880 protein-coding genes, 12 tRNA genes, 4 pseudogenes and 3 riboswitches (1 of these 899 only partly in view) are annotated in these 910665 nt (G+C 75.1%); of the genes and pseudogenes, 541 read left to right on the top strand and 355 right to left on the bottom strand.

Annotated features, from left to right (window positions below; genetic code table 11):
* Positions 1–51, top strand: the 3' portion of a protein-coding gene (locus tag FN207_RS04440) for an acetoacetate--CoA ligase (RefSeq protein WP_142457065.1). The gene continues 2985 nt to the left of window position 1, outside the view; the window shows 51 of its 3036 coding nt (coding positions 2986–3036); its start codon lies beyond the left edge, outside the window; it ends in the stop codon at positions 49–51.
* A gap of 27 nt (positions 52–78) precedes the next feature.
* Here the strand turns inward: FN207_RS04440 and FN207_RS04435 are convergent, their stop codons facing one another.
* Positions 79–1476 carry a uracil-xanthine permease family protein gene (locus tag FN207_RS04435; RefSeq protein WP_142457064.1) on the bottom strand — a complete coding sequence of 466 codons (1398 nt, stop codon included), beginning with the start codon at positions 1474–1476 and terminating at the stop codon, positions 79–81.
* 212 nt (positions 1477–1688) lie between these two features.
* Here FN207_RS04435 and FN207_RS04430 point away from each other — a divergent pair, with 212 nt between their 5' ends.
* Positions 1689–2096 carry an ATP-binding protein gene (locus FN207_RS04430; protein WP_246065757.1) on the top strand — a complete coding sequence of 136 codons (408 nt, stop codon included), beginning with the start codon at positions 1689–1691 and terminating at the stop codon, positions 2094–2096.
* A 3-nt stretch (positions 2097–2099) separates the two neighbouring features.
* Here FN207_RS04430 and FN207_RS04425 read toward each other — a convergent pair whose 3' ends face one another.
* Positions 2100–4184 carry a SpoIIE family protein phosphatase gene (locus FN207_RS04425; RefSeq protein ID WP_246065756.1) on the bottom strand — a complete coding sequence of 695 codons (2085 nt, stop codon included), beginning with the start codon at positions 4182–4184 and terminating at the stop codon, positions 2100–2102.
* An 821-nt stretch (positions 4185–5005) separates the two neighbouring features.
* On the bottom strand, positions 5006–5800 hold the full coding sequence (locus FN207_RS04420) for a hypothetical protein (protein WP_142457063.1): 795 nt from the start codon (positions 5798–5800) through the stop codon (positions 5006–5008).
* Positions 5801–6137: 337 nt separating this feature from the next.
* Here FN207_RS04420 and FN207_RS04415 point away from each other — a divergent pair, with 337 nt between their 5' ends.
* The gene (locus tag FN207_RS04415) at positions 6138–7502 is read left to right on the top strand and encodes an APC family permease (protein ID WP_142457062.1); all 1365 of its coding nucleotides are present in this window, start codon (positions 6138–6140) and stop codon (positions 7500–7502) included.
* On the opposite strand, the gene FN207_RS04410 is transcribed toward FN207_RS04415, so the two are convergent.
* The gene (locus FN207_RS04410; protein WP_221888019.1) at positions 7495–8370 is read right to left on the bottom strand and encodes an ATP-grasp domain-containing protein; all 876 of its coding nucleotides are present in this window, start codon (positions 8368–8370) and stop codon (positions 7495–7497) included. The two genes, FN207_RS04415 and FN207_RS04410, sit on opposite strands and share 8 nt — an antisense overlap.
* Before the next feature lie 39 nt (positions 8371–8409).
* Here FN207_RS04410 and FN207_RS04405 point away from each other — a divergent pair, with 39 nt between their 5' ends.
* Positions 8410–9366 carry a nucleoside hydrolase gene (locus FN207_RS04405; RefSeq protein WP_142457061.1) on the top strand — a complete coding sequence of 319 codons (957 nt, stop codon included), beginning with the start codon at positions 8410–8412 and terminating at the stop codon, positions 9364–9366.
* 6 nt (positions 9367–9372) lie between these two features.
* On the opposite strand, the gene FN207_RS04400 is transcribed toward FN207_RS04405, so the two are convergent.
* Positions 9373–10077, bottom strand: coding sequence for a GAF and ANTAR domain-containing protein (locus FN207_RS04400; protein WP_142457060.1), 705 nt, complete (start codon positions 10075–10077; stop codon positions 9373–9375).
* 123 nt (positions 10078–10200) lie between these two features.
* Here FN207_RS04400 and FN207_RS04395 point away from each other — a divergent pair, with 123 nt between their 5' ends.
* Positions 10201–10713 (top strand): ATP-binding protein, encoded by a 513-nt coding sequence (locus FN207_RS04395; protein WP_142457059.1) that lies wholly within the window; start codon positions 10201–10203, stop codon positions 10711–10713.
* A 6-nt stretch (positions 10714–10719) separates the two neighbouring features.
* On the opposite strand, the gene FN207_RS04390 is transcribed toward FN207_RS04395, so the two are convergent.
* The 8 genes from FN207_RS04390 to FN207_RS04355 form a co-directional block, all read right to left on the bottom strand.
* Positions 10720–11400 (bottom strand): PilZ domain-containing protein, encoded by a 681-nt coding sequence (locus FN207_RS04390; RefSeq protein ID WP_142457058.1) that lies wholly within the window; start codon positions 11398–11400, stop codon positions 10720–10722.
* A gap of 67 nt (positions 11401–11467) precedes the next feature.
* A complete protein-coding gene (locus FN207_RS04385) occupies positions 11468–11704 on the bottom strand; it encodes a hypothetical protein (RefSeq protein ID WP_093581784.1) in 237 nt (78 codons plus the stop codon).
* Between the two features lie 41 nt (positions 11705–11745).
* On the bottom strand, positions 11746–12435 hold the full coding sequence (locus FN207_RS04380; RefSeq protein ID WP_246065752.1) for an NYN domain-containing protein: 690 nt from the start codon (positions 12433–12435) through the stop codon (positions 11746–11748).
* Between the two features lie 188 nt (positions 12436–12623).
* Entirely contained in the window at positions 12624–14726 is a 2103-nt protein-coding gene (locus FN207_RS04375; protein WP_246065750.1) for a putative bifunctional diguanylate cyclase/phosphodiesterase, read from the bottom strand.
* Between the two features lie 121 nt (positions 14727–14847).
* The gene (locus tag FN207_RS04370) at positions 14848–16476 is read right to left on the bottom strand and encodes an acyl-CoA dehydrogenase family protein (RefSeq protein ID WP_142457056.1); all 1629 of its coding nucleotides are present in this window, start codon (positions 16474–16476) and stop codon (positions 14848–14850) included.
* Between the two features lie 91 nt (positions 16477–16567).
* The gene (locus FN207_RS04365) at positions 16568–18061 is read right to left on the bottom strand and encodes an HNH endonuclease signature motif containing protein (protein ID WP_142457055.1); all 1494 of its coding nucleotides are present in this window, start codon (positions 18059–18061) and stop codon (positions 16568–16570) included.
* Between the two features lie 51 nt (positions 18062–18112).
* On the bottom strand, positions 18113–18514 hold the full coding sequence (locus tag FN207_RS04360; RefSeq protein WP_142457054.1) for an SRPBCC family protein: 402 nt from the start codon (positions 18512–18514) through the stop codon (positions 18113–18115).
* Positions 18511–19794: a competence/damage-inducible protein A gene (locus FN207_RS04355; protein WP_142457053.1), complete on the bottom strand. Its 1284-nt coding sequence runs from the start codon at positions 19792–19794 to the stop codon at positions 18511–18513. Before FN207_RS04355 ends, FN207_RS04360 begins: the two co-directional genes overlap by 4 nt.
* 158 nt (positions 19795–19952) lie before the next feature.
* Here FN207_RS04355 and FN207_RS04350 point away from each other — a divergent pair, with 158 nt between their 5' ends.
* On the top strand, positions 19953–20654 hold the full coding sequence (locus FN207_RS04350) for a hypothetical protein (protein ID WP_142457052.1): 702 nt from the start codon (positions 19953–19955) through the stop codon (positions 20652–20654).
* 39 nt (positions 20655–20693) lie between these two features.
* Here the strand turns inward: FN207_RS04350 and FN207_RS27240 are convergent, their stop codons facing one another.
* The 5 genes from FN207_RS27240 to efeU all read right to left on the bottom strand — a co-directional run bounded on the left by FN207_RS27240 (position 20694) and on the right by efeU (position 27711).
* A complete protein-coding gene (locus FN207_RS27240) occupies positions 20694–22253 on the bottom strand; it encodes a serine/threonine protein kinase (RefSeq protein ID WP_142457051.1) in 1560 nt (519 codons plus the stop codon).
* Between the two features lie 19 nt (positions 22254–22272).
* Entirely contained in the window at positions 22273–24000 is a 1728-nt protein-coding gene (locus tag FN207_RS04340) for a serine/threonine protein kinase (protein WP_221888018.1), read from the bottom strand.
* A 198-nt stretch (positions 24001–24198) separates the two neighbouring features.
* A complete protein-coding gene (gene efeB / locus FN207_RS04335) occupies positions 24199–25500 on the bottom strand; it encodes an iron uptake transporter deferrochelatase/peroxidase subunit (RefSeq protein WP_221888017.1) in 1302 nt (433 codons plus the stop codon).
* 137 nt (positions 25501–25637) lie between these two features.
* Positions 25638–26789 carry an iron uptake system protein EfeO gene (gene efeO, locus FN207_RS04330; protein ID WP_142457049.1) on the bottom strand — a complete coding sequence of 384 codons (1152 nt, stop codon included), beginning with the start codon at positions 26787–26789 and terminating at the stop codon, positions 25638–25640.
* A complete protein-coding gene (gene efeU / locus FN207_RS04325; protein WP_142457048.1) occupies positions 26776–27711 on the bottom strand; it encodes an iron uptake transporter permease EfeU in 936 nt (311 codons plus the stop codon). The genes efeO and efeU overlap by 14 nt, the downstream gene beginning before the upstream one ends.
* Positions 27712–27851: 140 nt before the next feature.
* Here efeU and FN207_RS04320 point away from each other — a divergent pair, with 140 nt between their 5' ends.
* On the top strand, positions 27852–28649 hold the full coding sequence (locus FN207_RS04320; protein ID WP_142457047.1) for an enoyl-CoA hydratase-related protein: 798 nt from the start codon (positions 27852–27854) through the stop codon (positions 28647–28649).
* Between the two features lie 566 nt (positions 28650–29215).
* Here FN207_RS04320 and FN207_RS04315 read toward each other — a convergent pair.
* The 3 genes from FN207_RS04315 to FN207_RS26145 all read right to left on the bottom strand — a co-directional run bounded on the left by FN207_RS04315 (position 29216) and on the right by FN207_RS26145 (position 34277).
* Positions 29216–30841, bottom strand: a complete 1626-nt coding sequence (locus FN207_RS04315; RefSeq protein ID WP_142457046.1) for a dynamin family protein — start codon at positions 30839–30841, stop codon at positions 29216–29218.
* Complete coding sequence (locus tag FN207_RS04310; protein ID WP_142457045.1) at positions 30838–32655, bottom strand: dynamin family protein; 1818 nt, start codon at positions 32653–32655, stop codon at positions 30838–30840. Before FN207_RS04310 ends, FN207_RS04315 begins: the two co-directional genes overlap by 4 nt.
* A 119-nt stretch (positions 32656–32774) precedes the next feature.
* Positions 32775–34277, bottom strand: a complete 1503-nt coding sequence (locus FN207_RS26145) for an IniB N-terminal domain-containing protein (RefSeq protein ID WP_185938147.1) — start codon at positions 34275–34277, stop codon at positions 32775–32777.
* Positions 34278–34563: 286 nt separating this feature from the next.
* Here FN207_RS26145 and FN207_RS04295 point away from each other — a divergent pair, with 286 nt between their 5' ends.
* Together FN207_RS04295 and FN207_RS04290 are read left to right on the top strand one after the other, a co-directional pair.
* The gene (locus FN207_RS04295; RefSeq protein ID WP_142457043.1) at positions 34564–36561 is read left to right on the top strand and encodes an Hsp70 family protein; all 1998 of its coding nucleotides are present in this window, start codon (positions 34564–34566) and stop codon (positions 36559–36561) included.
* Positions 36558–39170 (top strand): LuxR C-terminal-related transcriptional regulator, encoded by a 2613-nt coding sequence (locus FN207_RS04290; RefSeq protein WP_246065749.1) that lies wholly within the window; start codon positions 36558–36560, stop codon positions 39168–39170. Before FN207_RS04295 ends, FN207_RS04290 begins: the two co-directional genes overlap by 4 nt.
* A gap of 22 nt (positions 39171–39192) precedes the next feature.
* Here FN207_RS04290 and FN207_RS04285 read toward each other — a convergent pair whose 3' ends face one another.
* Positions 39193–39483 (bottom strand): hypothetical protein, encoded by a 291-nt coding sequence (locus FN207_RS04285; protein ID WP_246065748.1) that lies wholly within the window; start codon positions 39481–39483, stop codon positions 39193–39195.
* Positions 39484–39602: 119 nt separating this feature from the next.
* Between FN207_RS04285 and FN207_RS04280 the strand changes: the two genes are divergently transcribed.
* On the top strand, positions 39603–40241 hold the full coding sequence (locus FN207_RS04280; protein ID WP_142457042.1) for an MBL fold metallo-hydrolase: 639 nt from the start codon (positions 39603–39605) through the stop codon (positions 40239–40241).
* A gap of 21 nt (positions 40242–40262) precedes the next feature.
* On the opposite strand, the gene FN207_RS04275 is transcribed toward FN207_RS04280, so the two are convergent.
* From FN207_RS04275 to FN207_RS04265, 3 genes are all read right to left on the bottom strand, one after another.
* Positions 40263–40538 carry a GlsB/YeaQ/YmgE family stress response membrane protein gene (locus FN207_RS04275; protein WP_142457041.1) on the bottom strand — a complete coding sequence of 92 codons (276 nt, stop codon included), beginning with the start codon at positions 40536–40538 and terminating at the stop codon, positions 40263–40265.
* A 142-nt stretch (positions 40539–40680) separates the two neighbouring features.
* Positions 40681–41142: an SRPBCC family protein gene (locus FN207_RS04270; protein WP_142457040.1), complete on the bottom strand. Its 462-nt coding sequence runs from the start codon at positions 41140–41142 to the stop codon at positions 40681–40683.
* A complete protein-coding gene (locus FN207_RS04265) occupies positions 41139–41603 on the bottom strand; it encodes a MarR family winged helix-turn-helix transcriptional regulator (RefSeq protein WP_142457039.1) in 465 nt (154 codons plus the stop codon). Before FN207_RS04265 ends, FN207_RS04270 begins: the two co-directional genes overlap by 4 nt.
* 60 nt (positions 41604–41663) lie before the next feature.
* Here FN207_RS04265 and FN207_RS04260 point away from each other — a divergent pair, with 60 nt between their 5' ends.
* Positions 41664–42815: a phosphotransferase gene (locus FN207_RS04260; RefSeq protein ID WP_142457038.1), complete on the top strand. Its 1152-nt coding sequence runs from the start codon at positions 41664–41666 to the stop codon at positions 42813–42815.
* Here the strand turns inward: FN207_RS04260 and FN207_RS04255 are convergent.
* From FN207_RS04255 to FN207_RS04245, 3 genes are all read right to left on the bottom strand, one after another.
* Positions 42802–43542 (bottom strand): GntR family transcriptional regulator, encoded by a 741-nt coding sequence (locus FN207_RS04255; protein ID WP_110909030.1) that lies wholly within the window; start codon positions 43540–43542, stop codon positions 42802–42804. The two genes, FN207_RS04260 and FN207_RS04255, sit on opposite strands and share 14 nt — an antisense overlap.
* Before the next feature lie 64 nt (positions 43543–43606).
* Positions 43607–44788 carry a metallophosphoesterase gene (locus tag FN207_RS04250; RefSeq protein ID WP_246065747.1) on the bottom strand — a complete coding sequence of 394 codons (1182 nt, stop codon included), beginning with the start codon at positions 44786–44788 and terminating at the stop codon, positions 43607–43609.
* A 148-nt stretch (positions 44789–44936) separates the two neighbouring features.
* Positions 44937–46544 carry a CYTH and CHAD domain-containing protein gene (locus FN207_RS04245; protein ID WP_142457036.1) on the bottom strand — a complete coding sequence of 536 codons (1608 nt, stop codon included), beginning with the start codon at positions 46542–46544 and terminating at the stop codon, positions 44937–44939.
* A gap of 126 nt (positions 46545–46670) precedes the next feature.
* On the opposite strand from FN207_RS04245, the gene FN207_RS04240 reads away from it, so the two are divergent.
* Positions 46671–47792 (top strand): PRC and DUF2382 domain-containing protein, encoded by a 1122-nt coding sequence (locus tag FN207_RS04240; protein ID WP_142457035.1) that lies wholly within the window; start codon positions 46671–46673, stop codon positions 47790–47792.
* Here the strand turns inward: FN207_RS04240 and FN207_RS04235 are convergent.
* Genes FN207_RS04235 through FN207_RS04205 form a run of 7 tightly spaced genes read right to left on the bottom strand, consistent with a single transcriptional unit; the run spans position 47789 to position 53496 of the window.
* The gene (locus FN207_RS04235) at positions 47789–48550 is read right to left on the bottom strand and encodes a nitrilase-related carbon-nitrogen hydrolase (protein ID WP_142457034.1); all 762 of its coding nucleotides are present in this window, start codon (positions 48548–48550) and stop codon (positions 47789–47791) included. The genes FN207_RS04240 and FN207_RS04235 overlap by 4 nt on opposite strands.
* On the bottom strand, positions 48547–49743 hold the full coding sequence (locus tag FN207_RS04230; RefSeq protein ID WP_142457033.1) for a pyridoxal phosphate-dependent aminotransferase: 1197 nt from the start codon (positions 49741–49743) through the stop codon (positions 48547–48549). The genes FN207_RS04235 and FN207_RS04230 overlap by 4 nt, the downstream gene beginning before the upstream one ends.
* Positions 49740–51200: an RNB domain-containing ribonuclease gene (locus FN207_RS04225; protein ID WP_246065746.1), complete on the bottom strand. Its 1461-nt coding sequence runs from the start codon at positions 51198–51200 to the stop codon at positions 49740–49742. Before FN207_RS04225 ends, FN207_RS04230 begins: the two co-directional genes overlap by 4 nt.
* Positions 51197–51412 carry an RNA-binding S4 domain-containing protein gene (locus FN207_RS04220; protein ID WP_185938146.1) on the bottom strand — a complete coding sequence of 72 codons (216 nt, stop codon included), beginning with the start codon at positions 51410–51412 and terminating at the stop codon, positions 51197–51199. The genes FN207_RS04225 and FN207_RS04220 overlap by 4 nt, the downstream gene beginning before the upstream one ends.
* A gap of 16 nt (positions 51413–51428) precedes the next feature.
* Complete coding sequence (locus FN207_RS04215) at positions 51429–52145, bottom strand: MOSC domain-containing protein (RefSeq protein ID WP_142457032.1); 717 nt, start codon at positions 52143–52145, stop codon at positions 51429–51431.
* Between the two features lies 1 nt (position 52146).
* Positions 52147–53055 (bottom strand): aldose epimerase family protein, encoded by a 909-nt coding sequence (locus FN207_RS04210; RefSeq protein ID WP_142457031.1) that lies wholly within the window; start codon positions 53053–53055, stop codon positions 52147–52149.
* A 42-nt stretch (positions 53056–53097) separates the two neighbouring features.
* Positions 53098–53496 carry a DUF3224 domain-containing protein gene (locus FN207_RS04205; protein ID WP_142457030.1) on the bottom strand — a complete coding sequence of 133 codons (399 nt, stop codon included), beginning with the start codon at positions 53494–53496 and terminating at the stop codon, positions 53098–53100.
* Positions 53497–53652: 156 nt separating this feature from the next.
* On the opposite strand from FN207_RS04205, the gene FN207_RS04200 reads away from it, so the two are divergent.
* Entirely contained in the window at positions 53653–54813 is a 1161-nt protein-coding gene (locus FN207_RS04200; protein WP_142457029.1) for an HNH endonuclease signature motif containing protein, read from the top strand.
* 63 nt (positions 54814–54876) lie between these two features.
* Here the strand turns inward: FN207_RS04200 and FN207_RS04195 are convergent, their stop codons facing one another.
* The 4 genes from FN207_RS04195 to FN207_RS04180 are packed head-to-tail and all read right to left on the bottom strand — an operon-like array spanning position 54877 to position 57710.
* Complete coding sequence (locus tag FN207_RS04195; RefSeq protein ID WP_142457028.1) at positions 54877–55926, bottom strand: hypothetical protein; 1050 nt, start codon at positions 55924–55926, stop codon at positions 54877–54879.
* Positions 55923–56615: an RNA polymerase sigma factor gene (locus FN207_RS04190; protein ID WP_246065745.1), complete on the bottom strand. Its 693-nt coding sequence runs from the start codon at positions 56613–56615 to the stop codon at positions 55923–55925. Before FN207_RS04190 ends, FN207_RS04195 begins: the two co-directional genes overlap by 4 nt.
* A gap of 31 nt (positions 56616–56646) precedes the next feature.
* Positions 56647–57114, bottom strand: coding sequence for a GNAT family N-acetyltransferase (locus tag FN207_RS04185; protein WP_142457027.1), 468 nt, complete (start codon positions 57112–57114; stop codon positions 56647–56649).
* A complete protein-coding gene (locus FN207_RS04180) occupies positions 57111–57710 on the bottom strand; it encodes a TetR/AcrR family transcriptional regulator (RefSeq protein ID WP_246065744.1) in 600 nt (199 codons plus the stop codon). Before FN207_RS04180 ends, FN207_RS04185 begins: the two co-directional genes overlap by 4 nt.
* A gap of 95 nt (positions 57711–57805) precedes the next feature.
* On the opposite strand from FN207_RS04180, the gene FN207_RS04175 reads away from it, so the two are divergent.
* From FN207_RS04175 to FN207_RS04165, 3 genes are all read left to right on the top strand, one after another.
* Complete coding sequence (locus FN207_RS04175) at positions 57806–58969, top strand: acyl-CoA dehydrogenase family protein (RefSeq protein ID WP_142457026.1); 1164 nt, start codon at positions 57806–57808, stop codon at positions 58967–58969.
* A gap of 98 nt (positions 58970–59067) precedes the next feature.
* Positions 59068–59520, top strand: coding sequence for a DUF1707 SHOCT-like domain-containing protein (locus FN207_RS04170; RefSeq protein ID WP_142457025.1), 453 nt, complete (start codon positions 59068–59070; stop codon positions 59518–59520).
* A gap of 67 nt (positions 59521–59587) precedes the next feature.
* Complete coding sequence (locus tag FN207_RS04165) at positions 59588–59983, top strand: nuclear transport factor 2 family protein (protein WP_110909039.1); 396 nt, start codon at positions 59588–59590, stop codon at positions 59981–59983.
* A gap of 6 nt (positions 59984–59989) precedes the next feature.
* Here the strand turns inward: FN207_RS04165 and FN207_RS04160 are convergent, their stop codons facing one another.
* The 3 genes from FN207_RS04160 to FN207_RS04150 all read right to left on the bottom strand — a co-directional run bounded on the left by FN207_RS04160 (position 59990) and on the right by FN207_RS04150 (position 61825).
* On the bottom strand, positions 59990–61039 hold the full coding sequence (locus FN207_RS04160) for a hypothetical protein (protein WP_142457024.1): 1050 nt from the start codon (positions 61037–61039) through the stop codon (positions 59990–59992).
* Positions 61036–61551, bottom strand: a complete 516-nt coding sequence (locus FN207_RS04155) for a SigE family RNA polymerase sigma factor (RefSeq protein WP_142457023.1) — start codon at positions 61549–61551, stop codon at positions 61036–61038. Before FN207_RS04155 ends, FN207_RS04160 begins: the two co-directional genes overlap by 4 nt.
* A gap of 191 nt (positions 61552–61742) precedes the next feature.
* A tRNA-Leu gene (locus FN207_RS04150) sits at positions 61743–61825 on the bottom strand.
* 184 nt (positions 61826–62009) lie between these two features.
* Between FN207_RS04150 and FN207_RS04145 the strand changes: the two genes are divergently transcribed.
* From FN207_RS04145 to pknB, 7 genes are all read left to right on the top strand, one after another.
* Positions 62010–62834, top strand: coding sequence for an FHA domain-containing protein (locus FN207_RS04145; protein WP_142457022.1), 825 nt, complete (start codon positions 62010–62012; stop codon positions 62832–62834).
* A 13-nt stretch (positions 62835–62847) separates the two neighbouring features.
* A complete protein-coding gene (locus FN207_RS04140; protein ID WP_110909121.1) occupies positions 62848–63309 on the top strand; it encodes an FHA domain-containing protein FhaB/FipA in 462 nt (153 codons plus the stop codon).
* Positions 63310–63373: 64 nt separating this feature from the next.
* Complete coding sequence (locus FN207_RS04135) at positions 63374–64798, top strand: PP2C family protein-serine/threonine phosphatase (protein WP_142457021.1); 1425 nt, start codon at positions 63374–63376, stop codon at positions 64796–64798.
* Positions 64798–66210 carry an FtsW/RodA/SpoVE family cell cycle protein gene (locus FN207_RS04130; RefSeq protein WP_142457020.1) on the top strand — a complete coding sequence of 471 codons (1413 nt, stop codon included), beginning with the start codon at positions 64798–64800 and terminating at the stop codon, positions 66208–66210. The genes FN207_RS04135 and FN207_RS04130 overlap by 1 nt, the downstream gene beginning before the upstream one ends.
* On the top strand, positions 66207–67655 hold the full coding sequence (locus FN207_RS04125) for a peptidoglycan D,D-transpeptidase FtsI family protein (RefSeq protein ID WP_142457019.1): 1449 nt from the start codon (positions 66207–66209) through the stop codon (positions 67653–67655). Before FN207_RS04130 ends, FN207_RS04125 begins: the two co-directional genes overlap by 4 nt.
* Complete coding sequence (locus FN207_RS04120; protein ID WP_142457018.1) at positions 67655–69493, top strand: serine/threonine-protein kinase; 1839 nt, start codon at positions 67655–67657, stop codon at positions 69491–69493. Before FN207_RS04125 ends, FN207_RS04120 begins: the two co-directional genes overlap by 1 nt.
* Before the next feature lie 136 nt (positions 69494–69629).
* On the top strand, positions 69630–71609 hold the full coding sequence (pknB, locus tag FN207_RS04115; protein ID WP_142457017.1) for a Stk1 family PASTA domain-containing Ser/Thr kinase: 1980 nt from the start codon (positions 69630–69632) through the stop codon (positions 71607–71609).
* Between the two features lie 62 nt (positions 71610–71671).
* Here the strand turns inward: pknB and FN207_RS04110 are convergent, their stop codons facing one another.
* Together FN207_RS04110 and FN207_RS04105 are read right to left on the bottom strand one after the other, a co-directional pair.
* Positions 71672–72322 carry an aminodeoxychorismate/anthranilate synthase component II gene (locus FN207_RS04110; protein ID WP_142457016.1) on the bottom strand — a complete coding sequence of 217 codons (651 nt, stop codon included), beginning with the start codon at positions 72320–72322 and terminating at the stop codon, positions 71672–71674.
* Between the two features lie 25 nt (positions 72323–72347).
* A complete protein-coding gene (locus tag FN207_RS04105; RefSeq protein ID WP_142457015.1) occupies positions 72348–73112 on the bottom strand; it encodes a DUF881 domain-containing protein in 765 nt (254 codons plus the stop codon).
* A gap of 140 nt (positions 73113–73252) precedes the next feature.
* On the opposite strand from FN207_RS04105, the gene crgA reads away from it, so the two are divergent.
* Together crgA and FN207_RS04095 are read left to right on the top strand one after the other, a co-directional pair.
* The gene (crgA, locus tag FN207_RS04100; protein WP_142457014.1) at positions 73253–73525 is read left to right on the top strand and encodes a cell division protein CrgA; all 273 of its coding nucleotides are present in this window, start codon (positions 73253–73255) and stop codon (positions 73523–73525) included.
* A gap of 463 nt (positions 73526–73988) precedes the next feature.
* Positions 73989–74396 carry a PH domain-containing protein gene (locus tag FN207_RS04095; RefSeq protein WP_142457013.1) on the top strand — a complete coding sequence of 136 codons (408 nt, stop codon included), beginning with the start codon at positions 73989–73991 and terminating at the stop codon, positions 74394–74396.
* A gap of 19 nt (positions 74397–74415) precedes the next feature.
* Here FN207_RS04095 and FN207_RS04090 read toward each other — a convergent pair whose 3' ends face one another.
* Together FN207_RS04090 and FN207_RS04085 are read right to left on the bottom strand one after the other, a co-directional pair.
* Positions 74416–75186, bottom strand: coding sequence for a rhomboid family intramembrane serine protease (locus tag FN207_RS04090; protein WP_142457012.1), 771 nt, complete (start codon positions 75184–75186; stop codon positions 74416–74418).
* A gap of 131 nt (positions 75187–75317) precedes the next feature.
* A complete protein-coding gene (locus FN207_RS04085) occupies positions 75318–75851 on the bottom strand; it encodes a peptidylprolyl isomerase (RefSeq protein ID WP_142457011.1) in 534 nt (177 codons plus the stop codon).
* Between the two features lie 304 nt (positions 75852–76155).
* On the opposite strand from FN207_RS04085, the gene FN207_RS04080 reads away from it, so the two are divergent.
* Complete coding sequence (locus FN207_RS04080; RefSeq protein ID WP_142457010.1) at positions 76156–76782, top strand: hypothetical protein; 627 nt, start codon at positions 76156–76158, stop codon at positions 76780–76782.
* Between the two features lie 16 nt (positions 76783–76798).
* Here the strand turns inward: FN207_RS04080 and FN207_RS04075 are convergent.
* From FN207_RS04075 to gyrB, 6 genes are all read right to left on the bottom strand, one after another.
* Positions 76799–76871, bottom strand: a tRNA-Ala gene (locus tag FN207_RS04075).
* 39 nt (positions 76872–76910) lie between these two features.
* The gene (locus FN207_RS26140; protein ID WP_185938143.1) at positions 76911–77060 is read right to left on the bottom strand and encodes a DLW-39 family protein; all 150 of its coding nucleotides are present in this window, start codon (positions 77058–77060) and stop codon (positions 76911–76913) included.
* A 71-nt stretch (positions 77061–77131) separates the two neighbouring features.
* Positions 77132–77205, bottom strand: a tRNA-Ile gene (locus FN207_RS04070).
* 84 nt (positions 77206–77289) lie between these two features.
* Positions 77290–77892, bottom strand: a complete 603-nt coding sequence (locus tag FN207_RS04065; protein WP_246065743.1) for a DUF3566 domain-containing protein — start codon at positions 77890–77892, stop codon at positions 77290–77292.
* Between the two features lie 276 nt (positions 77893–78168).
* On the bottom strand, positions 78169–80637 hold the full coding sequence (gene gyrA, locus FN207_RS04060; RefSeq protein WP_142457008.1) for a DNA gyrase subunit A: 2469 nt from the start codon (positions 80635–80637) through the stop codon (positions 78169–78171).
* An 81-nt stretch (positions 80638–80718) separates the two neighbouring features.
* Positions 80719–82755, bottom strand: a complete 2037-nt coding sequence (gene gyrB, locus FN207_RS04055) for a DNA topoisomerase (ATP-hydrolyzing) subunit B (RefSeq protein WP_142457007.1) — start codon at positions 82753–82755, stop codon at positions 80719–80721.
* 292 nt (positions 82756–83047) lie between these two features.
* Between gyrB and FN207_RS04050 the strand changes: the two genes are divergently transcribed.
* Positions 83048–84577: an SDR family oxidoreductase gene (locus FN207_RS04050; RefSeq protein WP_142457006.1), complete on the top strand. Its 1530-nt coding sequence runs from the start codon at positions 83048–83050 to the stop codon at positions 84575–84577.
* 105 nt (positions 84578–84682) lie between these two features.
* Here FN207_RS04050 and FN207_RS04045 read toward each other — a convergent pair whose 3' ends face one another.
* The 7 genes from FN207_RS04045 to dnaA form a co-directional block, all read right to left on the bottom strand.
* Positions 84683–86389 carry an ABC transporter ATP-binding protein gene (locus FN207_RS04045; RefSeq protein ID WP_425459843.1) on the bottom strand — a complete coding sequence of 569 codons (1707 nt, stop codon included), beginning with the start codon at positions 86387–86389 and terminating at the stop codon, positions 84683–84685.
* Positions 86390–86445: 56 nt separating this feature from the next.
* The gene (locus FN207_RS04040) at positions 86446–87174 is read right to left on the bottom strand and encodes a hypothetical protein (RefSeq protein WP_185938142.1); all 729 of its coding nucleotides are present in this window, start codon (positions 87172–87174) and stop codon (positions 86446–86448) included.
* A gap of 13 nt (positions 87175–87187) precedes the next feature.
* Complete coding sequence (locus FN207_RS04035) at positions 87188–87688, bottom strand: DciA family protein (protein WP_142457004.1); 501 nt, start codon at positions 87686–87688, stop codon at positions 87188–87190.
* Positions 87681–88841 carry a DNA replication/repair protein RecF gene (recF, locus tag FN207_RS04030; protein WP_142457003.1) on the bottom strand — a complete coding sequence of 387 codons (1161 nt, stop codon included), beginning with the start codon at positions 88839–88841 and terminating at the stop codon, positions 87681–87683. Before recF ends, FN207_RS04035 begins: the two co-directional genes overlap by 8 nt.
* 31 nt (positions 88842–88872) lie before the next feature.
* Positions 88873–89805, bottom strand: coding sequence for a phosphogluconate dehydrogenase (NAD(+)-dependent, decarboxylating) (gene gnd, locus FN207_RS04025; RefSeq protein ID WP_142457002.1), 933 nt, complete (start codon positions 89803–89805; stop codon positions 88873–88875).
* Positions 89806–89942: 137 nt separating this feature from the next.
* Positions 89943–91103 carry a DNA polymerase III subunit beta gene (gene dnaN / locus FN207_RS04020; RefSeq protein ID WP_142457001.1) on the bottom strand — a complete coding sequence of 387 codons (1161 nt, stop codon included), beginning with the start codon at positions 91101–91103 and terminating at the stop codon, positions 89943–89945.
* An 806-nt stretch (positions 91104–91909) separates the two neighbouring features.
* The gene (dnaA, locus tag FN207_RS04015; protein WP_142457000.1) at positions 91910–93673 is read right to left on the bottom strand and encodes a chromosomal replication initiator protein DnaA; all 1764 of its coding nucleotides are present in this window, start codon (positions 93671–93673) and stop codon (positions 91910–91912) included.
* A gap of 677 nt (positions 93674–94350) precedes the next feature.
* Here dnaA and rpmH point away from each other — a divergent pair.
* The 8 genes from rpmH to FN207_RS03975 all read left to right on the top strand — a co-directional run bounded on the left by rpmH (position 94351) and on the right by FN207_RS03975 (position 100197).
* Positions 94351–94488: a 50S ribosomal protein L34 gene (gene rpmH, locus FN207_RS04010; protein ID WP_040338882.1), complete on the top strand. Its 138-nt coding sequence runs from the start codon at positions 94351–94353 to the stop codon at positions 94486–94488.
* 1 nt (position 94489) lies between these two features.
* A complete protein-coding gene (rnpA, locus tag FN207_RS04005; RefSeq protein WP_142456999.1) occupies positions 94490–94912 on the top strand; it encodes a ribonuclease P protein component in 423 nt (140 codons plus the stop codon).
* The gene (yidD, locus tag FN207_RS04000; protein ID WP_142456998.1) at positions 94909–95340 is read left to right on the top strand and encodes a membrane protein insertion efficiency factor YidD; all 432 of its coding nucleotides are present in this window, start codon (positions 94909–94911) and stop codon (positions 95338–95340) included. The genes rnpA and yidD overlap by 4 nt, the downstream gene beginning before the upstream one ends.
* Positions 95333–96490, top strand: coding sequence for a membrane protein insertase YidC (gene yidC, locus FN207_RS03995; protein WP_142456997.1), 1158 nt, complete (start codon positions 95333–95335; stop codon positions 96488–96490). Before yidD ends, yidC begins: the two co-directional genes overlap by 8 nt.
* Before the next feature lie 132 nt (positions 96491–96622).
* Positions 96623–97276 carry a Jag family protein gene (locus FN207_RS03990; RefSeq protein ID WP_246065741.1) on the top strand — a complete coding sequence of 218 codons (654 nt, stop codon included), beginning with the start codon at positions 96623–96625 and terminating at the stop codon, positions 97274–97276.
* Complete coding sequence (gene rsmG / locus FN207_RS03985) at positions 97273–97929, top strand: 16S rRNA (guanine(527)-N(7))-methyltransferase RsmG (RefSeq protein ID WP_142456996.1); 657 nt, start codon at positions 97273–97275, stop codon at positions 97927–97929. Before FN207_RS03990 ends, rsmG begins: the two co-directional genes overlap by 4 nt.
* 94 nt (positions 97930–98023) lie before the next feature.
* The gene (locus tag FN207_RS03980) at positions 98024–99154 is read left to right on the top strand and encodes a ParA family protein (RefSeq protein WP_142456995.1); all 1131 of its coding nucleotides are present in this window, start codon (positions 98024–98026) and stop codon (positions 99152–99154) included.
* Entirely contained in the window at positions 99151–100197 is a 1047-nt protein-coding gene (locus FN207_RS03975) for a ParB/RepB/Spo0J family partition protein (protein ID WP_142456994.1), read from the top strand. The genes FN207_RS03980 and FN207_RS03975 overlap by 4 nt, the downstream gene beginning before the upstream one ends.
* Positions 100198–100305: 108 nt before the next feature.
* Here FN207_RS03975 and FN207_RS03970 read toward each other — a convergent pair whose 3' ends face one another.
* The 9 genes from FN207_RS03970 to FN207_RS03930 form a co-directional block, all read right to left on the bottom strand.
* The gene (locus FN207_RS03970; RefSeq protein WP_142456993.1) at positions 100306–101304 is read right to left on the bottom strand and encodes a D-alanine--D-alanine ligase family protein; all 999 of its coding nucleotides are present in this window, start codon (positions 101302–101304) and stop codon (positions 100306–100308) included.
* A gap of 5 nt (positions 101305–101309) precedes the next feature.
* On the bottom strand, positions 101310–102710 hold the full coding sequence (locus FN207_RS03965) for an aminotransferase-like domain-containing protein (RefSeq protein WP_246065740.1): 1401 nt from the start codon (positions 102708–102710) through the stop codon (positions 101310–101312).
* Between the two features lie 92 nt (positions 102711–102802).
* On the bottom strand, positions 102803–103930 hold the full coding sequence (locus tag FN207_RS03960) for an N-acetylmuramoyl-L-alanine amidase (RefSeq protein WP_246065739.1): 1128 nt from the start codon (positions 103928–103930) through the stop codon (positions 102803–102805).
* A 117-nt stretch (positions 103931–104047) separates the two neighbouring features.
* Positions 104048–104374: a thioredoxin gene (gene trxA / locus FN207_RS03955; RefSeq protein ID WP_110004868.1), complete on the bottom strand. Its 327-nt coding sequence runs from the start codon at positions 104372–104374 to the stop codon at positions 104048–104050.
* Positions 104375–104483: 109 nt separating this feature from the next.
* Positions 104484–105494 carry a thioredoxin-disulfide reductase gene (gene trxB, locus FN207_RS03950; protein ID WP_142456992.1) on the bottom strand — a complete coding sequence of 337 codons (1011 nt, stop codon included), beginning with the start codon at positions 105492–105494 and terminating at the stop codon, positions 104484–104486.
* Positions 105495–105560: 66 nt separating this feature from the next.
* The gene (locus FN207_RS03945) at positions 105561–107189 is read right to left on the bottom strand and encodes a protein kinase family protein (RefSeq protein ID WP_142456991.1); all 1629 of its coding nucleotides are present in this window, start codon (positions 107187–107189) and stop codon (positions 105561–105563) included.
* A gap of 79 nt (positions 107190–107268) precedes the next feature.
* Complete coding sequence (gene murJ / locus FN207_RS03940; protein WP_246065738.1) at positions 107269–109350, bottom strand: murein biosynthesis integral membrane protein MurJ; 2082 nt, start codon at positions 109348–109350, stop codon at positions 107269–107271.
* Positions 109347–111644, bottom strand: coding sequence for a DUF6049 family protein (locus FN207_RS03935; protein ID WP_142456990.1), 2298 nt, complete (start codon positions 111642–111644; stop codon positions 109347–109349). The genes murJ and FN207_RS03935 overlap by 4 nt, the downstream gene beginning before the upstream one ends.
* Before the next feature lie 67 nt (positions 111645–111711).
* Positions 111712–112188, bottom strand: a complete 477-nt coding sequence (locus FN207_RS03930; RefSeq protein WP_093583022.1) for an NUDIX hydrolase — start codon at positions 112186–112188, stop codon at positions 111712–111714.
* A 42-nt stretch (positions 112189–112230) separates the two neighbouring features.
* Between FN207_RS03930 and FN207_RS03925 the strand changes: the two genes are divergently transcribed.
* Both FN207_RS03925 and FN207_RS03920 read left to right on the top strand, forming a co-directional pair.
* On the top strand, positions 112231–113712 hold the full coding sequence (locus FN207_RS03925; protein ID WP_246065737.1) for a CCA tRNA nucleotidyltransferase: 1482 nt from the start codon (positions 112231–112233) through the stop codon (positions 113710–113712).
* A 94-nt stretch (positions 113713–113806) separates the two neighbouring features.
* A complete protein-coding gene (locus FN207_RS03920; protein WP_246065736.1) occupies positions 113807–114856 on the top strand; it encodes a matrixin family metalloprotease in 1050 nt (349 codons plus the stop codon).
* Here the strand turns inward: FN207_RS03920 and FN207_RS03915 are convergent.
* Positions 114853–116139, bottom strand: coding sequence for an MFS transporter (locus FN207_RS03915; RefSeq protein WP_142456989.1), 1287 nt, complete (start codon positions 116137–116139; stop codon positions 114853–114855). The genes FN207_RS03920 and FN207_RS03915 overlap by 4 nt on opposite strands.
* Before the next feature lie 141 nt (positions 116140–116280).
* Here FN207_RS03915 and FN207_RS03910 point away from each other — a divergent pair, with 141 nt between their 5' ends.
* Positions 116281–116865: a YqgE/AlgH family protein gene (locus FN207_RS03910; RefSeq protein WP_246065780.1), complete on the top strand. Its 585-nt coding sequence runs from the start codon at positions 116281–116283 to the stop codon at positions 116863–116865.
* 126 nt (positions 116866–116991) lie between these two features.
* Here FN207_RS03910 and FN207_RS03905 read toward each other — a convergent pair whose 3' ends face one another.
* The 3 genes from FN207_RS03905 to FN207_RS03895 all read right to left on the bottom strand — a co-directional run bounded on the left by FN207_RS03905 (position 116992) and on the right by FN207_RS03895 (position 119685).
* On the bottom strand, positions 116992–117750 hold the full coding sequence (locus tag FN207_RS03905) for a hypothetical protein (protein ID WP_142456988.1): 759 nt from the start codon (positions 117748–117750) through the stop codon (positions 116992–116994).
* Between the two features lie 112 nt (positions 117751–117862).
* Positions 117863–118942, bottom strand: a complete 1080-nt coding sequence (locus FN207_RS03900) for an inositol-3-phosphate synthase (RefSeq protein WP_142456987.1) — start codon at positions 118940–118942, stop codon at positions 117863–117865.
* Between the two features lie 146 nt (positions 118943–119088).
* Positions 119089–119685, bottom strand: coding sequence for a PadR family transcriptional regulator (locus FN207_RS03895; RefSeq protein WP_110909075.1), 597 nt, complete (start codon positions 119683–119685; stop codon positions 119089–119091).
* Positions 119686–119841: 156 nt separating this feature from the next.
* Here FN207_RS03895 and FN207_RS03890 point away from each other — a divergent pair, with 156 nt between their 5' ends.
* From FN207_RS03890 to FN207_RS03880, 3 genes are all read left to right on the top strand, one after another.
* Positions 119842–120252, top strand: a complete 411-nt coding sequence (locus FN207_RS03890; protein ID WP_110909076.1) for a DUF5318 family protein — start codon at positions 119842–119844, stop codon at positions 120250–120252.
* 171 nt (positions 120253–120423) lie between these two features.
* Positions 120424–122853 carry a transglycosylase domain-containing protein gene (locus tag FN207_RS03885; RefSeq protein WP_142456986.1) on the top strand — a complete coding sequence of 810 codons (2430 nt, stop codon included), beginning with the start codon at positions 120424–120426 and terminating at the stop codon, positions 122851–122853.
* Between the two features lie 22 nt (positions 122854–122875).
* Positions 122876–124408 carry a glycosyltransferase family 87 protein gene (locus FN207_RS03880; protein WP_142456985.1) on the top strand — a complete coding sequence of 511 codons (1533 nt, stop codon included), beginning with the start codon at positions 122876–122878 and terminating at the stop codon, positions 124406–124408.
* An 18-nt stretch (positions 124409–124426) separates the two neighbouring features.
* Here the strand turns inward: FN207_RS03880 and FN207_RS03875 are convergent, their stop codons facing one another.
* A complete protein-coding gene (locus FN207_RS03875; RefSeq protein WP_142456984.1) occupies positions 124427–125245 on the bottom strand; it encodes a deoxyribonuclease IV in 819 nt (272 codons plus the stop codon).
* Positions 125246–125370: 125 nt separating this feature from the next.
* Here FN207_RS03875 and FN207_RS03870 point away from each other — a divergent pair, with 125 nt between their 5' ends.
* The 6 genes from FN207_RS03870 (at position 125371) to FN207_RS03845 (ending at position 132459) form a co-directional block, all read left to right on the top strand.
* Positions 125371–126441 (top strand): hypothetical protein, encoded by a 1071-nt coding sequence (locus tag FN207_RS03870; RefSeq protein WP_142456983.1) that lies wholly within the window; start codon positions 125371–125373, stop codon positions 126439–126441.
* A 136-nt stretch (positions 126442–126577) separates the two neighbouring features.
* Entirely contained in the window at positions 126578–126865 is a 288-nt protein-coding gene (gene rpsF, locus FN207_RS03865; protein WP_093583120.1) for a 30S ribosomal protein S6, read from the top strand.
* 2 nt (positions 126866–126867) lie between these two features.
* Entirely contained in the window at positions 126868–127359 is a 492-nt protein-coding gene (locus FN207_RS03860; protein WP_110909081.1) for a single-stranded DNA-binding protein, read from the top strand.
* A gap of 47 nt (positions 127360–127406) precedes the next feature.
* Positions 127407–127643 (top strand): 30S ribosomal protein S18, encoded by a 237-nt coding sequence (gene rpsR, locus FN207_RS03855; RefSeq protein ID WP_073422051.1) that lies wholly within the window; start codon positions 127407–127409, stop codon positions 127641–127643.
* Positions 127644–127645: 2 nt separating this feature from the next.
* Positions 127646–128101, top strand: a complete 456-nt coding sequence (rplI, locus tag FN207_RS03850; RefSeq protein WP_142456982.1) for a 50S ribosomal protein L9 — start codon at positions 127646–127648, stop codon at positions 128099–128101.
* 506 nt (positions 128102–128607) lie between these two features.
* Positions 128608–132459 carry a replicative DNA helicase gene (locus FN207_RS03845; protein WP_246065735.1) on the top strand — a complete coding sequence of 1284 codons (3852 nt, stop codon included), beginning with the start codon at positions 128608–128610 and terminating at the stop codon, positions 132457–132459.
* Positions 132460–132523: 64 nt separating this feature from the next.
* On the opposite strand, the gene FN207_RS03840 is transcribed toward FN207_RS03845, so the two are convergent.
* Positions 132524–132985: a DUF3237 family protein gene (locus FN207_RS03840; protein ID WP_142456980.1), complete on the bottom strand. Its 462-nt coding sequence runs from the start codon at positions 132983–132985 to the stop codon at positions 132524–132526.
* Positions 132986–133267: 282 nt separating this feature from the next.
* Between FN207_RS03840 and FN207_RS03835 the strand changes: the two genes are divergently transcribed.
* The 3 genes from FN207_RS03835 to FN207_RS03825 all read left to right on the top strand — a co-directional run bounded on the left by FN207_RS03835 (position 133268) and on the right by FN207_RS03825 (position 138060).
* Positions 133268–135547: a xanthine dehydrogenase family protein molybdopterin-binding subunit gene (locus FN207_RS03835; RefSeq protein WP_221888016.1), complete on the top strand. Its 2280-nt coding sequence runs from the start codon at positions 133268–133270 to the stop codon at positions 135545–135547.
* Positions 135548–135557: 10 nt separating this feature from the next.
* Positions 135558–136013, top strand: a complete 456-nt coding sequence (locus FN207_RS03830; protein WP_142456979.1) for a (2Fe-2S)-binding protein — start codon at positions 135558–135560, stop codon at positions 136011–136013.
* 142 nt (positions 136014–136155) lie between these two features.
* Positions 136156–138060: an Ig-like domain-containing protein gene (locus tag FN207_RS03825; RefSeq protein WP_142456978.1), complete on the top strand. Its 1905-nt coding sequence runs from the start codon at positions 136156–136158 to the stop codon at positions 138058–138060.
* Between the two features lie 67 nt (positions 138061–138127).
* Here FN207_RS03825 and FN207_RS03820 read toward each other — a convergent pair whose 3' ends face one another.
* Both FN207_RS03820 and FN207_RS03815 read right to left on the bottom strand, forming a co-directional pair.
* Positions 138128–139339, bottom strand: coding sequence for a fatty acid desaturase family protein (locus tag FN207_RS03820; protein ID WP_142456977.1), 1212 nt, complete (start codon positions 139337–139339; stop codon positions 138128–138130).
* Positions 139340–139367: 28 nt separating this feature from the next.
* Entirely contained in the window at positions 139368–140468 is a 1101-nt protein-coding gene (locus FN207_RS03815) for a ferredoxin reductase (protein WP_142456976.1), read from the bottom strand.
* A gap of 103 nt (positions 140469–140571) precedes the next feature.
* Here FN207_RS03815 and FN207_RS03810 point away from each other — a divergent pair, with 103 nt between their 5' ends.
* Together FN207_RS03810 and FN207_RS03805 are read left to right on the top strand one after the other, a co-directional pair.
* Positions 140572–141753 carry a PucR family transcriptional regulator gene (locus FN207_RS03810; protein WP_246065734.1) on the top strand — a complete coding sequence of 394 codons (1182 nt, stop codon included), beginning with the start codon at positions 140572–140574 and terminating at the stop codon, positions 141751–141753.
* Positions 141754–141855: 102 nt separating this feature from the next.
* The gene (locus FN207_RS03805; RefSeq protein WP_142456974.1) at positions 141856–142119 is read left to right on the top strand and encodes a hypothetical protein; all 264 of its coding nucleotides are present in this window, start codon (positions 141856–141858) and stop codon (positions 142117–142119) included.
* A gap of 6 nt (positions 142120–142125) precedes the next feature.
* On the opposite strand, the gene FN207_RS03800 is transcribed toward FN207_RS03805, so the two are convergent.
* Positions 142126–142716 (bottom strand): class I SAM-dependent methyltransferase, encoded by a 591-nt coding sequence (locus tag FN207_RS03800; protein ID WP_142456973.1) that lies wholly within the window; start codon positions 142714–142716, stop codon positions 142126–142128.
* Complete coding sequence (locus FN207_RS03795; RefSeq protein WP_142456972.1) at positions 142713–144056, bottom strand: DNA polymerase IV; 1344 nt, start codon at positions 144054–144056, stop codon at positions 142713–142715. The genes FN207_RS03800 and FN207_RS03795 overlap by 4 nt, the downstream gene beginning before the upstream one ends.
* A gap of 56 nt (positions 144057–144112) precedes the next feature.
* Between FN207_RS03795 and FN207_RS03790 the strand changes: the two genes are divergently transcribed.
* The gene (locus tag FN207_RS03790) at positions 144113–144940 is read left to right on the top strand and encodes an alpha/beta fold hydrolase (RefSeq protein WP_142456971.1); all 828 of its coding nucleotides are present in this window, start codon (positions 144113–144115) and stop codon (positions 144938–144940) included.
* 6 nt (positions 144941–144946) lie between these two features.
* On the opposite strand, the gene FN207_RS03785 is transcribed toward FN207_RS03790, so the two are convergent.
* Entirely contained in the window at positions 144947–145321 is a 375-nt protein-coding gene (locus FN207_RS03785) for a hypothetical protein (protein WP_142456970.1), read from the bottom strand.
* Between the two features lie 93 nt (positions 145322–145414).
* Here FN207_RS03785 and FN207_RS03780 point away from each other — a divergent pair, with 93 nt between their 5' ends.
* The gene (locus tag FN207_RS03780; protein ID WP_142456969.1) at positions 145415–145843 is read left to right on the top strand and encodes a DUF6220 domain-containing protein; all 429 of its coding nucleotides are present in this window, start codon (positions 145415–145417) and stop codon (positions 145841–145843) included.
* Between the two features lie 148 nt (positions 145844–145991).
* Positions 145992–146594: a maleylpyruvate isomerase family mycothiol-dependent enzyme gene (locus FN207_RS03775; RefSeq protein WP_142456968.1), complete on the top strand. Its 603-nt coding sequence runs from the start codon at positions 145992–145994 to the stop codon at positions 146592–146594.
* Between the two features lie 6 nt (positions 146595–146600).
* Here FN207_RS03775 and FN207_RS03770 read toward each other — a convergent pair whose 3' ends face one another.
* A complete protein-coding gene (locus FN207_RS03770) occupies positions 146601–148307 on the bottom strand; it encodes a DEAD/DEAH box helicase (protein WP_142456967.1) in 1707 nt (568 codons plus the stop codon).
* Positions 148308–148376: 69 nt separating this feature from the next.
* Between FN207_RS03770 and FN207_RS03765 the strand changes: the two genes are divergently transcribed.
* The 8 genes from FN207_RS03765 to FN207_RS03730 all read left to right on the top strand — a co-directional run bounded on the left by FN207_RS03765 (position 148377) and on the right by FN207_RS03730 (position 155477).
* Positions 148377–149225 carry an alpha/beta fold hydrolase gene (locus FN207_RS03765; protein WP_142456966.1) on the top strand — a complete coding sequence of 283 codons (849 nt, stop codon included), beginning with the start codon at positions 148377–148379 and terminating at the stop codon, positions 149223–149225.
* A gap of 46 nt (positions 149226–149271) precedes the next feature.
* Positions 149272–149724, top strand: a complete 453-nt coding sequence (locus FN207_RS03760) for a DUF4190 domain-containing protein (RefSeq protein WP_142456965.1) — start codon at positions 149272–149274, stop codon at positions 149722–149724.
* A 90-nt stretch (positions 149725–149814) separates the two neighbouring features.
* The gene (locus FN207_RS03755; protein WP_142456964.1) at positions 149815–150654 is read left to right on the top strand and encodes an AraC family transcriptional regulator; all 840 of its coding nucleotides are present in this window, start codon (positions 149815–149817) and stop codon (positions 150652–150654) included.
* On the top strand, positions 150651–151046 hold the full coding sequence (locus tag FN207_RS03750; RefSeq protein ID WP_142456963.1) for a VOC family protein: 396 nt from the start codon (positions 150651–150653) through the stop codon (positions 151044–151046). Before FN207_RS03755 ends, FN207_RS03750 begins: the two co-directional genes overlap by 4 nt.
* Positions 151043–151360: a hypothetical protein gene (locus FN207_RS03745; RefSeq protein ID WP_142456962.1), complete on the top strand. Its 318-nt coding sequence runs from the start codon at positions 151043–151045 to the stop codon at positions 151358–151360. Before FN207_RS03750 ends, FN207_RS03745 begins: the two co-directional genes overlap by 4 nt.
* Positions 151357–153072 carry a 5,6-dimethylbenzimidazole synthase gene (gene bluB / locus FN207_RS03740; RefSeq protein ID WP_246065733.1) on the top strand — a complete coding sequence of 572 codons (1716 nt, stop codon included), beginning with the start codon at positions 151357–151359 and terminating at the stop codon, positions 153070–153072. Before FN207_RS03745 ends, bluB begins: the two co-directional genes overlap by 4 nt.
* Before the next feature lie 43 nt (positions 153073–153115).
* Complete coding sequence (pgm, locus tag FN207_RS03735; RefSeq protein WP_142456961.1) at positions 153116–154750, top strand: phosphoglucomutase (alpha-D-glucose-1,6-bisphosphate-dependent); 1635 nt, start codon at positions 153116–153118, stop codon at positions 154748–154750.
* A gap of 94 nt (positions 154751–154844) precedes the next feature.
* Positions 154845–155477, top strand: a complete 633-nt coding sequence (locus FN207_RS03730; protein WP_142456960.1) for a hypothetical protein — start codon at positions 154845–154847, stop codon at positions 155475–155477.
* 8 nt (positions 155478–155485) lie between these two features.
* On the opposite strand, the gene FN207_RS03725 is transcribed toward FN207_RS03730, so the two are convergent.
* Positions 155486–156376, bottom strand: a complete 891-nt coding sequence (locus FN207_RS03725) for a diguanylate cyclase domain-containing protein (RefSeq protein WP_246065732.1) — start codon at positions 156374–156376, stop codon at positions 155486–155488.
* A gap of 132 nt (positions 156377–156508) precedes the next feature.
* On the opposite strand from FN207_RS03725, the gene FN207_RS03720 reads away from it, so the two are divergent.
* Positions 156509–157453, top strand: a complete 945-nt coding sequence (locus FN207_RS03720; protein WP_246065731.1) for a hydroxymethylglutaryl-CoA lyase — start codon at positions 156509–156511, stop codon at positions 157451–157453.
* Complete coding sequence (locus FN207_RS03715; protein ID WP_246065730.1) at positions 157450–157938, top strand: flavin reductase family protein; 489 nt, start codon at positions 157450–157452, stop codon at positions 157936–157938. The genes FN207_RS03720 and FN207_RS03715 overlap by 4 nt, the downstream gene beginning before the upstream one ends.
* A gap of 13 nt (positions 157939–157951) precedes the next feature.
* Here the strand turns inward: FN207_RS03715 and FN207_RS03710 are convergent, their stop codons facing one another.
* Positions 157952–160228: a SpoIIE family protein phosphatase gene (locus FN207_RS03710; protein ID WP_142456958.1), complete on the bottom strand. Its 2277-nt coding sequence runs from the start codon at positions 160226–160228 to the stop codon at positions 157952–157954.
* Between the two features lie 242 nt (positions 160229–160470).
* On the opposite strand from FN207_RS03710, the gene FN207_RS03705 reads away from it, so the two are divergent.
* A complete protein-coding gene (locus tag FN207_RS03705; protein WP_142456957.1) occupies positions 160471–161298 on the top strand; it encodes a hypothetical protein in 828 nt (275 codons plus the stop codon).
* A 4-nt stretch (positions 161299–161302) separates the two neighbouring features.
* Here the strand turns inward: FN207_RS03705 and FN207_RS03700 are convergent, their stop codons facing one another.
* Together FN207_RS03700 and FN207_RS03695 are read right to left on the bottom strand one after the other, a co-directional pair.
* The gene (locus FN207_RS03700) at positions 161303–161800 is read right to left on the bottom strand and encodes a hypothetical protein (RefSeq protein ID WP_246065729.1); all 498 of its coding nucleotides are present in this window, start codon (positions 161798–161800) and stop codon (positions 161303–161305) included.
* On the bottom strand, positions 161793–162158 hold the full coding sequence (locus tag FN207_RS03695) for a hypothetical protein (protein ID WP_142456956.1): 366 nt from the start codon (positions 162156–162158) through the stop codon (positions 161793–161795). Before FN207_RS03695 ends, FN207_RS03700 begins: the two co-directional genes overlap by 8 nt.
* A 62-nt stretch (positions 162159–162220) precedes the next feature.
* On the opposite strand from FN207_RS03695, the gene FN207_RS03690 reads away from it, so the two are divergent.
* Positions 162221–163036, top strand: coding sequence for a PaaX family transcriptional regulator C-terminal domain-containing protein (locus tag FN207_RS03690; RefSeq protein ID WP_142456955.1), 816 nt, complete (start codon positions 162221–162223; stop codon positions 163034–163036).
* A gap of 28 nt (positions 163037–163064) precedes the next feature.
* Here the strand turns inward: FN207_RS03690 and FN207_RS03685 are convergent, their stop codons facing one another.
* Complete coding sequence (locus FN207_RS03685; RefSeq protein ID WP_142456954.1) at positions 163065–164057, bottom strand: aldo/keto reductase; 993 nt, start codon at positions 164055–164057, stop codon at positions 163065–163067.
* Between the two features lie 126 nt (positions 164058–164183).
* Between FN207_RS03685 and FN207_RS03680 the strand changes: the two genes are divergently transcribed.
* Genes FN207_RS03680 through FN207_RS03665 form a run of 4 tightly spaced genes read left to right on the top strand, consistent with a single transcriptional unit; the run spans position 164184 to position 168007 of the window.
* Positions 164184–165194 carry a siderophore ABC transporter substrate-binding protein gene (locus tag FN207_RS03680; protein ID WP_142456953.1) on the top strand — a complete coding sequence of 337 codons (1011 nt, stop codon included), beginning with the start codon at positions 164184–164186 and terminating at the stop codon, positions 165192–165194.
* 29 nt (positions 165195–165223) lie between these two features.
* The gene (locus tag FN207_RS03675) at positions 165224–166243 is read left to right on the top strand and encodes an ABC transporter permease (RefSeq protein WP_221888015.1); all 1020 of its coding nucleotides are present in this window, start codon (positions 165224–165226) and stop codon (positions 166241–166243) included.
* Positions 166233–167252 (top strand): iron chelate uptake ABC transporter family permease subunit, encoded by a 1020-nt coding sequence (locus FN207_RS03670; RefSeq protein WP_142456952.1) that lies wholly within the window; start codon positions 166233–166235, stop codon positions 167250–167252. The genes FN207_RS03675 and FN207_RS03670 overlap by 11 nt, the downstream gene beginning before the upstream one ends.
* The gene (locus FN207_RS03665; RefSeq protein WP_142456951.1) at positions 167249–168007 is read left to right on the top strand and encodes an iron ABC transporter ATP-binding protein; all 759 of its coding nucleotides are present in this window, start codon (positions 167249–167251) and stop codon (positions 168005–168007) included. The genes FN207_RS03670 and FN207_RS03665 overlap by 4 nt, the downstream gene beginning before the upstream one ends.
* 104 nt (positions 168008–168111) lie before the next feature.
* Here FN207_RS03665 and FN207_RS03660 read toward each other — a convergent pair whose 3' ends face one another.
* Positions 168112–168783, bottom strand: coding sequence for a hypothetical protein (locus FN207_RS03660; protein WP_221888014.1), 672 nt, complete (start codon positions 168781–168783; stop codon positions 168112–168114).
* Positions 168784–169050: 267 nt separating this feature from the next.
* Here FN207_RS03660 and FN207_RS03655 point away from each other — a divergent pair, with 267 nt between their 5' ends.
* From FN207_RS03655 to FN207_RS03565, 19 genes are all read left to right on the top strand, one after another.
* Positions 169051–170832 (top strand): N-acetylglutaminylglutamine amidotransferase, encoded by a 1782-nt coding sequence (locus tag FN207_RS03655; protein WP_142456950.1) that lies wholly within the window; start codon positions 169051–169053, stop codon positions 170830–170832.
* A gap of 10 nt (positions 170833–170842) precedes the next feature.
* Positions 170843–172606: an N-acetylglutaminylglutamine synthetase gene (gene ngg / locus FN207_RS03650; protein ID WP_221888013.1), complete on the top strand. Its 1764-nt coding sequence runs from the start codon at positions 170843–170845 to the stop codon at positions 172604–172606.
* Between the two features lie 78 nt (positions 172607–172684).
* Positions 172685–173050 (top strand): fluoride efflux transporter CrcB, encoded by a 366-nt coding sequence (crcB, locus tag FN207_RS03645; RefSeq protein ID WP_142456949.1) that lies wholly within the window; start codon positions 172685–172687, stop codon positions 173048–173050.
* The gene (locus FN207_RS03640) at positions 173047–173397 is read left to right on the top strand and encodes a fluoride efflux transporter FluC (RefSeq protein WP_142456948.1); all 351 of its coding nucleotides are present in this window, start codon (positions 173047–173049) and stop codon (positions 173395–173397) included. The genes crcB and FN207_RS03640 overlap by 4 nt, the downstream gene beginning before the upstream one ends.
* A 73-nt stretch (positions 173398–173470) precedes the next feature.
* A complete protein-coding gene (locus tag FN207_RS03635; RefSeq protein WP_142456947.1) occupies positions 173471–174886 on the top strand; it encodes an alpha,alpha-trehalose-phosphate synthase (UDP-forming) in 1416 nt (471 codons plus the stop codon).
* Entirely contained in the window at positions 174883–175623 is a 741-nt protein-coding gene (gene otsB / locus FN207_RS03630; protein WP_142456946.1) for a trehalose-phosphatase, read from the top strand. The genes FN207_RS03635 and otsB overlap by 4 nt, the downstream gene beginning before the upstream one ends.
* Positions 175624–175944: 321 nt before the next feature.
* Complete coding sequence (locus tag FN207_RS03625) at positions 175945–177537, top strand: methyl-accepting chemotaxis protein (RefSeq protein WP_142456945.1); 1593 nt, start codon at positions 175945–175947, stop codon at positions 177535–177537.
* A 45-nt stretch (positions 177538–177582) separates the two neighbouring features.
* On the top strand, positions 177583–179220 hold the full coding sequence (locus tag FN207_RS03620; protein ID WP_142456944.1) for a methyl-accepting chemotaxis protein: 1638 nt from the start codon (positions 177583–177585) through the stop codon (positions 179218–179220).
* A gap of 386 nt (positions 179221–179606) precedes the next feature.
* Positions 179607–181238, top strand: a complete 1632-nt coding sequence (locus tag FN207_RS03615) for a methyl-accepting chemotaxis protein (RefSeq protein ID WP_142456943.1) — start codon at positions 179607–179609, stop codon at positions 181236–181238.
* 30 nt (positions 181239–181268) lie between these two features.
* A complete protein-coding gene (locus FN207_RS03610; RefSeq protein WP_142456942.1) occupies positions 181269–182870 on the top strand; it encodes a methyl-accepting chemotaxis protein in 1602 nt (533 codons plus the stop codon).
* Between the two features lie 210 nt (positions 182871–183080).
* The gene (locus tag FN207_RS03605; protein ID WP_142456941.1) at positions 183081–185450 is read left to right on the top strand and encodes a chemotaxis protein CheA; all 2370 of its coding nucleotides are present in this window, start codon (positions 183081–183083) and stop codon (positions 185448–185450) included.
* Position 185451: 1 nt separating this feature from the next.
* Entirely contained in the window at positions 185452–185904 is a 453-nt protein-coding gene (locus tag FN207_RS03600) for a chemotaxis protein CheW (protein WP_185938138.1), read from the top strand.
* A 156-nt stretch (positions 185905–186060) separates the two neighbouring features.
* Positions 186061–186954, top strand: a complete 894-nt coding sequence (locus FN207_RS03595; RefSeq protein WP_142456940.1) for a hypothetical protein — start codon at positions 186061–186063, stop codon at positions 186952–186954.
* 542 nt (positions 186955–187496) lie between these two features.
* A complete protein-coding gene (locus tag FN207_RS03590) occupies positions 187497–188609 on the top strand; it encodes a protein-glutamate methylesterase/protein-glutamine glutaminase (protein WP_142456939.1) in 1113 nt (370 codons plus the stop codon).
* Entirely contained in the window at positions 188606–189430 is an 825-nt protein-coding gene (locus tag FN207_RS03585) for a CheR family methyltransferase (protein ID WP_142456938.1), read from the top strand. Before FN207_RS03590 ends, FN207_RS03585 begins: the two co-directional genes overlap by 4 nt.
* Positions 189427–189816, top strand: a complete 390-nt coding sequence (locus tag FN207_RS03580) for a response regulator (RefSeq protein ID WP_246065728.1) — start codon at positions 189427–189429, stop codon at positions 189814–189816. The genes FN207_RS03585 and FN207_RS03580 overlap by 4 nt, the downstream gene beginning before the upstream one ends.
* On the top strand, positions 189813–190334 hold the full coding sequence (locus FN207_RS03575; protein ID WP_142456937.1) for a chemotaxis protein CheX: 522 nt from the start codon (positions 189813–189815) through the stop codon (positions 190332–190334). The genes FN207_RS03580 and FN207_RS03575 overlap by 4 nt, the downstream gene beginning before the upstream one ends.
* Positions 190331–190693: a response regulator gene (locus FN207_RS03570; protein ID WP_142456936.1), complete on the top strand. Its 363-nt coding sequence runs from the start codon at positions 190331–190333 to the stop codon at positions 190691–190693. Before FN207_RS03575 ends, FN207_RS03570 begins: the two co-directional genes overlap by 4 nt.
* Positions 190690–191181, top strand: a complete 492-nt coding sequence (locus FN207_RS03565) for a hypothetical protein (RefSeq protein ID WP_142456935.1) — start codon at positions 190690–190692, stop codon at positions 191179–191181. Before FN207_RS03570 ends, FN207_RS03565 begins: the two co-directional genes overlap by 4 nt.
* 283 nt (positions 191182–191464) lie before the next feature.
* On the opposite strand, the gene FN207_RS03560 is transcribed toward FN207_RS03565, so the two are convergent.
* Together FN207_RS03560 and FN207_RS03555 are read right to left on the bottom strand one after the other, a co-directional pair.
* Positions 191465–191923, bottom strand: coding sequence for an ATP-binding protein (locus FN207_RS03560; protein WP_142456934.1), 459 nt, complete (start codon positions 191921–191923; stop codon positions 191465–191467).
* 119 nt (positions 191924–192042) lie between these two features.
* A complete protein-coding gene (locus FN207_RS03555; protein ID WP_142456933.1) occupies positions 192043–193695 on the bottom strand; it encodes a SpoIIE family protein phosphatase in 1653 nt (550 codons plus the stop codon).
* A 165-nt stretch (positions 193696–193860) separates the two neighbouring features.
* On the opposite strand from FN207_RS03555, the gene FN207_RS03550 reads away from it, so the two are divergent.
* Positions 193861–195633: a SpoIIE family protein phosphatase gene (locus tag FN207_RS03550; RefSeq protein WP_185938136.1), complete on the top strand. Its 1773-nt coding sequence runs from the start codon at positions 193861–193863 to the stop codon at positions 195631–195633.
* On the opposite strand, the gene FN207_RS03545 is transcribed toward FN207_RS03550, so the two are convergent.
* The 4 genes from FN207_RS03545 to FN207_RS03530 form a co-directional block, all read right to left on the bottom strand.
* Positions 195630–196553, bottom strand: a complete 924-nt coding sequence (locus FN207_RS03545) for an alpha/beta hydrolase (protein ID WP_142456931.1) — start codon at positions 196551–196553, stop codon at positions 195630–195632. The genes FN207_RS03550 and FN207_RS03545 overlap by 4 nt on opposite strands.
* Positions 196554–196570: 17 nt before the next feature.
* Entirely contained in the window at positions 196571–197314 is a 744-nt protein-coding gene (locus FN207_RS03540) for a ZIP family metal transporter (RefSeq protein WP_246065725.1), read from the bottom strand.
* 176 nt (positions 197315–197490) lie between these two features.
* Positions 197491–198330 carry an alpha/beta hydrolase gene (locus tag FN207_RS03535; protein WP_142456929.1) on the bottom strand — a complete coding sequence of 280 codons (840 nt, stop codon included), beginning with the start codon at positions 198328–198330 and terminating at the stop codon, positions 197491–197493.
* A gap of 163 nt (positions 198331–198493) precedes the next feature.
* Positions 198494–199681 (bottom strand): ATP-binding protein, encoded by a 1188-nt coding sequence (locus FN207_RS03530; RefSeq protein ID WP_142456928.1) that lies wholly within the window; start codon positions 199679–199681, stop codon positions 198494–198496.
* 107 nt (positions 199682–199788) lie between these two features.
* Between FN207_RS03530 and FN207_RS03525 the strand changes: the two genes are divergently transcribed.
* The 6 genes from FN207_RS03525 (at position 199789) to ppk2 (ending at position 209209) form a co-directional block, all read left to right on the top strand.
* A complete protein-coding gene (locus tag FN207_RS03525; RefSeq protein ID WP_142456927.1) occupies positions 199789–200160 on the top strand; it encodes a nuclear transport factor 2 family protein in 372 nt (123 codons plus the stop codon).
* Between the two features lie 91 nt (positions 200161–200251).
* A complete protein-coding gene (locus FN207_RS03520; protein WP_142456926.1) occupies positions 200252–200617 on the top strand; it encodes a phage holin family protein in 366 nt (121 codons plus the stop codon).
* 128 nt (positions 200618–200745) lie between these two features.
* Positions 200746–205641 carry an NAD-glutamate dehydrogenase gene (locus tag FN207_RS03515; RefSeq protein ID WP_142456925.1) on the top strand — a complete coding sequence of 1632 codons (4896 nt, stop codon included), beginning with the start codon at positions 200746–200748 and terminating at the stop codon, positions 205639–205641.
* Positions 205642–205908: 267 nt separating this feature from the next.
* Positions 205909–207258, top strand: a complete 1350-nt coding sequence (locus FN207_RS03510) for an alkaline phosphatase (protein ID WP_142456924.1) — start codon at positions 205909–205911, stop codon at positions 207256–207258.
* Between the two features lie 167 nt (positions 207259–207425).
* Positions 207426–208130, top strand: coding sequence for a lysophospholipid acyltransferase family protein (locus FN207_RS03505; RefSeq protein WP_142456923.1), 705 nt, complete (start codon positions 207426–207428; stop codon positions 208128–208130).
* Positions 208131–208195: 65 nt separating this feature from the next.
* A complete protein-coding gene (gene ppk2, locus FN207_RS03500; RefSeq protein ID WP_246065723.1) occupies positions 208196–209209 on the top strand; it encodes a polyphosphate kinase 2 in 1014 nt (337 codons plus the stop codon).
* A 48-nt stretch (positions 209210–209257) separates the two neighbouring features.
* Here ppk2 and FN207_RS03495 read toward each other — a convergent pair whose 3' ends face one another.
* A complete protein-coding gene (locus tag FN207_RS03495) occupies positions 209258–210685 on the bottom strand; it encodes an amidase (protein ID WP_142456922.1) in 1428 nt (475 codons plus the stop codon).
* A gap of 51 nt (positions 210686–210736) precedes the next feature.
* On the opposite strand from FN207_RS03495, the gene FN207_RS03490 reads away from it, so the two are divergent.
* The gene (locus tag FN207_RS03490; RefSeq protein WP_246065722.1) at positions 210737–212434 is read left to right on the top strand and encodes a DEAD/DEAH box helicase; all 1698 of its coding nucleotides are present in this window, start codon (positions 210737–210739) and stop codon (positions 212432–212434) included.
* An 8-nt stretch (positions 212435–212442) separates the two neighbouring features.
* Here FN207_RS03490 and FN207_RS03485 read toward each other — a convergent pair whose 3' ends face one another.
* The 3 genes from FN207_RS03485 to yaaA form a co-directional block, all read right to left on the bottom strand.
* Positions 212443–212889 (bottom strand): iron chaperone, encoded by a 447-nt coding sequence (locus FN207_RS03485; RefSeq protein ID WP_142456921.1) that lies wholly within the window; start codon positions 212887–212889, stop codon positions 212443–212445.
* A gap of 127 nt (positions 212890–213016) precedes the next feature.
* A complete protein-coding gene (locus tag FN207_RS03480; protein WP_142456920.1) occupies positions 213017–215629 on the bottom strand; it encodes a SpoIIE family protein phosphatase in 2613 nt (870 codons plus the stop codon).
* A gap of 158 nt (positions 215630–215787) precedes the next feature.
* Entirely contained in the window at positions 215788–216534 is a 747-nt protein-coding gene (gene yaaA, locus FN207_RS03475; RefSeq protein WP_142456919.1) for a peroxide stress protein YaaA, read from the bottom strand.
* A 224-nt stretch (positions 216535–216758) separates the two neighbouring features.
* Here yaaA and fdhA point away from each other — a divergent pair, with 224 nt between their 5' ends.
* Complete coding sequence (fdhA, locus tag FN207_RS03470; RefSeq protein WP_142456918.1) at positions 216759–217976, top strand: formaldehyde dehydrogenase, glutathione-independent; 1218 nt, start codon at positions 216759–216761, stop codon at positions 217974–217976.
* 43 nt (positions 217977–218019) lie between these two features.
* Here the strand turns inward: fdhA and FN207_RS03465 are convergent, their stop codons facing one another.
* Both FN207_RS03465 and FN207_RS03460 read right to left on the bottom strand, forming a co-directional pair.
* On the bottom strand, positions 218020–219117 hold the full coding sequence (locus FN207_RS03465; protein ID WP_142456917.1) for an SPL family radical SAM protein: 1098 nt from the start codon (positions 219115–219117) through the stop codon (positions 218020–218022).
* An 85-nt stretch (positions 219118–219202) separates the two neighbouring features.
* Positions 219203–219583, bottom strand: coding sequence for a nuclear transport factor 2 family protein (locus FN207_RS03460; protein WP_142456916.1), 381 nt, complete (start codon positions 219581–219583; stop codon positions 219203–219205).
* A gap of 102 nt (positions 219584–219685) precedes the next feature.
* Here FN207_RS03460 and FN207_RS03455 point away from each other — a divergent pair, with 102 nt between their 5' ends.
* Together FN207_RS03455 and FN207_RS03450 are read left to right on the top strand one after the other, a co-directional pair.
* A complete protein-coding gene (locus tag FN207_RS03455; RefSeq protein ID WP_142456915.1) occupies positions 219686–222187 on the top strand; it encodes a putative bifunctional diguanylate cyclase/phosphodiesterase in 2502 nt (833 codons plus the stop codon).
* Between the two features lie 34 nt (positions 222188–222221).
* Complete coding sequence (locus tag FN207_RS03450) at positions 222222–222461, top strand: hypothetical protein (protein ID WP_142456914.1); 240 nt, start codon at positions 222222–222224, stop codon at positions 222459–222461.
* Between the two features lie 30 nt (positions 222462–222491).
* Here the strand turns inward: FN207_RS03450 and FN207_RS03445 are convergent, their stop codons facing one another.
* The 3 genes from FN207_RS03445 to FN207_RS03435 form a co-directional block, all read right to left on the bottom strand.
* Positions 222492–222935 (bottom strand): VOC family protein, encoded by a 444-nt coding sequence (locus tag FN207_RS03445; RefSeq protein ID WP_142456913.1) that lies wholly within the window; start codon positions 222933–222935, stop codon positions 222492–222494.
* Between the two features lie 94 nt (positions 222936–223029).
* Positions 223030–223710 (bottom strand): hypothetical protein, encoded by a 681-nt coding sequence (locus FN207_RS03440; RefSeq protein ID WP_142456912.1) that lies wholly within the window; start codon positions 223708–223710, stop codon positions 223030–223032.
* Complete coding sequence (locus tag FN207_RS03435) at positions 223707–224096, bottom strand: nuclear transport factor 2 family protein (protein ID WP_142456911.1); 390 nt, start codon at positions 224094–224096, stop codon at positions 223707–223709. Before FN207_RS03435 ends, FN207_RS03440 begins: the two co-directional genes overlap by 4 nt.
* Positions 224097–224202: 106 nt before the next feature.
* Here FN207_RS03435 and FN207_RS03430 point away from each other — a divergent pair, with 106 nt between their 5' ends.
* A complete protein-coding gene (locus tag FN207_RS03430; RefSeq protein ID WP_142456910.1) occupies positions 224203–224862 on the top strand; it encodes a TetR/AcrR family transcriptional regulator in 660 nt (219 codons plus the stop codon).
* Positions 224863–224965: 103 nt separating this feature from the next.
* On the opposite strand, the gene FN207_RS26135 is transcribed toward FN207_RS03430, so the two are convergent.
* From FN207_RS26135 to FN207_RS03415, 3 genes are all read right to left on the bottom strand, one after another.
* Positions 224966–225310 carry a hypothetical protein gene (locus FN207_RS26135; protein ID WP_185938134.1) on the bottom strand — a complete coding sequence of 115 codons (345 nt, stop codon included), beginning with the start codon at positions 225308–225310 and terminating at the stop codon, positions 224966–224968.
* Positions 225311–226087: 777 nt separating this feature from the next.
* Positions 226088–226486, bottom strand: coding sequence for an ATP-grasp domain-containing protein (locus FN207_RS26130; RefSeq protein WP_185938132.1), 399 nt, complete (start codon positions 226484–226486; stop codon positions 226088–226090).
* A gap of 96 nt (positions 226487–226582) precedes the next feature.
* Positions 226583–227074, bottom strand: coding sequence for an Lrp/AsnC family transcriptional regulator (locus FN207_RS03415; protein WP_221888012.1), 492 nt, complete (start codon positions 227072–227074; stop codon positions 226583–226585).
* 61 nt (positions 227075–227135) lie between these two features.
* Between FN207_RS03415 and FN207_RS03410 the strand changes: the two genes are divergently transcribed.
* Positions 227136–228167, top strand: a complete 1032-nt coding sequence (locus tag FN207_RS03410) for an EamA family transporter (RefSeq protein ID WP_142456909.1) — start codon at positions 227136–227138, stop codon at positions 228165–228167.
* Here FN207_RS03410 and FN207_RS03405 read toward each other — a convergent pair.
* The gene (locus FN207_RS03405; RefSeq protein WP_142456908.1) at positions 228164–229531 is read right to left on the bottom strand and encodes a HupE/UreJ family protein; all 1368 of its coding nucleotides are present in this window, start codon (positions 229529–229531) and stop codon (positions 228164–228166) included. The two genes, FN207_RS03410 and FN207_RS03405, sit on opposite strands and share 4 nt — an antisense overlap.
* A gap of 175 nt (positions 229532–229706) precedes the next feature.
* Here FN207_RS03405 and FN207_RS03400 point away from each other — a divergent pair, with 175 nt between their 5' ends.
* Both FN207_RS03400 and FN207_RS03395 read left to right on the top strand, forming a co-directional pair.
* Positions 229707–230285 (top strand): hypothetical protein, encoded by a 579-nt coding sequence (locus tag FN207_RS03400; protein WP_142456907.1) that lies wholly within the window; start codon positions 229707–229709, stop codon positions 230283–230285.
* A gap of 64 nt (positions 230286–230349) precedes the next feature.
* Positions 230350–231090, top strand: coding sequence for a GAF and ANTAR domain-containing protein (locus FN207_RS03395; protein WP_142456906.1), 741 nt, complete (start codon positions 230350–230352; stop codon positions 231088–231090).
* Between the two features lie 2 nt (positions 231091–231092).
* Here FN207_RS03395 and FN207_RS03390 read toward each other — a convergent pair whose 3' ends face one another.
* The gene (locus FN207_RS03390; protein ID WP_142456905.1) at positions 231093–231905 is read right to left on the bottom strand and encodes an exodeoxyribonuclease III; all 813 of its coding nucleotides are present in this window, start codon (positions 231903–231905) and stop codon (positions 231093–231095) included.
* Positions 231906–232126: 221 nt separating this feature from the next.
* Here FN207_RS03390 and FN207_RS03385 point away from each other — a divergent pair, with 221 nt between their 5' ends.
* Positions 232127–233716 carry an LCP family protein gene (locus FN207_RS03385; protein WP_142456904.1) on the top strand — a complete coding sequence of 530 codons (1590 nt, stop codon included), beginning with the start codon at positions 232127–232129 and terminating at the stop codon, positions 233714–233716.
* Positions 233717–233733: 17 nt separating this feature from the next.
* Here the strand turns inward: FN207_RS03385 and FN207_RS03380 are convergent, their stop codons facing one another.
* Complete coding sequence (locus tag FN207_RS03380; RefSeq protein ID WP_142456903.1) at positions 233734–234126, bottom strand: VOC family protein; 393 nt, start codon at positions 234124–234126, stop codon at positions 233734–233736.
* 10 nt (positions 234127–234136) lie between these two features.
* Positions 234137–234406, bottom strand: a complete 270-nt coding sequence (locus FN207_RS03375) for an ArsR/SmtB family transcription factor (RefSeq protein ID WP_142456902.1) — start codon at positions 234404–234406, stop codon at positions 234137–234139.
* Between the two features lie 127 nt (positions 234407–234533).
* On the opposite strand from FN207_RS03375, the gene FN207_RS03370 reads away from it, so the two are divergent.
* Both FN207_RS03370 and FN207_RS03365 read left to right on the top strand, forming a co-directional pair.
* The gene (locus FN207_RS03370) at positions 234534–234755 is read left to right on the top strand and encodes a hypothetical protein (RefSeq protein WP_142456901.1); all 222 of its coding nucleotides are present in this window, start codon (positions 234534–234536) and stop codon (positions 234753–234755) included.
* A gap of 93 nt (positions 234756–234848) precedes the next feature.
* A complete protein-coding gene (locus tag FN207_RS03365; protein ID WP_142456900.1) occupies positions 234849–235052 on the top strand; it encodes a hypothetical protein in 204 nt (67 codons plus the stop codon).
* A gap of 116 nt (positions 235053–235168) precedes the next feature.
* Here the strand turns inward: FN207_RS03365 and FN207_RS03360 are convergent, their stop codons facing one another.
* The 4 genes from FN207_RS03360 to FN207_RS03345 all read right to left on the bottom strand — a co-directional run bounded on the left by FN207_RS03360 (position 235169) and on the right by FN207_RS03345 (position 239439).
* Positions 235169–236380 carry an acyl-CoA dehydrogenase family protein gene (locus tag FN207_RS03360; protein WP_110907010.1) on the bottom strand — a complete coding sequence of 404 codons (1212 nt, stop codon included), beginning with the start codon at positions 236378–236380 and terminating at the stop codon, positions 235169–235171.
* Positions 236381–236517: 137 nt separating this feature from the next.
* Positions 236518–236970 (bottom strand): DUF4383 domain-containing protein, encoded by a 453-nt coding sequence (locus FN207_RS03355; protein WP_142456899.1) that lies wholly within the window; start codon positions 236968–236970, stop codon positions 236518–236520.
* 218 nt (positions 236971–237188) lie between these two features.
* Positions 237189–238838: a carbamoyltransferase family protein gene (locus FN207_RS03350; RefSeq protein ID WP_142456898.1), complete on the bottom strand. Its 1650-nt coding sequence runs from the start codon at positions 238836–238838 to the stop codon at positions 237189–237191.
* 109 nt (positions 238839–238947) lie between these two features.
* Positions 238948–239439: a MarR family winged helix-turn-helix transcriptional regulator gene (locus FN207_RS03345; protein ID WP_142456897.1), complete on the bottom strand. Its 492-nt coding sequence runs from the start codon at positions 239437–239439 to the stop codon at positions 238948–238950.
* A 146-nt stretch (positions 239440–239585) separates the two neighbouring features.
* Here FN207_RS03345 and FN207_RS03340 point away from each other — a divergent pair, with 146 nt between their 5' ends.
* The gene (locus FN207_RS03340; protein ID WP_142456896.1) at positions 239586–240236 is read left to right on the top strand and encodes an FMN-dependent NADH-azoreductase; all 651 of its coding nucleotides are present in this window, start codon (positions 239586–239588) and stop codon (positions 240234–240236) included.
* A gap of 33 nt (positions 240237–240269) precedes the next feature.
* Here FN207_RS03340 and FN207_RS03335 read toward each other — a convergent pair whose 3' ends face one another.
* The 4 genes from FN207_RS03335 to FN207_RS03320 all read right to left on the bottom strand — a co-directional run bounded on the left by FN207_RS03335 (position 240270) and on the right by FN207_RS03320 (position 244928).
* Positions 240270–241661: an amidase gene (locus FN207_RS03335; protein WP_142456895.1), complete on the bottom strand. Its 1392-nt coding sequence runs from the start codon at positions 241659–241661 to the stop codon at positions 240270–240272.
* 4 nt (positions 241662–241665) lie between these two features.
* Entirely contained in the window at positions 241666–241866 is a 201-nt protein-coding gene (locus FN207_RS03330) for a hypothetical protein (RefSeq protein WP_142456894.1), read from the bottom strand.
* Positions 241867–241932: 66 nt separating this feature from the next.
* Entirely contained in the window at positions 241933–243645 is a 1713-nt protein-coding gene (locus FN207_RS03325) for a RecQ family ATP-dependent DNA helicase (protein ID WP_142456893.1), read from the bottom strand.
* 68 nt (positions 243646–243713) lie between these two features.
* Positions 243714–244928, bottom strand: coding sequence for a DUF2786 domain-containing protein (locus FN207_RS03320; protein WP_142456892.1), 1215 nt, complete (start codon positions 244926–244928; stop codon positions 243714–243716).
* A 120-nt stretch (positions 244929–245048) separates the two neighbouring features.
* Between FN207_RS03320 and FN207_RS03315 the strand changes: the two genes are divergently transcribed.
* From FN207_RS03315 to FN207_RS03285, 8 genes and pseudogenes are all read left to right on the top strand, one after another.
* Positions 245049–245444 carry a TOBE domain-containing protein gene (locus tag FN207_RS03315; protein WP_142456891.1) on the top strand — a complete coding sequence of 132 codons (396 nt, stop codon included), beginning with the start codon at positions 245049–245051 and terminating at the stop codon, positions 245442–245444.
* Positions 245445–245487: 43 nt separating this feature from the next.
* Complete coding sequence (gene modA, locus FN207_RS03310) at positions 245488–246264, top strand: molybdate ABC transporter substrate-binding protein (protein ID WP_142456890.1); 777 nt, start codon at positions 245488–245490, stop codon at positions 246262–246264.
* A complete protein-coding gene (locus tag FN207_RS03305; RefSeq protein ID WP_221888011.1) occupies positions 246261–247055 on the top strand; it encodes an ABC transporter permease in 795 nt (264 codons plus the stop codon). The genes modA and FN207_RS03305 overlap by 4 nt, the downstream gene beginning before the upstream one ends.
* A gap of 29 nt (positions 247056–247084) precedes the next feature.
* Positions 247085–247528, top strand: a pseudogene (locus FN207_RS27495) (ATP-binding cassette domain-containing protein); the annotation flags it as partial.
* 120 nt (positions 247529–247648) lie between these two features.
* Positions 247649–248104 (top strand): TOBE domain-containing protein, encoded by a 456-nt coding sequence (locus FN207_RS27490; protein WP_425459842.1) that lies wholly within the window; start codon positions 247649–247651, stop codon positions 248102–248104.
* Between the two features lie 47 nt (positions 248105–248151).
* On the top strand, positions 248152–248733 hold the full coding sequence (locus tag FN207_RS03295; RefSeq protein WP_142456888.1) for a nucleotidyltransferase family protein: 582 nt from the start codon (positions 248152–248154) through the stop codon (positions 248731–248733).
* Positions 248730–249155 carry a molybdenum cofactor biosynthesis protein MoaE gene (locus FN207_RS03290; RefSeq protein ID WP_246065720.1) on the top strand — a complete coding sequence of 142 codons (426 nt, stop codon included), beginning with the start codon at positions 248730–248732 and terminating at the stop codon, positions 249153–249155. The genes FN207_RS03295 and FN207_RS03290 overlap by 4 nt, the downstream gene beginning before the upstream one ends.
* A gap of 132 nt (positions 249156–249287) precedes the next feature.
* Complete coding sequence (locus tag FN207_RS03285; RefSeq protein ID WP_246065719.1) at positions 249288–250889, top strand: SpoIIE family protein phosphatase; 1602 nt, start codon at positions 249288–249290, stop codon at positions 250887–250889.
* A 28-nt stretch (positions 250890–250917) separates the two neighbouring features.
* Here the strand turns inward: FN207_RS03285 and FN207_RS03280 are convergent, their stop codons facing one another.
* From FN207_RS03280 to FN207_RS03255, 6 genes are all read right to left on the bottom strand, one after another.
* A complete protein-coding gene (locus tag FN207_RS03280) occupies positions 250918–251136 on the bottom strand; it encodes a hypothetical protein (protein WP_142456887.1) in 219 nt (72 codons plus the stop codon).
* Positions 251133–252182 (bottom strand): hemolysin family protein, encoded by a 1050-nt coding sequence (locus FN207_RS03275; RefSeq protein WP_142456886.1) that lies wholly within the window; start codon positions 252180–252182, stop codon positions 251133–251135. The genes FN207_RS03280 and FN207_RS03275 overlap by 4 nt, the downstream gene beginning before the upstream one ends.
* Positions 252175–253566 carry a hemolysin family protein gene (locus tag FN207_RS03270; RefSeq protein WP_142456885.1) on the bottom strand — a complete coding sequence of 464 codons (1392 nt, stop codon included), beginning with the start codon at positions 253564–253566 and terminating at the stop codon, positions 252175–252177. The genes FN207_RS03275 and FN207_RS03270 overlap by 8 nt, the downstream gene beginning before the upstream one ends.
* A 69-nt stretch (positions 253567–253635) precedes the next feature.
* A complete protein-coding gene (locus FN207_RS03265) occupies positions 253636–253884 on the bottom strand; it encodes a MoaD/ThiS family protein (RefSeq protein ID WP_142456884.1) in 249 nt (82 codons plus the stop codon).
* A 5-nt stretch (positions 253885–253889) separates the two neighbouring features.
* Entirely contained in the window at positions 253890–254939 is a 1050-nt protein-coding gene (gene moaA / locus FN207_RS03260) for a GTP 3',8-cyclase MoaA (RefSeq protein ID WP_221888010.1), read from the bottom strand.
* Between the two features lie 144 nt (positions 254940–255083).
* The gene (locus FN207_RS03255; RefSeq protein WP_142456883.1) at positions 255084–255950 is read right to left on the bottom strand and encodes a hypothetical protein; all 867 of its coding nucleotides are present in this window, start codon (positions 255948–255950) and stop codon (positions 255084–255086) included.
* 190 nt (positions 255951–256140) lie between these two features.
* Here FN207_RS03255 and FN207_RS03250 point away from each other — a divergent pair, with 190 nt between their 5' ends.
* Complete coding sequence (locus FN207_RS03250; RefSeq protein ID WP_142456882.1) at positions 256141–257397, top strand: MFS transporter; 1257 nt, start codon at positions 256141–256143, stop codon at positions 257395–257397.
* 71 nt (positions 257398–257468) lie between these two features.
* Positions 257469–258308: an aldo/keto reductase gene (locus FN207_RS03245; protein WP_142456881.1), complete on the top strand. Its 840-nt coding sequence runs from the start codon at positions 257469–257471 to the stop codon at positions 258306–258308.
* Positions 258309–258496: 188 nt separating this feature from the next.
* Here FN207_RS03245 and FN207_RS03240 read toward each other — a convergent pair whose 3' ends face one another.
* Positions 258497–259306: a DUF3097 domain-containing protein gene (locus tag FN207_RS03240; RefSeq protein WP_142456880.1), complete on the bottom strand. Its 810-nt coding sequence runs from the start codon at positions 259304–259306 to the stop codon at positions 258497–258499.
* A 320-nt stretch (positions 259307–259626) separates the two neighbouring features.
* Here FN207_RS03240 and FN207_RS03235 point away from each other — a divergent pair, with 320 nt between their 5' ends.
* The 9 genes from FN207_RS03235 to FN207_RS03195 all read left to right on the top strand — a co-directional run bounded on the left by FN207_RS03235 (position 259627) and on the right by FN207_RS03195 (position 269269).
* On the top strand, positions 259627–260631 hold the full coding sequence (locus tag FN207_RS03235) for a DUF2382 domain-containing protein (protein ID WP_142456879.1): 1005 nt from the start codon (positions 259627–259629) through the stop codon (positions 260629–260631).
* Positions 260632–260784: 153 nt separating this feature from the next.
* Positions 260785–261702, top strand: a complete 918-nt coding sequence (locus FN207_RS03230) for an AAA family ATPase (RefSeq protein ID WP_246065718.1) — start codon at positions 260785–260787, stop codon at positions 261700–261702.
* Positions 261703–261790: 88 nt separating this feature from the next.
* A complete protein-coding gene (locus FN207_RS03225; protein WP_246065717.1) occupies positions 261791–262873 on the top strand; it encodes a vWA domain-containing protein in 1083 nt (360 codons plus the stop codon).
* Positions 262866–263987, top strand: coding sequence for an XdhC family protein (locus tag FN207_RS03220; RefSeq protein ID WP_142456877.1), 1122 nt, complete (start codon positions 262866–262868; stop codon positions 263985–263987). The genes FN207_RS03225 and FN207_RS03220 overlap by 8 nt, the downstream gene beginning before the upstream one ends.
* 14 nt (positions 263988–264001) lie before the next feature.
* The gene (locus FN207_RS03215; protein ID WP_142456876.1) at positions 264002–264586 is read left to right on the top strand and encodes an MOSC domain-containing protein; all 585 of its coding nucleotides are present in this window, start codon (positions 264002–264004) and stop codon (positions 264584–264586) included.
* A gap of 36 nt (positions 264587–264622) precedes the next feature.
* The gene (locus tag FN207_RS03210) at positions 264623–265015 is read left to right on the top strand and encodes an MmcQ/YjbR family DNA-binding protein (RefSeq protein WP_221888009.1); all 393 of its coding nucleotides are present in this window, start codon (positions 264623–264625) and stop codon (positions 265013–265015) included.
* Positions 265016–265134: 119 nt separating this feature from the next.
* On the top strand, positions 265135–266274 hold the full coding sequence (locus FN207_RS03205; protein ID WP_142456875.1) for an NDMA-dependent alcohol dehydrogenase: 1140 nt from the start codon (positions 265135–265137) through the stop codon (positions 266272–266274).
* An 85-nt stretch (positions 266275–266359) separates the two neighbouring features.
* Positions 266360–268225: an AAA family ATPase gene (locus FN207_RS03200; RefSeq protein WP_221888008.1), complete on the top strand. Its 1866-nt coding sequence runs from the start codon at positions 266360–266362 to the stop codon at positions 268223–268225.
* Positions 268226–268237: 12 nt separating this feature from the next.
* The gene (locus tag FN207_RS03195) at positions 268238–269269 is read left to right on the top strand and encodes a nitronate monooxygenase (RefSeq protein ID WP_142456873.1); all 1032 of its coding nucleotides are present in this window, start codon (positions 268238–268240) and stop codon (positions 269267–269269) included.
* A gap of 318 nt (positions 269270–269587) precedes the next feature.
* On the opposite strand, the gene FN207_RS03190 is transcribed toward FN207_RS03195, so the two are convergent.
* Entirely contained in the window at positions 269588–270442 is an 855-nt protein-coding gene (locus tag FN207_RS03190; RefSeq protein ID WP_246065716.1) for a LuxR C-terminal-related transcriptional regulator, read from the bottom strand.
* Positions 270443–270610: 168 nt separating this feature from the next.
* Here FN207_RS03190 and FN207_RS03185 point away from each other — a divergent pair, with 168 nt between their 5' ends.
* On the top strand, positions 270611–272308 hold the full coding sequence (locus FN207_RS03185) for an AMP-binding protein (RefSeq protein ID WP_142456872.1): 1698 nt from the start codon (positions 270611–270613) through the stop codon (positions 272306–272308).
* 49 nt (positions 272309–272357) lie between these two features.
* Here the strand turns inward: FN207_RS03185 and FN207_RS03180 are convergent, their stop codons facing one another.
* From FN207_RS03180 to FN207_RS03175, 3 genes are all read right to left on the bottom strand, one after another.
* Positions 272358–273485 (bottom strand): NDMA-dependent alcohol dehydrogenase, encoded by a 1128-nt coding sequence (locus tag FN207_RS03180; protein ID WP_142456871.1) that lies wholly within the window; start codon positions 273483–273485, stop codon positions 272358–272360.
* Between the two features lie 174 nt (positions 273486–273659).
* Positions 273660–273821 (bottom strand): hypothetical protein, encoded by a 162-nt coding sequence (locus FN207_RS26125; protein ID WP_185938128.1) that lies wholly within the window; start codon positions 273819–273821, stop codon positions 273660–273662.
* Between the two features lie 11 nt (positions 273822–273832).
* Positions 273833–274645, bottom strand: a complete 813-nt coding sequence (locus FN207_RS03175; RefSeq protein WP_142456870.1) for a class E sortase — start codon at positions 274643–274645, stop codon at positions 273833–273835.
* 53 nt (positions 274646–274698) lie between these two features.
* On the opposite strand from FN207_RS03175, the gene FN207_RS03170 reads away from it, so the two are divergent.
* Together FN207_RS03170 and FN207_RS03165 are read left to right on the top strand one after the other, a co-directional pair.
* Positions 274699–276156: a bifunctional 3-(3-hydroxy-phenyl)propionate/3-hydroxycinnamic acid hydroxylase gene (locus FN207_RS03170; protein WP_246065715.1), complete on the top strand. Its 1458-nt coding sequence runs from the start codon at positions 274699–274701 to the stop codon at positions 276154–276156.
* 38 nt (positions 276157–276194) lie between these two features.
* Complete coding sequence (locus tag FN207_RS03165; RefSeq protein WP_142456868.1) at positions 276195–276425, top strand: hypothetical protein; 231 nt, start codon at positions 276195–276197, stop codon at positions 276423–276425.
* 59 nt (positions 276426–276484) lie between these two features.
* Here FN207_RS03165 and FN207_RS03160 read toward each other — a convergent pair whose 3' ends face one another.
* Positions 276485–276946, bottom strand: coding sequence for an SRPBCC family protein (locus tag FN207_RS03160; RefSeq protein ID WP_142456867.1), 462 nt, complete (start codon positions 276944–276946; stop codon positions 276485–276487).
* A gap of 269 nt (positions 276947–277215) precedes the next feature.
* Between FN207_RS03160 and FN207_RS03155 the strand changes: the two genes are divergently transcribed.
* Both FN207_RS03155 and FN207_RS03150 read left to right on the top strand, forming a co-directional pair.
* Entirely contained in the window at positions 277216–279468 is a 2253-nt protein-coding gene (locus FN207_RS03155) for a glycoside hydrolase family 15 protein (RefSeq protein ID WP_221888007.1), read from the top strand.
* A gap of 95 nt (positions 279469–279563) precedes the next feature.
* Positions 279564–280781: a cysteine desulfurase-like protein gene (locus tag FN207_RS03150; RefSeq protein WP_142456866.1), complete on the top strand. Its 1218-nt coding sequence runs from the start codon at positions 279564–279566 to the stop codon at positions 280779–280781.
* Here the strand turns inward: FN207_RS03150 and mftR are convergent.
* Positions 280778–281413, bottom strand: a complete 636-nt coding sequence (gene mftR / locus FN207_RS03145; protein ID WP_246065714.1) for a mycofactocin system transcriptional regulator — start codon at positions 281411–281413, stop codon at positions 280778–280780. The two genes, FN207_RS03150 and mftR, sit on opposite strands and share 4 nt — an antisense overlap.
* 134 nt (positions 281414–281547) lie before the next feature.
* Between mftR and mftA the strand changes: the two genes are divergently transcribed.
* Genes mftA through mftC form a run of 3 tightly spaced genes read left to right on the top strand, consistent with a single transcriptional unit; the run spans position 281548 to position 283186 of the window.
* Entirely contained in the window at positions 281548–281670 is a 123-nt protein-coding gene (mftA, locus tag FN207_RS03140) for a mycofactocin precursor MftA (RefSeq protein WP_142456865.1), read from the top strand.
* An 11-nt stretch (positions 281671–281681) separates the two neighbouring features.
* Positions 281682–281975, top strand: a complete 294-nt coding sequence (gene mftB / locus FN207_RS03135; RefSeq protein ID WP_221888006.1) for a mycofactocin biosynthesis chaperone MftB — start codon at positions 281682–281684, stop codon at positions 281973–281975.
* Complete coding sequence (gene mftC / locus FN207_RS03130) at positions 281972–283186, top strand: mycofactocin radical SAM maturase (protein ID WP_142456863.1); 1215 nt, start codon at positions 281972–281974, stop codon at positions 283184–283186. The genes mftB and mftC overlap by 4 nt, the downstream gene beginning before the upstream one ends.
* 4 nt (positions 283187–283190) lie before the next feature.
* On the opposite strand, the gene FN207_RS27235 is transcribed toward mftC, so the two are convergent.
* Positions 283191–283313 carry a hypothetical protein gene (locus FN207_RS27235; RefSeq protein ID WP_281282125.1) on the bottom strand — a complete coding sequence of 41 codons (123 nt, stop codon included), beginning with the start codon at positions 283311–283313 and terminating at the stop codon, positions 283191–283193.
* 231 nt (positions 283314–283544) lie between these two features.
* On the opposite strand from FN207_RS27235, the gene FN207_RS03125 reads away from it, so the two are divergent.
* From FN207_RS03125 to FN207_RS03115, 3 genes are read left to right on the top strand one after another with little or no spacing between them, the layout of a single operon-like run.
* On the top strand, positions 283545–284381 hold the full coding sequence (locus tag FN207_RS03125) for a mycofactocin-coupled SDR family oxidoreductase (protein ID WP_110906973.1): 837 nt from the start codon (positions 283545–283547) through the stop codon (positions 284379–284381).
* A gap of 11 nt (positions 284382–284392) precedes the next feature.
* Complete coding sequence (locus tag FN207_RS03120; protein ID WP_142456862.1) at positions 284393–285220, top strand: mycofactocin-coupled SDR family oxidoreductase; 828 nt, start codon at positions 284393–284395, stop codon at positions 285218–285220.
* Positions 285221–285242: 22 nt separating this feature from the next.
* The gene (locus FN207_RS03115; RefSeq protein WP_142456861.1) at positions 285243–286076 is read left to right on the top strand and encodes a mycofactocin-coupled SDR family oxidoreductase; all 834 of its coding nucleotides are present in this window, start codon (positions 285243–285245) and stop codon (positions 286074–286076) included.
* Positions 286077–286116: 40 nt separating this feature from the next.
* Here the strand turns inward: FN207_RS03115 and FN207_RS03110 are convergent, their stop codons facing one another.
* Positions 286117–286605 (bottom strand): pyridoxamine 5'-phosphate oxidase family protein, encoded by a 489-nt coding sequence (locus FN207_RS03110; RefSeq protein WP_142456860.1) that lies wholly within the window; start codon positions 286603–286605, stop codon positions 286117–286119.
* 123 nt (positions 286606–286728) lie between these two features.
* Here FN207_RS03110 and FN207_RS03105 point away from each other — a divergent pair, with 123 nt between their 5' ends.
* Genes FN207_RS03105 through FN207_RS03095 form a run of 3 tightly spaced genes read left to right on the top strand, consistent with a single transcriptional unit; the run spans position 286729 to position 290261 of the window.
* Positions 286729–287982, top strand: coding sequence for a multidrug effflux MFS transporter (locus tag FN207_RS03105; protein WP_246065713.1), 1254 nt, complete (start codon positions 286729–286731; stop codon positions 287980–287982).
* A 40-nt stretch (positions 287983–288022) separates the two neighbouring features.
* On the top strand, positions 288023–288706 hold the full coding sequence (gene mftE / locus FN207_RS03100) for a mycofactocin biosynthesis peptidyl-dipeptidase MftE (protein ID WP_142456858.1): 684 nt from the start codon (positions 288023–288025) through the stop codon (positions 288704–288706).
* 52 nt (positions 288707–288758) lie between these two features.
* Positions 288759–290261 (top strand): purine-cytosine permease family protein, encoded by a 1503-nt coding sequence (locus tag FN207_RS03095; protein ID WP_142456857.1) that lies wholly within the window; start codon positions 288759–288761, stop codon positions 290259–290261.
* Positions 290262–290265: 4 nt separating this feature from the next.
* Here FN207_RS03095 and FN207_RS03090 read toward each other — a convergent pair whose 3' ends face one another.
* Positions 290266–291273 (bottom strand): iron-siderophore ABC transporter substrate-binding protein, encoded by a 1008-nt coding sequence (locus FN207_RS03090; RefSeq protein ID WP_142456856.1) that lies wholly within the window; start codon positions 291271–291273, stop codon positions 290266–290268.
* An 87-nt stretch (positions 291274–291360) separates the two neighbouring features.
* Between FN207_RS03090 and FN207_RS03085 the strand changes: the two genes are divergently transcribed.
* The 8 genes from FN207_RS03085 (at position 291361) to FN207_RS03050 (ending at position 301292) form a co-directional block, all read left to right on the top strand.
* The gene (locus FN207_RS03085; protein WP_142456855.1) at positions 291361–291900 is read left to right on the top strand and encodes a cysteine hydrolase family protein; all 540 of its coding nucleotides are present in this window, start codon (positions 291361–291363) and stop codon (positions 291898–291900) included.
* Positions 291897–293330: a mycofactocin biosynthesis glycosyltransferase MftF gene (gene mftF, locus FN207_RS03080; protein WP_142456854.1), complete on the top strand. Its 1434-nt coding sequence runs from the start codon at positions 291897–291899 to the stop codon at positions 293328–293330. Before FN207_RS03085 ends, mftF begins: the two co-directional genes overlap by 4 nt.
* An 80-nt stretch (positions 293331–293410) precedes the next feature.
* On the top strand, positions 293411–294730 hold the full coding sequence (locus FN207_RS03075) for a sigma-54-dependent transcriptional regulator family protein (RefSeq protein WP_142456853.1): 1320 nt from the start codon (positions 293411–293413) through the stop codon (positions 294728–294730).
* Positions 294731–294835: 105 nt separating this feature from the next.
* The gene (locus tag FN207_RS03070; RefSeq protein WP_246065711.1) at positions 294836–296026 is read left to right on the top strand and encodes an MFS transporter; all 1191 of its coding nucleotides are present in this window, start codon (positions 294836–294838) and stop codon (positions 296024–296026) included.
* Positions 296027–296252: 226 nt separating this feature from the next.
* A complete protein-coding gene (locus tag FN207_RS03065) occupies positions 296253–296747 on the top strand; it encodes a (2Fe-2S)-binding protein (protein WP_110906960.1) in 495 nt (164 codons plus the stop codon).
* On the top strand, positions 296744–299242 hold the full coding sequence (locus FN207_RS03060) for a xanthine dehydrogenase family protein molybdopterin-binding subunit (protein WP_142456851.1): 2499 nt from the start codon (positions 296744–296746) through the stop codon (positions 299240–299242). The genes FN207_RS03065 and FN207_RS03060 overlap by 4 nt, the downstream gene beginning before the upstream one ends.
* On the top strand, positions 299239–300096 hold the full coding sequence (locus tag FN207_RS03055; protein ID WP_142456850.1) for an FAD binding domain-containing protein: 858 nt from the start codon (positions 299239–299241) through the stop codon (positions 300094–300096). The genes FN207_RS03060 and FN207_RS03055 overlap by 4 nt, the downstream gene beginning before the upstream one ends.
* Before the next feature lie 95 nt (positions 300097–300191).
* Entirely contained in the window at positions 300192–301292 is a 1101-nt protein-coding gene (locus FN207_RS03050; RefSeq protein WP_142456849.1) for an SRPBCC family protein, read from the top strand.
* Between the two features lie 74 nt (positions 301293–301366).
* On the opposite strand, the gene FN207_RS03045 is transcribed toward FN207_RS03050, so the two are convergent.
* From FN207_RS03045 to FN207_RS03035, 3 genes are read right to left on the bottom strand one after another with little or no spacing between them, the layout of a single operon-like run.
* Positions 301367–301999, bottom strand: coding sequence for an alpha/beta hydrolase family protein (locus tag FN207_RS03045; protein ID WP_142456848.1), 633 nt, complete (start codon positions 301997–301999; stop codon positions 301367–301369).
* Positions 301996–302652, bottom strand: a complete 657-nt coding sequence (locus FN207_RS03040; RefSeq protein ID WP_142456847.1) for an HAD family hydrolase — start codon at positions 302650–302652, stop codon at positions 301996–301998. Before FN207_RS03040 ends, FN207_RS03045 begins: the two co-directional genes overlap by 4 nt.
* The gene (locus tag FN207_RS03035; protein WP_142456846.1) at positions 302649–303344 is read right to left on the bottom strand and encodes a DedA family protein; all 696 of its coding nucleotides are present in this window, start codon (positions 303342–303344) and stop codon (positions 302649–302651) included. Before FN207_RS03035 ends, FN207_RS03040 begins: the two co-directional genes overlap by 4 nt.
* A gap of 80 nt (positions 303345–303424) precedes the next feature.
* On the opposite strand from FN207_RS03035, the gene FN207_RS03030 reads away from it, so the two are divergent.
* A complete protein-coding gene (locus FN207_RS03030) occupies positions 303425–304720 on the top strand; it encodes an amidohydrolase family protein (protein WP_142456845.1) in 1296 nt (431 codons plus the stop codon).
* A gap of 3 nt (positions 304721–304723) precedes the next feature.
* Here FN207_RS03030 and FN207_RS03025 read toward each other — a convergent pair whose 3' ends face one another.
* Entirely contained in the window at positions 304724–305185 is a 462-nt protein-coding gene (locus tag FN207_RS03025; RefSeq protein WP_142456844.1) for a hypothetical protein, read from the bottom strand.
* A gap of 176 nt (positions 305186–305361) precedes the next feature.
* Between FN207_RS03025 and FN207_RS03020 the strand changes: the two genes are divergently transcribed.
* The 4 genes from FN207_RS03020 (at position 305362) to FN207_RS03005 (ending at position 307534) form a co-directional block, all read left to right on the top strand.
* On the top strand, positions 305362–306201 hold the full coding sequence (locus tag FN207_RS03020) for an endonuclease/exonuclease/phosphatase family protein (RefSeq protein WP_142456843.1): 840 nt from the start codon (positions 305362–305364) through the stop codon (positions 306199–306201).
* 61 nt (positions 306202–306262) lie between these two features.
* The gene (locus tag FN207_RS03015; RefSeq protein WP_142456842.1) at positions 306263–306625 is read left to right on the top strand and encodes an ArsR/SmtB family transcription factor; all 363 of its coding nucleotides are present in this window, start codon (positions 306263–306265) and stop codon (positions 306623–306625) included.
* Entirely contained in the window at positions 306622–307104 is a 483-nt protein-coding gene (locus FN207_RS03010; protein ID WP_142456841.1) for an SRPBCC family protein, read from the top strand. Before FN207_RS03015 ends, FN207_RS03010 begins: the two co-directional genes overlap by 4 nt.
* Complete coding sequence (locus tag FN207_RS03005; RefSeq protein WP_246065709.1) at positions 307097–307534, top strand: VOC family protein; 438 nt, start codon at positions 307097–307099, stop codon at positions 307532–307534. Before FN207_RS03010 ends, FN207_RS03005 begins: the two co-directional genes overlap by 8 nt.
* Here the strand turns inward: FN207_RS03005 and FN207_RS03000 are convergent.
* Positions 307531–308334 (bottom strand): MBL fold metallo-hydrolase, encoded by an 804-nt coding sequence (locus FN207_RS03000; RefSeq protein WP_142456840.1) that lies wholly within the window; start codon positions 308332–308334, stop codon positions 307531–307533. The genes FN207_RS03005 and FN207_RS03000 overlap by 4 nt on opposite strands.
* Positions 308335–308350: 16 nt before the next feature.
* The gene (locus FN207_RS02995; protein ID WP_142456839.1) at positions 308351–308881 is read right to left on the bottom strand and encodes a MarR family winged helix-turn-helix transcriptional regulator; all 531 of its coding nucleotides are present in this window, start codon (positions 308879–308881) and stop codon (positions 308351–308353) included.
* A 113-nt stretch (positions 308882–308994) separates the two neighbouring features.
* Here FN207_RS02995 and FN207_RS02990 point away from each other — a divergent pair, with 113 nt between their 5' ends.
* From FN207_RS02990 to FN207_RS02960, 7 genes are all read left to right on the top strand, one after another.
* Positions 308995–309348: a nuclear transport factor 2 family protein gene (locus FN207_RS02990; RefSeq protein WP_142456838.1), complete on the top strand. Its 354-nt coding sequence runs from the start codon at positions 308995–308997 to the stop codon at positions 309346–309348.
* Between the two features lie 115 nt (positions 309349–309463).
* On the top strand, positions 309464–309802 hold the full coding sequence (locus tag FN207_RS02985; RefSeq protein ID WP_142456837.1) for a UBP-type zinc finger domain-containing protein: 339 nt from the start codon (positions 309464–309466) through the stop codon (positions 309800–309802).
* A gap of 97 nt (positions 309803–309899) precedes the next feature.
* Complete coding sequence (locus tag FN207_RS02980) at positions 309900–311411, top strand: TldD/PmbA family protein (protein ID WP_142456836.1); 1512 nt, start codon at positions 309900–309902, stop codon at positions 311409–311411.
* Positions 311408–312796 carry a metallopeptidase TldD-related protein gene (locus tag FN207_RS02975; protein ID WP_142456835.1) on the top strand — a complete coding sequence of 463 codons (1389 nt, stop codon included), beginning with the start codon at positions 311408–311410 and terminating at the stop codon, positions 312794–312796. Before FN207_RS02980 ends, FN207_RS02975 begins: the two co-directional genes overlap by 4 nt.
* A 404-nt stretch (positions 312797–313200) precedes the next feature.
* Positions 313201–313503, top strand: a complete 303-nt coding sequence (locus FN207_RS02970; RefSeq protein WP_142456834.1) for a hypothetical protein — start codon at positions 313201–313203, stop codon at positions 313501–313503.
* A gap of 67 nt (positions 313504–313570) precedes the next feature.
* The gene (locus FN207_RS02965) at positions 313571–314020 is read left to right on the top strand and encodes a hypothetical protein (RefSeq protein ID WP_246065707.1); all 450 of its coding nucleotides are present in this window, start codon (positions 313571–313573) and stop codon (positions 314018–314020) included.
* Between the two features lie 187 nt (positions 314021–314207).
* Positions 314208–315236: a C40 family peptidase gene (locus FN207_RS02960; RefSeq protein WP_142456832.1), complete on the top strand. Its 1029-nt coding sequence runs from the start codon at positions 314208–314210 to the stop codon at positions 315234–315236.
* A gap of 133 nt (positions 315237–315369) precedes the next feature.
* Here FN207_RS02960 and FN207_RS02955 read toward each other — a convergent pair whose 3' ends face one another.
* A complete protein-coding gene (locus FN207_RS02955) occupies positions 315370–315948 on the bottom strand; it encodes a YdeI/OmpD-associated family protein (RefSeq protein ID WP_221888005.1) in 579 nt (192 codons plus the stop codon).
* Positions 315949–315994: 46 nt separating this feature from the next.
* Here FN207_RS02955 and FN207_RS02950 point away from each other — a divergent pair, with 46 nt between their 5' ends.
* The 3 genes from FN207_RS02950 (at position 315995) to FN207_RS02940 (ending at position 318287) form a co-directional block, all read left to right on the top strand.
* Positions 315995–316300: a hypothetical protein gene (locus FN207_RS02950; RefSeq protein ID WP_142456831.1), complete on the top strand. Its 306-nt coding sequence runs from the start codon at positions 315995–315997 to the stop codon at positions 316298–316300.
* 58 nt (positions 316301–316358) lie between these two features.
* Positions 316359–316937: a gamma carbonic anhydrase family protein gene (locus FN207_RS02945; protein ID WP_221888004.1), complete on the top strand. Its 579-nt coding sequence runs from the start codon at positions 316359–316361 to the stop codon at positions 316935–316937.
* 108 nt (positions 316938–317045) lie between these two features.
* A complete protein-coding gene (locus FN207_RS02940) occupies positions 317046–318287 on the top strand; it encodes an epoxide hydrolase family protein (RefSeq protein WP_142456830.1) in 1242 nt (413 codons plus the stop codon).
* Between the two features lie 12 nt (positions 318288–318299).
* Here the strand turns inward: FN207_RS02940 and FN207_RS02935 are convergent, their stop codons facing one another.
* From FN207_RS02935 to FN207_RS02925, 3 genes are all read right to left on the bottom strand, one after another.
* Positions 318300–319370 (bottom strand): threonine aldolase family protein, encoded by a 1071-nt coding sequence (locus FN207_RS02935; protein WP_142456829.1) that lies wholly within the window; start codon positions 319368–319370, stop codon positions 318300–318302.
* An 84-nt stretch (positions 319371–319454) separates the two neighbouring features.
* Positions 319455–320525, bottom strand: coding sequence for a homoserine O-acetyltransferase MetX (gene metX / locus FN207_RS02930; protein WP_142456828.1), 1071 nt, complete (start codon positions 320523–320525; stop codon positions 319455–319457).
* A gap of 10 nt (positions 320526–320535) precedes the next feature.
* Positions 320536–321828: a bifunctional o-acetylhomoserine/o-acetylserine sulfhydrylase gene (locus tag FN207_RS02925; protein ID WP_142456827.1), complete on the bottom strand. Its 1293-nt coding sequence runs from the start codon at positions 321826–321828 to the stop codon at positions 320536–320538.
* Positions 321829–321872: 44 nt separating this feature from the next.
* Positions 321873–321988: riboswitch (SAM riboswitch) on the bottom strand.
* Between the two features lie 60 nt (positions 321989–322048).
* On the opposite strand from FN207_RS02925, the gene sigJ (FN207_RS02920) reads away from it, so the two are divergent.
* From sigJ (FN207_RS02920) to FN207_RS02910, 3 genes are read left to right on the top strand one after another with little or no spacing between them, the layout of a single operon-like run.
* A complete protein-coding gene (gene sigJ, locus FN207_RS02920; protein ID WP_142456826.1) occupies positions 322049–322969 on the top strand; it encodes an RNA polymerase sigma factor SigJ in 921 nt (306 codons plus the stop codon).
* A 16-nt stretch (positions 322970–322985) separates the two neighbouring features.
* Complete coding sequence (locus FN207_RS02915; RefSeq protein ID WP_142456825.1) at positions 322986–323738, top strand: SDR family oxidoreductase; 753 nt, start codon at positions 322986–322988, stop codon at positions 323736–323738.
* The gene (locus tag FN207_RS02910) at positions 323735–324178 is read left to right on the top strand and encodes a hypothetical protein (RefSeq protein WP_142456824.1); all 444 of its coding nucleotides are present in this window, start codon (positions 323735–323737) and stop codon (positions 324176–324178) included. The genes FN207_RS02915 and FN207_RS02910 overlap by 4 nt, the downstream gene beginning before the upstream one ends.
* Here FN207_RS02910 and FN207_RS02905 read toward each other — a convergent pair.
* The 6 genes from FN207_RS02905 to FN207_RS02880 all read right to left on the bottom strand — a co-directional run bounded on the left by FN207_RS02905 (position 324165) and on the right by FN207_RS02880 (position 330504).
* Positions 324165–326132: an acetyl/propionyl/methylcrotonyl-CoA carboxylase subunit alpha gene (locus FN207_RS02905; protein WP_142456823.1), complete on the bottom strand. Its 1968-nt coding sequence runs from the start codon at positions 326130–326132 to the stop codon at positions 324165–324167. The genes FN207_RS02910 and FN207_RS02905 overlap by 14 nt on opposite strands.
* Positions 326133–326137: 5 nt before the next feature.
* Complete coding sequence (locus FN207_RS02900) at positions 326138–327718, bottom strand: carboxyl transferase domain-containing protein (RefSeq protein ID WP_142456822.1); 1581 nt, start codon at positions 327716–327718, stop codon at positions 326138–326140.
* Positions 327719–327833: 115 nt separating this feature from the next.
* Entirely contained in the window at positions 327834–328325 is a 492-nt protein-coding gene (locus FN207_RS02895; RefSeq protein ID WP_142456821.1) for an Rv3103c transmembrane domain-containing protein, read from the bottom strand.
* Positions 328322–329230: a mechanosensitive ion channel family protein gene (locus FN207_RS02890; protein WP_142456820.1), complete on the bottom strand. Its 909-nt coding sequence runs from the start codon at positions 329228–329230 to the stop codon at positions 328322–328324. The genes FN207_RS02895 and FN207_RS02890 overlap by 4 nt, the downstream gene beginning before the upstream one ends.
* A gap of 88 nt (positions 329231–329318) precedes the next feature.
* Positions 329319–330101: a thioesterase family protein gene (locus tag FN207_RS02885; RefSeq protein WP_142456819.1), complete on the bottom strand. Its 783-nt coding sequence runs from the start codon at positions 330099–330101 to the stop codon at positions 329319–329321.
* A 43-nt stretch (positions 330102–330144) separates the two neighbouring features.
* Complete coding sequence (locus FN207_RS02880) at positions 330145–330504, bottom strand: hypothetical protein (protein ID WP_142456818.1); 360 nt, start codon at positions 330502–330504, stop codon at positions 330145–330147.
* 113 nt (positions 330505–330617) lie between these two features.
* Here FN207_RS02880 and FN207_RS02875 point away from each other — a divergent pair, with 113 nt between their 5' ends.
* Positions 330618–331022, top strand: coding sequence for a VOC family protein (locus tag FN207_RS02875; RefSeq protein ID WP_221888003.1), 405 nt, complete (start codon positions 330618–330620; stop codon positions 331020–331022).
* Between the two features lie 47 nt (positions 331023–331069).
* The gene (locus tag FN207_RS02870; protein ID WP_142456816.1) at positions 331070–332041 is read left to right on the top strand and encodes an EamA family transporter; all 972 of its coding nucleotides are present in this window, start codon (positions 331070–331072) and stop codon (positions 332039–332041) included.
* 1 nt (position 332042) lies between these two features.
* On the opposite strand, the gene FN207_RS02865 is transcribed toward FN207_RS02870, so the two are convergent.
* Positions 332043–333044 (bottom strand): ABC transporter substrate-binding protein, encoded by a 1002-nt coding sequence (locus FN207_RS02865; RefSeq protein WP_221888002.1) that lies wholly within the window; start codon positions 333042–333044, stop codon positions 332043–332045.
* Between the two features lie 110 nt (positions 333045–333154).
* Between FN207_RS02865 and FN207_RS02860 the strand changes: the two genes are divergently transcribed.
* The gene (locus tag FN207_RS02860) at positions 333155–334096 is read left to right on the top strand and encodes a siderophore-interacting protein (RefSeq protein WP_142456814.1); all 942 of its coding nucleotides are present in this window, start codon (positions 333155–333157) and stop codon (positions 334094–334096) included.
* Between the two features lie 13 nt (positions 334097–334109).
* Here the strand turns inward: FN207_RS02860 and FN207_RS02855 are convergent, their stop codons facing one another.
* The 8 genes from FN207_RS02855 to FN207_RS02820 all read right to left on the bottom strand — a co-directional run bounded on the left by FN207_RS02855 (position 334110) and on the right by FN207_RS02820 (position 341737).
* Positions 334110–334952: an ABC transporter ATP-binding protein gene (locus FN207_RS02855; RefSeq protein WP_142456813.1), complete on the bottom strand. Its 843-nt coding sequence runs from the start codon at positions 334950–334952 to the stop codon at positions 334110–334112.
* Positions 334949–336058 carry a FecCD family ABC transporter permease gene (locus tag FN207_RS02850; RefSeq protein ID WP_142456812.1) on the bottom strand — a complete coding sequence of 370 codons (1110 nt, stop codon included), beginning with the start codon at positions 336056–336058 and terminating at the stop codon, positions 334949–334951. The genes FN207_RS02855 and FN207_RS02850 overlap by 4 nt, the downstream gene beginning before the upstream one ends.
* A gap of 10 nt (positions 336059–336068) precedes the next feature.
* On the bottom strand, positions 336069–337139 hold the full coding sequence (locus FN207_RS02845; RefSeq protein WP_246065705.1) for a FecCD family ABC transporter permease: 1071 nt from the start codon (positions 337137–337139) through the stop codon (positions 336069–336071).
* A 74-nt stretch (positions 337140–337213) separates the two neighbouring features.
* Complete coding sequence (locus FN207_RS02840; protein WP_142456811.1) at positions 337214–337930, bottom strand: mycothiol-dependent nitroreductase Rv2466c family protein; 717 nt, start codon at positions 337928–337930, stop codon at positions 337214–337216.
* A gap of 411 nt (positions 337931–338341) precedes the next feature.
* Positions 338342–338836 (bottom strand): glutathione peroxidase, encoded by a 495-nt coding sequence (locus FN207_RS02835; RefSeq protein ID WP_142456810.1) that lies wholly within the window; start codon positions 338834–338836, stop codon positions 338342–338344.
* A gap of 55 nt (positions 338837–338891) precedes the next feature.
* Positions 338892–339299 (bottom strand): DUF2237 family protein, encoded by a 408-nt coding sequence (locus FN207_RS02830; RefSeq protein ID WP_142456809.1) that lies wholly within the window; start codon positions 339297–339299, stop codon positions 338892–338894.
* Between the two features lie 98 nt (positions 339300–339397).
* Positions 339398–340738 (bottom strand): hypothetical protein, encoded by a 1341-nt coding sequence (locus FN207_RS02825; protein WP_142456808.1) that lies wholly within the window; start codon positions 340736–340738, stop codon positions 339398–339400.
* A 90-nt stretch (positions 340739–340828) separates the two neighbouring features.
* Positions 340829–341737 (bottom strand): hypothetical protein, encoded by a 909-nt coding sequence (locus tag FN207_RS02820; RefSeq protein WP_142456807.1) that lies wholly within the window; start codon positions 341735–341737, stop codon positions 340829–340831.
* 175 nt (positions 341738–341912) lie between these two features.
* Here FN207_RS02820 and FN207_RS02815 point away from each other — a divergent pair, with 175 nt between their 5' ends.
* Complete coding sequence (locus tag FN207_RS02815) at positions 341913–343895, top strand: acetoacetate--CoA ligase (RefSeq protein ID WP_142456806.1); 1983 nt, start codon at positions 341913–341915, stop codon at positions 343893–343895.
* Here the strand turns inward: FN207_RS02815 and FN207_RS02810 are convergent.
* Genes FN207_RS02810 through FN207_RS02800 form a run of 3 tightly spaced genes read right to left on the bottom strand, consistent with a single transcriptional unit; the run spans position 343892 to position 345707 of the window.
* Positions 343892–344554 carry an NUDIX domain-containing protein gene (locus FN207_RS02810; protein WP_142456805.1) on the bottom strand — a complete coding sequence of 221 codons (663 nt, stop codon included), beginning with the start codon at positions 344552–344554 and terminating at the stop codon, positions 343892–343894. The genes FN207_RS02815 and FN207_RS02810 overlap by 4 nt on opposite strands.
* Complete coding sequence (locus tag FN207_RS02805; protein ID WP_142456804.1) at positions 344551–344922, bottom strand: DUF4406 domain-containing protein; 372 nt, start codon at positions 344920–344922, stop codon at positions 344551–344553. The genes FN207_RS02810 and FN207_RS02805 overlap by 4 nt, the downstream gene beginning before the upstream one ends.
* Complete coding sequence (locus tag FN207_RS02800) at positions 344919–345707, bottom strand: DeoR/GlpR family DNA-binding transcription regulator (RefSeq protein ID WP_142456803.1); 789 nt, start codon at positions 345705–345707, stop codon at positions 344919–344921. The genes FN207_RS02805 and FN207_RS02800 overlap by 4 nt, the downstream gene beginning before the upstream one ends.
* Before the next feature lie 166 nt (positions 345708–345873).
* On the opposite strand from FN207_RS02800, the gene FN207_RS02795 reads away from it, so the two are divergent.
* Complete coding sequence (locus FN207_RS02795; RefSeq protein ID WP_142456802.1) at positions 345874–347130, top strand: acyl-CoA dehydrogenase family protein; 1257 nt, start codon at positions 345874–345876, stop codon at positions 347128–347130.
* A 46-nt stretch (positions 347131–347176) separates the two neighbouring features.
* On the opposite strand, the gene FN207_RS02790 is transcribed toward FN207_RS02795, so the two are convergent.
* Complete coding sequence (locus tag FN207_RS02790; RefSeq protein ID WP_142456801.1) at positions 347177–348418, bottom strand: MFS transporter; 1242 nt, start codon at positions 348416–348418, stop codon at positions 347177–347179.
* A gap of 126 nt (positions 348419–348544) precedes the next feature.
* Between FN207_RS02790 and FN207_RS02785 the strand changes: the two genes are divergently transcribed.
* Positions 348545–349825 (top strand): MFS transporter, encoded by a 1281-nt coding sequence (locus FN207_RS02785; protein WP_142456800.1) that lies wholly within the window; start codon positions 348545–348547, stop codon positions 349823–349825.
* Here the strand turns inward: FN207_RS02785 and FN207_RS02780 are convergent.
* Positions 349809–351521 (bottom strand): alpha-glucosidase, encoded by a 1713-nt coding sequence (locus tag FN207_RS02780; protein WP_142456799.1) that lies wholly within the window; start codon positions 351519–351521, stop codon positions 349809–349811. The genes FN207_RS02785 and FN207_RS02780 overlap by 17 nt on opposite strands.
* A 115-nt stretch (positions 351522–351636) precedes the next feature.
* Here FN207_RS02780 and FN207_RS02775 point away from each other — a divergent pair, with 115 nt between their 5' ends.
* The 3 genes from FN207_RS02775 to FN207_RS02765 all read left to right on the top strand — a co-directional run bounded on the left by FN207_RS02775 (position 351637) and on the right by FN207_RS02765 (position 353875).
* A complete protein-coding gene (locus FN207_RS02775) occupies positions 351637–352017 on the top strand; it encodes an FKBP-type peptidyl-prolyl cis-trans isomerase (protein ID WP_142456798.1) in 381 nt (126 codons plus the stop codon).
* A 132-nt stretch (positions 352018–352149) separates the two neighbouring features.
* A complete protein-coding gene (locus FN207_RS02770) occupies positions 352150–353154 on the top strand; it encodes a cation diffusion facilitator family transporter (protein WP_142456797.1) in 1005 nt (334 codons plus the stop codon).
* A 28-nt stretch (positions 353155–353182) separates the two neighbouring features.
* Complete coding sequence (locus tag FN207_RS02765; RefSeq protein WP_142456796.1) at positions 353183–353875, top strand: DsbA family oxidoreductase; 693 nt, start codon at positions 353183–353185, stop codon at positions 353873–353875.
* Positions 353876–353986: 111 nt separating this feature from the next.
* Here FN207_RS02765 and FN207_RS02760 read toward each other — a convergent pair whose 3' ends face one another.
* Both FN207_RS02760 and FN207_RS02755 read right to left on the bottom strand, forming a co-directional pair.
* Positions 353987–354229, bottom strand: a complete 243-nt coding sequence (locus tag FN207_RS02760) for an acyl carrier protein (protein WP_142456795.1) — start codon at positions 354227–354229, stop codon at positions 353987–353989.
* A gap of 71 nt (positions 354230–354300) precedes the next feature.
* Entirely contained in the window at positions 354301–354546 is a 246-nt protein-coding gene (locus FN207_RS02755; protein ID WP_142456794.1) for a hypothetical protein, read from the bottom strand.
* 73 nt (positions 354547–354619) lie between these two features.
* Between FN207_RS02755 and FN207_RS02750 the strand changes: the two genes are divergently transcribed.
* Positions 354620–354961: an ArsR/SmtB family transcription factor gene (locus FN207_RS02750; RefSeq protein ID WP_142456793.1), complete on the top strand. Its 342-nt coding sequence runs from the start codon at positions 354620–354622 to the stop codon at positions 354959–354961.
* Positions 354958–355488: an SRPBCC domain-containing protein gene (locus FN207_RS02745; protein ID WP_246065704.1), complete on the top strand. Its 531-nt coding sequence runs from the start codon at positions 354958–354960 to the stop codon at positions 355486–355488. Before FN207_RS02750 ends, FN207_RS02745 begins: the two co-directional genes overlap by 4 nt.
* Here the strand turns inward: FN207_RS02745 and FN207_RS02740 are convergent.
* Complete coding sequence (locus tag FN207_RS02740; RefSeq protein WP_142456792.1) at positions 355485–355892, bottom strand: hypothetical protein; 408 nt, start codon at positions 355890–355892, stop codon at positions 355485–355487. The two genes, FN207_RS02745 and FN207_RS02740, sit on opposite strands and share 4 nt — an antisense overlap.
* Complete coding sequence (locus FN207_RS02735; protein ID WP_142456791.1) at positions 355889–357070, bottom strand: NADH:flavin oxidoreductase/NADH oxidase; 1182 nt, start codon at positions 357068–357070, stop codon at positions 355889–355891. Before FN207_RS02735 ends, FN207_RS02740 begins: the two co-directional genes overlap by 4 nt.
* A gap of 224 nt (positions 357071–357294) precedes the next feature.
* On the opposite strand from FN207_RS02735, the gene FN207_RS02730 reads away from it, so the two are divergent.
* The 3 genes from FN207_RS02730 to FN207_RS02720 all read left to right on the top strand — a co-directional run bounded on the left by FN207_RS02730 (position 357295) and on the right by FN207_RS02720 (position 361183).
* Positions 357295–359109, top strand: a complete 1815-nt coding sequence (locus tag FN207_RS02730; protein WP_142456790.1) for a phosphoenolpyruvate carboxykinase (GTP) — start codon at positions 357295–357297, stop codon at positions 359107–359109.
* A gap of 177 nt (positions 359110–359286) precedes the next feature.
* Positions 359287–360513: an MFS transporter gene (locus FN207_RS02725; RefSeq protein WP_142456789.1), complete on the top strand. Its 1227-nt coding sequence runs from the start codon at positions 359287–359289 to the stop codon at positions 360511–360513.
* A 4-nt stretch (positions 360514–360517) separates the two neighbouring features.
* Entirely contained in the window at positions 360518–361183 is a 666-nt protein-coding gene (locus tag FN207_RS02720) for an acVLRF1 family peptidyl-tRNA hydrolase (protein WP_142456788.1), read from the top strand.
* A gap of 2 nt (positions 361184–361185) precedes the next feature.
* Here the strand turns inward: FN207_RS02720 and FN207_RS02715 are convergent, their stop codons facing one another.
* Positions 361186–362202, bottom strand: coding sequence for a zinc-binding dehydrogenase (locus FN207_RS02715; RefSeq protein WP_221888001.1), 1017 nt, complete (start codon positions 362200–362202; stop codon positions 361186–361188).
* Between the two features lie 119 nt (positions 362203–362321).
* Between FN207_RS02715 and FN207_RS02710 the strand changes: the two genes are divergently transcribed.
* Together FN207_RS02710 and FN207_RS02705 are read left to right on the top strand one after the other, a co-directional pair.
* Positions 362322–364334: a HelD family protein gene (locus FN207_RS02710; protein WP_221888000.1), complete on the top strand. Its 2013-nt coding sequence runs from the start codon at positions 362322–362324 to the stop codon at positions 364332–364334.
* A gap of 91 nt (positions 364335–364425) precedes the next feature.
* Positions 364426–366942, top strand: coding sequence for a transglycosylase domain-containing protein (locus FN207_RS02705; RefSeq protein ID WP_142456786.1), 2517 nt, complete (start codon positions 364426–364428; stop codon positions 366940–366942).
* Between the two features lie 23 nt (positions 366943–366965).
* On the opposite strand, the pseudogene FN207_RS02700 reads toward FN207_RS02705, so the two are convergent.
* Together FN207_RS02700 and FN207_RS02695 are read right to left on the bottom strand one after the other, a co-directional pair.
* Positions 366966–367784, bottom strand: a pseudogene (locus FN207_RS02700) (YhjD/YihY/BrkB family envelope integrity protein); the annotation flags it as partial.
* A gap of 57 nt (positions 367785–367841) precedes the next feature.
* Positions 367842–368081 (bottom strand): hypothetical protein, encoded by a 240-nt coding sequence (locus tag FN207_RS02695; RefSeq protein ID WP_142456785.1) that lies wholly within the window; start codon positions 368079–368081, stop codon positions 367842–367844.
* A gap of 177 nt (positions 368082–368258) precedes the next feature.
* Positions 368259–368402: riboswitch (cyclic di-AMP (ydaO/yuaA leader) on the top strand.
* 11 nt (positions 368403–368413) lie between these two features.
* Between FN207_RS02695 and FN207_RS02690 the strand changes: the two genes are divergently transcribed.
* Positions 368414–369580, top strand: a complete 1167-nt coding sequence (locus tag FN207_RS02690; RefSeq protein WP_246065702.1) for a C40 family peptidase — start codon at positions 368414–368416, stop codon at positions 369578–369580.
* Between the two features lie 40 nt (positions 369581–369620).
* Here the strand turns inward: FN207_RS02690 and FN207_RS02685 are convergent, their stop codons facing one another.
* Positions 369621–370190, bottom strand: coding sequence for a hypothetical protein (locus FN207_RS02685; protein ID WP_142456783.1), 570 nt, complete (start codon positions 370188–370190; stop codon positions 369621–369623).
* Between the two features lie 88 nt (positions 370191–370278).
* Here FN207_RS02685 and FN207_RS02680 point away from each other — a divergent pair, with 88 nt between their 5' ends.
* Positions 370279–370596 carry a DUF3817 domain-containing protein gene (locus FN207_RS02680; protein WP_110906889.1) on the top strand — a complete coding sequence of 106 codons (318 nt, stop codon included), beginning with the start codon at positions 370279–370281 and terminating at the stop codon, positions 370594–370596.
* A gap of 15 nt (positions 370597–370611) precedes the next feature.
* Entirely contained in the window at positions 370612–371940 is a 1329-nt protein-coding gene (locus FN207_RS02675; protein ID WP_142456782.1) for a serine hydrolase domain-containing protein, read from the top strand.
* A 51-nt stretch (positions 371941–371991) separates the two neighbouring features.
* Here FN207_RS02675 and FN207_RS02670 read toward each other — a convergent pair whose 3' ends face one another.
* Positions 371992–372510 (bottom strand): hypothetical protein, encoded by a 519-nt coding sequence (locus tag FN207_RS02670; RefSeq protein WP_142456781.1) that lies wholly within the window; start codon positions 372508–372510, stop codon positions 371992–371994.
* A 54-nt stretch (positions 372511–372564) separates the two neighbouring features.
* On the opposite strand from FN207_RS02670, the gene FN207_RS02665 reads away from it, so the two are divergent.
* Complete coding sequence (locus FN207_RS02665; RefSeq protein ID WP_142456780.1) at positions 372565–372819, top strand: DUF3253 domain-containing protein; 255 nt, start codon at positions 372565–372567, stop codon at positions 372817–372819.
* Here FN207_RS02665 and FN207_RS02660 read toward each other — a convergent pair.
* Both FN207_RS02660 and FN207_RS02655 read right to left on the bottom strand, forming a co-directional pair.
* Positions 372809–373876: a M42 family metallopeptidase gene (locus tag FN207_RS02660; protein ID WP_142456779.1), complete on the bottom strand. Its 1068-nt coding sequence runs from the start codon at positions 373874–373876 to the stop codon at positions 372809–372811. The genes FN207_RS02665 and FN207_RS02660 overlap by 11 nt on opposite strands.
* A 38-nt stretch (positions 373877–373914) precedes the next feature.
* Positions 373915–374415: an Lrp/AsnC family transcriptional regulator gene (locus tag FN207_RS02655; RefSeq protein WP_142456778.1), complete on the bottom strand. Its 501-nt coding sequence runs from the start codon at positions 374413–374415 to the stop codon at positions 373915–373917.
* A 218-nt stretch (positions 374416–374633) separates the two neighbouring features.
* On the opposite strand from FN207_RS02655, the gene pdhA reads away from it, so the two are divergent.
* Genes pdhA through FN207_RS02635 form a run of 4 tightly spaced genes read left to right on the top strand, consistent with a single transcriptional unit; the run spans position 374634 to position 379495 of the window.
* On the top strand, positions 374634–375803 hold the full coding sequence (pdhA, locus tag FN207_RS02650) for a pyruvate dehydrogenase (acetyl-transferring) E1 component subunit alpha (protein WP_246065701.1): 1170 nt from the start codon (positions 374634–374636) through the stop codon (positions 375801–375803).
* Positions 375803–376780, top strand: a complete 978-nt coding sequence (locus FN207_RS02645; RefSeq protein WP_142456776.1) for an alpha-ketoacid dehydrogenase subunit beta — start codon at positions 375803–375805, stop codon at positions 376778–376780. The genes pdhA and FN207_RS02645 overlap by 1 nt, the downstream gene beginning before the upstream one ends.
* Position 376781: 1 nt before the next feature.
* Positions 376782–378272 (top strand): dihydrolipoamide acetyltransferase family protein, encoded by a 1491-nt coding sequence (locus tag FN207_RS02640; protein WP_142456775.1) that lies wholly within the window; start codon positions 376782–376784, stop codon positions 378270–378272.
* 56 nt (positions 378273–378328) lie between these two features.
* Entirely contained in the window at positions 378329–379495 is a 1167-nt protein-coding gene (locus tag FN207_RS02635; RefSeq protein ID WP_142456774.1) for an AGE family epimerase/isomerase, read from the top strand.
* Between the two features lie 4 nt (positions 379496–379499).
* Here the strand turns inward: FN207_RS02635 and FN207_RS02630 are convergent, their stop codons facing one another.
* Positions 379500–380270: a hypothetical protein gene (locus FN207_RS02630; protein ID WP_142456773.1), complete on the bottom strand. Its 771-nt coding sequence runs from the start codon at positions 380268–380270 to the stop codon at positions 379500–379502.
* A complete protein-coding gene (locus tag FN207_RS02625; RefSeq protein ID WP_142456772.1) occupies positions 380257–380613 on the bottom strand; it encodes a PepSY domain-containing protein in 357 nt (118 codons plus the stop codon). Before FN207_RS02625 ends, FN207_RS02630 begins: the two co-directional genes overlap by 14 nt.
* Before the next feature lie 111 nt (positions 380614–380724).
* On the opposite strand from FN207_RS02625, the gene FN207_RS02620 reads away from it, so the two are divergent.
* Both FN207_RS02620 and FN207_RS26630 read left to right on the top strand, forming a co-directional pair.
* Positions 380725–381396, top strand: a complete 672-nt coding sequence (locus FN207_RS02620; protein ID WP_142456771.1) for a response regulator transcription factor — start codon at positions 380725–380727, stop codon at positions 381394–381396.
* Positions 381393–383243 carry an ATP-binding protein gene (locus tag FN207_RS26630; RefSeq protein ID WP_221887999.1) on the top strand — a complete coding sequence of 617 codons (1851 nt, stop codon included), beginning with the start codon at positions 381393–381395 and terminating at the stop codon, positions 383241–383243. The genes FN207_RS02620 and FN207_RS26630 overlap by 4 nt, the downstream gene beginning before the upstream one ends.
* A 101-nt stretch (positions 383244–383344) precedes the next feature.
* Here FN207_RS26630 and FN207_RS02605 read toward each other — a convergent pair whose 3' ends face one another.
* Genes FN207_RS02605 through FN207_RS02590 form a run of 4 tightly spaced genes read right to left on the bottom strand, consistent with a single transcriptional unit; the run spans position 383345 to position 387574 of the window.
* Positions 383345–383605, bottom strand: a complete 261-nt coding sequence (locus FN207_RS02605; RefSeq protein WP_110906879.1) for an HPr family phosphocarrier protein — start codon at positions 383603–383605, stop codon at positions 383345–383347.
* A gap of 52 nt (positions 383606–383657) precedes the next feature.
* Entirely contained in the window at positions 383658–385778 is a 2121-nt protein-coding gene (locus tag FN207_RS02600) for a PTS fructose transporter subunit IIABC (RefSeq protein WP_142456770.1), read from the bottom strand.
* A gap of 18 nt (positions 385779–385796) precedes the next feature.
* Complete coding sequence (locus FN207_RS02595) at positions 385797–386810, bottom strand: 1-phosphofructokinase family hexose kinase (RefSeq protein ID WP_142456769.1); 1014 nt, start codon at positions 386808–386810, stop codon at positions 385797–385799.
* Positions 386807–387574, bottom strand: coding sequence for a DeoR/GlpR family DNA-binding transcription regulator (locus tag FN207_RS02590; protein WP_142456768.1), 768 nt, complete (start codon positions 387572–387574; stop codon positions 386807–386809). The genes FN207_RS02595 and FN207_RS02590 overlap by 4 nt, the downstream gene beginning before the upstream one ends.
* A 185-nt stretch (positions 387575–387759) precedes the next feature.
* Here FN207_RS02590 and FN207_RS02585 point away from each other — a divergent pair, with 185 nt between their 5' ends.
* The 3 genes from FN207_RS02585 to FN207_RS27230 all read left to right on the top strand — a co-directional run bounded on the left by FN207_RS02585 (position 387760) and on the right by FN207_RS27230 (position 392032).
* On the top strand, positions 387760–389442 hold the full coding sequence (locus FN207_RS02585) for a putative PEP-binding protein (RefSeq protein ID WP_142456767.1): 1683 nt from the start codon (positions 387760–387762) through the stop codon (positions 389440–389442).
* A gap of 137 nt (positions 389443–389579) precedes the next feature.
* Complete coding sequence (locus FN207_RS26120) at positions 389580–389729, top strand: hypothetical protein (protein WP_185938126.1); 150 nt, start codon at positions 389580–389582, stop codon at positions 389727–389729.
* A gap of 200 nt (positions 389730–389929) precedes the next feature.
* A complete protein-coding gene (locus FN207_RS27230) occupies positions 389930–392032 on the top strand; it encodes a diguanylate cyclase domain-containing protein (protein WP_142456766.1) in 2103 nt (700 codons plus the stop codon).
* A 105-nt stretch (positions 392033–392137) separates the two neighbouring features.
* On the opposite strand, the gene FN207_RS02575 is transcribed toward FN207_RS27230, so the two are convergent.
* Positions 392138–392980, bottom strand: coding sequence for a tyrosine-protein phosphatase (locus tag FN207_RS02575; RefSeq protein WP_142456765.1), 843 nt, complete (start codon positions 392978–392980; stop codon positions 392138–392140).
* 230 nt (positions 392981–393210) lie between these two features.
* On the opposite strand from FN207_RS02575, the gene FN207_RS02570 reads away from it, so the two are divergent.
* From FN207_RS02570 to FN207_RS02550, 5 genes are read left to right on the top strand one after another with little or no spacing between them, the layout of a single operon-like run.
* A complete protein-coding gene (locus tag FN207_RS02570; RefSeq protein WP_142456764.1) occupies positions 393211–394431 on the top strand; it encodes a substrate-binding domain-containing protein in 1221 nt (406 codons plus the stop codon).
* A gap of 24 nt (positions 394432–394455) precedes the next feature.
* On the top strand, positions 394456–395253 hold the full coding sequence (locus FN207_RS02565) for an ABC transporter ATP-binding protein (protein ID WP_221887998.1): 798 nt from the start codon (positions 394456–394458) through the stop codon (positions 395251–395253).
* Entirely contained in the window at positions 395250–395990 is a 741-nt protein-coding gene (locus FN207_RS02560) for an ABC transporter ATP-binding protein (RefSeq protein WP_221887997.1), read from the top strand. The genes FN207_RS02565 and FN207_RS02560 overlap by 4 nt, the downstream gene beginning before the upstream one ends.
* Positions 395987–396871: a branched-chain amino acid ABC transporter permease gene (locus FN207_RS02555; RefSeq protein WP_142456763.1), complete on the top strand. Its 885-nt coding sequence runs from the start codon at positions 395987–395989 to the stop codon at positions 396869–396871. The genes FN207_RS02560 and FN207_RS02555 overlap by 4 nt, the downstream gene beginning before the upstream one ends.
* Positions 396868–398016 (top strand): branched-chain amino acid ABC transporter permease, encoded by a 1149-nt coding sequence (locus FN207_RS02550; protein WP_142456762.1) that lies wholly within the window; start codon positions 396868–396870, stop codon positions 398014–398016. The genes FN207_RS02555 and FN207_RS02550 overlap by 4 nt, the downstream gene beginning before the upstream one ends.
* An 85-nt stretch (positions 398017–398101) precedes the next feature.
* Here the strand turns inward: FN207_RS02550 and FN207_RS02545 are convergent, their stop codons facing one another.
* The 3 genes from FN207_RS02545 to FN207_RS02535 form a co-directional block, all read right to left on the bottom strand.
* Entirely contained in the window at positions 398102–398980 is an 879-nt protein-coding gene (locus tag FN207_RS02545) for a 3-methyladenine DNA glycosylase (RefSeq protein WP_142456761.1), read from the bottom strand.
* Between the two features lie 102 nt (positions 398981–399082).
* Positions 399083–401023, bottom strand: coding sequence for a helix-turn-helix domain-containing protein (locus tag FN207_RS02540; protein ID WP_142456760.1), 1941 nt, complete (start codon positions 401021–401023; stop codon positions 399083–399085).
* Positions 401024–401037: 14 nt separating this feature from the next.
* Positions 401038–401790: a 3-hydroxybutyrate dehydrogenase gene (locus FN207_RS02535; RefSeq protein ID WP_142456759.1), complete on the bottom strand. Its 753-nt coding sequence runs from the start codon at positions 401788–401790 to the stop codon at positions 401038–401040.
* 240 nt (positions 401791–402030) lie between these two features.
* On the opposite strand from FN207_RS02535, the gene FN207_RS02530 reads away from it, so the two are divergent.
* The 5 genes from FN207_RS02530 to FN207_RS02510 all read left to right on the top strand — a co-directional run bounded on the left by FN207_RS02530 (position 402031) and on the right by FN207_RS02510 (position 407203).
* Positions 402031–403401, top strand: coding sequence for an MFS transporter (locus tag FN207_RS02530; protein WP_142456758.1), 1371 nt, complete (start codon positions 402031–402033; stop codon positions 403399–403401).
* 175 nt (positions 403402–403576) lie between these two features.
* Entirely contained in the window at positions 403577–404527 is a 951-nt protein-coding gene (locus FN207_RS02525; protein ID WP_142456757.1) for an ABC transporter ATP-binding protein, read from the top strand.
* Positions 404528–404553: 26 nt separating this feature from the next.
* Positions 404554–405360: an ABC transporter permease gene (locus FN207_RS02520; RefSeq protein WP_142456756.1), complete on the top strand. Its 807-nt coding sequence runs from the start codon at positions 404554–404556 to the stop codon at positions 405358–405360.
* A gap of 41 nt (positions 405361–405401) precedes the next feature.
* Positions 405402–406601, top strand: coding sequence for a sensor histidine kinase (locus FN207_RS02515; RefSeq protein ID WP_185938123.1), 1200 nt, complete (start codon positions 405402–405404; stop codon positions 406599–406601).
* Complete coding sequence (locus FN207_RS02510) at positions 406598–407203, top strand: response regulator transcription factor (protein ID WP_110906860.1); 606 nt, start codon at positions 406598–406600, stop codon at positions 407201–407203. The genes FN207_RS02515 and FN207_RS02510 overlap by 4 nt, the downstream gene beginning before the upstream one ends.
* On the opposite strand, the gene FN207_RS02505 is transcribed toward FN207_RS02510, so the two are convergent.
* The 11 genes from FN207_RS02505 to FN207_RS02465 all read right to left on the bottom strand — a co-directional run bounded on the left by FN207_RS02505 (position 407200) and on the right by FN207_RS02465 (position 413826).
* Positions 407200–407391, bottom strand: a complete 192-nt coding sequence (locus FN207_RS02505) for a hypothetical protein (protein WP_142456754.1) — start codon at positions 407389–407391, stop codon at positions 407200–407202. The two genes, FN207_RS02510 and FN207_RS02505, sit on opposite strands and share 4 nt — an antisense overlap.
* The gene (locus FN207_RS02500) at positions 407391–407642 is read right to left on the bottom strand and encodes a hypothetical protein (protein ID WP_142456753.1); all 252 of its coding nucleotides are present in this window, start codon (positions 407640–407642) and stop codon (positions 407391–407393) included. Before FN207_RS02500 ends, FN207_RS02505 begins: the two co-directional genes overlap by 1 nt.
* 226 nt (positions 407643–407868) lie before the next feature.
* The gene (locus tag FN207_RS02495; RefSeq protein WP_142456752.1) at positions 407869–409713 is read right to left on the bottom strand and encodes an acyl-CoA dehydrogenase; all 1845 of its coding nucleotides are present in this window, start codon (positions 409711–409713) and stop codon (positions 407869–407871) included.
* A gap of 152 nt (positions 409714–409865) precedes the next feature.
* A complete protein-coding gene (locus FN207_RS26825; protein WP_246065700.1) occupies positions 409866–410252 on the bottom strand; it encodes a LapA family protein in 387 nt (128 codons plus the stop codon).
* 52 nt (positions 410253–410304) lie between these two features.
* Entirely contained in the window at positions 410305–410490 is a 186-nt protein-coding gene (locus tag FN207_RS02485) for a hypothetical protein (RefSeq protein WP_110906855.1), read from the bottom strand.
* Between the two features lie 46 nt (positions 410491–410536).
* Positions 410537–410962, bottom strand: a complete 426-nt coding sequence (locus tag FN207_RS02480; RefSeq protein WP_142456751.1) for a hypothetical protein — start codon at positions 410960–410962, stop codon at positions 410537–410539.
* A 53-nt stretch (positions 410963–411015) separates the two neighbouring features.
* Positions 411016–411669, bottom strand: a complete 654-nt coding sequence (locus FN207_RS02475) for a TetR/AcrR family transcriptional regulator (RefSeq protein WP_142456750.1) — start codon at positions 411667–411669, stop codon at positions 411016–411018.
* Between the two features lie 139 nt (positions 411670–411808).
* On the bottom strand, positions 411809–411949 hold the full coding sequence (locus tag FN207_RS26110) for a hypothetical protein (protein ID WP_185938121.1): 141 nt from the start codon (positions 411947–411949) through the stop codon (positions 411809–411811).
* 204 nt (positions 411950–412153) lie between these two features.
* The gene (locus FN207_RS26105; protein ID WP_158549545.1) at positions 412154–412306 is read right to left on the bottom strand and encodes a hypothetical protein; all 153 of its coding nucleotides are present in this window, start codon (positions 412304–412306) and stop codon (positions 412154–412156) included.
* A 71-nt stretch (positions 412307–412377) separates the two neighbouring features.
* Positions 412378–413304 carry a ribokinase gene (locus tag FN207_RS02470; protein WP_142456749.1) on the bottom strand — a complete coding sequence of 309 codons (927 nt, stop codon included), beginning with the start codon at positions 413302–413304 and terminating at the stop codon, positions 412378–412380.
* A gap of 36 nt (positions 413305–413340) precedes the next feature.
* The gene (locus tag FN207_RS02465; RefSeq protein WP_281282130.1) at positions 413341–413826 is read right to left on the bottom strand and encodes a DUF6328 family protein; all 486 of its coding nucleotides are present in this window, start codon (positions 413824–413826) and stop codon (positions 413341–413343) included.
* A gap of 184 nt (positions 413827–414010) precedes the next feature.
* On the opposite strand from FN207_RS02465, the gene FN207_RS02460 reads away from it, so the two are divergent.
* The 4 genes from FN207_RS02460 (at position 414011) to FN207_RS02445 (ending at position 416930) form a co-directional block, all read left to right on the top strand.
* Positions 414011–414355 (top strand): DUF3140 domain-containing protein, encoded by a 345-nt coding sequence (locus FN207_RS02460; RefSeq protein WP_142456748.1) that lies wholly within the window; start codon positions 414011–414013, stop codon positions 414353–414355.
* 11 nt (positions 414356–414366) lie between these two features.
* Complete coding sequence (locus tag FN207_RS02455; RefSeq protein ID WP_246065699.1) at positions 414367–415149, top strand: methyltransferase domain-containing protein; 783 nt, start codon at positions 414367–414369, stop codon at positions 415147–415149.
* Positions 415150–415192: 43 nt separating this feature from the next.
* On the top strand, positions 415193–416221 hold the full coding sequence (locus FN207_RS02450) for a type III polyketide synthase (RefSeq protein ID WP_142456747.1): 1029 nt from the start codon (positions 415193–415195) through the stop codon (positions 416219–416221).
* 67 nt (positions 416222–416288) lie between these two features.
* Entirely contained in the window at positions 416289–416930 is a 642-nt protein-coding gene (locus FN207_RS02445; protein WP_142456746.1) for a response regulator transcription factor, read from the top strand.
* A gap of 8 nt (positions 416931–416938) precedes the next feature.
* Here FN207_RS02445 and FN207_RS02440 read toward each other — a convergent pair whose 3' ends face one another.
* From FN207_RS02440 to FN207_RS02420, 5 genes are all read right to left on the bottom strand, one after another.
* A complete protein-coding gene (locus tag FN207_RS02440) occupies positions 416939–418585 on the bottom strand; it encodes a GAF domain-containing sensor histidine kinase (protein ID WP_246065698.1) in 1647 nt (548 codons plus the stop codon).
* 68 nt (positions 418586–418653) lie between these two features.
* A complete protein-coding gene (locus FN207_RS02435; protein ID WP_142456745.1) occupies positions 418654–419133 on the bottom strand; it encodes a universal stress protein in 480 nt (159 codons plus the stop codon).
* 71 nt (positions 419134–419204) lie between these two features.
* The gene (locus FN207_RS02430; RefSeq protein WP_142456744.1) at positions 419205–420008 is read right to left on the bottom strand and encodes a putative protein N(5)-glutamine methyltransferase; all 804 of its coding nucleotides are present in this window, start codon (positions 420006–420008) and stop codon (positions 419205–419207) included.
* A 29-nt stretch (positions 420009–420037) separates the two neighbouring features.
* Entirely contained in the window at positions 420038–420571 is a 534-nt protein-coding gene (locus tag FN207_RS02425) for a TOPRIM nucleotidyl transferase/hydrolase domain-containing protein (RefSeq protein ID WP_142456743.1), read from the bottom strand.
* A gap of 65 nt (positions 420572–420636) precedes the next feature.
* Positions 420637–420707, bottom strand: a tRNA-Gly gene (locus FN207_RS02420).
* Between the two features lie 160 nt (positions 420708–420867).
* Here FN207_RS02420 and FN207_RS02415 point away from each other — a divergent pair.
* Entirely contained in the window at positions 420868–421275 is a 408-nt protein-coding gene (locus FN207_RS02415; protein WP_142456742.1) for a YciI family protein, read from the top strand.
* 5 nt (positions 421276–421280) lie between these two features.
* Entirely contained in the window at positions 421281–422426 is a 1146-nt protein-coding gene (locus tag FN207_RS02410) for an RNA polymerase sigma factor (protein ID WP_142456741.1), read from the top strand.
* Between the two features lie 9 nt (positions 422427–422435).
* On the opposite strand, the gene FN207_RS02405 is transcribed toward FN207_RS02410, so the two are convergent.
* From FN207_RS02405 to FN207_RS02390, 4 genes are all read right to left on the bottom strand, one after another.
* Entirely contained in the window at positions 422436–425114 is a 2679-nt protein-coding gene (locus tag FN207_RS02405) for an ATP-binding protein (RefSeq protein WP_246065697.1), read from the bottom strand.
* A 135-nt stretch (positions 425115–425249) separates the two neighbouring features.
* A complete protein-coding gene (locus FN207_RS02400; RefSeq protein WP_142456740.1) occupies positions 425250–426200 on the bottom strand; it encodes a methyl-accepting chemotaxis protein in 951 nt (316 codons plus the stop codon).
* Complete coding sequence (locus FN207_RS02395) at positions 426200–426775, bottom strand: PAS domain-containing protein (protein ID WP_221887995.1); 576 nt, start codon at positions 426773–426775, stop codon at positions 426200–426202. The genes FN207_RS02400 and FN207_RS02395 overlap by 1 nt, the downstream gene beginning before the upstream one ends.
* A 123-nt stretch (positions 426776–426898) precedes the next feature.
* Positions 426899–429616, bottom strand: a complete 2718-nt coding sequence (locus FN207_RS02390; protein ID WP_142456739.1) for a S8 family serine peptidase — start codon at positions 429614–429616, stop codon at positions 426899–426901.
* 158 nt (positions 429617–429774) lie between these two features.
* Between FN207_RS02390 and dcd the strand changes: the two genes are divergently transcribed.
* A complete protein-coding gene (dcd, locus tag FN207_RS27485; RefSeq protein ID WP_246065696.1) occupies positions 429775–431418 on the top strand; it encodes a dCTP deaminase in 1644 nt (547 codons plus the stop codon).
* Here dcd and FN207_RS02375 read toward each other — a convergent pair.
* The 3 genes from FN207_RS02375 to FN207_RS02365 all read right to left on the bottom strand — a co-directional run bounded on the left by FN207_RS02375 (position 431384) and on the right by FN207_RS02365 (position 436558).
* Entirely contained in the window at positions 431384–432661 is a 1278-nt protein-coding gene (locus FN207_RS02375) for an MFS transporter (protein WP_142456738.1), read from the bottom strand. The two genes, dcd and FN207_RS02375, sit on opposite strands and share 35 nt — an antisense overlap.
* Before the next feature lie 141 nt (positions 432662–432802).
* Positions 432803–435097: a (Fe-S)-binding protein gene (locus tag FN207_RS02370; protein ID WP_142456737.1), complete on the bottom strand. Its 2295-nt coding sequence runs from the start codon at positions 435095–435097 to the stop codon at positions 432803–432805.
* Between the two features lie 468 nt (positions 435098–435565).
* Positions 435566–436558: a type IV toxin-antitoxin system AbiEi family antitoxin domain-containing protein gene (locus FN207_RS02365; protein WP_142456736.1), complete on the bottom strand. Its 993-nt coding sequence runs from the start codon at positions 436556–436558 to the stop codon at positions 435566–435568.
* A 360-nt stretch (positions 436559–436918) separates the two neighbouring features.
* Between FN207_RS02365 and dnaK the strand changes: the two genes are divergently transcribed.
* The 7 genes from dnaK to FN207_RS02330 all read left to right on the top strand — a co-directional run bounded on the left by dnaK (position 436919) and on the right by FN207_RS02330 (position 444073).
* The gene (gene dnaK, locus FN207_RS02360; RefSeq protein ID WP_142456735.1) at positions 436919–438784 is read left to right on the top strand and encodes a molecular chaperone DnaK; all 1866 of its coding nucleotides are present in this window, start codon (positions 436919–436921) and stop codon (positions 438782–438784) included.
* Positions 438781–439488 carry a nucleotide exchange factor GrpE gene (gene grpE, locus FN207_RS02355; RefSeq protein ID WP_142456734.1) on the top strand — a complete coding sequence of 236 codons (708 nt, stop codon included), beginning with the start codon at positions 438781–438783 and terminating at the stop codon, positions 439486–439488. The genes dnaK and grpE overlap by 4 nt, the downstream gene beginning before the upstream one ends.
* Positions 439489–439543: 55 nt before the next feature.
* On the top strand, positions 439544–440776 hold the full coding sequence (dnaJ, locus tag FN207_RS02350; RefSeq protein WP_142456733.1) for a molecular chaperone DnaJ: 1233 nt from the start codon (positions 439544–439546) through the stop codon (positions 440774–440776).
* A complete protein-coding gene (locus FN207_RS02345; RefSeq protein ID WP_142456732.1) occupies positions 440773–441249 on the top strand; it encodes a heat shock protein transcriptional repressor HspR in 477 nt (158 codons plus the stop codon). The genes dnaJ and FN207_RS02345 overlap by 4 nt, the downstream gene beginning before the upstream one ends.
* 38 nt (positions 441250–441287) lie before the next feature.
* Entirely contained in the window at positions 441288–441767 is a 480-nt protein-coding gene (locus FN207_RS02340; protein ID WP_142456731.1) for a MarR family winged helix-turn-helix transcriptional regulator, read from the top strand.
* A 159-nt stretch (positions 441768–441926) separates the two neighbouring features.
* Entirely contained in the window at positions 441927–442409 is a 483-nt protein-coding gene (locus FN207_RS02335) for a MarR family winged helix-turn-helix transcriptional regulator (RefSeq protein ID WP_142456730.1), read from the top strand.
* A complete protein-coding gene (locus tag FN207_RS02330; RefSeq protein ID WP_246065695.1) occupies positions 442406–444073 on the top strand; it encodes an MFS transporter in 1668 nt (555 codons plus the stop codon). Before FN207_RS02335 ends, FN207_RS02330 begins: the two co-directional genes overlap by 4 nt.
* 112 nt (positions 444074–444185) lie before the next feature.
* On the opposite strand, the gene FN207_RS02325 is transcribed toward FN207_RS02330, so the two are convergent.
* The gene (locus tag FN207_RS02325; RefSeq protein ID WP_142456729.1) at positions 444186–444629 is read right to left on the bottom strand and encodes an OsmC family peroxiredoxin; all 444 of its coding nucleotides are present in this window, start codon (positions 444627–444629) and stop codon (positions 444186–444188) included.
* A 97-nt stretch (positions 444630–444726) separates the two neighbouring features.
* Complete coding sequence (locus FN207_RS02320) at positions 444727–445200, bottom strand: MarR family winged helix-turn-helix transcriptional regulator (protein ID WP_246065694.1); 474 nt, start codon at positions 445198–445200, stop codon at positions 444727–444729.
* A 203-nt stretch (positions 445201–445403) separates the two neighbouring features.
* On the opposite strand from FN207_RS02320, the gene clpB reads away from it, so the two are divergent.
* The 8 genes from clpB (at position 445404) to FN207_RS02280 (ending at position 455075) form a co-directional block, all read left to right on the top strand.
* On the top strand, positions 445404–448001 hold the full coding sequence (clpB, locus tag FN207_RS02315) for an ATP-dependent chaperone ClpB (protein ID WP_142456728.1): 2598 nt from the start codon (positions 445404–445406) through the stop codon (positions 447999–448001).
* A gap of 180 nt (positions 448002–448181) precedes the next feature.
* The gene (locus tag FN207_RS02310; protein ID WP_142456727.1) at positions 448182–448802 is read left to right on the top strand and encodes a hypothetical protein; all 621 of its coding nucleotides are present in this window, start codon (positions 448182–448184) and stop codon (positions 448800–448802) included.
* 88 nt (positions 448803–448890) lie between these two features.
* The gene (locus tag FN207_RS02305; protein ID WP_221887994.1) at positions 448891–450549 is read left to right on the top strand and encodes a molybdopterin-dependent oxidoreductase; all 1659 of its coding nucleotides are present in this window, start codon (positions 448891–448893) and stop codon (positions 450547–450549) included.
* A 144-nt stretch (positions 450550–450693) separates the two neighbouring features.
* Positions 450694–451371, top strand: coding sequence for a fasciclin domain-containing protein (locus FN207_RS02300; RefSeq protein ID WP_142456726.1), 678 nt, complete (start codon positions 450694–450696; stop codon positions 451369–451371).
* Between the two features lie 110 nt (positions 451372–451481).
* Positions 451482–452084, top strand: coding sequence for an orotate phosphoribosyltransferase (gene pyrE / locus FN207_RS02295; protein WP_142456725.1), 603 nt, complete (start codon positions 451482–451484; stop codon positions 452082–452084).
* A 72-nt stretch (positions 452085–452156) separates the two neighbouring features.
* Positions 452157–453551 carry an FAD-binding oxidoreductase gene (locus FN207_RS02290; protein ID WP_142456724.1) on the top strand — a complete coding sequence of 465 codons (1395 nt, stop codon included), beginning with the start codon at positions 452157–452159 and terminating at the stop codon, positions 453549–453551.
* Between the two features lie 81 nt (positions 453552–453632).
* Positions 453633–454667 carry a class II fructose-bisphosphate aldolase gene (gene fbaA, locus FN207_RS02285; RefSeq protein WP_142456723.1) on the top strand — a complete coding sequence of 345 codons (1035 nt, stop codon included), beginning with the start codon at positions 453633–453635 and terminating at the stop codon, positions 454665–454667.
* Positions 454668–454670: 3 nt separating this feature from the next.
* Positions 454671–455075: a DUF3151 domain-containing protein gene (locus FN207_RS02280; RefSeq protein ID WP_142456722.1), complete on the top strand. Its 405-nt coding sequence runs from the start codon at positions 454671–454673 to the stop codon at positions 455073–455075.
* Positions 455076–455126: 51 nt separating this feature from the next.
* Here FN207_RS02280 and FN207_RS02275 read toward each other — a convergent pair whose 3' ends face one another.
* From FN207_RS02275 to FN207_RS02265, 3 genes are all read right to left on the bottom strand, one after another.
* On the bottom strand, positions 455127–455927 hold the full coding sequence (locus FN207_RS02275; RefSeq protein WP_142456721.1) for an ATP-binding cassette domain-containing protein: 801 nt from the start codon (positions 455925–455927) through the stop codon (positions 455127–455129).
* Positions 455924–456967 (bottom strand): ABC transporter permease, encoded by a 1044-nt coding sequence (locus FN207_RS02270; protein WP_246065693.1) that lies wholly within the window; start codon positions 456965–456967, stop codon positions 455924–455926. The genes FN207_RS02275 and FN207_RS02270 overlap by 4 nt, the downstream gene beginning before the upstream one ends.
* A 68-nt stretch (positions 456968–457035) precedes the next feature.
* Positions 457036–457650, bottom strand: coding sequence for a hypothetical protein (locus FN207_RS02265; protein WP_142456720.1), 615 nt, complete (start codon positions 457648–457650; stop codon positions 457036–457038).
* Between the two features lie 66 nt (positions 457651–457716).
* Here FN207_RS02265 and FN207_RS02260 point away from each other — a divergent pair, with 66 nt between their 5' ends.
* The 5 genes from FN207_RS02260 to FN207_RS02235 all read left to right on the top strand — a co-directional run bounded on the left by FN207_RS02260 (position 457717) and on the right by FN207_RS02235 (position 464563).
* On the top strand, positions 457717–459006 hold the full coding sequence (locus FN207_RS02260) for an adenylosuccinate synthase (RefSeq protein WP_142456719.1): 1290 nt from the start codon (positions 457717–457719) through the stop codon (positions 459004–459006).
* 130 nt (positions 459007–459136) lie between these two features.
* A complete protein-coding gene (locus tag FN207_RS02255) occupies positions 459137–460180 on the top strand; it encodes an IS110 family RNA-guided transposase (protein WP_142456718.1) in 1044 nt (347 codons plus the stop codon).
* A gap of 464 nt (positions 460181–460644) precedes the next feature.
* Positions 460645–461067, top strand: a complete 423-nt coding sequence (locus FN207_RS02250; protein WP_185938118.1) for a response regulator — start codon at positions 460645–460647, stop codon at positions 461065–461067.
* A gap of 448 nt (positions 461068–461515) precedes the next feature.
* Positions 461516–463018 (top strand): alpha/beta hydrolase, encoded by a 1503-nt coding sequence (locus tag FN207_RS02240; protein WP_246065689.1) that lies wholly within the window; start codon positions 461516–461518, stop codon positions 463016–463018.
* A gap of 327 nt (positions 463019–463345) precedes the next feature.
* On the top strand, positions 463346–464563 hold the full coding sequence (locus FN207_RS02235) for a M23 family metallopeptidase (protein ID WP_246065774.1): 1218 nt from the start codon (positions 463346–463348) through the stop codon (positions 464561–464563).
* A 263-nt stretch (positions 464564–464826) separates the two neighbouring features.
* On the opposite strand, the gene FN207_RS02230 is transcribed toward FN207_RS02235, so the two are convergent.
* On the bottom strand, positions 464827–465879 hold the full coding sequence (locus tag FN207_RS02230; RefSeq protein ID WP_142456713.1) for a glycerophosphodiester phosphodiesterase family protein: 1053 nt from the start codon (positions 465877–465879) through the stop codon (positions 464827–464829).
* Positions 465880–465984: 105 nt separating this feature from the next.
* Between FN207_RS02230 and rsgA the strand changes: the two genes are divergently transcribed.
* Positions 465985–467016, top strand: coding sequence for a ribosome small subunit-dependent GTPase A (gene rsgA / locus FN207_RS02225; RefSeq protein WP_142456712.1), 1032 nt, complete (start codon positions 465985–465987; stop codon positions 467014–467016).
* A 25-nt stretch (positions 467017–467041) separates the two neighbouring features.
* Positions 467042–468298, top strand: a complete 1257-nt coding sequence (purD, locus tag FN207_RS02220) for a phosphoribosylamine--glycine ligase (RefSeq protein WP_142456711.1) — start codon at positions 467042–467044, stop codon at positions 468296–468298.
* On the opposite strand, the gene FN207_RS02215 is transcribed toward purD, so the two are convergent.
* Positions 468295–469710, bottom strand: coding sequence for an AI-2E family transporter (locus tag FN207_RS02215; RefSeq protein ID WP_142456710.1), 1416 nt, complete (start codon positions 469708–469710; stop codon positions 468295–468297). The two genes, purD and FN207_RS02215, sit on opposite strands and share 4 nt — an antisense overlap.
* 105 nt (positions 469711–469815) lie before the next feature.
* Between FN207_RS02215 and purB the strand changes: the two genes are divergently transcribed.
* From purB to FN207_RS02180, 7 genes are all read left to right on the top strand, one after another.
* Positions 469816–471123 carry an adenylosuccinate lyase gene (gene purB, locus FN207_RS02210; RefSeq protein ID WP_142456709.1) on the top strand — a complete coding sequence of 436 codons (1308 nt, stop codon included), beginning with the start codon at positions 469816–469818 and terminating at the stop codon, positions 471121–471123.
* 14 nt (positions 471124–471137) lie between these two features.
* Positions 471138–471995 (top strand): phosphoribosylaminoimidazolesuccinocarboxamide synthase, encoded by an 858-nt coding sequence (locus FN207_RS02205; protein WP_142457203.1) that lies wholly within the window; start codon positions 471138–471140, stop codon positions 471993–471995.
* Between the two features lie 131 nt (positions 471996–472126).
* Positions 472127–472999, top strand: a complete 873-nt coding sequence (locus FN207_RS02200) for a DUF559 domain-containing protein (RefSeq protein ID WP_142456708.1) — start codon at positions 472127–472129, stop codon at positions 472997–472999.
* A gap of 116 nt (positions 473000–473115) precedes the next feature.
* Positions 473116–473355 (top strand): phosphoribosylformylglycinamidine synthase subunit PurS, encoded by a 240-nt coding sequence (gene purS / locus FN207_RS02195; protein WP_110906813.1) that lies wholly within the window; start codon positions 473116–473118, stop codon positions 473353–473355.
* 3 nt (positions 473356–473358) lie between these two features.
* Positions 473359–474030: a phosphoribosylformylglycinamidine synthase subunit PurQ gene (gene purQ, locus FN207_RS02190; protein ID WP_142456707.1), complete on the top strand. Its 672-nt coding sequence runs from the start codon at positions 473359–473361 to the stop codon at positions 474028–474030.
* On the top strand, positions 474027–476360 hold the full coding sequence (gene purL, locus FN207_RS02185; protein ID WP_142456706.1) for a phosphoribosylformylglycinamidine synthase subunit PurL: 2334 nt from the start codon (positions 474027–474029) through the stop codon (positions 476358–476360). Before purQ ends, purL begins: the two co-directional genes overlap by 4 nt.
* 8 nt (positions 476361–476368) lie before the next feature.
* The gene (locus FN207_RS02180; RefSeq protein WP_142456705.1) at positions 476369–476761 is read left to right on the top strand and encodes a sterol carrier family protein; all 393 of its coding nucleotides are present in this window, start codon (positions 476369–476371) and stop codon (positions 476759–476761) included.
* 34 nt (positions 476762–476795) lie between these two features.
* Here the strand turns inward: FN207_RS02180 and FN207_RS26095 are convergent, their stop codons facing one another.
* Positions 476796–476954, bottom strand: coding sequence for an MFS transporter small subunit (locus FN207_RS26095; protein WP_185938108.1), 159 nt, complete (start codon positions 476952–476954; stop codon positions 476796–476798).
* Positions 476951–478360, bottom strand: coding sequence for an L-lactate MFS transporter (locus tag FN207_RS02175; protein WP_221887993.1), 1410 nt, complete (start codon positions 478358–478360; stop codon positions 476951–476953). Before FN207_RS02175 ends, FN207_RS26095 begins: the two co-directional genes overlap by 4 nt.
* A 199-nt stretch (positions 478361–478559) precedes the next feature.
* On the opposite strand from FN207_RS02175, the gene FN207_RS02170 reads away from it, so the two are divergent.
* Positions 478560–479645, top strand: a complete 1086-nt coding sequence (locus FN207_RS02170; RefSeq protein ID WP_142456703.1) for an S-(hydroxymethyl)mycothiol dehydrogenase — start codon at positions 478560–478562, stop codon at positions 479643–479645.
* Entirely contained in the window at positions 479645–480268 is a 624-nt protein-coding gene (locus FN207_RS02165; RefSeq protein WP_142456702.1) for an MBL fold metallo-hydrolase, read from the top strand. The genes FN207_RS02170 and FN207_RS02165 overlap by 1 nt, the downstream gene beginning before the upstream one ends.
* Positions 480269–480292: 24 nt before the next feature.
* On the opposite strand, the gene FN207_RS02160 is transcribed toward FN207_RS02165, so the two are convergent.
* The gene (locus FN207_RS02160; RefSeq protein WP_142456701.1) at positions 480293–480640 is read right to left on the bottom strand and encodes a hypothetical protein; all 348 of its coding nucleotides are present in this window, start codon (positions 480638–480640) and stop codon (positions 480293–480295) included.
* 192 nt (positions 480641–480832) lie between these two features.
* Between FN207_RS02160 and purF the strand changes: the two genes are divergently transcribed.
* Both purF and purM read left to right on the top strand, forming a co-directional pair.
* Positions 480833–482413: an amidophosphoribosyltransferase gene (gene purF, locus FN207_RS02155; protein ID WP_142456700.1), complete on the top strand. Its 1581-nt coding sequence runs from the start codon at positions 480833–480835 to the stop codon at positions 482411–482413.
* 11 nt (positions 482414–482424) lie between these two features.
* Entirely contained in the window at positions 482425–483474 is a 1050-nt protein-coding gene (gene purM / locus FN207_RS02150; RefSeq protein ID WP_142456699.1) for a phosphoribosylformylglycinamidine cyclo-ligase, read from the top strand.
* Between the two features lie 72 nt (positions 483475–483546).
* Here purM and FN207_RS02145 read toward each other — a convergent pair whose 3' ends face one another.
* Both FN207_RS02145 and FN207_RS02140 read right to left on the bottom strand, forming a co-directional pair.
* Entirely contained in the window at positions 483547–483768 is a 222-nt protein-coding gene (locus FN207_RS02145) for a DUF3073 domain-containing protein (RefSeq protein WP_110007548.1), read from the bottom strand.
* 185 nt (positions 483769–483953) lie between these two features.
* Positions 483954–485018: a Glu/Leu/Phe/Val family dehydrogenase gene (locus tag FN207_RS02140; protein WP_142456698.1), complete on the bottom strand. Its 1065-nt coding sequence runs from the start codon at positions 485016–485018 to the stop codon at positions 483954–483956.
* A gap of 260 nt (positions 485019–485278) precedes the next feature.
* Here FN207_RS02140 and FN207_RS02135 point away from each other — a divergent pair, with 260 nt between their 5' ends.
* Positions 485279–486556: a M23 family metallopeptidase gene (locus FN207_RS02135; RefSeq protein ID WP_246065687.1), complete on the top strand. Its 1278-nt coding sequence runs from the start codon at positions 485279–485281 to the stop codon at positions 486554–486556.
* A 60-nt stretch (positions 486557–486616) separates the two neighbouring features.
* Here the strand turns inward: FN207_RS02135 and FN207_RS02130 are convergent, their stop codons facing one another.
* A complete protein-coding gene (locus FN207_RS02130; protein ID WP_142456696.1) occupies positions 486617–487156 on the bottom strand; it encodes a hypothetical protein in 540 nt (179 codons plus the stop codon).
* 58 nt (positions 487157–487214) lie between these two features.
* Here FN207_RS02130 and FN207_RS02125 point away from each other — a divergent pair, with 58 nt between their 5' ends.
* From FN207_RS02125 to FN207_RS02105, 5 genes are all read left to right on the top strand, one after another.
* A complete protein-coding gene (locus tag FN207_RS02125) occupies positions 487215–488081 on the top strand; it encodes an MBL fold metallo-hydrolase (protein WP_142456695.1) in 867 nt (288 codons plus the stop codon).
* Positions 488078–489382: a class I adenylate-forming enzyme family protein gene (locus tag FN207_RS02120; RefSeq protein WP_142456694.1), complete on the top strand. Its 1305-nt coding sequence runs from the start codon at positions 488078–488080 to the stop codon at positions 489380–489382. The genes FN207_RS02125 and FN207_RS02120 overlap by 4 nt, the downstream gene beginning before the upstream one ends.
* Complete coding sequence (gene mftG / locus FN207_RS02115) at positions 489379–490908, top strand: mycofactocin dehydrogenase MftG (RefSeq protein WP_142456693.1); 1530 nt, start codon at positions 489379–489381, stop codon at positions 490906–490908. The genes FN207_RS02120 and mftG overlap by 4 nt, the downstream gene beginning before the upstream one ends.
* Before the next feature lie 86 nt (positions 490909–490994).
* Positions 490995–491981, top strand: a complete 987-nt coding sequence (locus tag FN207_RS02110) for a phosphotriesterase family protein (protein ID WP_142456692.1) — start codon at positions 490995–490997, stop codon at positions 491979–491981.
* Positions 491981–493495: a class I adenylate-forming enzyme family protein gene (locus FN207_RS02105; RefSeq protein ID WP_142456691.1), complete on the top strand. Its 1515-nt coding sequence runs from the start codon at positions 491981–491983 to the stop codon at positions 493493–493495. Before FN207_RS02110 ends, FN207_RS02105 begins: the two co-directional genes overlap by 1 nt.
* Before the next feature lie 57 nt (positions 493496–493552).
* On the opposite strand, the gene FN207_RS02100 is transcribed toward FN207_RS02105, so the two are convergent.
* Positions 493553–493789, bottom strand: a complete 237-nt coding sequence (locus tag FN207_RS02100; protein WP_142456690.1) for a hypothetical protein — start codon at positions 493787–493789, stop codon at positions 493553–493555.
* A 131-nt stretch (positions 493790–493920) separates the two neighbouring features.
* Between FN207_RS02100 and FN207_RS02095 the strand changes: the two genes are divergently transcribed.
* Complete coding sequence (locus tag FN207_RS02095; RefSeq protein WP_142456689.1) at positions 493921–494604, top strand: phosphodiesterase; 684 nt, start codon at positions 493921–493923, stop codon at positions 494602–494604.
* Between the two features lie 133 nt (positions 494605–494737).
* On the top strand, positions 494738–495751 hold the full coding sequence (locus FN207_RS02090) for a hypothetical protein (RefSeq protein WP_142456688.1): 1014 nt from the start codon (positions 494738–494740) through the stop codon (positions 495749–495751).
* Here the strand turns inward: FN207_RS02090 and FN207_RS02085 are convergent.
* The 4 genes from FN207_RS02085 to FN207_RS02070 all read right to left on the bottom strand — a co-directional run bounded on the left by FN207_RS02085 (position 495712) and on the right by FN207_RS02070 (position 496489).
* Positions 495712–496203: a GNAT family N-acetyltransferase gene (locus FN207_RS02085; RefSeq protein WP_142456687.1), complete on the bottom strand. Its 492-nt coding sequence runs from the start codon at positions 496201–496203 to the stop codon at positions 495712–495714. The genes FN207_RS02090 and FN207_RS02085 overlap by 40 nt on opposite strands.
* A gap of 26 nt (positions 496204–496229) precedes the next feature.
* Positions 496230–496303 (bottom strand) — tRNA-Phe (locus FN207_RS02080).
* Between the two features lie 24 nt (positions 496304–496327).
* Positions 496328–496401: transfer RNA gene (locus tag FN207_RS02075), tRNA-Asp, on the bottom strand.
* Between the two features lie 15 nt (positions 496402–496416).
* Positions 496417–496489, bottom strand: a tRNA-Glu gene (locus tag FN207_RS02070).
* A gap of 172 nt (positions 496490–496661) precedes the next feature.
* Between FN207_RS02070 and FN207_RS02065 the strand changes: the two genes are divergently transcribed.
* The gene (locus FN207_RS02065; protein WP_221887992.1) at positions 496662–497306 is read left to right on the top strand and encodes an AMIN-like domain-containing (lipo)protein; all 645 of its coding nucleotides are present in this window, start codon (positions 496662–496664) and stop codon (positions 497304–497306) included.
* Here the strand turns inward: FN207_RS02065 and FN207_RS02060 are convergent.
* The 4 genes from FN207_RS02060 to FN207_RS02045 form a co-directional block, all read right to left on the bottom strand.
* Positions 497303–497626, bottom strand: a complete 324-nt coding sequence (locus FN207_RS02060) for a hypothetical protein (protein ID WP_142456685.1) — start codon at positions 497624–497626, stop codon at positions 497303–497305. The two genes, FN207_RS02065 and FN207_RS02060, sit on opposite strands and share 4 nt — an antisense overlap.
* A gap of 23 nt (positions 497627–497649) precedes the next feature.
* On the bottom strand, positions 497650–499140 hold the full coding sequence (locus FN207_RS02055; protein ID WP_142456684.1) for a metallophosphoesterase: 1491 nt from the start codon (positions 499138–499140) through the stop codon (positions 497650–497652).
* A gap of 112 nt (positions 499141–499252) precedes the next feature.
* Positions 499253–499858, bottom strand: coding sequence for an NAD(P)H:quinone oxidoreductase (gene wrbA, locus FN207_RS02050; protein ID WP_221887991.1), 606 nt, complete (start codon positions 499856–499858; stop codon positions 499253–499255).
* Between the two features lie 112 nt (positions 499859–499970).
* Positions 499971–500453, bottom strand: a complete 483-nt coding sequence (locus FN207_RS02045) for a GtrA family protein (protein ID WP_246065686.1) — start codon at positions 500451–500453, stop codon at positions 499971–499973.
* A 180-nt stretch (positions 500454–500633) separates the two neighbouring features.
* Between FN207_RS02045 and FN207_RS02040 the strand changes: the two genes are divergently transcribed.
* Genes FN207_RS02040 through FN207_RS02030 form a run of 3 tightly spaced genes read left to right on the top strand, consistent with a single transcriptional unit; the run spans position 500634 to position 502835 of the window.
* Positions 500634–501071 carry a VanZ family protein gene (locus FN207_RS02040; RefSeq protein ID WP_142456683.1) on the top strand — a complete coding sequence of 146 codons (438 nt, stop codon included), beginning with the start codon at positions 500634–500636 and terminating at the stop codon, positions 501069–501071.
* Between the two features lie 9 nt (positions 501072–501080).
* Positions 501081–501962, top strand: coding sequence for a Rieske (2Fe-2S) protein (locus tag FN207_RS02035; protein WP_142456682.1), 882 nt, complete (start codon positions 501081–501083; stop codon positions 501960–501962).
* A gap of 15 nt (positions 501963–501977) precedes the next feature.
* Positions 501978–502835: a hypothetical protein gene (locus FN207_RS02030; protein WP_142456681.1), complete on the top strand. Its 858-nt coding sequence runs from the start codon at positions 501978–501980 to the stop codon at positions 502833–502835.
* 514 nt (positions 502836–503349) lie between these two features.
* On the opposite strand, the gene FN207_RS02025 is transcribed toward FN207_RS02030, so the two are convergent.
* Positions 503350–504537, bottom strand: coding sequence for a sensor histidine kinase (locus tag FN207_RS02025; RefSeq protein WP_142456680.1), 1188 nt, complete (start codon positions 504535–504537; stop codon positions 503350–503352).
* Positions 504534–505328, bottom strand: coding sequence for an MEDS domain-containing protein (locus FN207_RS02020; RefSeq protein WP_185938106.1), 795 nt, complete (start codon positions 505326–505328; stop codon positions 504534–504536). The genes FN207_RS02025 and FN207_RS02020 overlap by 4 nt, the downstream gene beginning before the upstream one ends.
* Before the next feature lie 227 nt (positions 505329–505555).
* Between FN207_RS02020 and FN207_RS02015 the strand changes: the two genes are divergently transcribed.
* From FN207_RS02015 to FN207_RS02005, 3 genes are all read left to right on the top strand, one after another.
* Positions 505556–505628: transfer RNA gene (locus tag FN207_RS02015), tRNA-Lys, on the top strand.
* 201 nt (positions 505629–505829) lie between these two features.
* The gene (locus tag FN207_RS02010; RefSeq protein WP_221887990.1) at positions 505830–506183 is read left to right on the top strand and encodes an MmcQ/YjbR family DNA-binding protein; all 354 of its coding nucleotides are present in this window, start codon (positions 505830–505832) and stop codon (positions 506181–506183) included.
* A gap of 51 nt (positions 506184–506234) precedes the next feature.
* On the top strand, positions 506235–506759 hold the full coding sequence (locus tag FN207_RS02005) for a gamma carbonic anhydrase family protein (protein WP_142456677.1): 525 nt from the start codon (positions 506235–506237) through the stop codon (positions 506757–506759).
* Positions 506760–506783: 24 nt separating this feature from the next.
* Here FN207_RS02005 and FN207_RS02000 read toward each other — a convergent pair whose 3' ends face one another.
* Positions 506784–507173, bottom strand: coding sequence for an ATP-binding protein (locus FN207_RS02000; protein WP_185938105.1), 390 nt, complete (start codon positions 507171–507173; stop codon positions 506784–506786).
* A 203-nt stretch (positions 507174–507376) separates the two neighbouring features.
* On the opposite strand from FN207_RS02000, the gene FN207_RS01995 reads away from it, so the two are divergent.
* From FN207_RS01995 to FN207_RS01980, 4 genes are all read left to right on the top strand, one after another.
* Positions 507377–507871: a DUF2975 domain-containing protein gene (locus tag FN207_RS01995; RefSeq protein ID WP_142456675.1), complete on the top strand. Its 495-nt coding sequence runs from the start codon at positions 507377–507379 to the stop codon at positions 507869–507871.
* Positions 507871–508107, top strand: a complete 237-nt coding sequence (locus FN207_RS01990; RefSeq protein ID WP_110910079.1) for a helix-turn-helix domain-containing protein — start codon at positions 507871–507873, stop codon at positions 508105–508107. The genes FN207_RS01995 and FN207_RS01990 overlap by 1 nt, the downstream gene beginning before the upstream one ends.
* On the top strand, positions 508104–509225 hold the full coding sequence (locus tag FN207_RS01985; protein ID WP_142456674.1) for an NAD(P)/FAD-dependent oxidoreductase: 1122 nt from the start codon (positions 508104–508106) through the stop codon (positions 509223–509225). Before FN207_RS01990 ends, FN207_RS01985 begins: the two co-directional genes overlap by 4 nt.
* A gap of 109 nt (positions 509226–509334) precedes the next feature.
* Positions 509335–510801, top strand: a complete 1467-nt coding sequence (locus FN207_RS01980; protein ID WP_142456673.1) for a serine/threonine-protein kinase — start codon at positions 509335–509337, stop codon at positions 510799–510801.
* A gap of 31 nt (positions 510802–510832) precedes the next feature.
* Here the strand turns inward: FN207_RS01980 and FN207_RS01975 are convergent, their stop codons facing one another.
* Entirely contained in the window at positions 510833–511333 is a 501-nt protein-coding gene (locus FN207_RS01975; RefSeq protein WP_142456672.1) for a VOC family protein, read from the bottom strand.
* 8 nt (positions 511334–511341) lie between these two features.
* Positions 511342–511695 (bottom strand): GNAT family N-acetyltransferase, encoded by a 354-nt coding sequence (locus FN207_RS01970; protein ID WP_246065685.1) that lies wholly within the window; start codon positions 511693–511695, stop codon positions 511342–511344.
* Positions 511696–512068: 373 nt separating this feature from the next.
* On the opposite strand from FN207_RS01970, the gene FN207_RS01965 reads away from it, so the two are divergent.
* Complete coding sequence (locus tag FN207_RS01965; protein WP_142456671.1) at positions 512069–512698, top strand: hypothetical protein; 630 nt, start codon at positions 512069–512071, stop codon at positions 512696–512698.
* On the opposite strand, the gene FN207_RS01960 is transcribed toward FN207_RS01965, so the two are convergent.
* On the bottom strand, positions 512671–512913 hold the full coding sequence (locus FN207_RS01960) for a hypothetical protein (RefSeq protein WP_142456670.1): 243 nt from the start codon (positions 512911–512913) through the stop codon (positions 512671–512673). The two genes, FN207_RS01965 and FN207_RS01960, sit on opposite strands and share 28 nt — an antisense overlap.
* A gap of 196 nt (positions 512914–513109) precedes the next feature.
* On the opposite strand from FN207_RS01960, the gene FN207_RS01955 reads away from it, so the two are divergent.
* From FN207_RS01955 to FN207_RS01940, 4 genes are all read left to right on the top strand, one after another.
* A complete protein-coding gene (locus tag FN207_RS01955; RefSeq protein WP_142456669.1) occupies positions 513110–513382 on the top strand; it encodes a hypothetical protein in 273 nt (90 codons plus the stop codon).
* On the top strand, positions 513382–514305 hold the full coding sequence (locus FN207_RS01950) for a hypothetical protein (RefSeq protein ID WP_142457199.1): 924 nt from the start codon (positions 513382–513384) through the stop codon (positions 514303–514305). Before FN207_RS01955 ends, FN207_RS01950 begins: the two co-directional genes overlap by 1 nt.
* A 49-nt stretch (positions 514306–514354) precedes the next feature.
* A complete protein-coding gene (locus FN207_RS01945) occupies positions 514355–517054 on the top strand; it encodes a putative bifunctional diguanylate cyclase/phosphodiesterase (RefSeq protein ID WP_142456668.1) in 2700 nt (899 codons plus the stop codon).
* 69 nt (positions 517055–517123) lie between these two features.
* Positions 517124–518515: a neutral zinc metallopeptidase gene (locus FN207_RS01940; protein WP_142456667.1), complete on the top strand. Its 1392-nt coding sequence runs from the start codon at positions 517124–517126 to the stop codon at positions 518513–518515.
* Here the strand turns inward: FN207_RS01940 and phaZ are convergent.
* The 7 genes from phaZ to FN207_RS01905 all read right to left on the bottom strand — a co-directional run bounded on the left by phaZ (position 518512) and on the right by FN207_RS01905 (position 525939).
* Entirely contained in the window at positions 518512–519366 is an 855-nt protein-coding gene (gene phaZ, locus FN207_RS01935; RefSeq protein ID WP_142456666.1) for a poly(3-hydroxyalkanoate) depolymerase, read from the bottom strand. The genes FN207_RS01940 and phaZ overlap by 4 nt on opposite strands.
* Positions 519350–521107 carry a PHA/PHB synthase family protein gene (locus FN207_RS01930; RefSeq protein ID WP_142456665.1) on the bottom strand — a complete coding sequence of 586 codons (1758 nt, stop codon included), beginning with the start codon at positions 521105–521107 and terminating at the stop codon, positions 519350–519352. Before FN207_RS01930 ends, phaZ begins: the two co-directional genes overlap by 17 nt.
* Positions 521108–521191: 84 nt before the next feature.
* Positions 521192–521884, bottom strand: a complete 693-nt coding sequence (locus FN207_RS01925; protein ID WP_142456664.1) for a phosphatase PAP2 family protein — start codon at positions 521882–521884, stop codon at positions 521192–521194.
* Positions 521884–522507 (bottom strand): phosphatase PAP2 family protein, encoded by a 624-nt coding sequence (locus tag FN207_RS01920; protein ID WP_142456663.1) that lies wholly within the window; start codon positions 522505–522507, stop codon positions 521884–521886. The genes FN207_RS01925 and FN207_RS01920 overlap by 1 nt, the downstream gene beginning before the upstream one ends.
* On the bottom strand, positions 522504–523607 hold the full coding sequence (locus tag FN207_RS01915) for a lysylphosphatidylglycerol synthase transmembrane domain-containing protein (RefSeq protein WP_142456662.1): 1104 nt from the start codon (positions 523605–523607) through the stop codon (positions 522504–522506). The genes FN207_RS01920 and FN207_RS01915 overlap by 4 nt, the downstream gene beginning before the upstream one ends.
* Positions 523604–524206 (bottom strand): hypothetical protein, encoded by a 603-nt coding sequence (locus FN207_RS01910; protein WP_142456661.1) that lies wholly within the window; start codon positions 524204–524206, stop codon positions 523604–523606. The genes FN207_RS01915 and FN207_RS01910 overlap by 4 nt, the downstream gene beginning before the upstream one ends.
* Positions 524203–525939, bottom strand: a complete 1737-nt coding sequence (locus FN207_RS01905; RefSeq protein WP_142456660.1) for a phosphatase PAP2 family protein — start codon at positions 525937–525939, stop codon at positions 524203–524205. Before FN207_RS01905 ends, FN207_RS01910 begins: the two co-directional genes overlap by 4 nt.
* Positions 525940–526056: 117 nt before the next feature.
* Between FN207_RS01905 and FN207_RS01900 the strand changes: the two genes are divergently transcribed.
* Positions 526057–526956 (top strand): ABC transporter substrate-binding protein, encoded by a 900-nt coding sequence (locus tag FN207_RS01900; protein ID WP_142456659.1) that lies wholly within the window; start codon positions 526057–526059, stop codon positions 526954–526956.
* A gap of 79 nt (positions 526957–527035) precedes the next feature.
* Here the strand turns inward: FN207_RS01900 and FN207_RS01895 are convergent, their stop codons facing one another.
* Complete coding sequence (locus FN207_RS01895) at positions 527036–528217, bottom strand: acyl-CoA dehydrogenase family protein (protein WP_142456658.1); 1182 nt, start codon at positions 528215–528217, stop codon at positions 527036–527038.
* 150 nt (positions 528218–528367) lie between these two features.
* On the opposite strand from FN207_RS01895, the gene FN207_RS01890 reads away from it, so the two are divergent.
* Positions 528368–529075 carry a hemerythrin domain-containing protein gene (locus FN207_RS01890; protein ID WP_142456657.1) on the top strand — a complete coding sequence of 236 codons (708 nt, stop codon included), beginning with the start codon at positions 528368–528370 and terminating at the stop codon, positions 529073–529075.
* Positions 529076–529151: 76 nt separating this feature from the next.
* Here FN207_RS01890 and FN207_RS01885 read toward each other — a convergent pair whose 3' ends face one another.
* A complete protein-coding gene (locus tag FN207_RS01885) occupies positions 529152–530192 on the bottom strand; it encodes a YihY/virulence factor BrkB family protein (RefSeq protein WP_142456656.1) in 1041 nt (346 codons plus the stop codon).
* Positions 530193–530283: 91 nt separating this feature from the next.
* Positions 530284–531801 (bottom strand): MFS transporter, encoded by a 1518-nt coding sequence (locus FN207_RS01880; RefSeq protein WP_246065684.1) that lies wholly within the window; start codon positions 531799–531801, stop codon positions 530284–530286.
* Between the two features lie 201 nt (positions 531802–532002).
* Between FN207_RS01880 and FN207_RS01875 the strand changes: the two genes are divergently transcribed.
* Positions 532003–532191 (top strand): hypothetical protein, encoded by a 189-nt coding sequence (locus tag FN207_RS01875; protein WP_110910098.1) that lies wholly within the window; start codon positions 532003–532005, stop codon positions 532189–532191.
* 82 nt (positions 532192–532273) lie between these two features.
* On the opposite strand, the gene FN207_RS01870 is transcribed toward FN207_RS01875, so the two are convergent.
* The 3 genes from FN207_RS01870 to FN207_RS01860 form a co-directional block, all read right to left on the bottom strand.
* Positions 532274–534067 carry an acyl-CoA dehydrogenase gene (locus tag FN207_RS01870; RefSeq protein WP_142456655.1) on the bottom strand — a complete coding sequence of 598 codons (1794 nt, stop codon included), beginning with the start codon at positions 534065–534067 and terminating at the stop codon, positions 532274–532276.
* Between the two features lie 206 nt (positions 534068–534273).
* Complete coding sequence (locus FN207_RS01865; RefSeq protein WP_142456654.1) at positions 534274–536058, bottom strand: MDR family MFS transporter; 1785 nt, start codon at positions 536056–536058, stop codon at positions 534274–534276.
* A complete protein-coding gene (locus FN207_RS01860; RefSeq protein ID WP_142456653.1) occupies positions 536055–536591 on the bottom strand; it encodes a MarR family winged helix-turn-helix transcriptional regulator in 537 nt (178 codons plus the stop codon). Before FN207_RS01860 ends, FN207_RS01865 begins: the two co-directional genes overlap by 4 nt.
* Positions 536592–536889: 298 nt before the next feature.
* On the opposite strand from FN207_RS01860, the gene hrpA reads away from it, so the two are divergent.
* Positions 536890–540849, top strand: a complete 3960-nt coding sequence (hrpA, locus tag FN207_RS01855; protein WP_142456652.1) for an ATP-dependent RNA helicase HrpA — start codon at positions 536890–536892, stop codon at positions 540847–540849.
* On the opposite strand, the gene FN207_RS01850 is transcribed toward hrpA, so the two are convergent.
* On the bottom strand, positions 540846–541256 hold the full coding sequence (locus tag FN207_RS01850; RefSeq protein ID WP_142456651.1) for a hypothetical protein: 411 nt from the start codon (positions 541254–541256) through the stop codon (positions 540846–540848). The two genes, hrpA and FN207_RS01850, sit on opposite strands and share 4 nt — an antisense overlap.
* Before the next feature lie 205 nt (positions 541257–541461).
* Between FN207_RS01850 and FN207_RS01845 the strand changes: the two genes are divergently transcribed.
* The 3 genes from FN207_RS01845 (at position 541462) to FN207_RS01840 (ending at position 543556) form a co-directional block, all read left to right on the top strand.
* Positions 541462–541857 carry an ATP-binding protein gene (locus FN207_RS01845; RefSeq protein WP_246065683.1) on the top strand — a complete coding sequence of 132 codons (396 nt, stop codon included), beginning with the start codon at positions 541462–541464 and terminating at the stop codon, positions 541855–541857.
* Between the two features lie 60 nt (positions 541858–541917).
* Positions 541918–542088, top strand: coding sequence for a hypothetical protein (locus FN207_RS26090; RefSeq protein ID WP_170149159.1), 171 nt, complete (start codon positions 541918–541920; stop codon positions 542086–542088).
* A gap of 109 nt (positions 542089–542197) precedes the next feature.
* A complete protein-coding gene (locus tag FN207_RS01840; protein WP_142456650.1) occupies positions 542198–543556 on the top strand; it encodes a cytochrome P450 in 1359 nt (452 codons plus the stop codon).
* Between the two features lie 58 nt (positions 543557–543614).
* Here FN207_RS01840 and FN207_RS01835 read toward each other — a convergent pair whose 3' ends face one another.
* Positions 543615–544928, bottom strand: a complete 1314-nt coding sequence (locus tag FN207_RS01835) for a sulfate adenylyltransferase subunit 1 (RefSeq protein ID WP_142456649.1) — start codon at positions 544926–544928, stop codon at positions 543615–543617.
* A 100-nt stretch (positions 544929–545028) separates the two neighbouring features.
* Between FN207_RS01835 and FN207_RS01830 the strand changes: the two genes are divergently transcribed.
* Positions 545029–545259, top strand: coding sequence for a hypothetical protein (locus tag FN207_RS01830; RefSeq protein ID WP_142456648.1), 231 nt, complete (start codon positions 545029–545031; stop codon positions 545257–545259).
* On the opposite strand, the gene cysD is transcribed toward FN207_RS01830, so the two are convergent.
* From cysD to FN207_RS01800, 6 genes are all read right to left on the bottom strand, one after another.
* Positions 545213–546121, bottom strand: coding sequence for a sulfate adenylyltransferase subunit CysD (cysD, locus tag FN207_RS01825; RefSeq protein WP_142456647.1), 909 nt, complete (start codon positions 546119–546121; stop codon positions 545213–545215). The genes FN207_RS01830 and cysD overlap by 47 nt on opposite strands.
* Positions 546122–546177: 56 nt before the next feature.
* Complete coding sequence (locus tag FN207_RS01820) at positions 546178–546903, bottom strand: inositol monophosphatase family protein (RefSeq protein ID WP_246065682.1); 726 nt, start codon at positions 546901–546903, stop codon at positions 546178–546180.
* On the bottom strand, positions 546900–547613 hold the full coding sequence (locus FN207_RS01815; protein WP_142456646.1) for a PaaI family thioesterase: 714 nt from the start codon (positions 547611–547613) through the stop codon (positions 546900–546902). Before FN207_RS01815 ends, FN207_RS01820 begins: the two co-directional genes overlap by 4 nt.
* Positions 547603–549309 (bottom strand): sensor histidine kinase, encoded by a 1707-nt coding sequence (locus FN207_RS01810; protein ID WP_281282121.1) that lies wholly within the window; start codon positions 549307–549309, stop codon positions 547603–547605. Before FN207_RS01810 ends, FN207_RS01815 begins: the two co-directional genes overlap by 11 nt.
* On the bottom strand, positions 549306–550034 hold the full coding sequence (locus tag FN207_RS01805; protein WP_142456645.1) for a response regulator transcription factor: 729 nt from the start codon (positions 550032–550034) through the stop codon (positions 549306–549308). Before FN207_RS01805 ends, FN207_RS01810 begins: the two co-directional genes overlap by 4 nt.
* 119 nt (positions 550035–550153) lie before the next feature.
* Positions 550154–550963: a siderophore-interacting protein gene (locus tag FN207_RS01800; RefSeq protein ID WP_246065681.1), complete on the bottom strand. Its 810-nt coding sequence runs from the start codon at positions 550961–550963 to the stop codon at positions 550154–550156.
* Between the two features lie 325 nt (positions 550964–551288).
* On the opposite strand from FN207_RS01800, the gene FN207_RS01795 reads away from it, so the two are divergent.
* Together FN207_RS01795 and FN207_RS01790 are read left to right on the top strand one after the other, a co-directional pair.
* Complete coding sequence (locus tag FN207_RS01795; protein ID WP_142456643.1) at positions 551289–551498, top strand: hypervirulence associated TUDOR domain-containing protein; 210 nt, start codon at positions 551289–551291, stop codon at positions 551496–551498.
* Positions 551499–551506: 8 nt separating this feature from the next.
* Positions 551507–551938: a DUF2795 domain-containing protein gene (locus FN207_RS01790; RefSeq protein WP_142456642.1), complete on the top strand. Its 432-nt coding sequence runs from the start codon at positions 551507–551509 to the stop codon at positions 551936–551938.
* Positions 551939–551959: 21 nt separating this feature from the next.
* Here the strand turns inward: FN207_RS01790 and FN207_RS01785 are convergent, their stop codons facing one another.
* Positions 551960–553213 (bottom strand): coiled-coil domain-containing protein, encoded by a 1254-nt coding sequence (locus FN207_RS01785; RefSeq protein WP_142456641.1) that lies wholly within the window; start codon positions 553211–553213, stop codon positions 551960–551962.
* A 216-nt stretch (positions 553214–553429) separates the two neighbouring features.
* Here FN207_RS01785 and FN207_RS01780 point away from each other — a divergent pair, with 216 nt between their 5' ends.
* Positions 553430–555625 carry an LCP family protein gene (locus FN207_RS01780; protein ID WP_142456640.1) on the top strand — a complete coding sequence of 732 codons (2196 nt, stop codon included), beginning with the start codon at positions 553430–553432 and terminating at the stop codon, positions 555623–555625.
* Positions 555626–555735: 110 nt separating this feature from the next.
* On the opposite strand, the gene pstB is transcribed toward FN207_RS01780, so the two are convergent.
* The 6 genes from pstB to FN207_RS01750 all read right to left on the bottom strand — a co-directional run bounded on the left by pstB (position 555736) and on the right by FN207_RS01750 (position 561732).
* Positions 555736–556515 carry a phosphate ABC transporter ATP-binding protein PstB gene (pstB, locus tag FN207_RS01775; RefSeq protein WP_110905843.1) on the bottom strand — a complete coding sequence of 260 codons (780 nt, stop codon included), beginning with the start codon at positions 556513–556515 and terminating at the stop codon, positions 555736–555738.
* Between the two features lie 25 nt (positions 556516–556540).
* Positions 556541–557620, bottom strand: coding sequence for a phosphate ABC transporter permease PstA (gene pstA, locus FN207_RS01770; protein WP_142456639.1), 1080 nt, complete (start codon positions 557618–557620; stop codon positions 556541–556543).
* Entirely contained in the window at positions 557620–558573 is a 954-nt protein-coding gene (gene pstC / locus FN207_RS01765) for a phosphate ABC transporter permease subunit PstC (RefSeq protein ID WP_142456638.1), read from the bottom strand. The genes pstA and pstC overlap by 1 nt, the downstream gene beginning before the upstream one ends.
* A 104-nt stretch (positions 558574–558677) precedes the next feature.
* On the bottom strand, positions 558678–559793 hold the full coding sequence (pstS, locus tag FN207_RS01760; RefSeq protein WP_142456637.1) for a phosphate ABC transporter substrate-binding protein PstS: 1116 nt from the start codon (positions 559791–559793) through the stop codon (positions 558678–558680).
* Between the two features lie 233 nt (positions 559794–560026).
* On the bottom strand, positions 560027–560965 hold the full coding sequence (gene mshD / locus FN207_RS01755) for a mycothiol synthase (RefSeq protein ID WP_142457195.1): 939 nt from the start codon (positions 560963–560965) through the stop codon (positions 560027–560029).
* Positions 560962–561732, bottom strand: a complete 771-nt coding sequence (locus FN207_RS01750; protein WP_142456636.1) for a winged helix-turn-helix transcriptional regulator — start codon at positions 561730–561732, stop codon at positions 560962–560964. The genes mshD and FN207_RS01750 overlap by 4 nt, the downstream gene beginning before the upstream one ends.
* A 241-nt stretch (positions 561733–561973) precedes the next feature.
* Here FN207_RS01750 and FN207_RS01745 point away from each other — a divergent pair, with 241 nt between their 5' ends.
* From FN207_RS01745 to FN207_RS01715, 7 genes are all read left to right on the top strand, one after another.
* Positions 561974–562801: a hypothetical protein gene (locus FN207_RS01745; protein ID WP_142456635.1), complete on the top strand. Its 828-nt coding sequence runs from the start codon at positions 561974–561976 to the stop codon at positions 562799–562801.
* A gap of 4 nt (positions 562802–562805) precedes the next feature.
* The gene (locus FN207_RS01740; protein ID WP_142456634.1) at positions 562806–563495 is read left to right on the top strand and encodes an LmeA family phospholipid-binding protein; all 690 of its coding nucleotides are present in this window, start codon (positions 562806–562808) and stop codon (positions 563493–563495) included.
* Between the two features lie 44 nt (positions 563496–563539).
* Positions 563540–563983, top strand: a complete 444-nt coding sequence (locus FN207_RS01735; RefSeq protein WP_142456633.1) for a thioredoxin family protein — start codon at positions 563540–563542, stop codon at positions 563981–563983.
* A 146-nt stretch (positions 563984–564129) separates the two neighbouring features.
* Entirely contained in the window at positions 564130–564567 is a 438-nt protein-coding gene (locus FN207_RS01730; protein WP_142456632.1) for a DUF4395 domain-containing protein, read from the top strand.
* A gap of 34 nt (positions 564568–564601) precedes the next feature.
* Positions 564602–565435, top strand: a complete 834-nt coding sequence (locus FN207_RS01725) for a sulfurtransferase (protein WP_142456631.1) — start codon at positions 564602–564604, stop codon at positions 565433–565435.
* A 2-nt stretch (positions 565436–565437) separates the two neighbouring features.
* Complete coding sequence (locus FN207_RS01720; protein ID WP_142456630.1) at positions 565438–565731, top strand: DUF1416 domain-containing protein; 294 nt, start codon at positions 565438–565440, stop codon at positions 565729–565731.
* 76 nt (positions 565732–565807) lie between these two features.
* Entirely contained in the window at positions 565808–566560 is a 753-nt protein-coding gene (locus tag FN207_RS01715) for an SDR family NAD(P)-dependent oxidoreductase (RefSeq protein WP_142456629.1), read from the top strand.
* Here the strand turns inward: FN207_RS01715 and FN207_RS01710 are convergent.
* The gene (locus FN207_RS01710) at positions 566493–567299 is read right to left on the bottom strand and encodes a DUF4184 family protein (RefSeq protein WP_185938103.1); all 807 of its coding nucleotides are present in this window, start codon (positions 567297–567299) and stop codon (positions 566493–566495) included. The two genes, FN207_RS01715 and FN207_RS01710, sit on opposite strands and share 68 nt — an antisense overlap.
* Positions 567300–567367: 68 nt before the next feature.
* Here FN207_RS01710 and FN207_RS26085 point away from each other — a divergent pair, with 68 nt between their 5' ends.
* Genes FN207_RS26085 through FN207_RS01700 form a run of 3 tightly spaced genes read left to right on the top strand, consistent with a single transcriptional unit; the run spans position 567368 to position 569791 of the window.
* Complete coding sequence (locus tag FN207_RS26085) at positions 567368–567520, top strand: hypothetical protein (RefSeq protein WP_185938101.1); 153 nt, start codon at positions 567368–567370, stop codon at positions 567518–567520.
* A gap of 37 nt (positions 567521–567557) precedes the next feature.
* Positions 567558–568094: a heme-binding beta-barrel domain-containing protein gene (locus FN207_RS01705; RefSeq protein ID WP_142456627.1), complete on the top strand. Its 537-nt coding sequence runs from the start codon at positions 567558–567560 to the stop codon at positions 568092–568094.
* The gene (locus FN207_RS01700; protein WP_142456626.1) at positions 568091–569791 is read left to right on the top strand and encodes a DUF885 domain-containing protein; all 1701 of its coding nucleotides are present in this window, start codon (positions 568091–568093) and stop codon (positions 569789–569791) included. Before FN207_RS01705 ends, FN207_RS01700 begins: the two co-directional genes overlap by 4 nt.
* Here the strand turns inward: FN207_RS01700 and FN207_RS01695 are convergent.
* Positions 569788–570465, bottom strand: coding sequence for a TetR/AcrR family transcriptional regulator (locus FN207_RS01695; protein WP_142456625.1), 678 nt, complete (start codon positions 570463–570465; stop codon positions 569788–569790). The two genes, FN207_RS01700 and FN207_RS01695, sit on opposite strands and share 4 nt — an antisense overlap.
* 128 nt (positions 570466–570593) lie before the next feature.
* Between FN207_RS01695 and FN207_RS01690 the strand changes: the two genes are divergently transcribed.
* Positions 570594–571526: an NAD-dependent epimerase/dehydratase family protein gene (locus tag FN207_RS01690; protein WP_142456624.1), complete on the top strand. Its 933-nt coding sequence runs from the start codon at positions 570594–570596 to the stop codon at positions 571524–571526.
* On the opposite strand, the gene FN207_RS01685 is transcribed toward FN207_RS01690, so the two are convergent.
* Positions 571523–572221 carry a hypothetical protein gene (locus tag FN207_RS01685; RefSeq protein ID WP_246065679.1) on the bottom strand — a complete coding sequence of 233 codons (699 nt, stop codon included), beginning with the start codon at positions 572219–572221 and terminating at the stop codon, positions 571523–571525. The genes FN207_RS01690 and FN207_RS01685 overlap by 4 nt on opposite strands.
* Positions 572222–572564: 343 nt before the next feature.
* The gene (nhaA, locus tag FN207_RS01680) at positions 572565–573914 is read right to left on the bottom strand and encodes a Na+/H+ antiporter NhaA (protein ID WP_142456622.1); all 1350 of its coding nucleotides are present in this window, start codon (positions 573912–573914) and stop codon (positions 572565–572567) included.
* Between the two features lie 129 nt (positions 573915–574043).
* Here nhaA and murD point away from each other — a divergent pair, with 129 nt between their 5' ends.
* The 9 genes from murD (at position 574044) to FN207_RS01635 (ending at position 581743) form a co-directional block, all read left to right on the top strand.
* Positions 574044–575411 carry a UDP-N-acetylmuramoyl-L-alanine--D-glutamate ligase gene (murD, locus tag FN207_RS01675; protein ID WP_185938099.1) on the top strand — a complete coding sequence of 456 codons (1368 nt, stop codon included), beginning with the start codon at positions 574044–574046 and terminating at the stop codon, positions 575409–575411.
* Positions 575404–576738 carry a MurL-like N-terminal domain-containing gene (locus FN207_RS01670; RefSeq protein ID WP_142456620.1) on the top strand — a complete coding sequence of 445 codons (1335 nt, stop codon included), beginning with the start codon at positions 575404–575406 and terminating at the stop codon, positions 576736–576738. The genes murD and FN207_RS01670 overlap by 8 nt, the downstream gene beginning before the upstream one ends.
* 81 nt (positions 576739–576819) lie before the next feature.
* The gene (locus tag FN207_RS01665; RefSeq protein ID WP_110905823.1) at positions 576820–577275 is read left to right on the top strand and encodes a Fur family transcriptional regulator; all 456 of its coding nucleotides are present in this window, start codon (positions 576820–576822) and stop codon (positions 577273–577275) included.
* A 38-nt stretch (positions 577276–577313) separates the two neighbouring features.
* A complete protein-coding gene (gene ygfZ / locus FN207_RS01660; protein WP_142456619.1) occupies positions 577314–578420 on the top strand; it encodes a CAF17-like 4Fe-4S cluster assembly/insertion protein YgfZ in 1107 nt (368 codons plus the stop codon).
* Complete coding sequence (locus tag FN207_RS01655; RefSeq protein ID WP_246065677.1) at positions 578417–578986, top strand: RsiG family protein; 570 nt, start codon at positions 578417–578419, stop codon at positions 578984–578986. Before ygfZ ends, FN207_RS01655 begins: the two co-directional genes overlap by 4 nt.
* Positions 578982–579950 (top strand): asparaginase, encoded by a 969-nt coding sequence (locus tag FN207_RS01650; protein ID WP_142456618.1) that lies wholly within the window; start codon positions 578982–578984, stop codon positions 579948–579950. Before FN207_RS01655 ends, FN207_RS01650 begins: the two co-directional genes overlap by 5 nt.
* A gap of 93 nt (positions 579951–580043) precedes the next feature.
* Entirely contained in the window at positions 580044–580565 is a 522-nt protein-coding gene (locus tag FN207_RS01645; RefSeq protein ID WP_110905820.1) for a helix-turn-helix domain-containing protein, read from the top strand.
* On the top strand, positions 580562–581293 hold the full coding sequence (locus tag FN207_RS01640) for a hypothetical protein (protein ID WP_142456617.1): 732 nt from the start codon (positions 580562–580564) through the stop codon (positions 581291–581293). Before FN207_RS01645 ends, FN207_RS01640 begins: the two co-directional genes overlap by 4 nt.
* Before the next feature lie 165 nt (positions 581294–581458).
* Positions 581459–581743 (top strand): DUF2516 family protein, encoded by a 285-nt coding sequence (locus tag FN207_RS01635; protein WP_142456616.1) that lies wholly within the window; start codon positions 581459–581461, stop codon positions 581741–581743.
* 25 nt (positions 581744–581768) lie between these two features.
* Here the strand turns inward: FN207_RS01635 and FN207_RS01630 are convergent, their stop codons facing one another.
* Genes FN207_RS01630 through FN207_RS01620 form a run of 3 tightly spaced genes read right to left on the bottom strand, consistent with a single transcriptional unit; the run spans position 581769 to position 583741 of the window.
* Positions 581769–581978, bottom strand: coding sequence for a PspC domain-containing protein (locus FN207_RS01630; protein WP_142456615.1), 210 nt, complete (start codon positions 581976–581978; stop codon positions 581769–581771).
* Between the two features lie 51 nt (positions 581979–582029).
* The gene (locus FN207_RS01625) at positions 582030–582887 is read right to left on the bottom strand and encodes a spermidine synthase (protein WP_221887989.1); all 858 of its coding nucleotides are present in this window, start codon (positions 582885–582887) and stop codon (positions 582030–582032) included.
* Positions 582884–583741 (bottom strand): class I SAM-dependent methyltransferase, encoded by an 858-nt coding sequence (locus FN207_RS01620; RefSeq protein ID WP_142456614.1) that lies wholly within the window; start codon positions 583739–583741, stop codon positions 582884–582886. The genes FN207_RS01625 and FN207_RS01620 overlap by 4 nt, the downstream gene beginning before the upstream one ends.
* 59 nt (positions 583742–583800) lie before the next feature.
* On the opposite strand from FN207_RS01620, the gene FN207_RS01615 reads away from it, so the two are divergent.
* Positions 583801–584802, top strand: a complete 1002-nt coding sequence (locus tag FN207_RS01615) for a UDP-N-acetylmuramate dehydrogenase (protein ID WP_142456613.1) — start codon at positions 583801–583803, stop codon at positions 584800–584802.
* Between the two features lie 78 nt (positions 584803–584880).
* Here the strand turns inward: FN207_RS01615 and FN207_RS01610 are convergent, their stop codons facing one another.
* The gene (locus tag FN207_RS01610; protein ID WP_142456612.1) at positions 584881–585669 is read right to left on the bottom strand and encodes an SDR family oxidoreductase; all 789 of its coding nucleotides are present in this window, start codon (positions 585667–585669) and stop codon (positions 584881–584883) included.
* Between the two features lie 84 nt (positions 585670–585753).
* Between FN207_RS01610 and mshA the strand changes: the two genes are divergently transcribed.
* From mshA to FN207_RS01585, 5 genes are read left to right on the top strand one after another with little or no spacing between them, the layout of a single operon-like run.
* A complete protein-coding gene (mshA, locus tag FN207_RS01605) occupies positions 585754–587079 on the top strand; it encodes a D-inositol-3-phosphate glycosyltransferase (protein WP_246065674.1) in 1326 nt (441 codons plus the stop codon).
* A 13-nt stretch (positions 587080–587092) separates the two neighbouring features.
* On the top strand, positions 587093–587674 hold the full coding sequence (locus FN207_RS01600) for a type III secretion system chaperone family protein (RefSeq protein WP_246065673.1): 582 nt from the start codon (positions 587093–587095) through the stop codon (positions 587672–587674).
* Positions 587671–589272 (top strand): MFS transporter, encoded by a 1602-nt coding sequence (locus FN207_RS01595; RefSeq protein ID WP_142456611.1) that lies wholly within the window; start codon positions 587671–587673, stop codon positions 589270–589272. The genes FN207_RS01600 and FN207_RS01595 overlap by 4 nt, the downstream gene beginning before the upstream one ends.
* 10 nt (positions 589273–589282) lie before the next feature.
* Positions 589283–589582 (top strand): hypothetical protein, encoded by a 300-nt coding sequence (locus FN207_RS01590; RefSeq protein WP_142456610.1) that lies wholly within the window; start codon positions 589283–589285, stop codon positions 589580–589582.
* A 38-nt stretch (positions 589583–589620) separates the two neighbouring features.
* On the top strand, positions 589621–590391 hold the full coding sequence (locus FN207_RS01585) for a phosphoglyceromutase (protein WP_246065671.1): 771 nt from the start codon (positions 589621–589623) through the stop codon (positions 590389–590391).
* A 185-nt stretch (positions 590392–590576) separates the two neighbouring features.
* Here the strand turns inward: FN207_RS01585 and phoU are convergent, their stop codons facing one another.
* Positions 590577–591236, bottom strand: coding sequence for a phosphate signaling complex protein PhoU (gene phoU / locus FN207_RS01580; RefSeq protein WP_142456608.1), 660 nt, complete (start codon positions 591234–591236; stop codon positions 590577–590579).
* Positions 591237–591453: 217 nt separating this feature from the next.
* Between phoU and FN207_RS01575 the strand changes: the two genes are divergently transcribed.
* Together FN207_RS01575 and FN207_RS01570 are read left to right on the top strand one after the other, a co-directional pair.
* Positions 591454–592680 carry a sensor histidine kinase gene (locus FN207_RS01575; RefSeq protein ID WP_142456607.1) on the top strand — a complete coding sequence of 409 codons (1227 nt, stop codon included), beginning with the start codon at positions 591454–591456 and terminating at the stop codon, positions 592678–592680.
* The gene (locus tag FN207_RS01570) at positions 592677–593357 is read left to right on the top strand and encodes a response regulator transcription factor (protein WP_142456606.1); all 681 of its coding nucleotides are present in this window, start codon (positions 592677–592679) and stop codon (positions 593355–593357) included. Before FN207_RS01575 ends, FN207_RS01570 begins: the two co-directional genes overlap by 4 nt.
* A gap of 181 nt (positions 593358–593538) precedes the next feature.
* Here FN207_RS01570 and FN207_RS01565 read toward each other — a convergent pair whose 3' ends face one another.
* Positions 593539–593760, bottom strand: coding sequence for a DUF3072 domain-containing protein (locus FN207_RS01565; protein WP_110905806.1), 222 nt, complete (start codon positions 593758–593760; stop codon positions 593539–593541).
* Between the two features lie 10 nt (positions 593761–593770).
* A complete protein-coding gene (locus FN207_RS01560; protein WP_110905805.1) occupies positions 593771–593980 on the bottom strand; it encodes a hypothetical protein in 210 nt (69 codons plus the stop codon).
* A gap of 81 nt (positions 593981–594061) precedes the next feature.
* Here FN207_RS01560 and FN207_RS01555 point away from each other — a divergent pair, with 81 nt between their 5' ends.
* On the top strand, positions 594062–595084 hold the full coding sequence (locus tag FN207_RS01555) for a helix-turn-helix domain-containing protein (RefSeq protein WP_142456605.1): 1023 nt from the start codon (positions 594062–594064) through the stop codon (positions 595082–595084).
* Here FN207_RS01555 and FN207_RS01550 read toward each other — a convergent pair.
* From FN207_RS01550 to FN207_RS01540, 3 genes are all read right to left on the bottom strand, one after another.
* Positions 595081–595935, bottom strand: a complete 855-nt coding sequence (locus FN207_RS01550) for a class I SAM-dependent methyltransferase (protein WP_246065670.1) — start codon at positions 595933–595935, stop codon at positions 595081–595083. The genes FN207_RS01555 and FN207_RS01550 overlap by 4 nt on opposite strands.
* Before the next feature lie 5 nt (positions 595936–595940).
* Positions 595941–598124: a bifunctional MFS transporter/dTMP kinase gene (locus tag FN207_RS01545; RefSeq protein ID WP_142456604.1), complete on the bottom strand. Its 2184-nt coding sequence runs from the start codon at positions 598122–598124 to the stop codon at positions 595941–595943.
* Positions 598125–598219: 95 nt separating this feature from the next.
* On the bottom strand, positions 598220–599026 hold the full coding sequence (locus FN207_RS01540; protein WP_142456603.1) for a DUF3109 family protein: 807 nt from the start codon (positions 599024–599026) through the stop codon (positions 598220–598222).
* A 40-nt stretch (positions 599027–599066) separates the two neighbouring features.
* On the opposite strand from FN207_RS01540, the gene FN207_RS01535 reads away from it, so the two are divergent.
* Together FN207_RS01535 and FN207_RS01530 are read left to right on the top strand one after the other, a co-directional pair.
* Positions 599067–600011, top strand: a complete 945-nt coding sequence (locus FN207_RS01535; RefSeq protein WP_142456602.1) for a Ppx/GppA phosphatase family protein — start codon at positions 599067–599069, stop codon at positions 600009–600011.
* On the top strand, positions 600011–600823 hold the full coding sequence (locus tag FN207_RS01530; RefSeq protein ID WP_142456601.1) for a hypothetical protein: 813 nt from the start codon (positions 600011–600013) through the stop codon (positions 600821–600823). The genes FN207_RS01535 and FN207_RS01530 overlap by 1 nt, the downstream gene beginning before the upstream one ends.
* A 27-nt stretch (positions 600824–600850) precedes the next feature.
* On the opposite strand, the gene FN207_RS01525 is transcribed toward FN207_RS01530, so the two are convergent.
* The gene (locus tag FN207_RS01525; RefSeq protein ID WP_142456600.1) at positions 600851–601420 is read right to left on the bottom strand and encodes a type 1 glutamine amidotransferase domain-containing protein; all 570 of its coding nucleotides are present in this window, start codon (positions 601418–601420) and stop codon (positions 600851–600853) included.
* A 106-nt stretch (positions 601421–601526) separates the two neighbouring features.
* Here FN207_RS01525 and proC point away from each other — a divergent pair, with 106 nt between their 5' ends.
* From proC to FN207_RS01500, 5 genes are all read left to right on the top strand, one after another.
* Positions 601527–602345, top strand: a complete 819-nt coding sequence (proC, locus tag FN207_RS01520) for a pyrroline-5-carboxylate reductase (protein WP_142456599.1) — start codon at positions 601527–601529, stop codon at positions 602343–602345.
* A gap of 252 nt (positions 602346–602597) precedes the next feature.
* Positions 602598–602939 (top strand): helix-turn-helix domain-containing protein, encoded by a 342-nt coding sequence (locus FN207_RS26080; protein WP_246065669.1) that lies wholly within the window; start codon positions 602598–602600, stop codon positions 602937–602939.
* A 272-nt stretch (positions 602940–603211) separates the two neighbouring features.
* Complete coding sequence (locus FN207_RS01510; RefSeq protein WP_012854759.1) at positions 603212–603310, top strand: 30S ribosomal protein bS22; 99 nt, start codon at positions 603212–603214, stop codon at positions 603308–603310.
* Between the two features lie 10 nt (positions 603311–603320).
* Complete coding sequence (locus FN207_RS01505; protein WP_142456598.1) at positions 603321–604439, top strand: NAD-dependent epimerase/dehydratase family protein; 1119 nt, start codon at positions 603321–603323, stop codon at positions 604437–604439.
* On the top strand, positions 604432–605343 hold the full coding sequence (locus FN207_RS01500) for a lysophospholipid acyltransferase family protein (protein WP_142456597.1): 912 nt from the start codon (positions 604432–604434) through the stop codon (positions 605341–605343). The genes FN207_RS01505 and FN207_RS01500 overlap by 8 nt, the downstream gene beginning before the upstream one ends.
* A gap of 307 nt (positions 605344–605650) precedes the next feature.
* On the opposite strand, the gene FN207_RS01495 is transcribed toward FN207_RS01500, so the two are convergent.
* The 3 genes from FN207_RS01495 to FN207_RS01485 form a co-directional block, all read right to left on the bottom strand.
* The gene (locus FN207_RS01495) at positions 605651–606559 is read right to left on the bottom strand and encodes an HAD family hydrolase (protein WP_142456596.1); all 909 of its coding nucleotides are present in this window, start codon (positions 606557–606559) and stop codon (positions 605651–605653) included.
* Positions 606560–606645: 86 nt separating this feature from the next.
* Positions 606646–607836, bottom strand: coding sequence for a DUF5667 domain-containing protein (locus tag FN207_RS01490; protein WP_142456595.1), 1191 nt, complete (start codon positions 607834–607836; stop codon positions 606646–606648).
* A 118-nt stretch (positions 607837–607954) separates the two neighbouring features.
* Positions 607955–608743 carry a sigma-70 family RNA polymerase sigma factor gene (locus tag FN207_RS01485; protein ID WP_142456594.1) on the bottom strand — a complete coding sequence of 263 codons (789 nt, stop codon included), beginning with the start codon at positions 608741–608743 and terminating at the stop codon, positions 607955–607957.
* 201 nt (positions 608744–608944) lie between these two features.
* On the opposite strand from FN207_RS01485, the gene FN207_RS01480 reads away from it, so the two are divergent.
* The 15 genes from FN207_RS01480 (at position 608945) to FN207_RS01410 (ending at position 623570) form a co-directional block, all read left to right on the top strand.
* Positions 608945–610435 carry an AMP-binding protein gene (locus FN207_RS01480; RefSeq protein WP_246065668.1) on the top strand — a complete coding sequence of 497 codons (1491 nt, stop codon included), beginning with the start codon at positions 608945–608947 and terminating at the stop codon, positions 610433–610435.
* Positions 610432–610689 (top strand): glutaredoxin family protein, encoded by a 258-nt coding sequence (locus tag FN207_RS01475; protein ID WP_142456592.1) that lies wholly within the window; start codon positions 610432–610434, stop codon positions 610687–610689. The genes FN207_RS01480 and FN207_RS01475 overlap by 4 nt, the downstream gene beginning before the upstream one ends.
* 214 nt (positions 610690–610903) lie before the next feature.
* The gene (locus tag FN207_RS01470) at positions 610904–611599 is read left to right on the top strand and encodes a redox-sensing transcriptional repressor Rex (RefSeq protein ID WP_142457189.1); all 696 of its coding nucleotides are present in this window, start codon (positions 610904–610906) and stop codon (positions 611597–611599) included.
* A complete protein-coding gene (locus FN207_RS01465; RefSeq protein WP_142456591.1) occupies positions 611596–612951 on the top strand; it encodes a glutamyl-tRNA reductase in 1356 nt (451 codons plus the stop codon). Before FN207_RS01470 ends, FN207_RS01465 begins: the two co-directional genes overlap by 4 nt.
* Positions 612948–613898, top strand: coding sequence for a hydroxymethylbilane synthase (gene hemC / locus FN207_RS01460; protein ID WP_142456590.1), 951 nt, complete (start codon positions 612948–612950; stop codon positions 613896–613898). Before FN207_RS01465 ends, hemC begins: the two co-directional genes overlap by 4 nt.
* A gap of 91 nt (positions 613899–613989) precedes the next feature.
* Positions 613990–615519, top strand: coding sequence for a bifunctional uroporphyrinogen-III C-methyltransferase/uroporphyrinogen-III synthase (locus tag FN207_RS01455; RefSeq protein WP_142456589.1), 1530 nt, complete (start codon positions 613990–613992; stop codon positions 615517–615519).
* 11 nt (positions 615520–615530) lie between these two features.
* Positions 615531–616532 (top strand): porphobilinogen synthase, encoded by a 1002-nt coding sequence (gene hemB, locus FN207_RS01450; RefSeq protein WP_142456588.1) that lies wholly within the window; start codon positions 615531–615533, stop codon positions 616530–616532.
* A 10-nt stretch (positions 616533–616542) separates the two neighbouring features.
* A complete protein-coding gene (locus FN207_RS01445; protein WP_142456587.1) occupies positions 616543–617073 on the top strand; it encodes a hypothetical protein in 531 nt (176 codons plus the stop codon).
* Entirely contained in the window at positions 617070–618449 is a 1380-nt protein-coding gene (gene hemL, locus FN207_RS01440; RefSeq protein ID WP_142456586.1) for a glutamate-1-semialdehyde 2,1-aminomutase, read from the top strand. The genes FN207_RS01445 and hemL overlap by 4 nt, the downstream gene beginning before the upstream one ends.
* Positions 618449–619081 carry a histidine phosphatase family protein gene (locus tag FN207_RS01435; protein ID WP_142456585.1) on the top strand — a complete coding sequence of 211 codons (633 nt, stop codon included), beginning with the start codon at positions 618449–618451 and terminating at the stop codon, positions 619079–619081. The genes hemL and FN207_RS01435 overlap by 1 nt, the downstream gene beginning before the upstream one ends.
* A complete protein-coding gene (locus FN207_RS01430) occupies positions 619078–619707 on the top strand; it encodes a TlpA family protein disulfide reductase (RefSeq protein ID WP_142456584.1) in 630 nt (209 codons plus the stop codon). The genes FN207_RS01435 and FN207_RS01430 overlap by 4 nt, the downstream gene beginning before the upstream one ends.
* Positions 619707–620525 carry a cytochrome c biogenesis CcdA family protein gene (locus FN207_RS01425; RefSeq protein WP_142456583.1) on the top strand — a complete coding sequence of 273 codons (819 nt, stop codon included), beginning with the start codon at positions 619707–619709 and terminating at the stop codon, positions 620523–620525. Before FN207_RS01430 ends, FN207_RS01425 begins: the two co-directional genes overlap by 1 nt.
* Positions 620522–622159: a cytochrome c biogenesis protein ResB gene (gene resB, locus FN207_RS01420; RefSeq protein ID WP_142456582.1), complete on the top strand. Its 1638-nt coding sequence runs from the start codon at positions 620522–620524 to the stop codon at positions 622157–622159. The genes FN207_RS01425 and resB overlap by 4 nt, the downstream gene beginning before the upstream one ends.
* Complete coding sequence (ccsB, locus tag FN207_RS01415; protein WP_142456581.1) at positions 622156–623115, top strand: c-type cytochrome biogenesis protein CcsB; 960 nt, start codon at positions 622156–622158, stop codon at positions 623113–623115. Before resB ends, ccsB begins: the two co-directional genes overlap by 4 nt.
* Before the next feature lie 116 nt (positions 623116–623231).
* Positions 623232–623570, top strand: coding sequence for a hypothetical protein (locus FN207_RS01410; RefSeq protein ID WP_142456580.1), 339 nt, complete (start codon positions 623232–623234; stop codon positions 623568–623570).
* Between the two features lie 45 nt (positions 623571–623615).
* On the opposite strand, the gene FN207_RS26075 is transcribed toward FN207_RS01410, so the two are convergent.
* Entirely contained in the window at positions 623616–623825 is a 210-nt protein-coding gene (locus FN207_RS26075; RefSeq protein ID WP_185938195.1) for a hypothetical protein, read from the bottom strand.
* Here FN207_RS26075 and FN207_RS27225 point away from each other — a divergent pair.
* Both FN207_RS27225 and FN207_RS01400 read left to right on the top strand, forming a co-directional pair.
* Entirely contained in the window at positions 623733–624383 is a 651-nt protein-coding gene (locus FN207_RS27225) for an Lrp/AsnC family transcriptional regulator (RefSeq protein WP_281282128.1), read from the top strand. The two genes, FN207_RS26075 and FN207_RS27225, sit on opposite strands and share 93 nt — an antisense overlap.
* Before the next feature lie 29 nt (positions 624384–624412).
* On the top strand, positions 624413–624721 hold the full coding sequence (locus FN207_RS01400) for a DUF4229 domain-containing protein (RefSeq protein WP_110905950.1): 309 nt from the start codon (positions 624413–624415) through the stop codon (positions 624719–624721).
* A gap of 7 nt (positions 624722–624728) precedes the next feature.
* Here FN207_RS01400 and FN207_RS01395 read toward each other — a convergent pair whose 3' ends face one another.
* Positions 624729–625601: a 1,4-dihydroxy-2-naphthoate polyprenyltransferase gene (locus FN207_RS01395; protein ID WP_142456579.1), complete on the bottom strand. Its 873-nt coding sequence runs from the start codon at positions 625599–625601 to the stop codon at positions 624729–624731.
* A complete protein-coding gene (gene menE, locus FN207_RS01390; protein ID WP_142456578.1) occupies positions 625601–626740 on the bottom strand; it encodes an o-succinylbenzoate--CoA ligase in 1140 nt (379 codons plus the stop codon). Before menE ends, FN207_RS01395 begins: the two co-directional genes overlap by 1 nt.
* A gap of 41 nt (positions 626741–626781) precedes the next feature.
* Between menE and FN207_RS01385 the strand changes: the two genes are divergently transcribed.
* Together FN207_RS01385 and menD are read left to right on the top strand one after the other, a co-directional pair.
* Complete coding sequence (locus FN207_RS01385) at positions 626782–627741, top strand: o-succinylbenzoate synthase (RefSeq protein ID WP_246065667.1); 960 nt, start codon at positions 626782–626784, stop codon at positions 627739–627741.
* The gene (gene menD, locus FN207_RS01380; protein ID WP_142456577.1) at positions 627738–629414 is read left to right on the top strand and encodes a 2-succinyl-5-enolpyruvyl-6-hydroxy-3-cyclohexene-1-carboxylic-acid synthase; all 1677 of its coding nucleotides are present in this window, start codon (positions 627738–627740) and stop codon (positions 629412–629414) included. Before FN207_RS01385 ends, menD begins: the two co-directional genes overlap by 4 nt.
* 6 nt (positions 629415–629420) lie before the next feature.
* Here the strand turns inward: menD and FN207_RS01375 are convergent, their stop codons facing one another.
* The gene (locus FN207_RS01375; RefSeq protein ID WP_142456576.1) at positions 629421–629804 is read right to left on the bottom strand and encodes a VOC family protein; all 384 of its coding nucleotides are present in this window, start codon (positions 629802–629804) and stop codon (positions 629421–629423) included.
* 370 nt (positions 629805–630174) lie between these two features.
* Positions 630175–630341, top strand: a riboswitch (cyclic di-AMP (ydaO/yuaA leader).
* 5 nt (positions 630342–630346) lie between these two features.
* Here FN207_RS01375 and FN207_RS27220 point away from each other — a divergent pair.
* Positions 630347–631501, top strand: coding sequence for a LysM peptidoglycan-binding domain-containing protein (locus FN207_RS27220; protein WP_281282120.1), 1155 nt, complete (start codon positions 630347–630349; stop codon positions 631499–631501).
* Positions 631502–631600: 99 nt separating this feature from the next.
* On the opposite strand, the gene FN207_RS01360 is transcribed toward FN207_RS27220, so the two are convergent.
* Entirely contained in the window at positions 631601–632872 is a 1272-nt protein-coding gene (locus tag FN207_RS01360; RefSeq protein WP_142456575.1) for an isochorismate synthase, read from the bottom strand.
* A gap of 36 nt (positions 632873–632908) precedes the next feature.
* Here FN207_RS01360 and FN207_RS01355 point away from each other — a divergent pair, with 36 nt between their 5' ends.
* The 20 genes from FN207_RS01355 (at position 632909) to FN207_RS01265 (ending at position 654676) form a co-directional block, all read left to right on the top strand.
* Entirely contained in the window at positions 632909–633628 is a 720-nt protein-coding gene (locus FN207_RS01355; RefSeq protein ID WP_142456574.1) for a demethylmenaquinone methyltransferase, read from the top strand.
* 61 nt (positions 633629–633689) lie between these two features.
* Complete coding sequence (locus tag FN207_RS26070) at positions 633690–633836, top strand: hypothetical protein (protein WP_170149164.1); 147 nt, start codon at positions 633690–633692, stop codon at positions 633834–633836.
* Positions 633837–633847: 11 nt separating this feature from the next.
* Positions 633848–634528, top strand: a complete 681-nt coding sequence (locus FN207_RS01350) for a phosphoribosyltransferase (protein WP_142456573.1) — start codon at positions 633848–633850, stop codon at positions 634526–634528.
* 49 nt (positions 634529–634577) lie between these two features.
* Positions 634578–635852, top strand: coding sequence for a geranylgeranyl reductase family protein (locus FN207_RS01345; RefSeq protein WP_142456572.1), 1275 nt, complete (start codon positions 634578–634580; stop codon positions 635850–635852).
* A gap of 153 nt (positions 635853–636005) precedes the next feature.
* Positions 636006–636368 carry an NADH-quinone oxidoreductase subunit A gene (locus FN207_RS01340; RefSeq protein ID WP_425459840.1) on the top strand — a complete coding sequence of 121 codons (363 nt, stop codon included), beginning with the start codon at positions 636006–636008 and terminating at the stop codon, positions 636366–636368.
* 45 nt (positions 636369–636413) lie between these two features.
* A complete protein-coding gene (locus tag FN207_RS01335; protein WP_110905768.1) occupies positions 636414–637091 on the top strand; it encodes a NuoB/complex I 20 kDa subunit family protein in 678 nt (225 codons plus the stop codon).
* Positions 637088–637825, top strand: coding sequence for an NADH-quinone oxidoreductase subunit C (locus FN207_RS01330; RefSeq protein ID WP_142456571.1), 738 nt, complete (start codon positions 637088–637090; stop codon positions 637823–637825). The genes FN207_RS01335 and FN207_RS01330 overlap by 4 nt, the downstream gene beginning before the upstream one ends.
* Positions 637822–639147, top strand: a complete 1326-nt coding sequence (locus FN207_RS01325; RefSeq protein ID WP_142456570.1) for an NADH-quinone oxidoreductase subunit D — start codon at positions 637822–637824, stop codon at positions 639145–639147. The genes FN207_RS01330 and FN207_RS01325 overlap by 4 nt, the downstream gene beginning before the upstream one ends.
* Positions 639144–640163 (top strand): NADH-quinone oxidoreductase subunit NuoE, encoded by a 1020-nt coding sequence (gene nuoE, locus FN207_RS01320; RefSeq protein WP_142456569.1) that lies wholly within the window; start codon positions 639144–639146, stop codon positions 640161–640163. The genes FN207_RS01325 and nuoE overlap by 4 nt, the downstream gene beginning before the upstream one ends.
* 5 nt (positions 640164–640168) lie before the next feature.
* Complete coding sequence (nuoF, locus tag FN207_RS01315) at positions 640169–641497, top strand: NADH-quinone oxidoreductase subunit NuoF (RefSeq protein ID WP_142456568.1); 1329 nt, start codon at positions 640169–640171, stop codon at positions 641495–641497.
* Positions 641494–643992, top strand: a complete 2499-nt coding sequence (locus FN207_RS01310; RefSeq protein WP_142456567.1) for an NADH-quinone oxidoreductase subunit G — start codon at positions 641494–641496, stop codon at positions 643990–643992. Before nuoF ends, FN207_RS01310 begins: the two co-directional genes overlap by 4 nt.
* Complete coding sequence (nuoH, locus tag FN207_RS01305) at positions 643989–645482, top strand: NADH-quinone oxidoreductase subunit NuoH (RefSeq protein WP_246065666.1); 1494 nt, start codon at positions 643989–643991, stop codon at positions 645480–645482. The genes FN207_RS01310 and nuoH overlap by 4 nt, the downstream gene beginning before the upstream one ends.
* Positions 645475–646110, top strand: coding sequence for an NADH-quinone oxidoreductase subunit NuoI (gene nuoI, locus FN207_RS01300; RefSeq protein ID WP_142456566.1), 636 nt, complete (start codon positions 645475–645477; stop codon positions 646108–646110). Before nuoH ends, nuoI begins: the two co-directional genes overlap by 8 nt.
* Entirely contained in the window at positions 646107–646904 is a 798-nt protein-coding gene (locus FN207_RS01295) for an NADH-quinone oxidoreductase subunit J (RefSeq protein WP_142456565.1), read from the top strand. Before nuoI ends, FN207_RS01295 begins: the two co-directional genes overlap by 4 nt.
* A complete protein-coding gene (nuoK, locus tag FN207_RS01290; protein WP_110905759.1) occupies positions 646901–647200 on the top strand; it encodes an NADH-quinone oxidoreductase subunit NuoK in 300 nt (99 codons plus the stop codon). Before FN207_RS01295 ends, nuoK begins: the two co-directional genes overlap by 4 nt.
* 17 nt (positions 647201–647217) lie before the next feature.
* Positions 647218–649122 carry an NADH-quinone oxidoreductase subunit L gene (gene nuoL, locus FN207_RS01285; protein WP_221887987.1) on the top strand — a complete coding sequence of 635 codons (1905 nt, stop codon included), beginning with the start codon at positions 647218–647220 and terminating at the stop codon, positions 649120–649122.
* Positions 649123–649186: 64 nt separating this feature from the next.
* The gene (locus FN207_RS01280) at positions 649187–650821 is read left to right on the top strand and encodes an NADH-quinone oxidoreductase subunit M (protein ID WP_221887986.1); all 1635 of its coding nucleotides are present in this window, start codon (positions 649187–649189) and stop codon (positions 650819–650821) included.
* A complete protein-coding gene (nuoN, locus tag FN207_RS01275) occupies positions 650821–652368 on the top strand; it encodes an NADH-quinone oxidoreductase subunit NuoN (RefSeq protein WP_142456564.1) in 1548 nt (515 codons plus the stop codon). The genes FN207_RS01280 and nuoN overlap by 1 nt, the downstream gene beginning before the upstream one ends.
* Positions 652368–653426 (top strand): polyprenyl synthetase family protein, encoded by a 1059-nt coding sequence (locus FN207_RS01270; RefSeq protein WP_142456563.1) that lies wholly within the window; start codon positions 652368–652370, stop codon positions 653424–653426. The genes nuoN and FN207_RS01270 overlap by 1 nt, the downstream gene beginning before the upstream one ends.
* A gap of 41 nt (positions 653427–653467) precedes the next feature.
* Complete coding sequence (locus FN207_RS01265) at positions 653468–654676, top strand: PQQ-dependent sugar dehydrogenase (protein WP_246065665.1); 1209 nt, start codon at positions 653468–653470, stop codon at positions 654674–654676.
* Here the strand turns inward: FN207_RS01265 and FN207_RS01260 are convergent.
* Entirely contained in the window at positions 654660–655319 is a 660-nt protein-coding gene (locus FN207_RS01260; RefSeq protein WP_142456561.1) for a pyridoxamine 5'-phosphate oxidase family protein, read from the bottom strand. The genes FN207_RS01265 and FN207_RS01260 overlap by 17 nt on opposite strands.
* Positions 655320–655411: 92 nt before the next feature.
* On the opposite strand from FN207_RS01260, the gene pdxR reads away from it, so the two are divergent.
* Positions 655412–656779: a MocR-like pyridoxine biosynthesis transcription factor PdxR gene (pdxR, locus tag FN207_RS01255; protein ID WP_142457184.1), complete on the top strand. Its 1368-nt coding sequence runs from the start codon at positions 655412–655414 to the stop codon at positions 656777–656779.
* Positions 656780–656828: 49 nt separating this feature from the next.
* Here the strand turns inward: pdxR and FN207_RS01250 are convergent, their stop codons facing one another.
* Both FN207_RS01250 and FN207_RS01245 read right to left on the bottom strand, forming a co-directional pair.
* Positions 656829–657941 carry a 2-oxoacid:ferredoxin oxidoreductase subunit beta gene (locus FN207_RS01250; protein WP_185938096.1) on the bottom strand — a complete coding sequence of 371 codons (1113 nt, stop codon included), beginning with the start codon at positions 657939–657941 and terminating at the stop codon, positions 656829–656831.
* Complete coding sequence (locus FN207_RS01245) at positions 657938–659872, bottom strand: 2-oxoacid:acceptor oxidoreductase subunit alpha (RefSeq protein ID WP_142456560.1); 1935 nt, start codon at positions 659870–659872, stop codon at positions 657938–657940. The genes FN207_RS01250 and FN207_RS01245 overlap by 4 nt, the downstream gene beginning before the upstream one ends.
* A gap of 224 nt (positions 659873–660096) precedes the next feature.
* Here FN207_RS01245 and FN207_RS01240 point away from each other — a divergent pair, with 224 nt between their 5' ends.
* Positions 660097–660954 (top strand): M48 family metalloprotease, encoded by an 858-nt coding sequence (locus tag FN207_RS01240; RefSeq protein WP_246065664.1) that lies wholly within the window; start codon positions 660097–660099, stop codon positions 660952–660954.
* 100 nt (positions 660955–661054) lie between these two features.
* On the opposite strand, the gene FN207_RS01235 is transcribed toward FN207_RS01240, so the two are convergent.
* Positions 661055–661756, bottom strand: a complete 702-nt coding sequence (locus FN207_RS01235; RefSeq protein WP_246065662.1) for a DNA alkylation repair protein — start codon at positions 661754–661756, stop codon at positions 661055–661057.
* A gap of 94 nt (positions 661757–661850) precedes the next feature.
* Positions 661851–662342 carry a YajQ family cyclic di-GMP-binding protein gene (locus FN207_RS01230; RefSeq protein ID WP_110905752.1) on the bottom strand — a complete coding sequence of 164 codons (492 nt, stop codon included), beginning with the start codon at positions 662340–662342 and terminating at the stop codon, positions 661851–661853.
* Between the two features lie 91 nt (positions 662343–662433).
* On the opposite strand from FN207_RS01230, the gene FN207_RS01225 reads away from it, so the two are divergent.
* A tRNA-Tyr gene (locus FN207_RS01225) sits at positions 662434–662515 on the top strand.
* 83 nt (positions 662516–662598) lie between these two features.
* Here FN207_RS01225 and FN207_RS01220 read toward each other — a convergent pair.
* Positions 662599–663033, bottom strand: coding sequence for a pilus assembly protein TadG-related protein (locus FN207_RS01220; RefSeq protein ID WP_246065661.1), 435 nt, complete (start codon positions 663031–663033; stop codon positions 662599–662601).
* Positions 663034–663583: 550 nt separating this feature from the next.
* Between FN207_RS01220 and FN207_RS01215 the strand changes: the two genes are divergently transcribed.
* The 7 genes from FN207_RS01215 (at position 663584) to FN207_RS01185 (ending at position 669021) form a co-directional block, all read left to right on the top strand.
* Positions 663584–666136 (top strand): putative bifunctional diguanylate cyclase/phosphodiesterase, encoded by a 2553-nt coding sequence (locus FN207_RS01215; protein ID WP_246065660.1) that lies wholly within the window; start codon positions 663584–663586, stop codon positions 666134–666136.
* Positions 666137–666201: 65 nt separating this feature from the next.
* Positions 666202–666274 (top strand) — tRNA-Thr (locus FN207_RS01210).
* Between the two features lie 44 nt (positions 666275–666318).
* Positions 666319–666392 (top strand) — tRNA-Met (locus FN207_RS01205).
* A 100-nt stretch (positions 666393–666492) separates the two neighbouring features.
* Positions 666493–666657 (top strand): 50S ribosomal protein L33, encoded by a 165-nt coding sequence (gene rpmG, locus FN207_RS01200; RefSeq protein WP_110005290.1) that lies wholly within the window; start codon positions 666493–666495, stop codon positions 666655–666657.
* Positions 666658–666689: 32 nt separating this feature from the next.
* Entirely contained in the window at positions 666690–667136 is a 447-nt protein-coding gene (locus FN207_RS01195) for an FAS1-like dehydratase domain-containing protein (RefSeq protein WP_142456557.1), read from the top strand.
* Positions 667133–667561, top strand: a complete 429-nt coding sequence (locus tag FN207_RS01190; protein WP_142456556.1) for a MaoC family dehydratase — start codon at positions 667133–667135, stop codon at positions 667559–667561. Before FN207_RS01195 ends, FN207_RS01190 begins: the two co-directional genes overlap by 4 nt.
* Positions 667558–669021, top strand: a complete 1464-nt coding sequence (locus FN207_RS01185) for a M1 family aminopeptidase (protein ID WP_142456555.1) — start codon at positions 667558–667560, stop codon at positions 669019–669021. Before FN207_RS01190 ends, FN207_RS01185 begins: the two co-directional genes overlap by 4 nt.
* Here FN207_RS01185 and FN207_RS01180 read toward each other — a convergent pair.
* A complete protein-coding gene (locus FN207_RS01180; protein WP_142456554.1) occupies positions 669018–670253 on the bottom strand; it encodes a pyridoxal phosphate-dependent aminotransferase in 1236 nt (411 codons plus the stop codon). The two genes, FN207_RS01185 and FN207_RS01180, sit on opposite strands and share 4 nt — an antisense overlap.
* A gap of 279 nt (positions 670254–670532) precedes the next feature.
* Between FN207_RS01180 and FN207_RS01175 the strand changes: the two genes are divergently transcribed.
* The 20 genes from FN207_RS01175 to FN207_RS01080 all read left to right on the top strand — a co-directional run bounded on the left by FN207_RS01175 (position 670533) and on the right by FN207_RS01080 (position 694673).
* Positions 670533–670605, top strand: a tRNA-Trp gene (locus FN207_RS01175).
* 142 nt (positions 670606–670747) lie between these two features.
* On the top strand, positions 670748–671287 hold the full coding sequence (secE, locus tag FN207_RS01170) for a preprotein translocase subunit SecE (RefSeq protein WP_142456553.1): 540 nt from the start codon (positions 670748–670750) through the stop codon (positions 671285–671287).
* A gap of 44 nt (positions 671288–671331) precedes the next feature.
* Positions 671332–672237, top strand: coding sequence for a transcription termination/antitermination protein NusG (gene nusG / locus FN207_RS01165; RefSeq protein WP_142456552.1), 906 nt, complete (start codon positions 671332–671334; stop codon positions 672235–672237).
* Positions 672238–672325: 88 nt separating this feature from the next.
* Positions 672326–672757, top strand: a complete 432-nt coding sequence (rplK, locus tag FN207_RS01160; protein ID WP_093578212.1) for a 50S ribosomal protein L11 — start codon at positions 672326–672328, stop codon at positions 672755–672757.
* A gap of 133 nt (positions 672758–672890) precedes the next feature.
* A complete protein-coding gene (gene rplA, locus FN207_RS01155; RefSeq protein WP_142456551.1) occupies positions 672891–673610 on the top strand; it encodes a 50S ribosomal protein L1 in 720 nt (239 codons plus the stop codon).
* Positions 673611–673995: 385 nt separating this feature from the next.
* Positions 673996–674607 (top strand): 50S ribosomal protein L10, encoded by a 612-nt coding sequence (gene rplJ, locus FN207_RS01150; protein WP_142456550.1) that lies wholly within the window; start codon positions 673996–673998, stop codon positions 674605–674607.
* Positions 674608–674624: 17 nt separating this feature from the next.
* Entirely contained in the window at positions 674625–675017 is a 393-nt protein-coding gene (gene rplL / locus FN207_RS01145) for a 50S ribosomal protein L7/L12 (RefSeq protein ID WP_093578209.1), read from the top strand.
* Between the two features lie 230 nt (positions 675018–675247).
* Positions 675248–676360, top strand: a complete 1113-nt coding sequence (locus FN207_RS01140) for an ABC transporter ATP-binding protein (RefSeq protein ID WP_142456549.1) — start codon at positions 675248–675250, stop codon at positions 676358–676360.
* Positions 676357–677163, top strand: coding sequence for an MlaE family ABC transporter permease (locus tag FN207_RS01135; RefSeq protein WP_246065659.1), 807 nt, complete (start codon positions 676357–676359; stop codon positions 677161–677163). The genes FN207_RS01140 and FN207_RS01135 overlap by 4 nt, the downstream gene beginning before the upstream one ends.
* Before the next feature lie 3 nt (positions 677164–677166).
* Entirely contained in the window at positions 677167–678036 is an 870-nt protein-coding gene (locus FN207_RS01130; RefSeq protein WP_246065658.1) for an MlaE family ABC transporter permease, read from the top strand.
* 7 nt (positions 678037–678043) lie between these two features.
* Positions 678044–679435 carry an MCE family protein gene (locus FN207_RS01125; protein WP_142456548.1) on the top strand — a complete coding sequence of 464 codons (1392 nt, stop codon included), beginning with the start codon at positions 678044–678046 and terminating at the stop codon, positions 679433–679435.
* Between the two features lie 58 nt (positions 679436–679493).
* Positions 679494–680531, top strand: a complete 1038-nt coding sequence (locus tag FN207_RS01120) for an MCE family protein (protein ID WP_142456547.1) — start codon at positions 679494–679496, stop codon at positions 680529–680531.
* Positions 680531–681565: an MCE family protein gene (locus tag FN207_RS01115; protein ID WP_142456546.1), complete on the top strand. Its 1035-nt coding sequence runs from the start codon at positions 680531–680533 to the stop codon at positions 681563–681565. Before FN207_RS01120 ends, FN207_RS01115 begins: the two co-directional genes overlap by 1 nt.
* On the top strand, positions 681562–682803 hold the full coding sequence (locus FN207_RS01110; RefSeq protein ID WP_142456545.1) for an MCE family protein: 1242 nt from the start codon (positions 681562–681564) through the stop codon (positions 682801–682803). Before FN207_RS01115 ends, FN207_RS01110 begins: the two co-directional genes overlap by 4 nt.
* Positions 682800–684059: an MCE family protein gene (locus FN207_RS01105; RefSeq protein WP_142456544.1), complete on the top strand. Its 1260-nt coding sequence runs from the start codon at positions 682800–682802 to the stop codon at positions 684057–684059. Before FN207_RS01110 ends, FN207_RS01105 begins: the two co-directional genes overlap by 4 nt.
* The gene (locus FN207_RS01100) at positions 684056–685324 is read left to right on the top strand and encodes an MCE family protein (protein WP_142456543.1); all 1269 of its coding nucleotides are present in this window, start codon (positions 684056–684058) and stop codon (positions 685322–685324) included. The genes FN207_RS01105 and FN207_RS01100 overlap by 4 nt, the downstream gene beginning before the upstream one ends.
* Before the next feature lie 58 nt (positions 685325–685382).
* Positions 685383–685988 (top strand): hypothetical protein, encoded by a 606-nt coding sequence (locus FN207_RS01095; RefSeq protein ID WP_142456542.1) that lies wholly within the window; start codon positions 685383–685385, stop codon positions 685986–685988.
* Between the two features lie 5 nt (positions 685989–685993).
* Positions 685994–686791 carry a hypothetical protein gene (locus tag FN207_RS01090; protein WP_142456541.1) on the top strand — a complete coding sequence of 266 codons (798 nt, stop codon included), beginning with the start codon at positions 685994–685996 and terminating at the stop codon, positions 686789–686791.
* A gap of 370 nt (positions 686792–687161) precedes the next feature.
* On the top strand, positions 687162–690671 hold the full coding sequence (gene rpoB / locus FN207_RS01085) for a DNA-directed RNA polymerase subunit beta (RefSeq protein WP_221887985.1): 3510 nt from the start codon (positions 687162–687164) through the stop codon (positions 690669–690671).
* A gap of 96 nt (positions 690672–690767) precedes the next feature.
* Positions 690768–694673, top strand: coding sequence for a DNA-directed RNA polymerase subunit beta' (locus FN207_RS01080; protein ID WP_142456540.1), 3906 nt, complete (start codon positions 690768–690770; stop codon positions 694671–694673).
* A 182-nt stretch (positions 694674–694855) separates the two neighbouring features.
* On the opposite strand, the gene FN207_RS01075 is transcribed toward FN207_RS01080, so the two are convergent.
* The 3 genes from FN207_RS01075 to FN207_RS01065 form a co-directional block, all read right to left on the bottom strand.
* Positions 694856–695899: an LLM class F420-dependent oxidoreductase gene (locus FN207_RS01075; RefSeq protein WP_142456539.1), complete on the bottom strand. Its 1044-nt coding sequence runs from the start codon at positions 695897–695899 to the stop codon at positions 694856–694858.
* An 86-nt stretch (positions 695900–695985) separates the two neighbouring features.
* The gene (locus FN207_RS01070; protein WP_093578206.1) at positions 695986–696216 is read right to left on the bottom strand and encodes a hypothetical protein; all 231 of its coding nucleotides are present in this window, start codon (positions 696214–696216) and stop codon (positions 695986–695988) included.
* A 143-nt stretch (positions 696217–696359) separates the two neighbouring features.
* On the bottom strand, positions 696360–697325 hold the full coding sequence (locus FN207_RS01065; RefSeq protein ID WP_142456538.1) for a chymotrypsin family serine protease: 966 nt from the start codon (positions 697323–697325) through the stop codon (positions 696360–696362).
* Positions 697326–697945: 620 nt separating this feature from the next.
* Here FN207_RS01065 and rpsL point away from each other — a divergent pair.
* The 37 genes from rpsL (at position 697946) to truA (ending at position 721065) form a co-directional block, all read left to right on the top strand.
* Complete coding sequence (gene rpsL, locus FN207_RS01060) at positions 697946–698320, top strand: 30S ribosomal protein S12 (RefSeq protein ID WP_012950487.1); 375 nt, start codon at positions 697946–697948, stop codon at positions 698318–698320.
* Complete coding sequence (rpsG, locus tag FN207_RS01055; protein ID WP_073421335.1) at positions 698320–698790, top strand: 30S ribosomal protein S7; 471 nt, start codon at positions 698320–698322, stop codon at positions 698788–698790. The genes rpsL and rpsG overlap by 1 nt, the downstream gene beginning before the upstream one ends.
* Before the next feature lie 105 nt (positions 698791–698895).
* A complete protein-coding gene (gene fusA, locus FN207_RS01050) occupies positions 698896–700995 on the top strand; it encodes an elongation factor G (protein WP_142456537.1) in 2100 nt (699 codons plus the stop codon).
* A gap of 89 nt (positions 700996–701084) precedes the next feature.
* Positions 701085–702278, top strand: coding sequence for an elongation factor Tu (gene tuf / locus FN207_RS01045; RefSeq protein ID WP_142456536.1), 1194 nt, complete (start codon positions 701085–701087; stop codon positions 702276–702278).
* Positions 702279–702444: 166 nt separating this feature from the next.
* A complete protein-coding gene (gene rpsJ / locus FN207_RS01040) occupies positions 702445–702750 on the top strand; it encodes a 30S ribosomal protein S10 (RefSeq protein ID WP_014742859.1) in 306 nt (101 codons plus the stop codon).
* A gap of 15 nt (positions 702751–702765) precedes the next feature.
* A complete protein-coding gene (rplC, locus tag FN207_RS01035) occupies positions 702766–703431 on the top strand; it encodes a 50S ribosomal protein L3 (protein WP_142456535.1) in 666 nt (221 codons plus the stop codon).
* Positions 703428–704231 carry a 50S ribosomal protein L4 gene (gene rplD / locus FN207_RS01030; protein ID WP_185938095.1) on the top strand — a complete coding sequence of 268 codons (804 nt, stop codon included), beginning with the start codon at positions 703428–703430 and terminating at the stop codon, positions 704229–704231. The genes rplC and rplD overlap by 4 nt, the downstream gene beginning before the upstream one ends.
* A complete protein-coding gene (rplW, locus tag FN207_RS01025; protein WP_110905735.1) occupies positions 704228–704530 on the top strand; it encodes a 50S ribosomal protein L23 in 303 nt (100 codons plus the stop codon). The genes rplD and rplW overlap by 4 nt, the downstream gene beginning before the upstream one ends.
* Positions 704531–704573: 43 nt before the next feature.
* On the top strand, positions 704574–705407 hold the full coding sequence (rplB, locus tag FN207_RS01020) for a 50S ribosomal protein L2 (RefSeq protein WP_093578198.1): 834 nt from the start codon (positions 704574–704576) through the stop codon (positions 705405–705407).
* Positions 705408–705430: 23 nt separating this feature from the next.
* Entirely contained in the window at positions 705431–705712 is a 282-nt protein-coding gene (gene rpsS, locus FN207_RS01015; protein WP_089402109.1) for a 30S ribosomal protein S19, read from the top strand.
* Positions 705713–705737: 25 nt separating this feature from the next.
* Entirely contained in the window at positions 705738–706229 is a 492-nt protein-coding gene (gene rplV / locus FN207_RS01010; protein WP_110905734.1) for a 50S ribosomal protein L22, read from the top strand.
* Positions 706229–707152, top strand: a complete 924-nt coding sequence (rpsC, locus tag FN207_RS01005) for a 30S ribosomal protein S3 (protein WP_142456534.1) — start codon at positions 706229–706231, stop codon at positions 707150–707152. Before rplV ends, rpsC begins: the two co-directional genes overlap by 1 nt.
* 3 nt (positions 707153–707155) lie before the next feature.
* Positions 707156–707572 (top strand): 50S ribosomal protein L16, encoded by a 417-nt coding sequence (gene rplP, locus FN207_RS01000; protein WP_093578195.1) that lies wholly within the window; start codon positions 707156–707158, stop codon positions 707570–707572.
* The gene (rpmC, locus tag FN207_RS00995) at positions 707572–707805 is read left to right on the top strand and encodes a 50S ribosomal protein L29 (protein ID WP_093578194.1); all 234 of its coding nucleotides are present in this window, start codon (positions 707572–707574) and stop codon (positions 707803–707805) included. Before rplP ends, rpmC begins: the two co-directional genes overlap by 1 nt.
* Positions 707802–708101, top strand: coding sequence for a 30S ribosomal protein S17 (gene rpsQ / locus FN207_RS00990; RefSeq protein WP_093578193.1), 300 nt, complete (start codon positions 707802–707804; stop codon positions 708099–708101). Before rpmC ends, rpsQ begins: the two co-directional genes overlap by 4 nt.
* 222 nt (positions 708102–708323) lie before the next feature.
* A complete protein-coding gene (gene rplN, locus FN207_RS00985) occupies positions 708324–708692 on the top strand; it encodes a 50S ribosomal protein L14 (RefSeq protein WP_073421359.1) in 369 nt (122 codons plus the stop codon).
* A gap of 2 nt (positions 708693–708694) precedes the next feature.
* Positions 708695–709036, top strand: a complete 342-nt coding sequence (rplX, locus tag FN207_RS00980; protein WP_425459839.1) for a 50S ribosomal protein L24 — start codon at positions 708695–708697, stop codon at positions 709034–709036.
* A 2-nt stretch (positions 709037–709038) separates the two neighbouring features.
* The gene (gene rplE, locus FN207_RS00975; protein WP_110905732.1) at positions 709039–709623 is read left to right on the top strand and encodes a 50S ribosomal protein L5; all 585 of its coding nucleotides are present in this window, start codon (positions 709039–709041) and stop codon (positions 709621–709623) included.
* Between the two features lie 36 nt (positions 709624–709659).
* The gene (locus tag FN207_RS00970) at positions 709660–709845 is read left to right on the top strand and encodes a type Z 30S ribosomal protein S14 (RefSeq protein WP_093578191.1); all 186 of its coding nucleotides are present in this window, start codon (positions 709660–709662) and stop codon (positions 709843–709845) included.
* Between the two features lie 123 nt (positions 709846–709968).
* Complete coding sequence (gene rpsH / locus FN207_RS00965) at positions 709969–710373, top strand: 30S ribosomal protein S8 (protein WP_425454171.1); 405 nt, start codon at positions 709969–709971, stop codon at positions 710371–710373.
* Positions 710374–710387: 14 nt separating this feature from the next.
* Positions 710388–710927, top strand: coding sequence for a 50S ribosomal protein L6 (gene rplF, locus FN207_RS00960; RefSeq protein WP_142456533.1), 540 nt, complete (start codon positions 710388–710390; stop codon positions 710925–710927).
* A complete protein-coding gene (rplR, locus tag FN207_RS00955; RefSeq protein WP_142456532.1) occupies positions 710927–711349 on the top strand; it encodes a 50S ribosomal protein L18 in 423 nt (140 codons plus the stop codon). The genes rplF and rplR overlap by 1 nt, the downstream gene beginning before the upstream one ends.
* Before the next feature lie 40 nt (positions 711350–711389).
* Positions 711390–712004: a 30S ribosomal protein S5 gene (rpsE, locus tag FN207_RS00950; protein ID WP_072919083.1), complete on the top strand. Its 615-nt coding sequence runs from the start codon at positions 711390–711392 to the stop codon at positions 712002–712004.
* A 1-nt stretch (position 712005) separates the two neighbouring features.
* Complete coding sequence (gene rpmD / locus FN207_RS00945) at positions 712006–712185, top strand: 50S ribosomal protein L30 (protein WP_110005323.1); 180 nt, start codon at positions 712006–712008, stop codon at positions 712183–712185.
* Between the two features lie 13 nt (positions 712186–712198).
* Entirely contained in the window at positions 712199–712642 is a 444-nt protein-coding gene (rplO, locus tag FN207_RS00940; protein ID WP_142456531.1) for a 50S ribosomal protein L15, read from the top strand.
* 181 nt (positions 712643–712823) lie between these two features.
* On the top strand, positions 712824–714134 hold the full coding sequence (gene secY, locus FN207_RS00935; RefSeq protein ID WP_142456530.1) for a preprotein translocase subunit SecY: 1311 nt from the start codon (positions 712824–712826) through the stop codon (positions 714132–714134).
* An 8-nt stretch (positions 714135–714142) separates the two neighbouring features.
* On the top strand, positions 714143–714742 hold the full coding sequence (locus FN207_RS00930; protein WP_425459838.1) for an adenylate kinase: 600 nt from the start codon (positions 714143–714145) through the stop codon (positions 714740–714742).
* Positions 714743–714812: 70 nt separating this feature from the next.
* Positions 714813–715616 (top strand): type I methionyl aminopeptidase, encoded by an 804-nt coding sequence (gene map, locus FN207_RS00925; RefSeq protein WP_142456528.1) that lies wholly within the window; start codon positions 714813–714815, stop codon positions 715614–715616.
* A gap of 250 nt (positions 715617–715866) precedes the next feature.
* Positions 715867–716088, top strand: coding sequence for a translation initiation factor IF-1 (gene infA / locus FN207_RS00920; protein WP_012950459.1), 222 nt, complete (start codon positions 715867–715869; stop codon positions 716086–716088).
* A 73-nt stretch (positions 716089–716161) separates the two neighbouring features.
* Positions 716162–716275 (top strand): 50S ribosomal protein L36, encoded by a 114-nt coding sequence (gene rpmJ / locus FN207_RS00915; RefSeq protein WP_012950458.1) that lies wholly within the window; start codon positions 716162–716164, stop codon positions 716273–716275.
* Between the two features lie 15 nt (positions 716276–716290).
* A complete protein-coding gene (rpsM, locus tag FN207_RS00910) occupies positions 716291–716671 on the top strand; it encodes a 30S ribosomal protein S13 (protein ID WP_093578184.1) in 381 nt (126 codons plus the stop codon).
* 94 nt (positions 716672–716765) lie between these two features.
* On the top strand, positions 716766–717173 hold the full coding sequence (gene rpsK, locus FN207_RS00905) for a 30S ribosomal protein S11 (RefSeq protein ID WP_012950456.1): 408 nt from the start codon (positions 716766–716768) through the stop codon (positions 717171–717173).
* A gap of 35 nt (positions 717174–717208) precedes the next feature.
* The gene (gene rpsD / locus FN207_RS00900) at positions 717209–717835 is read left to right on the top strand and encodes a 30S ribosomal protein S4 (protein WP_110905726.1); all 627 of its coding nucleotides are present in this window, start codon (positions 717209–717211) and stop codon (positions 717833–717835) included.
* 147 nt (positions 717836–717982) lie between these two features.
* On the top strand, positions 717983–719059 hold the full coding sequence (locus tag FN207_RS00895; RefSeq protein WP_110905725.1) for a DNA-directed RNA polymerase subunit alpha: 1077 nt from the start codon (positions 717983–717985) through the stop codon (positions 719057–719059).
* A 152-nt stretch (positions 719060–719211) separates the two neighbouring features.
* A complete protein-coding gene (rplQ, locus tag FN207_RS27480) occupies positions 719212–719838 on the top strand; it encodes a 50S ribosomal protein L17 (protein ID WP_142456527.1) in 627 nt (208 codons plus the stop codon).
* Positions 719835–720212, top strand: coding sequence for a hypothetical protein (locus FN207_RS00885; protein WP_142456526.1), 378 nt, complete (start codon positions 719835–719837; stop codon positions 720210–720212). The genes rplQ and FN207_RS00885 overlap by 4 nt, the downstream gene beginning before the upstream one ends.
* Positions 720213–720288: 76 nt before the next feature.
* Complete coding sequence (gene truA, locus FN207_RS00880) at positions 720289–721065, top strand: tRNA pseudouridine(38-40) synthase TruA (protein WP_246065657.1); 777 nt, start codon at positions 720289–720291, stop codon at positions 721063–721065.
* Here truA and FN207_RS00875 read toward each other — a convergent pair.
* Positions 721062–721724 carry an SDR family oxidoreductase gene (locus FN207_RS00875; RefSeq protein ID WP_142456524.1) on the bottom strand — a complete coding sequence of 221 codons (663 nt, stop codon included), beginning with the start codon at positions 721722–721724 and terminating at the stop codon, positions 721062–721064. The two genes, truA and FN207_RS00875, sit on opposite strands and share 4 nt — an antisense overlap.
* Positions 721725–721753: 29 nt before the next feature.
* Positions 721754–722344 (bottom strand): molybdenum cofactor guanylyltransferase, encoded by a 591-nt coding sequence (gene mobA, locus FN207_RS00870; RefSeq protein ID WP_142456523.1) that lies wholly within the window; start codon positions 722342–722344, stop codon positions 721754–721756.
* 41 nt (positions 722345–722385) lie between these two features.
* On the opposite strand from mobA, the gene fdhD reads away from it, so the two are divergent.
* Positions 722386–723222, top strand: coding sequence for a formate dehydrogenase accessory sulfurtransferase FdhD (gene fdhD / locus FN207_RS00865; protein ID WP_142456522.1), 837 nt, complete (start codon positions 722386–722388; stop codon positions 723220–723222).
* 45 nt (positions 723223–723267) lie between these two features.
* Here the strand turns inward: fdhD and FN207_RS00860 are convergent, their stop codons facing one another.
* The 3 genes from FN207_RS00860 to moeA are packed head-to-tail and all read right to left on the bottom strand — an operon-like array spanning position 723268 to position 725422.
* Complete coding sequence (locus FN207_RS00860) at positions 723268–723765, bottom strand: MogA/MoaB family molybdenum cofactor biosynthesis protein (RefSeq protein WP_142456521.1); 498 nt, start codon at positions 723763–723765, stop codon at positions 723268–723270.
* Positions 723762–724232 carry a cyclic pyranopterin monophosphate synthase MoaC gene (gene moaC / locus FN207_RS00855; RefSeq protein WP_110905718.1) on the bottom strand — a complete coding sequence of 157 codons (471 nt, stop codon included), beginning with the start codon at positions 724230–724232 and terminating at the stop codon, positions 723762–723764. Before moaC ends, FN207_RS00860 begins: the two co-directional genes overlap by 4 nt.
* Positions 724229–725422, bottom strand: coding sequence for a molybdopterin molybdotransferase MoeA (moeA, locus tag FN207_RS00850; RefSeq protein ID WP_142456520.1), 1194 nt, complete (start codon positions 725420–725422; stop codon positions 724229–724231). Before moeA ends, moaC begins: the two co-directional genes overlap by 4 nt.
* Positions 725423–725575: 153 nt before the next feature.
* On the opposite strand from moeA, the gene FN207_RS00845 reads away from it, so the two are divergent.
* From FN207_RS00845 to FN207_RS00795, 11 genes are all read left to right on the top strand, one after another.
* Positions 725576–726076 (top strand): beta-class carbonic anhydrase, encoded by a 501-nt coding sequence (locus FN207_RS00845; protein WP_142456519.1) that lies wholly within the window; start codon positions 725576–725578, stop codon positions 726074–726076.
* Between the two features lie 33 nt (positions 726077–726109).
* Positions 726110–727318, top strand: coding sequence for a DUF7373 family lipoprotein (locus FN207_RS00840; protein WP_142456518.1), 1209 nt, complete (start codon positions 726110–726112; stop codon positions 727316–727318).
* A 217-nt stretch (positions 727319–727535) separates the two neighbouring features.
* Positions 727536–727979 (top strand): 50S ribosomal protein L13, encoded by a 444-nt coding sequence (gene rplM, locus FN207_RS00835; protein ID WP_110905714.1) that lies wholly within the window; start codon positions 727536–727538, stop codon positions 727977–727979.
* Positions 727976–728407, top strand: a complete 432-nt coding sequence (rpsI, locus tag FN207_RS00830; protein WP_425459837.1) for a 30S ribosomal protein S9 — start codon at positions 727976–727978, stop codon at positions 728405–728407. The genes rplM and rpsI overlap by 4 nt, the downstream gene beginning before the upstream one ends.
* Before the next feature lie 11 nt (positions 728408–728418).
* The gene (gene glmM, locus FN207_RS00825; RefSeq protein ID WP_142456517.1) at positions 728419–729768 is read left to right on the top strand and encodes a phosphoglucosamine mutase; all 1350 of its coding nucleotides are present in this window, start codon (positions 728419–728421) and stop codon (positions 729766–729768) included.
* Positions 729769–729838: 70 nt separating this feature from the next.
* Entirely contained in the window at positions 729839–730681 is an 843-nt protein-coding gene (locus FN207_RS00820) for a DUF427 domain-containing protein (RefSeq protein ID WP_142456516.1), read from the top strand.
* Positions 730682–730768: 87 nt separating this feature from the next.
* The gene (gene glmS / locus FN207_RS00815) at positions 730769–732643 is read left to right on the top strand and encodes a glutamine--fructose-6-phosphate transaminase (isomerizing) (protein ID WP_142456515.1); all 1875 of its coding nucleotides are present in this window, start codon (positions 730769–730771) and stop codon (positions 732641–732643) included.
* Between the two features lie 120 nt (positions 732644–732763).
* Entirely contained in the window at positions 732764–733159 is a 396-nt protein-coding gene (locus tag FN207_RS00810; protein WP_142456514.1) for a holo-ACP synthase, read from the top strand.
* Positions 733156–734610, top strand: a complete 1455-nt coding sequence (locus FN207_RS00805) for an NAD(P)H-hydrate dehydratase (protein WP_142456513.1) — start codon at positions 733156–733158, stop codon at positions 734608–734610. Before FN207_RS00810 ends, FN207_RS00805 begins: the two co-directional genes overlap by 4 nt.
* A complete protein-coding gene (alr, locus tag FN207_RS00800) occupies positions 734607–735737 on the top strand; it encodes an alanine racemase (RefSeq protein ID WP_142456512.1) in 1131 nt (376 codons plus the stop codon). The genes FN207_RS00805 and alr overlap by 4 nt, the downstream gene beginning before the upstream one ends.
* A gap of 38 nt (positions 735738–735775) precedes the next feature.
* A complete protein-coding gene (locus FN207_RS00795) occupies positions 735776–736957 on the top strand; it encodes an alpha/beta fold hydrolase (RefSeq protein ID WP_246065656.1) in 1182 nt (393 codons plus the stop codon).
* Positions 736958–736960: 3 nt separating this feature from the next.
* Here FN207_RS00795 and FN207_RS00790 read toward each other — a convergent pair.
* A pseudogene (locus FN207_RS00790) lies at positions 736961–737515 on the bottom strand (TIGR04222 domain-containing membrane protein); the annotation flags it as partial.
* Positions 737516–737616: 101 nt separating this feature from the next.
* On the opposite strand from FN207_RS00790, the gene FN207_RS00785 reads away from it, so the two are divergent.
* Genes FN207_RS00785 through tsaD form a run of 7 tightly spaced genes read left to right on the top strand, consistent with a single transcriptional unit; the run spans position 737617 to position 741739 of the window.
* A complete protein-coding gene (locus FN207_RS00785) occupies positions 737617–738249 on the top strand; it encodes a uracil-DNA glycosylase (RefSeq protein WP_142456509.1) in 633 nt (210 codons plus the stop codon).
* Positions 738246–738695: a tRNA (adenosine(37)-N6)-threonylcarbamoyltransferase complex ATPase subunit type 1 TsaE gene (gene tsaE, locus FN207_RS00780; protein WP_142456508.1), complete on the top strand. Its 450-nt coding sequence runs from the start codon at positions 738246–738248 to the stop codon at positions 738693–738695. The genes FN207_RS00785 and tsaE overlap by 4 nt, the downstream gene beginning before the upstream one ends.
* 12 nt (positions 738696–738707) lie before the next feature.
* Complete coding sequence (locus FN207_RS00775) at positions 738708–739202, top strand: GNAT family N-acetyltransferase (protein WP_142456507.1); 495 nt, start codon at positions 738708–738710, stop codon at positions 739200–739202.
* Entirely contained in the window at positions 739199–739618 is a 420-nt protein-coding gene (locus FN207_RS00770; RefSeq protein WP_142456506.1) for an NUDIX domain-containing protein, read from the top strand. Before FN207_RS00775 ends, FN207_RS00770 begins: the two co-directional genes overlap by 4 nt.
* Before the next feature lie 11 nt (positions 739619–739629).
* The gene (gene tsaB / locus FN207_RS00765) at positions 739630–740265 is read left to right on the top strand and encodes a tRNA (adenosine(37)-N6)-threonylcarbamoyltransferase complex dimerization subunit type 1 TsaB (protein WP_142456505.1); all 636 of its coding nucleotides are present in this window, start codon (positions 739630–739632) and stop codon (positions 740263–740265) included.
* The gene (rimI, locus tag FN207_RS00760; RefSeq protein WP_246065654.1) at positions 740262–740708 is read left to right on the top strand and encodes a ribosomal protein S18-alanine N-acetyltransferase; all 447 of its coding nucleotides are present in this window, start codon (positions 740262–740264) and stop codon (positions 740706–740708) included. The genes tsaB and rimI overlap by 4 nt, the downstream gene beginning before the upstream one ends.
* Positions 740705–741739: a tRNA (adenosine(37)-N6)-threonylcarbamoyltransferase complex transferase subunit TsaD gene (tsaD, locus tag FN207_RS00755; RefSeq protein ID WP_142456504.1), complete on the top strand. Its 1035-nt coding sequence runs from the start codon at positions 740705–740707 to the stop codon at positions 741737–741739. The genes rimI and tsaD overlap by 4 nt, the downstream gene beginning before the upstream one ends.
* A gap of 28 nt (positions 741740–741767) precedes the next feature.
* Here the strand turns inward: tsaD and FN207_RS00750 are convergent, their stop codons facing one another.
* From FN207_RS00750 to FN207_RS00740, 3 genes are read right to left on the bottom strand one after another with little or no spacing between them, the layout of a single operon-like run.
* Positions 741768–742250 (bottom strand): Clp protease N-terminal domain-containing protein, encoded by a 483-nt coding sequence (locus FN207_RS00750; RefSeq protein WP_142456503.1) that lies wholly within the window; start codon positions 742248–742250, stop codon positions 741768–741770.
* 16 nt (positions 742251–742266) lie between these two features.
* Entirely contained in the window at positions 742267–742491 is a 225-nt protein-coding gene (locus FN207_RS00745) for a helix-turn-helix domain-containing protein (RefSeq protein WP_142456502.1), read from the bottom strand.
* Between the two features lie 32 nt (positions 742492–742523).
* On the bottom strand, positions 742524–743735 hold the full coding sequence (locus tag FN207_RS00740; RefSeq protein WP_142456501.1) for a THUMP-like domain-containing protein: 1212 nt from the start codon (positions 743733–743735) through the stop codon (positions 742524–742526).
* A gap of 182 nt (positions 743736–743917) precedes the next feature.
* On the opposite strand from FN207_RS00740, the gene groES reads away from it, so the two are divergent.
* Positions 743918–744226 (top strand): co-chaperone GroES, encoded by a 309-nt coding sequence (groES, locus tag FN207_RS00735; protein WP_110005357.1) that lies wholly within the window; start codon positions 743918–743920, stop codon positions 744224–744226.
* 105 nt (positions 744227–744331) lie between these two features.
* Positions 744332–745975: a chaperonin GroEL gene (gene groL / locus FN207_RS00730; protein ID WP_110905697.1), complete on the top strand. Its 1644-nt coding sequence runs from the start codon at positions 744332–744334 to the stop codon at positions 745973–745975.
* A 72-nt stretch (positions 745976–746047) separates the two neighbouring features.
* On the opposite strand, the gene FN207_RS00725 is transcribed toward groL, so the two are convergent.
* On the bottom strand, positions 746048–746488 hold the full coding sequence (locus tag FN207_RS00725) for a MarR family winged helix-turn-helix transcriptional regulator (protein ID WP_221887984.1): 441 nt from the start codon (positions 746486–746488) through the stop codon (positions 746048–746050).
* A 50-nt stretch (positions 746489–746538) separates the two neighbouring features.
* Here FN207_RS00725 and FN207_RS00720 point away from each other — a divergent pair, with 50 nt between their 5' ends.
* Positions 746539–747048 (top strand): hypothetical protein, encoded by a 510-nt coding sequence (locus FN207_RS00720; RefSeq protein ID WP_142456500.1) that lies wholly within the window; start codon positions 746539–746541, stop codon positions 747046–747048.
* Between the two features lie 66 nt (positions 747049–747114).
* Here FN207_RS00720 and FN207_RS00715 read toward each other — a convergent pair whose 3' ends face one another.
* Complete coding sequence (locus FN207_RS00715) at positions 747115–747414, bottom strand: WhiB family transcriptional regulator (protein WP_075013352.1); 300 nt, start codon at positions 747412–747414, stop codon at positions 747115–747117.
* Positions 747415–747660: 246 nt separating this feature from the next.
* On the opposite strand from FN207_RS00715, the gene FN207_RS00710 reads away from it, so the two are divergent.
* Entirely contained in the window at positions 747661–748395 is a 735-nt protein-coding gene (locus tag FN207_RS00710) for a response regulator transcription factor (protein ID WP_142456499.1), read from the top strand.
* 66 nt (positions 748396–748461) lie between these two features.
* Here FN207_RS00710 and FN207_RS00705 read toward each other — a convergent pair whose 3' ends face one another.
* Positions 748462–748857 carry a DUF5319 family protein gene (locus FN207_RS00705; protein ID WP_142456498.1) on the bottom strand — a complete coding sequence of 132 codons (396 nt, stop codon included), beginning with the start codon at positions 748855–748857 and terminating at the stop codon, positions 748462–748464.
* Positions 748858–749068: 211 nt separating this feature from the next.
* Between FN207_RS00705 and guaB the strand changes: the two genes are divergently transcribed.
* The 4 genes from guaB (at position 749069) to FN207_RS00685 (ending at position 756278) form a co-directional block, all read left to right on the top strand.
* Positions 749069–750601, top strand: coding sequence for an IMP dehydrogenase (gene guaB, locus FN207_RS00700; protein ID WP_142456497.1), 1533 nt, complete (start codon positions 749069–749071; stop codon positions 750599–750601).
* A 1-nt stretch (position 750602) separates the two neighbouring features.
* Positions 750603–751739 carry a GuaB3 family IMP dehydrogenase-related protein gene (locus tag FN207_RS00695; protein WP_142456496.1) on the top strand — a complete coding sequence of 379 codons (1137 nt, stop codon included), beginning with the start codon at positions 750603–750605 and terminating at the stop codon, positions 751737–751739.
* The gene (gene guaA / locus FN207_RS00690; RefSeq protein WP_142456495.1) at positions 751739–753301 is read left to right on the top strand and encodes a glutamine-hydrolyzing GMP synthase; all 1563 of its coding nucleotides are present in this window, start codon (positions 751739–751741) and stop codon (positions 753299–753301) included. Before FN207_RS00695 ends, guaA begins: the two co-directional genes overlap by 1 nt.
* Positions 753302–753467: 166 nt before the next feature.
* A complete protein-coding gene (locus FN207_RS00685) occupies positions 753468–756278 on the top strand; it encodes a PA14 domain-containing protein (protein WP_142456494.1) in 2811 nt (936 codons plus the stop codon).
* A gap of 3 nt (positions 756279–756281) precedes the next feature.
* On the opposite strand, the gene FN207_RS00680 is transcribed toward FN207_RS00685, so the two are convergent.
* Positions 756282–756968: a helix-turn-helix transcriptional regulator gene (locus tag FN207_RS00680; protein ID WP_142456493.1), complete on the bottom strand. Its 687-nt coding sequence runs from the start codon at positions 756966–756968 to the stop codon at positions 756282–756284.
* A gap of 64 nt (positions 756969–757032) precedes the next feature.
* Here FN207_RS00680 and FN207_RS00675 point away from each other — a divergent pair, with 64 nt between their 5' ends.
* Positions 757033–757617, top strand: coding sequence for a dienelactone hydrolase family protein (locus FN207_RS00675; RefSeq protein ID WP_142456492.1), 585 nt, complete (start codon positions 757033–757035; stop codon positions 757615–757617).
* Positions 757618–757681: 64 nt separating this feature from the next.
* On the opposite strand, the gene FN207_RS00670 is transcribed toward FN207_RS00675, so the two are convergent.
* Together FN207_RS00670 and FN207_RS00665 are read right to left on the bottom strand one after the other, a co-directional pair.
* On the bottom strand, positions 757682–757981 hold the full coding sequence (locus FN207_RS00670; RefSeq protein ID WP_142456491.1) for a hypothetical protein: 300 nt from the start codon (positions 757979–757981) through the stop codon (positions 757682–757684).
* Entirely contained in the window at positions 757974–758858 is an 885-nt protein-coding gene (locus FN207_RS00665; RefSeq protein ID WP_142456490.1) for a PspC domain-containing protein, read from the bottom strand. The genes FN207_RS00670 and FN207_RS00665 overlap by 8 nt, the downstream gene beginning before the upstream one ends.
* 212 nt (positions 758859–759070) lie before the next feature.
* Here FN207_RS00665 and FN207_RS00660 point away from each other — a divergent pair, with 212 nt between their 5' ends.
* The gene (locus FN207_RS00660) at positions 759071–760357 is read left to right on the top strand and encodes an ATP-binding protein (RefSeq protein WP_246065653.1); all 1287 of its coding nucleotides are present in this window, start codon (positions 759071–759073) and stop codon (positions 760355–760357) included.
* Positions 760354–761007 carry a response regulator gene (locus tag FN207_RS00655; RefSeq protein ID WP_142456489.1) on the top strand — a complete coding sequence of 218 codons (654 nt, stop codon included), beginning with the start codon at positions 760354–760356 and terminating at the stop codon, positions 761005–761007. The genes FN207_RS00660 and FN207_RS00655 overlap by 4 nt, the downstream gene beginning before the upstream one ends.
* Before the next feature lie 3 nt (positions 761008–761010).
* Here FN207_RS00655 and FN207_RS00650 read toward each other — a convergent pair whose 3' ends face one another.
* The gene (locus FN207_RS00650) at positions 761011–762375 is read right to left on the bottom strand and encodes an acetamidase/formamidase family protein (RefSeq protein ID WP_142456488.1); all 1365 of its coding nucleotides are present in this window, start codon (positions 762373–762375) and stop codon (positions 761011–761013) included.
* A gap of 388 nt (positions 762376–762763) precedes the next feature.
* Between FN207_RS00650 and FN207_RS00645 the strand changes: the two genes are divergently transcribed.
* On the top strand, positions 762764–764383 hold the full coding sequence (locus FN207_RS00645) for a M28 family metallopeptidase (protein WP_221887983.1): 1620 nt from the start codon (positions 762764–762766) through the stop codon (positions 764381–764383).
* Between the two features lie 57 nt (positions 764384–764440).
* On the opposite strand, the gene FN207_RS00640 is transcribed toward FN207_RS00645, so the two are convergent.
* The 4 genes from FN207_RS00640 to FN207_RS00625 all read right to left on the bottom strand — a co-directional run bounded on the left by FN207_RS00640 (position 764441) and on the right by FN207_RS00625 (position 766980).
* Positions 764441–765175, bottom strand: coding sequence for a PIG-L deacetylase family protein (locus FN207_RS00640; protein WP_142456486.1), 735 nt, complete (start codon positions 765173–765175; stop codon positions 764441–764443).
* A gap of 10 nt (positions 765176–765185) precedes the next feature.
* Positions 765186–766076: an RNA polymerase sigma factor SigJ gene (gene sigJ, locus FN207_RS00635; protein WP_142456485.1), complete on the bottom strand. Its 891-nt coding sequence runs from the start codon at positions 766074–766076 to the stop codon at positions 765186–765188.
* Positions 766073–766642 carry a carboxymuconolactone decarboxylase family protein gene (locus tag FN207_RS00630; protein WP_142456484.1) on the bottom strand — a complete coding sequence of 190 codons (570 nt, stop codon included), beginning with the start codon at positions 766640–766642 and terminating at the stop codon, positions 766073–766075. Before FN207_RS00630 ends, sigJ (FN207_RS00635) begins: the two co-directional genes overlap by 4 nt.
* 65 nt (positions 766643–766707) lie before the next feature.
* On the bottom strand, positions 766708–766980 hold the full coding sequence (locus FN207_RS00625; protein ID WP_142456483.1) for a chorismate mutase: 273 nt from the start codon (positions 766978–766980) through the stop codon (positions 766708–766710).
* Positions 766981–767232: 252 nt separating this feature from the next.
* On the opposite strand from FN207_RS00625, the gene pcrA reads away from it, so the two are divergent.
* The gene (gene pcrA / locus FN207_RS00620; protein ID WP_142456482.1) at positions 767233–769530 is read left to right on the top strand and encodes a DNA helicase PcrA; all 2298 of its coding nucleotides are present in this window, start codon (positions 767233–767235) and stop codon (positions 769528–769530) included.
* A 6-nt stretch (positions 769531–769536) separates the two neighbouring features.
* On the opposite strand, the gene FN207_RS00615 is transcribed toward pcrA, so the two are convergent.
* On the bottom strand, positions 769537–770199 hold the full coding sequence (locus tag FN207_RS00615; protein WP_142456481.1) for a GAP family protein: 663 nt from the start codon (positions 770197–770199) through the stop codon (positions 769537–769539).
* Between the two features lie 73 nt (positions 770200–770272).
* Between FN207_RS00615 and FN207_RS00610 the strand changes: the two genes are divergently transcribed.
* On the top strand, positions 770273–770821 hold the full coding sequence (locus FN207_RS00610; RefSeq protein ID WP_142456480.1) for a TetR/AcrR family transcriptional regulator: 549 nt from the start codon (positions 770273–770275) through the stop codon (positions 770819–770821).
* A 76-nt stretch (positions 770822–770897) separates the two neighbouring features.
* Here FN207_RS00610 and FN207_RS00605 read toward each other — a convergent pair whose 3' ends face one another.
* Both FN207_RS00605 and FN207_RS00600 read right to left on the bottom strand, forming a co-directional pair.
* Positions 770898–771788 (bottom strand): M23 family metallopeptidase, encoded by an 891-nt coding sequence (locus FN207_RS00605; protein WP_246065652.1) that lies wholly within the window; start codon positions 771786–771788, stop codon positions 770898–770900.
* A gap of 195 nt (positions 771789–771983) precedes the next feature.
* The gene (locus tag FN207_RS00600) at positions 771984–772871 is read right to left on the bottom strand and encodes an esterase/lipase family protein (protein ID WP_142456479.1); all 888 of its coding nucleotides are present in this window, start codon (positions 772869–772871) and stop codon (positions 771984–771986) included.
* A gap of 185 nt (positions 772872–773056) precedes the next feature.
* Here FN207_RS00600 and FN207_RS00595 point away from each other — a divergent pair, with 185 nt between their 5' ends.
* From FN207_RS00595 to FN207_RS00555, 9 genes are all read left to right on the top strand, one after another.
* A complete protein-coding gene (locus FN207_RS00595) occupies positions 773057–774175 on the top strand; it encodes a hypothetical protein (RefSeq protein ID WP_246065651.1) in 1119 nt (372 codons plus the stop codon).
* Entirely contained in the window at positions 774172–774543 is a 372-nt protein-coding gene (locus FN207_RS00590; RefSeq protein ID WP_142456478.1) for a cobalamin B12-binding domain-containing protein, read from the top strand. The genes FN207_RS00595 and FN207_RS00590 overlap by 4 nt, the downstream gene beginning before the upstream one ends.
* Positions 774544–774607: 64 nt before the next feature.
* Positions 774608–775768: an ADP-forming succinate--CoA ligase subunit beta gene (gene sucC / locus FN207_RS00585; RefSeq protein ID WP_142456477.1), complete on the top strand. Its 1161-nt coding sequence runs from the start codon at positions 774608–774610 to the stop codon at positions 775766–775768.
* Positions 775769–775798: 30 nt separating this feature from the next.
* Positions 775799–776677: a succinate--CoA ligase subunit alpha gene (gene sucD / locus FN207_RS00580; protein ID WP_142456476.1), complete on the top strand. Its 879-nt coding sequence runs from the start codon at positions 775799–775801 to the stop codon at positions 776675–776677.
* A 208-nt stretch (positions 776678–776885) separates the two neighbouring features.
* Positions 776886–777971 carry a hypothetical protein gene (locus FN207_RS00575; protein ID WP_142456475.1) on the top strand — a complete coding sequence of 362 codons (1086 nt, stop codon included), beginning with the start codon at positions 776886–776888 and terminating at the stop codon, positions 777969–777971.
* A gap of 146 nt (positions 777972–778117) precedes the next feature.
* A complete protein-coding gene (locus FN207_RS00570) occupies positions 778118–779314 on the top strand; it encodes a cell division protein PerM (protein WP_142456474.1) in 1197 nt (398 codons plus the stop codon).
* Positions 779315–779345: 31 nt separating this feature from the next.
* Positions 779346–779954: a phosphoribosylglycinamide formyltransferase gene (gene purN, locus FN207_RS00565; protein WP_142456473.1), complete on the top strand. Its 609-nt coding sequence runs from the start codon at positions 779346–779348 to the stop codon at positions 779952–779954.
* Positions 779951–781501: a bifunctional phosphoribosylaminoimidazolecarboxamide formyltransferase/IMP cyclohydrolase gene (purH, locus tag FN207_RS00560; protein WP_142456472.1), complete on the top strand. Its 1551-nt coding sequence runs from the start codon at positions 779951–779953 to the stop codon at positions 781499–781501. Before purN ends, purH begins: the two co-directional genes overlap by 4 nt.
* On the top strand, positions 781501–782130 hold the full coding sequence (locus FN207_RS00555; RefSeq protein WP_142456471.1) for a pentapeptide repeat-containing protein: 630 nt from the start codon (positions 781501–781503) through the stop codon (positions 782128–782130). The genes purH and FN207_RS00555 overlap by 1 nt, the downstream gene beginning before the upstream one ends.
* Before the next feature lie 55 nt (positions 782131–782185).
* On the opposite strand, the gene FN207_RS00550 is transcribed toward FN207_RS00555, so the two are convergent.
* Positions 782186–782770 carry a hypothetical protein gene (locus FN207_RS00550; protein WP_246065650.1) on the bottom strand — a complete coding sequence of 195 codons (585 nt, stop codon included), beginning with the start codon at positions 782768–782770 and terminating at the stop codon, positions 782186–782188.
* Between the two features lie 90 nt (positions 782771–782860).
* On the opposite strand from FN207_RS00550, the gene FN207_RS00545 reads away from it, so the two are divergent.
* The 5 genes from FN207_RS00545 to FN207_RS00525 all read left to right on the top strand — a co-directional run bounded on the left by FN207_RS00545 (position 782861) and on the right by FN207_RS00525 (position 787385).
* A complete protein-coding gene (locus tag FN207_RS00545) occupies positions 782861–783730 on the top strand; it encodes a bifunctional methylenetetrahydrofolate dehydrogenase/methenyltetrahydrofolate cyclohydrolase (protein ID WP_142456470.1) in 870 nt (289 codons plus the stop codon).
* On the top strand, positions 783730–784029 hold the full coding sequence (locus FN207_RS00540) for a DUF3017 domain-containing protein (protein WP_142456469.1): 300 nt from the start codon (positions 783730–783732) through the stop codon (positions 784027–784029). The genes FN207_RS00545 and FN207_RS00540 overlap by 1 nt, the downstream gene beginning before the upstream one ends.
* A gap of 51 nt (positions 784030–784080) precedes the next feature.
* Positions 784081–785034 carry a malate dehydrogenase gene (mdh, locus tag FN207_RS00535; protein ID WP_142456468.1) on the top strand — a complete coding sequence of 318 codons (954 nt, stop codon included), beginning with the start codon at positions 784081–784083 and terminating at the stop codon, positions 785032–785034.
* A gap of 67 nt (positions 785035–785101) precedes the next feature.
* Positions 785102–786316 (top strand): NADP-dependent isocitrate dehydrogenase, encoded by a 1215-nt coding sequence (locus FN207_RS00530; protein WP_142456467.1) that lies wholly within the window; start codon positions 785102–785104, stop codon positions 786314–786316.
* A gap of 190 nt (positions 786317–786506) precedes the next feature.
* Positions 786507–787385, top strand: coding sequence for a DUF559 domain-containing protein (locus tag FN207_RS00525; RefSeq protein ID WP_142456466.1), 879 nt, complete (start codon positions 786507–786509; stop codon positions 787383–787385).
* Between the two features lie 4 nt (positions 787386–787389).
* Here FN207_RS00525 and FN207_RS00520 read toward each other — a convergent pair whose 3' ends face one another.
* Positions 787390–787743 carry a CAP domain-containing protein gene (locus tag FN207_RS00520; protein ID WP_221887982.1) on the bottom strand — a complete coding sequence of 118 codons (354 nt, stop codon included), beginning with the start codon at positions 787741–787743 and terminating at the stop codon, positions 787390–787392.
* Here FN207_RS00520 and FN207_RS26065 point away from each other — a divergent pair.
* Positions 787727–788407, top strand: a complete 681-nt coding sequence (locus FN207_RS26065) for a hypothetical protein (protein ID WP_185938194.1) — start codon at positions 787727–787729, stop codon at positions 788405–788407. The two genes, FN207_RS00520 and FN207_RS26065, sit on opposite strands and share 17 nt — an antisense overlap.
* 287 nt (positions 788408–788694) lie before the next feature.
* The gene (locus FN207_RS00515) at positions 788695–790008 is read left to right on the top strand and encodes a hemolysin family protein (RefSeq protein ID WP_142456465.1); all 1314 of its coding nucleotides are present in this window, start codon (positions 788695–788697) and stop codon (positions 790006–790008) included.
* A gap of 70 nt (positions 790009–790078) precedes the next feature.
* On the opposite strand, the gene galE is transcribed toward FN207_RS00515, so the two are convergent.
* Positions 790079–791035, bottom strand: coding sequence for a UDP-glucose 4-epimerase GalE (gene galE / locus FN207_RS00510; protein WP_142456464.1), 957 nt, complete (start codon positions 791033–791035; stop codon positions 790079–790081).
* A gap of 56 nt (positions 791036–791091) precedes the next feature.
* Here galE and hisC point away from each other — a divergent pair, with 56 nt between their 5' ends.
* Genes hisC through FN207_RS00490 form a run of 4 tightly spaced genes read left to right on the top strand, consistent with a single transcriptional unit; the run spans position 791092 to position 794883 of the window.
* Positions 791092–792243 carry a histidinol-phosphate transaminase gene (gene hisC / locus FN207_RS00505; RefSeq protein ID WP_142456463.1) on the top strand — a complete coding sequence of 384 codons (1152 nt, stop codon included), beginning with the start codon at positions 791092–791094 and terminating at the stop codon, positions 792241–792243.
* 15 nt (positions 792244–792258) lie between these two features.
* Positions 792259–793278, top strand: a complete 1020-nt coding sequence (gene trpS, locus FN207_RS00500; RefSeq protein ID WP_142456462.1) for a tryptophan--tRNA ligase — start codon at positions 792259–792261, stop codon at positions 793276–793278.
* Entirely contained in the window at positions 793275–793847 is a 573-nt protein-coding gene (locus tag FN207_RS00495) for a 2'-5' RNA ligase family protein (RefSeq protein WP_142456461.1), read from the top strand. Before trpS ends, FN207_RS00495 begins: the two co-directional genes overlap by 4 nt.
* 40 nt (positions 793848–793887) lie before the next feature.
* Positions 793888–794883 (top strand): YihY/virulence factor BrkB family protein, encoded by a 996-nt coding sequence (locus tag FN207_RS00490; RefSeq protein ID WP_142456460.1) that lies wholly within the window; start codon positions 793888–793890, stop codon positions 794881–794883.
* On the opposite strand, the gene FN207_RS00485 is transcribed toward FN207_RS00490, so the two are convergent.
* A complete protein-coding gene (locus FN207_RS00485; protein WP_142456459.1) occupies positions 794765–796069 on the bottom strand; it encodes a D-alanyl-D-alanine carboxypeptidase family protein in 1305 nt (434 codons plus the stop codon). The genes FN207_RS00490 and FN207_RS00485 overlap by 119 nt on opposite strands.
* A 255-nt stretch (positions 796070–796324) precedes the next feature.
* Here FN207_RS00485 and FN207_RS00480 point away from each other — a divergent pair, with 255 nt between their 5' ends.
* The 11 genes from FN207_RS00480 (at position 796325) to FN207_RS00430 (ending at position 808846) form a co-directional block, all read left to right on the top strand.
* Positions 796325–797389, top strand: coding sequence for a BMP family lipoprotein (locus tag FN207_RS00480; protein WP_246065649.1), 1065 nt, complete (start codon positions 796325–796327; stop codon positions 797387–797389).
* A gap of 262 nt (positions 797390–797651) precedes the next feature.
* Entirely contained in the window at positions 797652–799253 is a 1602-nt protein-coding gene (locus tag FN207_RS00475) for an ABC transporter ATP-binding protein (RefSeq protein WP_142456458.1), read from the top strand.
* Positions 799250–800506, top strand: a complete 1257-nt coding sequence (locus tag FN207_RS00470) for an ABC transporter permease (RefSeq protein WP_142456457.1) — start codon at positions 799250–799252, stop codon at positions 800504–800506. The genes FN207_RS00475 and FN207_RS00470 overlap by 4 nt, the downstream gene beginning before the upstream one ends.
* A gap of 55 nt (positions 800507–800561) precedes the next feature.
* Entirely contained in the window at positions 800562–801848 is a 1287-nt protein-coding gene (locus FN207_RS00465) for an ABC transporter permease (protein WP_142456456.1), read from the top strand.
* Positions 801849–802289, top strand: a complete 441-nt coding sequence (locus tag FN207_RS00460) for a cytidine deaminase (RefSeq protein ID WP_142456455.1) — start codon at positions 801849–801851, stop codon at positions 802287–802289. It begins immediately after the preceding gene.
* Positions 802289–803560, top strand: a complete 1272-nt coding sequence (locus FN207_RS00455; protein WP_142456454.1) for a thymidine phosphorylase — start codon at positions 802289–802291, stop codon at positions 803558–803560. The genes FN207_RS00460 and FN207_RS00455 overlap by 1 nt, the downstream gene beginning before the upstream one ends.
* Positions 803561–803608: 48 nt before the next feature.
* Positions 803609–804517, top strand: coding sequence for an ABC transporter ATP-binding protein (locus FN207_RS00450; RefSeq protein ID WP_142456453.1), 909 nt, complete (start codon positions 803609–803611; stop codon positions 804515–804517).
* Complete coding sequence (locus FN207_RS00445) at positions 804514–805353, top strand: ABC transporter permease (protein ID WP_246065648.1); 840 nt, start codon at positions 804514–804516, stop codon at positions 805351–805353. Before FN207_RS00450 ends, FN207_RS00445 begins: the two co-directional genes overlap by 4 nt.
* Before the next feature lie 78 nt (positions 805354–805431).
* Positions 805432–806040, top strand: coding sequence for a DUF6338 family protein (locus tag FN207_RS00440; RefSeq protein ID WP_142456452.1), 609 nt, complete (start codon positions 805432–805434; stop codon positions 806038–806040).
* Positions 806041–806063: 23 nt separating this feature from the next.
* Positions 806064–807143, top strand: a complete 1080-nt coding sequence (locus tag FN207_RS00435) for an adenosine deaminase (protein ID WP_142456451.1) — start codon at positions 806064–806066, stop codon at positions 807141–807143.
* A 233-nt stretch (positions 807144–807376) separates the two neighbouring features.
* A complete protein-coding gene (locus tag FN207_RS00430) occupies positions 807377–808846 on the top strand; it encodes a DEAD/DEAH box helicase (protein ID WP_142456450.1) in 1470 nt (489 codons plus the stop codon).
* Between the two features lie 155 nt (positions 808847–809001).
* On the opposite strand, the gene FN207_RS00425 is transcribed toward FN207_RS00430, so the two are convergent.
* The 4 genes from FN207_RS00425 to FN207_RS00410 all read right to left on the bottom strand — a co-directional run bounded on the left by FN207_RS00425 (position 809002) and on the right by FN207_RS00410 (position 814153).
* The gene (locus FN207_RS00425) at positions 809002–810504 is read right to left on the bottom strand and encodes a hypothetical protein (RefSeq protein ID WP_142456449.1); all 1503 of its coding nucleotides are present in this window, start codon (positions 810502–810504) and stop codon (positions 809002–809004) included.
* A 166-nt stretch (positions 810505–810670) separates the two neighbouring features.
* Complete coding sequence (locus tag FN207_RS00420; protein WP_142456448.1) at positions 810671–811612, bottom strand: MBL fold metallo-hydrolase; 942 nt, start codon at positions 811610–811612, stop codon at positions 810671–810673.
* 10 nt (positions 811613–811622) lie between these two features.
* Complete coding sequence (locus tag FN207_RS00415) at positions 811623–812573, bottom strand: fumarylacetoacetate hydrolase family protein (protein WP_142456447.1); 951 nt, start codon at positions 812571–812573, stop codon at positions 811623–811625.
* Positions 812570–814153 carry a class I adenylate-forming enzyme family protein gene (locus tag FN207_RS00410; RefSeq protein WP_142456446.1) on the bottom strand — a complete coding sequence of 528 codons (1584 nt, stop codon included), beginning with the start codon at positions 814151–814153 and terminating at the stop codon, positions 812570–812572. Before FN207_RS00410 ends, FN207_RS00415 begins: the two co-directional genes overlap by 4 nt.
* 105 nt (positions 814154–814258) lie before the next feature.
* Between FN207_RS00410 and FN207_RS00405 the strand changes: the two genes are divergently transcribed.
* From FN207_RS00405 to FN207_RS00370, 8 genes are all read left to right on the top strand, one after another.
* Positions 814259–815797 (top strand): ABC transporter substrate-binding protein, encoded by a 1539-nt coding sequence (locus FN207_RS00405; RefSeq protein ID WP_142456445.1) that lies wholly within the window; start codon positions 814259–814261, stop codon positions 815795–815797.
* Complete coding sequence (locus tag FN207_RS00400; protein WP_142456444.1) at positions 815794–816738, top strand: ABC transporter permease; 945 nt, start codon at positions 815794–815796, stop codon at positions 816736–816738. The genes FN207_RS00405 and FN207_RS00400 overlap by 4 nt, the downstream gene beginning before the upstream one ends.
* Positions 816735–817646 (top strand): ABC transporter permease, encoded by a 912-nt coding sequence (locus tag FN207_RS00395; protein ID WP_221887981.1) that lies wholly within the window; start codon positions 816735–816737, stop codon positions 817644–817646. Before FN207_RS00400 ends, FN207_RS00395 begins: the two co-directional genes overlap by 4 nt.
* Positions 817643–818635, top strand: a complete 993-nt coding sequence (locus tag FN207_RS00390; protein WP_142456443.1) for an ABC transporter ATP-binding protein — start codon at positions 817643–817645, stop codon at positions 818633–818635. Before FN207_RS00395 ends, FN207_RS00390 begins: the two co-directional genes overlap by 4 nt.
* The gene (locus FN207_RS00385) at positions 818635–819471 is read left to right on the top strand and encodes an ATP-binding cassette domain-containing protein (RefSeq protein WP_221887980.1); all 837 of its coding nucleotides are present in this window, start codon (positions 818635–818637) and stop codon (positions 819469–819471) included. The genes FN207_RS00390 and FN207_RS00385 overlap by 1 nt, the downstream gene beginning before the upstream one ends.
* 37 nt (positions 819472–819508) lie before the next feature.
* Positions 819509–820192 (top strand): GntR family transcriptional regulator, encoded by a 684-nt coding sequence (locus FN207_RS00380; RefSeq protein ID WP_142456442.1) that lies wholly within the window; start codon positions 819509–819511, stop codon positions 820190–820192.
* Positions 820189–821775 carry a class I adenylate-forming enzyme family protein gene (locus FN207_RS00375; RefSeq protein ID WP_142456441.1) on the top strand — a complete coding sequence of 529 codons (1587 nt, stop codon included), beginning with the start codon at positions 820189–820191 and terminating at the stop codon, positions 821773–821775. The genes FN207_RS00380 and FN207_RS00375 overlap by 4 nt, the downstream gene beginning before the upstream one ends.
* Positions 821776–821839: 64 nt before the next feature.
* Positions 821840–822787, top strand: a complete 948-nt coding sequence (locus FN207_RS00370) for an MBL fold metallo-hydrolase (RefSeq protein WP_142456440.1) — start codon at positions 821840–821842, stop codon at positions 822785–822787.
* A gap of 45 nt (positions 822788–822832) precedes the next feature.
* Here FN207_RS00370 and FN207_RS00365 read toward each other — a convergent pair whose 3' ends face one another.
* From FN207_RS00365 to deoC, 3 genes are read right to left on the bottom strand one after another with little or no spacing between them, the layout of a single operon-like run.
* Positions 822833–823699 (bottom strand): aldehyde dehydrogenase family protein, encoded by an 867-nt coding sequence (locus FN207_RS00365; RefSeq protein ID WP_142456439.1) that lies wholly within the window; start codon positions 823697–823699, stop codon positions 822833–822835.
* Positions 823699–825141, bottom strand: coding sequence for an aldehyde dehydrogenase family protein (locus FN207_RS00360; RefSeq protein ID WP_221887979.1), 1443 nt, complete (start codon positions 825139–825141; stop codon positions 823699–823701). Before FN207_RS00360 ends, FN207_RS00365 begins: the two co-directional genes overlap by 1 nt.
* Complete coding sequence (gene deoC / locus FN207_RS00355; protein WP_142456438.1) at positions 825141–826136, bottom strand: deoxyribose-phosphate aldolase; 996 nt, start codon at positions 826134–826136, stop codon at positions 825141–825143. Before deoC ends, FN207_RS00360 begins: the two co-directional genes overlap by 1 nt.
* An 80-nt stretch (positions 826137–826216) precedes the next feature.
* Here deoC and FN207_RS00350 point away from each other — a divergent pair, with 80 nt between their 5' ends.
* From FN207_RS00350 to FN207_RS00325, 6 genes are all read left to right on the top strand, one after another.
* Positions 826217–827317 (top strand): calcium:cation antiporter, encoded by a 1101-nt coding sequence (locus FN207_RS00350; protein WP_142456437.1) that lies wholly within the window; start codon positions 826217–826219, stop codon positions 827315–827317.
* 41 nt (positions 827318–827358) lie between these two features.
* Positions 827359–827982 carry a uracil phosphoribosyltransferase gene (upp, locus tag FN207_RS00345; protein WP_110905920.1) on the top strand — a complete coding sequence of 208 codons (624 nt, stop codon included), beginning with the start codon at positions 827359–827361 and terminating at the stop codon, positions 827980–827982.
* 2 nt (positions 827983–827984) lie between these two features.
* Complete coding sequence (locus FN207_RS00340; RefSeq protein ID WP_142456436.1) at positions 827985–828875, top strand: Gfo/Idh/MocA family protein; 891 nt, start codon at positions 827985–827987, stop codon at positions 828873–828875.
* Between the two features lie 115 nt (positions 828876–828990).
* The gene (locus FN207_RS00335; RefSeq protein WP_142456435.1) at positions 828991–829503 is read left to right on the top strand and encodes a DUF805 domain-containing protein; all 513 of its coding nucleotides are present in this window, start codon (positions 828991–828993) and stop codon (positions 829501–829503) included.
* A gap of 38 nt (positions 829504–829541) precedes the next feature.
* Positions 829542–830042, top strand: coding sequence for a hypothetical protein (locus tag FN207_RS00330; protein ID WP_142456434.1), 501 nt, complete (start codon positions 829542–829544; stop codon positions 830040–830042).
* Between the two features lie 25 nt (positions 830043–830067).
* Positions 830068–830328: a hypothetical protein gene (locus tag FN207_RS00325; protein WP_142456433.1), complete on the top strand. Its 261-nt coding sequence runs from the start codon at positions 830068–830070 to the stop codon at positions 830326–830328.
* A 2-nt stretch (positions 830329–830330) separates the two neighbouring features.
* On the opposite strand, the gene FN207_RS00320 is transcribed toward FN207_RS00325, so the two are convergent.
* The 3 genes from FN207_RS00320 to FN207_RS00310 are packed head-to-tail and all read right to left on the bottom strand — an operon-like array spanning position 830331 to position 833487.
* Complete coding sequence (locus tag FN207_RS00320; RefSeq protein ID WP_142456432.1) at positions 830331–831053, bottom strand: haloacid dehalogenase type II; 723 nt, start codon at positions 831051–831053, stop codon at positions 830331–830333.
* Positions 831053–832684: a phospho-sugar mutase gene (locus FN207_RS00315; protein WP_142456431.1), complete on the bottom strand. Its 1632-nt coding sequence runs from the start codon at positions 832682–832684 to the stop codon at positions 831053–831055. The genes FN207_RS00320 and FN207_RS00315 overlap by 1 nt, the downstream gene beginning before the upstream one ends.
* 2 nt (positions 832685–832686) lie before the next feature.
* The gene (locus tag FN207_RS00310) at positions 832687–833487 is read right to left on the bottom strand and encodes a purine-nucleoside phosphorylase (RefSeq protein ID WP_142456430.1); all 801 of its coding nucleotides are present in this window, start codon (positions 833485–833487) and stop codon (positions 832687–832689) included.
* A 115-nt stretch (positions 833488–833602) separates the two neighbouring features.
* Between FN207_RS00310 and FN207_RS00305 the strand changes: the two genes are divergently transcribed.
* Positions 833603–835081 carry an insulinase family protein gene (locus tag FN207_RS00305; protein WP_142456429.1) on the top strand — a complete coding sequence of 493 codons (1479 nt, stop codon included), beginning with the start codon at positions 833603–833605 and terminating at the stop codon, positions 835079–835081.
* A 111-nt stretch (positions 835082–835192) separates the two neighbouring features.
* Complete coding sequence (locus tag FN207_RS00300) at positions 835193–839686, top strand: nSTAND1 domain-containing NTPase (protein ID WP_142456428.1); 4494 nt, start codon at positions 835193–835195, stop codon at positions 839684–839686.
* A 10-nt stretch (positions 839687–839696) separates the two neighbouring features.
* On the opposite strand, the gene FN207_RS00295 is transcribed toward FN207_RS00300, so the two are convergent.
* Complete coding sequence (locus tag FN207_RS00295; protein WP_142456427.1) at positions 839697–839933, bottom strand: hypothetical protein; 237 nt, start codon at positions 839931–839933, stop codon at positions 839697–839699.
* A 145-nt stretch (positions 839934–840078) separates the two neighbouring features.
* Between FN207_RS00295 and FN207_RS00290 the strand changes: the two genes are divergently transcribed.
* The 5 genes from FN207_RS00290 to meaB are packed head-to-tail and all read left to right on the top strand — an operon-like array spanning position 840079 to position 847807.
* Positions 840079–841326, top strand: coding sequence for a glutamate--cysteine ligase (locus tag FN207_RS00290; RefSeq protein WP_142456426.1), 1248 nt, complete (start codon positions 840079–840081; stop codon positions 841324–841326).
* Complete coding sequence (locus tag FN207_RS00285; protein ID WP_142456425.1) at positions 841323–842582, top strand: amidohydrolase; 1260 nt, start codon at positions 841323–841325, stop codon at positions 842580–842582. The genes FN207_RS00290 and FN207_RS00285 overlap by 4 nt, the downstream gene beginning before the upstream one ends.
* Before the next feature lie 29 nt (positions 842583–842611).
* Positions 842612–844540 (top strand): methylmalonyl-CoA mutase subunit beta, encoded by a 1929-nt coding sequence (locus tag FN207_RS00280; RefSeq protein WP_142456424.1) that lies wholly within the window; start codon positions 842612–842614, stop codon positions 844538–844540.
* Positions 844537–846744, top strand: a complete 2208-nt coding sequence (gene scpA / locus FN207_RS00275) for a methylmalonyl-CoA mutase (RefSeq protein ID WP_142456423.1) — start codon at positions 844537–844539, stop codon at positions 846742–846744. The genes FN207_RS00280 and scpA overlap by 4 nt, the downstream gene beginning before the upstream one ends.
* Before the next feature lie 58 nt (positions 846745–846802).
* Positions 846803–847807: a methylmalonyl Co-A mutase-associated GTPase MeaB gene (meaB, locus tag FN207_RS00270; RefSeq protein WP_142456422.1), complete on the top strand. Its 1005-nt coding sequence runs from the start codon at positions 846803–846805 to the stop codon at positions 847805–847807.
* A 1-nt stretch (position 847808) separates the two neighbouring features.
* On the opposite strand, the gene FN207_RS00265 is transcribed toward meaB, so the two are convergent.
* The 5 genes from FN207_RS00265 to FN207_RS00245 form a co-directional block, all read right to left on the bottom strand.
* A complete protein-coding gene (locus tag FN207_RS00265) occupies positions 847809–848519 on the bottom strand; it encodes an SDR family NAD(P)-dependent oxidoreductase (protein WP_246065647.1) in 711 nt (236 codons plus the stop codon).
* Positions 848512–849195 (bottom strand): IspD/TarI family cytidylyltransferase, encoded by a 684-nt coding sequence (locus FN207_RS00260; RefSeq protein WP_142456421.1) that lies wholly within the window; start codon positions 849193–849195, stop codon positions 848512–848514. Before FN207_RS00260 ends, FN207_RS00265 begins: the two co-directional genes overlap by 8 nt.
* Positions 849196–849212: 17 nt before the next feature.
* The gene (locus tag FN207_RS00255) at positions 849213–849554 is read right to left on the bottom strand and encodes a DUF6752 domain-containing protein (protein WP_142456420.1); all 342 of its coding nucleotides are present in this window, start codon (positions 849552–849554) and stop codon (positions 849213–849215) included.
* Positions 849533–851161 carry a class I SAM-dependent methyltransferase gene (locus FN207_RS00250; RefSeq protein WP_142456419.1) on the bottom strand — a complete coding sequence of 543 codons (1629 nt, stop codon included), beginning with the start codon at positions 851159–851161 and terminating at the stop codon, positions 849533–849535. Before FN207_RS00250 ends, FN207_RS00255 begins: the two co-directional genes overlap by 22 nt.
* Before the next feature lie 171 nt (positions 851162–851332).
* Positions 851333–851791 carry a gamma-glutamylcyclotransferase family protein gene (locus FN207_RS00245; RefSeq protein WP_142456418.1) on the bottom strand — a complete coding sequence of 153 codons (459 nt, stop codon included), beginning with the start codon at positions 851789–851791 and terminating at the stop codon, positions 851333–851335.
* Positions 851792–851905: 114 nt separating this feature from the next.
* Between FN207_RS00245 and FN207_RS00240 the strand changes: the two genes are divergently transcribed.
* The 3 genes from FN207_RS00240 to FN207_RS00230 all read left to right on the top strand — a co-directional run bounded on the left by FN207_RS00240 (position 851906) and on the right by FN207_RS00230 (position 857533).
* Positions 851906–853312 (top strand): NAD(P)H-quinone dehydrogenase, encoded by a 1407-nt coding sequence (locus tag FN207_RS00240; RefSeq protein WP_142456417.1) that lies wholly within the window; start codon positions 851906–851908, stop codon positions 853310–853312.
* A gap of 105 nt (positions 853313–853417) precedes the next feature.
* Positions 853418–855076, top strand: a complete 1659-nt coding sequence (locus FN207_RS00235; RefSeq protein ID WP_142456416.1) for a reprolysin-like metallopeptidase — start codon at positions 853418–853420, stop codon at positions 855074–855076.
* A gap of 90 nt (positions 855077–855166) precedes the next feature.
* On the top strand, positions 855167–857533 hold the full coding sequence (locus tag FN207_RS00230) for a reprolysin-like metallopeptidase (protein ID WP_142456415.1): 2367 nt from the start codon (positions 855167–855169) through the stop codon (positions 857531–857533).
* 66 nt (positions 857534–857599) lie between these two features.
* On the opposite strand, the gene FN207_RS00225 is transcribed toward FN207_RS00230, so the two are convergent.
* The 4 genes from FN207_RS00225 to FN207_RS00210 all read right to left on the bottom strand — a co-directional run bounded on the left by FN207_RS00225 (position 857600) and on the right by FN207_RS00210 (position 861888).
* Positions 857600–859366 carry an acetyl/propionyl/methylcrotonyl-CoA carboxylase subunit alpha gene (locus FN207_RS00225; RefSeq protein ID WP_142456414.1) on the bottom strand — a complete coding sequence of 589 codons (1767 nt, stop codon included), beginning with the start codon at positions 859364–859366 and terminating at the stop codon, positions 857600–857602.
* A 79-nt stretch (positions 859367–859445) separates the two neighbouring features.
* Positions 859446–860051 (bottom strand): Maf family protein, encoded by a 606-nt coding sequence (locus tag FN207_RS00220; RefSeq protein ID WP_142456413.1) that lies wholly within the window; start codon positions 860049–860051, stop codon positions 859446–859448.
* Positions 860048–860266, bottom strand: a complete 219-nt coding sequence (locus tag FN207_RS00215) for an acyl-CoA carboxylase subunit epsilon (protein WP_142456412.1) — start codon at positions 860264–860266, stop codon at positions 860048–860050. Before FN207_RS00215 ends, FN207_RS00220 begins: the two co-directional genes overlap by 4 nt.
* Entirely contained in the window at positions 860263–861888 is a 1626-nt protein-coding gene (locus FN207_RS00210; RefSeq protein WP_142456411.1) for an acyl-CoA carboxylase subunit beta, read from the bottom strand. The genes FN207_RS00215 and FN207_RS00210 overlap by 4 nt, the downstream gene beginning before the upstream one ends.
* A gap of 18 nt (positions 861889–861906) precedes the next feature.
* Between FN207_RS00210 and FN207_RS00205 the strand changes: the two genes are divergently transcribed.
* The 5 genes from FN207_RS00205 to FN207_RS00185 all read left to right on the top strand — a co-directional run bounded on the left by FN207_RS00205 (position 861907) and on the right by FN207_RS00185 (position 868917).
* A complete protein-coding gene (locus FN207_RS00205; protein ID WP_142456410.1) occupies positions 861907–862749 on the top strand; it encodes a biotin--[acetyl-CoA-carboxylase] ligase in 843 nt (280 codons plus the stop codon).
* A 31-nt stretch (positions 862750–862780) separates the two neighbouring features.
* Positions 862781–863287 (top strand): PH domain-containing protein, encoded by a 507-nt coding sequence (locus tag FN207_RS00200; RefSeq protein ID WP_142456409.1) that lies wholly within the window; start codon positions 862781–862783, stop codon positions 863285–863287.
* A 157-nt stretch (positions 863288–863444) separates the two neighbouring features.
* Entirely contained in the window at positions 863445–864746 is a 1302-nt protein-coding gene (locus FN207_RS00195; protein WP_142456408.1) for an acyltransferase family protein, read from the top strand.
* 62 nt (positions 864747–864808) lie between these two features.
* The gene (locus FN207_RS00190; protein ID WP_142456407.1) at positions 864809–865960 is read left to right on the top strand and encodes an exonuclease SbcCD subunit D; all 1152 of its coding nucleotides are present in this window, start codon (positions 864809–864811) and stop codon (positions 865958–865960) included.
* Positions 865957–868917 carry an AAA family ATPase gene (locus tag FN207_RS00185; RefSeq protein ID WP_142456406.1) on the top strand — a complete coding sequence of 987 codons (2961 nt, stop codon included), beginning with the start codon at positions 865957–865959 and terminating at the stop codon, positions 868915–868917. Before FN207_RS00190 ends, FN207_RS00185 begins: the two co-directional genes overlap by 4 nt.
* Before the next feature lie 10 nt (positions 868918–868927).
* Here the strand turns inward: FN207_RS00185 and FN207_RS00180 are convergent, their stop codons facing one another.
* A complete protein-coding gene (locus FN207_RS00180; protein WP_142456405.1) occupies positions 868928–869452 on the bottom strand; it encodes a GtrA family protein in 525 nt (174 codons plus the stop codon).
* Between the two features lie 87 nt (positions 869453–869539).
* Here FN207_RS00180 and FN207_RS00175 point away from each other — a divergent pair, with 87 nt between their 5' ends.
* From FN207_RS00175 to FN207_RS00155, 5 genes are all read left to right on the top strand, one after another.
* Complete coding sequence (locus FN207_RS00175; RefSeq protein ID WP_142456404.1) at positions 869540–870226, top strand: SGNH/GDSL hydrolase family protein; 687 nt, start codon at positions 869540–869542, stop codon at positions 870224–870226.
* Between the two features lie 84 nt (positions 870227–870310).
* Positions 870311–871513 (top strand): 5-(carboxyamino)imidazole ribonucleotide synthase, encoded by a 1203-nt coding sequence (locus tag FN207_RS00170; protein ID WP_142456403.1) that lies wholly within the window; start codon positions 870311–870313, stop codon positions 871511–871513.
* Positions 871514–872047, top strand: a complete 534-nt coding sequence (gene purE, locus FN207_RS00165) for a 5-(carboxyamino)imidazole ribonucleotide mutase (RefSeq protein ID WP_342778696.1) — start codon at positions 871514–871516, stop codon at positions 872045–872047. It begins immediately after the preceding gene.
* 9 nt (positions 872048–872056) lie between these two features.
* Positions 872057–873226 (top strand): acyl-CoA dehydrogenase family protein, encoded by a 1170-nt coding sequence (locus FN207_RS00160; protein WP_142456402.1) that lies wholly within the window; start codon positions 872057–872059, stop codon positions 873224–873226.
* A 63-nt stretch (positions 873227–873289) separates the two neighbouring features.
* Positions 873290–874459, top strand: coding sequence for a glycosyltransferase (locus tag FN207_RS00155; RefSeq protein ID WP_142456401.1), 1170 nt, complete (start codon positions 873290–873292; stop codon positions 874457–874459).
* 4 nt (positions 874460–874463) lie between these two features.
* Here FN207_RS00155 and FN207_RS00150 read toward each other — a convergent pair whose 3' ends face one another.
* The 5 genes from FN207_RS00150 to FN207_RS00130 all read right to left on the bottom strand — a co-directional run bounded on the left by FN207_RS00150 (position 874464) and on the right by FN207_RS00130 (position 879356).
* On the bottom strand, positions 874464–875285 hold the full coding sequence (locus tag FN207_RS00150) for a DUF1028 domain-containing protein (protein WP_142456400.1): 822 nt from the start codon (positions 875283–875285) through the stop codon (positions 874464–874466).
* A gap of 19 nt (positions 875286–875304) precedes the next feature.
* Positions 875305–875973, bottom strand: a complete 669-nt coding sequence (locus FN207_RS00145) for a CoA transferase subunit B (protein ID WP_110905606.1) — start codon at positions 875971–875973, stop codon at positions 875305–875307.
* The gene (locus FN207_RS00140; protein ID WP_142456399.1) at positions 875970–876791 is read right to left on the bottom strand and encodes a CoA transferase subunit A; all 822 of its coding nucleotides are present in this window, start codon (positions 876789–876791) and stop codon (positions 875970–875972) included. Before FN207_RS00140 ends, FN207_RS00145 begins: the two co-directional genes overlap by 4 nt.
* Positions 876792–876849: 58 nt before the next feature.
* Complete coding sequence (locus FN207_RS00135) at positions 876850–877650, bottom strand: TIGR03089 family protein (protein WP_142456398.1); 801 nt, start codon at positions 877648–877650, stop codon at positions 876850–876852.
* A 107-nt stretch (positions 877651–877757) separates the two neighbouring features.
* Positions 877758–879356 carry an LCP family protein gene (locus FN207_RS00130; protein WP_142456397.1) on the bottom strand — a complete coding sequence of 533 codons (1599 nt, stop codon included), beginning with the start codon at positions 879354–879356 and terminating at the stop codon, positions 877758–877760.
* A gap of 378 nt (positions 879357–879734) precedes the next feature.
* Here FN207_RS00130 and FN207_RS00125 point away from each other — a divergent pair, with 378 nt between their 5' ends.
* The 4 genes from FN207_RS00125 (at position 879735) to FN207_RS00110 (ending at position 888238) form a co-directional block, all read left to right on the top strand.
* Positions 879735–882692, top strand: coding sequence for an N-acetylmuramoyl-L-alanine amidase (locus FN207_RS00125; protein WP_246065646.1), 2958 nt, complete (start codon positions 879735–879737; stop codon positions 882690–882692).
* Entirely contained in the window at positions 882689–883246 is a 558-nt protein-coding gene (locus FN207_RS00120) for a hypothetical protein (RefSeq protein ID WP_142456396.1), read from the top strand. Before FN207_RS00125 ends, FN207_RS00120 begins: the two co-directional genes overlap by 4 nt.
* Positions 883243–886734, top strand: a complete 3492-nt coding sequence (locus FN207_RS00115) for a hypothetical protein (protein WP_142456395.1) — start codon at positions 883243–883245, stop codon at positions 886732–886734. The genes FN207_RS00120 and FN207_RS00115 overlap by 4 nt, the downstream gene beginning before the upstream one ends.
* A gap of 178 nt (positions 886735–886912) precedes the next feature.
* Positions 886913–888238 (top strand): lipopolysaccharide biosynthesis protein, encoded by a 1326-nt coding sequence (locus FN207_RS00110; protein ID WP_142456394.1) that lies wholly within the window; start codon positions 886913–886915, stop codon positions 888236–888238.
* A gap of 64 nt (positions 888239–888302) precedes the next feature.
* Here FN207_RS00110 and FN207_RS00105 read toward each other — a convergent pair whose 3' ends face one another.
* A complete protein-coding gene (locus tag FN207_RS00105; RefSeq protein WP_142456393.1) occupies positions 888303–890312 on the bottom strand; it encodes a DUF6541 family protein in 2010 nt (669 codons plus the stop codon).
* A 191-nt stretch (positions 890313–890503) separates the two neighbouring features.
* Here FN207_RS00105 and wzm point away from each other — a divergent pair, with 191 nt between their 5' ends.
* Genes wzm through glfT1 form a run of 3 tightly spaced genes read left to right on the top strand, consistent with a single transcriptional unit; the run spans position 890504 to position 893018 of the window.
* Positions 890504–891337, top strand: coding sequence for a galactan export ABC transporter permease subunit Wzm/RfbD (gene wzm / locus FN207_RS00100; protein ID WP_142456392.1), 834 nt, complete (start codon positions 890504–890506; stop codon positions 891335–891337).
* 2 nt (positions 891338–891339) lie between these two features.
* Positions 891340–892116 (top strand): galactan export ABC transporter ATP-binding subunit Wzt/RfbE, encoded by a 777-nt coding sequence (gene wzt, locus FN207_RS00095; protein WP_142456391.1) that lies wholly within the window; start codon positions 891340–891342, stop codon positions 892114–892116.
* On the top strand, positions 892113–893018 hold the full coding sequence (gene glfT1, locus FN207_RS00090) for a galactofuranosyltransferase GlfT1 (RefSeq protein WP_142456390.1): 906 nt from the start codon (positions 892113–892115) through the stop codon (positions 893016–893018). The genes wzt and glfT1 overlap by 4 nt, the downstream gene beginning before the upstream one ends.
* Before the next feature lie 60 nt (positions 893019–893078).
* Here the strand turns inward: glfT1 and FN207_RS00085 are convergent, their stop codons facing one another.
* Together FN207_RS00085 and glf are read right to left on the bottom strand one after the other, a co-directional pair.
* Complete coding sequence (locus FN207_RS00085; RefSeq protein WP_142456389.1) at positions 893079–895025, bottom strand: glycosyltransferase; 1947 nt, start codon at positions 895023–895025, stop codon at positions 893079–893081.
* 20 nt (positions 895026–895045) lie between these two features.
* Entirely contained in the window at positions 895046–896233 is a 1188-nt protein-coding gene (glf, locus tag FN207_RS00080; protein WP_142456388.1) for a UDP-galactopyranose mutase, read from the bottom strand.
* 183 nt (positions 896234–896416) lie between these two features.
* Between glf and FN207_RS00075 the strand changes: the two genes are divergently transcribed.
* The 7 genes from FN207_RS00075 to FN207_RS00045 all read left to right on the top strand — a co-directional run bounded on the left by FN207_RS00075 (position 896417) and on the right by FN207_RS00045 (position 903885).
* Positions 896417–897346 carry a glycosyltransferase family 2 protein gene (locus FN207_RS00075; protein ID WP_142456387.1) on the top strand — a complete coding sequence of 310 codons (930 nt, stop codon included), beginning with the start codon at positions 896417–896419 and terminating at the stop codon, positions 897344–897346.
* A complete protein-coding gene (locus FN207_RS00070; protein WP_142456386.1) occupies positions 897343–898443 on the top strand; it encodes a mannose-1-phosphate guanylyltransferase in 1101 nt (366 codons plus the stop codon). The genes FN207_RS00075 and FN207_RS00070 overlap by 4 nt, the downstream gene beginning before the upstream one ends.
* Positions 898444–898609: 166 nt before the next feature.
* Positions 898610–900697, top strand: a complete 2088-nt coding sequence (locus FN207_RS00065; protein WP_142456385.1) for an acyltransferase family protein — start codon at positions 898610–898612, stop codon at positions 900695–900697.
* Positions 900694–901593 carry a glycosyltransferase family 2 protein gene (locus FN207_RS00060; RefSeq protein WP_221887978.1) on the top strand — a complete coding sequence of 300 codons (900 nt, stop codon included), beginning with the start codon at positions 900694–900696 and terminating at the stop codon, positions 901591–901593. The genes FN207_RS00065 and FN207_RS00060 overlap by 4 nt, the downstream gene beginning before the upstream one ends.
* Positions 901590–902048 (top strand): DUF2304 domain-containing protein, encoded by a 459-nt coding sequence (locus FN207_RS00055; RefSeq protein ID WP_142456384.1) that lies wholly within the window; start codon positions 901590–901592, stop codon positions 902046–902048. The genes FN207_RS00060 and FN207_RS00055 overlap by 4 nt, the downstream gene beginning before the upstream one ends.
* Positions 902049–902100: 52 nt before the next feature.
* Positions 902101–902871: an SDR family NAD(P)-dependent oxidoreductase gene (locus FN207_RS00050; protein WP_142456383.1), complete on the top strand. Its 771-nt coding sequence runs from the start codon at positions 902101–902103 to the stop codon at positions 902869–902871.
* Between the two features lie 33 nt (positions 902872–902904).
* On the top strand, positions 902905–903885 hold the full coding sequence (locus FN207_RS00045; protein ID WP_246065645.1) for a DNA-3-methyladenine glycosylase family protein: 981 nt from the start codon (positions 902905–902907) through the stop codon (positions 903883–903885).
* Here FN207_RS00045 and rfbA read toward each other — a convergent pair.
* Genes rfbA through cofD form a run of 3 tightly spaced genes read right to left on the bottom strand, consistent with a single transcriptional unit; the run spans position 903882 to position 906791 of the window.
* Positions 903882–904754 carry a glucose-1-phosphate thymidylyltransferase RfbA gene (gene rfbA / locus FN207_RS00040; protein WP_142456382.1) on the bottom strand — a complete coding sequence of 291 codons (873 nt, stop codon included), beginning with the start codon at positions 904752–904754 and terminating at the stop codon, positions 903882–903884. The genes FN207_RS00045 and rfbA overlap by 4 nt on opposite strands.
* A 29-nt stretch (positions 904755–904783) precedes the next feature.
* Positions 904784–905839, bottom strand: coding sequence for a coenzyme F420-0:L-glutamate ligase (locus tag FN207_RS00035; protein ID WP_142456381.1), 1056 nt, complete (start codon positions 905837–905839; stop codon positions 904784–904786).
* A complete protein-coding gene (gene cofD, locus FN207_RS00030; RefSeq protein WP_246065644.1) occupies positions 905832–906791 on the bottom strand; it encodes a 2-phospho-L-lactate transferase in 960 nt (319 codons plus the stop codon). The genes FN207_RS00035 and cofD overlap by 8 nt, the downstream gene beginning before the upstream one ends.
* A 295-nt stretch (positions 906792–907086) precedes the next feature.
* On the opposite strand from cofD, the gene FN207_RS00025 reads away from it, so the two are divergent.
* On the top strand, positions 907087–907338 hold the full coding sequence (locus FN207_RS00025) for a WhiB family transcriptional regulator (RefSeq protein WP_170149355.1): 252 nt from the start codon (positions 907087–907089) through the stop codon (positions 907336–907338).
* 143 nt (positions 907339–907481) lie between these two features.
* Positions 907482–908378: a GNAT family N-acetyltransferase gene (locus tag FN207_RS00020; protein WP_185938092.1), complete on the top strand. Its 897-nt coding sequence runs from the start codon at positions 907482–907484 to the stop codon at positions 908376–908378.
* Here FN207_RS00020 and FN207_RS00015 read toward each other — a convergent pair.
* The gene (locus FN207_RS00015; protein ID WP_142456378.1) at positions 908353–909342 is read right to left on the bottom strand and encodes a hypothetical protein; all 990 of its coding nucleotides are present in this window, start codon (positions 909340–909342) and stop codon (positions 908353–908355) included. The genes FN207_RS00020 and FN207_RS00015 overlap by 26 nt on opposite strands.
* Before the next feature lie 73 nt (positions 909343–909415).
* Here FN207_RS00015 and FN207_RS00010 point away from each other — a divergent pair, with 73 nt between their 5' ends.
* Both FN207_RS00010 and FN207_RS00005 read left to right on the top strand, forming a co-directional pair.
* Complete coding sequence (locus tag FN207_RS00010) at positions 909416–910330, top strand: phosphotransferase (RefSeq protein ID WP_142456377.1); 915 nt, start codon at positions 909416–909418, stop codon at positions 910328–910330.
* A 51-nt stretch (positions 910331–910381) separates the two neighbouring features.
* Positions 910382–910665: pseudogene (locus FN207_RS00005) on the top strand (HNH endonuclease); the annotation flags it as partial.

Below are 910665 nucleotides of genomic sequence, written 5' to 3'. Positions count from 1 at the left end.
CTGTCCGAGGCCCTGCGCGTGTCGGAGGCCCGGGCGGTGCCGGCCCGCTGACCGCCCCGGGCCGGCACCGCGGGTGGGTCAGCCCGCCGTCGCCGGCCGCTCCGCGACGTCGGCCACGACGACCTCGGCAGGCGAGGAGGGGCCGTCGGCGCGCCTCCGGCCGGGCAGCACCAGGTTGAGCACCACGGCGACGACGGCCGCGACGACGATCCCCGAGTCGAACAGCGCGCCCCACTGGCCGGTGACCCGGTCCAGCGCCGCGGGCGCCGAGGCGATGCCGCGGCCCAGCGCGAGCGACAGCGCGACGATCAGCAGCGACCGGGTGTCCAGGCCGTCCTTGGACAGCATCTGCACGCCGATCGCGCACACCATGCCGAACAGCACGAGCACGCCGCCGCCGAGCACCGCGGGCGGGATGGCGGCGAGCACCGCGGCCACCTGCGGCAGCAGCGCCAGCCCGACCAGCACCAGCGCGCCGATGGTGACCACGTGCCGGCTCATCTGCCTGGTCAGCGCCACCAGGCCGATGTTCTGGCTGAACATCGTCGTCGGCAGGGCCCCGAAGACGCCGCCGAGGACCGCGCTGCCGCCCTCGGCGAGGATCCCGCCGCGCAGCTCCCGCGTCGTGGCCGGCCGCCCGGCGCCGCCCTCGGTGACCGCGTGCACCGTGCCGACGGAGTCGACCATGTTGACCACCCCGACGACCGCCATCGACAGGACGGCGACCAGCGGGAAGGACAGCCCGAACTCGAACGGCAGCGGAACGGCGACCAGCGGCCGGTCCCCGACGCCGGAGAGGTCGAGCAGGCCGAACGGGATGGCCACCAGGTAGCCGACGACGACGGCGACGAGCACCGAGGCGGTGCACAGCAGCCCGCGGCAGAACTGGTTGAGCGCCACGGCGAGCAGGCAGACCAGCGCGGCGATGCCCAGGTTGACCGGCGAGCCGAAGTCCGGGGAGTTCGCGCCGCCGGCGGCCAGCGTGAGGCCGCTGGGGAGCAGGCCCAGGCCGATGACCAGGATGATCGTGCCGGTCACCACCGGCGGGAACAGCCCGACCACCCGGTGGATGCCGAGCGCGATGGCCACCTGCACGGCGGCGGTAACCAGCACCCCGCCGAGGACCGCCGACAGCCCGTGCTCCTCGGCCAGCGGGACGGCGACGGCGATGAACGCGAAGCCCGACCCCATCATCAGCGGCAGCCGGCTGCCCACCGGGCCGATGCCGACGGTCTGCAGCAGGGTGGCCAGCCCCGCGCACAGCAGCGCCGCCTGCACCAGCAGCGTGGCCTCGCCGGTGGTGGCGCCGATGACGCCGGCCAGCAGGATCGCCGGGGTCAGGTTCGAGGTGAACATCGCCAGGACGTGCTGCAGGCCGAGCGGGACGGCCACGCGCCACGGCGGCCGCGCGTCGGGGTCGGCGGGGTCCTGCGGGGCGGGCGCGGCGGTGCGCGCCCGGGGGGTGGACAGGGCCATCGGGGGTCTCCTCGGGCGGGGACGTCGGTACCCCGGGAACGGTCCCGGTCGCGTGTTCCACCACCGTGACGACGGCGTTCCGGCTCCGCGCCTGTGACGCTGCTCGCAGCGGCGTTTACCGCCCAAGCGCGCGAGCCATACGCAGGTGTTCGACTTCGCGTCCGAGATCCGGGCACGACCACGGGGAGCACCAGGTGAGACGAGGACCAGTCGTGCCCGGCTGGCCGTCGGCACCACCCCCGCCCGCAGGGGACGGCCTGCGCTGGGAGCTCTCCGACGTCGCCGAGCTGCCCGGGATGCGCGAGGAGCTGCGCCGCTCCGAGGTCGTGGACGGCCTCGCCGACCTGCGCGACCGGCTGGTCCTCGTGCTCGACGAGATGGCCTCCAACGCGCTGCGCCACGGCGGCGGCCACGTCGAGGCCGCGGTCCGGCGCACCGGGGACGCCCTCCTCGTCGCGGTCTCCGACGGCGCCGCCGCCACCCCGCCGACCCCCGCCGTCGACCGCGACCCCTCCGAGGGTGGCCTGGGCCTCTACCTCATCGCCGAGCTGTCGTCGGCGCACGGCTGGTACGTCGACGGCGACGGCAAGACCGTCTGGGCGGTCCTCCCGACCCGGTGAGGCTCAGCCGTGCGGGTGCAGGCGGACGGCGACGAGGGCGACGTCGTCCTGGAGACCCTCGGGGCGCAGCCGGGCGACCAGCGCGTCGCACAGCCGCTCCAGCGGGAGGTCGGCGAGGCGGGTCAGCGCCGTCCGCAGCAGCCCGATGCCGTCGTCGAGCAGCAGGTCCCGGCCCTCGACCAGCCCGTCGGTGTAGAGCAGGAGCGTGGAGCCGCGCGGCACCTCCACCGCCGCCGACGTCCGGACGGCGGCCGGGTCGACGCCGAGCATGAGCTGGCCGCGCTCGCTGCCCAGCGTGCGCACCTCGCCGCCGGGCAGGAGCAGCAGCGGCGGCGGGTGCCCGGCGTTGGCCCAGCGCAGCGTCGTCGTCCCGGCTGCGCGCTGCTCCGGCGTCTGCTCCACCCGCGCGACCACCGCGGTCGCCATGGAGCCCATGCGCAGCGCGTCGATGGCGGCGTCGAGCTCGCCGAGGACGGCGTCGGGCGGCACGTCGCCGCGGTAGGCGATGCCGCGCAGCATGCCGCGCAGCTGGCCCATGGTCGCCGCGGCCTCGGTGTCGTGGCCGACGACGTCCCCGATGACGAGCACCGTGGCGCCGTCGGGCTGCAGGAAGGCGTCGTACCAGTCCCCGCCGACCTGGGCGACCTCCACCGCGGGCTGGTACCGCACGACGATCTCGGCGTGGTCGGGCTGCGGCGGCGCGGTGAGCATGCTGCGCTGCAGCGCCTCGGCCAGCCGCCGCTGCTGGTCGAACAGCCGGGCGTTGTCCAGCGCCAGCGCGACGCGGTCGGCCACCTCGCGGGCGGCCGCCACCTCCTCGGCGTTCGCCGCCGGCCGGTCGGCGCCGCGGTAGACGCTGAGCGCGCCGAGCGTGCGCCCCCGGGCCAGCAGGGGGAGCGTGACGGCCGTCTGCGGGGCGAGCGCGTCGAAGGCGTCGCGCACCCCGCCCTCGGGCAGCGTCGGGCGGATGACCGCCGGGACGTCGGCGACGGTGAGCAGCCGGCCGGACTCCAGGGCCTGCAGCACGGGCGCGTCCGAGGGGACCGAGGCCAGCCGCAGGTCGGCGTAGGCGGCGGTGGTGGCCCGCAGGGCGGGGTCGCGGTGCCAGCTGGCGACGTCGCGCATCCGGCCGTCCTCGCCGGTGGACAGCGTGAGGATCACCCAGTCGCCCAGCACCGGGACGACGGCCTCGGCGACCCGCTGCAGCGCCGGCTCCTCGGCGCCGCCGGAGCCCAGCGACGCCGACATGATCGCGCTGACCTCGGCGACCAGCGCGAGCCGGGCGGCGCTGTCGCGGGCCCGCTGCTCGGCGGCGCGCCGCTCCGTGACGTCGAGGAAGTAGACCGACAGCCCGTCGGGCCCCGGCCAGGCGCGGACCTCGTACCAGGCGTCCAGCGGCGGCGGGTAGTACGCCTCGAACACCCGCTCCTCGCCGCGCTCCATCGCCGCGCGGTAGCTGACCTCGAAGTCGCTGCCGATCGCGGCCGGGAACAGCTCCCAGATGTCCCCGCCGACGAGCTCGTCCCGGGTGCGGTGCAGCACCCGCTCGGCCTCGGCGTTGACGTAGGTGAAGCGCCACTCCCGGTCGAGGGCGAAGAACGCCGAGCGCATCGTCTCCAGCACCCGGGACACGCGGGCGTCGCCCTCGCGCAGGCGGGTGGTGTCGATGCCGGCGCCCAGCAGCCGGACCGCCGTCCCGCGACCGTCGGCCAGCGCGCGGCCGCGGCCCTGCACCCAGCGGGTCTCGCCGGAGGGCAGGACCACGCGGAACTCGGCGTCGTAGGCGCCGCAGCTCTCGATGGCCTCCTGCAGCGCGCCCAGCGTCCGGTCGCGGTCGTCGGGGTGCAGCCGCGCGGCGAAGGCCCCGATCGTCTCGTCGAAGCCGCCGGCGTCGTAGCCGAAGATCTCCAGGAGCTGGTCGTCCCAGGACAGCTTCCCGGACACGAGGTCCCAGTCGAAGCTGCCGATGCCGGCGGCGTCGATCGCCAGCTCGAAGCGCAGCCGGCTGACCTCGGGGTCGTCGGGGAGCGAGGACAGCGGCCGGGGTGCCGTTCCCGGCGAGCCCGGACGCTGCTCGGGGACGGTCACGGGGCAGCGGGATCCGTTCGGTGCGGGAGCGGTGGTCCGTCGTCCTTTGTCCCACGCCGGGACGGGGGACGACAACCGGTGTGCCGGAGTCGACACCGCGCACGGGGACGGGCGCCCCCCGGCGGCCGGACCGGCGTCGGTGCCGGTCGGGCCGCCCGGGAGCGCCCGTCGTCTCGTCTCGTCGCAGTGCGCCGCCGGGCCCGGGCCGGCGTCCGCCGTCCTCGTCGCGGCGCCGGGCCTGGCGACCGCGGCCTGGTCCCGGCGAGCGTCCACCGCGGGCCGCCGGCGCCTGCCTGGCCGGGGCGTGCCGGTCAGAGACCCGGGGGGACGACGGGGCGGGTCGTCTCCCGCCGGGCACCGGCAGGACCCGGTCCTCCTCGCTGCGGCGGCCGTCGCCGGGCAGCCGCGCCGCGGGCGTCCGGGCCTCCCGGGAGGGTCCGCGCGCTGCCCTCGTGCGGGGCAGTCGGCGGGTGGGTCGAGGCCGGATCGTCGTGCGGAGGGGTCTGCTGCCGGCGGCGGGGGACCCGCTGCCGATCGCCGTTCCGCGGCCGGCGTCCGGGCCTCCCGGGAGGGTCCGCGCGCTGCCCTCGTGCGGGGCGGTCGGCGGGTGGGTCGAGGCCGGATCGTCGTGCGGAGAGGTCGGTCGGCGGCGGGGTGCCGCGGAGGAGGGCCAGGGGGCGGCCGTGGTCGGCCGGGGGTGGAACTGCTCGGGGAGCGGGCCGGCGGTCCGGCCACCCGCGGGGGGAAGGGGGTGGCCGGGCCCGTCGAGCACGTCGACGAGGGTGCGGGCGCACGTCCCCGGGGAGGGGGCGCGCTGCGGATCAGTCGGGAGCCGGTGGCGGCGGCCGGGGAGAACCCCGCGCCGGGTGCCCGCCCGGGTCGCCCCGGGTGCGCACCGCACCGGCGGTGCCGGGCGGGTCGGGCGCCCGTGCCGTCGGCCGCCTGGCGGCGGGCCGCGCCGGCCAGCCGGCCGGGGCCAGCGCCGGGCCCGCGGAGCGGGGGGCGGCGGGACGGGGCGGGACCGGCCGGCCGGGGCCGGCCGGGGGCAGCGCCGCGGCGGGGGAAGACGCCGCGGGCCGGATCGTGGGGGTGCTCGGCAGCTCGGTGAGCACCACGGGGCCGTTCGGGGCGGGAGCGGGCGCCGGGGCGGCCGGGCGCGGGCGGCCCCAGGCCAGGTGCTCGCCGTCCCGGCCGCCGCCCCAGAGGGCCAGGCGCCGGACCAGGCCGGGACCGGCCGGCGGCACGACGACGGGAGCGGTCGGCCAGGCCGCGTGGGCACCGTCCGGACCCGCGCCCCACAGCGCCAGCCGCCGGACCGACGCGCGCAGCCGGGCGCGCCAGCGGGGGCCGGTCGCGGCGACCGGAGCCGGGGCGGCGACCGGAGCGGGGACGGCGGCCGGCGGGACCAGGCGCGGGCGCGGGACGGGCACCGGACGGGCCGTCGGCAGCGGGCGCAGCGCGCGCGGGCCGCCCGGCGAGCGGGTGAGCACGGCGCGGCGCGGGCGGGGCCGCTGCGGCAGCTCGTGCGCCCGGTCGAGCAGGCCGAGGAGGCCGGCCAGACCCAGGTCGTCCGGCAGCGTCGCCGACGACGGGGCTGCTGCCCGGTCGATCGCCATGCCGGCCTCCTGGGGGGTCTGTGTCCGCAGCCGGGGAAGGTGCTGCGGACAAGGGGAAAGGTAGGGAACGCGGGCCTCGCGGACGGCCCGTCCGGACACTCCCTGGAGAGCCCGTGACGCAACCGTTGTGGGGGCCTGACCAGCGCGTTGATGACCCGGCGCTGACGACGATCACTTGTCGACCCGTCGACGGCCGCCGAGCGGGGACGGCCCCCGGAGGGCCTCTGGTCACCCCGGGACACGCGCCGCCGCGCCCGGCGTGTCGGACCGGATCCCGCCGTTTCCAGAACGGGGCGGTCCGGTTGCCGGGCACCAGGGGCCTGCCCAGACTCGACCGGTGACCCACCAGCCCGCCACGGACACCGCCGGGACCGGCGCCGACGAACCGGACACCAGGCTGCGCCGCGCCGTCACCGGCCCGCTGCTCTACCTGTTCATCCTCGGCGACGTCCTGGGCGCGGGTGTCTACGCGCTGGTCGGCGAGGTCGCGGGCGAGGTGGGCGGGGCGATCTGGGTGCCCCTGCTGGTCGCGCTGCTGCTGGCGCTGCTGACCGCGGCCTCCTACGCGGAGCTGGTCACGAAGTACCCGCGCGCCGGCGGCTCGGCGGTGTTCGCCGAGCGCGCGTTCCGCTCGCCGGTGGTGGCCTTCCTCGTCGGCTTCTGCATGCTCGCCGCCGGCGTCACCAGCGCCGCGGGCCTCGCCCTGGCCTTCGCCGGCGACTACCTGGCCGTGTTCCTCGACGTGCCGGCCGCCCCGGCCGCGCTGGTGTTCCTGCTGGCCGTGGCGCTGCTCAACGCCCGCGGCATCCGGGAGTCGCTGCGCGCCAACCTGGTGATGACGCTGGTCGAGACCTCGGGGCTGGTGCTGGTCGTCGTCCTCGGCGCGCTGGTGCTCTCCCGAGGCGACGGCGACCTGGGCCGGTCGGTGGAGTTCCCGCCCGGGGTGTCCGCGGCGACGGCGACGCTCTCGGCGGCGCTGCTGGCCTACTACTCCTTCGTCGGGTTCGAGACGTCGGCCAACGTGGCCGAGGAGGTCCGCGACGTGCGGCGGGTCTACCCGCGGGCGCTGTTCGGCGCGCTGCTCACCGCCGGGCTGGTGTACGTGCTGGTCGGCATCGCGGCGGCGGTCGTGCTGCCGCCCGGCGACCTGGCCGGCTCCAGCGGGCCGCTGCTCGAGGTGGTCCGGGCCGCCGACGCCGGCATCCCCGACTCGCTCTTCAGCCTGGTCGCGCTGATCGCCGTCGCCAACGGCGCGCTGCTCACCATGATCATGGCCAGCCGCATGGCCTACGGGCTGGCCGAGCAGCACCTGCTGCCCGCGGTCCTGGGCCGGGTGCTGCCGCAGCGCCGGACGCCGTGGGTGGCCATCGCCGTCACCACGCTGGTGGCCATGGGGCTGAGCCTGGCCGGCGACCTGGCCACGCTGGCCAACACGGTGGTGCTCCTGCTGCTGTTCGTCTTCCTCAGCACCAACACCGCGGTGCTGGTGCTGCGCCGCGACCGGGTCGAGGCGCCGCACTTCCGGGTGCCGGCGGTGGTCCCGGTCCTCGGGGTCGTCTCGTGCCTGGTCCTGCTCTGGCAGCAGGAGGCGCGGACGTGGGCGTTCGCGGGGATCCTGCTCGCCGTCGGGGCGCTGCTCTACCTGGTGACGGCGCTGCCGCGGCGCCGGGCCGAGGCGCGGGAGCGCAGGCCGGTCAGCTGAGGCGGGCGCGAACCGCCGCCGCCAGCCGGGCCGCGGCCCCGTCGTCGGTGGTGAGGAACAGGCTGGGCTCGGTCAGCTCCACCTCGATGACCTGCGGCGCGCCGTCCTCCCCGCGCACGAGGTCGACGCGGGCGTACAGCGGCGCCGCCCCGGTCCGCTCGGCCACCCAGGCCAGCACCCGGTCGCCCAGCGCCCGCTGCTCCGGGGTGGCGGTGCGCCGGGTGATCTCCTCCTCCGCGTAGAGGCCCGGACCCAGGGCCTCCCCCGCCAGCAGGGCGCCCTTGCCGAAGGCGTGGCTGAGGACGCCGTCGAGGTGGACCAGGCCGGTCTCGCCCTCGGCGTCGAGCCGGTCGAGGTAGGGCTGCACCATGACCGCCCGGCCGCTCGCCAGGATCCCCCGCGCGGCCGCCCGGGCCTCCGCCCGCTGCGCCGGCGCGAAGCGGGTGGTGTCGCGGGCGCCGGCGGACACCACCGGCTTGACGACGACGTCGCCGGGCCAGCGGTCCAGCGCCGCGTCGACGTCGCCGGGCTGCTCGGCCCACGCCGTGGGCACCACGGGCACCCCGGTGTCCGCGAGCTCCCGCAGGTAGCGCTTGTCGGTGTTCCACGCCAGGACGTCCGCGGGGTTGAGCAGCCGGGTCACGGCCTCTACGCGGCGCGCCCAGGCGAGGAACTCGTCGCGGCGCGGCGCGTAGTCCCAGGTCGACCGGACGACGACGACCGCCGCGGCACCCCAGTCGACGTCGCCGTCGGCCCAGTCCGCGCACGACATCGTCAGTCCCTCGGCGGCGAGGGCGGCCAGCAGCAGCGGCTCGTCCTCGTCCCTCCCGGCGGCGGCGGCACAGCTGGCGATGAGCACGTCGGGCACGCCGCGATCCTGCCGTACGCCGTCTGCTGGGATGGCCGGGTGGCCGCCTCCGCACGACCCCTCGTGATCGACACCGACCCGGGCATCGACGACGCCCTGGCCATCCTGCTGGCGCTGGCCAGCCCGGAGGTGGACCTGCGCCTGGTGACCACGGTGCACGGCAACGTGGAGCTGCCGCAGACGACGGACAACGCGCTGCGGGTGCTGCACCTGGCCGGCCGCTCCGACGTGCCGGTGGCCGCGGGCGCCGCCGAGTCGCTGGTGTTCCCCCAGCCCGAGCGCGCCGGCCACGTGCACGGCGTGACCGGCCTGGGCGGCGTGCAGCTGCCGCCCTCCCCCGCCGCCCTCGACCCGCGGCCGGCCGTGGTCGCGCTCGCCGAGCTGCTGATGGCCTCCGAGGAGCCGGTGACCGTGGCCGCCATCGGCCCGTGGACCAACGTGGCGCTGCTGCTGGCCACCTACCCCGAGGCGGCGGAGCGGATCGACCGGCTGGTGCTCATGGGTGGCTCGGCGGGGCGCGGCGGCAACGTCACGGCCGCCGCCGAGTTCAACGTGTGGTCCGACCCGGAGGCCGCGGCGCGGGTCCTCGGCTCGACGGTGCCCACGGTGCTCGTCGGCCTCGACGTCACGCTGCCCACCGTGCTCGGCGAGGAGGGCATCGCCCGCTTCGCCGCGGCAGGACCGGTCGGGGCGACGGCGGCGTCGGTCCTGCAGCAGTACCTCGACCACGCCCGGACCGCGTACGGGACTCCCGGCGTGGTGGTCCACGACGCGCTGGCCCTCACCGAGGCGATCGTGCCGGGCACGCTGGGCACCGTCCGCCGCGACGTCGTCGTCGACACCGGGGGCGGCCCCTCGCGGGGGCAGACGCTGGTGGACCGGCGGGCGGTGTCGGACGCACCCACCGCGGTCGACGTGGCCGAGACCGTGGACAGCGCCGCGGCCGTCGAGTTCCTCGTCAGCCGGCTGGCCGGGCTCGCCGAACGGGTGGGCTGAGCCGCCTCAGCGCTTGGGCGGCCCGACGACGGAGTCGACGATGCCCGCGGCGATGTCGCGCAGCTTGCGGTTGTAGCGCTGGGAGGCCTCGCGCAGCAGGTCGAAGGCGGCGTCGGCGTCGACGTGCCGCTGCGCCATGAGCACGCCCTTGGCCTGCTCGATGACCGCCCGCGACTGCATCGCCAGCTCCATGTTGCGGGCGTGCTCGCCGAGCAGGGCGTGCGCGTCGGCGTTGGCGACGGCGACGGCGACCGCCTCGGCCACCTCGCGGGCGACCTCGGCGGACTCGTCGGAGGCGAAGGCGCCCGGCATCGTCGAGTAGTTGTTCAGCGCGCCGATCGTGGTGCCCTGGTACGGCAGCGGCATCGACAGCGAGCTGCGGACACCGACCTCCACCACGCGGGCGACGTAGGTCGGCCACCGGGTCTCGGTGTGCGTGTCGTCGATCCGCAGCACCACCCCGGCCCGGCCGGCGTCGAGGCAGGGGCCGTACCCCTCGTCGTACTGCAGCTCGTCGGCGGCCAGCGCCATCTCGCCGTGGTGGGCCGCCGTGGTGGCGGTGTCCCCGCGGATCAGGGTGATCGACGTCGACTCCGCACCCGGGATGTGCTCGGCAGCGAGGCGGGTGACCTCGCCCAGCACGTCACCGAGCTCCCGTTCGGCCAGCTGCAGCCGGCTCAGCGCGCGCCAGAGGTCCTCCACGCCGCACATCCTGCCCGTCCCGCGGCCGGACGGGGAGCCCGGGAGCGGCGTACGCGCACCCGCCGCTGCGGCGGGCAGGGGTTTCGGCCAGGATGGACGCCGGTCGACCGGAGCGGACGCGAGGGGGAGGCGATGGGCCAGGAGACGTGGCCGCGCACCCCCGTGCCCTCGGTAGCCGGCGACGTCTGGCACTGGCAGCTCGAGGCGATGCACGTCGTCTCCCGGGTGCGCGCCGACCTGCGGGCCCGCATCGCCCACCCCTCGGTGAGCACGTCGTCGACCGAGGACGCGCGCGACGGGCTGCTGCTGGTCTTCGAGGAGCTGGCGTCCAACGCGCTGCGGCACGGCGGCGGCGACGTCCGGGCGCTGGTGGTGGCCAGCCCCGCGGGCTGGCTGCTCGACCTCAGCGACGAGGCGCCCGACCGCCCGCCGGTGCCCGCCGTGGACCGCGACCCCTCGCTGGGCGGGATGGGCCTGCACCTGGTGGCGCAGCTGTCGGTCGACTACGGCTGGGAGGAGCGCCCCGGCCGCAAGCACGTGTGGGCCCGGCTGCCCTCGGGCCTGCAGCCGATCGAGGGCCTCGGCGGGCAGGGCTTCGGTGGTCAGGTGCCCGAGCCGCGCGCCCCGGAGATCCCGCGCGACTGACCGCCCTCAGCGGCCGGCGGCCCGCGCGCTCTGCTCGCGCAGCGCCCGGAACACCCGGCGGCGGAGCCGGTCCTGCTCCCGCTCCCCCGGGGTGACGAAGCGCAGCGACACCAGGGTGCGCGCGCCACGCTCCTCGCTGCGCAGCACCTGGGCCGGCAGCGCCAGCTCGCCGTCGTCGAGGGCCACGGCCAGCGTCATCGTGCCCCCGACGGCCACCGGCGGGCGCGCGCGCAGGAACACCCGGGCGCCGGACTCGCTGAGGTCGACGGTCTCGCCCGCGACGCCGGACTCCCCGCGCCGGGCCGTCACCGGCACGACGACGAGCGCGCGGACGGCCTGCCGGCGCTGGCTCGGCGCACCGGGACCGGTGAGCGCCAGCACCCAGGTGCTGCCCTCGACGGCGGTGATCCGCGCCGGTGCCACGCGGCGGGTGTCGGGGCCGCGCCAGGACACCTCGGCGGCGTCGCCGGGCCCGACCTCGGGCGCCTCGCGGTCGCCCTCCAGCCGCAGCCGCAGCTCCCCGGCCGACGAGGACTCCACCCAGCCGCCGACCGCCGTCCCGCGGTCGGGCAGGGCGACCTCCGCGTCCGACTGCGCGGCCGGCCGGTCCGTGCCGGCGACGTCCCCGTCTGCGGTGCCCCTCGGTGCGGTGTCCCTGAGTGCGGTGTCCCTGAGTGCGGCGTCCATGAGCTCCTCCCGGTCCGGGGTCCGCGCGTCCCCCGGGGAGGGATATCGGCCGGTCCGGGCCGGGACTTCAGGCGGAGTCGGCCACCGGTGCGTCGTCGTGCTCGGCACGGGCGCAGTGCGCACAGCAGTAGAAGGAGCCCTCCACGACGACGCCGTGGCCGACCACCTTCACGCCGCAGTGCTCGCAGATGGGCGCCATCCGGTGGATGGCGCACTCGAAGCTGTCGAAGGTGTGCCGGGCCCCCTGGGCCACCACCTCGAAGCTCATGTCGTAGTCGTTGCCGCAGACCTCGCAGACCGCCATGACCCCTCTGTGCCCCGGCCGGGCGCGGCGGACACCGCCGATCAGCCGCTGCGGCGGGCCGTCCAGTTGGAGACGAAGTCGCGCAGGCTCCGGGTGGGCCGCAGCCAGGCACCGTCCGGCGGGAGGGCGTCGAGGCGCACGCGGTCCAGCGGGGCGGCGAAGGCGCCGGGGACGTCCTCGATGTCGATGAACTCGAGCAGGTCCGAGCCGATGGCGTAGCCGGCCACCTCGCTGAAGGCCACGACGACGACCTGCGTGCCGGTGCGGGCCAGCTCCTCGAGCGGCTCGGCGAAGTTGCGCCCGTCGCCGGAGAAGACGACCAGCCGCCGCAGCCGGTGGCTGTGCGTGCGCACCTCGATGTGGTCGAGCATCGCCTGGTCGATGTCGTCGTCGGGCTGGCTCTTGGGCCGGGCGAAGACGGCGTAGCCGAAGCCGCGCAGCGCCTCCACCCAGCGCTGCAGCGAGCCGACGACCGGCGGGATGTTGGCGAAGACGCAGGCCTCGACCTCCGGCGCATCAGGGGCGGCCGGGTCGCCGGCGCCGTCGACGAACCACGCGGCGATCGCGTCGAAGCGCGGCCGGGAGGCGGCGGTGGGCCGGGCGCCGATGACCGTCGACAGGGTCATGTCGATGTTCGGCGCGTCCCAGATCAGCAGGTCCAGCGCCGGCCGTCCGCGACCCTCGTCGGGCTGCGGCTCGGTGACGGGGGCCTCTGCGCTGGTCGTGGTCACGGGGGCAGTCTGCCCGGTGGCCGCCGCCGTCGGGTCCGCGGCCGGGGGTGCGGCGGGTGGCGGGGCGGCCGGGGGTGCGGCGGGCGGCGGCGGAGCGGGTGGCGGCGGTCCGGCCGGCGCGGTGGCCCGGCGGACCGCGCGTCGCCGCCCGCGCGGGGGCACCCCGGTCAGCAGTGCGCTCCTCGTCCTCAGCCCAACTGGCCGGCGAGGGCCATGGCGCAGGAGTCCCCGCCGCCGGCCTCCACGAGGTGCGCCCAGCGCTCGACGTCCCCGGCGGCCATCGGGTGGGCCAGCAGGTAGCCCTGCGCGGAGTCGCAGCCGGCCTCGCGGACCATCCGCAGGTGCTCGGCGGTCTCCACGCCCTCGGCCACCGACCGGATGCCCAGGGTGTGCGCGAGCTCGACGATCGCCCCGAGCACCGCCCCGGTGCCCCCGGCGGCGAGCCGCTCGGCCGCGGTGATGAGCGAGCGGTCGATCTTGAGCGTCCCGATCGGCAGCGCCATCAGCTGGGCCAGCGAGGACCACCCGGTGCCGAAGTCGTCGATGGCGACCCGCACGCCGAACCCGCGGAGGATGGCGAGCTGGTCCTCGGCGCGGGTCGGGTCCTCGGCGACGCAGGTCTCGGTGAGCTCGAGCATGAGCTGCTCGGGGGCGAGGCCCGACTCGTGCAGCGCCGTCCGGACGTCGCGCACCAGCGTCTCGGTGGAGAAGTGGCGGGCGCTGATGTTGACCGCCATGCGCAGCCGGAGGCCCGCGCGCGCCCACTCGGCGGCCTGGCGGGTGGTCTCGCCCAGCAGCCACCGGGTGATCGGGATGAGCTGGCCGGTCTCCTCGGCCACGGAGAGGAAGGCGTCGGGCGCGAGCAGGCCGCGCTCGGGGTGCTGCCAGCGCAGCAGCGCCTCCACGCCCTCGACCTCGCCGGTGTCGAGCCGCACCACCGGTTGGTAGTGGACGACGAACTGGTCGAGGGCGCCGTCGCGCAGCCGGGTGGCGACGTCCATGCGCCACCGGGCGGCGTCGCGCAGGCCCGGGGAGAACAGGTGCACCCGGTCGCGGCCGGCGGCCTTGGCGGCGTAGCTGGCGGCGTCGGCGTCGCTGAGGAGCTGGTACGCGTGCCGCAGGCCGGGCTGGGCGACGGCGACCCCGATGCTCGCCGAGACCGGGACCGACACCCCCGCCGCGACGAACGGGCGGGCGAAGGAGCGCTGCAGGCGGAAGGCCAGCGACGCCGCCTCGGGGGTGTCGCAGGAGTGCGCCAGGACGACGAACTGGTCACCGCCGAGGCGGCCGACGGCGTCGCCGGGGCGGATCTGCCCGGAGAGGCGGGCGCCCACCTGGCGGAGCAGCTCGTCGCCGACCTCGGAGCCGAGGGAGTCGTTGATGGTCTTGAAGCCGTCGATGTCGAGGAAGAGCAGGGCGGTGCGGGCGGCGTCGTCGGCCAGGGCCTCGCCGATCAGCTCGAGCAGCCGGGCGCGGTTGGGCAGTCCGGTCAGGTCGTCGTGCGTGGCCTGCCAGACGAGGCGCTCCTGGTCGCGCACGCGCTCGGTGATGTCGGTGTGGGTGACGACGAGCCGGCCACCCTCCTCCGTGCGGGCCGCCTGCAGCCGCCCCCACGCGAGACCGTCGGGGAGCGCCATGGAGTACTCGCAGGTGAAGGTGCGCGTCGGTCCCCCGGACGGCGCCGCGCGGAGCTCGGCGAGTCCCCCGGCGATGCGGGCCACGTCGTCGGGGGGCACGCCCTGGGAGATCCGCGAGAGGTAGTCGTCGCCCACCTCGGCGACCTCCCAGCCCGCGGCGCGCACGGCGTCGGCCTTCGCCAGCCAGCTGCGGTTGACGGTGCGGATGCGGCCCGTCCGGTCGAGCAGCACGGTCGGTGAGGGGAGCGCGTCGAGGACGGCGGTGGTCTGCCGGAGGGCGTGCGCCTGGGCGGCCTGCGCGCGGTGCCGCGAGTCGACGTCGCGGACGAAGATCACCAGACCGGTGGCGTCGGCGGAGGCGCGGACCTCGAACCAGCGGTCCCGCGGGGCGTGCAGGTACTCGAAGACGCGCGGGTGGCCGTCGACGAGCGCGCCGTGGAGCTCGGCCTCGAACTCGGTGTCGCGGAGGTCGGGGACGCACTCGAGCACCGTCCTGCCCAGCAGCGCGTCGGCCGGCGCGCTCAGCAGCTCCGCCGCGGCGGCGTTGAGCCAGGTGAAGCGCCACTGGCGGTCGAGGTGGTAGACCGCGTCCGGGACGCTGGCCAGCAGGTGCGGCGGCGGTGCGGCCGCGCCTGCGTGGTCGGATAGGTGCACGCGTGATCTCTCCCCCTGCCGCACGCCGGGACCCCTCGATCAGGCCTCCGGTGCCGGACCGGGACAGTGGGAAGTCGGTCCGTGCGCGACGCCTACCCGAGAGTAGTGGAGCAGCGGGGTCTCAGGCAGGGGCGACCGCCGCTCGTCCGACGATCCGCCTCACGGGGAGGCCGGCGGGCAGCGTGCCGAGCACCGCTCCCCAGTCCCCGCCCAGGCGGGAGGCGCAGAAGGCGTCGGCCACCTCGGGTGGCGCGAAGCGCAGGAGCAGTGAGCCCTGCAGGCACTGGGCCAGCAGGCCGGCCACGCGGCGGGCCCGCAGCGGCAGCGCCTCGGGGTCGCCCAGCTCGGCGGACAGCCGCTTCACGGCGTCGTCGAAGCGGGCGTCGGCGCCGCGGGCCAGCTCGATCTCGGCGGTGACGGCGGCCAGCGACTCGCTGCTGCGGCCCAGGGCCCGGAGGACGTCGAGAGCGATGACGTTGCCCGAGCCCTCCCAGATCGAGTTGAGCGGCGCCTGCCGGTAGAGCCGGGGCATGCCGGACTCCTCGACGTAGCCGTTGCCGCCGAGCACCTCCAGGGCCTCGCCGACGACGGCCGGGGTGCGCTTGCAGACGAGGAACTTCGCGGCGGCGCCGGCCAGCCGGAGGAACGCCGTCTCGCCGGCGTCGACCGCGGCGGCCAGCCGGACGGCGAGCGCCGTGGCGGCCTCGCTCTCGACGGCGAGGTCGGCGAGCACGTTCTGCATGAGCGGCTGGTCGGCCAGCAGCGCGCCGAACGCCGAGCGGTGGCGGGCGTGGTGGATCGCCTGGGTGAGCGCCGCGCGGACCGTGGCCGCCGAGCCGATGACGCAGTCCAGCCGCGTGGTGTTGACCATCTCGATGATCGTGGGCACGCCCCGGCCGGGCTCGCCCACCAGCCAGCCGGTGGTGCCGTCGAACTCGACCTCGCTGGAGGCGTTGGCGCGGTCGCCGAGCTTGTCCTTGAGGCGCTGCAGGCGGAAGACGTTGCGGCTGCCGTCGGGGAGCACCCGCGGAACGGCGAAGCAGGACACGCCCTCGTCGAGCTGGGCGAGGACGAGGAACAGGTCGCTCATGGGGGCGCTGGTGAACCACTTGTGCCCGGTGAGGGCGTGGCTGCCCTCGGCGTTCGCGACGGCGCGGGTGGTGTTGGACCGGACGTCGGAGCCGCCCTGCTTCTCGGTCATGCCCATGCCCGCGACCAGACCGGGCTTGGCGGCCGGGTCGGTGAGGCCGAACCGGTAGCCGGTGGCGGTGAGGCCGGGCTCGTAGCGCGCGGCGAGGGCGGGCGTGGCCCGCAGCGCCGGGACGGCGGCGTAGGTCATCGTCACCGGGCAGCCGTGGCCGGCCTCGACCTGGGTCCAGCCGAGGTAGCCGACGGCGCGGCGCACGTGCGCGTGCCGGTAGCCGGCGTCCGCCGCGGCCCACGGCGCGCCGGCGAGGCCGTGCTCGAACGCCGTGCGCATGAGCTCGTGCCAGGCGGGGTGGAACTCCACCTCGTCGATCCGGTGGCCGTAGCGGTCGTGCGTGCGGAGCACCGGCCGGTTCTCGTCGGCCAGGCGACCCCACTCGCGCGCCTGCTCGCTGCCGGCCACGGCGCCGAGGTCGGCCAGCGAGGCGAGCGTCGCCTCGTCGGCGTGCCGGACGCAGGCCTCCGCCAGCGCCGCGTCCCCGGCGATCGGGTCGTACCCCACCAGCGGCGGGGCCTGGTTGGTGACCTCGTGCGTCGCACTCACGCCGCGCACCGTACGACCCGCCGTGTCGCCGCGGTCACATCCTCCGGCTCGCGACCGCGACCGTTCCACGTGGAACGCCGGGCTGGGGCTGTCAGAAGGGCGGCGGGTCGTTGTCCGGGTCGTCGTCCGGCTCGGCCGGTGGTTCGGGTGCCGGCGGTGGTGGTCGCAGGCCCGGTGGCCGGGTGGTGCGGGTGATGCCCGAGGGTGTCGTCACCGTGAGGACGCCGTCGGAGCTCATGTGGAAGCGCCAGCCTCTGGCGAAGGTCTTCAGCCGGTGGTGGCTGCGGCACAGACAGCACAGGTTGCCGCAGTCGGTCGCTCCGCCGTGCGCGTGCGGGATGACGTGGTCGGCGTCGGCCCAGCCCACCCGCTGGCCGCAGGTGGGGAAGCGGCAGGTGCGGTCGCGGGTGCGCACGAACCGCTGCTGCGCTGCGGACGGTTCATAGCGGTCGACGGCCTCCGGGCGGTCGAGCACGGCGCACCCGCAGTCGTCGGTGTCCGGAGCCGTGGGGTGGTCGGGGCAGCCACGGCGGGCCAGCCAGCGGAGCTGGTCCAGCGTGCTGGTGGCCCGCAGCGTGCCGTCCTCGTCTGCGAGTGCGAGGGTGACCGAGCCGTCCTCGGGCGTGCGCACACCGAGGGCGTCGAGCTGCTGCAGCAGCTCGCGGAGCTGGGCGGCGGTGATCGGCAGGCCGTTGACCTCACCGGCCTCGTCACTGCGCCCGTCGAGTGCGGCGAGGGTGGCGATGATCTGCAGGTGCGCGGTCACCGGCGGCCGGGTGTCGTCCCAGGGGCGTTGCAGCAGATCGGCGAAGACGGCTGTCCGGATCTCCCCGATCGGCCGGTCGTCGCCGTCGGCCTTGAGCATCCGGGCCAGCTGGTCGACCAGCGCGTGGCAGGCCGCCGCCACGTCGGCGGGTAGGTCGGCGGCGAGGGTGGCCATGCCTTCCTGGGGCGAGGGGTAGACGCGGACGTCCGCGCGCCGCCTGGCCTGCGCCCGCCGCCGCTCGGCGGCCTCGGCGTCGAGCTCGAGCAGCAGCTGCAGAGCGCGCTTCTTGAGTCTGCCGACGGTGAGCTGAGCCGCCTCGGGCAGCAGGCGGGCCTCCACCCGGCGGGCAACAGCCGGGTCGGTGTGCTGCAGCACCTCGACCAGCGTCATCGCGCGGTACTCGTCCAGCTCACCGGCGGACATCGCGGCCCAGGTCGCGGGCAGGTGGGTGCGGTAGGTCCAGGCGCGGTGCGCCCGCTGACTCGCCGCCAGGCGCCCGCAGTTGAGCACCATCGCCAGCTCGGCAGGAAAGAACTCCGACACCCCGGGCAGTTCGGGGTCGGGCTTCCACGACCGCGCCCGCGCACCCGGTGTGCCCGGAGCCGGGTCGTCGTCATCGGGTGAGTCGTCCGCGAGGCCCAGGATCAGCTCGGCCTCGTAGGCGGCGGTCCGCGCCTTGAGGGCCTGCACCCGCTGCAGCTCGGCGGCCTTCTGCTCCCGCGACAGCAGCGCCACCGGCAGCCGCCGGAAGGGCGCGGGCCGCTCGACGAGCCAGCCCGCCAGCGCACGCTCCACGAGCGACCCGGCGATCTCCTGCACGACTCCGAACCTACGGGCGGGGTACGACAGTTCCCGCAGGTCAGGGCGGGGTCAGCTCCCGTCGAGCGGGCGGACCAGGCGGCCGATCGCGAGGTGGGCGAGCGGCGCGTACGCCGCTACCACGGGCAGCGGCCCGTCGATGCGCAGGCCGGTCGTGCTGCCGCCGTCGGGCCCGTCGGCCACCCAGTGCACGAGGTGCAGCCGCACCGGCCCCGCGGTGACCGTCCAGGCCCACTGCCGGGCCGCCTCGTCCACCGACTCGACGACGAACGGCAGCGTCACCCCGAGCGGACCCCGCACGCGGCCCTCCACCCCGGCGGCCAGCCGCGGCACGGGCACCTGGACGCCGGTGATCTGCGGCGCCCACGTCGGCCACCGCGCCGGCTCCGCGTAGCGCTCCCACGCCTCGGCGGGCGGCACCGGCCCGGTCGCGTGCAGCGTCACCCTGCTCATGCCGGCGGGCCGCCGAGCAGCAGCTGCCGCAGCACGTGCATCGCCAGGACCACCGAGCGCTCGCGGACCGCCGTCCGGGAGCCGTGCAGCCGGACCGACCGCGTCTGCTGCCCGGACGGGGCGACGGCGCACAGGTGCACGGTGCCCACCGGCTTCTCGGGCGTCCCGCCGCCGGGGCCGGCGATGCCGGTGATCCCGACGCCGACGTCGGCACCGAACCGCTCGCGCGCCCCCTCGGCCAGGGCCAGCGCCACCTGCGGGCTCACCGCGCCGAACTCGGCCAGCATCTCCCCCGGTACCCCGACCAGGTGCTCCTTCGCCGAGTTGGCGTAGGAGGTGATCCCGCCGAGCACCCACGCCGAGGACCCCGCCCGCTCGATCAGCCGGGCCACCAGCAGCCCGCCGGTGCACGACTCCGCCGTGGCGATCGTGAGCCCCTGGTCGGCCAGCGCCCCGGCCACCAGGTCGTCGAGCGTCGGCCCGGTCGAGAACAGCGTCGCCGCGTACTCCTCGGCCAGCGCCGCGGCCAGCCGGTCGTAGGCGGGCTGGGCGTCGGGCGCGAAGCGGGTGACGATCTCGAGCTCGCCCTCCCGCAGGCAGGTGGTGACCTCCAGGCCGCCGAGCCCGTCCTCGAGCGTGCGCAGCGTGGCGGCCAGCTGGGCCTCGAGCGTGCCCCAGAGCCGGATCGTCTCCTGCCGCAGCTCACCGGCGTCGGACAGCACCTCCCGCACCGGCCCGGCGGCCAGCGCGGCCGGCCACATGCCCTGCAGCTCCGACGGCGGCCCGGGCAGGACGACGACGACCGGCCCGCCGCGCCCGTCGGCCGGCGGGACGACGAGACCCGGCGCGGTCCCCACCGGCTCGAGCACCGTGGCGCCCGCCGGGACCATCGCCTGCTTACGCACCCCGGCCGCCGTCGCCTCCGGGTCGGCCCGCCAGCCGCGCCGGGACATGAGCCTCTCCACGACGGCGGCGACGCGCTGCTCGAGCTCCGGGTCGACGGCGAGCGGCCGCCCCTGCACCTCCCCCACGATCGCCGCGGTGAGGTCGTCCGCGGTGGGGCCCAGACCGCCGGAGGTGACCACCAGCTCCGCGCCGCTGGCGGCGAGGTACCCCAGCGCGCCCCGCATGTCGTCGGGCCGGTCGCCCACCACGAGGACGGTGCCGACGTCGACGCCGGCCCGCCGCAGCTCCTCGGCCAGCCAGGGCCCGTTGCGGTCGGCGACCCGGCCGGTCAGGACCTCGGTTCCGGTGACGACGATGCCCGCGCGCGTGCCCACCCGGCCGACAGTAGGTCCGGCGCCGGTCCGGGGCAGGCCGACCGGACCCGCCGCCCCGCCTCCCCGCCCCGGCCGGGCGCCGCGGATAGCGTGCAGGGAAGGACCGGTCCTCCCACGGGGACCGGCTGCCCGCCGTCTCTGGAGGAGAGAGAGCACCCGTGACCACCTCGCCCCCGCCGGCCGCCCCGCGCACCCAGGAGATCCCCCTGACCGGGGAGGGCGCCACCGCCACGGGCGCCACCGCCGCAAGCGCCGAAGGGCAGCACGCCGCCCCCGTGACCGCCCCGGCCACCCTCCCGCCGTCGGCCATGCCCGCGCCCGCCTACCCCGTGACCACCCCGCAGCCGGCGACGACGCCGGACCCCGCGCACGACCACTCCGCCCGGCCCGACGGCCCCCAGCCGACCGGTCCGCTGGACTCCCTCCTCGGCACGCCGCCGGTCCCCCCGCCGGCCGTCCCCGCCCCCCGGCCGGAGCAGCACAAGGCACCGCGTGCGCCGCGGGACCGCGTCGCGCTGGTGGCCGCGGGCCTGGCCGCGCTCGGTCTCGTGCTCCTCGAGCTCGGCCTGCTCCTGCGCCCGGACGGGTCCGCGCTGTGGGGTGACGTGCCGGCGTGGTCGGCGTTCGCCACGCTGTGCGCGCTCCTCGCCGGGGTGGCCGCCGCGGTTCGGCTGGTGCCGGCGCTGCGGCTGCGGCCGGCCGGCGCCGAGCGGATCGCGCTGGGCGGGCTCACCGGCCTGGCGGTCTTCTGGGCGCTCGTCGTCCTCCCCCGCGCCGACACCGACCGCGGGTTCGTGCTCACGATGGCGCTCGCGGCGGTCGCCGCCGCGGTCTGGCTGGTCCCCGGCCGCCGTCGCTGACGCTGAGCCGCCCTCGCTGACGCCGGGCGCGCCGGCGGTTCAGCCGGCGCGCCCCCGGCCGTTGCCGCGCCCGTTGCCCCCGGCGTTGCTGTTGGCGTTCCCGTTCCCGTTCGCGTTCCCGTTGCCGTTCCCCGGGGGGTCGGCTGCCGGCGCAGGATCCGGAGCCGGAACCGGAGCCGGAACCGGAGCCGGCACGGGCGCGGGGGTCGTCGGGAGCGGGTCGGCCACCTCCGTCGCCTGTCCGACCGGCGCCGAGGGCCACGCGCGCGGCCAGGAGGGCTCCGGGTCCGGCTCCACAGACGGGGTCGGGGTCGGGACGGGTGTCGACGACGGCGCCGGCACGGCCGCGGCCACCGTCAGCGTGACCGTCTCGTCGGGGTCCAGCCGTCCCACCGGGGTCGCCGCGGTGACGATCCCCGGCGCGGCGTCGGCGGTCTCCACCACCACGCGGCGCACCCGCAGGCCGGCGGTGACCAACTCCTCCTCGACCTCGTCGGCGGACCGGCCGACGAGCTCCGCACGGCGGACGTCGATCGCCCCCTCGGAGGAGGCCGGGCCGGCCTCCGCGGTCGTTCCCGGGTTCTGGCCGGGCCCGGCCACCTGGAGCACGCCCACGCCGAGCGCGGCACCGACCGCGAGGGTGGCCACACCGGCGAGCACCCGCCCCGCCCGGCGCGGTGGGCGCGCCGGCGGCGCGGCCGCGACCGCGGCGACCGCGGCCGGCAGCGGCGCGGTGACCGGCGCCGGCGCGGGCGGCAGGGCCCGGCCCGCGCGGACCGCGGCCACCGCCTCGCACACCGCGGCGCCGTCGGCGAGCCGGCCGGCGGGGTCCTTGACCAGCATCCGGGCCACCAGCTCCCGCACCGGTCCGGGCAGGTCGTCGGGCAGCGGGTCGGGCTCGTCGCGGATCTGCCGCAGCGCGATCTGCACCGGGTGCTCGCCGTCGAAGGCGCGCCGCCCGGCCAGGCACTCGTAGGTGACCATCCCGAGGGCGTAGACGTCGCTGGCCGGGCCCGCCTTGCCGCCGGCCGCCTGCTCGGGCGCGAGGTAGTGGGCCGTGCCGACGACCTGGCCGGTGCGGGTCAGCGGCGCGCTGCCGGCCGACCACGCGATGCCGAAGTCGGTGATCCGCACGATGCCGTCGTCGCCGACGAGGACGTTGCCCGGCTTCACGTCGCGGTGCACCACGCCCGCGGCGTGCGCGGCGGCCAGCGCGGCGGCGGTCTGGCCCACGAGGTCGAGCACCCGGTCCGGCGGCAGGCGCCGCTCACGGGCCAGGAGCGCCGACAGCGGCTCGCCGTCGACGAGCTCCATCACCAGGTGGGCGACCACCTCGCCGTCGTCGGTGACCGCCTCGCCGTAGTCGTGGAGCGCGGCGATGTTGCGGTGCAGGAGCCGGCCGGCCAGCCGTGCCTCGGTGCGGAAGCGGCTGCGGACGGTCTCGTCCTCGGTGTACTCGCTGCGCAGCAGCTTGACCGCGACCGGCCGGTCCAGCAGCGCGTCCCGGCCCCGCCAGACCTGGCCCATCCCGCCGGTGGCGAGGAGGCCGAGCAGCTCGTAGCGGCCGCCGACGACGCGTCGAACGGGGCTCGTGCCCATCACACCTCCTCGGACCGGGTCAGCCGGCGGTCGATCCTCCCGCAACCGTCGAGTCGTCGCTCGCCGTCGTGGGCGTCGTGGTCTCCGTCGAGGACGACGTCGTCGTGCCGGTGCTGCTGGTGGCCGTCGAGGAGCCGGTGGTGCCCGTCGCCGACCCCGTGGCCGAGCCCGAGCTGCTCCCCGTCCCCGAACTGCTCCCCGAGCCGCTCGCCGAGCTGCCCGACACCGCGGTCGAGGTGGGCGTCGCGGCGTCGGTGGTCGTCGCGGTGGTCCCGGTGGCCGGGTCCGGGGCGGGCGCGACGGGCTCCACCACGGGGTCCGGCGCGCTGTCCCCGGTCACGGCCGAGACGTCGCCGTCGTCGTCCCCGCGGGAGGACGACGGGCCCGCGGCGCGGCCGCCGGACGGTGCCACGGCGAAGGTGACGACGACGTCGTCGCCGGGCTCGAGCCGCACGCCCTCGGGCGAGACGCCGAGCACCCGGCCCGGGACGGCCGAGCCGGTCACCTGCTCACGCCGCTCCACGCCCAGGCCGAGCGCGGACAGCTGGGTGGCGACGTCCTCGATCGGCCGGCCCACGTAGTCGCCGGCGTCGAGCACCACACCCTCGTCGTCGTTCTCGCGGGTCTGCGCGGCGGGGACGGTCGGGGAGGGCGGGTCGGTGAGGGCGGAGAAGACGACGGCGGCCAGCCCGGCACCGAGCAGCAGCGCCAGCACCGGGACCAGCACGGTCGCGACCCGGCGCCGCGGAGGCGGCGGCGGGCTGCTGCGCCGCGGCGCCCGCGGGCCCGGGGCCGGCGCCGCCTGGGTGGGCGGCCCGGCGTCGACGACGGCAGCGGAGGCGACGGCGGGCACGACGGCGGAGGGCACCGCGACGGGGACCGGCTCGAAGGCGGGCAGCCGTCCCGCGCGGGCGTCCTCGATCGCCGCGACGAACTCGGCGCCGTCGGCCATGCGGGCCGACGGGTCCTTCGACAGCGCGCGCCGGATGAGCGTGCGGACGTCGACCGGCAGCGTGTCCGGCAGCGGCTCGGGCTCCGAGCGCAGCTGCTTGAGCGCGATGGTGACCGCGTTGTCGCCCTCGAACGCCGGGTGGCCGCTCAGGCACTCGTAGCCGACCAGGCCGAGGGCGTAGACGTCGCTGGCGGGGGTGGCCAGGTGCCCCTCGGCCTGCTCCGGCGAGATGTACTGCGGGGTGCCGATGACCTGGCCGGTCTGGGTGAGCGGGACGCTGCCCGCCGACCACGCGATGCCGAAGTCGGTGATCTTCACGCTGCCGTCGGCGCGGACCAGGATGTTGCCGGGCTTGACGTCGCGGTGCACGAGCCCGGCGCGGTGCGCCTCGGCCAGCGCGGCGGCGGTCTGCTCGAGCACCGACAGCGTGGTGGCGGTGTCCAGCCGGCCCTCGCGGCGCAGCAGCGCCGACAGCGGCTCGCCCTCGACCAGCTCCATGACGAGATAGGCCAGCGTCTCGCCGGTGTCGCCGGCGGTGTCCCGGGCCGTGGTCTCGCCGTAGTCGTAGACCGCCGCGATGTTGGAGTGGTTCAGCGCGGCGGCGTGCTGGGCCTCGGCACGGAAGCGGGCGAGGAAGGTGGGATCGCCGGTGTACTCGCTGCGCAGCACCTTGACCGCGACGGGGCGGTGCAGCAGCTCGTCGGTGCCGCGCCAGACCTGCCCCATGCCGCCGGAGGCGATGAGCTGGAGGAGCTCGTAGCGGTCACCGAGCATCCGGCGACCTGGTTCCACCACGGGACCGCTCCCATCACTGCCGACCCTGCTGTCGGCGCCGTCCGTCCCCGGACGGCCGCCCCCGTCCGCAGGGGTGCCCGGGCCGTCCGAGACCACACATACTCCCAGGTGCACCACCCGTCCGGGGAGCCCCGTGCGTCACGGGTCCGCATCGACACGGCGACGCGCCGACGACACCCCGGTGACGCGCCGGGGTCGCTACCCGAACAGCGCGCGGCCCCACCAGTCGCCGTCGTCGCGCACGCCCGGCGGGCAGGCGAAGACGGCCGAGGAGGTGTGCCGGATGTACTCGTTCATCGCGTCCAGGCGCAGGTTGCGCTGCACCTGGACGAAGCCCGTCTCCGGGTTGCGCTGGAAGGCGATGAAGAACAGTCCCGCGTCGAGCCGGCCGAGGCCGTCGGAGCCGTCGACGAAGCTGTAGCCGCGCCGCAGGATCGCCGTCCCCGAGTTGGTCGGGTGGGCCAGGAACACGTGGCTGGTCTCCGGGACGGCGAACTCGCCGTCGACCTGCTTCGTGAAGTCGACCGGGTCGAACTCCGCCTGCTGCCCGAGCGGGGCGCCGCTGCCCTTGGCCCGGCCGATGGTGCGCTGCTGCTCGTCGAGCGAGGAGCTGTCCCACGGCTCGATGAGCATCCGGATCCGCCGCGTGACCAGGTAGGAGCCGCCGCGCAGCCAGTCGGCGTCGTCGTCACCGACCCAGACGAAGCGGTCCAGCGTGCTGCCGTTCTCGGCCTTGAGGTTGTCGGTGCCGTCCTTGAAGCCGAACAGGTTGCGCGGGGTGGCCTGGCCGGTGCTGGTCGACGACGTCCGGCCGAAGCCCAGCTGCGACCAGCGCACGCTCACCACGCCGGCGCCGATGCGCACCAGGTTGCGGATGGCGTGGACGGCGACCTGCGGGTCGTTGGCGCAGGCCTGGATGCACAGGTCGCCGCCGCTGATCGCCGGCTCGATCTGGTCGCCGGGGAACGCGGGCAGGTCGACCAGCGGCGCGGGCCGGCGGGCGGCGAGGCCGAAGCGGTCGGTGCCGTCGGCGGCGGTGAACAGCGTGGGCCCGAAGCCGACGGTGAGCGTCAGCCCGGACGCCGGCAGGCCGATCGCCTCGCCGGTGTCGTCGGGCGGGGCGTACCGCTCCCCGTCGACCGCGCCGACCGGGCCGGCGTCGCGGCCCGCGGTCATCCGCCGGGCGGCCTCGGTCCAGTCCTCGAGCAGCTGGACGAGGTCCTCGCGGCTGTCGGTGGTGACGTCGAGGGCGACGAAGTGCAGCCGGTCCTGGGCGGGCGTGACGATCCCGGCCTGGTGCTCGCCGTGGAAGGGCACCGCGTCGGTCGGGGCCGCCCCGGCCGACGGCGCCTCGTCCGCGGTGGCCCGGCCGATGACGCCGCCGGCCGCGCCCGCGGCGAGCACGCCGGCGGTGCCGGCGCCGAAGGCGCCGAGCAGGCGGCGGCGGGACAGCCCGGCCCGCTGCTGCGGGGCCGGCTGGTCAGCGGTCGGTTCCGTCATGGTCGGTTCCGTCATGGTCGGTTCCGTCATGGCTGGGGGTCCGGGCTCCCTCGGGGTGGGACGGCGTCCTCGTTCCCAACGCCGCGCGGACACCGGCGCGTCCCCGTACCGGTGTCGCGCGGGTCACCGGTCGGCCGTCACCGATCAGCAACGACCGCCGCGACCTGGCTGACCGACTCCGACAGCGCGGTGATGCTGTCCGACAGGCCCTGGAGCTGGTCCTCGGTGAGCTGGTCGTGCAGCGTCCAGCCGCCGTCGGTGCGGTACTGCTCGAGCTCGGCCTCGGTTGCGGCGAACCGCTCGTCGATCTCGGCGACGAGGTCGGGGTCGGCCTCCTCGAGGTAGGGGCGCAGCGCCTGGACGGCGGCCTCGGAGCCCTCGAGGTTGGCGGCGAAGTCCCACAGGTCGGTGTGCGAGTAGCGGTCCTCCTCGCCGGTGATCTTGCCGGTGGCGATCTCGTCGAGGAGGGCCTTGGCGCCGTTGGCGAGCTGCAGCGGCTCCAGCGTCGTCTCGTTGGCGAGGTCGACGATCTCCTGCACGTTCGCCAGGAGCTGGTCGGCGTAGGGGGCCATGCCCTCGGTGGTGTTGCCCACCCACAACGCCTGCTCGATGCGGTGGAAGCCGGTGAAGTCCTCGCCCTCGGCCTGGTCACCCTCGCGGCCGTCGATGAGCGGGTCGAGGTCGCCGAAGATCTCGGCCACGGGCTCGATGCGCTCCCAGTAGGTGCGCGCCACCGGGAACAGCGCCTTGGCGCCCTCGACGTCCCCGGCCTCCACGGCGTCGACGAACGCGGTGGTCTGCTCGAGCAGCGCGCCGGTCTGGCTCTGCACGTAGCGCTGGTAGTCGGCGCTGGCCTGGGCGAGCGTCTCGTCCTCCGACAGCGAGGCGGCCTCGCCGGTGATCGTGAGGTCGCTGCGGATGCCGTCGCCGACCATGCCCGGCTTGCAGGCGGTCTCGTAGGTGCCGGCGGGCAGCTCGACGAGCAGCTCGCGGGTCAGGCCGGGGGCGATGTTCTCGACCTCGCCCATCACCCGGTCGCCCTCGGCGTAGACGTAGAACTCGGTGACCTGGCTGCCGGAGTTGGTCACCTGGAACTCGTGCGTGCCGGCCGGCAGCTCGGCGCTGGCGACGTCGCAGGCGTCGTCGGAGGCCGCGACGGCGACCGTGTCGGCGGCCTCCCCGCCCGAGGCGCCGCCGGACCCGGCGTCGGCGCTGCCGCAGGCGGCGGTGGTCAGCGCGGCCAGGAGGCCCGCGGTGAGGAGGGGGAGGCGGCGGTCACGCACGGACATGCTCGGTGGTCTCCGACTGCGAGGAGGGGGTCCGGGCCGGGGCGGCGCCGGAGGGCTGGGGGGCGTCCGCGACGACGTTCGCCGCGGGGGCCGGGGCGGACGCGGGCGTCCGGGCCGGCCAGAGGAAGGCGACGAGCACGGGCAGCAGGTAGGCGACGTAGGCGACCATCTCGAGCACCGTGGGCGCCGCGGTGATGTTGAAGATCCCGGCGATCGTCGCGCCGTACCAGCTGTTGGGGTCCAGGACGCCGGAGACATCGAAGGCCAGGACGTCGAGGCCGGGCAGGACGCCGGCCTCCTGGAAGTCGTGGATTCCGTACTTGAGGATCCCGGCCGCCACGAAGACGAGCAGGACGCCGCTGACGGTGAAGAACCGCGACAGGTTGATCCGGATGGCGCCCGCGTACAGGCCGGTGCCGATGACGACGGCGGTGAGCACGCCGGCCGAGATCGCGACCAGCGGCGTCGCCGTCGTGGTGGCGCCCTGGGCGGCGGCGTAGAAGAGCAGCGTCGTCTCCAGGCCCTCGCGGACCACGGAGAGGAAGGCGATCCCGGCGACGGCGAGCGTGCCGACGCCGATCGCGGCCTCCAGCTTCCCGGTCAGCTCGCCCTTGAGCCGGCGCGCGGTGCGCCGCATCCAGAAGACCATCCAGGTGACCAGCCCGACGGCGAGCACGGAGGTGATCGCCTCGAACAGCTCGCGCGAGCGGTAGTCGGCCAGCAGCGTGGTCTCGGTGTAGGTCAGCAGGGCGCCGAAGAGCACCGAGATCGCGACGGCGGCGGCCACGCCGGCCCACAGCGGCAGCAGCTGGCGGCGCCGGCCGGACTTGACCAGGTACGCGACGAGGATGCTGACCACCAGGGTGGCCTCCAGGCCCTCGCGGAGCCCGATGAGGTAGCTGGCGAGGAACGCCTGACCCATGGCTGACCCGTCTCTCGGAGCGGAGGAGCCCCCGCCTCCGGGACTGAGGGCAGGCACACCTTACTCGCCGCGGCCGATCCGGCCAGCCCCCGCCGAGGAGGTCCTCGGCAGCCGGGCGGGTGCGTGGCAGGGTGGCCGGCATGTCCGACACGACGACGGCGACGGAGCCCACGGTCACGCGCGAGGACGCCGCCGGCGTCGCGACGGTCACGCTGCAGCGGCCGGGGATCTCCCGCGCGATGCGCCGCGAGCTGCTCGCGGTGGTCCAGGGGATCGCCGGCGACGAGTCGGTGCGCGCGGTGCTGCTGACCGGCACCGGCCGCGCGTTCTGCGTCGGCCAGGACCTCGGCGAGCACGTGGAGTCGCTGCGCGGGGACGCCGCGACGTCTCTGTCGGTGGTCGAGGACGAGTACAACCCGCTGGTCCTGGCGCTGTCGGCGCTGCGGGTGCCGGTCGTCGTCGGGATCAACGGGGCGTGCGCGGGCGCGGGCCTGGGACTGGCGATGGCCGGTGACCTCCGGGTGGCCGCCGCCGGCGCCAAGTTCACGACGGCGTTCACCGGCATCGGCCTGTCCAGCGACTCCGCGCTCGCCGCCCGGCTGGTGCACAACGTCGGCGTCGCCCGCGCCACCGAGCTGCTGCTGCTCCCCGACGCCTTCCCGGCCGAGACCGCGCTGCAGTGGGGCCTGGTGCACCGGGTGGTCGACGCCGCCGAGGTGGCCGGCGAGGCGCGGGCCCTCGCCGAGCGGCTCGCGGCCGGGCCGACGGCGGCCTACCGGGCGGTGAAGACCGTGCTGGCCACCGCGCCCACCGACTCGCTGGAGGCGACGCTCGCGCTCGAGGCCCGGCTGCAGACCGAGCTCGGCCGCACCGCCGACCACGCCGAGGCGGTCGAGGCCTTCCTCGCCAAGCGCCCGCCCCGCTTCACCGGTCGCTGAGCGCTCCGTCACGGTCAGTACCGACACGGTGGGTCCCCGGCCGTCGTCGTCGCGCCGTCCCGGCGTGGTCGCCCGGCGGTGACACCCTCCCCTCCACGCGAGTGGAGGGGGCCACGGTGGACGCAGGCACGGCCGGGACGACGGGGACGGCCGCGGGAGAACGACCGCTGCCGCGCAGGCCCGTCCGGCCCGGGGAGGCGGCGGACCGCCCGGTCCCGGCGCGGCCCCCGCTCACCAGCTCCCTCGCTCCCCCGCTCACGCCCGCGGTGCCGCCGCGGCCCCGCGCCGTCCGCGCCTCCGGCCTGCTGTGCTGGGCCGGGGTCCTCGCCGCCACCGCCGGCCTGCTCACCCTGCTGCTGGACCGCGCGGCCCTCGACGCGCGGCTGACGGCCACCGCGACCGCCGGGGACCCGGCCGCCTCGGCGGCGGAGGTCGCCGACGCCGTCGCCGCGACGATCGCCACGCTGGTCGGCGCGGTCGCCCTGGTGAGCGCGCTCGTGGCGGCCGGCACCGCGCTCGCGCTGCGGCGCCGCGCGTGGGCGCGCTGGGTGCTCCTCGCGCTGCTGCTACCGACCCTGCTGGTCCTGGACCTGGCCCAGAGCACCGCGGCCGGGGACGCCGACCTCGACCGGATCGCGCTGGTCGCCGCCGCCGCGCTCTTCGTCCTCGTCCCGCTCCCCCTGTTCAGCCGCTCCGCGCGGGCCTGGTTCCGCCGCGCCTGACGGGTCCTCCAGCGCGGCGAGCACCCCCTCGCAGGACCGGACGACGACGTCGGCGGCGTCGGCCACCGCGCGGTCGGCGAGCGGGTCGGCGCCCACGTCCCGCCACCGCCGCAGCGCCTGCAGGGCCGCGGTCCGCAACGCCCCGGCCGGCGTCCCCCCGGGCAGCCCCAGCCGCGCGGCCGGCGTCGTCCCCGAGGCGCCGAGCAGCCGCTCCGCCTCGGTCACCAGCGCCGCCGGCAGGGGGCCGCCGGGCGCGCGCGTCCGGGCCAGCAGGGCCAGCTCGGCGACGTCGTCGGTGGCCAGCCGGATTCGCTCGACCTCGGCCCGCACGGCGTCGACGCCGTCGACCGGGTGCTCCTCCAGCAGCTCTTCCACCAGCCGCAGCGCCGCCGCGGCCCGCACCGGCCCGCCGCGGGCGGTGAAGTGCACGGCGAGCAGCCGCTGCAGCTCGGTGAGGCCGCTGCGGCGCAGCAGCTCGCCGGCCAGCGCGTCGGCGTCGCCGATGCCGGCCCGCACGAGCGCGACCGACAGCCGGATGCCGAACAGCCCCAGCCGCTCGAGCAAGCCGGCCCGGACCTCCGCCGACAGCGGGACGGCGGTCTCGGGGCGGCCGAAGCGGTCGGCGGTGAGCAGCATCGCGGTCACCGCGGCGGGATCGGCACCGGCGAGCGCGCGCAGGGCGACCAGGTCGCCGTGCCGCAGCGTCCGGCCGGCCAGGGCCAGCTGACCGGCCACCGGCACGACGGCGGAGCTGACCTCCCGCAGCTGCGGGTCCGCCGACATCCGGCGGGCCACCGCCGCGGCGGCCTGCAGCGCGTCGATCCGCCCGGCGCCGACCTCGTCGGCCCGCGACAGCACGGTGATCGTCGTCGTCAGGGTCCCGGTGGCGCCGGTGGCGGCCTGGAAGTCGCGCAGGACGGCGAGGTCGTCGGGCTGCGGCTGGCGGGTGAGGTGGACGACCGCGTCGGCGCCGGCGAGCCCGGCCTCGGTGCCGAGGAAGGCGTGCGTGCGGTCACTGGTGCCCGCCGACAGCGACCCGGTGCCCGGGGTGTCGACGAGGGTGGCGCCGAGCAGGTCCGGCGAGGGCCAGTCCACGACCATCGAGGCGACCTCCTCCGGCGGCGTGCCGGCCAGGTCCAGCCGGAGGCCACCGCCGGCCCGGCGCACCGGCAGGTCGCGGGCCGCGCCGTCGGTGCCGCGCAGGACGACGCGGGGCACCGCGCCGTGCCGGTACTCGGTCACCACCCGGGTGCACTCGCCGGCGTCGGTCGGCGCGACGCGGGCGCCCACGAGCGCGTTGAGCAGCGTGGACTTGCCCGCCTTCACCCGGCCGACCAGCGCCACGCGCAGCGGCTCGTCCAGCCGCCGGCGGGCCGCGGCCAGCCGCGCGGCTGCCTCCGGCACGTCCGCCCAGCGGCGGAGGGCGTCGTCCAGGAGGGCCCGGACGTCGTCGGGGACGGGACGGGTCACGGGGTGGGCACCGGGGTGCGGTCCAGGCGGGCGACGTCGGCGACCAGCCGGTCCAGGCGGTCGAGGCGGGCCCGGAGCACGCGGATGCGGGCCTCGTGGTCGGCGGTGGCCTCCTTGGCCGCGCGCTGCGCCGCCTTGACCGCGTCGGCGAGGGTGCGGGCGGTCTCGTCGGTGGTGTCGGTGACCAGGTCGCGCAGCGTGCGCTGCACCGTGCGCAGCCGGTCCTTGAGGTGCTTGCCGACCTGGAACACCACCTCGTCGAGGTGCCGGCGCACCGCCGTGCGGGCCTCCGACTCGCGCCGCTGCCGCCGCTGCTTGGCGTCGTCGTTGTAGGCCTTGCGGCCCAGCACGACGCCGGCGGCCAGCGAGAACGGGTTGATGATCGCCAGCCCGGCCAGGCTCGTGACCAGGCCGGTCATCAGCACGCCGGTGTAGGAGCCGCGCAGGCCGATCAGCGTCCGCTCGCGCAGCGTCAGGCTGCCGTCGTCCATGCCGGGCAGGTCGACGAGGGTGTCGAGCGCGTCCCCGGCGGCGCCGACCTCCAGCGCGGGGACCGAGCCGCCGCCGTCGCGGGTGACCTGCTCGACCACCTGCTCGGCCAGCCACCGGGACCGCTGCTCGGCCCAGACGTAGCTGTCGGCCACCGCGGCGGCGATCCGCTGGTCGAGCCACGCGGTGATCTCCGGCCAGGCCGGGCCCGGGTCGCGGGCGGCGATGACCTCCTCGGCCTCGCGGACCACGACCCGCGAGCGGTCCCGCAGGTCGTGGTCGATGTCGGCCATGAGGTCGGTGACGCCGTCGCCCAGGACCTGCTGCCAGCGCGAGGAGCGGCGGCGCTGCTCGTCGACGGCGGTGCGGGCCTCGTCCAGCTCGGCCAGCAGCGCCTCGCGCGAGGCCGGGTCCTCCAGGCTGCGCAGCTCCGAGCGCAGCGCCAGCGACAGGTGGCCGGTCACCGCGGTGAGGTCGTGCACGAGGGAGCGGCGGGCCAGCGTCGCGGCCCGCCCGGCCACCTCGTCCTGCAGGTGGGTGACCAGCGGGGCGAGGCCGGACTCCTCGTGCAGCTCGCGGTCGCGGGCCTGCACGGCCAGCAGCGCCAGCGTCGAGGAGACGGCGAACAGCGGCGCGTCCAGCCCGCGGGCGGCGAGGTGGCCGCGGTCGAGGTCGGCGATGCGCCGCCAGTCGGGGCAGGCGTCGGTCTTGGTCAGGACGCAGACGACCGTCGGGCACAGCGCGGTGGCCTGCTCGAGGAGGGTCATCTCCGGCGCGGTGAACTCCTGGCTGGCGTCGGAGACGAACACGACCGCATCGGCGGTGGGCAGCAGGTCGAGCGTGGTCAGTGCGTGCGCGACGCCGAGGCCGCCGACGCCGGCGGTGTCGACCAGCTCCAGCCCGCCCGCGAGCAGCCGCCGCGGCAGCTCCACCTCCGCCTGGACGATCCGCTCGGCGCCGGGCCCGGTGACGCGGGCGGCGACCGTCTCGACCGGCACCGGCACCCGCTCGGTGGCGACGTCGGCCCCCGGCTCCCCGGACGGCGGGCCGACCGCCCGCACGAGCGTGGCCCGCGGGGCGTCCCCGTTGCGCACGACCGTGGGCACGAGCGTGGCGACGTCGTCGGCGACCGGGCAGACCGGCACCCCGGTCAGGGCGTTGACCAGGGAGCTCTTGCCCTGCTTGGGCTCGCCGAGGACGAGCACCCGCACACCGGGGGCCGCGTGCCGGCCGCGGGCCTGGGTGAGCCGGCGGTGCAGGTCCGGGCGCCCGCACTCGTCGGCGAGTGCCAGCGCCCGGTCGGCGAGCTGCTCTGGTGTGACCACGGCCACCTCCTCCGGAGCCCCGGTGATACCACCCGGGGGCCCGCTGCGGACAGGGAGCGGACAGGGAGCAGCCCGGCCCCGGCGTGCTGGACGCCGGGGCCGGGCGCGGGTGGGGAGGATCAGACGGCGGGCTCGGGCTCGACGACGACGACCGCCGTGTCGTCGACGAGGTCGTCGTCGGACAGGTCGTTGCCGTTGAGCGAGTCGTCGATCCCGTCGTCGTCGGACAGGTCGTTGCCGTTGCCCGAGTCGTCCACGTCGACCAGGTCGTCGTCGGACAGGTCGTTGCCGTTGAGCGAGTCGTCGATCCCGTCGTCGTCGGACAGGTCGTTGCCGTTGAACGACCCGTTGCCGTCGTTGTCCTGGGACAGGTCGTTCCCGTTGAGGGAGTCGTCGATCCCGTCGTTGTCCTGGGACAGGTCGTTGCCGTTCAGGGAGTCGTTGACGGAGTTGTCGACCGAGTTGTCGGTGTTGTCGACGGAGTTGTCGGTCGTCGAGTTGTCCTGCGACAGGTCGTTGCCGTTGAACGAGTCGTCGATGCCGTCGTCGTCGGAGTTGTCCGAGTTGTCGTTGCCCGAGTTGTTCAGCGACCCGTTGAACGACCCGTTGCCGTCGTCGTCGGACAGGTCGTTGCCGTTGAAGGACCCGTTGACCGAGTTGTCGGAGTTGTCCTGGCCGGAGTTGTCGGACAGGTCGTTGCCGTTGAAGGACCCGTTCACCGAGTTGTCGACGTCCACCGAGTTGTCGACCGAGTTGTCCGAGTCGTCCACGGAGTTGTCGGTCGTGTTGCCGTGGCCGACGGAGTTGCCGTCGCCGGAGACGTCGTAGCTGTTGCCCGAGTCGGTGACGGTGACGGTGACGTCGTCGTCGCTGTTGTCGACGTCGCCCTCGACGTCGCCGCCCACGGCCACACCGTCGTCGGACACGACGTTGTCGTCGCCGAAGATCGCCTGCGCGTCGCCGCTGACCCAGATGCTGTGCGACGCGTCGATCTCCACGTCGACGTCGGTGTAGGTCACCGAGATGTTCTGCAGGTGGGTGATGACCACCGTCTCGCTGCCGCCGGCCGGGGCGGGCGCGTGGCCGCCGCCGCCGCCACCAGGGGCGCCGTGGCCGCCGCCGTGACCACCGCCGTGACCGCCGTGGTCGTCGTCGTCCCAGTGGGCCGGTGCGTGGTCGTGGGCGGGCGGGGCGGTGGGGGCCTCGTCGTCGTCGCAGTGCGCGGGCGCGGGAGCGGGGCTGGGCGCCTCGTCGTCGTCGCAGTCGCCGCGCCCGCCGTGACCGCCGCCGTGACCGCCGCCGTGGCCGTCCTCGTCACGGCCGCCGCCGTGCCCGCCACCGCCGTGCCCGCCACCGCTGTGCCCGCCATCGCTGTGCCCGCCACCGCCGTGCCCGCCACCGCCGTGACCGCCACCGCCGTGACCGCCACCGTGCCCGCCGCCCCAGCTCACCGGCGCGTACCCGGCCACCATCGGCATGAGGTCGTCGACCTCGGCCGGCGTGGCGTCCACGCCCGCGGCGGCCAGCGCGCCGGCCGGGTCGGCGGCGTACGCCTCGGCGGCCTCGGAGTCGCGGAACAGGTCGAGGATGAAGTCGAGCAGCGAACTCGCGAGGTTCGTCATGGCTGGTCCTCCGTGTCGGGTAGCCGTCCGTCGTCGGCCGGCTGGCGAGGGCAGTCCAGCCGCCCCCTCCCCGGCCGGGCATCGGGTGACGGCCCCCTCCCTCGGTACCGCGTTGGGGGGTGCGCGCTGACTCCCCGTTAGGGGGCCCCGGGGTGTCGCCCCCCACTTGCCGCCGTGGAGGAAGTGACACGGGGGAGGGGCGGGACAGCTGTGACGTGTCCGACATACGGTCCGGTCACGTACCGGCTCGAGGAGTGGGCCGGCGACGGTGCGACGGGGGGGACCTGTGCGCGACGGCGAGTACGGGCTGGGCATCGACATCGGCGACGGGACGGTCGCCGCCGCGGTCTGCGACGGGGGCTCCGGGGATGCCCGGCCGCTCCCCCTGGGGGACGCCGGGCCGGGTCCCGCCGCGCTCGCGGTCACCGACGACGGCGTCCGGATGGGCGCGCCCGCCGACGGGGGGCCGGTGCGTGTCCTGGCCCGGGTGGGCGCCGCGACGCCGCTGTACCTGGGGAGCCGCCCCGTCCCCGCCGCCGCCGTGCTGGCCGACGTGGTGCGGCAGGTGCGCACACTCGCCGAGGCGCGGGAGGGCCGGCCGGACGCCTGGACGGTCGTCACCGTGCCGCCGTCCTGGTCCGGCCACCGCCGGGGCGCCCTGGCCGCCGCGCTGCAGGAGGCCGGCACGCCGCGGTTCACCCTCGTCTCCGCAGCGGTCGCCGCCGTCGCCGCGCACACCGCCGCCGGGGAGCTGCCGGACCGGCCGACCGTCGCCGTCTACGACCTCGGCGCGGCCACCCTCGACGTCGCCGTCGTGGGCCCCGACCCCGCCGACGCCGACGCCGCCCTCCCGGTGCACCTGGCGCCCCCGCCCGCTCCCCTCCCCTGGGGCGGCCGCGACGTCGACGACCTGCTCGTCGGCCACGTCCGCGGGTGCCTCACCGGCGCCCTGGACGCACCGGCCGCCACCGCGCTGCGCCGCTCCTGCGTCGGGGCCAAGGAGGCCCTCGCGGTCGAGACCGCCGCCCGGGTGACGGCCGGGACCGAGACCGTGCGGATCACCCGGGAGGAGCTCGACGAGCTGGTCGCCGGGCCCGTCGAGGAGTCGGCCGGGCGGCTCACCGCCGCGGTGGAGGCCGCCGGCCTGGACGCCGGAGACCTGGACGCGGTGGTGCTGACCGGCGGTGGGTCGCGCATCCCGCTGGTCGCCGAGGTGCTCTCCGGGGAGCTCGGCCGGCCGCTGGTCCTCGGCGCCGACCCGGCGCTCACCGCCGCCCTGGGCGCGGCCGGCCTCGCCGCCGAGGCGCTCACCGCGGACACGCCCGCCACGGAGGCGACCACGGCCGCCGTCGCGGCACCCGCCCCCGTGCTGCTCGCCGTCGACGACGCGGCGCCCCGCGCCGACCGGCACCGCGCGCCCACCGCCCCGCCGCGGGGACCCGCCGGTGCCCGACGCCCCGCCGGGAGCCCCGACGGACCCGCCCGGCCGCGCCACGGCCGGCGCACCCTGGTGGTGGGCGTGCTGATGGCGCTGCTGCTCGTGCTGCCGCCGGCCCTCGCCGGCGTGCTCGGCGCCGGGGACACCTCGGCGCCCGACCCGAGCGGCCCCGTCGCCCAGGCGGACGCCGCGGAGGGCGCCGGTCCCGCCCCGACCGGTGCGTCCCCCGCGCCCGCCGGCGGAGCCGTCGTGGACGGCGGCGGGACGGTGGCCCCCCGGCCGCGCTCGGCCGCCGGCGGGACGGCGGGCGACGGCCCGGCCGCGGCACCGGGCACCCCCGGCGCGGTCCCGACCGCGGCGACGGGCTCGGTGCCCGGCTCCGCGACCGCCACCGGCACCGCCGCCGGCAGCGCCACCACCCCGACCGGTGCGGCGACCTCCACGGCCGCCGGGGGCACGACCGCCGCCGCGGCTCCCTCGCCCGCGGACACCGCCGCGGCGCAGGGGACGCAGCCGCCGGCGACGGGTACGACCGCGCCGGGCACGACCGCGCCCGTGACCGCTGCCGGCACCCCGCCGCAGACCTCGGCACCCGGCACCACGACGCCGACCACGGCGCCGCCCACGACGCCGCCGCCCGTGGCGACCCCCGACCCGCCGACGGAGACGGCGCCGCCTCCCCAGACGACGCCACCCACCCAGACGACGACGCCACCGCCGGACCCCGAGCCGGTCCCCGATCCCCCGCCGGCCGAGGACAGCACCCCCGCCGAGGAGACCACCACGGCCGACACCGACACCGGCAGCACCGACACCGGGACGACCGACACCCCGGAGACCCCGTGAGCACCGGCGTGCACTCCACCGCCGCGACCGCCCGCGTCCCCGGCCCGCGCCCGTCGTTCGCAGCCGCCCTCGGGCCGACCGAGGCCGTGCTCCGGGCCTCCGGGGCCCGCGCCGTCGTCGTCACCGGCCCGGCCGGGACCGGCAAGACCCACCTCCTCGACGACCTCGCCGCGGTCCACCGGCGCGCCGGCCTGACGGTCCTCGACGGGCGCACCGCCGACCCGGACGGGCTCCCCGGCGGCTTCGTCCTCGTCGTGGACGACGCCCACCGGATGTCCGCGGAGGTCGCCGACCGCGTGCGGCGCGCCCTCGCCCACCCGGCCGGCCGCGTCGTCGTCGCCGCGCGGCCCTGGCCCCGCCCCGCCGAGCTGACCGCGCTCCTGGCCGACGTCGCCGAGGCGGTCCCCGGACACCGGCACTCCGTGGTCCTCGGGCACGCCGACCGCGCCGGGGTCGACGGGTGGACGCGCGCCTGCCTGGGCCCGGCCGCGACGCCCGCGCTCAGCGACGCCGTCCTCGCCCGGACCGGCGGGCTGCCCGCGCTGGTGCACTGCCTGCTGCGCTCGCTCGCGCGGCGCGGGGGCCGGCCGGGGGCCGTAGATCCCAGCCGCACCCCCGAGGAGGTCTCGGCGCTGCTGCACGCCGACCTCGACGCGCTCGACGAGCGGACCCGGGACCTGCTGCACGCCGTCGCGGCCGGGGCGCCGCTGGACGACGACGTCCTCGGCGGGCTGCTGGACGTGCCGGTGGCGCGGGTGGCCGACCTCATCGCCGCGGGCCGGGCCACCGGGTGGCTCCTCCCCGACGGCCGGGTGGTGCCGCTGGCGCAGGAGGTGCTGCTGGCCGCCACCCCCGCCGACGTCACGCGGCGCACCCGCCGGGCGCTGCTCGGCCTGCTGGTCGAGCGCGGCGAGGAGCCGGTCGGGCTGGCCCTGGGCCTGGCCGCCGAGCGGGTGCGCGACCCGCGCGCGGCGGCCCTGCTGGAGCGGCACGCCGACGCCGCGCTCACCGCCGACCCCGCCCTGGCCGGGCAGCTGCTGGGGGCGGCCGCGGACAGCGGGGCCCCGGTCGCCGGGCTGGCCGCCCGCCGCGCGCAGGCCGCCGCCCTGACCGGGGACCTCGACGGCGCGGTGCGGTGGGCCGACGCCGCCCTCGCCGACCCCGCGGCCGCCGACCGCCCGCGCGCCGCCGGGGTGGTCGCGGCGGTGCTGGCGCGCCGCGGGCTGCTGGGCCGGGCCGCCGAGCTCTACCGGCTGGCCGGCGCCGAGCACGCCGGGTCGGCCGCCCTGGCGCTGCTGGCCACCGGCGACCGCGAGGCGGCGGCCCGCGTGGTCGCCGAGGCACGCGGTGGAGCGGCCGCGGTGCCGACGATGGTCTCGGTCAGCGAGCAGCTGATGGCCGAGGGCATCACCGACTCGCTGCGCTCGGGCACGGACGCCGGCGACACCGTGGCGGCGGCGCTGTCCACGCTGACCCGCGCCGCGGCGCTGCTGGAGCCGGTGGGCCGGACCGCGCTGCTGGTGGACACCCCCTCGGCGCTGGCCGCCCTGGTGGCCCTGCACTGCGGCGAGCTGACGGTGGCCGAGTCGGTGCTGCAGCGGGCGGTGGACACCGACCTCGGCGGCCGGCCGGCCCGCCCGCGGCACCGGCTGCTGCTGGCGTGGATCGCCATGCTGGCCGGCCGGATGGCGCGGGCCCGCGAGCTCATGGCCGAGGCCCAGGACGACGGCCTCCTCGAGCCGCGCGACGAGGTCTTCCTGCAGGCCCTCGAGGTGGGCATCGCGCGCCGCAGCAGCGACGTCCCGGGGCTGGTGCGGGCGTGGGTGCGGGCGCGCGAGGCCGTCGTCCGGCACCCGGTGGACCTGTTCACGCTGCTGCCGCTCGGGGAGCTGGTGGTGGCCGCGGCCCGGCTGCGCGACGGTGACCGGCTGCGCTCCCACCTCGCGGAGGCACAGGCGCTGCTGCGGCGGCTGGGCGACCCGGAGCTGTGGTCGACGCCGCTGCACTGGAGCGGCGCCCAGGCGGCGATCATCACCGACGACCCGGCCGCCCTGCGGCCGCACGCCGCCGCGCTGGTGGCCGCGGCCCGGACCAGCCCGCACGCCGCCACGCTGGCCGAGGCCGGGCGGACGTGGCTGCACGTGCTGACCGACGAGATCGACCCGACCGCGGTGGTCGCCACGGCCGAGGCGCTCGGGACGGCGGGGCTCGGCTGGGACGGCTCCCGGCTGGCGGGCCAGGCCGCCGCGCGGGTCACCGACCCGCGGGCGCGGGCGACGCTGCTGGCCTGCGCGCGGTCACTGGTCGACCCCGCGGACGGCCAGTCCAGGAACGAGGCGAGGAACGAGGCGGCGGACGAGGCGCCGGGCGAGACCGGGGAGGACGCCGCGCCCGCGGCGCCGGTGCTGACCGGCACGCTCAGCGACCGGGAGCGGCAGGTGGCCCGGCTGGTGGTGGAGGGACGGACCTACCGGGAGATCGGCGGCCGGCTCTACATCTCGGCGAAGACGGTGGAGCACCACGTCTCGCGGATGCGCCAGCGCCTGGGCGCCGGCACCCGCTCGGACCTGCTGGCTCGGCTGCGCGCGGAGCTCGCCGAGGGGGCCTAGGGGCCGGCCCGGGGCCGGGGTGTCAGCGCCCGCCGGCGAGGGCGACGCAGGGGACGCAGACGTCGCGGGCCGACGTCGGCCACTCCTCGTCGAGGGTGACGCGGGCGAGCGTGCCGCAGAGGGTGAGCTCGCAGGCGCCGTCGACCTCGGCGGCCGGCCGGTGCAGCTCGACGGCGTGCCAGAGGGCGGCGGTCGGGCCGTGGGCGCGGCTGCGGGCGGCGACGTACGGAGTGGCGGCGAAGGCAGTGGGGGCCGTGGCGGTGGGGGCCGTGGCGGTGGGGGCGGTGGGCCGTGCGGCGGCGGTGGGGGCCATGCCAGGGAGGTCGGCAGGCGCCCGGCGGCCGGTCAGCCGGGCGGCGCGGCGTTCACCCGTCCGGGTGAGGCGGCGGACCGGCGGACACGACGGCAGGATGCGGTCATGGAGCTGACGTCATGGAGCTGACGAAGCACGGGCACGCCTGCGTCGCGATCAGCGACGGCGAGCGGCGGCTGGTCATCGACCCGGGCGCCTTCACCGATCCCGCGGTCCTCGACGGGGCGACCGCGGTCCTGGTGACGCACGAGCACCCCGACCACGTGGTGCCCGACCGGCTGCGCGCGGCGATGGACGCCGACCCGGCGCTCGAGGTGTGGACGAACCGGTCCGTCGCCGAGCTGCTGGGCGGCCCGGACGGGCGGGTGCACGCGGTGGGTGACGGCGACGCGCTGACCGTCGCCGGCGTCGACGTCCAGGTGCACGGGGAGTGGCACGAGGTGGTCCACCCGGAGCTGCCCCGGGTGCACAACGTCGGGTTCCTGGTCGGTGGCCTGGTGTTCCACCCCGGCGACGCGTTCACGGTGCCGGGGACCCCGGTGGCCACGCTGCTGGTGCCGCTGCACGCGCCGTGGTGCAAGGCGTCGGAGGTGATCGACTACGTGCGCGCGGTCGACGCCGACCAGGCGTGGGCCCTGCACGACGGGCTGCTCAACGACACCGGGCTGGGGCTGATGGGCGGGCTGCTGGGAGAGCGCGGCCCGGGGACGCCCACCCCCTACGGCCGGCTGGCCCCGGGGGAGTCGGTCGAGCTCTGACTCCCCCGGGGGCCGTCGTGATCAGCGACGAACGGCACCGCGGTTGCGACCGGTGAGCGTGGAGGCCGCCACCACGAGCACGGCGGCGACGATGATGGAGATGATCCACCGGATCCAGTCGACACCGTCGGTCGACGCGACACCGAGGGCGCCGGCCACGTAGTAGCCGATCAGCACGCCGCCGATCCCGCACAGCACGGTGAGCCACAGAGGCGTGTTGTCCCGCGCCCCGGGGGCGGCGAACTTGCCCAGCAGGCCGATGATGAGTCCCGCCACGATCAGACCGATGATCTCCACAGCCAACTCCTCAGATGACTCGAACGGCGTTGCCGAGCCGGCGACGCCGGGGCACCACGCCGCTGCACGGCTCACTCGTGTACCCGGCCGCCCTGGAGTGATGCGGGGATTCCCCTAGTCGAGCGACGCCCGGCGCGCCGTCTCAGTCCGCTGCCACCTGCTCGACGTGCGCGGGCAGCTTGGCCAGCTCGCCGTCGACGGTCCGCTGGGTCATCTGCTGCATGGCGCGGCGGGCCAGCCGGTCGGCCAGCCGGGGCCGCTTCGGCGCGTGGGTGAGCGTGATGGTGACCAGGGTGGCGTCGTCGCCGGCGTCGGCGAGCTCGATGCGCGTCGTCCACGTCTCGGGGGTCAGCTCCAGCCGGGTGGTGACCACCCGCTCGGGCTCCCACTCGACGATCTCGCCGCGGGGGGCGCCGTCGCGCGGGGTCTCGTCGGCGGCGAGCCGGCCGGGGACGCAGACGAACCGGGCGCCCGGGCCCGACGCCTGGCCCTCGACGACGTAGGAGACGTCGCAGACGGCGCAGTAGGGCTCCAGCACGGCCAGCGCCCGCCACACCCGGCTGCGCGGGGCGGCCACCTCCCGGGTTCCGCTGGCGCTGGTCACTCCTCGACGGTAACCGGCGCCGACGGCCCGTCCGGACCCGGTGCGAGGTCGGCCAGCACCGCCCGGGCGACGGCGTAGCGCTCCTCCCCCACCCGGCGCGCCCACTCCCGCTCGACGGCCTCGAGCCGGTCGCGCGCCGCCGCATCCACCTCCCGGCCGCGGTCGGTGTGCCGGACCAGCCGGGCCCGCCCGTCGGAGGGGTCGGGGACGACCTCGACGTACCCGCCGGCCTCCAGCGGGGCCAGCGTCTGGGCCAGGGCCTGCTTGGTCAGGCCGCTGTCGGCGGCCAGGCGGCTGAGCCGCTCGCCCCCGGGGGGCAGCAGGGACAGCAACCGGTAGTGCCGCATCCGCAGGCCGGGGAACCGCGCGGCGCTGAGCGCGTACAGGTCGTCGCGGATCTGCTTCACCGCCGTCTCGAACAGCGCCATGACGAGCGGCGGCCCGTTGACGGGACCGGGCACGGTGCCCCACCCTCTCCTCAGGTGGACAAGTTGCTTGACCATCATCCCACGGAGCCCGCGATGACGACCTCCCCGGTCACCTTCCTGCCCGGCGGCACGACCCCCGGTGTCCTGCTGCCCGCCCTGCGCCGCTGGACCGGTGACCGCGGCCTCGAGGTCGACGACGTCGACTGCCGGCCGCTCCCCCACGACGTCAGCGCGCCCACGACCCGTGGCCTCACCCGGGTCCGGATCACCGGCCGCGACGGGTCGGGGGCGCCGGTGGAGCTGCGCCTGGTCGCCAAGGAGCTGCAGTCCGCCCGCTACGGCCTGCCGCCGCAGATGCCCGACGACGCCCGCGCCCACCTCGACGTCCTCATCCCCTGGCGGCTGGAGGCCGACGTCCTGGCCTCCGGGGTCGCCGACGACGCGCCGCCGGGACTGCGCCCGCCGGCCGTGGTGGCCGTCGAGGAGCAGCCGGAGGACCGGCTGACGCTGTGGCTCGAGGACGCCGACCCGGTGGAGGCCCCGTGGACGGCGGCCGACACCGAGCGGGCCGCGGAGGCGCTCGGCCGCCTGGCCGCCCGGCGCCGCGGCCGCCCGACCCCGTCGCTGCCGGGCGGGGACTTCCTGACCACCTACCGCGACGAGCAGCTGGGCACCTGGGCGGTCCCCTGGCTGCTCGACGACGCCACGTGGGCCACGCCGCTGTTCGGCGTCCCGGAGGTCGCCGCGCTGCGCGACGAGGTGTGCGGCCTGGCCCGCCGGGTCGACGACGTGCACGCCCGGCTCGCGCCGCTGCCGGTGCTCCCCGCGCACGGGGACGCGACGCCGATGAACCTGCTCCGGCCGGCGGCGGCACCGGACACGTTCGTGCTGGTGGACTGGGCCATGACCGGGCCCGCACCGGCCGGCTTCGACGTCGTCCCGCTGGTCTTCGGCCGGGCGGAGTGCGGGCTGGGCCCGGCCGACGAGGTGCCCGCCCTGCTCGGGCCCGCGCTGGCCGGCTACGCGCGGGGGCTGGCCGACGAGGGGGTCGACGTCCCCCTGGCCGACCTGGAGACCGCGGTGCTGGCGGCCGCCCTGCTGCGCTACCCGTGCACCGGCATGCCGCTGCACGTGCTGTTCGAGCCGGTCACCGACGAGCTGCTGGCCTACGCGGCGCGGCGGGCCCGCTTCGTGCGGATGGTGCTCGACCTCGAGCCGCGGCTGACGGCGCTCAGCGGCCGGTGACGGAGACCTCGAACTCGACCTGGCTGACGTCGGGCCGCAGGCGGGAGAAGCTGTGCACCAGCGGGTTCCCACCGCTGTCGCGCACGGTGGTGCGGACGACGAGCAGCGGGGAGCCGGCGGCGATCCGCAGCAGGTCGGCCTCGTCCGGGGCTGCGGTGCCGACGTCGACGACGATGCGGGCGTGCGCGAGGTCGGCGCCGTACTCGCGCCGGAGGAAGTCGTACAGCGAGCCCTCGCTGAAGTCCTCCTCGGCGGCCCGCGGGTAGAGCTCGGCGGGCAGGAAGCTGTGCGCGACGTGGTTGGGCGCGCCGTCGACGCTGCGCAGCCGCTCGAGCTCGACGACGTCCTCGGCGACGTCGAGGGCGAGCTCGGCGGCGACCGTCGCGGGCGCCGGGACCACCCGCTGCTGGAGCACCGTGGTGCCCACCTGGGCGCCCTGCTCGGCCATCACCGAACTCCAGCCGGCGATGCGGTGGACGAAGCTCTCCCGGTACTCATGCCGGATCGCCGGCCGGGTCACGTAGGTGCCCCGGCCCTGCTCGCGCACGAGATGGCCGTCGGCGACCAGGCCGTCGACGGCGCGGCGCAGCGTGATCCGGCTGACGCCGTACTCCGCGCACAGCGTCGGCTCCGGGGGCAGCAGCGCCCCCTCGGGCATCGCGGCGACCCGGCGCCGGAGGTGCTCCCGGACCGAGAGGTACTTCGGTCCCGCCGTCGCTGCCGTCACGACCGCCAGACTATGCGGGGAAAGACGTCTGCGGACGTCATGTCGTATGAGACGTCTCTCGCGTTCACCCTCCCGGTGCCCGCAGTTCCACCACGGTGACCTCCGGCCGGGCCCCGACGCGCATGGGCGGGCCCCAGTAGCCGGCGCCGGAGGTGACGTAGAGCTGGGTGTCGCCGTGCCGGGACAGCCCCTCGACGGCGGGCTGGTCGAGCCGGATCGCGTAGTCGAAGGGCCACAGCTGCCCGCCGTGCGTGTGGCCGGACAGCTGCAGGTCCACCCCCGCGGCCTGCGCCTGCTCGACCATGAACGGCTGGTGGGCCAGCAGCACCACCGGGGTGGCGTCGTCGCGGCCGTCGAGGGCGGCGTCGAGGTCAGCGCCGTGGCCGGGCAGTCCCGAGGACGCCGCCGTGCGGTCGTCGATCCCGGCCAGGTCGACGGAGGCACCGCCGCGGGTGATCGGGACGCGCTCGTTGCGCAGCACGTCGACGCCGAGGGTGGGCAGGTGCCGCAGCCACGCGGCGGTGTCGACGAAGTACTCGTGGTTGCCGGTGACGAAGAAGACGCCCTGCTCGCTCACCAGGTCCGCCAGCGGGGCGACGTCGCGGCGCAGCTCGTCGACCTCGCCGTCGACGAGGTCCCCGACGATCGCGACGACGTCGGGGCGCTGGGCGTTCACCGTCTCGACCAGCCGCTCGAAGCGCCGCCCGCCGTAGGTGGCCGAGAGGTGGCCGTCGGAGAAGGTGACGATCCGCAGCCCGTCGAGGGCCGGGTCCAGCCGGGGCAGCGTGATGGGCACGCGCCGCACGACGGGAGTGGAGTTGGCGGCGTAGACGCCCGTGCCGGCGGTGCCGAGCGCGACCGCGCCCGCGGTGACGGCCAGCGAGCGGGCGAGGAACAGCCGCCGCGACGGATCGACGGGAGCGGACTCGTCAGGTGTCGGCTCCTCCGCGGCCGGGGCGCCCACGGGGACGGGGACGGCGGCCGGTCGACGGGCCCATCGGCGCAGCAGCAGCCGCACCGGCTCGAGGACGAGCAGCGCGAGGAAGAGGTAGAAGGCCAGGCCGAGCCAGGTGAAGCCGACCCAGGCCAGCGGCTCCTGGGCCGACAGGGACAGGCTGCGGCGGGTCAGCACCGCCGCGGCGGGCAGCAGGGCGAGGACGACGGTGACCCAGGTGAGCAGCCGCCGCGTGCGTCCCGGCCGGGTGGTGCTCCGGACCAGGCGCCACCAGAGGTAGCCGTGCAGCACCAGGAGGGCGAGCAGGACGACCGTCCCGAACCCCAGCAGAGCGATCAGGGACAGGACGGGCCTCGTTTCGTCTCAGGCGGTGGGTACCCCGGCAGGACACGTCCGGGAGGGCCGGGACGTTCCCGTCCCGGCCGGCGGATCGGCGCCGTCAGGCCCGGACGGCCTTGACCGCGGCCCGCAGCGTCGGCTCCATCGCCCAGAACCGCTGGTCGGCGTGCTCGGCGCGCAGCTCCTCCAGCGCGTGCAGCCGGCCGTAGGCGAAGGTGTCCTCGCCCGCCCCGACGGCGGCCGCGGCCAGCCGCAGGCACCACTGCCGGGCGACGACGGTGTCCTGCGCCTCGCCCAGCACGTCCTGCACCTCCTTCATGCAGGCCACGAGCGCCTCGGCCGGTGCCCCGAGCAGCGGCGCGGCGACCTCGGCGGTGTAGCGGACCCGCTTGGCCGCCTTGCGCACCTCGTGCAGCGCGTGCTCGGTCTCCTCCTCGTGGGCGCCCGGATCCTCCTGCTCGCGGGCGCGGGCCTCGTCGATGCGCGCCTGCAGCCGCTTGCCGGTGCGCTTGACGGCGTCGGCGAGGACGGTGCGCCCGGGCTCGCCGGCGGCCTCGGCCAGCGGCGGGTCGGTGAGCAGGCCGTCCAGGGTGTCGAGCAGCGCCAGGTGCCGGCGGTCCGACAGCGCCCGCACCGCCGCCTTGCGGCCCCGCTCGACGTCGGCGACCTCGGTCTGCTGCAGCCGCGCGGCGACCGGGCCGCGCACCAGGACGACCGGCTGCGCGGCCACGACGGCCTTGAGGTGCTCGAGCGCAACCTCGCCGTCGCGGGCGCCGGAGAGCGCGGCGCCGACCCACTGCAGCTCGTCGCGGACGGGGTCGGTGGCGGTGCGGTCGAGCACCGACCGGAAGGCGGCGAGGATGCTGCGGATCCGGCGGCAGGCCACGCGCAGGTCGTGCACGCCCTCGGGGTCGCCGGTGCGGACGCCGATGTCGGCGGTCTGCAGCGCCTGGACCTGGCCGCGCAGGGCGCCGAGGACGACCTCGGCGGCCGTCGGCCCCGTGGCCTGCTTCTTGCCCTTCTTCCCCTTCTTGCCGGACTGCGCGTCCGGGACGGCCGGGCGGACGGCCGGGGCGGGGGTCAGCGCGGCGAGCCGGTCGGCGAGCACCCGGGTGAGCTTGGACGGGAGGTCGGAGGGCCGGATGCCGGCCGCGCCCAGGGCCGCGGTGACGCCGTCGAGCAGGGTGGGATCGCCCTCGACGAGCTCCACCTCGATCTCGCGCCAGGTCATGACGGTCGCCGGGGTCTCGGGGTCGGGCGCCAGCGCCGTGCCGGTCACCGTGTCGACGGCGACCTCGGCGAGCACCGTGCCGCCGTCGCCGAGCAGGTGCGTGACCTGCCGCGTCGTCTGCAGGGTGGCCACCGGCGCCGGCTTCGCGCCGCGGAGCACGGCGGTCACCGGGTCGGTGACCGGGCGCGGCACGAGCGTGCGCCGGGTGCCCAGCGGGGCGTGCAGCTCCCGGCGGGAGCCGGCCACGGCGGTGGGCAGCTTGAGGTGCCAGCCGGCGTCGGTGCCGCCGGTGCGCCGGCGCAGGGTGATCCGGGCGCGGGCCAGCCGCAGGTCCGGGGTGTCGAAGTAGGTGGCGTCGAGCTCGTGCGTGACCGGGTCCCCGGCCGACGACACGCCGTCGACGACGGTCAGGTCGGGGAGGACGACGTCCGGCCCCGCCTCGAACTTGCGCTCGACCTCGAGTTGTCCGCTGCCCACGTCGTCCTCCTCTTGGATGATCGTCCGGGTCGACGGTAGGCGTCCGCGGGGTGTCGGGGCACCCCGGACCGGGCACTCCCCCGCGGAAGACGCCAGACCGTGGCGTCGACGGAGGAGGCGAGCAGCGTGTTGAGCGAGCGAGACCTGTCCGCGGCGATCGGGAGCACGGTCCAGGGGCCCGACGGCGAGAAGATCGGCACCGTCGAGAGCTTCTTCGTCGACGACCGCACCGGCGCGCCCACCTGGGTGGCCGTGAGCACCGGGCTGTTCGGCACCAAGCACTCCATCGTCCCGGCCACGCAGGCCACCTTCGGCGACGGCGTCCTCAGCGTGCCGGTGCACAAGGACACCGTGAAGCACGCCCCGATCACCGGCGGGGACCACCTCGGCCCCGAGGACGAGGCGGCGCTGCGGGAGCACTACGGCCTGACGGGCGGCACGGCACAGCCCGGCGGCACCGCAGAGCCGGGCCCCGACGTCCCCACCGGGCAGCCGTGGTCACAGGCCGGCAGCGGGCCGACCCGCTCGGACGCCGGGCCCGCCACCGACGTACCCGCCACCGGCGCGGCCGGCGTCGACAGGCGGGACACCGCGGTCAGCAACGAGCCGCCGGCCGCCGGCACGTCCGCCCAGACCGGTGCGCCGGGCAGCGGTGCCTCGGCGGCCGCCGGCGCGGTGGCCGACCAGGGCACCCGCCCCGTCCCCCAGCCGGCCGCGGGCATGCGGACCACCACGGAGCAGGCGGCTCCGCCGCCCGCGGCGGAGCACGCCCCCCGGCACGCCGGCGGGGCGGTGACCGGCGGGGCGGTGACCGACGGAGCCATGGCGCGCAGCGAGGAGCAGTTGCGGGTCGGCACCGAGCAGGTGGCCGCCACGCGCGTGCGGCTGGTCAAGTACGTGGTCACCGAGGAGGTGCAGGTGACCGTGCCGATCCGCCGCGAGGAGATCCGCGTCGAGCACGTGCCGCTCGACGCCCCCGACGTCCCCGGTGAGTCGCTCGCCCCCGCGGGCGGTCAGCAGTACGCGGAGACGGCACAGCCCGGCACCGTGCAACCCGGGACGGGTCTCGGCGGGCTGCCCGAGGAGATCGTGCTGCACGCCGAGCGCCCGGTGGTGTCGGTGGAGGTCGTGCCGGTCGAGCGGGTCCGGCTGGCCACCGAGGTCGTGCAGGGCCAGGAGCGGGTCACCGAGCAGGTGCAGCGGGAGCAGATCGTCGTCGACCAGACCCGTTCGGGTCCGGTGCGCTAGCCGCGCCTGTCGGCCAGGAAGGCGAACCGCTCGCGGGTGGCGGTGACCTCGGCGGCCTCCACGTCGGCCAGCACGAGCGTCTCGCCCCCCGCGGCGGCGGCCAGCACCTCGCCCATCGGGTCGACCACCCGGCTGTCACCCGCGTGGTGCAGACCGTCGCCGCCGGTACCCACGCGGTTGCAGGCGACCACGTAGGCCTGGTTCTCGATGGCGCGCGCCCGCAGCAGCGTCGTCCAGTGGTGCCGGCGCGCCGAGGGCCAGTTCGCCGTCACCAGGTAGACGTCGGTGTCCTGCGCGGCGGCCCAGAAGACGTCGGCGAAGCGCAGGTCGTAGCAGACGAACGGGGTGACCCGCAGCCCGCCGATCGTCACCGTCACCGGGCCGTCGCCGGCGCGGTAGCGCTCGGCCTCGCCGCCGTGGGTGAACGGGTGCAGCTTGCGGTAGCGGTGCACCGTGCCGTCGGGGCCGGCGAGGACGAAGGAGTTGTAGGGCAGCTCCGCGCCGGGCGCGATCTCCGGGCAGGTGCCGGCCACCCACACGCCGTGCTCGGCGGCCTGGGCCCGCAGGAAGGACGCCGACGGGCCGTCCTCGGGCTCGCCGATGCCGGGTGTCATGGAGAACCCGGTGGAGAACGTCTCGCTGAGCAGCACGAGCTCCGCCCCGGCGGCGGCCGCGCGGGCCACCTGCGGCGCCAGCCGGGAGTAGTTGGCCTCCCGGTCCTCCCAGACGATGTCGTGCTGGACGACCCCGAACCTCATGCGCTCATCCTGCCCAGCCGGTCGACCGCCTCGTCGAGCACCTCGTCGCGCTTGCAGAAGGCGAACCGCACCAGGTGGCGGCCGAGGTGCGCGTGACCCGCCGTCCAGAAGACCCCGGCCGGGACCGCCACCACGCCGGCGCGCTCGGGCAGCGCCCGGCAGAACGCGAGGCCGTCACCGTCGGGCTGCACGCCGCGGACGTCGACGGTGGCGAAGTAGGTGGCCTCCGGGCTGATCGTCGGCAGGCCGGCCGCCCGCAGCCCCGCGACCAGCACGTCGCGGCGCCGCTGCAGGTCGCGGGCGATCCCGGTGAAGTAGGCGTCCGGCAGGGCCAGGCCCGCGGCGACCGCCGGCTGGAACGGCCCGGCGTTGACGTAGGTGAGGAACTGCTTGGCGGTGCGGACGGCGGCCACCAGCGGCGCCGGCCCGCAGGCCCAGCCGACCTTCCAGCCGGTGGTGCTGAACGTCTTGCCGCCGCTGCCGACGACCAGCGTGCGGTCGCGCAGGCCGGGCAGCGTGGCCGGCGAGACGTGCGCGGCACCGTCGAAGACCAGGTGCTCGTAGACCTCGTCGGTGACCAGCAGCAGGCCGGCCGCGAGGACCACCTCGGCCACCAGGTCCAGCTCGGCGCGGCTGAAGACCTTGCCGGTCGGGTTGTGCGGGGTGTTCAGCAGCAGCAGCTTCGTCCGCGGGGTGACGGCGGCGCGCAGGTCGGCGGGGTCGAACGTCCAGACCGCGCCGTCGGTGTCGGCCGGCGGCGGGGTGAGCGGCACCGGGCGCAGCACGCCACCGGCCATCGCCACGGCCGCGGCGTAGCTGTCGTAGACCGGCTCGAAGACGACCACCTCGTCGCCGGGCTCGACCAGCGCCAGCATCGCCGCGCTGAGCGCCTCGGTGGCGCCGGCGGTGACCAGCACCTCCGTGTCGGCGTCGTAGGCCAGCCCGCGGAAGCGCGCGACGTGCGCGGCGATCGCCGTCCGCAGCTCCGGGGTGCCGGGGCCGGGCGGGTACTGGTCGGCCATCGTGCCGATCGCGGCGCGGGCGACGTCGAGGACCTCGGCCGGCCCGGGGGCGTCGGGGAAGCCCTGGCCGAGGTTGATCGAGCCGGTGGCCACCGCCAGGGCGCTCATCTCGGCGAACACCGTCGTCCCGAAGCCCTGCAGGCGCTCGGCGAGGTACGGCTCGCGGGTCACGCGACCACCTCGAAGCGCACCGACCGGCGGGCGACGTCGGCCTCGGTGAGCCGCACCCGCACGCGGGAGCCGGGCTCCAGCGCGGTCCCCACGCAGCGGCCGCGGATCGCCGGCTCGGCGAGGACGACGGTGCCGCGGTCGCCGTCGGCGTCGACCACGACGGCGTCGAACAGCGCGCCCTCGCGGCCGGCGAGCAGCCACGCCTCGGTGGCGTCGACGGCGGCCCGCTCGACCGACCGGGTGCGCCGGTCGGACGTGGCCATGAGGCCGGGCAGCTCCGGCAGCGCGGCGCGCACCGCGGGGTCGGGCTCGCGGCCGGCGGCCAGGGCGAGGCAGACCTCGGTGGCGAACCGGTCGACCAGCCGGCGCAGCGGGGCGGTGACGTGCGCGTACGTCGAGCCGACGCCGGCATGGCCGGTCTGCTCCGGCGGGGCGCCGTCGAACGGGGTGTACGCGGCGCCGCGCAGCAGCGCGGCGGCCTCCTCGAGGAACGCCGCGTGGCGGGGGTCGGCGACGTCGAGGCCGGCGAGCACCTGACCCGCCCCGGTCCCGGCCGGCCAGTCGACCCCGAGCGCCGGGGCCAGCCGGCGCAGCCGCTCGACGTCCTCCGGGCGGGCCGGCGGGAGGGTGCGCAGCACGCCGACGCCGCCGTCGAGCATGAGCCGGGCCGCCACGCGGCCGGTGAGCAGCGAGATCTGCGCGTTCCACCCCTCGACGGGGAGGTCGGCGCGGGCCACGAGCGTCCAGCCGCCGTCGGGGCCGTGCACCACCTGCTGCTCGGGGGTGCCGAGCTCGATGGCGCCGCGGTCGGCCGCGCCCTGCTCGAGCAGCCGGCCGATCTCGGGCAGGAGGGCGATCGCGTCGGGGAGGGTGCCGGCGTCGGCCTGCGCCTGGACGTCGGGATAGGCGAGCTGGGCGCGGCTGCGGACGCGGGCGCGGCGCAGGTCGACCGCGCGCACCCCGCCGTCGGCGTCGAGGCGGATCGTCCACAGCGCCGCGGCGCGGTCCTGGCCGGGCAGCAGGCTGGCCGCGCCCTCGCTCAGGACCGGCGGGTGCAGCGGCGTGCGCCGGTCGGGGCTGTAGAGGGTCTGGCCGCGGCGGCGGGCCTCGGCGTCGAGCGCGCCGCCGAGGGCGACCACCGCGCCGACGTCGGCGATGGCGTAGCGAACGACGTAGCCGCCGTCCTCCCGGGCGAGGTGCACGGCCTGGTCGAGGTCACGGCTGCCCGGTGGGTCGACGGTGACCAGCGGCAGGCCGGTGGCGTCGTCGGCGGGCAGGGGCAGCTCCGCGGCCACCCGCTCGGCCTCGGCGACCACCTCGGGCGGGAAGTCCTCCGGGACGTCGAACTCCGCCCGGATCGCGTCGAAGTCCGGCCCGGGAGGGGCGGCCTCGGGCCAGCGCGGCACCGCGAAGGCGCCCCGGTCCTCGTTCCACGTGGAACCCGCCGCGGCCGTCACGCGACGCGCACGTCGTCGGCACCGGGGATCGAGACGACGTCGCCGCGGCGCACCTGCCGGCCGCGGCGGTCCTCGGGCTCCCCGTTGACGCGGACGTCGCCGGTGACCAGCACGTCCTTCACCTGGGCGCCGGTCGGGACGGCGTCGACGAGCTTGAGCAGCTGCCCGAGGCGGATGGAGTCCTCGCCGGGTCGCAGTTCCACGGTGCGCACGACTGCGATGGTGCCCTCAGAGCCGCGCGAGCGCGTCGCCGACCGCCACCCGGCCCGGCACGGGGACCAGGGCGCCGACGGCCAGCTCACCGCCGCGCTGCCGGTGGATGGTCTTGAGGACGCCGTTGTCGCGGGCGATGCCGCCGGGCTGCGGGCGGGTCACCATCACGCAGCGGCTGACCGGCTTGACGACGTCGAGCACCGCCGTCCCCAGCCGCACGGTCGACCCGACCAGGTCGTCCTCGCCCTCCCCGTCGAGCAGCACGTTGGCGCGGAACCGCCGCCGGTCCCAGGTGCCCAGCGTGCCGGTGGAGACCAGCGAGACGCGGATGCGCGAGCTGTCGTGGAAGGCGCCGCGGGCGCCCTCGAAGGCGTCCCAGTCGTACTCGGCGTCCTCGCCGACCACTGCGGGGTTCTCGTACTGCCGCGGCCCGCGCTCGGCGTCCGCCGACCGCAGCGACACCGGCCGGCCGAGCCAGTCCGACAGCACGGCGTCGTCGACGGTGACCGTGCCGTCGGGGAGGACCACCTCGACGCGGCCGTCGGCGCGCATCCGGCCGGAGGCGAACAGCAGGTCCGGGTGGCGGCGGGCGGTGAGGCCGAAGCCGGTGGACGCGTCGAACAGCGCCCACTGCCGGTCGCCGGTCAGGCCCTCGGGCCCGACGTCGACGGCGTCGAGCCGCTCGCCCTGCAGCGACTTGACCGGGTAGCGCCACAGCTCCTGGACCCGCACCTCAGGCCACCGTCCAGGTGAGCGTCCACGTGCCGGCCCAGCTCTCCCCCGGGTCGAGGACGACGAGGTCGACGCCGTCGGCCAGCGCGTTGGGCGGGCAGGTCATCGGCTCGACCGCGAGGCTGCGGCGCCGCTGGCCCTCGGGGAGCGTGTCGCCGCTGTAGACCTGCAGCCACGGCCAGGACCGGTCGACGGCCAGCTCGAGCGTGCCGGCGGCACCGCGGAGCCGGACCCGGGCCCATCCGTCGTCGTCGCGGTCGAGGTCGGTGACGGCGTCGTCGAGCGCGCGCTCCCCGATCCGGCCGACGGCGCCGTCGAAGGGCCGGCGGGTGCCGGTGGGCAGGCCGCCGTCGAGGTCGAGGGCGGTGCGCGCCGGGACGGTGAGCTCGGCGTCGCCGATGCCGCCGTCCTCCGTGGCGCCGACGGAGAGGTAGGGGTGCATGCCGACGCCGAAGGGCGCGGGCCGGTCACCGGCGTTGCGGACCCGGACGGTGACGGTGAGCCGGCCGGGCGCGAGGGCGTGGTCGACGGCGGCCGCCAGGCGGAACGGATACCCCGGCCGGGCCTCGACGACGGTGCCGACGGTGACGGCGTCGGAGTGGCGGGCCAGCACCGACCACGTCTGCCAGGTGACCAGGCCGTGGGCGGCGGGCTTGCCGGGCGCGGCGACGTCGAGCTGCAGCTGCCGCCCCTCCCAGGTCCACTGCCCGTCGCACAGCCGGTTGGGCCACGGCAGCAGGACGCCGCCGCGCCGCCCGGCGGGCACCGTGCCGGCGGGATAGCCGTCGAGGACGTCCCAGTCGCCGACGGCCAGCGCGCGCAGCCCTCCCCCGCGCAGGTCGACGGCGAGGCGGGCATCGCCGCTGACGAGCTCCACCTCCGCGGGCTCGGTGGACGGCCAGGCGGTCATGGGCGGCACGCTCACCCGCTCACCCCACCACACACGCCCGCCTCAGCCCACCTCGTAGTCGAGGACCAGGACCGCGCCGTCCGCCTCGTGGGTCAGCTCCACCGTGCCGCGCAGCCCGGCCAGCTCGCCGGTCGCCGTGCCGGGGAGGACGACGCCCCGCGCCGCCTGCGCCGTCCCGTCGACGACGCCGCTGTGCTGCAGGACGAAGCTGCCCGCGCGGCCGTCGAGGGTGCCGGTCACGTGCTCGACGGCGACGTAGCCCGCTGGGGTCTCGCCGACGGCCGCCGCGGTCATGGCGACGACGCTGCCGCCGGTCATCGGGCCGGAGAACGTCTTGCGCAGCGTGACCCGCGAGAAGGCGACCGGGCCGTCACCGCCCAGGTCCAGGGGCTCGGGCTCCCAGCCGGTGACCTCGAACGGGATGCGGACGACGGTGCCCATGCGGCCTCCTGGATCGGCGAGTGGGCCGCAGCCTGCCGCACCGGGCCGACGATCCTCGATCCGCGGACGCGTCAAGCGCCCTCGGGAACCCGTGGACGAGCGTCTGACCTGGGGATACAGGTCGCGCGAGGGCCTCCCGGGCGGTAAGCTTCGTACATGTGTTCGGGTGACCTGGGCGGCGGTGATGTCCTCGACGACGTCGCCGCGCTGGTCGCCGAGCGCAACCGGATCGACGCCGCGTTGGCCCGCCGCGTGCGTGCCGCGGAGCTGTCGCAGGCACCCGAGCGCGACGGCCTGAAGTCGATGGCCTCCTGGCTGGGCGGGCACTGCCGGCTGTCACCGGCCGAGGCCTTCCGGCTGGTGCGCAACGGCCGCGCGATCGAACACCTGCCCGCCCTGGGCGAGGCGCACGACGCCGGCCTGGTGTCGGCGGCGCAAGTAGCCGAGGCGGCGCGGGCGGTGACGCCGCAGCGGCTGTCCGACGCTGCTGCGGCCGGGGTGGACCTGGCGGTGATCGACGCGGTGTTCACGAGTGTCGCGATCGAGCAGGAACACGCCGACCTGGTGCAGGTCGTGCAGCGCTACCTCGACGACCTCGACCCCGACGGGCCCGAGCCCGACCCTACCGAGGGCCGGTCGCTCACCCTGTCCAAGCACGCCGACGGGTCGCTGAGCATCCGCGGTCACCTCGACGCCGTCGGCGGCGAGCGGCTGCAGGCCGCACTGGAGGCGCACGTGCAAGCCGACCGGCCCGCCGGCGACGAGCGCACCCGCGCTCAGCGGCAGGCCGACGCCCTGGTGCAGCTGTGCGACAACGCCCTCGCCGCCGGGTCGCTACCGATCATCCGCGGGATCAAGCCCCAGGTGATCGCCAAGATCAGCCTCGAGGACCTCGCCACCGGCAGCGGGACCGCGGAGATGGGGTTCGGCGCGGTGATCTCCGCCGCCCGCGCCCGGTGGCTGGCCTGCGACGGCGCGGTGAGCCGGGTCGTGTTCGGCCCGGACGGCGCCCCGCTGGATCTGGGCCGCGAGCACCGCCTTGCCGACCGCCACCTGCGCCGGGCGGCCGAGCTCCGCGACGGCGGCTGCGTGTTCACCGGCTGTTCCGCCCCCACGCACTGGTGCGACGTGCACCACCTCGTGCACTGGATCGACGGCGGCGAGACCAGCCTCGACAACTCAGCCCTGCTCTGCGAACGCCACCACACCAAGGTCCACCACGGCTTCCGCGTCGAGCGACAACCCGACGGCCGATGGCGCACCTGGCGCCCCGACGGCACCGAGATCACCGTCCCCGCGGCACTCGGCGCCGCCTGAGCCGTGGGACCTGCACGGCCGCCCGCCGGACATAGCGGACGGCCGTGCGACGCGCGCCTGCGGTCAGGGCGCGGCGGTCACCTGCTCGCCGATCTGGAGCACCTGCTCACGGGTCAGCACCTGCGGTGCCAGCAGGCGGAAGAACCGCCCGTCCGGGAGCTGGCCGAGCAGCGTCCAGAACGGCGGGCTGCCCGTGTCACCCGCCAGCAGCGCCAGCCGCCCCGGCCGGCCCTGGACCGTCACCGTCTCCACCGGCGCGGCCGTCGGCATCCCGTCGAGGAGCTCGTCGATCGTCCCGGTGAACTGCGGCCCCATCGCGCTGAGCCGCAGCGACTGCCGCGGATCGGCGTCGCTGACCAGGTCGAGGCTCCGGCTCTCCTCGTAGCCGCCCACCGACCAGCCCGCGGGCGCGAGGCCGAACTGCAGCCCCACCGGCTGCGGCCGGTCGACGATCGACTCCCCCACCACGGCCAGCGTCTCCGGGCTGGCCTGGGCGCCCTCACCCGCCAGCCACACCCACCGCCCGTCCGGCCGCTGCCACAGCAGGCTGACGGTGCCGTCCTCCCGCCAGACCTCCGCCGGGACCCCGTCGACGCTCGCCGTCGCGGTCGGCTCCCCCTCCGGCCAGAACCCGTACTCCTCCGACGACCGCGGGTCCTCGGGGAACAGGCTCAGCAGCACCCGCCCCCGGTCGGCGGACGAGTAGTCGGCCACGTAGTACGGCGGTGTGCTCCCGTACTGCGGCATGCCGCCGCGGCGGCTGTAGAGCGGGACCAGCCCCTCGGGCACGGGGTCCAGGGACACCGGGAAGGTGACCGCCTCGGCGGCGACGAGCGCGATCCCGCCGGGCGTGGACGCAGGTGGAGCTGGGCGCGGGGGCACGGCGTCGTCAGGGGCGAGGACGGCGGTCGTCCACGCGGCGGCGACGGCGACCACCGCGGCGCCGAGGCGCAGCGACAGCCGCCGGCCGGGCAGGCGGGTGCGCCACCGGCCGCGGGCGGTCCGCGCGGTGTCGATCTCCGACAGGAGGGCGGCGCGGGCGGCGGCGCGGACCGCGGGCGACAGCGGCGGCGCCTCGGGACCGGCCTCGCGCAGCAGGGTGGTCTCGTTCACCGGGTCTCCTCGGGTGCCGCGTCGGACAGCAGGTCGGACAGCGCGCGGGCGTCGAGCACGGCGCGCGTCTGGCGGCGGGCGCGGTGCAGGCGGGAGCGGACGGTCCCCACCGGCACGTCGAGGACGGCGGCCACCTCCTCGTAGGACAGGTCGGCCCAGGCGACGAGCAGCAGGACGTCGCGGTCGGGCGCCTTGAGGCCGGCCAGCGCGGCGGCCAGTGGACCGCGCAGCGACTGCGCGTCGAGCCGGTCGTGCGGATCGTCGTCGGGACGGGCGTCCGGCTCGGCCGCCACCCGCGCCAGCGCCCGGTAACGGCGGCGCTCGGCCCGCGCGGCCCCGTGCACCAGGTTGGTGGCGATGCCGATCAGCCAGGGCCGCACCTCCAGGTGCTCGGGCCGGTAGTCGGCGCGGCGCCGGAAGGCGACCAGGAACGTCTCGCTCAGCAGGTCGTCCGCGAGCTCCCCGACCCGCCGGCCGAGGTAGCGGTGCACCGCGGTGGCGTGCCGGTCGAACAGCGTGGCGAAGTGCTCCGGCTCCGCCAGCGACGCGGCGAGGACCTCGGCGTCGGTCGGCAGTGACGACGGCAGCGCGCGCAGGTGGACGGCGTCCGACGGCGGGTCCGCCGACCGGTGCACGGCGAGGGCGGTGGCGGCCGGTGGCGAGCCGGACGCGGACGGGAAGGGGGTCACACCTCTCCATGTCCGGTGCGCCGGAACGGGTTCACGCGCGCCCGGTGAGGTCCCGCTCGTAGTACAGCGAGCAGCCGGCGTCGGGATCGTCGACGTAGCCGCCGAACGCGGGGATCGGCCGGTAGCCGGCGCCCTCGTACAGCGCGATCGCCTCCGGCTGGCGCGGGCCGGTCTCCAGCCGCAGCACGGTCCAGCCGCGCGCCCGGGCCGCGTCCTCCAGGCCGGCGAGCACCAGCTTCGACACGCCCCGCCCGCGCGCCTCGGGCACGACGTACATGCGCTTGACCTCGGCCACGCCGTCGCCCAGGGTCCGCAGCGCCCCGCACCCGAGCGCCGTCCCGGCGGCGTCGCGGGCGACCAGCACCACGCTGACGTCCGCGGCCGACGGCGTGGTCCCCGGCTCGGAGTCGCCGTCGTAGCGGGCCCGCAACTCGGCCTGCTGCGCGGTGGCCAGCCGCTGCACGTCCTCGTCGTCCCACGACGCCGCGGCGAGCCTCACCGGCTGATCCCGTGCAGGAGCAGCGCGGCCAGCTCGCGGTAGGCGGCGGCGTCGTCGAGGCCGGTGGCACGCGCGGTGTCCCCCCGTCCGATGCGCGACATCAGCGTGGTCACCGTGTCGGCCACCAGCCCGGCGTGCACCTCGCGGAACCGCCCGGCCGCCACCCCCTCGGCGATCATCGCGGTGACCCGCTCGGCGGCGGCCGCCGTGTTGTGCTCGTAGACGGCCCGGCCCGGCGGGAACGCCTCCAGGTCCCGGTGGAAGGCCCGCGACGCCGGCGTCAGCTCTGCGGCGACCGCCTCGAGGTAGGCGGTGACCCGCCGCGCCGGGTCGCTCTCGCCGGCGGTCCGCGCCTCGACGGCGGCCGTCGCGCGGCGGAAGAAGTGCCGCACCACCCGGACGGCGAGCTGCTCCTTGCTGTCGGCCAGCGCGTACAGCGTCGTCTTCGAGCAGTGCAGCCGGACGGCGAGGTCCTCGAGGGTGAACCCGGCGAAGCCCTCGGCGAGGAACACCTCGGTGAGCTGGTCGAGCAGCTGGGCCTGGCGCGCGGTCAGCCGCCGCTCGCCGGTCCCCTCCACGATCCCCGTCGTCGCCACGGCACCTCCCGGCCGGACAGCATGCGCCTGGACGTCGGACAGTACCGGCGTATCGTTCCCAGTACTGCTGTGCCCGTCCGCGACGAGGGGGACCCGTGGCCGTCGACCGAGAGCTGCCCACCCAGGAGGCGGCCGACCTGATCGCGCTGACCCGCGAGATCGCCGACGCCGAGCTGGCGCCGAGGGCGGCCGCGTACGAGCGCGAGGAGCGCTTCCCGCGTGAGGTGTTCGCCCTCCTCGGCGAGACCGGCCTGCTCGGGCTGCCCTTCGGCGAGGACGTCGGTGGCGGCGGCCAGCCCTACGCCGTCTACCTGCAGGTGGTCGAGGAGCTGGCGATGCGGTGGGCCAGCGTCGCGCTCGGGGTGAGCGTGCACACCCTCGCCTGCGGGCCGGTCGACCGGTTCGGCACGCCCGAGCAGCGCGAGCAGTGGCTGCCCGAGATGGTCGGCGGCCGCCTGCTCGGCGCCTACTGCCTCTCCGAGGCGCACGCCGGCTCCGACCCCGCCGCCATGCGCGCGAGCGCCAAGGCCACCGACGACGGGTGGCTGGCCTCCGGCGAGAAGGCCTGGGTCACCCACGGCGGGCACGCCGACTTCTACTCGACGTTCCTGCGCACCCCCGACGACGGCCCGAACGCCATCTCCTGCTTCCACCTCACCCCCGACCTGGCCGGCTTCAGCGCCGCGCCGCCCGAGCAGAAGATGGGCCTCACCGGCTCCACCACCGCCGCCATGCGGCTCGACGACGTCGCGGTGCCCGGCGGCCGCATGGTCGGCGAGCCCGGCCGCGGCCTGGCCATCGCCCTGTCGGCGCTGGACTCCGGCCGGCTCGGGGTCAGCGCGGTCGCCGTCGGGCTGGCCCAGTCCGCGCTCGACGTCGCCGTCGCCTACGCGCTCGAGCGGGAGGCCTTCGGCCGGCGAATCGTCGACCACCAGGGCGTGGCGTTCCTGCTGGCCGACATGGCCGCCGCCGTGGAGTCCGCCCGCGCCACGTACCTGGTCGCCGCCCGCCGCAAGGACGCCGGCAAGCCGTACTCGCGGCAGGCCAGCATCGCCAAGCTCGTGGCCACCGACGCCGCCATGAAGGTCACCACCGACGCCGTCCAGGTGCTCGGCGGCGCCGGCTACACCCGGGACCACCCCGCCGAGCGGTACATGCGCGAGGCCAAGGTCATGCAGATCTTCGAGGGGACCAACCAGATCCAGCGGATGGTCATCGGCAAGCACCTGGCCCGGGAGGCCACCCCCGCCAACGGCTGAACCGTGCAGGACGCACGGCCGACTCGTGACGTCTGTCAATTGGACCCGGCGCACGAGCGGGAGAGACTCGGAGCACACCGCCTGACGAGGAGCCCGAGATGCCCGAGCCGCACCTGCGCGCCGCCGACACCGACCGCGCCGCCGTCGTCACCCGCCTCGACGAGTCGCTGGCCGAGGGCCGGCTCGGCCTGGCGGAGTACGAGGAGCGGTCGGCGCGCGCGCACGCCGCCGTCACCTACGGCGACCTGGCCGAGCTCACCGCGGACCTTCCCCGCCCCTCGAGCCCGGCACCCCGCCCGGAGCCGCGGCCGGTCGCCCGGGCCGCGTACGGCGGCGCCTGGCACGGCGCGTGGGGCCACGGCGACGACCTGCGCGCCGCCTGGACCAGCTGGCTGGTGACCGGGGTGATCGTCGTCGGGATCTGGCTGGTCTCGATGCTCGGCACCGGCGAGCTGCAGTACCCGTGGCCGGTGTGGGTGGTCGGTCCGTGGGGCGCGGTCCTGCTGGCGCGCACGATCGGCGAGCGGCGCCGCGGCGAGCTGCGGTCCTGAGCGGGTGGGTCCTCCCGGGCCCGGGTAGGGCCTCCGGGACCGCAGTCCCAGCCCCGGGAGGACCCCCGTGCACACGCTCACCGAGCGCTTCACCGCCGCACTGCACCACCTCGACGCCGAGCGTGACCCGCAGCCCCTGGTCGACCTGACCGGCGAGGACGCCGACCTCATGAAGCTCAACCAGGACCACGAGGCCCGCGGCCAGGACGGCGCCCGCCGGTTCTGGGAGGACTACCGCAACGTCTTCGGCGACCTGGAGACGACGTTCACCTCGAGCACCGTCGGGGAGCGGACGGCCGCGCTGGAGTGGGAGTCGCGCGGCACGCTGCGCAGCGGGAAGCCGTTCACCTACCGCGGCGTCACCGTCATCGAGGGCGACGGCTCCGACGACGGCCTGCTCACCGGGGTGCGCACCTACTACGACTCCGCCGCCTTCCTGCAGGAGACCGCCGGCACCGCCTGAGCGGGCTCACCCGCCGTCGGTCACCGAGCTCAGGCAGACGGTGAGGACGGCGTCGTAAGCGGCATGCAGGCGGGCGAGCTCGTCGTCGCTGCGGGTCCCGCCGACCGGCGGGTAGCCGTACTGCAGGTCGCCGTCGGCGGCCGTGCCGACGGTGAAGCCGTACGGCAGCAGGCAGCCGGTCAGCGCGTCGCGCAGGACCGGGTCGGTGGTGGCCGACACCCGGACCCACGCCAGCGGCAGGGCCGGCCGGGACGCGGACCCGTCGGTCCGGGGGACGTCGCGCAGCGTCACCTGCGGCGCGCCGTCCCCGGCGACGTCGACGAGCTCGGCGCCGTCGTAGACCGGCGGGTCCACCTCGGCGGCCAGGACCCCGTCGGCGCCGGGGAGGTCGGTCCACACGCGGCCGACCGCCCCGTCGTCGAAGCGCAGCGTGCCCGAGGAGTACCGCGCGGTGTCCCCGGGACGGCCGACGACGACCAGCAGGGTGCCGGCGGCGGCGGTCTCCAGCAGCGCCACGGGCTGGTCCCCACCGCCGCGCTCGGGCGGCGCGAGCATCCTGAGCTCGCCGGCCGCCGCACCGGCCGGGCCGCCGAACCAGGCGGAGACGAGCTGCCCCTCGGCCTCCCCCATCACCAGCGCCCACCGGCGGCCGCCCGGCAGGTCGCCGGCGAACAGCACGCGGCGGGTCGAGGCCGGCGGGTGCAGCTCGGCGCCCATCACCCCGAGCGGGGCGGACCACTCGACGGCCGCGACGCCGGCGACGAAGTCCGCGTCGTCGGCCAGGGACCCGCGGGTCGGGGCGTCGTACACGCGGGCCTGCGCCGTCGGCTCGGTGGCGACCTGCCCGGCGACCGGGCCGGCGTCGGGGAGCACCGCCGGGACGGCCGCCCCCAGGAGCGCGACGGCGACCGCTCCGGCGGCCCAGGCGACCCGCGTCCGCCGCTGCCGGCGGGACAGCGCGACCGCGGCGGCGGCCGTCTCCTCCCCGCGGGGCAGCCCGGCGCCGGCGGCCAGCCGGTGCAGCGCGTCGCGGACGTCGGTGTCGAGGTCGGTCACGACGGGCTCCCGTCGGTCGAGGGGCTGGTCCGGGTGGTCAGGACCCGGCGCACCGCGGCCAGGCCCCGGGCCGTGTGGGTGCGGACGGTGCTGGTCGAGCAGCCGAGCAGCCGCGCCGTCTCGGTCTCGGTGAGGTCCTCGTAGAAGCGGAGGACGAGGACGGCGCGCGCCCGCGGGGAGAGCTGGTCCAGCGCACGCCGCAGCTCGTCGGAGAGGGCGTGCGCGTCCTGCCAGTCGTCGGTGGCGCGCTCGGGCAGCGTCTCGAGGACCTGCTCGCCGTTCATCAGCCGTCGTCGCCAGCTGAGGTGGCAGTTCAGCAGCAGGCGGCGGACGTAGGCGATCGGCACGTCGGCGGCCTGCACCCGCCGCCAGTGCCGGTGGGTGCGGGCCAGCGCGGTCTGCACGAGGTCCTCGGCGTGCCCGCGGTCGCCGGTGAGCAGGTAGGCGGTGCGCAGCAGGGCCGCCTCGTGCGCGACGACGAAGGCGGTGAACTCGTCCCGGTCCGCGCCCATGCCACCCCGCCCTCGTGGAGGTCCCCACCCAGTGGACTCCCCGGGCCCCCCGGATCCGTGACACCGGCGGACGACGATCCGGTCCCGGCGGGCACGAGAGCACCCCTGCGGGCCGCGGTGTTCCACGTGGAGCACGGGCCCCCGGGACGCAGAACGGCCCCCGGGGATCCCGGGGGCCGTTCGTGTCTGGGTGGGCAAGGGGGGAGTTGAACCCCCACGTCCTCTCGGACACACGGACCTGAACCGTGCGCGTCTGCCATTCCGCCACTTGCCCTGGCGAGGAGCCACATTAGCAGCCGTCCGGCGTGACCCCGCGGAGGGGTCCGTCGTTCTCCGAGGTGTCCCTGCCGGGAGGCTCGCCGCGCGTGGCGGAACGCGTTCCTGGCCGGTCGGCACCCCGGTCCCCGGCTACGATCAGTCGGAGGGCCACCTGTCCGGGCGAGCGTGGAGGAGCGACTGTGGGCGTGCTGCAGCGCTTCGAGCGACGGCTCGAGGGCATGGTCGGCTTCGCCTTCGCGCGCATCTTCAAGGGCAAGGTCCATCCTGCCGAGATCGCCAAGGCACTGCAGCGGGAGGCCGACGAGCAGCGCTCGGTCATGGGCGAGGGGCGGGTGCTGGCCCCCAACGTCTACGACGTCCGGCTCGGCCCCACCGACTACGACAACCTCGCCGAGTGGTCCGGCCAGTTGGCCTCCGAGCTCGCCGACATGGTCTCCGAGCACATCGACGACGAGGGCTGGCAGGTCTTCGGCCAGGTGCAGGTCCGCCTCGAGCGCGCCGAGGACCTCCCCACCGGCGTCTTCGAGGTCAGCTCGCACGTCGCCGACCCCGCCGCGCGTCCCGGCTCGCGGGCCGACGCCGTCGCCGTCCCCCCGGCACCGCCGGTGCACGCCTCGGGCGCCGTCCCGCCGCTGCCGCCGCTGCCCGGCCGGGTGGCCACCGACACCGGCCGCCAGCACCCGTCGGTCGTCGGCCGCGCCGGCGCGAAGCCCGGCCTCACGCACGTGCTCGTCGTCGACGGGCCGGGCACCCGTCACGAGCTCACCACCGGCCGCAACGTCATCGGCCGCGGCACCGACGCCGACATCCGGCTGCCCGACACCGGCGTCAGCCGCAAGCACGTCGACGTCGTCCTGGACAGCGGCACCGCCGTCGTGGAGGACCTCGGCTCGACCAACGGCACGCTGGTCAACGGCCGCCGGGTGACCCGCCAGGCGCTGTCGGACGGCGACGTCATCCGCATCGGGCACTCCGTGCTGGTGTACCGGCAGGACGGCGCATGAGCGGGTGCCGGCCGTGACCGCCGAGATCGTCCTGCAGGTCTTCCGCTTCGGGTTCCTGCTGCTGCTCTGGCTGTTCATCTTCGCCGCGTTCCGGGTCGTGCGCGCCGACCTGTTCGGCGGCCGGACCGGACGGGTGGCCTCGGTGCCGCCGCGCGCGGCCGCGCCCGGCCGCAAGCGCGGCCGCGGCCCGCGCACCCTGGTGGTGACCGCCGGCCCGCTGACCGGTACGAAGATCACCCTGGGCGAGCAGCCGATCCTCATCGGCCGCGCCGACGACTCGACGCTCGTGCTCACCGACGACTTCGCCAGCTCGCGGCACGCGCGGCTGACCAACCGGGGCGGGCAGTGGTACGTCGAGGACCTCGGGTCGACCAACGGCACCTACCTCGACCAGCAGCGGGTCCAGGGCCCGCTGCTCGTGGCTCCCGGCCAGCCGATCCGCATCGGCCAGACCGCCCTGGAGCTGCGCTCATGACCACCGCACGCACGACCACGCAGGCGACCACGGGGAGCGGCAGAGCACACGTGAGCAGGGTCCGATGAGTCTCGCGCTGCGCTACGCCGCCCGCTCCGACCGCGGCCTGGTCCGCGGCAACAACCAGGACTCGGTCTACGCCGGGCCGCGGCTGCTCGCCGTCGCCGACGGCATGGGCGGGCACGCGGCGGGCGACGTCGCCAGCAAGGTCGTGATCGCGGCGCTGGAGCACCTCGACGAGGACGCGCCGAGCGGCGACATGCTGCAGGCGCTGCGCGAGGCGGTCTTCGACGGCAGCGAGCACCTGCGCGAGGTCATCCGCGAGTCCCCGCAGCTGGAGGGCATGGGCACCACGCTCACCGCCGTCCTCTTCGCCGGCGGCCGGCTCGCGCTCTGCCACGTCGGCGACTCCCGCGCCTACCTGCTGCGCGACGGCGTCTTCACCCAGATCACGCACGACGACACGTTCGTGCAGACCCTCATCGACGACGGGCGGATCACGCCCGAGGAGGCCAACCACCACCCGCAGCGCTCGCTGCTGCTGCGGGCGCTCAACGGCCAGGACGTCGACCCCGACCTGTCGATGCGCGAGGCGCGCGCCGGCGACCGCTACCTGCTGTGCTCCGACGGCCTGTCCGGCGTGGTCAGCGAGGAGACGCTGGCCGAGGCGCTCAAGGACCCCGACCCGCAGTCGACCGCCGACCGGCTCGTGGAGCTGGCGCTGCGCAGCGGCGGCCCGGACAACATCACGGTGATCGTCGCCGACGTCGTGGAGGACTCCGGCAGCGGCTTCTCCATGGAGCCGGTGGTCGACGGCGCCGCCGGGGACAACCGCGGCCAGCGCGAGGTCGACCCCCGCTCGGCGGCCGGCCGGGCCGCGCTCGCCGACCCCCCGCCGGCCCCTCCGCCACCACCGACCAGCACCTCCACGGCAGCCGCCCCCACCGACCGCCGCCGCCCTCGGCGGCGGCTGTTCGTCGCTGGGGGCCTGGTGCTGCTCCTGCTCGCCGGCGGCATCGCCACCTGGCTGTGGGTGCTCACCCACTGGTTCGTCGGGGTCGCGGCCGCCGCCGACGGCGGCGACCGGGTGGGCGTCTACCGCGGCTTCAACACCGAACTGCTCGGCCTGGACCTCTACCGCGTCGACGACGTCACCGACATCGCCCTCGACGACCTGAGCTCCTACGACCAGAACAGCGTGCGGCAGGGCATCGAGGCCGACGACGCCGCCGACGCGCAGCGCATCGTCGACGACCTGCACGACACCACCCTGCCGCCCTGCGAGACCAAGCCGTCCACCCCTTCGGACGACGCTCCCCCGTCGGCCGAGACCTCGCTGCCGCCGCTCCCCGACGGCGGGCTGCCCTCCCCGGACACCGGGGTCGTGCCCCCGGACGCCGGAACGGACAGCAGCACCGAGGCCGCGCCGACGTCGGCATCCCCGACCTCGTCGCCCGAGCCGGGAGTGGACTGCCGGGAGGCGGAGTGATGGGCGGCCCCACGACCGACCCGCGCGCGGCCGCGCCGGGAACGGTCCCGCCCAAGCGGCGCAACACCGAGCTGGCGCTGCTGGGGTTCGCCGTCCTCATCACGCTCGCGGCGCAGTGCATCGTCGACATCACCGTCACCGGGTCGCTGCGCGCGGACCTGTTCACCTTCGGCGGCTGGTTCACCGCGCTGTGGGTGGCGGTGCACCTCGTCGTCCGCCGCTTCGCCCCGTACGCCGACCCGCTGCTCCTGCCGGCCGTCGCGGTGCTCACCGGCCTCGGGCTGACGATGATCCACCGGCTCGACCTCGCGGGCCTGCAGGACGGCGAGGCCACCCGCGAGGACGCGCCCGTGCAGCTGCTGTGGGCCACCGTGGGCGTGGCGCTGTTCGTCGCCGTCGTCGTCGTGCTGCGCGACCACCGGCTGCTGTCCCGCTTCGCCTACACCCTCGGCCTCGTCGGCCTGGTGCTGCTCGCGCTGCCCGCGGTGCTGCCGGCGTCGATCTCGGAGGTCTACGGCGCCAAGATCTGGATCCGGGTGGCCGGCTTCAGCATCCAGCCCGGTGAGTTCGCCAAGATCTGCCTGATCGTCTTCTTCGCCGCCTACCTCGTCGACAAGCGCGACGTGCTGGCGCTGGCCAGCCGCCGGGTCATGGGCCTGGAGCTCCCCCGCGGCCGCGACCTCGGCCCGGTGCTCGCCGTGTGGGTCGTGTCGATCCTCGTGCTGGTCTTCGAGCGCGACCTGGGCAGCTCGCTGCTGCTGTTCGGCATCTTCGTCGTGATGCTCTACGTGGCCACCGAGCGGGCGAGCTGGCTGCTCATCGGCGTGGGCCTCTTCGCCGGCGGCGCGTTCCTCGCCTACCAGGTCTTCGGCCACGTGCAGGTGCGCGTGGACACCTGGCTGGACCCCTTCGCCTACCGCGACGAGGGCGGCTACCAGCTGGTGCAGTCGCTGTTCGGCCTGGGCACCGGCGGGCTGTTCGGCGCCGGGCTGGGCGGGGGCCGCCCCGACCAGGTGCCGGTGGCCAAGAGCGACTTCATCGCCTCGGCGATCGGCGAGGAGCTCGGTCTGTTCGGGCTGGTCGCGGTCATCGTCATCTACCTGGTGCTGGTCGAGCGCGGCCTGCGCACGTCGCTGATCGTCCGCGACGCCTTCGGCAAGCTGCTCGCCGGCGGCCTGGCCTTCGCCGTCGCCTGGCAGCTGTTCGTCGTCCTCGGCGGCGTCACCGGCCTGCTGCCGCTCACCGGCCTGACGACGCCGTTCGTCGCCTACGGCGGGTCCTCGCTGGTCGCCAACTTCGGCCTGGTCGCCATCCTGGTGCGGATCAGCGACGCCGCGCGCCGGCCGGCCACCCCGCCCGCGCCGCCCAAGGCCGCCTTCGGCGAGGCGCCCACCGAGGTGGTGTCCCGGTGAACGCGCCCCTGCGCAAGGTGGCGATCAGCGTGCTGGTGCTGTTCACGCTGCTGATCGTCAACGTCAACTACATCCAGGTCGTGCGCTCCGACGAGCTGCGCGACGACTCGGGCAACACCCGGGTGCTCACCGAGGAGTACTCCCGCGAGCGCGGCTCGGTCGTCGTCGACGGCACCGAGGTGGCGCTGTCGGTGCCCACCCAGGACACGCTGGAGTACCTGCGCCAGTACCCGCAGGGGCCGACGTACGCCGCGGTCACCGGCTACTACTCGCTGATCTACGGCGCCTCGCAGATGGAGGACGCGGAGAACGACGTGCTCGCCGGCTCCGACGCGCGGCTGTTCACCCGGCGGCTGGCCGACCTGTTCACCGGCCGCGACCCGGCCGGGGGCGACGTCGTCCTGACCCTCGACGCGGGCGTGCAGGAGGCCGCGATGGCCGGGCTCGAGGGGGTCACCGGCGCCGTCGTCGCGCTCGACCCCTCGACCGGGGCGGTGCTCGGCATGGCCAGCACGCCGACCTACGACCCGGGGCAGCTGTCCAGCCACGACCCCGCCGCGATCCGCGCCTACGCCGAGGAGCTCGGGGCGATGGACGCCGACCCGCGGCTGAACCGGGCGACCCAGGACAACTACCCGCCGGGGTCGGTCTTCAAGGTCATCGTGTCGGCGGCCGCGCTGGCCGGCGGCGAGTACACCCCGGAGACGGTTATCCCGGCCCCGGACCTGCTGACCCTCCCGGGCACCTCGACCACGCTGGAGAACTTCGGCGGGTCCTCGTGCAGCAGCAGCCAGGAGCAGTCGCTGATCGACGCGCTGACCATCTCCTGCAACACCGCCTTCGCCCAGCTGGGCATCGACCTCGGCGAGGACCGCGTGCGGGAGATGGCCGAGGCGTTCGGCATGACCGGCGACGGCCTGGAGATCCCGCTGGGGGTCGCCGGCAGCAGCGTGGGCGACATCGAGAGCGAGGCGGCGCTGGGCCAGAGCTCGATCGGCCAGCGCGACGTCCGGATGACCCCGCTGCAGGCCGCGATGATCGCCGCGGCCGTGGGCAACGACGGGACCCTGATGACGCCCTACCTCGTCGACCAGGTGCGCGCCCCCGACCTCACCGTGATCGACCGGTCGGACCCGGAGGAGCTCTCCACGCCGGTCACGCCCGAGGTCGCCGACCAGCTGCAGGAGATGATGGAGAGCGTCGTGGCCAACGGCAGCGGCCGGGCCGCCCGGATCCCCGGCGTGGCTGTGGCCGGCAAGACCGGGACCGCGCAGGTCGCCGAGGACGTGCCCGACCACAACTGGTTCATCGGCTTCGCCCCCGCCGACGACCCGCGGATCGCGGTCGCGGTGTTCGTGGCGAACGGCGGGGGTACCGGCGGGGACACGTCCGCGCCGATCGCCCGCGACGTGATGCAGGCCTATCTCGAGGGTCAGGGGGGCTGATGGCCCTGTCCACCGGCACCATCCTGGCCGGCCGCTACGAGATCACCGAGCCGATCGCCACGGGCGGCATGGGCGAGGTCTGGCGGGCGCGCGACCGCGTCCTCGACCGCGTCGTCGCGGCCAAGGTGCTGCGCAGCGAGTTCACCGGCGACCCGAGCTTCGTCGCCCGCTTCCGCAACGAGGCCCGGCACACCGCGGCGCTGTCGCACCCGAACATCGCCTCGGTCTACGACTACGGCGAGACCGAGGCCGGCGGCCCGGGGCAGACCCTGGCCTTCCTCGTCATGGAGCTCGTCGAGGGCAAGCCCCTGGTGACGATCCTCCACGAGGAGGGGCGGCTGCCGGTCGACTGGACCCTGCACGTGCTGGAGCAGGCCGCCGACGGGCTGTCGGCCGCGCACGCCGCCGGGGTCGTCCACCGCGACATCAAGCCGGGCAACCTCATCGTGCGGCCCGACGGCGTGGTGAAGCTGACCGACTTCGGCATCGCCCGCACCCGCGACGCCACGCCGCTGACCCGCACCGGGATGGTGGTCGGCACCGCGCAGTACCTCTCGCCCGAGCAGGCACAGGGCATGGAGACCACCTCGGCCTCCGACGTCTACTCCCTCGGCGTCGTCGGCTACGAGTGCCTGACCGGCGGGCGGCCCTTCGACGGCACCTCGCAGGTGGCCATCGCGCTGGCCCACATCAACCGCCCGCCGCCCCCGCTGCCCGGCGAGATCCCGCCGGCGGTCCGGCTGCTCATCGAGCGGGCGCTGGCCAAGGACCCGCACGACCGCTTCTCCGACGGCGCCGACTTCGCCGCCGCCATCCGCTCGGTGGCCGCCGGCAACGGCCTGGCCCCCGCGCCCACGTCGGGCACCGGGATGCTGGCCGCCGCGCAGACCGAGGTGATCCCCGAGGTCGACGCCGACGGCACCCGCGTCCTCGGCGCACCGGCGACGGGCATGGCCGCGGGAGCCGCCGGGCCGCGCACCGGCGGCCGGCACGCGGCGGGCGCACGCACCATGCCGCCGCTGCAGGGCCCGCCCGTCGACGGCGACGACGACCGGACCGGCTGGAGCGGGCAGCCCGCGCAGCGCCGGGGCGGCAACCGCCGGCTGCTGTGGGCGCTGCTCTCGCTCCTGCTCGTGGCCGGCGTCATCGCCGGTGCGTACTTCCTCCTCGCCGACACCGGGGACGACGGCAGCGGCGGCAGCGCCGCCGGGACGACGTCGACCAGCGCCACCGCCAGCGGCAGCGCCACCGCGAGCCAGCAGCTGGTGAACATCCCCGCCGCCTCCCAGTACATCGGCGAGGACGCCGAGGACGTCCGCAACGAGCTCGAGGAGGCCGGCCTCGAGGTGACGCTGGCCGACGCCGACGCCGACCAGCTGGCCGCCGCGGGCGTCGACCTGAACGCCGGCGAGGTGGCCGCCGTGGATCCGGCCGGCCTGCCGGTGCCCCGCGGCACCGGCGTCACGCTGTTCGTGGCCCAGGAGGACTACACCGTCCCGGAGACCGAGGAGGACTCCGGGGACGACGGCAGCAGCGGCCAGGACGACGGCGGCTCAGGGGACAGCGGTTCGGGCAACGGCGGCTCGACGCCGACCCAGACGTCGACGTCGACCTCCACGTCGACCTCGACGTCGTCCAGCACTCCTCCGCCCCCGGCGCCGACCACGACGACGACTCCGCCGCCCGCGCCGACCACGACGGTCGCGCCCGGCACCACGGCACCGGAGCCGCCGCCGACGACGGTCGAGCCCCCCGTCGACGAGGGCACCGGGCCCGAGGCGGAGGGCAGCCCGGCGCCGGGCGCCGGGAACGCCGCCGCGCTGGACGGGACGGCGTGACACGGCTCCCCCGCGCCGCCCGGGAACGGGCCTTGTCAGCCGTTAGGGTGACCGCCGGAACCGGGCCCGCGCCCGGCGCTCCCGCCTGCCCGGGGGCGCCCGCCGGCCGCCAGAGCACCGCCCGAGAGGACCACCGATGACCACCCCCCAGGTGCTCGGCGAGCGCTACGAGATCGGCGGGGTGCTCGGCCGCGGCGGCATGGCGGAGGTGCACCGGGGCCGGGACCTGCGGCTCGGCCGCGAGGTGGCCGTCAAGGTGCTGCGCAGCGACCTCGCGCGCGACCCGTCGTTCCAGGTGCGCTTCCGGCGGGAGGCCCAGGCGGCGGCGTCGCTGAACCACCCGTCGATCGTCGCGGTGTACGACACCGGCGAGGACCGGTCCCCGAGCGGCGCGACGCCCTACATCGTCATGGAGTACGTCGAGGGCGAGACGTTGCGCGACGTGCTGCGCCGCGAGGGCGTGCTGCCGCCGGAGCGGGCGATGACCCTCGCCGCCGACATCTGCGCCGCCCTGGACTTCAGCCACCGCAACGGCATCGTGCACCGCGACGTGAAGCCCGGGAACGTGATGATCACGCCCCAGGGCACCGTCAAGGTGATGGACTTCGGCATCGCCCGCGCGGTGTCGGACTCCGCCGCCACGATGACCTCCACCGCGGCGGTCATCGGCACCGCCCAGTACCTCTCCCCCGAGCAGGCGCGCGGCGAGGCCGTCGACGCCCGCTCCGACGTCTACTCGCTCGGCTGCCTGCTCTACGAACTGGTCACCGGCGCGCCGCCGTTCACCGGCGACTCGCCGGTCTCGGTCGCCTACCAGCACGTGCGCGAGGACCCGCGGCTCCCGTCCTCGGTCAACCCGGCCATCCCGCCGGAGCTCGACGCCATCGTCATGAAGGCGATGAGCAAGAACCCGGCGAACCGGTACCAGTCGGCCGCCGAGATGCGCAACGACCTGCTCCGGGCGCTGGCCGGGCAGCGGGTCGAGGCCACGCCGGTCATGGGCGACGAGGAGAAGACCACCATCCTCGGCGCCACCCCGGGTGCCTACGGCGACGGGGACTGGGACGACGACGAGGCCGCGCGCCGGCGCAAGCGCAACCGCGTGATCGCCCTGGTCGTCGGCGCGCTCGTGCTCATCGGCGCCGTCGTCGGGGTGGCCCTGCTGGTCAACTCCGGCGACGACGAGCAGCCGCAGGCCGCCGCGCAGGTCGCCGTGCCCGCGAACCTGGTCGGGCAGACCGAGGAGCAGGCCCGCGCCGCGATCGAGGCCGCCGGCCTCACGGTCGCCGCCGAGGTGACGCGGCAGCAGGTCTCGGACGAGGCCCAGGTCGGCACGGTGCTCGACACCGACCCCGACAGCGGCGCGCAGGTCGAGGAGGGCAGCGAGGTCGCCCTGACCGTGGGCGTCGCCCCCGACACCGTGACCGTGCCGCAGGTGGTCGACCTCGACGAGGACCGGGCCCGCACGGCGCTCGAGGACGCCGGGTTCACCGGCAACGTCAACTCCGACCAGGCCGACTCCCTCACCGAGGAGGGCACCGTGGTCGCGGTGGACCCGGAGGAGGGCACCGCGGTCGCGCCGTCCACCACCGTCACGCTGTCGGTCTCCGACGGCACCGACGCCGTCCCGGACGTGGCCGGCCAGGCCCAGGACGCCGCCCGGCAGGCGCTCCTGGACGCCGGGTTCACCAACGTGACCGTCAGCGAGGTGGACTCCGACCAGCCGGCCGGCACCGCGATCGCGACCAACCCCGCCGCGGGTCAGCAGGCCGGCGCCGACCAGGCGATCACCCTGCAGGTGTCCGGCGGCGCGGCCGAGATCAGCGTGCCCACCGCGATCGTCGGCCAGACGGAGCAGCAGGCCCGGCAGACGTTGGCCGCCGCGGGCTTCACCGGCACGATCACCATCGTCGACCTCCCCGCGGACGGCGGCCAGACCGTGGGCACGGTCGCGGGCAGTGAGCCGACGCCCGGCTCGTCCGTGGCGCCCGACGGTGAGATCCGGCTCATCGTGTACCGGGAGGCCCCGGACGAGCCGACCGGCGGGGGTACCGGTACCGGCGAGGAGAACACGGGTGGCGGTCCTGGCGGCGGTACGGGCGGTACCGGCGGCTGAGGCGTTGCAGAGACGACAGAAGGGCCCCTCCCGGACGGGAGGGGCCCTTCTGTCGTCCGGGGTCAGGCGCCGGCGGCGGTCAGCCTGCGTGCTCCGGCTGCGGCCGCCTCGACGACGGCGGGGTCGGGCGCCAGGCCGCAGGTCGCCAGCCACGTGGCGAGCATCTGGTGGCCGCCCTCGGTGAGCACCGACTCGGGGTGGAACTGCACGCCCTCGATGGGCAGCTCGCGGTGCCGCAGCGCCATGACGATGCCCGACTCCGTCGCGCCGGTGACCTCGAGCTCGTCGGGCACCGTGGCGCGGTCCACCGCCAGCGAGTGGTAGCGGGTGGCGGTGAACGGCGAGGGCAGCCCGGCGAGCACCCCGGCGCCGTCGTGCACGACCTCGCTGGTCTTGCCGTGCAGCAGCTCCGGCGCCCGGACGACCTCGCCGCCGAACGCCTCGGCGATCGCCTGGTGGCCCAGGCACACGCCCAGCACCGGCGTCCCGGCCCCCGCCGCGGCGCGGACCATGGGGACGGTCACCCCGGCGTCGGCGGGCGTGCCCGGTCCGGGGGACAGCAGGACGCCGGCGACGTCGAGGTCGGGCAGCTCGTCGACGGTGACGGCGTCGTTGCGCCGCACGACGCACTCGACGCCCAGCTGGCCCAGGTACTGGACCAGGTTGTAGACGAAGCTGTCGAAGTTGTCGACGACGAGGACGGGCCGGCTCACGGTCCCTGTGTACCGCAGTGCCCGCTCAGCCGTCAGCGGCTGTGGCGTAGGCCATGTCCAGCGTGCCGGTGTACGCCGGCACCGCCACCTCCGGCCGGTCCCGGACGCCGAACGTCAGCCCGAAGTCCTCGACCGCCTGCTGGAAGACCGCCACCTGCGGCGAGGCGGCGAGCTGCGCGCGGATGGCGGCGGGGTCGCCGATCGCGGTGACGACGAACGGCGGCGAGTAGGTCCGCCCCTGCAGCAGCAGCACGTTGCCCACGCAGCGGACGGCGCTGGTGGCCACCAGCCGCTGGTCCATGATGGCGACGCCGTCGGCCCCGGCGGCCCACACGGCGTTGACGACCGCCTGGACGTCGGACTGGTGGATGACCACGTCGTCGGGGCGGGCGCCGACCGGCAGGCTGCCGTCGGGCCGGCGGGGGGCGTCGTCGAGGGTGATCTCCACCCCGCGGCCGCGCAGGGCCACCAGACCGGCCGAGAGGGCGCCGGCGTCCCCGGCCTGCTGGGCCTCCGCCACGGCGCCGTCCCGGGACGCGGCCTGGTCGGTGAGCTCGCGGGCCTGGCGCTGCAGGTCGGCCAGCTGCTCCTGCTGGTCGGCGATGACCTCGTCGCGCTGGGCGATCAGCCCCGACAGCTCGGTGACGTCGCCGGCCCGCAGGTCCGAGCCCTCGGCGGTCTGGCCGGAGGTCGCGAAGAGCAGCCCGGCGGCGAGGGCCACGACGGGCACCAGGGCGCCCCAGGACGAGCGGCCGCGGCGGACGGTCGCCGGGGGCTCGGGCGGGGTCACAGCGGCTCCTGGGGGGACGCGAGGGGGCGGCACGACCGTCGGGAGGACCGTGCGGCTCCCCTCGGAGCTTAGGCTGGGCGCGAGATGGTGTCGGTCGCGACGGACCGGCAGCCGAGCGAGTCAGCAGGAGACGGTCCCCAGTGCCCAAGTCCAAGGTCCGCAAGAAGTCGGTCTACACCCCGCCGGAGGGCGTGCTGCAGTCGCGGGCGGCCAACGCGCGCGCCGTCGCGCCGAGCCCACGCTGGTACGCACCGCTCATGGTCGGGCTCATGGTCCTGGGCCTGCTCTGGATCGTCGTCTACTACGTGGCCGGCGACCAGATCCCGTTCATGGTGTCGCTGGGGGCGTGGAACTTCGCCATCGGCTTCGGCGCCATGGTGCTCGGCCTGATCATGTCGATGCGCTGGCGGTAGCCCCGTCCGACCCTCGACAGAGGCCCCCGTCCCACGCCCGGGACGGGGGCCTCTGTGCGTACACGGGACCCGCGGAGACCTCCACACCGGGGGTGTGCACCGCTGTGCACAGCCGACCGGCGCATCCACAGGTCGACATGGCGCTCCGCCCCCAGGGTTGTCCACCGCATGTGGAGAACGGGTGTTCGAGTCCACGCCGCTGACCTGCGGTTTCCCTACGGATGGGGCGCGTGTGACGAGAAGGGCAGCCGAGTAACTACAGCTCTGTGCTTTGTCCCCAGCTGTGTACCCAGCTGTGGATGTGTCGACATGACCCCCGTGCCAGGACGGTCACCCACAGCGAGCACGGACCTGCAGTCGAGGAGTCGACACGCGCGCCGAACAGGGCATATCCCCCGGCGCGGGACGCCGTCCCCAGGTCCCCGGGCCTGTGGACGGAGGAACGGCCTGGGAGGCTGGGGACGTGCAGTGGTCGGCACGGACGGCGGAGACGGTCGCGCTGGGTCTCGGGGGCGCCCTGCTCGTGCTGGTGGCGCTGACCCTCGACGCCGCGGGCCGGGTGCTGGTGGGTGCCGCCGGCGTGCTGCTGCTGGCCGTGGCGCTGCGCGACGTCGTCCTCCGGCCCCGCCTGGCGGCCGACGGCGCCGGCGTCGTCGTGCGGACGCTGGGCGGCCGCAGCCGGCTGCCGTGGCCCGGGCTGCGGGTGCGGCTGCGGACGACGCGGCGGCTGGGGATGCGCTCGCGGCTGCTGGAGCTGGACACCGCGGCCGGTCCCGACGACGCGGGCACCCTGGTGCTGCTGGGCCGCCGCGAGCTGGGCACCGACCCGGCCGCCGTCGCCCGGGCCCTCGAGGCGCTGCGGCCGGCCTGAGGGCCGCCCGGGGCCGTCGCTACAGCGAGCCGAGCACGACCAGCGGCGCGGGGACGGCGAGCGCGAGGGTCACCAGCGCCGCGGCGAGGACGACCAGTCCCCCGGCCTGCAGGGCGGTGCGGCGGCGGGCGAGGACGAGCAGGACCGTGGCCAGGATGCCGGCGACCAGGCCGCCGAGGTGGCCGAGCAGCGACACCCCGGGCAGGAAGCTGATGACGACGTTGATCGCCAGCAGGGTGAGCAGGCCGCGCAGGTCCTGCCGGGCCACCAGCATGAGGACGCCGAGGGCTCCCAGGAGGCCGTAGAGGGCCGCCGACGCGCCCGCCACGGGCCGGCCGGGCTCACCGAAGAGCTGGATGGCCACGGCGCCGCCCAGGGCGGAGACCAGGTAGACGGCGAGGTAGCGCCACCAGCCCAGGCGTCCCTCGAGCTCCGGGCCGAAGATCAGCAGGCTGAGCATGTTGAGCAGCAGGTGGGTGATCCCGATGTGCAGGAACGCACCGGTGAGCAGCCGCCAGTCCTCGCCGAGGACGTCGACGAGCACCGGGACCTGCGAGAACTCCTGGAACACCGGCGAGCGCCAGTTGTCCAGCGGACTCTCCCCGACGGAGACCGCCGACACCGCGGTGATGACGAAGACGACCACGTTGACGGCGACCAGCGAGACGGTCACCGGGCCGAACCGGCGCCGGGCGCGGGTCAGGCCCGGGGTCGGCCGGGGGCGGCGGACCCCGGCGTTGCCCGCGCGGACGTCGTCGGGGCACTGGAAGCCGACCGAGGCCGGCGTCATGCACTCCGGGCAGATCGGCCGGTCGCACCGCGTGCACCGGATCCCCGTCGGCCGGTCCGGGTGGCGGTAGCAGGTGGCCGACGGGGGCGCCGGCGGCCGGCCGGCGCCCCCGTCGTCGTCGGGACCGGTGGTCAGCTGCGCTGCACCTCGACCGACTGGATGACGACGTCCTCGACGGGCTTGTCGTTGCGGCCGGTGCGCACCTTGGCGATGCGGTCGACGACCTCGCGGCTGCTCTGGTCGGCCACCTCGCCGAAGATCGTGTGCTTGCGGTTCAGGTGCGGCGTGGGGCCGACGGTGATGAAGAACTGCGAGCCGTTGGTGCCCGGGCCGGCGTTGGCCATGGCCAGCAGGTACGGCCGGTTGAAGGTCAGCTCGGGGTGGAACTCGTCGCCGAACTGGTAGCCCGGCCCGCCGAAGCCCTGACCGAGCGGGTCGCCGCCCTGGATCATGAAGCCGTCGATGATCCGGTGGAAGACGGTCCCGTCGTAGAGCGGGTCGGTCGTCTTCTGCCGGGTGGCCGGGTGCGTCCACTCGCGGCGGCCTTCGGCCAGGTCCGCGAAGTTCGCGACCGTCTTGGGCGCGTGGTCGGGGAACAGGTCGACGGTGATGTCGCCGTGGTTGGTGTGCAGCACGGCACGGCGTGCGGAGGTCGATTCGGTCACGCCCTCCACTCTCCCACCTGAGCGCGGCCGGCTCCCGGTCAGCCCGGGGACCTCCCGCGGACCCCCGCGATGCGCTCGAGCGACTCCGCCGGCCGCGCACCTCGCGCGCTGAGCCGGCCGCCGGATCTCATCGGATCCTCATCGAGTCCTCATCGAGCGGGTCCGCCGGCGGGCCACGGTCCTCTCACGCGTGCGAGAGGGGACCGCCATGAGCACGTCCGCACCGGGTCGTCTCTCCCCGGATCCGGCCCCGCCGGACCGGGTCCCCGGCGAGCGGCGACCCCGGGGGCGCCGGGTGGCCGCGGTGGCCGCCGCCACGGCGGCCGGCGGGCTGCTCGTCTGGGGGATCGTGGCGGTCACCACCGGCAGCGCGGAGGGCGCGCTCGAGGTCCCGGGCGAGGCCAACGTCTTCGGTGCCGGGATCGACGTCCCGCCCGAGCCCGGAGGCGGCGGGGGCGGGGAGCCGCCGGTCCTGTCGCGGCTGCCCGAGGGCGAGGGGCGGGTCGTGACCTTCCCGGACGTCGGCGGCCGGGTCACCCCCATCGAGTTCTACGCCGACGAGGTCGGCCCCGCGGGCGACGGCGGCCGGTACGGGACCACCGACCTCGAGTCGTCCGGCGGGATCTCCGGGATCGAGCACCGCGAGAACGGGATGTTCCTCGTCGGGGTCTTCCTCACCGAGGACCCGCCGCAGGGCGAGGCGCCTCCGCGGCTCGACGTCACCGACGTCGACACCACGCGCCCGGTGGAGCCCGAGATCGGCCAGACGTTCCTCATCGGCGACGGCGAGGACCTCCGGGTCGCCGCCCCGGACGAGGCCACCCGGCTCTTCCTCGGCTTCGCCGACGGGCACTGGTACCAGGGCGCCCCCGGCTGGTACGACAACAACGCCGGGTCCGTCACGGTGACCGTGGCGGTCGACGCGGGCTGACCCGCGGTCGTGGGAGTGGAGACGAGGGGAATCGAACCCCTAACCCCCGCCTTGCAAAGGCGGTGCTCTGCCAATTGAGCTACGTCCCCCGGGCTGGGTCCCGGGAGCTCCCGGACGGGAGCGGGGGATCAGCGGGCGGTGGGGCGGCTGACCGACTGCGGCCCGTTGGTGGCCTCGTGCCAGAGGTCCGCCTCGCGCGTGCCGCTGCCGGACGACCGTCGGCGGACGACGGCGACGGCGCCGGCCGCGACTGCGGCCAGGGCCAGCTTCTTGAGCACGCGGTACCTCCTGGGACGGCGGCCACGGACGGGGCCTCGCTGCCGCGGTGCTGGGGGCACCGGTACACGGGTGGGCCTGGGAGGACTTGAACCTCCGGCCTCATCCTTATCAGGGATGCGCTCTAACCGCCTGAGCTACAGGCCCGTGGACCTCGACCAGCATACCTGGGCCCTCCCGGGCCCTGACGCGGGGTCGAGGGTGGCCTCCCCCGCAGGGGAGGCCCACCTCCTAGTCGCGCTCGGCGAGCGTGACCTCGAGGCCGCCGACCAGGTCGGCGCAGAGGTTGTAGACGAACGCCGCCACGGTGCACAGCGCGGTCATCAGCACGATGTTGATCGCGCCGATGACGGCCGCGCCGCCGAAGACGATGCCCGGGGTGATGACGTTGCTGCCGCCCTCACCGTCCGACGCGGTGCCCAGCTGGCCGAACAGGTCGTTGAGGGTGTCGAAGACGCCCAGGCCGGACAGGACGCCGTAGAGGATCCCGACCGCGACCATCCAGACGAAGAACAGCGCGATCGACAGGACCAGCGAGATCTTCAGCGCCGACCAGGTGTCGATGTGCCGCAGCTGCAGCCGCGCCCGGCGCGGACCGCGGGCGCCCCGGCCCTTGCCCTTGGCGGCCGCCTGCTGCTGCCCGGTGCGGGCGCCGGCGGCCGGCGGCGGTGGCGCGACGGAGGCCGGGGGCACCACCTGGGTGCTGCCCGAGGGCGGCGGGACGGTGGCGTCGGCCGGGAACTGGCCCGGAGCCTGGACGGGGACCTGGCCCGTGGCCGGCTTGGCCAGCGACGGACCGCCCGCGGCCGGCTGCCCGGCCGGCGGTGCACCCACCGACGTCGCACCCACCGGAGACGCACCCGCCGGAGACGCACCCGTCACCGGCGTGCCGTCCGCTCCCGGTGCGCCGTCCGGGCGGACCCCGGTGCGCACCGCCTGCGGCCGGTCGCTCATGCCGTTCTCCCGTTCGCCTGCGGCCCTCGCCGCGTCGTCGCGTCCGGTCGTCCCGGCGCGGTGCCGGAGGCGCCCGGGCGCCGGTCGTTCCCGTCAGTGGGAGCCGGGGGCGAGCGGCGACCCGAGGTCGCCACTCGCCGTGCTCCCGGTCTCACCCTAGGCGGCGGGCTCGTCGTTGTCCGTCGTCCGGGCGATCGCCACGATCGTCACGTCCTCGGGCAAGTTCATGAGCTTGACACCCATGGTGGCCCGGTCCTTGTTGTGGCGCACGCCGTTGACCGGCGTCCGGATGACGCCGCCGCCGGAGGTGATGGCGTACAGCTCGTCGCCGAGGCGGACGGCGAGCGCCCCGACCAGGGCGCCCTTGCGTGCCTTGGGGTCGGCGGTGAGCACGCCCTTGCCGCCGCGGCCCTGCGCCGGGTAGTTCTCGATGCCGGTCCGCTTGGCGAAGCCGCGCTCGGTGGCGACGAGGACGTCGACGCCCTCCTCGACGACCATCATCGCCAGCAGCCGGTCACCGGGCGCCAGCGCGATGCCGCGCACGCCCTCGGTGGCCCGGCCCATCGGCCGCAGCGTGGCGTCGTCGGCCTTGAACCGGATCGACATCGCCGCACGGGTGACCAGCAGCAGGTCCTGCTCCGGGTCGATGAGCGCCGCGCCGACCAGCTCGTCGCTCTCGCGCAGGTTGATCGCGATGACGCCGCCGCTGCGCGGGGAGTCGAAGTCCGACAGGCGGGTCTTCTTGACCTGCCCGTTCGCCGTGGCCAGGACCAGGTACGGCGCGACGCCGTAGTCCTTGATCTGCATGACCTGGGCGATCTTCTCGTCGGGCTGGAATGCCAGGATGTTGGCCACGTGCGCGCCGCGGGCGGTGCGGTTGGCCTCGGGCAGCTCGTAGGCCTTGGCCCGGTAGACCCGGCCCTTGTTCGTGAAGAACAGGATCCAGTCGTGGGTGGAGCCCACGAAGAAGTGGTCGACGAGGTCGTCCTGCTTGAGGGCCGCCCCCATCACGCCCTTGCCGCCGCGGCGCTGCGAGCGGTAGAGGTCGCTCTTCGTCCGCTTCGCGTAGCCGGTGCGGGTGATGGTGACGACGACCTCCTCCTCCGCGATGAGGTCCTCCATCGAGACGTCGCCGTCGTTGGCGACGAACTGCGTGCGGCGGTCGTCGCCGTACTTGTCGACGATCTCGGTCAGCTCGTCGCGGATGATCTCCCGCTGGCGCTGCGGCGAGTCGAGGATCGCCTGCAGCTCGGCGATGCGGGCCTCGATCTCGGCCAGCTCGTCCATGATCCGCTGGCGCTCGAGGGCGGCCAGCCGGCGCAGCTGCAGGTCCAGGATCGCGACGGCCTGGATCTCGTCGACGTCGAGGAGCTCCATGAGGCCGGTGCGGGCGGCCTCGGCGGACTCGCTGCTGCGGATGAGCGCGATGACGGCGTCGAGCTGGTCGAGGGCCTTGGCGTAGCCGCGCAGGATGTGCGCGCGCTCCTCGGCCTTGCGCAGCCGGTAGCGCGTCCGCCGCTGGATGACCTCGATCTGGTGGTCGACGTAGAGGCGGACCAGCTCGTCGAGGCGCAGCGTCCGCGGGACGCCGTCGACGATCGAGAGCATGTTGCAGCCGAAGGACGTCTGCAGCTGGGTGTGCTTGTAGAGGTTGTTCAGCACGACCTTGGCCACGGCGTCGCGGCGCAGGGTGATGACCAGCCGGCGGCCCACGCGGTCGCTGGACTCGTCGGCGATCTCGCTGATGCCCTGCAGCCGGCCGTCCTTGACGCCCTCGGCGATCGCCTCGGCCAGGTTGTCCGGGTTGACCTGGTAGGGCAGCTCGGTGACGACGAGCTGCACGCGGCCGCGGGCGTCCTCCTCGACGGTGACCACCGCGCGCATGCGGACCGACCCGCGGCCGGTGCGGTAGGCGTCCTCGATGCCGTCGCGGCCGACGATCAGGCCGTGGGTCGGGAAGTCGGGGCCCTTGATCCGCTCCATGCAGGCGGTGAGGGCCTCCTCCGGCTCCGCGTCGGGGTGCTCGAGCACCCAGTACACGGCCTCGGCCACCTCGCGCAGGTTGTGCGGCGGCATGTTGGTGGCCATGCCGACGGCGATGCCGGCCGAGCCGTTGATGAGCAGGTTGGGGATGCGCCCCGGCAGGACCAGCGGCTCCTGGTTCTTGCCGTCGTAGTTGGGCTGGAAGTCGACGGTCTCCTCGTCGATGTTGGCCAGCATCTCCATGGCCAGCGGCGTGAGCCGGGCCTCGGTGTAGCGCATGGCCGCCGCGGGGTCGTTGCCCGGCGAGCCGAAGTTGCCCTGCCCGTCGATGAGCGGGTAGCGCATCGACCACGGCTGGGCCAGCCGCACGAGGGCGTCGTAGATCGCCGAGTCACCGTGCGGGTGGTAGTTGCCCATGACCTCGCCGACGACGCGGGCGCACTTGACGTAGCTGCGGTCGGGGCGGAAGCCCTGGTCGTACATGGCGTACAGCACGCGGCGGTGCACCGGCTTGAGGCCGTCCCGCACCTCCGGCAGCGCGCGACCCACGATGACGCTCATCGCGTAGTCGATGTAGCTGCGCTGCATCTCCTGCTGCAGGTCGACCGGCTCGACGCGGTCGCGGGCAGGGGTCTCGGTCACGTTGGGGTCTCTCCGGTTCGGTGCTCAGGCGGGGGACGACGGCGCCCGGGCCGCGGGAGGGATCCCGCGGCCCGGCGCGCGTCACACGTCCAGGAAGCGGACGTCCTTGGCGTTGCGGGTGATGAAGCTGCGGCGGGCCTCGACGTCCTCGCCCATCAGCACGCTGAACAGCTCGTCGGCGGTGGCGGCGTCCTCGAGGGTGACCTGCAGCAGGATCCGCGTCTCCGGGTCCATCGTGGTCTCCCACAGCTCGGTCGCGTTCATCTCGCCGAGGCCCTTGAAGCGCTGGATCGCGTCGTCCTTGGGCAGCTTGCGGCCGGCCTCGGCGCCGGCCTTGAGGACGGCGTCGCGCTCCTTGTCGGTGTAGACGTACTCGTCACCGAACTTGCCGCCCCACTTGATCTTGTACAGCGGCGGCTGGGCCAGGTACACGTGCCCGGCCTCGACCAGCGGCCGCATGAAGCGGAACAGCAGGGTCAGCAGCAGGGTGCGGATGTGCTGGCCGTCGACGTCGGCGTCGGCCATCAGGACGATCTTGTGGTACCGCAGCTTCGACAGGTCGAACTCGTCGTGGATGCCGGTGCCGAAGGCCGTGATCATCGACTGGACCTCGGTGTTCTTGAGGACCCGGTCGATGCGTGCCTTCTCGACGTTGATGATCTTGCCGCGGATGGGCAGGATCGCCTGGAACATCGAGTCCCGGCCGGACTTCGCCGAACCACCGGCCGAGTCGCCCTCGACGATGTAGATCTCGGAGTTGCGCGGGTCGGTCGAGCGGCAGTCGGCGAGCTTGCCCGGCAGCGAGTTGTTGCTCAGCAGGTTCTTGCGGGCGAGCTTGCGGGCGTCCTGCGCGGCGCGGCGGGCGCGGGCGGCCGAGGCGGCCTTGGTGATGATCGTCTTGGCCTCGGACGGGTTGGCCTCGAACCAGTGCGAGATCTGGTCGTTGCAGACCTTCTGCACGAAGCCCTTGACCTCGGTGTTGCCGAGCTTGGTCTTCGTCTGGCCCTCGAACTGCGGGTCGCCGATCTTGACCGAGACGATCGCGGCCAGGCCCTCGCGGATGTCCTCGCCGGTGAGCTTCTCGTCCTTCTCCTTGAGCAGCTTCTTCTCGACGGCGTAGCGGTTGACGATCGAGGTGAGCGCCGCGCGGAAGCCCTCCTCGTGCGTGCCGCCCTCGTGGGTGTTGATGACGTTGGCGAAGGTGTAGACCGACTCGGAGTAGGCGTCGGACCACTGCATCGCGACCTCGACCGACATGCGCATGTCGTTCTTGCCGGTGCCCTCGGCGTTGAAGCTGACGACCGACTTGTGGATCGGCGACTTCTTCGCGTTGATGTGGGCGACGTAGTCGATCAGGCCGCCCTCGTAGTGGTACGTGACCTCGGTGGCCTCGAAGGCCTTCTCCTCGGCGCCGGGCGCGGTCGCGGCCTCGGCCACCGACACCTCCTCGGCGACGCCGGTCTCGGCCTTGCCCTGACCGGGCCGCTCGTCGCGCAGGACGATCTTGAGGCCCTTGTTGAGGAAGGCCATCTCCTGCAGCCGGCGGCTGATGGTGTCGAAGGAGTAGGTCGTCGTCTCGAAGATGGCGCCGTCGGCCCAGAAGGTGATCGCGGTGCCGCGCTTCTTCGTCGGCCCGACCTCCTCGAGCGGACCGGGCTTGGCGTAGTCGTAGACCTGGTGCCACTCGGTGCCGTGGGTCCACACCCGGACGTCGAGCCGGGTGGACAGCGCGTTCACCACGGTGACGCCGACGCCGTGCAGCCCACCGGAGACGCCGTAGCTCTTGCCGTCGAACTTGCCGCCGGCGTGCAGCACGGTCATGACGACCTCGACGGTGGGCCGCTTCTCGACCGGGTGCATGTCGACCGGGATGCCACGGCCGTTGTCCTCCACGCGGACGCCGCCGTCGGCCAGCAGGGTGACCCGCACGGTGTCGCAGTAGCCGGCCAGCGCCTCGTCGACGGAGTTGTCGACGACCTCCCACACCATGTGGTGCAGGCCGCGCTCACCGGTGGAGCCGATGTACATGCCGGGCCGCTTGCGGACCGCCTCGAGCCCCTCGAGGACGGTGATGGAGCTGCCGGAGTAGGAGTTCTCGGTCTTCGGTCGAGCGACCACGTGGGGCCCTTCTGTCACGCTCCCGGCATGCGGGCACCTCCCGACGGGGAGGGGCCGCGGGGCGCACAGCGCCACTGAGCCGGATGCTGGGGATTCCTGCGTCCCATGTTACCGGGTCCACCGACAAGAACGCCGTCACGCACGCCCTGAGGGCGCTCCTGCGCCACTCGGGGCACCGGATGCACCACCTGTGTTGCCCCCCGGGTCGACACGCCCGCCCAGGGCCGCTGGGCCCGCCGGAACCGATCCGGCCGTCCGGCACCCGTCGTCCGGCGCTCGCAGACTGGTCGACATGGCACCAGCCGAGCGTGCACTCACCTGTCTGGTCACCGGCGTCACCGGCTACGTCGGCGGGCGCCTGGTCCCGGAGCTGCTGGCTGCGGGGCACCGCGTCCGCGTGCTCACCCGCTCGCCGCGCAAGCTGCGCGACCGGCCGTGGATCGGGCAGGTCGAGGTCGCCGAGGCCGACGCCACCGACGCCGACGCGGTGGCCCGGGCGTGCGAGGGCGTCGACGTCGTCTACTACCTCGTCCACTCGCTCGGCAGCGGCCCCGAGTTCGAGGCGACCGAGCGGCGGACCGCGGAGGTCGTGGCCGGCGCCGTCCGCGACGCCGGCGTCGGCCGGCTGGTCTTCCTCGGCGGCCTCGAGCCGGACGACGAGGAGCTCTCGCCCCACCTGCGCAGCCGGGGCGAGGTGGCGCGGGTGCTGCTGGACTCCGGCGTGCCCACGGTGGTGCTGCGCGCGGCGGTCATCCTCGGCTCGGGCTCGGTGTCGTTCGAGATGCTGCGCTACCTCACCGAGCGGCTCCCGGTCATGGTCACGCCGCGCTGGGTGCACAGCCGGATCCAGCCGATCGCCATCCGCGACGTGCTGCGCTACCTCGTCGGCTGCGCCACGCTGCCGCCCGACGTCCACCGCTGCTTCGACATCGGCGGCCCCGACGTCATGGACTACGCCACGATGATGCAGCGCTACGCCGAGGTCACCGGCCTGCCGCGGCGGCGGATCCTGCCGGTGCCGATCTTCACGCCGTCGCTGTCGAGCCACTGGGTCGGCGTCATCACCCCGGTGCCGGCGGCCATCGCGCGGCCGCTGGTGGAGTCGCTGCGCAACACCGTCGTGTGCACGGAGCACGACATCGCGCGGTACGTGCCCGACCCGCCGGAGGGCCTGCTCGGCTTCGACGAGGCGGTGCGCCTGGCGGTGCAGAAGGTCCGCAACAACGCCGTCGACACCCGGTGGACGGGCGCCTCGGTGCCCGGGGCGCCGTCGGACCCGCTGCCGTCGGACCCCGACTGGGCCGGCGGCAGCCTCTACCTCGACGAGCGCACCCGGGAGACCGACGCGACGCCGGAGGCGCTGTGGCGCGTGGTGGAGGGCATCGGCGGGGAGACCGGCTGGTACAGCTTCCCGCTGGCCTGGGAGGTGCGCGGCTGGATGGACCGGGCGGTCGGCGGGGTCGGGCTGCGGCGCGGCCGGCGCGACCCCAGCGACCTCCACGTCGGTGACGCGCTGGACTGGTGGCGGGTCGAGGAGCTCGACGAGGGCCGGCTGCTGCGGCTGCGCGCGGAGATGCGGCTGCCGGGCCTCGCCTGGCTCGAGTTCCACGTGGAACGAGCCGGCGAAGGCGTCGACCCACCCACCCGCACGCGGCTGCGGCAGAAGGCGACGTTCCACCCGCTCGGCCTGGCCGGGCAGCTCTACTGGTGGAGCGTCTCGCCGTTCCACGGCGTCGTCTTCGGCAGCATGGTCCGCAACATCACCAAGACCGCGGAGGCGCTGGACCAGGAGGACGCGACGCGGGCGGACGAGGCAGCCTGATCACGGCCCCTGCCAGCCGTCCTGGCTCACCCTGAAGCGTCCTGGCTCACTGCCGACGGTGAGCCAGGACGCAGCACGATCAGGTCACCTGATCATCCGCGGCCCTCAGACGAGGAGCTGGGCCGCGGCGAGCTCGCGGTAGAGCGGGCTGGTCTCCACCAGCTCGGCGTGCGTGCCGCGGGCGACCACCCGGCCGCCGTCGAGGACGACGATCTGGTCGCTGTCGAGCACGGTGGACAGCCGGTGGGCGACGACGAGCAGCGCCCGGTCGGCGGCCGCGGCGGCCAGCGTCTCGCGCAGCAGGTTCTCGTTGCAGGCGTCGAGGCTCGCGGTCGGCTCGTCGAGCAGCAGCAGCGCCGGGTGCGACAGCAGCGACCGCGCGATGGCCAGCCGCTGCCGCTCCCCGCCCGACAGCAGCACGCCCTCGTCGCCGACCGGCACGTCCAGCCCGCGCGCCGAGCGCTGCACCACCCCGGTCAGCCCGACGTCGGCCAGCACCGCCCACAGCTCGTCGTCGCCGGCGTCCGGGGCGGCCAGCAGCAGGTTCTCCCGCACCGTCCCGGCCAGGACCGGCGCCTCCTGCTCGACGTAGCCCAGCTGCGCGCGCAGCGCCGCCCGCGGCAGCTCGCGGACGTCGGTGCCGGCCCAGCGGATCGTGCCGCCGGTGAGGGGGTAGAAGCCCTCGACGAGCGCCAGCACCGTGGACTTGCCCGCGCCCGAGGGCCCGACCAGCGCCACCCGGCTGCCGGCGGACACCGACAGCGACACCCCGCGCAGCACCTGCGTGCCGTCGGGATAGGCGAAGGAGACGTCGTCGAGCTCGAGCAGCGGGACGCCGGCCGCGGGCCGGCGCGGCGCGGTGGTGGCGCCGCCCACCTCGGCGACGTCGTCGTGCTCGGGGTCGAGGACCAGCACCTCCTGGATGCGGGCCAGCGCGCCGAGGCCGGTCTGCAGCTGCGTCCACGCCGAGATGGCCTGGCCCAGCGGCATGACCAGCAGGAACAGGTAGAGGATGAAGGTGACCAGGTCGGCGACGGCGATCGAGCCGGTGGCCACCCGGTAGCCGCCGAGCCCGAGCACGGCCAGGAACGCGCCCTGGACGGCGACCGAGCCGGCCGGCGCCACCAGCGCCTGCACCCGCGCCACCGAGACGCCCGCGCGGTAGGCCCGTGCCGCGCTCTCCCCCACCGTCTCGACCTCACGGCCGGTGGCCCCGCTGGCACGGATGGTGCGCACCGCCGACAGCGCCCGCTCGACGGCCGCCGTCATCGCGCCGACCTCCTGCTGCGCCAGGAGGGAGAGCCGGCGCACCCGGCGGCTGGTGCTGACGACCACGGTCAGACCGATGGTCACCGATGCCAGGGTGACCAGCAGCAGCCAGACGTCGACCAGCGCCATGGCCACCAGCGCGCCGACCGCGATCACCGCCGAGCCGGCCACCTCGACCGCGCCGGAGGTGACCGTGGCCCGGAGCAGCGTCGTGTCGGCGCCGACCCGCGACATGAGGTCGCCGGTGCGCCGGTGGTCGTACTCGGCGACCGGCAGCCGCAGCAGCCGGTCGGCCACCCTCCGGCGGGTGGTGAGGACGACGCCCTCGCCGGTGCGCTGCAGCAGGTAGGACTGGAACGCGTCGAGCACCGCCCCCGCCACCAGGACCAGCACCAGCGCGGTGACGGCGGGCAGCAGCGGCCGGCCGGCGCCGACGGCGCCGATGACCCGGCCGGTCAGCGCCGGCTGGGCCAGCGCGGCCGCCGCGCCCACGAGCGAGAGCCCGGCCGCGAGCAGCAGCGGGCGCCGGTGCGGGCGGACCAGCGGCAGGAGGTCGCGCAGCCCCGCGGTCGGTGCGGTCCCCGTGCCCTCGGCGGCGGTCAGGGGACGCCGGCCAGGGCGGAGACCATCGCGCCCAGCAGACGGGCGTGGTGCTCGATGAGCTCGGGGCGGTGGCCGTCGGGGCGGATCGCGGCCAGGTGGCCCGCGGCGGCCCAGAACTCGTCGCCGTCGTCGGAGTGCATGAGCAGGCCGCGCACGGTGACGTCGCCGACCAGCCGGCGCACCGCCTCGCCGTCCTCGGCGGCCAGCAGCACCCAGCGGGCGTCGAAGGCCGCGTCGCCGCTGGGCACGTGCAGCAGGCCGCCGGTGCGGTGCTTCCAGAAGCGGGCCGGCGAGAGCCGCAGGCCCGGCAGCGGCAGGAGGACCGGCGCGGCGGTGACCGCGTACTCCGGCACGGTGTACCGCTTGTCGACGAAGACGACGTCGAAGGCGACCAGCTCCAGCGTGCCGCTCCGGCCGCGCATCACGCCGGCCGGGCGGTGGTCCCTCGTGGCGCGCACGGGGGCGGTGGCCACCAGCTCGGCGAGGACGGCGTCCTGCGGGGCGGTGCCGTCGGAGATCTCCCAGCCGTGCTGCAGCGCCCAGCCCTGCGCGCCGACGGTGTCGCCGCGGTAGGCGAAGACCTCCTGCACCACCGACGGCGCCCGCGGCGGCCGGCCGGACCCGACGGTCATCGGCACGCTCTGCGGTGCGGAGTCCTCGGGTTCGCGCCGGTCGTCGTCACGCGGGTCGTCGTCGCCGGGCCGGTCGTCGCGGGGGCTGCTCATCGGGGCACCGTCCTCATCCGTACGTGTCGCGGGGCCCCCGCCCGCGGACCGACCGCGGGCCCTTCTTCCAGCTGGGGGCCGTCGGTCCGACAACGCGCAGCCGCGTCACGACGTCCCCGCCGACCGAGGCCCGCAGCTTGGCCAGGATGGTCGGCGCGAGCAGCCGCAGCTGGGTGGCCCAGGCCGTGGACTCGGCGACGACGAGCAGCTCGCCCTCGGTGAGCGTCTCCGGCCGGCAGTGCGCGGCGATGTCCTGGCCGACGATCGCCGACCAGCGGCCGAACACCGCGCCGACCCTGGTCTGCTCGGACCAGTCCTGCGTGCTGACCAGCGAGTCGACCAGGCGGGCCAGCGGCTGCGGGTCGTCCTCGCCGGGGCCGGGGCCGGTCCACCGCCGCCGCGGGCCGGCCACCCGGCGGCGGGTGGGCGCCGGCCGGGACGCCGACGCCGCGCGGGCGGCCTCGAGCGCGGCGCGGGCGATGTCGCTGGGGCGGGGCGGGCGGTCGTCAGACACCGGGGCCCTCCTCGACCAGCGTCGCCGTCCCCTCGCCGACCTCCACGCGGGCTCCCCTCAGCTCGTCGGGCACGTCGTCCAGGACGGCGGCGGTGATGAGCGTCTGCTCGGCGGACCGGGCGACCTCGGCCAGCGCCGCGCGCCGCCCGGCGTCCAGGGTGGCGAAGACGTCGTCGAGGACCAGGATCGGCTCCTCGCCGTCGGCGCGCAGCAGGCCGAAGCAGCCGAGCTTGAGCGCCAGGGCCAGCGACCAGGACTCGCCGTGGCTGGCGAAGCCCTTGGCCGGGACGGCGCCCAGGTGCAGGACCAGGTCGTCGCGGTGCGGGCCCACGAGCGTCATCCCGCGGTCCACCTCGTCGCGGCGCCGCTCGGCGATCCGCTCGCGCAGCGCCGCCGACAGCTCGGCCGCCCGCGGGATCGGCGTGTCCGGGGCGATCGGGGCGCCGTCGCCGGCCAGCGGCACGGTGCTCGCGTACCCCAGGCCGGCCGCCGCGCCGCCGGCGCCGGCCACGGTGGCGTAGGCGCGGGCGACGTGCGGGGCCAGGTCGGCGACCAGCGCGAGGCGGGCGGCCAGCAGCTGCCCGCCGTAGTCGACGAGGTGGGCGTCCCAGACGTCGAGGGTGGCCAGGGCGTCGCCGCGGGCCATCCGCGCCGTCTTGAGCAGGGCGTTGCGCTGCTTGAGCACCCGGTCGTAGTCGCTGCGCACGCCGGCCAGCCGCGGGGTGCGGCTGACCAGGAGGTCGTCGAGGAACCGGCGGCGCTCGGCGGGGTCGCCGCGCACCAGCGTGAGGTCCTCGGGGGCGAAGAGCACGCTCTTCACCAGCCCGAGGAGCTCGCGCGGACGGGGCAGCGCCGCCCGGTTGACCCGGACGCGGTTGGCCCGGCCCGGGTTGACCTCCACCTCGACGAGCAGCTCGCGGTCCTCCCGGCGCAGCGCCGCGCGCACCACCGCCTGGGCCGCGCCGTGGCGGACCAGCGGCGCGTCGGCCGACACCCGGTGGCTGCTCATGGTCGCGAGGTAGCCGACCGCCTCGACGAGGTTGGTCTTGCCCTCGCCGTTGCGGCCGACGAACACCGTCGGGCCCGGCCGCAACGCCAGGTCGACCTTCTCCCAGCTGCGGAAGTCCACCAGCTGCAGGTGCCGGACGTACATCAGCGCCTGGCGGGGTGGACGACGACCGTGCTCACGCCGGGCGCTCGACCTCCTGGGCCTTCACGGCGTGCACCGCGTGCCCGCCGAACTGGTTGCGCAGCGCGGCGACCGCCTTCATGGTCGGCGAGTCCTCCTGCCGGGACACGAACCGGGCGAACAACGACGCCGCGATCGTCGGCATCGGGACGGCGTGGTCGATGGCCTCCTGGACCGTCCACCGGCCCTCCCCGGAGTCCTCGGCGTAGCCGGTGATCTTCTCCAGCTGCGGGTCCTCCTGCAGCGCGCGGACCAGCAGGTCCAGCAGCCAGGAGCGGATCACCGTGCCCTGGGTCCAGGAGGCGATGACGCCCGGCACGTCCTCGATGAGGTCCTTGGCGGCCAGGAGCTCGTAGCCCTCGCCGTAGGCCTGCATCAGCGCGTACTCGATGCCGTTGTGGACCATCTTCGCGTAGTGGCCGGCGCCGACCGGGCCGGCGTGCACGAAGCCCGCGCCCGGCATGGCCTCACCCGACGCGTCCTCCGGCGACGGCGGCCGGAGCGCGTCGAACACCGGCTGCACCTTGGCGACGTCCTCGGCCGAGCCGCCGACCATGAGCGCGTAGCCGTTCTCCAGGCCCCACACCCCGCCGGAGACGCCGGCGTCGACGTAGCCGATGCCCTTCTCCCCGAGCATCTGGGCGTGCACCTGGTCGTCGGTGAACTTCGAGTTGCCGCCGTCGACGACGACGTCGCCGGGCTCGAGCAGCTCGCCGAGCTCCCGCACCGTCTGCCGCGTGGGGTCGCCGGCCGGGACCATCACCCACACCACGCGCGGCGCGGACAGAGCGCCGACCAGCCCCTCGAGGCTGTCGACGTCCCGCTTCCCCGGCGCGCGGTCGTACCCGACCACCTCGTGACCGGCGCGGCGCACCCGCTCGGCCATGTTGCCGCCCATCTTGCCCAGCCCGATCAGCCCCAGCTGCACGGTTCAGTCCTCTCGTCGCACACCGTCGTCGTGATGCGGGCGCACGCGCCGGTGCGGGTGCCCGCGCACTGCCGTGCCCGGGCCGGCGGCCCGGGACACCTCGCGGCGGAGCCGGGTCGGCCCCGCCGCCGTGCAGGTCATCCGGGCAGGCGCACCGGCATGATCAGGTACCGGTAGCTGCCCGGGCGCTCCGCGGGCCGCTGCTCGCCGTCGTCGTCGGTGGCCGGTTCCTCGACGCCGGAGAGCACCGCGGGCTTGAGCGGGCTGGTGAAGTCCATGCGCGCCCGGCCGGTGTGGACGGCGGCCAGGCCGTCGAGCAGGAACGTCGGGTTGAAGCCGATGGTCAGCGGGTCGCCGTCGAACTCGACGTCGCAGCGCTCCTCGGCCTGGCCCTCGTCGTCGCTGCCGCCGGCCCGCAGGGTGACCTGCCCGGGGGTGAACTCGCAGCGCAGCGGCGTGCCCCGCTCGGCGACCAGCGCCACGCGCTTGGCGGCGTCGGTGAACTGCACGACCGGCAGCGTCGCGTACGCGGCGGACTCGCTCGGCATGATCGCCCGGTACTTGACGAACTCGGCGTCGAGCAGCCGGGTGGTGGTCTGCCGGTCCTTGCCCGACAGGCCCAGGATCCCCTCGCCCGAGCCGCCGGAGGACAGCGAGACGACGATCTCCGGCCCGCTGGTCAGCGTGCGGGCGGCGTCGGCGAGCGTGCGCGCCGGGACCAGGACCGCGGCGGAGACGCCGGGGGTCTCCGGGCGCCAGGCGAACTCGCGCACGGCCAGCCGGTAGCGGTCGGTGGCGGCCAGGGTCACCCGGTCGTCCTCGATCTCCAGCCGGACGCCGGTGAGCATGGGCAGGGTGTCGTCCCGCCCGGCGGCGATGGCGACCTGGCCGACGGCCTCGGCGAAGACGTCGCTGTCCACCACACCGGCCGACGACGGCATCGACGGCAGGGACGGGTAGTCCTCCACCGGCAGCGTCGGGAGGCTGAAGCGGGCGTTGCCGCAGGTGATCGACAGCCGCGGCCCCTCGGCCCGGACGTCGACGGGGTGCGGCGGCAGCGCGCGGGTGATCTCGGCGAGCAGCCGGCCGGGCACCAGCACCCGGCCGCTCTCCCCGGCCTGCACGTCGACCTCCGCGCGCGCGGACACCTCGTAGTCGAAGCCGGACACCGACAGCTGGCTGCCGTCGACCTCGAGCAGGATCCCGGCGAGGACCGGCACCGACGGCCGCGGCGGGAGGCTGCGCGCCGTCCACGCGACGGCATCGGCGAGCACCTCGCGTGTCACCCGGAACTCCATGACCGATCCACCCCAGCTCTGCACGGCCCACTGCTGTCGTCTGTGCACTCCTGTCCCCCGACGTCCGTGCAGACCGGGAGCGGTGCGTCGTTCATCGTGCCCGTCGGTGCGGGGATCGGGGAACCCGGGACCCGATCAGGTGCTCCTGCCCCTTGGTCGCTGCGGCCGTCGGAGGGGTCGGGAGACCCCCCGGGCCGCAGCGTCCCCACCCCTACTGGGGTTCGAGAAAACCTGGATCTATCTCCCTCATCTCCGTCATCACCGGTGTGGAAGCTGGGGATGGGGGCCCTTCGTGCAGGTCAGCGCCCGAGTCGACATGTTGGCTCGCTGTGGGGAACTCGTGTGCGCCTGTTGTCGACACGTGGACATCTCGACGGCCGTGCACAGTCACCGTCCGTCGTCCACGTCCTGTCCCCGTCTCTCCCCCTGCCTGTCCCCAGTCCGTGCCCAGGTCGGGCGGGCGGGTGGCGGCCGGCGTCGGCCGGAGGTGGGGACGGCGAGCCGCTGCGGGGACGAAAGGCCTGCTCAGCGCGGTGGTCCGGGGCTCCGTGCACACATGGGGAACCACCTGGGGACGGCACGCGGTGCCACGGGCTCCGCGGGACATGCGGCGACAGCCCGATCACGATCTCCCCAGGGTGTGCACATCCCTGGGGACAACTCGGCGGGATGTCGACAGCCGAACGGCAGGTGACCGCCGCACAGCCGCGGGACGACGGGCGACGACCGGCCTCTCACGAGGTCCACCGGCTGTGGACAGCCGGCGCGGTGTCCACACCGGTAGACGGCGCCGGCCGCCGACGGCGCTACTGGCGGGCGCGGCTCTTGATGCGCGCGGTCAGCTCGGTGACCTGCGTGTACGTGGCCCGGCGCTCGCTCATCAGGTTGGTGATCTTCTTGACGGCGTGCATGACCGTGGTGTGGTCCTTGCCGCCGAAGGAGGCCCCGATCCGCGGCAGGGACAGCTCGGTGAGCTCCCGGCACAGGTACATGGCGATCTGGCGGGCGTTGACCAGCGTGCGGCTGCGGTTGGCGCCCTGCAGCTCCTCCATCGTCACGGAGAAGTACTCGGCGGTCGCGGCCATGATGATCGCCGCGGTGATCTGCGGGCCCTGCTCGTCGCTGATGAGGTCCTTGAGCACCAGCTCGGCCAGCGGCAGGTCCACCTGCTGCTTGTTGAGGCTGGCGAAGGCCGTCACCCGGATCAGCGCGCCCTCGAGCTCGCGGATGTTGGTCTGCACCTTGCTGGCGATGAACTCCAGCACCGCGTCGGGCACCTGCAGCCGCTCGCCGTAGGCCTTCTTCCGCAGGATCGCGATGCGGGTCTCGAGGTCCGGCGCCTGGACGTCGGTGATGAGTCCCCACTCGAACCGCGTGCGCAGCCGGTCCTCCAGCGTCGTCAGCTTCTTCGGCGCGCGGTCGGAGGTGATGACGATCTGCTTGCTGGCGTTGTGGAGCGTGTTGAAGGTGTGGAAGAACTCCTCCTGCGTCCGCTCGGCGCGCTCCAGGAACTGGATGTCGTCGATGAGCAGGAAGTCGATGTCCCGGTAGCGGCGGCGGAAGTCCTCGGCCCGGCCGGAGTGCACCAGGTTGATGAACTCGTTGGTGAACTCCTCGGTGCTGACGTAGCGGACCCGCACGTTGGGGAACATCCGCGCCGCGTAGTGCCCGATCGCGTGCAGCAGGTGGGTCTTGCCGAGGCCGGAGTCGCCGTAGACGAACAGCGGGTTGTAGGCCCGCGCGGGGGCCTCGGCGACGGCGACCGCCGCGGCGTGGGCGAAGCGGTTGCTGTTGCCGATGACGAAGCTGTCGAAGACGTACTTCGGGTTCAGGCCCGGGTCCAGCCCGGCCGGCGGGCGGCGGTCGCCGAACAGCGGCACCGCGCCGCCGGGGCTCCGGCCGCCGTTCCCGCCGCGGCGCGCGGGCTCCTCCGGGACATCGTCGCCGAGGTCGAAGGGCAGCACCTCGGCACCCTCACCGGCCGGCACGCCGCGGCGCCGCCCGCTGCCGCGCCCGCGGCCCGCGGGGCTCCAGTCGGTGCCGGGCCACTCACCCGCACCGTCCGGTGGCTCCGCGGACGCGGCCGGCGGGACGGCGTCGTGACGCGGGCCGTCGTAGGGCGAGTGCGGGCCGGGCTCGAACGGGGAGGGCTCGAACGGCGTGCGCTCCAGCGGCCGGGCGTCGCTGCGGACCCCGAAGGCGCTGCGGCCGTCGTCGGCCCGCTCGCGGTCCTCGTCGGTGGGCCCGGCGTCGACCGGGGCCCACGGGCGGCGGGTCGGCGGCTCCTCGGGCTCCGGGGCGGCCGACGCCGGCGCGTCCTCGAGCTGGATGGCGACGCCGATGTCCCGGCCGAGCTGCTCGGACAGCGCCTCGGCGAGCACCCGGCGCATCCGGGACTCCAGCACGGTCTGGGTGAACTCGTTGGGCGCGGCCAGGACCGCGGTGCCACCGACGAGCCCCACCGGCCGGGTGAGGTTGAGCATCGCGTTCTGCTGGCGGGTCAGGCTGGTGGCCAGCCGCTCGCGGACCGAGTCCCAGACCTCCGCCAGGTCCACCGTGGCATCGGCCATGACCGTGTCCTCCCCTTGCAGCTCGTCCCCGTGGTGTCGACCTGGGTGTCCCCGTGCCGGCGTCCCCGCGCCGCGGCTGTCCGGGCTGTGGACATCCAGGCACACGGGATCCACACGAGTGTCCACAGGCTGTGCACGACTGGCGACAGGGCGCCTTGTCGACCCGCGGGTGCGGACCGGGTCCCGGCGTCGTCGCTGGTCGGGAGGGAGGTCGTGATACGGCTCGAGGCGGACGGCGGTCAGGTCGACCGGGTGGTCGCCCCCGGGCCGGACGGGTGTGCCCGGACCGGAGCGACGGCGACGCTAACAGCCCCGTCCACAGCCCGGCAACGACGTCCGGGGACCCCTGGGACAGCCGGTGCGCGTGTCGTTCGGCGTGTCGTCCCCCTGCGGTCGGCGTGCCGACACCGACCGTCCGCCCGGCCGGTGCACCATGACGGGTCGGCACCGGCCCGGCACCGTGGGAGCGGACGGGAGCCGACGGCGTCCTCGGTCCTGGCGGACCTCGGTTATGCTGGTCGGAGTCTGTGGACCGGGCCGGGCATCTCCGGGGCCGGGCCGCAGCGACCAGCCTCGCGGGGTCCCGCGGAGGAGCCCCGCCGCCCCTCCCCGGAGCCCCGCCGCGTGCCTGCCCGCCGGCCGGCCGCACCACCGATGTCCTGCCGTAGGAGTACCCCGTGAGCAAGCGCACCTTCCAGCCGAACAACCGCCGCCGGTCCAAGACCCACGGCTTCCGGCTGCGGATGCGCACCCGCGCCGGCCGCGCGATCCTCGCCGGCCGCCGCCGCAAGGGTCGCGAGAAGCTCTCCGCCTGAGGTGCTGCCCGCGCAGGCCCGCCTGCGCCGGCGTCCGGAGTTCACCGCGGTCGTCCGGTCGGGCCGGCGCGCAGGTCGGCCGACCATGGTGCTCCACCTCCTCCCCGTCCGACCCCCGGCCCGCACGGCCGGGGGTCTCGGCGTGCCCGCGGACGGGACGGACGGCGGACCGGCGACCGGTCCCCGCGCCGGGTTCGTGGTGGGCAAGGCGGTCGGCAACTCCGTCGTCCGCCACCGCGTGACCCGCCGGCTGCGCGCCGTCGTGCGTGAGGAGCTCGGCCGGCTGCCGGACACCGCCGACCTGGTCGTCCGGGCCCGTCCCGAGGCCGCGACGGCGACGTCGCAGCAGCTGCGCCGCGACCTGAGCGCGGGCCTCGACCGTGTCCTCGGCGACCGGCCGCCGTCGCAGCGGAGCCGCTCGTGAGCACGGCTGCGGGCTCGGCGGCCGAGCGGCGGCCGGGCCCCCTGGCGCGGGTACTCCTCGCCGGCGTCGGCTTCTACTCCCGCGCGATCAGCCCCGCGCTCCCCCCGCGCTGCCGCTTCGCGCCGACCTGCAGCGCCTACGCCGCCGAGGCGGTCGCCGTCCACGGCGCCGGCCGCGGGTCCTGGCTGGCGCTCATCCGGCTGCTCAAGTGCGCACCCTGGCACCCCGGCGGCTACGACCCGGTCCCCGCGCCGCGCGCGGACCGGGCACGCCCCGGAACCGGCGGCGACGGCCGCACGTCGATGACAGCAGCACCCGCGACGGCTCCGGCCGCCACGGTGCCCGCCGCCGACGGCGCCCGTCGTCCCGCCCCCCACACCCCGCCGGCTCCCCGCCGGACCCCGCAGCAGGAGGCTGGCGTTGCTTGACTGGCTGTACACCGCGATCGCCTGGGTCATGAAGCAGTGGCACGCGGTGTTCTCGACGTTCCTGCCCCCGGGCGGCGGCATCACCTGGGCGCTGTCGATCGTGTTCCTGGTCGTCACCGTCCGGCTGATCCTCTTCCCCCTGTTCGTCAAGCAGGTGAAGAGCCAGCGGGCGATGCAGGAGATCCAGCCGGAGATCCAGAAGCTGCGCAAGCAGTACGGCGCCGACCGGCAGGGCTTCAGCCAGGCGATGATGGCGCTGCAGAAGGAGCGCGGGGTCAACCCGCTGGCCGGCTGCCTGCCGATCCTCCCGCAGATCCCGGTCTTCCTGGCCCTGTTCCACGTGCTGCGCCGGCTCCGGCCGGGCGCGCCGGGCCTCTACAGCTGGGACGACACGCTCACCGACCAGGCCGCGCGCGCGGAGCTGTTCGGGGCGCCGATCTCCTCGTCGTTCAACATGACGGGGCAGAAGGCCACCGACATCCTGGCCATCCCCGGAGTCACCCAGGGCGGCATCCGCACGGTCGCGCTCGTCCTCATGGTGATCATGTGCGCGACGACCTTCTTCACGCAGAAGCAGATCATGGCGCGCTCCGGCCCGGTCGAGGGCCAGGCCGCCATGGTGCAGAAGCTGCTGCTCTACGGCATGCCGATCAGCCTCTTCGTCACCGGCTTCTTCTTCCCGATCGGCGTCCTCCTGTACTGGATGACCAACAACCTGTGGACGCTGGGTCAGCAGTTCTTCATCCTGCGCAAGATGCCCCCGCCCGGGTCCCCCGGCGCCAAGGCCAAGGCCGCGGCCGAGAAGCCCGCGATCGACCCCAAGACCCTCGCGCCCAAGCCCGGCGCCAAGCCGGTGCGGGCCAAGGGCCCCCGCCCCGCCGGGAGCGGCGTCGCGCTGACCAAGGACGGCGCCACGGGGAACGTCCCCGCCGACGGCGTGGCCGACACCGTCGCCCCGGCGTCCGACGGCGTTCCGGCCGACGGCACCGGTGGCAACGGCACCGGCACCGGGGGCAGCGGCACCGGCGCCACCGCCGCGGGTGGGACCGCGCCCGGCCGCCCCGGGGGCGGGAGCCGCGCGTCGCGGCCGGCCAACCGGGCACCGCACGGCCGTCCCGCCGGCACCGGCGGCAAGCGCAAGCGCCGCTAGCCCCCGGTCCGCGCCGGCGTCCCTCGCGACGCCGCGGCCGCGGACCCGCCGGGTGGACGCCGCGCTCCGGCACCCCCGGCCCCCGACCACCGGGCCCAGCCCCGGCTGCCCGCACCGACTGGAGGTACCTCCGTGAGCGTTCCGAACCAGAGCCCGGCCGCCCCCGCACCGGCCGAGAGCCCCGACCTGCCCGACGCCGACGACACCAGCGCCGACGCCGTGCTCGAGCCCGCCGACGAGACCTACGACGAGGCCCCCGACGAGGCCCCCGACGGCGCGGCGAACGGCTCCGCCCCCGCCGCCGGCCGCGCCGCGGCCGGCGGCACCGACCTGCTCGTCCGCGAGGGCGACGTGGCCGGTGACTACCTCGAGCGCCTGCTCGACATCCTCGACGTGGACGGCGACATCGACCTCGACGTCGAGGGCGACCGTGCCTCCGTGGCCATCGTCGGCGGCGACCTCGACGACCTCGTCGGCTCCGACGGCTCGGTGCTCGAGGCGCTGCAGGAGCTCACCCGCCTCGCCGTCGCCCAGGCCACGGGCGTGCGCAGCCGGCTGATGCTCGACATCGGCGGCTACCGCGCCCGGCGCCGGGCGGACCTGACCTCGATGGCCGGCGAGGCCGCGCGCCGCGTGGCCTCCGGTGGGCAGGCCGAGCGGCTGGCGCCGATGAACCCCTTCGAGCGCAAGGTCGTCCACGACGTCATCGCCGGGGTCACCGGGGTCCGCAGCGAGTCGGAGGGCGAGGAGCCCAATCGCCGCGTCGTGGTCCTGCCGGAGCGGTGAGCGACACTCCCGTCCCGTCCGCCCCACCCGCCCCGGAGGTCGCGGCCTCCGTCTTCGGGGCGGGGCTGCCCGGCGCCGAGCGCTACGTCGCCCGGCTCGCCTCCGACGGCGTCACCCGCGGGCTCATCGGCCCGCGGGAGGTCCCGCGGCTGTGGGAGCGGCACGTGCTCAACAGCGCCGCCGTCGCCGAGGCGGTGCCCGAGGGTGCCCGGGTGGTCGACGTCGGCAGCGGGGCCGGCCTGCCCGGGATCCCGCTGGCGCTGGCCCGTCCCGACCTGCGGATGACGCTGGTCGAGCCCATGGCCCGGCGGGTCGAGTTCCTCGAGGAGGTCGCCGGCGAGCTCGGCGCCGACTGGCGGGTCGTCCGCGGCCGCGCCGAGGAGCGATCGGTCGTCACCGCGGTGGGGCCGGTCGACGTCGTCACCGCCCGCGCGGTCGCCGCCCTCCCCCGGCTGGTGGGCTGGTGTCGCGGGCTGCTGCGCCCCGGCGCCCAGCTGGTGGCCCTCGTCGGTGCCCGCGCGCTGGAGGAACTGCCCGCGCTGCTGCCGGAACTCGAGGCCGCCGGGATGCGGAACGTCCACCCTCGGGCTGTCGGCGCCGGGCTCGGGGAGGCTGCCACTACCGTGGTGGTGATGACGCGGGGCCGAGGATGAGCCCCCGTTGCACAGCGACGACGGCGTTCCACGTGGAACGCGCACAGGTTCCCGTCCCGTTCCACGTGAAACGGGACGGCAGGGAGGACCCGCGATGACCGACCCGGGCCAGCGGCTGCGCAGCAGTCTCGCGGCCGACTCGGCGGCCAGCTCCGGCGCGGAGTTCGACAGCCCCATCGCCATGGAGGCGCTGCGGGCCACCCGGGTGCTGCACGCCGCCGACCAGGAGCCGTTCCCCGCGCCCGGCCGCATCCGGGTCATCACCGTCGCCAACCAGAAGGGCGGCGTCGGGAAGACCACCTCGACGGTCAACCTGGGCGTCGCGCTGGCGCTCTACGGCCTGCGGGCGCTGGTCATCGACCTCGATCCGCAGGGCAACACGAGCACCGCCCTCGGCGTCGAGCACACAGTCGGGACGCCGTCGATCTACGACGCCCTCGTCGGGGACAGCTCGCTGGCCGACGTCGTCCACCCGACGACGGCGAGCCCGAACCTGCGCTGCGTGCCGGCGACCATCGACCTGGCCGGCGCCGAGATCGAGCTCGTCTCCGTCGTCGCCCGCGAGTACCGGCTGCGCCGCGCGATCGAGGGGCACATCCACGCCCTCCCCGAGGACCAGCGCCCGCACTACGTGCTCATCGACTGCCCACCGTCGCTGGGGTTGCTCACGCTCAACGCGCTCGTGGCCGGCGACGAGGTGCTCATCCCCATCCAGTGCGAGTACTACGCGCTGGAGGGCCTGGGGCAGCTGCTCAACAACATCGAGCTCGTGCGCGCGCACCTCAACCCGGGGATCGCCGTCCGCACCATCCTCCTGACGATGTACGACGGCCGGACCAAGCTCGCCGACCAGGTCGCCGAGGAGGTCCGCAGCCACTTCGGTGACCTGGTGCTGCAGACGGTCATCCCGCGCAACGTCCGGGTGTCGGAGGCGCCGGGGTACGGCCAGTCGGTGCTCACCTACGACCCCGGGTCGCGCGGGTCGACCAGCTACGTCGAGGCCGCCCGAGAGCTCGCCGAGCGGGGCGTGGACCTGGCGCCGCTGACCGACGTCCGGCCGATGGGTGCCCCGCCGCCGCCTCCCGCGCCGGCGACCGCGCCGATGCCGGCGGTCCGCCCCGGCGCCCACCGCGCGACCGACCCTGCGGCTCCGGACCGGGCCTTCGCCGGCACCGACGCCGCCGTCCTGCCCGTTCCCAGCTCCGTCGACGAGGAGAACCGATGAGCAAGCGTGGCGGCCTCGGCCGGGGGCTGGCGGCGCTGATCCCCACCGCCCCGCCGGTCGAGCAGCCGACGCTGCCCGAGACCGACGGCACGGCCCCCACCCCCGAGGCCCCTGTGACCGCTGGGACTCCTGGGGCGCCGTCGGCGTCGGTGACGCTGCTCCCGCCGGCCGCGCAGGCCGCCGCGACCGTCGCCGCGCAGGCGGAAGCGGCCGTCGGCGTGCCCGGCGCGCAGCTGCGGGAGGTCGACGTCACCGACGTCGTCCCCAACCCCCGCCAGCCGCGGCAGGTGTTCGACGACGAGGCGCTCGAGGAGCTCACCCACTCGGTGCGCGAGTTCGGCCTGCTGCAGCCGATCGTCGTCCGCGAGCGCGCCGAAGGCGGCTACGAGCTCATCATGGGCGAGCGCCGGCTGCGCGCCGCCCGGGCGGCGGAGCTCGAGACCGTGCCGGCCATCGTCCGCGACACCGAGGACGACGCTCTCCTGCGCGACGCCCTCCTGGAGAACATCCACCGTGTCCAGCTCAACCCGCTGGAGGAGGCGGCGGCCTACCAGCAGCTACTGGAGGAGTTCGGTGCCACCCACGAGGAGCTCGCCCAGCGGATCGGGCGCAGCCGCTCTCAGGTCACCAACACCATCCGGCTGCTCAAGCTGCCGGTGAAGGTGCAGACGCGGGTCGCCGCCGGGGTCATCTCCGCCGGGCACGCGCGGGCGCTGCTGGGCCTCGACGACACCGAGGCGCAGGAGGCCCTGGCCGCGCGCATCGTCGCCGAGGGCCTGTCGGTGCGGGCCACCGAGGAGGCCGTGGCGCTGGCGGCGGCCGAGCAGCCGGCCTCGCGCCGCCGCAGCCGCCGGATCAACGCGCCGGGGGTCGAGGACCTCGCCGGCCGGCTGTCCGACGTCTTCGAGACCAAGGTCAAGATCCAGATCGGTCGGGCGAAGGGGCGCATCGTCGTCGAGTTCGGCTCGGTGGACGACCTGCAGCGCATCATCGGCCAGATGGCGCCGGACGTCACCGGCCGCCGGGACGGGCCGGAGGCCTGACTCCACGCAGAGAGCCCGGGTTCCGTCACAGACGGAACCCGGGCTCTGTCATCTGGGGCATAGGAGGCAATACGCACGTCCCGGGGCCGGGGACGTGCGTACCGCTTCCTATGCCTCGGCGCTGCGCGCCCGGCGGGTGAGGAGCGTGGAGAGGACCTCGCCCAGGTCGTGGCCGGCGGCCTCGACCGCCATGGGGAACATCGAGGTCTCGGTCAACCCCGGGGAGACGTTCACCTCGAGGAAGTGCACCTCGCCGTCGGGCGAGACGATCGCGTCGGTGCGCGAGAGGTCGGCCAGGCCCAGCGCCTCGTGCACCGTCACCGCCACCTCGGCGGCGCGGGCGGCGACGTCGTCGGTCACCCGGGCCGGGGCGTGGTACTCGGTGAGGCCGGGCGTGTAGCGGGCGGTGTAGTCGAAGACCCCGGACTCCGGCTCGATCTCCACGGCCGGCAGCGCCACGGGCCCCTCCCCCAGGTCGACCACCGACAGCGCGAGCTCCACGCCGTCGACGAAGCGCTCCACGAGCACCGTGTCGCCGTAGGCGAAGCAGCTGACCATCGCGGCCGGCAGGTCCTCGACCCGGGTGACCTTCTGCGCGCCGAGCGCGGAGCCGCCCGAGGCCGGCTTGACCATGAGCGGCAGACCGAGCCGGGCGACGATGAGGTCGAGCACCGCGCCGGCGCCGAGCTCGCGGAAGGTGCTGTGCGGCAGCGCCACCCAGTCCGGCGTCGTCACCCCGGCGGTGCGCACGACCGACTTGGCGGCCGGTTTGTCCCAGGCCAGCCGGCAGGCGGCGGCCGGAGAACCGACGTAGGGGACGCCGGCGAGGTCCAGGACCGCGCGCAGGGCGCCGTCCTCACCGGTGGCGCCGTGCAGGGCGACGAAGACCGCGTCGGCCGGCGCGGCGGCCAGCCCGGGCAGCAGCTCGGCGTCGGCGTCGCGCAGCTCGGCGTCGATCCCGACGCGGGCGAGCTCCTCGACCACCTGGGTGCCCGAGGACAGACTGACCTCGCGCTCGAAGGTCAGGCCACCGGCCAGGACGACGGCGCGCAGGGGGGTCTCCTCGGTGGGCCGGTCGGCGACCGGGGGTGCGGCAGGCTCGGTCACGGGCGTCAGTCCTCGATCCGGTCGCTGGTGGCGGGGCCGACGATCGGCTCGGCGGTGGCGCCGGGGCGGCCGACCGCGCGGAAGGTGCCGGTGTCGACCGCGTCGAAGGTGGAGTGCAGGTCCAGCTCGGCCTCGATGACCCGGGCGAGGCGGCGCACGCCTTCGCGGATCTGGTCGGGCTCGGGGTAGCAGTAGGACAGCCGCATGTACTCGCGGCCCGACCCGTCGGCGTAGAAGCCGATGCCGGGCACGTAGGCGACGTGCGCGCCCACCGCGCGGGGCTGCATGAGCTTGCTGTCCAGGCCGTTCGGGAGCTTGAGCCACACGTAGAAGCCGCCGTCGGGGCGGGTCCAGGTGGTGCCCGGGGGCATGAGCGCGTCGAGGGACTCCAGCGTCGCGTCGCGCCGCTCGCGGTAGAGCTCGGTGAACAGCTTGATCTGCTCGCGCCACGGCTGGGTGTCCAGGTACCGGGCGACGGCGTACTGGGTGAGCGAGGGCGGGCAGAGCACCTGCGCCTCGGTGGCCAGGACGAGCTTCTCGCGGACGGCCAGCGGCGCGAGCACCCAGCCCACGCGCAGGCCCGGCGAGAAGGTCTTGGAGAACGAGCCCAGGTAGATCACCCGCTGGTTGTCGCGGGCACGCAGCGCGCGCATCGGCTCGTGGTCGAAACCGAGCAGGCCGTAGGGGTTGTCCTCGATGACCAGCAGGTCGTACCGGTCGGCGATGTCGACGATCGCCTGGCGGCGCGGCTCGGACAGCGTCACGCCGGCCGGGTTGTGGAAGTTGGGCACCGTGTAGAGGAACTTCACGCGGTCGCCGTTGGCCCGGCACTCCAGGAGCGCCTGCTCCAGCGCCTCGGGGATCAGGCCGTCGTCGTCCATGGGCACGTGCCGCACGCGGGCCTCGGCGGCCTGGAAGACGCCGAGCGCGCCGACGTAGGAGGGGCCCTCGGCGAGGATGACGTCGCCCGGGTCGCAGAAGACGCGGGTGACGAGGTCCAGGCCCTGCTGGGAGCCGACGGTCACCACCACCTCGCTGGGCGAGGCGTCGGTGATGCCCTCGAGCGCCATGACGTCGCAGATCCGCTCGCGCAGCCGGGGGTCGCCCTGGCCGGAGCCGTACTGCAGCGTCTGCGCGCCCATCCCGCTGACCAGCTCCCCGATCATCGAGCCGACGGCGTCGAGCGGGAGCGCGGTGACGGCGGGCATGCCCCCGGCCAGCGAGACGACCTCGGGCCGGCTGACGACGGAGAACAGTGCGCGGATCTCCGAGGTCTTCATGCCGTGCGTGCGGGCTGCGTACCGGTCGGCCAGCGGGTCCAGCCGCGGATGGCGGGGCACCACGTGCCCGTGCTGCTGCGGCGGCGTGCGGTGCGGCTGGCCGTGCGACGGCGGGAGAGAGGCCACGGATCGAGTGTAGGGAGGCGGGTGCACCCGGTTTCCCGACACGGCGGGATGAGACGGACCCGTCCCGCCTGAGGCGTCACGCGTCCCAGGCGTCACACCTTCTGGGGCAACACGAAAGTGCCGGTGGGCGGGTCGGCGTCGGCGGGGAGGAACAGCCGCTGGACGGCGGCCAGGACCGCCGAGGCCACCGTGCCGCGCAGCCGGGCGTCGAGCAGCAGCAGCCGGTCGACCGGGTGGGACAGGTAGCCGACGTCGAGCCGGACCGCGGGCATCCGGGTCATCCGCAGCAGGTCCCAGGTCTTGGGGTGCCCGCCCAGGTCGAGCATGCCGGTGCGGGCGACGACCTCGCGGCGGGCCAGGTCGGCGAAGCGCTCCCCCACCGTCGACGACGTCCCGGAGCCGGTGCCGTAGTAGTAGCTGGCGACGCCGCGGGCGTGCGGGGAGTCGTGCGCGTCGACGTGCAGCGAGATGAACAGGTCGGCGCGGGCGTCGTTGGCGAACGCGGTGCGCTCGGCCGGCGTCGGGTCCTGGTGGCGGCCGCGGGTGAGGTACACCGTGGCGCCGGCGGCGGCCAGCCGGCCCTCGATGCGGCTGGCGAGGTCGAGCACGAGGTCGGACTCGGTGGTCTCCCCGGCGGTGACGCCGGTGTCGGCGCCGCCGTGCCCGGGGTCGACGACGATGCGCCGGCCGATGAGGTGCGGGCCGCTGTCGACGAACGAGGCGCTCTGCCGCAGCAGCTGGGGGCGGCCGCCGGTGACCTTGCGGCCGAGCTGGCGCAGCGCGCGCAGCGTCGCCGGGCCGCAGGTGCCGTCGGCGGTCAGGCCGTAGTCGCGCTGGAAGGCCTGCAGCCCGGTCTCGGTCTCCCGCCCGAAGATGCCGTCGGCGCGGCCGGCGTCGTAGCCGAGCTCGAGCAGCCGCTCCTGCAGGTTGGTGACGTCGTCGCCGCGCATGGGCCGCACCGGGTCGTGGTGCAGCAGCCGGTCACCCAGTGACCAGCGGGCCTCCGACAGCGCCCGGTAGGTCTCCTCGCCGACCCGGCCGTCCACCGACAGCCCGCGGACCTGCTGGAAGTGGCGGACGGCGAGCTCGGTGGCCTGGTCGTAGACGCCGTCGCTGCTGGGTTCGAGCAGGCCCAGGCTGCGCAGGGCCGCCTGGACGTCGGCGACGGCGGCACCGTGGCTGCCCGGACCCAGCGGCTGCATGTCGCTCTCGCTACCCATCGTGCTCCCGATTGTCGCCTCTGCGACCGCTCGCGGCCCAGTCGGGGGTGTCCGGCAACGGCGAGGGCCCGCCGGTCCGGGTGGACTGGCGGGCCCTCGGCTCGTCTGTGCGACCGCTCAGATGTAGTCGGAGAGGTCGGAGAGGATGGCGCCCTTCGGCTTGGCGCCGATGATGCTCTTCACCGGCTTGCCGCCCTGGAAGACGGTCATCGTCGGGATCGACATGACCTGGTAGTCACGGGCGATCTGCGGGTTCTCGTCGATGTTGAGCTTGGCGATGGTCAGCTTCTCGCCGTGCTCCTTGGCGATCTCCTCGAGCACCGGGGCGACCATCTTGCACGGCCCGCACCACTCGGCCCAGAAGTCGACGAGGACGGGCTTGTCACTGCCCAGCACCTGGTCGGCGAAGGTCGCGTCGGTCACCGTCACGGTGTTGCCTGCCATGGTCGTTCTCCCTGTGTCGCGTTCGAGGTCTGTGTTGGGCCTCCGGGGTGGACAACCGCCGGAGGGGGCGCGCTATGCCCGGGCCGGTACCCCGGCCCGGGCGGTCGACTCAGCGCTCGTCGAAGGTCTCGGCCAGCCAGCGCTCCGCGTCGATCGCGGCGGCCGCGCCGGTGCCGGCCGAGGTGATCGCCTGGCGGTAGATGTGGTCCACGACGTCGCCGCAGGCGAAGACGCCGTCGATGTTGGTGCGGGTGGTCGGGTGCTCCACCTGCACGTAGCCCTCGTCGTCGAGCTTGAGCTGCCCGGCGAACATCTCGCTGCGCGGGTCGTGCCCGATGGCGACGAACAGGCCGGCGACGGGGAGCTCCTCGGTGCTGCCGGTGGCGACGTCGGTCAGCTGGACGGCGGAGACGGTCTGCTCACCGAGCACGTCGGTCACCTGCTTGCCGAGCGCCCAGCGGATCTTCTCGTTGTCCTGCGCGCGCTTCTGCATGATCTTCGAGGCGCGCAGCTCCTCGCGGCGGTGCACCACGGTCACCGACTTCGCGAAGCGGGTGAGGAAGGTGGCCTCCTCCATCGCGGAGTCGCCGCCGCCGACCACGACGATGTCCTGGTCGCGGAAGAAGAAGCCGTCGCAGGTGGCGCAGGCGGAGACGCCGTGGCCGAGCAGGCGCTGCTCGTTGTCCAGGCCGAGGTAGCGGTACTTCGAGCCCGTCGCGACGATGACCGCGTGCGCGAGGGTCACCTCGTCGCCGACCTTGACCACCTTGGGCGTGGCCGTGAGGTCGACCTCGGTGACGTCGCGGGCGACGAGCTCGGCGCCGAAGCGCTCGGCCTGCTGGCGCATGTCCAGCATCAGCTGGGGGCCCTGGATGCCCTCGGCGAAGCCGGGGAAGTTCTCCACCTCGGTGGTGGTCATCAGGGCGCCGCCGAACTGGGAGCCCTCGAAGACCAGCGGGTGCAGGTTGGCGCGGGCGGCGTAGACGGCCGCGGTGTACCCGGCGGGACCCGATCCGATGATGACCAGGTCACGGACGCCGTCGTGCTCCGCGGGCGGGATCACGGGCGACTCGACCTCCGTGGTCGTCGCGGGGCCGGGGGTGGGCTGGGGATCGGTCACGCGCGGCACAACGACGGATCGTAGGGCCAGATTCCCGCCGGGAGCCCGCTGACGTGCAGCTCACCCTCAGGAGGCGGTCGTGATCCCGACCTCGGCGAGGTCGGCGGAGAAGCCGTCCTCGGCGGGCACCAGACCGGTCACCCACACCAGCACGTAGCGCGCGGTGACCGGCTCCTCGAAGGCGAGGTCGGTGGTCCCGTCGACGCTGCCGGCGGCCGCGACGGCGAAGGAGTCGAGGTCGCCGTCGGGGGCGCCGCCGGTGCGGACCTCGACGGCGATGCCGGGCGTGGTGGTCGTCAGGGTGACGCCGCCGACCGCCTGGTCCGAGCCGAGGTCGTAGACGATCCCGACGCCGGGCTTGAGGTTGCCGAAGTCGGCCGAGCCCCGGTAGCTGAGCGTCGACCAGGTGGTGGCCGGGTCGCCGTCGATGGTGGCCGGGACCTCGTCGTCGTTCTCCGGCTCGCCGTCGCCGAACGGGTCGAACACCGTGGCGCCGGTGACGGCCACCAGCGGGCCGGCGGCGGAGGACGGGTCGGCGCTCTCCTCGGCGGGCGGCGCGCTGCTCGACCCGGTGGGCGCCGAGCCGGGGCGCTCGTCGACGTCGCCGGCGACGGAGAGCAGGTTGGTGCCCACCCACCAGGCCAGCAGCACGACGAGGGCGACCGCGGCCAGCAGCAGGGCACCCACCATCAGGCGGCGCCGGCCGGGGCGGTCGTCATCGTCCTCGTCGTAGTCGTCGGCCCCGCCGAAGACGTCGTGGTCGTCGGCGTCCGCGGGGGCGGCCGAGACGGGCGGGAGCACGCGCGCGCGACCCGGGGGCACCGGCGGCAGCGTGTGCCGGTCGAGCCGCTGCGGGTCGTCGTCGGGGACCTCGTGGACGACGGGGGCCGGCTCGGCAGCGGCGTCGGCGTCGCGGTGGTCGCGCAGCCGGCGCAGCCAGCCGCTGTCGCTCTCGTCGCGGCCGCGGACCGGGACGGAGGCGTGCGAGCGCGGGCGCTCGGCGAGCAGGGCGGCCATCGCGGCGGCGCTGGCCAGGCCGGCGCCGGGCCCGGTGGAGCGGGTCCGGCGCACGAGGGCGGCCAGGTCGGGCGCGCCGATGACCGGCTCCCGGGCGGGGACGCCGTCGGGACCGGGGACGCCGGCCTGCCGGCCGGTGAGGCAGTACTCCAGCAGCGCGCCCAGCGCGGCGATGTCCTCCTGGACGGTGCCGGTGGCGGCGGGGACGGCGCGCAGGCCGACCAGGCCGTTGGGCCGCAGGACGACGGTCTCGGGGCTCAGGCCGCCGACGGCGAGGCCGACCCGGTGCGCCTCGGCGACGCCCTCGGCCAGCCGGCGCAGCACCGTGCGGGCCTCCCGCTCGCCCATCGGCCCCGACTGCAGCCGCTCGGCGAGGGTCTGCCCCTCGATCCACTCGTTGACGACGTAGGCGACGCCGCTCTGGCCGCCGCTGCCCTCCGAGGCGTCGTAGACCATCGCCAGCGCGGGGGTGGCCAGGCCACCGGCGGTCAGCGCCCGGGCGATCCAGCCGCGCGCCGCGGGGCCGCCGGGGACGTGCACGCGGATGGCGACGTCGCGGTTGAGGATCCGGTCCTTGGCGCGCCAGCAGTGGATGGCGCCGGTGTCGGTGCGTTCCTCGGGGCCGACCTCGTCCAGCGGGCGGTACCGGTCGGGGAGGCCGGTGATCGTGGCCGTCATGGACGCGTCCGACCCCCTGTCCTCGTCCCCCGGAGGCGCGCTGCCCCGAGGCCGGTGCCCGTGCCCGCGAGCCCGTCGCTCACCCGCGGCCCAGCCGCGCGCGGACCGCGGCGAGGGGTGCCCGGAGCTCCGGGATGCGGACGAGCACGAACCCGGCGAGAGCCGTGACGCCGACGACCACGGTACCGACCAACACGGTCCCGAGCGAGCCCGCCACGGACGATCCCAGGGCGTCGTCGGTCACCCGGACGGCGAGCCAGCCCAGGCCGGCGGCGACGAGCGCCACCAGCGCCATCCGCAGCACCGGGCCGAGCGCCCCGCCGCCCTCCGCACCGGCGAGGTGCCGCCGGAGCGCCAGGTGCCCGAGGGCCCAGCCGGCCAGGTAGGTGACGCTCGTGGCGAGCATCAGGCCGGCGACGACGTGCCGGGGCTCCACCAGCACCGGGACGAGCAGCAGCAGCGGCACCCGGACGACGACCATGCCGACCTGGATGAGCGTCGGCGTCCGGGCGTCCTTCATGGCGTAGAAGACGCGCAGCTGCAGGAGGGTGACCGCCATGGGCAGCAGGCCGAAGGCGCCGACGGCCAGGGCCACGCCGATCCCGCGGGCGTCCTCGACCGAGGTGTTGCCGCGGGCGAAGGCCACGACGCCCAGCGCCGGGCCGACGACGGTCAGCGCGGCGGACACCGGCAGCAGCCCGAGCGCGGACAGCCGGGTGCCGAGCGCGAGGTCCTGGACGACGCCGGGGACGTCGTGGCGGGCGGCCGCCCGGCTCATCCGCGGCACCAGGGCGGTGAGCAGCGCGACGCCGATGATCCCGTAGGGCATCTGGAACAGCAGGCTGGCGTAGGCGAAGGCGCTCGAGCCCAGGCCGCCCTCGCGGGTGGCGGCGTTGGCCACGCGGGTGGCCACGATGACGCCGATCTGGCTGACCGCCACGTAGAGGACGACCCACAGGCCGAGCCCGCCGGCCTCGCGCAGGCCGGTCTGGCGCAGGTTCCAGCGGGGCCGCAGCGGCACGCCGGCCCGGTACAGGGACGGCACGAGCACGAGCGCCTGGACGGCGATGCCGAGCAGCGTGCCGCCGCCGAGGAGCCACACCTGGCCGGGCGTGATCGTGGCCGGCTCGAGCTCGCCGGGCCCGCTGGCCATCAGGAACAGCACGCCGGTGGCGATGACGACGACGTTGTTGAGCACCGGCGCCCACGCCGGCGGGCCGAAGACGCCGCGGCTGTTGAGGATCGCCTGCGCCAGCGCGCCGATCCCGTAGAAGACGATCTCCACCAGCAGGATCCGGGCCAGCCAGTTGGCCAGCCGCACCTGCTCGGGGTCGCCCTGGATGCCGTAGAGCGCGGTGAGCAGCGGCGCGATGGCGATGGCGACCGCGGTGACCACCACGAGCCCGGCGATCGCCACCGTGGACAGCCGCTGCGCGTAGCCGACGCCGCCGTCGCGGTCGCGCTCCTGGGCGTGCACGAGCAGCGGCACGATGACGGAGGTCAGGACCCCGCCGAGCAGCAGCTCGTAGACGATGTTGGGCAGCGTGTTGGCGGTGTTGTACGCGTCGTTGACCAGCCCGACGCCCAGCGCCGCGGCCAGCACGACCGTGCGCAGGAGCCCGGTCACGCGGGACACCAGCGTGGCCACGGCCATGGTCCCGGCGGCGCGGAGGATGCCGCGGCTGCCGCCGGGGGCGCCCTCGCGCTCGCGGGCCTCCTCCTCGGTCTCCCCCTCGGGCGCCTGGGGGACCGGCGGGAGCTGCAGGATCGGGATGACCTGCGTCTCGTCGGCGGGGATGAAGCGGCGCCGGACGGGCGGGGGCACCGGCGGCAGCGGCCGCGGCGCCGGCCGGGCGGCCGCCGCCGGGGCCTCGCCCGGGGATGCCGGCGGGGTCGTCGAGGACTGCTCGGTGCGGGCGGCGGGCGGCCGTGGCCGCGCCGGCGGCACCGGCGGCATGGGACGGCGGGGTGCGGCACCCGCGAGGTCCGAGCCCGGCGGCGGGGCCACCGGGTACGGCGGCGGGGGCAGCGGCCGGGAGCGCTCGCGGGCCGGGCGGGGCGGGGCGTCGCCCGAGGAGACGGCCGGGGGCACCGGCGGCAGCGGGCGCTGCACCGGCTCGCGGGCGGGCGCGTCCTCGTCACTGCGGGGGTGGCCGGTCACACCGGGCTCCGGCTGGGCGGCCACGCGGCGCCGGCGCCGTCGGGGAGCTCCTCCTCGGCCCGCCCGCGGCGGCGCAGGAACAGGATCCCGCGGCGGAGGAAGAGCAGCCCGAGCAGGACGGCGGCGCCGATGGTGATCGACAGCGAGATCGTCCCGTAGGCGGTGCTGCGGACCTGGATGGCGACGTCGTCGCCGAGGGCCCCGCCGCCGGGGGTGGTCAGACTCGCGGTGACGGCGAAGCGCCCCGACTGGGTGACCTGGGTGGGGATCTCCAGCGTGGTGCGCTGCTCGGGCTCCAGCTCCTGCGCCGCGAGCTCGCCGATGGTCAGGCCGACGTTGTCGCGGGTGCGCACCTGCGGCAGCACCCGGACGGCGAAGGGCAGGTCGTTCTGCACGGTGAGCACCAGCGGCGCGTCGCTGGAGGCGAGGCTGTAGGTGCCGTCGGCCGGGGCCACCAGGGTCACCCGCTCGCGCAGCCCGCCCACGGTGTCGCGCACGTCCTGCGCGGCGGCGAGGAAGCCGACCGGGTCGTCCCGCCAGGACGCCGAGGCCGCCCGGGCGAACGCGGCGTCGGGGGCGGCGAGGGCGCTCGCCGCGTCGCCGACGACGGCGCCGGCCAGGTCGTCGCGCGACTGCGCGGCGGCGGCGAGCTCGGCGAGGCCGGCCGGGTCGAGCAGGGGGGCGCCGGCCTGGTCCAGCGGCGTGCCGGCGTCGGCGACCGGGCCCGCGGCGAGGTCGGTCAGCGCGACCGGGCGCAGGCCGGGCAGGGCGGTGTCGGCGATCATCGCCGCGACCGCCTCCGGGTCGGGGTCGACGTCGCGCGCGGGAGCGACGAGCACGCTCTGGCCCGCGGGATCGGTCGCCGCCTGCTGCGAGACGAGCACGAGCTCGGCGACGTAGCGCTGCTCGGCGATCCGCGCCCCGCCGGCGGGACCGGCCGCGCCGACGACGGAGGACAGCCCGGCGTCGGCCACCAGCGCCTCCACCGGGCCGTCGGCGGCGGGCACCGTGGCCCGCGCCGCGGCGCCGCCGTCGGGAACGCCGAGCACGGCGTCCTCACCGGAGAGGGCGCTGGAGGCGACGACGACCTGTTCGACGCCGCCGGCGCGCAGCGTGCCCAGCGTGTCCGGCCGCAGCGCCCCGCCGGGCGCCCAGGCGAGGTCGGTCCGCGGCGCGACCCCGAGGGCGTCGGCGAGCAGCGCGGCGCCGGCCGGTCCCGGGGAGGCCTCGGAGGCGACCGGCCGCGCGTCCGGGGAGCCGTCGGTGTCCCCGTCGGTGCCGTCCGCGGTGTCCTCGTCCTTGCCGGTCGGGGCGCCGGGCAGCGTGCGGGTGAGCGCGGCGCCCAGACCGGTGGCCTGCAGCGCGTCGGCGTCGACGTCGCCGTACGGCAGCGCGACCACAGGGTGCTCGGCGGCCACGGCGCGCAGCCGCTCCAGCCACGCGGCGGCGCTCTCGGTCCCGGTGCCGGCGTCGTCCTCACCCGCGACGTCGTAGGGGCCCTCGGCCATGACCGAGAGCTCCTCGACCAGCGCCGGGTCGACGGCGAGCGTCACCGGGGCCACCGGCGTCGGGGCCGGGGCGCCGGGGGCGAGCACCGCCGGCAGCCGCTCGACGACGGACAGCGCGCGGTCGAGGCGGCCGCCGTCGGACACCGCGGTGGCCAGCCCGTCGTCGGTGAAGTCACCGGCGGCGTCGCGGTGGCTGCGCTCGGTCAGCGGCCACAGCCACGCGACGGCGGTGGCCGTGGCCGGCGGCGCGGTCTGCTGCACCAGGTGCGTGCGGACCTCGCCCACCCGGCGCGGCTCGCCGTCCGCCCCCGTGCCGTTGAGGTTGAGCAGCAGCGGGTAGACGCCGTCGCCGCCCAGGCCGAGGTCGGCGGTGGTCGCGGTGAGGGTGAACGGGAGGCTGTCGCCGGGCGCGAGCGCGCCGGGCAGCGGGGCGAACGGCGTGCTGGAGGCGGTGGCCGGGTCGGCGTCGGCGTCGGCGGCGAGCAGGTCCGCGCGGGTGGTGACCACCGCGCCGCGCTGCAGCCGGACGCCGAGGTCGGTCAGCGTCTCGCTGCCGGTGTTGGTGAGGGTGCCGCCCAGGGTCACGGTGCCGCCGGGCGCGACGGTGCGCGGGTCGAGGCGGGTGAGGTCGACGGTGACCGGGCGCTCGGCCTCCGGCGCGGGTGCGGCGGGCGCCGCCAGGGCGGGGCCCAGCACCGGGCCCAGGGCCGGGACGACGGCCGGGGCGAGGACGGGTGCGGCAGCCAGCGGGAGGGCCAGCAGTGCCCCCGTCAGGACGCGGGTCACCGTCCTCCCGCGCCGGCCGGCCCCGGGGCGCGGGGAACGCGAACTGGGACGGACCTGGGGGTCCGGGTCACGCACTGTCGGCGAGCAGCGCGGGCGCCCGCTCGACCAGCGCCCGTTCGTCGGCGTAGGCCAGCCGGCCGGCCAGCTCGTCGAGGGGGACCCAGGCGACCTCGGTCACCTCGACGTCGGCGTCGGACAGCGCGCCGCCGATGGCGCGCAGGAGGAAGTGGTGCACCGTCTTGTGCACGCGGCGGCCCTCGGCGACGAACCAGAAGTCGATGATCCCGAGCGGGGCGAGCACCTCGCCGATGATCCCGGTCTCCTCGGCGACCTCCCGGACGGCGGTGTCCTCCGGGGTCTCGCCCTCCTCGATGTGGCCCTTGGGCAGCGACCACAGCAGCCGGCCGCGGCGGTCGGTGCGCCCGATGAGCGCGGCGCGAGGGCCGGTGAGGGGGTCGTCGGCGACCACGAGGCCCCCCGCGGAGGTCTCGTCCACCCGGCGCAGACGGCGACCGGGACGCCCTCGTCCGCCGGTCCCTGCCATGCGAGGAGGGTAGCGCGAGCCGCGCCACTACCCTGGCTCGTCGTGTCCGGAGAGCCGCAGAGTCGTCCGGCCGGCGGGGCAGTCCCGCCGGCGGTGCAGCAGACCGTGCGGGAGCTGGTGGACGTCTCCCCCGTGCTCGTCCAGCTGGGCGAACGCTTCGCCGCCGCCGGCTTCGAGGCGCACCTGGTGGGCGGCTCGGTGCGCGACGCGCTGCTGGCCGCGGGCGGGGACGCCGCAGCCGGCGGTGACCTCGACGTCACCACCGACGCGCGGCCGGAGCAGGTGCTGGAGCTCCTGCGCGGCTGGGCGGGTTCCACGTGGAACCAGGGGATCGCCTTCGGCACCGTCGGCGCGGAGGTCCGCGGCACCCGGCTGGAGATCACCACCTTCCGCGCCGACCGCTACGACCGGGAGTCGCGCAACCCCGAGGTGGCGTGGGGCGACTCGCTCGTCGACGACCTGGCCCGCCGGGACTTCACGGTCAACGCCATGGCGGTGTCCCTGGGACCCGACCGCACGGTCACCGACCCGTTCGGCGGCCTCGGCGACCTGCTCGCCCGGCGGCTGCGCACACCCGGTGCGGCCGCGGACTCCTTCGCCGACGACCCGCTGCGGATGCTGCGGGCGGTGCGCTTCGTCGCCCAGCTCGGCCTCACGCCGTCCGACGACGTCGTCGAGGCGATGACCGCCATGTCCGGCGAGCTGGCCCGCATCACGCCCGAGCGGGTGCAGGCCGAGCTGTCGAAGACGCTGCTGCAGGACTCCCCGCGGGCGGGGCTGGAGCTGTTCGTCTCCACCGGCCTGGCCGACGTCGTCCTGCCCGAGCTGCCGGCGCTGCGCATGGAGATCGACGAGCACCACCAGCACAAGGACGTCTACACCCACTCGCTCACCGTGCTCGACCGGGCGATCGCGCTGGAGCGGGCCGACCCGGACGCCCCCTCGCCGGACCTGGTGCTGCGGCTGGCGGCGCTGCTGCACGACATCGGCAAGCCGGCCACCCGCCGGCACGAGCCCCGGGGCCGGGTCTCCTTCCACCACCACGAGGTGGTCGGCGCCAAGCTCGTGCGCAAGCGGCTGACGGCGCTGCGCTATCCCAAGGAGGTCGTCGAGGCGGTCGCCCGGCTGACCTTCCTGCACCTGCGCTTCCACGGCTACGGCCGCGGGGAGTGGACCGACTCGGCGGTGCGCCGCTACGTCACCGACGCCGGCGACCTGCTGCCCCGGCTGCACAAGCTGGTGCGCTCGGACTGCACCACGCGCAACCGACGCCGGGCCGCGGCGCTGTCGGCCACCTACGACTCGCTCGAGCAGCGCATCGCCGAGCTGTCGGCGGCCGAGGACCTCGCGCGGGTCCGGCCCGACCTCGACGGCAACGCGATCATGGAGCTCCTCGATCTCCCGCCCGGCCGCGAGGTCGGCGAGGCCTGGCGGTTCCTCAAGGAGCTGCGCCTCGAGCGCGGTCCCCTCGAGCGCGACGAGGCCGAGGCCGAGCTGCGCGCCTGGTGGGCCGCCCGCGGCTGACTCCCCCGCCCGGGTCACCCTCCCCCTCCGGACCCTTCCCCGGCCCGCCGTCCCCCGGTAGGACGGACGGCCGGACCACGGGACGGGGACACGGGTGCACGGGGCGGGACAGCAGCGCGGCGGACGGCCGCCGTGGCCCTCGGAGCTGCCGCCCGGGCAGTGGCGGCCGCCGGTGCCGCCGGTCCCGGTCCCGGCTCCGGTCGCGGCATCGCCCACCGGGCGGGTGCCGCAGTGGGTGCTCGACCAGGCCACCGGCCACGCCGTCGACCCGGCGCCGTGGCGCGGCTGGGAGGGCGGCCCGCCGCTGCCGCCGCGCCGCCGCTCCCCCGCCGTCCGCGGGGTGCTGTCGGTCGTCCTGGTCCTGGTGCTCAGCCTCGGCGCGGCCGTGCTCGCCGGCCCCCGCCCGTGGCCCTGGGAGTCCGCGTACGACTTCACGACCCCCGACCGCAGCGGCGTCCCGGCTCCCGGCGCGACGGACGACCGACCCACACCCGGCCGGGAGGAGGCGTCCGCGCCGCTGGGCACGCCGTCGGCGGCCCCCGGCACCGGCACGTACGCCTTCGTCGAGACCCAGCCCGGCGGCTCCGAGCCCGTCGCCTACGACCCGTGCCGGCCGGTGCACTGGGTCATGCGGCCCGACGGCGCGCCGCCCGGCGCCACCGTGCTGGTGGAGGAGGCGCTGTCGCGGATCTCGGCCGCCAGCGGCCTGCGCTTCGTCTTCGACGGCACCACCGACGAGGGCTGGTCGGAGGACCGGGCTCCCTTCCAGCCGGACCGCTACGGCGACCGCTGGGCGCCGGTGCTGGTCTCCTGGGCGAACCCCGGGGAGGTCCCCGCCCTGGAGGGCACCGTCGCGGGCGTCGCCGGGAGCCAGGCCGTCACCGCCGGCGGGCCGTGGGTCTTCGTCACCGGCACGGTCACCATCGACGCCGGCTGGGCCGAGGACCCGGCCCGGTCCCCCGACGGGCGGGCCCGGGTCCGCGGGGTCCTCATGCACGAGCTCGGCCACCTGGTGGGCCTCGACCACGTCGACGACCCCGCCGAGCTCATGGCCCCGGAGTACCGGGGGCAGGAGGGCTTCGGCCCCGGCGACCTGGCCGGGCTGGCCCGGCTCGGTCGCGGCGCCTGCGCGCCGGACCTCTAGACCCGCGCCGGCCGGCGGCTGCCGCGCAGGAACGCGACGGCGGTCAGCCCGTACACGGCCGCGACGGCGACCAGCACCGGCACCGAGACGCCCGAGGGCGGCAGCACCAGCGCGCCCACGACGAGCGCCGCGACGTAGGTGACGTTGACCAGCGTGTCGTAGACGGAGAACACCCGGCCGCGGACGTCGTCGCCGAGGGACTCCTGCAGCGTCGTGTCCACGCACACCTTCACGCCCTGCCCGACGAAGCCGAGCACGAACCCGCCCGCCACGACCGCCGGCGGCGCGAACGCCAGCCCGAGCAGCAGCTGCAGCACACCCCCGGCGGCCAGCAGCAGCGCCGTCCACCGCCGGCGGCCCAGCCGGCGCACCGCGGCCGGGGTGACCAGCGCCGCCAGCAGGGTGCCGACCGCGCCGGCGCCGACGACCTGGCCCAGCCCGACCAGCCCGCCCGGGAACATCGGCCCGGAGCCCTCGAGCAGCGGACCGCGGTAGAGCAGCAGGGACACCAGCGTGAGCAGGCCGTAGCAGACCCGGTGCCCGGAGACGGCCAGCAGCGCGGCCGCGGCCGGCGGGTGCGCCGCCACGGACCGCGCGCCGTCGACCATGCCGGCGACGACCTGCCGCGCCGTCAGCCGGGCCGAGCGGGTGGCGGTGTCCGGGCCCAGGCCGCCGCGGCCGAACCCGGCGGCGGTGGCGGCGGCCGCCAGGTAGGGCAGCGCGGCCGAGAGCGCCACGACCGCGTAGCCGGCGTCCCCGGCCGGCGCCAGCTGCACCAGCCCCACCGCGACGCCGCCGCCGACGACGGTGGCCACCGCGCCGGACGTCGTCGACAGGGCGTTGGCGGTCACCAGCGTGCCGGCGTCGGCGGTGTGCGGCAGCCCGGCCGACAGCGCCGAGAGCACGAACCGGGTGACGGAGAAGACCGCGAGACCGGCGACGGCGAGCGGCAGACCGCCCGCCCCGGTGAGCACCAGGGCCGCGACGACGACGACCAGCCCGGCGCGCAACAGGTCGGCGTGCACGAGCACCTGCCGCCGGCTCCACCGGTCCAGCCAGACGCCGGCGAACGGGCCGAGCAGCGAGTAGGGCAGCAGGAGGACGGCGAACCCGACCGCGACGGCGAGCGGGTCGGTGGCCCGCTGGGGGTTGAACAGCACGGACCCGGCGAGGGAGGCCTGGAAGACGCCGTCACCGGACTGGGCGAGCAGCCGGGTGAGCAGCAGCCGCCGGAAGTCGCGGCGCGACAGCAGGCGCCGCACGGGAGGAGCGGCCCGCTGCACCGGGTCACCCTACGGCGCGGGCTCACCCTCCCCCGGGCCGCGGACTGTTGCACACTGGACGCGATGTCCCAGGTGCCCTCGTCACCCGATCCCGAGTCCGGCCCGCCGATCAGGCCGGTCACGGGCCGACGTCGCGCGGCGGTGCCACGGTTGTCGACCGGCACCCTCGACGACGTCGTCCCGGGCTCGCTGCTGGTCGCGATGCCCGCGCTCACCGACCCGAACTTCGCCGGCACGGTCGTGTACGTGCTCGACCACAACGACACCGGCACGCTCGGCGTCGTCCTCGGCCGGCCGAGCCAGGTCGAGATCCGCGACGTGCTGCCCGGCTGGTGTGACCTCGCCGTCGAGCCGGGGGTCTTCCACGTCGGCGGGCCCTGCGAGACCGACACCGCACTGTGCCTGGCCAACTGCCCCGGCACCGCGGCCGAGGGCTCGGGCCTGCGGCGGGTGGCCGGCGACGTCTACCTCGTCGACCTCGACGCCGACCCCGACGCCCTCGACGGCGGCCTGGCGGGCCTGCGGGTGTTCGCCGGCTACGCGGGCTGGTCCCCCGGCCAGCTGGCCGCGGAGATCGCCGAGGGCGCGTGGGCGTGCGTGCCCGGCACCCCCGGCGACGTCCTCAGCGACCTCGACGGCCCGCAGCTGTGGCGCGCGGTCCTCGCCCGGCAGACCGGCCGGCTGGCCGTCCTGTCGACGGCTCCTGCGGACCCGTCGGCCAACTGACTCTCGGACACGCCGGGACCATCCGTCCCGGTGAGGCGCACCGCGGCCGGATCTGGTAGGAAAGACGCCGGAGGGGGCGGTCTGGGGAAGAGGCCGCCCCCTCCCCCCATGTCCGGGCCCGGGTGGTCAGACCCCGACGGCCGCCGCCACCTCCGGGTGCGCCGCCGCGTCCACCGTCTGCCCGTCCTCCGGCAGCGCGACCGTCCGCGCCCCGTGGTCCGACAGCGTCACCGTGACCTCGTCCTCCTGGCCCGGCAGCGGCGTCACGTACTGCAGCAGCAGGCCGCTGGTGTCGTCCACGGCCACCGACCAGCCCGCCTCGCCGGCGTAGACCGTGGCCAGCCGCCGGTCGATCGAGCGCTGGCCCTCCCAGGTGTGGTCCCCGGTCCGGAAGGCCGCGTCGTCGTCGGGCTCCGCGGCGGCGAGGTTGAGCACCACGGTCACGAGGACGTCGGTCAGCGGCACGGCGTCCGGACCGGTGACCACCGGGCGGCGGACGAAGGGGACGTCGGGCAGGCCGGCGGCGGCCAGCGCCTCCGGCAGCCCCGGGACGTCGCCGAACCAGATCTGCTCACGGGTGAAGAACAGCGTGCGGACGTCGTCAGGGCGGCCGTCGCCGTAGGACGTCACCGCCTGCGCGCGGCCGGCGGCGCCGTCGAAGTCGACCTCGCCGGTGAGCGTCAGCAGCCCGCCCTCGCCGAAGGGCGCGGAGACGACGACGTCCGCGCCGCCCTCCTCGGTGTCCCGGGCGAGCAGGCCCGCGAGCACCCCCGCCTCCTCGGCGGTCACCGGGTCACCCGGCTGCCGGTCGGCCTCGGGGTCGGAGCAGCCCGCGAGCAGCACGCCGAGCGTGACCAGCGCGGACGCGAGCAGGCGGCGCGGCATGGCGGTCAGCGTAGGCAGACCGGCGGCGTCGGCGGCGTCCCGACAGGCCCCGGACGGCACAGGGCCCGTCCCCCCGGAGGGCAACGGGCCCTGTGGCGTCGTCACGTGGGACTCAGCGCTCGACCTCGCCGCGGATGAAGGCCTCCACGGCGTCGCGGGCCTCGCTGTCGCTGTACTGCACCGGCGGGGACTTCATGAAGTACGACGACGCCGACAGGATCGGGCCGCCGATCCCGCGGTCCATGGCGATCTTCGCCGCGCGGACGGCGTCGATGATGATGCCGGCCGAGTTCGGGGAGTCCCAGACCTCGAGCTTGTACTCCAGGTTCAGCGGGACGTCGCCGAAGGCGCGACCCTCGAGACGGACGTAGGCCCACTTGCGGTCCGACAGCCACGGCACGTGGTCCGACGGGCCGATGTGCACGTTGTCGGTGCCCATGTCGCGGTCGACCTGGCTGGTGACGGCCTGGGTCTTGGAGATCTTCTTGGACTCCAGGCGCTCGCGCTCGAGCATGTTCTTGAAGTCCATGTTGCCGCCGACGTTGAGCTGCATCGTGCGGTCGAGCTGCACGCCGCGGTCCTCGAACAGCTTGGCCAGCACCCGGTGGGTGATGGTCGCGCCGACCTGGCTCTTGATGTCGTCGCCGACGATCGGGACGCCGGCGGCGGTGAACTTGTCCGCCCACTCCTTGGTCCCGGCGATGAACACCGGCAGGGCGTTGACGAAGGCGACACCGGCGTCGAGGGCGGCCTGCGCGTAGAACTCGGCGGCCTGCTGCGAGCCGACGGGCAGGTAGCAGACGAGGACGTCGGCACCGGACTCGCGCAGGGCGGCGACGACGTCGACCGGCTCGTCGTCGGACTCCTCGATGGTGGCCCGGTAGTACTTGCCCAGGCCGTCGAGGGTGGTGCCGCGCTGCACCGTCACGCCGAGCGGCGGGACGTCGGTGATCTTGATGGTGTTGTTCTCGCTGGCGACGATGGCCTCGGAGAGGTCGCGGCCGACCTTCTTGGCGTCGACGTCGAACGCCGCGACGAACTGCACGTCGGAGACGTGGTAGTCGCCGAAGCGGACGTGCATCAGCCCGGGCACCGAGGCGCTCTCGTCGGCGTCGCGGTAGTAGTGCACGCCCTGCACGAGCGAGGCGGCGCAGTTACCGACGCCGACGATGGCGACCTTGACAGCTCCCATTGCTTTCCCTTCTCCCTGGACCAGTGGTCCGTGTCGCGGGACCGTTCCGGTCCTGGCGGTGGCTGCCGGCGGGCTGGACAGCCGTCGTGCCTGCAGTGCTGTGGTGCCGGCGGTGGTGCTCGGTGCGGTGCCGCGGAGGCGTGGCGTCACCCGTCGCCGGTCGGCGGACGCTCGTCCCCCGGAGCCGGGCCGGGCTGGCTGCGCTCGCTGTCGATGAGCTCGGACAGCCAGCGCACCTCCCGGTCGACCGAGTCCAGGCCGTGGCGCTGCAGTTCCAGCGTGTAGCGATCGAGCCGTTCGCGGGTCCGCGCCAGTGAGGACCGCAGGCCGTCCCGCTGCCGTTCGACCGTGCGGCGGCGCCCCTCGAGGATGCGCAGCCGCACGTCGGCGGCGGTGTGCCGGAAGAAGGCGAGGTGGACGCCGAAGAGCCTGCCGTCGTCGTACGCCTCGGGGCCGGCCTGGCTGACCAGCTCCGCGAAGCGCTCCTTGCCCTCCGCGGTGATCGTGTAGACCACCTTCCCGCGCCGGCCGGTGAGCGGCGGTGCGTCGGCCGGCAGCGGTGCGTGCCGGTCGGGCTCGTCGGTGGTGACGAGCCCGGCGGCGTACAACCGCTTGAGCGCGGGGTACAGCGAGCCGTAGGAGATGCTGCGCAGGCCCCCCAGCACCTCCGCGAGCTGTTTGCGCAGCTCGTAGCCGTGCATCGGGGACTGCTGCAGCAGTCCGAGGATGGCGAACTCGAGCATCTCGCCCCCCGTCGGCTCCTGCCGTTCGATGTATCGAGACGATACATCGACCGGTGAACAGCGCGGCAACTCGAGGCCGGTCGCCCGATCGGGGATCCCGTGCCGAGCCGTCCGCACCGGGGGCCGGGGGACGCGCACCTGCGTACATTGACGGCCGTGCCCGGACGTCGCTCCGTCGTCGACTACTCGCTGCAGCGGCGAGCCGTCCTGGCCGACGTGAGGTCCGGCCGCACCGGCCTGTTCGAGGTCTGCGACGCCAGCCCGTACCTCACCCGCGCGGCCCGCTACCACGGCCGGCAGACCGACGTGCCGTGCCCGGTCTGCCGCCGGGAACGCCTCACCCTCGTCAACTACGTCTACGGTGAGGGGCTGGGCCACGTGTCCGGGCAGGCGAAGACCGAGGCGGAACTCGCCCGGATGGACGCCGCGCAGGAGGAGTTCTCCGTGTACACCGTCGAGGTGTGCCGCGGGTGCGGGTGGAACCACCTGGACTCCTCCTACGTCCTCGGAGCCGAGCCCGAGCCGGGGCGGCAGCCGCGCCGGCGCCGCCGCACCGCCACGGACTAGCCCGTCACGGACTGGACCGGGCCGGCCGGCGGTTGCACACCGGCGGACCCGTCCGTCACACCCGTCCCGGGGGGACGGCGCGCCCGCGCGTCCTCCCCGGGCCCCACAGGTAACGACGCCACGCTGGGCCGGACCCGATCCGCCCACCGACACCCGAGGAGGGGCTCCCTGGTGCCTCCCCACGACGAGACCACGCCGGTCGGGCCGTCCGGCGGCCCGCCGCGCCGACCGCCGGCCGGCCGCGCGCCCGGTGCCGCCGCCGGCCGCGGCCGCACGAGCGCAGCACGGTCCGGGGGCTCCGGCGGCTCCCGTCCCGGCGGCTCGCGCCCGACCGGCGCGCGTCCCGCGGGGGGCGGGCCCGGGGGCAAGAAGGCCCGCACCAAGAAGCAGCGGCGTCGTCGCCGGCTGAAGATCGCGCTCGGCACCCTGCTGGGCCTGTTCCTCCTGCTCGGCGTCTTCGTCGGCGTCGTGTACGCCACGACCGAGGTCCCCGACCCCGGCTCGGTGCAGAACTCGCAGACGACGGTCGTGTACTACGCCGACGGCACCACCGAGATGGCCCGCCTCGGCGACACCAACCGCACGAACGTGGCGCTCACCGACGTCTCGGAGCCCGCGCGCAACGCCGTGCTCGCCGCGGAGAACCGGAACTTCTACTCCGACCCGGGCATCTCCTTCACCGGCATCGTCCGGGCGGCCTGGAACAACCTGACCGGCGGCTCGACGCAGGGTGGCTCGACGATCACCCAGCAGTACGTGAAGAACGCCTTCCTGACGGCGGACCAGACGTTCAGCCGCAAGTTCCAGGAGCTGTTCCTCGCCGTCAAGCTCGACAACGAGTACTCGAAGGACGAGATCCTCGAGAACTACCTCAACACCATCTACTTCGGCCGCGGCGCCTACGGCATCGAGGCGGCGGCCGACACCTTCTTCGGCGTCCCCGCCGCGCAGCTGACCCCCCAGCAGGGCGCGGTGCTCGCCGTCCAGATCCGCAGCCCCAGCTCCTACGACCCCGAGGCCAACCCCGAGGGTGCGCAGGACCGCTGGGGGCTGGTCCTCGACGCGATGGTCGAGGAGGGCTGGCTGACCCAGGCCGACCGCGACGCGTCGGTCTACCCGCCGGTCCTCCCCCGGCCGGAGTCCTCCGCGCTGGGCATCCCGACCGGCCCCGAGGGCCTGGTCGTGTCGCAGGCGATCAGCGAGCTGGAGGCCCGCGGCTACTCCGACGAGCAGATCCGGGCCGGTGGCCTGCGGATCACCACGACCGTCGACAAGGCCACCCAGGACGCCGCGCTCGCCGCGGTCGCCGAGGTGATGGACGGCCAGCCGGACAACCTGCGGCAGGCCCTGGTCGCCGTCGACCCGCGCACCGGCGGCGTCCGCGCCTACTACGGCGGCGACGTGGGTGCCGGCGACGGCGCGGTCGACTACGCCCAGGCCCGCCGCCAGCCGGGCTCGTCGATGAAGCCGTACGTGCTCGCGACCGCGCTGGACCAGGGCATCAGCGTGACCTCGCGCCGCGACGGCAGCTCGCCGCAGACCTTCCCGGACCGCGACGCCCCGGTGCGCAACTCCGGCGGCGCCTCCTGCGGCGCCTGCACCCTGGTCGAGGCGATGACCCGCTCGCTGAACACCACGTTCTACGGGCTGGCCTACGAGGTGGGCCCGGAGAACGTCCGCGAGACGGCGCTGGCCGCCACGGGCATGCCCGACACCTGGCCGGCCAACGGCGGCCTGCTGGACGACAAGACGACGCTGGCCGCGCCCGACTCCGGGGTCACCGGCTCCTCGATCGGCATCGGCGAGTACGAGATGCGCCCGATCGACCAGGCCACCGGCTTCGCGACCTTCGCCAGCGGCGGCGTGCGGCACGACGCGCACTTCGTCGCCCGGGTCACCGACACCGCGGGTGCGGTGCTGCTGGACAACAGCGCCCCGGCCGGTGAACAGGTCATGAGCGAGGACGTCGCCAACGACACCACCTTCGCGCTGGAGGGCGTGGCGCAGTACTCGCGCCGGGCGCTCGACGGCGGCCGCGAGGTGGCCGCCAAGACCGGGACGCAGGGCATCGACGCCGACGACAACTCCGACGCCTGGATGGTCGGCTACACGCCGTCGCTGTCCACCGCGGTCTGGATGGGCACCGACGGCTACCAGCCGATCCGCAACGTCGACGGCGCGATCATCTACGGCGCGGGCCTGCCGGGCGCCATCTGGCAGCAGTTCATGGACACCGTGCTCGAGGGCACGCCGGAGGAGGACCTGCCCGACCGGCCGGCCATCCGCGGCGACACGGGCGAGGGCGTGCCGGAGCCGGTGACCGAGCCGGCGCCGACCACCCAGTCCGCGCCGCCGACCCAGCCGACGCCGTCCACCCCGGCGCCGTCGACCCCGGCCACCCCGACCGAGACCGTGCCGCCGGACGACGGGACCGACGAGGAACCGCCGAACGACCCGGTGGTGCCGACGCAGCCCACGGAGCCGACCCCGCCGCCTCCTGCGGGCACCACGGCCCCCACCGTCCCGGGCAACGGGAACGGCCAGACACAGCCCGGTCAGCCGGCACCCACCACCCAGCAACAGCCCCAGCTGACCGGCTGACCCGCCCGGGCACACTGATCGGGTGAGCTCCTCCCCCACGGGCCCGTCCGCCCCGGCGCAACCGCCGGCGGACGGGCCCGCGGCGTTCCCGGCCCCGCCGCCGGTCCCCCCGGGCCGCCCCGACCGGGTGGTGCCGACCTGGTCGGACCCGGTCGCGGCGCAGGCCGCCGAGGCGGTCGGCGGTCCGTGGGGCCGGCACGCGGTCACCGGGCGGGCGCTGTTCTGGACGCCGCTACGGGTGTGCCTGCTCTACGCCACCGTCGTCCTGGCCGCGGCGTGGCTGAAGCAGGCGCCCTGCTCGGACGGGAACTGGGCGGGGTCGGTGCAGTACACGCACCTCTGCTACTCCGACACCGTCCCGCTGTTCGCGCTGCACGGCCTGGACGCCGGGGCGGTCCCCTACCTCGACTCCGGCGTCGAGTACCCGGTGCTCACCGGCGCGTTCATGGCGCTGGCCGCCCTCCTCGGCCGGCTCTACGGCGACCTCGCGACGGCGGCCGGCCTGCTGCCGCAGGTGCCGGCGGTGCAGTCGTACTACGTGGCGACCTGCCTGCTGCTGAGCGGCTGCGTGTTCCTCCTCGTCCGCGGCGTGCTCGCCCTGGCCGGGCACCGGCCGTGGGACGCGGCGATGATCGGCCTCTCGCCGCTCCTGCTGGTGCACGCGTTCACCAACTGGGACCTGTTCGCCGTCGCGCTGGCCACCGCCGCGATGTGGGCCTGGGCCCGCGACCGTCCCGTGCTCGCGGGCGTGCTGCTCGGCCTCGGCGTGGCCGCGAAGTTCTACCCGCTGCTGCTGCTCGGCGCGCTGTTCCTGCTGTGCCTGCGGGCCGGCCGGCTGCGCGAGTGGCTGCGCGCCGCCGTCGCCGCCGGGGTCGCCTGGCTGGCGGTGGACGTGCCGGTGGCGCTGCTGGCGCCGCAGAACTGGTCGCTGTTCTTCCGCCTCAACACCGCACGCCCGGCCGACCCCGACAGCCTGTGGAACGTCCTGATCACCGCCTCCGACGGCCGGTTCCTCGACGGCCCGCTGCCCGAGGGCACCCCGCCGGTGCTGCTCAACACGGTCGTGGCGGTCTGCGTGCTGCTCGTCGTCGCCGGGCTCGGCTGGCTGGTGCTGCGCGCCCCGGTGCGGCCGCGGGTGCCGCAGGTGGCCTTCCTGCTGCTGGCGGCGTTCCTGCTCGTCACCAAGGTCTGGAGCCCGCAGTACTCGCTGTGGCTGCTGCCGCTGGCGGTGCTCGCCCGGCCGCGCTGGCGCACGCTGCTGCTGTGGCAGGCCAGCGAGGTCGTGCTGTGGGTGCTGCGGATGCTCTGGTACCTCGGCACCGAGGACCGCGGGGTCGGCATCGAGTGGTTCTTCCTGGCGGTGATCGCGCGCGACCTCGCCGTCGTCGTCCTCATGGGCCTGGTCGTCCGCGACGTCCTGCACCCCGACGAGGACGTCGTCCGCACCAGCTGGCCCGGCGTCGACGACCCCGCCGGCGGCCCGCTCGACGGCGCCCCTGACCGGGTCATCCTCCGCCGCCGGATCCAGGCACAGGACGCCCTCCGCACCTCCTGAGCCCCGGGGCATCGCCTCCTATGCCTGGCGCAGCGCCTCGCGGACGAGCGCGACCTCCTCGGCGTGCGACGCGGCGTCGCCCGGGGTCTCCAGGACGACGGGGCAGTCGGCGGCCCGCGCCACCTCCAGCAGCAGCTCCAGCGGGATCTCGCCGCCGGTCAGCGGCGCGTGCCGGTCGCGGCCCGAACCGTGGGGGTCGCGGCTGTTGTTCAGGTGCACGAGGTCGACGCGGCCGGTGATGGCGCGGACGTCGTCGACGGCGGTCGCGAGGTCCCAGCCGGCGGCCCAGGCGTGGCAGGTGTCGAGCACGAAGCCCGCGCCGAACTCCCCGACGGCGTCCCACAGCCGGGCGACCGCGCCGAGCTCGCGGGCCATCGCGTTGTCGCCGCCGGCGGTGTTCTCGATGAGCAGCGGCAGCGGGAAGCCGCCGTCGTCGGCCTGCCGCGCGAAGGTCTTGCGCCAGTTGTCGAAGCCCGCGGCCGGGTCGTCCTTGGCCAGCACGTGCCCGCCGTGCACGACCATCCCGCGGGCGCCGACCGCCGCCGAGGCCCGCGCGTGCACCGCCAGGTTCTTGCGGCTGGGGATCCGGATGCGGTTGTTGGTCGAGGCCACGTTGAGCACGTAGGGCGCGTGCACGAAGACGGCGACGTCGGAGGCGAGCAGGTCCTCGGCGTCGGGGCGGGGCAGCGGCGCCTTCCAGCCCTGCGGGTCGCCGAGGAAGACCTGCACGCCGTCGGCGTCCATCTCCGCCGCGCGCGCCAGCGGACCGCCGGCGTCGAGCTCGTTGTCCTCCGTCAGGCCGGGGCCGACGTGTACGCCGATCGGGTGCTCTGCCACCCCGGCGACAGTAGTTCCGCGCGCGGTGGGGACCCACCCGTATCGCGTGGCTCACATCCTCGTTGAGACCTCTGACACCACGACCGGCCGGCAGCGACGCCGGCCGACGAGGAGGAGCAGCGGGGATGACGACGGGGACGGCGGGCACCGGCAGGATCCGGCGGGCCGTGCGACGCGGCCTGGCCGCGCTGGCGCTGGTCTGCGCGGCCGTCCTGGGCGGTGCGGTCCTGCTGGCCCCCACCGCGGGCGCCGCCCCCTCGGCCACCGTCGACATCCGTGACCTCACGCCGCCCCTGGTGTCGGTGGACCCCGGCGGGTCGGTGACCTTCACCAACCGGATCGAGCCGAAGACGGTGCAGGTCGGCGGGGGCGGGCTGCTGCCCTCGCTGGTCACCGTCCAGGTCCTCACCGACGTCACCCTCGGCCTGCCGTCGGGCAGCGCGCCGCTGCCGAAGGACGCGAGCGTCACCGAGCGGTTCGACAGCACCTGTTTGACCTGCACGATCACCTACACGTACCGGGTCGTCGTGCCCGACACCTCGGTCGTCGGCAACGTCCTGAACACGGTCACCACACGGGCGCTCAGCACGCTGCCGCAGAACCAGCTGGTCACCTACGACGGGCGGCAGACGACGGTGCAGATCGGCGTCCCGACGCCGTTCCTCGTCAACACGCTCGTGCCGCTGCCCGACCTGCCGTCGGTCAACCTGCCGTCGCTGCCCCCGGTGGACGTCCCGCTGCCCTCCCTGCCGTCCCTGCCGGCGCCGGTCCCCACCTCGCCGACGACGGCGGTCCCGACCGCCCCGGCCCCGGCCGCGCCGCCGGCATCGGGGATCGACGGGACGGGCTACTCCTACGAGCTGGGCGGCGGCGCCGCGGCGATGGCCCCCGCCGGCGGCGGTGCCGCGGCCTTCGACCCGTCGGCGCTCCTGCCCGGCGCGGCCGGCGGCACCGGCGCCACCGGTGGCGCGGCCGGCTCGGGCTCCGGCGGGGTCGCGGGCGGCTACGACGGCGCCACCGTGCCGGTCTTCGGCGCCCTCGACGGCGCCTCCCTCGACGAGGAGAGCAGCACGGTCACCGCCGACGCCGCCCCGACCGGCCCCGCGCTGCCGCTGCCCGCGCTGCTCGCCGTCGTCGCCCTGGCCGGCGCCACCGCCGCGCTGGTCCGCACGCACCTGGCCGTCCGCGCCCGCTGACCCCTCCGGCCACGCTGGTACCCTCGACCTGCGCGCTCCGTGTGCCGTCCCGGCGCACAGGGCGCGCGACGCGTGTACGACCCTCCTGCTGCAGACGTCCTGCAGCCGCCACAGACCAGAGGAGGTGGGGTTCTCCGTGCGTCGCTACGAACTGATGGTCATCCTCGACCCCGACCTGGAGGAGCGCACGATCGCTCCCTCCCTCGACCGGTTCCTGACCGTCGTCACCAACAGCGGTGGCACCGTCAAGACCGAGATCTGGGGCCGGCGTCGCCTGGCCTACGAGATCAAGAAGCACGTCGAGGGCATCTACGCCATCGTCGACATCCAGGCCGAGCCGGCCGCCGTCGCCGAGCTCGACCGCCAGCTCAACCTCAACGAGTCGGTCCTGCGCACCAAGCTCATGCGGCCCGAGGTCCACTGAGCATGGCCGGCGAGACCGTCATCACCGTCATCGGCAACCTGACCTCCGACCCCGAGCTGCGGTTCACGCCGTCCGGGGCCGCGGTTGCCAACTTCACCGTCGCCTCGACGCCGCGCACCTTCGACCGGCAGTCGCAGGAGTGGAAGGACGGCGAGGCGCTCTTCCTGCGCTGCAACGTCTGGCGGCAGGCGGCGGAGAACGTCGCCGAGTCGCTCACCCGCGGCTCGCGGGTCATCGTCTCGGGGCGGCTCAAGCAGCGCTCCTTCGAGACGAAGGAGGGCGAGAAGCGCACCGTCATCGAGCTCGAGGTCGACGAGATCGGCCCCTCGCTGCGCTACGCGACCGCCAAGGTCACCCGGGCCGCCCGTGGTGAGGGCGGCGGCGGTGGCGGCGGCTTCGGTGGCGGTGGTGGCGGCGGCTTCGGTGGCGGAGGCGGCGGTGCGAGCGACCCCTGGTCGACGCCGGCCGGCCCGTCCGACGAGCCTCCCTTCTGAGCCCTTCCTCCCCCAACTAGTCGTACCCAGTCGTTCTGGAGAACCCAGTGCCCAAGCCCCCCGTGCGCAAGCCCAAGAAGAAGGTCTGCCAGTTCTGCAAGGACAAGGCGACCTACATCGACTACAAGGACACGACCCTGCTGCGGAAGTTCATCTCCGACCGCGGCAAGATCCGTGCCCGCCGCGTGAGCGGCAACTGCAGCCAGCACCAGCGGGACGTCGCCACGGCCGTCAAGAACAGCCGTGAGATGGCCCTGCTGCCCTACACCTCGACGGCGCGCTGACCATGAGCACCACGAAGCTGATCCTGACGCAGGAGGTCACCGGTCTCGGGTCCTCCGGTGACACCGTGGAGGTCAAGGGCGGGTACGCCCGCAACTACCTCCTGCCCCGCGGCCTGGCCATCGTGGCCACCCGCGGTGCCGAGAAGCAGGTCACCTCGCTGCGCCGGGCGCGTGCCGCCCGTGAGGTGCGGACGCTCGAGGAGGCGCAGGCCGTGGCCGGCCGCCTCTCCGGCCTGACCGTGCGCGTCCCGGCCCGTGCCGGCGACGGTGGCCGCCTCTTCGGCCGCGTCACCACCGCCGACGTGGCCGCGGCCGTCACCGCCGCGGGTGGCCCGGAGCTCGACCGCCGCCGTATCGAGCTGCCGAGCAGCATCAAGACCACCGGCCAGCACACCGTCACCGTGCGGGTGCACCCGGAGGTCACGGCGACCCTCCCCATCGAGGTCGTCGCGGGCTGACCGCCTGACCCAGCACCGCCCGTGAGGGGCGTCGGACACTGCGTCCGGCGCCCCTCACGGCGTTCGTGGCCCCGACCGTCCCGCGCCGCCCGTGACGGCTGTGGAGGACGGGACGACACGACACGCCCGGCGTCTCCGCCACGCCGACTTTCTCCTGTCCACAGCCCGTGGGCGGAGGTTGCCCAGGTGACGGCCGCAGGACCGCGGGATGGCCGGTCGGTGTCCCGGCCGTCTCCACATGTCGACTCCGGCTGTCCACCGACTTGTCCACAAGTTGTGCAGAACGCGGCCCACACGGGTGTTGGACGGGTCCGTCCCCGCTTCCTAACGTCGTCCCCGGCGCCGGGCCGCCACCGGACTGTCGGTGGCTCCCGGTAGCAATGTCCTCGAACGCGTGTTCGAGTGGCACGTGAGACGTCCTGGTGCTTCCCCCACCGGGCCCCGGCCGGGCGGCCGGGGTCTGTACGTACGCGTGCCGTTGAGGAGAGGGAGGTACCCAGGTGGCGGTGGCCGACGACTTCAGCCGGCCGCAGGCGACGGCGCCGGCGTACGACCGGCAGCCCCCGCAGGACGTCGCGGCGGAGCAGTCGGTGCTCGGCGGCATGCTGCTGAGCAAGGACGCGATCGCCGACGTCGTCGAGGTGCTGCACGGCGCGGACTTCTACCGGCCGGCGCACCAGGTGATCTTCGACTGCATCCTCGACCTGTACGGGCGGGGTGAACCGGCCGACGCGATCACCGTCGCCGCCGAGCTCAACCGCACCGACCAGCTGTCGAAGATGGGCGGTGCGGTCTACCTGCACACACTGATCGCCTCGACGCCGACGGCCGCCAACGCCGGCTACTACGCCGCCATCGTGGCCGAGCAGGCCGTGCTGCGTCGGCTGGTCGAGGCCGGCACCCGCGTGGTCCAGCTGGGCTACGGCGCGGCCGGCGGCAAGGGCGACGTCGACGACATCGTCGACCGCGCCCAGCAGGAGATCTACGACGTCACCGAGAAGCGCATGAGCGAGGACTACTCGCGCCTCGAGGACGTCCTGCAGCCGACGATGGACGAGCTCGACGCGATCGCCTCCCGTGGCGGCACCGCCCGCGGCGTGCCCACCGGCATCCGCGACCTCGACGAGCTCACCAACGGCCTGCAGGCCGGCCAGATGGTCGTCATCGCCGCCCGTCCCGGTGTGGGCAAGGCGCTGGCGCTCGACACCCCCATCCCCACCCCCGAGGGCTGGACCACGATGGGCGAGGTCCGCGTCGGTGACCGCGTCCTGGGCGCCGACGGACGCCCCACCACGGTGGTCGCCGCCACCGACGTCATGACCGACCGGCCCTGCTACGAGGTGCACTTCTCCGACGGCTCGGTGATCGTGGCCGACGCGCAGCACCAGTGGGTCACCACCGACCGCGCCGCCCGTCGTCTCGGCGAGCGGGGCGAGGCCCGGGTCCGGACCACCGAGGAGCTGGCCCGCACGGTCCGCTGCGCGACGGCCGACCAGCGGCTCAACCACGCCGTGGTCAACGCCGCGCCACTCGACCTGCCCGCCGCCGACCTGCCCGTGCCGCCGTACGCAATCGGCGTCTGGCTGGGTGACGGGACGTCGGCCGCGGCCCACTACACGAGCGCCGACCCGGAGATCGCGGCCTACATCGAGGGTGAGGGCCTGGTCGTCGTCCCCACCGGTGTCGACCGGCGCTACTCGCTGCGGCTGCCCGCCCGCCCCGGCCTGGCCGAGCGACCCTGCCCGATGTGCGGCGAGCTGTTCGTCCCGCGGACCTCCCAGGTCCAGACGTGCGGCAAGACGTGCGGCGGCCGGCTGCGCGCCAGCGGCGGCGTGGGCGTGCGGGCCACCTGCCCCGACTGCGGCGGCCCGTCGAGCGGGATGGCGCAGTGCCAGGACTGCCGGGACGAGCACGGCACCGTGAAGGGCCTCCTGCGCACCCTGGGCGTGCTGGGTGACAAGCACATCCCCACGTCGTACCTGCGGGCGTCCGTGGCCCAGCGGCGAGCGCTGCTGGCCGGCCTGCTCGACACCGACGGCACGGTCACGCCGAGCGGGGCCGTCCAGTTCGCCGTCACCAACCGCCGGCTGGCCGAGGACGCCCGTGAGCTCATCGCGAGCCTCGGTCACCGGGTGAAGCTCTCCACCAAGCGGGTGCGCGGCCGGTCCGAGGCATCCTCGACCTGCTACACGCTCACCTTCAGCACCGACGACGAGGTCTTCCGGCTCGAGCGCAAGAAGCTGGCGCACAAGGAGCGCGGTGCCCGCACCAACACGGCCCGCGGCGTCCGTTTCGTCACCGACGTGCGGCCGGTGGCCAGCGTCCCGGTGCGGTGCATCCAGGTCGACGCCGCCGACTCGCTGTTCCTCGCGGGCCGGAGCTTCGTCCCCACGCACAACTCCACGCTGGGTCTGGACATCGCGCGGTCGGCCACGGTCAAGCACCACATGCCGGCCGTCATCTTCTCGCTCGAGATGAGCAAGCACGAGATCACCATGCGTCTGCTGTCGGCCGAGGCGAAGGTGCCGCTGCACCACATGCGCGCCGGCACGCTGTCCGACGAGGACTGGTCCAAGCTGGCCCGCCGGATGGGCGAGGTGGCCGACGCACCGCTCTACATCGACGACTCGCCGAACATGACGATGATGGAGATCCGGGCCAAGGCGCGGCGGCTCAAGCAGCGCAACGACCTCAAGCTCGTGGTCATCGACTACCTCCAGCTGATGACCTCGGGCAAGCGCGTCGAGAGCCGCCAGCAGGAGGTCTCGGAGTTCTCCCGTGCACTGAAGCTGCTGGCCAAGGAGCTCGAGGTCCCGGTCATCGCCATGTCGCAGCTCAACCGTGGGTCCGAGCAGCGCCAGGACAAGAAGCCGATGCTCTCCGACCTCCGTGAGTCCGGCTGCCTGCCGGGCGAGACGCGCATCCTGCGAGCCGACACGGGCGCTGAGACGACGATGGGCGAGCTCTTCGCGGCCGGCGCCACCGATGTCCCGGTGTGGGCGCTGGACGACAACCTGCGTTACGTCCGACGGCACCTCACGCACGTCTTCTCGACCGGTACCAAGCCCGTCTTCCGGCTGACCACGTCGTCGGGCAAGTCGGTGCGGGCGACCGCCAACCACCCGTTCCTCACCTACGACGGCTTCCGCTCGCTCGGCGAGCTCGCACCTGGCGCCCGGATCGCCGTACCCAGGCACGTGCCTGCGCCCGATCGGATGACCGTCTGGGAGGACGAGAAGGTCGTCCTCCTGGGTCACCTCATCGGCGACGGCAGCTTCGTGAAGCGCCAGCCGATCCGTTACGCCTCGATCGACGAGGAGAACCTGCGTGCGGTCACCGCCGCGGCGCTGCACTTCGGCGTCGTGGCCGTCCGGGACGAGCACGCAGCCGCCCGCTGCACCACGCTCCGGCTACGAGCACCCTTCCGACTCACGCACGGTCGCCGTAACCCGATCGCCGCCTGGTTGGACGATCTCGGGCTCTTCGGCCTGCGCAGCCACGAGAAGTTCGTGCCGGAACCGGTGTTCTCCCTGCCGAAGAAGCAGATCGCGCTCTTCCTGCGGCATCTCTGGGCGACCGACGGTTCTGTCACGGTCACCAAGAACGGCTGCGGCGGCCGCGTCTACTACGCCTCCACCAGCCGGCGGCTCGTCGACGACCTGTCGCGACTGCTCCTGCGCTTCGGCGTCTCGAGCCGGATCCGCCGCACCCGCAAGACGGGCTACCGCGACGGATGGACGCTCGACATCAGCGGATGCGACGACCAGCGGCGCTTCCTCGGGGAGATCGGTGTCCACGGAGCCCGTGGCGTGGCCGCCGAGCGGCTCCTGGGCATCGTCCGGGCGACGTCGGGCAACCCCAACGTCGACACGATCCCCGCACAGGTGTGGGACCGCGTCCGGGACGTGCTGGCCGAGCAGGGCATGAGCCATCGGGCCTTCGCGGCGGCCATGGGCACGGCCTTCAGCGGCAGCACCATGTGGAAGCACGCCCCCAGTCGCGAGCGGCTCGGGCGAGTAGCGGAGATCCTCGGTGATGCCGAACTGGAGATCCAAGCGGTCAACGACCTGTTGTGGGACGAGGTCGTCTCGATCGAGCCGGAGGGCGAGGAGGAGGTCTACGACGCCACCGTCCTGGGCGGCCACAACTTCGTCGCGGAGGGGGTCGTCGTCCACAACTCGATCGAGCAGGACGCCGACATGGTGATGATGATCCACCGCGAGGACATGTACGAGAAGGAGTCCCCGCGGGCCGGCGAGGCCGACATCATGCTGGTCAAGCACCGCAACGGCCCGACCGCGAACGTCACCGTCGCCTTCCAGGGCCACTACAGCCGCTTCGTGGACATGGCGAACTAGGCGGACCATGCACCGACGAGGGGCCCGGGACCGTGCGGTCCCGGGCCCCTCGTCGTCCCGCCGGTCAGGCCACCGGCACCCGCGCCAGGCTCTCCGCCCGCGTGTGGACCTGCCCCCGCGCCATGTTCGCCGTACCGGTCATCCCGTAGACGGTGCGGTTGAGCTCGGCCAGCGACGGGTCGCCCGTGCGCAGGAAGACCGCCCCGTGCAGGGGGACGTCGGCGTCCGGCCACTCCATGTCGGGGCGGATCTCCTCCAGCGGCGGCAGCCGGTACGGCGGGTGTGCGTAGCCGTGGCACTCCAGCGACACCGTCGTGCCCGAGTCCAGGCGGATCACCTGCCGCACGTCGATCACCCCGATGCCGTCCGGGCGGAGGGTGAAGAAGTCCGTGCCCGAGAGCCGGCCGCCGGTCAGGGGTCCCTCGGTCACCCTGCCCTCGACCTCGATGTCCATCCGCAGTCCCTCGGGCACGACGCCGATCGGCACCATCCCGGTGATCACCGCTTCCACGACGTATCCGTCCATGTCCCCTCCTCCATCCGGTGCGGCCGTGGGCCCATCGCAGCCCCCCGTGGGCGTGGAGCAGAAGAGGCGCAGGGCTCACCGTGCGGAGCCGGCCGGGCCGGTGACCGGGCGCCCGCGCCGCGTCACGCGGTGTTCCACGTGGATCAGCGCCGGACGTTGCAAGGACACGCCGACGTTCCGCAACGTCGTGACCCCGGTCGCCCGTCCTCGTTGATCCGGGCCGAGCACCGCCGATCCCGGCCGTGTCCTCGACCGACCGCTCACCGTCGAGAGGCCATCCGCGTGACGTCCCTGCCCGACCAGGCCCACCCCGACCGGACCCTGCCCGGGTCCACCCGCCCACCCGGCGGCGAGCCCACTCCCACGCACAGCCGCCGCCGCTTCCTCACCTACCTCGTCGCCGCGCCGACGCTCGCGGTGGCGGCGCAGGTCGTCGCCGACGTGGCCGGCCCGGCGACCGCCCGGGCCCTGCCCTCGCTGCCCGCGCCCGCCGAGGTCCTCGACCTCGGCGACGTCCTCATCCTCGCCGGCAAGCCCACCGAGGACCTGATCGTCGTCAGCGTGGACCAGCGGGGCCGGGTGGGCCTGGCCCTCCCCCGCGCCGAGGTGGGCCAGGGCATCACCACCGCCGTCGCCATGCTCCTGGCCGACGAGCTCGACGTCCCCCTGTCCTCCGTCGACGTCACCCTCGCCGACGCCCGGCCCGAGCTCGTGTTCAACCAGCTCACCGGCGGCTCCAACACGATGCGCAGCGTCTACGGCCCCGTCCGGCGGGCCGCCGCCGTCGCCCGGGCCCGCCTGCTGGCCGCCGCGGCCCTCCGGTGGGGCACCACCCCGGGCGCGCTGACCGTCACCGACGGCGTCGTCTCCGGCCCCGGCGGCCGCAGCGCCACCTACGGCGAGCTGTCGGCCGCCGCGGCCGACCGGACGCTGACCGTCGCCCTGGCCGCTCCCAAGCCGACGGCGCAGCAGCGGGTCGTCGGCACGCCCACCAACCGCGTGGACGCCCGCGCGATGGTCACCGGGCAGCAGCGCTACACCCTCGACCTCGACGTCGTCCCGGGCGCGCTGCCCACGATGCTGCGCCGGCCGCCCACCATCAACGGCACCGTCCGCTCGCTGGACAACGAGGCGCAGCTCCGGGCGATGCCGGGCGTCGTCGACGTCGCGGTGGTGCGGACCGGCGTCGCCGTCCTCGCCGAGACCTTCGGCCAGGCCCGCGACGCCGTCGCGGCGGTGCAGGCCACCTGGGGCCCGGGGACGGTCGACGGGGAGGACGACGCGTCGATCCGCCGCACGCTCCGCGCGGCCACGCCCCCGCCGCTGGCGCCCGGGCTGCTCGTGCAGACCGTCGACGCGGAGTTCGACTTCGCCTTCGTCAGCCACGCGCCGCTGGAGCCCAACTGCGCCGTCGCACACGTCACCGCCGACCGCGCGGAGATCTGGTCGCCGCTGAAGTCGCCGATCGTGGCGCAGGAGACCATCGCCGCCGAGCTGGGCCTGCCGGTCTCACGGGTGACCGTGCACGTCGTGCAGGGCGGCGGATCGTTCGGCCGCCGCCTGTTCTCCGACGCCGCGCTCGAGGCCGCCCGGGTGTCGAAGGCGACGGGCCGGCCGGTCAAGCTGCTGTGGTCGCGCATCGACGACATGCGCCACGGCCGCGCCCGCGCCGCCAGCCACCACCGCATCCGCGCCACCCACGCCGCCGGCGACGTGCTCACCTTCGAGCACCGGGTGGCCAGCGTGGAGACCGACTTCGGCCACGGCCTCGGCGAGATCCTCACCTCGGTGGCCGCGAGCCTCCCGGTGGCCGGCAACCTCTCCTTCGCCCAGACGGTCTTCCTCACCACCGTGCACTCGCCGTACCACCTCGGCGTCACCACCCAGACGCTGTCGGAGGTGCCGCTGCAGATGCACACCGGCAGCTGGCGGTCGGTCTACTCGGCGAACACCCGCGGCGCCGAGGAGGTCGTCGTCGACGAGCTCGCCGCGGCCACCCGCCGCGACCCGGCCGAGTTCCGCCGGCGGTTGCTCAAGGAGGACCGCTTCCGCGCCGTGCTGGACCGGGTCGTGCAGGAGGGGCAGTGGGGACGGCGGATGCCCCGCGGCACCGCCCAGGGCCTGGGCTTCCACGCCGAGTACAAGGGCTGCACCGCCTGCCTGGTCGAGATCGACGCCCGCGACCCGCAGGACCCGCGGGTCACCCGGGCGACGATCGCCGTCGACGTCGGCCGGGCGGTCAACCCGCGCGGCCTGGAGGCGCAGATGCTCGGCGGCCTCACCGACGCGATCGGCACCACGCTGCGCGCCGGGCTGCACGTCGTCGACGGGCTGCCGCTCGAGGGCAGCTACAGCCAGTTCCACTACACCCGCCAGGCCGACTCCCCGACCGACGTCCGGGTGTTCGTGGTCGACAGCGGTGAGGAGCCCGGCGGCGCCGGCGAGCTGGGTGTGCCCGCCGCGGTCGGCGCGATCGCCAACGCCTACGCCCGCGCCACCGGGACGAGACCGCGGTCCTTCCCGATCGTGTTCCCGGTCGACTTCGAGCCCTTCCCCCGCTGAGGAGCGCCCCGTGCCGAACTACACCTTCCAGCTCAACGGCGAGACCGTCACCGTGGACGCCCCCGCCGACCTGCCCCTGCTGTGGGCGCTGCGCGACAAGCTCGGCGTCACCGGCCCCAAGTACGGCTGCGGCATCGACGTCTGCAAGGCCTGCACCAGCCACCTCGACGGCGAGGCGATCCGCCCGTGCGTGACGCCGACGGCGGAGGTGGCCGGCCGCGAGGTCACCACCATCGAGGGCCTCGCCGACGGCGACCGGCTGCACCCGGTCCAGGAGGCCTGGCTCGAGCAGGACGTCGCCCAGTGCGGCTACTGCCAGCCGGGCCAGATCATGGCCGCCGTCGCCCTGCTCCGGCGGACGTCGGACCCGACCGACGCCGAGATCGACGAGATCCAGAACGTCTGCCGGTGCGGCACCTACGTGCGCATCCGCGAGGCCATCAAGGCCGCGGCCGCGCGGATGTGAGCGTCCTCCGGTGGCCCAGGTGCGACGCCCGGGCCACCGGACGGGGGTGGAACGGTCCCCCACGTCGTCCCGGTGATCACCTTGTGATCCGAGTCACCGGCGACTACGAATAGGCGTCCCCTTCCTTCCACCTGGAGATGCCTTGCAGCAACGACGCTGGCACCGGACGACCTCGTCGCTCATCGGTGCGCTGGCCTTCACGGCCGCTCTCTCGGTCACCGCGCCTCCCGCGCTGGCCGCCCCGCACAAGGCCGAGCCGCTCTCGGTCTTCCCGTCCGACACCCTCACCGTCCGCGACCCGGCGCAGCTGACCGGCCGGCGGGTGAACCTGCCGACGGCGGACTGCGGTGCGCCCATCAGCTGCGGCCTGGTGCAGCAGCTCAACCAGCTCGACGGCTTCGACCTCGACCCGCGGATCGCCGTCCGCTTCGACTCCCCCGTCGACCCGGCGCAGGCCGCGGCCCAGATCAGCCTGCAGGAGGCCCACGGCGGCTGGCGCACCGGCGTCGACCGCGTCGTCTGGGACCCGGCCACGAACACGCTCTACGCCCACCCGGCCGAGCAGCTCGCCCCCGGCACCACCTACCGGCTGCGGGTGCAGGGCGGCCCGGCCAACAAGGCCGTCCAGGACACCTTCACCACCCTCAGCGCCACCGACGGGCTGCTCGACCTGCGCCGCCAGATCGAGAGCGGCCAGGCGTTCCGCGCGGTCGGCATCAGCCGGCCGGGACTGCAGGTCCAGGGCGCCTTCCCCGCGGCGGGGACGACGGTCGCCTGGGCGACCGACCGCGGCGTCACCGACCCCGCGCCCGCGCCCGCGCTCGTCCCGACGGCCGCCGTCGGCGGCACGATCGTCTTCGGCGACTTCCAGGCGCCGTCCTGGCTCACGCCCGACGTGACGATCCCGCAGACGCCGACCCGGGACGCCGGTCCCCGGCCGGTCGAGGCCGAGCGGCTGCCCTTCGTCGCGGTCCTCCCCCCGGGGACCCCGCCGGCCGGCGGCTGGCCCGTCGCCGTGTTCGGGCACGGGTTCACCAGCTCGACGAACGCCGTCTTCCTCGCGGCGGTCGAGAACGCGAAGAACGGCATCGCCACCATCGGCACCAACGTGGTCGGGCACGGCTTCGGGCCGGACAGCGGCTGGGTCGTCACCAGCGGTGGCCGGACGACGACGATCCCCGCCTACGGCCGCGGGATCGACCAGGACCGCGACGGCGACATCGAGTCCAGCGAGGGCTCCTCGGCCACCGGCGCAGCCGCGGCGTTGGGGTCCCGGGACGCGCTCCGGCAGACCGTCGCCGACAACATGACGCTGATCCGCTCGCTGGGCGGCACGGACGTCGACGGCAACGGGACGCCGGACCTCTCCGGCCGGGACGTGACCTACTTCGGTCAGAGCTTCGGCGGCATCTACGGCACCATGCTCACCGGTGTCGACCAGGCGGTGACCCGGTCGGTGCTCAACGTGCCGGGCGGCCCGATCAGCGAGATCGTCCGGCTGTCGCCGGCGTTCCGTCCGCTGACCACCGGGTCGCTGCAGGCGGCCGGGCTGCTCAACAGCACCGACGCGACCCGGAACTTCTTCCAGGAGCAGATGCCGCTGCGCGGGGAGGGTCCGGTGACCCTCACCGTCCCGGGGGCCGCGGCCATCCAGGAGTACCTGGCCCGGTCCACGTGGCTGGCCCGCCCGGGCAGCCCGGAGACCTTCGCGCCGCTCATCCGGCCGGAGCGGGTCCTGGTGCAGGTCGCCTTCGGCGACCAGACGGTCCCGAACCCGGCGTCGTACACGCTCGTCGACGCCGGGGACCTGTGGTCGCGGACCAGCCTCTACCGCCACGACCGCACCGGCCGGCCCGAGAACCCGCACTCCTTCCTGCTGAACCTGGCGAACCCGGCGGCGCTGCAGGGCCAGGCCCAGGTGGCCGCCTTCCTGGGTCGGGGTCAGGTCATCGACCCCGACGCCGGCGGCACCGTGTGGGAGGTGCCGATCAGCGACCCGGCGCTGCTGCTGCAGCTGAACTTCCCGCAGCCGGCGCTGCGGCCCTGACCGGTCGCTGACACACGGAGGGGCCCGGGACGCGATCGCGTCCCGGGCCCCTCTGCGTGCGCGGTGCTTACGCGGCGGCGGCCATGGCGGCCTGCTCACGGATGAGCGCGCGGCGGACCTTCGGCGCACCGGTGGTCATCTTCCAGAGCTTGGCCACCTGCGACGGCAGGTTGCGCGCCGTCGTGTTCTGCAGCCAGCCATTGGGCAGCGACAGCCGGATGATCTTGTGCCAAGCCGAGCCGACCTGCTGCGGCAGCGGCGCGGTGTGGTAGTTCAGGCCGTAGCGGTCGAACAGGTCGCGGATCTTCGGGGCGATCTCGGCGTACCGGTTGCTCGGCAGGTCCGGGAACAGGTGGTGCTCGATCTGGTGCGACAGGTTCCCGGTCAGGATGTGCATCGCCTTGGAGCCGGAGATGTTGGCCGACCCGAGCATCTGGCGCAGGTACCACTCGCCGCGGGTCTCGCCGTCGATCGACTTCTTCTCGAAGGTCTCGACGCCCTCGGGGAAGTGGCCGCACAGGATGACCGAGTTCGACCACAGGTTCCGCACGATGTTGGCGGTGAAGTTGGCCGCCAGCGTGGCGACGAAGTTCGGGCCCGACAGCAACGGGTGGATCAGGTAGTCCTTGCGGACCTGCCGGCCGATCTTGACCAGCACCTGCTTGGCGCGCCGGCGGAACTCCGGGTCGCCGGTCTGCTTCTTGGCGATGACCGCGCCGAGCTCGAGGTCGTAGGCGGCGATCCCGTACTCGAAGAAGCAGGCGTTGATGAAGCTCCACAGCGGCTGGCCGAGGTACATCGGGATCCAGGGCTGGTCCTCGTCGACGCGCATGATGCCGTAGCCGAGGTCGTTGTCCTTGCCGATCACGTTCGTGTACGTGTGGTGCAGCTCGTTGTGCGAGTGCTTCCACTGCTCGGCCGGGCTGGCCATGTCCCACTCCCACGTCGTGGAGTGGATCTTCGGGTCGCGCATCCAGTCCCACTGCCCGTGGAGGATGTTGTGCCCGATCTCCATGTTCTCGAGGATCTTGGCGATCGACAGGCCGATCGTCCCGGCGATCCAGGCCGGCGGGAAGCCCGAGGCCAGCAGGACGGCGCGGCTGCCCAGCTCGATCTTGCGGTGCACGTCGATGACCTTGCGGATGTAGCGCGCGTCAGACTCACCGCGGCTGTCCATCACGCCCTGGCGGATCTCGTCGAGCTCCTTGCCGATGAGCTCGATGTCCTCGGGGGTGAGGTGCTCGATGGGGTTGTCGGACTTCTTCTGCAGGACGGTCATGCGATGCGGCTCCTCGGGTCTGAGGCGGTCAGTGGTCGATGTCGCAGGCGCCGGCGGCGGCGCTGATGCAGGTCTGGACGAGGACGCCGTCGCCGGGGGCGGCGGTGGTGACCTCGCCGGTGCGCAGGTCGCGGACGGCGCCCTCGCGCAGCGGGAGGACGCAGCCGTAGCAGATGCCCATGCGGCAGCCGCTGGGCATGAGCACGCCGGCCTCCTCGGCGGCGTCGAGGATCGGGGTGGCGCCGTCGGCCTCGAGCGACGTCCCGTTCTTCGTGAACGTGACCGTGCCGCCCTCACCGGTGACGAGCACCTTCGGGCGGAACCGCTCGGTGTAGAGCCGGTCGGCGATGCCGGCGGCGGCCCAGTGCTCCTCGAGCGCCTCGAGCATGCCGACCGGGCCGCAGGCCCAGGTGGCGCGCTCGGCCAGGTCGGGGACGAGGGCGGCGAGCGCGGCGGCGTCGAGCATCCCGGCGGTGTCGGTGTGCTGCTCGACCAGCCGGATGCGGCCGTCGGCGGCCAGCTGTCGCAGCTCGGCACCGAAGACGACGTCGTCGGGCGTGGGCGCGGAGTGCACCAGGACGACGTCGGTGAGCTCGGGGTGGTTGCGCAGGATGCCCATCACCGGGGTGATGCCGGAGCCGGCGGTGACGAACAGCGCCTTGTCCGGCCGCTGCTCGGGCAGGCAGAAGTCCCCGGTGGCCTGGTCGAGCTGCACGATCGTGCCCGGCCGGGTGCTGCGGACCAGGTGGTTGCTGACCTTGCCGCCGGGGATGGCCTTCACCGTGACGGTGAAGCAGCCGTCGGTACGGCCGAGGTCGGAGGTGATCGAGTACGCGCGCCACATGCGGACGCCGTCGACGTCGATGCCGATGCGTACGTACTGGCCGGGCCGGTGCGGCTGCCAGTCGGCGCCCGGGCGGATGACCACGGTGGCGGCGTCGCGGGTCTCGGGCAGCACGGCCTCGATCCGGCCGCGGAGGGCCGCACCGGAGCGCAGCGGGTCGATGAGGTCGAGGTAGTCGGCCGGCAGCAGGGGCGTGGTGACGAGCTCGGCGACGCGCAGCACGCGGTCGCGCAACACCCGGAGCGCCGGCTTGGCCGCTGTCGGGCGCGGAACGGTCGCGGTCATGTACTCAGGGTTCCCTGCAGGGAGCGCAATCACCTGTGCTCTCGACGTGAACGTTCGGCTGGATACTGTCCCCGGCGAACAACTGAGGTCACGAGGAGGTCACGTGACGCCGGAGCCTGAGACGTTCGCGCCCACGGTCGCCGAGGCGGTGCTGGCCGAGCTGCCGGCGGTGGCCGAGCGCACCGTGGCGGCGATCGTCGTGGAGGTGCCCAGCTACGCGGAGGCGTTCCGCGGGCCGATGGGCCGCAAGATCGAGAACGCCGTCCAGCTGGCGCTCGCCGGCTTCCTGGAGCTGGCGACGTCGGCCGGCGGCGTCGACGCCAGCCGGCCGATCGACCCGGCGATCGAGGGGGCCTACTCCCTGGGCCGCGGTGAGGCGCGCACCGGGCGCTCGATGGACGCGCTGCTGGCCGCCTACCGCGTGGGCGCGCGGGTGTCCTGGCAACACCTGAGCGGGACGGCGGTGGCCGCCGGCATGCCCGCGGGGTCGCTGGCCCGCTTCGCCGGGCTGGTGTTCGCCTACATCGACCGGCTGTCGGCGGCCAGCGCGTCCGGCCACGCCGACCACCTGGCCGCCAGCGGCCGCGAGCGGCGGCGGCACCTGGAGCGGCTGGCGCAGCTGCTGGTCACCGGGGCGCCCGCCTACGAGCTCAACGTGGCCGCGGAGCGGGCGGACTGGACGCCGCCGCGCACGCTCACCGCCGTCCTGCTGCCCGAGTCCGGCGCCCGGGACGCCATGGCGGTGCTGGACGCGCGCACCCTGCAGGCCGGTGAGGACATGCCGGGCGCGGAGCCCTCGACCGAGCGGGCGGTGCTGCTGGTGCCCGACGCCGAGGGGTTCGCGCGGGCGGCGCTGCTGACGTCGCTGACCGGGCGCGGCGCCGTCGTCGGGCCGGCCCGGCCGTGGCAGGGCGCGCGGTCGTCGTACTCGCGGGCGCTCCGGGCCCTGCAGCTGGGCCTGTCCCCCGAGGGCGAGACGCCCGTGGACACCGAGGTGCGGCTGGCCGAGCTGGTGCTGCGGGCCGACGGCGAGGCGCTGGCCGACCTGCGTGCCCAGGTGCTCGCGCCGCTCGACGACCTCGGTCCCGGCCCGCGGGAGAAGCTGCTGGAGACGCTGCGCTCGTGGCTGCTGCACCACGGCCGGCGCGAGCAGGTGGCCGCCGAGCTGTTCGTCCACCCGCAGACGGTGCGCTACCGGATGGGGCAGCTGCGCGACCTCTACGGCGCGCGCCTCGACGACCCCCAGACCGTCCTGGAGCTGACCCTCGCCCTCGGCGCCCGATAGGCAGGCGACCGGCACGGCGTCCCCAGGTTCCTGTCAGCAGGGGCCGGAGTCTCGGACCCGTCGCGGCACCGCACCGGCGCCGCGGGAGCGAGGAGGTCCGCCATGTACCGGAGTACCGAGACCGTCGGCCGGCACGCCTGGGTCCGCACGCCGCGCCGGACGCTGCCGCCGGAACTCACCGCCGACGTCGCCGTCGAGGTGGCCGCGGCGGCGCTCGCCGACCACCCCGGCGCGACGATCGAGTGGCTCGAGGTCGACGGCGCGGGCCTGTTCGAGGCGCACCTGCGCGGCGCCGACGGCCAGACGCTCGTCGTCCACCTCGACGGCGACCTGCGCGTCGTCGGGTGGCTCTCCGAGGTCAGCTGAGCCGGTTCACGCGGCGCGCAGCACCGCGACGAGGAAGTCCGACTCCGCGGTGAACGGGTGCAGGTGCCAGCTCGACAGCAGCACGTCGGGCTCCAGCCCGGCGGCGCGGGCGTCGTCGAGGAAGTCGTCGAAGGCGTAGTCCCGCCCGGCGCCGAACCCGACGACGGCCCGCCCGCCCTCGGCCAGGTGCGTGCGGAACCGCCGCAGCACCTCACCGCGGGTGCTCGGCGCGAGGAACGTGACGACGTTGCCCGCGCACACGATCGCGTCGAAGCGGTCGGGCAGGTCGAGCTCGGCCAGGTCGCCCACCAGCCAGCGCGGGCCCGGGTGGTCCTGCTCCGCGGCGTCGACGAGCACCGGGTCGACGTCGACCCCGGTGACGTCGTGCCCCACCGACGCGAGGTGGCCGCCGACCCGGCCCGGCCCGCAGCCGGCGTCGAGCACCCGGGAGCCGCGCGGCAGCATCGCGTCGACCAGCCGCGCCTCGCCGACGAGGTCCATGCCCTGCTCGGCCAGCGTCCGGAACCGCTGGACGTAGGCGGCCGAGTGGCCCGGGTCGGCCTGCGTCATGCGCACCCACGCGCTCGGTTCCGTCATGCCCCCATCGTCGCCGGGCGCCAGTCCGGCGGGTCGCCCGGGTGCAGCGCGGGGTCGTCGGCGGCCAGCGTGCGCACCGGCCCGGGCGCGGTCAGCGGCCCCTCGAAGCGCACCGTCACCCGGCCCAGGCCGCGGCCCCACACCCAGCCGGGCCCGAGCTCGTCGTGGACGACGTCCTGCCCCGGCCACCACCGGCGGTCGGCCGGCGGCTCGGGTGCGGCCGGCTCCTCGACGACGGCCTCGGTCGCCTCCTGCGGTGCGTCGTCGTCGGCGAACAGGTCGCCCTGCGCGTACTGCGACAGCCCGGAGACGCCGACGCCGACCAGCCGCAGGCCGCCGCCGGTGCCGGCCTCGGCGAGCAGCCGCCGGGCGATCGAGGCGACCTGGCGGGCGTCGTCGGTCGGCTGGGGCAGCGTCTGCGAGCGGGTCATCGTGGTGAAGTCGTAGCGGCGCAGCTTGAGCGTCACCGTCCGCCCCGACAGCGCCGAGGAGCGCAGCCGCTCGCCCACCCGCGTGGCCATCGAGTCGATGAGCCGGTTGAGCTCGGACAGGTCGGTGAGGTCGCGTTCGAAGGTCGACTCCTGCGACACCGACTTGGCCCCGCGCTCGGCCACCACCGGCCGGTCGTCGTCGGCCCGGGCCAGCTGGTACAGCCCGGTGCCGTGCGCGCGGCCGGCCAGCGCCACGAGGTCGGGCAGCGACTTGGCCGCCAGCTGGGCCACCGTGGCGACGCCGACCTGCCGCAGCCGCTCGGCCGTCGCCGGGCCGACGCCGCCGAGGCGGGTGACCGGCAGCGGGTGCAGCACGTCGAGCTCGGTGCCCGGCGCGACGACGACCAGGCCGTCGGGCTTGTCGAGGTCGGAGGCGATCTTGGCCATGAGCTTGGAGCTGCCGATGCCGACCGAGCCGGTCACCCCGCCGGTGGCCTCGGCGATGCGCGCCTTGAGGTCGCGGGCCAGCGCGGTGACGCCGTCGACGGACAGGTCGTGGCCGCCGGCGGCGGCGAGGTCGACGTAGGCCTCGTCGATGCTGACCGGCTCCACCAGCGGCGACAGCTCGCGCAGCAGCTCCATGACCACGTCCGACGTCCGCCGGTAGGCGCCGAACCGGCCACCGAGGAACGCCGTCCCGGACGGGCAGCGGCGCCGGGCCTCCGCCGTCGACATGGCCGAGCGCGCCCCGTAGGCGCGGGCCTCGTAGGACGCCGTGGCGACGACGCCGCGCCCGCCGGTCCCGCCGACGACGACCGGCCGGCCGCGCAGCGAGGGCTTGTCGCGCTGCTCGACGGCGGCGAAGAACGCGTCCAGGTCCAGGTGCAGGACGCTCGCCTCCCGCCGCACGCTGCCGATTCTCCCCGTCCGTTGCCGCGCCGTCGCGCACCCGGCAGGCTCCGGCCGTGGCGGACCGGCGGGCGGCGTTCGACACCGCCTACGACGCCGCCCTGGCCCGCTGGCCGGTACCGGTGCGGTCGCGGGAGGTCGGCACCCGGTTCGGCCGCACGCACGTGCTGGTCAGCGGTGCGGCGTCGGCTCCCCCGCTGGTCCTCGTCCCCGGCGGTGGGGCCACCGCGCTGGCCTGGTCGGGGGCGATGCGGCTGCTGGCCGCCGTCCGCCGGGTGCACGTGCTCGACCCGGTGGGCGACGCCGGCCGCAGCCCCGCGACCACGCCGCTCACCACCGCCGACGACGTCACCGACTGGCTGGAGGAGGTCCTCGACGGCCTGGGCCTGCGCGCCGTCGACCTGGCCGGGCACAGCTACGGCGGGTGGCAGGCGCTGACCTTCGCCCTCGACCGCCCCGGCCGGGTGCGGCGGCTGGCGCTGCTCGACCCGACGACCACCTTCGCCGGCTTCTCCCCCGGCTACCTGCTGCACGCCGTCCCGCTGCTCACCCGGCCCACGGCCGAGCGGATGCGCGCGCTGGTGCGCTGGGAGACCGGCGGCCGGCCGGTGGACGGCGCGTGGCTCGACGTCGCGGCCGCGGGCGCGGAGGTCCCGGCCGCGGCCCCGGTGCGCACCCGCCGTCCCGACGCGGCGCGGCTGGGCGCGCTTCCGGTGCCCACGCTGGTCGTCGTCCCCGCCGACGGCCGCGCCCAGGACCCGCGGCGCGTGGCCCGCTCCGCCGCGCAGGTCATGCCGCGGGCGACGGTCGTGCCCCTGCCCGGGGCCACGCACCACACGCTCCCCGCCGGGGCGGAGCGGGCGGTCACCGCGTTCCTGCACTGACCGCCGTCAGCCGAGCGCCAGCACCAGGCAGACGACGGCCAGCACCAGCGCCACCGGCGTCATGACCAGCCGCTCGGGCCGGCTGCGCGAGATCGCGTTGAGGGCCACCCCGAGCGCGAAGTAGCCGGTCAGGACCCAGATGCCGACGTCGACCAGGCCGCGCGGCAGGGCGCGGTACGCACCGGCCGCCTGCAGCAGGACCACGGCCACGACCCCGTAGATCGCGATCGAGACCACGCTCCCGACGCGCAGCCGCGCGGGCAGGACGTCGTGCTGCCCGCCCCACGCGAACCGTCCCAGCGGCGCTCCGCCGACCAGTGCGAGCTGGAAGACGGCGAGCGCCGCGAGGACCACGACACCCACGACCGCGATCAAGATCACGGGAGCACGCTAGCGGCCGGGCGCGGCCGCCCCTCTGGACGGTGGGGCACCGGGGTCCGATCCTGGCGGGGGGCACCCGACAGGAGGCCGCAGATGACCGTGTCCGGGAGTCCGACGACGGCACGGACGACGGGCGGGTGGCGGCACGGCGCGGCGGTCGCCCACCGGTGGGTCCTGCTCCTGCTGCTGGTGGACCTCGTGGTGCAGTTCTTCCTGGCCGGGCTCGGCGCCTTCGGTGGCGGCTTCGACGCCCACCTGACCAACGGGTTCGTCGTCCTCCCCGCGCTGGCCCTGGTGGTCGTCGTCCTGGCCCTGCTCGCCCGTGCGGGCACCCGCGACGTCGTCCTCGCCCTGGTGCTCCTCCTGCTCCTGGTCGTCGGCCAGAGCCTGTTCCGGGCACTGGCCGACGACGGCGCGTTCTGGGGCGGCCTGCACGCCCTCGACGGCCTGGTGGTCCTCGGGATCACCGGCTTCCTGCACGGATCGGCCGTCCGCCGCACGCGCGCCGTCCCGGGGGCGTAGGGCCCCCGGCAGGCTGCCGAGCCTCCGGCGGGCCGGTCCGTCGCCCGTGCTCACGTCGGAACGTCCGTCGGACGGGTGGACCGATGAGTTCCGCACCCGGCGCGCGTCTCCCTGCAGACGCCCGGGACCGGGCGGTGGAGGAGGAGCGATGAGCGACGGGGACGCGGTGGCGGCCTGGGTGGGGCGGACGTACGGGGGCCTGGCCGACGTCCTGGACGCCGAGCCCGGGACCTGGGACGCCGCGACGCTGTGCGCGGGCTGGCAGGTCCGGCACGTGGTGGCGCACGTGACGATGCCGGCGCGGCTGTCGCCGGAGCAGTTCGGCGCCGAGATGGCGGCGGCCGGCGGCGACTTCGGCGTCCTGTCCGACACCGTGGCGGCCCGGGACGCCGCGCTGCCGGCCGCGGTCCTCCTGGACGCGCTGCGCTCGCCGGTGCTGCACGCGTGGCAGCCCCCGGGCGGTGGCGCCACCGGCGCGCTGAGCCACGCCGTCGTCCACTCCCTGGACGTCACCGCCGCGCTGGGCCGGTCCCCGGTCGCCCCGGACGAGGCCGTGGCCGCCGTCCTCGACGCGGTCACGGCCAGTGAGGGCGCGTGGTTCGGCGTCGACCTGTCCGGCGTCCGGCTCGAGGCCACCGACGCCGACTGGAGCCGGGGCAGCGGCGAGACCGTCCGCGCCGACCGCGGTGCGCTGGTGGCCCTGCTGGCCGGCCGCACGCTCCCCGACGGGCGCGCGCTGCCCCGCCGCTGACCGGGCTCAGCCCTCCGTCAGCGCGGCGGGCGGCAGCCAGTCGGCGTCGAGGAGCTCGGCGATCTCCTGCAGCGCGGAGGTGTCCGCGCCCGCCGTCGACCCGCTGACCGCCAGCCGCTCGACCATCACCCGGGCGACCTGCTCCTCGACGGTGTGCTCGGCGAAGGCGACCCGCCACGGCGAGACCTGCCCGTCGCGGTGGGTGCGGCCGGTGACCTGGCGGGCCTGGATGCCGGAGAAGCGCGGCTGGTGGAACAGGCCCACCCGCGGCGTCGTCGAGGCGGTGGTGCCGCCGGGCAGCAGCTCGCCGGCGTGCAGGCTGATCGACGCCGTCACGGTGAACACGCACACCGGCGCGGCGCCGGTCTGGAAGCGCAGCCGCTCGGCCTCGACGTCGAACCGGTCGCGCCCGTAGATGCAGGCGACGGCGATGCCGGAGTCCTGCAGCGCCTCGCGGATCGGGTCGGCGGCGGTCTCGACGAACTCGACCGACACCGCCACCTGCCGCTCGGCCTCGACCTGGGCGCGCACCCAGTCGACGGTGGCCTGCGCCCGGATCAGCCCCGCCTTCTGCCGGAACCGCAGCAGGGCGGCCCGCCCGCGGGCGCTCTGCCGGGACCGGCGCGCCAGCTGCATCTCGGCGCGGAACTCCTGCCACCCGGACTCGTAGGCGGCCTGCTCGGCGGGGGTGAGCGCCACCGGCGTGCCGGTCACCGACACCGGACCCCACGGCGCCGGGCGGTGCAGCGTGGCCGGCGGGTCGCCGTCGGTGAGCCAGGCCTGCAGCCGGGCGAGGTCGGCGCGGCGTCGGTCGGCGTCCTCGGTCCAGGTCCAGCCGTAGCGGCCGCGTTCCACGTGGAACCCGTGCTCGGCGAGCCTGGCCGGGAGGTCGGCCCACGCGCGCAGCGGCTCGCCGTGCCGCTGGGCGAACTGCGGCGCGAGGTAGGGCAGCTCCAGCGGCGTGTGGGCGGGGGTGGCGGTCGCCGCGATGACGAACGGGACGTCCGTCGCGCGGGCCGCACCGGAGACGGCCTTCCAGTGCTTCCAGCGCTGCGTCGTCGTGTGCCGGACCATGTGCGCCTCGTCCGCGATCACCACGTCGAACGACAGCTTCGCCACCTTGGCCAGCCGGTCCCAGGTGGTGACGCACCAGCGCAGGCCGCCGTCACCGAAGCCGCCGATCGAGCGGGTCCAGTGCGGGAGGGTGATCGCCGCCGGGCGGTCGGCGACGACGAGGACGCGCTCGCCGCCGCGCAACTCGCAGATCTCCCGCGCGGCCATCACCGCGGTGCCCGTCTTGCCGACGCCGGGGTCGTCGCCGAGCAGGAACACCCGGTGCCCGGCCGCGGCCGAGGCGACGACGGCCTCCGCGCCGGTGCACTGCTCCTCGCGCGGCACCAGCTGCCGGGCCTCCGGCAGCGGGCGCGGCGTCTCGTTGAGCTCGTCCTCGAGGAAGCGCTCGAGGGTGTGCGGCGGCGGGTCGTAGGGCGCCAGCGCCGGGGGCAGCTGCGCGCCGACCCACACGTGCGCCTGCAGGCCGGCGTGCCACACCGCGCCGGGCGCCGGGGCGCGGAACGGGACGGCGAGCACCCACACCCGCTCGCCCGGGCCCGCGGTGGGCAGGTCGGGGACGGCGGGCCTGCGGGCCGGCGAGCGGCGGCGGGTCGTCGTCCGTCGCGTGGTGGTGGTGGCGGCGCGGCGCCGTCCGGGCATGGTGGGACCTCCCCCGTCGTCCCGGGCACGGTAGGTCGCCGGACGCCGGGGATCTGGTGGAATCGCCGGGTGACCGCCGATGCACCCTCCGACGAGCGGCTGGCCGCGCGGACCGTCGGGGACGCCGGGCCGCGGGTGGTCTTCGTGCACGGCCTGTTCGGCCAGGGCAAGAACTGGACGACGGCGGCCAAGGGGCTGGCCGACCGGCACCGCGTGACGCTGCTGGACCTGCCCAACCACGGGCACTCGCCGTGGACCGACCGGGTCGACTACGGGGACATGGCCGAGCTGGTGGCCGCGGAGCTCGAGTCGTTCGGCGAGCCGGTGACGCTGGTCGGGCACTCGATGGGCGGCAAGGTGGCGATGACGCTGGCGCTGCGCCGGCCCGAGCTGCTGCGGGCGCTGGTCGTCGTCGACATCGCCCCGGTCGAGTACCCGCTCACCGACGGCCGCACCGACGACCCGCACGAGGAGGCCTCCCCCTTCGCCGCCTACATCGCCGCGATGCGGGCGGTGGACCTCGGCGCGCTGCGCACCCGCGAGGACGCCGACCGGGCGCTGCGCGAGGCGGTGCCGAGCACGATGGTGCGGTCGTTCCTGCTGCAGAGCCTGGTCCGCGAAGGTGTCGGGTCCGGCCGCTGGCGGTGGCGGCTGAACCTGGAGACCCTCGAGCGCGACCTCGGCGAGCTGCGCGGCTTCCCCGACCCGCCGCCGGGTGCCACGTTCGACGGCCCGGTGCTCTGGATCGCCGGCGCGAAGAGCCACTACGTGCTGCCCGAGGACCGCGCCCGGATGGACGAGCTGTTCCCCTCCACCCGGCTGGTGAAGGTCAAGCACGCCGGCCACTGGGTGCACTCCGAGCAGCCGGAGGTCTTCGTCGAGACCCTGCGCCGCTTCTTGGAGGTCGTGGAGGGCTGACCCCTCGGAGTGGCGTGACTGGGCCGTGGCCCTGCCGGCTCGTACCGTGCCCTCGCACCCGTCGACGACGGGAACGGGGACGACGGGGGACACCGACGACATGACGCAGTGGAACGTGCCGGGACACCCGGGTGCCGAGGGCCAGCAGCCGCCTCCGTACGGGTACCCGCCGGCGGCGGCCGGCGGGCCGCCGGCCTACGGACCCCCGGCCTACGGGCCGCCGCCCGCGCCGTACGGCCCCGGCTACCCACCGCCGTACGGCTACCCGGTGGCGCGGCGGACCAACGGCCTGGCCATCGCCGCGATGGTGCTGGGGATCCTGTGGATCTACTGGATCGGCAGCATCCTCGCGCTGGTCTTCGGCTACACGGCGCGCAGCCAGATCCGCGAGCGCGGCGAGGCCGGTGACGGGATGGCGATCGCCGGCATCGTGCTGGGCTGGGTGGGCGTGGGTTTCATCGGCCTCGCGCTCGTCGCGGGCATCGCCTCGACCGTCTGAGCCGTCCGTGCACATCCGCGGAGATGCACCGTGCACTTCCGCGGAGGTGCACACCTGGAGCGTGTCGGTCCCCGCTGCCATCCTGGGCGGGTGACCAGCGAGTTCGTCGTGCACCGGCCGCACGCGGCCCTGCGCGGGCTGGTCGCCGACGCCGTCGGCTACCGGCAGCACGGCCTCGCGCCGGGCACGCACCGCGGGCTCCCCTCCCCCACCCTCACCCTGGTCGTTCCGCTCGACGGACCCCTCGACGTCGCCGCGCACCCCGACCCGGCGCAGGCGCCCGGCCGGTACGACGCGCTCCTCGGCGGCCTGCACACCACCCCGGCGCTGATCCGGCACCCGGGCCGGCAGACCGGCATCCAGTTCTCGCTGACCCCGCTCGGCGCCCGCGGGCTGCTCGGCGTGCCGGCCGGGGAGCTCGCGGCGGTCGACGTCGAGGTCGCCGACGTGCTGGGCCCGCTCGGGACCGAACTCGTCGAGCGGGTGCGCGCGGCCGGGACCTGGGACGAGCGGTTCGCCGCCGCCGAGGACGTCCTGCGCCGCGCGGCGCGCCCGGCGGACCCCGCTCCCGAGGTCGCCGAGGCCTGGCGGCTCACCCTCGCCGGCGGCGGGCGGCTGCGCGTCGGCGACGTCGCCCGCCGCGTCGGCTGGTCCGAGCGGCACCTGACCGCCCGGTTCCGCGCCGAGACGGGTCTGGCGCCCAAGGAGGCGGCGCGGGTGGTCCGATTCGACCGCGCCCGCCGGGCCCTGGCCGCGCGGCCGCGTCCCGACCTCGCCGGGCTCGCCGCGAGCGCGGGCTACGCCGACCAGGCGCACCTCACCCGCGAGTGGCGGGCGTTCACCGGGCTCTCCCCGCTGCGCTGGCTGGCCGCGGAGTTCGGATTCGTCCAAGACCACCCGGCGGCGTCCGGGGCAGGCTCGGCGGCATGAGCACCCCACCCCCCACCGTCTGGCCCGCCTTCCGCGCCGCCGACGCCCCCGCCCTCATCCGCTGGCTGGTCGACGTCCTCGGCTTCGAGGAGACCCTCGTCGTCCCCGACGGCGACCTCGTCGTCCACGCCGAGCTCGCCTGGCCGCCCGGCGGCGGGGTCATGCTCGGCTCCGCACGCGACGACGGCGGCTGGCCGGTCCGTCCCGGCGGCAGCGGCGCCTACCTCGTCACCGACGACGTCGACACCGTCTGGAAGCGCGTGCGGGCCGCCGGCGCCGAGGTGCTGCGACCGCTGACCGAGCCCGGGCACGGCGGGAGGGAGTTCTCCGTCCGCGACCCCGAGGGCAACAGCTGGAGCGTCGGCGACTACCCGGGGGCGCCACGGAGATGACCGAGGAGGAGGTGCGCGCGCTGGCCCTCGCCCTGCCGGAGGTCACCGAGGCCGACCACCACGGCCGCCCGTCCTTCCGGCTGGGGACCACGGTGCTCGCCACGCTGTGGGCACCGGGCATCCTCAACGTCATGCTCGGGGAGTCGGAGGCGCGCGCGGCCGAGGGCGGCGCGGTCTCGCTGCTGTGGTGGGGCAAGCGCCTCTCCGGCGTCCAGGTCGGCCTCGCCGCGGCCGACGAGGGGACCGTCGCCGACCTGCTCGAGGAGGCGTGGGCCCGGCGCGCGCCCGCCCGGCTGCGGCGGGACCGCCCGTGACGTATCCCCGGCCGGTGCCGGTGATCGGGGACGCCACCTCGGCCGCCCAGCGCGCCGGCGACCCCGCCGCCTGGGCGATGCCGGAGGAGGCCGCCGGCCTCTACGCCGTCGTCGCCGCGCGCCGCGACGTCCGCCGCTACCGCCCCGACCCGGTCCCCGACGACGTCCTGCGGCGGGTGCTCGCGGCCGGGCACGCGGCGCCGTCGGTGGGGCACAGCCAGCCGTGGCGGTTCGTCGTCGTCCGGGACCCCGCCATCCGCGACCGCGCCGCCGTCCTCACCGACCGCGAGCGGCTGCGCCAGGCCGCGCAGATGGAGCCCGACGCCGCCCGCCGGCTGCTGGACCTGCAGTTGGAGGGCGTGCGCGAGGCGCCGCTGGGGATCGTCGTCTGCTGCGACCGGCGGACCCCCGCGGCCGGCGTGCTGGGCCGCGCCACCTTCCCCGACGCCGACCTGTGGAGCTGCGCCGCGGCCATCCAGAACCTGTGGCTGGCCGCCCGCGCGGAGGGCCTGGGCATGGGCTGGGTGACGCTGTTCCGCCCCGAGGAGCTGGCCGGGCTGGTCGGGCTGCCGGACGGCGTGGCCACCCTCGGCTGGCTGTGCCTGGGCTGGCCCGACGAGCGCCCGCCCGCGCCCGGGCTGGAGCGGGCCGGCTGGTCGCGGCGGCTGCCGCTGGACGCCGTCGTCATGGAGGACCGCTGGCCGGCCGATGACGGCGGCCCCGCGGCACCGCCCTCGCACCTGCGCGCCCCCGACCGCGAGGCGGTGGTGGGCGCCCGCGACGAGGCCGACCGGCTGCTCACCCCGCCCGGCTCGCTCGGCGTGCTCGACCGCGCGGTGGACCGCGTGGTGGCGCTCGGCCGCGGCGGGGTCGCCGGCGGCACGCTCGTCCTCGCCGCCGCCGACCACCCGGTCGCGGCGCGCGGCGTCTCGGCCTACGGCGGGCACGTCACCCGCGACGTCGTCCGCGCGGCGCTGGCCGGCACCTCGGTCGGCGCCACGGCCGCGGCGGCGGCGGGGCTGACCGTCGTCGTCGTCGACGCCGGGGTGGCCGGCGACCCGCTGCCGGGCGCGGTCGACGCCCGCCCGGCCGGACCCCGCGGCGACCTGGCCTCCGCCCCCGCGCTGACCCCCGACGACGTCGGGCGGCTGCTGGCCGCCGGCCGGGCCCTGGGCTCGGCGTGCGACGGCCTGCTGGCCCTCGGCGAGGTGGGCGTGGGCAACACGACCGTCGCCGCCGCGCTCGCCGCCGGCCTGCTGGGCGCCGACCCCGCCGACGTCACGGGGCTCGGCTCGGGCGCCGACAGCGAGGTGCTCGACCGCAAGCGGTCGGTGGTGGCCGCCGCGCTGGCCCGGGCCGGGACCGGTCTCGACCCCGCGGGCGCGCTGGCCGAGCTCGGCGGGCCGGAGCTCGCCGTCCTGACCGGGGCGGTGCTCGGCGCCGCGGCGGCGCGCACGCCGGTCGTGCTCGACGGGTTCGCCGTCTCGGTGGCCGCGCTGGCCGCCGTCCTGCTCGAGCCGGGCGCGCAGGCCTGCCTGGTCGCCGGGCAGCGCAGCCGCGAGCGCGGCCACGACCTCGTGCTGCAGGCGCTCGGCCTCGAGCCGCTGCTGGACCTGCGGCTGCGCGCCGGCGAGGGCGCGGGCGCCGCGCTGGCCGCCGGCCTGCTGCTCGACGGACTGCGGGTGCGCCGCACCACCGCCCGCGTGGGGTGACCCCGGTCGCCACCGGGGGGTCGGCCGGGCCAGGATCACGGGTGTGACCGATCCCCGCGCCGGCCAGCCGGCCTCCCCTGCCGACCTGGTCGACGTCGCCTCGCTGGTGACCGCGTACTACACGCTCGTGCCCGACCCGGCCGAGGTCGCGCAGCGGGTGTCCTTCGGGACCTCGGGGCATCGCGGGTCGTCGTTCGACACCGCGTTCAACGAGGCGCACATCCTGGCCACCACCCAGGCGATCTGCGAGTACCGGGCGGCGCAGGGCTACGACGGGCCGCTGTTCCTCGGCCGCGACACCCACGCGCTGTCCGAGCCCGCGTGGGCCAGCGCGCTGGAGGTGCTGGCCGCCAACGACGTGACCGTGCTGGTCGACGCCGCCGGCCGGTACACGCCCACCCCCGCGGTCAGCCACGCGATCCTCGGCGCCAACCGGGGGCGGACGACGGGGCTGGCCGACGGAATCGTCGTCACCCCGTCGCACAACCCGCCCCGTGACGGCGGCTTCAAGTACAACCCGCCCTCCGGCGGCCCGGCCGACACCGACGCGACCTCGGTCATCGCCGCGCGCGCCAACGAGCTGCTCGCCGCCGGGCTCGACGGCGTGAAGCGCATCCCCTTCCCCCGCGCGCACGCCGCCGCGCAGCGCCACGACTTCCTCGGCACCTACGTCGACGACCTGCCGTCGGTGCTCGACCTCGACGCGGTCCGGTCGGCCGGCGTGCGCATCGGCGCCGACCCGCTGGGCGGCGCGGCGGTCGACTACTGGGGGGCGATCGCCGAGCGGCACCGTCTCGACCTCACCGTCGTCAACCCGCTGGTCGACCCCACGTGGCGGTTCATGACGCTGGACTGGGACGGCAAGATCCGCATGGACTGCTCGTCGCCGTCGGCCATGGCCTCGCTGATCGGTCGCCGCGAGGAGTTCCAGGTGGCCACGGGCAACGACGCCGACGCCGACCGGCACGGCATCGTCACCCCCGACGCCGGCCTGATGAACCCCAACCACTTCCTCGCCGTCGCGATCTCCTACCTGTTCGCCCACCGGCCGGAGTGGGGCGCCGACGTCGCCGTCGGCAAGACCCTGGTGTCGTCGTCGCTCATCGACCGGGTGGTCGGCGGGCTCGGGCGGCGGCTGGTCGAGGTGCCGGTCGGCTTCAAGTGGTTCGTGCCCGGGCTGCTCGACGGGTCGGTCGGCTTCGGCGGGGAGGAGTCGGCCGGGGCGTCGTTCCTGCGCCGCGACGGCGGGGTGTGGACGACGGACAAGGACGGCATCCTGCTGGCGCTGCTGGCCAGCGAGATCCAGGCGGTCACCGGCAGCTCGCCGTCGCAGCTGCACGCCGAGCTGGTCGCGCGGTACGGCGAGTCGGCCTACGCGCGGGTGGACGCGCCCGCGACCCGCGAGGAGAAGGCCGCGCTGGGCAAGCTGTCGCCCTCCGACGTCGCCGCCACCGAGCTGGCCGGTGAGCCGATCACCGCCAAGCTCACCGAGGCTCCCGGCAACGGCGCCTCGATCGGCGGCCTCAAGGTGGTCACGGAGAACGCCTGGTTCGCCGCCCGCCCGTCGGGGACCGAGGACGTCTACAAGGTCTACGCCGAGTCGTTCCAGGGCCCCGAGCACCTCGCCCGCGTGCAGGAGGAGGCCCGCGCCGTCGTCGGCGCCGCCCTCGGCGGCTGACAGGGGCGGCAGGAATGGCCATTTCTGCCGCTTCCGGGTGGGGACACGCAGGCGGGAGACGGGAGGGCAGCGGCGGCGTCGGCAGACTGGGGGCATGACCGGCCAGCCGTACGAGCAGGAGTGGGACGCCGTCCCGCCCGGGTCCGTCCCCCCGCCCCCACCGCCCGCCTACGGCCGGCCCCCCGCGTACGGCCAGCCCGCCCCGTACGGCGCCGTGCCGCCCTACGGCGCGGTGCCGCCGTACGGCGCGGCCCCGTACGGCCCGCCGGCGCCCTACGGCCCCGGCTGGGCGGCGGTGCCGCTCGCGCCGCCGGCGTGGCCGGACGGGCCCGGGCGGCCGGGATCGGCGACCACCGCGGCCGTGCTCGGTTTCGTCACCGGTGGGCTGACCGCGCTGGTCTCGCTGGCCCTCCTCGTCGCGGTGCTCACCGGCAGCGAGGACGACCCGATCACCACGACGCTGCTGCTGGGCCTCCCCTGCGCGGCCGGGTTGATCACCGGGGCCGCCCGGCTGCTGGGCCGGCACGCCCCCACCGTCCTCTTCGCCTCCGCGCTGGCCTCGGTCGTCGTGCTGTTCCTCGCCCTCGTGGTCGGGGCCGCCGGTCAGGACGCCGACGACGTCGCCGGGTTCAGCGTCTTCCTCGTCCTGGCGCTCCCGCTGCCGGTGGTCACCGCGGTCTTCGCCCGGCTGCCGCGCACGCTGGGCTGGGCGGGCTCCCGCCCCTGAGGCGCGGGTCAGCGGCGGCTGGCCTTGTCGGCGTACATCGCCGAGTCGGCCTCGCGGACCACCGCCTCCTGCGCCACCTCGGGGTCGACCCCGCCGTCCACCGAGCCGATGCCGATGCTCAGGCCCACCGGTACGGTGGACGCCCCGATGACCAGGGTCCCCGGCAGCGCCTCGCGCAGCCGGCCGGCCAGCACCTCCGCGTCGGCGCGCTCGGTGTTCTCGCAGACGACGGCGAACTCGTCGCCGCCCAGCCGCGCCGCGGTGTCGCTCGCGCGCAGCACCGACGTCAGGTGCCCGGCCACCGCCACCAGGACGGCGTCGCCGGTGGGGTGGCCGAACTCGTCGTTGACCGCCTTGAACCCGTCGAGGTCGAGGACGAGCACGCAGGTGGGCGTGTGCTCGCGGTGCCCTCGCTCGAGGGCGTGGCGCAGCCGGTCGTGGAACAGCAGCCGGTTGGGCAGCCCGGTGAGCGGGTCGTGGGCGGACAGGTGCAGCAGCCGCGCCTCGAGCGCCTTGCGCTCGGTGACGTCCTCGACGACGAGCACCAGGTGCGGTGGGGTGCCCCCCGGCGTGCCGGCCACCCAGGACGCCGTCACCTGCACCGGGACGACCGCGCCGTCGGACCGCACCAGCCGGCACTCGTGCCGGCTGCGCTCGTGGGTCTGGCGCAGCTCGTCACAGACGGCGACCGCGCCGGGCAGGTCCTCGGGGTGCGTGGCGGCGAACAGCGTCGTGCCGCGCAGCGTCGCGGAGTCGCGGCCGAGCAGTTCCCCCAGTGCGGCGTTCGCCTCGATCAGCACCCCCTCGGGGGTGCTCAGCGCTACGCCCATCGGTGAGTTGGTGAAGGCACTCCCCAGGTCCGGGGGCGGCAGCGTGCCCATGGCCTCGCCGACGTCCACGTGCACCACCTCTCAGTCCGCCCCCTCGTTGTACCCACCCCACTCATTACCGGATGGGTTCCACGTGGAACCTCCTGACGAGGCAGGATGGGCAGGTTCCCCCGTCCAGGCGAGCAGACAGGAGGGCAGCCGGTGCCGTCGGACTTCGACCTGGTGCTGCCGACGGCCGTCGACATCCGCGAGGTCGGCATGCGCGACGGCCTGCAGCTGGAGGCCCCCGTCCCCCTCGAGGGCAAGCTGGCGATGCTCGAGGCGCTGGTCGCCACGGGCGTGCGCCGCATCGAGGTGACGTCGTTCGTCAGCCCGAAGGCGGTGCCGGCGCTGGCCGACGCCGACCGGGTGGCCGCCGAGCTGTCCCGCTGGCCCGACGTGCACTGGTCGGCGCTGGTGGCCAATCCCCGGGGCGCCGTCCGCGCGGTCGACGCCGGGATCGCCGACCTCGAGCTCGTCGTGTCGGCCTCCGACGGGCACAGCCGCGCCAACGCCGGGCGCTCGACGGCCGAGGCCCTGGCCGGCGTCGGCGAGGTGGCCGCGCTGGCGCACGGGGCGGGCGGCTCGCTGGAGGTCGTCGTCGCCACCGCCTGGGACTGCCCCTTCGACGGACGCACGCCGATCGCGCGCACCGTCGACGTCTGCCGGGCCGCGGTCACCGCCGGCGCCGACGCCCTGTGCCTGGGCGACACGATCGGGACGACGACGCCGGCCCGCGTCGTGCGCCTGCTGCACGCCGTCCGCCGGGCCTGCCCCGGGACGCCGGTCGCCGTCCACTTCCACGACACCCGCGGCACCGGCCAGGCCAACGCGCTGGCCGCCGTCCAGGCCGGGGTGACCCAGCTCGACGCCTCGATCGGCGGGCTCGGCGGCTGCCCGTTCGCGCCGGGCGCCAGCGGCAACATCGCCACCGAGGAGCTCGTCTACTGGCTCGAGGAGTCCGACGTCGCCAGCGGGATCGACCTCGACGCGCTGCTGACCGCCGCGCGGGTCACCGAGTCCGCCGTCGGCCACGAGCTGCCCAGCTCCCTGTACCGGGCGGGTGGCCGCTCGGTGCCGCGGGCGGCCGCCGGCACGACGGCGTGAGCGGGCCGGTGGAGGTCGTCGACCCCCGCGTCATGCGCGACGTCCTCGGGCACTTCGCCTCCGGCGTCACCGTGGTCACCGCCGACACCGACGACGGCCCGATCGGTTTCACGTGCCAGTCGTTCAGCTCGCTGTCGCTGGACCCGCCGCTGGTGGCGCTGGCGCCGGCGCGCACCTCGAGCACCTGGCCGCGGCTGCGCGACCTCGGTCGCTTCTGCGTCAACGTCCTGGCCGAGGACCAGTCCGGGCTCTCGGCCTCCTTCGCGCGCTCGGGCACCGACAAGTTCGCCGGGGTCTCCTGGCGACCCAGCCGGCACGGCTCCCCCGTGCTCGAGGGCGTCGTCGCCTGGATCGACTGCGCGCTGTGGGCCGAGTACGACGGCGGCGACCACACGATCGTCGCCGCCCGCGTGCTCGACCTGGGCGCCGACCACGGCCGCCGGCCGCTGCTGTTCCACCGCGGCGGCTACGGCCTCGCGGACTGAGCGCGCGGGGGTCCTAGAGGAAGCGGACGGCGATCAGCGCGACGTCATCCCGGCCGTCCAGGGTGCCGCTGACCGCGGCGTCGCACAGGGCGCGCGGCGAGGCGTCGGCCGGGGTGGCCGCCAGCCGCTGCACGAGCGCCTCGATGCCCTGGTCGAGGTCGGACCCCGGCGTCTCCACCAGCCCGTCGGTGTAGGCCAGCAGCGTCGAGCCGGGCGGCAGCTCCATCGTGCGGGTCGCCCGCTCGGCGTCGACGTCGACGCCCACGAGCAGGCCCGTGACACCGTCGACCGGCCGCACCTCCCCGTCGGGCGAGCGCAGGACCACCGGCGGGTGCCCGGCGTTGGCCATCTGCACGGTCCAGTTCCCGCCGGGCTCGGCCGGGGGGACGGCGCGCAGGTAGGCCATCGTGGCCAGCGAGGCGACCCGCAGGCCCTGGACCAGCCGGTCGACGCGGGTGAGCACCGTGCTCGGGTGCGGGTCCGGGGCGTCCCACAGGCAGGCGCGGATGAGCCCCCGCAGGTGCCCCATGGCCGCGGCCGCGGCGACGTCGTGGCCGACGACGTCGCCGATGACCATCGCCACCGACCCGTCGGGCAGTTGCAGCAGGTCGTAGAAGTCCCCGCCGACGTCGGCGGCCGTGGAGGCGCTCACGTAGTGCGCGGCCGCCTCCAGACCCGCCACCTCGGGCAGGTCGGGCAGGAGCGAGCGCTGCAGGGTGTCGGCGACGACGTGCTCCTGCTGGTACAGGCGCACGTTGTCCATGACGAGGGCGGCCCGCCGGGCCAGGTCCTCCACCAGGCCGACGTCGTCGGGGGTGAAGGGTCGCTCCGGCGAGCTGCGCACCAGCGTGATCGCGCCCCGGGTGCGCCGGCGGGCGACCATCGGCGCGCTCAGCGACGACGCCGCGCCCAGCCGCCCGGCGATCTTCTGCGCCACCGGGGAGGCCATCGCGCTGTCGAGCGGGTCCGGCAGGCGCTCGACGAGCACCGCGCGGGAGGTGCTGATGCTGCGCTGGCTCGGCGAGTCCGGCGGCAGCCGCATCGCGTGGCCGGCGTCGAACTGGCGCAGGTCGGTGCGCAGCCGCTCGCGGTCGCGGGAGGCGAACTCGCGCACCTCACCGGCCTCGTCGACGAGCGTGACGACCACCCAGTCGGCCAGCTGCGGCACGCAGAGCGTAGCCAGCCGGTCGAGCAGGTCGGCGACGTCGAGGGTGGCGATCAGCGTGCTGGTCGCCTCGGCCATGAGCGCGAGCCGCGCCTGGGCGCCCTCGGCCTCCCGCTGGGCCCGCTCGGCGTCGCTGCGCGCCTGCTCGGCCACGGCGCGGGCCAGCTCGGCCTCCTGCCGGGCGGCCTGCTCGGCGGCGAAGGCGGCCTCGCGCTCGGACTCGACCCGGACCCGCTCGGTGACGTCGGTCTGCACGCCGACGAAGCTCACGAGCTCGCCCTCGCCGTCGAACACCGGGCTGATGGCGACCTGGTTCCAGAACGCCGTGCCGTCGCGGCGGTGGTTGAGCAGCGTGACGGTGACCGCCTGCTGCGCGGCCAGGGCGGCGCGGATCTGGTCGACGGCCCCGGGGTCGGTGTTCGAGCCCTGCAGGAAGCGGCAGTTGCGGCCGACCGCCTCCTCGTAGGAGTACCCGGTGATCCGGGTGAAGGAGGGGTTGACCCACACCAGCGGGTCGTCCGGCTGGCGGGGATCGGTGATCGTGAACGCGATGTCGGTGGCCACCACGGCCCGCTCCCGCAGCGCCTGGAGCTCGGCGTCGGCGTCGGCGGTGCCGCCCACGCTCTCGACCTCGAGGAGGACGACCAGCGACAGCGCCTGGGTGCTGCCCGGCTGCGACAGCGGGAAGCCGGTCACCCACAGCAGCCGGCTCCCGTTCTCCTCGCCGTCGGAGACCCGGTCCTCGTCGGTGCTGCGGGCGGGTGAGAGCCGCACCGCCTCGCCGGTGACCGGCAGGCCCTGCGCCACCAGCGACAGCGGGCCGCTGGTGCGCGCGAGGGGAGCGCCGCCGAGGTCGGTGAGGCCGGCCGAGGCACCCCAGGTGTCGACGTCGACCGGCAGGCGGACGTTGCCGGCCATCTCGACCGCCGCGCTGTTGGCGTAGGTGACCGAGCCGGACTTCTGGTCGATGAGCAGGACGGCGACCGGGACGTCGGCCAGGACCGCGGGCAGGGCGGTGGACGCCGACTGCGCCTCGCCGTGCTCGGAGACGAGGGCGGTGGCGGCGCTGACGATGCCGGCCTGCCGGCCGCCGGCCCCGTCCGCCGGCGAGGTGGCCTCGGCCATCGCGGCACGCGTGCGCGGGGGGATCCCGTCACCCGAGGGTGCGTCCGTGGGGGCGGTGGCGCCGGGGAACACCCCAGGTGGGGGCGCCTGTCCCGGCTGCGGTCGGTCGTCCGGTCGCACGCAACGAATCTACCGGCTGTCCCGGGGTCGCTGCCCGCGAGCGAGGGGTGACCTCCCCCGCGCAGGTGTGCCCGCCGCCCAGGAGGGCACCCCAGACGGCGACACCTCGGGAGGGAGACGCCATGGGACTGCTCGACCGGCTCCTGGGCCGCCGCCGCGCACCGGAGCCCGCCGGGTACGGGGGCTACGACGGCTACAGCGCACCGCAGGCAGCACCGCCGGCCCGGCCGGCACCCGGCCAGCGCGCACCGCTCACCGACCAGCAGGCCGTCGAGCGCTACCGCTACCTGCTGCGCACCGCGCCGCCCGACCAGATCGAGCAGGCGCACGCCGAGGCCTTCGGACAGCTCACCCCGCAGCAGCGGCAGGAGGTGCTCACCCAGCTCGCGGCCGGGGTGCCGGCGTCGGAGCGGCCGCGCAGCGACGACGCGCAGACCCTCGCCCGCGTGGCCACCCGCGCCGAGCTGCGCCAGCCCGGGTTCCTCGAGCGCACCTTCAGCGGCTACGGCGGTGGTCCCGGCTACGGCCCGGGCTACGGCCCCGGTTACGGCGGTGGCGGCTACGGCCCCGGCTACGGCGGCGGGTCCGGGCGCGGCATGGGCGGGTTCGGCGGCTCCCTCGGCGGCAGCCTGCTCGGCACCATCGGCGGCCTCGTCGTCGGCACCGCCGTCGCCGACGCCCTGTTCGACACCGGCCTCGGTGACGGCGGCCTGTTCGGCGGCGGTGACGAGGAGGCCTACGCCGAGGGCTACCAGGACGGCGCGGGGGCCGACGGCGGCGGCGACGCCGGTGGTGGTGACTACGCGGCCGGCGACGGCGGCTACGGCGGGGACCCGGACGCCGACTTCGCCGGCGGCGCCGACAACGGCTACGACGGCGGGGACTTCGGCGGCGGGGGCGACTTCGGGGGCGGGGACTTCGGCGGCGACTTCGGGGGCGGCGACTTCTGAGCGCTCAGGCCCGGCCGGGACCGTCCTCCGGGGCGGTCCCGGCGGCTTCCTCCCCGGCGGCCTCCTCCCCGGCCGCCTCCTGCCCGGCCGCCACCTCCGCCTGGTGACGCAGCCACAGCAGGCCGAGCACCGGCAGCACCAGCGGCACGAAGCCGTAGCCGCGGCCGAACGCCGACCACACCGTCTCGTCGGGGAAGGCGGCCGGGTCCAGCAGCGACAGGGTGCCGACCACGAGGACGCCGGCCAGTTCGACCGAGCAGGCGACGAGCGCCGTCCGCCGGCCGCCCCGCCCGCCGCGGGCCAGGCCCACGGTGGCCACCACGTAGACGACCGCCGCGAGCGCCGACAGCAGGTAGGCCACCGGCGCCTCGTCGAACCGCGTGGCCAGCTGCACCGCGGCCCGGGCGCCCGCGGCCAGCGCGAAGACGGCGTACACGGCCACCAGCACCCGCCCGGGGCCGGCCGCCGTGCCGCCCGGCCGGGTGCCGGCCGGCTCAGGCACCGGGGGCCTCCCACAGCTGGACCAGCCGCCAGACCATCACGGCGGTGACCAGGGACGCCACGGCCAGCACGGTCCCCGCCCAGCGGCTGGGCTCGGTCCGCGACCACAGCACGCCGGCCACCGGCAGCAGGACGACGCCGGCGAGGTACCCGACGAAGGTCGCCGTCTCCGGGGGCCGCTGACCGCCGGCCAGCGCCGCCCCCGCCACCACCGCCTGGACGACGAGCAGCACCTCGAGCACCGCGGCACCGGCGAGGTGGAGCAGGCCGATCCGCCGGCGGGCCAGCGTGGAGGCGAGGCCGGCGAGCGCCACGAGGACGGCGACCGCCGTGGCCGACCAGACGAGGAAGGGGGTCATCGCCGTCCATGATCCCGCGTCCCCCGCGGGAGCCGGTTGCGGGCACGGGGTAGTCATGGGGCATGACCGTCCGCGACCTGGTGGTGGACCTCTGCACCGAGCACCTGGACGCCCTCGGCGGCGACCCGGTGTCCCTGCAGACGCTGGTCCAGCTGCTGGCCGCCTGCGGCGTGGCCGAGCCCAGCACGCGGGTGGCCGCGGCGGCGCTGCGTCGCTCGGGCTGGCTGAGCGCCTCGCGGCGCGGCCGGGAGACGCTGCTCCTCCCGACGGCGCTGCTGCGCGAGTCGGTGGCCGCCCGCGACGAGCGCGTCCAGCGGCGGCTGGACCCGTGGGACGGGCAGTGGCGGATGGTCGTCTACAGCGTCCCGGAGACCGACCGGGCGGCCCGCGAGCGGGTGCGCCGCGGTCTCGCCCGCGCCGGGTTCGGCCCGCTCGCGCCGGCCACGTGGGTGTCCCCGCACCCGTCGGCGCTCGACGAGGTGCACGCCGAGCTGGCCGGCGAGCGCACCTCCCGGCTGGACCTGCTGACCGCGCACGTCGCCGACCCGCGGCTGTCCGACGGCGACCTCGCCGCCCGCTGCTGGGACCTCCCCCGGCTGGCGGCCGCCTGGTCCCGCGTGCTCGACCGGCTGCGCACCGCCGCAGGGACGGTGCCCCAGGGCCCGGCCGCGCTCGCCCTGCACCTGCGGCTGCGCGCCGAGCTGCGCGCGGTCCTCGCCGCGGACCCGCTGCTGCCCGCGCCGCTGCAGCCGGCGGGCTGGCCGGCGCGGGACGTCCGCGACGCCTGGGCCGACACCGGCGCCCGGCTGGCCGCCGCGGCCCGCGAGCACGTCGCCGACGTCCTCGGCGTCGTCCTCCCGCGGGCCGCGGTCGCCTAGTGCCCGGCCTCCGCCTGGTGCGGGGCCGTCACCGGTGCACGCCGGACATGTCGGGGTAGCGGTCGCCCACCGCGGCACCGACGGGGGCGGCCTCGTCGAGACGGCGCAGGTCGTCCTCGCCGAGCTCGACGTCGGCGGCCGCGGCGTTCTCCTCCAGGTAGTGGACCCGCTTGGTGCCCGGGATCGGGACGACGGCGGGGTTGCCCGCGCGGTCGCTCTGCGCCATGACCCAGGCCAGCGCGAGCTGTGAGGCGGTGACGCCCTTCTCGTCGGCGATCTCGCGCACCCGGTCGACCAGCCGCAGGTTCTGCGCGAACGCCTCCCCCTGGAAGCGCGGGTTGTGGCGGCGGAAGTCGTCGGGCGCCAGGTCGTCGACGCTGCGGATCTGCCCGGACAGGAAGCCGCGGCCGATCGGCGAGTAGGCGACGAAGCCGATCCCGAGCTCGGCGCAGGTGGCGAGGACGCCGTTCTCCTCGGGGTCGCGGCTCCACAGCGAGTACTCCGTCTGGACCGCGGTCACCGGCTGGACGGCGTGCGCGCGGCGGATGGTCTCCGGCGCGGCCTCCGAGATCCCGGCGGAGCGGACCTTGCCCGCCTCGACCAGCTCGCGGATCGCGCCCCAGGTGTCCTCGACGGGGACGGTGGTGTCCACCCGGTGCTGGTAGTAGAGGTCGATGACGTCGACGCCGAGCCGCTGCAGCGAGGCGTCGCACGCCTGCCGCACGTACGCGGGCCGGCCGTTGATGCCGCGGAAGGAGCCGTCCTCACCGCGCTCGTTGCCGAACTTGGTGGCCAGCACCACCTCGTCGCGGCGGCCGGCGATGGCGCGGCCCACCAGCCGCTCGTTGGTGAAGGGCCCGTACATGTCCGCGGTGTCGAGGAAGGTGACGCCGAGGTCGAGGGCGCGCTGGATGGTGCGCTCGGCCTCGGCCTGGTCCCCGGTGCCGTAGAACTCGCTCATCCCCATGCACCCGAGCCCCAGGGCGGGCACGGACAGCGATCCCAGCATGCGTGTCTGCATGCCCCGCTCCTGCCCGCCGGCCCCCTGGTCCAACCCGGGGACCCCCGATACGAGACGCCGGCGACCGGTGTGGCAGGTTAGGCCAGGCTCACTTAGGGCAGCCTTTCCTACTCGACCTGGAGAACCATGCGCACCGCGTCCCGGCCGTTGGCGGCCGCCTCCCTGTCCCTCGCCGCGGCGCTCGCGCTGACCGCCTGCGGTTCCGACGAGCCCGTCGCCGAGGCCGCCACCGAGGGCGGGACGGTCACCTGGACCTGGGACCGGAACGTCGCCGCCGAGGACCAGGACCCCGAGTTCGAGGAGACGACGGTCGAGGTCCCGCAGGACCCCGAGCGCATCGTCGTCTTCGACCTGGCCAGCCTCGACACCATCGGGGCGCTGGGCGGCGAGGTCGCCGGGGCACCGCTGGACTCGGTGCCCGACCACCTCCAGCAGTACCTGGCCGACGACGCCTTCAACGCGGGCACCCTGTTCGAGGCCGACCTGGTCGAGATCGAGTCGCAGCAGCCCGACCTGATCGTCATCGGGGGCCGCTCCTCGGCGCTGTACGAGGACCTCAGCGAGATCGCGCCGACCGTCGACCTCAGCCTGCGCGGCTCGTACACCGAGACCCTGGAGCGCAACACCACCTTCCTCGGCGAGGTGCTCGGCGCGGAGGACGAGGCGGCCGCAGCGATCACCGAGGTCGAGGCCGGCCTGGAGGAGGCGCGGGCCGCCACCGCCGACGCGGGCACGGGGCTGGGCCTGATGGTCTCCGGCGGCGAGCTGAGCGCCATGGCCCCCGCCGGGGACGACGCCAGCGGGCGCGGCGCGCGCGGCGGTCTCATCTACGACGCCTTCGGCGTGCAGCCGGTCGTCGACGACATCCAGGCCGCCACGCACGGCGAGCCGGTGTCGTTCGAGTTCCTGCTCGAGACGAACCCCGACTACCTGTGGGTCGTCGACCGCGACGCCGCCACCGGCGAGGAGGGCGCGCAGGCGGCCGCGGCGGTGCTCGACAACGACATCGTCCGGCAGACGACGGCCGCGCAGCAGGACCAGATCGTCTACCTCGACCCGGTGGCCTGGTACGTCGTCTTCGGTGGTCTCGACACCACGCAGATCATGATCGACGACGTCCTGCAGATCGCCGGCTGAGCGATCCCCGCCCGGCACCGCTCCTCTCCGTGACGGCGCTCCACCCGCAGCCGACGAGCACCTCCACGCCCGCGCGCCCCCGGCGCACCGGCGCGGGGGTGCTCGTCGGCGTGCTGCTCGCGGTCCTCGCGGTCGCCAGCCTGTTCATCGGCGTCTCCGACGTGTCCCCGGTCTCGCTCCTGTCCGGGGACTCCGACGGCACCGCGGCCTTCCTGCTCGTGGCGAGCCGGATCCCGCGCACGGTCGCGCTGGTCCTCGCCGGCGCCTCCCTGGGCATCGCCGGGCTGATCATGCAGATGCTCGTGCGGAACAAGTTCGTGGAGCCCAGCACCACGGGCGTCACCGAGTTCGCGACACTGGGCATGCTCGGCACGACCGTCGTCGTCCCGGGCATGGCGGTCGTCGGCAAGACGGCCGTCGCCGCGGTGTTCGGCCTCGTCGGCACCTGGGTCTTCCTGCGGGTGGTGCGGGCGGTGCCGGTCCGCCAGCTCGTGCTCGTCCCGCTGGTCGGCATCATGCTCGGCGGCGTCGTGGGCGCCGTGACGACGTTCTTCGCCTACCGCCTCGACCTCCTGCAGTCCCTGATGCAGTGGTCGCAGGGCAGCTTCGCCGGCGTCATGCAGGGCCGCTACGAGTTCGTGTGGATCGCCGGCGCGATGGTCGTCGTCGCCTGGGTCGCCGCCGACCGGTTCAGCGTCATCGGCCTCGGCGAGGAGTTCGCGACCAACCTGGGCCTGGACTTCCGGCGCGTGGTCGCCGTCGGGATGGTCGTCGTCGCGGTGATCACCGCGGCGGTCCTCGTCACGGCGGGGCTGATCCCGTTCCTCGGGCTCGTCGTCCCGAACGTCGTCAGCCTGCTCATCGGCGACAACGTGCGCCGGGCGATCCCCTGGGTCGCGGTGCTCGGTGCGGTGTTGGTCGTCGCCTGCGACATCGTCGCGCGGACCGTGCGCTTCCCCTACGAGATCCCGCTGTCGGTCGTCGTGGGCGTCGTCGGCGCGGTCCTGTTCCTCTGGCTGCTGCTGCGGAGGCGGAGCCGTGCTCACTGACCCCGCCCCGACGACGTCCGCGCGACGGGCCGACCGCTCCCCCCGCGCCGGCCTGCGCCGCACGGGTCCCGCCGTCCGCCTGGCCGCGCTCGGCGTCCTCGTCCTCGTCCTGACGGCCGTCTACCTGGTCACCGACGTCCCCGGGTCGCTCTCCTACGCGCTGGAGAAGCGCAGCCTCACCGTGCTGGCGATGCTCGTCGTCGCGACGGCGGTCGGCGTCTCCACCGTCGTCTTCCACACGATCACCCAGAACCGTGTGCTCACCCCGTCGATCATGGGGTTCGACGCGTTCTACGTGCTGGTCTCGACCGTCGTCGTCTTCACCGCCGGCTCCGCGGCGTTCCTGACCGCCGACCCGTTCGTGCTGTGGGCCGTCCAGGTGGCGGTGATGGTGGCCTTCAGCGTCGTGCTGTTCACCTGGCTCTTCGGCGGGAAGCGGCGGTCGATCCACCTGATGCTGCTCGTCGGCATCGTGCTGGGGACGTTCTTCCGCAGCATCAGCGAGTGGATGCAGCGGATGCTCGACCCGCTGGACTTCCAGGTGCTCAGCGATGCCTTCTTCGCCTCGCTGACCCGGCCCGACGAGACTCTGCTGCTGCTCACCGCGGTCCTCGTGGCCCTCGGGGTCGCCGCCGTCGTGCCGCTGCTGCGCACGCTCGACGTGCTGACGCTGGGCGAGCCGGCGGCCGTGGGCCTGGGCGTCGACCACCGGCGCGTGGTGCTCACGCTGTTCACCGTCGTCTCGGTGATGGTCGCCGCGTCGACGGCGCTGGTCGGGCCGGTCCTGTTCTTCGGCCTGATCGTGGCCAACCTGGCCTACTCGTGGGCGGGGTCCTTCCGGCACGTCTGGACGGTCCCGACCGCGGTGGCCCTCGGCGTGGTCTGCCTGCTCGGCGGCCAGCTGGTCCTCGAGCGGGCGCTCGGCTTCGGCGGGGCCCTGTCCACGGTCATCGACTTCGCCGGCGGGCTGTTCTTCCTGTACCTCGTGCTGCGGAAGGGGGCGCGGTGATCGCGCTCGAGGGCGTCACCAAGCGCTACGCCGGCCAGACGGTGGTCGACGACGTCTCGATCAGCTTCGGCGGGGAGGGGGTGACGGCGCTCATCGGCCCGAACGGCGCCGGCAAGTCGACGCTGTTCGGTCTGGTCGGGCGTCTCGTGCGGCCCGATGCCGGCCGGGTCACCGTGGACGGCCTGGACGTCGCGACGACGTCGTCGCAGGAGCTCGCCCGGCGCCTCGCCGTCCTGCGCCAGGACAACCACGTCGCCGCGCGGCTGACCGTCCACGACCTCGTGGAGTTCGGGCGCTTCCCGCACTCCCGGGGCCGGCTCACGGTGGCCGACCGCGAGCACATCGAGCGCGCGATCGCCTACCTCGAGCTCGACGCCTACCGGGGCCGCTTCCTCGACGAGCTCTCCGGGGGCCAGCGCCAGCGGGCGTTCATCGCGATGGTGCTCGCGCAGGACACGGAGTACGTCCTGCTCGACGAGCCGCTCAACAACCTCGACCTGCGGCACATGACCGAGATCATGCGGCTGGTCCGCGAGATGGCCGACCAGCTCGGCAAGCGGGTGGTCACCGTGCTGCACGACGTCAACTTCGCGGCCACCTACGCCGACCGCATCGTGGCGATGCGCGAGGGCCGGGTGGTGGCCGACGCCCCCGCCCGCGAGGTCATGCGCCCGGAGGTCCTGGCGGCCGTCTACGACACGACGGTCGACGTCCGGGAGATCGACGGCCGGCCGGTCGCCCTCTACTACGGCTGAACCCGGCGTCGCGGGGCGCTCGCGTGCTGTGCACGTACCGCGCCCGAGCCCGCCCGCGGACCGCGCTGCGTGCACACGGCGTCAGGGGCGTGCGGCGTGCGGTCCTACGCCCAGCGGGCCAGGGCCGTGCTCGTGCCGGGCGCCACCACGGTGAACCCCGCGTCGACGACCTCGACGCCGGCGTGCGGACGCAGCCGCGTCCAGCGGGCGACGTCCGGGTGCTCGACGACCACCGGGAAGCCGGCGGCGGACCACGCGGCCAGCCGCGGCGCGGGCATCCGCATCGCGGTCAGCTGCGCGGCGTGGCCGCACGCCGCGGCGGCCTTGCCCAGCGGCAGGAAGGGCTCCGGGCACACCGACACCACGACCGGGCCGCAGGGCACGGGGTCGACCGCGCCGACGGCGTCCGGGTCCTCCAGCTCGCTGCCCGACAGCTGCAGCTTCGCGACGTCGCGCGGGATCTCGTCCAGCGCGCAGGGCACCAGTGCGCGGACCTCCGCGCCGGCCGCCGACACCGTCACACCGGGCAGTGCCCCGACCCGCGTCCACGCCACTCCCCTGGCCCGCCGGCAGTGCTTGCGGATGGCGCCGTCGGTCCACCGCCGCACCCGCGGGTGCCACTCGCCGCCCGGCAGCGCCCGGTCGTCGGCGAGCAGCCGCACCACCGCGATGGCCGCGGCCGCGCAGACGGCGGTCCGGGTCGGCGGTGCGGTCCTCTCGACACGGACGACGAGCTGCATCGCCCAGGGCGCCTCGCCGGGCGGATCCGCGACCACGTCCCCACCCTGCCGACCGGCCACGGCCGACGGCGCGGCGGGTTCCGGGGACACGCCCGGACACCGGAGGGCGGAACCGCCGCCGCCAGCGCTCGACGTCGTTCGACGAGGGCGCCGGCCTCGTCGACGTCCCCGCCGCGGTCGCCGCCCTCACCGCCTGACGGCGTCCCCACGGCCCGGTTCCACGTGGAACCGGGCCGTGTGACGTCTCTGTGAACTCCCCCGGCCACGTCGCGTGAGGCGTCGGCCCGGTGTTGGATCGAGTGCATGTGCGGCCTCTCCGGCGAGATCAGGTTCGACGGCTCCCTGGCCGACACCACCGCGGTGGCGCGGATGGTCGAGGCGCTGGTCCCCCGCGGGCCGGACGGCCAGGGCCAGTGGAGCGCCGGCCGGGTGGCGTTCGGCCACCGGCGGTTGTCGGTCATCGACCTGTCGGCCAGCGGCTCCCAGCCGATGGTCGACAGCGAGCTGGGGCTCGAGGCGGTCTTCAACGGCTGCATCTACGACTACAAGGAACTGCGCGCCGAGCTGGAGGGCCACGGCTACCGCTTCTTCTCCACCAGCGACACCGAGGTCCTGCTCAAGGGCTACCACCACTGGGGCGTCGACTTCGTCGACCACCTGCACGGCATGTTCGTCGTCGTCATCCACGAGCGGGACACCGGCCGGATCGTCATGGCCCGCGACCGGCTGGGCATCAAGCCGCTCTACCTGTCCGAGACGCCGGGCCGGCTGCGGTTCGCCTCGTCCCTGCCGGCCCTGCTGCGCGCCGGCGACGTCGACACCTCCATCGACCCGGTCGCGCTGCACCACTACCTGACCTGGCACGCCGTCGTCCCGGCGCCGCGCACGCTGCTCAACGGCGTCCGCAAGCTGCCGCCGGCCACCGTGCGCGTCATCGAGGCCGACGGCACCAGTCGCGAGCACCGGTACTGGGAGCCCACCTACGAGCGGCGCCCCGAGCACTCCGGCTGGTCGGCGCGCGACTGGGAGGACGCGATCGAGGAGGCGCTGCGGGTCGCCGTCCGCCGCCGCCTGGTCTCCGACATCCCGGTCGGCGTGCTGCTGTCCGGTGGCCTGGACTCCAGCCTGATCGTCGGGCTGCTCGCCCAGGAGGGGCAGAGCGACCTCGCCACCTACTCGATCGGCTTCGAGACCGTCGGCGGGCACGCGGGCGACGAGTTCCGCTACTCCGACGTCATCGCCGAGCGGTTCGGCACCAACCACCACCGCATCCGCGTCTCCTCCGACGAGCTGGCCGCCGCCCTCGGGCACGCGATCGGCGCGATGGCCGAGCCGATGGTCAGCCACGACGTCGTCGCCTTCGACCTGCTGTCGGAGCGGGTCAGCCAGTCGATCCGGGTGGTGCAGTCCGGGCAGGGTGCCGACGAGGTCTTCGCCGGCTACCACTGGTACCCGCCGCTGGCCGACGTCGACCGCGAGGAGGCCGTCGAGCGCTACGCGGCGGCCTTCTTCGACCGGGGCTCGGAGGACATGCGCGCCCTGGTCGGCGAGCGATACGCCCTCGACGGCGACCCGAGCCTGGACTTCGTCCGCGACCACATGTCCCGGGCCGGCGCGCAGACCGCCGTCGACGCCGCGCTGCGCCTCGACAGCGAGGTCATGCTCGTCGACGACCCGGTCAAGCGGGTGGACAACATGTCCATGGCGTGGGGCCTGGAGGCCCGCGTGCCCTTCCTCGACCACGACCTGGTGGAGCTGGCGGCCCAGTGCCCGCCGGAGCTCAAGCTCGCCGACGGCGGCAAGGGCGTGCTCAAGGCGATCGGCCGCCGGATCATCCCGCCGGAGGTCATCGACCGGCCCAAGGGCTACTTCCCCGTGCCGGCCATCACCCACCTCGAGGGCAAGGTGCTCGGGCTGGTGAAGGACGCCTTGTCCAGCGACGCCGCGCGCGAGCGGGCGCTGTTCCGCCCCGAGTACGTGAACCGGCTCTTCGAGGACCCCAACAGCGAGCTCACGCCGCTGCGGGGGAACAAGCTCTGGCAGCTGGGGCTCCTGGAGCTCTGGCTGCAGAACCACGGGGTCTGAGGAGGACACCGTGGCAGCACCCCGGCTCGCCGGACACCGACGTCGCACGACCGTGGCCGGCACCCCCGACCTCACCGGCCGCAACTGGACCCGGCCCTCCGAGCACCAGCTGGAGGGCATGGACAGCGACGTCGTGCTGGACCTGGCCTGGGGCCGGCTGGTCTTCGGGCAGACGTTCTCCGAGATGCGCAACATCCTCGCCGCGCTGCGCGCCGAGGAGAGCGGCCAGCGCGACATCTGCATCTACGCGCGCGACCCGCACGTCCTCGTGGGCCTCGCCCCCGACGAGCTGTTCATCGACCCCAGTTACACCTACCGGCTCGACCTCTACCGCTACCGGCCCCGCCCCGAGTTGATCCGCGGCATCTTCGTGCGCACGGTGACCTCGCTCGAGGACATGCAGGCGATCAACGAGATCTACGCCCGCAACAACATGGTCACCGGCGACCCGGAGACCATGTGGGCCAACCACCGCACCCGCTGCTTCACCTACCTCGTCGCCGAGGACCGGCGGACGCGGCGGATCGTCGGCACGGTCACCGGCGTCGACCACGTGCTGGCCTTCGGCGACCCCGAGAGCGGCACGAGCCTGTGGTGCCTGGCCGTCGACGCCCAGAGCGCGCCGCCCGGCACCGGTGAGGCGCTCGTGCGGGTGCTGGCCGAGCGCTACGTCGGCCGCGGCCGCTCCTACGTCGACCTCTCGGTCATGCACGACAACTCCGGGGCCATCGCGCTGTACCGCAAGCTCGGCTTCGTCCGGGCACCGGCGGTGTGCGTCAAGCGCAAGAACCCGATCAACACGCCGCTGTTCGCGGCCCGCCCGCCGGGCGTCACGGAGCTCAACCCCTACGCCCGGATCATCGCCGACGAGGCGCTGCGCCGCGGCATCCGCGTCGAGGTCACCGACGCCGAGTTCGGCGAGATGCGGCTGGCCCTGGGCGGGCGCCGGGTGCTGACCCGCGAGTCGCTGTCGGAGTTCACCACCGCCGTCGCCATGAGCCGCTGCGACGACAAGCGGGTCACCCGCCGGATCGTCGAGGCCGCCGGCGTCCGCGTGCCGCGCGGCGTCACCGTGCCGGAGGGCGACCCCGGCCCGGCGCTCGAGCTGCTGGCCGCATGCGGCGAGCTCGTGGTCAAGCCCGCCCGCGGCGAGCAGGGCAAGGGCATCACCGTGGGCGTGACCACCGGGGAGGAACTCGACCGGGCCGTGGCCGCCGCGCGGCTGTTCTGCCCCGACGTGCTCGCCGAGGAGCTGGTGCCCGGCGAGGACCTGCGCGTCGTCGTCATCGACCACGAGGTGGTCGCCGCGGCGGTGCGCAAGCCCGCGGAGGTCGTCGGCGACGGCCGTCGCAGCATCACCGACCTGGTCCGCGAGACCAGCCGGCGCCGGGAGCGGGCCACCGGCGGGGAGTCGCGGATCCCGCTCGACGACGTCACCGCCGACGTCGTCCGCGCCGCCGGGTACGCCATGGACGACGTCCTCCCCCACGGCGAGCGGCTGCGCGTGCGGCGGACGGCGAACCTGCACACCGGCGGCACGATCGAGGACGTCACCGACCGGCTGCACCCCGACGTCGCCCAGGCGGCGATCCGGGCCAGCCGCGCCATCGGCATCCCGGTGACCGGCATCGACTTCCTCGTGCCCGACGTCGAGGGCCCCGACGCGGTGTTCGTCGAGGCGAACGAGCGGCCGGGCCTGGCCAACCACGAGCCGCAGCCGACCGCCGCGCGCTTCGTCGACCTGCTCTTCCCCGAGACCCGCCAGCGCCTCTGACAGGGGCGGCATAGGAAGCTCTACGCACGTCTCGGCCCCCGGAGCGTGGGGAGAGCTCCCTATGCCCCGGAGGTGCGGGTGGCCTACCTGCTCGCGGCGCTCGGGGGCGCCGTCGGGGCGCTGGCCCGGTGGGGCGTCGCCGAGGCACTCCCCCGCCCCGACGGCGGCTGGCCGTGGGCAACGCTGTTGGTCAACCTCACCGGCTGCCTGCTGATGGGGGTCCTGCTCGGCGCGCTCGCCACCCGCGACCCCGAGCCGGCCTGGGTGCAGCCGTTCCTGGCCGTCGGCGTCCTCGGCGGGTACACGACGTACTCCGCGTTCGCGGTGGAGGTCATCGACCTGGCCGACGCCGGCGCGGTGGCCGGGGCGCTCGGCTACGTGCTCGCCTCGGTGGTCGGCGGCGTGCTGGCCGTGGCGGCCGGGGCGCGGGTGGTGCGCCGGTGACCCCGCTGCTGGTCGCGGCCGGCGCGCTGGCCGGCGCCCCGCTGAGGCTGCTCGCCGTCCGGCTGGCGGGACGGTCGGACCGGGACCCGTCCGTGGCCACGCTGGCGGTCAACGTGGCCGGCGCGGTGGTCCTCGGGGTGCTGCTCGGCCTGCGCGACGTGCCGGCCGGGGTCCTCGCGCTCGTCGGGACCGGCTTCTGCGGCACGCTCACGACCTTCTCCAGCTTCGGGGCCGACGTCGTCCGGCTGTCCGAGGCGCGCGCCGTCGTCCGGGCGGCGGTGTACGTGGCGGTCACACTGGTCGCCGGCCTCGCGGCGGCGGCCGCCGGGTACCTGCTGGCCCGCTGACCGGCCGGATCTCCGGCCCGCTGACCGCCCGAGGGTGCCTGACGGGCGCGGCCTGGATAGGGTCGGGACCGGTATGGCCGGGTCAGACGCGGGAGACGTGCGGGCGGACAGCCCCGTCGTCGTGGTGGCCAACCGGCTGCCGGTGGACCAGGTGACCGACCCCGACGGGACGACGCGCTGGCAGCGCAGCCCCGGCGGCCTGGTCACCGCCCTCGAGCCCTTCGTCGCCGGCCGCGGCGGCGCGTGGGTGGGCTGGTCCGGGTCGGCCGGCGAGGCGCCCGAGCCCTTCGAGTCCGGCGGGATGTCGCTCATCCCCGTCGAGCTCTCGGAGGAGGAGGTCGACCGCTACTACGAGGGCATGTCCAACGCCTCGCTGTGGCCGCTGTACCACGACGTGGTCGAGAAGCCGGAGTACCACCGCACCTGGTGGGACACCTACGTGCAGGTCAACAAGCGCTTCGCCGACCGCGCCGCCGAGGTCGCCGCCGACGACGCGATCGTCTGGGTGCACGACTACCAGTTGCAGCTGGTGCCGGCGATGCTGCGCCAGCGCCGCCCCGACCTGACCATCGGCTTCTTCCTGCACATCCCGTTCCCGCCCTATGAGCTGTTCACCCAGCTGCCGTGGCGCTCGGCGATCGTCGAGGGGCTGCTCGGCGCGGACCTGGTCGGCTTCCAGCTCCCCAGCGCGGCGACCAACTTCGTGCAGCTGGCCCGGCGGCTGCACGAGCTGCCCACCAGGGGCCCGACGATCGAGTACGACGGCCGCACGGTCACCGCGCGCGCGTTCCCGATCTCCATCGACGTCGCCTCCTTCGACGAGCTGGCCTCCTCGCCGGAGGTGCTGGCCCGCGCCAAGGAGATCCGCGCCGAGCTCGGCGACCCGGAGAAGGTCATCCTGGGCGTCGACCGGCTCGACTACACCAAGGGCATCAGCGTCCGGTTGCGCGCCTTCCAGGAGCTGCTCGAGGACGGCGTCGTCGAGGCGCCCGGCACGGTCATGGTGCAGGTGGCCACCCCCAGCCGGGAGCGGGTCGAGCACTACGTGCACATGCGCGAGACGATCGAGCAGCAGGTCGGGCACATCAACGGCGTGCACGGTTCCATCGGCGCCCCGGTGGTGCAGTACTTCAACCAGTCGATGCCCCGCGAGGAGCTCGCCGCCCTCTACCGCGCCGCCGACGTCATGCTCGTGACGCCCTACCGCGACGGCATGAACCTGGTGGCCAAGGAGTACGTCGCCGCGCGCGGGGACCACGGCGGCACGCTGGTCCTCTCCGAGTTCGCCGGGGCCGCCGCGGAGCTCAAGCAGGCGTTCCTGGTCAACCCGCACGACATCGCCGGCGTGAAGAACCAGCTGCTGCGCGCGCTGCGGGTCGAGCCGGCCGAGGGCGCCCGCCGGATGCGCGCCATGCGCCGGTACCTGGTCAAGCACGACCTCGACCACTGGGCGTCGTCGTTCTTCGACGCGCTCAAGGCCCAGGCGTGACCGTTCCCGCCGACCTGGCCACGGCGCTGGCCGCGCTGGCCGGGCGCCGTCCGCTGCTGGTCGCCACCGACTACGACGGCGTCCTGGCCCCGCTGGTGGGCGACCCCGGTGCCGCGCTCCCCTCCCCCGGCGCCGCCGAGGCGCTCGCGCGGGTCGCCGCCGCCGACGGTGTGACCGTCGCGCTGGTCAGCGGGCGCGGACTCGAGGACCTGCGGGCGGTCAGCGGCTTCGCCGGCCCCTACCGCTGGATCGGCAGCCACGGCGCCGAGTTCGGCGGCCCGCTCACCGGGCAGTTGGCCGGCCGCCGCGACGCGCTGGCCGCGTCGCTCACGCCGCTGGTGACCGCCGTCCCCGGTGCGCGGCTGGAGGTCAAGCCGGCCAGTGTCGCCGTCCACGTGCGGCAGGTCGCCGACCCGGCCGCGGCGGCCGCGCTGCTGGCGTCCGCCGACGCGGCCGCCGATCCGTCACTGACGAAGAAGCCGGGCAAGGCGGTGCTCGAGCTCGCCGTGACCGACGCCGACAAGGGCAGCGCCGTCACCCGGCTGCGGGACGAGCTCGGCGCGGCCGCGGTGCTGTACCTCGGCGACGACCGCACCGACGAGGACGTGTTCGCCACGCTGGGACCGGACGACGCCGGCATCAAGGTCGGCGAGGGCGAGACCACCGCGCGGTACCGCGTGGCCGATCCCGCCGCCGTCGTCGCGGTGCTGCGGACGCTCGGCGACCTGCTCGCCTGACCCGCGCCGCCTGACCCGCGCGACACGGCGCGTCGCGGCGCGTCGCCGGGTGACCGTCCGCCGCGCGGACGCCGACCCGGCTCCGCGGGGTCGACAGGTCACCCCCGCCCCCGTCCCACCTGCGCGGATGCCGGGGACGGCCGCCGGTCACCACCGGGCGCCGTCGACTCGGCGACGGCGCAGCGCACGGTCCCCGCCCGGACCACAACGATCCGTCCGCGGCGGTTTCCCGTGCCGGGGCGCGGGCGGCGCCGGCCCCCACCATTCCCGTGCACGCCCGTCACATCCGTCGCAGCGTGCGCAGGACGCCCAGGAGGCCCCGTGAACGCCGCACCCCACCCGCAGGCCGGCTGGTTCGCCGACCGTCCGCTGTCCGTGAAGTTCGGCGCGCTCGTCGCCGTCGGCACGCTGTCACTGGGTGGACTGCTCGCGGCGACGACGCTCGGCCACGGAGCCGTCCGGGAGCAGCAGCAGCAGGCCGAGGCGCTCAACGACGCCCAGGAGCTCGTGCTCCAGCTCGACACCCGGGCCAGCGAGCTCAAGGTCGACGGCTTCAAGGCCATCGTCCGCGAGGTCCCGGCGGAGCAGCTCGCCGAGCTGGCCGACGACGTCGCGACCCCCGAGGCGCTGCTCGACGAGCTCGCGCAGATCGAGCTGACCGGTGACAGCGCGGCCGCCGTCGACGCCCTGCAGGGCTCCTACGGCGACTACACCGACGCGATCACCACGTTCGTCAACAGCGCCGTCGCCGACCAGGCGGGCACGCGGCTGCGCTGGGAGGACATCCAGGCCGCCAACGACCTGACCGACGCCGCCGTCGGCGAGGCCAAGGACACCCTCCAGGCGGAGGCCGAGGCCGCCGCGGTCGCCCTCGAGGACACCGTCACCCGGTACGAGACGATCGCCTTCCTGGTGGCCGCGAGCGGCTTCCTGCTGCTCGCCGGGCTGAGCTGGCTGACCGCCCGCTCGGTGATCCGGCCCGTGCGCACCGTGCAGGCCTCCCTGGAGGCCCTCGCCCAGGGCGACCTGACCCGCGCCACCGGCATCCGGTCCCGCGACGAGGTGGGCCGGATGGCCGTCGCCCTCGACCTCGCCCAGACCACCCTGCGCGAGGTGCTGGACACCGTCGCCGCCTCCGCGGACGCCGTCGCCGCCTCGAGCGAGGAGCTGTCGGCGTCGTCGGCGCAGATCTCGGCCTCGGCGGAGGAGACCTCCGCGCAGTCCGGCGTCGTGTCCGCCGCCGCCGACGAGGTGTCGCGGTCGGTGCAGACGGTGGCCGCCGGCGCGGAGCAGATGGGCGCCTCGATCCGGGAGATCGCGACGAACGCGGCCGAGGCCTCCGCCGTCGCCGCGCGGGCCGTCACGGCCGCCGAGACGACCACCGCCACCGTCGCCAAGCTCGGTGAGAGCTCGGCGGAGATCGGCAACGTGGTCAAGGTCATCACCTCGATCGCCGAGCAGACCAACCTGCTCGCCCTGAACGCCACCATCGAGGCGGCGCGGGCCGGCGAGGCCGGCAAGGGCTTCGCGGTCGTGGCCAACGAGGTCAAGGAGCTCGCGCAGGAGACGGCGAAGGCCACCGAGGACATCGCCCGCCGCGTCGAGGCGATCCAGAAGGACACCGGGGCCGCGGTGAGCGCGATCGGTGAAATCTCCCAGATCGTCGCGCAGATCTCCGACCGGCAGACCACGATCGCCTCCGCCGTGGAGGAGCAGACCGCCACGACGAGCGAGATGTCCCGCTCGGTGGCCGAGGCGGCGCAGGGGTCGGGGCAGATCGCCGACAACATCTCCGGCGTCTCGGCCGCGGCCGACTCGACCACCCAGGCGCTGTCGCAGACGCGCGTCGCCGTCGACGAACTGTCGCGGATGGCCGCCGACCTGCGCACCAGCGTCAGCCGCTTCACCCACTGAACCAGTCCCCCGTGGCCGGCACCGGTGCCGGCCACGGGGCCGTACGTGAGAGGCACCACCGTGCACCTGTCCTGGCTCTCCTCCCTGCGCGTCGGCCGCCGGCTCGGCCTCGCCTTCGGCGCGGTCGGCGTCCTGGTCGCCGTCAGCGCCGGCGCCGGTCTGTCGGCCGTCGCCGAGCAGCGCGACCTCGCCGAGGAGCTGAGCCTCGCCGACGCCGTCCTGGCCGACGCCGAGACGGCCCGCTTCCAGATCGCCGACGTCACCGGCTGGCAGGGCCTGGTGGTCGCCGACGCCGTCACCTTCGGTCCCGCGGTCGCCCTCGCTCCGGGTGCCTACAACCGCTCCGGCCTCCTGGACAGCAAGGACGCCGTCTACGCCTGGCTGGACGAGGTCGACACCTCGGCGATGAACGAGGAGGAGGCCGCGGCCTTCGCCGAGCTCCGGCCGGCCTGGGACAACTACTTCGCCTGGGACGACCGGGTCGTCGAGTGGCTGTCGGCCGGCACCCCGGAGGGCTTCCGCACCGCGCTCGAGAGCATCAACGGCGGCGAGGCGGGTGAGGGCTACGGCATGGTGCTCGACCTCGCCGACCGGATGCAGGCCTCGGCGAGCCAGCGCGCGGAGGACCTGCGGGCCCAGCAGGACTCGGCGCAGACCCGCGCCACCGTGCTGCTCAGCGCCGTCGGCCTGGCCGCGCTGGTGCTGGCAGTCCTGTGCGCGGTGCTGGTGGGACGGTCGGTCGTGCGTCCGCTGCGCCGGGTCCAGACGGTGGCCGCGAGCCTGGCGGCGGGTGACCTCACGGCCCGCACCGGCATCCGGCGCGGCGACGAGGTCGGCGAGGTCGCCGCGGCCCTCGACGCCGCTCAGGACGAGCTCCGCGCGGTGATGGCCGCGGTCGCGGCGTCCGCCGACGCGGTGGCCGCCTCGTCCGAGGAGCTGTCGGCGTCCTCGGCGCAGATCTCGGCCTCGGCGGAGGAGACCTCCGCGCAGTCGGGCGTGGTGGCCGGCGCGGCCGAGGAGGTGTCGCGGTCGGTGCAGACCGTGGCCGCCGGCGCGGAGGAGATGGGAGCGAGCATCCGGGAGATCGCCACCAACGCCGCCGAGGCGTCGGCGGTGGCCGCCCGAGCGGTGACCGCCGCGGAGACGACCACCGCCACCGTGGCCAAGCTGGGCGAGTCCTCCGCCGAGATCGGCAACGTCGTCAAGGTGATCACCAGCATCGCGGAGCAGACCAACCTGCTCGCGCTGAACGCCACCATCGAGGCGGCGCGGGCCGGCGAGGCCGGCAAGGGCTTCGCGGTCGTGGCCAACGAGGTCAAGGAGCTCGCGCAGGAGACGGCGAAGGCCACCGAGGACATCGCCCGCCGCGTGGAGGCGATCCAGAAGGACACCGGGGCCGCGGTGAGCGCGATCGGTGAGATCAGCCAGATCGTCGCGCAGATCTCCGACCGGCAGACCACCATCGCCTCCGCGGTGGAGGAGCAGACGGCGACGACGAGCGAGATGTCCCGCTCGGTGGCCGAGGCGGCGCAGGGGTCGGGGCAGATCGCCGACAACATCTCCGGCGTCTCGTCGGCGGCCGACTCGACCACCCAGGCGCTCTCGCAGACGCGCCTCGCCGTCGACGAACTGTCGCGGATGGCGGCCGATCTCCGCACCAGCGTCAGCCGTTTCACGCACTGATTCCTGCGTCAGCGCGGTCGGCCATTCGGACGGCCGCGCTGACGCATTCCCCGGGAATGGCGGGGACGCCCCGGAGCCATCGGCTCCACGGAGCCGCTCGTCAGGCCCGGAGCCGATGGACGACCTGTATCGCGGGGCTCTGACCAGCGATCCAGCCACCTGTCGACACGGCTACCCGGTCGTGCAACGGTCATCCGCCATTCCGCGGCGCCATGTCGACATGGTGTCCGGAATGGCTCTCGCGTTGCCTCGTGCAACCATTTACGGCCGTGTTCGGATCGTTACCGACACGCCATTTCCGGACGGCGCGGGTTCCTTTCCCGATCCGTCACAGTCCTCCCGTCAGCGCGATCCGGGCGCTGCGCCGAAAAGATCTGGAGAACCCGATGACCATCCCGACCGACGTCCGCGAGTCCGGCACCCGAGCCGGCAGCTGGTGGGGTGATCGCGGCGTCACGACCAAGGTGCTCAGCACGGTGGCCCTGGGTGCGGTCGTGACCGGGACGGTCGGGCTGATGGGTCTGCAGGCGCTCGGCGACACCGCGGACTCCGCCGACTCGCTCTACCAGGCCAACCTCCAGGGCGCCGTCGCGGCGGCCGACGTCGACGGGATCCTCAGCGACATCCGCGTCGGGACCCGCAACGCGCTGCTGGCCGCCACCCCGCAGGAGAAGCAGGAGACGCTGGCCGCCGTCGAGGGGCTGCGCGAGGACCTCGGCGCCGCGCTGGAGACCTACGCGACCGGCGGGCTCGACGCCGAGCGGCAGGAGATCGTCGACGGCATCGACGCCACCATGGCCGACTTCGCCGACTTCCAGGACACCGTCCTCGCCCCGCTGGCGCTGGCCAACGACGTGCGCGGCTGGACCGCCGCCAACGACGCCCAGGGCGCCCCGCTGGTCACCTCGCTCACCGAGGACATCCAGCAGCTCCGCGACATCGAGATGGAGGAGGCCGCCGCGGCCGCCGCCGGCATCCGCTCGGACTACGAGTCGCAGCGCACCCTCGCGCTCGTCCTCATGGCCGTCGGCATCCTGCTGACCGCCGGCCTCGGCTGGGTCATCGCCCGCGGGATGGCCCGCCAGGCCCAGCGCGTGGGTGAGGTCACCGCGGCGCTGGCCCAGGGCGACCTGACCGTGCGCAGCGGCCTCAGCACCCGGGACGAGCTCGGCCGGATGGGGCAGTCCCTCGACGCCGCCGTCGTCGAGCTGCGCGGCGTCATGAGCTCCGTGGTCGGTGCCGCCGACGCGGTGGCCGCCTCCAGCGAGGAGCTGTCCGCCTCGTCGGCTCAGATCTCCGCCTCGGCGGAGGAGACCTCCGCGCAGTCCGGTGTGGTCGCCGGCGCCGCGGAGGAGGTCAGCCGCAACGTGCAGACCGTCGCTGCCGGTGCCGAGCAGATGGGCGCCTCCATCCGGGAGATCGCCACCAACGCCGCCGAGGCCTCCGCGGTCGCCGCCCGCGCCGTGACCGCCGCGGAGACCACCACCGCCACCGTCGCCAAGCTCGGCGAGTCCTCCGCGGAGATCGGCAACGTGGTCAAGGTCATCACCAGCATCGCCGAGCAGACCAACCTGCTCGCCCTCAACGCCACCATCGAGGCCGCCCGCGCCGGCGAGGCCGGCAAGGGCTTCGCGGTCGTGGCCAACGAGGTCAAGGAGCTGGCCCAGGAGACGGCGAAGGCCACGGAGGACATCGCCCGCCGGGTGCAGGCCATCCAGGGCGACACCACCGCCGCGGTGAGCGCCATCGGCGAGATCAGCCAGATCGTCGCGCAGATCTCCGACCGCCAGACCACCATCGCCTCCGCCGTGGAGGAGCAGACCGCGACCACCAACGAGATGTCGCGCTCGGTGCAGGAGGCCGCCCAGGGCTCCGGGCAGATCGCCGACAACATCACCGGCGTCTCCACCGCCGCGGACTCCACCACGCAGGCGCTCACCCAGACGCGCACCGCCGTCGACGAGCTCTCCCGCATGGCCGCCGACCTGCGCACCAGCGTCGCCCGCTTCACCTACTGACCCGGCACGAGAGACCCCAGGAGCACCCCCATGAGCACCCCCCGTGCCGGCCGTTCCGGCGGCTGGTTCGCCGACCGGCCGATCGCCGTCAAGATCGGCGCCGCGGTCGCCGTCCTCGCCGTCGTCGCCGTCGCCATGACCGTCCTCGCGGTCAGCCGGCTGTCGGCCGTCGAGGCCGCCGCGGCCCGGATCAACGACAACGTCGTCCGGCTGTCGGATCTCGCGAACATCCAGCGGTCCTGGCAGGGCGACCGGTCGCGGTACAACACCTACCCGATCGCCGACGCCCAGCAGCGGGCCGACCTGCGCGCCGACCTCGCCGAGCGGCGGGAGACCATCGACGGGCAGCTGGACGCCTACGCCGAGGTGACGGTCAACAAGACCGCCTTCGAGGAGTTCCGCGCCACCGTCGACGGCTACTACGAGGTCGCCGACACGCAGCTGCTCCCGGCCGCCGACGCCGGCAACCTGGCCGCCGCGGCCGCCGCGATCACCGGGCCGCTCCAGGACGCCTCCGACGCGATCATGGACCAGTACAACGCCATGCAGGAGCGGCGCGTGGCCGCCGGCCAGGCCGACACCGACGACGCCGTGGGGATCGTCTCCTCGGCCACCGCCACCCTGTGGATCTCCCTGGCCGCCGGCATCGCCGTCGCCGGCGGGCTGACCGTCCTCGTCGTCCGGCGGCTGGTGGCCACCGTCCGCTCGGTGCAGCGCTCGGTCGAGGCCCTGGCCGACGGCGACCTGACCGTGGTTCCCGACGTCCGCGGGCGCGACGAGCTCGGCCGCATGGCCGCCGCCCTCGGCACCGCGCAGGAGACGATGCGCGGCGTCATGGCCTCCGTCGCCGGCGCGGCCGACGCCGTCGCCGCCTCCAGCGAGGAGCTGTCGGCCTCCGCGGCGCAGATCTCGGCCTCGGCGGAGGAGACCTCGGCGCAGTCGGGCGTGGTGTCCGGCGCGGCCGAGGAGGTCAGCCGCAACGTGCAGACGGTCGCGGCGGGTGCCGAGCAGATGGGCGCCTCCATCCGGGAGATCGCGACCAACGCGGCGGAGGCCTCCGCCGTGGCTGCGCGGGCCGTCACGGCCGCGGAGACGACGACGGCGACCGTGGCGAAGCTGGGCGAGAGCTCGGCGGAGATCGGCAACGTCGTCAAGGTCATCACCTCGATCGCCGAGCAGACCAACCTGCTGGCGCTGAACGCCACCATCGAGGCCGCCCGCGCCGGCGAGGCCGGCAAGGGCTTCGCCGTGGTCGCCAACGAGGTCAAGGAGCTCGCGCAGGAGACGGCGAAGGCGACCGAGGACATCGCCCGCCGGGTGCAGGCCATCCAGGGCGACACCACCGCCGCCGTGGGTGCGATCGGCGAGATCAGCCAGATCGTCGCGCAGATCTCCGACCGGCAGACCACGATCGCCAGCGCGGTCGAGGAGCAGACCGCCACGACGAACGAGATGTCGCGCTCGGTGCAGGAGGCCGCGCAGGGTTCCGGGCAGATCGCCGACAACATCTCCGGCGTCTCGTCGGCGGCCGACTCGACCACGCAGGCGCTGACCCAGACGCGCACCGCCGTCGACGAGCTGTCCCGCATGGCCGCCGACCTGCGCACCAGCGTCGCCCGCTTCACCTACTAGGAGGCCTCCCTGCCCCCCACCGCTCGCACGCTCGCGGTGGGCCCCTGCAGGGAGGCCGCGCCCCGGGGCCGGCCGACGGTCGGCTCCGGGGCGGGGACTGCCGATGACAGACACCGACGACCGCTGCCCGGGTTCGCCTTGAGCCGGACCGGTGCGGCGTCGAACACCCAGCGGGACGACCCGCCCCAGACAGTGAGAGAGAAGGCACCGGTGGACGGTCTGGACGACATCGTCGAGGAGTTCCTCGTCGAGAGCCACGAGAACCTCGACCAGCTCGACACCGACCTGGTCGCACTCGAGCAGGAGCCGGACTCCCGCGAGCGGCTCTCGAGCATCTTCCGCACGATCCACACGATCAAGGGGACCAGCGGCTTCCTGGCCTTCGGCCGGCTGGAGGAGGTCACCCACGTCGGGGAGAACATGCTCTCCCGGCTGCGGGACGGCGTCCTGGCCCTGACCCCCGAGCGCACCAGCGTGCTGCTGCGCATGGTCGACACCGTCCGCTCGCTGCTCGCCTCGATCGAGGCCACCGGCGGCGAGGGCGGCGTGGACGTCTCCGCGGTCGTCGCCGAGATCAGCGCCGCCATGGAGGACCGCCCCGCCCCGGCCTCCTCCCCCGCCGTCGCGACGCCGGCGCCCGCCGCGGCCGTCGTCGCCGAGTCGGCCGCCGCGCCGGCCGCCGACGCCGCCGAGGCCGCCGCCGAGGTGGTCGCCGAGGCGGAGGCCGTCGTCGAAGCGGCTGCCGAGGTCGCCGTCGAGGTCGCCGTCGAGGAGCCGGTGCACGAGGAGGCGCCCGACGAGCACGCCGACGAGGACCACCACGAGGAGCACCCCGACGGCGGGTCCGGTCCGGCCGGCGCCGCGCGCCCGGAGGGCCAGGGCGGCCAGCAGCGCCGCGCCGTCGCCGACTCGACCATCCGCGTCGACGTCGACCTGCTCGACTCGCTGATGCTGCTGGTCGGGGAGCTGGTGCTCACCCGCAACCAGATCGTCCAGTACGTCGGCCGCTCCACCGACACCGACCTGGTGCGCGCCTCGCAGCGCCTGAACCTCATCGCCAGCGAGCTGCAGGAGGGCGTCATGAAGACGCGCATGCAGCCGATCGACCACATCTGGTCCAAGCTGCCGCGCGTCGTCCGCGACCTCGGCATCCAGTGCGGCAAGACCGTCCGCCTGGAGATGGAGGGCAAGGACACCGAGCTCGACAAGACGCTGCTCGAGGCGGTCAAGGACCCGCTGACCCACCTGGTCCGCAACTCCGTCGACCACGGCATCGAGTCCCCCGACCGCCGCCGTGCCGCCGGCAAGTCCCCCGAGGGCGTGCTGACCCTGCGCGCGAAGCACGAGAGCGGGCAGGTCGTCGTCGAGGTCGCCGACGACGGCGCCGGCATCGACCCGGTGAAGATCGGCGCCAAGGCCGTCGAGCGTGGCCTGGTCACCGCCGACCAGCTCTCCCGCATGGGCCCGCAGGACGTCCTGCAGATGATCTTCGCGCCCGGCTTCTCCACCGCCGCCGCGGTCACCAACGTCTCCGGCCGCGGGGTCGGCATGGACGTCGTCAAGACCAACATCGAGTCGATCGGCGGCACGATCGAGGTCGAGTCCGAGCCCGGCCGCGGCACCGTCTGCCGGCTGCGCATCCCGCTGACGCTGGCGATCGTCCCGGCGCTGACCGTCGAGTGCGCCGGCGACCGCTACGCGATCCCGCAGATCAGCCTGCAGGAGCTGGTCAGCCTCGACGCCGAGAAGGCCGCCAACGCCGTCGAGGAGGTCGGCGGCGCGCCGGTCTACCGCCTGCGCGGCGAACTGCTGCCCCTCGTGCGGCTCACCGACGTCCTCGGCCTGACCTCCGACCGGCACGACGGCCACGTGGTCATCGCGGTGCTGCGCTCGGAGGGCCGGCGCTTCGGCCTCGTCGTCGACCGGGTCATCAACACCGAGGAGATCGTGGTCAAGGCCGTCGGCGGCCAGCTCAAGGCGATCGGCCTGTACTCCGGGGCGACCGTCCTCGGCGACGGCGCGGTGGCGCTCATCCTCGACGTCCAGGCCCTGGCCCGCCGCGCGCTGCGCACCGAGACCGCCGAGCGCCAGGAGGCCCGCGAGGCCGCCGCGGCCGGCTCCGTAGCCGCCGAGACCGAGCGCCAGCGGATGCTGCTGGCCGCCATCGGCGAGGGCCGCCGAGTGGCGATCCCGCTGGACACCGTCACGCGGCTGGAGCAGGTGCGCGCGGAGTCCGTCGAGCGCGTCGGCAACCGCGAGGTCGTGCAGTACCGCGGCGCGATCCTGCCGATCGTCCGGCTCGACCGGCACCTGGGCGCCTACGGCACCAGCGAGCGCGAGGTGCTCGAGGTCATCGTCTACAGCGACCACGGCCGCAGCGTCGCGATCGTCGTCGAGGAGATCCTCGACATCGTCGACGGCGGGGCCGCCGTCCGCAGCGACATCGACGACCTGGGCCTGCTCGGCTCGGCCGTCCTCGGCGACAAGGTGACCGAGCTGCTCGACGTCCGCGCGGCCATCCTCGCCGCCGACCCGGCCTTCTACGCCACCGACCACTCCCCCGCCCTCCTGGAGGTCTGACGTGACGACCGCGACCGACACCCCCGCCCGGGCCACCAGCGGCCAGCTGGCGACCTTCCGGCTCGACGGCGACCTGTACGGCGTCGAGGTGGAGCACGTGCAGGAGGTGCTGCGCAGCCAGGTCCTGACCCGGGTGCCGCTGGCGCCGCCGGCCGTCGCCGGGCTGATCAACCTGCGCGGCCAGGTGGTCACCGCCATCGAGCTGCGCGAGCGGCTCGGCCGCCCGCCGCGGCCGGCCGGCACGGACGCCGTCGTCATCGTCGTGCGGCTGCACGGCGAGGCGGTCAGCCTGCTGGTCGACTCGATCGCCGACGTCGTCGACGTCGACGCGACCGACTTCGAGGCCCCGCCGGACACCCTCGACGGGCAGGCCCGCGAGCTCATCCGCGGCGCCTACAAGCTCGACGGGACGCTGCTGCTCGCCCTCGACGTTCAGAAGGCCGTCGGCGCGTGACAGAGGGTCACGAGCTCCTCACCTGACGGGTTCCGACACGCGGCCGTCACCCTTCGCCCCTCCGGCGATCGGGTGACGGCCGCGTGGCGTTGCGGGGGGATCGCGGCCAGCATGGTCTGGCCGCCCTCTCCTGGCGGTGCCGTCGGAGGGGGAGACGTGCCGTACTCGCTGGTCAGCGCCGCCACGCTGGGGTTCGACCTCGTCCGCCTGCCCGCCGGCCGCGCCGTCGCCGACGTGCTGCTCACCGGGCTCACCGCCGGCCCCGCCGAGCTCACCGCGCTCGCCGCCGGCGCCCGCACCCGCGGTGCCGACCGCGAGCAGCGCACCGTCCTGGCCGTGCGCGCCCGCCGCGCCCGCGAGCTGGCCGCCGGCGTGCCGCAGCTGCGCTCGGTGTCGCCGGGCGTGGGGGAGGACCGCACCGCCGTCCTCGTCGCCCAGCTCGAGCGCGGCACCATCGGCACCGCCGCGTCGCTGGAGCGCCTGCTGCGCGAGGACGTCCTCGGTCCCGAGCACCGCGCCGCCGCCGAGGCCGACGACGACGTCCGCGAGCAGGCCGCCGAGGTGCTCGCCGACGCCGCGGTGGGGGAGTGGGCCGCCGACGTGCTGCCCCCGCTCGTGCACCGCGAGCTCGTGGGCCCCTTCGCCGCCGTGGTGCCCGACGCGGCCGCCCGCGGCGCCGGTACCGACCTCGGCCCGGGCACCCCCGACCTGTCCTCGCTGCTGGCCACCTTCGCCGGCCTCGACGTCCGCGGCCGCGACCGCTGGCGGACCGCCGTCGACGAGGGCCGGGCCGCCCAGCGTCCGTGGGCGACCGCCATGCACGAGGCCTCCTGGGCCGCCCACGTCTCCGGGCGCACCCGCACGCTGGCCACCGCCCAGCTGCTCGCCGTCCGCGCCTTCGCCGACGGCGGGTTCGACGCCTCCGACGGCGCCGCGGGCTCCTGGAACGCCCTCGCCGGCGTCGTCCAGGCGTTCACGATGGGCGACCTGCTCGACAGCAGCGCGCTCGGCGTCCTGCTCGCGCCCTGGCACCGCGTCACCGGCCGCTGAGGTCCGCCGGCCCCGCGCCGGGTTTGATCATCGGCTGCGTGCACGGGACACGGGCCGACACGCCGCCGCGGCGTGCACACGTCCAATGATCATCTCGGGATGGGCGCCGGCCGGGCGCTGATCATCGGGTTCTCGCCGCCGACACGCGCGGACACGCCGGTGCGGGCGGCCACAGGCCGCATCTCGGCACCCGGCCACCGCCGCGCGCACGGGCCGGGACGACGTGCCGCCGCGGCGTCCGCCCGTCCGACGACCACCGCGCGTCCACGCAGGTCAGCGCCGTTCGGACCTGATCCGGCCGCCCGCGCGCGGGTCGACATGTCCCCGCCGCCCCCGCGGTCACCGCACACCCCGTAACGGTTGCGCGCTCCCGGTCAACACGACGGCTGGGGCGGCCGACAACTCCTGGGACAGGCGAGGCGGGTGGGAGACCCGGGGTCGTTCCGGATCAGGCCCCGGAGTGACCTTGACACCTCCTGCCGCGCTGCCGAGACCCCGACGACGGCCCTCGCAGGCCGGCCGCCGCTGGAGCAGGAGGACGTGTGGACCCGATCCGGGTGCTGGTGGTCGACGACTCGGTCGTCGTCCGCAAGATCGTGACCGATGTGCTGTCCTCCGACCCCGCCATCGAGGTCGTCGGGACGGCGGTCAACGGCAAGCTCGCGCTGACCAAGCTCGACACGCTCAAGCCGGACCTGGTCACGATGGACATCGAGATGCCGGAGATGAACGGCATCGAGGCGGTGCGTGCCATCCGGGCCCGCCGCAACCGCGTGCCGATCGTCATGTTCAGCACGCTGACCGAGCGCGGCGCCTCCGCCACCCTCGATGCGCTGTCCTCCGGCGCCAACGACTACGTGACCAAGCCGGCCAACGTCGGCAGCGTCGCGCAGTCGATGGAGAGCGTGCGCGAGCAGCTCATCCCCAAGATCAAGGCGCTCACCGGCCGCCCGGTGGGCCTGGGTGCCGCCCGCCCCGCCCCGGCGCCCGTCGCGGCCCGCCCGCCGGCGCCGCGCAGCGTTCCGCACAAGGCCCCCGCGGTGCTGGTCATCGGCTCCTCGACCGGCGGCCCCGAGGCCCTGGCCAAGGTGCTGCCCGCGCTGCCGGCCACCCTGCCGGTGCCGATCCTGCTCGTGCAGCACATGCCGCCGGTCTTCACCCGCCAGTTCGCCCAGCGGCTCGACCGCCTGAGCGCCCTGCGCGTCGTCGAGGCCGTCGACGGCACGCCGCTGCTGCCGGGCACCGTGCACCTCGCCCCCGGCGACCACCACCTGACCGTGCGTGGCACCGGCCGCGGCGCCACGACGATGCTGTCGCAGGGCCCGCCGGAGAACTTCTGCCGCCCCGCCGTCGACCCGCTGTTCCGCTCCGCGGTGACCGCCTACGACGGCGCCGTCCTCGCCGTGGTGCTCACCGGCATGGGCTCCGACGGCCGCAACGGCGCGAGCGTCATCCGTGACGCCGGCGGGACCGTCGTCGTCCAGGACCAGGCCACCTCGGTGGTCTGGGGCATGCCCGGCGCCGTCGCCTCCGCCGGCCTGGCCGACGAGGTCCTGCCCCTCGACCGGGTGGCCGAGGCCATCACCCGCCACCTCGCGCGCGCCCTCCCGCCGCAGCCCGCCCCCCTGACCCTCGCGACGGGAGCCCACCGATGACCCTCACCGCCACCCGGTTCGACTGGGTGCGCCAGCTGGTGCACCGCGAGAGCGCGATCGTCCTGGCGCCGGGCAAGGAGTACCTCGTCGAGGCCCGGCTGCTGCCGCTGGCCCGCAAGATGGGGATGTCCGACGTCGACTCCTTCGTCGACTCGGTGCGCAGCCGGCCGCGGCCGGACGACACCCGCTCGATCGTCGAGGCCCTCACCACGAACGAGACCTCGTGGTTCCGCGACGGCGACCCGTTCACCGCGCTGACCTCGACGGTGCTGCCCGCGCTGCTGTCGGCGCGCGGCCCGGCCGAGCGGCTGCAGATCTGGTCGGCGGCCTGCTCCAGCGGCCAGGAGGCCTACACGGTCGCCATGCTGCTCGAGGACGCGATGCCCAACGCCTCGGCGCGGGTCTCGATCACCGCCACCGACATCTCCCGCGAGATGGTCGAGCGCACCCGGGCCGGCCGGTTCAGCCAGCTCGAGGTCAACCGCGGCCTGCCCGCGCCGATGCTGGTCCGCCACTTCCAGCGGGCCGGCAGCGAGTGGGAGGTCGCGCCGAACCTGCGCCGCATGGTGACCGCCCGCGAGTGCAATCTGGCCGCCCCGCTGCCGCGGATGGGCCCGTTCGACGTCGTGTACCTGCGCAACGTCCTCATCTACTTCGACCTGCCCACCAAGCAGGCGATCCTCCGCCGGGTGCGCGAGCTCATGCGCCCCGACGGCTGGCTGTTCCTCGGTGCCGCCGAGACCACTCTCGGCGTCGACGACTCCTGGAGCCGCGTCGTCCTCGGCCGGACCTCCGCCTACCGCCCGCTGAAGGGGGCATGACCGTGCGCGCTCTGGTGATCGACGACTCCCGCGCCATGCGGCGCATCGTGACCGGCACCCTCGAGGGGTTCGGCTACGAGACGCGGCAGGCCGGACACGGGCAGGAGGCGCTCGACGTCCTGCACGAGGGCTGGGTGCCCGACCTCTGCACGATCGACTGGAACATGCCGGTGATGGACGGCCTGCAGTTCGTCAACGCCGTCCGCGCGAACCCGGGCTGGCGGGCGGTGACGCTGATGATGGTCACCTCCGAGAGCGAGCACGGCCAGATCGTGCGCGCCCTGGCCGCCGGCGCCCACGAGTACGTCATCAAGCCGTTCACCGCCGACGCCATCCGCGACAAGCTCGCGCTGCTCGGCCTGCTCCCGCAGGAGGTCTCCCTGTGACCGTCCCGACCGACAGCGGCGAGCGCCGCCGCGCGGGCGACCGTCCCCCGGCCATCGCCGAGCTGATCGACGAGGCGACCGTCCAGGAGATCACCGAGCAGGCGTGGCTCGCGCTCGTCGGCGAGGACGAGGTGCTCGTCCCGCTGCCGGCGCCGCTGCCGGCCGACACGCTCAGCTCCTGGGTCGAGATCGTCGGACCGTGGACCGGCAGCGTCGTGCTGACCTGCGGCCGCGACACCGCGCTGGCGCTCACCCGGGCGCTGCTCCGCGAGCACGCTCCCGAGGTGCTCGAGGAGGAGGACGTCGACGACGCGATGGGCGAACTGGCCAACGTCGTCGGCGGCAACGTCAAGGCCGTCCTCCCCGGCCCGTCGGTCCTCGGCCTGCCCGAGACCGGTACCACCCCACCCCCCGGCCGCGAGGCCGACACCTGCCGCGTCGACGTCCTGTGGCGCGGCGAGCCGCTGACCGTCTCCGTGCAGTCGCACGCCGAGCGAGAGAACGAGGTGCCCCTGTGAAGATCCTGGTCGCCGACGACAGCCGCGTCATGCGGCAGATCGTCATCCGCACCCTGCGGCAGGCCGGCTACGACGACCACGACATCGTCGAGGCCGAGGACGGCCGCGACGCCTACGAGAAGGTGCAGAGCGAGAGCCCGGACCTGGTCCTGTCGGACTGGAACATGCCGAACATGACCGGCCTGGAGTGCCTGCAGGCGCTGCGCGGCTCCGGCTCGTCGGTGCCCTTCGGCTTCGTCACCTCCGAGGGCTCGCCGGAGATGCGGGAGAAGGCCGCCGACGCCGGCGCGCTGTTCCTCATCGCCAAGCCGTTCACCGCCGACACCTTCACCGAGCACCTCGAGGGGGTGCTGGCGTGACCGCCCCACTCACCGTCGTCCTGCCCGACACCAAGGCCGTCAAGGACATGCTGTCGGGTCTCGTCGGCAAGCCCGTCTCGGTGACGCCGGGCGCCCCGGTGACGCCGACCGAGAAGGACCCCGTCTCGGTCGCCGTCTACGTCAGCCCCACGATGGCGGTCAACGCGCTGTGCGTGATGGACCTGCCGCTGGCGGCCTGGACCGGCGGCGCGCTGGCCCTGCTGCCCCCCGGTGGCGTCCAGGACGTCGTCGAGGAGGACGGCGAGCTCACCGCGATGCTCACCGAGGCCCTCCACGAGGTCGTCAACGTCCTCTCGGCGCTGTTCAACGTGCCGGGTGCCCCGCACTCGAAGCTGCACGCGTCCTACGCCCCCGGCGACGACCTGCCCGGCGACATCGCCGGCATGCTCGCCGCCTTCAACCGGCTCGACCTCGCCGTCGAGGTCCCCGGCTACGGCAAGGGCCGCCTCTCGCTCGTGGTGCCGTGACACCGTCGTCCTACCGGACGACACCGCGGCCAGGAGCCGTCCCCGACGGGCGCTGAGCACCAGCGCCGCGTCCGCCGGGGACCCTCCGGGCCCGCCACCGGCCACGACAGCGCAACCAGGAGCCGTCCCCGACGGGCGCTGAGCACCAGCGCCGCGTCCGCCGGGGACCCTCCGGGCCCGCCGCCGGCCCCGACAGACCGGCCGGTGAGCCCCCCACCGACTGCCCCGGGGCGGCGCCGGGACCACCGTCCCCGCCGCCCCGGGCGCACTCACACCGCGGGCCTCAGGCCGAGGTGGCCGCGTACTCCTCGATCGCCGTCGGCAGGCAGGCCCACACGTGCTTGCAGCCGTCGTCGACGTACCACCCGTGCGCCACCGACAGCCGCGCCACCAGGTAGAGGCCCAGACCGCCCTGCGCGGGGTCCCGGCCGACGGCGGGCGCCGGCATGGTGTCGGGGTCGCGGTCGCTGACGTCGAGCAGCCACCCGCCGCTCCCGGACACCACCGTGGCCACGACCGGGGACACCCCGTGCCGCAGTGCGTTGGACGCGAGCTCGTCGAAGGCCAGGATCATCCGGTCGGCCGCGGGGTCGTCGGGGTCCCGCGGGAAGCCGATCGCACTGAGGTGCTCCCGGAGGCCCGCCCGGGCGGCCGGCAGTTCGGCCAGGTCCCCGAGGTCCCGGCGCCACAGCTCGCCCCGCCCGTCGGGCAGCGGGCGCAGCGGCCAGGCAAGTCGGCCCATGACCTCTCTCCGTCGTCGTCGTCCAGCTCTTCTCGGACGACGACTCGGTGCCCAGCCGGCCGGCCGGCCAACCCTTCCCGCGCCCGCCTCGCCCCGCGGGGTGAGACGGATCTCGCCCCTCAGCCGGCCCCGACGGTGACGGCGACCAGCGCGACGTCGTCCTGCGGCGTGCCCTCCACCAGGCGGGCGAGCAGCTCGTCGCACAGGTCCGGCAGCGGCGTCCCGGCCAGCCCGGCCAGCGTGCGGTGCAGCCGCTCGGAGTCGGCGTCCAGCGAGCTGCCGCGCCGCTCGACCAGCCCGTCGGTGTGCAGCAGGACCGTCGTCCCGGGCGCGAGCTCCACGGTCGCCTCCCGCCGGACGGCCGTCGCGTCCACGCCCAGCGCCAGGTCGCCCAGCCGGTCGCCGTGGTCGAGGACGGTGACCCGCCCGTCGGGCAGGAGCAGCACCGGCGGCGGGTGCCCCGCGTTGGCCCACCGCAACCGGCGCGCGCCGTCCTCCAGCCGGGCGACGGCCGCGGTGGCCAGCGTGTCCGCCTGCATGGTCGCCATCGCCTCGTCCAGGCAGCGCAGGACCTCGGCGGGCCCCGCGCCGCCGCTGTGCGCGACCCCCCGCAGCAGGCCGCGCAGCTGTCCCATCGCCGCCGCGGCCGCCGTGTCGTGGCCGACGACGTCGCCGATGACCAGGACCGGGTCGCCGTCGGGGGAGGGGAAGGCGTCGTACCAGTCGCCGCCCACGCGTGCCGCCTCGGCGGCGGGCACGTACCGCGCCACGACCTCCAGGCCGGGGAAGGCCGGGGGCTCAGTGAGCAGGCTGCGCTGCAGCGCCTCGGCGAGCTGGATCTGCCGGCTCTGCCGCCCCACCCGGTCCACCGCACGCCCGGCCTGCACGGCGACGGCGCGCGCGGCGGCCAGGTCGGTCTCGCCCATCGCGCGCCCGGCGTCGAGGTAGAGCGTGAGGACGCCGACGGTGCGGGACTCCGCCGGCAGCGGGAGGACCACCACCGACTCGGCCCGCAGGTCGCGCAGCATCCCGCGCGTCGTCTCGTCGGTCATGACCGCCAGCACCTCCCGCGCCGCGGCGCTCACCGGTGTCCCGGTGCGCAGCGCCCGCGCCACGGGGGAGGTGGCCGGCAGCCGGTCCAGCCGCACCCGCGCGTAGCGGGCGAGCAGGTCGCGGCGCTCGGGGTCGGCGTGCCAGGAGCCGACGTCGCGGGCGCGGCCCTCCCGGTCGACGACGGTGACCACGCAGCCATCGGTGAGCACGGGGACCACCAGCCGCGCCAGCCGGCCCAGCGCCGCGATCCCGTCCAGCGCCCCGGACAGCTCGGCGGCGACCCGCACCAGCAGCGTCGCCCGGGCCGTGGCGCGGTCGGCCTGCTCCTGCGCGGCGCGGCGGGCGGACACATCGGCCACGGTCACCGCGAGGCCCTCCGGGCCCGGTGCGGCCCGCACCTCGTACCAGCCGCCCTCCCCGGCCGCGACGGTCACCGGCTCGCCGGATCCGGCCGCCTCGGTGCAGGCCTGGGCGAGCGCGTGCCCGGGGCTGCCGGGGACGGCGTCGTCGAGGGGCCGGCCGACGAGCGAGGGAGCGCTGCGTCCCAGCAGCCGCTCGGCGGCGGCGTTGAGCCAGGTGAGCCGGCCGGCCGGGTCGAGGGCCAGGACGGCGGCCGGCAGCCGGTCGACGAGTGTGGCGAGCGCGAGGGGGTCGAGCAGGGAGTGGGGGAGGGGCACGGTGGGCTCGGCGCGCGGCCGCGACCTGAGTGGATCGGCCATGCCCGCACCCCCTCGCCGCACGGACCGGCGGAGGAGCGCCGACGCCGTCGGCTCCTGATCGTGGCGGGTGCGGACCGCCCTGCCAACGGGTCCCGCGGCGGGTCGTGATCACCCGGACCGGTACCGCGCCCCCGGAGTCCCCCCGTGATGGGGGAGCATGAGCCCATGACCCCGGACGGCGCCGCTCCGCCGCCCCGTGACCTGCTCGTGCAGGCCGTGGAGGGGATGGACCGGCCGCTGTTCGTCCTCGACGCCGACTGGCGGTTCAGCTACGTCAACCCCGCCGGCGCCGCGGTCCTCGACCGCACCGTGGCCGCCCTGCAGGGCCGCGGGATCTGGGAGGAGTTCCCCGAGGCGGTCGGCGGGCCGTTCGAGGAGCTGTACCGGCACGTGCGGGCGACCGGGGAGTCCGCCTCGACCGAGGCCTGGTTCGGCCCGCTGGGCAGGTGGTTCCGCGCCGACGCCTTCCTCACCGGCGCCGGCCTGGTGGTCACCTACGACGACGTCACGCAGCGCCGGCGCACGGAGGAGGAGCGCGCGGCGGCCGTCGCGGCGCGCGAGGCGGCCGCGGCGCAGGTGGTGGTGGCGGCGGCCCGCGCCGAGGCCTCGGCCCGCCACCTGGTGCTGCTCGGCGACATCAGCCAGGCGATGACCGCCACCACCGACGTCGACGAGGCCGTCGCCCGGTTCGCCGAGCTGGTCGTCCCGCTGCTGGCCGACTGGTGCCTGGTCAGCGTGGTCGACCCCGACGGCACCCGCCGCGACGTCGGCCGCGCGCACAGCGACCCCGCGATGGTCGGGGCGATGCACCGCTACGCCGACCTGCGGGTGCGCAGCAACCGGCCCGCCGCGCCGGTGCCCACGGCGCTGGCCAGCGGCCGGCCGGTGGTGATCGCCGCCGTCACCGACGACGACGTCCGGGCGATGGTGGCCGACGACGTGAGCCGCGAGGCGCTGGAGCCGCTGCGGCCCGCTGCCGTCGCCACGTTCCCCCTGCTGGCCCGCGGGGAGCAGTTCGGCGCGTTCACGCTGGTCAACGGCCCGGAGCGGGGGGCGCACACCCAGCTGGAGCTGCGCACCGCCGAGATCGCCTCCCGGCGGGCCGCGCTCGCCCTGGACAACGCCCGGCTGGCCAGCGCCGCCGCGCAGGTGGCCGAGCGGATGCAGCACAGCCTGCTGTCCCCGCCGGTGCAGCCCGACCACCTCGAGCTCGCCGTCCGCTACCGGCCGGCGACCCGCGGGGTCGCGATCGGCGGCGACTGGTACGACGCCTTCCTGCAGCCCGACGGCGACACGGTGCTGGTCATCGGCGACGTCATGGGCCACGACATCGAGGCCGCCGCGGCGATGGGGCAGGTCAAGACGCTGGTCCGCGGCATCGCCTTCGACCGGCTCGAGGAGCCCGCGGGTGTGCTGCGCCGGGTCGACCACGCGCTCGTGGGCCTCGACGTGCCCGCGATGGCCACCGCGCTGGTGTGCCGGGTCGAGCAGGACGCCGCCGACCGGGCCGCGGGGATGCGCCGGCTGCGCTGGTCCTCGGCCGGTCACCCCGACCCGATGCTGCTGCTGGCCGACGGCACCGTGCAGGACCTCACCGCGCCGGTCGGCCCGCCGCTGGGCATCGGCTGGCGCGGGCCGCGCGCCGACGGCGAGGCGCTCGTCCCGCCGGACAGCACGCTGCTGCTGTTCACCGACGGCCTGTTCGAGCGGCGCGGCGTCCCCCTCGACGACAGCCGCGAGCAGCTGCGCGAGCTGGTGGCCGCCGCGGCCGGGCAGCCGCTGGACGAGCTGTGCGACGGGCTGCTCGCGAGCATGCTCGGTGAGGGCGCCGAGGACGACGTCGCGGTGCTCGCCGTCCGGGCGCACCCGGTGGCGGGGGAGCGGCCCGCGGAGGCCGGCCCGGAGGTCCTGCCGCCGCTCCTGGGCCGGCCGGTCTAGGCGCGCGCGGCCGCCGCCCGGACCGCGTCGGCGACGGCCGCCACGCCCTGCTCGGCCCACAGGATCGAGTAGTGGTTGGTGTCGGGCACCTCGCGTGCGGTGATACCCGACGGCTCCAGGCCCAGGCCGGCCAGCCGCACCTCGTCGTAGAGGCCGGGCCGCTGGTCGAACAGGCCGCGGGTCGCCCACAGCAGCGTCGCGGGGACCGGCAGCGCGGTGGTGGCCTCGAGCACCCGCTCGTTGAGCAGCACGTCCCCGCCGTCGACGCGGACCGCCTCGGGCACGCACGCGCTGCGCAGCGGCGTCTCGCCGGGCACGAGGTCGCGGGAGAGGTAGGCGGCGACCGAGGGCACGTCGACCCACGGGCCGACGGCGGGGTGCCGCTCCCAGAAGGCGCGGACGGCGGCGAGGTCGGGGAACGTCGTCCCCAGGCGGTCCAGCGAGGGGCCGAGGACGGCGGCGAGCTTGGCGTCGACGTCGGCGCCGGGGGGCTCGGCCAGCGCCAGGCCGCCGTCGACGAGCACCAGGCCGTGCACCTCGTCGCGGGCGGGGCCGGCCGCGGCCATCGCCGCCACGAAGGCACCCATGGAGTGGCCGACGAGCACGGTCGCGTCCGCGCCGGCGTCGTCGTCGGCACCGAAGCGGTCGAGCAGGGTGGCGACGTCCTGGGCGTGCCGCTCCAGGCCGTAGGGGCCGGGCAGCCCGGCCGAGCCCGCGCGCCCGCGCAGGTCGGGGGCGACCACCTCGAACTCGCCGGCCAGCGTCGCCGCGACGCGGGCCCAGGCCATCGCGTTGGCGGTGATGCCGTGGACGAGCACCGCGATGGGGGAGCCGGGGGCGTCGGCCGCCCAGTACAGCGCCGAGAGGTCCCCGCCGTCGACGGGGACGCTGATCTGGACCGGGTCACGGAGCTCTGCCACGGGCCCACCCTGCCCGGTCACGCGCCGAGCCGCTCGATCGCGAAGGCGACGAGGAACCCGGCGGTGGTGATCAGGCCCGTCCACGTCCGGGTCCGCTCGAACGCCTCCGGGATCATCGTGTCGGCGATCATCGTGAGGATCGCGCCGGCCGCGACGGCGGTGATGACGGCGATGACCGCGGGCGGGGCGCTGCCGAGCGCCGCGTAGCCGACGAGCGCGGCGAGGCCGCTGGCTCCCGCGATGCCGCCCCAGACGCCGAACACGTACCGCGCCGAGCGGCCGTTGGCCTTCATGCCGGCGGCGCTGGACAGCCCCTCGGGCACGTTGGAGATGAAGACGGCGGCCAGCACCGGGACGCTCACCGTGCCGCCGCCGAGCAGGCCCAGGCCCAGGACCACCGACTCGGGGACGCCATCGAGCAGGGCGCCGACGGCGATGGCCGCGCCGCTGCCGCCCTGCTCGTCCTCCGACGGCTGCTGGTCCCCCGAGCGCTTGCGGTGCCGGGCGCCGCGCCGGGCCAGCGCCATGTTCGCCGCGAGGTAGGCGACCGCGCCGCCGAGGAAGCCGACCGCGGTCGGGCCCAGCCCGCCGGTCTCGGCGGCCTCCTCCATGAGGTCGAAGGCGACGGCGGAGATGAGCACGCCCGAGCCGAAGGCCATGACCGACGCGATCGCCGCCTGCGGCACGCGCACGAACCACGCGACCAGCGCCCCGAGCACGAGGGCGGCTCCGCCCAGCAGCCCCCACAGACCCGCTTCCACAGCTCCCGGCACGGGCCGCTCGGGTGCCCGCCGTTGTAGCCAGCAACCGTCCGGGCGGCAGAAATGGCCATTCCTGCCGCCCGGGCGGTGTGGCGCCGAGTGCACGTGTCGTCGTCGGGCGGCCTCCGCGGTCGCGCTGCGTGCACGGAACTCCCCGGTCGCCGCGGAGGGACGACTCAGGTCACTCGCTGGACGAAGTCGAGTGCCGTCTGGGCGACCTCGCGCCAGCCGTGGTCGATCGTGAGGGAGTGGCCCCGGTTCGGGACCCTCACGATCTCCGTCACGGCGGGGTTGCGCCGCTGCAGCCTGTAGGCGGCGTTGGCGATCGCCCAGGGCACGGTGTGGTCCTTCTCGCCGTCCATGATCAGCAGGGGACCGCGGTCGGGGTTCCTGGTGTCCACCCTCGCCTCGGTCCTCGGGTTGATGTTCGCGTTGCCCATCTGCACGAGTGCCATCCCGGAGCCGGCGACGTGGAACGTGTCGTAGAGCTCCCTCGCCTCGGTCTCGTCCAGCGCGTTCGCCCAGCCGTACCGGAACTGGCCGAACGAGAGCGTGATCGCGCGGCCGCGCGTGCGCGGGTCGAGGAGGAACGGGCCCACCCCCCTGAGCACGGAGACCGGCAGGGGCAGGACCCCGCGGAAGACGCCGGGGTCGATCGCCACCGTGGCCGCCGACAGGCCGCGGCCCGCGACCATCTGCGCCACCAGGCCACCGGTCGAGTGCCCCACCACGACGGGCTTCGCGTCCAGGGCCCGGACGACCTCGGTGGTGTGCTCGGCGATCTGCCCGAGGGATTTCCCGGCCAGGACGTCCGGCCTCGCCCGGGCCTCCGCGACCGTCCCCGGGTCATCCGGCCAGTCCGGCGTCAGCGGCGCGAAGCCGGCCTGCTCGAGGAAGTCCACCCAGACGGCCCAGCTGCTCGGCAGGAGCCAGAGACCGTGGACGAGGACGACCGGGGGCCTGCCGGAGGAGTTGGCCGCCTCGATCTCCCGGTTCTCCCGCTCGGACACCATCATGAGGGACTCCGCTCGTCCGCCAGGGGCCGGCCTCACCCGGCCATCGCGCCAGCGTGCCACCGGGCGACGCGCAGATGGGCCCGTCGGGTCGCGCTCCCCAGTGGGCCGCCTCCAGCAACCACCCGGGCGGCAGAAATGGCCATTTCTGCCGCCCGGCGGGCGATCAGTCGGGGTGGCGGAGGAGGTAGCGGCCGAAGTGGGGGACGGTGAAGGCGATCTGGCCGCGCTCGGCGGAGTAGACCAGGCCCTTCTTGATCAGCGAGTCGCGCGCGGGGGACAGGGACGCGGGCTTGCGGCCCAGCGTCGCGGCCACCTCCGACGTCGCGACCGGGGTGCCGGCCGGCCCGCCGAGCTCGGCCATGGCGTGCATGTACTCGCGCTCGGCCGGGGTGGCGCGGTCGTAGCGGGAGCCGAAGAACCCGACGGCGAGCTCGGTCTCGGCCACCGGCGCGGCCATGGCGACGTCGGCGGCGGTGATCGGCGAGGCGGCCGCGACGTCCCAGGTGACCTTGCCGTAGGCCTGCACGAAGTACGGGTAGCCGTCGGCGGCGGCGTAGAGGGCGTCGAGCGCGGCCGGCTCGAAGGTGACCTCCTCGCGCTCGGCGGGGGCGAGCAGCGCGCGGTCGGCGGCGGGCCGGTCGAGGCGGTCGATGCGCAGGTAGCGGAACAGCCGCTCGGAGTAGCTCTTCGACGCCGACAGCACCGCCGGCAGGTGGGGGAGTCCGGCGCCGACGACGATCAGCGGCGCGCCCTGCTGCGACAGCTCGTGGCAGGCCGCGCAGATGGCCGAGACATCGGGGGCCTGCACGTCCTGCATCTCGTCGATGAACAGCGCCACGCCCCTGCCGACGTCGGCGGCCAGCCCGGCGGCGTCGCTGAGCAGCTCGACCAGGTCGATCTCCATGTCACCGGAGTCGGCGCGGCCGGTGGTGGCGGGCACGTCGATGCCCGGCTGCCAGCGGTCGCGCAGCTTCGCGTCGGCCGGCGTCAGCCGCTGGGCGAAGGCCTTCACCGTGCCGAGGACGGCGTCCATCGACTCCTGGTCGGGGTGCCGCAGCTCGCGCAGGGCCATGTGCAGCGCCGAGGACACCGGCCGCCGCAGCGACTGGTCCGGCCGCGCCTCGATCTTGCCGGTGCCCCAGCCGCGGCTGATCGCCGCCGACCGCAGCTGGTTGAGCAGCACGGTCTTGCCGACGCCGCGCAGCCCGGTGAGCACCAGCGAGCGCTCGGGTCGGCCCCGGGCGATCCGCTCGAGGACGACGTCGAAGGCCGACAGCTCGTCGTCGCGGCCGGCCAGCTCGGGCGGGCGCTGGCCGGCACCGGGCGCGTAGGGGTTCCGGACGGGATCCACGTCGAGCACCGTATGGCCCCGTCTAGCCGCCGACCTAGAGATCGGTAGAACCGCCTAGCGCGTGTCACGCACTTCCGCGGAGATGCACGCTCGGCCAGGCTCCCGGGATGGACGACGAGGTCATCCGGGACCTGCTGGCCCTCGAGCGGCGCGGCTGGGACGCGCTGTGCGAGGGGACCGCGGCCGCCTTCTACGACGAGGTCATGACCGGGGACGGCGCCATGGTGCTGGCCAACGGCGCGGTGATGGACCGCGACGCCGTCGTCGGGGCCCTGGGGGCCTCCCCGCCGTGGCACCACTACGACCTGGTCGACGTCCGCGTGGTGGCCGCCGGTGACGACGCCGCGGCGCTGGTCTACACCGGCCGGGCCTGGCGGGAGGAGGACGGCGAGCCGTTCACCGGCGCCATGACGAGCCTGTACGTCCGCGACGGCAGCCGCTGGCGGCTCGCGCTCTACACGCAGACGCCCGTGTCGTGAGCCGTCTGCGGTGGTCTAGCGCCGACGCGAGAGAGGGCTAGACGAGCGCAGACGAGGGGTGCTCCCAGGGAGCGCCGCTAGCGTGGCGCCCGTGATCAGGTTCGCGCTCAAGGTCGTCATCATGGCCCTGGCCTTCTACGGCCTCACGCGGCTGCTGCCGGGTATCGACATCGAGGGCAACGAGGAGGGCGCGCTCGGCGTCAGCGGCACCTTCCTGTGGGTGGCGCTGCTCTTCGCGGTGGTCAACGCCTTCGTCGGACCGGTCCTGCGGTTCCTGTCCTTCCCGGCGATCCTGCTCAGCCTCGGGCTGTTCCTGCTGATCGTGAACGCCGCGCTGCTCGGCCTGACCGCCGCGCTCTCCGACCGCCTGTCGGTCGACGGGTTCGGCACCGCGGTCCTCGGCGGCCTCGTCCTCGCCGTCGTCAGCTGGGTCGCCGACCAGGTCCTCGACCGGTAAGGGCCCCGCTGCCCCCCCGCTCGCACGCTCGCGGCGGGCCCCTGCAGCGGGGCCGTTCCAGCACGTCACCTGCGTGGCCGGTCGCGTCGCGCTGACGGGGGCGCGCGACCGCACTAGCGTCGCTGGACATGAGCACCACCGGCGTGGACACCGTCGTCCCCGGCCGACCGGAGGACGGGGTCCCACCCGGGCTGGTCGCCCTCGAGGAGGCCAACGACCGCAAGCGGGCGCTGCTGGCGCAGGCGGCCGACGCGGCCGCCGACGCCGCGGCCGGCAGCCCCGACGAGGCCCTGCCCACCGGCTGCGGCCCCGCGGACCTCCCGGCCCTCCTGCAGCGCTACTACTGGAGCGAGCCGGCCGCCGAGGTCCTCGGGCACGAGCCGGCCGACCTCGCCGCGCTCGCCCTGCGCCACCTGCGCCTGGCCGCCGTCCGGCCGCAGGGCTCGGCCACGGTCGTCGTGGAGCGGCTCCCCGACGGGCGCGGGCTGCTGCTCGTCGTCACCGACGACATGCCCTTCCTCGTCGACTCGGTGACCGCCGAGGTGGTCCGCCAGGGCGCGGGCCTGCAGCACGTCGTCCACCCGGTCGTCGTCGTCCGCCGCGACGTGTCCGGCGCGCTGCGCGCCTTCTGCGACAGCCCCGGCACCGCCGCCGCCGGCTGCGGCCCCGACGCGCTGGCCGAGTCCTGGATGGCCGTCGTCCTGGACGGCCCGCTCGACGACGAGGCGGCCGGCGACCTGGTCACCGGGCTGCGCACCGTCCTCGCCGACGTGCGCGCGGTCGACGAGGACGCCCCGCGCACCGCCGCCCGCGCCCTCGAACTCGCCACCCGGCTGGAGGAGCAGGGCAGCGCCGAGGTCGAAGACCCCGCCGACGACCCCGCCGAGGCCGCGGCGCTGCTGCGCTGGCTGGCCGACGGCAACTTCGTCTTCCTCGGGGCCCGCGACGCCGAGGTGGGCGACGACGTGCGCGCCGTCCCCGGCACCGGCCTGGGCGTGCTGCGCAGCGACACCGCGGCGGCGCTGCCCGAGGCGGCCGGCCCGCTCGGCCCCTCGCTGGTCACCGTCACCAAGGCCGACATCCGCTCCACGGTGCACCGCCGGGCGTGGCTGGACCTCGTCGCGGTCACCGTGCCCGCCGCCGGTGGCCGCCCGGCCCGCCAGCACCGGCTGGTCGGGCTGTTCCCGGGCACGGCGTCGGCCGCCGGTGTCCGCGACGTGCCACTGGTGCGCCGCCGGGTCGCCCAGGTGGTCGAGGGCTCCGGCGTCCCGGCCGACAGCCACACCGGCAAGACGCTGGTCGACGTCCTGGACACCCTCCCGCGCGACGAGCTGTTCCAGGCGACGGGCGCCGAGCTGCTGCCCGTGGCACTGGCCGTCCTCTACCTGCAGGAGCGCCGGCAGACCCGGCTGTTCCTGCGCCGCGACCCCTTCGGCCGGTTCTGGTCGGCGCTGGTCTACCTGCCGCGCGACCGGTACACGACCGAGGTCCGCCTGGCGATGCAGCAGCTGCTGCTGTCCCGCCTCGGCGGGCGCGACATCGAGTTCACCGCCCGCTCGACGGAGTCGGTGCTGGCCCGGCTGCACTTCGTCGTCCGGGTGCCGGTGACCCGCGGCGGCACGCCCGCGCTGCCCGAGGTCGACGTCGACGCGCTGCAGCAGGAGCTCGCCGCCGTCGCGCGCAGCTGGTTCGACGACCTCACCGAGGCCCTCTCCGCCCGCTACGGCGAGGACACCCACCAGGTGCTCGCCCGCGTCGCCGACGCCTTCCCCGCCGCCTACCAGGAGGACTTCTCCGCGACGACGGCCGTCGAGGACCTCGCCCGCCTCGACGCGCTGGCGCCCGGCGAGCTGGGCCTGCGGCTGCGCCGCCCGCGGGAGGCCGAGCCGCGGCTGACCGTCTACCGGGTGGGGGAGCGGCTGCTGCTCTCCGACGTCCTGCCGGTGCTGCAGCACATGGGTGTCGACGTCGTCGACGAGCGGCCCTACGAGATCGACCGGATCGGCGCCCCGCCGGCCTGGATCTACGACTTCGGGCTCACCGCCCCCGGCGGGGAGCTGCCCTTCCCCGGGTCGCTGCCCGAGCGGTTCACCGAGGCGGTCGCCGCCGTCTGGCGCGGCGACGCCGAGGACGACGGCCTGGGCGCCCTGGTGCTCCTGGCCGGGCTGAACTGGCGGCAGGTGACGGTGGTGCGGGCCTACGTGCAGTGGCTGCGCCAGGCCGGCCTGCCCTTCGGCCAGCGGTACGTGGAGACGACGCTGGCCGCGCACCCCGACGTCGTCGCGCGGCTGGTGGCGCTGTTCGAGACCCGCTTCTCGCCCGACCGCGAGGCCGGCCGCGCGCGGCGGCAGGAGGACCTCGCCGCGTCGCTGCGGGAGGCGATCGGGAGGGTCGACACCCTCGACGCCGACCGCGTGCTCTCCAGCCTGCTGGCCGCCGTCACCGCCACCCAGCGCACCACCTACTACGCGGGCGGGCCGCTGGCGATCAAGCTCGACCCGCACGCCGTGCCCGACGTGCCCGAGCCGCGCCCGGCCCGCGAGGTGTTCGTCAGCTCCCCGCGCGTGATGGGCGTGCACCTGCGCTTCGGCGCGGTCGCGCGCGGCGGGCTGCGCTGGTCCGACCGGCACGAGGACCTGCGCACCGAGGTGCTCGGCCTGGTCAAGGCGCAGATGGTCAAGAACACCGTCATCGTGCCCACCGGCGCCAAGGGCGGCTTCGTCGTCCGCAACCCGCCACCCGAGGGCGCCACCCGCGAGGAGGTCCAGGCCGAGGGCCAGGCCTGCTACCGCCTGTTCATCGGCGCCCTGCTCTCGCTGACCGACAACCTGGTCGGCGGCGAGGTCGTGCCCCCGGAGCGGGTCGTCCGCCACGACGGCGAGGACGCCTACCTCGTCGTCGCCGCGGACAAGGGGACGGCGACCTTCTCCGACCTGGCCAACTCCGTGGCGCTCGAGCGCGGCTTCTGGCTCGGCGACGCCTTCGCCTCCGGCGGCTCGGTCGGCTACGACCACAAGGCCATGGGCATCACCGCCCGCGGCGCCTGGGAGTCGGTGACCCGCCACTTCCGCGAACTCGACGTCGACGTGCAGAGCCAGGAGTTCACCGTCGTCGGCGTCGGCGACATGTCCGGCGACGTGTTCGGCAACGGGATGCTGCTGTCCCAGCACATCCGGCTGGTGGCCGCCTTCGACCACCGGCACGTCTTCGTCGACCCCACGCCCGACGCCGCGACGTCGTTCGCCGAGCGCCGGCGGCTGTTCGACCTGCCGCGCTCGTCCTGGGCCGACTACGACCCCGCGCTGATCAGCCCCGGCGGCGGCGTGTGGCCGCGGACGGCGAAGGCGGTGCCGGTGAGCGAGCCGATGCGCGCCGCGCTCGGACTCGACGACGACGTCGACACCCTCTCGCCGGTCGAGCTCATCCGCGCGGTCCTGCTGGCGCCGGTGGACCTGCTGTTCAACGGCGGCATCGGCACCTACGTCAAGGCCGCGACCGAGGGCCACCTCGACGTCGGCGACAAGGCCAACGACGCCGTCCGCGTCGACGGCGGCCAGCTGCGCGTGCGGGTGGTGGGGGAGGGCGGCAACCTCGGCCTGACCCAGCGCGGGCGGGTGGAGTACGCCCTGGCCGGCGGGCGGGTGAACACCGACGCCATCGACAACTCCGCGGGCGTGGACACCTCCGACCACGAGGTGAACATCAAGATCGCGCTCAACGGGGTCGTCGACGCCGGGGAGCTCGACGCGGGCGGCCGGGCCGCGCTGCTGGCCGACATGACCGACGAGGTCGCCGCCGCGGTCCTGAGCGACAACCACGCGCAGAACGCGGCGCTGGCCGTGGAGGTCACCTCCTCGCGCAGCCTGCTCGACGCGCACGAGCGGTTCCTGCGGGCGCTGGAGCGCTCGGGGCGGCTGGTGCGGGCCGTCGAGGCGCTGCCGGACGACCGCGCGCTGGCCCAGCGGCGGCGCGACGGGCACGCGCTGACCAGCCCGGAGCTGTCGGTGCTGCTGGCCTACGCCAAGCTCGAGGTGGGCGACGCCGTCCTGCGGTCCGACCTCCCCGACGACCCCGCGCTGGCCCGGCTGCTGCGCGACTACTTCCCGGCCGCGCTGCGCGAGCGGTTCCCCGCGGAGGTCGACACGCACCCGCTGCGCCGGGAGATCGTGGCCACGGCGCTGACCAACCGGTCGGTGAACACCGCCGGCGTGACCGGCCTGTTCCGGCTCGGCGAGGAGACCGGCCTGGACCTCGCCGCCGTCGTCCGGGCGCACGCGGTGGCCCGCGCGGTGTTCGACGTCGACCGGCTGTGGGACGCCGTCCGGCCGCTGGACAACCGGGTGCCCGCGCCGGTGCAGGTGGAGCTGCGCACCGAGGCGACCCGGCTGGCCGAGCGGGCGGCGCGCTGGCTGCTGCGGCTGCCCGAGCTCGGCGGCCGGCCCGCGGCCGGGATCACCGCCGTCACGGACCGGTTCGCCGCCCCGGTGGCCGCGGTGCGGACCGGCCTGCCGGGCTGGCTGCTCGGCCACGAGGCGGCCTCCTACGCCGAGCGGTCGCAGCGGCTGCAGGCCGCGGGCGTGCCCGCGGAGCTGGCCGGGGAGGTCGCGGCCGCGCCGCTGCTGCCGGCGGCGCTGGACCTCGTCGTCGTCGCCGAGCGGACCGGCGCGCCGATCGAGCTGGCCGGGCGCGTGGCCCAGGAGCTGGCCGAGCGGCTGTCGCTGGTGCCGCTGCGGGAGCTGGTCACCGCGCTGCCCCGGGACCGCCGCTGGCCGTCGATGGCGCGCGCCGCGCTGCGCGACGACCTCGCCGCCGAGCAGGCCGAGCTCGCCGTCGAGGTGCTCACCGGGCGGGGGCCGGCGCCCGCCACGGACGCCGCCGCGCTGGTGGGCGCGTGGGTGGAGGGCTGGGAGCCCGCCCAGCGCCGGGCCGCCGCGCAGCTCGCCGACATCGCCGCGGGCGACCGGCACGAGCTGCCCGAGCTGCTGGTCGCCGTCCGGACCCTGCGGGGCCTGCGCCGTCGCTGACCTCCCCGCGAGATCTGCACACTCGGGGCTCTCGAGGGCCGGAGGACCCCGAGCGTGCAGATCTCGCACGTACCGGGGCGGTCCCCCGGTCCTGGGAGGCGGCTGGACGGTCGCTGTGAGGATCCGGTCCGTCACGGGCTGCCCGGACGGGCCGCGACACAGCCGGCGCACCCCCGTCCTTGCCCGGTGGTGACGCGGGTCACACCGCACGGTGGGGCCACCCCGGGCGGCGTCCGCCGTACCGGGGACCCGGACGAGAGGACGGCCATGACCACGACGAGGGCAGGACGGCTGCGGACGGTCACCATGGTCGCGGTGGCGGGCGGCTCGCTGGCGCTCCTCCCGCTCACCGGCGCGTTCGCCGGCGGGCCCGGGAACGGCAACGGGCACGGCAACGGCCACGGCGGTGGCCACGGGAACGCCAACGCGCACCCGCGCAGCGTCATCTTCGTCAACGGCGACGGCATGGGCGCCACCCACCGCGAGGCGGGACGCCTCGACCAGGAGGGCTTCGACGGCCAGCTGGCGATGGACCAGCTGCCCATCGCCGGTCTGCAGACCACCGACGCGCGCGACCCCGAGGACACCGTCACCGACTCGGCGGCCTCGGCGTCCGCGTGGGCCACCGGGGTGAAGACCTACAACGGCGCCATCAGCGTCGACGTCGACGGCAACCCCCTGCCCACCATCGGCCAGCAGGTCGAGGAGGCGGGCCTGGCCGGCGGGATCGTGACCACCGCGCAGGTCACCGACGCCTCGCCCGCGGCGTTCTTCGCCAACAGCACCGACCGCGCCGCGCAGGACGACATCGCCCGTCAGTACCTGGAGGTCAGCCGGCCCGAGGTGATCCTCGGTGGCGGCGAGGACTGGTGGCTGCCCGCCGGGGACGAGGGCACCTACCCGCCCCGGGCCGGTGACGAGGAGGATCCCGAGGTGTCCCGCAGCACGCAGGGCGACCTCGTCGCGCAGGCCCAGGACCTCGGCTACGAGTACGTCAGCACCGCCGAGGAGTTCGCCGCGGCCGACTCCGACCTGCTGCTCGGGCTGTTCGCCAACGAGGAGATGTTCCAGCAGCGGCCCGAGGGCCAGGGCGACGAGTTCGACCCGGTCGTCTCGCTCGCCGACATGACCACCCGCGCCCTCGACGTCCTCTCCCAGGACGAGGACGGCTTCTTCCTGCTCGTCGAGGAGGAGGCCGTGGACGAGATGGCCCACAACAACAACGGCACCCGGATGCTCGAGGCCATGCGCTCCCTCGACGACGCCGTCGAGGTGGCCCGCGCCTACGTGGCCGAGCACCCCGACACGCTGCTGATCGTCACCGGCGACCACGAGTGCGGTGGGCTGACCATCGAGGACGTCGACCCCGAGGACGAGAGCGGCCCCGGCGGCACGCTCGACCCGTCGATCGCGGGCGACACCGAGTCCGGCGAGGACGGCCCGTTCGTCGTCGCCGGCACCGGTGGCGCCTACGACTTCGCCCTCGACTGGACGACGACCTCGCACACCGGCGTCCCGACCGTCGTCACCGCGGAGGGACCGGGCAGCGAGGAGCTGACCGGCTACTACCCGAACACCCACCTGTACGACGTCGTGTCCTCGGTGCTGTTCGACTGACCGCGACCCACCCGGGGCCCGGGGCCGGCGCTCGCCGGTCCCGGGCCCCGGCGCGTGCCGACCGGTTCCCCCGATCGACCCGCGGTCTCCGCGTCGCCGTCATCCGGCGGACACCTGCGGCGGCGACCCTGGCGTGCGGACACCCCGTCCCGCCTCCAGGAGGACCGATGGACTCCGGCACGCCGACCCCCGTCCGCACCCCTGCCCGCGGCGCGATGACCCCCGTGCTCGCCCGGACCGCCGTCCGCGCCGCCACCGCTCCGTGGGGCGGCGACCGCCGGCAGCAGCGCCTGCGGGTGTGCACCGCCGCCGACCTCCTCCTGGCGCAGGGCCTGCGCGTGCGCGTCGTCAACCCGCCGGTCGCCTGGCCGCGCGGCCCGCGGCTGGTGGTGGCCAACGCCTCCGGCTGGGCCGACGTGCTCGCCCTCGCCACCGTCGTCCCGGGCACCCCCGTGGTCGACGCCGCGCTGGCCGCCCGGCCGCTGCTGCGCGTGCTGGCCCGCCGCGGCGGGCTGCTGGTCGACGACGACGGCAGCGGCGCCGTCCGCGGCCAGGTGACCGCGCTGCTGCGCGCGGGCGCCACGGTCACCGCCTCCCCGGGGACGGGCGCGACCGCCGACGACCCCGGCCGGTTCCGGGCCCGCGCCCTCGCCCCCGCCGTCGACGCGCAGGCCGCGGTCTGCCCGGTCGCCGTCCGCCCAGCCGGCAGCGGCGTCCTGGAGGTCCACCTGCTGTCCGCGCTGGAGCCGGGGCACGACGCGCGGGCGCTGGCCGCACTCGCCGAGTACGCGGTCGCGCACGTGCTGGAGTCCGGCGCGCCCGGGCCGGCGCGTCCCGGGCCGGCCCGGCCGGTCGCCCTGCCGCCGGCGTAGGACTGTCCTGGCCCGCACCGGGTAGGGCCGGGAACGTCCCTGTCCCCGCCCGGGAGGAGACACCCGTGCAGCCCGACAGCCTTCCCGACCGCACCGCGCCGGAGGCGGACGACCCGCCGGTCCTGGTGCCCCGCGCGGCCGAGGTCCTCGACCTGTCGAAGTGGCGGCTCAACTCGCTGCCCGACGAGGACAGCGACGAGGACTGGGACGACGACCGCGAGCTCTTCGGTCCCGACGGGCAGCGGGTCGAGACCTGGCGCGAGGGCTATCCCTACACCGAGCGGATGGAGCGCCGGGAGTACGAGATCGAGAAGCGCCGGCTGCAGATCGAACTGCTGCACCTGCAGGGCTGGGTGAAGGACACCGGCCAGAAGCTGGTCATCGTCTTCGAGGGACGCGACGCCGCCGGCAAGGGCGGCACGATCAAGCGGTTCACCGAGCACCTCAACCCGCGCGGCGCCCGCACCGTGGCCCTCGACAAGCCCAGCGAGCGCGAGCAGAGCCAGTGGTACTTCCAGCGCTACGTGCAGCACCTGCCCGCCGCCGGGGAGATCGTGATGTTCGACCGCTCCTGGTACAACCGCGCCGGCGTCGAGCGGGTGATGGGCTACTGCACCGAGGAGCAGTACCGGCAGTTCATGCGCGACGCCCCCGAGTTCGAGCGGATGCTCGTCGACAGCGGCATCCGGCTGTTCAAGCTGTGGTTCTCGGTCTCCCGCGGCGAGCAGCGCTCCCGCTTCATCGTGCGGCAGATCGACCCGGTGCGGCAGTGGAAGCTCTCGCCCACCGACCTCGCCAGCCTCGACAAGTGGGACGCCTACACCGAGGCCAAGGAGGCGATGTTCCTCCACACCGACACGGAGCACGCGCCGTGGACGGTCATCAAGAGCAACGACAAGAAGCGCGCCCGCCTCGAGGCGATGCGGCACGTGCTCCGCCGGCTGGACTACGACGGCAAGGACGACGACGCCGTCGGGATCCCCGACCCGCTGATCGTCGGCTCGGCCGCCGACGTGCTGGAGGACTCCTCCGACGCGCCGGTCGCGCCCCCGCCGCCGCGGGTCCTGCGGACCCGATGACCTCGTCTGCGGCTCTCTAGCTCCCGGGTTAGAGAGCCGCAGACGGCGTCAGAGGGCGGGGAGGCGGGCCGGGCCGGTGACCTGCTCGATCGCGGCGGCCACCTCGAGCAGGCGCAGGTCGGCGCGCGGCGCGGCCACCACCTGCAGGCCCACGGGCAGGCCGTCGTCGGTGTACCCGCCGGGCAGCGAGAGCGCGGGGCAGCCGGTGGCGGACACCAGCGTGCAGGAGCGCATCCAGCCCAGGTAGTCCTCCTGCGGCACCCCCGCCACCTCCGCCGGGTACTCCTGCTCGACGGGGAAGGGCAGCACCTGGGTGGTGGGCGCGAGCAGCACGTCGTAGCGGTCGAAGAAGCCGACGACCTGCTCGTGCAGCCGGGTGTGGGCCAGCTCCGCGCGGGCGACGTCGGCACCGCTGAGTGCCGCGCCGCGGGCGGCGTTGCCGCGGATGGCCTCCTTGACCTTCTCCGGCGACCGGCGGACGACGTCGCCGAACGTGGCCTCGAACAGCCACGCCCGCAGCGTGCCGAACACCTCGTCGGCCTCGCGCAGGTCGGGGCAGGCCTCCTCCACGACGGCGCCCTCCGCCTCGAGCCGCGCCAGCACGCCGGCCAGCACCTGCGGGATCACCGGCTCGACCGGCACCAGCCCGCCGAGGTCGGGCGTCCAGGCCACCCGCAGGCCGCGCAGCTGCGCCGGGCGCGGGGCGGCGAACGAGGCGCCGGCCTCCGACAGCGCGATCGGCACCCGCGGATCGGGCCCGGCGATCGCCGACAGCGTCAGCGCGACGTCGCCGACCGTGCGGCCCATGGGCCCCTGCACCGACAGCGTCGCCCAGCCCAGCCCCGCCGGCCACGTCGGCACCCGCCCCGGCGAGGGCCGCAGCCCGACGACGCCGCAGAAGGCCGCGGGGTTGCGCAGCGAGCCGCCCATGTCGCTGCCCTCGGCCACCGGCACGAGCCCTGCGGCCAGCGCGGCCGCGGCCCCGCCGCTGGAGCCGCCCGCCGACAGCCCGTGCCGCCACGGGTTGTGGGTGGCGCCGAAGAGCGGGTTGAAGGTGTGCGAGCCGGCCGCGAACTCCGGCAGGTTGGTCTTGCCCACGCGCACCGCGCCCGCCCGGCGCAGCCGCTCGACGACGAGCTCGTCGCGCGCCGGGACGGTGTCGGCGTGCAGCGGCGAGCCCCACGTCGTCCGCATGCCGCCGGTGGCGTGGGTGTCCTTGTGCGCCACCGGGAGACCGTGCAGCGGGCCGACCTCTGCACCCGCGGCGAGGGCGGCGTCGGCGGCGTCGGCCGCGGCCCGGGCGCCCTCGGCGTCGAGGGTGACGATGGCGTTGACCTGCGGGTCGATCCGCTCGATGCGGGCCAGGTGCGCCTCGAGCAGCTCCCGCGCGGAGACCTCCTTCCCGCGCACCAGGGCGGCCAGCTCGGTGGCCGGGCGCAGGCAGAGGTCGTCACCGGGGGCGGCTGCGGAGGTCACCGGGGGAGGGTGCCACGGGCCCGGGTACCCGCGGTGGCCGACACTGTGCGGGTGGACGGCGACACGAACCGGCAGCTGGCCGACGAGCAGGACGAGACGGCCACCTTCGCCGACCTCGGTCTGCGCCCCGAGCTGCTGGCGGCGCTGACCCGACTCGGCTACGAGGAGCCCACGCCCATCCAGCGCGAGGCAGTCCCGCCGATGGTCGCCGGGCGCGACCTGCTCGGCCAGGCGGCCACCGGCACCGGCAAGACGGCGGCCTACGCGCTGCCGGTGCTGCAGCGGCTGCCCGACGAGCGCCCCGGCGGCGACCCGCTCGCGCTGGTCCTCGTGCCCACCCGCGAGCTGGCCATCCAGGTGTCGGAGGCGCTGCACCGCTACGGCCGCGACCTCGGCGCCCGCGTCGTCCCGGTCTACGGCGGCCAGCCGATCCCGCGCCAGCTGCGGGCGCTGGAGGCCGGCGTCGACGTCGTCGTCGCCACCCCCGGGCGGGCGCTGGACCTGCTGCAGCGCGGCAGCCTGCACCTGGGCGGCGTCGCCACGGTGGTGCTCGACGAGGCCGACGAGATGCTCGACATGGGCTTCGCCGAGGACCTCGAGGCGCTGCTGGCCGAGGTGCCCGAGGAGCGGCAGACGGTGCTGTTCAGCGCCACGATGCCGCGCCGGCTCGACAGCATGGCCCGCCGCCACCTGCGCGACCCGCTGCGCATCCAGGTCGCCCGCGAGGTGCCCACCGAGGGCCAGGCGCCGCGGGTCCGGCAGACGGCGTTCGTCGTCGCCCGCGCGGCCAAGCCCGCGGCGCTGGGCCGGGTGCTCGACGTCGAGAGCCCGACGGCGGCCATCGTCTTCTGCCGCACCCGCGACGAGGTCGACGACCTCACCGAGACGCTCAACGGCCGCGGCTACCGCGCCGAGGCGCTGCACGGCGGCATGAGCCAGGAGCAGCGCGACCGGGTCATGGGGCGGCTGCGCGGCGGCACCGCGGAGCTGCTCGTGGCCACCGACGTCGCCGCCCGCGGGCTCGACGTCGAGCAGCTCACCCACGTCGTCAACTACGACGTCCCGGCCGCGGCAGAGACCTACGTGCACCGCATCGGCCGGGTCGGCCGGGCCGGGCGCGAGGGCGTGGCGATCACGCTGGTCGAGCCCCGGGCGCACCGGATGCTCAAGACGATCGAGCGGGTCACCGGGTCGCCGATCCACGTGGAACGCGTGCCCACGGTCGCCGACCTGCGCGCCCGCCGGCTCGAGCTCACCCGCGCCGCGCTGCGCGAGAGCCTGCTCGGCGACGACCTCGAGCGGTTCCGGGCCGTCGTCGAGACGCTCACCGACGAGTTCGACGTCATGGAGGTGGCGCTGGCGGCGGTCAAGCTCGCGCACGAGGCCACCAACGGCCCGGACGACGACGAGGAGATCCCCGAGGTCACCCTCCGGCCCGAGCGCCCGCAGCGCGACGGCGACCGCGGCGACCGGGGCCGGCCGTCGCGGTCGCGGTCGAACGGCGGTGACACCGCCCGGCTGTTCATCGGCGCCGGCCGCAGCGCCGGCGTGCGCCCCGGCGACCTGGTGGGCGCGATCGCCGGCGAGACCGGGCTGCGCGGCCGCGACGTCGGCGCCATCGAGATCGCCGAGCGCTTCAGCCTGGTGGAGGTGCCCGAGGCCGCCGCCGAGGAGGTCGTCACCGCGCTGCGGGCCAGCACGATCAAGGGCCGCAAGGTCACCGTCCGCCGGGAGCGACCCCGCCCCTGAGGTGCGGCTCAGGCGGTGGCCGTGCGCACCAGGTCGACGACCCGCTCCTCCACCGCGGGGCTCCAGCCCGTGAGCGCGTACGCCACCGGCCAGAGGTCGCCGTCGTCGAGCGTGGCCGCGTCCTGGAAGCCGACGGTCGAGTAGCGGTAGCCGAACTTGCCGGCGTCCTGGAAGAAGACGACGACCTTGCCGTCGGCGTTCGCGTAGGCGGGCATGCCGTACCAGGTCTTCGGCGACAGCTGGGGGGCGGTCGTGGTCACCGCCACGTGCACGCGCTCGGCGAGCGCCCGGTCCTCCGGTGCCATCTCCGCGATCCGGTCCAGGACCGCCTGCAGGCCGTCGGCCTTCTTCGCGCCCTTGCGGCCCTCGGCACGGAGCTCGGCGGCGCGCTCCCTCATCGCGGCCCGCTCCTCGGCGGTGAAGCCGTGGGACTCCTCGGTCTCCTGCGTGGACATGGCCGGCTCCCTCTCGACGCTCGCGGGGCCGGCCCGGTGCCGGCCCCCGCACCAGAGGTTGGCGCACGAGGACGCCCGCGGGCTTCTCGATTCCTGACCGGATCGACGCCGGACGGGTCCGGGTGGGTCAGCGCCGCGACGGGCTCGCCGGGTCCTCGGGGACGACGTCGGGGACCCGGTTGGGGCCGGCCTCGGGCGGGCGGGGGGAGTCCTGCGGGTGCAGCCGCACCGCCACCAGGGCGACGTCGTCCTCGGGACGGCCGTCGACCAGCCGGTGCAGCACCTGGTCGAGCAGCTCGTGCAGCGGCCGGCCGACCAGCTCGCGCAGCGCCTCCCGCAGCCGGGCCATGCCGGCGTCGAGGTCGGCGTCGCGGCGCTCGATGAGCCCGTCGGTGAACAGCAGCACGGTGGCGCCCCGGTCGAGGGTGACCACCGACTCCTCGCGCAGCGCGTCGGGGTCGACGCCGAGCAGCAGGTCGCCGCGCCAGGTGGCGAGCTCGGCCACGCTGCCGTCGGGGTTGATGACCAGCGGCGGCAGGTGCCCGGCGTTGGCCCAGCGCATGCGGGTGACGCCGCGCCGCCGCTCGTCGTCGGTCTGCTCGAAGCGGGCGACGGTGGCCGTGGCCAGCACCCGGGCCTGCAGCACGGCCATCGAGGCGTCCAGGCCGCGCAGCACCTCACCGGGGCCGGCGTCGCTGTAGGTGGCGATGCCGCGCAGCAGCGCGCGCAGCTGCCCCATGGCCGCCGCGGCCTCGGTGTCGTGGCCGACGACGTCGCCGATGACGAGCATCGTCGCCCCGCCGGGCTGGAGGAACGCGTCGTACCAGTCGCCGCCGACCCGCGCGGCCTCGGCGGCCGGCAGGTAGCGGACGGCGATCTCGGCGTGGTCGGGCTCCGGCGGCTCGGTGAGCAGGCTGCGCTGCAGCCCCTCGGCGAGCGCGCGCTGCTGGCCGTAGAGGCGGGCGTTGTCCAGGGCCAGCCCGGCGCGGTCGGCGACGTCCTGGGCGGTGGCGAGGTCCTCGTCGCGCGGTGTCCAGCCCCGGCGGAAGAACAGCGTCATCACGCCGAGGGTGCGGTCGCGGCCCCGCAGCGGCAGGGCGATCGCCGACTCGGGGTCCAGCGCGCTCACCACGTCGCGGGCCTCGCCGTCGGCCAGCACGTCGCGCACGGCCTCGCTGCGCTCCATGACCGGCTCGCCGGTGAGCAGGGCGCGCATGAGCGGCGCCGTGGCCGGCATGGCGTCGAGCCGCGTCGCGGCGTAGCGCTCGACGAGGGGACGGGAGGAGGGGACGGCGTGCCAGTGCCCGACGTCGCGCGGGCGCCCGTCGGGGTCGACGACGGTGACGATGCACCAGTCCGCGAGTGCCGGCACCACCAGGCGCGGCAGGTGCGCCGTCGCCGTCTGGGGGTCCAGGGCGCCGGCCAGCTCGGCGCTGACCTGGGCGAGCAGCGCCAGCCGCTGCGTGGCGCGCTCGGCGCGGGCCTGCACGCGGCGGCGCTCGGTGACCTCGAGGAAGTAGACCGACAGGCCCTCGGGGCTCGGCCACGCGCGCACCTCGTACCAGCCGTTGAGCGGCGCGGGGTAGTGCGCGTCGAACTGCACCGGCGTGCCGGTGCGGACGGCGGTGCGGTAGCTCTCCTCGAAGACGCTGTTCACCGCGGCCGGGAACGCCGTCCAGAGCTCCTGGCCGAGCAGCTCGTCGCGGTCGGCACCCAGGAGGCGCTCGGCCTCGGCGTTGACGTGCGTGAAGCGCCACTCGCGGTCGAGGGAGTAGAAGCCGGCCGGCATCGCCTCGAGCACCCGCGTGACCCGCAGGCCGGCGGCGCGCTCGGCGGTGGTGTCGTAGGCGGCGCCCAGCACGCGGCTGGCCGCGCCGCTCTCGTCGGCCAGCGTGCGCCCGCGGGCCTGCACCCAGCGGGTGTCCCCGGTCGGCCAGACGACGCGGTACTCGGCCTCGTAGTCGCCGCAGGAGGCGATGCTGGCCTGCAGGGCGTCGGTGACCCGCGGCAGGTCGTCGGGGTGCACGCGGGCGTTGAAGTCGTCGATGCTGCCGCCGAACTCGCCGTCGGAGTACCCGAACATCTCGACCAACTGGGCGTCCCAGGTCAGCTCGCCGGTGTGCAGGTCCCAGTCGAAGGTCCCGATCCCGGCGGCGTCGACGGCCAGGCCCCAGCGCACGCGGTCGCTCTCGTACTCGGCGCGCAGCGCGGCCAGCTCCAGCTCGCTGACGGCGGCCGCGGCGAGCTGGCGCAGGGTGGCCAGGTCGGTGTCGGACCAGGGCCGGGGCGTGGGCGCGGCGACGCAGAGGACGCCCACGGTGTGGCCGGCGGTGTCGATCAGCGGCACGCCGAGGTAGGCGCCGACGAGCCCGGCACGTACCTGCGGCAGCTCGGCGGCGCGGGGCTCGTCGTGGACGTCGGGGACCACGACCGGCGCGCGCTCGGCGGCGGGCACCGCGCAGGCGGTCAGGTCGAGCGGGCTCTCGCGGCCCACGGTGCCCGGGGGCAGGCCGGTGCCCGCGACGACGACCTCGACGTCGTCGAGCAGGGAGATCTGCGCGATCGGTGCGCCGACCAGCCGGGCGGCGAGCTCGGCGAGGCGGTCGAGGACGACGCTGGCGTCGCGCAGCCGCAGCCGGCGGGCGGCGCGGGCGCGGGGACGGTCGGCCAGCAGGAGTTCCGCGGCGGCGCGGGGACCGGCGACCTGCGGCTCCCGGGGGAGCCCAGACGTGTCGTCCACCGAACCCCTTCGCCCGGCCGGACGGCCGACTCCCTGTGCCGCGGCGCCCCGGCCGGTGCTGGGTCCGGACGCCGCGTACAGCGTAAGCGACGACGATCGTGGTCGACAGAGATCACGAGCAGATCACAGTCGGTGACCCCTCGTGACGGCTCGCACGGTCAGGCCGCCGGCAGCACCAGCGTGAGGGCGGTCGCCCCGTCGTGTTCCACGTGCAACCCGGCCCGTCGCAGCAGTGCCCGCACGCGGACGACGTCGTCCGGCTCGGCCGTGGTGGTGGCGAGCAGCCGGGCGACCCGCCCCTTGTGCGCCTTGTTCGCGTGGCTCACCACCGTGCGGCTGCCGTCGGGGCGCTCGCTGAGCACGTCGACGGTCACCGCACCCGGAACGGGTGCCAGCGCCTGGTAGGCCCCGCTGCGCAGGTCGACGACGAGCTCACCGGAGGCCGCGAGGACCGGGGCGAGCACCGGCCGCCACAGCGCGCGCAGCGTCGGCAGGCCGGGGAGGGCCGAGCCCGCGGACAGCCGGTAGGCCGGGATGGCGTCCGTGGCCCGCGCCAGCCCGAACAGTGCCGAGCCGACCGCGAGCCGCCGGTCGGCGCGGGCGCGCTGCGCGCGGGTGAGGGTCCGGACGTCGAGGGCGTCGTAGAGGACGCCGGTGTAGCGCTCGACCGCGGGCTTCGTCGGGCTGGTGCACAGTGCGGCGTTGCGGGCGAGCTCGACGTCCCGGGCGGGGGACAGGCCCAGCGCCGCGCGGGCGGCCGGCGGGTCGGCGGCCAGCCGGATCAGCGCCTCGACCAGCTGCGCGCGGACCGGCGTCAGGTCCGGGGTGGAGAGGGTGGTCAGGTCGAGCGGGGGGCCGTCGCCGTCCGGGGACTTGGTCTCCGAGGGTGGGAGCAGCACGAGCACGTGCCGCAACGCTACGTGGCAACGTGCCGGGCCCGGGGGAAGGGTCGGGGGAGTCATCCACCCTCTCGGGTGACGCAGGCCACACTCGGCCTCCGCCGGACTCCCGAGACCAGGGGTCCCGCCCCAGGTCGCCGGGGCGTCCGACGCGTCCGTGCCGATCGGCACGGACGGCGGAGTGGCGGGCCCGGCACGCGCCGGTCCCGCCGCCGAGAGGAGGCGCGTCCGTGGCAGGTAACAGGGCGGTCATGTACATGGGTCCCGGCAAGGTCGAGGTCGCGGACCTGGACTACCCCGGGTTGGAACTGAAGGAGGGGCCGGGGGTCAACCCGGCCAACGTCGGCCGCAAGACGCCGCACGGGGTCATCCTGCGGACGGTGGCCACCAACATCTGCGGCAGCGACCAGCACATGGTCCGCGGGCGCACGACGGCGCCCGAGCGGCTGGTGCTCGGTCACGAGATCACCGGCGAGATCGTCGAGAAGGGCTCGGACGTCGAGTTCCTCGAGGTCGGCGACATCGTCAGCGTGCCCTTCAACATCGCCTGCGGCCGCTGTCGCAACTGCAAGGAGGGCAAGACCGGCATCTGTCTCAACGTCAACCCCGACCGGCCGGGCTCGGCCTACGGCTACGTGGACATGGGCGGCTGGACCGGCGGGCAGGCCGAGTACGTCATGGTCCCGTACGCGGACTGGAACGCGCTGAAGTTCCCCGACCGCGACCAGGCGCTGGCCAAGATCCGCGACCTGACGATGCTGTCGGACATCTTCCCGACCGGCTACCACGGCTGCGTGACCGCCGGGGTGGGCACCGGGTCGACGGTCTACATCGCCGGCGCCGGCCCGGTGGGTCTCGCGGCGGCCGCCTCGGCGCACCTGCTCGGCGCCGCCGTGGTCATCGTCGCCGACCTCAACGCCGAGCGGCTCGCCCAGGCGCGCAGCTTCGGCTGCGAGACCATCGACGTGTCGAAGGGCGACCCGAAGGACCAGATCGCGGAGATCCTCGGTGAGCCCGAGGTGGACTGCGGCGTGGACGCCGTGGGCTTCGAGGCCCGCGGGCACGGTGAGGGCGCGCAGCGGGAGGCGCCGGCGACGGTGCTCAACTCGCTGATGGAGATCACCCGGGCCGGCGGTGCGCTGGGCATCCCGGGCCTCTACGTGACCGGTGACCCCGGTGCGGTCGACGACGCCGCCAAGGTCGGCGCCCTGTCGATCCGGCTGGGGCTGGGCTGGGCGAAGTCGCACGCGTTCACGACCGGTCAGTGCCCGGTCATGCGCTACAACCGCCAGCTGATGATGGCGATCCTGCACGACCGGGTACAGATCGCGAAGGCGGTCAACGCCGAGGTGATCCCGCTGGAGGACGCCCCGCGCGGCTACCAGGAGTTCGACCAGGGCGCGGCGAAGAAGTACGTGCTCAACCCGAACGGCCTGATCCCGGCGTGAGCCGTCCCGGGGTGGCGGGCGCCGGTTCCGCCACCCCGGGCACTCAGGTCCAGTAGAGGAAGCGGGCCTGGGGGAGGCGGTCGGCGAGCGCGGCCTCGAACCAGGTGCGCAGCTCGGCCATCGTCTCCTTGGGGTAGACGTGCTTGACCGAGCCGAACCTGCCCCGCTTGGGAGTGCGGCGGGACTCGTCCATCTCCAGCTTGGTGCGCGGGTACCAGTCGAGCAGCGTCTCCTTGCTGCCCGGCGTGAACCGGTGGGTGATGCACTCGACGGTCAGGTCGGTGCCGGCCGGCAGGACCGCGGCGACGGCGTCGAGCAGGGCGCCGTACTCCTCGCGCCAGCCCTCGACCGGCATGATCGGCGCGATGGTCAGGCCCACCGGGTAGCCGGCACGGGCGACGGCGCCCAGGGCGGCGATGCGCGCGTCGACCCTGCTCGTGGCGCCCTCGAACCGCCGGCCGACCGAGGCCGCGTTGAGCGAGAAGCGCAGCCGGGTGCGCCCGCCGTGCGGGAGGCCGAGCAGGCCGGCGACGTCGTCGAACTTGGTGGTCGCGCGCAGCTGCACCGGGCCGGGCCACTCGTGGGTGCCGAAGTGCGCGACCATGCGGGCCAGGCCGCCGGTGAGGTGCTCGAGAGCCAGCGGGTCGGTGTAGCAGGAGGCCTCGAACGTCGTCCCCTCGCCGCCGCGCTCGAGCGTGCCCGAGGTGATGCGGCCCTGCCCGACGTAGGAGTCGAGGCCGTCGAGGACCTCGTCGAGGTCGGCCCAGACGCGGGTGATCGGCGGGCCGGACAGCGAGCCGGCGAGGTAGCAGTACTGGCAGTGCGCGGGGCAGCCCTCGGCCAGGTCGAGCCGGAAGTCCGCCGACGGCGGGATGGGCTGCAGCCGTCGCTTCGACGGCGGCGGGACGACCAGCGCCATCGTGTCCTTGGCGGCCATGAACGCCGCGCGGTCGTCGTCGCCCCGCAGGGAGGGCAGCCGGTCGCCGGGCAGCAGCTCGACGTCGGAGACGCCGGCCGCCTCGAGGCGCGCGAGCACGCGCTGCCCGTGCGGGCGCTCGGCGGCCGAGCGGGTGACCAGGACGCGCCTGGGCGTCCACAGGCGGGTGGGGGCGGGGGCCTCGAGGAGGGCGGGCGCGGTCATCGCCGGGTACAACACCGCGGATCCCTCCCCGATGCCCCGGTGGACGACGAACGTGCAGGTCAGCCGGTGAGCTGGGCCACCACGGTCAGGGCGCCGCCCGCCACCGGGCCCGCCACTCCGGCGCCTCCCAGCCCTCCGCGACGTAGATCGTCTCGCGGGCGACGAGGGCCCCGCGGAACTCGTAGACGGCCGGGCCGTACGACCACGGACCGCCGTCGTAGCGGGCGCGCATCTCGACGACCCAGAAGTCGTCCCGCCCGCGCACGCGGACCACCTCCAGGTCCACCTGGGCCGGGTAGTCCCGCCGCCACTCGCGGAAGTTGGCCACGCCCTCGAACCGCTCGCCGGACTGCGGGAACTCCACGACGGCGTCCTCGGTGTAGATCTCGCTGGCCCGGTCCTCGTCGCCGGCCGCGCTGTGGCGGGTGTAGTGCTCCAGCGCCGCCCGGACGGACTCCTCGTCCATGCGCCGATGCTCCTCCGGGGACGGGCACCCGGACAGCCCTCCCTCGACGGGGGGAGTCGCGTTGAGAAGAGCCGATCTCGTTCCGATACGGCGGCTGTGGGAGTGCGCGACGAGACCGAGAGCACCGCCGTGGGGACGACCGGCGTCCGGGCCGGGGACGGCACGACGGACGGCCCGTCCGCGATCGGCTCCGTCGATCCCCCTCCGCCCGGCCTGCTCGCCCGCGCGGCCCGTGCGCTGCCCTGCGGCCGCCACCTCCCGGACGAGCAGTGGCAGCAGCACCACCGCTTCGTCCTGCGGACCCTGGCCGCGCTGACCGTCGCCGTCGCCGGCTACGCGCTCGTCGCCGGCCACTCCGTCCTCGGCGCCGGCGGCCTCGCCGCGCCCGTCGCGGCCCTGGGGACGGTCGCGGCCCTGCCGTTCCTCACCCGGGGTGAGCGGGCCAACGTCGCGGCCGTCGGGCTGATGACGGCGGCGGCCGTGGTCGTGCACGTCTCGGGTGGGCGCACCGAGGCGCACTTCCTCTTCTTCGCCCTGCTGCCCCTGGCCGCGCTCTACGCGACCCCGGTGCCCTTCGTCCTGGCCGTCGGCTTCGTGGCCCTGCACCACGCCGTGCTCGGCTCGCTGGTGCACGGCTCGGTGTTCATGCACGGCCAGTCCGTGGCGCAGATGGCGCTGCTGCACGCCGTCCTCATCCTGCTGGAGAGCTGGGCGTGCTTCGTGGCCTGGCGCCACTTCGAGGACCGGCGCGAGCTCGTCGAGCGGCTGGTGTCGGAGCGCACCGCCGAGCTGTGGGCACAGCGCGACGAGCTGGTGCGCCTGGCGGCCGTCGTGCAGTGCACCGACGACGCGGTGTTCACCGCCGGTCCCGACGGGCGGATCGAGACCTGGAACCCGGGAGCGGAACGGCTCTACGGCCACGCGGCCGCCGACGTCCTCGGCCGCCACGTCCGCACGCTGGTCGCCCCCAGCGGGCAACAACTCGTGGGGCCGGCGCTCGACTCGCTGCACGAGGTGGGCAGCCTCCGCGTGGAGCGGCTGCACCGGCGCAGGGACGGCTCGGTCTTCCCGGCGCTGCTCACCGTCTCCGCCATCAGGGACGACGACGGGGCGCTCACCGGGCACGCCGCCATCGTGCGGGACGTCACCGAGCAGAAGCGGGCGCAGGCCGAGGCGGTCAGTGCCGCCGAGCGGCTCCGGGAGCAGGCGGGGGAGCTGACCCGGCTCGCGCTGCACGACTCCCTGACCGGGCTGGCCAACCGCGTCCTGCTGCGGGACCGGCTCGGGGCCGTGCTGTCGGCCCGCCGCACCGGTCCCGGCGCTGTCCTGCTGCTCGACCTCGACGACTTCAAGGCCGTCAACGACGTCCACGGCCACGGTGCCGGGGACGCGGTGCTGACGGCCGTCGCCTCCCGGCTCCGGTCGTGCGTGCGCCCGGAGGACACCGTCGCCCGCCTCGGCGGGGACGAGTTCGTGGTGCTCGTCCCCGCGGCGCACGGCCGGGACGAGGTCGGCGCCGTCGCCGGGCGCCTGATCGCCGCGGCCAACGCCCCCGTGTCGTGGGGGCCGGAGACCTTCGAGGTCGGCTGCAGCATCGGGATCGCGCTCGTCGACCCGGCGGACGGACGGGACCCCGACGAGGTCCTCAGCGACGCCGACATCGCGATGTACGCGGCGAAGGCCGCCGGACGGAACCGGTTCGCCGTCTTCGAGCCGGCCATGCGCGAGCACGTCGTCGCCCAGACCCAGCTGGCGCGCGACCTCCGCACGGCGGCCGGGAGCGGGCAGTTCTCCCTCCTCTACCAGCCGCAGGTCGACCTGCGCTCCGGTCGGGTCACGGGCGTCGAGGCCCTGGCCCGGTGGCACCACCCCGCGCGCGGCCTCGTCCTGCCCGACACCTTCATCCCCGTGGCGGAGAGCACCGGGACGGTCGACCTCATCGACGACTGGGCGCTCGCCGAGGCCTGCCGGCAGCTCGCCGCGTGGGACGCCGCAGGGCTCCCGCGGCTGCGGGTCGCGGTCAACATCTCCGCCCACCGGCTGGCCCGGGGGGACCTCGCGCCTTCCGTCGGGTCGAGCGCGCGGGCGGCGGGGATCGATCCCGGCCGGCTGGAGATCGAGGTCACCGAGACGGCGACGACGAGTTGCGCCGACGAGGCGGCCCGCACGCTGCAGGAGGTCCGGGCGCTCGGCGTCTCCATCGCGATCGACGACTTCGGGACGGGCCACTCGTCGTTCGGCCGGCTCCGGGTGCTGCCCGTGGACCGCCTGAAGATCGACCGGTCCTTCATCGCCACGCTGGACGGACGCGCGGGAGCCGGGTCGATCGCCGGTGCCATGGTCGCCATGGGCCGCAGCCTGGGACTGGACGTCGTCGCCGAGGGCGTGGAGACCGCCGAGCAGCTCGACGCGCTGCGCGCTCTCGGGTGCAACGCCGTGCAGGGCTGGCTGTTCGGGCGGCCGATGGGCGCCGGCGAGATCGACTCGCTCCTGCGGTCGAGCTCCCGGGTGCCGGCTCCCCGGCGTCGGTCACCGGACCAGCCGACGGGACGGTCCTCGCGCCCCGGGCGCGAACGGGTGGACCTGCCGGCCGCCGGCGAGTAGACCGGGACCCCTCACTCGAGCAGAGGAGCAGGCCATGACCAGTGGTAGCGGCCAGGAGACCGGACAGGTCACCGGCACCAAGGACAAGGACTACAACCTCGTCTGGTTCACCGAGCAGTGCCTGAGCAACGCGCTCCGGCTGGAGACCTACGTCCAGGACGTCGACCGCGACGGCGACAGCGAGCTCGCCGACCTCTTCCGCAAGGCGCAGGCGGACAGCCGCAAGGGCGCCGAGCAGGGCAAGCAGCTGCTCCGGGCTCGGCTCAGCGGCTGAGCCGGCGACGGGCCGGCTCCGGCGGCCGCGTCAGCCGATCCGCTCGGAGAGGGACACGATGATGCCCTCCGGGCCACGCACGTACGCCATGCGCCAGACGTGCTCGTACTCCCCGATGCCGCCGACCAGGCCGTAGCCGTCCGCGGCCAGTCGCTCGACGGCCGCCTGCAGGTCGTCGACCTCGAAGGCCACGTTGCGCAGCCCCAGCTCGGTCGCCATCGCGCCGGGCCGCCCCGGCTCGTGCTCGGGACGGACGAAGCTGGACAGCTCCAGCCGGGTCCCCCCGTCGGGCGGCCGCAGCATGACGATCTCGGTGCGGGCGCCGGGGATGCCGATGACGGTGTCCAGGAACTCGCCCTCGATCGGCATCCGCTCGCCCTCGACCTCGAGACCGAGCCCGACGAAGAACGCCGTCACCCTGTCGAGGTCGGCGACCGTGATGCCGACGTGGTCGAAGCGTCGGATGCGTGCCATGGGGTGCCTCCCGTGCTCGTCCGGTCATTCCACCGCGGGGACGGAACCGACGGCGCATCCTCGACATCCGGGAGGGTGCAGCGAGCGAGGGGCGTCAGCGCACGACGTCGCGGAGACGCCGGACACCGGGCCGGCCCCGCGCCATCCGGACGCCGCTGACCGCGGAGATCAGCAGTCCGCTGAACCGCCCGGCCGGGATCGCCCAGGCGGCGGGTCCTGCCACCAGGTACAGCGGCGCCAGCAGGCCGGCGGCGGCCGAGCCCAGCGCCGCCCGCGACAGCGCGCCGGACAACAGGCCGGTGCGTCCCCCGGCGACGCCGAGGGCCCCGACGAGCAGGCCGAACCCGGCACCGTGGACGACGCCGCCGGCCAGGAACGCGCGGCGGTGCAGCGCGACGGCGCGGTCGTCGTCCGCGGCGCGGTCGGTGGTGAGCGCCGCGGTCAGGGCCGAGGAGGCGGTCAGCGAGGCCACGGCGACGGCGCCGCCCACCGCGGCCGCCGTCTGGACGGTGCGGCCCGCGGGTGCGGCCAGGCGCACCACCGAGGCGGTGAAGCGGGCCAGGGCCGCGGCGGAGAGCAGTTGCCCGGTCGCGCTGACCCGCGCCGCGCCGCGGTTCCCCTGGAAGAACCGGCGGATCGCCGTCGCATCCGACCCGGGACGGGGATAGGGCACGTCAGAGGTCCCGAGTGCGCCGGCCACCCCGGCGAGGAACAACGCCCCGGAGGCCGGCCCGCTGAGCGCGCCGCGGTCGGGGGTGAGGGCGGTGGCGGTCATCGCGCCGCTCCTCCCGGCAGGACGGGCGGCTCCTCCGCCAGGGGGCTGAACTGGATGGCCACGAGCTGCCAGCGCTCCTCCTGGCGCACCCAGACCTGGCCGACCCGGGTGGCCACCGCCACCGGGTGGTCCTGGTAGGTGGCCCGGTTGCGCTGCACGTCCCGGACGACGGCGGTGTCGCCGTAGCGGCGCACGTCCATCTCGCTGGTCTCGAGCTGCTCGTAGCGGAACTCGTCGTGGCGGGCGATCCACTGCGGCTTGTCCAGCACGAAGCCCCGGGGGCCGATCGACAGGAAGTCCTCGGCGATCAGGTCGCGCAGGGTGTCCCGGTCGGCGACGAGCTCCGCCCGGTCGAACCGGTCCTGCATCTCTCGGACGTCGTCCATGGTGGACTCTCCGATCCTAGTGGAGGATTGGCCTCCGGTTCAGCGTCCTCCCGACAGAGGGGCGCGTCAAGACAACCGGAGGATCGTTCTCCGCTTGGAGGTCCGGATGGCAGGGGAGGTGCGGGAGACCCGGCCCCTGCGGGCCGACGCCCGGCGCAACGCCGAGCAGTTGCTGGCGGCCGCTCGCGACGTCGTCGTGGAGCGGGGGGCAGGCGCTCCGCTGGACGAGATCGCCCGGCGGGCGGGGGTGGGCATCGCCACGCTGTACCGGCGCTTCCCCGACCGCTCGGCGCTGTTGCGCGCCGTCGTCCTCGACGCGCTGGAACGGACCGCCCGGGCCGCCGCTGCGGCGCTGAGCGAGGAGACCGACGGCTTCGCCGCGCTGGTCCGCTACATGCACGCGGCGCTCGACGCCCGCGTCTCGGCGGTCATCCCCCTGGTCCTGGACATCCTCGACCCGGCGGACGACGACCTGCAGAGCGCGCGGGAGGCCAGCGCCGGGCTCGTCCAGCGCGTCGTCGACGAGGCGCACGCCGACGGCTCCCTGCCCGCGGACGTCACCTTCGGCGACATCGGCACGCTGCTCGTGCGGCTCAGCCGGCCGCTGCCCGGCCCCGTGCCCCCGGCGCTCGACGAGGAACTGGCCCACCGCCACCTGGACCTCCTCGTCGAGGGTCTGCGGCCCTCGCCGGGGCGGCGCGCTCCCGGCGGTCCCCGTCTGGAACGCGCCGATCTGCGTGGACTCCAGGAGGAGGCGCGGCCCTGAACGGCGCTGCGCCCCGTCAGGCCAGCAGGACGGCCCGGCCGGGCGCCCGGTCCCCGCAGGGGCGCGGGTACCGGGCTGAGGGGTCCGGCGCGACGTCCTCCGGTCAGCCGGTCCTCCGTCGTGCCACCCTGCCGCGGGAACCCGCGTGCGGACCGCTCCCCGCGGGCCCCTGCGCGCCCTCGGGAGCCACGTCCGCGCGCACGACCAGGTCGCGGACGAGTGTCTCGCGGGTGCCGGCGTCCGCGATGACCTCGACGGCGAAGGACAGGCCGCCCAGGGCGGCCAGGAACGCCGCGACCTGGAGCAGCTGCCGGGTCACGACCAGGGGCGGGTCCGCCGCCCCCAGGGAGACCAGGACGCCGTCGCGGCTGCCCGACCACTCGGCCACCAGTCCGGCGTCGACCGAGACGACCTCGGCGGCGACCCGCGCCGCCGCGCGCCGGGCCACCGACGGTCCGAGCGGCGGCGGTGAGCGCCGCCACGACGAGCAGGACCAGGCGGACGGTGCCCATCCGGCCGACGTAGCGCCAGGTCTCCGACGTGACGAACAGGATCAGGAGCAGCCCGAGCGTGAGTCGCAGCTCGCGCACGGCGACCAGGACCACGTCGGCGCCGCGGCCGGCGAGCCGTGCGCGCCTGGTCCGTCCCCGCACGTCGGCCATCGTGCGGCTCGCACCCCCTGCGCTGTCGCCGGTCGTGCTCAGGAGCCCGGATGCGGTCGGCCGGACCGGGTCGGGACCCCGTCCGGGAGCAGCCGGCCCAGGACGTGCTCGGCGAACCGTACCCGGGCCGCCGGCTCCGCCGTGCCCCAGGAAGAGGAAGCAGTCGGTGACCTCGAGCTCGAGCAGGACCGGCCCCGAGTCCCCCGGGATGACGTCGACGCGCGCGTGGGACAGCGCGCGTCGCCCGCCGGGTGCCGCGTCGAGCGCGGCGGCGGCCACCGCGAGCTGGGCGGCGTCCGGCTCGACCCGGCGCACCGTGCCGAGGACGTCGGCGACGACGACGGCCCGGCGGACCCCGGGCGCCCCCAGCAGCGGTTCGCGGCGGACGGCGTGGGAGAACTCGCCGCCGAGGAACACAATGCTGGTCTCGCCGCGGGTGTCGATGCCGGGCAGGTACGGCTGGACCATCGCGGTGCGTCCGTGCGCGTGGAGCTCGGCCAGCAGGGCCACCGCGCCGGGGTCGGACACGCCCGGGAACCGGCCGGTGCCGGCGGCGCTCCCGCTCACGGCGGGCTTGACGACGACGTCGCCGACGTCGGGCAGCGCCGCCGCCGTCCCACCCGGGGCGAGGAACACCGTCGGGACCGTGGGCACCCCGGCCCGCGACAGGTCCCCTGCAGGTAGCGCTTGTCGGTGTTCCAGGCGAGGACCTCCGCGGCGTTGACCGTCGCGCGGCAGCCGCGGGCCCAGGAGAGGAAGGCGTCCCGGCGCAGGGGGTGGTCCCACGTGCTGCGGACGAGGACCCCGTCGAACCGTGCCCAGTCGACGTCGGGGTCGTCCCAGACCGCCGCGGTCGCCTCGACGCCGGTGGCCGCCAGGGCGTCGAGCAGCAGCGGTCCGTCCTCGTCGAGGTCCGGAGCGGCCGCGCACGTGGCGACCGCGATGCGCAGGGTCCGGTCCACGTCGTCCTCCGCCCTGCCGGACCCGGGCGGCCGCGGCGCGGCGAGGCTAGGGGGCGGGTCCGACACGAGCGCCCGCCACCACGGCCCCCACCACGGTCAGCCCGGTGACGGGGGACGCGGCGGGACGGGGGTGGAGACGACGAAGGAGCTGTTCGTCTGACCGTGCAGGAGGAAGCGGTCGAGCAGGTCCTCCATGGCCGCGATGGAGGGTGCGTGCACCTTGAGCAGGAAGCAGTCCTCCCCGGAGACCCGGTGGCACTCCGACACCTCGGGGAGCCGCGCGGCCAGGTCGGCGATCCTCGGCAGCTGACCCGGACCAGGCCGGACGCGCACCCACGCGGTCACCGGCAGACCGAGCGCGGCGGGGTCCACGTCGAGCCGGTAGCCACGGATGACGCCCGTCTCCTCCAGGCGCGCGATGCGCTCGCGGACCGCGGGAGCCGACATCCCCACGCGCCGGGCGAGCTCCGCGGCCGACGCCCGGGCGTCCTCGGTGAGCGACGCGAGGAGGCGGCGGTCGACGTCGTCCAGGGGCCGCTGTCCCGGGCGATCGCCTCTGCCGGTGCTGCTTTCCGATCGGGAGGTCACAGGGGCGCCTCGCCTTCGTTCGTGCATGGTCACGGCGCCCCCACTCTCGCAGGCTGGAGGCATGGCGACCCCGAGACACCGCACCCGCTCTGCCGACGACGTCGGCGTGCCGCCCGGTCGACCGGGCCGGGGAGTCGCGCGGGTGCCGCCGCACGCGTGGTTCGTGGTCAGCGCGGTGTTCCACTACCTGGGGCCGGCCTTCGCCGTCCTGCTCTTCGCCCGGGTCGACGTCCTCGGGGTGGCGTGGTTGCGGATCGCGTCGGCCGCCCTGGTGCTGGCCCTGTGGCGCAGGCCGTGGCGGGTCTGGGGGACGCTCGACCGCGGCACCCGGCGGCTGCTCCTCGGCTGGGGAGCCGTGCTCGCCGTCATGAACAGCTGCTTCTACCTCGCCATCGACCGGCTGCCGCTGGGCACCGTCGCCGCGATCGAGTTCGTGCCGGTCGTGGCCCTCGCCGCGCTCGCGGTGCGTGGCGTGCGCAACGCCGCGGCGCTGGGCGCGGCCGTGGCCGGGGTCTGGCTGCTCACCGACGTGCACCTGGTCGCCGAGCCGGTCGGGGTGGCCTTCGCCGTCGTCAACGCCCTGCTGTTCGCCGGCTACGTCGTCCTGGCACACCGCGTCGCCAGCAGCGGGCAGGTCCCCGGTCTCGACGGCCTGGCCCTGTCGATGGTCATCGCGTCGGTGGTCGCCCTGCCGGTCGGCCTCTGGCAGGCCGCTCCCGCGTTCCTCGACCCCGTCGCGCTGGCCGCGGGGATCGGCGTGGGCATCGCCTCGTCGGTCATCCCCTACGTGTGCGACCAGCTCGCCATGGCCCGGCTCTCCCGTGCCACCTACGCGCTGATGGTGTCCCTGCTCCCGGCCACCGCCACGGTCGTCGGCGTCGTGGTCCTGACCCAGGTGCCCAGCACGCTGGAGGTCCTCGGGGTCGCCCTCGTCGTCGCGGGCGTCGCCCTCCACCGCTCGGCAGGACCGCCCCGGTCCGCCGGGGGACCGGCACCCGGCCCTCGACCGGGCGGGGGAGCGGTCGGTCTCGGTGGTGACGGGCGGGGTCATCGCCGCGACGGAGAACGCCACCGGGCGCCGCGCCGCGCCTAGGCTGCAGACGGGTCCAGCAGCGTGGCTCCGCGCACCGTCCCGCCCGGACCTCGCGAGGCGGTGCGTCGCAACCCTCGCCCCGTGGGGTGAGCGGACGCGTCCTCGGGACGGTGGGCCGGGGTGCGGCGGTCGGCGGCCCGGCAGCAGGCGGCCAGGAGGGCGAGGCCGGCGACGACGTGCCAGGGGTGGGCGATGACGGCCTCCTCCGCACCGGCCAGGGGGTCGGCCAGCACGCCGAGGCGGTCGAGTGCCCAGCCGGTGGCGGCGGCCAGGGCCACGACCGCGCCGGTCCGCCGCAGTGCCGGGTAGGAGCGGGTCCGCGACACCACGTACAGCGAGGGGAAGACGAGCGCGACGGTCAGCAGCTGAGCCAGCTCGACGCCGACGTTGAAGGCCAGCAGCGCCGGGACGGACGCCGACCCGTCGAGGCCGAGACCGGTGAGGATGCCGGCGAAGGCCAGCCCGTGCACCAGGCCGAAGGCGCCGGCGATGGCCACCTCACCGCCGCGGGCGAGGGGGCGCAGGGCGTGCGCGGCCGCCACGCCGACCGAGACGGCGATCGCCACCTCGACCGGCGCACCGGGTACGGACACCCAGCCCAGTGCCGAGGCGATCAGCGTCAGCGAGTGCCCCACGGTGAACGCCGTGACGACGGCGAGGACGCGGCGCAGCGTCGGGAGGAGTCCCTCGCGGCGCTGCCAGCGCCCGGCCACCACGACGACCGGGGCGACGAGCAGCAGGGTGAGCAGGAACAGCAGGTGGTCGGCGCCCTCGAGCACGTGGTGCAGGCCGTACCCGACCATGTCGGCCAGGCCGGTGGACACGCTGCCGCCGGCCGTCTCGCCGATCGGCAGGCCGCTGTCGGAGGCGGTGAGCACGCCGGCGGTGGAGATGTCCCCGGCGGCGTCGGTGAGGACGACGACCGCCTCGTGGGACGGATCGGCCTCGATGATCCCGTCGTAGGTGAGGGTGAAGGCCGAGGGGTCGGCGTCGCCGGGGTCGAGGGTGACCTCGGCGCTGAGGGACTCGATGCCCTCGACGGACTCCCGGACGACGTCGGCCCAGGTCTCGGACCACGCCGCGCCGTCGGCGCCGGTGACGGTGAGGTGCTCGTCGAGGTAGGCGGTGACCGCCTCGGCGTAGGAGGCGACGTCGGCGCTGCTCGTGTGGTCGGTGCCCAGCGCCTGGTCCAGCGTCTCGAGCGCGACGCTCACCGTGGCGTCCACCGAGTCCTCCCCCACGCGCACCGACAGCGTGCTGCTGTCGAGGCTGTGCGCGTCGGCGACCGCGGGGGTCGCGACGACGAGGCCGCCGGCCAGGGCGGCGCCGGCGGCGAGCGTGCGAGGACGGAGCAGCGAGGCCATGACGCCCGACCGTGCCGGGCGTCCCTGGGAGGTCGCTGGACGGCGGCTGGGAGGTCGTCACGGACGGTGAGGGCTCGCTCTCACAGCGGATGCACAGCCGGTGTCCAGCGACGGCGGAGACCGGCCACCCACCGTGGAGCCCGACCGACTCCTCCCGAGAACGAGAGAAGCCCCCGTGAAGCTCCGCACGACCCTCGCCACCGTCCTCCTCGCCGCCGTCGTCCCCGTCGCCGCCGCCTGCGGCACCACCGCCGAGGCCGCGTCCACCACGACCAGCAGCACGAGCGGCTCCGCCGCCAGCGACAGCTCCACCACCGACACCGGCTTCCCCGGCGGCGGCGGTCAGGGCGGTCCGGGCGGTGTCGACGTCTCCTCGGTGACCACCGAGGAGCAACTCGTCGAGCTGGTCCAGGAGGCCTACGGCGACGCGGGCCTCGACCTGCACCGCGGCCACCAGCCCGTCCAGGACGTGCTCGACGAGGTGCTGGCGATCAGCCACGACGAGCTGCACGTCCGCATGGACGCCGGGCAGAACCTGGCCACCGTCGCCGAGGACGTCGGCGTCGACCCGCAGACGCTCGTCGACGCCCTCGTCGAGTCTTGGAGCCCGGCCATCGACGACCTGCTCGCCGCCGGCACCATCACCGAGGACGAGGCCGAGCAGTACCGCGCCGCGCTGGAGGAGGCCTTCACCTTCCGGGTGGACTGGGACGGCGAGGAGGCCACGCCCACCTTCACCGGCCTCGCGGCCTGACCGCACCACAGCCACCGGAGCGCACGGAGGCAACGGGGTGTTGCGCCGCGAGTAGGGTCCGGAGATGGTCGACGCCGACGGCACTCCTCGGGACGCCGCGACCTCCGCACCGCAGCTCGGCGACGTGATGAGTCGCGTGGCCCGGCAGCTGCAGGACGAGCACGGCGACGTGGAGGCCACGCTGCAGGCCATCACGACCACCGCGGTCCGGGTCGTGCCGAACGCCGGGGAGTGCAGCATCAGCTACGTGACCGGCCGGTCACGGGTCGAGCCGCGCGCCTCCAGCAGCGACTGGCCGCGGGAGCTCGACGCGCTGCAGGGGCGGATCGGGCAGGGGCCGTGCCTGGACGCGGTGTGGGAGACCGAGGTGGTCCGCGTCGACGACGTCGCCGCGGATCGGCGTTGGCCGGACTTCGCGCGGCAGGCGTCACAGCTGGGCGCCGGCAGCATGCTGTGCTTCCAGCTGTTCGTCACCGGTGACCAGCTCGGCGCGTTCAACCTGTACTCCCGTACTCCGGGCGCCTTCGACGACGAGAGCCAGGATGTCGGCCTGATGCTCGCCGCGCACGCCGCCGTCGCCCTGGCCGGCGCCGAGCACGAGAGCGACCTGCGGGCGGGGATGGGCAGCCGGGACGTCATCGGGCAGGCGAAGGGCATCCTGATGGAGCGGCACAAGCTCACCGCCGACCAGGCGTTCGGCGTGCTCACCCGGGTGTCCCAGCAGCTCAACCGGAAGCTGGTCGACGTCGCCGGCGAGCTCGCCCACACCGGCGCGGTGCCCGGCAGCGGTCCCCGCCGGGACTGACCTCAGGCCTCCTGGTCGGCGAGCTCGACCACCACGGGGGCGTGGTCGCTGGCGCCCTTGCCCTTGCGCTCCTCGCGGTCGATGAGCGCGCCGGTCACCCGGCCGCCCAGCGCGGGGGAGCCGAGGACGAAGTCGATGCGCATGCCCTCGCGCCGGGGAAAGCGCAGTTGCGTGTAGTCCCAGTAGGTGTAGACCCCGGGACCGGGCGCGAGCGGCCGGACGACGTCGGCGTACCCGGTCTCGACGACGGCGCGGAAGGCCTCCCGCTCGGGCACGGAGACGTGCGTCGAGTGCGAGAACACGCTCATGTCCCAGACGTCGTCGTCCTGTGGCGCGATGTTCCAGTCGCCGACCAGCGCGACCTGGGCGGCCGGGTCGGCGGTCAGCCAGCCGCCGGCCGCGGTGCGCAGCGCGGCCAGCCACTCGAGCTTGTAGTCGTAGTGCGGGTCGCCGAGCTGGCGGCCGTTGGGCACGTACAGGCTCCACACCCGCACCCCGCCGCACGTGGCGCCCAGCGCCCGCGCCTCGGCGGCGGGTTCGGCGCCCTCCTTCGCCGTCCACGTCGGCATCCCGGGGAAGCCCACCTCGACGTCGGCCAGCCCGACGCGGGACAGCACCGCGACGCCGTTCCACTGCGAGTAGCCGACGTGCGCGACCTCGTAGCCGAGCTCGCGGAAGCGCGCTTGCGGGAACTGGTCGTCGCGGCACTTGGTCTCCTGCAGGGCCAGGACGTCGACGTCGCGCCGCTGCAGCCAGGCGGTCACCCGGTCGACCCGGGTCCGGATGGAGTTCACGTTCCAGGTCGCGAGGCGCACGGTCCCCGAGCCTATGCGGCGGCCGCCGTCACCGCCGGAGCTCACCCGGACACCGGTCGTGACCAGGGGAGACACAACTCACGCCCGATCGGGTGCCCGCGCCGGTCAGCGGGTAGGCAGAGCCCCGTGACTGCCAGCCGCGAGTGGGACCATGGCGCGATGAGCAGGCCCTGGACCCGTGCCTCCGCGACGGGCCGAGTGGCCTGCACCCGGGTGCGCCCGTGAGCGACGACCCGGACGTCACCCGGCCGATCGGGAGCGCGCCGCCCCTCCCGCCGGTCCCCGGGTCGCAGGCAGCGGAACGGCGGCGTGCCCGCCGGCAGCGCCCCGAGAAGCGGCCGCTGGCCGCGGTGCTCGGCCTGACCGTCGCCAATGCCGTCGTCCCCGGCACCGCGTTCCTCGCCTCCGGACGGCGGCGCCTCGGCGCGGCCGTCCTCGTGCTGTTCGCCCTGCTGGTCGCCGGCGGGATCTGGCTGGCCACCGCGGGCCGGCGCACCGCGGTGCGGCTGGCCGTCGACTCCGCCTCGCTGAACTGGCTCGTCGCCGCCCTGGCGGTGCTCGCGGTCGCGTGGGTCCTCGTCGTCGTCACCGGCTACCGGTCGCTGCTGCCGCGGCGCAGCTCGGCTCCCCGGCACGCCGTCGGCGCGGTCCTGGTGGCCCTGCTGGTCGCCGGGATCGCCTATCCGGCGTACCGGGTGGGGGAGGTGGCCATGGCGCAGCGCGGCCTGATCGAGGGTCTCTTCGCCGACGACCGCGAGTCGGCCACCGTCGAGGACGTCCCCGACCCGTTCGGCAACCGGGAGCGGATCAACGTCCTGCTGCTCGGCGGCGACGGCGGCGAGGGTCGCGAGGGCGTGCGCACCGACACCGTGATCGTGGCCAGCATCGCCACCGCCACCGGTGAGACGACGCTGTTCAGCCTGCCGCGGAACCTGGAGGACCTGCCCTTCCCGGCCGACAGCCCGCTCGCCGCGATCTACCCCGAGGGCTTCGAGTCCGGCAGCGAGAGCGAGAGCCTGCTCAACTCGGTCTACCGCAACGGCCCGGCCGACCACCCCGGCGTCCTCGGCGCGACCGACGACCCCGGCGCCGACTTCCTCAAGCTCGGCGTCGGCGAGGCCCTCGGCCTGGACATCGACTACTTCGTGCTGGTCAACCTCGACGGCTTCAGCCGGCTGGTCGACGCGCTCGGCGGCATCACGGTCAACGTCAACTACTACGTGCCGATCAACGGCATCACCGGCCAGGAACTGCCGGACGACTACATCGCACCGGGCGCGAACCAGCACATGGACGGCTACACGGCCCTGCAGTTCGCGCGGGGCCGCTACGGCCTCACCGACTACGACCGCATGGACCGCCAGCGCTGCACGATCAAGGCGATCATCGACGAGGCCGACCCGATCACCCTGCTCGACCAGTACCAGGAGCTCGCGGCCACCACCCAGGACATCGTCAGCACCGACATCCCCCGCTCGGCGCTCGACGACTTCGTCGACCTGGCGTTCCTGGTCAAGGACGCCGAGGTCCGCAGCGTCGTCTTCGACACCAGCCTCATCGACCCGGCCTATCCGGACTACGACCTGATGCGGCAGATCGTCAGCGACTCGATCGACCCCGCGACGTCGACGGCCCCGCCGCCCGCGCCGGGTGACTCGGCCGCGGGCTCCGACGGCGACACCGGTGCCGGGCAGACGCCGGCCCCGCCGCCGGCCGACCCGGCGGCCGACGTCGGCGACGCCTGCGCCTACGACCCGGTGCAGGCCCAGGCCGCGCTCGACGAGGGCGAGCCGCCGTCCAAGAACGGCTGAGGCCGCCGTCCGGACGGTCAGACCGCCGGGACGCTGGCGATCTGGACGAGGTTGCCGCAGGTGTCGTCGAGGACGGCGGTGGTCACCGGGCCCATCGCCAGGGGCTCCTGGGTGAAGCGCACCCCGAGGGCCTTGAGGCGCTCGGTCTCGGCGTGCACGTCGGCGACGGCGAACGAGGTGATCGGGATCCCGTCGGCCACGAGCGCCTGCTTGTAGGGGGCGACCGCGGGGTGGTCGCTGGGCTCCAGGACGAGTTCCACGCCGTCGGGGTCCTCCGGCGAGACCACGGTCAGCCAGCGGTGCTCGCCGAGGGGGACCTCGGTCTTCTTCACGAAGCCGAGCACGTCGGTGTAGAAGCGCAGCGCCTGGTCCTGGTCGTCCACGTGGATGCTCGCCAGGTTGATCCGCACGGGGTCCTCCTCAGGGTCCGGTCCGCCACCGGTCGGTGATGGCCTTCAGGGGCGAGGTGTCGAGGGAGTGGAAGGTGTAGCGCCCCTCCCGCCGGCGCCGGACCAGGCCCGCCTGCTCGAGGACGTCGAGGTGCTGCGAGACGGCCTGCCGTGAGGAGCTGAAACCCCGGTGCAGCAACCGGGTGCACAGCTCGAACAGCGTCTGGTCGTCCCGCTCCTGCAGCTCGTCGAGCAGAGCGCGCCGGGTCGGGTCGGCGAGGGCCTTGAACACGTCGCCCACGCCGGGACGATACGCAAGTCCTCACTTGCCTGTCCAGCCCGCCGTGGCCCGCCGTGGCCCGCCGCCCGTCGTCTGGTTGGCTCGGCGGCGAGCGCCGGTCGGGGACCGGCGGAGGAGCGGAGGCGACATGGGCGGCGGTCGGGCACGGCGCGGCGACGGCGGGACGACGGCGCGGCGGGAGCGCCTGGTCGCGCTGCTGGTCCTCGGCATCGCGGTGGTGCTGCTGGTGTCCTCCCCGACGTGGTTCGCCAGCGACCGCACCGTCGTCGGCGTCGCGCAACTGGTGGTCGGCGTCTTCCTGCTCGCCGTCGGGGGGTTCCTGCTCCGCCGGTCGCGCACCGCGCACTGAGGCGGTTGCGGCACCGTTGCGCCCGGTTGCCGCTGGTCGGTGACGCGCACCACACTCCGGGGGACCCAGCGGGCCCCAGGACGGAGGAAGCGCATGAAGGTGGACAAGCAGGAACTGGTGAAGGTGCTGCGCGCCGAGGGTGACAACGACCGCGCCGACCAGCTCGCCGGGGGCGACCTGCCCGACGAGATCGACACCGACCAGCACGCCGACGCGCTGGCCGCCGTCGGCCTGGACCACTCGACGCTGCAGGCGAAGCTCGCCGGCGGCGCCATCGGCGGCAACCTGCAGATCTGATGTGAGGACCCCGTTCTCCCCACCCTTCGCACGCTCAGGGGGGACCCGGAACGGGGCCGAGTGCAGGACGGGCCGGCACCCCCAGAGGGTGCCGGCCCGTCGTCGTGCGCGGTTCTCTAGCCGACGTAGGGGCGCTCGCGGGCGAGCTCCTCCTTGGCGACACCGCGGATGTGCACGGCGTCGGGGCCGTCGACGATCCGCAGCGTCCGTGCGCTGGCGTAGAAGCGGGCCAGCACGGTGTCGTTGCTGACGCCCGCGCCGCCGTGCACCTGGATGGCGCGGTCGATGACGTCGAGCGCGACGCGGGGTGCGGCGACCTTGATCGCGGAGATCTCGGTGCGGGCGCCCTTGGCGCCGTACTTGTCGATCAGGTCCGCGGTCTTGAGCACGTAGAGGCGGGCCTGGTCGATCTCGATCCGGGACAGGGCGATCGCCTCCCGCACGGTGCCCTGGTCGGCCAGGGGGCGGCCGAAGGCGACCCGCTTCTGGGTCCGGTCGACCATGAGCGCCAGCGCCCGCTCGGCCATGCCGATGGCGCGCATGCAGTGGTGGATGCGGCCGGGGCCGAGCCGGGCCTGGGCGATCATGAAGCCGTCACCCTCACCGGAGAGGATGTTGGACACCGGCACCCGGACGTCGGTGAACCGCAGCTCCGAGTGGCCGTGCTGGTCCTGGTACCCGAACACCGGCAGGTGCCTGACGATCTCCAGGCCCGGGGTGTCCCGGGGCACCAGCACCATCGACTGCTGGCGGTGCGGAGCGCCCTCGGGGTCGGTCTTGCCCATGACGATGAAGATCTGGCAGCGCTCGTCGGCGGCACCGCTGGTCCACCACTTGCGGCCGTTGATCACGTACTCGTCGCCGTCGCGGACGATCGACGTCTGGATGTTGCGCGCGTCGGAGGAGGCGACGTCGGGCTCGGTCATCGCGAAGCCGGAGCGGATCTCCCCCTCCAGCAGCGGGTCGAGCCACCGCTGCTTCTGCTCGGGGGTCCCGAACAGCATCAGCGTCTCCATGTTCCCCGTGTCGGGGGCCCCGCAGTTGGTGGCCTCGGGGGCGATGGTGGGGGACCAGCCCATGATCTCGGCGACCGACGCGTACTCGAGGTTGGTCATGCCCCCGAGCTCGTGGTGGAAGAGGTTCCACAGCCCGCGGGCGCGAGCCTCCTTCTTGAGGTCCTCGAGCACCGGCGGGTGGCCGTGGTCGTCGTGGCCGCGGGCGGCCCGCCACTCCTCGTAGACGGGCTCGGCGGGGAACACCTGCTCACGCATGAAGTCCCACATCCGGCCGCAGACGTCCTCGGCTCGGGCGGAGAGGGCGAAGTCCATGCGTCGGAAGGTAGCCCGCCGAGTGACCGCCGTCGCACCTGGGTCACCTGGTCTCCGCGTCCCCGGACGGCAGGAGCCGGGTGCCCGCCGTGCTGGCGGGTACCCGGCTCCTCCGGTGCCGGGCGGAGTGCTGCTGCTCAGACGCGCGAGGAACGGGCGACCGTGCTGGTGACCGGGCCGAGCGCGATCACCAGGCCGATGACCGCGGTGGCGATGTGCAGGACGTTGTCCGCGGCGTTGATGTTGAGGAAGTCCCAGTCCTCCCCCGCGGCGATCAGGCCGTACACGAAGGCCGCCCCGTAGCCGACGGCGAGCAGCCAGCCGTAGGTGCGGGCGCCGGCCAGCGTGCGCGACAGCGCGATGCCGGCGATGCCGATGACGACGTGCACGACGTTGTGCAGCGGGTTGATCATGAAGAACAGGAGCGTGTCCGTGTTGCCGTCGGCGGTGCTGTTGCTGACGAACCCGTCGAAGCCGGTGATGAAGAAGCCGACGATGCCGACGAGGAGGTAGACCACCCCGAAGGCCAGGGCGAGTGTCTGGGGCCAGGTCATCCCCGGCCGCGCGCCGGTGTTCCCCGTGGAAGCCATCGTGTCCGTTCCTCCGCGTGTGTGGGGCGCCGCCGCCGTGGCGGGCGCCGATCTCCGCTACCCCCCGGCATCCGGCGGTAACGGCGCTCCCCCGTCCGGGGGACGCGTCGTTGCCGGATCGTCACCGTGGTGGTGGCCGGGCACCCGGTGTTCGCGGGACCTCGCGGGACCGGTTCACCCCTCGCCCGTCCGGGGGAGGGACGAGGGGCGGTCCGGGCCTACTCGGGGCGGGGCGTGCGCACCGGCCGGCGGACGACGAACGGGCCGATGGCCAGCAGGTCGACCGGGGCCGAGCCGAAGCACTCGAGGGCGTCGCGCGGGTCGTCGACCATCGGCCGGCCGGCGGTGTTGAGACTGGTGTTGACCACCACCGGGATGCCGGTGCGGCGCTCGAAGGCCGCGATCATCCGGTGCACCAGCGGCTCGGTCTCGGCGTCGATGGTCTGGATGCGGGCGGTGCCGTCGACGTGGGTGACCGTGGGGATGCGGTCCTTCCACTCCGGCGCGACGTCGTGCACGAAGAGCATGTACGGCGAGGGGATCGGCCCGCGGCTGAAGATCTCCGGCGCCCTCTCCAGCAGCACCATCGGCGCGACCGGGCGGAACTGCTCGCGGCCCTTGACGTCGTTCATCCGCTCGAGGTTGGCCTCGAAGCCGGGGTGGGCGAGCAGCGAGCGGTGGCCCAGCGCGCGCGGGCCGTACTCGCTGCGGCCCTGGAACCAGGCGACGATGCCGTTGTCGGCGAGCACCTCGGCGACGGCCTCGGCGACGTCGTCGGGACGCTCGTAGTCGACCGCCGCCGTCTGCAGCCAGCGCTCGATCTGGTCGTCGCCCCAGCCGCGGCCCAGCGCCGCACCGGGCATCGGCTCGGTGCGCTCGCCGAGCTCGGCGGCCACGTGCAGGGCCGCGCCGAGCGCCGTCCCGGCGTCGCCGGCGGCCGGCTGCACCCAGACCTGCTCGAACGGGCTCTCGGCGAGGATGCGGGTGTTGGCCACGCAGTTGAGCGCGGTGCCGCCGGCCATGGTGAGGGTCTTCTCGCCGGTCTGCTCGTGCACCCAGCGGGCGAGGTCGACCAGCACCTCCTCCAGCCGCGTCTGGACACTGGCGGCGAGGTCGGCGTGGTCCTCGGTCCACTGGTCGCCCTTGCCCAGGCGCGGCGCGAACTCGGCGAAGTCGATCGTCTCGGTGACGAACCCGCCGTCGCCGGTGGCGCGGATGAGCTCCGAGAGCTCGCCGAGGAAGCGCGGCTTGCCGTAGGAGGCCATCGCCATGACCTTGAACTCGTCGGAGCTGCGCAGGAACCCCAGGTGGTCGGTGAGGTCCTCGTACATCAGGCCGAGGGAGTGGGGGAGCGCCTGCCCCGCGAGGATCTCCAGCTGCCCGTCGACGTAGCGGCCGGCCAGGTGGCTGTGCGCCTCGCCGCGGCCGTCGAGGACGAGCACCGCGTTGTCCCGCTGCGGCGCGGCCTTGCCGGCGGAGGCGGCGTGCGCGACGTGGTGCTTGACGAAGCGGACCTTCGCCGGGTCGAGCCCCGGCAGCGCGTGCGCCAGGAAGTCCGGCGCCATCTCGGCGTACCGCTTGCGCATGGTGTCGCCGTCGTCGAACAGGCCCGACTCCTCCGGCGTGCCCATGAGCGCGGGGTCGAAGGAGTAGGCGACGGCGTCGAGCTCCTCGGGGCGGATGCCGGCCTCGGCCAGGCACCAGGCCGCCGACAGCTCGGGCAGCTCCCAGGCGCTCCAGGGCAGTGGCCGCTTGCCGTGCTTGCGCCGGCTGAAGCGCTCCTCCTCGGCCGCGGCCACGACCCTGCCGTCGACGACGAGCGCCGCCGCCGGGTCGTGGTAGATGGCGTTGATGCCGAGGACCTTCACGTGCGCTCTCCTCCCGCTCCGGGCGAGGCGCCCGGCTCTCCAGCCTTGATCATCGACGGGGAGCCGCGGTCCCGCAGGGCGAGCCGGCCGGAGACCCCGGTCGGGGGACTCAGACGCAGGAGCCCGACGGGGGTGCGGCGGCGGCGAAGGAGCCGGAGGCCAGCCGCTGCAGCGTGCGCACGAGGTGCTCGCGGTCGCCGGCGGGGAGGTCGGCCAGGAGCTCGTGCTCGACCCGGGCCAGCTCGGGCTCGACGGCCGCCAGCCAGGAGCGGCCGGCGTCGGTGATCTCGGCCAGGCGGGCGCGCCGGTCGTGGGCGGACGGGCGGCGCACGGCCCAGCCGGCCCGCTCCAGCGCGTCGAGGGCGGAGGTGACCGTCGTCTTGTCCAGGCCGGCGGCCGAGCCGAGGGCCAGCTGGGTCGCCGGCGGGCAGGCGGCCAGCAGCCGCAGGACGACGACGCTGCGGAGGCTGCCGCCGTGCCGGCGGGCCACGTGGTCCAGGGCGCCGACGAGGCCGCTGCCGACGCGCTGCAGCAGCCAGGTGAGGTCCTCGGCCAGCGCGGAGTCCAGGGCCGCCACGCCGGGGTCCTCGGTCGCCGTCACGCCGTCCACGGTACCGAGCCGGTCGAGCAGCCGTCCGTTCCAAGAACTTCTTGACACAGAACATCCCACAGCGGAACGTTGTGGCCACCCCGCCGGCAGCGCCGCCACCCGGGGACACCCTCCGTTCCTCTCCCTGGGAGACCGCCGTGACCCTGTTCCGCCTGGACGCCACCATCCGTCCCGAGAGCTCCGCGAGCCGCGAGATCGCCGACGTCGTCGAGGCCGAGTGGCAGCAGTCCCACCCCGGCGACGCGGTCGTCCGCCGGCACGTCGGCCTCGACCCCCTGCCCGCCGGCGCCTGGGCGGCGGCCGTGTCCGGCGCGGGGACGCCGGAGGCCCTGCGCAGCCCCGAGCAACGCGCCGCGCTGGCGCTCAGCGCCGCCCTGGTCGACGAGCTGACCTCGGCCGACGCGGTCCTGCTCGCCGTGCCGCTGTACAACTTCGGCGTCTCCCAGCACGTCAAGGCGTGGATGGACCTGGTGATCGCCGACCCGCGGGCCGCCGGTGGCTCCGCGCCGCTGCTCGCCGGGACGCCCACCGTGCTGGCCACCGTCCGCGGCGGGGCCTACGGCGCGGGCACCCCGCGGGAGGGCTGGGACCACTCCACGGCCTACCTGCGCCGGATCCTCGCCGACGTCTGGGGGGCCGACCTGACCGTCGTCGAGCGGGAGTTCACGCTGGTCGGCGTCAACCCGGCGCTGGACGCGTTCACCGACGCGGCGGCCGAGATGCACGCGACGGCGCTGAGCGCCGCGCGCGAGGCCGGCCGGGCGCTGGGCGCGCTGCCGGTCGGCTGACGGCGCGGGTGCAGCGTCGGCGTGAGCGTCCTCCTACAGCGGGGGGCGCCGGGACCCCCAGTCGGTCGCGGTCTCGTACGCCTGGCCCACGCGCAGGACGCCTCCCTCGTCGAAGGGCCGGCCGATGACCTGCAGCCCGATCGGGAGCCCGCCCGACGTGAAGCCGCACGGCACGGACAGCGCCGGCAGGCCGGTGACGTTCCCCGGGGCCGAGTGGCCGACCCAGGCGTCGATCACCGCCTTCTCCCTCCCGCCGGGGAAGGTGAAGGTCCGCTGCCCGACCGCGGCCGCGGCGGCGGGCAACGTCGGGCACACCAACGCGTCGATGCCCTCGAAGGCCCGGCGGAACGCCTGCTGCACCAGCGTGCGGACGCGGAGGGCCTTGATGTACTGCGTGGCGAGCACCGTCTCGCCGGCGTCGAGGAACACCCGGACGTCCTCGGTGTACTTCTCCCCGGAGTGCCGCAGCATCTCCTGGTGGTAGGCGCTGGCCTCGGGCACGAGGACCCCGAACTCGACGGCCATCATCTGGTCGGCGTAGGGGATCTCGACATCGCGCAGCGTCGCCCCCTGGGCCTCGAGGACGCCGATGGCCTCCCGGACGGCCGACTCAACCTCGGGGTCGACGTCGTCGAAGAAGTAGTTGGTCGGGACTCCCAGCGTCAGCCCACGGACCCCGGCGTCCAGGTCGGCGGTGTAGTCGGGCACCGGCTCCTTCGCCGATCCCGGGTCGCGGGCGTCGAAGCCGGCGAGGACCTGGAGGGACAGGGCGGCGTCGCGCACGGTGCGGGTGAGCGGGCCGGCGTGGTCGAGCGACCAGCACAGCGACGTGATCCCGTACCGCGAGACCCGGCCGAAGGTCGGCTTGAGCCCGACGGTGCCGCACACCGACGACGGGATGCGGATCGACCCGCCGGTGTCGGTGCCCATCCCCACCAGGCACTCGCCGGCGGCCACCGCCGCGCCGGACCCGCCGCTCGAGCCGCCGGGCACGCGACCGGTGTCCCACGGGTTCCTCGTCGTCGGGGTCAGCACGCCGTAGGCGAACTCGTGCGTGTGGGTCTTCCCGACCACGACGGCGCCGGCGTCGCGGAGCCGGGCGACGCAGGCCGAGTCCTCCGTCGCCCGGTGGTCGGAGCGGACCGCCGAACTCGACGTCGTGGGCAGGCCCGCGACGTCGTAGAGGTCCTTGATGCCCACCGGGATGCCGTGCAGGGGACCGCGGTACCCGCCGCCGGTGATCTCCTGCTCCGCCTGCCGGGCGGCCTCCAGTGCCTGGTCGGCGGTCACGACGACGAAGGCGTTGAGCCGGTCCTCGACCTCGGCGATGCGGTCGAGCGCGGACTGCACGAGGTCGACCGGGGACAGGGCGCGCTGCTCGATCTGCCGGGCGGCCTCGGCGATGGTGAGCTCGGAGGGCTGCACGTCCTCACTCCCACCGCGCGTCGAAGGCGGAGGCCGGCGGCGTCTCGCCCACCGCGATCTCGTCGAGGCTGTCGTAGAGCCCCAGGACCATGGTCACGGCGGGTCCCGCGGCCGTCCGGCGTTCGGTGGTGAGGTCCAGGCGCGCGTGGGCGAGCAGCTGGTCGAGTGCCTCGTCGCCGAGCGGTGACCGTGGTGTCGATGCCATGTGCCGCCTCTTCCTGGTCGGGTCGTGTGACGTGGCGCACAGCATGCCCGTCGGGGTCCTGCGGCGTCAGGCGCTGCGGACCTGCAACAGGTCGTTGGCCTCCACGGCCTTGAGCGCGAGCGTCTTGTAGCCGACCTCCTCGAACAGCACGACGACGCGGTCGTCCTCCACCCGCATGACCACGCCCGGGCCCCACTCCGTGTGGACCACGGGGGTCTCCGGCGGGAAGGGGGTGTCGGCGTCGCCGCCCGCGGGCTGCTCGTGGGAGGTGCCGGCCGAGCAGTTGTCGCAGTTGCCGCAGGGCTCCTCGAGCTGCTCGCCGAAGTAGCCGAGCAGGTACTGCCGGCGGCACTCGGTGGTCTCGGCGTAGCCGCGCATCATCTCCACGCGGCTCTGGTCGACCCGCTCGTGGTGCTCGGCCAGCTCGCGCGCCGCGGCGGCGGCCTCGCCGGGCGGGGGCGCGCCCTCGGCCGGGTGCGCGGCGCCCTCCTCGTCGAGGACGACGGCCGACACCTGCTCGAGCAGGTTGAGGTCGCGCGCCAGCGGGGTGGCGCCGCGGCCGGTCTCCTCGCGCAGCTGCCTGACGTCGACGCCCTCCTCCACGCCCGCCGCGGGCGCGGCGGCGACCAGCCCGGCGACCTGCTGCAGCTCCTCCTCGGCGGGGGCCCCGGCGGCGAAGAACCGGCGCAGGCCGAGGTCCTCCTGCCGGTAGACCAGCACCGCCAGGGCCGCCTCGCCGTCGCGGCCGGCCCGGCCGATCTCCTGGTAGTAGCTGTCGACGGAGTCGGCCGGCTCGGCGTGCACGACGAAGCGGGTGCCGGGCTTGTCGATGCCCATCCCGAAGGCCGTGGTGGCCACGACGACGTCGAGCTCGTCGTCCATCCAGGCGCGCTGGGTGTCCTCGCGCTCGCTCTTCTTCAGGCCCGCGTGGTACGGCCGGGCCCGGAGGCCGCGCTCGGTGAGCGCCTCGGCGAGGTCGAGCGTGCCCTTGCGGGTGGCGCTGTAGACGATGCCCGGGCCGCGGCCGGCCTCGACCTCGGCGACCGCGCGGTCGATCACCGCGCTGCGCTTGGCGTGCGCGTCGGCGTGGTGGTCGACCTCCAGGCGGATCTCGGGGCGGTCGAAGCCGGCGACGACGACCTCGGCGTCGCGCATCGACAGCCGCTCGACGATCTCGGCGCGCACCGGCGGGGCGGCGGTGGCGGTGAGGGCGAGCACGGTCGGGTGGCCCAGCTGCTCGACGACCTGCCCCAGCCGCAGGTAGTCGGGGCGGAAGTCGTGCCCCCACGCCGACACGCAGTGCGCCTCGTCGACGACGAACAGCGCGGGACCGGCGTCGCGGACGGCGTCGACCACCTCGGGCTTGGTCAGCTGCTCGGGCGCCAGGAAGAGGAAGCGGACCGTTCCGTCCCCGAGGCCCTCGAGGGCGGCGCGCTGGTCACCGGCGGACAGGCTGGAGTTGAGCTGCGCGGCCCGGCCGGCCTCCTCGCCGAGCTCGGCGAGCCGCTCGACCTGGTCGCGCTGCAGCGCGATGAGCGGCGAGACGACCACGACCGGCCCGTCGAGCAGCTGCCCGGCGACCTGGTAGACCGCGCTCTTGCCGGCGCCGGAGGGGAGCACCGCCAGCGTGTCCCGGCCGGACAGCACGGACTGCATCGCCCGCTCCTGGCCCGGGCGGAAGCCGTCGAAGCCGAGGACGTCGTGCGCCGTCTCGCGCAGCCGGCGGGTCCGGACGGAGGCCGAGCCGCCGGCGGGGTGGGGACTGGGGGTGCGTGACACCGGGCCCCACTCCCCGGAGGCCGAGATCGGCAAACGGAACGCCGGTGCCCCGGCCGCCGGGCGGGATCTCACCGCAGGTGCGCGCGGCGGGTGCCGACGTCGGCGGAGTCCGCGGCGATGCGGCCGGCCCAGAAACCCGAGCCGTCGACGGAGGCGCGGCTGCGGCTGCTGCGCACGCGCGGGAACAGCTCGGCGAACGCGTCGTCGACGGCGACCTGCCTCGAGCGCAGGACCGGCAGCAGGTCGACGCCCTGCTCGGCCGCGGCCTCCCGGGTCGCCCGCTCCCGGGCACTGGTCAGCCGCTCGCCGATCCGGCCGGCGTAGCCGAGCAGGAACGCCCGCCGGAACGCGCGCGACGCCGACCGCCGGCCCGCCGCCCGCTCGGCCGCGCCGAGGGCCTGGCCGACCTGCAGCAGCAGCGAGGTGAACAGCAGCTCCACCGCGTCGAGGTCGGCCGCGACCCCGACGAGCGTGGCGATGCCCAGGCCGCGGTACCAGACCAGCCGCACGCCGTTGGCGTCGGCGACCGCGCCGAGCAGCTGGACCTTGGCCTGCACGTACGGGTCCTCGACGTGCACCCGCCGGGTCGCCACGTCCGTGCGCGCCTGCGGTCCGCCGGCCAGGAGCGCGGTGTCGACCGCGTGCCGGGTCATGAGCTCCTGCGCCTTGGCGGTGAGCGCCTCGGCCTCGTCCGGGAACTCGGTGGACTCGGCCTTGGCCAGCAGCGCCCGGATCCGCCGCAGCACGCGGGCGTCGTCGGGGGCGGCGGCCGCCGCGCGTCGCGTGCCCGGGCCCCAGCGCGACGGTGGCGGGACGAGGACCTCCAGGCGCGCGGTGGTCCGCAGCAGCCCGGCCAGGCGCAGCACGGTGCGCCACGCGTCCAGCGGCGGCCGGCCCTCCCTGCGCTGCCACGCGCCCACCACCCCGGGATCGGGATCGCCCGCAGCCGCCACCCCGAGCTCGCGCAGCTGCTCGAGCCAGGCCTCCGGCGCGCGGGCCGCGGCATCCGTGCGGCGCGCGTCCTCGGCGATGAGCGCCACGACCAGCGGCACCGCGGCGGCGGTCGCCTCCTTCCGCGCGGCGTGCACCACGTCGGCCGGCTGCCACCCGCGCTCCCACGTGTCGGCGAGGGCGGCCAGCAGCTCGCGCGTGACGGCGCCCGTGCCGTCGACCACCGGGGAGCGCGCGGCCAGGGTGGCGGCGAGCTCCGACGCCACGCCGGCGTCGGTCAGCAGGCCGCCGCGGGCGCGGAGGAGGTCGGTCAGCCAGGCGTCGTCGAACACCCCCCGATGGTCGCGCCGGTACCCGCCGCGGTGCGGGACCGCCTGTGGACGCCGGCCCGCCGTCCACCGCCCGCGGCGTGGGGTCGGGTCCTGTCGTACCGGCGACTAGGGTCGCGCGGCGTGAGCGCGCGCTACCGGATCGCCGAGGCCGCGGCGCTGCTCGGCGTCAGCGACGACACGGTGCGGCGGTGGATCGACAGCGGTCGGCTGCCGGCGTCCCGGGAGGGGAGCGGCCCGGCGCACGTCGACGGCGCCGACCTCGCCACCCTCGCCACCGCGCTGCACGAGGCGCCCGAGCCGGGCACCACCCGCGGGTCCTCGGCGCGCAACCGGCTGGCCGGCATCGTCACGCGCGTCGTCCGCGACACGGTCATGGCGCAGGTGGAGATCCAGGCCGGGCCGTTCCGGCTGGTCTCGTTGATGTCCCGCGAGGCCGCCGACGAGCTGGGCCTCGAGGTGGGCGTGCGCGCCGTCGCCACGGTCAAGGCGACGCAGGTGAGCGTCGACGTCCCGTAACGCTCTCCGCACCCGCGGGGGTTGTGCGGCTACTGTCCCGCGCATGCGGAGCGGACGGATCGCGGCGGGGCTGGCGGCGGTGACCCTGGCGGTCACCGGGTGCGCGGACGCGGGGGCCACGGCGTCGGGGGACGACGGCGGTCCCGGCGGCACGCTCACCGTCTTCGCCGCCGCCTCGCTCACCGACGTCTTCACCGACCTCGGGCAGCGGCTCGAGGAGGAGCACGACGGCCTGACCGTGCAGTTCAACTTCGCCGGCAGCTCCGCGCTGGCCACCCAGCTCACCCAGGGCGCCCCGGCCGACGTCTTCGCCGCGGCCAACGACGCCCAGATGGCCGTGGTCACCGACGCCGGCCTGGCCGACGGCGACCCGACGGTCTTCACGGGCAACGTCCTGCAGATCGCCGTCCCCGCGGGCAACCCCGCCGGCGTCACCGGCCTGGCCGACTTCGCCCGCGAGGAGCTCGCGCTGGCCGTGTGCGCCCCCGAGGTGCCGTGCGGCACGGCCGCCGAGGACGTCTTCGCCGCCGCCGGCGTGACCCCGCGGCCCGACACCCAGGAGGAGGACGTCCGCGCCGCGCTGACCAAGGTCGAGCTCGGCGAGGTCGACGCCGCGCTGGTCTACGCCACCGATGTCACCGCCGCCGGGGACGCCGTCGAGGGCATCGCCGTCCCCGAGGCCGAGGACGCCGTCAACGACTACCCGCTCTGCACGCTCGCGGCCGCGCCCAACCCCGGGGCGGCGCGGGCCTTCGTCGACCTGGTGCTCTCCGACGAGGGACAGCAGGCGCTCGAGGACGCGGGCTTCCGCACCCCGTGAGGCGCGCCCGCACCCCGGCGCCGCTGCTCGTCCCGGCGGCCCTCGCCGTCGTCTTCCTCGTCCTGCCCCTCGTCGCGCTGCTGGTCCGGACGCCGTGGTCGCAGTTGGGCACCCTGCTCGTCGCGCCCGGCGTCGGGCAGGCGCTGCGGCTGTCGCTGGTGTCGGCCACGCTGGCCACCGCGGTCTCCGTCGTCCTCGGCGTGCCGCTGGCCTGGGTGCTCGCGCGCAGCAGGGCGCGCGGGCGGGCGGTGCTGCGCGCGCTGGTCACGGTGCCACTGGTGCTGCCGCCCGTGGTGGGCGGCGTCGCGCTGTTCCTCGTGCTGGGCCGGCAGGGCATCGTCGGGCGCTGGCTGGACGAGGCGTTCGGGCTGACCATCCCGTTCACCACCGCCGCCGTCGTCATCGCCGAGACGTTCGTGGCCATGCCGTTCCTGGTCATCAGCGTCGAGGGGGCGCTGCGGGCCGCCGACGTCCGGTACGAGGACGCCGCCGCCACCCTCGGCGCCGACCGCTGGACGACGTTCCGCCGGGTCACCCTGCCGCTGGTGGCCCCGGGCGTCGCCGCCGGCGCGGTGCTCTGCTGGGCGCGGGCGCTCGGCGAGTTCGGCGCCACCATCACCTTCGCCGGCAACTTCCCGGGGACGACGCAGACGATGCCGCTGGCGGTGTACCTGGCGCTGCAGCGCGACCCGCAGGCGGCGATCGTGCTCTCGCTGGTGCTGCTGGTCGTCTCGGTGGCCACGCTGCTGCTCCTGCGTGACCGCTGGCTCGGGCGGGGAGCCGCGGCATGAGCCTGTCGGCGCACGTCGTCGTCCGCCGGGGTCCGCTCACCGTCGACGTCGAGCTCGGGGTCGCCGACGGGGAGGTGCTCGCCGTCCTCGGCCCCAACGGCGCGGGGAAGTCCACGCTGCTGCGGGTGCTCGCCGGCCTGCTCGCCCCCGACGGCGGCCGGGTCGCCGTCGACGGCACCACCTGGGACGACGTCGCCGCGCGGGTGCACCTGCCCGCCCACCGCCGGCCGCTCGGGATGGTGTTCCAGGACTCCCTCCTGTTCCCGCACCTGTCGGTGCTGGACAACGTCGCCTTCGGCCCCCGCACGCGGGGCGCCTCCCGGACGGCGGCCCGGACCGCGGCCGCCGCCTGGATCGAGCGGGTCGGGCTCGACGGGCTCGGCGACCGGCGGCCCGGTCAGCTCTCCGGCGGGCAGGCCCAGCGGGCGGCGCTGGCCCGCGCGCTGGTCGGCGACCCCGCGCTGCTGCTGCTCGACGAGCCGCTCTCGGCCCTGGACGCCCGCACCCGGCTCGCCGTCCGCGCCGAGCTGCGCCGGCACCTGGCCGACTACGCCGGGAGCACGGTCCTGGTCACCCACGACCCGGTCGACGCCATGGCGCTGGCCGACCGCGTCGTCGTCGTGGAGGACGGCCGGGTGGTGCAGGCGGGGACGCCGTCCGACGTCGCCCGCCACCCGCGCACCGACTACGTCGCCCGCCTGGTCGGGCTCTCGCTGCTGCCCGGGACCGCCGACGCGCTGAGCGTGCGCCTAGACGGCGGCGGGGTGGTGGCCGTGGCCGAGCCCGCGCAGGGCCCGGTGCTGGTGGCGGTGCGCCCCGAGTCGGTGGCGCTCTACCCGGCGCGCCCGGAGGGCAGCCCGCGCAACGCCTGGCTGCTGACCGTGGCCGGCGCGACGCCGCACGGCGCGACGGTGCGCTGCGAGCTCGACGGGGAGGTGCCGCTGCTCGCCGACGTCACCGCGACCGCGTTCGCCGAGCTGGGCCTGGCCCCCGGCTCGGCGGTGTGGGCGGTGGTCAAGGCCTCCGAGGTCACCGTCTACGCCCGCTGAAGAGCGACAGAGATGGCCACTTCTGTCGCTCTGGCAGGGTGGCCGGGGTGAGCACGGTGGCCGGTCTCGTCCTCGCCGCGGGCGGGGGACGCCGCTACGGCATGCCCAAGGCGCTGGTCGAGTACGGCGGCAGCCTGCTCGTGGAGCGCGCGGTGCGGACGGCGCGGGCGGTGTGCGACCCGGTGCTCGTCGTCCTCGGCGCCCGCGCGGTCGACGTCTGGCAGACGGCCGACCTGACCGGCGCCACGGTGCTGGCCAACCGCGACTGGGAGACCGGCATGGCCTCCAGCCTGCGCACCGGCCTCGACGGGCTGCGCGGCTGGCCGGGCAGGGTGGACGCCGCGCTGGTCACCCTCGTGGACATGCCGGGCATGACGCCGGAGGCGCTGCGCGCGGTCGCCGCGCACGCCGCTCCGGACGCGGTGGCGGTGGCCACCTACGACGGCGTCCGGGGGCACCCGGTGCTGCTCGGCCGCGACTCCTGGGCGGAGGTGGCGGCGACGGCGACCGGCGACGAGGGCGCCCGCCGCTACCTCGCTGCGCACGCCGTCACCGAGGTCGACTGCACCGGCCTGGCCGACCCGGTCGACCTCGACGTGCCCCCCGGCGGGGTAGCTTCGGGCCCGTGATCGCCGGCCACCTGATCGCCAGAGTCGTCGACGAGCCGCTGTCGGTCGCCGAGCACGAGCAGGCGGTGGCCGACGCCGGTGCCGGCGCCGTCGTCTCCTTCGCCGGCGTCGTCCGGGACTCCGACGGCGGCCGGTCGGTGACCGAGCTGGAGTACGTCGGCCACCCCACCGCAGAGCAGGTGATCACCGAGCTGGCCCAGGAGTTCGCCGCCCGCCCCGGGATCCGCGCGGTCGCCGTCTCCCACCGGGTCGGCCTGCTGGGCATCGGCGACGTCGCCCTGGCCTGCGCGGTCAGCTCCGCCCACCGCGGCGAGGCCTTCACCGCGTGCGCCGAGCTGGTCGACGAGGTCAAGAAGCGGCTGCCGATCTGGAAGCGCCAGGTGTTCACCGACGGCGACGAGGAGTGGGTCGCCTGCCCGTAGGCGTTCCGTCGCGTCTCGGTACCGGAGCTGCCCGTCACCTTGACCGGCGGTAGGGACGCGTGACACAACGGTGCGGGACTCCAAGGGCGGGGTGCACCCCCCGGCGTGCCCGCGGACCGCGGCCGGACCACAGTGAGGTGTCTCCTGGCCGCTCCTGAGCGCGATCCGGTCCTCGAGGCGATGCCGCTGGGCTACATGGCCATCGACCGCGACTGGCGGGTCACCTACGTCAACCGGCACGGCGAGGACGTCGTCGGGAAGACCTGGGACGAGCTGGTCGGCGCCTGCTACTGGGCCGCCTTCCCCGCCAACCGCGACAACGAGTTCGGTGCGGCCTACCGCGAGGTGGTGGCCACCGGCTCCGCCCGGACGGTCGAGGCGTTCTACCCCGAGCCGCTCAACCGCTGGTTCGAGGTCAGCGCGGTCCCGCTGCAGGCGGGCCTGGCGCTCTACTTCTCCGAGGTCACCGTCCGCCGCACCGCGCAGGACCGGCTGGCCCTGCTCGCCCGCGTCGGCGCCGAGCTGACCGCCACCCTCGACCTCGGCGAGGCGGTCCGCCGGATCCCGCGCCTGGTGGTGCCCGAGCTCGGCGAGGCCTGCCTGCTCACCGTCCTCGACGACGAGGGCCGGCCGCGCGACCTCGGCTCCTGGCACCGGGACCCCGATCGCCGCGACGTGCTGACCCGCTACGCCGGCGTCCGGCTGCCGGGGATGCCGTCGGCCGCCCCGGTGATGCGGGCGCTGGCGGGGGAGACGGTGACCGCCGACGGCGAGGCGGTGCTGGCGGCCATCGAGGACGACGAGGCCGCCCGGCTCTACCGCGAGCTGGGCGCCCCGGCGGTGCTCGCCGTCCCCCTGCCGGGCCGCGACCGGGTGATCGGCGCCCTCACCTTCCTCGCCGGTGACGCCCGCAGTGCCGCCCGCGTGGACCCGATCACCGCCCGCGAGGTGGCCGGCCGGGTGGGGCTGGCGCTGGACAACGTCCGGCTCTTCGCCCGCCAGAGCCAGCTGGCCGAGGCCCTGCAGCGCAGCCTGCTCACCGATCCGCGCGGCTCCGGGCTGGGCGCGATCGAGGTCCGCTACACGCCGGCTGCCGAGGCGGCCCGCGTCGGCGGCGACTGGTACGACGCGTTCCCCCAGCCGGGCGGGGCGACGACGCTGGTCATCGGCGACGTCGTCGGCCACGACACCGCGGCCGCGGCGGCCATGGGCCAGCTGCGGTCCCTGCTGCGCGGCGTGGCCGCCTACAGCGGTGCCGGCCCGGCCGAGGTGCTGCGCGGGCTCGACGAGGCGATGACGACCCTCGGCGTCGACACCTACGCCACCGTCGCCGTCGCCCGCTTCGAGCGCACGCCGGCGGAGGCCGCGGCCGGCCGCACGCGGATGTGCTGGGCCAGCGCCGGCCACCTCCCGCCCCTGGTGCTCGACCCCGCCGGGCGGCCGGTCGTGCTGCCGGTGCTGCCGGGCGACCTGCTGCTCGGCGTCGACCCGGCCAGCGTCCGCGCCGAGAGCTCGCTGGTGCTCGAGGCCGGCTCCACGGTGCTGCTGTTCACCGACGGCCTGGTCGAGCGGCGCGGTCTCGACCTCGACGCCGGGCTGGCGCTGCTCACCGACGCCGTCGCCGAGCTCGGCGGGCTCCCGCTCGACGAGCTGTGCGACGAGGTCATCGAGCGGCTCGTGCACGGCCGTCCGGAGGACGACGTCGCCCTGGTCGCCCTGCGCCTCGACCGCTGAGGGACCGGACGGCCGAGGCGCCGGCGGCTCAGCCGGCGGTGCGGCCGTCCTCGTCGGTCGGGCGGACCTCGCGGTGCCCGTGCGCGGCCTCCTCGGCGCGCTCCTCCTCGAGCTCCACCTCGCCCTCCAGGCGGTGGGCCTCCCCGGCCACCTGGGCGGCGGCGTCGCCGTGCGACTCGCCGTAGACCTCCTCGGCCCGGCCCAGCAGCTCCTCGGCCTTCGCCTTGGCCTTGTCGATGAAGCTCATCGTCGTCCCGTCCTCTCCGTACCCCGGTGCGCAGCGTCGCGGATCTCGCCGACCAGCTCCTCCAGGATGTCCTCCAGTGCCACGACGCCGACCACCCGGCCCGCGTCGGTGACCGCGGCGAACTGTGCCCGCCCGGCCTGCATGACCGCCAGCGTGCGGCGCAGGTCGTCCTCGGCGGCCACGCGCGGCAGCGGCCGGGTGATGTCCCGGACCCGCGGCTCGGGGGCGCCGTCGGCCTGCAGCACGTCCTTGACGTGCACGTAGCCGAGCAGCCGGTCGCCGACGGCCACCGGGAAGCGGGAGAAGCCGGTGGTGGCCGCGGCCCGCTCGACCGCGGCGGTGTCGTCGTCGGGGCCGACGACGGTCAGCGCGGCCCGCGGGATGAGCACCGAGCGGGTGTCGCGCTCCTCCAGGCCCAGCGCGCCGGTGAGCAGCGCGTGGTCCCGCTCGCCGAGCAGGCCGCCGGCGCGGGACTCGTCGAACAGGCCGGACACCTGGTCGCGGGTGAACGCGCTGGTCACCTCGGCCCGGGGGGTGATGCCGATCAGCCGCAGGACGCCGTTGGCCAGCGCGTTGAGCGTCACGATGACCGGCTTGAGCACCGTGACGACGGCGGCCAGCGGCGGGGTCAGCGCCAGCGCGGCCCGGTCGGGCCCGGCCAGCGCCAGGTTCTTCGGCACCATCTCGCCGATCACCACGTGCAGCGCGACGACGGCGGTCAGCGCGAGCACGAAGGAGATCGGGTGCACCAGCGCCTCGGGCACCGCCAGCGCCGTGAAGACCGGCTCCAGCAAGTGCGCCACCGCGGGCTCGCCGATCGCGCCGAGGCCGAGCGAGCAGACGGTGATGCCCAGCTGCGCGCCGGCCATCATGAGCGAGACCCGCTCCATCGCGGCGAGCGTCGTGCGGGCGCGGCGGGAGCCGGCGTCGGCCATGGGCTCGATCGACGAGCGGCGGGCGGAGATCAGCGCGAACTCCGCGCCGACGAAGAAGGCGTTGGCCAGCAGCAGCACGACGGCGACGAGCACGCCGACCCAGTCACCCACGGTCGTCCTCCTCGTCCTCGTCGCCGGTGGTGGCGGGCACCTCGCCGACGACGGCCCGCTCCACGCGGGTGCCGTCGACCTTCTCGACCTCGACCCACACGCCCGCCGGCAGGCCCTCGGCCTCGGCGGCGAGCTCCGGCGGCAGGGTGGGCCGCGCCTCGATCCGGTCGCCGACCTCCGGGATCCGGCCGAGCACGTGCAGCACCAGGCCGCCGAGGGTCTCCCAGTGCCGGTCGGAGGGGACCGCCAGCCCGGTGGCTGCGGCCACCTCGTCGGGGCGCAGCAGGCCCGGCACCGACCAGGTGCCGTCGCCGCGGTCGACGACGTCGTCGCCGGTCTCCTGGTCGTACTCGTCGGTGAGGTCGCCGACGATCTCCTCCACGAGGTCCTCGATGGTCACGACGCCGTCGGTGCCGCCGTACTCGTCGACGACGACGGCCATCTGCAGCCCGCCGCGGCGCAGGTCGCCGAGCAGGTCGTCGAGCCGCCGCGACGTCGGGACGAACAGCGCCGGGAGCATGACCGCCGTGACCGGGGTGTCGCCGCGCCGGTCACGCGGGACGGCCAGGGCGTGTTTCACGTGGACCATGCCGACGACGTCGTCGACGCCGGCCCCGGAGACGACGGGGAAGCGCGAGTGCCCGGAGTCGCGGGCGGCCCGGAGCACCTCGGCGACCGGGGCGTCGTCGAGCACGGTGGTCATGCGGGTGCGCGGGGTGGCCGCGTCGCTGGCCCGCAGCTCACCGAAGGCGAGCCCCCGCTCGAGCAGGACGGCGGTCTCGGCCGGGAGCGTGCCCTGCCGGCCGGAGCGGCGGACCAGCGAGGTCAGCTCCTCCGGCGAGCGCGCCGAGGCCAGCTCCTCCTGCGGCTCCACGCCGAACAGCCGGCGCAGCAGGGCGTTGGCCCAGCCGTTGAGGAAGCGGATGACCAGTGAGGTCGAGCGGGTGAAGCCCCGCTGGAAGCCCGACACGGCCCGGGCGGTGCGCAGCGGCTCGCTGATGGCCACGTTCTTCGGCACCAGCTCGCCGAACACCATGGTCAGCGCCGTGGCCAGGACGAGCGCCAGGGTGATCGAGACCGACCGGGCGGCGCCGCCGGACAGGCCGACCGCCTCCAGCGGCCCGCGCAGCAGGGCGGCGATCGAGGGCTCGGCGACGAAGCCGATGGCCAGGTTGGTCACGGTGATGCCGAGCTGGGCGCCCGACAGCTGGGTGGAGAGGGTCTTGAGGGCGGCGAGCACCCCGGCCGACCCGCGCACGCCGGCCTCGACCTCGCGTTCGACGGTGGGCCGGTCGACGGTCACCAGGGAGAACTCGAAGGCCACGAAGGCGGCGCAGGCGAGGACCAGCAGGACGCCGACGAGGACGAGCAGCCACTCGATCACGGCGTCGCCTCGGAGGCGGGGAGGGGGTGGGGAGGGCTCGTATGGTGAGGCGAGCTCACGAGGGGACGGTCATCCTCCGGCGAAGGGGGGCAGCACGTCGACGACCGCCCCGGGTGACAGCTGCAACGAGCGGTCGCGGGTCTGCGTTCCGTCGACGAGGAACGAGCAGGCGGTGAGCACCCGCTCGAGGCGCTCGCCGTGTGCGTCCACGATCCGGCCGACCAGCTCCTCGAGCGTGCCGGCCGCGCAGGTCTCGGTGTCCACGCCGCTGGCCGCGCGGGCCCCGGCGAAGTACCGCACGGTGATGTCGGTGGCCACGGAGGTCAGCCCCCGATGGCCGACATCGGCCGGCTCGGCTGCAGGAAGCTCGGGTCGTCGATGCCGTGGCCGGGGAGCTTGGCCAGGGTGGCGATCCGCCAGCGGTCGGCCAGCTCGTCGTCGGTGGCGCCCTCGCGCATCGCCGTCCGCAGGTCGGACTCCTCGCGGGCGAACAGGCAGTTGCGGATCTGGCCGTCGGCGGTGAGCCGGGTGCGGTCGCAGGTGCCGCAGAAGGAGCGGGTGACCGAGGCGATGATGCCGACGGTGGCCGGGCCGCCGTCGACCAGCCAGCGCTCGGCCGGCGCCGACCCGCGCTCCTCGGTGTCGGGCGTGAGCTCGTGGGCGGCCGACAGCTGCTCGAGGATGTCCTCGGCGGTGACCATCCGGCCGCGGGTCCAGGCGTGGTGGGCGTCGAGCGGCATCTGCTCGATGAACCGCAGCTGGTAGCCGTGCTCGAGGCAGAAGTCGAGCAGGGGCAGTGCGTCGGAGTCGTTGACCCCGTGCAGCAGGACGGCGTTGACCTTCACCGGCGTGAGCCCGGCCTCCTGGGCGGCGGCGAGCCCGGCGAGGACGTCGTCGAGCCGGTCGCGGTACGCCAGTTGCTTGAACCGCTCGCGGTCGAGGGTGTCGAGGCTGACGTTGATCCGGTCCAGCCCCGCGGCGGCCAGCGCGGGCGCGACGCGGGCCAGGCCGATGGCGTTGGTGGTGAGGCTGACCTCGGGGCGCGGCGACAGCGCGGTGGCCGCCTCCACGATGCCCACGAGGCCCGGACGCAGCAGCGGCTCGCCGCCGGTGAAGCGGACCTCGCGGATGCCCAGCCGCTCGACGCCGATGCCCACCAGCCGGGCGACCTCGTCGTCGGTGAGCTGCTCGGCCTTGGGCAGCCACTGCAGGCCCTCCGGCGGCATGCAGTAGGTGCAGCGCAGGTTGCAGCGGTCGGTGAGCGAGACGCGCAGGTCGGTGGCGGTCCGGCCGTGCCGGTCGACCAGCCCGCCACTGCCGGGCACGCCGTCGGACGGGCGCACCTGGGGCTCGGGCAGGTCGGCGGAGGTCACGATCGCAATGTAATCGCGGGTGCCGACGCCGTCCCCCTGCTCGGGGCTCCGGATCCCCGGGACGCCGCATCCGCGGCTCCCGGGGTGGAGGGGAGCCGCGGATGCGGGATCACTCGCTGCGCGGACGGTGCATCCGCCGGCGGGTCAGCCGATCGGGGTGGGGTTCGTCGGGTCCGGGGGCACCGGCACCGAGCCCTGGATGCGGTTGCGGGCCTGGCAGTCGCTGGTGCAGTTGGTGGCGCCGGCCGAGAGTTCGATCGAGTCCTCGCCGAGCACCCCGCCCATGCGGCCGCCCGAGGCGACCGACCAGCGCGTCGTGGTGGCCGTCTGCTCGAGCTTGGTGGCCACCTGCGGGCTGTCCTTGCCGAGCAGCATCTGGTGCGTGGCGTCGGCGGCGACGCCGTTGCCGAAGTTGATCTTCCCCGTGTACTCGTTGACGAAGTAGAAGAGGCCCGCGCCCAGGGTGTGCACGTACTCGACCGCGCCGCCGAACTCCTGCTCCATCTGGAAGATGCCGCCCTGCGGGGCGTCCTTCGCCTGGACCTTGAGCTTGCCGCCGGAGGCCGTGGCGAACGTGACGACGAGGACGTCGTCGCGCAGCCGCAGCTCCGAGATCCGCACGCCGCGCAGCTGGGCGGGGGTGAGCACCGGCACCTTCGAGGCGAAGACGACGGTCGGCGCGGTGACCATCCGCTGCGGGTCCGGGGCGCCGGTGAGCGTGTAGTCGTACACGCCGAGGGTGGCCGGGGCGATCGTGAAGGTGACGTGCCGGCCGCGGACGGCGATCGGGGCGGTGGGCGTGGTGTCGCGCAGGCGGTACTCGTTGCCGGCGCCGGGATTCGACGTGCGGCCGTTGACGGTCACGGCGAAGTCGCCGCCGCTGCTCGCGCCCTCCGCCGCGCCGTCGTCGCCGCCGGAGGCGGAGGCGGTGCCGGGGACGAGCAGCGCGGCGAGCGCGAGCAGCAGGACGAGGACGGCGCGCAGGGGACGCGGCCGGGAGGTGGGGGCCACGGGGCTCCTCGGGTCGGCGGGACGGGCGCCGCCCAGGGTGCATGAACGTTCATGGACCTGACGTGACGACACGCACACGAGCCGTGAACGCGGACGACGGGACCGCGGTGCGTTGTTACGGTCGGGTCGCCACCCGAGAGCCCGGCGGGCAGACCCGCACTCGCCTGTGGCCAGGAAGCGCGAGAAGCCCGTGTCACCCCGCACCGTCCTCCGTCCCCTGCTCGGCCCCTACGCCCGCCTGTTCGCCGTCCCCGGCGCCGTGTGGTTCTCCCTCGCCGGGTGGGTCGCCCGCCTGCCGCTGCCGATGCTCGGCCTCGGCGCCGTCCTGCTCGTGGAGGGCGAGTCCGGCAGCTACGCGCTGGCCGGCGCGGTCTCCGGCGCCCTCGCCCTCTCCGCCGCGGTCGGCGGGCCGCTGTGGTCCCGGGCGATGGACCGGCGCGGCCAGGGCCGGGTGCTGCGGGTCGCCATGGCCGCCTACCTCGTCACCGGTCTGGCCTTCGTCGGCGTCGTGGTCGGCGACGCGCCCCGCTGGACCTGGTTCCTCCTCGGCGCCCTGACCGGCGCCAGCCTGCCCGGGATCGGCGCGATGGTCCGTGCGCGGTGGGCCGCGGCCCTCGAGGACGCCGAGCGGCGGCAGACCGCGTTCGCCTTCGAGTCCGTCGTCGACGAGGTCGTCTTCGTCGTGGGGCCGCCGCTGGTCACGGTGCTCGGCACGCTGATCGCGCCGGCCGCGGGCTTCACCACCGGCATCGTGCTCGGCACGGTCGGCGGGCTGTGGCTGGCACGCCAGCGGGACACCGAGCCCGTGGTCGTGCCCGCGACGGCCGGCGGCCCCTCCCGGCTGCGGGCCGCGCTCGGGCCCGCGGTGGTCGTCGTCACGCTCGCCTACGTCGGCGTGGGCACCGTCTTCGGCGCCATGGACGTCGTCGTCGTGGGCTTCGCCGAGGAGCAGGGGGTCCCCGCGCTCGCCGGCCTCGCGCTGGCGCTCTACGCCGGCGGCAGCCTGGTGGCCGGCCTGGCCTACGGCGTGGCCCGCCTGCGCGGGACGCTCGCCGGGCGCTTCCTCGGCACCGCCGTCGCGTTCGGGCTGGCCGCGCAGGGACTGTGGGCGGTGTCCTCCCTGCCGCTGCTGGTGGGCGCCGGGTTCCTCGCCGGTCTCGCCGTCGCGCCGGTGCTGGTGTCGGGCGCGTCGCTGGTGGAGTCGCGCGTTCCGCGGGCCGCGCTCACCGAGGCGCTGTCGTGGACCAACACCGGGCTGACGCTCGGCGTCACCGCGGGCTCCGCGCTGGCCGGTGCGGCGGTCGACGCGTGGGGCGCCGAGGCGGCCTTCGCCGTGCCCGCGCTCGCCGCGGCGGGGGCCGCGGTGCTGGCGCTGGCCGCCGCGCCGCTGCTGCGTCGCGCTCCCGAGCCGGAACCGGCACGGGTGGGGGACGCGGTCGGCGGGTAGCGGACCGAACGGAGCTTGGCGCGCCATGGAGTGGCGCGCCGCCCACCGTCCCCGATCGAAGAGGAGAGCCCGTGGCCACCGTGCCCACCATCGCCCTGAACAACGGCGTCGAGATCCCGCAGCTGGGCTTCGGCGTCTTCCAGATCCCGCCGGACCAGACCGTCGAGGCGACCCGCACCGCGCTCGAGGTCGGCTACCGGCACATCGACACCGCCGAGATGTACGGCAACGAGAAGGAGGTCGGCCAGGCGGTCCGCGAGTCGGGCATCGACCGGTCGGAGGTCTTCGTCACCAGCAAGCTCAACAACGGCTTCCACCGCCGCGACGACGCGCTGCGCGCCTTCGACCAGACGATGGCCGACCTCGGCTTCGACTACCTGGACCTGTTCCTGGTCCACTGGCCGCTGCCGACGATCGACGTCGACTACGTCGAGACGTGGAAGGCCATGGAGGAGATCTACGCGTCCGGCCGGTGCCGCGCGGTCGGCGTCTCCAACTTCAACCCGCACCACCTGCGCCGGCTGTTCGCCGAGACCGAGGTGCGGCCGGCGGTCAACCAGATCGAGGCGCACCCCTACCTCGCCAACGACGAGGTGCGCGCCTTCGACGCCGAGCACGAGATCGTCACCGAGGCCTGGTCGCCGATCGCGCAGGGCAAGGTGCTCGACGACCCCGCGATCGTGGCCATCGCCGAGACGCTGGGGCGGACGCCGGCCCAGGTCGTGCTCCGCTGGCACGTCCAGCGCGGCGACGTCGTCTTCCCGAAGTCGGTGACCCGTCAGCGGGTGGAGGAGAACTTCGCGCTGTTCGACTTCGAGCTCGACCAGGGTCAGATGGCGACGATCACCGGCCTCGACCGCGGCGAGCGCACCGGCCCCGACCCGGACACGTTCGACTACGTGCCCAGCTGATCCTCCGGCGCGCCGACGGCCGCCGTTCCCGCGTGGGGACGGCGGCCGTCGTCGTCCCATCGTGACGGCGGGCGCCACGGGAGCCCACGGAGGACCGTCCTGGCTCACCGCGACGCGTCCTGGCTCACCACCGACGGTGAGCCGGGACGCCGCACGATCAGGTCACCTGATCATGCGCGCTGTCGTCGTCAGTCCAGCGTGACGAAGTCGATGAGCTCCTCGACCCGGCCGATGAGCGCGGGCTCGAGGTCGGTCCAGGTCCGCACCCGGGCGAGGATGCGCTGCGCCCACACGTAGCCGGTGTCGTCCTCCCAGCCGAGCCGGCGGCAGACGCCCTCCTTCCACGACTCGCCCTTCGGCACGGTCGGCCACGCGCGGATGCCGACGACGGAGGGCTTGACCGCCTGCCAGATGTCGATGAACGGGTGGCCGACGACGAGCGCGTGCGCGCCGGTCACCTGCTCGGCGATCCGCGACTCCTTCGACCCGCGCACCAGGTGGTCGACGAGCACGCCGAGCCGCCGGCCCTCCGACGGGCGGAACTCGCGCACGATGCCGGGCAGGTCGTCGACGCCGTGCAGCGGCTCGACGACGACGCCCTCGATGCGCAGGTCGTGGCCCCACACCTTCTCGACCAGCTCGGCGTCGTGCTTGCCCTCGACGTAGATGCGGCCCTCGCGGGCGACGCGGGCGCGTGCACCGGCCACGTAGGTCGAGCCCGAGGCGCTGCGGGTCGGCGTCGCCGGGCCCTTCGGCGTCGGGCGCACCAGCACGACCGGCCGGCCGTCGACCCAGAAGCCCGGGCCGAGGGGATAGGCGCGGACCTTCCCGAAGCGGTCCTCGAGGTGGACGACGTCCTTCTCGCAGCGGATCACGGCGCCGACGAACCCCGAGCTGGGGTCCTCGACCACGAGGTCGCGCTCGGCGGCCACCTGCGGCGGGGGCTTCTTGACCGTGCGGGGGTGCACCAGGTCGTCGTACGGAGAACGGGGCGGCACGGTCCCAGGAGAGCCGATGCGGGGGCCCGAGCCCGGCAGACGCGCCGGGGAGGGGTCGCTGTGGTGGGCGCGACACGCCCGGGCGTCCGCGTCGTGGCGGTGCGTGACGGGTCGTCGCGATGGGTCCGTGGCCCTCCTGACGGCCGTGACCCCGCCGTGACCTGGGGATTCGCCCGGCACGCGCCGGTACCGGCCCGGGACCGGCTGCTCCACGCTCAGCGACCGAAGTGTCCGAGTCGATCTCCCTCGTTTCGCCCCGCCCAGCCCGGTCACTGATCTAGAGACCGCCACACCACAGCTCAGATGGGAGCGATACGACGATGATCGGCACCGACACCATCAGCCGCGTGATCGGCCAGGACGTCTACGACGAGTCGGGCGAGAAGATCGGCTCGGCCTCCGAGGTCTACCTCGACGACGAGACCGGTCAGCCGGAGTGGGCCACGGTGCGGACCGGCCTGTTCGGCACCAAGGAGTCCTTCGTCCCGCTGCGCGACGCCGACCTGACCAACGACGGCCTCCGCGTCCGCGTGAGCAAGGCCAAGGTCAAGGACGCACCGAAGATCGACACCGACGGTCACCTCTCCCCGCAGGAGGAGCAGGAGCTGTACCGGTACTACGGCCTCGGCTCGGGCACGCAGACGCAGACCACGAGGACGGACACCGGCACCGCCGGCACCTACTCGACGGACCAGAGCCGCTCGCAGCAGGACCTGACGACGGCCGGCACCGGGACCGTGGGCACCGCCGGGACCGCCGGCCGGGACCGTGACCGTGACGGCGTACGCGACGACCTCGAGACCCGCGGCACCGTCGGCCACGACACCTCCGGCCCGACCACCGACAACGCGATGACCCGCTCCGAGGAACACCTCAACGTGGGCACCCAGCGGGTCGAGGCCGGCCGCGCGCGGCTGCGCAAGTACGTCGTCTCGGAGAACGTGACCGAGACCGTGCCGGTCTCCCGCGAGGAGGTCCGGGTCGAGCGCGAGCCGATCACCGACGCCAACATCGGCAACGCCATGGACGGGCCGGCCATCTCCGAGGAGGAGCACGAGGTCGTCCTGCATGCCGAGCGCCCCGTGGTGTCCAAGGAGGCCACGCCGGTCGAGCGCGTCCGCCTCGACACCCAGACGGTGACCGAGCAGCAGCAGGTCTCCGAGCAGGTGCGCCGCGAGGAGATCGAGGTCGAGGGTGGCGAGGCCGGCGTCGCCGGCACGGGCCGCCACACGACCGGGACGACCGGGCGCGAGGACGACCGTGGCCTCGTGCAGAAGGCCAAGGACAAGCTGGACCGCGACAACGACGGCAAGATCGGTCGCTGAACCGGTAACAGCACCACCGCCCGGACCTGACCGGGCGCAGCACAGGCGGCGGCGGCCGGCCGGAGACGACGACTCCCGGCCGGCCGCCGTGTCGTCTGCAACCGTTGCGGGGGCACCGGGTCGCGTCCCTGGTCAGGTGGGATGCTCGGCGGCGTGACCGAGACCACGGCTGCGCCGTCGACCCGGACCGACGGCCTCCCCGGCGGCCCCGAGGAGCTGGCCGCCGCGCTCCGGTCGACCGGCTACCTGCCCGACGAGGGCCTGGCCACCGCGGCCTACCTGGCGCTGGTCATGCGCCGGCCGCTGTTCCTGGAGGGCGAGGCCGGCGTCGGCAAGACCGCGCTGGCACGGGCGCTGGCCACGATCACCGGCCGTCCGCTGTACCGGCTGCAGTGCTACGAGGGCCTCGAGGCCAGCCAGGCGCTCTATGACTGGGACTTCGGCCGCCAGCTGCTGCACCTGCGCGCCGCCGAGGCCGCCCACGCCACGGCCGACACCGCGTCGCTGGAGGCCTCGCTCTACGACCGGCGGTTCCTGCTCGCCCGGCCGCTGCTGCAGGCGCTGGAGGACTCCCCGAGCGTGCTGCTGGTCGACGAGGTCGACCGCGCCGACGACGAGTTCGAGGCGTTCCTGCTCGAGGTCCTCTCCGACTTCACCATCTCCATCCCGGAGCTGGGCACCGTGCGCGCCGACGTCCCGCCGCTGGTGGTGCTGACCTCCAACCGCACCCGCGAGGTGCACGACGCGCTCAAGCGCCGCTGCCTCTACCACTGGCTCGAGCACCCCGACTTCGACCGCGAGGTGGCCATCCTGCGCACCCGGCTGCCGGAGGTCACCGAGCAGTTGGCCCGCGAGGTGGCCCGGGCGACGGCGAAGCTGCGGACGCTGGACCTGCTCAAGCCGCCCGGTGTCGCCGAGGCCATGGACTGGGCCACCGCGCTGCACGCCCTGGGCGCCCGCGACCTCGACCCCGATCTCGCCGCGCGCACGCTCGGCGCGGTGATCAAGTACCGCGAGGACACCGACCGGGTGCACTCGCTCGCGCGGGGAGCGCTCTTCGGTGGCGCCTGACGAAGGACCCCGTCCCTCTCACCCTTCGCGAGCTCAGGGCGAGCCTCCGGACGGGGTCGTTCCAGCACGTCACGGTGTCGTCGCCGTCGTGCTGGGGTTCGCCCGCACGCTGCGCGCCGCCGGTGTCAGCGCCTCCCCGGACCGGGTCGAGGCCATGCTCGCGGCCGTGGCGGCGCTCGACGTCCTGGACGCCACCGCCGTCTACTGGGCCGGCCGCCTGACACTGTGCTCGGGCCCCGACGACCTCGACCGCTACGACGCCGCCTTCAGCGCGTACTTCGGCGGCGAGGCCCCGCGGCGGGGACGCCCCCCGGCGTCGGCCCCGCCGCGGACCGCCGTCAGCGCGCCGCTCGAGGAGGGCGGCGGAGCCGGCGAGGAGGGCGAGGACCCCGCCGACCTCGCCGTCGCCGCGTCCGCCGACGAGGTGCTGCGCCAGCGCGACGTCGCCGACCTGACCCCGGCCGAGCGCGAGCACCTGCGGCGGCTGTTCGCGCTGGTGCGCCCGGCGTCGCCGATGCGCCCGGCCCGCCGCCGGCGGCCGTCGGCGCACGGCTCGGTGCACCCGGCGCGCACGGTGCGGCGGGCGCTGCGCGACGGCGGCGAGGTGACCCGGCTGCTGCACCGGCGGGCCCGGCCCCGGCCGCGGCGGGTGGTGCTGCTCGTCGACGTCTCCGGCTCGATGAGCCCCTACGCCGACGCGCTGCTGCGCTTCGCCCACGCGGCGGCGCGCGCCCGGCCGGCCTCCACCGAGGTCTTCACGATCGGCACCCGGCTGACCCGCGTGACCCGGGAGATGCGGCTGCGCGACCCCGACCGGGCGCTCGCGGCCAGCGGGACCGCGATCCCCGACTGGTCCGGCGGCACGCGGCTCGGGGAGGTGCTCAAGGCCTTCCTCGACCGGTGGGGTCAGCGCGGCACCGCCCGGGGCGCCGTCGTCGTGGTGTGCAGCGACGGCTGGGAGCGGGGGAGCCCCGACCTGCTGCGCGAGCAGATGGCGCGGCTGCGCCGGCTGGCGCACGCCGTCGTCTGGGTCAACCCGCACAAGGGCCGGGCCGGCTACGAGCCGCTGACCGGCGGGATGCAGGCGGCGCTCCCGTCGGTTGACGCGTTCGTGTCGGGCCACAGCCTGGCCGCCTTCGAGGAGTTGTCAGGAGTGATCTCGCGTGCGTGAGGTGCTGGACGACCTGGTCGGCTGGTGGCAGGCCGGGGAGACGGTCGGGATGGGGACGGTCGTGGCCACCTGGCGCTCCGCGCCGCGGCCGGCCGGGGCGGCGATGCTCGTCGGTCCCGACGGCACGGCGGTGGGCAGCGTGTCCGGCGGCTGTGTCGAGGGCGCGGTGTACGAGGAGGCCAAGGACGTCGTCGAGTCCGGCGTCCCGACGCTGGAGCGCTACGGCGTCAGCGACGACGACGCGTTCGCCGTCGGGCTGACCTGCGGCGGGATCCTCGACGTCTTCGTCGAGCCGGTCTCGCGCGAGTCGTTCCCCGAGCTCGGGGAGATCGCCGAGTCGGTGGGCCGGCACGAGCCGGTCGCCGTCGTCACCTGCGTGCGCGGACCCGACGACCGCCTCGGCCGCCGCCTGGTGCTCTGGCCCGACCGCGCGTCGGGCACCCTCGGCCTGCAGCGCCTCGACGACGCCGTCGCCGCCGACGCCCGCGGCATGCTCGCCGCCGGCCGCACCGCCACGCTGACCTACGGCCACGACGGCGAGCGGCGCGGCGACGAGCTCACGCTGTTCGTCTCCTCCTTCGCCCCGCCGGCGCGGATGGTCGTGTTCGGCGCCATCGACTTCGCCGCTGCCGTCGCCCGGGTCGGTGCGTTCCTGGGCTACCGGGTGACCGTGTGCGACGCCCGCCCGGTGTTCGCCACCGCCCGCCGCTTCCCCGACGCCCACGAGGTCGTCGTCGAGTGGCCGCACCGCTACCTGCAGGCCGAGGTCGAGGCCGGGCGCATCGACGAGCGCACCGTGCTGTGCGTGCTCACCCACGACCCGAAGTTCGACGTCCCGCTGCTGGAGGTCGCGCTGCGCCTGCCGGTCGCCTACGTCGGCGCGATGGGGTCGCGGCGCACCCACGACGAGCGGCTGGAGCGGCTGCGCGAGGCGGGGCTGAGCGAGGCGGAGCTGGGCCGGCTGTCCTCGCCGATCGGCCTCGATCTCGGGGCGCGCACGCCCGAGGAGACCGCCGTGTCGATCGCCGCGGAGATCATCGCGGGGCGCTGGGGCGGTTCGGGAGAGCGGCTGACCGGCATCGAGGGCCCGATCCACCGCACCGCCGACCGGTGAGCAGCGCGGCAGAAATGGCCATTTCTGCCGCACTCGTCCACCGGTACGAGGTCGAGGTGGTGGGGCTGCTGGTCTCGCCGGTGCACCGGTACGACGGACGGCCGGGCGGCGTGGTGCCGGCCCAGGACGGCGACCGCGTGGAGCGGGTGGAGGTCCGCGCGGGGCACGGCATCGTCGGCGACCGCTACGCCGGCCGGGCCGCGCACCGCGACGCCGCCGTCACCGTGCTGGCCGCCGAGTCGGTGGAGGCACTCGCTGCCGAACTGGGCAGCGGCCCGCTCGACCCGCTGCTGACCCGCCGCAACGTGGTCCTGCGCGGCGCCGAGGTGGAGGCGCTGCGCGGCGAGGAGTTCGCGCTGGACTGCGGCGAGGGCGGCGTCGTCCTCCGGGGCGGCCGCCCGGCCAACCCGTGCGCCTGGCTGGACACCGTCCTCGCCCCCGGGGCGCACCGCGGCATGCGCGGCCGCGGGGGAGTGCGCTGCGCGCCGCTGTCCGACGGCGTCCTGCGCCTGGGGTCCGCCGTCCTCACCAGCGCCGTCCCGCTCGACCCGGCGCGGGCAGGCGAGGCCCACCGCGTCCTGCCGCGTCCCCGCGGCTGAGGCCGCCGGTCGGCTCCATGCGGCAGGCTGCACGGCGTGGACGGCGGAGAGCTGCTCGAGATCGCGATGGGGACCGCCGCGGCGCTCCCGGCAGTGACGCACGAGCACCCGTTCGGGCCCGAGTACGAGGTGTTCAAGGTCGCCGGCAAGGTGTTCCTGCTCGCGACCGAGGCGCCCGGTGAGCCCGTCGTGACGCTGAAGTGCGAGCCCGAGCACAGCAGGGCGCTGCAGCAGCGGTACGACGAGGTCGTCCCCGCCCGCTACCTGGACAAGAGGCATTGGCTGACCGTGCGTGCCGGTGGCGGGGTGACGCGGGAGCTCGTCGACGAGCTGGTGCACAACTCCTACGAGCTGGTGGTGGAGGGCCTGCCCCGGTCGAGACGCCCGGCCGGTGCGAGGCGGTCCCCCGGCGGACCGCGGGACGCCTGAGCCCGACGGCAGGCGCGGTCCTCCCCCCGTCCGGGGGTGGTCCCGGTCACACCCGGATCCCGACGATGACCGGGCCGAGGAGGAGCCGCCGGCGACGGCGGCCAGGGACGGGAGCGTCGATGAGGACCAGGGCAGCCGTACTCCGGGACACCGGGCAGCCGTTCGAGATCACCGAGCTCGAGCTCGACGAGCCCAAGGCCGGGGAGGTGCTCATCCGGTACGTCGCCGCGGGCCTGTGCCACTCCGACGAGCACCTGCGGCACGGCGACATCGTCCCGCAGTTCCCCATCGTCGGCGGGCACGAGGGCGCCGGGGTCATCGAGAAGGTCGGCCCCGGCGTGACCCGGCTGCAGCCCGGCGACCACGTCGTCTGCTCGTTCCTGCCGGTGTGCGGCCACTGCCGCTGGTGCTCGACGGGGAAGTCGAACCTCTGCGACATGGGCGCGTCGATCCTGATCGGGAACCTCCCCGACGGCACTTACCGCTTCCACGACGACGACGGCAACGACTACGGCGGCATGTGCATGCTGGGCACGTTCTCCGAGCGCGCGGTCATCAGCGAGAACTCCGCGGTCAAGGTCGACCCGGACCTGCCGCTGGACAAGGTCGTGCTCATCGGCTGCGGCGTCCCCACCGGCTGGGGGTCGGCGGTGCACGCGGCGGCCACCGAGCCCGGCGACACGATCGTCATCTACGGCATCGGCGGGATCGGCATCAACAGCGTGCAGGGCGCGGCGCTGGCCGGGGCGCGCAACGTCGTCGCCGTCGACCCGCTGCCCAACAAGCGCGAGGCCGCCGAGCAGCTGGGCGCCACGCACTCCTGCGAGACCGCCGAGGAGGCGCAGGAGCTCGTCCAGGAGCTCACCCACGGCGTCGGGGCGGACAAGGCGATCATCACCGTGGGCGTCGTGGACGCGAAGGTGGTCACCGACGCGGTGAACACCATCCGCAAGGGCGGCACGGCCGTGATCACCGGCCTGGCCGACCCGACGAAGAACAACATCGAGCTCAGCAGCTCGCTGCTGACCCTCTTCGAGAAGACCGTGAAGGGCAGCCTGTTCGGCTCGGGCGACCCGTTCCACGACATCCCGAAGATGATCGAGCTGTACCGGTCCGGCGACCTCAAGCTCGACGAGCTGATCACCCAGACCTACACGCTCGACGAGGTCAACCAGGGCTACGAGGACCTCGTGAACGGCAAGAACATCCGCGGCGTGATCATCTACGACACCCCGCCGCTCGACGGTGCGCCCGCCTGAGCGCGCCCCGCGCCCGCGGGATCTGCACACTCGGGGTCATGAGGGCCCCGTGTGTGCAGATCGCGCCGACCAGAGGAGGGACCGCGTGACCGCGCCGCACCCGGTCATCGGGCTGCGCCGGGAGCGCGAGGTGCTCACCGTGGCGCTGCGCACCAACCGGCACGTCGTCCTGGAGGGCCCGCCGGGCACGGGCAAGTCCACCCTGCTGCGCTCGATCGCGGCCGAGGCCGGCCAGGAGGTCGTCTTCGTCGAGGGCAACGCCGAGCTCACGCCGGCGCGGCTGATCGGCCAGTACGACCCGGCCGCCGTCCTCGCCGAGGGGTACGTGCCCGGGAGCTTCACCGACGGCCCGCTGCTCACGGCGATGCGCGGGCACGGGCTGCTCTACCTCGAGGAGCTCAACCGCATCCCCGAGGAGACGCTCAACGTCCTCATCACCGTGCTCACCGAGGGCGAGATCACCGTGCCGCGCCTCGGGCACGTGCGCGCCGCCGCCGGCTTCCGGCTCATCGCCGCGATGAACCCCTTCGACGCGATCGGTACCGCGCGCGTGGGCCAGGCGATCGCCGACCGGATGTGCCGCGTCGTCCTCGGCTACCAGGACGCCGACGCCGAGCGGGCCATCGTCGCCGCCGTCACGGGGGCGCCGCCGGCGCTCATCGGCCTCGCCGTCCGGCTGGTGCGGGCCACCCGCGGGCACCGCGACGTCCGGATGGGCTCCTCGGTGCGCGGCGCCACCGACCTCGTGCTGCTGCTCGGGGGCCTGCTCGACGTCCGCGGGCAGTCCGGCCTCGGCGCCGAGGGCGCCCGCGAGACCGCCCGCGACGCCGCGTACGCCGCCCTGTCGGGGCGGATCCGCGTCGCCGACGGCGTGGAGCGCACGCCCGAGGCGGTCATCGACGACATCCTCGACGACGTCTGGCCGCCGGACGCCCCGCCACCGGACGGCGACCAGCAGTCGCCCGGCGAGACCTCGGGTGGTGGTGACCAGGGAAAAGGTGAGGGCCCGCCGGAGTCCCCGGCGGGCACCGACTCACCGTCCTCGCTGCGCCGCGACCGCTCGGGCGGCGGCCGCCGCCGGCAGACCAGCCGGCGGGAGATGGCCGCCCGGCACGACTCCTTCGAGGAGGTCAGCCCGGAGGTCGGCGAGCTCGACGAGGAGGCCTTCGCCGCGCTGATGGCCGAGGACGCCGACGCCGCGGCCGCGCTGCTCACCGACCTCGCCGCGGCGACCGACCGGGAGCTGCGGACGGCGGCCCAGCGGCTGGCCGCGCGGGTGTTCGTGCAGGTCGGCCGGGTGGGACGCGCACGGACGCGCGGCACGCGGCGGCTGGTGCCCGACCGCCGCGGCGACGGCGACCTGGACCTCGACCGCACGCTGGACCGCTGGGACGTCGGGACGCCGCTGGCCGAGGGCGACCTGGTCACGCGCCGGTGGACCGGTCACCGGCGCACGGTCTGCCTCGCCGTCGACACGTCGGGCTCGATGACCGGGCTCGGCGTGGCGATCGCCGCGGTGGCCGCGGCAGGCGTCGTCCTCACCGGCGACGAGAAGCTGCGCACCAGCCTGCTCACCTTCGGCCGGGAGGTCGACGTCGTGCAGCGGCCGGGGCAGCGGCGCGCCGCCGAGGACGTGGTCACGCACCTGATCGGGCTGCGCGGGCACGGGATGACCGACCTGTCGGCAGCGCTGCGGGCCGCCCGGCTGCAGCTGGCGCCCGAGGTCGCCGACGAGCGGGTGGTCGTGCTGCTCTCGGACTGCCTGCACACCACCGGCGACCCGCCCGAGACCGCGCTGGCCGGCATCGACCGGCTCGACGTCCTCTGCCCGCTGCCCACGCCGGAGGCGGAGGAGGCGGCCCGCGCGCTGGCCGCCCGGGGCGGGGGGACGGCGCAGATGGTGCGCACCGTGCGCGACCTCGGCCCCGCGCTCACCCGCCTGCTCGGCTGAGAGGCTGGCGGCATGGTGCTGGACCTCCGCAGGCCGATCGTGCAGGCGCCCATGGCGGGCGGCCCCTCCACCCCGGCGCTCGCCGCCGCGGTCTCCGCGGCCGGCGGCCTGGGGTTCCTCGCCGCGGGCTACCGGACCCCGGACGCCGTGCGCGAGGACGTCCGGGCCACCCGCGCGCTGACGGGGGAGCGCTTCGGCGTCAACGTCTTCCTGCCGGGCCCGCGCGGCGACGACGAGGCGGTGCGCCGCTACGCCGACGTGCTCCGCGCCGAGGCCGAGCACCGGGGCGTCGAGCTGGGCGAGCCGCGCTGGGACGACGACGCGTGGGAGGCGAAGGTCGCCGTCCTCGCCGAGGAGCGGGTGCCGGTGGTGTCGTTCACCTTCGGCCTGCCCCGGCCCGACGTCGTCGCGGCGCTGCAGGAGGTGGGGGCGACCGTGCTGGTCACCGTCACGACCCCCGACGAGGCGCTCGCCGCGGCCGGCGCGGGGGCGGACGCGCTGGTCGTGCAGGGCGTCGAGGCCGGCGGGCACCGGGGTGGCTTCCGCGACGAGGACGGCGTCGGTGAGTACGGGCTGCTCGTGCTGCTGCGCCTCGTCGCCCGGGCCGTGGACCTGCCGATGGTCGCGGCGGGCGGGATCGCGGACGGCGCCTCGGTGGCCGCGGTGCTGGTGGCCGGGGCGGAGGCGGCGCAGCTCGGGACGGCGTTCCTCGGCTGCCCCGAGGCCGGCACCGGCGCGCTGCACCGCGAGGCGCTCGCCGCCGGCGGGGAGACGGCGCTGACCCGCGCGTTCAGTGGCCGCCGCGCCCGGGGCCTGGTCAACCGCTTCCTCGGCGAGCACAGCGCGACCGCCCCGGCCGCCTATCCGCAGGTGCACCACCTGACCACGCCGCTGCGCGCCGCCGCCCGGTCGGCCGGGGACGCCGGCGGGATCAACCTCTGGGCCGGGCAGGGACACGGGCTGGCCGAGCCGATGCCCGCCGGCGACCTGGTCCGCCGCCTCGCCGACGACGCCCGCGACGCCCTGGCCCGCGCGCCCCACTGACGGACGGCCGGGTCGGGCTGCGGCGGTCGAGGCGGTTGATCATCGGATGCGTGCACGGTCGTCCGGTGTGTCCGCCCGTGTCGCGTGCACGCACCCGATGATCAACTCGGGGGTGGAGGTGCGGGCGGCGTCGACATCCGGGTTCTTGCCGCTCGCCGCGGCGTGTCGGCGCGTGTCAGCGGCAACGAGACGATGGTCAACGAGCTGGGGCGTGGGGTCGGCCCCTGTGGCGGCTGAAGAGGTTGATCATCGGATGCGTGCGCGGTCGCCCGGCGTGTCCGCCCGTGTCGCGCGCACGCAGCCGATGGTCAACACCGGTCAGGGGAGCAGGCCGAGCCTCCGGGCGCGGACGACGGCCTCGAGGCGGGTGTGCGCGTCGAGCTTGGTCATCGCCGCGCCCAGGTAGCTCTTCACCGTCTCCGGGCGCAGCGACAGCCGGGCGGCCACCTCTCGGTTGCTGCAGCCCAGCGCCACCTGGGTGAGCACGTCGAGCTCGCGCCCCGACAGCCGCACCGCGGGCGCCTGCTCGGCGGCACCGCCCAGCACCGCGAGCCGCCCGCACACCGACAGCAGCCGGTCGCGCAGGGCGGCGTCGCCGGTCTCCTGGGCCACCAGGCGCAGGTCGGCGTGGACGGCCCGCACCTCCTCCCAGCGCGCCGGGTCCCCACCGGCCGGCGGCGCCGTCTCGGCGGCCAGCAGTGCCAGGCGACGGTCGACCTCGTCGCGCACGGCGAGCTCGCCGGCCATCCGCCGGGCGGACCGCGACAGCGCGTCGCGCACCCGGTCGCCCACCGACCCGCCCTCGCGGCTGGCCGCGTACAGGACCGCGCGCGGGACGCCGGCCACGAGCACCGGGACGGCGGCCACCGTGCGCAGCCCCTCGGCGAGCACCGGGCCGTCGTACTCGTGCGTGATGTCGAGGGCTCGGCCGTAGTCCTCGACGCCGGCCGGCCGGCCCTCGCGCAGCACCCGGCCGCCCAGCCCGGAGCCCGAACGCACCTGAAGGCCGCGCAGGTGCGGCGTGCGCCCGCCGACCAGCTCGTCGATGCGGAAGCCGGGCCCGCGCACCGGCCCGGCGAAGACGACGCTCATCCCGGAGCGCGCGTGCACCTCGCGGACGGCGGCGCGCAGCACGTCGCGGTCGTCGGGTCGCGCGACCGCCGGCAGGGACACGGGCCTCCTCGCGCAACGCTGGTGACGCAGGTCACGTTATCGCAGGTCGCGGCGCAACCCGGGATCGCCTGCAACGTCCGGCAACGCCCGGCGAGATCGGGGGTGGTGGCCGCGGGGCGATCGTCCGACCATGCCGGGGCCAGGACCGCACGACCGAGGAGCCGCCGCATGCCCGGCACCGCCACGACCGCCTACCGCGCCGCCCGCGACCAGCTGCTCGCGCTGCGCGGCGATCCCGTCCGGGCCGCCGCGGAGTTCCGCTGGCCGGCGATCGAGGGGCCGTTCAACTGGGCGGTCGACTGGTTCGACGAGATCGCCCGGGGCGTCGAGCGGCCCGGGCTGGTCATCGCGCAGGAGGACGGCGGCGAGGGCAGCTGGACCTTCGACGCGCTGGCCCGCCGCTCGGACCAGGTGGCCGCGTGGCTGCGCGAGCGGGGCGTGCAGCGCGGCGACCGCGTCGTCCTCATGCTCGGCAACCGGGTCGAGCTGTGGGAGTCGATGCTCGCCGTCATGAAGCTCGGCGCGGTGATCATGCCGACGACGACGGCCCTCCCGCCCGCGGACCTCGCCGACCGCATCGCCCGCACCGGCGCCCGGCACGTGGTCGCCGACGTCGCGGAGACCGCGAAGTTCGCCGACGTCCCGGGCGACTACGGGCGGATCGCCGTCGGCGGCGAGGCGCCCGGCTGGGCGGCCTACGCCGACGCGGCCGGCGCCCCCGACCGGCCGCTGGGTTCCCCCGGGACGGAGGCCGGCGACCCGCTGCTCCTGTACTTCACCAGCGGCACCACGAGCCGGCCCAAGCTGGTCGAGCACACGCAGGTCAGCTATCCCGTCGGGCACCTGTCGACGATGTACTGGCAGGGCCTGCAGCCCGGCGACCGGCACCTCAACATCAGCTCCCCGGGCTGGGCCAAGCACGCCTGGAGCTGCTTCTTCGCGCCGTGGGCGGCCGAGGCGACCGTCCACCTGCTCGACTACCGCCGCTTCGACCCCGCCGTGCTGCTCGGGCGCATCCGCGACGCCGGCATCACCACCTTCTGCGCCCCGCCCACGGTGTGGCGGATGCTCATCCAGGCCGACCTCTCCGGCGGGCCCGGGCAGCTGCGCGAGGTGCTGGCCGCCGGCGAGCCGCTCAACCCCGAGGTCATCGAGCAGGTCCGCCGGCAGTGGGGGCTGACCCTGCGCGACGGCTACGGCCAGACCGAGACGACGGCGTCGGTGGGCAACCCGCCCGGCGCCGAGGTGCGGCCGGGCTCGATGGGGCGGCCGCTGCCCGGCGTGCCGGTGGTGCTCGTCGACCCGGTGACCGGCGAGCAGGGCGACGACGGCGAGATCTGCCTGGACCTCGCCCAGCGGCCGGTGGGCCTGATGACCGGCTACCAGGGCGATCCCGAACGGGCGGCCGAGGCGATGGCCGGCGGGTACTACCACACCGGCGACGTCGCGACCCGGGACGCGGACGGCTACATCACCTACGTCGGGCGCACCGACGACGTCTTCAAGGCCAGCGACTACAAGATCAGCCCGTTCGAGCTGGAGAGCGTGCTCATCGAGCACCCGGCGGTGGTCGAGGCCGCCGTCGTCCCGGTGCCCGACCCGGTGCGGCTGGCGGTGCCCAAGGCCTACGTCACGCTCGCGCCGGGCTGGGAGCCGGGGCCGGAGACGGCGCTGGCGGTGCTGCGGCACGCGCGCGAGCGGCTGGCGCCCTTCCTGCGGGTGCGGCGGGTGGAGTTCGCGGAGCTGCCCAAGACGATCTCGGGGAAGATCCGCCGGGTCGAGCTGCGGCAGCGCGAGGAGCGGGCCGCGCCGTCCGGGACCGGCACCGACTACGCGGACACCGACTTCCCGGAGCTGCGCGGATGAGCCGCTCCCCGTGCCCGCCGGGAGCGCCGGCGGGCACGGGGAGGACGGGTCAGCGGTCGGAGTCGGAGTAGACGACCATCCCGCGGATGTTCTTGCCGTCGCGCATGTCCTGGTAGCCCTGGTTGATGTCCTCGAGCTTGTACTTCGTGGTGGCGAGCTCGTCGAGCTTGAGCTGGCCCTCCTGGTAGAGGCTGAGCAGCTCGGGGATCGCCGCCCGCGGGGCCAGGCCGCCGAAGATCGCGCCCTGCAGGTCCTTCTGCAGCAGCGTGAGCTCGAAGAGGCTGAGCGTGACGTCGGTGTTGGCGGCGTTGCCCATGCCGGTGACGACGGCGCGGCCGCCCTTGCCGGTGAGGGTGAGCGCGGCCTGGATGTCCTCGCCCTGGATGTCGCCGACGGTGATGATCGTCTTGTCGGCCATCCGGCCCCAGGTCAGCTCGTTGACCTTCTCGGTGGCCTCCTCGGCCGACTCGAAGGTGTGCGTGGCGCCGAGCTCCATGGCCCACTCGCGCTTGCGCGCCACCGGGTCGATGACCATGACCCGCTTGGCCCCGGCCGCCGCGGCGCCCTGGACGGCGTTCATGCCGACGCCGCCGGCGCCCATGACGACGACGTTCTCCCCGGGCCGGACGTCGGCGACCTTGGTGGCCGAGCCCCAGCCGGTGGTCACGCCGCAGCCGACCAGCGCGGCGATCTCCAGCGGGATGTCGGGCTCGATCTTCACGACCGAGGCCTGGTGCACCGTGATGTAGGGCGAGAACGTGCCCAGCAGGCACATGGGGATGACGTCCTGGCCGCGCGCCTGCACGCGGTAGCTGCCGTCGGAGATCGACGTGCCGGCCAGCAGGTTGGCGCCGAGGTCGCAGAGGTTCTGCATCCCCTTCGAACACGGCGGGCACTGCCCGCAGGCGGGGATGAACGCGGTGACGACGTGGTCGCCCTCCTGCAGCCCCGTGACGCCGGGGCCCACCTTGGTGACGACGCCGGAGCCCTCGTGCCCGCCGATCACCGGGTAGAAGGCGACCGGGGTGCCGCCGGTGACGAGGTGCTCGTCGCTGTGGCACAGCCCCGAGGCGGCCAGCTGGACCTGGACCTCGCCCGCCTTCGGGTCACCCAGCTCGATCTCCTCGATCGACCACTCCTCGCCCACGCCCCACAGGATCGCGCCCTTGGTCTTCACCCGGTGTCCTCTCGGTCCGGCCCGCCGACTCTGGCGGGCAGCCTGGTACGCACGCTCCCGAGGAGTGTGCGCCGGGCCACAGACTCTGTGCGGCACGGGGTGCCGTCAAGAGGGAGCACGGGGTGCCGTCGAGAGGCCGCAACGGTCTGCAACGCGCCGGGACACGCCGGGACGTCACTGCCCGTCGACGGTCACCGCGGTGAAGGGCAGGTGCGGCTCCACCCAGGGGAAGACGACGAACAGCAGCAGCGCGGCGACGGCCAGCGCGAGCAGCAGCGACAGCGCCGAGCGGCTCGCCGTCCCGCCGGGCAGGTGCCGCCAGATCCAGCGGTACACGCGGTCCCTCCTCAGCCCTCGGTCAGGGCCGGCGGCCCGTCGGGTGCCTGTGCGCGGGTGACGCCCGGGCCGTCGAGGACGGCGTGCACGACCAGCCGCTGGCGTGCGGAGTACCGGGGGTGGCAGGTGGTGAGGGTCAGGTAGGCGCCGGTCGGTGCGGCGTCGGCGGTGCCGCCGGGCGTCGGCGCGATGACCTGGACGTCGGCCGGCGTCACGATCTCCTGGCCGGGGACGCCGTTCGGGTCGCGCGCCGACAGGTCGCCGGAGGCGTCGCCGAGCACGCGGTAGGTGAACCACCCGTCGGCGACCTCGACGACGATCGGGTCGCCGGGCTGCAGCCGGTCGAGGTCCAGGAACGGCGAGCCGCGGCCGACCCGGTGCCCGGCGAGGGCGAGGTTGCCCTGCTCGCCGGGCATCGCCGTCCCGGCGTAGTGGCCCGGCCCCTGCGACAGCTGGTCCTCGCTGGTCCCCTCGAGGACCACGCGCGACCAGTCCTCGCCCAGCCGCGGCACGTGCAGGACGGCGAACGGCTGCCCCACCGGCACCTCGGCGGGCGTCGTCGGCACGCCCGCGGCCGGCCCCTGCGCCGACCACTCGGTCTGCAGCCGGTCGGCGAGCCGGTCCTGGTCGCGCGCGCTGAACAGGTCGGTGATCCACAGCTCGTAGACGACGAACAGCAGCAGCACGACGCCGGCGGTCACCAGCGTCTGCCCCAGCCCGCTGACGAGGGTGCGCCAGCGGTCCCCGGCCGTGCGCCCGTACCGCCGCCACTCGGTGGGTGGCGCCGGCGCCTCTGTCGATGTCGGCGCCCCCGTGGATGTCATGGCAGCACCACGATGCCAGCCCGGACCCGCGACGGTCGGCGACACTGGACGGCGTGTCGTCGCAGCCGGTGGTCCCCCCGGTGGTCGTGGTCGGCGCCGGACCGGTCGGCGCGACCGCCGCGCTGCTGCTCGCCCGGCGCGGCCTGCCGGTGCTCCTGCTCGACCGCCGGGCGCACCCGCCGGGCCTGCCGCGGGCGGTCCACCTCGACGACGAGGCGCTGCGGGCGCTCGCCGACGCCGGCGTCGCCGAGGAGTTCCTCGCGGTCAGCCGGCCCATGGCCGGGCTGCGCCTCCTCGACGCCCGCCACCGCACCCTCGCCGAGTTCCGCCGCACCGAGGGCGCCGGGCGGCACGGCTGGCCGCAGGCGTCGATGTTCCACCAGCCCGACCTCGAGCGGCTGCTGCGGACGGCGCTCGACCGGGAGGGCGTCGAGGTCCGGAGCGGCGAGGAGGTCGTGGCACTGGCGGAGGGGGACGGGTCCGTCACGGTGACCGTGGCCGAGCGGGACACCGGGCGCCGTCGCGACGTCGTCGCCTCGGCCGTGCTCGGCTGCGACGGGGCCAACAGCACCGTGCGCGGCCTCCTCGGCGCGCGCATGCGCGACCTCGGCCGCCCCGACCGGTGGCTGGTGGTCGACCTGCGCGCGCGGGTGCCCCTGCCGGTCTGGCCCGGCGTGCACCAGGTGTGCGACCCGGTCCGCGCCGCGACGTTCATGCCGGTCAGCGGCGACCGGTACCGCTTCGAGGCGCGGCTGCGGCCGGGCGAGGACGCCGCGGACCTCACCGGCCCGGCGCTGGCCGGCCTGCTGGCGCCGTTCGGGGCGCAGGACGCCGAGGTGGTGCGGGCCGCCGAGTACGTGCACCGCGCGCAGGTGGTCGACCGGTGGCGGCGCGGCCGCGTGCTGCTGGCCGGGGACGCCGCGCACCTCACCCCGCCGTTCGTCGGGCAGGGCCTGGGCCTGGGCCTGCGCGACGTGCACCAGCTGGCCTGGAAGGTCGCCGCCGTCGTCACCGGCGCGGCGGGGGAGGAGCTGTTCGACACCCACGGGGCCGAGCGCGGGCCGCACGCCCGGGCGCTGGTCCGGCTCGCCGCGCTGGTCGGGCGGCTGATGACCGGCGGGGGAGCGGGCGCGGTGCCGGTGCGCCGGGCGGTGCTGGCCGCCGTCGCCGGGGTGCCGGCGCTGGCCGCCTACGCCACCGACAGCCGGACGCCGCCGCTGCGCCCCGGGCCCCTGGTCGACCGGAGCGGCCGGGCCGGGCGCCGGCTGGCCGGGACCCTCGTGCCGCGCGCCCGGGTCCGCGCCGGCGGGGACGAGTGCCGCATCGACGACGTCCTCGGCGCCGGCACCGCGGTGGTGGCGCTGGCGGGACCGGGGCGCGTCGCCGTCACCGCTGGGGGCCGGCGCACCGAGGTGGACGACGTCGACGGCGCGCTGACCTGCTGGTTGACCGGCGCGCGGGCCCGCTTCGCCGTCGTCCGGCCCGACCGCGTCGTGCGCGCCGCCGGCTGACGCGCTTCCCGGGCCGGCGGCTGGGTAGGGGGCCGGTCATGCAGATCGACAAGGCACAGATCCTCCAGCTGCTGCAGTCCCAGGGCGACGACGCCAAGGCGCAGCAGGCCGACCAGGAGCTGCCCGGGACGGTCGACACCGACCAGCACGCCGGGATCCTGCAGAAGCTCGGGCTCGACCCGGGCGACCTGATCAAGCTCGTGACCGGCGGTGGAGGCGGCCAGGGCGGTGGCCTCGGCGGCGCGATCGGCGGCATCCTCGGCCGCTAGCGGCCTCGTCGTGCACTTCCGCGGAGATGCCCAGCGCATCTCCGCGGAGGTGCACGGCATCAGCGCTCGGCGACCCGCTTGATCGCCGCGAGGGTCGCCGGGATGCCCTCGTGCGCCGCCCGGATCCGCAGTTGCACCTGCTGCGGGGCGTCCTCGCCGTAGCGCTCCTCCATGAAAGCCAGGCCGTCGGGGAGGAAGGCCCAGGACTCCGTCAGCCGGGTGCCGCCCTCCACCGGCTCGAGCGAGAAGCCCCACCGCGCGCGCGAGCCGCCGACCAGCCAGGCGAACTCGCGGCCGCGGTCGGCCACCACCACCCGGCTGCGCGTCTCCCACGTCCGCTCCGGCGTGACGTTGCGGCCGGTGAACCAGTCGCCCACCTGCCCGGTGGCGCCCTCGTCCCACCAGCAGGCCACGCAGACCGGGCTCCACTCGCCGGTGCGGGTCACGTCGCTGACCAGGTCGTAGAGCTCCTCGGGGGCGGCGGCGACGACGACGGAGTCCGAGTGCGTCAGGTCGGTCACGCGGACGAGTCTGCCCGTGTCCGGCCGGACGGCGGTCCCGCCGGGAGCCGATCCGGAACTCCGCGCGGCCGTTGGCGGGGGCCGCGGCGGCACCTAGGGTGTGACCCACATCACTCACGGCGGGACACCGGCGGCGCCATCCCCCACCTCGGGAGTCCCCGGTCCACGCCGACCGGGTCCGCACCCGCTCGGCCGCACGGTCCCGCCCGCCCGGAGGGGACGCCACCGCGCGGTCCCCGGCCGGGCGCCCCGGGACGGAGGAGCAGCCGGTGACCCCGAAGGACCCGATCGACGACCCGCGCCCGCACGGACCGGCGAGGCCGAGGGGGCGGGGGAGGCGGCGTGTCCTCGGCGGCGCCGTCGTCGCCGGCGCGCTCGTCCTCGGCGCCGTCGTCCCCGGTGCCGTCGTCCGTGCCTCGGCGCAGGCGGGGCCCCCGGCCCCCGGGTACCCCGGCAAGGCGGCGGACTGGTCGCCCGGCGACAAGGACGGTTTCGGAACGGCGATCGGTGCCCTCGACAGCACGGTCTGGTACACGCTGAACGACGGCACGCTCAGCGAGGTCTACGCCCCGCGGATCGACACCCCGAGCTCCCGGGACACCCAGTTCGTGGTCACCGACGGCGCCACCTTCGCCGACCGCGAGGACGAGGACACCGACTCCGTCGTCGAGCTGGTCGACCCGCGGGCCCTGGTCTACCGGCAGGTGAACACCGCGCAGAGCGGCCGGTACCGGATCACCAAGACCTACACCACCGACCCCGACCGGGCCGCCGTCCTCGTCGACGTGCGCTTCGAGTCCCTCGACGGGCAGCCCTACCAGGTCTACGTGCTGCACGACGTGGGCCTGGGCCTGAACGCCAACGACGACACCGGGCGCTCGGCCGACGGCCGGCTGCTGGCCACCGACGGCGCGCTGAGCAGCGCCGTCGCCGCGTCGGGCGGCCTCACCGACACCTCCAGCGGGTACCTCGAGCGCAGTGACGGCTGGACCGACCTGCGCGAGGACCTCGTCCTCGACGACAGGTGGGACGCGCAGACCCCCGGCAACGTGGTGCAGATCGGGCGGACCGGCCTCACCGGCCTGGGCGACGGGCAGCGGCTGACCCTCTCGCTCGGCTTCGGGACGACGGAGGACGACGCGGCGCAGGCCGCCGACGAGGCGCTGGACCGGGGCTTCGACGATGCCCTGAGCGCCTACGCCGGGGGCTGGCACGGCTACCTCGACGGGCTCGCGCCGGTGCCGGCCAGCGCCGAGCGGTGGCGCACGGAGTACGACGTCTCGGCGATGGTGATCGCGGCGTCGGAGGACAAGACGTACCGCGGGGGCTTCATCGCCTCCCCCGGGAAGCCGTGGGCCTGGGCGAACGAGCTGCAGCACCTGCCCGTCTACCACGAGGTGTGGTCCCGCGACCTGTACCAGCACGCCACCGCCCTGATCGCGATGGGCGACGTCGCGGCCGCCGAACGGGCCCTGGACCACCTGTGGACGGTGCAGCAGCGCCCCGACGGGTCGTTCCCGCAGAACGCCCGGCTCGACGGCGAGGCCGTGTTCGGCGGGCTGCAGATGGACGAGGTCGCACTGCCGCTCGTGCTCGCCTGGCAGCTCGGCCGCACCGGGCCGGAGGACTGGGCGCGGGTGCGGCTCTCGGCGGACTTCCTCCTGGCCGAGGGGCCCAGCACCGAGCAGGAGCGGTGGGAGAACCTCGCCGGGTGGTCGCCGAACACCATCGCGGCGGAGATCGCCGGGCTGGTCACCGCGGCCGACATCGCCCGGGACAACGGCGACGACGCCCGGGCGGACACCTACCTCGCCACGGCCGACCGGTGGCGGGCCGGCCTGGCGGAGTGGACGGTCACCACGACCGGCCCGCTGTCGCCGGAGCCCTACTACCTGCGCATCACCGCGGACGGGAACGCCGACGCGGGCACGCAGATCCAGATCGCCGACGGCGGGCCGCTGGTCGACCAGCGGGAGGTGCTCGACCCGAGCTTCCTCGACCTCGTCCGGCTCGGGATCGTGCCGGCCGACGACCCGGTCGTGGCGAACACCCTGCGGCTGGTCGACGAGCAGCTGGGCTACGACACCGCCAACGGGCGGTTCTGGCACCGGTCGAGCTTCGACGGCTACGGGGAGCAGGCCGACGGCAGCCAGTGGGAACCGGTGGACCCGGGCTCGGGGGAGACGATCGGCCGCGGCTGGCCGCTGCTCACCGGCGAGCGGGGGGAGTACGAGCTGGCGCTCGGCGGCGACGCCGCGGCGAGCGCCCAGGAGCGGCTGGACACGATGGCCCGCTCGGCCGACGACCGGTCCTTCTTCCTCGCCGAGCAGGTGTGGGACGACCGGCCGCCGTCGGCGGAGGGGACGGAGTTCGTGCCGGGGGAGCCGACGTTCTCGGCGACGCCGCTGTCCTGGTCCCACGCGGGGTTCATCCGGCTGGCCCACGCCGTCGACGCCGGCCGTCCGGTGGACACCCCCGCCGTCGTGGCCTGCCGGTACGGGACGTCGCTCTGCCCCGAGTGAGCGCCCAGCCGGGCGTGCACGTCCGCGGACGTGCACGCCCGGCACTCGACGCGACGGCGTGTGCCGTCCGGTCCCGTGGCGCATGCTGACCGGCGATGACCACCACGAGCACCCCCTACGACGTCGCCGCCGTCCGCGCGGACTTCCCCGCCCTGCGCGCCGGAGCCGCGCACTTCGACGGCCCGGGCGGCTCGCAGGTGCCCCGCCAGGTGGCGCACGCGGTGGCGGCCACCCTGGGGTCGCCGATCGCCAACCGCGGCCGGCTCACCGAGGCCGAGCGCAACGCCGACGACGTCGTGGTGGCCGCCCGCGCCGCCGTCGCCGACCTGGTCGGGGGCGAGCCCGGCGGCGTCGTGTTCGGCCGCTCGATGACGCAGCTGACCTACGACCTGTCCCGCACGCTGGCCGCCGGCTGGGGGCCCGGCGACGAGGTCGTCGTCACCCGGCTGGACCACGACGCCAACGTGCGGCCCTGGGTGCAGGCCGCGGCGGCCCGCGGCGCCACCGTCCGCTGGGCCGACCTCGATCCCGCCACCGGCGAGCTGACCCCCGACGCGCTGGCGGCGGTGCTGTCCGACCGCACCCGGCTGGTCGCGGTCACCGGCGCCTCGAACCTGATCGGCACCCGCCCCGACGTCGCGGCGCTCACCGCGCTGGCGCACGAGGCGGGCGCGCTCGCCTACGTCGACGGCGTGCACCTCACCGCCCACGCGCCGGTCGACGTCGCGGCGCTGGGCGCGGACCTCTACGCCTGCTCGCCGTACAAGTTCCTCGGCCCGCACCTGGGCTGCCTCGTCGCCGCGCCGTCGCTGCTGGAGACGCTGCACCCGGACAAGCTGCTGCCCTCCACCGACGCCGTCCCGGAGCGCTTCGAGCTCGGCACGCTGCCCTACGAGCTGCTGGCCGGCACCACCGCGGCGGTCGACTACCTGGCCGCGCTCGGCGGGTCCGACGGCGACCGGCGCGCCCGGCTGCTGGCGGGGTTGGCCGCCGTCGAGGCGCACGAGGACCGGCTGCGGGAGCGCGTCGAGGACGGCCTCGCGGGGCTGCCCGGCCTCACGCTGTGGTCGCGCGCCGCCCACCGGACGCCGACCCTGCTGCTCACCTTCGCCGTCCGGCCCGCCGCCGAGGTCTCCCGCGCGCTGGCGGGGCGCGGCGTCAACGCCCCCGCCGGCAGCTTCTACGCGATCGAGGCCTCCCGTGCCCTCGGCCTCGGCGACGACGGCGGTCTGCGGGTGGGTCTGGCGCCCTACACCGACGACGTCGACGTCGACCGCCTGCTCGAGGGACTGCGCGCCGCACTCGCCGCCTAGCGCAGGTCGGGGAAACCGTCGGCGAGCTGGCCGAAGGCCGTCCGCAGCGCCCCGGCCAGCGAGCCCTCCTCCTCGGCGAGCCACACCTCGAAGGCGGTGGTGGCCGCCGCGCGCGTGGCAGTGGCGACCAGCCGGGGGAGCAGCGCCGCGGGGGCCTGGCCGCAGCGGGCGGCGACGTAACGCGCCACCACCTCGTCGACGTCGGCGTAGCGCAGCTGCGAGTGCGCCTGCAGCGCCGGCTCGGTGAGGATCAGCCGCATCCGCTGCCGCAGCACCGGCAGGTCGGCCTCGGCGTAGTCGTTGACCTCGACGTAGGCACCGAAGACGGCCGGCAGCACCGCGACGGAGTCCCCGGCGGCGTCGAGCAGGGCGGCCAGCCGGGCCACGTGGGCGGCGAAGTCGCCCCACACGGCGTCGGCCTTGCTGCCGACGTGCCGGAAGAAGGTGCGCCGGCTGGTGCCCGCGACCGCGGCGATCTCCTCGATGGTCACCTGCTCGAAGCCCTGCGCGGTGAACAGCTCCAGGGCCGCCCGCTCGATCCGCGCGCGGGTGCTCCCCCGGCCGTCCCCCACGCGCAGCGGGACGGCGGAGGAGGTCCCGGGCGGGGCCTCGGCGGCCGACGACGCGCTCACGGGCCCATCCTGGCCCACCCGGCCTGCGCGGTCAGCCCCTCGCCACGTCAGGGGGAACCTGTCCTCGCTTGCCGGTGGCACCGGGTGCCTCTAGCGTGCCCCGCATCCCGTTCCGCCGTTCCCCGGAGGTCCGCATGCCCGAGACGACCGCCTCGACCGAGACCCAGGCCGAGACCCAGACCGTCGTCGAGGAAGCCCTCGTGGAGGAGTCCCTCGTCGAGGAGGTCTCCATCGACGGCATGTGCGGCGTCTACTGAGCCCACCTGCCGTGACCCCCGCCGCTCCGGCCGCAGACGCCTTCGACCCGGCCCTGCCCTGGCGGCGCGCCCGGTCGGTGGCCCTGCGGCCGGAGCCGTTCGGTGCGCTCGTCTACCACTTCGGCAACCGGAAGCTGTCCTTCCTCAAGTCGAAGACCCTGGTCAGCGTCGTGGAGACCCTGGCCGACCACCCCAGCGCCGACGCGACGCTCGTCGCCTGCGGCGTCCCCGAGGTCCAGCGGCCCGCCTACGTCAAGGCGCTGGCCGACCTCGCCCGCTCCCAGATGATCGAGGTGCGCGCATGACCGCCGTCGTCCCCCAGCGCCCCACCGGCGGCAGGCTCGTCGACCAGTTCGAGTACGGCCTCGACGCCCCCATCTGCCTGACCTGGGAGCTCACCTACGCCTGCAACCTGGCGTGCGTGCACTGCCTGTCCTCCTCGGGCCGGCGCGACCCCCGCGAGCTGAGCACCGCGGAGGCCGAGGGCGTCATCGACGAGCTGCAGCGGATGCAGGTCTTCTACGTCAACGTCGGCGGCGGCGAGCCCACCGTGCGGCCGGACTTCTGGCACCTGCTCGACTACGCCATCGGCCACGACGTCGGCGTCAAGTTCTCCACCAACGGCGTGAAGCTGAACCGCGAGCGGGCCCGGCAGCTCGCCGCCACCGACTACGTCGACGTGCAGATCTCCCTGGACGGCGCGACCGCCGAGGTCAACGACCGCGTCCGCGGCACCGGCTCCTTCGCCACCGCCGTGACGGCCCTGGAGAACCTGGCCGAGGCGGGGATGAAGGACTTCAAGGTCTCCGTCGTGGTCACGCGGGAGAACGTGGGCCAGCTCGACGAGTTCCGGGCGCTGACCGACCGCTACGGCGCCCAGCTGCGGATCACCCGGCTGCGCCCGAGCGGCCGCGGGGCCGACGTCTGGGACCAGCTGCACCCCACCCAGGCCCAGCAGCGCGAGCTGTACTCCTGGCTGCTGGCCAACGGCGACCGGGTGCTGACCGGTGACTCGTTCTTCCACCTGTCGGCCTACGGCGAGGCGCTGCCGGGCCTCAACCTCTGCGGCGCCGGGCGCGTGGTGTGCCTCATCGACCCGGTGGGCGACGTCTACGCCTGCCCGTTCGCCATCCACGAGCAGTTCCTCGCCGGCAACGTGCGCGGCGAGGGCGGCTTCCAGCGGGTGTGGCAGCAGTCGGACCTGTTCCAGGAGCTGCGCAGCCCGCAGACCGGCGGCGCCTGCACGAAGTGTGCCCACTTCGACGCCTGCCGCGGCGGCTGCATGGCGGCGAAGTTCTTCACCGGCCTGCCGCTGGACGGCCCCGACCCCGAGTGCGTGCAGGGCTACGGCGAGTCCGCCCTCGCCGCGCGCGACCTCGACCTGGTCAAGCCGAAGAGCCACCTCGACCACTCCCACACCGGCCCGGTCCGCGGCCAGCCGACGCTGCTCGGCATGCCCGCGATCCCCGCCAAGATCTGCGACGAGTCGCCGCTCGCCGGCGCGCAGCTCGGCTGACCCCTCAGCGGGTCGGGGCCACCACCATCGGCCCCGACCCGTCGGGCAGCAGGCCGGGGGCGAGGTCGGCGAGGGTCATGGTCGCGAACAGCGCGACGAGGACGGCGAGCACGGCGAGGGTGAGCACAGGGACCTCCAGGGTGTCCGTGGACCCCTCCGGGACCCGACGGGGAGCGGGGACCTCTTCGGGAGGGCGCCCCCAGCGTCGCGCCCGCCGCTGACCGTTCCCTGGATCCCGTCTGGGAGTCGGCTGGACCGCACAGCGGCCCTGAGCAGGCCATTGCGTCCCTGAACACCATCCGCATAGTTTGAGACCCGCGTCACGGATGCCACGTCACCGCCGACCAGGGGAGTCCGGATGGGCAAGCTCGACGGCAAGGTCGCCTTCATCACCGGGGCCGCACGCGGCCAGGGCCGCAGCCACGCGCTGCGGCTCGCGCAGGAGGGTGCCGACGTCATCGCCGTCGACCGCTGCGCTGACGTCCCGACGGTGGGCTATCCCATGGCCACCGAGGCGGACCTCGCCGAGACCGTCCGCCAGGTCGAGGCGCTCGATCGGCGGATCGTCGCCCGGACCGCCGACGTCCGGGACACCGCCGCGCTCAAGGCGGCCGTCGACGAGGGCGTGGCCGAGCTCGGCCGCCTCGACATCGTGCTGGCCAACGCCGGCATCGCCAGCTTCGCGCCGGTGGAGGACCTCACCGACGAGATGTGGGACGAGATGATCGACATCAACCTCACCGGTGTCTTCAAGACGGTGCGGGCCGCCATCCCGCACCTGCGCGCGCACGGCCAGGGCGGCGCGATCGTGCTGACCAGCTCGACCGCGGGCATCAAGGGCCTGGGCAACCTCGCGCACTACGTCGCGGCCAAGCACGGCGTCGTCGGGCTGGTGAAGACGTTCGCGAACGAGTTCGCGCCGGACATGATCCGGGTCAACTCGGTGCACCCGACCGCGGTGAGCACCGACATGATCCACAACCGCAAGACCTACGGGAACTTCGTCCCCGACAAGCCCGAGGACGAGGTCACCCAGGACGACGTCGCCCCGCTGTTCCAGGGGCTCAACGCGATGCCGGTCCCGTGGGTCGAGACCGCCGACATCAGCAACGCCATCGTGTGGCTGGTCAGCGACGACGCCCGCTACGTCACCGGCGTCCAGCTCCCGGTCGACGCTGGGTCGGTGATCAAGTAGTGCCCGGCCGGATGGCCGGGAAGGTCGTCTTCGTCACCGGCGCCGGCCGCGGGATGGGCCGCAGCCACGCCGTCCGGCTGGCCCGGGAGGGCGCCGACGTCATCGGCATGGACGTCTGCGGGCCGATCCCCAGCGCCACCGGCCCGGTCACCACGCCGGAGGACCTCGCCGAGACGGTGCGCGACGTCGAGGCGCTCGACCGCCGCATGGTGACCTTCCAGGCCGACGTCCGCGACGAGGACGCACTCACCGCCGGACTGGCCGACGGCGTCGCGCAGCTCGGCCGGCTCGACTGCGCGATCGCCAACGCCGGCATCGGCGTCCCGCCGCACGAGGTGGCCGACACCCCCGCCCAGGAGTGGCGGGACATGCTCGAGGTCAACCTCACCGGCGTCTTCCTCACCGCCAAGGCGGCGGTCCCGCACATCCGCGCGCACGGCGACGGCGGGTCGGTGCTGCTGGTCAGCTCGGCGCTCGGGCTGCGCGGCATGGCGAACGTCGCGTCCTACGTCGCGGCCAAGCACGGCGTCGTCGGCCTGATGCGCAGCCTCGCGCTGGAGCTCGCGGCCGAGCGGATCCGGGTGAACTCCATCCACCCGACCAACGTCGACACCCCACTCATCCAGAACGAGAACGTCTACCGCCTCTTCCGGCCCGACCTCGAGCACCCGACCCGCCAGGACGTCAGCGGAGTGTTCCAGGACCTCAACCTCCTGCCCACCCCGTGGGTGCAGCCCGAGGACGTCAGCGAGGCGGTGCTCTACCTCGCCGCCGACGACTCCGGCCGCTGGATCACCGGCACGACGCACCGCGTCGACGCCGGCTGGCTGACCAAGTAGCAGCACCGGACAGGAGGACGTCGTGACAGGACGCGTCGAGGGCAAGGTCGCCTTCATCACCGGGGCCGCCCGGAGCCAGGGCCGCAGCCACGCGCTCCGGCTGGCGCAGGAGGGTGCCGACGTCATCGCCGTCGACATCTGCGCACCGGTCGACTCGATCTCCATGTACCCGCCGGCGACCGAGGAGGACCTCGCCGAGACGGTGCGGCAGGTCGAGGCGCTCGACCGGCGGATCGTCGCGACCAAGGCCGACGTCCGCGACCCGGCGGCGCTGCGCGCGGCGGTCGACGACGGCGTCGCGCAGCTCGGCCGGCTCGACATCGTGCTGGCCAACGCGGGCGTGTTCGAGCTGGCCCCCGCCCTCGAGCTCACCGACGACGCCTGGCAGGAGATGATCGACATCAACCTGACCGGCGTGTGGAACACCTGCCGGGTGGCGCTGCCGCACCTGGTCGACAGTGGCGGCGGGGCGATCGTCATCACCAGCTCGACGGCCGGGCTCAAGGGGACGCCGAACACCATCCACTACACGGCGGCCAAGCACGGCGTCATCGGGATCATGCGGACACTGGCCAACGAGTTCGGCAAGCAGTCGATCCGGGTCAACACCGTGCACCCGACCGGCGTGGACACCGTGATGATCCAGAACGAGAAGACCTGGGGGCTGTTCACGCCCGACGACCCGAACCCCACCCGGGAGAAGTTCACCGAGCTCTTCGAGACGCTGCACCCCCTACCGGTGCCCTACGTCGACGCGGTGGACATCTCCAACGCGATCCTGTTCCTCGTCTCCGACGAGGCGCGCTACATCACCGGCGTGACGCTGCCGGTCGACGCCGGCTACACGATCCGCTGAGGCGGGCGCGGCGGCCGGACCGGCCGCCGCGCCCGCGCGCTCACGGCAGGTCGACGACGTCCTTCTCGCCGGTGTCGGGCCGGCTGCCGGTGGCCTTGGCCTTGACGAAGCTCAGCGCCGTCGCCAGCCGGTTGCCGGGGCTGTCCCAGTACTCCGCGGTGTCGCCCTCGACCTTCACGAGCACCACCGACGGGTCCTCGGGACCCTGCGGCAGCCACGCCTCGACGCCGCTGTTCCACAGCTCCCTCTTCTTCGCGACGTCGTCGACGACGCGGGCGGTCCCGGTCAGGGACACCCAGGTCCCGCCGGAGCCCAGGCCGACGTTGACCTGCGGCGAGGTGGTGATGTGGCCGAGCCAGGGGGCGTCGTGCTCGGCGAAGAACCAGAGGTCGCCGTCGAACTCGACCTCCTGCAGCGACATCGGGCGGCTGGTCAGGCGGCCGTCGGGCATGGTCGTGGTGAGGAAGCCGAACTTCTGGCCCTTGATGAGCTCGGCGACCTTGTGGATGGCGTCGGGGGAGTCGGTCATGTCCCTGCCCTTCCCCGATTCCGCCGGGGAACACGGGCGCCGACGCGTGTCGGGACGGGGACCTGTGTGTGAACTCCCCGGCACGGCGGAATGCGCCGGTGCCGGGGCGACTTCGCCATCGACGTGACGACGATCCAGGACCGGCCGACCGCGCCGACCGCGACGACCGACCGGCCCCGGACGGCCCGCACCGCACTCACCCTCGGCGCCTTCGTGGCGCTGGGCCCGCTGACCGTGGACATGTACCTGCCCGCGCTGCCGACCATCGCCGACGACCTGCGGACCAGCTCGGCGACGGTGCAGCTCACGCTGACCGGCACCCTGGTCGGCCTCGCGCTCGGCCAGCTGGTCCTCGGCCCGCTGTCGGACGCCCTCGGGCGCAAGCGGCCCCTGCTCGCGGGGACCGCGCTGCACGTCGTCGCCTCGCTGCTCGTGCTCGTCGCGCCGTCGATCGCGGTGCTCGGGCTGCTGCGCTTCCTGCAGGGCGTGGGCACGGCGGCCGGCGCGGTGATCGCCCTCGCCGTCGTGCGCGACCTGTTCGAGGGGCGGGCGGCGGCGACCATGCTGTCGCGGCTCTTCCTCGTCCTCGGGGCGGCCCCGGTGCTCGCGCCGACCGTCGGGGGTGAGGTCCTGCGGATCACCTCGTGGCGCGGCGTCTTCCTCCTGCTCGCGCTCTACGGCCTGCTGCTGCTCGTCGTCGGCTGGTTCGCCGTCCGCGAGACCCTGCCGCCGGAGCGGCGGCGCAGCAGCGGCCTGTCCGGGACGCTGCGCGGCTACCGGTCGCTGTTCCGCGACCGCGCCTACGTGGGCCTGGTGCTGGTCGCCGGCCTGACGATGGCCGGACTGTTCAGCTACGTGTCGGGCTCCTCGTTCGTCTTCCAGGACCAGTACGGCCTCGACGAGCAGCAGTTCGGCCTGCTCTTCGGCGCCGGCGCCGTGTGGCTGATCGGGGCCACGCAGCTCAACCCGGTCGTCCTGCGGTGGTTCTCCCCGGCCCAGGTCCTCGTGGCCGGCGTCGTCTCCGGCGCCCTGTCCGGCGCGGTCCTGCTCGTGCTCGCGGGCACCGGGACCGGCGGGCTGTGGGGGGTCGCGCTGCCGCTGTGGGCGGTGCTGTTCGCCTCCGGCCTGGCGCTGCCCAACGCGCCGGCGCTCGCGCTGTCGCGGCACGGCGAGGCGGCGGGCACCGCGGCGGCGCTGCTCGGCGCGGTGCAGTTCGGCGTCGGCGCGGCCGTGGCGCCGCTGGTCGGCGTGCTCGGCAACGACGCGGTCGCCATGGGCACCGTCGTCGTCGCGGCGCTGGTCCTGGCCATCGCCGTCCTGGTGCTCGTCGTCCGGCCGTGGCAGCTGCCCGTGGACGACGACGTCGTCCCCGCCTGACGGCAGAAATGGCCATCTCTGCCGCCCTGGGGTGACGCGCGTGCCCGACCTGGCCGGGGCCGTGTGGCCGGAGCTGCCCGAGCGGCCGCTGCTGGTCGTCCCGCTCGGCTCGGTCGAGCAGCACGGGCACCACCTGCCGTTCGCCACCGACACGGTCGTGGCCGCGGCGGTCGCCCGGGCCGCCGGCCTCGACGCCGTGCTGGCCCCGGCGCTGGCCTACGGCGCGAGCGGCGAGCACGAGGGCTTCCCCGGCACCGTCTCGATCGGCACCGAGGCGCTGACCACGCTGCTGGTCGAGTACGGCCGCTCGGCCTGCCGCTGGGCCGGCCGGCTGCTGGTGGTCAACGGGCACGGCGGCAACCTCGACGCGCTGCGCCGGGCGGTGCCGCTGCTGCGCACCGAGGGCCGCGACGCCGCCTGGTTCCCCTGCGGCGTCCCCGGCGGCGACGCGCACGCCGGGCGCACCGAGACCTCGCTGCTGTTGCACGTGGAACCTTCGGCGGTGCGGACCGACCGGTCCGTCCCGGGCGTGACGACGCCGATCGGCGAGCTGCTGCCCCGGCTGCGCGCCGAGGGCGTCCGCGGCGTGAGCCCCACCGGCGTGCTCGGCGACCCGGCCGGCGCGTCCGCGGCGGAGGGTGCCCGGTTGCTGGCCGACCTCGCCGCCCGGCTGCGCGCGGCCGTGGCCCGGTGGGACGTCGCCGACGACGGGCGGCTGCGCTGACCTGCGCCCGGGGCACCAGGATGACGGGGAAGCCATCGGGGAGGAGACGTCGATGACCCAGCAGGAGGCCGTGGACCGGGGGGCCGGCGCGACCGGACGCGGTGCCGTGGAGACCAACGGCATCAACGTCATCGCCGAGGAGGAGCGCCGCGGGCGGCCACGCTCGCTGTTCTGGCCGTGGTTCGGCGCGAACGTCAGCGTCCTCGGCCTCGCCTACGGCTCGTTCCTGCTCGGCTTCGGCATCTCCGCCGGGCAGGCCCTGGTCGCGGGTGCGGTCGGCATCGTCGTGTCGTTCCTGCTCTGCGGCCTGGTCGCCATCGCCGGTAAGCGAGGGTCGGCGCCCACCCTGGTGCTCAGCCGCGCGGCGTTCGGCGTCCACGGCAACCGGGTGCCCGCCGCGCTCTCCTGGATCCTCACCGTCGGCTGGGAGACGGTGCTGGTCAGCCTGGCCACCCTGGCGACGGCGACCGTCTTCGGCCAGCTCGGCTGGAGCGGCGGGACGGCGACCCAGGTGGTCGCGCTGCTCGTCGTCGCGGCGCTGGTCGTGGCCGGCGGCGTGCTCGGCTTCGACGCGATCATGCGCATGCAGGCGGTCATCACCGTGGTCAGCGGCGTGCTCACCGTCGTCTACGTGGTCCTGGTCGCCGACGACATCCGGTGGTCGGCGGTGACCGCGGTGCCGGACGGGACGACGGCGGCCGTCGTCGGCGCCCTCGTGCTGGCCATGACCGGGTACGGCTTCGGCTGGGTCAACGCCGCCGCCGACTACTCGCGCTACCTGCCGCGCACCGCCTCGACCGGCGGCGTCGTCGGCTGGACGACGTTCGGCGGCGCGCTGGCCCCGGTCGTGCTGCTGGGCACCGGCCTGCTGCTCGCCGCCTCGGACCCGGAGCTCTCGGCCGCGATCGGCGCGGACCCGATCGGCGCGCTCGGCACGATCCTGCCGACCTGGTTCCTCGTGCCGTTCGTCGTCGTGGCGGTGCTCGGCCTGGTCGGCGGGGCGCTGCTGGACATCTACTCGTCGGGGCTGTCGCTGCTGGCCGCCGGCGTGCGGGTGCCCCGGCCGGTCGCGGCGGGCATCGACGGCACGCTCATGGTGCTCGGCGCGATCTGGGTGGTCTTCCTCGCCGACGCGGACTTCTCGATCCAGTTCCAGGGCTTCCTGATCACCCTCGGCGTCCCGATCGCGGCCTGGTGCGGCATCTTCCTCGCCGACCTCGCGCTGCGCCGCCGCGACTACGCCGAGGCCGACCTCTACGACCCGCGCGGCCGCTACGGCGCCGTCCCGCCGGTGCCGCTGCTGCTCCTGGCCGTGGGCACCGTGCTCGGCTGGGGGTTGGTCACCAACACCTACGCCGGCTGGCTGGACTGGCAGGGCTACCTGCTCGGCCCGCTCGGCCTCGGCGGCCGCGAGGGTTCCTGGGCCTTCGCCAACCTCGGCGTGCTGGCGGCGTTCGCCGTCGGGCTGCTCGGCACGCTGGCGCTGCGCCGCGGCGCCGTCCGGACGCAGGAGGCCGCCCCGGCGGTGCCGGGACGGCCTCCTGTCCTGCGCTGAGCGCTCAGCCCTGCAGGGCCTCGGCGAACAGCGGGACGGCGTTCTCGAGGGCGTACTGGGTGCCGAGGACCGAGCCGCTGGAGAAGGCGTTGGCCAGCGTCTCGTCGTCGAGCAGGACGGCGTTGCCCTGCTGCACCGAGCCCAGGGTCTGCCACAGCGGGTTGCCGGTGATCTGCGACGGGTCGACGAAGATCGGGAAGACGACGGTCAGCGGCGCGTCGAGCAGCGAGACCTGCTCGTCGGAGACCGGCACGAAGAAGCTCTCCGTGGCGAGGTCCTGGATCGCCTGCTTGTTGGTGAAGCCGAGGGTCTCCATGAAGTCGACGCGGGTGTCGCCGCGGACGTAGGCGCCGAAGCCCTCGGAGGAGAAGGCGCCGACGGCGACCTCGGTGCCGTCGAACTCCGGGTGGGCCGCGGCGGCGTCGGCGAACTGCTGCTCGAGGTCGCTGCGCAGCTGCTCGGCCTCGTCGGTCCGGCCCAGCGCCTGGCCGACCAGGTCCAGCTGCTGCTGCCAGGTGGTCAGGTACGGGTCCGCGCCCTCGGGCTGGCCGATCGTCGGGGCGATGGCGCTGAGCTGGTCGTAGCGCTCCTGGGTGGCCGGCGAGCGGGTGTCCAGGATCAGGTCGGGCTCCAGCGCGGCGATCGCCTCGAGGCTCGGCTCGAGGGTCTCGATGATCTCCGGCGCCTCGTCGTAGAGCCCCTCGGCCCAGGGGCCCACGCCCTCGCCGCCGAAGGCCAGCCAGTCGCTCGCGCCGACCGGCTGCACGCCCAGCGCGAGCGCCGTCTCGGCGTCCGACCAGCCGAGGGCCACCACGCGCTGCGGCTCGTCGGCGACCTCGACGTCGCCGAAGGCGGTGCTGACGGTGACCGGGAAGCCGCTGCCGCCGGAGGTGGGGGACGACGACGCGTCGGCCGACGAGCCGGCGTCGTCGGAGCCGCACGCGGCCAGCGCCCCGGCGGTGGTGAGAGCGGCGGCGACCAGGGCGGTGCGCCGGAGCAGGGGACGGGACATGACGGTTCTCCTCGGTCGGCAGGAAGGGCAGCCTAACCTGACCTCCGCCGCGGTCAGCGGGCGCAGCCGCCCCGTTAGGGTCCGGACGTGACGCACCTCCCCGGCTGGCTCGTCGTCGTGGACATGCAGCGGGTCTTCGGCGACCCGGACTCCCCGTGGACGGCACCCCGCTTCGAGGAGACCCGCGCCCGCGTCCGGCGCCTGGTGGCGGCCTTCGGCGAGCGGGTCGTCCACACCCGCTTCGTGGCGCCGCGGGAGCCCACCGGCGCCTGGGTCGGCTACTACGAGCAGTACCCGTTCGCCCTGCAGCCGCCGGACGCCCCGCTCTACGACCTCGTCGACGACCCGGGCACCGCGCGCGTGCTGAGCGCGACCACGTTCGGCAAGTGGGGCCCGGAGCTGGCCGGGGTGGTCGGCGCCGGGCCGCTGACCGTGGCCGGCGTGGCCACCGACTGCTGCGTCGTCTCCACCGTGCTGCCCGCCGCCGACGCCGGCCTGCCCGTGCGCGTGGTCGCCGACGCCTGCGCCGGAAGCAGCGACGACGACCACCGGAAGGCGCTGGACCTCATGGGCCTCTACGCGCCGCTGGTCGAGGTCACCACCACCGACGCCGTGCTGGCCGGGTGAGGGTCCCGCCGCCGCCGGAGGCCCGGCTGCCCGACGGCTGGGCGGTCCGCCTCGACCCGCGCACCCGCCGGCTCGAGGGCGGGGTGGCGCTGCTCGGCGGCTCGCCGCTGCGGCTGCTGCGCCTGGCCCCGCGCGCCCGGGACCTGTTCGCCGGCGACCGCCTCGTCGTCACCGGCCCGGCGACGGCCGCGCTCGCCGCCCGGCTGCAGGACGCCGGCGTCGCCGTCCCCCAGCCGGCGGGACCCGCGCCCGGCCCGGACGACGTCACCGTCGTCGTGCCGGTGCGCGACCGCACCGCCGGGGTGGCCCGCCTCCTGGCCGCCCTGCGCGCCGACCCCGACACTGCCGACATCCGGGTCCTCGTCGTCGACGACGGGTCCGCCGACGCCCCGGCGCTGGCCGCGGCCGCTACCGCGGGCGGCGCCGAGGTGCTCCGGCACGACCGCTCGCGCGGTCCCGCCGCGGCGCGGAACACCGGGCTGCGCGCCGCGACGACGGAGGCCGTGGCCCTGCTCGACTCCGACTGCGTGCCGCGGCCGGGCTGGCTGGGCACGCTGCTGCCGCACCTCGCCGACCCGCGGCTGGCCGTCGTCGCCCCGCGGATCACCGCCCTGCCGGCGGCGCACCCGGGCTGGGTGACGCCCTACGAGTCGGCGGTCAGCGCCCTCGACATGGGACCGCAGCCGGGGCCGGTCGCGCCGCTGACGGGCCTGTCCTACCTGCCCAGCGCCGCGCTGCTGGTCCGGCGGACCGCGCTGGGCGAGGGGTTCGACGCCGGCATGCGGGTGGCCGAGGACGTCGACCTGGTGTGGCGGCTGGCCGCCGCGGGCTGGCGGGTGCGCTACGAGCCGGCCGCGCGCGTGGACCACGAGCACCCGTCGTCCACGGTGGCCTGGCTGCGCCGGCGGGCCGTCTACGGCACCGGTGCCGCGCCGCTGGCCGCCCGCCACGGCCGCGCCGTCGCGCCGGTGGTGGTCAGCCCGTGGTCGGCGGCCGCGCTGGTCCTGGCGGCCGGCGGCGGCAGGGCCGGGCGGGTGCTCGCGGCCGCCGTCCTCGGCGACGCCACGGTCCGCCTGGCGCGCCGGCTGGCCGGTCCGGACCGCCGGGCGCCGTACGGCCTGGCCGCCGCGCTCGTGCTGCGCGGCACCGCCGCGGCCGGCCGCACGCTCGCCCGCTCGGCCACCCGGCACCACTGGCCGCTCACCGCCGCAGCGGCGCTGGCGTCCCGCCGCGCCCGCCGGGTGGCGCTGGCCGTCTCGGTGGCCGACGCCGTCCTCGGGTGGTGGCCGCACCGGTCGGAGGTGGACCTCGCGCGCTTCGCCGCCGCCCGCCGGCTGGAGGATCTCGCCTACGGCGCCGGGCTGTGGGCGGGCGCGCTGCGCCGCCGCGACCCGGCCGCGCTGCTCCCGGCGGCGCCGCCGCGCGTCTGACCTGCGGCCGGGTGCCTGGCGCAATCGTGCGACGCGGGTCACCATGGGCAGACCATGACTCTCAGCGCGGGGGGAACGCCGTGACCGGCGTCAGCCCGTGGCTCGCCCTGCCCGACGGCCCCCCGACGCCCGGGCTGACCCGCCGGCTCCGGGCGGCGCACGAGACGCTGGTGACCCGCGGCGCCCCGCCCCCGCGGCCGGGCGTGCGCTCGGTGGTGTGGGACTCCTGGCGGCGCAGCCTGGGCAGCGGCGTCGACCCCGACGGCCAGGGCCCGCCGGTCGACCTCCTCGACGACGACCTGGACGCCTACCGCGCCGCGCACCCGCTGGCCCCGGTGCTGCCGGTGATCCGCCGTCTGCTCGTGGAGGACGCCGAGGCCGACCGGATGATCGTGGCGGTCACCGACGCCGACGGCCGGATGCTGTGGGTGGAGGGCGACCGGCGGCTGCGCGCCCTCGCCGAGACGATGAACTTCGTGGCCGGGGCCCGGTGGTCGGAGGAGGTGGCCGGCACCAACGCCCCCGGGACAGCGCTGGCCGTCGACCACCCGGTGCAGATCTACGGCAGCGAGCACTACCGCCGCCCGGTGCAGCCCTGGAGCTGCTCGGCCGCGCCGGTGCACCACCCGGTCACCGGGGTGCTCCTGGGCGCCATCGACGTCACCGGCGGCGACCACGTGGCCAGCCCGCACGTGTTCACCCTCGTGCGCGCCACCGTGGCCGCCGTCGAGTCGGAGCTGCGCTGGCTGCACCGCGAGGAGCAGCGCGACACCGGCCGCGGCCCCCGTCCGGCGCCGGCCCGCCCCGTCGCGCCGCTGCTCGAGGTGCTCGGCCGGGAGCGCGCACGCCTCACCCGGCCCACCGGCCCGGTGGAGCTCTCGCTGCGCCACTCCGAGCTGCTGCTCCTGCTCGCCGAGGCCGCCGCCGCGGGGGAGGGCCGCACCACCGAGCAGCTGGCGGCCGAGTGCCACGCCGGCGACACCGCTGCGGTCACCGTGCGCGCCGAGCTGTCCCGGCTGCGGCGGCTGGTGGGCGACGACCTCGTCGGCTCGCGGCCCTACCGGCTGCTGCGCCCGCTGGAGACCGACGTCGACCGGGTCCGCCGGCTGCTCGACCGCGGTGCCGTCGCGGCCGCGCTCGACGCCTACCCCGGCCCGGTGCTGCCGCGCTCCACCGCGCCCGGCGTCGCCGTCGCCCGCCGGCGGACGGGAGCCGCGCTGCGGGCGGCCGTGCTCACCAGCCGCCGGCCCGAGCTGCTGCTGCGCTGGACCGCGCTGCCCGAGGCCCGCGACGACGTCGCCGCCTGGCAGGCCTGCCTCGAGGCGCTGCCCGCCGGCTCTCCACGGCGCGGTGCGGTCGCCGCCCACCTGCTGGCCCTCCGGCGGGCGTCCCGCGGCTGACCCCCTGCGGCAGGAATGGCCATCTCTGCCGCACGGGAATACGGGCCGGTGCGGTTCCCTTGGCACGGTCACGTGAGTGCCCGCACCGCCGTCCCCCCGGCTCCCGTGACCGCGACCCTCGCCACCCCCCGGGTGGCCCTGGCCCTGGTCGCGCTGGCGCTGGGCGGTTTCGCGATCGGCACCACCGAGTTCGTCACCATGGGCCTGCTGCCCGACATCGCCGGCGGCGTCGGGGTGGACATCCCGACGGCGGGTCACGTCATCTCCGCCTACGCCCTCGGCGTGGTCGTCGGCGCGCCGGTGATCGCCGCGCTCGGCGCCCGGCTGCCGCGCCGCGCCCTGCTCGTCGGGCTCATGGCCGCCTTCCTCGCCGGCAACGCGCTCAGCGCGCTCGCGCCGGGCAACACCACGCTGCTGCTCGCGCGCTTCGTCAGCGGCCTGCCGCACGGCGCCTACTTCGGCGTCGCCTCGCTGGTCGCCGCCTCGCTGGTGCCGGACTCGCTGCGCGGCCGGGCCGTGAGCACGGTGATGCTGGGCCTGGCCGTGGCCAACGTCGCCGGCGTCCCCGCGGCCACCTGGCTGGGGCAGACGCTGGGCTGGCGGTCGGCGTACTGGGCGGTCGTCGTGCTCGCCGCGCTCACCGTCGGCGCCGTGCTCGCCGTCGTCCCGTCCTCCCGCGGTGACCGGGACGCCACCGTGCGCGCCGAGCTCGGGGCGCTGCGCCGGCCGCAGGTGCTGCTCACCCTCGTGGTGGCCACGGTCGGCTTCGGCGGCATGTTCGCCGTCTACAGCTACGTCGCGCCGCTCACCACCGAGGTCACCGGGCTCTCCCGCGGTGCCGTGCCGTGGGTGCTGCTCGCCTTCGGCGTCGGGGGCGTCGCCGGCACCGCGCTCGGCGGGCGGCTGGCCGACGTCGCGCTGTTCCGCTCGCTGGCCGGCGCGCTGGTGGCCGTCGCGGTGCTGCTGGCGCTGATGGGGCCGGCCGCCGCCACCGGTCCCACCCTGCTCGCCGGGATCTTCCTGCTCGCGCTCAGCGCCTCCACGCTCGTCGTCTGCCTGCAGCTGCGGCTGATGGAGGTGGCCGGGGAGGCGCAGATGCTCGGCGCCGCGCTCAACCACTCGGCCCTCAACGCGGCCAACGCGCTCGGCGCCTGGCTGGGCGGCGTGGTCATCGCCGCCGGTCTCGGCTACACCGCGCCCAGCCTGGTCGGCGTCGGGCTCGCGGTCCTGGGCCTGCTCGCGCTGCTGGCCAGCGGCCTGCTGCGGCGCCGCGAGCTGCGCGCCGTCCCCGCCTGAGCCGGCGCCTGCTGCAACAGCCGTGCAACCTCCGCCCTGCGGATCGCCGTCGTATCGGCACTCCCGCACCTGCGGAGCTCGAAGGCTTCATCGGTCCGATCCTGCGGTCCGCGCGGTCCTCCATCGGCAGGTAAGCGTGGCCTAAGTGACTCCGCCGTTGACACACTCCGCCGCAAGAGCGCCCGTGACCGGGCGCACTCGCCCCCTGCAACGGAGCGGAGGATCCATGACCCAGGTCAGCATGAGGGTCGACGGAGTGACCTACACCGACGAGGTCGAACCCCGGACCCTGCTGGTGCACCACCTGCGCGAAGCGCTCGGCAAGGTGGGCACGGTCGTCGGCTGCGACACCAGCAACTGCGGCGCGTGCACGGTCCACCTCGACGGTCAGGCCGTGAAGTCCTGCACCGTCTTCGCCGTCCAGGCCGACGGCGCCGAGGTCACCACCATCGAGGGCATCGGCAGCGCCGGGGACCTCCACCCGGTGCAGAAGGCCTTCCACGAGATGCACGGTCTCCAGTGCGGCTACTGCACGCCCGGGATGATCATGGCCTCGATCGACCTGCTCAAGGAGAACCCGAACCCGAGCGAGACCGAGGTCCGCGAGGGCATCGAGGGCAACCTCTGCCGCTGTACCGGCTACCAGAACATCGTCCGCGCGGTGCAGCAGGCCGCCGGTGAGATGGCGGGCCGCTCCGACACCCTGGGAGCACAGGCATGACGGTCACCGAGGACCCGGCCGCCGCCGAGGTCGCGCCGGAGCGCGAGATCGGCAAGGCCCGCCGCCGCAAGGAGGACGCCCGCCTCATCACCGGGCGCACCACCTGGACCGACAACATGGTCCTGCCCGGGATGCTGCACCTCGCGGTCGTCCGCAGCCCCGTGGCCCACGGCAAGATCACCAACGTCGACGTCAGCGCGGCCCTCGAGGCGCCCGGCGTCGTCGCCGTCTACACCGGCCGCGACCTCGCCGACGAGCAGGGCTCCATCCCCTGCGCCTGGCCGGTCACCGCGGACATGGTCAACCCCGGCCACCCCTCGATCGCCGTCGAGGAGGTCAACCACGTCGGCGAGGCGGTCGCCGTCATCGTCGCCCGGTCCAGGTCCGCGGCCGCCGACGCGATCGAGCTGGTCGACGTCGACTACGACCTGCTGCCGCCGGTGCTCGACATGGAGCAGGCGGTCAAGGGCGAGGCGGACCTCTGCCACGACCACATCGAGTCCAACACCGCCTACCACTTCGTCTTCGACGCCGGCGAGGCCGGCACGGGCGGCGACACCGAGCAGGCCTTCGCCGACGCCGACGTCGTCGTCAGCCGGCGGTTCGTCAACCAGCGGCTGATCCCGGCGTTCATGGAGCCGCGCTCGGTCGTCGTCCAGCCGCAGGGCGACAACTTCACGATGTGGTCGGCCACCCAGATCCCGCACGTGCTGCGCGTGATGCTGGCGATGGTCACCGGCGTCCCGGAGCACAAGCTGCGCGTCGTCGCCCCCGACGTCGGCGGCGGCTTCGGCGGCAAGCTGCAGGTCAACCCCGAGGAGGTCATCGCGCTGCTCATCGCGCGGCGCCTCGGCAAGCCGGTCAAGTGGACCGAGACCCGCAGCGAGTCGCTCATGGCCGCCCACCACGGCCGCGACCAGATCCAGTACATCGACGTCGCCTCCGACCGCGAGGGCAACGTCAAGGGCCTGCGCGTGCGGATCCTCGCCGACATGGGCGCCTACCTGCGGCTGATCACCCCGGGCGTGCCGGCGCTGGGCGCCTTCATGTTCCCGGGCATCTACAAGTTCCCGGCCTACCGCTTCGAGTGCGACGGGATCTTCACCAACAAGGTGCCCACCGACGCCTACCGCGGCGCCGGCCGGCCCGAGGCCACCTTCGCCGTCGAGCGGATCATGGACGAGCTCGCCGTCGAGCTCGGCATGGACCCACTGGAGCTGCGCCGGAAGAACTGGATCCAGGCCCAGGAGTTCCCGTTCACCACGGTGGCGGGCCTGGAGTACGACAGCGGCGACTACGACGCCGCCACGCAGCAGGCGCTGGAGCTGCTGGGCTACCAGGAGCTGCGCGAGGAGCAGCGCCGCCGCCGCGAGTCGAACGACCCGGTCCAGCTGGGCATCGGCTTCTCGACCTTCACCGAGATGTGCGGCCTGGCGCCCTCCCGGGTGCTCGGCTCGCTGTCCTACGGCGCGGGCGGCTGGGAGACGGCGTCGATCCGGATGCTGCCCACCGGCAAGGTCGAGGTCGTCACCGGCTCCACGCCGCACGGGCAGGGCCACGAGACGGCCTGGAGCCAGCTGGTCGCCGACCAGCTCGGCGTGCCGTTCGAGGACGTCGAGGTCCTGCACGGCGACACCGCCGTCTCGCACAAGGGCATGGACACCTACGGCTCGCGCTCGCTGGTCGTGGGCGGCACCGCGGTGGTCAAGGCCGCCGACAAGGTGATCGAGAAGGCGCGCAAGGTCGCCGCGCACCTGCTCGAGGCGAACGAGGACGACCTGGAGTTCTCCGCCGGGAAGTTCACCGTCCGCGGGACGCCGGGCACGGCGCTGTCGATCCAGGAGATCGCGCTCGCCGTCTTCGCGGCGCACAACTACCCCGAGGACATCGAGCCGTCGATCGACGCGGACGCGACCTTCGACCCGGTGAACTTCTCCTTCCCCCACGGCACGCACGTGTGCGCCATGGAGGTCGACACCGAGACCGGGTTCGTGAAGATCCGGAAGTACGCCTGCGTCGACGACGTCGGCACGATCGTCAACCCGCTCATCGTCGAGGGGCAGGTGCACGGCGGCCTGGCCCAGGGCATCGCGCAGGCGCTGTACGAGGAGGCCGTCTACGACGCCGACGGCAACCTCACCACCGGCACCTTCGTGGACTACCTGGTGCCGTCGGCCGCCGACCTGCCGCACTTCGACACGGGCAACACCGTGCACGTGGCGCCGGGCAACCCGATCGGCGCCAAGGGCGTCGGCGAGGCGGGGTGCATCGCCAGCACGCCGGCGGTGGTCAACGCCGCGCTCGACGCCGTCCGGCACCTCGGGGTGCGCGACATCCGCATGCCGCTGACGCCCGAACGGGTCTGGCGGGCCATCCACCAGGGTGGCGACGGCGGTGACCGGGCCACGGCCGGCACCAACGCATACGGCGGGGCCTCCACCGAGTCCACGGCCGGCGTCTCCACCCCCGCTTCCTCGCTCGGAGGTGACCTGTGATCCCCGCTCCGTTCGAGTACGCCCGGCCGACCACCGTCGACGAGGCCCTGCAGGCGGTCGCGGCGGGCGGTGAGGACGTCAAGATCATGGCCGGCGGGCAGTCGCTCATCCCGGTCATGCGGCTGCGCCTCGCCGCGCCGTCGACGGTCGTCGACCTCGGCCGGGTCGCCGAGATGCGCGGCGTCCGCGAGGACGGCGACGCGCTGGTCATCGGCGCGATGACCACGCACGCCGAGGTGCTCACCGACCCGCTCATCGCCCAGCACGCGAAGCTCATCGCCGAGGCGACCGAGACCGTGGCCGACCGGCAGACCCGCCGGCGCGGGACCTTCGGCGGCGCGCTGGCGCACGCCGACCCCGCCGGTGACCTGCCGGCGGTGGCGCTCGCCCTGGACGCCGAGATGGTCATCGCCGGCCCGAACGGCCGCCGGACGGTGCCCGCCTCGGAGTTCTTCGTCGACTACCTGACGACGGCGCTCGACGAGGGCGAGATCCTCGTGGAGATCCGGGTGCCGAAGCTGGCCGGCGAGTGGGGCGTGCGCTACGAGAAGTTCAACCGCGTGGCGCAGGCGTGGTCGATCGTCGCGGTCGCCGCGGCGGTGCGGCGGGAGAACGGGCACATCGCCGAGGCGCGGATCGGGCTGACCAACATGGGCCCGACCCCGCTTCGGGCGTCGGCCACCGAGGCCGCGCTCAGCGGCGCCGCGGCGTCCGCGGACGCGGTGGCCGCGGCGGCGCGGTCGGCGGCCGAGGGCACCAGCCCGAGCAGCGACCTCAACGCCCAGGCCGACTACCGCGAGCACCTCGCACAGGTGCTGACTCGCCGGGCGGTCGCCGCCGCCGCCGGGTTGTAGGTTCCGACCCAACCCCGGCTCCGCCCGTCCCCTCGGCCGGCCCGCCCTCCCGGGCGGACCGGCCGAGGTCCGTTCCCACCCCCGGAGGTCGCACCGTGCAGCTGGAGAACTCCTTCACCGTCCCCGTGCCCGTCGACGAGGCCTGGCGGGTGCTGCTCGACATCGAGCGGATCGCCCCCTGCATGCCCGGCGCCGCCCTCGACTCGGTCACCGGTGACGACTTCACCGGCCGGGTCAAGGTCAAGCTCGGCCCCATCAACCTGACGTACCAGGGCAAGGCGTCCTTCATCGAGAAGGACGAGGCCGCCCACCGTGCCGTCATCGACGCCCGCGGCAAGGACCAGCGCGGCAACGGCACGGCCGCGGCCACGATCACCGCGAATCTGCAGGGCGAGGGGCAGACCACGCGGGTCAACGTCCTGACCGACCTCAACATCACCGGCCGCCCGGCCCAGTTCGGCCGCGGCGTCATGACCGACGTCGGCAACAAGCTGCTCGGCCAGTTCGCCGACAAGCTCGCCGCCCAGCTGGGCGAGGGCGACGCGCAGGGTGACGCCGAGCGGGCCGACAGCGCGGCGGCGAAGGCCGCGGCCACCGTGACCGGGGCAGCCGAGGAGGTCGCCCGGTCGGTCGAGCAGGTGCCCGGCGACAACGCCGCCGCCGAGAAGGTGCGCCAGGCCGGCACCGCGGCCAGGAAGGCCGCCGCCTCGGCCACCGACTCGGTCTCCGGCAAGGGCGCCAAGAAGCCGGCTGCCAAGAAGGCCGCGGCCGGACCGTCGCCCACGGAGACCGCGCCCATCACCGCGCCGATCGCCGCCACGGGCGCCACCGACACGGTGTCGATCCCCGCGGTGACCGACGGCGCCCCGGCCGCCTCCGACACCGCGCCCGCGGCCTCCGACGCCACCCCGGCGGCCTCGGACACCGCGCCGGTCGCGGCCGTGGGGCGGGCGCCGAGCGCGCCGCCGTCGGGCAACACCGCGCCGCCGAGCCGGCCCGCCACCGGCGCCCCGCCGCGCAGCACCCCGACCGGCACCGCCGAGACGGTGCGCCGGCAGCCGGTGGCCGAGCCCGAGCCGATCGACCTGCTCGAGGTGGCCGGGGGTGCGGCGCTGGCCCGCTACGCCGCGCCCGCCGCCGGGGTCGGCGCGTTCCTGCTCCTCCTGGTGCTCCTGGTCCGGCGCCGCCGCCGCTGAGCGCCGTGTTGATCATCGGCTCGTTGCCGCCGACACGCGCGGACACGCCGCCGGGGGCGGCAACGACCCGATGATCAACGGCTGAGCAGGTCCTCCAGCCAGGCCAGCGCGGCGGCGGCCACCGCGGCGGGCGCCTTCCCCAGCGAGTGGTCGCCCGGCACGGCGGTGACCGACGCCGCCGGCAGGCCCTCCAGCGCGGCGAGGACCTCCGCGGGCCGGCCGAACGCGTCGGTCTTGCCCTGGACGACGGCCAGCGGCACGCCCGCGCCGGTGAGCTCGGCGGCGCGGCTCTTCTCGGGGCGGCCCGGCGGGTGCAGCGGGAACGCCAGCGCCAGCACGCCGTCGGCCCCCTGCGCGGTCGCCGTCCGGCAGGCCACGCGGGCGCCGGCGCTGCGGCCGCCGAGCACGAGGCGGCCGGTCAGCGCCCCGTCGGAGCGCAGCGCGTCCAGGACGGCGGTCCAGGCGAGGTCGAGGCGCGGCGGGGCCGGGGCGATCCGCCCGCCGGCCACCCGCCACGGCTGCTCGACCAGCAGCACCCGCCAGCCGGCCGCGGCGACGGCGTCCGTGACGGCGACCAGGTCCGCCGAGCCGACGCCGCCGCCCGCGCCGTGGCCGAGCACCAGCGTGCCGCGGGCGCCGTCGGCCGGACCGGTGGCGTGCACCGCGGCCGGGCCGAGCGGGGTGTCGACGGGTGCGGGGGAGCTCACCGCGCCAGGAGGGCGTCGACCGCGCCCGCCAGGTCCGGGGCGACGACGGCCGGCGCGGGCAGGCCGGGCGGGTACACGCGCTCGCTGCGCGGGAACCACGCCCCGGTCAGCCCGGCCCGCTCGGCGCCGAGGACGTCCCACCCGTGCGCGGCCACCAGCGCCATGCGGCCGGGCGCGACGCCGCACGCGCCGGCGGCCCAGAGGTAGGCCTCGCGCGAGGGCTTCCACGCGCGCACCGACTCGCTGGTCAGCGTCCGCTCCACCAGCGGGGTGATGCCGCCGCGCTCCAGCCCGGCCTCGGCCACGCCGGGGGAGCCGTGCGAGAGCGTCACCACCCGCACGCCGGCGTCGTGCAGGCGGCGCAGCGCGGGCTCGACGTCGGGGTGCGGCGACAGTTCGAGGAAGGCGTCGGCCACCTGCGCGCGGTCGCCGTCGGAGAGGTCGGTGAGCTGGGCGAGCGCGGAGTCGAACGCCGCGCGGAAGGGCAGCCAGACGCCGGCCACGGTGGCGGCGGTGCCGGTGTGCAGGGTCCGGGCGAAGACGGTGGGCAGCAGGGTGGCCGGCTGCCCGTGCTCGACGAGCGCGGCGCCCACGGGAGCCAGGTCGAGCAGCGTCTCGTTGACGTCGAAGGCGACGACCTCGGGGCGGCTCACGCGGCGGGGCGGTCGCCGGTCCCGCGGGCGTCCTGCGCCCGGCCGGCGGTGGTCTGCCGGCGGCGGTGGTGGCGGATGTCCTGGACCCGCTTGTAGACCAGGTAGCCCACGGCGAGGACGACGACGGCGACCACGACGTAGTCCAGGTAGTGCAGGTTCGCCTCGATGAAGTCGCGGGCCAGCCAGCCGAGGGTGACCAGGACGGTGTTCCAGATCAGGCTGCCGGCCGCGGAGTAGAGGATGAACTGCGCGAACGGCATCCGCACGACGCCGGCGGGCACCGAGATGAAGCTGCGCACGATCGGCACCATGCGGCCGAAGAACACCGCTGAGCGGCCGTGCCGCTCGAACCAGGCGAAGGTCTTGTCGACGTCGGCGGTCTCCACCAGCGGCAGCCGGTCGAGGAAGGCGTGCGAGCGGCGCGGGCCGAGCGCGCGGCCGATGTAGTAGAAGAAGACAGCGCCCAGGATCGAGCCGATGGTCGCGCAGCCGACGACGGCCACGAACGCCCACGGGCTGTCGATGAGGACGCCGGCCGCGCCGAGGACCGCCTCGCTCGGGATCGGCGGGATCACCGTCTCCAGCAGGATGCTGAAGCCCACGCCGATCGGGCCGAGGGAGTCCACGAGGGAGAGCAGCCAGGCGGTGAGCCCGCCCTGGTCGGCGGAGGCTGCGGCGGCCAGGAAGGACATGGCCCCACGGTACGGGCGGCCCCTGGGCGCTGCCTGCACGTCGCCCGGACGGCCGGGGCGGATGGGGCTAGCGTGCCGCCATGCGCCAGCGCCTCACCGCCCGGGCCGTCGTCGTGGGGGACCGGGCGGGCACCGTCGTCCCGGACGCCGTCGTCGACGTCGAGGACGGGCGGATCGCGTGGGCCGGGCCGGCCGCCGACGCCCCGCCGGCCGGGGACGCCGAGGTCGTGGCGCTGCCCGGCCTGCTCGCGCCGGGGCTGGTCAACGCCCACTCGCACGCGCCGATGGTGCTGTTCCGCGGCCAGGGCGAGGGGCTGCCGCTGGACCGCTGGCTGCGCGAGGTCATGTGGCCGCGGGAGGCGCGGCTGACCGACGACGACGTCGGGGTCGCGATGACCGCCGCGTCGGCCGAGATGCTGCGCGGCGGGGTGACCACCAGCGTCGAGATGTACTTCGCGCCGGAGCGGATCGCCGCGGCGGTGGGGGTCACCGGCGCCCGGGCGGTCATCGCCGCGCCGATGGTCCCGCTGCCCGGCATGCCGCCGCTGGAGGAGCAGATGGCCGCCGCGGTCGACCTCGCCGCGCACGCCGCCGGCGACGGCACCGTCGAGTACGGCCTGGGCCCGCACGCGGCCTACACCGTCCCGCTGCCCCTGCTGCGCCGCGCCGCCGAGCTGTCCCGCGAGCACGGCATGCTGCTGCACCTGCACGTCGCCGAGACCGCGACCGAGGGTGCCGACCTGCTGGCCGCGCACGGGCTGTCGGTGCCCTCGCTGCTGGCCGCGCACGACGTCCTGGGCGGGCGGGTGCTGGCCGCGCACTGCGTGCACCTCGACGACGGCGACCTGGAGCTGTGGGCCGAGTACGACGTCGCCGTCGCGCACTGCCCGGCCAGCAACGCCAAGCTCGCCAGCGGCATCGCGCCGGTGCGGGACATGCTCGACCGCGGCATCCGGGTGGGGCTGGGCACCGACGGCCCGGCCTCCAACGACGGGCTGGACCTGCTCGCCGACGTGCGCCTGGCGGCGGGGCTGGCCCGGCTGCGCGAGTGCTCGGCCACCGCGCTGACCGCCGCGGAGGCGTTCTGGTTGGCCACGGGCGGGGCCGCCGAGGCGATCGGCCGCCCGGACCTGGGGCAGGTGGAGGCCGGCCGGCGCGCCGACCTCGTACACGTCGACACCCGCGACCTGGGCTTCGAGCCGGTCGGGGACGACGCCGACCTGCTCACCCACCTCGTCTGGTCCGGCGCCTCGCGGCTGGTCCGCGACGTGTGGGTGGGCGGCCGGCAGGTGGTGGTCGACGGCGCGGTCACCACCGTCGACGTCGCCGCGCTGCGCACCGAGGTCGCCGGGCGGGCGGCGCGCCTGGCCGGCTGAGGCTCACGCCTGCGGGTCGGGGCCGGTCCAGGTGTAGAGGTGGCCGTCGACGACGACGGTCACCCACCCCTCGCACAGCAGGGCCTCCTCCCCGCCGAGGTAGGGCCACGCGCCGCCGCCGTCCCAGGGCATGCCGGCCTGCGGCAGCGGCGTGCAGGACGAGGGCAGCGCGGTGCCGGGGGCGAGGTGCATGTCCGCGCGCACGCTGCCGTCGTCGTCGCCGTACGCCTCGCCGGGCCGCACGACGGTGACGTCGGCGCCGACCGCGCGGGTCCAGTACGGCACCGCTCCCCTCGGCGCCTGGGCGGCCGTGGCGGCGTCGCGGGTCTCGGTGTGCCCCTGCAGCTCGGCCACCATCGCGCCGACCCCCTGCACCCCCGCGGGCATCGCCACCAGCAGGCCGGCCACCGCGGCGGCCGCGACCGCGAGCACCCCCGCGAGCGTCCTCAGCACCACCCTGACCACCGTGTCCTCCCCTCGTCGCGCCACCCCGCGGTGGCGGGACGAGCCTCGGGCCGGCGGCCCTGCGCCGGCGTCGGCTGCCGGGACGATCCGCGGAGAGGCCGCCTGTCGTCCCGGGGGAGGACCCCGCGTGCGGCCACGGGTGGAGGACCGCGCCGCGCGGCGGTTGACTGCCGGGCGTGGGAGCGTCCCTGCGGGTCCTGACCATGAACGTCCTCGGCCCGGCCAACCCGGACTGGGAGCGCCGCAGCGCGTTGACCGGGGAGACGCTTCGCTGGCTGGACGCCGACGTCGTGGCGCTGCAGGAGGTGCCCGTCGCCGACGGCACGGTGGAGGCGCTCCTCGGGCCCGGCTACACCGTCACGCCGTTCTCCCGCGCCGCCGACGACGGCGTGGGCGGGGTGCTGGCCACGAGGGCGCCGCACCGGGTGGTCGAGGAGGTCGACCAGCGCTGCACGGAGCGGGCGCGGGACCTCCCCTGGTGCGCCACGCTCGTCGTCGAGGTGGACACCGCGGTGGGCCGCACGCTGGTGGCCCACCACAAGCCGAGCTGGCAGTTCGGCTACGAGGTCGAGCGGGAACAGCAGGCGCTGGCCGCCGCCCGGACGCTCGAGCGCCTGGCCGGCGGCGCCGACCACGTCGTCGTGCTCGGCGACCTCGACGCGACCCCTGATGCCGCGAGCACGCAGTTCTGGCGGGGCCGCCGGTCCCTCGACGGGACGAGCGTCTGCTACCAGGACGCGTGGGAGACCCTGCACCCCGCCGACCCCGGGTTCACCTTCGACGCCCGCAACCCGCTGGTGCGGGCCGGTGAGGTGGCCACCGCGGTCAGCCGGCGCATCGACTGGGTCCTCGTGCGCAGCGGCGTGCACGGGCCCTCGCTGCAGGTCCGCTCGTGCGCGAGGGTGCTCGACGAGCCGGCCGGCGGCGTGTGGGCCAGCGACCACTTCGGCGTCGTCGCCGACCTCGACCTGTCCACCTCGCCGCCCGGCTCCTGGGATCCGCAACCGATCGGTTGACAACGCCGCGCCGACGCCCTACCGTCCTACTCAACCAAGAGGTTGATGAAGGAGGTCGACGGTGGCGGCAGATCCGCTCTCCCGGGTGTTCGCGGCGCTGGCCGACCCGACCCGGCGCGACATGGTCGCCCGGCTCGCGGTCGGCGACGCGACGGTCGGCGAGCTCGCCGCTCCGTACGACGTGACCGTGCAGGCGGTGTCCAAGCACCTGCGGGTGCTCGAGGACGCCGGCCTGGTCAGTCGGAGCCGGGAGGCCCAGCGTCGCCCGGTCCACCTGGAGGCGGAGGTGTTCGACCTGATGACGAAGTGGATCGAGCGCTACCGGCGCCAGGCCGAGGAGCGCTACCGCCGCCTCGACGACGTCCTCCGGTCCATGCCGGACGACGACGCACCGCCCACCACCCAGGAGAGGAACCCGTCATGACCACGAGCACGCGCGAGACCCGCATCGAGGCCGACCCCGAGGTCCCGCTGGTCCGCATCACCCGCGAGTTCGACGCCCCGCGCAGCAAGGTCTTCCGCGCGCACACCGACCCCGACCTGGTCGTGCAGTGGCTCGGCCCGCACGGGCTCGAGATGCGGATCGACTCCTACGACTGCCGGCCCGGCGGCTCCTACCGCTACGTGCACAGCGACGAGAACGGCGAGTACGCCTTCCGCGGCTGCTTCCACGACGTCCGCCCCGACGAGCTGATCGTGCAGACCTTCACCTTCGAGGGCGCGCCCGACGGCGTCGCGCTGGAGAAGCTCGTGCTCACCGACCTCGGCGACGGCCGCACCCGCCTCACCACCACCTCGCTGTGCGACTCCTTCGCCGACCGCGACGCGATGCTCGCCAGCGGCATGGAGGTCGGCGTCGTGCAGGGCTACGAGCGCCTCGACGAGGTGCTCGCACGTGGCTGAGCAGGTCGCGCCCGCAGGCGGCGTCGGGGTGCGCGTCGTCGACATGAAGCTCGAGCTCGTGCCGATCCCGGTCGCCGACGTGGACCGGGCGAAGGCGTTCTACGCCGACCGGCTGGGCTTCTCCGTCGACGTGGACGTGCAACCGGCCGACGGCGTGCGGGTGGTGCAGGTGACGCCGCCGGGTTCGTCCTGCTCGATCGGGTTCGGCACCGGACTGGCGGCCTACGAGGGCGCCCCCGGCTCGATCCGGGCGCTGCACCTCGTCGTCGCCGACATCGACCGCGCCCGCGCGGACCTGGTGGACCGGGGGGTCGACGTCGAGCCCGTGGTGGACGTGGGCGGAGGGGTGCGGTACGCGGCGTTCGCCGACCCGGACGGCAACACCCTGACCCTGCAGGAGATGGCCTGGCGCACGGGGCAGGCCTTCTAGGCGCGCAGCGAGATCGTCTCCCCGCGCGAGACGGTCCGCAGCTCCCCCGGCACCCGCCGCTCGGCGACCTCCCGCACGAAGTCGCCGAGCGGCGAGGCGAACCGGTCGTAGTCGTCGTAGTGCACCGGCACGGTGACCGGCGGCTTGAGCAGCTCCACCAGGTCGGCGCCCTGCCGGCCGTCCATCGTCACGGTGACGCCGAGGGCCTTCGTCCCGCCGAGGTGCGCGATCACGGTGTCCAGCGGGCCGCAGCGCTGCAGCACCTCGCCCAGCCACGGCCGGTAGAGCGTGTCGCCGGTGACGTAGCCGCGCCAGGTGACCTCGGCGCCGCGGTAGAGCTCCAGCACGCTGCCCATCACCGGCGGCAGCACCTTCGCCAGCGGGCCGGGGCCGTGGACGCCCGGCACCGAGGTGATCCGCAGCGTCTCGCCGTCGCCGCCGATCTCGTGCACCTGCCACGGGCGCAGGTCCGCCGTCGCCCGGAACCCGCGGGAGGACAGCGCGCGCGCCGCGGCCTGGGTGGTGACGATCGGCGTCTCGCGGTCGATGGTCGCGTAGGCGATGCGGTCCCAGTGGTCACCGTGCAGGTGGGAGAGCAGGACGGCGTCGAGGTCGGGCAGGTCCCCGGGCAGGATCGCCGGGTCGGTCAGCCGCTTGGTCCACAGCCCCTTGCCGAGGTAGACGCGCTGCCCCCGCGCGATGAAGTTCGGGTCGGTGAGCAGCGTGAAGCCGCCCAGCCGCAGCAGCGTCGTCGCGTTGCCGCCGAACGTGAGCGTGACGTCGTCCCCGGGACCGGCCATGCCGCGGCGCTACCCGTCAGCGGCCGGTCTGCAACCCCGGCAGGCGGTGCTGGTGGCGGGGTGGGCGCGGCAGCGTGCCGGCGTCGAGGACCTGCTCGTGCACCGCCTCCAGCGCCGCCCGGAGCGCAGGGAGGGCGTCGGGGTCGAGCCCGTCGAAGAACATGCGGCGGACGAGCGCGGCGTGGCCCGGCGTCGCGGCCCGCAGCGCGGCCAGGCCCGCGTCGGTGAGGACGGCGTCGGTGGCCCGGCGGTCGGACTCCGACGGCGCCCGCTCGACCAGGCCGCGCGCGCTCATGCGCGTGAGGTGGTGCGACAGCCGGCTGCGCTCCCAGGCGATGCGGGTCGCGAGGCCGGTGAGCCGCAGGCGGTGCCCGGGGGAGTCGGCGAGGGCGTTGAGCACGTCGTAGTCGGCGAGGGAGAGGCCGCTGTCGGTCTGCAGCTGCCGGTTCATCTCGTACTGCAGCCGCAGGACGACCCGCATGTAGGCGAACCAGGTCTCCTGCTGCTCGTCGGTGAGCACCGGCGCCCCTCCCGCAATGAGTGACATGTCATGTAACTTCCGCTCGACAGCCTCGTGAGTGTCGGTCCCGCACCCCGCCGCCATCGAACCGGAAGGCACGCCGTGCCCGAGCCCGTCCCCTCCCTCCCCGAGACCGACCGATGACCGGCGCCGGGGACCTGCTGGCGCGCATGCTGCAGGACGTCTTCAACGAGCCGGACCCGCAGCGGCGGGCGGCGGCGATCGACGAGGTGTTCACCGACGACGTGGTGTTCGTCGACGCCGAGCGGGCGGTGACCGGCCGGGAGGAGCTGGCGGCCACGGTGACCGGACTGCTGGCGCAGGGGCCCGGCCTGGTCTTCACGCCGGCCGGGCCGCTGCGCGGCGTCGGCGACCTGGGCATGCGCCCCTGGCGTCTCGGCCCGCCGGGCGGGGAGCCGGTGCTCGGCGGCCTCGACGTCGTCCAGGTGGTGGACGGCCGCATCGCCCGGCTGTGGACGGTGCTCGACACCTGAGCCCCGCGGCGGGGGGCGCCGGACGGCGTCCCCGCCCGCCCGGGCCTTGCCGCCCGGTCCTGACGGGAGCAGCGTTCCGACCGGAGGCGAGCCCGACCACCCGAGGAGGACCCCGATGGACGACGTCGACCCGACCGTCCCGCCGAGCGGCACCGGCTGCGTCGAGTGCGACGCCACCGGCGGCTGGTGGTTCCACCTGCGCCGCTGTGCTGCCTGCGGCCACGTGGGCTGCTGCGACTCGTCGCCGTCCCAGCACGCCTCCGCGCACGCCGGCGCCACCGGGCACCGGGTGATCCAGAGCTTCGAGCCCGGCGAGGACTGGTGCTGGGACTACGTCGACGGGCGGTTCACCGACGGCCTGCAGCTCGCGCCGCCGACGTCGCACCCCGCGACGCAGCCCGCACCCGGCCCCGCCGGCCGGGTGCCCGCCGACTGGCAGCGCCGCCTGCACTGACCGGTCCCCGCGAGATCTGCACACTCGGGCCTCTCCGGCCGTGGGAGACCCCGAGTGTGCAGATCTCGGGGAGGGGGCTGCCTGGTAGACAGAGCCGATGGTGCAGCCCCGGGACGTCGACGAGTCCTTCCTCGCCCTGCCCCTGTCCGCGCTCACCGAGGCGGCGCTGACCCGGGCGGTCGACCTCGGCTGCGAGCACGCGGACCTGCGGGTCGAGCGCATCCGCACCCAGGCGATCAGCCTGCGCGACGCGCGCCTGGAGGCGCTCACCGACGGCGAGGACCTCGGCCTGGCCGTCCGCGTCGTGCACGAGGGCACCTGGGGGTTCGCCGCCGGCGTCGTCCTCACCGCGGCCGAGGCGGTGCGGCTGGCCGAGCAGGCGGTCGCCGTCGCCCAGGTGTCGGCGGCGGTGGCCAGCGACCGCGTCGAGCTCGCGCCGGAGCCGCCGCACGAGGGCGCGTGGGTGTCGGCCTACGACGTCGACCCGTTCGACGTGCCCGACGCGGACAAGACCGCGCTGCTCACCGAGCTGTCCGAGCGGCTGCTGGCCGCCGACGGCGTCGAGCACGTGCAGTCGGGCTGCATGCACGTCAAGGAGCAGAAGTACTACGCCGACACCGCCGGCACCCGGACCCGCCAGCAGCGGGTGCGCATCTCGCCGGAGTTCACCGCGCTCACCGTCGACCGGTCGACCGGGGCGTTCGAGAGCATGCGGACGATCGCGCCGCCGGTGGGCCGCGGCTGGGAGTACCTCACCGACGGTCGTCACGACTGGGGCGGCGAGCTGGCGCAGATCCCGGAGCTGCTGCGGGAGAAGACGAAGGCGCCGTCGGTCGAGCCGGGCCGGTACGACCTCGTCGTCGACCCGTCCAACCTGTGGCTGACCATCCACGAGTCGGTCGGGCACGCCACCGAGCTGGACCGGGCGCTGGGCTACGAGGCCGCCTACGCCGGCACGTCGTTCGCCACCCCCGACGGGCTGGGCAGCCTGCGCTACGGCTCGGAGCTCATGCACGTCACCGGCGACCGCACCGCCGAGCACGGGCTGTCGACGGTCGGCTGGGACGACGAGGGCGTCGAGGCGCAGACGTGGGACATCGTCCGCGACGGCGTGCTGGTCGGCTACCAGGTCGACCGCAACACCGCCCGCCTCGGCGGGATGGAGCGCTCCAACGGCTGCTCGTTCGCCGACTCGTCACGGCACGTGCCGGTGCAGCGCATGGCCAACGTCTCGCTGCAGCCGGCCGCCGACGGTCCCGACCTCGAGGGGCTGATCGGCGGGGTCGAGCGCGGCATCTACGTCGTCGGCGACAAGAGCTGGTCGATCGACATGCAGCGCTACAACTTCCAGTTCACCGGCCAGCGCTTCTACCGCATCGAGGGCGGGAAGCTGGCCGGGCAGCTGCGCGACGTCGCCTACCAGGCCACGACGACGGACTTCTGGGGCTCGATGCGCGCCGTCGGCGGGCCCTCGACCTACCGCCTCGGCGGCGCGTTCAACTGCGGCAAGGCCCAGCCGGGGCAGGTCGCGCCGGTGAGCCACGGCTGCCCGGCGGCGCTCTTCGAGGGCGTCACCATCCTCAACACGGTGCAGGAGGGCGGGCGATGACCCGGTACAGCGCGCAGCAGCTCGTGGAGAAGGCGCTGGCCGCCTCGACCGCCGACGGCTGCGTCGTCTACGTCGTGGAGAGCACCGAGGCCAACCTGCGGTGGGCGTCGAACAGCCTGACCACCAACGGCGCCATGCGCTCGCGGCAGGTCGTCGTCATCTCGTTCGTCGACGGCGGGTCCGGCATGGCCACGGGCACTGTGGCGCGGACGGGCACGCCCGACGTCGCGGCGCTGGTCGCCGCCAGCGAGCAGGCCGCCCGCGACGCCGGCCCGGCCGAGGACGCCGTCCCGCTGGTGACCGAGACGCCGCCGGGCGCGGGGGACTGGGACGCCGACCCGGCCGAGACCTCGATCGAGGTGTTCGCCGACTTCGCACCGGCCCTGGGCGAGGCGTTCAGCGTCGCCCGCGACCGCGGCGACCTGCTGTTCGGCTACGCCGAGCACTCCCTGACGACGACCTACCTCGGCACCTCGACCGGCCTGCGGCTGCGCACCGACCAGCCCGGTGGCCGCGTGGAGCTCAACGGCAAGAGCACCGACTACGCGCGGTCGGTGTGGGCCGGCGTCGGCACCCGCGACTTCCGCGACGTGTCGGTGGCCGACCTCGCCGCCGACGTCGAGCGCAAGCTCGGCTGGTCGCAGCGGCGCGTCGAGCTGCCGGCCGGCCGCTACGAGACGCTGCTGCCGCCGTCGGCGGTGAGCGACCTGATGATCTACGCGTACTGGACGATGGAGGCCCGCGACGCCGACGAGGGCCGCAACGTCTACGCCCGCAAGGGCGGCGGCAACCGCATCGGCGACCGGCTGGCCGAGCTGCCGCTGACGCTGCGCAGCGACCCGTCGGCGCCCGGCCTGGAGACCGCGCCGTTCCAGGTGGTGGGCAGCTCCTCGGGGTCGGCCAGCGTGTTCGACAACGGGATGGTCACGCCCGCCGTCGACTGGATCTCCGGCGGCGTGCTCACCAACCTGATCCGGCCGCGGGCCTGGGCGCTGAAGACGACGGCGCCCGCGGTGGCCGGCGTCGACAACCTGCTGCTCGAGGACCCGACGGCGACCGCCACCCAGGACGAGATGGTGGCCGCCACCGACCGCGGGCTGCTGCTGACCACGCTCTGGTACATCCGCGAGGTCGACCCGCAGACGCTGCTGCTCACCGGCCTGACCCGCGACGGCGTCTTCCTCGTGGAGAACGGCGAGGTGACCGGTGCGGTGAACAACTTCCGGTGGAACGAGTCGCCGGTGGACCTGCTGGGGCGGATCAACCAGGTCGGGCGCACCGAGCGGACGCTGCCCCGCGAGTGGAACGACTGGTTCACCCGCGCCGCGATGCCGCCGGTCCGCGTGCCGGACTTCAACATGAGCTCGGTGTCCCCGGCCAGCTGACGCCGCGCGTTGCCGGTGTTCCTGGTGCACTGACGGCGCTGCAGTCCCCGCACCGCGTGAGCAACCCCGGCGATGCGGGCTGTCGGCCGCTCCTGGGGTCGTCCTCGCGCTCCGGGGGTCCTGCAGCACCCCCGGAGCTCTGCCAACCCTCCAGCGGGAGGACGCGCCCGCCCCGGTCGCCACGGCGGGTCCCGGTCCACGCGGTCCGTGTGCGCGTGCTGGCGCTGCGTCCCGGCCGTGCCGGTGTGACCCCGCCGCGGGCTCACGCGTGGGGCGCCTGTTACGCCAGGGTCAAATCCAGCACCATTACCGCACGGCACCTGCACTCAAACACCGTCCCCGGATTACTTTTCCGGCCAACCGCAGCAGGCCTCCACGGACGGGGGCGTCGAGGGGAGCCGGTCATGACCCGCACGCAGAAGCCCTCCGTCTTCCAGGTCGGACAGATCTGGGACGACGGCCGGACGGTCGTCGTCTCGGGGTGGGGCATCGGGCTGTGCGCCTCGGCGTGCTCCTGCCACCGCTCGCCGATGGGCGGCCACCTCGCCATCGACGAGGACCAGGCCGGGGGCACGCTGGGCCTGCACTGCTTCTCCGAGGACGGCTGCGACTGCTGCGAGCCCTGGACTGCCGACGAGCTGTCCGCCGTGCTGCGCGATCTGCAGCGCGTGTCCGGCCTCGACGCCCAGGAGCCCCTCGCCTGGTAGCCCTCCCTCCCCGCCTTTCGCGCGCGGACGGCGGGGTAGGGGGCGTCCCATGCTGGGACGAGCGGCGATGCGCGGTGCACTGGCGGGACTCGCCGGCACCGCGGCGATGACACTGGCCGAGAAGGCCGAGCAGCAGGTGACCCACCGGCCGAACTCGTACGTGCCGGCCCGCACGCTCACCGCGCTGCTCACCCGGCGCCGTCCCCCGGGGTCCGAGCGCCCCCTCGTGCGCAACCACCTCATGCACTGGGGCACCGGTGCCACCGTCGGCGCGCTGCGTGGCATCTGGAGCGCCAGCGGCCTGCGCGGCTGGCGCGCCTCGGCTTGGCACACCTCCGTGCGCCTGGCCACCGACCAGACCCTCGAGAACGCCACCGGTGTCGGCGCCCCGCCGTGGACGTGGTCCCGCCGCGACCAGGTGGTCGACGTCGCGGGCAAGGCGGTCTACTCCTTCGTCACCGGCGCCGTCGCCGACGCGCTGGTGCCCCTCGCCCCCGACCGCCGCGGGCGGTACTGACCCGACCCTGCCACCGACAGGACCGGCCCTCCGGCGGGACGCGTGGGACCACCGGGACGAACGGGACACGCGTGGTCCCACGGGTCACGGACGTCCGCGCGCCGCCCTCACCCTTCGGTGACGACATCCCTACGGTCCGTACGGACAACCAGGGACGTCGCCGTCGGGCGGCAGGGGGAGGGCGATCGTGCTGCGCAACCGGACGTCGGGACGCCGCTGGTCGGGTGCCGTCGTGGCGGCGGCCGGCCTCACCGCCGTCCTGCTGGCCCCCGTCCCCGCCAACGCCGCACCCGAGGACCCGCCGGCGACCGCCGCGGAGGCCGCCGAGCTGGTCGAGCAGACCGCCCAGCAGCTCACCGCCCTCGACGAGCAGGTGCACCAGGCCGAGCTCGCCGTCGCCGCGCAGCAGCAGGCGGCCGCCGACGCCGACGCGGCCGCCGACGCCGCCGAGGGCGTGCTGGCGCAGTACGCCCCGGTCATCCGGGCCATCGCGCAGAACGGCTACACCGGCAGCACGCAGTCGCGGGTCGCCGCCTTCCTCGGCAGCGAGTCCGCCGACGACCTCGTCGCGCAGATGACCATGCTCGACCTCCTCGCCGACCACACCGACGGCGTCCTCACCGAGGTCTCCGCTGCCCAGGCGCTCGCCGAGCAGGCCCGCGCCGACGCCGACGCCGCGGCCGCGCAAGCCGACGCCGCGCTGAGCACCCTGCACGAGCAGCAGGCCCAGGTGCAGGAGCAGGCCGAGCGGTACGAGGCCGACTTCGAGCGGCTGACGGCGGCCGAGCAGACCCGGGTCACCACCTCGCTGGCCGGTCCCGTCCTCGAGGCGCCCTCGGCCGCCGTCGCCGCCGCCGCGGCTCCCGGCCCGGCCGCCGCGATCGCCGTCCAGACGGCGCTCGGGCAGATCGGCGACCCCTACGTGTGGGGTGCCTCGGGCCCCGACGGCTTCGACTGCTCCGGGCTGACCTCCTACGCCTACGCCGCCGCCGGCATCTCGCTGCCGCACTCGAGCAAGGCGCAGTCGACCCTGGGGACGCCGGTGTCGCGTGCGGACCTCATGCCCGGCGACATCGTCTACTTCTACTCACCGGTCAGCCACGTCGGCATCTACATCGGCGACGGCAAGATGGTGCACGCCCGCACCTTCGGCCAGCCGGTGGCCGTGACCAGCGTCGACCAGGCCGGGTACCGCGGCGCCGTCCGCGTCGCCTGAGCCGGCGCGAGCGGCCCGGGGTGGCCCCGGAGGACGCCGACCCCCTGGCGGGTTGAGGGGCCACTCCGGTGAGTCGGCCCTCCTGCAGGGCCCCGCCACGAGCCTGCGAGTGGTGGGGGGCAGGAGGGCCCTTCTAGTGGGGCGCGCGCCCCTCGGCGAGCATCTGCACCAGGGCCGCGATCCGCTTCGCCCGCGTGGCCGGGCTCGCCGCGGTGTGCACCCTCCAGAGGACGGCGAAGCGGTTGGTGCTGCCGAGCCGCGCGAACGTCTCCTGCGCCGCGGGCTCGGCGGCCAGCGCGGCGGCGAGGTCGTCGGGGACGGTGATCGTGGCGGGCCCGGCGTAGGCGCGGTCCCAGCGGCCGTCGGCCCGCGCCGCCTCCACCTGCGCCAGGCCCGCCGGGCGCATCCGGCCGGCGGCGGTGAGCTCCTCCACGATGCCGACGTTCTTGGCCGACCACATGCTGCGCGGCCGCCGCGGGGTGACGCGGGTGAGCCACCAGGACCCGTCCACGGAGTTGCTGCGGCCGTCGATCCAGCCGAAGCACAGCAGCGACTCGACCATCTCGTCGCGCGTCACCGACGGCACGCCGGCGCCCTTCTTCGCCAGCTTCACGTAGCAGCCCGGCGCGGTGGCGTGCTCCGCCTCGAGCCACTCCTCGAAGGCGGCCTGGTCGGCGAAGGCCAGCACGGGCAGGTCGGTCGGCAGCGTCACGCCGGGATCCTGGCGGGAGGGCGGCCCGGTGCGCCACCCTGTCCCCGTGGGCGATCCCGGGCCGGCGGCGAGCGAGGTCTACGTGGCCGACCTCGAGCCACGACCGGGCGGCCGGGTGCGGCACTGGGCGCGGGTCGCCGGTGCCTTCGTCGCGGAGCTGGCCTGGGGCCTGCTCCCCGGCCCCACGGTGCACGACGTGGTGGTGCGCCGCCGCGACGACCGGTCGGAGGTCCTCCGGGTGCCGGCCGACGAGCCCGGGGTGCCCGTCCGGATGCTGCAGGCGGTCCGCGACGAGCTCGGCTCGGTGGGGCCGGAGGAGTTCCTCGCGCGGTGGAGCGTCCGGACGCCCTGAGGCAGACCCCGGCGCTCTCCGCGCGCCGCGCGGGGGTCACCTGTGCTGGGGTGGGGAGGTGGCTGACAACTACATCGCGGAACTGCCCTTCGGCGCTCCGGCCATCGACGACGACGCCTTCGTCGCGCCGACGGCCGTGGTGGTGGGCGCGGTGACCATGGGGCCCCGGTCGAGCATCTGGTACGGCGCGGTCGCCCGGGCCGACGGCGAGGTCATCGAGATCGGGCCCGAGTCCAACATCCAGGACGGCTGCACCCTGCACTCCGACCCCGGCTTCCCGCTGGTCGTGGGCCGCGGGGTGAGCGTGGGGCACCGCGTCGTGCTGCACGGCGCCCGCGTCGACGACGACGTCCTGGTCGGCATGGGCAGCGTGGTGATGAACGGCGCCCACATCGGGTCGGGCTCGATCGTGGCCGCCGGCGCCGTCGTCACCCAGGGCACGGTCGTGCCGCCGGGGTCGCTGGTGGCCGGCGTCCCGGCGCGGGTGCTGCGGCCGGCCACCGAGGACGACCTCACCCACATCCGGCTCAACGCGGCCAGCTACACCGAGCGGCTGGACCAGGCGCGGAAGGTGCGGCCGGTCGTGCGCCGCCCGCTGCCCTCCGCGGGCCACGTCCCCGGCGACGCCGCCGACTGAGGGCGCCGGCCCGGGAACGGGCCGTTCGTCCCTGCTGCCCGCCCGGGATCCCGGGGCAGGGTGACCGCGTCCGGGGCTCCCCACGACGCGAGCAGAGGCAGGTCGGTCATGACCACGGTCGCAGCACGGACGGGCTCCGCCGTCCGCCCGTTCCGCGTGCAGGTGCCCGACGAGGCGCTCGAGGAGATGCGCCGGCGCATCCGGGCGACGGTGTGGCCCGAGGCGGAGACGGTCCCGGACACCTCGCAGGGCGTGCCGCTGGCCCTCATGCAGGACCTCGCCCGGTACTGGGGCACCGACCACGACTGGCGCGCCTGCGAGGCGAGGCTCAACGCCCTGCCGCAGTTCGTCACGGAGATCGACGGGCTGGACATCCACTTCCTGCACGTCCGCTCGCGGCACGAGGACGCGCTGCCGCTGGTCGTCAACCACGGGTGGCCCGGCTCGGTGATCGAGCAGCTGAAGATCGTCGAGCGGCTGACCGACCCGGAGGCCCACGGCGGGACCGCCTCGGACGCCTTCCACGTCGTCGTCCCCTCCATGCCGGGCTACGGGTTCTCCGGCAAGCCGACGAGCACCGGCTGGGGGCCCGAGCGCATGGGCCGGGCCTGGGCGGAGCTCATGGGCCGCCTCGGCTACGACCGCTACGTCGCCCAGGGCGGTGACTGGGGGGCGTTCGTCGTCGACCAGATGGGCCTGCAGGCGCCGGAGGGCCTGCTCGGGATCCACACCAACATGCCCGCCACCGTGCCCGCCGCCGTCAACGCCGCGGCCGTGGCCGGCGCCCCGCCGCCGCCCGGTCTCTCGGCCGAGGAGCGCCGGGCCTACGAGCAGCTGCTCAGGACGTTCGGGCAGGTCGATTACGCGCGCTACATGGCCGCCCGCCCGCAGACCCTCTACGGCATCGCCGACTCACCCGTCGGCCTGGCCGCCTGGCTGCTCGACCACAACGACGCCGACGGCCAGCCGGCCGCCGCGGTGACCGCCGCCCTCGACCGGACGACGAGCGCCACGGGCGAGCTGACCCGCGACGAGGTCCTCGACAACATCACGCTCTACTGGCTGACGAACACCGGCGTCTCCGCGTCCCGCCTCTACTGGGAGTACCGGGGTGGCTTCTTCGACGCGAAGGGCGTCACCATCCCGGTCGCCGTCAGCGTCTTCCCCGGCGAGCAGTACCAGGCCCCGCGCAGCTGGACGGAGCGGGCCTACCCGGGCCTGGTCCACTACGGCACGCCCGCCGAAGGCGGTCACTTCGCCGCGTGGGAGCAGCCGCAGCTGTTCGCGGAGGAGCTGCGCGCCGGCTTCCGGTCGCTGCGCGAGCCGGGGATCCCCACGCCGCGCCGCTGACGCCGCGGGACGTCACACGGCGCCGGCGAGACGGGCGACGGCCGTGCGGGCCTCGTCCAGGGACAGCGCCAGCGTCGCGTCGCCCACCGGCAGCTCCACGCGTACCACCGTGGGGTCGCCGGTGATCCCCGGCTGCAGCCACGTCCACAGACCCTCCTCGGCCAGCGCGCGGGCAGCGGCGAGGAACGCCTCCGGCGTCGTCGACAGCAGCAGGTGCAGCATCGGCGTCTGCGGCGGATCGGGGACGACGCGCACGCCGGGCAGGTCGCGCACGGCGTCGGCCACCTCCCGCGCCCGCTCCAGGTAGGCGGGGAACAGCGGCAGCCGGCGGCGCAGGCAGGTCAGCGCCGACGCCGCGCCGGGCCACAGGCCGAACAGGGTGCCGCCCATGCGCCCGCGCCACTCGCGGACCTCGGCGACGACGTCGGCCGATCCCGCCACGGCGCACCCGGCCAGCGCGCCGATGCCCTTGTAGAAGCTGACGTAGACGCTGTCGAAGGGCGCCGCGACGTCGGACGGCGGCAGCTCGTACCCGGCCCCGGCCTCCCACAGCCGGGCGCCGTCGAGGTGCGCGACGGTGCCGTGGTCGTGCGCCCACGCGGCCTGCTCGACGACGTCGTCCCAGGGCGGCAGCGGGCCGCCGAGGTCGCGCTGCGGGAGCTCCACCACCAGCGCCGCCGGCGTCTCGGCGACGGCGTCGAGGTCGGCGCGCAGCAGCATCCGGTGCCGGTCGCCGACCGGGCGCTCGACGAGGCCCTGCAGCCTGGCCAGCGCGCCGCCCTCGTGCCGGAACAGGTGGCACTCGGGGTGCCCGACCACGGTCTGCCGGCGGCTGCGGCCGGCGTGCACGCGCAGCACCGCCTGCTGGGCCATGGTGCCGCTGGGCAGGTAGACGGCGGCCGGCTTGTCCAGCACCTGCTCGACCTCCGCCTCGAGCTCGGCGACGACGCCGCCGGCGCCGTAGCGGTCGAGCGCGGTGTCCGGCGGGATGGTGGCCAGCAGGTCGGCGGCGCGCTGGGGGCCGTGGCCGGTCAGCGCGCGGTCGCAGGCCAGCCGCAGGGCCTCGAGGTCGGGGTCGCTCACGCAGGACAGTCTGGCGAGATCGCGCGATCTCGCACGTCCGGGCCCCGCAGACGGTGCGAGATCGCGCGATCTCGACGGAGGAGGTCAGGGATCGAGCAGCTCACGGAGGAGGGCCCCGACGGCGTCGGCCTCGATGAGGAACCCGTCGTGCCCGTACGGCGAGGACACCACCCGCAGCGGCACGCCGAGCGCGTCGGCCACCCGCTGCTGCAGCTCCAGCGGGTACAGCCGGTCGGAGTCGACGCCGGCCACCACCGCCCGCGCCGTCACCCGCGCCAGCGCCGCCTCGATCCCGCCGCGGCCGCGGCCGACGTCCCAGGTGTTCATCGCCTCGGTGAGCAGCACGTAGCTGCCGGCGTCGAAGCGGCGGGCGAGCTTGTCGGCGTGGTGGTCGAGATAGGAGGCGACGGCGAACCGGCCGTCGTCCTGCACGGCCGACCCGAAGCGCTCCTCCAGCTCGAGAGCGCTGCGGTAGGTGAGGTGCGCGATCCGCCGGGCGATGCCGAGCCCGGCGACCGGGTCGGCGCGGACGGCGGCCTGCTGCGTGGTCTGCGTGCCGATCTGGTCGGCCGTGGCCGCCGCGCCCGAGGCCAGGAAGAACAGCCCGGCCACCCGGTCGGGCAGCGCCACCGCCCACTCCAGCGCCCGCATGCCGCCCATCGACCCGCCCACGACGGCGGCCCAGCGGCGCACGCCCAGGGTGTCGGCCAGCGCCGCCTCGACCAGCACCTGGTCGGCCACGGTCACCTCGGGGAACCGCGCGCCCCACGGCTCGCCGTCGGGCGCGGTCGACGACGGGCCGGTCGTCCCCTGGCAGCCGCCGAGCACGTTGGCGCACACGACGAAGAACCGGTCGGTGTCCAGCGCCGCGCCCGGGCCGACCAGGGACGCCCACCAGCCCGGCGTCGGGTGCCCGGGACCGGCGGGGCCGGTGACGTGGCTGTCGCCGGTGAGCGCGTGCTCGACCAGCACCGCGTTGCCGCCGTCCGGGGCCAGGGTGCCCCAGGTCTCGTAGGCCACCCGGACGCCGGGCAGCACCCCGCCGCGCTCGAGCCGGACCGGCCCGTCCAGGTCGAGGAAGAGCCGGTCCCCGGCGGGGTCGCCGTCGCGCCACCCGCCGGTGCGCGGCGGGGTGGAGGACGGCCCGTCCCCCACCCCGCGCACTTCAGACGCCCTTCGCCGCGCGGAACCCCGCCTCGAGGTCGGCGAGGATGTCCTCGATCCCCTCGAGCCCCGCGGCCAGGCGCACCAGGCCGGGGGTGACGCCGGCCGTCCGCTGCTCCTCGGGGGTCAGCTGCGAGTGCGTCGTCGACGCCGGGTGGATGACCAGGCTGCGCACGTCGCCGATGTTGGCCACGTGGCTGTGCAGCTCCAGCGCCTCGACGAAGCGCTTGCCGGCCTCGACGCCGCCGCGGATCTCGAAGGCGAGGACGGCGCCGGCCCCGCGCGGGGCGTAGCGCTGCTGGGCGGCGTGCCACGGCGAGGACGGCAGGCCGGCGTAGTGCACCGACTCGACCTCGTCGTGCGCCTCGAGGAACTCCGCCACCCGCTGGGCGTTGGCCACGTGCCGCTCCATGCGCAGCGACAGCGTCTCGATGCCCTGCACGATCAGCCACGCGTTGAACGGGCTGATCGCCGGCCCGAGGTCGCGCAGCAGCTGCACGCGGGCCTTGAGCGCGAAGGCCGGCGCACCGAGGTCGGCGTAGACGACGCCGTGGTAGGTCGGGTCCGGCGTGGTGAAGCCGGGGAACTTCCCGCGTGTCCAGTCGAAGTTGCCGCCGTCGACGATGATCCCGGCGATCGCCGTGCCGTGGCCGCCGAGGTACTTCGTGGCCGAGTGGACGACGACGTCGGCGCCGTGCTCGAGCGGGCGCACCAGGTAGGGCGTGGCGATGGTGTTGTCGACGATCAGCGGCACGCCGTTGCGGTGCGCCACCTCCGACACCGCGGAGATGTCGAGGACGTCGCCCTTCGGGTTGCCGATCGACTCCGCGTAGAACGCCTTGGTGTTCTCGCGGACCAGCGCCTGCCAGTTCTCCGGGTCGTCGGGGTCCTCGACGAAGGAGACCTGGATGCCGAGCTTGGGCAGCGAGTGGTGCAGCAGGTTGTAGGTGCCGCCGTACAGCGAGGCCGAGGCGACGACGTGGCCGCCGGACTCCGCGACGTTGAGGATCGCCAGGGTCTCGGCGGCCTGGCCGCTGGCCACGGCGAGCGCCGCGACGCCGCCCTCGAGCGAGGCCACGCGCTGCTCGAGCGCGTCCTGCGTCGGGTTCATGATCCGCGTGTAGATGTTGCCCATCTCCGCCAGCGCGAACAGGTCGGCGGCGTGCTGGCTGTCGCGGAACTGGTAGCTCGTGGTGGCGTAGATGGGCAGGGCGCGGGCCCCGGTGGTCGGGTCGGGGCTGGCCCCGGCGTGGATCTGCCGGGTCTCGAAGCTCCAGCTCTGCGGGTCGGTCACGGCGCCGTCTCCTCTCGCTCGCGGAGACCCCGCGGCGCACGGAGGGCTCCGTCTTGCCGTGCGGCGGACGCCACTCGGCCGGCTCTTCCCCTGGGAGCACCTCGGACGGAGAGAGGTTGCCGGGCAGCCAGCCAGGTACTTGACGCTGCCTCTCGTGAGCCTGCGCAGACCCTATCGCGAGGTCAGCGGGTCGTTCGGGCGAGGGTGCCAGGATGTGTGCGTGACGGGGGCATCGGCGCTCGAGGCGTTCGAGGGACAGCGCGAACGGCTCTTCGGCATCGCCTACCGGATGCTCGGCTCGGCCACGGACGCCGACGACGTGCTGCAGGACGCCTGGTTGCGCTGGCAGGGCGTCGAGCTCGCGCGGGTGGCCGACCCGTCGGCGTTCCTGGCCCGGACGGTCACCAACCTGTGCCTCACCGCCCTGACCTCGGCTCGTGCCCGCCGCGAGGTCTACGTCGGGCCGTGGCTGCCCGAGCCGGTGCTCACCGGGAGCGGCCCGGGTGCCGACCTCGGCCCCCTGGAGGACGCCGTGCAGCGGGAGAGCGTCTCGTTCGCGCTGCTCGCGCTGCTGGAGCGGCTGTCGCCGACCGAGCGTGCCGCCTACGTGCTGCGCGAGGCGTTCGCCTACAGCCCGCGCGAGGTCGCCGAGCTGATCGGCACCTCCGAGGCCAACGCCCGGCAGCTGCACTCCCGCGCCCGGCGGCACGTCGCCGGGACGCCGTCGCAGGAGGTCGACCCCGCCCACTGGCAGGAGGTGGTAGTCCGCTTCCTGGGCGCCGCCCGCGACGGGGACCTGGCGCGGCTGGAGACCCTGCTGGCCGCCGATGTCGTGGCCCGCGCCGACGGGGGCGGCATCGTCAACGCCGCGCGCCGCCCCGTGCAGGGACGGGAGAACGTGGCCCGCTACGTCGCCGGGCTGGTCGCCCGCTTCTCCGAGGGGCTCCTGCCGGCGTTCGTCGAGGTCAACGGAGCCCCGGCGGTGGCCTTCACCGGCGGCGGGGACCTGCGCGGTGTCCTGGTGCCGCGCACCGACGGCGAGCGGCTGACCGCACTCGACCTGGTCGTGAACCCGGAGAAGCTCGCCTATGCAGAAGGCCAGCTGTCACGGATCGGGGGCCTGTCCGGTCTGAGGGGGTGAGGAAGGGAGATCACCCATGACGACCACGCTGGTCACCGGCGCCACCGGCGCCCTCGGCACCCCCACGGTCACCCGCCTGCGCGCGGCCGGACACGACGTCCGGGCACTGAGCCGACGCAGCGGTCCCGGCCTGACGACCGGTGACCTGCTCACCGGGGCGGGCATCCAGGAGGCGGTCGCCGGGGCCGACACGGTCCTGCACCTGGCCACCGGCCCGCGCGGGCGGGGCGACGTCGAGAAGACGCGCACGCTGCTGGAGGCCGCGGGCGGCGCCGGGGTGCGGCACCTGGTGCTCGTCTCCATCGTCGGGATCGACGACGTCCCGCTGGCCTACTACCGGGACAAGGTGGTCGTCGAACGCTTGGTCCGGGAGTCGGGCCTGGGGTACAGCATCCTGCGGGCCACCCAGTTCCACTCCCTCGTCGAGGCGTTGTTCACCGTTCAACGCCGTTTCCCGATCGTCCTCGCGCCGTCGTTCCCGCTGCAGCCGATCGCGGTGGAGGACGTCGCCGACCGGCTGGTGGAGCTGGCCGGCGACGCACCGGCCGGCCGGGTCGCCGACATCGGCGGCCCGGAACAGCGCGGCGTCCCGGACCTGGCCCGGCTGTGGGCACGCGCCACCGGCACGCGCCGGCCGGTCGTGCCGCTGTCGCTGCCGGGGAGGCTGTTCGCCGCCTACCGCGCCGGCTCGGCGCTCGTCCCGGGGCCGGCGTACGGCCGGCGGACCTTCGCCGACCACCTGGCCGCCCGGACGGGGGCGCGTCGATGACACGGCTGCTGCGGCCGGGGCTGGCGCTGCTGGCGCTGGTGGAGCTCGTGCTGGGGTCCTGGACCCTGCTGTTCCCGGCGAGCTTCTACGCCGACGTGCCGACCGTCGACCTCACGCCGCCGTTCAGCGAGCACCTGTTCCGCGACTTCGGCGGCGCCACCCTCGGGCTGGCCGTCGTCCTGACCGCCGCAGCGATCTGGACGGAGCGGCGGCTGGTCGTGGTCGCCCTGCTGGCCTACCTCGCGTTCTCGGCCCCGCACCTGGCCTTCCACCTCGGGCACCTGCACGGAGCCGATGGGTGGGCGGCCACCGCACTCGTCGTCGTCCTGGTGGCCTCGGTGGCGTTGCCGCTGGCACTGCTCGCCGTCGCGGTGCGCGGCCGTGCCCGACCTGCGGGGCCCATCGCGTCACCTGCACCAGCCGTGGTCAGGCGGGGGTGAGCCGGGCGAGCACCTGGTCGAGCGCCACCTGCGCGCCCGCGGAGACCAGGAGCTCGACGACGCCGTCGACCGGCGCGCGCAGCGTGTGCTCCATCTTCATCGCCTCGACGACGACGACCGGGTCGCCGGCGCTCACCGTCTGCCCCGCGCTCGCCGGGACGGCGATCACGGTGCCGGGCATCGGGCTGGTCAGCTCGGGAGCGTGCGCGCCGGCCGCGTCGGGCCGCAGCACCACCCGGCGGGCCCGCCGCAGCGGCCAGTCCGCGCCCTCGGCGTGCACGAACAGCGTCTCGCCGTCGTCGGCCACCGGGCAGCGCGACCGGACGCCGGCGCGCACGAGCACCACGCCGCCGTCCTCGGCCGCGCAGCCGACCGGGCCGGCGTCGGCGCCGTCGACCGTGGCGTGCGCGGCCGCGGGGGTGCCGGTCAGGGTGACCGTCCGCGGCTGCCCGCCCGCCTCCAGCCGGACGACGAACGGCGCGGGTCCGGAGCCGGCGCGGAAGCCGGTGGGCGCGCTCCACGGGTCGGCCGGGTCGGCGGCGGACCACGCGGCCAGCCACACGGACGCGGCGGCGGCCAGCAGCGCGGTGTCGGGCACCGGCGGCGGCGTCCAGTCGGCGGCGAAGCGGTCGAGCAGCGCGGTGTCCAGCTGCCCGGACCGCACCTCGGGCTCGGCGAGCAGCGCGCGGACGAACCCGACGTTCGTGGTCACGCCGAGCACCGCGGTGCCGGCCAGCGCGCGGTCGAGCGCGGCCAGCGCGGTGGCGCGGTCGGGCCCGGAGGCGACCACCTTGGCCAGCATCGGGTCGTAGTCCGAGCCGACGAGGGTGCCCGCCGCGATGCCGCTGTCCACCCGTGCGTCGGCGGGCTCGGTCAGCGCCAGCACCCGCCCGCCGGTGGGCAGGAAGCCGCGGCCGGGGTCCTCGGCGTAGACCCGCGCCTCGATCGCCCAGCCGGTCATCGCGACGTCGTCCTGGGTGAAGCCGAGCGGCTCCCCGGCCGCCACCCGCAGCTGCTGCTCGACCAGGTCCAGGCCGGTGACGACCTCGGTGACCGGGTGCTCGACCTGCAGCCGGGTGTTCATCTCCATGAAGAAGAACTGGTCGGGCCGGTCGGCCGACACGATGAACTCCACGGTGCCGGCGCCGGTGTAGCCGACGCTGCGGGCGGTGGCGCACGCCGCGGCGCCGATCCGGGCGCGGGTGGCGGCGTCGAGCAGCGGGGACGGCGCCTCCTCGACCACCTTCTGGTGCCGCCGCTGCAGGCTGCACTCGCGCTCGCCGAGGTGGACGACGGCGCCGTGCGCGTCGGCGAGCACCTGCACCTCGACGTGCCGTGGCCGCTGCACGAACCGCTCGAGGAAGAGCGTGTCGTCGCCGAACGCGGCGCGGGCCTCGCGGCGGGCGCCGGCGAGCACCGCGGGCAGGTCGGCGGCGTCCTCGACCACGTGCATGCCCTTGCCCCCGCCGCCGGCCGACGGCTTGACCAGCACGGGGAAGCCGATGCCCGGGGCCGCGGCGACCAGGTCGTCGTCGGTCAGGCCCGGCTCGGCGATGCCCGGGACGACGGGCACGCCCGAGGCGACGACCGTCTTCTTGGCGGTGATCTTGTCGCCCATCACCCGGATCGCCTCGGCCGGCGGGCCGACGAAGACGACGCCGGCGTCGGCCAGCGCGGCGGCCAGCGCCGGGTTCTCCGAGAGGAAGCCGTAGCCGGGGTGCACCGCCTGCGCGCCGGTGGCCAGGCACGCCTCGACGACGCGCTCGACCGACAGGTAGCTCTCCGCGGCCGGGGCGGGCCCGAGCCGGTAGGCGACGTCGGCGGCCCGTACGTGCGGCGCCCCGGCGTCGGCGTCGCTGTACACGGCGACCGAGCGGATGCCGAGGCGGCGCAGGGTGCGGATCACCCGGACGGCGATCTCGCCCCGGTTGGCGACGAGGACGGTGTCGAACACGGCGGTCACATCCGGAAGACGCCGTAGGCGACGTCGTCGAGGGGGGCCTGGGCGCACGCGGACAGCGCCAGGCCGAGGACGGTGCGGGTGTCGGCGGGGTCGAGGACGCCGTCGTCCCAGAGCCGCGCCGTCGAGTAGTAGGGGTTGCCCTGGGCCTCGTAGCGGTCGCGGACGGGGGCCTTGAACGCCTCTTCCTCCTCCGCGGGCCAGACGGTGCCGCGGGCGGCGAGGCCGTCGCGGCGGACGGTGGCCAGCACGGAGGCGGCCTGCTCGCCGCCCATCACCGAGATGCGGGCGTTGGGCCACATCCACAGGAACCGGGGGGAGTAGGCCCGGCCGCACATCGAGTAGTTGCCCGCGCCGTAGGAGCCGCCGATGACCACGGTCAGCTTGGGCACCCGCGCGCAGGCGACGGCGGTGACCATCTTGGCACCGTGCTTGGCGATGCCGCCGGCCTCGTAGTCGCGGCCGACCATGAACCCGGTGATGTTCTGCAGGAACAGCAGCGGGATCCGCCGCTGGTCGCAGAGCTGGATGAAGTGCGCGCCCTTGAGCGCCGACTCGCCGAACAGCACGCCGTTGTTGGCCACGATGCCCACCGGGTGCCCGTGCAGCCGGGCGAAGGTGGTCACCAGCGTGGGGCCGTAGAGCGCCTTGAACTCCTGGTGCTCGCCGCCGTCGACGAGCGTCGTGATCACGTCGCGGACGTCGTAGGGCGTGCGCGGGTCGACCGGCACGAGGTCGTAGAGGTCGGTCTGCGGGCGGACGGCGTCGCGCGGCGGGGCGACCTCCCAGGCCGGCGGCGCGGGCGGGGCCAGCGTGGCCACGATGCGGCGCACGATCTGCAGCGCGTGCTCGTCGTCGTCGGCGAGGTGGTCGGTGACGCCGGAGACGCGGCTGTGCAGGTCGCCGCCGCCGAGGTCCTCGGCGGTGACGACCTCGCCGGTCGCGGCCTTCACCAGCGGCGGGCCGCCCAGGAAGATCGTGCCCTGCTCGCGGACGATCACCGACTCGTCGGCCATGGCCGGCACGTAGGCGCCGCCGGCGGTGCAGGACCCGAGGACGGCGGCGACCTGCGGGATGCCGCGGGCGCTCATCGTGGCCTGGTTGAAGAAGATCCGGCCGAAGTGCTCGCGGTCGGGGAAGACCTCGTCCTGCATCGGCAGGAAGGCGCCGCCGGAGTCGACCAGGTAGACGCAGGGCAGCCGGTTCTGCAGCGCCACCTCCTGCGCGCGCAGGTGCTTCTTCACCGTGATCGGGTAGTAGGTGCCGCCCTTGACCGTGGCGTCGTTGACGACGAGGACGCACGGGCGGCCGGCGACGCGGCCGATGCCGGTGATGATCCCGGCGCCGGGGGAGTCACCGCCGTACATGTCCTCGGCGGCCAGTGGCGAGAGCTCGAGGAAGGGGCTGCCGGGGTCGAGCAGGTGCGCGACGCGGTCGCGGGGGAGCAACTTGCCCCGCTCGACGTGCCGGGTCCGCGAGGCCTCGGACCCGCCGAGCGCCCGCTGCCGGAGCCGCTCCTGCAGCTCGGCGACCAGGTCCTCGTGCCGGGCGCGCGTCGACTGCGGCGCGGCGACCGCCATGTGTGCCTCCGGGTGAGCTCAGGGGATGCCCAGACGTTAACCGTCGTTCACATGTGGTGTCCACGCGCCGACCGCGGCCGTTGACCGTCGTCCACATGCGCCGTCCACGCGCCGCTCAGCCCGGAGGGGTGCCGCCCGTGGTGGGGGCGGGTACCTCGCTGGTCGGCGCGGGCTCGCCGGGCTCGGTCTCCTGCGGCTCGGTCGTCCGCGTGCCGGTCGGGGGCGTCGGCGGGGTCGTGCCGGTCGGCAGGGTCGTCGTCGGCTCGGTCGTCGTCCCCGGCTCGGTCGTCGGCGGCGCGGACGTCTCCTCCGGCGTCGTCTGCTCCGGATCCGTGGTCGGCGGGGCCTCGGTGGTGGTCGCCGGCGCGGGGGCGGGCGTGCTCACCTGGGTCGTCCCGCCGGCCGGGTCGGTCGTGGCCGCCTCCGGCCGCACGTAGAGGTAGAGGACGCCGAGGCCGACGAAGAGCAGGGCCAGGACCAGCGTGGACGTGCGTGCCCGGCCGATGTGCCCCGGCGTGCGCCGGAAGAGCGTGGACAGGCCGAAGCGCCCGCGGGCGGCGGGGTCGCCGGCCGGGGGCTCGGAGCGCGGAGCGCCCGGGACGGTCACTTCTGCGCTCCCTGCCGGGTCGGGGTCGGGGCCGGTGCGGGCGCCGGTGCCGGGGCCGGCTCGGGGCCGGGCGTGAGGTTCAGGCCGGCGCGGGCGAAGGCGAACACGATGCGGGCGCGCAGGTCGCGGCCCACCTCGAACTGCCGGCCGGGCAGCGTGCGGGCCACCACGCGGACGTTGACCTGGTCGAGGTCGATGCTCTCGACGCCCATCACGCTGGGCTCGTCGAGCAGCAGGCGGCGCAGGTCGTCGTCGGCGAACGCCTGGCGGTTCACCTCGCGGAGGACCTCGTTGACCCGGTTGACGTCGGCCGTCGTCGGGACGGGGACGTCGACCACGGCGCGGGCCCAGTCGCGGGAGAGGTTGACGACCTTGACGATCTGCCCGTTCGGGACGGTCACCACCTCACCGTCGGCCGAGCGCAGCCGGGTCACCCGCAGCGTGACGTCCTCGACGGTCCCGTCGGCCGGGTCGCCGCCGCCGACGACGGCGATCGAGACGACGTCGCCGAAGCCGTACTGCCGCTCGGCGATGAGGAAGAAGCCGGCGAGGACGTCGCCGACGATGCGCTGGGCGCCGAAGCCCAGCCCGACGCCGAGCACCGTGGCCGGCGCGACCAGGCCGGTCACCGGCACGCCGAGGCGGTCGAGCACGTAGAACACCGAGACCGCGTAGACCAGGACGATCAGCGCCCAGGTGATCACCTGGGTCAGCGAGTGGCGGTGCTTGGCGGCCTCGGAGCGCACCAGCACGTCGCCGCCGGTCGAGCGGGCGTCGATGCGGTCGGTGATCCGCCGGCCCACCCAGGTGATGAACCGGGCTACCAGCACCGAGCCGAGGATGATCAGCACGATCTCCAGGCCGCGGCCGGCGAGCCAGTCGAGCAGGGCGGTCAGTGGCGCCATGGCGGCTGCGGTCCTCCCGATCTCCTCGTCCCCGTCGTCCACCCTGGTCCGGAGCGGCAGAAATGGCCATCTCTGCCGCTCCTGCGGGCTACCGCGGCTCGACGAACAGCGAGGCCACCGAGCGCCCGACCCGCCCGGTGGCGTCGTGCAGGTCGGCGGCGCACTGTCCCACGCCGGTGGACCCGAGCGTGGTGGTGGCGTCCATGCCCAGCCACTCGCCGGCCGGCTGCCGGAACAGCGCGACGACGAGGTCGACGTTGGCGAACGTCGCCCGGTCCAACGACAGCTCGGCGGAGATGCCGCTGGCCGCGTCGGTCATGACCAGCAGGTGCTCCAGCGGCGTCATGGGCTCGCCCTCGACCAGCGCGCACAGCGGCCGGGTCCAGGCCGCGGCCGGCCCGACGCCGGTGAGCGTGCCCGACGCCTCCCGCCACTCCAGCGCGCGGTGGTAGGCGACCTCCTGGCTGAAGACGTCGAACGCCGCGGGGCGGGCGTCCTCCGGGCCGACGGCGGCCGGCTGCGGCGGCGTCGCGGTGTCGGACGCGTCGCGGGTGCGCATCCGCCAGGCGGTGACCCGCATCGCCGTGCGCCCGCCCGCGGTGAGCGTGGCCTCGACCAGCTCGATGCGCCGGCCCGGGCGCAGCACGTGCGCGGCCACCCGCACCGGCCCGACCGGCACCGGCCCCAGGACGTCGTAGGCCAGTCGTACGACCTGCCCGCCGGCGATCCCGCCGGCCCGCTCCACCTCGCGGGCCAGCAGCGCGGCCGGCGGCCCGGCGTGCTGGAGGCCCGGGTCCCACGGGCCGATGGTCAGCGCGGTCGCGACGTAGCCGTCGCCGTCCGGGACGAAGCAGGCGGAGGGCAGGTCCACGCCCCGCAGTCTCGCCCGGCCCGGGTCCGGCCCGGCCCGGGGGTCAGCCCCGCCGGGCCAGCCACAGCGCCGACGTCAGCCACACCGCGCCGGCGGCCGCGGTGAGCCACCACAGCGGCTGCCCCTCCGCCGAGAGGGCGACCAGGACGCCCACGACGAGGACCGCGCCGGCCACGGCGGTCGAGCGCAGCAGGGTGCCCGCGGTGTCCGGGCCCGGGATCGCGACGAAGACGACCGCGGCCGCGACCAGCAGGAACGCGCACAGCGCCCCGAGGTAGGCGGCCGTGACGCCGAACTCGGCGGGCAGCACCAGCGCCCCGACGCCGCCGACGACGGCGCCGCCGGCCAGCCACAGCAGCAGCCGGCGACGGCGGCGGGACCACGGCGGTGCGGGTTCGGTCACGACGTCGAGGGTGCCCGCACTCCCGGGGCGTCACGCCGATGAGTTCTGCCCGGGTGCGCCGTCTCCCCTCCCGAGCGGCCCCGACGGAGGGCCCGTCCGAACGGAGCGCGACCGTGCGCACGATCTTCCTCAACCTGCCGGTGACCGACGTGGCGGCCAGCCGCGCCTTCTACACCACCCTCGGCTTCACCGTGAACGAGCAGTTCTCCGACGACACGTCGGTCTCGGTGACCGTCAGCGACGCCATCCACCTGCAGCTGTCCACCCGCGAGAAGCTCACCGGCTTCCTCCCCGAGGGCAGGCCGCTCGCCGATCCGCGGCAGGCCACGGGGGCTGCCTACGCGCTGTCGTGCGACAGCCGCGAGGAGGTCGACGCGATGGTGGAGAAGGCGCTCGGCGCAGGCGGAGGTGCGTGGATGCCGCCGCAGGACCACGGGTTCATGTACGGCTCAAGCTTCACCGACCCCGACGGCCACGTCTGGGAGCCGATGTGGATGGACACCGCGCAGGCGCAGTGACCGACGAGTAGGTGGCGTATCGGGCTACGCCCGCTACGCTCGGCCGGGTGCCGCACACCCGCCGCCCCGCCGTCGGCTACCTGACCACCGTCGCGGCGGCGGGGCTGTTCGCCGTCAACGGCACCGTCTCCACGCTCGCGCTGCAGGCCGGCGTCCCGCCCACCTGGCTCACCGCGATGCGCTGCGGCGGGGCGGCGGTGGGGCTGCTGGCGGCTCTGGCCCTGGTCTCGCCCGGGCGGCTGCGCCTGACCTGGGGCGAGGTGCCCTTCCTCGCCGTGTTCGGCGTGGTCGGCGTCGCGCTGACGCAGTTCCTCTACTACGTCGCGATCGGCCGGCTGCCCGTCGGCATCGCGCTGGTCTTCGAGATGACCGCGCCGGTCGGCATCGCGCTGTGGGTCCGGCTGGTGCGCAAGGAGCCCGTCCGGCCGCGGATCTGGGTGGCGCTGGCGCTGTCGCTGTCGGGGCTGGTCCTGGTCGCGCAGGTGTGGCAGGGCGGCGGCTCGCTGGACCTGCTCGGCGTCGGGGCGGGTCTGGCCGCCGCGGTCTGCCTCGCCACGTACTACCTGATGGGCGAGCGGGGCACCGCCACCCGCGACCCGGTCGCGCTCACCACCTGGACGTTCGTCGCCGCGGCGCTGTTCTGGGCCGTCGTCGCCCCGTTCACGGCGTCGTTCCGGGCGGGTGTGCTGGGGGAGCGGGTGCCGGTGTCGCTCGGCGCGGCCCAGGTGCCGCTGTGGCTGCTCGTGCTGTGGATCGTGGTGCTGGGGGCGATCGTGCCGTTCTGGCTGTCGATCGCCGCCCTGCGCCACCTGCCGCCGACGACCGCCGGGCTGGTCGCCACCGTCGAGCCGGTGTTCGCCTCGATCGTCGCGTGGCTGTGGCTCGAGCAGGTGCTCAGCGGCTGGCAGGTGGCCGGTGGGCTCGTGGTGCTGGGCGGGATCGTGCTGGCCCAGACCGCCCGCACGGCCACGGCCCGCCCGGCGCCGGCGCCCGTTCCCGAGACGCCGGCGCCGCTCTAGGTCAGGAGACCTTCTGGGCGTCGGTCAGCCAGCCGGCCAGGCGCTCCATGTAGCGGGCCTGGGCGGCGTAGTCCATGCCGACGTACTCCCACGGGTGCACCTGCCCCGCCTGCGCGGCCGGCAGCAGCTGGTAGGTGGGCTGGGTGGCCATCTCCTCGGGCGTCATGGCGCCGCGCAGCGAGTAGAGGAGAACGTCGCTGGCGTACTGCGGCACCTGCTCCCAGCCGGCGGTCTGCCAGAAGTAGCCCTCGCCGCCCGGATCCAGGAACTGCACGCCGAGGTCGGCGTAGAGGTGCAGCGACGGGTCGTCGGGCGCCTTGGCCATGTAGAAGCCCTCGTCAGGGTAGGCGGCCACCGGCAGCACGGTGACGCCGGAGGAGGCGGCCTCGGTGAGCGCGGCGGAGGCGTCCTCGTAGTCCTGCCGGGCGGCGCTGACCTCGTCGCTCTCCATGTCCGCGCCGAGGGACCCCGCGAGCTCGGCCGTGCGCTCGATGACGTCGGCGGCCGAGCCGCGCCAGGCGATCGCCACGACCGGCGCGATCTGCGCGACCTGCTCCTGCTGCTCGAGGGACTCGAAGCCGTACAGCGGCTGGGTGTCGTCCAGCGTCCCCTCGGAGTCGACCGGGTAGACGGTGGTCACGATGAGGTCGGGATCGGCTGCGGCGAGCGCCTCGAGGTCGATCTGCCCGTAGCTCTCGCCCACGATGTCGACGTCGGAGAGGTCGCGGCCCTCGAACTGCACGTCGTCGGCGGCCGAGGTCTGGCCGAAGGTGGCCACCGGCGCGATGCCGTAGTTCCACAGCGACGACGCGACGTCGTTGAGGCCGGCGACCCGCTCGGGCCGGCCGTCGAGCTCGACGGTGGTACCGACGTCGTCGGTGAACGACCAGCTCCCGGTCGCGGCCTCCGCCTCGTCGTCGGTGCCGGAGCCGGCGCAGGCGCTGGCGGCGAGTGCGGCCGCCAGCGCGAGGGAGGCGCCGAGCAGGCGCGGGGGTCGGGACACCAGGTTCTCCTCCGGATCGGGCAGGGGGTTCCCCCTGCGAGCGGAGGCAGGTTAGCCTTGCCTTACCGGCGGTCCGCAAGGGCCGTCCCCGAGCGGAGCGGAGACCGGCAGTGACGACGACGACCGAGGCCCCCGACGCGGCGGTGGCCGAGCTGCCGCAGTGGCTGTTCTTCGAGACCGTCGTCGCGCGGGTGGTGCCCCTGGGCCCGTCGATGGTGCGCATCACGCTGACCGGCCCGCGCCTGGGCGACTTCGGCGTCGCCGGTGACGACCAGCGGGTCAAGCTCGTCCTCGCCCCCGACCCCACCGCGCTGGCCGAGCTCCAGGCCGCCGGCGCCGAGTGGTACCCGGCCTACTGCGCCCTGGCCGAGGAGCGGCGCCCGGTCCTGCGCACCTACACCGTGCGCGCCGCCCGGCCCGAGCGGTCCGAGGTCGACGTCGACGTCGTCCTGCACGGGGTCTCCGACGGGCACGCCGGCCCGGCCGCCACCTGGGCCGCCGCCGCCCGCCCCGGCGACCCGATGGTCCTCATGGGCCCCGACCGGCCCGGCCGCGGCCGCGCCTGGGGCGTGGAGTGGGCACCGCCGGCGACCGCCACCTGCCTGCTGCTCGCCGGCGACGAGACCGCGGTGCCCGCCGTCAGCGCGATCCTCGAGTCGCTGGCGCCCGGGCAGCGCGCCGTCGCCGTCCTCGAGGTGCCCGAGGCCGCCGACCTGCAGGACCTGCGGCTGCCCCAGGGCGTCGAGGTGCGCTGGCTGGCCCGCGCCGACCGCCCCCGCGGCGACCTGCTCGTGCCCGCGGTGCACGCCGCCCTGGTCGACCTCGGCATCGCGGCGGCCCCGGCGCCGCTGCCCGAGGACGTGGACCTGGACACCGGGCTGCTGTGGGAGGTCCCCGAGGACCCCGCGGCGGGCGCCGGCTGCTACGCCTGGCTGGCCGGCGAGGCCGGGGTGGTCAAGCGGCTGCGCCGCCACCTGGTCGCCGACCTCGGCGTCGACCGGCGTGCGGTGGCCTTCATGGGCTACTGGCGCGAGGGCCGCGCCGAGTCCTAAGGGGCCTGGTGCCTCACCGGTGGAGGCGGCGGACCGGGACGACCATCGGGGTGCCGGCCACCGGGTCGGGCACCACGCGGGCCTCGAGGTCGAAGACGTCGGCCAGCAGTTGCTCGGTGAGCACCTCGTGCGGCGTCCCCGAGGCGACCAGGACGCCGTCGCGCATGGCCACCAGCCGGTGCGCGTAGCGCGCGGCCAGGTTGAGGTCGTGCAGCACGACGACGACGGTCCGCCCCCGCTCGGCGTGCAGCCGGGCCACGAGCTCCAGCACGTCGATCTGGTGCGACAGGTCCAGGTACGTCGTCGGCTCGTCCAGCAGGATCAGGTCGGTGCCCTGGGCGAGGGCCATGGAGATCCAGGCCCGCTGGCGCTGGCCGCCCGAGAGCTCGTCCACCGGCCGGTCGGCCAGGTCGGTCATGTCGGTCCAGGTCAGCGCCTCGGCGACGACCGCCTCGTCCTCGGCCGACCACTGCCGCAGCCAGCTCTGGTGCGGGTGCCGGCCGCGGGTGACGAGGTCGGCGACGGTGAGGCCGGCCGGCGCGATGGGCGTCTGCGGCAGCAGGCCGAGCACGCGGGCGACGTCGCGGGTCGGCGTCTTCTGGATCGCGCGGCCGTCGAGCAGCACCTGGCCGGCGGCGGGACGCATCAGCCGGCCCAGCGCGCGCAGCAGGGTGGACTTGCCACAGCCGTTGGGGCCGACGATCGCGGTGAACGAGCCGTCGGTGAGCGTGAGGTCGAGCCCGTCGACGACGACGCGGTCGTCGTAGGCCAGGCGCAGCCCCTCGGCGGCCAGGCGCACCCGCCCATCGGAGGTCGGGGCGGTCAGCGGGGGCGCGGCGGGAGTGGAGGTCGTCATGCGGTGGTCCGCCTCCCGCGGACGAGCAACCAGAGCAGGTAGGGGGCCCCGACCGTGGCGGTGAGGATGCCGACGGGCAGCGCCTGCGGCAGGACCGTGCGGGTGAGCAGGTCGGCCACCACGACGAGCGCCGCGCCGATGAGGCCCGAGGCCAGCAGCGGCGGACGCGAGCCGCCGGCGAGGCGGACGGCGATCTGGGGCACGACCAGCGCGACGAACGTGATCGGGCCGGCGGCCGAGACCGCCGCCGCGACCAGGACGACCGCGACGAGCACGACGGCGGCCTGGGCCGCGGACAGCCGCACGCCCAGCCCGCGCGCGGTGTCGTCACCGAACTGCAGCACGCCGAGCACGCGGCCGGCAGCGAGCGCCAGCGGCACGAGCACCGCCAAGGCGAGGGCCAGCGGCACCGCCTGGTCCCACGTGCGGGCGTTGAGCGAGCCGACGATCCACACGTAGGCGGCCGCGGCGTCGTAGATGGCCGCGCGGGTGAGCAGCCAGTCGACGACGGCCAGGGCGATCGAGGAGACCGCGACGCCGACCAGGACCAGCCGGTAGCCGTCGACGCCGGACCGGAACGCCAGGAGGAACAGCAGCAGGCCGGCGCCCAGCGCCCCGGCGAGGGCAGCGAGCGGGACCCCGAGACCGCCGAGGACCGCGCCGGCCGAGGAGGTGCCGCTGACGACGATCGCGACGACGGCGCCGACCGAGGCGCCCGAGGTGATCCCGAGGATGTCGGGGGAGGCCAGCGGGTTGCGCGCGAAGGTCTGGAACAGCGCCCCGGCGACCCCGAGCGCCAGCCCGACGAGCACGCCGACGACGACCCGCGGCGCCCGCAGCTCCAGCACGATGAACCGCTGGCTCTGCTCGCCCGCGCCGGCCAGCGTGCGCAGCACGTCGGTGACCCCGATCGGGTAGTCACCGCGCCCCAGCGCCACCGCGCCGAGCAGCACCACGACGACCAGCGCGACCACGGGCACGACGACCGACCGCCAGCGGAACCGCGCCGACGCCGGGCCGATCCGCAGGGCGACCGCGCGGCCGGCGGGGCGCCCGCCGGGTTCGGGCGGGACCGTCTCGCGGATGGTGTCGGCGGTCGCGGTCACGGGGCGGTCCTCACAGCGTCGTCGTCTTCCTGCGCCGCACGAGGGCGATGAAGAACGGCCCGCCGAGCAGGGCCAGGACGATGCCGACCTGCACCTCGCCGGGGCGCGCGATCACCCGGCCGACGACGTCGGCGGTGAGCAGCAGCACGGCCCCGGCCAGGGCGGAGCAGGGGACCAGCCAGCGGTGCGCCGGTCCGGTGAAGGTGCGGACGGCGTGCGGGACCACCAGTCCGAGGAAGGCGATCGGCCCGCAGGCCGCCGTCGCGGCGCCGGCGAGCAGCGTGATCGCCACGAGCCCCACCGTGCGGGCCAGCCACACCCGCTGTCCCAGCCCGCGCGCGACGTCCTCGCCCATGCCGAGCAGGTCCAGGGCCGGCGCGTTGAGCAGCGCGAGCACCAGGCCGGCGACGATGAACGGCAGCACCTGCCAGGCGATGTCGGCGCCGCGGCCGGCCAGCGCGCCGACCACCCAGAACCGGAAGGCGTCGAGTGAGTCGGTGTCGCTGACCAGGACGGCGCGCACGAGCGCGTAGAGCAGCGCGGACAGCGTGGACCCGGCCAGGGCGAGCGTGACCGGTGTGGCCCCGCCGCGGCCGGCCGCGCCGAGGACGTAGACGGCGACCGTGCCGGCCAGCGCGCCCGCGAAGGCGAACCACACGTATCCCGAGGGTGTGGTGACGCCGAGCAGGGCGATGGCGAGGACCACGGCGAAGGAGGCGCCGGCGGTGACGCCGAGCAGGCCGGGGTCGCCGAGCGGGTTGCGGGTGTGCCCCTGCATGAGGGCGCCGGCCACGCCGAGCGACGCGCCCACCATCAGGCCGAGCGCGGTCCGGGGGACCCGCAGGTCCCAGATGATCACCGCCTCCTCGGTGCGCAGGGAGCGGTCGGTGAGCGCGGTCCACACGGTGCCCAGGCCGAGCGGGCGGGTGCCGATGGCGACGCTGGCCGCGCAGGCGACGACGACGAGGACGAGGAGCGCGACCAGGCCGAGGACGCGGCGTCGGGTCCGGGCGGTCCGCTGGGGGCGCACCGGGGTCCCGGGGGTCGCCGCGGGAGCGCGGGTGACACTGGGGACGGACACCGGGCAGCTCCGGACGGTCGTGATCAGGCAAGGCTCACCTTAGTACCCGGATCCGGCGTCCTCACCCGCGTGGGTCACCGCTTCATGCGGCGGCTCCCGCCGTGCCAGTCCTCCTGTACCCCGACCTCGTCGGGGCGCACGCCGGCGGCGACGAGCTGTGGCCGCTCGCGCAGGCTCCGCTTGAGCTCCGCGAACCCGGGGAAGCGGGCGAGGCCCACCACGTGGTCCCACAGCTCGGCCGCGCGGTCCTCCGGCGGCACGCGGCTGATGACCGGGCCGAAGAAGGCCACGCCCTCCGGTGGCTCGAAGTGCAGGATCGGCGTCCCGACGTCCCTCCCGGTGAGCGCGAGCGCCTCGTCGGTCTCGGCGCGGACGACGGCGTCCCAGCGGTCGTCGTCGAGGGCGGCGGCGAGGTCGGCCGGCAGGCCGGCGCGCTCGAGCACCGGCTCGAGGTAGCCGCGGGTGCCGCGCTCGCCGGCGGTGCCGGGCCGGTCGGGCTCGGTGTCGTGGATGCGCTCGCCGAGGCGCTCGTACAGCGTGCCGACCGCCGCCCGGCCGTGCTCCTCCCGCGTGCGGGCGGCCACCCGCAGCAGCCGCAGCCCGGCGGTGTGGCCGGCCTCGTACTCGGGCGGGAACTGGGCGTCGTAGTCGACGTGCGCGTTGAGCAGGCGCAGCGAGATGAACCGCCAGTCGACGTCGTACGCCCGCTGGGCCGCGACGGTGCGGACCCACCGGCTGGTCAGCCACGCGAACGGGCACACCGGGTCGAAGTAGAAGTGCAGGTCGGCCATGAGCACGATGCTGCTCCGCCCGGCGGGGTCCCGCCTGCGCCCGCCGTGCCGGCGTTCCTCGCGCGGTGCCGGTCCTGCAGCGCGGGCGGTGCGCGAGGAACCCCGGCAACGTGCGCCGGAGCGGTCGCTCCTGGGGCGGCGTTCGTGCTCCTGGGGTGCTGCAGGACCCCAGGAGGGCGAGGACCACTTCAGGAGGCGGGGGTCAGCGGGGGAGGAGGGGGCTTGATCGCGGTCCGGACCTCCGGGACGCCCCGTCGCCCGGCAGTGCCGGCGTTCCTCGCGCGGTGCCGGTCCTGCAGCGCGGGCGGTGCGCGAGGAACCCCGGCAAGGCCGCCGGCTCCCGCGGTGTTCCACCCGCTCCTGCGGCGTCGTGACACCGCAGGAGCACGCGGAGGACCGCAGGCCCCGCGGTCAGCGAGGGAGGAGGGCCTCGATGGCGGTGCGGACCTCCGGGGCGCCCGGGTCGGTCATCGGGCGGAACCGCGCCATCACCGCGCCGTCGCCGTCGACCAGGAACTTCTCGAAGTTCCACTGCACCGGCCCGGCCTCGCCGGCGGCGTCGGGCGTCTCGGTGAGTCGCTGGTACACCGGGTGCGCGCCCTCGCCGTTGACGTCGACCTTCGCGGTCATCGGGAAGGTGACGCCGTAGGTGGCCGAGCAGAAGCCGGCGATCTCCTCGGCGGTGCCCGGCTCCTGCCCGGCGAACTGGTTGCACGGGACGCCGACCACGGTGAACCCGCGCGCGCCGTACTCCTCCTGCAGCTCCTCGAGCCGGGCGTACTGCGGGGTCAGGCCGCACCGGCTGGCGACGTTGACCACCAGGGCGGGACGGCCGCCGGTGAGCGCGCCGAGCGTGGTGTCCTCGCCCTGCAGGGTCGAGACGGGCAGGTCGAGCAGGTCGCTCACGGGGTCTCCTCGCAGCCGGGGCCGGTCGACCGCAGCAGCGCGCGGGCCGGCCGGCTCATTCCAGGCCGCTGACGTCGTCGGGCACGTCGACGGCGTACTGGCGCAGCGCGGACAGCGGCACGACCTCCAGGGACCGCTCGTTCGTGGCCGCCAGGACCACCCCGGCGGCGGCGCCGGCGCGGTAGGCCTGCAGCCACCGGGTGGCGACGACGCACCAGCGGTCACCGGGCGCGAGCCCCGGGAAGCCGTACTCCGGCCGCGGCGTCGTGAGGTCGTTGCCGAGCTCGCGCTGCATCGCCAGGAACTCGCGGGAGACGACGGCGCAGACCGTGTGGCTGCCCAGGTCGTCCGGGCCGGTGCGGCAGGCGCCGTCGCGGTAGAAGCCGGTCAGCGGCTCGGTGCCGCACGCCTCGAGCGGGCCGCCCAGCACGTTGCGCTCGGTCCTGGGCTCCGGCTCCGTCACGACCGTGATCGTCGCAGGGGACGGGAGGGCGCGCGCGTCCGCGGACCCGGCCGGCGACGCTGCCGGCCGGGTCCGCGGTGCGGGTCGGGCGGTGCCGGTCAGACGGTGTCCGCCCGGCGGCGACCGGCGAGGGTCAGGCCGGTCCCCAGCGCGAGGGCCAGCAGGGCCGCCGCGAGGGCGGTCGCCGTCTCGGTGCCGGTGTAGGCCAGTTCGCCGCCGTCCCCGGAGCGACCGGAGGTCGTCCAGGGGCCGGCCGACCAGTGCCCGCCCGCGGACGCCGGCCGGACGACCCCGTGCCCGGAGACGGAGGCGGAGCCGGAGGTGTGGCCGGGGCCCGCGGTGCCGGCGCCCGGACCGTCCGAGCCGTCCTGCGGCGTGCCGGGGTGCTCCGGGTCCGTGGGGTCGGTCGGGTCGGTCGGGTCGGTGGGGTCGGTCGACGGCGAGCAGTCGCCGAGGACGTCGCCGAGCAGGCCGATACCCAGGCCGCAGACGGTCACCGGCACGTCGACGTCGATGCCGCCGTCGGGACCGTCCCCGCCGGTGCCGGGACCGTCGGTGCCACCGGTGCCCTCGGGAGAGCACCCGCCGAGGGCGTCGCCGAGGAGGCCGATGCCGTTGCCGCAGACCGTCACCGGCAGGTCGACGTCGAGCAGGCCGCCGTCGCTGTCGGTGCCGGAGCCTCCGCCGGGCGTCGCCGGGGTGCAGTCGCCGGCCGCGTCGCCGAGCACGCCGGCGCCGTTGCCGCAGACCGTCACCGGCAGGTCGACGTCGAGCAGGCCGCCGTCGCCGTCGGTGCCGGAGCCTCCGCCGGGCGTCGCCGGGGTGCAGTCGCCGGCCGCGTCGCCGAGCACGCCGGCGCCGTTGCCGCACACGGTGACCGGGACGTCGACGTCGAGCAGGTCGCCGAGCGGACCGGGGTCGGCCGGCGCGGAGGCCGGGGGAGTCGCCGCGGTGCAGCCGCCGAGCGCGTCACCGAGGACGCCCACGCCGTTCCCGCACACGGTGACGGGCACGGTCACCGCGCCGTCGGGGGCAGCGGGCGCGGTGCCGCCGGCCTCGGCGTCGCCGAGCACGCCGATCGCGTTGCCGACGACGGTCACCGGCACCACGACGTCGGCCGGCGCGGTGCTGCCGGGCGCGGGCGCGGCCGGCTCCTGAGTGGCGGTGCCGCCGGCCGCGGAGGCGTCGTTGCCCCCGATGGTCACGGGCACGGAGACGGCGACCGGGCCCAGGTCGAGGGCGATGTCCTGCGAGACGGCGGGCAGGTCCAGCCCGCCGAGGGCGGTGCCGGTGTCGAGGACACCGAGCGCGTTGTCGGTGACGGTGACCGGCACGGTCACGTCGAGGTCGTCGGAGGCGGCGGCGACACCGGTGCCGAGGGCCACGAGGCCGCCGGTCATCAGTGCCACGCGCAGGGCGCGGGTGGCCCAGGTGTGCATGGGGTGCTCCTGACTGAGGTGAGGTCCGCGGTCCCGGACGGGACGGCGGGGCGTGCGCTGCGACCGGCTCGGGAGCCGGGAGCGCGTTCCTCAGTCGGGGGAGCTGGCGGGGTCGACCGGGTCGCCGGCGGCGGCGTCCCGGGCCCCGGCGGAGGCGGCCCGCGCGGCCGCCGGTGACGCGACGGGGACCGTCGCGCCGAGGTCTGCGGAGGGCTGGTCGCGGTCGGCGCCGGCACCACCGGCGACAGCGCCCGTGGACGCCGGGACGGCCGCCACCGGGACGGCGGGCGCGGCGGGAGCGACCGGGACGACCGGCGACGGGGTGGCGACGGGTGCGAGAACGGCGCTCCGGGCGGTGTCCGCGGAGTGCGCGGACCGGACCGTCGCGTCGCCGTCCTGCGCGCTAGCCGGGCCGGTGGGGGCCGCGACCGGGGCCGACGGAGCAGCAACCACGGACGGGTCGACCGGGTCGACGGCGTCGAGGACCGGCGACGGGGCGCCGGGGACAGCCGGGAGGACGACGTCGGTCACGGGAGGGAGCACCTCGGTGGCCGGGGCGAGCGCGTCGGTCACCGGCGACAGCACGTCGGTGACGGGAGCGAGGGCGTCCGTGACCGGGGCGAGGGCGTCGGTGACCGGGGTCAGGGCGTCCGTGACCGGCCGCAGCACCTGCGCCACCGGGGTCACCACCGGCGCGACGACGTCGCGCAGCGGCGGCGTGACCGGCGCGACCACCTCGGCCACCGGCGCCAGCACGGGGGTCACCGCCTGGGACAGGGGCGGGACCACCGGCTGGGCGACGGGCTGGACGACCGCCTCGGCGACCTGGCCCACGGGTGCGGTGACCGCCCCGAGCAGGCCGCCGGGCGGCTCCTCGGCCGAGGCGGCGGACGCGCCGGCCAGCCAGACCCCGGCACCGATCCCGGCGAGGACGAGGGTCCGTCCACCCCACCGGCGCAGGCGGGCACGACGGCCCGGCAGCACAGGACGCTCGGCCATCGCACCTCCCCTCGGTGTCGTCGGACACGGTGCTTACTCATTGGAGCGGGACGGCTACGGAGAGCGCCACCTGGAACCCGTCGTCCGATGGGGTGGTCCGCAGGACCGTTCCGTCACGTTCCGTGAGGCACCGGCCCCCGTCCCGGCCGCCGGCGGGCAGTGGCAGGGTGCTGCTGTGACCGCTGACACCCCGTCCGCACCGGTGCTCTGGCAGCCCACCGAGGAGGTCCGGGAGGCCACCCGGCTCGCCGCCTTCGCCCGCGAGGTGGCCGCCCGCCGCGGGCTCGACCTCGACCCCGGCGACTACGACGCGATCTGGCGCTGGTCGGTGGAGCACCTCGACCAGTTCTGGGCCGACGTCGCCGTGTGGTCCGGCGTCCTCCCCGAGCGCGTCCCCGACGACAGGGTCCTGACCCGGCGCGAGATGCCGGGCGCGGAGTGGTTCCCCGACGCCACGGTCAACTACGCCGAGCAGGCGCTGCGGCACGCCACGGACGCGCACCCGGCCCTGATCGCCGTCGCCGAGGACACCGAGCCGGTCGAGGTCTCCTGGGCCGAGCTGCGCGCGCAGGTGGGCGCGTTCGCCGCCACCCTGCGCCGCCTCGGCGTGCAGCGCGGGGACCGCGTCGTCGGGTACCTGCCCAACGTGCCGGAGGCGGTGGTCGCCTTCCTCGGCGCCGCCTCGATCGGCGCGGTGTGGTCCTCCTGCGCGCCGGACTTCGGCACCCGGGCGGTCCTCGACCGCTTCGCCCAGATCGAGCCCACCGTGCTGGTCGCCGTCGACGGCTACCGCTTCAACGGGAAGGCCCACGATCGGCGGGAGGTCGTCGCCGAGCTGCGGGCCGCCCTGCCGACCGTACGGACGACGGTCGCGGTGCCCCGGCTGTTCCCCGACGAGGTGCCCGACGGGGCGATGCCCTGGGCCGACGCCGTCGCCGACCGGCAGGACCCGGTGTTCGAGGCGCTGCCGTTCGAGCACCCGCTGTGGATCGTCTACTCGTCGGGCACCACCGGGCTGCCCAAGGGGATCGTGCACGGGCACGGCGGCGTGGCCCTCGAGGAGCACAAGCAGCTGGGCCTGCACGGCGACGTCGGCCCCGGCGACCGCTTCTACTGGTACGCCTCCACCGCCTGGATCATGTGGAACATCGCCACCTCGGCGCTGCTGCGCGGCGCGACCGTGGTGGTCCACGACGGCGCCCCGGCGTACCCGTCGGTCGACGCGCAGTTCGCCCTCGCCGCGCGCACCGGCATCACCTACCTGGGCACGAGCGCCGGCTACCTCATCGCCTGCGAGAAGGCGGGCATCCGGCCGGGGGAGACGCACGACCTGTCGGCGCTGCGCGTCATCGGGTCCACCGGCTCACCGCTGCCGGCGTCGGCGTTCCACTGGGTCTACGACGCGGTGGGCGGCGACGTCTTCCTCAGCTCGGCCTCCGGCGGCACCGACGTCGCCACCGGGTTCATCGGCAGCACCCTGCTGCTCCCGGTGACGGCCGGCGAGCTGCAGCGGCCGATGCTCGGCGTCGCGGCGGCGGCCTGGAACGAGGCCGGCGAGCCGGTGGTGGGTGAGCTCGGCGAGCTGGTGATCACCGAGCCGATGCCGTCGATGCCGCTGTACTTCTGGAACGACGCCGACGGCACCCGCTACCGCGAGGCGTACTTCGAGCCGTGGCCCGGCGTGTGGCGGCACGGCGACTGGATGGAGGTCACCGACCGCGGCACCTGCATCATCACCGGGCGCTCGGACTCCACGCTCAACCGCGGCGGCGTGCGCATGGGCACCGCCGACATCTACGCCGCCGTCGAGTCGTTCCCCGAGATCGCCGACTGCGTCGTCCTCGGCGTCGAGCAGCGCGACGGCGGCTACTGGATGCCGCTGTTCGTCCAGATGGCGCCCGGCGCGGAACTCACCGACGAGCTCGCCGGGCGCATCCGGGCCGCCATCCGCAGCTCGGCCAGCCCGCGGCACGTGCCCGACGAGATCCTCGTGGCGCCCGGCGTCCCGCACACCCGCACCGGCAAGCGGCTGGAGGTCCCGCTCAAGCGGCTGTTCCAGGGCGTGCCGCCGGAGAAGGCGGTCAACCCCGGGGCCGTCGACGACGCGTCCCTGGTCGAGCACTACATCGGGCTGGCCCGGGAGCGCGGCGCCCGCTAGGACCGGAAGGGCCCGTACAGCGCCGCCCACTGCAGCAGCAGGACGGTCTTGGCGTCGGCGATCCGGCCGTCGCCGGCCATGGCCAGCGCCTCGTCGACGGACAGCTCGAGCACCTCGATGTCCTCGCCCTCCTCGGCGAGCCCGCCCCCGGCCGACACGCGGTCGGCCGGGGTGTACGGGCCGGCGAAGAAGGCGAGCCGCTCGGTCACCGACCCCGGGCTCATGAACAGGTCCGGCAGCCGGGTGAGCGCGCCGACGGCGACGCCGAGCTCCTCCTCGGCCTCCCGGCGGACCGCGGCCTCGGCGTCCTGCTCGTCCAGGAGCCCGGCCGCGGTCTCGACGAGCATCCCGTCGGGGGAGCCGTTGACGTAGGCGGGGAACCGGAACTGCCGGGTGAGCAGCACCGTGCGGCGGGCGGTGTCGTACAGCAGGACCGTCGCGCCGTTGCCGCGGTCGTGGGTCTCGCGTTGCTCGGTGCGCCAGGTGCCGTCACGGCCGCGGCGCTCGAGCGTCGTCCGCCGGTTGACGTACCAGGAGCTGGAGAGCACCTCGACGTCCCGGACGACGACGTCGGGGTTGCCGGTGAGGTCGCGCCCCACCAGGTCCAGGCCGGTCCGCCCGCGGGCGTCGGGCAGGTCCACGCCGAGGACGCCGGTCACCGCGACACCGCCGGCACCTCGTCGACGGCGGTGTAGACCGCGGCGCCGCGGGCCCGGGCGAGCTCCACCATCTCGTCGGAACCCGCGGACGTGCCGGGCAGCCGGAGGACGGCGTCGCAGCGGGCCACCAGCCGCCGGCCCATCGGGTGGAACACCTCGTCGAAGGCGGCGTCGCCCACCCGCGTGGAGCCCGCGAGCTCCGCCAGCGGCAGGGCCAGGTCCTCCCCGTTGACGGCGAGGTGGCCGGCGCGGAAGAGCTCCAGGCAGGCGAGCTGGATCGCCCGGTGGTTGGCCGCGATCTTCTCCGGGTCGTCGCCGGTGCCCCCGCGGTAGGGGCCGGCGACCAGGATCATCAGGGGCTGGTTCATACGAGGTCGACCTCCACGCCGGCGTCGTCGAGCGCGGCGAGGGTCTCCTGCGCCGCGGGGGTGAGCTGGGGGTCGCGGGCGCTGGCGTCCGTGACCAGGCGGCCGACCGCGTCCAGCGGGGCGACCGAGGCGAAGGCGCGCACGCCGAGCTTCGAGGCGTCGGCGACGACGAGCGTGCTGCGGGCCTGCTGCAGCCCGACCTGCTTGACCGCGGCGTCCTCGAGCGTGAACTCCGACCACCCGGCCGCGGCGCTCACCGCCCCGATCGACATGACGAACAGGTCGAAGGTGAGCTGCCGCAGCACCGCGGCGGTCAATGGCCCGGCCAGGCTGCGCTCACCGGGGCGGGCCTCGCCGCCGACGACGAGCAGGCGGACGCCGGGCCGGTCGGCCAGCGCGTCGGCCACCGGCAGGCTCACGACGGCGGCGGTGAACGGGCCCTCCCCGGCGGCGGCGCGGTCGGCCAGGGCGCGCGCGACGTGCACCGTCGTCGTCCCGGCGTCGAGCAGCACGGTCGAGCCCGGCTCGACGCGGGCGGCGGCCGCCCGGCCGATGCGGTCCTTGAGCCCGGCCTGCCAGCCGGCGCGGGCGGCGAATCCGCTCTCCGGCCCGGCGACGGCGACCGCACCCCCGCGCACCCGCTCGACCAGCCCGCGGGCCTGCAGCGCGTCGAGGTCGCGGCGGACGGTCATCTCGGAGACCCCGAGGCGGGCGGCGAGGTCGGCGAGCGAGGCGCGCCCGGCGTTGCGCACCAGCCGCAGCGTCACGTCGAGTCGGTCGGCCACGGCGGCTTTCTACCAGACCGCTGTGAGTTCTGTGAAGAGATTGTGAGGTCGACCGGGACGGACGTGCGCTCGGTCACGCCGGCGCGGTTGCGCCGTGCGCGGCTCCCGGGGGGCCAGGAAGGTGGAGCGGGACCACCCCCCGACGACGCAGAGAGGCCCCGCGACGATGACGTCGAGCCAGGAGCGCCCCACCGAGCTGCTCGAGCCCCAGCCCCCCGTGCTGCTGCCGCCGTGGCACACGCCGGAGCGCGAGGCGCTGCAGCTGCAGGCCCGCCGGTTCGCCGCCGAGGAGGTGCTGCCGGTCGCCGACGAGCTCGACCCGCAGAAGGGGCTGCTGCCGGAGTCGCTGCTGGCGCGGATGGCCGAGCTGGGCTACTTCGGCATCACCGTGCCGGCCGAGCACGGCGGGCTGGGCCTCGGCGTCTTCGAGTACTGCATGGTCTCCGAGGAGCTGGCCCGCGCCTGGATGAGCAGCGCCAGCATCCTGGCCCGCTCGCAGGGCCTCGGGACGGCGGTGGCCGACGCGGCCCGCCGCGAGGAGCTGCTGCGCCGCAGCGCGAAGGGCGAGTGGATCGGCGCCATCGCGCTGTCCGAGCCCGACGCCGGCTCCGACCTCGCCGGCGTCTCCACCCGGGCCGTCCTCGACGGGGACGAGTGGGTGGTCACCGGGCACAAGCGCTGGTGCGGCAACGCCGAGGCCGCGGACTTCATCCAGGTGCTCGTCCGCGAGCGCGACCCCGAGCCGGGGGAGTCCCGGTCGAAGGGGCTGGTCAACCTGCTGCTGGAGAAGGAGCGCGGCTCGTTCCCGCCCGGCCTCACCGGCACGCCGATCGACAAGATCGGCTACCACGGCTTCCTCACCTGGGACCTGGTCCTCGACGGCGTCCGCATCCCGCGGGACAACGTCGTCGACGAGGCCGCCGCGAGCGACGAGCAGGGCGAGGCCGCCGCGCGCGCCGGCTTCGCGGCGGCCCAGGCGTTCCTCAACACCGCGCGGGTGCACACCGCCGCCCGCGCGGTCGGCCTCGCCCGGGCCGCGCTCGAGGACTCGGTGGTCTACCTGCAGGAGCGCGAGCAGTTCGGCCACCCGATCGCCGACTTCCAGGCGCTGCGCTTCGCCGTCGCCGAGATGGCCGCGCAGATCGAGCAGGCCCGCGCCTTCTACCGGCAGGTGGCCCACCTCATCGACCTGGGCGTGCGCTGCGAGCGGGAGGCCTCGATGGTCAAGCTCGAGGCCACCGAGATGGCGGTGCGGGTGACCAACCAGGCCATGCAGCTGCACGGCGGCAACGGCTACACCACCGAGCGGCAGGTGGAGCGGCACTGGCGCGACGCCCGGCTGACCACGATCTTCGAGGGCACCAGCGAGATCCAGAAACGGATCATCAGCGACCGCCTGCTGCCCCGCTCGCCCCTCACCTGAGCCCGGGTCCCGCCTCTCGCGCGCGAGAGGCGGGACCCGAGGGGGCTCAGGCGGTGGCGACGGCGGCCTCGTCGGCGTGCCCGATGTGCCCGAGCTCCCGCCAGACGAGGGCGAGCAGCACCGCCGAGCCGGCGAAGGCGAACCAGAACGGCCCGGTGACGCCCCAGATCCGCGCCACGACGCCGCCGACGGCCTGGCCGAGCAGGATGCCACCGAACACGCCCATCGCGTAGAGACTCCCGACCCGCCCCTGCAGCGGACCCGGCACGGCGCGCATCCGCACCGTGCGCGACGTCGTCCCCCAGATGAACGCGTGCGCGCCGAAGACGAACAGCACCGCCGCGGCCACCCAGGGCGTGGTGGTCAGCGCCAGGGCCGCGTGCACGAGCGTCTCGATGGTCAGGCCCACCCGCATCAGCGTGGCCATGCCGACGTGCCGCTCGAGCCAGTCGTAGGACGCCGTCCCGACGATGCCGCCCAGCGCCCCCACGGTGGTGAGCAGGCCGAAACCCGCCGCGCCCAGGCCCAGCCGCTGGTCGGCGTAGAGCACGAGCACCGACCACGCCGCGCCGTAGGTGACGTTGAACAGCACGATCGTGAGCGTCAGCGTCCGCACCGCCGCGTTGCCCCAGGTCCAGCGGAGTCCCTCGGCGATGTCCCGGCCGATCCGGGCCCGCTGTGCCGGGCGCTCGGGCCGCGGGACGCGCATGCGCCCGATGAGCACCGCGCCCAGCGCCACGAGCACCGCCTGCGCCAGGAACGGCCACGCGGCGCCGGCCAGGAACAGCACGCCGCCGACCGCCGGGCCGGCGAGCTGGTTCATCGTCAGCGTGCCCGCGGTGAGGCGGGCGTTGCCGACGCCCAGGTCGGCGCGGTCGACGACCATCGGCAGCAGCGTGCCCGCCGCGGTGTCGGCGAAGACCTCCGCGGTGCCGAGGACGAACAGCGCGGCCAGCACCGGCACCAGTCCGACGTCGGTGGTGAGGAGAGCCGCGGAGAGCACGACGAGCACGCCCGCCCGGGCCAGGTCGACGGCGACGACGAGTGCCCGGCGGTCCACCCGGTCGGCCAGGACGCCGGCGTGAAGGCCGAACAGCAGCCACGGCAGCTGCTGCAGCAGGGCGCCGAGCGCGACCAGCAGCGGGTCCTGTGTGCGCGCGGCCACCAGCAGCGGGCCGGCGGCCAGGGCCACGCCGTCGCCGAGGTTGCCCACCCACGACGACGCCATGAGCCAGCGGAACGCCGTCCCCATCCGGGCGGGGAGCACCGCCTCGACCACCCGGCCCACGAGGGAGGGACTGTAGTGCCGACCGTTCCTGCTCTCCTCCGGTAATCCGGCTGCTCCCGTCGTCCCCGTCGGCGAGCATGGGCCGACGGCGCCGACGGGGCGCCGCAGTCCCGAGGAGGAACACCGATGGCCGGCCTGCCGCGCGCGCTCGCGCCCCTGCGGCACCGCTCCTACCGCCTGCTGGCCACCTCCCTGGGGCTCTCGCTGCTGGCCCAGGGGCTGTGGACGGTCGCCCTGGTCTGGCAGGTGGTCGACCTCGGCGGCGGCCCCGGCGCGCTGTCGCTGGCCACCGCGCTGTCCGCCGGCGGCATGCTCGCCAGCACCCTGCTCGGCGGCGCCCTGGCCGACCGCGTCCCGCAGCGCCGGATCCTGCTCGGCGTCGCGCTGCTGCAGACGGCGGCGGTCGGGCTGGTCGGCGCCCTCTCGCTGGCCGGCGCGCTCGCGCTCGGGCCGCTGGCCGCCTCCGCGCTGGCGCAGGGGATCGCGATGGGGCTGTACTACCCGGCCTACTCCGCGCTGGTCCCCGGCCTGGTCCCGCCCGGCGACCTGCTGGCCGCCAACGGCCTCGAGGGCGTCGTCCGCCCGGCGCTGGCCATGGCGGTCGGGCCCGCGGCCGCCGGCCTGCTGGTGGCCGCGTTCTCCCCGGGCGCGGCGCTGGTGGCCACCGCGCTGACGTCGGCCGCCGCCGCGGCCTGCGTCGCCGCGCTGCCGTCCACGCCGGTGCGCCGCGACGACGTCGGGTCCGGCCTGCTCGCCGACGTCCGCGAGGGCGTGGCCTACATGGTCCGCACGCCGTGGCTGCTGGCCACGCTGCTGTTCGCCTCGCTCATGGTGCTGGTGCTCATGGGCCCCTTCGAGGTCTTGGTGCCCTTCGCCATCCGCGACCAGGCCGGGGGCGGGCCGTCGGAGCACGCGCTGGTGCTGGCCGCGTTCGGCATCGGCGGCGCCGTCGGGTCGGCCGTCGTCGCCTCCTACCGGCTGCCGCGGCGCTACCTGACGGTGATGAACCTGCTCTGGGGCCTGGGCTGCGTGCCGATGGTGGTCTTCGGCTGGACCTCGCAGCTGTGGGTGATGATCGCCGCGGCCGGGGTGCTCGGTGCGGCGTTCGAGGCCGGCACCGTCATCTGGGGCACGCTGCTGCAGCGGCGGGTGCCGCCGGCCCTGCTCGGCCGCGTGTCCAGCCTCGACTTCTTCGTCTCGATGGCGTTCATGCCGCTGTCCATGGCGCTGGCCGGCCCGGTCAGCGGGGTGGTCGGGCTGACCGGCACCTTCCTGCTGGCCGGCCTCGTGCCGCCGGTGCTCGCGCTCATCGCCGTGCTGGCCTGGCGGCTGCCGGCCGACGAGATCGCCCACCCGCTCGACGTCCCCGCCGAGGAGCCGGCCGCGGTGGTCACCGAGCGGGTCTGAGCACCCTCGCCTCCCACGGGCGCAGGACCGCGGGGTCGTCCTCGGCCAGGTTGCCGAGGACGACCTCCGCGCCGACCGCCTCCGGCAGCAGGCCGGCCAGCGGCTGCGGTGTCGGGCCGAGGTTGCAGACGACGAGCAGCGTGTCGCCGTCGAGGCCGCGGGTGAACGCGTACACGTCGTCGTGGTCGGGCAACAGCATCGTGAAGTCGCCCAGCGCCACCACCGGGTCCTCGTGCCGCAGCGCGATCAGCCGGCGGTGGTGGGCGAACACCGAGGCCGGGTCGTCGCGCTGGGCCGCGGCGTTCCACTCCGTGTGGTCGGGGTTGACCGCGATCCACGGCGTCCCGGTGGTGAAGCCGGCGGCCGGCGAGGCGTCCCACTGCACCGGGGTGCGGGCGTTGTCCCGGCTCATCCGGCGCATCGCGGCGAGCACCTCGGCGGGATCGGCACCGTGCGCCACGGCCTGCACGTGGTGGTTGAGCGACTCGACGTCGCGGAACTGCTCGAGCGCGGTGAACGGGAAGTTGGCCATCCCGATCTCCTCGCCCTGGTAGACGTAGGGCGTCCCGCGGTGCAGGTGCAGCAGCGTGGCCAGGCAGGTGGCGGAGTCCCGCCGGTACCGGGGCGAGTCGTCGCCGAAGCGGGACACCGCCCGCGGCTGGTCGTGGTTGTCCCAGTAGAGGCTGTTCCAGCCGACGTCGGCCAGCCCCGCCTGCCAGCGGCCCAGCGAGGCCTTGAGGTCGCGCATCCGCAGCGGCCGCGGGTGCCACTTGTCGCCGTCGAAGTCCAGGCCGACGTGCTCGAACTGGAACACCATGTCCACCTCGGCCCGCGCCGGGTCGGTGAACAGCCGCGCCTGCTCCACCGTCACACCCGGCATCTCGCCCACCAGCAGCAGCGTCTCGGGGTGGCCGGCGAAGACCGCGCGGTGCATCTCCTGCAGGAACTCGTGGATGCGCGGACCGCAGAGGAACGACGCCGACCCGTCGCCGAAGGGGAGGCCGGGCAACTGCGGCCCGTCGTGCAGGTGACCGTCCGGCGCGACGTCCTTGCTGATCATGTTGATGACGTCCATGCGGAACCCGTCGACCCCGCGGTCGAGCCACCACCGCATCATCGCGTACACCGCCTGTCGGACCTCCGGGTTCTCCCAGTTCAGGTCCGGCTGCTTCCACGCGAACAGGTGCAGGTAGTACTCGCCGCTGGCCTCGTCGTACTGCCAGGTGGAGCCGGAGAACGCCGAGTGCCAGTTGGTCGGCTCGGCGCCGGGCTGTCCCGCCGCCATCCCCTCCCGCGGCGGCCGCCACCAGTACCAGTCGCGCTTGGGGGAGTCCCGCGAGGACCGGGACTCGACGAACCACGGGTGCTCGTCGCTGGTGTGGTTGACCACCAGGTCCATCACGAGCCGGAGCCCGCGCGCGTGCAGCGCGGCGACGAGCTCGTCGAACTGCGCCAGGGTGCCGAACAGCGGGTCGATGTCCTGGTAGTCGCTGATGTCGTAGCCGTTGTCGGCCTGCGGCGAGGGGTACACCGGCGAGAGCCAGACGACGTCGACCCCGAGGTCGGCGAGGTGGTCGACGCGCTGCAGGATCCCGCCGAGGTCACCGACCCCGTCCCCGTCGGAGTCCTGGAACGAGCGGGGATAGACCTGGTAGACGACGGCGCGCTTCCACCACGGCGGTTCCTCGGGGCTCACCCCGCCAGCCCAGCACTCCCCGGCCCCGCCCGCACCCGCGCGGCCTCCCGGCGCCGCTGGTTGGATGGCCGGGACCCGTCGGGGACCCACCCGGCACCTGATCCGAGGAGGACCGATGGCCCAGCCCCTGAGCCGTCCCGACGTCGAACCGCCCACCGGCCCCGCTCCCGACGACCTGGTGATCGAGGACCTCGTCGTCGGCGAGGGCCAGGAGGCGAAGGCCGGCGACCTCGTCAGCGCGCACTACGTCGGCGTCACCCACGACGGCGGCGAGCAGTTCGACGCCTCCTGGGACCGCGGCGACCCGCTGGAGTTCCGCCTCGGCGTCGGCATGGTCATCCAGGGCTGGGACGAGGGCATCCAGGGCATGCGCGTCGGCGGCCGCCGCCGGCTGACCATCCCGGCGCACAAGGCCTACGGCGACCGCGGCGCCGGCGGCGTCATCCGGCCGGGCGCCACGCTCGTCTTCGTCGTGGACCTCGTCGGCGTCCGGTAGCGGACCGCTCCGTCCCGCGCTCGTGCTCTGCCCCCGATCGGGGGCAGAGCACGAGCGCGCGGGGGACCCCACGGCGCGCGGGGTTCCGAGACCAGCGGTTGTCGGGCGCGACCACGGGGCACCGCAGGCGCCATGAGCGAGCCGGTGCCCACCCGTGACCACGCCCTGGTGAAGGAGGGCTCCGGGACCGGGTCGGGCGGTGAGTCCACCGGCACCGTCGTCGTCGCCGGGCTGGCCAACCTCGGCATCGCGATCGCCAAGCTGGTCGGCGGCCTGGTCAGCCACTCCTCGGCGATGCTGTCGGAGGCCGCGCACTCGTTGGCCGACACGATCACCGAGGTCCTGCTGTTCGTCGCGCTCAAGCGCGGCGCCAAGGCGCCGGACGCCCGCCACCCGGTCGGGTACGGGCGCGAGACCTACTTCTGGGCGCTGCTCGCCTGCCTGGCCACCTTCACCCTCGGCGCCGGCTTCTCCTTCTACCAGGGCGTCGAGACGATCCTCGAGGGCGAGGAGCAGGGCTCGCCGACGATCGCGTACGTCGTGCTGGCGGTCTCCTTCGTCCTCGAGGGTGCCTCCTGGCTCAAGGCCGTCCGGCAGGTGCGCGGCGCCGCCCGCAAGTGGGGGACGACGCCCCGGCGCTACCTCGCCGAGACCACCGACACCACGGTCAAGGCCGTCACCTTCGAGGACAGCGCCGCGCTGGTCGGCCTCGTCCTCGCCGCGCTGGGGCTCTTCCTCGAGCAGGTCACCGGCGACCCGGTGTGGGACGGCCTCGCCGCGATCCTCATCGGCGTCCTGCTGCTCGTGGTGGCCGGGTCGCTGGCGCGGGCGAACGTCTCGCTGCTCGTCGGCCAGTCCATCTCCCCGCGGCTGCAGGACGACCTGCGCGCGGAGATCGCCGGGATGCCGCAGGTCGACGACGTCCCCGTCCTGTTCACCACGGTCATCGGCCCCGGGCAGCTGGCGGTCATGGCCAAGGTCGACTTCGCCGACACCGCGACCGTCGCCGACATCGAGCGGGCCTCCGACGAGGCCGAGCAGCGGCTGGTCGCCCGGCACGAGGGTGTCCGCTACGTGTTCCTCGACCCGACCCCGGGCGACGGGCGGGCCCGGGCGGAGGTGCAGCGGCCGGAATGAGCGCGCGCGGCCCGCGGTTGACCGGGCCGTGCGCATCGAGGTCTGGTCCGACGTCGTCTGTCCGTGGTGCTACATCGGCAAGCGCCGGCTGGAGGCCGCGCTGGAGCGGTTCCCCCACCGCGACCGGGTCGAGGTCGTGTGGCGGTCCTTCCAGCTCGACCCCTCGATCCCCGAGGGCGAGACGCACCCGACCCTCCCGGCGCTGGCCGCCAAGTACGGCCGCCCGGTCGAGGACATGCGGGCGATGATGCGGCACGTCGAGGAGACCGCCGCCGGTGAGGGCCTGTCCTACGACCTCGCCAACGGAGTCAGCGGCAACACGCTGCTCGCGCACGAGCTGACCCACCTCGCCGCCGAGCGCGGGCTGCAGGGCGCGATGGAGGAGCGGCTGTTCTCCGCCCACTTCCAGGAGGGGCGCTCGGTCTTCGACGTCGACTCGCTGGTCGCGCTGGCCGTCGAGGTGGGCCTGGACGAGGCCGAGGTGCGCGCGGCGCTGGCCGACTCCCGCTTCCGCCCGGCCGTGCTCTCCGACGTCGCCACCGCCCAGGCGCTCGGCGCCACCGGGGTGCCCTTCTTCGTCGTCGACCGGAAGTACGGCGCCTCGGGCGCCCAGCCGGCCGAGCTGCTGCTCCAGGTGCTCGAGCGGGCCTGGGCCGACGCCCACCCGCTGCTCACCGTCCCCGCCGCCGAGGGCTGCGACGACGTCACCTGTGCGGTCTGAGTAAGGACCCCTCCTCCCCACCCCTCGCACGCTCGGGGTGGTGCCCTGGAGGGGGCCACTGGGCGGACGGCCCCTCACCCGGCGGGTGAGGGGCCGTCGTCGTGCGTGGGCCTACTTCATCGCCGGGCCGCCCTGGTCGGTGCCGGAGACGTTCTTCAGCAGCTCGTGGCAGCGCCGGGCGCGCGCCGAGTCCTGCTCCATGACCTCGCGGAAGAAGGCGGCGATGTCGTCCAGGCCGGCGTTCTCGGCGTCCCGGACGTACTGGCCGTAGTCGTGCCCGGCCTTCAGCGAGTGGTACTGCACGGAGATCAGGTCGAACGCGACGTCCTCGAAGCCGGTCTCACCGGTGGCCATGGCGACCTCCTCGTCGTCGGGGGTGGGACGCCGGTGCAGGTGCCCCGCGGGCACCGGCCGAAAACGGGTGCTCAGGCGGGGTTGCGCGGTGCCTCGGAGAATGCGCCGCCGGTGACGTCGCCGCCACCCGCGTCGTCGGCGAGCGTCTGCCCGGCCGTGGTCGGCGGGTCGTCGGCGGCGAGCTCGTCCGCGCCGGTCGACGCCGGGTCGTCGTCGGCCGAGGCGAGGTCGGCGCCCTCGGCGTAGGCGCCGGGGTCGGCCTGCGTCGTCCGGGGGTCGTTCAGCGGGTCCGGGACGTCGGGGTCGGTGACGGTCATGCGCCCTCCCTGCCCCTGGCGTCGTGGCGGCAACCCCTCGCCAGATGCGTAAACGACGTGTTACACATTGGCCATGGAGGCGCTCGCGGCACTCGCGGACCCGACGCGGCGGCAGCTCCTGGCGCTGCTCCGGGACGGCGAGCTGCCCGCGGGTGACCTGGCCGGGCGGTTCACGGTGAGCCGGCCGGCGATCAGCCGGCACCTGCGTGTGCTGCGCGAGGCCGGGCTGGTCTCCAGCCGGGTCGAGGGCCGCCGGCGGCTCTACGCACTCGACCCGCGCCCGCTGAGGGAGCTCGACGACTGGCTGGGGGCCTACCGCGAGCTGTGGGCGCAGCGGTTCGACGCCCTCGACACCGAGATCGCCCGCGGCCGCCGGGCCCGGGTCCACACCCCGACGGACGGAGACCCGCCGTGACCGACCTGCAGACCCCCGCCGACCCGCCCGTCGACCGCCGGGGTGTGGTCACCGAGCTGCCCGATGGCCGTCTCCGGCTGGAGTTCCGCCGCTCCTGGCCGGACGGCCCCGACGAGGTGTGGGCAGCGCTCACCGAGCCCGACCGGATGGCCCGCTGGATCGGCACCTACGAGGGTGAGCGGGCTCCCGGCGGGCGCGGGAGCTTCACGATGACCCACGAGTCGGAGCCGGCGAGCGAGGAGGTGACGATCGTCGAGTGCGACCCGCCGCGCCGGCTGGTCGTCGAGTGGGTGCAGGCCGGCGACGACAACTGGCGCGTGGAGCTCGCCCTCGCCGTGGAGAGCGGCCGGACGACGCTGCACTTCGTCCAGGTCTTCGCCGCCGGCACCGACGTCACTGACGTCGCCCTCGGCTGGCACTGGTACCTCGACAAGCTCGACGCCGTCGCGGGCGGGCGCCCCGACCCCGGCGACTGGGACACCTTCCTCGCCGCGACCGGCCCCGAGTACGGCCGGCCGTCGGACTAGCGGCGCCCGAGCGCGGCCATCGCCGCGGCGGTGGCCAGGCCGACGGCGACCACCGCCGTCTCCGCCCGCTCCGCCCCCGCCGGGGTGAGCCGGCGCCGGACCAGGCGCTCCTGCAGGTAGCCCGGCACCAGGGCGGCGCCCACCCACGCCAGGACGGTCGCCGCCCGGGGGTCGGGCCGGGCCGCCAGCCGCGCCAGCGCCCCGGCGTGAACGGCCAGCGTCCAGGCCGGTGGCCCCAGGGCCGTCCCTGCCCACCAGGTGTCGCGGCCGACGGTGGCCGCCGACCCGGACAGCAGCGGCGTGTCGAAGGCGTGCCGCCGACGCAGCGACAGCGCCACGCCGGCCAGCCCGGCGGCGAGCTGTACCGCGGAGACGGCGAGCAGCGCTGCGCGCCGTCCGGTCATCGCGCGCGCTCGGGGACCTGCACCGGCGCGGGGCCGGTCCACGGACCGAGCCGGCCGAGGAACTCCCGGCGGCGGCCCAGCCGCGGGCCGGCCTGCACCGGGTAGGTGTCGTGGGAGCCGGTGAGGTCGCGGGCGGCGTGGACGGCGAAGTTCGGGTCCTCCTGCGCCTCCCGCGCGACGGCCACCAGGTCGGCCAGGCCCCCGGCGACGACGGCCTCGGCCTGGCGCGCGTCGACGATCAGCCCGACCGCCATCGTGGCCACGCCGGCGCCCTCGCGGATCGCGGCGGCGAAGGGCACCTGGTAGCCATAGCCCAGCGGGTGCTCCCAGCCGCCGAGGCCGCCGCCGGAGGCGTCCACGACGTCGACCCCGCGGGCGCGCAGCTCGCGGGCGAGGGCCACGGTGTCCTCCAGCGTGATCCCGTCGGGGGTGCCGTCGACCGCAGACACCCGCACGAACAGCGGACGGTCCTCCGGCCACGCCGCGCGCACCGCCTCCACCACCTCCAGCGGGAACCGCCACCGGGCCTCCCGGCTGCCGCCGTAGCCGTCGGTGCGCAGGTTGGACAGGGGCGACAGGAACTGGTGCAGCAGGTAGCCGTGCGCGGCGTGCACCTCGACGACGTCGAACCCGGCCTCCAGCGCCCGGCGGGTGGCCGCGACGAACGCCTCGCGCACCTCCGCCAGCTCCGCGACGGTCAGCTCGTGCGGCACCGGCCAGCCCGGGCCGACGGGCACCGGGCTGGCCGAGACGGTCGGCCAGGGCTGCTCACCCGGCAGCGCGGTCTCCGGCGTCACCGCCGTGCCGCCCTGCCACGGGCGGTGGCTGCTGGCCTTGGCGCCGGCGTGCGCCAGCTGGATGCCCGCGACCGCGCCGGAGGCGCGCAGGAAGGCGGCGATCCGCGCCAGCCCGGGCACGTGCGCGTCGGACCACAGACCGACGTCGCCGTGGCTGATCCGCCCCTCCGGGGTCACCGCCGTCGCCTCGACGACGACCGTGCCGAAGCCGCCGAGGGCGAAGCGCCCGAGGTGCACCAGGTGGTAGTCGCCGACCAGGCCGTCGGTGACGGAGTACTGGCACATCGGGGCGACGACGAGGCGGTTGGGCAGGGTCACCCCGCGCAGCGTCAGGGGCGCGAGGAGGGCGGGGGAGGCTCCGGATCCGGGCGTGAGGCTCATCACGTGGACCCCTCAACACGGCTCCGACCTGCGGTGTTCCCGGTCACTCCGGAGCGCGGGACCAGACGTCCTAGACGTAACATCTCTCACCGTTACAGGCGGGTGTCCCCGCTTGTACGCTGACCCGACCCGGACGGCCGGACGCGTTCCGCCGGACCCGGGTCACAGCACGCACCGGCGCCGGTGTCCGTCGACACCCGGCGTGCCCAGAGGATGGAGACGCCGTGACTTCCGTGGCCACCCCCGGTCTCGAGAACGCCCCCACGACGCACGCCCGGCTGCTCGCCTGGGTCCGCGAGATGGCGGAGCTGACCACCCCGGACCAGGTGGTGTGGGTGGACGGCACCGACGAGGAGTGGGAGCGGCTCACCCAGAAGCTGGTCGACGCCGGCACCTTCACCCGCCTGGAGAAGAAGCCCAACTCGTTCTGGTGCGCCTCCGACCCCAGTGACGTCGCGCGCGTCGAGGACCGCACCTTCATCTGCTCGGTCGACGAGGCCGACGCGGGGCCGACCAACAACTGGATGGCCCCCGACGAGATGAAGTCGGTCATGACCGAGCTGTACCGGGGCTCGATGCGCGGCCGGACGATGTACGTCATCCCGTTCTGCATGGGCCCGGTCGAGGCCGAGAACCCGATGTTCGGCGTGGAGCTCACCGACTCCGAGTACGTCGTCGTCTCCATGCGGGTCATGGCGCGCATCGGCAGCCGGATCCTCGAGGCCATGGGCACCGACCGGCCGTTCGTGCCGGCCATGCACTCCCTCGGCGCCCCGCTCGAGCCGGGCCAGGAGGACGTGCCCTGGCCGTGCAGCCAGACCAAGTACATCGTGCACTTCCCCGAGGAGCGGGCCATCTGGTCCTACGGCTCGGGCTACGGCGGCAACGCCCTGCTGGGCAAGAAGTGCTACTCGCTGCGGATCGCCTCGGCGATGGCGCGGGACGAGGGCTGGCTCGCCGAGCACATGCTGATCCTCAAGCTGACCAGCCCGCAGCAGAAGACGTACTACGTGGCGGCGGCCTTCCCGAGCGCCTGCGGCAAGACCAACCTGGCGATGCTCGAGCCGACCATCCCGGGCTGGAGGGTCGAGACCCTCGGCGACGACATCGCCTGGATGCGGTTCGGCGAGGACGGCCGGCTCTACGCGCTCAACCCCGAGTACGGCCTGTTCGGCGTCGCGCCGGGCACCGGCTGGGACACCAACCCCAACGCGATGCGCACCATCGACCAGGGCAACTCGGTGTTCACCAACGTCGCGCTCACCGACGACGGCGACGTCTGGTGGGAGGGCATGACCGACGAGCCGCCGGCGCACCTCACCAGCTGGAAGAAGCAGGACTGGACGCCGGACAGCGACGAGCCCTCGTCGCACCCGAACTCGCGGTTCTGCACCCCGATCACCCAGTGCCCGATCCTCGCGCCGGAGTACGAGGACCCGAAGGGCGTGCCGATCTCGGCGATCCTCTTCGGCGGCCGCCGCAAGACGACGATCCCGCTGGTCACCGAGGCGCGGGACTGGAACCACGGCGTGTTCATGGGCGCCACGCTCTCCTCGGAGACGACGGCCGCGGCCACCGGCGCCGTCGGCGTCGTCCGCCGCGACCCCTTCGCGATGCTGCCGTTCATCGGCTACAACGCCGCCGACTACTTCGGCCACTGGGTCGAGACCGGCAAGATGCACGACGCCACCAAGCTACCGCGGATCTTCTACGTGAACTGGTTCCGCCGCGACGAGGACGGCGGCTTCCTGTGGCCGGGCTTCGGCGAGAACAGCCGCGTGCTCAAGTGGGTCATCGAGCGCCTCGAGGGCACCGCCGCCGCCGAGGAGACCGCCGTCGGCCACGTGCCCACGCCCGACTCGCTCGACGTCTCCGGCCTCGACATGAGCGAGGACCAGGTCCGCAAGGCCCTCGCCGTCGACAAGGACGAGTGGCGGCAGGAGGTCCCGCAGATCACCGAGTGGTTCGAGAAGTTCGGGGACAAGCTGCCCAGCACCATGTGGGACGAGCTGGAGATCCTCAAGAGCCGCCTCGCCTGAAGACCCCCACCGCGCCGACGCGCGCGGTGGGACCCCACGGCCCCGCACGGACAGCGTCGTCCGGGCGGGGCCGTGCTCGTCCGCTCACGCTCCGCCAGGTGCCTCCCAGCCGGGTGCCCGGACGTCGGTTAGCGTGACGGGCGAACCCGCGTCCCCCTGACGACAGGTCGCTCCCCGGTGCCCAATCCCTACCTGCACGTGCTGCGCACGCCGCACGCGCTCCCCATGGTGCTCGCTGCCTTCATCGGCCGGCTGCCGTTGTCGATGGTCGGGCTCGGCTGCGTCCTGCTGGTCGCCGACGAGACCGGGTCCTACGGCCTGGGCGGCACCGTCGCCGCGGCCGGCGCGGTCACCACCGCCCTGGCCGGGCCGGTCCTCGGCCGCCTCGCCGACGCCTTCGGGCAGCGCCGCACGCTGATCCCCGTCGTCGTGCTCTTCGCCGCGGCCGGCGCGCTGTTCCTCACCGCGGTGAAGGAGGACTGGCCGCGCTGGACCTTCTTCGTCACCGCCGGGGTCGCTGGTGCCTGCATCCCGCCGGTCGCCTCGATGATCCGCGTGCGGTGGACGCACCTGCTGCGCGGCACCACGCGGCTGCCCGCGGCGCTGGCCATGGAGTCCGTCGTCGACGAGATGGTCTTCATCGTCGGGCCGGTGCTCGTCACGTTCCTGTCGACCACCGGTCACGCGACCTCGGGCGTGGTCACCGCGTTCACCCTCGCCGTCGTCGGCGCGCTGCTGTTCGCCGCCCAGGGCCGCACCGAACCGCCGCCGCACGGGCACGAGGCGCGCCGGGGGCCCTCGGCCATCCGCACGCCCGGACTGCGGGTGCTGTTCGTGGTCGGCGCCGCCGTCGGGTCGATCCTCGGCACGCTCGAGATCGCGCTGGTCGCCTTCGCCGACGAGGTCGGGGCGATGGCGCTGTCGGGGGTCCTCATCGCGGGGCTCGCCGTCGGCTCGATGGTCAGCGGCATCGGCTGGGGCGCGGTGCACTGGCGGCACCCGCTGCGGCACCGGCTGCTCGTCGTCCTGGTGGTGCTCACCGTCCTGTCCGTGCCGCTGGTGCTCATCGGCAACGTGTGGGTGATGATCCCGTTCGTCGTGCTGGCCGGGGTGGCCGTCTCGCCGTCGCTGATCAGCTCGTTCACCCTCGCGGAGCTGATCGTCCCGAAGTCCGCCGTCACCGAGGCGTTCACCTGGATCGGCACCGCGCTCGGCCTCGGCGTCGCCGTCGGCACCTCGATCGCCGGCAAGGTCGTCGACACGGTCAGCGCCAACGCCGCCTTCCTCGTCGCGACGGTCTCGGCCGGGATCGCCGCGGTGGTCGTGATCGCCGCGCAGCGGCTGCTGCACGTGCCGGCCGAGAACCTGGTCGAGCCGGCACTCGCCGGTGAGGTCACCGGCTGAGCCGGTGACCCGTCCCCGGCCGGCGGCCGGCGGCGGCCGCGTCCTCGGCGTCGCACCGGAGCGGCTCGGCCGCTGGCTGGACGGCGTCGTCGCGCGCCACGGGGCGCTGGAGGCGAGGGCCGGCGACGACGGCGCGGTGGACGTGGCGTGCGCCGACGGCACCACGCTGACGCTGCGCGCGCCCTTCGGGTGGACGCCGTCGGCCCCGCTGCTGACCGCCTTCACCGCCGCGGCGCGGCAGCCCCGGCGCGCCGCGGTGCTGCTCGTGCGCCGCGGCCGCTGGGCCACCGGCGTCTTCGACGGCGCGGACCTCGTCGTCTCCAAGGTCGACAGCCGCCTGGTGCAGGGCCGCAGCGCCGCCGGCGGGTGGAGCCAGCAGCGCTTCGCCCGGCGCCGCGGCAACCAGGCCGACGCCGTCGTCACCTCGGCCGCCGACACCGCCGCCCGGGTGCTGCTCCCGCACGCCGGCGGGGTGGCCGCCCTGTTCACCGGCGGCGACCGGGGGATGGTCGATGCCGTGCTCGCCGACCCCCGGCTGGCGCCCCTGGCGGCACTGCGCCGGGAGCCGGCGCTGGAGGTCGGCGAGCCGACGAAGGAGGTCCTGCTGGCCACCCCGGGGCAGTTCCGCGCGGTGCAGGTCCACATCGTGGAGCCCGGCGACCGCCCCTGACCTCAGCCGTGGGGCTGCAGGACCAGGCGGATCGGGTTGCCCTCCTTGCGCTCGAGCATCTCGACGCCGCGGGCGGCCTCCGCCAGCGGCAGCGTGCCGGAGATCGAGCGCGACAGGTCGAGGCGGCCGTGCCGGACCAGGCGCACGAGCTGCTCGACGTGCGCGGGCTCGGAGCCGTAGTGGCCGAGGATCCGCTGGGAGAAGTAGCTGAACTGGGTGCCGTTGCGGATGGTCAGCGGCTGGTCGGTGAGGCCGACGAGCACCAGCGCGCCCTCGCGCTCCAGGCAGCGCACGGCCTGCTCGCGCACCGCGGCGACGCCGGCGAAGTCGAAGGCGTAGGCCAGGCCCGCGCCGCCGGTCAGCTCCCGCACGCGGGGAGCGATGTCCTCGGAGGGGTCCAGCGCGAGGTCGGCGCCGAAGGCCAGCGCCCGCTCCCGGGCGGACTCGACCGGGTCGACGGCGACGATCGGCGCCGCGCCGGCCAGCCGCAGCAGCTGCACCGCGTGCGCGCCCAGGCCGCCGATGCCCCACACGCCCACCGGCTCGCCGGCGCGCACCCCCGCCGTCTTCACGATCGAGGCCCACGGCGTCGAGACGGCGTCGGGCACGATGCACGCCTGCTCGAAGGGCAGGTCGTCGGGGATGGGCACCAGCGTCTCGACGGTGGCCAGCGCGTACTGCGCCCACCCGCCGTCGTAGTCGACGCCGCGGGTGTGGATCCACCCGTCGACCTCCTCGCCGGCCTGCAGGGTGACCCGCTCGCCCGGCTGCCGGCCGGTCACGCCCTCGCCGAGCTCGGCGACCACGCCGGCGACCTCGTGCCCGAGGGTGACCTCGTCGCCCTGCAGGAACAGCGGGTTGAGCTGGCCCTCGATGAGGTGGACGTCGGACAGGCAGATGCCGGCGGCGCGCACCTCGACGAGGACCTGGCCGGGGCCGGGCGTCGGGCGCGGCACCTCCTTGACCTCGAACTGCTTGGTGCGCACGTTGAGCCGGCCGGCGAGCATCGAGTCGGGCATGCCCCGATACTCCCCGGGGGTCGTTCCCGTTCCACCGGCGCCCCCGGGGAGGGGGTGACGCGGAGCACGTCCCGGCGTAGCGTCCACCGACCGTGTCAGCGACATCGACCGACACGACCGTGACCGCCACCCCGACCGACCCCGTCCTCGCCGCCGAGCGCGCCCACCTGGCCCTCGCCGACGACTGCCTCACCGAGATGCGCACCGCCGCCGGCGCCGTCGTCGACGCCGGCGTGGACGCGTGGGCCTCCGAGCGGCTGGGCGCCGCCCGCGCCGAGCGGCTGCGCTCCCTGGCCGCCGACCCCGGCGTGCCCGCCTTCTTCGGCCGCACCGACGGTGCGGAGGAGACCTTCCACATCGGCCGCCGGCACGTCCGCGACGCCACGGGCACCCCCGTGGTCATCGACTGGCGGGCGCCCATGAGCCGGCCGTTCTACCGGGCCAGCGCCGCCGATCCGCAGGGCCTGGTCCGCCGTCGCCGGTTCGGCTTCTCCGGCGGGGAGCTCACCAGCTACGAGGACGAGCTGCTCGCTGCCGGCGAGGAGGGCGACGGCTCGCTGCTGCGGGCCGAGATCGAGCGCCCGCGCAGCGGCCCCATGCGCGACATCGTCGCCACCATCCAGCCCGAGCAGGACGAGATCGTCCGCGCCCCCCTGGCCGAGTCGGTCTGCGTGCAGGGCGCCCCGGGCACCGGCAAGACGGCGGTCGGCCTGCACCGCGCCGCCTACCTGCTCTACACGCACGGCGGGCAGCTGGCGCGCACCGGCGTCCTCGTCGTCGGCCCCAACCGCGCGTTCCTGCGCTACATCGAGCAGGTGCTGCCCACCCTCGGCGAGGTCGACGTCGACCAGACGACGGTCGCCGAGCTCACCGGCCGGGTGCCGGTGCGGGCGCAGGACGCTCCGGAGGTCGCCGTCCTGAAGGGCGACGCCCGCATGGCCCAGGTGCTCGAGCGGGCGCTGTGGGGCGCGATCGCCAAGCCGGCCGACGACGTCCTGGTGCCGCTGGCCGGCCGCCGGTACCGGGTGCCGGTGGAGCGGCTCAAGCGGTTCGTCGACGACCTGCGCCGCCGCGGCCGGGTCGCCGACGACCAGCAGCGGCTGCACTACGCCGCCGGACGCGAGCGGCTGGCGATGCTCCTGGCCGGGGACGCGCGGCGGCAGAAGGAGGAGGCCGGCGGCAGCCCGAGCGACGCCGAGACCCGCCGCGCTGCCCGCAGTCCCGAGGTCCGCGCGTTCTGCGACGCCGTCTGGCCCGCCCGCGACCCCGCCGGCCTGGTCGCCGAGCTGCTCGGCGACCCCGCCGTCCTCGCCCGCGCCGCACGCGGCGTGCTCACCGAGGAGGAGCAGGCGCTGCTGCACCGCCCGGCGCCGCGCTCGGTGCGCAGCACGCCCTGGAGCGCCGCCGACGCCGTCCTGGTCGACGAGGTGGCCGGGCTGCTCGAGCGGACGGCCGGCTACGGGCACGTCGTCGTCGACGAGGCGCAGGACCTCTCGCCGCTGCAGTGCCGCGCGGTGGCCCGCCGGCTGGCCGCCGGGTCGCTCACCGTGCTCGGCGACCTCGCCCAGGCCACCAGCCCCTGGTCGCCGGCGGACTGGGCACCCACGCTCGCGGGCCTGGGCCGGCCGGGGACCGCCGTCCGCCCGCTGACCCGCGGCTACCGCGTGCCGGGGGAGGTCCTCGACTACGCCAACCGGCTGCTGCCGGCGATCGCGCCCGGCCTGCCGGCGGCCTCCGCCGTGCGGCGCGAGCCCGGTGCGCTCACCGTGCGCCCGGTGGCCGACCTCGCCGGTCCGCTGGCCGAGGTGGTGGCCGACCTCGCGGCCGGTCCCGGCTCGATCGGCGTGGTCTGCGCCGACGCCGCGGTGCCCGAGGTGGCGCGGCTGCTGGGCGCCGCGGGGCTGGAGGCGGCGGTGCTCGCCGACGACGGCTCGCCCGCCGCGCGGATCGCCGTCGTGCCGGCCACGCTGGCCAAGGGCCTGGAGTTCGACGCCGTCGTCGTGGCCGACCCGGCGGCCATCGTGGCCGCCGAGCCGCGCGGGCTGTCCCGCCTCTACGTGGTCCTCACCCGCGCGGTGAGCACCCTCGTCGTCCTGCACCGCGACGACCTGCCCGACCTGCTGGCCGGCTGAGGTGGTCCCCCGACCGCGGGACGGTACGGCGCGGGTGGTTGTGGCCGGCGGTGATCTCCGTTTCCATGAGCGCCGCCGAGGAGGGGGGCTCATGGACCGGCACGACAGCCGGGCCGGCACGCTGCTGCGGCTGGCCGCGACGATCGTGGTCGCCGGGGTCCTGGTGGCCGGTCTGCTGCTCCCGTGGATCGGCGGCCCGACGGTCGCCGCGCAGCAGTCCACCGGCCTGCTCGGCGACCTGCCCACCGAGTTCACCGACGACCCGCCGGCCGGGAACACCGTCCTGCTGGCCGCCAACGGCGAGCCGATCACGTACTTCTACGACGAGAACCGCGACCCGGTCGAGCCGGAGGAGATCGCGGGCGTCATGAAGGACGCGCTGGTGGCCATCGAGGACTCCCGCTTCTACGCTCACCGCGGTCTCGACGTGCAGGGGACGCTGCGCGCGCTGGCCACCAACATCGCCGCCGGCGAGGTCGCCGAGGGCGGGTCGACGCTCACCCAGCAGCTGGTCAAGCAGACGCTGCTGCAGACCGCCGACACCCCCGAGGAGCGCACCGCCGCCACCGAGCAGACCGTGGGCCGCAAGCTGCGCGAGGCGCGCCTGGCCCTGGCGCTGGAGGACCTCTACAGCAAGGACGAGATCCTCGCCCGCTACCTCAACATCGTGTACTTCGGGCAGAACGCCTACGGCGTGCAGCCGGCCGCCCGGGCGTACTTCGGTGTGGACGCCGCCGCGCTCACCCTCCCGCAGGCGGCGCTGCTGGCCGGTCTGGTGCAGAGCCCGGTGAACGACGACCCGTTCACGAACCCGGAGGCCGCCACCGACCGGCGCAACGAGGTGCTGTCGCGGATGGCCGACCAGGGCCTCGTGACCGCCGACGAGGCGGCCGCGGCCGCGGCCGAGCCGCTCGGGCTGGCGCCCGGACCGGCACCCCCGCGCGGCTGCGTCGAGGCCACCGTCGGCCCGTTCGTCTGCGACTTCGTGCAGCGCTACGTCGTCCAGGAGCTGGGGCTCGCCCAGGAGGAGCTCGACAACGGCGGCTACACGATCCAGACCACCCTCGACGTCGAGCTGCAGCGCTCCGCCGACGCCGCGGTGCTCCAGACGCTGCCGCGGGAGGACTCGCTGGCGGCGATGTTCAGCGCGGTGGAGCCCGGCACCGGGCACCTGCTGGCGATGGCCGTCAACCGGACCTTCGGATACGACCTCGGCGACCGCACCCAGGAGTCGTTCAACCTCAACACCTGGCCCAGCCAGGGCTCGGGGTCCACGTACAAGGTGTTCACCGCGGCCGCCGCGCTGGCCCGCGGCTACTCCTCGTACTACTCGCTCACCGCGCCCGACCCGTACGTCTCGCGGGTCTACTCCGGCCCGTGCCAGGGGCGGAACACCGACGGCCGCTACTGCGTGCGCAACGCCGGCTCGGGCTACCGCTCCACGCTGGACATGACGACGGCGCTCTACCAGTCGTCCAACACCTACTTCCTCGCGCTGGAGGACGCCCTCGGCAGCGTGGAGGAGCCGGTGCGGATGGCCGAGGCGATGGGGCTGTTCCAGTTCAGCCCGCCCGAGCTGCCGCAGCAGATCATCGACGAGAACCGGGGGTCGTTCACCTTCGGCTCGGAGGCCACCAGCCCGTTGGCGCTGGCCAGCGCCTACTCGACCCTGGCGGCCAGCGGCACCCAGTGCGACGTCGTCCCGGTGACCGCCGTCCTGGACCAGAACGGGGAGCCGGCCGTCGGGGCTGACGGCGAGCCGCTCCCGGTGGGCGACCGGTGCACGCCGGAGGCCGTCCCGCCCGGGGTGGCCAACACGCTCAACCAGATGCTCCGCCGGGACGTCGAGCCGGGGAACCCGGGGCAGACCGGCTCGCGCGCCTACGTCCGCGGCCACCAGATCGCCGGCAAGACCGGTACCTCGCAGGAGAACTACTCGATCGCCTTCGTCGGGTACACGCCGGAGATCACCGCCAGCGTCATGGTGCTCAACCCCAAGCGGAACGAGGACGTCGGCGGTTTCGGCGGCGGCAAGGGCGCCACCATCTGGCGCGACGCCATGGCGCCGATCCTCGAGGCCCGCGGCAGCGGTGAGTTCCCGCCCGCCGACGAGACCGTGCAGAACGGCAACACCCGCCCGGTGCCCGGCTGCGGCGGGGTCCGGTCCTGCGAGCGGACGCTCACCGACGCCGGGTTCTCCCCGCGGACGGCCCGGGTCGACAGCGACGAGCCGGCCGGCACGCTGCTCGGCACCAGCCCGCCGCGCGGCGGCCGCGCGGTGCCCGACCAGGAGATCGTCATCCTGGTGAGCAACGGCAGCGACTACGTCGAGCCGGCGCCCGAGCCCGAGCCCCCGGCCGACCCCGCACCGGACCCGGCCCCCGCGCCGGAGCCGCCCCCGGCGACCGAGCCGCCCGCGCCCGAGACCCCGGCACCCGAGCCCCCGCCGCCTCCGGCGCCGGAGCCGGGCACGCCCGCGCCGGAACCGCCCGCGCCGGAACCGCCCGCGCCCGCCGCCCCTGCGCCCGACGCCCCTGCCCCCGGCGCCCCACCGCCCGAGTTCCCCGGACCCGGGGACCCGGGCCCCGGCTTCCCGCCCACCGCCTGACGCCCGCCCAGCCGCTCGTCGAGGGACTGGGTGAGCAGCCACCCGGACACGAGCACCAGGTGCAGCAGGAACAGCCAGAAGCCGATGGCGACCATCGCGCCCACGACCACCAGGCCGCCGAAGGGCGCGCCGAGGTCCAGCGGCAGGGACAGGAACACCACGAAGCCCTGCAGGAACCCCGAGAGGCACGCGGCGGTGAACAGCGCCCCGCTCACCAGCGCGCCCCACCGGTGCGACCCGCCGGCCACCACGCCGAAGCCCCAGAGGATCGGCACGGTCAGCACGAACAGCACGGTGTAGTAGCCGACGGCGAACCGGCCGAGGGCCGGCCCGAACCCGTCCTCGCGCGCCAGGTCGGCCATCAGCGAGGCGGCCAGCAGCAGCGGGTAGAGCAGCAGCGGCGTCACCACGACCAGCGGCAGGGTGGCCAGCCGCCCCCGCCAGGCCGTGAGGCTCTCCTGCCGCTGGCTGAACCGCAGCAGCGCCCGCCGCAGGCCCTCGCCGTAGAGCGACAGCGGCAGCAGGGCCAGCACGAAGCCCAGCAGGTCCAGCCGGACACCGGCGTCGACCAGCCGGGACACCGCGCCGGGCGCCCCCAGGGCGGCGGGCAGCAGCTCGGCCAGCCGGCCGCTGAGCGTGCGCACCTCACCGGGAGAGGTCACCAGCGCGGTCAGCCGGACGGCCACCAGGATCAGCGGCACCACCGCGATCCCCGCGTAGAACGTCAGCCCGGCGCCGATGAGGGCGAGGTCGCGGCCGCGCAGCAGCCGGCGGCTCCCGGCGAGCAGCGCCCGGGACTCGATCCCCAGCCGGTGCGCCGTCCACGTGCGCCCGGGATCCACCCCCTCAGCCCACCAGCCCGGGCGGCGGCGCGCCCGTCGGGGCAGGGCAGCGACGCCTCAGTCGTCGCTGCCCTCCTCGTTGGTGCTGGCGTCGTCGGTCGTGGGCGCGTCGTTGCCGGGGTTGGGGCCGGTCTCCTGGCAGCTGGCGTCGTTCTCGTTGCTGGCGTTCTCGCCGCTGGCGTCGCAGTTGGTCGAGCCGCGCGAGAAGTCGGTGTTGTCGCCGCAGGCGACCAGCGAACCGAAGAGGGCGACCATGACCAGCGGGCGGGCCAGGCGCATCCGGAGCGAGGAGGACATGCCGTCATCGGTACACGCCCGGGCGCCTCGCCAAACGGGCGGGGGGTGGCGCAGGTGGTTGAACCCGTCACCGGTTGTGAGCGATGTAATTACACGGAGGTGATTGTCACGTGCGGGTCACGGCCCTTACGCTGAGTGTGTTCAACGGGGCGCTCCGTCACCAGCCTGGGTGACACCCCGTGGACGCCGTCGAGCCGGTCCTCCCCCTGGGAGGCCGGGCCGGGGACCCACCTGAGCACTGGGGTGTAGCGCGCTCGTGCGCGCCGGGCGACTCCACGCCCGAACCCGTCAGCTAACCCGGTAGGCGGCATGGGAGAAGGAGAGACAGCCGCGTGGCGTCCCTGCGCACGTCCGTCCCCGGCATGCCCGCGACCCGCCAGTCGCCCCGTCGGCCGCACGGCCGCCGCGCCGCCCTCGCCCTCGTCGGCGTCCTCGGCGTCGGTCTCGGACTCGGTGCCGCCCCGGCCCCGGCCCTGGCGGAGGAGCCGACGACGTCGGCGCAGGCCGCGGAGCTCGTCGCCGCCCGCGGGCACGAGCTCGAGGTCGTCACCGAGACGTTCAACGAGGCGCGCGAGGCCCTGGGTGCCCAGCAGGCCGCCGCCGACGCCGCCGCCGCGCAGCTGGCCGCCGCCCAGGCCGCCGTGGACACCGCGCGCAGCCAGGTCGTCGGCATCGCCCGCTCGGCCTACACCGGCGAGAGCATGGGCTCCCTGCAGGCGCTGATGACCAGCGAGACCGCCGACGAGTTCGTCAACCGCGTCTCGCTGCTGCAGGGCGTCGCCGGCTACCAGGGCGAGCTGCTCGGCCAGGCCGTCACCGCGACCGAGGCGGCGAACACGGCGCAGGCCGCCGCCACCGAGGCCGCCGCCGAGGCGCAGCGCCAGTACGACGCCGTCGCCGCCCAGCAGGCCGAGCTCGAGTCGCAGATCGCCGACTACCAGGCCGACTACGCCCGGCTCAGCGCCGACGAGCGCCGCGCCGCCCTCGAGGCCGCGGCCGCCGCGCACGCCGCCGAGGCCACCCGCGCCAGCCGCGACGAGGAGCGCGAGGACACCGCCTCGTCGTCCGGCTCGTCGTCGTCCGGCTCGTCGTCGTCCGGGTCGTCGTCGGCCGCCGAGGAGCCCGCCGCCGCGGCCGCGCCGGCCAGCGGGGTCGCCGGGACCGTCGTCGCCACCGCCATGGCCCAGCGCGGCAAGCCCTACGTGTGGGCGGCCGCCGGCCCCGGGTCCTTCGACTGCTCCGGCCTGACGCAGTACGCCTTCCGCGCCGCCGGGATCAGCCTCCCGCACTCGAGCAAGATGCAGTCCCAGATGGGCACCGCGGTCTCCCGCGCCAACCTGCAGCCCGGTGACCTGGTGTTCTTCTACAGCCCGGTCAGCCACGTGGGCATCTACATCGGCAACAACCAGATGGTCCACGCGCCCACCTCGGGCGACGTCGTCAAGGTCGCGAGCATCGACGTGATGGGCGGCTACGCCGGCGCCCGCCGCATCGGCTGACCTCCGCACCAGGATCCCGCTCCCAGGACCCCGGCACCGCTCAGGTGCCGGGGTCCTGCCGTGTCCGGATCTGCTGCAGCAGGCCCCACACGAAGGCCGCCGTCGCCCCCGAGGGCAGCCGCACCTCCCAGCGGGTGACCACCTGGGGGTCGACCTCCACGGCGCCGGGCAGGCCGCTGACGTCGGCCACCACGTGCTCCCAGACCCGCAGCCGCCCGTCGGCCGCCGGCGGCACCGGGGAGCCCGCGGCCCGCACCAGGTGCTCGTGCAGCACGCTGCCCCCGGGCCCGGACAGCACCTCCCAGCGCAGGTGCGGCCACAGCGGCAGCGGCCAGCGGCGGACCTCGAGGTCGAGGTCGCCGAAGCGGCGGTCCTCGGTCTCCGGGGCCGGCCCGAGGACGGCGGTGCGCAGCGCCAGGCCCCGCGGCGCCCGCGGCGCGTGGTGCAGCGCCTGCCAGCGGGTGTGCGCGGCGTGCGCCTCCGCGCGGGTGGCGCCCAGGCGGGGGAGCGCGGCGGCGACGAGGTCGGGCCGCAGGTCGGCCATGCGGCGCAGCAGGACCAGGCAGAACTCCCGCCGCGCCAGCCCCCGCACGGTCCGCGAGCCTGCCACCCAGCTCACACCCGCGGGCGGGACACCCGGGCGCCCTGCCACGTTGGGACGACGGAACCCCGTCCCCAGCGCAGGAGCCCCCGCACCGATGAACCCCCGCACCGTCGCCCTGGCCTTCCGCACCGTCGCCGTCGCCGAGGCCCTGTCCTGGATCGGCCTGCTGGCCGGGATGTACGTGAAGTACGTGCCCGAGACCTCCGAGGTGGGCGTGCAGGTCTTCGGCCCCATCCACGGCGCGGTGTTCGTCGTCTACGTGCTCGTGGCGCTCGTCGCCGCCCGGGTGCTCGGCTGGTCCCGCGGCACGGCGCTCCTGGCGCTGGTGGCCTCGGTCCCGCCGCTGGCCACCGTGGTGTTCGAGCGCTGGGCCGGGCGCACCGGGCGGCTCGGAGCGCCCGCCCGCGCCTGACCTACCGTTCCGGGCATGCCCGAGCCCGTGCTGCCCTCGACCGCCCGCACTCTGCTGGCCCGCACCGCGCGGGTGCAGCGCGACGGCCGGGCGCCGAGCCTGGTCGCCGGCGTGGTCCGGGACGGCCGGCTGGCCTGGTCGGCCGGGCGGGGCGAGGTCGCCGAGCCGCACACCGACGTCCAGTACCGGCTGGGCTCGATCAGCAAGACCGTCACCGCCGTCGCGGTCATGCGGCTGCGCGACGAGGGCCGGCTCGCGCTGGACGACCCGCTGGAGCGCCACGTCCCCGGGACCCCGTTCGGCGACCGCTCGGTCGGGCAACTGCTGTCGCACCTGGCCGGCGCCGCCGCGGAGAGCCCGGGCGGCTGGTGGGAGCGGGTGCCCGGCGGCTCGCTGGCCGAACTCGCGCTGACCGGCGAGCACGCCGTCCTGGGGGAGGCCCGGCGCTTCCACTACTCGAACCTCGGCTTCGGCCTGCTCGGTGAGCTGGTGGCCCGGCTGCGCGGGCGGTCCTGGGACGACGTCGTCACCGACGAGGTGCTCGCGCCGCTCGGCATGACGCGGACGACGCCGCGCCCGTCCGGCCGGGCCGCGCAGGGCTACGCCGTCCACCCGTGGGCCGACGTCGTCCTGGCCGAGCCCGAGCACCACGCCGGCGTGATGGCCGCGGCCGGCCAGCTGTGGGCGACCCTCGCCGACCTCGCCCGCTTCGCCGCCTTCCTGCTCGGCGACACCGGCGACGTGCTGTCCCCGGCGACGCTGGAGGAGATGGCCGTGCCGGCCGGCGTCGACCCCTCCTCCCCGGCGTGGTCGGCGTACGGGCTGGGCCTGCAGGTGATGCGGGTCGACGGGCGCACGCTCACCGGCCACGGCGGCTCGATGCCGGGGTTCCTCGCCGGGGTGTTCGTCGACCGCGAGGAGGGCACCGGCGGCGTCTCGCTGGCCAACACCACCAGCGGCCTGGACGCCCTCGTGCCCGGACTGCTCGCCGACCTGCGCGCCGCCGAGCCGCGGGTGGTCGAGGCCTGGCGCCCGGCGGAGTCGCCGGTGCCGCTGGACCAGCTCGGCATCTGGTACTGGGGCCCGGCGCCGCTCGCCCTGCGCGCGGTGGCCGGTGGCCTGCTGCACCTCGGGCCGCTGCCCGGGCGCTCGGGGCGGGCCAGCCGCTTCCGCCCGTGCGCCGACGGGACCTGGGTGGGCCTCGACGGCTACTACGCGGGCGAGCCGCTGCGGATCGCGCCGGACCACCTGGACCTGGGCACGTTCGTCTTCACCCGCGAGCCCTACGACCCCGCGGCGCCCGTGCCCGGCGACGTCGACCCCCGCGGCTGGACCACGCCCTGAGCGGGCACTTCCGTGGAGTTGCCCGGTGCATCTCCGCGGAGGTGCACCGGGTCAGGGGCGGTCGAAGGCGTCCATCGTCGTCTTGAGGACGGCGCCGTAGGCCAGGTGCGGCACGACGTCGCTGATCCAGTCGGTGGCCGACCACGTCCGCGGGTCGGTGATGCCGAGTGCGGTCATCGGCCCGTTGGCGACCACCAGCACCCCCAGCGTGGTGAGCAGCGTCCCCACCAGCGGCTGCGACCGGAACCCCGACGCCCGCGCCAGGCCGGTGAGCACGCCGACGCCGATCCCCGCGACCAGGCCGGTCATCGGGCCGAGCCCCGCGATGCGGTTCTGCCGGTGCTCCTCGTCGCCGGGGATGGGCACGTGCGCCTTCTGCGCGAGCGCCTCCACCGTCTGCTCGGGGGTGGAGCTCGACCCGCGCCCGCGGAGGGTCATGTCGAGGTAGGTGACGGCGTTGAGGGCGGTCGTCCCCGCCGCCCCGGCCGCGGCGCCCCGCACCGCCCAGCCCAGGGTGCTGATGCCCCGCTTGCCCTTGCCGATCGTCCCGACGGGGGTGCGCTTCGCCATGCCGCCCGCGGTACCCGCCGCGCTCACCTGGGCAAACGGGCGCACCCTGGGTGGGTGGACGACGCCGGCCCGGCCCTCGAGCGCGCGATCGAGGTGCTGCTCGACGCCCGGGCGCCCGGCGCCACGATCTGCCCGTCCGAGGCGGCCCGCGCCGTCGACCCGGAGGGCTGGCGCGACCTGATGCCGCAGGCCCGCGCCGCGGCCGGCCGGCTGGCGCGGCGGGGCGAGGTCGAGGTGACCCAGCGCGGCGCGGTGGTCGACGTCGCCACCGCCCGGGGCCCGGTGCGGGTCCGGCGGGTCAGCCGCTGACCGGCAGCGGGCGGGCCAGGAACGCGGCGAGCAGCCGGGCGGTGCGGTCGACGGTGCCGGTGTGCAGCACCTCGTACCCGTGGGTGCTCAGCGTCGGCAGGCTGAGCAGCGCGGCCCGGGCGGTCTGGCCGGCGGCCTGCGACTGCGAGGCGTCGGAGTCGAAGGACTGCCAGACCGCGGTCTGCGGGTCCAGGCCGAGCTCGCGGCCGACGTCGACCAGCGCGTCGGCGACGGCCCGGTCGTAGACGACGGCGTCGTCGGCGTAGGCCACCACCGGCCCGCCGTCGACGGTGACCTGGTACTCCGCCTCGGCGGGGCCGACGTCGAGGGCGAGCGTGAGGTCGCCGGGCAGCGTCCGGCTCGCGTAGGAGGCGCCGATACCGCCCATCTCCTCGCTGGTGGTGGCCACGAGGTACACGTCGCCGTGCGGGCGCCCCCGCAGCAGCCGGGCCGTCCCGACCATCGCGGTGAGCGCGGCCCGGTCGTCGACGAAGTAACTGCCCACGAAGTCGCCGAAGCGGGTCAGCCCGCGCCGGTCGGCGTGCACGCACACCCGGGTGCCGGGGTGGACGCCGGCGGCGGCCAGGTCCTCGCCCGAGCGCCCGGTGAAGACGTAGACGTGCGACCAGTCCATCGCCTTGTCCCCCTGGTCGGGCTTGGTCTCCCAGATCCGCGTGCTGTCCGCGGTGGTGTGCTCCGACCCGAGCACCAGGACGCCGGTCAGCGTCTCCTGCCGGCCCAGCACGGCCACCGGGCCGAGGCCGAAGTTGCCGGGGTACATCACGCCGAGGGAGGTCACCCACAGCGTGCCGTCGGGGTCGATCCGCTTGACGATCATCGACAGCTCGTCGAGATGCGCCATGACCCGGACGGCCGGTGCGGACCGGTCCGTCCCGTGCAGCAGGGCCACCAGGTTGCCCGCCGGGTCGACCGAGACCTCGTCGGCGAGCGGCTCGAGCTCCCGCCGGACGACGTCGCGCACGGCCGCCTCCCCGCCGCAGGGGCCGTAGGTGCGCAGCAGCTCGTCGAGCAGGTCGGGCAGCGGGGTGGGCGGCACGGGGTCTCCCTCGTCGGCGACAGCGGTCGCCGGTGCCCCTACCCCGCGGCGGGCGTCTCCGCCCCCGCCGCCCGCTCCAGCAGCGGGGCGACCCGGTGGTCGACGTAGCGGCGCAGCGCGAGGGCGGTGTCGGTGCGCTCCACGCCGCGGACGGCGAGCACCTGCTCGGTGAGCCGCCACAGGTCGTCGGCGTCGACGGCGACCACCCGCACCAGCAGGTCGGCGGCGCCGGACAGCGCGGTCACCTCGAGCACCTCGGGCAGCGCGGCCAGCGCCGCGGCGACCTCCTCGAGGCTGCGCTGCACGACCTGGACGGTCATGTAGGCGCCGAGCCGGTAGCCGAGGGCCTCGGGCTTCACCCGGGCCTCGAAGGGGGCGAGCAGCCCGCCGGACTCCAGCCGGGCAAGCCGCGACTGCACCGTGTTGCGGGCGAGTCCCAGCCGCTGGGACAGGGCCATGACGGTGGCGCGGGGGTCCTCGGTGAGGGCCTGCACCAGGCGCGCGTCGGTGGCGTCCAGACGGTCCGGACCGGGCGGCATGTGCTCAGTCTGACACGTTCGGACGTCCTAGCAGTTGTCATCCTGCGCAGTCCGCTGCTCCGACCTTGCGCAATCCGTGAGGGGGGTGATGTGCTCCGGATCGCGCCGGTCGTGCCACGATGTGTGAGTGGCGCCACACCCCGGCGCCCACAGGACGTCCAGCACCGCAGCCGGCCGGCGACCCCGGCAGCCGCGGCCGACGGCGAGGAGAGAACGCAGTGCGCGAGCTCGTGAGCGAACCGGACGGCTCGGCCGTGCCGAGTGTCACGACGGAGGCGGTGGACCCCGTCCCGGGGGCGGGCGCGCCGCACCTGCCGCAGCAGCCCGACCTGGTGCAGCTGCTCAGCCCCGAGGGTGAGCGGCTCGAGCACCCCGACTACTCCATCGACGTCTCGGCCGAGGAGCTGCGCGGCCTGTACCGCGACCTCGTGCTGGTCCGCCGCTGGGACGTCGAGGCCACCGCGCTGCAGCGCCAGGGAGAGCTGGGCATCTGGGCCTCGCTGCTGGGCCAGGAGGCCGCGCAGATCGGCGCCGGCCGCGCGATGGCCGACAGCGACACGGCCTTCCCCACCTACCGCGAGCACGGCGTGGCCTGGACCCGCGGTGTCGATCCCCTGCACGTCATCAGCCTGTTCCGCGGCGTCGACAACGGCGGCTGGGACCCGGTGGCCACCGGCTTCAACCTCTACACCGTCGTCATCGGCGCGCAGACCCTGCACGCCACCGGCTACGCCATGGGTCTGCAGCGCGACGGCGCCGAGAGCGCGGCGCTGGCCTTCCTCGGCGACGGCGCGACCAGCCAGGGCGAGGTCAACGAGGCGATGATCTGGGCGGCCAGCTTCAGCGCCCCCGTCGTCTTCTTCTGCCAGAACAACCAGTACGCGATCAGCGTGCCGCTGGAGCGGCAGTCCCGGGTGCCGCTGTACCAGCGCGCGGCCGGCTTCGGCTTCCCCGGCGTGCGGGTCGACGGCAACGACGTCCTGGCCGTCCTCGCCGTCACCCGGGCCGCGCTGGCCGCGGCCCGCGAGGGCCAGGGCCCCACCTTCATCGAGGCGTTCACCTACCGGATGGGCGCGCACACCACCTCCGACGACCCGACCCGCTACCGCCTCGCCAGCGAGCTCGAGGAGTGGAAGCTGCGCGACCCCATCGCCCGGGTCAAGGCGTACCTGTCGCGGACCGGCGTGGCCGACGCCGCCTTCTTCGACGCCGTCGAGGCCGAGGGCGACGAGCTGGCCAAGCGGATCCGGTCGGGCACGGTCGAGATGCCCGACCCGCCGGGGACGGCGATGTTCGACCGCGTGTACGCGGAGCAGACGCCCCCGCTGGCCGCGCAGCAGGCCGAGTTCGAGGCGTACCAGGCGAGCTTCGAGGGGGCCGGGCACTGATGACCGAGACGCTCACCATCGGCAAGGCCCTCAACCTGGGCCTGCGCCGCGCCATGGAGGACGACGCGAAGGTCGTGCTCATGGGCGAGGACATCGGCCGCCTCGGCGGGGTCTTCCGCATCACCGACGGCCTGCAGAAGGACTTCGGCGAGGACCGCGTCGTCGACACCCCGCTGGCCGAGGCCGGCATCCTCGGCACCGCCGTCGGGCTGGCCATGCGCGGCTACCGGCCGGTCTGCGAGATCCAGTTCGACGGGTTCGTCTTCCCGGCCTACAACCAGATCGTCACCCAGGTCGCGAAGATCCACGCCCGCTCCCGCGGCCGCCTGCCGATGCCGATCGTCATCCGCATCCCCTTCGGGGGCGGCATCGGCGCGGTCGAGCACCACAGCGAGAGCCCGGAGGCCTACTTCGCGCACACGCCGGGCCTGAAGGTGGTCGCCGTCAGCAACCCGGTCGACGCCTACTGGGGCATCCAGCAGGCCATCGCGCACCCCGACCCGATCGTCTTCCTCGAGCCCAAGCGGCGGTACTGGGAGAAGGCGGAGGTCGACACCGACGCGACGCCGGACCCGCTGTTCGCCTCGCGGGTGGTCCGCGGCGGCGACGACGTCACGCTGCTGGCCTACGGCCCGATGGTGAAGACGGCGCTGCAGGCCGCCGAGGCCGCCGCGGAGGAGGGGCGCTCGATCGAGGTCGTCGACCTGCGGACGCTCTCGCCGCTGGACCTCGACCCGGTGGTCGACTCCGTGCGCCGCACCGGGCGCTGCGTCGTCGTCCACGAGGCGCCGGTGACCCTCGGCCTCGGCGCGGAGATCGCCGCGCGGGTGACCGAGACGTGCTTCCACTCGCTGGAGGCGCCGGTGCTGCGGGTGGGTGGCTACGACACCCCGTACCCGCCGTCGAAGCTCGAGGAGGAGTACCTCCCCGACCTCGACCGCGTGCTCGACGCCGTCGACCGCGCGATGGGCTTCTGACATGGGGGAGCTGCGCCAGTTCAAGCTCCCCGACGTCGGGGAGGGCCTGACCGACGGCGAGATCCTGCAGTGGCTCGTGGCCGTCGGCGACACCGTCACGGTCAACCAGCCGCTGTGCGAGGTGGAGACCGCCAAGGCCGCCGTCGAGCTGCCCTCGCCCTACGCGGGCACGGTCACCGAGCTGCTGCACGAGGCGGGCACGACCGTCGACGTCGGCACGCCGATCATCACCATCGACGTGGGCGGCGACGCCCCCGCGGCGACGCCGTCCGGCGACGGCGCCGAGCCGGCCGCCGGGCTGATCGGCGGAGCGGCGCCGGGCGGCCGGACGGCGGTGCTCGTGGGCTACGGGCCGCGGACCACCGAGGCCCGCCGGCGTCCCCGCCGGACGGTGGCCCCGGGCGCTCCTGCGGACGCGAGCTCTCCTGCGGCCCCGGCGGTGCCGGGTGCCGACTACGGGTCCGGCGGCACCGAGCGGCCCCCGCTGCTGGCCACCGCGCCCGACGCGACGGTCAAGCCGATGCGCCACGGCGGCCTCGAGGTCGGCCGGCAGGCCGAGGCGCACGCCCGCGCCGAGGCGGCCGCCCCGTCCCGGCCGGTTGCGCCCGGCCGCGGCTCGGTGCGCCCGCTGGCCAAGCCGCCGGTGCGCAAGCTCGCCCGCGACCTCGGCGTCGACCTCACCGCGCTGACCGGCAGCGGCGCCGGCGGGGTCATCACCCGCGAGGACGTGACCGCCGCGGCGTCGGCGCCCGCGGCCGCCCCGGCCCCGGCCGCCGCTCCGGTCGCTGCCACCTCTGGAGAGCAGCGGATCCCGGTCAAGGGCGTCCGCAAGGCGACGGCGGCGGCGATGGTGGCCAGCGCGTTCACCGCGCCGCACGTCACGGAGTTCCTCACCGTCGACGTCACGCGGACGATGAAGCTGCGGGCGCGGGTCGCCGCGCGTCCCGAGTTCGCCGGCGTGAAGGTCAGCCCGCTGCTGTTCGTGGCGCGGGCGCTGCTGCTGGCCGCGCGCCGTCACCCGATGGTCAACAGCTCCTGGGACGAGGCGGCGCAGGAGATCGTCGTCCACGGGCAGGTCAACCTCGGCATCGCCGCGGCCACCCCGCGCGGGCTGGTCGTGCCCAACGTCAAGGACGCCGGGCGGCTCTCGCTGGCCGAGCTCGCCGGCGCGCTCACCGAGCTCACCGAGACGGCGCGGGCGGGGCGGACGGCGCCGGCGGACATGGCCGGCGGCACGATCACGATCACCAACGTCGGTGTGTTCGGCGTCGACACCGGGACGCCGATCCTCAACCCCGGCGAGTCGGCGATCCTGGCCTTCGGCGCGGTCCGCGAGATGCCGTGGGTGCACAAGGGGAAGATCGCCGTCCGGCAGGTGACGCAGCTGGCGCTGTCGTTCGACCACCGGATCATCGACGGCGAGCTGGGCAGCCGGTTCCTCGCCGACGTCGGCGCGCTGCTGGCCGACCCCGGGCTCGCGCTCACCTTCTGAGCTCCGCGGTCGCGGCGCCGGGCGGATCCGGCGCCGCGACCGCGCAGGATGACGGCATGACCGACCTCGACGGCCTGCTCGCCCTCGCCGCCCGCTCCCGCGTCCCCGCCGGCGGATTCGGCTACCTCGGTGCCGACGGCGCGGTGCTGCCGGACCGGCCGCAGGAGACCTGGATCGTCGCGCGGATGACGCACGTCTTCGCGCTGGCGCACCTGCTGGGCCGGCCGGGGGTGGAGGAACTGGCGAGCTGGGGCGTGACGGCGCTGCGGCAGGGGCCGCTGCACGACGGCGTCTCCGGCGGCTGGCGCGCGGCCGAGGACGACGGCACCAAGAGCGCGTACGTGCACGCCTTCGCCGTCCTCGCGGGGGCGACGACGACGGTGGCCGGCGTCCCCGGTGGCCGCGACCTCCTCGACGAGGCGCTCGACGTGTGGGACCGGCGGTTCTGGGACGACGACGCGGGCCTCGCCGTGGAGGAGTGGACCGCGGGCTGGTCGCACCTGTCGGACTACCGCGGCGCCAACGCCAACATGCACGGCGTCGAGGCCACCCTCGCGGCGGCCGACGCGCTCGGTGGCGCCGAGGGCACCCGGCTGCGGCAGCGGGCGCTGCGCAGCACCGAACGGATCGTGCACGGGTGGGCCCGCGAGCGGAACTGGCGGCTGCCCGAGCACTTCGACGCCGCCTGGACGCCGCTGCCCGAGCACAACCGAGACCGGCCGGCCGACCCGTTCCGGCCCTACGGCGTCACCGTCGGGCACCAGTTCGAGTGGGCCCGCCTGTGCCTGCACCTGCGCGCCGCCCTGGGTGACGCCGCGCCCGGGTGGCTGCTCGACGACGCCGTCGGGCTCTTCGACGCCGCGGCGGGGCGGGGCTGGGCCGCCGACGGAGCACCGGGCTTCCCGTACACCCTCGGCTGGGACGACCGCCCGGTGGTGACCGCGCGCATGCACTGGGTGCTGTGCGAGGCGGTCGCGGCGGCCGCGGTGCTCGGCGCGGTCACCGGCGAGGACCACTACGCCGACCTGGCCGCGACCTGGCGGGCGCACGGCGAGGAGCGCTTCGCCGACCCGTCCACCGGCAGTTGGCACCACGAGCTGACGCCGGCCGGCGAGGTGGCCTCCGGCACGTGGGCCGGGCAGCCCGACGCCTACCACCTGGCGCAGATGCTGCTGCTCGAGGACGCGCCGGTGCGGGGGAGCGTGGCCCGGGCGCTGCGGTGACCGGTCAGCCGCGGGTGGACTCCACGAGCGCCTCTCGGCCGGTGCCGCCGGACACCTGCAGCACCAGCACCGGCCCGATGCCCGGCGCGTAGAACTTCAGCTCCGAGACGTCCGGCTCCAGCGGCGTCGTGTCGCGGGTCAGCAGGGCGCCGGTCCAGGACCCCGCGGGCGCCTGGACGGTCTCGTCGGCCGACAGCACGAGCGCCTCGTCCTCGGCCTCCCCGGCCAGGTGCTCCTGCCGGTAGGAGAGCCCGGGCGACGGGTCGGCGGGCAGCAGGACGCCGGCCTGGGCCCCGTCCACGCCGGCCTCCCAGGAGCCAGCGGTGGACACGACCACGCCGTCCTCGTACTCGGCAGTCTGCTCGCCGAGGTACCAGAGGGCGCCGTCGGCGTCCTGGGCGTACCAGTCCAGGGTGTCCTCGACGAGCGCGCCGTCGGCCGTGGTCACGACGTCGTGCACCACCCGGGCCTCGACGCCGTTCGGCACCACGCGGGTCTCGTCGAGCACGGTGACCTCGACCCGCTGCACCGTGCCATCGGCGTCGGTCTCCTCGTAGACCCAGCGGTCGCCGGGGGCCATCGGCCACCACGGGTGCGTGACGTCGGAGCTGAAGTCGGCCGGGTCCAGCTCGACCGGCTCGCTGCCCTGGGGCAGGACCGGCGCCGCCGGATCGGCGCGGACCTCCCCGGTCCTGCTCCCGCAGGCGGCGCTGAGCAGCGCCACGGAGGTGAGGACCGCGGCCGGCCAGCGCCGGCGCCGGTCAGCCGCCCCCACCGTCGTCTCCGTCGTCGGTCCCGTCCTCGGTCTCGTCGTCGGTCTCGTCGCCGACCACCCGGAACTCCTCGTCGAGCTGGACGTCGACCTGCCGGCCGTCGGGCAGCGTCACCTCCACCTCGTAGCGGCTCTCCTCGTCGCCGACCTCCGTGCCGGTGACCTCGCCGCCCCCGGTGTGCGCGAGCGCGGCTCCACTCGCCCGCTCGAGGTCCGGTCCGGTGATGGCGACGTCGGGCACCTCGGCCGCGTCCCCTCCCCCGGAGGCCGCGGCGACCCCGATGCCGCCCGCGGCCAGCGCGACGCCGACCACGACCGTCCCGATGACCTTCGTCCTGCGCTCCACGGCGTCCTCCTGACCTCGTGCCGGTGTGACCGGACCGATGCTGCCGCGGCCGGCTGAACCGGCGCTGACGTCGTCAGCCCGCTGTCAGGTCCGCCGGGCGACCATGGGCGGGTGAAGGTGCTCCTCGTCGAGGACGACCCGAAGCTCGCCGCCGCGGTGCGCCGTGGGCTGGGCGCGGAGGGCTTCACCGTCGACGTCGCCGCGGACGGGATCGAGGGGCTGTGGCGGGCCCGCACCGGGTCCTACGACCTGGTCCTGCTCGACCTCATGCTGCCGGGACGGCACGGCTGGTCGGTCTGCGCGGCGCTGCGCGCGGCCGGCGACCGCACGCCGGTCCTCGTGCTCACCGCGAAGGACGGGGACCTCGACGAGGCCGAGGCGCTGGACACCGGCGCCGACGACTACCTGCGCAAGCCGTTCTCCTTCCCGGTGCTCGTGGCGCGGGTGCACGCGCTCCTGCGCCGGGCCGCGCTGGGCAGCCCGCCCCCGTTGGTGATCGGGGACCTGCGCGTGGACCTGCCCGCCCGACGGGTCTTCCGCGGCGAGGACGAGGTCGCGCTCACCGCGCGCGAGTTCGACCTGCTGGTCCACCTCGTCCGGCGGGCCGGCCGCGTGGTGCGCAAGCGGGAGATCCTCGCGGGGGTCTGGGACGACGAGTTCACCGGCGCCCCGAACGTCGTCGAGGTCTACGTCGCGCGGCTGCGGCGCAAGCTCGAGCGCGCCGGCGGGCCGCCGGTCATCGAGACCGTGCGGGGCGCCGGTTACCGTGTGCCGCGGCCGTGACACCCCTCCGCCGGCTCGTCCCGCGCACCCTCGCGGCGCGCATCACCTGGGTCTCGGCGCTCGCTGTCCTGGTCGTGCTGGTGCTCGTCGGCGCCGGGCTCGTCGCGGGCCTGCGGGCGGCGCTGACCGAAGCGCTCGACGAGACACTGGCAGCCCAGGCTTCGGCGCTGGAGGACCGGGTGGCCGCGGACGGGTCCCTCGACGGCGCCGCCCTGCCCGACGACGACGTGGTCGCCGAGGTGCGGGACGCCACGGGTGCCGTGCTGGCCCGCGTGCCGGCCGGGGCGCCCGCGCTGCCCGACCTGTCGGGAGGTGCCGTCACGGTCGACCTCGACGGCGGCCCGGCACGGCTGCTCACCCGGCCCGTGGACGCCGGGACGCTCGTCGTCGCCGCGAGCCTGAAGGACGTCGACGAGAGCACCGCCGCGCTGGTGGCGGGGCTGGCCGTCGCCGTGCCGGTGGCGACCGCGGCACTCGCCCTGCTGGTCCGGTTCGCGGTCGGCCGGGCGCTGCGGCCGGTGGAGCGGATCCGCGACCGCGTGGCGCGGATGAGCGGCAGCGCCCTGGGCCAGCGGGTCCCCGAGCCCGGCACACCGCTGGAGGTCGACCGGCTGGCGCGGACGATGAACGCGATGCTGGCCCGGGTGCAGGCGGCCGCCGAGCGCCAGCGGCAGTTCGTCGCCGACGCCTCGCACGAGCTGCGCAGCCCGCTGGCCCGCATGCGGACCGAGCTGGAGGTGGACGCGGCGCATCCGTCGACGGCCGACCCGGGAGCGACCGCGGCCAGCGTCCTCGCCGAGACGGTCGGGTTGCAACGGCTGGTCGACGACCTGCTGCTGCTGGCCCGCGGGGACGTCGGCGCCCTCGCGGCGCGACGGGACCTGCTCGACCTCGACGAGGTGGTCGCCGCGGCGGTCGCCCGGGCCCGCGTGTCCGGGCAGGAGGTGGACACCGGCGGGGTCCGGCCGGTGCAGGTGCGCGGTGACCCCGACCAGCTCGAGCGCGCCGTCGGCAACCTGCTCGACAACGCCGTCCGGCACGCGCGGTACCGGGTGACCGTCGGGCTGCAGGAGCAGGACGGGGACGCCGTGCTCACCGTCGCCGACGACGGCCCCGGCGTGCCGGCCGACGACCGCGAGCGCGTGTTCGAGCGCTTCACCCGGCTCGACGCAGCCCGGTCGGGTCGTGGAGGGGCGGGGCTGGGCCTGGCGATCGCGCGCGACGTCGCCCGGCGCCACGGCGGCACGCTCGTCGTCGAGACGGCCGACGGGGGAGGCGCGCGGTTCGTGCTCACCCTCCAGGTCGACGGCTTACCGGGCGCCGACGTGGGTAGGGGTTCGCCGACAGCAACGAGATCCCGAGTCCAGAGGAGCGTTCCCGTGGCAAGCGTGCAGGAGTCCGTCGACGTCGACGTCCCGATCCGGGTCGCCTACGACCAGTGGACGCAGTTCGAGTCCTTCCCCCAGTTCATGGGCGGCGTCGAGCGCATCACGCAGATCGACGACACGCACACGCACTGGATCACCAACATCGACGGCGTCAAGCGCGAGTTCGACGCCGAGATCACCGAGCAGCACCCCGAGGAGCGGGTGGCCTGGACGAGCACCGGCGGCGACGCCAAGCACGCCGGCGTCGTCACCTTCCACCGCCTCGACGACACCAAGACCCGCGTCATGATCCAGATCGACTGGGAGCCCACCGGGCTCGTCGAGAAGGCCGGCGCGGCGCTCGGCTTCGACGACCGTCAGATCAAGGCCGACGCCAAGCGGTTCAAGGAGTTCATCGAGAGCCGCGGCACCGAGACCGGCGCCTGGCGCGGCGACGTCTCGCGGCCCGACCAGCCGTAACCGCCACAGCACACACGACGGCGCCCGTCCCCTCCGCGTGGAGGGGACGGGCGCCGTCGTGTGTGCCCGGGCGGCAGAAATGGCCATTTCTGCCGCGGTGGCTACTCGGCGTCGAGGTCGGCGGACACCAGGCCCGCGATCTGCTCGACCACCCCGGCGTCGTCGCTGGTGACGGTGACCTCGGCGCCCTTCTGGGCACCGAGCGTCATGATCATCAGCGGCGAGCCGGCGTCGACGGGGTTGCCGCCGGGCGTGGCCAGGGTGACCGGGACGCCGGCCTTGCCCACGGCCTCGGCGATGAGCGCGGCCGGGCGGGCGTGCAGGCCGACCCGGGAGCCGACGGTGACGGTCTGACTGGGCATGGGCGGGATCCTCGCTGCTCGGGGTGGGGTGGACGGTGTCGAGCCTGCCGTGTCAGACGCGCGCGGGCGCGCTGACGGCGGGAGCCGGGTTGTGGGCGTGGGCGAGGTCGACGGCGTCCTCGGGCACCTCGTCGATCTTCTTGCGGCCGATGCTCTTGGCGATGACCACCGCGACCGCGCCGACGACGGTGCCGACGGCGATCGCGAGCAGCCACATCAGGACCCCGTTGATCGCGAAGAACACGACGATGCCACCGTGGGGGGCCTGCGCCTGCACCCCGGCCGCCGCCACGATCGCCCCGGTGGTCGCCGAGCCGATCATGATCGGCGGGATGACCCGCAGCGGGTCGGCCGCGGCGAACGGGATGGCGCCCTCGGTGATGAACGCCAGGCCCAGCAGCCACGCGGCCTTGCCCTGCTCCTGCTCGGCGGGGGTGAAGACCTTCGGGCGGATCAACGTGGCCAGGGTGAGCGCGATCGGCGGGACCATGCCGGCGCCCATCACCGTCGCCATGATGACCAGCGGGCCGGTGTTCTCGGTGGGGTTGGAGATGTAGCTCGCCAGGCCCGCGGTCGCGAACGCGTACGCGGCCTTGTTGACCGGCCCGCCCATGTCGAACGCCATCATCAGGCCGAGCAGGATGCCGAGCAGCACCGCGGAGGTGCCGGACAGGCCGTTCAGCCAGTTCGTGAGGCCGGTGATCGCCGCAGCGAGCGGGCGCCCGAGGACGAGCACCATGAGGCCGCTGGCGATCAGCGTCGCGATCAGCGGGATGACCACGACCGGCATCAGCCCGCGCACGACCCGGCCGACCTTCAGCCGGGACAGCCAGCGGGCCGCGAAGCCGGCGATCACGCCGCCCACCAGGGCACCGAGGAAGCCGGCGTTGACCTGGACGGCGACCAGGCCGGTGATGAAGCCCGGCGCGAGCCCCGGCCGGTCGGCGATGGCGTAGGCGATGTAGCCGGCCATGGCCGGGATGAACAGCGAGAACGCCAGCGACCCGATGAAGAACAGCATCGCGCCGAGGTAGCCGCTGAGGCCGCCGTTCAGGTCGGCGACGGTGCTGACGGGCAGGTCGAACAGGGAGTTGTTGAGCACCCACTCCTTCGCCCAGGAGTTGCCGCTGTCGGGGTCGGTGAGGGCGACGGGGTACCCGGCGAGCAGGAAGCCCAGCGCGATGAGCAGACCTCCGGCCGCGACGAACGGGATCATGTAGCTGACGCCGGTGAGCAGCCAGCGGCGGATCTCCGCGCCGGTGCTCGGCTTGCCCCCGCCGCCGGTCGGCGCGGTGGCCGCGGCGCCGCTGCCCGGCACCCGGCGGGAGTTCGGGTCGTCGGCGGCCGCCAGCGCCTCGCGGATCATCACCTCGGGCTCGTTGATCGCCCGCTTCGTCCCCGACTGGACCACCGGCTTCCCGGCGAAGCGTTCCTGGTCCTTGACCCCGACGTCGACGGCGAACACGACCGCCTCGGCGTCGCGGATGACGGCCGGGTCCAGCGGCGTGGAGCCCGAGGAGCCCTGCGTCTCGACGACGAGGTCGACGCCCTCGGCCTCCGCCGCGGCGGTGAGCTTGTCGGCGGCCATGTAGGTGTGCGCGATGCCGGTCGGGCAGGCGCTGACCGCGACGAGGCGGCGGCGCGCCGGTGCGGCGTCGGCGGCCGGGGCGGGCGTGGCCGGCGCGGGCACCGACGCCGCCGCACTGGCGCCGGTGGCCGGCTTCGGGGAGACGACCTCCTCGACCAGCGCGACGACGTCCTGCGCGGAGGCCGCGGCCCGCAGCGAGGCGACGAAGTCCGGCCGGACCAGCGCGCGGGCCAGCGCGGACAGCAGCGTGAGGTGGTCGGCGTCGCCGGCCGCCGGGGCGGCGATGAGGAAGACCAGGTCCGCCGGCCCGTCGGCGGCGCCGAAGTCGACCCCCGGGCGCAGCCGGGCGAAGGCCAGCGACGCCTGGGTCACCGCGCCCGACCGGCAGTGCGGGATGGCGATGCCGCCGGGCAGGCCGGTGGCGGCCTGCGCCTCGCGGGCCAGCGCGTCACCGGCCAGCGCCTCGGCGCCCGTGGCCCGGCCGGCGTCGGCGACCAGGCCGGCCAGGCGGTGCACCACCGCGGCCTTGTCGGAGCCCAGGTCGGCGTCGAGGACGACCAGCTCGGGGGAGATGAGTGCGGTCATGACGGACCTTCCGGGCTGTCAGGAGACGTCGCGGCCGGCGGCCGCGACGGGAGCGGGGGAGGGCAGGCCGGGCGTCACGACGACGGCGGCCGGGTCGACCTGGTGCGGCGCGGGGACCGCGGAGCCCGGCAGCGCGGCGGCGGCCGAGCCGGTGGCGACCGCGCGACGCAGCCGCTCGGCCGGCGGGGCGCCGGCCAGGTCGGCGAGCAGGTGGCCGGCCAGGCTGGAGTCGCCGGCGCCGACGGTGCTGCGGACGGCGGTGCGCGGCGGCCGTGCCGACCAGACGCCGTCGGCCGTGGACAGCACCGCGCCGTCGCCGCCGAGGGTCAGCAGCACCTCGGCGACGCCGCCGGCGTGCAGCGCCTCGACCGCGGCGCGCAGGGCGACCGGGTCGGCGAGCAGCGCGGCCTCCGTGGTGCCGGCGACCTGGGCCAGCTCCTCGGCGTTGGGCTTGAGCAGGTCCGGCGCCGCGTCGGGGCCGGCGGCGAGCAGCGCGCGCAGCGGCGCCTCGGAGGTGTCCACCGCCACGCGCGCGCCGGTGGGGCGCACGGCCCGGACCAGCTCGGCGTACCAGTCCTCGGGCGTGCCGGGCGGCAGCGAGCCGGAGAGCACGACCCAGCGGGCGCCCGTGGCCGCGCCGGTGAGCACGGCCCGGAGCGCGGCCCGGACGTCCTCGTCCAGGGCGGTCCCGGGCTCGTTGAGCTTGGTGGTCGTGCCGTCGGGCTCGGTGAGCGAGTAGTTGGTGCGCACCGGGACGCCGGTGGGCACGGTGAGCGGCGGCAGCCCGAGCGCGGTCAGCTCGGTGACCAGCGGGTCGGTCCGGTCGGCCGGCACCACGGCCTCGACGTCGGCCCCGGCGGCGGCCAGCGCGCGCGCCACGTTCACGCCCTTGCCACCGGGCTCGGTGGAGCTGACCCCGAGGCGGGCCACCCCACCGCGGGCGAGCGGGCCGGGGAGGACCAGCGTCCGGTCCAGGCTCGGGTTGGCCGTCAGCGTGACGACCCGTCCCCCGTGCGTGCCGGCGTCGCTCACGCGGTCACGACCTCGACGCCGGCGGCCTCGAGGTGGTCCACGACGGCCGGGTCGGCCTCGCCGTCGGTGACCACCACGTCGACGTCGTCGAGGGAGGCGAAGCGGACCAGGTGCTCGCGGCCGAGCTTGCTGCTGTCGGCCAGGACGACCACCCGCTGCCCAGCGCGCACCATCGCCCGCTTGACCGAGGCCTCCGCCTCGTCGGGGGTGGTCAGCCCGTGGCCGGGGGCGATGCCGTTGGTGCCGAGGAAGGCGACGTCGACCCGGAGGTCGGCCAGCGCCCGCACCGGCGTCTCGCCGACGGCGCACTGGGTCAGCCCGCGCACCCGGCCGCCGAGCACGTGCAGGGTCACGCCCGGCGCGTTCGCCAGCCGGGCGGCGATCGGCACGGAGTTGGTGGCCACGAACAGCGACCGGTCGGCCGGCAGCACGTCGGCCAGCGCGGCGGTGGTGCTCCCGCCGTCGAGCAGCACGCTGCCGCCACGGCCGGGCAGCAGGTCCAGCGCCGCCGCGGCGATCTTGCGCTTGGCCTCGGCGCGGGTGGCGTTGCGCTCGCCCAGCGCCGTCTCCACCAGCGTGAGCGCCGCAGCGGGTACCGCTCCGCCGTGCACGCGCCGCAGGATCCCCGCCCGCTCCAGGACGGCGAGGTCGCGGCGGACCGTCTCGGTGGTGACACCGAAGTGCTCGGCCACCGTGGCGACGGCGATGCGGCCCTGCTCGGCGACGAGTGTGGCGATGGCCTGCTGGCGCTCCTCGGCGTACACCGTGCACCCCCTCGTCGGGACTCCGGACCGCGACGGACCCGGGGTGATGCCCGATCGTGTGGGAACGGGCTTGTGTCTGTGTTGTTCTACGTGGATTACGTTGACAAGTCAACACCGTTTGGTGAGGCTGGTCACGGACGACGAGGTCCGGCGACCGCCATCCCTCCGACCGACGTGAGGTCCGCATGTCCACCACCGCCGCTCGCACCGTGCTCACCGGGACGCCGGTCGTCCCCGGCGTGGTCCTCGGTCCCGTCGTCCGCCCGTCCGGTGCGGTGCTCCTGCCGGCCGACGTCTTCGACCCGCTGCCGGAGGCGGCGCGGGAGGAGGAGCGGGCCCGCTTCACCGCGGCCGCCGAGGCCGTCGCGGACCGGCTGGCCGAGCGCGCCGCGGCCGCGACCGGGCTCACCGCCGAGGTGCTGGCGGCCACCGCCGGCATGGCCCGCGACCGCGGGCTCCTGGGCGCGGTCGAGCAGCGGATCGACGCCGGCGCCCCGGCCGCCGTGGCGACGGTGGAGGCCGCGCAGCAGTTCGTCGACGTCTTCACCTCGCTGGGTGGCGTGATGGCCGAGCGGGTCACCGACGTGCGCGACGTCCGCGACCGCGTGGTCGCCGAGCTGACCGGCCAGGGCGAGCCCGGCGTCCCCTCGCCCGCGGAGCCCTCGATCCTGCTCGCTGACGACCTCGCCCCCGCCGACACCGCCGGGCTCGACCCCGCGCGGATCGTCGGGCTGGCCACTCGCCTGGGCGGGACCACCAGTCACACCGCGATCATCGCCCGCCAGCTCGGCCTGCCCCTGGTCGTGGCCGTCGAGGGCCTCGACGCCGTCCCCGCCGGCGCGACGGTCCTCCTCGACGCCGAGGAGGGTTCGCTCACCGTCGACCCCGACCCGGAGGCCGCCGCCGGGCAGCTCGCCGCCGCCCGCCGGGCCGCCGAGGCCCTGGCCGGGTACGCCGGGCCGGGCACCACCCGCGACGGCGTGGCGGTCCCCGTGTACGCCAACGTCCAGGACGGCGACGGCACGCGGGCCGCCCTGCGCGCGCACGCCGAGGGGGTCGGCCTGTTCCGCACCGAGCTCGCCTTCCTCGGCCGGGCCGCCGAGCCGACCGTGGAGGAGCAGGCCAGCGGGTACGCCGACGTCCTCGAGGCCGCGGTCGGCCGGCGGGTCGTCCTGCGCACCCTCGACGCCGGGTCGGACAAGCCGCTGGAGTTCGCGACGCCGCCCGAGGAGGCCAACCCGGCGCTCGGCGTCCGCGGCCTGCGGGTGGCCCGCCGCGACCCCGGCCTGCTCGACCGCCAGCTCGACGCCGTCGCCGAGGCCGCCCGCCGCACCGGTGCCGCGCCGTGGGTGATGGCGCCCATGGTGGCCACCGAGGGCGAGGCCGCGGACTTCGCCGCCCGGGTCCGCGAGCGCGGCCTGGTGCCCGGCGTCATGGTCGAGGTGCCCTCGGCCGCGCTGCTCGCCGACCGGATGCTGCGGCACGTCGACTTCCTGTCGATCGGCACCAACGACCTGTCGCAGTACGCGCTGGCCGCCGACCGGCTCTCGGCCGACCTGGCCGACCTCACCGACCCGTGGCAGCCGGCCCTGCTGGCGCTGGTGGAGCTGACGGCGGCGGCGGGCCGGCGCTCGGGCAAGCCGGTCGGCGTCTGCGGCGAGGCGGCGGCCGACCCGCTGCTCGCCTGCGTCCTCGTCGGGCTCGGCGTGACCTCGCTGTCGTGTGCCGGCTCGGCCGTCGCCGGCGTCGGCGCGCGGCTGGCCACCGCCGACCTCGCCGCCTGCCGGGACGCCGCGGCGGCCGCCCTGGCCGCCGACGACCCGCGCGCGGCGCGGGCCGCGGCGCGGGAGGTGCTGACCCGCGCCTGAGTGGCCGGTGCACCTCCGATGGGTGAACGATCGTCGGACATGACCTGACACACCCTGCGATCCTTCGGAATACTCAAGCTCTCACCTGCTTTACTACGGGTGTAGGACGACGACGAACCGAAGAGGGAGACACGGACATGTCCATCGGGACCACCTGGCGGCAGCGTCGGCAGGCGGCTCGCACGCGGCGGGCCATCGACCGGGCCATCGCCCGTACCGGCAGCCCCGCGATGCGCGACGAGCTGCTCACCATGGCCAACAGCAGCTTCACCTCGCGCGAGCTCTGAGCCTCCGGCCTCCCGCCCGCCCCGCGGAGGCCGAGATCCGCACGGCCCCGGTCTGCACCCGCAGCCCGGGCCGACTGCTGTCCGGGGCCGTGTCGTCCGGGACCTGCGGTCCGGGGCGGGGCTCCCTCCTGCGGGGGAGGCCGGCCACCCCGCCCGCGGCCTCGCTCAACTCCGGACGGTCCGGTGCCGAAGGTGCGGACGTGAGCGCAGCGCGACCGGCGGACCGGACGGCATCTCCGGGGGAGCCCCGGGAGACGTCGGGCGCCACGACGGGCCTCGTCCTGGAGTACGTCCGCCAGCACGCCGGTGAGACGGCCGTCGAGGAGGTCCTCCGCCGGGCCGGCGTGCCCTTCACCGCCGCCGAGCTCTCCCGGCCCTCGACCTGGACCGGCTACGACACGCGGATCCGGCTGTTCACCGCGGCCACCGAGGTCCTCGGCGACCCGGGTGCCATGTTCCGCATCGGCGCCGACTCGCTGCGCACCGGGATGAACGCGTCCGTCGTCGTGCTGGTGCGCGCCATGGGCTCACCGCGCCAGGTCTACGCCCGCCTCCCGCGCGCGGTCGCCAACTTCTCGACCACCTCCACCATGGAGGTCGTCGCGTCCGACGCCACCTCCGCGACGCTGCGGTACCGGCTGCACGAGGGCTACGTCCACTCGCGGCTGGACTGCGACTACGCGCGTGGGCTGATCAGCATGGTGCCGACGATCTTCGGGCTGCCCCCGGCGCGCGTCGTCCACGACGAGTGTGAGTCCTCCGGCGCGGAGGCCTGCGTCTACTCCCTCACCTGGGACCGGCGCAGCCGCTGGTCGCGCCGGCGCGGCGGTCCGGCCGCGTCCGATCCGGAGCTGGCCGCCCTGCGCGCCCAGGTCCGGAGCCTGCAGGAGGCGGCCACCGACCTCGTCGACGGCGAGGACCTGGAGACCGTGCTGCGCCGCATCGTCGACCGCGCCGCGGCCGCGGTCCTCGCCCCCGCCTACCTGCTCGCCGTCTCCGCGCCGCACGGCGGCGCCCCCCTCGTGCACAGCTCCGGCCTGGACCCCGCCGAGGTGCCGCTGCTGGTGGCGCGGCTGCTCGCCGGGAACGACCTGGGGCCGGGCGCGGTCACCGTCGACGTCGCCTCCGCCCGCCGGACCCACGGCCGGCTGGCCGCCCTCAACCGGCCAGGTCAGGGTGGTCTCGGCGACGAGCGGGCCATGCTCGCCGCCTACGCCGGCCACGCCGCGGCCGCCCTCGACCTCGTCCTCGCCCTCGAGGACAGCCGGTCGGAGGCCCGCCGGGCCGGCGCCCTGCTCGACCTCGCCCACGGCCTGGCCCAGGCGGCCGAGGTGCGGGAGATCTGCGACGTCGTGGCCGGGACGCTGCCCCGCATCGTCGGCTGCGGCAGCTCCGGCGTCCTGCTCTGGGACCCCGCCCGGGCGGTCCTGCGCGCCGCGGCCTGCGCCGGCCTCCCGCCCGCCCAGGAGGCGGTCCTGCGGGCGGCGACCCTGCGGGCCGGGGACGTCCCCGAGGTCTTCGGCATCCTCACCGACCGCGAGCCGCGCGTCATCGGCGCCACCGCCGCCAGCGCGCCGATGCGCGACCTGCTCGACGCGCTGCTGCTCACCGACGTCGTCGCCGTCCCCCTCCTCGCCGGCACCACCTTCCTCGGCGTGGTCACCGCCAGCTGGGCCGACGACGAGGTCAGCGGCGCCCTCGACGCCGACGTCCTGGCCCGGCTGCGGGGCGTGGGCGACCAGGCCTCCACCGCTCTGCAGAAGGCCCGGCTGCTCGAGACCGTCCGGCACCAGGCCAGCCACGACGCCCTCACCGGCCTGCCCAACCGCCTGCTGTTCCGCGAGCGGCTGGCCGACGCGCTCGCCGCCGTCGCCCCCACCGGGTCCGTCGGCGTCCTGTTCTGCGACCTCGACCGGTTCAAGGCGGTCAACGACAGCCTCGGCCACGCCGCCGGCGACGAGCTGCTGCGGCAGGTCTCGGCGCGGCTGCGCGCCGCCGTCCGCCCCGGCGACACCGTCGGGCGGCTCAGCGGGGACGAGTTCGCGGTGCTGCTGCCGCGGCTGGCGTCCCCCTCGGACGCCCAGGCCGTCGTGGGCCGGGTGGCGGCGGCCTTCAGCGAGCCCTTCCGGCTCGACGGCATCCCGGTGCCCGTGGGCACGAGCACCGGCGTCGCCGTGCACACCGGCCCCGGCGAGGACCCGTCGGCGACGGCGGAGCGGCTGCTGCGGGAGGCCGACGCGGCGATGTACCGCCACAAGCACCGCGACCGCCCGCCGGCCCCCGCCCCCCGCGCCTCCGACTAGCGCCCGCCTGGGACGAGAACGCGTCCACGGCGGTCGTCCCGACCTCGCGGACGACCGTCAGCGCGTGCTGATCACGGAGGCGACGTCGAGGGCCGACGGTGTGGGTCAGTCGCGGAGGCGGGCGCGCAGGGCGGCCTGTTCGCCGGCGCCGAAGCCGTGCTCCTCGAGCCACCCGAGCGGCCCGCCGTGCCGCTCACCCAGGATCTCCAGCAGCCGGCGCATGGTCTCCGCGCGCGGGGTGTGGACGGCGACCTCCCGGCGGGTCATGTCCTCGGCGTAGGTGGGCGACTGCCGCAGCTTGGCCACCAGCGCGTCGATGACGTCGGCGGTCATCGCGTAGTCGGCGACGATCTCCTCGTCGGGCACCCCGGCCGCGGCCAGCGTGAACATCGCGACGACGCCGGTGCGGTCCTTGCCCGCCGCGCAGTGCACGACGGCCGCGCCGTCCCCGGAGGCGATGGTCCGCAGCGCGGCCAGCACGTTCTCCGGCCGGTGGTGCAGGTAGCCGAGGTAGGAGCGCACCGCCGGCGGCTCGACCTCGTCGGCCTCGGTGGTCTGCCGGGGGAGCAGCGTCTCGGCCCAGCCGGTGGGTAGCTCGGGGACCTCGTCCTCCTCGACGGCGAAGACGTCGGTGTGGTGGCCCCGCTCGGGCAGCAGGCTGAAGTGGCGGTGCGTGACGCCCTCGACCGCGCGCAGCGGCCCACGGCCCTCGAGCAGCACCTCGGCCGTCGTGCGCAGGTCGATGACGTCGCGCAGGTGCAGGTCCTCCACCAGGCGGCGGACGTCGTCGTCGCTCAGGGTCTGCAGGTTGTCGCTGCGCAGCACGCGGCCGAAGGCGGTGGTGCCGCCGTCGGTGGTGGGCAGGCCGCCCAGGTCGCGCGTGTTGGTCGTCCCGTCGAGTCGCAGCCAGCGGCCGGTGCGCAGGTCATCGGGGGAGGTCGAGGTCACCTCCCGACGGTACGGCGCGGACCCGGCCGCGAGGGAACGGGACGGCGACCGGCGGTGGTCGCCGGCGGGACGCGTCACCCGTGTGGTCGGCACCCACACCCGCCCGGGCGGCTGTGGAGGTCACCGCCATGGGCAGGGTGTGAGCGGCTCCTTACCGTGTGGTCCAGCCCACTCCGGACGGGTTCGTCCGGAGTACCCCGTGCACCGTCGCACACGCCGAGGAGCCCGCCATGTCGCGTCCCCGCCACCGGTCCCGGACCGCCGTCCTCGCCACGGGGGCCGCGCTGGCCCTGTCGGTCGCCGCCTGCGGCAGTCCCACCGCCGCCTCGTCGGGAGGGGGCGGCGGGGACTCCGGCGGGGAGGGCGACCCGATCCGCGTCGGGCTGGTCTACTCGGCCACCGGGCCGCTGGCCACCTACGGCGAGCAGTACCTGCAGGGCTTCGAGGCCGGCCTGGACTACGCCACCGACGGCTCCGGCGAGGTCGACGGCCGGCCGATCGAGGTGGTCGAGCGCGACGACGCCGGCGACCCCGCCAAGGCCGTCGCCGAGGCCACCGACCTCATCGGCCAGGGCGTGCAGGTGCTCGCCGGGTCCACCGCCTCGGGCGTGGCCACCCAGGTCGCGCCGCTGGCCGAGCAGAACGACGTGCTGTTCATCTCCGGCCCCGCCGCCACCGACGCGGTCACCGGCCTCAACGACAACACCTTCCGCTCCGGTCGGCAGACCTACCAGGACATCCTCACCGCGGAGTCGTTCATCGGGGACGCGCAGGGCAAGACCGTGCTGGTCTTCGCCCAGGACAGCGCGTTCGGGCAGGCCAACGTCGGTGCCGTGACCGCCGTCCTCGGCGGGGCGGGCGCCACGGTCACCCCGCTGCTGGTCCCGGCCAGCGCCACCGACCTCACGCCGTTCGCCTCGCAGGCCCGCGACGCCGGCGCCGACCTGGTCTTCGTCGCCTGGGCGGGGGAGAGCGCCCCGGCCATGTGGCAGGCGATGGGCCAGCAGGGCGTGCTCGACTCGACGACGGTCGTCACCGGCCTCGACATCCGCGCCAGCTACGCCACCTACGGCGCGCAGGCCACGCAGGTCGACTACCTCTCGCACTTCTTCGCCGAGGCCGTCGACAACGAGGTCAGCCAGGCGATGACCGAGCGGGTCGAGGAGGCCGGCGGCACCGTCGACCTGTTCACCCCCGACGGCTTCACCGCCGCGCAGATGGTCGTGCACGCGCTCCAGGAGGGCGGCGACGACGTCTCCGCGATGGTCGACGCGCTCGAGGGCTGGCAGTTCGACGGCGTCAAGGGCCAGCTGACCATCCGCGAGGAGGACCACGCGCTCCTGCAGCCGATGTTCCAGGCGCGGCTGGAGGAGCAGAACGGCGAGCTCGTCCCGGTCGTCGTCGACACCCTCGACCCGGAGGCCACCGCGCCGCCGGTCGCCACCGCCTGACCGGGTCCGCGGAGGACGGCGAGCGTGACCACCTCCCTGCCCGCCCCGGCACCGGCCGCCCGCCCCGCGGGCGAGCCGGTGCTCCGGGTGGCCGGCCTGACCTGCGCCATCGGCGGCGCGGTCATCGTCTCCGACGTCTCCTTCGACGTCGCCCCCGGCGAGTTCGTCGCCGTGATCGGCCCCAACGGGGCGGGCAAGACCTCGCTGTTCAACCTGCTCTCGGGCCTGCTGTCGGTCACCTCCGGGACGATCACCCTCGACGGCGCGGACATCACCGGCGCCAGCCCCGCCGCCCGGGCCCGCCGCGGCCTGGGCCGGACCTTCCAGTCCTCGTCGGTGTTCGCGGGCCTCGGCGTCCGGGAGAACGTGCGGCTGGCCGCGCAGGCCCGGCTCGGCGGCAGCCTGCGCCCCTGGCAGCGGGTGCGCGCCTCCGACCGGGCCCTCGAGGTGGCCGAGCGGGCGCTGGGCCGCGTGGGGCTCACCGCCCGCGGCGACGCGCTCGCCGGGTCCCTCTCGCACGGCGACAAGCGCAAGCTCGAGCTGGCGATCCTGCTGGCCACCGACCCCGCCGTGGTGCTGCTCGACGAGCCGATGGCCGGCGTCAGCACCGAGGAGGTCGCCGGCCTGACCCGGGTCATCGCCGACGTGCACCGCGAGGAGGGCCGGACGGTGCTCATGGTCGAGCACCACATGGACGTCCTGCTGGGGCTGGCCGACCGGGTCGCGGTCATGCACCACGGCTCGCTGCTGGCGCTGGACACCCCGGCCCGGGTCACCGCCGACCCCGCCGTCCAGGAGGCCTACCTGGGGGACCAGCTGTGAACGACCGGCCGGTGCTGCTGCGGCTGTCCGACGTGCACGTCCGCCTGTCGGGGTCGCACATCCTGCAGGGGGTGGACCTCACCGTCCGCCGCGGCGGGGTGACCGCGCTGCTGGGCCGCAACGGCGCCGGCAAGACGACGACGGTGAAGTCGGTGCTGGGGCTGGTGCCCTCGACCGGCACGATCGAGCTCACCGACGCCGGCGGGCGGGTGCACCGGCTCTCGGGCCGGCGCACCCACGAGGTGGTCCGGCTCGGCGTCGGCTACGCGCCCGAGGACCGCGAGGTGTTCGGCGGGCTGACGGTGGCCGAGAACCTCACGCTGGCCGAGCGGCGCGACTCCGCGCACCACCCCGACCGCGTGTACGAGCTGTTCCCCGAGCTGGCGCAGCGCAGCCGCCAGCTGGCCGGGACGCTCTCGGGCGGCCAGCAGCAGATGGTGGCCATCGCCCGGCTGCTGCTCAACGACAACCAGCTGCTGCTCGTGGACGAGCCGACGAAGGGCCTGGCGCCGCTGTTGGTGGCCGAGGTCGCCGACGTGCTCGCACGGGTCGCCGAGGAGGTGACGGTGCTGCTCGTCGAGCAGAACCTGTCCGTGGTGCGCCGCATGGCCACCGACGCCGTCGTCGTCGACCAGGGGCGGGCGGTGTGGAGCGGCTCGGCTCCCGAGCTCATGGCCGACGCCGACCGCACCCGCGAGCTGCTCGGCGTGGCCACGAGCGGGGGGACCCACGCATGAGCACTGTGGTCCTGCTCACCGTCACGGGACTGGGCCTGGCGGCGCTGTACTTCCTCGTCGCGTCGGGCCTCTCGCTGATCTTCGGGCTGATGGGCGTGCTCAACTTCGCCCACGGCGCGTTCCTCACCATCGGCGCCTACGGCACCTGGTGGGCCGCGGAGAACCTGCCCGGCGCCGGCTCCGGCGGGTGGGGTTTCGTCCTCGGCGTGGCCTTCGGGGTCGCCGTCGGCACGGTCGTCGCCGCGCTGGTCGAGCTGCTGCTCATCCGCCCGCTCTACGAGCGGCACATCGAGCAGGTGCTGGTCACCGTCGGGCTCAGCCTCGCGCTGGTCGCGCTCGTGCGGGCCATCTGGGGCGCCGACCCGCGGCCGTTCCCCGCGCCGGCGTGGGCGGAGGAGACGACGTCGGTCCTCGGGGCCAGCGTGCCCAACGACCGGTTCCTGCTGATCGGCAGCGCCGTCGTCGTGCTGCTCGCGGTGCTGGCCTTCCTCCGCTACACCCGCTTCGGCCTGGTCATCCGCGCCGGCGTGGAGAACCGCTCGATGGTCACGGCACTCGGCATCGACGTGCGGCGGGCGTTCACGCTGGTCTTCGCCCTGGGCGGCGCGTTCGCGGCCCTGGCCGGCGCGCTCGGCGGCGTCTACCTCGGCTCGATCTCGCCGGGGCAGGGCACGTCGCTGCTCATCTTCGCCTTCATCGTCGTCGTCATCGGCGGGATGAGCTCGATCACCGGCGCCGCGGTGGCCGCGGTCCTCGTCGGGCTGGTGCAGCAGTTCGCCAACTACTACGCGGCCAGCGGGGTGGGCGACCTGTCGGTCGTCCTGCTGCTGGCCCTGGTCCTGCTGACCCGCCCCGGCGGGCTGACTGCGAGGGTGGCATGAGCCGGAAGCTGACGCGGCTGGCGCCGCTGGTCGTGCTCGTCGTCCTGGCGGTCCTGCCGTTCTCGACGCTGCAGCTGCCGGGCCTGTTCGACGGCGTCCTCAACAGCCCGGGCACCCTGCAGCTGCTGGCGCTGTGCCTGGTCTTCGGAGGGGTGGCGCTCTCCTACGACCTGCTGTTCGGCTTCACCGGGCTGCTGTCGTTCGGGCACGCGCTCTACTTCGCGGGCGGCACCTACGTGGCCAACCTGGCGCTCACCGAGCTCGGCTGGGGCCTGGGCGCGGCGGTGGCGCTGACCACCGTCGTCGGCGTCGTGCTGCCGCTGCTGGTCGGCGGGGTGGCCCTGCGGGTGTCGGGCATCGCCTTCTCGATGGTCACGCTGGCCATCGCGCAGGTCGGGTCGATCGTGGTGCTGCGCGACCCCGGCGGCCTGACCGGCGGTGAGGAGGGCCTGGCGCTGGACCGCTCGAACGTGCCCGACGCGTTCGTCGGCGTCCTCAACACCGTCAACCTGTACTGGCTGGCGCTGGCCTATCTCGCCGTTGTCTACGTCGTCGTGGCCTGGGTGACCGGCTCGCGGGCCGGGCGGGTGTGGCAGGCGATCCGGGAGAACGAGCGCCGCGTCGAGGTGCTGGGGCTGCGGCCCTACCCGTTCAAGCTGGTCGTGTTCGTCCTCGCCGGACTCCTGGCCGCGCTGGGCGGGGTGGTGCACCTGCTGCTGCTCGGCGGGTCCACGCCGCGCACGACGACCGCCGACTTCACCCTCGGCCTGCTGGTGATGGTCGTGCTCGGCGGCGCGGGCAGCCGGTGGGGCGCGGTGCTCGGCGGCGTCCTCTACACCTACCTCGACAGCCGGCTCACCGACCTCGCGTCCTCGGCCGCGGTGCAGGACCTGCCGGCGTGGCTGCGGGTGCCGCTGTCGGAGCCGCTGTTCCTGCTCGGGTCGCTGTTCGTGCTGGTCGTCTTCTTCGTGCCGGGCGGCATCGCGGGCCTGGTCGCCCGGCTGCGCGAGCGGCGCGCCGGCCGTCGTCCCGGCAGGCCCTCCGGCGGGGCCACCCCGCCGCCGGGCCGGGTGGTGGAGCAGCTGCGGGAGACGGCGTCACGCGGGGTGGGCGTCGGCGCCGGCGGTCCCCGCGACGGCGTCTGACGCAGCGTCCCCACATGATCAGGTGACCTGATCGTGCCGCGTCCTGGCTCACCGTCGACCGTGAGCCAGGACGCGCCACGGTGAGCTAGGACGCGAGCAGGGCGTCGCAGACGTCGACCAGCCGCTGCCGGAGCGGGGCAGCCCGTTCGGCGAACCCCCGCTGGGCGACGACGTAGGCGGCCTTGCCCTCCGGCGTCTCGACCGGCACCGGCTCGTAGCCGCGGCCGCGCAGGTCGTAGGGCGAGGCGCGCATGTCCAGCTCGCGCACCTCGACGGCGAGGGCGAAGCAGTCGGCGACGAGCTCACCGGGCACCGCGGGGGAGAGCTTGTAGGCCCACTTGTAGAGGTCCATCGTGGCGTGCAGGCAGCCCGGCTGCTCCATGGCCACCTGCGACTCCCGCGTCGGCCGCAGCCGGTTGAGCCCCACGGCCGACGGCGTGAAGAACCGGAACGCGTCGTAGTGGCTGCACCGGATCGGGTGCGACTCCACGACGGCGTCGGTGCCCGCCTGCCCCAGCCGCAGCGGGACCGCGTGCCGCCGCTCGTCGGCGCGGTGCACCATCGCCCACTCGTGCAGCCCGAAGCAGCCGGTGTGCGCCGGCCGCGACGCGGTGGCCGCCAGCAGGTCCCGCACGAACCGCACCGTGGACGCGCGGTCGGCCAGGTATGCGCCGACGTCCAGGCGCACCGTCCCGTCATCACCGGTCGCGTACCAGCGCCACGCGGCGTGCGGCGCCGGGCCGTCGGCCGACGGCGCCAGCGCGACGCCCGGGCCCGGGTGCCAGCGCCGCAGCCGCGACGGCGTCTCGGAGTAGTAGGTGAACAGGAAGTCGAGCACCGGGTGCGACTCCCCGCGACGCCGCCGCTCGCGGTGCGGCGCCGTCCACCGCTCCACGCGCGCCTCGTGCGCGGCCGCCCGCGCCGTCCACTCGGCCGCCGGCAGGCAGGGGAGGACGGCGGTCACCGGACCAGGGTAGGAGCCGCTCAGGGGCCGTCGACCGAGGTGGTGTGCGGTCCCGGCGCATCCGGGAGCCGGAGTGCGCCGCAGGCGCACACCACCGGCTGCTCAGTCGTCGGCGGAGGTCAGGCGGTGCAGCCGCAGCGCCAGCTGGACCTCCAGGGCGCGCTCGGGCGCCGACCAGTCCCGGCCCAGCAGCCGGGCGACCCGGTCCAGCCTCTGCGTGACCGTGTTGACGTGCACGTTGAGCACCTCGGCGGCGCGGGCGGGGGAGCCGCCGGTGTCGAACCACGCCCGCAGCGTGGCCACCAGGTCGGTGCCGCGGCGCGCGTCGTAGTCGAGCACCGGCGCCAGCGTGGCCGTGACGAAGCCCGGCACGTCGCGGCCCTCGCCCACCAGCAGGCCGACGAAGCCCAGCTCGCGGGCGCTGGCCGACTGCCCGGTGCGGCCCAGGGCCTCCAGCGTCGAGGCGCACCGCCGGGCCTCGGCCTCCGCGCCGGCCACCGCGGCCGGGCCGTGCGCCGGTCCGGCGCCGCCGGCGGTGACCGGCCGGCCGACCGCGGCGGAGACCTCCCGGCACGCCAGCGCCGCGGCCTCGCCCGGCGCCAGGTCGGGCAGGCAGAGCACGACGCGGCCGTCGCGGACGCCGGCCAGCCCGGCCCGCGTGGCGGCCAGGTGCGCCGCGGCGGCCAGCGCCCGCCCGCGGCAGCGCTCCTCCACGCGGACGACGACCACCGCCTGCGGCCGGTCGAGGTCGGCGCCCAGCCGGCGGGCGCGCTCGCGCAGGCCGTCGGGATCGCGCAGCGGACCGGTGAGCAGCTCGTCGAGGAGCTCGCCGCGCACCCGCCCCTCGGCCTCGCTGGCGGTGCGCCGGATGAGCAGCAGCAGCGCGGTGACCAGCGCCGCCCGCTCGAGGATGCGCTGGTCGGCGTCGGAGAGGTCGCCGGCGCGCTGCAGCACCAGGCCGCCGAGCAGGTCGTTGCCCACGGTCACCGCCGCAGTCCACCACTCACCATCGCCCACGGTGCGCCCGGTCGAGCGGGCCAGGCCCAGCGCGGCGGCCGGGTCGGGCGGCAGCGCGCTGCCCGGGACGTCGGCGGGCGTGGGCCGGCCCTCCTCGTCGAGCACGGTGATCCGCCCGCCGAGGGCCTCGGTCACCGCGGCCGCCACGCCCTCCACGCCGCCGCCGCGCAGCACGACGTCGATGAACCGGTCGTGCGCCCCCGCGGCCCGCTCGACGGACTCGGTGTGCGCCCGCAGCTCCCGGGTGGCCGCCGACAGCTCGTCGAGCGCCGTACGGGTCTCCTCGAGCAGCCGGGCGTTGTCGATGGCGATCGCGGCGTGCGCGGCCAGCGAGCCGAGCAGCGCCACCTCGGAGCGGTCGAAGGTCCGCTCGGTGCGGTCGGCGGCGTAGAGGACGCCGATGACCTGCGACCCGCGGATCAGCGGCACCCCGAGGATGGCGACCAGCCCCTCCTCGTGGACACCGCCGTTGATGTCGTCGGTGTGGTGGAAGCGGGCGTCGGTGAAGTAGCTCGCCGTCGCGTACGGCGCGGCGGTCTGCGCGACCAGCCCGCCCAGGCCCTCGCCCATGGGCAGCCGCAGCGCCTGGAACCGGGCCGAGACCGAGCCGTCGGTGACGCGCATGTAGGTGTCGCCGTGGGCGTCGTCGTTGAGCGTCAGGTAGGAGACGTCGGTGCCGAGCAACTGGCGCGCGCGGCGGACGATCGCGGTGAGGACGGAGTCGACGCCGCGCAGCGTGGCGAGGTCGCTCGCCGTGTCGAACAGCGCCGACAGCTCCGACTCCCGGCGCCGGCGGGCGGCGAAGGCGGCGCGCACCTGCAGCGCCAGGAGCCGCACCCGCTCGAGCTCAGCGAGGGTGTCGGGGTCGGCGCCGCCGGCGCGGGCGCGCACCAGCGGGCCCTCGTACTCGATGGCCGCGGCGTCGTCGAGGACGAGCTGCAGGTACTCGGCGGCGGCGGAGGGCACGCGCGGCGCGCGGCCGGGACCGTCGGCGGGCAGCGCTGCGGTCCGGCTCACGACCGGCATCCTCCCCGGCCGCATCAGTGGGCGGTCCACCCGCCGTCCATCCGCAGGGAGGTGCCGGTGACCGAGGTCGCGGCGGGGGAGCACAGCCAGGCGACGGCGTCGGCGACCTCGGCGGGCTCGATGAGCCGCTTGAGTGCCGCGGGGGCCAGCATGACCTGCTCGACCACCTCGTCCTCGGAGATCCCGTGGGTGCGCGCCTGGTCGGCGATCTGCCCCTCGACCAGCGGGGTGCGCACGTAGGCCGGGGCCACGCAGTTCGACGTCACGCCGTGGGCGGCGCCCTCGAGCGCGACGACCTTCGACAGCCCCTCCAGCGCGTGCTTCGCCGTCACGTAGGCGGACTTGAAGGGCGAGGCCCGGTGCCCGTGCACCGAGCTGATGTTGACCACCCGCCCCCAGCCCCGGCCGTACATGTGCGGCAGCGCGCCCCGGACCAGCCGGAACGGTGCCTCGACCATCAGCCGCTGGATGGTGGAGAACACCTCGACCGGGAACTCGTGCAGCGGCGCGACGTGCTGGAAGCCGGCGTTGTTGACCAGGACGTCGACGTCGAGGTCGAGCGCGTCGACGGCGGCCAGGTCGGAGAGGTCGACGGTCACCGCGCGGCCCCCGACGGCGCCGGCCACCTCCTCGGCCGCCGCGCCGTCCCGGTCGACGACGACCACCTCGGCGCCGGCCTCGGCCAGCCGCGCGGCGACCGCCCGCCCGATGCCCGAGCCGCCACCGGTCACCATCGCCCGCCGCCCCGTGAGGTCCTCCGCGCCCATGGCCGGGACGGTAGGCCGCGGCGGCGGCGACTGTCACGGCTCCGGGCCACACAGCTCACGACGACGGGGTGGGTGCCGCACACACCGGGTCCCGCCGCCTCCTGTGCCACCGTCCGCGGCCAGGGCATGGCGCCGGACCACATGAGCCGGCTCACAGAACTGGCCTCGGGCACATGGGCAGCCCGGCCGCCCCTTCCTAGCGTCGACGCGGAACGAACCCGCCCACCGAGGAGACCCCGCATGTCCGCACCCAGCCCGAGGCCCCGGAGCCGGAGCTTCGGCCGCGTCGTCGGCGCGAGCATCATCGGCACCACGGTCGAGTGGTACGACTTCTTCCTCTACGGCTCGGCCGCCGCGCTCGTGTTCGGGGACCTGTTCTTCCCCGAGTCCTCCGACTTCGCGGGCGTCCTGCTCGCCTTCGGGACCTACGCGATCGGCTTCGCCGCCCGCCCCATCGGCGCCCTGGTCTTCGGCCACTTCGGCGACCGGATGGGCCGCAAGAAGCTGCTGGTCGTGTCGCTGCTGATGATGGGCGGCGCCACCTTCGCCATCGGCCTGCTGCCCACCTACGCCACGGTCGGGGCACTGGCACCGCTGCTGCTGGTGCTCCTGCGGCTGGTGCAGGGCTTCGCCCTCGGCGGCGAGTGGGGCGGCGCGGTCCTCATCGTCTCCGAGCACGGCCGGCCCGAGCACCGGGGCTTCTGGGCCTCCTGGCCGCAGGCCGGCGCCCCGGCGGGGCAGTTGCTGTCCACCGCGGTGCTGGCACTCCTGGCCGCGTTCCAGTCCGACGAGGCGTTCGCCGCCTGGGGCTGGCGCATCCCGTTCCTGCTGTCGGCCGTGCTCATCCTCGTCGGCCTGTGGGTCCGGCTGGCGGTCAGCGAGTCGCCGGTGTTCCTGGAGGCGCAGCGCCTCGCCGAGGCGAAGGCCCGCGAGACCGGCGCGGCCGAGGAGGCGCCGATCGCCGTCGTCCTCCGGCGCTACAAGCGCGAGGTGCTCGTCGCGATGGGCGCCCGCATCGCCGAGAACGTGTCCTTCTACGTGCTGACGGCGTTCACCACCGCCTACCTGACGAAGGCCCTCGGCCTGGACTCCTCCTTCGCGCTCAACGCGCTGCTCGTGGGCTCGGCCGTGCACCTGGTGACCATCCCGCTGTGGGGCGCGCTGTCCGACCGCGTCGGCCGGCGGCCGGTCTACCTGCTCGGCGCCACCGGCATCGGGCTGTGGTCGTTCGCGCTCTTCGGCCTCTACGACACCGGCAGCTTCTGGCTGGTCGTCCTCGGCCTCGTCGTGGGCTTCCTGTTCCACGGCGCCATGTACGGCCCGCAGGCCGCCTTCTTCGCCGAGCTGTTCGGCACCAAGGCCCGCTACACCGGCGTCTCCGTCGGGGCGCAGCTCGCCTCGGTCATCGCCGGCGCCCCGGCTCCGCTGATCGCGGTGGCGCTGCTGGGCAGCTTCGACGAGCCCAGCCCCGGGCGGGTGGCCCTCTACGTGGCCGCCTGCGCCGTGGTGACGCTCGTGGCGGTGTTCTCCTACGGCGAGACCCGGATCCGGGACCTCGGTGCCGACGACGCCGTCACCCCGGCGGACGGGCGGTCCGCCACCCGGGTCTGAGGCCCGGCCGCACGACCACGGGGCACCCCTGACACGTGTCAGGGGTGCCCCGTGCGCACGTCCGCGCAGGTCGTGAGGGACGGCACCTGTGCCGGGCCCGGTCCGGCGGGAGCGTGGGGACGTGCCCCGGAGGACCGGCCCGACACGGGCCGGCGGGGCACGAGGAGGAGGCCCCGTGCAGCTCACCCGCCCGCGCGCCGACGTCCGTCCCCGCAGGGACGCCGTCGGCCCCGCCGTGGAGGTCACCGAACTGCGACGCCGCTACGGCGACGTCGAGGCCGTCCGCGGCATCAGCTTCGAGGTCCACCCCGGCGAGGTCTTCGCGCTGCTCGGCGTCAACGGCGCCGGGAAGACCTCCGCCCTCGAGGTGCTCGAGGGACTGGCCCCGGCCTCCGGCGGGACCGTCCGCGTGCTCGGCGCCGACCCCGTGGCCGAGCGCGCCGCCGTCCGCCCGCACCTCGGCGTGCTCCTGCAGTCCAGCGGCCTGCCCGCCGACCTCACCGTGCGCGAGACGATCCGCCTGTGGGGCGCCACCCTCACCGGCGCGCGGGCCGAGGACGAGGCGCTCGCCCAGGTCGACCTGACCGGCCGCGCCGACGTCCGCGTGCGCAGCCTGTCCGGCGGCGAGCGGCGCCGCCTCGACCTGACCCTGGCGCTGCTCGGCTCGCCGCGCGTCGTCGTCCTCGACGAGCCCACGACGGGCCTGGACCCCGAGAGCCGGCGCACGGTGTGGGAGCTGGTCCGGCGGCGGGTGGCCGAGGGGGCCGCCGTCGTCCTCACCACCCACCACCTCGAGGAGGCCGAGGAGCTCGCCGACCGGATCGCGGTCATGCGGGCCGGCCGGATCGTCCTCTCCGGCACCGCGGCCGAGATCGCCGCCACCCAGCCGGCCACGATCCGCTTCACGCTGCCGGCCGGCGGGCCCGCGCTGCCCGCCGTCCCGGGCGCCGAGGTCGTGTCCGCGGCGCCGCGGGTGGTGCTGCACACCCGCGCGCTGCAGCCGGTGCTCACCCGGCTGCTGGCCTGGGCCGACGCGCACGGGCTCGTCCTGGGCGGGCTGCAGGCCCGCGCCGCCTCCCTCGAGCAGGCATTCCTCGCCGTCGCCGACGGCGCCGACCTCTCCTGACCGCCCCACCCGCGAGGAGCTCCCCGATGACCACCCTGACCGCCCCCGCGGCCGCGCCCTCCCGGCTGCGCCGCACGCTCGCCCTGGCCGGCGCCGAGACCCGGCTGCTGCTGCGCAACCGCACCGCCGTCGTCAACTCGGTGCTGCTGCCGCTGGCCCTCGTCGCGTTCGTGCCCGTCGCCGGGCTCGGCGGCGACGGCCCGCTCGGCCCCCGCCTGGCCGTGACCGCGTTCGCCGTGACGCTGGTCTTCCTCACCTACTACAACCTCGTGACCACCTACGTCGCCCGCCGCGAGGAGCTGGTCCTGCAGCGGATGCGCAGCGGGGAGCTCACCCCCGGCGAGGTGCTGCTGGGCACCGCCACCCCGACGCTGCTCGTGACGGTCGTGCAGATGCTCCTGGTCCTCGCCGGCACCGCGGTGATCGGCGAGTGGGCCGCGCCGGTCGACGTCGTCCTGCCCCTGGTCGCCCTGGTCGGCGGGATGGCGCTGATGACGCTGCTGGCCGCGGCGAGCACGTCGTTCACCCGCACCCCCGAGAGCGCGCAGATCACCACCCTGCCGCTGGTGATGGTGGCGTCGGTCGCCTCCGGCGTCGTCGTGCCGCTGGCCTCCTTCCCCGACCAGGTCGCGCAGGTGATGCGGCTGACGCCGATCGAGCCGATCGTCGAGCTGGCCCGTCTGGGCCTGGTGGGGCAGACCTGGGACGGTCGCACCGTCGACTGGGCCGGTGCCTGGGCCGCCGCGCCGCAGCCGCTGCTGGTCCTCGCGGCCTGGATCGCGGTGGCCGCCGTCGTGGCGCCCCGGGTGTTCCGGTGGGCGCCCCGCCGGTGAGCGGTCCCGCCCGCGGCGGTCGGTACGGCAGCATGGGCGCCGTGCCGACCGTCGCACGCTGGTGGCGCACCCGCAGCGACCCCCAGCGCATCGAGCTCTACACGCGCTGGTCGTACTACTCCTTCCTCGCCGCCCTGCCGGTGCTCGTGCTGCTCGCCCTCGCCTCGGACTGGGCCGGCACCTCGCGGTGGCTGGAGCTGCTGCTGGCGGCCGCGACCCTGGTGACCACCGCGGCCGCCGTGCAGCTGAGCCGGCGCGGGTTCGCCGACCGCGCCGCCGGCCCCGACCGGGCGCTGCTCGCGGTCGCGGTCGTCGCCGGCGGGGTCGTCGTCGGGACCGCCCTCGCGGTGACGACGGACGGACCCTCGCCCGCGGCGCCCTGGGCGGCCGGTCTCGTCGGCGCGGAGGTGCTGCTCGCGCTGTCGGTCACCGTTCCCACCCGGCCGCTGCTCGCCGGCACCGCCGTCGTCGGGGTCCTCACCACCGGCGTCGCCCTGCTCGACGGCAACCCGCCCCTGGCCGCAGGGGTCGTCGGCACCTCGATCGCGGTGGCGGTGGCCTTCGTGACCGTCGCCTTCCGCTTCACCGTCTGGATCCTCGACGTCGTGGTGGAGATGGACCGCAGCCGCGGCGTGCAGCTGCAGCTCGCCGTCGCCGAGGAGCGGCTGCGCTTCGCCCGCGACCTGCACGACGTCATGGGCCGCAACCTCTCGGTGATCGCGGTCAAGAGCCAGCTGGCCGGCGAGCTGGTCCGGCGGCAGCGGCCCGAGGCGGCCGACGAGGTGGCCGACATCAGCCGGATCGCCGAGCAGTCGCTGCGCGAGGTGCGCGACGTCGTCCGCGGTTACCGCGGCACCGACCTCGCCGGGGAGCTCGCCGGCGCCCGCTCGGTGCTCCGGGCGGCCGGCATCGCCTGCACCGTGACCGGCGAGGAGGCCGGCGCCGCGCTGCCCGAGCCGGTGCAGGTGGCCCTCGGCTGGGTGGTCCGCGAGGCGGTCACCAACGTGCTGCGGCACAGCTCGGCGGGGGAGTGCACCGTGACGCTGACCGCGGGGGACCCGGTGACGCTGCGCGTGGAGAACGACGGTGTCGGACCCGGTGGCGGGGACCGCGGTCACGGCTTGCGCGGGCTGGCCGAGCGGCTGGCGGCGGCCTCCGGGGAGCTGTCCGCGGGGCGGGAGGGCGACCGGTTCGTCGTCGTGGCGCGCGTGCCGGTGCGCGCGGTGGAGGAGGTGCGGTGATCCGGGTGCTGCTCGCCGACGACGAGAACCTCATCCGCTCGGCGCTGGTGGCGCTCCTGGCGCTGGAGGACGACCTCGAGGTGGTCGCCGAGGCGGCCTCCGGCTCCGAGGCGCTGGCCATGGCCCGGGCGCACACCCCCGACGTCGCCGTCCTCGACCTGCAGATGCCCGACCTCGACGGCATCGCCGTCGCCGCGCAGCTCGGCTCGCTGGTGCCCGGCTGCGCGGTCGTCATCGTCACCGGGCACGGCCGCGCGGGACACCTCAAGCGAGCGCTGTCGGCCGGCGTGCGCGGGTTCCTGCCCAAGACCGTGTCCGCGCCGGTGCTCACCGACGTCGTGCGCACCGTGGCCCGGGGCGGGCGTTACGTCGACCCCGAGCTGGCCGCCGAGGCCATCAGCGCCGGCGACAGCCCGCTGACACCGCGCGAGGCCGACGTCCTGGAGCTGGCCGCGGGCGGCGCCCCCGTCGAGGAGATCGCCGCCCGCGCGCACCTGTCACCCGGGACGGTGCGCAACCACCTGTCCTCGGCTGCGGGCAAGCTCGGCGCGGCGAACCGGCACGCCGCCGTCGAGGTCGCCCGCCGCCACGGCTGGATCTAGCTGGCCTCGTTGCCGCCGCGGACGACGGACTCGTCGCGCTGGGCGTCGTCGTCGGTGGTGAGGGTGATGTCGCGCTCGCCGCCGTCGGTGCGGTCCTCGCCGGGGACGCCGTCGACCATGTTGCCGCTCGTCGGCCCGTCCGAGGTGTCGGGGGACTCGCGGTAGCCGCTGCTGTCGGACTCGCTCATCAGTCTGCTCTTCCTCCGGAACGGGGGGTGGGGCCCTCGACCTCGCCGGACGCACCCGCACCCCGGGCGCGGGCGACGTCGCCGTCGGCACGGGCGGGCAGGTCGTCGCCGTGGGCGGCGTCCCGCTCGATCGCCTCGTCGGCGGTGAGCGGGACGTCGTCGAACGAGGACCCGGTGCTGCTGTTGTCGCCGGTGGCCGACGCGGTCGGGATGTCCTGCTGGATGCGGTCGCTGCCCTGGGGATCGCTCACCGTGGCCTCCTGTCCGACGCTGTCGCAGGGGCCATGCCCGGGGACCCGGAGCGGAAACCACGACCGGCGACGGGTCACCGACCTCGCCCCGTGGTGCCCGACCTCATCCCGCAGCGCGAGGTCGGGCACCACGCGGCGGGGCCGGTCGCGCACCCCGACCCGCAACGGCCGACGGCCGCCGCCCCCGCACAGGGGACGACGGCCGTCGGGATGAGGCGCCGGAGGCTCAGAACGCGGCCTCGGGGACCTCCATGAGCGCGTTGTCCGTGGCCTCGACGATCGCCCGCTCCCCGGCCAGGCGCGGCAGCACCTGGGTGGCGAAGAAGCGGGTGGCGGCGAGCTTGCCCTCGTAGAACAGCCGGTCCTTCTCGCTGACGTCACCGGCCAGCGCGGCCAGGGCGACCTCGGACTGGCGGACCAGCAGCCACGCGGTGACCAGGTCGCCGACGGCGAGCAGCAGCCGGGAGGTGTTCTGGCCGACCCTGTACAGCGACGCCGTGTCCTGCTGGGCGGCGGTCAGGTGCCCGAACATCGCGGCGAGCATCGCCTGGACCTCGCCGAGGGCGGTGGCCAGGTGCGCCCGCTCCTCCTTGAGACGGCCGTTGCCCGCCTCGGCGTCGATGGTGGCCTGGATCTGCGAGGCCAGCCAGGTCAGCGCGACGCCGCCGTCCTTGACGATCTTGCGGAAGAAGAAGTCCTGCCCCTGGATCGCCGTCGTGCCCTCGTACAGGGTGTCGATCTTGGAGTCCCGGATGTACTGCTCGATCGGGTAGTCCTGCAGGTAGCCCGAGCCGCCCAGCGTCTGCAGCGACTCGGCAGTCAGCAGCTGGGTGGCGCGCTCGGAGCCGAAACCCTTCACGATCGGCAGCAGCAGGTCGTTGACGCGGGCGGCGAGCCGCGCCTCCTCGCTGTCGGCGGAGCCCTCGGCCTCGGCGGCGAGCACCTGGTCGCGGAAGCTCGCGGCGTAGAGGTACAGCGCCCGCATGCCCTCGACGTAGGACTTCTGCAGCATCAGCGAGCGGCGCACGTCGGGGTGGTGCGTGATGGTGACCCGGGGGGCGTCCTTGCTGGTGGCGGTGAGGTCGGCGCCCTGCACCCGCTCCTTGGCGTAGGCCAGTGCCTGCTGGTAGCCGGCCGACAGCGTGGCGATCGCCTTGGTGCCCACGAACATCCGGGCGTGCTCGATGACCTTGAACATCTGCGCGATGCCGTCGTGCACCTCGCCGACCAGCCAGCCCTTGGCCGGGACGGGGCCGTCGCCGAAGGTGAGCTCGCAGGTCGTGGAGACCTTCAGGCCCATCTTCTTCTCGACGTTGGTGACGTACACGCCGTTGCGCTCGCCGAGGGCGCCGGTCGCGAGGTCGACGTGGAACTTCGGGACGACGAACAGCGACAGGCCCTTGGTGCCCGCGCGCGCACCCTCGGGGCGGGCGAGCACCAGGTGGACGATGTTGTCCGACAGGTCGTGCTCGGCGGAGGTGATGAACCGCTTCACGCCGGTGAGGTGCCAGGAGCCGTCCTCCTGCTGCACGGCCTTCGTGCGGCCGGCGCCGACGTCGGAGCCGGCGTCGGGCTCGGTGAGGACCATCGTGGCGCCCCACTTGTGCTCGAGCATGAGCTCGGCCATGCGCTTCTGGTCCTCGGTGCCCAGCTCGTGCAGGACGGCGGCGAAGGCGGCCCACGAGCCGTACATGAAGACGGCGGGGTTGGCGCCCAGCACCATCTCGAAGGCGCCCCAGGTCAGGGCGTGCGGCGCACCGAAGCCGCCGAGGTGCTCGGGCAGGTCGAGGCGGTACCACTCGCCGTCCTCGATGGCGCGCACCGAGCGCTTGAACGACTCGGGCAGCGTGACCGAGGAGGTGGCCGGGTCGAACACCGGCGGGTTGCGGTCGGCGTCGGTGAAGCTCTCGGCGATGGGGCCCTCGGCCAGCCGGCGGACCTCCGCGAGCACCCCGCGAGCGGTCTCGGCGTCCATCTGCTCGAACGGGCCGGTGCCGAACCGGTCCTTGGTGTCGAGGAACTCGAACAGGTTGAACTCGAGGTCCCGCAGGTTCGCGGTGTAGTGGCTCATGCGGTGTGGCTCCCGTGCTCCGTGCCGATGGACGGCGTCTACTCGCCGGTAACAAACGTTATTACCGGCGGGTAACCGCGAGCAAGGGAGCAGCCCGGGACACGCCCTGAGGGGTCAGGCGGTCCCGGGCCGGGGAGGGCGGGCGGCGGCGGTCAGCGGTTGCGGCGGCGGGCGCGCATCACCAGGCCGCCGAGCGAGGCGACCAGTGCGCCGAGGACCGCGGCGATCAGCAGCGCCAGCACGAGGGGCGCCTCCACGTCGGTGAAGACGAGGCTGATCTGCACGGTCTGCCCGTTGAACACGACGAACAGCACCAGGATCACCGTGACGGCGATCAGCAGGGCCAGTGCCAGGCCGAGGCCCGCCGTGCGGCCGGCCGCACGCGCCCGGGACGGGCTCCCGGAGCGGGTGGTGGCGGGCGGCGTCGAGGGCGGCGTCGACGCCGGCGCGCCGGTCCCGTAGGGGGAGGTGCCGGTGGCGAAGGGGTCGGTGCCCGGGGCGGAGGGCCGGGGCTCGGCTGGGGTTCCGGGAGTGGTCATCCCCGAGGACTGTCCGCCCCGGAGGGCACCCAAACGGGTCGTGCGCGACCGGTCAGTCGCGGTGCGCGGCCGGCTCGGTCTCGGCCGGCGGGTAGGAGGGGCCGGCCGCGCCGTCGGCCGGGCCGGTCGCCTCGGGCCCGTCGGAGTCCGGCGCCGGCGGTCCCGAGGTGCTGCTGCCGAGGGGACCGACCGAGCGCGGCTCGTCGGGCTCGGGCATCTTCTGCTCGCGGGTGCTCACCGGCCCGAGTCTGCGTCCCGGCCGCCCGCCCGGCGACCCGGGCGGCTCACTCCGACAGCGCCGGGCCGGCCTCGTGCGCGGGGTGCCCGGCGGTGCGCTCGCGCTGCTTCATGCGTGCCTCGAACACGTGCCGGTCGCCGTCGGAGAGCTCGGTGCGGGCCCGCTCGTCGAACGCGCGGAAGACCGACCAGTAGTTGTCGTCGTAGTCCTCGACGATCTGGAAGGTCCACCGGTCGGCGATGACGTTGCGCCCGACCAGGTCGCGGTCGAGGTCGTCGGCGAGCTGGGTGTGGCCGGCCTTGCGGAAGAGGTCGACGGCCTCCTGCAGCAGCAGGTCGGCCTTGCCGGAGTGCTGGTGGAAGCCGTAGAGCTGGCCGCGGGCCTGCTCGATCGTCTCCAGGGCCTCGGAGAGCCTGCCCAGGCCCTCGACGGTCGTGTCGTCCAGGTCGGGGCGGCTGCGGTCGACGGTCACCGGCCCATCCTGCGGTCCGGGAGTGCGGACTGCCCGGCGAGCCGGGCGGGCGGTCAGACCGAGACGGCGACCTGGTCGGCCGCTGACTCCGCGACCGCGAGGTCCACCAGCCGCCCGGCCAGCTCGCGACCGTGCGCCGCCGGGCCGTCGGGGCCCAGCAGGCCGCCGGAGAGGTACATGCCGTCCATGATCAGGTGCACCTGCGCGGCGAGGTCCTCGCCCCGGCCCGGCGCGACCTGCTCGGCCAGCCGCTCGAGGCGGGCGTGCAGCTCGAACTTGTAGTCGGCGGCGGCGCTGCGCGCCGGGTGTGCCGGGTCGTCGTACTCGCTGCTCACGTTGGTGAAGGGGCAGCCGCGGAAGCCGGCGCGGGTCACGTCGCCCTCCACGTACTCGACGACGGCGAGCAGCGCGGCGCGCGGGTCGCCCTCGAGCAGCACGAGGATCTCGTCGATGTGGCCGAGCACCGTGGCGGCCTTGCGGGCCAGGTAGGCGCCGACGAGCTCGTCCTTGCTCTTGAAGAGCCGGTAGACGGTCATCTTGCCGAGGCCGGTCTCGCGGACGAGTTCGTCCATCCCCACGCTGCGCGAGCTGCGGGCGGAGAAGAGCCGCTCCGCGGTGTCGAGGACGATGGCCTCCCGCTCCGCGCGGCTGCGGCGGACCGGGGAGGAGCTGTCGGCGTCGGCGAGGGAGAGGGCGGCGGCGGTCACACGAGCGATGGTGCCGCCTGCCGTGACGGATCAGTTCGCGGCACGCCGGACGCCCGGCACGGCTGCTCGCTCCCGGGTGCAGAGAGGCGAACGCGCAGGTCGGGGCGGGTGTGACCGCTGTGACGACGGCCCGCGCGGCTCAGGCGCGGCGGGTGCGGCGGGGGTTGGCCAGGAGGCGGGCGACGCGCTCGGCCACGGCACCCGGCGAGCCGGGGTCCTCGGCCGGCGGCGCGCCGGGGATCTGCTCGTCGGTCCGGTCCTCGCGCTGCGCGTCCTCCACGCACGCGAGCCTGCCCCCCGCCCGGCCTGCGGAAACAGGTCCGGGACGGCATCCCACCCGTGCGGGCGGTGAGACGTGCGTCACGCCCGGCGTCGTCCTGGCTCACCTCCGCGCGTCCTGACTGGGCGTCGGCGCTGAGCCAGGACGCGGCAGGATCAGGTCACCTGATCGTGCCGCGTCCCGGGCGGGACGGGGCGGTCCCCCTCAGACGTCGGGGCTGTCGGCGGGGCCGTCGCCCGCCGGCTGCCCCTCGGCGGGGTCCTCGGAGCGCGGGGTGCGGCCGGCGTCGGGCTCCTCGCCGGGCGGGTCGCCCTCCGCGCGCTCAGGGCTGCGCGGCGGCCGTTCGGGCTCGGTCACGGCGTCCTCCTCGGGATGCGGCGGTGCGGTCACCGACGGCCTTGCCCACCTGCGCGTCGTCGAACCCCGGCTCAGCCGACGCGGGTGGCCGCGGGCACCCGCGGCAGGACGCCGGCGACGGCGGCGGCGTCGGGCAGGGCGCCCCGGGCCCCCGGGCCGGTGGTCGACAGCGCGGCGGCCGCGACCGCCTCGCGCACCGCCGCGGCCAGGTCCGCCCCGCGCGCCAGCGCGGTCCCGAGCGCCCCGGAGAAGCAGTCGCCCGCGCCGGTGGTGTCCACGGCCTCGACCGGCGGCGGCGCCTGCAGCAGCACCGGCCCGTCCTCCGGGACGACCAGCGCCCCGCGGGAGCCCAGGGTCACGACGGTGGCCGCGGCGCCGAGCGTCCGGGCCAGGGCGGCCAGCTCCGCCGGGGTCCGGGGTGCCGGGTCGGCGCCGGCCAGCTGCACGAGCTCGTGCTCGTTGGGCACCAGCACCGCCACCCGCTGCAGCAGCTCCGGCGGCAGCGGCTGCGGCGGCGCCGGGGTCAGGACGACGGTCCCCGACGCCGCGTCGGCCGCCGCCTGCACGGTGGCCAGCGGCACCTCGAGCTGCAGCAGCACCACCGCGGCGCGCTGCACGGCCGCGACGTCGACGTCGGCACGCGTGAGCGCGGCGTTGGCGCCCGGCACGACGACGATGAGGTTCTCCCCGCTGCCGTCCTCCACGGGGATGGTCGCCGAGCCGGTCGGGTGCCCGGGCGTGGCCAGGACCAGCGCGGTGTCCACCCCGGCGTCGGCCAGTGCCGCCCGCTGCCGCTCCCCGGCCGGGTCGTCGCCCACCCGGCCCACCATCGCGACCGCCGACCCGGCCAGCCGTCCCGCGGCCGCGGCCTGGTTGGCGCCCTTGCCGCCCGGGGCGAGCACCGCCTCCCGGCCGACGACGGTCTCGCCGCGGCCGGGCAGCCGCCCGACGGCGACCAGCACGTCCTCGTTCAGGCTGCCGACGACGGTGACGGACACGGGCGGACCTCCGAAGGAGCGCGGCGACGACGGCGCTCAGTCTGCGGGCCGCCCCTCGTCGTCGTCCGGGTCGGGCTGCACGCCCGAGTCGTCCCACCGCACCCACAGGGGCAGCCCGTACCAGGTCAGCACGCCGATCAGCAGCACGAGCGCGCCGCCGACGACGCCGGCCGTGCGCCCCAGGACGACGTCGAGGATGAGCAGCACGCCGGTGCTGATCGCCAGCACGAGCAGCGCCAGGCCGACCAGCAGCAGCCGGTCGGCGACCGCGATGAGCACCGCCTTGCGCCGTCGCCGGAAGACCAGGCGGTGGAAGGAGACCGGCGCGATGAGCACCACCGTCGCCAGTGCCGTGGCCAGCAGCGTCACCGTGTAGACGGTGAGCTGGAGGTCGTCGAGCTCGGCGAAGCGCTGGGTGAAGGCCAGCCCGAGCAGGAAGGCGAAGAGCACCTGCACGCCGGTGATGGCCACCCGGAGCTCCTGCAGGAGCTCGGCGAGGTTGCGGTCGAGCACCTGGTCCAGGGTCTCGCCGCGGGCCCGGGCAGTGCGGTGGGCGGCGGAGAGGTCCGGACGGCCGGTCCGTCGCCCCGTCCGCGCGCTCGCCCTGTCCACGGATGGGGCGTACCCGCCGGGGTGCCGGCGCGACACCCGTTTCCCGCGGTCGGCGGCGCGGTACCGCCCCCGGAGGACCGACCGAGGAGGGGCCGTGGCCGACGACGACCGGGACACCGTCAGGAAGGACTTCGGCGAGGCGGTGAACATGAGCGCCTCGGAGCTGGAGAAGTGGCTGAAAACCGACGAGTCGCAGTCGGTGGGGCAGAAGAGCGGCGACTCCGGCGAGTCCACCGGTCACGAGTCGGGACGGCGGATCGTCGAGCTCCTGCACAAGAAGAAGGGCGACCTCGTCGACGACGACTACGCCCACATGAGGAAGGTCCACGGCTACGTCCAGCGGCACCTGGCGCAGGAGCCGGCCAAGGAGGACGTCGAGACCTCCAAGTGGCGCTACTCCCTCATGAACTGGGGCCACGACCCGCTCAAGAAGAAGTAGCGTCGCGCCCCGTGCGCCTCGACGACCCGCGCCGCAACGACCCCGCCCAGTACGACGGCCTGGCCGACCAGTGGTGGGAGGCCTCGGGCGGGTTCGCGATGCTGCACTGGCTCGCCGCCTCGCGCGCCGGGCACATCCCGCCCGCCCCGCACCCCGGCGCGCTGCTGGTCGACCTCGCCTGCGGCGGCGGGCTCATGGCGCCGCACGTCGCGCGCCTGGGCTACCGGCACGTCGGCGTCGACCTCAACGCCCCTGCCCTGGCGATCGCCGCACGGCACGGCGTCGTCGCGGTGCGCGGCTCGGTGACGGCCGTTCCGCTGCGGGACGGGTGTGCCGACGTCGTCGTGGCCGGCGAGGTCCTCGAGCACGTCGAGGACGACGTCGCGGTGCTCGCCGAGGCCGCCCGGCTGCTGCGGCCCGGCGGGACGGTCGTCGTCGACGCCATCGCCGCCACCCGGTTGGCCGAGGTGATCGCCATCCGGATCGCCGAGCGGCTGCCGGGCGGGCCGCCGCCGGGCCTGCACGACCCCGCGCTGTTCGTCGACCGCCGCCGGCTGCTCGCCGCCGCCGACCGGCTGGGCCTGGACCTGCGGCTGGTGGGCCTGCGCCCGTCGGTCCGCGACGTCGTCGCGTGGCTGCGCGGGCGGCGCGACGTCGTCCGGATGCGCGAGCTGCCCACGACGGCGGTCCTCTTCGCCGGCTACGGACGCAAGCGGGAGGACGCTGCGCCACCGTCGCGGGACACCGGGCTCCTGCAGGAGCGCACGACCGGCTCCGCAACTACGGTCGGGTGATGACCCCGCTCGTGAGCAGCGCGAACACCCGGGGACCCCGAGGATGAGCGCGGCCGTGCTGACCGGCGCCGGCGCCGCCCTGCCGGCGACCCTCGACCAGGACGCCGCGTGGGAGGGCTTCTTCGCCCGCCACTACGAGGGCGTCCGTGCCGCCCGCCGCATCTGGGCCGGCGCCGGCGTGCGCACGCGGCACGCGGTGGCCAACCCGGTCGACGAGGACCTGAGCCAGTGGGGCACCGGCGCCCGCATGGCCCGCTACGTCCAGGAGGCGCTGCCGCTGGGCAAGCAGGCGGTCGCCGGGGCGCTGGACGCCGCGGGCCTCGCGCCGGGCGACGTCGGCCTGTTCGCCGTCGCCACCTGCACCGGGTACGCCACACCCGGCCTGGACATCCGGCTGGCCAGCGACCTGGGCATGCCGCCGGGCCTGCAGCGGCTGCTGGTCGGGCACATGGGCTGCTACGCGGCGCTCCCCGGGCTGGCCGCCGTCGGCGACTTCGTCACCGCCCGCTCGCGCCCGGCGGTGCTGCTGTGCTGCGAGCTGACCAGCCTGCACGTGCAGCCGGCGGTGCGGGACCTGGACCAGGTGGTCGCCCACGCGCTGTTCTCCGACGCCGCGGCGGCCGTCGTCGTGGAGCCCGGCGCGGGCCGGGGACGGCGGCTGGCGGGCGTGGTGGCGCGCACCGACGCGTCGACGTCGGACCACATGACCTGGGACGTCACCGACCTGGGCTTCCGCATGGGCCTGTCGCCCCGCGTGCCCGACGTCCTGTCCCGGCACGTGGGCGACGTCGTCGCCGAGCTGCTCGACGGCGCCGACCTGCGGGTCGAGGACGTCGCGGGCTGGGCGGTGCACCCCGGCGGGCCGCGCATCCTCGACGTCGTCCGCGACGAGCTGGGCCTGGCGGAGGAGCAGATCGCGGCCTCGCGGCGGGTGCTCGCCGAGCACGGCAACTGCTCGTCGGCCACGGTGCTGCTCGTGCTGCAGGAGCTCGCCGACGTCGACGGCCCGGTGGTGGCCATGGCCTTCGGTCCGGGGTTGACCCTGTACGCAGCGCTACTGCTTCCTGCCTGACCTGGTCATACGCCCCCCTGGGCACTACCGTCTGTGATCGCGATCACGGTCGGAGAGGGGGCTCGCGATGGCCACCGCTGGAGTCGTCCGGGTGTTCCTGGTCGACGACCACGAGGTGGTGCGCCGTGGCGTGGCCGAGGTCCTCGAGGACGACCCCGGGCTGGTGGTGGTCGGTGAGGCCGGGAGCCTCGCCGAGGCCCTCGCGCGCGGCCCTGCGGTGCGGCCCGACGTCGTCGTGGTGGACATGCGGCTGCCCGACGGGGACGGCGCGGAGGTCGTCCGCCGGCTGGCCGAGCGGCTGCCGGGGGTGCGCTGCCTGGTGCTGTCCAGCTACGCCGACGAGGCCGCGATCGCGGCGGCCGCGGCGGCGGGCGCGGCCGGCTACCTGGTCAAGCAGGTGCGCGGCGCGGACCTGGTCTCGGCGGTGCGGACCGTGGCGGACGGCGGGACGCTGCCCGGCTGGTCCGGACGGCGGCCGGGGCCGAACGGCAACGACGACCGGCGGCTCGCCTCGCTCACCGAGCAGGAGCGGAGCGTCCTCATGCTCATCGGCGAGGGGCTGACCAACCGGCAGATCGGCGAGCGCATGGGGCTGGCCGAGAAGACGGTGAAGAACTACACCAGCCACCTGCTGGCCAAGCTGGGTCTCGAGCGGCGCACCCAGGCCGCGATCCTGGCCACCGAGCTGCGCGGCCGACGGCCCTCCTGAGCTCCGGCTCAGGACCCGTGCGGCCGCGGCACCGTCCAGGTGACCTCGGTGCCGGCGGGCCCCCCGGCGGTGGTCAGCCGCCCGCCGCGGCGCTGCGCGCGCTCGGCGAGGTTGGCCAGCCCGCTGCGGACGGTCACCTCGGGCAGGCCGTGGCCGTCGTCGGCGACCCGGACCCGCACGGGGGAGTCCGCGTCGTCCTCGGCCTCGACGGTCACCTCGACCCGGCTCGCCCCCGCGTGCCGGACGACGTTGGTGACCAGCTCCCGCACCACCGCGAACAGGTCGGGTGCCAGTTCCGAGGGCAGGCCGTCGAGGTCGCCGCGCAGCCGCAGGCCCGGCTGCACCGCGGAGCCCTCGGTGACCTGCCGGACGGTGTCGGCCAGCCCGGTGGCCAGGCCGGCCGGCGCCGCGTCGTCGTGCAGGCCGAAGATCGCCGAGCGGATCTGCTGCAGGATGGTGTCGAGCTCGTCGACGCTGCGTGCCACCCGCCGGGCGGCGTAGGGCTCGACGTCCTCCAGGGCCCGGCCGACGCGGTCCAGCGACAGCGCCGTCGCGTAGATCCGCTGCACCACGTGGTCGTGCAGGTCGCGGGCGATGCGGTCGCGGTCGGCCTGCACCTGCAGGCGGCGCTCCCGCCGCTGGCTGCGCGCCAGCTCCAGCGCCAGCGCGGCCTGGGCGGCGAACGCCGACAGGTCCTCGAGGGCCTCGGCGTCGAACGGCTCCCGCTCGGCGCGGCGCATGCAGATCAGCGTCCCGAGGGCCCGCCCGAGCGGGACGATCACCGCCGAGCGGGCGCCGCGGATGAGGTCGACGGCGACCTCGGCGTGCCGCCCGAGCACCGGGTCGACACGGACGTCCTCGACCAGCTCCGCCACTCCCGTGCGGTGCACCCGGCCGACGTGGGTGTCCTCGAGCGGGACCCGCACCCCCTCGACCTCGTCGGCCACCGGGCCCGCGGAGGCCACGATCGTCAGCGCGTCACCGTCGCCCTCCTCGGCGACCAGCAGCGCACCCCCGTCGGCGTCGCTGAGCGCGACCGCCCGCTCGGTCACGTCCAGCAGCACCTCCCGGTGGTCCTGGCCGGACAGCAGCGCGGTGGAGACCTCGGTGGCCGCCTGCACCCACGCCCTCCTGCGCTCGGCCGCCTCGGCGAGCCGGGCGTTCTCGATGGCCAGGCCGGCGGCCGCGGCGAGGGCCTGCACCGCCTCCTCGTCGGCCTCGGTGAAGGGGCCGCCGGTGCGCTTCTCGGTCAGGTACAGGTGGCCGAAGACCGAGTCGCGGACGCACACCGGCACGCCGAGGAACGACTGCATCGGCGGGTGCCCCGGCGGGAAGCCGACCGACGCCGGGTGCGTGCCGAGGTCGGCGAGGCGCAGCGGCTCCGGGTTGTCCACCAGCAGGCCGAGGATCCCCGCGCCGGCCGGGAGGCGGGTGATGCCCTCCCGCATCTCGTCGTCCATGCCGACGATGACGAACCGGTCGAGGCGCCGTCCGTCCCGGGTGAGGACGCCGAGGGCCCCGTAGGTCGCGTCGGCGTGCGCGACCGCCGCCTCGACGATCGCGCGCAGCGTCGCCTCGAGGTGCTCGCCGGCCGCGGCCGCGCGCACGCCGGCGGCCAGCGCCGGGGGGAGGCTCTCCGGGGTGGGCGGGGTCACGGCCCGTCCGGAGGGGTCCTGCTGCGTGCCGGGCTCTTCCCGTGCGGGGCTGCTCACGCTCCGGGTGCTCACGCGCCGCGCGCGAGGCGGCCGGGATGGCGGGGCGGGACGTGCCGCAGGAGGGCCCGGCCCGCGCCGGCCACGAGGACGAGGTCCCCGCCGCGACCCGCCGCGGTCAGGGCCTCGAGCACCGGGCGCTCGACGGTGGCCGTGCGGATGCGGCCGGTCACGCCGGTCTCGGCGATCGCGCGGACGACCTGGGCCTCGACCCGCCCGAGGGCGGCGGCGCGGGTCCGCTCGCCGGAGGGGCGCTGGCCGGGCAGGGGCCCGTCGGCGGGGTCGACGACGTCGACGGCGAGCACGCTGCCCTCGCGGCGGGCGGCCTCGCGCAGCGCCCACACCAGCGCGCCGTAGGCGGCGGCCGAGCCGTCGACGTGGACGACGAGCGAGGGTGCGGGGCGGCGGGACAGCTGCGGGACCAGCCGGACCGGCTCGACGGGCGGAACGGACCGGTCCTCGGGCGGAACTGAGGCGGTCGAATCTCCCATGCAGTGATCCTGACGACACGGAGCGCCCTCGCACAGGGACCAAGGGCCCGGGACCTCCGGATCGGGGCCGGTCAGAGGGCCGGTCGCGTTCCGGTGACCACCGTCGTGCCGTCGTCCTCGGGCTCGTGCACGTGCGGGGACAGGCCCGCGGCGGTGAACACGGCCGCCAGGACGGGTGCCTGCGCCTCGCCGACCTCGGCCAGTACGACGCCGCCCGCGGCGAGCCAGGACGGCGCCCCGGCGGCCACCCGGCGGTGCACGTCGAGGCCGTCCCCGCCGCCGTCGAGGGCGACCCGCGGCTCGTGCAGCCGGGCCTCGGGCGGCAGCAGGGCCAGCGCGCCGGTGGGCACGTACGGCGCGTTGACCACCAGGACGTCGACCCGCCCGCGCAGGTCCCCGGGCAGCGCGTCGAACAGGTCTCCGCCGTGCACCCGACCGCCGACCGGGGCGAGGTTGCGGCGGGCGTAGGGGAGGGCGGCGGGGTCGACGTCGGCGGCGTGCAGCTCCCCCAGGTCCACCGCGGTGGCCAGGGCCAGCCCGACCGCGCCGCAGCCGCAGCACAGGTCGATGGCGACCGGCGCCCGGCCGGTCCGCGCGGCGACGGCCCGCGCCGCGTCGGCCGCCCGGGCCACCAGGGCCGCGGTGCGCTGGCGGGGCACGAAGACGCCCGGACCGACGGCGATCCGCAGGCCGCAGAACTCCACCTCGCCGAGCAGGTGCTCCAGCGGCTCGCCGGCCGCCCGCCGCGCGGCGAGCTCCGCCAGCTCCGCGGGCGTGGTCGCGGCGGCGGTGAGCAGGCGGGCCTCGTCCTCGGCGAAGACGCAGCCGGCGGCGCGTAGCCGGGCGACCAGCGCGTCGTCGGGAGGAGGGGGCACGGGCCCCAGGCTGCCAGCCGCGCCGGACGTCAGACGCACGCGAGCAGGGCGCGCAGCGGAGCGGGGACCGCCGCCGGCTCGAGCCGCTCGACCAGGGCGCGCGCGTAGCGGGCCTTGCGCCCGCTCGTCGTGCCCAGGAACCGGTGCAGCTGCGCCTCGGGGGCGCGGTCGCGCTGCGCCGGCTGCCGGCGGAACGTCGTCAGGGCCTGCGCCTGGCCCTGCTCGGCGACCACCGCCTCGACGCCGGCCACCCCGACCGCGCGGATCAGCTCGTCCTCGAGGTCGGCCACGCAGGCGTGGAAGTGCGCCGCCGCCGGGTCGGGGCCGCCGAGCGCGCGGCGGAAGAACTCCGCCTCGCCGAGGTCGTAGAGGCCGGCCACGCGGACGCCGGCCGCCACCTGCGCGAGGTGCCGCCGGATCGCGGTCGCGCCACCCATCGCGACGACGCGCACGCCGTCGGCGGCCAGGTCCCGGCCCTGCGCCCGGGCGGCCGCCAGCACGGCCTCGCGGTCGCTGACGCCCTCGACGAGCACCACGGCCCGCGGGCGAGCGACGACGACCACGGGCGGACCGTCCCACGCGGAGGGGCGGTCGGGCGACCGGCTTGCCGGTCGGCCGGAGGAGGGAGAGCGGGTGACGAGAATCGAACTCGCACTGTCAGCTTGGGAAGCTGATGTTCTGCCATTGAACTACACCCGCGGTGGCCTGGCGGCCGCCTCCCAGCCTAGCAAGTGACGGGCCACCGGTCCGCCGACCGGGTCCGGGAGAAACCCCGACGGGGGATGTCGAGAACCGGCACGCGGCTGCGTCCCTGCAGTACACACGGCCACGAGGGCCGTACCGCACCGAGGAGAACGACATGGCCAAGTACCTGCTGCTCAAGCACTACCGCGGCGCGCCGGCGGCGGTCAACGACGTCCCGATGGACCAGTGGACGCCGGAGGAGGTCACCGCGCACGTGCGGTACATGGAGGACTTCGCCGCCCGGCTCGAGGGCACCGGCGAGTTCGTCGACGGCCAGGCCCTCTCCCCGCAGGGCACGTGGGTCCGCTACGACGGCGAGGGGCGCCCGCCGGTCACCGACGGCCCGTTCGCCGAGACCAAGGACCTCATCGCCGGCTGGATGGTGATCGACGTCGACAGCCACCAGCGGGCGCTGGAGCTGGCCGGCGAGCTGTCCGCGGCCCCCGGGGCCGGTGGCAGGCCGATCCACGAGTGGCTCGAGGTGCGCCCCTTCCTCGGCGCCGCGCCGACCGTCACGGAGTGACGCGGGTGGACGAGGCCCTCCTCCGGGCGGTCGTCCCCGGCGTGATCGGCGTCCTCCGTCGCCGCGGAGCCGACTTCGCGGCGGCGGAGGACGCCGTCCAGGACGCCCTGGTCGAGGCCGTGCGGACCTGGCCGGACGACCCGCCGCGGGATCCGAAGGGGTGGCTGGTGGCGGTGGCGTGGCGCCGGTTCCTCGACGCCGTGCGCGCCGACACCTCCCGGCAGCGGCGCGAGGTCGTCGTCCACGACGAGCCGGCGCCCGGGCCGGGCACCGAGGTGGACGACACGCTGCAGCTGTACTTCCTGTGCGCCCACCCGTCCCTGACACCGGCCTCGGCGGTCGCGCTCACCCTGCGCGCGGTCGGCGGCCTGACCACGCGGCAGATCGCGCAGGCCTACCTCGTCCCCGAGGCGACCATGGCCCAGCGCATCAGCCGGGCCAAGCGGACCGTCTCCGGCGTCCGCCTCGACCGGCCCGGCGACGTCGGCACCGTCCTGCGGGTGCTCTACCTGGTGTTCAACGAGGGCTACTCCGGGGACGTCGACCTCGCCGCGGAGGCGATCCGGCTCACCCGCCGGCTCGCCGCCGCGATCGACCACGAGGAGGTCGCGGGCCTGCTCGCGCTGATGCTGCTGCACTCCGCGCGGCGCCCGGCGCGGACCCGGCCCGACGGCAGCCTCGTCCCCCTCGCCGAGCAGGACCGCGGCCTGTGGGACACCCGGCTCGCCGCCGAGGGGGTCGACGTCCTCCAGGCCGCCCTGGCCCGCGACCGGCTGGGGGAGTACCAGGCGCAGGCCGCGATCGCGGCCCTGCACGCCGACGCCCGCACGGCCGCGGAGACCGACTGGGTGCAGATCGTGGAGTGGTACGACGAGCTGGTGCGGCTCACCGGCAGCCCGGTCGCCCGCCTCAACCGCGCGGTCGCCGTCGGTGAGGCGGACGGCCCCCGGGCCGGGCTGGCCGCGCTGTCGGAGCTCGATCCCGCCCTGCCCCGCCACGCCGCGGTCGCGGCGTACCTGCACGAGCGGGACGGCGACCTCGGCACCGCGGCCCGGCTCTACGCCGAGGCCGCCCGGTCGGCGCCGAACCTGGCCGAGCGCGACCACCTCACCCGCCAGGCGGCGCGGCTGAACACGCTCCTGCGCGGGTGAGCGGTCGGGTCAGGCGGGGCGGGGGCTGCGGATCGTCACCGTGGTCCCCGCCGGGCCGGGCACGGCGGTGATGTCGGCGAACGCGCTCATGAGCATCGAGCCGCGGCCGCGGTCCATGCTCGAGGTCCGCTCCCTCCACTGCCCGTGGTCGCGCACCGCGATCTCCACCGCGCCGTCGTCGAGGGTCACCCGGACGTCGACGACGGGCTCGACGGGGTCCTGCGCGTGCTCGACGGCGTTGGTGGCGGCCTCGCAGGCGGCCAGGACGAGGTCGTAGACGCGGTCGTCGTCCAGGCCGGCGTCGAGGAGCAGCGCCCGCAGCCGTCGGCGCAGCACCGGGATCGACGACGGGCGGGAGGGGAACCGCCAGGCCGTCGTCGTGGCGCCGGCCGTCCGGGACGGCGGCAGGGGCAACGGCATGGTCTCCGGGGAGGACGCGGTCGCGCGCGGTCGCCGCGGTGGGAGAGTGGGCGCGGCCGCCGACGGGGCGGGCGGGGGCACCGGCGCCCGCCGTCCCCGCGAGCGCTCGAGCACCGCACGCAGCCGGCCGAGCAGCTCGGCGGACTCGAACGGCTTGGGCAGGTAGTCGTCGACGCCGGCGTCGAAGCCCTCGACGGCGGCCTCCTGACCGGCCCGCGCGGTGAGCATGACCACCGGGACGGCGCGCGTGCCCGGGTCGTCGCGCAGGGCGCGGAGCAGCCCGAACCCGTCGAGGCCCGGCATCATCACGTCGGTCAGCACCACGTCGGGGCACACCCGCGCGACGTCGCGCAGCGCCTCCTCGCCGTCGGGCGCCGTCCGCACCGTCCACGACGGCGACAGCAGCCGGGTGAGGTAGGCGCGCATGTCGGCGTTGTCGTCGACCACGAGCACGGTGCCCAGCGGCTCGGCGGCGCGGCCCCGCCAGCCCAGGTCGTCGTCCCAGGGCGTGAGGGCGGCCGCGCGGACCCCGGCCGGCGACGGCGGAGGGGCGGCGTCGCTGTCGGGCTCGCCGAAGGGCAGCCGGACGGTGAACGTGCTGCCGCTGCCGGGCTCGCTCTCCACCGCCACGGTGCCGCCGTGCAGGCCGACCAGCTCGCGGACCATCGCCAGCCCGAGCCCGGTGCCCTCGCGGCTGCGCGCGGGGGAGTCGGTCACCCGGTGGAACCGCTCGAACAGCGCCGGCAGCTCGGCGGCGGGGATGCCCACGCCGGTGTCGGAGACCCGCAGCACCACGGCGTCGCCGTCCGGGCGCAGGGCGACGGTGATGCCGCCGACGAAGGTGTACTTGACCGCGTTCGCGACGAGGTTGAGGACGACCTTCTCCCACATCCGCGGGTCGACCGCGGCGGGCCGGGGCAGCGGCGGGCAGTCCACGGCGAGGGTCAGCCCGGCCCGCTCGGCGGCGGCCCGCAGCACGCCGGCCAACTCGGCGGTGGTGGCGGCCAGGTCGGTGGCCACCCGCACCGCCGCGGTGCGCCCGGCCTCGATGCTGACGAACTCCAGCAGGTCGTCGACCAGCCGCCTGAGCCGCTGGCCGTTGCGCAGGGCGAGGGTGAGCTGGTCGCGGACCGGTGCCGGCAGCTCCCCGCCGGACTCGGCGAGGGCGTCGGTGATCGGGGCGAGCAGCAGGGTCAGCGGCGTGCGCAGCTCGTGGCTGACGTCGGAGAAGAAGGTCGTCTTGGCCCGGTCGAGCTCGGCGAGCGCCTCGGCGCGGGCGCGCTCGGCGGCGTAGGCGCGCGCGTCGGTGACCGCGCCCGCGACCTGTGCGGCGAGCAGCTGGTGGAAGGTCCGGTACTCCTCGTCCAGCGCGCGGTTGGGGCTGACGCCGACCAGCAGCGCCCCGACCGGCTCGCGTCCGGCGCCGCCGGACAGCGGCAGCGCCACGGCCGCGGTCACCTCGTCGCCGAAGGGCCCGCCGGGCACGTGCAGCGCGGCGGCGTCGACGCCCCGCAGGTCGGCGGCCCCCCGCGCCGTGGCCGGCAGCGCGTCGGCGTCGACCCCGACGGTGGCCACCCGGTGCAGCCGGGCGTCCTCGCCGGTGAGGTACACGGCGGCGAAGGGCACATCGAGCGGGTCGGCGGCGAGCGCGGCGCACACCTGGGCGGCGAGGTCGCGCTCGTCCTCGCGGCGCCCGGCGGCGGTGGAGACCTCGTGCAGCAGCCGCTGCCGCCGCTCGGCCACCACCTGCCGGGTGACCTCGGTGCAGACCGCGTGCATCCCGGCGACCTCGCCGTCGTCGCCGAAGGCGGGGGCGTGGGCGTGGGAGACGGTGAAGTAGGTCTCCTCGCGGTAGCCGGCGCGCTCCAGCAGCAGGAGCAGCTGCGGGATCCACGAGGCCTCGCGGGTGGCCATGGCGTGCTCGACCGGCTGCTGCAGCGCCGCCCAGCCCTCCGCCAGCGTGATGCGCAGGTCGTCGCCGATGGCGCCGGGGTGCTTCGCGCCGATGAGCTCGGCGTAGGCGTCGTTGTAGAACTGCGTGTACTCCGGACCCCAGGTCAGGATCATCGGGAACCGCGAGGCCAGGACCGTGCGGACGGCGTAGCGGAGGCTGGCCGGCCAGGTCTGCACCGGCCCGATCGGCGTCGTCGACCAGTCGAAGGCCGCCATCAGGCGCCCGTTCTCGCTGCCGCCGGCGAAGACGTCCTCCGTGCCGGGGCCCGGTGCGACGTCCTGGATCCCGGTCCCGGCGACGGGATCCGGTGCCACGCACACCTCCAGGCACACGAGTGCGGACGCCGGGCGGACCCCCGCCCTGGCGTCATGACGTCGGGAGCCGCAGCGGCTCCCCGTTGGCTGCACGGTACATGCGCTCACTGGGCGCCCGCGGTGTCGTTGCCGAGGTCAGCGGCGCATGACGGCCAGGAAGCCGGTGGCCTCCGAGCGCAGCCGTTCGGCCATCCGGGACAGCCCGGTGACGTCGGTGTCGGCGGTGCCCAGGGACGCCGTGCCGTCGACCGCCGCGGCGATCCCGTCGACCAGGCCGTTCATGTCGGTCACCGTGTCGCCGACCGAGCCGATGACGGCGGTGACGTCGTCGCAGGCGGCGCGGATGGCCTCGACCTGCGCGGTCACCCGCTCGGTGGCCTGCGCCGTCTGGTCGGCGAGGTCCTTGACCTCGGAGGCGACGACGGCGAAGCCCTTGCCGGCCTCCCCGGCGCGCGCGGCCTCGATGGTGGCGTTGAGCGCCAGCAGCCGGGTCTGCGCGGCCACCGACTCGATGAGGGCGATGACCTCGCGGATCTCGGCGGAGGTGCGGGTGAGGGACCCCAGCGTGCCGGTGGCGTTGCCCACCTCGGCCGACGCCGCGGACGCCGCGCTGGTCAGCCCGGCCGCCGACGCGCTCATCTCCGTGGCCGCCGTCGCCACCTGCTCGCTCATCGCCAGCACGACCGACTCGAACTCGTCGGCCAGCCGCAGCCGCGAGGTCTGTGCCTCGGTGACCCGCCCGGCCGTCTCGCGCATCGCGTCGCGGGCGGCGTTGATGTCGGTCGCCGCGTGCCGGTAGGCGCCCTGCAGCCCGGTGCGGAGCACCTTGCGGTGGTGGCGGCCCTCGGCGGCCGAGGCGAGCGCGGCCCGCGACTCCCGGACGAAGGCGTCGCTGACGTCCAGCGCGCGGTTCACCCCGTGCTGCAGGGCGACGAGCTCGGGGACGGCGTCGGAGCCGTCGACCGGCACGGCGCGGGCCTCGAGGTCGCCGCGGGCGGCCGCCTCGCAGGTCTGGGTCAGCCGCCGCACGAACGCGCGGTAGACCTCGAGCTCCGCGGCGTCGGAACGGGTGCGGGAGCGTGCCATCAGTCCTCCTCCTCGCCGATGACCGACCACACCAGGTCCTCGTACGAGGCCGCCTGCTCGGCGACCAGCCGCCCGAACAGCTCCGACGACGCCGCGACGGCCGCGCGGGCGTTCGGGTGGCGCCGCTCCTCGGCCAGGAGGCGCTCGTAGAGGGGCCGGATGCGGTCCACCGCGCGGCGGGAGGGCCGGCGGCGGTTGGAGTGGTAACCCACGACCGAGCCGTCGGCGCCGTAGGAGGGCGTCACGTGGGCGAGCACCCAGTAGGACGCGCCGTCGGCGGCGAGGTTCTGGATGTAGGCGAACAGCTCGCGGCGGTCGGAGAGGGTGTCCCACAGCAGCTGGAAGACCGCGCGCGGCATGTCGGGGTGGCGGATCAGGTTGTGCGGCTGCCCGATCACCTCGTCGAGGGAGTAGGCGCCCACCCGCAGGAAGACGTCGTTGGCGTAGGTGATGACCCCGCGCGGGTCGGTCTTGGAGACGATCAGCTCGTCGGCCGCGAAGGTCCGCTCCTTCCCGGTGGGGCGCACGGCCGTCCGGGTGGCGCGCACCGCGGTCCGCGGGTGGGTGTCGAGCACGCGGGTGTCCTCCTGCGGGTCGTCGTCCCCGCAGGTATCGGCAGGGAGCGGCCGGACGCGACCCGAAACGCCGACGGCCGGACCGGGGAGGTCCCCGGCCCGGCCGTCGGCTCACTCGGTGGCTCAGGCGCGCAGCACCAGACCGCGGCAGGACGACGCGCAGTCCAGCGACCAGACCGACGCCGGCACCGCGTCCCAGCGAGCCGAGCGGACCAGTCGCACGCTCCCGGGACCGGTCACCTCCGACGGCCCCGTCGGGGCCGCGCCGCCGCTGCTGCCGCCCGGCGTGGGCGTGCTGCCGGCACCCGGGGACGACGGGGCCGGCGTGGGGGCGGGCGTTGACCCGCCGGTGCCCGGGGTCGGCGCGGTGCCGCCCGTGGCCGCCGCCACGTACTCGAGGACGCTCGGGAGCACCTCGGACCGGCCGTCGGGGGCGAAGACCGTGACGTCGTACCGCCCGGCGACGCGGGCCGGGGACCGGAAGACGACCTCGGTGGTGCTCGAGCGGACCACGGTGGCCGCGCCGGACGAGCCGACGAGCACCCGCGCGCCCACCGGGAGCGCCAGGCCGGTCACGCGGACCTCGGTCCCGCCGGCCACCGACACCCGCACCGGGCTGATCGAGGTGATGCGGAAGGTGCCGGTGCCCGGGTAGGTCTGCTGGCCGCCGGTGCCCGGGGTCGGCGTGGTCGTGCCGGGGGTGGGGGTGGGGGTCACCGAGCCGGAGCCCGACCCGCCGGAGCCGCTGCCGGACCCCGAGCCGCTACCGGACCCAGAGCCGCTGCCGGTCCCGGTGCCCGTTCCCGTGCCGCTCCCCGTGCCCGTGCCCGTGCCGGTCCCCGGACCGGTCCCGGTGCCCGTGCCGCTCCCCTCGGGGGTGGTGCCGCCAGGGGTCGTGCCGCCCGACGGGCCGCCCGGGGCGGTGCTGCCGCCGGTCGGGCCGCTGGGTGCCGTGGTGCCGGAGCCGGGCGTCCCGGTGCCGCCCGAGCCGGAGCCGGTGCCGGTTCCCGTGCCGCTCCCCGTCCCGCCCCCGGTCGAGCCGGAGCCGCCGGTGCCCGGGGTGGCCGGGGTGCCCGTGCCGGGCGTGCCGGTGCCGCCCGGGGTCGTGCCGCCCGGGGTGGTGCCGCCCGACGGACCCCCCGACGGGGCCGGCGCGCCGACCACGAGCGGGGCCGCGCGGGTGCCGCCCACCGTCGCGCCGTCGCGGGTGAGCTGCACGGTGAGGACGTAACGGCCCTCGGGCAGGGGCACCGACGGCGCCAGGACCAGCCCGGCGAGGGAGGTGCGGGCGCCGAGGGAGAAGGTGGCCTGCCCGTCATCGTCCGTGGTCACGGTGGCGCCGTCGAGGACGACCGGGACGTCGGCGACGGCCCAGGTGCTGCCCTGGTACTGCATGCCCAGGCCGAGGGTGACGGCGAAGGAGCCCGGCGCCACGGTGCCGCTGACCGCCACCCGCGGGGTGACGGTGCCCGGCGCGGCGGTCATCGAGGTGAAGCCGTACTCGACGGCGCCGACGCCGGCGGTGGCCAGGCCCGACACCGACAGCCGGCCGCCGCTCACCGACCGGCCACGGAAGGCCGCGACCGGGTCGACGTCGGCGAGCACGGCGGAGCGCAGGGCGGCCGCGCTGAGGTCCGGGAAGGCCGCCCGGTAGAGCGCGACCGCGCCCGCCACCTGGGGCGCGGCGATCGAGGTGCCGCTGACGAGCTCGTAGCCACCGCTGTTGGCGGTGGTGAAGACCTGGGTGCCCGGGGCGAACAGGTCGACGGTCGTGGCGCCGTACGCGGAGAAGGAGCTCACCGTGTCGGCCGCCGTGCTCGCGCCGACGGTCAGCAGGTTGGGCTCGGCGTAGGCGGCCGGGTAGAGCGGGTAGCGGTCGCGGTCGGCGGCGTCGTTGCCGGCGGCGGCCACCACGACGACGCCCTTGCTGCCCGCGTAGGCGATGGCCGAGCGCAGGTACTCCAGCGCCGCGCCGCTCATCGAGCCGCCCCAGGAGGCGTTGACGACGTCGGCGCCGTGGTCGGCGGCGTAGCGGATGGCCTCGGCGCCCAGCATCGCGTCGACGCCGCCGCCGCTGCCCACGACCAGCGGCATGATCGTCACGTCGGGCGCGACGCCCGCGGTGCCGCGGTTGTTGCCGGTCCGCGCGCCGACCGCGCCGGACACGCCCGCGCCGTGCTCGCCGCCGGCGCCGTTGTCGACGTCGGGCGAGTTGGTCGTGAAGTTCCAGCCGTGGCAGTCGCCGGCCTTGCCGTTGCCGTCGGTGTCGCGGGTGCCGCAGGGCTCGGCGGGATTGGTCCACAGCGCGCCGGCGAGGTCCTCGTGGTCGCTGTCGTAGCCGGTGTCGACGACGGCCACGACGACGCCGGAGCCGGTGCCGCCGGCCCACCCGTCGGGAGCGTCGGTGTCGGCGTCCGGGACGGCGCCCTGCCCGGGAGCGTTGGTGCCGGTGTTGACCAGGTTCCAGCCGTAGGACGGCACGTAGGGGTCGCTGACGGTGCCGAGGACCGGCAGGCTCGGCGAGACCTCGACGGAGGCGACGCCGTCGACGGCGGCCAGGTCGTCGGCGGAGAGCCGGTCGGTGGCCACCAGCGCGCGGCCGTCGCTGAGCGGCTGGGCGCTGGCCACGCCGTCGAGGGCCGCCAGCGGGGCCAGCAGCGCGGAGGCGTCGGCGGCGTCGGCGGTGACCACGTAGCGGTCCAGGCCGTCACCGGGTCCCCAGCCGTCGGCCACGGCGACGGCGGGTGCGGCCAGTGCGGCCACCGTCGCCGCCCCGGCGAAGCCGGTGGCCGCGGCCGTGACCAGCACGACCGCCTGTGTGCGCCTGCGGAGCGTCGCCACGTCGGGCCTCCTCCCCGGCCCGGGTCCCCTGCCCGGCCGGCGGCCGGTCCTCCGATGGGCCGGCAGGGGGACCTCGGCGGCGGCGGAGCCGGTCTCGAGCCGGGTCCGGCGGCGGTGACCCGATGGGGGGAGGTGGCGTGCTCCCTAGACTCCGCGCCATGCTGCTGTCCGACCGCGACATCCGCGCCGCGATCGCCGAGGGGCGTCTCGGCATCGAGCCGCACGACGCGGGGCTGGTGCAGCCCTCGAGCATCGACGTCCGGCTCGACCGCTTCTTCCGGGTCTTCAACAACGCCCGGTACACGCACATCGACCCGGCGCAGCAGCAGGACGACCTCACCACGCTGGTCGAGCCCGACGGCGACGAGCCGTTCGTGCTGCACCCCGGGGAGTTCGTCCTCGGCTCCACGCTCGAGGTCGTCTCGATCCCCGACGACCTCGCCGCGAGGCTCGAGGGCAAGGCGCTGGCCCTGGAGACCTCCGTCCCCACCCCGACCGGGTGGACGACGATGGGCGCCCTCGCCGTGGGCGACGAGGTGTTCGACGAGAACGGCGCTCCCTGCCGCGTGGTCGCCGCCACCGAGGTGATGCTCGGCCGGCCGTGCCGCGAGGTGGAGTTCAGCGACGGCTCGGTGTTCATCGCCGACGCCGCACACCTCTGGGTGACCACGACGAAGCCGGAACGGCGACCCGGCCGGCCACGCCGGTCGGCGCAGCGAACCACCGACGAGATCGCCCGCACGCTGCACTACGGCGGCGAGTACAACCACCACGTCGCGTTGGCCGGGCCGGCCCGGTACCCGACCGCTGACCTGCCCGTGGACCCCTACGTCCTCGGCTACTGGCTCGGTGACGGCACCAGCACCAAGGGCGAGATCACCGTCGGTGCCGGCGACGAGGAGGTCCTCGCGCACTTCGAGGCGGCCGGCTATGCGGTCTGGCCCGCCACGGCCCCGTCGGCGTACCGGCTCGGAGGTGCGGTCCGCCACGACGGCCACGAGCACCGACGCGGCGACGGTGGCCGGTTCGGCGCGAACGGCTCGCTGAGCAGCGACCTCCGCGCCCTCGGCGTGCTCGGCGACAAGCACGTCCCGGCTCGCTACCTGACAGCCGATCCCGCGCAGCGGCTGGCGCTGTTGCAGGGCCTGATGGACTCCGACGGTTACATCGACGACCAGGGGCGGTGCGAGTTCAGCAACACGCGCGAGGACCTCGCCTGGGCCGTGCACGAGCTCGCGGCCAGCCTCGGCCTCCGGCCGACGCGGAGGAAGAAGCGGGCGATGCTCAACGGCATCGACTGCGGCCCGGCCTTCCAGGTGAAGTTCACGCCCCGGCGCGTGTCGGTGTTCCGGCTCGCCCGCAAGGCCGCTCGGGTGAAGACCGACGACCGCGGTCACGAGTTCCGCGCGATCCGCGCCGTCCGTGAGGTGTCGACCGTCCCCGTGCGGTGCATCCAGGTGTCGTCGCCCAGCGGGATGTTCCTGATCGGCGACTCCTACATCCCGACGCACAACTCGTCCCTGGGGCGTCTCGGACTGCTCACCCACTCGACGGCGGGCTTCGTCGACCCGGGTTTCTCCGGTCACATCACGCTGGAGCTGTCCAACGTGGCCAACCTGCCGATCACGCTGTGGCCCGGGATGAAGATCGGCCAGCTGTGCCTGTTCCGGCTCTCCAGCGCGGCCGAGCACCCCTACGGCTCGGAGGTCTACGGCTCCCGCTACCAGGACCAGCGCGGGCCGACGCCGTCGCGGTCGTTCCGCAACTTCACGCGCGCGGAGACGCGGCGCCCGCAGGGCTGACCTCCGCGGGCGACCAGCCGGGCACCTCGTCGTCGACGTAGCGGTCCCGGGTGACCAGCCACCCGGTGACCGTGAGCCCCACCGTGGCGACGGCGATGAGCACGAACATGCCGGTGTAGCCGCCGGTCGCCCCGCGCAGCACGCCGACCAGCAGCGGGCCGGTGCCGGCCAGCACGTACCCCCAGCCCTGCGTGACCGTGGACAGCGCGGCGGTCGTCTCCGGCGTCCGGGCGCGCACGCCGATGAGCGCCAGCACCATGCTGAAGGTCCCCATGCCGACGGCGAGCACGCTCATCCACAGCCACGGCAGCGTGCGCGGCGCCATCCACAGCCCGGTCCAGCCGACGGCGTAGCAGGCCATGAACCCCAGCAGCAGCGGCCGCTGCCAGCGCTGCCGGACGGTGAGCGACGGGACGACGGCGTTGACCGGGATGACGACGACGGAGTTGATCCCGAGCAGCAGCCCGGCGGCCGCGGCGCTGAGCCCCGAGTCGCGCAGGTACTGGGCCGACCAACCCATGACCACGTAGGCCTGCATCGCCTGCAGCCCGAAGAAGGCCGCCATGGTGAGCGCGAGCGGGCTGCGCGCCAGCGGGCGCATCCGCACCGCGCGGTGCGCCGCGCGGCCGGCGCCGGGCTGGCGCGGCGTCAGGAACCACGGCACCGCGGCGACCAGCGCCAGCACCGCCCACACCCCCAGCGCCCAGCGCCAGCCGCCCGGGCCGACGGCGGCGGCGATCGGGGCGGTGGAGACCGCGGCGACGGCGCCGCCGATGGCCATGCTGGCGCTGTAGGCACCGATGAGCAGCCCGGTCCGCTCGGGGAACCAGCGCTTGACCAGGCCGGGCAGCAGCACGTTGCCCAGCGCCCCGCCGACCATGGCCAGCACGGTGCCGGCGAGGAACAGCGGGAAGGAGTCGACGACGGCCCGCAGCACCAGCCCGGCGGCCATCGTCAGCAGCGCGCCGGCGAGCACGTGCGCGTCGCGGAACCGCGCGGCCAGCGGCGGACCGGCGAACCCGATGGCCGCGAAGCACAGCACCGGCAGCGTCGTCACCACGCCGGCCGCCGCGCTGGAGACGCCGAGGCCCTCCTCGAGCTCCTCGAGCACCGGGCCGACCGTGGTCACCGCCGTCCGCAGGTTCGCGGCGGTCAGCACGATCGCGATCGCGACGAGCAGCAGGCCGCGCCGGGAGTCGCCGGCCGTGGGGATCGGGGGAGCGTCGTCGGCCGTGCGGGTCACCCGTCGATGGTCCCCCCGTCCCCCGCCGCGGCCGGAGGCGGGTGCACAGGCCAACCGTTCGCGTGGACATGCCCCCGCAGACGACGGACGCCGCCGGCGAGGGTGGACCTCGCCGACGGCGTCCGTCGGGGTGCTGCTGCGCTACGCCTGCGGGCCGTGTCCCGTGGCGGCCGAGCCGGTGCCGGCGACGTCGTCGTCGGCGGTGCCGACCTCGGCGCCGTGCTCGGTGCCCGGGGTGCCGACCGGCGCCATCGAGCGGAGCAGGATCTGGCTGACGTCGAGGACCTCGACGTGCTCGGCGGCCTCGCCGTTCTGCTTCTTCGACGTCAGGGCGTCCGACAGCATCGTGATGCAGAACGGGCACGCGGTGGAGATGACGTCCGGGTCGAGGCCGAGGGCCTCCTCGGTGCGCTCCACGTTGATCCGCTTGCCGATCTTCTCCTCCATCCACATGCGCGCGCCGCCGGCGCCGCAGCAGAAGCCGCGGTCCTTGCAGCGGTGCATCTCCTGGGTGGAGAGGCCCTGCACGCTGTCGAGGATCTCCCGCGGCGGCGTGTAGACCTTGTTGTGCCGGCCGAGGAAGCACGGGTCGTGGTAGGTGACCTTGCGGTCGACCGGGGTGACCGGGGTGAGCCGGCCCTCCTCCACCAGCTGGCTGAGCAGCTGCGTGTGGTGCACGACCTCGTACTCGCCGCCGACCTGCGGGTACTCGCGGCCCAGCGAGTTGAAGCAGTGCGGGCAGGTGGTGACGATCTTGCGGGTGCCCGGCACGCGGCCCTCGAAGACGCCGTTGAGGGTCTCGACGTTCTCCTGGGCCATCATCTGGAAGACGAACTCGTTGCCCATGCGGCGGGCCGGGTCGCCCGAGCAGGTCTCGCCCGAGCCCAGGACGGCGAACTCGACGCCCGCCGTGTTGAGCAGCTCGGCGACGGCCTTGGTGACCTTCTTGGCGCGGTCGTCGATGGCGCCGGCGCAGCCGACCCAGAACAGGTACTCGACGTCGTAGGGCAGCGGGCCGTCGGCCATGCGGACCTCGAAGTCGACCTCCTTGATCCAGTCCTCGCGGGTGCTCGGGCTGACGCCCCAGGGGTTGCCGCGGTTCTCGAGGTTGCGCAGCATCACGCCGGCCTCGGACGGGAAGTTCGACTCGATGAGCACCTGGTAGCGGCGCATGTCCTCGATGTGGTCGACGTGCTCGATGTCGACCGGGCACTGCTCGACGCAGGCGCCGCAGTTGGTGCAGCTCCACAGCACGTCGGGGTCGATGACCCCGCCCTCCTCGAGGGTGCCCACCAGCGGGCGGTGTGCCTGGGCGTCGTTGGTGCCCTCGATGCGGGCGTAGCCCGAGGCCCAGACCTGCTCGTCGCTGGGCTTGAGGATGTCGTAGTCGGGGGCGGTCTCCGACGCCGTCTTCTCACCGAGCAGGTACGGGGCCTTGGCGTACAGGTGGTCCCGCAGGTCCATGATCACCATCTTGGGAGACAGCGGCTTGCCCGTGTTCCAGGCAGGGCACTGGCTCTGGCACCGCCCGCACTCGGTGCAGGTCGTGAAGTCGAGCATCCCCTTCCAGGTGAAGTCCTCGATCTTGCCGCGACCGAAGACGTCGTCCTCGCCCGGGTCCTCGAAGTCGATCGGCTTGCCGTTCGAGGTCATGGGCTGCAGCGGGCCGAGCGCGACGCTGCCGTCGTCGTTCCGCTTCCAGTAGATGTTGAAGAACGCGCTGAAGCGGTGCCAGGCGACGCCCATGTTGAGGATGCGGCTGATCACCACGAGCCAGGCGAGCGAGACGACGATCTTCACGAACGCGACGACGCTGAGCAGGTCGGGGCTGTCGGGCAGCACCGTGGCGACCAGGCTCGAGACCGGGTGCGACCAGGTGGGGGCCTCGGTCAGGCCGGAGGAGATCTTCAGCGCGCGGATCAGCAGGATGCAGACGCCGACGGTCAGGACGACGGCCTCGACGAAGTAGCCGCGACCCTCGTTGGAGCCGGCGAAGCGGCTGGTGCGGCCCTGGCGGCGCGGGTGGTCCTTCTGGCGCCGGTAGATCAGGTACAGGATGCCGAGGATCGTGCCGGTGCCGATGACGTCGGCGAACAGGTTCCAGATGCCCCACTCGCCGATGAGCGGCAGGTGGAAGGCCGGGTTCCAGACCTCACCGAAGGCCTCGACCAGCGTGAGGAACAGGCCGTAGAAGCCGACGAACACGAACCAGTGGGCGGCGCCGATGGCCGACCACTTGAGCATCCGGGTGTGGCCGAGCGACTCGACCACGAGGGTCTTCAGCCGCGGGCCGACCGGTCCGTTGCGGGTGCTGTCGGGTTGGCCGGTGCGGATGATGCGCACCATCGCGCGCACCGCCCGGTAGGCCAAGACGACGGCCACGATGAGGAACAGCACGCTGATCGTGCCCAGCACGACCTGCAGGGGGCCCGTCATGATTCCCTCTCCCCACGCCTGCCGGCGTCGGTTGGCTCCGTCCGCACCGGCCGGCGAGAGGGGTCTCGCCGCCGTCACCGGCCCGCGGGGCCGGCGGCGGATCGCGCGCGGGCGGCTGTGCCCACGCAGCCCAGCACGATAGCTGGCCGACGCGCAGGTTACTCGCTGGTAACCGTGGGCGCCGCGCCCCGATCCGGCCCCTCCGACGGTGCTCCCCGTCCACTCGCACCGCGCCGAGCTGCACGTTCGCCGATTCCCTGCAGGCGTGGAACACGTCGCGCCGGTGTTTCTGGCGCTGCGCCGTCCGCCAGGGAGGTGACCGGGCTCACGGGCCCGCATCACGCCCCGGTCACCGCCGCTGGAACTCCGCCCGGACCCCGCGCCGCCATCCCCACCTCGCCGTCCTCGCCGTGTGGTGCCCGACCTCACGCTGCGGCGCGAGGGCGGGCACCACGCGGCGCGGTCTGCTCACGCGGACTGCCGTCGCCCGAGGGCCCGGGGGGTGGCCGTGAACGGCCGGGTCGCCGGCCCGGGCGTGCCGAGCAGCCCGGCCACGCGGTCGGCCGTGGCCGGCCAGGGGTCGCCGAGGTCGGCGTCGGCGATGCGGACGACGCGGATGCCCAGGGCGCGGAGTTCGTCCTCGCGCCGCTTCTCCTCCCACAGGACCTGTGCGGCGGAGCGGTCGCGCCACGGCCGGGTGTACTTCACCCGCCCGTCGAACTCGACGGCGACCGCGGCGTCGTCGAACCACGCGTCGACGACGCCGACGAGCCGCCCGTCGCTCCGGATCTCGACCTGCAGCTCCGGGGTGGGCAGCCCCGCCCCGAGGATGCGCAGCCGTCCGCGCGTCTCCAGCGGGGACTCTGCGCGCCCGTCGGCCAGCCCGATCGCACGCCGCGCCCGCGGTGCGCCACGCCAGGATGCCTGCGCTGCCACCGCGTGCGAGAGGTCCTGGGGTGTCGTCCACCCGGCCAGGAGGGCGGCGTCCATGGCTACGACGGCGTCCTCCAGCGGCCACTCCCGGGCGCAGTCGACCAGGGTGCGGGCCGTCGAGGTGAGCCGGAAGGGGCCGCGCCGAACGACCTCGCCGGGGCTCAGGGGTGCGCACGACATGCGGAAGGCCGAACCCGCCCGCCACTGCGCCGGGTCGGTGAGCCGCACGGTGGGGTCCAGCCCCGTCCAGACCGGCAGGCCGAAGAGCAGGGCGGCCGAGCCGTGGCTGACGACGGCGCCGGGCCGGTCGAGGGAGAGCAGGGCCGCCAGGCAGTCCACGCCGTGCCGACGGTCCCCGAGGTCGGCCAGTCGGGCCGCGGTCGTGTAGACGCCGCGGCGCAGGCGCACCCAGCCGCCGGTGGCGCACAGGACGCGGATCTCGTCGTGGCCGTAGCCCGCGCGGCGCGCGTCGACGGCGGTGAACAGGCCCCACTGGCGCTCGGCCGCGGCGCGGAGAACGGGGTGCACACCGTCACCGTGGCGGGCTCCCTCCCTCCTCAGGTCGAAGGGCGCCGGACTGTGGAGGGCGGCCGGAGGTGTGGATCGCCCTCCCCGTGTGGTGCCCGACCCCACCCCGCAACGCGAGGTCGGGCACCGCGCGGTGAGGGTGGTGTCCGGCCGGCCAGTGGCGGCGGCGGCGGTGGCGGTGGCGGTAGCGGTAGCGGTAGCGGGACGACGGTGTCGTGTACCGGCCCCCGGGAACACCTCCGCGCGGTCTGCCGTTAGTCTGGGCAGGAAAGTTGAGTGGACCTCGCGCAAGGCGAGACGCTCCCTCGACCGACCCCCTGACACCCGCACCACACCGCACACGGAAGAGGAGCCAGCTCCATGGCACGAGCGGTCGGCATCGACCTCGGCACCACCAACTCCGTCGTCACCGTCCTGGAGGGCGGCGAGCCGACGGTCATCGCCAACAGCGAGGGCTCGCGCACCACGCCCTCGGTCGTGGCCTTCGCCAAGAACGGCGAGGTCCTGGTGGGCCAGTCGGCGAAGAACCAGGCGGTCACCAACGTCGACCGCACCATCCGGTCGGTCAAGCGCCACATGGGCACGACGTGGCAGACCGGCGAGATCGACGGCAAGAAGTACACGCCGCAGGAGATCAGCGCCCGCATCCTGCAGAAGCTCAAGCGCGACGCCGAGACCTACCTGGGCGAGCCGGTGACCGACGCCGTCATCACCGTCCCGGCCTACTTCGAGGACGCGCAGCGCCAGGCCACCAAGGAGGCCGGCGAGATCGCGGGCCTCAACGTCCTGCGCATCGTCAACGAGCCCACCGCGGCCGCGCTGGCCTACGGTCTGGACAAGGGCGAGACCGAGCAGACGATCCTCGTCTTCGACCTCGGCGGCGGCACCTTCGACGTCTCGCTGCTCGAGATCGGCGAGGGCGTCATCGAGGTGAAGGCCACCGCCGGTGACAACCACCTCGGCGGCGACGACTGGGACGAGCGGGTCGTCAAGCACCTGGTGCAGACGTTCAACGCCCAGAACGGCATCGACCTGTCCAAGGACAAGCTGGCCATGCAGCGGCTCCGCGAGGCCGCCGAGAAGGCCAAGATCGAGCTGTCCGGCGCGCAGTCGACCAACGTGAACCTGCCCTACATCACCGCCGGCGCCGAGGGCCCCCTGCACCTCGACGTCACGATGACCCGCGCGGAGTTCCAGCGCCTCACCCAGGACCTGCTCGACCGCACCCGCGCGCCGTTCAACCAGGCGATCCGCGACGCCGGCATCTCCGTCGGCGAGATCGACCACGTCGTCCTGGTGGGTGGCTCGACCCGCATGCCGGCCGTCACCGAGCTGGTGCGCGAGCTGACCGGCGGCAAGGACCCCAACAAGGGCGTCAACCCCGACGAGGTCGTCGCCATCGGCGCCGCGCTGCAGGCCGGTGTCCTCAAGGGCGAGGTCAAGGACGTCCTGCTGCTCGACGTCACCCCGCTGTCCCTGGGCATCGAGACCAAGGGCGGGATCATGACCAAGCTCATCGAGCGCAACACCACGATCCCGACCAAGCGCTCCGAGATCTTCACGACGGCCGACGACAACCAGCCCTCCGTGCAGATCCAGGTCTTCCAGGGCGAGCGCGAGATGGCGATGTACAACAAGAAGCTCGGCATGTTCGAGCTGACCGGCCTGCCGCCGGCGCCGCGCGGCGTCCCGCAGATCGAGGTCGCCTTCGACATCGACGCGAACGGCATCGTGCACGTCCACGCCAAGGACCTCGGCACGGGCAAGGAGCAGTCGATGACCATCACCGGCGGCTCGGCCCTCCCCAAGGAGGACATCGAGCGGATGATGCGCGACGCCGAGGCCCACGCCGAGGAGGACAAGCGCCGCCGCGACGAGGCCGAGACCCGCAACCTCGCCGAGTCGCTGCAGTACCAGACCGAGAAGTTCCTCGCGGAGAACGGCGAGCGCATCCCGGCCGACAAGAAGGAGGAGCTCGGCGAGGCCCTGACCGAGCTGCGCTCCGCCCTCGGCGGCTCGGACATCGCCGCGATCAAGTCGGCGCAGGAGAAGGTCGCCCGCGTCTCGCAGGAGGTCGGCGGGGCGCTCTACGCCCAGCAGGCCGACGCGGGTGCCGCGACCGGTGACGGTGCCGGCCCGGCGGGTGCCGCCGGCGCGTCGGCCCCGTCCGGCGACGACGACGTCGTCGACGCCGAGATCGTCGACGAGGACACCGACCGCCGATGAGCCAGGGGGACGAGCAGCCGCGGGTCGTGATCCGTGACAAGCGGCGGATCGACCCCGTCAGCGGTGAGGTGCGGACGCCGGCCGGCGAGCAGCCGGCCGGCGTCCCGCCCCGCCCGGCTCCGGAACAGACACCGGCCCACCCATCGCCAGGGGAGCAGATGACCGAGAACGAGACGGCCGTCCCGGAGGCGCCCGTCCAGGCGCCGGCCGACAGCACCGCCGACGGTGACCTGTCGCGCCAGCTGGCCGAGCGCACCGAGGACCTCCAGCGGGTCACCGCGGAGTACGCCAACTACCGGCGGCGGGTCGACCGCGACCGCACGCTCGTCGTCGACCAGGCGGCCGAGCGGTTCGCCGCCCAGCTGTTCCCGATCGTCGACGACATCGAGCGGGCCCGGGACCACGGCGACCTGACCGGCGCCTTCAAGGTCGTGGCCGACCGCGTCCTCGGGCTGCTCGACGGCCTGGGCGTGGAGGCCTTCGGCGTCGCCGGCGACCCGTTCGACCCGTCGCTGCACGAGGCGGTCCTCCACGACACGTCCGACGAGGTCACCGTGCCGACCGCGACGACGGTCCTGCGGCCGGGTTTCCGCCGCGGCGACCGCGTGCTGCGGACGGCGATGGTGTCGGTGAGCGAGCCCTCGGGCGCCGCGCCCGAGCCGGCCGGCGAGAGTGCGCCGGGGGAGACCCCGGCCGCCGGCTGACCGCCGCGACCGACCGCGACATGCGGACCGACGAGGACCAGGGAGGAGGCGCCCGATGAGCACTCGGGACTTCATCGAGAAGGACTACTACGCCGCGCTCGGCGTCTCCCAGGGCGCCGACGCCGCGGAGATCAAGAAGGCCTACCGCGCGCTGGCGCGGGACCTGCACCCGGACAAGAACCCGGGCAACGCCGACGCCGAGGCCCGCTTCAAGGAGGTCTCCGAGGCCTACGACGTGCTCTCCGACCCCAAGCGGCGCGGCGAGTACGACGACGCCCGGCGGCTGTTCGGCTCCGGCGGCGCCGGGGCGCGGGCCGGTTTCCCCGGCGGGTTCCCGGGCTCGGGCGGCGGACAGCCGTTCGACCTGGGTGACCTCTTCGGCCAGGCCGCTTCCGGGGCCGGCGCGCGCGCCGGCGGCCTGGGCGACCTCTTCGGCGGCCTGTTCGGCGGCGGCGGCGGCGGCGGTGCCGCGCCGGGCTCGGCCCGGGCCCGCTCCCAGGCGGCGTCCGGGCCGGCCCGCGGGCAGGACGTCGAGACCGAGGCGACGCTCTCGTTCGAGGAGTCCGTCCTCGGTGTCACCGTGCCGCTGCGGATGCAGAGCCCGGGCACCTGCCCGACCTGCACCGGCACCGGGGCCAGGCCCGGCACCTCGCCGCACACCTGCGAGGTCTGCGGCGGGGCCGGCGTCACCAGTCGCAGCCAGGGCGCGTTCGCCTTCTCCGAGCCGTGCCGCGCCTGCCGCGGCACCGGCCAGGTGGTCGACGACCCGTGCCCGACCTGCCACGGCGACGGCGTCACCACCCAGACCCGCACCATCACCGTGCGGATCCCGGCCGGCGTCAAGGACGGCCAGCGCATCCGGCTGGCCGGCAAGGGCGCGCCCGGGCGGCGCGGCGGTCCGGCGGGCGACCTGTTCGTCGTCGTGCACGTCAGCGACCACGACCTGTTCAGCCGTAAGGGTGACGACCTCACCCTCACCGTGCCGATCACCTTCCCCGAGGCCGTCCTCGGGACGACGCTGACCGTCCCCACGCTGGACGGCAACGTCACCCTCAAGGTGCCCGCCGGCACCGCGAGTGGCCGCACGCTGCGGGTCCGGGGCAGGGGAGTGCCCGGCCGCGGCCGCAACGGCGACCTGCTGGTGACCGTCGAGGTCGCCGTTCCGCAGCGGCTGTCGGCCGAGGCCGAGCGGGCGGTGAAGACCCTCGACGCCGAACTGGGTGACCCCCGGCCGCAGATCACCGCGGCCACCCAGGCCCGCAACGCCGAGCGCGGGAGCACCCGGTGAGCGCCCCGGGCACCGGGGGCCGCGAGCGCGCCGACGGTGCCCGCGCCGTGGCCGACGACGCCCCCGTGTTCGTCATCTCGGTGGCCGCGCAGCTGGCCGGCATGCACGCCCAGACGCTGCGCCAGTACGACCGGCTCGGCCTGGTCACCCCCGGCCGTACACCCGGTGGCGGGCGCCGCTACAGCCCGCGGGACGTCGCGCTGCTGCGGGAGGTCCAGCGCCTGTCCCAGGAGGACGGCGTCAACCTGGCTGGCATCAAGCGGATCATCGACCTGGAGTCGCAGGTCGAGGCCCTGCAGCAGCGGGTGCACGAGCTGATCGGCGAGCTCGAGCGGTCCGAGCACCGCCGGATGTCGGCCGAGTCGGCGCTCGCCAGCGGCTACGGCCGCGACCTCGTGGGCACCGACATCGTGCCGCTGCGGCAGGCGACCTCCGCGCTGGTCGTGTGGCGCCCGCGGGAGTCGCAGCGGTGAGCGGGAACCCCCGCGGCGCCGCCGTCGTGGATGGGGACGTGACGAGCACGCCCGCGGACCCGCACGAGTCCTTCGTGCGGCTCGAGCGCGAGATCGGGCTGCTGCTGCGCCGGTCGCGGGCGATCTCGGCCCGCCTGGCCCGCGAGCTGCACCCCGACCTCGACGGCGCGGCCTACGGGCTGCTGGCGCTCCTGGCCGACGCCGGCCCGCTGCGCGCCAGCGACCTGGTCGCCCGCCTCGGCCTGGACAAGAGCACGGTCAGCCGGCAGGTGTCCTCGCTGGTCGCCCTCGGCCTGGTCGACCGCGAGGCCGACCCCGCCGACGGCCGGGCCCAGGTGCTCACCCCGACGGCCGAGGGTGCGGCCCGGCTGGCCCGGATCCGGAACGCGCGGCGCGAGCGCTGGGAGGCCGACCTCTCCGGCTGGCCGGCCGAGGACATCACCGTCCTCGGTGAGCTGCTGGCCCGGCTCAACCGGCTGGGCGAGGCGCGCGAGGCGGGCACGGTCCCGCCCTCCTGACCCGCCCGCCCGATCCACGGACACCCGACGGCGCCCGGACCTCCTCGGTCCGGGCGCCGTCGTCGTGTGTGCGGAACACGCCGGAGAGGTAGCTGGTTGTAGACAGCAACCAACCGGATGTATGGTTGCGGTCTGCAATCACCTCTCGACGAGGACGCCATGCCCCTCTCCACCTCGACGCGCGAGCGGCTCACCGCCGGCATCGCCTGTCTCGTCCGGGCCGGCCGGCACCTGTCCAGCCGCGCGGCGGACTCCCTCTACGGCGAGCTGCCCTCCTTCGGCTGGGCGCTGCTCGTCCCGCTCGAGCGCGACGGCGAGCAGCGCTGCAGCGCGCTGGCCGCGCAGGCCGGTGTCGACGTCTCCGTCGCCAGCCGCCAGGTGACCGCCCTCGAGCGGTCCGGCCTGGTCGAGCGCCGGCCCGACCCGCACGACGGGCGCGCCAGCCTCATCCGGCTCTCGCCCGCCGGCGCCACCGCGCTCGCCCAGACCCGTGCGCTGCGCGCGGAATGGGCCGTCGAGGCCCTCGCCGGCTGGGACGAGGACGACGCCCGCCTGCTCAGCGCGCTGATCGAGCGGCTGACCGACGACCTCGACCGCGCCGCGCAGCCGCCGGCCCGCCCCGCCGTCGGGGCCGCCCCGTGACCACTTCCCGCACCGAGCAGTCCCCCACCCGCACCGAGCAGTCCAGGAGCACCGTGACCACCACCCGCGAGCCGAGCGCGGCCGCACCGGGGACGCAGGCGCCCGCCGAGCAACAGGGGCGCATGACGCACCGGCAGATCCTCGAGGCGCTCTCGGGGATGTTGCTGGCGATGTTCGTGGCGTTCCTGTCCTCGACCGTCGTCTCCAACGCCCTGCCCACGATCATCACCGACCTGCGCGGCAGCCAGAGCCAGTACACCTGGGTGGTCACCGCGACGCTGCTGGCCTCGACGGCGTCCACGCCGATCTGGGGCAAGCTCTCCGACCTGTTCAGCAAGAAGCTGCTGATCCAGCTGTCGATCGTCATCTTCATCGTCGGCTCGATGCTGGCCGGCCTGTCGCAGTCGGTGGGCACGCTCATCGGCTGGCGCGTGCTCCAGGGTCTGGGCCTCGGCGGCCTGCAGGCGCTGGTCCAGATCGCGATGGCCGCGATGATCAGCCCCCGCGAGCGCGGCCGGTACTCCGGCCTGCTCGGCGGTGTCATGGCCGTGGCCACCGTCGGCGGCCCGCTGCTCGGCGGCCTGCTGGTCGACACCAGCTGGCTCGGCTGGCGCTGGTGCTTCTACGTCGGCGTCCCCTTCGCCGTCGTCGCGCTGGTGCTGCTGCAGCGCACGCTGCACCTGCCGGTGACCCGGCGCCGGGTGCGCATCGACTACCTCGGTGCCGCGTTCCTGACCGCCGGCGTCTCGGGGCTGCTCATCTGGGTCACCCTCGCCGGCGACCAGTTCGCGTGGGCCTCGGTCGAGACGGCGCTGTTCCTCGCCGGCAGCGTCGTGGCCATCGTCGCCTTCGTCGTCACCGAGCTCCGGGCGGCCGAGCCGATCGTCCCGCTGCGGCTGTTCCGCGACCGGACGACGACCCTCGCGATCGTGGCCAGCGTCGCCATCGGTGTCGCGATGTTCGGCTCGACGGTCTTCCTCGGCCAGTACCTGCAGATCTCCCGCGGCTACTCGCCGACGGCGGCCGGCCTGCTGACGATCCCCATGGTCGGCGGCCTGCTGGTCTCCTCCACCGTGTCGGGCATCCTCATCACCCGCCACGGCCGGTGGAAGCGGTTCCTCGTGGCCGGCTCGCTGCTGGTCACCGCCGGCTTCGCCCTGCTGGCGACGATCGACCACGAGACGAACATGGTGCTGCTCGGCGTCTTCCTGTTCGTCCTGGGCGTCGGCATCGGCATGACGATGCAGAACCTGGTGCTCGCGGTGCAGAACACCGTGGCCGCCACCGACCTCGGCGCGGCGTCCTCCGCCGTGGCGTTCTTCCGCAGCCTGGGCGGCACCATCGGCGTCTCGGTTCTCGGCGCGGTGCTCAGCAACCGGGTCGGCGACCTGATCGCGGCCGGCCTGCCGCCGGAGCTGGCCGCGGCCGGCACCGGCTCGGGCAGCGTCGGGCTGGCCGACCTCAAGGACGCGCCGCCGGCCATCCAGGAGCTCATCCGGGTGTCCTACGGCGACGCGACCGGCCGGATCTTCCTCGTCTCGGCGATCATCGCCGTGGTCGCCGTCGCGGCCATCGTGCTGATCCACGAGGTCGCCCTGCGCACCGAGAGCGGCGAGGAGCGGCTGCAGCGCGAGTCCCGGCCGACGGTGGCCGACGCCGCCTGACCTCCCGACGACGACGGCCCGCTCCCCGGCAGGGGAGCGGGCCGTCGTTTTCGGCCCCGCTGCAGGGGCCCGCCGCGAGCTCGCGAGTGGCGGGGGGCAGGGGGTCCTTACATCAGGACTCGAGGGCGGCGTCCAGGGTGATGTCGACGCCGGCCAGCGCCTTGCTGATGGGGCACCCGGCCTTGGCCTCCTGGGCGGCCTTCTCGAAGGCGGCGGCGTCGAGGCCGTCGACCTCGCCGCGCACGGTGAGCGTGATGCCGGTGAGCGTGAAGCCGCCGTTGGCCTGGTCCGGGCCGAGGGAGACGTCGGCCTGCACCTCGAGGGACTGCGGCGTGCCGCCGGCCTGGGCGATGTTGGCCGACAGCTGCATCGCGAAGCACGCGGAGTGGGCCGCCGCGACGAGCTCCTCGGGGCTGGTCGTGCCGCCGGCGTCGTCGGCAGCGCGCTTGGGGAAGTTCACCTCGTAGGTGCCGACCTTCGAGCTGGTCAGCTCGACCTGGCCGGAGCCCTGCTCGAGGGTGCCGTTCCAGGCGGTGCGTGCGGTGCGGGTGGGCATCAGGGCTGCCTTCCGGTCGGGGGGCGTGCCGGCGTGGTCTCGCCGGCACGCGGGACCAGGCGGCCCTACCCCGATCGGTTGCGGGCAACCCGTCGGGTCAGGAGGAGCGGGGCGCCTCGGTGACGCGCTGCGTCAGCACGTTGAGGGTCTGCTTGAGGTCGGCGAAGGACTCCACGTCCAGGTCGAGGGCGCAGATCATGTCCTGCGAGATGGCGAAGGCCTTGTCCCGCAGGGCCCGGCCGCTGTCGGTGAGCGCGATCGCCACCGACCGCTCGTCCTCCACGCGGCGGTGCCGCGTGACCAGGCCGGCCGCGGTGAGCCGCTTGAGGAGCGGGGAGAGCGTGCCGCTGTCCAGGGCCAGGCGGGCGCCGAGCTGGCCGACCGTCTGGTGGTCCTCCTCCCAGAGCAGCATCATGACCAGGTACTGGGGATAGGTCAGCCCCAGTTCCTCGAGCATCGGCCGGTACCGGGCGGTCATCGCGCGCGAGGCCGCGTACAGCGCGAAGCACAGTTGGTCGTCGAGGGCCACGCTCGGGGCGGGGAGGTGCGGGTCCCCGCTCGTCATCGTCATGACAGAAGTGTAGGGACAACCAGGTCGCGTGGCATGCAGTTGTGTCGAGCGTCAACCCCCCGGACGCGAAATGTCGCCGACCGGTCGGTGCCCGTCGAGGTTGAGCGGAACAGACTCAACTCCTCGACCGTTGGACGGCTCGAGACCAGCACCGCGCCGGGGCGTTCCCGGCACCCCTGACAGAAGGAGCGACAGCACCGACCATGGAGAGCAAGCTGACCACCCGTTCGCAGGAGGCGTTCGCGGCCGCCCAGCGGCTGGCGGTCGACCGGGGGCAGGCCGGCCTCGAGCCCCTGCACCTGCTCGTGGCGCTCCTGCAGCAGTCCGACGGCATTGCCGGCCCCCTGCTGACCGCCGTCGGCGCCGACCCGGCCGAGGTCCGGGCCAAGGCCGAGGCCGCGCTGCGCCGGCTGCCCAGCGTCAGTGGCGCCACCGTGCCCGCCCCGCAGGCCTCGCGCGAGCTGCTGCGGGTGGTCAACGCCGCCGGTGAGCAGGCCAGCGCGCTGGGCGACGAGTACGTCTCCACCGAGCACCTGCTGGTCGGTCTGGCCGGCTCCGAGGGCGAGGCCGGCGCGGTGCTCACCAGCGCCGGTGCCACCCGCGACGCCCTGCTGGCCGCCTTCCGCACCGTGCGCGGCAACCGCAAGGTCACCACGGCCGACCCCGAGAGCACCTTCCAGGCACTGCAGAAGTTCGCCGTCGACCTCACCGAGCGCGCCCGCGAGGGGAAGATCGACCCGGTCATCGGCCGCGACGCCGAGATCCGCCGCGTCGTGCAGGTGCTCTCCCGCCGCACCAAGAACAACCCCGTGCTGATCGGCGAGCCCGGCGTCGGCAAGACGGCGATCGTCGAGGGCCTGGCCCAGCGCATCGTGGCCGGCGACGTCCCCGAGAGCCTCAAGGGCAAGCGGCTGATGGCGTTGGACCTGGCCGCGATGGTGGCCGGCGCCAAGTACCGCGGTGAGTTCGAGGAGCGGCTCAAGGCCGTGCTGCAGGAGATCACCGAGGCCGAGGGCCAGGTGGTCACCTTCATCGACGAGCTGCACACCATCGTCGGCGCCGGCGCCACCGGCGACTCGGCCATGGACGCCGGGAACATGATCAAGCCGATGCTGGCCCGCGGCGAACTGCGGATGGTCGGCGCGACGACGCTCGACGAGTACCGCGAGCACATCGAGAAGGACCCCGCCCTCGAGCGGCGCTTCCAGCAGGTCTTCGTCGGCGAGCCCTCGGTCGAGGACACCATCGGGATCCTGCGCGGGCTCAAGGAGCGCTACGAGGTGCACCACGGCGTCCGGATCACCGACGCCGCGATCGTCGCCGCCGCCACCCTGTCCGACCGGTACGTCACGGCCCGCTTCCTCCCCGACAAGGCGATCGACCTGGTCGACGAGGCCGCCAGCCGGCTGCGCATGGAGATCGACAGCCGGCCGGTCGAGGTCGACGAGGTCGAGCGCGCCGTGCGCCGCATGGAGATCGAGGAGATGGCGCTGGCCAAGGAGGACGACGCCGCCTCCCTGGACCGGCTGGCGGTGCTGCGCAGCGACCTGGCCGACCGCCGGCAGGAGCTCGCCGAGCTGACCGCGCGCTGGCAGCAGGACAAGGGCGCGATCGTCCGGATCCAGCAGGTCAAGGAGGAGCTGGAGCGGCTGCGCACCGAGTCCGAGCGCGCCGAGCGCGAGGGCGACCTCGCCCGCGTCGCCGAGCTGCGCTACGGCCGGATCCCGCAGCTGGAGAAGCAGCTCGCCACGGCCGAGGACGAGGTCGAGGCCCAGGCCTCCATGCTCAAGGAGGAGGTCGGCCCCGACGACATCGCCGAGGTCGTCCAGGCCTGGACCGGCATCCCCGCCGGCCGGCTGCTCGAGGGCGAGACGCAGAAGCTGCTGCGGATGGAGGACGGGCTCGCCCAGCGGGTCGTCGGCCAGCCCGACGCCGTCCGCGCCGTCTCCGACGCCGTGCGCCGGGCCCGGTCCGGCATCTCCGACCCCGACCGGCCCACCGGCTCGTTCCTGTTCCTCGGGCCCACCGGCGTCGGCAAGACCGAGCTGGCCAAGGCGCTGGCGGAGTTCCTGTTCGACGACGAGCGGGCGATGGTCCGCATCGACATGAGCGAGTACTCCGAGAAGCACTCGGTGGCCCGCCTGGTCGGCGCCCCGCCCGGCTACGTCGGCTACGAGGCCGGCGGACAGCTCACCGAGGCGGTCCGGCGGCGCCCCTACACCGTCGTGCTGCTCGACGAGGTGGAGAAGGCCCACCCCGACGTCTTCGACGTGCTGCTGCAGGTCCTCGACGACGGCCGGCTCACCGACGGGCAGGGCCGCACGGTCGACTTCCGCAACACGATCCTGATCCTGACGTCGAACCTCGGGTCGCAGCTGATCGCCGACCAGTCGGTGCCGGAGCTGCGGCGGCGCGACGCGGTCATGGAGGTGGTCCGGTCGCACTTCAAGCCGGAGTTCCTCAACCGCCTCGACGACGTCGTGGTGTTCCGTGCCCTGGGCAGCGAGGAGCTGGCCGGGATCGTCGACATCCAGGTGGCCGTGCTCGCCCGCCGTCTGGCCGCCCGCCGGCTGACGCTCACGGTCACCGACGCCGCCCGCGAGTGGCTGGCGCTCAACGGGTTCGACCCCGTGTACGGCGCCCGCCCGCTGCGCCGGCTCGTGCAGTCGGCCATCGGTGACCCGCTGGCCCGCGCGCTGCTGAGCGGCGAGGTCCGCGACGGCGACGAGGTCGTCGTCGACTGGCCGGCCGACGTCGCAGGCGGCGACGCCGACGCCGGGCTGACCGTCCGCCGCGCCTGAGCAAGGACCCCTCTGCCCCCACCGCTCGCGCGCTCGCGGCGGGGCCCTGCAGAGTGGCCGCCCGCTCGGCTTCCTGGGCCCGTCGTCCCTCCGGGGACGGCGGGCCCGCCGCGCGTCGGAGGGTGGCCGGGCGGCGATCGGTCGATCATCATGCGGGCGATCGCACGGGAGAGGACGGACATGACCGCAGGACAGGGACCGCAGGGCTGGGACCAGCAGGGGCAGCAGCCGTACGGACAGCCGTACGGGCAGCACCCCTACTCCCAGCAGCCCTCCGGGGGCTACGGGTCCGCGCCCGCCGCGCCCGACGCATGGGGCGCGCCTCCGCCGGTCGAGCGCCCGCAGGCCGTGCGGCTGGGCGTCGGCGCCTGGGTGGCGAGCATCCTGCTGGCCCTCGTCAGCTCCGTGTTGACCTTCGCGCAGCTCGACGAGCTGGTCGACCAGGCCCTGCTCGACCAGGGGCTCGACCCGGCGGACTACTCCGGCGTCACCGACGCCGCAGGCACCGGCGTCATCCTGGTCGGCGTCGTCTTCGGGCTGGTCTTCGTCGCCCTCGAGCTCATGTTCGTGTGGTTCGCCTGGCAGGGGCGCAACTGGGCCCGCATCGTGCTCTGGGTGCTCGGTGGCCTGGCGCTGGTGTCCGGCCTCGTCAGCCTGTTCGGCTCGCCGCTGCCCGGTCTGCTGACCGTCCTGTCCCTCGTCCAGTACCTGTTGATCCTGGTCGGCGTCGTCACGCTGGCGCAGAAGCCGGCCAGCGAGTGGTACCGGTACCGCGGCTGGCAGCGCGCCCGCGGCCTCTGATCCGGAACGGGCACACAACCCGGGTGCCCGTTATCCCATCGTGACCAACCTGGATGAACCGCTCGCCGATCCACGCCGAACCCGGGGCGTGACCACCACCGAGCAGGCCCCCGCGCCGGCCACCGGACCGGACGGGACCCCGCCTCCCGCCGGCCGGGGCCCGCGTCGCCTGCTCGGCGCGCTCGCCGGGCTGCTCGCCGCGGCTGTCGCGCTCGGCGTGGCCGAGCTGGTCGCCGCGCTCGTCGGGCCGGCCTCCTCGCCGGTCGTGGCCGTCGGGGACACCGTGATCACGCTCGTGCCCGAGCCGGTCAAGCAGTTCGCCATCGCCACCTTCGGCGAGAACGACAAGATCGCCCTGGTCGCCGGCACGCTGATCGTCGTCGCGCTGTATGCCCTGCTCATCGGGCTGCTGTCGCTGCGGTCGCGCCGCCTCGGCGTGGCCGGCATCGCCCTCTTCGGCGTCCTCGGGGCGCTGGCCGCGGCCACCCGGCCGGCGGGCGGCCTGCTCGACGCGCTGCCGTCGGTGCTGGGCGCCGTCGTCGGGGTCCTCGCCCTGCTGCTGCTCGTCGACCCGCTGACCGTCTCCGCCCCGGTGGCGCCCCGCACCGCCGACGAGGCCGTCGTGGACCGGCTGCGCGGCGCGCTGTCTATGGCCGACCGCAAGGGCAGCGGCATGGACCGCCGCCGCTTCGTCCTCACCGGCGGCGTCGCCCTCGGCGCGGCCGCGGTCACCGGCGGCGGCGGGCGCCTCCTTCAGCGCCGCTTCGACGTCAGCAACGCCCGTGGCGAGCTCACCCTCCCCACGCCGTCGTCCCCGGCCCCGGCCCTGCCCGCCGGAGCCGACCTCGCCGAGCAGGTCGAGGGCCTGACGACGCTGTTCACCGCGAACCGCGACTTCTACCGGGTCGACACCGCCATCACCGTCCCGCAGATCCGCCCGGCCGACTACCGGCTCGAGCTGCGCGGGATGGTCGACTCGCCGCGCAGCTACACGCTGGCCGACCTGTTCGGCCGCGACGACGTCATCGAGCGCGACATAACCCTCACCTGCGTCTCCAACGAGGTCGGCGGCCGGCTGGCCGGCACCGCCCGCTGGATCGGCGTCCCGCTGGGCGACCTCCTCCGCGAGAACGGCGTCTCCGACCGCTCCGACCAGCTCGTGTGCCGCTCCGTCGACGGCATGACCATCGGCGCCCCGACCCGCTCGGCGCTCGATGTCGAGGACGCCATGCTCGCCTTCGGGATGAACGGTGAGCCGCTCCCCGTCGAGCACGGCTTCCCCGTCCGGATGCTCATCCCCGGCCTCTACGGCTACGTCTCCGCCTGCAAGTGGCTGACCTCGATCGAGGCCACCACCTACGACGCCTTCGACGCCTACTGGGTCGAGCGCGACTGGGCGGCCGACGGCCCGATCAAGGTGGCCTCGCGCATCGACACTCCGGCCCCGCTGCGGCAGTTCCCCGCCGGGCGGCGCGCCGTCGCCGGCGTCGCGTGGGCCCAGACCCGCGGCATCCGGCGCGTCGAGGTCCGGGTCGACGACGGCGAGTGGCAGGAGGCTCAGCTCGCCCCCGCCGTCGACGCCGACCTGTGGCGGCAGTGGCAGCTGCCCGTCGACTTCGCCCCCGGCTCCTACCAGCTCACCGTCCGGGCCACCGCGGCCGACGGCGAGGTGCAGCCCGAGGAGCGCGCCCGGCCGTTCCCGAACGGAGCGAGCGGCCTGCACTCGATCCGGGTGATCGCGACCTAGCGGTCCCGCCCCACCGGCGCCGGCCGGCAGGGCAGCCCACCATCCCCTGAGCCCGTCTCGGCCACCCGGCCGCAGACGCCTCTCCCGACCCCTCGAACGGGCCGGGTGAGACCGTGCAACCAACGACCGAGGAGCACAACCCCCATGAAGAGCACCCTGACCCGCGGCCTCCTGCTGGCCTCCGCCTCCACCCTGGCGGTCACCCTGAGCGCCTGCGGCTCCGACGAGACCAGCGCCGCGAGCGACAGCTCCTCCCCGGACAGCAGCTCGTCGGCCTCGGAGAGCTCGGAGCCGATGGAGAGCAGCAGCACGATGGCCGAGCCGGCCAGTGACGAGCCCTTCGGCGCCGGCTGCACCGCCGTCCCCGCCGACGGCGAGGGCAGCTTCTCCGGCATGACCGACGACCCGGTCGCCACCGCGGCGAGCAACAACCCGGTCCTGTCCACGCTGGTGCAGGCGGTCACCGCGGCCAACCTGGTCGACACGCTGAACACCACCGACGACATCACCGTCATCGCCCCGGCCAACCCGGCGTTCGAGGCCATCCCGGCCGACCAGCTACAGGCCGTCCTCGCCGACCAGGCGACGCTGACCCAGATCCTGACCCACCACGTCATCCCGGGCCGGCTCTCGCCCGACCAGCTCGCCGGCACGCACACCACCGTCGCCGGCGACGAGGTCACCATCGAGGGGTCGGGCGAGAGCTTCACCGTCGCCCAGACCGTCACCGGCACGCCGGCCAGCGTGATCTGCGGCAACGTGCAGACCGCCAACGCCACCGTCTACATCGTCGACCAGGTGCTGGCCCCCGCGGCCGGCTGATCCCACCCGGCACCCCAGCACCCCGGCACCTCAGCACCGAGCACCGTGCACCGGCCACCGGCCCGGCTCCCTCGCGGAGCCGGGCCGGTGCCGTGCGTAGGGTCGATCCCATGCAGAAGGACCCCGTTCCCCCCCGCCCCTCGTCCCTCGGGGCGGGCCCCTGGAACGGGGCCGGCCATCCCGACCGCGACCGCCTGCTGGAGCTGGTCGTCGACCTCGCCGTCGTCCACGGGCGGGTCACGCTGTCCTCCGGGCGCGAGGCCGACTGGTACGTCGACATGCGCCGGCTGACGCTGCACCACGAGGGCGCGCCGCTGGTCGGCCGGGTGATGCGCCAGCTGACCGGCGACCTGCGCTACGACGTCGTCGGCGGGCTCACCCTCGGCGCCGACCCGGTGGCCGCGGCCATGCTGCACGCCGCCTCCGACGGCGAGGGCTTCCTCGACGCGTGCGTGGTCCGCAAGGCAGGCAAGGCCCACGGGATGCAGCGGCGGATCGAGGGCCCCGACGTCACCGGGCGCTCGGTGCTCGTCGTCGACGACGTCTCCACCACCGGCAGCAGCCCGCTGACCGCCGTCGAGGCGCTGCAGGAGGCCGGCGCCGAGGTGATCGGCGTGGCGGTGATCGTCGACCGCGGTGGGCGGGCCGCCGTCGAGGCCGCCGGGCTGGAGTACCGCGCCGCCTTCGAGCTGTCCGACCTCGGCCTGGAGTGATCCGTGCACATCCGCGGAGATGCACCGTGCATCTCCGCGGATGTGCACGGAGTCCGGCCGTACGGTGTGGCGGTGACCACACTCGCCACCGCGTGGGTCGAGGAGCTCGCCGCCGTGCTCGGTCCGGACGGCGTCCTCACCGACCCTGACGTCACCAGCAGCTACGCCCGCGACCAGGCGATGCTCGCCGAGGCCGGTACGCCCGCCGCGGTGGTCTTCCCCCGCGACACCGCCGACGTCGTCGCGGTGATGCGGGTGGCCTCGCGGCACGGCGTCCCCGTGGTGCCGCGCGGCGCGGGCTCCGGGCTGGCCGGCGCGAGCAACGCCGTCGACGGCGCCATCACGATCGTCATGACCCGCATGGACGCCGTCCTGGAGGTCTCCCCGGCCGACCGGCTCGCCGTCGTGCAGCCCGGCGTGGTCAACAAGGCGCTGCGCGACGCCGTCGCGGGCTCGGGGCTGTTCTATCCCCCGGACCCCTCCAGCTACGACTGGTGCACGATCGGCGGCAACCTGTCGCAGAACTCCGGCGGCCTGTGCTGCGTGAAGTACGGCGTCACCACCGACTACGTGCTCGGCCTGGAGGTCGTGCTCGCCGACGGGCAGGTGCTGCGCACCGGGCGGCGCACGGTCAAGGGCGTCGCCGGCTACGACCTGGCGCGGCTGTTCGTGGGCTCGGAGGGCACCCTCGGCGTCATCACCGAGGCCACGCTGGCGCTGCGCCCGGCGCCGCAGAAGCCGGTGACCCTCGTGGCCACGTTCGCCACCACCGCGCAGACCGGGCAGGTGGTCGAGCGCGTGGTCACCACGGGGCTGGTGCCCAGCCTGCTGGAGGTCATGGACAACACCTGCATCCGCGCCGTCGACGACCTGCTGCACGCCGACCTCGACCGCGACGCGCACGCCCTGTTGGTGGCCCAGTCCGACACCGGGGGAGAGGCGGCCCGCGCCGAGGTGGAGGCGCTCGCGCAGCTGTGCCGGGAGGCCGGCGCTCAGCTGGTGCACACCACCGAGGACCCGGCCGAGGGCGACCTGCTGCTCGCCGCCCGCCGGATGGCGCTGCCCGCGCTCGAGCAGCTCGGCGCCACGCTCATCGACGACGTCGCCGTGCCGCGCTCGCGGATCGCGGCCTTCCTCGACGGCTGCGACGGGATCGCCGTCCGCCGCGAGCTCACGATCGGCGTCGTCGGGCACGCCGGCGACGGCAACATGCACCCGACCATCTGCTTCGACCCCACCGACGACGGCCAGCGGGCGCGGGCCTTCGCCGCCTTCGACGACATCCTCGAGCTCGGGCTGGCGCTGGGCGGCACGGTCACCGGTGAGCACGGCATCGGCTCGATCAAGGTCGAGTGGCTCGAGCGCGAGGTCGGCACCGTGTCGCTGGACGTGCACCGCCGGATCAAGGACGCCCTCGACCCGGCCGGCCTGCTCAACCCCGGCAAGGTGCTGCGCCGCCGGGGATGAACCCCACCCGCCCGCTGTCGGCACCACCGGCCCGGGCGCGATACTGACCGCCGACCAGCGTCGATCGACAGGAGTGCCCCGATGCCCATCGCGACCCCCGAGGTCTACGCCGACATGATCAGCCGGGCGAAGGAGGGCGGCTTCGCCTACCCGGCCATCAACTGCACGTCGTCGGAGACCATCAACGCGGCCCTGCGCGGCTTCGCCGACGCCGGCAGCGACGGGATCATCCAGTTCTCCACCGGTGGCGCCGAGTTCGGCTCGGGCACCCGGGTCAAGGACATGGTCACCGGCGCGGTGGCGCTGGCCGAGTTCGCGCACGTCGTCGCCGAGCGCTACCCGGTCAACGTCGCGCTGCATACCGACCACTGCCCCAAGGACAAGCTCGACTCCTACGTCCGCCCCCTGATCGCGCTGTCGAAGGACCGGGTCGACGCCGGCCAGGCGCCGCTGTTCCAGTCGCACATGTGGGACGGCTCGGCGATCGACCTGGAGGAGAACCTCCAGATCGCCGAGGAGCTCATCGACAAGTGCGCGGCGGCCAAGATCGTGCTGGAGCTCGAGATCGGCGTCGTCGGCGGCGAGGAGGACGGCGTCGCGCACGACATCAACGAGAAGCTCTACACCGCCCCCGGCGACTTCGTGGCCACGGCCAAGCACCTCGGCCTCGGCGAGCGCGGCGTCTACCTGCTGGCGGCCACCTTCGGCAACGTCCACGGCGTCTACAAGCCGGGCAACGTCAAGCTGCGGCCGGAGATCCTCAAGGAGGGCCAGGAGGTCGTCACCGAGGAGCTGGGCCTGCCCGAGGGCAGCAAGCCGTTCAACTTCGTCTTCCACGGCGGCTCGGGCTCGCTGCAGTCGGAGATCCGCGAGGCGCTGTCCTACGGCGTGGTGAAGATGAACGTCGACACCGACACCCAGTACGCCTTCACGCGGCCGATCGCCGGGCACATGTTCAGCAACTACGACGGCGTCCTGAAGGTCGACGGCGAGGTCGGCAACAAGAAGGCCTACGACCCGCGGCCCTACATGAAGCTGGCCGAGACGGGCATGGCCGCCCGTGTGCAGCAGGCCTGCGAGGACCTGCTGTCGGCCGGCCAGTCGCCGAGCGCCTGAGCCATGACTCACTCTCACAACCTGCTGGGCGAGCCGCCGGCCACCCTGCTGCCGGGCGACCCCGAGGCCGAGGCGGCGCTGGCCGCCGGCACCGACCCCGCCGAGGTGGCCGCCGGTCACCCGCGCGCCAGCGCGGCCTGGGCGGCACTGGCCGAGGCGGCGCTCGAGGGCGGCCGCACCATCGAGGCCTACGCCTACGCCCGCACCGGCTACCACCGCGGCCTCGACGCGCTGCGCAAGAACGGCTGGAAGGGCTACGGCCCGGTGCCGTGGTCGCACGAGCCCAACCGCGGGTTCCTGCGCTGCGTCACCGTGCTGGCCCGCGCGGCCGAGGCGATCGGCGAGGTCGACGAGCAGGAGCGCTGCACCCAGCTGCTGCGCGACTGCGACCCCACCCTCGTGCCCTGAGGCCGTGCACCTCCGCGGATCTGCCCGGTGCAGATCCGCGGAGGTGCACGGTCAGCGGTCGCCGAGCTCGGGGTGCAGCTCCTGCAGGCGGGTGGTCAGCGCGGTCAGCTCCTCGCCGCCGGCCATGAGGCGGGTCAGGTCGTCGGAGTCGACGTCGGCCCGGGTGAGGTCGCCGGCGACCTGGCCGCGCGCCAGCAGCAGGAAGCGGTCGCCGACCAGGTGCGCGTAGCGCGGGTTGTGGGTGACGAGGACGACGGCGAGCCCCTGCGCCCGCGCGCCCAGCACCGCCTGCCCGACCAGCGTGTGCTGCGCGATGGTCATCGGCTCGGTGGGCTCGTCGAGCACCAGCGCCCGCGCGCCGTAGTGCACCGCCCGGGCGATGGCCAGGCTCTGCCGCAGCCCCGGACGCAGCGAGTTCACCGGCTGGTCGGGGTCCACGCCGGTGACGCCGATGCGCTCCAGCGCCCGCACGGTGGTCTCCCGGGCGGCGTCGACGTCGAGCCGCCGCAGCGGCCACGCCCCGCGGGTCGGCTCGGCGCCCAGGCAGAGGTTGCGCCACACCGACAGCAGCGGGGCGACGGCGAGGTCCTGCCACACCGTCGCGATCCCCGCGGCGCGCGCAGCCCGCGGGCTGGGGAAGCGCACCGGGACGCCGTCGAGGAGCAGCTCGCCCTCGTCGTGCCGGCGCAGTCCCGACAGCACCGAGACCAGCGTGGACTTGCCCGACCCGTTCTCCCCGAGCACGCAGGTGATCCGCCCGCCCTCCAGCGTGACGCCGACCCGGTCGAGCGCCGGGACGCTGCCGTGGCGCACGGTCAGCCCGCGCAGCTCGAGCACCGGGGGCGCGCTCACGACCGCGGCGCGGCCCGCAGCCGGCCGCGCACCGCCCCTCCCACCAGCAGCGCGACCAGCAGCAGGACACCGAGAGCCGCCTGCGACCAGCGCTGGTCCCACCCGGCCAGCTCCACGCCCTCGCGCGCGACGGCGTACAGCAGCGCGCCCGCCGCGGCACCGGCCATGGAGCCGAAGCCGCCGGTGAGCAGGCAGCCGCCGATGACGGCGACCACCACATAGTCGATCGCGGTCACCAGCGTCGGGGTGGCGCCGACGCTCGCGGCCGGCACCAGCGCCAGCGTGCCGATCAGCCAGCCCGCCGTCGCGGTGAGCACGTAGAGCACCAGCGTCGTCCGGCGGACCGGCACGCCGAGCTCGCGGGCGGCGCGGCGGGAGCCGCCCATGGCCAGCACCTCGTTGCCGAAGCGGGTGCGCCACAGCAGCCAGCCGGCGCCCGCGGTCGCGGCCAGCCACCACAGCACCGAGACGGGGAAGACGCCGCCGCCCACCTCGGCGGTCGCGCCGAACACCGCCGACGCCGACGACCAGCCCGGTGCCGCGTCCAGCCCGCTGATGCGGGGCGCGCCGGCGACCAACGGCAGCGCCGACAGCGTCGTGCCCTGCAGCACCAGCGCGGTCGCGAGGGTGACCAGGAAGCTCGGCAGCCCGGTGCGGACCACCAGCCAGCCGTTGACCAGCCCGACGGCGAGCGCCGCGGCCAGCGACGTCAGCAGCGCGGGCCAGATCCCCCACTCACCCGGCCCGGCGAGGACCGCCGTCAGGACGGCGCTGGAGAGGGTCACCGTGCCGATCGAGAGGTCGAAGTGGCCGCCGACGAGCAGCAGGCCCACCGCCACGCCACCGATGCCGAGCAGCGCCGCGGAGTCGAGGACCGCGGCCAGGCCGGCCGGGCTGAACAGGTCCGGGACCCGCAGCCCGAAGAGCAGGACGACGACGAGCAGACCCAGGACCGCGGCGAGGCCCGGCCGGGCGAGGACCCCGTCCAGCAGCCGCCGACGCGGCGGCGTGCCGCGGGAGGGCAGCCGGTCGACGGACACCGGGGCGAACGAGCGCAGGAGGGCCTCCTCGGGCTGGAACGACTCCAGTGTCCACGACCGGCCGCGCGTCAGGGACGCAGGCGCCAGCGCACTCGGTCGTCGGCGTACCACGTCCAGCGCGACACCGGCCGCGGGTAGACGACGCCGTCGCGGGTGACCTGGGCGGGGTCGCTGGCCAGCTGCAGCGCGCGGCCGGTGCTGCGCCGCGGCGGCCGCATGAGCTGCGGGGAGACGACGACCCGGATCGTGTCCACCGCGCGCCAGTCCGGGCGCACGTCGATGCGGGCGACCATCCCGTCGGCCACCCGCTCGTCGTCGTGGTGGGCCTGCACGCCCAGCCGGGCGGCCAGCGGCAGCCGGCCCTTCTCGGCCGGCTCGTAGCGCCCGTGCTGCAGCAGCACCCCGCCGTGGTCGTCGCGGACCAGCGACAGCTCGCGCTCGTCGCCGCTGCCGATGCCCAGGTCGCGGGCCAGGCCGCGGGAGGGGGCGTCGTCGGCGGGCTCCCAGGACACCGGTACCTCCGCCGTCCGGCCGGCCGCGTGCAGCGCGGCGAGCGCGGCCGCCAGGGCCGGCACGGGGCCGCGCACGAGCAGCGTCCCGGCGTCCACCACGGGGGCGACGGCCGCCCGGTCGGGTGCCTGTCCGGGGCCGAGACCGCGCAGGTCCAACTCGACGAGGGACATGCCGATACCCTGCCACCTGCCAGCCGGTCGACCGCCGGTGACGAGTCCCAGGGGGATGACGACGAGATGCCGGCAGTCGTGCTGATCGGTGCCCAGTGGGGCGACGAGGGCAAGGGGAAGGCCACCGACCTGCTCGGGGGCCGGGTGCCCTACGTGGTCCGCTACCAGGGCGGCAACAACGCCGGGCACACCGTCATCACGCCCGACGGCGAGCGCTACGCCCTGCACCTGATCCCCTCGGGGATCCTCACGCCCGGGTGCACGCCGGTCATCGGCAACGGCGTCGTCGTCGACCCGCAGGTGCTCATCGGGGAGCTGGCCGGGCTGGAGGAGCGCGGGGTCGACACCTCGAAGCTGGTCATCTCGGCAGACGCGCACCTGATCATGCCGCACCACCGGGCGCTGGACCGGGTCACCGAGCGGTTCCTCGGCAAGCGCAAGATCGGCACGACCGGCCGCGGGATCGGCCCCGCCTACGGCGACAAGGTGGCCCGCACCGGCATCCGGGTGGCCGACCTGCTCGACCTGTCGATCCTGCGGCAGAAGCTCGAGGGCACGCTGGTCGAGAAGAACCAGGTCCTGGTCAAGGTCTACAACCGCAAGGCCATCGACGTCGACGAGGTCGTCGAGGAGTACGCCGGCTACGCCGAGCAGCTCAAGGACCGCATCGCCGACACCCGGCTGCTGCTGGGCAACGCCCTCGAAGCCGGCCAGTGGGTGCTGCTGGAGGGCTCGCAGGGCACGCTGCTCGACGTCGACCACGGCACGTATCCGTTCGTGACGTCGTCGAACCCCACGGCGGGCGGTGCGGCCACCGGCAGTGGCATCGGCCCCACCCGCATCTCCCGCGTGGTCGGGATCCTCAAGGCCTACACGACCCGTGTCGGCTCCGGCCCGTTCCCGACCGAGCTGTTCGACGCCAACGGCGAGTACCTCCGCAAGCAGGGCGGCGAGGTCGGCGTCACCACCGGCCGGGACCGGCGCTGCGGCTGGTTCGACGCCGTCGTCGCCCGCTACGCCAGCCGGGTCAACGGCATCACCGACTTCTTCCTCACCAAGCTCGACGTGCTCTCCGGGCTGGAGACGGTGCCGATCTGCGTCGCCTACGACGTCGACGGTGTCCGGCACGAGGAGATGCCGATGACGCAGACCGGCTTCCACCACGCGAAGCCGATCTACGAGGACATGCCGGGCTGGTTCGAGGACATCCGGCACTGCCGGCGCTTCGAGGAGCTCCCGCCGAACGCGCAGGCCTACGTCCGGCGGCTCGAGGAGCTCGCCGGCGCTCGGATCAGCGTGATCGGTGTGGGTCCCGGGCGCGACGAGAACGTGGTCGTCCACGATCTGATCGACTAGGACCTGTCCTGCGGATCATGTGCGGCATGACTGCTGCCGGTGTCCCTGAATGCCATGAAGACGGGGGCCTCCCCTCGGATCACGCTTGCGGTGAGAGCCGGAGTGCGTGACGGAAGGAGGCCCGGTCCTCATGTTGCACGTTGGGTTCGATCTGAGCAGGACTCGTCTGGATGTGCATGCCATGGACCAGATAGGAACGTCGGTCGCGGTGACGACGGCGGCGCCGGACGCCGGCGGGCTGGCCTCGCTGGCCTATCGGCTCGGTGAGTTCGGTCAGCCGATCACGGCGGTGATCGAGTCGATGAACGGCGCCCGGTTCATCCACGACCAGCTGGAGCTGCGCGGCTGGACGGTGGAGATCCCCGACGCGGTGAAGGTGAAGGGCTTCGCGCCGCTGGCCTGCAAGACCGACAAGATCGATGCCTGGGTGCTGGCCGAGTTGTCCCGCCGCGATCTGGTGCCGGCGCTCTGGCTGCCGAGCCCGGGTGTGCGGGCGAACCGGGAGCGGGCCCGCTGGCGGCTGCACCTGGTGCGGCACCGCACCGCGTTGAAGAACCGCATCCACGCCACGCTGCTGGCCTTCGGCCATCCGTGCCCGGTCTCGGATCTGTTCGGCGCGGCCGGCCGGCGGCTGCTCGAGGGGCTGGGTCTGCCCGAGCCGTGGGCCGGCGACGTGACCGCCGCGCTGCGACTGATCGACATCCTCGACGGCGAGATCGATGACTGCGAGGCCGCGCTGCGCCGCGAAGGAGCTGACCACCGGTACGTGCCCACGCTGATGACCGCGCCGGGCATCGGCTGGGTGCTGGGTTACACGATCGCCGCCGAGATCGGCGACATCGACCGGTTCCCGACGCCCAAGAAGCTGGTCGGCTACACCGGGCTGTGCCCGTCGGTGGATCAGTCCGGCGGCCACGACTGGCGCGGGTCGCTGGCCAAGAACGGGCCGAAGTACCTGCGCTGGGCGCTGATCGAGGCGGCCACCCATGCCGCCCGCCACCCCGTCTACCGGGACCGCTACCAGCGCACCAGAATCCGGTTGGGCCGCCAGCGCGGACCCTCGATCGCCCGGGTGGACATCGCCCGCAAGCTCACCGAGGCGATCTGGCACATGCTCACCGCCAACAAGCCCTTCGCTCCGGCAGGCGCCACAAACACCGCTCTGGCCGCTTAGACGGCCCGTCCCTGAGATGCGCCACCGGAGCGAAGCCCCTCCGACCAGACCTGATCCTCCCCACGAGGAGGCGATAGAGAGATGAGCCCGGCTCCCCGCTCGCCCGGCCGATCCCCGCCGCGCTAACCGCAAGATCCTGGTGTTCCTCCACTGCGGCAGGCCATCCTGCCGCCGACTCGTCGTGCCTCCAGGTCGTTCGTCCTCGCCGCTCCGCGGCTGCGGGCGCTCCACCTGGACCCACTCCCGCGCCGTCGGTCAGCCAGCAATTGCCGCGGATGAACCAGAAGCCCTCGACAGCGGCCCCCGTCTTCATAGAGAGCGGCCCACTCAGGGACACGCATCGCCGGGGGCGCCGTCGTCCGGCGCGCAGTGGCCGCCGCTGTCTCCCGGTGCCGATACTGGAGATGTTCGACCTGCCAGGCGAGCGGATCTCGGCAGGTACTCCCGCCGGGAGGAGTGCGTGGGTGACCGGAGACTGCTGTGGCGGCGGTGCCCCCGCCGAGATCCGCGTGCTCATCGTTGATGACCATCCCGAGGTGCGCAGAGCTCTGGCGGAAGTCCTGTCCGACGAGGACGACCTCACCGTCGTCGGGGAGTGCGAGGACGGGTCACAGGTCGTGGAGGCCGCTGAGAGGCTACGACCCGACATCGTGTTCATGGACCTGTCCATGCCGGTGATGGGCGGGTGTGCAGCTGCGGAAGCGCTGCGTGCCGTCCGATCCACAGCCCGGGTCATCATGTTGACCGGCGAAGGTCCGGAGGCGCGCTCCCAGGCCGGGGTTGCCGGTGCTCGCGCCCTGGTGCCGAAGGGCACTCGTCTCGGTCCGCTGCTCCGTTGCCTGCGCACGGTCGCCGCCGACGGCTCGGGCTGTCCCTACTGCCTCTGATGCCGTCGGGCACCTTCTCGGTCTTCGTCGTCGAGGACATCGGCTCTCGGTGACGGGGGCAGCGGCACGCGGCGGCCAGAGGTGTTGCACGCGCTGGCTCTTCATTGCTGCGGCCGCCGTGATGGGTGTCGTCGCGGCCATCGTGGCGAACTGGGCGACGGTGATCGGTGTGGCCTTCCTCATCGCCGCTCGACTGATCAGCATCGCTCACGAACGAACGCCGTACAGAGGGGCGCCGACGCCGGTGGCCCGGCGCAGCCGTTCGGCGACCAGCAGCGCGGTCAGCAGCGTGGGGGTGTCCCCGGGCACGTCGAGGGTGCAGAGTGGCTGACCACACGGGGCCCTTCCTGCGGACGGGTGGTGCGTGATGGCCAGCAGCGGTGTCAGCGGCGGGCCCCGTCCGCGGGCGATCATCCGGTCGGTCGTCGTCGCGGTGTGCGGAGTGGCGATGACGGCGGTCGGCGCAGTGAGCACGGCGCAGGCCGGGCCGTCGCCGGATCGAGCTGCGCCCGAGGCGGCCGGCATCGCGTGGACGAGCTGCGAGCCCCCGTTCGCCGACGATGACCAGTTGCAGTGCGGAAAGCTCTCGGTGCCGTTGGACTGGGACCGCCCGAACGGCGAGCGCATCGACCTGGCCGTCATCCGCCATCTCGCCAGTCGGCCGCAGGAGCGCATCGGGTCCGCCTTCCTCAACCCGGGCGGACCGGGTCAGAGCGGCGTCACGGTGGTCGGGGAAGGAGGAGCGGACTTCGACCAGTGGAGCGGGGGCCGCTTCGACGTCGTGGGTTGGGATCCGCGGGGCACCGGCGCAAGCTCGCCGGTGACCTGCTTCCGCAGCGACGCCGAACGGGACCAGTTCTGGGCGGGCGTGTCCATTCCCATGACCACGGCCGAGTCGCAGGCCTACCAGCGCAAGGCCGTCGAGCTCGCGCGCCGGTGCGGTGAGGTGCACGGGGATCTTCTCAACCACATCTCGACCGCGGACACCGCCCGCGACCTGGACGCGCTGCGCCAGGCCGTCGGGGACCGCGAGCTCACCTACATCGGCCTGTCCTACGGATCGATGCTCGGCCAGACCTACGCCAACCTGTTCCCGGACCGGGTGCGGGCGATGATGCTCGACGGCATCGTCGACCCGGTCGCATACACCGCCAGCGCCGAGTCCAGGACGGTCAACGGCGTCGCGTTCACCGACGAGGTCTTCGACCAGTTCCTCGCGCTCTGCCAGAGCGCCGGCCCAGACCGCTGTGCGCTCGCCGGCCACGGCGAGACCGTCGAGCAGCGCGTGGCGCGGATCTTCGCCACGGCGCGCCAGGCACCGATCCCCGCACCGCACGCCGACCCGCCCGGCGAGCTCAGCTACGGCGACCTGCTCACCACCACCTACGCGCCGCTGCGGCAACCGGACACATGGCCGCAGTTCGCGCAGGACCTGAACGCGGCCGCCGACGGTGACGCCTCGGCCCTGGAGACCACGGCGCGGCAGGTACAGACCCCCGTGATCTACGGCGAGATCCCGAAGTCTGTGGCGATCTCGTGCCTGGACGGTCCCGCATCCCAGCCCTCCACGGCCTGGCCGCAGGTGATCGACACCTTCACCGACTCCAGCAGGCTCTGGGGACCGGTGCTGGGGTGGTGGCTGTGGGCGCCGTGCGCGTCGAACTGGCCGGCCAGCAGCAACGACCGCTACACCGGCCCGTGGAATGCCAGTACCGAGACCCCGATCCTGCTGATCAACAATCGGTACGACCCCGCCACCGGGTACGGCAACGCCCAGGCCGCCGAACAGCGACTGGGTAACGCCGTGCTGCTCACCGTGAACGGCTGGGGCCACCCGAGCTACCAACTCCCCAGCACGTGCACCGACCAGGCCAGACAGCGATACCTCGTCGACCTGGTCACCCCGCCGAAGGGCACCGTCTGCGAACCCGACCGGCTGCCCTTCCCCTAGGCCCCCGAGCTGCCGGGAAACGCTTCACCTCCGGTCCGCGGGTTGTGGTTGTCTCCTCGTGGAGGGGTCAAGATCATGAGGTTCGTGCGGCTGACGAAGGCCTGGCCGGGCGTGCAGCATCCGAACTCGCCCGGTCCGCTGGATCCATGACGCCAAGATGTGGACGGACGACACCGCTGGCGCTGACCTCTGCAGCCGATGCCTCACCCAGCCGTCCGCCAACTGCAGATCCTGGTGAGAAACCCCAGTGGCGAGTCCCATCGTCCTGACCACCGCCGAACGACCAGCCCGTTGAGAAGACCTCAGTTCTCTCGTCCAGGGGTGACCATGATGATCTCTCGACTCCTACGATTCCTCGCCGCATGCCTGCTCGGCAGCGCCATCGCCACGCTCCCCGGGAACGGATGGGCCCAGGACGCGACTCCGGTCACCTCACCCGCGGCGGGCGAGAAGACGACCGCCATCGTCGTCTCGGCAACCAACGATCCCCTCCGCGTGTCCGGGAGCGACGGGCTCGACCACCTGGAGTACGACCTGTTGGTGACCAACGGGTTCGCCGCGCCGGTCACCCTGACGTCGATCGCTGTCACTTCTCCAGATGGCGAGACACTGCTGCGGTTGGAGGGCGACGCGTTGGTCACGGCAACCCAACCCCTCCTCGGGAGGACCCCAACGGCGGTGATCCCGGCCTCCGGCGCGGTGGCCGTGGTCATGGACGTCACCGTCCCACCTGATCGCGCGGTGGAACGCGTGAGCCACAGCATCACCTATGAGGTCGCCCCCGACGCCCCGGGGCGGTCGCTGATCGGCAGCTTTGCGGTTGACGGCCCCGAACTGGATGTCGATCCCCGCCCTACCACGATCATCGCCCCACCCCTGCGCGGCGACGGCTGGCTGGCCACCAATGGCTGTTGCGCGGCGGCGTCGGTCCACCGCGCGGTTCGCGTCCCCGTCGGCGGCACGCGGATCGGCAAGCAGGAGACCTTTGCCATCGACTGGGCGCGGCTGCGCGATGGTGAGCCCTTCTCCGGAGACGGCGCGCGGCCCGAGGACTGGTACGGCTTCGGCGCCGAGGTCCTCGCGGTGGCCAACGGCACGGTCGTTGCCGTCCAGGAGGGGTATCCGGAGGAGGCGCCGCTGCAGCCGGTCACGAACGTCACCAGGCCCGAGGACTATGGCGGCAACGCCATCTCCCTCGAGATCGCCCCAGGTGTCTACGCCTACTACGCGCACCTTGAGCCGGGCAGCGTCACGGTGAAGGAAGGCGACCGCGTGACAAGCGGCCAACGCCTGGGGCTGCTCGGCAACACCGGGAACTCGTCCGGCCCCCATCTGCACTTCGGGTTGATCGATGACCCCGACCCGCTGATCGGCGAGAGCCTGCCGATGGCCTTCGACGACTGGACGTTGCAGGCCACCTTCGACATGGCGGCGTACGAGGCGGCCGACGGCGGGGATGCCCCGTCGGCGCTGATCCCGCTCGCTGCACCCGAGCCACAGACCCACACGCTCCAGCTCTACCTCGACGTCGCGGACTTCGGCTGAGCGCGTCCCGGCCGGTGGTCATCCGGTGATGGGGAGCGCACACGTCCCCTCGCGGTGTCACTGAACTGGCATCAGCGACCAGCCAGGACTGCGTGGTGTAGAAGACGGCGGCGAGTACGGCCACGCCAGCTACGCCGCGATGACGGAAGTCGGGAGGGCGCGGCCGGACGGACACGACAGCGGCCGACGGGGCCGCCCCTCCCCGTCCGTGAAGCCGCCTCCAGGGACAGGGATGGCGGCGCACGAGATCCGCAGGACAGGTCCTAGGCGCTCAGGACCCGCATCGGGCGCGTGCGCTCGGGGTCCTGCAGCGCGGCCCGGGCGGCGACCACGACGTCGGGGTTGTCGGTGATGACGCCGTCGACGCCGAGGGCCAGCAGCAGCCGCGCCGCGCCCAGGGCGTCGCCGGGGGCCGCCGGGTCGTCGCTGCTGCGCAGGTGCAGCGGCAGGAAGGTGTTCTCGGCGGCCAGCGTCCACGGCACGACCGTCAGGCCCGCCGCGTGCGCGCGGGGCACCAGGTCGGAGACGCCGGTCATCCGGTGCTCGGCGTCGCGCAGCAGGATGCGGTCGATGCTCGGCGCGATGCCCTGCGCGTAGGTGGAGACCGCGCGCAGCCCGGCGTTGGTGAGCAGGTGGTCGTCGCAGGAGGCCCTGTCGACCAGCTGGAACATCGTCGGCCCGTCGTCGCCCAGGTCGGCGCGCAGCCGCCGCAGGCCGGCGGTGTCGAAGGACTGCAGCACGACCGGGCCGTCGGGCGCGGTGGCGTCGAGGCGGCGCAGCTCGGCGGCCACCAGCTCGGTCATCGGCTGGCCGTGCTCGGCCGACCAGGAGGGCTTCTTCAGCTCGGCGAGCACGCGCACCTGGCGCTGCGGCGTGGACCGGCGGCGGACCAGCTCGACGACCTCCTCGAGCGTGAGGACGCCGAAGTGCCCGTCGTAGGCGGTGTTGAGCGGGCGCAGGTCCGGGTGGCGCTCGACGGCGCGCAGGGTGCGCAGCTCGGCGAGGGTGAAGTCCTCGGCGAACCAGCCGGAGCGCCTCTTGCGGCCGACCCGGCGGGTGGTGCGCCGGTCGGCGAACTCCGGCCGGGTGGCGACGTCGGTCGTGCGCGAGAGCTCGTTCTCGTGCCGCGCGACCAGCGCGCCGTCGCGGGTGACGACGATGTCGGGCTCGATGAAGTCCGCGCCCATGTCGATGGCCAGCTCGTAGCTGGCGATCGTGTGCTCCGGGCGGTACGCACAGGCACCGCGGTGACCGACGACGAAGGGATCCGAGGAGCGGACCCGTGCGTGAGTCGCGAGCGACTCGGTCGCGTGCATGCCATCCAGAACACCCGACCGAGGTGTCGGGATGGCGAACGCGCGCTGGCGTTTCGCTGAGAAATGGGAGGACGGCGCGCTGACCTGCGGAGCACCATCCGGTCCGTGACGCATCTCTCAGCGATCGGCTGGTCGCCGGACCGACTCGAGCACCTGCCCCCGGGCACCTCCCCCGGACGGGTGGCGCGGGTCGACCGCGGCCGCCTCACCGTGCTCACCGCCGACGGCGAGCGCCGGGTGCACCCGGCCGCCGGGCTCTACGACCCCGACGGCCTCGCAGCCCCCGCGGTCGGCGACTGGGTGGCGCTGCGCGGGGAGCTCGCCGTCGCGCTGCTGCCCCGCACCTCGGCGTTCACCCGCACCGTCGCCGGTCGGACGTCGGCCGCGCAGGTGGTGGCCGCCAACCTCGACCTCGTGCTGGTCGTCGACGCGCTGGCCGGGCCGACGCGCGCCCGGCGGGTCGAGCGGTACCTGGCCGTGGCGTGGGGGAGCGGGGCCACGCCGGTCGTCGTCCTCACCAAGGCCGACCTGTGCGACGACGTCGACGCCGCCGTGGCGGAGGTCGCCGAGGACGCCCTGGGCGTGGAGGTGCTCGCCGTGAGCGCGCGCACCGGCGAGGGGCTGGACGCGGTGCGCGCGCTGCTCGGCCCGGGACGCACGGCGGCGATGGTCGGCCCCTCCGGTGTGGGGAAGTCCTCGCTGGCCAACGCGCTGGCCGGCCGGGAGGTGGCGCCCACGCAGGACGTCCGGGAGGCCGACGGGCGGGGACGGCACACCACCACCTCGCGCGAGCTGCACGTGCTGCCCGGCGGCGGCCTGCTGGTGGACACCCCCGGCATGCGCGAGCTCGGGCTCTACGACGACGAGGGCGTGGACACCGCCTACGCCGACGTCGCGGAGCTCGCCGCCGGCTGCCGGTTCCGCGACTGCGCGCACCGCACCGAGCCCGGCTGCGCCGTCGCGGCGGCCATCGACGACGGCCGGCTCGACCCCGCCCGGCTCCTGGGCTGGCGCAAGCTGCAGGCCGAGGCGCACCGCCAGCTGCTGCGGTCCGACGCCCGCGCCCGCGCCGCGGAGCACCAGCGGGCCAGAGCGGTGTTCCGCGCGTACCGGGCGCAGCCGAACCGGGTGCGCTGACCCCGCGTCGGTAGGGTCGCGCTCCGTGCGCGTGCTCGTGATCGGCTCCGGAGCCCGGGAGCACGCCCTGTGCGTCGCTCTGACGTCCGACCCCGCGGTGACCGCGCTGGCCTGCGCGCCGGGCAACGCCGGCACGCGGGCGGTCGCCGAGCACCGGCCGGTCGACGTCGCCGACCCGGTGGCGGTCGCCGCGCTGGCCACCGGCTGGGACGCCGACCTCGTCGTCATCGGGCCGGAGGTGCCGCTGGTCGCCGGTGCCGCCGACGCCGTCCGCGACGCCGGCATCGCCTGCTTCGGCCCGTCGGCGGAGGCCGCGCAGATCGAGGGCAGCAAGTCCTTCGCCAAGCACGTGATGTCCGCCGCTGGTGTGCCGACCGCGCGCGCCTGGCCGGTCGGCGGCCCCGCGGAGCTGGAGACGGCGCTGGACGAGGCGGGCGCGCCGTACGTGGTCAAGGACGACGGGCTGGCCGCCGGCAAGGGGGTCGTCGTCACGACCGACCGGGACGCTGCCCTCGCGCACGGGCACCGGGTGCTCGACGCCGGCGGGGCGGTGCTGGTCGAGGAGTACCTCGACGGCCCCGAGGTCTCGCTGTTCGCCGTCACCGACGGGACGACGGTGCTGCCGCTGCTGCCCGCGCAGGACGCCAAGCGCCGCGACGACGGCGACGCCGGCCCCAACACCGGCGGGATGGGCGCCTACGCGCCGCTGCCGTGGGCGCCGGCCGGCCTGGTCGAGGAGGTGCTCGCGACCGTGCTGCAGCCGACGGTCGACGAGATGCGCCGCCGCGGCGAGCCGTTCAGCGGCCTGCTCTACGCCGGGCTGGCGCTGACCTCCCGCGGCGTGCGCGTGGTCGAGTTCAACGCCCGCTTCGGTGACCCCGAGACCCAGGTCGTGCTGCCGCTGCTGGAGACGCCGCTGGCCGGGCTGCTGCACGCCGCGGCCACCGGCACGCTCGCCGACCACCCGCTGCTGACCTGGCGCGACGGTGCCGCGGTGACCGTCGTCGTCGCGGCGCCGGGCTACCCGGAGGCGCCGCGCACCGGTGATCCCGTGACCGGCGCGGACGGGCCCGGCGTGCTGCACGCGGGCACCGCCGTGGGCCCGGACGGGACGGTCCGCTCCGCCGGCGGGCGGGTGCTCGCCGTCACCGCCACCGGCCCCGACCTCGCCGCCGCCCGGCAGGCGGCCTACGAGCGGGTGGCCGCCGTCCGGCTCGCCGGTGCCCACTGGCGCAGCGACATCGCCCTGGCCGCCGTCGAGGGGCGGATCACCGCTCCTTAAGCGCGCACTCCCACCGCCGGGCGGCTGCGTTCCGGACGCGGCTCCGGTGGCCGCGGGCCGTCGTGCCGCCGGGACAGGTAGGTGCCCGCGACGTTGGCGCAGGCCACCACCGGCACGGCGATGAGCGCCCCGAAGATCCCGGCGATGAGCAGGCCGGCCGCGATCGCCAGCACGACCGCGAGCGGGTGCACGTGCACCGCCTTGCCCAGCAGCAGCGGCTGCAGGACGTGCCCCTCGAGCTGCATGACGAGCACGACGATCGCCAGCGCGATGAGCGCGGTGATGGGGCCCTTGGTCACCAGCGCCACGAGCACGGCGACCGAGCCGGCGAGGAACGACCCGATGATCGGGATGAATGCGCCGAGGAAGACCAGCGCCGCCAGCGGGATGACCAGCTGGACGCCGAGGATCGCCAGGCCCACGCCGATGCCGATCGCGTCGACCAGCGCGACCACGACCGTCGCCCGCACGTAGGAGATCAGCGTCCGCCACGAGCGGCGGGCGGCCTCGTCCATGTAGGCGCGGGCCTCGCGCGGGAACAGGCCGACCAGCCACAGCCAGATGGAGCGGCCGTCCTTGAGGAAGAAGAACAGCGTGAACAGCGCCAGGACGATGCCCGTGAAGACCTCGCCCACGGTGGTGGCGGTGGTGAGCGCGCCGGAGGCGAGGGTGTCCTGGTTGGCGACGAGCGCGTCCTGGGCGGTGGTGACCGCCTCGTCGATCTGCCGCTGCGTCACCGGGAAGGTGTCGACGGCGAAGTCGCGGATCTGGTCGAGGCCCTGGCTGACCTGGTCGGCGAGGTCGGAGAAGCCGGCGCTGATCTGCTGCACGACCAGCGTGATGATCCCGGCGACCACCGCCAGCCCGACCAGCAGCATGGCGAAGGCCGCCAGCGACCGCGGCCAGCCGTGCCGGATGAGGGCCGCCGCCCCCGGCTGGAACAGCGCCGCCAGCAGCAGCGCCACGAACACCGGCACGACCACGACGGCCACGTACGCGGCCACGTACAGCAGGACGTAGAGACCGGCGAGGACGGCGATGATCCGCCAGGAGTACGCCGCGGCCGTGCGCAGCCCGCTCGGCACGGACGTGTCACCGCGCGGCTGCTCCCGGCCGGGACCGAGCAGACGCCGGCCGCGCTCGACGGCCCGCTGCGGGCGCCCGCCCTGCGGTGGGCCGCTCACCCCGCCGGGACCGAGCGGCCCGTCGAGGTCGGGGGCGCCGGGCTCGGGGCTGCCCAGGGGCGGGTCGTCGTCGGCGGGCAGGGCGGCGGGGTCGACGTCGGCCTCGTCGTCGTGCACGAGGATGGCGCGGTCGTCGTCGCGCTCGGGCCACGCGTGCGGATCGCGTTCGCCGGCTGCCCGGATGCGCTCGCGCGCCCGGGCGACCGCGTCACTGGCCCGTCGCAGCATCGACGTCCTTCGGCTCGGGGGATGAGGGCCGTTCTCGATCACGCTAGCGCTGCGGGAGGATGCTCACGTGCCTCGACGAGCTGACCGATTGACGGCGGTACCCGCGTGATCGACCGCTACACGCTCCCCGAGATGGGCCGGGTCTGGAGCGACGAGCACAAGTACGAGCTCTGGTGCCGGGTGGAGACCCTCGTGCTCGAGGCGCACGCCGCGGCCGGGCGGGTCCCCGCCGACGTCGTCGAGCCGGTGCGCAACGCCCCGCCGCCCACGGCTGCGCGCGTCGCGGAGATCGAGGAGACGACGCAGCACGACGTCATCGCCTTCCTCACCGCCTGGGCCGACAACACCGAACCCCGGTCGGCCGCGGCCTACGTGCACCACGGCATGACGTCGTCGGACCTGCTCGACACCGCACTCGCCGTGCAGCTCACCGAGGCCACCGACGTGCTGCTGGCCAAGGCCGACCGCCTGGTGGCCGCGCTGCGCGACCACGGCCTGGCGCACCGCGCCACGCTCAAGGTCGGCCGCACGCACGGCGTGCACGCCGAGCCGGTCGTGTGGGGGCACCGCGTCGCCGACCTCGCCTTCGCCATGGCCCGCTCCCGCGACCGGCTGCGGGCCGCGCGCGAGCGGGTCGGCGTCGTCGCGATCTCCGGCGCCGTCGGCACGTACTCGCTCATCGACCCGTCGGTGGAGGTCGCCGTCGCGCAGGCGCTGGACCTGCGGCCGGCCGACGCGTCCACGCAGGTCGTGCTGCGCGACTCGATCAGCGAGTGGGTGGCGGCGCTGGCCGTGATCGCCACCGTGTGCGAGGCGGTGGCGCTGGAGGTGCGGCACGGGCAGCGCACCGAGGTGCGGGAGCTGTCGGAGGCGTTCGGCTCGGGCCAGAAGGGCTCCAGCGCGATGCCGCACAAGAAGAACCCCATCCGCTCGGAGCGCATCGCCGGGCTCGCGCGGGTGGTGCGCGCCGCCGTCGTCCCGGTGATGGAGGGCATCCCGCTGTGGCACGAGCGGGACATCTCGCACTCCTCCACCGAGCGGGTCTTCCTCCCCGACGCCGCGATCACCACCGACTACCTGCTGCACCTGACCACCGGCCTGGTGGAGAACCTGGTGGTCGACGTCGATCGGATGCGCGCCAACCTCGACCTCACCGGCGGGCTGATCTACACCTCCGCCGTCCTGCTGGAGCTCGTCGAGACCGGCCTGTCGCGGGAGGACGCCTACGCCCTCGTGCAGGGCGCGGCGATGGAGACGTGGAACTCCGGGACGCCGTTCCGCGACACGCTGCGCTCCCGTGCCGCCGGCTCCGGCGTCACCCTGGACGAGGCGCGGCTGGACGAGATCTGCCGGCCCGAGGGCTACGTGCGGCAGTTGGGCCCGCTGTTCGACCGGCTGGCCGCGCTGTCGTGAGCGGGGACCCGGTGGTGGACCTGCCACTGGTGGCGCGCGGCAAGGTGCGCGAGGTCTACGACGCCGGGGACGGCCGGCTGCTGCTCGTGGCCTCCGACCGCATCTCGGCCTACGACGCCGTGCTGCCGACGCCGATCCCGGACAAGGGGCGGGTGCTCACCGCGCTGTCGGTGTGGTGGTTCGACCAGCTGACGCCGGTGCTGTCGGCGTTCGGCGCGACGCACCACCTCGTGTCGGCCACGGACGTGCCCGCCGAGGTGGCCGGCCGGGCGATGCTGGTGCGGCGGCTGGAGATGCTGCCGGTGGAGTGCGTGGCCCGGGGCTACCTGTCCGGCTCGGGGACGAAGGAGTACGAGCGCACCGGCTCCATCCGCGACGTGCCGCTGCCTCCCGGGCTGGTCGAGGGCTCACGGCTGCCGTCGCCGGTGTTCACGCCGTCGACCAAGGCCGAGGTGGGGGAGCACGACGAGGCGATCGACTTCGCGCGCGTCGTCGACCTCGTCGGTGCCGCCCGCGCCGAGGAGCTGCGGGAGCTGACGCTGGCGCTGTACCGCCGGGGCGCGGAGGTCGCCGCGGGGGCGGGCATCCTGCTGGCCGACACCAAGTTCGAGTTCGGGGTCTCCTCCGACGGCGGGCTGGTGCTCGGCGACGAGGTGCTCACGCCGGACTCCTCGCGCTTCTGGCCGGCGTCGTCGTGGGCACCGGGTGCGCCGCAGCCCTCGTTCGACAAGCAGTACGTCCGCGACTGGCTGACCTCCTCGGGCTGGGACCGCGTCTCGCCCCCGCCGGAGCTGCCCGCCGACGTCGTCGCCGCCACCCGCGAGCGCTACGTCGCCGCCTACGAGCAGCTGACGGGCACCCCCTTCCGCTGATCCGGCCGGCCCCGTCGAGATCCCGTGATCTCGTACGCGAAATGCGCCCGTGACGTACGACATCGCGCGATCTCGGCCGAGGCTGTGGACGGCGCCAGCGGGCGGACGCGTGCAGGCGGCAAGGTGCCGCGGTGCGCAGTCGACGCCCCAGCCGCATCACAGGTCCGACGACGAGGGCCGGAGCCCGGGCTGATGGGCTGACCGACCGCCATCTCCGCGACCCCGCCCTCGAGCGCCTGTCCCGGGACACGTACCTGCCGCGTGCGCTGGCCGACGACGTCGGCGCCCGGCTCGCCGCGGTGTTACTGACCGCACCGGCGACCGCCGTCGCCAGCCACCTGACCGCGGCTGCGATGTGGGGTCTGCATGTGCCGCTGCAGGACCGCGACGACCACCGGATCGATCTCACCGTGCCGGGCAGGACGCGGGCCGAGAGCCGGCGTGACCGCCGCATACACCGGCTGCCGCTCGACGGCGACGACGTGACGACCCGCTGGGCGCAACCGGTCACGTCACCTGCGCGCACCTGGCGTGACCTCGCGGGGATCCTCGAGCCGGCGGCTCTGCTCGCGGTCACCGACCAGGTGGTGGCGCGCCACTGTCCGCCGTCCGAGCTCGAGCGGCAGCTGACGAGGCAGCCGGCGGGACGCGGTTCAGCACGGGCTCGCGTCGTCCTGCCGCTGGCGGACCCGCGTGCGGAGTCACCCATGGAGTCCGTCCTGCGGTGGCTCGTGCACGTCGCAGGTCTGCCGCGACCGAAACTGCAGGTCGACGTCCGGGACAGCGGCGGGTTCATCGGTCGAGCCGACATGGCGTGGCCGGACCGCAGGCTCATCGTCGAGTTCGACGGTGACCTGCACCGCGATCGGGACGTGTTCGTGAAGGACCTGCGCAGGCAGAATCGCCTGGTCGCCGCGGGTTGGACGGTCCTGCGCTTCACCTCGGCGGACGTTCTCGGGCGTCCGGACGACGTCATCGCGGCGATCAAGGCAGCTCTCCGCTGACGAAATCACGGGATATCGCACGCAAATGGCCGTCCATCCGTACGAGATCACGGGATCTCGCTGAGGACCTACGGGCCGGGCGGGGCCGTGGCGTGGGACCGGTAGGCTCGGGAGCCGTGCCGCAGGTGGTCGTCGACGTCGTCCTCAAGCCGGAGATCTCCGACCCCCAGGGGCAGGCGGTGCTCGGTGCCCTCGGCCGACTGGGCCACACCCAGGTCACCGGCGTCCGCCAGGGCAAGCACTTCGTCCTCGACGTCGAGGGCACGCCCAGCCGGGAGGAGCTCGAGCAGATCGCCGAGACGCTGCTCGCCAACCCGGTCATCGAGGACGTCGAGCTGCACCTGCCGGAGGCCTGAGCCGTGCGCATCGGGGTCATCACCTTCCCGGGCTCCCTGGACGACGTCGACGCCGCCCGCGCGGTCCGCCTCGCCGGCGCCGAGCCCGTCGCCCTCTGGCACGCCGACCACGACCTGCGCGACGTCGACGCCGTCGTCCTGCCCGGCGGCTTCTCCTACGGCGACTACCTGCGCGCCGGCGCCATCGCCGCCCGCGCGCCCCTCATGCAGGACGTCGTCGACCGCGCACGACAGGGCATGCCGGTCCTCGGCATCTGCAACGGCTTCCAGGTGCTCTGCGAGGCCGGCCTGCTGCCCGGCGCGCTGACCCGCAACAGCCACCTGCACTTCCGCAACCGCGACCAGCGGCTGCGCATCGAGCGGGCCGACACCGCCTGGACCTCGGCGTACACATCCGGCCAGGAGATCGTCGTCCCGGTCAAGAACGGCGAGGGCCGCTACGTCGCCGCGCCCGACGAGCTCGAGCGGCTCGAGGGCGAGGGCCGGGTGGCGGTGCGCTACGTGGGCGGCAACCCCAACGGCAGCCTGCGCGACGTCGCCGGCGTGACCAGCGAGGACGGCCGGGTCGTGGGGCTCATGCCGCACCCCGAGCACGCCGTCGAGGACCTCACCGGGCCGTCGACGGACGGGCTCGGCTTCTTCACCAGCGTCCTGAAGGCGGTCGTCGCAGCGTGACTCAGGGACTCTCCGACCTCGACACCGGCCCGGGCCCGCTGTCGCACCGGCTCGACACCGTCGCGCTCGCGGAGAGCACCGCCGACGTCGAGCAGCCCTACGCCGAGCTCGGCCTCGCAAACGACGAGTACGCCCGCATCCGCGACATCCTCGGCCGCCGGCCCACCACCGCCGAGCTGGCCATGTACTCGGTGATGTGGAGCGAGCACTGCTCCTACAAGAGCTCGAAGGTGCACCTGCGCCGCTTCGGCGACCTCCCGCCCAGCGAGCACCTGCTCGTCGGCATCGGCGAGAACGCCGGCGTCGTCGACGTCGGCGACGGCTACGCGGTGACGTTCAAGGTGGAGAGCCACAACCACCCGAGCTACGTCGAGCCCTACCAGGGTGCGGCCACCGGCGTCGGCGGGATCGTCCGCGACATCCTCACGATGGGCGCCCGCCCGGTCGCCGTCATGGACTCGCTGCGCTTCGGCCGCGCCGACGCCCCTGACACCGCGCGCGTGCTGCCCGGCGTCGTCGCCGGCGTCGGCGGCTACGGCAACTGCCTGGGCCTGCCCAACGTCGGCGGCGAGCTGCTCTTCGACGAGTGCTATGCCGGCAACCCATTGGTCAACGCGCTGTGCGTCGGCGTCATGCGGCACGAGGACGTGCGGCTGGCCAAGGCCGAGGGGGTGGGCAACAGGGTCGTCCTGTTCGGCGCCCGGACCGGCGGCGACGGCATCGGCGGCGTGAGCGTGCTCGCCAGCGAGACCTTCGACCAGGAGGGACCGGCCAAGCGCCCGAGCGTGCAGGTCGGCGACCCGTTCACCGAGAAGCTGCTCATCGAGGCCTGCCTGGAGATCTTCGCCCAGGACCTCGTCACCGGGATCCAGGACCTCGGCGGCGCCGGGCTGTCCTGCGCGACGTCGGAGCTGGCCAGCGCGGGCACCGGCGGCATGCACGTCGACCTCGACCGCGTCCCGCTGCGCGACAGCACGCTGACGCCGGCCGAGATCCTCATGAGCGAGTCGCAGGAGCGCATGTGCGCGATCGTCGAGCCGGCCAAGGTCGACGCGTTCCTCGCCGTCTGCCGCAAGTGGGACGTGCTGGCCACCGTCATCGGTGAGGTCACCGCCGGCGACCGGCTGACCGTCGACTGGCACGGCGAGCGCATCGTCGACGTCCCGCCGCGGACCGTGGCGCACGAGGGCCCGGTGTACGAGCGGCCGATGCGGCGCCCCGCCGAACTCGACGCCCTGCAGGCCGACGACCCCGCCGCGCTGCCCCGCCCGGCGACGCCGGAGGAGCTCACCGCCCACTGGCTGGCCGTCGTCGCCAGCCCCGACGGCGCGGACAAGACCTGGGTCACCGAGCAGTACGACCGCTACGTCCGCGGCAACACCGTGCTCGCCCAGCCCGACGACGCCGGCGTGGTCCGCATCGACGAGGAGTCGCACCGCGGCATCGCGCTGGCCCTCGACGGCAACGCCCGCTTCGCGCGCCTGGACCCCTACGCCGGCGCGCAGCTCAACCTCGCCGAGGCCTACCGCAACGTCGCCGTCACCGGGGCCCGCCCGCTGGCGGTCACCAACTGCCTGAACTTCGGCTCCCCGGAGGAGCCCGAGGTCATGTGGCAGTTCGCCGAGGCCGTCCGCGGCCTGGCCGACGCCTGCCGCGACCTCGGCCTGCCGGTCACCGGCGGCAACGTCAGCCTCTACAACCAGACCGGCGACGTCGCGATCAACCCGACGCCGGTCATCGGGGTCCTGGGCGTGCACGACGACGTCCGCGACCGCGTGCCCACCGGCTGGCGCGCCGCGGGGGAGACGGTGCTGCTGCTCGGCGAGACGCGGCCGGAGTTCGGCGGCTCGGCCTGGGCGTCGGTCGTGCACGGCCACCTCGGCGGCCGCCCGCCCGCCGTCGACCTCGAGGCCGAGCGCGCGCTGGGCCAGCTGCTCGGGGCGCTGGGCCGCGAGGGCCTGGTCACCTCCGCGCACGACCTCGCCGACGGCGGCCTGGCCCAGGCGCTGACCGAGTCGGCGCTGCGGTACGGCACCGGCGCCACGCTGCGGCTCGCCGCCGACGTGTTCACCGCGCTGTTCAGCGAGTCCGGTGCGCGCGCCGTCGTCACCACCGCCGACCCCGAGGCGGTGCGGACGACGGCCGAGTGGGCCGGCGTCGCGGTCACCGAGCTGGGGACCACCGGCGGGGACGTGCTGGCGGTCGAGGGCGTCGGGGAGCTGCCGCTCGCCGAGCTGCGCGCGGCGTGGACGGCGACGCTCCCCGCGCTGTTCGGCTCCCCGGAGGTCACGGTCGGCAGCGTCCCGGCGGGCACCGTCCCGACCAGCTGACGCCCGCTGTGCCCTCGTCGACGAGCCCCATCCCCGCCGAGGAGCTGCGCGCCGCCGTCGACGCCGTCCGCCCCTGGCTGGCGGGCGAGGCCGAGCAGCCCCCGCGGTCGGTGCTGGGCGCGGCGGTGAAGACCAGCGCCCGGTGGCTGGCGCAGCAGGTGCCCGGCCGGTCGGTGGAGCTGCGGGTGCCGCCGCACGTCGCCGTGCAACTGATACCCGGACCGCGGCACACGCGCGGCACCCCGCCGAACGTCGTCGAGACCGACGCGGCCACCTGGCTGCGGCTCGCCGCCGGCGAGCTGACCTGGGCCGACGCCGTCGCCGAGGGGAGGGTCAGCGCGAGCGGCAACCGCGCCGACCTCTCGGCGCACCTGCCGCTCCCACCGCTCCGCCGGACCTGAGGTCGTGCACATACGCGGATGTGCACGGACGGGCTCAGCCTGTGAAGAGGGTGCTCGCGGTCTTGATCGTCTGGTAGAGGCCGTAGGCCAGCGGGACGCCGACCAGCGTCCACGCGAAGGCGATCAGCGCCGCGGGGGTGTGCACGGGCTGCTGGCCGTTGGGCGTGGGGTCCTTCGAGACGGAGGTGCTCATCGGGCGGCGCTCCTGGCGGGGGTCGGGGTGGTGGCGGCGTCGGAGTGCGGCTCGTGCCACTTGCTGGCCACGGGGCGCACCAGCAGGTTCGCGACGAAGCCGACGGCGAGCAGGCCGACCATGATGAACAGCGCCGGCCGGTAGTTGGCCGCGACCAGCGACCCCGGCTCGCCCTGGGTGTCGAGGACGCTGTTGACGATCAGCGGCCCGGCGACACCGGCCGCCGACCACGCGGTGAGCAGCCGGCCGTGGATCGCGCCGACCTGGTAGGTGCCGAACAGGTCGCGCAGGTAGGCCGGGATGGTGGCGAACCCGCCGCCGTAGAACGAGATGATCACCGCGGCGAGCAGGACGAACAGCCACGTGGCGCTGCTGCCGACGGTGGCCAGCAGGACGTACAGCACGAGGCCACCGCCCAGGTAGACCATGTAGATCGGCTTGCGGCCGATGAAGTCCGACGTCGTGGACCAGGCGAACCGGCCGGCCATGTTGAACAGCGACAGGACGCCGACGAAGCCGGCGGCGGCGGTCGCGGCGACGGTCGAGCTGTCCCCGGTCCGGAAGAAGTCCTGGATCATCGGCGAGGCCTGTTCGAGGATGCCGATGCCGGCCGTGACGTTGCAGAAGAGCACTGTCCACAGCAGCCAGAACTGCGGCGTCTTGACGGCGTTCTTGGCCGAGACGCTCTCGGTGGTGACCAGCGCCTTCTGCTTGACCGTCGAGGGGTCGAAGCCGTCGGGCCGCCAGCCCTCGGCGGGGACCCGCACGATGAAGGCGCCGAACATCATGAAGACCAGGTAGACGGCGCCCAGCGTGAAGAACAGCGCCGCGACGGCGTCGCCGTTCGGCACCGTGCCGGCCGTGCCGTCGTAGGCCGGGTCGTAGTAGCTCATCAGCTGCCGCGACAGCGGGGAGGCGATGAGCGCACCTCCACCGAAGCCCATGATCGCCATGCCGGTGGCCAGGCCGGGCCGGTCGGGGAACCACTTGATGAGCGTGGAGACCGGCGAGATGTAGCCGATGCCCAGGCCGATGCCGCCCAGGACGCCGTAGCCGAGGTAGAGCAGCCACAGCTGGCCGGTCTCGATGCCCAGGCCGCCGACGAGGAAGCCGGACACCCAGAAGCAGGCCGACGTGAACATCGCCGCCCGGGGCCCGTTCCGGTCGACCCACGTGCCGAAGAGCGCGGCGGACAGACCGAGCATGACGATGGCGATCGAGAAGACGATGCCGATCGCCGTCTGCGACGTCCCGAAGTCCTCGACCAGGGCGGCCTTGTAGACGCTGGTCGCGTAGGCCTGGCCGATGCACAGGTGCACGGCCAGGGCGGCCGGCGGGATCAGCCACCGGTTGAAGCCGGGGCGGGCGACGATGCGCTCGCGCCGCAGGAAGCCGGGTAGCGCCACGGGCGACCTCCGGGACGGGGACCGGGTCGGCCGGTCGGCTGTGGGCAGGGTCACGAGGGAAGGTACGTGCGGCGTGTCGTTCCCGCGCGCCGAGCGTGACCGCATCGTTGTGCGGCATCCCGTCCCGCGCCATCGACCGGCTCCCGCTGGACGGCAGGACGACGTCGGCCCGTCCCGTGCCGCGCCCTAGGCTCGCGGCATGGCCTACGAGGTGAGGGGCGTCGTCGCCCGCGGCAAGGGAGCACCGGTCGGCGTGGAGACGATCCTGGTGCCCGATCCGGGACCGGGTGAGGCGGTCGTGGACGTGGCTGCCTGCGGGGTCTGCCACACCGACCTGCACTACCGCGAGGGCGGCATCAACGACGAGTTCCCGTTCCTGCTCGGCCACGAGGCCGCCGGGACGGTCGCGGCCGTGGGCGAGGGCGTCACCACCGTGGCCGTCGGCGACTTCGTCATCCTCAACTGGCGGGCCGTGTGCGGGCAGTGCCGCGCCTGCCTCAAGGGTCAGCTGCAGTACTGCTTCAACACCCACAACGCCGCGCAGAAGATGACGCTCGCCGACGGCACCGAGCTGTCCCCGGCTCTCGGGATCGGCGCGTTCGCCGAGAAGACGCTGGTGCACTCCGGGCAGTGCACGAAGGTCAACCCCGCCGCCCCGGCCACCGCCGCCGGGCTGCTCGGCTGCGGCGTGATGGCCGGCGTCGGTGCCGCGGTCAACACCGGCGCGGTGCAGCGCGGGGAGAGCGTGGCGGTGTTCGGCTGCGGCGGCGTGGGGGACGCCGCGATCGCCGGGGCCAAGCTGGCCGGGGCGACGACGATCGTCGCCGTCGACGTCGACGACCGGAAACTGCAGTGGGCGCGGCAGTTCGGCGCCACCCACACCGTCAACTCCCGGTCCACCGACGCCGTCGAGGCGATCAAGGGGTTCACCAACGGCTTCGGTGTCGACGTCGCCATCGACGCCGTCGGCCGCCCCGAGGTGTTCGAGCAGGCCTTCTACGCCCGCGACCTCGCCGGCCGCGTGGTCCTGGTCGGCGTCCCGACGCTGGACATGCAGCTGACCCTGCCGATGATCGAGCTGTTCGGCCGCGGCGGGGCGCTGAAGTCCTCCTGGTACGGCGACTGCCTGCCCAGCCGCGACTTCCCGATGCTGGTCGACCTCTACCTGCAGGGCCGCTTCCCGCTCGAGGACTTCGTCTCCGAGACGATCGGCCTGGACGACGTGGAGGCCGCGTTCGAGAAGATGCACAAGGGCGAGGTGCTGCGCAGCGTGGTCGTCCTCTGATGGGCGTCCGCATCGAGAAGGCCGTGGTCAGCGGGGTGTTCAGCCTCGACGGCCAGGACTTCGACGTGGACAACAACGTCTGGCTGGTCGGCGACGACGACGAGGTGCTCGTCATCGACGCGCCGCACCGCGTCGAGCCGATCGTCGAGGCGATCGGCGGCCGGCGGGTGACCGCGATCGTGCTCACCCACGGGCACAACGACCACATCACCGCCGCGGTCGACCTGCGCGCGGCCACCGGCGCACCGATCTGGCTCCACCCCGCGGACACGATGCTCTGGGACGTGGTCTACGGGGGCGGGGTCCACCCGGAGGCGCGGCCCGACGAGCCGCTGGCCGAGGGCACCCGCTTCCGGGTCGCCGGCACCTCGCTGACCGCGCTGCACACGCCCGGTCACTCGCCGGGCAGCACCTGCCTGCACGCGCCCGACCTGGCCGCCGTCTTCACCGGCGACACGCTGTTCCACGGCGGGCCCGGCGCCACCGGCCGCTCGTTCAGCGACAAGCCGACGATCCTGAACTCGATCCGCGGCAAGCTGCTGAGCCTGCACGGCGACACGGTGGTGCACACCGGCCACGGTGAGGACACCCGCATCTCCGCCGAGATCGGCTCGGTGCACTGAGGCGCGGCCGGCCGGGGAGGGAGATCAGCCCCGGCCGGCGTCGCCCTCCGCGTCGTCCTCGACGTCGTCCTCCACGGCGGTCGCCGGGCCCGCCTGGGCCTCCGGCGCCGTGCGCTCCAGGCGCTGGCGGATCGCCGCGACGTTGAGCGCGAGGTCCTCGAGCGCCTCGACGGCGCGCGTGGCGAGCGCGAACGTGAGGTTCTCGCGGCGCTCCTCGGCGCTGGGCTCCCGGCGGCGCTCCCACGGGGCCGAGGCGCGGTCGGTCGCCCGCCCCCAGGGGTCGTCGTCGCCGCGCGACGGGTCGAACAGCCCGCGCAGCATGCGCTGGGCCATCTCCAGGAAGTCGTTGGGGTCGGGCCGGTCGGCGGGCATGTCGGCTCCTCTCGACGTACCGAGGCACAACGCGCCGGACCCGGGCGCGGTTCCGGAGCGCCGGACCCGGGCGCGGTTCCGGAGCGCCGGACCCGGGCGCGGTTCCGGAGCGCCGGACACCGTGCAGTGACGACTGGCCGGGGTGGCGGGCGCCACCCGGCGCGGGCGCGCGACGCCGGTACGCTCAGGAGTGTGCCTCGCGGTGACGGACGGCTGACGCACGCCCTCGACCCCTCTGCTCCCGGTCCCCAGGACGCCTGTGGCGTCTTCGGTGTCTGGGCGCCGGGGGAGGAGGTCGCCAAGCTGACCTACTTCGGCCTGTACGCCCTCCAGCACCGTGGTCAGGAGGCAGCGGGCATCGCCGTCTCCGACGGGGCCTCGGTCGTCGTCTACAAGGACCTCGGTCTGGTCAGCCAGGTGTTCGACGAGTCCACGCTGGGCAGCCTGCGCGGCCACCTCGCCGTCGGCCACACCCGCTACTCGACCACCGGCGCCTCCACCTGGGAGAACGCCCAGCCGACGTTCCGCACGACCGACGCCGGCACCGGCCTGGCGCTGTGCCACAACGGCAATCTGGTCAACACCCAGGAGCTGGCGAGCAAAGCGGCCGACGCCGGTGTGCCCGGGGCGTTCACCGCCACCACCGACTCCGACCTGGTGACGGCGCTCATCGCCGCGCGGCCCGACATGAGCATCGAGGCCGCCGCCATGGAGGTGCTGCCGCAGCTGCGCGGCGCCTTCAGCTTCACCTTCATGGACGAGGACACCCTCTACGCCGCCCGCGACCCGCAGGGCGTGCGCCCGCTGGTCCTCGGCCGGCTCGAGCGCGGCTGGGTGGTCGCCAGCGAGACCGCCGCCCTCGACATCGTCGGCGCCTCCGTCGTCCGCGAGGTCGAGCCCGGCGAGCTGCTGGCCATCGACGAGAACGGCCTGCGCAGCCAGCACTTCGCGCCCGCCGAGCCCAAGGGCTGTGTGTTCGAGTACGTCTACCTCGCCCGCCCCGACACCACGATCGGCGGCCGCGGCGTGCACGCGGCCCGCGTCGAGATCGGCCGCCGGCTGGCGAAGGAGCACCCCGCCGACGCCGACCTGGTCATCCCGGTGCCCGAGTCCGGCACCCCGGCCGCGGTCGGGTACGCCGAGGCCAGCGGCATCCCCTACGGCCTGGGCCTGGTCAAGAACTCCTACGTCGGCCGGACCTTCATCCAGCCGTCGCAGACGATCCGGCAGCTGGGCATCCGGCTGAAGCTCAACCCGCTGCGCGACGTCATCCGCGGCAAGCGGCTGGTCGTCGTCGACGACTCGATCGTGCGCGGCAACACCCAGCGCGCGCTGATCCGCATGCTGCGGGAGGCCGGCGCCCTCGAGGTGCACGTGCGCATCTCCAGCCCGCCGGTGAAGTGGCCGTGCTTCTACGGCATCGACTTCGCCAGCCGCGCCGAGCTGGTCGCCAACGGCCTCGACGTCGACGGCGTGCGCGCCTCGATCAACGCCGACTCGCTGGGCTACGTCTCCGAGCAGGGCCTGATCGCCGCCACCGAGCAGCCGGCCACCCGGCTGTGCACGGCGTGCTTCACCGGCGAGTACCCGATCCCGCTCGGCGAGGCCGGGATGCTCGGCAAGCACGTGCTCGAGGGGATCGGCCGCACCCCCATGCCGCGCGTCGGGCCGCCGCCCCAGGATGCCGAGCGGGCGGTGAGCGGCTGGACCGGCCAGCAGGCCGGCAGCCCCGCCGTGTCCGGCGGTGCCGACGACGCGCTCCGCCGTCCGTGACCCAGGCGTCCGTGAGCGGGGACTTCACCTACGCGGGGTCCGGCGTCGACATCGACGCCGGTGAGCGCGCCGTCACCCTCATGCGCAGCGCGGTCGAGCGCACCCGCCGGCCCGAGGTGGTCGGCGGCCTCGGCGGGTTCGCCGGGCTGTTCGCGCTCGACACCACCCGCTACCGGCGCCCGCTGATCGCCTCGTCCACCGACGGCGTCGGCACCAAGATCGCCCTCGCCCGGCAGCTGGACCGGCACGACACCGTGGGCATCGACCTGGTCGCGATGGTCGTCGACGACCTGGTCGCCTGCGGCGCCGAGCCGCTGTTCCTGCAGGACTACGTCGCCGTGGGCAAGGTCGTGCCCGAGCGGGTCGCCGCGATCGTCACCGGCATCGCGGCCGGGTGCGAGCAGGCCGGGGCCTCGCTGGTGGGCGGGGAGACCGCCGAGCACGGCGACCTCATGGACGCCGACGAGTACGACCTGGCCGCCACGGCGGTCGGCGTCGTCGAGGCCGACGCGGTGCTCGGTCCCGAGCGGGTCCGCGACGGCGACGTCGTCGTGGCGATGGCCTCCAGCGGCTTCCACTCCAACGGCTACTCGCTGGTCCGCCGCGTGGTGTCCGCCGCCGGGCTGGACCTGACCGCCATCCCCGCCGGGCTGGACCGCCCGCTCGGCGAGGTGCTGCTCGAGCCGACCCGCATCTACGCGCTCGACTGCCTGGCGCTGGTGGGCGAACTCGGCGTCGACGGCGTGCACGCCTTCGCGCACATCACCGGTGGCGGGCTCGCCGGCAACACCGCGCGCGTGGTCCCCGAGGGCCTCGAGGCCGTGCTCGACCGCGGCACCTGGGCGCTCCCGGCGGCGGTGTCGCTGCTCGAGGAGCACGGCGTGCCCCGCGAGGAGTCCGAGCGCGCGTTCAACTGCGGCGTCGGCATGGTCGCCGTCGTCGCCCCCGAGGCCGCTGAGACGGCGGTGCGCCTGCTGACCGACCGCGGCGTCCCGGCCTGGGTGGCCGGCACCGTCGGCGTCGGGGAGACCGGCGCACGGCTGGTCGGCTCCTACCGCTGAGCGCACCGCGCACCGCCGTCCCTCGCGGGACGGCGGTGCGCGTTGCTCAGGAGACCGGCGGCGAGCCGACCGTCAGCGACTGGCCGCCCAGTCGTCCTCGGCGTCGTCGTCCGCCCAGCGGTCGGTGTACTCGTCGTCGTCCTCGTCGTCGTCCTTGGCCGCCGGAGCGGTGTAGGGAGACGGAGTAGACCCCGCCAGCTCGCGCTGAAGCGCGGACAGGTCGGTGTTCGGTGAGCTGTACTTGAGCTCACGGGCCACGCGTGTCTGCTTGGCCTTCGCTCGGCCGCGCCCCATCGGCTCGACCCCCTCATAACGGAGAACGGGAGCCCAGCTCACGGGCTGGACGGCCCGCGTGGCGACCCCGACTGAGTGACTGTGTCTTGAGCAAGACTACGACACGGATCGACCACCGGCACGGGTCTCCCCCTGCCGTCCCCCGACCGGGGTCGTGGTACACGCCACCCGCGGCCCCGCGCAGGTCAGCGGGGGAGGCGGATGGTGGCCAGCCGGCCCACCGACGCGATGCGCTCCTCGGCCAGCCGGTCGGCGGCCACGGCGGGGGAGACGCCCTCGGTCGCGGCGGCCTCGAAGACCCGCAGGGCGACGTCGAAGATCCCGGCCGCCTTGGCCTCGGCGCGGGCGAAGGAGAAGCCGTGCCGCTCGTCCTCGACCTGGATGACGCCGCCGGCGTTCACCAGGTAGTCGGGGGCGTAGAGGATCCCGCGCGCGGTCAGCTGGTCGGGGATGCCGGCGTGGGCGAGCTGGTTGTTGGCGCCGCCGCACACGACCTCGGCCTGCAGGACGGCGACCGTGGCGTCGTCGAGGGCGCCGCCGAGGGCGCAGGGCGCGTAGACGTCGGCCGGGCGGCGTACCAGCGCGGCGGTGTCGGCGACGGCCTCGACGCCGGGGTGGCGGGCCAGGACCCGCTCGACGGCCGCGGGGTCGACGTCGGTCACCAGGACGTCGGCGCCGTCGGCCACCAGGCGGTCGACCAGCCAGCCGCCGACCTTCCCCACCCCGGCGACGGCCACCGTGCGGCCCGACAGCGTCGGCTCGCCCCACCGGTGCTGGGCGGCGGCGCGCATGCCCTGGAAGACGCCGAACGCGGTGAGCACCGAGGAGTCCCCGCAGCCGCCGTTGACCTCCGAGCGGCCGTGGGCGAAGCGGGTCTCCCGGGCCACGACGTCGAGGTCGGCGTTGGTGGTGCCGACGTCGCAGGCGGTCAGGTAGCGGCCGCCCAGGGCCTCGACGAAGCGCCCGTAGGCCCGCAGCCGCGCCTCGGTCTTGTCGGTGCGGGGGTCGCCGATGACGACGGCCTTGCCGCCGCCGAGGTCGAGTCCGGCCAGGCTGTTCTTGTACGACATGGCCCGCGCCAGGCGCAGCGCGTCGGCGACGGCCTCGTCCTCGGTGGCGTAGGGGTGGAAGCGGGTGCCGCCCAGGGCCGGGCCCAGCGCCGTCGAGTGCACGGCGATGACCGCCCGCAGGCCCGAGGCCGGGTCGGAGCAGAAGACCACCTGTTCGGCACCGGATCCGAAGACGTCCACGGACGCCGAGCCTAGAGCGCGGCGGAGTGCCCCCGATCACCCCGCCGCAGGGCTCAAGGAACCGCGCCCGGGTGTCGACAAGTGGAGTGACGGAAGTCGGCGACCGTGCCGCGTGGTCACGGTGTGACCTCCGTGCCGCGTGTTGCCCGTGTGACACGCGCCGGTGGGACGACCCTTGCCTCCGTACCCGCACCACCCCTCTTCCCCAGGGAGCCTCGATGCCGCAGTGCCGTCCCGCCCGGACCGGCCGTCGCCGGAGCGTGCGCGCGGCCCTGGCCGGCCTGCTCGCCGGCGCGGTGCTGCTCGGCAGCGCAGGACCGGCGCTGGCCGTGCCGGAGCCGCCGCCCAACCCGACCGACGGCCAGATCGCCGACGCGCAGGCCGCCCAGGAGGCCGCCGCGGCCGAGGTCGGCCGGCTCGCCGCCGAGGTCGCTGCCGCCGAGACCGAGCTCGAGCGGCTCGGCCTGCAGGCGGAGGCGGCCGGCGCCGCCTACCTGGCCGCCGAGGAGGCCCTCCTCCAGGCGCAGGCCGCCGCCGACCAGGCCGCCGCCGACCTGCAGAGCGCGACCGACGCCGTCGACGCCGCCCTCGCCCGCATCGCCGGCTTCGCCCGGGAGAGCTACGTCGACGGCGCCAGCATGAGCACCGCGGCCGCCCTGCTCGACTCCGAGGGCCCCGGCGAGCTCGTCCAGCGCGCCGCGCTGCTGGACTACGTCGCCGACACCCAGGTCGACCTGCTCGAGGAGCTCGAGGTGGCCCGCGTCCGGCAGGCGAACGCCGAGTCCTCCGCCCGGCTCACCCGCGACGCCGCGGCCGCCGCCGAGGACGAGGCCGCCGCCGCCAAGGCCGCCGCCGACGCGCAGGTGGCCGCCCAGCAGGGCGCCGTCGCGGCGGCCGAGGCGAACAAGGCCTCGCTCGACCAGCAGCTGCAGGCCGCCCAGATCCAGCTGCTGGAGCTGCAGGGCGCCCGCGACGCCTACCAGCAGTGGCAGGCGCAGAAGGCCGCCGAGGAGGCCGCCGCGGCCGCGGCCGCCGCCCGCGCCGCCGAGGAGGCCGCCGCCGCGGCGGCCGCCGCCCGCGCCGCGGCGTCGTCCGGGGGTGGGAGCACCAGCGCGGCCGCCTCGGGCGGGGGATCGGGCTACGTCAAGCCGACGTCGGGGCGGACGTCGAGCTGCTTCGGCAACCGCTGGGGCCTGCTGCACGCCGGCGTGGACATCGCCGCCCCGATCGGGACGCCGATCTACGCCGCCACCTCCGGCGTCGTGCAGCGCACCGGCCCGGCCACCGGCTTCGGCCTGGCGATCTACATCCGCGGCGACGACGGTGCGATCACCGTCTACGGCCACGTCAACGCCGAGTACGTGCGCAAGGGCGAGCGGGTCACCGCCGGCGAGGTGATCGGCGAGGTCGGCAACCGCGGCCAGTCCACCGGCCCCCACCTGCACTTCGAGGTGCACCCGGGCGGCGTCATGTACGGCGGCCAGGTGGACCCGGTGCCGTGGCTGCGCGCCCGCGGCGTCTCCATCAGCGGCTGCTGAGCCCCAGACGCGACGACGGCCCGCTCCCCGACCGGGGAGCGGGCCGTCGTCGTCGAGGGGTCAGGAGGTGGGAGCTGCGCCACCGCAGTTCTGCTCGCCGAACTGGGCGACGTTCGTCGCCTCGGGGCCCTGGGCGACCGTGACGAACTCCTGCGCCGCCGTCTGCAGCCGGGCCTGGCCGTCGGGGGTGGTGATGTCGACGGAGTTGGCCGTGTCGGAGAAGGCCTGCACCGCGTCGCCCACGACCGTCCAGTCGCTGGCGATCTCGGCCGGCGGCTGCACGGAGTCGAAGGCCGCCGCGGCCTGCTGCAGCAGCCCGGGCAGCTGCTCGGGCGTCGCGGCCGTCAGCTGGTTGCCCAGCTCCTCGTACTGCGCCGCCTGCTGGCAGAACGCCGCGACGGCGGGGTCGGAGCTGCCCGCCGACGACGAGCCGGCCGAGGACGAGCCGGTGCTCGGCGCCGCCGAGCTCGAGGTGTCGGCGCTGGTGGACTCCGCGGTCTCCTCGCTCCCCGACCCGTCGGCGCCGCCGCAGGCCGTCAGCAGGACGGCGGCGGCCGCGGCCACGAGGGCGGAGCGGGACAGGGACGGGAACGATCGCATGCCCGGAGGCTAACGGCCGGACGGGCGGCCCGCGTCCGGGCGCGGCTACCGTGCGGACGTGCGTGCCCCCGCCGATCCCCGCGTCACCTGGGACCTCCCCGCGCCCGGCGCGATGCCGCGGACGGCGGACCTCGAGCCGCTGGTCACCCGCGTGCTGGCGCCCAACCCGTCGGGGATGACGCTCGACGGGACCAACACCTACCTCGTCGGCGCGCCGGGCAGCGGCCAGGCCGTCGTCGTCGACCCCGGCCCCGACGACCCGGCCCACCTCGCCGCGGTGGAGGAGGCACTGGCCGCCCGCGACGCGCGCTGCGTCGCCGTGCTGGTCACCCACCACCACGGCGACCACGCCGAGGCCGCGCAGCCGTGGGGCGCCCGCTTCGGGGCCCCGGTGGCCGCCGCCGACGCCGCCGTCGCCGGGCCGCGCGGCCGGGTGCTCGAGCCGGGGGAGCGGCTGGAGCTGGCGGGCACGGCGCTGGGCGTCGTCGCGACGCCGGGGCACACCGCCGACCACCTGGCGTTCCGGCTGGAGTCCGGCGCGGTGCTGGTGGGCGACCACGTCCTCGGGCGCGGCACGTCGGTGGTCACCCACCCGGAGGGCGACGTCGTCGCCTACTTGGAGTCGCTGCGCCGCGTGCACGACCTCGGCCCGAGCGCCCTCTACTGCGGCCACGGTCCCGAGCTGACCGAGGACCCGTCCGCCGTCCTCGACTACTACCTGGCCCACCGCGCGTTCCGGGAGGCGCAGCTGCTGGCGGCGCTGGTCCGCGGGGCCGGCACGGTCGACGCGATGGTGGCCGACGTCTACGCGGAGGTGCCGCAGGCGCTGTGGCCGTACGCCGCCCAGTCGACCCGCGCCACGCTGGCCAAGCTCGCCGCGGAGGGGCACGTGGTGGTGCACGGGAACCGGGTGGAGCTGCCGTGACCGTCCCGGTGGTCCGCGCCGCCGACAGCGAGCGCGACCAGCGGCGGGCCGCCGCGGCGCTGCGCGCGGCCGGGCTCCGGCGCGGCGACCGGCTGCTGGTCTCGGCCGCGTCGTCCCCGGCGCTGCTGGCCGCAGTCCTCGGCGCACTGCGCAGCGGGATCGTCCCCGTCGTCCTCGACCCGGCGCTGCCGGCGGCCGAGCGGGCGGCCCTCGCCGCGGACGCCGACCCCGCCCTCGACCTCGGCGGCGACCCCGGCCGGCTGCTCACCGGCACCGAGGAGGCACCCCTCGCCGACGTGCCGCTGGCCCGGCCGATGCACTACACGTCGGGCACCACCGGACGGCGCAAGGGCGTGTGGTCCGGCGTCCTCGACGACGCCGACGCGAGCGCGCTGGCCGCCGAGGAGATCGCCCTGTGGGGCTTCACCGCGGCCGACCGCCACCTCGTGCTGTCGCCGCTGCACCACTCGGCGCCGCTGCGCTTCGCCGTGCACACGCTGCTGGCCGGCGGCGAGGTGCTGCTGCCCGGCCCGTTCGACGCCGGCCGCGCCGCCGCCACGATCACGAGGGCCGCCCCCACGACGACGTTCTGCGTGCCCACGCACCTGCGCCGGCTGGTGGCCCGCGACGACGTCGACTGGTCGTCCTTCCGCCGCCTGGTGCACGCCGGCGCGCCCTGCCCCGAGCCGCTCAAGCGGGCGGTGCTCGACGCGCTCCCGGCCGGCAGCGTGTGGGAGTTCTACGGGTCCACCGAGGCGCAGTTCACCGTCTGCTCGCCGGAGGACTGGCGGGCGCACCCGGGCAGCGTCGGCCGCGCGCGGCCCGGCCGGCGGCTGGAGACCGACGCGCGCGGGCAGCTGTGGTGCGCGGTGCCGCGGTGGGCGCGCTTCGAGTACTGGCGCGCGCCGGACAAGACCGCGGCCGCCTGGCGCGGCGACCTGGTCACCGTGGGCGACCTCGGCCGGGTCGACGACGACGGCACCGTCTGGCTCGACGGCCGGCGGGAGGACCTGGTGATCTCCGGCGGGGTGAACGTCTACCCGGCCGAGGTCGAGGCGGTCCTCGACGCGCACCCCGGGGTCGTGGAGAGCGCGGTGGTCGGCGTCCCGGACGAGGAGTGGGGCCAGCGGGTGGTCGCCGCCTACGTGGGCAGCGCCGACCCCGCCGAGCTGGGGGCCTGGGCGCGCGAGCGGCTGGCGCCGGCCAAGCGGCCCAAGAGCCTGCACCCGCTCGGCGAGCTGCCCCGCACGTCCACGGGCAAGGTGCGCCGCCTCGACCTGCCGGGGGTCCTCGGGCTGTGACCTCGGAGTGGGACGTCGTCGTGGTGGGTGCCGGGTCGGCCGGCTGCGCGCTGGCCGCCCGTCTCGCCGACGCCGGCCGCTGGGTCCTGCTGCTCGAGGCCGGCACCGACCACGCGCGCCCCGAGGACTTCCCCGCCGACCTGCGCGACGCCGCCGTCCTCGCCGCCACCGTCCCCGGGCACCCGGCGAACTGGGCGTTCACCACCGAGCTGCTCCCGGGCACGACCGCGGCGCTGCCGCGCGGGCGCGTGGTCGGCGGGTCCAGCGCGGTCAACGGCGGCTACTTCGTCCGCGCGACCCCGGCCGACCACGCCGGCTGGGCCGCGGCGGGCAACGACCTGTGGAGCCTGGAGGCGACGCTCCCGGCCTGGCGCCGTCTCGAGGACGACCGGCAGTACGGCGACCGGCCCGGGCACGGCCGCGGCGGGCCGGTGCCGGTCACCCGGCCGGCCGGCTCCTCCCCGCTCACCGAGGCCCTCGCCGCCGCGGCCGCGGAGCTCGGGTTCCCCGACGAGCCGGACAAGAACGCCGGCGGCCCGCCCGGCTACGGGCCGCTGCCCCTCACCGTCGACGGCGGGGTGCGGGTCAACACCGCGATGGCCTACCTCACCCCGCGGCGCGGCTCGCCGTCGCTGACCGTCCGCGGCGGCGTGCGGGTGCGGCGGGTGCTCGTCGAGCACGGCCGCGCCGTGGGCGTGGACACCGACGCCGGGCCGGTGCGCGCCGCCGAGGTGGTGCTGTCGGCCGGCGCCGTCGGCTCGGCGCACCTGCTGCTGCTGTCGGGCATCGGCCCCGCGGCCGACCTGCGCGCGCACGGCCTCGACGTCGTCGCCGACCTGCCGGGCGTGGGCGCCGGCCTGTCGGACCACCCGCTGGTCTACCTGCCCTGGGTGCCGGTGCCCGGGCTGTCCGCGGGGGACTGGCGGCTGCCGCTGCACGGGTCGCTGGACGCGACGTCGTCGGACTCCCCGGTGCCCGGCGACCTCGAGATCCTGCCGTGGCTGCGGCCCTGGGGGCGCGTGGTCCCCGGCGGCGGCGGGGACGAGGGCACGCTGTCGCTGGCCGCCGGGCTGTTCCGCGAGGAGAGCCGCGGGCAGCTGACGCTCGCCTCCGCCGACCCCGCCGCCGCTCCGCGGGTCGCGCACGGCTACCTGGCCACCGCGGCCGACCGGCGGCGGCTGCGCGAGGCCGTCCGGCTGGCGGCGGCGCTGCTGCGCACCCGTGCGCTCGCCCCGCTCGTGGCGGCCAGCCTCGGCCCCGGCGACGACGTCCTCGCCGACGACGCCGCGCTCGATCGCTGGGTCCGCGGCTCCCTGGCGACCGCGCAGCACCTCGCCGGCAGCGCCCGGATGGGCCCCGACGGCGACCCGGGCGCCGTCGTCGACCAGCGCCTGCGGGTCCGCGGGGTCGAGGGCCTGCGGGTGGCCGACACCTCCGTGCTGCCCGAGGTGCCCAGCCGGGGGCCCGCGGCCACCGCGGTGATGGTCGGCGAGCGGGCCGCCGAGCTCCTGACCGGGTGCGACTGACCCCGGTGCGATCGGCGTCACACCACCGATAACGTCCCGGTGCCCGCCCGGCACCGGCGCCGGGCGCCATCGCGCGAGGAGCACCCGTGCCCCAGGTCCAGACCGTCAAGGGCCCCGTCGACACCGCCGAGCTCGGCCAGACGCTCATGCACGAGCACGTCTTCGTGCTGACCGCCGACGTCCAGCAGAACCACCCCGAGGAGTGGGGCAGCGAGGACGACCGCGTCGCCGACGCCGTCCAGAAGCTCTCGAAGCTGGCCGGCGTGGGGGTGCGGACGATCGTCGACCCCACCGTCATCGGGCTCGGTCGCTACATCCCGCGCATCCAGCGCATCGCCGAGCAGGTCGACCTCAACATCGTCGTCGCCACCGGTTGCTACACCTACGACGACGTCCCGTTCTTCTTCCACCACCGCGGCCCGGCGCTCAACGAGGCGCTCGGCGCCGAGGTGCCCGACCCGATGGTCGACATGTTCGTCGGCGACATCACCGACGGCATCGCGGGCACCGGCGTGCGGGCCGGGCTGCTCAAGTGCGCCATCGACCACAAGGGCCTGACGTCGGGCGTGGAGCGGATCATGCGGGCCGTCGCGAAGGCCCACCGCGCCACCGGCACCCCGATCACGGTGCACACGCACCCCGGCAGCCAGCAGGGCCTCGCGGTGAGGAAGGTCTTCGAGGACGAGGGCGTGGACCCGCGGCGGGTCGTCCTCGGTCACAGCGGCGACAGCACCGACGCCGACCACCTCACCGAGCTGGCCGAGGCGGGCTTCGTCCTCGGCATGGACCGCTTCGGGATCAACCTGGACACCACGTTCGAGGCGCGGGCCGACGTCGTCGTCGAGATGTGCCGCCGCGGCTTCGCCGGCCAGATGGTGCTCTCGCAGGACGCCTCCTGCTACATCGACTGGCTGGCACCCGGCGTCATGGACCTGCTGCCCCAGTGGCACTACACGCACATCCACGAGGACGTGCTGCCCTACCTGCGCGAGCACGGGGTCACCGAGGAGCAGATCACCACGATGCTCGTCGACGTCCCGCGCCGGTACTTCGAGGACACCGGGACCTACTGATGGTCACCCACCCCTTCGACGAGAGCGGCGTCGAGCGCGACGCCGCGGGCGTGAAGCACTACACCGACCTGCCCGACTCCGTTGTCGCGATGGTGCGGGCCTCGGTCGACCGGGACCCCGGCGGCGAGGCCGTCGTCGAGGTCGACGGGCCGCGGCTGACCTTCCGGGAGCTGTGGGACCGGGCGGCGCGGGTGGCCGGCGGGCTGCGCGGGGCCGGCGTCGGCCGGGGCGACCGGGTGGCCATCCGGCTCGGCAACGGCGCGGACTGGGTGCTCGGCTTCCTCGGCACGCTGATGGCCGGCGGCGTGGCGGTGCCGGTGAACACCCGCTTCACCGACGCCGAGGCGCGGTACGTCGTCGACGACAGCGGCGCCCGGGTGGTGCTCGAGCCGGGCGCCCCGCTGCCCGACGGCGACCCGTACGCCGAGGAGGGGCTGGCGCTCTCCGACCTCGCGGCGATCTTCTACACCTCGGGGACCACCGGTTTCCCCAAGGGCGCGATGACCAGCCACGAGAACTTCCTGACCAACACCGAGAACGCCCGGCGGGTGGTCGGGCTCGGCCGCGACGACCCGACGCTGCGCAACCTGATCAGCGTGCCCCTGTTCCACGTCACCGGCTGCAACAGCCAGCTGCTGCCCGCGCTGCAGAGCGGCGCGGCGGCGGTGGTGATGCCGGCGTTCGAGGTGGGCCGGTTCCTGCAGGTGATCCCGGAGGAGCGGATCGCGGTGGTCACCTCGGTGCCGGCGGTGTTCTGGCTGGCGGTCAACCAGCCGGCCTTCGCCGACGTCGACGTCAGCGCCGTCCGCTTCGTCACCTACGGCGGGGCGCCGATCGCGCCGGAGCTGGTGGCGCGGATCAAGGAGGCGTTCCCGTCGGCGCAGGTGGGCAACGGCTTCGGGCTGTCGGAGACGTCGTCGATCTCGACGTTCCTGCCGCACGAGTACGCCGGCACCCACGCGGACTCGGTCGGCTTCCCCGCCCCCGTGGTCGACCTGCGGCTCGAGGGCGTCGACCCCGCGACCGGCGTCGGCGAGCTGCTCATCCGCGGCGCCAACGTGGTGCAGGGCTACTGGAACAAGCCGGAGGCGACCGCGCAGGCGTTCACCGACGGCTGGCTGCACTCCGGCGACCTGGCCCGGATCGACGACGACGGCTTCACCTACGTCGTCGACCGCGCGAAGGACATGATCAACCGCGGCGGCGAGAACGTGTACTGCGTCGAGGTGGAGAACGCGCTGGCGGCCGCGCCCGGCGTCTTCGAGATCGCCGTCGTCGGGGTGCCCGACCCGGTGATGGGGGAGAAGGTGGGCGCCGTCGTGGTGCCGGTGCCGGGCACGACCCTCGACGTCGAGGCGTTCATGGCCCACGCCCGGGCGCACCTGGCCGACTTCAAGGTGCCGCAGTTCGTGTCGGTGCGCTCGGCGGTGCTGCCGCGCAACCCCGGCGGCAAGGTGCTCAAGCCGGTGCTGCGCGCGGAGTCGGAGTGGGAGCCGGTGAGCCGGCGGGGGTGACGGGTCGTCCCGGCGGCGCGCCGTCGCAGCCGCCGGGACGCCGGACCAGGGGCCCGGTCAGCGGACCGGGCGGATCTCCGACGTCGTCGTGCTGGTCAGCGGCGACCAGGCGTCGGGGTGCGGGCGACCGGCGTCGGCCACCCAGCCGGGGGACCGCTCGCCGGTGCGGGCGGCCGTGCCGCTCAGGGTGCCGGCACCGCGGGGAGCGGGCCGGGAGCTCAGGGCGACGATCAGGGCGAGCAGCAGCATCAGCCCGGCGAGGACCCCGCCGGTGACCAGGAGCGTCGTGAGCACTCACTGAAAGTATGCGGCGGACCGCTCCGTGTCACAGGCAAGGAACGACGGACATCTCGGCCGACACCGGCAGGTCCTGCCGAGGAACACACCGGGCGTGCGCCCTCCCGTGCGGCGGGTAGGGGGCGGGCATGGCGGACCTCGCGACGCTGGCCGGGCGACTGGCCGCGGTACCCCTCGGCGCCCTGGCCCGGCGGCGCGACGTCAAGCCGATGCACCCGCGCGGCGCCGTCCTCTCCGCCGTCGTGGAGCGGACCGGCGTGCCCGGCGACTGGGGCGTCCACTGGCTGGCGGAGCCCGCCCGCGAGGGCGCCGTCGTCCGGCTGTCCCGCGGCGCGGGGCTGCCCGCCCCGCTGCCGGACCTGCTCGGCCTGGCCGTCCGGCTGCCCGACGGCGACCGGCCGGTGGACCTGCTGCTGTCCACCACCGGCGGCGGTCGCTGGACCCGGCTCCTGCCGGTGCCGCGGGTCGACGCCGCGGTGCCCTACTCGTCGATCATGGGCTACCGCTCGGCGGCCGGGACGCTGCGGCTGGCGGCCGTGCCGGACCGCCCGCGGCGCCTGCCCTCGGACCCCGGGCCGGTCGCGGCCGCGGCACCCGGGACGGCGTTCCGGCTGCTCGTCGCCCGCGGGGCGGGGCAGTGGGTGCCCTTCGGCCGGCTGGTGCTCGGGGACCCGGCGTCCGACCTCGACCCCGACCTGCGGTTCGACGCCGTCCGCAACCCGCCGCCGGGCCTGCTCGCCGACGGGCCGCTGGCGCGGTTCCGGGCGCCGGCGTACGCCGCGGCGCAGGAGGGACGGGCCTCCATCGGGTGAGGCGGTCGATCGGGTGATTCCGCACACGGTTGTGCGGCACGATCCTGGGGTATCGGAACTCACCGGAGTTCATCGAGGAGCACCGCCCCTGCTGTCGCGTGCTCGACCGCAGGAGGAGTGCGCCCACCGAGTGATGCACGCCCTACCGCCGTCGGCGTCCCCGGCGCGGATCCGGATCGCGACGGTGCCGCACGCCGACCCGTACGTCGACGCCGTGCTGCCCGCCTCCGCGGTGCGGGTCGGTCCACGGCACGATCCCAGCCCGTGGCTGGACCCCGCCTACCTCACCGCGCACGCCGGGCTGGTCGACGTCGTCCACGTGCACGCCGGCTACGGGCACCTGCCCGAGGACGAGGTGGTCAGCTGGACCGAGGCGGTGCGCCGCACCGGTGTGCCGCTGGTCGTCACCGTCCACCAGTTGCGCGACCCCGCCCAGCCGTCCCGGCACCGGCACGACGCCCACCTGGCCGCGCTGCTGGCCACCGCCGAGGTCGTCCTGACGCTGACCCCCGGCGCGGCCGACGAGATCGCGGAGCGCTTCGGGCGGACCGCGATCGTCGTCGCGCACCCGTCGGTGGCCCGCCCCGACCCGGACACCGGCGCCGAGCGGGGGCTGGTGGGCCTGTCGCTCGGCACCCCGGGGACGGCGCTGCCCGAGCCCGCGGCCATGGTGCGCGCGGCGCTGTCGGGGGCAGTGTCCGGCGGCGGGCGGCTGCGGGTCTTCGTCGAGCCGGAGCAGGAGCTGCCGGGCGGGCCGGAGCTGGCCCGCGCCGAGGGGCTCGAGGTGGTGACCCGGGACCCGGCGCGCTGGGCCACGCAACTGCAGGAGCTGCACGTGGCCGTGCTGCCCGAGCGCTGCGGCACCCACTCGCGCGACCTCGAGGTGTGCCGCGACGTCGGCACACGGGTCGTGGCGCCCAGCTGTGGCTGGTTCGCCGACCAGTGGTCCGACGTCGTCGTCTACGGCCACGACGAGGAGCGCGGGTTCGACCCGGTGTCGCTCGGGGTGGCGGTCGGCGCGGCGCTGGCGCGGCCGATGCCGCGGCCGGCCGATCGCGCCTGGCGCGACGGGCAGCGCGCGGCGGTGCAGGCCGTGCACGAGCAGGTCTACGACCAGGTGGTGGCCGACCGCGTCGTCCGCGTCTGAGGCGCGCGGGCCAGCTCCACGACCCACAGCCCCGGCAGGACCTCGCGCTCGGCGGCGTCGCGGAACCCCGCCTGCGCGTAGAGCCGGCGGGCCGGGGTGTTGTCGCGGCCGGTGGCGACGGTGACCGGGCGCTCCCCGGCGAGGTCGAGGACCGCGGCGACCAGCGCGCGGCCGGTGCCGCGGCGGGCGTACGCCGGGTCGACGACGAGGCGGTCGACGTCGATGCCCGCGTCGGTGGGGCGCCAGCCCAGGGCGCCGAGGACCGTCGTGCCCTCGCGGGCGACGAGCCAGGACAGGCCGGCCGAGGTCAGCCGGGCGAGGTCCTCGTGCAGGGCGGGGATGCGGTCGTCGCCGATCAGCCGCGCCTCGACGGCGTAGGCGGCGTGCTGGACCTCGAGCAGACGGGCGGCGAGCGCCGGGTCAAGGGCCGGGTCGCGGGCCTCGACGACCACCGGGCTCCGTCCGGACAGGAACTGTGTGGGCAGGGGCGGGGTCGAACCGCCGACCTCTCGCTTTTCAGGCGAGCGCTCGTACCGACTGAGCTACCTGCCCCTCCCGGTGACTCGCACCGGAGAGCGACCCTGACGGGACTCGAACCCGCGACCTCCGCCGTGACAGGGCGGCGCGCTAACCAACTGCGCTACAGGGCCTTGCTGTGTACTGCGTGCCCCCAACGGGGTTCGAACCCGTGCTACCGCCTTGAAAGGGCGGCGTCCTGGACCGCTAGACGATGGGGGCTCGTTCTTGCCGGGGGCAGGGAGAACGATACATGGCCTCCGCGGCGTCTCCGACACCACCCTCCCCCGGGGTGTGGCGGACCCCCGCCCGCGGGCGACACGGACGCGTGGTCCCGGGCGCCGGGCCGGCCGGCTGTCACGATCGCCGGGTGTCGCGCCGTGCCCTCGTCCCCGTGTCCGCCCTGCTCGCCGTGGCGGTGCTGCTGACCGGCTGCGCGGAGGAGGGTCGGTCGTCGGCGGGCTCGTCGTCGTCCGCGACGTCGTCCGGCCCCGCCGCGGGGACCAGCGCGTCCGACAGCCCCGCGACCGGCAGTCCGTCCACCGATGGCGAGGGCACCGACACCGACTCCGACGCCGGCACCGCCACGCCGTCGTTCCCGGCCGACACGCAGCCCGACACCTCCGAGGCCTCGGCCGACGCGTCGGTCACCGTCACCGACATCCGCACCGGCCGGCACGACGGCTTCGACCGGGTCGTGCTCGAGGTCGGCGGTAGCGGCACGCCGGGCTGGGACGTGCGCTACGTCGACGTCGCGAGCTCGCAGGGCAGCGGGGACGAGGTCGCCGTCGCCGGCGACGCCGTCCTGCAGGTGACGGTCACCGGCGCCGGCTACCCGTACGCGACCGGCGTCGAGGAGTGGTCCGGTCCGGACCCGCTCCCGGGTCAGGGCACGGAGAACGTCACCGAGGTCGTCTTCGACGCGACCTTCGAGGGGACGACGGTCGCCTTCGTCGGCACCCGCTCCCAGGCGCCGTTCCGGGTCTACGCGCTGCAGGACCCGGCCCGCGTGGTCGTCGAGGTGGCCGACCCGTCCTAGTTCAGGCTGGCGGTGAGCTCGACGGAGTCGCCGCTCACGGCGGTGCACTCCAGCGACAGCGGGCCGGCCGCCACGGTCTCGCCCTCGCCGCAGGACACGCTGGCCCCGCCGACGGTGATCGACGCCCGGCCGTCCTGCACGCCGCCGAGCGTCACCGTGGTGCCCAGGACGTCGACCTCGCTGCCCTGGCCGTCCAGGGTGATCGTGCAGGACGACCCCGAGCACGAGAGGTTGTTCGAGGTGAACGAGCAGCCCGCGACGGGGGCGAGGACGAGCGCCCCGGCGAGGAGACCGGCGGCCAGGCGGGGAGTCGTTGCCATGGCGCGAGCGTAGGGCGGACGGCTCAGTCCGTCGGGGAGGCGGGCGTGCCGTCGCCGTCCCCGCCGCCGGCACCGTCCTCCGCCCCGTCGGTGACCTCCTCCGGCACGACGGTGCGCACGATCGTCGCCTCGGTCTCGCCCAGGCCCCCGAGGGTGATGTCGTCGTAGGCCACGAGCGCCCCGGTGCCGGGGTCGACGTAGAGGACAGTGCAGGTCAGCGGCTCGGGGTACTCGCCCTGCAGCCCGCGCAGGCCCGCGCCGCCGGTCGAGCCCTGCACCATGAGCAGGGTCCCGTCCTCGAGGGTCTCGACCTCGCGGTCGTGCGTGTGCCCGGCCAGCACCAGCGGGACGACGCCGTCCAGAGGCGGGGCCTGCTTCGGGTCGTGGACCATCGCGATCGCCGGCGGGTCGGGCTGCTCCTCGGCGAGCTCGGCGAGGTCCTCGCCGGTCTGCTCGAGGGACTCGGTGTCTCCCGTGGCGTCCTGGTCGGGGGTGAAGCGGGGGTCGCGCGCGCCGACCACGGTGAGGCCCGCGACCGTCGTCGCGGAGTCGTCCAGCACGGTGGCGTTGGGCTGCGCGGCGACCAGCCCGGCGGTGACGGCGGAGTCGTGGTTGCCGCGGACGTACACGTACGGGACGCCGAGCGCCCCGATGGAGCCGATGAGCTGGTTCTCCGGCTCGCTGCCCCAGTCGGTGATGTCGCCGGTGTCGAGCACCGCGTCGACGTCGAACTGGTCGGCGACCTGCGCCACCAGGTCGAAGCCCGCCGGGTTGAGGTGCAGGTCGGAGACGTGCAGCAGCGCGACGGTGTCGGTGGGGCCGCCGGGGGCCGGGAGCGCCGACAGTGCCGAGTACAGCGTGCCGACGTTGGCGACGAGCTCCTCCAGCGACTCCCGGTAGGCGCTGAACCGGGCCACGATGTCCTCGGCGCTGCCGATCAGGCTGGTCGCGTTGACCAGCAGGCCGGTGTAGGTGGGCTGCGACAGCGCCTCCGGCCGCCAGGTGGCCGCGCCGAGGCCGGCCGTGCCCGCGATCAGGACGACGGAGACGCCGGCGGCGACGAGCGGCTCCCGCCACCGGCGGTAGGTCACGAGCGAGGCGAGGACGGCGCCGCCCACGCCGGCGGCGCCCGTCGTCCAGGCGAGCCGGACGACGGCGTCCTGCAGGTCGGCGCTGACGCGGTCGACCAGGCCGTCGAGGCGGGCCGGGTCGCTGACCAGCTCCTGGATCCGGGTCTCGTCGACGCGGCGCAGCTGGACGTCGAGCTGCAGGGGGCCGTCGTAGGCGTCGACCTCCAGCGCGCCCAGCGGCGGGACCTCGACGGTCGCGCCCCCACCAGTGGGGGTGAAGGCCAGGCCGGCGTCGAAGGGCCCGATCGGCGCCTCGACGCGGCCGAGCAGCAGGATGCCGATGAGCGCACCGGCGGCGGCGACCAGCACCCGCACCGCCCAGCGTCCGGCGACCCGGCGGCGGCGGGCCCAGGGCCCGGGAGCCGGGGGCGGGGGCTCGCTCATCCCGCCGAGGCTAGCGACGGCCGGCGTCCTGGCTCACCGTGCTGCGTCCTGGCTCACCGTCGGGGGTGAGCCAGGACGCAGCACGATCAGGTGACCTGATCGTCCGGGGACGTCAGGCGGCGACGAGCTTCGCCGACACCTCGGCGAGGCGGCGGCCCTGGTAGCGCGCGGCGGCCAGCTCGGCGTCGGTGACGGTGGCCGACTTGCCGCCCGAGGCGTTCGAGACGCCGTAGGGGTTGCCGCCGGCCTCGAACAGCAGCGGGTCGGTGTAGCCGGGCGGCACGATGACCGCGCCGAAGTGCGAGAAGACGTTGAAGAACGTGAGGATCGTCGTCTCGTTGCCGCCGTGGACGTTCTGCGCGCTGGTGAACGCGGTCGCGCCCTTGTTGGCGAGCTTGCCGGTGAACCACAGGCCGCCGAGGGTGTCGATGAACTGCTTCATCTGCGCGGCGGGCGTGCCGAAGCGGGTCGGGCTGCCGAGGGCGTACCCGTCGGCCCACTCGAGGTCGGCCGGGGTGGCCTCCGGGACCTCGTCCGCGGTGGCGTCGACGTGCGCGCGCCACAGCGGATTGGAGTCGATGGCCTCCTCGGGGGCGAGCTCGGGCACCCGGCGCAGGCGCACCTCGGCACCGGCCTCCTGGGCGCCCTCGGCCACGGCGGCGGCCAGCTGGTGCACGTTCCCGGTGGACGAGTAGTAGATGACGGCGATCTTCGCCACGGTTCCCCTCGGCTCTCGTGTCGCTGGTGATCATGTGGTTGCACGTTCAACCACTGGGTCGCAGTGTGCTCGCCAGACGCGTGCGCCAAACACGTGGGGTGGATCGGGAGGCTCAGGCCGGGTGCGGCCGGAACGCCCACCGCAGGGCGAGGAAGCGCATGGTGCCGATGGTGGCGGTGACCAGGGCGATGACGGCCAGCTCGGCTATGACGGCGGGGTCGGTGACCGTGGCGCTGAACCAGCTCAGCGCCAGGCTCGTGGCGATCATCCCGGCGACAGCCAGCGCGCCGCCCTCCCACTGCGCGGTGAACCAGCTGACGCGCTCGCCGGCGTGGAAGGTCAGCCGCCGGTGCATCTCGTTGGCCAGCATCGACGACAGCGCCGACCCGATGACGTTGGCCTGCACCCCACCGAGGTCGTGCAGCAGCCAGAACAGCAGCGCGTAGACGGCGCTGGAGAACCCGCCGACCATGACGAACCGGGCGAACTGGCCCAGGGCGCGGTCGGAGCGCGCGAGGGTGACCGCGCTCCCGGCGAGCTCGGAGACCAGGTCGACGACCGCGACCGGGCGGCTCAACAGGGAGGGGCAGGTCACGGCGTCCCTCCTCGGTCGTCCCGGCGTCGTACGAGTGCAGTCTCCAGCCTCCTCCTGACACTTCCCGCTGGCTATCGAGTAGATGCCTGTCGGTCGCCCCTCCGGGTGTGCGTCCGCTCACTCCCCGCGGTCCCAGGCCGTTGCCAGCCGCCGTCCAGGGACGTACGTCACGGTGGCGGCATGAGGTCGCTGCTGTCCGCCGCCCTGGCCGCCACGCTGGCCCTCGTCGCCGTCCTGACCCTGCTGCCCGCCGGGGACGGCAGCTGGGCGTGGGGGTCGCCCGCCGTCGAGGCGCACTGGTACCTCTCCGGCCTCGACTCCCGCGCCACCGTCCTGCAGCTGCTGGGCAACCTCTTGCTGCTGACGCCGGTCGCCGCGCTCGCCGTCGTCCGCTTCCCCGCGCTGCGCTCCCCGGCGCTGCTCGCGGTCGCGGCCGGTGCCGCCGGCGCCGCGATCGAGGTCCTGCAGTGGCTGCTGCCGCTGGGCCGGGTCGTGTCGCCCCTGGACGCGCTGCTCAACGCGACCGGTGCGCTCGCCGTCGGCCTGGTGGTCGCCGCGCTGGTCAGCCCCGGTGCCGCGCGGACGGGGAGCGGCTTCGCGGCGGCCCGCCGGGGGTAGGGGCCGCGCATGAGCCTGATGGGTTTCCTCGACCGGATCGCGGACGTGAGCACCTTCGACAAGGCCATCGAGCCGGCCCGCAAGGCGGTCCAGACGGTGCTCAAGCCCGGGATGGTCAAGGACGTGCTGCACGGGACCTGGCTGGGCCACCCGCTGCACCCGGTGCTCGTGCAGGTGCCCGTCGGCAGCTGGACCTCCGCCGGCCTGCTCGACGCCGTCCCCCCGCTGCGGCCGGCGGCCACCGTGCTCATCGCCACCGGGGTCGCGGTCTCGGTGCCCGCCGCGATGTCCGGCGCGGCCGACTGGTCGGAACAGGAGATCGGCGTCCGCCGGCTCGGGGCGCTGCACGCGGTGTCCAACGTGGCCGCGCTCGGGCTCTACGTCGGCTCGCTCGTCGCCCGTGCGAAGGGCCGCGGCACGCTCGGCCGGGTGCTGTCCTACGCCGGGCTGGGCGTCGCCACCGGCTCGGCGGCGATCGGCGGGCACATGTCCTACGCGCAGTCCTCGGGCGCCTCGCACGCGGCGACGGCGGCCCGCGCACTGACCAGCGACTGGATCGACCTCGGGCCGCTCGACGACCTGCCCGAGGGTCGACCGGCGCTGCGCACCGGCGACGGGAGCGGGGTGTCCGTGCCGCTGGCCGCCGTCCGCCGAGGCGGGCGCGTCGACGTCTTCGTCGGCGCCTGCTCCCACCTGGCCGGGCCGCTGTACGAGGGCAGTGTCGAGGAGGTGCGGGGGCACGCCTGCCTGGTCTGCCCGTGGCACGACTCGGCGTTCGACCTGGACGACGGGGAGCCGCGGCGCGGTCCGGCCGCCAACCCGCAGGAGAAGCTCGAGGTGCGGATGGAGGCCGGCCGGGTGATGGCGCGCCTGCCCGCCCGCCACCAGTAGTCCTACGCTCGCCGCATGCGGCGGACGGCGACCCTGCTCGCCGTCCTGCTGTGCGCCGCGTGCGGGTCGGCGGAGTCGTCGGCGTCCGCGCCGTCGTCCATCCCTGCGTCGTCGTCCGCGCCTGCTCCGGCGGTCCCGGCGGTGCCCGGCATCGAGGCCGAGGCGGTGCAGCTGCGCACCGACGAGGCGGTCGGCGGGCAGGTGCAGGTGCGCGTCACCGACACCGGGACCGAGCCGTTCACCGTCACCTCCGTCGCGATCGACTCGCCCGGCTTCGCCCCGCTGCCCGACCGTGCGGTGTCCGCGGCGTTTGAGCCAGGCCGCACGATCGACCTGCCCGCCTCCTACGGCGAGGCGGTGTGCGACCGGGCCGCCGAGCCCGCGGCGGCGAGGCTGACCGTCGTCCGGCCCGACGGGCGCGCCGAGGCGCTGCGGGTGCCGCTGGCCGCCGAGGTGCTGGGGCGCATCCACGGGGAGCGGTGCGCGGTGCGGGCGGTGCTCGCCGTCGCGGACGTGACCGTCGGCAGCCTGGCCGCGGACGGCGACGCCGTGACCGGGACCCTCACGCTCACCCGCGCCGACGGCGACGACCGGCCGGTGACCGTGACCCGGCTGCAGGGCAACGTCCTGTACGACGCCGTCGCCACCACCGACCTGCCGCGGACGCTGGAGGCGGGGGAGTCGACGCTCGAGGTCCTCCTCGAGTTCACGATGGCCCGCTGCGATCCCCACGCGCTCGCCGAGACCAAGCAGCCCTACCTGTTCCTGCTGGGCCTGCAGGTGGGGGACGACGACGAGGTGCCCGCGGACCTGCCGCTGGACCAGGCCCAGCGCGACGAGCTCGCGGCCCTGGTGGACCGCGCCTGCGCCTGAGACGGGCTCGCCCCGACATGGGACCGGCCCGGCCGTCCGGGGGGAACGGACAGCCGGGCCGGGGTCTGGCGCGCGGCACCGCGGCCGCACTGGTGATGACCGTAGGTAGTGGCAGTCAGTGCCACAGTCCCCTGATCGGGTGCAGCTCCCCGACCGGGTGGCGTCCTCTCGTGACGCGCGGTTGCCGGGAGAGTGCGGCGGGCAATCCGGACGGGTGTTCCTCTTCTTCTCCAACCGGCTGGGCTGCCTGGGCTCCCTGCTCGTGTCGGCGGTCCTGACCCTCGTCGTGCTGCTGGTCCTCGACGTGCTGTGACCGATCCGGGCGACGAGGAGGTCCTGACCGCCCTCGCCGGCGCCCCGGATGCCGACCGCGCCCGGCTGCGGGCGGCGGTCGCGGCGGTGGAGGAGGCCGACGGCCCGCTCGCGGAGGGGCGCGGCGGGGAGCGCGGAGCCGACGGCGCCGTCCCCGTGTTCGACCATAGGCACTGGGACGGCAGGAGCCGGCTCCCTTCGGCTACCGCCCGGGCGAGCCGTCGTCGACGACGATGACCAGCCGGCAGCCGGGGCACTGCTGGACGGCCGGGAGGTCGGGCCAGCGCAGGTCGTCGAGGGGGCGGAGGTCGGCCGCGTCGACGACCTCGCACAGCGACGAGCCATCGCCGTCGATCGCGTGGACGGTGCCTCCGTCGGGCGGGGCGCCGTGCAGGGTCCCGGCGCGCAGGGCGCAGCTGCCGACGGCGTCCACCGCGGGGGGTGGCGAACCGGCTCGCAGCCGGACGGTGAACCCCTCGGCATCGGTGATCAGGTCGACCTCCACCTCTCGGAGCTGGTGGCTGAGCCACAAGCCGAGCCCGGCACCCGACGCACTCTCAGGAACCGGGACGAGGCCGGTCAGGGGATCGGGGGGGCCGGGGCCGGTGTCGTGCACGCGCACGACGACCCGGTTCGGCGCCGTCCAGACCCTGACCCCGACGGGTGGGTGGCCGTACGACTGCGCGTTGATCACGGCCTCGGACAAGGCGAACACGAACTCGTCGAGGGTGGCGGTGTCGAGGCACCCTCGCGCGGCCTCCGCGACACGGCGCCTCGTCCGCTTCAGCGAGGCGTCGCCCAGGCACACGCTCGGGGGGGTCGCCTCCAGCGGATCGGCGGTCGAGGGGAGGCCGACGAACTCGGCGACGTCCTGGTAGTGCGGGCTGGCGGTGGCGGCGCCGTCGGGAGTGACGAGCCGGCGGTGTGTGCGGACCACGACGTCGCGGACGTCGTCATGCGTGGTCGTGGCGTCGTACAGGCACCGGCTCCACACCGGGTATGCCTGCCAGACGGCGTTCACGGCGGACTCGTACCGGTCCCAGCCGGCGAAGCGCCCGCCGTTGCCCTCGTGCGGGACGTCGCCGGCGATGCGGATCTGCTCGGCGCCGGCCGCCACGTGCCGTTCGAACTGCTGCCGGTACGCCTCGATGGCGCGCGCCGGTGAGGCGTACAGGCTCGTGTCAGTGATGAAGGTGACCCGCTCCGGGCAGCGCAGCGTCGCCCGGAGGAGGTCGCACTTGCGCTCGTCGTAGCCGATGATCACCGGCTCACCGGCGGCGAGACCCTCGGTCACGAACGGCTGGATCAGGGCCAGGAACTCCGCATCCGAGTGGTAGAACCCGGCTTCGTGGAAGTTCCCGGTGGCGCCGCGCGCCGGCCCGGTCCTCATGTGTCCGGTCCTTCCTCTGCGTGCCGCAGGCAGGACGCGGCGAGCAGGTCCGACAGTCGGGCCGCGAGCGGCGGTGCTGAGCGCAGTGACAACGCCACCCCCTGCTCCCAGGCGTGGGCGCTGAGCGTCCGCAGCAGTCGGTGGTCGACGTACTCGACGTCGGCCAGGTCGATGACGACGGTCCCGTCCTCGGCTCCGGCCCGGATGCGGGTCAGGAGCCGCCGGAGAACCGTGACGCTGGTCGGGTCGTACTGCCCTCCGAGGCCGATGGCGCCGTCCGCGCAGCCGAAGAGGGTGAAGCCCGTTCCTCCCGCCGAGCCGGTGGCGTGCAGCGACGCCAGCTCGCTCACGGTCTCGTGCCCCAGGTCGAGCCGGTAGCCGCACAGCGCTGAGAGCGCATGGCCGGCCATGTACCGGTCGGCCAGGAACTCGTACCGGACCAGCGCGTCCAGGTGCGCGGGTGAGCGGACCAGCTCCGAGGCGTCCGCGCCGACCCGCAGCCCGTGGAACCCGTCGGCCAGGGCCTGCTCGGTCGCGGCCGCGTAGAGGCCGACCACCCGGTCGCAGTCGATGGGGTGGGCGTCTCCGTACACGTCCTGGAGCGACAGGATCCGGACCGACCCGTCGGCCAGCCGCCGATCGAGGTCGGGCAACTCGGCCAGGTCCGCCCGCGACCCTTCCGCGCCACCGAGGCCTGCGTAGGCCACTCGGCAACCGGCGCGCAGTCCGGCGGCGAGGAAGGCGGTCAGACGGCGGCGGAACTCCCCGACGTCGTCGTACAGGCAGCACACATGGCCCCGTGGACGACGACTCGCGGCGGAACCGGCGCGACCGTTCGGGCGCACGTGCCCCTGGTACCCAGGTTCCGGGCGCCCACCCCGCGTTCCGGGAGAATGCTGGACCTCCGGCGAGGGTCGGGACCGGGCGTCCTCGGCGGTAGCCTCTGACCGGGCTGCGACGCCTCCGGATCACTCGTGCGATCTCTCACGCGTTGTCTGGAGGGTTCTCTGCACCCATCGGGCCTCTAGCTCAACTGGCAGAGCAGCGGACTTTTAATCCGCGGGTTGTGGGTTCGATCCCCACGGGGCCCACCGTGCCGACCAGCAGACGCGTCTGGCCCTGGGACCGGGCTCCGCTCTCGCGCCTCGCCGTGTGGTGCCCGACCTCACCCCGCAGCGCGAGGTCGGGCACCACGCGGTGCGGTCCGGTCCGGGCGGACGAGCCGCCGCGAGACCGGCGGACGCGACCACCGATGACTCCGGCCCGCCGGCGCGGTCGATCCTGACGTGGCGGTGATCGAGGACGTCCGGTCGCTGGGCGCCGAGTTGGAACGCTCGTACCCGGTGTACGTCCGCGACCGGTTGACGTTCCGCGTCGGGCAGCTCGTCTACGTGGCGTTCTCCCTGGACGAGCGCGTGATGGGCTTCGCGTTCCCCAAGGAGGAGCGGGCGGCCCTCGTGCAGGGCGAGCCGCACCGGTTCCACCTGCCGGCGGCGTCGGACATGCGCTTCCACTGGGTGCACGCCGATCTGGCTGCTCTCGACCCGACCGAGGCCCGCGAGCTCGTCGTCGACGCCTGGCGGATGGTCGTCCCCGCGAAGCTCGCCCGCGCCTACGACGCCTCGCATCCCGCCGGCCCGGGCTGAGACAGGCCGCGGGTCCCGGCCCGCACGACGGCGTCTCTACGCTGCCCACTCGTGCCGCTGTTCTCCTTCGAAGGCCGATCGCCGCAGGTCCACCCCGAGGCGTGGGTGGCGCCGACGGCCACGCTGGTCGGCGACGTCGTCGTCGAGGCCGGCGCGTCCATCTGGTACGGCGCGGTGCTGCGCGCCGACTTCGGCCGGATCGTCGTCCGGGCCGGCGCCAACGTGCAGGACAACTCCGTGCTGCACGGCGGCGAGGACCCGGTCACCGAGGTCGGGCCCGGCGCCACCATCGGGCACGTCTGCGTGGTCCACGGGGCGGTGATCGGCGCCGAGGCGCTGGTCGGGAACGGGGCGACCGTGCAGGACGGCGCCCGGATCGGCCGCCGGGCCCTCGTCGGCGCCGGCAGTCTCGTGCCGCCGGGCATGGAGGTGCCCGACGAGGTGCTCGCGGTCGGCGCCCCGGCCCGCGTGCGCGGGCCGCTGTCGGAGGGCGCCGCGGTGTGGGTCGACGGCAACCCCTCGATCTACCAGGAGCTCGCCCGCCGGCACGCGGCCGGCGTGCAGCGCCTGGACTGACCGCCGCCCGGGCGGAGCGTGGGCTCAGTCCGTCGGGAGGCAGGCCCACACGTGCTTGCGGTCGCCGCAGACCTCCCAGCCGCGCGCGGTGGTCAGGTGCGCGACCAGGTGCAATCCCATGCCGCCGAGGGCGGGGTCGCGGCCCACGGCGGGTTCGGGCCCACGCTCGGGATCGCCGTCGCTGACGTCGATCAGCACCCCCTCGGCCGTCCGGGCGGCGTGCACGCGCACCGGCCGGCCGCCGTGCCGGAGACCGTTCGCGGCCAGTTCGTCGACCGCGAGCAGCAGCCCGTCGAGGAGGTCGTCGTCCGCCTCCGGCGCGTTGGCGGGCAGCCAGGACCGCAGGCGGGAGCGGATCGTCCGCAGCTGCCTGGGGTCGGTGATCTCGGCCTCGTAGGGAGGCCCCGTCGTCACGGGACGAGCCCGTCGCGGCCAGCTGTCGCGTTGCATGTGCTCGTCTCGGGTCGGCGTCGTCCGCCCAGGGGTGCCCACGTCGCGGCGGCGCCAACCGGACGCCTGACGGCGGTCGTCCGGGAGGCACCCTGACAGGTGGGCGGCGTCTCGTTCGTCGACACCTGTCGATTGACTGTCGATAGATGCTGCGCGAGAGTCGATGCATGTCACGCGTGCACCGAGTGGTGTTCCCCCTCCGCGTCCTGCTCGTGGTGGTGTTCGCGGCGCTGGCCGCCGCCGAGGTATGGGCCGTACCGGGCCTGGTCCCCGACATCGCCGAGCCGTCCACCGAGCAGGTGGCCGTGCAGTGGGTGATGCACGCGGTCCTGGTGCTGGCGCTGGGCTGCGTGCAGGTGGTCATCGTCTGCACCTGGCAGCTGCTCACCCTGGTCACGACCGACCGGATCTTCAGCGCGAGCGCCCTGCCGTGGGTCAACGCGATCGTGTCGGCGATGGCCGGCGGCTGGCTGGTGCTCCTGGGCGCCTTCGTCTGCTCGTACTACTTCGTCATCGACGAGGTCAGCGACGACCCGGTCCTCCCCGGGCTGCTGCTCGTCCTGCTGCTGGTCGGCGCGGTGGCCGGGCTGCTCATGGTCGTCATGCGGGCGCTGCTGCGGCAGGCCACCGCCCTGCGCACCGACATGGAAGCGGTCATCTGATGCCGATCGTCGTGCGCATCGACGTCGAGCTGGCCCGCCGCAAGATGAGCGTCGGCGAGTTCGCCGAGCGGGTCGGCCTCACGCCGGCCAACGTGGCGGTGCTCAAGAACGGCCGCGCCAAGGCGGTCCGCTTCAGCACCCTGGAGGCGATGTGCCGGGTGCTCGGCTGCCAGCCCGGTGACCTGCTGGAGTACGTCGAGGACGACGTCGACGCGCCGCACGCCGCGCGCCGGTGACCCGCACCGCGGACGCCGACGTCCTGGTCGTGGGCGCCGGGCTGGCCGGCCTGTCCACGGCCACCCTGCTCGCCCGGCGCGGCCACGACGTGCTGCTGGCCGACCGCCGGCAGCGCCTGGACGGCGCGATCCGCACCACCGGGATCTTCGTCCGCAAGACCCTCGACGACTTCGCCCTGCCGCCGGGGTGCCTCGGGCCGCCGATCCGGCGCGTGGTCCTCTACCCACCGGACCTGCGCCGCCCGGTGGTCCTCGACAGCGACCGGGACGAGTACCGCGTCGGCGACATGGGGCCGCTCTACCTGGCCGCGGCCCGCGAGGCCGCCGACGTCGGCGTGCGGATCGTCCTCGGCACCCGCTACGCCGGCCGGGCCGACGGCGCCTCGCTGCTCACCGGCCCGGACGGCGCCACGCGGGTGCGGGCGCGGTTCGTCGTCGGTGCCGACGGCGCCCGCTCCGCCGTCGCCCGCGACCTCGGGCTGGACCGCAACACCGCCCTGCTGGTGGGCGCCGAGGAGGTCTCCGCCGTCGGCCCGGGGGAGGGGCCCCCGACGTTCCACTGCGTCCTCGACCCCTCCCTCGCCCCCGGCTACCTGGCCTGGGTGGTCGACGACGGCCGGCACACCCACGTCGGCGTCGCCGGCTACGCCGCCCGCTACCCCGACGGGATGCGCGCGGCGCTGCGGCGGTTCGCCGCCTCGGCGCCGGGGCTGCGCGGGGCGGACCGTGCCGGGGAGGTCGAGCGGCGCGGCGGCCCCATCCCGGTCGGCGGCCTGCTGCGGCGGATCAGCTGCCCCGGCGGGCTCCTGGTCGGGGACGCGGCGGGCGCCGTCTCGCCGCTCACCGCGGGCGGCCTCGACCCGTGCCTGCGGCTCTCGCGGCACGCCGCCGACGTCCTCGACGACGCCCTGCGCACCGGACGCCCCGACGCGCTGCGGCACCACGACGGCGCCGCGCTGCGCCGGCAGTTCCGGGGCCGCCTGCTGCTGCGCCGCGGGCTGGCGCAGGTGCGCACCCCCGCCATGGCCACGGCGGCCTTCGCGCTGCTGCGCACGCCGGCCGGGCGGGCCGCCGCCCGCAGCGTGCTGTTCGGCGACCGGTCCTTCCCCGACCCGTGACCCGGGCGGGCGACCCCTCCGGGCTCCGGGAGCGGTCGCTTGGTTTCCTGGTACCCGCACGCGGACAGCCACCGGGGGCCGGCCGCCGGAGGCCGCGAGGAGGGGACGGATGGACCCGACGAGCGAGCTCCTGGGCGGCCGCTACCGCCTGGAGTCCGTCCTCGCCAGCGGCGGCATGGGCCGCGTCTGGCGGGCGACCGACACGCTGCTGCAGCGCCAGGTCGCGGTGAAGGTCCTGCGCAGCGAGTACACCGGCGACCCCTCGTTCCTGCAGCGGTTCCGCGCCGAGGCGCGGCACGCGGCGCTGCTCAACGACCCCCACATCGCCGCGGTGCACGACTACGGCGAGACCGTCGGCCCGGGCGGCGAGCCACTGGCCTACCTCGTCATGGAGCTCGTGGCGGGGGAGTCGCTGTCGGACCTGCTGACCCGTGTCGGCCGGCTGGACGTGCCGGCCACGCTCGGCATCCTGCGGCAGACCGCGTCGGCGCTGGCCGCCGCGCACGCCGCCGGGGTGGTCCACCGTGACGTCAAACCGGGCAACGTGCTGGTCGCGCCGGACGGCGTCGTGAAGATCACCGACTTCGGGATCGCCTGGTCGGCCTCCAGCGTGCCGCTGACCGGGACCGGCCAGGTGATCGGCACCGCGCAGTACCTCTCCCCGGAGCAGGCGAAGGGCGCCAAGGCCTCGCCCGCCAGCGACGTCTACGCCCTCGGCGTCGTCGCCTACCAGTGCCTGAGCGGCCGGCTGCCGCTGGACCGGGAGACCCCGGTCCAGGTGCTCCTCGCGCAGATCCACGACGATCCGCCGCCGCTGCCGCCGGACGTGCCGGCCGACGTCCGCGGGCTCGTGGAGCGGGCGATGGTCAAGGACCCGGCCGTCCGCTTCCCCGACGGCGCGGCGCTGCGGGACGCCGTCGACGAGGTCCTCCGGAACCGGTCGGCGGCCCCGGACACCCGGCACGACACCCTCGTCCTCCCCGCGCCCGCGCCGGCGTCCACCACGGTCCTGCCCGCGCCCGGGTCCGCCCCGGCACCCGAGGCGTCCCGGCCCCGGCGCCGCGGAGCCGTCCTCGCCGGGCTGCTCGCCCTGCTCGCCCTCGCCGTGGTCGGCGGAGTGCTCGCGCTGACCGCCGGGGACCCGGAGGACACGGCGGCGTCCCCGACGACGACGTCCTCGAGCCCGGTTCCGTCCTCCGCCGCGACTCCGCCCCCGACCTCGTCGGCCCCCACACCGACCGGACCGGTGCCGGTGGACGTGGTGGCGGCCGACCTGGTGGGGCGCCCGCTGCCCGACGTCCAGGCCGCGCTCACCGCGCTGGGCCTGGTGGTGCAGCCGCAGCCGGTCCCCACGGGCGAGGTGCCCGACGGGCAGGTGACCGCGGTGGCCCCCGAGGGGCCGGTGCTGCCGGGCCAGACGGTGACCGTCACCTACGCGGTCGCACCCCCGCCCGCGCCCCCGGCCGAGGACGACGACGGCGGGAACGACGACGGCGGCGGGAACGGCAACGGCAACGGGAACGGCGGCAACGGGAACGGGAACGGGCGCGGCAACGGGCGCGGCGGCGACGACTGACCGCACGCCGGAGGCGTCAGAGCACAGCGCGTCAGAGCACCGTGGAGCCGTACATCTCGCCCAGCGGGTCGGCGATCAGCTCGATGCGGGCGCCGTCGGGGTCGCGGAAGTAGACCGAGACGCCGCTGTGCACCACGTGCTCGACCCCGGCGTCGGACAGCCGCCGCACCAGCTCGTCCCAGCGGGCGGGCTCGACGCTGATGGCCATGTGGTGCAACCCGCCGAGCACCTCGGCGTAGGGGCCGACGTCGAGGCCGGGGAAGTCGAAGTAGGCCAGCAGGTTGCCGTTGCCGATGTCGAAGAAGAAGTGCGAGGAGCCGGGGTAGTCGCGGTTCTCGATGAGCTCGGTCAGCGGGAAGCCGAGCAGGTCCTGGCAGAAGCGGACCGTCCGCTCGACGTCGCTGCTGATCAGCGCCGTGTGGTGCAGCCCGCGGGCGGTCGAGGGCGGTCGTTCGCCGGCCGGCCTCAGGTGCGCGGCCCGGATGCGGGCGCGCTCGGCCTCCAGGGCCGCCAGGTCTCGGGTCTCGGTCATCGCGTCGGTCACCTCGGGTCGTCGGGGACAGGGTGGTCGGGAGCCGGCGCCAGCCCGAACTGCGCCCGCCGCCCGGCGGGGACGAGGTCGAGGTCGGCGGGGTGCCGCTGGATGTAGGCGCGGATGAACGGGCAGTACGGCAGGACGGCCAGCGCCGCCTCCCGGGTGGCGTCCAGGGCGCCCCGCGCGAGCACCGAGCCGAGGCCGCGGCCCTCGAACTCCGGGTCGACGACGGTGTGGGTGAAGGACACCGACGACGACGTCCGCCGGTACTGCGCGTAGCCGGCCACCCGGCCGTCCACGAGGACCTCGAAGCGGCTCGCCGCGGGAGCGTCGACGACCACCGGTGCGCTGTCGGTCACGGGTCTCCTCCGATCGTCCGCGGCGATGATCGCGCATCCGCTCCGGCTCCGGGGACGGCGGGCACGCGGTCGGGCCGGACGCGCCGGGAGGGTTGAGCCGAACCGGCGTCATCGTGCGGTTTCGGCACATCCACACGCCCGCACGAGCGCAGATCGGTCGACATGTGGGCGGTTGGAGGAGCCGGTCACCGACCCGGCCGATGTGCTTCGCAACGATCCGAACACGCCGTGTCCCGCGGGCCGTTCGCAGTGCCGTCCGGCACGTCGCGCGGCCCTACGTTTCCTCCACCCGCACCGGCCTGCCCCGGCCGTCGCGGGTGCCGTCGCACTTCCCCGGCGACGGCCCCATGGACGGGACGAGACGGTGGGACCAGTGGCACTCCGCAGCAGCAGTGAGATCAGGGTCGGCAACCAGGCGCGCCTGGGGTGGTGGCTCGTCGTCGACGACGGGCAGGGCCGCGACCGGCTCGTCGACGGGCCGTTCCCCGACCGGTCGGAGGCCGCCTGGGCGGCCGTCGTGCACGCCGAGGAGGTCCGGCCCGTCTACGGCGTCCGCCGGCCCGACGGCGGCCTGCACCGCCGTCCCTCGCCGCAGGAGCTGGCCTGGCTGGGCCATCTCGGCGACCAGCTCGACCGGCTCCCCGCGGACTGGGACGCCCGTCTGACCGAGGACGACCCGCTGGCCACCCTCGTCGTCGAGGTCACCGCCGCGCTCACCGAGGCCGGCCTGCCCCTGTGGGACGCCGCCGGCGAGGGCGCCGCGCTCGGCGGCGCCTGCGTGACCGCCGAGCCCGGTCTCGACGGCGTCGTCGTGGGCTGGCGCCAGCACGACCGCATGAGCGTCGAGCAGGTCCACGGCCTGGTCGCTGACATCTCGGTGCAGGCCGTCATGAACCGCGCCCTGGCCGACGTGCTGTGGCTGCGCGGCCTCGACGTCACGCCGCTCGGCGAGGAGGCCGGCGGGCACGTCGTCCGCTACGCCGAGAAGGACAGCGCCGAGTAGGACACCGCCGAGTAGGACACCGCCGCGGGACCTCCGCACCGCCCCACCGGGACGCCGTCGACACCGACGGCGTCCCGGTGGCGTTTGCGGGGCGGTGCGCGGACGCCGGACCCGCGTGACGGGCTCGGCGGCGGCGGGACCCGCGGGTGCACCACCGACGACAGGCCCGACACGCCGCCGTCCGGGACGACCGCGCGGCCGGTGACCGGCTCCACGCGGGGGAGCGCACGGCGAGTCGACAAGACGGTGCCCGCTGAGCCGCGTCACCGGCCCCTGACCAGGGCGGACACAACGATCGCGTGACGCCGCCGCCCGCGGTGTCGCGACGGGGGCCTTCGAGGGGGGTCCGAGCCCGATGCTCTGCGTGTCCCCGGCACTTCCCCGGCCGGGACGACGTCCTGGAGGAACCCCGTGAGCGCCCCCACCCTGCCGGCTCCCCGCCGGCTGTTCCCGTCCACACCGGCCCGGGCCGCCGCCCCGGAGGGAGCCGGGAACGGACTCGGCATCGCCGACCTGGTCGACCTGCTCGGTCTCGACCTCGACCAGCTGCTCCTCGAGACCGCCGAGGACGACGCGGTCCGGACCGGGCGCGAGCCGGTCGACCCGGTGGCGGTCGTCCGCGGCTGGGTGCGACGGGCGGCCGACTGGGGCTCCGGTCCGCAGCGGTCCTGGTGCGCCTGGTGATGGCCGCGGTCCTGCTCTGGCCGGCGGTCGCCGTCGCGGGTTTCCTCGTGGTGGCCGGGCTGGTCGTCGCCCTGGGCCGCAGCTCGACGGCCCGCTACGAGTTCGAGCGCAACGCCGCGTCCCGCCCGCAGTCCTCCCCCGCGTCGGCCCCCGCCGCGGTCGAGGTCCGCGACACCGCGGCCGCCCGCGTCGACGTCCCCGTGCCGGCCGGCGCGCCGGCCGGACCCGAGGCCGCCGACGGCGCCGTCGCGACGGCGACCCCGGCGCGCACCTCCGTCGGCCTGGCGACGCACCCCGCGGGGCGGCGACTCCCCGGCGCCGGCGCGCCGACGGCGTGGTGGCTGGTCGACGGGTCGGGGGACCGGCCGGAGGCGCTGGCCGGGCCCTTCGACGACCGGGTGGAGGCCGACTGGGCGGCCGTGTCCTGCGAGCTCGACGGCGCGGTCCGCACCGTGCACGGCGTGCTGCGCGAGGACGGCACGGTCTCCCGGCGGCCCTCGCCGCAGGACCGGGCGTGGCTGGTCGAGCTCGGCGAGCAGCTCGACCGGCTGCCCGAGGACTGGGACGAGCTGCTCACCGACGAGGACGCCCTCACCACGCTGGTGGTGGAGGTCGCCGCCGCAGTGGTCGAGGCCGGCCTGACGCTGCACGACTGCTCGGCTCCCGACCCGGGGACCGCGGCCTCCGGCGGGGTGTGCCTGACCCCGGAGACCACCTTCGGCGGGGTCCTGTTGAGCTGGCGCCAGCACGACCGGATGAGCGTGCAGCAGGTGCGTGGCGCCGCCCTGGACACGGCGGTGCAGCGGAGCATGAACACGCTGCTCGCCGACCTGCTCGTGCAGTTCGGGTTCGTCGTCGACCCGTTCGGCGACGACGGCTGCTCGCTGGTCACCGCGATCCGCACCCACCCGCTCGGGGGGTGAGCGCGGCGAGCGGGTCCAGATCGTCCGCAACGCTGCCGAACCGGAGTCCATGGCAGAGTCGACGACGACCCGGGCCCGCCGCCGCGGCATCGCCCTGTGGTGCTACCTCACCGCGCTGGTGACGGTGCCGCTCATCGGCGTCGGCGTGCTGACCACCCTGATCGCGGGCGCCCGCTCCGCCGAGGTGGACAGCGCGGCGCGTGCCGAGCAGGGTGTCCGGGCGGTCGCCGTCCTCGACGCGCTGCGGGCAGCCACGGAGCAGGAGATCCTCCCGGCGCTGGCACTGACCGTCATCGACGACCCGGCGGCCGCCCAGCAGCTCGGCGTGCAGGGCTGGCTGCTCGGCACCGTCCGCGGCACCGCCGAGCAGGCCCTCGCCGAGCGCCGGGCGGTCACCGACCGGGCGCTGGCCGCGGTGCCGGAGGGCTCCCTCGGCGCGGCGGTCGCCGCCCGGGTGGAGGAGGCGCTGGCCTGGCTGCGGGCGCGCAGCGACGCCGGCGACGTGCGGCTGGAGCAGATCTACCTCGGCTACCTCGACGTCTCCAACGAGGTCATGACCGCCGAGCGCGCCGCCGCGGCCGCCGCCGTCGCCGAGGGCGTGCCGGCGCGGACAGTCCGCGCCGTGCAGGACGTCCAGACCGTGGCCCAGCTCGCCCAGGACGCCAGCCGGCAGATGCCGCTCTACCTCGGCTCGCTGTTCGCCGCCGACGACGCGCTCATCGGCTCGCGCCTGGCCTGGGAGACCGGCTGGCTGTCCTACACCGACGCCAAGCGGCAGATGGACGAGCTGTCCTCGGACGCGCTGCGCGACGCGTGGCGGGAGGTCCGCGAGTCCGACCTCATGACCGGCCTGGACACCCTGCTCACCCCCTCGGACGCCCCCGACGCCTTCGTCACCGACATCGGCCGCATGACCGAGCTGCTGTTCCGGAGCGGGGACCGCGACGCGCAGCTGGAGGGACTGGTCGACACCGCGGTCGAGGCCGCGCAGACGCTGGCCGCGGCCGACCGCGAGGAGGCGGCCGTGGACCTGCGCACCACGCTCCAGGTCGGGGTGGGCCTGCTGCTGCTGTCCGTGGTGGGCGCGGTCTGGATGGGCCGCACCGTCTCGCGCAAGCTCGGCGTGCTGGCCGGTCAGGCCACCCAGATCAGCCAGGGCGAGCTCGTGGAGGTGGAGGTCGCCGGCCCGCGCGAGGTCCGCACCGTCTCGGCCGCCCTCGGGGACGCCGTCGCCGGGCTGCGCCGCATCCAGGACCAGGCGCAGGCCGTGGCCCGCGGCGACCTCGACGACGCGCTGCTCGACCAGCCGCTGCCCGGCCCGCTGGGCGAGGTCGTGCACGCCTCCATCCAGCAGATCGTCTCGTCGGTGCGCCAGCGCGAGGAGCTGCAGTTCGCCCTCGCCCACCGCGCCACCCACGACCCGCTCACCGAGCTGCCCAACCGGGCGCAGGCGCTGACCCTGGTCACCTCCGCGCTGCACCGCGCCCGCCGGTCCGGGGAGATGACCGGCCTGCTCTTCGTCGACCTCGACGGCTTCAAGGCGGTCAACGACGCCCACGGCCACGCCGCCGGCGACACGGTGCTGCGGGAGGTCGCCGCCCGGATGCGTGCGGTGGTCCGCGGCGGCGACGTCGTCTGCCGCCTCGGCGGGGACGAGTTCGTCGTCCTGGTCGAGCCGGTCGGCACCGAGCGCGACCTGCAGGACCTCGCCGAGCGCCTGATCGCCGGCGTCAGCGAGCCGATCGACGTCGGGGGCGCGGTGGTGCGCGTCGGCGCGAGCATCGGCATCGCGGTGAGCCGGGACGGCGGCGCCGACGCCGACGTCCTGTTCGCCGAGGCCGACACCGCCGCCTACCGCGCCAAGCAGCACGGCCGCGGCCGCGCCGAGGTCTTCGACGACGCGCTGCGCCGAGCGCTGGCCGAGCGCGCGCGGACCGAGGCGGCGATCACCGCCGCGCTCACCAACGGCGAGATGCGGCTGCACTACCAGCCGGTCGTCGACGTCGCCCACCACCGGCTGCACGGCTACGAGGCGCTGATCCGCTGGGAGCGCGACGGGGTCTCCGTCCCGCCCGACGAGTTCATCCCCGTCGCCGAGAGCTCCGCGCTGGTGTGCGACCTGGACCGGTGGGTGCTGCACGAGGCCACCCGGCAGCTGGCCGCCTGGCGCGCCGAGCTGCCGACGGTGCCGGGCGCGCCGGAGCCGACCATGGCGGTCAACGTCTCCGGCCGGCACCTGACCGACCCGCGGATCGTCGCCGACGTCGCCGACGCGCTGGCCGCTTCCGGGCTGCCGCCGCACCTGCTCGTCCTGGAGGTCACCGAGACCGTCCTGGTCGACGACCCGGTCGCCATGACCCACCTCGCGCGGCTGCGGGAGACGGGCGTGGCCATCGCCATCGACGACTTCGGCACCGGCTACACCTCGATCGGGCAGCTGCGGCACATGCCGGTGGACACGCTGAAGATCGACCGCAGCTTCGTGACCTCGCCCGATCCGGGGCAGCGGGAGCTGGTGGCCCTGATCATCCGCGCCGCGCACACCTTCGGCCTGAGCGTCGTCGCCGAGGGCGTGGAGGAGCCGGTGCAGCTGCAGCGGCTGCGCGAACAGGCCTGCGACCACGCGCAGGGCTACCTGCTGCACCGCCCGCTCACGGCCGAGGCCGCCGGTGCGCTGCTGCGCTCGGTGTCGCCGGTCGTGCCCGTACCGCGCACCGACGGCGCGCCGGAGCCGGTCCCGGCGTCCTGACGGGCCGCCCGCACCGGGCGCGTGTCCCCGTTGACCGTGGGGACGGCGGCGGGGGAGCCTCCACCGGCCATGCCGACTCCCGCCGCCCGCTGCGCCACCGGGCTGCTCGCCGTCGGCCTGCTGGTCGGCGGCTGCACCACCGCGGTCGCCGGGACGGCCTCGCCCGCCCGGACGACGACGGCCGACGCCACCGCCGCCGAGGTCGAGATCCGGCTGGCGGAGGAGGGCGATCCCACCGACCGCGTCGCCCGCAACGCGCTCGCCGACGTCCTCGCCTACTGGGACGAGACCTATCCGCAGGTGTTCGGCGGGACGTTCGGGTCGATCAGCGGCGGCTTCTGGTCGATCGACCCGGACGAGACCGACCCCGCCGACCTGCCCGACGGCGCCTGCTTCGCCGACGACGTCGACGAGCTCGCCGACAACGCCTACTACTGCAGCGACGACGACGTCGTGGTCTACGACCGGGCGTGGATGGCCGGCCTGGTCCGGGACTACGGGCCGTTCATCGTCGCCGAGATCATGGCCCACGAGGTCGGGCACGCCGTCCAGGCGCAGGCCGGCCTCGACGACCCCTCGATCGTCGCCGAGACCCAGGCCGAGTGCTTCGCCGGCGGCTGGACCAGGTGGGTCGTCACCGGCCACTCCGAGCACGTCACCGTGCGCCCCAAGGAGCTCGACCCCTACCTGCTCGGCTACCTCTACTTCGGCGACGCGGTCGGTTCCTCGCCCGACGCCCAGGACGCGCACGGCTCGCTGTTCGACCAGCTCTCGGCCTTCCAGGAGGGCTACGCCGACGGCCCCTCGGCCTGCGCCGCCTTCGACGGGTCGCGGGTCTACACCGAGCAGGAGGCCGGCCGCGGCCCGGGCCGGGGCGGCGGGTCCTACGACGCCGTCGTGGACGGCGCCGACGACGTGCTGGCCGGGTTCTGGGACCAGGCCCTCACCCGCGGCTTCCCCGGCACCGGCGCGCTCGGCGGGACGCTCACCGCGCCCGACGTCCGGGCCGCCGACGGCCCCGGGATGGTGTGCAGCGGGGAGGGCGCCGAGCTCGACCTGCAGTACTGCCCGGAGGACGGCTCGGTGCGCTACGACGCCGCCGACCTGCTCGAGCCCGTGCACGACGACGTCGGCGACTTCGCCGTGACGACGCTGCTCGGCCTGCCCTACGCGATGGCCGTCCGGGAGCAGCGCGGGCTGTCGGTGGACGACCCGGAGGCGGTCACCAGCGCGGTGTGCGCCACCGGCTGGCTGGCCCGCGAGGCGTACCTGGGCGACCTGGGCGACCTGGACGGCGCGCGGCTGGAGATCTCCCCCGGCGACGTGGACGAGGCCGCCGTCGTGCTGCTGCAGTACGCCACCGAGCCCACCGTCGTCCCGGAGTCGGGGCTGTCGGGGTTCGAGCTGGTCGACAGCTTCCGGCAGGGCTTCGTCGACGGCGGGGACGCCTGCGGGTTCTAGGTGTCGCCGGGGTCGTCGAGGAAGGCGTCGACCACGGGCGCGAGCTCGTCGGCCTCGGTGACCAGCGCGAGGTGGCCGCCGTCGTAGAGGTGCAGCCGGGCCCGCGGGATGCCGCGGGCCAGCAGGCGGGCGTTGACCGTGGGGATGATCGGGTCGTCGTCGCCGGAGAGCACCAGCGTCGGCTGCCGGATCAGCGACAGGAACGGCAGGCTGCTCCAGCCCGTGCTCGCGGCCAGCTGGTAGTAGTACCCGCGCCGCGGGCCCAGACGGCTCTCGGCGTGCAGCGCCCGCGCCGCCCGCGCCGGGTCGGTGCGGACCGTGCCGCCGTAGATGGTCCCGGCGATCCGCTGGGCGTACTCCGGGTCGCGGTGCCGCCGCGGCGTGAGCATGTGGGAGAGCACCCGCGGCGAGGCCGGCACCATGAGCGACCCGGTGCCGGTGGCGGCGAGCACCAGCCGGCGGCACCGGCGGCGGTGCTGCACGGCGAAGTGCTGCGCCAGCCCGCCGCCCCAGGACAGGCCCAGGACGTCGACCGGCTCGTCGTGGCCGAGCCGGCGCAGCAGCGCCGACACCACGGGCGTCAGCGTGGCCAGCACGTACGGCACGACCGGCGGCGGGGAGCCGCCGACCCCCGGCACGTCGAAGCGGACGACCGTGCGGCGCGGGTCGAGGGCGTCGACGAAGGGCTGCAGCACCTCGAGGCTGGCGCCGATCCCGTTCATCAGCAGCAGCGGCGGCCGGGACCCGTCCCCGCGCCGCTCGCTCACCCGCAGCGTGCGGCCCCCGACCGTCAGGGTGCGGACCGTCTCGGCCCCGACGCGGCGGGGCTCCTGCTCACTTGTCGAAGACATACGTCCCCGGTGCATCGCCCAGGACCGGCAGCTCCGCGCTGCCGAGCGTCGTCGGTGCCGGCACCTGCTCGCCGGCGCGCTCGCCCAGCCAGGACATGAAGTCCGGCCACCAGGAGCCCTTCTCCTTGTGCGCCGAGGCCAGCCACTTCTCGGGGTCGGCCGGCGTCTCGGGCGCGACCTGGAAGGTCGACCTGGGGTTGCCCGGCGGGTTGACCAGCGAGGCGATGTGGCCGTTGGTGGACAGCACGAAGCGGGTGTCCCCGCCGAGCATCTGGGTGGTGCGGTAGCAGGCCTGCCACGGGCAGAGGTGGTCGGCGACCCCGGCGGTGACGTAGGCGTCGACGTCCACGGCCGAGAGGTCCACCGGCGTGCCGAGCATCGTCGCCCTCCCCGGCTCGGTGAGGGAGTTGCCGACCGCGACGTCGATGAAGTCGCGGTGCAGGCCCGCGGTCATCCGGGTGGTGTCGGCGTTCCAGTAGAGGATGTCGAAGGCCGCCGGCGGCTTGCCCTGCAGGTAGTTGTTGACCCAGTAGTTCCACACCAGGTCGTTGGGCCGCAGCCAGGCGAACACCTCGGCGAGCATCGCGCCGTCGAGGTAGCCCTTCTTCCGCGACTTCTCCGTGGCCTCCTGCACCGCCTCGGGGTCCATCAGCGCCGACACCGTGCCCGCCCGCGCCCAGTCGAGCACCGTGACGGCGAAGCTCGCGGCGGCCACCTGCCCGAGCCCGCTCGTGGCGGCGAGGTGGGCCAGCACCATCGCGGTGATGATCCCGCCGGAGCAGAACGCCTGCAGCGCCACCTGCTCGCTGCCGGTGATGCGCTCGGCGGCCTCCATCGCGTCGAGGACCGCCTGCCCGTAGGTGTCCAGGCCCCACTCGGCGTGCCGCTCGTCGGGGTTGCGCCAGCTGATCATGAACACCTGCTGGCCGGCGGCCACGTAGTGCTCCACGATGCTGCGCCCGGGCGCGAGGTCGGTGATGTAATACTTGTTGATCGTCGGCGGCACCATCACCAGCGGGACGCTGCGCACCGTCTCCGTCGTCGGCCGGTACTGGATCAGCTCGAACACGTCGGTCCGCAGGACGACGGCGCCCGGGGTGACGGCGAGGTCCTCGCCCACGGTGAACGCGTCGGGCTCGACCATCGACGGCACGCGCGGCGGGGACACAACGTCGGACACCAGCCGGCGCAGCCCGGAGACGGCGTTGCGGCCGCCGGTGTCGATGACCGCCTTGAGCGCCAGCGGGTTGAGGAACGGGACGTTGCTGGGCGCCAACGCGTCGACCACGTTGGTCAGCGCGAAGCGGATCCGCTCGTCGTCCTGCCAGTCGAGGTCGGCGTCGTCGACCAGGCCGACCGCGGCCCGGGCCGCGGCGATGTGCGCCTGCATCGTCCGCTTGAGCAGGGGGTTGCCGCTCCACGCGGGGTCGGCGAAGCGGCGGTCCTTCGGCGAGGGCGCGATCTCCGAGCGCCCGACCGCGATGCGCCCGACCTCCTCGGCGAGCTCCTTCAGCCGCCCCCCGACCACCTCGGGACGGCGGACGAGCGACGTGCCGAGGGCCGCGAGCGTCCGTACCGGCGGGACCATGCGGCGCAGCGGGCCGCGGGCGGCGTCGACGAGCACCATGTCCAGGCCCATCACGGCCTCGCCGGCCTGCTCCTCGGCGGTGCCGTCTCCGGCAGCCGCCGGGCGCGGGCGCGCCGGCGGGGTGTCGCGCGGTCGTTCTGCGGTGGTGGTCATCAAGACTCCTGACGGCTGGTCGGCCCCTGTGACCCGCTTCACTCAAGCACAGGTCCCGGCGTCCGGCAGGTGGGGGTGCCGGCGCTACGGAGACCGCGCGGGGGAGGCCGCGTCGTCGCGCCCGTCCCCGTCGGGCGGACCGGCCGGGGAGGTGCCGCGCTCGCGCAGCGCCAGCACCACGGCCGTCCACCCGAGGGCGAGCCCGCCGCCGAGCAGCGCCCCCGCGAGCGAGTCGGACAGCCAGTGCGCGCGCAGGTAGACCCGCGACAGCGCCATGACCGTCGCGAAGACCACCGCCCACACCTCCCAGCGCAGGCGGGCCCGGCCGGGCGGGGCGAGCACCAGCACCAGCCCCACCGCGGTCACGGCGCCGGCGATCGCGTGCCCGGAGGGGAAGGACGCCGCCGACGTCTCGACCAGGGCACCCGGCGGGCGCGTCCGGTCGTAGAGGGCCTTGAGCGGGCCGATCGCGGCCTCGCTGGTGACCACCGCCAGGGCGAAGGCGGTCAGCCGCGACCAGTGCCGGCGCCAGGCCAGCAGGAGGAGCGCCAGGATCCGCAGCGGCCAGGTGACCGCCACGCCGCCCAGCCACGACAACCCGACCGCCACCGCGGTCGCCGGCCCGTTCTCCACCCCGCCGGCCCAGCGCCACACCGCGTCGTCGACCACCTGGACCGCCGGCCGGGTGGCCGGCAGCGCCACCAGCACCCCGACGGTGACGGCGCCGGCCAGCAGCACGCCGCTGACCCGCATCCCGCGGCGGGCGTCGACGAGCATCAGCCGGGGCGCCCGACGACCAGCCGCACCAGACCGCCCACCAGCAGACCGAGCCCCACGCCGCCGACGACGTCCAGGGGCAGGTGCGCCGCGGTCCACACCCGCGCCAGGCAGACCAGCGCCGCCAGCAGCACCGCGGCGATCCGCCCGCGGCGCCCCAGCCACGGCCAGGCGATCGTCACCAGGGTGACGACGACGGCGGCGTGCCCGGAGAGGAAGCCGCGGCCGTGGGCGGCGGCCCCGCGGATGACGACGTCGGCGAGCAGCCCGTCGGGCCGGCCGCGCACGACGACGTCCTTGATCGCCTTCGCCGCCAGGTACGTCCCGGCGCCGCCGAGCAGCAGCCCCGCCGCCAGGCGCCAGCGCCGCAGCGCGGCGGCGACCAGCGCGCTGGCGGGCACGACGAGGACGTTCCCCAGCTGCATGACCGGCCAGACGAGGACGAAGGGGAGCAGGTCCACCCCGTTGACCACCCGGAACAGGTCCGCCTCCGCCGCGGGCACCGACGTCCGCTCGATCGGCAGCGCCGCCAGCACCAGCACGAGCGCGCCCACCCCCGCCAGGAGGAGGTCGCGGAGGTGCCGCGTGGCCGGGCGGGGGCGGGTGACCGCCACCCCTCTCACGCCGTCTCCGGCACCAGGTCCGTGCGGGGTGCGGAGTTCGGCTCCCGCCGCCACGAGCGGTTGCGCCGCCAGAACACGTAGGTCCCGACACCGAGCGGGATGGGCAGCACGTAGGTGAGCCCGCGGAAGACGAGGACCGCCGCCGCCACGAGCGACCGGGTGCCGCCGGCCGCGGACAGGCCGGTGATCAGGGCCAGCTCGATGACGCCCAGCCCGCCCGGGGTGAACGGGATGGCGGTGAGCAGCCGGGCGAAGGCGAAGACCGCCAGCGCCTCGAGCGCGCTGACCTGCTCCGCCGTCACGCCCACGGCGCGCAGCGCGATCAGCAGGACGACGAACAGCGAGACCTGGCTGACCAGCGTGGCGAGGGTCAGCCAGTGCCAGCGGGCGCGCAGCAGCAGCGCCGTCCGGTCGCGGAACTTCGTCGTCGCCCGGTCCCAGCCCGCCACCGGCGGCCGGCCGAAGGGCCGCAGCAGGGCCGAGACCACCCGGCCCGCGCCGGTGCCGATCCGGGCCGCGCTCTCCCGGCTGCGCAGCAGCAGGCCGAGCAGGACCACGGCGGCGATCAGACCCCCCACCCCGGCCAGGCCCGCCACCATCCGCCCGGCGGTCGGCGCCGAGGTGAGGGCCAGCAGCGACAGGGCGAGGACCGGCAGCGCCAGCTTGGCGAAGTTGTTCCAGAGCCCCGACAGCAGCAGGGACACCGACGTCCGGGAGCGGGAGAAGCCCCAGGAGGAGTTCATCCCGTAGGTCAGCCCGAGGGAGATCGCCGCCCCGCCGACCACGGTGTTCGACACCGCCGTGGTGGTCAGCGACGAGACCGTCGCCTCCCGCAGCCGCAGCCCCGGCATGGTCACGACCATCACGAACTGGTACGTGGCCAGGTTCCACACCGTGGCGGCCGCCAGCAGGCCCAGCTCGGCCCAGGACATGCCGCGCACCGCCGACCAGACGTCGGACAGGCTGGTGAACTGCGGCAGGAACCAGAAGAGGACGCCGGCCAGCAGGACCAGGGAGAGCACCGGCGGCAGCAGCCGGCGCCAGAGGGGTGTGCTCCTGGAGGGCTTGGCTGGTGGCGCCTGGGGCGCGACGGCGGTCATGGCGGGCTCCCCTCGCCCTCGGTGCCGGCGGGCGGGTCCAGGTGCAGCCGCTCGCCGCTCGCCTCGTACACCTGATCGGCCAGGTCCTCCCGGCTCACGACGCCGAGGCTCTGCGTGGCCAGCGCCAGCGGCTCGCCGCGGTTGTCCCCGGACAGCGTGAAGACGACGGTCAGGCAGCCGCCGTCGAAGACGTAGTAGCGGCGGCCCAGGTACTGGGGGCTCACCTGCTCCACCCGCTCGTACCGGCGCAGCTCGTCGAGCTCGCTGGGGATCTCGGTGGCGCCGCGGGTGTCGCACGCTCCGTTGAGCCGCACCTCGATGGCGTGCGCGCCGTCGCGGTCGGAGTCCAGCCAGAAGCGGGCCGACCCGGAGCGGGCGTCGAGGCCGGCGAAGCTCCAGCCGACCGGGACGTTCTCCACGCAGGGCACCCAGGACGCCGTCGGCACCGCCTGCGCCATGAGGACGACGCCGTTCGCCACGGTGGCGTCGTCCCCGGCCGCGCAGGCCGGCACCTCGCTGCTGACGCTCGTGCCCTGGCCGGTGCAGCCGGCCACCAGCAGCGTGCTCGTCAGGAGGGCGGGCAGCACCGGCCGCGTCACAGCGGGGAGCCCAGCAGGTCGATGACGATGCCCACGGTGAGCAGCAGCGCGACGACCGTGACGACGCTGAGCCCGACCCGGCGCCAGGTCCAGCGCTGGATGCGCACCGGCGGCAGCCGGTAGGGCAGCAGGTCGAGGAACTCCTTGTGCAGGTCCCGGCCCTGCGCCCGCAGCATGCGGCGCAGCTGCGAGGGCATGGTCAGGCCGCGGGTGGCGGCGAAGGCCTCGGCGATCTCCTCGTCGGAGAACTGCAGGCGGGCCCGGGCGTAGACCGTCGGGGCGTCGGTGCGCAGCGCGAGGACCAGCATCATGTTGGCCAGGTCGACGGCCTGCCGCCAGGGACTGGGCCGGATCTCGGCGAACGCGGAGTCGATCATGAACAGCGTGCCGTCGCGGACCATCAGGTTGGCCGGCTTGATGTCGCGGTGGGCCATCCCGATCTCCCACATGCGTCGCACGACGGCGAGCCCCTGGTCGATGACCCCCTCGTCGATGTCGGACTCGCCGATCTCGCGGGCGCCCTGCAGGAACTCGGCGACCAGCAGGTACTCGCGCTCCGGGGTGATCTCGACGATCCCGAGCGGGTGCGGCACCGGCAGGGCCGCGTCCGACAGCAGCCGCAGGACGTAGTCCTCGTACTGCACCAGGCGGCGGACCGAGTGGTAGGGCTTCTCGTCCTCGAGCCGGCCGTAGAGCAGCGTGCGGCCGAGCTTGAACCAGCGGTCGGAGCGGACGTGCGTGGCGGCGTAGAGCTTGCCGAAGACGCAGCTCTCCTCGTCCCCCGGCGCCTTGACGGTGATCTTCAGCGGGGTCGAGCCGCCCGACCCGGCCAGGCCGAACGGCGTCACCGAGGTGGCCACGACGCCGAGCTGGTCCTGCAGCGCCCGGGTGATCGCCTCGCCGCGCGCCCCGGTGACGTCGAGGTGGGCGGGGCTGCCCCGCCGGTAGCGGACCGGGTAGACCTCGTTGGGCGTCAGCAGCCGGAACGCCGCCAACGGCACGGCGACGCCGAGGACGACCCCGGCGACGACGTCGGTGGGGTGGTCCTGGGCCAGGTAGAGCCGCGACGAGGCGGTCACCAGCAGCAGGACGAGGACGACCCACTTGGCGGCGTTGCGGCGGCGCCCGGCGGGGACCAGCGAGTACAGGCTGCTGACCAGGAAGGTCGCGAGCACCGTCATGGGGAGCGAGGGCATGGAGTAGCCCAGCCAGGGGCCGAGGATCTCGACCTCGTAGGGCCGCGGCCGCTGCAGCGTGGCCGCCGCCGTCGCGGCCAGGTTGATCACCAGGATGCCGACGACGACCAGCACGAGCAGGTGCCGCCAGCGCCGGCAGACGGCGAGGACGGCGATGTTGACCAGCCACACCACGTGGATCGCCCGGCTGGTGCCGAGGACCCCGGTGACCTCGGCGACCTCCGTCAGAGCGGGGGAGCGGATCTCGGCGATCGCCTGCAGGACCCGCGTGTCCAGCTGGTCGAAGAACGCCACGCTGCGCGTGGCCACGACGACGACCAGGCTGACCAGGACCACGCCGCTGGAGGCCAGCCACCACTTGCCCGAGGCGTTGAGGTGGCGCGGCAGGGGTGGCGGCTCACCCGAGGGACGGCGCCGACGGCGGACGCGCTGGATCGGCGGGGGGTCCGGGCGCCGGACCTCCCCGCTGGCCGGTTGCTGCGCCGCAGCCGACGCCGGCGGCACCGGCGTCGTCGGGGCCCGCGTCGTGGCCGCCATGCCGCCTGATGTTGCTCCGGAAGCGTCCCGGGGACCATCGACCTAGGTCCCGGTCGGGGCTAGCGTTCCCCCCACCCCCGCCGCGGGGGGCGCCGCCTCCTCCCGGGAGGGCCTGCGATGCGCCGTCGACCGCTTGCCGCCCTGCTCCTCCTGGCCGCCCTGCTCTGCGCCTGCACCCGCCCCGTCGCCGACGCCGGCCCGCCGGCGGAGGGCGTGGTGCGCATCGCCTCCTACGACTTCGCCGAGAACCAGACGCTCGCCGAGGTCTACGCCGAGGGCCTGCGCCGGGCCGGGTTCGAGGTGGTGGTGCAGCACGGCATCGGCACCCGTGAGGTGGTGTTCCCGGCGCTCGAGCAGGGCGTCGTCGACGTCGTCGTCGACTACCTGGGCACCGCCACGGAGTTCCTCGAGGCCGGTGCGGGGTCGACGTCGCACGACCCGGCCGTCCTGCGCGACGGGCTCGCGGCCACCCTCGCGCCGCGGGGGCTGACGGTCCTGGCGGCCGCCGACGCCGAGGACCAGAACGGGTTCGTCGTGCTCACCGACCTCGCCGTCCGGCACGGCCTGACCACCCTCAGCCAGCTCGCCGCGATGGCGCCGCAGCTGGTCTTCGGCGGGCCGCCGGAGTGCACCGAGCGCCGGTTCTGCCTGCCCGGGCTGCGCGAGGTGTACGGCGTGGAGTTCGCCCAGGTGCGCAGCATGCCGTCTCGGTCGGCGACGGTGGAGGCGCTGGTCACCGGGCAGATCGACGTCGGCATGCTGGAGACCACCGACGCCCGGCTGACCGACGCCTCGCTGTACCTGCTGCGCGACGACCGGTCGCTGCAGCCGCGGGAGAACGTGGTGCCGCTGGTGCGGACCGAGGTGGCCGAGGACGGCGGCGAGCGGCTGCGCACCGCCCTGGACACCGTCAGCGCCCAGCTCACGACGATCGACCTGATCGGCCTCAACCGCTCCGTCGCCGTGGACGGCCGCACCCCGGAGGAGGCCGCCGCCCGCTGGTGGGACGGCCGGTGATGATGAGCTCCTTCCGCTCAGCCGGCCCCTCTGTAGGGGCCCGCCGCGAGCGTGCGAGCGGTGGGGGACAGAGGGGTCCTTAGACTATGGCGCTGGTGCCGGTGATCGCGCGGCCGACGATGAGGCTGTTGACCTCGCGGGTGCCCTCGTAGGAGTAGATGGCCTCGGCGTCGGCCACGAACCGGCCCACGTGGTTCTCCAGCAGGATCCCGTTGCCGCCCATGAGCTCCCGCGCCCAGCCGACGGTCTCGCGCATCCGCATCGTCGACCAGCCCTTGGCCATGGAGGCGTGCTCGTCGCGGAGCATGCCGCAGTCCTGCAGCTGGGAGGCCCGGGCGCACAGCGCCGCCGAGGCGGTGATGTTGCCGAGCATCCGGAACAGCAGGTCCTGCACCAGCTGGAAGGAGGCGATCGGCTTGCCGAACTGCTCGCGCTGCGTCGCGTACCGCAGCGCGTGCTCGTACGCGCCGCGCGAGCAGCCCACCGCCGACCACGCCACGCTCACCCGCGTCGCCCGCAGGACGTTGGCGGTGTCGCGGAAGCTGTTGGCGTTCTGCAGCCGGTTCTCCTCGGGCACGCGCACGCCGTCGAGGGTGATGTGCGCGTTCTGCACCGCCCGCAGCGCGATCTTGTCCTCCAGGTCGACCGCGCTGAAGCCGGGCGTCGGCGTCTCGACGACGAAGCCGAGTACCCGGTCGGTCTCCACGTCTCGCGCCCAGATCACCACCAGGTCGGCGAAGCTGCCGTTGCCGATCCACTTCTTCTCGCCGTCGAGGACCCACTCGTCGCCGTCGCGGCGGGCCGTCGTCTGCAGCCCCCGGGCGACGTCGGAGCCGTGCTCGGGCTCGGTCAGCCCGAACGCGCCGATGAGCTCCATCCGGCTCATCGCCGGCAGCCAGCGCTCCTTCTGCTCCTCGGAGGCGCACAGGTGCAGCGTGCCCATGGCCAGCCCGCCGTGGACGCCCATGAAGGTGGCCACCGAGGGGTCGCCGCGGCCGAGCTCCATCGAGACCATGCCGTCGAACAGCGACGAGCGGCCCGGCGACCCGTGCCCGGAGTACTGGGCGCCGGCGATGCCGAGCTCGGCGATCCCGGGGATCAGGTGACGCGGGAACTGCGCGCGCGTCCACCACTCGTTGATGATCGGCTCGACCTGCTCGTCCATGAACGCGCGGACGCGGTGCAGCGTGGCCCGGTCCTGGTCGTCCAGCAGGTGCTCGAGCTCGTAGAAGTCCGAGGTGACGGTGGGTCGGTCGGCCATGGGAGTGCCTCCTCAGGGGGCGGGACCCCGCTGTCCCGTGTGCCCGACCTACCCCGGCTCCCCGCACGCAACCGGCGCCGGCGGCATGGCGGGGAGCCGATCCGGGCAGGGACCGGCGGTTCCGGCCGCACACCTTCCGAGGAGGGCCCCGTGCCCCGTTCCATCGCCGACCAGACCGAGGACGAGCTCGGCGGGCCCGGCAGTGTGCTGGTGCGCCAGCGCGAGGACCACGTCGAGCTCGACCGGCTGCTGCACGAGCTCGAGGGCGGCACCGGCCGCGCGCAGGAGGAGGTGCTCAGCCGCATCGACCGGCTGGTGTTCAGCCACGCCTTCGCCGAGGAGACCGTCCTCTGGCCGGTCGTCCGCCGGGTGCTGCCCGACGGCGACGCGATCACCCGGCAGGTCGAGATCGAGCACCAGGAGGTCAACGAGCTCGTCGCCGCGCTCGAGGAGGGCGGGCTCGACTCCCCGGAGCGGCCGGCCCGGCTGGCGCGGCTGGTCGAGGTGCTGCGCGAGGACGTCCGCGACGAGGAGGACGTGATGTTCCCGCGGCTGCAGGAGCGCCTGGACCCCGCCGAGCTGCGCCGGCTGGGCCGCCGGTGGGAGGTGATGCGCCGCGTCTCACCGACCCGGCCGCACCCGACGGTGTCCCGCCGCCCGCCGGGAAACGCGCTGTCGGGGCTGCCGCTGTCGCTGCTCGACCGCAGCCGCGACGTCGTCGACTCGCTCGTCCGCCGGATGCCTGCGCCGCTCGCCCCGGCGGGTCAGGTGGTCAGCCGGGGACTGGCCGTGGTCGCCGGCGTCGTCGAGCGCACCCCGCCGGCCCGCCGCGGTGACGGCCCGCCCACCGCCCGCTGACCGACACGACGAGGGCCCCCTCCCGTTGCCGGGAGGGGGCCCTCGTCGTCGTGCGGGGACTCAGTCGCGCGGGGACTCAGTTGGTGTTGCGGTCCTTCGGGGTGGCGCGGGCGTCGAGCTGGATCTCCTTCTCGGCCGCCGGGACGCCGTCCTTCATCTCCTTGGTCCGCTCCATCTCGGCGTCGAACTCGATGCCGAACAGCAGCGCCAGGTTGATGAGCCAGAACCAGATCAGGAAGACGACGACACCGGCCAGCGCGCCGTACGTCTTGTTGTAGCTGCCGAAGTTGCCCACGTAGAAGGCGAACGCGGCGGAGGCGACGACCGCGACGAGGATCGCCACGCCGGCACCCGGGCTCATCCACTTGAAGCCGCGCAGCTTGACGTTCGGCGTCGAGTAGTAGAGGACGGCGATCATCAGCGCCAGGATCACGAGGATCACCGGCCACTTGACGACGTTCCACACGGTCAGGGCGGTGTCGCCCAGGCCGATGGCCGAGCCGACGGCGTCGACGACCGGCCCGCTGAGGGCCAGCATCAGGACGATGACGGCGGCGAACAGGATGCCGATCAGGGTGACCAGCAGCTGCAGCGGCTTGAGCTTCCAGACCTTGCGGCCCTCGGGCGTCTCGTAGACGACGTTGGCCGCGCGGGTGAACGCGCCGACGTAGCCGGAGGCCGACCAGATGGCACCGGCGAGACCGATGACGAGGCCGATCCCGGCGGCGCTCTGGTTGCCGGCGATCTGCTCGATGACCGGGCCGACGGTGTTCGCCGCCTGCCCCGGCACCACGGTCGTCAGCGCGGTGGTGAGCTGCTCGGGCGTGGTCAGCAGCCCGACGATCGACACCAGCGCGATGATCGCCGGGAAGAGCGCCAGGACGCCGTAGTAGGTGAGCGCGGCCGCCCAGTCGGTGAGGTTGTCCTCGCTGAACTCCTTCAGCGTCCGTTTGATCGTGCCCATCGCCGTGGGCGTGCGGTCGTGGCCCTTCGGGGCGTTGTCGAACCGCGTGGAGTTGACCTTGTCGTCGTGCGGCGCGGGGTCACCGGCGGTGTTGCCGGCGAACCTGGTCTTCGCTTCCGTGCTGCTCGCACGGGAGCCGGTGGTTCGGGCCATGGGTGTCCTCCGGGGCTGGGGCACAGTCCCCCTGTGGGTGCCCCGGACGGGACCGTTCCATGCGCTCCGGTGATCATCCGGGCGCGTCGCGTCAGCGGATCCCGGAGACCGGGGACCACTCGCCGGCGCCCGCGGTGGCCCGCTCGACGTCGTGCAGGTCGTCGGGCTCGCCGGGCTCACTGCGCCGGGCCTGCACCATGCCGGCCAGGCTCACCAGCGCGACCGCCGCCGCGGCCCCGGCGCCGAGCAGGGCCACCAGGGTGAAGCCCGAGGCCCGCGGCAGGCCGGTGGCCGGGTCGGTGGCGGCACCGAGCAGCGCGACGGTCAGCGTGCTGCCCACGGCCTGGCCCGTCGCCCGGGCGATCGAGTTGACCGCGTTGGCCACGCCGGTCTCGCTGCGCCGCACCGCCCGGACCACCAGCGTGGGCAGCGCCGCGTACGCGACGGTCACCCACAGCTGGGACAGCAGTCCCGCCGTCACGACCAGCCAGGGCTCGGACCTGCCCAGGGCGAAGACCACGAAGCCGGCCACGCCGCTGAGCGCCCCGGTGAGCAGGGTGGGCAGGGCGCCGATGCGGTCGATGACCTTCCCGGCGAAGGGCGCGAGCAGGATGCCGGCCACGCCCCCGGGCAGCAGGTAGACGACGGCGGCCTCCAGCACCGGAGCGCCGAAGCCGTAGCCGGCCACGCCGGGCGGCGTCTGCACGAACTGCATGACGGCGAGGAAGGAGACGAACAACCCGATCCCGGTCATGAGCCCGGCCAGGTTCGGCACGAGCATCCGCGGGTCGGTGAGCAGCGCGGGGCGCACCAGCGGCTGCGCGCTGCGGCGCTGCAGCAGCACCCACAGGCCCAGGACGACCAGTGCCCCCGCCGCGCAGCCCAGCGTCAGCGGGGACGTCCAGCCCCAGCCGTTGCCCTGCGACACGGGCAGCAGGAGCAGCACGAGACCGATCCCGAGGACGACGGCGCCGAGCCAGTCGACCCGGCCGGTGGCCGTCGCGGGGCGGCGAGGCAGCAGGACCGCCACCAGGACCAGGGACAGCAGCGTGACGCCGAGCCCGATCCAGAACGGCCGGTGGTAGTCGCCGCCGTCGCCGGTGAGCAGGCCCGCGGCGACCAGCCCGACGACGCCACCGACGCCCAGCGTGCTGCTGACGATCGACATCGCCACGCTGAGCCGCTCCGGCGGCAGTTCGCGGCGCAGGACGCTGATCGACAGCGGGAACAGCCCGTAGGAGGAGCCCTGCAGCACCCGGGCGACGATGAGCAGCGGCAGCGAGCGGGTGAGGATGGCCAACAGCGTGCCCACCGCGACGGCGGCCAGGATGCCGAGGATCACCAGCTTCTCCCCGCGGGTGTCCCCGAGCCGGCCGAGCACCGGGGTGAACACGGCGGCGGCCAGCAGGTTGGCGGTGAGCACCCACCCGGCGGCGGCCGGCGAGACGCCGAGCTGCTCGCCGATGGGGCCGAGCACCGGGACCACCAGGCTCTGCAGCAACGACAGGGTGGTGACACCCAGGGACATGGTGAGGACGAGGAGCGCCGGACGCGTCGGGGCGGCGGAGGAGCCCGTCCCGGCGCGGGAGACCTCGGCGCCAGCGGACACCCTCCGATGACACCATGCGGCCGCCCTCGACGACGCGGCGGGCTGGTTGCGGGACCCAACGGTGAGTCCGGTCACAGTCCGTCAGGTGAACAGTACGTAGCGACGATTGAGAGGGCGGTTCGCTGGGGACACAGTCCCCAGACGACGAGCCGCCGGCCTGCTGCCGGGCGGCGAGACGAGACGAGCAAGGGGACGTTCGAGATGTTGCTGTGGCCTGCAGTCACCCTGGTCGGGTTCCTGGTGCTGACCGCTCTGGTGATCGCGATGGGCACCTCGACGACGGCGCGGTACGAGCGCGAGCAGCGGGCGGCGGCCGGCACCGCCACCCGCCGCGAGACCGCTCCTGCGGCGGTCGCCGTCGAGCCGGTGGGGATGGCCCAGGCGGCCTGAGCCGCCCCGCCCTGCCCCGGACGCACACGCGCCCCGCTGCTCCCTCCCGGGAGTCGCGGGGCGCGCGTGCGTCCGGGGGCGGTTACAGGTGGGCGTCCGGGGTGTCGAGCACCGTCCGGTCGAGGGACTCCAGCAGGTCCAGCCAGGTGTGCACCTGGGGCAGCTCCCACCGCTGGAAGAACCGCGCCGCGGCGCGCTTGCCCTCGTGGAAGTCGCTGGTCTCGTCCCGGGTGGCCAGCGCCTGCTCCAGCCACAGCCAGCCGACGACGGTGTGCCCGGCCGCGTCGAGGTAGGCGGTGGCGTTGGCCAGCGCCAGCGCCGGGTCGCCGGCGCCCCACAGCGTGCCGGTCACCTCGACGAGCCGGGCGACGGCGGCGTCGACGTCGGCGGCGAGGTCGGCGAACGGCGTCCCGGCGGCGCGGGCCGTCGTCGCGGAGATGGTCTCGGCCAGCAGTCGGAGCCCCGCGCCACCGTGCAGGGTGACCTTGCGGCCGAGCAGGTCGAGGGCCTGGATGCCGTTGGTGCCCTCGTGGATCGGGTTGAGCCGGTTGTCCCGGTAGAACTGCTCCACCGGGTAGTCACGCGTGTAGCCGTAGCCGCCGTGCACCTGGATGGCGAGGTCGTCGGCGACCGGGCCCCACTGCGACGGCCACGCCTTCGCGATCGGCGTCAGCGTGTCCAGCAGCAGGTGGGCGCGGCTGCGGTCCTCCTCGGTCTCGCCGGTCCGCTCCTCGTCGACCAGGCGGGCGCAGTACAGGCCCAGCGCCAGCCCGCCCTGGGCGTAGCACTTGGCGGCCAGCAGCATGCGGCGCACGTCGGGGTGGTCGACCAGCCGCACCATCGGCGACGACGGGTCCTTGCTGCTCGCCGACCGGCCCTGGGTGCGGGTGCGCGCGTACTCCAGCGCGTGCAGGTAGCCGGTGTAGCCGAGGACGGTCGCGCCCATCCCGACGCCGATCCGGGCCTCGTTCATCATGTGGAACATGTAGGAGAGCCCCTTGTGCGGCTCCCCGACGAGGTACCCGACGGCGCCGGCCCGGCCGCCCGGGCGGTGCACGCCCTCGCCGAAGTTGAGCAGCGTGTTCGTCGTCCCCCGGTAGCCCATCTTGTGGTTGAGCCCGGCCAGGACGACGTCGTTGCGCTCGCCGAGCGAGCCGTCGTCGGTCACCAGCACCTTCGGCACGATGAACAGCGAGATGCCCTTCACCCCGGGCGGGCCGCCGGGGATCTTGGCCAGCACCAGGTGGACGATGTTCTCGGTGAGCTCGTGGTCGCCGGCCGAGATCCACATCTTGTTGCCGGTGAGCCGGTAGGAGCCGTCGTCCTGCGGCTCGGCGCGCGTGGTGATGTCGGCCAGCGAGGACCCGGCCTGCGGCTCCGACAGCGCCATCGTGCCGAACCAGCGGCCCTCGAGCATCGGCCGGACGTAGGTGTCCTTCTGCTCCTGGGAGCCGTGCGCGAGCAGCAGCCGGGCGTTGCCCATGGTCAGGAACGGATAGCTCGACGTCCCGACGTTGGCCGCCTTGAACCAGGCGAACGCCGCCTGCCCGACGGTCTGCGGCAGCTGCATGCCGCCGTACTCCTCGTCGAAGGTCCCGGACATGATCCCGGACTCGCGGAACACCGCGAGCGCCTGCGCGACCTCGGGGATCATCTCCACCCTGCCGTCGGCGAACCGCGGCTCGTTCTCGTCGGCCTTGCGGTTGTGCGGCGCGAAGTGGTCCGTGGCGATCTGCTGCGCGAGCTCCATCACCGCGTCGAAGGTCTCGCGCGAGTGCTCGGCGAAGCGCGGCCGCTTGGTGAGCGTCTCGACCTCCAGCCACTCGTGGAGCAGGAAGTCCAGGTCGCGCGGCGACAGGATGAGGTTGGGGGACACGGGGCCTCCACGGACGACGGCGGCGGGAGAGCGGGCACGCTGCCCGACCGGCCCACGATAGGCCGGGTCCCGCAGGGGGAGCGGGACGGCTGGTCCGGTCCGGCGGCGCCAGGGGCGGCAGAGACGGCCATTTCTGCCGCACCGGCCGGGGACGACGGAGGCCCCTCCCCGCGGGTGCGGGGAGGGGCCTCCGGATCGTGCGGTGCCTAGCCGCGGTGGCGGCCGGCGGGCTCGGCGTCGCCCGGGCGCCCCGTCGGGGGAGCGGTCGACGTCGGGGCCGCGGCACCGGCGGCCTGGGCGGCGTCCTGGCCGGCGCCGGCACCCGGGGTGTCACCCGCGTTCCGACCCGCCGCCTCCTGCTGCGCCTGGATGCCCGACTGGTTGCGGAGCTCGAGCTGCGGCAGGAACCACAGGACGAAGAAGCCGACCGCGACGACGAGCGCCGCCACCAGGAACACCAGGTCGAGGGTGTTGGAGAAGCCGGTCCGGAACGGCGTGACCAGCGCCGGGTAGGCGTTGATCGCGCTGGTGTCGGACAGGATGCTCTCCGGCCCCGCCTGCAGCAGCGCGCCGGCCTGCTGCGCCGCCTCCGGGCTGGACTGCGCGGCACGCTCGATCTGCGCGGGGATCTCGGTGCCCAGCCGCGAGAACATGATCGACAGGAACGCCGCCGTGCCGATCGTGCCGCCCATCTGCCGGAAGAACGTCACCGAGGAGGTGGCGACGCCGATCTCCCGCGGCGACACGGCGTTCTGCACGGCGAGGATGACCGGCTGCATGTTGAAGCCCAGGCCCAGGCCCAGCAGGAACATGAAGGGCACCAGCGTCCAGACCGAGGTGTCGGCCGCGACCACCAGCGACAGGGCGACCAGCGCGGCGACCATGAAGACGACGCCGACGAGCGGGAACACCTTGTACTTGCCGGTCCGCGCGATCACCTGGCCGGACGTCAGCGCGCCGCTCATGATGCCGAGGACCAGCGGCAGCATCTGCAGACCCGCGACCGTCGGGCTCGAGCCGTGGACGACCTGCAGGTACTGCGGCAGCAGCAGGATCCCGCCGAACATGCCGGCGCCGAGGACGATGCTGGACACGCTGCTCACCGAGAAGGTCCGGTTGGCGAACATGCGCAGCGGCAGGATCGCGTCCTCGCGGTAGGCCCGCTCGGCGAGCACGAAGCCGACCAGGCCGACGGCGCCGAGGGCGTAGCAGGTCAGGGCGCGGCCGGAGTCCCAGCCCCAGGTGCGGCCCTGCTCGGCGACGATGAGCAGCGGGACCAGGGCGACGACGAGCGCGAGCGCGCCGGGCCAGTCGATGCGGTGGTCGCGCCGCTGGTGCGGCAGGTGCAGGACCCGGACGACGACGGCGAACGCCGCGATGCCCAGCGGCACGTTGATCCAGAAGATCCACCGCCAGCCGGCGAGGCCGAGGATCGACTCCTGGCCGGCGAGGAAGCCGCCGATGACCGGCCCGAGCACGCTGGAGGTGCCCCACACGGCCATGAAGTAGCCCTGGTACTTCGAGCGCTCCCGGGGCGGGACGACGTCGGCGATGATCGCCAGCGCCAGCGACATGAGGCCACCGGCGCCGATGCCCTGCACGGCGCGGAAGGCGGCCAGCTCGTACATCGAGTTGGCGATGCCGCAGAGGGCCGAGCCGACCACGAAGACGGCGATGGCGAACAGGTAGAAGCCCCGCCGGCCGTAGATGTCGGAGAGCTTGCCGTAGAGCGGCGTGGCGATCGTCGAGGTGATGAGGAACGCCGTCGTCGCCCACGCCTGCAGGTCGTAGCCCTGCAGGTCGTCGGCGATGGTCCGGATCGCGGTCGAGACGACCGTCTGGTCGAGGGCGGCCAGGAACATGCCGAGCATCAGGCCGGACAGGATCGTGATGATCTGCCGGTGGCTGAAGACGCCGCTCGCGTCCGGCGCGGCGGCTGCCGCCCGGGCGTCCCTCCGGTCGGCCGCGCTGGCGCGGGTGGTCTGGGTCATGGCTTCTCTCTCGGTACGGGGAGGGCGGTGAGGGAGCGGGGATCGGACGGCAGCGCTGCCGTGAGGTCGTCGAGCAGGCGCCCGAACAGGCCGGTGAGGGCGGCGAGGTCGGCGTCGGACCAGCCGGTGAGCATCGAGCAGAGCTGGCCGGTGCGTTCCTCGGCGAGCCGCTCGACGGCGGCGCGGCCGGCGTCGGTGACGACCAGCCGGGTGGCGCGGCCGTCGGTCTCGTCGGCCACGCGCCGCACGAGGTCCTGCTCGACCAGCCAGCCCACGTGCCGGCTGACCGTCGAGGGGTCGGCGTGCACGAGCTCGGCCAGCGCGCTCTGCCGCAGCGGGCCGATGCGGGTCAGCGGGAACAGCAGGACCAGCGCGGCGCGGTCCCGGCCGTCGGTGGCGGCCGGGAGGCTCTTGAAGGCGTGCACCAGCCGCATGAAGCGCGGCATCTGCTCCGAGAGCCGGCGGACCTCCGCCGTCCGCTCCGGCGACGGCGCGGCCGACGGGCCGGCGTCGGGGGAGGAGGCGCTGGGCATGGGAGGGCTCCGGTCAGGAGGAGGAGGGGATGATTGGACGGTACAACTGGTTGCGCGACACACGCAACCAGTTGCAGGTTGCATGCATCCGTGATGTGGAGAACAGGAACCGTGGAGTACCCGCCGACGGCGGCCGCTGCACGTGGCGGGGAAGGTCCGGTCGCCCCGCGGCGTTGTCCCCCTCGGACCTGAGGTGCCGGACGTCCGGCGGTGCGGGTCCGATCCGGTGCGATCCTGGGGGCGGTGGCCCCGGTCGCCGCCTGCCGTCCCCTCACCTGGAAGAGAGCCGAGCGCGCCCGTGACCGCGACCCTCCCGGACCTCCGGTCCCGGCTGGCCGCGCTGACCCTCGACGACGAGCACCGGCTGGGCCGGCGGCTCGAGGGCCTGCGGCGCACCCGGGACGACGCCGCCCGCGAGCGCGCGCTGGAGCGGATCTCCGCCGACGTCGCCGCCGCCGAGGAGCGCATCGCCCGCCGGCGGGCCGCCGTCCCGGTCATCCGCTATCCCGAGCAGCTGCCGGTCAGCGCCCGCCGCGAGGACATCGCCGCGGCCCTGCGCGAGCACCAGGTCGTCGTCGTCGCGGGGGAGACCGGCTCGGGCAAGACGACCCAGCTGCCCAAGATCGCCCTCGAGCTCGGCCGCGGCGTACGGGGCCGGATCGGGCACACCCAGCCGCGCCGGATCGCCGCCCGCACGGTGGCCGAGCGGATCGCCGAGGAGCTCGACACCCCGCTGGGCGGCGCGGTCGGCTGGAAGGTCCGCTTCACCGACCAGGTCGGCGACGGCACGCTGGTCAAGCTCATGACCGACGGCGTCCTGCTGGCCGAGATCGCGCACGACCGGCTGCTGCGTCAGTACGACACGATCATCGTCGACGAGGCGCACGAGCGGAGCCTCAACATCGACTTCCTGCTGGGCTACCTCGCCCAGCTGCTGCCGCGCCGGCCCGACCTCAAGGTCGTCATCACCTCGGCCACGATCGACGTCGACCGGATCGCCAAGCACTTCTCCGTCGACGGCGCCGACGTGCCCGTCGTCGAGGTCAGCGGCCGCACGTACCCGGTGGAGATCCGCTACCGCCCCGTCGTCGACCCCGACGCCCCCGAGGGCGACCCCGCCGCCGATCCCGACCGCGACCAGGTCACCGCCATCGGCGACGCCGTGGAGGAGCTGGCGCACGAGGGCCCGGGCGACGTGCTGGTCTTCCTCGCCGGCGAGCGCGAGATCCGCGACACCGCCGACGCCCTCACCGACCGCTTCCCCGGCCTCGAGGTGCTGCCGCTCTACTCCCGCCTGTCGGCCGCCGACCAGCACCGGGTGTTCCAGCCGCACACCGGCCGCCGGGTGGTACTGGCCACGAACGTCGCCGAGACGTCGCTGACCGTGCCCGGCATCCGCTACGTCGTCGACCCCGGCACCGCGCGCATCTCCCGCTACAGCGCCCGGACGAAGGTGCAGCGGCTGCCGATCGAGCCGGTCAGCCAGGCCTCGGCGCGGCAGCGCTCGGGTCGCTGCGGGCGCGTGGCCGAGGGCATCGCGATCCGCCTCTACACCGAGGAGGACTTCGAGGGCCGGCCCGAGTACACCGACCCGGAGATCCTCCGCACCAGCCTGGCCTCGGTGCTGCTGCAGATGGCCGCGCTCGACCTCGGCGCGGTCGAGGACTTCCCGTTCGTCGACCCGCCGGACCGGCGCGCGGTCGCCGACGGCCGTGCCCTGCTCGAGGAGCTCGGCGCCCTGGACGCGGACGGGCGGCTCACCGAGACCGGGCGCGCCCTCGCCCAGCTCCCGCTCGACCCCCGGCTCGGCCGCATGGTGGTCGAGGCCGACCGGCGCGGCGTGCTGGAGGAGGTGCTCGTCGTCGCGGCGGGCCTGACCATCCAGGACCCGCGCGAACGGCCGAGCGAGCACCAGCAGGCCGCCGACGAGATGCATGCCCGCTTCGCCGACGAGCACTCCGACTTCCTCACCCTGCTCAACCTCTGGCGGTACCTCACCGAGCAGCAGGAGGCGCTCTCGGGCAGCGCGTTCCGCCGCACGGTCAAGCGCGAGTTCCTCCACTACCTGCGCATCCGCGAGTGGCAGGACCTGCACGGCCAGCTGCGCAGCACCGCCCGCCGCCTCGGCATGACCCCCGGCTCGCTCGCCGCCGAGCCCGACGAGCGCGGGATCTCCGTCGCGCTCCTGGCCGGGCTGCTGTCCCAGGTCGGCCTGCAGGTCGAGGACACCCGCAAGCGGGACGGCGACCGGCGCCGCGGCGGCCGTGAGTACCTCGGCGCCCGCGGCGCCCGGTTCGTCATCGCCCCGGGCACGCCGCTGGCGAAGAGGCCGCCGCGCTGGGTGGTGGCCGCCGAGCTGGTGGAGACCAGCCGGCTGTTCGCCCGCACCGTGGCGCGTGTCGACCCGGACGACGTCGAGCGGCTGGCCGCGCACCTGGTCACGCGGGAGTACTCCGAGCCGCGGTGGGACGCCAAGCGGGGCTCCGTCGTCGCCACCGAGCGCGTGACGCTGTACGGGATCCCGCTGGTCGTCGGCCGGCGCGTGCAGTACGGCTCGATCGACCCCGTCGTCTCCCGGGAGCTGTTCATCCGGCACGCGCTCGTCCAGGGCGAGTGGACGACGCACCACCGGTTCTGGACCGACAACCAGCGCGCCATCGAGCGGGTCGCCGAGCTCGAGGAGCGGGCCCGCCGCCGCGACATCCGCGTCGACGACGAGACGCTCTACGAGCTCTACGACGCGCGGGTCCCCGCCGACGTCGTCTCCACCCGGCACTTCGACCGGTGGTGGAAGTCCGCGCGGCGCGCCACGCCGGACCTGCTCACCCTCACGCCGGAGGTGCTCACCAACGCCGCCGCGGCCGGGCAGGTGCGCGTCGAGGACTTCCCCGACGAGGTGCCGCTGATGCAGGGCCTGACCCTGCCGCTGTCCTACGCCTTCGCCCCCGGAACGCCGCAGGACGGCGTCACCGTCGACGTCCCGCTCGCGGTGCTCGACACCGTGGCCGAGCGGACGTCGGGGGAGTCGCTGGCGTTCACCGTCCCGGGCCTGCGCGAGGAGCTGGTGACGGCGCTGCTGCGGACGCTGCCCAAGCAGCTGCGCCGCGCGCTCGTGCCGATCCCCGACCGCGTGCGCGAGGTCCTGCCGCGGATCAGCCCCACCGAGCCGCTGCTGCCGGCGCTGGAGCGGGAGCTGCGCCGGTCGGCGGCCGTCGTCGTGCCGCCGGACGCCTGGTCGCCGGCGGACGTGCCCGCGCACCTGCGGGCGACGTTCCGCGTGCTCGACGACGGTGGCCGCGAGCTGGCCCGGGGCAAGGAGCTCGGCGCGCTGCGCGCCCAGGTCGCCCCGGCCAGCCGCGCCAGCCTCGCCCGGGCCGCCTCCGACCTCGAGCGCACCGGACTGACCGCCTGGACGATCGGCGAGCTGCCGCGCACCGTCGAGGTGCGCCGCGGCGGGCACGTGGTGACCGCGTACCCGGCGCTGGTCGACGAGGGGACGACGGCCGGCGTCCGCGTGGTGGCCACCGAGGCCGAGGCCACCCGGCTGAGCTGGCGCGGCGCCCGCCGGCTGCTCGTGCTGGTCGCGGGCTCGCCGACCCGGCAGGTGGTCAAGGGCCTGGGCCCGAGGAGCCGCCTGGCGCTGCAGTTCAACCCCGACGGCGAGATCCCCGCGCTGGTCGACGACTGCGTCGACGCCGCCGCCGACGAGCTGATCGCCGCCGCCGGCGGACCGCCGCGCGACGAGGCCGCCTTCACCGCGCTCGTGGCGACGGCGCGGCAGCAGCTGCTGCCGATCACCCAGGACGCCGTCCGGCGGGTCGAGGCGGTGCTGACCCAGGCACGCGAGGTCGCCGTCGCCATCGGTGGCGCGCCGGGCCGGCGGGTGCCCGAGGCGGCGATCGCCGACCTGCGCCGGCAGATGGCCGGTCTGCTGCACCGCGGCTTCGTCGCCGACGCCGGCCGCCGGCGGCTGCCCGACCTGGTCCGCTACCTCAGGGGCATGGCGCTGCGGCTGGAGAAGCTCCCGGCCAACGCGGTGCGCGACGCCCTCTGGATGGACCAGGTCGCCGCGGTCACCGCCGAGTACGAGCAGCTGCGCCGTCAGCTGCCGCCCACGGGTGCGCCGGACGACGCGGTGGCCCGCATCCGCTGGATGGTGGAGGAGCTGCGCGTGGGCTTGTTCGCCCAACAGCTCGGGACGCCGCGGCCGATCTCCGAGCAGCGCGTCTACAAGGCCATCGACGCCCTCACGGCCTAGGCGGGAGGGTCCTCGAGCGTCCCGGTCGAGGACCCGGGGGCGTCGCGCAGCAGCGCGGAGATCCGCTGACGGGTGACGCCGAACATCGCGGCGATCCGGTTGATGCTCACCTGCTCCGCCTGCAGCGCCCGGGCCTGGGCGCGGCGCCAGGAGGAGCCGGCGCCGGCCAGCGTGGACAGCACCGTGGAGATCCGTTCGACGACCAGCGGGCGGGCCTCGCCGGTGACGATGTCGAGCCAGCTGTCCCCGGAGCGGCGCTGCGTGAGCAGCTGCTGGGCGCGCTCGCGGGCGTCCTGCAGCTCGACCGCGCACCGGTCGATCTCGCGGACGAGCTGCTCCAGCGCCGCGACCGCGGTGTCCCCGGGGTCGTCGGGTGTCGTCGGCGGGTGTGCGGGGCCTGCGGACACGGGTCCTCCTGCGGACGGCGGGTTGTTCCACCGTGATCGGTTGTGCGCCACCATACTGAACACCCGTTGCATGCAACAGGTGTGACGTGCAACGGCACTTGCACGCAACGGGGGTTGCGTGGGCCGTCCCGGCCTGGGAAGTTTGACCGCGACTCAGTAGCACACAACCGACCTGCCCTCCGAGGAGCCGGTCTCGGGGGGACGGATGTCGACACTCACCGCACGGGTGGACCTGCCGCCGTCGCCGCGCAGCGTCCCCGCTGCGCGGCACGTGGTCACCGAGGCGCTGCGCGCCTGGCGGGCGCCGCAGGACGCCGACGACGTCGCCCTCCTGGTGACCGAGCTCGTGGCGAACGTCGTCGACCACGTGGGCGGGGACGCCACGCTGTCGCTGGAGCTGGAGTACTCCGACGGCTGGCTGCGCATCGCGGTGACCGACGGGTCCGCCGTCCGCCCCGTCGTCGGCGAGCTGCGCGGAGACAAGCCGCGCGGCCGCGGGATGCAGATCGTCGACGCCATCGCCGACCACTGGGGCGTCGGGACGTCGACGGCGGCAAGCGGGTCTGGTTCGTCCTCGCCCCGCCAGGACCCCGGCGTTTGACCGCGGGGCTCGCCGGGGAGGGCTAAGGGAGACCGACGCCGTTCGACGGATGGAGACAGGATGAGCGAGCCCACCAGCCACACCGAGGCAGCCGGCGAGGGCCTGTCCGACGAGGAGATGGTCGAGACCGTCGCCGGCCAGACCGACAGCGCCTCGGGTCACGCCTACAAGGCCGGCAAGGACTGGGACGGCGACGCGAGCCAGACGCCCGCGCCGCCGGACACGGAGTAAGGACCCCCCTGCCCCCCGCCGCTCGCACGCTCGCGACGGGACCCTGCAGGGGGGGCCGATCGACTGACAGACTGCCTCCCGCCCGGCACCGACCGGGCGGGAGGTGCCCATGACGACGACGTCCCCGCGCCCGGCCCGGACCGTCCCGGGAGCCGGCCCCGCGCGGCCCGACCTGCTGCGGCCGGTGCGCACGGCCACCCGCTACGCGGTGCGCCACGGCCTGCCGGCGGTCTACCTCGCCCGCGCCGCCCGCCGGGGCGACCCCGTCGGCCGCCTGCTGCGCGACCCGGCCGTGCGCGAGGACCCCTACGACCTCCACGAGCAGCTGCGCGCCCGCGGGCCGCTGTCGACCAGCACGCTCGGCCCGGTCACCACCTCGCACGCCGTCGCCACCGAGGTGCTGCGCTCGGACGCCGCCGGCGTGGGGTGGGACCGCTCGCAGGCGCCGCCGCTCATCCGCTGGGCGCTGCGCTTCGGCGACGACCTGGACGCCACCGGGGTCGCCGAGCCGCCGTCGATGCTGGTCACCGACCCGCCCGACCACACCCGCTTCCGCCGGCTCGTGAGCCGGGCCTTCACGCCGCGCGCCACGCTGGCCTCCGCGCCGATGGTGCAGCGCACCGCCGAGTCCCTGCTCGACCGGCTGGCCGGCCGCGACGACGTCGTCGACCTGGTCGACGCCTACGCCGCGCAGCTGCCCGTGCTCGTCATCGCCGACCTGCTCGCCGTCCCGACCGAGCGGCGCGAGGACTTCCTGCGCTGGGGCGCCGCGGCGGCCGCGACCCTCGACGCCGGGTTGCCGCTGCGCCGCTACCTGGCCGCCGAGCGCGGGCTGCGGGCCATGCACGCCTTCCTGCGGGTGCACTTCGACCGGCTGCGCCGTGACCCGGGCGAGGACCTGGTCAGCCGCCTGCTCACCCTCCCCGGCGACGAGGCGCTGACCGAGCGGGAATTGCACGCCACGGTCATGCTGCTGCTCGGCGCCGGCTTCGAGACGACGGTCAACCTGCTCGGCAACGCCGTCGTCCTGCTCGACGCCCACCGCGACCAGTGGGACGCGCTGCGCGCCGACCCCGCCGGCTGGGACGGCGCGGTCGAGGAGGTGCTCCGCCACGACAGCCCGGTGCAGCTGACCGGCCGCAGCATCGTCCGCGACACCGAGGTCGCCGGGATCGGGCTGCCGGCCGGCACCCGGGTCACGCTGCTGCTCGGCGCGGCCAACCGCGACCCCGCGGTGTTCGACGACCCCGCCCGCTTCGACGTCACCCGCGCCAACGCCCGCGACCACCTGGCCTTCTCCGGCGGCATCCACTACTGCCTGGGCGCCGGCCTGGCCCGGCTGGAGGGCGTCGTCGGGCTGCGGGTGCTGACCGAGCGCTTCCCGCGGCTGCGCGTGGCCGGCCGCCCGGTCCGGCGCGACCTGCAGACCCTGCGCGGCTTCGAGACCCTGCCGGTGCGCCTGGGCTGACGGCCCCCTTGCAGGGCCCCGACGCGAGCTCGCGAGCGTCGGGAGGCAAGGGGGTCCTTCAGCGGTGCGGGGGCAGCATCCCGGCGCCGACCGTGGCGTTGGTCGCCTCGTCGACGAGGATGAACCGGCCGGTGACCCGGTTGCGGTTGTAGTCGTCGACGAACAGCGGCTGCGTCGTGCGCAGCTTCACGCGGCCGATGTCGTTGAGGCCGAGCTCGGCGGCCTCCAGGTCGCGGTGCAGCGTGTTGACGTCGAGCCGGTAGGTGAGCTCCTTGACCATCGCGCGCACCGTGCGGGTCGTGTGCTTGACCGCCAGCCGCTGGCGCGGGCGCAGCGGCTCGTCGGCCATCCAGCAGACGAGGGCGTCGAGGTCCTGCGTCGCCTGCGGCACGTTGCCCGGGCGGCACAGCAGGTCCCCGCGGGAGACGTCGACGTCGTCGGCGAGGCGCACCGTCACCGCCATCGGCGCGAACGCCTGCTCGACCGGGCCGCGCGGGCCGTCGATGCCCGCGACCGTCGTCGTCAGGCCGCTCGGCAGCACCTGCACCTCGTCGCCGGGGCGGAGCACGCCGCTGGCCATGGTCCCGGCGTAGCCGCGGTAGTCGTGGAAGGCGTCGGACTGCGGCCGGATGACGTACTGCACGGGGAAGCGGACGTCGACGAGGTTGCGGTCGCTGGCCACGTGCACGTGCTCGAGGTGGTGCAGCAGCGAGGACCCCTGGTACCAGGGCGCCCGCTCCGACCGGGTGACCACGTTGTCACCGTGCAGTGCCGAGATCGGGACGACGGTCAGGTCGGGGACGTCGAGCCGCGCGGCGAAGGCGCTGAACTCGTCGCGGATGGACTCGAAGACCTCCTGCGACCAGTCGACGAGGTCCATCTTGTTCACCGCGACCACCAGGTGCGGCACCCGCAGCAGCGAGGCGAGGAAGGCGTGCCGGCGGCTCTGCTCGAGCATCCCCTTGCGGGCGTCGACCAGCACGATCGCGAGGTCGGCGGTGGAGGCGCCGGTGACCATGTTCCGCGTGTACTGCACGTGGCCGGGGGTGTCGGCCAGGATGAACGTCCGCCGCGGGGTGCTGAAGTACCGGTAGGCGACGTCGATGGTGATGCCCTGCTCGCGCTCGGCGCGCAGGCCGTCGGTGAGCAGCGCCAGGTCGACGTAGTCGCCCTTGCTGGCCCGCTCGATCGCGGCGTACTGGTCCTCGTAGACGGCCTTGCTGTCGTAGAGCAGCCGGCCGATCAGCGTGCTCTTGCCGTCGTCGACCGACCCGGCGGTGGCGATGCGGATGATGTCCTTGCGCGCCGTCGCCAGCTCGGCCGCCTGCTCGGCGGCGGGGGAGTGGACGTCGACGGCGGACTGCTCGGACATGGCCTCCATCCTCCCCCGCCGGTCCGGGCCGCGGCGGCCGGGGCCGGAACGGAGGACGCTGGTGTGAGCGGCGCCACCGGGCCCGCGGGGAGGGGCGGGCGTGGGCGCGTTCGTGTTCCTCGTGCCGGTGCTGCTGGTCGTCGTCGCCGGGTACTCCGTCGGCTACGTCGTCGCGGAGGCGCTCGGCGTTCCGGCGCCCGAGGCGGTGGCCTGGCCGGCCGGGTTCCTGCTGCTCGCGGTCACCGTCGTCGCGCTGCTCCGCTACCGCCGCCGGAGGAGGAGGGCTAGAAGTAGCCCTCCTTCTTCCGGTCCTCCATCGCGGCGTCGCTGACCTTGTCGTCGCCGCGGGTGGCGCCGCGCTCGGTCATCCGGGTCACCGCGATCTCGGCGATGACGTCGGCGACGGTCGTCGCCTGCGAGCGCACCGCGGCGGTCAGGTTGGCGTCGCCGACCGTGCGGTAGCGCACCGTCTCGCGGAACACCTGCTCGCCCCCGCGCGGGCGGACGAACTCGTTGACGGCGTAGAGCATCCCCTGCCGCTCGACGACCTCGCGCTCCTGCGCCAGGTACAGCCCGGGGATCTCGATGCCCTCGCGGGCGATGTACTGCCAGATGTCGAGCTCGGTCCAGTTCGACAACGGGAAGACGCGGATCGACTCGCCCAGGTGGATCCGGCCGTTGTAGAGGTCCCACAGCTCGGGGCGCTGGTTCTTCGGGTCCCACTGGCCGAACTCGTCGCGGAAGGAGAACACCCGCTCCTTGGCCCGCGCCTTGTCCTCGTCGCGGCGGGCGCCGCCGAACAGCGCGGTGAAGCCGTGCTCCTCGACCGCCTCGAGCAGCACCGGCGTCTGGATCCGGTTGCGCGAGCCGTTGGGCTCCTCCCGCACCAGGCCGCGGGCCATCGCGTCGGGCACGGAGGCGACGACCAGCTCGACGCCGAGCTCGGCGACCCGCTTGTCGCGGAACTCCAGGACGTCGGGGAAGTTCAGCCCGGTGTCGACGTGCATGACCGGGAACGGGATGCGCGCCGGCGCGAACGCCTTGCGGGCCAGCTCCAGCATGACGATGGAGTCCTTGCCGCCGGAGAACAGCAGCACCGGGCGCTCGAGCTCGGCGGCCACCTCCCGGATGACGTGGATCGACTCGGCCTCGAGCGTCTCCAGCTGGGTGAGCCGGTAGTCGGGGGTCGTCACCGCCCCAGTGTCCGTCACGCGGCTGCGCCGCCCGGCCCGGCCCCTCGCCCGGGCCCTCAGCGGACGGCGGCCAGGAGGTCGCCGGCCAGCTCCGGGCGGCACACCAGCAGGTCCGGCAGCGAGGGATCGGGCTCGTTGTAGCGCAGTGGCGACCCGTCCAGCCGCAGCGCGGTCAGCCCCGCGGCCAGGGCGACGGCGACCGGCGCGGCCGAGTCCCACTGGTACATCCCGCCGGCGTGCACGTAGGCGTCGACCTCGCCGCGCACCACCGCGGTCACCTTGAAGCCGGCCGAGCCCATCGGCACCAGCTCGCCGCCCACCGCGCCGGCGGCCGCGCCGGCCTGTGCGGGCGGGCGGGTGCGGCTGACCGCGATCCGCGGCGACCGGGCGACCGCCGGCGGCAGCCCGGGGGCGGGGTCGGTCACCAGCACCTCCCCGACGGCGGGCAGCGCCACGGCGGCGGCGCTCAGCGTCCCGCCGGCCCACAGCGCCACGTGCACGGCGAAGTCGGACCGGTCCGTCTCGCCGTACTCCCGCGTGCCGTCGAGCGGGTCGACGATCCACACCCGCCCGGCTTCGAGCCGGCTGCGGTCGTCGGCGGCCTCCTCGCTGAAGACGACGTCGTCGGGACGCTCGGCGGCGAGGACGGCGGTGATCGCCTCCTGCGCCGCGGCGTCCCCGGCGTCCCCCAGTGCGCGACCGGTCAGCCCGCCGGCGCGCAGCGCCATGAGCACGTCCGCGGCCGCCCGCGCCGCGGCGGCGGCGACCTCGACGTCCCTCACTCCGCGCTCCCCGGCGCGGTCGCGTCGGTGGGCCGCGACGGCGGCGCGTGCCGGCCGGAGGCGTCCGTGACCCGCGCGAAGTACTCCGCGCGCAGCTCCTCCCGCGGCAGGACGAAGACCGCTCGCGCCTCCACCAGCGGCCGGTCCGGCTCGTCGGCCAGCGCGATCGTGCCGGTGACGACGGACTTGCGGCCGCCGGCCTCGGTCACCCGGGCGCGGCAGACGATCGGGGTGTCCAGCGGCACGGGGCGGCGGTAGTCCAGCTCCAGCCGGGCGGTCATGCCCCACAGGCCCGCGCGGATCGTGGCCGCGCCCAGCACCTGGTCCATCACCAGGCCGCTCATCCCGCCGTGCAGGAAGCCGGGCGGTCCCTCGTAGGCCAGCCCGAAAACCGCCTCGCCGACGACGCCGCCGGGTTCCTCGCGCAGCCGCAGCGGCGGGGCGAGCGCGCTGCCCACCCCCGTCGCCGGGTTGTAGACGCGGCGGAACTGCACCGGGTCGTCGAGCGCCGGGAGCTGCCCGGGCGGGCGCACCGAAGCGGTGAGCCGGCCGGTGACCTCGCGCACGACCGCGGCGGCCTCGGCGAGGTCGGCGGCCGGGACCGCCGTGCGCACCGAGGCGTCGACCAGGCCGCGCAGGGCTCCGCCGAGGTCGGCGACGGCGTCCATCAGGACGGCGTCGTACGGGGCCCCTCCGCTGTCAGTGCTCACCGGCGGACGGTAGCCCCGCGGGGGCGGCGGCCCCTCCGGGGGCACTGCCGGGCAGACCCCACGGCGCGACCGTCGCCCCATCGCCGCGGTCGCCGTCGGCGTCGTCACCCGGAGCGCTGCCGGGGCCCCCACCGGGCAGGTCGGGGCCGGAGCGGGGCAGCCGCACCGTGAAGGTCGCGCCGCGTCCGGGCGCGGTGTGGAGGTGCACGTCCCCGCCGTGTGCGGCCACGAGCGAGGCCACGATCGACAGCCCGAGCCCCGTCCCGCCGGCCCTTCGGCTGCGCGAGGCGTCGGCGCGGAAGAAGCGCTCGAACACCCGGGCGGCGTCCTCGGGTGCCATGCCGGGGCCCTCGTCGGTCACCCGGAGCACCACCCGGTCGCCTCCGTCGCTGGTGTCCTCGCCGATCGAGACGGTGACCGGGGCGGTCTCGGGGGTGTGCACGAGCGCGTTGGTGACCAGGTTGCCCACGACCTGGCGCAGCCGGGCCTCGTCGCCGAGGACGACCGGCACCTCCGTGAGGGAGTCGTCGAGGTGGAGGCCGACCGGCCGGCCGGGCTGCAGGACGCGCGCGTCGTGGACGGTGTCGCCGGCGACCTCCGCGAGGTCCACCGGGGCGATGCTCAGGGGCCGCTGCTGGTCGAGCCGGGCCAGCTGCAGCAGGTCCTCGACCAGGACGCCCATCCGGCCGCCCTCGCTCTCGATGCGCTGCATGAGGCGGGCGACCTCCTCGGGGCTGCCGACCGCGCCCTGGCGGTAGAGCTCGGCGAACCCGCGGATGGAGGTCAGCGGGGTGCGCAGCTCGTGGCTGGCGTCGGCGATGAACCGGCGCATCCGCTCCTCCGAGGCCCGGGCCTGCTCCTCGGAGGCCTGCTGGGACCGGAAGGCGGCCTCGATCCGCGCGAGCATGCCGTTGAGCGCCTGCGACAGCCGGCCGACCTCCGTGCGGTCGTCGCCGGCGGGCACCCGCTGGGACAGGTCGCCGGCGGCGATGGCCTGGGCCGTGCGCTCCACCTCGGTCAGCGGGCGCAGGCTGCTGCGCACCAGCCAGTACCCGGTCAGGCCGAGCGCCACCAGGACGACCAGCCCGACGACGATCTCGATGTACACCAGCCGCGCGATGACCCGGTCGTCGCGGTCGAGGTCGCCGCCGACGACGAGGGTCAACCCGCCCGGCATCCGCTCGGCCGTGACCAGCCACTTGGTGTCCCCGTCGCCGGAGGCCACCGTCTGAGACGTCGACTCCGGCGGGCCGCCCTCGCCCGGCGGGCGGCTCTCACCCCGCGGGCCGCCCCACGCCGTGGCGGCGTCGTCGGCGATCTCCTCCACGTCCTCGGCGTCGAGGTCGGGCAGGTGACTCGTCCCGAGCGGGCCGTTGAGCACGATCGGGTCGTCCTCGCCGGGTACGACGCAGGCCAGATAGCTGTCGGGGTCGACGTACCGCTGCCGGCCGCCGAGGTAGCAGCCGGCCAGGATGCGGTCGTCGGAGATCGCGTCGCGGACGGTGGCCTCGAGCTGCTGGTCGAGCTGGGCGACCAGGTAGCGCTTGAGCAGGGAGGTCGCCGTCACCCCGGTCGCGACGAGCGCCAGGGCCACGAGGACGAGCAGCATCGCGACGAGCGTGATCCGCAGCGGCACCCGCGGGAGGCGGGGGCCGCCGCGGGCGGTCGCTCCGGGGAGCCCGGCGGGCGTGCTCACGCGCCGCGTGGCAACCGCAGGGTGTAGCCCACCCCGCGGATGGTGTGCAGCAGACGCGGCTCGGTGGTGTCCACCTTGCGCCGCAGGTAGGAGATGTAGGACTCGACGACGTTCGCCTCGCCGTTGAAGTCGTAGTTCCACACGTGGTCGAGGATCTGCGCCTTCGACAGCACGCGCCCGGCGTTGGCCATGAGGTAGCGCAGCAGCTTGAACTCGGTGGGGGAGAGGCTGACCACCTGGCCGGCCTTGACGACCTCGTGCGACTCCTCGTCGAGCTCGATGTCGGCGAAGGTGAGCCGGCTGGTCTCGACGGCGCGCTGCTGGCCGGTGCTGCGGCGCAGCACCGCCCGGATGCGGGCGAGGACCTCGTCGAGGCTGAACGGCTTGGTCACGTAGTCGTCACCGCCGAGGGTGAGCCCGGAGACCTTGTCCTCGGCCGCGTCGCGCGCGGTGAGGAACAGCACCGGCGTGTGCCGTCCGCTCTCCCGCAGCCGGCGGACGACGCCGAAGCCGTCGAGCCCCGGCATCATGACGTCGAGGACCAGCAGGTCGGGGCGGAAGGTCGAGGCCAGCGACAGCGCCTGCTGCCCGTCGGCCGCCGTCGCCACCTCAAAGCCGGCGTAGCGCAGGCTCGCCGACAGCAGCTCGCGGATGTTGGGCTCGTCGTCGACCACCAGGAGCCGCGCCTCCGGAGCGGTGGGTCGAGCGCCGCGTGCTCCCGTCACGACAACTCCCGTCGGACGCCTGGCTGCTGTGGTCATGCCCTCAGGTTCTGCGTCGGGGCTGCGGTCGCACTGGACGCTACCTGTGAGTTGCCTGTGGGCGGCCGTCCTCGGGCGCAGGCTCAGGCGGGCGCCATGGCGCGGCCGCGCCGCCAGTAGCCGATCGCGTGGTGCTGGGCGCGCGAGAGGCCCCAGCGGCCGCGCAGGTCGGCGCGCACCGCCCGGACCGCGGCCGACTCGGCGGCCACCCAGGCGAAGACGTCGTCCCCGGCCGGCCGCTCGAGCGCCGCGACCGCGTCGGCGAGCAGCGTGCTCTCGCCCGGAGCCGTGTCCCCGCGGTGCAGCCAGCGCACCTCCACCCCCGGCGGCGCGGCGAGGACCTGCTCCTCCTCGGGCCCGGCCACCTCGACCAGGGCGACGCCGCGCGCGGCCGGGTCGGCCGCGGCCAGGATCCGGCTGATCGCCGGCAGCGCCGTCTCGTCGCCGGCCAGCAGCAGCGTGCCGGCCGGGCGGTCCCCCAGCGCGCCGCTGCCGGCCACGCCGAGCAGCGCGCCCGGCGCGGCGGCGCCGGCCCACGCGGCGGCCGGCCCGTCGCCGTGCAGCACGAAGTCGACGTCCACCTCGCCCCGGGCGGGGTCCTGGCGGCGGGCGGTGTAGCTGCGCAGGCTGATGCCGTGCGACCCGGAGGGCCACACGATCCGCCCGTCCCGCGCCACCGCGGGCCAGCGCGGGTCGGGGTCGCCCACGCGCGGCACGAGGAGGTTGACCGTCGGCCCGGCCGCGGCGACGGCGTCCGGCGTCCCCGACAGCACGACGCGGCGCACGGACGGCGTGACGTCGGAGACCGAGACGACGGTGAGCACGTCGACGGGGCGGGGACTGCCCGGCAGGTGGGCGTCCCCCTGGGCGCGGGAGCCCGCGGGTTCTGTCACGGCGGCGAGCGTAGGGACCGGGCCGACGACGGGCCGACCCGGCCGACCCCGGGGGAATGGGGTCGACCGGGCCGGCGATCGAGGACGGGTCGTCTCACTCAGCGTCATCGCTGCTCGACTCTCAGCAGCGGATTCGCCCGTGACCTCCCCGTCGGTGACCACGCTACGTGAGCGCGGCGGTCCTGCCACCGCACGAGCGGGTGACGTGCGGGTCCGCGGGGGTGATCTGCGTCGCCCGGCGGCCCGATGTGTGTGCCCCGCGGGCGCCGGGCACCGGGGAGTCACGACTCGATGACCGCGTTCGACGACCACGGAGGTCCGTCAGATGGCCGACGACTTCACGAAGGGTGACCACGTCACCTGGAACAGCCACGGCAGCAAGGCCGAGGGCACCGTCACCAAGAAGATCACGAAGGAGGCGGAGGCGGGCGGTCGGAAGGTGAAGGCCAGCTCCGACGAGCCCCAGTACGAGGTCAAGAGCGACAAGAGCGGCAACACGGCGGTGCACAAGCCCTCCGCGCTCGACAGGAAGTAGGAGGAACCATGAGCGAGATGGACGACCGCTTCGCCGGAGCGTCTTCCCGCAGTGACAAGCACAGCCCCCGGGTCGACGAGGAACTCGAGCACGAGATCCAGGGGATGCTCAAGTCCGGCCACGCCACGCGGTCCGAGGAGTTCCGCGAGGTCGAGCCGGTCGCGGAGGGCGAGCCGGACACCGCGACGAGCCCGAACAGCACGCTGATCGGGGGTGTGCCGGTCGGCATGACCGAGGACGCCGTGGTGGCCCGGGCCGAGCTGGCCCGCTGGCTGGTCCGCGCCGACTTCCCCGCCGACGGGCCCGCCCTCGTCGAGGCCGCCCTCGACCACCGCGCGCCCGACGCCGTCGTCGGGGAGCTCCAGCGGCTGCCCGAGGGCGAGACCTTCGAGCGGATCGGCGACGTCGCCCGCGCGCTGGGGTACCCGACCGAGACCTGACCGGCAGGACCCGCAGGGGGCTCAGGAGCCGGTGCGCTCCTGGGCCCCCTCGTCGTCCCCGTCCTCGGCGATCTCCTCCCGGCCGCGCCGGCGGAACAGCTTCGAGCCCGGGAAGCCCTTCACCACCTCGCGGATGTCCTGCATCGTGTCGACCAGGTCGTGCACGTCGGTGCCGACGTCACCGAGGGACTCCAGCACCGGCAGCATGCTCTCGTCCAGGTGGGTCACCAGGGTGGGCAGCCGGTCCACGAGGGTGACCAGCGCCTCGACCTCGTGCGGCTCGAGCGTCTCGGCCAGCCGGCGCACCGACGGCGCCAGGCGGGTCAGCGGCTCCTCGTACCCGGCCAGCAGTGGGTCGATCCGCCCGACGAGCGCCTCGGCCCCGCCGACCGCGCCCTCGGCCCGCGCCACCGCGCCACCTGCCCGCCCGGTGATGGCGTCCACGGCCGTGATCGCGTCGTCGGCTTTCTGCTGGGTCTGCTGGACGGCGCCGATGGCGTCGTCGGCTTTCTGCTGGGTCTGCTGGACGGCGCCGATGGCGGCGTCGGCTTTCTGCTGGGTCTGCTGGACGGCGCCGATGGCGGCGTCGGCTTTCTGCTGGGTCTGCTGGACGGCGCCGATGGCGGCGTCGGCTTTCTGCTGGGTCTGCTGGACGGCGCCGATGGCGGCGTCGGCTTTCTGCTGGGTCTGCTGGACGGCGCCGATGGCGGCGTCGGCTTTCTGCTGGGTCTGCTGGACGGCGCCGATGGCGGCGTCGGCCTTCTGCTGCGTCCGTTCGACGTTGCCGATCGCGGCGTCGGCCGCCCGCTGGGTGGCCTCGACGTTCCCGATCGCGGCGTCGGCCCGCTGCTGGGTGGCCTCGACGTTGCCGATCGCGGCGTCGGCCCGCTGCTGGGTGGCCTCGACGTTGCCGATCGCGGCATCGGCACGCTGCTGGGTGGCCTCGACGTTGCCGATGGCGGCGTCGGCCCGCTGCTGGGTCTGGCCCACCGACGAGATGGCCCGGTCGGCCGCCGCGATCGTGGACCCCGCGCCGGCGACCAGACCGTCGGCCCGCTCGCGGGTGGAGTCCAGCGCGGTCACCGCGTCGTCGACCCGGTCGACCAGACCCTCCGCACGGTCCACCACGGCGTCGACGCGGTCCAGCAGCCCCTCGAGCCGACCCACCGCCGCGGCGACCCGGGGCACGAGGGCGAGCGCCTCGGCGACCCCCTCGCGCAGGCTGTCGACGGCGGAGAAGACGTCGGACGGACCGGGGATCGACGGGAGCCTCACGCGCCGACGCTACGTCCGGACCTGGCGCCCTGCCTGGTCGGACGGCCGGTTCCCGCCCGAACGGGGGCCTCCGGGACGCGCCCGCCCGGCGGGTCACGGCGCGTGGAACCGGTCGACGGCGGCTTGCGGCCGTATCGTTGAGTGCTGTCCCGCTTGCGGGGCGCAACGACACGGACAGCGTGACACGGACAGCACGGCGCGGACCACGACGATGGGATGTCGACACCGGTGGGGGACGAGCGGGGGCGGGACCAGCGGGGCGGCGACCGCGATGCGCCCGGTCCGGTGACCGTCGAGCAGTTGCTGGCCCGCCAGGGCGGCGCCACGGGCCGCCGGGCCGCGCGGCGCACCGGCGAGGTGCCCATCCCCCTCGAGCCCGGTGAGTCGCTGCCGCCGCACCGCGGCCCCCTCCCGCCCGTGCCGGGGTCACCCGCCGCGTCCGCGGCCGGGCGGTCCCCGGCCGCGCCCGCCACGCCGGACGTGAGCGACGACCCCGCCGGCCCCCGCCGCGGGCTGCCGCCGGTCCCTGGCTCCCCCGCCGGTGCCCAGCGCTCCGCCCCGGTCCCGCCGCTGCCGCCGCTCGGCGGCGCCCACCGGTCGGGCCCGGTCCCGCCGCTGCCCGGGACGCTCCGCGAGCAGGCCGTCCACCGGTCCGGCCCGGTGCCGCCGCTGCCGGCCGTGCACCGGTCGGGTCCGGTGCCGCCGCTGCCCGGGATCCCCGCGTCCGGCGTCCAGTACTCGCGGCCGGTCCCGCCGCTGCCGGGCACCCCGGCCGCCGGCGTCCAGTACTCCCGTCCCGTCCCGCCGCTGCCCGGCCGCCCAGCCCACCCGCCGATCCCCGGCCTCGACGGCCCGGCGATGTCCGGCGCCGGCAGCACCCGGCGCCCGCTGGCCGAGCGTCCGCCGCGCAGCCCCGGGCGGCGGCGGCTGGTCCGCGCCGCCGTCGTCCTCGGCGTGCTGCTCGGCCTCGTCGTCGGCTACCACGCCGGGCTGTACGCCTACGTCGACCGCAGCATCGCCCGCGTCACCGCGCTCGCCCCCGAGGGCCCGGAGGTCATCGCCCCGCAGCTGCAGGAGGGGGCGACCACCTACCTCGTCGTCGGCACCGGCCTGCCCGGCACCGACGGTCCCGCCTCGGTGACCACGATGCTGGTCCACGTGGCCGCCGCCGGGGACCGCGCCGTCCTGGTCAGCGTGCCGCCGACCGCGCTGGTCGACACCCCCGGCTGCCGCGCCGACGACGGCTCCCTGCGCGAGCCGGTGTCCGAGGCCTTCGCGTCGTCGCTGCTGGCCGGCGGGCCGTCGTGCATGGTGCGCGCGGTGCAGCAGCTGTCCGGGCTGCGCGTCGACCACTACCTCGCCGTCGACCTCGGCCGGCTGCCCGCGATGGTCGACGCCGTCGGCGGTGTGAGCCTCTGCCTGCCCACCACCGGCCCGGCCGACGCCGCGTCCGCGGCTCCGCTGCCGGCCGGCACCTCGGAGCTGACCGGCGCCGAGGCGAGCCGCTACCTCGCGCCCGGGGACGCCGGGTCCGACGTCACCGGGGTCGCCGCCGCCGAGCGCACCGAGCAGCTGCTGTCGGCCACGATGCGCTCGGCCATGACCGTGGGGACGCTCGCCAACACCTACGAGCTGACCCGCTTCCTGACCCGCGCCGCGGACGCGCTCACCGTCGACGAGCAGACGACGCTCGGTGACCTGCGCACGCTGGCCTCGGCGCTCGGGAGCCTCGACGGCGACGCCGTGCAGCACGCCGTCCTGCCGGTGGCGCAGGTCGGCTACGTGCCGGCCGGCAGCGACCAGGCCGTCGTGCTGCTCGACGGCGCGGCCACCCGCTCGCTGTTCGACGGCGTCATCGAGGACAGCTCGGTGCCCGCCGAGCTGGCCGTCCCCGTCGCCGCGGCGGCCACCGAGCCAGTCGCGGACCCCGCGGCGGCCGCGTCCCCGGCCGCGGAGAGCCCCGCGCTCGACACCGGCGCCGAGCAGGCGCCCGCCAGCCCCGCCGCGCAGCCGCTCACCGTCGCCCCGGCCGCGGTGGGCCTCGACGTCCTCAACGGCACCGCCACCGCCGGGCTGGCCTCCACCGTGGGGGACCTGCTGCGCCAGCAGGGCTTCACCGTGGGGCAGGTCGGCAACGAGCGCGGCACGGTGAACCAGACCGTCGTCCGGCACGGTCCCGGGGTGGTCGAGCAGGCGCGCACCGTGGCGGCCGCCGTCCCCGGTGCGGTCCTGCAGCCCAGCGACGCCATCGGCGACACCGTGCAGCTGGTCCTGGGTCCCGGCTACACCGGCGTCGTGCCGGTGCAGGTGCCCGCCCCGGCCCCCGCCGCGGCGGTCGCGCCGGCGCCGGCCGCGGAGTCCACGCCCGCCGCCACGCCTCCCACGAGCGCCGGCCCGGTCAGCTGCGACTGACCCGCGTGTGCACGCAGCGCGGTCGATCCGCCCGCCGCACGACGCTGGGTGCACACACGACGAGGGCCGCCGCGGGAGTCCCGCGGCGGCCCTGTCGGACGGTGTGAGGCTCAGCCGAAGCGGCCGGAGATGTAGTCCTCGGTCGCCTTCTGGTCGGGGTTGCTGAAGATCTTCTCGGTCGGGTTGAACTCGATCAGCCGGCCCGGCTGGCCCACGCCGTTGAGGTTGAAGAAGCCGGTGGAGGTGCTCACCCGCGCCGCCTGCTGCATGTTGTGCGTGACGATGACGATGGTGAACCGCTCCTTGAGCTCGGCCATGAGGTCCTCGATGGCCAGCGTGGAGATCGGGTCCAGGGCCGAGCAGGGCTCGTCCATGAGCAGCACGTCGGGCTCGACGGCGATCGCGCGGGCGATGCACAGCCGCTGCTGCTGGCCGCCGGACAGGCCCGAGCCGGGACGGGCGAGGCGGTCCTTGACCTCGTTCCACAGGTTGGCGCCGCGCAGCGCGCGCTCCACCAGGTCGTCGGTCTCGGACTTCTTCATCTTCTTGTTGTTGAGCCGGTTCCCCGCGATGACGTTGTCGTAGATCGACATCGTCGGGAACGGGTTGGGCCGCTGGAAGACCATGCCGATCTGCCGGCGGACGTCGACCGGGTCGGTGTCGGCGCCGTAGAGGTCCTGGCCGTCCATGACGACCTTCCCCTCGACGCGGGCGCCGGGGATGACCTCGTGCATGCGGTTGAGCGAGCGCAGGAACGTCGACTTCCCGCAGCCCGACGGCCCGATCAGCGCGGTGATGCTGCGCGGCTCGATGGAGACGTTGACGCCCTCCACGGCCAGGAAGTTGCCGTAGTAGATGTTGAGGTCGGAGACCTCGATGCGCTTGGCCACGTGCGGATCCCTCCGGATCTGTCGGTCAGCGACCGGTCTTGGGGGCGAAGAAGCGGCTGATCAGGCGGGCCACCACGTTGAGGACCATGACCAGGATGATGAGCACCAGGGCTGCCGTCCAGGCCCGGTCCAGGAACGCCTGGGTGGCCGTGCCCGGCTGGGTCAGCTGGAAGTAGGCGAAGACGGGCAGCGTCGCCATGCGCCCGTCGAACGGGTTGAGGTTCGTGCCGGTGATCAGGCCGACGGTCACCAGGAGCGGTGCGGTCTCGCCCACCACGCGGGCCACGGCCAGCGTGATGCCGGTGCCCAGGCCGGCGACCGCCGTGGGCAGGACGACCTTGACGACGGTGCGCCACTTGGGCACCCCGAGGGCGTAGCTGGCCTCCCGCAGCTCGTTGGGGACGAGCTTGAGGACCTCCTCGCAGGACCGCACGACCACCGGGATCATCAGCACCGAGAGGGCGACGGCGCCCATGACCCCGAGTCGCACGGAGTTGCCGAAGACCAGGGTGAACAGCGCGAAGGAGAACAGGCCGGCCACGATCGACGGGATGCCGGTCATGACGTCGACGAAGAAGGTGATCGCCCGCTTGAGCCGGCCGGTGCCGTACTCGACGAGGTAGATGGCGGTCAGCAGGCCGATCGGCACCGAGATGACCGTGGCCAGCGCCGTGATGATCACCGTGCCGAGGATCGCGTGGTAGGCACCGCCGCCCTCGCCCACGACCCGGTACATCGAGTTGGTGAAGAAGGCGGCGTCGAAGCGGGGGAGGCCGTTGTCGAGCACGGTGTAGACCAGCGAGACCAGCGGGACCATCGCGATCGCGAACGCCGTGGTGACCAGCGAGGTGACCAGCCGGTCGGTCGCCTTGCGCTGGCCCTCGACCGAGCGCGAGACGACGTAGACGGCCAGCGTCCCGAGCACGACGCCGTAGACCACGGTCGTCACGACGCTGAAGCCGGTGAGGGCCGACAGGGCGGCTCCCGCGGCGATGCCGGCCAGGTAGACGCCGAGCGGAGCGAACCGGGGGAGCCGGCGCCGAGTCCGGACGGGCCCGGCGGCGTGCCGGGTCGGCTGCGGCGCGGACTGGGTGTCGATGCTCATCAGTTGGCTCCGGAGAAGTCGGCGCGCCGGTTCACGATCCAGCGGGCGAGCATGTTGACCACGAGGGTGATGAGGAACAGGGCCAGGCCGCTGGCGATCAGGGTGTTGACGTCGAGCCCGGTCGCCTCGGGGAACGACAGGGCGATGTTCGACGCGATCGTCGAGGGGTTCGAGTTGCTGATGACGTTCAGCGTCGCGCCGGCACCACCGGAGAGGATGATCGCCACGGCCATCGTCTCGCCGAGCGCGCGGCCCAGGCCGAGCATCGCGCCGGCGATGACGCCGGACTTGCCGTAGGGCAGCACGGCCATCCGGATCATCTCCCAGCGGGTGGCGCCCAGGGCCAGCGCCGCCTCGCGGTGCAGCGCCGGCGCCTGGCTGAACACCTCCCGCGAGATGGCCGAGATGATCGGCAGGATCATCACCCCGAGCACGATCCCGACGGTGAGCATCGTGCGGCCGCTGGTGGAGGCCGGGCCGGCGAAGAAGGGGAGGAAACCGAGCGTGTCGGTGAGCCACTGGTGGAAGGGCACCAGCTGCGGCGCGAGGACGGCGATCCCCCAGAAGCCGTAGACGACGCTGGGGATCGCCGCGAGCAGGTCGATCACGTAGCCCATGCCGGCGGCGATGCGCCGGGGGGCGTAGTACGTGACGTAGAGCGCGATGCCGACGGCGAGCGGCGTGGCGACGAGCAGCGCGATCACGGCACCGAGCAGCGTGCCGAGGATGAGCGGGCCGACGTAGCTGGCCAGGCCCTCGCCGCCGGGGATCTCCTCCGACGGCGCGGTGAGCGCGGGCAGCGCCTCGCTGATCAGGAAGGCGGCGACGCCGGCCAGGACCAGCAGGATGAAGATGCCGGAGCCCTTGGCAGCGCCGGAGAACAGCCGGTCGCCCGGCCTGCGGACGGTGCGCTGCTGCGACGGTGGTTCGATCGGGGCCTTCGTGGCGGTCACCGCTGCTCCGTGGGGGTCGTTCGTGGGGTTCCGGTGCCCGGGTCCGGGCGGGGCGAAGGCCCGGGACGTCGGTCGACGTCCCGGGCCATCGCGGTGAGCCGTCGTCAGGCGGCGGCGGTGATGGCGTCGACGGCGCCCTGGGCCTGCTCGCGCAGGGTGTCGGAGATCTCGGCGTTGCCGGCGTTCTCGGAGGCCGTGGCCTGGCCGTCCTCGCTGATCACGTAGGACATGAAGGCCTTGACGTTGTCGGCCTTCGCCTGGTCGTCGTACTCGATGCAGCCGATGTGGTAGCTGACCAGGACGATCGGGTACTCGCCCGACTCCTCGGTCAGCCGGTTCACCTCGATGGCGAAGTCGTACTCGCCGCGGCCCTCGACGGCCGGGGAGTTCTCGACGACGGCGGCAGCGGCCTCGGCGGACGGGGCGACGAACTCCCCGCCGACCGCGACGGCGGCCACGCCGAGCTCACCGGCGCGGCTGGCGTCCGCGTAGGTGATGGCGCCGGGGGTGTTGGTGACGACCTCGATCACGCCGGAGGTGCCCTGGGCGGACTCGCCGCCCGGCAGCGGCCACTCGCCGTCCGGCTCCGACGTCCACACGTCACCGGCGGCCTGGAACAGGTAGTCGGTGAAGTTCTCGGTGGTGCCCGAGTCGTCGGCGCGGTGCACCGCGGTGATCGCGGTGTCGGGCAGGGTCGCGTCGGGGTTCTCGGCGGCGATCGCCGGGTCGTTCCAGGTCGTGATGGTGTTGCTGAAGATGCCCGCGATCGTGGCCGGGGAGAGGTTCAGCTCGTCGACACCCTCGAGGTTGAAGGCGACGGCGATCGGCGAGATGTAGTTCGGCAGCTCGAAGACCTCGCCACCGCCGCAGCGCTCCGCGGCAGCGGTCAGCTCCTCCTCGTCCAGCGCGGCGTCGGAGCCGGCGAAGTCGGCGGAGCCGTTGACGAACTGCTCGCGGCCGGCGCCGGAGCCCTCGGGGGCGTAGCTGAACTGCACGTCGGGGTACTCGCCCTCGAAGCCGGCCTGCCACGCCTCCATGGCGGACTGCTGGCTGGTGGCGCCGACGCCCACGAGCTCGCCGCTGAGCTCAGCGGCGCTCGAGCCGCTGCCGCCGCCCGAGGAGCCCTCGGACTCGTTGGCGGCGCCACACGCGGCGAGCGTGAGGGTGCTGGCGAGCGCCGTGCTGAGGACGACGGCGCGCGACCGGGTGCTGAGCTTCAAGCCAGTGCCTTTCGGAGGAGCCCGGACCTCGTTGCCGGGCAGGGGAGGACCAACGAGAGGGACGGTAGGGAGCCCAGGTGGCCGGTCCCGGGTCGCTCGATGAACGGCCGGTGAACGCCCGCGGAGCCTTTCCCGACCGGGTGAGAACGCCGTCACGTCCAGTCGGTGAACCGGCGCGTTTCCGGTGGCGGAGCGTGCCGGGTGTGCGGGAGGAAGGAGCGTTTGCACCCCGCTCAGGGGGTGCGCCGCCAGGAGACGTCGACGGCGTACCGGGTGAAGCCGGTGCGCCCGTAGAGGGCCACCGCGGCGGTGTTGTCCTCCTCGACGTAGAGGAGGACCTCGTCGAGCCCGCGGCCGCGCAGGTGCGCCAGGCCACGGACGGTGAGCGCCCTGCCGAGCCCCAGGCCCTGGGCGTCGGGGTCGATGCCGAGCACGTAGACCTCGCCGACGGCGTCGGGTCCGGCGTCGCCCGGCGGGTGCACCTTGGTCCAGTGCGCGCCGAGCAGCGTGCCGCCGGCGTCGCGGTCCCCGCGCCAGGCGAGCAGGAAGCCGGCCGGGTCGAACCAGGCCTCGGCCTCGCGCAGCCGCAGGTCCTCCGGCGTCCACGCGCCCTGCTCGGGGTGGGCGGCGAAGGCGCGGGCGTTGAGCCGCAGCCAAGCCGCCTCGTCGCGGCCGGGTCGGAAGGCGGCCACGTACACGCCCTCCGGGAGGGCGGGGCCCCCGGTCAGGTCGGCGTCGCCCAGGGGACGGCGCATCTGCAGCAGCACGCGGGCCCGGGTGTAGCCGCGCCCGGTGGCCAGCGCGGTGGCGGCCGGTGAGTCGCCGTGCGCCCACACCCGCAGCGGGCGGTCGCCGGCGAGCTCCTCGAGCCGGGTGAGCAGCGCCCGCCCGGTCCCGCGCCGCCGGGCGCCGGGCGCGACGACGAGCTCGGCCTCGGCGTCCCCGGTGCCGTCGCCGAGCTCGAGGCGGGCGTAGCCGGTCACCGCGCCGTCGGCGTCGGTGGCCAGGACGTCGTGGCCGCCGGCCGGTCCGCCGTGCTGCAGCCGCAGCTCGGCCTCCTCCGACAGCGGGCGCACGCCGTCGGCCGCGGCCGCCGCGCGCAGCAGCGCGAGGACGGCCGCGGTCCGCGCGGGGTCGAGCCGCGCGGTGTCGGAGACGGCGGCGGTGCTCAGAGCAGCGGAGCGGCGTCGCGGGCGCCGGCGACCGTGGGGGCGGCCGGCTCCTCGGCCTGGGCGCGGGCGGCCGCGGCGGTGGCGTCGGCGACCTGCTGGTCGAGCTTGTAGCCCACGTTGCGGACGGTGCCGATCAGCGCCTCGTGCTCGGTGCCGAGCTTGGCGCGCAGCCGGCGCACGTGGACGTCGACGGTGCGCGTGCCGCCGAAGTAGTCGTAGCCCCAGATCTCCTGGAGCAGCTGGGCGCGGGAGAACACCCGACCGGGGTGCTGGGCGAGGTACTTGAGGAGCTCGAACTCCTTGTAGGTGAGGTCGAGGGGGCGGCCGCGGAGCTTGGCCGAGTAGCTGTGCTCGTCGATGACCAGCTCGCCGGCCTGGGTGACGCCGCCGTCGGGGCCGTCGGCCGGGGTGGCCGCGGCCAGCCGGCGGGCGGTGGCCCACTTCAATCGCGCGTCGACCTCGGCCGGCCCGGCGGTGTCGAGCAGGACGTCGTCGACACCCCAGTCGGCCGACAGCGCGACCAGCCCACCCTCGGAGAGGACCGCGACGAGGGCGGAGGCGACCCCGGTGGAGGACAGCAGGCCGCACAGCGTGCGGGCCTGGATGAGGTCGTGGCGGGCGTCGACGAGCACCACGTCGCCGGAGTCGCCGTCGAGCAGGCTCGACAGTTCGGGGGCCACGACGCGCACCTGGTGGCCGAGCAGGCCCAGGGCGGGCAGCACCTCGGTCGTGGCCTGACGCGCCGCGGTCATGAGCACGAGTCGCATGTCGTCTCCTCGGGGAGGGCGTCGACGGCGCTGTCGAACCGAGACAGCAGGATAACCGACGTGCTGCCGTCACCCCACGTACCGCCGGGTGTCGGTTGCGTGACGGATCCCGCGACCCCCGGGACACGCCGCTGAGCACCGGCCGCTGCGCGCGCCGCGTGGGCGGTGTCTGCGACGATCGGGACGAGCGGGAGACGACGGCACCGGCGGGGCTGCCGGGCGGTCCCGGCCTGGAGGGTGCGTGACCACGGCGCTGGACACCCGGCCCGCCGCCCGGGCGCGGCACGTCGCCGCCGCGGTCGTCGCGGGAGCCGCCGTCGCGCTCCTGCTGCTCGCGCCGGACCAGGTCGGCGAGCACGGCCGGCTGGCCGCGGTCCTGGTGCTGCAGGCGGTCCTGGTGGCCGGCTGGCTGCCCGCGACCGCACCGGCGGGTGCCGTCGGCGTCGCCGTCCTCGGGGCCGCGGCCGCCGTCGGCGCCGACCTCGCCGTCGGCCTGCTCGCCCCCTCCGGCGACCCGCCCGGTCCCGGGCTGCTGCTGGCCGTGCTCGGTCCCGCGCTGATCGCCGCCGTGCTGCACCAGATGCTGCGCCGGCCGCCGCGCACCGACGTCGTCGGCTCGCTCGCCAGCGTCGCGCTGCTGGTCGCGGCCGCCTGCGCGCTGGCGCTCCTCCTGCTGCCCGACGTGGTGGGGGACGAGGACGGCGTCGGCGGCTCGCCGCTGCTGGTCGTCGGCGCCGCGCTGGTCGCCGGGCACCTCGTCGACGCCGTCCTGCCGCGGCCGGCCCTCGCCGAGGGGTCCGACCGCGGTGTGCCGGGGCTGCTGGCCGCCGTCGCGGCCGGGGTCGTCGTCGCGCTGTTCGAGAGCGGCACCGGGGAACTGGTCGACGTCGTCTCCGGCACCACCACCGGCCTGGTGCTCGGCCTGGTCGCCGCGCTGGCCGGGACCGCCGCCTCCTCCGTCCTCGGGGAGTCGCGGGGCCGGGGTGCCGTGGCCGGGGGTGTCGCGGTCGAGGCCGTCCTGCCGCTGGCCGTCTGCGCGCCGGTGCTCCTGGCGCTGGCCGTCGTCTGAGCCGGTGCGCGCCCTCCTCGTCGTCCTGGCGCTGCTCGTCGTGCTCGCGCTCGTGGCCGACCCGGTCGCCGAGGGCGTCGCCGAGGACCGGGTGGCCGAGGCGCTGCGCGACGCGGGTGGCCTGGCCGGGACCCCTGACGTCGACGTCCGCGGGTGGCCGTTCATGACCCAGGCCGTGTCGGGCACCTACGACGACGTCCGCATCTCCCTGACCGCCGACGAGCTCGGCCAGCCCGAGGGGACCCGCGCCGACGTCCGCCTGCGCGGGGCGCACGTGCCGCTGTCCGACGCGCTGTCGGGATCGGTGCGGGAGGTGCCGGTCGACCGTCTGGACGGCACCGCGACGCTGTCCTACGCGCTGCTGGCCGCCCAGCTCGGCGGCGACACCACGCTGGCGCGCGAGGGCGACGGGCTCCGCGTGACCCGCACGGTCGAGGTGCTCGGCCGCGACGTGCCGCTCACCGCCGTCGGCACGGTGTCCCTCGACGGCCAGGACCTCGTGGTCGACGTCGAGGACGCGGAGGCGGCCGGCGTCGACGTGCCGGACGTCCTCGTCGACCGGGCCAGCGACCTGCTCGACCTGCGCTACCCCGTCGAGCTGCCGTTCGGCCTGCAGCTCACCGGTCTGCGGCCCGCCGAGGACGGCGTCGACGTGACCGCCGAGGCCACCGGCACGGTGCTGCGCGCGACCTGACGCGGGCGGGAATGCCCATCGGGACGGTCGGGTTGGTGCGGGGGATGAGCGGGACCGGACTGGCCGTGCTCGCCGTGGCGCTCGTGCTCACCGCCGCGGCGTCCTGGTGGCTGCGCACCCGCGACGGCCGGCTGCGCACGGCGCAGGAGGAGGAGGGCGTGGGCGGACCCACCGCGGTGCTCGAGGGCCTGGGCGTGCGCCCGGCCGACGCGGACCTGACCGTCGTCCAGTTCTCCACCGCGTTCTGCGGGCCCTGCCGGACCACGCGCGCGCGGCTGCAGCACCTGCAGGCCACCCGGCCGGGGCTGGCCTACGTCCACGTCGACGCCGAGAGCCACCTCGAGGCGGTGCGCGAGCTCGACGTCCGGCGCACGCCGACGCTGTTCTACCTCGACCGCGAGGGGCGGCTGCTCGGGCGCAGCAGCGGCGCCCCGCGGCCGGAGGAGCTCACCGCCGTTGTCGACGCCCACACGGGGGCCCGGTCGTGATCGGCTACCCTCGCCGCGTGGGCACCCTGCTGACCTCGCGCCGCACAGTCGACCTGTGCCGCGTCGGCAGCTGCCTGTGTCGCGCCTCCTGAGGGCGGCCCCGCTCCGCCCAGACGTGCCCTGACCGCCGTCCGGAGAGCCCATCCATGTCGCAGAGTCCTGCCCGCACGGTCGACGTGCGCGGCCCGCGCTTCGCCGCGTGGGTCACCAGTGCCGTCCTCGCCGTCGTCCTGCTGACCGCGAGCGGCTGGCTGGCCGCCGTCCAGGCGGCCGTCTTCGCCGTCGGTGCGGCCGCCGGCCTGCGGTCGGCGCCGTACGCGGTGCTGTTCCGCACCCTGGTCGCCCCGCGGCTGGGGCCGGCCCGGGAGCGCGAGCCCGAGGCGCCGGTGCGCTTCGCCCAGTTCGTCGGGCTCGTCTTCGCCGGCGTCGGCGTGGCGGGGTACCTGCTCGGGGTGCCGGTGCTCGGCGCCGTCGCCACGGGCCTCGCCCTCGTCGCGGCCCTGCTCAACGCGGCCACCGGCTTCTGCCTCGGCTGCGAGCTGTACCTCACCGTCCGGCGGGTCCGCCCCGTCCGCACCGCCTGATCGTCCGTACACCCACCACACGGAGGAACCTCCCATGAGCCGCAACGACGTGCTCGTCACCGCCGACTGGGCCCAGGAGCACATCGGCCAGCCCGGCATCGTCTTCGTCGAGGTCGACGAGGACACCAGCGCCTACGACAAGGGCCACATCGAGGGCGCGGTCAAGCTCGACTGGAAGCTCGACCTGCAGGACCCGCTGCGCCGCGACTTCGTCAGCAAGGAGCAGTTCCAGGAGCTGCTGTCGGCCAAGGGCATCGGCAACGACGACACCGTCGTCCTCTACGGCGGCAACAACAACTGGTTCGCCGCCTACGCCTACTGGTACTTCAAGCTCTACGGCCACGACCAGGTCAAGCTCCTCGACGGCGGTCGCAAGAAGTGGGAGCTCGACAGCCGTCCGCTCTCGCCGGACACCGTCGAGCGCCCGGCCACGCAGTACCAGGCCAAGGACGCCGACACCTCCATCCGCGCCTTCCGCGACGAGGTCGTCGCCTCGATCGGCCAGCAGAACCTCGTCGACGTGCGCTCGCCCGACGAGTTCGCCGGCAAGCTCGTCGCCCCGGCCCACCTGCCGCAGGAGGGCGCGCAGCGCCCCGGCCACATCCCGACCGCGGTGAACGTGCCGTGGAGCAAGGCGGCCAACGAGGACGGCACCTTCAAGAGCGACGACGAGCTGCGCGCGCTCTACGCCGACGCCGGCCTCGACGAGTCCAAGGACACCATCGCCTACTGCCGCATCGGCGAGCGCTCGAGCCACACCTGGTTCGTCCTGCGCGAGTTGCTCGGCCACGAGAACGTCAAGAACTACGACGGCTCCTGGACCGAGTACGGCTCGCTGGTCGGCGTCCCGATCGAGAAGGGCGCCTGAGCATGTGCGGAGCCCCCAAGCAGGGCGGTGCCCTCGCCGGCATCGACCTGAGCACCCAGACGGTCATCCAGGGTCAGGTCTGGCACGACGGCGCCCCGGTGGCCGGCGCGTACGTCCGGCTGCTCGATTCCACCGACGAGTTCACCGCCGAGGTGGTGACCAGCCCGGAGGGCGAGTTCCGCTTCTTCGCCGCCCCCGGGAAGTGGAAGCTGCGGTCGCTGGCCCCCGTCGGCCGCGGTGAGCGCCTCGTCGACGCCGAGGTCGGCCTGACCGAGACCACCGTCGTCCTGGACTGACCGCAGGACACCGCAGCGCCCCTCCCGGCTCCGGCCGGGAGGGGCGCTGTCGTTCGCCCGGGGCCAGGATGGCGCCGTGGGCGGGTCGTACGTGGTGACCGGCGGCGCGCGCGGCATCGGGCGGGCGGTCGCGGCCCGGCTGCTGGGCGACGGCGCGACCGTCGTCGTGCTCGACCGGGACCCGCCGGAGCGGCCCGCGGCCGGGCTCGTGTCCGTGACGGGCGACGCGGCCGACGAGGCGGTGGCCGAGGAGGCCGCCGACCGGGCCGAGGCGGCCGGTCCGCTGGCCGGCTGGGTGAACAACGCGGCGGTGTTCCGGGACGCCGTGCTCGGCCGCGACCCGGCCGGCGCGGTCCTGGACCTCGTCGTCGCCAACCTCGCGCCGGTGGTGACCGGGTGCTCGACCGCCCTCCGCCGGTTCGCCCGCGCGGGCACGGCCGGGGCCGTCGTCAACGTGTCCAGCCACCAGGCGCAGCGGCCGGTGCGCGGCGCGCTGCCCTACGCGACCGCGAAGGCCGCCGTCGAGGGCCTGACCCGGGCGCTGGCGGTCGACGCCGGCCCGTCGGGGACCCGGGTCAACGCGGTCGCGCTCGGGTCGGTCGACACCGCCCGCTACCGGGCACTGCTCGCCGGCCAGGGACCGGAGCAGGCCGCCCGCACCGAGGCGCAGATGGTCGCCCTGCACCCGCTCGGGCGCGTCGGGACGCCGGAGGAGGTGGCCGACGTCGTGGCCTTCCTGCTCTCGGACGCGGCCGGCTTCGTCACGGGGGCGGTGCTGCCGGTCGACGGCGGCCGCGCCGTCCGGGGAGCGGACCCCGAGGAGGCGTGACCCGCTGCCGGGTCCCCGCGCGCACCGTCTCCGCCAGCGCCAGCAGGACCGCGGTCCCCAGGGCGGCGCCGCCGCCGGCGAAGGCGGCCGCCACGGCTCCGGACCGCACGTCCGGCGCGCCCGTGGCCGCGACCGCACCCGCGACGGCGGCGGTTCCCGCGAGGGCCGTCCACGGCAGCCACCAGCCCGGCCGCGACCCCGCCGACGGCGCCGCCGGAGTGCGCCGCCACCAGCGGGCCAGCCAGCCGGCCAGGACCAGGGCTCCGACCACGCCGCTGAGGTCCTGCGCCCAGGAGTAGCCGGCCTCCCCGGCCCAGGTGGCGGAGAGCGCCGGCACGTTCTCGGCGCCCCAGCGGCCGGGGTGGGTGAACTCGTCCCACAGCACGTGGGTGGCGGCGCCCGCGGCCAGGGCGGTGACCAGCCGGACGCCCTGCGCGGGTGTGCGCAGCCGCCGGCCCAGCCCGGGCGCCGCCGCGGCGGGCAACCGGGCGGTCACCGACCCCGGTGCCCAGGCCAGCGCCGGACGGGATAGCAGCCCGTGCCACAGCGCCCAGAGCGCGCCGCCGAGCAGGACGTCGGTGGTGACGACGGCCAGCGCGGTGTGGGTCGGCACGCCGAGGTCGACCGGCAGGTAGAAGGGCAGGTCGGGAGCCGTGGACCCGGCGACCAGTGCCGAGGCCGGCAGGCCCGTGCGCAGCAGCGGCAGCACGGCCGCGGGGTGGCTTCCCGTGAACGGCACGGCGCTCATCCTCCCCGGCCCGGCGGGTCCACCCGCGCACCGCCGGGCGGGCTGCCTACCGTGGCGTCGTGGTCGCCGCCTGGGTCCTCGTCGCGCTCGCCCTGCTGATGGCGGCCGCGTGCGGGGTCGCCGTCCGCCGGCTGGCCCGCCGCCCCCGCGCCCGGCGCGAGCCCCCGCGCGTGCCGCCGTCGACACCCGGACGCGCCGCCCGCGGGCGCTGACTACCGTGACGGGCATGTCTGCCTCGGACGCCGGCCGGTGACCGGCCCGACCGACCTGCCCGTCGTCGACACCGTCGACGTCCGCGAGGGCCCCGAGGTGGCGCACGGCCTGCTGTCGGTGCTGCCCCTGCTGGGCGAGTGGCACGGCGAGGGCGTGCTCGCCGGCGAGGGCGCCGGTGACCGGCGCTTCGGCCAGTGGGTGCGCTTCGCGCACGACGGCCGCGACTTCCTCGCCTACGAGTCGCGCACCTGGCTGATCGGCGACGACGGCCGGCCCGAGGGCCCCGCGCTGCGCGAGTCCGGCTTCTGGCGGCCCCGCGGCGAGGACGAGGTGGAGCTGCTGGTCGCCGGCGCCGACGGCCTGCTCGAGCTCTACGTCGGGACGGCCCGCACCACGACGAGCTGGGAGCTGACCAGCGACGTCGTCGCCCGGACCCCCGATGCGCCGGAGACCACCCGCGCCGTGCGGCTGTACGGCATCGTCGAGGGGGCGCTCATGTACGCCATCGACCGCGCCGGCGCGGACACGCCGCTGCGGCCCACCATGTCGGCGCGCCTGGAGCGGCTGCGGTGAGCGGTCCGGTGGGCACGCCGAGGCAGGTGGCCGACCGCTACGTCGACGCCGTCTGCGAGCTCGACCCGATCGTCGCGACGTCGCTGGGCACCCGCCCCGGCGACGACCGGCTGCCCGACCCCAGCCCGGCCGGCCTGGAGGCGGAGGCGGAGCTGACCCGCCGCACGCTCGCCGAGCTCGACGCGGTCCTCGTCACCGACCCGTCGCTGGACGACGACCCGATCGAGCGCCGCTGCGCCCGCCTGCTGCGCGAGCGGCTCGGTGCCGAGGAGGCCGCGCACGAGGCCGGCGAGGGCTTCCGGGCGCTGTCGAACCTGTTCAGCCCCGTGCACTCGATCCGCCAGGTCTTCCTGCTCATGCCCACGGCGACCGAGGACGACTGGGGCGTCGTCGCCCGCCGGATGGCCCGGGTGCCCGAGGCCTACCGCGGCTACGTGGAGACGCTGCGCGAGGGCGCCCGGCGCGGGCTGCTCGTGGCGCCGCGGCAGGTGTCCACGGTCGTCGGCCAGCTCGACGAGTGGCTGCGCGGGCCCTTCTTCGGCGGCCTGGCCGGCTCCGGGCCCGACGCCGTGCGCGGCGAGCTCGACGCCGCCGCGCGGGACGCCGACGCCGCGGTGGCCGAGGTGCGCGACTTCCTGCGCGACGAGTACCTGCCGCGGGCCGAGGGGACGCCGGACGCCGTCGGCCGGGACCGCTACGCCATCGCCGCGCGGCGCTGGAACGGCTCGGACCTCGGCGCCGGGCAGGGCCTGGAGGAGGCCTACGCCTGGGGCTGGTCGGAGTACCGGCGGATCCTCGCCGAGCAGCGGGCCGAGGCCGAGGCGCTGCGGCCGGGCGCCACCCCGGTCGAGGCGATGCGCTGGCTCGACGAGCACGGCCCCGCGGTCGACGGCGTGGAGACCGTCCGGCAGCGGCTGCAGGCGATGATGGACGAGGCGATCACCGCGCTGGACGGCACGCACTTCGACCTCGCCGAGCCGGTGCGCCACGTCGAGGCGATGATCGCGCCGCCCGGCAGCGCGGCGGCGCCGTACTACACCCGCCCCGCGCAGGACTTCTCCCGCCCGGGCCGCACCTGGCTGCCCACGCTGGGCCGCGAGCGCTTCCCGCTGTGGGACCTGGTCTCGATCTGGTACCACGAGGGCGTCCCGGGCCACCACCTGCAGCTGGCCCAGTGGGCCTACGTCAGCCGCGACCTGTCGACCTACCAGACGTCGCTGGGCTCGGTGAGCGCCAACGTCGAGGGCTGGGCGCTCTACGCCGAGCGGCTGATGGACGAGCTCGGGCACCTCACCGAGCCCGGCGCCCGGATGGGCTACCTCGACGCCCAGCAGCTGCGCGCGATCCGGGTGGTCATCGACATCGGCATGCACCTGCGGCTGCCGGTCCCCGACGACGCCGAGGGCGTGCTCGCCGGCTCCCGCGGCCGGCCGTGGACGCCGGAGCTCGCGCGGGCCTTCGCCGGCGAGCACCTCGGCAGCGACCCGGCGTTCCTCGACAGCGAGCTGATCCGCTACCTCGGCCTGCCCGGCCAGGCGATCAGCTACAAGCTCGGGGAGCGCGCCTGGCTGGCCGGCCGCGCGGCCGCGCAGCGCGCCCGCGGCGCCGACTTCGACCTCAAGGCCTGGCACATGGCCGCGCTGTCGCAGGGCTCGCTCGGCCTCGACGACCTCGAGGCGGAGCTGGCGCAGCTCTAGTCCAGGCCGATCAGCGCGCCGAGCTCGGCCACCGCGCGGGCGAAGTAGGCGTCGGCGTCCTCCACCGACCCGACGAGGTGGCCGAACAGCTCGAAGCTCACCGTGCCGAACAGCGAGCTCCAGGCCAGCAGGGCGCGCACCCGGACGGCGTCGTCGATGCCCGGGGCGTCCTGCCCGAGGACCTCGACGGCGGCGTCCCCGAGCAGGCCGGGCACGCGGACGCCCCCGCCGGACAGCCGCCCGGCGCGGGCGGCGTCGCCCAGGATCCGGCCGAGGACGATCCCGACCCGCGACGCGGCCGGGACGGTGTCCTGCGGCGCGGAGTACCCGGGCACGGGGGAGCCGTAGAGCAGCGCGTACTCGTGCGGGTGGGCCAGCGCCCAGTCGCGCACGGCGCCGCAGACGGCCGACCAGCGCTGCTCCGGCGGTGCCGCCGGGTCGTCGGCGGCCTCGGCCGCCTCACCGAGGGCGTCGTAGCCGTCGATGATCAGCCGGGTCAGCAGGTCGTCGCGGCTGGGGAAGTAGCGGTAGACCGCCGACGACGCCATGCCCACCTCGCGGGCCACCGCCCGCAGCGACAGCGCGGCCGCGCCGACCTCGGCGAGCTGGCGGCGCGCGGCCGCGGTGATCTCGGCGGTCAGCTCGGCGCGGACGCGCTCGCGGGCGGTGGGCACGTCCCGATGATGGGCCACTGCGAGCAGTGTCCGCAAGTGCGAGCACTGCTCTTGACAGGCTCCCGCCTGAGCGCGACGGTTGCACCGGAACGAGAGCACCGCTCTCGCCGAGCGACGAGGAGTTCGTCATGGGACTGCACGTGATCGTGGGCAAGGGCCCGGTGGGCACGACGACGGCGGACGCGCTGGTCGCCCGAGGGCACGAGGTGCGGGTGCTCTCGCGCAGCGGCGGGACGTCGACCGGCGCGGTCGAGCACCGCCGGGTGGACGCCACCGACGCCGCGGCGCTGACCGCGGCCACCGAGGGGGCGGACGCGCTCTACAACGCCGTCAACCCGGAGTACCACCGCTGGGCCACCGACTGGCCGCCGGTGGCCGCGGCACTGCTCGCCGCGGCCGAGCGCACCGGCGCCAGGCTGGTCACGATGGCCAACCTCTACGTCTACGGCCGACCCTCCGGGCCGATGGCGCCGGACACCCCGCTGGCGGCCACCGACACCAAGGGCCGGGTGCGGACCGCGATGTGGCGCGAGGCGCTGGCCGCGCACGAGGCCGGCCGCATCCGGATGACCGAGGCCCGCGCCGCGGACTTCGTGGGGCCGCAGGTGCCGCCCGCGCAGTCGCACCTGGTGCGCCAGCTGCCGACGCTGCGCCGCGGCCGCCGCGCCTGGGTGGTGGGCGACCCCGACGTGCTGCGCAGCTGGGCCTACCTGCCCGACGTCGCCGCCACCCTGGCGACCCTCGGCACCGACGAGCGGGCGCTGGGCCGGGCGTGGCACGTGCCGAGCGCCCCGCCGCGCTCGCAGCGCCAGGCCCTCGGCGACCTCGCCCGCGCGATGGGGCGGGCGCCGGTGCCGGTCAGCGGCGTCCCGTGGCCGGCGCTCACCGCGCTCGGCTGGTTCTCGCCGAGGATGCGCGAGATCGTCGACGTCCGGCACCAGTTCGACCAGGAGTACGTGCTGGACGCGACGGCGACCACGGAGACCTTCGGCCTGACCGCCACCCCGTGGGACGCGGTGGTCGCCGCGACCGCCGGTGCCCCGGTGCCCGCGCGGGCCTAGGCGTGGGACAGCACCGGGTTGACCGGGTCGCTGTCGGGGGTGACCGGGTCGCCGGGCCCGGCGGGGGCCACCTCGAGCCGGGTGGCCAGCAGCGCGTCGACGGTGGCCACTGCGCCGCCGACGTAGGTGCTGGTCAGCGCGGGGTCGGTGACGACGCACCAGGCACGGTCGGCCGGCCACCACAGGGCGGCGCTCTGCTCGCGCGGCTCGGGGGCGAAGTTGGTGGCGGCCCGCTCCACCGGCCCGCGGGTCAGCAGCAGGTCGGCGCGGGGGAGGCACAGACGCGGCAGGTCGGCGGCGCCGCCGTCGTCCCAGCCGAACCAGCACTCGCCCGGCGTGGTCGTCTGGTCCTCGAGGACGGTGGCCAGCTCCCGCGCGACGTGCGCGACCAGGTGCCCCTCCGCCGGGGCGTCGTTCCACAGCCCGGGCTGGTCGGCCTCGCCGAGGTGGTCCCAGGAGCCGGTGATGCCGGGCCACTGCATGAGCCGGTGCGCGGTGGTGCCGTTGGCCGCGGCGACCTCGTCCCAGCGGACGAACACGTCGTCGTCGCCGTCGTACCGGACGGCGGGGTGGAAGACCCGGGCGTAGGCGGGGAAACGGGCCGGGACCAGTGCGGCGACGGTGTCGGGGGGAGCGGCGCGGACGGCCTCGGCGACCCAGCGGCCGGCCGGCGCGGTGCGCCCAGCGGTCTGCACGGCCGCCGTTCCTCCCCCACGGTGGTCCGGGTCCCATCCGTACCCGGGGACGGACAACCCCCGGGCTGCTCCGTGGCGCCACATGGGCGGCAGCTCACGGGCCGACTGGACAAGTGTCGGCAGCCCGGGGGTCGGGTGACTGTCCGGTTCTCGCTCGCCGCCGTGCGACGGACGGGCGACGACGTGCCACCGCTCGGATTCCACTCCGAACGGGCGGCCCATCTGGACGGCGGCTAGCGGACAGCCACCTCACGAGTCCGATGAGAAATCAATTGTTCGGACCACCTCCCCTCTCGCGTGCCTCGACGGTACGTCGCGGTTCCGCGGTCGGCAACGACGTTGTTCAGCCGTCAGCGGAACGCCCTGGAGAGCCCGGCGTGCCGGGCGTGTCAGGACCCTGCTGGTAGACGTCGGGGATGCCGTCGGCGTCGGCGTCGACGGCCTCGAGCTCCTCGATCCGCCGGTACCGCCGGTTGCGCAGCCGCAGCACGACCGTCGCGAGCAGCGCCGACAGCAGCGTGCCGACCAGCACGCCGACCTTCACGTGGTCGTCGCGGTCGGAGCCCAGGCCGAAGGCGAGCTCGCCGATGAGCAGCGACACGGTGAAGCCGATGCCGCCGAGCAGGGCCACCCCGACCAGGTCGGGCCAGCCCAGGTCGTCGGCGAACTCGGCCCGGGTGAACCGGGTGACCAGCCAGCTCGCGCCGACGATGCCGGCGACCTTGCCGAGCACGAGACCGGCGACGATGCCCAGCGCCACCCGGTCGCCCAGGGACTCGACCAGCCCGGACAGCCCGCCGACGGTCACCCCGGCGGCGAAGAAGGCGAACACCGGGACGGCGATCCCCGCCGAGATCGGCCGGAACCGGTGCTCGAGGTGCTCGGCGAGGCCCGGTCCGGCGTCCGGCCCGCCGGCCGCGTCGCTGCGCACCACCGGCACCGTGAACGCGAGCAGCACGCCGGCGACGGTGGCGTGCACTCCGGACTCGTGGACGAACACCCAGGTGAGCAGCGCCAGCGGCAGCAGCAGCCACCACGAGCGCACCCGCTTCTGCACCAGGAAGCCGAAGACGGCGAGCGGCACCAGCGCCAGCGCCAGCCACCCGGCCGCCAGTGACGACGTGTAGAAGAGCGCGATGATCGTGATGGCCAGCAGGTCGTCGACGACGGCGAGGGTGAGCAGGAACGTCCGCAGCGCGCTGGGCAGGTGCGTGCTGATCACCGCGAGGACGGCGAGGGCGAAGGCGATGTCGGTCGCCGTCGGGATGGCCCAGCCGCGCAGGCCGCCGTCGCCGCCCAGGTTGAGCAGCGTGTAGAGGACCGCGGGCACCACCATGCCGCCGACGGCCGCGGCCACCGGCAGCGCCGCCCGGCGCGGGTCGCGCAGGTCGCCTGCCACGAACTCCCGCTTGAGCTCGAGGCCCGCGACGAAGAAGAAGACGGCCAGCAGCCCGTCCGCGGCCCAGGTGCCCAGGGTGAGGTCCAGGTGCAGCGAGGCGGGGCCGACCCGGGTGTCGCGCACGGCCTCGTAGGCCGCCGACCACGGCGAGTTGGCCCAGACGAGGGCGACCACCGTGCCGGCGAGGAGCAGCATCCCGCCGACGGTCTCCTCGCGCAGGACGGCGGCGATGCGGCTGGCCTCGGTCCACGAGCCGCGGGAGAAGACCCGGGTGGAGCCGTGGGGTCCGTTCATGGGGCAGCTCCGGGGGAGGGGGTCGGGTGGGACGCCGCCGACCAGACTTCCCGGCACACCGGTCGCGACCCTAGCGGGTGCCCTCCGTCGTCGCCGTCCGCGAGGGGCCCGGTCCGTAGAGTGGGCGCCGTGGACCCCCGCCCGGCACCGCCCCCGCGGGAGCGGTCCCTCCGCCTGGCGGAGCTGGCCGGCCGCCGCGTCGGCGTCTGGGGCCACGGCCGGGAGGGGCGCGCCGCGGTCTCGGCGGCGCTGGCGGCCGGTGCGGCGTCGGTCCTGGTGGCCGACAGCCGTCCCGTGGACCCGGCGGCGCTGCCCCCGGGCGTGACCGCCACCCCCGACGTCGCCGACCTGGGCGGCTGCGACGTCGTCTTCCGGTCCCCGGGCATCAGCCCCTACCGCGAGGACGCGCGGGCGCTGGCCGACCGCACGCTCGTGACCACCGGCACCGGGGTCGCGCTGGCGGAGGCCGCCGCGCGGGAGATCCCGGTCCTGTGCGTCACCGGCACGAAGGGCAAGAGCACGACCAGCGCACTGGCCGCCGCGGTCCTCACCGCCGCCGGGCGCCCGGCCGTGCACGCCGGCAACATCGGCACCCCGCTGCTCGACGTCCTGGACGAGGTCGGCGACCGGACGCTCGTCGTCGAGGTGTCGAGCTACCAGGCCGCCGCCGTCCCGGACTTCGCCGGCCGCGGCGCGCTCACCTCGCTGGCGCCGGAGCACCTCGACTGGCACGGCTCGGCCGAGACCTACTACCGCGACAAGCTGCGCGTCTTCGCCTCCTGCCCGGAGCGGTCGGTCGTGGTCAGCGCCCAGGCCCGGCTGCTCGCCGAGCAGCACCTCGACGCCGCCCAGCTGGTCGACCCCGCCGACGTGCTGCCCGCCGGCCTCGCCTCGCGCGTGCAGCCGGTCCACCTGCCCGGCGCGCACAACCGCAGCAACGTCGAGGTCGCGCTGGCCGCCTGCGCGCTGCTCGGCCTCGACCTCGCCGCCCGCGCCGACGACGTCACCGCCGCCGTCGCGGCCTTCCGCGCGCTGCCGCACCGGCTCTCGCCGGTGGCCACGCGGGACGGCGTCACGTTCGTCGACGACACGCTGAGCACCACGCCGGTCTCCGTCCTGGCCGCCCTCGACGCGCTGGCCGGCCGCCCGGTGACGCTCATCGCCGGCGGCCAGGACCGGGGTCTGGACTACACGGGCCTGGCCGCGACGTTGGTGGCCCGTCGGGAGGAGGTCGCCCTGGTGACCGTCCCCGACACCGGGGCCCGGCTGGCCGACGACGTCCGCCGGGCAGCAGCCGGTGCCGCCGTGCGCCTGACCGAGACGGCGTCGCTGGCCGAGGCGGTCGCGGCGGCGATCGCGGGCACCGCACCCGGCGGCGTCGTGCTGCTCTCGCCCGGCGCCCCGAGCTACAACCGCTTCCGCGACTTCGAGGAGTTGGCAGCCACCTATGAGCAGATCCTCGTCGACGCCGGCGCCGAGCGCGTCCCCGGTGTCTGAGACCGGCGTCGCCGCGACCGGCTCCTTCACCGTCGCCGACCGGTCCCTCGACCTCGCGACCGGCGAGGCGGCCTTCACCTACCGCCTCGGCGGCGACGAGTTCACCGAGCGGCTCACCCTCGACCCGGGGCTGCTGACCGGCCCGGCGCCGGCGCAGCTCGACGCCGCGCTGGACCTCGTGCACCTGGTCATGGGCACGAGCTACTACAAGCTCGCCGCGCCCGGCCGGGTCACCGTCGAGCGGCCGGTCACCGCCGCGCAGCTCGCTGTCGCGCAGGCCGCCTACACGCACGGCCTCGGCGAGTTCGCCGCGGTCAACCACCTGCCGGTGCCGCACCGCGTGGAGTTCGACGTCGAGGTGCGCGAGCCCGGCCCGGCCCCGGCCCGCGGCACGCGCGGCGCGCTGCTGCCCGTCGGCGGCGGCAAGGACTCCGCGCTGGCGCTCGTCGTCATCCCCGACGGGACGGCGCTGGCGGTCAACCCGACCGGCGCCCAGCGTGACGTCGCCCGCGCGGCCGGCGTGCCTCTGGTCGAGGTGCGGCGGAAGCTGGACCCGCTGCTGGCCGAGCGGACGGCGCAGGGCGGTCTCAACGGCCACGTGCCGGTGACCGCCATCAACTCCGCGATCGCCACGCTGGTCGCCGTCCTCGGCGGTCACGACCCGGTCGTGTTCGCCAACGAGCGCTCGGCCGACGAGGAGACCCTCACCGTCGACGGCGCCAGCGTGAACCACCAGTACTCGAAGTCCTACGAGTTCGAGCGGTTCTTCGCCGCGGCCGCCGCCGAGGTGGGCGCCGGCTACTTCAGCCTCACCCGGCAGCTGTCAGAGCTGGCCACGGTGGCCGCCGTCGCCGCCCTGCCGCTGCGGGCCGACATACTCAGCTGCAACCGCTCCTACACCCAGCGGCACCTGGGCGGGCAGGCCGAGCAGCGCTGGTGCCTGCACTGCGACAAGTGCCTGTTCACCTTCCTCTGCTTCGCCGTCTTCCTCACCCCGGCCGAGGCGGAGGAGATGTTCGGGGGCAATCCGCTCGCCGACCGCTCGCTGGCCGACGGGTTCCGGAAGCTGTGGGCCACGGAGAAGCCGTTCGACTGCGTGGGCGAGCGCGCCGAGAGCGCCGCGGCGATGGCCCACCTGGCGGCCAGCCGGTCGTGGGGCGACGCCCCGGTCGTGCGGGAGCTGGGCGCCGAGGCCGCGGCCGCGGCGGAGGTGACCGGCGCGACCGTCGCGCGGTTCCTCCCGCCGCGCGGCGAGCACGCCATCCCCGAGCGCTACCTGGAGTCCCTGGAGCGGGTGCTGGCCGGCGCCCGCAGCGCCGTCCTGTGAAGTAGGGACCCCCGTGCCCCCCCTCCGCTCGCAGGCTCGCGGCGGGACCCTGCACGAGGGCCGGGACATAGGCTCGCGGACGTGACGACCGAGCACGGTCCGGCCCCGCTGGCCGAGCGGCTGCGGGCCCGCGGCCTGCGGCTGACGCCGCAGCGCCAGCAGGTGCTGGCCGCCGTCGCCGAGCTCGACCACGCCACGCCCGAGGCCATCGGCGCGCGCTTGCGGGAGCAGGCCGGGCCCGGCGGCGCGGCGCCGGACACCTCGACGGTCTACCGCACCCTGGAGCTGCTCGAGCGCCTCGGCCTGGTCTGGCACACCCACCTGGGCAAGGGCGCGCCGGTCTACCACGCCTCCGAGCACCCGCACCTGCACGTCGTCTGCGCCTCCTGCGGGGAGATCTCCTCGGCCGACCCGGCACTGCTGGAGGAGGCCGCGGAACGTCTGGCCGCCGACCTGGGTTTCACCCTGGACGTGGGGCACGTCGCGCTGTCGGGGACGTGCCGCCGCTGTCGAGAGTCCGGGACACCGCAGGAATGACACCGCAGGAATGACACCGCAGGAATGACGAGGCACGCATGACCACCTCACCACTGGCCGAACGGCCGGGGGCCGTCGTCGCCGAGGGCACGACCGTCGCCGCCCACCACGGCGACCCCCTGCGCGAGCAGCGCCTGCTCGCCGAGGGGGCCGGGCTCGTCGACCGCAGCGACCGCGACGTCCTCACCGTCCCCGGTGCCGACCGGCTCCCCTGGCTGCACAGCCTGACCAGCCAGCACCTCGAGCGGCTGGCCGACGGCACCGGCACCGAGGCGCTGGTCCTCTCCCCGAACGGCCACGTCGAGCACCACCTGGTCCTCGCCGAGCTCGGCGGCACCACCTGGGCCGACGTCGAGCCCGGCACGGGCGCGGCGCTGCAGACCTTCCTCGACCGGATGCGGTTCATGCTCCGCGTCGAGCCCGCGCTGGTCACCGCCGACTGGGCGCTGCTGTCCCTCGTGGGCCCGCGCGCGCCGGAGGTGCTCGCCGCCGCCGGGCTGCCCGCGCCCGACGCGCCGTACGCCGTCACCCCGCTGCCCGACGGCGGCTGGGTGCGCCGGATGCCGGCCCTCGGCGACGGCGGCGCGACGGCGTTCGACCTGCTCGTGCCCCGTGCCGACCTCACCGCCCGTGCCGACGCGCTCACCGCCGCGGGCGCCGGCCCCGCCGGGCTCGACGCCTACGAGGCCCTGCGCGTGGAGGCCCGCCGGCCGCGGCTCGGCGTCGACACCGACCACCGCACCATCCCCAACGAGCTGGAGTGGCTGACCAGCGCCGTCCACCTCGAGAAGGGCTGCTACCGCGGTCAGGAGACCGTGGCGCGGGTGCACAACCTCGGCCGCCCGCCGCGGCGGCTGGTCCTGCTGCACCTCGACGGCGTCAGCGAGGACCTCGCCGTCCCCGGCACACCGGTGCTCTCGGGTGCCCGCGAGGTCGGCCGCACCGGCACCGTCGTGCGCCACCACGAGCTCGGCGTCGTCGCGCTCGCGCTGGTCAAGCAGTCGGTGGCCCCCGACGCCGAGCTCACCGTGGGCGGTTCCCGCGCGTCCGTCGACCCCGACGACGCCCCCGCCGCGCTCGACGACACCCGGGCGGCGGCCCGCGACCGGGTCCGCGCGGTCCGGTCTGCCACCATCGGGCGGTGACCTCCGTGAGCCCCTCCCCGACGCCCGCCGGCGGTGCGGCCGTCGACGCGCTGCTCGACCCCGGCTTCCTCGAGGACGTGCAGTCCCGCCCCATGGGCGAGGTGCGCGGGCTGCGCCGGCGCGCCGAGCAGGAGGAGGTCAACCTCTCCTACACGCGGCGGCTGCTGCAGGGCCGGCTCGACATCGTCCGCCGCGAGCTGCAGCGCCGGGCCGAGCACGACGGGCGCTCCCTGGTCGACCTGCTGCCGGAGATCCTCTCCGAGAAGGGCCGCGGCCCCGCGCACGGCCTGGGCCGGCACCAGACGGTGCAGCCGGCCGCGCCGGAGGTCTACGAGTCCTGGGTGCACGGCCTGACGCCCGACGTCGACCTGTCCGACGTCGCCGGCCTCCCCGACGCCGACCTCGAGCGGGCCGCCCGCGCGCTGGCCGCCGCCGAGGGGTCGCTGTCGGAGCGGCGCCGCGGCGTGCAGCAGGTGATGGACGCCCTCGCCGGGGAGCTGGCCCGCCGCTACCGCAGCGGCGAGGCCGACGTCGCCGCCCTGCTCGCCTCCGAGGGTCGCCATTAGCGGGTGGCCCGACGCGCCGGTCCTCGTCGAGGTCTGGCGCTCGGGGTTCCTGGAGTCCGTGCACCGCGGCGCGGTCGTCGTCCTGGGGCCCGACGGCGCGGTGCGCTGGTCGGCCGGCGACGTCGACCGCCCGGTGCTGCCGCGCTCGTCCAACAAGCCGGTGCAGGCCACCGCCTACCTCGACGCCGGGTGGCAGCCGCGCTCCGGTGAGGAGCTCGCCATCGCCGCCGGCTCGCACGCCGGCGAGGACGGCCACCGCGACACCGCCGCCGGGATCCTCGCCACCGCCGGCCTCGGGCCCGACGCCCTGGGCTGCCCGGCCGCGCTGCCCGGGCACGAGCCGACCCGCGCGGCCTGGACCGTCGCCGGCCGCGCGCCCGAGCGGCTGGCCTTCAACTGCTCCGGCAAGCACGCCGCGATGCTGGCCTCCTGCGTCGCCGCGGGCTGGCCCACCGACGGCTACCTCGACCCCGGCCACCCGCTGCAGCAGGCCATCGAGGCACGGCTCGGCGAGGCGGCGGAGGAGCCGGTGGCCGCCGTCGTCGTCGACGGGTGCGGCGCGCCCCAGCACGGGCTGTCGCTCGCCGGGCTGGCGCGCGGGCTGCGCTCGCTGGTCGACGCCGAGCCCGGCACCCCGGGACGGGCCGTCGCCGACGCGATGCGTGCCCACCCCTGGTACGTCGCCGGCACCGACCGCGACGACACCCTCCTCATGGAGACCGTCCCCGGCCTGCTCGGAAAGGGCGGGGCCGACGGCGTGCACGTCGCGGCGCTCCCGGGCCGCGGCGCGATCGCCTACAAGCTCGACGACGGCGGTGACCGCGGCCGGTCGCCGGTGCTCGCCGCGGCGCTGCGCCGGCTCGGGGTGGACGCCGACGCGCTCGCCCGGTGGACCGTCACGCCCGTCACCGGCGGCGACGGCGTCGTCGGGGAGGTCCGGCCCTCGGCGGTCCTCACCGGCTGAGCGGGCAGCGACACGCCGGGTGTGAGGGGACTCACGCGCCGGTGCTAGCAGTAGCGCTTGCAACTGCTAGCACCCCTGGTTACCGTCGAGTACGTGCAGACCCCCGGCGAGTTCGTGAGCGGTCAGGTGAGGTCGGTCCGCGAGAAGGTGGACCTCCTCGCGGGCAGCGTCGCGGAGACGGTCGCGGCCGAGGCCCAGCAGGTCTCGGCGGTGCGCTCGCAGGTGGGTGAGTACATCCGGGAGCAGCGCAGCGCCGCCCGGGTGTCCCTGCGCGAGCTCGCCCGCACCGCGGGGGTGAGCAACCCCTACCTGTCCCAGGTGGAACGGGGGCTGCGCAAGCCGTCGGCGGAGATCCTCGCCGCCATCGCCCGGGGTCTGAAGATCTCCGCCGAGTCGCTCTACGAGCAGGCCGGGATCCTCGACCGGCGGGCCGGCAACCCCGACACGGTCGCGGCCATCCGGTCCGACGACCAGCTCTCCGAGCGGCACAAGGCCGTGCTGATCGAGCTGTACGAGACCTACGTCCGCGAGTTCGCGGCCACGAGCACCCCGCAGCACCCCACCCCGAGCTCCGCGCCCGGAACCGACCCGAACCCCTCCAAGGAGTCCGCATGACCACCGCCACCACCCTGCTCGAGCAGGTCGCCGAGCGCGGCCGCCGTCCCCTCCTCGTCGCCGTCGGCGCCGGTGACCTCGCCGTCGAGCAGGCCCGCACCGTCCTGACCACGCTGCGCGCCCGCGCCGAGGCCCTCCCCGGCGAGGCCCAGGTCCAGGTCGACCTGGCCACCAAGGAGGCCCGCACCCGCGCCGAGCAGGCCGTCGCCCAGGCCCGCGAGAACAGCCGCCAGCTGGCCGTCGCCGTCCGTCCCGACACGGTCGTGAGCACCGTCGCCGGCCTGGTCGAGCAGGCCCGCGCCCAGGCCACCACCGCCGTCGAGCAGCTGGCCGAGCGTGGCGCCGACGTGCTGCAGGAGCTGCGTCGCCAGCCCGGCATCCGCCGCTTCGTCGTCCGCGCCGAGCAGGCCGTCGACACCGTCGAGGACGTCGTCGAGGACGCCATCCAGGAGACCGCGGAGGCCGTGAACGAGGCCTCCAACGAGGTCACCTCGCTGGTCCAGAAGGCCGCCGGCAAGACCACCAAGGCCGCCGCCAAGGCCGAGAAGGCCGTCGACGAGGCCGCCGAGCAGGCCAAGTCCGTGATCGAGGAGACCGCCGAGGCCGCCGACGAGGCGACCGCGAAGGCCGCCCGCAAGCCGGCCAAGCGCACCACCCCGGCCCGCGCCAAGGCCACCGGCACCTCGACCCGCGTGTCGCGCGCCCGCACCACCAAGAGCACCGACTGAGCAAGGACCCCCTCCTCCCCACCCCTCGCTAGCTCGGGGCGGTGCCCTGGAGGGGGCCACACAGACCAGGGCCCCGGAGCTGCACCAGCGCTCCGGGGCCCTGTCGCGTCCGGGACCCCTCGCGGGGGAGGCCCGACGGCGTCCCCGGCGGGTACCCTCCCCGGCATGGGGTTCGACTTCGCGCTCGTCGAGGGCCTGCGGCTGGTGATGCTCGCCGTCGCCGCCTGGGCGTTCGTCGACGCGGTCATCCGCCCGGCCGCCGGTTACGTCGCCGTCGGCAAGCTCACCAAGCCGGCCTGGGCGGCGATCACCGCGCTGGCCGCCGTGATCCTCTACCTGCAGGGCCCGATGAGCTTCCTCGGGCTGCCCGCGGTGATCGCCACCGTGGTCTACCTGGTCGACGTGCGCCCCGCGGTCCGCGGGGTCCAGCGCGGCAACAACAGCTGGTGAGCCGGCCCGCCGCGCGTGCGGCGGGTCAGTAGCGGTCGTCCCGGGGCATCAGCGCCCACAGGACCAGGTACGCGATGAACTGCGGGCCCGGCAGGATGCAGGAGACGACGAAGGCCAGTCGCAGGGCCCCGGTGGAGATGCCGTAGCGGCGCGCGATCCCGGCGCACACCCCGGCGATCACCTTGTTGCGCGAGTCACGGGCCAGCCGGCGGGGAACGGGTGCGGGATACGTCATGTCCCGACCCTAGGCGCGGCCGGCCGCCGCGGGCATCGGGGAAGACCCTGGTCAGCGGCCGAAGACCCCTGGGGGTGGCTCCGGTGAGGGCGCGGCGTCGGCGTCGTGCACCGGCCGGGCGTTCCCGGCGAACCGGCTGAGGTCGTCCCCGGCCACCACCCGCGCGGGCATCGGATCGCCCGCGCAGCGCCGGGTCAGCGCCGCCACCGCCAGCTCCGCGTCCGAGGCCACCGCCACGAGGTTGCCGAAGCGGCGTCCGCGCAGCGTGCCCGGCTCGGCGAGTACGGCGACCTGCCGGAAGACCGCGCACAGCGTCGCCACCTGGCCGCGGGCGAAGCGCAGCGGCGGGCCGTCGGCGACGTTGGCCGCCAGCACCCCGCCCGGCCGCAGGACCCGGTGCGCCTCGGCGGCGTACTCGACCGTCGTCAGGTGGGCGGGGGTGCGGGCACCGGCGAAGACGTCGCTGACCACGACGTCGGCGCTCCCCGTCGGGAGGGCGGCCAGCCCGGCGCGGGCGTCGGCCGCCCGAACCCGGACGCGCGCGCCCCGGGGGAGGGGCAGGTGCGTCCGCACGAGGTCGGTCAGCCGCTGGTCGAGTTCCACCACCCGCTGCCGCGAGCCCGGGCGGGTCACCGCCACGTAGCGGGCCAGCGTGAGCGCACCGCCGCCGAGGTGGACGACGTCGAGCGGGTCGCCCTCGGGCGCGGCGAGGTCGAGCACGTGGCCCATCCGGCGGACGTACTCGAACTCCAGGTGGGCGGGCTCGTCGAGGTCGACGTGGGACTGCGGCGTGCCGTTCACCATCAGCACCCAGCAGCCGTCGCGGTCGGCGTCGCCGAGCAGTTCGGCGGTCCCGCCGTCGACCTCGGTGGGGCCCGGCGGGAGCACCTCCGGCCGCGCACGCCTCACGACGGCGCCACGGCCGACCAGCGCACGGTCAGCTCCCCGTGCCGCCAGCGCCGGCTGCTGCCCACCAGCGGCCACCCGTCGTCGGCGAGCGCCTGGACCGCGGCGACCCAGCGCTGCCGCGGACCGAACGTCGACAGGCCCGCCGCCGAGGCCCACGCGGCGTCCAGAGCGCGCAGCAGGTCGTGCACCGGCTGCCCGGGCACGTTGTGGTGGATGAGCGCCTTGGGCAGCCGCTCGGCGAGGTCGGAGGGACGGTCGAGGTCGGAGACCCGGGCGGCCAGGGTGAGGGTCAGCGGCCCGTCCGCGTCGAGCGCCACCCAGGTGGAGCGCCGTCCCCACTCGTCGCAGGTGCCCTCGACCAGCAGCCCGCCCGGCCCCAGGGCGGCGCACATCGTCTCCCAGGCGCGCGCGGCCGACGCCTCGTCGTACTGGCGCAGCACGTTGAACGCCCGCACCAGCACCGGCTGCAGCCCGGCCAGCTCGAAGCCCCCCACGCGGAAGTCCACGCGCGGCGGGTCGCGGTCGTCGGCGACGGCGGCCACGCGCTCCGGGTCGATCTCCAGGCCGACCACCTCGAGCCCCTGCACCTCGGCGCCCAGCCGCTCGGCCAGCTCCAGGGTGGTCACCGCCGAGGAGCCGTAGCCGAGGTCGACCACCAGCGGGCGGGCCGCGTCGCGCAGCCGCGGGACCTGGGTGGCCACCAGCCAGCGGTCGACGCGGCGCAGCCGGTTGGCGTTGGTGGTGCCCCGCGTGGGCAGCCCCAGCGCCCGGGCCCGGCCCGCCGCCAGCCGCGGGTGGGCCTTCTTCGGGGCCAGCTCAGCCCGGCGCTTGTGCCCGCTGCCCCCCTCGCTCACCGGTGCCGAGGGTAGTCGGCGTCCCCGGCCGGTCTGCGCCGCGCGGCTACCGTGGGCGGGTGCTCGTCCGATCCGACGCCCGTCTCGCCGACCTCACCACGCTGGGGGTCGGCGGCCCCGTCGAGCGCCTGGTCGAGGTCACCGACGCCGCCGAGCTGGTCGCCGCCGTCCGGGAGGCCGACGAGGCCGGCCGGCCGCTGCTGGTGCTCGGCGGCGGCTCCAACCTGGTCGCGCCCGACGACGGGTGGGCCGGCGACGTCGTCGCGGTGCGCAGCCGCGGCGTCGAGCGGCGCGGCGACGTCCTGGAGGTGCAGGCCGGCGAGGACTGGGACGACCTGGTCGCGCTCACCGTGGAGGCGGAGCTGGCCGGGATGGAGGCGCTGTCGGGGATCCCCGGCTCGACCGGCGCCACCCCGGTGCAGAACGTCGGCGCCTACGGCCAAGAGGTCGCGCAGACGCTCACCGCCGTCCGCGTCTACGACCGCGCCGAGAAGCGTGAGCGGACGCTGGGCGCCGCGGAGTGCGCCTTCGGCTACCGCGACAGCCGGCTCAAGCGCGAGCCCGGCCGGTTCGTCGTCCTCACCGTCACCTTCGCGCTGGAACCCGGGCCGCTGTCCCGGCCGGTGGGCTACGCGGAGCTGGCCAAGCGGCTGGGCGTGGAGCTGGGCGGGCGGGCGCCGCTGGCCGACGTCCGCGCGGCCGTGCTCGACCTGCGCCGGGGCAAGGGCATGGTCGTCGACCCGGCCGACCCCGACACCCGCAGCGCCGGGTCGTTCTTCACCAACCCCGTGGTCCCGGCCGAGCAGGCCGTGCCCGGCTGCCCGAGCTGGCCGGCCGGCGACGGCATGGTCAAGCTCAGCGCCGCCTGGCTCGTGCAGTCGGCCGGCTTCGGCCGCGGCACCCGCGCGGGCCGGGTCGGGACGTCGTCGCGGCACAGCCTGGCGCTGACCACCGAACCCGGCGCCACCGCCGCGGAGCTCATGGCCTTCGCCGCCCGCGTGATCGAGGCCGTCCGCGACCGCTTCGGCGTCACCCTGGTCCCCGAGCCCACGAGGCTGTGACCCGGTCGCCCTCTCGGACGGCCCTCCTGCAGGGGCCCGCCGCGAGCCTGCGAGCGGTGGGGGCAGGAGGGTCCCTACTCAGTCGGTCTCGCGGTGGACCTTGTGCTGGGCGGCCTGGGCGCGCGGGCGGACGACGAGCAGGTCGACGTTGACGTGGTGCGGGCGGGTCAGCGCCCAGGCGATGCAGTCGGCGACGTCCTCGGCCACCAGCGGCTCGCGCACGCCCCGGTAGACGGCGTCGGCCTTCTCCTTGCTGCCGGTGCGGTTGAGGGAGAACTCCTCGGTGCGCACCATCCCGGGCGCGATCTCGATGACCCGCACCGGCTCGGCGACCAGTTCCAGCCGCAGCGTGCCGGCCAGCGTGTGCACGCCATGTTTGGCCGCGGTGTAGGACGCGCCGCCCTCGTAGCTGACCAGGCCCGCCGTCGAGCCGACGAAGAGCACGTCGCCGGCGCCGGAGGCCCGCAGCGCGGGGAGCAGCGCCTTGGTCAGCCGGACGGTGCCCAGCACGTTGACCTCGTAGGTGCGCGCCCACGAGTCCAGGTCGGCCTCGGCCACGGGGGTGGCGTCGAAGGCACCGCCGGCGTTGTTGACCAGCACGTCGACCTGCGGCAGCTCCGCCGCGAACGCCTCCACCGACGCGGGGTCGGTGACGTCGAGGGGCAGCGCCCGGGCGCCGATCCGCCCGGCCAGTGCGGTCAGCCGGTCCATCCGCCGGGCCCCGAGGACGACGTCGAAGCCCTCGGCCGCCAGCCGTTCGGCGGTGGCGGCGCCGATGCCGCTCGAGGCGCCGGTGACGACGGCGGTGCGGCCGCTCCCGGGCAGCGGACGCGGGCCGGAGGAGGAGACATCGGCAACACCGGGCATGTGGTCATCCTGACGCTGTTGCAGGATGGAGAGTCGACAGGGGTGCCGGAACGGTGCCCGGGACGGGCGAGGCAGGAGGTCGGAGTGCCTGCTCGCCGCTTCCTCCCCGCGCGCATGCCCCGCCGGGTGGCGACGATCTCGGTGCACACCAGCCCGCTCGACCAGCCCGGTGCCGGTGACGCCGGGGGCATGAACGTCTACATCGTCGAGGTCTCCCGCCGGCTGGCCGCCCGCGGCATCGCCGTCGACGTCTTCACCCGCGCCACCTCCAGCGACCTGCCGCCCGTGGTCGAGATGAGCCCGGGCGTCACCGTGCGGCACGTCAGCGCCGGCCCGTTCGAGGGCCTGGGCAAGGAGGAGCTGCCCGGCCAGCTGTGCGCGTTCACCGCGGGCGTGCTGCGGGAGGAGGCCCAGCACGAGCCGGGCCACTACGACGTCGTCCACTCGCACTACTGGCTGTCCGGCCAGGTCGGCTGGCTGGCGCGCGACCGGTGGAGCGTGCCGCTGATCCACACCGCGCACACCCTCGCCAAGGTGAAGAACGCCGCGCTGGCCGACGGCGACCGGCCCGAGCCGCGCGCCCGCGTGATCGGCGAGGAGCAGGTGGTGGCCGAGGCCGACCGCCTGGTGGCCAACACCGAGGAGGAGGCCCGGCAGCTCGTCGAGCACTACGGCGCCGACCCGCGCCGCACCCTCGTCGTCCCGCCGGGCGTCGACCTCGACCGGTTCACCCCCGGCGACCGCGCCGCCGCCCGCCGCGCGCTGGGCGTGCCCGCCGACGCCGTCGTCCTGACCTTCGTCGGCCGCATCCAGCCGCTCAAGGCGCCCGACCTGCTGCTCACCACCGCCGCCCGCATGCTCGACGACGACCCGGCGCTGCGGTCGCGGCTGCAGGTGCACGTCGTCGGGGCGCCCAGCGGCTCGGGGCTGGAGGCGCCGCGGCAGCTGGAGGAGCTGGCGGCGTCGCTGGGCATCGCCGACCTGGTGCGCTTCCTGCCGCCGCAGCCGCCCGAGCGGCTGGCCCTGCACTACCGCGCCGCCGACGTCGCCGTCGTCCCGAGCCACAACGAGTCCTTCGGCCTGGTCGCCCTGGAGGCGCAGGCCTGCGGGACGCCGGTGGTCGCCGCGTCGGTCGGCGGGCTGCGGACGGCGGTCCGCGATGGCGTCTCCGGCGTCCTGGTCGACGGCCGGGACCCGGCGGCCTACGCCGCGGCCGTCCGCGCGGTGCTCGAGCGCCGGGAACTGATGGGCGCCGGAGCCCGCCGGCACGCCGCCGCCTTCTCCTGGGACCGCACCGCCGACGCGCTGGTCGACGCCTACGCCGCGGCCGCCGCGGAGATGGCCGGTGTCGCGCGGCGGGCGTTGCGGCCGGTGGCCGGCGTCGCCCTCGGGACGCAGGTGGCCTGGTGAGCGGAGGTTCCCGGTGAGCGAGGGCATCGGCGAGGCGCGCACCGCCCGCGCGGTCGTCGTCGCCGCGCTGGACGCGGTCATCGACCGGACCCTGCGCGACGCCGAGCTGGTGCACGAGCACCCCGCGCCCGGGCGGTGGCTGGTCGACCTGCCCGGCACCAAGAAGCTCAAGACCGTGTGCGGCCTGATCGTGGGCGAGCACGCGCTGCGGGTGGAGGCCTTCGTCTGCCGCCAGCCCGACGAGAACCGCGAGCAGCTGTGGACCTACCTGCTGCAGCACAACGCGCGCATGTACGGCGTCGCGTACTCGGTCGACCGCGTCGGCGACGTCTATCTCACCGGCCGGGTGCCGCACGCCGCGGTGACCCCCGAGGAGCTCGACCGGCTGCTCGGCGCGGTCCTCAACTACGCCGACGACCACTTCAACACGATGCTCGAGATCGGCTTCGGCACCTCGATCCGCCGCGAGTGGGACTGGCGGGTCAAGCGCGGGGAGTCGCTGCGCAACCTCGAGGCCTTCGCCGCGTTCGCGCAGGCGGGCCGGACCGAGCCCGCCGACGGCGGAGGAGCGCCCCCGCCGGAGAGCGGGGGATGACCACCACCGGGCGGGCCCCGGCGGCGCCGGCCGTCGAGGAGCGCCCCGGCTACGCCCGGCGCTGGTGGGTGCTCGCCACCATGACCGTCTGCCTGCTCGTGGTGATCACGGGCAACACGACGCTCAACGTGGCCATCCCGACCCTGCAGCGCGAGCTCGGCGCCACCCAGGGCGAGCTGCAGTGGGCCGTCGACGCCTACATCGTCGTCTTCGCCGGGCTGCTGTTCACCTGGGGCGTCATCGGCGACCGCATCGGCCGCCGCCGCGTCCTGCTCATCGGGCTGTCGATCTTCGCCGGCGGTTCGGTGTTCGCGGCGTTCTCCGACAGCCCGCTGGAGCTCATCGCCTGGCGGGCGGTGATGGGGATCGGCGGCGCGGCGGTGCAGCCGACGACGCTCGCCGTCATCACCAACGTCTTCCCGGCCGGCGAGCGCGGCCGCGCCATCGGCATCTGGGCGGCGACGGCCGGGCTCGCCGTCGCCGGCGGACCGCTGGCCAGCGGGCTGGTGCTCACGCACTTCTGGTGGGGTGCGATCTTCCTCATCGGCGTGCCGGTCGCCGTGCTCGGCGTCGTCGGCACGCTGGTGTTCGTGCCGGAGTCGCGCGACCCCGACCCCGGCCGGCTCGACCTCCCGGGCGTGCTGCTGTCGATCGCCGCCCTGGCCGGGCTGGTCTACGGGATCATCCACGGCGGGTCGGGGGTGGGCTGGGCGACGCCGGGCGTGCTGGTCCCGCTCGTCGGCGGCGCGCTGCTCATGGTGCTGTTCGTCTGGCTGCAGCGGCGCTCCTCGCACCCGGCGCTCGACGTCTCGCTGTTCCGCAACCCGGCGTTCTCCGCCGCGGCGGCCGCGCTGGGGCTGAACTTCTTCGCCCTGATGGGCGCCACCTTCTACCTCGTGTACTACCTGCAGGGCGCCCGCGGTTACGACCCCCTGCAGTCCGGTGCCGCGCTCATCCCGGTGGCGCTGGGCATGGCGGTCATGGCGCCGCGCAGCTCCCGGCTGGCCGAGCGGTTCGGCGCCAAGGCCGTCTGCGCCACCGGCTTCGTGCTCATCACGCTGTCGTTCCTGGGCTTCCAGCTGCTCGACGAGGCCGCTCCGCTGTGGCTGCTGCTCACCACGCTCACCGTGCAGGGGCTCGGCATGGGCGCGGTGATGGCGCCGGCCACCGAGTCGATCATGTCGGTGGTGCCGCGGGACAAGGCCGGCGCGGGCGCGGCGGTCAACAACACCGTCCGCCAGGTCGGCGGGGCGCTCGGGGTGGCCATCCTCGGCTCGGTGCTGGCCACCGCCTACGCCGCCAACCTCGGCCCCGCCGTCGACGTGCTGCCCGCCGGCGCGCGCGACGAGGCCAGCACCTCGATCGCCGCCACGCTCGAGGCGGCCCGGACGACGGCGGAGGAGGCGCGGGCGGCCGGCGAGCCCGGCGCCGCCGCGGCCGCCGACGCGCTGGCCGACACCGCGCGCGAGGCCTTCGTCTCGGCGATGCACCTGACCGCGGTCGGGACCGCGGCGGCCGCGGCGGTGGCCGCCGCCGTCGTCCTGGTCTGGATGCCCGGCAGGCGCCGGCCGGGCGCGCAGGAGGCCTCCTCCCCCTAGCGTGGAGGGGGTGCAGGACCCGCCCGCCGCGCAGGAGAGGCTCGGCCGCGCGCTGATCGGCGTGGTGGCCGCGTCCGGGCTGGTCTACCCGCTGCTGCTGTGCGCCGTGCAGCTCGTGCTCACCCAGCTGTTCGTCGTCGACGTCGCCGCCACCGCGCTGTGGCTGGCGGTCGCGCTGACCTGCAGCGTGGCGCTGGTCGCCGCCGTCCGCTGGGGTGCCTCGCGGCGGGTGCGGAGCCCGTGGCTGCTGGCCGGGCTGGCGCCGCCGGTGCTCTACGAGGCCTGGGTGCTCTGGCCGCTGGTGAGCTGAGCGGACCGGGCGCGGCGGCGTCGGGCAGGATGGGCGGCGTGACGACGTCTGCGGCTGGCGCGCCCGGCACCCTGGTCCTGCTCCGCCACGGCGAGAGCGAGTGGAACAAGGCGAACCTGTTCACCGGCTGGGTCGACGTCGAGCTGTCGGAGAAGGGCCGTGCCGAGGCCGCCCGCGGCGGTCAGCTGCTCGCCGAGCACGGCCTGCTGCCCGACGTCCTGCACACCTCGGTCCTCCGGCGGGCGATCACCACCGCGGAGCTGGCCCTGGCCGCCGCCGACCGGCAGTGGATCCCGGTGCGGCGCTCCTGGCGGCTCAACGAGCGGCACTACGGCGCGCTGCAGGGCAAGGACAAGGCGGCCACCCTCGCCGAGTACGGCGAGGAGCAGTTCATGCTCTGGCGCCGCTCCTACAGCACGCCGCCGCCGCCGATCGAGGCCGGCAGCGAGTACTCGCAGGACGCCGACCCGCGGTACGCGTTCCTCCCGCCGGAGGTGCGACCGGCGACCGAGTGCCTGGCCGACGTCGTCGTCCGGATGCTCCCGTACTGGTACGACGCGATCGTGCCGGACCTGCGCAGCGGTGCCACCGTGCTGGTGGCCGCGCACGGCAACAGCCTGCGCGCGCTGGTGAAGCACCTCGACGGCATGGGCGAGGACGAGGTGGTCGGGCTCAACATCCCCACCGGCGTCCCGCTGCGCTACGAGCTCGACGCCGACCTCAAGCCGCTCAAGCCCGGCGGTGAGTACCTCGACCCGGAGGCCGCCGCGGCCGCCATCGAGGCGGTCAAGAACCAGGGCAAGAAGTAGCGCCTCGCGCCGACGAGTGGGGGCCGGAGGCCTCCGCGAGGAGGGGCGGTCGGGGCTCCGCGCAGCTGGGGACGGCACCTGGCCGCGGTGGAGCCCGGTAGGGCGACCAGAGACGACGAGGGCCTCCCCACCGCGTGGTGGAGAGGCCCTCGTCGTGTGTGTGCTGCTCGGGGAGGCAGCGCGGCTCAGTGGTGCAGCGCAGCCATGTCCCGCTCGCCGGTGACCAGGAAGACGACGCGGCGGGCGACGCTGACGGCGTGGTCGGCGAAGCGCTCGTAGTAGCGGCCGAGCAGCGTGATGTCGATGGCCGACTCCATGCCGTGCGGCCAGCCGGGGCTGAGGACCTCGGTGAACAGCTGGCGGTGCAGCTGGTCCATGAGGTCGTCGTCCTTCTCCAGCTGGAGGGCGCCCCGGACGTCGAGCTGGGCGATCACGGTGCCGACCTGGGTGACCAGGCTGTGTGCCACGTGACCGGCCTCCAGGAAGATCGGCCGCACCTCGACGGGGACGGCGGACTCGGGGAAGCGCATCCGGGCCAGCTTGGCCACGTGCACCGCGAGGTCGCCCATGCGCTCGAGGTCGCCGACGATGCGCATCGCGGTGGTGACCGTGCGCAGGTCGGTGGCGACGGGTTGCTGACGGGCGAGCAGGGTGAAGCAGCGCTCCTCGATGCTCTCGCGGACCGCGTCGATGTGCTCGTCCCCGGCGATCACCAGGTCGGCGAGTGCCACGTCGGCGTCGAGCAGGGCGGTGGTGGCCTTGCTCATCGCCGACCCGACGGAGTTCGACATCTCCACCAGGCAGGCGTTGATGTCCTCGAGCTCTTCGCGGTAGTGCTCGCGCACGGGTCCTCCTCGTACCGGCCGTCCACCGGGTGCCGCCGGCCGGACACTCGCTGCTCGGTGTTCCGCCCTGACGTCCCGAGGGTAGGTGCTGCGGCGACACCCGACGGGTGCCGTCGGTGAACGGGGGGACACCCGGGCGTGAACAGTCGCTCTCCGCTGTTCCGACGCCACTCACACGGGGGATGACGGCCCTCCCGGGCGGCCTAGCATCGGCCCCGTGAGTCCGCTGGTCGCCCTCGTGACCGGTCTCGTCGTCGGGGCCCTCGTGGCCGCCGCCGTGATGGTGCTCGCCCGCCGCGGCGCCGAGCGGGCCGACCGTGCGGGAGACGACGAGGGACGCGACGCCGCCGCCGAGGCTGTGCTCGCCCGCCGGCTGCTCGACCTCATGGATCCCGCGGTGCTCCTGCTCGACAAGGACGACGCCGTCGTCGTGGCCAACCCGACCGCGCGCGGACTCGGGATCGTCCGCGACCGCCGCCTCGTCGTCCCCGCGCTGCAGGACCTGGTCCGCGAGGTCCGCCGCTGGGGCAACCGCCGCTCGGACGTCTCGCTGCCCGGCGAGGTCGTCGGCGGCGGCACCCGGCTGGTCGGCGCGCACGCCATCCGGCTCGAGACCGCCTCCGGCGACACCCCGCCGTCGGCCGTGCCCGGCCCCGTGGCACTGGTCCTCCAGGACGTCACCGAGGCCCGGCGGGTCGAGGCGGTCCGGCGCGACTTCGTCGCCAACGTGGGCCACGAGCTCAAGACGCCGGTCGGCGCGCTCGGCCTGCTCGCCGAGGCCATGCAGGGCGCCGCCGACGACCCCGAGACGGTGCAACGCTTCGCCGCGCGGATGGCGCACGAGGCCGACCGGCTCGCCCGCCTGGTCCGCGAGCTCATCGACCTGTCCCGCCTGCAGGGCGCCGAGCCGCTGCCGGAACTGGCTCCGGTCGACGTCGACACCGTCCTCGCCGAGGCCGTCGACCGCACCGGCCTGGCCGCCGCGGCCAAGGGCATCACGATCGCCGTCGGCGGCGGGCGGGGCATCCTGGTGCGCGGCGTCGAGGCGCAACTGGCGACGGCGGTGACCAACCTGCTGGCCAACGCGGTGGCCTACAGCCCCGAGAACACCAAGATCGCCGTCGGGGCACGGGCGCGCGGCGGGTTCGCCGAGATCGCGGTCACCGACAGCGGGATCGGCATCCCGCGCGCCGACCGCGAGCGGGTCTTCGAGCGCTTCTACCGGGTCGACCAGTCGCGGGCCACCAGCACCGGCGGCACCGGACTGGGCCTGGCGATCGTCAAGCACGTGGCCAGCAACCACGGCGGCTCGGTCAGCGTGTGGAGCGAGGAGGGCCTCGGCTCGACCTTCACGCTGCGCATCCCCCTGGCGGTCGAGGACCGCCCCGAACCTCCCGACACGGCGTCCGACGCCGGCGGGGTCCTCCAGGAAGGACGGTCATGACCCGAGTGCTCGTGGTGGAGGACGAGGAGTCCTTCTCCGACGCGCTGTCCTACATGCTCGGCCGCGAGGGGTTCGAGGCGGTCGTCGCCGCCACCGGCCCCGAGGCGCTCGCCGAGTTCGACCGCGCAGGGGCCGACATCGTCCTGCTCGACCTCATGCTCCCGGGACTGCCGGGCACCGAGGTGTGCCGGGCGCTGCGCTCCCGCAGCAACGTCCCGATCATCATGCTCACGGCCAAGGACTCCGAGGTCGACAAGGTCGTGGGCCTGGAGCTCGGCGCCGACGACTACGTCACCAAGCCCTACTCGGCGCGCGAGCTCGTCGCCCGCATCCGGGCCGTGCTGCGCCGTCGCGGCGACGTCGAGGTCTCGGCCGACGGCGCGCTCGAGGCCGGCCCGGTGCGCATGGACGTCGAGCGGCACGTGGTCGCCGTCGACGGCGAGCCGGTGGCGCTGCCGCTCAAGGAGTTCGACCTGCTCGAGCTGCTGCTGCGCAACGCCGGCCGGGTGCTCACCCGCGGGCAGCTGATCGACCGGGTGTGGGGCTCGGACTACGTGGGCGACACCAAGACGCTCGACGTCCACGTCAAGCGGCTGCGCGCCAAGATCGAGCCCGACCCGGCCAACCCCAAGCACCTCGTGACCGTGCGCGGACTCGGCTACAAGTTCGAGCAGTGACACGCTCGGCCCACCGGCTTCCACCGCGGCCAGGTGCCGGGTCGGCCGTCGCTGAGCCGCTTCCCGTCAGCCCGGGTGGACCCTGCGGGCCCGCCGCCCGGGCTGACCGCCTCCGGCGTCCGTACCCGTGGGGACCGGCGCCCGGACCCGGTGCCTCGGCTGTCGGGAGGGCCAGCCGGGGTCACTGACCCCGGCCGGTCTCCTCCTGCAGCTCGTCGATCTTGCGCGAGGCGTCGGCCTTGCTGATGTCCTCCGGGACGTCCTCGCCGGCCTGGCGGGCCAGCGTGTGCAGGTAGCTCTTCTGCGCCCCGGTGGCGGGCTCGTCGCCGGTCACCCAGTCCGACGGGTCCTTCTCCGCGGTGGGATCGCCGGCCTGGCCGGTGTTCACGTTCGATTCGCTCATGTGTTCGATGCTAGGCCGAGGCGAGCTCCGCCGCAGGTCGAGCGGCCTGCTCGGCCCGGGTGGCCTCCCAGCGCCGGCCGGTGCGGTAGACGTGCACGCTCCCGCAGGAGGGGCACTCCACGGCCAGCGCCACGTGGGTCGGGTGGTTGGCGACCGACCGGATCCGCCGGTCGGCGACCAGCTCGTCGGTCCGGGTCACGGGGCAGGTGATCAGCAACATGGGACGAGCGTGGCCCGAGTCCGCGCGGGCGACGAGTGGCAGGCATGACACGGACCGCGTCGTTCCTGCCATACTCCCGCCATGACTCTCGCCGCGGTCGAGGACCGTCCCCTCGTGGTCAGCCTCCTCGTGGGCGACGGCGTCCTCGGCGCCTTCGGCATGGGCGTCGCCGCGGAGGTCTTCGGCTACGACCACAGCCGCCTGGGCCTGCCGCGCTTCGACTTCGCGCTGGTCACCGACCGGCCGGGGGTCGTGCGCACCGACACCGGGCTGTCGCTGCTCGTCGAGCACGACCTCGACCGGCTGACCGTCTCCGACGTCGTGCTGGTGACCGCGTGGGAGGACCTCTCCAGCCCCGTCCCGCCGTCGGTGCTCGAGGCGCTGCGCGCCGTGCACGCCCGCGGCGGCCAGCTGGTCAGCCACTGCACCGGATCCTTCGTCCTCGCCGAGACCGGCCTGCTCGACGGGCGGCGCGCCACCACCCACTGGCGCTTCGCCGGCGAGATGGCCGCCCGCTACCCGGCCGTCGACGTCGACCCGCGGGTCCTCTACGTCGACGAGGGCCGGATCATCACCGGTGCCGGGACGGCCAGCGGGATCGACGCCCTGCTGCACCTCGTCCGCCGCGAGTGGGGCGCGACGGCCGCCAACGGCCTGGCCCGGGAGATGGTCGTGCCCCCGCACCGCGACGGCGGGCAGGCGCAGTACATCGACACCCCGGTCGCCCGCTGCGAGGACGACCTGCTCGGTCTGGTGCTGGACTGGGCCCGCGCGCACCTGGCCGAGGACATCAGCGTCGAGGCGCTCGCCCGCCGCGCGCTGATGAGCCCGCGCAGCTTCGCCCGCCGGTTCAAGGCGACCACCGGGACGACGCCGCACGCCTGGCTGCTCGACCAGCGGCTGACCGCGGCCGAGTCGCTGCTCGAGGCGAGCGACGCCCCGGTCGAGGAGATCGCCCGGCTGGTCGGTTTCGGCACCGCCGCCGGGTTCCGCGACCAGTTCAGCCGCCGTCGCGGCGTCTCCCCGCGCGCCTACCGGCAGACCTTCCGCACGACCAGCGGCCAGGTCGAGGCGGTCCCGGCCGGCGCGGAGTCCGCCGCTTAGCGGGGGATCGGGCGGGCGACGCCGACGAGGGAGTCGAGGCGGCCGGCGTTGCTCGGTGCGAGCGGGCTGCGCACCACCTGCGTCAGGGCGAACCCGGCGCGGGCCAGCACCATCGCGTGCGTGCGCGGGGTGAAGTGCCAGATGTGCTCGGCCGGCTTGAGCGTCCACCAGCGGGTGCCGAGCAGCCGCGCGGGCAGCGACGAGACGTAGGGCGTGGAGAACAGCACGACGCCGTCGTCGGCGACCAGGGAGCGCGCCGTCCGCCAGAAGTCCAGCGGGTCGGGCACGTGCTCGACGGTGTCCCACGCGCAGAGGACGTCGAACCCGGGCTCCAGCGGCGCGTCGGCGAGCTGGCCGCAGAAGACGTCGAGGCCGAGGACGTCGGTGGCGTGCTTCGCGCCGGTGCGGGACAGCTCCACCCCGCTGGTCGTCCAGCCGGCCCGGCGCGCGGCGTCGAGGAACAGGCCGTAGCCGGCACCGACCTCGAGCAACCGGCCCCCGGCGGCGCGGCCGCGGACCCGGTCGAGCAGCGCCAGCCGCCCGGCGGTCCAGGTGCGCTGCAGGAGCATCGCGGGGTCGAACCGGCGGTCCGCGGACGAGGACGCGTCGTCCTCCACCCCGGACCCGTACACGCCGCCCTCGAAGTAGCCGACGTCGTCGTAGAGCCGCTGCAGCGCCTCGGGGCGCAGCCGCGGGCTGACGAACACCAGGCCGCAGGACGGGCAGCGGACGACGCCGAAGGGCGCGAGGTCGTGCACGAGCCGGCCGGGGATGCCGCACAGGCAGCAGTCGACCGCCTCGGTGTCCTCGGGGGTCCACGTGACCGGAGGCGGGGGCACCGGGGCACTCACGGCGGTCAGCCTACGGAGCCGCCCGGGATCCCCCCGGTACCGGTCCGCGCCGCGCCGACCGGCGGGTCGGCCGCGCCCGAGGCGCCGTCGGCGGCGGTCTCACCGAGCTCGGGGTAGCGCTGGGCGAGCAGGGCGGTGATCTTGCGCCGGACGGCGGCCGAGACCAGTCCGGGGCCGTCGGGGCTGCCGTCGGTGCCGAGCAGCTCGCCCGGGACGACGACGTAGCGGTCGGGCGCGGCGTCGGCCCGGTCGAGGAAGGCCGCGCGCACGGCGTCGGCGTCGGCGTCGACGGGACCGGCGGTGACGGGGGAGTCGACGACCACGGTGAGGTCGGGCAGCAGGCCGCGGGTGGCCCACAGCGACGTGCGGTAGATGCGGTCGGCGTCGAGGCCCTGCCCGGCGCCGTGGAAGGCGATCGAGGTGTCCACGTAGTGGTTGCTCACCACGACCTCGCGCCGCTGCAGCGCCGGACGGATCACCGTGGCCACGTGCTCGGCGCGGTCGGCCGCCGCCAGCAGCGCCGCGGTGTAGGCCGCCACCGGGTGGCCCTCGCCGTCGGTCACGCCGGCCACCGGGTCCGGTGCGGGTGGGTAGAGCAGCGTGCGGACCTGCCGGCCGAGCGCGGTGTCGCTGGGCTCGTGCGTGGCCACCACCGGACAGCCGCACTCGCGCAGCACCTGCGCGAGGTCGGCGGTGTAGCGGCGGGTGAGGTCGCGGTCGGCGCCCTCGACGACGAGGAAGAGCCCGGTGGCGCTGGCCGAGGCCGAGAGGATGTCCGAGCTGCCCCACAGCAGGCGGAACACGTCGCGGGCCCGGGTGCCCGGCCGGCCGCGCGGGACCACCTGGCGGACGGCGTAGGCGCTGACCAGCAGGGCGAGCGCACCGCCGATCATCAGGGTCAGCCCGGGCCCGGTGAGGGTGAGCATGAGCTCGCCGACGCGCAGGTCGTGGGTGCCGAGCACGCCGGCCAGCCCCGGGCCGACCGCGACCGCCAGCAGCAGCACGATGCGCACCGAGGAGACGACGAAGGCGAACACCCGCCCGCGCAGCCGGTCCTCGACTTCGTAGCCGATGAGCGTGTAGCCGATGATCCAGGAGATCCCGGCGAACAGGCCGACGAGGAACGCCGCACCCGTGGCGAGGACGAAGTCCTGCAGCAGCGACATCGCCAGCAGCGCGATGCCGGCCAGCCCGATCGAGCGGGCGAACAGGGTGCGCCGCGGGATGGTGGGCAGGATCTTCGGCCCGACCAGCATGCCGAGGGCCAGCCCGGTGAACACGATGCCGAACACGACGCCGTAGCCGGCCGCGCCGGCGTCGAGCGTCGCGATGTAGAGCTGGGCGACGCCGATGATCAGCCCGCCCGCGCCGAACGCGCCGATGACGCCGACGTAGAGGGCGCGCATGAGCGGCTGCCCGCGCAGGAACGAGACGCCCTCGGCGATGAGGGAGAAGACGTTCGTCGACGCCTGGCGGTCGGTGGGTGTGGGCGGGATGAGGCGCCGGGAGAGCAGCACGGTGGTGGCCGAGACCGCGAACGTCGCGGAGTTGAACAGCAGGGCGACGACGATCGCCGTCCGCGTGTCCCCGTACTGGCCGCTGCCGGGGAACACCCGGGCGACCGTGGACAGCAGGGCGAACAGCAGCGCGGCCACCGGGACCGCGCCGTAGACGCTGAACAGCGAGACCTGGTTGGCCACGGCCAGCCGCTCGCGCGGGACGATCGCCACCCAGATCGCCTGCTTGGCCGGGTTGGTGAACAGGCCCACGGCCTCGACGAGGAACTGGGCGACGTAGAGCCAGGTCAGCTCGTAGCTGAGCCCGATCGACAGGTACAGCCCGCAGGCCAGCAGGTCGCCGACGACGACGGTGGTGCGCCGGTCGAGCCGGTCGGCCAGGGCGCCGGCGACGGGGCCGAGGAGGAGGTCGGGCAGCAGCCGGGTGAGGATGACGCCGGAGATCGCCGCGCCCTGGACCCCGAGCGACTGGTCGCGGGTGAGCTGCTGGGCCAGCGCGGTGGTCGCCAGCAGGCCGAGCCAGTCGCCGAGGCTGGAGACGGCGATCGCGGCCCACATGCGGCGGAACACCGGGATCCGGACCAGCGCGAGCAGGGCGTTGTCCGACGCCCTGCCGCTGGCCGACGACCCGCCCGGGCGCGCGCCGGGGCCCGCCGCCTGTCCGTCGCTCACAGTTCCCGCCGTCCGGTCGTCGCGGTCGTCCCGAGAAGGGTAGTGGCGCGCGGGGACGTCCCGGCCCCCGCCGCACCCGGACGGGGGAGTTCCGGTCAGCCGCCCGGCCGCCGGAGCTGCAGCGTCAGCGGCACCGGCGCCGGGCTGGCGGGGTGCGGGGCGACCAGGCCGAGGTCGAGGCGGGCCTCGGTCAGCCGGCGGAGCTCGGCGTAGGCGGCCGGGCCCAGCAGCGCGGTGAGCTCGGCCGCGTAGGTGGCCACCAGCGGCTCCGGGGACACGTGCGCCGCGGGGGAGCCGGTGCACCACCAGTGCAGGTCGGCGCCGCCCGGCCCCCAGCCGCGCCGGTCGAACTCGCCGATCGTGCTGACCAGCACCGTCGTCCCGTCGGGCCGCTCGACGTGCTCCTGCTCGCGGCGCACCGGCAGCTGCCAGCAGACGTCGGGCTTGGTGGTCAGCGGGTGCAGCTCCTCGCGCAGCGCCATGCGGTGCAGGGCGCAGCCGGTGCCGCCGGGGAAGCCGGGGCGGTTGAGGAAGACGCAGGCGCCGTCGACCAGACGGGTGCGCAGCGAGCGGACCCCGCCCTCCTCGTCAGCGGAGTCCTCCTCGGTCCAGGCGCCGCGGCCGACCGGCGCGAGCTGCCAGTCCTCGTCGGCGAGGTCGGCGACGGCGGCGGTGACCCGCGCGAGGTCGTCCTCGTCGGTGAAGAAGGCGCCGTGGCTGCAGCAGCCGTCGTCGGCCCGGCCCTCGACCACGCCGGCGCACCCGCGCCCGAAGACGCAGGTCCAGGCCGAGGCCAGCCAGGTCAGGTCGGCCCGGACGACGTGCCGCGGGTCGGCTGGATCCGGGAACTCGATCCACTCGCGGGCGAAGTCCGGGTCGACCTCCGGGGGTACGTCCTGCACCGGCCCAGCCTAGGGAGACCTCGACCTGCAGACTGACCGCATGCGGCTCGGGGTGCTGGACGTCGGCTCGAACACCGTCCACCTGCTGGTGGTCGACGCCCACCGCGGAGGCCACCCGACCCCGACCTACGACGACCGGGCCGTCCTGCGGCTGGCCGAGCACGTCGGCAGGGACGACGTCCTGTCCAGGGCCGGTGAGAAGGCCCTGGTCAACGCCGTGCGCAAGGCGTGCAGGCGGGCCGAGGAGCAGGGCTGCGACGAGGTCCTGGCGCTGGTCACCTCGGCCATCCGCGAGGCGGTCAACGGCCTGGAGGTGCTCGACCGCGTCCGCGCGCAGACCGGCGTCCAGCTGCAGGTGACCAGCGGCGAGGAGGAGGCCCGGCTGACCTTCCTCGCCGTCCGCCGGTGGTACGGGTGGAGCGCCGGGCGGCTGCTCGTCCTCGACATCGGCGGCGGCTCGCTGGAGCTGGCCAGCGGCGTCGACGAGGACCCCGACGTCGCGCTGTCGGTGCCGCTCGGCGCCGGGCGGATGACCCGCCGCTTCCTGCCCAGCGTCTCCGAGGGCGGCAAGCCCGATCTCGCCAAGCTCGAGGCGCTGCACGAGCACGCCGCCGACGTCCTCCGCCCCGCGGCGAAGAAGCTGCGCGCGGCCGGGCCGCCGGACCTCGTCGCGGCGACGAGCAAGACCTTCCGCACGCTCGCGCGGCTGACCGGCGCGGCGCCCTACTCGGCCGGTCTGCGGGTCGAGCGCAACCTGACCCTCGACGGACTGGGCCAGCTGATCGGCTTCGTGTCCCGCATCGAGTCGCGCGGACTGGCCGAGCTGCGCGGCGTGTCGCCCGACCGCGCTCACCAGGTGCCGGCCGGCGCGGTCGTGGCGCGGGCCGCCATGCAGGCGCTGGAACTACCCTCCGTCAAGATCTGTCCGTGGGCGCTGCGCGAGGGCGTCATCCTGCGGCGACTGGACTCCTTGGGAGGCGCGTGATGGCACAGCCCCGCAGGGACCCCGATCCCGGGCGCGGACCGGAGACCGGCGGGCGGCCGCTGGCCGACATCCTGCGCGAGGCCGGCATCGAGGCCCCGCGCAGCGTGCGCCGGCGCCGCGGTGACACCGGCGACATCCCGATCAAGCAGCGCAAGCGCGAGCCCGAGACCGACGTCGAGCAGCCCAACCCCGGGCGCCGGGCGAGCGACACCGGCCGGGTGTCGGAGACCGGCCGGTCCTCCCGGGACACGGGGCGGGTCGCCGACACCGGACGTCAGGCCCGCGACCGCGGGGCCGACAAGGCCCGGAGCCGCGCGGTCGAGGAGGCCCGGGACACCGGCCGCGTCGCGGGGGCGCCGGCCGGGGCGACCCGCGGCCCGGACGGGCCGTCGACGGCGGCCATCCCGGGGATCCGGCCCTCCCGCAAGCCCGGCGTCCCGGGTGCCGCGCCGGACGCCGCGCCCGCCACCGGCCCGATCCCGGTGACCCGCCCCGGGGAGACCGAGGTGCTCGACGAGCCGCTCGGTGCCCGCGAGGGGGCGCTGGCGTGGCTGCGCTTCGCCGGGGAGCTCGTCCTGGCGCTGGCCGCCGGGGTGGGCATCTACTTCCTCGCCACCGTCGTCTGGGAGCAGCTGCCGCAGGTCGCGGTGGTCCTCGCCCCGCTGGCGGTCACCGGCCTGGTCGCCGGCGTCGGCGCCTGGCGGCAGCGCACCGGCCGCGAGCCCACGGGCCTGCGGCTGGTCGCCGTCCTCGTGTTCGCCGGGACGCTGCTCACCATCGCCCCGGCCGCCGGGCTGCTCGCCGGCACCTGAGGCGCCGCCGGGCAGCCCGGCCGCGGCTCACTCGTCCTCGTCGTCGTCCTCGGTGCCGGCCTGCGCGAACTGGTCGACGATCGCCGAGCTGAAGGCGTCGAGGTCGTCGGGGTTGCGGCTGGTGACCAGGTTGCCGTCGACGACGACCTCCTCGTCCACCCACTTCGCGCCCGCGTTGCGCAGGTCGGTCTGCAGCGAGGGCCACGACGTCATGCGCCGGCCGCGGACGACGTCGGCCTCGGCGAGCACCCAGGGCGCGTGGCAGATCGCCGCCACCGGCTTGTCCGCCTCGAAGAAGGCCTTCACGAAGGCCACCGCGTCGGCGTCGGCCCGCACGAAGTCCCCGTTGATGACGCCGCCGGGCAGGACCAGCGCCGCGTAGTCCTCGGGGTCGGCCGAGGCGACGGTGGTGTCCACCTTCTTCTGGTCGCCCTTGTCGATGTGCTGGTACATCGTGATCGTGCCGCCCTCCAGCGACACCAGCTCGGGCTCGGCACCCGCCTCCTCCAGCGCCTGCCACGGCCGCTCCAGCTCGACCTGCTCGACGCCGTCGGTCGCGAGCACGGCCACCTTCATCCCGTCCAGTTCTCCTGCCATGCGGGCGCGGCTACCCGTGCCCGGGAGGCGGCACACCCACGCGCACTACCGTCCGGCGTGGGTCCGGTGTGGGGGTCCGACGTCCACCGAGAGCTGGGAGAACGGCATGGCACAGCGGCAGGGACTGGCGGTCCTCGGCGGCGGCAAGATGGGGGAGGCGCTGCTCGCGGGGCTGGTCCGGCGGTCGGGGCCCGACGGCGTCGTCGTCTGCGAGCGGCACCCGGAGCGGGGCCGGGAGCTCGCGGCGCGCTACGGCGTCGACGTCGTGGGCATCGAGGAGGCCGCCGCCCGGTCCCGGGTGCTGCTCCTGGCGGTCAAGCCGCAGGACCTGCCCTCGCTGCTGGTCCTGCTCGCCCCCGCGGTGGACGACGGGCACCTGGTGGTCAGCATCGCGGCCGGCATCTCCACCGCGGCCATCGAGGCGGCGCTCCCGGCCGGCGTGCCGGTGGTGCGGGTCATGCCCAACACCCCCGCGCTCGTCGACGAGGGGATGAGCGTGCTGTCGGCCGGCGCCTCCGCCGGCGAGGCCGACCTGGACGAGGCCGAGGCGCTCCTGTCCACCGTCGGCCGGGTGGCGCGGGTGCCGGAGTACCAGCAGGACGCGGTGACGGCGCTGTCGGGCAGCGGGCCGGCCTACTTCTTCTACCTGGTCGAGGCGATGGTCGACGCCGGCGTGCTGCTCGGCCTGCCGCGGGCGCTGACGACGGAGCTGGTGGTGCAGACCGCGCTGGGGTCAGCGGTGATGCTGCGCGAGTCGGGGGAGCACCCGGCCCAGCTGCGCGACGCGGTGAGCAGCCCGGGCGGCACGACCATCGCCGGCATCCGGGAGCTGGAGCGGCACTCGGTGCGCTCGGCGCTCATCGCGGCGATCGAGGCGGCCGCCGCGCGCTCGGTGGAGCTGGGCCGGGCCGACGGGGGTCGGTGACGATAACCCGCCCGCGGATGCCGTGGGGGGACGCAGCGTCACCGTGTCGACACATCGACGGGGAGACGCGCCGATACGGCTGTGAAGCGAGTTGCATAGGTGTAGTTCTGCCAGGGACGGACCGTTCCCCGTGTCCGTTTCTTCCATCGCTTCTGTCACGCGGGTCCCCCTACTCTCTGTATCAGCACGTGCGTGTCCCGTAGCCGGTGGGGAAGCCGGCGCCCGACTCGTGCTAGGTCCGGAGAGCTGATCATGTCCATGCCCCAGCGCACCAACGCCGCCTACGTCCGCCCGGCCGTCCCCGGCCCGCGGCCCATGGCCCGCCCGATCCCGGCCGCCGCCATGGCCCGCCCGGTCGGCCCGGCCCACCCGGCCTCGATGCCCGTCGGCCGCCCGGTCGTCCCGCAGCCCCGCGCCGCCGTCACCTTCCTGACCGTCGCCGAGGTCGCCAGCATGATGCGCGTCTCGAAGATGACCGTGTACCGCCTCGTGCACGCCGGCGAGCTGTCCGCCGTCCGCGTCGGCCGCTCGTTCCGCGTCCCGGAGCGCGCCGTCCAGGACTACCTGCGCGACGCCTACACCGACATCGCCTGAGCACGCCCCCGCCCCTGGGGCGGGACGCACCACCGCACTGCTCGATCGCACCGTCGATCGGCGCCCCCACCCGGCTCTTCCGGGTGGGATCCGTCCGGCCCGGTTCCCGCGGCAGCGTCGCCGCGGGGGCGCCGGGTAGGCTCGGACGCCGAGCGACACCCCGGCCCCGGCCGGAGCCGTCGCACACGAGCTGATCCACACTCGCGTGGCGTCCGGTTCCGCCCTCGTGGCCCCCGGCACGACACGCGGCCACGACGTCGGGAGCAGGACACATGGGTTCGGTCATCAAGAAGCGCCGCAAGCGGATGGCGAAGAAGAAGCACCGCAAGCTGCTCAAGAAGACCCGCGTGCAGCGTCGCAACAAGAAGTGAGCTGACGCTCGTGCCGCCTGCCGTCGTCCTCGTCACCGGTGTCAGCCGGTGGCTGGGAGGTGCGCTGGCGGCCGAGCTCGCTCGCGACCCGGCCATCGACCGGGTCATCGGGGTTGACACCGTCCCCCCGTCGGCGGAGCTGCTCCGCCGCCTCGGCCGCACCGAGTTCGTGCGCGCCGACATCCGCAACCCGATGATCGGCAAGGTCATCAGCACCGCGGCCGTCGACACCGTCGTGCACATGAACATCAGCTCCACGCCCGCCGGGTCCGGCGGGCGGGGGCCGATGAAGGAGCTCAACGTCATCGGCACGATGCAGCTCCTCGCCGCCTGCCAGCGCGCGCCCTCGGTGCGCCGGCTGGTGCTCAAGTCGACCAGCGCCGTCTACGGCGCCTCGTCGCGCGACCCCGCCGTCTTCACCGAGGCGATGCAGGCCCGGCGGGTGCCCTCGGGCGGGTTCGCGAAGGACAGCCTCGACATCGAGGGCTACGTGCGGTCCTTCTCGCGCCGCCGTCCCGACGTCGGGGTCGCCGTCCTGCGGTTCACCAACTTCATCGGCCCGCGCATCGACTCCGTGCTCACCGGGTTCCTCCGCATGCCGGTCGTCCCGACCGCGCTGGGCTACGACGCCCGCGTCCAGCTGCTGCACGAGGACGACGCCCTCGGCGTGCTCGCCCGGGCCACCACCGGCGACTTCGCCGGCACGGTCAACGTGGGGGGAGAGGGCACGTTGCTCCTGTCGCAGGTCATCCGCCGGCTGGGCCGCCTGCAGCTGCCGGTGCCCTCGCCGGCGCTGGGCTCCCTGGGCCGGTTCACCCGGCGCTTCGGCTTCGTGGACTACTCGCCCGAGCAGATGCGCTTCCTGAACTTCGGCCGCGTCGTCGACACCACGGTGCTGCGCACCGAGTTCGGCTACACGCCCCGCTACACCACCGCTGAGGCCCTGTCCGACTACGCGCACACGGCACCGCCGGTGGTCCCGCCGGAACTGGTCGGCGACGTGACGACGCGGGCCCAGCAGCTGGTCGCGCGCGCCGGGTCGGTCGCCTCCTCGGTGGGGACGACGGTCCACGGGCGGCTGCGCCCGGCACCGGCGTCGCCGGGTCTGCGGGCGGTGCGCGATGCCTGAGGCCCGCGTCATCCCGCTGCGCCCCGACGACGACGGGCAGCAGCACGTCCCGCAGACGCCGGACGCCAGCTGGGACGAGCAGGTCGCCGGCGGGCTGGACTTCCTCCGCCGCCGGCTGACCGGCGAGTACGAGACCGACGAGTTCGGCTTCGACACCGACCTCACCGACCACGTGCTGCTGCCGGTGCTGCGGCCGCTGTTCTCCCGCTGGTTCCGGGTCGAGACCCACGGCGTGGAGAACGTGCCCACCGAGGGCGGGGCGCTGGTCGTGGCCAACCACTCGGGCACGGTGCCGGTCGACGCGCTGATGACCACCGTCGCGCTGCACGACGACCACCCCGCGCAGCGCCGGTTCCGGCTGCTCGGTGCCGACCTGGTGTTCGACCTCCCGGTCGTGGGCTCCCTCGCGCGCAAGTTCGGCGCCACGCTGGCCTGCAGCGAGGACGCCGAGCGGCTGCTGTGCGCCGACGAGCTGGTCGGCGTCTTCCCGGAGGGTTTCAAGGGTGTCGGCAAGCCCTTCCGCGAGCGGTACACCCTGCAGCGGTTCGGCCGGGGTGGTTTCGTCACGGCGGCTCTGCGCACCGGCAAGCCGATCGTCCCGTGCGCCATCGTCGGGGCCGAGGAGATCTACCCGATGATCGGCAACGCCAAGACGCTCGCGCGGCTGCTCGGCCTGCCGTACTTCCCGGTGACGCCGACGTTCCCCGCCCTCGGCCCGCTCGGTCTGGTCCCGCTGCCGTCGAAGTGGCTCATCGCCTTCGGCGAGCCGATCGAGACGGCGCACTACGGTCCCGCGGCCGCCGAGGACCCGATGCTGGTGTTCAACCTGACCGACCAGGTCCGCGAGACCATCCAGCAGTCGATCTACCGCCTCCTCCTGCAGCGCACCTCCGTCTTCAGCTGACACTGTCGGCCTCCGGCCTCCCACCGCGGCCAGGTGACTGCCGGCGGAGGTGACTCGTGCACGTACCGCGAGCCGGGGAGCGGCTGCGCCGCGCTCGGTGCACATCCCGTGGGTCGGGATGGCCGGTGTCTGACGCCGGGCTGACGCCGCAGAGCCGGCGGTGCGTGCACGCAGCGCGCTTCGAGCGGCGCTTGCGTCGCGCTCCGTGCACACCGGGCGGGCTGGGACCGCCCCGAGAGTGCGCGCGTCGGGGTCCGGGGCGGCGTCCAGGCCCCGATGAGTGCACAGTCCGTCGCCAGGACGGCGACTAGAGGAGTCGCCTCCGGCGGAAGGCGAGCGCGCCGCCGACGGCGCCGCCGGTGAGGGCGGCCGCCGCGACGGTCGGGACGCCGATCCGGGCGGCCTTCCGGCCGGTGCGGAAGTCGCGGATGGTCCAGTCGCGGGAGCGGGCGACGGCGCGCAGCTCGGTGTCGGGGTTCACCGCCACCGCCGTCCCGGTGAGCGTGAGCATCGGCAGGTCGTTGGCCGAGTCGCTGTAGGCGGTGCAGCGCGAGAGGTCCAGGCCCTCGCGCTCGGCCAGTGCGCGCACCGCCTCGGCCTTCGCCTCGCCGTGCATGAGCTCGCCGACCAGCCGGCCGGTGTAGCGCCCGTCGACCACCTCGGACACGGTGCCCAGCGCGCCGGTGAGCCCGAGCCGGTGGGCGATGATCCGCGCCAGCTCGACCGGTGTCGCGGTCACCAGCCACACCCGCTGCCCGGCGTCGAGGTGCTGCTGGGCGAGGTTGCGGGTGCCCGACCAGATCCGGTCGGCCATGAGTTCGTCGTAGATCTCCTCGCCGGCGTCGACGATCTCCGAGACCTCGCGGCCGGCGACGAAGGCCAGGGCCGTCTCGCGGATGGTGAGCATGTCGCCGGCGCTCTCGTTGCCGGCGACGCGGAACTTCGCCTGCTGCCACGCGAAGCGCGCGATGTCCCGGGAGGTCAGGTACTTGCGGGAGGCCAGGCCGCGGGCGAACCAGAACAGCGAGGCGCCCATCATCATCGTGTTGTCGACGTCGAAGAACGCGGCGGCGGTGCGGTCGGCGACCACGGCCGGGACCGGCTCGACCTCCGCGGCGGCCGCGGACGCCACACCCGCGACGTGCGCGCGGATCTCGTCCTCGGTGGGTGCCCCGGCGTCCTGCTTGCGGCGGCCGCGGAACGGCAGACCCGGCACCGGCTCCCTCCCTGGGGTGGTCCCGCCGCCTCCCGGGCGGCACCCGCGACACTACCGAGCGGCCGCCCTGGTGCCGGAGCCGGACCTCAGCAGAGCAGGGGCAGCAGGCGGCACACGCCCAGCGGGTCGGGGAGCGGACCGGAGGACGGGGCGGAGGTCGGCGTGGGCACGCTGCCGGTGGGCAGCGACGGCACCGGCAGTGGCAGGCCATCACCGGGCGCGGAGGGGGTCGGCGTGGGCACGCTGCCCCCGCCGGAGGGCGCGCTGCCGCCGCCCGGGGCCGTGCCGCCGGCGCCGGGGGACCCCGTGGAGCCGCCGCCGGACGGGGACGGTGCCGCGGGTGCGCCGGAGGGGACGGGGGGCGACGGCGCGGGCGACGACGACGGGGCGGCCGGCTCCTCCGTCGCGGGGGCGCTGGCGGTCGGAGCGGGCGGCGCGGCCGGGGCGGAGGGGTCCGGCGTCGCGGAGGCGGCGCACGGTGCCGGCACGGGCCCGAGGTCGTCGGTGCCGGCGACCGCGGGGCCGGCGGGGCAGTCCAGGGCCGCCTGCAGGTCCGCCGCGCGGGTGCCCACCGCGCCGACCAGCCCCAGGGAGCGGGTGGCCGCGTCCCCGGCGTCGGCGGGCAGGGCGCCCTGCAGGCCGGCGAGGCCGTCGCCCTGGTCCTGTGCCCAGCCGCTGAGGACCGACAGCGGGCCGGTGTCGCCGCCGGCCACGGCCTGCGAGAGCACCAGGGCGGCGCCCTCGGAGGTCTGGGCGTCCATGGTGGCGAGGGTGTCGAGCACGAGGTCCACCGGCGGGGTCCCGGGGGAGTCCTCGACCAGCCGGTCGAGCTCCTGCAGCCGGGTGGTGGCGAACTCCAGGAGGGTCAGCCCGCGCTCGTCGCCGGCCAGCGCCAGCTGGGTCTGCTCGGTGCCCCGCTTGAGGCCGTAGAGGGCGTCGCCCGGCTCGGCGTCGGTGGACAGCGCGACCAGGGTGCCCAGCGCCGTGACCGCCATGGCCGCACCGGCGACGCCGGCGGCGAGCCGGGCCCGCCAGGCCGGACGGCGGCGCGCCGGCCGGGCCGCCGCCAGCCGTGCCAGGCCGCGGGGTGGCTCCGGCTCGGGCGAGCGGACGGCGGCCATCGCGACCAGCCGGGCGCGGGTGGCGGCGCGGAAGTCCGGCGACGGCGCGTCGTCGAGGTCGGTGGCCAGCGCGCGCAGCCGGTCCTCGACGGCGGCCTCGCGCGCGTGCACGGACGCGCGGCGGGACGCTCCCGCGGCGTCGTGCTGCGCGCTCACCTGGGGCCTCCGGTCGGTCGGTCGGGACGCGGTCGACCGGAGCAACGACGCGGGGGCCCCAGCGTTACGCCCGACCGGTGGGTGACAAGGAGACCTCCCCCGGACGGGGCCACACCCCTCACCGGAGCCCCTCGGGGAGCAGGGCGGCCAGCCGCCGCACCGCCCGGTGCTGCAGCGCCTTGACCGCGCCGTCCTTCTTGCCCATGACCGCCGCGGTCTCCGACACCGACAGCCCCTGCAGGAAGCGCAGCGAGATGCACTCCTGCTGCTCGCCGCCCAGCTGGCGGATGCAGGCGAGGAGCTGCTCGTTGGTCAGCCGGGCGACGACGGCGTCCTCGGGGCCGTCGGTGGCCTGGTCGGCGTCGCGCATGTCCGCGGTGGTGACCTCGAGCCGGAACCGGCTGCTCTTCACGTGGTCGCGGATGATGTTGCGCGCGATGGTCACCAGCCAGGCGCCGACGTCGCGGCCCTGGAACGACAGCGAGTCGATGCGCCGCAGCGCGCGGACGAAGGTCTCGCTGGTGAAGTCCTCGGCCTGCGCGCGGTCGCCCACCCGGTGCAGCACGTACCGGTGGACCAGCGTCACGTAGTGGTCGTAGAGCCGGCCGAACGCCTCGGCGTCGCCGTCCTGCGCCTGCCGGACCAGCCCCCAGACGTCGACCCGGTCGTCGGGCAGGTCCTCCTCGAGCGCCGCCAGCTCCTCGGCGAGGGCGCCGTCGTCCTCCTCCGCCTCGGGGGCGGGGTCCGCCGCGACGACGGCCTCCGGCTCCTCGCCGGCCGGTGCCGGGACCTCCGGCGCGACCTCCACGCTGCTGCGCGGGTACGGGGTCGGGCGGGGGCGCGGAGCGGGCCGCCGGCCGGCCGGGACGGCGGACGACCGCTCGTCCACCGGGCGCGACTGCGGCATGCGGGACGTCGACCTCCTCGTCGGCCCGCCGAGCCGCGACGGCTCGCCCGACGGGGGTCCTCCCAGCTCGGCGGTGTCCCGCGGTGCTGCGGGTCCTCTCCCATGGTGACAACATCACTGCGAACCGTCCACGTCGGCCGGCCGAGTGGTACCTCGCGGTACCTCCCCGGGGGGACCGGCCGCCGCCCGCAGGAGGTGCCCGTGACCCCGACCGGGCTGGCCGCCCTCGTGCGTGCCGCCGCCGCGGAGCGTCCCGACGCCCCCGCGGTCGTCGACGACGGCACCCGGCTGTCCTGGCGCGAGCTCGACGCGCTCGTCGACCGCGCCGCCGCCGGCTACGCCGCACGCGGGCTGGCGGCGGGGGACCGGGTGGCGGTGCAGCTGCCCAACGGCGTCGACTGGCTGCGGGCGGTGCTGGGCGCCCTGCGCGCCGGGCTCGTCGTCGTCCCGGTGAACACCGGCTACACCGACCCCGAGCTCGAGCACCTGCTCACCGACTCCGGCGCCGCCCTGCTGGTCGCCGCCGCCGACCGCCCCGCGCCTGCCGGCGTCCCCGTGCTGGCCGGTCCGCCCGACGACGACGGCCCGGCGCCGGAGGACCCCGACGACCCGGCCGCCCTGTCGTTCCTGTCCTACACCAGCGGCACCACCGGCCGGCCCCGCGGCGCGATGCTCACCGCGGGCGCGCTGCGCGCCAACCAGGAGCAGTGCCTGGCGATGCAGCCGCCGCCGGTCCGCCCCGACGACCGCGTGCTGCTGGTCCTGCCGCTGTTCCACGTCTACGGCCTCAACGCCGGCTTCGGCCTGGTCGCGGCCACCGGCGCCTGCGCGGTGCTGCAGCCGGCCTTCGACCCGCGGGCGTCGTTGGAGGTGATGGAGCGCGAGCAGGTCACCGCCGTCCCGGGGGCGCCGCCGATGTACCAGGCGTGGCTGGCCGTCGCCGACGCCGCCGGCAGTGACGCCGGGTTGCGGCGGGCCTTCGCCGCGGTGCGGATCGCCTCCTCGGGTGCCGCGCCGTTGCCGGAGGAGACCTGGACGGCGATGCGCGACCGCGCCGCCGTCCGGGTGTGGGAGGGCTACGGCCTCACCGAGGCCAGCCCGGTGGTGGCCAGCACCCTGGTGACCGGCCGGTCCAAGCCCGCCTGCATCGGCGGCCCGGTGCCCGGCGTCGAGGTGGCCCTGCGCGGAGCGGCCGGCGACGTCGAGGAGGAGGGGCCGGGGGAGCTGTTCGTGCGCGGGGCCAACCTGTTCGCCGGCTTCTGGCCCGACGGCGCCGACGGCCCGGACGACGACGGCTGGCTGGCCACCGGCGACCTCGCCTACCGCGACGGCGACGGCGACCTGCACCTGGTCGACCGGCGCAGCGACCTCGTGCTGGTCAGCGGCTTCAACGTCTACCCGGCCGAGGTGGAGCGCGTCCTCGACGCGCACCCCGCCGTCGCGGAGAGCGCGGTCATCGGGCTCCCCGACGCCCGGACCGGCGCGGCCGTCCGCGCCGTGGTCGTGCCGGCGCCCGGCGCGGAGGTGACGGCCGAGGAGCTGCGGGACCACGCCGCGTCCGCCCTGGCGCGCTACAAGGTGCCGACGTCGATCACCTTCCGGCCGGAGCTGCCGCACTCGCTGACCGGCAAGGTGAGCCGGGCGCGGCTGCGCGAGCTCGGGCTGCCGCTCGGGGAGGAGGACGCCCCGTGACCGCGCCGACCGCACGGCTGGAGCTGCTCACCCGGGCCGGCTGCCACCTGTGCGTCACCGCCGCCGAGACGCTGGAGCGGATCGCCGCCGAGGCGGGCGTCGGCACGCGGGAGGTCGACGTCGACGCCGACCCGGAGCTGCAGGCCGAGTACGGCGACCGCGTGCCGGTGGTGCTGCTCGACGGCCGCGAGCACTCCTACTTCACCGTCGACGTCCCCCGCCTCCGCCGCGACCTCGGCCTCCCCCAGCGGTAGGGGGCGCGGACACCCTCTCGGGTATGGTCTCGGACACAGCGTCGCGCATCCACGCAGGCCCGGGGCCTGCGGCTGCGCCTGCGACTTTGTTCCTGCGTTCACAAGCGGTTACCGTGGCTGTCGCCGGGTGGTCCACCGCCCGGATCCCCGATGTCGTCCGCCCCCGCAGGCTCCCGCCGGCGCCCGGGCGCGACCGCTGTGGAGTAGGCCCGTGATGCAGTCGCGGCCCCGGATCCCGGAGGCCACCGTCGCCCGGCTGGCCGTGTACCTGCGGGTGCTCACCGGACTCGCCGACAGCGGCCGCGGCACCGTCTCCTCCGGAGAGCTCGCCTCCGCGGCCGGCGTCAACCCCGCGGGGCTGCGCAAGGACCTCTCCCACCTCGGTCCCTGCGGCACCCGCGGGGTCGGCTACGAGGTGTCCACCCTGCGCGACCGCATCGCCGGCGTGCTCGGGATGGAGACCGCCCACGCCTGCGTGCTCGTCGGGATCGGCAACCTCGGGTCGGCGCTGGCCGGCTACGGCGGGTTCGGCAACCGCGGCTTCGAGTTCGTCGGCCTCTTCGACGCCTCGCCGGCCCGGGTGGGCCAGCGGATCGGCGACCTGCCGGTGCGGCCGATGGAGGAGCTCGACGAGGTCCTCGCCGAGACGCGGGCGACGATCGGGGTCATCGCGACACCGGCCGAGGTGGCGCAGCGGGTCTGTGACCAGCTGACCGCGGCCGGGGTGAGGAGCATCTTGAACTTCGCGCCGGTGACGCTCTCCGCGCCCGCCGGGGTCGGCGTCCGCCAGGTCGACCTCTCCGTCGAGCTGCAGGTCCTCGCCTTCCTCGACAAGCAGCGGGGCCCGGCCCCCGCGGCACTCGGTACGGCCCTCGGGACCGCGCTCGCCCCCGCCGGGGGGATGGCATGAGCCTGCTCGCCGTCGGCATCAGCCACCGGACCGCGCCGGTCGCCCTGCTCGAGCAGGTCGCGATGAGCCCGGACGACAAGGTCAAGGCCCTGCACGAACTGGTCGGCAGCGACCACGTCAGCGAGGCGCTGGTGCTCGCCACCTGCAACCGGGTCGAGGTCTTCGCCGAGGTCGACCGCTTCCACGGCGGCGTCGCCGAGGTCAGCCGCGTGCTGGCCCGCCAGGCCGGCGCCAGCGTCGAGGAGCTCTCGCCCTACGTCACCGTCCACTACGAGGACCAGGCCGTCGCCCACCTGTTCACCGTGGCCGCGGGCCTGGATTCGATGGTGGTCGGCGAGACGCAGGTCCTCGGCCAGCTGCGCGCCGCCTACGCCCTCGCGCAGGAGGAGGGCGCGGTCGGCCGTGCGCTGCACCCGGTCGCCCAGCACGCGCTGCGCGTGGGCAAGCGGGTGCACTCCGAGACCGGCATCGACCGCGCCGGCGCCAACCTGGTCACCGTCTCCCTCGACCACGCCGAGCAGCGCGTCGGCCCGCTCGACGGCCGCTCGGCGCTGGTGGTCGGCGCCGGCTCGATGGGCGCGCTGGCCGCCACCACGCTGTCCCGGCGCGGCGCCCTGGTCACCGTCGCCAGCCGCTCGCCGGAGTCGGCCGCGCGGCTGGCCGCCGCCGTCGACGGCGGGACCGCCGAGCTCGCCGACCTGCAGCAGGCCATCGCCGACGCCGACGTCGTGGTCACCTGCACCGGCGCCACCGGCCTCGTCGTCGGCACCGACGTCGTCGCCGGTGCCATGGCCGCGCGCGCGGGCCGGCCGCTGGCCGTCGTCGACCTGGCGCTGCCCCGCGACGTCGACCCCGGCGTCGCCGCGCTGCCGGGCGTGCACCTGGTCGACCTGGCCCTCCTGCAGGGTGAGCGCTCGGCGGCCGGCGCCACCAGCCCCGTCGCCGCCGACGACGTCTCGGCCGCGCACGCGCTCATCGAGGCCGAGACCGCGCTGCTGCGCGCCGAGCAGCAGGCCGCCGCCGTCGCCCCGACCGTCTCCGCGCTGCGCAGCCAGGCCGCCGAGGTCGTCGACGCCGAGCTGCTGCGGCTGTCCACCCGGCTGCCCGACCTCGACGCCCGCGCCCGCAGCGAGATCGCGCGCACCGTGCGGCGCGTCGTGGACAAGCTGCTGCACGAACCGACCGTGCGGGTGAAGGAGCTGGCCGGCACCCCCGGCGGCGTCGACTACGCCGACGCGCTGCGGGCGCTGTTCGGCCTCGGCATCGACACCGACGTCCCCGCCGACGGCGGGCGGCTGGCCGAGGCGGTCAGCGTCGACCCCGACGACCTGCGTCCGGGCGGTGCGGCATGACCACGCCGTCCACCAGCACCACCACCCGCACGCTGCGCCTGGGCACCCGGGCCAGCCGGCTCGCGCACACCCAGTCGCAGACGGTCGCCGACGCGATCACCGCGGCCAGCGGCGTGCCGGTCGAGCTGGTGCACATCAGCACCGAGGGCGACCGGTCAGCCGCGGCCATCGCCCAGCTCGGCGGCACCGGCGTCTTCGTCACCGCGATCCGCGCGGCGCTGCTCGAGGGCACCGTCGACGTCGCCGTGCACAGCTACAAGGACCTGCCGACCGCCCCGGAGCCCGGCCTCGTGCTCGCCGCCGTCCCGCCGCGGGAGGACCCGCGCGACGCGCTCGTCGCCCGCGACCGGCTGACCCTCGGCGAGCTGCCCGCCGGCTCCCGCGTGGGCACCGGCGCCCCCCGCCGGGTCGCCCAGCTGCGCGCGCTCGACCTGGGCCTGGAGGTCGTGCCGATCCGCGGCAACGTCGACACCCGGATGGCCCGCGTCGTCCCCGGCGACCTCGACGCCGTCGTGCTCGCCCGCGCCGGGCTCGCCCGCCTGGGTCGGCTCGACGCCGTCACCGAGACGCTCGACCCGCTGCAGGTGCTGCCCGCCCCCGCGCAGGGCGCCCTGGCCGTCGAGTGCCGCGCCGACGACGAGCACACGCTCGGCCTGCTCGCCGCCCTCGACGACGCGGGCACCCGCGCGTGCGTGCTGGCCGAGCGGACGACGCTGGCCGCGCTCGAGGCCGGCTGCAGCGCCCCGGTCGCCGCCTACGCCGAGCTGGCCGAGGGCGAGGACGGCGCCGAGCTGTACCTGCGCGCCTCGGTCACCGCGATCGACGGCAGCGACGGCGTCCGCGGCTCGGCCACCGGGCCGGTCGGCGACGCCGAGCGGCTCGGCCGCGAGCTCGCCGCCGACCTCCTCGACCGCGGTGCGGCCGAGCTGATGGCCGCCGCACGGTGACCACCCCCGCGGGGGAGACCGCCCCGGCTCCCCAGATCCCCACCCAGGCCCTCTCGAGGGCCACGACCCCCACAAGGACCAGGAGCTCGCGATGACGCGCTTCCGCAAGACCCCCGGCCGCGTCGTCTTCGTCGGCGCCGGCCCCGGCGACCCCGGGATGCTCACCGCCCGGGCCACGGCGGCCATCGCCGAGGCCTCGGCGCTGCTCGTCGACCCCGACGTGCCCGCCGCCCTCCTCGACGCCGTCCGCGACAGCCGCCCCGGCGTCGAGCCGACGGTCGTCTCCGGCGAGCCGGCCGACGTCGCCAAGGGCGCCGTCGCCGCCGCCAAGAACGGCGACGTCGTCGTCCGGCTGGTCGCCGGTGACCCGTTCACCTCCGACGCCGCGGTCAAGGAGGTGCTCGCCGTCGGTCGCACCTCGGTGCCCTTCGACGTCGTCCCCGGCGTCGCCCCGTCGACCGCGGTCCCGGCCTTCGCCGGCGTCGCGCTCGGCGGCACCTCGCTGACCGCGGACCTGCGCGACGGCGGGGTCGACCTGCCGGCGCTGGCCACCGCCGCCAAGGCCCTGGAGGCCCCGGTGGTGCTGCAGGGCGGCGCCGAGCAGCTCCCCGACGCCGCCGCGCGGCTGGTCGAGGGCGGCCTGTCCGGCAGCACGCCGGTCGTCGTCACCACCGGCGGCTCGGGCACCGGCCAGAAGAGCGTCGTCGCGAAGCTCGCCGCCGTCGCGGAGAAGACCGCCGGCCTCGACGCCGTCAGCGGCCCGGTCGTGGCCACCGTCGGCGCGGTCGTCGACAAGCGCGGCAAGCTCTCCTGGTGGGAGAGCCGGCCGCTGTTCGGCTGGCGCGTGCTGGTGCCGCGCACCAAGGACCAGGCCGGCGAGATGAGCGAGCGGCTGCGGGCCTACGGCGCGGTGCCGGTCGAGGTGCCCACCATCGCCGTCGAGCCGCCGCGCAGCCCCGCGCAGATGGACCGCGCGATCAAGGGTCTGGTCACCGGCCGCTACGGCTGGATCGTGTTCACCTCGGCCAACGCGGTGCGCGCGGTCCGGGAGAAGTTCACCGAGCTGGGCCTCGACGCGCGGGCCTTCGCCGGCGTGAAGGTCGCCTGCGTCGGCGAGCAGACCGCCGAGGCGGTCCGCGCGTTCGGCATCGTGCCGGAGCTGGTGCCCACCGGGCAGCAGTCCAGCGAGGGCCTGCTGGCCGACTTCCCCGAGTACGACGACGTCCTCGACCCGATCGACCGGGTGCTGCTGCCCCGCGCCGACATCGCCACCGAGACCCTCCTCGCGGGCCTCAAGGAGCGCGGCTGGGAGGTCGACGACGTCACCGCCTACCGCACGGTGCGCGCCGCCCCGCCGGCCGCCGCCGTCCGCGAGGCGATCAAGGGCGGCGGCTTCGACGCGGTGTGCTTCACCTCGTCGAGCACCGTGCGCAACCTGGTCGGCATCGCCGGCAAGCCGCACGCGAAGACCGTCGTCGCGGTGATCGGCCCCGCCACCGCGGCCACCGCGCAGGAGTTCGGCCTGCGGGTCGACGTCCAGCCCGAGGCCGCCGCGGTCGTGCCGCTGGTCGACGCGCTGGCCGCCTACGCCGAGGCGCAGCGGGAGGGTGAGGGCGAGTGACCCCTCCGCAGGTGGACCCAGCGCAGGGCGGCGCGAACCCCGGCTTCGCGCGCGGGCGCCGGCTGCGGTCGACGCCCGCGCTGCGGCGGCTCACCGCGCAGACCCGGGTGGCCCCGGCCGACCTGGTGCTGCCGGTGTTCGTCAAGGAGGGCATCGCCGAGCCGGTGCCGATCGGCTCGATGCCCGGCGTCGTCCAGCACACGCCGGACTCGCTGCGGAAGGCCGCGCACGAGGCGGCCGAGGCCGGCATCGGCGGGCTGGTCCTGTTCGGCATCCCGTCGGAGAAGGACGCCGTGGGCTCGCAGGCCGACGCCGCCGACGGGATCGTCAACGTCGCCCTGCAGCAGCTGCGCGCCGACCTCGGCGACGAGCTGGTGCTGATCGCCGACCTGTGTCTGTGCGAGTACACCGACCACGGGCACTGCGGGGTGGTCACGCCGGCCGGCGTCGTGGACAACGACCCGACGCTGGACCGCTACGCCGCCGTGGCCATCGCGCAGGCGCAGGCCGGCGCCCACGTCGTCGCGCCCAGCGGGATGATGGACGGGCAGGTGGCGGCGATCCGCCGGGGGCTGGACAGCCGGGCGTTCACCGAGACGCCGATCCTGGCCTACGCCGCGAAGTACGCCTCCGGCTTCTACGGGCCCTTCCGCGAGGCGGCCGAGGGGGCGCCGCAGTTCGGCGACCGCTCGACCTACCAGATGGACCCGCCCAACGCCGACGAGGCGCTGCGCGAGGTGCGCCAGGACCTCGCCGAGGGCGCCGACGCCGTCATGGTCAAGCCGGCGCTGCCCTACCTGGACATCGTCGCCCGGGTCGCCGACGCCGTCGACGTCCCGGTCAGCGCCTACCAGGTCAGCGGCGAGTACGCGATGGTCGAGGCGGCCGCGGCCAACGGCTGGATCGACCGCGAGCGGGCCATCCTCGAGACGCTCACCGCCATCCGCCGCGCGGGTGCCGGCCAGGTGCTCACCTACTGGGCGGTCGAGGCCGCGCGCCTGCTGCGGCGCTGACCGGCCGCTGATGGACCACGTCGAGCCCGGGGGCTCCTGGCGGCCGCTGTGGCTGGTCGCCGGGGTCCTCGGGCTCCTCGTCGTCCTGGACGTCGTCCTGCCCGGGCCCGACGTGCCGCCGCTGGTGCGGGTCCTCGCCGTCGTCGCGGTGCTGGGGACCGTCGCCTTCGGGTGCTCGGCCGCCCGCCGCGTGTGGACGGTGCGGGTGTCCGGAGCCGGTCCCGACGCCGCGCTGTCGGTGGGCCGCGAGCGGGTGCCGCTGGCCGACGTCGACGCCGCCCACCTGCGGGCGGTCCGCGAGGGGACGGCGGGCGTGGACGCCGGTGCGTCCGTCCTCGGCGGCGGCTGGTCGCTGCCCCGCGGGCGCACCGGGCTGCCGCTGCGGCTCACCGACGGGCGCACCGTGCTCGTGCCCACCCGCGACCCCGCCGCGCTGTCCGCCGCGCTGCTCGCGGCGCTGCCGGGGAGCGGAGCGTCACACGCATCCGGCCCCGACACCCCCGGCGGCCGCTCAGGGGACAGGGGGACACTGGGGCCGTGACCTCGCTGGACACGACGCGGTACGACTACGCGGCACCCGTCTCCGCCGACCTGTTCGCCCGCGCGCAGCGCGTCACCCCCGGTGGGGTGAACTCGCCGGTGCGGGCCTTCCGCGCGGTCGGCGGCACCCCGCGGTTCATGGCGCAGGGGCAGGGTGCCTGGCTCAGCGACGCCGACGGCCGCCGCTACGTGGACCTGGTCGCCTCGTGGGGGCCGATGATCCTGGGCCACGCCCACCCGGCCGTCGTCGAGGCGGTCACCGCTGCCGCCCGCCGCGGCCTGTCCTTCGGCGCGCCCACCGAGGGCGAGCTGGACCTGGCGCAGGAGATCGTCGACCGCGCCCCGGTGGAGCGGGTCCGGCTGGTCAACTCCGGCACCGAGGCGGTGCTCTCGGCGGTGCGGCTGGCCCGCGGCGCCACCGGCCGGCCGCTGGTGGTCAAGTTCGCCGGCTGCTACCACGGCCACGTCGACGCGCTGCTGGCCTCGGCCGGCTCCGGCGTCGCCACCCTCGGCCTGCCCGACACCCCCGGCGTCACCACCGGCGCGGCCGCCGACACGATCGTGCTGCCCTACAACGACGTCGCCGCGGTCGAGGCCGTCTTCGCCGAGCGCGGGTCCGACATCGCCGTCGTCGTCAGCGAGGCCGCGCCCGGCAACATGGGCGTCGTCCCGCCGCTGGACGGCTTCAACGCCGCGCTGCGCCGCATCACCGCCGAGCACGGCGCGCTGCTGCTGCTCGACGAGGTCATGACCGGTTTCCGGGTGTCCCGCTCGGGCTGGTACGGCCTCGACCCCGTCGACGCCGACCTCATGACCTTCGGCAAGGTCATGGGCGGCGGGCTGCCGGCCGCCGCGTTCGGCGGCCGCGCCGACCTGATGGAGCAGCTCGCCCCGGTCGGGCCGGTCTACCAGGCGGGCACCCTGTCGGGGAACCCGGTCGCGGTCGCCGCGGGGCTCACCACGCTGCGGCTGTGCACCGACGACGTCTACGCGCGCTGCGACCGGGTCGCGGTCACCCTGCGCGGGGCGACCAGCGCGGCCCTGTTCGCCGCCGGCGTCCCGCACCGGGTGCAGCAGGCCGGCTCGATGTTCTCGGTCTTCTTCGTGCCCGACGAGCGCCGGGTGCGCGACTACGACGACGCCCGCACCCAGGACACCGCGGCGCACCGCGCCTTCTTCCACGAGATGCTCGCCCGCGGCGTGTACCTGCCGCCGTCGGCGTTCGAGTCCTGGTTCGTCAGCGCCGCGCTCGACGACGAGGCCGTGGAGCGGGTGCTCGACGCGCTGCCCGCCGCCGCCCGCGCTGCCGCGGCCGCCGACCCCGCCGACGCCCCGTCCGACGCGGACTCCAAGGACGCCCAGGAGCTGCAGCCCTGATGGAGACGACCGTCGTCCACCTCCTGCGGCACGGGGAGGTGTTCAACCCCACCGGCGTGCTCTACGGCCGGCTGCCCGGCTTCCGGCTGTCCGAGGCCGGTGAGGGCATGGCCCGCCGCGCCGCGGAGTGGTTCACCGGCCGCGACGTCACGTACCTGGTGTCCAGCCCGCTCGAGCGCGCCCGGCAGACCGCCGCGCCGATCGCCGAGGCGCTGGACCTGCCGGTGGCGGTCGACGAGCGGCTCATCGAGGCCGGCAACGCCTTCGAGGGCACCCGGGTCGGCGGCGGTGGCGGGGTGGCCCGCCGGCCGCGGGACTGGTGGAAGCTGCGCAACCCCGTGCGGCCGTCGTGGGGCGAGCCCTACGTGGAGATCGCTGCGCGGATGCTCATGGCCGTGGAGGCCGCCCGCGACGCCGCTCGCGGCAGCGCGGCGGTCTGCGTGAGCCACCAGTTGCCCATCTGGACCCTGCGCCTGCACCTAGAGGGCCGGCGGTACGCGCACGACCCGCGACGGCGGCAGTGCGGGCTGGCCAGCGTGACCTCGGTGACCTACGAGGGCGACCGGGTCGCGGGCATCGGCTACGCCGAGCCGGCCGGAGCCACCGACCCCGATGCGGTGCCCGGGGCATGACCACCCCACGAAAGCGCTCCGCCGGCGCTCCACGCTTCCGCGGGGACCCCGGGAGGCGCGCCCTGACCGCCGTCCTCGCGTCGGCCGCCCTGCTCACCGGCTGCAGCACCGGCGCGAACGCCGTCGACGTCAGCAACGGCGGCGAGTTCCGCTTCGTCGCGGCCACGCCGGCCGGCGAGGTGATCCCCGAGGTCGAGCGCGACGCCGCGCCCGACTTCGGCGGCACGCTGCTCGGCGGCGGCGACTGGACGTCCGACGAGCTCGCCGGGCAGATCGCCGTCCTCAACTTCTGGGGCTCCTGGTGCGCGCCCTGCCGGGTGGAGACGCCGCAGTTCCAGGAGGTCTACGCCGAGGTCCGCGACGAGGGCGTCGAGTTCCTGGGCCTCAACGTCAAGGAGCCCGACGAGCAGTTCGGGCAGGCCTTCGTCGACACCCAGGGCATCGAGTTCCCCTCGCTGTACGACCCCGCCGGCGAGGTCGCGCTCGCGTTCCGGGACTACCCGGCCAACGCGATCCCGTCCACCATCGTGCTCGACCGCGAGGGCCGGGTGGCCGCCGTCTACACCGGCGAGGTGGCGCAGGACGACCTGCGCGCCGTCCTCGACCGGCTGCTCGGGGAGGGCTGATGGACGGCATCGGCGCCCTGGTGGCCGACGGCCCGCTGCTGGTGGCGGCCGCGGTCGCTGCGCTGGCCGGGCTGGTCAGCTTCGCCTCGCCCTGCGTGCTGCCGCTGGTGCCCGGCTACCTGTCCTACGTCACCGGCCTGGTGGGCAGCGGCGCCCGGACCGCCCCCGCGCCCACCCCGGCCGGCGGGGGAGCCACGGCGACCGCCGTCCGCACCGACGAGCGCACCCCGCGCGGGCGCATGGTGCTCGGCGCGCTGCTGTTCGTCCTCGGCTTCACCGTCGTCTTCGTCGCCGCCGGCGCCGCCTTCGGCGGGCTGGGCCGGCTGCTCGTCCAGTACGACGACGTCATCACCCGGGTCATGGGCGCGGTCGTCATCGTCGTCGGGCTGGGCTTCCTCGGCTGGCTGCCCTTCCTGCAGCGCACCGCGCGGCTGTCGGTGCGGCCGGCGGCCGGGCTGGCCGGTGCCCCGCTGCTCGGCGTCGTGTTCGGGCTCGGCTGGACGCCGTGCCTGGGACCGACCCTGTCGGCGGTCTATTCGCTGGCCTACACCGAGGCCACCGCCGGCCGCGGCGCGCTGCTGTCGGTCGCCTACTGCCTGGGCCTGGGCGTGCCCTTCGTGCTCGTCGCGCTCGGCGCCCGCTGGGCGGTCGGGGCGACGGCGTTCCTGCGCCGGCACGCCCGCGGCGTCACCCGCTTCGGCGGCGCGGTGCTCGTCGTCGTCGGCCTGCTCCTGGTCACCGGCGCCTGGACCGAGATGATGGCCTGGCTGCGGTCCTGGCTCGCCGTCACCGGCCTGGGCGAGGGGGCCCCGCTGTGACGACCACCGCCCCGCCGCGGCCGGCCGCCGCGCCGCCCCCGCCGTCGGCCCGCCCGTCCGCGCTGCGCCGCACCGGCGGGTTCCTGCTGCGCCAGTGGCGGCGGCTCACCGCGATGCGGACGGCGATCATCCTGCTGTTCCTGCTCGCGCTGGCCGCCATCCCCGGCTCGCTGCTGCCCCAGCGCTCGCTGTCGCAGAGCAACGTCAGCCGGTACTTCGCCGACCACCCGACGCTGGCGCCGCTGCTCGACCGGCTGTACCTCTTCGACGTCTTCAGCTCGCCGTGGTTCGCCGCGGTCTACCTGCTGCTGTTCGTCTCCCTCATCGGCTGCGTGCTGCCGCGCGCCCTCGAGCACGCCCGCGCGCTGCGCACCGCGCCGCCGCCCGCGCCCCGCCGGTTGACCCGGCTGCCCGACTCCGCCGCGCTGGCCACTCCGCTGCCGTCGGCCGACGCCCTCGACACGGTCGAGGAGGAGCTGCGCGTGCGCCGCTACCGCGTCGTCCGGCGCGAGCGGAACGGCACCGCCGAGCTGTCGGCCGAGAAGGGCGCGCTCAAGGAGACCGGCAACCTGGTCTTCCACCTGGCGCTGGTCGGCCTGCTGCTGGCCCTGGCCGGCGGCAAGCTCTGGGGCTACGAGGGCAGCATCCTGGTCACCGAGGGCCAGCGGTTCTGCAACTCCTTCCAGCAGTACGACACGTACTCCTCCGGCGCCCTGGTCGAGGGCAGCGACCTGACGCCGATCTGCGTGGGCCTCGACGACTTCCGCGCCGAGTACGAGGAGGACCTCACCGCGTCCTCCTTCACCGCCGACATCACCTACGGCGCCCCCGGTGCCGAGGGCCGGCCCACGACGATCGGCGTCAACGACCCGCTGCGCGTCGACGGCGACCGCGTGTACGTCACCGGCCACGGGTTCAGCCCGACGTTCACCGTCACCCGCCCCGACGGGACCAGCTTCGACGACGTCTCGGCGCCGTTCCTGCCCACCGACCAGGGCACGATGGCCAGCGAGGGCGCGCTCAAGCTCCCCGACCTCGGCGCCGGCACCGACGACCAGCTGGCCCTGCAGGGGTTCTTCGCGCCCACCGGGCTGACCCAGGCCGGCATCCTCACCTCGATCGACCCGCGGCCGCTCGCGCCGCAGGTGGCGATCGTGGCCTACGAGGGCTACCTCGGCCTGGACTCCGGGCTGCCGCAGTCGGTGTACTCGCTCGACGCCTCGCAGATCGAGCGCGGCCGGCTCAGCGAGGTCGCCCGGGGCAACCTGTCGGTCGGGGAGTCGCTGGCCCTGCCCGACGGGACGACGGTGACCTTCACCGGCTACAAGGAGTTCGCCGCCCTGCAGTTCTCGCACGACCCGGGACAGGTGTGGGTGCTCGCCGCGGCGATCGCGGTGCTCGCCGGCCTGCTCGGCATGCTGCTGCTGCGCCGGGAGCGGGTCTTCGCCCGCGCCGCCGGCCGGCCCGGGGACGGCGGTACCGTCCTGGAGGTCGGCGCGCTGACCCGCGGCAGCGGCGACAGCGGACCGCGCTTCACGGCGCTCACCGACGACCTGCGGACGGCCCTGGCCGCCCGTGCCGCACCCCGCGCCCCGTCCGGGGCCGCACCCCCGACCGGAGGCACACCCGAGTGACCGCCGACCAGCTGTCCGGACTGTCGGACACCCTGTTCTCGACCAGCGTCGGCCTGTACTCGCTGGCCGTCGTCGCCTTCTGCGCCCAGCTTGCCTTCGGCCGCCGTCCGGCGCCCGAGCGCGCGCTGGTCGGCGCCGGCGCCCCGGCCGACGGGCCCGCGGCGGTGGAGACGCCGGCGCTGGACGACCCGCCGGCGGTGCGCCGCTGGGGGCAGGTGGCGATGCTGCTCACCGTCCTCGGCGCGCTCACCCACACCGGCGTCCTCGTCACCCGTGGGCTGGCCCTCGACCGGCTGCCCTGGGGCAACATGTACGAGTTCGCCACCGCGGTCGTGCTGGTCGCCGTCGTGGCCTTCGTCGTGCTCGCCGTCCGCTCGCCGGGCCTGCGGCACCTCGGGCTGTTCGTCCTCGCCCCGGTCGTGGTCAGCCTGGTCGCCATCGGGCTGTTCCTCTACGTCGAGGGCGCCCCGCTGGTGGCGGCGCTGCGCTCGAGCTGGCTGGCCGTGCACGTCACGACGGCGATCCTCGGCTTCGGCGTCTTCTTCGTCAGCGGCATCGCCAGCGTGCTGTACCTGGTCCGCAGCCGGTTCGAGGCCCGCGGCGGTGACCCGTCGTCCTCGCGGCTGGTCGCGCGGATCCCCTCGGCCGCCACGCTGGACCGGGTCGCGCACCGCACCGCCGTCTTCGGCTTCCCGATCTGGACCTTCGCCGTCATCGCCGGCGCCATCTGGGCCGAGAGCGCCTGGGGCCGCTTCTGGGGCTGGGACCCCAAGGAGACCTGGGCCTTCATCGCGTGGGTGGTCTACGCCGCCTACCTGCACGCCCGGACGACGGCCGGCTGGCGCGGGCGTCCCGCGGCGTGGGTCAACGTGGTGGGCCTCGGCGTCATGGTCTTCAACCTGCTCTACGTCAACATGGTGTCCTCGGGGCTGCACAGCTACGGCGGCGTCAACTGACCTGCGCCCCGTTCGTCACACCGCGCGCACCCGTCACTCGGGTGAGGGGGTACGCGGGCGGGACGCCGTCCCCTCGTGGTCCGATGGGCGCATGACTGCTCGCACGGGGGACCACCGTGGGTAGGCACGCAGCCGCCGACGGAGCCGGGACCGACCCGATCGTGGCCGCCGCACTGGCGTACCGGCCCGACGGGACGCCGACCCGGCACGCCCCCGACGCGGTCGAGGCGACCGCGCAGGGGACCGAGGGCGACCTGGGCTGGCCTGGGGACACGACCACCGGTGGCGGGCTCGGCTGGCCCGGCTCGCTCGACCGGGGTCCCGCAGGCGACGAGGGCGACGTGACCGCACGCATGGACGCCGTCCCGGCCGTGCCGGGCACGGGGTCCGAGGGCGAGCCCGAGCCGACCGGGCCGCGCGGCTGGCGCCGTCTCTTCGGCGGCACCGCCGCCTAGGTCAGGTGCGTGCACTTCCGCGGAAGTGCACGGGGACGACGGGCGTCAGGCGGGGGAGTCGTCGCGCCGGACGCGGCGGGCGAGCTCGCGGAGGAACTCGGGGTCGTCGTCGGGCGCCACCGGGCGGACCGGGTCCGCGGGCCGCGGGCCGGCGGTCGGCGGCTGCGGCCTGCGCAGTCCACGCCCGGCGACGACGGTCGCCCGCATCACGAGCACGACGACCACCAACGCCACCACCAGCAGCACGACCGCCACCCGGCTCCCCCTCCTCGACCACGTCCCTGCCGTCCAGCGTACGAGCGTGGGGATACTCGTGGGGCGGTCCGCGACCCGGGTCCGCCGTCCCCCGGACGCCGACCAGGACGGAGCGCTCCCATCGACGCCGTCGACCGGCAGCTGATCGACCTGCTGCGTGCCAACGGCCGGGCCAGCTACGCCGAGCTGGCCCGGCAGGTCGGCCTCTCCGCGCCGGCCGTGCACGAGCGCGTGGGCAAGCTGGAGGCCTCCGGGGTGGTCACCGGCTACCGGGCCGTCGTCGACCCCGCCGCCCTCGGGCTGGACGTGACCGCGCTGGTCGGCGTGATCGAGAGCGACGCCGTCGACGACACCGGCGTCGAGGCGGCGCTGCGGGCGATGCCCGAGGTGGAGGACTGCTGGCGGGTCGCCGGCAGCGAGGGCTACGTCCTCAAGGTCCGGGTGACCGACATCCCGGCACTGGAGGCGGCCATCAACGCGTTGAACAGGATCGAGGGCGTCGCCCGCACCCGCACGACCGTCGTGCTCTCCACGAAGTGGGAGGGCCGGACGGGATGACGCCCGACCGCACGCAGGAGGACAGCAGCATGGCCGAGAGCACCACCCCGGGCGCGCCCACCGGCGGCCCCGCGACGCCGCCGCGGATCGTGCCGTGGCTGCTCGCCTACACGCTGGGCCGGCTGGCCATCGCCGTCGCCCTGATCGCGCTCATCTGGGTGGTCGGGCTGCCCGGCTTCCCCGCGCTGCTGTTCGGCCTGCTGCTGTCGATGCCGGTGTCGCTGGTCCTGCTGCGCCCGGTGCGCGACCGGCTGACCGAGGGCCTGGCCGCCCGCAGCGTCGCCCGCCGCGCCCGCAAGGAGGAGCTGCGCGCCCGCCTGTCGGGCGAGGCCGCCTGAGCCCCGCTCAGCCCGACAGCGCCAGCCCCGCGCCGAGCAGCACGCCGGTGGCGAGGGTGAGCAGGCCGGTGGCCTGCAGCGCGGCGATCAGCGCCGGCCCGCGGCCGCCGGAGAGCACCACCCGTGACGGCGGCACCGCCAGCGGGACGGCGACCAGGGCGAGCAGCGCCCACGGCCGGCCGATCCCGATCGCCACGACGACGGCGAACGCGACGGCGAGCAACGCCACGTAGAACAGCCGGGTGGCGCGGTCGCCGAGCAGCACCGCGAGCGTGCGCTTGCCTACCCGGGCGTCGCCCTCGACGTCGCGCAGGTTGTTGACCACCAGCAGTGCCGTCGACAGCAGGCCGATCGGCACCGCGGCGGCCAGCGCCAGCCCCTCGACCCGGCCGGTCTGCACGAACGTCGTCCCGGCGACGGCGACCAGGCCGAAGAAGACGAAGACGAACACCTCGCCCAGCGCCCGGTAGCCGTAGGGCAGCGGCCCGCCGGTGTAGGTCCAGGCGGCGGCGATGCACACCGCGCCAACGGCGACCAGCCACCAGCTGGACAGCGCCGCCAGCACCAGCCCCGCGACGCCCGCGACGGCGAAGGCGAGCAGCGCCGCGACGAGGACCGACCGGGCCGACGCCGCGCCCGAGCCGACCAGCCGCATCGGCCCGACCCGGTCGGCGTCGGTGCCGCGCCTGCCGTCGGAGTGGTCGTTGGCGTAGTTGACCGCCACCTGCAGCGCGAGGGCGACGAGCAGCGCCAGCAGGGCGGGCACGAGCCGGAAGCCGCCGAGCGCGGCCGCGGCCCCGGTGCCCACGACGACGGGCGCCAGGGCGGCGGGGAGGGTGCGGGGGCGGGCGCCGGCCACCCACTGCGCGGGGGTGGCCATCAGCGGGCCTGCCCGCCGAGCCGGGCGGCCACGCCGCGGCGGTCGGGTTTGCCGGTGTGCAGGGTCGGCACCGACCCGATGAGGTGCAGCTCGCGCGGGGCCGACGGGCCGCCCAGCCGCTGCGTCACCCAGGGCCGCAGCGCCGCGAGGTCGGGCGCGGCGCCGGGCGCCGGGACGACGGCGGCGACCACCCGCTGCCCCCACTCGTCGTCGGGCCGGCCGAAGACCACGGCGTCGGCGACGGCCGGGTGCTCGCGCAGCGCGCCCTCGACCGCCTGCGGGGCGACGTTGACCCCGCCGGTCACCACGACGTCGTCGAGCCGGCCGAGGACGGTGAGCCGACCGTCCGGGCCGAGCGCCCCGGCGTCGCGGGTGCGGAACTCCCCGCCGGCGAACGCCGCGGCGGTGCCCCCGGGGTCGCGCCGGTACCCGAGGGCGAGCACCGGCCCGCCGACGGCGATGCCCTCGGCGTCGACCCGCACGCGCACGCCCTCGAGCGGGACGCCGTCGTAGACGCAGCCGCCCGCGGTCTCGGTCATGCCGTAGGTGGTCACCACGGCGACGCCCGCCTCGCGGGCCCGCGCCAGGAGGGCGGGGTCGGTGGCCGCGCCGCCCACGAGGACGGCGTCGAACGCGCGCAGCGCCTCCGGCTCCCGGTCGAGGAACCGGCGCAGCTGGGTGGGGACCATCGCCGTGCAGCGCCGGCCGGCGGGCATCCGGGCGACCGCGGCGGCGAGGTCCTCGCCGGGCGCCAGCACGGTCGGGACGGTGCCGGCGAGGACCGACCGGACGAGCACCTGCATCCCCGCGATCGCCGACACCGGCAGCGCGAGCAGCCAGGCGCCCGGCCCGCCGAGCCGGGCGGCGGTGCCCGCGGCCGAGGCGGTCAGCGCCGAGGCCGGGAGCAGCACCCCGCGCCCGCCGCCGGTCGACCCGGAGGTCACGACGACGAGGTCGGCGCCGTCCTCGAGCGGCTCGTCCGGCGCGAGGACCGCGCGGGCGGCGGCCGCGGGCGGCCCGGACGGGAGGACGGCCAGGGGCGCGGTGCCCTCGAGGGCGGCGCGGACGGCGGGCAGCACCGTGCCGAGGACGGCGTCGGGTCCGTCCGGCGCGGGGAGGACGGTCAGCTGCCGGGGCACGTCGAACGAGCCTACGTCGCGCCCGACATACGCTGACGGGCGTGATCACCCTCGCCGGCCTCCCCGCGGGGATCGACCGGGTGGCGGTGTGGTCGGTGCCGATGCGGACGCGCTTCCGCGGCATCGACGTCCGCGACGGCGTGCTGGTGCACGGCCCGGCCGGCTGGGGCGAGTTCTCCCCGTTCTGGGACTACGGCGTGACCGAGAGCCGCCGCTGGTGGGCGGCCGCGGCGGAGGCGGCCCTCGAGGGCTGGCCCGCGCCGGTGCGCTCGTCCGTGCCGGTCAACGTGACCGTCCCCGCCGTGGACGCCGGGCGCGCGCACGCGATCGTGACGGCGTCGGGCTGCCGCACGGCGAAGGTCAAGGTCGCCGAGCCGGGCCAGACCGCCGCCGAGGACCTGGCCCGCGTGGAGGCCGTCCGCGACGCGCTCGGCCCCGCCGGCGCGGTCCGGGTGGACGCCAACGCCGCGTGGGACGTCGACACCGCGGTCGCGCGGATCCGGGAGCTGGACCGGGTGGGCCTGGAGTACGTCGAGCAGCCCTGCGCCACCCTGGCCCAGCTCGCCGCGCTGCGCCGCCGCGTCGACGTCCGGATCGCCGTCGACGAGGGCGTGCGCCGCGCCGGCGACCCGCTCGGCGTCGACCTGCGGGAGGCCGGCGACGTCGTCGTCCTCAAGGCGCAGCCGCTGGGCGGGGTGCGCGCGGCGCTGCGGGTGGCCGAGGCGCACGGCCTGCCGTGCGTGGTCTCCTCCGCACTGGAGTCCTCGGTGGGCATCGCCGCGGGCGTCGCGCTGGCCGCGGCGCTGCCGGAGCTGCCCTTCGCCTGCGGCCTGGCCACGGTCGCGCTGCTCGACGGCGACGTCACCGGCGCCCCGCTGCTGCCCGTCGACGGCGCGCTGCCGGTGACCCGCCCGGAGCCCGACCGGCTGGCCGGCGTCCCGGCCCCCGACGACGTGGCCGCGCGCTGGACGCAGCGGCTGGGTGCGGTGCTCGCCGCGTGAACCCCTCCACCGCACTGGCCCGCGTGCTGGTCGACGAGCTGGTCCGCGGCGGGGTCCGCGACGCCGTCGTCGCGCCCGGGTCGCGATCGGCGCCGGTCGCGCTCGCGCTCGCGGCCGCCGAGCGGGACGGGCGGCTGCGGCTGCACGTGCGGATCGACGAGCGGACGGCGTCCTTCCTCGCCGTCGGCCTGGCCCGCGCCTCCGGCCGGCCGGTGCCGGTGCTCACCACCTCCGGGACGGCGACCGCGCACCTGCACGCCGCGGTGCTCGAGGCCGACGTCAGCGGGGTGCCGCTGCTGGCGCTGACCGCCGACCGGCCGCCGGAGCTGCGCGCCACCGGGGCCAACCAGACGATCGAGCAGCCCGGGCTCTACGGCGACGCCGTGCGCTGGGCGGCCGACGTGGGCGTGCCCGAGGCCGGCCGCGAGGCGGCGCAGAACCGCTACTGGCGCTCGGTGGTGTCTCGGGCGCTGCTGGCGGCCACCGGCGCGCTGTCGGGCGATCCCGGACCGGTGCAGCTGAACCTGCCCCTGCGCGACCCGCTGCTGCCCGACGGCGAGCCGGCGCTGGAGGGCCCGTGGGCCGGCCGGGACGACGGCGCGCCGTGGACCGCGGGGACGCCGTCGGCGCTGCCGGCTGAGCCCCTCGGGCAGGGGCCGCACACCCTCGTCGTCGCCGGCGACGGGCCGCCCGCCGTCGGCCGCGCCTGGGCCGCCGGCGCCGCCGCGGCGGGCTGGCCGGTGGTCGCCGAGCCGAGCGGCGGGGCCTGGACCGACGGCGCCGTCCGCGGCGGGGCGCTGCTGCTCGGCGTCGCCGACTGGGTCGAGGCGCACCGCCCCGAGCGCGTGGTGGTCGTGGGCCGCCCGACGCTGTCCCGGCCGGTGTCGGCGTTGCTGGCCGACCCGCGGGTGCGCGTGGAGACCGTCGTGACCACGCCCCGCTGGCCCGACGCCGGCCGCGCGGCGGCCCTCGTCACCCGTGCCGCGCCGCCGTCCGGCCCGCCGGGGAACGGCGCGTGGGCGGCGGCCTGGCGGGCGGCCGCCGACCGGGTGGGCGCGACCGTCGACGCCGCCCTCGACGCCGAGGCGGGCCTGACCGCCGCCCGGCTGGCCCGCGACGTCGTCGCCGCGCTGCCGCCCGGCGCGCTGCTGGTGCTCGGCTCCTCGACGCCGGTGCGCGACGTCGACCGGCTGGCCGTGCCGCGCGGGGACCTGACCGTGCTGGCCAACCGCGGCGTCGCCGGCATCGACGGGACGGTCTCCACGGCCGTGGGGGCGGCGCTCGCGCACGGCGGCCCGGCGGTGGCGCTGATGGGCGACCTCACGTTCCTGCACGACCTGCAGGGGCTGCTCACCGGTGACGGCGAGGCGCGTCCCGACCTCACCGTGGTGGTGCCCGACAACGACGGCGGCGGGATCTTCGCCCAGCTCGAGCCGGGCCGGCCGGCGTACGCCCGCGACTACCGGCGGGTGTTCGGCACCCCGCACGGCCGCGACCTGGTCGGTGTCGCGCGGGCCATGGGCTGGGAGGCGGCGGCGATCGGCTCGGCGGACGAGCTGCCGGCCGCCCTGGCGCTGCGCGGTCCGCGGGTGGTCGTCGTCCGCACCGACCAGCGCGCCGAGGCCGACCTCGCCGGATCCCTCCGCGAGGCCGCGGGCCGCGCGCTGGCCTGAGCCGGGTCAGGAGCGCCGCATCTCCTGCAGCGACCAGGCGTTCCCGTCGGGGTCGGCGAAGAACGCGAACCGCGAGCCCGGGGCTCCCTCGGGGCCGAGCTGCTGGACCTCGGTGATCTGCACGCCGCGTCCGGCGAGCTCGCCGCGCACCGCGTCGACGTCCTCGACGACGAGCTGCGGGCCCTTGGTGGTGCCGGGCTCGCCGAGCGGCATGCCCTCGCCGATGACCACCGAGCAGGGGGAGCCCGGCGGGGTCATCTGCACCACGCGCATGCCGGGAGCCGGGCTGACGTCGTGGTCGAGCAGGAAGCCGACCCTGTCGACGTAGAAGGCCTTCGCCGCCTCGACGTCGCTCACCGGGATGCCGATCACCTCGAGTCGCATGTCCATGCGGGGACCCTAGGGAGGTCGGGGGAGGCGCAGGGAGGTCCGCGGCGCGGTCCGTGCGGGCGGCGCGGTCATGGCGTGCGTCACACGACGGCGCCCGGCAGAAGGGGCGCGGCCCCGCCCCGACGGCGGCCGGCTCCCCGCGGACGGAACGGTCCGTCCACGCGGGGCGAACAGCGCGTTCCGGAACCCCGCAGGTGGCGACGCCGGCCGCCTCCCCCGATCACGACGACGTCACGGGATGCCCCACGAGCACCGCGGTGACACCCGATGTGACCGCCGTCACGACGACAGTTCACATGACCATATGTAACGTTTTGGCTGCGCTCAGCAAACAAGAGAGCGCGGCGCCGGTCCGCCAAACCCTGCCCACCGGTCGCCCACGTCAACTCCCAGGGCAGGGGTGGGGGACCCATTTCTGGCGCGCGACGGCTCACGGGGGCCTGTCCTTGCGCGCCTCGGGGTGAAGCCGCAGACCGCGGCCGGGCACCGATCGCCCGAACCCGACAGCTCACCTCGCCGGCGGCGATCGGGAGATCACTTTCATGCCCAAGCACCGCGCACCCCGCTATGTCCGCACCAAGTCCGTCATCGCCAAGGCCCCCGTCGCCGCCGGTGCCGCAGCCGTCGGGCTCGGCGTCCTGAGCACGCCCGCCGCCTCGGCCTCCGACGCCCCCTCCGTCACCCACGACTGGTCCGGCGTCGCCCAGTGCGAGTCCAGTGGCAACTGGGCCATCAACACCGGCAACGGCTACTACGGCGGCCTGCAGTTCAGCCAGTCGACCTGGGCCGCGTTCGGCGGCACCGATCTGGCCGCGCACGCCGACCTCGCCACCCCCGCCCAGCAGGTGCAGATCGCCGAGGCGGTCCTCGCCGGGCAGGGCATCGGCGCGTGGCCGTCCTGCGGGAAGTACCTGGCCGGTGGCACGACCGCGGCCGCCGCCGAGGCGCCCGCGGCTCCGGCCCCGGTGGTCGAGGCCCCCGCGGCCGCTCCCGCCGCCGAGCAGGCGGCGCCCGCGGCGGCCGAGGCCGCCACCGAGGACTACACCGTCCGCTGGGGCGACACGGTCGCCAAGATCGCCGCCGCGCACGCCCAGAGCTGGCGCGAGCTGTACCAGCGCAACGCCGAGGTCATCGGCTCGAACCCGAACCGGATCTACCCCGGCCAGGTCCTCGCCGTCAGCGGCTCCGTCGCCGAGGCACCTGTCGCGGAGGCGCCCGCGGCGCCCGCGGCTCCCGCGGCGCCGGAGACGACCGCGGTCGTCGCCGGGAACGCGGCCCCGGCCGCCACCCCGCCGCTGGCCGAGGCGGCTCCGCAGGTCGCGCCGACGTCGGCGACCGCGCACGTGTCCAACACCGCCGGCGCGCTCAAGTCGCAGGCGCAGGCCGCCGCCGACGCCGTCGTCAGCAACGTGCCCGGCGCCGCCGACATCACCCTCGGCGGTACCCGCGCCAGCGCGGTCGACCCGGCGGGTCACCCGTCCGGCCTGGCCGTGGACTACATGGTCATGTCCGACGCCGCCCTCGGCGACGCGATCGCCCAGTACCACATCGACCACTGGGCCGAGCTCGGCGTCGAGTACGTCATCTGGGAGCAGCGGATCCTCACCTCGCCGGACGCCGCCTGGCGGGCGATGGAGGACCGCGGCGGCGTGACCGCGAACCACTTCGACCACGTGCACGTGAACTACGCGGGCTGATCCCCGCCCCCGACGAGGGCCCCGACCGCACTGCGCGGCCGGGGCCCTCGCCGTCCCCGACCGCTCAACCCGGCCGGCGCCGGTGCGGGCCCGGCCGCGTCAGCTCTCCAGCGCGGCCTGGAACGCGGCGAACTTCGACTGGGTCTCGGCCAGCTCGGCGGCGGGGTCGGACCTGGCGACGATGCCGCAGCCGGCGAACAGCCGCGCCGAGCACGGGTCGGAGTCGCTGAGCTGCGCGCAGCGCAGGGCCAGGCCGAACTCGCCGTCGCCGCGGCCGTCGAGCCAGCCCACCGGCCCGGCGTAGCGGCCGCGGTCCATGCCCTCGAGCTCGGCGATGACGGCCGCGGCCCGGTCGGGCGGGGTGCCGCAGACGGCGGCGGTCGGGTGGACGGCGTCGACGAGCTCGAGCAGCCCCGCCTTCCCCCGCGCGCCCGACCGGCGCTGGGTCCCGACGACGTCGGTGGCCAGGTGCCGCACGTTGGCCAGCGTGAGCAGCGAGGGCCCCTCCGGCACCGACAGCGCGGTGCAGTACGGGTCCAGCGCGCGCACCAGCGAGTCGACGGCGAGGGCGTGCTCGGCGCGGTCCTTGGCACTGGTCAGCAGGCCCGCGGCCAGCCGCTCGTCCTCGGCGCCCGCGCCGCGCGGGGCGGTGCCGGCCAGCACCCGCGCCGACAGCTGCCGGCCGGTGCGGCGCAGCAGCAACTCCGGCGTCGCGCCGAGCAGGCCGTCGACGGCGAAGGTCCAGCAGTCGGGGAAACGCGCGGCCAGCCGGTCGAGCAGCCGGCGCGGGTCCAGGCGCACGTCGGCGGTGACCAGCAGGTCGCGGGCCAGCACCACCTTGGCGAGGTCGCCGTCGCCGATGCGGTCCACGGCGGCCGACACCGCGCCGCACCAGGTGGCCGGGTCGAGGGCGCCGTCGGCGTAGCGGAGCCGGGACGCCGGCGGGAGCAGCGGCTCGCGGGAGGCGGGCAGGACGTCGCGCGGGTCGGCGTCGCCGGTGGTGGTCACCCAGGCCACGCCGTCGCGGCGACCGACGACGACCTCCGGGACGACGAACACCGACGTCCCGACGGCCGGGTCGAACGCGATGCTGGCGAACACGACCGGGCCGGAGCCGGGCACGCCCACGTCGTCGACGGCCGGCCCGGCGGTGCGCTCGGCCCACCAGGCGGCGGCCTCGGCCAGCGCGCCGGGGCCGGAGACCTCGAGGCGGTCGGCCTCGCCCCAGCCGACCAGGCCCTCGCCGCGGCGGACCCACGACAGCGCGCCCTCGCGGGGCAGCAGGGCGAGCAGGTCGGGGGAGTCGGGCAGGGCGACGGTGGTGGACGCGGGCGCGACGGCGTCCCGCGAGGTCACCGCCGCTGCCGTCACGCTCCCCAGCGTAGGCAGCCGGTAGCGTCGTCCGCCGTGGCAGACCGGCGAGACAGCGCACACACCGCCGGACGGCGGGCCGGTCTGGACAAGCAGCCGCACGAGGTCGCGGCCATGTTCGACGGCGTCGCGCGCCGCTACGACCTCACCAACACCGTGCTCTCCGGAGGCCGCGACGTGTCCTGGCGGCGGGCCACGCGGGAGGCGCTCGGTGCCCGGCCGGGGGACGTCGTCCTCGACGTGGCCGCCGGCACCGCCGTCTCCACCGTCGAGCTGGCCGCCGGGGGAGTGCACGCGATCGCCTGCGACTTCTCGCAGGGGATGCTGCGCGCCGGCGCGGCCCGGCCGGTGCCCAAGGTGGCCGGCGACGCGATGGCGCTGCCCCTCGCCGACGCCAGCGTCGACGGACTGGTCATCTCCTTCGGCCTGCGCAACGTGGCCGACCCCGACGCCGCGCTGCGCGAGTTCGCCCGCGTGGTGCGCCCGGGCGGCACGCTCGTCGTCTGCGAGTTCTCCAGCCCCACGTGGGCGCCGTTCCGCACCGTCTACACCGAGTACCTCATGCGGGCGCTGCCGGTGATCGCCCGCGCGGTGAGCAGCAACCCCGACGCCTACGTCTACCTGGCCGAGTCCATCCGCGCGTGGCCCGACCAGGCCGCGCTGGCCACGCGGATCCAGGCCGCGGGCTGGGCCGACGTCGAGTGGCGCGACCTCACCGGCGGGATTGTCGCCCTGCACCGCGCCCGCCGCCCCTGACCGGCGTCCGCGCGACGCGAACGGGGGTCCCACAACGCCCGCCCGGGCATAGCGTCAGCACATGACGACACCGACCCCGATGCCCGAGCCGCCCGGCCCGTCGCCGTCCCCGGTGGACCCCATCTCGCCGCCGTCGCCGGCCCCGCTGCCGCAGCCCAGCCCCACCGACCCGACCGCGCCTCCGCCCACGGGGCCGCAGCCGGTCTGAGCGGCCGCGCGGTGCACGGCCGTCCCTACCGCGACCGGCGTGACGCCGGCCGGCAGCTCGCCGCGTGCCTGACCGACCCCGCCCGCGCGACCGCCGTGCCGCTCGGACCCGGCGCGCTCGTCCTCGGCCTGCCCCGCGGCGGGGTCCTGGTCGCCGCGGAGATCGCCGCCGCGCTGGGCGCCGAGCTCGACGTCGTCGCCGTCCGCAAGCTGGGCCTGCCCGGCCGGCCGGAGCTGGCCATGGGCGCGCTGGCGGCCGTGGGGGAGGCGGTCGAGAGCGTCCGCAGCGAGGTCGTGCTGGCGCGGGTCGCGGTCGACCCCGGCGCCGCCGAGCAGGTCCGCCGCGCCGAGCTCGCCGAGCTGCGCCGCCGCCAGTCCGCCTACCGCGGCGACCGCCCGCCGCCCGTCCTCGCCGGCCGCACCGTCGTCCTCGCCGACGACGGCCTGGCCACCGGCTCCACCATGCGCGCCGCGCTCGCCGCCGTCCGGTCCGCCGGCCCCGCCGCGGTCGTCGTCGCCGTCCCGGTGGGCACCCCCGACGTCTGCGCCGCGCTGGACGCCGACGAGGTGGTCTGCCCGCTCACCCCCGAGCCGTTCGGCGCGGTGGGCAGCCACTACGACGACTTCGGCGAGACCACCGACGACGAGGTCCGCTCCGCGCTCGCCGGCGCCGCGGGTCCGGGGCCCGCCTAGGCTCGGACGCCGGTCCACCCGGGGCCGACGACGACGAGGGAGCCAGCGCGTGACGAGTCCGGCCGGCGGGGGCAGCGCCGACGTCGTGGTGGTCGGCGCGGGACCCGCGGGATCGGCCGCCGCCTGGGCGCTGGCCGGTGCCGGGCGCGACGTCGTCGTCCTGGAGAAGGCCCGGTTCCCGCGGGAGAAGGTCTGCGGCGACGGCCTCACCCCCCGCGGGGTGAAGGCGCTCGACGACATGGGCGTCGACGTCTCGCCGGCCGCCGGCTGGGTGCGGCACCGCGGGCTGCGGGTCTTCGGCGGCGGCCAGGTGGTCGAGGTCGACTGGCCACGGCTGTCCTCGTGGCCCGACCACGGCCTCATCCGGGCGCGGAAGGACCTCGACCCGATGCTCGCCGAGCACGCCGTGGCCGCCGGCGCCCGGCTCGAGCAGGACGTCACCGTCACCGACCCGCTGCTCGACGACGCCGGCCGGGTCGTGGGCGTGCGCGCGCAGGCGGGTCCCGGCAAGGAGCCGGTCACCTGGCGCGCGCCGCTCGTCGTCTCCGCGGAGGGCCTCTCGGGCCGGCTGGCCAAGGCGATCGGGCTGACCCGCCGCGAGGACCGCCCGCTCGGCGTCGCCGTCCGCCGCTACGTGGAGACGCCGCGCGGCGAGGACCCCTACCTCGACATCTCCTTCGACCTCTCCGCCGACGGCCCCACCGCCGACTCGATGCCCGGCTACGGCTGGTCCTTCGGCATGGGCGACGGCACCGCCAACGTCGGCTTCGGCCTGCTCGACACCCGGCGCGGCGGCGACGTCGACCCCCGCACGGTGCTCCGGCGCTGGTTGGCCACCCTGCCGCCGGAGTGGCAGCTCGGCGAGGAGCACGCGGTCACCCCGCTGCGCGGCGCCGGCCTGCCCATGGCGCTCAACCGCAGCCCGGCCTACACGCGCGGGCTGCTCCTGGCCGGCGACACGGCCGGCGTCGTCAACCCGTTCAACGGCGAGGGCATCAGCTACGCCCTCGAGACGGGGCGCATGGCCGGGGAGACCGCGGCCGCGGCCCTGGCGGCGCCCGAGGGCCCGGCGCGGGAGGCCGTCCTGCGCGGCTACCCCGCCCGGCTGCAGGAGGCCTACGGCCGCCACCACCGCCTCGGGACGGCCTTCCTGGCGCTGCTCGACCGCCCCGGCCTCGTCCGCTTCGCCACGGCGCACGGGCTCAAGCGCCCGGCGATGGTCAGCGCGGCGCTGCGGCTGATGGGCAACCTCTCCGACGGCCGCGACGGCGACCGCTTCGACCGCACGATCGCCCTGCTCACCCGGCTGACGCCCTCGGTCTGACCGCGCGGCGGTCCGTGTCCGTGACCAGACCGTGACGCGACGGTGTGAACTCACTCACCCCCCGCGCTTCCGATCCGCAGGACCGCGGCATAGGCTCATGGAGCCAGTTTGTGAATTTCTTCACAAGCGCCGTTGGATCCGAGGGGAGGCCCTGTGCTGTCCACGTACGTGCCCATCGTGGGGCTGTTCGCGCTCGCCGCGGCCTTCGCCCTGTTCTCGGTGACGGTGGCACCGTTCGTGGGCCCCCGCCGCTACAACCGGGCCAAGCTCGAGGCCTACGAGTGCGGCATCGAGCCGGTCGACCAGCCGCTGCAGGGCGGCCGGTTCCCGGTGAAGTACTACCTGACGGCGATGCTCTTCATCGTCTTCGACATCGAGATCGTCTTCCTCTACCCGTGGGCCGTCGCCAACGACGCGCTGGGGCTGTTCGGCCTGGTCGAGATGGTCGTGTTCATCGCCACCGTCTTCCTCGCCTACGCCTACGTCTGGCGCCGCGGCGGCCTCGAGTGGGACTGACGGTCATGAGCCCGGCGGCCACGACGCCGGCGGCAGGGAGCTGACATGGGTCTCGAGGAGAAGCTGCCGAGCGGCTTCCTGCTGACCACCGTCGAGAAGCTGGTCAACTGGACGCGCAAGTCCTCGCTGTGGCCGGCGACCTTCGGCCTGGCCTGCTGCGCCATCGAGATGATGGCCACCGGTGCCGGCCGCTACGACCTCGCCCGCTTCGGCATGGAGGTCTTCCGGGCCTCCCCGCGCCAGGCCGACCTGATGATCGTGGCCGGCCGGGTGAGCCAGAAGATGGCCCCGGTCCTGCGGCAGATCTACGACCAGATGCCCGAGCCGCGCTGGGTGCTCGCGATGGGTGTCTGCGCCAGCTCCGGCGGCATGTTCAACAACTACGCGGTGGTGCAGGGCGTCGACCACGTCGTCCCGGTGGACATGTACCTGCCCGGCTGCCCGCCGCGTCCGGAGATGCTGATGGACGCCATCCTCAAGCTGCACCACAAGATCCAGAACGAGCCGCTCGGCGCCCGGCGCGCCCGCCAGCTCGAGGAGGACCGGGCCGAGGGCCGCGCGCCCGATCTGCTGGTCGAGATGCCCTCGAGCGTCCGCGCCGACAAGACCCAGCGGGCGGCCTACGAGCAGGCCGCGGCGCTCGGGCGCACCGGCCAGTTCGCCATCGAGCAGCGCGGCGGCGACGCGGTCCTGCTCCCCGGCCCGCGCGGCGGGTCCCGGTGACCGGCCCCGGCGACCGCAGCGGCGCCGACGCCTCGCGCGGCGCGTCCGCGGGCGGCGGCGGCTTCCGCAAGGGCGCGTTCGGCGTCAGCGGCAGCGGCGACACCTCCGGCTTCGGCGGCCTGGTCCGCGTCGAGCCCGGCGGCGCGGTGGCGCTGCACTCCACCGACCGCCCCTACGGCGGCTGGTTCGACGAGGTCACCGACGCGCTCATCGACGCCGTCGGCGCGGCCACCTACGCCGCCGCCGTGCCGCGCGTCCTCGTCGACCGCGGGGAGATCACCTACTTCGTCGCCCGCGAGCACCTGCTGACCCTGGTCCAGGCGCTGCGCGACGACGACGCCCTGCGCTTCGAGCTGTGCAGCAGCGTCTCCGGTGTCGACTACCTCGACAGCGGCGGCCCCGCGGCGAGCGACGGCCGGCCGCGGCTGCACGTCGTCTACCACCTGACCTCCATGACCTACCGGCGGCGGATCCGCCTGGAGGTCGCCGTCACGGTCGAGGACCCGCACGTGCCGTCGGTGTCCTCGGTCTACCCAACGGCGGACTGGCACGAGCGGGAGACGCACGACATGTTCGGCATCGTCTTCGACGGCCACCCGGCGCTGACCCGGATCCTCATGCCCGACGACTGGGACGGGTTCCCGCAGCGCAAGGACTACCCCCTCGGCGGCGTGCCGGTGGAGTACCACGACGCGACGATCCCGCCGCCCGACACCCGCCGGAGCTACCGGTGACCACGACCGGATACGACCCGTACGCGGGCTCCCGCCAGACCACCGAGGGCCGCGTCTACACCGTCACCGGCGGCGACTGGGACCAGACCCTCGGGGTGGACCACAGCGGCGAGGAGCGCCTCGTCGTCAACATGGGGCCCCAGCACCCCTCGACGCACGGCGTCCTGCGGCTGGTCCTCGACCTCGAGGGCGAGACGGTGACCAAGGCGCGGGTGGTCATCGGCTACCTGCACACCGGCATCGAGAAGAACGTCGAGTACCGCAACTGGACCCAGGGCACGACGTTCGTGACCCGCATGGACTACCTGGCCCCGCTGTACAACGAGGCCGCCTACTGCATGGCCGTGGAGAAGCTGCTCGGCATCGAGGTGCCGCAGCGGGCGCAGACGATCCGCGTGATGGTCATGGAGATCAACCGGATCGCCTCGCACCTGGTCGGCCTGGCCACCGGCGGCATGGAGCTCGGCGCGCTGACCGGCATGACCAACGGCTTCCGCGAGCGGGAGCTGTGCCTCGACGTGCTCGAGGAGATCACCGGCCTGCGGATGAACCACGCCTACATCCGCCCCGGCGGCGTGGCCCAGGACCTCCCGGCCGGCGTGGAGGACTCGATCCGCGAGTGGCTGGCGATCATGCCCGAGCGGCTGGCCGGCTACCACAAGCTGCTCACCGGCCAGCCGATCTGGCAGCGCCGGCTCAAGGACGTCGGCTACCTCGACGTCACCGGCTGCCTGGCGCTCGGCGTCACCGGGCCGGTGCTGCGCGCCGCCGGCCTGCCGTGGGACCTGCGCAAGGTCGACCCCTACCTCGGCTACGAGACCTACGACTTCGAGGTGCCGACCGCCGACACCAGCGACGCCTGGGGCCGGTTCCTCGTGCGCATGGCCGAGATGACCGAGTCGCTGAAGATCGTCGAGCAGGCGCTGGACCGGCTCGAGCCCGGACCGGTCATGGTCGAGGACCGCAAGATCGCGTGGCCGGCCCAGCTCTCGCTCGGCGCCGACGGCATGGGCCAGTCCCTCGACCACGTCCGCCACATCATGGGCACCTCGATGGAGGCCCTCATCCACCACTTCAAGTTGGTCACCGAGGGCTTCCGGGTGCCGGCCGGCCAGGTCTACGTGCCGGTCGAGTCGCCCCGCGGGGAGCTCGGCTACCACGTGGTGAGCGACGGCGGCACGCGGCCGTTCCGCGTGCACGTGCGCGACCCCAGCTTCGTCAACCTGCAGGCGACCGCGGCCATGAGCGAGGGCGGCATGATCGCCGACGTCATCGCCGCGATCGCCTCCATCGACCCCGTCATGGGAGGGGTGGACCGATGAGCGCGCTGCCCGGCTCGGCGGAGGGCGCGGCGACGACGGGACTGGTCGACAGCCCCGTGCAGCCCGCCCCCGCCGACCTCCCGCCGCTGACCGAGCAGACCCGGCTCGAGGCGCGGGAGATCATGGCCCGCTACCCGCAGCCGCGCTCGGCGCTGCTGCCGATGCTGCACCTGGTGCAGAGCTACCAGGGCTACGTCTCGCCCGAGGGCGTCGCGCTGTGCGCCGAGGAGCTCGGGCTGACCAAGGCGGAGGTCGGCGCGGTCGCGACGTTCTACACGATGTACAAGCGCCGACCGACCGGCCGGCACCTGGTCAGCGTGTGCACCAACACGCTGTGCGCCGTCCTCGGCGGGCAGCGGATCCTCGACGCGCTCGCCGCCGACCTCGACGTCCACCACGACGAGACGGCGGCCGACGGCTCGGTCACCCTCGAGCACGCCGAGTGCCTGGCCGCCTGCGACTACGCGCCGGTCGTCACCGTCGACTACGAGTTCTACGACCAGCAGGACGTCGAGAGCGCCCGCGCGCTGGTCGCGGCGCTGCGCCGGGGCGAGAAGCCGCTGCCCACCCGCGGCGCGCCGCTCACCGACTTCCGCGGCGTCTCCCGGCAGCTCGCCGGCTTCTCCCAGCACGCCGACGCCGGTGCCGCGCGCGCCGCCGTCGACGCGCCGGGGGAGTGGGGCCCGACCCTGGCCGGCGTCCGCCTGGCCGCCGAGCGGGGCGAGACCGCGCCGCCCATGGACGGCCCCGAGCCGCAGCCCGCCGACGGCGGAGAGCCGGCCGACACCGTGGCCCCCTCCGGCGACGAGGGGAAGACGCCGGAGAAGGAGGCCGCCGACGCCCGCGTCGCGGCCGCCGACAACCCGGCCGAGCGGGCCGGCGCCGCGCAGACCCACCCCGACCGCGGGACCGAGTACGGCCGGCGCACGCCCGGCGGCTCCCGTCCCACCCCCGACACCCCCGCGGGCACCGAGCCGGGCACCTCCGGCCAGGGGCCCTCGCCCCGGGAGGCCTGAGCACCGTGCCCCTCACCCCCGTCCTCACCTCGCGCTGGGGCGCCGACCAGCCCTGGCGGCTGTCCACCTACGAGTCCCTCGACGGCTACGCCGCGCTGCGCACCGCGCTGTCGATGCAGCCCGACGAGCTGGTCTCGCTGGTCAAGGACTCCGGCCTGCGCGGCCGCGGCGGCGCCGGCTTCCCCACCGGCATGAAGTGGAGCTTCATCCCGCAGCCCAAGCCGGGGGAGACGCCCACCGGGCCGGCCGCCATGCCCAAGTACCTCGTGGTCAACGCCGACGAGGGCGAGCCGGGTACGTGCAAGGACCTGCCGCTGATGATGACCGACCCGCACTCCCTGGTGGAGGGCGTGATCATCTCGGCGTACGCGATCCGCTGCCGGTTCGCCGTCATCTACGTGCGTGGCGAGGCCGTGCACGCCCACCGCCGGCTGGTGTCCGCCGTCGAGGAGGCCTACGCGGCCGGGTACCTCGGCAGCGACGTCCTGGGCTCGGGCTACGACCTGGAGCTGGTCGTGCACGCCGGCGCCGGGGCCTACATCTGCGGCGAGGAGACCGCGCTGCTCGACTCGCTCGAGGGCTACCGCGGCCAGCCGCGCCTCAAGCCGCCGTTCCCCGCGGTCGCCGGTCTCTACGGCGCCCCCACCGTCATCAACAACGTGGAGACGCTGGCCACCGTGCCGTTCGTCGTCCGCGGCGGCGCGGACTGGTTCAAGCAGTTCGGGCCGGAGAAGTCGCCCGGGCCCAAGATCTACTCGCTGTCGGGCCGGGTGGTGCGCCCCGGCCAGTACGAGGCCCCGATGGGCACCACGATGCGCGAGCTGCTGGCCATGGCCGGCGGGGTGCGCCCCGGGCACGAGCTGAAGTTCTGGACGCCGGGCGGCTCGTCGACGCCGTACTTCACCGCCGAGCACCTCGACGTCCCGCTCGACTTCGACTCGGTCGCCGCCGCGGGCTCCATGCTCGGCACGACGGCGCTCATGGTGTTCGACGAGACCGACTCGATCGTCGAGGCCACCCTGCGGTTCACCGAGTTCTACGCCCACGAGTCCTGTGGCAAGTGCACGCCGTGCCGCGAGGGGACCTACTGGCTGGTGCAGGTGCTGCAGCGGCTGGTCGACGGCCGCGGGACGGCGGCCGACCTCGACCTGCTCACCGACACCTGCGACAACATCCTCGGCCGCTCGTTCTGCGCCCTCGGTGACGGCGCGACGAGCTGCATCACCTCCTCCCTCAAGTACTTCCGCGACGACTACGTCGCCCTGCTGCCGCCCGAGGAGCAGGCCCGCCTGGGCCGCTCCCTGCGGCTCGAGCCCGTCGGAGTCGCCTCGTGACGTTGACGCCCACCGCCCCCGAGCCCGCGCCGGCGCTGCCGCCGGGCGCCCCGGGGCCGCACACCCCGCCCGACGCCGTCCACTGCACCATCGACGGGTTCGACGTCGCGGTGCCCAAGGGGACGCTGATCATCCGGGCCGCCGAGATGGTCGGCATCCAGATCCCGCGGTTCTGCGACCACCCGCTGCTGGACCCGGTCGGCGCGTGCCGTCAGTGCCTGGTCGAGGTGGAGGGCCAGCGCAAGCCGGTGGCCTCCTGCACCATGCCGGTCACCGACGGGATGGCGGTGAAGACGCAGCTCACCAGCGCGGTCGCCGACAAGGCGCAGCAGGGCACGATGGAGCTGCTGCTGATCAACCACCCGCTGGACTGCCCGGTCTGCGACAAGGGCGGCGAGTGCCCGCTGCAGAACCAGGCGCTGAGCAACGGCCGGTCGGAGACCCGCTTCGTCGACGTCAAGCGGACCTATCCCAAGCCGCTGCCGATCAGCACCGAGATCCTGCTCGACCGCGAGCGCTGCGTGCTGTGCGCCCGCTGCACCCGCTTCTCCCAGCAGGTCGCCGGCGACCCGTTCATCGAGCTGTTCGAGCGGGGCGCGCTGGAGCAGGTCGCCGTCTACGAGGACGAGCCCTTCTCCTCCTACTTCTCCGGCAACACCACGCAGATCTGCCCGGTCGGCGCGCTGACCAGCGCGCAGTACCGGTTCCGGTCGCGGCCCTTCGACCTGCGCAGCGAGCCCTCGGTCTGCGAGCACTGCTCCTCGGGCTGCTCCATGCGCACCGACTACCGGCGCGGCAAGGTCATGCGCCGACTGGCCGGGGAGGACCCGGAGGTCAACGAGGAGTGGACCTGCGACAAGGGCCGCTACGCGTTCCGCTACGCCGCCACCAACGACCGGCTCGACACCCCGCTCGTGCGGCGCGACGGCGTGCTCCAGCCCGCCTCGTGGCCGGAGGCCTGGGACGCGGCCGCCGAGGGCCTGCGCGCCGCGCGGGCCGCCGGCGGGGTCGGCGTGCTGCCCGGCGGCCGGCTCACCGTCGAGGACGCCTACGCCTACGCCAAGTTCGCCCGCGTCGCGCTCGGCACCCACGACGTCGACGCCCGCGCCCGCGCGCACTCGGCCGAGGAGCAGGAGTTCCTCGCCGCGCACGTCGCCGGCACCGGCCCGGGGCGCGGCGCGGTCACCTACGACGACCTCACCGCCGCCCCGGCCGTGCTGCTGGCCGGGTTCGAGCCGGAGGAGGAGTCGCCGATCGTCTTCCTCCGCCTGCGCCGCGCGGTGCGCAAGGGCTCGCTGGCCGTCTACGACCTCGCGCCGTTCGCCACCCGCGCCGCGCAGAAGCTGCAGGCCACCGTGCTGGTCACCCGGCCCGGTGAGGAGGCCCGCGCCCTGGCCGCGCTGGCCGAGGGCAGCTGGGGTGGTCCCGCCGTCGAGGCGCTGCGCCAGCCGGGCGCGGTCGTCGTCGCCGGCGAGCGGCTGGCCGAGGTGCCCGGCGCGTTCAGCGCGCTGGCCGCCCTCGCCCGCGCCACCGGCGCCCGGCTGGCCTGGGTGCCGCGGCGGGCCGGTGAGCGCGGCGCTGTCGAGGCCGGCGCGCTGCCGGCGCTGCTCCCCGGCGGGCGGCCGGTCGAGGACCCCGTCGCCCGCGCCGAGGTGGCCGCGCTGTGGGGCGTGGACCCCGTCGACCTGCCCTCGGCGCCCGGGCGCGACACCACCGGCATCCTCACCGCGGTCCGCGACGGGCGGCTGGCCGGCCTCGTCGTCGGCGGCGTCGACCCCGCCGACCTGCCCGACCCGGCGCTCGCCGAGGAGGCCCTGGCCGCCGCGTCGTTCGTCGTGAGCCTCGAGCAGCGGCCCACCGCCGTCACCGAGCGCGCCGACGTCGTCCTGCCCGTGGCCGCGGCCCCGGAGAAGGCCGGCAGCTACCTCGACTGGGAGGGCCGGGTGCGCTCCTTCGACGCCACGCTGCACGGCACCGGCCGGCTGACCGACGGCCGGGTCCTGCACGGCCTGGCCGACGCCCTCGACGCCGACCTGCGGCTGCCCACGCCCGAGTCGGCCCGCGCCGAGCTCGCCGCGCTGGGCGACACCGGCACCCGCGCCGACGGTGCCGGCCTGGTCGTCGCGCCGGCCGTGGCGCCGGAGCCCGGGGAGGGGGAGGCGCTGCTGGCCTCCTGGCGTCAGCTGCTCGACGTCGGCACGCTGCAGCGCGACGAGCCCGAGCTGGCCGGCACCGCCCGCCCGCCGGTGGCCCGGCTGGGCGTCGAGGCCGCCGCCCGCCTGGGCGTGGCCGACGGCGAGCTGCTCACCGTCACCGGCGCCGCCGGGTCGGTGACCCTGCCGGTGGCCGTCACCGAGATGCCCGACGGCGTGGTGTGGCTGCCGATGCGCTCACCCGGCAGCGAGGTGCGGACCGACCTCGGGACGGCGCCCGGCGGGCTCGTCCGGCTCAGCGGCGTCCGCACCGGTGCCACGGCCTCCGGAGCGCGGTCGTGATCCTCGCCGCGACCGACCAGCCGACCCTCGAGGACTTCGGCACCGACGTCTGGTGGATCGTCCTCATCAAGGTCGTCGGCGTCTTCGCGGTGCTGGTCGCGATGACGCTGTTCGCGATCGTCTTCGAGCGCAAGGTCGTCGCCCGGATGCAGCAGCGCTCCGGCCCCAACCGGGTCGGCCCGCGCGGGTCGCTGCAGAGCCTCGCCGACGGGCTGAAGCTGGCGTTCAAGGAAGACATCATGCCGGCGCTCGCGGACAAGCCGGTCTACTTCCTGGCACCGGTGATCGCCGCCGTCCCGGCGTTCCTGGCCTTCTCGGTCATCCCGCTCGGCCCGACGGTGAGCATCTTCGGCGAGCGCACCCCGCTGCAGCTCACCGACGCCCCCATCGGGGTGCTCATCGTCCTGGCCTGCTCGGCGATGGGCGTCTACGGCATCGTGCTGGCCGGCTGGGCCTCGGGCTCGACCTACCCCCTGCTCGGCGGCCTGCGCAGCGCCGCGCAGATGGTCAGCTACGAGATCGCGATGGGCCTGTCGATCGTCGCGGTGTTCCTCTACGCCGGCACGATGTCGACCTCGGAGATCGTCGCCGCGCAGGCCGACGGCAACCAGCTGTCGTTCTTCGGCCTGGAGTTCACCGGGCCGAGCTGGTTCGCGGTCCTGCTGCCGGTCAGCTTCGTCATCTACGCGATCGCCGTCGTCGGCGAGACCAACCGCGCGCCCTTCGACCTCCCCGAGGCCGAGAGCGAGCTGGTGGGCGGCTTCCACACCGAGTACTCGTCGCTGAAGTTCGCGCTGTTCTTCCTGGCCGAGTACATCAACATGGTCACCGTCTCGGCGCTGGCCGCGACGCTGTTCCTCGGGGGCTGGCGGGCACCGTGGCCGATCTCGATCTGGGACGGCGCCAACACCGGCTGGCTGCCGCTGCTGTGGTTCTTCCTCAAGGTCTGCGTCGCGCTGTTCGTCTTCATCTGGCTGCGCGGCACGCTGCCCCGGCTGCGCTACGACCAGTTCATGCGCTTCGGCTGGAAGGTCCTGGTCCCGACGGCGCTGGTGTGGATCCTCGCCGTCGCCACGATGCGCACCGTCTCCCGGGAGGCCGGCCTGTCCACCGGTGAGGTGGCGGTGTTCGTGGGCGTCCCGATCGCGCTGCTGGTGCTGCTCGGGCTCTCCCTGGCCAGCCGCGCCGCCAACCGCGACACCCGGCTCATGGCGGAGGAGGCGGCGGCCGGCGGTGTCCACGCCACCGACCCCGAGCCCGAGGCCGAGGTCCTGCCGCCGGCCGGGCCGCGGCGCCGCCCGGCGCAGCGCACCGGCCCGTCGCGCGCCGAGGGCGGCTTCCCGGTGCCGCCCATGGACCTCACCGTGCCGCCGTCCCCACGGCTGCGCCGCGCCGAGCCCGTGGGCGCGGGGCGTCCCGAGGGCGGCGTCGTCAGCAGCGGGCGCCGGGGCGGCACCGCGACCAGCGCACAGGAGGACGGCGATGTCTGAGCGGACCCCCTCGGGAGCCACCCCCGCCCGCCGGAACGGCGGGGAGGTCGAGCGGGCCGGCCGCGACGGCGGCGCACCCGCGCCCCGGCGCAGCCTGCTGCCGGCGCCCGGTCAGGGCTTCGGCGTCACCTTCGGCCAGATGTTCAAGAAGGTGACCACCGAGCAGTACCCGGAGACGCCCAAGGTCACCAAGCCGCGCTACCACGGGCGGCACGTGCTCAACCGGCACCCCGACGGGCTGGAGAAGTGCATCGGCTGTGAGCTGTGCGCCTGGGCGTGCCCGGCCGACGCCATCTACGTCGAGGGCGGCGACAACACCGAGGACGCCCGCTACAGCCCCGGTGAGCGGTACGGCCGCATCTACCAGATCAACTACCTGCGCTGCATCTTCTGCGGGCTGTGCATCGAGGCCTGCCCGACCCGCTCGCTGACGATGAGCAACGACTTCGAGCTGGCCGACGACAACCGGCAGGACCTGATCTACACCAAGGAACAGCTCATGGCCCCGCTGCTGCCCGGCATGGAGGCGCCGCCGCACGCCATGCGGCTCGGTGACGACCAGGCCTACTACCTGCGCGACCCGCAGCAGGGGTCGGCGGCCGAGCCGGTCACGGTGGAGCGGGCATGACCGACGTCGCCATCGGCACCGGCGAGGCCGTCGCGTTCTGGATCCTCGGCCCCGTCGCGCTGGCCGGGGCGCTGGGGATGGTGTTCAGCCGCAACGCCGTCCACTCGGCGCTGTGGCTGGTCAACACGATGCTCGCCCTGGGCGTCTTCTACGTGATCCAGTCCGCGCCCTTCCTCGGCGCGGTGCAGATCATCGTCTACACCGGCGCGATCATGATCCTGTTCCTGTTCGTGCTCATGCTGGTCGGCCGCGACTCCTCCGACTCGGTGGTCGAGACGCTGCGCGGCCAGCGGGTGGCGGCCACGGTCCTCGGCGTCGGGTTCGCCGGGCTGGTCGGCGCCGGGATCGCGCGCGCCACGGAGGGCACCGCGGTCGTGGGCCTGTCCGACGCGCAGGGCGGGACCGGCAACATCGACACGATCGCCGAGGTGCTGTTCACCCGCTACCTGCTGGCTTTCGAGGTCACCAGCGCGCTGCTGATCACCGCCGCGGTGGGCGCGATGGTCCTCGCCCACATCGAGCGCGAGCCCGGCAGCCGGCAGACGCAGAAGGAGCTCTCGCGGGCCCGCTTCCTCACCGACCGGCCGCAGACGCTGCCCGGCCCCGGTGTGTTCGCCCGCGCCAACTCCGTGGCCACCGGCGCACTGCTCCCCGACGGGCGCACCGCCGAGGACAGCCTGGCCACCGGCATCGAGGCGCGGGAGCCCGACCAGATGCCGCGTCCCACCGACCGGGGCCAGCTCGGCAGCCCCGACGCCGCCCTGGGCACGACCACCCCGGAGGACCGGGCATGAGCCTCACGCACTACCTGGTGCTGGCCGCGATCCTGTTCACCATCGGCGCCGTCGGCGTGCTCGTGCGGCGCAACGCGATCGTCGTGTTCATGTGCGTCGAGCTGATGCTCAACTCGGTCAACCTGACGCTGGTCACCTTCGCCCGGTCCACCGGCACCGTCGACGGCCAGATCATGGCCTTCTTCGTCATGGTCGTCGCCGCCGCGGAGGTCGTCGTCGGCCTCGCCATCATCATGTCGATCTACCGGACCCGCCGGTCGGCGTCGGTCGACGACGCCAACCTGCTCAAGTACTGACGGGAGCCGGGGTACACGTGGACACCGTCGCCGCCGAGGGCCTGCTGTCGGCCTCGTGGCTGGTCATCGCACTACCGCTGGCCGGTGCCGCGGTCCTCCTGCTGGGCGGACGGCGCACCGACCGCTGGGGGCACCTGCTGGGGACGGCGACCATCGTCGTCGCGTTCGCCGTCGCGCTGGCGTGCACCGTACAGCTGGCCGGCCTGGAGGAACGCGCGGTCGACGTCGACCTGTTCACCTTCATCTCGGCCGGGCAGCTCGACGTGCAGGCCGGCCTGCTGGTCGACCCGCTGTCGGCCACCTTCATGCTGCTGATCACCGGCGTGGGCGCGCTCATCCACGTCTACTCGATCGGCTACATGGCGCACGACCCGCGCCGCCGCCGGTTCTTCGCCTACCTGAACCTCTTCGTCGCGGCGATGCTGCTGCTCGTCCTCGGCGACAACTACGTGGCCCTCTACGTCGGCTGGGAGGGCGTGGGCCTCGCGTCCTACCTGCTCATCGCGTTCTGGCACGAGCGCCCGGCCGCGGCCACCGCCGCGAAGAAGGCGTTCGTCATGAACCGCGTCGGCGACGTCGGCCTGGCGCTGGCCATCTTCGTGATGTTCGCCCAGCTCGGGACGGTCTCCTACGAGGGCGTCTTCGGCGGGGTCGGCGCCCTGGCTGGCGGCACGCTCACGGCGCTGGGCCTGCTGCTCCTCCTCGGCGCGTGCGGCAAGTCCGGCCAGTTCCCGCTGCAGGCGTGGCTGCCCGACGCGATGGAGGGCCCGACGCCGGTCTCGGCGCTCATCCACGCCGCCACGATGGTCACCGCCGGCGTCTACCTCATCGCCCGCTCGGCGCCGATCTACGACCTCACGCCCACCGCACGCACGGTCGTCCTCGCCGTCGGCGCGGTGACGCTGCTCTACGGCGCGATCGTGGGCTGCGCGTACGACGACATCAAGAAGGTGCTGGCGTACTCCACGGTCAGCCAGATCGGCTACATGTTCCTGGCCGTGGGCCTGGGTCCGGTCGGCTACGCCGCCGCGATCGCGCACCTGCTCACCCACGGCTTCTTCAAGGCCGGGCTCTTCCTCGGCGCCGGGTCGGTCATGCACGCGATGGACGACCAGGTGGACATGCGCCGCTTCGGCGGGCTGGCCAGGAAGCTGCCGGTCACCTTCGTCACCTTCGGCCTGGGCTACCTCGCGCTGATCGGCTTCCCGTTCCTGTCCGGCTACTGGACCAAGGACGCGATCATCGAGGCCGCGCTGGACCGCGGCGGCTGGTCGGGCTGGCTGCTCGGCGCGGTCGCCGTCGTCGGCGCGGGGCTCACCGCCTTCTACATGACCCGGCTGATGATCATGACCTTCTTCGGCCGGCAGCGGTGGACGCCCGGCGTGCACCCGCACGAGTCGCCGCCGGTGATGACGGTGCCGATGGTGCTGCTCGCGATCGGGTCGGTCGCCGCCGGCTTCCTGCTCGTCGTCGTCGCGCCGCTGGGCGAGTGGCTCGAGCCGGTGTTCGGCGTCCCCGAGGAGGCCGAGCACGTGGTGGCGCCGGCCGTCGTGGGCGTGGTCGTCACCGTGGTGATGGCCGTGGGCGTGCTGGCGGCGTGGCTGTTCGTCGGCCGCCGTGAGGTGCCCGAGGTCGCCCCGGCCCGCGTCTCGCCGGTGGTCCGCGCGGCGCGGAGGTCGCTGTACGCCGACGCGGTCAACGAGTCGCTGTTCATGCGGCCCGGGCAGTGGCTCACCCGGGCGCTGGTCTGGGTGGACAACCGCGGGGTCGACGGCGCGGTCAACGGCCTGGCCGCCACGCTCGGCGGCTCGTCGTCGCGGCTGGGCCGGGCGCAGACCGGCTTCGTCCGGTCCTACGCGCTCGGCATGCTCGGCGGCGCGGTCATCGTGGCGGGAGCACTGCTGGCGGTGACCGCGGGATGAGCGGCCCGACCCCCCTGGAGAGGACGACGGACGACGTGAGGGCCGTGTCGATGAGGAGCGTGGCGTGAGCGACTCCCTGCTCCTGGTCGCGATGCTGGTGGTGCCCGCGGTGGGCGCGGCCGTCGTCGCCGCCCTGCCCCGCGAGCGCACCGCGCTGGCCCGGCAGCTCGCCCTCGGGGTGAGCCTCGTGGTGCTGCTCCTGGCGGTGCTCGCCACGGTCGCCTTCGACCCCGACGGCGACCGGTTCCAGCTGACGACGTCGGTGCCGTGGATCGAGAGCTTCGGCGTCGACTTCGCCCTCGGCGTCGACGGCATCGCCCTGGTCATGCTGCTGCTGATCGGCGTGCTGGTGCCGGTGGTCGTGCTCGCCTCGTGGGACGACAAGGCCCCCGCCCGCCGGTCGATGCGCACCTTCTTCGCCTGGCTCCTGCTGCTCGAGGCCTGCATGGTCGGCGTCTTCGCGGCCACCGACGTGTTCCTCTTCTACGTCTTCTTCGAGGCGATGCTCGTCCCGATGTACTTCATCGTGGGCAGCTTCGGCGGCCCGCGCCGGCAGTACGCCGCGGTGAAGTTCTTCCTCTACAGCCTGGTCGGCGGGCTGGTCATGCTGGCCGCCGTCATCGGCCTCTACGTGGTGAGCGAGGCCGCCGGCGACGGGACGTTCGCCTTCGAGTCGCTGCGCCAGCTGGAGATCGACCCGGCCGCGCAGCGGCTGCTGTTCCTCGGCTTCTTCGTCGCCTTCGCGATCAAGGCGCCGCTGGTGCCGCTGCACACCTGGCTGCCCGACGCCGGTGCCGAGGCCCCCATCGGCGGGGCGGTGCTGCTCGTCGGCGTCCTCGACAAGGTCGGCACCTTCGGCTTCCTGCGCTACTGCCTGCCGCTCTTCCCCGACGCCTCCCGCGAGTTCGCGCCGCTGGTGCTCGTGCTCGCCGTGGCCGGGATCCTCTACGCCGCGCTGCTGGCGATGGGGCAGACCGACATGAAGCGGCTGGTCAGCTACACCTCGATCGCGCACTTCGGCTTCATCGCGCTCGGCGTCTTCGCCTTCACCACCGAGGCCGCCACCGGCGCGGTGCTGTACATGGTCAACCACGGCATCGCCACCGGCCTGCTGTTCCTCGTCGTCGGGATGCTCATCGCCCGCGGCGGGTCGCGGCTGGTCGGCGACTACGGCGGCGTCGCGTCCGCCGCGCCGAAGCTGGCCGGCGTCTTCCTGATCGCGGGGCTCGCCTCCCTCGCGCTGCCGGGGACCAACAGCTTCGTCAGCGAGTTCCTCGTGCTGGTCGGCTCGTTCCCGACCCGGCCGGTGTTCACGGTCCTGGCCACCGTCGGGATCATCCTGGCCGCGCTCTACGTGCTGATCCTCTACCAACGCACGATGCACGGCCCGCAGCGCGGCGTGCTGTTCCCGGCCGCCGACGAGCCGGCCGGGGACGCCGTCCCGACGTCGGGCGGCGCGCACGGCGCCACCGCGACGCTCACCGCGCCTGCCCCGGCCCCCGCCCGGACGACGTCGCGGCTGCGCGACCTGTCCCGCCGCGAGATGGCCGTCGTCGCCCCGTTGGTGGCGCTGGTGATCGCGCTGGGCGTCTACCCGCAGCCGCTGATCCGGCTGATCGAGCCGGCGGTCGCCGCCACCATGAGCGACGTCGGCGCCGACCCGGCCGGGACCAGCCCGACCCCCGAGGGGACCGACTGATGACGATCGAGGCCCCCGACCTGTCGCTGGCCGCGCTCGCCCCGCTGCTGTTCGTCTTCGGCGCCGCCTGCATCGGCGTCCTCGTCGAGGCGTTCGGCCCGCGCGAGAGCCGGCACCCCGTGCAGGTCGCCGTCGCGCTGGTCGGCACCCTCGGCGGGCTGGTCGCCACGCTGCTGCTGTCGGGCACCCGCGAGGTGACCGCCGGCGGCGCGCTCGCCGTCGACGGCGCCGGGCTGTTCCTGCAGGCCACCATCGCCGCCCTCGGCGCGCTGTCGCTCCTGCTGTTCGCCGAGCGCAACCTCGACCCCGCCCGCTCGGCGTTCGTCGTGGCCGCCGCCGTGCCGGCCGGCAGCGTCCGCGACCGCGAGCTGCTCACCGTGCCGCGCGTGCAGACCGAGGTCTACCCGCTGGCGACGTTCGCCATCGGCGGCATGATGCTGTTCGTCACCGCGAACGACCTGCTGGTCATGTTCGTGGCGCTCGAGGTGCTCAGCCTGCCGCTGTACCTGATCTGCGGCCTGGCGCGCCGGCGCCGGCTGCTGTCGCAGGAGGCGGCGGTCAAGTACTTCCTGCTGGGCGCCTTCGCCTCGGCGTTCTTCCTCTACGGCCTGGCGCTGGTCTACGGCGCCACCGGCAGCGTCCGGCTGTCGGAGGTCCGCGAGTCGGTGTCCGGCGACGGCAGCGGCATCCTGGCCGTCCTCGGCCTGGCGCTGCTGATCGTGGGCCTGCTGTTCAAGGCCAGCGTCGCGCCGTTCCACACCTGGACGCCCGACGTCTACCAGGGCGCGCCCACCCCCGTGACGGCGTTCATGGCCGCCTGCACGAAGGTCGCCGCGTTCGGCGCGATCCTGCGGCTGCTCTACGTCGGCTTCGGCACCGAGGAGTGGACCTGGCGGCCGTTGATCTACGGCGTGGCGATCGTCTCGATGGTCGTCGGCGCCGTCCTGGGCCTGACCCAGACCGACCTCAAGCGGATGCTCGCCTACTCGTCGGTGGCGCACGCCGGGTTCCTGCTCACCGGCGTCCTCGGCTACCCCAGCGGCGGTGACCCCGACGGGTCGGGCCTGCCGGCCGTGATGTTCTACCTGGTGGCGTACGGCCTGACGACGCTCGGCGCCTTCGCCGTCCTCACCCTCGTGCGCAGCGGCGACGGCGAGGCCACGCACCTGTCGCAGTGGGCAGGGCTCGCGCAGCGCTCGCCGCTCACCGCGGCGGTCATGAGCCTGTTCCTGCTCGCGCTCGCCGGGATCCCGCTCACCAGCGGCTTCACCGGCAAGTTCGCCGTCTTCCGGGCCGCGATCGAGGACGGTGCCTGGCCGCTGGTGCTGGTCGCCGTCCTGACCAGCGCGGTGGCGGCGTTCTTCTACCTGCGGGTCATCGTGCTCATGTACTTCTCCGAGCCGGCCGCCGACGGGCCCACCGTCGGCGTGCCCGGCATGCCCACGACGGTCGTCCTGGCGGTGACCGCCGCGGCCACGCTCGTGCTCGGGATCGTGCCCGGGGCGGTGCTCGGTCTCGCCGATCAGGCGGCTATCTTCGTCGGTTGATGACCGGACCCCGTGCCGCCGTCGACGGGATCGCCCCGGCCGAGGTCTGGCACCGCATCTCGACCCCCGCCTCCACCATGGGCCCCTGGCTCCCCGGCGGGGCCCTCGGCGACGCCCTCGCCCAGGGACTGGCCGACGTGGAGGCCGCGCTGGCCACCGCGGTGGCCAGCGAGCACCCGTTCGTCTCCGAGGCCGCCGGCCACCTCATGGCCGCCGGCGGCAAGCGCTTTCGGCCGATGCTCGCCCTGCTCGCCGCCCAGCTCGGCGACGCCCGCGCGCCCGAGGTCGTGCAGGCCGCCGTCGTGTGCGAGCTCACCCACCTGGCCACGCTGTACCACGACGACGTCATGGACGAGGCCGCCGTCCGCCGTGGAGCGCCCAGCGCCAACAGCCGGTGGACCAACAGCGTCGCCATCCTCACCGGCGACTTCCTCTTCGCCCGCGCCTCCGACCTGCTGGCCGACCTCGGGCCGGAGGCGGTGCGCATCCAGGCGCGCACGTTCGAGCGGCTGGTCACCGGGCAGATCCGCGAGACGGTCGGTGCGCGCGACGGCGAGGACCGCGTGTCGCACTACCTCGAGGTGCTGGCCGACAAGACCGGCTCCCTGGTGGCCACGTCGGCCCGCTTCGGCGCCCGCTTCGCCGGGGTGGCGCCGGAGCTGGTGACCGCGCTGACCCGCTTCGGCGAGGAGGTCGGCGTCGCGTTCCAGCTCTCCGACGACCTGCTCGACATCGTCAGCCAGGACGGCGCCTCCGGGAAGGCGCCCGGCACGGACCTGCGCGAGGGCATCGCCACGCTGCCGGCGCTCATCGCCCTGGCCGGCGACGACCCCGCCGACGCCCGGCTGCGCGAGCTGGTCGCCCGCCCGCTGTCCGACGACGCCGAGCACGCCGAGGCCCTGGCGCTGCTGCGGGAGTCCGTGGCCCTCGAGCGCGCCGGCGCGGTGCTGCGCGACTACGCCGACCGCGCGCGGGCGTCGCTGTCCGCGGTCCCCGCCGGCGAGGTCCGCGAGGCCCTGTCGGCGCTCTGCGACTACGTGGTCACCCGCACCAGCTGAGCGGACGGCGCCGTCCGCACGGCTCGGGGATGCTCGGCGGGGTGAGGTCCACCCGCGTCCTGCTCCTGGTCACGGCCGTGCTGCTCAGCGGGTGCGGTGGCACCGGGGACCTGCCCGGCGGGCAGGAGGACAAGGGCGCCACCGACGTCCCCGACGGCGCGGCGGCCACGGCACCTCCCCTGCCCGCGCTGCGGGTGGAGACCGTCCTCGACGGGCTGGACCACCCCTGGGACGTCGCGCAGGCCCCCGACGGCACGCTGCTGGTCGACGAGCGCGGCGGCGGCCTCACCGCCGTCCTGCCCGACGGCACCGCCCGCGAGCTCGACGCCGACCTCGGCGACCTCTTCGCCGACGGCGAGACCGGCCTCATGGGGCTGACCCTCGACCCGGCCTTCGCGGACAACCGGCGGCTCTACACCTGCCAGGGCGTCGAGGAGGACGGCGGCGTGGAGATCCAGGTCGTCGCCTGGACCGTGGACCCCGGCTGGACCCGCGCCACCCGCGTGGCCGACCCGCTGGTCGGGGACATCCCGGTCAACGAGCGCTCCGGCCGGCACGGCGGCTGCCGAGTCCGCTTCGCCCCCGACGGCGCGCTGCTCGTGGGCACGGGCGACAACGCCGTCGGCAGCAACCCGCAGGACCGCGGCACCCTGGCCGGCAAGGTGCTCCGCGTCGACGCCGCGACCGGGGGCCCGGCACCGGGCAACCCGTTCGCCGACGATCCCGACCCGGTCACCCGCCTGTTGCTGAGCTACGGGCACCGCAACGTGCAGGGCATCGCCGTCCGCCCCGGCAGTGGGCAGGTCTTCACCGTCGAGCAGGGCACCGACCGCGACGACGAGGTGGACCTGTCGGTGCCGGGCGGCAACTACGGCTACGACCCCGACGGCGCGGACGGCGGGTACGACGAGAGCGTCCCGATGACCGACCTCGACCTGCCCGGCGCCGTCCCGGCCGTCTGGTCCTCGGGCGACCCGACCATCGCCACCTGCGGCGCGGACTTCGTCAGTGGCCCCGGGTGGGGCGGCTACGACGGCGTCCTGCTGGTCGGCGTGCTCAAGGACACCGGGCTCCTGGCCCTGCGCCTGGACGACGCCGGGCAGCTGGTCGAGCAGTTCCGCGTGCCGGAGCTGGAGGGCACCTACGGCCGGATCCGGACGCCGCTGCTCGGCACCGACGGCGCCCTCTACGTGACGACCGACAACGGCGGCGGTGACGATCTCCTCCTGCGGATCAGACCTGTCGGCTGAGCACGCGGTCGGGGACGGGGATCTCCTCGGACAGGAGCGGGCAGGGCTCGGGTTCGCCGACGACCGTGCGCACGGGCAGGACGCCGGCCCACACCGGGGAGGCGAGGTCGGCCTCGTCGTCACCGGGCGGGCCGGTGCGGATCTTCACGCTGGCCTCGGTGAGGTCGAGGGTCAGCAGCGCGGTGGCGGCGAGCTCCTTGCGGTCGGGCTGCCGGGTCGCCGACCACGACCCCGGCGCCAGGTGCTCGGTCAGCACCTCGAAGCCGTGCAGCCGCTCCGCGGAGTCGGTGACCAGCCGCGCGTTCCCGTGGACCACGGCGCAGCGGTAGTTCATCGAGTGGTGGAAGGCCGAGCGGGCGTAGACGACGCCGTCGAGGTGGGTGACGGTGAAGCAGACCGGCGCCCCGGTCGCCGCGGCGCGCAGCGTGGCCGCCCCGGTGGAGCCGTGCAGGTAGAGCGTGTCGCCGTCGCGACCGTAGCCGGTGGGGAGGACGACGGGCGCGTCGCCGAGGACGATGCCGAGGTGGCCGACCAGGCCGGCGTCGAGGACGGCGTAGAGCTCGGCCCGGTCGGTGCGGGCGCGGTCGCCGAGCCGGCGGACGGTGCTGCGCGGGGTCGGGGACAGGGGCGTTCCGGTGCTCACGGGTCCACCCTGCGACACCGACTGGCCTCCTGGAAGGGCCAGTACGCTGCCGATCCAGCAGGCCACTGCCCCTCCGGAGGACCCACGTGGACATGCCCCCGGTCGTCCTCGACCGCGCCGCCGCCCGGCCCCTGGCCGTGCAGCTCGCCGATGCCCTGCGCACCGCGGCCGCGGGCGGGGTCCTGCGGCCCGGGGACCGGCTGCCCTCCACCCGCGAGCTCGCCGCCGCGCTGCGGGTCAGCCGCACGGTGACCGCGGCCGCCTACGACCAGCTCGTCGCCGAGGGCTGGGCGGCCGGACGGCAGGGCGCGGGGACCTTCGTCGTCGGCTCCGCCCCGGCCGGTCCCGCGGCCTCCGCACCCCGCCCGCGGGTGCCGGCGCAGCTCGCGTCGGTGGTCGACCTGCGGGCCGGCTCGCCGTGCCTGGAGGTGCTCGACCGCGCGGCCTGGCGCCGGGCCTGGCGGGCCGCCGGCGACCTGGCCCCCGACACCGGGCCCGAGGCCGTCGCCGACCCGGGGTTCCAGGCCGCGGTCACCGGTCACCTGCTGCGGCACCGCGGGCTGCCGGTCGAGCCGTCGGCGGTGCTCGCCACCGGCGGCACGTCGGCCGCGGTGGCCGAGATCGCCCGGCTGCTCCCGGCGGGCAGCCGGGTCGGCGTCGAGGACCCCGGCTACCAGCGGGCGGCCGGGGCGCTGCGCGCCGCCGGGGTCGAGGTGGTGCCCTGCCCGGTCGACGACGACGGCCTGGTGGTCGACGCCGTCCCGGATGGGCTGGTCGCGGTCTACTGCACGCCGGCGCACCAGTGGCCGCTGGGCCGGCGGATGCCGGCGGCGCGGCGGGTCGCGCTGGTCGCCCGGGCGCGCGCCGAGGGCTGGTGGGTGCTCGAGGACGACTACGACGGCGAGCTGCGCTACGACGTCGCGCCGCTGCCGCTGCTGGCCGCGCTCGGGCCCGACGTCGTCGTGCACCTGGGCACCAGCAGCAAGGTCGTCAGCCCCACGCTGGGCACCGGCTGGCTCGTGGCACCGCCGGAGCTGCGTGCCGACCTCGTGGCCGCCCGGACCGCCACCGGCAACCGGCCCGCCCGCGCGGGGCAGCGGGTGCTCGCGGCGCTGGCCGCCTCGGGGGACCTGGCCCGGCACCTGCGGCGGCTGCGCCGGGAGCTCGCGGAGCGGCGGGAGCTGGTCGTGGCGGAGCTGGCCCGCGCGGGCGTGGCGGTGGGCGGGGACCCCGCCGGGGCGCACGTCCTCGTCCCGCTGCGCGACCGCGCGGCCGAGCAGGCGGTGGTCGCCGTGGCGGCCGGCAGCGGGCTCGCCGTCGACGGGCTCGACCGGCACCGCACCGGCCCCGGACCGCACGACCCGGCCGCCGGCCTGGTGCTCGGCTTCGCCGCCCCGGCCCGCGCCGAGCTCGCCCGCGCCCTGCCGGTGCTCGCCGGGGTGCTGAGCGAGGTGCCGTGAGACGCCGACGGCCCCGCCTCCCGTGGGGGGCGGGGCCGTCGGAGGGACCTCAGGCGGAGACGGTCCAGGTGTCGCTGCCGGCCAGCAGTGCGTCGAGGTCGCCGGCGCCCTCGGTGCGGGCCTCCTCGAGCTGGTCGAGCATCATCCGGTCGTAGGTGGGCTTGCGCACCGACCGGAAGACGCCCATCGGCGTGTAGCGCAGGTCCTGGCTCGACAGCCGCGACAGCGCGAACGCGTAGGACGGGTCCTCCCGGGTCGCGTCGTGCACGACGATCTCGCTCGCGTCGACCTGGTCGGTCTCGGCGATCCGCAGGCCACCGAACTCCCCGCGGACCACGCACGAGGCGCTGTCCGGGCCGAACACCAGCGGCTCGTCGTGGACCAGCGGGATCGTCCACATCGGGCCGGTGGCCGGGTCCTTGAGCAGGTCGAAGGCGCCGTCGTTGAAGATGTTGCAGTTCTGGTAGATCTCCACCAGCGCCGTGCCCTCGTGCTCGGCGGCCTGCCGCAGCACCTCGGTGAGGCCCTTGCGGTCGGAGTCCATGGCCCGGCCCACGAAGGTGGCGTCGGCGCCGATGGCCAGCGACACCGGGTTGAACGGCGCGTCGATCGAGCCCATCGGCGTGGACTTGGTGACCTTGCCGACCTCGGACGTGGGGGAGTACTGACCCTTGGTCAACCCGTAGATCCGGTTGTTGAACAGCAGGATCGTCATGTTGACGTTGCGGCGCAGCGCGTGGATCAGGTGGTTGCCGCCGATCGACAGCGCGTCGCCGTCGCCGGTCACGACCCACACCGACAGGTCCGGCCGCGAGGCGGCCAGGCCGGTGGCGATGGCCGGGGCGCGGCCGTGGATCGAGTGCATCCCGTAGGTGTTCATGTAGTACGGGAAACGCGAGGAGCAGCCGATGCCCGAGACGATGACCATGTCCTCGCGGGCGATCCCGAGCGAGGGCAGGAAGCTCTGGACGGCGTTGAGGATGACGTAGTCACCGCACCCGGGGCACCAGCGCACCTCCTGGTCGGTCTTCATGTCCTTGGCCTTGAGGGCCGTCTGCTTCTCGCCCTGGCTGTCGACCGAGTCGGCGATCGCCTGCTGGATGCGCGCGTCGATCGGCGTCCCCGGCATGCCGAGGTCGTGCACGTGCGGGGAGGTGGTCACTGGGTGCCTCCGGTCGGAGCGGTGGAGTCGATGACGTCCTGGACGACCGCGGCGAGCTCGGCGGCCCGGAAGGGCAGCCCGCGCACCTGGGTGTGGCTCTGGACGTCGACGAGGTACTTCGCGCGCAGGAGCAGCGCGAGCTGCCCCATGTTCATCTCGGGGCACACGACCCGGTCGTAGCGGGCCAGGACCTCACCGAGGTCGGCCGGCATCGGGTTGACGTGCCGCAGGTGGATCTGGGCGACCTCGCGGCCGGAGGTGCGGATCTGCCGGCACGCCGCGCCGATCGGCCCGTAGGTGGACCCCCAGCCGATGACGGCGACCCGCGCGTTCCCCGTGGGGTCGTCGACGTCGGTGGCCGGGATGTCGGCCGCGATGCCGTCGACCTTGGCCTGCCGCAGCCTCGTCATGAGGTCGTGGTTGGCCGGGTCGTAGGAGATGTTGCCGCTCTTGTCGGCCTTCTCCAGCCCGCCGATGCGGTGCTGCATGCCCGAGGTGCCCGGGACGGCCCACGGGCGGGCCAGCGTCTCGGGGTCGCGCAGGTAGGGCAGGAACTCCGGCGTCCCGTCGGCGGCCGCGCCGTTGGGCTCGGTGGCGAACTCCACCCGCAGGTCGGGCAGCTCGTCGACGGCCGGGACGGCCCACGGCTCGGCGCCGTTGGCCAGGTAGCCGTCGGACAGCAGCATGACCGGCGTCCGGTACTTGAGCGCGATCCGGGCCGCCTCGAGTGCGGCGTCGAAGCAGTCGCCGGGGGAGCGGGGCGCGATGACCGGCAGAGGGGCCTCGCCGTTGCGGCCGAACATCGCCTGCAGCAGGTCCGACTGCTCGGTCTTGGTCGGCAGGCCGGTGGAGGGGCCACCGCGCTGCACGTCGACGACGACCAGCGGCAGCTCGGTCATCACCGCGAGGCCCAGCGCCTCGGACTTCAGCGAGACGCCGGGGCCCGACGTCGTCGTGACGCCCAGGGCGCCGCCGAAGGAGGCACCCAGCGCCGCGCCGATGCCGGCGATCTCGTCCTCGGCCTGGAAGGTCCGGACGCCGAAGGCCTTGTGCCGGGACAGCTCGTGGAGGATGTCCGACGCCGGCGTGATCGGGTAGGCGCCGAGGAACACCGGCAGGCCCGAGCGCTGCCCGGCGGCCACCAGCCCGAGGGCGAGGGCCTGGTTGCCGGAGATGTTCCGGTAGCGGCCCGGGGCCATCGGAGCGGGCTTGATCTCGTAGGAGACGGCGAAGGCCTCGGTCGTCTCGCCGTAGTTGTAGCCGGCGCGGAAGGCCGCGATGTTGGCCGCGGCGATCTCGGGCTTGCGGCGGAACTGCCGCTCGAGGAAGCGGACGGTGCCCTCGGTGGGCCGGTGGTACATCCAGCTCAGCAGGCCGAGGGTGAACATGTTCTTGCTCCGCTCGGCCTCCTTCTTGCCGAGCCCGGAGTCCTTGAGCGCCTCCAGCGTCATGCTGGTCAGCCCGACGCTGACCACCTGCCAGCCCTCGAGCGAGCCGTCCTCGAGGGGGTTGGTCGCGTAGCCGACCTTGGCCAGGTTGCGCGGGGTGAACTCGTCGATGTCGACGATGACCAGGCCGCCGCCGGGGAGGTCGGCGAGGTTGGCCTTGAGCGCGGCGGGGTTCATCGCGACCAGCACGTCCGGGGCGTCGCCCGGCGTCATGATGTCGTGGTCGGCGAAGTGCAGCTGGAAGGAGCTGACGCCGGGCAGGGTCCCCGTCGGCGCCCGGATCTCGGCCGGGAAGTTGGGCAGCGTCGACAGGTCGTTGCCGAACGTCGCGGTCTCGCTCGTGAAGCGGTTACCGGTCAGCTGCATGCCGTCGCCGGAGTCACCGGCCAGGCGGATGACGACGCGGTCGAGCTCGACGACGCTCTTGACGAGCCCACCGGGGGCCGAGCTGCCGGGCGTGGTGGACGGTTCGAGAGCAGTCATCGGGCGTGTTACCTCCAACCGCCCAGGTTACGGGGCGGTGTCGCGGCTGGTCACGTGACGAGGGCCACGGACCGGGGCCTGCACGGGGGGACCGTCCGGGTCAACGGACGGCGGCGGGCGCCTCTTCCGGGCCGGTGCCGTCCGTGACCGGCGTCGCATCCGACGCCGGGGAACGGCGGTCGCGGTCGCTCCGTTCTCGGAGGGTGCGGCGATGGGGCAACGGAGTGCGGACCGCGCTCCTGCTGGGCCTGGTGGCCGGCCTCGCCCTCGCCGCCGGTGCGGTGGTCGGCGGCCGCGGCGGGCTGCTCGTGGCCCTCGTCGTCGTGCTCGGCGTCGACGGCTGGGCCTGGTACGCCTCCGACCGGCTGGCGCTGCGCGCGATGCGGGCCTTCCCGGTCACCGAGACGCAGGCGCCCGGTCTGTACGCGATGGTCCGCGAGCTGGCCACGCAGGCCCGCCAGCCGATGCCGCGCCTCTACGTGAGCCCCACCGACCAGCCCAACGCCTTCGCCAGCGGCCGCTCGCCCCGCCGTGCCGCGCTGTGCTGCACCCAGGGGCTGCTCGAGCTGCTCGACCGCCGGGAGCTGCGCGCGGTGCTGGCCCACGAGCTCGCGCACGTGCGCAACCGCGACGTCCTCGTCAGCTGCCTCGCCGGCGCCCTGGCCGCCGCCGTCACCGCCCTCGCCGGGCTGGCCACCTTCGCCACGCTGTTCGGCGGGCGGCCCGACGAGGACCGCGACGGGGCCGGCGTGCTCGGGACGCTCCTGCTGGTCGTGCTCGGACCCCTGGCCGCGGGGATGGTCCACCTGGCGGTCAGCCGCGGCCGCGAGTACGAGGCCGACGCCGACGGCGCCCGGCTGTGCGGCGACCCGCAGGCCCTCGCCGGCGCGCTGCGGCGGATCTCCGCGGGCGCCGCCGCGCGACCGCTGCCCCCGGAGGGCCGGCTGGTGGCCCTCGGCCACCTCATGATCGCCCCGCCGGTGCGTGCCACCGGGCTCGCCGCGCTGTTCGCCACGCACCCGCCCGTGGCCGAGCGGATCGCCCGTCTGGAGCGCATGGTGGCGGAGCCCCGCGCCGACTGACGGACAGATGGCGCTGCGCTGGTGCGCCGACCCGGTCACCCCGTCGGCCGACCACTGTCCGACCCAGCGCGAGGAGCCGGAACGCCTGGGTCGCACGCGGTCAGACCGTCTGCCGGCGGCGCACCCTCTCGTTGATCCAGACGGGCGCGAACGGAGACGTGCAGTCGGGCGGTGTGGGGTGGTCCTTGAGCACCTCGAGGCGCTCGCCGATCTCGATGGCGCGGGCACGGTGCTCGGCGCGCTCGATGCCGATCTGCGCCAGGCAGTGGTTCATCGCCCACTGCAGCCGGTCCGGAGCGTCCCTCATCTCCGCCTCGATGACGTCGAGCAGCGCGTCGAGGTCGAGGATCTCGGGCTGCTTCGCCACGCGTTCGGTGGTCAGCGCCCAGCCGGCACTGGCGATGACGGGATCGGGGTCGGCGGACCAGGCCGCGCGGAGCGCCTCGGCGTGCGGGTTCTTCTTCACGACGTAGTTCACGAGCCAGTCGTGCACCTTCGGTGCGCGCGCCTCGCGCAGCATGACGTCGAGCTCGTCGCGCCCGAACAGCTTCGGGCGGCAGACGAGGATCGCCAGCAGCCTCGCCGCGGTGTCGCCCGTGGCCCAGAGCTGCCGCGCGAGGTCGTGCTGGACCTTCAGCCGCTTGGCGACCGCACGCAGCCTGCCCAGGTTGATCCCGTGGTCGTCACCGTGGCGCTCGTTCACCGCGCGCACGCGCGGGTCCTCGAGCGCGGCCAGCTCGGCCATCACCTCGGCCAGTGGCGTCGAGGCCCCCTCGGCCTCCTGTGCTCCACGTGAGGTCACCGGCGCAGGTTCGCAGACAGGGGAGGCTGCGGACGCGGCCCGCGCTCCTGCGGACTCCCTGCGGACCGAGCCAAACGGGCGGACGTGCGTCGGGTCAGCGGTAGTTGTCGAACTGCAGGGCGACGTCGAGGTCCTGGGCGCGCAGCAGCTGCTGGACGGCCTGCAGGTCGTCGCGCTTCTTGCCGCTCACCCGCAGCTGGTCGCCCTGGATCTGCGCCTGGACGCCCTTGGGGCCCTCGTCGCGGATGATCTTCGCGATCTTCTTGGCCACCTCGGACTCGATGCCCTGCTTGATCCGCGCCGAGAGCTTGTAGGCCTTCCCCGAGGCCTGCGGCTCGTCGGCGTCGAGGGCCTTGAGCGAGATCCCGCGCTTGATCAGCTTGTCCTTGAAGACGTCGAGGGCGGCGGTGACCCGCTCCTCGGTGTCGGCCTGCAGGAGGACGCCGTTCTCGCCGGCCCAGGTGATGCTGGCGTTGGTCCCGCGGAAGTCGAAGCGCTGCGAGAGCTCCTTGCCCGCCTGGTTCAGCGCGTTGTCGATCTCCTGTCGGTCGACCTTGCTCACGACGTCGAAGGACGAGTCGGCCATGTCTGCTCCTCCTCCCGCGCGGGGGTGACCCGCGGCGGGACCCGTCGGGCCGTCGCCGGCCCGTCTTGTACCCTTCTCCCCGTGGCACCACGGCGGGTTGCCCGAGTGGCCAATGGGAGCGGACTGTAAATCCGTCGGCTTAGCCTACGAAGGTTCGAATCCTTCACCCGCCACACCCACGGCAGCGGCCCCCGACCGGCAGGTCGGGGGCCGCTCTGCGTCCGGGGTGCCGACGCCCTCGAGCTGACGCCGGGTGTCAGCCCAGCGTGGGTGCCCGTGCCCCGGCGACGGCGTCGACCTCCAGGGGCCGGCCGCCGAGGAACAGCCAGCCGAAGGCGATCTCCACCGACCGCGAGCAGCGGACCGTCACCTCCGCGCCGTCGGTCTCCGCGCTCCAGGCGTCCAGGGCCGTCGCGCCGTCGGCGAGGTGGTCGGCGACGGCGGCCCGGGCGGTCTCGGTGGTCAGCGGCAGGCTCGCGCCCACGCCGGCGGCGTACACCCGCCCCTCGTCGGTCCGGTTGGCCGCGGCCAGGGCTGCGCCGTCGCACACCGCCTGCAGGTCCTGCTGCTCCAGGAAGGCGTCGGACGCCGCGACGGCGCCGAGGGCCATGGTCGCCGCGACCAGCCAGCAGAGGAGGACGAACGGCAACGCCGAGCCGCGCTCCCGCACCCCCACGTCCGCTCCTCGCACGGCGCGCAGCGTAGGGAGTTGCCGGTGGTCGCGGACCGGCGTCCACAGGATCGGTCGACCCCATCCGTCCCAGTTGTCACCCGTGCCGGTGACGTCGAGCTGATCAAACGCCACGCTGTGTGAGGACATGACGGGTCGTCACCCCATCGTGATCCTGCGTGCTTGCCTCGCCCGGGTGAGGGCAAGAGGGTTCCGGGCGCGGTCCGTACACGAACGACGCTCTGCCCCCGCGCCTGGGTGACAGCCGCAGCTACGAGAGCTGTCCATTCATGCCTGAGGAGGCGTCATGAGCACCACCATGTCCGCGACCCCGTCCGCCCGTGGCAACCGCTGGAGCCGTGGCAACCGCTGGAGCCGCGGTAACCGCTGGAGCCGTGGCAACCGCTGGAGCTGACCTCCGCCCTGCAGTGAACGGAGGCGGCCGCCCGTCCGCGCGGCTGCCTCCGAGGGGTGAGATCGCTCTCAGCTCCGGGTTTCCCGCTGTTAGCCTCTGCCGACGTACGCCCACCGAACAGACAGGGTCCCGTTGGCCGAGCCCCAGGCTCCCGTCGTGGAGCAGTCCGAGTCCTCGGCTGCGCTCGCCGACCGCCCCGGAGCGCGCCTGCAGCAGGTGTGGCTCCCGGTGTCGGCCACCGCGCTCGTGGCCGTGGTCACCAGCGCGCTCGTCCTCCCGTCGGCGTGGGCGTCGGCCTCGCTCGTGACCGTCCTGGCCGTGTTCGTCGCCTTCCTGGTCACCGAGTCGGTCAAGCTCGACCTCGAGGTGCGGCGTCAGACGTTCACCGTCACGCCGATCGAGCTGGTCGTCGTCATCGGCCTGCTCGAGGTCGGCGGACTGTGGACCGCGCTCGCCCGTGGCGCCGCCGTCCTCGTCGTCCTGCTCCGGCAGCACTACGCCTCCCTCAAGACCGTCTTCAACGTCGCGCTGGCCGTCCTCGAGGTGGCCATCACCGTCGCGGTCCTGCAGCTGTTCCCCGCGTCCGACGCCGACTCGCCGCTGACCTGGGCCGCGCTGGTCGTGGCCATCACCGTCGCCGACGTGATCTCGGCGGTCATCGTCGGCGTCATCATCACGCTGACCGACGGCCGGCTGGACCGGCGCTTCTGGATCGGCGCCCTGGTGCCCCAGTTCGTCGTCGGGCCGCTCAGCGTCGCCGCCGGGGTCAGCGCGGTCCTGCTCGCGCGCGCCAACCCGTGGGCGTGGCTGCTCGTCCTCCCGGTCCTCGCGGCGATGGTCGCGGTCTTCCGCCTCTCCGCCTCCGCCCTGCGGGAGCGCCGCACGGTGCAGCAGGTCTACGAGTTCGCCCGGCAGGTCGAGCAGATCCGCCCGGACACCGACGGTCCGCTGCAGATCGTCCAGGCGGTCAAGGAACTGCTCAACGCCGACAAGGTCGCGCTGTGGCTGCCGCCCTACCTCGACGAGCCGCCGCGGCTGGTGGTGGCCGGTGACGGCGGCGTCAGCTGGTACGACGGCCCGGCCGACCCCGAGGACGTCCTGCGCCAGCGGGTGCTGAGGCCCGGCTCGTCCGAGCCGGTCCTGGTGGCCGCCGGGCGGGCGACGCCGGCCGAGGCCGCCGCCCTGGCCCGCCGCGGTGCCGAGGAGGTCCTCGGGGCCCCGGTGGCGACGGCGGCCGGCGAGCCCGGCTACCTGGAGGTGTGCGACCGGCGCAGCGACGTCGTCTCCTTCGCCGGCAGCGACCGCTCCGCGCTGGACTCGATGCTCACGCACGTCAACGCGGCCATCCGCCAGCAGCAGCTGCTGACCCAGATCCGCTACGACGCCGACCACGACCGGCTCACCGGGCTGCCCAACCGGCAGCGGCTGGCCGCCGAGATCGACCAGCTGCTCGGAGCCGACCCGGTCGGCGCGCGCGCCGGCCTGGTGCTCGCGGCGCTGGACAACCACACCGAGATCGTCGACACCCTCGGGCACGCCGCCGCCGACGAGCTGCTCCTCGTCACGGCCGGCCTGCTGCGCGAGCACGCGCCGCCGGACGCCCTCGTCGCCCGCATGGAGGGCGAGCAGTTCGCCGTCCTGCTCCCGGGGCTGTCGCTGCCCGCCACCGACCGCGCCGCCCGCCGCCTGCGTGAGGCCACGTCCACCCGCGCCCGCGTGGCCGGCCTGGACCTGGAGGTCACGCTCACCGTCGGCGTGGCCGCCGCACCGGTCCACGGCACCGACTCGGGCACGCTCATGCAGCGGGCCGACGTCGCACTGCTGGCGGCCGCCTCGGAGAGCGGCGGCGTCGCGAGCTACCACCAGGTGCTCGACCAGCAGAGCCTGCGGCGCCTGCAGCTGGGCACCGAGCTCGAGCAGGCCATGGCCGACGGCCACATCAGCGTCGTCTTCCAGCCGATCATCGACGCGCGGACCTCTGACATGGTGTCGGTGGAGACCCTCGTCCGCTGGGCGCACCCGCGCTTCGGGGCGATCCCGCCGGACGACTTCATCCACCTCGCCGAGCAGATCGGTCGCATCGGCCCGCTGACCGACCACGTGCTCGACCTGGCGCTGGCACGCTGCCGGCGGTGGCTGGACCAGGACATCGCCCTGTCGGTCGCGGTGAACCTCTCGGCGCGCTGCCTGGCCGAGCCGGACCTCGTCGAGCGCGTGCAGCGGGCGCTGCGCCGCCACGGCGTCCCCGGGGAGCTGCTCATCCTCGAGCTCACCGAGGGCAGCGTCGTCGACGACTCCGTGCGCTCCAGCAACGTCCTGACCGACCTGCACGCCCTGGGTCTGCGGCTGTCGATGGACGACTTCGGCACCGGTTACTCGTCGCTGTCGCAGCTGCGCCAGTTGCCGATCGACGAGGTCAAGATCGACAAGTCCTTCGTGCTGGGGATGTCCACCAGCCAGGGCGAGTCCTTCATCGCCCGCTCGATCATCGAGCTGGCGCACAACCTCGGTCTGCGCGTCGTGGCCGAGGGCGTGGAGGACGAGCTGACCCGCAAGCTGCTCACCGAGATGGGCTGCGACAAGCTCCAGGGCTTCCTGGTCAGCCGGCCGCTCGCCGACGAGGTGCTGGAGAAGTGGATCCTCGCGCGCACCGGCGTCCGCTCGGCCGCTCCGGGCGCCCAGCACCGCCGGCTGTTCGTCCGCGCCTGAGGGAGGACCCCCCGCTGAGGGGGCCGGAGGAGGTCGGGTATAGTTCTCGACGGCTCTTCGAGCACGCCCCTTTAGCTCAGTCGGCAGAGCGTCTCCATGGTAAGGAGAAGGTCTACGGTTCGATTCCGTAAAGGGGCTCCGACCAGCCGGTCCAGTCGCGAGACCGGGCCGTGCGGTCATCCGGCGGTGTAGCTCAGCCTGGTAGAGCAAGCGGCTCATAATCGCTGTGTCACCGGTTCAAGTCCGGTCACCGCTACTCCAGACGGACCCCGGGCGACCGGGGTCCGTCGCCGTGTCGGCACCCGCCGCCACGGTCTCCCGGCCACCTGGCCGGCCCGACAAGGCGAGGAGCCTCCATGGCAGCCACCGACGTCCGTCCGAAGATCACCCTGGCCTGCCAGGAGTGCAAGAGCCGGAACTACATCACGCGCAAGAACCGGCGCAACGACCCCGACCGGCTCGAGATCAAGAAGTACTGCCCCCGCGACCGCAAGCACACGGTCCACCGCGAGACCCGCTGACGCCGGTCCGCACGGAGCGAGGGAGGGCGGGAGTGGCGCTGGACGCAGGACTGGTCGGGCGCAGCTACCCGCCCTCCGCCGTCTACGAGGTCGGGCGGGAGAAGATCGTCGAGTTCGCCACTGCGGTCGGTGCGGCCGACCCGGTGCACACCGACCCCGAGGCCGCGCGGGCGCTGGGTCACCCCGACGTCCTCGCGCCGCCCACCTTCGCGATCGTGGTGACCCTCGGCGCGGCCGACGTCGTGCTCGCCGATCCCGACGTCGCCCTCGACTACAGCCGCGTGGTCCACGGCGAGCAGCGCTTCACCCACCACCGGCCCATCCGCGCCGGTGACCGGCTGGTGAGCACGACCACCATCGAGACGGTCCGCAGCATCGGCGGCAACGACCTGCTCACGACGCGGGTCGACGTCGCCACCGAGGACGGCTCGGCCGTCTGCACCGCCACCTCGATGCTCGTGGCCCGGGGGACGGCGTGAGCGCCCGCCTGCGGGCCGCCGACGTCGCCGTCGGCACCGAGCTGCCCGAGCAGACCCACCGCGTCACGCGCGCGGACCTCGTCCGCTACGCCGGCGCCTCCGGCGACCTCAACCCCATCCACTGGAGCGACCGGGTGGCCACCTCCGTGGGCCTGCCCGGCGTCATCGCCCACGGGATGCTCACGATGGGCCTGGCCGCCCGGACCGTCACCGACTGGGCCGGCGACCCCGGCGCCGTCGTCGAGTACCAGGTGCGCTTCGGCCGCCCGGTCGTCGTCCCCGACGACGACACCGGCGCGGAGGTGACCGTCCGCGGGAAGGTCGGCGCCGTCCTCGACGGCGGCCGCGTGCGGGTCGACCTCACGGTCACCAGCGGCGGCGAGAAGGTCCTGTCGCTCGCCCGCGCCACCGTCGCACTGGCATGACCGCGCGGCGGACCCTCCCGGCCGCCGCCGCGGCGCTGCTCCTGCTGGCCGGGTGCGGCACCTCCTTCACCGAGACGCTGGCCGCGGACGACACCCCGTCGGCCACCCCCTCGTCCGCACCCCCGGAGGACGACGGCGACGGGGGCGGCGACGACGACCGGGCCTGCCCGGCCGAGCGTGCCGAGCCCGACCCCGACCGGCCCGTCGTCGACCTGGACTTCCGGCTCTCCGACGACCTGCGGACCGTGACCGGCACCGAGACCGTCGTCTTCACGCCCGACGTGGACACCGACGAGATGGTGTTCCGGCTGGTGCCCAACAGCCCCGGCGCCACCGAGCTGGGCAACCGGATCACCGTCGACGACGTCCGCGGCGACGACGTCGACCAGGGCGGCTACGAGGAGGCCGGCGCGGACGGCCCGGGCGGGCTCTACGTCCTGCAACTCGACGGCGAGCTCCGGGCGGGCGAGTCCACCGAGGTCGAGCTGGACTTCACCGTCTCCCTCGGCGGCAGCGGCTTCGAGCGGCTCGGCACCGCCGACGACGTGTCCTGGTGGGCCAGCGGCTTCCCGCTGCTGGCGTGGGAGCCCGGCGTCGGCTGGGCGCGCGACCCCTTCGTCGGCATCCTCGGCGAGACCGCGAGCAGCCCGGTCGCCGACACCACGATCAGCGTCTCGGCACCCGAGGAGCTCACCGTCCTGATGACCGGCGCGCAGGACGATCCCTCCGACCCCGACGACGGCCGGCGCACCTGGACCTCGCGCGAGCCGGTGGCCCGCGACGTCAGCGTGGCCGCCGGGGAGTTCCGCACCGCCACCCTCACCTCGCCCGGCGGGATCGAGATCACCACCGGGGTGCTGCCCGGGGCCGACACCGGACCCGGTGAACTCGCCGACTGGGCCAGCGAGGACGTCACGGAGCTCGCCGACCGGTTCGGCGCCTTCCCCTACGGCACGCTCACCGTGCCGCTGCTGCCCGACGCCGGCGGCGGCATCGAGTACCCGAGCTCGATCCTGCTCGCCGGCGCCGACAGGTCCGTCCTCGAGCACGAGGTCGCGCACATGTGGTTCTACGGGATGGTCGGCGACTCGCAGTTCCGCGACCCGTGGCTGGACGAGGCGTTCGCGACCTACGCCGAGCGCGTCGACGGCGAGGTCCCGCAGGAGGCCCTCGACCAGGTCCTGGCCGCACCCGGCGACGTCGGCGCGGCGATGGACGAGTTCCCGGGCACCGACGAGTACTTCCAGGCCGTCTACGAGAAGGGCGGCGCCGCGCTCCTCGCCGCCCGGCAGGCCGCCGGCCCCGCGCCGTTCGACGCGGCGCTGCGCTGCTACGTGCAGGTCAACGCCTGGTCGATCGCCACACCGGCGGACCTGGCGGCGGCGCTGGCCGACCTCCCGGCCGCCACCGAGGTCCTGGTGGCGGCCGGTGCCCTCGACTCCGACGACCTGCCCGGCTAGCCGAGCAGACGCTGCAGCCGGCTGACGCCCTCCACCAGGTCGTCGTCGCCGAGGGCGTAGGACATCCGCACGTAGCCCGGCGTCCCGAACGCCTCACCGGGGACGACGGCGACCTCCGCCTCCTCCAGCAGCAGCTCGGCGAGCTCGGCGCTGGTGGACGCGGTGCGCCCGTTGATCGGCCGGCCGAGCAGGCCCTTGACCGACGGGTAGACGTAGAACGCGCCCTGCGGCTCCGGGCAGGTGACGCCGGGGATCTCGCGCAGCATCGACACGATCGTCTTGCGGCGCCGGTCGAACGCCGTGCGCATCTCGTCCACCGCCGACAGGTCGCCGGTCAGCGCGGCCACCGCGGCGGCCTGGGACACGTTGGCGACGTTCGACGTCGCGTGCGACTGCAGGTTGGTGGCGGCCTTGACGAGGTCGGCGGGCCCCGCGATCCAGCCGACCCGCCAGCCGGTCATCGCGTAGGTCTTGGCCACCCCGTTGACGACGACGCAGCGGTCGACGAGCTCGGGCACCACCACCGGCATCGACGGCGCGGTCGCCCCGCCGTAGGTCAGGTGCTCGTAGATCTCGTCGGTGAGCACCCACAGACCCGCCTCCAGGGCCCACCGCCCAATGGCCTCGACCTGCTCGGGCGGGTACACCGCGCCGGTCGGGTTGGACGGCGACACGAACAGCAGCACCTTGGTCCGCTCGGTGCGGGCCGCCTCGAGCTGCTCGACGGAGACGAGGTAGTCGCTGTCCTCGTCGGCGACCACGGGCACTGGTACGCCACCGGCCAGCCGGATCGCCTCGGGGTAGGTGGTCCAGTAGGGCGCGGGCACCAGGACCTCGTCGCCCGGGTCGAGCATCGTGGCGAAGGCCTCGTACACGGCCTGCTTGCCGCCGTTGGTGACCAGCACCTGAGCGGGGGTCAGCGCCAGGCCCGAGTCGCGGGCGGTCTTGGCGACGATCGCCTCCTTGAGCACCGGCAGCCCGCCGGCCGGGGTGTAGCGGTGCATGGCCGGCTGGCGGCAGGCGACGACGGCCGCCTCGACGACGTAGTCCGGCGTCGGGAAGTCCGGTTCGCCGGCGCCGAAGCCGATGACCGGCTTGCCCGCGGCCTTGAGCGCCTTGGCCTTCGCGTCGACCGCGAGCGTCGCGGACTCGGCGATCGACCCGATGCGCCGCGAGACGCGGCGCTGGGCGGGGGAGAGGGCAGCGGGCTCCGACGGGGAGACGGCGGTCATGCGCCCATCCTGCCGGAGGACGCCGCGGACGGGCCCGCCAGTTCCGGCGTCGTCGTCGGCCGGACCGCCGGTGGGCACCGCAGCTCCCGCCCGGAGGAGTGGCAAGCCGGGAGCGCGGTCACGGACGGGTCCGGCGGTCCCGTACACTGGCAACCCTGGGGCGATCGACCCCCGCCACCGGCGTGCCCCGGAACCTCCCGGGCACCGCGCCGGACCGGCGGGTCCGGCCGCCCCGGGGCGCTCGGGGCCACCGCACACGTGGCACCGGTCCCGGGCACTAGGGGTGTAGCTCAACTGGCAGAGCAGCGGTCTCCAAAACCGCAGGCTGCAGGTTCAAGTCCTGTCACCCCTGCCCGTGCCGCCGGCCCGCGCCGGCGCGCAGCACGACCCGGCACCGACCGTGCACCGGCACCCCGGACACGGCCGCCGGCCGGAGAGCACGACACCAGACGGCCCGACAGCAGCGGCCACCACCACGACGCGAGCGAGGCGCAGTGAGCGACAAGCCGGGCCCGGGGGAGGACCCCCGCTCCGCCTCGGACGCCGAGCTGACCGACGAGCAGCTCGACCGCGAGGCCCCGGGCGTCGAGGACGCCGCCGAGCTGGAGGCCGCCGAGGACGAGGTCGCCGCGGAGGCCGAGGCCGACGAGGACAAGGTCGTCAGCGCCCCGGCCCGCCGCCGCGGTGGCCGGATCACCGCCGGCGACGACGAGGACGACGAGGACGTCGCCCCGCGCACCCGCCGCGCTGCCCGCGAGCGCACCGCTGGTAGCCGGCCCGCCGGCCGCGAGGGCGCCGGCACCCGGTCGCGCGCCGCCGCGCAGCGGGCCCGGTCCGAGGAGGTCCGCCGCCGCCGGAGCCTGCGCCGCTTCCTCCGCGAGGTCGTGGCCGAGCTCCGCAAGGTCATCTGGCCCGGCCGCCGCGAGCTCATCACCTACACGACCGTGGTCATCCTCTTCGTGGCGTTCATGGTGGCGCTCGTCGCGGGCCTCGACGTCCTCTTCGCGCAGGGCGTGCTCGCCGTCTTCGGCTGACCGCCACCCCGCGCCTGAACGCACCCGACAAGGAAGAGATCCCCGTGACCGACCCCCGCGAGCCCCTCGACACCGACAGCGACGTCCCGGCCATCGACCTCGACGACGAGCGCGCGGACGTCCGCGGCAGCGTCGACCTCGAGACCGGTGCCGGTGAGCCCGGCTCGGCCGAGGGCTCGATCGACACCACCGACCAGGACACCGCCACCGGCGTGGCCGACGTGACCCCGGTCGTGGAGAGCGGTGGCCGCGACAGCCTGGTCGGCGACCCGCTGGCCGCGCCCGCCCCCGACCACGACCCGATCGTGACCGAGGCGCTGGCCGAGGCCGAGGAGGAGGACCTCGACCCCCGGGAGACCCTCAAGCGCACGCTGCGCACCCAGTTCGGCGACTGGTACGTCATCCACTCCTACGCGGGCTACGAGAACAAGGTGAAGACCAACCTCGAGTCCCGGATCCAGTCGCTGGACATGGAGGACTACATCTTCCAGATCGAGGTGCCCACCGAGGAGGTCACCGAGATCAAGAACGGCAAGCGCACGCAGGTCAACCGGAAGAAGCTGCCCGGCTACCTGCTCGTCCGGATGGACCTCAACGACGAGTCCTGGGGCGCGGTCCGCAACACCCCCGGCGTCACCGGCTTCGTCGGTGCCACCTCCCGGCCTTCGCCGCTCTCGATCGACGAGGTCGTGAACCTGCTGGTCCCCGACGCCCCGCCCCAGGCGGCCCGGGCGGCCGAGGCCGCCTCGCCGGCCGCGGCGGCCGCGCCGACGACGCTGGTCGACTTCGAGATCGGCGAGTCGGTCACCGTCATGGACGGCCCGTTCGCCACCCTCCCGGCGACCATCAACGAGATCAACGCCGAGCAGCAGAAGCTGCAGGTGCTGGTCTCGATCTTCGGCCGCGAGACGCCGGTCGAGCTCTCGTTCACGCAGGTCGCCAAGATCTGAACGAGGACCTCGTCGCCTCCCACCGCTCGTAGAGTGGGAGCGGGAACCTGCGACGCGGTCGTTCCATCCCGTCACGAAGAAGGAAGTCATGCCCCCCAGGAAGCGGTTGACCGCGGTCATCAAGCTCCAGATCAAGGCCGGTGCGGCCACCCCCGCGCCGCCCGTCGGTCCGGCGCTCGGCCAGCACGGCGTCAACATCATGGAGTTCTGCAAGGCGTACAACGCGGCGACCGAGTCGCAGCGCGGCGACGTCGTGCCCGTCGAGATCTCGGTGTTCGAGGACCGCTCGTTCACCTTCGTCACGAAGACGCCGCCGGCCGCGCGCATGCTGCTCAAGGCCGCCGGGGTCGAGAAGGGCTCCGGCGAGCCGCACAAGACCAAGGTCGCCACCGTCACCCGCGACCAGGTCCGCGAGATCGCGCAGACCAAGATGCCCGACCTCAACGCCAACTCCCTCGACGAGGCCGAGCGCATCATCGCCGGCACCGCCCGCTCGATGGGCATCACCGTCCAGGGCTGACGGAAGCCGCCGGTCACCGGCGGCGTTGCACGACCGCGGGCTCGTCCGAGCCCGGAGCAGCTGTGGGAGGGCCGCGCCAGGCCCGCACACCACGAGATCCCCGAGCGTCCCGCCCGGGGGAGAGGACACCACCATGGCGAAGCACGGCAAGAAGTACCGCGAGGCCGCGGCCAAGGTCGACCGCGACAACCTCTACAGCCCGCTGCAGGCGGCCGGGCTGGCGAAGGAGACCTCGCCGACCACCTACGACGCGACCGTCGAGGTCGCCATCCGGCTCGGCGTCGACCCGCGCAAGGCCGACCAGATGGTCCGCGGCACGGTCAACCTGCCCCACGGCACCGGCAAGACCGCCCGCGTCATCGTCTTCGCGACCGGTGACAAGGCCGCCGAGGCCGAGGCCGCCGGGGCCGACGTCGTCGGCTCGGACGACCTGATCGAGCGCATCCAGGGCGGCTTCCTGGACTTCGACGCCGCGGTCGCGACCCCCGACCAGATGGCCAAGGTCGGTCGCGTCGCCCGCATCCTCGGGCCCCGCGGCCTGATGCCGAACCCGAAGACCGGCACCGTGACCCCCGACGTCACCAAGGCCGTCAGCGACATCAAGGGCGGCAAGGTCAACTTCCGCACCGACAAGCAGGCCAACCTGCACCTGGTGATCGGCAAGACGTCCTTCGACGAGACGCGCCTGGTGGAGAACTACGCCGCCGCCCTCGACGAGGTGCTGCGCGCCAAGCCGGCCGCCGCCAAGGGCCGGTACCTGCGGAAGGTCACCATCTCCACGACCATGGGCCCGGGCATCCCGGTCGACCCGAACCGCACCCGCAACCTGACGGTGGACGAGCCCACCGCCTGACGAAGGACCTCGTCCTCCCCACCCCTCGCATGCTCGGGGCGGGACCCGGGACGAGGCCGTTCCAGTACGTCACCAGGAGGCCCCGTCGCGCACCTCGCGCGGCGGGGCCTCCGTCGTCCCCGGCACCGCCCGCCGCCTCTCCCGCGCGGTCGCGTATGCTGATGGGCGTTCCCCCCACGACCGCTGGTCGTCGCACGTCCGCGTGCGATCGAAGGCCCCGGAACCCCGGGCGGCCCGCGCAGGAGGACGGTTCGATCGACGTGGCACCTCGTGCCGCTTCCCTCGCCCCGTGCGCCTGCGCCGGGGCGTTCGTCGTCTCCGGGCCCCGTGATCGCCCGCTCTCGTACGGCGCACGAGTGGTCGCCCGTCAGACGAGAGGAGGCCCATGCCCACGCAGGCGAAGGCCGCGGTGATCGACGAGATCACCGAGCGGTTCCAGAAGTCCAGCGCGGCCGTGCTCACCGAGTACCGCGGGCTGACCGTGACGCAGCTGACCCAGCTGCGTCGTTCCCTCGGTGCGGGCAGCAGCTACGCCGTCGTCAAGAACACCCTGACGAAGCGGGCGGCGGACTCGGTCGGGCACTCCGACCTGGCCCCGCTGCTCAACGGCCCGACCGCGATCGCCTTCATCGAGGGCGACGTCGTCGAGGCCGCCAAGGCCATCCGTGACTTCGCGCGCGCCAACCCGCTGCTCGTCGTCAAGGGCGGCGTCGTCGAGGGCCGCACCGTCAGCCCCGCCGAGGTCACCGCCCTCGCCGACGTCGAGCCGCGCGAGGTGCTGCTGGCCAAGCTGGCCGGCGCGATGAAGGGCAACCTCACCAAGGCCGCCGGGCTGTTCCAGGCCCCGCTGTCGCAGGTCGCCCGCCTGGCCGCCGCGCTGCAGGAGAAGAAGCCCGCCGAGGGCGACGCTCCGGCCGCCGACACCGCCGACACCGCTGCTGCCGACACCCCCACCGACACCGCTGACGCCGCGGACGCCGCGGCCAGCACCGACTGACCCCAGAAGGAGAGATCATGGCCAAGCTGTCCACCACGGAGCTGCTCGACGCGTTCAAGGAGATGACGCTGCTCGAGCTGTCCGACTTCGTGAAGCAGTTCGAGGAGACCTTCGAGGTCACCGCTGCCGCCCCCGTCGCCGTCGCGGCTGCCGCGCCGGCCGGTGGTGGCGACGGCGGCGCCCCCGCCGCCGAGGAGCAGGACGAGTTCGACGTCATCCTCGAGGCTGCCGGCGACAAGAAGATCCAGGTCATCAAGGAGGTGCGCGGCCTGACCTCGCTCGGCCTCAAGGAGGCCAAGGACCTGGTCGACGGCGCGCCGAAGCCGGTCCTGGAGAAGGTCGCCAAGGACGCCGCCGAGAAGGCCAAGGCCGCTCTCGAGGGCGCCGGCGCCACCGTCACCGTCAAGTGACACCGTCCCCGGCGTAGGCCGGGGACCAGCACCACCTGAGCACGCCACAGGGGCCGCTCTCCTCCGGGGGAGCGGCCCCTGCCGCTTCCGGGTGACGTGACAGCGAGCCGTGTCACGTCCGCGGCGTGACGCACGTAACCTCCCCCGGGCGCCCTCGTTACCCATGAGTAGTCGGGACCGGGCGCGCTCGGTGCGGCCGGCGACGGAGCCGGGGGACGAGGAGGTCGACAGTGGGCGTCGCGGTCCAGGTCGAGGGGCTGACCAAGTCCTTCGGCAGCCAGAACATCTGGAGCGACGTCACGCTCACCCTGCCGCCCGGCGAGATCTCCGTGCTGCTCGGCCCGTCCGGGACCGGCAAGTCGGTCTTCCTCAAGTCGCTGGTGGGACTGCTCAAGCCCGAGCGCGGCTCGATCGTCATCAGCGACACCGACATCGTCCGGTGCGGCGAGCAGCGGCTCTACGAGGTCCGCAAGCTCTTCGGCGTCCTGTTCCAGGACGGCGCGCTGTTCGGCTCGATGAACCTCTTCGACAACATCGCCTTCCCGCTGCGCGAGCACACCAGGAAGGGCGAGTCCGAGGTCCGCCGCATCGTCCTCGAGAAGATGGACATGGTCGGCCTGCAGGGCGCCGAGGGGAAGCTGCCCGGCGAGATCTCCGGCGGCATGCGCAAGCGCGCCGGCCTGGCCCGCGCGCTGGTGCTCGACCCCGAGATCATCCTGTTCGACGAGCCGGACTCCGGCCTGGACCCGGTCCGCGTCGCCTACCTCAACCAGCTGATCGTCGACCTCAACGCGCAGATCGACGCCACCTTCCTCATCGTCACGCACGACATCGGCACCGCCCGCACCGTGCCGGACAACCTCGGCCTGCTCTACCGCAAGCACCTGGCGATGTTCGGGCCTCGCGAGCAGCTGCTCACCTCCCAGGAGCCGGTCGTCCAGCAGTTCCTCAACGGCCGCCGCGAGGGCCCGATCGGGATGAGCGAGGAGAAGGACGTCGCGCAGGTCGAGGCCGAGATGGCCGCCCTGCAGGCGCGCGGCGGCGACCGGCACAACGGCGTCGGGCCCAAGGGCGCCGTCGGCGGCGACGCCGTCCCCCCTCAGCTGGACCCCTCCCCGGGCCTGCCCGAGCGGCGCGCCCAGCGGCGCCGGCAGGAGCGCGTGGCCCGCATGCTGCACGACTTCGACCCGGCCACCGCCGACGCGATCCGGGCCTCGCTCCCGGCGGACCTGCTCGCCCAGGTCGACGCCGGCGTCTTCGCCCCGACGGTGGGCGCGCACGGCCGCCACTGGGATCCCACGCAGGCCGTCGGGGTCCTGCCCGGTCCCCGGGACGGCCGGTGACGGGGCCGGAGGCGCCGGGTCTGCTCGACGGTCCGCTCTCCCCGGCCCGGCCGCTGCGCGCCAGCGGCACGCTGTTCGCCTTCGCGCTCGACACCTTCCGGGCCCTGCCCAGGCGGCCGTTCCAGCTGCGCGAGTTCGTCCAGCAGACCTGGTTCGTCGCCAGCGTCACCATCCTGCCGACGGCGCTGGTCGCCATCCCCTTCGGCGCGGTCATCGCCCTGCAGCTGGGATCGCTGACCCGCCAGCTCGGGGCGCAGTCCTTCACCGGGTCGGCCTCGGTGCTCGCCGTCCTCCGGGAGGCCAGCCCGATCGTCACCGCGCTGCTCATCGCCGGTGCGGGCGGCTCGGCCATCTGCGCCGACCTCGGCGCCCGCAAGATCCGCGACGAGATCGACGCCATGGAGGTGCTCGGGATCAACCCGATCCAGCGCCTCGTCGTCCCGCGGGTGCTGGCCGCGATGCTGGTGGCCACGCTGCTCAACGGCCTGGTCAGCGTGGTCGGCGTCGCCGGTGGCTACTTCTTCAACGTCGTCCTGCAGGGCGGCACCCCGGGTGCCTACCTGGCCTCGTTCGGCGCGCTGGCGCAGGTCGAGGACTTCTGGTCCGGGGAGATCAAGGCGCTGGTGTTCGGGCTGATCGCCGGGATCGTCGCGTCCTACAAGGGCCTGCGGGCCGGCGGTGGCCCCAAGGGCGTCGGGGACGCGGTGAACCAGTCGGTGGTCATCACCTTCCTGCTGCTGTTCGCGGTCAACTTCGTGATGACGGCGATCTACTTCCAGCTCGTCCCGCCGAAGGGGCAGTGACCGATGGCGCTGCTCTCCCCGGTCGACCGGGTCCGCGTCGGCGCGCGCCGCCTGGTCCGCCGCCTCTACGGCCGGCCGATGGACACCCTCGAGGACCTCGGCGACCAGCTGTCCTTCTACGGCCGCGCCCTGGCCTGGACGCCGCGCACGCTGCGCCGCTACAAGCGGGAGACCCTCCGGCTGCTCGCCGAGGTCACCTTCGGCACCGGCGCGCTGGCCGTCATCGGCGGCACCGTCGGCGTCATCGCGTTCCTGTCCTTCTTCACCGGCACCGAGGTCGGCCTGCAGGGCTACGCGGCCCTCGACCAGCTCGGCACCTCGGCGTTCACCGGCTTCCTCTCGGCGTACTTCAACACCCGCGAGATCGCGCCGCTGGTCGCTGGGCTGGCGCTGTCGGCCACCGTCGGCTGCGGCTTCACCGCGCAGATCGGCGCCATGCGGATCAACGAGGAGATCGACGCCCTCGAGGTCATGGGCGTGCCCTCGCTGCCGTTCCTGGTGACCACCCGCATCGTCGCCGGCTTCGTCGCGGTCGTGCCGCTCTACGTCATCGGCCTGCTGAGCAGCTACTTCGCCACCCGGACCATCACCACCGAGGCCTACGCCCAGTCGGCCGGCACCTACGACCACTACTTCACCCTCTTCCTGCCGCCGCAGGACGTGCTGTGGTCCTTCGTCAAGGTGCTCGTCTTCGCCGTCGTGATCATCCTGAGCCACTGCTACTACGGCTACCGGGCCAGCGGCGGCCCCGCCGGGGTCGGCCTCGCCGTGGGCCGGGCGGTGCGCTTCTCGATCGTGGCGGTCATGGTCATCGACCTGTTCCTCTCGCTGGCCATCTGGGGTTCGACGACGACCGTCCGGATCGCGGGGTGAGCCGGCGATGAGCGGGGGCAGGGGCGCCGTCGTGCGCCGGCGGTTGCAGGGTGTGGCGTTCCTCGTCGTCCTGGTGCTGCTGCTCGGGCTGACGGTGGCGCTCTACACCAAGGCGTTCACCGACACCGCCCGCGTGCTCCTGCACGCCGACACGGTGGGCAACCAGCTCCAGGAGTCCTCCGACGTCAAGGTGCGCGGGGTCATCGTGGGCGAGGTCCGCTCCGTGGAGGCCGGTGCCGACGGCGCCACCATCGAGCTCGGCATCCGGCCGCGGTACCTCGAACAGATACCGGCCGACGTCACCGCCCGGCTGCTGCCCAAGACGCTGTTCGGCGAGCGGTACGTGTCGCTCGTCGTGCCCGAGCAGCCGTCGGGGGAGCGGCTGGCCGACGGCGACGAGATCGGGCAGGACCGCACGGAGAACGCCGTCGAGCTGCAGCGGGTGATCGACGACCTGCTGCCGCTGCTGCGCGCCGTCGAGCCGCAGGACCTCAGCTACACGCTCGGCGCGGTGGCCTCGGCGCTGCGCGGCCGCGGCGACCGGCTGGGGGAGAACCTCGCCTCGATCGGCGGCTACGTGGGCGAGCTCAACACCGTCCTGCCCGAGCTGCAGGCCGACATCAGCGGGCTGGCCGACGTCGCCGACACCTACACGTCGGCGGCCGACGACCTGCTCGCCGTCCTGGACGACCTGTCGGTGACCTCGCAGACGCTGGTCGACCAGTCCGAGCAGCTGCGCCGCACGTTCACCGTCGTCGGCGGCTCGGCCTCCACCGCGGCCGGCTTCCTCGAGGCCAACGAGCGCGACCTCATCTCGCTGGCCGCCACCTCGCTGCCGGTGCTCGGGCTGTTCGCCGAGTACTCGCCGGAGTACCCGTGCCTGCTCGACGGCCTGGCCCGGTTCAAGCCGATGATCACCGAGGCATTCGGCGGCGACGGCGACCCCGCGCTGAACCTGGACATCACCGTGACCCTGCCGCCCCGCAACCCCTACCAGCCCGGGGACCAGCCGGCCTACCTCGACCGGTCCGGGCCGGACTGCCAGGGCCTCGACGACATCGACGCGATCATCGCCGCGGCCGACCGCGGGGAGTACTACTGCCCGGTCCCGCCCGAGGACGGCGTCGACTCGGTGGACAACCCGCTCAGCGGCAACCCGAACTGCCTCGGCGGGCGCGACCCCGACGACGTCCCCGCCGGCGCCGGCGAGCCCAACCCCACGGTCACCTCCACGGCCGGCACCTCCCTGCCGACGGGCCTGGCCGGCTCGACGGCGGAGCTGGACTTCGTGCGCAGCATCCTCGGCTACCAGACCGGCGTGGAGCCCGGCGAGGTGTCCGACCTGTCCGCCTCGACGATGGCGCCGCTGCTGCGCGGGACCCAGGTGGTTCTCCGATGAGCGAGCGCCGGCGAGCGAGGAGCGGAGCGATCGGCCGCGGAGCGGGGAGGGCGCTGCGATGAGGGGCCTCGCCGCGCCGCTGACCAAGCTGGCCGTCTTCGCGCTGGTCACCGTGCTGGCCAGCTACGTGCTCGTCACCACCATCACCAACGCCGGGTACGGCGAGCCGCTTGGGTACCGGGCGCAGTTCACCGACGTCGCCGGCCTGGTCGAGGGCGACGAGGTGCGCATCGCCGGCGTCCGGGTGGGCCAGGTGACCGGGATCGGCCTGTCAGAGCAGACCGACCGGCCGGTGGCCGAGGTGACCCTCGAGGTCGACGCCGACGTCGCGCTGCCGACCTCGGTGCAGGCGACCATCCGCTACCGCAACCTCGTCGGCCAGCGCTACGTCGCGCTCACCGAGGGGGAGGGGTCGGCCGGGCGCACGCTCGACGCCGGCGCCACCATCCCGCTGGCCCAGACGCGGCCGGCGCTGGACCTGACGACGCTGTTCGGCGGGTTCCAGCCGCTGTTCCAGGCGCTCTCGCCGCAGGACGTCAACCGGCTGTCCTTCGAGATCATCCAGGTGTTCCAGGGCGAGGGCGGGACGGTGGAGAGCCTGCTCGGCCACGTCGGCTCGCTGACCTCGGCGCTGGCCGACAAGGACGCCGTCATCGGCAGCGTGATCGACAACCTGACGTCGGTGATGGGCACCGTCGCCGCCCGCGACGAGCAGCTGTCGTCGCTCGTGGTCTCCCTGCAGCAGTTCGTCAGCGGGCTGACCGAGGACCGCGACGCGATCTTCGACGCGCTGCAGACCATCGACGGCCTGGCCGTGACCACCGCCGGGTTCCTCGACGACGCCCGCGCCCCGCTCTCGGCCGACATCGCCGCCCTCGATGACCTGGCCGGCAACCTCGCCGACACCGGCGACGTCGTGGAGGACTTCCTGCAGCTCGCCCCGACCAAGATCGACCTGATCACCCGGACCGCCGTCAACGGCAGCTGGTTCAACTTCTACCTGTGCGGGGCGTCGGGCACGGTGACCCTGCCCGGCGCGAGCGAGCCGAGCACCATCCCGGCCGGCGGGCTCGGCTCCGGCGCGAGGGGGTGCTGATGGCCCGCCGTGCGGCCACGCCCTTCCGCGACCGCGACCCGGTCGTCATCGGGGCGGTGAGCCTCTCCGTCATCGCGCTCCTGGTGTTCCTGGCGTTCAACGCGCAGTCGCTGCCGCTCATCGGCGGCGGCACCGTCTACCGCGCCCAGTTCTCCGAGGCCGCCGGGCTCCGCCCCGACGACCCGGTGCGGGTGGCCGGCGTCAAGGTCGGCCAGGTCGAGAGCCTGGCGCTCGAGGACGGCGCGGTGACCGTGGAGTTCCGCGTCCGCGACGCCTTCGTCGGCGACCGGTCCGAGGCGGCCATCAAGATCGAGACGGTGCTCGGCGCCAAGTACCTCGCGCTCGTCCCGCGCGGCACCTCGCCGCTGGACCCCGGGCAGCGCATCCCGCTGCAGCGGACCGCCTCGCCCTACGACGTCGTCGAGGCCTTCGCGGACCTGTCCACGACGGTCGACGACATCGACACCGCCCAGCTGGCGAGCTCCTTCGAGGTGCTGTCGCAGACCTTCGCCGACACCCCCGACGAGGTCCGCACGTCCCTGGACGGGCTGGCCCGGCTCTCGGACACGATCGCCTCGCGCGACGCCCAGCTCGAGCAGCTCCTGTCGGCCACCCGGGACGTGACCCAGGTCCTCGCCGACCGCAACGGCGAGTTCACCCAGCTGATCCTGGACTCCAACACCCTGCTCACCGAGGTGCAGGAGCGGCGTCAGCTCATCGACTCGATCCTGACCAACACGCAGACCCTGGCGCAGCAGCTGTCGGGCCTGGTCGCGGACAACCGCGAGGCCCTCACCCCGGCGCTGCAGCAGCTGGCGACCGTCACCGACATCCTCTCGCGCAACCGCGAGGCCCTCGGGCAGACCGTCGCCAACCTGGCGCCGTTCGTCCGGGTCTTCACCAACACCCTGGGCAACGGCCGCTGGTTCGACAGCTTCGTGGAGAACCTGCTGCCCGGCGCCGTCGGGTCGGTGCTCTGCGGGGGCGCCGCCCAGCTGCCCGGTGGTCTCGTCTCCTGTGAGGAGGGGCAGTGACGGGGACGCTGCAGCGCGGCGTCGCGCTGGCCGCCGCGCTCGTCCTGGTGGGCGCGGTCGGCTGGACCGTCCTGCGCCCGGCCGGCCAGATGCGCGTGACCGCCTGGTTCGACCAGGCCGTCGGCGTCTACGAGGGCGGGGACGTGCGCGTCCTCGGCATCGACGTCGGCGCGATCACCGCCGTCGTCCCCACGGGTGACCGGGTGCGCGTGGACATGCTGGTCGACGAGGACTACGACATCCCGGCCGACGCCGACGCGGTCGTCCTCGCGCCGTCGCTGGTCAGCGACCGCTACGTGCAGTTCTCCCCGGTCTACGACGGCGGCCCCACGATGGAGGACGGCGCGGAGCTGGACCTGTCCCGGACCGCGACGCCGGTCGAGCTCGACGCCGTCTACGGCGCCCTCGACGAGCTCTCGACCGCGCTCGGCCCGACCGGCGCGAACGAGGACGGCGCGCTGGCGGACCTGCTGGCCACCGGCGCGGACAACCTCGAGGGCAACGGTGACGCCCTCAACCGGACGCTGACCGGCTTCTCGCAGGCGGTGCAGACCCTGTCGGAGAACCGCGAGGACCTGTTCGGCTCGGTGGAGAACCTGCAGACCTTCACCTCGGCGCTGGCCACGGTCGACACCCAGGTCGGGCAGTTCAACGACAACCTCGCCGCGGTCGCCGAGCAGCTCGAGGGGGAGCGCGAGGACCTCGCCGCCGCGGTGCAGCTGCTGTCCTCGGCGCTGGCCGAGATCGCCACCTTCGTGCAGACCAACACCACGCTGCTGACCACCAACGTCGACCGGCTGGCCGACGTCACCCTCACGCTGGTCCAGCAGCGCCAGGCGCTGGCCGAGGTGCTCGACGTCGCGCCCGCGGCGCTCGGCAACGTCGCGCACGCCTACAACCCCGACTACGGCACGCTCGACACCCGCGACAACTCGCTGGGGTCGACCAACCCGGAGGTCATGGTCTGCCAGCTGCTGGCCTCGGCCGGCCGCCTGCAGGTCGCCGGCGTCGGCCTGACCGACCTGACCTCCTTCCTGCAGCTCCCGCCGGTCGAGCAGATCTGCGTGCGGCTGCTGTCCGGGGACCCCGGCAACGACGGCCAGCTCGACGACCTCAACGGCAACGGCGTGCCCGACCTGCAGGAGCTGCTCGGCACGCTGTTCGGCGGCGGCACGACGCCGCGGACCGGCGGCACCCCGCTGATCGGCCTGCCGCTCGTCCCGGGGAGCCAGCAGTGACCGGGCGGGGCCGACGGGTGGCCGCGCTGGGCGCCGGCGTGCTGCTGCTGTCCGGGTGCGGCTTCCGCGGCGCGTACTCCCTCGACCTGCCCGGCGGCGCGGACGTCGGCGAGGACCCCTACACCGTGCAGATCCAGTTCCTCGACGTCCTGGACCTCGTTCCGCAGGCCGGCGTCCGCGTGGCCGACGTGCCCGTGGGCCGGGTGGAGGACGTCTCCCTCGGCGAGGACTGGACCGCCGTCGTCACCGTCGAGATCAACGGCGACGTCGACCTGCCGGCGAACGCGGTGGCGATGATCCAGCAGTCCTCGTTGCTGGGGGAGAAGTACGTCGAGCTGGCCGCGCCGGGCACCGAGTCGCCCACCGGAGAGCTCGGCGACGGCGCGCTGATCCCGCTGGACCGCACCAACCGCAACGTCGAGGTGGAGGAGCTGCTCGGCGCGCTCTCGCTGGTCCTCAACGGCGGCGGGCTGGCCCAGCTGCAGACGATCAGCCGGGAGCTCGGCGACGCCCTCGAGGGGCGGGAGGACGCCGTCCGCGCGACCCTCACCCAGCTCGACACGTTCATCGCCGGGCTCGACCAGCAGCGCGACGAGATCGGCCGCGCCCTCGACAGCGTCAACGCCCTCGCCGAGTCGCTGGCCGCCCGCACCGGGACGATCGAGACGGCGCTGGACACGATCGGGCCGGGGCTCGACGTCGTGACCGAGCAGCGCGACCTGCTCGTCTCGATGCTCGACGGCCTGTCCCGCCTCGGCGACGTCGGCACCCGGGTGATCGACCAGGCCGGCGGGGACACCGTCGCCGACCTGCAGCTGCTGCAGCCGGTCCTCACCCAGCTGGCCGCCGCGGGCCCGGACCTCGCCGCGTCCCTCGACCTGCTGCTGACCTATCCGTTCCCGGCCAGCTCGCTGTCGGCGCTGCAGTACCGGCCCGACGCCCGCACCGGCGGCTACGGCCTCTTCACGAACATGACCGCCAACCTCAACCTGGACCTGCGCGAGCTGCTCTGCCGCTACGTCGTCGACCCGGTCACCGGCGCCCTGGAGATCCTCGAGCCGCAGGACCTCGTGGGCGGCCGGTGCGGCACCGCGGGCACGCCGCCGGCCGGCGCCGGCGGGACCGGGACGTCGCCGGTGCCGTCGCTCGTGCCGGGGCTGGGCGGCCTGGTGGGCACCGTGCTCGGCGGCCCGGTCGGCAGCGCCCCGGCCGGGCTGCCCGGGCTGCCCGCCGTCCCGACCGGAGGCACGCCGTGATCACCCGCAAGATCAAGCTGCAGCTGCTCGCCTTCGCCACGGTGGCGCTGGTGGGCATCTCCTACGTCGGCTTCACCTACGTCGGCCTCGACCGCCTGCTGCTGGGCAGCGGCTTCGACGTGGCCGCCGACTTCGCCGACTCCGGCGGCATCTTCGTCAACGCCGAGGTCACCTACCGCGGCGTCGCGGTGGGCCGGGTCAGCGACATGCAGCTCACCGACGACGGCGTCCGGGTGACGATGACCATCGAGCCCGACGCCGCCCCGATCCCCGCCGACACCGACGCCGTCGTGGCCAACCGCAGCGCCGTCGGCGAGCAGTACGTCGACCTGCGCCCGGCCTCCGCCGACGGGCCCTTCCTCGCCGACGGCGCGGTGATCCCGCAGTCGCGCACCGCCATCCCGATCCCCGTCGAGCAGCTGCTGCTCGACGTCGACGGGCTGGTCACCTCCCTGGACGCCGAGGACCTGCGGGTCGTCGTCGACGAGCTCGGCCGCGCGTTCGCCGGCGCCGGGGACGACCTCGCCCGGCTCATCGACAACGGCGACCTGCTGCTCGCCCGCGCCGAGCAGTCGCTGCCCGAGACGCTGCAGCTGATCACCGACGGGCAGACGGTGCTGCGGACGCAGGCCGAGAGCCGCTCGGCGATCGAGCAGTGGGCCAGCGACCTGCGCGCGGTCAGCGACACGCTCGTCGACATCGACCCCGACCTGCGCGGTCTCGTGGTCAACGCCCCCGACGCCGGCGCGGCGCTGCAGGACCTGGTCGACAACGCCGGGCCGGGTCTGGGTTCACTGGTGCGCAACCTCGACGTCCTCAACGGCGTCACCATCCCGCGCCTGGACGGCGTCGAGCAGATGCTGGTCACCTATCCCGACGTCGTCAGCGGCGGCTTCAGCGTCGTCCGCAACGACGGCGGCACGCTGCGGGCGCACTTCGGCTTCGTGCTCAACGCCGACGACCCGCGCGCCTGCACCAGCGGCTACGTCTCGACGGGCCAGACCCGCAGTCCCGGGGCGGTGGGCTCGGTCGACGTCGACTCCGTCGGCTGCGACGTCGTCGCCGGTGCCGACCCCACCCCGGGCGACGGCGTGGACGAGACCGGCTCCAACATCCGCGGCGCGCAGAACATCGGCGGCGACGGCGGCGTCGGGTCCCCCGGCCCGCAGGGCCAGGCCGGCGCGCTCCCCCCGGTGGCCACGGTGGTCGACGACGTCCTCGGCGGACTGCTCGGTGCTCTCCCCTTCGCACGGACGACGGGCTGAGTGCGGCATGCTCGTCACGCGCAGTGGCCGATCCGCCACACGAGGAGAGGAGGACACGGTGACGCAGGACATCGGCACGGCCGACGAGACCAGCCGGACGACCGCCACCGGGCTCCCCGCGGAGGACACCACCGAGGACGGGAAGGCTGACGACCAGCGCCCCGCGTCCCGCCGCCGGCTGTCGGTCCCGCTGGTGCCGGTCCTCGCGGTGCTGCTCGTGCTGCTGCTCGCCGCGGCCACCTGGCTGGCCCTGCCGTGGTTCCGCGGGGACGACGAGTCCCCGGTGCGCACCGACTCCTACGTCGAGGTCCTGCAGGCCGCCCGCTCGGGGATCGTCGACCTGACCTCCTTCGACGCGGTCACCATCGACGACGACATCGAGCAGGTCCGCCGCGTGGCCACCGGGGACCTGCGCGACGAGTCCCTGGCGCAGTTGCAGGACCGGCGGCAGGAGCTCGTCGACGCCCAGGCGGTCGTGCAGACCGAGGTCGTCGGCGCCGGCGTGGTCAGCGCCGACGAGGACTCCGGGACGGTGCTGCTCGTCATCCAGTCCACGCAGCAGAGCACCGCCGGCCCGCAGGCCCAGGTGCTGCGCTACCGCATCCAGGTCGAGCTGGTGCGCCAGGACGGCCGCTGGCTGCTGTCCGGGATCTCCGGGAGGTGACCGGCGTGAGCGAGACCCCGGGGGAGCGCCCCCGCCCGACGCCGCGGCCGCGTGCCGAGCGGCCCCGTCCGTCCCCGCGGCCCCGGGTGGCCGGCAGCCGCCGCGACCGCGAGGAGCCCCGCCCCGACGCGACGCCGACGGCGACCGGAGCGACCACCTCGCTGGAGAAGCCGGCCAGCGGCGGGGAGCCGCGGGCGGGGTCGGGCACCTCCGCCCGGCGCACCCGGCCGGCGCGCACCCGCCCGGCTCCCGCGGCCGCGCCCGCCCGGAGCCGGCGGCTGTCGCCGGTGGCGGTCCTCGGGGTGCTCTGCGTGCTGGCCGCCGGCGCCGTGGCGTTCCTGGCCTGGCAGCGGCTGCACCCCACGCACGTCTCGCCGGAGGTCTTCGCCGCGGCGCGCGAGGACGTGCAGGCCCTCTACGCCTACGACTACCAGGACTCCGAGGGCAGCGTGCAGCGCAAGCTCGACGTCCTGACCGGCGACCTGCGGGAGCAGTACGAGACCGACCTGTCGCAGGGCGGGATCGTCGACACCTACGAGCAGGTCTCGGCCACCACGCGCTACGAGGTGCTCGACGTCGGCCTGCAGCAGGTCTCCGACGACCAGGACACCGCCACCGTCGTGGTGTTCGGCCAGTACGTCGTCCAGTCGGTGAACAGCGGGACCCAGACGGCCCCCGAGGGCTCGGAGTGCACGGTCACGCCGGAGGGCGCGCAGTCGTGCACCCAGACCGTGCAGGTGCAGCTCACGCGCGTGGACGGCGACTGGAAGATCAGCGACCTCACCCTGCTGACGACCAGCTGACCGGGCCGGCCGCGGCAGAATCGTCGCGGCGTGGCGGCGACAAGGGGGCACCCGGGCTGGCATCATCGTCGCGCGGAATGCCGCCCGTCGTGTGGGCGCTGTCCTTCCCGGGGACGTGGTGTGGGTCGCCACTCACCCCCGACGTGGACAGCCCCAGCGAGCAGGGGTAGGGTTCTCTGTTGCGCTGCCCCCTGACTGCCTGCCCGCCGAGACGGGTCACCTGGGGTGCCCGGGATTCCCGGCACCCCGGCGACGACTCCGTCGACCCGGCGGGCCGGACGCCGCGGACAGCCCCGCCGATACCGACGACGACCCAGGACGACCCCGCACCCACCGCCCGCACGTCGTGAGGTCCTTGGAAGGACGCATCTTGGCAGGCTCTCGCCCCACCAGCATCTCCCCCAGCACCACCGAGTCCGGCGGCTTCGGCCAGCAGAACCAGACTCCCCAGGCCGGCCCCCGCACCGGAGAGGCCGACCAGCAGAAGATCCCCGGGGCTCCGCTCCGGGTCTCGTTCGCGAAGATCTCCGAGCCCCTCGAGGTGCCGGACCTGCTCGCCCTGCAGACCGCGTCCTTCGACTGGCTGGTCGGCAGCCCCGAGTGGCGCGCCACCCTCTCGCCCGAGGAGCAGGCCTCCGCCGTCGGCGGCCTGGCCGAGATCCTCGAGGAGATCTCCCCGATCGAGGACTTCAGCGGCTCGATGTCGCTGTCCTTCTCCAACCCGCGCTTCGAGGACGTCAAGGCGTCCCTCGAGGAGTGCAAGGACAAGGACATGACCTACGCGGCGCCGCTGTTCGTCACCGCCGAGTTCATGAACAACACCACCGGCGAGATCAAGAGCCAGACGGTGTTCATGGGCGACTTCCCGATCATGACGAACAAGGGCACGTTCGTCATCAACGGCACCGAGCGCGTCGTGGTCTCGCAGCTGGTCCGCAGCCCCGGCGTCTACTTCGACAAGACCCTGGACAAGACCTCCGACAAGGACGTCTTCAGCGCCAAGGTCATCCCCAGCCGTGGTGCGTGGCTGGAGTTCGACGTCGACAAGCGCGACACCGTCGGCGTCCGGATCGACCGCAAGCGCCGTCAGCCGGTCACCGTGCTGCTCAAGGCGCTGGGCTGGACCGAGGACCGCATCCGCGAGCACTTCCAGTGGTCGCCCACCGTCCTCGCCACCCTGGAGAAGGACCACATCGCCGGGCAGGACGAGGCCCTGCTCGACATCTACCGCAAGCTGCGGCCGGGCGAGCCGCCGACGCGTGAGTCGGCGCAGGCCCTGCTGGAGAACCTCTTCTTCAACCCGAAGCGCTACGACCTGGCCAAGGTCGGCCGCTACAAGGTGAACAAGAAGCTCGGCGTCGAGGTCCCCCAGCCGACCTCCACGCTGACCGAGGACGACATCGTCGCCACCATCGAGTACGTCGTGCGGCTGCACGCCGGCGAGCCCGACCACGGCGTCGACGACATCGACCACTTCGGCAACCGCCGCCTGCGCACCGTCGGCGAGCTGATCCAGAACCAGATCCGGGTCGGCCTCTCCCGCATGGAGCGCGTCGTCCGCGAGCGGATGACGACCCAGGACGTCGAGGCGATCACGCCGCAGACCCTGATCAACATCCGGCCGGTCGTCGCCTCCATCAAGGAGTTCTTCGGCACCAGCCAGCTCTCGCAGTTCATGGACCAGACCAACCCGCTCGCGGGCCTGACCCACAAGCGCCGCCTGTCGGCGCTGGGCCCGGGTGGTCTGTCCCGTGAGCGGGCCGGCATGGAGGTCCGCGACGTGCACCCGAGCCACTACGGCCGGATGTGCCCGATCGAGACGCCGGAAGGCCCGAACATCGGCCTGATCGGCTCGCTGTCGGCCTACGGGCGGGTCAACGCCTTCGGCTTCATCGAGACCCCCTACCGGCGGGTCGAGAACGGCACGGTCACCGACCAGATCGACTACCTGACCGCCGACGAGGAGGACCGCTTCGTCGTCGCCCAGGCCAACTCGCCGCTGGACGCGCAGGGCCGGTTCGCCGAGGACCGCGTCCTGGTCCGCACCAAGGGCGGTGAGGTCGACTACCTCGTCCCCGAGAACGTCGACTACATGGACGTCTCGCCGCGGCAGATGACCTCGGTCGCGACGGCGATGATCCCGTTCCTCGAGCACGACGACGCCAACCGCGCGCTCATGGGCGCGAACATGCAGCGCCAGGCCGTCCCGCTGCTGCGCAGCGAGGCGCCGCTGGTCGGCACCGGCATGGAGCTGCGGGCCGCCGTCGACGCCGGCGACGTCGTCGTGGCGGAGAAGGCCGGTGTGGTCGAGGACTCCACCGCCGACTACGTCACCGTCATGGCCGACGACGGCACGCGGCAGACCTACCGGCTGCTGAAGTTCCGCCGCTCGAACCAGGGCACCTCGATCAACCAGACCCCCGTCGTGGACGAGGGTCAGCGGGTCGAGGTCGGCCAGGTCATCGCCGACGGGCCGTGCACCGACCAGGGCGAGATGGCGCTGGGCAAGAACCTGCTCGTCGCCTTCATGCCGTGGGAGGGCCACAACTACGAGGACGCGATCATCCTGTCGCAGCGCCTCGTGCAGGACGACGTCCTGTCCTCGATCCACATCGAGGAGTTCGAGGTCGACGCCCGCGACACCAAGCTCGGTGCCGAGGAGATCACCCGGGACATCCCGAACGTCTCCGAGGAGGTCCTCGCCGACCTCGACGAGCGCGGCATCATCCGCATCGGTGCCGAGGTCGTCCCCGGCGACATCCTCGTCGGCAAGGTCACGCCCAAGGGCGAGACCGAGCTGACCCCCGAGGAGCGGCTGCTGCGGGCGATCTTCGGCGAGAAGGCCCGCGAGGTCCGCGACACCAGCCTCAAGGTCAAGCACGGTGAGTCCGGCAAGGTCATCGGCGTCCGCGTGTTCTCGCGCGAGGACGGCGACGAGCTGCCCGCCGGCGTCAACGAGCTGATCCGGGTCTACGTCGCCCAGATGCGCAAGATCTCCGACGGCGACAAGCTCGCCGGGCGCCACGGCAACAAGGGCGTCATCGCGAAGATCCTGCCGCAGGAGGACATGCCGTTCCTCGAGGACGGCACCCCGGTGGACATCGTCCTCAACCCGCTCGGCGTCCCCGGCCGGATGAACGTCGGCCAGGTCCTGGAGACCCACCTCGGGTGGATCGCCAAGTCCGGCTGGCAGGTCGAGGGCACCCCGGAGTGGGCGGCGAACCTGCCCGAGCGGGCGCGCCAGGCGGACCCGGGCACCCGGACCGCGACGCCGGTGTTCGACGGCGCCCGCGAGGAGGAGATCATCGGCCTGCTGGGCTCGACGATCCCCAACCGCGACGGCAACCGGATGGTGCAGGAGACCGGCAAGGCGCGGCTGTTCGACGGCCGCTCCGGGGAGCCCTTCCCCGAGCCGATCTCGGTGGGCTACGTCTACATCCTGAAGCTGCTGCACCTGGTCGACGACAAGATCCACGCCCGCTCGACCGGCCCCTACTCGATGATCACGCAGCAGCCGCTGGGTGGTAAGGCGCAGTTCGGTGGCCAGCGCTTCGGTGAGATGGAGTGCTGGGCGATGCAGGCCTACGGCGCGGCCTACGCGCTGCAGGAGCTGCTGACCATCAAGTCCGACGACATCCTCGGCCGCGTCAAGGTCTACGAGGCCATCGTCAAGGGCGAGAACATCCCCGAGCCGGGCATCCCCGAGTCGTTCAAGGTGTTGCTCAAGGAGCTGCAGTCGCTGTGCCTCAACGTCGAGGTGCTGTCCGGCGACGGGCAGGCGATCGAGCTGCGCGACACCGACGACGAGGTGTTCCGGGCCGCGGAGGAGCTGGGCATCGACCTCTCCCGCCGCGAGCCCTCCAGCGTCGAGGACGTGTGATCGGCCGCCGGCCGGCCCCCTGAGCGGGGCCGGCCGGCGCCCCCCGACAACCGATCGAAAAAGCAGTAACCGAGCCCCGGGAAAGGGGTCCACTCAGTGCTCGACGTCAACTTCTTCGACGAGCTCCGCATCGGTCTGGCCACCGGCGACGACATCCGTCAGTGGTCGCACGGTGAGGTGAAGAAGCCCGAGACCATCAACTACCGCACGCTCCGTCCGGAGAAGGACGGTCTCTTCTGCGAGAAGATCTTCGGTCCCACCCGGGACTGGGAGTGCTACTGCGGCAAGTACAAGCGCGTCCGCTTCAAGGGCATCATCTGCGAGCGCTGCGGCGTCGAGGTGACCCGGGCCAAGGTCCGCCGCGAGCGGATGGGCCACATCGAGCTGGCCGCGCCGGTCACCCACATCTGGTTCTTCAAGGGCGTCCCCTCGCGCCTGGGCTACCTGCTCGACCTGGCGCCCAAGGACCTCGAGAAGATCATCTACTTCGCCGCCTACCTGATCACCACGGTCGACGACGAGGCGCGCCACCGCGACCTCCCGACGATCGAGGCCGAGATCAGCGCGGAGAAGCACAACCTCGAGAGCCGGCGCGACGCCGACGTCGAGGCCCGTCAGCAGAAGCTCGAGGCCGACCTGGCCGAGCTCGAGGCGGAGGGCGCCAAGTCCGACGTCCGCCGCAAGGTGCGCGAGGGCGGCGAGCGCGAGATGCGCCAGCTGCGCGACCGCGCCCAGCGGGAGATCGACCGCCTCGAGGAGGTGCTCGACACCTTCCGCAAGCTCGAGGTCAAGCAGCTCATCGCCGACGAGGGCCTCTACCGCGAGCTGCGCGACCGCTTCGGTGAGTACTTCGAGGGCGGCATGGGTGCCGCTGCCCTGCAGAAGCTGCTGGCCGACTTCGACCTCGACGCCGAGGCCGCCTCGCTGCGCGACACCATCCGCAACGGCAAGGGCCAGCGCAAGCTGCGGGCCCTCAAGCGGCTCAAGGTCGTCGCGGCGTTCCAGCAGACCCGCAACTCGCCCATGGGCATGGTGCTGGACTGCGTCCCGGTCATCCCGCCGGACCTGCGCCCGATGGTGCAGCTCGACGGTGGCCGCTTCGCCACCAGCGACATGAACGACCTGTACCGCCGGGTGATCAACCGGAACAACCGGCTCAAGCGGCTGCTCGACCTCGGCGCGCCCGAGATCATCGTGAACAACGAGAAGCGGATGCTCCAGGAGTCCGTGGACGCGCTGTTCGACAACGGCCGCCGCGGCCGTCCGGTCACCGGTCCGGGCAACCGTCCGCTGAAGTCCCTGAGCGACCTGCTCAAGGGCAAGCAGGGCCGGTTCCGCCAGAACCTGCTCGGCAAGCGCGTCGACTACTCCGGCCGTTCGGTCATCGTCGTCGGCCCGCAGCTGAAGCTGCACCAGTGCGGCCTGCCCAAGCAGATGGCGCTGGAGCTGTTCAAGCCCTTCGTCATGAAGCGGCTGGTCGACCTCAACCACGCGCAGAACATCAAGAGCGCCAAGCGCATGGTCGAGCGCGCCCGTCCCGTGGTCTGGGACGTGCTCGAGGAGGTCATCACCGAGCACCCGGTGCTGCTCAACCGCGCGCCGACGCTGCACCGCCTGGGCATCCAGGCCTTCGAGCCGCAGCTGGTCGAGGGCAAGGCCATCCAGATCCACCCGCTGGTCTGCACCGCCTTCAACGCCGACTTCGACGGTGACCAGATGGCGGTCCACCTGCCGCTGTCGGCCGAGGCGCAGGCCGAGGCCCGCATCCTCATGCTGTCCAGCAACAACATCCTGAGCCCGGCCGACGGTCGCCCGATCACCGCGCCGACCCAGGACATGGTGCTGGGCCTGTACCACCTGACCACCCTGGTGCCGAGCCGGCACGAGGCCGAGGGTGGCCAGCCGGCGGCGTTCGCGTCGACGGCCGAGGCGATCATGGCCTACGACAAGGGTGCGCTGGGTCTGCAGGAGCGGGCGCTGATCCGCCTCGACGAGGTGTTCGGCGTCGACAACGGCAAGGTCAACGAGGACTGGGAGCAGCCCGAGGACTGGACCCCGGGTGCCCCCGCGCTGGTGCGCACCAGCCTGGGCCGGGTGCTGTTCAACGAGGCCCTGCCTGAGGACTACCGCTTCGTCAACTACCAGGTGCCGAAGAAGGAGCTCGGGGCGATCGTCAACGACCTCGCCGAGCGCTACCCCAAGGTGCAGGTCGCGGCGACGCTGGACGCCCTCAAGTCGGCCGGCTTCCGCTGGGCGACCCGCTCGGGTGTCACGATCGCCATCGACGACGTCGTCACCCCGCCGGCGAAGCAGGAGATCCTCGACCGGCACGAGGCCGAGGCCCGGGGCATCGAGCGGCAGTACGAGCGCGGTGTCATCACCGACGCCGAGCGTCGTGGTGAGCTGATCGAGATCTGGACCCGCGCGCGGGCCGAGGTCAGCCAGGCGATGGTGGACAACTTCCCCACCACCAACCCGGTCTGGGTCATGGTCAACTCGGGCGCCCGAGGCAACATGATGCAGATCAGCCAGATCGCCGGCATGCGCGGCCTGGTGGCCAACCCGAAGGGCGAGATCATCCCGCGGCCGATCAAGGCCAACTTCCGGGAGGGTCTGTCGGTGCTGGAGTACTTCATCTCCACGCACGGCGCGCGCAAGGGTCTGGCCGACACGGCGCTCCGTACCGCGGACTCCGGGTACCTCACCCGCCGGCTGGTCGACGTCTCCCAGGACGTCATCATCCGCGAGGAGGACTGCGGCACCGAGCGCGGCGTGATCATGCCGATCGCGACCGTGATCGACGGCACGCTGACCCGGGACGCGCACGTGGAGACCAGCGTCTACGCCCGCTCCCTGGCCGCCGACGTGACGGCCGAGGACGGCACGCTGATCGCGCGGGCCGGTGAGGACCTGGGTGACGTGCTCATCGGCGCCCTGGTCGACGCCGGTGTCGCCGAGGTCAAGGTCCGCTGCGTCCTGACCTGCGAGTCCCTGCTGGGCACCTGCGCGACCTGCTACGGCCGGTCGCTGGCCACCGGCAAGCTCGTGGACGTCGGCGAGGCGGTCGGCATCATCGCCGCCCAGTCGATCGGTGAGCCCGGCACCCAGCTGACGATGCGCACCTTCCACACCGGTGGTGTCGCGGGTGAGGACATCACCCACGGTCTGCCGCGTGTGGTGGAGCTCTTCGAGGCCCGCGTCCCCAAGGGCAAGGCCCCGATCGCCGAGCTGGCCGGCTCCGTCCGGATCGAGGACGGCGAGCAGTTCCGCAAGCTGACCATCACCCCGGACGACGGCTCCGACGAGGTCGTCTACGACAAGCTGTCGCGCCGGTCGCGGCTGCGGGTCGAGGACGGTGCGCACGTCGAGGTCGGCGAGCAGCTCACCGAGGGTGCGGTGGACCCGCACGAGGTGCTGCGGATCATGGGCCCGCGCGAGGTGCAGCTGCACCTCGTCCGCGAGGTCCAGGAGGTCTACCGCAGCCAGGGCGTGTCGATCCACGACAAGCACATCGAGGTGATCATCCGCCAGATGCTGAAGCGGGTGACCATCATCGACTCGGGCGCCACGGAGTTCCTCCCCGGTGCGCTGGTCGAGCGGACGCTGTTCGAGACCGAGAACCGCCGCGTCGTCGCCGAGGGCGGCGAGCCGGCCTCGGCCCGTCCGGTGCTCATGGGCATCACCAAGGCCTCGCTCGCGACCGAGTCGTGGCTGTCGGCCGCCTCCTTCCAGGAGACGACCAAGGTGCTCACCGACGCCGCGATCCAGGGCAAGAGCGACAGCCTGCTCGGCCTCAAGGAGAACGTGATCATCGGCAAGCTGATCCCGGCGGGTACGGGCATCAGCCGCTACCGGAACATCACGGTCGAGCCGACCGAGGAGGCCCGCGCCGCCGTCTACACGATGGCCGGGTACGACGACGGGCAGTACTACAGCCCGGACGTCTTCGGGTCGGGCTCCGGTGAGGCCGTGCGCCTCGAGGAGTACGACTGGCGGGGCTGATCCCCGCAGCACGTGAGGAGGGCCCCGCAGATCGCGAGATCTGCGGGGCCCTTCCGCGTGTGGGGGACGCGGCACGATCAGGTCACCTGATCGTGCCGCGTCCTGGCTCACCGCCGACGGTGAGCCAGGACGCTCGGAGGTGAGCTAGGACGACGGCAGTGTCACGTGACGCAACACCGGTCCTACGCGTCGGCCAGGCGGCGCATGGTCTCCACGGTGCGCAGCCGGCCCTCGCGGCTGTCGTCGAGCGGCTGCAGGGCGAGGGTGGTGACGCCGGCCTCGGCGTAGGCGGACACCCGCTCGGCGACGTAGGACTCCGGGCCGATGAGCGACACCTTGCGGACGAAGTCGTCGGGCAGCGCCGCGGCCGCCTCGTCCTTCTTGCCGCCCAGGTAGAGCTCCTGGACGGTCTCCGCCGCCTCCTCGTACCCGTAGCGCCGTGCCAGGTCGTTGTAGAAGTTCTTGCCCTTGGCGCCCATCCCGCCGACGTAGAGCGCCAGCTGCGGCCGGACGGCGTCGTGCAGGTGGTCGACGTCCTCGCCGATCGCCACGGGCACGCCGCAGATGACCTGCAGGTCGCCGAGCTCCGCGTCGCGCTTGGCCTTGCCGGCCCGCAGCGAGTCGCCCCAGACGTCGTCGGCGCGCTCCGGCATGAACCAGATCGGCTCCCACACCTCGGCGATCTCCGCGGCCAGCTCCACGTTCTTGGGACCGAGCGCGGCCAGCATCACCGGGATCCGCTCGCGGACCGGGGTGTTGATGAGCTTGAGTGGCTTGCCCAGGCCGGTGCCCTGCTCGGCCGGCAGCGGCACGGTGTACTTCGGGCCCTCGTGCACCAGCCGGTCCCGGCGCCACACCTGGCGGCAGATCTCCACGACCTCGCGGGTGCGCTGCAGCGGCGCGTCGTAGGGGACGCCGTGCCAGCCCTCGATGACCTGCGGGCCCGAGGCGCCCAGGCCCAGGGTGAAGCGGCCGCCGGAGACGAAGTCCAGCCCGGCCGCGGTCATCGCCGTCAGGGCCGGCGTGCGGCTGTAGATGGGCAGGATGGCGCTCATCAGCTCGACCCGCTGCGTGACGGCGGCCAGGTACCCGAGCTGGCTGACGGCGTCGAAGGTGTAGACCTCCGCGCACATGGCGAGGTCGAGCCCCGCGGCCTCCAGGTCGACGATCTCCGCCGCCGTCTCCTGGAAACCCCCCGCGTAACTGGCCTGGATGCCGATGCGCACCTGCACTCCTCTGGTCGGCGGCGCCCGCGTCGGCGCCTCCGGCGACCGTAGCGGGGGCGGCGTGCCCCGGGACGTGCGGGAGCGGCTCAGGCGGTGCGGCTGCGCAGGGGCCGGATCACGCCGACGACCTCGGTGACCACCCGGACGCCGTCGACGTCGCGGGGGACCAGGCCGGCCGCGGCCGCGTCGGCGACGTCGACCTTGACCACGTAGCCGCTGTCCCGCCGCGCCAGCCCGATGCCGACGACGCCGGGCTGGGCGGACAGCTGACCGGCGAGCGTGGTCTTGGCGGCGCGGGCGGCGGCACGGTCGGTCACGAGGTCTCCTCGCTGACGCCCGCGCGCCGGGTGCCCGGGACTCGGGGGATCCCGGACGGCCGCGCGGGCTCGGTCGCCCCCCATGGTGCCTCGTTCCCGCCCGGAGCGACATCCCCCTGACCCGGGGGAACGTCCTCAGGAGGTCAGGAGGCGACCCACTCCACACCCAGGGTGGCCAGCACCGTCGACAGCGGGTTGGCGAAGGTCAGCCCGGCCCCGTTGCTGCCGCCCTCGCTGCTGCCGGCGAACAGCAGGGCCAGGGGCACGCGGTCGGCGCTGCGCCAGATGACCGAGCCGCTGTCCCCGCCCTCGGAGAACGCCCCGGACAGCCCCTCGATCTCGATCTGGTCGTCGAAGACGTGCACGCCGTCGTCGTACTGGACGGCGACGCCGTCGACCTCCACGGCGGTGACCCGCCCGCGGGTGTGCCCGGTGGTGCGGCCGACCTTCTCGACCTCCTCGTCGGGCTCGACCTCCTCGCCGTCGGCCACGGTGGCCGCCAGCGGGCCACCCGGCACCCGCCCCGGCTCGGCGTCGACGCCCTCGTCGAGGACGGCGACGGCGGCGTCGACCCGGTTGGGACCGTCGGAGAGGGGCTGGAAGCCGCTGAGCGTGGCCACCCGGTCGGCCGGGACCCCGCCGTCGGCCGGCCCGGGCTGCAGGACCGCGTCGCCGACGGCCCCGGCGTCGCTGGCGGCGAGGACGTGGTTGTTCGACAGGATCGCCAGGCGGCCGCCGAGCCGGACGAAGCCCCCGAGCGTCCCGGCGCTCACCGCGGGGTGGGCCACCGACAGCCCCGGGTGCAGCGGCCGGGTGCGCCGCTGGAGGTCGGCCGGGGCGGGGGAGGAGAAGGGCAGTATCGGCCCGGTCACCCGGACGTCGACCTGCGCGCGCACCGCGTCGTCGAGGCCGGTCAGGAGCACACGGGCGTCCTCCGGGGCGGAGACGCGGATGGCCAGGTGGGCGCGCCCGGGTCCGACGGGGGCCAGCCCGATGGCCGGCCGGGTCCACAGCCGTCCGCCCAGCCCGCTCGCGCGCACCGGGGCGAAGCCCTCGGCCAGCCGGGCGGACAGGCGGGCCTTGAGCTCGCGCGCCGAGTCGATCTGCACGGTGGCCTCCGTAGCGGTGAGTGGTCTCGTTGGGACCGACGGTAGGGGGAGGTGCCGACAGTCGCGCGGGCCGACGCGCCTCGGATCCCTGCGTCGCACCCCTGGCGCGGGGCGTCCACCGCGGTACAGTGCGGCCTCCCCCCCCGGGACCGTCGCGGACGGCTCCGGGGCCACCGGGAATGGCCGGCGGCCCCGCACCGTTGTCCCCGTCGAGCGGGCCCGGGTGGCAGGCAGGCCCTGCCCGCTCGGGCTCCGGGACCCGGCTTTGACCGGTCCCCAGCACGCGGGTATCGTGGGCAGCCGTGCCCAGGGTGCCCTGGGCCTGCTCCCGTTCGCGGTGCGCCTGGGTGTCCGGAGGTCCGTCCTCCAGGCCGCGGGTCCGCCCCGGGGAATCGTCCACGACGGACGGTCCCGGAGGTGGCGGCGCCGAGTCGCGGGGGGCGACCCGTCCGGTCCGATCACAGGCCGGTCCCGGGAAGGGTGACACGCCCGACCGCGGGGGCCGGTGAATGGCTCGCGACCTGGGGGGACGACCCCGGCAGGACCGGCACCGGCGACACGACACGACAGCAGCACCGTCCACAGCACGACCCAGCGCAGGTAGGAGATCCAGGCCACCCATGCCCACGATCAACCAGCTGGTCCGAAAGGGCCGCGAGGACAAGGTCGAGAAGACCAAGACCCCGGCGTTGAAGGGCTCCCCTCAGCGTCGCGGCGTGTGCACCCGCGTGTACACGACGACGCCGAAGAAGCCGAACTCGGCGCTGCGCAAGGTCGCTCGCGTCCGCCTCACCAGTGGCATCGAGGTGACCGCCTACATCCCGGGCGTCGGCCACAACCTGCAGGAGCACTCGATGGTGCTCGTGCGCGGCGGCCGCGTGAAGGACCTCCCGGGTGTGCGTTACAAGATCATCCGTGGCTCGCTGGACACCCAGGGTGTCCGCAACCGCAAGCAGGCTCGCAGCCGGTACGGCGCGAAGAAGGAGAAGAGCTAATGCCGCGCAAGGGCCCCGCCCCGCGTCGTCCTCTGGTCGCCGACCCGGTCTACCAGTCGCCGCTGGTCACCCAGCTGGTGAACAAGGTCCTGGTCGACGGCAAGCGCTCGGTCGCCGAGGCGATCGTCTACGGCGCCCTCGAGGGTGCCCGCGCCAAGACCGACACCGACCCGGTGGTCACGCTCAAGCGCGCGCTGGACAACGTCAAGCCGGCCCTCGAGGTCCGCAGCCGCCGTGTCGGTGGCGCCACCTACCAGGTCCCGGTCGAGGTCCGCGCCTCCCGCAGCACCACCCTCGGCCTGCGCTGGCTCATCCAGTACAGCCGGGCGCGCCGCGAGAAGACGATGACCGAGCGCCTCATGAACGAGCTGCTCGACGCCAGCAACGGCCTCGGTGCCGCGGTCAAGCGCCGCGAGGACACCCACAAGATGGCCGAGTCGAACAAGGCCTTCGCGCACTACCGCTGGTAGTCGCACCCCGCTGGTGACGCACCCGTCCACCAGCACCCGCCGGCGGGGGACGCCGGGCCACCCCCGGACACCCGCACGCGGACCAGAGACAAAGAGGAGACAGAGATGGCCAGCAACGAGGCCCAGCTCCGCAAGACCCGCAACATCGGGATCATGGCGCACATCGACGCCGGCAAGACCACGACGACCGAGCGCATCCTCTTCTACACCGGTATCAACTACAAGATCGGTGAGGTCCACGACGGCGCGGCCACGATGGACTGGATGGAGCAGGAGCAGGAGCGCGGCATCACCATCACGTCCGCCGCGACCAAGTGCACCTGGAACGGCCACGACATCAACATCATCGACACCCCGGGGCACGTCGACTTCACCGTCGAGGTGGAGCGGTCCCTGCGCGTGCTCGACGGTGCGGTGGCCGTGTACGACGGCGTCGCCGGCGTGGAGCCGCAGACCGAGCAGGTCTGGCGGCAGGCGGAGAAGTACGGCGTCCCGCGCATGTGCTTCGTCAACAAGCTCGACCGCACCGGTGCGAACTTCTTCCGCTGCGTCGACATGATGGTGGAGCGGCTCGCCGCCAACCCGGCCGTCCTGCAGCTGCCCATCGGTGCCGAGGCCGACTTCATCGGCGTCGTGGACCTGGTGCAGATGAAGGCGCTGACCTGGCGCGGTGAGACCAAGATGGGCGAGGACTACGCCATCGAGGAGATCCCCGCCGAGCTCGCCGACCAGGCCGCCGAGTACCGCGAGAAGCTGCTCGAGGTCATCGCCGAGACCGACGACGAGCTCATGGAGGCCTACCTCGGCGGCGAGGAGATCTCCGTCGAGCGGCTGAAGGCGGCCATCCGCAAGGCCACCATCTCCGCGCAGGTCAACCCGGTGCTCACCGGCACGGCGTTCAAGAACAAGGGCGTGCAGCCCCTGCTCGACGCCGTCGTCGACTACCTGCCCAGCCCGCTGGACATCGAGGCCATCGTGGGCACCGCCCTCGACGGCGAGACCGAGGTCCTGCGGCACGCCGACGAGGACGAGCCGTTCTCCGCGCTGGCCTTCAAGATCCAGACCGACCAGCACCTCGGCAAGCTGACCTACGTCCGGGTCTACTCGGGCCGGCTCAACTCCGGGTCCCCGGTGCTCAACAGCACCAAGGACCGCAAGGAGCGGATCGGCAAGATCTACCAGATGCACGCGAACAAGCGCGAGGAGCGCGAGGGCGTGGGCGCCGGTCAGATCGTCGCTGTCGTCGGCCTGAAGCAGACGACCACGGGTGACACCCTCTGCGACCCGCAGAACCCGGTGATCCTCGAGTCTATGACCTTCCCGGCCCCGGTCATCTCGGTCGCCATCGAGCCGAAGACCAAGGGCGACCAGGAGAAGCTCGGCACCGCGATCCAGAAGCTGGCCGAGGAGGACCCGACCTTCCAGGTCCGCCTCGACGAGGAGACCGGTCAGACGGTCATCTCCGGCATGGGCGAGCTCCACCTGGAGATCCTCGTCGACCGCATGCGGCGCGAGTTCCGGGTCGAGGCCAACGTCGGCAAGCCGCAGGTCGCCTACCGCGAGACCATCCGCAAGGCGGTCGAGAAGGTCGACTACACCCACAAGAAGCAGACGGGTGGGTCCGGCCAGTTCGCCAAGGTGCAGGTGAACATCGAGCCGCTCGAGGTCACCGCCGACGGCCCGACCTACGAGTTCGTCAACGCCGTCACCGGTGGTCGCATCCCGAGGGAGTACATCCCCTCGGTCGACCAGGGCATGCAGGACGCCATGCAGTACGGCATCCTCGCCGGCTACCCGATGGTGGGCGTCAAGGCCACCCTGGTCGACGGCCAGTACCACGAGGTCGACTCCTCGGAGATGGCCTTCAAGATCGCCGGCTCGATGGTCTTCAAGGAGGCCGCGCGCAAGGCCAGCCCGGCCCTGCTCGAGCCGATGATGGCCGTCGAGGTCGTCACGCCCGAGGACTACATGGGCGACGTCATCGGCGACCTGAACTCCCGGCGCGGGATGATCCAGGCGATGGAGGAGCGCTCCGGCGCCCGCGTCGTCCGGGCCCTGGTCCCGCTCTCGGAGATGTTCGGCTACGTGGGCGACCTGCGCAGCCGCACCCAGGGGCGGGCGAGCTACACCATGGTGTTCGACACCTACGCCGAGGTCCCGCAGAACGTGGCCAAGGAGATCATCGCCAAGGCCACCGGCGAGTGACCCGCCGGGCGGGGTAGTCCCCCGCCCGGCCCCCCAGCAAGCCCACCCCAGCGTCAGCACGACTGCGACACCACGAGGAGAGGAACCCAGTGGCCAAGGCCAAGTTCGAGCGGACCAAGCCGCACGTCAACATCGGCACCATCGGGCACATCGACCACGGCAAGACCACGCTCACCGCGGCGATCACCAAGGTGCTGCACGACAAGTACCCGGACCTCAACGAGGCGTCCGCCTTCGACCAGATCGACAAGGCGCCCGAGGAGAAGGCCCGCGGCATCACGATCTCGATCGCGCACGTCGAGTACCAGACGGAGAACCGTCACTACGCGCACGTCGACTGCCCCGGGCACGCCGACTACATCAAGAACATGATCACCGGTGCGGCGCAGATGGACGGCGCGATCCTGGTGGTCGCCGCGACCGACGGCCCGATGCCGCAGACCAAGGAGCACGTCCTCCTGGCCCGCCAGGTCGGCGTCCCCTACATCGTCGTGGCGCTCAACAAGGCCGACATGGTCGACGACGAGGAGATCCTCGAGCTCGTCGAGCTCGAGGTCCGCGAGCTGCTCAGCGAGTACGAGTTCCCGGGCGACGACGTCCCCGTGGTCCGCGTCTCGGCGCTGAAGGCCCTCGAGGGCGACGCCGAGTGGGGCAACAAGCTCATGGAGCTCATGGACGCCGTCGACACGGCGATCCCCGAGCCGCAGCGTGAGATCGAGAAGCCGTTCCTCATGCCCGTCGAGGACGTCTTCACCATCACCGGTCGTGGCACCGTCGTCACCGGTCGCGTCGAGCGCGGCATCGTCAAGGTGTCGGAGACCGTCGAGATCGTCGGCATCCGCCCCACCTCGACCCAGACGACCGTCACCGGCGTCGAGATGTTCCGCAAGCTGCTCGACCAGGGCCAGGCCGGCGACAACGTGGGTCTGCTGCTGCGCGGCATCAAGCGCGAGGACGTGGAGCGCGGCCAGGTCGTCGTGAAGCCCGGCTCGATCACCCCGCACACCAACTTCGAGGGTTCGGTCTACATCCTCTCGAAGGACGAGGGTGGCCGTCACACGCCGTTCTTCAACAACTACCGTCCGCAGTTCTACTTCCGGACGACCGACGTCACCGGCGTCGTGACCCTGCCGGCCGGCACCGAGATGGTCATGCCGGGCGACAACACCGAGATGACGGTGGAGCTCATCCAGCCCATCGCCATGGAGGAGGGCCTGCGCTTCGCCATCCGCGAGGGTGGCCGTACCGTCGGCGCGGGTCGCGTCACCAAGATCATCAAGTGACATCCTGACGGGCGGCGGCCGGTTGCGGCCGCCGCCCGTCCTCGGGTGCCGGGCACACACGTGTGTGCACCGCCACCCATCCGCTGGGGCCAGACCGGATGACGTCCGGACGCACCCGGCGTTCCCCAGCTAGCAGAACAGCGATCGGCAGGAGCGAGAGACAGCGATGGCGGGACAGAAGATCCGCATCAGGCTGAAGGCCTACGACCACGAGGCGATCGACGCCTCGGCGCGGCGCATCGTCGACACGGTCACCAAGACCGGTGCGCGCGTCGTCGGCCCGGTGCCGCTGCCGACGGAGAAGAACGTGTACTGCGTCATCCGCTCGCCGCACAAGTACAAGGACTCGCGCGAGCACTTCGAGATGCGCACGCACAAGCGGCTCATCGACATCCTCGACCCGACGCCGAAGACGGTCGACGCGCTCATGCGCATCGACCTGCCGGCCTCGGTCGACGTGAACATCCAGTAAGGACCGAGACCAGTCATGGCGAGTACGTTCCGCGGACTCCTCGGCGAGAAGCTGGGGATGACCCAGGTCTTCGACGAGAACAACCGCATGGTGCCGGTGACCGTCGTCAAGGCCGGCCCCAACGTGGTGACGCAGGTGCGCACCCCCGAGGTCGACGGCTACGCGGCCGTCCAGCTCGGCTTCGGTGCGATCGACCCCCGCAAGGTGAACAAGCCCGAGGGTGGGCACTTCGCGAAGGCGGGTGTCACGCCCCGCCGCCACGTGGTGGAGCTGCGCACCGAGGACGCCGGCCAGTACACGACCGGCCAGGAGCTGACCGTCGACGTGTTCGACGGCGTGGCCAAGGTCGACGTCATCGGCACGAGCAAGGGCAAGGGCACCGCCGGTGTCATGAAGCGTCACGGCTTCAAGGGCCTCGGCGCGGCGCACGGCACCCAGCGCAAGCACCGGTCGCCCGGCTCCATCGGTGGCGCCTCCACCCCCGGCCGCGTGTTCAAGGGCCTGAAGATGGCCGGGCGCATGGGCGCCGTCCGGACGACGACCCTGTCGCTCGTGGTCCACAAGGTGGACACCGAGCGCGGGCTGCTGCTGATCAAGGGCGCGATCCCCGGTCCGAAGGGCGGCCTCGTGCTCGTCCGTTCGGCCGTCAAGGGCGGCCCCGTGGGGAGTGACACCAAGTGACCGAGTCCACCGTGACCGAGGGCGCGCGCGCCGACCGCCAGGTCGACGTCCGCACGCCGGCGGGGGAGACCGCCGGCAGCGTCACGCTGCCCGGTGACCTGTTCGACCGCACGGCGAACGTCGCGCTGCTGCACCAGGTGGTCGTGGCCCAGCTGGCCGCGGCCCGCCAGGGCACGCACTCGACCAAGACGCGTGGCGCCGTCAGCGGTGGTGGCGTCAAGCCCTACCGCCAGAAGGGCACCGGCCGGGCCCGTCAGGGCTCCATCCGCGCCCCGCAGTTCGCCGGCGGTGGCACCGTCCACGGCCCCCAGCCGCGGGACTACTCGCAGCGCACGCCCAAGAAGATGAAGGCCGCCGCCCTGCGCGGTGCCCTCTCCGACCGGGCGCGCGAGGGCCGCGTGCACGTCGTCAGCACCTTCGTCGACGGGGACGCCCCGAAGACCAAGGCCGCCCTGGCGACCCTGAACACGATCACCGGCGCCAAGCGGGTGCTCGTGGTCCTGGACCGCGACGACGTCCTCAACTGGGTGAGCCTGCGCAACGAGCCGCGCGTGCACCTCATCGACGCCGGCCAGCTCAACACCTACGACGTCCTGGTCAGCGACGAGGTGGTCTTCACCGAGACGGCGCTGGCCGAGTTCGTGTCCGGCGGGCACGGCACCGCCGGTGGCACCTCGCTGGTCAAGCCCGACCTGACGACGCCGGACATCCCCGGCGCCATCCCGTCGATCCAGCCGGCCCAGGGCACCACCGACCTGGACGTCGACACCGCCACCGACAGCACCGAGGAGAAGGCATGAGCGTCCGCGACCCCCGGGACGTCCTGCTGGCGCCGGTCATCTCGGAGAAGAGCTACGGGCTGCTGGACGACAACCAGTACACGTTCGTGGTGCTGCCCGAGGCCAACAAGACCCAGATCAAGATCGCGGTCGAGCAGGTCTTCAACGTGAAGGTCCTCTCCGTGAACACGATCAACCGCCAGGGCAAGCGCAAGCGCAGCCGCGGCACGCAGATGGGCAAGCGCAAGGACACCAAGCGCGCCATCGTGTCGCTGGCCCCCGGTGACCGCATCGAGATCTTCGGTGGTCCCGGCGCCTGAGCGCCCGGGCCGTTCGGACCAGAGATAGAGGACTGAGTCAGCAATGGCTATCCGCAAGTACAAGCCGACGACGCCGGGCCGCCGTGGCTCGAGCGTCGCCGACTTCGCCGAGGTCACCCGCGACCATCCCGAGAAGTCGCTGGTCCGACCGCTGCACGGTCGCGGCGGGCGCAACGTCCACGGGAAGGTCACCGCTCGCCATCAGGGCGGCGGCCACAAGCGCGCCTACCGCGTCATCGACTTCCGTCGGGCGGACAAGGACGGCGTGCCGGCGAAGGTCGCGCACATCGAGTACGACCCGAACCGCACCTCCCGCATCGCGCTGCTGCACTTCGCCGACGGCGAGAAGCGCTACATCATCGCGCCGGCCCGCCTGAAGCAGGGCGACACGGTGGAGTGCGGCCCCGCGGCCGACATCAAGCCGGGCAACAACCTGCCGCTGCGCAACATCCCGGTCGGCACGGTGGTCCACGCCATCGAGCTGCGTCCCGGTGGCGGGGCGAAGATCGCCCGTTCGGCCGGCACCAGCGTCCAGCTGGTCGCCCGTGAGGGCCGCTTCGCCCAGCTGCGGATGCCCTCGGGCGAGATCCGCAACGTCGACGTCCGCTGCCGCGCCTCCATCGGCGAGGTGGGCAACGCCGAGCAGTCGAACATCAACTGGGGCAAGGCCGGCCGCATGCGGTGGAAGGGCAAGCGCCCGACCGTCCGCGGTGTCGCCATGAACCCGGTGGACCACCCGCACGGTGGTGGTGAGGGCAAGACCTCCGGTGGTCGCCACCCGGTGAACCCGAAGGGCAAGCCGGAGGGCCGCACGCGCAAGCGCAAGGCCAGTGATGCCCTGATCGTGCGCCGCCGGCGCACCAACAAGAAGCGCTGAGCGGGTAGAGGAGTCCGACAGACATGCCACGCAGCCTGAAGAAGGGCCCGTTCGTCGACGACCACCTGCTCAAGAAGGTGGACGCGCAGAACGAGAAGGGCACCAAGACCGTCATCCGGACCTGGTCCCGTCGCTCGACGATCATCCCGGACATGCTCGGCCACACCATCGCCGTGCACGACGGTCGCAAGCACGTCCCGGTCTTCGTGACCGAGGCCATGGTCGGGCACAAGCTCGGCGAGTTCGCCCCGACCCGGACCTTCCGGGGTCACGTCAAGGACGACCGCCGGTCGCGGCGCGGCTGAGCCTGGTCTGAGAGAGAGACACGAGATGACTTCCCAGTTGGGTGAGGAGACGCAGGTCGCCCGGGCCATCGCCCGTGGCGTCCGCGTCGCCCCCATGAAGGCACGGCGGGTGGTGGACCTCATCCGCTACCTGCCCACCGACGAGGCCCTGGCGCTGCTGCGGTTCGCCCCGCAGGCCGCCAGCGAGCCGGTGGCCAAGGTCGTCGCCAGCGCCGTCGCCAACGCCGAGCACAACCTCCGGCTCGACCCGGCGGCGCTCGTCGTGAGCGCGGCCTACGTCGACGAGGGCCCGACCATGAAGCGGATCCGGCCGCGCGCCCAGGGCCGCGCCTACCGCATCAACAAGCGGACCAGCCACATCACCGTCGAGGTGAGCGAGGTCGGCGCCAGCGCCGAGCTCGCCGGCAAGTCGCGCACCGCCCGTCGCCGCACCGGCCAGTCCGGCCCGGCATCGCAGCAGACCGGGCAGCAGCAGGGCACGCAGCAGCGCTCCAACACGAGGGGAGGGACCCGCTAGTGGGTCAGAAGGTCAACCCGCACGGGTTCCGCCTGGGCATCACCACCGACTACAAGTCCCGGTGGTACGCCGACAAGCTCTACAAGGACTACGTCAAGGAAGACGTGGCCATCCGCAAGCTCATGACCAAGGGCATGGAGCGCGCCGGCATCTCGAAGGTGGAGATCGAGCGCACCCGTGACCGGGTCCGGGTCGACATCCACACCGCCCGGCCGGGCATCGTCATCGGCCGCCGCGGCGCCGAGGCCGACCGCATCCGCGGCGAGCTGGAGAAGCTCACCGGCAAGCAGGTGCAGCTGAACATCCTCGAGGTGAAGAACCCCGAGGCCGACGCGCAGCTCGTGGCCCAGGCCGTGGCCGAGCAGCTGTCGAGCCGCGTCAGCTTCCGCCGCGCCATGCGCAAGGCCATGCAGTCGGCTCAGCGCAGCCCGCAGGTCAAGGGCATCCGGGTGCAGTGCTCCGGGCGCCTGGGCGGCACCGAGATGAGCCGGTCGGAGTTCTACCGCGAGGGTCGCGTGCCGCTGCACACCCTCCGCGCGAACATCGACTACGGCCTGTACGAGGCCCGCACCACCTTCGGCCGCATCGGCGTGAAGGTGTGGATCTACAAGGGCGACGTCAGCGGCTCCCGTGCCGAGCGCGAGGCCCTCGAGGCCCTCGCCGCCCGGCAGCAGCGCCGCGAGCGCCCGCAGCGGCCGCGCCGCTCGGGCTCCAGCGGCACCACCGCCGGTGGCACCGAGGCCGGCCGCGCCGCGGCCGAGTCCTCGACCGGCCCGGAGACGGCGGCCGACACCACGGCGGCCGACAGCACCGTGGCCGTGACCTCGGGTGAGATCGCGCCCGAGCAGACCGTCGCCGAGGCCGCCGGCCCCGAGGCGACCGCCGCGGCCGAGTCGACCGCGACCGAGACGACGGAGGGCTGACACGTGCTGATCCCACGGCGCGTCAAGCACCGCAAGCAGCACCACCCGGGCCGCTCCGGCCGGGCCAAGGGCGGCACCGAGATCAACTTCGGTGAGTACGCCATCCAGGCCCTGGAGCCGGCCTACGTGACGAACCGGCAGATCGAGTCCGCCCGTATCGCCATGACCCGGCACATCCGCCGTGGCGGCAAGGTCTGGATCTCGATCTACCCGGACCGTCCGCTCACCAAGAAGCCGGCCGAGACCCGCATGGGGTCCGGCAAGGGCTCGCCCGAGTGGTGGGTGGCCAACGTCAAGCCCGGTCGCGTCATGTTCGAGCTGTCGGGTGTGTCCGAGCCCGTGGCCCGCGAGGCCATGCGCCGCGCCATCCACAAGCTGCCCATGAAGTGCCGCTTCATCACGCGCGAAGGAGAGGTGTGATGGCCGCCGGTCTGACCGCCCCGGAGCTGCGCGAGCTCTCGGCCGACGAGCTCGCCACGCGGCTGCGTGAGCACAAGGAAGAACTGTTCAACCTGCGGTTCCAGGTGGCCACGGGCCAGCTGGACAACAACCGGCGACTGCAGACCGTGCGTCGCGACATCGCGCGGATCTACACGATCATGCGCGAGCGCGAGCTGGGTCTCTCGGTCGCCCCGAACGAGGGTGTGGCATGAGCGAGACCGACAACGCCGCTGTCGCCAGCGGCCCCGGCCTGGCCGGTCGTGGGTACCGCAAGGTCCGCGAGGGCCTCGTCGTCAGCGACAAGATGGACAAGACCATCGTCGTCGAGGTCGAGGACCGCGTGAAGCACGGCCTCTACGGCAAGGTCCTGCGCCGCACGAGCAAGCTGAAGGCCCACGACGAGCAGGGGGTCGCCGGCATCGGTGACCGCGTGCAGATCATGGAGACCCGGCCGCTGTCGGCCACCAAGCGGTGGCGGCTGGTCGAGGTCCTCGAGAAGGCCAAGTAAGACCCGTCGGGGGTCCTCACAGGCCCTGTGACCCACGCCCTCCGGGGCGGGTCGCGGGACCGGGTACCCTGGACGACTGGCGCCCCTCCGGGTGAGCGCCACATCCCGGTTCCCGTGTCGGACGCACCGGCGGCAAGCGCTGCCGGTGCGTCCGCACGTGGGTACCGGACAGCCGGTTCACCGTTCCGGCCCGGCTGTCACCACTGAGATTGGGAGTAGGACGTGATCCAGCAGGAGTCGCGGCTCCGGGTCGCCGACAACACCGGTGCGAAGGAGATCCTCTGCATCCGGGTGCTCGGCGGGTCCGGGCGGCGCTATGCGGGCATCGGTGACGTGATCGTCGGCACCGTGAAGGACGCCATCCCCGGCGCCGGCGTCAAGAAGGGCGACGTGGTCAAGGCCGTCGTCGTCCGCACCGCCAAGGAGCGTCGTCGTCCCGACGGCTCCTACATCCGCTTCGACGAGAACGCCGCGGTGATCATCCGCGACAGCGGCGACCCGCGCGGCACCCGCATCTTCGGCCCCGTCGGCCGCGAGCTGCGCGACAAGCGCTTCATGCGGATCATCTCGCTGGCCCCGGAGGTGCTCTGACCATGGCGAAGAACGAGAAGACGCCGTCCATGAAGGTCAAGAAGGGCGACACCGTCGTGGTGCTCGCCGGCAAGGACAAGGGCGCCCGTGGCCGGGTGATCGCCGCCTACCCCAAGCTGCAGAAGGTCCTCGTCGAGGGCGTCGGCCGGGTGAAGAAGCACACCCGCATCAGCTCGAACCAGCGGGGCGCGCAGCAGGGCGGGATCGTCACCCAGGAGGCTCCCATCCACGTGAGCAACGTGATGGTGATCGACTCCGAGGGCAACCCGACCCGCATCGGCTCCCGCAAGGACGAGGAAGGCCGCAACATCCGGGTGTCGCGGCGGACCGGTAAGGACCTCTGACGATGACTGCACCCACCCGTGAGCTCCCGCGTCTGCTGGCGCACTACCGCGAGTCGATCGCGCCGGCCCTGCAGGACGAGTTCGGCTACGAGAACGTCATGCAGATCCCGCGGCTGACGAAGATCGTGGTCAACATGGGCGTCGGCGAGGCCACCCGCGACGCCAAGCTGATGGACGGCGCGGTCCGCGACCTCACCGCCATCACCGGCCAGCGTCCGGCCGTCGTCCGGGCCCGCAAGTCCATCGCCCAGTTCAAGCTGCGCGAGGGCATGCCCATCGGCGCCAAGGTCACCCTCCGGGGCGACCGCATGTGGGAGTTCCTCGACCGGCTCCTGGCGCTGGCCCTGCCCCGTATCCGCGACTTCCGCGGCCTGAACGCCAAGCAGTTCGACGGGCACGGCAACTACACGTTCGGCCTGACCGAGCAGTCCATGTTCCGCGAGATCGACGTCGACAAGATCGACCGGCCGCGCGGCATGGACATCACGCTGGTCACCACCGCCACGAACGACGAGGAGGGTCGCGAGCTGCTCCGCCTCCTGGGCTTCCCGTTCGCCGGCCAGACCGTCGTCACCACCATCCGCTGAGCCGGGCACCGGACAGAGGAGCAGGGAGACACCGAGATGGCCAAGAAGGCGCTGATCAACAAGGCGGCCCGCAAGCCCAAGTTCGCGGTCCGCGGCTACACCCGCTGCCAGCGGTGCGGTCGTCCGCACTCCGTCTTCCGCAAGTTCGGCCTGTGCCGGATCTGCCTGCGGGAGATGGCGCACGCCGGCGAGCTGCCCGGCGTGGCCAAGTCCAGCTGGTAGTCGCACGTCCCCGCCCCGCGCGCTGACCGCGCGGGGCGGGACCACAGCACCACCCGGTCGCCGACAGGCCCACGCGAGGGACGCGTGCGGAACCGCGGCGAGAGAGGCACGACACCCATGACGATGACCGACCCGATCGCGGACATGCTCACGCGGCTGCGCAACGCGAACACGGCCTACCACGACTCGGCAGCGATGCCGTCGTCGAAGCTCAAGACGCACATCGCCGAGATCCTCCAGCAGGAGGGCTACATCGCCGGCTGGCGCGTCGACGAGGTCGAGAAGGACGGCTCCACCCGCAAGGAGCTCGTGATCGACCTGAAGTACGGCCCGAACCGCGAGCGCAGCATCGCCGGGGTGCGCCGGGTGTCCAAGCCGGGCCTGCGGGTCTACGCGAAGTCGAACGCACTGCCCAAGGTGCTCGGCGGCCTCGGGGTGGCGATCATCTCCACCTCCACCGGGCTGCTGACCGACCGGCAGGCGAACAAGAAGGGCGTGGGCGGGGAAGTCCTCGCCTACGTCTGGTAAGAGGAGCGAGCGAGATGTCACGGATCGGACGACTGCCGATTCCGGTGCCCGGTGGCGTCGACGTCACCATCGACGGCCAGACGGTCAGCGTGAAGGGCCCCAAGGGCACCCTGGCCCACACCGTCGCGACGCCGATCACCGTCGACCGCACCGAGGACGGCACCCTGAGCGTCCAGCGGCCCAACGACGAGCGCGAGAGCCGGGCCCTGCACGGTCTGTCCCGCACCCTGATCGCCAACATGATCACCGGGGTGACCGAGGGCTACACCAAGACCCTCGAGATCGTCGGCGTCGGCTACCGCGTCCAGGCCCGCGGGTCGGACCTGGAGTTCGCCCTCGGCTTCAGCCACCCGGTTCCCGTGCGGGCGCCGGAGGGCATCACCTTCACCGTCGAGTCGCCGACCCGCCTGCGGGTCACCGGCATCGACAAGCAGCAGGTCGGCCAGGTGGCCGCCAACATCCGCAAGCTGCGCCGGCCCGACCCCTACAAGGGCAAGGGCGTCCGCTACCAGGGCGAGGTCGTCAAGCGCAAGGTCGGGAAGACGGGTAAGTGATGGCACAGACCAGTTCACAGAACGGGGCCAAGCGGGCCCGGGTGCACACGCCCGTCGGCACCGACGTCAGCACCGCGCGCCGTGTCTCGCGGCTGCGCCGCCACAACCGGCTCCGCAAGCGGGTCGCCGGCACGGCGGAGCGTCCGCGCCTGGTGGTCAACCGCAGCTCGCGGCACATCCACGTCCAGGTCGTCGACGACACCGTCGGCCGTACGCTGGTGAGCGCCTCGACGCTGGACGCCAGCCTGCGCCAGGCCGAGGGCGACAAGTCCGCCCTGGCCCGCCGCGTCGGGACCCTGGTCGCCGAGCGTGCCCAGGCCGCCGGCATCACCAAGGTCGTCTTCGACCGGGGTGGCAACCGCTACCAGGGCCGCATCGCCGCGCTCGCCGACGGTGCACGAGAGGGCGGGCTGGACTTCTGATGACCAGCACCGTCAACCAGCAGATCGAGAGGGACGTCTGATGCCAGGACCACAGCGACGCGGCGGCGGCGCCGGCGGCGGCAACGACCGCCGTGACCGTCGTGACGGCGGGCGGGGGCCCGGCGGCGCGCCTGCCGAGAAGAGCAACTTCATCGAGCGCGTGGTGGCCATCAACCGCGTGTCGAAGGTCGTCAAGGGCGGTCGGCGCTTCAGCTTCACCGCGCTGGTGATCGTCGGCGACGGTGACGGCACCGTGGGCGTCGGCTACGGCAAGGCCAAGGAGGTGCCCGCGGCCATCGCCAAGGGCGTCGAGGAGGCCAAGAAGCACTTCTACAAGGTGCCGCGCATCGCCAGCACCATCCCGCACCCGGTGCAGGGTGAGGCGGCGGCCGGCGTCGTGCTGCTCAAGCCGGCCAGCCCCGGTACCGGTGTCATCGCCGGTGGCCCGGTGCGTGCCGTGCTCGAGTGCGCCGGCATCCACGACGTGCTCTCGAAGAGCCTCGGCTCGTCGAACCCGATCAACATCGTGCACGCCACCATGCAGGCGCTGAAGGACCTCGTCCGCCCCGAGGAGATCGCCGCCCGTCGCGGGCTGCCCCTCGAGGACGTCGCCCCCGCGGCCATGCTGCGGGCGCGTGCGGGTCAGGGGGTCTGACATGGCGCAGCTGAAGGTCACCCAGGTCCGGTCGGCGATCGGCTCGAAGCCCAACCAGCGGCAGACGCTGCGCTCGCTGGGCCTCAAGCGGATCCACGACACGGTCGTGCAGGAGGACCGTCCCGAGATCCGCGGGATGGTCGCCACGGTGACGCACCTCGTCACCGTCGAAGAGATCTGAGCAGGGACCCCTCATGACCATCAAGATCCACCACCTGCGTCCGGCCCCCGGCGCCCACACCCCCAAGACGCGAGTCGGCCGTGGTGAGGGCTCCAAGGGCAAGACCGCCGGTCGCGGCACCAAGGGCACCGGGGCGCGTGGCAACACCTCCGCGCGCTTCGAGGGCGGCCAGACGCCGCTGCACATGCGGCTGCCCAAGATGTCGGGCTTCAAGAACCCGAACCGGGTCGTGTTCCAGGTCGTCAACCTCGACCGGATCGCGGCGCTGTTCCCGCAGGGCGGGCACGTCGACCCCGACAACCTCGCTGCCGCCGGCGCCGTCCGCCGGGGTCAGCCGGTGAAGGTCCTCGGGACCGGTGAGCTGGGCGGCGTCCAGGTCACCGTGCACGCGCACGCCTTCTCCGCCTCCGCCGCCGAGAAGATCGCCGCGGCCGGGGGCAGCACCACCCGCATCTGACCGCCGACGACCCCCGGGGAGCACCAGCGCCCCGGGGGTCGTCTGCTGTCCGGCCCGGCGCACCGCGCACGGGCCGGGGGAGCCGTCCGCCCCGCCCCGCCGGTCACCACCGACGGGGGAGGGTGTGACCGGCGCGACCCCCACCGTTGCTAACCTCATCCGACCGAGCAGGGGAGGGCACGTGCTGCAGGCGTTCGCCGCGGCGTTCCGGACGCCAGACCTCCGGCGAAAGTTGCTGTTCTCCCTGGCGATGATCGCCGTCTACCGGCTGGGTGCCTCGGTGCCCGGTCCGGGCGTCTCCGTCGAGGCGATCAACAGCTGTCTCGAGCAGGCCTCGCAGGGCAGCCAGCGCGACGTCTACTCGCTGGTCAACCTGTTCTCCGGTGGCGCGCTGCTCCGGCTGTCGATCTTCGCGCTGGGGATCATGCCGTACATCACGGCGAGCATCATCGTGCAGCTGCTGGTGGTGGTGATCCCGCGCTTCGAGCAGCTGAAGAAGGAAGGGCAGTCGGGCCAGCAGAAGCTGACCCAGTACACCCGCTACCTCACGATCGCCCTGGCGGTCCTGCAGAGCACCGGCATCATCGCCCTGGCCCGCAGCGGCCAGCTGTTCCCGGGCTGCCAGCAGGACATCATCCCGTCCGACAGCATCTGGACGACGGTCGTGCTGGTCATCGCCCTGACCGCCGGCACCGCGGTGATCATGTGGCTCGGCGAGCTGCTCACCGAGAAGGGGATCGGCAACGGCATGTCCGTGCTGATCTTCACCTCGATCGCCGCGCGCATCCCGGCCGAGGGCGGCTCGATCCTGCAGACCCGCGGCGGCGTCGTCTTCACCGTCGTCTGTGCCTTCGCCCTGCTGATCATCGGGGCGGTGATCTACGTCGAACAGGCACAGCGCCGCATCCCGGTCCAGTACGCCAAGCGCATGGTCGGCCGCCGCATGTACGGCGGGACGTCGACCTACCTGCCGCTGAAGGTCAACCAGGCCGGCGTCATCCCGGTCATCTTCGCCTCGTCGCTGCTGTACCTGCCGCAGCTGATCACCCAGCTGCAGGGTGACGAGACCGGCCCGGTCCGGCAGTTCTTCGAGAACTACGTCATCGACCAGAGCAGTCCCGTGCACGTGGCGCTGTACTTCGGCCTGATCGTGTTCTTCACGTACTTCTACGTGTCGATCACCTTCAACCCCGAGGAGCGGGCCGACGACATGAAGCGCTACGGCGGCTTCATCCCCGGCATCCGCCCGGGCCGGCCGACGGCGGAGTACCTGCAGTACGTGCTGTCCCGGATCACCCTGCCCGGGTCGATCTACCTGGGCATCGTCGCGGTGCTGCCCAACTTCTTCCTGTCGATCACGCAGCAGGGAGCCAACCAGAACTTCCCGTTCGGCGGGACCGCAGTGCTGATCATGGTGGGAGTGGGCTTGGAGACCGTGAAGCAGATCGAGACGCAGCTCAACCAGCGCAACTACGAAGGGTTCCTGAAGTAGTGCGCATCGTGCTGCTGGGTCCGCCCGGTGCCGGCAAGGGCACGCAGGCCCAGGTCATCGCCGGCCAGCTCGCCGTCCCCGCCATCTCGACCGGGGACATCTTCCGCGCCAACGTCAGCGGCCAGACCGAGCTGGGCCTGAAGGCGAAGGTCTTCATGGACGCCGGCGACCTGGTGCCCGACGAGGTCACCGTCGCCATGGTCAAGGACCGGCTCGCGGAGCCGGACGCCAAGGCCGGCTTCCTGCTCGACGGCTTCCCGCGGACCATCCCCCAGGCCGAGCAGCTGCGGGCCTCCCTCGAGGAGCTGGGGCACGGCCTCGACCGCGTCGTCGAGCTCGTCGTCGACGAGGACGAGCTGGTGCGCCGGCTCTCCGGCCGCCGGATGCTGGTCGACGGCGAGTGGGTGCAGCGCGAGGACGACAAGCCCGAGACCGTCCGGCGCCGTCTGCACGTGTACCGGGAACAGACGGCGCCGCTGTCGGGGTTCTACGACGGCGAGGGGCTGCTGTCGCGCATCGACGCGATCGGCTCCGTCGAGGAGGTCACCGCCCGGGTGATGACCGCCCTGGGCCGTACTCCGCAGCCCGGGCAGCCGAGCGACAGCTGAGGGGACGGCGCCGCCGATGTCGGCCGGGATCCTGACCCGCCTCCCGCTGCTGGCGAAGTGGAGTGGACGCATGATCCAGATCAAGACACCGCAGGAGATCGAGCTCATGCGCGGCGCCGGCCTGGTCGTCGCGCGCGCGATCGCCGCGGTCCGGGCGGCCGTGCGGCCCGGCGTGACCACCGGCGAGCTCGACGCGATCGCCGAGGACACCATCCGGTCGGCCGGGGCGATCCCGTCGTTCCTGGGCTACCACGGCTTCACCGGCAGCATCTGCGCCTCGATCAACGACGAGATCGTCCACGGCATCCCCAACCCGGACCGGACGCTCGCCGAGGGCGACAACATCTCCATCGACTGCGGCGCCATCCTGCACGGGTGGCACGGCGACTCCGCCGTGACCGTGACCGTCGGCCCGCCGTCGGCCGAGGACGCCGCGCTCATCGACGTCACCGAGCGCAGCATGTGGGCCGGGCTCGCCCGCGCCGTCGCCGGTGGCCGGCTGACCGACATCAGCGCGGCCGTCGAGGACGTCGTCACCGCCGAGCAGCACCCCTACGGCATCGTCGACCACTACGGCGGGCACGGCATCGGCACCGAGATGCACCAGGACCCGCACGTCCTCAACTACGGCCGCGCCGGCCGCGGTCCCCAGCTCGTGCCGGGCCTCGCGCTGGCCATCGAGCCGATGGTGACCGTCGGCGACCCGGCCACCGTCGAGCTCGAGGACGGCTGGACGGTCGTCACCAAGGACGGCTCGCGCGCCGCGCACTTCGAGCACACCGTCGCCATCACCCCCGAGGGCCCGTGGGTCCTCACCGCGGAGGACGGCGGCGTCGCAGGGCTGGCGCCCTTCGGGATCACGCCCCGCACCTGAGGCCCGTACGAGGGCCGCTGTGACCGAGGCCGGGTTGGATCGCCGTCCACAGGCGGGGTACAGTTGCCGATGGCGCTCGCGCCGTCCTGTCGTCGTGCTGTGGCCGCGCGATGCGGGACGCCCTCGCGGGAGTGTCTGCACCACCTGATCTGCAACCACCGTGTGCGACCCGGGCCGGGCTCCGGCGTGGCCGCACGCGACTCCAGCACCACACCACCAGCACCACCGAGTCAGGGAGGCCGTGTAGGGCATGGCGAAGAAGGACGGGGCCATCGAGGTCGAGGGTCGCGTCGTCGAGCCGCTGCCCAACGCGATGTTCCGGGTCGAGCTGCAGAACGGGCACCGGGTGCTCGCCCACATCAGCGGCAAGATGCGGCAGCACTACATCCGCATCCTGCCCGAGGACCGCGTCGTCGTGGAGCTCTCGCCCTACGACCTGACCCGCGGTCGCATCGTCTACCGCTACAAGTGACCGCCGCCGGCGCGGGGCACCTCCGGGTGCCGCGTGGGCGGCCATCGATCGACAGGAATGAGGGGCGGCACCGGTGAAGGTCCAGCCGTCGGTGAAGAAGATCTGCGACAAGTGCAAGGTGATCCGCCGGCACGGCCGGGTCATGGTCATCTGCGACAACGCCCGCCACAAGCAGCGGCAGGGCTGAGGGAGTACCTGAGACATGGCACGACTGGCCGGCGTCGACCTGCCCCGCGACAAGCGGATGGAGGTCGCGCTCACCTACATCTACGGGATCGGCAAGACCCACGCCAAGGAGACCCTGACGGCGACCGGCGTCAGCCCGGACCTGCGCGTCCGGGACCTCTCCGACGAGGACCTGCTGCGCCTGCGTGACTACATCGACGAGCACTTCCGCGTCGAGGGTGACCTGCGCCGCGAGGTGGCCGCCGACATCCGCCGCAAGGTGGAGATCGGCTGCTACCAGGGCCTGCGGCACCGGCGTGGACTGCCCGTCCACGGTCAGCGCACCCGTACCAACGCGCGCTCGAGCAAGGGCCCGCGCAAGACCATCGCCGGCAAGAAGAAGGCCGGCAAGAAGTAAGCCGCGCAGCGGCCCGTCGTGGCGACCCGTGAGGGCGGGAGCGACGGGCTGCGCGTGTGTTTCCAGGCCATACGTCAGAAGGAACCGGAGAGACATGCCTCCCAGGGCTCGCGCCGCGGCTGGTGCCAAGAAGGTCCGCCGCAAGGAGAAGAAGAACGTCGCCCACGGCGCCGCGCACATCAAGAGCACGTTCAACAACACGATCGTGTCGATCACCGACCCGACCGGGAACGTCATCAGCTGGGCCTCCGCCGGCCACGTCGGCTTCAAGGGCTCGCGCAAGTCGACGCCGTTCGCTGCGCAGATGGCCGCCGAGAACGCCGCGCGCAAGGCCCAGGAGCACGGCATGCGCAAGGTCGACGTCTTCGTGAAGGGCCCGGGCTCGGGTCGTGAGACCGCGATCCGCTCGCTGCAGGCCACCGGCCTCGAGGTCGGGCAGATCCAGGACGTGACCCCGCAGCCGCACAACGGCTGCCGCCCGAAGAAGCGCCGCCGGGTCTGACCGGCCACTGACGAGAAGAACGAGGAGCACCTGACGTGGCCCGTTACGCCGGAGCCGACTGCCGCCTGTGTCGGCGCGAGAAGATGAAGCTGTTCCTCAAGGGCAGCAAGTGCGAGTCCCCGAAGTGCCCGATCGAGATCCGGCCGTACCCGCCGGGCGAGCACGGCCGGGGCCGCAGCAAGGACAGCGAGTACCTCCTGCAGCTGCGCGAGAAGCAGAAGGCCCGCCGGATCTACGGCGTCCTCGAGAAGCAGTTCCGCGGCTACTACGAGGAGGCCAACCGCAAGACCGGCAAGACCGGTGAGGTCCTGCTGCAGATCCTCGAGTCCCGCCTGGACAACGTCGTGTACCGGGCCGGCTGGGGCGAGAGCCGCGACATGGCCCGCCAGCTGGTCAAGCACGGCCACATCCGGGTCAACGGCCGCAAGGTCGACATCCCGTCCTACCGGGTGAGCGCGAACGACATCGTCGAGGTCGCCGAGAAGTCGCGGCGGATGGTGCCCTTCGAGATCGCCCAGGCCCGCGCCGGCGAGCGCCCCGTGCCGCCGTGGCTCGAGGTCATCAGCGGCCAGCTGCGCGCCGTCGTGCACAGCGTCCCGGCCCGCCAGGTCATCGACACCCCGGTCCAGGAGCAGCTGATCGTCGAGCTCTACTCCAAGTAAGGGCTCGCGGCACCACCGCAGGACAGCACCACCGCAGTGCAGCACCACCCGGCCCCGGCGGGCGGACCGATGTCCGCCGGGGCCTGCACCACCCCCCCTCACGGCGTCATATGGCGGTCGCCGGAGGACCCGAAGGAGAACACCCCCATGCTCATCGCACAGCGTCCGACGCTGACCGAGGAGACCATCTCCGAGCAGCGCTCGCGGTTCGTCATCGAGCCGCTGGAGCCCGGCTTCGGCTACACCCTCGGCAACTCGCTGCGCCGCACCCTCCTGTCGTCGATCCCCGGCGCTGCTGTCACCAGCATCCGCATCGAGGGCACCCTGCACGAGTTCACGACCGTGCCCGGGGTCAAGGAGGACGTCACCGAGATCATCCTGAACCTCAAGGGTCTCGTGGTCAGCTCCGACTCCGACGAGCCGGTGACCATGTACCTGCGCAAGCAGGGCCCCGGTGAGGTCACCGCCGCCGACATCGCGCCCCCGGCCGGTGTCGAGGTGCACAACCCCGACCTGCACATCGCCACCCTCAACGGCAAGGGCCGCCTCGAGATCGAGCTGGTCGTCGAGCGGGGCCGCGGCTACGTCCCGGCGCCGCAGAACAAGCAGCCCGGCCAGGAGATCGGCCGCATCCCGGTCGACTCGATCTACTCGCCGGTCCTCAAGGTCACCTACGCCGTCGAGGCCACCCGCGTCGAGCAGCGCACCGACTTCGACCGCCTCGTGGTCGACGTCGAGACCAAGCCGTCGATCGCCCCGCGCGACGCCATCGCCTCCGCCGGCTCCACGCTGGTCGAGCTGTTCGGCCTGCTGCGCGAGCTCAACGTCGACGCCGAGGGCATCGAGGTCGGCCCCAGCCCGGCCGAGGCCGCCGACATCGCGAACTTCTCGATGCCGATCGAGGACATGGACCTCACCGTCCGGTCCTACAACTGCCTCAAGCGCGAGGGTGTGCACACCGTCGGCGAGCTGGTCACCCGCTCGGAGGCCGACCTGCTCGACATCCGCAACTTCGGGGCCAAGTCGATCGACGAGGTCAAGATGAAGCTGGCGGCCATGGGCCTGGCGCTCAAGGACAGCCCGCCCGGGTTCATCCCGACCTCGGTCGAGAGCTACGACGAGGGCTACGAGACCGACGCCTACCACGGCACCGCCGAGTACGGCACCGAGTACGGGCAGGTCCAGTACGACGACGGCTCCTACCAGGAGACCGAGCAGCTCTGACGCTGCGCCCGCCGGGCGGCGGGGTACCCCGCCGCCCGGCCGGGCCGGTGTCCACGGCACCGGCAGCGCCCGCCACACTGAGAACAGCGACGACAGCACCACCTGGTAGCAGCCGGCGAACGCCCCGTCCGGCCGCCTGAGGAAGGACCGACATGCCCACCCCCACCAAGGGCCCCCGTCTCGGCGGCTCCTCCGCCCACGAGCGGCTGATGCTGGCCAACCTGGCCACGTCGCTGTTCGAGCACGGGCGGATCACCACCACCGAGGCGAAGGCGAAGCGGCTGCGCCCGTACGCCGAGAAGCTCGTCACCTTCGCCAAGCGCGGTGACCTGCACGCCCGCCGGCAGGTCATGACGGTCATCCGGGACAAGGACGTCGTCCACCACCTGTTCGCCGAGATCGGCCCGCGCTACGAGAACCGGCCCGGCGGCTACACCCGCATCACCAAGGTCGGCCCGCGCAAGGGCGACAACGCCCCCATGGCCGTCATCGAGCTCGTCGAGGCTCTGACCGTCGGCCAGCAGGCCGTCGGCGAGGCCGAGCGCGCCCGCGGCACCCGCTTCGCCTCCGGCGCCGGCACGGCGGCCGCCTCCGGTGAGGTCACCGCCGATGCCATCGAGGCCGCCGACGCCGACGAGACCGCGGAGGTCGACGCCGCCGAGGTCGACGCCACCGACGACGCCGTCGCCGACGACGCCGCTGCCGAGGACACCACCGAGGTCGTGGCCGCCGACGCCGAGACCCCGGGTGACACCGAGGACGCGGACGGCACCAAGTGAGTGAGCAGCCGGGCGCGGACGGCAACGCCGGCGCGGCCGGGGTCTCCGCCGGCGGCGGCGACCAGGGCGCGACGTTCGAGGGCGAGACCACCGGGCCCGGCGGCGACACCTCGCCGGCCGTCACCGGGGGGAACGTCGACCCCGAGGCGCAGGAGGTCGTCACCGACCTCTACAACCCCGACGGCGAGCGCCAGGACGACGGGGACGTGACCCCGGAGCCGCGGGCGGAGAACGTGGCCGTGGTCGAGGACCCGGCGCTGTCTCCGGACGTGGCCGCTGCCGCGGCCGCCGAGATCGAGGCCGCCGAACTCGGCGACGCCGCGACCGCGGGCACCCACGCCCCCGGCGGCGAGTCCGCGCCCGACCCGCAGTAGTCCCCTGGACACCCAGCACCACCCCGACGAGCCCGTCCCCGACCCCGGGGGCGGGCTCGTCCGTCTCCGGCTGGCCGTGGCCTACGACGGGACGGACTTCTCCGGCTGGGCCCGCCAGCCGGGTCGGCGCACCGTGCAGCACGAGCTGGAGTCCGCGCTGACCACCGTGCTGCGGACCCCGGTCGCCCTGACCGTGGCCGGCCGGACCGACGCCGGGGTGCACGCGACCGGCCAGGTGGCGCACACCGACGTCCCGCGCGCGGTCTGGGAGGACCAGCGCGAGCGCCTGGTGCGCCGGCTGCGCGGGCTGCTGCCGCCCGACGTCGCCGTCCCCGCCGTCACCGAGGCCCCGCCGGGCTTCGACGCCCGCTTCGGGGCGCTGGCGCGGCACTACGCCTACCGGCTGACCGACAGCGACGCCGGGCCGCCGCCGCTGCGCCGCGCGGACACCGTCGGCTGGCCGCGCCGGATCGACGCGGCCGCCATGGACGCCGCCGCGCGGCTGCTCCTGGGGCAGCACGACTTCGCCGCCTTCTGCCGCCGCCGGGAGGGGGCGACGACGATCCGCGTGCTCCTGGACCTCGGCGTCGAACGGGACGGCGACGTCGTGACCGTCCGGGCGTCGGCCGACGCGTTCTGCCACTCGATGGTGCGCAGCCTCGTCGGCGCGCTGCTCGCCGTCGGGGAGGGCCGCCGGGCGCCCGAGTGGCCGGCGCAGCTGCTCAGCCGTCGCCAGCGGGCCGACGAGGTCGCCGTCGCCCCGCCGGGCGGGCTGGCCCTGCTGCGGGTCGACTACCCGGCCGACGAAGACCTCGCCGCCCGCGCCGAGAGGACCCGGGCGCTGCGCAGCTAGGGCAGGGCCGCCACGGCGTCGGCGATGGGGGTGTCACCGGAGACCAGCTCCACGACCTCGTTCGTCTTCCCGGCGTCGAGGAGGGCGAGCAGCACCGCGGCGACGTCGTCGCGGGGGACCTCGCCGTACTCGACCCCGTGTTCGAGCCGGACGCGGCCGGTGCCGGGCTCGTCGGTCAGCCGTCCCGGCCGCACGATCACGACGTCGAGGGCCGTGCGGGGCAGGATCACGTCCTCGGCGCGCAGCTTGGCCTGCAGGTAGACGGCGAAGACGGGGTCCATGCCCTTCGGTGTCCCCTTCCGGGCCTGCTCGACGCCCATCGAGGACACCAGCAGGTAGGGGCGGACGCCGGCGCGCTCGGCGGCGTCGGCCAGCAGGACGGCGGCGCCGTGGTCGACGGTGTGCTTGCGGGCCTCGCCGCTGTTCGGACCGGCGCCGGCCGCGAAGACGACCGCGTCGGCGCCGCGCACCACCTCGGCGACGTCGTCGACGGAGACGGACTCCAGGTCCAGCAGCGCGGGCGTGACGCCGTCGGCCTCCAGGTCGGGAGTATGGGCGGGGTTGCGGACGATGCCGACCACGGTGTCCCCGCGACCGGTGAGCAGCCGGCCGAGATGGCGGGCGACCTGACCGTGGGCTCCGGCGATGACGACGCGCATGCCTCCGCCCTACCCCTCGTCGGGACCCGTCACCCGCCGGCGGCGGCGCGGGCGCGGGCTAGGTCGGCGGGGGTGTCGCAGTCGGTCCAGGGCGGCGGCGTCCCCGGCTCGCGGGCGGGGGAGTGGCGGGTGACCGACAGCCGGCCCACCACCCGGCGCACCGGCACGGGACCCTCGGTACCGCGCAGGGCGGCGCGCAGCGCCGCCGTGCGCCAGACGCCGAGCAGGTACTGGTCGCGGCCGGCGTCGTCGACCACCAGGACACCGTCGGCCGTGAGCCGCGCCCGCAGGTCGGCGAGCAGGGCGGGCGTCACGAACGGCAGGTCGCCGGCGAGCACCGCGACGACGTCGGAGTCGACGGCGGCCAGCCCCGCGCGCATCGCGGCGACCGGGCCGCCGCCCGGCGGCTGCTCGCGCAGGACGCGGACCCCGGCGGGCACCGGCTGGGGCGGGCCGACGACGACCCGCGGCGCTGCGTCGGCGACCGCGGCGAGCACCGCCTCGAGCATCGTGCGCCCGCCCACCTCGAGCTGCGGCTTCGCCCGCCCGCCGAGCCGGGCGGCGCGGCCACCGGCGAGCACCACCGCCGCGTAGGGCGGGAGCGGGTCCGGTGCGGTCACGGACCGACCGTAGGGGCCGGGCGTGGGTACCGTCCCTCATCGTGGGACGAGTCACCAGCCGCACACCCGTGCTGCGCATCCGCGGACCCGTGCGCACCACCCGGCCCGACACGGTGGCCGCGGAGGAGCCGCTCGAGATCCGCCTGAACGGGGCGCCGCTGGCGGTCACCATGCGGACGCCGGGCGCGGACTTCGACCTCGTGCACGGCTTCCTCGCCACCGAGGGCGTCATCGCCGGCATCGAGGACGTCGCCGGGCTGCGCTACTGCAACAGCGTCGACGACGAGGGCCGCAACACCTACAACGTCGTCGACGTCGACCTGGCGCCGGGCGTGGAGCCGCCGGACACCGCCCTGGACCGCAACTTCCTCACCTCGAGCTCGTGCGGCGTGTGCGGCAAGGCGAGCATCGACGCGATCCGCACGCGCACCCGCCACGACGTCGCCGCCGACGCCACCCGCCTGGAGCTGGCCACCCTGCTGGCGCTGCCCGACCGGCTGCGCGCGGCGCAGGAGGTGTTCACCAAGACCGGCGGGCTGCACGCGGCCGGGCTGTTCACCGCCGACGGCGAGCTCGTGGTGCTGCGCGAGGACGTCGGCCGGCACAACGCCGTGGACAAGGTGATCGGCGACGCGCTGCGCGCCGGCCGGGTGCCGCTGACCGGGCACGTGCTGATGGTGAGCGGGCGGGCGAGCTTCGAGCTCACGCAGAAGGCGGCGATGGCCGGCATCCCGGTGCTCGCGGCGGTGTCGGCGCCGTCGTCGCTGGCGGTGGAGCTGGCCGCCGACGTCGGCATCACGCTCGTCGGCTTCCTGCGCGGCGACGGCTGCAACGTCTACACCCGCCAGGAGCGCCTCGTCCTGGACGAGCAGGCATAGGAAGCTCTGCGCACGTCCTCGGCTCCCGGACGTGGGGAGAGCTTCCTATGCCTCGTGGTCGCCGCCGCGCAGCTGGCTGACCACGTGGGGGAGCAGCGGGCCGAGCACGGCCAGGCCGTCGCGCACCCCGCCGGTCGACCCGGGCAGGTTGACGACGAGCGTCCGCCCCGCGGTGCCGGCGATGCCGCGTGAGAGCACCGACGTGGGGACCTTCCCCTCCCCGTAGCGCCGCACCGCCTCGGCCAGGCCGGGCGCCTCGCGCTCGACCACGGCGCGGGTGGCCTCGGGCGTGACGTCGGTGGGGGACAGGCCGGTGCCGCCGGTGGTGAGGACGACGTCGGCGCCGGACGCCACCGCCTCGCGGAGGACGGCGACCAGCGCGTCGACGTCGTCGGGCCGCACGTGCGGGCCCTCGACGGCAAACCCGAGCTCCTGAAGCCCCGCGGCCAGCGCCTGCCCGCTGCGGTCCTCGTAGACGCCTGCGGAGGCGCGGTTGGACGCGGTGACGACGACGGCGCGGGCGCCGGCCGGCAGCCCGCTCACCGCCGCCACTCGCCGCTCTTGCCCCCGGACTTGGCCAGCAGTCGCACGTCGGTGATCGAGGCCCGCGGGTCGACGGCCTTGACCATGTCGATGACGGTCAGCCCGGCGACGGCGACCGACGTCAGCGCCTCCATCTCCACGCCGGTGCGGTCCGCGGTGCGGGCGGTGGCGGTGATCTCCACGGCGTCGTCGGTGACCTCGACGTCGACGGTGACGCCGTGCAGCGCGATCGGGTGGCACAGCGGGACGAGGTCCGGCGTGCGCTTGGCCCCGGCGATGCCGGCGATCCGGGCGACGGCCACGGCGTCGCCCTTGGGCACGCCCTCGCCGCGCAGCAGCGCCACCACCTCGGGGCTCACCAGGACCCGGCCGGCCGCGGTGGCCTCCCGGGCGGTGACCGGCTTGGCCGAGACGTCGACCATCCGGGCGGCGCCCCTCTCGTCGACGTGCGTCAGGCGTTCACTCACTGCAGGGCTCCCTCGATCAGCACGACGTCGACCGCGGCGCCCGCGGGCAGCTCGGTGACGTCCTCGGGCACGACGACCAGGCAGTTGGCCCGGGCCAGGTGGGCGACCAGGTGCGAGCCCGGCCCGCCGACCTGCGAGACGCGGCCGGCGTCGTAGCGGCCGCGCAGGAACTGCCGCCGCCCGGCGGGGGAGCGCAGCGGCGCGGTGAGCACCGCGGGCGCCCGCAGCCGGTCGGGCGCGGCGTGCCCCAGCGCGCGCCGCAGCGCCGGGCGGACGAAGACCTCGAAGGACACGAACGAGCTGACCGGGTTCCCCGGCAGCGTGACCACGGGGACGCCGTCGACGGTGCCCGCGCCCTGCGGCCCGCCCGGCTGCATGGCGACCTTGCCGAACTCGACGGTGCCCAGGGTCCGGAACGCGTCCTTGACCACCTCGTAGGCGCCCGCGCTCACGCCGCCGCTGGTCACCAGCAGGTCGGCGTCGGCCAGTTCGCTGCGCACCGTGGTGAGGAACTGGTCGACGTCGTCGGGGACGAAGTGCAGCCGTCGGGCGGTGCCGCCGGCGTCCTCCACGGCGGCGCACAGCAGCAGCGAGTTGGACTCGTAGACCTGCCCGGGCAGCAGCGGCTCGCCCGGCTCGACGAGCTCGCTGCCGGTGGAGAGCACCAGCACCCGGGGCCGGCGACGGACCCACAGCGTGCGCGCGCCGACGGCGGCGGCCAGGCCGAGCTGCGCGGCCCCGAGCGGGCTGCCGGCCTCCAGCGCCACCGTCCCGGCGGTGATGTCCTCGCCGGCGCGGCGCAGGTGGGTGCCGGGAGCCGGGGCGTCGCGGATCTCGACGACGTCGGTCGCGGCGTCGGTGAGCTCCACCGGGACGACGACGTCGGCGCCGGGCGGCAGCAGCCCGCCGGTCATGATCCGCTGCACGGTGCCCGCGGCGAGGGGGACGACGCCGGTCCGGCCGGCCGGGATGTCGTCGGCAACCGGCAGCCGGACGGGCAGGCCGGCCAGGTCGGCCGAGCGGGCCGCGTAGCCGTCCATGGCCGAGTTGTCGAAGCCGGGCAGCGGCACGCCGGCCGCGACGTCGCGGGCGAGCACGCGGCCGTGCGCCGCGGCCACCGGCACCTCCTCCTCGCCGAGCGGCGCGAGCAGGGCGGCGACCACCGCCTGGTGTTCCTCGACCGTGCGCACCCGGCCATCCTGTCGGATGGGCCCCGGCCCGGCTGGCGCACCTCCGGGGTCCCGGTGTGGGCGGGGCCGCGGCATAGGAAGCTCTCCCCACGTCCGCACCGGCAGAGCGTGCGGATCGCTTCCCATGCCGCAGACCCGAGAGGAGCCGCGCACGTGGCCGAGTACGAGCGGATGCTGGCCGCCAACGAGCGGTGGGCCCAGGACTTCCAGGGCGGCCTGCCCGTGGCGCCGGCGCGGAAGGTCGCCGTCGTCGCGTGCATGGACTCCCGCATGCCGCTGTTCCCGCTGCTGGGTCTCGCGGTGGGTGACGCGCACGTCATCCGCAACGCCGGCGGGGTCGTCACCGAGGACACGATCCGCTCGCTGACCATCTCCCAGCACGTGCTCGGGACCCGCGAGATCGTGCTGGTCCACCACACCGACTGCGGCCTGCAGAAGACCGACGACGCGTCCTTCGCCGACATGGTCGAGCAGGCCACCGGCGTGCGCCCGCCGTGGCCGGCGCGCACGTTCACCGACGCCGACGAGGACGTCCGCGAGTCGATCCGACTGCTGCAGGAGAGCCCGTTCCTGCTGTCGAAGGACGTCTGCGGCACCGTCTACGACGTCGAGACCGGCCTGCTCCGCCGGGTGGAACCGCACGCGGGTGCGTGACCTGGGCGGACGCCCGAAATAGGCTGCCCGCTCGTGACGGGGACGCGCGGTCGGCGGGCGGGGGCCGCGGCAGCGGCCGTGGCGGCGGTGCTGCTGGCGGGGTGCACCAGCACCGTGAGGGGGACGGCGACGCCGCTGGCCAGCGCCCCGCCCACCACCAGCGAGCCGCCGGCCACGACCACGCCGTCGGACCCGCCGGTCGACGTCACGCCGGCCCCCGAGCCGACCGTGGGCACGCTGCTGGAGTCCCACCGGATCGCCTCGGTCACCTCGCTGGTGCCGGTCACCTTCCCGAGCCGCACCGAGACCTGCTTCCCGTCGGGCCCGTGGAGCGACTCCGGCGCCCTCGACGCCGCCTACTTCGGCAGCGGGACGGCCGGGCCGATCCTCGACCGCTGGGGCTTCGTCACCGCCTGGGGGCAGTGCAACAGCGACCCCGCCGACGGCCGCGGCACGCTGACGATGGTGGCCGAGCTGTCCGACCCCGAGTCGGCCGCGCGGGCCGCCCAGGAGCTCGCCGACGACCAGGCCACCGGCGGGTACGCGCCGGCGCAGGTGCCGGGCCTCGACGGCGCGGTGCTGCTGCAGGAGAACGGGGACGAGGACGTCGTCCAGGCGTTCGTGCCGGTCGGCCGGATGCTGGCCTACGCGTACCACACCGCGGGCTCCGGCCAGGGGCTCGAGGACGTCGGCCGGCTCATGGCCGACCAGGTGCCCCTGCTGCAGACCTTCCAGCCCACCCCGCAGGACCAGGTGCCCTCGCTGCCCACCGACCCGAACGGCCTGCAGCAGCTGACCCTCGACCCGCCGGGGGAGTTCACCGACTTCTCCGGCCCCTACGACCTCGAGGGCTACCTGCGGCTGGCCATCGACCCGTTCCGCGAGCGCGAGCTGCTCACCGCCAACGGGTTCACCGGCTTCTACTCCAAGCAGTCCGAGGAGGCCGACCTCAGCTACGCCGTCGCGCTCTACGCCTTCCCCTCGTCGAGGGAGACCAACACCGTCTACACGACCTTCGCCCAGCTCGAGGACGCCGAGTTCGGCGGCACCCCGTTCTCGCTGCCCTCGATCCCCGACGCCCCGTGCTTCTGGTTCGAGTCGGGGGAGAGCTACTACCAGCGCTGCTACGTCGGCTACGGCAGCCACCTGGCCAGCGTGGACGTCCTCGGCCTCGGGGCCTCCGACGACGTCGCGGCGATGGACCGCCTGCTGCCCGCGCAGCGGGACCTCATCGACGGGTGAAGGACCCCGTCCTCCCCACCCCTCGCAGGCTCGGGGTGGGACCCGGGACGGGGCCGGTCCAGCACGTCACCTGCGGCGGATCCGGCCGACGGACCGGCTGGTATCGTCGTCGGCTGGTGCGCGGCCGCCGGCTGGTGCGCGCGCGCCGTCGGCGTCTCCCGTGCTCGGTGAGGCGATCCCACCAGCCACCCCGACGACGACGGAGGACACGAGCGCCGTGCGCACGTACTCACCCAAGCCCGGCGAGATCGCGCGGGCCTGGCACGTCATCGACGCCACCGACGTGGTGCTCGGTCGACTCGCCAGCCAGGTCGCGACCCTGCTGCGCGGCAAGCACAAGCCCCAGTTCGCCCCCCACGTCGACGTCGGTGACTTCGTCGTCGTCGTGAACGCGAACAAGATCGCGCTGACCGGCTCCAAGCGCGACCAGAAGACCGCCTACCGCCACTCCGGCTACCCGGGCGGCCTGCGCGCCATCAACGTCGGCGACCAGCTGCGCACCCACCCCGACCGCGTCGTCGAGCGCGCCGTCAAGGGCATGCTGCCGCACAACAGCCTCGGTCGGCAGATGATCAAGAAGCTGAAGGTGTACGCGGGGCCGGAGCACCCGCACGCCGCGCAGCTGCCCCAGACCTTCGAGATCAAGCAGGTGGCCCAGTGACCTCCCCCATGACCACGGCCCCGACCGTGACCGACGCCGACGGGCGGCCCGTCCAGACCGTCGGCCGGCGCAAGGAGGCCATCGTCCGCGTGCGGCTCGTGCCGGGCAGCGGGCAGTTCCGCCTCAACGGCCGGACCCTCGAGCAGTACTTCCCCAACAAGGTCCACCAGCAGCTCGTCCGCGAGCCGTTCGTGATCCTGGAGAAGGGCGAGCAGTACGACGTCGTCGGCATCCTCAAGGGTGGCGGCGTCAGCGGTCAGGCCGGCGCCCTGCGCCTGGCGATCGCCCGCGCGCTCGTCGACGTCGAGGCCGACGACCGTCCGGCCCTCAAGAAGGCCGGCTTCCTCACCCGTGACGCGCGCGTCACCGAGCGCAAGAAGTACGGGCTCAAGAAGGCCCGCAAGGCGCCTCAGTACTCGAAGCGCTGACCGGCACCGCCGTGGGTCGCCTCTTCGGGACCGACGGCGTCCGGGGTCGGGCCAATGCCGACCTCACGCCGGAGCTGGCCCTGTCGGTGGCCCGTGCCGCCGCTACCGTGCTCGCCGACCGCGACGGGACCTCGCGTCCCGTCGCGGTCGTCGGCCGTGACCCCCGCGCCAGCGGGGAGATGCTCGAGGCCGCCGTCGTGGCGGGCCTGGCGAGCGCGGGGGCCGAGGTCCTGCGCGTGGGTGTCCTGCCCACCCCGGCCGTCGCGTTCCTCACCGCCGGGACCGGCGCCGACCTCGGCGTCATGATCTCGGCCAGCCACAACCCGATGCCCGACAACGGCATCAAGCTGTTCAGCCGCGGCGGCCACAAGCTGCCCGACGCGGTCGAGGCGGCGATCGAGTCCACCGTCGCCACCTCCCGCCGCAGCACCGACGGCGTCCGGCCCACCGGCGGCGAGATCGGCCGGGTCCGCGACCTGACCGACGGCGCCGCCGACTACGCCGCGCACCTGCTCGCCACGCTGTCGGCGCCGGTGCCCGGGCTGCGCCTCGTCGTCGACTGCGCGCACGGCGCCGCCGCCACCGTCGCCCCCGACGTCTACCGCCGGGCCGGGGCCGAGGTCACCGTCATCGGCGGCGAGCCCGACGGCTGGAACATCAACGACGGCATCGGCTCCACCCACCTGGGCCCGCTGAAGCAGGCCGTCCGGGAGACCGGCGCCGACCTCGGCATCGCCCACGACGGCGACGCCGACCGCTGCCTGGCGGTCACCGCCGACGGCGAGGTCGTCGACGGCGACGCGATCCTCGCCGTGTGCGCGCTCGGCCTCAAGCAGCGCGGCGAGCTGCGGCAGGACACCGTCGTCGCCACGGTGATGAGCAACCTGGGCTTCCACCACACGATGCGCGACGCCGGCATCGCCGTGCAGACCACCGCCGTCGGTGACCGCTACGTGCTCGAGGCGCTGCGCGCCGGCGGGCTGTCCCTCGGCGGGGAGCAGAGCGGCCACCTGGTCTTCCTCGACCACGCCACCACCGGCGACGGGACGCTCACCGGGCTGTCGCTGCTGTCCCGGATGGCCGCCACCGGCGCCTCGCTGGCCGAGCTGGCCTCGGTGGTGCAGCGGCTGCCCCAGACGCTGGTCAACGTGCCGGTCCGCGACCGGATCCGGGTCGTGGAGAGCGACGCGGTCGCCGGTGCGGTCAACGCCGCCGAGGCCGAACTCGGCGACGAGGGCCGGGTGCTGCTGCGCCCGTCGGGCACCGAGCAGCTGGTGCGGGTGATGGTCGAGGCGCCCACGCAGGAGCTCGCCGACGGCATCGCCCAGCGCCTGGCCGCGGTCGTCGCCGCCGTCGACTGAGCCCTGCGGCCCTGGACCGGGGCGGTGCCCCGGTCCAGGCTGTGCCCCACCGTCGAGGTGGGAGGACGCCGTGACCGTGCGGATGCGGGACCTGGTGGGCGGGGCGCTCGACCAGCTGCGGTACGAGCCGACGGCCAAGCGGGTGCGCGCCGAGGCCGACGGCGCGGTCCTCGCGCAGAGCGAGCGGGCGCTGCTGGTCTGGGAGCCCCGCCGCGTGGTGCCGGCGTACGCCGTGCCGGTCGAGGACCTCGCCGCGGGGGTCACCGCGCCTCCGGTGCCGGCGGCTCCCGACGCGCCCGACGGCACCGGCTTCGCCATCCCGGACGTGACGGCGCTGCGCGTGCTCGACCCGCGGGTCCCCTTCGCCGCGCACAGCACTCCCGGTGATCCGGTCGGCGTGCGGGTGCCCGGCAGCGACCGCGTCGTCGAGGGCTTCTGCCCGGCCGACCCGGCGCTGGCCGGCCACGTCGTCCTGGACTTCGCCGGCCCCGACGCCTGGTACGAGGAGGACGAGCGACTCCACGGCCACCCGCGCGACCCGTTCCACCGGATCGACGTCCGGGCCGCGTCGCGGCACGTCGAGGTGTCCTCGGGCGGGCGGCTGCTCGCGGCGTCCGCACGGCCGCTGCTGGTGTTCGAGACGCTGCTGCCCGTCCGCTGGTACCTGCCCGCCGAGGACGTCACCGCACCCCTGGTGCCCAGCGGCACGCGTACCGAGTGCGCCTACAAGGGCGAGGCGAGCTACTGGTCGGTCCAGACGCCCGACGGGCTGGTCCGCGACGCCGTGTGGGGCTACCCGGACCCGCTGCCCGACGCCGCGCAGCTGCGCGACCTGCTGTGCTTCTTCGACGAGCGCGTCGACGTCGTGGTCGACGGCGTGCCCCGTCCGCGGCCCGTCACGCCCTGGTCCTGAGCGTCTCCTGGGGCGGGTGGTGCCCGTCGGTCGCGACACACGTCGAGAGGACGGATCGGTCCGCCTCCGCCGGTATCCTCGGTCCACATGTGCGGCATCGTGGGTTACGTCGGTCCCCAGAACGCCCTGGACGTCGTCCTGGAGGGCCTGCGCCGACTCGAGTACCGCGGATACGACTCCGCGGGTGTCGCCGTCCGGGTGGGCGGCGCCGACTCGGGTGAGCTGACCTCGGCCAAGAAGGCGGGCAAGCTGGCCAACCTGGAGAAGGCCCTCGCCGACTCCCCGCTGCCCGAGGCGACGCTGGGCATCGGCCACACCCGGTGGGCCACCCACGGCGGCCCGACCGACCGCAACGCCCACCCGCACCTGTCCGCCGACGGCCGGGTCGCCGTCATCCACAACGGCATCATCGAGAACTTCGCCGCGCTGCGGGCCGAGTGCGAGGCCTCCGGCATCGAGATGGCGTCGGAGACCGACACGGAGGTCGTCGCCCACCTGCTGGCGGCCGCCTACGCCGAGCAGCCGGAGGGCCCCGGCCGCTTCGCCGACGCGATGCGCGCGGTCAGCCGCCGGCTGGAGGGGGCCTTCACCCTCGTCGCGGCGCACGCCGACCAGCCCGACACGCTCGTCGCCTCCCGCCGCAACAGCCCGCTGGTGGTCGGCGTCGGCGACGGCGAGTACTTCCTCGGCTCCGACGTCGCGGCGTTCATCGCCCACACCCGCGAGGCGCGCGAGCTCGGCCAGGACCAGGTCGTGGAGATCGACCGCACCCGCGGCCTGACCGTCACCGACTTCGACGGCGCCCCGGCCGAGCCGGTCGCCTACACCGTCGACTGGGACGCCGCCGCCGCCGAGAAGGGCGGCCACGACTGGTTCATGCTCAAGGAGATCGCCGAGCAGCCGCAGGCGGTGGCCGACACCCTGCTCGGCCGCCTCGGCGACGACGGCGAACTCCTCCTCGACGAGGTGCGGCTGTCGGACCAGGAGCTGCGCGACATCGACAAGATCTTCGTCGTCTCCTGCGGCACCTCGTTCCACGCCGGGCTGATCGCCAAGTACGCCATCGAGCACTGGACCCGCATCCCGGTCGAGGTCGAGGTGGCCAGCGAATTCCGCTACCGCGACCCGGTCCTCGACCGTTCCACGCTGGTCGTCGTCATCAGCCAGTCCGGCGAGACGATGGACACGCTCATGGCGCTACGGCACGCCCGCGACCAGAAGGCCCGCACGCTGGCCATCTGCAACGTCAACGGGTCCACGATCCCGCGCGAGTCCGACGCCGTGCTCTACACGCACGCCGGCCCGGAGATCGCCGTCGCCTCGACCAAGAGCTTCCTGGCGCAGATCGTCGCCTGCTACCTCGTCGGGCTGTTCCTCGCCCAGGTCCGCGGCATCAAGTACACCGACGAGGTCGCCGCGATCGTCCACGAGCTGCAGAAGCTGCCCGAGGCCGTCGGGCAGGTGCTCACCCAGATGGAGCCGGTGCGCGAGCTCGGCCGGTCGCTGGCCGACTCCGACACGATCCTGTTCCTCGGCCGCCACGTGGGCTTCCCGGTGGCGCTCGAGGGCGCCCTCAAGCTCAAGGAGCTCGCCTACATCCACGCCGAGGGCTTCGCCGCCGGCGAGCTCAAGCACGGCCCGATCGCGGTCATCGACCAGGGCACGCCGGTCGTCGTCATCGCGCCGTCGCCGCGCGGGCGCAGCCTGCTGCACGGCAAGGTCGTGTCCAACATCCAGGAGATCCGGGCCCGCGGGGCGCGCACGATCGTCATCGCCGAGGAGGGCGACGAGGACGTCGTCCCCTACGCCGACCACCTGATCCGGGTGCCGCGGACGCCGACCCTGCTCGCCCCCGTCGTCACCACGGTGCCGCTGCAGATCCTCGCCTGCGAGATCGCCGACACCCGCGGGTTCGACGTCGACCAGCCGCGCAACCTGGCCAAGAGCGTCACCGTCGAGTAGCCGGCAGCACGATCAGGTGACCTGATCGTGCTGCGTCCGGGCTTCCCGTCGGCAGTGAGCCAGGACGCGCGGTGGTGAGCCAGGACGGCGGGCTGCGCGGCCGCACGGCAGACTGGCCGGGTGATCGTGGGGGTCGGGATCGACGTCGTCCCCGTGGCCCGGTTCGCCGAGTCGCTCGAGCGCACCCCGGGACTGCGCGACCGGCTGTTCACCGCCGAGGAGCAGACGACGCCGTCCGGCGGCGCCCGCACCGCGGAGTCGCTGGCCGCGCGGTTCGCCGCCAAGGAGGCCGTCGCCAAGGCGCTCGGCGCACCCGGCGCGCTGCGCTGGCACGACTGCGAGGTGACCGTCGGCGAGCACGGCCGCCCGCACCTCGCGGTGCGCGGGAGCGTGGCGCGGCGGGCCGCGGACCTCGGCATTACGAGCTGGCACCTCTCGCTCAGCCACGACGGCGGCATCGCCTCGGCGGTGGTGGTCGCGGAGGGCGGCACCGCCGAGGGCAGGAGCAACCGGTGATCGGGCTGTCCACGGTCGCGGAGGTCCGCGCCGCCGAGGACGTGCTCCTGGCCCGCACGCCGGAGGGCGCGCTCATGCAGCGCGCGGCCACCGGCCTGGCCACGGTCTGCCTGCGGCTGCTCGGCCGGGCGCACGGCGCGCGGGTCACCGCGCTCGTCGGTGCCGGCAACAACGGCGGCGACGCGCTGTTCGCCGGCGCGCACCTCGCCGGCCGCGGCGCCCGGGTGACCGCCGTCCTGCTCGACCCCGGCCGCGCCCACGCCGCCGGGCTCGCCGCGCTGCGCCGCGCCGGCGGGCGGGTGGCCGGCCCCGGGGACCCTGACGGCCTCGACCGCGCCGACCTCGTCCTCGACGGCATCCTCGGCATCGGCGGCCGCGGCGGGCTGCGCCCCGAGGCGGCGCGGCTGGCCGGGCGCGCGGCCTCCGGCCCCGGAATCGGGGTCGCCGTCGACGTCCCGAGCGGGGTCGACGCCGACACCGGCGCGGTCGAGGGCGCCGCGTTCCCCGCCGTCCACACCGTCACCTTCGGCGCGGTGAAGCCCGGGCTGGTCGTGGGGGAGGGGCGCGCGCACGCCGGCACCGTGCACCTGGTCGACATCGGCCTGGGCCCGCACCTGGCGCGCCCTCGGGCGTTCCAGCTGACCGACGACGACGTCGCCGCGCACCTCGAGCCGCCCGGCGAGGGCGACGACAAGTACTCCCGCGGGGTCGTCGGCATCGTCGCGGGCTCGGCGACCTACCCGGGCGCCGCCGTGCTGTGCACCGGGGCCGCGCTGCGCACCCGGCCGGGGCTGGTCCGCTACGCCGGGACCGCCGCCGACGGCGTGCGCGCCTCCTGGCCCGAGGCCATCGTCACCGACGCCCGCCCCGGCGACGCCGGCCGCGTGCAGGCCTGGGTGGTCGGCCCCGGGATGGGTACCGACGACGACGCCCGCAGCGTGCTGGCCGAGGTGCTGGCCACCGACCTCCCCGTGGTGGTCGACGCCGACGCGCTGACCCTGGCCGCCCGGGAGCCGGAGCTCGTGCGGCGGCGCAGCGCACCCACCGTCCTCACCCCGCACGACCGCGAGTTCGAGCGCTTCGGCGTCGAGGTGGGCGCCGACCGCATCGGCAGCGCCCGGCGGCTGGCCGCCGACCTGGGCGCCGTCGTGCTGCTCAAGGGCAACGCCACCGTCGTCGCCGGTCCTGACGGGACGGCGTTCGTCAACGCGACCGGCACCACGGAGCTGGCCAGCGCCGGCACCGGCGACGTCCTGTCCGGGATCCTGGGCGCCCTGCTCGCCACCGGCACGCCGCCCGCGGAGACCGCCGCGGCGGCGGCGCACCTGCACGGCCGCGCCGGCCAGGTCGCCTCCGAGCGGGGGCCGCTGGTCGCCGGGGACCTGGTGCGGCGGCTCTCCGAGACGGTGGGCCGGGTCCGTGGCGCCCGCCTGGGAGACTCGGGGGCGTGAGAGAACCCCGGGCCGAGGTGGTCGTCGACCTCGACGCCATCGCGGCGAACACCGCCGTGCTCCGCGAGCGGGTCGGCCGGCCGCTCATGGCGGTGGTCAAGGCCGACGGCTACGGACACGGGCTGGTGCCCGCCGCCCGCGCCGTCCTCGCCGGCGGCGCCGACGCCCTCGGGGTCGCCGTCCTCGAGGAGGCGCTCGCGCTGCGCGCTGCCGGGGTGACGGCGCCACTGCTGGCCTGGCTGCACACGCCGGGTACCGACTTCGCCCCCGCGCTGGCGGCCGACGTCGAGGTGTCGGTCAACGCGGAGTGGGGCCTGGCCGAGGTCGTCGCCGCCGCCCGCTCCACCGGCCGGACCGCGCGGCTGCACCTGTTCGCCGACACGGGCCTCTCCCGCGAGGGCGCCACTGCCGCCGACTGGCCGGGCCTGGTCGCCGCGGCCGCCCGCGCGCAGGCCGACGGCGAGGTCGAGGTGGTCGGGCTGTGGAGCCACATGGCCTACGCCGACGCCCCCACCCACCCGACGATCGGCGCGCAGGTGCGGGTCTTCGACGAGGCGGTGGGGCTCGCCCGCGGCGCCGGGCTGCGCGGCCGCCGGCACCTGGCCAACTCCGCGGCCACCGTGGCGCTGCCCGACACCTGGTACGACATGGTCCGCCCCGGCATCGCCCTCTACGGCCTCGACCCGCTCGGCGGCGACCCCGGCGTGCACGGGCTGACGCCGGCGATGACCGTGCGCGCGCGGGTGGCGCTGACCAAGCGGGTGCCCGCCGGCGCCGGCGTCTCCTACGGCCACACCTACACGACCGCCACCGACACCACGCTCGCGCTGGTGCCGGTCGGGTACGCCGACGGCGTGCCCCGGGCGGCGGGCAACCGCGCACCGGTGCTGGCCGGCGGCGCGCAGCGGACCATCGCCGGGCGCGTGTGCATGGACCAGTTCGTCCTCGACGTCGGCGACGCGGCCGTGGCGCCGGGCGACGAGGTGGTCCTCTGGGGCCCGGGTAGCCGGGGCGAGCCGACCGCGCAGCAGTGGGCCGACGCGGTCGACACCATCCACTACGAGCTGGTGACCCGGGTCGGCGGGCGCTTCACGCGCCGCCACGTCGGGTCCGCGGGGGCGGTCTGATGGCACGGGGCAGGGGACCGGGACCGGCGCGCCCGGGCGTGGCCGCGGCGCTGGAGGGCGCGCTCGAGCGACACCCGGCGGTCGGGATCGCCGGCGCCGTCGTCGGCCTGGCGGCGGCCACCACCGCCGTCGGCGTGGCCGTGGCGCGGATCGCCACCCGGCGGGTGCGGGCTGAGCGGCTCAGTCCGACCGGCGCGCTGCCCGAGGGCGCCACCGACGCCGAGCTGCGCGAGGACGACCCGCTCGGTGCCGCCTCCCGCCGGGCCGACCGAACCGCCCTGGTGCAGGCCGACGACGGCGTCCTGCTGGCGGTCGAGGAGGTCGGCCCGCTCGACGCGCCGCTGACCGTCGTCTTCGTGCACGGCTACACGCTGTCGATGGCGTCGTGGACCTACCAGCGGCGCTCGCTGGGCGCGGAGCTGGCCACCGCCAACGGGCACCGGCCCGCGGCCCGGCTGGTGTTCTACGACCACCGCGGCCACGGCTCCTCCACCCGCGGGCCGGCCGAGCACTCGACGATCGAGCAGCTCGCCCGCGACCTCGCCGCCGTGCTCGAGGCGCGGGTCCCCGAGGGGCCGGTCGTCCTCGTCGGGCACTCGATGGGCGGCATGACGGTCATGGGCCTGGCCGACGTCGCCCCGGAGCTGTTCGGCACCAAGGTCGTCGGCGCCGCGCTGGTGTCGACGTCGAGCGGCAACCTGGCCGACCTCAGCTTCGGCATGCCCGAGTTCCTCACCCGCGTGCGCGCCGCGGTCCTGCCGATCGCCGCGTTCACCATGCGCCGCCGGCCGGTGTTCGCCGAGCGCACCCGCCGGCTCGCTGCCGACGTCGTCTCCGCGGCCACCTGGTCCCTGTCGTTCGCCTCCACCGACGTCGACCCGCGGCTGGGCCGCTACGTGGACTCCATGATCGGCGGCACCCCGGTCGACGTGATCGCGGAGTTCTACCCGGCGCTCGCCGGCCTCGACCAGACCGGCGCCCTGCAGCCGCTGCGGCGCGTCCCCACGCTGGTGCTCACCGGCGACGAGGACAAGATGATCCCCGAGGAGCACAGCGACACCCTCGTGGAGCTGCTCGGCGGCGAGGGGCCGACCGTCGAGTACGTCGTCGTCCCGCACGCCGGGCACCTGGTGACGCTGGAGCGGCCCGAGGAGGTCACCCGCGCGCTGGCGGGCCTGCTGCGGCGGGTCGCCGCCGCGACCGCGCGCGTGCGCGACTGAGGCTCAGGGCCGGGCGTCGACCGACCGGCCCAGCAGCGAGTCGCGCGTCCGCTGGGCGACCTCGGCGCCGTCGGCGAAGGACAGCACCCACGGCGAGACGCCGCTGTCGGGGAGCACCGGCCGGCGCGGCGGCGCCAGGACCGCCGCGCGCAGCGCCGGGTCGGTGAGCCGCGCCGGACCCAGCAGCGCGGCGTGCAGGACGGGCCCGACGTCGGCGGCCCGGGCGCGCTCGAGCACCCGGCGCCCCGCCGAGGTGGGGCCGAGGAAGCGGCCCAGCAGGCGCTCGGCGCGCAGCCGCCGGACGATCCCGGCGATCCGCGCGTCGGCCTCGGCCCGCCAGTGCACCGTCTCCACCGAGCGCCGGCCCCGGGCGCCGACGGCGTCGAGGACCGCGGCCTCGACCGGGTGGCGGCGGCGTGGCTCGACCACCTGCAGCTCCCCGGGGGCGACCGCGCGGACCCGGCCGGTGACCAGCAGCGCCACCAGCGCGGTGTCCACCACCCGGTGCGGGCCGCCCGCCAGGCAGGCGACGTCGTACACGTCCGGCTGCGTCATGGCGGCTCCTCCCGGTGGCGGGGTCCCTAGTCAACGGTGACAGGCGGGCGCGGCCGAGGGAAGCCCGCAGGCCGCCTGCGAACCGGCCGCCGTAGGGTCGGCGCGTGGCCGCTCCCCGTCCGCCCCGGTTCGACGCCGCAGCGGAGGAGGTGGCCCGCACCGCCGCCGCGGCCACCGACTGGCCCGCGCTCGCCGCGGCCGCCACCCCGTGCGTGGCCTGTCCCGAGCTGGCCGCCACCCGGCAGCACGTCGTCGTCGGCGATCCTCCGCGGCACGGCCGGGCGCGGTTCGCGCTGGTCGGGGAGGCGCCCGGCGCGACCGAGGACGACACCGGCCGGCCCTTCGTCGGCAAGTCGGGGCAGTTGCTGGACCTGCTGCTCGCCGAGGCCGGCCTCGACCGCGCCGACGCCGCCGTGCTCAACATCGTGAAGTGCCGGCCGCCGGGCAACCGCACGCCGAAGACGCCGGAGGTGGCCCGCTGCAGCGGCTGGCTGCGCCGCCAGCTCGAGCTGCTCGACCCGCCCGTCGTCGTCGCGCTCGGGCTGTCGTCGGCCAAGTGGTTCCTCGGGCCGCGCACGAAGCTCGCCGAGGCGCGCGGGCGGCCGCACGACGTCGGCGGCCGGGCGGTCTGGGCCACCTACCACCCGTCGGCGGCCATCCGCTTCGGCCCGTCGGGGGCGCCGCGCGCCGGGCTGCTGGAGGACCTGACGTCGGTGGCGCGGAGCCTGGCGTCGTGAGGCGCGAGCACGTGCTGCCCACGGTGGACGACACCCGGGCGCTGGGTGCCGCGCTGGCCGGCGTCGTCGCGCCGGGGGACCTCGTCGTCCTCACCGGCCCGCTGGGTGCCGGCAAGACGGCGCTGACCCAGGGCCTCGGCGCGGCCCTCGGCGTGGGCGAGCCGGTCACCTCGCCGACGTTCGTCATCGCCCGCGTGCACCGCGGCGGGCGGCTGCCGCTCGTGCACGTCGACGCCTACCGGCTCGGCAGCGTCGCCGACGTCGACGACCTCGACCTCGACGCCTCGACCGAGGAGTCGGTGACCGTGGTCGAGTGGGGTGCCGGGCTGGTCGAGCGGCTGGCCGACGAGCACCTGGAGGTGCGGCTCGACCGCCGCGACGACGACGTCCGCACCGCCGTGCTCCTGCCGCACGGGCCGGGCTGGACGGCCCGGCTCGACGGCTGAGCCGTGGTGCGCGTGGCGGTCGTGCACCTCTCCGGGCCGGTGTTCGCAGCGCTCGCCGACGGCGACCTCGCCGCCGCGTCCGCCGTCGCGCCGGTGCCGCTGCCGCCCGGCTTCGCCGACCCCGGCTGGGCGGCGGTCTGGGGGATGCGGGCCGCCCAGGTGGCCGCCGACCCGGCGGTCGCCGCCTGGGTCACCGGCGCCGTCCGGGACCTCGACAGCGGCCTGGTGGTCGGCCGCGCCGGCTTCCACGGCCCGCCCGACCGCGGGATGGTCGAGATCGGCTACGCCGTGCTGCCGGAGCACCGGCGCCGCGGCTACGCCCGCGCCGCTCTCGCCGCGCTGCTCGACCGGTCGCACCGGGAGCCGGACGTGCGGGTGGTGCGCCTGTCGATCGCGCCGCACAACACGGCCTCGCAGGCGGTGGCGCGGCCGTTCGGCTTCCGGGTCGTTGGGGAGCAGGTCGACGAGGTCGACGGCCCCGAGGTCGTGTACGAGCGGGACGCGTGAGCGCGCACGACGTCGTCGCGGGCGTGCTGGTCCGGGGCGACCGGGTCCTGCTCGGCCACCGGTCGCCGTCGCGCCGCTGGTATCCCGACGTGTGGGACTTCCCGGGCGGGCACGTCGAGCCGGGGGAGGACGGGCCGGCCGCGCTGGCCCGGGAGCTGCGCGAGGAGGTGGGCGTGACGCCGCGGGAGGCCGATCCGGTGCTCGCGGTCCGCGACGGCGACGTCCACCTCGTCCTGTACGCCGTGCGCGCCTGGGACGGCGAACCGCGGAACCTGCAGCCGCACGAGCACGACGAGCTGCGCTGGTTCGCGGCCGCGGAGGTGCGCGGCCTGCGTCTGGCGCACCCGTCCTACGCCGACGTCGTGCAGCGGCTGGTCGGGCCGGGCGCGGCGGAGGACCGCGCGGCACCGGACTAACCTGGCGTCCCGTGCTCGTCCTCGCCCTCGACACCGCGACCCCCACGCTGGTCGCCGGGATCGCCCGCCGGTCGGGCGGGGAGGTCGAGGTCCTCGCCGAGCGGGCGGTGCCCTCGGGCAACCGGCACGCCGAACTGCTGGTCCCCGCCGTGCGGGAGGCGCTCGCGGAGGCCGGCCTGGCCCTGGCCGACGTCGACGCCGTCGTGGCCGGCCTGGGCCCCGGGCCGTTCACCGGCCTGCGGGTCGGCGTGGTCACCGCCGCGGCGTTGGCCGACGCGCGCGGCGTCCCCGCCGTCGGCGTCTGTTCGCTCGACGCGGTCGGCTCGGGCGCGCGCACCGTCGTCACCGACGCCCGCCGCAAGGAGGTCTACTGGGCCGCCTACGACGACGGCGGCGCCCGGGTGGACGGCCCCGGCGTCGTCCGGCCCGAGGACGCCCGGCTCACCGGCCCGCTGGTCGGCGACCTCCGCTTCGCCGAGCGGCTCGGGGCGCCGGTCGAGCCCGCCGAGGTGACCACCGCCGGGCTGCTGCGCGCCGCGGCGGCCCTGCTCGACGACCCCGCGTCCGCCGGTCCGCTGGTGCCGCTGTACCTGCGCCGCCCCGACGCCGTGCCGCCCACGTCCTTCAAGCCGGTGACGACGTCGTGACGCCCCGGCTGCGGCCGATGCGGCTGGCCGACCTCGACGCCGTCCTGGCGCTGGAGGAGGAGCTCTTCGCGCCCGACACCTGGACCCGCGCGATGTACCGCGACGAGCTCGCCCGCACCGACACCCGCCACTACCTGGTCGCCGACGACGAGGGCACGGTCGTCGGGTACGCCGGGCTCATCGCCTACGACGACGAGGCGCACGTGGCCACCATCGGCGTCGCCACCGCCCGGCAGGGCGAGGGCATCGGTGCGCGGCTGCTCGACGCGCTCCTGACCGAGGCCGACCGGCGCAGCCCCGTGGTCCTGCTCGAGGTGCGGGCCGACAACGAGCTGGCGCAGGGGCTGTACCGGCGGCGCGGGTTCGCCGAGATCGGCCGGCGGCGCGGCTACTACCAGCCGAGCAACACCGACGCCGTCGTCATGAAGCGGGAGAAGCCGTGAGCGAGCCGCTGGTCATCGGGTTCGAGACCTCGTGCGACGAGACCGGCGTCGGGATCGTCCGCGGGCACACGCTGCTCGCCGACGCGCTGGCGACGTCGATGGCCGAGCACGAGCGCTTCGGCGGCGTGGTGCCCGAGATCGCCTCGCGCGCGCACCTGGAGGCGATGGTCCCGACCGTGCACCGCGCGCTGGCCGACGCCGGGGTGTCCGCCTCCGACGTCGACGCCGTCGCCGTGACCGCCGGCCCGGGGCTCACCGGCGCGCTGTTGGTCGGGCTGGCCGCCGCCAAGGCGTACGCGCTGGCGCTGGACAAGCCGCTGTACGGGGTCAACCACCTGGCCGCGCACGTCGCCGTCGACGAGCTGCAGCACGGGCCGCTGGCCGAGCCGTCGCTGGCGCTGCTGGTCTCCGGCGGGCACAGCTCGCTGCTGCTGGTGCCCGACCTGGCGCAGGAGGTGACCTCCCTCGGCCGCACCATCGACGACGCGGCCGGCGAGGCCTTCGACAAGGTCGCCCGGGTGCTCGGTCTGCCCTTCCCCGGCGGCCCGCCGATCGACCGCGCCGCCCGCGAGGGCGACCCGTCGGCCATCGACTTCCCCCGCGGGCTCACCGGCCCCCGCGACGCGCCCTACGACTTCAGCTTCTCCGGGCTGAAGACCGCCGTCGCGCGCTGGGTCGAGGCCCGGCGGAAGGCGGGGGAGCCGGTGCCGGTGGCCGACGTCGCGGCGTCCTTCCAGGAGGCGGTCGCCGACGTGCTGACCGCCAAGGCGGTGCGTGCCTGCCGCGAGCACGGCGTGGACCACCTCGTGCTCGGCGGGGGAGTGGCGGCCAACTCGCGGCTGCGGGCGCTGGCCGAGGAGCGCTGCGCCGCGGCCGGGATCGTTCTGCGGGTGCCCTCCCCGCGGCTGTGCACCGACAACGGCGCGATGGTCGCCGCGCTCGGCTCGCGGCTGGTCGCCGCCGGTGTCGCGCCGTCGGCTCCCGACCTCGGCGCCGACAGCTCCCTGCCGATCGACGTCGTCAGCCGCTGAGGGCGGCAGGGATGGCCATCTCTGCCGCCTAGCTGACCTCGCGGGCGGCGTCGCGCAGCCGGTCGCGGTCGACGCCGAGGGTCTCCAGCGCGCGGACCGCGGTGCCGCGCTCGAGGTCGCACACCGCGGCGACGACGTGCGCGCCGCGCAGCGGGGACCGGGCCGCCTTCGCCGCCGCGACCGCCGCGCGGAAGACCTGCTGGGCCTGCGGTGTCGAGCGCATCGGGCCGGTGGCCGGTCCGCGCAGCCCCGTCTCCCCGGCCTCGGCACCGACCCCGACCGAGGCGAGCGCCGCGGCGTGCACGGCCTCGACTGCCCCGTGCAGGCCGTCCCGGTCGACCCCGACCCGGGCGAGCGCCGCGGCCGCCGTCCCGTCGGGAAGCGCGGCGGCCGCGAGCAGCAGGTGCTCGGGCCCCGGCGTCGGCTCCCCGCCGCGACGGGCCTCGGCCTCGGCGCCGGTGAGCAGCGTCCTGACGGTGCGCAGGTCCCGCAGCGCGGTGACGATCCCCATGTCCAGTCCTCCCTGGTCAGTGCCCGCGCCGTGCGCGGACCTCGGTGGCGAACCTCTTGTGGGCGGCCTGCGCGCTGATGCCGAGCGCCTCGCCGACCTGGGCCCACGTCCAGCCCCTGCCGACCGCCTCGACCACCGCCTCCACCTCGAGCCGGCTCGCGAGCCGGCGCAGGGCGACGACGGCGGCCAGCGCCGCCTCCGGGTCCTCGGGACCCGGGACGTCGACCGCTCCGCCCGCCACGTCATCAACCTAGGTTGATGACGCGCGGCTCGTCAACCCGGGTTGATGACGTCGCAGAGCAGGGCGGTCGGCGCGCCGGCCACGCGGGTGACGACGACGGTCGCCGTCCCCGCGCCCGGGCCGCGCAGCTGCCGGGCGAGCGTCTCCGGCTCGATCGCCGAGCCGCGCTTCTTGACCACCACCCGGCCGACGCCGCGGGCGCGCAGCGCCGCCTTCAGCCGCTTGCGGCCGAAGGGCAGCACCTCGTCGACCCGGTGGGAGGTCACCCACGGGCTCGCGGCCCGCTCGCCGGAGGTCAGGTAGGCGATCGTGGGGTCGACCAGCGTCGCGCCGAGCTCCGCCGCCACCAGGGACACCAGCCCGGAGCGGATGACGGTGGGGTCGGGCTCGTGCAGCCACCCGCGCACCGGTCCGGCGTCGGCCGGGCCCGGGTCGGCGCCGGCGGTCAGCTCGTGGGCCGTGCCGTCGCGGACGACGGTCGCCCGCCGCCACGTCTCCGACACCCCGCGCCCCCACAGCAGCGCCTCGACGATCGACCCCCGCACCGACACCCACTCGGCCTCGACGCCGTCCGGGACCCGCTCGTGGTCCAGGCCCGGTGCCACCTTGACCACCGCACGTGGGACGCGGTCGAGCAGCGTGGCCACCGTCGACCACGGCGGTGACCAGCGGTCGGGGTCGAGCTGCCGCTTCCCGCCGGCGCGGCGGGCGGGGTCGAGGACGGCGGCGCCGCAGCCGGCCACCTCGCCACCGCGGGCGGCCGCCACCAGCTCGACGACGTCGCCGGCGACCACCCACACGTCGTCGTCCACCCCGAGCGCGGCGGCGTTGGCGGCGGTCAGCTCCCGCGCGACCGGGTCGCGGTCGACGGCGAGCACCCGCGCGCCGGCCCGGGCCAGGGCGACGGTGTCGGTGCCGGCGGCGCAGCCGAGGTCGGCGGCGGAGTCGGTGCCGTCGGCGAGCAGCCGGGCGGCGCGGCGGGCGGCGAGCTCGGGGCGGCCGGCCTGCTCGAGGGTGTCCGCGGTGAGGAACAGCCGGTCGGCGTCGACGCCGAACACCGGCCGGGCGCGCTCCCGCAGCCGGGCCAGCTCCCAGGCCGGGCCGGCCAGCTCCGGGCCGACCTCGGCGCGCAGCCGGGCGACGCCGGTCAGGACGTCGGCGCCCCCGGCGAGCAGTGCCGCGGCGCGCGCGGTGGCCGCCGCCCCCTCCGGTGTGCGCAGGAGGGGGAGGGCGTCGTCGGGCACGCGGCCAGCCTCCCGCAGCCGGCCGTCCACCGAACCGGCGACCCGGTTGAGCGGCTGGCACTCTCGTGGGTAGAGTGCCAATCGACACGGGCAGGCGCCTGACCCCCGCGACGGCAGGCCCGGCCCCCGTGCCACAGCATGTGAGACCACCCGCCGTCCGATCCCGAAGGGGGCGTCACCTCGTGACGACCGCTACCAAGGTCAACATCAAGCCGCTCGAGGACCGCGTCGTCGTCCAGGCCAACGAGGCCGAGACGACCACCGCCTCCGGCCTGGTCATCCCGGACACCGCCAAGGAGAAGCCGCAGGAGGGCACGGTCATCGCCGTGGGCCCCGGCCGCATCGACGACAACGGCAACCGCGTCCCGCTCGACGTCAACGTCGGCGACGTCGTCATCTACTCGAAGTACGGCGGCACCGAGGTCAAGTACGCCGGCGAGGAGTACCTCGTGCTCTCCGCCCGCGACCTGCTCGCCGTCGTGGAGAAGTGACCCCACTTCCCCGCTAGCTCCCCCGACCGCCCCGGCGACCCGTCTTGACCGGGTCCCGGGGCGGTCGTCGTCCCACGCTGTTCTCCCCCTGATCGGAAGGGCCCCATGGCCAAGATCATCAAGTTCAACGAGGACGCCCGCCGCGCGCTCGAGCGCGGCGTGGACAAGCTCGCCGACGCCGTCAAGGTCACCCTCGGCCCGCGCGGGCGCAACGTCGTCCTCGACAAGAAGTTCGGCGCCCCGACCATCACCAACGACGGCGTCACGATCGCCCGCGAGGTCGACCTCGAGGACCCGTACGAGAACCTCGGCGCCCAGCTGGCCAAGAACGTCGCCACCAAGACCAACGACGTCGCCGGTGACGGCACCACCACCGCGACCGTGCTGGCCCAGGCCCTGGTCAAGGAGGGCATGCGCAACGTCGCCGCCGGCGCCAACCCGATGTCGCTCGGCCGCGGCATGCGCGCCGCCGTCGACGCGGTGAGCAAGGCCCTCGACGAGGTCGCCATCCCGGTCGACGACCAGGCCGCCGTCGCCGGCGTCGCCACCATCTCCGCGCAGGACGCCGAGGTCGGTCAGCTGATCGGCGAGGCGATGGAGAAGGTCGGCCGGGACGGCGTCATCACCGTGGAGGAGAGCAACACCCTCTCCACCGACCTCGACGTCACCGAGGGCCTGCAGTTCGACAAGGGCTACCTCTCGCCGTACTTCGTCACCGACCAGGAGGCGATGGAGGCCGTCCTCGAGGACGCCCTCGTGCTGCTGGTGCAGGGCAAGATCGGCGCGCTGGCCGACCTGCTGCCGCTGCTGGAGAAGGTGCTCGGCTCGGGCGCCCGTCCGCTGCTGATCGTCGCCGAGGACGTCGAGGGCGAGGCGCTGTCGACCCTCGTCGTCAACTCCATCCGCAAGACGATCCGCGTCGTCGCGGTGAAGTCGCCCTACTTCGGCGACCGCCGCAAGGCCTTCATGACCGACCTCGCCATCGTCACCGGCGGCCAGGTCGTCAGCGAGGACGTCGGCCTCAAGCTCGACCAGGTCGGCCTCGAGGTGCTCGGCACCGCCCGCCGCGTCACCGTCACCAAGGACACGACGACGGTCGTCGACGGCGGCGGCACGGCCGGCGCGATCTCCGACCGGGTCGCCCAGATCCGCCGCGAGATCGAGGACACCGACTCGGACTGGGACCGCGAGAAGCTGCAGGAGCGGCTGGCCAAGCTGGCCGGCGGCATCGGCGTCATCCGCGTCGGTGCGGCCACCGAGGTCGAGCTCAAGGAGCGCAAGCACCGCATCGAGGACGCCATCGCCGCCACCCGCGCCGCGGTGGAGGAGGGCGTCGTCCCCGGCGGTGGCTCGGCGCTCGTGCACGCCGCGGCCGCGATCGACGCGCTGGACCTGTCGGGTGACGAGCTGACCGGCGCCCGCGCCGTCCGCAGCGCGCTGGACGCCCCGCTGGCCCGCATCGCCGACAACGCCGGCTTCGAGGGTCGCGTCGTCGTCAGCAAGGTCCGCGACCTCGGGGTGGGCAACGGCTTCAACGCCGCCACCGGCGAGTACGGCGACCTGGCCGCCGAGGGCGTCATCGACCCGGTCAAGGTCACGAAGGCCGCGCTGGGCAACGCCGCGTCGATCGCGGCGATGATCCTCACCACCGACTCCGCCGTCGTCGAGGCGCCGGAGGAGGAGCACGACCACGCGGGGGCCGGGCACCACACCCACGGCCACTCGCACGGTCACGGCCACAGCCACTGAGGCCGGCCCCCGGCAGGGGGCGAGCACCGGGAGGGCCGGTCCAGCTGCGGCTGGGCCGGCCCTCGCGGCGTCTCAGGGGGTGTCGAGAGCGGCCAGCAGCCGCCGGAGGACCGCGCGGCAGGCGAGCAGCTCCTCCGCGGAGGTGCCCGCCGCGTCCAGGACGCGGGCGCGGTCGGCGTCGCCCCGCTCGACGAGCGCGGCCAGTGCCTGCCGGCCGGCGTCGGTGAGCGCCAGCAGCGGCGCGGTGCGGTGGTCGGGGTTGGCGGCGCGGTCGGCCAGGCCGTCGGCGAGCAGGCCGTCGGCGACCCGCTGCACCGACTGGCGCGTCAGGCCCAGCCGGCGCGCCACGGTCGCCACCGTCGACGGCGCCCCCGAGAGCACGCTGAGCACGTGCCACCGCGCGGTGGTCTGGCCCGCCGTCGCGGCGATCGCCTCACTGGTGCGGCGCGAGGTGCCGGCCAGCTCGTAGACGTCGGCGACGAGCAGCCGGTAGGCCTCCTGGACGTCGGTCACTCCGACAGCCTACTGTCGATCTGACAGCGGTCTGACGGAGGAGGGTCCCCGTGCTGCACGACGTCCTGCACGCGCCGGAGCCGGCGGGCGCCGACGACCTGGCGCTGTTCGGCCGGCTGGTCGGCGCGTGGCGGCTGTCCTGGTCCGGCCGCGAGCCGGACGGCACCTGGTCGACCGCGGTGGGGGAGCTGCACGTCGGGCGGGTGCTCGGTGGCCGGGCCGTGCAGGACGTCTGGGTGGTCCCCGGGCCGGGGGAACCCGGTGCGGGGGTCCCGCCCCGGGCCTTCCACGGGACCACCGTGCGCTTCCCGGACCCGAGGCACCCCGGTACGTGGCGCTCCACCTGGATGGACCCGGTCAACGGCCGCGTCCGCCGGTTCACCGGCCGCCCCACCGGCGACGGCGGGGTCGTGCTGCTCAGCGACGACGAGGAGCCGTGGCTGCGCTGGCGCTTCTCCGACGTCCGGCCCGACGCCTTCACCTGGTCGGCCGAGACCTCGCACGACGGGGGGCGCTCGTGGGTGCACGACGAGGTCATGAGGGCCGAGCGCACGGCCTGACCACCACACGACGAGAGGGCCGGTCCAGCGACTGCTGGACCGGCCCTCTCGAGGTCGTCGGGGGTGCTACACCCCGGCGGCGACGGCGGCGGGCTCCGCGGCGATCAGCCGGGCCCGCTCCTCCTCGCTCATGCCGCCCCACACGCCGTAGGGCTCCCGGACGCTCAGCGCGTGCTTGAGGCAGGCCTCCACGACCGGGCACTTGCCGCAGACGGCCTTGGCGGCAGCCTGGCGCCGTGCACGGGCGGGGCCGCGCTCGCCGTCGGGGTGGAAGAACAGTGCGGTGCTCTCACCGCGGCAGGCGCCGTGCAGCTGCCAGTCCCACACCTCGGCAACGGGCGTCGGGAGACGGCGGATGTCGGCCATGTCGGTCCTCCTCGGCTCGGTGCGAGCCGGAGGGGGCGGTCCGGTCGCAGGGAGCCGGTGCCCGAGGGTCACGAGGGTCAAACACACCGGGATCGAGCATTTTCCCGGTCCCCGTCTCCCCCCGCAGGGTGATCACGGGTGTTCCCCCCGGTCACGGCCGGTCATGGTGTTTTCCAGGCCGTTGCCGTTCCGGGTCACACGACGATCCGGGTGCCCTCCACGGCCGGGGGAGACGAGGAGCACAGCGTGATCGACGACAGGATGCGCGGCCCGGGCCACGGGGCCACGACCGTGTGGGTGTACGACGAGCGCCGCCGGGTCCGGGACGACGTCGCCGGCCGCCTGGTGGCCCTGCCCTTCGTGGGCCGGGTCGAGGTCGTCGGGGACGCCGTCGCTCTCCAGCAGCGCCTGGCCACCCGGCAGCCCGACGTGCTCCTGGTCGGCACGCAGCGTGCCGTGGACACCGGTCTGACCGTGGCCACGCAGGTCATCCGCAACCACCCGGGTGTCCCGGTGCTGGTGCTCGGCGCCCCCGACGACGCCGAGACCGTCCGCGCCGCGGTCGCCGTCGGGGCCCGCGGGTACCTCCGGTGGGACGCCAGCGCCCTGGAGATGGGCCTCGGCCTGTCCCGGGTGGGCCTGCGCGCCGACGGCCGCCCGCCGCAGCCCTCGCCCGCCCCGGTGCCGCTGGCCTCGGTCGGCGCGCCCGCCCCGGCCTGGGCCACCCCGCTCAACGGTGCCGGTCCGCGCGCGGTCAGCACGACCGTCCGCGAGGCCCCGCCGGCCGTCACGCTCTCCATGCGCGAGATGCAGGTCCTCACCGGCATGAGCCAGGGCAAGAGCAACGCCCAGATCGGCCGCGAGCTGTACCTCTCCGAGGACACCATCAAGACCCACGCGCGCCGGCTGTTCCGCAAGCTCGGCGCCAAGGACCGCGCCGAGGCGGTCGCGACGGGCTTCCGCCGCGGCATGATGAGCTGAGCCAGAGCAGAACGCACCGAGGGGCCCCACCGGATGCCGGAGGGGCCCCTCAGTGCGTTCTCGTCCTCACTCCTCGCGGGCGTGGCGGCCGCCGCGGCCGGAGCCGGGCTCCTCGCGCTCGGCCACCGCGGCCACCCCGTCGGCGTAGCCGCTGGCGTAGTCCCAGCTGACGTAGTCGTCGGGGTCGGGGTCGAACGGCGGCTCGTGCCGGCCGGTCTGGCCCTCCTCGAGCAGCTGGCGCAGGTTGGCCTGCATCAGCGCCCAGTCGACGTGGTGCTCCTCGTCGCAGTCCGGGCAGTCGACCACGATGCCCTTGATGCCGGTCGGCTCGAGCAGCGTGCGGAATACCTCGAGCTCGGCCAGGTCGTCGAGGACCCCGGCCCGCTCCTCCATCGACAGCGGTGGCGGGTCCGACGGCGAGTCGAAGTCGGGCCCCGGGGCGTCGTCGTCGAACGGGCTCACGGGTGCCTCCTCTCCTCGGTGCTGGCGGCGCGGTCGTCCCGGCCCGGACGCGCGGGCTCGCGCATCCGGAGGACCACGGTAGCCGCCTCTGCCCCCGGTTCCACGCCCAGCGCCCGGCGGCGTCCCGGGCGCCGGACCGCCCGGCCTACGATCGACGGTGGTTCCCGCACCTCAGGCGGGGGCTGACCCGACGGAGAGGGTGGCGGCGACCATGCAGCCCGACGACCACGGCCCCGACGGCCACCGCCCCGAGCTGCCGGCGAAGTTCGCGCCGCTCGGCCTCACGTACGACGACGTCCTGCTCATCCCCGGTGAGTCCGACGTCGTCCCGGCGGAGGTCGACACCAGCAGCCGGCTGACCCGGGGGATCCGGATCGCCGTGCCGCTGCTGTCCAGCGCGATGGACACCGTCACCGAGGCCCGCATGGCCATCGCCATGGCGCGGGTCGGCGGCGTCGGCGTGCTGCACCGCAACCTCGCCGCCGAGGAGCAGGCCGGCCAGGTCGACCTGGTCAAGCGCTCCGAGGCCGGCATGGTCACCAACCCGGTCACCTGCTCGCCGGACAACACCCTCGCCGAGGTCGACGCCCTGTCGGGGCGCTACCGGATCTCCGGCGCCCCGGTGGTCGACGACGAGGGCGTGCTCATCGGCATCGTCACCAACCGCGACATGCGCTTCGAGACCGACCCGCACCGGCTGGTGCGCGACGTCATGACGAAGATGCCGCTGGTCACCGCCCCGGTCGGCGTGGACCCCGACACCGCGCTGCGGCTGCTGTCCCAGCACAAGATCGAGAAGCTGCCGATCGTCGACGAGGCCGGGCGGCTGCGCGGCCTGATCACGGTCAAGGACTTCGTCAAGCGCGACCAGTACCCGAACGCCACCAAGGACGCCGACGGCCGGCTGGTCGTGGGCGCGGCGCTCGGCGTCGGCGAGGACGCCTACAAGCGCGCCGGGCTGCTGGTCGACGCCGGGGTCGACGTGCTCGTCGTCGACACGGCGCACGGCCACCAGCGGGCGGTGCTCGACATGGTCGCCCGGGTGCGCAAGGACTTCGGCGGCGACGGCGGCGTGCAGGTGGTCGGCGGCAACGTGGCCACCCGCGGCGGTGCGCAGGCGCTGGTCGACGCCGGTGCGGACGCGGTGAAGGTCGGCGTCGGCCCGGGCTCGATCTGCACCACCCGCGTGGTCGCCGGCGTCGGCGTCCCGCAGATCAGCGCCATCTACGAGGCGAGCCTGGCGTGCAAGCCGGCCGGCGTGCCGGTCATCGCCGACGGCGGTCTGCAGTACTCCGGCGACATCGCCAAGGCGCTGGTGGCCGGCGCCGACACCGTGATGATCGGCGGCCTGTTCGCCGGGGTCGAGGAGGCCCCGGGGGAGCTGGTGTTCATGAACGGCAAGCAGTTCAAGACCTACCGCGGCATGGGGTCGCTGGGCGCGATGCAGAAGCGCGGCAACCAGTCCTACAGCCGCGACCGCTACTTCGCCGACGACGTCCTCTCCGACGACAAGCTCGTCCCCGAGGGCATCGAGGGCCAGGTGCCCTACCGCGGCCTGCTGGCCACCGTCGCCCACCAGCTCGTCGGCGGCCTGCGCGCCTCGATGGGCTACGCGGGCGCGGCCACGATCGCCGACCTGCAGGAGCGCGGCCAGCTCACGCGCATCACGTCGGCGGGCCTGACCGAGAGCCACCCGCACGACATCCAGATGACCGTCGAGGCCCCGAACTACCGGGGGCGCTGACGTGCCCGCACGCGACACCGTCGAGATCGGTCTCAACCGCTTCGCCCGCCGGGGCTACGACCTCGACGAGGTCTCGATCGTCCCGTCTCGCCGCACCCGCGACGTCGACGACGTCTCCACGGCGTGGCAGATCGACGCCTTCCGCTTCGACATCCCGCTGGTCACCAGCCCCAGCGACGCCGTCGTCAGCCCGGCGACGGCGATCGCCGTCGGGCAGGCCGGCGGCCTCGGCGTGCTCAACGCCGAGGGGTTGTGGGCCCGCTACGACGACCCGCTGCCGGTCTACCGCCAGCTGCGCGAGGCCGGCGCCGAGGCGCCGCCGCCGGTGTCGCTGCTGCAGCAGGTCTACTGCGAGCCGGTCAAGCCCGACCTGATCACCGCCCGCATCAAGGAGATGCGCGACGCCGGGGTGACGACGGCGGTGCGCGTCTCGCCGCAGCACACCGAGCAGCTCGCGCCCGCGGTGCTGGCCGCCGGCGTGGACCTGCTGGTCATCCAGGGCACGATCGTCTCCGCCGAGCACGTGACCACCCAGGGCGCGGCGCTCAACCTCAAGTCCTTCATCGCCGACCTCGACGTCCCGGTGATCGTGGGCGGCGCGGCCAACTACACGACGGCGCTGCACCTCATGCGCACCGGCGCGGCCGGCGTGATCGTCGGCGTGGGCGCCGACAGCTACTCCACCGGCGACGCCGTCATGGGCATCCGGGTGCCGCTGGCCAGCGCGATCGCCGACGCCGCGGCCGCCCGCCGCGACTACCTCGACGAGACCGGCGGCCGGTACGTGCACGTCATCGCCAACGGCCGGATCGAGACCAGCGGCGCCATCGCGCGGGCGCTGGCCTGCGGCGCCGACGCCGTGCAGCTCGGCGAGCCGCTGCGCGCGGCGCGGGAGGCCCCGGCCGGCGGCGTGTGGTGGGACTCGGTGGCCGCCCACCCGCGGCTGCCGCGCGGCGGCACGTCGGCGCCGGTGCCGGCCCGCGGGTCGCTGGAGCAGCTACTGCTCGGGCCCGCGGAGACCTCCGACGGCCGGACCAACCTCTTCGGCGCGCTGCGCCGCACGATGGCCAAGACCGGCTACCGCGACCTCAAGGAGTTCCAGCGCGTGGACCTCGTCATCGGTGGTCGGCCGGACTGATGGACTTCCCGACCGTCCTCGTCGTCGACTTCGGCGCGCAGTACGCCCAGCTCATCGCCCGGCGCATCCGCGAGGCCGGCGTCTACTCCGAGATCGTGCCGTCGTCGGTGCCCGTCAAGGAGATCCTCGAGCGGGAGCCGGCGGCGATCGTGCTCTCCGGCGGCCCGTCCAGCGTCTACGCCGAGGGCGCCCCGCAGGTCGACCCGGCGCTGTTCGAGGGCGGGGTCCCGGCCTTCGGCATCTGCTACGGGTTCCAGGCGATGGCGCAGTCGCTCGGCGGCACGGTGGCCCACACCGGCGACCGCGAGTACGGCGGCACGCCGCTGACCGTCACCACCGGCGGGCGGCTGTTCGGCGACCTGCCGGTGCAGCAGTCGGTGTGGATGAGCCACGGCGACGCCGTCAGCACCCCGCCGCCCGGGTTCACCGTCACCGCCACCTCCACCGGCGCGCCGGTCGCGGCGTTCGAGGACGTCGACCGGCGGCTGGCCGGCGTGCAGTTCCACCCCGAGGTGCGGCACACCTCGCACGGGCAGACGGTGCTCGAGCACTTCCTGTTCGACATCGCCGGCCTCGAGCCCACCTGGACGACGGCCAACGTCGTCGAGGAGCAGGTCGAGCGGATCCGCGAGCAGGTGGGCGGGGGCCGGGCGCTGTGCGCGCTGTCGGGCGGCGTCGACTCCGCCGTCGCCGCGGCGCTGGTGCAGCGGGCCATCGGTGACCGGCTCACCTGCGTCTACGTCGACCACGGCCTCATGCGCGAGGGCGAGACCGAGCAGATCGAGCGGGACTTCGTCGCCGTCACCGGGGTGGACCTGCGGGTGGTCGACGCCCGCGAGCAGTTCCTCGCCGCGCTCGCCGGGATCAGCGACCCCGAGGAGAAGCGCAAGACGATCGGCCGGGAGTTCATCCGGGTCTTCGAGCAGGCCGCCCTCGACGTCGTCGGCGACGCGAAGGAGCACGGCGAGAGCGTCGACTTCCTCGTGCAGGGGACGCTGTACCCCGACGTCGTGGAGTCCGGCGGCGGCACCGGCACGGCCAACATCAAGAGCCACCACAACGTCGGCGGGCTGCCCGAGGACCTGCAGTTCACCCTCGTCGAGCCGCTGCGCACGCTGTTCAAGGACGAGGTGCGCGCGGTCGGCGTCCAGCTCGGGCTGCCCGAGGCGATGGTCTGGCGCCAGCCGTTCCCCGGCCCGGGGCTGGGCATCCGGATCGTCGGGGAGGTGACCCAGGAACGGCTCGACGTGCTGCGGCAGGCCGACGCCATCGTGCGCGCCGAGCTCACCGCCGCGGGCCTGGACCGCGAGATCTGGCAGTGCCCGGTGGTGCTGCTGGCCGACGTCCGCTCGGTGGGCGTGCAGGGCGACGGGCGCACCTACGGCCACCCCGTCGTGCTGCGGCCGGTGTCCAGCGAGGACGCGATGACCGCGGACTGGACCCGCCTGCCCTACGACCTGCTCGCCCGGATCTCCACCCGGATCACCAACGAGGTGCGCGAGGTCAACCGGGTCGTCCTCGACGTCACGAGCAAGCCGCCCGGCACCATCGAGTGGGAGTGACCGCCCCGCCGGTCACCGCCCCGCCGGTCACACGGGGTCACGCCGCGCTGTGTGACCCGGGTCACTTCTCGCGGTCCGGGTGCGCGCGTCCTCGCCGCTAGAGGGGCGGGGTTAGCGTTCCCGCCCCCCGGGCCACCGGTGTCCGGGGCGGACACGGGGAGTGGCCATGGCCCTCGGGATGCGGCAGCTGCGGCGGACGGCGCATGCGACGGCGGTCGGGGCCGCCGCCCTCCTGCTGGTGGTCGCGGCCTGCCTGGCGGTGGTCCTTCCGACCGCGACTCCGGCGGCCGCGGCACCCCAGCCCGGCTTCAGCGACACCACGGCCTTCAGCGGCCTGGTCAACCCGACGGCGGTCCGCTTCGCTCCCGACGGCAGGGTCTTCGTCGCCGAGAAGCGCGGCACCGTGCAGATGTTCGACGGGCTCGGTGACAGCACGCCCACCCGGATCGCCGACCTGCGCACCGAGGTGCACAACTTCTGGGACCGCGGGCTGCTCGGGCTCGCGGTGGACCCGGGGTTCCCGGCCCGGCCGTACCTGTACGCGCTGTACACCTTCGACGGCCCGGTCGGCGGTACCGCGCCCCGGTGGGGGACGGCGGGCGCCGACAGCGATCCCTGCCCGAATCCGCCCGGCGCCACCAGCGACGGCTGCGTCGTCAGCGCCAAGCTCGTCAAGCTGACGCTGACCGGGACGGCCACGACCAAGCAGGACCTGGTGCACGACTGGTGCCAGCAGTACCCCAGCCACAGCATCGGCGACCTGGTCTTCGGCCGGGACGGCGCGCTGTACGCCTCCGGTGGCGACGGCGCCAGCTTCGACTTCGCCGACTACGGCCAGGACGGCAACCCGGTCAACCCGTGCGGCGACCCGCCGGGCGGCGTCGGCGGTGCGATGACCCCGCCGACCGCGCAGGGCGGCGCGCTGCGCTCCCAGGACCTGCTCACCACCGGGGACCCGGTCACCCTCGACGGCACGGTCATCCGCGTCTCCCCGGACACCGGCGCGGCGCTCCCGGACAACCCGAACGCGGCGTCCGCCGACGCCAACGCCCGGCGGATCGTGGCCTTCGGCCTGCGCAACCCCTTCCGGCTCACCCAGCGCCCGGGCACCGACGAGATCTGGATCGGCGACGTCGGCTGGGGCTCGTGGGAGGAGCTCGACCGGCTCGTCACCCCGACCGCCCGCCCGACGAACTTCGGCTGGCCCTGTTACGAGGGCGACGGCCGCCAGGGCGCCTACGACGGCCTCGACCTCACGGTGTGCGAGGACCTCTACGCCCAGGGCGCCGGCGCCGTCACCGCGCCGTACTTCCCCTACCGGCACGGCCAGCCGCTCAACGCCAACGACAACTGCCGGGTCACGGCCGGCTCGTCGTCGTCGGGCCTGTCGTTCTCCTTCTACGCGGGCGGGCCCTACCCGGCGGAGTACGACGGCGCGCTGTTCTTCTCCGACTACTCGCGCAACTGCATCTGGGTGATGACCCGGGGCACCGACGGGTTGCCCGACCGACTCAAGGCGCGCCCCTTCGTCACCGACGCCGCCGGACCGGTGGACCTGGAGATCTCCCCGCAGGGCGAGCTGTTCTACGCCGACCTCAACGGCGGGACCGTCCGGCGCGTCGTCTACGGCGGCACCACCCCGACGCCCACGACGTGCCCGCAGGGGCAGTACCTCGCCGAGTACTTCCCCAACAGGACGCTGACCGGCGCGCCCGCGGTGACGGCCTGCGAGCCGCCTCCGCTGTCCCACGACTGGGGTGCCGGTGCGCCGGCCGGCGTCGGGCCCGACAACTTCTCCGCCCGGTGGACGGGCACCTTCGACTTCGGCGCGGGCGGGAACACCACCTTCACCGCGGTGAGCGACGACGGGATCCGCGTCGCCGTGGACGGGACGACGCTCATCGACCAGTGGCAGGACCAGTCGGCCACCACCTTCACCGGCACCCGGCAGCTGACGGCCGGCGTCCACCAGGTGCGGGTGGAGTGGTTCGAGACCGGCGGCGACGCGGTCGCGAAGCTGAGCTGGGCGACCACCGCGACGCCCGCCGGGGACCCGGTCCCGCAGATCGCCACCCCCGCCGCCGGGACGACCTGGCAGGTCGGCGAGACGATCTCCTTCACCGGCTCGGCGACCGACGGTGCCGGGCAGCCGCTGCCGGCCACGGCGCTGACCTGGCAGATGGTCCTCCGGCACTGTCCCGACGCGTGCCACGACCACCCGCTGCAGTCGTGGACGGGGGTGTCCGGCGCCTCCATCGCTGCGCCGGACCACGAGTACCCCGCCCACCTGGCCCTGCAGCTGACGGCCCGCGACGCCGCGGGCCGGACGGCCACGGTGACCCGGGAGCTGCAGCCGCGGACCGTGCCGGTCACGGTGGCCACGCAGCCCGCTGGCCTGCAGGTCACCCTGGGCTCGCGGACGGCGGCCACCCCGTTCACCGCCACCCTCATCGTCGGTGCGACGACCAGCCTGACGGCGGTGTCCCCGCAGACCTCGGCGGGCGTCGTGCAGGAGTTCGTCTCGTGGTCCGACGGAGGGGCGCAGACCCACCAGGTGACGGCGGGGACCGCCGCGGTCACCTACACGGCGACGTACCGGACCACCTGTGCGGCCGGCCAGTACCGGGCGCAGTACTTCGCCAACCGCACCCTCTCGGGCACCCCGGCGTCGACCGGCTGCGAGGCGGCTCCGCTGGACCGCAACTGGGGGACCGGGGCGGCTCCCGGGACGGGGCAGAACAACTTCTCGGCACGCTGGACCGGCGTCTTCTCCTTCACCGCCGGCGCCCACGTGCTCACCGCCACCGGTGACGAGGGGATCCGGGTGTACGTCGACGGGGTGCTCAGGATCGACCGCTGGGCGGCCGGCGGAACGGGCTCGTGGACCCTCGACCAGCTCCAGGCGGGGACGCACGAGATCCGGGTCGAGTACTTCGAGAAGACGGGGACGGCGTCGGCCCGGGTGACCTGGACGTGACGGCTACCGGACGGCGTGTGCGTCGGGAGGCGGGGTGCCGTAGACGGCGGGGTCGCGCTCGGGCGCCGGCTCGGGGGTGAGGTCGGCGGCCTCGATGCGGTCCCACCGGAACCAGCGCGGGGCGTCGCGCTCGCGGCACCAGCCGACGAGGTACCAGCGGTCGCCGGTGCGGGCCAGCAGGTGCGGCTCCACCCGCCGCCGCGACGTCGTCCCCGCGCCGTCGCGGTAGGTGATCGCGACGACGCGGCGGCGGGCCAGCGCCTGCTCCACCACCGGCGCCGGGTCCGGACGTCCCTGCGCGCCCGCGCGCACCCACACCCGTCCGCCGAGTCGCTCCGCCTCCGCCCGCGCCTGCGGGCCGAGGACGTCGAGCACCTTCTCCAGCGCCGCGCGGCCGTCGACGGCGAACGGCGCGTCCCGCATGCCGGCCAGCGCCACGGCGACCGCCACCGCCTGCGCGGGCGTGAGGTTGACCGGCGGGAGGGTGGCCGCGGCGTCGAGGACGTAGCCGCCACCGGGACCCGAGCTCGCCCAGATCGGGACGCCGGCCTGCTGCAACGCGCCGACGTCGCGCTTGACGGTGCGCGGCGAGACCTCCAGCCACGCCGCGAGCCGCTGCGCCGTCCGCCCGCGCGGCCCGGCCCGGCGCAGTTCCTCGGTGAGCGCGTGCAACCGGTCGGTGCGGTTCACGCTGTCGATCCTGGCAGGAGTCGGTGACAGGACGGTGTCACCGACCCCCTGCCACCGTGGGTGCATGACGACCGTCGCGCTCTTCCACTCCGTCCTCGGCGTCCGGGAGGGCGTCACCGACGCCGCCGCCCGGCTGCGGGCCGCCGGGCACGAGGTCCTCGTCGTCGACCAGTACGACGGGCGGGTCTTCGACGACTACGGCACCGCCGGGGCCTACGTCGAGGAGGTCGGCTTCCCGGCGCTGATGGCACGGGCGGCCGATGCCGTCTGCGACCTGCCCGACGGGTTCGTGGCCGCCGGCTTCTCCAACGGCGCGGGGATGGCCGAGCACGTGGCCACGCAGCGCCGGGTCAGCGGCGTGCTGCTGGTCTCCGGGGCGCTGCCGATGGCCGTCCTCGGGGCGCCGTCCTGGCCGGCCGGGCTGCCGGCGCAGCTGCACCGGACGACCGGCGACCCCTTCCGCTCCCAGGAGTGGGACCGCGCGTTCGCCGACGACGTGGCCGCGGCCGGCGGGGAGCTGGAGGTGCTCGAGTACCCCGGCGACGGGCACCTGTTCACCGACCCGGGCCTGCCCGCCGAGTACGACGTGCAGGCCACCGAGCGGCTGTGGCGGGAGGCACTGGCCTTCGTCGGCCGGGTCGCCGGCTGAGCACGCGCGAGGGCCCGGGGAGCTCCTCGCTCCCCGGGCCCTCGCCGGATCCGCCCCCGTGCGGTCAGCCGCGCCTGCGGCGTGCCTTGCGCAGCTCGCTGACCATCAGCGCCACGCCGACGCCGACCAGGACCAGCCACAGCAGCCCACCGTCGGCCAGGAAGCCCAGCGGCACGGTCACCCCGACCAGGAAGACCAGCGCCAGGACGACGAACGCGACGCCGGGCACCATGGCCACCAGGTCGACGCGACGCCTGCGGGGCTGCTCGACCGGCAGGAGCGTGGAGCCGTGCTGCCAGTCCTCGGCCAGCGCGCGCTCCTGCCAGGCCGTCGGGGTGGTGGGGAACTCGCTGTAGTCAGGCACGGGACACCTCCAGGTCGCCGACCCCGTGGTCGATCGTCAGGATGAACTCGGGCTCGTCGTCGCCGCCCGGGGCGCGGAAGTAGCCGTCGTCGCTCTGGTCGAACAGGTCGGCCTCGCCGAGGCCGTTCTCGACGGCGAGCTGTACGTCGGCGTCGCGGGGGACCTCGACCTCGAGGTCGCCGAAGCCCTGCTCGATGCGGACCTCGATCGGCTCGTCGATGTCGTCGACGTCGATCCGCGAGAGGTCGACGTCCATGTCACCGGCGCCCAGGCGGTAGACCGGGCGGACGTCCTCGACGGTGGCCGGCTTGTGCTCCCGGTCCCCGAAGCCACCCGCCGGCCCGTCCCCGTCCCACGCGGGGGCCGCCGAGGTGAACAGCAGCGCGAGCGTGAGCACCGAGCCCAGCGCGATCAGCCCGCCGCGCGGCGCCCGTGCGCGGGTGACGGCCGAGGCGACCAGCCCCAGGCCGACGACCAGCAGCGCGGTGGCCAGGAAGCCGCGGGGCCCGACGTCGAGGCCGGTGTAGCGGGTCACCAGGACCATCAGGCCGACGGCGATGAGCAGGCCGGCGATCGTCAGCCCGGCGACGGGGGAGCGCGGCCCGGCCGGCTCGGCGGGTGCGCCGTCGACGGCGGTGCGGCGCGGGGCCCTCGGCATGAGCAGCAGGAGCAGCACGTAGACGAGGACGCCGGTGCCGCCCGCGAGGGTCAGCGCGACGAAGCCGACGCGCCACAGCAGCGGGTCGACGCCGCTGTACTCGGCGAGCCCGCCGGCGACACCGCCGACCATCCTGTCGTTGCGGCTGCGCCGGAGCGTGGGCCGGACGGGTGGCGGGGGTTCGAGGGACGGTGCGGGAGGAGGGAAGGGGGCGGTCATGACACAGAGCGTCCCCATCCGGCGCCCGCCGCGACATCGGGGAAGGCCCCCATCCGACCCTGGTCCTGCCCGTCCGGGGGCTTCCCGGTACCGGGCGGGGTCAGTGCGGTGCGACGATCGGTGCCGTGACGAGGACGGCGCCCACCCCGGGCGGGACGCCGGCCGGTGCTCCGCCGCCGGCCGGTCCCGTCACCGTGCCCACAGCAGCCCCCGTGCCCACGGCAGCCCCCGTGCCCGCGGCAGCACCGCTGCTCCCCGGCGGCGCGCCCACGCCCGCCGGAGGGCCGCTCGTGCCCGCGGGGGCGACGGCGGTGGGGGCGGCGGTGGGGACGGCGGCGGCGACGGCGGTGCCGGACGGCCGCCCGCCGCTGGTGCGCCCGCGCTCGGGACGGCTGCTGGCCGGCGTCGCGGCGGGGACGGCGGCGCACCTGCGCACCGACCCGCTCGTCGTCCGCGCGATGTTCGTCGTCCTCGCGGTGACCGGCATCGGCGTCGTCGCCTACGCGGTGCTGTGGTTCTTCGTGCCGCTCGGCGAGGTGGCCCCCGACGCCACGCCCCGGCCCAGCCGCCGGCAGACCGTGGGGCTGGCTTTCTTCGGCCTCGGCGCGCTGGTGCTGGTCACCAACCTGGCCACCTGGGGCAGCAACGACCTCATCGCCCCGCTGCTGCTGGTCGGCGGCGGCCTCGCCGTCATCTGGCGGCAGCTGGACACCGACAGCACCCTCGCCCGCCCCGGCGTCCGGTGGGTGCTCGCCGGCGGTGCAGCACTCGCCGCGCTCGGTCTGGTCCTGCTGCTGGCCACCACCGGTCAGCTGGCCGCCGCGCGCAACGGCTTCGTCGCCACCATCGTCATCCTGGTCGGCGTCGTGCTGGCCACGGCGCCGTTCTGGCGGCGGCTGCTCGACTCGCGCGAGGCCGAGCGCACCGCGCGCGTCCGTTCGGAGGAGCGGGCCGCGGTCGCCGCGCACCTGCACGACTCGGTGCTGCAGACCCTCGCGCTCATCCAGCGCCACTCCGGCGACCAGCAGGCCGTCGCCCGGCTGGCCCGCAGCCAGGAGCGCGAGCTGCGCAGCTGGCTCTACGAGCCGGCGTCGTCGGCCGGCGGTGGCACCTGGGCGGCGCTGGTCTCCCAGATGGTCGCCGAGGTGGAGGGCGACCACGCGCTGACCGTCGACCCGGTCGTCGTCGGCGACGCCCCGGTCGACGACGCGCTGGCCGCACTCGGCGCGGCCACCCGCGAGGCGCTGCTCAACGCCGCCAAGCACGCCGGCGTGACCTCGGCCGACCTCTACACCGAGGTGGGCGCGCAGTCGGTGTCGGTGTACGTCCGCGACCGCGGCGCCGGGTTCGACCCGGCGACCGTCCCCGCCGACCGCCGCGGCCTGCGCGACTCGGTGACCGGCCGGCTGGCCCGCCTGGGCGGGACGGCGACGGTGCGCTCGGCGCCCGGCGAGGGCACCGAGGTCGAGCTCGTGCTGCCGCGCGAGGAAGCCGCGTGAGCACCCGCGTCTTCCTCGTCGACGACCACGCCATGGTCCGCGCCGGCGTCCGCTCCGAACTCGGCGACTCGGTCACCGTCGTGGGGGAGGCCGCCGACGCCGACGCCGCGATCGCCGGCATCCGCGCCGCCCGTCCCGACGTCGTGCTGCTCGACGTGCACCTGCCCGGCGGCGGGGGACGGACGGTGCTCGAGACGCTGCGCGCGGAGCTGCCGGAGGTGCGCTGGCTGGCGCTGTCGGTGTCCGACGCCGCCGAGGACGTCATCGCGGTCATCCGCGCCGGCGCCCGCGGCTACGTCACCAAGACCATCTCCGGGCCGGACCTGCGCTCGGCGGTGCAGCGCGTGGCCGAGGGCGACGTCGTCTTCAGCCCCCGGCTGGCCGGCTTCGTGCTCGACGCCTTCGCCGCGAGCGCGCCGTCGGCACCGGCCGCGGACCCCGCCACCGACCCCGGCCTGGACCTGCTCAGCGCCCGCGAGCGCGAGGTCATGCAGCTGCTGGCCCGCGGTTACACCTACCGGGAGATCGGCTCGCGGCTGTTCATCTCGGTGAAGACCGTGGAGTCGCACGCGTCCAACGTGCTGCGCAAGCTGCAGCTGTCCAACCGCAACGAGCTCACCCGGTGGGCGGCGACCAACCGCCTGCTCTGAGCCTCAGCCGAAGTGGCTCTTGTAGATGACGCCGTGGACCCCGACGGTCCGGTCCACGACCTGCGACACCTCGAAGTCCGCGGCCGCCGACAGGTAGGCGTAGGCCACCGAGCGGTCCATCCCCCTGTCGTGCTCGAGGAAGTCCAGGGCATTGACGACGGCGCGGCGGGCGGCGACGTCGAGGTCGACGAACTGCCCGTCGCGGTACCCGTCGGGATCGGACAGCCCGATCGGCAGCCAGGCGTCCGGTGACTCGCCGAACGGGTACCGGAAGGCCACCGAGGGCGCGTCCCCCGAGCCCGCGCGGCACACCGTGAGCCGGAAGGTCAGCCGCAGTGACCCCTCCAGGGCCGTGAGCGCCACCTCGCCGTGCCCCATCGACATGTGCGGGTCGCCCACGGAGAACAGCGCCCCGTCGGCCACCACCGGCACGTAGAACGCGGATCCGACGTTCAGCCGGCGGATGTCGATGTTGCCGCCGCCCACGGTCGGCGGGATGGAGTTGACCAGCGGGTCGTTGGGCACCGGCGCGTCGCCGACCGTGGCCACCGCCATGAGCCCCGCGAAGCAGTCGACCGGCCAGGACACGCGGTTCCCGCCGGTCCCCACGGGCAGCGAGGCGTACGCCTGCCCGCCGCGCCCGCGGCGGACCGGGGTGAACACCGAGACGTTGCCGTAGCGGGTCGGGTCGCCGGTGGCGCGGCCGTCGGTGGACACCGGGGGCATGACCTCGGCCTCGGTGATGCCGCCCGCCGGGGTGGCCAGCTGCCGGGCGAGGGAGCCCTTGCCGTGCCGGCTGGAGACGACGCCGTAGGGCACCCGCGGCAGCGCGGTCAGCGGCTCGATCTTGAGGACGTCGCCCGGCCGCGCGCCCTCGACGTACACCGGGCCGGTGACGACGTGCGGCCCGTCGGCGTCGAAGTCGCGCTCGTGCCGGGCGTAGGACGCGGCCACCGCGACGGCGTCGTCGAGGACCTGCCCGCGCGGCACCCCCTGCGCGCCGAACCAGCCGACCGGGTCGCGGCCCTGGTCCTCGAGCAGCCCCTCGTGGCTGACCGTGTCGACGGTGACGGTGCCGCCCGAGCGCACCCGCGCCACCGGGGTGTCGGTCGTGCGGGGGAGGTACCCCCACAGGACCTCCTCGGGGCGGGAGGGCAGGTAGACCTCCCCGTCGATCGGGCCGCGGCCCGGCTGCAGGACCTCGCCGGGCAGCCGGGTCCGCGGGGTGGCGTGTGCCGGGGCGGCGGCCGCGACGCCGGCACCGAGCAGCGCCCCCGTGGCGAGCGCGGCCTGGACGAAGGAGCGCCGGCCGATGCCGCGCTCGACGAGCTCGGCGGCGGCTGCGGGGTCGGGCTGGGGCTGGGACATCGGACCTCCGGGTGCCGGGTGGGTGGCAGCCGGTCTACGGACCCCGTGTTGCGGTTCCGCGACGCGCGTGTCGGCCCGGTTTCCCTCGAGTGCGCCGGATGCGGAGCGTCACCCGGCGTGGACGGACGGTCGGTAGCGCGTCCCCGGTGTGTCCTGCGTCACACCGGCATCCGGAGTCCCGGAAACCCGCCTCCCAGCTGCCTCGCAGCCGACTCCCAGGAGCCGGAAGTCGGCCGGCGCGGGCCGGCCGCGGTCCGTGCCGGCTCTGTACCTCCGCGCGGCCCCGGGCCATCCTCGCCCGATCGGGAACCGGGACGTGTCCGCCGGTCATCGTGGCCCGGCGGACCTGACGAGGGGGAACGGGATGGCAGATCGACGGACGAGGTCCGTGCGGGCCGTCGCAGCGGGCGCCGGTGGGTTGCTGGTGGCCCTCGCGCTGCCCGCGAACGCCGCGCTCGCGGCGCCGGGCGGCAACGCGTGCGACCACCGCAGCAACAACACCTACGACAAGCTCCTGGAGTGCGTGACGCTCGAGGGCGTCCGGGAGCACCAGGCCGAGTTCCAGAAGATCGCCGACAACAGCACGGACCCGGTCTACCCGGGGACCCGGGCGGCCGGCACCGACGGCTACGCGGACAGCGTCGACTACGTGGCCGACCTGCTCGAGGAGGCCGGCTACGAGGTCACGCTGGACCCGGTCGAGATCACGTTCAACTTCCCGGCCGTGCTCCGTCAGCTCACGCCGGTCGCGGCCGAGTACGAGACCGGCGTCTTCACCGGCAGCGGTTCAGGCGAGGTCGAGGGCCAGGTCATCCCCATCGACATCAGCCTGGAGACCGGGGAGTTGGCCGTCTCGACCAGCGGTTGCGAGCCCGAGGACTTCGCCGGCGTCGACTGGAGCGGTGACAGCGACATCGCGCTCGTCCAGCGCGGCACCTGCTTCTTCGGGACGAAGGCCTACTACGCGGAGCAGGCCGGCGCCGAAGCGGTGATCGTCATGAACCAGGGCAACACCCCGGAGCGGGAGGAACTGATCGTCGCCGACGCCACGAGCGTCGACGAGCCGATCCCGGGGGCTCCCGGACCGGTCACCCACGGCATCCCCGTGGTGGGCGCGAGCTCCGCCGACGGCCTCGCGCTGGCCGAGGAGGGCTCGACCGCGTTCGTGGAGGTCCTGCCCGCCGAGACGCGTACCGACTACAACGTGATCGCCGAGCTGCCGGGCAAGAACCCGGACAACGTGGTCATGGCCGGCGCGCACCTCGACAGCGTCACCGAGGGGCCGGGCATCAACGACAACGGCTCCGGATCGGCGGCGATCCTCGAGACGGCGCTGCTCATGGCCAACACCCACCCGGAGAACACGCTGCGGTTCGCCTGGTGGGCGGCGGAGGAGCAGGGCCTGGTCGGCTCCGCGGACTACGTCGCCGGGCTGTCGGAGGCCGAGCGTGAGCGCATCGCGCTCTACATGAACTACGACATGGTCGGGTCGCCGAACTACGTCTTCATGGTCTACGACTCCGACGAGTCCACGTTCCCGGCACCCGAGGGCGTCACCATTCCGCCGGGTTCGACCGCCATCGAGGACCTCTACGAGTCGTACTACACCTACGTCGGTGAGCCGTACGACGACACCGAGTACTCGGGGCGCAGTGACTACGAGGCGTTCATCCTCGCCGGCATCCCCTCCGGTGGCCTCTTCACCGGCGCCGAGGGGATCAAGACCGAGGAGCAGGCGGCCATCTGGGGCGGTACCGCGGGTGAGCAGTTCGACCCGTGCTACCACGAGGCCTGCGACACCTACGAGAACGTGGATCTCCACGCCCTCGAGGTCAACAGCGACCTGATCGCCTTCGCGATGTTGACCTACGCGTACTCCACGGAGTCCGTGAACGGCGTCCCGGGCAAGCGGGTCCCCGGCAAGCCCTTCGAGCTGCCGGCACCGGCCGGTCCCGAGGGCACGTTCGCTGAGGAGAGTGGCGGGCTGGCCCACCAGCACGCCGCCTGACACCGAGGGAACGGGGCCGGTCCTGCGGGGCCGGCCCCGTTCCCGTGTCCGCCGTCGTCAGGTGGTGTGGACCACGTGGAAGGCCTCGGCCAGGCGCCCGTCGGGGAGGTCGAAGCGGCGGGCGGTCTGTGCCATCCAGCCGGTGACGAACGCCTCGAGGTCCTCGACGTGACTGATCTGCGTCACGTGGCTCTTCAGCGCCGCGAACTTCAGCTCGACGACGTCGGTGACGTCGACGGCGTGGTCGGCCCGCGGGCTGGCGCCGAGCCACACCTCGTCCACCGTCCACGCCTCCAGCCCCTCGTCGGCCAGCAGCTCGGGGAAGGCGAACGCGTTGCGGGCGTCGGGGTAGACCGCGCGCAGGGTCGACTCCCCCACGGTCATGTGGTCCGGATGGCTGGCGGCCACGCGCTCGTACCAGCGCTCCGGGGAGCTGGTGAGCACCCGCTGCGGCCGGACCTGCCGGATGACCCGGCTGATGTCCCGGCGCAGGCCGAGGGTCAGCTCGAGCCGCCCGTCGGGGTACCCGAGGAAGCGCACGTCGGTGACGCCGACGGCGGCGGCCGCGGCGCGCTGCTCCTCCTGCCGCAGCGGGCCCATCTGCTCCCGCGGCGTCTCGTCGAAGCCGCCGGCGTCGCCGTCGGTGACGATGCAGTAGGTGACGTCGGTGCCGGCCGCCGTCCAGGTCGCCACCGTCCCGGCGCTGCCGAAGTCGACGTCGTCGGGGTGGGCGAGCACGCAGAGGGCGCGCTCGACGTGCTCGGCGGGCTTCCGGGGCGGGGGAGCGGTCACCCGGCGGAGCCTAGGAGGACCCTCCTGCCCCCGCTCGCAGACCGGCGAGTTTGTCCGGGTTGAGCACGACGAAGACCTGCTGCACCAGCCCGTCGGCCACCACCAGCGACACCGCCACGAACGGGCCGGCGTCGGTCCAGGCCGCCACGCCGGGCAGCCCGTTGACCTCCGCCATCCCGATCCGCAGCCCCGGCAGGGACGCGCCGTCCGCGGCCACCGCGGCGAGGAACCGGGCGACCTTGTCCGCGCCGGTGATCGGCCGCAGCGCCGCCTTGGCCCGGCCGCCGCCGTCGGTGACCAGCACCGCGCCGGGGGCGAGCGCGGCGAGCAGCGCGTCGACGTCGCCGCCCATCGTCGCGGCCAGGAACCGCTCGGTGACCTCGCGGTGGGCCCGCGGGTCGGCGTCGAACCTCGGCCGTCGCGCGGCGACGTGCTCCCGGGCGCGGTGGGCGAGCTGGCGCACCGCGGCCTCCGACCGGCCGAGCACCGCGGCCACCTCGCCGGCGGGCATGCCGAACACCTCGCGGAGGACGAAGACGGCGCGCTCGGCGGGGGAGAGGGTCTCGAGGACGACCAGCAGCGCCAGTGACACCTCGTCGCCGAGCACGGCGTCGTCGGCCGGGTCGCCGGCACCCCCGGTGAGCAGCGGCTCGGGCAGCCACGGGCCGACGTAGGTCTCCCGCCGGGCGCGGGCGGAGTCCAGCCGGTCGAGGGCCAGCCGGGTGGTCACCCGCACCAGGAAGGCGCGCGGGTCGACGACGTCGTCCCGGTCGGCCGTCGACCAGCGCAGCCAGGCGTCCTGGACGACGTCCTCGGCGTCGGCGACGCTGCCCAGCATCCGGTAGGCGACGGTGAACAGCAGCCGCCGGTGCGCGTCGAAGGCCGCCAGGACGTCGGTCATGCCCGGGCGGGGAGCTCGCAGCGGTCGCGGAAGCCCTGGCTGTGCAGGCCGAGGGCGCTGTTCGCGCGGGCCCGGGAGTTCTCCACGGCGACCATCGTCGTCAGCTCGACCAGCGCGGCGTCGTCGAGGTGGCGGCGCAGCCCGGCGACCATCTCGTCGGTGACCCCCATCGGCGTGGTGCTCATGGCCTCGGCGTACTCGACGACCCGCCGCTCGAGGTCGGTGAACACGTCGCTGTCCCGCCAGGTGGGGACGGCGCGCAGCTTGGCAGGGTCGATGCCCTCGTGCGCGGCGCCGACCCAGTAGCCGAAGTCGACGCACCACGAGCAGCCGACCGTCACCGCCGCCGACATGACGGCCAGCGACTTCAGCGTCGGGTCGAGCCGCTTCCACCGGGCGAGGGCCTGCTCGTGGCGGAGCTGGGTCACCAGCAGCCGGGGGTGGTGGCCCATCGCGGCGGCCGGCTCGAGCGTCGAGCCGAAGGTGCGGCGGGAGTACCAGTCCACGGCGCGGGTGACGAGGGTGCGCGGCGGGTCGAGCGGGATGCGGGCGGTGCTGCTGGTCATGACGGCGTCCTCTCCGGTGGGCACGCCATGCAGACGACGCAGCCGCCCGCTCCGTGACATCGCCGCTACAGGCGCCCGCGGCCGTGGCGCAGCAGCAGCAGGCCGAGCGCGGCGCCGTCGGGACCGAGCGCGTTCTGGAAGCGGGCGACCACCTGCTGCTCGCGCGACAGCGACAGCCGGGTGCCGCCGGCGGCGCGGCGCAGCTCACCGATCTCGGCCGACACCGCCAGGCGGCGCTGCACGAGCCGGATGATCTCGGCGTCGCAGGCGTCGATCTCGGTCCGCAGGTCGGCGATCCGCTCGTCGGCGGCGGGAGTGGTGGGCAGGGCGCTGGTCATCGGTTCCTCCGGGGCGGGACGGTGGCCGTGGGACCCCGGGAACGAGAAACGCCCCGGGCTCTCGGGCCCGGGGCGTTCGTTGCGGCGGCTGCTCAGCCAGCGGCGACGGACACCGGAACCCGGTGCCCGTAGGAAAAGCTGGAGCTGGTGAGCAGCACGGCGGAGAGTGTGCCACAGCACCCCGGGACGTCTCCACGGCCTTCCCCGGCGACGGGCGGTCCTGTCGCTCCTCCGAACTACAGTGGTGTGTCTATGAGCAGCGTGCAGCAGGCCCTCCCCGGAACCGCCGCGCTCCAGCGTTCCGCTCCCGGCTCGGCCGGCCGGGAACTGGACCGCATGCTGGCCGGGCTCAACGGTCCCCAGCGTCAGGCCGTCGTCCACGAGGGCGGTCCGCTGCTCATCGTCGCCGGCGCCGGGTCGGGCAAGACCCGCGTCCTCGCGCACCGCATCGCCTACCTGCTGGGCGCCCGCGGGGTGCAGCCGGGCGAGGTCCTGGCGATCACCTTCACCAACAAGGCCGCCGGCGAGATGAAGGAGCGCGTCGCCCAGCTGGTCGGGCCGCGCGCCCGGGCCATGTGGGTGTCCACGTTCCACTCGATGTGCGTGCGCATCCTGCGCGCCGAGGCGTCGAAGCTGGGCCTGAAGTCGTCGTTCACGATCTACGACCAGGGCGACTCGGTGCGGCTGATGACGATGGTCGCCCGCGACCTCGACCTCGACGCCAAGCGCTACCCGGGCCGCAGCCTCGCCGCGCAGGTGTCGAACCTGAAGAACGAGCTGGTCGACGAGGAGTCCTACGTCCCGCAGACGGCGCCGGAGAAGGTGCTCGCGGAGGCCTACCGGCTCTACCAGCAGCGGCTGCGCCAGGCGCACGCGCTGGACTTCGACGACCTGATCATGACGACGGTGCACCTGCTCCAGGCGTTCCCCGACGTCGCCGAGCACTACCGCCGCCGGTTCCGCCACGTGCTCGTCGACGAGTACCAGGACACCAACCACGCGCAGTACGTGCTGGTCCGCGAGCTGGTCGGCACCGGCGAGGGTCCCGTGCCGCCGGGGGAGCTGTGCGTCGTCGGCGACGCCGACCAGTCGATCTACGCGTTCCGCGGCGCCACGATCCGCAACATCGACGAGTTCGAGCGCGACTACCCGCAGGCCACGACGATCCTGCTCGAGCAGAACTACCGCTCCACGCAGCGCATCCTCAAGGCGGCCAACACCGTCATCGCCCGCAACACCGGCCGCCGTCCCAAGAACCTGTGGACCGACGCCGGCGACGGCGAGCTCATCGAGGGCTATGTCGCCGAGAACGAGCACGACGAGGCCGCCTGGGTCGCCGAGCAGATCGACGCGCTGGTCGACGAGGGGAAGGCGCAGCCGAAGGAGATCGCGGTCTTCTACCGGACCAACAACGCCTCGCGTGTGTTCGAGGAGGTGTTCATCCGCGTCGGCATGCCCTACAAGGTCGTCGGCGGGGTGCGCTTCTACGAGCGCAAGGAGGTCCGCGACGCGCTGGCCTACCTCAAGGTGGTCGCCAACCCGGCCGACGTCGTCAGCCTGCGCCGGGTGATCAACACGCCGAAGCGCGGCATCGGCGACAAGGCCGAGTCCTGCATCGAGCAGTTCGCCGACCGCGAGCGGATCGCCTTCGCCACCGCGCTGCGCCGCTGCCCGGAGATCACCACGCTGGCGCCGCGCTCGCTCAAGGCGCTGCAGGAGTTCGTGGCGCTGCTGGAGGAGTTCGAGCAGCTGGTCGAGACCGGCTCGGGCCCGGCCGCGCTGCTGGAGAGCATCCTCGACCGCACCGGCTACCTCGCCGAGCTCGAGGCGAGCACCGACCCGCAGGACGAGGGCCGCGTCGACAACCTCAACGAGCTCATCTCGGTGGCCGCCGAGTTCGAGGCCGCCAACCCCGGCGGCACGGTGACCGACTTCCTCGAGCAGGTCTCGCTGGTGGCCGACGCCGACCAGATCCCCGTCTCCGGCGACGAGGCCGGCGTCGTCACGCTGATGACGCTGCACACCGCCAAGGGCCTGGAGTTCCCGGTCGTGTTCCTCACCGGCCTGGAGGACGGCGTCTTCCCGCACCTGCGCGCCCTCGGCGACCCGCGCGAGCTGGAGGAGGAGCGGCGGCTGGCCTACGTGGGCATCACCCGCGCCCAGAAGCGGCTGTTCCTGTCCCGTGCCACCGTGCGCACCAGCTGGGGTCAGCCGGCCTACAACCCGCCGTCGCGGTTCCTCGACGAGCTGCCGTCGGACACCGTCCACTGGGCCCGCACGGACCCGACCCCGGCGCCGAGCACCGGCTACGGGTCGGCGCAGTCGCGGGTCGCGGCCACCGGGCTGTCCACCGGCGGGCTGCGCGGCGGCGCGGGCAACCGGCCGGTCATCTCCGTCGAGGTCGGCGACCGGGTCAGCCACGACGCGTTCGGGCTCGGCACCGTGGTCGAGGTCAACGGTGCCGGCGACAAGGCCCAGGCGACGGTCGACTTCGGCTCCGGCGGCACCAAGCGCCTCGTCCTGCGCTACGCGCCGCTGGTCAAGCTCTGACCGGCGTCACGCCACGGCCAGGGCGGTGACGCCCGCGGCCAGCGCCACCAGGCCCAGGGCGGCCGGCACGCTCCGCGGGACGGTGCGTGCGCTGCCGATGCGCTCGTAGACACCGCTCAGCCGCCGGCGCACCGAGGTCCCGTGCAGGGCGCCCAGGCCGAGCAGGACCAGGCAGGGCGCGCAGTACACCAGGGCGTAGCCGGCCAGGACCGCGACGCCCTGCCCCGCCGGGACGCCGGCGCTGACCAGGCGCTCGATGGCGATCACGTAGGGGAAGGCGTTGGGCAGGTCGGCGCCGGTCACCAGGACGCCGACCGGGGCCGCGGTCCACGGGCCGAACCACGACGGCAGGGTGACCGCGCTGCGGTGGCGGCTGCGCAGCCGGCGGACGGCGGCCACCACCAGGAGGACCGCCGCGAGCCCCAGTGCGATCCGCCGCACCCACGTGACGCCCCCGGCCACGGCGTCGGCGGCCGCGCCCGCCCCGGTGTAGACCGCCAGCCCCAGTGCCAGGACGGTCAGGTACGCCCCCGCCACGAAGGCCGCCGCACAGGCGATCGGCCGGCGCAGGGGAGCGAGCAGGATCAACGCGACCCCGCCGATCGTGGCCGGGTTCAGCGCGTCCACGAGGGCCAGCCCGAGGATGCCGAGCAGCAGGGTGGTGCTCACCGGAGATCACTGGATCGCATGACTTCATGGTCTCAGATGAGACGTAAAAGTCTCAACCCCGTAGGCTCCGGTCGTGTCTGCCGACGACGCACTGCTGGACGCCGCCGCCGGCCTGCTCGCCGCCCAGCCGGCCGCGTCCATGGACGACGTCGCCCGGGCGGTCGGCGTCAGCCGGGCCACGCTGTTCCGCCGGTTCCCCAGCCGCTCGGTGCTGGTCGGCACGCTCTGCCGGCAGGCGGTCGAGGCCTTCGTGGCGGCGACCGGTGAGGTCGCAGCCGGGCAGGACGACCCGGTGCGCGTCCTGCGCGACCTGGTCGCCCGGACGGTCCCGATCGGCGCCCGGTACGGCCTGCTCGTCACCCAGCCCCTCGAGGACCTCGTCGAGCGCGACCTCCTCGCCCGGGCGGCCGCGGGTGAGGACCGGGTGCGCGCCCTGGTCCGCCGCGGGCAGACGGCCGGCGCGTTCCGGGTCGACGTCGACCCCGAGTGGGTGCTGACCGCGCTGACCTGGCTGGTCGTCGGTGCCGCCGACGGCGTCCGGCTCGGGCGGCTGGCGCCGGCCCGGGTGGAGGCGCACGTGGCCGACACCGTGCTGCGGCTGGTCGTCCGGGACCCCGGCTGAGCCTGGGTCCGGCGGCCCGGCCGGCGACGCCCCGGGTGCTACCGGGCCGGTGATGGACGAGGAGCCGCGGCGGGGCTCAGATGGCCACGCCGTGGTCGGCGAGCCACTCCTCGGGGTCGATCGGCCGGCCGGTCATGCCGCCGCGGTGGATCTCGTAGTGCAGGTGCGGCCCGGTGGACTGGCCCTCGTTGCCGACCTTGGCGATCTGGTCGCCGGCGTGCACGATGTCGCCGGCCGAGACGTCGTAGTAGCGCATGTGCCCGTAGACGTGCACGTTGCCGTCGGCGTCCTGGATGTAGACCGCGTTGCCGTAGCCGGAGGCGCGGCCGGCGCGCAGCACGACGCCGTCGGTGGCCGAGTAGATCGGCGTCCCGAGCGGGGCGGCCAGGTCGATACCCCAGTGCATCGAGCCCCAGCGCTGGCAGAAGCAGGTGGTCATGCGGCCCGACGTCGGCAGGACGGTCTGCGGCTCGCGGGCGGCGCGGGAGGCGGCCAGCTCCGACAGCCGGACGGCGGCCTCGGCCTGGGTGATGCCCTGGCGGACGCCGGCCTCGTCCATCTCGCCGGCCAGCCCGAGGTCGGCGGCGCCGAGGCCGTAGTCGGCGGCGCTGACCGACGCGGCCGGCTCCGGCGTCCCGCCGGAGAGGGCGGGGACGGCGGCGACGAGTGCCCCGGCGACGAGCGCGCCCAGCCACAGCGGCCCGCGGCGGCCGGGGGGACGGCGGACGGTGCGGCGCGCGGAGGACTCCGCGGGGGTCTCGTCGGCGGTCGCAGCCGCGGGCTCCGCCGGGGGAGCGGCCGGCTCGTCGTCGTCCGCGGGAGCAGCCGGGGTGGTGGCGGTCGGGACGGCGGGCCGGCGGAGCGGCGGGAGGCCCGCCCGTCCCAGCGGACCGGCGGAGATGCGGCCGGTCGCCTCGGGCTCGGCCGCCCGGCGGCCGGGCGCCGCGGGCTCGAGGAGCGAGGTCACGCCGACACCCTTCGTCCACGCATCCCGGGACGACCGCGCGGGGCGGACCGTCGGGGGAGCGACGGCGGTGGAGGCGCCCGGGGTGGACGCCCGCCGGTGGGTACCGGCGCCGTGATCGGACCGTAACGTTCCGTCAGGGCCAACCGCGGGAGGCGACGCTGCGTGTCGCCTTGTCTCCCTGGGGTGAGGAGAGCCTCAGGCGGCCGAGGCGAGCGACGCCGGGGCCGCGGGGCGCAGCCCGGCCAGCGTCGCGGCCACCTCGTCGACGACGCCCCGGTGGAAGGGCAGCGACATGTGCCCCACGCCCCGCACGAGGACGTTGCGCGCCCGCAGGTCGGGGTGGTCGCACCGGCCCAGGCGGGTGGGGACGACGAGCTGGTCGAGGTTGCTGTAGACGGCGGTCATCGGCGTCGACCAGTCCGGTGCCGGCTCGGCGAGCTCCTGCAGCACCGCCGACCCCGGCCGCAGCTGGCGCACCATCGGCGTCGGTAGCAGGTGGGCCAGCACCGAGCCGCCGTGCGGCGAGCCCAGGGTGACCAGCGACTCCACCCGCCGGCCGCCGCCCTGCCGCTGGACGTAGTAGCGGGAGATGAGCCCGCCGAGGCTGTGGCCGACCAGGTGGACACGGTCGTGGCCGGTCTGCGCGCAGATGCGCTCGACGTGCTCGCCGAGGTCGCGGGCGCCCTCGGCGACGTCGCCGAGCAGCGGGCTGTAGTTCCAGGTGCACACCTGGGCGAAGCCGCGCCGGCGCAGCCCGCGCTGCATCACGGTGAAGATCGACCGGTTGTCGATGAGCCCGTGGACGAGCAGGACGGGGATGCGCGCGGCGAGGGGGTCGGCGGCGAAGAGTGCCCGCACGCTCGGCGGCTGCTCACCCGGCCGGCAGCGCGGGTCCAGCCGCAGCGGCTCCCGGCGGGTGCCCAGCGGGTAGAGCAGCGTGTGCGCGCCGACCCACGCGAGCTCGGTCAGCCCGCCGGCGACGGCGCCGGGGATCAGGGACCGCAGGGCGTCCCGTGGCGTCCCGGGGGAGGACTCGTCGGTGTGCCACCCTGGACGGCACCCGGGGTCGCCGGTCGCGCGCATGGACGTCCTCCCCGTTCGGCGGCCGCGGCGGTGCCCCGGGAGCCGGGTCCGTCGTGGCGGAGCACCTGTGTGGTGCTCGGTTCACACGACGGTAATGCCCTGGTGTGGCCAGCGTCACACAGACGGTGCGGCAATCTCGACGAGATCGAGACCGGAACGCAACAGATTCCGACGAAGGGGGACCCGTGGCCGGCCGTGAGAGCTCCGCCCGCGACGACCGGACCCGCGACGACCGGTCCCGCGGCGCGGCGACCGCCTCCCGCACGGTGACCTCCGGTGCCCGCAGGACGGGGTCGGCCCGGGCCGGTGACCGGCGGCCGGGGACCCGTCCGGCCGCCGACCGCCGGCCGGGCAGCGCCGCGACGAGTGCCGCGCCCGTCCCCGGCGACGGCCTCGTCGTCGGGGACCTGCCCGGCGCCGCCCGCGCCGTCGGCGTCCTGCTCGTGCTCGCCGGCCTGGCGGGGGCGGCCGCGCTCTTCCCGACCTACCTCGTCGTCGGCGGGCGGGAGCTCACGCTGGGCGGTGGCCTCGGTGGGGTGCTCGTCGGCCTCGTCGTCCCGCTGACCGCCGTCGCGGTGGGGGCGGGCCTGGCCGCCGGGCGGGTGCCCCGCCTCGGGCTGGCCTACGCCGGGGTCGGTGGCGCGCTGGCCCTCGGCTCGCTGCTCATCGAGGTGTACCGCGGCAGCACCTCCACCGTGCGCCCGGGCATCGAGGTGCTCGCCGGCGAGCGCGTGCTCACCAGCAGCGTGCAGACCGGCGCCGGCTGGTGGCTGCAGGTGGCCGCGCTGGCGCTGACCGTCGTCGCCGGGGTGCTCGCCGCGGCGACGTGGAACCGCACGGTCATGGAGGACCGCGGCGCGCTGGACCCGGCCCGCCCGGGGCTGGCCGGTGCCGCCGTCGTGCTCGGCGTCCTCACCGTGCTCTGCCTCGCGCTCCCGGCCGCCGACGTCCCCGACCGGCTGGTCGACGACCCGTCCACCGGCCTGGAGGTCGTGGTCGAGCAGCAGGGCCCGCAGGCGCTGCTCGAGCGCCCCGGCCTGGCGCTGCTCGGCGGGCTGCTGCTCGCCGGCGCCGTGCTGCTCGGGTCGGTGCTGGCGCCCTCGCTGCGTCCGCGGCTGGCTGCCGTCGGGGGCTTCCTCGCCGTCGCGGTGACCGTGCTCGCCGCCGGGCTCGGCGGCCTGCGCGACGCCGTCGCCTCCGACGAGCTGGACTGGACCGTCCCCGGCGCCGGGCTGCTCGCCGCCGGCCTGGCCTACGGGGTCCTCACGCTGCTCGCCTGGCGGCTGCGCCGCAGTCGCTCGTGACCGCGGCGGAACGGCTGCGCGTCGTCGTCGCCGGGCCCGACGGGCAGGACGACCCGCGGGCGGTCGCCCTCGCCCGCGCGTTGCGCGACAGCGGCGCGGAGGTGGTGCTGACCGGGGAGGTCGCCTCCGCCGGCCGGCTGGCGGCCACCGTCGTCCAGGAGGACGCCGACGCCGTCGGGGTGGCCGGGGGCCGGCCGGACCTGCTCGCCGAGGTGCTCGACCGGCTCGTCGCCGCCGGTGTGGACGACGTCACCGCGTTCGTCCTGGGCACGACCGCGGGTCTCCCGGACGGCGTCCGCGGGTTCGCCGACGGCGCCGCGCCCGAGGACGTCGTCGCCGCGCTGCGCGAGGCCGCCGGGGGGCTGTGAGCCCGGGCACGGGCCCCGGTGCCGGTGCGGCGGCCGGACGGGGCGAGAGTTACGGTCCCTGTTCGTGGATCTCTTCGAGTACCAGGCGCGTGACCTGCTGGCCTCGCACGGCGTGCCCGTGCTCCCCGGCGGCGTGGCCGAGACACCCGACCAGGCCGAGGCGATCGCCCGCGAGATCGGGCAGACCGTCGTGGTCAAGGCGCAGGTCAAGACCGGTGGCCGCGGCAAGGCCGGCGGCGTCAAGCTGGCCGACGATCCCGAGGACGCCCGCGCGCGGGCCCAGGACATCCTCGGCCTGGACATCAAGGGCCACATCACCCACCGCGTGATGGTGGCCCAGGCCAGCGACATCGCCGAGGAGTACTACTTCTCCTACCTCCTCGACCGCTCGAACCGCACCTTCCTGGCGATGGCCAGCGTCGAGGGCGGCATGGAGATCGAGCAGCTCGCCGTCGAGCGCCCCGAGGCCCTGGCCCGCATCCCGGTCGACGCCTCGGTCGGCGTGGACGCCGCGAAGGCCGCCGAGATCGTCGACGCCGCCGGCTTCGCCCCCGAGGTCCGCGACCAGGTGATCGCGATCGCGGTGCAGCTGTGGGAGGTCTTCAGCAAGGAGGACGCCACCCTCGTCGAGGTCAACCCGCTGGCCAAGGCGCCCGACGGCACCGTGCTCGCGCTCGACGCCAAGGTGACCCTCGACGAGAACGCCTCCTTCCGGCACGCCGAGCACGCGGCCCTCGAGGACACCGCCGCGGCCGACCCGCTCGAGGCGCGCGCCAAGGAGAAGGACCTCAACTACGTCAAGCTCGAGGGCGAGGTGGGGATCATCGGCAACGGTGCCGGCCTGGTCATGAGCACCCTCGACGTCGTCGCCTACGCGGGCGAGGAGTTCGGCGGGGTCAAGCCGGCCAACTTCCTCGACATCGGCGGCGGCGCCTCGGCCGAGGTGATGGCCAACGGCCTGGACATCATCCTGTCCGACCCGGCCGTGAAGAGCGTGTTCGTCAACGTCTTCGGCGGGATCACCGCCTGCGACGCCGTCGCCAACGGCATCGTCAGCGCCCTGGGCATCCTCGGCGACGAGGCCGCCAAGCCGCTGGTCGTCCGGCTCGACGGCAACAACGTCGAGGAGGGGCGGCGCATCCTCGCCGAGGCCAACCACCCGCTGGTGACCCTGGTGGACACGATGGACGGCGCCGCGCGCCGGGCCGCCGAGCTCGCCGCCTGATCGCCCCCGACACCGACAGGACCTGAAGAGATGTCGATCTTCCTCAACGAGAACAGCAAGGTCATCGTCCAGGGCATGACCGGCTCGGAGGGGCGCAAGCACACCCAGCGCATGCTCGCCTCCGGCACCGCGATCGTCGGCGGCGTGAACCCGAAGAAGGCCGGCGAGAGCGTCGACTTCGACGGCGCCAGCGTGCCGGTGTTCGGCAGCGTGTCCGAGGCGATGAAGGAGACCGGCGCCGACGTCAGCGTCATCTTCGTGCCGCCGGCCGGCGCGAAGGGTGCGGTCATCGAGGCCGTCGACGCCCAGATCGGGCTCGCCGTCGTCATCACCGAGGGCATCCCGGTGCACGACTCGACCTACTTCTGGGCGCACGCCCAGGGTGGCTCGACCCGCATCATCGGCCCGAACTGCCCCGGCCTGATCAGCCCCGGGCGCTCCAACGCCGGCATCATCCCCGCCAACATCACCAAGCAGGGCAGGATCGGCCTGGTCAGCAAGTCGGGCACGCTGACCTACCAGATGATGTACGAGCTCCGGGACATCGGTTTCTCCACCGCGATCGGCATCGGCGGCGACCCGGTCATCGGGACGACGCACATCGACGCCCTCCAGGCGTTCCAGGACGACCCGGAGACCGAGGCCATCGTCATGATCGGTGAGATCGGTGGCGACGCCGAGGAGCGCGCGGCCGACTTCATCAAGGCCAACGTCACCAAGCCGGTCGTCGGCTACGTGGCCGGCTTCACCGCGCCCGAGGGCAAGACGATGGGCCACGCCGGCGCCATCGTGTCCGGCTCGGCCGGCACCGCGCAGGCCAAGAAGGAGGCCCTCGAGGCCGCCGGGGTCAAGGTCGGCAAGACGCCGTCGGAGACCGCCCGCCTCATGCGGGAGATCGTCGGCGCGTAGATCGTCGGCAGCCGGGCCGGCCACGACGTCCGGCTGCCCCGGTCCCCGTGCTCGGGGGCCGGGGCAGCGGCGTCCGGCAGCGGCGGTCGCGGGGCGGTCACGATCTCGCCCGTGGTGGTGAGACGCGTGCGTGGCGCGGTTGCACCGGGCCACGGTGGGGGAGAGCATCCGCGACGCCGTACCTGTAGTGACGAGAGGTAGCCGAACGATGACGTCCAGTCAGCCGCCGCAGCAGCCCGGGGTCCCCGGGCAGCCGGGCCCGGGCGGTCAGCCGGGGTACGGGCAGCAGCCCCCCGCCTCTCCGCCGCCGTACGGCGCTCCGCAGGGTCAGCCGCCCTACGGTCAGCAGCCTTACGGCCAGCCGGCTCCCGGCCAGCCGTCCTACGGCCAGCAGCCTCCCTACGGGCAGCAGCCCTACGGCCAGCCCGCCGGTGGACAGCCGCCCTACGGGCAGCAGCCGTACGGGCAGCAGCCGTACGGGCAGCAGCCCCCCTACGGCCAGCCCCACGGCGCCCCGTCGCCGTTCGGGCAGGGCCCCGGCGGATCCGGCTTCGACCTCAAGCGGCTGAAGGTCGCCGACTACGTCGTCGCGGCGGGTGCGATCGCCTACCTGGTCCTCGCGCTCCTGACCTGGATCGACTTCGACGAGATCTACTTCTCCGACGACTACAACGTCAGCGGCTTCTCGTTCAGCGGCCTGGTCACCTTCAGCTTCGTCCTGCTGCTGGCCGCCGCCGTCTGGGCGCTGCTGCCGGCGGTGACCGAGGTCCGGCTCGGGTTCCCGCGCAGCTGGATCACCGTCGGCCTCGCCGCCCTGGCCCTGCTGCTCACGTTGATCGCCTGGATCCAGACCTTCGAGTGGGAGTTCAGCCTCGTCGGCCTGCTCGCCCTCCTCGTCACCGCGGCCGTCACGGCCTTCGCGTTCCTGCGGCTGCTGCCGGAGATGCGGAACAAGCCGGCCCTGCCCGGCGCCTTCGCCGGTGCCTCCCAGTGGGCCAACCAGCAGGCGCCGGACTTCGGTGCCGGCCAGGGCGCCCGCCCGGGCCAGTACGGCCAGTCGACCCCGGGCCAGTACGGCCAGCCCGGTCAGTACGGCCAGCCCGGGCAGCAGTACGGGCAGCCCGGGCAGCAGTACGGGCAGCCGGGTCAGTACGGCCAGGCCCCCCAGGGGTACGGGCAGCCCTACACCCCGTCCCCGGCCACGGACCCCGGCCAGCAGTCCTCCGGTCAGCAGCCCTCCGGTCAGCACGGCCAGCCCGGCGGCTCCACCGCCTCGGGCTCCGGCCAGCCCTGACCTCCCGCCCCGCGAGGGGCGACCCGTCCCGACGAGGGCCGGCGGTACTTGCCGCCGGCCCTCGTCGGCGTCCGGGGACGCCGACGCTCGCCCGCTCCCGGCGCGTGCGGCGGACAGAGGGCGGTCGCGCTTGCGACAGTGGGGACGTGGTCTCCCTGCTGGCGCGCCTGCCCCTCCCGGGACAGCGGGGCCCCGGTGCGGGGCGGCCCTGGTACCCGGCCGCCCTCGCCGCCGCGGCCACCGCCGCGGTGACGCTGCTCGGGTTGGCCGGCCTCGGCCTGGCGGTCGTCGTCGTGGAGACGCTCGACCCGGCCGGCGGTCTCTCGGCGGGCGGCGCGATCCGGGCCGGCGGTCAGCTGTGGCTGCTGGCCAACGGCGGCGGACTCGACCTCGCCTCCGGGCCGCTGGTCCTCGCGCCGCTGCTGCTCACCCTCGCCGTCGCCTGGGGGCTCTCGCGGGCCGGCCGGGGCGTCGCGCGCCTCGTCGAGCCGGCCGGTGTGCGCGCGGCCGCGGTCGTCGTCGCAGCCGCGCTGGCGGTGCACACGCTCCTCGCCGTGCTGCTGGCGCTCGCCGTCGACGGGCCCGGTGCGCGCACCGACCTGGTCCGCTGCGCGGCCGGCGCCGCCGTCCTCGCCCTGGTCGCCGTCGGCTGGGGCGTGCTGCGCGAGACCGACCTGCCCGACGCCGTCCTCGACCGGCTCCCGTTGCCGGCGCGGCCGCTGCTGCCGGCCGTGCTCGCCGGCCTGCTCACCGCGCTCGGGCTGGGCGGCGTGGTGGTCGCCGTCGCGGTCGGCTCCGACACCGCCGGGTACGCCGCCGTCGAGGACGCCCTCGGCGGCTCGGGTGCCGGAGCCCTCGGGCTGCTGGCGCTCGGGGCGCTGCTGCTGCCCAACGCGGCCGCGGCGGCGCTCGGGGTGGCCGCCGGGCCCGGGTTCGCGGTCGGTGCCGGCACCGTCGTCTCGGTGCACGGGATCAGCCTCGGACCGGTGCCGGCCCTTCCGCTGCTGGCCGCACTGCCCGACACCCAGGCCGTGCCGCTGCTCGCCTTCGTCTCGCAGGCGGTCCCGGCGCTGGCCGGCATGGTCGCCGGGACGGTCCTGGGCCGCCGCATGGCCGACGACGACGGCGGCTCGGTGGTCGCGGGCCTGTGGGGCGTGCTGACCGGGGTGCTGCTCGGCGCCGCCGTCGGCGTCGTCGTCGCGGCAGCCGGCGGGTCCCTCGGCGACGGCGCGCTCGCCGACGTCGGCGCCCCTCCGGTGGCCACCGCCCTCTCGGTGGCGCTGCAGGCCGGCATCGCGGGCGCGGTCGGGGCGGCCACCGCCCGCTGGCGGTCCCTCGGCTGAGCCCGCGCGCCGCGTCGATAGGGTCGCGGTCGTGCCCGGCCCCGACTCCCCACCGCGGGCGCGGGTCGTCGTGCTGCTCTCGGGGACGGGGTCGCTGTGCGCGGCGCTGCTCGAGGCCGCCGACGACGCCGCCTACCCCGCGCAGGTGGTCGCCGTCGGCGCGGACCGGGACGCCCCCGGCCTGGAGCACGCCCGCCGCCGCGGCCTGCCGACCTTCACGGTCGCGCTGCGCGACTTCCCCGACCGGGCCGCCTGGGACGCCGGCCTGGCCGACGCGATCGCCGCGCACCGGCCCGACCTGGTGGTGTCCGCCGGCTTCATGAAGATCGTCGGCCCCGCCGTCCTGGCCCGCTACGAGGGCCGGCTGGTCAACACCCACCCCGCCCTGCTGCCGGCCTTCCCCGGTGCGCACGCCGTCCGCGACGCGCTCGCCGCGGGCGTGGACGTCACCGGCAGCACGGTGCACCTGGTCGACGCCGGCGTCGACACCGGGCCGGTGCTCGCCCGGCGCGAGGTGCCGGTGCTGCCCGGCGACGACGAGGACCGCCTGCACGAACGGATCAAGGCCGTGGAGCGCACGCTCCTGGTGGAGACGGTGGCGCGACTCGTCACCGGGACGACGGAGGAGAGCCCCCGATGAGCGACCGCACCCCGATCCGCCGCGCGCTGCTGGGCGTCTACGACAAGGCCGGCATCGAGGACCTCGCCCGCGGGCTGGCCGACGCCGGCGTCGAGCTGGTGAGCACCGGCGCGACCGCCCGGCGGATCGCCGACGCCGGCGTCGCGGTCACGCCGGTCGAGCAGGTCACCGGGTTCCCCGAGTGCCTCGACGGGCGGGTGAAGACCCTGCACCCGGCCGTGCACGCCGGGATCCTCGCCGACCGCCGCAAGGCCGCGCACGTCAGCCAGCTCGAGGAGCTCGGCATCGCCGCCTTCGACCTGGTGGTCGTGAACCTCTACCCGTTCACCGAGACGGTGGCCTCGGGCGCGATGCCGGACGAGTGCGTCGAGCAGATCGACATCGGCGGCCCGGCGATGGTGCGCGCCGCGGCGAAGAACCACCCGTCGGTCGCCGTCGTCGTCGACCCGTCCCGCTACGGCGACGTGCTCGCCGCGGTCGCCGCCGGCGGCTTCACCCTCGCCGAGCGGCAGCGGCTGGCCGCGGCCGCCTTCCGTCACACCGCGAGCTACGACGTCGCCGTCGCCTCCTGGATGGGCAACGTCCTCGCGCCCGACGACGAGACCGGCTTCCCCGCCTGGATCGGCGCGAGCTGGGAGCGCGCCGACGTGCTGCGCTACGGCGAGAACCCGCACCAGCGGGCGGCGCTGTACCGCGGCGGTCAGCCCGGGCTGGCGCATGCCGAGCAGCTGCACGGCAAGCAGATGTCCTACAACAACTACGTCGACACCGACGCCGCCTGGCGGGCCGCGCAGGACCACAACGACCCGTGCGTGGCGATCATCAAGCACGCCAACCCGTGCGGGATCGCCGTCGGCACCGACATCGCCGCCGCCCACCGCAAGGCGCACGCCTGTGACCCCGTCTCGGCCTTCGGCGGCGTGATCGCGGCCAACCGCGAGGTCGACCTCGCCATGGCCGAGCAGGTCGCCGGCGTCTTCACCGAGGTCGTCGTCGCGCCGTCGTTCACCGCCGACGCCGTGGAGGTGCTGACGGCGAAGAAGAACATCCGGCTGCTGCGCCTGCCCGAGGCCGCCCGGCCGTCGACGGAGATGCGGCCGGTCAGCGGCGGGCTGCTGCTGCAGAGCGCCGACCGCATCGACGCCGCCGGCGACGACCCCACCACCTGGACGCTGGCCTGCGGGGAGCCGCTGGACGCCGCCGGCCTCGACGACCTCGTGTTCGCCTGGCGCAGCGTCCGCGCGGTGCGCAGCAACGCGATCCTGCTCGCCCACGACAAGGCGACCGTCGGCGTCGGCATGGGGCAGGTCAACCGGGTCGACGCCGCCCGCCTCGCCGTGACGCGGGCGGGGGAGCGGGCCGCGGGGTCGGTGGCCGCCTCCGACGCGTTCTTCCCGTTCGCCGACGGCCTGCAGGTGCTGCTCGACGCCGGGGTGCGCGCGGTGGTGCAGCCGGGCGGCTCGGTGCGCGACGAGGAGGTCGTCGAGGCGGCGCGGGCGGCCGGCGTCCCGCTGTACCTCACCGGGACCCGCCACTTCGCCCACTGATGCGCGGCCGAGCACACCTCCGTCCCCCGGAGCCGGGGGAGGAGATCGAGGACGTCGACCTCGCCCGCGTCGACTGGTGGGGCGCCGAGCTCGACGGCGTCACCTTCACCCGCTGCCGCTTCGACGACGCCGACCTGACCGAGGTGGTCACCAAGCGCTGCGTCTTCGACTCCTGCGTCCTCACCGGCGTGCGGATGGGCGGCTCGCGGCACTCCGGCAGCGCGTTCCTGTCCTGCCGGTTCGACCGGGCACGGCTCATCGACGTCGTCTGGGACGGCTGCAAGCTCACCGGCTCGCAGTTCTCCGGCGCCGTGCTGCGCCCGCTGACCAGCACCGACACCGACTGGAGCTGGACGTCGCTGCGCGGCGTCGACCTGTCCGGCAGCGACCTGTCCGGTCAGCGGTTCCGCGAGGCCGACCTCACCGACGCCGACCTGCGCGAGTGCGACCTCACCGGCGCCGACCTCGACCGGGTCCGCATGCAGGGCACGAAGCTGCGCGGCAGCGACCTGCGCGGCGCGGCCACCGAGGCGGTCCCGTGGCGGGCGCTCGAGCTCACCGGCGTCCGGCTCGACCTCGTCCAGGCCGTCCAGGTCGCCAGCGCCTACGGCGCCCTGATCGAGGGCTGACCCGTGCACTTCCGCGGAGGTGCACGGTGCACCTCCGCGGAAGTACACGGAGGGTTCAGCGGTAGCGGCGTCCCGTCAGCAGCGCCTTGAGGGAGCCGAGCACACCCAGGACGCCGACGGCGCAGGCGAACCAGAACCCGATCGCGAAGGCCGACGGCCGCCAGCTCTCCGCGGTCAGCGGTACGACCACCGCGGCCAGCGCCAGCCCGCTCACCAGCAGCCCGAGGAGGCCGAGGAGGCGGTGCGTCCGCGCGGGCAGCCACATCAGGATGCCCAGCACGAACAGCACGCCGCCCCCGAGGACGACGGCGAGGGGCTGCCACCACCCCGTGTCGAGCAGGCCGCTGACCCCGGTGTCGAGCTCGTCGAACCCCTGGCGGGCCAGGCGCCAGCCGGTGTCCCCGGTCCCGGCCACCCAGCGCAGCGCCAGGCTGATCCCGGCGGAGATGCCGGCCAGGATGAGCAGCAGCCCGCCGAGGGACTCCGGGCCGCGCACCGCCACCGGCCGGTCGGAGTAGTCCGGCGTCGTCGAGGGGTACCCGCCCGTGGCGCCGTACGCGCCGGTGCCCGTCGCCGACGGGCCGGTCACGAGGTCGAGACCGGGCGCTGTCTGCTGGGTGGACGGGTCGCGCTCGCTCATCAGCTCTCCTCGGGGACGGGCCGTGCAGGGCTGTCCGCGAGGGTAGGGCCGCAGGGGTCGGCGCGGGAGCGCCTCCGGCACACTGTCGGGGTGCCCGCGACGATCCTGGACGGCAAGGCGACCGCAGCGACCATCCGCCAGGAGCTCACCGCGCGCGTGGCGGCACTGACCGCCGCGGGGCACCGCCCGGGGCTGGGCACGCTGCTGGTCGGCGACGACCCCGGCAGCCGCTGGTACGTCGACGCCAAGCACTCCGACTGCGCGCAGGTCGGCATCGCCAGCATCCAGCGCGAGCTCCCGGCCACGGCCACGCTCGCCGACGTGCTCGCCGTCGTCGAGGAGCTCAACGCCGACCCCACCTGCACCGGCTACATCGTCCAGCTGCCCCTGCCGCGCCAGGTCGACGAGTACGCCGTCCTCGAGGCGATGGACCCGGCCAAGGACGCCGACGGCCTGCACCCGGTCAACCTCGGCCGGCTGGTGCTCGGCGTCGACGGGCCGCTGCCGTGCACCCCGGTCGGCATCGTCGAGCTCCTGCGCCGCCACGACGTGCCGGTCGCCGGCGCCGAGGTGGTCGTCGTCGGCCGCGGGATCACCGTCGGCCGCCCGCTCGGGCTGCTGCTGACCCGCCGCACGGAGAACGCCACGGTGACCCTCTGCCACACCGGCACCCGCGACCTCGCCGCGCACGTCCGCGCCGCCGACGTCGTCGTCGCCGCGGCCGGCGTCCCGGGGCTGATCAGCGCCGACATCGTCAAACCGGGGGCCGCGGTGCTCGACGTCGGCGTCAGCCGGGTCGACGGGAAGATCGCCGGCGACGTCGCGAAGGACGTCGTCGAGGTGGCCGGGCACGTGGCGCCCAACCCCGGCGGCGTCGGGCCGATGACCCGGGCGATGCTGCTGCAGAACGTGGTGCTGGCCGCCGAGCGGGCCGCCGCGGTGGAGGCGCTGACCGCCTGATGACGCGACCTCCGCTCTACCTGCGCCGGCCGTTCCTGGCCGGGCTGCTGCGCCAGCTGCCGCTGCTCGCGGTGCTGGTCGCGGTCGCGGTCGGGCTCGGGATGGTCGCGATCGAGCACTGGCGGCGCGGGCTGCTCGTCGTCGGGCTCGCGCTCGTGGGTGCGGGGCTGCTGCGGCTGGTCCTGCCCGTGCGCCGGGTCGGCTTCCTCGCCGTCCGCAGCCGGCCGGTCGACGTCGTCCTCATGGCGGGGACGGGGGTCGCGCTGTCGGTGCTGGCCCTCGTCGTGCCGGGCAGTTGAGCGCAGCGGCCCCCGGGCGGCCTGCCGGGTGCCGGGTCTAGGTTGACGCCCATGGCAGAGCAGCCCAGGAACGGCAAGGTCACTGTCGTCGGTGCCGGCTTCTACGGCTCCACCACCGCCCTCCGGCTCGCGGAGTACGACGTCTTCGAGACCGTCGTCCTCACCGACATCGTCGAGGGCAAGCCCGAGGGCCTGGCCCTCGACATGAACCAGTCCCGCCCGATCGAGGGCTTCGAGACGAAGGTCGTCGGCGTCGGCGGCGGCTCGTACGAGGGCACCGAGGGGTCCGACGTCGTCGTGATCACCGCGGGCCTGCCGCGCAAGCCGGGCATGAGCCGGATGGACCTCATCGAGACCAACGCGGGGATCGTCCGCCAGGTCGCCGAGAACATCGCGGCCACCTCGCCCGACGCCGTCGTCATCGTGGTGTCCAACCCGCTCGACGAGATGACCGCCCTGGCCCAGCTCGCCACCGGCTTCCCGAAGGAGCGGGTGATGGGGCAGGCCGGGATGCTCGACACCGCCCGGTTCACCAACAACGTCGCCGAGGAGCTCGGCGTCCCGGTGAGCTCGGTGCGGACGCTGACCCTCGGCTCGCACGGCGACACGATGGTGCCGGTGCCCTCGCGCTGCACCGTCGACGGCAAGCCGCTGGCCGACGTGATGGCCGCCGACCGCATCGAGCACCTGGTGCAGCGCACCCGCAACGGCGGCGCCGAGGTGGTCGCCCTGCTCAAGACCGGGTCGGCGTACTACGCGCCGTCGGCGGCGGCGGCCCGCATGGCCCGCGCCGTGATGGAGGACTCCGGCGCCGTCATGCCCGTGTGCGCATGGGTCGACGGCGAGTACGGCATCTCCGGGGTCTACCTGGGCGTCGAGGCCGAGATCGGCCGCCAGGGTGTGCGCCGGGTGGTCGAGGGGGATCTCACCGAGAGCGAACTGGCCGGGCTGCGCGAGGCGGCGGAGGCCGTGCGCGCCAAGCAGGCCGACGTCGCGGAGCTGTAGTCCTCGGCACCGCGACTGACCGACTCCCGGCCCGAGGGGCCGGGGCTGCAGAGAGGGAATGTCTGACGTGAGCAAGATCAAGGTCGAGGGCACCGTCGTCGAACTCGACGGCGACGAGATGACCCGGATCATCTGGCAGTTCATCAAGGACCAGCTGATCCTGCCGTACCTCGACGTCAACCTGGAGTACTACGACCTGGGCATCGAGCACCGCGACGCCACCGACGACCAGGTCACCATCGACTCCGCGAACGCGATCAAGAAGCACGGCGTCGGCGTCAAGTGCGCGACCATCACGCCGGACGAGGCGCGGGTCGAGGAGTTCGGCCTCAAGAAGATGTGGCGCTCGCCGAACGGCACCATCCGCAACATCCTCGGCGGTGTCATCTTCCGCGAGCCGATCATCATGCAGAACGTGCCGCGGCTGGTGCCCGGCTGGACCAAGCCGATCGTCGTCGGCCGTCACGCGTTCGGTGACCAGTACCGCGCCACGGACTTCAAGTTCCCCGGCGAGGGCACGCTGACCATCACCTTCACGCCGAAGGACGGCTCCGCGCCGATCGAGCACGAGGTCTTCCAGTCGCCCGGCGGCGGCGTCGCGATGGCGATGTACAACCTCGACGACTCGATCCGCGACTTCGCCCGGGCCTCGATGAACTACGGCCTGCAGCGTGAGTACCCGGTCTACCTGTCGACCAAGAACACGATCCTCAAGGCCTACGACGGCCGCTTCAAGGACCTGTTCGCCGAGGTCTTCGAGACCGAGTTCAAGGACAAGTTCGAGGCCGCCGGGATCACCTACGAGCACCGGCTGATCGACGACATGGTCGCCGCGTCCCTCAAGTGGGAGGGCGGCTACGTCTGGGCCTGCAAGAACTACGACGGCGACGTCCAGTCCGACACCGTCGCGCAGGGCTTCGGCTCGCTGGGCCTCATGACCTCGGTGCTCATGAGCCCCGACGGCCGCACGGTCGAGGCCGAGGCCGCCCACGGCACGGTGACCCGCCACTACCGGCAGCACCAGCAGGGCAAGGAGACGTCGACCAACCCGATCGCGTCGATCTTCGCCTGGACCCGGGGCCTCGCCCACCGCGGCAAGCTCGACGACACCCCCGAGGTCACCCGGTTCGCCGAGACCCTCGAGAAGGTCTGCGTCGACACCGTCGAGGGCGGTCAGATGACCAAGGACCTCGCGCTGCTGATCAGCAAGGACCAGCCGTGGCTGACCACCCAGGACTTCCTGGCGGCCATCGACAGCAACCTGCAGAAGGCCATGGCCTGACGCAGTCGCTCTGCAGCGGCCCCCTCACCCCCCGGGTGAGGGGGCCGCTCGCGTTCGCGGGCTGGGTGGGGTCGCGCGCAGTTGCGGGGAAGTCGTCGTCTGCAGCGCACTGCAGACGACGACTCCCGGGCAGTTGCGGGGCTGTGGACGGCGGGGGCGCGGCGTGGCCCCGTCGCGGCAGGCTCGCGCGGTGCCTCCACCCCGGCGACCCGACGTCCTCCGCGGTCGCGTCTTCCGCGCCCGCGACGTCCTCGCCGCGGGGCTGCTGAGCCCCGCGGCCCTCCGCAGCAGCGCCTGGCGCCGGCTGTACCGCGGCGTCTACGCGGACGCGGAGCTGCCCGACGACCCCGACGTGCGCATCAGCGGTGCGTGCCTGCTGATTCCCGCGCCGGCCGTGTTCAGCGGCCGGACGGCGGCCCACCTGCACGGAGCGGGCGAGCTGCTCGACCCGGCGATGCCGGTGGAGGTGTCGGTGCCTCCCGGTGTGCGCTTCGGCCCGATCGCCGGCCTGCGGGTCCGCCGGACCGTCCTGCCGGCCTCCGACGTCACGGTCGTCCACCGGCGGCCGAGCACCACGGGCACGCGCACGGCCCTCGACATCGCCAGGGCCGAGCCGCTGGTGGAGGCGGTGGCGGCGCTCGACGTCCTGCTCGCCCGCGGCGTCGTCGACCGTGCGGGACTCCGCCGGTCGCTGGACGCGGCGCCGTCCCCGCGCGGGATGCGACGGGCCGGCCGGGCCGTTGAGCTCGCGGACCCGCGCGCCGAGTCGCTGCCCGAGTCGCGAGTACGGGTGCTGCTCGCGCTCGCCGGACTGCGGGCCGTTCCCCAGTACACCGTCCGGGATGCCGGGGGGAACTTCGTCGCCCGGGTGGACCTGGCGTTCCCCGAGCACCGCCTGGCCGTGGAGTACGACGGGGCCTGGCACGCGGAGGCCGGTCAGCTCGGGCGCGACCGGCAGCGGCTCAACCGGCTCACCGCCGCGGGCTGGCGGGTGGTGTTCGTGACCGCTGCGGACCTGCGGGACCCGGACGCTCTGGTTGCTCGGGTCGCCGCGGCCCTCGGTCGCTGACGGGTCAGCCGAAGAGCTGGGTCCACCAGGGACCGCCGGCGCCCTCGGCCACGCCGACGCCGAGCTTCGTGAGCGAGCAGTCGAGGATGTTCGCGCGGTGCCCGGGGCTGTTCATCCAGGCGTCCATGACGGCGGCGGGGTCGGCCTGGCCGCGGGCGATGTTCTCCGCCCGGGCGTAGCCGACGCCGGCCGCGCGCGCCCGGTCGAAGGGGTCGAGCCCCTCCGGCGTCGTGTGCGAGAAGTAGCCGCGGTCGCGCATGTCGACGCTGTGCGCCCGCGCCACCCCCGCCAGCGCGGCGTCGGCGGCGACCGGAGCGCACCCGGCGGCGGCGCGCTCCTGGTTGACCAGCGCCAGCACCGCGCCCTCCGTCGAGGGGGCCGGAGCGGCGGCCGCCACCGGCGCGGGGGCGGCCTGCGACGACGACAAGGTCGGGCTCTGCGTGGTCGACCCGGCCGAGGAGGTCCCCGCGGACGACGACGTGCTCGCGCCCGCGCGGGGCGCCGGGGCCGACGTCCCGGGCGCGGCCGAGGAGGTGCCGGCCGACGACGACGCGGTCGAGGACCCCGCCGACGACGACCCGGACGACGACCCGGACGACGGGGAACCCGCGGACGTGGAACCCGGCGCGGAACTGCCCGGGGCGGTGGTGTCCGGCGCGGTGGTGTCCGGCGCGGTGGTGTCCGGCTCGGTGGTGTCCGGCGCGGTGGTGTCCGGCTCGGTGGTGTCCGGCTCGGTGGTGTCCGGCTCGGTGGTGCCGGGCGCGGTGCTGCCCGGGGCGGTGGTGCTCGGCTCGGTCGTGCCGGGGGCGGTGCTGCCGGGCGTCGTCCCGGGGGCGACCGGGGCGCCGTCGACGCCCATCGTCACGACGCCGGTGCGCTCGGCGTCGGCCACGACGTCGTCGGCGGTCGAGGTCGAGGAGGACTCGGCGGTCGAGAGCGCGCCCCGCCCGGCCGCCATGAGCGGGACCAGCAGGGCGATGCCGCCGACGGCGAGGACGACGGCCAGGACCGGCAGCAGGTGACGGACGCGGCCCCGGCGCAGGGGGCGGGACATCAGCCGGAGGCCGCCGGTGAGGCGGGCGGACGGCGGCGGGGAAGACCGACGGTGGCGCACGAGGGGGACGTCCTCACGGACTCGACAACAACGGAGCGTGACTTCGTCGAGACTAGCCGTAGCCAGAGATCACTCGCGAGGGTGACGTGACCGACGTCACAAAAGACGCCGCCGGGCGCCCGGGGGGATGCGCGGTGAGCGGTCCGGGCAGCATGGACGTCGACCACCACCCCCAGAGCGAGGAGCACGCCGCCGGTGAGCGACGTCTGGCTCGACATCGTCATGGTGATCGTCTTCGTCCTGGTCGGCGGGGTGTTCGCCGGCGCCGAGATCGCGCTGGTGTCCCTCCGCGAGGCCCAGGTCCGGGTGCTGTCGGAGCGCGGCCGCCGCGGCCGTGCGCTGGCCCGCCTGCTCGGCGACCCCAACCGCTTCCTCGCCGCGGTGCAGGTCGGCGTCACGCTGGCCGGCTTCCTGTCCGCCGCGTTCGGCGCGAGCACGCTGGCCGAGCCGTTCAGCGACTGGCTGGTCCGCCGCGGCGTGGGTGAGGGCGTCGCCGACCCGCTGGCCCTCGTCCTGGTCACCGTCGCGATCAGCTACCTGTCGCTCGTCGTGGGCGAGCTGACGCCCAAGCGCCTGGCCCTGCAGCGCGCGGAGGGCTTCGCCCTGGTCGTCGCCCGGCCGCTCAACGCGATCGCCCGGCTGTCCCGCCCGGTCATCTGGCTGCTGTCGGCGTCCACCAACGTGCTGGTGCGGCTGCTCGGCGGCGACCCGAAGGCCAGCGGCGAGGCGATCAGCCAGGAGGAGCTGCGCGACCTGGTGGCCGCGCACGAGTCGCTGAGCAGCGACGAGCGCCGGCTCATCGACGAGGTGTTCCGCGCCGGCGACCGCGAGGTGCGGGAGGTCATGACGCCGCGCACCGAGGTCGAGTTCCTCGACGCGTCGACGACGGTCAGCCGCGCCGCCCGGCAGCTCGCGGAGTCCGGTCACTCCCGCTACCCGGTCACCGGGCGCGACCAGGACGACGTCGTCGGCTTCGTGCACGTGCGCGACCTGCTGCTGCCCACCCACCCCGCGGGGCGCGCGGTGACCGTCGGCGACCTGGCCCGCGAGGTGAAGCGGCTGCCCGGCACCGCGGGCGTCCTCACGGCGCTGTCGGAGATGCGCCGGGAGAACCAGCACCTGGCGGTCGTCGTCGACGAGTACGGCGGCACCGACGGCATCGTGACGCTCGAGGACCTCATCGAGGAGGTCATCGGCGAGATCTACGACGAGTACGACGAGGACGTCGCGCCCGAGGGCGGCGAGGAGCCCGGCGGGCCGCACGAGGTCGACGGGCTGCTCAACCTCGACGACTTCGCCCAGGTGACCGGCCTGCGGCTGCCCGAGGGCCCGTACGAGACGGTGGCCGGCTACGTGCTCGCCGAGCTCGGCCGGCTGCCGGTCGTCGGCGACGCCGTGGTCGCCGAGGGGCGCACGCTCACCGTCCTCGAGCTCGACGGCCGGCGGATCGCGCGGCTGTCGGTCACCCCGGCGCCCGACACGGCGCCGGCGGTCGCCGACGAGGCATAGGAGGCGATCCGCACGTCCCGGCGGCAGGACGTGCGGAGAGCTTCCTGTGCCCGCTGCTGGGCGACGCCCATCAGCTCCGGTTCCTCGCGACGTCCCACGCGTCGCGCACGATGCCGGTCAGGTCGGTGTGCCGCGGCGTCCAGCCGAGGTCGGCGCGGATCCGGTCGCTGGAGGCCACGAGCTGCGCCGGGTCGCCGGCCCGCCGCTCGCCGACCTGCACCGGCACCGGGTGGCCGGTCACCTCGCGGACGGCGTCGACCACCTGCTGCACGGAGAACCCGGTGCCGTTGCCCAGGTTGTAAATGCGGTGCTCGCCCGGCTCCGGCGCCGTCAGCGCGAGCAGGTGCGCGTCGGCGAGGTCGGAGACGTGGATGTAGTCGCGGATGCAGGTGCCGTCCGGCGTCGGGTAGTCCTCGCCGTAGACCGTGATCGCCTCCCGCTTGCCCGCCGCCACCTGCAGGGCGATCGGGATGAGGTGGGTCTCGGTGGTGTGCCGCTCGCCCCGGCCGTAGGCGGCTCCGGCCACGTTGAAGTAGCGCAGGCTGACCGCGGCGAAGTCGTACGCCGTGGCGTAGGAGGTCAGCATCGCGTCGACGGCGAGCTTCGTGGCGCCGTAGGTGTTGGTCGGCTTCGTCTGCGCGTCCTCGCGGATTGGCACCTGCTCGGGCTCGCCGTAGGTGGCGGCGGTGGAGGAGAAGACGATCCGCCGGCAGTCGACCGCGCGCATCGCCTCGAGCAGCGCCAGCGACCCGCCGACGTTGTGCTCCCAGTAGATCTCCGGCTTTCCCTGCGACTCGCCCACCAGGCTCTTCGCGGCGAAGTGCAGCACCGCCTCCGGCCGCACGTCGGCCAGCACCGGCGCCGAGGCCTGCAGCGTGGCCTGCACGAACCGGGCCCCCTCCGGCACGGCGTCGGCGTGCCCGGTGGAGAGGTCGTCGAGCACGGTGACCTCGTGGCCGCCCTCGAGGAGGGCGGCGGTGACTACGCTGCCGATGTAGCCGGCCCCACCGGCGACGAGTACGCGCATGGGGCCACCCTAGGAGTCGGCGCCCGGACGCACCGGGCGCGCCGGAGGTCGAGCCCGTGGTCAGTGCCCGTCCGGCCGTGCAGGCGCTGCCCGCCTACCGGCCCGGCCGCAACCCCGCCGACCTCGCCCGCGAGCTCGGCGTCGAGCGCGCCGTCAAGCTCGCCAGCAACGAGGTGCCGTTCCCGCCGCTGCCGGCGGTCGTCCAGGCGCTGTCGGCGACGGCGGGGGAGACCTACCGCTACCCCGACAACGGCGCCGCCGTCCTCACCGCCGCGCTGGCCGGGCGCTACGGCGTCGACCCGGCGCAGGTGGTCCCCGGCTGCGGCGCGGTCATGCTCTGCCAGCAGCTCGCCCAGTCCTTCAACGACCCCGGGACGGCGATCGCCTTCGCCTGGCGCTCGTTCGAGATGTACCCGCTGCTCGCGCAGGTGGCCGGCGCCCGCAGCCTGCAGGTGCCGCTCGTGCCGTCGGTCCCCGGCGGCAGCCCGGACACCCACGACCTCGACGCGCTGGCCGCCGCGGTCGACGACGACACCCGGCTGCTGTTCGTCTGCAACCCGAACAACCCGACGTCGACGGCGGTGCGCCGGCCGGAGCTCGAGCGCTTCCTCGACCGCGTGCCCGACACGGTGCTCGTCGTGCTGGACGAGGCCTACCGCGAGTTCGTCACCGACCCCGACGTCCCCGACGGCCTGGAGCTCATGCGCGGGCGGCCGAACGTCGCGGTGCTGCGGACGTTCTCCAAGGCGTGGGGCCTGGCCGGCCTGCGGGTGGGCTACCTGGTGGCCGAGGACCCCGCCGTCGCCGACGCCGTCCGTCGCACGCACGTGCCGTTCAGCGTCTCGGTGCTCGCCCAGGCCGCCGCGGTCGCCGCGCTGGCCAGCGAGGAGGAGGTCGGCCGCCGGGTGGCCGCCGTCGTCGCCGAGCGCGACCGGCTCACCGCCGCGCTGCGCGGACGCGGCCTGGAGGTGCCCGACAGCCAGGCCAACTTCGTGTGGCTGCCGCTGGGGGAGCCGACCGCCGGCGTCGCCGCGGCGCTGGAGGCCCGCGGCGTCATCACCCGGCCCTTCGCCGGCGAGGGCATCCGGGTCACCGTCGGCACGCCCGAGGAGGACGACCTGTTCCTCGCCGCGCTCGACGACGTGCTCGGCGCCGCCACCCCCGACGACCGGCCCGACACCCTGCGCCCCGGCGCACCGGTCGGCTGACCCCCGGCTGGTTTGATGGCCGTCGTGCCTCTCCCCCGTGTCCTCTCCGGCATCCAGCCGACGGCGGGCTCCTTCCACCTCGGCAACTACCTCGGTGCGCTGCGGCAGTGGGTCGCCCTGCAGGACACCGCCGAGGCGTTCTACTGCGTGGTCGACCTGCACGCGATCACGATGGACTGGGACCCGGAGGAGCTGCGCCGGAACACCCTCGTCTCGGCGGCGCAGCTGGTGGCGCTCGGGGTGGACCCGCAGCGCAGCTCGCTGTTCGTGCAGAGCCACGTCCCCGAGCACGTCCAGCTGTCCTGGGTGCTCGAGTGCCTCGCCCGCTTCGGGGAGGCCAGCCGGATGACGCAGTTCAAGGACAAGAGCCAGCGCGAGGGCACCGGCGGGTCGTCGGTCGGGCTGTTCACCTACCCGGTGCTGCAGGCCGCCGACATCCTCGTCTACCAGGCCGACGAGGTGCCCGTGGGTGAGGACCAGCGCCAGCACCTCGAGCTCACCCGCGACCTCGCCACCCGCTTCAACGGCCGCTTCGGCGAGACGTTCACCGTCCCCGCCGCCCGCATCCCGCAGGGCGCGGCGAAGATCCTCGACCTGCAGTCGCCGGAGAAGAAGATGAGCAAGAGCCTGCCGCCGGCCGGCTGCGTCTTCCTGCTCGACGACCCCAAGGTGACGGCGAAGAAGATCCGCTCGGCGGTCACCGACACCGGCCGCGAGGTGGTGGCCGACCCGGTGGGGAAGCCGGGGATCACCAACCTGCTGGCCATCCACAGCGCGCTGTCGGGCCGGTCGGTGCCCGAGCTCGAGGAGCACTTCGCCGGCCGCGGCTACGGCGACCTCAAGAAGGAGCTCGCCGAGGTCGTCACCGACTTCGTCACGCCGATCCGCGAGCGCACGCAGGAGCTGCTCGACGACCGCGCCGAGCTCGAGCGGCTGCTGGCCGCCGGCGCGGCCCGCGCCCGCGAGGTCGCCGGGCAGACCGTCCGCACGGCCTACGAGCGGGTCGGCTTCCTCCCACCGGTGGCGGTCTCGTGAACGACGACACGTTCGTCCCGCGCAGCCGGACGACGCCGCCGCAGACCTCCGTCGTCGGCGTCCTGGTGCCGGTGCCCGAGCCGTGGGCGCAGCTGCTGGTCGACTGGCGGTCGAAGGTGGGCGACCCGCAGGCCACCCTCGTGCCGCCGCACGTCACGCTCCTGCCGCCCACCGAGGTGCCCTGCGCGGACCGTCCCGGCATCACCGAGCACCTCGCCCGGGTCGCCGCCAGCCACCCGCCCTTCGACATGCACCTGTCGGGCACCGGGACGTTCACCCCCGTCTCCGACGTCGTCTTCGTCGCCGTCGCGCGGGGGATCGGCAACTGCGAGCTGCTGGCCAACGACGTCCGGTCCGGCCCGCTGGCCCGCAGCCTGTCCTTCCCGTACCACCCGCACGTGACCGTGGCCCACGACGTGCCGCGCGACATGCTCGAGCTGGCCTACACCGGCCTGGGCGACCTCTCCGCCGAGTTCCGGGTCACCTCGTTCACCGAGTTCGAGCAGACGCCCGCCGGCACCTGGGCGGTCGCCCGCGAGTACCCGCTCACGGGGCCGCCGCACCGCTGACCTCGCGCGGTCCCCACCCGCAGGGGGAAGACTCGGAGCGGTGGGTGCACCCAGAGACGTCCGCACGGCGTGGACGCGCATCACCGGCGTCGGCACCCGGGTCACCGCGGTCGTGGACGCCCAGCGCCGCCGGTGGCGGTGGTTCGACCACCTGGCGCGGGCCGGAGGCCGCTACACGCGCACCCAGGGCGACCTCATGGCCGCCGGGGTCACCTACTTCGTCTTCCTCGGGCTCTTCCCCGTCCTGCTGCTCGTGGCGTCGGTCATCGCGCTGGTCCTCTCCGGCGACGCGTTGCTGCAGAAGGAGCTCTACACCGCCATCCGCGAGACGTTCCCCGGCCCGACCGGCGAGCAGATCGTCGAGGAGCTGCGCTCGACCGTCGGCGCGGCCGGCCTCACCGGCCTGATCGGTGCCGCCGGCTTCCTCTACGCCGGGCTGCGCGCGATGGACAAGCTCCGCATCGGCATGGAGCGGATCTGGAAGGGCACCGTCGACGAGCCGGAGTTCTGGAAGGACAACCTCGCCGACCTCGTGGCGCTGGTCGCCCTCGGTGCCGCCGGCCTGGCCAGCATCGGGCTGACCGGGTTCGCCACCCAGGCGACCGCGGGGGTGCTGACCCTCTTCGGCGTCCAGGACGCGCCCGGCTGGGCGGTCGCCACCAACGTGCTCGGCATCGTGGTGGCCTTCGCCGGCGACGTCGTCGTCTTCCTGTGGCTGCTGCGCGTGGTGCCCTCGATCTCCCACCCGCTGCGTCGGCTGCTGCCCGGCGCCCTGTTCGGCGCGGCCGGCTTCGAGGTCATGAAGCTGCTGGGCAGCCTCTACCTGTCGCTCATCTCCGGCAGCGTCACCTCGTCGGCCTTCGGCGGCGCCGTGGGCATCCTGGTGTGGATCAACGTCGTCATCCGCTTCGCCTTCTTCACGGCCGCGTGGACGGCGACCCTCCCGGCCCTGCAGACGGCGGCCCCCGGCGCCCCGGCGGAGGAGCCCCCGCTGCCGGCCGCGTCCGGCGCCGCATCGCCCGCCGCCGGCCGATGAGGGTGGCGGCCACCACCGCGACCGCCGCCGCACCCAGCGCGACCGCCCCGAGGGCCGGCGGCCCGTCCGGGGTGGGGGACGCCGGCGCGGGAGGGCCGGCCGCCACGTCGGCGGGGCCGGTGGGGGAGGGGACGGCGGACGACGTCGGCGCGGGCGCCACCTCGGCCGCCGAGGCGACCAGCGTGCCGACCCCGCCCAGCGACGGCGGGACGGCGAACCCCCAGTCGAGCAGCAGCGCGGCCTGGTCGGCGGCGCGCAGCGGCACGTTCTCGGTGCCCATGACGCTGACCACCAGCCGCCGGCCGTCGCGCTCGGCGGCCGCGACGAAGGTGTGCCGGGCGGCGTCGGTGAAGCCGGTCTTGCCGCCCAGGACACCCGGATAGCCGGCCAGCGGGTTCTCGTTCTGGATCTGGTAGCCGGTGGAGCGGCCCTCGACGCCGGGCATCTCCGCCGTCGGCGTGGTCAGGATCCCCGCGGTCAGCGGATCGGCGATCAGCGCGCGGAAGAACAGCGCGAGGTCGTAGGGCGAGGAGGACTGCCCGGCGACGTCGAGCCCCGACGGCGTCCCCGCGACGGTGTCGAAGGCGCCCATCTCCAGCGCGGTCGCGTTCATCGCCTGCACCGTGGCCTGCGTCCCGCCGAAGGCCCGGGCGAGCGCGTTGGCGGCGTCGTTTCCCGACTGCATCACCAGCGCCTGGAACAGCAGCGACACCGGGTAGCGGCCGCCGACGACCATCCCGACCCGGCTGCCCTCCATCGACTCGTCCTCGACGGTGCCCTCGACGACCAGCGCGGGGTCGAGCCGGTGGGCCACGGTGAGCAGCGTCAGCGTCTTGAGGGTGCTGGCCGGGTAGTAGCGGCCGTGCGGGTCGCGGGCGGCCAGCACGTCGCCGGTGCCGGCGTCGGCCACCAGCCAGCCGGGCGCGGCGAGGCCGTCGGGCACCGGCGGGGCGCCGTCGACGACGACCGTGCCCCGGGTGTCGAGGCCCTCGCCGCCGACGGTGACCCCGCCGGGTCCGGAGCCCTGCGGCGGCCCGCCCGGCAGCGGGGCGGTCGGGGTGGGTGCCGCGGGGTCGACCGTGGGCCGGGGCGTGTCGGGGGCGGCGGCCGCGGGGGCGCCGAGGACGGTCAGGACGAGCACCAGGGCGGCCAGCAGCACCCGCCAGGCACCCGCTCGTCGCCGCACGGTCCGGGACGGTAGCCGCGCCGGCGGGACCGCACCCGGCGGGCGTGCGCGCGCAGTGGCGCAGCCCACCGCGGGGTGCCGGTTCGCAACGATCGCGTCTCGGTCCGCCGCACGGATGGCGGCCCGGACGGGGAGCGCGGTTAGCGTGCCCGAGTCGTCCACGTCCGGGCGGGCGCCTCCGGGCGGCCGCGACCAGGACCCACGGGAGCGCCCTCCGCGTCTGTGCGGGCAGCTCCCTCCAGAGAGGAGATCGTCTTGCGCCGAGCGCGGAAGATGAAGGCCGCAGCGCTGCTGCTGGCCGGCAGCATGGCCCTGGCGGCCTGCGCCAGTGACGAGTCCGGCAGCGGCGGTGGCAGCGGGAGCGGCAGCACCGGCGGCGGCAGCGAGGACCTGCGCATCGGCCTGGCCTTCGACACCGGCGGCCGCGGTGACCGCTCGTTCAACGACGCCGCGGTCGTCGGCCTCGAGGCCGCGGTCGAGGAGCACGGCGGCGAGTTCCAGGACCTCAGCCCCAACGCCGACGCCTCCAACCGCGCCGACCTGCTGACCCAGCTGGCCGACGAGGGCTACAACCCGATCATCGCGGTCGGCTTCGCCTACGGCGAGGTCATCGGCGACGTCGTCGAGCAGTACCCCGACACGACGTTCGCGATCATCGACTCCTCGGCCGAGACCGTCGGCGCCGACAACCTCACCGGCCTGCTGTTCAGCGAGGAGCAGGGCTCCTTCCTGGCCGGCGTCGCCGCGGCGACCAAGTCCGAGACCGGCCACATCGGCTTCGTCGGCGGCGTGCAGTCCACGCTGATCCAGAAGTTCGAGGCCGGCTACGTGGCCGGCGCCCAGGCGGTCAACCCGCAGATCATCATCGACCGGCAGTACATCTCGCCGGAGGGTGACTTCTCGGGCTTCAACGCCCCCGACCGCGGCCTGCTGGTCGCCCAGGGCATGTACGAGGCCGGCGCCGACATCGTCTACCACGCGGCGGGCGGCTCGGGTCAGGGCGTCTTCCAGGCGGCCGCAGCGGCCGGCAAGCGCGCCATCGGCGTCGACTCCGACCAGTACCAGACGGTCGACGACCCGGCGCTGCAGGCGGTCATCCTGACCTCGATGCTCAAGCGCGTCGACACCGCCGTGTCGTCCTTCATCGACTCCTACGTCGACGGCAGCGTCGAGGGCGGCTCGGACATCGTCTACAACCTGGAGCAGGACGGCGTCGGCCTGGCCACCTCGGGCGGCTTCATCGACGACATCCAGAGCACGATCGACGACTACCGCCAGCAGATCGTCGACGGCGAGATCGAGGTCCCGACCACCCCGTGACGCCGGCCGGCCACCGCGCCGGCTGACCGCGGAGCACACGCAGACGGCGGGTCCGGGGGAGCACACGCCCCCGGGCCCGCCGTCGTCGTGAGGGGGGACACCCGGCCGTCATCCGCGCCGGGGAGAATGCCTGACCGGCGCCGGCCTCCGGGTCCGGCGGCGCGCACCCAGCCGGGGCGTGGTCGATCCCGCGGCCCCGGTGCAGCACAGTGGACGCGAGCCCGCACACCCGCGGGCCGCAGCGACGCAGGAAGGGCCCACCATGGCCACAGCAGGCACCTCGGGCGATCCCGCGCCGACCGGCCTGACCAAGGACGGCGGCGGTCCGGGTGGCGGCAGCGCGCCGCTGGCCGTGGAGCTGCGCGGCATCACCAAGCGGTTCCCCGGGGTGGTCGCGAACTCCGACATCGAGCTGCGCGTCCGGCGCGGCGAGGTGCACGCGATCGTCGGGGAGAACGGCGCCGGCAAGTCCACGCTGATGAAGACCCTCTACGGCATGCACCGCCCCGACGAGGGCCAGATCCTGCTCGACGGGCGCGAGGTCCACTTCCGCAGCCCGGCCGACGCGATCGCCGCCGGCATCGGCATGGTCCACCAGCACTTCATGCTGGCCGACAACTTCACCGTCCTGGAGAACGTGGTCCTGGGCAGCGAGCCCACCCGCGGTGTGCGCCTCGACCGCGCCGAGGCCCGCCGCCGGATCCGGGAGATCTCCGACGCCTACGCCCTCGGCCTCGACCCCGACGTCCTCGTCGAGGACCTCGGCGTCGGCGACCGGCAGCGGGTCGAGATCGCCAAGGTCCTCTACCGCGGCGCCACCACGCTGATCCTCGACGAGCCGACCGCCGTCCTCGTGCCGCAGGAGGTCGACGAGCTGTTCGGCAACCTCGCCGAGCTCAAGCGCGAGGGCCTGACGGTCATCTTCATCTCGCACAAGCTCGACGAGGTGCGCCGGGTGGCCGACTCGATCACCGTCATCCGCCGCGGCACCACCGTCGGCACCGCCGACCCGAAGACGACGACGGCCCACCAGCTCGCCGAGATGATGGTCGGCAGCGAGCTGCCCTCGCCGGAGATCCGCACCTCCACGGTCCGCGAGACCCCCGTGCTGCAGCTGCGCGAGGTCACCGTCGCCTCGCCCACCGGCCGGCCGCCGGTCGACGACGTCACGCTGACCGTCCGCGAGGGCGAGGTGGTCGGCATCGCCGGCGTCGAGGGCAACGGCCAGGCTGAGCTCGTCGACGCCGTCATGGGACTGCGCGTGCTGGCCTCCGGCACCGTGCTGCTCGGCGGCGACGACATCACCGCCTGGAGCACCCGGGCCCGCCGCGAGGCCGGCCTCGGGTTCATCCCGGAGGACCGGCACCGCCAGGGCATGCTGCTCGAGGCGCCGCTCTGGGAGAACCGGATCCTGGGGCACCAGACCCGCCCGCCGGCGGTGAAGGGCGCCTTCATCGACCGCCGCGGCGCCCGGGCCGACACCGAACGGATCATGCGCGACTACGACGTCCGCGCCCCCGGCCCGGACACGCTGGCCGTCGCGCTGTCGGGCGGCAACCAGCAGAAGCTGATCGTCGGGCGGGAGATGAGCGCCGCGCCGCGGCTGCTGCTCGCCGCCCACCCGACCCGCGGCGTCGACGTCGGCGCCCAGGGCGCCATCTGGCGCCTCCTGGAGGAGGCCCGCGCGGAGGGGATGGGGATCCTGCTGATCTCGGCCGACCTCGACGAGCTCATCGGTCTGTCGGACACGCTGCAGGTCATGCTGCGCGGCCGGCTGGTGGCCACCCTCGACCCGTCCGCGGTCACCCCCGAGGAGCTCGGCGGGTACATGACCGGGGCCCGGACGACGGCGGGTGCGGCGTGAACCTCCTCCGCCGGATCGGCCTGGCGATGTTCGCGCCGGTCCTCGCCGTCGTCGTCGCGCTCGTCATCTCCTCGGCGGTCATGGCCGCCCTGCAGGTGAACCCGGTCCAGGTCTTCGCGGTCATGTTCGACTTCGGCGACACCCCGTCGCAGCAGGTCACCGCACTGGTCGTGATCCTCAACCGGGCCGTGCCGCTGTTCCTCGCCGGCCTCGCCGTGGCCATCGCCTTCCGGATGGGGCTGTTCAACATCGGCGTCGAGGGCCAGTACCGGCTGGCGACCATCCTGGCCGCCGCCGTCGGCGCCGCGGTGGCCCTGCCGGGGCCGCTGCACGTGCTGCTCATCGTGGTCGTGGCCATGCTGGTGGCGGCGATCTGGGCGGGCATCGTCGGGGTGCTCAAGGTGACCCGCGGCGTCAGCGAGGTCATCAGCTCGATCATGATGAACGTCATCGCGCTGGGCATCGCCTCCTACCTGCTGACCGGCCCGCTGCGGGGGAGCCCGGAGGGCGCGCTGATCGTCAGCACCGCGGAGATCCCCGAGTCCGGGTGGATGCCCAGCCTCAACGGCGTCTTCGGCCTGCTCGGCCTGGCCAACCCGCCGCGCCAGCTGTTCGGGTTCCTGGTCGTGGCGGTCGTCGTCGGCGTGGCCATCGCGGTGCTGCTCAACCGCACCCGCTTCGGCTTCGACCTGCGTGCGGCCGGGCTCTCGCCGTCGGCGGCCAGCGCCAGCGGCGTCGACTCCAGCGCCATGGTCGTCAAGACGATGCTGCTCTCGGGCGCCGTCGCCGGGCTGATCGGCATGCCCGACCTGCTCGGCTCGACGCACGCCTACAGCACCGACTTCACCACCGGGCTGGGCTTCCTCGGCATCGCCGTCGCGCTGCTCGGCCGCAACAAGCCGGTCGGCATCGCCCTCGCGGCCCTGCTGTTCGCCTTCCTCGACCGGTCGCTGGTCCCCCTGCAGATCCAGGACTTCCCCGCGTCGGTCGTGACGATCTTCCAGGGCACGATCGTGCTCGCCGTCGTCGTCGCCAACGAGATCGCCCGCCGGGTGGCCCGCCGGTCGGCCGAGCGCGGCTCGGCCGCGCCGGCCGCGGTCGCCGGTGACGGCGGCACCGGGCCCGGGCAGGCGGCCTCCGGCGCCGGCTCGCCCGGTGGTGCCGGAGACGGCGGCGAGGGCACCGGCGCCGGCGTGAGCCGGACGACCGGCGGCGGACAGCGGACCGACGAGCGGCAGGAGACCGGATCATGAACTCACCCCACGAAAGCGCTCCGCTGGCGCTCCACGCTTCCGCGGGGACCCCGACGTGAGCACCGTCGCGACCCCTCCGGGGAGCGGCACCCGGCCGAGCCGCGGACCGCTGACCGACCTGTTCACCGGCGGCGGCCGGGCGCGCCGGTTGACCTGGATCTTCGTCGGCGTCCTGGTGCTGTTCTCGGTGGTACGGGTCATCAGCGGCGAGCAGGCGCTCACCAGCTCCTCGACCATCGCCGCGACGCTGCTGCTGGCGGTCCCCATCGGCCTGGCGGCCCTGGGCGGCCTGTTCTCCGAGCGCGCGGGCGTGGTCAACATCGGCCTCGACGGGATGATGACCCTGGGCACCTGGGGTGCCGGGTTCGCCGGCTACCAGTGGGGCTGGGGCGCCGCCGTCGTCGGCGGGCTGCTGTTCGGCGCCGTCGGCGGGCTGCTGCACGCGGTGGCCACGGTGACCTTCGGCGTGGACCACGTCGTCTCCGGTGTGGCGATCAACATCCTCGCCGCCGGCGTCGTGCGGTTCCTCTCGGAGGCGCTCTACACCGACAACCCCGCCGGTGGCGGCGTCACCCAGTCGCCACCGGTCGACGGCACCCCGCCGTCGTTCTCCGTCCCGGTGCTCTCCTCCGGCCCCGACCTGCTGGGCTCGCTGGAGCGGCAGCACTGGTTCCTCGTCAGCGACCTCGCCGGCGTCCTGCGCGGGCTCACCAGCGGGATCGGCCTCCTGACGCTCGTCGCGATCCTGCTGGTCCCGGCGTCCTACCTGCTGCTGTGGCGGACGGCGTTCGGGCTGCGGCTGCGCTCGTGCGGCGAGAACCCGGCCGCCGCCGACTCCCTCGGCGTGCCGGTGTACCGGCTCAAGTACACCGCCGTGGTGATCTCCGGCGGGCTGGCCGGCCTCGGCGGCGTGTTCCTGGTCTTCATCGCCGGGATCTACCGCGAGGGGCAGGTCAACGGCCGCGGGTTCATCGGCCTCGCGGCGCTGATCTTCGGCAACTGGCGGCCGGGCGGGCTCGCCTCCGGTGCCCTGCTGTTCGGCTACACCGACGCCCTGCAGCTGCGCAGCCGGTCGGCCGTCGTCGCGCTGTTCCTGCTCGTCGCGATCGGGCTGGCCGTGATCGCCGTCGTCCAGGCCCGGCGCGGGAAGCTGCTGCCGGCGGGGATCGCCGCCGTCGTCGCCGCGGCCGCGTTCGTCGGGTTCCTGACCGTCGAGGAGCTGCCGCCGGGCCTGGTGTCCTTCACGCCGCACCTCACGACGCTGCTGGTGCTGTCCCTGGCGTCCCAGAGACTGCGGATGCCGAAGGCCGACGGCCTGGTCTACCGACGAGGAGAGAACTAGATGGCGGAGGGGCCGGTGGGCGGGAACGGTGCAGTGGACTGGGACGCCCTGCGCGGGGCGGCCCGGGAGGCGATGACGCACGCCTACGCGCCGTACTCGCGGTTCCCCGTGGGCGTGGCCGGGCTCGTCGACGACGGCCGCGTGGTCACCGGGTGCAACGTCGAGAACGCCAGCTACGGGCTGGGCCTGTGCGCCGAGTGCGGGATGGTCAGCGACCTCGCCCGCACCGGCGGTGGCCGGCTGGTCGCGGTCGCCTGCGTGGGCGGCGACGGGCAGCCGCTCATGCCGTGCGGGCGCTGCCGGCAGCTGCTGTGGGAGCACGGCGGCGCCGACATGCTGATCGAGACCGTGTCGCTGGGCATCGTGCCGATGCGCGAGGTGCTGCCCGACGCGTTCGGCCCCGAGGACCTCGTGGCCGCGGCCGAGCGGGGGCAGGGCTGATGGACGCCATCGACGTGCTGCGCGCCAAGCGCGACGGGCAGCGGCTGACCGACGAGCAGATCCGCTGGGTGATCGGCTCCTACACCGACGGCACCGTCCCCGACGAGCAGATGAGCGCGCTGCTCATGGCCGTGTTCTTCCGCGGGATGGACGCCGGCGAGCTCGCCGTCTGGACCCAGGCGATGATCGACTCCGGCGAGCGCAAGGACCTCTCCTCGCTGGGCCGGCCGACGGCGGACAAGCACTCCACCGGCGGGGTCGGCGACAAGATCACCCTGCCGCTCGCGCCGCTGGTCGCCGCCTGCGGGGTGGCGGTGCCGCAGCTGTCGGGCCGGGGGCTGGGCCACACCGGCGGCACGCTGGACAAGCTCGAGGCCATCCCGGGCTGGCGCGCCGACGTCCACGAGGAGGCCTACCTGCGGCAGCTGGCCGAGGTGGGCGCGGTCATCTGCGCGGCCGGGCACGACCTGGCGCCCGCGGACAAGAAGCTCTACGCGCTGCGCGACGTGACCGCGACGGTCGAGTCGATCCCGCTGATCGCCAGCTCGATCATGAGCAAGAAGATCGCCGAGGGCGCCGACGCGCTGGTGCTCGACGTCAAGACCGGGTCCGGGGCGTTCATGAAGGACCCCGAGGCCTCCCGCGAGCTGGCCCGCACGATGGTCGGCCTCGGCGAGGCGGCCGGCGTCAACACCGTGGCGCTGGTGACCGCGATGGACCGCCCGCTCGGCCGCGCCGCGGGCAACGCCGTCGAGGTGGCCGAGTCGGTCGAGGTGCTCGCCGGTGGCGGCCCGGCCGACGTCGTCGAGCTCACGCTGGCGCTGGCCCGGGAGATGCTCACCGGCGCCGGGCGGCCCGACGTCGACCCCGCCGACGCGCTGCGCGACGGCCGGGCGATGGATGTGTGGCGCCGGATGATCGCCGCCCAGGGCGGGGACCCCGACGCGCCGCTGCCACAGCCGGCCGAGCGGCACGTGGTGACCGCCCCGGCCACCGGCACGCTCACCCGCCTCGACGCCTACGCCCTCGGCGTCGCCGCGTGGCGCCTCGGCGCCGGCCGGGCGCGCAAGGAGGACCCGGTCTCGGCCGCCGCCGGCGTCACCTGGTCGGCGACGGTGGGGGAGCAGGTCACCGAGGGGCAGCCGCTCCTGGAGCTGCACACCGACGACGCCGCGCGCATCCCGCGGGCGCTGGAGGCGCTGGAGGGCGCGGTCGGCATCGACACCGGCGACGAGCCGCTCCCGCTGCTGCTGGACCGCATCTCGGCCTGAGGGAGGCGGTCGGCGCCGCTCCGCAACCGGGGAGGACACTGGATCCTCGTGACCAGCACGTCCGCGGTACCGGCGTCGACCGCTGCCCCGCGTCCCGGTGAACCGCTCGACCCGGACGCGGCCATCTCCGTCCGGGGGCTGGTGAAGCGCTACGGCACCGCGACCGCCGTCGACGGCCTGGACCTCGACATCCGGCGCGGGGAGATCTTCGCGCTGCTCGGCCCGAACGGCGCCGGCAAGACGACGACGGTCGAGATCTGCGAGGGCTTCCGCGACCGGGACGGCGGCGAGGTGCGCGTGCTCGGCACCGACCCGGCCACGGGCGGGCGCCGCTGGAAGGCGCAGCTCGGGATCGTGCTGCAGTCCGGTGCCGGTGACAGCCAGCTCACCTGCCGCGAGCTGCTGCGCGCCCACGGGTCCTACTACTCCGACCCGCGCGACCCCGACGAGGTGCTCGAGCTGGTCGGGCTGACGGAGAAGGCGCGCTCGCGGGGCAGGACGCTGTCGGGCGGGCAGCGCCGCCGCCTCGACGTCGCGCTCGGCATCGTCGGCCGCCCGGCCCTGCTGTTCCTCGACGAGCCGACCACCGGCTTCGACCCCGAGGCCCGGCGGCAGTTCTGGTCGCTGATCCGCTCGCTGCGCGACCTCGGCACCACGATGCTGCTGACCACCCACTACCTCGACGAGGCCGAGGCGCTCGCCGACCGCGTGGGCGTCATCGCCCGCGGCCGGCTCGCCGAGGTCGCCCGCCCCGCGGAGCTGGGCGGGCGCGGCCGGGCTCCGGCGGTGGTCAGGTGGACCGAGGACGGCGTCCGGCGTTCCGAGGCCACCGCGACCCCGACGGCGTTCGTCCGCGACCTGGCCGCGCGCTTCCCCGGCGAGGTGCCCGACCTGGCCGTGGCCCGGCCGACCCTCGAGGACGTGTACCTGCAGATGATCGGGGAGGACCGCGCGTGAGCGCCGTGTCGACGACCGGGACGACGGACCCGTCCAGGACGGCGCTGCCCTCGCTGGGCGCCGTCTACCGCACCCGCGCGGGGGTGGAGTGCAAGGAGTTCTTCCGCCAGCGCGAGTCGGTGGTCTTCACCCTCGTGTTCCCGGTGCTGCTGCTCGTCGTCTTCGGGGCGGTGCTGGACTACGACCTCGGCAGCGGCGTCACCTTCATCCAGTACTTCGTGCCCGGGGTGATCGCCGCCGGCATCCTCGGCGCGAGCCTGCAGAACATGGCGATCTCCATCGCCACCGAGCGCGCCGACGGCACCCTCAAGTCCCTGTACGGCACCCCGATGCCGCGCAGCGCCTACTTCGTCGGCAAGGTCGTGCAGGTCCTGGCCGTCACGGTGCTGATCATCGCGCTGCTGCTGGTGATCGGCGCCGGCTTCTACGACGTCGTGCTGCCCTCCGGGGCGGACTGGCTGACCTTCGCCTGGGTCGCCGGGCTCGGCGCCGCGGCGTGCACGCTGCTGGGCATCGCCGTGTCGAGCCTGGCGCGCAACGGCCGCTCGGCGTCGGCCACGGTCACGCCCATCGCGCTGGTGCTGCAGTTCATCTCCGGCGTCTTCTTCGAGTTCAGCCAGGTGCCGGTCTGGATGCAGACGGTCGCGTCCCTGTTCCCGCTCAAGTGGATGGCCCAGGGCCTGCGCTCGGTGTTCCTGCCCGACGCGCTCGCCGCGCAGGAGCCGGCGGGCTCGTGGGAGCTCGGCCGCGTGGCCCTGGTGCTCGGCGCCTGGTGCGTCGCCGGCCTGGTGCTGTGCGTCCTGACCTTCCGCTGGCAGGAGCGCGGCACGCGGTGACGACGGCTCGCTCCAGCCTCATGATCGGCACCAGCGCGCCTCACCAGTTCCGAGACGCAACGGCCTTATCACTGGGGTGTGCCTGACTCGATCGTCGCTCTCGCGATCCTCGCTGTGGTCGGCCTGCCCGGCTACGCATACCGCCAGCTGGTCCCGGACAAGGATCCAGCGGCAGGGACGCGATCCGAACTCGCCGAGACGCTCAGCGTGATCTTCTTCGGCCTTCCTTGCGCACTCGCCGGCGCAGTTCTGTCCCTGGTTGCTCTGCCGTCGGAGTGGGCTCGGCTCGTCAACGCGGCAGAAACGAATGCCGACGGCGTCGCGAGCGCGGTGGTGGAGACGGTTCCGTTGATCGTCCTGATCGTGGTCCTGGGTGCCTTCACGACTGCGCTCGGTCTTGCCGGGCTGGTCCTTCTCCCGCGACGTCTACGGGACCTCTCCACGACAGGGCGTCTTGGACAACGCAACAACTGGAACGCGGGGGTCGGCTTGGCCGACTCGCTGGCCATGGTGGCGCTTGCTCTGGGGATCGCCGTGGCGGTAACCGTGCTCGTCCGCGGTCCTTGGTCGGACGAGATCGACATCCCGCTCGCACTAGCCACTGTCGCCTGGGTCCTGGGCGGCGCTTGTTGTGCACTGCTTGTAGCCTGGGCAGTCATTCGGCTGGCCGCACGACGAAGGGCCTGACTGCTCAAGCTAACGTCCGAGGCGTGCCTGCACCGCTCGACGCCGACTCGATCCGCCGCGCTCCGAAGGTCCTCCTGCACGACCACCTCGACGGCGGGCTGCGGCCGCAGACGGTGCTCGAGCTCGCCGACGAGACCGGTTACCGCGGACTGCCGGCCGACGACGCCGGGAAGCTGGGCACCTGGTTCCAGGAGGCCGCCGACTCCGGCTCGCTGGTGCGCTACCTGGAGACATTCGCGCACACCGTCGGCGTGATGCAGCGGCCCGAGGCCGTGCGCCGGGTGGCCCGCGAGTGCGCGCTCGACCTCGCCGCCGACGGCGTCGTCCACGCCGAGGTCCGCATGGCCCCCGAGCTGCTCACCGCCGGCGGGACGCCGATCGAGGAGGCCGTGGAGGCCATCCTCGACGGGTTCGCCGCCGGCAGCGCCGACGCCGCCGCCGCGGGCACGCCCATCACGGTCGGAGCGCTGCTGTGCGCGATGCGGCAGAACGACCGCTGGGAGGAGGTCGCGGGCCTCGTCGTGCGGTACCGCGACGCCGGCGTCGTCGGCTTCGACCTGGCCGGGCCCGAGATCGGCTTCCCGCCCGACCGGCACCCGGAGGCCATCGCGCTGCTCGACCGGGCCGGTGCGCACCGCACCATCCACGCGGGGGAGGCCGCCGGCATCGACAGCATCCGGGCCGCCCTCGACGGCGCCCACGCCGAGCGCCTCGGCCACGGCGTCCGCATCGCCGACGAGGTCCCCGTCGACGGCCCGCTCGGCCCGGTCGCCCGGCGGGTCCTCGACGCGGGCGTGCCGCTGGAGGTCGCGCCGTCGTCGAACGTGCAGACCGGCGCGTACCCCTCCCTCGCCGAGCACCCGGTCGCCCGGCTGCACGCGCTCGGGTTCGCCGTCACGGTGAACACCGACAACCGGCTGATGAGCGGCGTCTCGGTGACCAGCGAGCTGGCCGACGTCGCGGCCGTCCACGGCTGGACGTGGGACGACGTCCAGACGGTGACCGAGCGGGCGCTGGCCGCGGCCTTCCTCGACGACGCCGAGCGGACCCGCCTGCTCACCCAGGTCGTGCGGCCGGGGTACGAGACCCTGCGCGCGGGGTGAGCACGGCCACCACGGGAGCCGGAATGGCGGCGTGAGCTGCGCTGCTACCGTAGAAGCGCCGGCACTCGCCGGACATCCTCCCGGACGGTCCGTCCGGGCATGAGCGCATCCGTGCAGGCCGACCGCCCCGTCCGGGCCGGTGGCCGCCGTGAGGACGCCGAGCCCTGTTGCAGGGGTGGCGCCCGCCCACCACCACGGGACGCGCCCGAGCTGTATCGGAGTCCCACACCCGCATGTCCTTGATCGACCCCGTCGACGTCGTCGACACCCTGATCGACCCCGAGAACACCCCCGCGCCGGCTCCCGAGCCGACCGGCCCCACCTTCGCCCAGCTGGGCCTGCCCCAGCCGCTCGTCACCGCCCTCGAGCGGCGCGACATCCGGGCTCCCTTCGCCATCCAGACCTCCGTCCTGCCCGACGCGCTCGCCGGGCGCGACGTGCTGGGCAAGGCCGCCACCGGCTCCGGCAAGACGCTGGCCTTCGGGCTGCCGATGCTGGCCCGCCTCGGCCTCACCGCCCGCCGCGGCCCGCGTGCCCCCCGCGCGCTGGTCCTCGTGCCCACGCGCGAGCTGGCCCAGCAGGTCTCGGACAACCTGGCCCCGCTCGGCCAGGCCATGGGCGTCCAGTTCGCCACCGTCTACGGCGGCGCCTCGATGTACCGCCAGATCACCCAGCTGCGCCGCGGCGTCGACGTCGTCGTCGCCACCCCCGGCCGGCTGCAGGACCTGATCAGCCAGGGCGAGGCGACCCTCGCCGAGATCGAGATCAGCGTCATCGACGAGGCCGACTTCATGTCCGACCTCGGCTTCCTCCCCGTCGTGCAGGAGCTGCTCGACCAGACCCGCCCCGACGCCCAGCGGCTGCTGTTCTCGGCCACGCTGGACGGCGAGGTCGACAGCCTGGTCCGCCGCTACCTCAAGGACCCGGCGCGGCACGAGGTCAAGCGCGCCGGCGACGACGCCCCGCCGGCCGAGCACCTCGCCTACACCGTCGCCTTCCGCGACAAGGTGCCGGTGACCCAGGAGCTGGCCGCGCGGCCGGGCCGGACGATCGTCTTCGCCCGCACCCAGCTCGGCGTCGACCGGCTGACGGAGAACCTGCAGGCCGTCGGCATCAAGGCCGAGGCGATCCACGGCGGGCTGCCGCAGTCGGCCCGCCGCCGGGCGCTCGAGGCGTTCATGGACGCCCGCAGCCCGGTGCTCGTCGCCACCGACGTCGCCGCGCGTGGCATCCACGTCGACGACGTCTCGCTGGTCCTGCACTACGACCCGCCGGCCGACCACAAGACCTACCTGCACCGCTCGGGCCGCACCGCCCGCGCCGGCGCCGCCGGTGTCGTGGTCTCGCTTCTGCTGCCCGACCAGGTCGGTCAGGCCAAGCGGCGGTTCCGCCAGGCGAAGGTCGACCCGCGCGTCGACCGCATCCGGCCCGGCGACGAACCGATCACCGAGCTGGTGGCCAGCGGCGTGCCGGTGGAGCCGATCGAGCGTCCGGCCCGCGAGTCGCGCCGTCCGCACGGCGGCCCCGGCGGCCGGCGTCCGCGCCGTGACGGCGACCGTCCCCGCCGCCCCTACGGCGAGGGCGACCGCGGTCGCCGCGACGACCGTCCGCGTCGTCCCTCCGGCGATCGCGACCGGTACCGCGGGCCCGGCGAGGGCTCGCGCGGCGGGCGGTCCGACCGCCCCGCACCCGCGCGCGACTGAGTAAGGACCCCGTCCTCCCCACCCTTCGCACGCTCAGGGTGGGAGCCGGGACGGGGCCGACGGCCAGCGGCCGGTCCCGGGACTCCCGGGGCCGGCCGCTGTGCTGTCCGGTGCCCGCTCGTGCTCTGCCCACGACCGTGGGCAGAGCACGAGCGTCAGGAGCGGAAGACCAGCGCTCCGCTGACCTGCGCGACGACCTCGTCCCAGGCGGCCCGCAGCGGGGCGGCGTCCTCGGCGCGCAGCGGAGCCTCGGGCTCGCGCTCGGCGCGGGCGACGGCGCGGCCCAGCGGCGCGGTGGGCGCCAGCAGCTCGTCGACGCGGGCCAGGCCCGCGTACTCGGCGACGTCGCGCACGCCCTCGACCGGCTGGGGAAAGGCCCGGTGGTCGACCAGGCCGGCGGCGCCGTCGGCGACCTCGGCGAGCACCTCCGACAGCTCGGTGAGGTCGTAGCGGTCCTGCTCGGCCGGCAGCGGCATCGTGTCGGTGTCGGTGACCTCCGGCCAGGACGCGATCTCGGTGAGGTCGTGCTGCTCGTCGCCGGCGCAGAAGCGGGCGAGGTCGGCCGGGGTGTCGAACAGATACACCTCCCCGTCCCGGCCGAGGAAGCGGGCGACGTCGTCGACGTAGCAGCGCAGGGTGACCCCGGCGCCCTCGGGGACCACCAGCTCGACCGGCAGGATGCCGACGGCCTCCCAGAACTCCGCGGCCGCGGCGACGGCGGCCGGGGTCGCGGTGATCCGGCTGCCGCCGCGGATGGTGCTCACCCCGGCGGTCGCCGCCTCCTCCGGCGCGGCCGCCGTGGATCCCGCGGCCGGCCGGTCGCCCGAGCCGTCCGAGCCGCGCGCGACGGTGGCCTCCGCCCCGCGGGCGGGAGTGCCGGTGGCCGCGGTGTCGGTGTCCTCGTCATCGGTGTCGTCGTCCTCGTCGCTCGCCGAGGGGTACGCCTCGAGGGTGGTCGTGCCGGCGCCGGTCCAGTCGAGGTGCGCCGACAGCTCCTCGAGGACGTCCTCCCAGAGATCGTCGAGCGCGCCGCCGACGCCGATCCACGCGTCCTCGCCGGAGCGCCCGACGAACGCCTCGACCCCCAGGCCCAGCGACCCGATCTCGGGCCGGGCCACGAGCTCGGCCAGCGCGGGGAACTCGGTCTCGTCGTCGTCGGCCAGGTCCTCGTCGGCGTCCTCGTCGGCGTCGGCGTCGGCGTCGGCGTCGGCGTCGGCGTCCCGGGGCGCGCGGGCCGGGGTCGCGCCGTCCTCGTCCTCGACGCCGCCGCTGTCCAGGCACTCGGCCAGCCGGCTGACGATGTCGATGGTGGCCGCGAGCTCCTCGACGGCCCACCGGTCGGGGTTCTCGGCGGCGATGTCGTAGACGCCGTCGAGGTCGTAGCGGTGGTCGTCGTCGGGCGTCAGGTCCTCCGCGCCGAGCCCGGCCACGACCGGCCAGACCGGGTGGTCGGCGAGGTCGTGGTCGGTGCTGGTGCGGCAGAAGGCCGCCAGCGCACCCGGGGTGGGGAAGAGGTGCACCGTGGCGGTCTCACCCTCGGACGTGCCGAGGAAGGCCTGCCACTCCTCGCCGTCCTCCTCCCACGGCGGCGCCCACAGGGTGTAGCCGGTTCGGTCGTCGACGGTGAGCGCGATCGGGACGATGCTGGGCCTGGCCACGGCCCCATCCTGCCCGGTCCGACCGAGAACGCACTGCGGCGGTCGGCGGCACGTCGTCGCCCACGGGTGCGGCGACGTCCCCGCGCGGATCGTGCACGCCGCCGTGGCAGCAGCCCGCGAGGTCGTCGCCGGGCGCGGGCTGCTGCCGGTGGGGGAGGGGCGGGCCTCAGTCCCGGTAGCCCTCGAGGGCGGCCACCCGGGCGAAGATCTCCCGGGTGTCGGGGCGCTCGAGCGAGGGGTCGAGCTCCAGGTACACCGCCATGACGTTCTGCGCGATGCGACCGGACTCCGCCCACTCGCCGAAGCGCCCGAGCGCGATGTCGTGCATCGCCTCGGTCGGGCTCATCCCGGCCCGGTACCGCTTCGTGGCCTCCTCCTCGACGAACAGGAGGTAGTCCCGCACCTGCCGGATCCCGGAGGTGTCGGTCACCGGTCCGTGCCCGGGGACGACGTGCACCGGGTCGAGCTCGAGCATCGTGTCGCAGGCCCGGACCCAGTTGCGCAGCGGCCCGGCCCAGATGATCGGCGTCCCCCCGATGAACAGCAGGTCCCCGGTGTAGAGGACCCCGGCGGAGGGGACCCACGCGACGCTGTCGCCGGCGGTGTGCGCCGGCCCGAGCTCGAGGAGCTGCACCTCGACCCCGCCGACGTCGAGGACCCGTCGCCCGTCGAAGGTCTCGGTGGGGCGCAGCGGACTGCAGTCGGTCCAGTCGAAGGGCGCGAAGATCTCGCGGGCGAAGCGCCCGGGGCCACCGGGCGCGTCCCGCAGGCTCATGATCAGCTCCGGTCCCGCGTGCTGCATCTCCTGCGCGGTCGCCGACGAGGCGACGATCCGCGCGTCGGGGAACAGCTGGTTGCCGAACCAGTGGTCGCCGTTGGAGTGGCTGTTCACGACCGTCCGGATCGGGGCGGACGCGGTCACCTCCGCCATCCCCTCGACCATCGCCCGGGTCATCGGGACGTCGAAGAGCGTGTCGAACAGCAGCGACTCGTCCGAGCCGACCACCAGCCCGGCGTTGCTCCAGCCCCAGCTGCCGTCCGGCTCGAGCCAGGCGTGACAGCCGTCGCCGAGGTGGTGCAGCCCGCGGGTGAACTCCAGGTCCGCCATCGCGGCCGCCTCAGAACCCGGTCCGCAGGAGGTGCACGGCCGGACCGGGCACCACCTCGTTCTCGATCTCGCCGATCCCCTCGACGCGCATGCGCACCCGGTCGCCCGGCTTGAGCCAGCCCCGGAAGCCCTCGCCCGCGTCGCCGCCGCTCATCGAGAAGTGCTCGAACAGGCAGCCGGTGGGGACGGTGCCGGACCCGAGCACGTCGCCCGGGCGCAGCGTCGTCCCGCGCGAGGCGTAGGCGACGATCTCGCCCCAGGACCAGTCCATCTGGTCCATCGGGCCGCCGCCGACCTCCTCGTCGTTGACCCAGACGCGCATGTCGAGGGCGAAGGAGTTCCCGCTGGCGTGCGGGGCCAGCTCGTCGGCCGTGACGAAGACCGGGCCCAGCGTCGTCGAGCTGTCCTTGCCCTTCGCCGGACCGAGGTTCAGCCGCATCTCGCGGGCCTGGAGGTCCCGGGCGCTCCAGTCGTTGAAGATCGTGTACCCGGCGACGTGGTCGGCGGCGGTGGCGGGGTCCAGGTCGGAACCGGCCCGGCCGATGACGGCTGCCACCTCCAGCTCGAAGTCGAAGCGCTCGCAGCCCGGGGGCACCGGCACGGGGTCGTGCGGACCGATCACCGCGACGGGGTTGGTGAAGTAGAAGGCCGGGATCTGCTCCCACTCGCGGTCCAGCTGGGCCGCGGCCCCGAGTCCGGCCCGGCAGTTGCGCATGTGCTGCAGGAAGCACAGGAAGTCGCGCATGGCGGGCGGCTGCAGCGGCGCGCGCAGGACGGCGCCGTCGAAGGGGCGGACGTCCTCGGGGGAGGACGTGGCGCGCTCGCCGGCCTCCCGCAGCCGCGAGCCGTCGTCCCCGAGCAGGTCGACGAGCGTCGTCCCCGCCGCGAGGCCGTGGATCCGGTCGTCGACGACCAGCCCGATCCGGTCGGTGCCGTCGGCGTCGTAGGTCACCCATCTCATGGTCGTGCCTCCTGGGGTCCGGACTCCGGCCGACCCTCGGCCGTGAGCAGGAACTTGCGGATCTTGCCGACGGAGGTCCGGGGGAGCTCCTCGACGAGCAGGACCTCGTGCGGACGCTTGGCGGGGGAGAGGTTCTCGGCGCACCAGGCGAGCACCGAGGCGGCGAGGTCGGGTCCGGGCACCCCCGCCGGCACCACGTGGGCCACCGGGACCTCGGTCCGGAGCGGGTCCGGACGGGCGGTGACGGCGACCTCGAAGACGCCGGGGTGGCGGGCGATGACCTGCTCGATCTCGACGGCCGAGACGTTCTCACCGGCCACCTTGAGCTGCTCGCTGCTCCGCCCGGAGAACGACCACGTGCCGTCGGCGGCGACGGTGGCCCGGTCGCCGGTGCGGAACCAGATCCGCCCGTCGGCCTCCCGCGCCGTGACGACGCCGTCGCTGGCGGAGGGGTCGTCGAGGTAGCCGGTGAAGACCGTGCGCCCGGGCAGGCCCCCGACCTGGATCTCGCCGTGCGCGGGCAGGGGGAGCGGCGCGCCGGAGGCCAGGTCGCCCAGGCGGACGAGGCACCCGGGCGTGACGCCGCCGAGGCCTGCCGGGCCGGCGCCCTCCGGCGGCTGGCTGAGCACCGCGGGGCCGGTCTCGGTCATGCCGTAGAGCTGCCGCGGCCGGCAGCCGACCAGCCGGGTCACCCGGTCGTACTCGTCCGCGGTGAGGTCCTGGGCGAACCACAGGTGCTCGAGCGGCCGGCGCAGCGGACGGTCCCCGCCCCGGGCCAGCACCATCCGCAGCGGCGCGGCGAACAGCGAGGCGTGCGTGGCCTCCAGCCGCTCGAGCTGGGAGAGGTACCGCGTCGCGGAGAAGGCCGGCACCAGGGCGACGGAGGCGCCGACGGCGATGGCCGCGGCGAAGCAGTAGTACTGGGCGTTGGCGTGGAAGAGGGGGAGCGCGACGAGGAAGCGGGAGCGCGGACCGAGCCGGGCGGCCTCGGCCATGACCTCGCCGGTGTGGGCGTAGACCCCCTGGCTGACGACCACCCCCTTGGGCGCCGAGGTGGTGCCCGACGTGAACAGCACGCTCAGGACGTCCTCGGCGGTGACCGCCGGCGCCGGCGCGGCGGAGCCGCCGTCCCGGGCGAGGCCGCCCACCGTCACGTCGGCGGCCGAAGGCACGACGACCGTCCGGCCGTCCGTCGCCCCACCGGGCACCTGCGGGGCCTGGTCGGTCCCGCACACGACCAGGCGGGGCCGCAGGCGCTCGTGCTGGTGGGCGAGCTCCGGGGCGCGGGCCCGCGGATCGCTGCTGCTGAAGGTCGCGCCCAGGACCGCGCAGGCCAGCCAGACGGCCACGAAGGCCACCGAGTTCGGCAGGACCAGCAGCACCCGGTCGCCCCTGCCCACCCCGCGGGCGGCGAGCCCGGCGGCCGTCCTGCCGACGAGCGCGTCGAACTCCGCATAGGTCCACGTGAGGACATCGCCCTCCTCGGTCTCGAAGACGAGGAACGGCCGGGCCGCGTGGTCGCGCACGGCCCGGGACCACAGGCCGGCGAAGGACGGCCAGCTCAGCTGTCGGCGCTCCACGGTGAGGACTCCCGGGGTGGTCGGGGCCGGGGACGAAGAAGGTCTTGCCAGGACAATCAATTGAATATAAACATGGCGTGGATCACACCTGTCAAGGGAGACGAGATGCGAATCCGGATGCTCGCCGTGGCGATGGCAGCCGCCCTCGTGACTGCCGCCTGCGGCTCGGACGGGGGCTCGACCGCGGGAGGGGAGGCCAGCGCCTCGGCCGGGCCGGCCGACGAGAACGCGGTGCTGCGCTTCTCGTTCGGGACGCCGGCGGGGAGCAACTACGACCCCGCGACCACGACCAACCAGTTCGTGAACGTCTACCTGTACCCGGTCTACGACCGGCTCGTCGACGTGACGCCCGAGGGTGAGCTCCAGCCGATGCTCGCCGAGTCCTGGGAGTTCACCGACGACGACCGGACGCTGCGCCTCACGCTGCGCGAGGGGGTCGTCTTCCACGACGGCACGCCGTTCGACGCCGAGGCGGTCAAGGCCAACATCGACCGCGCCAAGAGCCTCCCGAACTCCTCGCTCAAGGCCGACCTCGCGGCGGTGACCGAGGCGGTGGTCGTCGACGAGCGGACCGTCGACCTGCGGCTGGGCGCCCCCGCCGGCTCGCTGCCGGCGCTGCTGGCCGACCGCGCCGGGATGATGGTCAGCCCCGCCGCCTTCGCCAACCCCGACCTGGACCTGCAGCCGGTGGGGACGGGCCCCTACCGCGTGACCGAGCACCAGCCCGGCGTCGTCATCCGGTACGAGCGCTCCGCGGACTACTGGGACCCCGACGTCCAGACCCTCGGTGGCCTGGAGATCCAGATGCAGCTCGACCCCGAGGTGCGGCTGCGCTCGGTCAGCGGCGGTCAGGCCGACGCCACCCAGCTCAACCCCGACCAGGTCGAGGCGGCCGAGGGGCCCGGGGTCACGGTGGAATCCGCGCCGTCGCTGGGGTCCTTCACCCTCTTCCTCAACAAGAGCGGCCCGGCTCTGTCCGACCAGCGCGTGCGCGAGGCGATCAGCCTGGCCATCGACCGCCAGGGCATCAGCGACGCGCTGCAGGCGGGCCGGTGCACGCCGAGCACGCAGCTGTTCCCCGAGGACTACTGGGCGCACAACCCCGACATCGCGGCGCCCGAGTACGACCCCGACCGTGCCCGCGAGCTGCTCGCCGAGGCCGGCCAGGAGGACCTGGCGCTCAACGCCGTCGTGATCAACGTGCCCTTCTACACGGCGCAGCTGGAGGCCATCCAGGCGCAGCTGGCGGAGGTGGGCATCGACCTGACCGTCACGTCGCTGGAGCCCACCGAGCTGCTGTCGCGCTTCGTCGGCGGCGAGGCGGACATGTACTTCAGCAACTGGCCCGGCGCCACCGACCCGGCCAAGACCGTGGCGACGCTCCTCTCCCCGCAGGGCACGCTGAACCCCGGCGGGTACAGCAACCCGGAGATCGACCGCCTGGCGGTGGAGGGCCTGTCGGCCACCACGCAGGAGGACCGGGCGCCGTCCTACCAGGAGCTGTCCGAGGTCATGGTCGAGGACGCCACGCAGATCGTCGTCTGCAACGCCACCAACACCTTCGTCCACACCGAGCAGGTCTCCGGCCTGGAGTCGACGCTGACCGGGCTGTTCGACTTCCGCGGGGTGACGGTGAGCGCATGATCCGCATGGTGGCGAGGCGGCTCCTCGCCCTCGTCCCGCTGGTCTTCATCGTGACCCTGCTGGTGTGGGGCCTGGTCCTCGTCATCCCCGGGGACCCGGCCCTGGCGATCGCGGGTGACTCCGCGACGCCCGAGCAGGTGGAGGCCATCCGGGCGGACCTGGGGCTCGACGACCCGGTGCCCGTGCGGTACGGGCGCTGGCTGGCCGACGCGGTGCAGGGCGACCTCGGGACGTCGCTCTACACCAGCTACTCGGTCACCGACGCCCTCGCCGACCGGCTGCCGGTGACGCTGTCGCTGGTCTTCGTGGCCTTCCTCCTCGCCGTCGTCGTGGGGACGACGATCGGCGCGCTGGCGGCGACCCGGAAGGGACGGCCGACCGACCGGATCCTCACCGTCACGACCTCGGTGGGCCTGGCGGTGCCCAACTTCTGGCTCGGCCTGCTCCTCGTCACCTTCTTCGCGCTCAAGCTGGAGTGGTTCCCCTCCGGCGGATACGTGCCGTTCACGGAGGACCCGGTGGGGTGGCTGCGCAGCATCGCCCTGCCGGCCGTCACGCTGGCGACGGCGGTGGCCGCCGAGCTCGCGCGGCAGATGCGCGCCAGCATGTCCGACGTCCTGGAGCGGGACTTCGTCCGGACCCACCGGGCCAAGGGGCTGCGGTCGTCGACCATCGTCCGCCGGTACGCCCTGAAGAACGCGTCCATGCCCGTCATCACCGTGGCGGGGCTGCAGGTCGCCCGCCTCTTCGGCCTGGCCACCGTCGTCGAGATCATCTTCAACCTCAACGGCGTCGGCGCCCTGGCCGTGGACGCGGTGTTCGACCGGGACATCCCCGTGATCCAGGGCTGCGTCCTCGTCATCACGGTGATCGTGCTGCTGGTCAACCTGCTCGTGGACGTCAGCTACGGCCTGGTCAACCCGAAGGTGCGTACACAGTGACGACCATCCGCCCGACGACCGCGGCCGGCGCGCGGGAACGACCGCTGACCGACCGGCCGGAGTCACCACGGCAGCGCTTCGTCCGCCGCTTCCGCCGGGAACGGCCCGCCGTCGTCGCCCTCGTGGTGGTCGTGCTCATCGCCCTGGCCGCCCTCCTGGCGCCGCTCCTGGCCACGCACGACCCCGACGCCCAGGTGCTCACCGACCGCCTGCAGGCCCCCAACGGCGAGCACTGGTTCGGCACCGACGACCTCGGTCGGGACGTGTACTCGCGGCTGCTCTACGCCGGCCGGATCTCGCTGCTGGCGGCGGTGCAGGCGACGGCCATCGGGATCGCCATCGGCGTCCCCCTCGGCCTGGCCGCGGGGTACCTCCGGGGCTGGGTGGACGTGGTGCTCAGCCGGATCGCCGACGCGGTCATGAGCATCCCCGCGCTCCTGCTGGCCCTGGCGATCGTCGGCATCCTGGAGCCCGACCTCACCAGCGCGATGATCGCGATCGGGCTGGTCTACGCCCCGCAGTTCTTCCGGCTCACCCGCGCCAGCACCCTGGCGGTGCGCGAGGAGACCTTCATCGAGGCGGCCCGCAGCGTGGGCGGCACGTCGCGGGCGATCATCACCGGGCACGTGCTGCCCAACGCGCTCTCGCCGCTCGTCGTGCAGATCTCCCTCGCCATGGGCTTCGCGATCCTCTTCGAGGCGAGCATCAGCTTCCTCGGCCTGGGCGTGCAGCCGCCCGACTCGTCCTGGGGTTCGATGCTCGGCCGGTCGACCCGGTTCTTCGAGCAGAGCCCGCACCTGGTGCTCATCCCCGGCCTGGCGATCCTCGTGACGGTCCTCGCCTTCAACGTGATCGGCGACGGCGTCCGGGACTCGCTCGGCAGAGAGGTCAGGAGGCCGACCCAGTGAGTGACGCGCTGCTGGAGGTGGAGGGCCTCGCGGTGGAGTTCGCGACGGCCCAGGGCTGGGCCCGGGTGGTCGACGACGTGTCGTTCACCATCGGGCGCGGGGAGACCCTGGGGCTGCTCGGTGAGTCCGGCTGCGGGAAGTCGGTGACGTCGCTGGCGGTCATGGGGCTGCTGCCGCCCCGGTCCTCGCGCATCGCCGAAGGCTCCATCCGGCTCGACGGCCGGGAACTGCGGGGGCTGCCGGAGTCCCAGCTCAGCGACATCCGCGGCAACGCCGTCTCGATGATCTTCCAGGAGCCGATGACGAGCCTGGACCCCGCGTTCCGCGTGGGCGAGCAGATCGCCGCGGTCCTGCGCCGGCACCGCGGCGCGTCGCGGAGCCAGGCGCGCCGGCGGGCCGTCGAGCTGCTGGAGCTGGTCGGCATCCCCGAGGCGGCCCGGCGGGTCGACGACTACCCGCACACCTTCTCCGGCGGCATGCGGCAACGCGTGATGATCGCCATCGCGCTGGCGTGCGAGCCGGACCTGCTCATCGCCGACGAGCCCACCACGGCGCTCGACGTCACGGTGCAGAAGCAGATCCTCGAGCTGCTCGCCGGCCTGCAGGAGCGCCTGGGCATGGGCGTCCTGTTCGTCACGCACGACATGGGCGTCATCTCCCAGATCAGCGACCGCGTCGTCGTCATGTACGCCGGGCAGGTCGTGGAGCAGGCGGCGACGGAGGAGGTCTTCTGGCACCCGCAGCACCCCTACACGGAGGGGCTGCTCGCCTGCCTGCCGGCCGAGCACGGCCGGGAGCGGCTGCGCGGCATCCCCGGGCTGGTGCCGGGCCCGCTCGACCTCCCGGGCGGCTGCCGGTTCCACCCGCGGTGCCACCACGCCGTCGCGGGCCTGTGCGACGTCACCCCGCCGGGCCTCGACGAGGTCCTGGCCGGCCACCGCGCCCGCTGCCTGCTGGCACGCGACATCGAGCTGCAGGGGATCTCCTGATGGCCGAGCCGCTGCGGATGGGCAAGGAGCCGGCCGCGCCGGAACCGCTGCTGAGCGTCCGGGACCTCACCAGGACGTTCGTCACGCGGCGGGACCTGCTCGGCCGGCCCCGGGAGCGCCTCACCGCCGTCGACGCCGTCTCCTTCGAGCTGGGCGCCGGCCGCACGCTCGGCCTCGTCGGCGAGTCCGGCTCGGGCAAGAGCACGACCGGCCGCCTGATCGCCCGGCTGATCGAGCCCGACGCAGGCACCGTGGTCCTCGGCGGCCGCGACGTCACCGCCGCCGGCCGGGAGGAGCTGCGGGAGCTGCGCCGCGACGTCCAGATGGTGTTCCAGGACCCGTACTCCTCCCTGGACCCCTCCTGGATCGTCGCCGACGTCATCGCCGAGCCGCTCAAGTACTCCTCCGGGCTCGGGCGCCGCGAGCGGCACCGGCGCGCCGCCGAGCTGCTGGACCAGGTCGGCCTGGACCGGCGCGCGGCGATGCGCTACCCGTACGAGTTCTCCGGGGGGCAGCGGCAGCGGCTGGCCATCGCGCGAGCCCTGGCCCTGGAGCCCCGGCTGATCATCTGCGACGAGGCGGTGTCGGCTCTCGACGTCTCGACCCAGGCGTCGATCATCACGCTGCTCGAGGACCTCCAGCGGGAGCTGGGGGTCAGCTACCTGTTCATCTCCCACGACCTGGCGGTCGTCCGCCACGTCAGCCACCGCGTCGCCGTCATGCGGCGTGGCGCGATCGTCGAGACCGGCGACGCCGACCGGGTGTGGTCCGACCCGCAGGAGGACTACACCCGGGCACTGCTCGACGCGGTCCCGAGAGTCGCGAGGCGGGTGTGACGGATGACGCGAGACGCGAGGGTTCAGTCTGGTGCCCGTGAACGACGTACCGCTGACACGGATCGACTGGGTCGAGGCCCAGATCCGGCAGGCCATCCTCGACGGCGAGCTCGCACCCGGCGAGCGCCTGATCACCGCCACGCTCTCGGAGCGCTTCTCGGTGAGCCCGACGCCCCTGCGGGAGGCGCTGCAGCGGCTGGCCGGCGAGGGTCTGGTCGAGTTCGCGGCGCAGCGGGGTGCGCGGGTGACGCCGCTGTCGGCCCGCGACCGGGACGAGCTGGCCGAGCTCCGGAGGCTCCTGGAGCCGGAGACGGCGGCCCAGGCGGCGGAGCACGGCGGCCCCGAGTGGCGGGCACTCGTCGAGGCGACGTCGGCCACCCTGCTGGCGACGCTGGAGCAGGCCGGCACCACGCCGGTGGCCCGCGAGCTCGCCTACCGCGCCTTCTACGAGGCGACGGCGAGCGGCTGCCCCTCGACGCGGCTCCGGAACACGGCGCGGGTCGTCCGCGACCAGGCGTCGCGCTACCGGCTGGCGGTGAGCGACGGCCTGGACCGCGAGGAACTGGCGACGGTGCACCGGTCGCTGGTCGGCGCGTTGCTGGCGGGACGGCCCGCCGACGTCCGGACCGCCATCGCGCGGGAGATCGCGGCCTACGAGGCGGTCGGCCTGGACATGACCGCGCAGCGGGAGGCCGCGGCGGTCCCGGGGGCCCGGGGATGAGCCCCCCGGGGCGGTCGGGATCGGTCGGCGACCGGCTCACCTGGCAGGCCGGGATCGACCCGCGCCGGCCGTTCCTCGTGCGGGTCGGTCCCGGCGGGCAGCAGACCGTCCTCTCCTACCACGACGTGTGGCTGGAGTCCCGGGCCATGGCCCGCCTGCTCACCCAGCTCGGCGTGGGCCGGGGCGACCCGGTGCACGTCCAGCTGGGCAACGTGCCGGAGCTGCTGGTCTGCCTGTTCGCCGTCGCCCACCTCGGCGCGGTGCTGGTGCCGACGCACCCGTCGTCGACCGTCGACGACGTCGCCTACGTGATGTCGCACGCCGGCTGCCGCGTCAGCGTGACGGCCCTCGACCGCATGCCGGTGGTGGCCGCCGCCGCGGAGATGGTCCCGGAGCTGGCCCAGGTCGTGACCGTCGGCGGAGCGGCCGACGGCGCCATCTGCTGGGAGGACGTCCGGCCGGGCCTGGCCGAGGGGGAGCTCCCGGACGCGCGGCCGGGCCCGGGCGACCTGCTCGCCGTCCTCTACACCTCCGGCAGCAGCGGGTGGCCCAAGGGCGTGATGCTCACCCACGCGAACCTGCTCTTCGCCGGGGAGGCGGTCGCCCAGCTCGTCCGGCTGCGCGCCGAGGACCGCTGGCTGGTCACGCTGCCCCTCTCGCACGCCAACGCGCTGCTCTACTCGGTGATGTCGGCCTTCGTCACCGGCGCGTCCGCGGCGCTCGTGCCGGCGTTCGACCCGGCCCGCTGGGCGGAGCAGACCCGGGACGTCTCGGCGACCGTGGCCAGCCTGTTCGCCGTGCACGTGCGGGCCGTCCTCGGGGCCAGCCCCGGCGGCGTGGACACCAGCGGCCTGCGGCTCACCCTCTTCGCCCAGCACCTGACCGAGCACGAGCGGGCGGTCTTCGAGGAGCGCTTCGCGACCCGGCTGGTGCAGGTCTACGGCCTGACGGAGACCCTCGCGCCGACGCTGTGCGACCCCGTGCACGGGCCGGTCGTCCCCGGGACCGTCGGCCGACCCACGCCCTGGGTCCGCACCCGCCTGGTCGATCCCGACGGCGCCGAGGTCGCCCCCGGCGAGGCGGGGGAGCTGCTCGTGCAGGGCGTGCCCGGCCACTCGCTGATGGCCGGCTACCTGGGCCGCGAGGCGGACACGCGCCGGATCCTGCACGACGGCTGGCTGGCGACCGGCGACCACCTGCGCGCCCTGCCCGACGGCTCGCTGGAGTTCCTGGGCCGGGCCGAGGACGTCCTCAAGCCCGGCGTGGACAACGTCTCGGCCGCAGAGGTGGAGCGCGTCCTGCTCGAGCACGTCTCGGTGCTCGACGCCGCGGTGGTCGGCGTCAGCACCCCGGAGCGCGAGGAGCACATCGTCGGCTTCGTCGTCCTCCGGCCCGAGGACGACGCGACGGAGGCCGAGGTCCTGGCCTGGGCCGGCGACCGGCTCGCCGCGCACAAGGTCCCCGAGCGGGTCGTGGCCGTCCCCGCGCTGCCGCGCAACGCCGTCGGCAAGGTGCTCAAGCGGCAGCTCGGCACCGCGCACGTCCCCGTCTCCGCCGCACCACGCGTGCCCCCTGTCCGCTGAGGGGGACCGGCCGGACCCCGGCCCCGACCGGCGCACCGTCGCGCCCTGACCGGAGAGGAACCCCATGAGCTCGTCCCACGGCGACCACGACCTCGGACCGTCGCGCCTCGAGGAGGTGAACGACGGCGTCTTCGCCTACATCCAGCCCGACGGCAGCTGGTGGATCAACAACACCGGTCTGCTGGTGGCCGACCAGGGCGCGGTGTCGATCGACACCTGCGCGACCGAGCGGCGCACCCGCGACTTCCTCGACGCGGTGCGCACGGTGACGCCCCGTCCGGTGCGGACGCTGGTCAACACCCACCACCACGGCGACCACACCCACGGCAACTACCTGCTCCCCGACGCCACGATCGTCGGCCACGAGCTCACCCGCGAGGCGGTCATCGAGACCGGCGTCCCCGGCCCGGAGGGTCCGCTGCCGTACTGGACGCACTTCGACACCGGCGCGCTGGAGCTCGCGCCCCCCTTCCTCACCTTCACCGACCGGGTCACGCTCTGGTCGGGGGACCTGCGCTGCGAGGTCCGCCACGTCGGGACGCCGGCCCACACCACCAACGACTCGATCGTGTGGATCCCCGAGCGGTCGACGCTGTTCGCCGGCGACCTGCTCTTCAACGGCGGCACCCCGTTCCTGCTGATGGGGTCGCTGTCGGGGTCGATCGAGGTGATGGAGAAGGTCGTGGCCCCGCTCGAGGCGACGACGATCGTGCCCGGGCACGGGCCGGTCGCCGACGGCTCGCTGGTGCCGCAGATCCTGGGCTACCTCCGCTTCCTCGAGCGGACGGCGCGGGAGGGGCGCGACGCCGGCCTGTCGCCGCTGGACGCCGCTCGTGAGTGCGACCTCGGGGAGTACGCGGAGTGGTCGGACCAGGAGCGCATCGTCGGCAACCTGCACCGCGCCTACGCCGAGCTCGACGGTGCCGAGCGCGGGGCGCCGATCGACCTGGAGGCCGCGCTCGGCGACATGGTCACCTACAACGGCGGACGACGGCTGACCTGCCTGGCCTGAGCCGGGGCGGGTGCACCGGTCCCCGTCATCGGTGCACCCGCCCGCTCACACGCCCTTCGGGTGCCACACCGTCTTGGTCTCGAGGAACCGCGTCATGCGGCCGGTACCAGGGTCAGCGGTCCAGTCCGGCTCCTCGGCCGGCGGGCGCAGCACGCGCTTGATGCTGCCGGCCGCCAGCCGCTCGAGCTCCAGCGCCCGCCCGGCGGGGGCGCCGGTCAGGTCGATGGCGTCGACGTCGTCGTGCTCGGCCAGCCACGGGCCGATCTCGGCGGCGTCGCCGGTGAGCAGGTTGACCACGCCGCCGGGGACGTCGCTGGTGGCCAGCACCTCGCCGAGGGTGACCGCCGGCAGCGGCCGCTCCCGGGACGTGACGACGACGGCGGTGTTGCCGCCGGCGAGCACCGGCGCGAGCACGCTGACCAGCCCGAGCAGCGACGAGCGCTGCGGCGCCAGGACCGCGACGACGCCGGTGGGCTCGGGCAGCGAGAAGTCGAAGAACGGCCCCGCGACCGGGTTGGCGCTGCCGAGGACGGAGGCCAGCTTGTCGGTCCACCCGGCGTACCAGACCCAGCGGTCGATGGCGGCGTCGACGACGACCCGCGCGCGCCCGGCCGACAGGCCCTCGCCCGCGGCGACCTCCTCGCAGAACTGCGCGTGCCGGCCCTCCATCACCTCCGCGACCCGGTAGAGCACCTGCCCGCGGTTGTAGGCCGTGGCCCGCGACCACTTCCCGAACGCGCCCCGCGCGGCGACGACGGCGTCCCGGGCGTCCTTGCGGGAGGCGTGCGCGGCGTTGGCGAGGAACGCCCCGCGGGCGTCGGTGACCTCGTAGGTGCGGCCGGACTCCGAGCGCGGAAAGGCCCCGTTCACGTACAGCTTGTAGGTCTTGCGGACGGCCAGGCGGTCCGGCATCAGGAGCTCTCCTTCAGGTAGGCGGCCAGACCGTGCCGGCCGCCCTCCCGGCCGTAGCCGGACTGCTTGTAGCCGCCGAAGGGCGACGTCGGGTCGAACTGGTTGAACGTGTTGGCCCACACCACGCCGGCGCGCAGCCGGTCGGCGATCGCGAGGATCCGCGAGCCCTTCTCGGTCCAGATGCCGGCCGAGAGCCCGTAGGTGGTGTTGTTGGCCTTGGCCACCGCCTCGTCGGGCGTGCGGAAGGTCAGCACCGACAGCACCGGGCCGAACACCTCGTCGCGGGCGATGCGGTGCGCGGGGGAGACGTCGGTGAACACCGTCGGCGGGAACCAGAAGCCGCGGTCGGGCAGCTCGCAGACCGGCTGCCAGCGGTGCGCGCCCTCGGCCTCGCCGATGTCGGACAGCTCCCGGATGCGGGCGAGCTGCTCGGCGGAGTTGATGGCGCCGATGTCGGTGTTCTTGTCCAGCGGGTCACCCACCCGCAGCGTGCCGATCCGCCGCTGCAGCGAGGCGATGACCTCGTCGTGGACCGACTCCTGCACCAGCAGCCGCGAGCCCGCGCAGCACACGTGGCCCTGGTTGAAGAAGATGCCGCGCACGATGCCCTCGACGGCCTGGTCGATGGGGGCGTCGTCGAAGACGATGTTGGCCGCCTTGCCGCCCAGCTCCAGGGTGAGCACCTTGCGGGTCCCGGCGACGGCGCGGGCGATCGAGCGGCCCACCTCGGTCGAGCCGGTGAAGGCGACCTTGTCGACGTCCTCGTGCTCGACGACCGCGCGGCCGGTGTCACCGGCGCCGGTGACGATGTTGACCACTCCGGGCGGCAGGTCGGCCTGCCGGCAGACCTCGGCGAACAGCAGCGCCGTCAGCGGGGTGGTCTCGGCCGGCTTGAGGACGACGGTGTTGCCGGTGGCCAGCGCCGGGGCGACCTTCCACGCCAGCATGAGCAGCGGGAAGTTCCACGGGATGACCTGGCCGGCCACGCCGTGCGGGCGCGGGTCGGGGCCCAGGCCCGCGTGGGCCAGCTTGTCCGCCCACCCCGCGTGGTAGAAGAAGTGCGCCGCGGCCAGGGGGACGTCGACGTCGCGGGACTCGCGGATCGGCTTGCCGTTGTCCAGCGACTCCAGGACGGCGAACTCGCGGGCCCGCTCCTGCAGGATCCGCGCGATGCGGAACAGGTACTTGCCGCGGTCGGCGGGGCGCATCGGCCCCCACACGCGGGTGAACGCCCGGCGGGCGGCCTTCACGGCGCGATCGACGTCGGCCTCGGTGCCCACCGCGATCTCGCTGAGCACCTCCTCGGTGGCCGGGTTGACCGTCTTCATGGGCTCCCCGGAGCCGTCGACGAACTCGCCGTCGACGAACAGGCCGTAGGACGGCGCGACGTCGACGATCGACCGCGACTCGGGGGCGGGGGCGTACTCGAACAGGCTGGTCATCAGTCCACGCTCACGTGGTCGGGGCCGCTGTAGTGGCCGGTGCGCAGCTTCTGCCGCTGCAGGAGCAGGTCGTTGAGGAGGCTGGAGGCGCCGAAGCGGAACCAGTCGGGGGAGAGCCAGTCGGCGCCGACGGTCTCGTTGACCATCACCAGGTGCTTGACCGCGTCCTTGGTGGTGCGGATGCCGCCGGCGGGCTTGACGCCGACCTGGGTGCCGGTGGCGGCGCGGAAGTCGCGCACCGCCTCGAGCATCACCAGGCACACCGGCAGCGTGGCGGCGGGGGAGACCTTGCCGGTGGAGGTCTTGATGAAGTCGGCGCCGGCGAGCATCGCCAGCCACGAGGCGCGGCGGGCGTTGTCGAGGGTGACGAGCTCCCCGGTCTCGAGGATGACCTTGAGGTGGGCGGTCCCGCACGCCTCCTTCACCGCGACGATCTCCTCGAACACCTCGAGGTAGCGGCCGGAGAGGAACGCGCCGCGGTCGATGACCATGTCGATCTCGTCGGCGCCGTTGCCCACGGCGTCGCGGACGTCGGCGAGCTTGACCTCCCGGCTGGCCCGGCCGCTGGGGAAGGCGGTGGCGACGGCGGCGACGTGGATGCCGGTGCCCTCCAGGGCCTCCACCGCGACGCCGGCGAGGTCGCCGTAGACGCAGACGGCGGCGACCGCGGGGGCGGCGGGGTCGGTCGGATCGGGACGGCGGGCCTTGGCGGCCAGCGAGCGGACCTTGCCGGGGGTGTCGGCGCCCTCGAGCGTGGTCAGGTCGACCATCGAGATGGCGGTGTCGATCGCCCAGGCCTTGGCCGTGGTCTTGATCGACCGGGTGCCGAGGGTGGCGGCGCGCTGCTCGGCGCCCACCTGGTCGACACCGGGCAGGCCGTGGAGGAAGGCGCGGAGGGCGGCGTCCGAGCGGGTCACGTCGTCGAACGGCGCTCCGGACCCGGGGGCGGGCCGGGTCCCGGCCTCGAGGGTCCCGGGGTCGAGCACGTGGGTCATGCCGCCATCCTCCCAGTGCGACGCCCTCCTCCCGGACGCCGGTGGCCCGGGGTCCTCACCCGTCCGTGGGAGCGTGGCCCATGGCCGCGACGACGAGAGCGCCCTGGCTGACCGGGACCACCGTCGCGCCGGTGCTGGCGCTCCTCGTGCTCGCCCTCTCCTGGGGCCGCGACCCCGGGCCGGTGCTCGTCGTGGTGCTCGCCGTCGCGCTCGCCGGCGCGGTGCTGGCCGCGGTGCACCACGCCGAGGTGGTCGCCCACCGGGTGGGGGAGCCGTTCGGGTCACTGGTCCTGGCCGTCGCGGTCACCGTGATCGAGGTCGGGCTGATCGTCACGCTGATGGTCTCCGGCGGGGACGAGACCGCCTCCCTGGCCCGGGACACCGTCTTCGCGGCGGTGATGATCACCTGCAACGGCATCCTGGGGCTGTCGCTGCTGCTCGGGGCGCTGCGGCACGACGTCGTCGAGTTCAACCGGGAGGGCTCCGGCGCGGCGCTGGCCACCGTCGTCACGCTCGCGGTGATGTGCCTGGTGCTGCCCACGTTCACCACCAGCCGGCCGGGGCCGGAGTTCTCGACGGCGCAGCTGACCTTCGCGGCGCTGGCCTCGCTGGTGCTCTACGCCGCGTTCGTCGTCACCCAGACCGTCCGCCACCGCGACTTCTTCCTGCCGGTCAGCCCGGGCGGGGCCGTCCTGGACGAGGACGTGCACGCCGAGCCGCCGACGCCCCGGGCGGCGCTGGTCAGCCTCGGCCTGCTGGTGGTGGCCCTGGTCGCCGTCGTCGGGCTGGCGAAGGTGGAGTCGCCGGCCATCGAGGACGGCGTGGCCGCGATCGGGTTCCCGCAGTCGTTCGTGGGCGTGGTGATCGCGCTGCTCGTGCTCGCACCCGAGACGCTCGCGGCCGCCAACGCCGCCCGCCGCGACCGGCTGCAGACCAGCCTCAACCTCGCGCTCGGCTCGGCGATGGCCAGCATCGGGCTGACGATCCCGGCCATCGCGGTCGCCATGATCTGGCTCGACGGGCCGCTGCTGCTCGGCCTCGGCGCCACCCAGATGGTGCTGCTCGCCGTCACCGTCGTCGTCGCGGTGCTCACGGTGGTGCCCGGCCGGGCCACCCGGCTGCAGGGCGTCGTGCACCTCGTCCTGCTCGCCGGCTTCCTCTTCCTCGCCGTGGCGCCGTAGCAGGGAGGGGCGCACTGACCACGACCGTTACGGTGGCGCCCGTGCAGCTCACCGTCGTCGACCACCCGCTGGCCCGTGCGCGTCTGTCGCGGATGCGCGACGAGCGGACCGACAACGCCGCGTTCCGGGCGGCGTTGCGCGAGCTGACCCAGATGCTGGTCTACGAGGCCACCCGCGACCTCGCCGTCGCCGAGGAGCCCCTCACCACCCCCGTCACGACGACGACCGGCTACCGGCTGGCCTCCCCGCCGCTGATCGTGCCGGTGCTGCGCGCGGGCCTGGGCATGGCCGACACCGCGCACGGGATGCTGCCGGAGTCGCAGATGGGCTTCGTCGGCCTGGCCCGCAACGAGGTGACCTTCCAGCCCGAGGCCTACATGGCCTCGCTGCCGGAGTCGCTGGTCGGCCGGCACGTGTTCGTCCTCGACCCGATGCTGGCCACCGGCGGCTCGCTGGTGCACTGCTGCACGCTGCTCACCGACCGCGGCGCCACCGAGATCACCGTGCTGTGCGCGCTGGCCGCGCCGGCCGGGCTCGAGCGCCTGGAGCAGAGCGGCCTGCCGCTGCGGGTGTTCACCGCCAGCGTCGACGAGGGCCTCAACGACAAGGCCTACATCGTCCCCGGCCTCGGTGACGCCGGCGACCGCCAGTTCGGCGCGGTCTGACCGTGCGCTTCGCGGTCCTGGGCACCGGTCACTGGGCCCGCACGGTCCACGCCGCGGCGATCGCCGCGCACCCCACCGCCGAGCTGGCCGGGATCTGGGGCCGCGACGCCGCGAAGGCCGCCGAGGTCGGCGCGGAGTTCGACGTCCCCGGCACCGACGACCTCGCCGCGCTGCTCGAGCAGGTCGACGCGGTGTCGGTCGCCGTCCCGCCCGACGTCCAGGTGCCCCTCGCCGAGCAGGCGGCCGCCGCCGGCCGCCACCTGCTGCTGGAGAAGCCGATCGGGCTCACCGTCGCCGAGGCCGACCGGGTGGTGGGCGCTGTCCGGTCGGCGGGCGTCGCCTCGGTCGTGTTCTTCACCTTCCGGTTCCAGACCGCGACGACGACCTGGCTGGCGCAGGCGGGCCGCACCCGGCTGGCCGGGGGTGCCGCGTCGTGGCTGTCCGCGCTGGCCGGCAGCCCCTTCGACTCCGCCTGGCGCCGGCAGCACGGGGCGCTGTGGGACATCGGCCCGCACGCGCTGTCGCTGCTGGTCCCGGCGCTGGGCCCGGTGGTGTCGGTGCAGGCCGGCGCGGGCGCGGGCGACACCGTGCACCTGGTGCTCCAGCACGCCACCCCCGGCATCGCCTCCACCGTCACGCTGTCGCACACCGTGGCGCCGCTGGCCACGGGCATCGAGTTCACCGTGCACGGGGACGCCGGCCGGCTGGTGCTCCTCCCCGACACCGAGAGCCCGGTCGCGTCGCTGTCCGCGGCGGTCGACGAGCTGAGCGCCGCGGCGCTCACCGGCGGCGCCCACCCGTGCGACGTCGGCTTCGGCCGCGACGTCGTCGTCGTGCTGGCGACCGCCGAGCGGGCCCTGGCCTCGGGCTGCCGGGAGTCCGTCCCCGCCTGAGCCGGTCCGCAGGTCGGCCGCCAGTTCCGCGCAACCGCCGCCCAAGGCCGCCCCGCCAGTCTCGGTCCCGACGTCCTGGAGCCCCGACCGCGGGCCGGACACGGGAGAGAACGACATGAGCGAGTACTCGTACCTCGGCTACGGCGACGGCCGGGGCGGCGGCAACGGCCACGGCGGCCGCACCGTGCCGGCCCCGGCGATGGAGGGCAGCTGGTACGTCCGCCGCGGCCGGATCGACCGGCGCACCTACTGGCTGCACTACGCGCTGCCGCTGTGGGCGTCCAGCGTGGCGGCGATCTGGGCCGACATCGCGTTCGGCACGGCCTGGTACACGGCGTCCTACGAGTCCTACGGCTACTACTCCTCCAGCACCGACGTGAGCTTCTCCGGCGGGCCGATCACCCTGCTGGTGTCGCTGGCGCTGTTCGCGCCGTCGATCAGCGCGGCGGTGACCCGGCTGCACGACACCGGGCGCTCGGGCTGGTTCCTGCTGTGGGGGCTGGTCCCGATCGCCGGCCCGATCGTCCTGTTCGTGGTGGTCGGCTGCCTCGCCGGTGAGCCCGGCCGCAACCAGTACGACGGCGCCGCGTACCCGGGCCGGCGGGAGCCGCAGCTCGCGAACTGGTGAAACCGGTTGACCGGACGGGCCAGCCTGGAGGGGTGCGGATGACCTTCTCCCGGCTGGCCGACCGGCGTCCGGTGGAGACCAGCGTCGAGCGCGACGACGGCGTCGTGTTCTCCCTCCGCGGCGCCGGCGGCGGGGCCGACCTGCCGCACGACCTGGTGCACGCGCTGGTCGAGACCGAGCTCGGCATGACCGACGGCATCTGGGGCTGCATCGCCGACGGCGTCGTGTGGACGACGATGCGGCACGTCTCCGGCCGGCAGCCCCCGCACGCCGCCGAGCGCTCGGCGCGGCTCAAGCGCGAGCGGGCGGCGGCGATCCAGCGGGCCGAGGGCGTGGCCGACCTCGTCGCCCGGTCCGCGCGCGGCGCCACCGTGCTGCCCGGTGAGGCAACCGCGCTGGACCTGCCGCCGGAGCGGCTGGCCGCCGCCGCGGCCGCGCTGGCCGACGCCGGACAGCGCTGGCGGGCGCTGCCGGTGGGGGAGAGCTGGACCCTCGAGTGGCGCCCGGCGCCGGCCCGATCGGGGCGACGCCGCAGGTGAGGGACCCGTCCGGCACACTCCGGTCATGATCATCGTGCTGGTCGGGGGAGTGGTGCTGGCGCCCGTCGTCGTGATGGCCGACCTCCGGCGCTGGCGGCCGCTGCCGGTGCTGCTCTGGCTGCTCGGCACCGCCCTCGTCGTCGCCTGGGTCCGCGCCCTGGAGGGCGAGGGGCAGGGCGTCCTCGCCGGGATCGGCTGGCTGCTCGCCGCCGCAGCCGCCGCCGGGCTGTCGGTCGCCGCCGCCCGGCGGGGCGTGCCGCGGCGGAGGCCGCGGCACGGGCGCTGACCTCAGCAACCGAGCGCCGCGGCCAGCTCCTCCAGCGAGGACACCGACAGGTCGGCGCCCGGGTCGGTCTCCGGCGGCGCGGGGTCTCCGCCGAACTCCAGCGGCCGGTGCACGTAGGCCGTCCGCAGCCCGCGCGCCCGCGCCTCGGCCAGGTCCTCGACGTGCGCGGCGACCATCAGCACCCGCGACGGGGGCAGCGCCAGCAGCCGCGGCGCGGAGTCGTACACCTCGGGGTCGGGCTTGTAGCGGCCCACGACCTCGGCGCCGAGCACGAGGTCCCACGGCAGCCCGCCCCGCCGCGCCAGGTCCACCGAGAGCCGGACGCCGCCGTTGGACAGCGGCGCGAGGACGTGCCGGCTCCGCAGCCGGGTCAGGCCGGGCACCGCGTCCGGCCACGGGTCGAGCCGGTGCCAGGCCAGCACCAGCTCGGCGGCGACGTCGTCGGCCACGCCGTCCATGCCCACGCCGTCCATGCCCACGCCGTCGATGCCCACCTCCGCCAGCGCCGCGGGCAGCGACTCGCGGTGCAGCACGTCGAGGGGGACGAACGGCCGCTCGCCGGCGCGGACGCGGTCCATCGACGGCTGGTAGCGCGCCCGCCAGGCGTCGGCGAAGGCCGCGGCGTCCACGCCGGGACCGAGCAGCCGCGCCGCCTCGCGGGCCACGCCGGCGCGCCAGTCGACGACGGTGCCGAAGACGTCGAAGACCAGCGCGCCGACGTCCACTACAGCCCCAGCGCGTGCGCCATCTCGCCGCGCAGCTGGTCGAGCTCGTCCTCGCCGCGGCCGCGGGCGGCGATGATCCCCGCGTCGTCGTGCACCGGGACGACCGTCTCCAGGTAGGCCTTGAGCTTCGGCTCGGTGCCGCTGGGCCGCACCACGACGCGGACGCCGTCGCCGAGCAGCCGGACGGCGTCGACCGGCGGGTCCTCGGTCAGCAGGTCGGTGGCGGTGACCGGGCGGCCGAGCAGCCGCGACGGCGGGTCGGCGCGCAGCCGCTCCATCGCGTCGGAGATCAGCGTGAGGTCCTCCACCCGCACCGACAGCTGGCCGGTGGCGAACAGCCCGTGCTCGCGGGCCAGCTCGTCGAGCCGGTCGACGAGGCTGCGTCCGGTGGCCTTGAGCTCGGCGGCCAGCAGCGCGACGGCGAGGGCCGCGGAGATGCCGTCCTTGTCTCGCGCCACCTCCGGGGTCACCGCGTAGCCCAGCGCCTCCTCGTAGCCGAACACCAGCGGCTCGTCCTCGGTGCCGGCCCGGATGATCCACTTGAAGCCGGTGGGCGTCTCGGCGAAGCGCACGCCGTGCGCCTGGGTGAGCGCGTGCAGCAGCGAGCCGCTGACCAGCGAGGACGCGTAGGTCCCGCGCACGCCGCGGCGCAGCAGCCAGTCGGCCAGCAGCGCGCCCACCTCGTCGCCGGTGAGCTGCCGCCCGTCGCAGACCACCGAGCAGCGGTCGGCGTCGGGGTCCTCGGCGATCCCCACGGTGGCGCCGACGCGGGAGGACAGGTCCTGCAACAGGTCGATCGCGCCGGGCTCCTCCGGGTTGGGGAAGCCGACCGTCGGGAACGCCGGATCGGGCGCGTCCTGCTCGGGCACGCTCACGAGGGGCGCGAAGCCGGCCGCGGCGAACACCGCCCGCGTGGTGGCCGCGCCGACGCCGTGCATCGCGGTGTAGGCCACCGTCACCCCCTGCCGCACGATCGCCGGCACCTGCGAGGGGTCCAGCGCCCGCACGACGGCGGCCACGTAGCCGGCCTCGACGTCGTCGCCGAGGGTGGTCCACTCGTCGGAGGTCGGCACGTCCCGCGCCGGGCCGACGGCGGCGATCGCGGCCTCGATCTCCCGGTCGGCCGGCGGCACGAGCTGCGCGCCGTCGGCGAGGTAGACCTTGTAGCCGTTGTCCTGCGGCGGGTTGTGGCTGGCGGTGACCATCACTCCGGCCACGCAGCCGAGCGAGCGCACGGCCGAGGACAGCACCGGCGTGGGCAGCGGCCGGGGGAGCACCCGGACGGCGAAGCCGGCGGCGGCCAGCACCGCGGCGGTGACGCGGGCGAACTCGTCGGAGCGGCGTCGGGCGTCGAACCCGATGACGACGCCCCCGCCGCCGTGCCCGGCGGCGGTGAGCCACGCGCCGAGACCCGCGGCCGCCCGGGTGACGACGGCGGCGTTCATGCCGGCCGGCCCGGCGCGCAGCGGCCCGCGCAGCCCCGCGGTCCCGAAGGTCAGCGGCCCGGCGAAGCGGCGCTCGAGCTCGGCGGTGTCGCCGGCCGCGACCAGCGCCTCGATCTCGGCGCGGTCGCCGGGGTGCGGGTCGGCGGCGGCCCAGGCGCGGGCGGTGTCGAGGAGGGGGTCGAGCACGGTCACGGCAGCCGGCCGATGAACTCGACGAGGAACTGCCCCAGCCGGCCCGCCGCGGCCTTGCCCGCGGCGAGGACCTCCTCGTGGTCGAGCTTCTCGCCGGTGATGCCGGCCGCGGCGTTGGTGACCATCGACAGGCCCAGCACCTCCAGGCCGGCGGCGCGGGCGGCGATCGCCTCGAGCGCCGTGGACATGCCCACGAGGTCGGCGCCGAGGGTGCGCAGCATCCGGATCTCGGCCGGCGTCTCGTAGTGCGGGCCGGGCAGCGCCGCGTAGACGCCCTCGGTCAGGTCCGGCTCGATCGAGCGGGCCAGCTCGCGCAGCCGCGCGGAGTAGAGGTCGGTGAGGTCGACGAACGTCGCCCCGACCAGCGGGGAGCGGGCGGTCAGGTTGAGGTGGTCGCTGATCAGGACCGCCTGGCCGACCCGGTGGTCGGGCGCCAGCCCGCCGGCGGCGTTGGTGAGGACGACGGTGCGCACGCCGGCCGCCGCGGCGGTGCGGATCCCGTGCACGACCGGCTCGACGCCGCGGCCCTCGTAGAGGTGGGTGCGGCCGAGGAAGAGCAGCACCTTCCGGTCGCCGACGCGCACCGAGCGGACCTGGCCGCCGTGGCCGACCGCCGTGGGGGCGGCGAAACCGGGCAGGTCGCCGATGCCGACGGAGGCCGCGGGCTCGCCGAAGGCGTCGGCGGCGGGCGCCCATCCCGAGCCCATGACGACGGCGACGTCGTGGCCGTCGCCCAGGGCTGCGGTCAGGTCGGCGGCTGCTGCTGCGGCGGTGGCCGCGGGATCGGGTGCGCTCACCCGACGACGCTAACCCAGCGTGGCGTCGCCCCCGGGTGCTGACCCATCCGTCCCAGCCGTCCCCGGCCGCGTGTCGGCCGGGGACGGCGGCCCCGCGCTCCCCGACCATGGCGCGGTGCAGCGAACGCGGATCGACGGCGTCCCGGTCTTCACCGCGGGCGGGCGGGAGCGGACGACGGCCGCGCTGGTCTTCGGCGTGGGCCTGCGCGACGAGACGTTCGCGACCATCGAGGTCACCCACCTCGTCGAGCACCTCGCGATGGCCGCGCTGCCGCGCACGCACCTGCGCTGCAACGCCGTCACCGACGTCGACAGCACCGCCTTCTTCGCCACCGGCCGCCCGGCCGCCGTCGGCGCCTTCCTCGAGGCGGTCTGCCGCGCGCTGTCCGACCTGCCCACCGAGCGGATGGCCGCGGAGGCCGGCGTGCTGCAGGCCGAGGGCTGCGGCAGCGGGTCCTCCACGGTCAGCGCGCTGTGGGCGGCCCGCTACGGCCTGACCGGGCCGGGGCTGACCGTCTCGGCGGGCCCGGGCGCGGAGTACCTGGACGAGCAGACCGTCCGGGCGCACGCCGCGCGCTGGTTCGTCCGCTCCAACGCCGCGCTGTGGTGCCACGGCCCGCTGCCGGACGGCCTGCGGCTGCCGCTGCCCGGCGGCCCGCGCCCGGTGCGCCGGGTGCCGGTGCCGCGCCCGCAGGACGGCCCGGTCTGGACGCACACCGACGCACCCGGCGTCGGGCTGCTGCTCGCCAGCGACGCCCCGGCCGACGCCGCGCTCGCCGTCGGGGTCGACGTCGTCCAGGAGCGGCTGCGCGAGCGCGCCCGGCACGACCGCGGGCTGTCCTACGCCGTCGACTCGCTGACCCTCGACCTCGCCCCCGACCGTCGCGAGGTCGCCGTCGTCGTCGACGCCCGCACCGGCCACGACGCCGAGGTGGCCGGCCTGCTCTGGGACGTCTTCGCCGAGCTGTGCGCCACCGGGCCGACGCCGGAGGAGGTCGCGCACGCCGTCGACGGCCTGGAGGCCGAGCTCGACGACGAGGACGCCGTCGGCGCCGAGCTGGCCGACGCCGCCTACTGCGCGGCCACCGGGCTGCCGTTCCGCCCGGCCGCCGGCACCCTCGCCGCCTGGCGCGCGGTCACGCCGGAGCAGGTCACCGCGGCGCTGCGCCGGGCCGAGCCGACCGCCGTCCTCGCCGTCCCCGACACCGCGCCGTGGGACGGCCCGGCCGGCGTCGCCCGCCGTCCGCTGTGCGGCACCCTCCCGGAGCTGCCGGAGGGCACGCTGTTCCGCCCGCCGCTGGTGCGCCGGCTGCTCGACGCCTCGGCGCGGGTGACCCTGGTCGTCTCCGACGACGGTCTCGCGCACGCCGACGCCGACGGCGACGTGCACGGCATCCCCTGGTCGCGGGTCGAGGCCGTCGTCCCCACCGACGACGGCCGGGGCGTCTCGGTGGTCGGCCGGGACCTCTGCTGCGTGCGCGTGCACCCCGACCTCTACGGCCCCCGCGCGCTCGCCGCCGTGCTGGAGCGGGCGCCGGCCGCCGCCCTGCTCGGCCGCCCCGCGAGCGCGGCGCCGGAGTACGCCGCCGTCTGAGGTCCTCACGGACCGGTACCGGGCCGGTACGGCAGGACGGCGCCACGCGCGGCAGTCGCGCCCCGCGCCGCGGCCTCCGATCCCGGCCGGGACCCGCCCTACCGTGGCCGGGTGCGGTTCGCGGTGATCGGACCGCTGGAGGTCCGAGGGGACGGCGACGAGCCGGTGCCGGTGCCCGGCGCCAAGGAGCGGCTGCTCCTCGCCGTCCTCGCCGCCGGGGCGCCCGGGGGAGTGTCCACCGACCGGATCGCCGAGGTCCTCTGGGACGGCGCCCCGCCGGCCACCGCCCGCAAGTCGCTGCAGGCGCACGTCGTCCGGCTCCGCAGCGCCCTGGAGCCCGGCCGCCCGCGCGGCTCCCCGGGGCGCTACGTCGCCCGCCGGGGGCCCGGCTACGCGCTGACCGTCGACCGGGCCGACCTCGACGCGCTGCACGCCGGCGACCTGGCCGCGCGCGGGCGGGCGCACCTCGTCGCGGGCGCGCCGGCCGAGGCGGTGGCGGAGCTCTCCGCGGCCCTCGCCCTGTGGCGCGGGGACCCCTACGCCGACTGGCCCGACGCGGGGTTCGCCGAGGGGGAGCGGCGCCGGCTGGCCGAGGTCCGGACCGGGGCGCTGACCGCGCTGGGCGAGGCCCGGCTGGCGCTCGGCCAGCACGCCCTGGTGCTGCCCGAGGCGGAGCGGCTGGTCGCCGAGGAGCCGCTGCGGGAGGACTGGTGGCGGCTGCTCGTGCTGGCCCTGTACCGGGCCGGGCGGCAGGCCGACGCGCTCGCCGCCGTCCGCCGGGCCCGGGCGCTGCTGGCCGAGGAGCTGGGCGCCCCGCCCGGGCCCGCGCTGCGCGCGGTCGAGGCGGCGGTCCTCGCCCAGGACCCGGCCCTCGACCTCCCGGCGGCCCCGTCACCGGCCCGGTCACCGGCCACGCCACCGGCCGCGCCGGAGGGCCCGCCGGCCGGTGCCGCCCGCTGCCCCTACAAGGGCCTGGCCGCCTACCAGGCCGAGGACGCCCCGCTGTTCCGCGGCCGGGCGCGCCTGGTCGCGGGGCTGGTGGCCCGCCTCGTCGACGCGCCGCTGACGGTCGTCTCCGGCCCCAGCGGCGCCGGGAAGTCCTCGGCCGTCCGGGCCGGCCTGGTCCCCGCGCTCGGTGCCGGGGCGCTGCCCGGCAGCGCCGCCTGGCGGCCCGTCGTCGTCACACCCGGCCGCTGCCCGGTCGACGTCCTCGCCCCGCTCGCGGACGACGACGGGCCGGTGCTGCTGGTCGTCGACCAGGCCGAGGAGCTGTGGGCGCCCGGCAGCGACCCGGCCGAGCGCACCGCCTTCCTCGACGCGGTGCTCGGGCTGCTCGACGACGGGGTGGCCGCCCGCTGCGTGCTCGTCCTCCGCGGGGACGCGGTCGGCCGGCTGACCGAGCACGCCGTGCTCACGGCCCGGCTCGACGGCCGGGTGGTGCTGGTCCCGGCGTTCACCGACGCGGAGCTGCGGGAGGTCGTGCGGGAACCGGCCGCCGCCGTGGGGCTGGCCGTCGAGCCCGACCTGGTGGAGGCCGTCGTCGCCGACGTCCTCGGCCGGCCCTCGGCCCTCCCGCTGCTGTCCACCGCGCTCGTGGGCACGTGGGAGCGACGCCGCGCCGGGACGCTCACCCTCGCCGGGTACCTCGCGGCCGGGGGCGTCGCCGGCGCGCTCACCCGCACGGCCGAGGCGGCCTGGGCGGCGCTCGACCCCCGCGGGCAGGAACTGGCCCGCCGCCTGCTGGTGCGCCTGGCCGACGTCGACGACGGCGGGGCGCTGGTCCGCCGTCCGCTGCCGCGCGAGGAGTTCGACGACGGCGACCCCGCGCGCCGGGCGGTGGTCGAGGTCTTCGTCGCGCGGCGGCTGCTCGCCCTCGACGGCGACCGGCTCGAGGTGGCCCACGAGGCGCTGCTCACCGCCTGGCCGCGGCTGGCGACCTGGCTGGAGGAGGACGCGACGGGGCGCGCGGTGCGCCGGCACCTCGCCCCCACCGCGCACGACTGGGACGCCGCCGGGCGCCCGGACGACGAGCTGTACCGCGGTGCCCGGCTCACCGCCGCGCTGGACTGGGCCGACCGGCCCGACGCCGATCCCGCGCCGGTGGAGCGGGCCTTCCTCGACGCCTCCCGCGCCGCCGCCGACGCGGAGCTCGCGGCCGCCCACCGCCGGGCCGACCGCGAGGCGGCCGCGCGGGGGAGGACCCGGTGGCTGGCCGTGGGCCTGGCCGCGGTGCTGGTCGTGGCCCTCGTGGCCGCCGGTGCGGCGGTTCGTGCCCAGCGCGGCGCCGAGGTGCGGGAGGAGGAGGCGCGGCGGGCGGCCCTGGTGGCCGACGCCAACCGGCTGGCGACGCTCTCGACCCGGGCCGGGCCGCTGGACCTCTCGCTGCTCCTGGCCGCCCAGGCCGTCCGGCTGGCCGGGACGCCGGACACCGAGGACCGCCTGCTGACCTCCCTCGCCGAACACCGCCGTGCCGAGCGGGTGCTGCCCGCCCCCGGCGGCGTCACCGACGCGGTCGTCATGGACGGCACGACCCTGCTGCTCCAGGGATCGGACTGGTCGGCGTGGTCGCCGGGCGACGTCGCGCCCCGGGTGGTCCAGGAGGGCGGGGCCTGGTGGGGCACGACCGCAGTGGCCGGCTCACCGACGGAGGAGACGGTCGCCGGGGTGGGCTGGGACGTCGATGCGGGTGAGGCCTGGGCGCGGCTGCTCACCCCCGCCGGGGAGGACCGGGTGCTGGCCGGCGCGGCGCTGGGCGGCTACCCCCTCGCGATCGTGTTCACCCCGGACGGCCGGCGCATCCGGGTGGTCGTGGCGCGGGCCGGTCCGTCCCCCTCGGACAGCGGGACCTGGACGGTCGTCGAGGTCGACGCGGGCGGCGGGGGCCCGGTGCGCGACCTGGGGATCGGCGGCGCGGTGCCGAGTGACGCCTCGCCGGTCGACGTCGAGCCCTTCGGTGCCCGGTTCGGCCGCGACGCCGACACCCTGGTGACGTGGGCGCCTCGGGGCGGCGATGCCGGTGACCTCGCGATGCTCAGCGACCTCGCCACCGGGAACCAGGTCGGCCTGCGGACCCCGTCGCGACCGGCGGACACGGTCGGCTTCCGCTCCCTGGCCCCAGGGGCTGCCCAGCTGTGGTCCGACGGCGCGGTCACGCTGTACGGCCCCGACGGCACGGCCCGGCAGCAGCTCGACGCGCACCAGGGCGGGGTGTCCGACGTCCAGCAGAGCCCGGACCGCTCCTGGGCGGTGACCGCGGGCGGGGACCCGGGGGTCCTGCTGTGGGAGGTCGACCCCGCCACCGGGCTGTGGACGCAGCGGGAGGCGCTCGGCGGCCACGCCGGGTTCGTCACGCGGGCGGAGGTCGACACGGACGGCGACCGGCTGTTCACCGTGGCGCCGGAGGACACCGTGGTGGTGTGGGACGTCCGTCCCGACGGCGGCTTCGGCAGCCCGTTCCCCGACGTCCCCGGCTGGTGGGTGGCGGGCCGGCCCGAGGTCGTCGAGCCCGGCCGTCTCGCGGTCGTGCCGGTCCGCCGGGTGTCGGCCGACACAGGGGGTTCGGTCCTCGACCCGCCCGACGACACCCGGGACGTCGCGGCTGCCTTCCTCGACCTCGCGACGGGCCGCGTGGACGTCGTGCCCGTCGGCCGGCTGCCGTCGCTGCCCCGGTACCCCTTCTCCCAGCCGCCGTCCGTGCCGCTTATCCCGGCCGTTGCCGTCGCGGTGAGTCCCGACCGTCACCGGGTCGCCGTCACGAGCGGCCTGGCGACCACCGTGCTCGACACGCGGACCCGGGAGGTCGTGACGACCATCCGGCTGCCGGCGACCGGGGAGCTGGACGCCGACGGCGGGGCGCTGCCGGCCGCGGCGGTGTCCTGTGCCGAGTGGACCTCCGACGGCGCGGACCTCCTGCTCTGCTCCCGGGCCGGCGGGAGCTTCGAGGACGTGCCGGGACTCGCGGTCGTGGACGCCACGACCGGTCGGGTGGAGAGCCGCCCCGACCGCGGTGGTGACGCGAGGGTGTCGGCCGTCAGCGGCGACCACCGCCTGGTGGCCCTGGCCAGTGGCTCCCGGGCCGTCGTCAGGATCCTCGACGGCAGGACGCTGGAGCTGCGCGGCACCGTGCTGCTGCGCACGGGGGACCGGATCGAGGACATGGCGTTCAGCCGGGACGGCCGGCGCCTCGTGGTGGTGGGTTCGCAGGGCGTGGTGCAGCTGGTGGACGCCGAGCGCAGGGTGCAGGTCGGGGAGCCGGCCCGTGTCGGGGTCCCCCTGCTGCAGGCCGACTGGCTCCCCGACGGGCGGACGGTGGCGGTCTCGGCCGTGGACGGGTCGGTCACCCTCGTCGACGCCGAGCGCGGGCTTCTGCGCGGACCGCCCCTGCCCGTGTCGGGCGGGACCGCGGAGAGCTCCCTGCACCTCCTGAGCGCCGGCGAGGAGTTGATCGCCTTCAGCGGGCAGGGCCCGGGCCGGCGGTACCCCCTCCGGCCGCAGGACTGGCTCGCCGCGGTCTGCGCGATGGCCGGGCGGGACCTGACCCCGGCCGAGTGGGCGCAGTACCTGCCCGGCCGGGAGTGGCGGCCGACGTGCACCGACCTCCCCTGAGGGACCCGGGTCAGGGCAGGGTCCCGGTGCACTCGGGCTGCGACAGCAGGGAGAGCTCGTAGCCGTCGGAGAAGATCGGCTGGTCGCGGTGACCGGTGCCCGGCCAGTGCTGGACCTGGGCCAGCAGCGCGCCGCAGGAGACGGTGCGCGGGTCCTGCGCCGGCGGGTCGGCGAGGGCCGCCGACGGGGCGAGGACGACGAGTGCCCCCACCAGGACGGGGAGAGCAGAACGGGTGCGGACGGACATCGCGGGGACCTCCCGGTGCGGGGCCGGACGTGTCGCCGGCGAGGACACCAGCGGACCGGGAGGCGGTTGCGGCCGCGGCCGCGGCCGGTTGTGGCCCGGTTGCGACGGACCGGCGGGGGAAGCCCGCCGTCCCTAGACTCGCAGCGTGCAGATCCCGTTCTCCTCCTCGGAGCGCTCCAGCCTGGGCGTGGAGTGGGAGCTGCAGCTCGTCGACCGGGAGACGCGGGAGCTGACCGCCGGCGCGATCGAGATCCTCGAGGAGATGCGCCCCGACGGCGCCGAGGAGCACCCGAAGGCCAAGCACGAGCTCCTGCAGTCCACCGTCGAGGTCATCACCGGCGTCTGCACCACCGTCGAGGAGGCCACCGCCGACCTCGCGGGCACGGTCGCCGAGGTCGCCGCCGCCGCCGACCGCCGCGGCCTGGGCCTGCTGTGCGCCGGCACCCACCCGTTCACCGACTGGCAGACGCAGCTCATCTCGCCCAAGGAGCGCTACCTGCAGCTGGTCGAGCGGATGCAGTGGCTGGCCCGGCGGCTGCAGATCTTCGGCGTCCACGTGCACGTCGGCGTCCGATCGCCGGACAAGGCGATGCCGATCGTCAACGCGCTCACCCAGTACGTGCCGCACTTCCTGGCGCTGTCGGCGTCCTCGCCGTTCTGGGTCGGCTGCGACACCGGCCTGGCCTCGGCGCGCAGCAAGGTCTTCGAGGCCATGCCGACGGCGGGGCTGCCGACCCAGCTGCCCGACTGGGCCGGCTTCGAGACCTACATGGAGACGCTGATCTCCACCGGCGCCATCGAGAGCGTGCGCGAGGTGTGGTGGGACATCCGCCCGCACCCCGGCTTCGGCACCGTGGAGCTGCGGATCTGCGACGGCCTCCCCACGCTCGAGGAGATCGGCGTGGTCGCCGCGCTGTCCCAGTGCCTGGTCGAGCAGCTCGACGGCCAGCTCGACCGCGGGTACACCCTGCCGACCCCGCCCAGCTGGGTGCTCCGGGAGAACAAGTGGCGGGCGGCGCGGCACGGCCTCGACGCCGACATCGTGGTGGACGAGAGGGGCACCGTGCGGCCGGTGCGGCAGGCGCTGCTCGACCTCGCCGAGGACCTCGCGCCGACGGCGAAGCGGCTCGGCTGTGAGACCGAGCTCGCCGGGGTGGAGCGGGTGCTCGCCGTGGGCGCCTCCTACCAGCGGCAGCGCGCCGCGGCGCTGGCCTCCGGCGGCGACCTGCGCGCCGTCGTCGACCTGCTGCTGTCCGAGCGGGAGCACGGACTGCCCACCTCCGGGCCGGTCGCCGGCCCCGATGGCCCCGCCTCCGCTCACGATGGTCCCGCCTCCGCTCACGATGGCCCCGTCCCCGGCCCGGCGGCGTGTGCCGGCGGGCACGCCGCATGACCCGGACCCCCGAGGAGCTGGCCGCCGGGCTCGACGCCTGGGTCGACGAGCGCCTCCCCGAGTTGGTCCGCGTCCGCCGCCACCTGCACATGCACCCGGAGCTGGCCTACGCCGAGGTGGAGACGACGGCCTACCTCGAGCAGCGGCTCACCGAGGCCGGGCTCGCCCCGCGCCGGCTGCCCAGCGGCACCGGGCTGGTGGTGGAGGTCGGGTCCGGGTCGCCGACCGTGGTGCTGCGCGCCGACATCGACGCGCTGCCGCTGGCCGACCTCAAGGACGTCCCGTACGCCTCCACCCGCGAGGGCATGTGCCACGCCTGCGGGCACGACGTGCACACCACCGTCGCGCTCGGCGCGGTGCTGGCGCTGGCCGGCCTCGACGACCTGCCCGGCACCGTGCGCTGCGTCTTCCAGCCGGCCGAGGAGACCGTGCCCGGCGGCGCCACGCACGTGCTGGCGGCCGGCGTCCTCGACGGCGCCTCGCGGGCGTTCGCGCTGCACTGCGACCCGGCGATCCCGGTGGGCACGGTCGGCCTGCGCACCGGCTCGATCACCGCGGCCTGCGACCGCATCGACGTCACGCTCACCGGCCCCGGCGGGCACACCGCCCGCCCGCAGCTGACCGTCGACCTCGTCGACGCGCTCGGCCGCCTGGTCACCGGGCTGCCCGGCCTGCTGTCGCGGCAGGTCGACCCCCGCGCCGGGTTCTCGCTGGTGTGGGGTGCGGTCAACGCCGGTGTCGCGGCCAACGCCATCCCGCAGCGGGGCACGCTGCGCGGCACCGTGCGGGTGCTCGACCGCGACGAGTGGAAGCGTGCCGAGGAGCTGTTGCGCCGGCTGGTCGAGCAGGTGGTCGCGCCCACCGGCGCCGGCGTCGAGGTGGAGTACGTGCCGGGTGTCCCGCCGGTGGTCAACGACCCGCGGGCGGTGGCGCTGATCCGCACGGCGGCGATGCAGACGGTGGGTGCCGAGAACGTCCGCCAGTCGCCGCAGAGCATGGGCGGGGAGGACTTCGGCTGGTTCGCCGACGTCCTGCCGATCGCGCTGGCCCGGCTGGGCACGCACGGCGGCGGCCCGCCGCTGGACCTGCACCGCGGCACCTTCGACGTCGACGAGCGGGCGATCGGTGTCGGCGTCCGGCTCATGGTGCGCACCGCGCTGCAGGCACTGGCCGCCGACGCCGGGACCTCCGCGCCCGCCGCCGGTGCGCCCGCCGGGGGCCACCCCGCGCGTCCGCGGTCCGGCGAGCGCCGGTAGAACGTTCCTCGACTGGGAGGAGTTCACCGATGAGCGCCACCGACACCGCCTCTCCGGGCGACGACGAGGTCCCCGCCGAGCACGCCGTCCCCGAGCAGCTGTCCCTGGCCGGCGGCTTCGCACCCGTCGACCGCGACCGCTGGCGCGAGCTGGTGGCCGGCGTCCTGCGGAAGTCCGGCCGGGAGGAGCTGCCCGACCCCGTCGAGGACGCCCTGCGCCGCACGGTCGCCACCGGCGTCAGCGTCTCGCCGCTCTACACCGCCGACGACGCCGGCGACCTGCCCGCCGCCGTGGGCGTGCCCGGGCTGCCGCCGTTCGTGCGCGGTGCCCGGGCGGGCGCGGCCCCCGAGCGCGGCGTGCCCGCCGGGTGGGACGTCCGGCAGCGGCACGCGCACCCCGACGTCGCCGTCACCCGGGAGGCGGTCGCGGCCGACCTGGAGAACGGCGTCACCTCGCTGTGGCTGCACCTGGGCGACGGCGCGGTCCCGGTGGGGTCGCTGTCCGACGTGCTCGCCGACGTCTACCTCGACCTCGCGCCGGTCGCGGTCTCCGGCGGACTCCCGGCCGCTGAGGCCCTGCTCGCCCTCGTCGAGGGCCGCACCGACCTCGCGCCGGGCGGCTCCCTGGGCCTGGACCCGCTGGGCGACCAGGCGGCCTCGGGGGAGGAGCAGGACCTCACCGGGCTGGCCGGCGTCGCGCGGCGCGCCCCCGCGGGCTGGCGCACCGTCGTCGTCGACGCCACCGTGTACGCCGACGCCGGCGCCACCGCGGTGGAGGAGCTGGGCTGCTCGCTCGCCGCCGGCGCGGCCTACCTGCGCGCGCTCACCGACCCCGCGGACGGAGGGCAGGGCCTGCCGGTGGACGAGGCGTTCGCCGCGCTGGAGTTCCGCTACTCCGCGAGCGCCGACCAGTTCACGACGATCGCCGCGCTGCGCGCCGCCCGCCGGCTGTGGGACCGGGTCGGCGAGGTCAGCGGCGCCTCGCCGGACGCGCGCGCCCAGCGTCAGCACGCGGTGACGTCGTCGGTGATGACCACGAGGCGCGACCCGTGGGTGAACATGCTGCGCACCACGGTGGCCTGCTTCGCCGCGGGCGTGGGCGGCGCCGACGTCGTCACCGTCCAGCCCTTCGACGCCGCGCTCGGCCTGCCCGACGCCTTCTCCCGCCGGATCGCGCGCAACACGCAGAACCTGCTGGTCGAGGAGGGGCACCTCGCCCGCGTCCTCGACCCGGCCGGCGGCTCCTGGTACGTCGAGTCGCTGACCGAGGACCTCGCGCAGGCGGCGTGGGCGTGGTTCACCGAGATCGAGCGGGCCGGTGGACTGGCCGCGGCGCTGTCGTCGGGGCTGGTCCGCGACCGGCTGGCCGCCGCGTGGGACTCCCGCGCGAAGCGGCTGGCGACGCGCGCCGACGCGATCACCGGCGTCAGCGAGTTCCCCAACCTCTCCGAGAAGCTGCCCCGGCGCCAGCCCGCCGCCGACCTGCACCCCACCGGCGGGCTGCCGCGCGTGCGCGCCGCGCAGGAGTACGAGGAGCTGCGCGACCGCGCCGACGCCGCGGGGGAGCGGCCGCAGGTGTACCTGGCGACCCTCGGCTCGGTCGCCCGCCACACCGCGCGGGCGTCCTTCGCCGGCAACCTGTTCCAGGCCGGCGGCGTGGCCACCCCGGCCGGCGACGGCGCCTCCGGGTTCGCCCGCGCTTCCACGACGGTGGCCTGCATCTGCGGCACCGACGGCGACTACGCGGAGTCGGCGGCCGCCCTGGCCGCGGAGCTGCGGTCGGCCGGCGCCGCGCACGTGTGGCTGGCCGGGAAGCCGTCGCTGGGGGTGGACGGCGTCGACGGGTACGTGTACGCCGGGTGCGACGCGCTCGACGTGCTGAGGACGGTGCACGACCAACTCGGCTTGACGGCAGAAATGGCCATCTCTGCCACTCGTGTGGAGGAGGAGCGGGCATGAGCGGGATCCCCGACTTCGGCGGCGTCGAGCTGGGTCGCCCGGCCGCACGGACGACGGCCGACGACTGGGCCAAGGCGTTCGAGGAGGCCACCGGCCGCGGCGTGGAGGAGGCGACCTGGGAGACCCCCGAGGGCATCGCCGTCCCGCCGCTGGCCACCCCGGCCGACCTCACCGGGCTGGACTTCCTGCGGACCTACCCCGGCCTGCCGCCCTACCTGCGCGGCCCCTACCCGACGATGTACACGACCCAGCCGTGGACGGTCCGCCAGTACGCGGGCTTCTCCACCGCGGCGGAGTCCAACGCGTTCTACCGGCGCAACCTCGCCGCCGGGCAGAAGGGCCTGTCGGTCGCCTTCGACCTCGCCACCCACCGCGGTTACGACTCCGACCACCCGCGCGTGGCGGGCGACGTCGGCATGGCCGGGGTGGCGATCGACTCGATCCTCGACATGCGACAGCTCTTCGACGGCATCCCGCTGGACCGGATGACGGTCTCGATGACCATGAACGGCGCGGTGCTGCCGGTGCTGGCGCTCTACGTGCTCGCCGCCGAGGAGCAGGGGGTCGCTCCGGAGCAGCTGGCTGGGACCATCCAGAACGACATCCTCAAGGAGTTCATGGTCCGCAACACCTACATCTACCCGCCGAAGCCCTCGATGCAGATCGTCAGCGACATCTTCGCGTTCACCTCGCAGGAGATGCCGCGCTTCAACTCGATCTCCATCTCCGGCTACCACATGCAGGAGGCCGGGGCGACGGCCGACCTGGAGCTGGCGTACACGCTGGCCGACGGCGTGGAGTACGTGGACGCGGGCAAACAGGCAGGTCTGGACGTCGACGCGTTCGCGCCGCGGCTGTCCTTCTTCTGGGCCATCGGCATGAACTTCTTCATGGAGGTCGCCAAGCTGCGGGCGGCACGGCTGCTGTGGGCCCGGCTCATGAAGGAGGCCGGCGCGCAGAACGACAAGTCGCTGTCGCTGCGCACCCACTCGCAGACCTCGGGCTGGTCGCTGACCGCGCAGGACGTCTACAACAACGTCGTCCGCACCTGCCTGGAGGCGATGGCCGCCACCCAGGGGCACACCCAGTCGCTGCACACCAACGCCCTCGACGAGGCGCTGGCGCTGCCCACCGACTTCTCCGCGCGGATCGCCCGCAACACCCAGTTGCTGCTGCAGCAGGAGTCGGGCACGACGCGGGTCATCGACCCGTGGGGCGGCTCGGCGTACGTGGAGAAGCTGACCTACGACCTGGCCCGCCGCGCCTGGGCGCACATCGAGGAGGTCGCCGAGCACGGCGGCATGGCGCAGGCCATCGACGACGGCATCCCCAAGCTGCGCATCGAGGAGGCCGCCGCCCGCACCCAGGCGCGCATCGACTCCGGCCGGCAGCCGGTGATCGGCGTCAACAAGTACCGGGTCGAGGCCGACGAGGCGATCGAGGTGCTGCGCGTCGACAACGCCGACGTGCTCGCCCAGCAGAAGGCCAAGCTCTCCGAGCTCCGGGCCTCGCGCGACGACTCCGCCGTCCGGGACGCCCTGCGCCGGCTCACCGACGCCGCCCGCGCGGGCGCCGAGGGACGCCGGGGCCGGGACCTCGGCGACAACCTGCTCAAGCTGGCCGTCGACGCCGCGCGGGCCAGGGCGACGGTCGGGGAGATCTCCGACGCGCTCGAGGAGGTCTACGGGCGTCACGCCGGTCAGGTGCGCACCATCTCCGGTGTGTACCGCGACGAGGCAGGCAGCTCCGGGCCGGTCGAGGAGACCCGCCGGTCGACCGAGGCGTTCGCCGACGCCGAGGGACGGCGTCCGCGGATCCTGGTCGCCAAGATGGGCCAGGACGGCCACGACCGGGGACAGAAGGTCATCGCCACCGCGTTCGCCGACCTCGGCTTCGACGTCGACGTCGGCCCGCTGTTCCAGACGCCGGAGGAGGTCGCCCGGCAGGCGGTCGAGGCCGACGTGCACGTCGTCGGCGTCTCGTCGCTGGCCGCCGGCCACCTCACGCTGGTGCCCGCGCTGCGCGACGCGCTGGCCGAACTCGGTGCCGACGACGTCCTGGTCGTCGTGGGCGGCGTCATCCCGCCCGACGACGTCCCGACGCTCAAGGAGATGGGCGCGGCCGCGGTGTTCCCGCCGGGCACGGTCATCGCCGAGGCGGCGCAGGAGCTGCTGCGGACGCTGTCGCAGCGCCTCGGCCACTGATGTCCTCACCGCTCCTGGCGGCAGAAATGGCCATCTCTGCCGCCCCCGGGACCGTCTGATGCCTGGGCCGGACGTCCCGGCGCTCGTCGAGGGGGTGCTCGGCGGCGACCGACGGTCGCTGGCGCGGGCGATCACGCTGGTCGAGTCGCGCCGCGCCGACCACCGCGAGCGGGCGCAGGAGCTGCTGGTCGAGCTGCTGCCGCACGCGGGGAACGCCCGGCGCATCGGCATCAGCGGCGTGCCGGGCGTGGGCAAGTCGACGTTCATCGACCAGCTCGGCGTGGACCTCACCGCGCAGGGCCACCGGGTCGCCGTGCTCGCCGTCGACCCGTCGTCGGCGCGTTCGGGCGGGTCGATCCTCGGCGACAAGACCCGCATGGCGCGGCTGTCGGTGGACCCGAACGCCTTCATCCGGCCCTCGCCCACGTCGGGCACGCTCGGCGGGGTCGCGCAGGCCACGCGCGAGTCGATGGTCGTCGTCGAGGCGGCCGGTCACGATGTCGTGCTGGTGGAGACCGTGGGCGTCGGGCAGTCCGAGGTCACCGTCGCGGAGATGGTCGACTCGTTCCTATTCCTCACGCTGGCCCGCACCGGCGACCAGCTGCAGGGCATCAAGCGCGGCATCCTCGAGATCGCCGACGTCATCGCCGTCAACAAGGCCGACGGGCCCGCCGCCGGCGACGCGCGCAAGGCCGCCCGCGAGCTGGCCGGGGCGATCCGGATGCTGCGCGGGCACTCCGACTGGGACGTGCCGGTGCTCACCTGTGCCGGGCTGACCGGCGAGGGGCTGGCCGAGGTGTGGGCCGAGCTGGTCGAGCACCAGGACCGGGCGCGGGCGTCGGGGGCGTTCGACGAGCGCCGCCGCACCCAGCAGGTGCGCTGGACCTGGCAGCTGGTGCGCGACGGGCTCGAGCACCGGCTGCGCTCGCACCCGGCGGTCCGGTCGTCGGCGCCGGAGCTGGAGAAGGCGGTGCTGGCCGGCGAGCTCACCCCGGCGCTGGCCGCCCGGCAGCTGCTCGAGACCTTCCTCGGCGAGGCCGGGCGGCCGGTGGCCGGGGACTGACCTACTGCCGGACGACGAGGTTGGCGCTGTCGACGAAGCGGCCCACGTCGGAGGCCAGCATCTCGATGGCGGCGGCGACGTCCCCGGGCTGCATGATCGTGGCCGGGTCCTCGTCGGGGGCGAGCGCACGGCGCAGGTCCGTGGCGCACCGGCCGGGGGAGACGCAGGCGACCCGCGTCCCGTAGATGGCCAGCTCCTCCCGCATGACCTCGCTCATGTTGATGACCGCGGCCTTCGACGCCGAGTAGGTCAGCCACCCGGACCGGCCGTTCATCCCGGCGGTCGAGGCGACGTTGACGACCACCTCGAAACGGTTGCCGGCGTGCAGCAGCCCCTGCACGACGGTGAACGGCGCGTACAGGTTCACCGCCATGGTCCGCTCGAACTCGGCGAAGTCGATCTGGTGGATCGGCTCGGGCCGGGTGTAGCCGGCGTTGTTGACCAGCACGTCGACGTTGCCGTGCATGGCGTACACGTCGTCGACGAGCGCGAGGGTGGCCGCCCGGTCGGCGAGGTCGACGCGGTGGGGCCAGACCTTCACCGACGGGGAGGCCACGGCCTCCAGCCGGGCGACGGCCTGGTCGAAGGCCGGCGAGTCCCGGGCGACGACGACCACCTGGCCGACGTCGTCGCGGCGGGCGAAACGCTCCGCGGTGGCCAGTCCGATGCCCTTGGAGGCGCCGGTGACCATGACCGACCGCTGCTCACTCACCGTCGTCGCTCCCGTGCAGAAGGGACACCGCCAGGTGGATGTCGGTCGGTGTCGTGACCTTGATGTTGCTGTCGGCGCCGTCGATGAAGTGCACGGACAGCCCGGCGGCGGCCACGAGGGTGGCGTCCTCCGTGTAGGACCGGCCCTCGTCGGCGGCGTACGCGTGCGCCTTCTCCAGGTCCGCGCGCGCGAACTTCTGCGGCAGCTGGACGTTGCGGAGCCGGTCGCGGTCGAGGTACCCGGTCACCGTGCCGGTCTCCGGGTCCACCGGGGCGACGGTGAAGGGGATCGGCGCCATGAAGCTGACGTTGCGCTGCGGGGCGGCGATGAGCCGGGCGAAGTCGCCGGGGCCGACGAGCGGCCGGGCCGCCTCGTGCAGCACGACGTCGTCGTTGGCCACCAGCTCGAGTGCCCGGGCGACCGACTCCTGCCGGGTCGCGCCGGCGGGCACGAGGTCGACGGGCGTGCGGACGGCGTAGTCGTGGACGATCTTCTCCACGTCCGCCCGCCAGCCCTCGGGGTAGTTCAGGACGATCTGGTCGATCTCGGGGACGGCGTCCACGGCCACCAGCGAGTAGACCAGGATCGGGATCCCGTTGACCTTGAGGAACTGCTTGGGCCGCGGGGCTCCCATGCGGGTGCCGCTCCCGCCGTTGAGCAGGACCAGTGAGTACACGTCGTTCCTCCGGCCGGTCAGCGGGTGTCGTCGGGGAGGCCGGCGAACACCGAGGGGTCGATGTCGCGGTCGTGCAGCGGCAGGACCACCTCGGTGACGACGTCGGTGAGCTCGGCGATCCGCAGGTTCAGCCGGCGCGCCTCGTGCAGCCCGTCCTCGAGCTCGCGGATCCGTGCCTGCGCGTCGTCGAGCCGCTCGCGCAGCCGGTGCACCTCGGCGGGCAGGTCCTGCAGCGGACCGAGCCGGCCCTGCAGGTCGCCGACCTGGGCGAGCAGGTCCTGGTACTCGGGGACGAAGGCCCGGCGCAGACGCTTGACCGGCGTCTTGACCAGGGCCTTCAGCGTGGCCGTCGCTGCCACGTGATCACCATCCTCGTCGTGGGGAGCACCCGGGGACCGGTGCCCCAGGGCGTGTCGTCGTGCGGTTCCTCGGCCTCGTGGGTCTCGTCGACCCGCAGCCCGAACGGCGCCATCTCGGCGGCGAGGACGTCGAGCGGCACGGCCCGGTGGAGGGGCTCGCCGGTGCCGGGCTCCGGCTTCCAGGACTCCCGGGGGACGTCGAGGTGGGCCTGCCCGCCGGTCCGCAGGACCATGGCGAGCAGCCGCCACAACCGGGGACGGGCGACGTCGACGAGGGAGCCGAGCAGGCCCCGGGCGAAGACCGTGACGGGTTCCCGGCGGGCGGCGATCTCGGCGCCGGCCACCAGCACGCGGCGGACGTCGTTGAGGTTGAGGACGCGGAACCGCACGGGGAGGCCGCACGCCTCGGCCGTGCGCAGGGCCCCGGCCATGCCGGTGTCGACGTAGTCGAGCGCGTCGACGCGGTGCCCGCGCCCGGCGAACCAGAGCGTGTCGTCCCCCCGGCCGGCGCCGAGGTCGAGCACCGGGCCGTCCTGGGGGATCCGGCCGGCCACCCAGCGGGCGTAGTCCGACGGCCGGCTGCCCGGTGCGGGAGCCGTGGGGGCGCCGTACCGGTAGTGGTCCTGCCAGGTCTCGCGGTCCATGTTCTGGTCCGACAGCCACCCGTACATGCGGGCACCGGTGGCCGGCGGGAGCTGGAACCGGAACGCGGGGTCCGGCGTGGCCCAGCCGGGACCGTAGATCGCGTCGAGCATGACCTCGGGCTCGCGGCAGGTCGGCTCGGGGCGGCCCTGGACGTCGATGGTGTCGACGGGCACCAGCTGCTCGCGCCGGACGCGCTGGCGGACCGGGAAGACCTGGTACCACCAGCCGTCGTCGATCCACCCGGAGAAGACGTCGACGTAGCCGTCGGCGAGCCCCTCGTGCTCGAAGTGCAGCTGCACGTGCCCCGCGGAGAGCCGGATGACGGTCATCCCCTCGGCGACGAGCGCACGGCCGAGGCGGAAGGCCTCCAGGACGACGTCGACGGGGTGGCTGTGCCGGCTGAGGTAGGCCAGGTCCGCGTCGTCGTCGTTGGGCATGACCCTGCCGTCGCGGTAGGGGCCCAGGAGCGTTCCCCCGGTCACGTAGACGTCCACGTCGGAGTGCTTGGCGATGACGGCCCGGACCTCGTCGAGGTTGTCCAGCAGCCGGTCGACCATGCCCGTGTCGTAGTCCGCGAGGGCGTGCCCGAGGTTGCCCCACTTGTTGACGATCAGCTGCACGCCGTGGGGGTCGACGAAGCGGACGCGGCCGGACGCGGTGCCGAAGCGGCCGGTCGCCTCGACCGTGTCCGCCCCGCCGTGCACCGGGCGGAGGGCGAAGTCGGCGGTGCCGTGGAGGAAGGGCACGAGGGACCGCGGCCAGGCCAAGCCCCGGCGTCCCGGGTCCCCGTCGCACGGCGGGGCGTCGCCCACGCGGAAGGACCAGATCCGGCGGCCGTCCAGCAGCAGGTCGAGGACGCGGTCCTCGTCGCCGGCCTCGGCCGAGAAGGCCAGGCCGGTGTCGTCCAGCGTCAGGTTGCCCAGCAGGTCGTGCTCCTCTGTCGTCCCGGTCGGTCGGGCCACCCGGTGGGCGCCGCGACGTCCGCCCGAGGCTAACGCTGGGTAGCCGTCAGGTGACGGATCGACTGTGGTGCCGGACGGCGGGAGGGACGGGTGTGACGGACGAGTCCGCCAGTGCCCACGGCGCGGGTCGGCACCCGACCGGCGCACTGCGCCGGAGGAGGTCCCCGCGGGTCAGAAGGCCGAGCGGCAGTCGCGGGCGCGGAGCTCGGCGAGGTAGTCGTCGGGGGCGCCGGCGGCCTCCGCGGCGTCGGCGATCGCGCCCAGGTGCCGCGCCGAGGGCAGCCCGCCCTCGAAGGCGTCCAGCGCGTAGACGTAGGCGACGACGTCGCCGCCGAGCGTGTGCACCCGCAGGTTGAGCTTGCGGTAGAGCCCGCGGTCGGCGCCCTCCCAGGCGTCGAGCTCCCGCTCGTCGGCGGGCGTGAGGTCGTAGAGCGCGACGAAGACGCCCGGCGCCTCGCTGTCCTCGGCCGGCACGAGGGTGGCCAGCGCGCCCTCCCAGCCGAACTCCTCACCGCCGAAGGCGAGCCGCCAACCGCGGATCCAGCCGGTGCCCACGTGCGGCGAGGCCGGGCAGCGGCGCAGCATCTGGGCGGGGTCCATGTTGGACCCGTAGGCGGCGTAGAGGACCATCGCCGCCCGAGCCTACGGGCGGTGTGGCCGGTACGACCCGTGAGTCTGCCGACACAGGCTGCCCCGGCTGGGAGGATGGGTCCGCATCCCGCACCACGACGCAGGAGAGACCCCATGACCCGCATCGTCATCATCGGCGGCGGCCCGGCCGGCTACGAGGCCGCGCTCGTGGCCGCCTCGCTCGGCGCGCAGGTCACCGTCGTCGAACGCGACGGCCTCGGCGGGGCCAGCGTCCTGACCGACTGCGTGCCCTCGAAGACCCTCATCGCCGCCGCCGGCACCATGACCTCGGTCCGCGACTCCAGCGTCCTCGGCCTGCGCGGCACCGACCTCGCCACCGTCGGCCTCGACCTCGCCGCGGTGAACGCCCGGGTCAAGGGCCTCGCCGTCGCGCAGTCGGCCGACATCCACGCCCGCCTCGAGGGCGAGGGCGTGCGCCTCATCGCCGGCCAGGGCCGGCTCGCCGACGACGTCCGCGGGCTGGTCGAGCACCGCGTCGAGGTCCTCGACCGCGAGGGTGGCGTGCAGGAGACGCTCGAGTGCGACGTCGTCCTCATCGCCACCGGCGCCGACCCCCGCGTGCTGCCGGGCAGCGAGCCCGACGGCGAGCGGATCCTCGACTGGCGCCAGCTCTACGACCTCGACGAGCTGCCCGAGCACCTCGTCGTCGTCGGGTCGGGCGTGACCGGCGCGGAGTTCGCCTCCGGCTACCTCGAGGCCGGTGTGCCGGTGACGCTGGTGTCCTCGCGCGACCAGGTGCTGCCCGGCGAGGACGCCGACGCCGCCGAGGTCCTCGAGGAGGTCTTCCAGGCGCGCGGCGGGCGGATCGCCGAGCGCGGCCGGGCCGCGAGCGTCACCCGCACCGAGAAGGGCGTGCTGGTCGAGCTCACCGACGGGCGCACCGTCGAGGGCTCGCACGCGCTCATGACCGTCGGCACCGTGCCGAACACCGCCGGGCTCAACCTCGAGGCGTGCGGCGTGGAGCTGCGGGACTCCGGCCACGTCGTCGTCGACCGGGTCTCGCGCACCAACGTGCCCGGCATCTACGCCGCCGGCGACGTCACCGGCGTCTTCCAGCTCGCCAGCGTCGCGGCCATGCAGGGCCGGATCGCCATGTGGCACGCGCTCGGCGAGGCCGTGCAGCCGATCCGGCTCAAGACCGTGGCGGCCAACGTCTTCACCCACCCGGAGATCGCCACGGTCGGCGTCCAGGAGAAGACGCTGCCGGAGCACCACGACCTCGACGTCGTCCGGCTGCCGCTGGCCACCAACGCGCGGGCCAAGATGAGCGACCTGCACGCCGGCTTCGTGAAGCTCTTCGCCCGCCGGGCCACCGGCGTCGTCGTCGGGGGAGTGGTCGTGGCCCCGGGCGCCAGCGAGCTGATCCTGCCGATCGCGCTGGCGGTCACCAAGGGCCTGACCGTCAGCGACCTCGCGCAGACCTTCGCCATCTACCCGTCGATGTCGGGCTCGATCACCGAGGCCGGCCGGAGGCTGATGGGGGCGGACGCGCTCGCCTGACGGGTGTGACGCGCGGGGCGCGCGGGACGAGGCGCCCGGGGCGCGTGTGACAGGACGGGTCCCGGCTGGTGCACCTGGGACGCCGGACCGCCGATGCCGGGAGGGATGCACGCCTCCCGAGTCCTCACCCGGTCGCTGGCCCTCGCCGGTGCCGTCGTCGCGCTGTGCGCCGGCCCCGCGGCCGTGGCGCACGCCGAGGACGGCGCCACCACGGTGGTCGGGGAGCTGGTGCAGGCCTGGCCGGAGACCTCGCTCGAGGGCCAGCACGCGGGGGAGTCGCACGAGGAGCCGCTGACCTTCGTCGAGGGCGCCGACGGCAGCTCGGTGCGGGTCCCGGCCGGCGCGGTCGAGGGCATCGACCTCGGCAGCACCGTCGAGGTCACCGTCGGCGGCAGCACCGAGGACGACGCGGCGGCGGACGGCTACGAGCCGGCCCTCGAGGTGCTCGACACGCAGGTGCTGCGCGCGGCCCGGCCGGCCACCACCGTCCCGGCCGGCTCGGTCACCAACCAGGTCACCGTCGCGATGGTCGCGCCGCTGGGCGGGGTCCCGGACGGCACCGCGCTGGCCGACGTCGTGGACACGGTCAACGACGGCGTCGCCGGCTTCTGGTCCGAGCAGACCGGTGGTGCGGTGACCGTCGGCGTGACCGCCGCGCACGACTGGATCACCACCGCCGCCGGCTGCGCCGACCCCACCGCCCTGTGGGACGAGGTCGCCGCGCGCGTGGGCTTCGTGCCCGGCCCGGGCCGCCACCTGCTGCTCTACGTGAGCAGCGAGCCGCGCGACCTGCCCGGCTGCTCCTACGCCCTCGGCCAGGTCGGCGCGGGCGTCGCGTCGGGCGGCCGCCTCTACGTCCGCGACGACCTCGCCTCGGTCATCGCCCACGAGCTCGGCCACAACTTCGGTCTCGGCCACTCCAGCGGCCTGCAGTGCGACGCGAGCGTGGAGGACGGCACCTGCCGCACCGCCGCCTACCGCGACTTCTACGACGTCATGGGCGTCTCCTGGGACCGGATCGGCACCCTCACCGCCGCGCAGGCGCAGCGGCTCGGCGTGCTGCCCGCCGCGGCCACGCAGACCGCCGGCGCCGGGACGACGACGGCCACCCTCGCGCCGGTCGGCAGCGGGACCGGCACCCGCGCGCTGCGGCTGACCGACGCGGCCGGCACCGACTACTGGCTCGAGTACCGCACCGCCGTCGGGCGCGACGCCTGGCTGGCCTCGGACAACCGCTACCGGCTCGACAGCGGCGTGCTGCTGCACCGCGCCGGCGCCCTGCCCGACACGTCGCTGCTGCTCGACGGCAGCCCGTCGGCCGCGGGCGGCTGGGAGGACGACCTGCAGACCGCGCTGCGGCCCGGCGTGCCGGTCACCGTCGCCGGCGGCGAGCTCACCGTCACCGTCGACGCCGTCACCCCGGCCGGCGCCACGGTCACCGTCGTCCGCACGCCCCCGGCGGCCGCCGTCCCCGCCCCGGCCCCGGCCGCCGCACCGGCGGTCCTGCCGGGCGCCGGCACCACCCCCGCGCCGGCGCCCGCCCCTGCGGCCGCGCCGTCGGTCCCCGCCGAGGCCGCTGCGGTCGCCCCCGTCCCCGCGGCCGCGGACCCCGCCCCGGTCGCCGCCGCCCCGGTCGAGGCCGCCGCCCCCGAGCCGGCCGGCAGCGGCTGGACCACCCCGGCGCTGGCCGCCGGCGGCGTCGTGGGCGCCGGTGGCGCGGCGCTGGCGGGCAGGCGGGTCCTCCCGCTGCTGCGCCGCGGCTGACCTCCCCCCGTCGGAGGGTGCGCTCCCGGCCCGGATCCGCCGATGAGGGAGCAGAGCCGTTCCCCGACGGCCCCTGACCAGGAGAAGTGCGTGCCCCTCACCTCCCGCCTGCGGCTCGTTCCCGTCGCGGCCCTCACCGCCGTCCTCGTCCCCCTGCTGGGGACCGGGCCGGCCACCGCCGACGACGAGCCGGCCGCCGGTGACACCGTCGTCGGCGAGCTCGTCCAGGCCTGGGCCGAGCACGCCGACGCCGACGACGCCGCCGCGCATGCCGACGACGCCCTGGTCAGCTGGGTCAGCGCCGACGACGGCACGAGCGTGCGGGTCGAGACCGAGGGCGTCGCCGACGTCCCGGTCGGCGCGACCGTCGAGGTGACGCTCGGGGACGAGGTGCCCGACCCGGCCGGTGCGCAGGAGCCCGTGCACGAGGTCCTCGACGCCGACGTCGTGGCCCCCGCGGAGACGGTCCCGCCGGCGCCGGCCTCGGCGCCGTACACCAACGAGGTCACCGTGGTGCGGGTCCTCCCCCGGGGCGTGTCCGCCGACGGCACCACCGTGCAGCAGCTCGTCGACCAGGTGAACGGGCCGGTCGCGGACTTCTGGGAGACCCAGAGCGACGGCGCCGTGCGCGTCCACGCGACCGCCGGCCCGGAGGCGTGGATCTCCAGCGACGTGCTGTGCGACTCGTCCTCGGCCCTGTGGGACGACGTCGACCGGCAGCTGGCGGACTGGACGCCCGGGCCCGGCAAGCACCTGCTGCTGTACGTCCCCGGCTACTCGGACCCCCGGGACCCCTGCGCGTTCGGCCTGGCGCGGATCGGCACGTCCCGCGGCGCCGGCGGGTCCCTCTACGTGCGGGCCGTCGAGACCTCGGTGATCGCCCACGAGCTCGGCCACAACTTCGGCCTGGGCCACTCGTCGGCGGTGCAGTGCGACGCCTCGCCGGAGACCGCGCCGTGCGAGACGGACGCCTACGCCGACTACTACGACGTCATGGGCTACTCGTGGGGCGAGGTCGGCTCGCTCAACGCGCCCCAGGCGGCCCGGCTCGGCCTGCTGCCCTCCTCGGCGCAGGTGTCGGTCGGCTCCTCGACGCCCGGCGGCACCTGGACGCTCGCCCCGCTCGGCGGGCGTACCGGCACCCGCGTGCTGGCGCTGACCGCCGCCGACGGGGCCGGCTACTGGGTCGAGTACCGGACCGCCGTCGGCCAGGACGACTGGCTCGGCGACCCCGACCGCAACTGGGTCGACGTGGAGCCCGGCGTGCTGGTGCACCGGACCGGCCCGGGTCCGCGCAGCGACACGGCGCTGCTGCTCGACGGCACGCCGTCGCCCGTGGCCCGGTGGGACAGCGACTTCCAGACCGTGCTCCCGGCGGACGCCTCCGTCACGCTGGGCGGCTCGCTCACCGTCCGCGTGACCGCCACGTCGGCCACGGGCGCGACCGTCTCGGTCACGACGCCGGCCGACGGGCCGATGAGCGACAGTCCGATCACCGCCCGGTGGACCGCCCTGGGCGGCGCCGGCAGCTGGCTCGGCGCGCCCGCCACGGCCGAGGTCTGCGGCCTGCGCGACGGCGGCTGCAGGCGGGACTTCGCCAACGGCTCCATCTACTGGTCGCCCGCCTCGGGCGCGCAGCCGGTCAACGGTGCGCTGCGGAGCCGGTGGCAGCAGCTGGGTGCCGAGAACGGGTTCCTCGGCTACCCGACGGGGGCCGCGGTGTGCGGGCTGCGCGACAGCGGCTGCGGGCAGGTGTTCCAGGGCGGGGCGGTGTACTGGTCGGCCGCGTCCGGGGCGCAGCCCGTCAACGGCGCGATCCGCAGCCGGCACGCCTCGCTCGGCTACGAGAACGGGTTCCTCGGCTACCCGACGGGGGCCGCGGTCTGCGGGTTGCGCGACGGCGGCTGCGGGCAGGTGTTCCAGGGCGGGGCGGTGTACTGGTCGGCCGCGTCCGGGGCGCAGCCCGTCAACGGCGCGATCCGCAGCCGGCACGCCTCGCTCGGCTACGAGAACGGGTTCCTCGGCTACCCGACGGGGGCCGCGGTCTGCGGGTTGCGCGACGGCGGCTGCGGGCAGGTGTTCCAGGGCGGGGCGGTGTACTGGTCGGCCGCGTCCGGGGCGCAGCCCGTCAACGGCGCGATCCGCAGCCGGCACGCCTCGCTCGGCTACGAGAACGGGTTCCTCGGCTACCCGACGGGGGCCGCGGTGTGCGGGCTGCGCGACGGCGGCTGCGGCCAGGTCTTCCAGGGCGGCACCCTGTACTGGTCGCCGGCCTCGGGGACCCAGCCGGTCAACGGCGCCATCCGTGCCCGGTGGGCGCAGCTCGGCTTCGAGAACGGGTCCCTGGGCTACCCGGTGGAGGAAGCGGCCGTCCTGTTCAACGGCGACGTCGCCCAGCGCTTCCAGAGTGGAGGGTTGTACTGGTCGGCGAGGACCGGGCAGGTCCGCGCGTACTGACCGGCGGCCCGGGAGGCGTCGGGGCCCGTTCCCACGTGGGAACGGGCCCCGACGCCGTCCGGACGGCTACTCGGTGGCGGCGTCGGCGATGGTGCAGAGCACCGCGCCGCTGGTGACGCCGGCGCCGACCTCGGCCGACAGGCCGGTCACGGTGCCCGCCTTGTGCGCGGTGATGGGCTGCTCCATCTTCATCGCCTCGAGGACGACGACGAGGTCTCCCGCCTGCACGGAGTCGCCGTCGGCGACGGCGACCTTGACGATCGTGCCCTGCATCGGCGCGGTGAGGGCGTCGCCGGAGGCCCCCGAGCCGCCGTGCCCGGAGCCCCGCTTGCGCGGCTTGGCCCCGCCGCCGGCCGGTGCCGCACCGCCGCCGGCGGCCAGGCCCGCGGGCAGCGAGACCTCCAGGCGCCGCCCGCCGACCTCGACGACGACGGTCTGCCGCGGGGCCTCCTCGTCGGCCTGCGCCGGCGCGGCGGAGTACGGCGGGACCTGGTTGTCCCACTCGGTCTCGATCCACCGGGTGTGCACGCTGAAGGGTGCGCTGGTGAAGGCCTCGTCACGGACGACGGCGCGGTGGAACGGGACCACCGTCGGCATGCCCTCGACCACGAGCTCGTCCAGCGCGCGGCGGGCGCGCTGCAGCGCCTCCTCGCGGCTGGCGCCGGTGACGATCAGCTTGGCCAGCATGGAGTCGAACGCGCCGGCGACCTCGCCGCCGGTCTCGACGCCGGAGTCCCAGCGCACGCCGGGGCCCTGGGGGATCTCCAGGCGCGTGACCGGGCCGGGCGCCGGCATGAAGTTGCGGCCGGCGTCCTCGGCGTTGATCCGGAACTCGATGCTGTGCCCGCGCGGCGCCGGGTCCTCGGTGATCTCCAGCGGCAGGCCCTGCGCGATGCGGAACTGCTGGCGGACCAGGTCGATGCCGCTGGTCTCCTCGCTGACCGGGTGCTCCACCTGCAGGCGGGTGTTGACCTCGAGGAAGGAGATCGAGCCGTCGACGCCCACGAGGTACTCGACGGTGCCGGCGCCGTGGTAGCCGGCCTCCCGGCAGATGGCCTTGGCCGAGGAGTGGATGCGCGCCCGCTGCTCGTCGGTGAGGAACGGCGCCGGCGCCTCCTCGACCAGCTTCTGGTTGCGCCGCTGCAGCGAGCAGTCGCGGGTGCCGACGACGACCACGTTGCCGTGCGTGTCGGCCAGGACCTGCGCCTCGACGTGCCGCGGCTTGTCGAGGAAGCGCTCGACGAAGCACTCGCCGCGGCCGAAGGCGGCCACGGCCTCGCGGACGGCGGACTCGAACAGGTGCGGGATCTCCTCCTCGGTGCGCGCGACCTTCAGGCCGCGCCCGCCCCCGCCGAAGGCGGCCTTGATGGCCACCGGCAGGCCGTGCTCGCGGGCGAAGGCGAGCACCTCGTCGGCGCCGCCGACGGGGTCCTCGGTGCCCGGGACGAGGGGCGCGCCCACCTTCATCGCGATGTGCCGGGCGGCGACCTTGTCACCGAGGTCGATGATCGCCTGGGGGGAGGGCCCGATCCAGGTCAGCCCGGCGTCGAGGACCGCCTGGGCGAAGTCGGCGTTCTCGGACAGGAAGCCGTAGCCGGGGTGCACGGCGTCGGCACCCGAGCGCTTGGCGGCGTCGAGGACCTTGTCGATGACCAGGTAGGAGTCACCCGGCGTCGTCCCGCCGAGGGCGAAGGCCTCGTCGGCGGTGCGGACGTGCAGGGCGTCCCGGTCGGGCTCGGCGTAGACGGCGACGCTGGTCAGGCCGGCGTCCCTGCACGCGCGGGCGACGCGGACCGCGATCTCCCCGCGGTTGGCGATGAGGACCTTCTGCACCGGACGACTCCCTCGTTCGTGGACCGGTCGGACTGTAATCAGGACGTCCGGGACGTCGTCCGGACGGTCGGGCGGCGGGTCAGCGCCGCCAGAGGTCGGTGATCGCCAGGCCCCGCCGGCCCAGCTGCTCGCGCAGTGCGGTCAGGGACAGCCCGACGACGGCCGCCGGGTCGCCCTCGACGCGCCGGACGAAGGGCGCGCCGAGGCCGTCGAGGGTGAACGCGCCGGCGACGGCCAGGGGCTCGCCGGTGGCGAGGTAGGCCTCGAGCTCGTGGGCGGTCGGGGTGGCGAAGTGCACGACCGTCGAGGTGACGACGACGTCGCGGGCCTCGATCGCCCCGCCGCGCACGTCGAACAGCGCCTGGCCGGTGTGCAGCACGCCCGAGCGGCCCGCCATCCGCCGCCAGCGCTCCCGCGCGTCCTGGGCGTCGTCGGGCTTGCCCATCGCGCGGCCGCGGAACTCCAGCAGCGAGTCGGCGCCGACGACCAGGGCGTCGTCCTGCTGCCGGGCGACCGCGGAGGCCTTGGCCGCGGCCAGCAGGGCGACCAGCTCGGCCACCCGCGGGGCGGTCACCGTGGACTCGTCGACGTCGCTGACGACGACCTCGGGGGCGAGACCGGCCTGGCGCAGCAGTGCCAGCCGGGCCGGCGACGCCGAGGCGAGGACCAGCCTCCTGTCGCTCACGCGAAGCGTCCCGAGGCGCGCCAGCCGCCGGGGCCGGGCTGCAGCGAACTCCGGTGGGTGTCGGCGTTCGAGGCCCACGCGCCCACCGGGACCGGGCGCCGCCGTGGCCGGCCCTGCTGCGACAGGGCGGCGACGACGACGGTCAGCGCGGCGAGCTCCTCGGCGGTGGGCTCGCCCCGCACCACCCGCAGCAACGGTCGCTGCTCGTCGCTCACAGCGGGATGTTCCCGTGCTTCTTCGGCGGCAGGGTCTGGCGCTTGTTGGCCAGCAGCCGCAGTGCCTTGGTGATCTCGATGCGGGTCTCCGAGGGGCGGATCACCTGGTCGACGTACCCGCGGTCGGCGGCGACGTACGGGGAGAGCAGCGTGTCCTCGTACTCGGAGATGAGCTCGGCGCGGCGGGCGTCGGGGTCCGCGGCGTCGGCCAGCTCACGGCGGTAGAGGATGTTGACCGCCCCCTGGGCGCCCATGACCGCCACCTGCGCGGTCGGCCAGGCCAGGTTGAGGTCGGCACCGAGGTGCTTGGACCCCATGACGTCGTACGCGCCGCCGTAGGCCTTGCGGGTGATGACCGTGATCTTCGGGACCGTGGCCTCGGCGTAGGCATAGATCAGCTTCGCGCCGCGGCGGATGATCCCCTCCCACTCCTGCGACGTCCCGGGCAGGAAGCCGGGGACGTCGACGAAGGTGACCACCGGGACGTTGAAGGCGTCGCAGGTCCGCACGAACCGGGCGGCCTTCTCGCTGGCGTCGATGTCCAGCGTGCCGGCGAACTGGGTGGGCTGGTTGGCCACCACGCCCACCGGTCGGCCCTCGACCCGGCCGAAGCCGACCACGATGTTGGGCGCGAACAGCGCCTGCACCTCGAGGAACTCGCCGTCGTCGAGCACGTGCTCGATGACGGTGTGCATGTCGTAGGGGGTGTTCGCCGAGTCGGGGACGACCGTGTCGAGGGCGCGGTCGGCGTCCGTGACGCCGTCCGGCGTGGCGTCGACCGGCGCGACCTCGACGGCGGGCAGCGGGTCGAGGTTGTTGCTCGGCAGGTAGGACAGGAGCGCCTTGACGTAGTCCAGCGCGTCGGTCTCGTCCTCGGCCAGGTAGTGCGCGACGCCGGACTTGGTGTTGTGGGTGCGCGCGCCGCCGAGCTCCTCGAGGGTGACGTCCTCGCCGGTGACGGTCTTCACGACGTCGGGACCGGTGATGAACATCTGGCTGGTCCCGTCGACCATCACGACGAAGTCGGTGAGCGCGGGGGAGTAGACGTGGCCGCCGGCCGCGGCGCCCATCACCAGCGAGATCTGCGGGATGACGCCGGAGGCGTGCACGTTGCGCCGGAAGATCTCGCCGTAGAGGCCGAGGGAGACCACGCCCTCCTGGATGCGCGCGCCACCGCCCTCGTTGATCCCGATGACCGGGCAGCCGTTGCGGATCGCCAGGTCCAGCACCTTGACGATCTTCTCGCCGTAGACCTCGCCGAGGCTGCCGCCGAAGACGGTGACGTCCTGGGAGAAGACGCACACCGGGCGGCCATCGATCGTCCCGTAGCCGGTGACGACGCCGTCGCCGAAGGGGCGCCGCGACTCCATCCCGAAGTTGGTGGAGCGGTGGCGGGCGAACTCGTCGAGCTCGGTGAACGAGCCCGGGTCCAGCAGCGCCTCGATCCGCTCGCGGGCGGTCATCTTGCCCGCCGCGTGCTGCTTCTCCACCGCCCGCTGGGACCCGGCGTGCGTGGCCTCCTCGACCCGCCGCTCGAAGTCCGCCAGCTTGCCGGCGGTCGTGTGGATGTCGATGTCACCGGGGACGTGCTCGCCGGCGCTCTCCAGTTCAGCCGCACTCACGGGCCGTAGCGTAGAGGGGTGTCCGACACGCCCTCCGCCCGCTGGTCGGCGCTGGACCGGCCGCCGCTCGACGCCGCGGCGCTGCAGACCGCGCTGGTCCGCGACAGCCGGCTCTGGCGCTCGCTCGAGGTCGTCGAGGAGGTCGGCTCGACCAACGCCGTCCTCGCCGAGCGGGCGGCCGAAGACGACGTCCCCGAGGGTGCGGTCCTCGTCGCCGAGCACCAGGCCGCCGGCCGCGGCCGGCTCGACCGCACCTGGACCTCGCCGCCGCGGGCCGGGCTGACGGTCTCGGTGCTGCTGCGCCCCGACGTCCCCGCGGCACGCCGCGGGTGGCTGCCGCTGCTCACCGGTGTCGCGCTGGCCGAGGCCGTCGGGGAGGTCACCGGCGTGCGCACCTCGCTCAAGTGGCCCAACGACCTGCTCGCCGTCGACGGCGCGAAGCTGGCCGGGATCCTCGCCGAGGCCACCGGCACCGCGGTCGTCGTCGGGACCGGCCTCAACGTCACCACCCGCCGGGAGGAGCTGCCGCCCACCGGGTCGTCACTGACGCTGGTCACCGGCGGGCCGGTGGACCGCGGGCCGGTGCTGCTGGCCTTCCTCCGCGCGCTGGAGCGGCGCTACCTCACCTGGACCGCCGCGCTCGGCGACCCGGTCTCCACCGGGCTGGCGACCGACTACCTCGCCTGGTGCTCCACGGTGGGTGCCGAGGTGACCGTCACGCTGCCCGACGGCTCGACGCTCGCCGGCACCGCCACCGCTGTCGACTGGGACGGCCGGCTGGTGGTGCGCACCGGCGAGGGCACCGTGGAGCTGGCCAGCGGAGACGTGCAGCACGTCCGGACACGCCCCGCCGGAGCCTGACGCGGGGCGTCGGCTCGGTCATCCTGGCCGGGTGCCCTACCCCGACAAGCTCCTGGCCGACGACGAGGAGGTCGTCGTCCACCTGCACCCGCACTGGACGACGCTGTTCTGGCCGGTCGTGTGGTTCCTCGTCGTCGTGGGTGCCGGCTCCTACACCGCGGCGCTGGTACCGGCCGGCCGGCAGCAGGGCGTGCTGCGGATGGCGCTGCTCGCCGTCGCGGTGGTCGTGCTCGCCGTCCTCGTCGCCCGGCCGGTGCTGCGCTGGCGGACCACCCACACCGTCGTCACCACCTCCCGGCTGCTGGTCCGCACCGGCGTCCTGACGCGGCGCGGGCGCGACGTCCCGCTCTCGCGGATCACCGACGTGTCCTCCCGGCAGACGCTGTGGCAGCGGCTGCTGCGGTCCGGGACGCTCACCGTCGAGACCGCCGGCGAGGGCGGCGCGGTCGTGCTCGAGCGCCTGCCCGCCTGCGACGACGTCCAGCAGCTGCTGGTCCAGCTGGTCGAGGAGGACGCCGACCGCTCCGCGGTGGTGTGACTCCCGGGACGCGCGGGAGCGGTGGGAGCGGTTCGTCAGGTTGTGCCGGACACGCCCCGCGAACTCTGGAACGGCATGACTCAACGTCACCGCGCGACCTCGCTAGCGTCATCGGCGGGACCAGGGGACCGGTCCTTCACGACGACTGGGGGAGACCATGCGGGCAGCAACCAGGCAGGCCGCGGGCCGCGAGACCGGCGGGCCGCCCCCGGGTGAGATCCGTGCCCTGACGGGGCTCCGGGCCCTGGCGGCGACCTGGGTGGTCGTCCTCCACTTCAGCAACAACCCGGGCTCGACGTGGGCGCCGGTCCTCGAGCCGGTGCGGCCGCTGATCATGAGCGGCTGGCTCGGCGTCGACCTGTTCTTCGTGCTCAGCGGCTTCGTGCTGACCCACACGTACCTGACGAAGATCGGCCCGCGGGCCGGCGTCCGCTCCGCGGCGGCGTTCTACTGGAACCGGCTCAGCCGCGTGTGGCCGACCTGGATCGTGGTCGTCGTCGCCTTCACCGCCTGGCTGACCCTCAAGCACCTCACCGTCGGTGGCCTGCACGTGCACGAGGCGGACCAGCCGCACGTCGACGTCGTGCACCTGCTGGCCCAGGTGTTCATGGTCCAGCAGTGGGCGCAGCCGATGGTGTCGGGCTCGACCTTCCCCGGGCCGGGGTGGTCGCTGTCGGCCGAGTGGCTGGCCTACGTGGTCTTCCCGGTCCTCGTGCTGGGGCTCTACCGGCTCCGGCGGCTGCCCGTCGCCGTGCTGGGTGCCGGGGCGGTGCTCGCGCTGCTGCCCTTCGCCTGGATCGCCGCCACCGACGCCACCCACGAGTACGCCTGGGCGTGGCTGCTGCGCATCGCCGGCGCCTTCGTGGCCGGCAGCCTGACCGCCCTCTGCGTCCGCCGCGTGCAGCCCACCGAGCGGGTCCGGCGGGGCGCGTCGATCGTGGCCGCCGTCGCGCTGGTGTGGATCGGCGTCGTCGTGTGGTGGTCGGCCGCCCGCTGGGGCGACTACGCCGGCGTGGCCGTCCTGGCCTTCCCGGTCCTCGTCGGCGCGCTCGCCTTCGCCGACCGCGGCCCGGCCCGGCTGCTCAGCACCCCGTGGATGGTCACCGGGGGCCGGATCTCCTTCGCGCTCTACCTCGTGCACCTGTTCGTCTTCGAGGTCTGGTGGACCGCGATGGACGTCGTCCCGCACCTGCAGCCGGACTCGACGCTCGCCTCGCTGGGGGCACCGCTGGTCCTGGTCGCGCCGTTCCCGCTGGCCTGGGCCACGTGGCGGTACGTCGAGGAGCCCGCGCGGCTGTACATGCGGCGGTACGCGCCGAGGACCGGGCCGAGCCGGGCGGCCCGCCCGGCGGTGCACGAGCGCGCCGAGAACGCCGGCGGCCGCGCGCCGGACCTGACGATGCCCCTGCAGCGCGTGCCGGTCTCCGACGCCGCGCAGCCGACCCTGGTCAGCGGCTGACCGCTGCCGGTCCCGGCGGGCGCGACCGTTCCTGTCGGTCCCCCGACCTACCCTGCGCACCCATGCGGCTCCTGCACACCTCCGACTGGCACATCGGGCGGTCCCTCCACGGGGCGGACCTGCTCGGTGAGCAGGAGGCGGTGCTCTCCGGCCTGGCCGGCGTGGTGGCCGCCGAGGGCGTCGACGCCGTCGTGGTGGCCGGTGACGTGTACGACCGCGCGGTGCCCTCGGCCGACGCGCAGGCCGTCCTCGACCGGGTGGTCGGCCGCCTCGTCGGCGCCGGCGCCACGGTGGTCCTGACCCCCGGCAACCACGACTCGGCCCGGCGGCTGGGCACCTTCTCCTCGCTGCTGACCAAGGCGGGGCTGCACGTCCGGGCCGAGACCGCGCGGCTGGACGAGCCGGTGCTGCTGGCCGACGCGCACGGGGAGGTGGCGGTCTACGGGCTGCCCTACCTGGAGCCCGAGATCGCCCGCCACGAGCTCGGGGTGACCGACGCGCGCAGCCACGAGGGCGTGCTGCGCGCGGCCATGGACCGGGTGCGCGCCGACCTCTTCCTCCGGCCGGGCGTCCGCTCGGTGGTGATGGCGCACGCCTTCGTCGGCGGCGGCGTGGCCAGCGACAGCGAGCGGGACATCTGCGTCGGCGGGGTCGACGTGGTCCCGGCCTCGGTGTTCGACGGCGTCGACTACGTGGCGCTGGGCCACCTGCACCGCCCGCAGACGCTCCTCGACCGGATGCGCTACAGCGGCTCGCCACTGGGGTACTCCTTCGGCGAGGCCGGGCAGGACAAGCAGGTGTGGCTGGTCGACCTCGACGCCGGCGGACTGGCCGGGGTCCGGTCCGTGCCGCTGCCCGCGCCGCGCCCGCTGACCGTCCTCACCGGCACCCTCGACGACCTGCTGGCCGATCCCGCCCACACCGCAGCCGAGGAGGCCTGGGTGTCCGCCCGGCTCACCGACCCGGTCCGCCCGAGCGACCCGATGCGGGCGCTGCGCGGCCGGTTCGCGCACTGCGTGCACCTGGAGTGGATCGGCGGCACCGGCGGCGGTGACGGCCGCAGCTACCAGGAGCGGCTGCGCGGCCGCGACGACCTCGACGTGGCCGGCGAGTTCGTCGCCCACGTCCGCGGCGGCGTCGGGGTGACCGCCGCCGAGCGCGACCTGCTGACCCGGGCACTCGGCGCGGCCGGCCGCGAGGAGCTCGCCCGGTGAGGCTGCACACCCTCACGCTGACCGCCTTCGGCCCCTTCGCCGGCACCGAGACCGTCCAGGTCGACGACGTCGCCCGCGACGGGCTGTTCCTGCTCTGGGGTCCCACCGGCGCGGGCAAGACGACGCTGCTCGACGCGGTGGTCTTCGCGCTCTACGGCACGGTCCCGGGCGCGCGCGGCGAGGCCCGCCGCCTGCGCAGCGACCACGCCGACGCCGCCACCCGCACCGAGGTCTCCTGCGAGCTCACCCTGGCCGGCGAGCGGCTGCTCGTCGTCCGCCGCCCCGAGCAGACCCGGCCGAAGAAGCGCGGCACCGGCGAGACCACCGAGCAGGCCAAGCTCACCGTGCAGCGCCGGACCGCCGAGGGCTGGGCGCCGGTGAGCACCCGCATCGACGAGGGCTCGGAGTACCTGCGGGTGCGCCTGGGCCTGTCGGCCGAGCAGTTCTGCCAGGTGGTGCTGCTGCCGCAGGGGGACTTCGCCCGCTTCCTGCGCGCCGAGCCCGAGGACCGCGGCCGGCTGCTGCGCACGCTCTTCGACGTCGACCGCTTCGCCCGCGCCGAGGAGTGGCTGGCCGGAGAGCGGCGGGCCGCGGAGGAGGGCCTGCGCGCCGACCGGCACCGGGTGAGCACGCTGCTGCACCGCGTCGCCCAGATCGCCGACGTCGAGGTGCCCGAGGAGCTCGCGCCCGAGCTGGTCGGCGCCCGCCCCGGCGCCTCGGTCGGCGCCTGGGTGCGCGAGGTCCGGTCCCGGGCGGCCGAGCGGCTGACCTCCGCCCGCGCCGAGGCGGAGGCCGCCGCCGCCGACAGCGCCCGGGTCGACGCGGAGCTCACCGCCGCACGGGCGCTGGCCGACCGGCACACCCGCCGCGACCGCGCCCGCGCCGAACTCGAGCGGCTCACCGCCCGCGAGCCGGAGCTGGCGCCGCTGCGGGCGCGCGCCGACGCCGGCCGCCGCGCCGAGGTCCTCCGCGACGTCCTGCAGGCCGCCGGTCGCGCCGCGCAGGCCGCCGAGCGGGCCGCCGCCGCCCGGAGGACCGCCGACGCCGCGTGGGCCGCCGTCGGCGACGGCCGTCCGGCCGGCCCCGGGCCGGCCCGGGAGCTGCGCGACGCCGCCGCCGCGGCCCGCGCCCTGATGCCCGAGGCCGACCGCGCCGCGGACCTCGCCGCCGAGGTCGCCCGCCTCGCCCGCGAGGCCGAGCGGCTCACCGCCCGCGTCGCGGGAGGCGCCCGGGCGGTCGAGGAGGAGCCGGCCCGGGTCACCGCGGCGCAGGAGCGGCTCGACGCCGCCCTGGCCGCGCAGGCCCGCCTGCCCGGGCTCACCGCCGCCGAGCAGGCCGCCCGCACCGCGCTGGACGCGGCCACCGGTGCCGCTGAGGTGGTGGGCCGGCTCGCCCGCGCCCGCGCCGCCGCCGACGCCGCCCGGCTGGCCTGGGTGGAGGCGCGCGAGCGGCTGGTCGACGTGCGCACGGCCCGGCTCGAGGGGATGGCCGCCGAGCTCGCCGCCGGGCTGACCGAGGGCGCCGACTGCCCGGTGTGCGGGTCCGCCGAGCACCCGCGGCCGGCAGTGCCGGCCGGTGCCGTGGTCACCGCCGACGACGAGGAGCGCGCCCGCGCGTCCGTCGACGCCGCCGACGAGCGGCGCACCGCCGCGGGCCGGACGGTCGAGGAGCTCGAGCGGGAGCTCGCCGTGCTCCGTGCGCGGGCCGGTGACCTGCCCGCCGCCGAGCTGGCCGACCGGGCGGCCACCGCCGCGGCCGAGCTCGCCGGCGTGACGGCCGCGGCCCGCAGGGTGGAGCCCGCCCGCCGCGACCTCGCCGCCGCCGTGCAGCGGCGCGACGCCGCCACCACCGCCCTGGCCGCCGACCGGGAGGCGCTGCAGCGCGTCACCGCCGAGCACGCCGCCCGCAGCGAGGCGCAGAGGGAGCTGGCCGCCCGCCTCGACGCCGCCCGGGGCGCCGACCGCGACCTGCCGGCCCGCATCGCCCGCCTCACCGCCGCGGCCGGCCGCTGCGAGGCCGCGGTCGCCGCCGCCGAGGAGGAGCACCGCACGCTCGCCGCCGCCGACGAGGCCCGGGAGACCGCCGCGAAGCGGGCCGCCGAGGCCGGCTTCGCCGACGTCCTCGACGCGGCGGGCGCCCTGCTGGAGGACGGTGCGCTGGCCACGCTGGACCGGCGGCTGCGCCAGCACGACGAGGCCCGCTCGGTCCTGGCCGCCACCCTCGCCGACCCGGAGCTCGCCGACCTCGGCGACCGCCCCGACGTCGAGGCCTGGCAGCGGCGGTGCGCCGAGCTGACCGCGCGCCGCGAGGAGGCGGTGACCGCGCTCGACCAGGCGCGCCGCTGCGCGGGTGCGCTCGACGCGCTCGCCGGCGACGTCGTCTCCGCCGAGGTGGAGCTCTCCGAGCGCCGCGCCCGCGCCGAGCAGGTCTCCGGGCTGGCCGACCTGGTCGGCGGCCGCGGCGCGAACACGCTGAAGATGCGCCTGCAGTCCTTCGTGCTCGCCGCGCGGCTCGAGCAGGTGGCCGAGGTGGCCAGCCGGCGGCTGCAGGAGATGTCCCGCGGCCGCTACACGTTCCTGCACAGCGACGCGATGGGCCGCCACGGCGCCCGCGGCGGCCTGGGCCTCGACGTCCTCGACGAGTACACCGGCGTCCGGCGGCCGACCAAGACCCTGTCCGGCGGCGAGAGCTTCATGGCCTCCCTCGCCCTGGCCCTCGGGCTGGCCGACGTCGTCACCGCCGAGGCCGGCGGGGTGCAGATGGACACCCTCTTCGTCGACGAGGGCTTCGGCACCCTCGACGCCCAGGCGCTCGACGCGGTGATGGGCGTGCTCGACGAGCTGCGCCGCGGCGGGCGGACGGTCGGGGTGATCAGCCACCTCGAGGAGCTGCGCACCCGCATCCCGACCCGGCTGGAGGTCGTCGCCGGGCGGTCGGGCTCGCGCCTCGCCGGGTGAGGCGCCGCCGTCAGGCGCCGCTGGTGGCCGGGTCGGCGCCGGTCACCCGGCGTCCGCCGCGGGTCCGCGCCGGCGCCGGTCCGGGCGCCGTCTCCTCCTTCGGGGGGAACACCCAGCGGCGGTAGGCGAACCAGCGGACGACCGTGCCCAGCCCGATGGAGGCGACGTTGGCCGCCTGCAGCACCAGCGCGTGCTCCTGGCCCAGCGGGTGCCGCACGAGCGCGACGACCGCCAGGCCCATGAGCAGCGTGAGCCCGTTGACCAGCACGAACGCGACGTACTCCCGCCGGTAGCCGGTGCGCTCGCGGTGCGCGAACGACCAGAACCGGTGCCCGGCGTAGGCCGCGGTGGTGGACACCAGCGTGGACACCAGCTTCGCCGTCACCGCGCCGGTGCCCGAGGCGTAGAGCAGCTGGAACAGGCCGACGTCGAGGACGAAGCAGACCGCGCCGACGGCCCCGAAGGCGCTCAGTTCCTTGAGCAGCAGGTGCCAGGTGCTCCCGGCGCGGTGGCGCAGCGCCGGGGAGAGGGACACGAGCACCGACTGTACGGTCCGGCGGCTCCCGGCCACGCCGCCGCGCGCTGCGCGGTCCCACACGTCGCACACGAGACAATCGCACCCATGCCCTCCCGCTCCCGCCGGTCCCGGCCGCAGCCCGCGCGGCGGCTCCGCGCGGCCGTGCTCCTGGTGGCGCTGTGCGCGGCCCTGGCCACGGCCGGGTGCACGGCCGGCCCGGACGTGCAGGCCGACGACGCGGAGCCCGGCGACGTCGTGCTCGTCGTGGTCGGCGACTCGCTGACCGCCGGCTCCCAGGCCATGGCCGACGGCGAGGTCCAGGGCGAGGGCTCGTGGGTGCCCGCGGCCCTCGGCGACCCGCTCGTGCTGGGCGGCGGCTGGGCGGTGCCGGGGGCGACCACGGGGGACATGCGCCAGGGCACCGCCCGCGTCGAGGGCGACGTCCTCGTGCTGATGGCCGGGACCAACGACATCGCCCAGGGCGTCGACTGGGCGGCCAGCCGCGACAACGTCCTGGCGATCACGCGGACCATGCGGATGGACGCCGTCGTCGTCTCCGCGATCCCGCCGTCCGCCGGCCGTGCGCAGATCGCCACCGCCTACAACGAGCAGCTGCGGCTGGTCGCCATCGAGCAGGGCTGGACGTTCGTCGACCCGTGGGAGACCTCGCGGGAGGGGGAGGGTTGGGTGTCCGGCGACTCCCTCGACGGCGTCCACCCCACCCAGGAGGTGGCCGACGAGGTGGGCCACACCCTGCGCGCCGCCGTCCTCGCCCGGGCCGCCGGTGGCTGAGCCCTCCCGCAGGGCCACTAGCCTCGGCCGCGCCATGACATCTCCGGCCCCGACATCTCCGGCCTCGACACCTCCAGCCGTGCCATGACCGCCCTCGACCCCCGCACGGGTCTGCCCGTCGTCGCGATGGTGGGCGGCGGCCAGCTGGCCCGGATGACGCACCAGGCCGCCGTCGCCCTCGGCCAGTCGCTGCGGGTGCTGGCCACCGACCCCGGTGAGTCCGCCGCGCTCGTCGCCGCCGACGTCCGGATAGGCGACCACCGCGACCTCGACGCGCTGCGGGCCGTGGCCGACGGCGCCACCGTGCTCACCTTCGACCACGAGCACGTGCCGAACGAGCACCTGCGCACGCTGGTCGGCGAGGGCGTCCGGATCGCCCCCGGGCCCGACGCGCTCGTGCACGCCCAGGACAAGCTCGTCCTGCGCCGCGCGCTCGCCGCCGCCGGCGAGCCGCAGCCGGCGTGGGTCGAGGTGCCCACGGTCCACCGGGTGACCGCCTTCGCCGAGGAGGTCGGCTGGCCGGTGGTGGCGAAGGCCCCGCGCGGCGGCTACGACGGCCGGGGCGTCTTCGTCGTCCACGGTCCCGACCAGGTGGCCGACCTGCTCGAGCGGTACGGCACCCTGCTGGTCGAGGAGCGCGTGCCGCTGGTCCGCGAGCTCGCGGTCCTGGTGGCCCGCTCGCCGTTCGGGCAGGTCGCCGTCTGGCCGGTCGTGGAGACCGTGCAGCGCGACGGCATCAACACCGAGGTCCTCGCCCCCGCCCCGGGCCTGGACGAGGAGACCGCCGGCGCCGCCCAGGAGCTCGCCGTGCGGATCGCCGACCGGGTCGGCGTCGTCGGCGTCATGGCCGTCGAGCTGTTCCAGACCCCCGACGGCGTGCTGGTCAACGAGCTCGCCATGCGCCCGCACAACTCCGGGCACTGGACGATCGAGGGCGCGCGCACCAGCCAGTTCGAGCAGCACCTGCGCGCCGTCCTCGACTACCCGCTGGGGTCGACGGCGATGGCCGCGCCGGCCGTCGTCATGGCCAACGTGCTCGGCGGCAGGGCGTCGGCGCCGGACTGGGACGGGCCCGGCCTCGACGAGCGCGTGCACCACCTCATGGCGCACTGGCCCGACGTGAAGCTGCACTGGTACGGCAAGGGCCAGCGCCCCGGCCGCAAGCTCGGGCACGTGACCGCGCTGGGCGAGGACCTCGCCGAGGTGCGCGCCCGGGCCGTCGCCGCCGCCCGCTACCTGGCCGACGGCGAGGTCGACCCCGCCTTCGCGTTCCCCGAGGAGCACTGAGTGGACCCCCTGGTCGGGATCGTCATGGGCAGCGACACCGACTGGCCGATGATGGAGCCGGCCGCGCAGGCGCTCGCGGAGTTCGGCGTCCCGTACGAGGTGCACGTCCTGTCGGCGCACCGCACGCCGCAGCGGATGCTCGACTACGCCGGGGCGGCGGCCGGGCGCGGACTGCGGGTGCTCGTCGCCGGGGCCGGGGGAGCGGCGCACCTGCCGGGGATGCTCGCCGCGGCCACGCCGCTGCCGGTGATCGGGGTCCCGCGCCCGCTGGACCGGCTCGACGGCCTGGACAGCCTGCTGTCGATCGTGCAGATGCCCGCCGGCGTGCCGGTGGCCACGGTGTCGATCGGCGGCGGCCGCAACGCCGGCCTGCTCGCCGTCCGCGTCCTGGCCGCGTCCGACGACGCGCTGCGGGCCGCGGTCGAGCGGTTCCAGGCCGACCTGGCCGACTCCGTCGTCGCCCGCGACGCGGCGCTGCGCGCCCGACTGGCCGGTGACGGGAGCGACACTCCCCGAACTGCTGGGACGTCCTAGCATCTACCCGTGAGTACGAGCGGGCTGTACCAGCTGACCGAGGAGCACGACGCGATCCGGGCCGCGGTCCGCGACATCGCCGAGCGGGAGATCGCGCCGTACGCGGCCGAGGTCGACGCCGACGCGCGCTTCCCGGTCGAGGCGCAGAAGGCGCTGACCGCGGCCGGCTTCCACGCCACGCACATCCCCGAGGGCTACGGCGGCGAGGGCGCCGACGCGATCGCCACCTGCATCGTCATCGAGGAGGTCGCCCGGGTCGACGTCTCGGCCTCGCTCATCCCGGCGGTCAACAAGCTGGGCTCGATGCCGATCATCCTGTCGGCGTCGGAGGACCTGAAGCAGAAGGTGCTCCCGTCGATCGCCGAGGGCCGGGCGATGATCAGCTACGGGCTCTCCGAGCGGGAGGCCGGCTCCGACGCCGCGTCCATGAAGACCCGCGCCCGCCTCGAGGGCGACTCCTGGGTGCTCAACGGCACCAAGGCCTGGATCACCAACTCCGGCGTCTCGGAGTGGTACACGGTCATGGCCGTCACCGACCCGGGGAAGCGGGCCAACGGCATCTCCGCCTTCGTCGTCCACCGCGACGACCCGGGCTTCGCCGTGGGCCCCAAGGAGCGGAAGATGGGCATCAAGGGCTCGCCGACCTGCGAGCTCTACTTCACCGACTGCACCATCCCGGCCGACCGGGTCATCGGCGAGCCCGGCACCGGCTTCAAGACCGCGCTGCGGACGCTGGACTTCACCCGCCCGACCATCGGCGCGCAGGCCGTGGGCGTCGCCCAGGGCGCGCTCGACGCCGCCGTCGAGTACACCCGCGAGCGCAAGCAGTTCGGCAAGGCCGTCAGCGACTTCCAGGGCGTGCAGTTCATGCTCGCCGACATGGCCATGCAGATCGAAGCCGCCCGGCACCTGGTCTACGTCGCCGCCGCCCGCGGTGAGACGGGCCACTCCGGCGGCAAGGTGGACCCCGACCTCGGCCGGCTGTGCGCCGCCGCCAAGGCCTTCGCCTCCGACGTCGCCATGAAGGTCACCACCGACGCCGTCCAGCTCTTCGGCGGCGCCGGCTACACGCAGGACTTCCCGGTCGAGCGCATGATGCGCGACGCCAAGATCACCCAGATCTACGAGGGCACCAACCAGGTCCAGCGCATGGTGATCGCCCGCTCCCTGCTGCGCTGAGCCGGCCTGGGGACCCGGCCCGGCACCGGGCCGGGTCCTGCCGGGGTTGCTAGCGTCGAGGGCATGTCCGGCAGCACCGACGCACCGTTCCCCCAGGTCTCTCCGGAGTCGTCGGCCGGCCCGCTGCGGATCTTCGCCGCCACCAGCTACGGCCCGCACACGGCACTGACCGGCGGCCGGCTCCGGCGCGACAACCTGCTGGAGGCGCTGGCCGCCCGCGGTCACCGCATCGACCGGCTCGACGTGCCGGGTGCGCCGGGCATCGCCTCGGCCGCGAACGCCGGGCGGCTGTCGCTCACCGCGTCGTTCCGCGAGCGGGCACGGGCGGCCGACGTCGTCCTGCTCGGCGACGTCTTCGTCCTGCCGACGATGCCGGTGCTGGCCCGCACCGGGCGGCCGGTCCTCGTGGAGCTCGTCGACAGCCCCTACCGGCTGGTCGGGGCCGCGCCGAAGCGCACGCCCGCCGAGCGCGCCTCCGCGCTGTTCCAGGCCGCCCAGCTGGTCCCGGTCATGCAGGTCCTGCTGCCGATGGCCGACGCCGTCACCTACATCTCCGACGAGGACGGCGAGGTCGACCGGGCGCACGTCAAGCGCCTGCCGCCGGACAGCGTGGTGCCCAACGGCATCGAGTCCAGCCTGCTCGACCTCCCGCTGACCACGCCGCCGGACGACGGCTACCTCGCCTGGCTGGCCGACTGGCGCTACCCGCCCAACCGCGAGTCCTACGAGTGGTTCGTCGAGGAGGTCGCGGTGCACCTGCCCGACGACGTCCTCGCCCGCGTGCGCACCTTCGGCGCCGGCGACCCGCGCACCATCCGCGGCACCGGCGACGCCCGCTGGGACCGCGTGCGCACCCTCGTCCAGCACGCCGGGTTCGTCGACTCGCTCGCGCAGGTCTACGAGGAGTCCCGCGCCACCGTCGCGCCCGTCGTCCGCGGCGCCGGCGTCAACAACAAGGTCCTCGAGCCGCTCGCCGCCGGGCGCGGCGTCCTCACCACCGCGACCGGCAGCCGCGGCCTGCCGCCGGAGATCCGCGCGCACCTGCGCATCGCCTCCACCGGCGCGGAGTTCGCCGCGCAGGTCGAGGACCTGCTGCGGTCCCCGGGGTCGGCCGCCGAGGCGCAGCAGGCCCGGGCCGCGGTCCAGGCGCTGAGCTGGGACGCCGCGGCGGGAAAGATGGAGGAGGCGCTGCGCCGCGTCGTCGCCGCGCACGCCGCGCGCCCGGCCCGCTGACCCCTCAGCCGAGCAGGCGGGAGACCGCCGACAGGCGCGAGTCGCCGGCCATCGAGGCCAGCCACGCCGACCAGCCGGGCCGCGCCCGCACCGCCTCGAGGGCCTCGCGCGCGGCCGCCCGGTCGCCGCGCCGGGAGGCGGCCAGCGCGGCGTAGAGCTCGCGGGCGCCCTCGGGGGCGAACAGCGCGAGGGTCTCGTAGTCGCGCTCGTCGTAGGCGCGCTGCAGGTTGCGCAGCATCCGCAGCTGGGCGACGGGGTCCCCGGAGTCGTCGACGCGCAGGTCCATCCGCACGCCGTCGTCCTCCTCGGTGGCCGGCTCGCAGCTGACGACGAGCAGCGCCGCGGACTGCCGCCCCCGCAGGTCGCCGCCGGCGTCTTGGCCGGCGGTCAGGGCGGCCAGCAGCCGGTCGGCCAGGCCGCCGCGGGCGGCCTCGTAGGCCTGCGCCATCGCCGGCAGCACCTCCGGCGAGGTGAGCATGTTGCCCTGCACGCTCCAGCCCTCGCCGAGCAGGTGACCGCTGACCGGGAAGGAGCCCGGCCCGGTGTCCGCGGCGACGGCGCCGTCCGCGCCGAGCACCGCGATCTGCCGGTCCTGGTCCTCGGCGGCGTGCGCGGCCCGGCGCACCAGCACCGCCGGTGAGGTGCCCTCGGCCAGCCCGGACAGCAGCACGTGCCCGGTGCCCCGCGGGCTGCGCGCCTGCACCGCGACGACGCCGACGCCGGGCCGGGCGCTGGGCACGGCCCGGCCGACGGCGAGGATGCAGGAGGAGACCGCGATGCCCATCTCCCCGGTGTCCGGGTCGCGGGCGACGGCCGAGAACGTCACCGGGGGAGCGGTGTCGCGGTCAGACCGTGGCCGGCAGCGCCATGGTCGGGACGTCGCCGGGCACGCTCAGCGGCGCGCCGGTCTTCTCGACCACCTCGTCGGCGGTGACGCCGGGCGCCACCTCGCGCAGCACGAACCCCTCGGGCGTCACGTCGACGACGGCGAGGTCGGTGACGACGCGGTCGACGCAGGCCTTGCCGGTCAGGGGCAGCGAGCACTCCTCGACCAGCTTGGGCGACCCGTCGCGGGCCACGTGCTCCATCATGATCACCACGCGGCGGGCGCCGTGCACGAGGTCCATCGCCCCGCCCATGCCGTTGACCATCTTCCCGGGGATCAGCCAGTTGGCGAGGTCACCGCGGGGGTTGACCTGCATCGCGCCGAGGATGGCGAGGTCCAGGTGCTTGCCGCGGATCATGCCGAAGCTCATCGCGGAGTCGAAGAAGCTCGCCCCCGGCAGGATCGTGACGGTCTCCTTGCCGGCGTTGATCAGGTCGGGGTCCTCGTCGCCCTCGAAGGGGTACGGGCCGACGCCGAGGACGCCGTTCTCCGAGTGCAGCACGACGTGGACGCCGTCGGGCACGTGGTTGGGCACCAGCGTGGGCATGCCGATGCCGAGGTTGACGTAGGCGCCGTCCTCGAGCTCCTGGGCCACGCGGGCGGCGAGCTGGTCGCGGGTCAGGGTCATCGGGCCGTCTCCTCGGTGGCCTCCTCGCCGGCCGCGGCCAGCGGTGCGGCGGACTGCTCAGCAGTGGTCGGACGTGGGCGGGTGGTGCGCCGCTCGATCTTCTTGCCCTCGGCGCCCACGACGACGACCCGGTCGACGAACACCCCGGGCAGGTGGACGTGCTCGGGACGGATCTCGCCGGGCTCGACGAGTTCCTCGACCTCGGCGATCGTGACCCGCCCGGCCATGCCGGCCAGCGGGTTGAAGTTCATGGCCGACTCGTGGAAGACCAGGTTGCCGTGCCGGTCGCCGACCGCGGCGCGGACCAGGCCGAAGTCGGCGGTGAGCGCGGTCTCGAGCACGTACTCGGTGCCGTCGAAGACCCGGGTCTCCTTCGGCGCGCTGGTCTCGACGACGTTGCCCTCGGCGTCGTAGCGCACCGGGATGCCGCCGTCGGCGACCATCGTGCCCACCCCGGTGGGCGTGTAGAAGGCGGGGATGCCGGCCCCGCCGGCGCGCAGCCGCTCGGCCAGCGTGCCCTGCGGCGTGAGCTCGACCTCCAGCTCGCCGGAGAGGTACAGCCGCGCGAGCTCCTTGTTGCCGCCCACGAACGAGCTGATCGTGCGGCGGATCCGGCCGGCGTAGAGCAGCACGCCCAGCGCCTGGTCGTCGACCCCGCAGTTGTTGGAGATCGTCGTCAGCCCGCTGGTGCCCTGCTCGAGCAGCGCGTCGATCAGCGCGATCGGCACCCCGCACAGCCCGAACCCGCCGACGGCGAGCACCGCGCCGTCGCCGACGTCGGACACCGCCTCCCGGGCACTCGCCACGACCTTGTCCATCAGGCGACACCGTCCATCAGTCGACCACCGTCTCCTCCGCCGCGGCGGCGCACGTCCCTCAGGCGGGACGGCCCAGCTCGCGGAAGCCCTCGATCCGGACGCCGAGCGTAGCCGTGACCCGTTCGGCCGCCGCCCGGCCGCCCAGGGCCGCGGGGTCGGCGGAGCGGCACAGCACGATCGAGGCGCCGGCCGCGAGCGGCGCGAGCAGCCAGGCGACCGGGCCGGCCTCGGCGGCGGTGGTGTCGTCGACGAGCAGCCGGTCGCCGGCGGCGATGCCCAGCCGCCCGGCCAGCTCGGTGGCGGCCGCGACCAGCCCGCCGAGGGTGAGCTCGAGACCGCCGGCGAGCAGGCCGGGGGTGGCGGGGTCCGGCGGCACGTAGGGGGAGAAGACGTCGCCGTGCGCGCGCACCTCGAGGGCGAAGTCCCGGGCAGGGCCGGCGTAGCCGGTCATGCCGAGGCCCAGCGGGTGCAGCGAGAGGCCGAGCAGGTCGGGCAGGTCCTGCTCCTCCAGCGGGGCCAGCCGGTCCTGGGCGGCGAGGACGACGTCGGCGGCGTCGAGGCGGCCGTCGTCCTCGGCGGCGGTGTCGAGCACCGTGGCGCCGCAGCTCCACACGCCGAGCAGGACCGCGGCCGTCTGCCAGTGCACCGGCAGCGCGAGCGCCACGGTGCTGCCGGGACCGACGTCGAACTCGTCCTGCAGCAGGTTCGCCGTCTTGGCCACCCAGTTGGCGAAGGTGGCGCCCGACAGCTCCACCCGCCCGCCGGTCGCGTCGTCGTAGGCGGTGACCAGCGGCGCGGCGGCGTCGCGGCGCAGGGTGGCCGCGAGCAGGTCCGACGGGGTCCTCGGCGCGGGGCTCATGGCCCCACCTTCCCAGTCGGTCCCGGCGCGCCGGGGGAGGCGTGGGTGGCCCTCCTGCAGGGGCCCGTCGCGAGCGTGCGAGCGGCGGGGGGCAGGAGGGTCCTTCCTCAGTTGATGCAGCTGGTGTCGGCCGCCGTCCGGGGCTCCTCGACCGGCGCGGCGCTGCCGCCGGTGTCGGCGGGCGGCGAGGTGGGCTGCCCGATGCCGTTGAAGTCCTCGCCGAGGACCAGCTGGACGGTGCCGGAGGTGGCGTCGCCGGAGACCTCGGAGACCGAGCCGGGGATCTGCGCGGCCAGGGTGGCGGCCAGCGCCTCGTCGCCCGCGGCGTACCGGATGGTCGTCGTCGAGTAGTCGGAGCTGTCGGCGTTGCCGGTGCTGCCCACCGTGAAGCCCGCGGCCTCCAGCTCGCCGGCGGCCTCGGCGGCCAGGCCGGAGATGCCCGAGCCGTTGAAGACGTCGACCGACACCTCCGACGGCGCCACCGTGGCCGGGGGCGCGGGAGCCTCGGACGCCGGGGCCTCGGGCTCGGCGGAGAGGTCGGCGAAGAACTCGTGCAGCGTGTCCTCGTCGGCCAGCCGCAGGATCGAGCGGCCCTCCTCGTCGCGGTCGTCGCCGACGATGGGGATGGTCTGGAACTCGATGTTGCCGGCGGTCACCGACTGCATCTGCTGGGCCAGGTCGAGCAGGTCGAGGTCCTGGTCGATGGTGAGTGACTCCGACGCCGCCTGGATCAGCTGCCGCTGCTTGCCGAGGTCGAGGAGCACGTCGTCGGAGAGCATCTTGCGCAGCACGCCGCCGATGAAGACCTGCTGGCGGACGATGCGGTCGAGGTCGCCGCGGGGGAGGGCCGCGGTGCCGTCGGGGCGGACGCCGTGCCGCTGGCGGACGAACTTCAGCGCGTCGGCGCCGGAGATCGTCTGCGGGCCCGCGGGGAAGACCGCGCCGGAGTACTCGGAGTCGTCGACGGCGTAGCAGAGGTTGACGTCGACGCCGCCCACGACGCTGGTCAGGTTGAAGAAGCCGAGCAGGTCGACCTCGGCGTAGTGGTCGATGCGCAGGCCGGTCAGCTGGCTCAGCGTCTGGATGAGCAGCTGCGCGCCGCCGGCCTGCTTGTCGGCCTCGGTCGCGGCGTCGTCGACCTCGCCGTAGCCGTAGGCGTAGGCGGCGTTGAGCTTGTCCATCCCGTGGCCCGGGATCTCCACGTAGGAGTCACGCGGGAAGGAGACGAACGAGGCGCGCGACCCGTCGGCGGGCACGTGGACCAGGATCATCGTGTCGGTGTTGATGCCGGAGTCGGTGCCGGCGTTGAGCTCGGCGAGCTGCGCGTCGGTGAGGTCGGCGCGGCTGTCGTTGCCGACCAGCAGCAGGTTCATCGCCTCGGCGGCGCCCCCGGCGTCGGAGTTGCCGGCGGTCGGGATGGCGTCGGTGCGGTTCACCGTCGCCTCCGCGACGCGCCCGAGGTACCAGCCCCAGCCGCTCGCGCCGAGCAGGACCACCGACAGGACGGCGGCGACGCCGCGGGCGACGACGGCGGCGCGGCCGGTGCGGCGGTGCGGCGCGGCGGTCCCGCGGTCGGCGCGCGACCCGGCGTCGTCACCGGCCGGGCCCTGGCCGCGGCCTCGGGAGGGACGGCCGGCGCGCGGGTCGAGCCGCGCCGGGATCGGACGTCCCGCGGCTCCACCGTGCTCGTTGCGGTCTCGGCTCACGGGACCGAGGTTAGGGGCGCGCGGAGCGCCCGGGGGGCACGCGACACGGGGGAACGCTCCGTCCCGGCGTCGCGGGTGCCCGTCTGGCACCGGCCGCCCGTCTGGTCGCGCACGACCACGACCGCCCCACGGGTCACACCCGCCACGGCGGAGGGGAGGAGGCCGACGACCGCCGCCGGCCCCCGTGACCGACCGGTCCGCCCCGCAGGCGGCTGGTGCGCCCGGTGGGACGGCTGTGACGGATCCACGGGCACGATCCCGTGTCGGAGACTCAAGATCCCCGGCCCGACGGCCGATCCTCCTCGGAGGAGAGCCGGGCGCCTGCGGGGCGTCCGCGTCCTGGTGACCCGGAGGACCAGTCCCTTGCGCCGTCTCGCCGTGGGTTCGCTCGCGTTCGTCGCGTCCCTCGCGACCATCACCGTGCTCCCCGTCTACGCCGCGCCCTCACCCGAGGCCGTGCCGGTGGAGACCGACTCGGTCGAGGTGGAGCTGGGCTCGGTCGAGGACCCGGCGCCCGACGCCGAGGTCCAGGAGGGCACCACCGACCCGGTCGCGGGCGTCCCGGACACCGCGCCGGTCCTCACCGTCACCGAGACCGACGTCGACCCCTTCTCCCTGGTCGGCGTCACCTGGGCGTTCGACCCCGCGGTCACCGACGTGCGGGTGCAGGTGCGCGTGCAGGACGGCGACGGCGACTGGGGCGCCTGGACCGAGATCGCCACCGAGGACGCCGACCAGGAGCCGGGCACCGACGTCCCCACCGAGGTCCGGGGCGGGACGGCGCCGCTGTGGACCGGGCCGAGCACCGGCGTCGAGGCCGAGCTCGTGACCCGCTCGGGTGCCGCGCCCACCGACGTGCAGCTCACCCTCGTCGACCCGGGCGACAGCGACGCCGACACGAACCTCGGCACCCCCGACATCCAGGACACCGCGGACGCCGCCATGGCGATGCCACCGGTGTACTCCCGCGCGCAGTGGGGCGCCGACGAGACGATCAGCGGCTGGGCGCCGGAGTACGCGCCGACGATCAAGGGCGCGACGCTGCACCACACGGCCGACGCGAACGGCTACACGGCCGCCCAGGTGCCCGACATCATGCGGTCGATCTACCGCTACCACACGGTCAACCGCGGCTGGGGCGACATCGGCTACAACGTCATCGCCGACAAGTTCGGCCGGCTGTGGGAGGGCCGCAAGGGCGGGCTGTCGACCACCGTCGTCGGCGCGCACGCCGGAGGGTTCAACACCGGCACCTTCGGCGTCTCGATGCTCGGCAACTACGACGTCACCGGGGTCCCCCAGGCGACGATCGAGGCCGTCGTCCAGATCATCGCCTGGAAGTTCTCCCTCTACGCGGTCAACCCCTACGGCACGACCGTGCTGACCTCCGGCGGTGGCGGCACCGCCCGGTACGCGGCGGGCACGCGGGTCACCCTGCCGACGATCTTCGGGCACCGCGACGTCGGCAGCACCTCCTGCCCGGGCCAGTACGGCTACGGCCGGCTGGCCGAGATCCGCGACCGGGTCGCGTGGGTGATGGCCAACTCCGTCACCCCCGAGATCACCCAGCGCTACGACTCCGACGCCGCGCTGCGGGCCCAGCTCGGCGCCAAGACCGGTCCCGAGCAGGTGGCCGCCGGCGTCACCTGGCAGCCGTACCAGGGCGGCTCGCTGTACTTCTCCCCGGCCACGGGCGTGAAGCTGGTCCGCGGGGGTGTGCTGGGCGCCTACCTGCGCTCCGGCGGGCCGACCGCCCTGGGCGCACCGACCGTGGAGGAGCGGGCGCTGGCCGACGGCCGCGGCGTCGTCGCCGAGTTCCAGCGCGGCGCCGTGTACTGGACGCCGACCACCGACGGCCAGGTCGTCAAGGGCGGCATCCGCACCTTCTGGAACTCCCTCGGCGGCCCGACCGGCGTGCTGGGCTACCCGGTCGCGTCGGAGGCCCTGGCCCGGGACGGCGTCGGCGCGGTGTCGGTGTTCGAGGGCGGGACCGTGATGTGGTCCCCGGCCACCGGTCCCGTCGTCGTGCGCGGGGGCGTGCGGGCCACCTACGAGGCGGCCGGACGGGAGACGGGCCTGCTCGGCTACCCGACGGCCGCGGAGGAGGCGCTCCCCGGCGGGGCCGGCTCGCTGCAGCACTTCCAGCGCGGCGACGTCTACTGGACGCCCGCGAAGTACGGCGCGCTGCTCTACGGCGGCATCCGGGCGGCCTGGGCGGCCCTCGGCGGCGGCAGCAGTGCCCTCGGGTACCCCGCCGGCAACGAGACCGCGGGGGCCGACGGCTCCGGGCGGGTGCAGGAGTTCGCCTCCGGCGCCGTCTACTACTCGGCGGCCAACGGCGCGTTCCCCGTCCGCGGCGGCATCCGGGCGACCTGGGCGGCCGAGGGCGGCGAGGCGGGCCCCGCCGGCTACCCGACCAGCGCGGAGAAGCCCGCCGGCGACGGGCGCGGCGCGGTCCAGGAGTTCGAGCGCGGCTCGGTGTACTGGAGCGGCACCACCGGCGCGGTCCGCGTGGGCGGGGCGGTGCGCACGACCTGGCTGGCCTCGGGCGGCACGACGGGTCCGCTGGGCTACCCGACACGGACCGAGACCGACACGGAGAACCGGTCCGGGCGGGTGCAGCAGTTCGAGAACGGCGCGATCTACTGGTCGGCCGGCACGGGCGCGCGCATCGTCCGCGGGGACATCGCCACCGCCCACGCTGCTGCCGGCGGCGTCACCGGGCCCCTCGGGCTGCCGACCGCCGAGGCGACCGCGACCGGGGCCGGCGGCACCGGCCGGGTGCAGACCTTCCAGGGCGGCTCGGTCTACTGGACCGCCGCCGACGGCGCGCAGGTCGTCCGCGGCGCGATCGGGGCCCTCTACACGGCGTCGGGCGCGGCCGGCGGCCCGCTCGGCTTCCCGACGGCGGGGGAGCGCAGCACCGCCAACGGCAGCGCCGCGGTGCAGACTTTCCAGAACGGCGAGATCCACTGGTCGGCCGCGACGGGCGCGCACGTGCTGCGCGGCGACATCGCCACGGCGCACCGGGCGGCCGGTGGCGTGACCGGCGTCCTGGGCCTGCCCACGTCGGAGGCCACGGCCACCGGCGCCGGCGGCGCCGGGCGGGTGCAGACCTTCCAGGGCGGCTCGGTGTACTGGTCGGCCGCCGACGGCGCGCACGTCGTGCGGGGCGGGATCGGCGCGGCCTACCTGGGTGCGGGGGGTGCCGACGGCCGCCTGGGTCTCCCCACGGGGGACGAGACGGCGACCGCCACCGGCGCCCAGCAGCGGTTCCAGGGCGGCACCATCACGTGGACCGCGGGCACCGGCCGGACGGCGGTGACCTACCGATGAGCGCTTCCCGTTCCCGCGTGCGCCGGACGGCGTGGGCCGTCTCGGCCGCCCTGCTGGTCGGCCCGCTGGCCGCCTGCTCGGGCTCCGGCGAGCCTGCGGCGGGGTCGGGCACCACCGCGGCCTCCTCGAGCAGCGCGCCCGCCTCCTCGGGCGCCGCGACGGAGACCGCCTCCACGCCCGGCCCGTCCACGACCGACCGTCCCGAGCCGACCGACGTCGCCACCGACGCGCCGGTCGAGCTGGAGCCCGGGGACGACCTGGAGGTCGTCGTCTCCTTCGCCTCCGTCGAGCCCGGCAGCGGTGCCGTCGAGGCGTCCGGCTACGTCCCCGGCCTGGTCGAGGACGGCGGCCGCTGCACGCTCGTGCTCAGCCGCGCCGGGCGGTCCGACGTCAGCGTCGAGGGCGAGGCGTTCGCCGACGCCCAGTCCACCTCCTGTGCCCTGCTGTCCGTGCCGGCCGACCGGCTCGCTCCGGGCACCTGGACCGCCCGCCTGGACTACCGGTCGGACAGCTCCTCCGGCTCCAGCCCCGACGTCGAGGTGGTCGTGCCATGAGGCGTCGCGGTACTCGCCTGATCACCCTGGCGGGCATCCTCGCCACCCTGGGCTTCCTGCTGGTCGCCTCCCTGCCGGCTGACGACGGCCTCGAGGAGGCGGCCGACCTCTCGCAGTTCCAGGCCGGCGACATCATCAGCGACGCGATCTTCTTCGACGGCTGGTCGATGCCCACCTGGGACGTGCAGACCTTCCTCGACCAGAAGGGCACCTCCTGCAGGACGGGCTCGGACGGCAGCCCGTGCCTGCGGGTGTACCGGCAGGACACGCCCGACCGCGCCGCCGACGCCTACTGCGCCTTCTACGACGGCCAGGCGGGGGAGTCCGCCGCCGCGATCGTCTCCAAGGTCGGCCAGGCCTGCGGGATCAACCCGCGCGTGCTGCTGGTGCTGCTGCAGAAGGAGCAGGGGCTGGTCACCGCCACGTCGCCGAACGCGACGAGGTACCAGAAGGCGACCGGCTACGCCTGCCCGGACACCGCGGCCTGCGACAGCCGGTACTACGGCTTCTTCAACCAGGTCTACAGCGCCGCCCACCGGTTCAAGGAGTACGCGGCCAGTCCGCGGAACTACTTCCCGGGCCGGTGGAACACCATCCTGTACAACCCGAACCGGGCCTGCGGCAGTTCGTCGGTGTTCATCTACAACCAGGCCACGGCGGGCCTGTACACGTACACGCCCTACCAGCCGAACGCGGCCGCGCTGCGGGCCGGCTACGGCGAGGGCGACGGCTGCTCGGCCTACGGCAACCGGAACTTCTTCAGCTACTACACCGACTGGTTCGGCTCGACGCACGAGCCGGGCGCCGCGGCGATCTCCGACGCCTACTACCGGACCGGACCCAACGTCCTGGGCGCCCCTGCCACCGGCGTGGGGTGCGGACTGGCCGGCGGTGGCTGCTACCAGATCTTCGCCCGCGGGGCGATCTACTGGACGCCGGCGACCGGCGCCCACGCGCTGAAGGGCGCGGTCTACGACGCGTGGGCCGCGCGCGGCCGGGAGAACGGGCCGCTCGGCTACCCGGTCAGCGCCGAGGCGGCCACGGGCGACGGCGCCGGGGCCTACCAGCTGTTCCAGGGCGGCGGCGTCTACTGGACGGCCGGCACCGGCGCGCTGCCGGTGCGCGGCGGCATCCGGGCGGCGTGGGACCGCGAGGGCCGCGACAACGGCGTCCTCGGGTTCCCCACCACCGACGAGAAGCCGGTCGGCGACGGCGTCGGGACCCTCCAGGAGTTCCAGGGCGGCACCATCTACTACAGCGACGCCACCGGCGCGGCGCCCCTCCGCGGGGCGATCAGGGCCATCTGGGCCTCCGGCGGCGGCGTGACCGGACCGCTCCGCTACCCGACGACGCCGGAGAACCCCGCGCCCGACCGGTCGGGTGTCCTGCAGTGGTTCCAGGGCGGCGTCATGGCCTACACCGACGCCACCGGCGCCCAGCCGGTCCGAGGCGCGGTGCTGGACACCTGGAAGCGGACCGGCGGGGAGACCGGGACGCTCGGCTACCCGACCGGCGCGGAGGCGGCCGGCCCGGTCGCCGGCGGGGTGTTCCAGCCCTTCCAGCGCGGCGTCGTCCACTGGAGCGCGACGACCGGCGGGCACCCCGTCGCCGGTGCGCTCATGGCCGGCTGGAACGACCGCGGGGGAGCGGCCGGCGTCCTCGGCCTGCCCGTCTCCGACGCCCGCACGCTGGCCGGCGGCGCCGGCGCCGCGCAGGACTTCCAGAACGGCTCGCTGTACGCGCTGTCCTCCGGGACCGTGCAGGTCCGCGGCGGGGTGCTCGCCCGGTACCGGGCCCTCGGCGGCGAGGGCGGGTCCCTCGGCCTGCCCACCGGCGAGGAGACCACCGTCGGCACCGCCCAGGTGCAGCGGTTCCAGCGCGGCCTCGTGTACTGGACCGCGGACGGCGGCACCCGTGCCGTGCGCGGCGCCCTCTACACCGGGTGGGAGGCCACCGGCGGCCTGACCGGCCCCGTCGGCGCCCCGGTCGGCGAGGAGGCGGCGGCCGGCTCCGGTGCGGGCCAGCGCTTCGCCGGCGGCACGCTCTACTGGTCGGCCGCGACCGGCACCCAGCTCGTCCGCGGCGACATCGAGCGGGCCTACGCCGACGCGCGCGGCCCCGACGGCCCGCTGGGCATGCCGGTGGCCGCCGAGGCGGCCTCCGGCCCGGCGACGGTGCAGCGGTTCCGGTCCGGTGCGATCTGGTGGACCGCGGCCGGCGGCGCGCACCCGGTGCGCGGCGGCATCGCCACCGGGTGGGAGGCGGCCGGGGGGCTCACCGGTCCACTCGGCGCCCCCGTCGGCGACGAGACCGCGGCCGGGAACGGTGCCGCGCAGCGCTTCACCCACGGCAACGTCTACTGGTCCGCGGCGACCGGCCCGCAGGTGGTGCTCGGTGACCTGGCCCGCGCCTACGAGGACGCCCGCGGTCCGGCCGGCCCCCTGGGCTTCCCGGTCTCCGCGGAGCGGCCGGCGGGCCCGGGCCGGGAGCAGCGCTTCCAGTCCGGCGGCATCTGGTGGACCTCCGCCGGCGGCGCGCACGCCGTCCGCGGTGGCATCGGCAGCGCCTGGGAGGCGACCGGCGGGCTGACCGGTCCGCTCGGTGCGCCCCTCGGCGACGAGACCGCGGCCGGCGCCGGCGCGTCCCAGCGGTTCGCCAACGGCACCGTCCACTGGTCGGCCACCACCGGCTCGCTGGCCGTCCGCGGGGAGATCGCGCAGGCCTACGAGGTCGCCGGCGGCCCCACCGGACCGCTCGGCTTCCCGGCGGCCGCGGAGACCACGTCGGGATCGGTCCGGGCGCAGCGGTTCCAGTCCGGCGGCATCTGGTGGACCGCGGCCGGCGGCGCGCACCCGGTGCGCGGCGCGATCGGCACGACGTGGGAGGCCGGCGGTGGTCCCACCGGCCCGCTCGGCGCCCCAGTGGACGACGAGACGCCGGTCGCGGGCGGCGCCTCCCAGCGCTTCGCCAACGGCACGCTCCACTGGTCCGCCGCGACCGGCGCCCAGCCGGTGCGCGGGGCGGTCGGCCAGGCCTACGCCGAGGCCGGGGGACCGGCCGGCCCGCTCGGGTTCCCCACCGGCGCCGAGTCGGCGTCGGGGACGGGCGCGGGGCAGCGCTTCCGGTCCGGTGCGATCTGGTGGACCGCGGCCGGCGGTGCCCACCCGGTGCGCGGGGCCATCGGCGCGGCGTGGGAGGCCGGCGGCGGGCTGAGCGGCCCCCTCGGCGCCCCGCTGGGCAACGAGGTCCCGGCCGGGACCGGCGCGTCCCAGCGGTTCGCCCAGGGCACCGTCTACTGGTCGGCCACCACGGGGTCGCTGCGCACCACCGACGCCATCCTCGCCGCCTACGTCCAGGCCGGCGGTGCGGCCGGACCCCTGGGCGACCCGCGGGGCGACGTCTACACCTGGGACGGCGGCAGGCGCGTGGACTTCGCCCGCGGCTGGATCGTCGAGCGCAACGGCGTCGCCGAGGTCACCGTCAGCTGACCGCGTGGCACGGCGGAGGCCCTCGCACCGGGGTTACAGTGCGAGGGCTCTCCGACGCGCGTCGTGACCCGTCCGGGAGGGCGTGGCGCGGGCGGTCGTGTCCCCGGCCCGAACCGGTCGTCCCGCGGGACGACGAAGCCCCCGGAGAGGAAGGGCGCGACATGCCGTGCTGTCAGTCGTGAGCGGTTCCCCCGTCGACACCGGGACCCCGGCCGCTCCCTCGGGCCGGCGCGGCCTGGTCGGGAGCCTGCTGGCCTCGCCGGCCGCCCGCTCCGGTCTCCTGCTCCTGGTGTGCTCGGTGGCCGGGCACCTGGGCAACTACCTGTACTACGTGCTCGCCGCCCGGGCGCTGACGCCCGCGGAGTTCGCCGAGGTCAGCGCGATGACCGGCCTGGCGACGATCGCGCTCATGCCGGCCACCGGCGTGCAGGCGGCGATGGCCCGCGAGATCGCCGCGCTCACCGCCCGCGGCCTGCCCGACGAGGCGCAGGGCCTCATCCGCTTCGTCACCCGTCGCATGGCGCTGGTGCAGGCCGGGCTGTTCGTCGTCCTGGTCGCCGCCGCGCCCGCGGCCGTGGCCGTCCTCGAGCTGGACTCGATCGCCGTCTGGCTGACCGGCGCGCTGTGGATCGTGCTCGGCCTCGGCCTGCAGGTCAGCCAGGGCATCCACCAGGGCCGCGAGCACTTCGGCCGGGTCGGCGCCATCCTGGCCGGCCCCCTGGGCATCCTGCGCGCGGTCCTGCTCGTCCCGCTGGCCGCCGTCGCCGGCGTCGTCGGCGCGCTGGGCGCGCTGGTGTTGGCCACCGTGGTCGGCCTGGTCATGGCGCTCGGGCGCACCGGCGGGCGGGCGGTCGCGCGGACGCAGCGGGTCCGGCTCAACGTGCGCCCCGCGCTGGTCGCGCTCGCGGCGTTCGCCTCGCTGACCAACCTCGACCTGCTCGTCGCGAAGGTGACCCTCGAGCCCACCGAGGCCGGCCTGTACGCCTCCGCCGCGCTGCTGGGCAAGATCGCGCTCTACGGCCCGTCGGCGCTGGCGCTCATGCTGCTGCCCAAGGTCGCCGCGCGGCTGGAGGCCGGCCAGAGCGTGCGCAGCCCCGCGCTGCTCACCATGGCGGCCACCGTGGCCACCGGCGGCGCCGTCGTGCTGGCCATCGTGCTCGCGCCGTCGTCGCTGGTGGTCGGCGTCTTCGGCGAGGCCTACGCCGACGCCTACGCGCTGGCCGGCCCGCTCGCGGGCGTCATGACCCTGCTCGCGCTGGTGTACGTCCACATCATGGTCACCCTCGCGCGCGGCGACCGGCGGCTGATCGGCATCGTCTCCGTCGCCGCGGTCGTGCAGGCGGTCGGGCTGCTGGTGCTGGGCACCACGCCGGTCCGCATGGTGCTGGTCACCGCGGTGGTCGCCGTCGGCGTGCTGGTCGCCCACGAGGTGAGCTCGCGCTTCGGCCTGGTCCGCCTCTGCCTCGGCGAGCCCGGCCGGCAGCCGCGCGTCCCGGCGGCCTGACCCCCACACGACGGCGGGCCCGCACTCCCCGGGGGGTGCGGGCCCGCCGTCGTCGGTGCGGTCGTCAGCCGGTCTGGCCGTCGCCGTCCGCGGACGGCGCCTCGCACGCGGCCACCGGCTGGGTCGGTGCGTCGGTCAGGTCGACCTCGAACACGCGGACGCCGGGCGCCCGGTGCACCAGGTCCAGGGACGGCGACGCGTCGATGCCCCGCAGGCCCGGCAGCCGGGTCATCCAGTCGCGGATGAAGCCGTTGCCGAGGAAGACGTAGCGGATGTCGAGGTCCTCGATCGCCTCGCGGACCTCCGGGTCGGAGTCCAGGCAGTTGAAGCGCTCGAGCAGGAGCTGCTGGGTCGGGCCCATCTCCCGCGAGATGAACGCCGGGTTCACGACGTGCCCGAACAGCGGGTGCAGGCCCGCCTCGGCCGAGAGGTAGGCCGACCCGTCGTTCGGGTCGTTCATGACGGTCCCGCCGGTCGAGTGGTCGGCCAGCCACTGCATGGCGTCGATCTCGGCGGCGTCGAGCGTGTGGTCGTTCTGGTGGTTGAGGGCGACGCGCTCCTCGTTGCGGGCCGCGTACAGCCCGTTGGAGGCCAGGACGACCAGCAGCAGGACGGCGACGACGAGGCCCGCGCCGACCGCCCGCGGGGACACCGTGACCCTGCCGGCGCCGGGGATCCGCTGCAGCACCCGGTGGGCGCCGCCGGCGAGGACGTGGAGGCCGTGGGCGGCCAGGGGCGCCATGCCGAGGACGGCCAGCGCCGCGAACCGCCACCGGTCGTTCCACCACGGGCGGGTGAGGTCGGCGACGAGCGGGGTGTCGGCCGCCGCCGAGGCCACGAACAGCGCGAAGCCGATGGCCGCCCCACCGGCCCAGGCCCACAGCCAGCGCGCCCGGGTGATCGTCAGGAGGCCGACGACGACCAGGGCCGCCAGCCAGTACTGCGGTGCCGCCGCCGAGTGGTTGAGGAAGAGCAGGTCACCGACGGCCTGGCCGGGGCTCTCCACCGCCGGCCAGTCGATGTCGACCGCGCGCTCGTTCGTGGCGACGGCACCGAGGACGGCCGGGACGGCGAGCAGCAGTGCCGCCGCACCGCCGCCCACCAGGACGAGCAGGTCGCCGCGGAGGGCGGCGGGCGCGGCCCACCAGCGGGCCACGAGGTAGACGACGACGAACAGCGCCGCGGACAGTGCGGTGCTCGGGTGCAGGCCCAGCAGGCCGGCGCCGGCCAGCCCCACGAGCAGGGTCGTCGCCACCCTGCGGTCGGAGAGCACCGCGTCCAGCAGCAGCACGAAGGCCGGGATCAGGGCCACCCCGACGGCGTAGGGGAGCAGCGGGCCGCGCCACAGCACGTCGTAGGGGAAGGAGGTGAAGCCGGCGAGCAGCACGGGGGTCACGGCCGTGACGGCCAGCGGCGCCCCGAATCGGTGCAGCAGCCCGGCCAGGCCCATGCCGGCCACCAGGCACACCAGCATGGTCTGGCTGTTGAGCACCTCGAACACCGAGGCGCCGGTGAGGTCGCGGATCGTCGCGCCCAGCGCGTGGTAGGTGTTCGGGTAGTAGAAGTCCGTCGTCTCCCAGTCGTTGATCCGCGCCATGGCCGACGGCGCGACGTCGCCGGAATCGGCGATCAGCCGGAGCGCGTTCGCGTGGTAGACGTAGTCCCAGTCCTGGTTGAGCGCGTCCAGCCGGCCGAAGCCGGCGCGGAACACGGCCGCCGCCAGGACCCCGCCCGCGAGCACGCCGCCGACGACGACCCAGTCCCGCCAGCCCGGGCGCGAGGGGCGCACGATCGCGACGCGGCGACGCAGCGGCACGTCCCGTCGGGTCAGGGCGCGCACCCCGACGACCACCGCACCGGCCACCACGGTGACCAGCACCAGCGTCCACGGTTCCCAGGGGAGCGGGACGTAGGAGGCCGCGGTCGCCGTCGCCGTGACCAGGCCGTAGGTCAGCACCGGGGCGACGGCCACGGAGGTGCCGGGGCGCAGGCCGGCCAGCAGGGCGACGACCAGTCCCGGGACGGTGAGGACCAGGAGGCCGGCCAGTGGGACGAGGACGTCGTGCAGGGTCACGGAGGAGGGTCCAGACTGTGCGTTCGGCCGCTCGGCCGGGTGGGTCGATCGCGGTCACGGTACGTCAGACGGCCACTCCGGAAGGCCGTGCGACGGGCCGGTCCCGTCCACCTGGAACCGGCAGTCCCACCGGTCCCGCCGACCCCAGCGTGGCCAGCCCGGCCCTGGTCGCGCAGGTAGCGTGGGTCGGCGTGGCACTCGCACAACCGGCCGGCCGGACCTACACCGCGGCCGTCGCGGACCTCCGGCGGGGCTGGGAGCAGCGGACCCTCTGGGGACACCTGGGCTGGCAGGACATCCGCCAGCGCTACCGGCGCTCGGTCCTCGGCCCGGTCTGGATCACGATCAGCATGGCGGTCACCGCCATCGCGCTCGGCATCCTCTACTCCGGGCTGTTCGACATCCCGCTGGAGACGCTGCTGCCGCACGTCCTCGTCGGCTTCATCGTCTGGGCCTTCATCAGCGGCTGCATCATCGAGGGCTCCGAGGTCTTCATCGCCAACGAGGGACTGATCAAGCACCTGCCCGCGCCGCTGTCGGTGCACGTCTACCGCCTGGTGTGGCGGCAGACGCTGTTCTTCGCCCACAACCTGATCGTCTACCTGGTGATGCTGCTGGTCTTCCCGCAGCCGCTGAAGTGGACCGTGGTCTACGCGATCCCGGCCTTCCTGCTGCTCGCCCTCAACGGCGCCTGGGTCTCCCTCGCCGGCGGCATCATCACCGCGCGCTTCCGCGACATCCTGCCGATCACGCAGAGCGTCGTGCAGCTGGCCTTCTTCCTGACGCCGATCGTCTGGATCTACGACGAGCTCATCAACAGCCCGAACCCCGCGATCGCCGAGCGGGCCCGGCTGGCCGAGTTCAACCCCTTCCTGCACTTCGTGGAGATCATCCGCCGCCCGCTGCTGGGCCAGGACCAGCAGCTGCGGTACTGGGTGGTCGTCCTCGCCATCACGGTGGCCGGCTGGGCGTTCACGATGCTCGTGATGCGCCGCTACCGGTCCCGCGTCTCCTACTGGGTGTGAGCGTGAACGACGACAGCACGGCGACCACCAGCGCGCCGGTCAGCATCACGACCAAGGACGCCTGCGTCGACTTCCCGATCTTCGACGCCAAGAGCCGGTCGCTGAAGAAGACCGTCATGGGCCTGGTCGGCGGCAACATCGACAGCGGCGCCAAGGTGCCGGTCATCGAGGCGCTGCGGGACATCACCGTCAGCCTCGAGCACGGGGCGCGCGTCGGCCTGGTCGGCCACAACGGCGCCGGCAAGTCCACGCTGCTGCGGCTGCTGTCGGGCATCTACGAGCCGACCCGCGGCATCGCCGAGGTCCGCGGCCGCGTCGCGCCGGTGTTCGACCTCGGCGTGGGCATGGACCCGGAGATCTCCGGCCTCGAGAACATCATGATCCGCGGCCTGTTCCTCGGGATGAGCCGCAAGCAGATGGAGCAGCGGGTCGACGACATCGCCGACTTCACCGAGCTCGGCGACTTCCTGCGGATGCCGCTGCGCACCTACTCCACCGGCATGCGCGTGCGCCTGGCCCTCGGGGTGGTCACCAGCATCGACCCGGAGATCCTGCTGCTCGACGAGGGCATCGGCGCGGTCGACGCCGCGTTCCTGGAGAAGTCCAAGCAGCGGCTGGTCGAGCTGGTTGAGCGCTCCGGCCTGCTCGTGTTCGCCTCGCACTCCGACGAGTTCCTGCGCGAGCTGTGCGACACCGCCATCTGGATGGAGCACGGGCAGATCAAGATGCAGGGCGAGCTCAACGAGGTGCTGCGCGCCTACAAGGGCCTGCCCGCGTGACGGCGAAGAGCCCGGCGGGGGAGTGCGTCGTCGCGGTCGTCGTGACCCGGCACCGCCGGGAGCTGCTCGCGCAGAGCCTGGCCGCGATCGCCACCCAGACCCGCCGCGTCGACCACGTCGTCGTCGTCGACAACGGCCCGGACCGCTCGGCCGCCGACGTCGTCGCCGCCAGCGGGCTGCCGGCCACCCACCTGCCCAGCCGGCGCAACCTCGGCGGCGCCGGCGGCTTCGCCTACGGCATGCTGCACGCCCTCGCGCTCGGCGCGGACTGGGTCTGGTGCGCCGACGACGACGGCCGGCCCGCCGACGAGACGGTCCTGGCCACGCTGCTGGCCGCCGCGGAGCGGCACGGGCTGGCCGAGGTCAGCCCGCTGGTCACCGACCTCGCCGACCCCGACCGGCTGGCCTTCCCGCTGCGCCGCGGCCTCACCTGGCGCCGCCGCCGCAGCGACTTCGACGGCCTGGACCTGTTGCCGAGCTACGCCTCGCTGTTCAACGGCGCCCTGTTCCGCGCCGAGGCGCTCGACGTCGTCGGCGTCCCGGACTACCGGCTGTTCTTCCGCGGCGACGAGACCGAGATCCACCGCCGGATGCTGCGCGCGGGCCTGCGCTTCGGCACCTGCCCGCAGGCGGCCTACCTGCACCCCGAGGGGACGACGGAGTTCGCGCCGATCCTCGGCGGGCGGCTGTCGGCGCAGTACCCCGCCGACGAGGTCAAGCGGTACTTCACCTACCGCAACCGCGGCTACCTCATGGCCCAGCCCGGCATGCGCTGGCTGCGGCCGCTGGAGACCGTCCGCTTCGGCTGGTTCTTCCTCGTCTCCCGCCGCGACCGCGCCGGCTGGCGGGAGTGGCGGAGGCTGACCCGCGCCGGCCGCCGCGAGCGTCTCACCCGCCCGTAGGGCCGCAGACGACAGAGGGCCCCGCACCGACCGGTGCGGGGCCCTCTGTCGTCTGCGTCGTCAGCGCCGGGCGTCCTCGGCGCCGAACGCCTTCGCCCAGCTCTCCGGCGAGGTGAGGTCACCGAGGTGGGCGCGGTACTGCTCGGCCAGCGCGGGGAACTCGCGGTAGAGCCGGGCGTGCACGCGGATGGAGTGCCGCAGCATCCGCCAGAACGTCTGCGGCTCGCGGCGCCGGAAGGTGACGCCGCGGCCGTCGGCGGTGCCGACCGTCGCGCTGTCGAGCCGGGACAGCAGGAACCACCGGGCGTCCTGCGCGCTGATGTTGAGCTCCGGCCGCTCCTGGGCGTCCGGCTTGGGCTTGCGCAGGTTGTGCGCCAGTGCACCCAGCAGGGTCCGGCCGATGGTGACCGGGGTCGTCGGCGGCTTCATGAACCGCTCCGCCTTGACCGCGCCCATCGACGGCATCGGCAGGTCCGACGACGAGGGCAGGACGACCCCGTCGGGGAAGTCGCCCTGGTGCTCCAGCGCCGTGGGCAGGGCCGTCGGCAGCAGCGGGAACAGCCGGTCGGGGCCGGCGAGGAAGTCGTCGTAGGCCCGGTGGTGCAGCGCCGCCGTCGCGTACTGGAGCATGATCAGGAACTTCAGGTCGAACTTGAAGGTGTCCCGCAGCAGCGTCCCGCCGCGCTTGTACTGGCTGTGCAGCGCGGCGGCGACGAGGCGGTTGCGCGTGTGGAAGTAGGCCTGCCAGCCCGCGGTGTCGTCCTTGTCGCTCCACGACAGGTGCCAGACGGCGACGCCGGGCAGGGTCGCCACGGGGAAGCCGTTCTCGCGGGCGCGGATGCCGTACTCGGCGTCGTCCCACTTGATGAAGACCGGCAGCGCGAAGCCCAGCCGCTCGAGCGCCTCGCGGGGGATCAGGCACATCCACCAGCCGGTGTAGTCGACGTCCACCCGGCGGTGCAGGTCCTCGGACTTGCGCAGGCTCTTCTTGGCGAAGTCGTGCGCGTAGTCGGTGTTCGGCGCCGCCCGCCAGAAGAACTTGTCCGGGGCCACGACCTCACCCATGGTGTGCAGCACCGAGCGGTCCTGCAGGGCCAGCATCTGGCCGCCGACGACCATCGGCGTCTTGGTGAAGCGGGCGAAGGCGAAGACGCGGGCGATGCTGTCCGGCTCGATCTGGACGTCGTCGTCGAGCAGCAGGTGGTGGGTGGCGTCGGTGTGGACGAGGCTCTCGTACATCGTGCGGGAGAAGCCGCCGCTGCCGCCGAGGTTGCCCTGCTCGACCAGCCGCAGGCGGCCGGCGAGGCCCTCCTCGGCGGCGGCGAAGCCGGCCGCGTCGCGGACCTTCTTGTTGCCCTGGTCGGCCACGATGACGGTGGAGATCTGCTCCCGCACGACGTCGTCGCCGGCCAGCGCCTGCAGCGCGGCGACGCAGTCGTCCGGACGGTTGAACGTGCAGATGCCGATCGAGAGGCGGGCCTCCCGCTCGGGCGCCTGGGCGGCGGACCACGCGGCGTCCCGGACGGTCAGCGGCGCGTCGTCGGCGGTGACGTCGAACCAGTACCAGCCGCCGTCCTCGAACGGCGTCAGGTCCAGCTCGAACTCCAGGCGGCGGTCCTCGCCCGTGGTGGTGGCGCCGGTGACGTGGATGATGCTGCCGTCGGCCTTGGACCGGTAGACGTCGATGCGCCCCGGGCCGGAGAGGGTCATCCCGAGGACGACCTGGCGCAGCACCGTCCACCGCCGCCAGTAGCTGGCGGGGAACGCGTTGAAGTAGGTGGCGAAGGAGACCTCGTGGCCGGCCGCCACCGTGGCGTCCGCGCGCGACGCCGACCGCACGCGCGTGGTGCGGTCCTCGTCGACGTAGAGCGAGCGGACCTTGAGGGGGTCACCGGCTCGCGGGAGGATCACCCTCTGGAGGAGGGTGACCGCCTTGCCGGAGGCCAGGTCCTCGGCCGAGAGCTCGCTCACCCGCTCCGGGGAGACCGGCGAGTGCGTCGTCGTCATGGCGGGGTCAGTCCTCGCTGTCAGTCGTCGAGGCGGCCGTCGAGCGAGCCGCCCTCGTCGAAGAAGGGGCGGATGCGGTTGTCGTACATGCTCAGGGCCGAACCGATGGCCATGTGCATGTCCAGGTACTTGTAGGTGCCCAGCCGGCCACCGAAGAGCACACGCTTCTCCGCGGCCTCCTTCTTGGCCAGCTCGCGGTAGCGCTCGAGCTTCGCGCGGTCCTCGGGGGTGTTGATCGGGTAGTACGGCTCGTCGCCGGTCTCGGCGAAGCGCGAGTACTCCCGCACCACCACGGTCTTGTCGGCCGGGTAGTCCCGCTCGGGGTGGAAGTGCCGGAACTCGTGGATCCGGGTGAAGGGCACGTCCTCGTCGGCGTAGTTCATGACCGAGGTGCCCTGGAAGTCACCGATCGGCAGGACCTCGGTCTCGAAGTCCAGCGTGCGCCAGCCGAGCTCGCCGGCCTCGTAGTCGAAGTACTTGTCGATCGGGCCGGTGAAGACGGTCGGCACGTCGGCCGGCAGCTCGTCGCGGACGTCGAAGTAGTCCGTCGACAGGCGCACCTCGATGTTCGGGTGGTCGGCCATCTTCTGCAGCCACGCGGTGTAGCCGTCCTTCGGCAGACCCTCGTAGGTGTCGTTGAAGTACCGGTTGTCGAACGTGTAGCGCACCGGGAGGCGGGCGATGACCGCGGCGGGCAGCTCGGTGGGGTCGGTCTGCCACTGCTTCTTGGTGTAGCCGCGGATGAAGGCCTCGTAGAGGGGCCGGCCGATCAGGGAGATCGCCTTCTCCTCGAGGTTCTGCGCCTCGGCGGTCTCGATCTCGCCGGCCTGCTCGGCCACGAGCGCGCGCGCCTCGGAGGGTGAGTAGCTCTTGTCGAAGTACTGGCAGATCGTGGCCAGGTTGATCGGCAGGGAGTACGTCTTGCCCTGGTAGATCGAGTAGACCTTGTGCTGGTACCCCGTGAACTCGGTGAACTGGTTGACGTACTGCCAGACCCGCTCGTTGGACGTGTGGAACAGGTGCGCGCCGTAGACGTGCACCTCGATGCCGGTCTCGGGCTCGGGTGCGGAGTACGCGTTGCCACCGATGTGGTCGCGCCGGTCGAGGACGAGCACGCGCTTGTCCAGCTGGCTGGCCACCCGCTCGGCCACGGTCAGTCCGAAGAAGCCGGAGCCGACGACGACGAGGTCAGGTCTCGCTGAGGTCACGCCTGGCGACTGTACCGGCGGGGACCCGGTGGCTCAGGCCGCCGGCGGGGTGCGGCACGGTTTTCGTGACGGGACCGTCCCCCACGTCCCAGGGGTCACACGCGGCCCGCCGGACGCCCGCCACCGCACACCGGACGCCCGCCGCCGCGCGCCGGGCCATGGCGCGCCTTCTACAGTCGCCCCGTGCCCGGCTCCTTCGACGTCCTCCCGCTGCGCGTGGTGGCGGTGACGTACTCGCCGGGGGAGGCGCTCGAGGGCTTCGTGACCTCGCTGGCCGAGGCCACCACCCGGCCGGTCGACGTCGTCCTCGCCGACAACGGCTCCACCGACGGCGTCCCCGAGCAGGTCACCGCGCGCCACCCGCAGGTGCGGCTGCTGCGCACCGGCGGCAACGTCGGCTACGGCGCCGCCGTCAACGCCGGGCTGGCCGGCGCCCCGGGCCGGTACGCCCTGGTGGCCAACCCCGACGTCCGCTTCGAGCCCGGCGCCGTCGACGAGCTGCTCGCCGTCGCCGGCCGGTGGCCCCGCGCCGCCACCGTGGGCCCGGCCATCCGCACCCCCGAGGGCGAGCTCTACCCCTCGGCGCGCGACCTGCCGCGGCTGTCCACCGGCGCGGGACACGCGCTGCTCGGCTGGGCCTGGCCGGGCAACCCGTGGACGGCGCGCTACCGCCGCGAGCGCGAGGCGCCGCGCGAGCGCACCGCCGGCTGGCTGTCGGGCTCCTGCTTCCTCGTCGACCTCGAGGCGTTCGCCGCGGTCGGCGGGTTCGACCCGGGCTACTTCATGTACTTCGAGGACGTCGACCTCGCCGAGCGGCTGGGCCGCGCCGGCTACCTGCACGTGTACGCGCCGACGGCGGTCGTCGTGCACGAGGGCGGGCACGCCACCCGCCGGGAGCCGCACCGGATGCAGCGGGTGCACCACACCAGCGCGCTGCGGTACCTGTCGGGCCAGTACCCGGGACGGCGGCACGTCCCGCTGCGGACGGCGCTGCGGGCCGGCCTCGGCGCGCGGATGCTGCTCTCCTACGTCAGCGGGCGGGTGGCCGCCGGGGCCCGCTTCCAGCGCCGCGCCGAGGGCGTCGGCCGCGGCAACCGGGGGGCACGGGCATGAGGCACGCGGTGGTCATGGCCGGCGGGTCGGGCACGCGGCTGTGGCCGCTGTCGCGCGCCGCCCGGCCCAAGCAGCTGCTCGACGTCATCCAGGACGACACGGGGGACGGCGCCCACAGCCTGCTGGCCGAGGCGTTCGCCCGGCTGGAGGCGGTGCTCCCGGCCGAGCGGATCTGGGTGTGCACCGCGGCGCGCTACGGCGCGCAGGTGCAGGCCGCCCTGCCGCGGCTGCGCCCGGACCGGCTGGTGCTCGAGCCGGTCGCCCGCGACACCGCCAACGCCGTCGGGCTGGCCGCCGCCCTGGTGGCCGAGGCCGACCCCGACGCCGAGCTCGCCGTCGTCAGCGCCGACCACGTCATCCGGCCGGTCGAGCGGTTCGCCGCGGCGCTGACCACCGCCTTCGACGCCCTGGCCGCGCGGCCCCGGGCGCTGGTCACCCTCGGCATCCGGCCCACCGCCCCGGCCACCGGCTTCGGCTACGTGCGCCGCGGTGCGGCCATCGAGGTGCCGGGGGTGGCCGAGGCCGCCGCGTTCAAGGAGAAGCCCGACCGCGCCACCGCCGAGGGCTACCTGGCCTCGGGCGAGTACCTGTGGAACTCGGGGATGTTCGTCTGGCGGGCGCGCACCGTGCTCGACGCGCTCGCCGACCACCTGCCCGCCACGGCCGCGGGCCTCGACCGCGTCGTGGCGGCCGCCGCCGGCCCCGGGCGCGACGCCGTCCTCGCCGAGGTGTTCCCCGCGCTGCCGAAGACCAGCGTCGACTACGCCGTCCTCGAGCCCGCGGCCACCGAGCCCGGCCGGGTGCTGGTCGCCGACCTCGACGTCGACTGGCTCGACGTCGGCTCCTGGCCCGCGCTGGCGCAGACGCTGGCCGCCGCCGACGGCAACGCGGTCGGCGGGCTGGCGGTGACCCTCGACAGCGCGGGCAACATCGTCTTCAGCGACGACCCGGAGCACCTGGTGGCCCTCGTCGGCGTCCGGGACAGCGTCGTCGTGGCCACCGCCGACGTCACGATGGTGTGCCCGGTGTCCGACGCCGAGCGGGTCAAGCAGCTGCTGGGCGCCGTCGAGGAACGGCACGGCGCGCGCTTCAGCTGACCGTCCGGGGAGCTCCGAGCGCGCACGCGGCGCGTGTGACCCTTCCGTCACACCCACACCGTCGGCGTCCCCGTCGGAGTGCCGGTCGCCGTTACCGTGGCCGGGGCCGCCTGTTCCGGCGCCCCCCGACCGCCGCCGACGGCCCCACCCTCCACGGAGAACCCCAGTGCTCACGCTCCGCGCGCCCGAGGCGCCCGCGACCCCCCGGGAGCGGACCTTCCTGCCCGAGGTCCAGGCGCTGCGTGCCCTCGCCGTCCTGCTGGTGGTCGTCTACCACCTGTGGCCGAACCGGTTGACCGGCGGGTACGTCGGGGTCGACGTCTTCTTCGTGATCTCCGGCTTCCTCATCACCTCGCACCTGCGGCGCGAGGTGGAGCGGACCGGGACGCTGTCGCTGCGGTCCTTCTACGCCCGGCGCGCCCGCCGGCTGCTGCCGGCGGCCCTGCTGGTCCTGCTGGCCACCGCGCTGGCCTCCAGCGTGCTGCTGCCGGTCAGCCGCTGGGCCGCGACCGCCGGCGACGTCCTGGCGAGCACCTTCTACGTGCAGAACTGGGCGCTGGCCGGCCGCGCGGTCGACTACTCCGCCTCGCAGGACGCCGCCTCGGTCGTGCAGCACTACTGGTCGCTGTCGGTGGAGGAGCAGTTCTACGCCGTCTGGCCGCTGCTGGTGCTGGTGCTGGTCTGGCTGGCCGGGCGCACCCGCTCCCGCCGCTCGCTGCTGCTGCCGGGCATCACGGTGGTCACCGCCGCGTCGCTGGCCTGGTCGGTGTACTGGACGGCCACCGAGCCCGCGGCCGCCTACTTCCAGACGCCGACCCGCGTCTGGGAGCTCGGGGTCGGCGCGATCCTCGCCCTGACGCTGACCGGCGGGCGGCTCTCCGCGTTCCTGAACGTCGGCGCGGCCGTCCCGCTGGTGCTGCGCTGGGCCGGCTTCGCCGCGATCGCCGTGGCCGCCGTGCTGCTCACCAGCGGCTCGCCGTTCCCCGGGTACCTGGCGCTGCTGCCGGTGCTGGGCACCGCGGCCGTCATCGCCGCGGGGGACACCGGGCCGCGCGACCCGTCGTCGCGGCTGGTCGCCTTCGGCCCCACGCAGTTCGTCGGCGACGTCTCCTACGCCGTCTACCTGTGGCACTGGCCGCTCATCGTGCTGGCGCCGTTCGCGCTCGCCCGGCCGCTGACCACCCTGGACAAGATCGCCGTCCTGGCGGCCGCGCTGGTGCTCGCCTGGGGCACCCGCCAGCTCGTCGAGCAGCCGGCGCTGCGGTGGGACCGCCTGCGCCGGCCGCTGGTGGTCGGCGTGGCCACCGTCGCGGCGATGGCGCTGGTCTCCGGTGTCGCCGGCTGGCAGTACCAGCGGGTCGCGGTGGCCGAGGCCGAGGCGCGCGACGCCCTGGCCGCGGCGCAGGACGACCCCTGCTTCGGCGCCGGCTCCCTGGCCCCCGGCGCGAGCGGCTGCGGCGAGACCTACGGGCCGCCCGCGTCGCTCACGCTGACCGAGGACGACCAGCCGTGGTTCGCCGACCCGGCGTGCAGCCAGACCGAGGGCGGGCAGAGCGACACCGACCTCGACGTGACCACGTGCCGCTTCGGCACGGAGCCGCCGGCCCGGCGGGTCGCGCTGGTCGGCGACTCGCACGCCGAGCACTGGCGCGGCGCGCTGCACGAGGTCGCGCGGCAGCAGAACTGGGAGCTCGTCGAGATCCTGCGCGGCGCGTGCCCGGTCACCGAGGCGCGGGTGCTCACCTTCCAGGGCGCCGACACCGACACCGACGGCTGCGCCCGCTGGGGCGGGCAGGTCACCGACTGGCTGACCTCCCACGACGTCGACGCCGTCGTCACCTCCTCCTTCACGACCGCGTTCACCTTCGCCGGCGCCGACTCGCTCGAGGCGGGCGTCGAGGGCTTCGCGGCCACCTGGTCGACCTGGCTCGACGCCGGCCTGGAGGTCGACGTGCTCCGCGACGTCCCGACGACGGGCCTCCCGCACGTCCCCGAGTGCCTGCAGGCCCACCCCGGCGACCCGCTGGCCTGCTCGCGGCCGCGCGCCGAGGCCGTGGTCCCCGACGCGGCGACCCTCGCCGTCGAGCGGTTCCCCGCGCCGGGCCTGCACCTGGTCGACCTGACCGACTGGTTCTGCGACGAGACGACCTGTTACACGGCGATCGGCGGAGCGGTCGTGTACTGGGACGCCAACCACCTGACCGCCCAGTACAGCCGCAGCCTGGCGCCCTTCCTGTTCGAGGAGCTCGTGTGACCGCCATCCGTACCGAGGAGGCGCCGACCGCGGCGCCGTCGACAGGGGAGTCCGCGCAGACCGCGGTGGCTCCGGTCCGGCCGGCCGCCCTGACCGGGCTAGCATCCCGGGCGATGGCTGCAGCGCACGGCGACCGTGGACAGCTGGGGCTCCAGCCGCAGCTGCACCTGGCGACCTCCGACCAGCGCGACGGGCGCGCACCGGGGCCGTGGGACGACACGGTCGTGGTCGTGCGCGTCTACAACGAGGCCACCGTCGTCCGCGGGGTCATCGAGGAGCTCGTGCAGGCGGGCCTGGCGGTCATCGCCGTCGACGACGCCAGCACCGACGCCTCGGCGCGCGAGATCGACGCCGCCGGCGCGCTGCGCGTCAGCCACCCGGTCAACCTCGGTGCCGGCGGTGCGCTGCAGACCGGCTACGAGGCCGCGCTGCGCTTCACCGACGCCCGCTACATCGGCTGCTTCGACGCCGACGGCCAGCACCAGCTGTCGGACCTGCTGTCGATGATCGAGCGCATCCGCGAGGGCTACGACGTCGTCATGGGCTCGCGGTTCCTCGACTCGCGGACCGCCATGAGCCCGCTGCGCCGGTTCATCCTGCGCGTGGCCACCAAGGTGATGAACCGGAAGTCCGGCCACCGCCTCACCGACGCGCACAACGGCCTGCGGATGATCACCCGCGACGTCGCCGCGCGCATCCGGCTCTCGCACACCGGCATGGCCTACGCCTCGGAGCTCGAGGAGCAGCTGACCAGCCCCGACCTGCGCGTGGTCGAGCACCCGGTGCACATCCTCTACACCGACTACTCGCGGGCGAAGGGCCAGCCGCTGCTCAACAGCGTCAACATCCTGGCCGACACGATCGCCCACCGGATCAGCCACGGAGGCCGCTCGTGATCATCAAGTTCCTGCTGGTCCCGGCGCTGGTCTTCGCGGTCTGGGCCTCGCTCCGCTCGCGCGCCTCGCTGCGCGGCCAGGCCCGCCGCAAGCTGATCGCCGGGCTGACCCTCGTCGTCGGCGTGCTGGCGGTGATCTTCCCGGACTACACCCAGTACGCCGCCGACGCCGTCGGCGTCACCCGCGGCACCGACCTGCTGCTCTACTGCCTGGCCCTGGTGATCATCTACCTGGTCGGCAGCACCAGCGTCCGGTTCCGGGAGCAGGAGTCCCGCCTGGTGCGGCTGTCCCGGCAGGTGGCGCTGGCCGAGGCCGAGGCCCGCATCGGGCTCGGCGTGGCCCCCGGCTTCCGGGGACCCGGGCCCGGCGCGAGGGACCAGCGCGGGGCCGCGCTGCCGCCCGCGGGCGCGACCGTGGCCGCCCCGGCCGACCCCCGGCAGGCCTCCCAGGCCTGAGCGCCCGGAGGCGTCTGCCGCCGCCGACGCCGGGCGTGGTGTGATGCCGCTCATGCAGAACTTCGACGTCGCAGCTGTCGTGTCCGGTGGGGCCTCGGGCCTCGGGGAGGCCACCACCCGTGCGCTCGTCGCGCGCGGTGCCGCGGTGACCGTCCTGGACCTCAACGAGGAGCGCGGGAAGGCGCTGGCCGCCGAGCTGGGCGGGCACACGACGTTCGTCCGCACCGACGTCACCGACGAGGACCAGGTGGCCGCCGCGGTCGCCGACGCCACGAGCAAGGACCGGCCGCTGCGGATCGCGGTCAACTGCGCCGGCATCGGCTGGGCGCAGCGCACCGTGGGCAAGGGCAACGCCCCGCACGACCTCGCGCCCTTCCTGCGCACCGTGATGGTCAACCTGGTCGGCACCTTCAACGTCCTGCGCCTGTCGGCGGCCGCGATGGCCGCCACCGAGCCGGAGGAGGACGGCGAGCGGGGCGTGGTGGTCAACACCGCCTCGATCGCCGCCTACGACGGCCAGATCGGCCAGGTCGCCTACGCCGCCTCCAAGGGCGGCATCGTCGGCATGACGCTGCCGGCCGCGCGCGACCTGTCCAACGTCGGCGTCCGCGTCTGCACGATCGCGCCGGGGCTCGTCGACACCCCGCTGCTGGGCGGTCTGCCCGAGGAGGCCCGCACCGCGCTGGCCAACGGCATCCCGTTCCCCAAGCGCCTCGGCCGCCCCGACGACTTCGCGCAGCTGGCGCTCGGCATCATCGAGCACGGCTACCTCAACGGCGAGGTCATCCGCATGGACGGCGCCCTGCGCATGGCGCCCCGCTGACCTGACGGCTCCCTCTTCCCCGGAGACCCCCGCGTGACCACCGCACTGCCGGCCCCGACCCCGCCGGCACCCGCCCCGCCCGTCCTCGCCTCACCCGCACTGGACGGCGCGGACTTCACCGACTGCTGGCGGCCGGACTGGCGCTTCGACCTGAAGGCGGTGCTGCGGCCGCACCAGCGCAGCGCGGGGGACCCGGCGATGCAGTGGGACGGCGACGCCGTATGGCGGACGACGACCACCCCCTGCGGCCCGGCCACCGTGCGCATCACGCACCGCGGCGGCGAGGTGCGGGTGCAGGCGTGGGGGCCGGGCGCGCAGTGGGCGGGGACGGCGGTGCCCGGCTGGCTCGGCGCCGACGACGACGCGGAGGGCTTCGAGCCGGGACACCACCGCCTGGTCGCCGAGATCGCGCGGCGCACGCCGGACCTCCGGCTGTCCCGCACCGGGCGCACGTGGGACGCGCTGGTCCCCGCGGTGCTCGAGCAGAAGGTCACCGTCGTCGAGGCGCACCGCGTGTGGCGGGCGCTGCTGCGGCTGGCCGGCGACCCCGCGCCCGGTCCCGCGCCCGAGGGCATGCGGGTGCTGCCCTCGCCGCGGCGCCTGCGCGAGATCACCGACTGGGAGTGGCACCGCTGCGGCCTCGACGGCGCCCGCCGCCGGGCGCTGCTGCACGTCGCCTCGGTCGCCCACGCCCTCGAGCCGGACGCCGACTGCGACTCACCGACCCTGCAGCGCCGGCTGCGCACGGTGCCCGGCATCGGCGTCTGGACGGCCGCGGAGGTCGTCCAGCGCACGCTGGGGTGCCCGGACACCGTCAGCTACGGCGACTACCACCTGAAGAACCTGGTGGGCTGGTCGCTCGCCGGCCGCAAGACCGACGACGACGGGATGATGGAGCTGCTCGAGCCCTGGCGCGGCCACCGGCACCGAGTGGTCCGGCTCCTGCACCTCGGCGGGAGCATGCCGCCCCGCCGCGGCCCGCGGACCGCGCCGACCAACTACCGCCGCATCTAGCGGCCGCCGTCCTCCAGCAGGCCCAGCAGGTAGTCGCCGTAGCCGCTCTTGGCCAGCGGCTCGGCGGCGCGGCGCAGGCCGTCGTCGTCGAGCCAGCCCTGCCGCCAGGCGACCTCCTCGATGCAGCCGATCTTGAGGCCCTGCCGCTCCTCGACGACCGACACGAACTCCGTCGCCTGACGCAACGAGGCGAAGGTCCCGGTGTCCAGCCACGCCGTCCCGCGGTCGAGGACGGTGACGGTCAGCCGGCCCTCGCGCAGGTAGTGCTCGTTGACCGCGGTGATCTCGAGCTCGCCGCGGGCGCTGGGCCGGATGCCGCGGGCCACCTCGACCACCGACGACTCGTAGAAGTACAGGCCGGGCACGGCATAGGAGCTCTTCGGCGCGGCCGGCTTCTCCTCGATGGAGAGGACCTTCCCCGAGCCGTCGAACTCCACGACGCCGTAGTCCTGCGGGTTGGCGACGTGGTAGGCGAACACGTGGCCGCCCGCGGGGTCGGGGAGCCGTCCGAGCGCCGTCCCGAGGCCCGCGCCGTAGAAGATGTTGTCGCCCAGGACCAGGGCCACCGACTCATCACCGACGAAACCGGCGCCGATGAGGAACGCCTGCGCCAGCCCCTCGGGCCGCTCCTGCACGGCGTACTCGATCCGCATCCCGAGCCGGCCGCCGTCGCCGAGCAGGGCGCGGAAGGCGGCCTGGTCGCCGGGCGTGGTGATGACCAGCACCTCGCGGACGCCGGCCATCATCAGCGTCGAGAGCGGGTAGTACACCATCGGCTTGTCGTAGACCGGCATGAGCTGCTTGCTGACGGCCTGCGTGATGGGGAACAGGCGGCTGCCCGTGCCCCCGGCCAGGATGATCCCCCGCATGGGGGCGGACGCTACCGAGAGCGGGCCGCTCAGTCCCGGGGGGAGCCGAGCCACAACCTCCCGACGAGTGACGACCCGCCCGGCGTGCCGACCGGCTCCCAGCGGGTGGTCCAGCCCTCGGCGTGCAGCTGGATCACCACGGCGCCCAGCAGCGCCCCGAGGTTGAGCGCCGCCGTCGTGGTGGCCCGCTCGGGCAGGTGCACGTCGACGACGCCGTCGCCCTCGCCGCCGTGCCGCAGCACCACCGGGAACTCCGGGAGCGCGGCGCTGGCCACCCGGAACGCCTCGGCGACGGCCTCGCGGTCGCCGTCGCGGGGGACGAGGTCGGCGGCCGGCCGCCGGCCGGGCACGAGGTCACGGCTGCCGTAGGGGAACAGGTCGCCGGGGCCCAGCCGGACCAGCGGCCGGGTGCCGGCGTCGTCGTCGGGGACCTCGTAGGCCAGCCCGCGGACGACGGCGACCGGTACGCCGTCGAGCTTGCCCTTGACCAGGTCCGCGGCGGAGGCGACCTCGTCGACGACGGCGACCTGCGTGGTCTCCAGCCGGTTGCCGTGCGCGTCGACGGCGCCGCGGTGGTCGGTGAGCGCGGCGATGCCGGCCGACCCGACCGCGACGTCGGTCAGGCCCTCCCGCCAGGTGCGGCCGAAGGTGTCGCTGACCACCACTGCCACCTCTGTGCCGAGCAGCTCGCGCAGCCGCTCGCGCAGCGCCCGGGCCGAGGCGTCGGCGTCGGCGGGGAGCAGGACGAGGGAGTCGCCGGGCACGTTGGAGGCGTCGATGCCGGCCGCGGCGACCACCCAGCCGTGCCGGGTCTCGACGATCTTCAGCGGCCCCCGGCGGGCCACCACGCGCACGGTCTCGGCGTCGATGGCCCGCTGCCGGACGGCCTCGCGGTCGGCGCCCGGGGGCACCGGCACGACCCGGCCCTCGACCTTCGACACGACCTTGGAGGTCACGACGACGACGTCGCCGTCGGCCAGCCACGGCGCGGCGCCCGCGATCGCCGCCGCCAGGTCGTCGCCGGCCGTGAACTCCGGCAGCCCGCGGACGGGGAGGACGTGCAGTCCGCCGACCGGGCTAGACACCAGCGGCGTCCAGAGCGGCCCGCGCCATCGCGGCGGTGGCCTCCGGGGAGCTCATGAGCAGCGGCACCGCGCGCACGTCGACGCCGGGCACCTGCGCGGGGTCGCCGGTGTGCACCAGCCACGCGTCGAGCAGGCCGCCGTCGGCGCGGGCGCCGTAGTGCCGGCCGACGCCCTCGGCGCTGACTTCCACGCCGAGCACCGGCAGGCAGCGGTCGGCCATCCCGCGCACCACGCCGCCGTCGACGATCGGCGAGATGCCGACGACGCGGCCGGGCGTGGCCCGCAGCGCGTCGCGCAGGCCGGGCACGCCGAGGATCGTGCCGATCGACACGACCGGGTTGGACGGCGCCAGCACGACGGCGTCGGCGCGGGCCAGCGCCTCGACCACGCCGGGCGCCGGGCGGGCCTGCTCGGCGCCGACCTGCACGAACGCGTGCGGCTGCGGCTCGGCGCGGTACCGGACCCACCACTCCTGGAAGTGGACGGCGCTGCGCCGGCCGGTGGCGGGGTCGTCGACGACGACGTGCGTCTCGACCCGCTGGTCGCTCATCGGCAGCACCGTGACCCCCGGCTGCCACCGGTCGGCCAGCGCCGCGGTGACGTCGGAGAGCGGGTAGCCGGCGTCGAGCATGCGCGTGCGGACCAGGTGGGTGGCGAGGTCGCGGTCGCCCAGGCCGAACCAGGTGGGCTCGGCGCCGTAGGCGGCCAGTTCCTCCTTGACCGTCCAGGACTCGCCCGCCCGGCCCCACCCGCGCTCGGGGTCGATGCCGCCGCCGAGGGTGTAGACGACGGTGTCGAGGTCCGGGCAGATCCGCACCCCGTGCATCGTCACGTCGTCACCGGTGTTGACGACCGCGGTGACCGACGACGGGGGTGCGACCTCCCGCAGACCGGTCAGGAACCGGGCCCCGCCGACGCCTCCGGCGAGCACGACGATCTCCACGAAAGTCATCGTGCCCCATGGGCACTTGTCCACTGTTCGACGGGCGTGTCGGGGGAGTGCACGAGAAGTGACGAACGAGGTGTGACGCGTGGGGCCGGTGTGGTCAACCGCTTACACCGGGCGAAGTTGACGCTCGGGCAACGACACGCGTGTAATTCCCGCGGTGTGCGGCGCGGAGAACTCGCGTCGAAGGGACGAGAGCGAGAGGGGACGCATCGTCATGGCAGAGGTCTCGTGGCTGAGCGACTACGTCGGCGGGTCGGAGCGGGTCTCCCGTGAGAGCGGGTCGGCCGACCAGGGTCTGATGGGCATGCTCGGCATGGGCCTGACCGACGACGTGCAGTCCTGGCAGGAGCGCGCCCTGTGCGCCGAGACCGACCCGGAGGCGTTCTTCCCCGAGAAGGGCGGTTCCACGCGCGAGGCGAAGAAGATCTGCACCGGCTGCGAGGTCAAGGCCGAGTGCCTCGAGTACGCCCTCGCCAACGACGAGCGCTTCGGCATCTGGGGCGGGCTGTCCGAGCGTGAGCGCCGCCGCCTGCGCCGCCGCGCGATCTGATCGACGGCCCCCGCGAGGGGGCGGACGGGACGTCCTGCACACCGGCGTGCGATCCCCCGGTCCACTTCCCGCAGCCCCCGACGGCACCGCCGTCGGGGGCTGCGGCGTGCGGGGCGCGGCGTTCCGTGTGCTCGGATGACGGGGTGACCGACGGGGACCGGGGGACGCGGACGGTGCTGGGCCGGGCACGCGTCGCCGCGGAGGTCCGCGCGGCCGTCCCGCTGGCCCGCGACCTCGCCGCCCCGGTGACCGCCGCGGCGCCCTGGCTGACCACCGTCCTCTCGGTGCGGGCGGCCCGCCGGTGGCCCCGGCCGCTGCCCGCCGCGGTCGTCGTCGGGCCGCGGGGGACGGGCCGGACCGACGGGCTGGCCGTCCTGGAGCTGGCCGGCGCCGGCCCGGTCGTCACCGCGACGCTGCTGGGGAACGGCCTGCCGGTGCCCGGCGGCCGCCCGCACGCCCGGCTGCTCGCCCGCGACGACGACGCCGCCGAGCGGCTGGCCGCGGGCGTGCTCGACCTGCTGACCGGGCTGCGCCGGCCGTGGCGGCTGCGCCTGGCCGGGCTGCCGCTCGGCGACCCGGTGGTGCGGGCGCTGGCGCGGCGGCGTCCCGACGCCCGGGTGGCCACCGCCCGCAGCCTGCTGCTGGTCGACCGCCTCGACGACGCGGGGCCGGTCGAGCGCACCCGCGACCCCCGGGCGCTCGACCGCGTCCTGCCCGACCTGCTCGCCGCCGGGCCCGACGCCCGCGCCCGCGACCTGGTCCGTGCGGCGGCCCGGCTGCACGCCGTCCTCGGGCAGGTCGAGGTCGCCACCGTGTACGACGGCGGGCGCCTCCGTGCCGGGCTGCTCACGCTGGTCGACGGCGCCGACCGGCTGCCCTGGTGGGGCCGGTCCGAGGTCGGCGGCCTCGAGACGGTCCGCGGTGCGCCGCTGGTCGGCGTCACCGTCTCCGGCCGGGGCCGGGTGCTGCGGCCGGTGCTCGACGGCGTGGCGCGGCTCGTCCCGGCCGTGCCGGTCAGCCGGCGACGCGGATCCGGCTGAGCAGCGGGTCGCGCAGCGCCTCGGCGCGCTCGGTGCCGAGGAACAGCGCCCCGCCCGCGGGCGCCTCACCGTTCCTGGCCGGGCCGGTCGGCGCGACGGTCACGGTGAGGTCGTAGACCCGGCCGGTGTAGGCCGGCGGCGTCCCCGAGGGGCGGGTGTAGGTGGGGAAGCGGCCGGTGAGCCGCAGGTCGTCGCCGTCGCGGGTCACGCGGAGCGCGGGGGAGGGCAGGTCGGCGTACTCGGTGCCGGTGGGGCTGCAGCCGGCCGTGCGCGGATCAGCCGGCGCGGTGGTCCCCAGGCAGTTCCAGGTCGTCAGCCGCAGGTGGGCCAGCGCCGTCCCGTCGGAGCCCACGCTGACGCTCACCGACGGATAGCCGACGGTGACCCCCACCGCGCGCTGCTCGAGCACCAGGCCGCCGAGGGCCAGCCGTGCCGTGACGCCGTCGCGGCCGAGCGGCACCGACCGCGCGGCGAGCAGACCGGCGCCGCGCTCGCCGGGCAGCGGGTCGTCGGGGACGGGCGGGAGTTCCGGGCGCGCCGTCGTCGGGGCGGCAGGGGGTGGCGTCGTCATGGGGGCGGCCGCGGCCGGGGGCCCGGCGGACACCTCCGGGGCGTCGGTGCCCAGCGCGAGGCCCGCGAGGACGGCGACCAGGGCCAGCCCCGCGGCGGCCAGGCCGGCGAGGGTGCGCGGTGCCGGGTCCGGCCCCGCGGGGGCGGGGGCCACCGGCGGCGGAGCGGCCGTCCGAGGCGGCGGGCCCGGGGTGCCGGGCGGCGCCTCGAGGAAGCCGGGGAGGTCGTCGACGGCCCAGCGCGGGCCGGGGGAGCGGGCCGGGGCGGGTGCCGCCGGGGGCGGCGGGAGGCCGCCGCGCGCGCGGGTGAGGAGCAGCCCCGCGACGACCGCCGCCAGCGCCAGCAGGGCCGCGCCGAGCACGACCCAGGCGACGAGCGGCGCGGGGGAGTCCATCCGGAGCAGCATCCCAGGGGGACCTCCGGGGAGGCTCCGTGCGGCACGCCGGGGCGGCTGCCAGGATCCCGGGGTGGTGCAGAACGAAACGGGGTCGACCTCGTCGGGCACGTCGTCGGCAGGTCGGGAGCGGGTGGCCTCGCTGCTCGCCGAGCTCGGGGTGGCCGAGCCGGTCGTCGCCGTCGCCGACCTGTCCGCGCGGCTCGGGGTGGTGCAGGGCGTGCTCGCCGACCGGGTCCTCGATCTCGCGGTGACCGAGAGCGGCCGCGGGCGGCTGCTGGCCGAGCTGCGGGGACGGCGCTGGGCCGAGGAGCGGCAGGTCGGCGTCCCCGAGGTGGTCGCCGCCGCCGACGACGGCCGCTGGCTGCTCTCCCGCCGCGTGCACCCCGCCCCCTCCGGCGGGCCGCGCTGGACGGCCGCGGCGGTCGAGGCCGCGGTGCGCATCGCGCCGCTGCCCGCGCCGGCCGGGCAGCCGTGGGAACCGCCGGCGGGCGGGTCGCTGCGCCGGGCGCGCGGCACGCTGCAGGAGGGCTCCCGGCTCGTGCGCGGCGGGGTGCGGGTCGGCGAGCTGCGGGCGGTGCGGGCGGCCGCGGCGCAGCTGCCGCTGTCGGAGGTCGCGCACGGCGATCTGCGCGCGGCCAACGTCGTCGTCGACACCGGCGACGGCGACGGCGAGGGGCGGCTGGTCGTCCTCGAGTGGTCCGGCGTGCGCGCCGCGCCCCGGCACCGCGACCTGCTCACGCTGTGGGCCACCACCCCCGACGCGCAGGACCGCGCGCAGATCGGCGAGGTGGTGCTCTCCCGGACCGCCGGCTGGGAGGAGCCCGACGTCGGGCTGTTGTGGCACGCCGTCGCCCTCGAGCAGCTGGTCGCCCGGCTGACGCGCGCCGACCGCGGCGACGGCCTGGACGCCGCCTTCGCCCGCGCCCGCCTCGACGAGGCGCGCGCCATGGCCCGCGAGCTCGGCAGCCCGGTCGACCGCGGCTGACCCTGCTCTGACCTGCGGGAACTGTCGTACCCCTTCCGTAGGTTCGGGGTCGTGGAGGAGGTAGCCGGGTCGCTCGTGGAGCGTGCGCTGGCGGGCTGGCTCGTCGAGCGGCCCGCGCCCTTCCGGCGGCTGCCGGTGGCACTGCTGTCGCGGGAGCAGAAGGCCGCCGAGCTGCAGCGACTGCAGGCCCTCAAGGCGCGGACCGCCGCCTACGAGGCCGAGCTGATCCTCGGCCTGGCCGACGACTCACCCGATGACGACGACCCGGCGCCGGGCACGCCGGGGGCGCGGGCGCGGTCGTGGAAGCCCGATCCCGAACTGCCGGGTGTCTCGGA

The sequence above is a fragment of the Geodermatophilus aquaeductus genome, assembly GCF_900182545.1.
GTDB lineage: Bacteria > Actinomycetota > Actinomycetes > Mycobacteriales > Geodermatophilaceae > Geodermatophilus > Geodermatophilus aquaeductus.
The sequence above is the reverse complement of the archived record's forward strand: the minus strand, read 5'-3'. Positions and strand labels throughout refer to the sequence as shown.

What these genes read in the sequence shown, in the direction of transcription:
- FN207_RS01925 (WP_142456664.1), bottom strand. Translation starts at nt 521,884, where the DNA reads ATGCTCGTCGACGCCCGCCGCGGGATGCGGGTCAGCGGCGTGCTGCTG.
- FN207_RS01465 (WP_142456591.1), top strand. Translation starts at nt 611,596, where the DNA reads ATGAGCCTGCTCGCCGTCGGCATCAGCCACCGGACCGCGCCGGTCGCC.
- rplV (WP_110905734.1), top strand. Translation starts at nt 705,738, where the DNA reads ATGACTTCCCAGTTGGGTGAGGAGACGCAGGTCGCCCGGGCCATCGCC.
- FN207_RS00555 (WP_142456471.1), top strand. Translation starts at nt 781,501, where the DNA reads ATGCGCGGCCGAGCACACCTCCGTCCCCCGGAGCCGGGGGAGGAGATC.
- FN207_RS02635 (WP_142456774.1), top strand. Translation starts at nt 378,329, where the DNA reads ATGACCGACCTCGACGGCCTGCTCGCCCTCGCCGCCCGCTCCCGCGTC.
- FN207_RS02755 (WP_142456794.1), bottom strand. Translation starts at nt 354,546, where the DNA reads ATGACCGTCACCGACCCCGACGTCCCGGACCCGCTGAACGACCCCCGG.
- FN207_RS03405 (WP_142456908.1), bottom strand. Translation starts at nt 229,531, where the DNA reads ATGGCCTCGCTGCTCCGTCCTCGCACGCTCGCCGCCGGCGCCGCCCTG.
- sigJ (WP_142456485.1), bottom strand. Translation starts at nt 766,076, where the DNA reads ATGACCGACGTCCTGGCGGCCTTCGACGCGCACCGGCGGCTGCTGTTC.
- FN207_RS01115 (WP_142456546.1), top strand. Translation starts at nt 680,531, where the DNA reads ATGGCCCGCCGTGCGGCCACGCCCTTCCGCGACCGCGACCCGGTCGTC.
- FN207_RS03905 (WP_142456988.1), bottom strand. Translation starts at nt 117,750, where the DNA reads ATGCCGCGCCGCCTGCTCGCGTCCGCGCTGGTCACGCTCGGCGTGCTG.
- FN207_RS03430 (WP_142456910.1), top strand. Translation starts at nt 224,203, where the DNA reads ATGGCAGGGGAGGTGCGGGAGACCCGGCCCCTGCGGGCCGACGCCCGG.
- rplX (WP_425459839.1), top strand. Translation starts at nt 708,695, where the DNA reads ATGGCGAAGAACGAGAAGACGCCGTCCATGAAGGTCAAGAAGGGCGAC.
- FN207_RS00875 (WP_142456524.1), bottom strand. Translation starts at nt 721,724, where the DNA reads ATGCGCGTCGTCATCGCCGGAGCCCACGGTCAGGTCGCCCGCCATCTC.
- FN207_RS02130 (WP_142456696.1), bottom strand. Translation starts at nt 487,156, where the DNA reads ATGCGATCGTTCCCGTCCCTGTCCCGCTCCGCCCTCGTGGCCGCGGCC.
- FN207_RS26070 (WP_170149164.1), top strand. Translation starts at nt 633,690, where the DNA reads ATGACGACACCGACCCCGATGCCCGAGCCGCCCGGCCCGTCGCCGTCC.
- FN207_RS01430 (WP_142456584.1), top strand. Translation starts at nt 619,078, where the DNA reads ATGACCACCCCACGAAAGCGCTCCGCCGGCGCTCCACGCTTCCGCGGG.
- FN207_RS01690 (WP_142456624.1), top strand. Translation starts at nt 570,594, where the DNA reads ATGGGACTGCACGTGATCGTGGGCAAGGGCCCGGTGGGCACGACGACG.
- FN207_RS02990 (WP_142456838.1), top strand. Translation starts at nt 308,995, where the DNA reads ATGACCGGCGCCGGGGACCTGCTGGCGCGCATGCTGCAGGACGTCTTC.
- FN207_RS03860 (WP_110909081.1), top strand. Translation starts at nt 126,868, where the DNA reads ATGGCCGGCGAGACCGTCATCACCGTCATCGGCAACCTGACCTCCGAC.
- phaZ (WP_142456666.1), bottom strand. Translation starts at nt 519,366, where the DNA reads ATGTCTTCGACAAGTGAGCAGGAGCCCCGCCGCGTCGGGGCCGAGACG.
- FN207_RS03010 (WP_142456841.1), top strand. Translation starts at nt 306,622, where the DNA reads ATGACCACGAGCACGCGCGAGACCCGCATCGAGGCCGACCCCGAGGTC.
- FN207_RS01525 (WP_142456600.1), bottom strand. Translation starts at nt 601,420, where the DNA reads ATGGCAGGAGAACTGGACGGGATGAAGGTGGCCGTGCTCGCGACCGAC.
- FN207_RS01995 (WP_142456675.1), top strand. Translation starts at nt 507,377, where the DNA reads ATGTCACGCGTGCACCGAGTGGTGTTCCCCCTCCGCGTCCTGCTCGTG.
- FN207_RS04155 (WP_142457023.1), bottom strand. Translation starts at nt 61,551, where the DNA reads ATGGGCGCGGACCGGGACGAGTTCACCGCCTTCGTCGTCGCGCACGAG.
- FN207_RS02265 (WP_142456720.1), bottom strand. Translation starts at nt 457,650, where the DNA reads ATGTCCCTCGTCGAGTTGGACCTGCGCGGTCTCGGCCCCGGACAGGCA.
- FN207_RS01245 (WP_142456560.1), bottom strand. Translation starts at nt 659,872, where the DNA reads ATGACTGCTCTCGAACCGTCCACCACGCCCGGCAGCTCGGCCCCCGGT.
- FN207_RS01435 (WP_142456585.1), top strand. Translation starts at nt 618,449, where the DNA reads ATGGAGACGACCGTCGTCCACCTCCTGCGGCACGGGGAGGTGTTCAAC.
- FN207_RS03355 (WP_142456899.1), bottom strand. Translation starts at nt 236,970, where the DNA reads ATGGCTTCCACGGGGAACACCGGCGCGCGGCCGGGGATGACCTGGCCC.
- FN207_RS04400 (WP_142457060.1), bottom strand. Translation starts at nt 10,077, where the DNA reads ATGTGCGGCGTGGAGGACCTCTGGCGCGCGCTGAGCCGGCTGCAGCTG.
- FN207_RS02040 (WP_142456683.1), top strand. Translation starts at nt 500,634, where the DNA reads ATGAGGTCGCTGCTGTCCGCCGCCCTGGCCGCCACGCTGGCCCTCGTC.
- FN207_RS00070 (WP_142456386.1), top strand. Translation starts at nt 897,343, where the DNA reads ATGAGGCACGCGGTGGTCATGGCCGGCGGGTCGGGCACGCGGCTGTGG.
- FN207_RS03035 (WP_142456846.1), bottom strand. Translation starts at nt 303,344, where the DNA reads ATGTCCTTCCTGGCCGCCGCAGCCTCCGCCGACCAGGGCGGGCTCACC.
- FN207_RS03090 (WP_142456856.1), bottom strand. Translation starts at nt 291,273, where the DNA reads ATGTCCCGTCCCCTGCTCCGGCGCACCGCCCTGGTCGCCGCCGCTCTC.
- FN207_RS02915 (WP_142456825.1), top strand. Translation starts at nt 322,986, where the DNA reads ATGACGACCACGCTGGTCACCGGCGCCACCGGCGCCCTCGGCACCCCC.
- FN207_RS03930 (WP_093583022.1), bottom strand. Translation starts at nt 112,188, where the DNA reads ATGGCAGGGACCGGCGGACGAGGGCGTCCCGGTCGCCGTCTGCGCCGG.
- FN207_RS03465 (WP_142456917.1), bottom strand. Translation starts at nt 219,117, where the DNA reads ATGACCGCGCCCGCCCTCCTCGAGGCCCCCGCCCCCACCCGCCTGTGG.
- FN207_RS03820 (WP_142456977.1), bottom strand. Translation starts at nt 139,339, where the DNA reads ATGACCGTCCTGCAGAAGAAGTCCGACAACCCCATCGAGCACCTCACC.
- FN207_RS00550 (WP_246065650.1), bottom strand. Translation starts at nt 782,770, where the DNA reads ATGAGCGAGCGCGACCCGTCCACCCAGCAGACAGCGCCCGGTCTCGAC.
- FN207_RS01930 (WP_142456665.1), bottom strand. Translation starts at nt 521,107, where the DNA reads ATGACCACCACCGCAGAACGACCGCGCGACACCCCGCCGGCGCGCCCG.
- FN207_RS01180 (WP_142456554.1), bottom strand. Translation starts at nt 670,253, where the DNA reads ATGACCGCCGTCTCCCCGTCGGAGCCCGCTGCCCTCTCCCCCGCCCAG.
- FN207_RS01375 (WP_142456576.1), bottom strand. Translation starts at nt 629,804, where the DNA reads ATGGACATGCGACTCGAGGTGATCGGCATCCCGGTGAGCGACGTCGAG.
- rpmG (WP_110005290.1), top strand. Translation starts at nt 666,493, where the DNA reads ATGGCAGCCACCGACGTCCGTCCGAAGATCACCCTGGCCTGCCAGGAG.
- FN207_RS00750 (WP_142456503.1), bottom strand. Translation starts at nt 742,250, where the DNA reads ATGGGGATCGTCACCGCGCTGCGGGACCTGCGCACCGTCAGGACGCTG.
- FN207_RS02995 (WP_142456839.1), bottom strand. Translation starts at nt 308,881, where the DNA reads ATGTCACTCATTGCGGGAGGGGCGCCGGTGCTCACCGACGAGCAGCAG.
- FN207_RS02555 (WP_142456763.1), top strand. Translation starts at nt 395,987, where the DNA reads ATGAGCACTGTGGTCCTGCTCACCGTCACGGGACTGGGCCTGGCGGCG.
- FN207_RS00625 (WP_142456483.1), bottom strand. Translation starts at nt 766,980, where the DNA reads ATGACCAGCGCCCTGCCCACCACTCCCGCCGCCGACGAGCGGATCGCC.
- FN207_RS02165 (WP_142456702.1), top strand. Translation starts at nt 479,645, where the DNA reads ATGGGCGTCCGCATCGAGAAGGCCGTGGTCAGCGGGGTGTTCAGCCTC.
- FN207_RS00175 (WP_142456404.1), top strand. Translation starts at nt 869,540, where the DNA reads ATGCCCTCCCGCTCCCGCCGGTCCCGGCCGCAGCCCGCGCGGCGGCTC.
- FN207_RS03030 (WP_142456845.1), top strand. Translation starts at nt 303,425, where the DNA reads ATGCGCCAGCGCCTCACCGCCCGGGCCGTCGTCGTGGGGGACCGGGCG.
- FN207_RS00460 (WP_142456455.1), top strand. Translation starts at nt 801,849, where the DNA reads ATGGCGGAGGGGCCGGTGGGCGGGAACGGTGCAGTGGACTGGGACGCC.
- FN207_RS02820 (WP_142456807.1), bottom strand. Translation starts at nt 341,737, where the DNA reads ATGGCCGAGCGTCCTGTGCTGCCGGGCCGTCGTGCCCGCCTGCGCCGG.
- FN207_RS00240 (WP_142456417.1), top strand. Translation starts at nt 851,906, where the DNA reads ATGACCCGCATCGTCATCATCGGCGGCGGCCCGGCCGGCTACGAGGCC.
- FN207_RS00540 (WP_142456469.1), top strand. Translation starts at nt 783,730, where the DNA reads ATGACGCGACCTCCGCTCTACCTGCGCCGGCCGTTCCTGGCCGGGCTG.
- FN207_RS00190 (WP_142456407.1), top strand. Translation starts at nt 864,809, where the DNA reads ATGCGGCTCCTGCACACCTCCGACTGGCACATCGGGCGGTCCCTCCAC.
- FN207_RS02025 (WP_142456680.1), bottom strand. Translation starts at nt 504,537, where the DNA reads ATGAGGACCGGGCCGGCGCGCGGCGCCACCGGGAACTTCCACGAAGCC.
- FN207_RS01560 (WP_110905805.1), bottom strand. Translation starts at nt 593,980, where the DNA reads ATGTTGCTGATCACCTGCCCCGTGACCCGGACCGACGAGCTGGTCGCC.
- FN207_RS00405 (WP_142456445.1), top strand. Translation starts at nt 814,259, where the DNA reads ATGCGAATCCGGATGCTCGCCGTGGCGATGGCAGCCGCCCTCGTGACT.
- FN207_RS02715 (WP_221888001.1), bottom strand. Translation starts at nt 362,202, where the DNA reads ATGCCCGACTCGATGCTCGCCGGCCGGCTCAACGTGCGCACCAAGCAG.
- mftC (WP_142456863.1), top strand. Translation starts at nt 281,972, where the DNA reads ATGACCGCCGTCGTCCCCCAGCGCCCCACCGGCGGCAGGCTCGTCGAC.
- dcd (WP_246065696.1), top strand. Translation starts at nt 429,775, where the DNA reads ATGCTGCTGTCCGACCGCGACATCCGCGCCGCGATCGCCGAGGGGCGT.
- FN207_RS01120 (WP_142456547.1), top strand. Translation starts at nt 679,494, where the DNA reads ATGAGGGGCCTCGCCGCGCCGCTGACCAAGCTGGCCGTCTTCGCGCTG.
- FN207_RS02240 (WP_246065689.1), top strand. Translation starts at nt 461,516, where the DNA reads ATGACGGCGGTCGGCGCAGTGAGCACGGCGCAGGCCGGGCCGTCGCCG.
- FN207_RS03095 (WP_142456857.1), top strand. Translation starts at nt 288,759, where the DNA reads ATGACCCAGCAGGAGGCCGTGGACCGGGGGGCCGGCGCGACCGGACGC.
- efeU (WP_142457048.1), bottom strand. Translation starts at nt 27,711, where the DNA reads ATGGGTCAGGCGTTCCTCGCCAGCTACCTCATCGGGCTCCGCGAGGGC.
- FN207_RS04280 (WP_142457042.1), top strand. Translation starts at nt 39,603, where the DNA reads ATGGAGCTGACGAAGCACGGGCACGCCTGCGTCGCGATCAGCGACGGC.
- FN207_RS01125 (WP_142456548.1), top strand. Translation starts at nt 678,044, where the DNA reads ATGAGCGGGGGCAGGGGCGCCGTCGTGCGCCGGCGGTTGCAGGGTGTG.
- FN207_RS02320 (WP_246065694.1), bottom strand. Translation starts at nt 445,200, where the DNA reads ATGACGATGACGAGCGGGGACCCGCACCTCCCCGCCCCGAGCGTGGCC.
- FN207_RS02535 (WP_142456759.1), bottom strand. Translation starts at nt 401,790, where the DNA reads ATGGGCGCGGAGGACCTCACGGGGCGGCGGGCGATGGTGACCGGTGGC.
- FN207_RS01735 (WP_142456633.1), top strand. Translation starts at nt 563,540, where the DNA reads ATGAGCGGGACCGGACTGGCCGTGCTCGCCGTGGCGCTCGTGCTCACC.
- FN207_RS03370 (WP_142456901.1), top strand. Translation starts at nt 234,534, where the DNA reads ATGGGCGGCGGTCGGGCACGGCGCGGCGACGGCGGGACGACGGCGCGG.
- FN207_RS03410 (WP_142456909.1), top strand. Translation starts at nt 227,136, where the DNA reads ATGGCGACCCCGAGACACCGCACCCGCTCTGCCGACGACGTCGGCGTG.
- FN207_RS01335 (WP_110905768.1), top strand. Translation starts at nt 636,414, where the DNA reads ATGGGTCTCGAGGAGAAGCTGCCGAGCGGCTTCCTGCTGACCACCGTC.
- FN207_RS02750 (WP_142456793.1), top strand. Translation starts at nt 354,620, where the DNA reads ATGGAGGCGCTCGCGGCACTCGCGGACCCGACGCGGCGGCAGCTCCTG.
- FN207_RS03395 (WP_142456906.1), top strand. Translation starts at nt 230,350, where the DNA reads ATGGTCGACGCCGACGGCACTCCTCGGGACGCCGCGACCTCCGCACCG.
- rplA (WP_142456551.1), top strand. Translation starts at nt 672,891, where the DNA reads ATGGCGAAGCACGGCAAGAAGTACCGCGAGGCCGCGGCCAAGGTCGAC.
- FN207_RS00145 (WP_110905606.1), bottom strand. Translation starts at nt 875,973, where the DNA reads ATGACCCTGACCCGCGACCAGCTCGCCGCCCGCGTGGCCCAGGAGCTC.
- rpsH (WP_425454171.1), top strand. Translation starts at nt 709,969, where the DNA reads ATGACCGACCCGATCGCGGACATGCTCACGCGGCTGCGCAACGCGAAC.
- FN207_RS04200 (WP_142457029.1), top strand. Translation starts at nt 53,653, where the DNA reads ATGTGTTCGGGTGACCTGGGCGGCGGTGATGTCCTCGACGACGTCGCC.
- FN207_RS03750 (WP_142456963.1), top strand. Translation starts at nt 150,651, where the DNA reads ATGAGCACCCCACCCCCCACCGTCTGGCCCGCCTTCCGCGCCGCCGAC.
- FN207_RS04210 (WP_142457031.1), bottom strand. Translation starts at nt 53,055, where the DNA reads ATGACCGCCTGGCCGTCCACCGAGCCCGCGGAGGTGGAGCTCGTCAGC.
- FN207_RS00050 (WP_142456383.1), top strand. Translation starts at nt 902,101, where the DNA reads ATGCAGAACTTCGACGTCGCAGCTGTCGTGTCCGGTGGGGCCTCGGGC.
- nhaA (WP_142456622.1), bottom strand. Translation starts at nt 573,914, where the DNA reads ATGAACGGACCCCACGGCTCCACCCGGGTCTTCTCCCGCGGCTCGTGG.
- FN207_RS03125 (WP_110906973.1), top strand. Translation starts at nt 283,545, where the DNA reads ATGGGCAAGCTCGACGGCAAGGTCGCCTTCATCACCGGGGCCGCACGC.
- FN207_RS03360 (WP_110907010.1), bottom strand. Translation starts at nt 236,380, where the DNA reads ATGGACTTCGCCCTCTCCGCCCGAGCCGAGGACGTCTGCGGCCGGATG.
- cofD (WP_246065644.1), bottom strand. Translation starts at nt 906,791, where the DNA reads ATGACTTTCGTGGAGATCGTCGTGCTCGCCGGAGGCGTCGGCGGGGCC.
- ygfZ (WP_142456619.1), top strand. Translation starts at nt 577,314, where the DNA reads ATGACCACCTCACCACTGGCCGAACGGCCGGGGGCCGTCGTCGCCGAG.
- FN207_RS00375 (WP_142456441.1), top strand. Translation starts at nt 820,189, where the DNA reads ATGAGCCCCCCGGGGCGGTCGGGATCGGTCGGCGACCGGCTCACCTGG.
- FN207_RS02060 (WP_142456685.1), bottom strand. Translation starts at nt 497,626, where the DNA reads ATGGCAACGACTCCCCGCCTGGCCGCCGGTCTCCTCGCCGGGGCGCTC.
- FN207_RS04260 (WP_142457038.1), top strand. Translation starts at nt 41,664, where the DNA reads ATGACGACCTCCCCGGTCACCTTCCTGCCCGGCGGCACGACCCCCGGT.
- FN207_RS01570 (WP_142456606.1), top strand. Translation starts at nt 592,677, where the DNA reads ATGACCCGAGTGCTCGTGGTGGAGGACGAGGAGTCCTTCTCCGACGCG.
- FN207_RS03510 (WP_142456924.1), top strand. Translation starts at nt 205,909, where the DNA reads ATGACCACGACGAGGGCAGGACGGCTGCGGACGGTCACCATGGTCGCG.
- FN207_RS01295 (WP_142456565.1), top strand. Translation starts at nt 646,107, where the DNA reads ATGACCGACGTCGCCATCGGCACCGGCGAGGCCGTCGCGTTCTGGATC.
- galE (WP_142456464.1), bottom strand. Translation starts at nt 791,035, where the DNA reads ATGCGCGTACTCGTCGCCGGTGGGGCCGGCTACATCGGCAGCGTAGTC.
- FN207_RS00235 (WP_142456416.1), top strand. Translation starts at nt 853,418, where the DNA reads ATGCACGCCTCCCGAGTCCTCACCCGGTCGCTGGCCCTCGCCGGTGCC.
- FN207_RS01400 (WP_110905950.1), top strand. Translation starts at nt 624,413, where the DNA reads ATGGCCGAGAGCACCACCCCGGGCGCGCCCACCGGCGGCCCCGCGACG.
- FN207_RS03165 (WP_142456868.1), top strand. Translation starts at nt 276,195, where the DNA reads ATGCAGATCGACAAGGCACAGATCCTCCAGCTGCTGCAGTCCCAGGGC.
- FN207_RS02230 (WP_142456713.1), bottom strand. Translation starts at nt 465,879, where the DNA reads ATGCACGCGACCGAGTCGCTCGCGACTCACGCACGGGTCCGCTCCTCG.
- FN207_RS02570 (WP_142456764.1), top strand. Translation starts at nt 393,211, where the DNA reads ATGTCGCGTCCCCGCCACCGGTCCCGGACCGCCGTCCTCGCCACGGGG.
- nuoI (WP_142456566.1), top strand. Translation starts at nt 645,475, where the DNA reads ATGTCTGAGCGGACCCCCTCGGGAGCCACCCCCGCCCGCCGGAACGGC.
- FN207_RS26095 (WP_185938108.1), bottom strand. Translation starts at nt 476,954, where the DNA reads ATGAGCACCTCCGTCTCGAAGGACCCCACGCCCAACGGCCAGCAGCCC.
- FN207_RS00475 (WP_142456458.1), top strand. Translation starts at nt 797,652, where the DNA reads ATGGCCACAGCAGGCACCTCGGGCGATCCCGCGCCGACCGGCCTGACC.
- FN207_RS01945 (WP_142456668.1), top strand. Translation starts at nt 514,355, where the DNA reads ATGGCAGAGTCGACGACGACCCGGGCCCGCCGCCGCGGCATCGCCCTG.
- FN207_RS00245 (WP_142456418.1), bottom strand. Translation starts at nt 851,791, where the DNA reads ATGGTCCTCTACGCCGCCTACGGGTCCAACATGGACCCCGCCCAGATG.
- FN207_RS02280 (WP_142456722.1), top strand. Translation starts at nt 454,671, where the DNA reads ATGACTCACTCTCACAACCTGCTGGGCGAGCCGCCGGCCACCCTGCTG.
- rfbA (WP_142456382.1), bottom strand. Translation starts at nt 904,754, where the DNA reads ATGCGGGGGATCATCCTGGCCGGGGGCACGGGCAGCCGCCTGTTCCCC.
- FN207_RS00135 (WP_142456398.1), bottom strand. Translation starts at nt 877,650, where the DNA reads ATGAGCCCCGCGCCGAGGACCCCGTCGGACCTGCTCGCGGCCACCCTG.
- map (WP_142456528.1), top strand. Translation starts at nt 714,813, where the DNA reads ATGATCCAGATCAAGACACCGCAGGAGATCGAGCTCATGCGCGGCGCC.
- pyrE (WP_142456725.1), top strand. Translation starts at nt 451,482, where the DNA reads ATGCAGAAGGACCCCGTTCCCCCCCGCCCCTCGTCCCTCGGGGCGGGC.
- FN207_RS03435 (WP_142456911.1), bottom strand. Translation starts at nt 224,096, where the DNA reads ATGGACGACGTCCGAGAGATGCAGGACCGGTTCGACCGGGCGGAGCTC.
- FN207_RS02260 (WP_142456719.1), top strand. Translation starts at nt 457,717, where the DNA reads ATGCCGGCAGTCGTGCTGATCGGTGCCCAGTGGGGCGACGAGGGCAAG.
- FN207_RS02300 (WP_142456726.1), top strand. Translation starts at nt 450,694, where the DNA reads ATGAAGAGCACCCTGACCCGCGGCCTCCTGCTGGCCTCCGCCTCCACC.
- efeO (WP_142457049.1), bottom strand. Translation starts at nt 26,789, where the DNA reads ATGTCCGTGCGTGACCGCCGCCTCCCCCTCCTCACCGCGGGCCTCCTG.
- dnaN (WP_142457001.1), bottom strand. Translation starts at nt 91,103, where the DNA reads ATGGAGTTCCGGGTGACACGCGAGGTGCTCGCCGATGCCGTCGCGTGG.
- FN207_RS02400 (WP_142456740.1), bottom strand. Translation starts at nt 426,200, where the DNA reads ATGGCACGCTCCCGCACCCGTTCCGACGCCGCGGAGCTCGAGGTCTAC.
- FN207_RS03770 (WP_142456967.1), bottom strand. Translation starts at nt 148,307, where the DNA reads ATGCCCGGACGGCGCCGCGCCGCCACCACCACCACGCGACGGACGACG.
- FN207_RS02095 (WP_142456689.1), top strand. Translation starts at nt 493,921, where the DNA reads ATGGCGGACCTCGCGACGCTGGCCGGGCGACTGGCCGCGGTACCCCTC.
- trpS (WP_142456462.1), top strand. Translation starts at nt 792,259, where the DNA reads ATGGCCGTCGTGCCTCTCCCCCGTGTCCTCTCCGGCATCCAGCCGACG.
- FN207_RS03110 (WP_142456860.1), bottom strand. Translation starts at nt 286,605, where the DNA reads ATGACCGACTCCCCCGACGCCATCCACAAGGTCGCCGAGCTCATCAAG.
- guaB (WP_142456497.1), top strand. Translation starts at nt 749,069, where the DNA reads ATGCAGCCCGACGACCACGGCCCCGACGGCCACCGCCCCGAGCTGCCG.
- rplI (WP_142456982.1), top strand. Translation starts at nt 127,646, where the DNA reads ATGAGCACCACGAAGCTGATCCTGACGCAGGAGGTCACCGGTCTCGGG.
- FN207_RS01470 (WP_142457189.1), top strand. Translation starts at nt 610,904, where the DNA reads ATGCAGTCGCGGCCCCGGATCCCGGAGGCCACCGTCGCCCGGCTGGCC.
- FN207_RS02335 (WP_142456730.1), top strand. Translation starts at nt 441,927, where the DNA reads ATGCCCCTCTCCACCTCGACGCGCGAGCGGCTCACCGCCGGCATCGCC.
- FN207_RS00280 (WP_142456424.1), top strand. Translation starts at nt 842,612, where the DNA reads ATGAGCGCCACCGACACCGCCTCTCCGGGCGACGACGAGGTCCCCGCC.
- FN207_RS03870 (WP_142456983.1), top strand. Translation starts at nt 125,371, where the DNA reads ATGACGACGGGGACGGCGGGCACCGGCAGGATCCGGCGGGCCGTGCGA.
- FN207_RS02215 (WP_142456710.1), bottom strand. Translation starts at nt 469,710, where the DNA reads ATGCTGCGACGGGCCAGTGACGCGGTCGCCCGGGCGCGCGAGCGCATC.
- FN207_RS00025 (WP_170149355.1), top strand. Translation starts at nt 907,087, where the DNA reads ATGGGCATGCTCGGCATGGGCCTGACCGACGACGTGCAGTCCTGGCAG.
- FN207_RS00685 (WP_142456494.1), top strand. Translation starts at nt 753,468, where the DNA reads ATGGCCCTCGGGATGCGGCAGCTGCGGCGGACGGCGCATGCGACGGCG.
- FN207_RS02105 (WP_142456691.1), top strand. Translation starts at nt 491,981, where the DNA reads ATGGTCACCCACCCCTTCGACGAGAGCGGCGTCGAGCGCGACGCCGCG.
- FN207_RS00115 (WP_142456395.1), top strand. Translation starts at nt 883,243, where the DNA reads ATGAGGCGTCGCGGTACTCGCCTGATCACCCTGGCGGGCATCCTCGCC.
- rplL (WP_093578209.1), top strand. Translation starts at nt 674,625, where the DNA reads ATGGCCAAGCTGTCCACCACGGAGCTGCTCGACGCGTTCAAGGAGATG.
- FN207_RS00575 (WP_142456475.1), top strand. Translation starts at nt 776,886, where the DNA reads ATGACGTCCAGTCAGCCGCCGCAGCAGCCCGGGGTCCCCGGGCAGCCG.
- FN207_RS03895 (WP_110909075.1), bottom strand. Translation starts at nt 119,685, where the DNA reads ATGCTCGAGTTCGCCATCCTCGGACTGCTGCAGCAGTCCCCGATGCAC.
- rplO (WP_142456531.1), top strand. Translation starts at nt 712,199, where the DNA reads ATGACCATCAAGATCCACCACCTGCGTCCGGCCCCCGGCGCCCACACC.
- FN207_RS02825 (WP_142456808.1), bottom strand. Translation starts at nt 340,738, where the DNA reads ATGCACACCTGGGCCACCCGCGCCCTGCGCGTGGCACTGATGACCGGC.
- FN207_RS03580 (WP_246065728.1), top strand. Translation starts at nt 189,427, where the DNA reads ATGACCGTGCGCGCTCTGGTGATCGACGACTCCCGCGCCATGCGGCGC.
- FN207_RS27220 (WP_281282120.1), top strand. Translation starts at nt 630,347, where the DNA reads ATGCCCAAGCACCGCGCACCCCGCTATGTCCGCACCAAGTCCGTCATC.
- FN207_RS02795 (WP_142456802.1), top strand. Translation starts at nt 345,874, where the DNA reads ATGACGTCGAGCCAGGAGCGCCCCACCGAGCTGCTCGAGCCCCAGCCC.
- FN207_RS00155 (WP_142456401.1), top strand. Translation starts at nt 873,290, where the DNA reads ATGTCCGGCAGCACCGACGCACCGTTCCCCCAGGTCTCTCCGGAGTCG.
- FN207_RS03960 (WP_246065739.1), bottom strand. Translation starts at nt 103,930, where the DNA reads ATGGGTAGCGAGAGCGACATGCAGCCGCTGGGTCCGGGCAGCCACGGT.
- FN207_RS03585 (WP_142456938.1), top strand. Translation starts at nt 188,606, where the DNA reads ATGACCCTCACCGCCACCCGGTTCGACTGGGTGCGCCAGCTGGTGCAC.
- FN207_RS03000 (WP_142456840.1), bottom strand. Translation starts at nt 308,334, where the DNA reads ATGGCCGGTCCCGGGGACGACGTCACGCTCACGTTCGGCGGCAACGCG.
- rplW (WP_110905735.1), top strand. Translation starts at nt 704,228, where the DNA reads ATGAGCGTCCGCGACCCCCGGGACGTCCTGCTGGCGCCGGTCATCTCG.
- nuoE (WP_142456569.1), top strand. Translation starts at nt 639,144, where the DNA reads ATGAGCGCGCTGCCCGGCTCGGCGGAGGGCGCGGCGACGACGGGACTG.
- nuoK (WP_110905759.1), top strand. Translation starts at nt 646,901, where the DNA reads ATGAGCCTCACGCACTACCTGGTGCTGGCCGCGATCCTGTTCACCATC.
- FN207_RS03775 (WP_142456968.1), top strand. Translation starts at nt 145,992, where the DNA reads ATGAGCGACGGGGACGCGGTGGCGGCCTGGGTGGGGCGGACGTACGGG.
- infA (WP_012950459.1), top strand. Translation starts at nt 715,867, where the DNA reads ATGGCGAAGAAGGACGGGGCCATCGAGGTCGAGGGTCGCGTCGTCGAG.
- FN207_RS03440 (WP_142456912.1), bottom strand. Translation starts at nt 223,710, where the DNA reads ATGACCGCCACCGCCCTCACCCCCGACCGCGGCGCGCTCAGCGGGCCG.
- FN207_RS04120 (WP_142457018.1), top strand. Translation starts at nt 67,655, where the DNA reads ATGGCCCTGTCCACCGGCACCATCCTGGCCGGCCGCTACGAGATCACC.
- FN207_RS00430 (WP_142456450.1), top strand. Translation starts at nt 807,377, where the DNA reads ATGTCCTTGATCGACCCCGTCGACGTCGTCGACACCCTGATCGACCCC.
- rpmC (WP_093578194.1), top strand. Translation starts at nt 707,572, where the DNA reads ATGGCCGCCGGTCTGACCGCCCCGGAGCTGCGCGAGCTCTCGGCCGAC.
- FN207_RS01835 (WP_142456649.1), bottom strand. Translation starts at nt 544,928, where the DNA reads ATGTCCGAGCAGTCCGCCGTCGACGTCCACTCCCCCGCCGCCGAGCAG.
- FN207_RS26090 (WP_170149159.1), top strand. Translation starts at nt 541,918, where the DNA reads ATGAGCGAGCCCACCAGCCACACCGAGGCAGCCGGCGAGGGCCTGTCC.
- FN207_RS03120 (WP_142456862.1), top strand. Translation starts at nt 284,393, where the DNA reads ATGGCCGGGAAGGTCGTCTTCGTCACCGGCGCCGGCCGCGGGATGGGC.
- FN207_RS01990 (WP_110910079.1), top strand. Translation starts at nt 507,871, where the DNA reads ATGCCGATCGTCGTGCGCATCGACGTCGAGCTGGCCCGCCGCAAGATG.
- FN207_RS02775 (WP_142456798.1), top strand. Translation starts at nt 351,637, where the DNA reads ATGGCCCAGCCCCTGAGCCGTCCCGACGTCGAACCGCCCACCGGCCCC.
- FN207_RS00195 (WP_142456408.1), top strand. Translation starts at nt 863,445, where the DNA reads ATGCGGGCAGCAACCAGGCAGGCCGCGGGCCGCGAGACCGGCGGGCCG.
- FN207_RS04360 (WP_142457054.1), bottom strand. Translation starts at nt 18,514, where the DNA reads ATGAGCAGGGTGACGCTGCACGCGACCGGGCCGGTGCCGCCCGCCGAG.
- FN207_RS02235 (WP_246065774.1), top strand. Translation starts at nt 463,346, where the DNA reads ATGATGATCTCTCGACTCCTACGATTCCTCGCCGCATGCCTGCTCGGC.
- rplB (WP_093578198.1), top strand. Translation starts at nt 704,574, where the DNA reads ATGGCTATCCGCAAGTACAAGCCGACGACGCCGGGCCGCCGTGGCTCG.
- FN207_RS03365 (WP_142456900.1), top strand. Translation starts at nt 234,849, where the DNA reads ATGAAGGTGGACAAGCAGGAACTGGTGAAGGTGCTGCGCGCCGAGGGT.
- FN207_RS26080 (WP_246065669.1), top strand. Translation starts at nt 602,598, where the DNA reads ATGTCCATGCCCCAGCGCACCAACGCCGCCTACGTCCGCCCGGCCGTC.
- FN207_RS00335 (WP_142456435.1), top strand. Translation starts at nt 828,991, where the DNA reads ATGAGCGAGTACTCGTACCTCGGCTACGGCGACGGCCGGGGCGGCGGC.
- FN207_RS02550 (WP_142456762.1), top strand. Translation starts at nt 396,868, where the DNA reads ATGAGCCGGAAGCTGACGCGGCTGGCGCCGCTGGTCGTGCTCGTCGTC.
- FN207_RS04385 (WP_093581784.1), bottom strand. Translation starts at nt 11,704, where the DNA reads ATGGCGGTCTGCGAGGTCTGCGGCAACGACTACGACATGAGCTTCGAG.
- FN207_RS01940 (WP_142456667.1), top strand. Translation starts at nt 517,124, where the DNA reads ATGCCGACTCCCGCCGCCCGCTGCGCCACCGGGCTGCTCGCCGTCGGC.
- FN207_RS03525 (WP_142456927.1), top strand. Translation starts at nt 199,789, where the DNA reads ATGGACGACGAGGTCATCCGGGACCTGCTGGCCCTCGAGCGGCGCGGC.
- FN207_RS03805 (WP_142456974.1), top strand. Translation starts at nt 141,856, where the DNA reads ATGTACCGGAGTACCGAGACCGTCGGCCGGCACGCCTGGGTCCGCACG.
- rplE (WP_110905732.1), top strand. Translation starts at nt 709,039, where the DNA reads ATGACTGCACCCACCCGTGAGCTCCCGCGTCTGCTGGCGCACTACCGC.
- FN207_RS03175 (WP_142456870.1), bottom strand. Translation starts at nt 274,645, where the DNA reads ATGACATCCACGGGGGCGCCGACATCGACAGAGGCGCCGGCGCCACCC.
- FN207_RS02415 (WP_142456742.1), top strand. Translation starts at nt 420,868, where the DNA reads ATGGCCAAGTACCTGCTGCTCAAGCACTACCGCGGCGCGCCGGCGGCG.
- modA (WP_142456890.1), top strand. Translation starts at nt 245,488, where the DNA reads ATGCGGAGCGGACGGATCGCGGCGGGGCTGGCGGCGGTGACCCTGGCG.
- FN207_RS03680 (WP_142456953.1), top strand. Translation starts at nt 164,184, where the DNA reads ATGCGCACCGCGTCCCGGCCGTTGGCGGCCGCCTCCCTGTCCCTCGCC.
- FN207_RS03815 (WP_142456976.1), bottom strand. Translation starts at nt 140,468, where the DNA reads ATGACCGCGACCGTTCCGCGCCCGACAGCGGCCAAGCCGGCGCTCCGG.
- FN207_RS02985 (WP_142456837.1), top strand. Translation starts at nt 309,464, where the DNA reads ATGGACGACGTCGACCCGACCGTCCCGCCGAGCGGCACCGGCTGCGTC.
- FN207_RS03235 (WP_142456879.1), top strand. Translation starts at nt 259,627, where the DNA reads ATGATCGGCACCGACACCATCAGCCGCGTGATCGGCCAGGACGTCTAC.
- FN207_RS01485 (WP_142456594.1), bottom strand. Translation starts at nt 608,743, where the DNA reads ATGCCGCAGTCGCGCCCGGTGGACGAGCGGTCGTCCGCCGTCCCGGCC.
- groL (WP_110905697.1), top strand. Translation starts at nt 744,332, where the DNA reads ATGGCCAAGATCATCAAGTTCAACGAGGACGCCCGCCGCGCGCTCGAG.
- FN207_RS02255 (WP_142456718.1), top strand. Translation starts at nt 459,137, where the DNA reads ATGTTGCACGTTGGGTTCGATCTGAGCAGGACTCGTCTGGATGTGCAT.
- pstA (WP_142456639.1), bottom strand. Translation starts at nt 557,620, where the DNA reads ATGAGCATCGACACCCAGTCCGCGCCGCAGCCGACCCGGCACGCCGCC.
- FN207_RS04170 (WP_142457025.1), top strand. Translation starts at nt 59,068, where the DNA reads ATGCCCGAGCCGCACCTGCGCGCCGCCGACACCGACCGCGCCGCCGTC.
- FN207_RS01555 (WP_142456605.1), top strand. Translation starts at nt 594,062, where the DNA reads ATGACTCTCGCCGCGGTCGAGGACCGTCCCCTCGTGGTCAGCCTCCTC.
- FN207_RS00630 (WP_142456484.1), bottom strand. Translation starts at nt 766,642, where the DNA reads ATGACCAGCAGCACCGCCCGCATCCCGCTCGACCCGCCGCGCACCCTC.
- FN207_RS02705 (WP_142456786.1), top strand. Translation starts at nt 364,426, where the DNA reads ATGGACCGGCACGACAGCCGGGCCGGCACGCTGCTGCGGCTGGCCGCG.
- FN207_RS01795 (WP_142456643.1), top strand. Translation starts at nt 551,289, where the DNA reads ATGGCCGACGACTTCACGAAGGGTGACCACGTCACCTGGAACAGCCAC.
- fbaA (WP_142456723.1), top strand. Translation starts at nt 453,633, where the DNA reads ATGCCCATCGCGACCCCCGAGGTCTACGCCGACATGATCAGCCGGGCG.
- grpE (WP_142456734.1), top strand. Translation starts at nt 438,781, where the DNA reads ATGAGCCAGGGGGACGAGCAGCCGCGGGTCGTGATCCGTGACAAGCGG.
- FN207_RS02785 (WP_142456800.1), top strand. Translation starts at nt 348,545, where the DNA reads ATGGCCGGCCTGCCGCGCGCGCTCGCGCCCCTGCGGCACCGCTCCTAC.
- FN207_RS01230 (WP_110905752.1), bottom strand. Translation starts at nt 662,342, where the DNA reads ATGGCCGACTCGTCCTTCGACGTCGTGAGCAAGGTCGACCGACAGGAG.
- FN207_RS02030 (WP_142456681.1), top strand. Translation starts at nt 501,978, where the DNA reads ATGCGGCGGACGGCGACCCTGCTCGCCGTCCTGCTGTGCGCCGCGTGC.
- FN207_RS00330 (WP_142456434.1), top strand. Translation starts at nt 829,542, where the DNA reads ATGACCTTCTCCCGGCTGGCCGACCGGCGTCCGGTGGAGACCAGCGTC.
- FN207_RS01595 (WP_142456611.1), top strand. Translation starts at nt 587,671, where the DNA reads ATGACCACCACCGGGCGGGCCCCGGCGGCGCCGGCCGTCGAGGAGCGC.
- FN207_RS03460 (WP_142456916.1), bottom strand. Translation starts at nt 219,583, where the DNA reads ATGGACGAGGAGTCCGTCCGGGCGGCGCTGGAGCACTACACCCGCCAC.
- pknB (WP_142457017.1), top strand. Translation starts at nt 69,630, where the DNA reads ATGACCACCCCCCAGGTGCTCGGCGAGCGCTACGAGATCGGCGGGGTG.
- FN207_RS04420 (WP_142457063.1), bottom strand. Translation starts at nt 5,800, where the DNA reads ATGGCGATCGACCGGGCAGCAGCCCCGTCGTCGGCGACGCTGCCGGAC.
- FN207_RS03695 (WP_142456956.1), bottom strand. Translation starts at nt 162,158, where the DNA reads ATGACCCCCTTCCTCGTCTGGTCGGCCACGGCGGTCGCCGTCCTCGTG.
- FN207_RS02325 (WP_142456729.1), bottom strand. Translation starts at nt 444,629, where the DNA reads ATGCCCACCCGCACCGCACGCACCGCCTGGAACGGCACCCTCGAGCAG.
- FN207_RS03485 (WP_142456921.1), bottom strand. Translation starts at nt 212,889, where the DNA reads ATGTCCACGCAGGAGACCGAGGAGTCCCACGGCTTCACCGCCGAGGAG.
- FN207_RS01425 (WP_142456583.1), top strand. Translation starts at nt 619,707, where the DNA reads ATGGACGGCATCGGCGCCCTGGTGGCCGACGGCCCGCTGCTGGTGGCG.
- FN207_RS02735 (WP_142456791.1), bottom strand. Translation starts at nt 357,070, where the DNA reads ATGAGCCTCACGCCCGGATCCGGAGCCTCCCCCGCCCTCCTCGCGCCC.
- guaA (WP_142456495.1), top strand. Translation starts at nt 751,739, where the DNA reads ATGGACTTCCCGACCGTCCTCGTCGTCGACTTCGGCGCGCAGTACGCC.
- FN207_RS01975 (WP_142456672.1), bottom strand. Translation starts at nt 511,333, where the DNA reads ATGACCGAGACCCGAGACCTGGCGGCCCTGGAGGCCGAGCGCGCCCGC.
- FN207_RS01845 (WP_246065683.1), top strand. Translation starts at nt 541,462, where the DNA reads ATGTCGACACTCACCGCACGGGTGGACCTGCCGCCGTCGCCGCGCAGC.
- FN207_RS27240 (WP_142457051.1), bottom strand. Translation starts at nt 22,253, where the DNA reads ATGGGCACGAGCCCCGTTCGACGCGTCGTCGGCGGCCGCTACGAGCTG.
- FN207_RS02770 (WP_142456797.1), top strand. Translation starts at nt 352,150, where the DNA reads ATGAGCGAGCCGGTGCCCACCCGTGACCACGCCCTGGTGAAGGAGGGC.
- FN207_RS03900 (WP_142456987.1), bottom strand. Translation starts at nt 118,942, where the DNA reads ATGGGAGCTGTCAAGGTCGCCATCGTCGGCGTCGGTAACTGCGCCGCC.
- FN207_RS04285 (WP_246065748.1), bottom strand. Translation starts at nt 39,483, where the DNA reads ATGGCCCCCACCGCCGCCGCACGGCCCACCGCCCCCACCGCCACGGCC.
- FN207_RS04090 (WP_142457012.1), bottom strand. Translation starts at nt 75,186, where the DNA reads ATGACGCCGGCCTCGGTCGGCTTCCAGTGCCCCGACGACGTCCGCGCG.
- FN207_RS02035 (WP_142456682.1), top strand. Translation starts at nt 501,081, where the DNA reads ATGAGCCTGATGGGTTTCCTCGACCGGATCGCGGACGTGAGCACCTTC.
- rplJ (WP_142456550.1), top strand. Translation starts at nt 673,996, where the DNA reads ATGCCCACGCAGGCGAAGGCCGCGGTGATCGACGAGATCACCGAGCGG.
- nuoN (WP_142456564.1), top strand. Translation starts at nt 650,821, where the DNA reads ATGACGATCGAGGCCCCCGACCTGTCGCTGGCCGCGCTCGCCCCGCTG.
- FN207_RS02675 (WP_142456782.1), top strand. Translation starts at nt 370,612, where the DNA reads ATGCCCGAGCCCGTGCTGCCCTCGACCGCCCGCACTCTGCTGGCCCGC.
- proC (WP_142456599.1), top strand. Translation starts at nt 601,527, where the DNA reads ATGGCACAGCGGCAGGGACTGGCGGTCCTCGGCGGCGGCAAGATGGGG.
- rpsL (WP_012950487.1), top strand. Translation starts at nt 697,946, where the DNA reads ATGCCCACGATCAACCAGCTGGTCCGAAAGGGCCGCGAGGACAAGGTC.
- FN207_RS02505 (WP_142456754.1), bottom strand. Translation starts at nt 407,391, where the DNA reads ATGAGCGAGTCCGACAGCAGCGGCTACCGCGAGTCCCCCGACACCTCG.
- FN207_RS00675 (WP_142456492.1), top strand. Translation starts at nt 757,033, where the DNA reads ATGACGACCGTCGCGCTCTTCCACTCCGTCCTCGGCGTCCGGGAGGGC.
- FN207_RS02640 (WP_142456775.1), top strand. Translation starts at nt 376,782, where the DNA reads ATGGGGGAGCTGCGCCAGTTCAAGCTCCCCGACGTCGGGGAGGGCCTG.
- FN207_RS01730 (WP_142456632.1), top strand. Translation starts at nt 564,130, where the DNA reads ATGTCGCAGAGTCCTGCCCGCACGGTCGACGTGCGCGGCCCGCGCTTC.
- mdh (WP_142456468.1), top strand. Translation starts at nt 784,081, where the DNA reads ATGGCAGAGCAGCCCAGGAACGGCAAGGTCACTGTCGTCGGTGCCGGC.
- FN207_RS00120 (WP_142456396.1), top strand. Translation starts at nt 882,689, where the DNA reads ATGAGCGCTTCCCGTTCCCGCGTGCGCCGGACGGCGTGGGCCGTCTCG.
- FN207_RS03330 (WP_142456894.1), bottom strand. Translation starts at nt 241,866, where the DNA reads ATGGCATCGACACCACGGTCACCGCTCGGCGACGAGGCACTCGACCAG.
- FN207_RS00360 (WP_221887979.1), bottom strand. Translation starts at nt 825,141, where the DNA reads ATGACCAGCCTGTTCGAGTACGCCCCCGCCCCCGAGTCGCGGTCGATC.
- FN207_RS02805 (WP_142456804.1), bottom strand. Translation starts at nt 344,922, where the DNA reads ATGAACCAGCCCCTGATGATCCTGGTCGCCGGCCCCTACCGCGGGGGC.
- FN207_RS01610 (WP_142456612.1), bottom strand. Translation starts at nt 585,669, where the DNA reads ATGCCCGGTGTTGCCGATGTCTCCTCCTCCGGCCCGCGTCCGCTGCCC.
- FN207_RS01875 (WP_110910098.1), top strand. Translation starts at nt 532,003, where the DNA reads ATGTTGCTGTGGCCTGCAGTCACCCTGGTCGGGTTCCTGGTGCTGACC.
- FN207_RS03745 (WP_142456962.1), top strand. Translation starts at nt 151,043, where the DNA reads ATGACCGAGGAGGAGGTGCGCGCGCTGGCCCTCGCCCTGCCGGAGGTC.
- FN207_RS03690 (WP_142456955.1), top strand. Translation starts at nt 162,221, where the DNA reads ATGACCGTCCGCGACCTGGTGGTGGACCTCTGCACCGAGCACCTGGAC.
- FN207_RS04135 (WP_142457021.1), top strand. Translation starts at nt 63,374, where the DNA reads ATGAGTCTCGCGCTGCGCTACGCCGCCCGCTCCGACCGCGGCCTGGTC.
- FN207_RS01185 (WP_142456555.1), top strand. Translation starts at nt 667,558, where the DNA reads ATGACCGCGCGGCGGACCCTCCCGGCCGCCGCCGCGGCGCTGCTCCTG.
- rplR (WP_142456532.1), top strand. Translation starts at nt 710,927, where the DNA reads ATGGCACAGACCAGTTCACAGAACGGGGCCAAGCGGGCCCGGGTGCAC.
- FN207_RS02435 (WP_142456745.1), bottom strand. Translation starts at nt 419,133, where the DNA reads ATGGGAGATTCGACCGCCTCAGTTCCGCCCGAGGACCGGTCCGTTCCG.
- dnaA (WP_142457000.1), bottom strand. Translation starts at nt 93,673, where the DNA reads ATGGCCGATGCCACGGTGGACCTGGCGGAGGTCTGGGACTCGGTCCGC.
- FN207_RS03445 (WP_142456913.1), bottom strand. Translation starts at nt 222,935, where the DNA reads ATGGCACGCATCCGACGCTTCGACCACGTCGGCATCACGGTCGCCGAC.
- FN207_RS27490 (WP_425459842.1), top strand. Translation starts at nt 247,649, where the DNA reads ATGGCGCTGGCCGACCGCGTCGTCGTCGTGGAGGACGGCCGGGTGGTG.
- FN207_RS02740 (WP_142456792.1), bottom strand. Translation starts at nt 355,892, where the DNA reads ATGACCGGACGGCGCGCAGCGCTGCTCGCCGTCTCCGCGGTACAGCTC.
- efeB (WP_221888017.1), bottom strand. Translation starts at nt 25,500, where the DNA reads ATGACGGAACCGACCGCTGACCAGCCGGCCCCGCAGCAGCGGGCCGGG.
- FN207_RS00365 (WP_142456439.1), bottom strand. Translation starts at nt 823,699, where the DNA reads ATGCCGGACCGCCTGGCCGTCCGCAAGACCTACAAGCTGTACGTGAAC.
- rplK (WP_093578212.1), top strand. Translation starts at nt 672,326, where the DNA reads ATGCCCCCCAGGAAGCGGTTGACCGCGGTCATCAAGCTCCAGATCAAG.
- FN207_RS03060 (WP_142456851.1), top strand. Translation starts at nt 296,744, where the DNA reads ATGACGGTCACCGAGGACCCGGCCGCCGCCGAGGTCGCGCCGGAGCGC.
- FN207_RS01565 (WP_110905806.1), bottom strand. Translation starts at nt 593,760, where the DNA reads ATGAGCGAATCGAACGTGAACACCGGCCAGGCCGGCGATCCCACCGCG.
- FN207_RS02605 (WP_110906879.1), bottom strand. Translation starts at nt 383,605, where the DNA reads ATGCCCAGTCAGACCGTCACCGTCGGCTCCCGGGTCGGCCTGCACGCC.
- FN207_RS02910 (WP_142456824.1), top strand. Translation starts at nt 323,735, where the DNA reads ATGACACGGCTGCTGCGGCCGGGGCTGGCGCTGCTGGCGCTGGTGGAG.
- FN207_RS02890 (WP_142456820.1), bottom strand. Translation starts at nt 329,230, where the DNA reads ATGGCGCCACTGACCGCCCTGCTCGACTGGCTCGCCGGCCGCGGCCTG.
- scpA (WP_142456423.1), top strand. Translation starts at nt 844,537, where the DNA reads ATGAGCGGGATCCCCGACTTCGGCGGCGTCGAGCTGGGTCGCCCGGCC.
- FN207_RS04235 (WP_142457034.1), bottom strand. Translation starts at nt 48,550, where the DNA reads ATGAGGTTCGGGGTCGTCCAGCACGACATCGTCTGGGAGGACCGGGAG.
- FN207_RS04130 (WP_142457020.1), top strand. Translation starts at nt 64,798, where the DNA reads ATGGGCGGCCCCACGACCGACCCGCGCGCGGCCGCGCCGGGAACGGTC.
- FN207_RS04320 (WP_142457047.1), top strand. Translation starts at nt 27,852, where the DNA reads ATGTCCGACACGACGACGGCGACGGAGCCCACGGTCACGCGCGAGGAC.
- FN207_RS00170 (WP_142456403.1), top strand. Translation starts at nt 870,311, where the DNA reads ATGACCGCCCTCGACCCCCGCACGGGTCTGCCCGTCGTCGCGATGGTG.
- FN207_RS01980 (WP_142456673.1), top strand. Translation starts at nt 509,335, where the DNA reads ATGGACCCGACGAGCGAGCTCCTGGGCGGCCGCTACCGCCTGGAGTCC.
- FN207_RS00895 (WP_110905725.1), top strand. Translation starts at nt 717,983, where the DNA reads ATGCTCATCGCACAGCGTCCGACGCTGACCGAGGAGACCATCTCCGAG.
- FN207_RS01510 (WP_012854759.1), top strand. Translation starts at nt 603,212, where the DNA reads ATGGGTTCGGTCATCAAGAAGCGCCGCAAGCGGATGGCGAAGAAGAAG.
- FN207_RS01915 (WP_142456662.1), bottom strand. Translation starts at nt 523,607, where the DNA reads ATGACCGCCGTCGCGCCCCAGGCGCCACCAGCCAAGCCCTCCAGGAGC.
- FN207_RS03215 (WP_142456876.1), top strand. Translation starts at nt 264,002, where the DNA reads ATGGCCATTTCTGCCGCACTCGTCCACCGGTACGAGGTCGAGGTGGTG.
- dnaJ (WP_142456733.1), top strand. Translation starts at nt 439,544, where the DNA reads ATGAGCACTCGGGACTTCATCGAGAAGGACTACTACGCCGCGCTCGGC.
- FN207_RS00085 (WP_142456389.1), bottom strand. Translation starts at nt 895,025, where the DNA reads ATGACGACGACGCACTCGCCGGTCTCCCCGGAGCGGGTGAGCGAGCTC.
- FN207_RS00420 (WP_142456448.1), bottom strand. Translation starts at nt 811,612, where the DNA reads ATGGCGGACCTGGAGTTCACCCGCGGGCTGCACCACCTCGGCGACGGC.
- FN207_RS02585 (WP_142456767.1), top strand. Translation starts at nt 387,760, where the DNA reads ATGTCCACCACCGCCGCTCGCACCGTGCTCACCGGGACGCCGGTCGTC.
- FN207_RS01530 (WP_142456601.1), top strand. Translation starts at nt 600,011, where the DNA reads ATGGCACAGCCCCGCAGGGACCCCGATCCCGGGCGCGGACCGGAGACC.
- FN207_RS03780 (WP_142456969.1), top strand. Translation starts at nt 145,415, where the DNA reads ATGACCGTGTCCGGGAGTCCGACGACGGCACGGACGACGGGCGGGTGG.
- FN207_RS02160 (WP_142456701.1), bottom strand. Translation starts at nt 480,640, where the DNA reads ATGCCCGCCGACCGGCCCGACCCCAACGACTTCCTGGAGATGGCCCAG.
- FN207_RS03945 (WP_142456991.1), bottom strand. Translation starts at nt 107,189, where the DNA reads ATGACGGCCACGATCACCGGCCTCCCCGACCGGTACCGCCCGCTGGAC.
- rpsS (WP_089402109.1), top strand. Translation starts at nt 705,431, where the DNA reads ATGCCACGCAGCCTGAAGAAGGGCCCGTTCGTCGACGACCACCTGCTC.
- FN207_RS02760 (WP_142456795.1), bottom strand. Translation starts at nt 354,229, where the DNA reads ATGGCCACCGGTGAGACCGGCTTCGAGGACGTCGCGTTCGACCTGATC.
- mftA (WP_142456865.1), top strand. Translation starts at nt 281,548, where the DNA reads ATGCCCGAGACGACCGCCTCGACCGAGACCCAGGCCGAGACCCAGACC.
- FN207_RS00350 (WP_142456437.1), top strand. Translation starts at nt 826,217, where the DNA reads ATGGCCGCGACGACGAGAGCGCCCTGGCTGACCGGGACCACCGTCGCG.
- FN207_RS02370 (WP_142456737.1), bottom strand. Translation starts at nt 435,097, where the DNA reads ATGACGGGCCCCCTGCAGGTCGTGCTGGGCACGATCAGCGTGCTGTTC.
- FN207_RS03800 (WP_142456973.1), bottom strand. Translation starts at nt 142,716, where the DNA reads ATGACGGAACCGAGCGCGTGGGTGCGCATGACGCAGGCCGACCCGGGC.
- FN207_RS01535 (WP_142456602.1), top strand. Translation starts at nt 599,067, where the DNA reads ATGCGGCTCGGGGTGCTGGACGTCGGCTCGAACACCGTCCACCTGCTG.
- FN207_RS03610 (WP_142456942.1), top strand. Translation starts at nt 181,269, where the DNA reads ATGAGCACCCCCCGTGCCGGCCGTTCCGGCGGCTGGTTCGCCGACCGG.
- pdxR (WP_142457184.1), top strand. Translation starts at nt 655,412, where the DNA reads ATGCCCCCGGTCGTCCTCGACCGCGCCGCCGCCCGGCCCCTGGCCGTG.
- FN207_RS02940 (WP_142456830.1), top strand. Translation starts at nt 317,046, where the DNA reads ATGACCACGGTCGCAGCACGGACGGGCTCCGCCGTCCGCCCGTTCCGC.
- FN207_RS02520 (WP_142456756.1), top strand. Translation starts at nt 404,554, where the DNA reads ATGACCACCCTGACCGCCCCCGCGGCCGCGCCCTCCCGGCTGCGCCGC.
- rplC (WP_142456535.1), top strand. Translation starts at nt 702,766, where the DNA reads ATGGCGAGTACGTTCCGCGGACTCCTCGGCGAGAAGCTGGGGATGACC.
- FN207_RS02540 (WP_142456760.1), bottom strand. Translation starts at nt 401,023, where the DNA reads ATGCCGGTCGTGAGCCGGACCGCAGCGCTGCCCGCCGACGGTCCCGGC.
- rpsM (WP_093578184.1), top strand. Translation starts at nt 716,291, where the DNA reads ATGGCACGACTGGCCGGCGTCGACCTGCCCCGCGACAAGCGGATGGAG.
- deoC (WP_142456438.1), bottom strand. Translation starts at nt 826,136, where the DNA reads ATGACCCACGTGCTCGACCCCGGGACCCTCGAGGCCGGGACCCGGCCC.
- FN207_RS03705 (WP_142456957.1), top strand. Translation starts at nt 160,471, where the DNA reads ATGGGACTGCTCGACCGGCTCCTGGGCCGCCGCCGCGCACCGGAGCCC.
- FN207_RS26145 (WP_185938147.1), bottom strand. Translation starts at nt 34,277, where the DNA reads ATGACGAACCTCGCGAGTTCGCTGCTCGACTTCATCCTCGACCTGTTC.
- rpsG (WP_073421335.1), top strand. Translation starts at nt 698,320, where the DNA reads ATGCCGCGCAAGGGCCCCGCCCCGCGTCGTCCTCTGGTCGCCGACCCG.
- FN207_RS03280 (WP_142456887.1), bottom strand. Translation starts at nt 251,136, where the DNA reads ATGAGCTTCATCGACAAGGCCAAGGCGAAGGCCGAGGAGCTGCTGGGC.
- rpsE (WP_072919083.1), top strand. Translation starts at nt 711,390, where the DNA reads ATGCCAGGACCACAGCGACGCGGCGGCGGCGCCGGCGGCGGCAACGAC.
- FN207_RS04395 (WP_142457059.1), top strand. Translation starts at nt 10,201, where the DNA reads ATGGGCCAGGAGACGTGGCCGCGCACCCCCGTGCCCTCGGTAGCCGGC.
- FN207_RS03450 (WP_142456914.1), top strand. Translation starts at nt 222,222, where the DNA reads ATGACCAGTGGTAGCGGCCAGGAGACCGGACAGGTCACCGGCACCAAG.
- FN207_RS02965 (WP_246065707.1), top strand. Translation starts at nt 313,571, where the DNA reads ATGCGCGGTGCACTGGCGGGACTCGCCGGCACCGCGGCGATGACACTG.
- trxA (WP_110004868.1), bottom strand. Translation starts at nt 104,374, where the DNA reads ATGGCAGGCAACACCGTGACGGTGACCGACGCGACCTTCGCCGACCAG.
- FN207_RS03555 (WP_142456933.1), bottom strand. Translation starts at nt 193,695, where the DNA reads ATGGCCGATCCACTCAGGTCGCGGCCGCGCGCCGAGCCCACCGTGCCC.
- FN207_RS02970 (WP_142456834.1), top strand. Translation starts at nt 313,201, where the DNA reads ATGACCCGCACGCAGAAGCCCTCCGTCTTCCAGGTCGGACAGATCTGG.
- FN207_RS26120 (WP_185938126.1), top strand. Translation starts at nt 389,580, where the DNA reads ATGTCCATCGGGACCACCTGGCGGCAGCGTCGGCAGGCGGCTCGCACG.
- FN207_RS02980 (WP_142456836.1), top strand. Translation starts at nt 309,900, where the DNA reads ATGGTGCAGCCCCGGGACGTCGACGAGTCCTTCCTCGCCCTGCCCCTG.
- FN207_RS02855 (WP_142456813.1), bottom strand. Translation starts at nt 334,952, where the DNA reads ATGACGACCTCCACTCCCGCCGCGCCCCCGCTGACCGCCCCGACCTCC.
- FN207_RS04040 (WP_185938142.1), bottom strand. Translation starts at nt 87,174, where the DNA reads ATGAGCAGCCCCCGCGACGACCGGCCCGGCGACGACGACCCGCGTGAC.
- rpmD (WP_110005323.1), top strand. Translation starts at nt 712,006, where the DNA reads ATGGCGCAGCTGAAGGTCACCCAGGTCCGGTCGGCGATCGGCTCGAAG.
- FN207_RS01840 (WP_142456650.1), top strand. Translation starts at nt 542,198, where the DNA reads ATGACGACGACGTCCCCGCGCCCGGCCCGGACCGTCCCGGGAGCCGGC.
- rpsQ (WP_093578193.1), top strand. Translation starts at nt 707,802, where the DNA reads ATGAGCGAGACCGACAACGCCGCTGTCGCCAGCGGCCCCGGCCTGGCC.
- FN207_RS02645 (WP_142456776.1), top strand. Translation starts at nt 375,803, where the DNA reads ATGACCGAGACGCTCACCATCGGCAAGGCCCTCAACCTGGGCCTGCGC.
- FN207_RS00015 (WP_142456378.1), bottom strand. Translation starts at nt 909,342, where the DNA reads ATGGACTCCCCCGCGCCGCTCGTCGCCTGGGTCGTGCTCGGCGCGGCC.
- FN207_RS03655 (WP_142456950.1), top strand. Translation starts at nt 169,051, where the DNA reads ATGTGCGGCCTCTCCGGCGAGATCAGGTTCGACGGCTCCCTGGCCGAC.
- FN207_RS02695 (WP_142456785.1), bottom strand. Translation starts at nt 368,081, where the DNA reads ATGTCCTCCTCGCTCCGGATGCGCCTGGCCCGCCCGCTGGTCATGGTC.
- FN207_RS01950 (WP_142457199.1), top strand. Translation starts at nt 513,382, where the DNA reads ATGGCCGCGGTCCTGCTCTGGCCGGCGGTCGCCGTCGCGGGTTTCCTC.
- FN207_RS03195 (WP_142456873.1), top strand. Translation starts at nt 268,238, where the DNA reads ATGGTGCTGGACCTCCGCAGGCCGATCGTGCAGGCGCCCATGGCGGGC.
- FN207_RS02655 (WP_142456778.1), bottom strand. Translation starts at nt 374,415, where the DNA reads ATGCCGCCCGGTCCGGACCGTCTGGACGCCACCGACGCGCGCCTGGTG.
- FN207_RS03550 (WP_185938136.1), top strand. Translation starts at nt 193,861, where the DNA reads ATGACCCCGGACGGCGCCGCTCCGCCGCCCCGTGACCTGCTCGTGCAG.
- FN207_RS03615 (WP_142456943.1), top strand. Translation starts at nt 179,607, where the DNA reads ATGACCATCCCGACCGACGTCCGCGAGTCCGGCACCCGAGCCGGCAGC.
- FN207_RS00715 (WP_075013352.1), bottom strand. Translation starts at nt 747,414, where the DNA reads ATGGCCGACATCCGCCGTCTCCCGACGCCCGTTGCCGAGGTGTGGGAC.
- hemC (WP_142456590.1), top strand. Translation starts at nt 612,948, where the DNA reads ATGACCACGCCGTCCACCAGCACCACCACCCGCACGCTGCGCCTGGGC.
- FN207_RS02530 (WP_142456758.1), top strand. Translation starts at nt 402,031, where the DNA reads ATGTCCGCACCCAGCCCGAGGCCCCGGAGCCGGAGCTTCGGCCGCGTC.
- FN207_RS02975 (WP_142456835.1), top strand. Translation starts at nt 311,408, where the DNA reads ATGACCCGGTACAGCGCGCAGCAGCTCGTGGAGAAGGCGCTGGCCGCC.
- meaB (WP_142456422.1), top strand. Translation starts at nt 846,803, where the DNA reads ATGCCTGGGCCGGACGTCCCGGCGCTCGTCGAGGGGGTGCTCGGCGGC.
- FN207_RS02670 (WP_142456781.1), bottom strand. Translation starts at nt 372,510, where the DNA reads ATGGCGAAGCGCACCCCCGTCGGGACGATCGGCAAGGGCAAGCGGGGC.
- FN207_RS00285 (WP_142456425.1), top strand. Translation starts at nt 841,323, where the DNA reads ATGACCCGGACCCCCGAGGAGCTGGCCGCCGGGCTCGACGCCTGGGTC.
- FN207_RS02170 (WP_142456703.1), top strand. Translation starts at nt 478,560, where the DNA reads ATGGCCTACGAGGTGAGGGGCGTCGTCGCCCGCGGCAAGGGAGCACCG.
- FN207_RS02445 (WP_142456746.1), top strand. Translation starts at nt 416,289, where the DNA reads ATGGCCACCGCTGGAGTCGTCCGGGTGTTCCTGGTCGACGACCACGAG.
- rpsJ (WP_014742859.1), top strand. Translation starts at nt 702,445, where the DNA reads ATGGCGGGACAGAAGATCCGCATCAGGCTGAAGGCCTACGACCACGAG.
- FN207_RS03535 (WP_142456929.1), bottom strand. Translation starts at nt 198,330, where the DNA reads ATGATGGTGTCCGAGCGGGAGAACCGGGAGATCGAGGCGGCCAACTCC.
- FN207_RS00665 (WP_142456490.1), bottom strand. Translation starts at nt 758,858, where the DNA reads ATGACCGCCCCCTTCCCTCCTCCCGCACCGTCCCTCGAACCCCCGCCA.
- rpsK (WP_012950456.1), top strand. Translation starts at nt 716,766, where the DNA reads ATGCCTCCCAGGGCTCGCGCCGCGGCTGGTGCCAAGAAGGTCCGCCGC.
- FN207_RS03840 (WP_142456980.1), bottom strand. Translation starts at nt 132,985, where the DNA reads ATGGACGGATACGTCGTGGAAGCGGTGATCACCGGGATGGTGCCGATC.
- FN207_RS01635 (WP_142456616.1), top strand. Translation starts at nt 581,459, where the DNA reads ATGGGGTTCGACTTCGCGCTCGTCGAGGGCCTGCGGCTGGTGATGCTC.
- FN207_RS03185 (WP_142456872.1), top strand. Translation starts at nt 270,611, where the DNA reads ATGCCCGGCACCGCCACGACCGCCTACCGCGCCGCCCGCGACCAGCTG.
- FN207_RS01790 (WP_142456642.1), top strand. Translation starts at nt 551,507, where the DNA reads ATGAGCGAGATGGACGACCGCTTCGCCGGAGCGTCTTCCCGCAGTGAC.
- FN207_RS03710 (WP_142456958.1), bottom strand. Translation starts at nt 160,228, where the DNA reads ATGGCCGAGGCCACCTCGCCGGCGGACGGGGCCGGCGGCCGGCAGGCC.
- FN207_RS03150 (WP_142456866.1), top strand. Translation starts at nt 279,564, where the DNA reads ATGACCACCACGAGCACCCCCTACGACGTCGCCGCCGTCCGCGCGGAC.
- FN207_RS01885 (WP_142456656.1), bottom strand. Translation starts at nt 530,192, where the DNA reads ATGGCCCGAACCACCGGCTCCCGTGCGAGCAGCACGGAAGCGAAGACC.
- FN207_RS00385 (WP_221887980.1), top strand. Translation starts at nt 818,635, where the DNA reads ATGGCCGAGCCGCTGCGGATGGGCAAGGAGCCGGCCGCGCCGGAACCG.
- FN207_RS03505 (WP_142456923.1), top strand. Translation starts at nt 207,426, where the DNA reads ATGGACTCCGGCACGCCGACCCCCGTCCGCACCCCTGCCCGCGGCGCG.
- dnaK (WP_142456735.1), top strand. Translation starts at nt 436,919, where the DNA reads ATGGCACGAGCGGTCGGCATCGACCTCGGCACCACCAACTCCGTCGTC.
- FN207_RS03515 (WP_142456925.1), top strand. Translation starts at nt 200,746, where the DNA reads ATGAGCACCACCGGCGTGGACACCGTCGTCCCCGGCCGACCGGAGGAC.
- FN207_RS01455 (WP_142456589.1), top strand. Translation starts at nt 613,990, where the DNA reads ATGACGCGCTTCCGCAAGACCCCCGGCCGCGTCGTCTTCGTCGGCGCC.
- FN207_RS02900 (WP_142456822.1), bottom strand. Translation starts at nt 327,718, where the DNA reads ATGGCGGTCGCCGCGCCGCAGTCGACGCGCGCCCGGCACGAGGACCTG.
- FN207_RS01720 (WP_142456630.1), top strand. Translation starts at nt 565,438, where the DNA reads ATGTGCGGAGCCCCCAAGCAGGGCGGTGCCCTCGCCGGCATCGACCTG.
- FN207_RS01780 (WP_142456640.1), top strand. Translation starts at nt 553,430, where the DNA reads ATGTCGACACCGGTGGGGGACGAGCGGGGGCGGGACCAGCGGGGCGGC.
- FN207_RS26825 (WP_246065700.1), bottom strand. Translation starts at nt 410,252, where the DNA reads ATGACCACTCCCGGAACCCCAGCCGAGCCCCGGCCCTCCGCCCCGGGC.
- FN207_RS02495 (WP_142456752.1), bottom strand. Translation starts at nt 409,713, where the DNA reads ATGAGCCACTACACCGCGAACCTGCGGGACCTCGAGTTCAACCTGTTC.
- FN207_RS02145 (WP_110007548.1), bottom strand. Translation starts at nt 483,768, where the DNA reads ATGGGGCGCGGCCGAGCGAAGGCCAAGCAGACACGCGTGGCCCGTGAG.
- recF (WP_142457003.1), bottom strand. Translation starts at nt 88,841, where the DNA reads ATGTACGTCCGGCACCTGCAGCTGGTGGACTTCCGCAGCTGGGAGAAG.
- FN207_RS02840 (WP_142456811.1), bottom strand. Translation starts at nt 337,930, where the DNA reads ATGGCCGACCTGCACTTCTACTTCGACCCGGTGTGCCCGTTCGCGTGG.
- FN207_RS01900 (WP_142456659.1), top strand. Translation starts at nt 526,057, where the DNA reads ATGCGCCGTCGACCGCTTGCCGCCCTGCTCCTCCTGGCCGCCCTGCTC.
- FN207_RS03560 (WP_142456934.1), bottom strand. Translation starts at nt 191,923, where the DNA reads ATGGGCCGACTTGCCTGGCCGCTGCGCCCGCTGCCCGACGGGCGGGGC.
- FN207_RS00415 (WP_142456447.1), bottom strand. Translation starts at nt 812,573, where the DNA reads ATGAGATGGGTGACCTACGACGCCGACGGCACCGACCGGATCGGGCTG.
- FN207_RS00370 (WP_142456440.1), top strand. Translation starts at nt 821,840, where the DNA reads ATGAGCTCGTCCCACGGCGACCACGACCTCGGACCGTCGCGCCTCGAG.
- FN207_RS01395 (WP_142456579.1), bottom strand. Translation starts at nt 625,601, where the DNA reads ATGGCCACCCCCGCGCAGTGGGTGGCCGGCGCCCGCCCCCGCACCCTC.
- FN207_RS01130 (WP_246065658.1), top strand. Translation starts at nt 677,167, where the DNA reads ATGGCGCTGCTCTCCCCGGTCGACCGGGTCCGCGTCGGCGCGCGCCGC.
- FN207_RS01865 (WP_142456654.1), bottom strand. Translation starts at nt 536,058, where the DNA reads ATGACCCAGACCACCCGCGCCAGCGCGGCCGACCGGAGGGACGCCCGG.
- FN207_RS01640 (WP_142456617.1), top strand. Translation starts at nt 580,562, where the DNA reads ATGACCACCGCCACCACCCTGCTCGAGCAGGTCGCCGAGCGCGGCCGC.
- FN207_RS03980 (WP_142456995.1), top strand. Translation starts at nt 98,024, where the DNA reads ATGACCGACCCGGGCCAGCGGCTGCGCAGCAGTCTCGCGGCCGACTCG.
- FN207_RS00455 (WP_142456454.1), top strand. Translation starts at nt 802,289, where the DNA reads ATGGACGCCATCGACGTGCTGCGCGCCAAGCGCGACGGGCAGCGGCTG.
- FN207_RS02600 (WP_142456770.1), bottom strand. Translation starts at nt 385,778, where the DNA reads ATGACCGCACTCATCTCCCCCGAGCTGGTCGTCCTCGACGCCGACCTG.
- purH (WP_142456472.1), top strand. Translation starts at nt 779,951, where the DNA reads ATGAGCGACCGCACCCCGATCCGCCGCGCGCTGCTGGGCGTCTACGAC.
- FN207_RS03685 (WP_142456954.1), bottom strand. Translation starts at nt 164,057, where the DNA reads ATGCAGACACGCATGCTGGGATCGCTGTCCGTGCCCGCCCTGGGGCTC.
- FN207_RS00600 (WP_142456479.1), bottom strand. Translation starts at nt 772,871, where the DNA reads ATGCGCGCGACCGGCGACCCCGGGTGCCGTCCAGGGTGGCACACCGAC.
- FN207_RS04390 (WP_142457058.1), bottom strand. Translation starts at nt 11,400, where the DNA reads ATGGACGCCGCACTCAGGGACACCGCACTCAGGGACACCGCACCGAGG.
- FN207_RS02090 (WP_142456688.1), top strand. Translation starts at nt 494,738, where the DNA reads ATGCACGCCCTACCGCCGTCGGCGTCCCCGGCGCGGATCCGGATCGCG.
- FN207_RS03975 (WP_142456994.1), top strand. Translation starts at nt 99,151, where the DNA reads ATGAGCAAGCGTGGCGGCCTCGGCCGGGGGCTGGCGGCGCTGATCCCC.
- FN207_RS01500 (WP_142456597.1), top strand. Translation starts at nt 604,432, where the DNA reads ATGCCTGAGGCCCGCGTCATCCCGCTGCGCCCCGACGACGACGGGCAG.
- FN207_RS01270 (WP_142456563.1), top strand. Translation starts at nt 652,368, where the DNA reads ATGACCGGACCCCGTGCCGCCGTCGACGGGATCGCCCCGGCCGAGGTC.
- rplQ (WP_142456527.1), top strand. Translation starts at nt 719,212, where the DNA reads ATGCCCACCCCCACCAAGGGCCCCCGTCTCGGCGGCTCCTCCGCCCAC.
- fusA (WP_142456537.1), top strand. Translation starts at nt 698,896, where the DNA reads ATGGCCAGCAACGAGGCCCAGCTCCGCAAGACCCGCAACATCGGGATC.
- FN207_RS00295 (WP_142456427.1), bottom strand. Translation starts at nt 839,933, where the DNA reads ATGTCCGTCCGCACCCGTTCTGCTCTCCCCGTCCTGGTGGGGGCACTC.
- FN207_RS00140 (WP_142456399.1), bottom strand. Translation starts at nt 876,791, where the DNA reads ATGGACAAGGTCGTGGCGAGTGCCCGGGAGGCGGTGTCCGACGTCGGC.
- FN207_RS01905 (WP_142456660.1), bottom strand. Translation starts at nt 525,939, where the DNA reads ATGGCGGCCACGACGCGGGCCCCGACGACGCCGGTGCCGCCGGCGTCG.
- FN207_RS02450 (WP_142456747.1), top strand. Translation starts at nt 415,193, where the DNA reads ATGAGCGCGGCCGTGCTGACCGGCGCCGGCGCCGCCCTGCCGGCGACC.
- FN207_RS02055 (WP_142456684.1), bottom strand. Translation starts at nt 499,140, where the DNA reads ATGAGCGAGCCCCCGCCCCCGGCTCCCGGGCCCTGGGCCCGCCGCCGC.
- FN207_RS01630 (WP_142456615.1), bottom strand. Translation starts at nt 581,978, where the DNA reads ATGACGTATCCCGCACCCGTTCCCCGCCGGCTGGCCCGTGACTCGCGC.
- FN207_RS02680 (WP_110906889.1), top strand. Translation starts at nt 370,279, where the DNA reads ATGAACCCCCGCACCGTCGCCCTGGCCTTCCGCACCGTCGCCGTCGCC.
- glmS (WP_142456515.1), top strand. Translation starts at nt 730,769, where the DNA reads ATGTGCGGCATCGTGGGTTACGTCGGTCCCCAGAACGCCCTGGACGTC.
- FN207_RS00325 (WP_142456433.1), top strand. Translation starts at nt 830,068, where the DNA reads ATGATCATCGTGCTGGTCGGGGGAGTGGTGCTGGCGCCCGTCGTCGTG.
- FN207_RS04050 (WP_142457006.1), top strand. Translation starts at nt 83,048, where the DNA reads ATGGCACCAGCCGAGCGTGCACTCACCTGTCTGGTCACCGGCGTCACC.
- FN207_RS01725 (WP_142456631.1), top strand. Translation starts at nt 564,602, where the DNA reads ATGAGCCGCAACGACGTGCTCGTCACCGCCGACTGGGCCCAGGAGCAC.
- FN207_RS00970 (WP_093578191.1), top strand. Translation starts at nt 709,660, where the DNA reads ATGGCCAAGAAGGCGCTGATCAACAAGGCGGCCCGCAAGCCCAAGTTC.
- FN207_RS04435 (WP_142457064.1), bottom strand. Translation starts at nt 1,476, where the DNA reads ATGGCCCTGTCCACCCCCCGGGCGCGCACCGCCGCGCCCGCCCCGCAG.
- FN207_RS02310 (WP_142456727.1), top strand. Translation starts at nt 448,182, where the DNA reads ATGACCGCAGGACAGGGACCGCAGGGCTGGGACCAGCAGGGGCAGCAG.
- FN207_RS00400 (WP_142456444.1), top strand. Translation starts at nt 815,794, where the DNA reads ATGATCCGCATGGTGGCGAGGCGGCTCCTCGCCCTCGTCCCGCTGGTC.
- FN207_RS03065 (WP_110906960.1), top strand. Translation starts at nt 296,253, where the DNA reads ATGACCCAGGTCAGCATGAGGGTCGACGGAGTGACCTACACCGACGAG.
- FN207_RS03205 (WP_142456875.1), top strand. Translation starts at nt 265,135, where the DNA reads ATGAGGACCAGGGCAGCCGTACTCCGGGACACCGGGCAGCCGTTCGAG.
- FN207_RS01750 (WP_142456636.1), bottom strand. Translation starts at nt 561,732, where the DNA reads ATGCGACTCGTGCTCATGACCGCGGCGCGTCAGGCCACGACCGAGGTG.
- FN207_RS01860 (WP_142456653.1), bottom strand. Translation starts at nt 536,591, where the DNA reads ATGCCCAGCGCCTCCTCCCCCGACGCCGGCCCGTCGGCCGCGCCGTCG.
- FN207_RS03635 (WP_142456947.1), top strand. Translation starts at nt 173,471, where the DNA reads ATGGCCGGGTCAGACGCGGGAGACGTGCGGGCGGACAGCCCCGTCGTC.
- FN207_RS00650 (WP_142456488.1), bottom strand. Translation starts at nt 762,375, where the DNA reads ATGTCCCAGCCCCAGCCCGACCCCGCAGCCGCCGCCGAGCTCGTCGAG.
- clpB (WP_142456728.1), top strand. Translation starts at nt 445,404, where the DNA reads ATGGAGAGCAAGCTGACCACCCGTTCGCAGGAGGCGTTCGCGGCCGCC.
- FN207_RS04205 (WP_142457030.1), bottom strand. Translation starts at nt 53,496, where the DNA reads ATGGGCACCGTCGTCCGCATCCCGTTCGAGGTCACCGGCTGGGAGCCC.
- FN207_RS01445 (WP_142456587.1), top strand. Translation starts at nt 616,543, where the DNA reads ATGGACCACGTCGAGCCCGGGGGCTCCTGGCGGCCGCTGTGGCTGGTC.
- sucD (WP_142456476.1), top strand. Translation starts at nt 775,799, where the DNA reads ATGTCGATCTTCCTCAACGAGAACAGCAAGGTCATCGTCCAGGGCATG.
- rplF (WP_142456533.1), top strand. Translation starts at nt 710,388, where the DNA reads ATGTCACGGATCGGACGACTGCCGATTCCGGTGCCCGGTGGCGTCGAC.
- pcrA (WP_142456482.1), top strand. Translation starts at nt 767,233, where the DNA reads ATGAGCAGCGTGCAGCAGGCCCTCCCCGGAACCGCCGCGCTCCAGCGT.
- FN207_RS01895 (WP_142456658.1), bottom strand. Translation starts at nt 528,217, where the DNA reads ATGGCCGACCGACCCACCGTCACCTCGGACTTCTACGAGCTCGAGCAC.
- FN207_RS03730 (WP_142456960.1), top strand. Translation starts at nt 154,845, where the DNA reads ATGACCGGCCAGCCGTACGAGCAGGAGTGGGACGCCGTCCCGCCCGGG.